Source organism: Nesterenkonia lutea (assembly GCF_014873955.1).
GTDB lineage: Bacteria > Actinomycetota > Actinomycetes > Actinomycetales > Micrococcaceae > Nesterenkonia > Nesterenkonia lutea.
Genome location: NZ_JADBED010000001.1, coordinates 1318887 through 2235963 on the forward strand (window position 1 = coordinate 1318887; position 917077 = coordinate 2235963).

General features: G+C 67.4%; 821 protein-coding genes, 15 tRNA genes, 1 other RNA gene, 4 pseudogenes and 5 riboswitches (2 of these 846 only partly in view). Of the genes and pseudogenes, 280 read left to right on the forward strand and 561 right to left on the reverse strand.

Features of this window, described 5'->3' with window-relative positions; genetic code table 11:
- From ctaD to H4W27_RS06045, 3 genes are all read right to left on the reverse strand, one after another.
- Positions 1-1284: the 5' portion of an aa3-type cytochrome oxidase subunit I gene (ctaD, locus tag H4W27_RS06035; RefSeq protein ID WP_192595131.1), read on the reverse strand. The gene continues 441 nt to the left of window position 1, outside the view; the window shows 1284 of its 1725 coding nt (coding positions 1-1284); its start codon is at positions 1282-1284; the stop codon falls past the left edge of the window.
- 2 nt (positions 1285-1286) lie between these two features.
- The gene (gene ctaC, locus H4W27_RS06040; protein WP_192595132.1) at positions 1287-2162 is read right to left on the reverse strand and encodes an aa3-type cytochrome oxidase subunit II; all 876 of its coding nucleotides are present in this window, start codon (positions 2160-2162) and stop codon (positions 1287-1289) included.
- Positions 2163-2503: 341 nt separating this feature from the next.
- Complete coding sequence (locus H4W27_RS06045) at positions 2504-2920, reverse strand: HesB/IscA family protein (RefSeq protein ID WP_192595133.1); 417 nt, start codon at positions 2918-2920, stop codon at positions 2504-2506.
- A gap of 129 nt (positions 2921-3049) precedes the next feature.
- Between H4W27_RS06045 and H4W27_RS06050 the strand changes: the two genes are divergently transcribed.
- Positions 3050-3658, forward strand: a complete 609-nt coding sequence (locus tag H4W27_RS06050) for a DUF3043 domain-containing protein (protein ID WP_192595134.1) — start codon at positions 3050-3052, stop codon at positions 3656-3658.
- Positions 3659-3708: 50 nt separating this feature from the next.
- Here H4W27_RS06050 and H4W27_RS06055 read toward each other — a convergent pair whose 3' ends face one another.
- Positions 3709-4782 carry a quinone-dependent dihydroorotate dehydrogenase gene (locus tag H4W27_RS06055; protein WP_225939020.1) on the reverse strand — a complete coding sequence of 358 codons (1074 nt, stop codon included), beginning with the start codon at positions 4780-4782 and terminating at the stop codon, positions 3709-3711.
- A gap of 54 nt (positions 4783-4836) precedes the next feature.
- Between H4W27_RS06055 and H4W27_RS06060 the strand changes: the two genes are divergently transcribed.
- Positions 4837-5997, forward strand: coding sequence for an alpha/beta hydrolase (locus H4W27_RS06060; RefSeq protein WP_192595136.1), 1161 nt, complete (start codon positions 4837-4839; stop codon positions 5995-5997).
- Here the strand turns inward: H4W27_RS06060 and H4W27_RS06065 are convergent.
- From H4W27_RS06065 to hrcA, 10 genes are all read right to left on the reverse strand, one after another.
- Positions 5943-6758, reverse strand: coding sequence for an isoprenyl transferase (locus tag H4W27_RS06065; protein ID WP_192595137.1), 816 nt, complete (start codon positions 6756-6758; stop codon positions 5943-5945). The two genes, H4W27_RS06060 and H4W27_RS06065, sit on opposite strands and share 55 nt — an antisense overlap.
- A gap of 34 nt (positions 6759-6792) precedes the next feature.
- Positions 6793-7539: a DNA repair protein RecO gene (gene recO, locus H4W27_RS06070; protein WP_192595138.1), complete on the reverse strand. Its 747-nt coding sequence runs from the start codon at positions 7537-7539 to the stop codon at positions 6793-6795.
- 74 nt (positions 7540-7613) lie between these two features.
- Positions 7614-9374, reverse strand: a complete 1761-nt coding sequence (gene leuA / locus H4W27_RS06075; RefSeq protein ID WP_192595139.1) for a 2-isopropylmalate synthase — start codon at positions 9372-9374, stop codon at positions 7614-7616.
- A 280-nt stretch (positions 9375-9654) separates the two neighbouring features.
- Positions 9655-10641: a GTPase Era gene (gene era, locus H4W27_RS06080; protein WP_404821846.1), complete on the reverse strand. Its 987-nt coding sequence runs from the start codon at positions 10639-10641 to the stop codon at positions 9655-9657.
- Entirely contained in the window at positions 10638-12080 is a 1443-nt protein-coding gene (locus H4W27_RS06085; RefSeq protein WP_192595140.1) for a hemolysin family protein, read from the reverse strand. The genes era and H4W27_RS06085 overlap by 4 nt, the downstream gene beginning before the upstream one ends.
- Before the next feature lie 2 nt (positions 12081-12082).
- Positions 12083-12574: an rRNA maturation RNase YbeY gene (ybeY, locus tag H4W27_RS06090; RefSeq protein ID WP_192595141.1), complete on the reverse strand. Its 492-nt coding sequence runs from the start codon at positions 12572-12574 to the stop codon at positions 12083-12085.
- Entirely contained in the window at positions 12571-13725 is a 1155-nt protein-coding gene (locus tag H4W27_RS06095; protein ID WP_225939022.1) for a PhoH family protein, read from the reverse strand. Before H4W27_RS06095 ends, ybeY begins: the two co-directional genes overlap by 4 nt.
- Positions 13726-13749: 24 nt before the next feature.
- Positions 13750-14532, reverse strand: a complete 783-nt coding sequence (locus tag H4W27_RS06100; protein WP_192595142.1) for a 16S rRNA (uracil(1498)-N(3))-methyltransferase — start codon at positions 14530-14532, stop codon at positions 13750-13752.
- 1 nt (position 14533) lies between these two features.
- Entirely contained in the window at positions 14534-15655 is a 1122-nt protein-coding gene (gene dnaJ / locus H4W27_RS06105; protein WP_192595143.1) for a molecular chaperone DnaJ, read from the reverse strand.
- Between the two features lie 12 nt (positions 15656-15667).
- Positions 15668-16693: a heat-inducible transcriptional repressor HrcA gene (gene hrcA / locus H4W27_RS06110; protein WP_192595144.1), complete on the reverse strand. Its 1026-nt coding sequence runs from the start codon at positions 16691-16693 to the stop codon at positions 15668-15670.
- Between the two features lie 67 nt (positions 16694-16760).
- Between hrcA and H4W27_RS06115 the strand changes: the two genes are divergently transcribed.
- Together H4W27_RS06115 and H4W27_RS06120 are read left to right on the forward strand one after the other, a co-directional pair.
- Positions 16761-17651: a DUF3097 family protein gene (locus H4W27_RS06115; RefSeq protein WP_192595145.1), complete on the forward strand. Its 891-nt coding sequence runs from the start codon at positions 16761-16763 to the stop codon at positions 17649-17651.
- Between the two features lie 179 nt (positions 17652-17830).
- Complete coding sequence (locus H4W27_RS06120) at positions 17831-18262, forward strand: DUF4870 domain-containing protein (RefSeq protein WP_192595146.1); 432 nt, start codon at positions 17831-17833, stop codon at positions 18260-18262.
- Positions 18263-18291: 29 nt separating this feature from the next.
- Here the strand turns inward: H4W27_RS06120 and hemW are convergent, their stop codons facing one another.
- The 7 genes from hemW to H4W27_RS06155 all read right to left on the reverse strand — a co-directional run bounded on the left by hemW (position 18292) and on the right by H4W27_RS06155 (position 26907).
- Positions 18292-19578, reverse strand: a complete 1287-nt coding sequence (gene hemW / locus H4W27_RS06125; protein WP_192595147.1) for a radical SAM family heme chaperone HemW — start codon at positions 19576-19578, stop codon at positions 18292-18294.
- A 3-nt stretch (positions 19579-19581) separates the two neighbouring features.
- Entirely contained in the window at positions 19582-21444 is a 1863-nt protein-coding gene (lepA, locus tag H4W27_RS06130; RefSeq protein ID WP_192595148.1) for a translation elongation factor 4, read from the reverse strand.
- 197 nt (positions 21445-21641) lie between these two features.
- A complete protein-coding gene (gene rpsT / locus H4W27_RS06135; protein ID WP_192595149.1) occupies positions 21642-21902 on the reverse strand; it encodes a 30S ribosomal protein S20 in 261 nt (86 codons plus the stop codon).
- 250 nt (positions 21903-22152) lie between these two features.
- Positions 22153-23181, reverse strand: coding sequence for a DNA polymerase III subunit delta (gene holA, locus H4W27_RS06140; RefSeq protein WP_192595150.1), 1029 nt, complete (start codon positions 23179-23181; stop codon positions 22153-22155).
- Positions 23182-23305: 124 nt separating this feature from the next.
- Complete coding sequence (locus tag H4W27_RS06145; RefSeq protein WP_192595151.1) at positions 23306-24235, reverse strand: MaoC/PaaZ C-terminal domain-containing protein; 930 nt, start codon at positions 24233-24235, stop codon at positions 23306-23308.
- Positions 24236-24238: 3 nt separating this feature from the next.
- Positions 24239-25606 (reverse strand): 3-oxoacyl-ACP reductase, encoded by a 1368-nt coding sequence (locus H4W27_RS06150; RefSeq protein WP_192595152.1) that lies wholly within the window; start codon positions 25604-25606, stop codon positions 24239-24241.
- A gap of 8 nt (positions 25607-25614) precedes the next feature.
- The gene (locus tag H4W27_RS06155) at positions 25615-26907 is read right to left on the reverse strand and encodes an acetyl-CoA C-acetyltransferase (RefSeq protein WP_192595153.1); all 1293 of its coding nucleotides are present in this window, start codon (positions 26905-26907) and stop codon (positions 25615-25617) included.
- A gap of 171 nt (positions 26908-27078) precedes the next feature.
- On the opposite strand from H4W27_RS06155, the gene H4W27_RS06160 reads away from it, so the two are divergent.
- Positions 27079-29151 carry an acyl-CoA dehydrogenase family protein gene (locus tag H4W27_RS06160; protein WP_192595154.1) on the forward strand — a complete coding sequence of 691 codons (2073 nt, stop codon included), beginning with the start codon at positions 27079-27081 and terminating at the stop codon, positions 29149-29151.
- 36 nt (positions 29152-29187) lie between these two features.
- On the forward strand, positions 29188-31920 hold the full coding sequence (gene pepN / locus H4W27_RS06165) for an aminopeptidase N (protein WP_192595155.1): 2733 nt from the start codon (positions 29188-29190) through the stop codon (positions 31918-31920).
- A gap of 94 nt (positions 31921-32014) precedes the next feature.
- On the opposite strand, the gene tatC is transcribed toward pepN, so the two are convergent.
- From tatC to H4W27_RS06225, 12 genes are all read right to left on the reverse strand, one after another.
- Positions 32015-32776, reverse strand: a complete 762-nt coding sequence (gene tatC, locus H4W27_RS06170; RefSeq protein ID WP_192595156.1) for a twin-arginine translocase subunit TatC — start codon at positions 32774-32776, stop codon at positions 32015-32017.
- A 47-nt stretch (positions 32777-32823) separates the two neighbouring features.
- Positions 32824-33117 carry a Sec-independent protein translocase subunit TatA gene (gene tatA / locus H4W27_RS06175; RefSeq protein ID WP_225939023.1) on the reverse strand — a complete coding sequence of 98 codons (294 nt, stop codon included), beginning with the start codon at positions 33115-33117 and terminating at the stop codon, positions 32824-32826.
- 27 nt (positions 33118-33144) lie between these two features.
- Complete coding sequence (locus tag H4W27_RS06180; protein ID WP_192595157.1) at positions 33145-35079, reverse strand: helix-turn-helix transcriptional regulator; 1935 nt, start codon at positions 35077-35079, stop codon at positions 33145-33147.
- Positions 35080-35088: 9 nt separating this feature from the next.
- Positions 35089-35493: an FKBP-type peptidyl-prolyl cis-trans isomerase gene (locus H4W27_RS06185; RefSeq protein WP_192595158.1), complete on the reverse strand. Its 405-nt coding sequence runs from the start codon at positions 35491-35493 to the stop codon at positions 35089-35091.
- Entirely contained in the window at positions 35493-36602 is a 1110-nt protein-coding gene (locus H4W27_RS06190) for an FKBP-type peptidyl-prolyl cis-trans isomerase (RefSeq protein ID WP_192595159.1), read from the reverse strand. Before H4W27_RS06190 ends, H4W27_RS06185 begins: the two co-directional genes overlap by 1 nt.
- A 105-nt stretch (positions 36603-36707) precedes the next feature.
- Positions 36708-38201, reverse strand: a complete 1494-nt coding sequence (gene pafA / locus H4W27_RS06195; RefSeq protein ID WP_192595160.1) for a Pup--protein ligase — start codon at positions 38199-38201, stop codon at positions 36708-36710.
- A 6-nt stretch (positions 38202-38207) separates the two neighbouring features.
- Positions 38208-38408, reverse strand: coding sequence for a ubiquitin-like protein Pup (locus H4W27_RS06200; protein WP_192595161.1), 201 nt, complete (start codon positions 38406-38408; stop codon positions 38208-38210).
- A gap of 28 nt (positions 38409-38436) precedes the next feature.
- Positions 38437-40149 carry a depupylase/deamidase Dop gene (gene dop / locus H4W27_RS06205; protein ID WP_192595162.1) on the reverse strand — a complete coding sequence of 571 codons (1713 nt, stop codon included), beginning with the start codon at positions 40147-40149 and terminating at the stop codon, positions 38437-38439.
- On the reverse strand, positions 40146-42008 hold the full coding sequence (gene arc / locus H4W27_RS06210; RefSeq protein ID WP_318782196.1) for a proteasome ATPase: 1863 nt from the start codon (positions 42006-42008) through the stop codon (positions 40146-40148). Before arc ends, dop begins: the two co-directional genes overlap by 4 nt.
- Entirely contained in the window at positions 42001-43005 is a 1005-nt protein-coding gene (locus tag H4W27_RS06215; protein WP_192596465.1) for a tRNA (adenine-N1)-methyltransferase, read from the reverse strand. Before H4W27_RS06215 ends, arc begins: the two co-directional genes overlap by 8 nt.
- Before the next feature lie 254 nt (positions 43006-43259).
- On the reverse strand, positions 43260-44018 hold the full coding sequence (locus tag H4W27_RS06220) for a site-2 protease family protein (protein WP_192595163.1): 759 nt from the start codon (positions 44016-44018) through the stop codon (positions 43260-43262).
- Positions 44015-44776, reverse strand: coding sequence for an HAD family hydrolase (locus H4W27_RS06225; RefSeq protein WP_192595164.1), 762 nt, complete (start codon positions 44774-44776; stop codon positions 44015-44017). Before H4W27_RS06225 ends, H4W27_RS06220 begins: the two co-directional genes overlap by 4 nt.
- Before the next feature lie 52 nt (positions 44777-44828).
- Between H4W27_RS06225 and H4W27_RS06230 the strand changes: the two genes are divergently transcribed.
- Entirely contained in the window at positions 44829-45821 is a 993-nt protein-coding gene (locus H4W27_RS06230) for a PAC2 family protein (RefSeq protein WP_318782197.1), read from the forward strand.
- A 16-nt stretch (positions 45822-45837) separates the two neighbouring features.
- On the opposite strand, the gene mshC is transcribed toward H4W27_RS06230, so the two are convergent.
- The 3 genes from mshC to H4W27_RS06245 all read right to left on the reverse strand — a co-directional run bounded on the left by mshC (position 45838) and on the right by H4W27_RS06245 (position 48548).
- Positions 45838-47214 (reverse strand): cysteine--1-D-myo-inosityl 2-amino-2-deoxy-alpha-D-glucopyranoside ligase, encoded by a 1377-nt coding sequence (mshC, locus tag H4W27_RS06235; RefSeq protein WP_192595165.1) that lies wholly within the window; start codon positions 47212-47214, stop codon positions 45838-45840.
- Positions 47215-47294: 80 nt separating this feature from the next.
- Complete coding sequence (locus H4W27_RS06240; RefSeq protein ID WP_192595166.1) at positions 47295-48122, reverse strand: undecaprenyl-diphosphate phosphatase; 828 nt, start codon at positions 48120-48122, stop codon at positions 47295-47297.
- Positions 48123-48242: 120 nt separating this feature from the next.
- Positions 48243-48548: a primosomal protein gene (locus H4W27_RS06245; protein ID WP_192595167.1), complete on the reverse strand. Its 306-nt coding sequence runs from the start codon at positions 48546-48548 to the stop codon at positions 48243-48245.
- A gap of 194 nt (positions 48549-48742) precedes the next feature.
- Here H4W27_RS06245 and H4W27_RS06250 point away from each other — a divergent pair, with 194 nt between their 5' ends.
- Positions 48743-48910, forward strand: coding sequence for a DUF5703 family protein (locus tag H4W27_RS06250; RefSeq protein WP_404821864.1), 168 nt, complete (start codon positions 48743-48745; stop codon positions 48908-48910).
- A gap of 19 nt (positions 48911-48929) precedes the next feature.
- Here H4W27_RS06250 and H4W27_RS06255 read toward each other — a convergent pair whose 3' ends face one another.
- On the reverse strand, positions 48930-50090 hold the full coding sequence (locus H4W27_RS06255; protein ID WP_192595169.1) for an acyl-CoA dehydrogenase family protein: 1161 nt from the start codon (positions 50088-50090) through the stop codon (positions 48930-48932).
- Positions 50091-50199: 109 nt separating this feature from the next.
- Entirely contained in the window at positions 50200-51525 is a 1326-nt protein-coding gene (locus H4W27_RS06260; RefSeq protein WP_318782198.1) for a M20/M25/M40 family metallo-hydrolase, read from the reverse strand.
- A gap of 545 nt (positions 51526-52070) precedes the next feature.
- On the opposite strand from H4W27_RS06260, the gene H4W27_RS06265 reads away from it, so the two are divergent.
- Positions 52071-52727 (forward strand): hypothetical protein, encoded by a 657-nt coding sequence (locus H4W27_RS06265; protein ID WP_192595170.1) that lies wholly within the window; start codon positions 52071-52073, stop codon positions 52725-52727.
- Positions 52728-52935: 208 nt separating this feature from the next.
- On the opposite strand, the gene H4W27_RS06270 is transcribed toward H4W27_RS06265, so the two are convergent.
- From H4W27_RS06270 to H4W27_RS06290, 5 genes are all read right to left on the reverse strand, one after another.
- Positions 52936-53021 (reverse strand) — tRNA-Leu (locus H4W27_RS06270).
- A gap of 136 nt (positions 53022-53157) precedes the next feature.
- A complete protein-coding gene (locus tag H4W27_RS06275; protein ID WP_192595171.1) occupies positions 53158-54249 on the reverse strand; it encodes a lipoate--protein ligase family protein in 1092 nt (363 codons plus the stop codon).
- Between the two features lie 166 nt (positions 54250-54415).
- Complete coding sequence (locus tag H4W27_RS06280; RefSeq protein ID WP_192595172.1) at positions 54416-54673, reverse strand: type B 50S ribosomal protein L31; 258 nt, start codon at positions 54671-54673, stop codon at positions 54416-54418.
- 226 nt (positions 54674-54899) lie between these two features.
- Entirely contained in the window at positions 54900-55793 is an 894-nt protein-coding gene (locus tag H4W27_RS06285) for a sulfite exporter TauE/SafE family protein (protein WP_192595173.1), read from the reverse strand.
- Positions 55793-56605, reverse strand: coding sequence for an ABC transporter ATP-binding protein (locus H4W27_RS06290; protein WP_192595174.1), 813 nt, complete (start codon positions 56603-56605; stop codon positions 55793-55795). The genes H4W27_RS06285 and H4W27_RS06290 overlap by 1 nt, the downstream gene beginning before the upstream one ends.
- A gap of 48 nt (positions 56606-56653) precedes the next feature.
- On the opposite strand from H4W27_RS06290, the gene serB reads away from it, so the two are divergent.
- The 7 genes from serB (at position 56654) to pgl (ending at position 66371) form a co-directional block, all read left to right on the forward strand.
- Entirely contained in the window at positions 56654-57616 is a 963-nt protein-coding gene (gene serB, locus H4W27_RS06295) for a phosphoserine phosphatase SerB (protein WP_192595175.1), read from the forward strand.
- Between the two features lie 206 nt (positions 57617-57822).
- Complete coding sequence (gene tkt / locus H4W27_RS06300; RefSeq protein WP_192595176.1) at positions 57823-59934, forward strand: transketolase; 2112 nt, start codon at positions 57823-57825, stop codon at positions 59932-59934.
- A 98-nt stretch (positions 59935-60032) separates the two neighbouring features.
- The gene (tal, locus tag H4W27_RS06305; RefSeq protein WP_192595177.1) at positions 60033-61154 is read left to right on the forward strand and encodes a transaldolase; all 1122 of its coding nucleotides are present in this window, start codon (positions 60033-60035) and stop codon (positions 61152-61154) included.
- Between the two features lie 181 nt (positions 61155-61335).
- On the forward strand, positions 61336-62985 hold the full coding sequence (locus H4W27_RS06310) for a glucose-6-phosphate isomerase (protein WP_192595178.1): 1650 nt from the start codon (positions 61336-61338) through the stop codon (positions 62983-62985).
- An 80-nt stretch (positions 62986-63065) separates the two neighbouring features.
- Entirely contained in the window at positions 63066-64535 is a 1470-nt protein-coding gene (gene zwf, locus H4W27_RS06315) for a glucose-6-phosphate dehydrogenase (protein WP_225939326.1), read from the forward strand.
- Positions 64536-64545: 10 nt separating this feature from the next.
- On the forward strand, positions 64546-65508 hold the full coding sequence (locus tag H4W27_RS06320; protein ID WP_192595180.1) for a glucose-6-phosphate dehydrogenase assembly protein OpcA: 963 nt from the start codon (positions 64546-64548) through the stop codon (positions 65506-65508).
- Positions 65509-65567: 59 nt separating this feature from the next.
- Complete coding sequence (pgl, locus tag H4W27_RS06325) at positions 65568-66371, forward strand: 6-phosphogluconolactonase (RefSeq protein ID WP_192595181.1); 804 nt, start codon at positions 65568-65570, stop codon at positions 66369-66371.
- Positions 66372-66447: 76 nt separating this feature from the next.
- On the opposite strand, the gene secG is transcribed toward pgl, so the two are convergent.
- The 11 genes from secG to uvrA all read right to left on the reverse strand — a co-directional run bounded on the left by secG (position 66448) and on the right by uvrA (position 80032).
- Entirely contained in the window at positions 66448-66699 is a 252-nt protein-coding gene (gene secG / locus H4W27_RS06330; RefSeq protein ID WP_192595182.1) for a preprotein translocase subunit SecG, read from the reverse strand.
- A 73-nt stretch (positions 66700-66772) separates the two neighbouring features.
- Positions 66773-67591 (reverse strand): triose-phosphate isomerase, encoded by an 819-nt coding sequence (gene tpiA, locus H4W27_RS06335; protein ID WP_192595183.1) that lies wholly within the window; start codon positions 67589-67591, stop codon positions 66773-66775.
- 73 nt (positions 67592-67664) lie between these two features.
- Entirely contained in the window at positions 67665-68891 is a 1227-nt protein-coding gene (locus H4W27_RS06340) for a phosphoglycerate kinase (RefSeq protein ID WP_192595184.1), read from the reverse strand.
- A gap of 119 nt (positions 68892-69010) precedes the next feature.
- Complete coding sequence (gap, locus tag H4W27_RS06345; protein ID WP_192595185.1) at positions 69011-70015, reverse strand: type I glyceraldehyde-3-phosphate dehydrogenase; 1005 nt, start codon at positions 70013-70015, stop codon at positions 69011-69013.
- A gap of 308 nt (positions 70016-70323) precedes the next feature.
- A complete protein-coding gene (locus H4W27_RS06350; protein ID WP_192595186.1) occupies positions 70324-70947 on the reverse strand; it encodes a superoxide dismutase in 624 nt (207 codons plus the stop codon).
- A gap of 168 nt (positions 70948-71115) precedes the next feature.
- Positions 71116-72096 (reverse strand): DNA-binding protein WhiA, encoded by a 981-nt coding sequence (whiA, locus tag H4W27_RS06355; RefSeq protein WP_192595187.1) that lies wholly within the window; start codon positions 72094-72096, stop codon positions 71116-71118.
- A gap of 74 nt (positions 72097-72170) precedes the next feature.
- The gene (locus H4W27_RS06360) at positions 72171-73226 is read right to left on the reverse strand and encodes a gluconeogenesis factor YvcK family protein (protein WP_318782200.1); all 1056 of its coding nucleotides are present in this window, start codon (positions 73224-73226) and stop codon (positions 72171-72173) included.
- Positions 73227-73228: 2 nt separating this feature from the next.
- Complete coding sequence (gene rapZ / locus H4W27_RS06365) at positions 73229-74122, reverse strand: RNase adapter RapZ (protein WP_192595188.1); 894 nt, start codon at positions 74120-74122, stop codon at positions 73229-73231.
- Positions 74123-74180: 58 nt separating this feature from the next.
- Positions 74181-76322 (reverse strand): excinuclease ABC subunit UvrC, encoded by a 2142-nt coding sequence (uvrC, locus tag H4W27_RS06370; protein ID WP_192595189.1) that lies wholly within the window; start codon positions 76320-76322, stop codon positions 74181-74183.
- Positions 76315-77061 carry a lysophospholipid acyltransferase family protein gene (locus tag H4W27_RS06375; protein ID WP_192595190.1) on the reverse strand — a complete coding sequence of 249 codons (747 nt, stop codon included), beginning with the start codon at positions 77059-77061 and terminating at the stop codon, positions 76315-76317. Before H4W27_RS06375 ends, uvrC begins: the two co-directional genes overlap by 8 nt.
- A 64-nt stretch (positions 77062-77125) precedes the next feature.
- A complete protein-coding gene (gene uvrA / locus H4W27_RS06380) occupies positions 77126-80032 on the reverse strand; it encodes an excinuclease ABC subunit UvrA (protein WP_318782388.1) in 2907 nt (968 codons plus the stop codon).
- Positions 80033-80228: 196 nt separating this feature from the next.
- Here uvrA and H4W27_RS06385 point away from each other — a divergent pair, with 196 nt between their 5' ends.
- The 4 genes from H4W27_RS06385 (at position 80229) to H4W27_RS06400 (ending at position 85904) form a co-directional block, all read left to right on the forward strand.
- Positions 80229-81038 (forward strand): HAD hydrolase-like protein, encoded by an 810-nt coding sequence (locus tag H4W27_RS06385; protein WP_192595191.1) that lies wholly within the window; start codon positions 80229-80231, stop codon positions 81036-81038.
- 155 nt (positions 81039-81193) lie between these two features.
- On the forward strand, positions 81194-81901 hold the full coding sequence (locus H4W27_RS06390) for an MBL fold metallo-hydrolase (RefSeq protein ID WP_192595192.1): 708 nt from the start codon (positions 81194-81196) through the stop codon (positions 81899-81901).
- A complete protein-coding gene (locus tag H4W27_RS06395) occupies positions 81880-84558 on the forward strand; it encodes a DEAD/DEAH box helicase (RefSeq protein WP_192595193.1) in 2679 nt (892 codons plus the stop codon). Before H4W27_RS06390 ends, H4W27_RS06395 begins: the two co-directional genes overlap by 22 nt.
- A complete protein-coding gene (locus H4W27_RS06400; protein WP_192595194.1) occupies positions 84555-85904 on the forward strand; it encodes an alpha/beta fold hydrolase in 1350 nt (449 codons plus the stop codon). Before H4W27_RS06395 ends, H4W27_RS06400 begins: the two co-directional genes overlap by 4 nt.
- A 6-nt stretch (positions 85905-85910) precedes the next feature.
- Here the strand turns inward: H4W27_RS06400 and H4W27_RS06405 are convergent, their stop codons facing one another.
- The gene (locus tag H4W27_RS06405) at positions 85911-87134 is read right to left on the reverse strand and encodes a TerC family protein (protein WP_192595195.1); all 1224 of its coding nucleotides are present in this window, start codon (positions 87132-87134) and stop codon (positions 85911-85913) included.
- 272 nt (positions 87135-87406) lie between these two features.
- Here H4W27_RS06405 and H4W27_RS06410 point away from each other — a divergent pair, with 272 nt between their 5' ends.
- On the forward strand, positions 87407-88444 hold the full coding sequence (locus H4W27_RS06410; RefSeq protein ID WP_192595196.1) for a glycosyltransferase family 2 protein: 1038 nt from the start codon (positions 87407-87409) through the stop codon (positions 88442-88444).
- On the opposite strand, the gene H4W27_RS06415 is transcribed toward H4W27_RS06410, so the two are convergent.
- From H4W27_RS06415 to H4W27_RS06440, 6 genes are all read right to left on the reverse strand, one after another.
- On the reverse strand, positions 88426-89376 hold the full coding sequence (locus tag H4W27_RS06415; RefSeq protein ID WP_192595197.1) for a glycosyltransferase: 951 nt from the start codon (positions 89374-89376) through the stop codon (positions 88426-88428). The genes H4W27_RS06410 and H4W27_RS06415 overlap by 19 nt on opposite strands.
- A 1-nt stretch (position 89377) precedes the next feature.
- Positions 89378-90421 (reverse strand): glycosyltransferase family 4 protein, encoded by a 1044-nt coding sequence (locus H4W27_RS06420; protein WP_192595198.1) that lies wholly within the window; start codon positions 90419-90421, stop codon positions 89378-89380.
- Positions 90418-91311: a glycosyltransferase family 2 protein gene (locus H4W27_RS06425; RefSeq protein WP_192595199.1), complete on the reverse strand. Its 894-nt coding sequence runs from the start codon at positions 91309-91311 to the stop codon at positions 90418-90420. The genes H4W27_RS06420 and H4W27_RS06425 overlap by 4 nt, the downstream gene beginning before the upstream one ends.
- A gap of 179 nt (positions 91312-91490) precedes the next feature.
- Positions 91491-93656: an excinuclease ABC subunit UvrB gene (gene uvrB, locus H4W27_RS06430; RefSeq protein ID WP_192595200.1), complete on the reverse strand. Its 2166-nt coding sequence runs from the start codon at positions 93654-93656 to the stop codon at positions 91491-91493.
- Between the two features lie 9 nt (positions 93657-93665).
- Complete coding sequence (gene coaE / locus H4W27_RS06435; protein WP_225939025.1) at positions 93666-94280, reverse strand: dephospho-CoA kinase; 615 nt, start codon at positions 94278-94280, stop codon at positions 93666-93668.
- A gap of 10 nt (positions 94281-94290) precedes the next feature.
- Positions 94291-95217, reverse strand: a complete 927-nt coding sequence (locus H4W27_RS06440; RefSeq protein ID WP_192595201.1) for a LysR family transcriptional regulator — start codon at positions 95215-95217, stop codon at positions 94291-94293.
- A 71-nt stretch (positions 95218-95288) separates the two neighbouring features.
- On the opposite strand from H4W27_RS06440, the gene H4W27_RS06445 reads away from it, so the two are divergent.
- Positions 95289-96227 (forward strand): EamA family transporter, encoded by a 939-nt coding sequence (locus H4W27_RS06445; protein WP_192595202.1) that lies wholly within the window; start codon positions 95289-95291, stop codon positions 96225-96227.
- Here H4W27_RS06445 and H4W27_RS06450 read toward each other — a convergent pair whose 3' ends face one another.
- A complete protein-coding gene (locus H4W27_RS06450; RefSeq protein ID WP_192596471.1) occupies positions 96228-98015 on the reverse strand; it encodes a BCCT family transporter in 1788 nt (595 codons plus the stop codon).
- A gap of 253 nt (positions 98016-98268) precedes the next feature.
- Here H4W27_RS06450 and H4W27_RS06455 point away from each other — a divergent pair, with 253 nt between their 5' ends.
- On the forward strand, positions 98269-99504 hold the full coding sequence (locus tag H4W27_RS06455) for a class I SAM-dependent methyltransferase (RefSeq protein ID WP_192595203.1): 1236 nt from the start codon (positions 98269-98271) through the stop codon (positions 99502-99504).
- A gap of 172 nt (positions 99505-99676) precedes the next feature.
- Here the strand turns inward: H4W27_RS06455 and rpsA are convergent, their stop codons facing one another.
- From rpsA to H4W27_RS06475, 4 genes are all read right to left on the reverse strand, one after another.
- The gene (gene rpsA, locus H4W27_RS06460; protein WP_192595204.1) at positions 99677-101191 is read right to left on the reverse strand and encodes a 30S ribosomal protein S1; all 1515 of its coding nucleotides are present in this window, start codon (positions 101189-101191) and stop codon (positions 99677-99679) included.
- Positions 101192-101457: 266 nt separating this feature from the next.
- Positions 101458-102897, reverse strand: a complete 1440-nt coding sequence (locus tag H4W27_RS06465) for a GNAT family N-acetyltransferase (protein ID WP_192595205.1) — start codon at positions 102895-102897, stop codon at positions 101458-101460.
- 68 nt (positions 102898-102965) lie between these two features.
- Positions 102966-103820: a maleate cis-trans isomerase family protein gene (locus H4W27_RS06470; RefSeq protein WP_192595206.1), complete on the reverse strand. Its 855-nt coding sequence runs from the start codon at positions 103818-103820 to the stop codon at positions 102966-102968.
- Between the two features lie 217 nt (positions 103821-104037).
- Entirely contained in the window at positions 104038-104550 is a 513-nt protein-coding gene (locus H4W27_RS06475; protein WP_192595207.1) for a DUF3830 family protein, read from the reverse strand.
- A gap of 117 nt (positions 104551-104667) precedes the next feature.
- On the opposite strand from H4W27_RS06475, the gene H4W27_RS06480 reads away from it, so the two are divergent.
- On the forward strand, positions 104668-105390 hold the full coding sequence (locus H4W27_RS06480) for a maleate cis-trans isomerase family protein (protein WP_225939026.1): 723 nt from the start codon (positions 104668-104670) through the stop codon (positions 105388-105390).
- 86 nt (positions 105391-105476) lie between these two features.
- Here H4W27_RS06480 and polA read toward each other — a convergent pair whose 3' ends face one another.
- Positions 105477-108353 carry a DNA polymerase I gene (polA, locus tag H4W27_RS06485; RefSeq protein WP_318782201.1) on the reverse strand — a complete coding sequence of 959 codons (2877 nt, stop codon included), beginning with the start codon at positions 108351-108353 and terminating at the stop codon, positions 105477-105479.
- Positions 108354-108492: 139 nt separating this feature from the next.
- Between polA and H4W27_RS06490 the strand changes: the two genes are divergently transcribed.
- Positions 108493-109026 carry a hotdog fold thioesterase gene (locus H4W27_RS06490; RefSeq protein WP_192595208.1) on the forward strand — a complete coding sequence of 178 codons (534 nt, stop codon included), beginning with the start codon at positions 108493-108495 and terminating at the stop codon, positions 109024-109026.
- A gap of 103 nt (positions 109027-109129) precedes the next feature.
- Here the strand turns inward: H4W27_RS06490 and H4W27_RS06495 are convergent, their stop codons facing one another.
- Both H4W27_RS06495 and H4W27_RS06500 read right to left on the reverse strand, forming a co-directional pair.
- Positions 109130-110287 carry a glycosyltransferase family 4 protein gene (locus H4W27_RS06495; protein WP_192595209.1) on the reverse strand — a complete coding sequence of 386 codons (1158 nt, stop codon included), beginning with the start codon at positions 110285-110287 and terminating at the stop codon, positions 109130-109132.
- A gap of 100 nt (positions 110288-110387) precedes the next feature.
- A tRNA-Gly gene (locus H4W27_RS06500) sits at positions 110388-110461 on the reverse strand.
- 114 nt (positions 110462-110575) lie between these two features.
- Between H4W27_RS06500 and H4W27_RS13820 the strand changes: the two genes are divergently transcribed.
- A complete protein-coding gene (locus H4W27_RS13820; RefSeq protein ID WP_192595210.1) occupies positions 110576-113740 on the forward strand; it encodes a glycosyltransferase in 3165 nt (1054 codons plus the stop codon).
- On the opposite strand, the gene H4W27_RS06510 is transcribed toward H4W27_RS13820, so the two are convergent.
- The 9 genes from H4W27_RS06510 to coaD form a co-directional block, all read right to left on the reverse strand.
- Positions 113741-114670 (reverse strand): glycosyltransferase family 2 protein, encoded by a 930-nt coding sequence (locus tag H4W27_RS06510; RefSeq protein WP_192595211.1) that lies wholly within the window; start codon positions 114668-114670, stop codon positions 113741-113743.
- Positions 114667-115893: a glycosyltransferase family 4 protein gene (locus H4W27_RS06515; RefSeq protein ID WP_192595212.1), complete on the reverse strand. Its 1227-nt coding sequence runs from the start codon at positions 115891-115893 to the stop codon at positions 114667-114669. Before H4W27_RS06515 ends, H4W27_RS06510 begins: the two co-directional genes overlap by 4 nt.
- Positions 115890-117032, reverse strand: coding sequence for an LCP family protein (locus H4W27_RS13825; protein ID WP_192595213.1), 1143 nt, complete (start codon positions 117030-117032; stop codon positions 115890-115892). Before H4W27_RS13825 ends, H4W27_RS06515 begins: the two co-directional genes overlap by 4 nt.
- 64 nt (positions 117033-117096) lie before the next feature.
- On the reverse strand, positions 117097-118050 hold the full coding sequence (gene mutM / locus H4W27_RS06525) for a bifunctional DNA-formamidopyrimidine glycosylase/DNA-(apurinic or apyrimidinic site) lyase (protein WP_192595214.1): 954 nt from the start codon (positions 118048-118050) through the stop codon (positions 117097-117099).
- Between the two features lie 15 nt (positions 118051-118065).
- Positions 118066-118815 (reverse strand): ribonuclease III, encoded by a 750-nt coding sequence (gene rnc, locus H4W27_RS06530; RefSeq protein WP_318782389.1) that lies wholly within the window; start codon positions 118813-118815, stop codon positions 118066-118068.
- A 70-nt stretch (positions 118816-118885) separates the two neighbouring features.
- A complete protein-coding gene (rpmF, locus tag H4W27_RS06535) occupies positions 118886-119089 on the reverse strand; it encodes a 50S ribosomal protein L32 (RefSeq protein ID WP_192595216.1) in 204 nt (67 codons plus the stop codon).
- An 80-nt stretch (positions 119090-119169) separates the two neighbouring features.
- The gene (locus tag H4W27_RS06540) at positions 119170-119736 is read right to left on the reverse strand and encodes a YceD family protein (protein ID WP_192595217.1); all 567 of its coding nucleotides are present in this window, start codon (positions 119734-119736) and stop codon (positions 119170-119172) included.
- Positions 119737-119811: 75 nt separating this feature from the next.
- Positions 119812-120735, reverse strand: coding sequence for a UTP--glucose-1-phosphate uridylyltransferase GalU (gene galU / locus H4W27_RS06545; protein ID WP_192595218.1), 924 nt, complete (start codon positions 120733-120735; stop codon positions 119812-119814).
- 120 nt (positions 120736-120855) lie between these two features.
- A complete protein-coding gene (gene coaD / locus H4W27_RS06550) occupies positions 120856-121335 on the reverse strand; it encodes a pantetheine-phosphate adenylyltransferase (protein ID WP_192595219.1) in 480 nt (159 codons plus the stop codon).
- A 184-nt stretch (positions 121336-121519) separates the two neighbouring features.
- Between coaD and H4W27_RS06555 the strand changes: the two genes are divergently transcribed.
- Positions 121520-122851: an aminotransferase class I/II-fold pyridoxal phosphate-dependent enzyme gene (locus tag H4W27_RS06555; protein WP_225939028.1), complete on the forward strand. Its 1332-nt coding sequence runs from the start codon at positions 121520-121522 to the stop codon at positions 122849-122851.
- Positions 122848-123786 carry a spermidine synthase gene (locus H4W27_RS06560; protein WP_192595221.1) on the forward strand — a complete coding sequence of 313 codons (939 nt, stop codon included), beginning with the start codon at positions 122848-122850 and terminating at the stop codon, positions 123784-123786. Before H4W27_RS06555 ends, H4W27_RS06560 begins: the two co-directional genes overlap by 4 nt.
- On the opposite strand, the gene rsmD is transcribed toward H4W27_RS06560, so the two are convergent.
- From rsmD to H4W27_RS06575, 4 genes are read right to left on the reverse strand one after another with little or no spacing between them, the layout of a single operon-like run.
- Positions 123716-124291 (reverse strand): 16S rRNA (guanine(966)-N(2))-methyltransferase RsmD, encoded by a 576-nt coding sequence (gene rsmD / locus H4W27_RS06565; protein WP_192595222.1) that lies wholly within the window; start codon positions 124289-124291, stop codon positions 123716-123718. The genes H4W27_RS06560 and rsmD overlap by 71 nt on opposite strands.
- Before the next feature lie 48 nt (positions 124292-124339).
- Positions 124340-126535, reverse strand: coding sequence for an ATP-dependent DNA helicase RecG (locus tag H4W27_RS06570; RefSeq protein ID WP_318782202.1), 2196 nt, complete (start codon positions 126533-126535; stop codon positions 124340-124342).
- 7 nt (positions 126536-126542) lie between these two features.
- Positions 126543-127523 (reverse strand): DAK2 domain-containing protein, encoded by a 981-nt coding sequence (locus H4W27_RS13580; protein WP_225939029.1) that lies wholly within the window; start codon positions 127521-127523, stop codon positions 126543-126545.
- 60 nt (positions 127524-127583) lie between these two features.
- Positions 127584-128612 (reverse strand): LCP family protein, encoded by a 1029-nt coding sequence (locus H4W27_RS06575; protein WP_192595224.1) that lies wholly within the window; start codon positions 128610-128612, stop codon positions 127584-127586.
- Positions 128613-128663: 51 nt separating this feature from the next.
- On the opposite strand from H4W27_RS06575, the gene H4W27_RS06580 reads away from it, so the two are divergent.
- Positions 128664-129230 (forward strand): DUF3515 domain-containing protein, encoded by a 567-nt coding sequence (locus H4W27_RS06580; protein ID WP_192595225.1) that lies wholly within the window; start codon positions 128664-128666, stop codon positions 129228-129230.
- Here the strand turns inward: H4W27_RS06580 and H4W27_RS06585 are convergent.
- The 6 genes from H4W27_RS06585 to leuC all read right to left on the reverse strand — a co-directional run bounded on the left by H4W27_RS06585 (position 129195) and on the right by leuC (position 135914).
- Complete coding sequence (locus H4W27_RS06585; RefSeq protein ID WP_192595226.1) at positions 129195-130343, reverse strand: D-alanine--D-alanine ligase family protein; 1149 nt, start codon at positions 130341-130343, stop codon at positions 129195-129197. The genes H4W27_RS06580 and H4W27_RS06585 overlap by 36 nt on opposite strands.
- A gap of 4 nt (positions 130344-130347) precedes the next feature.
- The gene (locus tag H4W27_RS06590; RefSeq protein ID WP_192595227.1) at positions 130348-131367 is read right to left on the reverse strand and encodes an NAD(P)H-dependent glycerol-3-phosphate dehydrogenase; all 1020 of its coding nucleotides are present in this window, start codon (positions 131365-131367) and stop codon (positions 130348-130350) included.
- Positions 131364-132152 (reverse strand): lysophospholipid acyltransferase family protein, encoded by a 789-nt coding sequence (locus H4W27_RS06595; RefSeq protein WP_318782204.1) that lies wholly within the window; start codon positions 132150-132152, stop codon positions 131364-131366. Before H4W27_RS06595 ends, H4W27_RS06590 begins: the two co-directional genes overlap by 4 nt.
- A 147-nt stretch (positions 132153-132299) precedes the next feature.
- Positions 132300-133622 (reverse strand): UDP-N-acetylglucosamine 1-carboxyvinyltransferase, encoded by a 1323-nt coding sequence (gene murA / locus H4W27_RS06600; RefSeq protein WP_192596474.1) that lies wholly within the window; start codon positions 133620-133622, stop codon positions 132300-132302.
- Positions 133623-133765: 143 nt separating this feature from the next.
- Positions 133766-134365 carry a 3-isopropylmalate dehydratase small subunit gene (leuD, locus tag H4W27_RS06605; RefSeq protein ID WP_192595229.1) on the reverse strand — a complete coding sequence of 200 codons (600 nt, stop codon included), beginning with the start codon at positions 134363-134365 and terminating at the stop codon, positions 133766-133768.
- A gap of 103 nt (positions 134366-134468) precedes the next feature.
- Complete coding sequence (gene leuC, locus H4W27_RS06610) at positions 134469-135914, reverse strand: 3-isopropylmalate dehydratase large subunit (protein ID WP_192595230.1); 1446 nt, start codon at positions 135912-135914, stop codon at positions 134469-134471.
- A 217-nt stretch (positions 135915-136131) separates the two neighbouring features.
- On the opposite strand from leuC, the gene H4W27_RS06615 reads away from it, so the two are divergent.
- The gene (locus tag H4W27_RS06615; RefSeq protein ID WP_404821865.1) at positions 136132-136956 is read left to right on the forward strand and encodes an IclR family transcriptional regulator; all 825 of its coding nucleotides are present in this window, start codon (positions 136132-136134) and stop codon (positions 136954-136956) included.
- A gap of 63 nt (positions 136957-137019) precedes the next feature.
- On the forward strand, positions 137020-138351 hold the full coding sequence (locus H4W27_RS06620) for a UDP-glucose dehydrogenase family protein (RefSeq protein WP_192595231.1): 1332 nt from the start codon (positions 137020-137022) through the stop codon (positions 138349-138351).
- An 81-nt stretch (positions 138352-138432) separates the two neighbouring features.
- Here the strand turns inward: H4W27_RS06620 and thiL are convergent, their stop codons facing one another.
- Positions 138433-139521 (reverse strand): thiamine-phosphate kinase, encoded by a 1089-nt coding sequence (gene thiL / locus H4W27_RS06625; protein WP_192595232.1) that lies wholly within the window; start codon positions 139519-139521, stop codon positions 138433-138435.
- A 212-nt stretch (positions 139522-139733) separates the two neighbouring features.
- Between thiL and H4W27_RS06630 the strand changes: the two genes are divergently transcribed.
- Complete coding sequence (locus H4W27_RS06630) at positions 139734-140267, forward strand: DUF421 domain-containing protein (RefSeq protein WP_192595233.1); 534 nt, start codon at positions 139734-139736, stop codon at positions 140265-140267.
- An 80-nt stretch (positions 140268-140347) separates the two neighbouring features.
- Here H4W27_RS06630 and H4W27_RS06635 read toward each other — a convergent pair.
- The 13 genes from H4W27_RS06635 to ilvD form a co-directional block, all read right to left on the reverse strand.
- Positions 140348-140423, reverse strand: a tRNA-Glu gene (locus H4W27_RS06635).
- A gap of 86 nt (positions 140424-140509) precedes the next feature.
- A tRNA-Glu gene (locus tag H4W27_RS06640) sits at positions 140510-140582 on the reverse strand.
- A 71-nt stretch (positions 140583-140653) separates the two neighbouring features.
- Positions 140654-140725: transfer RNA gene (locus H4W27_RS06645), tRNA-Gln, on the reverse strand.
- A 127-nt stretch (positions 140726-140852) separates the two neighbouring features.
- Positions 140853-142388: a glutamate--tRNA ligase gene (gene gltX, locus H4W27_RS06650; protein ID WP_192595234.1), complete on the reverse strand. Its 1536-nt coding sequence runs from the start codon at positions 142386-142388 to the stop codon at positions 140853-140855.
- An 8-nt stretch (positions 142389-142396) separates the two neighbouring features.
- A complete protein-coding gene (locus tag H4W27_RS06655) occupies positions 142397-143170 on the reverse strand; it encodes a fumarylacetoacetate hydrolase family protein (protein ID WP_192595235.1) in 774 nt (257 codons plus the stop codon).
- 46 nt (positions 143171-143216) lie between these two features.
- Positions 143217-144290: a branched-chain amino acid aminotransferase gene (locus tag H4W27_RS06660; RefSeq protein WP_192595236.1), complete on the reverse strand. Its 1074-nt coding sequence runs from the start codon at positions 144288-144290 to the stop codon at positions 143217-143219.
- A 149-nt stretch (positions 144291-144439) separates the two neighbouring features.
- Positions 144440-145513, reverse strand: a complete 1074-nt coding sequence (locus tag H4W27_RS06665; RefSeq protein ID WP_192595237.1) for a 3-isopropylmalate dehydrogenase — start codon at positions 145511-145513, stop codon at positions 144440-144442.
- A 76-nt stretch (positions 145514-145589) separates the two neighbouring features.
- Positions 145590-147200: a methionine--tRNA ligase gene (metG, locus tag H4W27_RS06670; protein WP_192595238.1), complete on the reverse strand. Its 1611-nt coding sequence runs from the start codon at positions 147198-147200 to the stop codon at positions 145590-145592.
- A 54-nt stretch (positions 147201-147254) separates the two neighbouring features.
- Complete coding sequence (gene serA, locus H4W27_RS06675; protein WP_192595239.1) at positions 147255-148850, reverse strand: phosphoglycerate dehydrogenase; 1596 nt, start codon at positions 148848-148850, stop codon at positions 147255-147257.
- Between the two features lie 151 nt (positions 148851-149001).
- On the reverse strand, positions 149002-150027 hold the full coding sequence (gene ilvC / locus H4W27_RS06680; protein ID WP_192595240.1) for a ketol-acid reductoisomerase: 1026 nt from the start codon (positions 150025-150027) through the stop codon (positions 149002-149004).
- Between the two features lie 61 nt (positions 150028-150088).
- On the reverse strand, positions 150089-150622 hold the full coding sequence (ilvN, locus tag H4W27_RS06685) for an acetolactate synthase small subunit (RefSeq protein ID WP_192595241.1): 534 nt from the start codon (positions 150620-150622) through the stop codon (positions 150089-150091).
- A gap of 3 nt (positions 150623-150625) precedes the next feature.
- Positions 150626-152503, reverse strand: a complete 1878-nt coding sequence (locus H4W27_RS06690; protein WP_192595242.1) for an acetolactate synthase large subunit — start codon at positions 152501-152503, stop codon at positions 150626-150628.
- Between the two features lie 381 nt (positions 152504-152884).
- Positions 152885-154660 (reverse strand): dihydroxy-acid dehydratase, encoded by a 1776-nt coding sequence (ilvD, locus tag H4W27_RS06695; protein WP_192595243.1) that lies wholly within the window; start codon positions 154658-154660, stop codon positions 152885-152887.
- A gap of 131 nt (positions 154661-154791) precedes the next feature.
- On the opposite strand from ilvD, the gene H4W27_RS06700 reads away from it, so the two are divergent.
- Positions 154792-155112, forward strand: a complete 321-nt coding sequence (locus H4W27_RS06700) for a CHY zinc finger protein (RefSeq protein ID WP_192595244.1) — start codon at positions 154792-154794, stop codon at positions 155110-155112.
- Between the two features lie 38 nt (positions 155113-155150).
- On the opposite strand, the gene H4W27_RS06705 is transcribed toward H4W27_RS06700, so the two are convergent.
- The 23 genes from H4W27_RS06705 to H4W27_RS06810 form a co-directional block, all read right to left on the reverse strand.
- A complete protein-coding gene (locus tag H4W27_RS06705; protein ID WP_192596475.1) occupies positions 155151-155738 on the reverse strand; it encodes an ANTAR domain-containing response regulator in 588 nt (195 codons plus the stop codon).
- 202 nt (positions 155739-155940) lie between these two features.
- A tRNA-Leu gene (locus H4W27_RS06710) sits at positions 155941-156024 on the reverse strand.
- A 132-nt stretch (positions 156025-156156) separates the two neighbouring features.
- Positions 156157-157680 carry a pyruvate kinase gene (gene pyk, locus H4W27_RS06715; protein WP_192595245.1) on the reverse strand — a complete coding sequence of 508 codons (1524 nt, stop codon included), beginning with the start codon at positions 157678-157680 and terminating at the stop codon, positions 156157-156159.
- 92 nt (positions 157681-157772) lie between these two features.
- Positions 157773-159239, reverse strand: a complete 1467-nt coding sequence (locus H4W27_RS06720) for a glutamate synthase subunit beta (protein ID WP_192595246.1) — start codon at positions 159237-159239, stop codon at positions 157773-157775.
- Positions 159232-163869 carry a glutamate synthase large subunit gene (gene gltB / locus H4W27_RS06725; RefSeq protein ID WP_225939030.1) on the reverse strand — a complete coding sequence of 1546 codons (4638 nt, stop codon included), beginning with the start codon at positions 163867-163869 and terminating at the stop codon, positions 159232-159234. Before gltB ends, H4W27_RS06720 begins: the two co-directional genes overlap by 8 nt.
- A 315-nt stretch (positions 163870-164184) precedes the next feature.
- On the reverse strand, positions 164185-165411 hold the full coding sequence (gene lgt / locus H4W27_RS06730; protein ID WP_192595247.1) for a prolipoprotein diacylglyceryl transferase: 1227 nt from the start codon (positions 165409-165411) through the stop codon (positions 164185-164187).
- A gap of 80 nt (positions 165412-165491) precedes the next feature.
- A complete protein-coding gene (gene trpA / locus H4W27_RS06735; RefSeq protein ID WP_192595248.1) occupies positions 165492-166313 on the reverse strand; it encodes a tryptophan synthase subunit alpha in 822 nt (273 codons plus the stop codon).
- A complete protein-coding gene (gene trpB / locus H4W27_RS13585) occupies positions 166310-167629 on the reverse strand; it encodes a tryptophan synthase subunit beta (protein ID WP_225939032.1) in 1320 nt (439 codons plus the stop codon). The genes trpA and trpB overlap by 4 nt, the downstream gene beginning before the upstream one ends.
- Before the next feature lie 9 nt (positions 167630-167638).
- Positions 167639-168451: an indole-3-glycerol phosphate synthase TrpC gene (gene trpC, locus H4W27_RS13590; protein WP_225939033.1), complete on the reverse strand. Its 813-nt coding sequence runs from the start codon at positions 168449-168451 to the stop codon at positions 167639-167641.
- Positions 168452-168856 (reverse strand): HGxxPAAW family protein, encoded by a 405-nt coding sequence (locus H4W27_RS06745; RefSeq protein ID WP_192595249.1) that lies wholly within the window; start codon positions 168854-168856, stop codon positions 168452-168454.
- A 186-nt stretch (positions 168857-169042) separates the two neighbouring features.
- Complete coding sequence (locus H4W27_RS06750; protein WP_192595250.1) at positions 169043-169792, reverse strand: Trp biosynthesis-associated membrane protein; 750 nt, start codon at positions 169790-169792, stop codon at positions 169043-169045.
- Entirely contained in the window at positions 169789-171384 is a 1596-nt protein-coding gene (locus H4W27_RS06755; protein WP_192595251.1) for an anthranilate synthase component I, read from the reverse strand. Before H4W27_RS06755 ends, H4W27_RS06750 begins: the two co-directional genes overlap by 4 nt.
- Positions 171377-171748 (reverse strand): phosphoribosyl-AMP cyclohydrolase, encoded by a 372-nt coding sequence (hisI, locus tag H4W27_RS06760; RefSeq protein ID WP_192595252.1) that lies wholly within the window; start codon positions 171746-171748, stop codon positions 171377-171379. The genes H4W27_RS06755 and hisI overlap by 8 nt, the downstream gene beginning before the upstream one ends.
- Positions 171749-171755: 7 nt before the next feature.
- Complete coding sequence (gene hisF, locus H4W27_RS06765; protein ID WP_192595253.1) at positions 171756-172520, reverse strand: imidazole glycerol phosphate synthase subunit HisF; 765 nt, start codon at positions 172518-172520, stop codon at positions 171756-171758.
- A gap of 14 nt (positions 172521-172534) precedes the next feature.
- On the reverse strand, positions 172535-173386 hold the full coding sequence (gene hisG / locus H4W27_RS06770) for an ATP phosphoribosyltransferase (protein WP_192595254.1): 852 nt from the start codon (positions 173384-173386) through the stop codon (positions 172535-172537).
- A 59-nt stretch (positions 173387-173445) separates the two neighbouring features.
- The gene (locus tag H4W27_RS06775) at positions 173446-173709 is read right to left on the reverse strand and encodes a phosphoribosyl-ATP diphosphatase (RefSeq protein WP_192595255.1); all 264 of its coding nucleotides are present in this window, start codon (positions 173707-173709) and stop codon (positions 173446-173448) included.
- A gap of 14 nt (positions 173710-173723) precedes the next feature.
- Positions 173724-174224 (reverse strand): 6,7-dimethyl-8-ribityllumazine synthase, encoded by a 501-nt coding sequence (ribH, locus tag H4W27_RS06780; RefSeq protein WP_192595256.1) that lies wholly within the window; start codon positions 174222-174224, stop codon positions 173724-173726.
- Positions 174225-174270: 46 nt separating this feature from the next.
- The gene (gene ribB, locus H4W27_RS06785; protein WP_192595257.1) at positions 174271-176247 is read right to left on the reverse strand and encodes a 3,4-dihydroxy-2-butanone-4-phosphate synthase; all 1977 of its coding nucleotides are present in this window, start codon (positions 176245-176247) and stop codon (positions 174271-174273) included.
- On the reverse strand, positions 176229-177305 hold the full coding sequence (gene ribD, locus H4W27_RS06790) for a bifunctional diaminohydroxyphosphoribosylaminopyrimidine deaminase/5-amino-6-(5-phosphoribosylamino)uracil reductase RibD (protein WP_192595258.1): 1077 nt from the start codon (positions 177303-177305) through the stop codon (positions 176229-176231). Before ribD ends, ribB begins: the two co-directional genes overlap by 19 nt.
- A 117-nt stretch (positions 177306-177422) precedes the next feature.
- A riboswitch (FMN riboswitch) is annotated at positions 177423-177566 on the reverse strand.
- Positions 177567-177750: 184 nt separating this feature from the next.
- A tRNA-Gly gene (locus H4W27_RS06795) sits at positions 177751-177824 on the reverse strand.
- A 53-nt stretch (positions 177825-177877) separates the two neighbouring features.
- Positions 177878-177949: transfer RNA gene (locus H4W27_RS06800), tRNA-Val, on the reverse strand.
- A gap of 83 nt (positions 177950-178032) precedes the next feature.
- Positions 178033-178103: transfer RNA gene (locus H4W27_RS06805), tRNA-Cys, on the reverse strand.
- Positions 178104-178220: 117 nt separating this feature from the next.
- A tRNA-Gly gene (locus H4W27_RS06810) sits at positions 178221-178294 on the reverse strand.
- Positions 178295-178456: 162 nt separating this feature from the next.
- Between H4W27_RS06810 and H4W27_RS06815 the strand changes: the two genes are divergently transcribed.
- The 5 genes from H4W27_RS06815 to rpe all read left to right on the forward strand — a co-directional run bounded on the left by H4W27_RS06815 (position 178457) and on the right by rpe (position 183448).
- A complete protein-coding gene (locus H4W27_RS06815) occupies positions 178457-179347 on the forward strand; it encodes a PD-(D/E)XK nuclease family protein (protein ID WP_192595259.1) in 891 nt (296 codons plus the stop codon).
- 83 nt (positions 179348-179430) lie between these two features.
- A complete protein-coding gene (gene def, locus H4W27_RS06820) occupies positions 179431-180021 on the forward strand; it encodes a peptide deformylase (RefSeq protein ID WP_192595260.1) in 591 nt (196 codons plus the stop codon).
- A gap of 14 nt (positions 180022-180035) precedes the next feature.
- On the forward strand, positions 180036-181169 hold the full coding sequence (locus H4W27_RS06825) for a methionyl-tRNA formyltransferase (RefSeq protein ID WP_192595261.1): 1134 nt from the start codon (positions 180036-180038) through the stop codon (positions 181167-181169).
- Positions 181166-182758 carry an RsmB/NOP family class I SAM-dependent RNA methyltransferase gene (locus H4W27_RS06830; protein ID WP_192595262.1) on the forward strand — a complete coding sequence of 531 codons (1593 nt, stop codon included), beginning with the start codon at positions 181166-181168 and terminating at the stop codon, positions 182756-182758. The genes H4W27_RS06825 and H4W27_RS06830 overlap by 4 nt, the downstream gene beginning before the upstream one ends.
- A 36-nt stretch (positions 182759-182794) precedes the next feature.
- The gene (rpe, locus tag H4W27_RS06835; protein WP_192595263.1) at positions 182795-183448 is read left to right on the forward strand and encodes a ribulose-phosphate 3-epimerase; all 654 of its coding nucleotides are present in this window, start codon (positions 182795-182797) and stop codon (positions 183446-183448) included.
- Between the two features lie 85 nt (positions 183449-183533).
- Here rpe and nrdR read toward each other — a convergent pair whose 3' ends face one another.
- The 24 genes from nrdR to dinB all read right to left on the reverse strand — a co-directional run bounded on the left by nrdR (position 183534) and on the right by dinB (position 211875).
- On the reverse strand, positions 183534-184037 hold the full coding sequence (gene nrdR / locus H4W27_RS06840; RefSeq protein ID WP_192595264.1) for a transcriptional regulator NrdR: 504 nt from the start codon (positions 184035-184037) through the stop codon (positions 183534-183536).
- 95 nt (positions 184038-184132) lie between these two features.
- The gene (gene dnaE, locus H4W27_RS06845) at positions 184133-187669 is read right to left on the reverse strand and encodes a DNA polymerase III subunit alpha (RefSeq protein ID WP_192595265.1); all 3537 of its coding nucleotides are present in this window, start codon (positions 187667-187669) and stop codon (positions 184133-184135) included.
- A 2-nt stretch (positions 187670-187671) separates the two neighbouring features.
- On the reverse strand, positions 187672-188619 hold the full coding sequence (locus H4W27_RS06850) for an RluA family pseudouridine synthase (protein ID WP_318782390.1): 948 nt from the start codon (positions 188617-188619) through the stop codon (positions 187672-187674).
- A gap of 107 nt (positions 188620-188726) precedes the next feature.
- The gene (locus tag H4W27_RS06855; protein ID WP_192595266.1) at positions 188727-189350 is read right to left on the reverse strand and encodes a signal peptidase II; all 624 of its coding nucleotides are present in this window, start codon (positions 189348-189350) and stop codon (positions 188727-188729) included.
- A 54-nt stretch (positions 189351-189404) separates the two neighbouring features.
- On the reverse strand, positions 189405-190346 hold the full coding sequence (locus H4W27_RS06860) for a DivIVA domain-containing protein (RefSeq protein ID WP_192595267.1): 942 nt from the start codon (positions 190344-190346) through the stop codon (positions 189405-189407).
- A gap of 157 nt (positions 190347-190503) precedes the next feature.
- On the reverse strand, positions 190504-190791 hold the full coding sequence (locus H4W27_RS06865) for a YggT family protein (RefSeq protein ID WP_192595268.1): 288 nt from the start codon (positions 190789-190791) through the stop codon (positions 190504-190506).
- 20 nt (positions 190792-190811) lie between these two features.
- Positions 190812-191477 carry a cell division protein SepF gene (locus H4W27_RS06870; protein ID WP_225939034.1) on the reverse strand — a complete coding sequence of 222 codons (666 nt, stop codon included), beginning with the start codon at positions 191475-191477 and terminating at the stop codon, positions 190812-190814.
- A gap of 50 nt (positions 191478-191527) precedes the next feature.
- Positions 191528-192292, reverse strand: coding sequence for a YggS family pyridoxal phosphate-dependent enzyme (locus H4W27_RS06875; protein ID WP_318782207.1), 765 nt, complete (start codon positions 192290-192292; stop codon positions 191528-191530).
- Positions 192293-192335: 43 nt separating this feature from the next.
- Positions 192336-193139, reverse strand: coding sequence for a polyphenol oxidase family protein (locus H4W27_RS06880; RefSeq protein ID WP_318782208.1), 804 nt, complete (start codon positions 193137-193139; stop codon positions 192336-192338).
- A complete protein-coding gene (gene ftsZ / locus H4W27_RS06885) occupies positions 193136-194377 on the reverse strand; it encodes a cell division protein FtsZ (RefSeq protein ID WP_192595269.1) in 1242 nt (413 codons plus the stop codon). The genes H4W27_RS06880 and ftsZ overlap by 4 nt, the downstream gene beginning before the upstream one ends.
- A 328-nt stretch (positions 194378-194705) precedes the next feature.
- A complete protein-coding gene (locus tag H4W27_RS06890; protein ID WP_192595270.1) occupies positions 194706-195533 on the reverse strand; it encodes a cell division protein FtsQ/DivIB in 828 nt (275 codons plus the stop codon).
- A complete protein-coding gene (murC, locus tag H4W27_RS06895; RefSeq protein ID WP_192595271.1) occupies positions 195530-196957 on the reverse strand; it encodes a UDP-N-acetylmuramate--L-alanine ligase in 1428 nt (475 codons plus the stop codon). The genes H4W27_RS06890 and murC overlap by 4 nt, the downstream gene beginning before the upstream one ends.
- An 11-nt stretch (positions 196958-196968) precedes the next feature.
- Positions 196969-198090, reverse strand: a complete 1122-nt coding sequence (murG, locus tag H4W27_RS06900) for an undecaprenyldiphospho-muramoylpentapeptide beta-N-acetylglucosaminyltransferase (RefSeq protein WP_192595272.1) — start codon at positions 198088-198090, stop codon at positions 196969-196971.
- Between the two features lie 55 nt (positions 198091-198145).
- Complete coding sequence (gene ftsW, locus H4W27_RS06905; RefSeq protein WP_192595273.1) at positions 198146-199582, reverse strand: putative lipid II flippase FtsW; 1437 nt, start codon at positions 199580-199582, stop codon at positions 198146-198148.
- Between the two features lie 48 nt (positions 199583-199630).
- Entirely contained in the window at positions 199631-201235 is a 1605-nt protein-coding gene (murD, locus tag H4W27_RS06910) for a UDP-N-acetylmuramoyl-L-alanine--D-glutamate ligase (protein ID WP_192595274.1), read from the reverse strand.
- Positions 201217-202320 (reverse strand): phospho-N-acetylmuramoyl-pentapeptide-transferase, encoded by a 1104-nt coding sequence (gene mraY / locus H4W27_RS06915; protein ID WP_192595275.1) that lies wholly within the window; start codon positions 202318-202320, stop codon positions 201217-201219. The genes murD and mraY overlap by 19 nt, the downstream gene beginning before the upstream one ends.
- The gene (locus tag H4W27_RS06920; RefSeq protein WP_192595276.1) at positions 202317-203771 is read right to left on the reverse strand and encodes a UDP-N-acetylmuramoyl-tripeptide--D-alanyl-D-alanine ligase; all 1455 of its coding nucleotides are present in this window, start codon (positions 203769-203771) and stop codon (positions 202317-202319) included. Before H4W27_RS06920 ends, mraY begins: the two co-directional genes overlap by 4 nt.
- Positions 203768-205507 carry a Mur ligase family protein gene (locus H4W27_RS06925; RefSeq protein WP_192595277.1) on the reverse strand — a complete coding sequence of 580 codons (1740 nt, stop codon included), beginning with the start codon at positions 205505-205507 and terminating at the stop codon, positions 203768-203770. The genes H4W27_RS06920 and H4W27_RS06925 overlap by 4 nt, the downstream gene beginning before the upstream one ends.
- Entirely contained in the window at positions 205504-207294 is a 1791-nt protein-coding gene (locus tag H4W27_RS06930) for a peptidoglycan D,D-transpeptidase FtsI family protein (protein WP_192595278.1), read from the reverse strand. The genes H4W27_RS06925 and H4W27_RS06930 overlap by 4 nt, the downstream gene beginning before the upstream one ends.
- A 27-nt stretch (positions 207295-207321) precedes the next feature.
- The gene (locus tag H4W27_RS06935; protein ID WP_192595279.1) at positions 207322-207966 is read right to left on the reverse strand and encodes a hypothetical protein; all 645 of its coding nucleotides are present in this window, start codon (positions 207964-207966) and stop codon (positions 207322-207324) included.
- Positions 207963-208970: a 16S rRNA (cytosine(1402)-N(4))-methyltransferase RsmH gene (gene rsmH / locus H4W27_RS06940; RefSeq protein WP_192595280.1), complete on the reverse strand. Its 1008-nt coding sequence runs from the start codon at positions 208968-208970 to the stop codon at positions 207963-207965. Before rsmH ends, H4W27_RS06935 begins: the two co-directional genes overlap by 4 nt.
- A 196-nt stretch (positions 208971-209166) precedes the next feature.
- On the reverse strand, positions 209167-209598 hold the full coding sequence (gene mraZ, locus H4W27_RS06945) for a division/cell wall cluster transcriptional repressor MraZ (protein ID WP_192595281.1): 432 nt from the start codon (positions 209596-209598) through the stop codon (positions 209167-209169).
- 529 nt (positions 209599-210127) lie between these two features.
- Positions 210128-210538: a DUF3040 domain-containing protein gene (locus tag H4W27_RS06950; protein ID WP_192595282.1), complete on the reverse strand. Its 411-nt coding sequence runs from the start codon at positions 210536-210538 to the stop codon at positions 210128-210130.
- Between the two features lie 143 nt (positions 210539-210681).
- Complete coding sequence (gene dinB / locus H4W27_RS06955; RefSeq protein ID WP_192595283.1) at positions 210682-211875, reverse strand: DNA polymerase IV; 1194 nt, start codon at positions 211873-211875, stop codon at positions 210682-210684.
- Positions 211876-211893: 18 nt separating this feature from the next.
- Between dinB and H4W27_RS06960 the strand changes: the two genes are divergently transcribed.
- The gene (locus H4W27_RS06960; protein ID WP_192595284.1) at positions 211894-212982 is read left to right on the forward strand and encodes a polyprenyl synthetase family protein; all 1089 of its coding nucleotides are present in this window, start codon (positions 211894-211896) and stop codon (positions 212980-212982) included.
- A 99-nt stretch (positions 212983-213081) separates the two neighbouring features.
- Entirely contained in the window at positions 213082-214503 is a 1422-nt protein-coding gene (locus H4W27_RS06965; protein WP_192595285.1) for a protein kinase domain-containing protein, read from the forward strand.
- 76 nt (positions 214504-214579) lie between these two features.
- Here the strand turns inward: H4W27_RS06965 and H4W27_RS06970 are convergent, their stop codons facing one another.
- From H4W27_RS06970 to H4W27_RS06985, 4 genes are all read right to left on the reverse strand, one after another.
- Positions 214580-215977 (reverse strand): class II 3-deoxy-7-phosphoheptulonate synthase, encoded by a 1398-nt coding sequence (locus tag H4W27_RS06970; RefSeq protein ID WP_225939353.1) that lies wholly within the window; start codon positions 215975-215977, stop codon positions 214580-214582.
- A gap of 140 nt (positions 215978-216117) precedes the next feature.
- Positions 216118-217941, reverse strand: coding sequence for an AMP-dependent synthetase/ligase (locus H4W27_RS06975; protein WP_192595286.1), 1824 nt, complete (start codon positions 217939-217941; stop codon positions 216118-216120).
- 72 nt (positions 217942-218013) lie between these two features.
- Positions 218014-218379 (reverse strand): hypothetical protein, encoded by a 366-nt coding sequence (locus H4W27_RS06980; RefSeq protein WP_192595287.1) that lies wholly within the window; start codon positions 218377-218379, stop codon positions 218014-218016.
- Positions 218376-219122 carry an alpha/beta hydrolase gene (locus H4W27_RS06985; RefSeq protein ID WP_192595288.1) on the reverse strand — a complete coding sequence of 249 codons (747 nt, stop codon included), beginning with the start codon at positions 219120-219122 and terminating at the stop codon, positions 218376-218378. The genes H4W27_RS06980 and H4W27_RS06985 overlap by 4 nt, the downstream gene beginning before the upstream one ends.
- A 62-nt stretch (positions 219123-219184) precedes the next feature.
- Between H4W27_RS06985 and H4W27_RS06990 the strand changes: the two genes are divergently transcribed.
- The 3 genes from H4W27_RS06990 (at position 219185) to H4W27_RS07000 (ending at position 222637) form a co-directional block, all read left to right on the forward strand.
- Complete coding sequence (locus tag H4W27_RS06990; protein ID WP_192595289.1) at positions 219185-219946, forward strand: lysophospholipid acyltransferase family protein; 762 nt, start codon at positions 219185-219187, stop codon at positions 219944-219946.
- 229 nt (positions 219947-220175) lie between these two features.
- Positions 220176-221342, forward strand: a complete 1167-nt coding sequence (locus tag H4W27_RS06995) for a DDE-type integrase/transposase/recombinase (RefSeq protein WP_192594337.1) — start codon at positions 220176-220178, stop codon at positions 221340-221342.
- Positions 221343-221470: 128 nt separating this feature from the next.
- Positions 221471-222637, forward strand: coding sequence for a DDE-type integrase/transposase/recombinase (locus tag H4W27_RS07000; protein ID WP_192594337.1), 1167 nt, complete (start codon positions 221471-221473; stop codon positions 222635-222637).
- Between the two features lie 45 nt (positions 222638-222682).
- Here H4W27_RS07000 and H4W27_RS07005 read toward each other — a convergent pair.
- Positions 222683-222766 (reverse strand) — tRNA-Leu (locus H4W27_RS07005).
- A gap of 158 nt (positions 222767-222924) precedes the next feature.
- On the opposite strand from H4W27_RS07005, the gene hrpA reads away from it, so the two are divergent.
- Complete coding sequence (gene hrpA / locus H4W27_RS07010; RefSeq protein WP_192595290.1) at positions 222925-227214, forward strand: ATP-dependent RNA helicase HrpA; 4290 nt, start codon at positions 222925-222927, stop codon at positions 227212-227214.
- A gap of 35 nt (positions 227215-227249) precedes the next feature.
- Here hrpA and H4W27_RS07015 read toward each other — a convergent pair whose 3' ends face one another.
- On the reverse strand, positions 227250-227684 hold the full coding sequence (locus tag H4W27_RS07015) for an HIT family protein (RefSeq protein ID WP_192595291.1): 435 nt from the start codon (positions 227682-227684) through the stop codon (positions 227250-227252).
- 39 nt (positions 227685-227723) lie between these two features.
- Between H4W27_RS07015 and H4W27_RS07020 the strand changes: the two genes are divergently transcribed.
- Positions 227724-228149, forward strand: a complete 426-nt coding sequence (locus H4W27_RS07020) for a Fur family transcriptional regulator (RefSeq protein WP_192595292.1) — start codon at positions 227724-227726, stop codon at positions 228147-228149.
- Between the two features lie 21 nt (positions 228150-228170).
- Here H4W27_RS07020 and H4W27_RS07025 read toward each other — a convergent pair whose 3' ends face one another.
- From H4W27_RS07025 to guaB1, 6 genes are all read right to left on the reverse strand, one after another.
- A complete protein-coding gene (locus tag H4W27_RS07025) occupies positions 228171-229079 on the reverse strand; it encodes a metal ABC transporter permease (protein WP_192595293.1) in 909 nt (302 codons plus the stop codon).
- Complete coding sequence (locus H4W27_RS07030) at positions 229076-229942, reverse strand: metal ABC transporter ATP-binding protein (RefSeq protein WP_192595294.1); 867 nt, start codon at positions 229940-229942, stop codon at positions 229076-229078. The genes H4W27_RS07025 and H4W27_RS07030 overlap by 4 nt, the downstream gene beginning before the upstream one ends.
- Positions 229935-230978 (reverse strand): metal ABC transporter substrate-binding protein, encoded by a 1044-nt coding sequence (locus H4W27_RS07035; protein WP_192595295.1) that lies wholly within the window; start codon positions 230976-230978, stop codon positions 229935-229937. The genes H4W27_RS07030 and H4W27_RS07035 overlap by 8 nt, the downstream gene beginning before the upstream one ends.
- Before the next feature lie 107 nt (positions 230979-231085).
- Positions 231086-232165, reverse strand: coding sequence for a hemolysin family protein (locus tag H4W27_RS07040; RefSeq protein WP_192595296.1), 1080 nt, complete (start codon positions 232163-232165; stop codon positions 231086-231088).
- Positions 232162-233562: a hemolysin family protein gene (locus tag H4W27_RS07045; protein ID WP_192595297.1), complete on the reverse strand. Its 1401-nt coding sequence runs from the start codon at positions 233560-233562 to the stop codon at positions 232162-232164. Before H4W27_RS07045 ends, H4W27_RS07040 begins: the two co-directional genes overlap by 4 nt.
- Before the next feature lie 132 nt (positions 233563-233694).
- Complete coding sequence (guaB1, locus tag H4W27_RS07050) at positions 233695-235155, reverse strand: GMP reductase (protein ID WP_192595298.1); 1461 nt, start codon at positions 235153-235155, stop codon at positions 233695-233697.
- A gap of 161 nt (positions 235156-235316) precedes the next feature.
- Here guaB1 and H4W27_RS07055 point away from each other — a divergent pair, with 161 nt between their 5' ends.
- Genes H4W27_RS07055 through H4W27_RS13925 form a run of 3 tightly spaced genes read left to right on the forward strand, consistent with a single transcriptional unit; the run spans position 235317 to position 240175 of the window.
- On the forward strand, positions 235317-239402 hold the full coding sequence (locus H4W27_RS07055) for a multifunctional oxoglutarate decarboxylase/oxoglutarate dehydrogenase thiamine pyrophosphate-binding subunit/dihydrolipoyllysine-residue succinyltransferase subunit (protein WP_192595299.1): 4086 nt from the start codon (positions 235317-235319) through the stop codon (positions 239400-239402).
- A 4-nt stretch (positions 239403-239406) separates the two neighbouring features.
- Positions 239407-240069, forward strand: coding sequence for a GDSL-type esterase/lipase family protein (locus tag H4W27_RS07060; protein ID WP_225939036.1), 663 nt, complete (start codon positions 239407-239409; stop codon positions 240067-240069).
- Positions 240070-240100: 31 nt separating this feature from the next.
- A complete protein-coding gene (locus H4W27_RS13925) occupies positions 240101-240175 on the forward strand; it encodes a 50S ribosomal protein bL37 (RefSeq protein ID WP_369699669.1) in 75 nt (24 codons plus the stop codon).
- Positions 240176-240315: 140 nt separating this feature from the next.
- Here H4W27_RS13925 and rsrA read toward each other — a convergent pair whose 3' ends face one another.
- Positions 240316-240657: a mycothiol system anti-sigma-R factor gene (gene rsrA / locus H4W27_RS07065; protein ID WP_192595300.1), complete on the reverse strand. Its 342-nt coding sequence runs from the start codon at positions 240655-240657 to the stop codon at positions 240316-240318.
- Complete coding sequence (locus tag H4W27_RS07070) at positions 240654-241439, reverse strand: sigma-70 family RNA polymerase sigma factor (protein ID WP_404821847.1); 786 nt, start codon at positions 241437-241439, stop codon at positions 240654-240656. The genes rsrA and H4W27_RS07070 overlap by 4 nt, the downstream gene beginning before the upstream one ends.
- A gap of 94 nt (positions 241440-241533) precedes the next feature.
- Here H4W27_RS07070 and H4W27_RS07075 point away from each other — a divergent pair, with 94 nt between their 5' ends.
- From H4W27_RS07075 to ssrA, 11 genes are all read left to right on the forward strand, one after another.
- Positions 241534-242157 (forward strand): DoxX family protein, encoded by a 624-nt coding sequence (locus H4W27_RS07075; protein ID WP_192595302.1) that lies wholly within the window; start codon positions 241534-241536, stop codon positions 242155-242157.
- Positions 242158-242198: 41 nt separating this feature from the next.
- Positions 242199-243668 carry a 3-phosphoshikimate 1-carboxyvinyltransferase gene (locus tag H4W27_RS07080; RefSeq protein ID WP_318782210.1) on the forward strand — a complete coding sequence of 490 codons (1470 nt, stop codon included), beginning with the start codon at positions 242199-242201 and terminating at the stop codon, positions 243666-243668.
- Positions 243665-244780, forward strand: a complete 1116-nt coding sequence (gene rsgA, locus H4W27_RS07085) for a ribosome small subunit-dependent GTPase A (RefSeq protein WP_192595304.1) — start codon at positions 243665-243667, stop codon at positions 244778-244780. Before H4W27_RS07080 ends, rsgA begins: the two co-directional genes overlap by 4 nt.
- A gap of 47 nt (positions 244781-244827) precedes the next feature.
- Positions 244828-245640, forward strand: a complete 813-nt coding sequence (gene hisN, locus H4W27_RS07090; protein ID WP_192595305.1) for a histidinol-phosphatase — start codon at positions 244828-244830, stop codon at positions 245638-245640.
- Positions 245641-245717: 77 nt separating this feature from the next.
- Positions 245718-246719, forward strand: coding sequence for a metal ABC transporter solute-binding protein, Zn/Mn family (locus H4W27_RS07095; protein WP_192595306.1), 1002 nt, complete (start codon positions 245718-245720; stop codon positions 246717-246719).
- A complete protein-coding gene (locus H4W27_RS07100) occupies positions 246716-247459 on the forward strand; it encodes a metal ABC transporter ATP-binding protein (protein WP_192595307.1) in 744 nt (247 codons plus the stop codon). Before H4W27_RS07095 ends, H4W27_RS07100 begins: the two co-directional genes overlap by 4 nt.
- A complete protein-coding gene (locus H4W27_RS07105) occupies positions 247456-248364 on the forward strand; it encodes a metal ABC transporter permease (protein WP_192595308.1) in 909 nt (302 codons plus the stop codon). The genes H4W27_RS07100 and H4W27_RS07105 overlap by 4 nt, the downstream gene beginning before the upstream one ends.
- On the forward strand, positions 248365-249084 hold the full coding sequence (locus H4W27_RS13830; RefSeq protein ID WP_192595309.1) for a metal-dependent transcriptional regulator: 720 nt from the start codon (positions 248365-248367) through the stop codon (positions 249082-249084).
- 108 nt (positions 249085-249192) lie between these two features.
- Positions 249193-249651, forward strand: coding sequence for a fluoride efflux transporter FluC (locus H4W27_RS07115; protein ID WP_192595310.1), 459 nt, complete (start codon positions 249193-249195; stop codon positions 249649-249651).
- Positions 249648-250052: a fluoride efflux transporter FluC gene (locus H4W27_RS07120; protein WP_192595311.1), complete on the forward strand. Its 405-nt coding sequence runs from the start codon at positions 249648-249650 to the stop codon at positions 250050-250052. Before H4W27_RS07115 ends, H4W27_RS07120 begins: the two co-directional genes overlap by 4 nt.
- Before the next feature lie 79 nt (positions 250053-250131).
- Positions 250132-250505: a transfer-messenger RNA gene (gene ssrA, locus H4W27_RS07125) on the forward strand.
- 103 nt (positions 250506-250608) lie between these two features.
- On the opposite strand, the gene H4W27_RS07130 is transcribed toward ssrA, so the two are convergent.
- Positions 250609-252702 carry a hypothetical protein gene (locus H4W27_RS07130; protein ID WP_192596483.1) on the reverse strand — a complete coding sequence of 698 codons (2094 nt, stop codon included), beginning with the start codon at positions 252700-252702 and terminating at the stop codon, positions 250609-250611.
- Between the two features lie 215 nt (positions 252703-252917).
- Positions 252918-253193, reverse strand: a complete 276-nt coding sequence (locus tag H4W27_RS07135; protein WP_192595312.1) for a YrhK family protein — start codon at positions 253191-253193, stop codon at positions 252918-252920.
- Positions 253194-253415: 222 nt separating this feature from the next.
- Here H4W27_RS07135 and H4W27_RS07140 point away from each other — a divergent pair, with 222 nt between their 5' ends.
- A complete protein-coding gene (locus H4W27_RS07140) occupies positions 253416-254513 on the forward strand; it encodes an aldo/keto reductase (protein WP_192595313.1) in 1098 nt (365 codons plus the stop codon).
- Positions 254514-254599: 86 nt separating this feature from the next.
- Entirely contained in the window at positions 254600-254962 is a 363-nt protein-coding gene (locus H4W27_RS13605) for a DUF6480 family protein (RefSeq protein WP_225939038.1), read from the forward strand.
- Positions 254963-254986: 24 nt separating this feature from the next.
- Here H4W27_RS13605 and smpB read toward each other — a convergent pair whose 3' ends face one another.
- The 11 genes and pseudogenes from smpB to H4W27_RS07200 all read right to left on the reverse strand — a co-directional run.
- Positions 254987-255484, reverse strand: a complete 498-nt coding sequence (gene smpB / locus H4W27_RS07150) for an SsrA-binding protein SmpB (RefSeq protein ID WP_192595314.1) — start codon at positions 255482-255484, stop codon at positions 254987-254989.
- A 69-nt stretch (positions 255485-255553) separates the two neighbouring features.
- A complete protein-coding gene (gene ftsX, locus H4W27_RS07155; RefSeq protein WP_192595315.1) occupies positions 255554-256471 on the reverse strand; it encodes a permease-like cell division protein FtsX in 918 nt (305 codons plus the stop codon).
- Positions 256468-258630, reverse strand: coding sequence for a cell division ATP-binding protein FtsE (ftsE, locus tag H4W27_RS13610; protein WP_225939039.1), 2163 nt, complete (start codon positions 258628-258630; stop codon positions 256468-256470). Before ftsE ends, ftsX begins: the two co-directional genes overlap by 4 nt.
- A gap of 3 nt (positions 258631-258633) precedes the next feature.
- On the reverse strand, positions 258634-259749 hold the full coding sequence (gene prfB, locus H4W27_RS07165) for a peptide chain release factor 2 (protein WP_192595316.1): 1116 nt from the start codon (positions 259747-259749) through the stop codon (positions 258634-258636).
- Positions 259750-259779: 30 nt separating this feature from the next.
- Entirely contained in the window at positions 259780-260265 is a 486-nt protein-coding gene (locus H4W27_RS07170) for a pilus assembly protein TadG-related protein (RefSeq protein ID WP_192595317.1), read from the reverse strand.
- Positions 260266-260272: 7 nt separating this feature from the next.
- Positions 260273-260731 carry a hypothetical protein gene (locus tag H4W27_RS07175; protein WP_192595318.1) on the reverse strand — a complete coding sequence of 153 codons (459 nt, stop codon included), beginning with the start codon at positions 260729-260731 and terminating at the stop codon, positions 260273-260275.
- A complete protein-coding gene (locus H4W27_RS07180; protein ID WP_192595319.1) occupies positions 260718-261146 on the reverse strand; it encodes a TadE/TadG family type IV pilus assembly protein in 429 nt (142 codons plus the stop codon). The genes H4W27_RS07175 and H4W27_RS07180 overlap by 14 nt, the downstream gene beginning before the upstream one ends.
- The gene (locus H4W27_RS07185; RefSeq protein WP_192595320.1) at positions 261118-261312 is read right to left on the reverse strand and encodes a hypothetical protein; all 195 of its coding nucleotides are present in this window, start codon (positions 261310-261312) and stop codon (positions 261118-261120) included. Before H4W27_RS07185 ends, H4W27_RS07180 begins: the two co-directional genes overlap by 29 nt.
- An 81-nt stretch (positions 261313-261393) precedes the next feature.
- On the reverse strand, positions 261394-262338 hold the full coding sequence (locus H4W27_RS07190) for a type II secretion system F family protein (RefSeq protein WP_192595321.1): 945 nt from the start codon (positions 262336-262338) through the stop codon (positions 261394-261396).
- Positions 262335-263195: a type II secretion system F family protein gene (locus H4W27_RS07195; protein WP_192595322.1), complete on the reverse strand. Its 861-nt coding sequence runs from the start codon at positions 263193-263195 to the stop codon at positions 262335-262337. Before H4W27_RS07195 ends, H4W27_RS07190 begins: the two co-directional genes overlap by 4 nt.
- Positions 263192-264040, reverse strand: a pseudogene (locus H4W27_RS07200) (CpaF family protein); the annotation flags it as partial. The gene H4W27_RS07195 and the pseudogene H4W27_RS07200, both read right to left, overlap by 4 nt.
- A 476-nt stretch (positions 264041-264516) precedes the next feature.
- On the opposite strand from H4W27_RS07200, the gene H4W27_RS07205 reads away from it, so the two are divergent.
- The 5 genes from H4W27_RS07205 to H4W27_RS07225 all read left to right on the forward strand — a co-directional run bounded on the left by H4W27_RS07205 (position 264517) and on the right by H4W27_RS07225 (position 270526).
- The gene (locus H4W27_RS07205) at positions 264517-265017 is read left to right on the forward strand and encodes a hypothetical protein (RefSeq protein WP_192595323.1); all 501 of its coding nucleotides are present in this window, start codon (positions 264517-264519) and stop codon (positions 265015-265017) included.
- Between the two features lie 11 nt (positions 265018-265028).
- Entirely contained in the window at positions 265029-265979 is a 951-nt protein-coding gene (locus tag H4W27_RS07210; protein WP_192595324.1) for a hypothetical protein, read from the forward strand.
- A gap of 758 nt (positions 265980-266737) precedes the next feature.
- Positions 266738-268492: a Rep family protein gene (locus tag H4W27_RS07215; RefSeq protein ID WP_192595325.1), complete on the forward strand. Its 1755-nt coding sequence runs from the start codon at positions 266738-266740 to the stop codon at positions 268490-268492.
- A gap of 196 nt (positions 268493-268688) precedes the next feature.
- Positions 268689-269036, forward strand: coding sequence for a hypothetical protein (locus tag H4W27_RS07220; RefSeq protein WP_192595326.1), 348 nt, complete (start codon positions 268689-268691; stop codon positions 269034-269036).
- 221 nt (positions 269037-269257) lie between these two features.
- Positions 269258-270526 (forward strand): plasmid recombination protein, encoded by a 1269-nt coding sequence (locus H4W27_RS07225; protein ID WP_192595327.1) that lies wholly within the window; start codon positions 269258-269260, stop codon positions 270524-270526.
- Between the two features lie 71 nt (positions 270527-270597).
- Here H4W27_RS07225 and H4W27_RS07230 read toward each other — a convergent pair whose 3' ends face one another.
- Together H4W27_RS07230 and H4W27_RS07235 are read right to left on the reverse strand one after the other, a co-directional pair.
- Positions 270598-272046: a recombinase family protein gene (locus H4W27_RS07230; protein ID WP_192595328.1), complete on the reverse strand. Its 1449-nt coding sequence runs from the start codon at positions 272044-272046 to the stop codon at positions 270598-270600.
- 36 nt (positions 272047-272082) lie between these two features.
- Positions 272083-272484 (reverse strand): annotated as a pseudogene (locus tag H4W27_RS07235) (CpaF family protein); the annotation flags it as partial.
- 924 nt (positions 272485-273408) lie between these two features.
- On the opposite strand from H4W27_RS07235, the gene H4W27_RS07240 reads away from it, so the two are divergent.
- The 3 genes from H4W27_RS07240 to H4W27_RS07250 all read left to right on the forward strand — a co-directional run bounded on the left by H4W27_RS07240 (position 273409) and on the right by H4W27_RS07250 (position 277985).
- The gene (locus H4W27_RS07240; protein WP_318782212.1) at positions 273409-276669 is read left to right on the forward strand and encodes an FtsK/SpoIIIE domain-containing protein; all 3261 of its coding nucleotides are present in this window, start codon (positions 273409-273411) and stop codon (positions 276667-276669) included.
- A 120-nt stretch (positions 276670-276789) separates the two neighbouring features.
- Positions 276790-277419, forward strand: coding sequence for a PepSY domain-containing protein (locus tag H4W27_RS07245; RefSeq protein ID WP_192595331.1), 630 nt, complete (start codon positions 276790-276792; stop codon positions 277417-277419).
- Positions 277420-277472: 53 nt separating this feature from the next.
- On the forward strand, positions 277473-277985 hold the full coding sequence (locus H4W27_RS07250) for a MarR family winged helix-turn-helix transcriptional regulator (protein WP_225939040.1): 513 nt from the start codon (positions 277473-277475) through the stop codon (positions 277983-277985).
- 14 nt (positions 277986-277999) lie between these two features.
- Here the strand turns inward: H4W27_RS07250 and H4W27_RS07255 are convergent, their stop codons facing one another.
- The 6 genes from H4W27_RS07255 to H4W27_RS07280 all read right to left on the reverse strand — a co-directional run bounded on the left by H4W27_RS07255 (position 278000) and on the right by H4W27_RS07280 (position 282666).
- On the reverse strand, positions 278000-278965 hold the full coding sequence (locus H4W27_RS07255) for an SseB family protein (protein ID WP_192595332.1): 966 nt from the start codon (positions 278963-278965) through the stop codon (positions 278000-278002).
- Positions 278962-279720: a bifunctional 1-(5-phosphoribosyl)-5-((5-phosphoribosylamino)methylideneamino)imidazole-4-carboxamide isomerase/phosphoribosylanthranilate isomerase PriA gene (priA, locus tag H4W27_RS07260; protein WP_192595333.1), complete on the reverse strand. Its 759-nt coding sequence runs from the start codon at positions 279718-279720 to the stop codon at positions 278962-278964. The genes H4W27_RS07255 and priA overlap by 4 nt, the downstream gene beginning before the upstream one ends.
- 80 nt (positions 279721-279800) lie before the next feature.
- On the reverse strand, positions 279801-280442 hold the full coding sequence (gene hisH, locus H4W27_RS07265; RefSeq protein ID WP_192595334.1) for an imidazole glycerol phosphate synthase subunit HisH: 642 nt from the start codon (positions 280440-280442) through the stop codon (positions 279801-279803).
- The gene (gene hisB / locus H4W27_RS07270; protein ID WP_192595335.1) at positions 280439-281056 is read right to left on the reverse strand and encodes an imidazoleglycerol-phosphate dehydratase HisB; all 618 of its coding nucleotides are present in this window, start codon (positions 281054-281056) and stop codon (positions 280439-280441) included. Before hisB ends, hisH begins: the two co-directional genes overlap by 4 nt.
- Positions 281057-281095: 39 nt before the next feature.
- Entirely contained in the window at positions 281096-282235 is a 1140-nt protein-coding gene (locus H4W27_RS07275) for a histidinol-phosphate transaminase (RefSeq protein ID WP_192595336.1), read from the reverse strand.
- A 38-nt stretch (positions 282236-282273) separates the two neighbouring features.
- The gene (locus tag H4W27_RS07280; RefSeq protein ID WP_192595337.1) at positions 282274-282666 is read right to left on the reverse strand and encodes a LysM peptidoglycan-binding domain-containing protein; all 393 of its coding nucleotides are present in this window, start codon (positions 282664-282666) and stop codon (positions 282274-282276) included.
- Positions 282667-282872: 206 nt separating this feature from the next.
- Between H4W27_RS07280 and lexA the strand changes: the two genes are divergently transcribed.
- Positions 282873-283592: a transcriptional repressor LexA gene (gene lexA / locus H4W27_RS07285; RefSeq protein WP_192595338.1), complete on the forward strand. Its 720-nt coding sequence runs from the start codon at positions 282873-282875 to the stop codon at positions 283590-283592.
- Positions 283593-283607: 15 nt separating this feature from the next.
- Here lexA and H4W27_RS07290 read toward each other — a convergent pair whose 3' ends face one another.
- A complete protein-coding gene (locus H4W27_RS07290) occupies positions 283608-284894 on the reverse strand; it encodes a CapA family protein (protein WP_192595339.1) in 1287 nt (428 codons plus the stop codon).
- A 40-nt stretch (positions 284895-284934) separates the two neighbouring features.
- Between H4W27_RS07290 and H4W27_RS07295 the strand changes: the two genes are divergently transcribed.
- Entirely contained in the window at positions 284935-285774 is an 840-nt protein-coding gene (locus H4W27_RS07295) for a M15 family metallopeptidase (protein ID WP_192595340.1), read from the forward strand.
- Positions 285775-285788: 14 nt separating this feature from the next.
- Here the strand turns inward: H4W27_RS07295 and H4W27_RS07300 are convergent, their stop codons facing one another.
- Together H4W27_RS07300 and hflX are read right to left on the reverse strand one after the other, a co-directional pair.
- Positions 285789-287816 carry an ATP-dependent DNA helicase gene (locus tag H4W27_RS07300; protein WP_318782214.1) on the reverse strand — a complete coding sequence of 676 codons (2028 nt, stop codon included), beginning with the start codon at positions 287814-287816 and terminating at the stop codon, positions 285789-285791.
- Between the two features lie 2 nt (positions 287817-287818).
- A complete protein-coding gene (gene hflX, locus H4W27_RS07305; RefSeq protein ID WP_192595341.1) occupies positions 287819-289444 on the reverse strand; it encodes a GTPase HflX in 1626 nt (541 codons plus the stop codon).
- Between the two features lie 243 nt (positions 289445-289687).
- Here hflX and H4W27_RS07310 point away from each other — a divergent pair, with 243 nt between their 5' ends.
- Complete coding sequence (locus H4W27_RS07310; RefSeq protein WP_192595342.1) at positions 289688-290305, forward strand: class I SAM-dependent methyltransferase; 618 nt, start codon at positions 289688-289690, stop codon at positions 290303-290305.
- Between the two features lie 106 nt (positions 290306-290411).
- On the opposite strand, the gene dapF is transcribed toward H4W27_RS07310, so the two are convergent.
- The 17 genes from dapF to H4W27_RS07395 all read right to left on the reverse strand — a co-directional run bounded on the left by dapF (position 290412) and on the right by H4W27_RS07395 (position 308204).
- The gene (gene dapF / locus H4W27_RS07315; RefSeq protein ID WP_192595343.1) at positions 290412-291401 is read right to left on the reverse strand and encodes a diaminopimelate epimerase; all 990 of its coding nucleotides are present in this window, start codon (positions 291399-291401) and stop codon (positions 290412-290414) included.
- Positions 291402-291444: 43 nt separating this feature from the next.
- Complete coding sequence (gene miaA / locus H4W27_RS07320) at positions 291445-292356, reverse strand: tRNA (adenosine(37)-N6)-dimethylallyltransferase MiaA (protein ID WP_192595344.1); 912 nt, start codon at positions 292354-292356, stop codon at positions 291445-291447.
- Positions 292356-293900 (reverse strand): tRNA (N6-isopentenyl adenosine(37)-C2)-methylthiotransferase MiaB, encoded by a 1545-nt coding sequence (miaB, locus tag H4W27_RS07325; RefSeq protein ID WP_192596487.1) that lies wholly within the window; start codon positions 293898-293900, stop codon positions 292356-292358. Before miaB ends, miaA begins: the two co-directional genes overlap by 1 nt.
- 26 nt (positions 293901-293926) lie before the next feature.
- On the reverse strand, positions 293927-294817 hold the full coding sequence (locus tag H4W27_RS13740) for a regulatory protein RecX (protein WP_318782215.1): 891 nt from the start codon (positions 294815-294817) through the stop codon (positions 293927-293929).
- Positions 294818-294829: 12 nt separating this feature from the next.
- Positions 294830-295873: a recombinase RecA gene (recA, locus tag H4W27_RS07335; RefSeq protein ID WP_192595345.1), complete on the reverse strand. Its 1044-nt coding sequence runs from the start codon at positions 295871-295873 to the stop codon at positions 294830-294832.
- A gap of 253 nt (positions 295874-296126) precedes the next feature.
- Complete coding sequence (locus H4W27_RS07340) at positions 296127-296345, reverse strand: DUF3046 domain-containing protein (protein ID WP_192595346.1); 219 nt, start codon at positions 296343-296345, stop codon at positions 296127-296129.
- Complete coding sequence (locus tag H4W27_RS07345) at positions 296342-296857, reverse strand: MarR family winged helix-turn-helix transcriptional regulator (protein ID WP_192595347.1); 516 nt, start codon at positions 296855-296857, stop codon at positions 296342-296344. Before H4W27_RS07345 ends, H4W27_RS07340 begins: the two co-directional genes overlap by 4 nt.
- 114 nt (positions 296858-296971) lie before the next feature.
- Positions 296972-297418, reverse strand: a complete 447-nt coding sequence (locus tag H4W27_RS07350) for a helix-turn-helix domain-containing protein (protein WP_192595348.1) — start codon at positions 297416-297418, stop codon at positions 296972-296974.
- A 93-nt stretch (positions 297419-297511) separates the two neighbouring features.
- Positions 297512-298153 carry a CinA family protein gene (locus H4W27_RS07355; RefSeq protein WP_192595349.1) on the reverse strand — a complete coding sequence of 214 codons (642 nt, stop codon included), beginning with the start codon at positions 298151-298153 and terminating at the stop codon, positions 297512-297514.
- A complete protein-coding gene (pgsA, locus tag H4W27_RS07360; RefSeq protein ID WP_192595350.1) occupies positions 298146-298826 on the reverse strand; it encodes a CDP-diacylglycerol--glycerol-3-phosphate 3-phosphatidyltransferase in 681 nt (226 codons plus the stop codon). The genes H4W27_RS07355 and pgsA overlap by 8 nt, the downstream gene beginning before the upstream one ends.
- Before the next feature lie 7 nt (positions 298827-298833).
- A complete protein-coding gene (locus H4W27_RS07365; RefSeq protein WP_192595351.1) occupies positions 298834-302145 on the reverse strand; it encodes a DNA translocase FtsK in 3312 nt (1103 codons plus the stop codon).
- Positions 302146-302278: 133 nt separating this feature from the next.
- A complete protein-coding gene (locus tag H4W27_RS07370) occupies positions 302279-303961 on the reverse strand; it encodes a ribonuclease J (RefSeq protein ID WP_192595352.1) in 1683 nt (560 codons plus the stop codon).
- A 94-nt stretch (positions 303962-304055) separates the two neighbouring features.
- A complete protein-coding gene (gene dapA, locus H4W27_RS07375; RefSeq protein WP_192595353.1) occupies positions 304056-305018 on the reverse strand; it encodes a 4-hydroxy-tetrahydrodipicolinate synthase in 963 nt (320 codons plus the stop codon).
- A gap of 165 nt (positions 305019-305183) precedes the next feature.
- The gene (locus tag H4W27_RS07380) at positions 305184-306077 is read right to left on the reverse strand and encodes an anti-sigma factor (protein ID WP_192595354.1); all 894 of its coding nucleotides are present in this window, start codon (positions 306075-306077) and stop codon (positions 305184-305186) included.
- Positions 306070-306642 (reverse strand): RNA polymerase sigma factor, encoded by a 573-nt coding sequence (locus H4W27_RS07385; protein WP_318782216.1) that lies wholly within the window; start codon positions 306640-306642, stop codon positions 306070-306072. The genes H4W27_RS07380 and H4W27_RS07385 overlap by 8 nt, the downstream gene beginning before the upstream one ends.
- 19 nt (positions 306643-306661) lie before the next feature.
- Complete coding sequence (locus H4W27_RS07390) at positions 306662-307378, reverse strand: sortase domain-containing protein (RefSeq protein ID WP_192595355.1); 717 nt, start codon at positions 307376-307378, stop codon at positions 306662-306664.
- 1 nt (position 307379) lies between these two features.
- Entirely contained in the window at positions 307380-308204 is an 825-nt protein-coding gene (locus tag H4W27_RS07395) for a DUF4397 domain-containing protein (protein ID WP_192595356.1), read from the reverse strand.
- Between the two features lie 178 nt (positions 308205-308382).
- Here H4W27_RS07395 and H4W27_RS07400 point away from each other — a divergent pair, with 178 nt between their 5' ends.
- Positions 308383-309597 (forward strand): heparan-alpha-glucosaminide N-acetyltransferase domain-containing protein, encoded by a 1215-nt coding sequence (locus H4W27_RS07400; RefSeq protein ID WP_192595357.1) that lies wholly within the window; start codon positions 308383-308385, stop codon positions 309595-309597.
- A gap of 179 nt (positions 309598-309776) precedes the next feature.
- On the opposite strand, the gene galK is transcribed toward H4W27_RS07400, so the two are convergent.
- From galK to H4W27_RS07420, 4 genes are read right to left on the reverse strand one after another with little or no spacing between them, the layout of a single operon-like run.
- The gene (galK, locus tag H4W27_RS07405) at positions 309777-310958 is read right to left on the reverse strand and encodes a galactokinase (protein WP_192595358.1); all 1182 of its coding nucleotides are present in this window, start codon (positions 310956-310958) and stop codon (positions 309777-309779) included.
- Positions 310955-311980 (reverse strand): UDP-glucose 4-epimerase GalE, encoded by a 1026-nt coding sequence (gene galE, locus H4W27_RS07410; RefSeq protein WP_192595359.1) that lies wholly within the window; start codon positions 311978-311980, stop codon positions 310955-310957. The genes galK and galE overlap by 4 nt, the downstream gene beginning before the upstream one ends.
- Positions 311977-313212 carry a galactose-1-phosphate uridylyltransferase gene (gene galT, locus H4W27_RS07415; protein WP_192595360.1) on the reverse strand — a complete coding sequence of 412 codons (1236 nt, stop codon included), beginning with the start codon at positions 313210-313212 and terminating at the stop codon, positions 311977-311979. Before galT ends, galE begins: the two co-directional genes overlap by 4 nt.
- Complete coding sequence (locus H4W27_RS07420) at positions 313209-314051, reverse strand: DeoR/GlpR family DNA-binding transcription regulator (RefSeq protein WP_192595361.1); 843 nt, start codon at positions 314049-314051, stop codon at positions 313209-313211. The genes galT and H4W27_RS07420 overlap by 4 nt, the downstream gene beginning before the upstream one ends.
- A gap of 179 nt (positions 314052-314230) precedes the next feature.
- On the opposite strand from H4W27_RS07420, the gene dapB reads away from it, so the two are divergent.
- Positions 314231-314992 (forward strand): 4-hydroxy-tetrahydrodipicolinate reductase, encoded by a 762-nt coding sequence (gene dapB / locus H4W27_RS07425; RefSeq protein ID WP_192595362.1) that lies wholly within the window; start codon positions 314231-314233, stop codon positions 314990-314992.
- A gap of 6 nt (positions 314993-314998) precedes the next feature.
- A complete protein-coding gene (locus H4W27_RS07430; protein WP_192595363.1) occupies positions 314999-315451 on the forward strand; it encodes a hypothetical protein in 453 nt (150 codons plus the stop codon).
- 22 nt (positions 315452-315473) lie between these two features.
- Here the strand turns inward: H4W27_RS07430 and H4W27_RS07435 are convergent, their stop codons facing one another.
- The 4 genes from H4W27_RS07435 to H4W27_RS07450 form a co-directional block, all read right to left on the reverse strand.
- Positions 315474-315938 (reverse strand): molybdenum cofactor biosynthesis protein MoaE, encoded by a 465-nt coding sequence (locus tag H4W27_RS07435; protein ID WP_225939367.1) that lies wholly within the window; start codon positions 315936-315938, stop codon positions 315474-315476.
- A gap of 92 nt (positions 315939-316030) precedes the next feature.
- On the reverse strand, positions 316031-316579 hold the full coding sequence (locus H4W27_RS07440) for a MogA/MoaB family molybdenum cofactor biosynthesis protein (RefSeq protein WP_192595365.1): 549 nt from the start codon (positions 316577-316579) through the stop codon (positions 316031-316033).
- Entirely contained in the window at positions 316576-317112 is a 537-nt protein-coding gene (gene moaC, locus H4W27_RS07445) for a cyclic pyranopterin monophosphate synthase MoaC (RefSeq protein ID WP_192595366.1), read from the reverse strand. The genes H4W27_RS07440 and moaC overlap by 4 nt, the downstream gene beginning before the upstream one ends.
- Positions 317109-318452 carry a molybdopterin molybdotransferase MoeA gene (locus H4W27_RS07450; protein ID WP_192595367.1) on the reverse strand — a complete coding sequence of 448 codons (1344 nt, stop codon included), beginning with the start codon at positions 318450-318452 and terminating at the stop codon, positions 317109-317111. The genes moaC and H4W27_RS07450 overlap by 4 nt, the downstream gene beginning before the upstream one ends.
- A gap of 212 nt (positions 318453-318664) precedes the next feature.
- On the opposite strand from H4W27_RS07450, the gene moaA reads away from it, so the two are divergent.
- From moaA to H4W27_RS07465, 3 genes are all read left to right on the forward strand, one after another.
- A complete protein-coding gene (moaA, locus tag H4W27_RS07455; RefSeq protein WP_225939368.1) occupies positions 318665-319747 on the forward strand; it encodes a GTP 3',8-cyclase MoaA in 1083 nt (360 codons plus the stop codon).
- 5 nt (positions 319748-319752) lie between these two features.
- Positions 319753-320169 (forward strand): MoaD/ThiS family protein, encoded by a 417-nt coding sequence (locus H4W27_RS07460; protein ID WP_192595368.1) that lies wholly within the window; start codon positions 319753-319755, stop codon positions 320167-320169.
- Positions 320170-320252: 83 nt separating this feature from the next.
- Complete coding sequence (locus H4W27_RS07465) at positions 320253-320594, forward strand: nuclear transport factor 2-like protein (protein WP_192595369.1); 342 nt, start codon at positions 320253-320255, stop codon at positions 320592-320594.
- Here H4W27_RS07465 and H4W27_RS07470 read toward each other — a convergent pair.
- From H4W27_RS07470 to H4W27_RS07480, 3 genes are all read right to left on the reverse strand, one after another.
- Positions 320591-321127 (reverse strand): hypothetical protein, encoded by a 537-nt coding sequence (locus tag H4W27_RS07470; RefSeq protein WP_192595370.1) that lies wholly within the window; start codon positions 321125-321127, stop codon positions 320591-320593. The two genes, H4W27_RS07465 and H4W27_RS07470, sit on opposite strands and share 4 nt — an antisense overlap.
- Before the next feature lie 3 nt (positions 321128-321130).
- The gene (locus H4W27_RS07475; protein WP_192595371.1) at positions 321131-322432 is read right to left on the reverse strand and encodes a M16 family metallopeptidase; all 1302 of its coding nucleotides are present in this window, start codon (positions 322430-322432) and stop codon (positions 321131-321133) included.
- Positions 322433-322617: 185 nt separating this feature from the next.
- Entirely contained in the window at positions 322618-323049 is a 432-nt protein-coding gene (locus H4W27_RS07480) for an Lrp/AsnC family transcriptional regulator (protein ID WP_192595372.1), read from the reverse strand.
- A gap of 159 nt (positions 323050-323208) precedes the next feature.
- Here H4W27_RS07480 and H4W27_RS07485 point away from each other — a divergent pair, with 159 nt between their 5' ends.
- The gene (locus H4W27_RS07485; protein WP_192595373.1) at positions 323209-324237 is read left to right on the forward strand and encodes an ornithine cyclodeaminase; all 1029 of its coding nucleotides are present in this window, start codon (positions 323209-323211) and stop codon (positions 324235-324237) included.
- A gap of 283 nt (positions 324238-324520) precedes the next feature.
- The gene (locus H4W27_RS07490; RefSeq protein WP_225939042.1) at positions 324521-325135 is read left to right on the forward strand and encodes an arginine deiminase-related protein; all 615 of its coding nucleotides are present in this window, start codon (positions 324521-324523) and stop codon (positions 325133-325135) included.
- A 156-nt stretch (positions 325136-325291) separates the two neighbouring features.
- On the opposite strand, the gene H4W27_RS07495 is transcribed toward H4W27_RS07490, so the two are convergent.
- A complete protein-coding gene (locus H4W27_RS07495) occupies positions 325292-325765 on the reverse strand; it encodes a hypothetical protein (RefSeq protein WP_318782218.1) in 474 nt (157 codons plus the stop codon).
- Between the two features lie 18 nt (positions 325766-325783).
- Between H4W27_RS07495 and H4W27_RS13745 the strand changes: the two genes are divergently transcribed.
- Positions 325784-325906: a hypothetical protein gene (locus H4W27_RS13745; RefSeq protein WP_264081011.1), complete on the forward strand. Its 123-nt coding sequence runs from the start codon at positions 325784-325786 to the stop codon at positions 325904-325906.
- 458 nt (positions 325907-326364) lie between these two features.
- On the opposite strand, the gene H4W27_RS07500 is transcribed toward H4W27_RS13745, so the two are convergent.
- Complete coding sequence (locus tag H4W27_RS07500) at positions 326365-327066, reverse strand: DUF6318 family protein (protein ID WP_192595374.1); 702 nt, start codon at positions 327064-327066, stop codon at positions 326365-326367.
- 113 nt (positions 327067-327179) lie between these two features.
- Entirely contained in the window at positions 327180-328895 is a 1716-nt protein-coding gene (gene poxB / locus H4W27_RS07505; protein WP_192595375.1) for a ubiquinone-dependent pyruvate dehydrogenase, read from the reverse strand.
- 167 nt (positions 328896-329062) lie between these two features.
- Here poxB and H4W27_RS07510 point away from each other — a divergent pair, with 167 nt between their 5' ends.
- On the forward strand, positions 329063-329695 hold the full coding sequence (locus H4W27_RS07510; RefSeq protein WP_192595376.1) for an NUDIX domain-containing protein: 633 nt from the start codon (positions 329063-329065) through the stop codon (positions 329693-329695).
- Between the two features lie 573 nt (positions 329696-330268).
- Positions 330269-330718, forward strand: a complete 450-nt coding sequence (locus tag H4W27_RS07515; RefSeq protein ID WP_192595377.1) for an SRPBCC family protein — start codon at positions 330269-330271, stop codon at positions 330716-330718.
- A gap of 74 nt (positions 330719-330792) precedes the next feature.
- Here H4W27_RS07515 and ku read toward each other — a convergent pair whose 3' ends face one another.
- The 11 genes from ku to H4W27_RS07570 all read right to left on the reverse strand — a co-directional run bounded on the left by ku (position 330793) and on the right by H4W27_RS07570 (position 338590).
- A complete protein-coding gene (gene ku / locus H4W27_RS07520) occupies positions 330793-331752 on the reverse strand; it encodes a non-homologous end joining protein Ku (protein WP_192595378.1) in 960 nt (319 codons plus the stop codon).
- 107 nt (positions 331753-331859) lie between these two features.
- Entirely contained in the window at positions 331860-332729 is an 870-nt protein-coding gene (locus H4W27_RS07525) for a M23 family metallopeptidase (protein ID WP_192595379.1), read from the reverse strand.
- Positions 332729-333244, reverse strand: a complete 516-nt coding sequence (locus H4W27_RS07530; protein ID WP_192595380.1) for a helix-turn-helix domain-containing protein — start codon at positions 333242-333244, stop codon at positions 332729-332731. Before H4W27_RS07530 ends, H4W27_RS07525 begins: the two co-directional genes overlap by 1 nt.
- Before the next feature lie 136 nt (positions 333245-333380).
- A complete protein-coding gene (locus tag H4W27_RS07535) occupies positions 333381-333608 on the reverse strand; it encodes a hypothetical protein (RefSeq protein ID WP_192595381.1) in 228 nt (75 codons plus the stop codon).
- Between the two features lie 180 nt (positions 333609-333788).
- Positions 333789-334115 (reverse strand): transcriptional regulator, encoded by a 327-nt coding sequence (locus tag H4W27_RS07540; protein ID WP_192595382.1) that lies wholly within the window; start codon positions 334113-334115, stop codon positions 333789-333791.
- Positions 334108-334527, reverse strand: a complete 420-nt coding sequence (locus H4W27_RS07545; RefSeq protein ID WP_225939043.1) for a hypothetical protein — start codon at positions 334525-334527, stop codon at positions 334108-334110. Before H4W27_RS07545 ends, H4W27_RS07540 begins: the two co-directional genes overlap by 8 nt.
- A 122-nt stretch (positions 334528-334649) precedes the next feature.
- The gene (locus H4W27_RS07550; RefSeq protein ID WP_192595384.1) at positions 334650-335372 is read right to left on the reverse strand and encodes an EcsC family protein; all 723 of its coding nucleotides are present in this window, start codon (positions 335370-335372) and stop codon (positions 334650-334652) included.
- 286 nt (positions 335373-335658) lie between these two features.
- Positions 335659-336537, reverse strand: a complete 879-nt coding sequence (locus H4W27_RS07555) for a serine hydrolase (protein ID WP_192595385.1) — start codon at positions 336535-336537, stop codon at positions 335659-335661.
- Complete coding sequence (locus H4W27_RS07560; protein ID WP_192595386.1) at positions 336527-337405, reverse strand: serine hydrolase; 879 nt, start codon at positions 337403-337405, stop codon at positions 336527-336529. The genes H4W27_RS07555 and H4W27_RS07560 overlap by 11 nt, the downstream gene beginning before the upstream one ends.
- A 62-nt stretch (positions 337406-337467) precedes the next feature.
- Positions 337468-338190 (reverse strand): hypothetical protein, encoded by a 723-nt coding sequence (locus tag H4W27_RS07565; RefSeq protein ID WP_192595387.1) that lies wholly within the window; start codon positions 338188-338190, stop codon positions 337468-337470.
- 82 nt (positions 338191-338272) lie between these two features.
- Complete coding sequence (locus H4W27_RS07570) at positions 338273-338590, reverse strand: YajG family lipoprotein (protein ID WP_192595388.1); 318 nt, start codon at positions 338588-338590, stop codon at positions 338273-338275.
- A 178-nt stretch (positions 338591-338768) separates the two neighbouring features.
- Here H4W27_RS07570 and H4W27_RS07575 point away from each other — a divergent pair, with 178 nt between their 5' ends.
- The gene (locus H4W27_RS07575; protein WP_192595389.1) at positions 338769-339101 is read left to right on the forward strand and encodes a cupin domain-containing protein; all 333 of its coding nucleotides are present in this window, start codon (positions 338769-338771) and stop codon (positions 339099-339101) included.
- Positions 339102-339217: 116 nt separating this feature from the next.
- Positions 339218-339916 (forward strand): 8-oxoguanine DNA glycosylase OGG fold protein, encoded by a 699-nt coding sequence (locus H4W27_RS07580; RefSeq protein WP_192595390.1) that lies wholly within the window; start codon positions 339218-339220, stop codon positions 339914-339916.
- Between the two features lie 282 nt (positions 339917-340198).
- Here the strand turns inward: H4W27_RS07580 and yczE are convergent, their stop codons facing one another.
- The gene (gene yczE, locus H4W27_RS07585) at positions 340199-340861 is read right to left on the reverse strand and encodes a membrane protein YczE (RefSeq protein WP_192595391.1); all 663 of its coding nucleotides are present in this window, start codon (positions 340859-340861) and stop codon (positions 340199-340201) included.
- 64 nt (positions 340862-340925) lie between these two features.
- On the opposite strand from yczE, the gene yczR reads away from it, so the two are divergent.
- The 3 genes from yczR to H4W27_RS07600 all read left to right on the forward strand — a co-directional run bounded on the left by yczR (position 340926) and on the right by H4W27_RS07600 (position 345523).
- Positions 340926-342338: a MocR-like transcription factor YczR gene (gene yczR, locus H4W27_RS07590; protein WP_192596492.1), complete on the forward strand. Its 1413-nt coding sequence runs from the start codon at positions 340926-340928 to the stop codon at positions 342336-342338.
- 157 nt (positions 342339-342495) lie between these two features.
- Positions 342496-344958: an ATP-dependent DNA ligase gene (locus tag H4W27_RS07595; RefSeq protein WP_192595392.1), complete on the forward strand. Its 2463-nt coding sequence runs from the start codon at positions 342496-342498 to the stop codon at positions 344956-344958.
- An 88-nt stretch (positions 344959-345046) separates the two neighbouring features.
- Positions 345047-345523 (forward strand): pyridoxamine 5'-phosphate oxidase family protein, encoded by a 477-nt coding sequence (locus tag H4W27_RS07600; RefSeq protein ID WP_192595393.1) that lies wholly within the window; start codon positions 345047-345049, stop codon positions 345521-345523.
- Here H4W27_RS07600 and H4W27_RS07605 read toward each other — a convergent pair.
- Positions 345514-346104, reverse strand: coding sequence for a DNA/RNA helicase domain-containing protein (locus H4W27_RS07605; protein WP_225939045.1), 591 nt, complete (start codon positions 346102-346104; stop codon positions 345514-345516). The genes H4W27_RS07600 and H4W27_RS07605 overlap by 10 nt on opposite strands.
- A gap of 654 nt (positions 346105-346758) precedes the next feature.
- On the opposite strand from H4W27_RS07605, the gene H4W27_RS13930 reads away from it, so the two are divergent.
- Positions 346759-347484 (forward strand): SDR family NAD(P)-dependent oxidoreductase, encoded by a 726-nt coding sequence (locus H4W27_RS13930; protein ID WP_225939372.1) that lies wholly within the window; start codon positions 346759-346761, stop codon positions 347482-347484.
- A gap of 475 nt (positions 347485-347959) precedes the next feature.
- Positions 347960-349333, forward strand: coding sequence for an ISL3 family transposase (locus tag H4W27_RS07615; RefSeq protein ID WP_192595395.1), 1374 nt, complete (start codon positions 347960-347962; stop codon positions 349331-349333).
- 77 nt (positions 349334-349410) lie between these two features.
- On the opposite strand, the gene H4W27_RS13935 is transcribed toward H4W27_RS07615, so the two are convergent.
- From H4W27_RS13935 to H4W27_RS07645, 6 genes are all read right to left on the reverse strand, one after another.
- A complete protein-coding gene (locus tag H4W27_RS13935; protein WP_192595396.1) occupies positions 349411-350082 on the reverse strand; it encodes a GntR family transcriptional regulator in 672 nt (223 codons plus the stop codon).
- Positions 350083-350195: 113 nt separating this feature from the next.
- Positions 350196-351101, reverse strand: coding sequence for a substrate-binding periplasmic protein (locus H4W27_RS07625; RefSeq protein ID WP_192595397.1), 906 nt, complete (start codon positions 351099-351101; stop codon positions 350196-350198).
- 28 nt (positions 351102-351129) lie between these two features.
- On the reverse strand, positions 351130-351873 hold the full coding sequence (locus H4W27_RS07630; protein WP_192595398.1) for an amino acid ABC transporter permease: 744 nt from the start codon (positions 351871-351873) through the stop codon (positions 351130-351132).
- Positions 351873-352520, reverse strand: a complete 648-nt coding sequence (locus H4W27_RS07635; protein ID WP_192595399.1) for an amino acid ABC transporter permease — start codon at positions 352518-352520, stop codon at positions 351873-351875. Before H4W27_RS07635 ends, H4W27_RS07630 begins: the two co-directional genes overlap by 1 nt.
- Positions 352520-353290 carry an amino acid ABC transporter ATP-binding protein gene (locus H4W27_RS07640; RefSeq protein WP_192595400.1) on the reverse strand — a complete coding sequence of 257 codons (771 nt, stop codon included), beginning with the start codon at positions 353288-353290 and terminating at the stop codon, positions 352520-352522. The genes H4W27_RS07635 and H4W27_RS07640 overlap by 1 nt, the downstream gene beginning before the upstream one ends.
- Before the next feature lie 7 nt (positions 353291-353297).
- Positions 353298-355043, reverse strand: coding sequence for a dihydroxy-acid dehydratase (locus H4W27_RS07645; RefSeq protein ID WP_192595401.1), 1746 nt, complete (start codon positions 355041-355043; stop codon positions 353298-353300).
- 115 nt (positions 355044-355158) lie between these two features.
- Between H4W27_RS07645 and H4W27_RS07650 the strand changes: the two genes are divergently transcribed.
- The 4 genes from H4W27_RS07650 (at position 355159) to H4W27_RS13940 (ending at position 359130) form a co-directional block, all read left to right on the forward strand.
- A complete protein-coding gene (locus H4W27_RS07650) occupies positions 355159-356115 on the forward strand; it encodes a 2-hydroxyacid dehydrogenase (RefSeq protein ID WP_192595402.1) in 957 nt (318 codons plus the stop codon).
- A 48-nt stretch (positions 356116-356163) separates the two neighbouring features.
- Entirely contained in the window at positions 356164-356922 is a 759-nt protein-coding gene (locus tag H4W27_RS07655; protein ID WP_192595403.1) for an SDR family oxidoreductase, read from the forward strand.
- A 212-nt stretch (positions 356923-357134) separates the two neighbouring features.
- Entirely contained in the window at positions 357135-358427 is a 1293-nt protein-coding gene (locus H4W27_RS07660) for an alpha-hydroxy acid oxidase (RefSeq protein ID WP_192596493.1), read from the forward strand.
- Between the two features lie 283 nt (positions 358428-358710).
- A complete protein-coding gene (locus H4W27_RS13940) occupies positions 358711-359130 on the forward strand; it encodes a GlcG/HbpS family heme-binding protein (RefSeq protein ID WP_192595404.1) in 420 nt (139 codons plus the stop codon).
- A gap of 102 nt (positions 359131-359232) precedes the next feature.
- Here the strand turns inward: H4W27_RS13940 and H4W27_RS13945 are convergent, their stop codons facing one another.
- Positions 359233-359370 (reverse strand): restriction endonuclease, encoded by a 138-nt coding sequence (locus H4W27_RS13945; protein WP_192595405.1) that lies wholly within the window; start codon positions 359368-359370, stop codon positions 359233-359235.
- Positions 359371-359417: 47 nt separating this feature from the next.
- Here H4W27_RS13945 and H4W27_RS07675 point away from each other — a divergent pair, with 47 nt between their 5' ends.
- The 5 genes from H4W27_RS07675 to mcrC all read left to right on the forward strand — a co-directional run bounded on the left by H4W27_RS07675 (position 359418) and on the right by mcrC (position 364786).
- Positions 359418-359897 carry a DUF2975 domain-containing protein gene (locus H4W27_RS07675; protein ID WP_192595406.1) on the forward strand — a complete coding sequence of 160 codons (480 nt, stop codon included), beginning with the start codon at positions 359418-359420 and terminating at the stop codon, positions 359895-359897.
- A complete protein-coding gene (locus H4W27_RS07680) occupies positions 359897-360103 on the forward strand; it encodes a helix-turn-helix domain-containing protein (RefSeq protein ID WP_192590900.1) in 207 nt (68 codons plus the stop codon). Before H4W27_RS07675 ends, H4W27_RS07680 begins: the two co-directional genes overlap by 1 nt.
- Entirely contained in the window at positions 360100-361236 is a 1137-nt protein-coding gene (locus H4W27_RS07685) for an FAD-dependent oxidoreductase (RefSeq protein WP_192595407.1), read from the forward strand. Before H4W27_RS07680 ends, H4W27_RS07685 begins: the two co-directional genes overlap by 4 nt.
- 257 nt (positions 361237-361493) lie before the next feature.
- Positions 361494-363737 carry an AAA family ATPase gene (locus tag H4W27_RS07690; RefSeq protein WP_192595408.1) on the forward strand — a complete coding sequence of 748 codons (2244 nt, stop codon included), beginning with the start codon at positions 361494-361496 and terminating at the stop codon, positions 363735-363737.
- Positions 363734-364786: a 5-methylcytosine-specific restriction endonuclease system specificity protein McrC gene (gene mcrC, locus H4W27_RS07695; RefSeq protein ID WP_192595409.1), complete on the forward strand. Its 1053-nt coding sequence runs from the start codon at positions 363734-363736 to the stop codon at positions 364784-364786. The genes H4W27_RS07690 and mcrC overlap by 4 nt, the downstream gene beginning before the upstream one ends.
- An 85-nt stretch (positions 364787-364871) precedes the next feature.
- Here the strand turns inward: mcrC and H4W27_RS07700 are convergent, their stop codons facing one another.
- The 5 genes from H4W27_RS07700 to H4W27_RS07720 form a co-directional block, all read right to left on the reverse strand.
- Positions 364872-366653 carry a dipeptide ABC transporter ATP-binding protein gene (locus H4W27_RS07700; RefSeq protein WP_192595410.1) on the reverse strand — a complete coding sequence of 594 codons (1782 nt, stop codon included), beginning with the start codon at positions 366651-366653 and terminating at the stop codon, positions 364872-364874.
- On the reverse strand, positions 366650-367555 hold the full coding sequence (locus tag H4W27_RS07705; RefSeq protein WP_192595411.1) for an ABC transporter permease: 906 nt from the start codon (positions 367553-367555) through the stop codon (positions 366650-366652). Before H4W27_RS07705 ends, H4W27_RS07700 begins: the two co-directional genes overlap by 4 nt.
- 19 nt (positions 367556-367574) lie before the next feature.
- Positions 367575-368612 carry an ABC transporter permease gene (locus H4W27_RS07710; protein WP_225939046.1) on the reverse strand — a complete coding sequence of 346 codons (1038 nt, stop codon included), beginning with the start codon at positions 368610-368612 and terminating at the stop codon, positions 367575-367577.
- 3 nt (positions 368613-368615) lie between these two features.
- Complete coding sequence (locus H4W27_RS07715; protein WP_192595412.1) at positions 368616-370319, reverse strand: ABC transporter substrate-binding protein; 1704 nt, start codon at positions 370317-370319, stop codon at positions 368616-368618.
- 108 nt (positions 370320-370427) lie between these two features.
- Complete coding sequence (locus tag H4W27_RS07720; RefSeq protein WP_192595413.1) at positions 370428-371816, reverse strand: LLM class flavin-dependent oxidoreductase; 1389 nt, start codon at positions 371814-371816, stop codon at positions 370428-370430.
- 67 nt (positions 371817-371883) lie between these two features.
- Positions 371884-372000: riboswitch (SAM riboswitch) on the reverse strand.
- 316 nt (positions 372001-372316) lie between these two features.
- Between H4W27_RS07720 and H4W27_RS07725 the strand changes: the two genes are divergently transcribed.
- Positions 372317-372850, forward strand: a complete 534-nt coding sequence (locus tag H4W27_RS07725) for a DUF805 domain-containing protein (RefSeq protein ID WP_192595414.1) — start codon at positions 372317-372319, stop codon at positions 372848-372850.
- A gap of 24 nt (positions 372851-372874) precedes the next feature.
- Here H4W27_RS07725 and H4W27_RS07730 read toward each other — a convergent pair whose 3' ends face one another.
- From H4W27_RS07730 to H4W27_RS07740, 3 genes are read right to left on the reverse strand one after another with little or no spacing between them, the layout of a single operon-like run.
- Positions 372875-373933, reverse strand: a complete 1059-nt coding sequence (locus tag H4W27_RS07730; RefSeq protein WP_192595415.1) for a PPK2 family polyphosphate kinase — start codon at positions 373931-373933, stop codon at positions 372875-372877.
- A gap of 38 nt (positions 373934-373971) precedes the next feature.
- On the reverse strand, positions 373972-374862 hold the full coding sequence (locus tag H4W27_RS07735) for a polysaccharide deacetylase family protein (protein WP_192595416.1): 891 nt from the start codon (positions 374860-374862) through the stop codon (positions 373972-373974).
- A 59-nt stretch (positions 374863-374921) separates the two neighbouring features.
- The gene (locus H4W27_RS07740; RefSeq protein ID WP_225939047.1) at positions 374922-375974 is read right to left on the reverse strand and encodes an asparaginase; all 1053 of its coding nucleotides are present in this window, start codon (positions 375972-375974) and stop codon (positions 374922-374924) included.
- A gap of 174 nt (positions 375975-376148) precedes the next feature.
- On the opposite strand from H4W27_RS07740, the gene H4W27_RS07745 reads away from it, so the two are divergent.
- Positions 376149-376823: a hypothetical protein gene (locus H4W27_RS07745; protein WP_192595418.1), complete on the forward strand. Its 675-nt coding sequence runs from the start codon at positions 376149-376151 to the stop codon at positions 376821-376823.
- A gap of 107 nt (positions 376824-376930) precedes the next feature.
- Here the strand turns inward: H4W27_RS07745 and H4W27_RS07750 are convergent, their stop codons facing one another.
- Positions 376931-379156 carry a tripartite tricarboxylate transporter permease gene (locus tag H4W27_RS07750; RefSeq protein ID WP_192595419.1) on the reverse strand — a complete coding sequence of 742 codons (2226 nt, stop codon included), beginning with the start codon at positions 379154-379156 and terminating at the stop codon, positions 376931-376933.
- A 61-nt stretch (positions 379157-379217) separates the two neighbouring features.
- Positions 379218-380258 carry a tripartite tricarboxylate transporter substrate-binding protein gene (locus tag H4W27_RS07755; protein WP_192595420.1) on the reverse strand — a complete coding sequence of 347 codons (1041 nt, stop codon included), beginning with the start codon at positions 380256-380258 and terminating at the stop codon, positions 379218-379220.
- A 246-nt stretch (positions 380259-380504) separates the two neighbouring features.
- On the opposite strand from H4W27_RS07755, the gene H4W27_RS07760 reads away from it, so the two are divergent.
- Positions 380505-381491: a helix-turn-helix domain-containing protein gene (locus H4W27_RS07760; RefSeq protein WP_192595421.1), complete on the forward strand. Its 987-nt coding sequence runs from the start codon at positions 380505-380507 to the stop codon at positions 381489-381491.
- 197 nt (positions 381492-381688) lie between these two features.
- Positions 381689-383167 (forward strand): benzaldehyde dehydrogenase, encoded by a 1479-nt coding sequence (locus H4W27_RS07765; RefSeq protein ID WP_192595422.1) that lies wholly within the window; start codon positions 381689-381691, stop codon positions 383165-383167.
- 65 nt (positions 383168-383232) lie between these two features.
- On the opposite strand, the gene H4W27_RS07770 is transcribed toward H4W27_RS07765, so the two are convergent.
- Positions 383233-383835: a TIGR03085 family metal-binding protein gene (locus tag H4W27_RS07770; protein ID WP_192595423.1), complete on the reverse strand. Its 603-nt coding sequence runs from the start codon at positions 383833-383835 to the stop codon at positions 383233-383235.
- A 53-nt stretch (positions 383836-383888) separates the two neighbouring features.
- Between H4W27_RS07770 and H4W27_RS07775 the strand changes: the two genes are divergently transcribed.
- Positions 383889-384452, forward strand: a complete 564-nt coding sequence (locus H4W27_RS07775; protein ID WP_192595424.1) for a TspO/MBR family protein — start codon at positions 383889-383891, stop codon at positions 384450-384452.
- A gap of 64 nt (positions 384453-384516) precedes the next feature.
- On the opposite strand, the gene H4W27_RS07780 is transcribed toward H4W27_RS07775, so the two are convergent.
- The 3 genes from H4W27_RS07780 to H4W27_RS07790 are packed head-to-tail and all read right to left on the reverse strand — an operon-like array spanning position 384517 to position 387591.
- Positions 384517-384777 carry a glutaredoxin domain-containing protein gene (locus H4W27_RS07780; RefSeq protein WP_192595425.1) on the reverse strand — a complete coding sequence of 87 codons (261 nt, stop codon included), beginning with the start codon at positions 384775-384777 and terminating at the stop codon, positions 384517-384519.
- Between the two features lie 15 nt (positions 384778-384792).
- A complete protein-coding gene (locus H4W27_RS07785) occupies positions 384793-386052 on the reverse strand; it encodes a MalY/PatB family protein (protein ID WP_192595426.1) in 1260 nt (419 codons plus the stop codon).
- An 18-nt stretch (positions 386053-386070) separates the two neighbouring features.
- The gene (locus H4W27_RS07790; RefSeq protein ID WP_192595427.1) at positions 386071-387591 is read right to left on the reverse strand and encodes a TIGR01777 family oxidoreductase; all 1521 of its coding nucleotides are present in this window, start codon (positions 387589-387591) and stop codon (positions 386071-386073) included.
- 122 nt (positions 387592-387713) lie between these two features.
- Between H4W27_RS07790 and H4W27_RS07795 the strand changes: the two genes are divergently transcribed.
- From H4W27_RS07795 to H4W27_RS07805, 3 genes are all read left to right on the forward strand, one after another.
- Positions 387714-388103 carry an HNH endonuclease gene (locus H4W27_RS07795; protein WP_192595428.1) on the forward strand — a complete coding sequence of 130 codons (390 nt, stop codon included), beginning with the start codon at positions 387714-387716 and terminating at the stop codon, positions 388101-388103.
- Positions 388104-388256: 153 nt separating this feature from the next.
- Complete coding sequence (locus H4W27_RS07800; protein ID WP_192596495.1) at positions 388257-390425, forward strand: RecQ family ATP-dependent DNA helicase; 2169 nt, start codon at positions 388257-388259, stop codon at positions 390423-390425.
- A gap of 143 nt (positions 390426-390568) precedes the next feature.
- Positions 390569-392215: an FAD-dependent oxidoreductase gene (locus tag H4W27_RS07805; RefSeq protein ID WP_192595429.1), complete on the forward strand. Its 1647-nt coding sequence runs from the start codon at positions 390569-390571 to the stop codon at positions 392213-392215.
- On the opposite strand, the gene H4W27_RS07810 is transcribed toward H4W27_RS07805, so the two are convergent.
- The 5 genes from H4W27_RS07810 to H4W27_RS07830 are packed head-to-tail and all read right to left on the reverse strand — an operon-like array spanning position 392193 to position 396374.
- Complete coding sequence (locus tag H4W27_RS07810; RefSeq protein WP_192595430.1) at positions 392193-393107, reverse strand: ribokinase; 915 nt, start codon at positions 393105-393107, stop codon at positions 392193-392195. The genes H4W27_RS07805 and H4W27_RS07810 overlap by 23 nt on opposite strands.
- A 31-nt stretch (positions 393108-393138) precedes the next feature.
- A complete protein-coding gene (locus H4W27_RS07815; protein WP_192595431.1) occupies positions 393139-393417 on the reverse strand; it encodes a metal-sensitive transcriptional regulator in 279 nt (92 codons plus the stop codon).
- 33 nt (positions 393418-393450) lie between these two features.
- A complete protein-coding gene (locus H4W27_RS07820) occupies positions 393451-394293 on the reverse strand; it encodes a sulfite exporter TauE/SafE family protein (RefSeq protein ID WP_192595432.1) in 843 nt (280 codons plus the stop codon).
- Entirely contained in the window at positions 394290-394928 is a 639-nt protein-coding gene (locus H4W27_RS07825) for a rhodanese-like domain-containing protein (RefSeq protein ID WP_192595433.1), read from the reverse strand. The genes H4W27_RS07820 and H4W27_RS07825 overlap by 4 nt, the downstream gene beginning before the upstream one ends.
- Before the next feature lie 54 nt (positions 394929-394982).
- Positions 394983-396374, reverse strand: a complete 1392-nt coding sequence (locus H4W27_RS07830; RefSeq protein ID WP_192595434.1) for an MBL fold metallo-hydrolase — start codon at positions 396372-396374, stop codon at positions 394983-394985.
- A gap of 311 nt (positions 396375-396685) precedes the next feature.
- On the opposite strand from H4W27_RS07830, the gene H4W27_RS07835 reads away from it, so the two are divergent.
- Positions 396686-398008: an MFS transporter gene (locus H4W27_RS07835; RefSeq protein ID WP_225939048.1), complete on the forward strand. Its 1323-nt coding sequence runs from the start codon at positions 396686-396688 to the stop codon at positions 398006-398008.
- On the opposite strand, the gene H4W27_RS07840 is transcribed toward H4W27_RS07835, so the two are convergent.
- From H4W27_RS07840 to H4W27_RS07905, 14 genes are all read right to left on the reverse strand, one after another.
- Entirely contained in the window at positions 397981-398313 is a 333-nt protein-coding gene (locus H4W27_RS07840; protein ID WP_192595435.1) for a hypothetical protein, read from the reverse strand. The two genes, H4W27_RS07835 and H4W27_RS07840, sit on opposite strands and share 28 nt — an antisense overlap.
- A gap of 251 nt (positions 398314-398564) precedes the next feature.
- The gene (locus H4W27_RS07845) at positions 398565-400802 is read right to left on the reverse strand and encodes a polyribonucleotide nucleotidyltransferase (protein WP_192595436.1); all 2238 of its coding nucleotides are present in this window, start codon (positions 400800-400802) and stop codon (positions 398565-398567) included.
- Positions 400803-401084: 282 nt separating this feature from the next.
- The gene (rpsO, locus tag H4W27_RS07850; RefSeq protein ID WP_192595437.1) at positions 401085-401354 is read right to left on the reverse strand and encodes a 30S ribosomal protein S15; all 270 of its coding nucleotides are present in this window, start codon (positions 401352-401354) and stop codon (positions 401085-401087) included.
- Between the two features lie 216 nt (positions 401355-401570).
- Entirely contained in the window at positions 401571-402545 is a 975-nt protein-coding gene (locus tag H4W27_RS07855) for a class I SAM-dependent methyltransferase (RefSeq protein ID WP_192595438.1), read from the reverse strand.
- A 12-nt stretch (positions 402546-402557) separates the two neighbouring features.
- Positions 402558-403562, reverse strand: coding sequence for a bifunctional riboflavin kinase/FAD synthetase (locus H4W27_RS07860; protein ID WP_318782222.1), 1005 nt, complete (start codon positions 403560-403562; stop codon positions 402558-402560).
- 17 nt (positions 403563-403579) lie between these two features.
- A complete protein-coding gene (locus H4W27_RS07865) occupies positions 403580-404140 on the reverse strand; it encodes a hypothetical protein (protein WP_318782224.1) in 561 nt (186 codons plus the stop codon).
- Positions 404122-404487 (reverse strand): hypothetical protein, encoded by a 366-nt coding sequence (locus tag H4W27_RS07870; RefSeq protein WP_192595440.1) that lies wholly within the window; start codon positions 404485-404487, stop codon positions 404122-404124. The genes H4W27_RS07865 and H4W27_RS07870 overlap by 19 nt, the downstream gene beginning before the upstream one ends.
- A complete protein-coding gene (gene truB, locus H4W27_RS07875; protein ID WP_192595441.1) occupies positions 404484-405593 on the reverse strand; it encodes a tRNA pseudouridine(55) synthase TruB in 1110 nt (369 codons plus the stop codon). Before truB ends, H4W27_RS07870 begins: the two co-directional genes overlap by 4 nt.
- A gap of 6 nt (positions 405594-405599) precedes the next feature.
- Positions 405600-406127 (reverse strand): 30S ribosome-binding factor RbfA, encoded by a 528-nt coding sequence (rbfA, locus tag H4W27_RS07880; RefSeq protein WP_192595442.1) that lies wholly within the window; start codon positions 406125-406127, stop codon positions 405600-405602.
- Positions 406128-406267: 140 nt separating this feature from the next.
- Positions 406268-409120, reverse strand: coding sequence for a translation initiation factor IF-2 (gene infB / locus H4W27_RS07885; protein WP_192595443.1), 2853 nt, complete (start codon positions 409118-409120; stop codon positions 406268-406270).
- Between the two features lie 130 nt (positions 409121-409250).
- Positions 409251-409619, reverse strand: a complete 369-nt coding sequence (locus H4W27_RS07890) for a YlxR family protein (protein WP_192595444.1) — start codon at positions 409617-409619, stop codon at positions 409251-409253.
- A gap of 56 nt (positions 409620-409675) precedes the next feature.
- Positions 409676-410653 carry a transcription termination factor NusA gene (gene nusA, locus H4W27_RS07895; protein ID WP_192595445.1) on the reverse strand — a complete coding sequence of 326 codons (978 nt, stop codon included), beginning with the start codon at positions 410651-410653 and terminating at the stop codon, positions 409676-409678.
- Between the two features lie 24 nt (positions 410654-410677).
- Positions 410678-411223, reverse strand: a complete 546-nt coding sequence (locus H4W27_RS07900) for a ribosome maturation factor RimP (protein WP_192595446.1) — start codon at positions 411221-411223, stop codon at positions 410678-410680.
- Positions 411224-411284: 61 nt separating this feature from the next.
- Positions 411285-412595 carry a hypothetical protein gene (locus tag H4W27_RS07905; RefSeq protein WP_192595447.1) on the reverse strand — a complete coding sequence of 437 codons (1311 nt, stop codon included), beginning with the start codon at positions 412593-412595 and terminating at the stop codon, positions 411285-411287.
- A gap of 224 nt (positions 412596-412819) precedes the next feature.
- On the opposite strand from H4W27_RS07905, the gene H4W27_RS07910 reads away from it, so the two are divergent.
- Together H4W27_RS07910 and H4W27_RS07915 are read left to right on the forward strand one after the other, a co-directional pair.
- Positions 412820-414613, forward strand: a complete 1794-nt coding sequence (locus H4W27_RS07910; RefSeq protein WP_225939050.1) for a proline--tRNA ligase — start codon at positions 412820-412822, stop codon at positions 414611-414613.
- Between the two features lie 29 nt (positions 414614-414642).
- Positions 414643-415437 (forward strand): TSUP family transporter, encoded by a 795-nt coding sequence (locus H4W27_RS07915; RefSeq protein WP_192596498.1) that lies wholly within the window; start codon positions 414643-414645, stop codon positions 415435-415437.
- A 128-nt stretch (positions 415438-415565) separates the two neighbouring features.
- Here the strand turns inward: H4W27_RS07915 and H4W27_RS07920 are convergent, their stop codons facing one another.
- From H4W27_RS07920 to dxr, 5 genes are all read right to left on the reverse strand, one after another.
- Entirely contained in the window at positions 415566-416699 is a 1134-nt protein-coding gene (locus tag H4W27_RS07920; protein WP_192595449.1) for a hypothetical protein, read from the reverse strand.
- Positions 416700-417662: a GNAT family N-acetyltransferase gene (locus H4W27_RS07925; RefSeq protein ID WP_192596499.1), complete on the reverse strand. Its 963-nt coding sequence runs from the start codon at positions 417660-417662 to the stop codon at positions 416700-416702.
- Positions 417622-418770, reverse strand: a complete 1149-nt coding sequence (ispG, locus tag H4W27_RS07930) for a flavodoxin-dependent (E)-4-hydroxy-3-methylbut-2-enyl-diphosphate synthase (protein WP_225939379.1) — start codon at positions 418768-418770, stop codon at positions 417622-417624. The genes H4W27_RS07925 and ispG overlap by 41 nt, the downstream gene beginning before the upstream one ends.
- Before the next feature lie 128 nt (positions 418771-418898).
- A complete protein-coding gene (locus H4W27_RS07935) occupies positions 418899-420470 on the reverse strand; it encodes a M50 family metallopeptidase (RefSeq protein ID WP_192595451.1) in 1572 nt (523 codons plus the stop codon).
- Positions 420467-421756 carry a 1-deoxy-D-xylulose-5-phosphate reductoisomerase gene (gene dxr / locus H4W27_RS07940; protein WP_192595452.1) on the reverse strand — a complete coding sequence of 430 codons (1290 nt, stop codon included), beginning with the start codon at positions 421754-421756 and terminating at the stop codon, positions 420467-420469. Before dxr ends, H4W27_RS07935 begins: the two co-directional genes overlap by 4 nt.
- Before the next feature lie 107 nt (positions 421757-421863).
- Here dxr and H4W27_RS07945 point away from each other — a divergent pair, with 107 nt between their 5' ends.
- Both H4W27_RS07945 and H4W27_RS07950 read left to right on the forward strand, forming a co-directional pair.
- Entirely contained in the window at positions 421864-422331 is a 468-nt protein-coding gene (locus tag H4W27_RS07945) for a GNAT family N-acetyltransferase (RefSeq protein WP_192595453.1), read from the forward strand.
- A gap of 155 nt (positions 422332-422486) precedes the next feature.
- Positions 422487-425186 carry a helix-turn-helix transcriptional regulator gene (locus H4W27_RS07950; protein ID WP_192595454.1) on the forward strand — a complete coding sequence of 900 codons (2700 nt, stop codon included), beginning with the start codon at positions 422487-422489 and terminating at the stop codon, positions 425184-425186.
- An 85-nt stretch (positions 425187-425271) separates the two neighbouring features.
- Here H4W27_RS07950 and H4W27_RS07955 read toward each other — a convergent pair whose 3' ends face one another.
- Both H4W27_RS07955 and H4W27_RS07960 read right to left on the reverse strand, forming a co-directional pair.
- On the reverse strand, positions 425272-426819 hold the full coding sequence (locus H4W27_RS07955; RefSeq protein WP_192595455.1) for a chitinase: 1548 nt from the start codon (positions 426817-426819) through the stop codon (positions 425272-425274).
- Positions 426816-429371 (reverse strand): glycosyltransferase family 2 protein, encoded by a 2556-nt coding sequence (locus H4W27_RS07960; protein WP_192595456.1) that lies wholly within the window; start codon positions 429369-429371, stop codon positions 426816-426818. Before H4W27_RS07960 ends, H4W27_RS07955 begins: the two co-directional genes overlap by 4 nt.
- Positions 429372-429583: 212 nt before the next feature.
- Between H4W27_RS07960 and H4W27_RS07965 the strand changes: the two genes are divergently transcribed.
- On the forward strand, positions 429584-430624 hold the full coding sequence (locus H4W27_RS07965; protein WP_192595457.1) for a Gfo/Idh/MocA family protein: 1041 nt from the start codon (positions 429584-429586) through the stop codon (positions 430622-430624).
- A 53-nt stretch (positions 430625-430677) separates the two neighbouring features.
- On the opposite strand, the gene H4W27_RS07970 is transcribed toward H4W27_RS07965, so the two are convergent.
- Genes H4W27_RS07970 through H4W27_RS07985 form a run of 4 tightly spaced genes read right to left on the reverse strand, consistent with a single transcriptional unit; the run spans position 430678 to position 434439 of the window.
- Positions 430678-432207 carry a sodium/solute symporter gene (locus H4W27_RS07970; protein ID WP_192595458.1) on the reverse strand — a complete coding sequence of 510 codons (1530 nt, stop codon included), beginning with the start codon at positions 432205-432207 and terminating at the stop codon, positions 430678-430680.
- On the reverse strand, positions 432204-432695 hold the full coding sequence (locus H4W27_RS07975) for a hypothetical protein (protein WP_192595459.1): 492 nt from the start codon (positions 432693-432695) through the stop codon (positions 432204-432206). The genes H4W27_RS07970 and H4W27_RS07975 overlap by 4 nt, the downstream gene beginning before the upstream one ends.
- Positions 432692-433537 (reverse strand): LytR/AlgR family response regulator transcription factor, encoded by an 846-nt coding sequence (locus H4W27_RS07980; RefSeq protein ID WP_192595460.1) that lies wholly within the window; start codon positions 433535-433537, stop codon positions 432692-432694. Before H4W27_RS07980 ends, H4W27_RS07975 begins: the two co-directional genes overlap by 4 nt.
- On the reverse strand, positions 433537-434439 hold the full coding sequence (locus tag H4W27_RS07985) for a sensor histidine kinase (protein WP_318782228.1): 903 nt from the start codon (positions 434437-434439) through the stop codon (positions 433537-433539). The genes H4W27_RS07980 and H4W27_RS07985 overlap by 1 nt, the downstream gene beginning before the upstream one ends.
- Positions 434440-434634: 195 nt before the next feature.
- Here H4W27_RS07985 and H4W27_RS07990 point away from each other — a divergent pair, with 195 nt between their 5' ends.
- On the forward strand, positions 434635-434997 hold the full coding sequence (locus H4W27_RS07990) for a DUF485 domain-containing protein (RefSeq protein WP_192595461.1): 363 nt from the start codon (positions 434635-434637) through the stop codon (positions 434995-434997).
- A complete protein-coding gene (locus H4W27_RS07995) occupies positions 434997-436655 on the forward strand; it encodes a solute symporter family protein (protein WP_192595462.1) in 1659 nt (552 codons plus the stop codon). Before H4W27_RS07990 ends, H4W27_RS07995 begins: the two co-directional genes overlap by 1 nt.
- A gap of 387 nt (positions 436656-437042) precedes the next feature.
- On the opposite strand, the gene H4W27_RS08000 is transcribed toward H4W27_RS07995, so the two are convergent.
- The 6 genes from H4W27_RS08000 to rpsB form a co-directional block, all read right to left on the reverse strand.
- Positions 437043-437600 carry a DivIVA domain-containing protein gene (locus tag H4W27_RS08000; protein WP_225939051.1) on the reverse strand — a complete coding sequence of 186 codons (558 nt, stop codon included), beginning with the start codon at positions 437598-437600 and terminating at the stop codon, positions 437043-437045.
- 2 nt (positions 437601-437602) lie between these two features.
- Positions 437603-438457, reverse strand: coding sequence for a phosphatidate cytidylyltransferase (locus H4W27_RS08005; RefSeq protein WP_192595464.1), 855 nt, complete (start codon positions 438455-438457; stop codon positions 437603-437605).
- On the reverse strand, positions 438457-439014 hold the full coding sequence (gene frr, locus H4W27_RS08010; protein ID WP_192595465.1) for a ribosome recycling factor: 558 nt from the start codon (positions 439012-439014) through the stop codon (positions 438457-438459). The genes H4W27_RS08005 and frr overlap by 1 nt, the downstream gene beginning before the upstream one ends.
- Positions 439015-439103: 89 nt before the next feature.
- Positions 439104-439826 (reverse strand): UMP kinase, encoded by a 723-nt coding sequence (pyrH, locus tag H4W27_RS08015; protein ID WP_192595466.1) that lies wholly within the window; start codon positions 439824-439826, stop codon positions 439104-439106.
- Between the two features lie 201 nt (positions 439827-440027).
- A complete protein-coding gene (gene tsf / locus H4W27_RS08020; RefSeq protein ID WP_192595467.1) occupies positions 440028-440867 on the reverse strand; it encodes a translation elongation factor Ts in 840 nt (279 codons plus the stop codon).
- A gap of 18 nt (positions 440868-440885) precedes the next feature.
- Positions 440886-441818, reverse strand: a complete 933-nt coding sequence (gene rpsB / locus H4W27_RS08025) for a 30S ribosomal protein S2 (RefSeq protein ID WP_192595468.1) — start codon at positions 441816-441818, stop codon at positions 440886-440888.
- A gap of 382 nt (positions 441819-442200) precedes the next feature.
- Between rpsB and H4W27_RS08030 the strand changes: the two genes are divergently transcribed.
- The gene (locus H4W27_RS08030) at positions 442201-442776 is read left to right on the forward strand and encodes a M23 family metallopeptidase (RefSeq protein ID WP_192595469.1); all 576 of its coding nucleotides are present in this window, start codon (positions 442201-442203) and stop codon (positions 442774-442776) included.
- A 117-nt stretch (positions 442777-442893) separates the two neighbouring features.
- On the forward strand, positions 442894-444117 hold the full coding sequence (locus H4W27_RS08035) for an FUSC family protein (RefSeq protein ID WP_318782229.1): 1224 nt from the start codon (positions 442894-442896) through the stop codon (positions 444115-444117).
- Between the two features lie 22 nt (positions 444118-444139).
- On the opposite strand, the gene H4W27_RS08040 is transcribed toward H4W27_RS08035, so the two are convergent.
- Complete coding sequence (locus tag H4W27_RS08040) at positions 444140-445243, reverse strand: glycosyltransferase family 4 protein (protein WP_192596501.1); 1104 nt, start codon at positions 445241-445243, stop codon at positions 444140-444142.
- A 66-nt stretch (positions 445244-445309) separates the two neighbouring features.
- Here H4W27_RS08040 and H4W27_RS08045 point away from each other — a divergent pair, with 66 nt between their 5' ends.
- From H4W27_RS08045 to H4W27_RS08060, 4 genes are all read left to right on the forward strand, one after another.
- Entirely contained in the window at positions 445310-446383 is a 1074-nt protein-coding gene (locus H4W27_RS08045; RefSeq protein ID WP_192595471.1) for a zinc-dependent alcohol dehydrogenase, read from the forward strand.
- Positions 446384-446444: 61 nt separating this feature from the next.
- Entirely contained in the window at positions 446445-446846 is a 402-nt protein-coding gene (locus H4W27_RS08050) for a 6-pyruvoyl trahydropterin synthase family protein (protein ID WP_192595472.1), read from the forward strand.
- 52 nt (positions 446847-446898) lie between these two features.
- Positions 446899-446972: transfer RNA gene (locus H4W27_RS08055), tRNA-Ile, on the forward strand.
- 36 nt (positions 446973-447008) lie between these two features.
- Entirely contained in the window at positions 447009-448205 is a 1197-nt protein-coding gene (locus H4W27_RS08060) for a PQQ-dependent sugar dehydrogenase (RefSeq protein WP_192595473.1), read from the forward strand.
- A 73-nt stretch (positions 448206-448278) separates the two neighbouring features.
- Here the strand turns inward: H4W27_RS08060 and H4W27_RS08065 are convergent, their stop codons facing one another.
- Genes H4W27_RS08065 through H4W27_RS08075 form a run of 3 tightly spaced genes read right to left on the reverse strand, consistent with a single transcriptional unit; the run spans position 448279 to position 451124 of the window.
- Positions 448279-449511: a glycosyltransferase gene (locus tag H4W27_RS08065; RefSeq protein WP_192595474.1), complete on the reverse strand. Its 1233-nt coding sequence runs from the start codon at positions 449509-449511 to the stop codon at positions 448279-448281.
- Complete coding sequence (locus H4W27_RS08070; protein WP_192595475.1) at positions 449511-450146, reverse strand: CDP-alcohol phosphatidyltransferase family protein; 636 nt, start codon at positions 450144-450146, stop codon at positions 449511-449513. Before H4W27_RS08070 ends, H4W27_RS08065 begins: the two co-directional genes overlap by 1 nt.
- 9 nt (positions 450147-450155) lie before the next feature.
- Positions 450156-451124 (reverse strand): phage holin family protein, encoded by a 969-nt coding sequence (locus H4W27_RS08075; protein ID WP_192595476.1) that lies wholly within the window; start codon positions 451122-451124, stop codon positions 450156-450158.
- A gap of 68 nt (positions 451125-451192) precedes the next feature.
- On the opposite strand from H4W27_RS08075, the gene H4W27_RS08080 reads away from it, so the two are divergent.
- Positions 451193-451639, forward strand: a complete 447-nt coding sequence (locus H4W27_RS08080; RefSeq protein WP_192595477.1) for a TM2 domain-containing protein — start codon at positions 451193-451195, stop codon at positions 451637-451639.
- Between the two features lie 113 nt (positions 451640-451752).
- Here H4W27_RS08080 and H4W27_RS13835 read toward each other — a convergent pair whose 3' ends face one another.
- Positions 451753-452625 carry a siderophore-interacting protein gene (locus H4W27_RS13835; protein ID WP_318782232.1) on the reverse strand — a complete coding sequence of 291 codons (873 nt, stop codon included), beginning with the start codon at positions 452623-452625 and terminating at the stop codon, positions 451753-451755.
- Positions 452626-452882: 257 nt separating this feature from the next.
- On the opposite strand from H4W27_RS13835, the gene H4W27_RS08090 reads away from it, so the two are divergent.
- Positions 452883-453329 (forward strand): Hsp20/alpha crystallin family protein, encoded by a 447-nt coding sequence (locus tag H4W27_RS08090; protein WP_192596503.1) that lies wholly within the window; start codon positions 452883-452885, stop codon positions 453327-453329.
- 143 nt (positions 453330-453472) lie between these two features.
- On the opposite strand, the gene purU is transcribed toward H4W27_RS08090, so the two are convergent.
- Positions 453473-454348, reverse strand: a complete 876-nt coding sequence (gene purU / locus H4W27_RS08095; RefSeq protein ID WP_192595478.1) for a formyltetrahydrofolate deformylase — start codon at positions 454346-454348, stop codon at positions 453473-453475.
- A 118-nt stretch (positions 454349-454466) separates the two neighbouring features.
- Positions 454467-454538: transfer RNA gene (locus H4W27_RS08100), tRNA-Asn, on the reverse strand.
- An 89-nt stretch (positions 454539-454627) separates the two neighbouring features.
- Here H4W27_RS08100 and H4W27_RS08105 point away from each other — a divergent pair.
- On the forward strand, positions 454628-455221 hold the full coding sequence (locus H4W27_RS08105) for an LOG family protein (protein ID WP_192595479.1): 594 nt from the start codon (positions 454628-454630) through the stop codon (positions 455219-455221).
- 19 nt (positions 455222-455240) lie between these two features.
- On the opposite strand, the gene H4W27_RS08110 is transcribed toward H4W27_RS08105, so the two are convergent.
- The 3 genes from H4W27_RS08110 to dapE all read right to left on the reverse strand — a co-directional run bounded on the left by H4W27_RS08110 (position 455241) and on the right by dapE (position 457708).
- A complete protein-coding gene (locus tag H4W27_RS08110) occupies positions 455241-455732 on the reverse strand; it encodes a GNAT family acetyltransferase (RefSeq protein ID WP_225939052.1) in 492 nt (163 codons plus the stop codon).
- Between the two features lie 7 nt (positions 455733-455739).
- Positions 455740-456486, reverse strand: coding sequence for an SDR family oxidoreductase (locus tag H4W27_RS08115; RefSeq protein WP_192595480.1), 747 nt, complete (start codon positions 456484-456486; stop codon positions 455740-455742).
- A gap of 88 nt (positions 456487-456574) precedes the next feature.
- Positions 456575-457708 carry a succinyl-diaminopimelate desuccinylase gene (gene dapE, locus H4W27_RS08120; RefSeq protein WP_192595481.1) on the reverse strand — a complete coding sequence of 378 codons (1134 nt, stop codon included), beginning with the start codon at positions 457706-457708 and terminating at the stop codon, positions 456575-456577.
- Between the two features lie 86 nt (positions 457709-457794).
- On the opposite strand from dapE, the gene dapD reads away from it, so the two are divergent.
- Both dapD and H4W27_RS08130 read left to right on the forward strand, forming a co-directional pair.
- A complete protein-coding gene (dapD, locus tag H4W27_RS08125; RefSeq protein WP_192595482.1) occupies positions 457795-458748 on the forward strand; it encodes a 2,3,4,5-tetrahydropyridine-2,6-dicarboxylate N-succinyltransferase in 954 nt (317 codons plus the stop codon).
- A 23-nt stretch (positions 458749-458771) separates the two neighbouring features.
- A complete protein-coding gene (locus H4W27_RS08130; protein WP_192595483.1) occupies positions 458772-459833 on the forward strand; it encodes a hypothetical protein in 1062 nt (353 codons plus the stop codon).
- Positions 459834-459927: 94 nt separating this feature from the next.
- Here the strand turns inward: H4W27_RS08130 and H4W27_RS08135 are convergent, their stop codons facing one another.
- The 19 genes from H4W27_RS08135 to H4W27_RS08225 all read right to left on the reverse strand — a co-directional run bounded on the left by H4W27_RS08135 (position 459928) and on the right by H4W27_RS08225 (position 481610).
- Complete coding sequence (locus tag H4W27_RS08135) at positions 459928-461211, reverse strand: citrate synthase (protein ID WP_192595484.1); 1284 nt, start codon at positions 461209-461211, stop codon at positions 459928-459930.
- 123 nt (positions 461212-461334) lie between these two features.
- Complete coding sequence (gene dapC, locus H4W27_RS08140; protein WP_192595485.1) at positions 461335-462528, reverse strand: succinyldiaminopimelate transaminase; 1194 nt, start codon at positions 462526-462528, stop codon at positions 461335-461337.
- Between the two features lie 90 nt (positions 462529-462618).
- Positions 462619-462939: a ferredoxin gene (gene fdxA / locus H4W27_RS08145; protein ID WP_192595486.1), complete on the reverse strand. Its 321-nt coding sequence runs from the start codon at positions 462937-462939 to the stop codon at positions 462619-462621.
- A 37-nt stretch (positions 462940-462976) separates the two neighbouring features.
- Entirely contained in the window at positions 462977-463468 is a 492-nt protein-coding gene (locus H4W27_RS08150) for a hypothetical protein (RefSeq protein ID WP_192595487.1), read from the reverse strand.
- Positions 463468-465414: a translational GTPase TypA gene (gene typA / locus H4W27_RS08155; protein ID WP_192595488.1), complete on the reverse strand. Its 1947-nt coding sequence runs from the start codon at positions 465412-465414 to the stop codon at positions 463468-463470. Before typA ends, H4W27_RS08150 begins: the two co-directional genes overlap by 1 nt.
- A 294-nt stretch (positions 465415-465708) precedes the next feature.
- Entirely contained in the window at positions 465709-466761 is a 1053-nt protein-coding gene (locus H4W27_RS08160; RefSeq protein ID WP_192595489.1) for an ABC transporter ATP-binding protein, read from the reverse strand.
- The gene (locus H4W27_RS08165) at positions 466758-467855 is read right to left on the reverse strand and encodes an ABC transporter ATP-binding protein (RefSeq protein ID WP_192595490.1); all 1098 of its coding nucleotides are present in this window, start codon (positions 467853-467855) and stop codon (positions 466758-466760) included. Before H4W27_RS08165 ends, H4W27_RS08160 begins: the two co-directional genes overlap by 4 nt.
- Positions 467856-467868: 13 nt before the next feature.
- A complete protein-coding gene (locus tag H4W27_RS08170; protein WP_225939053.1) occupies positions 467869-468813 on the reverse strand; it encodes an ABC transporter permease in 945 nt (314 codons plus the stop codon).
- The gene (locus H4W27_RS08175) at positions 468806-469732 is read right to left on the reverse strand and encodes an ABC transporter permease (protein WP_192595492.1); all 927 of its coding nucleotides are present in this window, start codon (positions 469730-469732) and stop codon (positions 468806-468808) included. Before H4W27_RS08175 ends, H4W27_RS08170 begins: the two co-directional genes overlap by 8 nt.
- Positions 469733-469931: 199 nt before the next feature.
- A complete protein-coding gene (locus H4W27_RS08180) occupies positions 469932-471566 on the reverse strand; it encodes a peptide ABC transporter substrate-binding protein (RefSeq protein ID WP_192595493.1) in 1635 nt (544 codons plus the stop codon).
- Positions 471567-472062: 496 nt separating this feature from the next.
- A complete protein-coding gene (locus H4W27_RS08185) occupies positions 472063-473328 on the reverse strand; it encodes a YihY/virulence factor BrkB family protein (protein WP_225939055.1) in 1266 nt (421 codons plus the stop codon).
- Between the two features lie 42 nt (positions 473329-473370).
- Positions 473371-473727, reverse strand: coding sequence for a cation:proton antiporter (locus H4W27_RS08190; RefSeq protein ID WP_192595494.1), 357 nt, complete (start codon positions 473725-473727; stop codon positions 473371-473373).
- The gene (locus tag H4W27_RS08195; protein WP_192595495.1) at positions 473727-473993 is read right to left on the reverse strand and encodes a monovalent cation/H+ antiporter complex subunit F; all 267 of its coding nucleotides are present in this window, start codon (positions 473991-473993) and stop codon (positions 473727-473729) included. Before H4W27_RS08195 ends, H4W27_RS08190 begins: the two co-directional genes overlap by 1 nt.
- The gene (locus H4W27_RS08200) at positions 473990-474421 is read right to left on the reverse strand and encodes a Na+/H+ antiporter subunit E (protein WP_192595496.1); all 432 of its coding nucleotides are present in this window, start codon (positions 474419-474421) and stop codon (positions 473990-473992) included. Before H4W27_RS08200 ends, H4W27_RS08195 begins: the two co-directional genes overlap by 4 nt.
- Positions 474421-476025, reverse strand: a complete 1605-nt coding sequence (locus tag H4W27_RS08205) for a monovalent cation/H+ antiporter subunit D family protein (RefSeq protein WP_192595497.1) — start codon at positions 476023-476025, stop codon at positions 474421-474423. Before H4W27_RS08205 ends, H4W27_RS08200 begins: the two co-directional genes overlap by 1 nt.
- Positions 476022-476567 (reverse strand): sodium:proton antiporter, encoded by a 546-nt coding sequence (locus H4W27_RS13840; protein ID WP_192595498.1) that lies wholly within the window; start codon positions 476565-476567, stop codon positions 476022-476024. The genes H4W27_RS08205 and H4W27_RS13840 overlap by 4 nt, the downstream gene beginning before the upstream one ends.
- Positions 476564-479548, reverse strand: coding sequence for a DUF4040 family protein (locus H4W27_RS08215; RefSeq protein ID WP_192595499.1), 2985 nt, complete (start codon positions 479546-479548; stop codon positions 476564-476566). The genes H4W27_RS13840 and H4W27_RS08215 overlap by 4 nt, the downstream gene beginning before the upstream one ends.
- A gap of 222 nt (positions 479549-479770) precedes the next feature.
- Positions 479771-480619 (reverse strand): superoxide dismutase family protein, encoded by an 849-nt coding sequence (locus H4W27_RS08220; RefSeq protein WP_192595500.1) that lies wholly within the window; start codon positions 480617-480619, stop codon positions 479771-479773.
- 52 nt (positions 480620-480671) lie between these two features.
- Entirely contained in the window at positions 480672-481610 is a 939-nt protein-coding gene (locus H4W27_RS08225; RefSeq protein WP_192595501.1) for a cation diffusion facilitator family transporter, read from the reverse strand.
- Positions 481611-481758: 148 nt separating this feature from the next.
- Here H4W27_RS08225 and H4W27_RS08230 point away from each other — a divergent pair, with 148 nt between their 5' ends.
- From H4W27_RS08230 to H4W27_RS08240, 3 genes are all read left to right on the forward strand, one after another.
- Positions 481759-482100 carry an acylphosphatase gene (locus H4W27_RS08230; RefSeq protein ID WP_192595502.1) on the forward strand — a complete coding sequence of 114 codons (342 nt, stop codon included), beginning with the start codon at positions 481759-481761 and terminating at the stop codon, positions 482098-482100.
- A gap of 211 nt (positions 482101-482311) precedes the next feature.
- Positions 482312-483250, forward strand: a complete 939-nt coding sequence (thpD, locus tag H4W27_RS08235; RefSeq protein WP_192595503.1) for an ectoine hydroxylase — start codon at positions 482312-482314, stop codon at positions 483248-483250.
- A gap of 126 nt (positions 483251-483376) precedes the next feature.
- Entirely contained in the window at positions 483377-483994 is a 618-nt protein-coding gene (locus H4W27_RS08240; RefSeq protein WP_404821867.1) for a DNA-3-methyladenine glycosylase I, read from the forward strand.
- A gap of 4 nt (positions 483995-483998) precedes the next feature.
- Here H4W27_RS08240 and H4W27_RS08245 read toward each other — a convergent pair whose 3' ends face one another.
- From H4W27_RS08245 to infC, 5 genes are all read right to left on the reverse strand, one after another.
- Positions 483999-484304, reverse strand: a complete 306-nt coding sequence (locus H4W27_RS08245) for an RNHCP domain-containing protein (RefSeq protein WP_192595504.1) — start codon at positions 484302-484304, stop codon at positions 483999-484001.
- Positions 484301-485338, reverse strand: coding sequence for a TrmH family RNA methyltransferase (locus tag H4W27_RS08250; RefSeq protein WP_192595505.1), 1038 nt, complete (start codon positions 485336-485338; stop codon positions 484301-484303). The genes H4W27_RS08245 and H4W27_RS08250 overlap by 4 nt, the downstream gene beginning before the upstream one ends.
- Positions 485339-485465: 127 nt before the next feature.
- The gene (gene rplT / locus H4W27_RS08255; RefSeq protein WP_192591000.1) at positions 485466-485846 is read right to left on the reverse strand and encodes a 50S ribosomal protein L20; all 381 of its coding nucleotides are present in this window, start codon (positions 485844-485846) and stop codon (positions 485466-485468) included.
- Between the two features lie 49 nt (positions 485847-485895).
- Positions 485896-486090, reverse strand: a complete 195-nt coding sequence (gene rpmI / locus H4W27_RS08260; protein ID WP_036474096.1) for a 50S ribosomal protein L35 — start codon at positions 486088-486090, stop codon at positions 485896-485898.
- A 258-nt stretch (positions 486091-486348) separates the two neighbouring features.
- Entirely contained in the window at positions 486349-487059 is a 711-nt protein-coding gene (infC, locus tag H4W27_RS08265) for a translation initiation factor IF-3 (protein WP_192596507.1), read from the reverse strand.
- A gap of 242 nt (positions 487060-487301) precedes the next feature.
- Here infC and H4W27_RS08270 point away from each other — a divergent pair, with 242 nt between their 5' ends.
- A complete protein-coding gene (locus H4W27_RS08270) occupies positions 487302-487643 on the forward strand; it encodes a DUF1844 domain-containing protein (RefSeq protein WP_192596508.1) in 342 nt (113 codons plus the stop codon).
- Between the two features lie 93 nt (positions 487644-487736).
- Here the strand turns inward: H4W27_RS08270 and H4W27_RS08275 are convergent, their stop codons facing one another.
- Complete coding sequence (locus tag H4W27_RS08275) at positions 487737-488189, reverse strand: hypothetical protein (RefSeq protein ID WP_192595506.1); 453 nt, start codon at positions 488187-488189, stop codon at positions 487737-487739.
- A gap of 403 nt (positions 488190-488592) precedes the next feature.
- Here H4W27_RS08275 and H4W27_RS08280 point away from each other — a divergent pair, with 403 nt between their 5' ends.
- On the forward strand, positions 488593-488841 hold the full coding sequence (locus H4W27_RS08280) for a WhiB family transcriptional regulator (protein ID WP_036474112.1): 249 nt from the start codon (positions 488593-488595) through the stop codon (positions 488839-488841).
- 37 nt (positions 488842-488878) lie between these two features.
- On the opposite strand, the gene H4W27_RS08285 is transcribed toward H4W27_RS08280, so the two are convergent.
- The 4 genes from H4W27_RS08285 to H4W27_RS08300 form a co-directional block, all read right to left on the reverse strand.
- Entirely contained in the window at positions 488879-490561 is a 1683-nt protein-coding gene (locus H4W27_RS08285; RefSeq protein WP_192595507.1) for a sensor histidine kinase, read from the reverse strand.
- A 75-nt stretch (positions 490562-490636) separates the two neighbouring features.
- Positions 490637-495469 (reverse strand): NAD-glutamate dehydrogenase, encoded by a 4833-nt coding sequence (locus H4W27_RS08290; protein ID WP_192595508.1) that lies wholly within the window; start codon positions 495467-495469, stop codon positions 490637-490639.
- An 87-nt stretch (positions 495470-495556) separates the two neighbouring features.
- Complete coding sequence (locus H4W27_RS13845; RefSeq protein WP_192595509.1) at positions 495557-496924, reverse strand: AAA family ATPase; 1368 nt, start codon at positions 496922-496924, stop codon at positions 495557-495559.
- On the reverse strand, positions 496924-497658 hold the full coding sequence (locus H4W27_RS08300) for a CpaB family protein (RefSeq protein WP_192595510.1): 735 nt from the start codon (positions 497656-497658) through the stop codon (positions 496924-496926). Before H4W27_RS08300 ends, H4W27_RS13845 begins: the two co-directional genes overlap by 1 nt.
- Before the next feature lie 271 nt (positions 497659-497929).
- Here H4W27_RS08300 and H4W27_RS08305 point away from each other — a divergent pair, with 271 nt between their 5' ends.
- Positions 497930-498187 (forward strand): helix-turn-helix domain-containing protein, encoded by a 258-nt coding sequence (locus H4W27_RS08305; RefSeq protein WP_192595511.1) that lies wholly within the window; start codon positions 497930-497932, stop codon positions 498185-498187.
- Between the two features lie 114 nt (positions 498188-498301).
- Here the strand turns inward: H4W27_RS08305 and H4W27_RS08310 are convergent, their stop codons facing one another.
- Positions 498302-498868: a hypothetical protein gene (locus tag H4W27_RS08310; RefSeq protein ID WP_192595512.1), complete on the reverse strand. Its 567-nt coding sequence runs from the start codon at positions 498866-498868 to the stop codon at positions 498302-498304.
- Between the two features lie 144 nt (positions 498869-499012).
- Between H4W27_RS08310 and H4W27_RS08315 the strand changes: the two genes are divergently transcribed.
- Complete coding sequence (locus H4W27_RS08315; RefSeq protein WP_192595513.1) at positions 499013-499975, forward strand: LysM peptidoglycan-binding domain-containing protein; 963 nt, start codon at positions 499013-499015, stop codon at positions 499973-499975.
- A 63-nt stretch (positions 499976-500038) separates the two neighbouring features.
- Complete coding sequence (locus H4W27_RS08320) at positions 500039-500740, forward strand: Rv3235 family protein (RefSeq protein ID WP_192595514.1); 702 nt, start codon at positions 500039-500041, stop codon at positions 500738-500740.
- A 19-nt stretch (positions 500741-500759) separates the two neighbouring features.
- Here the strand turns inward: H4W27_RS08320 and secA are convergent, their stop codons facing one another.
- The 5 genes from secA to mtrB form a co-directional block, all read right to left on the reverse strand.
- Positions 500760-503372, reverse strand: coding sequence for a preprotein translocase subunit SecA (gene secA, locus H4W27_RS08325; protein ID WP_192595515.1), 2613 nt, complete (start codon positions 503370-503372; stop codon positions 500760-500762).
- A gap of 186 nt (positions 503373-503558) precedes the next feature.
- A complete protein-coding gene (gene hpf / locus H4W27_RS08330; protein WP_192595516.1) occupies positions 503559-504287 on the reverse strand; it encodes a ribosome hibernation-promoting factor, HPF/YfiA family in 729 nt (242 codons plus the stop codon).
- Between the two features lie 128 nt (positions 504288-504415).
- Complete coding sequence (locus tag H4W27_RS08335) at positions 504416-505309, reverse strand: ComF family protein (RefSeq protein ID WP_192595517.1); 894 nt, start codon at positions 505307-505309, stop codon at positions 504416-504418.
- Positions 505310-505466: 157 nt separating this feature from the next.
- A complete protein-coding gene (locus H4W27_RS08340) occupies positions 505467-507206 on the reverse strand; it encodes an LpqB family beta-propeller domain-containing protein (RefSeq protein ID WP_192595518.1) in 1740 nt (579 codons plus the stop codon).
- Entirely contained in the window at positions 507203-508777 is a 1575-nt protein-coding gene (gene mtrB / locus H4W27_RS08345; RefSeq protein WP_225939057.1) for an MtrAB system histidine kinase MtrB, read from the reverse strand. Before mtrB ends, H4W27_RS08340 begins: the two co-directional genes overlap by 4 nt.
- Between mtrB and H4W27_RS08350 the strand changes: the two genes are divergently transcribed.
- On the forward strand, positions 508776-509012 hold the full coding sequence (locus H4W27_RS08350) for a hypothetical protein (protein WP_192596624.1): 237 nt from the start codon (positions 508776-508778) through the stop codon (positions 509010-509012). The genes mtrB and H4W27_RS08350 overlap by 2 nt on opposite strands.
- Before the next feature lie 31 nt (positions 509013-509043).
- On the opposite strand, the gene mtrA is transcribed toward H4W27_RS08350, so the two are convergent.
- Positions 509044-509733 carry an MtrAB system response regulator MtrA gene (mtrA, locus tag H4W27_RS08355; RefSeq protein ID WP_192595520.1) on the reverse strand — a complete coding sequence of 230 codons (690 nt, stop codon included), beginning with the start codon at positions 509731-509733 and terminating at the stop codon, positions 509044-509046.
- 230 nt (positions 509734-509963) lie between these two features.
- Between mtrA and H4W27_RS08360 the strand changes: the two genes are divergently transcribed.
- The 9 genes from H4W27_RS08360 (at position 509964) to H4W27_RS08400 (ending at position 518786) form a co-directional block, all read left to right on the forward strand.
- Positions 509964-511136 (forward strand): hypothetical protein, encoded by a 1173-nt coding sequence (locus tag H4W27_RS08360; RefSeq protein ID WP_225939058.1) that lies wholly within the window; start codon positions 509964-509966, stop codon positions 511134-511136.
- Entirely contained in the window at positions 511117-511761 is a 645-nt protein-coding gene (locus H4W27_RS08365; RefSeq protein WP_192595522.1) for a DUF4129 domain-containing protein, read from the forward strand. The genes H4W27_RS08360 and H4W27_RS08365 overlap by 20 nt, the downstream gene beginning before the upstream one ends.
- Positions 511758-513116, forward strand: a complete 1359-nt coding sequence (locus H4W27_RS08370) for a DUF4350 domain-containing protein (RefSeq protein ID WP_192595523.1) — start codon at positions 511758-511760, stop codon at positions 513114-513116. Before H4W27_RS08365 ends, H4W27_RS08370 begins: the two co-directional genes overlap by 4 nt.
- Positions 513109-514137 (forward strand): AAA family ATPase, encoded by a 1029-nt coding sequence (locus tag H4W27_RS08375; RefSeq protein ID WP_192595524.1) that lies wholly within the window; start codon positions 513109-513111, stop codon positions 514135-514137. The genes H4W27_RS08370 and H4W27_RS08375 overlap by 8 nt, the downstream gene beginning before the upstream one ends.
- 9 nt (positions 514138-514146) lie before the next feature.
- Positions 514147-515460: a DUF58 domain-containing protein gene (locus H4W27_RS08380; RefSeq protein WP_192595525.1), complete on the forward strand. Its 1314-nt coding sequence runs from the start codon at positions 514147-514149 to the stop codon at positions 515458-515460.
- A gap of 211 nt (positions 515461-515671) precedes the next feature.
- Positions 515672-516817, forward strand: coding sequence for a tRNA 2-thiouridine(34) synthase MnmA (mnmA, locus tag H4W27_RS08385; protein ID WP_192595526.1), 1146 nt, complete (start codon positions 515672-515674; stop codon positions 516815-516817).
- Positions 516818-516929: 112 nt separating this feature from the next.
- Complete coding sequence (locus H4W27_RS08390; protein WP_192595527.1) at positions 516930-517328, forward strand: chorismate mutase; 399 nt, start codon at positions 516930-516932, stop codon at positions 517326-517328.
- Positions 517325-518431, forward strand: coding sequence for a uroporphyrinogen decarboxylase/cobalamine-independent methonine synthase family protein (locus H4W27_RS08395; RefSeq protein ID WP_192595528.1), 1107 nt, complete (start codon positions 517325-517327; stop codon positions 518429-518431). The genes H4W27_RS08390 and H4W27_RS08395 overlap by 4 nt, the downstream gene beginning before the upstream one ends.
- Before the next feature lie 157 nt (positions 518432-518588).
- Positions 518589-518786 (forward strand): VOC family protein, encoded by a 198-nt coding sequence (locus H4W27_RS08400; protein WP_192596625.1) that lies wholly within the window; start codon positions 518589-518591, stop codon positions 518784-518786.
- A 96-nt stretch (positions 518787-518882) separates the two neighbouring features.
- On the opposite strand, the gene H4W27_RS08405 is transcribed toward H4W27_RS08400, so the two are convergent.
- The gene (locus H4W27_RS08405; protein ID WP_225939059.1) at positions 518883-520109 is read right to left on the reverse strand and encodes a cysteine desulfurase family protein; all 1227 of its coding nucleotides are present in this window, start codon (positions 520107-520109) and stop codon (positions 518883-518885) included.
- 43 nt (positions 520110-520152) lie between these two features.
- On the opposite strand from H4W27_RS08405, the gene H4W27_RS08410 reads away from it, so the two are divergent.
- Genes H4W27_RS08410 through rraA form a run of 4 tightly spaced genes read left to right on the forward strand, consistent with a single transcriptional unit; the run spans position 520153 to position 524099 of the window.
- Positions 520153-521214: a DnaJ domain-containing protein gene (locus tag H4W27_RS08410; RefSeq protein WP_192595529.1), complete on the forward strand. Its 1062-nt coding sequence runs from the start codon at positions 520153-520155 to the stop codon at positions 521212-521214.
- 31 nt (positions 521215-521245) lie between these two features.
- The gene (locus H4W27_RS08415; protein WP_318782238.1) at positions 521246-521719 is read left to right on the forward strand and encodes a tRNA (cytidine(34)-2'-O)-methyltransferase; all 474 of its coding nucleotides are present in this window, start codon (positions 521246-521248) and stop codon (positions 521717-521719) included.
- A gap of 58 nt (positions 521720-521777) precedes the next feature.
- A complete protein-coding gene (locus H4W27_RS08420; RefSeq protein WP_192595531.1) occupies positions 521778-523583 on the forward strand; it encodes an anti-sigma factor domain-containing protein in 1806 nt (601 codons plus the stop codon).
- 12 nt (positions 523584-523595) lie between these two features.
- Positions 523596-524099 (forward strand): ribonuclease E activity regulator RraA, encoded by a 504-nt coding sequence (gene rraA, locus H4W27_RS08425; RefSeq protein WP_225939060.1) that lies wholly within the window; start codon positions 523596-523598, stop codon positions 524097-524099.
- Between the two features lie 71 nt (positions 524100-524170).
- Here the strand turns inward: rraA and H4W27_RS08430 are convergent, their stop codons facing one another.
- Entirely contained in the window at positions 524171-524920 is a 750-nt protein-coding gene (locus tag H4W27_RS08430; protein WP_225939389.1) for a PIG-L deacetylase family protein, read from the reverse strand.
- A 43-nt stretch (positions 524921-524963) separates the two neighbouring features.
- Positions 524964-526658, reverse strand: a complete 1695-nt coding sequence (locus tag H4W27_RS08435; RefSeq protein WP_225939061.1) for a trypsin-like peptidase domain-containing protein — start codon at positions 526656-526658, stop codon at positions 524964-524966.
- A gap of 211 nt (positions 526659-526869) precedes the next feature.
- Here H4W27_RS08435 and H4W27_RS08440 point away from each other — a divergent pair, with 211 nt between their 5' ends.
- From H4W27_RS08440 to H4W27_RS08470, 7 genes are all read left to right on the forward strand, one after another.
- Positions 526870-528387, forward strand: coding sequence for a coiled-coil domain-containing protein (locus tag H4W27_RS08440; protein WP_192595532.1), 1518 nt, complete (start codon positions 526870-526872; stop codon positions 528385-528387).
- Between the two features lie 125 nt (positions 528388-528512).
- Positions 528513-529328 carry a PspA/IM30 family protein gene (locus H4W27_RS08445; protein WP_192595533.1) on the forward strand — a complete coding sequence of 272 codons (816 nt, stop codon included), beginning with the start codon at positions 528513-528515 and terminating at the stop codon, positions 529326-529328.
- A 185-nt stretch (positions 529329-529513) separates the two neighbouring features.
- Positions 529514-530425 carry a pyridoxal 5'-phosphate synthase lyase subunit PdxS gene (gene pdxS / locus H4W27_RS08450; RefSeq protein WP_318782240.1) on the forward strand — a complete coding sequence of 304 codons (912 nt, stop codon included), beginning with the start codon at positions 529514-529516 and terminating at the stop codon, positions 530423-530425.
- Positions 530422-531033: a pyridoxal 5'-phosphate synthase glutaminase subunit PdxT gene (gene pdxT, locus H4W27_RS08455; protein WP_318782242.1), complete on the forward strand. Its 612-nt coding sequence runs from the start codon at positions 530422-530424 to the stop codon at positions 531031-531033. The genes pdxS and pdxT overlap by 4 nt, the downstream gene beginning before the upstream one ends.
- Positions 531034-531113: 80 nt before the next feature.
- Complete coding sequence (locus H4W27_RS08460; RefSeq protein WP_192595534.1) at positions 531114-532256, forward strand: variant leucine-rich repeat-containing protein; 1143 nt, start codon at positions 531114-531116, stop codon at positions 532254-532256.
- Positions 532257-532264: 8 nt separating this feature from the next.
- A complete protein-coding gene (locus H4W27_RS08465) occupies positions 532265-533110 on the forward strand; it encodes a hypothetical protein (RefSeq protein WP_192595535.1) in 846 nt (281 codons plus the stop codon).
- A 13-nt stretch (positions 533111-533123) separates the two neighbouring features.
- Positions 533124-534467 (forward strand): variant leucine-rich repeat-containing protein, encoded by a 1344-nt coding sequence (locus tag H4W27_RS08470; RefSeq protein ID WP_192595536.1) that lies wholly within the window; start codon positions 533124-533126, stop codon positions 534465-534467.
- A 10-nt stretch (positions 534468-534477) separates the two neighbouring features.
- Here H4W27_RS08470 and H4W27_RS08475 read toward each other — a convergent pair whose 3' ends face one another.
- On the reverse strand, positions 534478-534903 hold the full coding sequence (locus H4W27_RS08475; RefSeq protein ID WP_192595537.1) for a DUF1801 domain-containing protein: 426 nt from the start codon (positions 534901-534903) through the stop codon (positions 534478-534480).
- Positions 534904-535158: 255 nt separating this feature from the next.
- On the opposite strand from H4W27_RS08475, the gene H4W27_RS08480 reads away from it, so the two are divergent.
- The 5 genes from H4W27_RS08480 to H4W27_RS08500 all read left to right on the forward strand — a co-directional run bounded on the left by H4W27_RS08480 (position 535159) and on the right by H4W27_RS08500 (position 542587).
- Positions 535159-537159, forward strand: coding sequence for a glycosyltransferase (locus tag H4W27_RS08480; protein ID WP_192595538.1), 2001 nt, complete (start codon positions 535159-535161; stop codon positions 537157-537159).
- A 175-nt stretch (positions 537160-537334) separates the two neighbouring features.
- Complete coding sequence (locus H4W27_RS08485) at positions 537335-538126, forward strand: ABC transporter ATP-binding protein (protein ID WP_404821848.1); 792 nt, start codon at positions 537335-537337, stop codon at positions 538124-538126.
- A 53-nt stretch (positions 538127-538179) separates the two neighbouring features.
- Positions 538180-540657, forward strand: a complete 2478-nt coding sequence (locus tag H4W27_RS08490) for an FtsX-like permease family protein (RefSeq protein WP_192595539.1) — start codon at positions 538180-538182, stop codon at positions 540655-540657.
- A 104-nt stretch (positions 540658-540761) separates the two neighbouring features.
- Positions 540762-541889 carry a sensor histidine kinase gene (locus tag H4W27_RS08495; RefSeq protein WP_192595540.1) on the forward strand — a complete coding sequence of 376 codons (1128 nt, stop codon included), beginning with the start codon at positions 540762-540764 and terminating at the stop codon, positions 541887-541889.
- Positions 541886-542587, forward strand: coding sequence for a response regulator transcription factor (locus tag H4W27_RS08500; RefSeq protein WP_192595541.1), 702 nt, complete (start codon positions 541886-541888; stop codon positions 542585-542587). The genes H4W27_RS08495 and H4W27_RS08500 overlap by 4 nt, the downstream gene beginning before the upstream one ends.
- 205 nt (positions 542588-542792) lie before the next feature.
- On the opposite strand, the gene H4W27_RS08505 is transcribed toward H4W27_RS08500, so the two are convergent.
- The 5 genes from H4W27_RS08505 to H4W27_RS08525 form a co-directional block, all read right to left on the reverse strand.
- Positions 542793-542866 (reverse strand) — tRNA-Met (locus tag H4W27_RS08505).
- Positions 542867-543026: 160 nt separating this feature from the next.
- Positions 543027-546140, reverse strand: coding sequence for a UPF0182 family membrane protein (locus H4W27_RS08510; protein ID WP_192595542.1), 3114 nt, complete (start codon positions 546138-546140; stop codon positions 543027-543029).
- 165 nt (positions 546141-546305) lie between these two features.
- Positions 546306-547397 carry a YlbL family protein gene (locus H4W27_RS08515; RefSeq protein ID WP_192595543.1) on the reverse strand — a complete coding sequence of 364 codons (1092 nt, stop codon included), beginning with the start codon at positions 547395-547397 and terminating at the stop codon, positions 546306-546308.
- Between the two features lie 51 nt (positions 547398-547448).
- The gene (locus H4W27_RS08520) at positions 547449-548996 is read right to left on the reverse strand and encodes a zinc-dependent metalloprotease (RefSeq protein WP_192595544.1); all 1548 of its coding nucleotides are present in this window, start codon (positions 548994-548996) and stop codon (positions 547449-547451) included.
- A 105-nt stretch (positions 548997-549101) separates the two neighbouring features.
- Positions 549102-550217 carry a hypothetical protein gene (locus H4W27_RS08525; RefSeq protein WP_192595545.1) on the reverse strand — a complete coding sequence of 372 codons (1116 nt, stop codon included), beginning with the start codon at positions 550215-550217 and terminating at the stop codon, positions 549102-549104.
- A gap of 72 nt (positions 550218-550289) precedes the next feature.
- Between H4W27_RS08525 and H4W27_RS08530 the strand changes: the two genes are divergently transcribed.
- Positions 550290-550829, forward strand: a complete 540-nt coding sequence (locus H4W27_RS08530) for a M48 metallopeptidase family protein (RefSeq protein ID WP_192595546.1) — start codon at positions 550290-550292, stop codon at positions 550827-550829.
- A gap of 112 nt (positions 550830-550941) precedes the next feature.
- Here H4W27_RS08530 and H4W27_RS08535 read toward each other — a convergent pair whose 3' ends face one another.
- Together H4W27_RS08535 and nudC are read right to left on the reverse strand one after the other, a co-directional pair.
- Positions 550942-553134 (reverse strand): ATP-dependent DNA helicase UvrD2, encoded by a 2193-nt coding sequence (locus H4W27_RS08535; RefSeq protein WP_192595547.1) that lies wholly within the window; start codon positions 553132-553134, stop codon positions 550942-550944.
- A complete protein-coding gene (nudC, locus tag H4W27_RS08540; RefSeq protein ID WP_192595548.1) occupies positions 553131-554213 on the reverse strand; it encodes an NAD(+) diphosphatase in 1083 nt (360 codons plus the stop codon). Before nudC ends, H4W27_RS08535 begins: the two co-directional genes overlap by 4 nt.
- 168 nt (positions 554214-554381) lie before the next feature.
- On the opposite strand from nudC, the gene H4W27_RS08545 reads away from it, so the two are divergent.
- The 3 genes from H4W27_RS08545 (at position 554382) to H4W27_RS08555 (ending at position 558162) form a co-directional block, all read left to right on the forward strand.
- Complete coding sequence (locus H4W27_RS08545) at positions 554382-555968, forward strand: phosphotransferase (protein ID WP_192595549.1); 1587 nt, start codon at positions 554382-554384, stop codon at positions 555966-555968.
- Positions 555969-556194: 226 nt separating this feature from the next.
- Positions 556195-557427: an MFS transporter gene (locus H4W27_RS08550; protein WP_192595550.1), complete on the forward strand. Its 1233-nt coding sequence runs from the start codon at positions 556195-556197 to the stop codon at positions 557425-557427.
- A gap of 45 nt (positions 557428-557472) precedes the next feature.
- A complete protein-coding gene (locus H4W27_RS08555) occupies positions 557473-558162 on the forward strand; it encodes a TenA family protein (RefSeq protein WP_192595551.1) in 690 nt (229 codons plus the stop codon).
- Positions 558163-558169: 7 nt separating this feature from the next.
- On the opposite strand, the gene H4W27_RS08560 is transcribed toward H4W27_RS08555, so the two are convergent.
- The 4 genes from H4W27_RS08560 to H4W27_RS08575 all read right to left on the reverse strand — a co-directional run bounded on the left by H4W27_RS08560 (position 558170) and on the right by H4W27_RS08575 (position 568927).
- Positions 558170-561121 (reverse strand): DEAD/DEAH box helicase, encoded by a 2952-nt coding sequence (locus tag H4W27_RS08560; RefSeq protein WP_192595552.1) that lies wholly within the window; start codon positions 561119-561121, stop codon positions 558170-558172.
- Complete coding sequence (locus tag H4W27_RS08565; RefSeq protein WP_192595553.1) at positions 561118-561516, reverse strand: (deoxy)nucleoside triphosphate pyrophosphohydrolase; 399 nt, start codon at positions 561514-561516, stop codon at positions 561118-561120. The genes H4W27_RS08560 and H4W27_RS08565 overlap by 4 nt, the downstream gene beginning before the upstream one ends.
- Before the next feature lie 62 nt (positions 561517-561578).
- Entirely contained in the window at positions 561579-565250 is a 3672-nt protein-coding gene (locus H4W27_RS08570) for an ATP-dependent DNA helicase (protein WP_192595554.1), read from the reverse strand.
- Positions 565247-568927 carry an ATP-dependent DNA helicase gene (locus tag H4W27_RS08575; RefSeq protein WP_192595555.1) on the reverse strand — a complete coding sequence of 1227 codons (3681 nt, stop codon included), beginning with the start codon at positions 568925-568927 and terminating at the stop codon, positions 565247-565249. Before H4W27_RS08575 ends, H4W27_RS08570 begins: the two co-directional genes overlap by 4 nt.
- A gap of 78 nt (positions 568928-569005) precedes the next feature.
- Here H4W27_RS08575 and H4W27_RS08580 point away from each other — a divergent pair, with 78 nt between their 5' ends.
- The gene (locus H4W27_RS08580; protein WP_192595556.1) at positions 569006-569791 is read left to right on the forward strand and encodes a 3'-5' exonuclease; all 786 of its coding nucleotides are present in this window, start codon (positions 569006-569008) and stop codon (positions 569789-569791) included.
- Here the strand turns inward: H4W27_RS08580 and H4W27_RS08585 are convergent.
- A complete protein-coding gene (locus tag H4W27_RS08585) occupies positions 569769-570641 on the reverse strand; it encodes a formylglycine-generating enzyme family protein (RefSeq protein WP_318782243.1) in 873 nt (290 codons plus the stop codon). The genes H4W27_RS08580 and H4W27_RS08585 overlap by 23 nt on opposite strands.
- A 28-nt stretch (positions 570642-570669) precedes the next feature.
- Between H4W27_RS08585 and H4W27_RS13850 the strand changes: the two genes are divergently transcribed.
- From H4W27_RS13850 to H4W27_RS08595, 3 genes are all read left to right on the forward strand, one after another.
- Complete coding sequence (locus H4W27_RS13850; protein WP_318782244.1) at positions 570670-570840, forward strand: hypothetical protein; 171 nt, start codon at positions 570670-570672, stop codon at positions 570838-570840.
- Positions 570841-570915: 75 nt separating this feature from the next.
- The gene (betC, locus tag H4W27_RS08590; protein ID WP_192595558.1) at positions 570916-572559 is read left to right on the forward strand and encodes a choline-sulfatase; all 1644 of its coding nucleotides are present in this window, start codon (positions 570916-570918) and stop codon (positions 572557-572559) included.
- 133 nt (positions 572560-572692) lie between these two features.
- Positions 572693-573736, forward strand: coding sequence for a zinc-dependent alcohol dehydrogenase family protein (locus tag H4W27_RS08595; protein WP_192595559.1), 1044 nt, complete (start codon positions 572693-572695; stop codon positions 573734-573736).
- A 30-nt stretch (positions 573737-573766) separates the two neighbouring features.
- On the opposite strand, the gene hemL is transcribed toward H4W27_RS08595, so the two are convergent.
- The 8 genes and pseudogenes from hemL to hemE all read right to left on the reverse strand — a co-directional run bounded on the left by hemL (position 573767) and on the right by hemE (position 583098).
- Complete coding sequence (hemL, locus tag H4W27_RS08600; RefSeq protein WP_192595560.1) at positions 573767-575074, reverse strand: glutamate-1-semialdehyde 2,1-aminomutase; 1308 nt, start codon at positions 575072-575074, stop codon at positions 573767-573769.
- Between the two features lie 212 nt (positions 575075-575286).
- Positions 575287-576261: pseudogene (gene hemB, locus H4W27_RS08605) on the reverse strand (porphobilinogen synthase); the annotation flags it as partial.
- A gap of 55 nt (positions 576262-576316) precedes the next feature.
- Positions 576317-577129: a uroporphyrinogen-III synthase gene (locus tag H4W27_RS08610; RefSeq protein ID WP_192595561.1), complete on the reverse strand. Its 813-nt coding sequence runs from the start codon at positions 577127-577129 to the stop codon at positions 576317-576319.
- Between the two features lie 11 nt (positions 577130-577140).
- Positions 577141-578160: a hydroxymethylbilane synthase gene (hemC, locus tag H4W27_RS08615; RefSeq protein WP_192595562.1), complete on the reverse strand. Its 1020-nt coding sequence runs from the start codon at positions 578158-578160 to the stop codon at positions 577141-577143.
- Entirely contained in the window at positions 578161-579459 is a 1299-nt protein-coding gene (locus tag H4W27_RS08620) for a ferrochelatase (protein ID WP_425572368.1), read from the reverse strand.
- A complete protein-coding gene (hemQ, locus tag H4W27_RS08625; RefSeq protein ID WP_192595563.1) occupies positions 579456-580184 on the reverse strand; it encodes a hydrogen peroxide-dependent heme synthase in 729 nt (242 codons plus the stop codon). Before hemQ ends, H4W27_RS08620 begins: the two co-directional genes overlap by 4 nt.
- 146 nt (positions 580185-580330) lie before the next feature.
- Complete coding sequence (hemG, locus tag H4W27_RS08630) at positions 580331-581866, reverse strand: protoporphyrinogen oxidase (RefSeq protein WP_192595564.1); 1536 nt, start codon at positions 581864-581866, stop codon at positions 580331-580333.
- Between the two features lie 11 nt (positions 581867-581877).
- Positions 581878-583098 (reverse strand): uroporphyrinogen decarboxylase, encoded by a 1221-nt coding sequence (hemE, locus tag H4W27_RS08635; protein ID WP_192595565.1) that lies wholly within the window; start codon positions 583096-583098, stop codon positions 581878-581880.
- A gap of 59 nt (positions 583099-583157) precedes the next feature.
- Here hemE and H4W27_RS08640 point away from each other — a divergent pair, with 59 nt between their 5' ends.
- Positions 583158-584621, forward strand: a complete 1464-nt coding sequence (locus tag H4W27_RS08640) for a glutamyl-tRNA reductase (protein ID WP_318782246.1) — start codon at positions 583158-583160, stop codon at positions 584619-584621.
- 104 nt (positions 584622-584725) lie between these two features.
- Here the strand turns inward: H4W27_RS08640 and H4W27_RS08645 are convergent, their stop codons facing one another.
- The 9 genes from H4W27_RS08645 to H4W27_RS08685 all read right to left on the reverse strand — a co-directional run bounded on the left by H4W27_RS08645 (position 584726) and on the right by H4W27_RS08685 (position 592744).
- Positions 584726-585634 (reverse strand): ABC transporter substrate-binding protein, encoded by a 909-nt coding sequence (locus H4W27_RS08645; protein WP_192595566.1) that lies wholly within the window; start codon positions 585632-585634, stop codon positions 584726-584728.
- Between the two features lie 98 nt (positions 585635-585732).
- A complete protein-coding gene (locus H4W27_RS08650) occupies positions 585733-586503 on the reverse strand; it encodes an ABC transporter permease (protein ID WP_192595567.1) in 771 nt (256 codons plus the stop codon).
- Complete coding sequence (locus H4W27_RS08655; protein WP_192595568.1) at positions 586500-587225, reverse strand: ABC transporter permease; 726 nt, start codon at positions 587223-587225, stop codon at positions 586500-586502. The genes H4W27_RS08650 and H4W27_RS08655 overlap by 4 nt, the downstream gene beginning before the upstream one ends.
- A complete protein-coding gene (locus H4W27_RS08660; protein ID WP_192595569.1) occupies positions 587222-588061 on the reverse strand; it encodes an ABC transporter ATP-binding protein in 840 nt (279 codons plus the stop codon). Before H4W27_RS08660 ends, H4W27_RS08655 begins: the two co-directional genes overlap by 4 nt.
- Entirely contained in the window at positions 588058-588963 is a 906-nt protein-coding gene (locus H4W27_RS08665; protein ID WP_318782248.1) for a DNA-methyltransferase, read from the reverse strand. Before H4W27_RS08665 ends, H4W27_RS08660 begins: the two co-directional genes overlap by 4 nt.
- Before the next feature lie 11 nt (positions 588964-588974).
- Positions 588975-590768, reverse strand: coding sequence for a DEAD/DEAH box helicase (locus H4W27_RS08670; RefSeq protein ID WP_192595570.1), 1794 nt, complete (start codon positions 590766-590768; stop codon positions 588975-588977).
- Positions 590769-590779: 11 nt separating this feature from the next.
- Positions 590780-591013 carry a DUF3107 domain-containing protein gene (locus H4W27_RS08675; RefSeq protein WP_192595571.1) on the reverse strand — a complete coding sequence of 78 codons (234 nt, stop codon included), beginning with the start codon at positions 591011-591013 and terminating at the stop codon, positions 590780-590782.
- A 107-nt stretch (positions 591014-591120) separates the two neighbouring features.
- Positions 591121-591771: a TetR/AcrR family transcriptional regulator gene (locus tag H4W27_RS08680; RefSeq protein WP_192595572.1), complete on the reverse strand. Its 651-nt coding sequence runs from the start codon at positions 591769-591771 to the stop codon at positions 591121-591123.
- Positions 591772-591895: 124 nt separating this feature from the next.
- Positions 591896-592744 carry a PHP domain-containing protein gene (locus tag H4W27_RS08685; protein WP_192595573.1) on the reverse strand — a complete coding sequence of 283 codons (849 nt, stop codon included), beginning with the start codon at positions 592742-592744 and terminating at the stop codon, positions 591896-591898.
- A 189-nt stretch (positions 592745-592933) separates the two neighbouring features.
- On the opposite strand from H4W27_RS08685, the gene H4W27_RS08690 reads away from it, so the two are divergent.
- Together H4W27_RS08690 and H4W27_RS08695 are read left to right on the forward strand one after the other, a co-directional pair.
- On the forward strand, positions 592934-594505 hold the full coding sequence (locus tag H4W27_RS08690) for an aminopeptidase P family protein (protein WP_192595574.1): 1572 nt from the start codon (positions 592934-592936) through the stop codon (positions 594503-594505).
- Between the two features lie 170 nt (positions 594506-594675).
- Positions 594676-594948 (forward strand): GlsB/YeaQ/YmgE family stress response membrane protein, encoded by a 273-nt coding sequence (locus H4W27_RS08695; RefSeq protein ID WP_192595575.1) that lies wholly within the window; start codon positions 594676-594678, stop codon positions 594946-594948.
- A 128-nt stretch (positions 594949-595076) separates the two neighbouring features.
- On the opposite strand, the gene H4W27_RS08700 is transcribed toward H4W27_RS08695, so the two are convergent.
- Positions 595077-595949, reverse strand: a complete 873-nt coding sequence (locus H4W27_RS08700) for a general stress protein (RefSeq protein ID WP_192595576.1) — start codon at positions 595947-595949, stop codon at positions 595077-595079.
- A gap of 105 nt (positions 595950-596054) precedes the next feature.
- Between H4W27_RS08700 and H4W27_RS08705 the strand changes: the two genes are divergently transcribed.
- Positions 596055-597188, forward strand: coding sequence for an Mrp/NBP35 family ATP-binding protein (locus H4W27_RS08705; RefSeq protein WP_192595577.1), 1134 nt, complete (start codon positions 596055-596057; stop codon positions 597186-597188).
- 88 nt (positions 597189-597276) lie between these two features.
- Here the strand turns inward: H4W27_RS08705 and H4W27_RS08710 are convergent, their stop codons facing one another.
- Together H4W27_RS08710 and H4W27_RS08715 are read right to left on the reverse strand one after the other, a co-directional pair.
- On the reverse strand, positions 597277-597870 hold the full coding sequence (locus H4W27_RS08710; RefSeq protein WP_192595578.1) for a Sec-independent protein translocase family protein: 594 nt from the start codon (positions 597868-597870) through the stop codon (positions 597277-597279).
- Between the two features lie 26 nt (positions 597871-597896).
- Complete coding sequence (locus H4W27_RS08715; protein ID WP_192595579.1) at positions 597897-598793, reverse strand: hypothetical protein; 897 nt, start codon at positions 598791-598793, stop codon at positions 597897-597899.
- 160 nt (positions 598794-598953) lie between these two features.
- Between H4W27_RS08715 and H4W27_RS08720 the strand changes: the two genes are divergently transcribed.
- Entirely contained in the window at positions 598954-599604 is a 651-nt protein-coding gene (locus H4W27_RS08720; RefSeq protein ID WP_192595580.1) for an O-methyltransferase, read from the forward strand.
- Positions 599605-599663: 59 nt separating this feature from the next.
- Here H4W27_RS08720 and H4W27_RS08725 read toward each other — a convergent pair whose 3' ends face one another.
- The 3 genes from H4W27_RS08725 to H4W27_RS08735 form a co-directional block, all read right to left on the reverse strand.
- On the reverse strand, positions 599664-599834 hold the full coding sequence (locus H4W27_RS08725) for a DUF3117 domain-containing protein (protein WP_084479395.1): 171 nt from the start codon (positions 599832-599834) through the stop codon (positions 599664-599666).
- 100 nt (positions 599835-599934) lie between these two features.
- Positions 599935-600363 (reverse strand): DivIVA domain-containing protein, encoded by a 429-nt coding sequence (locus H4W27_RS08730; protein WP_192595581.1) that lies wholly within the window; start codon positions 600361-600363, stop codon positions 599935-599937.
- Positions 600364-600366: 3 nt separating this feature from the next.
- Positions 600367-601167: an SIR2 family NAD-dependent protein deacylase gene (locus tag H4W27_RS08735; RefSeq protein ID WP_225939064.1), complete on the reverse strand. Its 801-nt coding sequence runs from the start codon at positions 601165-601167 to the stop codon at positions 600367-600369.
- 77 nt (positions 601168-601244) lie between these two features.
- On the opposite strand from H4W27_RS08735, the gene H4W27_RS08740 reads away from it, so the two are divergent.
- Complete coding sequence (locus H4W27_RS08740; protein WP_192595582.1) at positions 601245-601643, forward strand: DUF4870 domain-containing protein; 399 nt, start codon at positions 601245-601247, stop codon at positions 601641-601643.
- Between the two features lie 37 nt (positions 601644-601680).
- On the opposite strand, the gene H4W27_RS08745 is transcribed toward H4W27_RS08740, so the two are convergent.
- The 5 genes from H4W27_RS08745 to dnaG form a co-directional block, all read right to left on the reverse strand.
- Positions 601681-602511 carry an ABC transporter permease gene (locus H4W27_RS08745; RefSeq protein ID WP_192595583.1) on the reverse strand — a complete coding sequence of 277 codons (831 nt, stop codon included), beginning with the start codon at positions 602509-602511 and terminating at the stop codon, positions 601681-601683.
- Complete coding sequence (locus H4W27_RS08750) at positions 602508-603497, reverse strand: ATP-binding cassette domain-containing protein (protein WP_192595584.1); 990 nt, start codon at positions 603495-603497, stop codon at positions 602508-602510. Before H4W27_RS08750 ends, H4W27_RS08745 begins: the two co-directional genes overlap by 4 nt.
- 76 nt (positions 603498-603573) lie before the next feature.
- Positions 603574-605805 (reverse strand): prolyl oligopeptidase family serine peptidase, encoded by a 2232-nt coding sequence (locus H4W27_RS08755; RefSeq protein ID WP_192595585.1) that lies wholly within the window; start codon positions 605803-605805, stop codon positions 603574-603576.
- 109 nt (positions 605806-605914) lie between these two features.
- Positions 605915-608614 carry a phosphoenolpyruvate carboxylase gene (locus H4W27_RS08760; protein WP_192595586.1) on the reverse strand — a complete coding sequence of 900 codons (2700 nt, stop codon included), beginning with the start codon at positions 608612-608614 and terminating at the stop codon, positions 605915-605917.
- A gap of 237 nt (positions 608615-608851) precedes the next feature.
- On the reverse strand, positions 608852-610777 hold the full coding sequence (gene dnaG, locus H4W27_RS08765; protein WP_192595587.1) for a DNA primase: 1926 nt from the start codon (positions 610775-610777) through the stop codon (positions 608852-608854).
- 77 nt (positions 610778-610854) lie between these two features.
- Between dnaG and H4W27_RS08770 the strand changes: the two genes are divergently transcribed.
- Positions 610855-611352, forward strand: a complete 498-nt coding sequence (locus tag H4W27_RS08770) for an aminoacyl-tRNA deacylase (protein WP_192595588.1) — start codon at positions 610855-610857, stop codon at positions 611350-611352.
- A gap of 37 nt (positions 611353-611389) precedes the next feature.
- On the opposite strand, the gene H4W27_RS08775 is transcribed toward H4W27_RS08770, so the two are convergent.
- From H4W27_RS08775 to H4W27_RS08795, 5 genes are all read right to left on the reverse strand, one after another.
- Positions 611390-612712, reverse strand: coding sequence for a deoxyguanosinetriphosphate triphosphohydrolase (locus H4W27_RS08775; RefSeq protein WP_192595589.1), 1323 nt, complete (start codon positions 612710-612712; stop codon positions 611390-611392).
- A gap of 10 nt (positions 612713-612722) precedes the next feature.
- Positions 612723-613907, reverse strand: a complete 1185-nt coding sequence (gene dusB / locus H4W27_RS08780) for a tRNA dihydrouridine synthase DusB (protein ID WP_192596520.1) — start codon at positions 613905-613907, stop codon at positions 612723-612725.
- A gap of 17 nt (positions 613908-613924) precedes the next feature.
- Positions 613925-614890, reverse strand: coding sequence for a GNAT family N-acetyltransferase (locus H4W27_RS08785; RefSeq protein WP_192595590.1), 966 nt, complete (start codon positions 614888-614890; stop codon positions 613925-613927).
- 185 nt (positions 614891-615075) lie between these two features.
- A complete protein-coding gene (locus tag H4W27_RS08790) occupies positions 615076-616458 on the reverse strand; it encodes a glycine--tRNA ligase (protein ID WP_192595591.1) in 1383 nt (460 codons plus the stop codon).
- A 49-nt stretch (positions 616459-616507) separates the two neighbouring features.
- A complete protein-coding gene (locus H4W27_RS08795) occupies positions 616508-617500 on the reverse strand; it encodes a DMT family transporter (RefSeq protein ID WP_192595592.1) in 993 nt (330 codons plus the stop codon).
- A gap of 117 nt (positions 617501-617617) precedes the next feature.
- Between H4W27_RS08795 and H4W27_RS08800 the strand changes: the two genes are divergently transcribed.
- The 5 genes from H4W27_RS08800 (at position 617618) to H4W27_RS08820 (ending at position 622236) form a co-directional block, all read left to right on the forward strand.
- Positions 617618-617869: an RNA-binding S4 domain-containing protein gene (locus tag H4W27_RS08800; RefSeq protein ID WP_192595593.1), complete on the forward strand. Its 252-nt coding sequence runs from the start codon at positions 617618-617620 to the stop codon at positions 617867-617869.
- A 137-nt stretch (positions 617870-618006) separates the two neighbouring features.
- On the forward strand, positions 618007-619092 hold the full coding sequence (locus tag H4W27_RS08805; RefSeq protein WP_192595594.1) for a glycosyltransferase: 1086 nt from the start codon (positions 618007-618009) through the stop codon (positions 619090-619092).
- On the forward strand, positions 619089-620180 hold the full coding sequence (locus H4W27_RS08810; protein ID WP_192595595.1) for a glycosyl transferase: 1092 nt from the start codon (positions 619089-619091) through the stop codon (positions 620178-620180). The genes H4W27_RS08805 and H4W27_RS08810 overlap by 4 nt, the downstream gene beginning before the upstream one ends.
- Positions 620177-621106 (forward strand): glycosyltransferase family 2 protein, encoded by a 930-nt coding sequence (locus H4W27_RS08815; RefSeq protein WP_192595596.1) that lies wholly within the window; start codon positions 620177-620179, stop codon positions 621104-621106. The genes H4W27_RS08810 and H4W27_RS08815 overlap by 4 nt, the downstream gene beginning before the upstream one ends.
- On the forward strand, positions 621103-622236 hold the full coding sequence (locus tag H4W27_RS08820; RefSeq protein WP_192595597.1) for a glycosyltransferase: 1134 nt from the start codon (positions 621103-621105) through the stop codon (positions 622234-622236). Before H4W27_RS08815 ends, H4W27_RS08820 begins: the two co-directional genes overlap by 4 nt.
- Here H4W27_RS08820 and H4W27_RS08825 read toward each other — a convergent pair.
- Positions 622223-622882: an alpha/beta hydrolase gene (locus H4W27_RS08825; RefSeq protein WP_192595598.1), complete on the reverse strand. Its 660-nt coding sequence runs from the start codon at positions 622880-622882 to the stop codon at positions 622223-622225. The genes H4W27_RS08820 and H4W27_RS08825 overlap by 14 nt on opposite strands.
- A 132-nt stretch (positions 622883-623014) precedes the next feature.
- On the opposite strand from H4W27_RS08825, the gene H4W27_RS08830 reads away from it, so the two are divergent.
- Positions 623015-623929, forward strand: a complete 915-nt coding sequence (locus tag H4W27_RS08830; RefSeq protein ID WP_318782249.1) for an SGNH/GDSL hydrolase family protein — start codon at positions 623015-623017, stop codon at positions 623927-623929.
- A gap of 48 nt (positions 623930-623977) precedes the next feature.
- Here H4W27_RS08830 and csrA read toward each other — a convergent pair whose 3' ends face one another.
- The 18 genes from csrA to H4W27_RS08920 form a co-directional block, all read right to left on the reverse strand.
- Entirely contained in the window at positions 623978-624322 is a 345-nt protein-coding gene (gene csrA / locus H4W27_RS13855) for a carbon storage regulator CsrA (protein WP_192595600.1), read from the reverse strand.
- Complete coding sequence (locus H4W27_RS08840; RefSeq protein WP_192595601.1) at positions 624316-625287, reverse strand: hypothetical protein; 972 nt, start codon at positions 625285-625287, stop codon at positions 624316-624318. The genes csrA and H4W27_RS08840 overlap by 7 nt, the downstream gene beginning before the upstream one ends.
- Positions 625262-627256 (reverse strand): flagellar biosynthesis protein FlhA, encoded by a 1995-nt coding sequence (locus H4W27_RS08845; RefSeq protein WP_225939398.1) that lies wholly within the window; start codon positions 627254-627256, stop codon positions 625262-625264. Before H4W27_RS08845 ends, H4W27_RS08840 begins: the two co-directional genes overlap by 26 nt.
- Before the next feature lie 47 nt (positions 627257-627303).
- On the reverse strand, positions 627304-628422 hold the full coding sequence (locus H4W27_RS08850; RefSeq protein ID WP_192595603.1) for an EscU/YscU/HrcU family type III secretion system export apparatus switch protein: 1119 nt from the start codon (positions 628420-628422) through the stop codon (positions 627304-627306).
- Positions 628422-629180, reverse strand: a complete 759-nt coding sequence (locus tag H4W27_RS08855; protein ID WP_318782251.1) for a flagellar biosynthetic protein FliR — start codon at positions 629178-629180, stop codon at positions 628422-628424. Before H4W27_RS08855 ends, H4W27_RS08850 begins: the two co-directional genes overlap by 1 nt.
- 1 nt (position 629181) lies before the next feature.
- Positions 629182-629457 (reverse strand): flagellar biosynthesis protein FliQ, encoded by a 276-nt coding sequence (fliQ, locus tag H4W27_RS08860; protein WP_192595604.1) that lies wholly within the window; start codon positions 629455-629457, stop codon positions 629182-629184.
- Positions 629458-629459: 2 nt separating this feature from the next.
- Complete coding sequence (gene fliP, locus H4W27_RS08865) at positions 629460-630398, reverse strand: flagellar type III secretion system pore protein FliP (RefSeq protein WP_192595605.1); 939 nt, start codon at positions 630396-630398, stop codon at positions 629460-629462.
- The gene (locus tag H4W27_RS08870) at positions 630395-630823 is read right to left on the reverse strand and encodes a FliO/MopB family protein (RefSeq protein WP_192595606.1); all 429 of its coding nucleotides are present in this window, start codon (positions 630821-630823) and stop codon (positions 630395-630397) included. Before H4W27_RS08870 ends, fliP begins: the two co-directional genes overlap by 4 nt.
- On the reverse strand, positions 630824-631639 hold the full coding sequence (gene fliN, locus H4W27_RS08875) for a flagellar motor switch protein FliN (protein ID WP_192595607.1): 816 nt from the start codon (positions 631637-631639) through the stop codon (positions 630824-630826).
- Positions 631636-632553, reverse strand: coding sequence for a flagellar motor switch protein FliM (locus H4W27_RS08880; RefSeq protein WP_318782253.1), 918 nt, complete (start codon positions 632551-632553; stop codon positions 631636-631638). Before H4W27_RS08880 ends, fliN begins: the two co-directional genes overlap by 4 nt.
- Before the next feature lie 60 nt (positions 632554-632613).
- A complete protein-coding gene (locus H4W27_RS08885) occupies positions 632614-633507 on the reverse strand; it encodes an OmpA/MotB family protein (RefSeq protein ID WP_192595608.1) in 894 nt (297 codons plus the stop codon).
- Entirely contained in the window at positions 633504-634301 is a 798-nt protein-coding gene (locus H4W27_RS08890) for a motility protein A (RefSeq protein WP_192595609.1), read from the reverse strand. Before H4W27_RS08890 ends, H4W27_RS08885 begins: the two co-directional genes overlap by 4 nt.
- On the reverse strand, positions 634301-634537 hold the full coding sequence (locus tag H4W27_RS08895) for a flagellar FlbD family protein (RefSeq protein WP_192595610.1): 237 nt from the start codon (positions 634535-634537) through the stop codon (positions 634301-634303). Before H4W27_RS08895 ends, H4W27_RS08890 begins: the two co-directional genes overlap by 1 nt.
- 59 nt (positions 634538-634596) lie before the next feature.
- Complete coding sequence (locus H4W27_RS13860) at positions 634597-634761, reverse strand: leucine zipper domain-containing protein (protein ID WP_192595611.1); 165 nt, start codon at positions 634759-634761, stop codon at positions 634597-634599.
- A gap of 448 nt (positions 634762-635209) precedes the next feature.
- Positions 635210-635632, reverse strand: a complete 423-nt coding sequence (locus H4W27_RS08905) for a hypothetical protein (RefSeq protein WP_225939066.1) — start codon at positions 635630-635632, stop codon at positions 635210-635212.
- On the reverse strand, positions 635629-636201 hold the full coding sequence (locus tag H4W27_RS08910; protein ID WP_192595612.1) for a TetR-like C-terminal domain-containing protein: 573 nt from the start codon (positions 636199-636201) through the stop codon (positions 635629-635631). The genes H4W27_RS08905 and H4W27_RS08910 overlap by 4 nt, the downstream gene beginning before the upstream one ends.
- Positions 636194-637045, reverse strand: coding sequence for an alpha/beta fold hydrolase (locus H4W27_RS08915; RefSeq protein ID WP_192595613.1), 852 nt, complete (start codon positions 637043-637045; stop codon positions 636194-636196). Before H4W27_RS08915 ends, H4W27_RS08910 begins: the two co-directional genes overlap by 8 nt.
- Before the next feature lie 270 nt (positions 637046-637315).
- Positions 637316-638173, reverse strand: coding sequence for a helix-turn-helix transcriptional regulator (locus H4W27_RS08920; RefSeq protein ID WP_192596524.1), 858 nt, complete (start codon positions 638171-638173; stop codon positions 637316-637318).
- Positions 638174-638348: 175 nt separating this feature from the next.
- On the opposite strand from H4W27_RS08920, the gene H4W27_RS08925 reads away from it, so the two are divergent.
- Positions 638349-639236, forward strand: coding sequence for an SDR family NAD(P)-dependent oxidoreductase (locus H4W27_RS08925; RefSeq protein WP_192595614.1), 888 nt, complete (start codon positions 638349-638351; stop codon positions 639234-639236).
- An 87-nt stretch (positions 639237-639323) separates the two neighbouring features.
- Here H4W27_RS08925 and H4W27_RS08930 read toward each other — a convergent pair whose 3' ends face one another.
- Together H4W27_RS08930 and H4W27_RS13950 are read right to left on the reverse strand one after the other, a co-directional pair.
- The gene (locus H4W27_RS08930) at positions 639324-639836 is read right to left on the reverse strand and encodes a GNAT family N-acetyltransferase (RefSeq protein WP_192595615.1); all 513 of its coding nucleotides are present in this window, start codon (positions 639834-639836) and stop codon (positions 639324-639326) included.
- A gap of 75 nt (positions 639837-639911) precedes the next feature.
- Positions 639912-640382 (reverse strand): annotated as a pseudogene (locus H4W27_RS13950) (SDR family oxidoreductase).
- Between the two features lie 66 nt (positions 640383-640448).
- Here H4W27_RS13950 and H4W27_RS08940 point away from each other — a divergent pair.
- Complete coding sequence (locus tag H4W27_RS08940) at positions 640449-640925, forward strand: DUF2975 domain-containing protein (RefSeq protein ID WP_192595616.1); 477 nt, start codon at positions 640449-640451, stop codon at positions 640923-640925.
- Entirely contained in the window at positions 640925-641158 is a 234-nt protein-coding gene (locus H4W27_RS08945) for a helix-turn-helix domain-containing protein (RefSeq protein WP_192595617.1), read from the forward strand. The genes H4W27_RS08940 and H4W27_RS08945 overlap by 1 nt, the downstream gene beginning before the upstream one ends.
- A gap of 154 nt (positions 641159-641312) precedes the next feature.
- Here H4W27_RS08945 and H4W27_RS08950 read toward each other — a convergent pair whose 3' ends face one another.
- The 17 genes from H4W27_RS08950 to H4W27_RS09030 all read right to left on the reverse strand — a co-directional run bounded on the left by H4W27_RS08950 (position 641313) and on the right by H4W27_RS09030 (position 656131).
- Entirely contained in the window at positions 641313-642482 is a 1170-nt protein-coding gene (locus tag H4W27_RS08950; RefSeq protein WP_192595618.1) for a flagellar hook protein FlgE, read from the reverse strand.
- A gap of 85 nt (positions 642483-642567) precedes the next feature.
- Positions 642568-643047, reverse strand: coding sequence for a flagellar hook assembly protein FlgD (locus tag H4W27_RS08955; protein WP_192595619.1), 480 nt, complete (start codon positions 643045-643047; stop codon positions 642568-642570).
- A gap of 55 nt (positions 643048-643102) precedes the next feature.
- Complete coding sequence (locus tag H4W27_RS13865) at positions 643103-644113, reverse strand: flagellar hook-length control protein FliK (RefSeq protein WP_192595620.1); 1011 nt, start codon at positions 644111-644113, stop codon at positions 643103-643105.
- 782 nt (positions 644114-644895) lie between these two features.
- The gene (locus tag H4W27_RS13870; RefSeq protein ID WP_192595621.1) at positions 644896-645726 is read right to left on the reverse strand and encodes a C40 family peptidase; all 831 of its coding nucleotides are present in this window, start codon (positions 645724-645726) and stop codon (positions 644896-644898) included.
- Positions 645723-646148 (reverse strand): flagellar FliJ family protein, encoded by a 426-nt coding sequence (locus tag H4W27_RS08970; RefSeq protein WP_192595622.1) that lies wholly within the window; start codon positions 646146-646148, stop codon positions 645723-645725. The genes H4W27_RS13870 and H4W27_RS08970 overlap by 4 nt, the downstream gene beginning before the upstream one ends.
- Positions 646145-647497, reverse strand: coding sequence for a FliI/YscN family ATPase (locus H4W27_RS08975; RefSeq protein ID WP_192595623.1), 1353 nt, complete (start codon positions 647495-647497; stop codon positions 646145-646147). Before H4W27_RS08975 ends, H4W27_RS08970 begins: the two co-directional genes overlap by 4 nt.
- The gene (locus H4W27_RS08980) at positions 647494-648171 is read right to left on the reverse strand and encodes a FliH/SctL family protein (RefSeq protein WP_192595624.1); all 678 of its coding nucleotides are present in this window, start codon (positions 648169-648171) and stop codon (positions 647494-647496) included. The genes H4W27_RS08975 and H4W27_RS08980 overlap by 4 nt, the downstream gene beginning before the upstream one ends.
- The gene (fliG, locus tag H4W27_RS08985; protein ID WP_192595625.1) at positions 648161-649192 is read right to left on the reverse strand and encodes a flagellar motor switch protein FliG; all 1032 of its coding nucleotides are present in this window, start codon (positions 649190-649192) and stop codon (positions 648161-648163) included. Before fliG ends, H4W27_RS08980 begins: the two co-directional genes overlap by 11 nt.
- Complete coding sequence (gene fliF, locus H4W27_RS08990; RefSeq protein WP_192595626.1) at positions 649189-650838, reverse strand: flagellar basal-body MS-ring/collar protein FliF; 1650 nt, start codon at positions 650836-650838, stop codon at positions 649189-649191. Before fliF ends, fliG begins: the two co-directional genes overlap by 4 nt.
- Entirely contained in the window at positions 650838-651173 is a 336-nt protein-coding gene (gene fliE / locus H4W27_RS08995) for a flagellar hook-basal body complex protein FliE (protein ID WP_192595627.1), read from the reverse strand. The genes fliF and fliE overlap by 1 nt, the downstream gene beginning before the upstream one ends.
- Positions 651170-651565, reverse strand: coding sequence for a flagellar basal body rod protein FlgC (flgC, locus tag H4W27_RS09000; protein ID WP_192595628.1), 396 nt, complete (start codon positions 651563-651565; stop codon positions 651170-651172). The genes fliE and flgC overlap by 4 nt, the downstream gene beginning before the upstream one ends.
- Complete coding sequence (gene flgB, locus H4W27_RS09005) at positions 651565-651906, reverse strand: flagellar basal body rod protein FlgB (RefSeq protein WP_192595629.1); 342 nt, start codon at positions 651904-651906, stop codon at positions 651565-651567. The genes flgC and flgB overlap by 1 nt, the downstream gene beginning before the upstream one ends.
- A 160-nt stretch (positions 651907-652066) precedes the next feature.
- Positions 652067-652327, reverse strand: a complete 261-nt coding sequence (locus H4W27_RS09010; RefSeq protein ID WP_192595630.1) for a hypothetical protein — start codon at positions 652325-652327, stop codon at positions 652067-652069.
- 94 nt (positions 652328-652421) lie between these two features.
- Complete coding sequence (fliS, locus tag H4W27_RS09015) at positions 652422-652847, reverse strand: flagellar export chaperone FliS (RefSeq protein ID WP_192595631.1); 426 nt, start codon at positions 652845-652847, stop codon at positions 652422-652424.
- A 19-nt stretch (positions 652848-652866) separates the two neighbouring features.
- Positions 652867-654183: a flagellar filament capping protein FliD gene (gene fliD / locus H4W27_RS09020; RefSeq protein WP_192595632.1), complete on the reverse strand. Its 1317-nt coding sequence runs from the start codon at positions 654181-654183 to the stop codon at positions 652867-652869.
- Between the two features lie 152 nt (positions 654184-654335).
- On the reverse strand, positions 654336-655160 hold the full coding sequence (locus tag H4W27_RS09025) for a flagellin N-terminal helical domain-containing protein (protein WP_192595633.1): 825 nt from the start codon (positions 655158-655160) through the stop codon (positions 654336-654338).
- A gap of 149 nt (positions 655161-655309) precedes the next feature.
- Entirely contained in the window at positions 655310-656131 is an 822-nt protein-coding gene (locus tag H4W27_RS09030) for a sigma-70 family RNA polymerase sigma factor (RefSeq protein ID WP_192595634.1), read from the reverse strand.
- Positions 656132-656439: 308 nt separating this feature from the next.
- Here H4W27_RS09030 and H4W27_RS09035 point away from each other — a divergent pair, with 308 nt between their 5' ends.
- From H4W27_RS09035 to fliW, 4 genes are all read left to right on the forward strand, one after another.
- Positions 656440-656904, forward strand: coding sequence for a flagellar protein FlgN (locus H4W27_RS09035; RefSeq protein WP_192595635.1), 465 nt, complete (start codon positions 656440-656442; stop codon positions 656902-656904).
- Between the two features lie 64 nt (positions 656905-656968).
- Complete coding sequence (gene flgK, locus H4W27_RS09040; RefSeq protein ID WP_192595636.1) at positions 656969-658396, forward strand: flagellar hook-associated protein FlgK; 1428 nt, start codon at positions 656969-656971, stop codon at positions 658394-658396.
- Positions 658397-658409: 13 nt separating this feature from the next.
- Complete coding sequence (locus H4W27_RS09045) at positions 658410-659297, forward strand: flagellin N-terminal helical domain-containing protein (protein WP_192595637.1); 888 nt, start codon at positions 658410-658412, stop codon at positions 659295-659297.
- Complete coding sequence (fliW, locus tag H4W27_RS09050; RefSeq protein WP_192595638.1) at positions 659294-659677, forward strand: flagellar assembly protein FliW; 384 nt, start codon at positions 659294-659296, stop codon at positions 659675-659677. The genes H4W27_RS09045 and fliW overlap by 4 nt, the downstream gene beginning before the upstream one ends.
- Here fliW and H4W27_RS09055 read toward each other — a convergent pair.
- The 7 genes from H4W27_RS09055 to H4W27_RS09085 form a co-directional block, all read right to left on the reverse strand.
- On the reverse strand, positions 659656-660204 hold the full coding sequence (locus H4W27_RS09055) for a flavin reductase family protein (protein ID WP_192595639.1): 549 nt from the start codon (positions 660202-660204) through the stop codon (positions 659656-659658). The two genes, fliW and H4W27_RS09055, sit on opposite strands and share 22 nt — an antisense overlap.
- Positions 660204-661787, reverse strand: a complete 1584-nt coding sequence (locus tag H4W27_RS09060; protein ID WP_192595640.1) for a GMC family oxidoreductase — start codon at positions 661785-661787, stop codon at positions 660204-660206. Before H4W27_RS09060 ends, H4W27_RS09055 begins: the two co-directional genes overlap by 1 nt.
- Positions 661787-662398 carry a thiamine pyrophosphate-dependent enzyme gene (locus tag H4W27_RS09065; RefSeq protein ID WP_225939067.1) on the reverse strand — a complete coding sequence of 204 codons (612 nt, stop codon included), beginning with the start codon at positions 662396-662398 and terminating at the stop codon, positions 661787-661789. The genes H4W27_RS09060 and H4W27_RS09065 overlap by 1 nt, the downstream gene beginning before the upstream one ends.
- The gene (locus H4W27_RS09070) at positions 662395-662895 is read right to left on the reverse strand and encodes a thiamine pyrophosphate-binding protein (RefSeq protein WP_192595641.1); all 501 of its coding nucleotides are present in this window, start codon (positions 662893-662895) and stop codon (positions 662395-662397) included. The genes H4W27_RS09065 and H4W27_RS09070 overlap by 4 nt, the downstream gene beginning before the upstream one ends.
- On the reverse strand, positions 662892-664286 hold the full coding sequence (locus tag H4W27_RS09075; protein WP_192595642.1) for an NtaA/DmoA family FMN-dependent monooxygenase: 1395 nt from the start codon (positions 664284-664286) through the stop codon (positions 662892-662894). The genes H4W27_RS09070 and H4W27_RS09075 overlap by 4 nt, the downstream gene beginning before the upstream one ends.
- Positions 664287-664293: 7 nt before the next feature.
- On the reverse strand, positions 664294-665832 hold the full coding sequence (locus H4W27_RS09080; RefSeq protein ID WP_192595643.1) for an aldehyde dehydrogenase family protein: 1539 nt from the start codon (positions 665830-665832) through the stop codon (positions 664294-664296).
- Between the two features lie 155 nt (positions 665833-665987).
- A complete protein-coding gene (locus tag H4W27_RS09085) occupies positions 665988-667058 on the reverse strand; it encodes an ABC transporter substrate-binding protein (RefSeq protein WP_192595644.1) in 1071 nt (356 codons plus the stop codon).
- Between the two features lie 203 nt (positions 667059-667261).
- Between H4W27_RS09085 and add the strand changes: the two genes are divergently transcribed.
- Positions 667262-668320: an adenosine deaminase gene (gene add / locus H4W27_RS09090; protein WP_192595645.1), complete on the forward strand. Its 1059-nt coding sequence runs from the start codon at positions 667262-667264 to the stop codon at positions 668318-668320.
- Between the two features lie 24 nt (positions 668321-668344).
- On the opposite strand, the gene H4W27_RS09095 is transcribed toward add, so the two are convergent.
- The 7 genes from H4W27_RS09095 to H4W27_RS09125 form a co-directional block, all read right to left on the reverse strand.
- Entirely contained in the window at positions 668345-669544 is a 1200-nt protein-coding gene (locus tag H4W27_RS09095) for an N-acetylglucosamine-6-phosphate deacetylase (RefSeq protein WP_192595646.1), read from the reverse strand.
- Positions 669541-670500, reverse strand: a complete 960-nt coding sequence (locus H4W27_RS09100; protein WP_192595647.1) for an ROK family protein — start codon at positions 670498-670500, stop codon at positions 669541-669543. The genes H4W27_RS09095 and H4W27_RS09100 overlap by 4 nt, the downstream gene beginning before the upstream one ends.
- A complete protein-coding gene (locus H4W27_RS09105) occupies positions 670501-671454 on the reverse strand; it encodes a glycoside hydrolase family protein (protein WP_192595648.1) in 954 nt (317 codons plus the stop codon).
- Positions 671451-672239: a glucosamine-6-phosphate deaminase gene (gene nagB / locus H4W27_RS09110; protein ID WP_192595649.1), complete on the reverse strand. Its 789-nt coding sequence runs from the start codon at positions 672237-672239 to the stop codon at positions 671451-671453. Before nagB ends, H4W27_RS09105 begins: the two co-directional genes overlap by 4 nt.
- Positions 672240-672284: 45 nt before the next feature.
- Complete coding sequence (locus tag H4W27_RS09115) at positions 672285-673154, reverse strand: carbohydrate ABC transporter permease (RefSeq protein WP_192595650.1); 870 nt, start codon at positions 673152-673154, stop codon at positions 672285-672287.
- Position 673155: 1 nt separating this feature from the next.
- The gene (locus H4W27_RS09120) at positions 673156-674025 is read right to left on the reverse strand and encodes a carbohydrate ABC transporter permease (RefSeq protein ID WP_192595651.1); all 870 of its coding nucleotides are present in this window, start codon (positions 674023-674025) and stop codon (positions 673156-673158) included.
- Positions 674026-674167: 142 nt separating this feature from the next.
- Positions 674168-675469 carry an extracellular solute-binding protein gene (locus H4W27_RS09125; protein ID WP_318782259.1) on the reverse strand — a complete coding sequence of 434 codons (1302 nt, stop codon included), beginning with the start codon at positions 675467-675469 and terminating at the stop codon, positions 674168-674170.
- Positions 675470-675629: 160 nt separating this feature from the next.
- Here H4W27_RS09125 and H4W27_RS09130 point away from each other — a divergent pair, with 160 nt between their 5' ends.
- Positions 675630-676355, forward strand: coding sequence for a GntR family transcriptional regulator (locus H4W27_RS09130; protein WP_192595653.1), 726 nt, complete (start codon positions 675630-675632; stop codon positions 676353-676355).
- Here the strand turns inward: H4W27_RS09130 and H4W27_RS09135 are convergent.
- The 6 genes from H4W27_RS09135 to H4W27_RS09160 all read right to left on the reverse strand — a co-directional run bounded on the left by H4W27_RS09135 (position 676352) and on the right by H4W27_RS09160 (position 682889).
- Entirely contained in the window at positions 676352-677146 is a 795-nt protein-coding gene (locus tag H4W27_RS09135; protein ID WP_225939068.1) for an ABC transporter permease, read from the reverse strand. The two genes, H4W27_RS09130 and H4W27_RS09135, sit on opposite strands and share 4 nt — an antisense overlap.
- Positions 677143-678012 carry an ABC transporter permease gene (locus H4W27_RS09140; RefSeq protein WP_225939069.1) on the reverse strand — a complete coding sequence of 290 codons (870 nt, stop codon included), beginning with the start codon at positions 678010-678012 and terminating at the stop codon, positions 677143-677145. Before H4W27_RS09140 ends, H4W27_RS09135 begins: the two co-directional genes overlap by 4 nt.
- On the reverse strand, positions 678009-678797 hold the full coding sequence (locus H4W27_RS09145; RefSeq protein ID WP_192596528.1) for an ABC transporter ATP-binding protein: 789 nt from the start codon (positions 678795-678797) through the stop codon (positions 678009-678011). Before H4W27_RS09145 ends, H4W27_RS09140 begins: the two co-directional genes overlap by 4 nt.
- 81 nt (positions 678798-678878) lie before the next feature.
- Entirely contained in the window at positions 678879-679961 is a 1083-nt protein-coding gene (locus tag H4W27_RS09150) for an ABC transporter substrate-binding protein (RefSeq protein ID WP_192595654.1), read from the reverse strand.
- Positions 679962-680008: 47 nt separating this feature from the next.
- Positions 680009-681421, reverse strand: a complete 1413-nt coding sequence (locus H4W27_RS09155) for an amidohydrolase family protein (RefSeq protein ID WP_192595655.1) — start codon at positions 681419-681421, stop codon at positions 680009-680011.
- Between the two features lie 58 nt (positions 681422-681479).
- Positions 681480-682889 (reverse strand): amidohydrolase family protein, encoded by a 1410-nt coding sequence (locus H4W27_RS09160; RefSeq protein WP_192595656.1) that lies wholly within the window; start codon positions 682887-682889, stop codon positions 681480-681482.
- Positions 682890-683078: 189 nt separating this feature from the next.
- On the opposite strand from H4W27_RS09160, the gene H4W27_RS09165 reads away from it, so the two are divergent.
- Entirely contained in the window at positions 683079-684158 is a 1080-nt protein-coding gene (locus tag H4W27_RS09165) for an XdhC family protein (protein WP_192595657.1), read from the forward strand.
- A gap of 3 nt (positions 684159-684161) precedes the next feature.
- Complete coding sequence (locus tag H4W27_RS09170) at positions 684162-688142, forward strand: molybdopterin cofactor-binding domain-containing protein (protein ID WP_192595658.1); 3981 nt, start codon at positions 684162-684164, stop codon at positions 688140-688142.
- Here the strand turns inward: H4W27_RS09170 and H4W27_RS09175 are convergent.
- The 13 genes from H4W27_RS09175 to H4W27_RS09235 form a co-directional block, all read right to left on the reverse strand.
- Positions 688118-688768: a nucleotidyltransferase family protein gene (locus tag H4W27_RS09175; RefSeq protein ID WP_192595659.1), complete on the reverse strand. Its 651-nt coding sequence runs from the start codon at positions 688766-688768 to the stop codon at positions 688118-688120. The two genes, H4W27_RS09170 and H4W27_RS09175, sit on opposite strands and share 25 nt — an antisense overlap.
- Positions 688769-688782: 14 nt before the next feature.
- Positions 688783-689049, reverse strand: a complete 267-nt coding sequence (locus H4W27_RS09180) for a helix-turn-helix domain-containing protein (RefSeq protein WP_192595660.1) — start codon at positions 689047-689049, stop codon at positions 688783-688785.
- 28 nt (positions 689050-689077) lie between these two features.
- The gene (gene allB / locus H4W27_RS09185; protein ID WP_192595661.1) at positions 689078-690511 is read right to left on the reverse strand and encodes an allantoinase AllB; all 1434 of its coding nucleotides are present in this window, start codon (positions 690509-690511) and stop codon (positions 689078-689080) included.
- Between the two features lie 169 nt (positions 690512-690680).
- Positions 690681-691619 carry a factor-independent urate hydroxylase gene (gene pucL, locus H4W27_RS09190; RefSeq protein WP_192595662.1) on the reverse strand — a complete coding sequence of 313 codons (939 nt, stop codon included), beginning with the start codon at positions 691617-691619 and terminating at the stop codon, positions 690681-690683.
- 110 nt (positions 691620-691729) lie between these two features.
- The gene (gene uraH / locus H4W27_RS09195; RefSeq protein ID WP_192595663.1) at positions 691730-692056 is read right to left on the reverse strand and encodes a hydroxyisourate hydrolase; all 327 of its coding nucleotides are present in this window, start codon (positions 692054-692056) and stop codon (positions 691730-691732) included.
- Between the two features lie 44 nt (positions 692057-692100).
- Positions 692101-692988 carry a MurR/RpiR family transcriptional regulator gene (locus tag H4W27_RS09200; RefSeq protein ID WP_192595664.1) on the reverse strand — a complete coding sequence of 296 codons (888 nt, stop codon included), beginning with the start codon at positions 692986-692988 and terminating at the stop codon, positions 692101-692103.
- Positions 692985-694238 (reverse strand): allantoate amidohydrolase, encoded by a 1254-nt coding sequence (locus H4W27_RS09205; protein WP_192595665.1) that lies wholly within the window; start codon positions 694236-694238, stop codon positions 692985-692987. Before H4W27_RS09205 ends, H4W27_RS09200 begins: the two co-directional genes overlap by 4 nt.
- The gene (locus H4W27_RS09210; protein WP_404821849.1) at positions 694235-695500 is read right to left on the reverse strand and encodes a pyridoxal-phosphate-dependent aminotransferase family protein; all 1266 of its coding nucleotides are present in this window, start codon (positions 695498-695500) and stop codon (positions 694235-694237) included. Before H4W27_RS09210 ends, H4W27_RS09205 begins: the two co-directional genes overlap by 4 nt.
- Before the next feature lie 43 nt (positions 695501-695543).
- Complete coding sequence (gene uraD, locus H4W27_RS09215; RefSeq protein ID WP_192595667.1) at positions 695544-696038, reverse strand: 2-oxo-4-hydroxy-4-carboxy-5-ureidoimidazoline decarboxylase; 495 nt, start codon at positions 696036-696038, stop codon at positions 695544-695546.
- Positions 696035-697282 (reverse strand): amidase, encoded by a 1248-nt coding sequence (locus H4W27_RS09220; protein WP_192595668.1) that lies wholly within the window; start codon positions 697280-697282, stop codon positions 696035-696037. The genes uraD and H4W27_RS09220 overlap by 4 nt, the downstream gene beginning before the upstream one ends.
- Positions 697282-698388, reverse strand: coding sequence for an acetamidase/formamidase family protein (locus tag H4W27_RS09225; RefSeq protein ID WP_192595669.1), 1107 nt, complete (start codon positions 698386-698388; stop codon positions 697282-697284). The genes H4W27_RS09220 and H4W27_RS09225 overlap by 1 nt, the downstream gene beginning before the upstream one ends.
- Before the next feature lie 90 nt (positions 698389-698478).
- The gene (gene metX, locus H4W27_RS09230; protein ID WP_192595670.1) at positions 698479-699585 is read right to left on the reverse strand and encodes a homoserine O-acetyltransferase MetX; all 1107 of its coding nucleotides are present in this window, start codon (positions 699583-699585) and stop codon (positions 698479-698481) included.
- Between the two features lie 15 nt (positions 699586-699600).
- On the reverse strand, positions 699601-701028 hold the full coding sequence (locus H4W27_RS09235) for an O-acetylhomoserine aminocarboxypropyltransferase/cysteine synthase family protein (RefSeq protein WP_192595671.1): 1428 nt from the start codon (positions 701026-701028) through the stop codon (positions 699601-699603).
- 130 nt (positions 701029-701158) lie between these two features.
- A riboswitch (SAM riboswitch) is annotated at positions 701159-701287 on the reverse strand.
- 156 nt (positions 701288-701443) lie between these two features.
- Here H4W27_RS09235 and H4W27_RS09240 point away from each other — a divergent pair.
- The gene (locus tag H4W27_RS09240) at positions 701444-702898 is read left to right on the forward strand and encodes an FAD-binding oxidoreductase (RefSeq protein ID WP_192595672.1); all 1455 of its coding nucleotides are present in this window, start codon (positions 701444-701446) and stop codon (positions 702896-702898) included.
- Between the two features lie 34 nt (positions 702899-702932).
- On the opposite strand, the gene H4W27_RS09245 is transcribed toward H4W27_RS09240, so the two are convergent.
- Positions 702933-704927 (reverse strand): FAD/NAD(P)-binding protein, encoded by a 1995-nt coding sequence (locus tag H4W27_RS09245; protein ID WP_192595673.1) that lies wholly within the window; start codon positions 704925-704927, stop codon positions 702933-702935.
- Between the two features lie 183 nt (positions 704928-705110).
- Between H4W27_RS09245 and H4W27_RS09250 the strand changes: the two genes are divergently transcribed.
- From H4W27_RS09250 to H4W27_RS09270, 5 genes are all read left to right on the forward strand, one after another.
- Positions 705111-705202, forward strand: a tRNA-Ser gene (locus H4W27_RS09250).
- A gap of 102 nt (positions 705203-705304) precedes the next feature.
- Positions 705305-706279: an NAD-dependent epimerase/dehydratase family protein gene (locus tag H4W27_RS09255; protein WP_192595674.1), complete on the forward strand. Its 975-nt coding sequence runs from the start codon at positions 705305-705307 to the stop codon at positions 706277-706279.
- Positions 706280-706482: 203 nt separating this feature from the next.
- Positions 706483-706941 (forward strand): hydroxyphenylacetyl-CoA thioesterase PaaI, encoded by a 459-nt coding sequence (gene paaI, locus H4W27_RS09260; RefSeq protein WP_192595675.1) that lies wholly within the window; start codon positions 706483-706485, stop codon positions 706939-706941.
- A gap of 4 nt (positions 706942-706945) precedes the next feature.
- On the forward strand, positions 706946-708277 hold the full coding sequence (locus H4W27_RS09265; RefSeq protein ID WP_192595676.1) for an AMP-binding protein: 1332 nt from the start codon (positions 706946-706948) through the stop codon (positions 708275-708277).
- A gap of 21 nt (positions 708278-708298) precedes the next feature.
- Entirely contained in the window at positions 708299-708919 is a 621-nt protein-coding gene (locus tag H4W27_RS09270; protein ID WP_192595677.1) for a TetR/AcrR family transcriptional regulator, read from the forward strand.
- Between the two features lie 177 nt (positions 708920-709096).
- Here the strand turns inward: H4W27_RS09270 and H4W27_RS09275 are convergent, their stop codons facing one another.
- Positions 709097-709600 carry a small multi-drug export protein gene (locus H4W27_RS09275; RefSeq protein ID WP_192595678.1) on the reverse strand — a complete coding sequence of 168 codons (504 nt, stop codon included), beginning with the start codon at positions 709598-709600 and terminating at the stop codon, positions 709097-709099.
- A gap of 399 nt (positions 709601-709999) precedes the next feature.
- On the opposite strand from H4W27_RS09275, the gene H4W27_RS09280 reads away from it, so the two are divergent.
- Complete coding sequence (locus tag H4W27_RS09280; protein WP_192595679.1) at positions 710000-710401, forward strand: CBS domain-containing protein; 402 nt, start codon at positions 710000-710002, stop codon at positions 710399-710401.
- Positions 710402-710541: 140 nt separating this feature from the next.
- On the opposite strand, the gene H4W27_RS09285 is transcribed toward H4W27_RS09280, so the two are convergent.
- A complete protein-coding gene (locus H4W27_RS09285) occupies positions 710542-710682 on the reverse strand; it encodes a hypothetical protein (protein ID WP_192595680.1) in 141 nt (46 codons plus the stop codon).
- 461 nt (positions 710683-711143) lie between these two features.
- On the opposite strand from H4W27_RS09285, the gene H4W27_RS13760 reads away from it, so the two are divergent.
- Together H4W27_RS13760 and H4W27_RS09290 are read left to right on the forward strand one after the other, a co-directional pair.
- Positions 711144-711269: a hypothetical protein gene (locus H4W27_RS13760; RefSeq protein ID WP_264080981.1), complete on the forward strand. Its 126-nt coding sequence runs from the start codon at positions 711144-711146 to the stop codon at positions 711267-711269.
- Positions 711253-711918, forward strand: coding sequence for a haloacid dehalogenase type II (locus H4W27_RS09290; RefSeq protein WP_192595681.1), 666 nt, complete (start codon positions 711253-711255; stop codon positions 711916-711918). The genes H4W27_RS13760 and H4W27_RS09290 overlap by 17 nt, the downstream gene beginning before the upstream one ends.
- 148 nt (positions 711919-712066) lie before the next feature.
- On the opposite strand, the gene H4W27_RS09295 is transcribed toward H4W27_RS09290, so the two are convergent.
- The gene (locus tag H4W27_RS09295) at positions 712067-712378 is read right to left on the reverse strand and encodes a hypothetical protein (RefSeq protein ID WP_192595682.1); all 312 of its coding nucleotides are present in this window, start codon (positions 712376-712378) and stop codon (positions 712067-712069) included.
- Positions 712379-712649: 271 nt separating this feature from the next.
- The gene (locus tag H4W27_RS13650; protein ID WP_225939070.1) at positions 712650-712814 is read right to left on the reverse strand and encodes a hypothetical protein; all 165 of its coding nucleotides are present in this window, start codon (positions 712812-712814) and stop codon (positions 712650-712652) included.
- 478 nt (positions 712815-713292) lie between these two features.
- On the opposite strand from H4W27_RS13650, the gene H4W27_RS09300 reads away from it, so the two are divergent.
- The 8 genes from H4W27_RS09300 to H4W27_RS09335 all read left to right on the forward strand — a co-directional run bounded on the left by H4W27_RS09300 (position 713293) and on the right by H4W27_RS09335 (position 720446).
- Positions 713293-713982 carry a M23 family metallopeptidase gene (locus H4W27_RS09300; protein ID WP_192595683.1) on the forward strand — a complete coding sequence of 230 codons (690 nt, stop codon included), beginning with the start codon at positions 713293-713295 and terminating at the stop codon, positions 713980-713982.
- A 367-nt stretch (positions 713983-714349) separates the two neighbouring features.
- On the forward strand, positions 714350-715576 hold the full coding sequence (locus tag H4W27_RS09305; protein WP_192595684.1) for an MFS transporter: 1227 nt from the start codon (positions 714350-714352) through the stop codon (positions 715574-715576).
- Positions 715577-715760: 184 nt separating this feature from the next.
- Positions 715761-716792 (forward strand): 1,2-phenylacetyl-CoA epoxidase subunit PaaA, encoded by a 1032-nt coding sequence (gene paaA, locus H4W27_RS09310; RefSeq protein WP_192595685.1) that lies wholly within the window; start codon positions 715761-715763, stop codon positions 716790-716792.
- 61 nt (positions 716793-716853) lie between these two features.
- Positions 716854-717153: a 1,2-phenylacetyl-CoA epoxidase subunit PaaB gene (gene paaB / locus H4W27_RS09315; protein ID WP_192595686.1), complete on the forward strand. Its 300-nt coding sequence runs from the start codon at positions 716854-716856 to the stop codon at positions 717151-717153.
- Positions 717150-717977 carry a 1,2-phenylacetyl-CoA epoxidase subunit PaaC gene (paaC, locus tag H4W27_RS09320; RefSeq protein ID WP_192595687.1) on the forward strand — a complete coding sequence of 276 codons (828 nt, stop codon included), beginning with the start codon at positions 717150-717152 and terminating at the stop codon, positions 717975-717977. The genes paaB and paaC overlap by 4 nt, the downstream gene beginning before the upstream one ends.
- Positions 717978-717985: 8 nt before the next feature.
- Positions 717986-718501 carry a 1,2-phenylacetyl-CoA epoxidase subunit PaaD gene (paaD, locus tag H4W27_RS09325; protein WP_192595688.1) on the forward strand — a complete coding sequence of 172 codons (516 nt, stop codon included), beginning with the start codon at positions 717986-717988 and terminating at the stop codon, positions 718499-718501.
- Positions 718501-719652 (forward strand): 1,2-phenylacetyl-CoA epoxidase subunit PaaE, encoded by a 1152-nt coding sequence (paaE, locus tag H4W27_RS09330; protein WP_192595689.1) that lies wholly within the window; start codon positions 718501-718503, stop codon positions 719650-719652. Before paaD ends, paaE begins: the two co-directional genes overlap by 1 nt.
- A 23-nt stretch (positions 719653-719675) precedes the next feature.
- Positions 719676-720446: an enoyl-CoA hydratase/isomerase family protein gene (locus tag H4W27_RS09335; RefSeq protein ID WP_192595690.1), complete on the forward strand. Its 771-nt coding sequence runs from the start codon at positions 719676-719678 to the stop codon at positions 720444-720446.
- A gap of 2 nt (positions 720447-720448) precedes the next feature.
- Here the strand turns inward: H4W27_RS09335 and H4W27_RS09340 are convergent, their stop codons facing one another.
- A complete protein-coding gene (locus H4W27_RS09340; protein ID WP_192595691.1) occupies positions 720449-721414 on the reverse strand; it encodes an AraC-like ligand-binding domain-containing protein in 966 nt (321 codons plus the stop codon).
- Between the two features lie 173 nt (positions 721415-721587).
- On the opposite strand from H4W27_RS09340, the gene H4W27_RS09345 reads away from it, so the two are divergent.
- Entirely contained in the window at positions 721588-723111 is a 1524-nt protein-coding gene (locus H4W27_RS09345; RefSeq protein ID WP_192595692.1) for a GMC family oxidoreductase, read from the forward strand.
- Between the two features lie 40 nt (positions 723112-723151).
- Positions 723152-724552, forward strand: a complete 1401-nt coding sequence (locus H4W27_RS09350; RefSeq protein WP_192595693.1) for an aldehyde dehydrogenase family protein — start codon at positions 723152-723154, stop codon at positions 724550-724552.
- Positions 724553-724608: 56 nt separating this feature from the next.
- Here H4W27_RS09350 and H4W27_RS09355 read toward each other — a convergent pair whose 3' ends face one another.
- The 5 genes from H4W27_RS09355 to H4W27_RS09375 form a co-directional block, all read right to left on the reverse strand.
- Positions 724609-725943, reverse strand: a complete 1335-nt coding sequence (locus H4W27_RS09355) for a carboxylesterase family protein (protein ID WP_192595694.1) — start codon at positions 725941-725943, stop codon at positions 724609-724611.
- A 14-nt stretch (positions 725944-725957) separates the two neighbouring features.
- On the reverse strand, positions 725958-727553 hold the full coding sequence (locus H4W27_RS09360; RefSeq protein ID WP_318782262.1) for an LTA synthase family protein: 1596 nt from the start codon (positions 727551-727553) through the stop codon (positions 725958-725960).
- A gap of 124 nt (positions 727554-727677) precedes the next feature.
- Positions 727678-729786: a phenylacetic acid degradation bifunctional protein PaaZ gene (paaZ, locus tag H4W27_RS09365; protein ID WP_192595695.1), complete on the reverse strand. Its 2109-nt coding sequence runs from the start codon at positions 729784-729786 to the stop codon at positions 727678-727680.
- 128 nt (positions 729787-729914) lie between these two features.
- A complete protein-coding gene (locus H4W27_RS09370) occupies positions 729915-730931 on the reverse strand; it encodes an MDR family oxidoreductase (protein ID WP_192595696.1) in 1017 nt (338 codons plus the stop codon).
- Positions 730931-731425 (reverse strand): Lrp/AsnC family transcriptional regulator, encoded by a 495-nt coding sequence (locus H4W27_RS09375; protein ID WP_192595697.1) that lies wholly within the window; start codon positions 731423-731425, stop codon positions 730931-730933. The genes H4W27_RS09370 and H4W27_RS09375 overlap by 1 nt, the downstream gene beginning before the upstream one ends.
- Before the next feature lie 185 nt (positions 731426-731610).
- On the opposite strand from H4W27_RS09375, the gene pdhA reads away from it, so the two are divergent.
- From pdhA to H4W27_RS09395, 4 genes are all read left to right on the forward strand, one after another.
- Positions 731611-732795 (forward strand): pyruvate dehydrogenase (acetyl-transferring) E1 component subunit alpha, encoded by a 1185-nt coding sequence (pdhA, locus tag H4W27_RS09380; RefSeq protein ID WP_192595698.1) that lies wholly within the window; start codon positions 731611-731613, stop codon positions 732793-732795.
- A 3-nt stretch (positions 732796-732798) separates the two neighbouring features.
- Positions 732799-733872: an alpha-ketoacid dehydrogenase subunit beta gene (locus H4W27_RS09385; protein WP_192595699.1), complete on the forward strand. Its 1074-nt coding sequence runs from the start codon at positions 732799-732801 to the stop codon at positions 733870-733872.
- Between the two features lies 1 nt (position 733873).
- Positions 733874-735442 (forward strand): dihydrolipoamide acetyltransferase family protein, encoded by a 1569-nt coding sequence (locus H4W27_RS09390; RefSeq protein WP_192595700.1) that lies wholly within the window; start codon positions 733874-733876, stop codon positions 735440-735442.
- Positions 735443-735651: 209 nt separating this feature from the next.
- Positions 735652-736494 (forward strand): urea carboxylase-associated family protein, encoded by an 843-nt coding sequence (locus tag H4W27_RS09395; protein WP_192595701.1) that lies wholly within the window; start codon positions 735652-735654, stop codon positions 736492-736494.
- Between the two features lie 80 nt (positions 736495-736574).
- Here H4W27_RS09395 and H4W27_RS09400 read toward each other — a convergent pair whose 3' ends face one another.
- Genes H4W27_RS09400 through H4W27_RS09410 form a run of 3 tightly spaced genes read right to left on the reverse strand, consistent with a single transcriptional unit; the run spans position 736575 to position 739547 of the window.
- The gene (locus tag H4W27_RS09400; RefSeq protein ID WP_192595702.1) at positions 736575-737456 is read right to left on the reverse strand and encodes a 3-hydroxyacyl-CoA dehydrogenase family protein; all 882 of its coding nucleotides are present in this window, start codon (positions 737454-737456) and stop codon (positions 736575-736577) included.
- Complete coding sequence (locus tag H4W27_RS09405) at positions 737453-738337, reverse strand: enoyl-CoA hydratase/isomerase family protein (protein WP_225939071.1); 885 nt, start codon at positions 738335-738337, stop codon at positions 737453-737455. Before H4W27_RS09405 ends, H4W27_RS09400 begins: the two co-directional genes overlap by 4 nt.
- A gap of 4 nt (positions 738338-738341) precedes the next feature.
- The gene (locus tag H4W27_RS09410) at positions 738342-739547 is read right to left on the reverse strand and encodes a thiolase family protein (protein ID WP_318782265.1); all 1206 of its coding nucleotides are present in this window, start codon (positions 739545-739547) and stop codon (positions 738342-738344) included.
- Between the two features lie 110 nt (positions 739548-739657).
- Here H4W27_RS09410 and H4W27_RS09415 point away from each other — a divergent pair, with 110 nt between their 5' ends.
- Entirely contained in the window at positions 739658-740296 is a 639-nt protein-coding gene (locus H4W27_RS09415; protein WP_192595703.1) for an HD domain-containing protein, read from the forward strand.
- Between the two features lie 130 nt (positions 740297-740426).
- On the opposite strand, the gene H4W27_RS09420 is transcribed toward H4W27_RS09415, so the two are convergent.
- From H4W27_RS09420 to H4W27_RS09435, 4 genes are all read right to left on the reverse strand, one after another.
- Positions 740427-741218, reverse strand: coding sequence for an ABC transporter ATP-binding protein (locus tag H4W27_RS09420; protein ID WP_192595704.1), 792 nt, complete (start codon positions 741216-741218; stop codon positions 740427-740429).
- Position 741219: 1 nt separating this feature from the next.
- Positions 741220-742170: an ABC transporter permease gene (locus tag H4W27_RS09425; RefSeq protein ID WP_192595705.1), complete on the reverse strand. Its 951-nt coding sequence runs from the start codon at positions 742168-742170 to the stop codon at positions 741220-741222.
- A gap of 175 nt (positions 742171-742345) precedes the next feature.
- Entirely contained in the window at positions 742346-743422 is a 1077-nt protein-coding gene (locus tag H4W27_RS09430; RefSeq protein WP_192595706.1) for an ABC transporter substrate-binding protein, read from the reverse strand.
- A gap of 71 nt (positions 743423-743493) precedes the next feature.
- The gene (locus H4W27_RS09435) at positions 743494-744858 is read right to left on the reverse strand and encodes an MFS transporter (RefSeq protein ID WP_192595707.1); all 1365 of its coding nucleotides are present in this window, start codon (positions 744856-744858) and stop codon (positions 743494-743496) included.
- A 226-nt stretch (positions 744859-745084) separates the two neighbouring features.
- Here H4W27_RS09435 and H4W27_RS09440 point away from each other — a divergent pair, with 226 nt between their 5' ends.
- The 10 genes from H4W27_RS09440 to H4W27_RS09485 all read left to right on the forward strand — a co-directional run bounded on the left by H4W27_RS09440 (position 745085) and on the right by H4W27_RS09485 (position 755982).
- Positions 745085-746101, forward strand: a complete 1017-nt coding sequence (locus H4W27_RS09440; RefSeq protein WP_192595708.1) for an acyltransferase family protein — start codon at positions 745085-745087, stop codon at positions 746099-746101.
- A gap of 69 nt (positions 746102-746170) precedes the next feature.
- The gene (locus H4W27_RS09445; protein ID WP_192595709.1) at positions 746171-748801 is read left to right on the forward strand and encodes a DNA polymerase III subunit gamma and tau; all 2631 of its coding nucleotides are present in this window, start codon (positions 746171-746173) and stop codon (positions 748799-748801) included.
- A 47-nt stretch (positions 748802-748848) separates the two neighbouring features.
- On the forward strand, positions 748849-749445 hold the full coding sequence (recR, locus tag H4W27_RS09450; RefSeq protein WP_192595710.1) for a recombination mediator RecR: 597 nt from the start codon (positions 748849-748851) through the stop codon (positions 749443-749445).
- A 329-nt stretch (positions 749446-749774) separates the two neighbouring features.
- A complete protein-coding gene (locus H4W27_RS09455; RefSeq protein ID WP_192595711.1) occupies positions 749775-750677 on the forward strand; it encodes a transporter substrate-binding domain-containing protein in 903 nt (300 codons plus the stop codon).
- Between the two features lie 98 nt (positions 750678-750775).
- Entirely contained in the window at positions 750776-751558 is a 783-nt protein-coding gene (locus H4W27_RS09460) for an amino acid ABC transporter permease (RefSeq protein ID WP_192595712.1), read from the forward strand.
- Positions 751555-752256 (forward strand): ectoine/hydroxyectoine ABC transporter permease subunit EhuD, encoded by a 702-nt coding sequence (ehuD, locus tag H4W27_RS09465; RefSeq protein WP_192595713.1) that lies wholly within the window; start codon positions 751555-751557, stop codon positions 752254-752256. The genes H4W27_RS09460 and ehuD overlap by 4 nt, the downstream gene beginning before the upstream one ends.
- Positions 752240-753034, forward strand: coding sequence for an ectoine/hydroxyectoine ABC transporter ATP-binding protein EhuA (gene ehuA, locus H4W27_RS09470; RefSeq protein ID WP_192595714.1), 795 nt, complete (start codon positions 752240-752242; stop codon positions 753032-753034). Before ehuD ends, ehuA begins: the two co-directional genes overlap by 17 nt.
- A gap of 56 nt (positions 753035-753090) precedes the next feature.
- Positions 753091-754374: an aspartate kinase gene (locus tag H4W27_RS09475; protein WP_192595715.1), complete on the forward strand. Its 1284-nt coding sequence runs from the start codon at positions 753091-753093 to the stop codon at positions 754372-754374.
- 8 nt (positions 754375-754382) lie between these two features.
- Positions 754383-754952: a GNAT family N-acetyltransferase gene (locus H4W27_RS09480; protein ID WP_192595716.1), complete on the forward strand. Its 570-nt coding sequence runs from the start codon at positions 754383-754385 to the stop codon at positions 754950-754952.
- 106 nt (positions 754953-755058) lie between these two features.
- Positions 755059-755982, forward strand: coding sequence for a 3-methyladenine DNA glycosylase (locus H4W27_RS09485; RefSeq protein WP_192595717.1), 924 nt, complete (start codon positions 755059-755061; stop codon positions 755980-755982).
- Between the two features lie 2 nt (positions 755983-755984).
- On the opposite strand, the gene H4W27_RS09490 is transcribed toward H4W27_RS09485, so the two are convergent.
- Positions 755985-756641 carry an NADPH-dependent F420 reductase gene (locus tag H4W27_RS09490; protein ID WP_192595718.1) on the reverse strand — a complete coding sequence of 219 codons (657 nt, stop codon included), beginning with the start codon at positions 756639-756641 and terminating at the stop codon, positions 755985-755987.
- Positions 756642-756766: 125 nt separating this feature from the next.
- Complete coding sequence (locus tag H4W27_RS09495; RefSeq protein ID WP_192595719.1) at positions 756767-757324, reverse strand: YchJ family protein; 558 nt, start codon at positions 757322-757324, stop codon at positions 756767-756769.
- Positions 757325-757675: 351 nt separating this feature from the next.
- Between H4W27_RS09495 and purS the strand changes: the two genes are divergently transcribed.
- The 4 genes from purS (at position 757676) to H4W27_RS09515 (ending at position 761525) form a co-directional block, all read left to right on the forward strand.
- On the forward strand, positions 757676-757936 hold the full coding sequence (gene purS, locus H4W27_RS09500; RefSeq protein ID WP_192595720.1) for a phosphoribosylformylglycinamidine synthase subunit PurS: 261 nt from the start codon (positions 757676-757678) through the stop codon (positions 757934-757936).
- Entirely contained in the window at positions 757933-758712 is a 780-nt protein-coding gene (gene purQ, locus H4W27_RS09505) for a phosphoribosylformylglycinamidine synthase subunit PurQ (protein WP_192595721.1), read from the forward strand. Before purS ends, purQ begins: the two co-directional genes overlap by 4 nt.
- An 11-nt stretch (positions 758713-758723) precedes the next feature.
- Positions 758724-761084, forward strand: a complete 2361-nt coding sequence (purL, locus tag H4W27_RS09510) for a phosphoribosylformylglycinamidine synthase subunit PurL (RefSeq protein ID WP_192595722.1) — start codon at positions 758724-758726, stop codon at positions 761082-761084.
- Between the two features lie 63 nt (positions 761085-761147).
- Positions 761148-761525 (forward strand): response regulator transcription factor, encoded by a 378-nt coding sequence (locus H4W27_RS09515; RefSeq protein WP_192595723.1) that lies wholly within the window; start codon positions 761148-761150, stop codon positions 761523-761525.
- A gap of 51 nt (positions 761526-761576) precedes the next feature.
- Here the strand turns inward: H4W27_RS09515 and H4W27_RS09520 are convergent, their stop codons facing one another.
- The 7 genes from H4W27_RS09520 to H4W27_RS09550 are packed head-to-tail and all read right to left on the reverse strand — an operon-like array spanning position 761577 to position 768908.
- On the reverse strand, positions 761577-763409 hold the full coding sequence (locus H4W27_RS09520) for a glycosyltransferase family 2 protein (protein ID WP_318782268.1): 1833 nt from the start codon (positions 763407-763409) through the stop codon (positions 761577-761579).
- Between the two features lie 33 nt (positions 763410-763442).
- Entirely contained in the window at positions 763443-765149 is a 1707-nt protein-coding gene (locus H4W27_RS09525; RefSeq protein ID WP_192595725.1) for a sensor histidine kinase, read from the reverse strand.
- A 56-nt stretch (positions 765150-765205) separates the two neighbouring features.
- Entirely contained in the window at positions 765206-766159 is a 954-nt protein-coding gene (locus tag H4W27_RS09530) for an L-lactate dehydrogenase (protein ID WP_192595726.1), read from the reverse strand.
- Between the two features lie 39 nt (positions 766160-766198).
- Entirely contained in the window at positions 766199-766552 is a 354-nt protein-coding gene (locus H4W27_RS09535) for a VOC family protein (protein ID WP_192595727.1), read from the reverse strand.
- A 48-nt stretch (positions 766553-766600) separates the two neighbouring features.
- Entirely contained in the window at positions 766601-767380 is a 780-nt protein-coding gene (locus tag H4W27_RS09540; RefSeq protein WP_318782270.1) for an amino acid ABC transporter ATP-binding protein, read from the reverse strand.
- The gene (locus H4W27_RS09545; protein ID WP_192596532.1) at positions 767367-768026 is read right to left on the reverse strand and encodes an amino acid ABC transporter permease; all 660 of its coding nucleotides are present in this window, start codon (positions 768024-768026) and stop codon (positions 767367-767369) included. The genes H4W27_RS09540 and H4W27_RS09545 overlap by 14 nt, the downstream gene beginning before the upstream one ends.
- Before the next feature lie 45 nt (positions 768027-768071).
- The gene (locus tag H4W27_RS09550) at positions 768072-768908 is read right to left on the reverse strand and encodes an amino acid ABC transporter substrate-binding protein (protein ID WP_192595728.1); all 837 of its coding nucleotides are present in this window, start codon (positions 768906-768908) and stop codon (positions 768072-768074) included.
- Positions 768909-769068: 160 nt separating this feature from the next.
- Between H4W27_RS09550 and H4W27_RS09555 the strand changes: the two genes are divergently transcribed.
- Complete coding sequence (locus H4W27_RS09555) at positions 769069-769557, forward strand: pyrimidine dimer DNA glycosylase/endonuclease V (protein ID WP_192595729.1); 489 nt, start codon at positions 769069-769071, stop codon at positions 769555-769557.
- 46 nt (positions 769558-769603) lie between these two features.
- Here H4W27_RS09555 and H4W27_RS09560 read toward each other — a convergent pair whose 3' ends face one another.
- The 12 genes from H4W27_RS09560 to rpmB all read right to left on the reverse strand — a co-directional run bounded on the left by H4W27_RS09560 (position 769604) and on the right by rpmB (position 779569).
- Positions 769604-770452 (reverse strand): MetQ/NlpA family ABC transporter substrate-binding protein, encoded by an 849-nt coding sequence (locus H4W27_RS09560; RefSeq protein WP_225939072.1) that lies wholly within the window; start codon positions 770450-770452, stop codon positions 769604-769606.
- A gap of 99 nt (positions 770453-770551) precedes the next feature.
- Complete coding sequence (locus H4W27_RS09565; protein ID WP_318782271.1) at positions 770552-771229, reverse strand: methionine ABC transporter permease; 678 nt, start codon at positions 771227-771229, stop codon at positions 770552-770554.
- The gene (locus H4W27_RS09570) at positions 771226-772017 is read right to left on the reverse strand and encodes a methionine ABC transporter ATP-binding protein (RefSeq protein WP_192595730.1); all 792 of its coding nucleotides are present in this window, start codon (positions 772015-772017) and stop codon (positions 771226-771228) included. The genes H4W27_RS09565 and H4W27_RS09570 overlap by 4 nt, the downstream gene beginning before the upstream one ends.
- Before the next feature lie 19 nt (positions 772018-772036).
- Positions 772037-772513, reverse strand: coding sequence for a flavodoxin domain-containing protein (locus tag H4W27_RS09575; RefSeq protein WP_192595731.1), 477 nt, complete (start codon positions 772511-772513; stop codon positions 772037-772039).
- Positions 772514-772602: 89 nt separating this feature from the next.
- On the reverse strand, positions 772603-774588 hold the full coding sequence (locus H4W27_RS09580) for an NHL domain-containing thioredoxin family protein (RefSeq protein WP_192595732.1): 1986 nt from the start codon (positions 774586-774588) through the stop codon (positions 772603-772605).
- A gap of 55 nt (positions 774589-774643) precedes the next feature.
- Entirely contained in the window at positions 774644-775528 is an 885-nt protein-coding gene (locus H4W27_RS09585; protein WP_192595733.1) for a hypothetical protein, read from the reverse strand.
- Positions 775525-777690 (reverse strand): cytochrome c oxidase assembly protein, encoded by a 2166-nt coding sequence (locus H4W27_RS09590; protein ID WP_318782272.1) that lies wholly within the window; start codon positions 777688-777690, stop codon positions 775525-775527. Before H4W27_RS09590 ends, H4W27_RS09585 begins: the two co-directional genes overlap by 4 nt.
- The gene (locus H4W27_RS09595) at positions 777687-777962 is read right to left on the reverse strand and encodes a hypothetical protein (protein WP_192595734.1); all 276 of its coding nucleotides are present in this window, start codon (positions 777960-777962) and stop codon (positions 777687-777689) included. Before H4W27_RS09595 ends, H4W27_RS09590 begins: the two co-directional genes overlap by 4 nt.
- A gap of 186 nt (positions 777963-778148) precedes the next feature.
- The gene (locus tag H4W27_RS09600) at positions 778149-778433 is read right to left on the reverse strand and encodes an HU family DNA-binding protein (RefSeq protein ID WP_036474622.1); all 285 of its coding nucleotides are present in this window, start codon (positions 778431-778433) and stop codon (positions 778149-778151) included.
- A gap of 424 nt (positions 778434-778857) precedes the next feature.
- Complete coding sequence (gene rpsN, locus H4W27_RS09605) at positions 778858-779163, reverse strand: 30S ribosomal protein S14 (RefSeq protein WP_192595735.1); 306 nt, start codon at positions 779161-779163, stop codon at positions 778858-778860.
- Between the two features lie 2 nt (positions 779164-779165).
- Positions 779166-779333 (reverse strand): 50S ribosomal protein L33, encoded by a 168-nt coding sequence (gene rpmG, locus H4W27_RS09610; protein ID WP_022872124.1) that lies wholly within the window; start codon positions 779331-779333, stop codon positions 779166-779168.
- Positions 779333-779569, reverse strand: coding sequence for a 50S ribosomal protein L28 (gene rpmB, locus H4W27_RS09615; protein ID WP_036474464.1), 237 nt, complete (start codon positions 779567-779569; stop codon positions 779333-779335). The genes rpmG and rpmB overlap by 1 nt, the downstream gene beginning before the upstream one ends.
- A gap of 337 nt (positions 779570-779906) precedes the next feature.
- On the opposite strand from rpmB, the gene H4W27_RS09620 reads away from it, so the two are divergent.
- Positions 779907-780821, forward strand: coding sequence for a DMT family transporter (locus H4W27_RS09620; protein WP_192595736.1), 915 nt, complete (start codon positions 779907-779909; stop codon positions 780819-780821).
- Here the strand turns inward: H4W27_RS09620 and H4W27_RS09625 are convergent.
- Positions 780772-782217 (reverse strand): amidase, encoded by a 1446-nt coding sequence (locus tag H4W27_RS09625; RefSeq protein ID WP_192595737.1) that lies wholly within the window; start codon positions 782215-782217, stop codon positions 780772-780774. The genes H4W27_RS09620 and H4W27_RS09625 overlap by 50 nt on opposite strands.
- A 44-nt stretch (positions 782218-782261) precedes the next feature.
- Positions 782262-783284: a D-2-hydroxyacid dehydrogenase gene (locus H4W27_RS09630; RefSeq protein ID WP_192596537.1), complete on the reverse strand. Its 1023-nt coding sequence runs from the start codon at positions 783282-783284 to the stop codon at positions 782262-782264.
- 118 nt (positions 783285-783402) lie between these two features.
- On the opposite strand from H4W27_RS09630, the gene H4W27_RS09635 reads away from it, so the two are divergent.
- The 3 genes from H4W27_RS09635 (at position 783403) to H4W27_RS09645 (ending at position 786413) form a co-directional block, all read left to right on the forward strand.
- Positions 783403-784071, forward strand: coding sequence for a GntR family transcriptional regulator (locus tag H4W27_RS09635; protein WP_192595738.1), 669 nt, complete (start codon positions 783403-783405; stop codon positions 784069-784071).
- Between the two features lie 59 nt (positions 784072-784130).
- The gene (locus H4W27_RS09640) at positions 784131-785132 is read left to right on the forward strand and encodes an aldo/keto reductase family protein (protein WP_192595739.1); all 1002 of its coding nucleotides are present in this window, start codon (positions 784131-784133) and stop codon (positions 785130-785132) included.
- 78 nt (positions 785133-785210) lie between these two features.
- Positions 785211-786413 (forward strand): hypothetical protein, encoded by a 1203-nt coding sequence (locus H4W27_RS09645; RefSeq protein WP_192595740.1) that lies wholly within the window; start codon positions 785211-785213, stop codon positions 786411-786413.
- Between the two features lie 27 nt (positions 786414-786440).
- On the opposite strand, the gene H4W27_RS09650 is transcribed toward H4W27_RS09645, so the two are convergent.
- Both H4W27_RS09650 and H4W27_RS09655 read right to left on the reverse strand, forming a co-directional pair.
- Entirely contained in the window at positions 786441-786995 is a 555-nt protein-coding gene (locus H4W27_RS09650) for an acyl-CoA thioesterase (RefSeq protein WP_192595741.1), read from the reverse strand.
- A gap of 49 nt (positions 786996-787044) precedes the next feature.
- On the reverse strand, positions 787045-787914 hold the full coding sequence (locus tag H4W27_RS09655; RefSeq protein ID WP_192595742.1) for a response regulator transcription factor: 870 nt from the start codon (positions 787912-787914) through the stop codon (positions 787045-787047).
- Between the two features lie 219 nt (positions 787915-788133).
- Here H4W27_RS09655 and ald point away from each other — a divergent pair, with 219 nt between their 5' ends.
- Positions 788134-789246: an alanine dehydrogenase gene (ald, locus tag H4W27_RS09660; RefSeq protein ID WP_192595743.1), complete on the forward strand. Its 1113-nt coding sequence runs from the start codon at positions 788134-788136 to the stop codon at positions 789244-789246.
- Here the strand turns inward: ald and H4W27_RS09665 are convergent, their stop codons facing one another.
- Together H4W27_RS09665 and H4W27_RS09670 are read right to left on the reverse strand one after the other, a co-directional pair.
- Positions 789247-790362 carry a 3-hydroxyisobutyryl-CoA hydrolase gene (locus H4W27_RS09665; RefSeq protein ID WP_192595744.1) on the reverse strand — a complete coding sequence of 372 codons (1116 nt, stop codon included), beginning with the start codon at positions 790360-790362 and terminating at the stop codon, positions 789247-789249.
- A gap of 87 nt (positions 790363-790449) precedes the next feature.
- Positions 790450-791295: an HpcH/HpaI aldolase/citrate lyase family protein gene (locus tag H4W27_RS09670; protein WP_192595745.1), complete on the reverse strand. Its 846-nt coding sequence runs from the start codon at positions 791293-791295 to the stop codon at positions 790450-790452.
- Between the two features lie 433 nt (positions 791296-791728).
- Between H4W27_RS09670 and H4W27_RS09675 the strand changes: the two genes are divergently transcribed.
- Positions 791729-792454 (forward strand): GerMN domain-containing protein, encoded by a 726-nt coding sequence (locus tag H4W27_RS09675; protein WP_192595746.1) that lies wholly within the window; start codon positions 791729-791731, stop codon positions 792452-792454.
- 17 nt (positions 792455-792471) lie between these two features.
- On the opposite strand, the gene H4W27_RS09680 is transcribed toward H4W27_RS09675, so the two are convergent.
- The 4 genes from H4W27_RS09680 to hisC form a co-directional block, all read right to left on the reverse strand.
- Positions 792472-793968 carry a dihydrolipoamide acetyltransferase family protein gene (locus H4W27_RS09680; protein WP_192595747.1) on the reverse strand — a complete coding sequence of 499 codons (1497 nt, stop codon included), beginning with the start codon at positions 793966-793968 and terminating at the stop codon, positions 792472-792474.
- A gap of 2 nt (positions 793969-793970) precedes the next feature.
- Complete coding sequence (locus H4W27_RS09685) at positions 793971-794966, reverse strand: alpha-ketoacid dehydrogenase subunit beta (RefSeq protein ID WP_192595748.1); 996 nt, start codon at positions 794964-794966, stop codon at positions 793971-793973.
- Complete coding sequence (locus tag H4W27_RS09690) at positions 794963-796105, reverse strand: thiamine pyrophosphate-dependent enzyme (RefSeq protein ID WP_318782274.1); 1143 nt, start codon at positions 796103-796105, stop codon at positions 794963-794965. Before H4W27_RS09690 ends, H4W27_RS09685 begins: the two co-directional genes overlap by 4 nt.
- A gap of 78 nt (positions 796106-796183) precedes the next feature.
- On the reverse strand, positions 796184-797290 hold the full coding sequence (hisC, locus tag H4W27_RS09695; RefSeq protein ID WP_192595749.1) for a histidinol-phosphate transaminase: 1107 nt from the start codon (positions 797288-797290) through the stop codon (positions 796184-796186).
- A gap of 1 nt (position 797291) precedes the next feature.
- Between hisC and H4W27_RS09700 the strand changes: the two genes are divergently transcribed.
- Positions 797292-797681 carry a phage holin family protein gene (locus H4W27_RS09700; protein ID WP_192595750.1) on the forward strand — a complete coding sequence of 130 codons (390 nt, stop codon included), beginning with the start codon at positions 797292-797294 and terminating at the stop codon, positions 797679-797681.
- Here the strand turns inward: H4W27_RS09700 and H4W27_RS09705 are convergent.
- Both H4W27_RS09705 and H4W27_RS09710 read right to left on the reverse strand, forming a co-directional pair.
- The gene (locus H4W27_RS09705; RefSeq protein ID WP_192595751.1) at positions 797637-799139 is read right to left on the reverse strand and encodes an alpha/beta hydrolase family protein; all 1503 of its coding nucleotides are present in this window, start codon (positions 799137-799139) and stop codon (positions 797637-797639) included. The genes H4W27_RS09700 and H4W27_RS09705 overlap by 45 nt on opposite strands.
- A 10-nt stretch (positions 799140-799149) precedes the next feature.
- A complete protein-coding gene (locus tag H4W27_RS09710) occupies positions 799150-799782 on the reverse strand; it encodes a hypothetical protein (RefSeq protein WP_192595752.1) in 633 nt (210 codons plus the stop codon).
- Positions 799783-799796: 14 nt separating this feature from the next.
- On the opposite strand from H4W27_RS09710, the gene purB reads away from it, so the two are divergent.
- Both purB and H4W27_RS09720 read left to right on the forward strand, forming a co-directional pair.
- Positions 799797-801302: an adenylosuccinate lyase gene (gene purB / locus H4W27_RS09715; protein ID WP_192595753.1), complete on the forward strand. Its 1506-nt coding sequence runs from the start codon at positions 799797-799799 to the stop codon at positions 801300-801302.
- Between the two features lie 118 nt (positions 801303-801420).
- Positions 801421-801831: a VOC family protein gene (locus H4W27_RS09720; protein ID WP_192595754.1), complete on the forward strand. Its 411-nt coding sequence runs from the start codon at positions 801421-801423 to the stop codon at positions 801829-801831.
- A gap of 39 nt (positions 801832-801870) precedes the next feature.
- On the opposite strand, the gene H4W27_RS09725 is transcribed toward H4W27_RS09720, so the two are convergent.
- From H4W27_RS09725 to idi, 6 genes are read right to left on the reverse strand one after another with little or no spacing between them, the layout of a single operon-like run.
- Positions 801871-802737 carry a prenyltransferase gene (locus H4W27_RS09725; RefSeq protein ID WP_192595755.1) on the reverse strand — a complete coding sequence of 289 codons (867 nt, stop codon included), beginning with the start codon at positions 802735-802737 and terminating at the stop codon, positions 801871-801873.
- Complete coding sequence (locus H4W27_RS09730; RefSeq protein WP_192595756.1) at positions 802734-803072, reverse strand: lycopene cyclase domain-containing protein; 339 nt, start codon at positions 803070-803072, stop codon at positions 802734-802736. The genes H4W27_RS09725 and H4W27_RS09730 overlap by 4 nt, the downstream gene beginning before the upstream one ends.
- Positions 803072-803404: a lycopene cyclase domain-containing protein gene (locus H4W27_RS09735; protein WP_192595757.1), complete on the reverse strand. Its 333-nt coding sequence runs from the start codon at positions 803402-803404 to the stop codon at positions 803072-803074. The genes H4W27_RS09730 and H4W27_RS09735 overlap by 1 nt, the downstream gene beginning before the upstream one ends.
- A gap of 2 nt (positions 803405-803406) precedes the next feature.
- The gene (gene crtI, locus H4W27_RS09740) at positions 803407-805035 is read right to left on the reverse strand and encodes a phytoene desaturase family protein (RefSeq protein WP_192595758.1); all 1629 of its coding nucleotides are present in this window, start codon (positions 805033-805035) and stop codon (positions 803407-803409) included.
- A complete protein-coding gene (locus H4W27_RS09745; RefSeq protein ID WP_192595759.1) occupies positions 805035-805910 on the reverse strand; it encodes a phytoene/squalene synthase family protein in 876 nt (291 codons plus the stop codon). The genes crtI and H4W27_RS09745 overlap by 1 nt, the downstream gene beginning before the upstream one ends.
- A complete protein-coding gene (gene idi, locus H4W27_RS09750) occupies positions 805907-806461 on the reverse strand; it encodes an isopentenyl-diphosphate Delta-isomerase (protein WP_192595760.1) in 555 nt (184 codons plus the stop codon). Before idi ends, H4W27_RS09745 begins: the two co-directional genes overlap by 4 nt.
- A gap of 153 nt (positions 806462-806614) precedes the next feature.
- Here idi and H4W27_RS09755 point away from each other — a divergent pair, with 153 nt between their 5' ends.
- The 5 genes from H4W27_RS09755 to H4W27_RS09775 all read left to right on the forward strand — a co-directional run bounded on the left by H4W27_RS09755 (position 806615) and on the right by H4W27_RS09775 (position 812240).
- Positions 806615-808090, forward strand: a complete 1476-nt coding sequence (locus tag H4W27_RS09755; RefSeq protein WP_192595761.1) for an SDR family oxidoreductase — start codon at positions 806615-806617, stop codon at positions 808088-808090.
- A gap of 145 nt (positions 808091-808235) precedes the next feature.
- On the forward strand, positions 808236-808955 hold the full coding sequence (locus tag H4W27_RS09760; RefSeq protein ID WP_192595762.1) for a fasciclin domain-containing protein: 720 nt from the start codon (positions 808236-808238) through the stop codon (positions 808953-808955).
- Between the two features lie 142 nt (positions 808956-809097).
- Positions 809098-809694 carry a sigma-70 family RNA polymerase sigma factor gene (locus tag H4W27_RS09765; protein WP_192595763.1) on the forward strand — a complete coding sequence of 199 codons (597 nt, stop codon included), beginning with the start codon at positions 809098-809100 and terminating at the stop codon, positions 809692-809694.
- On the forward strand, positions 809691-810524 hold the full coding sequence (locus tag H4W27_RS09770) for an anti-sigma factor (protein ID WP_192595764.1): 834 nt from the start codon (positions 809691-809693) through the stop codon (positions 810522-810524). Before H4W27_RS09765 ends, H4W27_RS09770 begins: the two co-directional genes overlap by 4 nt.
- Positions 810525-810578: 54 nt before the next feature.
- Complete coding sequence (locus tag H4W27_RS09775) at positions 810579-812240, forward strand: molybdopterin-dependent oxidoreductase (RefSeq protein WP_192595765.1); 1662 nt, start codon at positions 810579-810581, stop codon at positions 812238-812240.
- Here H4W27_RS09775 and H4W27_RS09780 read toward each other — a convergent pair.
- Positions 812233-813429, reverse strand: a complete 1197-nt coding sequence (locus tag H4W27_RS09780; RefSeq protein WP_192595766.1) for a pyridoxal phosphate-dependent aminotransferase — start codon at positions 813427-813429, stop codon at positions 812233-812235. The genes H4W27_RS09775 and H4W27_RS09780 overlap by 8 nt on opposite strands.
- 26 nt (positions 813430-813455) lie before the next feature.
- Here H4W27_RS09780 and modA point away from each other — a divergent pair, with 26 nt between their 5' ends.
- Both modA and H4W27_RS09790 read left to right on the forward strand, forming a co-directional pair.
- Positions 813456-814301, forward strand: a complete 846-nt coding sequence (gene modA, locus H4W27_RS09785; protein WP_192595767.1) for a molybdate ABC transporter substrate-binding protein — start codon at positions 813456-813458, stop codon at positions 814299-814301.
- Positions 814298-815095, forward strand: coding sequence for an ABC transporter permease (locus tag H4W27_RS09790; protein ID WP_192595768.1), 798 nt, complete (start codon positions 814298-814300; stop codon positions 815093-815095). Before modA ends, H4W27_RS09790 begins: the two co-directional genes overlap by 4 nt.
- On the opposite strand, the gene H4W27_RS09795 is transcribed toward H4W27_RS09790, so the two are convergent.
- The 4 genes from H4W27_RS09795 to H4W27_RS09810 form a co-directional block, all read right to left on the reverse strand.
- Positions 815058-817433 carry an ATP-binding cassette domain-containing protein gene (locus H4W27_RS09795; protein WP_192595769.1) on the reverse strand — a complete coding sequence of 792 codons (2376 nt, stop codon included), beginning with the start codon at positions 817431-817433 and terminating at the stop codon, positions 815058-815060. The genes H4W27_RS09790 and H4W27_RS09795 overlap by 38 nt on opposite strands.
- A gap of 31 nt (positions 817434-817464) precedes the next feature.
- Positions 817465-818709 carry a 23S rRNA (adenine(2503)-C(2))-methyltransferase RlmN gene (gene rlmN, locus H4W27_RS09800; protein WP_192596539.1) on the reverse strand — a complete coding sequence of 415 codons (1245 nt, stop codon included), beginning with the start codon at positions 818707-818709 and terminating at the stop codon, positions 817465-817467.
- Positions 818710-819021: 312 nt separating this feature from the next.
- On the reverse strand, positions 819022-820032 hold the full coding sequence (locus H4W27_RS09805) for a siderophore-interacting protein (protein WP_192595770.1): 1011 nt from the start codon (positions 820030-820032) through the stop codon (positions 819022-819024).
- Positions 820029-821078, reverse strand: a complete 1050-nt coding sequence (locus H4W27_RS09810) for an iron-siderophore ABC transporter substrate-binding protein (protein WP_192595771.1) — start codon at positions 821076-821078, stop codon at positions 820029-820031. The genes H4W27_RS09805 and H4W27_RS09810 overlap by 4 nt, the downstream gene beginning before the upstream one ends.
- A 116-nt stretch (positions 821079-821194) precedes the next feature.
- On the opposite strand from H4W27_RS09810, the gene H4W27_RS09815 reads away from it, so the two are divergent.
- Both H4W27_RS09815 and H4W27_RS09820 read left to right on the forward strand, forming a co-directional pair.
- Positions 821195-822265 (forward strand): FecCD family ABC transporter permease, encoded by a 1071-nt coding sequence (locus H4W27_RS09815; RefSeq protein ID WP_225939074.1) that lies wholly within the window; start codon positions 821195-821197, stop codon positions 822263-822265.
- Positions 822262-823314, forward strand: a complete 1053-nt coding sequence (locus H4W27_RS09820; RefSeq protein WP_318782275.1) for a FecCD family ABC transporter permease — start codon at positions 822262-822264, stop codon at positions 823312-823314. The genes H4W27_RS09815 and H4W27_RS09820 overlap by 4 nt, the downstream gene beginning before the upstream one ends.
- Before the next feature lie 33 nt (positions 823315-823347).
- Here H4W27_RS09820 and H4W27_RS09825 read toward each other — a convergent pair whose 3' ends face one another.
- A complete protein-coding gene (locus tag H4W27_RS09825) occupies positions 823348-824904 on the reverse strand; it encodes an amidohydrolase (protein WP_192595772.1) in 1557 nt (518 codons plus the stop codon).
- Positions 824901-825584, reverse strand: coding sequence for an FMN-binding negative transcriptional regulator (locus H4W27_RS09830; RefSeq protein WP_192595773.1), 684 nt, complete (start codon positions 825582-825584; stop codon positions 824901-824903). The genes H4W27_RS09825 and H4W27_RS09830 overlap by 4 nt, the downstream gene beginning before the upstream one ends.
- Before the next feature lie 22 nt (positions 825585-825606).
- On the opposite strand from H4W27_RS09830, the gene H4W27_RS09835 reads away from it, so the two are divergent.
- Positions 825607-827112, forward strand: a complete 1506-nt coding sequence (locus H4W27_RS09835) for a M14 family zinc carboxypeptidase (RefSeq protein ID WP_192595774.1) — start codon at positions 825607-825609, stop codon at positions 827110-827112.
- Here the strand turns inward: H4W27_RS09835 and H4W27_RS09840 are convergent.
- Positions 827096-830803 carry a proline dehydrogenase family protein gene (locus tag H4W27_RS09840; protein ID WP_192595775.1) on the reverse strand — a complete coding sequence of 1236 codons (3708 nt, stop codon included), beginning with the start codon at positions 830801-830803 and terminating at the stop codon, positions 827096-827098. The two genes, H4W27_RS09835 and H4W27_RS09840, sit on opposite strands and share 17 nt — an antisense overlap.
- A gap of 149 nt (positions 830804-830952) precedes the next feature.
- Here H4W27_RS09840 and H4W27_RS09845 point away from each other — a divergent pair, with 149 nt between their 5' ends.
- Entirely contained in the window at positions 830953-832428 is a 1476-nt protein-coding gene (locus H4W27_RS09845; protein ID WP_192595776.1) for a GntR family transcriptional regulator, read from the forward strand.
- A 22-nt stretch (positions 832429-832450) separates the two neighbouring features.
- On the opposite strand, the gene H4W27_RS09850 is transcribed toward H4W27_RS09845, so the two are convergent.
- From H4W27_RS09850 to H4W27_RS09875, 6 genes are all read right to left on the reverse strand, one after another.
- On the reverse strand, positions 832451-833005 hold the full coding sequence (locus tag H4W27_RS09850; protein ID WP_192595777.1) for a dihydrofolate reductase family protein: 555 nt from the start codon (positions 833003-833005) through the stop codon (positions 832451-832453).
- Positions 833006-833225: 220 nt separating this feature from the next.
- Positions 833226-834017, reverse strand: coding sequence for an ABC transporter ATP-binding protein (locus H4W27_RS09855; RefSeq protein WP_192595778.1), 792 nt, complete (start codon positions 834015-834017; stop codon positions 833226-833228).
- A gap of 37 nt (positions 834018-834054) precedes the next feature.
- Positions 834055-835719 carry an HNH endonuclease signature motif containing protein gene (locus tag H4W27_RS09860; RefSeq protein ID WP_192595779.1) on the reverse strand — a complete coding sequence of 555 codons (1665 nt, stop codon included), beginning with the start codon at positions 835717-835719 and terminating at the stop codon, positions 834055-834057.
- Positions 835720-835928: 209 nt separating this feature from the next.
- Positions 835929-836798 carry a PhzF family phenazine biosynthesis protein gene (locus H4W27_RS09865; protein ID WP_192595780.1) on the reverse strand — a complete coding sequence of 290 codons (870 nt, stop codon included), beginning with the start codon at positions 836796-836798 and terminating at the stop codon, positions 835929-835931.
- Between the two features lie 102 nt (positions 836799-836900).
- Positions 836901-839363 carry a heavy metal translocating P-type ATPase gene (locus H4W27_RS09870; RefSeq protein ID WP_343931505.1) on the reverse strand — a complete coding sequence of 821 codons (2463 nt, stop codon included), beginning with the start codon at positions 839361-839363 and terminating at the stop codon, positions 836901-836903.
- Positions 839360-839578, reverse strand: a complete 219-nt coding sequence (locus H4W27_RS09875; protein WP_192595781.1) for a heavy-metal-associated domain-containing protein — start codon at positions 839576-839578, stop codon at positions 839360-839362. Before H4W27_RS09875 ends, H4W27_RS09870 begins: the two co-directional genes overlap by 4 nt.
- A gap of 150 nt (positions 839579-839728) precedes the next feature.
- On the opposite strand from H4W27_RS09875, the gene H4W27_RS09880 reads away from it, so the two are divergent.
- Both H4W27_RS09880 and H4W27_RS09885 read left to right on the forward strand, forming a co-directional pair.
- Positions 839729-840019: a metal-sensitive transcriptional regulator gene (locus tag H4W27_RS09880; protein ID WP_192595782.1), complete on the forward strand. Its 291-nt coding sequence runs from the start codon at positions 839729-839731 to the stop codon at positions 840017-840019.
- Between the two features lie 55 nt (positions 840020-840074).
- On the forward strand, positions 840075-841061 hold the full coding sequence (locus H4W27_RS09885) for a DMT family transporter (RefSeq protein ID WP_192595783.1): 987 nt from the start codon (positions 840075-840077) through the stop codon (positions 841059-841061).
- 40 nt (positions 841062-841101) lie between these two features.
- On the opposite strand, the gene H4W27_RS09890 is transcribed toward H4W27_RS09885, so the two are convergent.
- Positions 841102-842523: a hypothetical protein gene (locus H4W27_RS09890; RefSeq protein WP_225939075.1), complete on the reverse strand. Its 1422-nt coding sequence runs from the start codon at positions 842521-842523 to the stop codon at positions 841102-841104.
- A gap of 123 nt (positions 842524-842646) precedes the next feature.
- Here H4W27_RS09890 and H4W27_RS09895 point away from each other — a divergent pair, with 123 nt between their 5' ends.
- The 3 genes from H4W27_RS09895 to H4W27_RS09905 all read left to right on the forward strand — a co-directional run bounded on the left by H4W27_RS09895 (position 842647) and on the right by H4W27_RS09905 (position 844949).
- Positions 842647-843441 carry a methyltransferase domain-containing protein gene (locus H4W27_RS09895; RefSeq protein WP_192595785.1) on the forward strand — a complete coding sequence of 265 codons (795 nt, stop codon included), beginning with the start codon at positions 842647-842649 and terminating at the stop codon, positions 843439-843441.
- A gap of 31 nt (positions 843442-843472) precedes the next feature.
- Positions 843473-844468: a CPBP family intramembrane glutamic endopeptidase gene (locus tag H4W27_RS13875; protein WP_192595786.1), complete on the forward strand. Its 996-nt coding sequence runs from the start codon at positions 843473-843475 to the stop codon at positions 844466-844468.
- Positions 844469-844619: 151 nt separating this feature from the next.
- The gene (locus H4W27_RS09905) at positions 844620-844949 is read left to right on the forward strand and encodes a winged helix-turn-helix domain-containing protein (protein WP_192595787.1); all 330 of its coding nucleotides are present in this window, start codon (positions 844620-844622) and stop codon (positions 844947-844949) included.
- On the opposite strand, the gene H4W27_RS09910 is transcribed toward H4W27_RS09905, so the two are convergent.
- From H4W27_RS09910 to H4W27_RS09945, 8 genes are all read right to left on the reverse strand, one after another.
- Complete coding sequence (locus H4W27_RS09910) at positions 844931-846952, reverse strand: BCCT family transporter (RefSeq protein WP_192595788.1); 2022 nt, start codon at positions 846950-846952, stop codon at positions 844931-844933. The genes H4W27_RS09905 and H4W27_RS09910 overlap by 19 nt on opposite strands.
- Positions 846953-847084: 132 nt before the next feature.
- Positions 847085-848062: a tRNA (guanosine(46)-N7)-methyltransferase TrmB gene (gene trmB / locus H4W27_RS09915; RefSeq protein WP_318782276.1), complete on the reverse strand. Its 978-nt coding sequence runs from the start codon at positions 848060-848062 to the stop codon at positions 847085-847087.
- Between the two features lie 2 nt (positions 848063-848064).
- Positions 848065-850008 (reverse strand): penicillin-binding transpeptidase domain-containing protein, encoded by a 1944-nt coding sequence (locus tag H4W27_RS09920; protein ID WP_192595789.1) that lies wholly within the window; start codon positions 850006-850008, stop codon positions 848065-848067.
- Between the two features lie 133 nt (positions 850009-850141).
- Positions 850142-850606 carry a heat shock protein transcriptional repressor HspR gene (locus H4W27_RS09925; protein ID WP_318782278.1) on the reverse strand — a complete coding sequence of 155 codons (465 nt, stop codon included), beginning with the start codon at positions 850604-850606 and terminating at the stop codon, positions 850142-850144.
- A gap of 2 nt (positions 850607-850608) precedes the next feature.
- Complete coding sequence (locus tag H4W27_RS09930; RefSeq protein WP_192595790.1) at positions 850609-851610, reverse strand: DnaJ C-terminal domain-containing protein; 1002 nt, start codon at positions 851608-851610, stop codon at positions 850609-850611.
- A gap of 29 nt (positions 851611-851639) precedes the next feature.
- Entirely contained in the window at positions 851640-852476 is an 837-nt protein-coding gene (locus H4W27_RS09935) for a nucleotide exchange factor GrpE (RefSeq protein WP_192595791.1), read from the reverse strand.
- A 12-nt stretch (positions 852477-852488) separates the two neighbouring features.
- The gene (gene dnaK / locus H4W27_RS09940) at positions 852489-854342 is read right to left on the reverse strand and encodes a molecular chaperone DnaK (protein WP_192595792.1); all 1854 of its coding nucleotides are present in this window, start codon (positions 854340-854342) and stop codon (positions 852489-852491) included.
- Positions 854343-854741: 399 nt separating this feature from the next.
- Positions 854742-856220 carry an NAD-dependent succinate-semialdehyde dehydrogenase gene (locus H4W27_RS09945; protein WP_225939076.1) on the reverse strand — a complete coding sequence of 493 codons (1479 nt, stop codon included), beginning with the start codon at positions 856218-856220 and terminating at the stop codon, positions 854742-854744.
- 280 nt (positions 856221-856500) lie between these two features.
- Here H4W27_RS09945 and H4W27_RS09950 point away from each other — a divergent pair, with 280 nt between their 5' ends.
- Positions 856501-857799: an aspartate aminotransferase family protein gene (locus H4W27_RS09950; RefSeq protein ID WP_192595793.1), complete on the forward strand. Its 1299-nt coding sequence runs from the start codon at positions 856501-856503 to the stop codon at positions 857797-857799.
- A gap of 103 nt (positions 857800-857902) precedes the next feature.
- Here the strand turns inward: H4W27_RS09950 and H4W27_RS09955 are convergent, their stop codons facing one another.
- Positions 857903-858694, reverse strand: a complete 792-nt coding sequence (locus H4W27_RS09955) for an SGNH/GDSL hydrolase family protein (protein WP_192595794.1) — start codon at positions 858692-858694, stop codon at positions 857903-857905.
- Between the two features lie 89 nt (positions 858695-858783).
- On the reverse strand, positions 858784-859917 hold the full coding sequence (locus tag H4W27_RS09960; protein WP_192595795.1) for a glutathione S-transferase family protein: 1134 nt from the start codon (positions 859915-859917) through the stop codon (positions 858784-858786).
- A gap of 68 nt (positions 859918-859985) precedes the next feature.
- On the opposite strand from H4W27_RS09960, the gene H4W27_RS09965 reads away from it, so the two are divergent.
- A complete protein-coding gene (locus tag H4W27_RS09965; protein ID WP_192595796.1) occupies positions 859986-860813 on the forward strand; it encodes an MBL fold metallo-hydrolase in 828 nt (275 codons plus the stop codon).
- Here H4W27_RS09965 and H4W27_RS09970 read toward each other — a convergent pair.
- Positions 860810-861262 carry a hypothetical protein gene (locus H4W27_RS09970; protein WP_192595797.1) on the reverse strand — a complete coding sequence of 151 codons (453 nt, stop codon included), beginning with the start codon at positions 861260-861262 and terminating at the stop codon, positions 860810-860812. The two genes, H4W27_RS09965 and H4W27_RS09970, sit on opposite strands and share 4 nt — an antisense overlap.
- A gap of 72 nt (positions 861263-861334) precedes the next feature.
- On the opposite strand from H4W27_RS09970, the gene H4W27_RS09975 reads away from it, so the two are divergent.
- Positions 861335-862315 (forward strand): SDR family NAD(P)-dependent oxidoreductase, encoded by a 981-nt coding sequence (locus H4W27_RS09975; RefSeq protein ID WP_192595798.1) that lies wholly within the window; start codon positions 861335-861337, stop codon positions 862313-862315.
- A 31-nt stretch (positions 862316-862346) separates the two neighbouring features.
- On the opposite strand, the gene H4W27_RS09980 is transcribed toward H4W27_RS09975, so the two are convergent.
- On the reverse strand, positions 862347-863885 hold the full coding sequence (locus H4W27_RS09980; RefSeq protein WP_225939077.1) for a mechanosensitive ion channel family protein: 1539 nt from the start codon (positions 863883-863885) through the stop codon (positions 862347-862349).
- A gap of 105 nt (positions 863886-863990) precedes the next feature.
- Here H4W27_RS09980 and hisD point away from each other — a divergent pair, with 105 nt between their 5' ends.
- Positions 863991-865298 (forward strand): histidinol dehydrogenase, encoded by a 1308-nt coding sequence (gene hisD, locus H4W27_RS09985; protein ID WP_192595799.1) that lies wholly within the window; start codon positions 863991-863993, stop codon positions 865296-865298.
- A gap of 80 nt (positions 865299-865378) precedes the next feature.
- On the opposite strand, the gene H4W27_RS09990 is transcribed toward hisD, so the two are convergent.
- Positions 865379-869716, reverse strand: coding sequence for an SH3 domain-containing protein (locus tag H4W27_RS09990; RefSeq protein ID WP_192595800.1), 4338 nt, complete (start codon positions 869714-869716; stop codon positions 865379-865381).
- A gap of 600 nt (positions 869717-870316) precedes the next feature.
- Between H4W27_RS09990 and H4W27_RS09995 the strand changes: the two genes are divergently transcribed.
- The 3 genes from H4W27_RS09995 to H4W27_RS10005 all read left to right on the forward strand — a co-directional run bounded on the left by H4W27_RS09995 (position 870317) and on the right by H4W27_RS10005 (position 872008).
- Positions 870317-870967 (forward strand): hypothetical protein, encoded by a 651-nt coding sequence (locus H4W27_RS09995; RefSeq protein ID WP_192595801.1) that lies wholly within the window; start codon positions 870317-870319, stop codon positions 870965-870967.
- 182 nt (positions 870968-871149) lie between these two features.
- Positions 871150-871536, forward strand: coding sequence for an RNA-binding S4 domain-containing protein (locus tag H4W27_RS10000; protein ID WP_192595802.1), 387 nt, complete (start codon positions 871150-871152; stop codon positions 871534-871536).
- Between the two features lie 109 nt (positions 871537-871645).
- The gene (locus H4W27_RS10005; RefSeq protein WP_192595803.1) at positions 871646-872008 is read left to right on the forward strand and encodes a non-heme iron oxygenase ferredoxin subunit; all 363 of its coding nucleotides are present in this window, start codon (positions 871646-871648) and stop codon (positions 872006-872008) included.
- 358 nt (positions 872009-872366) lie between these two features.
- On the opposite strand, the gene H4W27_RS10010 is transcribed toward H4W27_RS10005, so the two are convergent.
- From H4W27_RS10010 to H4W27_RS10020, 3 genes are read right to left on the reverse strand one after another with little or no spacing between them, the layout of a single operon-like run.
- Positions 872367-873143, reverse strand: a complete 777-nt coding sequence (locus tag H4W27_RS10010) for a hypothetical protein (RefSeq protein WP_192595804.1) — start codon at positions 873141-873143, stop codon at positions 872367-872369.
- Entirely contained in the window at positions 873140-874057 is a 918-nt protein-coding gene (locus tag H4W27_RS10015) for an ATP-binding cassette domain-containing protein (RefSeq protein ID WP_192595805.1), read from the reverse strand. The genes H4W27_RS10010 and H4W27_RS10015 overlap by 4 nt, the downstream gene beginning before the upstream one ends.
- 34 nt (positions 874058-874091) lie before the next feature.
- Positions 874092-874454 (reverse strand): GntR family transcriptional regulator, encoded by a 363-nt coding sequence (locus H4W27_RS10020; RefSeq protein WP_318782281.1) that lies wholly within the window; start codon positions 874452-874454, stop codon positions 874092-874094.
- A gap of 235 nt (positions 874455-874689) precedes the next feature.
- Between H4W27_RS10020 and H4W27_RS10025 the strand changes: the two genes are divergently transcribed.
- The gene (locus H4W27_RS10025; protein WP_192595806.1) at positions 874690-875505 is read left to right on the forward strand and encodes an HAD-IIA family hydrolase; all 816 of its coding nucleotides are present in this window, start codon (positions 874690-874692) and stop codon (positions 875503-875505) included.
- 70 nt (positions 875506-875575) lie between these two features.
- Here H4W27_RS10025 and H4W27_RS10030 read toward each other — a convergent pair whose 3' ends face one another.
- Positions 875576-878092, reverse strand: coding sequence for an MMPL family transporter (locus tag H4W27_RS10030; RefSeq protein ID WP_192595807.1), 2517 nt, complete (start codon positions 878090-878092; stop codon positions 875576-875578).
- Positions 878093-878173: 81 nt separating this feature from the next.
- Positions 878174-878806 carry a TetR/AcrR family transcriptional regulator gene (locus H4W27_RS10035; RefSeq protein WP_192595808.1) on the reverse strand — a complete coding sequence of 211 codons (633 nt, stop codon included), beginning with the start codon at positions 878804-878806 and terminating at the stop codon, positions 878174-878176.
- Between the two features lie 82 nt (positions 878807-878888).
- Between H4W27_RS10035 and H4W27_RS10040 the strand changes: the two genes are divergently transcribed.
- The gene (locus tag H4W27_RS10040) at positions 878889-880439 is read left to right on the forward strand and encodes an anthranilate synthase component I family protein (RefSeq protein ID WP_192595809.1); all 1551 of its coding nucleotides are present in this window, start codon (positions 878889-878891) and stop codon (positions 880437-880439) included.
- Positions 880440-880452: 13 nt separating this feature from the next.
- Here H4W27_RS10040 and H4W27_RS10045 read toward each other — a convergent pair whose 3' ends face one another.
- On the reverse strand, positions 880453-881304 hold the full coding sequence (locus H4W27_RS10045; RefSeq protein ID WP_192595810.1) for a hypothetical protein: 852 nt from the start codon (positions 881302-881304) through the stop codon (positions 880453-880455).
- Between the two features lie 155 nt (positions 881305-881459).
- A complete protein-coding gene (gene cls, locus H4W27_RS10050) occupies positions 881460-882953 on the reverse strand; it encodes a cardiolipin synthase (RefSeq protein WP_192595811.1) in 1494 nt (497 codons plus the stop codon).
- Positions 882954-883042: 89 nt separating this feature from the next.
- Between cls and H4W27_RS10055 the strand changes: the two genes are divergently transcribed.
- Positions 883043-883999, forward strand: a complete 957-nt coding sequence (locus H4W27_RS10055) for an aminodeoxychorismate lyase (protein WP_192595812.1) — start codon at positions 883043-883045, stop codon at positions 883997-883999.
- A gap of 43 nt (positions 884000-884042) precedes the next feature.
- Here the strand turns inward: H4W27_RS10055 and H4W27_RS10060 are convergent, their stop codons facing one another.
- Together H4W27_RS10060 and H4W27_RS10065 are read right to left on the reverse strand one after the other, a co-directional pair.
- Entirely contained in the window at positions 884043-884858 is an 816-nt protein-coding gene (locus H4W27_RS10060; RefSeq protein WP_192595813.1) for a carbon-nitrogen hydrolase family protein, read from the reverse strand.
- A 3-nt stretch (positions 884859-884861) separates the two neighbouring features.
- Positions 884862-885131, reverse strand: a complete 270-nt coding sequence (locus H4W27_RS10065; RefSeq protein WP_318782282.1) for a DUF4235 domain-containing protein — start codon at positions 885129-885131, stop codon at positions 884862-884864.
- Positions 885132-885190: 59 nt separating this feature from the next.
- Positions 885191-885336: riboswitch (TPP riboswitch) on the forward strand.
- Between the two features lie 75 nt (positions 885337-885411).
- On the opposite strand from H4W27_RS10065, the gene H4W27_RS10070 reads away from it, so the two are divergent.
- Both H4W27_RS10070 and H4W27_RS10075 read left to right on the forward strand, forming a co-directional pair.
- Positions 885412-886041 (forward strand): ECF transporter S component, encoded by a 630-nt coding sequence (locus H4W27_RS10070; RefSeq protein ID WP_192595815.1) that lies wholly within the window; start codon positions 885412-885414, stop codon positions 886039-886041.
- A gap of 112 nt (positions 886042-886153) precedes the next feature.
- Positions 886154-888577 carry an ATP-binding cassette domain-containing protein gene (locus H4W27_RS10075; protein WP_192596548.1) on the forward strand — a complete coding sequence of 808 codons (2424 nt, stop codon included), beginning with the start codon at positions 886154-886156 and terminating at the stop codon, positions 888575-888577.
- Positions 888578-888601: 24 nt separating this feature from the next.
- On the opposite strand, the gene mnhG is transcribed toward H4W27_RS10075, so the two are convergent.
- Genes mnhG through H4W27_RS10105 form a run of 6 tightly spaced genes read right to left on the reverse strand, consistent with a single transcriptional unit; the run spans position 888602 to position 895774 of the window.
- Entirely contained in the window at positions 888602-888991 is a 390-nt protein-coding gene (gene mnhG, locus H4W27_RS10080) for a monovalent cation/H(+) antiporter subunit G (RefSeq protein ID WP_192595816.1), read from the reverse strand.
- Complete coding sequence (locus tag H4W27_RS13675) at positions 888984-889655, reverse strand: monovalent cation/H+ antiporter complex subunit F (RefSeq protein ID WP_225939078.1); 672 nt, start codon at positions 889653-889655, stop codon at positions 888984-888986. Before H4W27_RS13675 ends, mnhG begins: the two co-directional genes overlap by 8 nt.
- Positions 889655-890386 (reverse strand): Na+/H+ antiporter subunit E, encoded by a 732-nt coding sequence (locus H4W27_RS10090; protein WP_225939079.1) that lies wholly within the window; start codon positions 890384-890386, stop codon positions 889655-889657. Before H4W27_RS10090 ends, H4W27_RS13675 begins: the two co-directional genes overlap by 1 nt.
- Positions 890386-892116, reverse strand: a complete 1731-nt coding sequence (locus H4W27_RS10095) for a Na+/H+ antiporter subunit D (RefSeq protein ID WP_192595817.1) — start codon at positions 892114-892116, stop codon at positions 890386-890388. The genes H4W27_RS10090 and H4W27_RS10095 overlap by 1 nt, the downstream gene beginning before the upstream one ends.
- Positions 892116-892703 carry a Na(+)/H(+) antiporter subunit C gene (locus H4W27_RS10100; protein ID WP_192595818.1) on the reverse strand — a complete coding sequence of 196 codons (588 nt, stop codon included), beginning with the start codon at positions 892701-892703 and terminating at the stop codon, positions 892116-892118. The genes H4W27_RS10095 and H4W27_RS10100 overlap by 1 nt, the downstream gene beginning before the upstream one ends.
- Positions 892700-895774, reverse strand: coding sequence for a Na+/H+ antiporter subunit A (locus H4W27_RS10105; protein WP_225939080.1), 3075 nt, complete (start codon positions 895772-895774; stop codon positions 892700-892702). The genes H4W27_RS10100 and H4W27_RS10105 overlap by 4 nt, the downstream gene beginning before the upstream one ends.
- A 115-nt stretch (positions 895775-895889) precedes the next feature.
- Here H4W27_RS10105 and H4W27_RS10110 point away from each other — a divergent pair, with 115 nt between their 5' ends.
- The gene (locus H4W27_RS10110; protein WP_225939081.1) at positions 895890-897263 is read left to right on the forward strand and encodes an MFS transporter; all 1374 of its coding nucleotides are present in this window, start codon (positions 895890-895892) and stop codon (positions 897261-897263) included.
- A 62-nt stretch (positions 897264-897325) separates the two neighbouring features.
- Here H4W27_RS10110 and dcd read toward each other — a convergent pair whose 3' ends face one another.
- On the reverse strand, positions 897326-897904 hold the full coding sequence (gene dcd, locus H4W27_RS10115) for a dCTP deaminase (protein ID WP_192595820.1): 579 nt from the start codon (positions 897902-897904) through the stop codon (positions 897326-897328).
- A gap of 104 nt (positions 897905-898008) precedes the next feature.
- Here dcd and H4W27_RS10120 point away from each other — a divergent pair, with 104 nt between their 5' ends.
- The 11 genes from H4W27_RS10120 (at position 898009) to H4W27_RS10170 (ending at position 909797) form a co-directional block, all read left to right on the forward strand.
- A complete protein-coding gene (locus H4W27_RS10120) occupies positions 898009-898476 on the forward strand; it encodes an SseB family protein (RefSeq protein WP_192595821.1) in 468 nt (155 codons plus the stop codon).
- 111 nt (positions 898477-898587) lie between these two features.
- A complete protein-coding gene (locus tag H4W27_RS10125; RefSeq protein WP_192595822.1) occupies positions 898588-899550 on the forward strand; it encodes an AEC family transporter in 963 nt (320 codons plus the stop codon).
- A 19-nt stretch (positions 899551-899569) separates the two neighbouring features.
- Positions 899570-900646 carry a hypothetical protein gene (locus H4W27_RS10130; RefSeq protein WP_192595823.1) on the forward strand — a complete coding sequence of 359 codons (1077 nt, stop codon included), beginning with the start codon at positions 899570-899572 and terminating at the stop codon, positions 900644-900646.
- A gap of 11 nt (positions 900647-900657) precedes the next feature.
- The gene (locus tag H4W27_RS10135) at positions 900658-903225 is read left to right on the forward strand and encodes an HAD-IC family P-type ATPase (RefSeq protein WP_192595824.1); all 2568 of its coding nucleotides are present in this window, start codon (positions 900658-900660) and stop codon (positions 903223-903225) included.
- Between the two features lie 73 nt (positions 903226-903298).
- The gene (panD, locus tag H4W27_RS10140; RefSeq protein ID WP_192595825.1) at positions 903299-903721 is read left to right on the forward strand and encodes an aspartate 1-decarboxylase; all 423 of its coding nucleotides are present in this window, start codon (positions 903299-903301) and stop codon (positions 903719-903721) included.
- Positions 903722-903871: 150 nt separating this feature from the next.
- Positions 903872-904471, forward strand: coding sequence for a hypothetical protein (locus H4W27_RS10145; protein ID WP_192595826.1), 600 nt, complete (start codon positions 903872-903874; stop codon positions 904469-904471).
- 87 nt (positions 904472-904558) lie between these two features.
- Positions 904559-905455: a hypothetical protein gene (locus H4W27_RS10150; protein ID WP_192595827.1), complete on the forward strand. Its 897-nt coding sequence runs from the start codon at positions 904559-904561 to the stop codon at positions 905453-905455.
- Between the two features lie 10 nt (positions 905456-905465).
- Entirely contained in the window at positions 905466-906584 is a 1119-nt protein-coding gene (locus H4W27_RS10155; protein WP_192595828.1) for an ATP-binding protein, read from the forward strand.
- A 94-nt stretch (positions 906585-906678) separates the two neighbouring features.
- Positions 906679-906790: riboswitch (SAM riboswitch) on the forward strand.
- Between the two features lie 10 nt (positions 906791-906800).
- Positions 906801-907688 carry an ABC transporter ATP-binding protein gene (locus H4W27_RS10160; RefSeq protein ID WP_192595829.1) on the forward strand — a complete coding sequence of 296 codons (888 nt, stop codon included), beginning with the start codon at positions 906801-906803 and terminating at the stop codon, positions 907686-907688.
- Between the two features lie 190 nt (positions 907689-907878).
- Complete coding sequence (locus tag H4W27_RS10165) at positions 907879-908961, forward strand: aliphatic sulfonate ABC transporter substrate-binding protein (RefSeq protein WP_192595830.1); 1083 nt, start codon at positions 907879-907881, stop codon at positions 908959-908961.
- Positions 908958-909797, forward strand: coding sequence for an ABC transporter permease (locus H4W27_RS10170; protein WP_192595831.1), 840 nt, complete (start codon positions 908958-908960; stop codon positions 909795-909797). Before H4W27_RS10165 ends, H4W27_RS10170 begins: the two co-directional genes overlap by 4 nt.
- Positions 909798-909910: 113 nt before the next feature.
- Here H4W27_RS10170 and H4W27_RS10175 read toward each other — a convergent pair whose 3' ends face one another.
- The 6 genes from H4W27_RS10175 to H4W27_RS10200 form a co-directional block, all read right to left on the reverse strand.
- On the reverse strand, positions 909911-911314 hold the full coding sequence (locus H4W27_RS10175) for an LLM class flavin-dependent oxidoreductase (RefSeq protein WP_192595832.1): 1404 nt from the start codon (positions 911312-911314) through the stop codon (positions 909911-909913).
- Positions 911315-911369: 55 nt separating this feature from the next.
- Positions 911370-912287: a carbohydrate ABC transporter permease gene (locus H4W27_RS10180; protein WP_192595833.1), complete on the reverse strand. Its 918-nt coding sequence runs from the start codon at positions 912285-912287 to the stop codon at positions 911370-911372.
- A complete protein-coding gene (locus tag H4W27_RS10185) occupies positions 912280-913242 on the reverse strand; it encodes a carbohydrate ABC transporter permease (RefSeq protein WP_225939082.1) in 963 nt (320 codons plus the stop codon). The genes H4W27_RS10180 and H4W27_RS10185 overlap by 8 nt, the downstream gene beginning before the upstream one ends.
- Positions 913232-914575: an ABC transporter substrate-binding protein gene (locus H4W27_RS10190; protein WP_192595834.1), complete on the reverse strand. Its 1344-nt coding sequence runs from the start codon at positions 914573-914575 to the stop codon at positions 913232-913234. The genes H4W27_RS10185 and H4W27_RS10190 overlap by 11 nt, the downstream gene beginning before the upstream one ends.
- A gap of 121 nt (positions 914576-914696) precedes the next feature.
- Complete coding sequence (locus H4W27_RS10195; protein ID WP_192595835.1) at positions 914697-916142, reverse strand: NtaA/DmoA family FMN-dependent monooxygenase; 1446 nt, start codon at positions 916140-916142, stop codon at positions 914697-914699.
- A 14-nt stretch (positions 916143-916156) separates the two neighbouring features.
- Positions 916157-917077 carry the 3' portion of an acyl-CoA dehydrogenase family protein gene (locus H4W27_RS10200; protein WP_318782286.1) on the reverse strand. It continues 315 nt past the right edge of the window, so only the last 921 of its 1236 coding nucleotides appear in the window; the start codon falls outside the window, past its right edge; its stop codon occupies positions 916157-916159.

A 917077-nucleotide genomic window follows, 5' to 3' on the forward strand; every position in this document is an offset into this window, starting at 1 on the left:
ACGCTCGTTGAGCATCTTGCCGGTCCACTTCGGCCACCAGAAGTAGAATCCGGCGAACATCGCGAAGACCACGGTGCCGAAGACCACGTAGTGGAAGTGTGCCACCACGAAGTAGGTGTCCGAGAGGTGGAAGTCCAGCGGCGGCGAGGCCAGGATGATGCCGGTGAGACCACCGAAGAGGAAGGTCACCAGGAAGCCGAGACTCCACAGCATCGGCGTCTCGAAGGTCAGCGACCCTCGCCACATCGTGCCTATCCAGTTGAAGAACTTCACCCCTGTGGGCACCGCGATGAGCATGGTCATCAGCGCGAAGAACGGCAGCATGACGGCGCCCGTGACGTACATGTGGTGCGCCCAGACGGTCACCGACAGGGCTGCGATGGCGATCGTCGCGTAGACCAGGCCCTTGTAACCGAAGATCGGCTTGCGGCTGAAGACCGGCAGGATCTCCGAGACGATGCCGAAGAAGGGCAGCGCGATGATGTAGACCTCGGGGTGGCCGAAGAACCAGAACAGGTGCTGCCACAGCACTGCACCACCGGCCTCGGGATCGAAGATGTGTCCGCCGAAGCGACGATCGAGTCCGAGGCCGAAGAGGGCTGCCGCCAGCGGCGGGAACGCCATCAGCACCAGGATCGAGGTGATCAGGGTGTTCCAGGTGAAGATCGGCATGCGCCACATGGTCATGCCCGGTGCACGCATGCACAGGATGGTGGTGATGAAGTTGACGCCACCCATGATCGTGCCGAAACCGGTCAGCGCCAGGCCGAAGACCCAGAGGTCACCGCCCACACCCGGTGAATATGTGGTGTCCGAGAGCGGAGCATAGGCGAACCAGCCGAAGGAGGCCGCACCCTGTGGGGTGAGGAATCCTGCCATGGCCACCAGGGCGCCGAAGAGGAAGAACCAGAACGCCAGCGCGTTGAGTCGGGGGAACGCCACATCGGGCGCGCCGATCTGCAGCGGCATGATGACGTTGGCGAATCCGGCGAAGAGCGGGGTCGCGAACATCAGCAGCATGACCGTGCCATGCATGGTGAAGAGCTGGTTGTACTGCTCCTTGGTCTGCAGCAGCTGCATGCCGGGCTCGAAGAGCTCCGCGCGGATGAGCAGGGCCATCACCCCGCCCACGCAGAAGAACAGGAAGGAAGAGATCAGGTACATGTAGCCGATCACCTTGTGATCGGTGGTCGTCAGCCAGTTGACGACGACCTTTCCCTTGGAGCGGGGGACGACGCGCGAGACATCGCGAGCATCATCTGCACTGTATTCGAGGGTCGCCACGGTCAGTCGTCCCCTTCAGTTCCGGCCACGTTTTCGTGGAGGTTTGTATTGCGGTCGTACTCGTCGCCGAGCTTGCCCTCAGGCAGGGTCTCGAGATAGTCGCGGAACTCGTCTTCTGTGACGACCTCCACGGTGAAGAGCATCTCGGAGTGATACTGGCCGCAGAGCTCAGCACACTTGCCGTCGAAGCTGCCGAGCTCCTGCGGAGTCAGGTGGATCTCATTGGTCCGACCCGGGATCATGTCGCGCTTCTGCAGGAAGGCGGGGATCCAGAAGGAGTGGATGACGTCGCGAGCGTTGAGCTCGAAGGTCACAGCCTGGTCCACCGGGAGATAGAGAGTGGGGAGACCCTCTCGGACCCCTTCTTCACCTGTGAGGTCTGCCTGCACGCCGGCGAAATAGCGCTCTTCGCCGTCGTAGTCGTAGTTGAAGTCCCAGGCCCACTGCTTGCCTCGGACATCGACCACCAGCTCCGGATCCTCGTACGGATCATCGACTGAACGCTGCACCTGATCGGTGTAGAAGAACAGCACGCCCACCATCACGAGCGGGACGATGGTGTACATGATCTCCAGCGGGACGTTATAGGCCAGCTGCCTCGGGTACCCGGTCTCGCCCTTGCGCCGCCGGTAGGCGATCATGCACCAGAGCATCAGACCCCAGGTGATGAGGCCGACGATGAGCGCCGCGATCCAGGAGTTGACCCACAGGTCAGTCAGTTCAGCAGTGTTGCTGGTCGTGTCTCGATTGCCCGGAAGCCAACCCCGCGCTGCAGGGTTCTCCGCGGAGCAGGCGCTGAGCACCAGTGCCGCCGTGCTGGCCAGTGCAACTGTCTTGACTGCACGGCCTCGGCTGCCGGTTCGTTTATGCGAACTCACAGACGGCCCTTCCTCTATCTCGGTGTGCGAATGTTGCGTCCTGAAGCGGCGCTGGACTGCGGTGTGTGCAGACCTCAGGCCGCCATCGACGCTTCGCGCTCAAGACTACTACGTCCTGTAGAGGACCGGGAGGACGGACACCCGCGAGCCAGGCATCTGATCCCCGCGCCTGATGCTCGAGAAAAGGGTCCAGACATGACGAAACTCCGCTTCTACCCTGTGTAGAAAACAGGAGGAGCGGAGTCTCGTCTGCCGTGCCCGGAGCCGACTACGTACCGAGATATGTCAGCTTTGTGACGTGCCGGGGGTTCAGCGCCTCTCGCCGAGGTGCCCGCGGGAGATCAGTGGAAGGAGTCTCCACAGGCACAGGAGCCGCCGGCGTTGGGATTGTCGATGGTGAAGCCCTGCTTGGAGATGGAGTCTTCGAAGTCGATGGTGGCCCCTTCGAGGTAGGGCACGCTCATCTTGTCCACGACGACCTCCACCCCGCTGAAAGCGCGCAGGGCATCTCCGTCGAGCACCCGTTCGTCGAAGTAGAGCTGGTAGATCAGACCCGAGCAGCCGCCCGGCTGTACGGCGACGCGCAGACGAAGGTCCTCGCGCCCCTCCTGCTGCAGCAGCGAAGAGACCTTCTGGGCCGCTGTCTCACTGAGCTCGACCTGGTGGGTCTTGGTGCCGTCGACGGCGGATCCGGAGCTCTCCGGGGCGACGGTGTCCCCCGAAGTCTCTGCGGTGGTGTCCTGGGTGGTGGTGCTCATGGCATACACCTCTCTCGTTGTAGCGGCAGGCCTGCATCTCTACGGTAACAACGTGCAGCACCACGGGGTTCATTCCCGCAGACTTATCGTTGCCGAGATGACCTCCATTATTCCCGCTACACTGGTGCGGTGCTAGGACGTAAGAAAAACACCGCTGATCAGATCGCCGAGGCCGAGGCAGCTCGAGCCCGCGAGGACGCCGCAACGACCAGGCGCCAGCCTGAGAAGAAGGGCGTGCCCACACCGAAGCGCAGCGATCAGGTGGCCGCTCGACGGCGCCCGCTCGTGCAGAACGACCGCAAGCTCGCGCGTGCGGCGCAGCGCCAGCAGATCGCCGATCAGCGCGCGAAGATGCGCCGCGCGATGGAGACCGGGGAGGAGAAGTATCTGCCCCCGCGCGATCGCGGCCCGCAGCGTCGCTTCGTCCGCGACTACGTGGACGCCCGGTTCGGCATCGGCGAGTGGATGCTCATCCTGGTGCTGGTCTTCCTCTTCGCCTCCTTCGTGATGAACGAGCAGATGCGCATCGTGATCAGCCAGATCCTCTGGCTGTTCGTGCTGGCAGTCCTGGTCGAGGCGTGGTGGGTGGGACGCACTGTGCGCAAGAAGCTTGATGCCAAGTTCGGACCGGAGAACCGGGAGAAGGGGATCCGCTTCTACGCCGCGATGCGCGCCCTGCAGATCCGCCGCCTCCGCCTGCCCAAGCCGCTGGTGGCCCGCGGACAGTTCCCCTCCTAGCCGGAGCTTCGGCGAGCAGCCGCCACATCAGCCGCTTCGCAGCCGCCACATCAGCCGCTTCGCAGCATCGAGGCCAGGCGGCGGTTGATCCGGCGGGCCCAGAACGGCCCTTCATAGACGAATGCCGTGTAGCCCTGGACCAGGGTCGCTCCCAGGGCCAGGCGCTCAGCCACGTCGTCCCCGCTGGTCACTCCCCCGACGGAGATGATGGTCGTGGTCCGCGGGAGCGTGGCGCGCAGCCGCTGCAGCACCTGTTTCGAGCGATCGGCCAGCACCGGACCGCTGAGCCCTCCGGCGCCCTTGGCCTCCACGGATCCGGGATCGCTGCGCAGGCCGTCCCTGGAGATCGTGGTGTTGGTGGCGATCACGCCGTCCAGCTCGAGGCCGGTCACCAGATCGGCCACAGCATCGACATCGTCGTCCTCCAGGTCGGGAGCGATCTTCACCAGCAGCGGCACATGGCGCCCGGCGGCCAGGTCCGCCTCCTGGCCCACCGCGCTGAGCAGCGGACGCAGAGCCTCGATGTCCTGGAGCTGACGCAGCCCGGGCGTGTTCGGTGAGGACACGTTGACGACCAGATAATCCGCCACCGGGGCGAGGATCCGTGTGGAGGTCAGATAATCCTCGGTCGCCTCCGCCAGAGGCGTCAGCTTGGTCTTGCCGATGTTGACCCCGACCACCGGCACGTGTCGACCGGACTCCTTCAGTCGCGAGATCCGAGTCCGGATCTCCTCCAGACGGGGACGCAGCGCTGCGGCGCCGTCGTTGTTGAAGCCCATCCGGTTGATCAGCGCCCGGTCCTTCACCAGCCGGAAGAGCCGTGGCCTGGGGTTGCCGGGCTGGGCCTGGCCGGTGACCGTGCCGATCTCGATATGACCGAAGCCGAGACTCGCCAGCGGCAGGACCATCGTCGCAGCCTTGTCGAAGCCGGCTGCCAGGCCGAAGGGCGAGGGCCACACCATTCCCAGGGCGCGGATCTGAAGCGAATCCGCCGGACGGCACCAGCGCTCGAGGACCCTGGTGACCCCCAGCCGGTCGCCCAGCCGCAGCCCCGAGACGACGAGGTGGTGCGCGGATTCAGCATCCATGCGCGAGAACACTGTCTTGAAGACGAAGCGGTACATGGGCTCCATCCTAGAATGCCGGCTCCCCACCGGTCGCCTTCTAGGATGAAGCACATGGACGAACTCCTCGATGACACCCCCGCGGGCGTCTGGACCGAAGACCATCTGCAGGACTGTCTGCGTCTGACGCTGCCGCTCGGCGAGGACGAGGAGGGACCGGTCAGCGCCACTCTGGTCAGCTACTCCCCCGAACCTCGGCAGGACGAGGTGCTCCGGGCATCGCAGGAGAACAGTCCCGAGGAGAACAGCCCTTGGGAGCACAGCCCCCAGGAGAGTCTGTCGCGGGAGAAGGCCCACCAGGGGACGGCGGGGCAGGGGCCACGGCCGGGAGATGAGCCCGAGGAGCTCGCTCCGGTGCTGCATCTCCACGGCTGGTCCGACTACTTCTACAACATCCCGATGGCCCGCCGCTGGCAGAGCCACGGGCGCCCGTTCTATGCCCTGGACCTGCGGAAGTATGGGCGCAGCCTGCGCAGCTGGCAGACTCCCGGCTACGTGGACTCGCTGGACGTCTACGATGCCGACATCGATGCGGCACTCACGGAGATCCGTTCCCTGCACCCTGCCGCACCTGCGCCGATCATTCAGGCGCATTCCACCGGCGGTCTGGTCGCGGCGCTGTGGGCCCAGCGCCATCCGGGCCGGATCAGTGCTCTGGTGCTGAACAGTCCCTGGCTGGAGCTCTCCGGGGACGTGGCGGCTCGCACCGCCACCGAGGGCATCCTTGCGCCGCTGGGTCAGTTCTCCCCCACGCGGGCGCTGAAGCTTCCCGCGATCGACAACTACTGGCAGTCCCTGTCGGACCAGGCTCAGGGCGAATGGAGCCTGCACCCGCGGTGGAGGCCGCGCAACGCGTTTCCGATCCGTGTGGGCTGGATGCGGGCGGTGCTCGCCGGACACCGCAGGGTCTACGAGGGACTCGGGCTTCAGCTGCCGGTCCTGGTGCTGCTCTCCGGGGCCACCGCCTACCGGAGACAGTGGACCGAGGAGCTCAAGGAGTCGGACTCCGTGCTGGACGTGGAGCTGCTGGCCCGCCGGGCCGTGAAGCTCGGCGATCAGGTCACAGTCGTGCGCATCCACCGCGCGCTGCACGATGTCTTCGCTTCAGAGGCCTCCGTGCGCAGTCGCGCCATGGATGAGGTGCAGCGGTGGCTGAAGGCCTATGCCCCGGAGGCGGAGCGGTCTGTGGCGAACCGATCCACAGCGGCGCCGTAGCGGCGGTCCCTCCTGGCGTAGATCTCCACCGCCTCCCAGAGCGTGGTGCGGTCCACATCGGGCCAGAGGACGTCCATGAACACCATCTCCGCATAGGCGGACTGCCAGAGCAGGAAGTTGGAGATGCGCTGTTCGCCTGAGCTGCGCAGGAACAGATCCACATCGGGCAGGTCCGGCTCGTCCAGATGAGCCGCCACCGTCTTCTCCGTGATCTTGGCCGGATCCATGCGTCCCGCCTTGACCTCCTGGGCGATGAGCCTGACCGCGTCGGTGATCTCCGCACGGCCGCCGTAGTTCACGCACATCGTGAGGGTGCAGCGTGTGTTCTGCGCGGTCAGCTCCTCGGAGGTCTCCAGCTCCCGGATCACCGAGCGCCAGAGGCGGCCCGGCTGGCCGTTCCAGCGGATCCGCACACCCCAGGAGTTCAGCACGTCGCGCTGCCGACGCAGCACCTGACGGGAGTAGCCCATCAGGAAGCGGACCTCGTCGGGTGAGCGCTTCCAGTTCTCGGTGGAGAAGGCATAGACGCTGATATGCCTGACCCCGATCTCTATGGCCCCGGCGATCACATCCATGAGCGCCGCTTCACCGGCGCGGTGCCCCTCTGTGCGTGGGAGCCCCCGCTGGTTGGCCCAGCGGCCGTTGCCGTCCATGACGATCCCGATGTGCGCGGGCACCAGCTCAGCCGGCAGCCGAGGAGCTGAGACGCCGTCGCGATGGGGAGCGGGATCCTGAGGGGTGCGGGTGGACATGGCGATCATTCTTCCACGAACCCTGGCCGAGCGGCCCGGGCGGCTAGAGCCCCAGTGAGCTGAGTCGGCGATCGAGATGATGCTGGGCGTAGCTGGTGACCACTGCGGAGGCCTCGTGGCGGATGTCGCTGCGCGCCGAGCGGGTCTGCTCCCAGTGTCCATGCTGCAGGGCATGCAGCAGCTGCACCGTGGCGGGCTCCAGGGTGCGGGTGCCCGGCGGCCGGCAGTCGGTGCACACCGGGCCGCTGGCGGCGGGATGGAAGCCGGTGTGCGCGCCGGGCCGGCCGCAGGAGACGCAGGAGGTCCAGGTCACCGCCCATCCTGCCGAGGACAGTGCGCGAAGCAGGTAGGAGTTCAGCACGACGTCGGCCGGGTGGACTCCACGCGCCAGCGCCGAATAGCCGCCGTGGAGCAGGGAGAACTGCTGGCCGCCGAAGACGGGATCGGACTCTGCGTCCATGAGCCGCTCCGCGGTCTCCGCCATCGTGCACGCCGCCATGTACTTGTCATAGTCCGCGACGATGGGCGGTCCGTAGGTGTTCTTGGAGGTGGCCTGGGTGACGATGTCCAGGGACCGGCCGTGGACGAACTGCACATCGGCCACCATGAACGGCTCGACCGTGGCCCCGAACTTGGAGGAGGTGCGCCGCACTCCCTTGGCCACTGCGCGCACCAGGCCGTTTCCCGCGGTCAGGGCGGTGATGATGCGGTCCGCCTCACCCAGGTTCTGGGTGCGCAGGATGATCGCGGAGTCCCGATAGGAGCGGGACGCGAAGGTGGAGCCGGCCATGGTGGCAGAGTACTACAGCGGCGCACGGTCCGACGCCGCCGCAGCCTCGCCTGTTCCGCGGGCCGGGGCAGCGGTCACAGGGCCGGGGCCGAGTCCCGCAGCGCGCGGTTCACGGCGGAGATCACAGCCTGCAGGGAGGCGAGTGTGGTGTTGTGATCAAGCCCCACTCCCCACAGCACGCGTTCACCGATGGCCAGCTCGACGAATGACGCCGCTCGCGCGTCCCCGCCCTGGCTCATCGCATGTTCGGTGTAGTCCAGCAGGCGCACGTCAACCCCGTCGGCGGAGAGGATCTTCAGCAGGGCGGCGATGGGGCCGTTGGCACGGGCAGACTGCGTGGTGGTGTGCCCGCCGGCCTGCAACTCGACCTCCATGTTGAACTCACCCTCGGCGTTGGATGAGGTGTTGACCTCATCGAGCCGGTAGTGGCCCCACTGGTGATGGGCGGTGTCCACCGGGAGGTACTCGTCCTGGAAGATCTGCCAGATCTCTTCGCCCGAGACCTCGCCGCCGCCGTCGTCGGCCCGGCGCTGGATGACTCCGGAGAACTCCACCTGTGCTCGGCGCGGAAGGTCGATGCCCTGCTCGGCCTTGAGCAGATAGGAGACGCCTCCCTTGCCGGACTGGGAGTTCACGCGGATGACGGCCTCGTAGCTGCGACCGATGTCCTTGGGGTCGATCGGCAGGTAGGGCACGGCCCAGGTGATCTCCTCGCGGGAGGTCCCGGCCGCGGCCGCGCGGGCATCCATGTGCTCGAATCCCTTCTTGATCGCATCCTGGTGCGATCCGGAGAAGGCGGTGAAGACCAGGTCCCCGCCATAGGGGGACCGCTCCGGGACGCCCATCTGGTTGCAGTGCTCCACGGTGCTGCGGATCGTGCTCATGTCGCGGAAGTCGATCTCCGGGTCCACTCCCTGGCTGAAGAGGTTCATGCCCAGGGTCACCAGATCCACGTTGCCGGTGCGCTCGCCATTGCCGAAGAGGCAGCCTTCGATCCGGTCGGCCCCGGCCATGTAGCCCAGCTCGGCCGCGGCGACCCCGGTCCCGCGATCATTGTGCGGATGCAGGGAGAGCACGATCGAGTCCCGGTTGCGCAGGTTGCGGTGCATCCACTCGATGGAGTCTGCGTAGACGTTCGGGGTGGCCATCTCCACGGTGGCCGGAAGGTTGATGATCACCGGCTTCTCCGGGGTGGCCCCGAAGACGTCGACCACCTCGTCGGAGATGTGTGCCGCGAAGTCCAGCTCGGTGCCGGTGAAGGACTCCGGGGAGTACTGGTACACGATCTCGGTGGAGATCTCGGAGCTCGCGTGGAGCTGCTCCTCATACTTCCGGCACAGCCGTGCGCCCTGGGTGGCGATGTCCACGATTCCATCGCGGTCCTGCTTGAAGACCACTTCGCGCTGCAGCACCGAGGTGGAGTTGTACAGATGCACGATGGCTCGGGGGGCTCCGGCGATGGCCTCGAAGGTGCGCTCGATCAGCGTCTCGCGGGCCTGGGTGAGCACCTGGATGTAGACGTCGCCCGGGATCTTGTCCTGCTCGATGAGCTGGCGGACGAAGTCGAAGTCAGTCTGCGAGGCGGAGGGAAAACCGACCTCGATCTCCTTGAACCCCATGTTCACCAGCAGTTCGAACATGCGGTGCTTGCGATCAGGGGTCATTGGATCGATCAGGGCCTGGTTGCCGTCACGCAGATCCACTGCGCACCAGCGCGGGGCCGCCTTGATGGTCTTGTCCGGCCAGGTCCGGTCCGGCAGCGAGACCGTGATCTGGTCCTCGAAGGGGAGGTACCGCTGGAACGGCATCGGAGAGGGCTTCTGGAGCTTGCGCATGGGAACTTCCTTATGTGGTCGAGCTGAGGGCGAGCGGTCGAGGCGGAAGAGCTCCGCAGCGGGGATCCGACCTGGAAGTGCTGCGCCGTGCTGATTCTGGAGAAGCTTGACCGACTGGGGAAGCTTGGATCAGGGGTGCGCGAGCTCTTCCCCGCTGCGGCGGAGAAGCTCTAGTCGTAGCGCACGCGTCGATGTGATCTGCACGTGAATCAAAATAGCATGCAGCGCGCTCGGACGCAGGGCGGGGTTGTGATTCTCATCATGTGGAACGGGCTCGAGGTCAGAAGCCGAGGCGACCGAGCTTCTTGGGATCGCGCTGCCAGTCCTTGGTCACCTTGACGTGCAGATCGAGGTAGATCGGGGTGCCCAGGAGCTTGACGATTCCGGCTCGTGCATCGGAGCCGATGGTCTTGAGCCTGGCGCCCCGCCTGCCGATGATGATGGCCTTCTGGGAGTCGCGCTCCACGTGGATCGAGACCCGCACATCCAGCAGGGGCTTGTCCTCGGGCCGGTCCTCGCGCGGGACCATCTCCTCGACGACCACGGCGATCGAGTGCGGCAGCTCGTCACGGACGTCCTCCAGCGCCGCCTCGCGCACGAGCTCGGCGACCATGACAGCCTCGGGCTCATCGGTGAGATCGCCCTCGGGGTAGAGCGGCGGGGACTTCGGCATCATCGCGGCGAGCTGATCGATCACCACGTCGGTCTGCTCCCCCTCGATGGCGGAGACCGGGATGATCTCGGCGAAGCCCCCCGCCTGCCTGCCCTCCTGGGCCAGGTGCTCCCGGCCCAGCTGGTCCACTGCCATCAGCTGTTCCGCGAGGTCCTCCCGGGAGACCTTGTCCACCTTGGTCACCAGGGCGATCACTCGCTTATGCGGAAGCTTGGTCAGCTGCGCGGCGATGAAGCGGTCGCCCGGGCCGATCTTCTCATCGGCCGGAATGCAGAACCCGACCACGTCCACCTCGGAGAGGGTGTCGATGACCAGTCCGTTGAGCCGCTTGCCCAGCAGCGTGCGGGGACGATGCAGACCGGGAGTGTCCACCAGGACGAGCTGGAAGTCGCTGCGGTGGACGATGCCGCGGATGGTGTGCCGGGTGGTCTGTGGCTTGGAGGAGGTGATGGCCACCTTCTCCCCCACCAGGGCGTTGGTGAGCGTGGACTTGCCCGCGTTCGGGCGGCCGACCATGCTGGCGAACCCGGCGCGGAAGTTCTCATCGAACGTCGCGAAGCCCTCCTGCTGGGCGGGCATCTCTGACTGGCTCATCGTGGTGTTCCGATCCTCTCCTGCGCCGGCGCCGCGGTTGCGGCCTGGCGGTCGTGTCCTGATGCTGACTCCGCGGCGCGCAGGTGCAGCCCCTCGGGTTCGTCCTGCGTGCCGAGACCCGCGCGTGCACCGCGGCTCTGCTCCGCCTCCCAGGCCAGCACGTGACTCACCCGGTTGCGGCGTCCCTCGAGCCGATCTGCGCGGAGCACCACTCCGGGGCCGCTGCGGCGCGGGATCTCGACCTCGGAGCCGGCGATGGCCACGCGTCCCAGCGCCTTGGCGAGCAGGCCTCCGACGGTGTCGACCTCCTCCTCGTCGTCGAGGTCCAGCTCATAGAGCTCGGCGAAGTCGTCCACCGACATCCGCGCCGAGAGGCGCCTGCGACCGTGGCTGATCTCCTCGATCTCGGCGGCCTCGGTGTCGTATTCATCCACGATCTCACCGACGATCTCCTCGATCAGATCTTCGAGGGTGACCATGCCTGCGGTGCCGCCGTACTCGTCCACGACGATGGCCACATGGGTGGACTCGCGCTGAAGCTCGGAGAGGAACTCGGAGACCGGCTTGGACTCGGGGACATAGCGCACGTCGCGCTGGATCTCATCCACGAGGATCGAATCCGGGTCGCGTCCGGCGTAGGCGCTGGGCGCCTCGGAGCTGCGGAGCCGGTGGTGCAGGAAGGCGGCGTCCTTGAGGTAGACCATCCCGGTGATGTCGTCTGCGGAGCCGCGCACCACCGGCACGCGGGAATACCCCGAGCGCAGGAACAGCGTCATGACCTCGACGACGCTGGTGCCGGCCTCCACGGTGACCATATCGGTGCGCGGCACCATCACCGCGCGCACCCGCGTGGTGGAGAGGTCGAAGACCGACTGGAGCAGCTCCGCCTCGGCGTCTTCGATGATGTCGGTCTCGGAGGCTCGGGTGACGAACTCCCGGAACTCCTCGTCGTCGAAGAATCCGCGATCTGACTCTGAGCCTCCCGGGACGGTGCGCGACCCGAGGCGGCTGAGCGCCACCGGCAGCGGGCCCAGTGCCACGCGGAGAGCGCGCACCAGCCTGGCGGTCGCCGCGGCGACGAGCTGGTGGTGTCCGCGGCCGATCTGGCGCGGTGAGACGGCGGCGGTCACCAGGCCGCCCACCAGCAGGAGGGCGCAGCCGAGCACGGCTCCGGCGGCAAGTCCCCCCAGGGCGAGGATGGAGGCCAGGACGACCAGCACCACCAGGGCCGTGGTGAAGAACCAGCGCCACATCCGCAGCGCCAGGGTGTGGGCGGCCGGATGGGCGAGGATCATCGCCACCGCGGTGGATCGGCGCTGATCGACGATCTCCTCGGCCTCACGCCGGCTCAGCCGGAGGAAGGCGGAGTCGGCGGCGGAGAGGGTGAAGGCGAGCGAGCCGCTCGCCAGCGCCAGCAGGATGAGAAGTCCGAGGGTCATGGTCAGACCGTCGGGGTGGGAGCAGCGTGCCCGAGATATTCCTCGAGGAGCGCGCGCTGCAGGCTGAACATCGCTTCCCGGTCCTCGGGCTCGGCATGATCATGTCCCAGCAGGTGCAGGACGCCGTGGGTGGCGAGGAGCGCGAGCTCCTCGCCGAGATCGTGGCCATTGGCGGTCGCCTGCTGCTGCGCGACCTGCGGGCAGATCACGATGTCTCCGAGCACTCCCTCGGTGACCGGTTCCTGTGCCGTGCCGGCGATGAGCTCATCCATGGGGAAGCTCATCACATCGGTGGCCCCGGGCAGGTTCATCCAGTCCAGGTGCAGCGCTTCGATCGTGTCCTCGTCGACCAGCGTGATCGACAGTGCGACGGCGCCGCTGAGGTGCAGCCTGGCGTAGAGGAACCCGCTGAGGTCGAGCAGACCGGCCAGATGGTCTCCGGAGATCAGGTCCGAGCCGGAGCTGTCCTCGACCGTGACCTGGACCTCGCTCATCGTCGGCCCCCGCGCCGCGGGGCACGTGCGGCATCCTGGTGGCGTTCGTAGGCGTCGACGATCCGTCCGACCAGAGCATGGCGGACCACATCCTCGGAGCCGAAGCGGGACATCGCGATGCCCTCGACGCCCTCGAGGATCTCGATCACCGTGCGCAGCCCGGAGTCGGTGCCGCGCGGCAGGTCGACCTGCGTGATGTCACCGGTGACCACGATCTTGGAGTTGAAGCCCAGCCGGGTGAGGAACATCTTCATCTGCTCAGCTGTGGTGTTCTGCGCCTCGTCCAGGACGATGAACGAGTCATTGAGCGTGCGGCCGCGCATATAGGCCAGCGGCGCGACCTCGATGATGCCCGATTCCATCAGCCGCGGGATGGAGTCCGGGTCGATCATGTCGTGCAGCGCATCGTAGAGCGGGCGCAGATACGGGTCGATCTTGTCGTTGAGGCTGCCGGGCAGGAAGCCCAGCTTCTCCCCTGCCTCCACGGCGGGCCGGGTCAGGATGATGCGGTTGACCTCGCGGGCCTGCAGGGCCTGGACAGCCTTGGCCATGGCCAGATACGTCTTACCGGTGCCGGCGGGGCCGATGCCGAAGACCACAGTGGACTCGTCGATGGTGTCGACATAGGTCTGCTGATTCTTGGTCTTGGGCCGGATGGTCCGCCCGCGGTGGGAGAGGATGTTGGTGGTCACGATGCGCGCGGATTCCTGCGCGGCGTCGGCGCGGACCATGGTCGTGACCTGCTCGATGATCTCCTCGGTCACTGTGGTGCCGGAGGCGGCGAGGGTCTTCAGCTGGGTGAGGACCTCGACGATCCTGGTGACCTCGGCGGCGGAGCCGCCGACGGTGACCAGCTGGTCGCGCAGACCGATGGACGCAGAGGGATAGAGGCCCTGCAGGATGCGCAGCGCGAGGTCCTGCGCGCCCAGGCTGCGGAACATGGTGTCGGCGTCGGCGAAGTACACCTGCCGCTCGATGTTCCCCAGGGCCGCGGCGGTGGCCCCGCGGGCCGCTCCGGAGGTGGCGTGTCCGCTCGGGTCCTGTCCCGTCGGAGGGGTTCCCGTCAGATGCGTTCCCGTGGGCTGCTCTCCCGTGGGCTGCTCCCCGGTGGGCTCCGGCGATCCGGTCGTGTTCTGCGAAGTCTCAGTCATTGGTCCTCAGTCTAGGCGGTGTGCTCAGTGTGACCAGTCCCAGCGGCCCAGCAGCAGCTGCGTGGCGGCCAGTGCGGCCGGTCCCGCGGTGGATGAGCGCAGGACTGTGGGGCCCAGACGGGCGACCCGCGCTCCTGCGTCGCTGAGCAGCTCGATCTCTCGGTCGCTGATCCCGCCCTCGGGCCCGATGATCAGATGCAGCTCCTCCGGCGCGGTGCCGCTTCCGCAGTGGGCGGTGACGGCCTGTGCCAGGGAGGTCTGGTCGGTCTCATGCAGCGCGATGGCGCCGATCCGGTCGCCGGCGGCGCTCAACGCGTCCCGGTACTGGGCAGTGGTCTGCAGCGGCCTGACGGCGGGGATGGTGGTGCGGCGGGTCTGCTTCGCCGCAGTTCTCACCAGGGCGACCCATTCGGCGTGCTTCTTGGTCTCCCGACCGGCCTTCCAGCGCGCCACGGATCGTTCTGCCTGCCAGGGGATCACGGCGTCGACACCCAGCTCGGTGGCGGATTCCACGCCTTGGAGGTCGCGGCGGTCCTTGGCCAGGGCCTGCACGAGGACGATCCGGGGTCGCAGCACTGGTTCCTGGGTCAGCTCCAGGATCTCCACCTGCAGCTCTCCGCCGCCGGCCGCGCGGACCAGACCCTCGGCACGCAGTCCCACCGTGTCGGAGAGCAGCACCTGCTCTCCGGGCTGCATCCGCATCACTGTGGCCGCATGGTGCCCCTCAGCCCCGGAGAGCGTGACGGACGCGCCGGGGGCGACGGCGTCCAGCGCTCCGGGGCTGAGGTGGAACAGCGGAGCCGTCATCTCAGAGGGCGTCCCAGCGTTCCCGCAGCTTGGCGAACACTCCGCGGTGTTCGGTGGTGGACTCTCCGCGCTCCTCGCCGCGCTCGGCGGCGAGCTCACGCAGCAGCTCGGCCTCGCGCTCGGAGACCTTCACGGGGGTCTCCACCTTCAGGTGCACCTTCAGCGCGCCGCGGCCTCCACCGCGCAGGTGGGTGACGCCGCGCTCTTTGAGCGTGAGCACCTCCCCGGACTGGGTCCCGGGCTTGACGGTCAGCTCCTCGGCGCCGTCGAAGGTGTCCAGCTCCACGGTGGTGCCCAGGGCTGCGGCGGTCATGGGGATGGAGACTGTGGCGTGGAGGTCGTTGCCGCGGCGGGTGAACACCTCATGCGGCTTGACCTCCACCTCGATGAACAGGTCGCCGGAGGGTCCGCCGGCGAGACCGGCCTCGCCCTCGCCCGCCAGGTGGATGCGGTTGCCGCGATCCACTCCCGCAGGAACCCGGACCTTCAGCGACTTGCGCTCACGGACCCGTCCCTGGCCGTCGCACTCCTGGCAGGGGTCCTCGATGATGCTGCCGAAGCCGGCGCAGCGTGCGCAGGTCTGGGTCTGGATGACGGTGCCCAGGATGGAGCGCATGGGGCGCTGGACCTGGCCCTGGCCGTGGCAGTCCGGGCAGGTGGTGGGACTGGTGCCTGGCCGGGTGCAGGAGCCGTCGCAGACCGTGCAGGTCACGGCGGTCTCCACCTCGACCTCCTTGGTGGTTCCGAAGACCGCGTCGCGCAGGTCGATCCGCACGCGGATCAGCGAGTCCTGGCCTCGGCGGGTGCGTGAGGCCGGGCCTCCGCCTCCCCCGCCGAAGAAGGTCTCGAAGATGTCCCCGAATCCGCCGAAGCCTGCGCCGGCTCCCCCTCCTGGGAAGCCTGAGCGGCCGTTCTCGTCACCGGTGGTGTCGTAGTTCTGGCGCTTCTGCGAGTCCGAGAGCACCTCGTAGGCACGGCCGAGCACTTTGAACTGCTCGGCGGCGTCGTCGGAGGGGTTCACATCCGGGTGAAGCTTCCGGGCCTGTTTGCGATAGGCCTTCTTGATCTCGTCGGTGGACGCCGAGCGGCTGACGCCGAGCGCCTCGTAGTAGTCAGTCGTCATCTTCGTAGACGTTCACCCTTCGGAAAGAATTCGGGACAGGTAGCGCGCCATCGCGCGCACCGCGGACATGGTGGAGCCGTAGTCCATGCGAGTCGGGCCGACGACGCCGAGCTTGGCGCCTTCGGCCCCCGCATGAGTGCCATACTCGGCAGCGACGACGGCGGTCTCGACCAGCGAGTCATGACTCGTCTCGTGACCGATCCGGATCGAGAGGCCTCGCCGGTCCTGCTCCATCTCTGTCAACAGTCGAAGCAGCACGACTTGTTCCTCAAGCGCTTCGAGGATGGGACCGATGGAGGGACCGAGGTCGCGGCCCGACCTGGCGAGGTTAGCAGTCCCGGCCATGATGATGCGATCCACGCGGCCCGATTCGAGGATCGTCTCCACGGCCTGGGCGATGACCGCCATGGACGGCCGCAGCACCGGCTCCACCCGGCTGATGAGCATATCCGTGGGCAGCGGCAGCGTGGAGATCCTCCGGTTGTACAGCTCCCCGGAGAGCACCTGGCCGATCCGGTGCAGCGAGTCGTCGCCGATCGGATCTGCCAGGGTCACCATGCGCTGCTCCACCTTGCCGGAGGAGAGGATCACGATCGTCAGCGCCTTGTGCGGGGACATGGACACGACATCGACATGCCGGATCTTGGCCGTGGAGCGCTGCGGGTGCTGGATCACCGCGACCTGGTTGGTAAGCATGGCGAGCAGGCGCACCGTGTGTTCGAGCATGGTGTCGGTGTCATCGGCCGATTCCACCAGCGTGTCCATCGCTCGGCGCTCCGCCGCCGAGAGCGGACGAACTTCGGTGATCTTGTCCACGAACCGGCGATACCCGAGGTCCGTCGGGATCCGCCCGGCTGAGGTGTGCGGGGCCGCGATGAGGCCCTCCTCCTCGAGGTGGGCCATGTCGTTGCGGATCGTCGCCGGAGAGACCTCCAGGTCGTGGCGCTCCACCAGCGCCCGGGACCCCACGGGCTCCCGGGTCTGGACGTAGTCCTCCACGATGGCGCGCAGGACCTGAAGACGACGGGTGTCGGACATGCTGGTCTGGGCCTCCTCAAGATCTGGCACTCTTCGAGTACAAGTGCTAATTCTACAATGGGTGACTATGAGTGATTCTCACCTCCCCGACCGGCGCTCCTCCCCCACCCGCGGGTGGGGCGCGCAGGACCTCTCCAGTCTTCGTCAGGCCCAGCAGGTCACCGTCCACCCGCTCCCCGCCGAGCACGGCACGGTGATCGAGGAGGTGGAGTCCGGCTGGGTCGGCGCCGTCGTCTCTGTCGAGGCCTCGGGCGGCGTGCACGTGGTCAGCCTGGAGGACCGGCTGGGCAGAGTCCGTTCCTTTCCGCTGGGATACGGCTTCCTCTTCGAGGGCCGGCCCGTGGAGCTGACTGCCCCCGTCCGGCGCGCTGCGGCTCCGATCACGACGCGCACGGCCTCCGGCTCGGTGGCCGTGGCAGACGCCCGAGCACGCGTGGCCCGCGCCTCACGCATCTGGGTGGAGGGCACCCATGATGCCGAGCTGGTGGAGAAGGTCTGGGGCGAGGATCTGCGGATCGAGGGCATCGTGGTCGAACCGCTGCATGGCGCTGATGACCTTGTCGGGGCGATTCGCGAATTCCAGCCCGGTCCCCGACGCCGTGTGGGGGTCCTGCTCGACCATCTGGTCCCCGGGTCCAAGGAGACGCGCATCGCGCGCGAAGCGATGCAGGCTCCGGGCGCCGCGGGCAACATCTTGGTCCTCGGTCACCCCTATGTGGATGTCTGGCAGGCTGTGAAGCCCCACCTGCTCGGACTGCCGCGCTGGCCTGACATCCCGCGCAGCGAGGACATCAAGGTCGGCACGCTGCGTGCGCTGGGCTGGCCGCATTCTCAGCAGCGGGACATCGCGCAGGGCTGGAAGCGGATCCTGGCCCAGGTGACCAGCTACGCGGATCTGGAGCCCTCGCTGCTGGGCCGGGTGGAAGAGCTGATCGACTTCGTCACCGTGGAGGACTGAGGGCTCGCGAGCGGGCGGGGTCGTCCACGAGACCGTGCGTCACCCGGTGTTCACCCCGCCAGATGAAACTGGACACCGACACGCACGGCGGGGCCAGTGTCCGTTCAGGGAGATTCGCTAGAATTTCAGCCTGAATGACCAGGTGTCTGAGATTCTGACACTCGATCCACGGAGGTGCAGTGGCGCATAATCAGGAACCCCAGGGCGACCGATCGAGGCAGTACGCCAGATCGGATGCTTCCGAGCGTCTCAAGGGTTCTGCCGCGGCCGCACAGCCTCTCACCCCGGCCGAGGACCGCCGCTGGGCCACATTGGCACATTTCGGCGCACTCATCGGCTGCCTTCCGGCCCTCGCGATCTACCTGGTGTACCGCGACCGGGGCCCGTTCACCGCCCAGGAGTCCAAGGAGGCGCTGAACTTCACCCTGCCGGTGACCGCCGTGATGCTGGTCTGCTACATCCTTGCGCTCATCCCCGCCATCGGCTGGGTCTTCGGCATCGTCGCGGTGCTGCTGTGGATCTATATGACGATCTCCGGGCTGGTCGCCGGCATCCAGTGCAACAAGGGGCGCCCGTACCGCTACCCGATGAACCTGCGCCTGATCCACTGACCCTCGGCCACGAGCTCAGGGAACGAGCCTCAGGGAACGAGCCGGCGCGTCACCGCGTCAGCCAGGAGCCGGCCGCGCAGCGTCAGCACCACACGACCCTCGGGGTGCCCCGCGGCGGGAACAGCGGCCTCCGGGCTGATCAGCTGCTCCTTGACCAGCGAGTCCACAGTGGCCGGGCTGATCCGCTCCCCCATGGTCCGCGCCAGCTCGGGCAGAGCGTTGTATTCGGCGATGTCCAGCCCGTCCGCGAGACGCAGGCGCAGCATCAGGTGTTCCAGGACCTTGTCCTCGTCCTGCAGCTGCTCCCGGCCATGTCCTGGTGTCGTCCCGGTGGAGAGTCGCTGGGCGTAGGCCGCCGGGTGTTTGACGTTCCACCAGCGGAGCCCGGCCATGTGCGAATGCGCACCGGGTCCCGCCCCCCACCAGTCGGAATCCACCCAGTAGTTGAGATTGTGCTCGGACCTGGCGTCTCTGCTGGTGGAGAAGTTCGACACCTCGTACCAGTCGAATCCGGCGGCGCCGAGGACCTCCTCGGTGAGCAGGTACTTGTCGGCCTGATCGTCGGGATCGATGTCCTCGAGCACTCCGCGGCGGATCTTCGCGGCCATGGCGGTGCCCTCTTCAATGATCAGTGAGTAAGCAGAGATGTGGTCTGGCTGCAGCGCCACGGCGTGCTCCAGGCTGCTGCGCCAGTCCTGCAGGGTCTCTCCGGGGGTCCCGGAGATCAGGTCCAGGCTGACCTGCAGACCCGCCGCGCGGGCGGCGTCGACCGCGCGCTCGACGTTCGCCGGATCATGGGTGCGGTCCAGGGTCTTCAGCACCCGCGGCACCGCAGACTGCATGCCCAGGCTCAGCCGGGTGAATCCTGCCTCCGCGAGGATCTGTGCGGTCTCTGCCGTGATGGTGTCGGGATTCGCCTCGGTGGTGATCTCGGCACCGGGACGGAAGTCGAAGAGCTCGCGGGCCCGGGCGAGGATCCGGGCCAGCTCCTCAGGCGGCAGCAGCGTCGGTGTGCCGCCGCCGAAGAACACTGTCGAGAGCTTCCGCTCGGGGGCGTCCATGGCGTCCAGCACGCCGCGGGCGAAGACGAGTTCGGAGATCAGCGTGTCCGGGTAGGACAGCTGTGAGGCTCCGGGACCGAGGTCCTCGGCGGTGTAGGTGTTGAAGTCGCAGTAGCCGCAGCGCACGCTGCAGAAGGGGATGTGGACGTAGAGGCCGAAGGGGACTGCCGAGCGGGCGCTCAGCGCCTGCTGGACGGCCGAGGGGAAGCCGCCGTCGGCCGGCACCGGGTCGCCGAGGGGAAGGGTGGAGGGCAAGGCCTACTTCTTCCCAGCCTTCTCCTTGCCGGCGTCCTCATCCGAGGAGAGCGCGGCGATGAAGGCCTCCTGCGGGACCTCGACGGTGCCGACCATCTTCATCCGCTTCTTGCCCTCCTTCTGCTTCTCCAGCAGCTTGCGCTTGCGGCTGATGTCACCGCCGTAGCACTTGGAGAGGACATCCTTGCGGATAGCCCGGATGTTCTCGCGCGCGATGATGCGTGAGCCGATCGCGGCCTGGATCGGCACCTCGAACTGCTGCCGCGGGATCAGCTCCTTCAGCCGGGAGGCCATCTTCACGCCGTAGGCGTAGGCAGAGTCACGGTGAGTGATCGCAGAGAAGGCGTCGACCTGGTCGCCCTGCAGCAGGATGTCCACCTTCACCAGGTCAGCGGCCTGCTGGCCGATGCCCTGCCAGTTCAGCGAGGCGTAGCCCTTGGTCCGGGACTTCAGCTGATCGAAGAAGTCGAAGACGATCTCCGCCAGCGGCATCTTGTAGCGGATCTCGACGCGCTCTGCGGAGAGGTAGTCCATGCCTTCCATCGAGCCGCGCCGGGACTGGCAGAGCTCCATGACCGGACCGATGAACTCGGCCGGGACGATCACTGTCGCGTCCACGATCGGCTCACGAATCTCGTTGACCTTGCCTTCGGGGAACTCTGAGGGGTTGGTGACCCGGTGGACGGTCCCGTCCTCAGCAGTGACCTCGTAGACCACGTTGGGGGCGGTGGAGATGAGATCGAGGTTGTACTCGCTCTCCAGTCGCTCACGGGTGATCTCCAGGTGCAGCAGGCCGAGGAAGCCCACCCGGAATCCGAAGCCCAGTGCGGTGGAGGTCTCGGGCTCGAAGTTCAGCGCGGCGTCGTTGAGCTGCAGCTTCTCGAGGGCTTCACGCAGCACCGGGAAGTCGGAGCCGTCCAGCGGGAAGAGCCCGGAGAAGACCATCGGGCTGGGATCGTCATAGCCGCCGATGATCTCGTCCGCGGGACGATTCTGCGCGGTCACCGTGTCCCCGACCTTGGAGAGGCGGACATCCTTCACCCCGGTGATCAGATACCCGACCTCGCCCACGCCGAGACCTTTGGTGCGTTCAGGCTCGGGAGAGGAGACGCCGATCTCCAGCAGTTCATGGGTGGCACCGGTGGACATCATCTTGATCTTCTCGCGGTGGGAGAGCTGGCCGTCCACCACCCGCACGAAGGTGACCACACCGCGATAGGTGTCATAGACGGAATCGAAGATCATCGCCCGGGCGGGGGCGTCAGCATCGCCCTGCGGAGCGGGGATCTCGGCGACGATCTTGTCCAGCAGCTCTTCGACGCCGTCGCCGGTCTTGCCGGAGACGCGCAGCACGTCCTCGGGCTCGCAGCCGATGAGGTAGGCGATCTCCTCAGCGTATTTGTCCGGCTGGGCGGAGGGGAGGTCGATCTTGTTCAGCACCGGGATGATCTTCAGGTCGTTCTCCATGGCCAGGTAGAGGTTGGCCAGGGTCTGCGCCTCGATGCCCTGCGCGGCGTCGACCAGGAGCAGGGCTCCTTCGCAGGCGGCCAGCGAGCGGGAGACCTCGTAGGAGAAGTCCACGTGCCCGGGGGTGTCGATCATGTGGAAGGCATAGGTCTGCCCGTCGAGCTCCCAGGGCATGCGCACCGCCTGGGACTTGATCGTGATGCCGCGGTCACGCTCGATGTCCATGCGGTCCAGGTACTGAGCCTTCATGTCGCGCGCCTGCACCACGCCCGTGAGCTGCAGCATGCGATCTGCCAGCGTGGACTTGCCGTGGTCGATGTGCGCGATGATGCAGAAGTTCCGGATCGCACCGGGATCAGTTGCGGCGGGCACCTGCGTGCTGGTGGCCTTCGGAGACACGGTGGCGGGGGTCCTTTGCTTCGTCGAGACGCCGGGCATGGGGCTGCACCTGGCACTTCATTGTTCCATGGTCGATTGTTCCATGGTCGCGGCGCTGTGAGAGTGCTCAGAGCACGGCGTACAGGAACGGGGGCCCCGCGCAGCGCGCAGGGCCCCCGTCCGTGTGCAGCCGAAGCTGAGGTGCTGGTCGGTCAGCTTCAGAGTGCGTTGACCTTGGCGGCCAGACCGGACTTGCGGTTGGCGGCGTTGTTCTTGTGCAGAACGCCCTTGGAGACAGCCTTGTCAAGCTTGCGCGCTGCCTCTCGATTGGCGGAGACCGCTGCGTCCTTGTCGCCGGCGGCGACAGCGTTGCGCACCTTCTTGATGGCTGTGCGCAGCTGGGACTTCACACCCGCATTGCGCTGGCGCGACTTCTCATTGGTGAGGATGCGCTTCTTCTGGGACTTGATGTTGGCCACGAGTAGTCTTTCTGTCTGAGTTCACTGGTCGTGAGGGCATATCCCTGTTGTCCGGCAGCAGACAGATTTCGGTGGCGTGGGGTTGCCATGGCGATTGCACAGTCCATTGAGGTAGAGGGCTCAGGACTGTGCGGGACTTGCTGCCGCAGGGCATTGGGGCTCTTTCGAACCCCAGACACTGCCTATAGATGCTAGCAGAGAAGCCGCACTCCAGCGACCCGGCGGGAGTCGCGGCGCGCAGTGGCAGCGGTCAGCGCCCGACGGCGGAGGCGATGGCGGTGATGGCTCGCTCCACCGCGTACTCCGGAGTGCGGGAGGCGCCCTTGGCTTCGGCATCGGCGCGGGCCACTGCCTCGATCGCCTCGGCAGCGCGCAGCGGGTGCCAGCGGCGCGCCGTCTCGGCCACCTGCTGGAGCTGCCAGGGGGCCGCCCCCAGACTGGATGCCAGCGAGGCGGGGCTGCCCCGGTGGTCCACCAGAGCAGCGATATGCCGACCCTTGCGGGCCAGCGCGGCGGTGACCGCGATGGGCGAGACTCCGGTGGCGATCGCGTGCCGGTAGAGCCGCGTGGCGACCTCCTGCCTGCCCTCGAACGCGGCATCTGCGACCTTGAAGGCCGTGGCCTCGACTCGGCCGCCGTGATAGCGGTCCACATGCTCCTCGGTGATCTCTCCGGGGACGTCGGCCATGAGCTGCTGGCAGGCCCCGCCGAGATCGGAGAGCGTGGAGCCTTCGGCGGCCACGAGCGCGCGGGCGGCGTCGGCGAGGATCTCACGTCCGGCTGCTCGGAACTCGCGGCGCACGAAGTCGAGCTTCTCGTTCTCGTTCTTGGCACCGGTGCAGTCCACGACGACGGCCCGCCTGGTCAGCGCGTCGAGCAGCTTCTTGCCCCGGTTGCCTCCGCTGTGCCGCAGCATGAGTGTGACATCGGCGGACTCCTCGTCCAGGTAGGCCAGGGCATCGGCGAGGAAGGTGTCGTTCATGGCGGAGAGGTCCTCGGCGAGGATCAGCCGTGGTTCGCCGAAGAGCGAGGGCGAGGCGATGGTGGCGAGCTCGCCCGGCGCCGCGGCGGAGGCGTCCATCCGGGTGTATTCGAGATCCGGGTGCTCGCGGCGCAGCGCGCGCTTGACCCGGTCCACGGCGCGGCTGGCGAGGTAGTCCTCGCCGCCCTTGAGCAGGATCAGCGGAGCGGGCTCCAGGCTGCGAAAGTCCAGTCCTTCGGCGGTCTTCGCCCCCCGGCTCGCGCTGCTGCGTGGAGCCCCTGCCCGCTGTGTCGCCATGGGCCTCATCCTAGCCTTCTGGACGGACATGGCGCGGCTGACGTCCGGCTGCGCTCAGCCCGGCGGGCTCCCCCGGGCCTCCGGGGGGCTGTCGGAGTGCCGCGCCCGGAGAGCTGTGCCCGGCTCAGCGCAGGTGCAGCTCTGCGCTGAAGTGCCGCCTGGACTTTCTCGGGTTCCACCCGGTGAAGGCCAAGGTGTCGGCGTCGAGACGCTGCGCCGCGAAGGCCACCGTGGTCGGCAGCGTGATGGGCGCCTCGAACTCGATGGACCAGTGGTGCCCGGCGGCCTCAGGCTCCCGCCCCTCGAGCATCCGGCCCGCCGCGTACATCCCATGCACGATGGCGGAGGGCATGCCCAGCGCCTTCGCCGCGAGGTTCGAGACATGGATGGGGTTGTAGTCCCCCGAGACCGCTGCATAGGAGCGCCCGGCACCGGCACCGAGCCGCCAGGACGCGGTCTTCACCGGCGGGATGAAGTCCTTCCGCGCCACGGCGCTCGTGTCTGCCTCGACCTCCCCGGCGAGATGGATGCCGCGGCTGAGATAGGTCGAGACCCCGCGCCAGAGCACCGCCTGCTCAGCAGGATCCTCGGGATCCGCCGAGTCCTCGAGCACGGTCACCACGATGTCCACCTGGGTGCCGCGCCGATGTGCGCGCAGGTTCGCGGCGGTGACCAGCACCTGCACCGGAGTCTGGACGGCGATGGGGCGCAGGTGCTCCACCGTGTTGGAGAGATGGACCAGTCCCATCAGCGGCAGCGGGAAGTCGGCTTCGCTCATCAGGGCCATCTGCACCGGGAAGCCGATGATGTGCACCAGGACCGAGGGCAGGGCGCTGCGGTGCGCGCCGTCGAAGGCTTCTCCGCCGAAGAGCCTGCGGTAGCGGTCCGCCTGTTCCACAGAGACTCCAAGGTGTTGGGCCGCCAGAGTCCGCCGCGGGAGTTCGGGGCCTGTGCCCTTCGTGCTGAGCCGGCCGCCGAGCTTCGAGCGCGCAGCCCCCAGCACCGCCTGGCCGTAGAGGCTGCTCAGTTCGGGCATCTCGATGCGGGTGACCATGGTTCAGGCCCCCACGAGATTCTGGCCGCAGACCCGCAGGGTGAGCCCCGAGGTGCCGCCTGCCTGGGGAGAGGCCAGGAACGCGATCGTCTCCGCCACGTCCACGGGCAGCCCGCCCTGATTCAGCGAGTTGAGCCGCCGCGCGACCTCGCGGGTCGCGAGCGGCATCCTTGCCGTCATCTCGGTCTCAATGAAGCCGGGCGCGACCGCATTGATCGTGCCGTGCCGAGAGGCCAGCTGCGCGGAGGTGGCGGCGACCATCCCCATGACCCCGGCCTTGGAGGCCGCGTAGTTGGTCTGTCCGCGATTTCCAGCGATGCCGGAGGTCGAGGCGAGCGAGACGATGCGCGGCCCCATGCCGGCACCGCCATGGGCGTCGGCGTTGAAGAGCGCGGAGGCCAGGAAGGCCCGGTTCATGCGCAGCTGGGATTCGATGTTCACGGCGATCACCGAGTTCCAGCGTGCCTCATCCATGTTGGCCAGCAGCTTGTCCCGCGTGATGCCGGCGTTGTGCACCACGATGTCCAGCCGGCCGTGGTGCTGGGCCGCATGGGCGAGGATGCGCTCCCCCGCGTCCTGGGCGGTGATGTCGAGCTGCAGCGCGGTGCCGGAGACCTCGTTGGCCACGGCCGCCAGCTGCTCCCCGGCCGCAGGGATGTCCACCAGGATGACGGAGGCGCCATCGCGGCGCAGCACCCGGGCGATGGCCGCACCGATGCCGCGGGCGGCACCGGTGACCACGGCGACCTGACCGTCCAGGGGAAGGTCCCAGTCATTCGGCAGCGCCCCGTTGACGGTGTCCACCGAGATGAACTGGCCGGAGACGAAGGCGGACCGCCCGGAGAGCAGGAAGCGCAGTGCTCCTGCGGCACCTGGAGCCGAGGCGTCCAACGAATCGGAGAGCACGATCCCGTTGGCGGTGCCTCCGGCGCGCATCTCGTGGGCGGTGGAGCGGGTGAGTCCCTGCACCGCTGACCGGGCGGCGCGCACTGCGGGATCCTCTGTGCCGGCGGGATCGCGGAAGACCGTGATGACCCGGCCGGAGGGCATGAGCTGCCTGAGCAGCGAGCCCAGTTCGAGCACCACCGCGCTGAGCTGGGCCGGGGTCGACACAGAATCGAAGCAGGCGACCACGGCGGCGACCTTCTCCTTGGGACCGATGTGGCGGCGCACATCGAGATCCCAGCCGAGCATCCGTTCGGCGAGCGCGGCGGAGGCTTCGGAGCTTCCGAGCACCACCACCGGGCCCTCCACGAGAGCGCGGCCCGGTCGGTGGCGGCGGAGCTTGGCGGGCTGCGGCAGACCGAGGTTCTTGGTCAGGCTGCGACCCAGTCCGGTGTTGGCGAATTCGGTGTAGATGTCCCTGGGCATGTGAGGCTTCACCGTCCTTCGATGATCGCGGTGATGCCCTGGCCGCCGGCCGCGCAGACCGAGATGAAGCCGAGCTTGCCGGGCTTGCCGTGCAGGGCCTTGGCCAAGGAACCGACGATGCGACCGCCGGTGGCGGCGAAGGGGTGTCCCGCGGCCAGCGAGGAGCCGTTGACGTTGAGCCGGCTGCGGTCGATGGTCCCCAGCGCGGAGTCCAGGCCCAGCTTGTTCCTGCAGAACTCCTCGGACTCCCAGGCCTTGATCTGGGCCAGGACTGTGGAGGCGAACGCCTCATGGATCTCGAGGTACTCGAAATCGGAGAAGCTGAGGTTGTTGCGCCGGAGCATGCGTGCAGCCGCGTAGGCGGGTGCCATCAGCAGGCCCTCGGCTCCGTCGACGAAGTCCACGGCGCCCTCTTCGTAGTCGATGAAGTTCGCGAGCTTGGGCAGGTCATGCTGATCTGCCCACTCCTCGGAGCCCAGCAGCACCGCCGAGGCGCCGTCGGTCAGCGCCGTGGAGTTCGCGGCCGTCATGGTTGCGTCCTCGCCGAGGTCCTTGCCGAAGGCTGGGGAGAGCTTGCCCAGCTTCTCCATGGTGGAGTCGGCGCGCATGTTGTTGTCCCGGTTCAGTCCCTTGAAGGGAGTGACGAGATCGTCGAAGAATCCACGCTCGTAGGCGGCGGCGAGGTTCTTGTGGCTGGCCAGCGCCAGCTCGTCCTGCTCCGCCCGGGTGATTCCCCAGGCGTGAGCGGTGATCGCCATGTGCTCGCCCATGGAGAGCCCGGTGCGCGGCTCGTTGACGCCGGGGGCCTGCGGAGCCAGGTGCCCGGGCCTGATCTTGGCGAAGGCCTTGAGTCGCTGGCTCATCGTCTTGGCCCGGTTGGCCTCCATCAGGATCCCGCGCAGCTCGTCGGTGACCACGATCGGGGCGTCGGAGATGGAGTCCACTCCGCCGGCGATGGCGGAGTCGATCTGGCCGAGCTTGATCTTGTTGGCCATGGAGCCGATGGCCTCCATGCCGGTGGCGCAGGCCATCTGCACGTCGAAGGCCGGGGTCTTCGGGTCCAGCGGGGTGCCCAGCACGGATTCGCGGGTGAGGTTGAAGTTCTTCGAGTGCTTCATCACCGCACCTGCGGCCACGGTGCCGAGCTGCTCGCCCTGCAGGCCGAAGCGCGCCACGAGTCCGTTCAGCGCGGAGGTGAGCATGTCCTGGTTGCCGGCGGTGGCGTAGGCGGTGTGGGCCCGGGCGAAGGGGATGCGATTTCCGCCGATGATGACGGCGTCGCGGATGTTCTGTGCACTCATGGAACTCACTCCTGGATCGGGGGGTGCAGGATCCTGCCGGCAGACCAGCCTGGTCAGCAGGTCCGACAGGTCTTGCATTTGTTACTGGTCAGTATCATAGACTATTTTGTGTGCAGGATCACTGATCATTCGAGTGCGCCGCCCGCTCATCCACGCTCTGAGGAGACCCCCATGTCACATCACCAGGTCACCGACCCCGTCGACGCCCACGAGACTGCCGACTCCGTCGGGGAGCCCCGGGTGGACAAGAAGGTGATGGAGGATGTCCTGCTCGGCCGGTTCGCCGACACTCGCCGGGCGGCCCGCACGCTGATGAAGGATCCTGCGTTCCACAAGATCGAAGGACAGAGCAAGGAAGATCACCGCGAGCGCGTCTTCAAGCAGATGCATCTGCTCGCCGAGGACGGTGCCGTGCACCGCGCCTTCCCCAGGGAGTTCGGTGGTTCCGACGCGCATGGGGCCAACATCGCCGCCTTCGAGGAGCTCGTCACAGCGGACCCCTCCCTGCAGATCAAGGCCGGTGTCCAGTGGGGACTCTTCGCCGCCGCCGTGATGCACCTGGGATCCGAGGATCACCACCGCAGATTCCTTCCCGGCACCATGGACCTCTCTGCTCCGGGCGCCTTCGCGATGACCGAGTTCGGGCACGGCTCCGACGTCGCCGCCATCGGCACCACCGCGACCTATGACCCGGACACCGAGGAGTTCGTCCTCGACACTCCGTTCCCCGCGGCGACCAAGCGCTACCTGGGCAATGCGGCGAATGACGCCAAGGACGCCGTCGTATTCGCCCAGCTGATCACCAACGGGGTCAACCACGGGGTGCACTGCCTCTACACCCATATCCGGGACGAGGACGGTCAGCCGCTTGAAGGCATCACCATCACCGACGAGGGCCAGAAGGGCGGCCTGAACGGGGTGGACAACGGGTGCTTCACCTTCGAGAAGGTCCGGGTCCCCCGGACGAACCTGCTCAACCGCTACGGCGACGTGGCCGCGGACGGGACCTACACCTCCCCCATCGACTCTCCCGGTCGGCGCTTCTTCACCATGCTCGGCACCCTGGTGCAGGGGCGCGTCTCGCTGACCGGCGCCTCGGTGGCGGCGTCGAAGCTCGCCCTCATCGGCGCGATCACCTACGGCAATCAGCGCCGCCAGTTCAATGCCTCCTCCACCATCGAGGAGGAGGTGCTGCTGGACTACCAGCTGCACCAGCGGCGACTGCTGCCGCGGCTGGCCACGACCTTTGCGGCGAACTTCGCCCACGAGAACCTGCTGACCAAGCTCGACGACGTGTTCTCCGGCAAGGATGACTCCGATGAGAACCGTCAGGAGCTGGAGACCCTCGCCGCGGCGATCAAGTCCGTCACCACCTGGCACGCCCTGGACACCCTGCAGGAGGCCCGCGAGGCGTGCGGCGGGGCGGGCTTCATCTCCGAGAACAGGCTGGTCTCGCTGCGCGCTGACCTCGATGTCTATGCCACCTTCGAAGGTGACAACAACGTGCTGCTCCAGCTGGTCGCAAAGCGTCTGCTCAGCGACTACGCCGCCGAGTTCAAAGATGCCGACTTCGGTGCGCTCTCCCGCTTCGTGGCCAACCAGGCGCAGTCCACCGTGATGAACCGCTTCGGTCTGCGGCGCACCTTCCAGTCCGTGCAGGACACCGGCGATGAGCGGCGCAGCGCCAACTGGTTCAAGCAGGCCGAGGTGCAGCGCCAGCTGCTCACCGAGCGGTCTCGGCAGATGGTCATCGATGTGGCCGGCGAGCTCCGCTCAGCCTCGAAGCTGCCCGCCGCGAAGCAGGCGGCGATCTTCAACGAGCATCAGTTCGAGATCATCAACGCGGCCAAGGCCCATGCTGATCTGCTGCTCTGGGAGTCCTTCACCGATGCCCTGGAGCGGGTGAGCGATCCGGGAACGAAGCAGATCATGACCTGGCTGCGCGACCTCTACGCGCTGACCCGCATCGAGGAGACCCTCGACTGGTACCTGCTCAACGGTCGCATCTCGGATCAGCGTGCGCGAACCCTGAGCCCGTACATCAACCGGCTGCTTCGACGCCTGCGTCCCCACGCCCAGGACATCGTCGACTCCTTCGGCTACTCCCCCGAGCATGTGCGCATGGAGATCACCTCGGGCTCCGAGGCGAGGCGACAGGAGGAGTCCATGGAGTACTACCGCGCACTGCGCGCCTCCCCGACCGCTCCGGTGGACGAGAAGCTTCTGCACGCACGGCGGAAGTGATCGGACTCCGGAGCCGGCTTCTGCTTGAATGGCAGGATGGATCCTGAGCTTGCATTCCCCCGTGCCGATGTAGAGAACCTGAGCCGGGACGAGGCTGCCCGGCGCAGCGCCCTGCTGAGCGTGCAGCACTATGAGGTGGAGGTGGACCTCGCCGAGGCGGGCGCGGCCGCGTCGGTGACCTACCCCGTGCACACCAGGATCCATTTCACCGCCCGCCCCGGCGCCGAGACCTTCTTGGATCACCTGGGCGCCTCTGTGGAGTCCCTGGTGCTCAACGGAGAGGGGCTGGACCCGCAGTCACATGTCGGTCCGGCCCGCATCCGGCTGCCGCAGCTGCGCGCGGAGAACATCGTGGAGATCTCCTCGACCGCCCGATACTCCCGTTCGGGTGAGGGGCTCCACCGGTTCGTGGACCCCGCCGACGGGCAGGTCTATCTCTACACCCAGTACGAGCCTGCCGATTCACGACGCGTGTTCCCGGTCTTCGAGCAGCCTGACCTCAAAGCGCAGTTCAGCTTCTCCCTCATCGGGCCGCAGAGCTGGCAGCTGCGCTCGAACAGCGCCGAGGTCTCCCGTGAAGTCCTGGCAGCGGGTCCGACCCTGCCTGCCGGTGGGACGGAGGCGGACCGGGAGCCCCTGGTGCGCGTGAGGTTCGGGAAGACCCCGCGAATGTCCTCCTACATCACGGCCCTGCTGGCCGGTCCCTATCACCACGTGACGGGACAGTACACCCACCCCGGAGCGGCCGCGCAGCCAGGGGACGTACCCGGGCACGATCCCCTGCAGATCGAACTCGGGCTGCTGTGCCGCGCCTCCCTGGCGGAGCACTTCGACGCCGAGACGCTGCTGGAGCTGACCCGGCGCGGCCTGGACTTCTTCCACGCCGAGTTCGCGTTCCCCTATCCCTGGGGCAAGTACGACCAGGTCTTCGTCCCGGAGTACAACCTCGGCGCGATGGAGAATCCGGGACTCGTCACGTTCACCGAGAAGTACGTCTTCGACACTGCCACCACCGACGCGCAGCATGAGACCCGCGCCAACACGCTGATGCATGAGATGGCGCACATGTGGTTCGGCGACCTGGTGACCATGCACTGGTGGGACGACCTGTGGCTCAAGGAGTCCTTCGCGGACTACATGGGCTCGCTCGCAGTGGATGAGGCCACGGACTGGAGAACTTCCTGGATCTCCTTCGCCAACGGTCGCAAGGCCTGGGCCTATGTGCAGGATCAGCTGCCCACCACCCATCCGATCGTCGCTGACATCGGTGACCTCGAGGCGGCCGACCAGAACTTCGACGGGATCACCTACGCCAAGGGGGCCTCAGTGCTCAAGCAGCTGGCGGCCTACACCGGACGTGACTCCTTCCGCGAGGCCGCGCGGCGCTACTTCGCCCGGCATGCCTTCGGCAATGCCACCCTGGCCGACTTCCTCGCCGTGCTGGAGGAGGTCACCGGCGTGAACATGGACAGCTGGGCGCGGGCCTGGCTGCAGACCGCGGGGGTCCCGGTGCTCGCGGCGGAGATTCAGGACTCCCCCGCCGGGGGCGTGGCGGTCCGCCAGCAAGGCATCGACCCTGCCAGCGGAGCCTCGGTGGCGCGCCCGCACCGGATCCGTGTCGGCGTGCATGCCTTGGATGCAGCTGCGCAGGTGCTCAGACTCGAGGCCGTCGCAGAGGTCTTCCTGGACCCGTCCGCGCCCGAGGGGCTCACCGAGGTTCCGGCGCTGCGCGTCCCTGCGGGACGTCCGCGGCTGGTGCTGCCCAACGAGAATGATCTGACCTACGCCAAGATCAGCCTCGACGCGGAGTCGGTGGCGGCCGTGCTGACCTGGCCGGTGGCGGATCCGCTGGCGCGGGCCACCGTGTGGGCAGCACTGTGGTCCATGGTGCGCGACGGCGAGCTCTCCGCCCGGAAGTTCCTCACGGCGGTGCAGACGCTGGGCCTGGACATCGAGGAGATCGTCGTCGTCCAGGGGCTGCTGCGACAGTCGCTCACGGCGCTGGAGCGCTTCACCCCGGCTCGACATCGGGACGCGCTGCAGCAGGAGCTCGCCGCGCGGCTGGCGGGCGAGCTGACCAGGACCTCCGGCGATCATCAGCGAGCTCTCGCCAGGAGCCTCGCCACGCTCTCCCGGCGGGAGGACTCGCAGCTGGACCTGCTGGAAGCTCTGCTCGACGGCTCCGCCGCCGACTTCGGCATCTCCGGTCTGCGCATCGACGAGGAGCTGCGCTGGGCGTTCCTGCAGGCTCTGGCCGCCCACGGGCGAGTGGACACCGGCCAGCTCGATGCGGAGCTCGCGGCCAAGACCACGGCCCGGGCCCGGATCGCGCACCGACTGGCCTCGGCCGCGCGGCCAGATCGGCGGGTGAAGGCGGCGGCCTTCGAGCAGGCGCTCAGCGGAATCGACGCGGAGGGCCGTGAACTCTCCAATGACCATCTCACCGCTACGGTGGAGGGCTTCGGCATCGCCGCAGACCCGGCCGCGCAGGCGCTGGTCGCCGGACGCACCGCGGACTATTTCGACTCGCTGGTCCGTGTCTGGGAACAGATGAGTCAGGGGCAGGCCACCCGGGTCATCTCAGGCCTCTACCCCGGAGCGCAGGATCTCGAGGAGGGACAGGTGCCCGAGGACCATCCGCTGGTGCTGCGCACGGCGCGCTGGCTCACGGAGAACGCCGAGGCGCCCGGCGCGCTGCGGCGACTGCTGATCGAGGAGCAGGATCACCTGCTGCGCGCGCTTCGCGCCCAGTCCGCGGCCCAGGGCTGAGCGCGGATCTCCGGAGGCTGGCTGAGCGGCTGCTGGCGGGGCGGCTGCGGGGCGGCCCGGTTCAGTCCCGGGGCAGTCCCGGATCAGTCCCGGATCAGTCCCGGATCAGCTGTTCCATCTCCGCCTCTGTGGCGGCCTCGCGCCTGCCGCGACGCTTGTCGTTGAGCAGGCACAGCAGGATGGCCACTCCGAAGAGGACGGTCAGCGGCAACGCGAGGAAGAACATGCTCACAGCATCTCCCCCGGGGGCCGCCAGCGCGGAGATCACGGCGATCAGCATGATCACACCGCGCCAGGCCCTGAGCACCTGTCTGCCGGTGACCAGGCCCATCATGTTCACCCCGACCAGCACGACGGGGATCACCATGGCGACGCCGAAGGCCAGGAAGAGGTGCAGCACGAAGGTGAAGTAGGTGTCGGGATTGATGACGCTGGAGGTGCCCTCGGGATTCAGCGCCAGGAAGAAGCCCACGGCCTGCGGGAGCACGCTGTAGGCGGCCGCGATGCCGGCGAGGAACAGCGGCACGGAGGCGGCGATGAATCCGACCGCGTAGCGCTTCTCGGTCTTCTTCAGACCGGGCATGATGAACGCCCAGATCTGGTAGAGCCAGATGGGCGAGGAGATCACGATGCCCACGAACAGGGACAGCCGGATCAGCAGATCCAGCGGGCCGCCGACCGTGTTGAAGGCGATCTCGGCCAGCTGACCGTCACGGTCGTATCCCAGGATCGGTTCTGCCAGCACCTGGACCAGCCAGTCATAGAGGAAGAATCCGGCGACGGCGCCAGCGACGATGCCCAGCGCGGCCTTGATGAACCGGTTTCGCAGCTCACGGAGGTGATCCTTCAGGGCCATCGTCCGCTCAGGGTCGCGACGCCTCTTCTGCCTGCTGGCCATGGGGCTTAGCGGTGGTCTCCGCGCTGCTCCCGGTCAGCGGAGCGGCGCCGCTCCGCCGTGGGGTCATCGGGGTTGAGCACACGGCCCTCGACGGGGGCGCGCTCGTGCTCGCGGTCCTCTGAGCTCGTGGCGGAGTCGTCGGAGCTCCTGCGCGACTCATCGCTCATGGTGCGCACCTCGGACCGGAAGATGCGCATCGACTGGCCCAGTGATTTGGCCAGCTTGGGCAGCTTCGGGGCTCCGAAGAGCAGGATGATGAGCAGCGCGATGATCGCGATCTGCCAGCCTTGGATACCCATGATGACTTCCTTTCGTCGAGGCCAATGCTACGCCACTGATCCGGCGCGGGCAGACAGCTCAGTCCGAGCCCGCTCGAGGATCTCGTGGCGGATCTCGACAGGGGCCAGCACGCTCAGATCGCCCCCGTGCTGCAGGCACAGCCGGATCAGCGCCTCGCGGCTCTGGAACCACGTGCTGATGGTCCTCGCACCATCGGCGTGGACCCGCTGGCGCTGCGGGCAGTAGCGGTCGGCCAGCGCGGCGGCAGCCGGAGAGAAACGGAGCACGACGTCGAAGGCTCCGCTGCTCTGCGGTGGTCGCGGAGGCTCTGTGGGCAGCTCCGCCAGTCGTCGGCCCTCCTCGCTGATCGGCTCCCGCGGCAGGGCGGTGAGCTCCAGGATTCTGGACCCGAGGAAGTTCCGCGGCCCTCGGGACAGTCGGCACCAGCCCTGCAGGTAGGTGCGCGGTCCGTCCATGTAGATCTGCGTGGGCTCGACGACACGACGGGTGGTGGCACCTGCGGCGTCTTCGTAGAGGATCTCCAGACAGTAGCCGCCCTGCACGGCCTCCCGCAGCGCAGCGGCGTCATGAGTCTGCGTCTGCGCACCTGCGACCACCTGAAGGGCCGCCTGGTGCAGTCCGGGCGGCAGCACCGTGGTGACCTTCTGACGGAGCGTCACCACCGCGCCGCGCCAGTCACCGGCCTCCGCTCCGACCCCGGCCTCGCTGATCATGGTGTTCAGTGCGATCAGCAGGGAGAGCGCGCCTGGTTTGGTCAGCGTCAGCGGGCGGGCCAGCACGTCACCGGTGCGCGCGGAGGGCATGGCGAGGGTGATCGGCTCATCGGCGACGAGGTAGTCCTGGATGAATGTCTGCAGGTTCAGCGGTGGCGCGGGATGGACGTCGATGAACTCGCCGTACTGGCCCGCTCCGAAGCTGCCCGACTGCTGGATGGACAGCAGGTCCTTGAGCAGCTGCTTGGGCGAGATCTGGTGCCTGCGCAGCAGCTCAGAGGGGCGCACCCCTTCTGCGGCCAGGAGGTAGGCGGCCATGGAGAACACGCGTTCGACCTTGCGCTGCGCCGGGTCGGCCTGACGGGCCGGGGCCGGGGCGGCCAGGCGGGGTACGACGGGGGCCGGCGCCCCATGGGCTTCGATCACTCCACGCAGCACGTCGGCGGGGTCCTCGGCTCCGCTGAAGTCCTCCAGGGTCGCGTCGGCCTCCGTCTCGGACAGGGCGCGGCGCTGCTCCTCGGTCAGCGCCGGCTCCGGTCGCAGCGCAGTGAGCGGCCCGTGAACCCGGTCGAGCCGGAAGACCCGCCGGGCGTTCCTGTCCAGGTCGTGCCCGATCAGATACCAGTGGCCTCGGGCGGCGTAGTTCAGCAGCACCACGCGTCGGCGCGCCGGCTCGGCGGCCCCCCGCGCGGTGTAGTCGAACCCGATGACCTGGCGGTGATCCAGTGCGGCGAGCTCAGTGAGCCGGTCGAACTCTTCGTCGCTGCCCAGGTTGAAGCTCAGTGCGCCTGCCGAGTCGCCGCCGAGAGACGTCTCGCCTGCTGCAGGTGCCAGCGCCCAGCTCGCCTGCTCCAGCCAGGACCGGGTCCGGCTGCCGGCCCAGAGCTGGCTCGCGCGGGCGAGGACCAGCATCTCGGCGTCGTCGAGCTGCAGCGTGGGCAGTCCGTAGTCGCTCGGGTCGATGCGGTAGCGGTGGTCCTCGCGGTCGGATGCGGGTTCGGCGATGGCGATGCCGCAGCTGCGCAGATGCTCCTTGTCGCGGCTGAAGAGGCGTTCCCAGGCATCCTCGGACTGGTCCGCGCCGAGGGACCGGTAGTGTTCCACCCGGTCACGGATCTCGGTCTTGGTCAGTCCGCCGCTGCCTGCATCGAGGATGCTCGCCGCCAGTGAGAAGGCGCGCGCCACGCCGTAGTCGGCGAAGACGTCCTGGGGCGGCTCAGCGGTGCCGGCGCGATCCTTCTCTGTCACAGCGACTGGTCAGGACGCCTTGCGGACGCTGACCAGGTCCACCACGAAGATCAGGGTCTCATTGGGGCCGATGGCCGCGCCGGCGCCCTGTTCCCCGTAGGCCAGGTGCGGCGGGATCTCGAAGCGACGCCGTGCGCCCTCCTTCATCCCGATCAGTCCCTGGTCCCAGCCCTGGATGACCTGGCCGATGCCGGCGGTGAAGTCAAGCGTCTCGCCGCGGTTCCAGGAGGCATCGAACTCCTCACCGGTGGACCAGGAGACTCCGACGTAGTGGCAGGAGATCTGGTCGCCGGGCTCCACGGCCTGACCGCCGCCGGAGATGAGCTCCTCGATGACGAGCTCCTCGGGCGGGGTGTCCCCGGGGAAGTCGATCTCGGGGCGGGTGCGGTCATAGCTGCGCTGGCCGAAGGACATCAGTCGGTCTCCTCTTCGCTCTGGTCGGCTTCACTGCTGTCGGCGTCGCCGGATCCCTCGGCGCCGTCCTGCTCATTCTGCATCTCTTCGATCATCTCTTGGATCTCTTCTTCGGAGAGGTCGGGCTGGCCCGTCTCTGGGGCGGGTGCGGCTGCGGCCTCCGGGGCGTCGGCAGCGGCGATCAGGTCCACCACGAAGATCAGGGTCTCCCCGGCCAGCTCATGCTGGGCGTCGTCCTCGGCATCCTCATCCACCTCGCCGTAGCCTGCTTCGGGCGGGATGACCAGGAGAACGCGGGAGCCGACCTGCTGGCCCTCGAGGCCCTCGGACCATCCGGGCACCAGGTTGCTCAGCGGGAATCCTGCCGGGCCCGGGTCGGCCTCTTCGTCGTCGGTGGGCCAGTTGGAGTCGAAGGACTCGCCGTCGGACCATTTCCAGCCGGAGTAGCGCACGACGACCTGATCGTCGGCGCTGACCTCTTCGCCGTCACCCTGGATGAGGACCTCGGCGGTGGTCTCCTCGGGGGCGTCACCCTCGGTCTCGCCGACCAGCTCGGGACGCTCGCCCTCGGTGCTCTCGATCTCGGGGAGGTCGCCGCTCTGCTCCTGCTCCTCACCTGAGGCGTAGGCCTGGGACTGGCCCTCGACCCGCAGCACCAGCAGCGTGGCGGGCGTCTGCGCCTCGGCGTTCTCCGGCTCGAAAAGTGCGATCTCGGATCCCACGGTGAGCTCGGTGTCGGTCAGCGAGTCGAAGATGAACTCGCTCTGCTCCTGCATCTGCGGCAGGAAGACCATCGAGGGACTGCCCTCGGTGAAGCTCTGCTCCTGGACCTCGCCGGTCTCGGGGTTCACCACGGCGTGGGAGACCTCCAGGATCTGCTCCTCGTCGAGGTCCTCCCCGTCTCCACGGTCGAGCACTCGGGACGCCTCCTCCTCGAGCTCCAGCGGGCTGCGCAGGATGACCTCGGGGGCCCCCTCCTCGGTGTAGTGCAGCTCGACGCCGGAGAGGGCATCGGTGTCGCCCAGACCCTCCTCGGCGGAGCAGGAGGACAGCAGCAGCACGGCAGGGACGGACAGTGCCACGCTGGTGCGGCGGAACGAAAGGTGCACGGGGATTCCTTCAATGTGGACAGCGACCAACTGGGACGGCGACGGTCACATGGGCATGGGACGGTCTGGGCCTGCCAGAACTGTACAGGCCGGATACCTGGTTCGTCAGATCAGCGGAGGCTCAGCAAGCTCCCGGGCAGAACCAAGCCGATACCGCTCCGTCAGTGCCAGCGGTCCGGGCTGTTCGCGACGCTCGCCCAGGTCCTGCTCCTGCAGCTGTTCAACCCGGTCCCCCAGCTTGCCCAGCAGCGTGTCCAGGCGGGGATCCTCCGCCAGGAGCGGATCCTTGAACATCAGCGCGTCCAGCGGACGGTCCACCAGCTTGTGGTGCACCCAGTCCACGGTGTGCTCCGCCCCGAGGGCTCGGGCGGTGGAGAGGAACCGCCCGCGCAGCGCGGCGCGGGTGGTGGCCGGCGGATCCACGATGGCGCGCTGGATCCGCTCCGGCTCGAGCTGGGTGCTCGCCCGGCCGTGGGCGGCGAGCAGGTTGAACACCCCGCGCCGGGGATGGACGTCGTGATAGGCCATGTCCAGCTGCTCCAGCTTCGGATGACCCTGGGCGAGGCCTCCGCGGGCGGCGACATCCTCCAGCAGGCGCTTCTTGATGGCCCAGTCGATGTCCCGCTCGATCGGCGCATGGTCCCCGCTGGCCACCGCCTGCAGTGTGCGCTCCCAGAGCTCCAGGATCTGCCCCACCCTCTCGTGGTGGGCCCCGTTCTCGCGGACGAAGCGGCGGGCGCGGTCCAGCAGTCCCGACTGGATGTCCACAGCGGTCATCTCAGGGCCGCTGCGGACCTTGACCGTGGCCTTTCCGCTGATGTCGTGGCTGATGTGGCGGATGGCCCCGATCGGGTTCTCCAGCTCGAAGTCCCCGACCGGCACGCCGGACTCGACCATGCGCAGCACCAGGTCCGTGGCGCCGTAGCGCAGCAGGCTCGTGGTCTCGGACATGTTCGAGTCCCCGACGATCACATGCAGCCGCCGGTGCAGCGCCGCGTCGGCATGCGGCTCGTCCCGGGTGTTGATGATGGGGCGCGAGCGGGTGGTCGCCGAAGAGATGCCCTCCCACATGTGGTCGGCACGCTGAGAGAAGGCATAGTGCGCGTCGGTCTCATCGGTGGCCGGCACGAGCCGCCCGGCGCCGACGAGGATCTGTCGCGTCACCAGGAAGGGCAGCAGGATCGTCGTGAGCCGACGGAAGTGCGTGGTGCGCGGAATCATGTAGTTCTCGTGACTGCCGTAGGAGTTGCCCTGGGAGTCCACGTTGTTCTTGAGCAGGTAGACGCTGCCCGCGAAGCCGTCCTCGGCCATGGCCGTCTCGGCGCGCTGGGCGAGGTCGTCCATGATCAGCTCGCCGGCGCGGTCTGCGGCGATCAGGTCCAGCAGATCATCGCATTCGGCAGTCGCGTATTCCGGGTGCGATCCCACGTCCAGATAGAGCCGCGACGCGTTGGGGATGAAGACATTGGAGCTTCGCCCCCAGCGCAGCACCGGCCGGAAGATGTATCGGGCCACCTCCTCGGGCGGCAGTCCGCGGTGCTCGGCACCGTGGTGGGTGATCCCAAACTCAGTCTCCACCCCGAAGACTCGACGATCCATGGCGGGCTACTCGCCGCCCTTCTGCACGAATCCCTTGACGAACTCCTCGGCGTTGGACTCCAGCACCGAATCGATCTCGTCCAGGAGGCTGTCCAGCTCGCCGGCGCGCTTCTGCGCCTGGGCGCTGCCGCTGAGCGGACTCTCGGCGCCGGCCCCCGCGCCGTCGTCGTCGCCGCCCTGTGGACGCTTCTGAGGTTGAGTGGACATGGTTCTCTCCTTCGGTGGCCGAGCAGCGTCACCGGCCCAGCATGCGCTGGAGACCGGTGATGAGGTCCGCGTTGGTCGCTGCGCTGACAAGTGTATTCTCCGCGTCTGCGCGGGTGGCTGCATACGGGTCAGGCAGCGCCAGCCGCACAGTGGCGGAGAGCGCGTCGGCGCGCAGCAGGATCTGGTCCCAGCTGGCACCGACGACGACGTCGGGATGCTGACTCACCATCCGTCCGCGAAGCCAGGCCCGGGTCTCCTCCGGCGGGCTCTCCGCCGCCGCCGCGATCTGCTGATCGGTGAAGAGCCGACGCATCCGACCGGCCCGCGCGAGCTTGTAGTAGAGACCCTTCTCCTCGCGGAGGTCGGCGTACTGCAGGTCCACCATGGCCAGGACCGGGGCGTCCCAGTCCAGGCCGTCGCGGCGCCGGTAGGACTCCAGCAGGGAGAGCTTCGCGATCCAGTCCACCCGATCGGCGGCGCTGAAGACATCCTGGTCCAGATCTCGCAGCAGCTCCTGCCAGGCCTCGAGCACCTCGGCCGTCTCGGTGTCCGGGACGGCGGGGGCGTGCTGGGGGCCGGTCTTCTCCTGCGCCCAGTCCATGGCTGCCTGCAGGTAGAGCTCCTGGATCTGCAGGGCCGTCATCTCTCCGCGCGAGGTGGACACGGTGGTGCGCAGGCTGGGGTCATGGGAGATCGCCTTCAGCGCGGCCACCGGGTCCTTCAGTGTGATCTCCGGAGCGCGCGAGGATTCGATGAGGTCCAGCACCAGAGCCGTGGTGCCCACGCGCAGCCAGGCGGAGTACTCGCTCATATTGGCGTCCCCGATGATGACATGCAGCCGTCTGAACCGATCATGATCGGCGTGTGGCTCGTCGCGGGTGTTGATCATCGGCCGGCGGACCGTGGTCTCCAGTCCCACCTCCTCCTCGAAGAAGTCGGCGCGCTGGGAGATCTGATATCCCGGCTCGCCGCTGGTCTGCCCGATCCCCACTCGGCCCGCCCCGCAGAGGACCTGCCGGCTGGCGAAGAACGGCAGCAGCCCGGAGACCAGGGCGTCGAAGTCCAGCGAGCGCGGGAGCAGATAGTTCTCGTGGGCGCCGTAGGAGACGGACTTGTTGTCGGTGTTGTTCTTGTAGAGCAGCACCTGCGGGGAGTCCTCCTCCCGGCTCAGCCGCGCCGCCGCGGCGCGGACCACCCGGTCACCGGCCACGTCGTAGAGCACGGCCCGGCGCGCACCGATGGCCTCCGGGGAGGAGTACTCCGGATGGGCATGGTCCACGTAGAGCCGCGCGCCGTTGCTGAGCACCAGGTTCATCAGCAGCTGGGGCTGGTCCGCTCGGGGCTGGAAGTATTCGCCGCGCCAGTGCGGGGATCCCGGCGAGTGGTGGCCGCCGGCGATGTCTGCGGGGCTCGGGTCTCCGCCGCTGATGTTGCCCAGTGCATCACGGACCGGCCCCTGGCCTGCCTCCTGCTCGGTGGCGTGGGTCAGCGCCTCCCCGGTGTCGGTCAGCTGAGAGGGGTGCGCCGCGGACCGTGGCAAGACCCATCCGCGCGCGTCCACCAGCGGGGACTCGGACTGGTAGTCCCACTCCGTGCCGGCCACCGCGCCGCCGGTCTCGGTGACGTGGGCGGCATAGGCATTGACCAGCTCGATGGAGAGCGCCACGTGACTGGCTCGCGGATTGGCCGGGGCGTGGATCCCGTACTCAGTCTCCATCCCGATGAGCCTGCGCACGCTCATGGCCGACCTCCCGCACCACCTGCTGGGCCGGCCGAGCCGGCGGCGTCGATGGCGTCGGTGGCAGCACCGGTGGCCCTGGCGCCAGGGATGCTCGCCTCTGCGGGACGCTCGATCCGCACCACGGGAGAGGCCGAGACGCCGACGACGCGGGACCAGGCCTGTGGGTCTGAGGGGTTCACCAGGTCCTCCTGGTCACGAAGCTCCTCCTCGGCCGCGCTGAGGAGGTGCTCGAGGGTCAGTCCCTTCTGCGCGGGGTCTGTGCCCGAACCCAGGAAGTCCTTGATCGCGGTCTTCTTGGCACGGTCCACGATGTTGCTGAGCACCGCGCCGGACATGAAGTCGGCCGCCTGGAAGGGCGTGCTCGTCCCGTCCGCATGGATCAGCCGAAGTCGGGCCTGCGGGGTGCGCGGGAAGAGCCGGTCCAGCAGGGCATCGACGAGGAAGGCCACGGTCGAGGCTCGGTCACCATGGGCGGCGAGAAGCTCCGGATGCAGCGGCACGGCGCCGCCGAGGTGGATCGCGAGGATCTCTGCGGCGCCCTCCCGCCCGGGACGCTGCACGCGGATCTTCACGTCCAGCCGTCCGGGCCGCAGGATGGCCGGGTCGATCATGTCCTCGCGATTGGAGGCGCCGATGACGATCACGTTCTCCAGCGACTCCACACCGTCGATCTCGGCGAGCAGCTGCGGCACGATGGTGGTCTCCACATCGGAGGAGACGCCGCTGCCGCGTGTGCGGAACAGGGCCTCCATCTCGTCGAAGAAGACCACCACGGGCTGGCCCGCCGAGGCGCGCTCCCGGGCCCGGGAGAAGATCACCCGGATGTGCCGCTCGGTCTCGCCGACGTATTTGTTCAGCAGCTCGGGGCCCTTGATGTTCAGGAAGAAGGCACCCGCCTGATCCTGGTTCTGGTCCCGTTCCTCGCCCTGGCCCGTGTGGTCGGGTCCCGGGCCGGCGCTGGCCAGGGAGCTGGCCACGGCCTTGGCGATCATGGTCTTCCCGCATCCCGGGGGGCCGTAGAGCAGGATCCCCTTCGGCGCGCGCAGTCCGTGCTCCCGGTAGAGATCGGCATGCAGGAAGGGCAGCTCCACGGCGTCGCGGATCGCCTCGATCTGCTCGGAGAGCCCGCCGATGTCGGAGTAGGAGACGTCCGGGGACTCCTCCAGGACCACGTCCTCGACCTCGGAGAGGGGCACGATCTCGGTGGCGGTGCCGGTGCGCAGGTCCACCATCACGGCGTCGCCCACTCGGGCGCTGTGCAGCCCCGCGGACTGCGCCTGGGCCTCGGCGGCGGCGGTCAGCGTGACCACCCGCTCGTCCTCACCGCGGGAGATGATCACGAGGCGGGAGTCGGGCAGCACCTCTTTGACCCGGGCGAGCTCGCCGGTGCTTTCGGCGCCGAGGATCGCGACGACCGTGAAGTTCTCGTTGAGCAGCACCTCGTCCCCGGCCTGGAGCTCCTCCGGTGCCAGCAGCGGAGAGAGGCTCACGCGCAGCTTGCGTCCGGCCTGGAGGATGTCCACCCCGGCCGCCGTGGCGGCCTGGATCTCGCGGCCCTGATCCTGGGTGTGCGCAGGACGGTAGCCGATCACGGTGCCGAAGGTGAAGGGCGCCTGTCCATCGGCCTGCAGGGCGTTGCGCAGCTCGGAGATCTCATTGCGCGTGGTCTCCAGCAGGTCGGTCATGCGCTGGTTGTTGCGCCCGGCGGTCTGCAGCTGGGTCTCGAGCTGCCTGGCTCGGCTGCGCAGGGTGTCCAGCTGCCGGTGGGCCTGATCCAGCCGGGACTGCAGCTGCTGGGGCTCGCTCGGGGCCGCGTGGGCGGGTGCGTCGGTGTGCTTGTCGTCTGCCTGCTCACTCACGTGAGCTCACCTCCCTGGCCTGTTCGGCGATCTTCTGGGCATGGGCCGCGGCCTTGCGTCCCTTCTTCCCGGACACGGTGCGGGTCTTCAGTCCTGCTTCGTCCCAGACCGCCTCGGGGTCGTTGGCCGGCCATGCGGCGCGGTCCGCCTCGCTGACCACGGAGACCTTCTCACGCTTCTTCAGCTGCAGCGGGGTCTGATCATCGGCGAGCCGGCGCGCGGAGAGCAGGAACCCGGTGTGCGCCACCATGCGGTGATCGGGCCGCACGGCGAGGCCGTCCAGGTGCCAGGTGCGCAGCATGGTCTCGTGGGCCTCAGGCTCGGTGAAGCCTGCGGAGGCGCGGATCTCTTCGGCGAGCCGGGACAGCTGGGTCACGGTGGCGACATAGCTGACCCAGACTCCGCCGGGGGCCAGCACGGTCTTCACGGCATCGATGCACTCCCAGGGCGCCAGCATGTCCAGCACCACCCGGTCCACGCTGCCCGGCTGTTCCACGGCAAGGACCTCTTCCTGCATGTCCCCCAGGAACACCTCCCAGCCGGGGTGGGCTTCGCCGAAGAAGGCCTCGACATTGCCCACCGCGATGTCTTTGAAGTCCTCGCGGCGCTCGAAGGAGTGCAGCACCCCGTGATCACCCACGGCGCGCAGCAGCGAGATGGACAGGGCTCCGGAGCCCACACCTGCCTCGACGACGCGCGCACCGGGGAAGATGTCAGCCACCTGGACGATCTGTGCGGAGTCCTTGGGATAGACGACTGTGGCTCCGCGCGGCATGGAGAGCACGAAGTCGTTGAGCAGCGGACGCAGCACCTGGTATTCGTGCCCCGCGTCGTTGGCGACCAGTATTCCTTCGCTGGCCCCGATGAGCAGATCATGGCGGAGCACGCCCTGATGCGTGTGCCATTCGCCCCCGGGCGCGAGGGTGATGGTGCTGGGCCTGCCCCTGCGGTCGGTGAGCTGGACCCGCTGACCAGCGCGCAGCGGTCCTGAGCGCATGTGGGCCCCGATCGGGCCGGTGGTCGTCGTCGACGGGGAGTCGCCGGGGGCGCTGCTGCTCACTGAGTCTCGCTCTCTGGGTGCTGGGATGCCCCGGACCGCCGGGCGGTCGGGGAGGTGGTGTGCTCCATCCAGCCTATCGCTGTCGAGGCACGCGGCGCTGGGTCCGGTCTCGCGGTTCCGACCGTGCCCGGGGCGTCAGCCTGTTCTGGTCAGCCCCCGTCTGGTCAGCCCTTCTCGTCAGCTCGGTCTGGTCAGCTCGGTCTGCGCAGCCGGGCGTTGGCCACCCGGATGTTCTCCGAGGCTCCCTGCCAGAGGAAGAAGCTGACCATGACGGCCACCACGACCACCACCAGGCTCACCTCTCGGAGTCCGGAGATCACCAGGGCGGCGAGTCCGCTGAGCAGCAGCACGACGACGACGCGGCCGCCCCATCCCGCGGCTCGCATGCCGCGGTCCTGGCTTCCCGTGGCGCCCCAGACGACGGATTCGACGATGCGTCCGCCGTCCAGGGGCAGACCGGGCAGCAGGTTGAAGACCCCGACCATGAAATTGACCAGGACGGTGACCTCGACCAGCAGCGCGGTCACTCCGGTGACCTCGAACAGCTCGGAGAAGTACCAGCCGAGGCCGGCGATCACCAGGTTCGCGGCAGGACCCGCCAGGGACACGGCGAGGGACTTCACCGGTGTGGCGCGGTGGGCGAGATATTCGGTGTGGCCGCCCCAGATGTTGAGTTCGATCTCGGTGGCGGGCCAGCCGAAGGACCGCGCGGCGAGGGCGTGGGCGAGCTCATGGGCGAGCACCGAGAGCAGCAGCAGCCCGGCGTAGCCCAGGGCCACGACATAGGCCAGCACGCCCAGCTCCGGGAAGATGCGCTGCACCTGAGGCCCGAAGAGCAGCACGATGGCACCGCTGACCAGGAACCAGGAGGCCCTGAAGCGGACCGGGACGCCGGCGATCCGCACCTGCGCCGTCCGGCCCCGGGAGGCGCCGGCGGAGCGTGGACTCATCGTGGCAGGAGACGCTCGAGGCCTGCGGCATCCACGCCGGCGAGTCCGTCCAGGAGCTGCCACCGCTCATCCTCGGGGATGGGCGTGTAGTGCGGGACCGCGACCGTGACCAGACCCGAGTTCGCAGCGGCGGCGATGCCCGGCACTGAGTCTTCGATGGCGATGCAGCGATTCATCTGCAGCTGCTCTCCGGTGCGCCGGTGATGATCCTCCGCGATCCGGTGGAAGGCCTGGATATAGGCTTCGGGATCGGGCTTGCCGCGGGAGACCATGTCTCCGCTGACGATGAATTCCATGGCTCCGTCCGGCAGCGCAGAGACGATGGCCTCGGCCAGCGGCTTCTCGCTCATGGTCACCAGTGCGCAGCGGACTCCGGCGGCGTTGAGATCAGCGAGGAGCTCTCGGGCGCCAGGACGCCAGGGCATCTCCACCAGGGCCCGGGCGGCGACCCGACTGATCAGGTGGTCGATGATCTCGCGGGAGGTCATCGCCACGCCGGCCTGTTGGAGCACTGCGGCGCTGTGGGTCAGCGCCTGGCCCACGAGGCTGTGGGCCTGCTCCTCGGACCAGGTTCCGCCGTGGGCCTCGACGAGGCCACGCTCCTCCGCGATCCAGTACGGCTCGGTGTCCACCAGGGTGCCGTCCATGTCCCAGAAGACCGCCTGCAGCGCCCCCGTGACCGCTCCCGGCACGGCGTCGTGACGAGCTTCTTCCTCACGGGTTTCGGTCTGCACGGCTGAAGGGGAAGTCGAAGGCATGGGCATCATCGTACGCTTCAATTGGGAACCCCAGGGGGCTAGTGTGAGTTGCGTGAGTGAAGAGATTCCAGCCGAGGACACCACGCCTGAGGGCACGGGCGAGACGGCGGGGCGCCTGCCCCGCGAGCCTTCCGTGCCCGAGGGTTTTGCCCAGCGTTTCGCTGAGCATCTGCGCGCCACCGCCTCGGTGGCGGCGACCACTGCGGAGTCCGAGCGGGACGGCTCCCGGCCCACCGTGATGGTGATGGTCTTCGAGGGATGGAACGACGCCGGCGCCGCCGCCTCCTCGGCCGTCCGAGCAGTGGGCCAGGCCTGCGGCGCCGAGCTGATCGGCAAGGTCGAGGACGAAGGATATTACGACTACCAGTTCTCCCGCCCCAAGCTGCGCAGCACCGGCGGACATCGCGAGATCATCTGGCCCTCGACCAAGATCTACCGAGCCCGACCGCCCCGGGCCGCTGTGGACCTGCTGCTGGTCCATGGCGTGGAGCCGAGCTTCCGCTGGCAGGCCTTCACCGCGGACCTGCTGACCCGCGCGGCGGAGAACGGCGTCTCGGGCGTGGTGCTGGTGGGCGCGCTGCTGGCAGACGTGCCGCACACCCGTCCGATCCCCGCCTCCCTCTCCAGCGAGGACGTGCAGCTCCAGGAGATCCTCGACATCGACGAGCCCAGCTACGAGGGACCCACCGGCATCGTGGGCGTGCTGGCCCATACTGCCGCACAGGCCGGCCTCCCGGCGGTCTCGCTGTGGGCGGCGATCCCCCACTACGTGGGGCAGGCCCCCTCGCCCAAGGCCCAGCTGGCCATCATGCGTGAGCTCGAGGATCTGCTGGGCCTGTCGCTGGATGAGAGCGAAGTCGCCGAGGACGCGGAGGCCTGGGAGCGCGGCGTGGACGACCTCGCGGAGGAGGACACGGAGATCGCCGACTACGTCAAGCGGCTGGAGGAGGCCACGGACACGACGAACCTGCCCGAGGCCAGCGGCGAAGCCATCGCGCAAGAGTTCGAGCGCTACCTGCGCCAGCGCAAGCCCCCCGAGAGCTGAGCCTTCGCGCGGCGGATCAGCGCGAGCCCAGCGTCTCGGTCGCTGCGGCGGTGAGACTCTGGGAGGGGGTCGAGGCGAGCAGCTCGATGCCCAGCAGCGCCTTGACCACAGCGGCGACGCGCTGGCGGCTGGAGTCTGCGGCGAGCTGTCCTGCAGCCCACATGTCGAGCTGATCGAGCGCGGCCGGGGCGTTGAGGTTCTGGGACAGCGCGGAGTGCAGCGCGTACTGCAGATCATCGGCCTGGGCGGCGGATGTGCCCAGCTCACCGTGGCCATCCGTCTCCGGGGCCGCCGCCAGTGCGCGGTTCCACTGCTCCAGGCGCTGCGCGGCCTGATCAAGCTGCTCCGCCGCGTAGCTCCAGTCCTCGCGGTAGTGGTGCGAGAGCAGCAGCGTGCGGATGATCTGGGGATCCACTCCTTCTGCACGCATCCGGGAGGAGAGCACGAGGTTGCCCTTGGACTTGGACATCTTCTCACCGGCGAGCCCCACCATTCCGGTGTGCATATAGGTCGAGGCGAGCGCCACGCCGTCGGCCGCGGTGGCGTGGGCCGCACTGAACTCATGGTGCGGGAAGCGCAGGTCCGAGCCGCCGCCCTGGACCATGAACGGGGCGGGCAGATGCCCCCGGGCGATCACGGAGCATTCGATGTGCCAGCCGGGGCGCCCCTCGCCGAGGCTGCCCCCGTCCCAGTGCGGCTCTCCGTCACGGCGTGCCCGCCAGAGCAGCGGATCCAGCGGGTCGCGCTTATGGGCTCGCTGCGGGTCACCGCCGCGCTCGGGGAAGAGCTCCTCCATCTGGGCTCGGTCGTAGTGACCGATGCTGCCCAGAGTCCAGGGAGTCGCCGCTTCGACCTGGACGGTGTCGAAATAGATGTCGAAGGCCTCTGCGGAGCCCGGTACGACCGACTTCGCGAGTTCCTCGGCGGGGACCGGCACGGGGTAGGCCATGCCCAGTCTGACCAGCCGTTCCACATCCGCAGCCACCGCCGGGATCGTCTCCACGGCGCCCACATAGGCGTCGGGAGGGATCACTCCCAGCGCGGCCATGTCCTCGCGGAAGAGCTCGGTCTGTTCCTGGGCGAGCTCGTACCAGTCCACACCGGTGGCCGTGGCGCGCTCGAGCAGCGGATCATCGATGTCGGTGACGTTCTGCACGTAGTTCACTTCCAGCCCGGCGGCCCGCCAGTAGCGGACGAGCAGGTCGAACTGCACATAGGTGTTGGCATGCCCGAGGTGGGTGGCGTCATAGGGAGTGATGCCGCAGACGTAGAGGGATCCCACGCCGTCGTCGGACTCCACCGGCACCAGCGCCCCTGCCGAGGTGTCGTGCAGCTGCAGGTTTTCGGGCAGCACAGGCAGAGTGGGCACGTCCGGGGAGGTCCACGATTTCACGCAGAGGTCCTTTCACCGTAGGGGTCAGCAGTCGCGCGAAGGGATCATCAGCGCAACTGGTCTCAGTGGCCCAACGCGAATCAGGCGTTGATGATTCCGAGACCGAGCATGATGTAGACGAAGAGGCCGAGCAGGATCCGGTAGTTCACGAAGATCGTGTACGAGTTGGTGGACACATATCTGAGGAACCAGCCGATGATCACGTAGGCCACGAAGAAGCCGACAGCCGTGGCGGCCAGTGTCTGTCCCATCGTGTAGGGACCGGCCTGCTCGCCCAGCGAGCCGAACAGCTTGTAGAACCCGGAGCCGAAGACCGCCGGGATGGCGAGCAGGAACGAGTAGCGCGCCGCCGCCTCACGGGTGTAGCCCAGCAGAAGACCTGCAGTGATCGAGCCGCCTGAACGCGAGACCCCGGGGATCAGCGCCATGGCCTGGGCGAAGCCGAAGATGATGCCGTCGCGGACGCTGAGCTGATCCAGCGGTTTGCGCTGTTTCCCATAGGCATCGGCGAAGGCCAGCGCCACGGCGAAGACCACCAGCATCGTGGCGGTCAGCCACAGAGTGCGGAACACCGACTCGATCATGTCTTCCAGCAGCAAGCCCAGCACCACGATCGGTATGGTGCCGATGATGATGAGCCAGCCCATCCGCACATCGGGATCCGAATGCGGAAGCCTGCCCGCCAGCGCGGAGAACCAGGCCTTGACGATGCGGACGATGTCGCGCCAGAAGTACACCAGCACAGCCAGCTCGGTGCCGAGCTGGGTGATGGCGGTGAAAGCCGCTCCCGGGTCTGCCGCGCCGGGCAGGAACTCCCCCACGATGCGCAGATGCGCCGAGGAGGAGATGGGGAGGAACTCCGTCAGCCCCTGGACCAGTCCGAGTACGATCGCTTCAATCCACTGCACAGGCCGAGCTTAGAGCATCGGACCCTCCCCCGCGGTGCGCAACGGCGGCGGCGATGCTGATCAGGTGCAGATCAGGTGCAGGTCAGCGGGCGACGCGAAGTCCTGCAGGCCGGGAGCCCGTCAGCGGTCTTCTTCTTCCTCGTCCTCGTAGATCTCCTCTTCGGACTCAAGCTCCGGGTCATCCTCGGAGTCCTCGTCCTCGTCGAGCTCGTCCTCGCCGTCCTCCTCGTCATAGAGGTCCAGCGGGGTCACTTCGCCGCTGGCGGCGAAGAGCGCATCCTCGTAGGCCTCGAAGGCGTCGGAGATGTTGTAGAAGGCTGATTCCACCGCCGGATCCTCATCCCCACGGCGGTTCATCGAGGCGGAGAGGTGCTCTTCGAGAGCGTTTGTCAGCGCGTTGAGTGCCACGCGAGGATCCATAGTCATAGGCTCACCGTACCAACGAGAAACCACTTCGGTAAGTCCTGGTCATGAACTCGGAGTGAGTGGCCTGCCGACGTAGGCTGAGGCTCTCCGGTGAAAGCGAAGGTGAACCCCCGATGGCACAGCAGAACTGGTGGTCCCAGTCCACCGCCGAGCTCTACTCAGAGGTCCAGGACGCGGGCCCCACCTGGGAGTACATGGTCATCACCTGCCAGCCTCAGGAGTCTCTGAAGGAGGCTCGGCGGCGGGTGACCGATCACGCGGAGTACGGGAAGTGGGAGCTTCGCCGCTCCGTGCTCTACACCGGCGGGCTGCGCAGATACTGGCTGCGCCGCCGCGTGATGCGCGTGCAGCGCACGCTCTAGCGGACCGCATGCCCTGTCTCTAGAGCGGGCCCAGCGTGTAGTTCGCCAGCGTGCGATGCGCTGACTCGTCGTCGGAGGGGTGGTGGATCCCCGCCAGCGAATCCCGGTAGAGCCGGCTGAGCTCCGATTCACGGTGATACTGCGCTCCTCCGCTGACCCCGAGGACGAGGTCCACCACCTGCCGCGCCGTCCGAGTCGCCGTGGTGCGCAGCGTCGCGAGCCGCGGGAACCAGGAAGAACCGTGCTCGGCCCCTGCTTCCACCTCTGCGGCGATTGTGCGCAGCTGGGAGTCCAGGGCGAGCTGGGCCAGCTGGGCCTCGGCCAGCTTGTACCGCACATCGGGGTCCCTGGACATGGACTCTCCGCTGATCAGCGAGGTGCGCTTGGCCACGAGCTCCGCGCCGAGCACCAGTGCGCGGTCTCCGATCCCGGTGTAGACCGCGGCGAGCAGGGTCAGAAACGAGGAGAAGATCGCGAACACGAGCGGGTCCGGGTTCGGGCCGACGGGGAGCCGGCGAACGATCCGCTCCGCCGGCACCCGCGCGCCCTCGAGCGCTGTGGCGTGAGACTGCGTGGCGCGCATCCCCAGGGTGTCCCAGTTCTCGATGGTGTGCCAGCCGCTGGCGCTGCGCTCGAGGAAGCCGAAGATCAGCGGGGTCTCTCCTTCGGCTCCCGTGGCGGAGGTGTCCTTGCCGAAGAGACCGAGCCTCGTCCAGACCGGGGCCAGGGTGGTGAAGATCTTGTTGCCGGTGAAGGTGACCGCGCCGTCGTCGTCGACCTCGGCTTCGGTCGTGGAGTCGAAGAGCACCGCGTCATTGCCGGCCTCGGAGATGCCGAAGGCGAAGATCTCTCCCGCCGCGGCCTCGGTGAGCACCTGGTCGAACTCGGTGTGCCCACCGGCGACCATCCCCCGGGCCACGCTGACCCAGATGTGGTGCATGTTCACCGCGAGCGCGGTGGCCGGCGCTGCGGCGGCGAGCCGGCGCTGTGCGGCGACCAGGGTCGGCAGGTCCCAGCCCAGGCCGCCGCGGTCGCTCGGGACCAGCGCCCGGAGATAGCCCGCCTCGGTCAGCTCGGCGAGGTCCTCGTGGCAGAACTCGTTGCGTGCGTCATAGCCGGGGGCGCGGGCGGAGATGCGTGCCAGCAGATCCTCGCTCAGCACAGTGTCGACGGGGTCCATGGGGTGCTCCTGGGGTGGCTGGGCGGTGGCTCGGGTGATGGCCGGGGTTGTTGCCCGGACTGATGGCTGGGCGGTGGCTGGGGCGCCTGCCCTGTGGCGGGTGGGGCGACTACTGGGCGGCGAGGAAGCGGTGCAGCACCCGGACGCCGAATCTCAGCGCCTCGGTGGGGACGCGCTCGTCCACGCCGTGGAACATGCCGGTGAAGTCGAGTTCGGCTGGCAGCTGCAGCGGGGCGAAGCCGTAGCCGGAGATGCCCAGGGAGGCCAGATGCTTGTTGTCGGTGCCGCCGCCGAGCATATAGGGCAGCACGACCGCCTCCGGGTCCTCGGCCTTCAGCGAGGCCACCATCTGTTCCACGAGCAGCCCGGAGAACGGGACCTCCAGCGAGGGCCCGCCGTTGAGCAGCTCGAAGCTGACCTTCTCCCCGGCGAGCTCCTCGAGCTTCGCGGCGACCCGCGCGTCCTGCTCCGGCAGGGTGCGGGCGTCGACCAGGGCCGAGGCGGAGCCAGGGACCACGTTGTGCTTGTAGCCGGCCTCCAGCAGGGTCGGATTCGAGGTGTTGCGCAGGGTGGCGGAGATGAACTTCGAGGCGCTGCCGGTGGCCGCGAGCAGCTCGGACGGGTCCTCCTCGTCGAAGGGGATCCCGGTGAGCTCGGAGAGCTGCTCCATCAGCGCCCGGGTGGTCTTGGTGTAGTCCAGCGGCCATTCGTACTCGCCGATGGCGGCAACGGCCGCGCCGAGCCGGACCACGGGATTGTCGCTGTGGATGGCGGAGCCGTGCCCGGCGGTTCCGGAGGCTGTCATCTTCGTCCAGTGCAGACCCTTCTCCCCGGTCTGGATCAGATAGGCGCGCTGCCCTGCGACGTCGGTCGAGAAGCCGCCGACCTCGCTGATGGCCTCCGTGGCGCCGTCGAACACCTCGGGATGGTGCTTGACCATCCACTTGGCACCGAAGTTGCCGTTGTCCTCCTCATCGGCGAAGAAGGCGAAGATCAGGTCGCGCTGCGGCTGGTGGCCCTCGCGGTGCATCCGCAGCATCGCAGCCAGGATCATCGCGTCCATGTCCTTCATGTCCACGGCCCCGCGGCCCCAGATCATGCCGTCGCGGATCTCGGCGGCGAAGGGGTCCACCTGCCAGTCCTGTGCCTGGGCGGGAACCACGTCGAGGTGGCCATGCACCACCAGGGCGCCGAGCTCCGGATCGGCGCCCTTCATCCGGGCCACCACGGAGGTCCGGCCCGGCGCGGACTCATAGATGTTCGGCTCGAGCCCCGCCTGACGCATGATCGCGGCGCAGTATTCGGCTGCCTCGCGCTCGCCGTTGGACCTGCCCTCGCCCCAGTTGGAGGTGTCGAGCCGAATCAGGTCGCGGCAGAAGTCGATGACCTCGGTCTCGGCGGCTGCTGCGGGGGTCACGCCGGATGCGGTGCTCACAGATTCTCTCCTGAGGTGTGGGGGATCTCTGCTGCCCAGCCTAGCGATTCGCGGAGGCTGACGGGTGCCCGATGGGCGGGTGCTCGGCTATGCTCCGATCATGATCTTCAGAACTGTCCTCATGTGGCTCGGCCGAAAGGTCTTCCGGATGTTCCGCAACCGGTCCCGCAAGAACCCGGGGTCGGGCACCCCCACCAGCTGACCCTCGACCCATTTCTCGTCGCGGGGCGGGTTCTGCGGGCAGTTGTGGCTGTTTTCGGCCGCTTCTGCTCGGAGAATCCGCCCCTCAGCGGGTTCAGGGGTCCCCTGGCATCCACCTCCACCGAGGACTTCTCCCTCGCTGCCGCCCGGCGATCAAGCCGCGCCCAGGGTGACCACCGTGAGCCTCGGCCGCGGTAGGACCCCTCCCCTGTGCGCCGAGCGATGGATTCTCCGGGCAGTCACGTCCTGAATCCCCAAGAAATACTCGGAGAACCGCCGTTCAACGCGGATCTGGTTTATCCATTCTTATTCCCACGAGAAGCGCAAATATGTATGGTGTGTGCATGCTGAGGAGAATCTGGATACCTTCCCTGTCGACTATCGGGGCGGCAGTGCTGGTCTCCTCCTGTGCGGCAGATGCCTCCACGTCGGATGACGAATCGGCGCCCCGCCCGAGCGAGACCGCAGAGGTCGTTGCCGAGTCCACTGCAGAGGACGCTGCTCCCGCACAGGCCGTTGATAGTGATGCGCCTTATCTCGGAGGCCAGCGGATCATTGCTTCCCAGGAGGGTGTGGAGTTCATCGAGATCTCCCCCGAAGAGGACGAGGGCGTCGAGGTCCATCATCTGCTCTGTGACGACGCCGAAGCTCTGGCCGAGAAGGCCGAGCACAACGATGGCGCACAGCCCCTCGGCTGGCCACAGGAGTGGGACGGCAGTGGAACAATGCCAGACCCGCTGTGTCATCCGGACTACTTGGAGATCAGGGAGTGGGAGAATCTGGACGCCCACTCCGCATGCTGGGAGGGCACAGAGACGTCGACCCTGGCCAGAGGGGGACAGTCCCGGGAGGAGATCGCGGAGTTCCTGTGGCAGCAGTCTCAGGCCCGCGCCGATTGGGAACCCAATCCTCCCGGTGGGACCTGCGCCGAGCAGTGGGCGGAGCACAATGGCGATGACCCAGAGGACTACGCGGACAGTGGAAACGCCGACGATCGGTGAACCAGGTGAGGGCGTCGCCCTCACGCCGGGAGGCAATTGAACCCAGGTGACCACCAGTCCGTTGAGGGGCGGTTTCTCCGAGCAGTTGAGCCGAAATCCGAATGAACTGCTCGTAGAATCCGCCGCTCAACGCAGAAGACCCCGGCCGACGGGATCGCTCCTCGTCAGACCGGGGTCTGTGCCGCATTGACCTGCGTCAATCACAATGTGCGCGGAAGGGGACTTGAACCCCTACCCTCTTATACGAGGACTAGCACCTCAAGCTAGCGCGTCTACCTATTCCGCCACCCGCGCATTGTTTCTGCCTCAATGGCAGCGACAAGAAACATTAGCACGGGGCGGAACCGGACAGCGAATCGTGGCTTCGCTCCCCCGCCCCCTGGCCCCTCCCGTGCCCCAGAGTTCGCCCGTGCCGCAGCATCCTTCCAGCTCAGGGAACCCTCGCGGTCCACTCCTGGGTGCTGAACTTGTCCTTCACGAGCTCCTCGGCCCGGGCGAGCTCCTCCGGGCGGATCTCTGCGATCTTCGCCCCGTACCTCTGCGCGAAGGTCTCCACGAACGCCTTGAGGATCTCTTCACGCGCCAGGCCGGTCTGGCTGCGCAGGGGGTCCACCCGCTTCGCCGCTGAGGTGATCCCCTTGTCGGAGATCTTCTCGCGGCCGATGCGCAGCACCTGGAGCATGTCGTCGGCGTTCATGTCGTAGCTCATCGTCACGTGGTGCACCATCCCACCGCTGGCCAGCCGCTTCTGCGCGGCGCCGCCGATCTTGCCCTCAGTGGAGACAATGTCGTTCAGCGGCTTATACGACGCGGTGATCCCGATGGAGGTCAGCGCCTCCATCGCCCAGGCGTCCAGGAAGGGGTAGGAGTCGGCGAAGCTCAGCCCGTCCACCAGGGACGCCGGCACGGAGAGCGAGTAGGTGACGAAGCTGCCCTCGTCCATGTACATCGCTCCGCCGCCGGTGATCCGACGCACCACAGTGGCCCCGAGCCGCTCGGCCGCCTCGGAGTCGACCTCGTTGGCCAGCGACTGGAAGGACCCGATCACCACGGCCCGGCCGGAGTAGTCCCACATCCGCATCAGCGGGGGACGATTTCCGCGGCCCACCTCCTCGGTGAGCACCTGGTCCAGGGCCACATGCATCTCCACGGGCAGCGCCACGGCGGGCATGACCTCCCAGTCGTGGTCCTCCCAGCGGGTGGCGTGACCCAGGGCGCGCCGCACGGCGGTGGCGATGGCGTATTCGTCGAAGCCGAACATATGGGCCTCAGCGGGCAGCTGGGCGCGCACGGATTCGGCGATCTCCTCCCGGGTGGCCCGGGTCGGCAGACCGATCAGCGCGGCGTTGAGCGAGTCCAGCGCCTCATCGGGCTCGAGGAAGAAGTCCCCGTTCACCGAGGCGGCGATGATGTGCGCGTCCCGCGGGTGAGTGCGTGGATCGAGGACGGTCTCCAGATCGACGACGACGAGCTTGCCGCCCACAACCTTGTATTCCCCGTGATGCTGGTGCGTGTCCGTCATGGCACAATCCTATTCCTGCCGGGCGCGCTGGCTGTGCCGCTGACGCCCGTGACCGGGGCCGGCGGCGTCGTCGTCCGGGGGCTCCTGACGCTCTGGAGACAGCAGAAGGGCCGCAGTCGATGACTGCGGCCCTTCGTGAAAGCTTGAGGTGTGAAGCAGGAGGTCCTTACTTCTTGCCGCCGAAGCCCTTGAAGCGAGCGTTGAAGCGCTCGACGCGGCCGGCGGAGTCCATGATGCGCTGCTTGCCGGTGTAGAACGGGTGCGACGCGGCAGAGATCTCGACGTCGATGACCGGGTAGGTGTTGCCGTCTTCCCACTCCATGGTCTTCTTCGAGGAGGTGGTGGAGCGGGTGAGGATCTTTTCACCGGAGGCCAGGTCGTTGAAGATGACCGGCTCGTACTTGGGGTGGATATCAGACTTCATGAGGTGTGTGTCCTTTTCATCTGCCGCTGGATTTTGCCAGAAGCGTGGAACTGAGGCGTGGCCAGAATGGACCAACACAGCACTATATCAAATGCGGCGGGCCGCAGCCTGCCCGGCGGTCGCCGATGCGTGCGACACAGCAGCCCTGTCCTGGCTGGTTGAGTTATCCGGTGGGGACGCAGCAGCCGGAAGACTCAACTGCCCAGGAGGGATGGTCCGCGGAGGATCAGCCGAGGAAGAGGCTGCGCAGCATCACGAACAGTGCCACCAGGCCCAGGGTCACGATGATCGCGCGCAGCACCACCGGTGAGAGTCGACGTCCGACCCAGGCTCCGATGAGCCCGCCGAGGGTGGATCCCACTGCGATGATGGCCACGACTCCCCACAGGATCACGCGCTCATCCGGCTCGCGCAGCAGGTAGTCCACCAGCACGTAGCTGATCGCGGCGGTGAGGTTCACGACGGCGACCAGCAGGTTCTTCACGCCGTTGGCCTGCTGGATGTCGGCCATCAGGAAGATGCCGAGGATGCCCATCAGCAGGATCCCCTGCGCGGCGACGAAGTAGCCCCCATAGATGCCCGCGGCGAAGACCAGCAGCATCAGCACCACGCTGACGGCGGGCATGGACGGCGACTTCTGCGCCCCCTCAGCCTCGCGCTCGACGCCCTCCTCGGCGTCCACCGGCTGCTCGCGGCGCGCGGCACGGGCCCTGACCCAGGCGGAGAGTCGGGGCTGGGCCAGGACGAAGATGAGCGAGACCACGATGAGGATCGGAGCCACCCGCCCGAAGACCTCCTCGGGGAGGCTGATCAGCAGGGCCGCGCCGATCGCGCCGCCCAGCACAGAAGCGGGAATCAGCTTGACCAGCACCGACTTCACCTGACGGATCTCGCGCCGATAGCCCCAGGCGCCGGTGAAGTTGCCCGCGATCAGTCCCATCGCGTTGGAGACCGTGGCCGAGACCGGCGGCACACCCATCGCCACGAGCACCGGGAAGGTCACCAGCGTGCCGGAGCCGACCACGGTATTGATGGCGCCCGCCCAGATCGCGGCGACGAAGATGAGCAGGAGCAGCTCGACGCCCAGGCCATGCAGGGCGACATCGGTGAGGGCCTCCATCAGGGGCGGGCCCGCTGCTTCTCGGCCTGCGGCTTCGCGAAGGCCGAGTAGCGGCCGTCGCGGTGCACCAGGTCCAGCTCCGTGTCGAAGGTGGTGGAGAGGTTCGCTGAGGTCATGGTCTCTTCGATCGGGCCCGAGGCCACGGGCCTGCCGTCGCGCAGCAGCAGCACATGGGTGAAGCCTGGCGGGATCTCCTCGAGATGGTGTGTCACCAACACTGTGGTGGGCGCGTCCTCGCTGGTGACCAGCTCGCTGGTGCGCTGCACGAGAGCCTCGCGCCCGCCCAGGTCCAGCCCCGCGCCCGGCTCGTCCAGCAGGAGCAGCTCCGGATCGGTCATGAGCGCACGGGCGATCTGCACCCGCTTGCGCTCGCCCTCCGAGAGGGTGCCGAAAGGTCGATCGAAGACCGTCCCGACGCCCCATTCGTTGAGCAGCGCGAAGGCGCGACGTTCATCGAGCTGCTCGTACTCCTCGCGCCAGCGTCCGGTCACGCCATAGGCTGCGGTGACGACGACGTTCAGCGCCGTCTCCTGGACGGGCATCGTGGTGGTCAGCGAGTTGGAGCTGAAGCCGATGAGCGGCCGGAGCTCGAAGACATCGACGGCGCCCAGCAGCTCGTCGAGGATCCGAGCCGAGCCGGTGGTGGGGAACAGCCGGGCGGCGGCGATCTGCAGCAGCGTGGTCTTGCCCGCCCCGTTGGGGCCCAGGATCACCCAGCGCTCGTCCTCGTTCACCGTCCAGGAGACGTTGTCGAGCAGGTTCTTGCGCCCTCGGCGCACGGTGACGTTCTGGATATCGAGGACAGGACTCATGCGCCCAACACTATCGAACCGGACCTGGAGCTATAGGCTGAACACGCTATGACTGCGCTCCCACACCCTGATCTCCCCCAAGGCACCGTGGCCCTCCTGGCGGCCTCCACGCTCGACGGTCCGCTGCTCCGCTCGCTGACCCACGAGTTCTCCCGTCGAGGCGTGGTCCACAGCGTGGAGCTGCGTCCGGTCCCGGTGGCCGACGGCGGCGAGGTCCAGGCCGCACGATGGTCTGTGACGCTGGATGACGCCGACGACTCCTACGGCTCGCAGCTCGCGATCTCGCTGCTGGAGGACGCGGCCGACCAGATCGAGGGTCCGATCACCCAGACGGTGCTCCCAGCCCGTCGGCGCAGCGCGCTCCACGCCGCAGACGGCCGGCTCATGCTCCTGATGGATGTGGACTCCACGCTGATCGACCAGGAGGTCATCGAGCTGCTCGCCCGCAGAGCCGGGCGGGAGACGGAGGTCGCGGAGGTCACCGAACGCGCCATGCGCGGTGAGCTGGATTTCGCGGCATCCCTGCATCAGCGGGTGGCCGCGCTGAGCGGACTCCGCACCGACGCGATCACCTCCGCCATCGCCGAGATCACTCCCACCTGGGGGGCCGAGGATCTCCTCGCGGAGTTCGCGCGCCGCGGCTGGCCCAGCTACGCGGTCTCCGGCGGATTCCTGCAGGTGCTGGAGCCCCTGGCCGAGCGGCTGGGCCTGGCCGGATTCCACGCCAATGACCTCGCCATCTCCGCGACCGGCACCCTCGAGGGGACCGTGCGGGGCGCCGTCGTCGACCGCGCCGCCAAGAAGGAGTATCTTGAACAGTGGTCAGCGTCACAGGGGCTGCGACCGAGCAATGTGGTCGCCGTCGGCGATGGAGCCAATGACCTGGACATGATCACAGCCGCCGGAGTGGGGATCGCGTTCTGCGCCAAGCCCGCACTCGAGGAACAGGCTGATCTGGTGATCCGCCACCGCACTTTCGAGCTCATCTCCCTGGCACTGGGCATGAGCTGAAGAAGGACCCGCACGGCCCTGCACCGGCGCAGGCGCCCAGCAGTCATATCGAAGATCTCATATTCGCGATCATCGGGCGTGAGCATTCTGCAATGCCACGATGATCTGCCAGGAATAGCCTCTACCCCGGTAGGGTTGATCCTGCGCGGCACAACGATGTGCGCGGACCTCGTTGTCCCCCGTCACTCACATTTGGAGGAACCATAGTGACCGAGAATGCCGTATTCACCGATCTGGACAAGCGGGCAGTGGACACACTGCGCGTGCTGGCCGCCGACGCCGTGGAGAAGGTCGGCTCAGGCCACCCGGGCACCGCGATGTCGCTGGCCCCAGCTGCCTACCTGCTCTTCCAGAAGGTGATGAAGCATGATCCTTCCGACCCTGAGTGGATCGGCCGCGACCGCTTCATCCTCTCCCCCGGTCACACCTCGCTGACCCTGTACCTCCAGCTCTACTTCTCCGGCTACGGCCTGGAGATCGACGACCTGGCTGCGCTGCGCACCTGGGATTCGCTGACTCCGGGACACCCGGAGTACGGCCACACCGCCGGCGTGGAGATCACCACCGGACCGCTGGGCCAGGGCCTCGCCTCCTCCGTGGGCTTCGCCTACGGCCAGCGTCGGATGCGCGGCCTGATGGACCCCGAGGCGCCTGCCGGGGAGTCCCCCTTCGACCACACTGTCTGGGTCATCGCCTCCGACGGCGACCTGCAGGAGGGCGTGACCTCGGAGGCATCCTCGCTGGCGGGCCACCAGGAGCTCGGCAACCTCGTGGTGATCTGGGACGACAACAAGATCTCCATCGAGGACGACACCGACATCTCCTTCACCGAGGACGTCCCCGCCCGCTACGAGGCCTACGGCTGGCACGTCCAGCGCGTGGACTGGATGCAGACCGGTGACTACGACGAGGACATCAACGAGCTGCACGCCGCACTGGTGGCGGCGAAGGCGGAGACCTCCAAGCCCTCCCTGATCGCACTGCGCACGGTCATCGGCTATCCCTCCCCGAAGAAGCAGAACACCGGCGGCATCCATGGCTCCAAGCTGGGCAGCGATGAGCTGGTGGCGCTGAAGGAGCTCCTCGGCTTCGACACCGAGGCACACTTCGCCGTGGAGGACGAGGTCATCACCCACGCCCGCAAGATCCTCGAGCGCAGCATCGAGACTCGCCAGGAATGGGACAAGAAGTACCAGTCCTGGCGCGAGTCCAACGCCGAGGAGGCCACGCTGCTGGACCGCCTGACCGCCGGGGAGCTCCCCGCCGGCTGGGAGTCCCAGCTGCCCGAGTTCCCCGCCGGTGAAGATGTGGCCACGCGCGCCGCCTCCGGCAAGGTGCTCAACGGCATCGCCGAGGTCCTCCCCGAGCTCTGGGGCGGCTCCGCAGACCTCGCCGGCTCGAACAACACGCACCTGGCCGGGTACGAGTCCTTCATCCCGGAGTCCCACTCCACGGAGAAGTTCAGCGGAAACCCCTACGGGCGCAACCTGCACTTCGGCATCCGCGAGCACGCGGCGGCGGCGATCACCAACGGCATCTCGCTGTCCACCCCGCTGCGGACCTACAACGGCACGTTCCTGATCTTCTCGGACTACCAGCGTCCGGCGATCCGGCTCGCCGCCCTGATGGGCATCGGCTCGATCTTCGTCTGGACCCATGACTCCATCGGTCTGGGCGAGGACGGCCCCACCCACCAGCCGGTGGAGCAGCTCGCCACGCTGCGGGCCATCCCGAACCTGGACGTGGTCCGTCCCGGAGACGCCAACGAGGTCGCCATCGCCTGGCGCGAGGTGCTGCGCCGCAGCGATCGTCCCGCCGGACTGGCGCTGACCCGCCAGGGCATCCCGACCTACGCCCGCGGCGCCGGCGAGGCCACCGCCACCGAGTTCGGCTCGGTGGAGGGCGCAGCCAAGGGAGCCTATGTGCTGGCAGAGGCCGTCAAGGACGGAGCGGTGGTGACTCCCGAGGTCGTGCTCATCGGCACCGGCTCCGAGGTCCAGCTCGCGGTCCAGGCCCGCGAGGCGCTGGCTGAGAAGGGCATCGCGGCCCGCGTGGTCTCGATGATCTGCCGCGAATGGTTCTTCGAGCAGGACGAGGCCTACCGCGAAAGCGTCATCCCCGCCGGCGTGAAGGCCCGCGTCTCGGTGGAGGCCGCCGCCTCCATGGGCTGGCGCGACATCGTCGGCGACGCCGGCCGGATCGTCGGTCTGGACCACTTCGGTGCCTCCGCCGACTACAAGGTGCTCTACGAGCAGTTCGGCATCACCTCAGCAGCCGTCACCGAGGCCGCGCAGGAGTCCATCGCCGCGGCCTCCTGAGGCGCTCCGTCGCGGGCGATGACCCGCACCTGCGGTCCCGAGACCGCGACGGCGGCCCTCCCCCCAATCCCCATCACCTGGCATCAGGAGCATTGAACATGACTGCAAACAAGAACACTCAGGCCCTCTCCGACCTCGGCGTCTCCATCTGGCTCGACGACCTCTCCCGCGAGCGGCTGAACTCGGGCTCGCTGGCGAAGCTGATCGAGACGCACAACGTCGTCGGCGTCACCACGAATCCGACCATCTTCGAGTCCGCCCTGAAGGACGGCGAGGCCTATGAGGCGCAGCTCGCCGAGCTGGCCGCTGCCGGAGCCGACGCCGAGAAGGCCGTCTTCGACATCACCACAGCCGATGTGCGCGAGGCCTGCGACGTGTTCGCCGGGGTCTACGCCGCCACCAACGGTGTCGACGGTCGAGTCTCCATCGAGGTCGATCCACGTCTGGCGCGCGACGCCGCCGGCACGATCGCCCAAGCCCGCGAGCTCTACAAGGCGGTGGACCGGGAGAACGTGCTGATCAAGATCCCCGCCACCGTGGAGGGCATCGAAGCGATCGCCGCAGTGACCGCCGAGGGCATCAGCGTCAACGTGACCCTGGTCTTCTCGCTGGAGCGCTACCGCGCGGTCATCAACGCGTTCATGCTCGGCCTGGAGAAGGCCCACTCCGAGGGGATCGACATCTCGAAGATCCACTCCGTGGCCTCCTTCTTCGTCTCCCGGGTGGACGCCGAGATTGACAAGCGCCTGGAGCTCGCGGCCGAGGAGGGCAAGCCCGGCACCGAGAAGCTCAAGTCGCAGGCCGCCGTCGCCAATGCTCGACTCGCGCACCAGATCGCGGTGGAGACCTTCTCCTCCGAGCGCTGGCAGCTGCTGGCCGAGCGCGGAGGCCGTCCGCAGCGTCTGCTGCTGGCCTCCACCGGCACCAAGGATCCCAACCTCTCCGACACGCTGTATGTCACCGAGCTCGCCGGCGCCGACGTGGTCAACACCATGCCGGAGAAGACGCTGATGGCGCTGGCAGACCACGGCGTGGTGGAGCGCGACACGCTCGCCGAGACCTACGTGGAGGCCAACCGCGTGCTCGACGGCATCTCCGCGGCCGGGATCAGCTACCGCGAGGTCGTCGACACCCTGGAGAACGAGGGCCTGCAGAAGTTCGAGGTCTCCTGGAAGGGCCTGCTCGGCACCATCGAGGACGGCCTGAAGCGCAACAGCTGAGCTGAGTCAGCAGGGTCCTTCCTCAGCGACTGACCCTGTCGCCTGTTCACTCCGTCCGATGCCCGGTCACACGACCGGGCATCGGTCAGGGTCAACAGCCGTGTGAATCCCACCGGGCCCCTATAAGTGCAGATGCTGGACAGGTCGAACCGAGGCGTTCGGCTGAGAAAGGAAGCACGTCATGAGCTCACTCTCCCTGACACTGAGCGGGGCGGCCCGCGAAGCCGCCGAGAACCAGGTCCCTGGTCTTCTGGACCACGAGTTCGCCTCCAGGCTGGCGGCCAAGGATCACACCCTCTGGGGAGTCGAGGCCGAGGACGAGGCCAGCAGGCGCCTCGGCTGGGTCGCGCTCTTCGAAGACTCCCGCCGGCTCCTGCCCCAGATCACCCAGCTTCGCCTGGAGCTCGCCACAGAGGGCATCACCCGCGTGGTGCTCGCCGGCATGGGCGGCTCCTCCCTCGCGCCAGAAGTCATCTGCGCCACCGCAGGCGTGGATCTCACCGTGCTCGACTCCACCGATCCACAGCATGTGGCCTCGGTGATCGGCACCGAGATCGAGAAGACCGTGCTCGTGGTCTCCTCGAAGTCCGGCTCCACAGTGGAGACCGATTCCCAGCGCCGGATCGTGCAGCAGGCGATGACCGATGCCGGCATCGACGCCGCCTCCCGCACGGTGATCGTCACTGACCCCGGCTCTCCGCTGGCCCAGCAGTCCGCCGAGGCCGGCGTGCGCGCCGTCTTCGAGGCGGACCCCACGGTGGGCGGCCGCTATTCCGCGCTGACCGCCTTCGGTCTGGTCCCGTCCGGGCTCGCCGGCGCGGACCTGGAGTCGCTGCTCGACGATGCCGAGGAGACCCTCGCCATCCTCTCCGAGGACGACGCCGACAACCCCGGCCTGCGTCTGGGCTCGGCCATCGGCGGCACCGCGCCGCTGCGGAACAAGCTCGTGATCACCGACGCCGGCTCCCCGCTGGTGGGACTGGGCGCGTGGATCGAACAGCTCATCGCAGAGTCCACCGGCAAGAACGGCACCGGCCTGCTCCCGGTCATCGTCGCCGACGGCGAGCCCGAGCTGCACCGCGACGCCGATGATGTGCTGGTCACCCAGATCATCGACGTGGAGGCCGAAGACGGCGCCTCCGTGGACAATGACATCGCCGACGCCGTCGTCACCTCGCACATGGTGCGCACCGGCGGCAGCCTCGGCGCCCAGTTCATGCTCTGGGAGGTCGCCACCGTCGTGGCCGGCTCCCTGCTGGGCATCAACCCCTTCGACCAGCCCGACGTCGAGTCCGCCAAGACCGCCGCCCGCGGACTCCTCGACGCCGAAGCACCGGAGACCGGGGACTCCGTGGTCGACGGCGCAGTGGCCATCCGCGCGCTGGGCAGCTCCGCGCTGACCGGGGCCGACACCTCCACGCTCGAGTCGGCGCTGAAGGCGCTCCTGGAGTCGGTGCCGCAGGACGGCTACCTCGCCGTGATGGCCTATCTCGACCGCACCGGGGAAACCGAGCTCGAATCCCTCCGGGCCCAGCTCTCCTCCCTCAGCGGACGCCCGGTGACCTTCGGCTGGGGCCCCCGGTTCCTGCACTCCACCGGCCAGTTCCACAAGGGCGGCCCGCATGTCGGAGCGTTCCTGCAGCTGACCACAGACTCCGAGGGCGACGTCGAGGTCCCGGAGCGTCCCTTCACGCTGGCCCAGCTGATCTCGGCCCAGGCCGCAGGCGATGCCCAGGTGCTCGCCGATCACGGCATGCCGGTGCTGCATGTGCACCTGCAGGATCGTCAGGCCGGCGTGACCCAGCTGGTCGACACGGTGGAGTCCCTGTGAGTGCCTCGCGCGGCAGAAGCGAGAATCCGCTCCGAGACGCCCGCGACCGCCGGCTGAACCGGATCGCGGGACCTTCGACGATGGTCATGTTCGGCGTGACCGGAGACCTGGCGCGCAAGAAGCTCCTGCCCGCCATCTATGACCTGGCCAATCGCGGCCTGCTGCCACCGAGCTTCTCGCTCGTCGGGTTCGGGCGCCGGGACTGGACCCATGAGCAGTTCGCCGCCGAGGTGCTGGATCACGTCAAGGCCTCGGCCCGGACCGCCTTCGATCAGCAGGTCTGGGACCAGCTCGCGGCCGGGCTGCGCTTCGTCAACGCCACCGGCTTCGACGACGACGCCGCCTACGCCCAGCTCGGCGAGACCCTCGAGGAGCTCAAGGAATCCCGCGGCACCAGGGGCAATCATGCCTACTACCTCTCCATCCCGCCGAACTCCTTCGAGATCGTCTGCCAGAAGCTCTCCTCCCACGGCCTCGCCAGCGCGCAGATCGGGCAGGACGATCCCTGGAGCCGGGTGGTCATCGAAAAGCCGTTCGGGCACGATCTGAAGTCTGCCCAGGAGCTCAACACCGTGGTCGAGTCGGTCTTCCCGCCCGACGCCGTGTTCCGGATCGACCACTACCTGGGCAAGGAGACGGTGCAGAACCTGCTTGCCCTTCGCTTCGCGAACCAGCTCTTCGAGCCGCTGTGGAACGCCCATCACGTGGACCATGTGCAGATCACCATGGCCGAGGACATCGGCATCGGCGGCCGGGCCAGCTATTACGACGGCGTGGGCGCCGCGCGAGACGTGATCCAGAACCACCTGCTCCAGCTGCTCGCGCTGACCGCGATGGAGGAGCCCATCTCCTTCGACGCGGATCACCTGCGTGCTGAGAAGGAGAAGGTGCTCGCCGCAGTCAGGCTGCCCGCTGACCTCGACGGAGCCTCGGCTCGCGGACAGTACACCTCGGGCTGGCAGGGCGGGGAGCAGGTCGTCGGATTCCTGGACGAGGAGGGGTTCAACCCTGATTCGACCACGGAGACCTTCGCGGCGCTGAAGCTCGACATCAACACTCGCCGATGGGCCGGAGCACCGTTCTACCTCCGGGCCGGCAAGCGGCTGGGGCGCCGGGTCACCGAGATCGCTGTGATCTTCAAACGTGCCCCGAACCTGCTCTTCCAGGATCACGATGATCACGAGTTCGGTCAGAACGCCGTCGTCATCCGGGTCCAGCCCGATGAAGGGGCGACCATCCGGTTCGCCTCCAAGGTGCCCGGGACCCAGATGGAGGTGCGCGACGTGACCATGGACTTCGGCTACGGCCATGCCTTCACCGAGGACAGCCCGGAGGCCTATGAGCGGCTCATCCTCGACGTCCTGCTCGGAGAGCCGCCGCTGTTCCCGCGCCACGAGGAGGTCGAGCTCTCCTGGAAGATCCTTGACCCCTTCGAGGAGCACTGGGAGGCCCAGCAGGTCCAGCCCGAGCCCTACGCCCCCGGCGGATGGGGTCCCCAGTCCGCCCATGATCTGCTCGCCCGAGACGGCCGCAGCTGGCGCAGGCCATAAGGAGAATCCCATGATCGTCGACATCGAGAACACCACCACCTCCAAGGTCTCCAAGAAGCTGCGTGAGCTGCGTGAGGCAGGCGGCGTGGTCGCCCTGACCCGGGTGCTCACCCTGGTCATCCTGACCTCCAAGGACAACGCCGAACCTGCCATCGCAGCGGCCAACCTCGCCTCCCGGGAGCACCCGTGCCGGATCATCGTGCTGGCCTCCGGCAGGACCTCCGATGCGACGCGGCTCGATGCCCAGATCCGCGTCGGCGGTGACGCCGGGGCCTCCGAGGTCATCGTGCTGGAAGCCTCGGGGGAGATCGCCGAGCAGAACGAGGCGATGGTCTCTGCGCTACTGCTGCCAGATGCTCCCATCGTCGCGTGGTGGGCCGACGAGCTTCCGGACGGAGTCAGCAAGACTCCCATCGGGAAGATCGCACATCGCCGTATCACCGACACGGCCATGGATCCACGACCACTGGATGCGCTGCGCCGGCTCGCCGCGCACTACAGCGAAGGCGACACAGATCTGGCCTGGACCCGGCTGACCCGCTGGCGGATCCAGCTCGCCAGCATCCTGGACACCCTGGATCCTGACGCGATCACCTCCGTGACGGTGGAGGCCGCAGCTGACCTCCCCAGCGCCGCGCTGCTCTCGGCCTGGCTGCAGATGGCGCTCTCGGTGCCCGTGGAGCTCGTCTCCACGGCCGTGCCGGAGGACTCCGAGCTTCCCCTGACGCTGACCGCCGTCACGTTCCACCGTGCCACCGGCGATGTCAGCCTCTCCCGCCCCCGCGGAGAGGAGATCGCCGAGCTGCGCAGCGCCGACGGGCTGGTCCAGGGCATCCCGCTGCCGGTCCGCACACTCCAGGACTGCCTGGCCGAGGAGCTGCGTCGGCTCGACTCCGATGAGATCTTCGGCGAGGTGCTCAGCAGAGGACTGCCCTCCACCCAGCTGCCGATCGGATTCTCCCCTGCCGGCTGAGCAAACGACTATGCTCGGTCCATGAACCACACAGGACAGCCGCGAAAGGGCGCACAGACATGACAGATCCCGCGAACACCACGATGGCCGCCCCGCGCACTGAGATCTACGCCGACAAGGACCAGCTGGTGACCGTGGTCGCCGAACGGCTGCTGGCGGTGCTGGTGGACGCCTCCCGGCACGCCGGGATCGCCCACGCGGTCCTCACCGGAGGCAGCGCCGGCATCGCCGTGCTGGAGAAGGTCGCGGACCTGGTCACCGAGCCGGGAACCGAGACTCCGGCGTGGACGACCGTCCACTTCTGGTGGGGCGACGAACGGCTGCTCCCCAGCGATGATCCGGAGCGCAACGCCATGCAGGCGCATACGGCCCTTCTGGACCTGCTCATCGCCGAGCACGGACTGCCGGCCGAGAACATCCACCGCATGCCGACCTCCGAGGACGCGGCCACTCCAGAGATCGGCGCGGAGATGTATGCCGCGAGCCTCGAGGTCCATGCCGAGGAGGGCGGCCGCGCAGGCCTCGCGCTGCCCCGCTTCGACGTGCTGCTGCTCGGAGTGGGCCCCGATGGACACATCGCGAGCCTCTTCCCGGGGAAGGCCTCGCTGAACACGGAAGGTGTGGTCGCCGTGGGCGAGGACGACTCGCCGAAGCCTCCGCCGCAGCGCGTGTCGCTGACCTTCGACGCCATCCACAGCGCAGACCGCGTGTGGACCGTCGTCGTGGGCGCAGACAAGGCGACCGCGGCGTCCAGGGCGCTGGCCGGGGGCACCGACCCGCAGGAGATTCCGGCCACGAAGGTCCGCGGCGCCAGGGAGACGATCTGGCACCTGGACCAGGCGGCCGCGGCCAAGCTCCGCTGACTCCACTCCCCCTGGGCGGTTGAGCTTTCCGGTGCTTACGCAGCGACCGGAAAGCTCAACCAGCCCGGTGGAGTGGTCAGCTGTCGACGTTCACCTGGACCAGCAGCGCCAGGGCGACAACGATCAGGCCCCAGGTCACTCCCAGGGTGATGGTCAGCCGATTCAGGTTCCGCTCGGCCACGCCGGAGGATCCCAGTGACGAGGTCACACCGCCGCCGAACATGTCGGACATGCCACCGCCGCGCCCCTTGTGGAGCAGTATGAGCATGATCAGCAGAATGCTGATGAGTGCCAGGAGCACCTGAAGTGCGATGGTCAGCGCAGACACAGCGACCTTTCGTGGTGAATCGTGGGCGTATCAGCTACCAGGATAACCCGGGACGGGGTCACCCATGGGCCGCTCAGCCCTGTGCGCCGATGTGCTTCTCGAAGGAGATGATGTTCGCAAACTCCTCCGGGTCCAGGCTGGCGCCTCCGACGAGGGCCCCGTCCACATCGGGCCCGGCCAGGATCGAGGCGACGTTCTTGGACTTGACCGAACCGCCGTAGAGCACACGGACGGTGTCGGCGAACTCCCTGGAGTAGAGCTCCGCGAGCTTCTCCCGGATCGCGGCTGACATCTCCTGCGCATCCTCCGGGCCGGCGACCTTGCCGGTGCCGATGGCCCAGACCGGCTCGTAGGCCACCACGAGCTCGGTGAGCTCCTCGGCGCTGTGGCCGCGCAGCGCACCCTCGAGCTGAGCCAGGGTGTGGGACACATGGTTGCCGGCCTCCCGGACCTCGAGCCCCTCCCCCACGCACAGCACCGGAACGAGCTCGTGGCGCAGCGCTGCGGAGAGCTTCGCGTTGAGCTGTTCATCGGTCTCGCCATGGACCTCGCGACGCTCGGAGTGTCCGATGAGCACCTGGGTGCAGCCGAGCTTCTTCAGGAACACGCCGGAGATGTCTCCGGTGTATGCGCCGGAGTCGTGCTCGGAGAGATCCTGGGCACCGTAGTCGATGCTCAGCTTGTCCCCGCTGACCAGGGTCTGGACTCCGCGCAGGTCGGTGAACGGAGGGAAGACCGACACCTGGACCCGCTCATGGTCGTGCTCGGCGTCGTTGAGGGTCCAGGCGAGCTTCTGGACCAGCGCGATCGCCTCCATATGGTCGATGTTCATCTTCCAGTTGCCCGCGATCAGCGGGCGACGCACGAAAGCGCCGTTCTTCTGAGTGGTCATGGAGAGGAGTTCCCTTTCAACGGTGGTGAGATCAGCGGTGACGTGTGCGGACGACGGCGGCAGAGCGCGTCGATCAGGCCTCGAGCGCGTCGATGCCGGGCAGGGACTTGCCTTCGAGGTACTCCAGGCTGGCGCCGCCGCCGGTGGAGATGTGCCCGAAGCTGTCCTCGTCGAAGCCCAGGGCGCGCACGGCGGCCGCCGAGTCACCGCCGCCGACCACGGTGAACGCTTCGGTGGTGGTCAGCGCCTCGGCCACGGCGGCGGTGCCCTTGGCGAAGGCCTCCATCTCGAACACGCCCATGGGCCCGTTCCAGAAGACGGTGTTCGCCTGGGCGATCTCGGTGCTGAACGCTTTGGCGGTGTCGGGTCCGATGTCCAGACCCAGCGCTTCGGCGCCGGCCCGGCCTGATTCGAGGGCGTCCACGGGGAGCACCTCGACCTCGGCGTCGGCGGCGAACCTCGACGCCATGACGATGTCGGTGGGCAGCACGATCCGGCAGTTCTGCCGCTCGGCCGCTTCCAGGAAGCCCCTGACGGTGTCGAGCTTGTCATTCTCCACCAGGGACTTGCCGATGCCATGGCCCTGCGCCTTGAGGAACGTGAAGACCATGCCGCCGCCGACCAGGAGCGTGTCAGCGCGGCTCATCAGGTTCTCGATCACGGCAAGCTTGTCGGAGACCTTGGATCCGCCGAGGACCACCGTGTACGGCCGCTGCGGGGCCTCGGTCAGGCGCTGCAGCACCCGCAGCTCGTCGCGGACCAGGTCCCCCTGATAGGCGGGCAGCTTCGCGGTGATGTCGGCCACCGAGGCGTGGCGCCGGTGCACGGCGCCGAAGGCGTCATTGACATAGGCGCCGCCGGTGCCGGTCAGGGCGGTGAGCTCGGCGGCGAGAGCCGCACGCTCGGCGTCGTCCTTGGAGGTCTCGCGCGCATCGAAGCGCACGTTCTCCAGCAGCAGGATCTGACCTGGCTGAAGCGCGGCGGCCTTCTCCTGGGCACTGGGACCCACGAGGTCTGAAGCACGCAGCACGGGGACATCGGTGAGCTCGCCCATGCGCGCGGCCACCGGGGCCAGCGAGTACTTCGGCTCGGGCTCGCCCTGGGGGCGTCCCAGGTGCGCGGTGACCAGCACTCGGGCTCCTGCTGCGGCGAGCTTCTCCAGCACCGGCAGCGAGGCGCGGATGCGCCCGTCATCGGTGACCGCACCATCTTTGAGCGGCACATTGAGGTCGGAGCGGACGAGCACGCGGCGGCCGTCCAGGCCTTCGGAGAGCAGGGAGTCAAGGGTGGCTGCAGTCATGTGATCAGGGTACCAATCGCTGGAAGGGACAAACAGGAATCGTCGGGCGCCGCACGGCAGAGGCCCCGGTCCCGACGAGGATTCGTCGAGCCGGGGCCTCTGCGATCATGCGAGCTGGATCAGCGGCCGACGTGCGCGGTCATGTCCACCAGTCGGGAGGAGTAGCCGTACTCGTTGTCGTACCAGGCGAAGACCTTGACGGTCTTGCCGATGACCTTGGTCAGCGGTGCGTCGAAGATCGAGGAGTGCGTGTCACCGACGATGTCGGAGGACACCAGCGGATCCGTGTTGTACGCCAGGATACCCTTGAGCTCGCCCTCGGCGGCCTTCTTGAAGGCGGCGTTGATGTCCTCAGCGGTGACGCCCTCCTTCTCGATGGCCACGGTGAGGTCGGTGCCGGAGCCGGTGATCAGCGGCACGCGGATGGCGTAGCCGTCGAGCTTGCCGTCGACCTCGGGAATGACCTGGCCGATGGCGGCTGCGGCACCCGTGGAGGTGGGAACCATGTTCACACCGGCTGCGCGCGCACGGCGGGGATCGCTGTGCGGAGCATCATGCAGGCGCTGGTCTCCGGTGTAGGCGTGCACGGTGGTCATGAGACCTTCCACCAGGCCGAACTCGTCGTTCAGCACCTTGACCAGCGGAGCCAGGCAGTTGGTGGTGCAGGACGCGTTGGAGACCACGGTGTGGTTCTCGACGTCGTAGGTGTTCTCGTTGATGCCCATGACCAGAGTGGCATCGGCGCCCTTGGCCGGAGCCGAGACGATCACCTTGCGGGCGCCCGCCTCGAGGTGCTTGCCGGCGGACTCCTTGGTGGTGAAGAACCCGGTGCACTCCAGGACGACGTCGACTTCCAGATCACCCCAGGGCAGGTTTGCCGGATCCTTGTCCGAGAACAGCTTGATCCGGCGGTCGCCGGCGACGAGGGTGTCACCGTCCAGGGACACATCTGCCGGGAAACGACCCATGACGGAGTCGTATTTGGTCAGGTTCACCAGCTGGGCGGGATCGGTGAGGTCGTTGATGGCTACGAGCTCGAGGTCCGTGCGGCCGGTGTTCTCCAGCACGCGCAGCACGTTGCGGCCGATGCGTCCAAAACCATTGATCGCGATCTTTGTCGCCATGAGGTTCCTTCCTTGACGTGTGGGACCGCAGTTCCTGCGGGCCTTGGGGACGTTCTGCTCGGCCAGCCCTGGGAGTTCTGCACCAGGGTGAAAGTCCTTGGACACACGTTGGGGATCAGCAGCTCGACCGTAGTCGAACCGCTGACCCCCAACAACTTCGTTGTTCTCAGGCTGTCTGCAGAACGTGATATTCAGTTTTCTCGTACATCATTCAATCATGTCGGTGCGAGTGCCCCCAACATCTGGGGGCCGGTTCTCACCTGACGGACGCGCGCTGCTCAGACGGCAGTCGGCGGACGCGGGACAGATCAGGGAGTGAGCAGCCGCGAAGCGCCCGAGCGGGCTGCCTCCAGGCGAGCCGCCACGTCCTGCCAGTTGATGATGTTCCAGAATGCCTTCACGTAGTCAGGCTTCACGTTCTGGTAGTCGAGATAGAAGGCGTGCTCCCACATGTCCAGCATGAGCAGCGGGATGGTGCCCACAGGCACGCCGTTCTGCTGATCGTAGAACTGCTCGATCACGACGTTGCCGCCGATGGGCTCATAGGCGAGGATCGCCCAGCCGGAGCCCTGGATGGTCAGTGCGGCCTGGGTGAACTGCTGCTGGAACGCCTCGAAGGAGCCGAAGTACTCGGTGATCGCGGCGGCGAGCTCGCCCTCCGGGCGCTCCTGGCCCTCAGGGGAGAGGTTCTTCCAGAAGATCGAGTGGTTGGTGTGCCCGCCGAGGTTGAACTGCAGGTCCTTGAGAAGTTTGGGGGTCGTGGCGAAGTCGCCCTTCTCCCGGGCCTCTGCCAGCTTCTCGAGCGCGGTGTTCGCACCGGTGACGTAGGTCTGGTGGTGCTTGGAGTGATGGAGCTCCATGATGCGCGCCGAGATGTGCGGCTCCAGCGCGGCGTAGTCATAGTCCAGTTCAGGAAGGGTGAAATCAGTCAAAATGTCCTCCTAGTGACAGGGGTTTGTCGAGGCCGACAGCACCTCGACTCGCTGTTCATCCTATGCCGTCGCCGCATGCCCAGAAAGGGCCTGACCGCCTTTGGCCTGCAGTGTTCACCACTGGAGTAACTTGGCGGAGCACACCTGCGGTCTCCGTGACCTCGGCGTTCAGCCTTCGAGCATGTCAGGGGTCACGCTGGATTCGGTGCCGGGTATGTTCAGCTCGCCGGCGCGCTTGTCCGCCATGGCCAGGAGCCTGCGGATGCGACCAGCGATCGCGTCCTTGGTCATCGGTGGATCGGCGAGACGGCCCAGCTCGTCCAGCGAGGCCTGCTTGTGCGCCAGGCGCAGCTCCCCGGCGTACTTGAGATGGTGCGGGGCCTCCGCGCCGAGGATCTCCAGGGCCCGATGCACGCGGGCACCGGCGGCGACTGCGGCCTGAGCCGAGCGCCGAAGATTCGCGTCGTCGAAGTTAGCCAGTCGGTTCGCGGTGGCACGGACCTCCTTGCGCATGCGCCGCTCCTCCCAGACCAGCAGGGTCTGGTGGGCACCCATGAGCGTGAGCAGCTTGGCGATGGAGTCCCCGTCACGGATGACCACGCGGTCCACGTTGCGGACCTCCCGCGCCTTGGCCGGTATGCCGAGCCGCCGGGCGGAGCCGACCAGCGCCAGCGCGGCCTCGGGACCGGGACAGGTGACCTCCAGGGACGAGGATCGTCCTGGCTCGGTCAGCGAGCCGTGCGCGAGGAACGCCCCGCGCCAGGCGGAGACGGCGTCAGCCATGGAGCCGTTGACCACCACGGAGGGCAGGCCGCGGACGGGACGCCCGCGCGCGTCCAGAAGACCGGTCTGACGCGCCAGCGCCTCACCCTCCCGGACCACGCGCACCACGTAGCGGGAGCCGCGCTTGAGGCCGTTGCCGGAGACCACGATGACCTCGGGGTTGTGTCCGTAGACCTCCGTGACCGTGGTCTTGAGCCGTCGTGCAGTGGCGGCGTGGTCCAGCTCCGCCTCGATCACGATGCGACCAGAGATGATGTGCAGGCCCCCCGCGAACCGGAGCATCGCCGAGACCTCGGCCTTGCGCTCCGAGGTCGTCTTGACGTGCTGGCGGGAGAGCTCTTCTTTGACCGACTCGGTCAGCGCCATATGTGTTGTCCTCTGGTCTTCGTCTGATGCAGCTCGGTCATCGTACCCAATGCCCGACTCGTGGACGGCACGGGTCAGTCGGTGAAGACCTCGCTGAACGCGATGGCCAGCCTCAGCGGGTCGTGGGTCTCCGGGTGACCCGCCTTGGCGACGTCGTGATAGCTCACCTGCGCGCCCAGCACCTCAGCGGCCTCGGCAAACTCTGCACGCTCCCGGTCGGGCACCGAGGTGGGGTCCGCGATGATGCTGTGGACCCGAAGCCCGGGGGCGTACTCATGCAGGACTCGCAGGTGCTCAGCCGGGCTCATGCCGGCTGTCTCATCGGTGTGGGGTGAGAGGTTCATCACAATACACCGGCGAGCCTCGGTCTCATAGAGCGCATCTCGAAGCTCCGGGAGCAGCACGTGGGGAAGCACCGAGGTGTACCAGGACCCCGGTCCCAGCACGACCCAGTCGCTGAGCTCGATGGCCGTGAGCGCCTCTGCGCAGGCCGCGGCGTCCCTGGGGTGCAGCTGCACGTCCCGGAGCCGGCCCAGACTGCCGGCATGGGCCAGCGCTACCTGCGAGGAGAGCCGCTCGCCGTTGCCGCCGGAGCTGCCGCTGCTGCTGCCGGGCCCATCATCGGGTGATCCCGTGGCGGGTGCATGCGGCGGCGCGCCCTCGGGCGGCTCCACGAGTCCGGACATGGTCAGGGGCTGCCGCGACATGGGCAGCACCTGGCCGCGGGCGCCGAGGAGCGTTCCGGCCCAGCGAAGCCCCTCCACAGAGTCACCGATCAGCTCCCAGAGCGCCACGATGAGCAGGTTGCCCATGGCGTGATCGTCCAGGCTGCCGGTGACACCCTCGCGCGAACGGAACCGGTGCTGCATGACCTGCGCCCAGGTGCGCCCCCAGTCCGTGTCGTCACACAGGGCGGCGAGCGCCATCCGGAGGTCGCCCGGAGGCAGCACGTCCATGTCCTGGCGGATCCGGCCTGATGAGCCGCCGTCGTCGGCCACGGTGACGATGGCGGTGAGGTGCTCAGCGGCGATGACCCGCAGCGCCGAAAGTGTGGCGGAGAGACCATGTCCTCCGCCCAGCGCCGAGACGCGGAAGCTGCCGCGGCTCGGCGGAAGCGGAAGCTGACTCACCCTTATTCACGCCCCAGGTCGCGGTGAATCGTGTTGACCGTGACATTCGGCAGCTGCCCCAGTCGGCGGGCCAGCTCCTCCGCCACGGCCACCGACCGGTGTTTGCCGCCGGTGCAGCCCACCGCGATGTTGGCGTAGTGCTTGTTCTCCCGGCGGTAACCCTCGATCACCGGCTGGATCGCCTCGACATAGCGATCGATGAACTCGCCGGCCCCCTCGTTGCCGAGCACGTAGTCGCTCACGGCGGAGTCCTGGCCGGTGAAGGGACGGAGCTCGGGAACCCAGTGTGGGTTCGGGATGAAGCGCATGTCGGCGATGAAGTTCGCGTCCGCCGGGACCCCGTATTTGAAGCCGAAGCTCATCACGTTCAGCCGCAGCTGGACCGGACCGTCCTCGTTGAAGATCCCGATGATCTCCTTGGCCAGCCCGTGCACGTTCAGCTCCGTGGTGTCCAGGACGATCTCCGCCGCGGCCTTGACCTCTTTGAGCAGATCACGCTCGGCGGTGATCCCGTCGAGGATCCGCCCGGAGCCCTGCAGCGGGTGGGGGCGCCTGCCCTGCTCGAAGCGGCGCACCAGGAGCTCGTCGGAGGAGTCCAGGAAGAGCATCCGGTAGGTCACTCCGGTGGCTTTGAGCTGTTCCAGGGCGCCGAGCATGCTGGAGAACAGGGCCCTGGTCCGCACGTCGATGACCACGGCGAGCTTCTCCATCGACCCGGGGTGCCGCGAGATGATGTCGATCATCGTGGTGATCAGCTCCGGCGGGAGCCCCTCCACCACGTACCAGCCCAGATCCTCCAGGGCGTGGGCGGCCGTCGTGCGGCCGGCACCGGACATGCCGGTGACGATCAACAGTTCGTTCTCGGGAGGCTTCACCGGGGTCAGACCAACATCCATGCTTAGACCTTAGCCGTCCTGGCTCGCCGGGGTGAAGCAGGCGACCGGGCGGGGGTGCTCAGTCGTCGCCCTCCCCCGGCTCGGACTCCACAGCCTCGGCGCCACCCGGCTCCGCCGCCTCCGCGTCACCCGGCTCGGACTCTCCCGCCGGGGGCGGCGGGAGCTCCGCCTCGGCATGGAGGTGGTCGAGGATCTTCTGTGCGGTGTCCCTGCCCAGACCCGGGACCTCACAGATCTCCTCCAGCGTGGCCTTCCTCAGGTTCGCGACCGATCCGAAATGGCCGACGACGGCGGCTCGGCGGCTCGGTCCCAGGCCCGGCACATCGTCCAGCGCGGAGGCCGTCATCTGTTTGGACCGCTTGGACCGGTGGTAGGCGATGGCGAACCGGTGTGCCTCGTCACGGATGCGCTGGAGCATGTACAGCGCCTCGGAGGAGCGCGGGAGCACGAGCGGGAAGTCGTCCTCGGGCAGCCAGACCTCCTCGAGCCGCTTGGCCAGGCCGATGACGGGAAGATCGGTGATGCCCAGGTCGATCAGGGCGTGCTGGGCCGCGTTGACCTGGGGCTGACCGCCGTCGACCACCACCAGGCTCGGCGGGTAGGCGAAGCGCTCGACCTCGCGCTCGACCACGGTGGAGGCCAGTGCGCCCACCTCTGCCTCGGCTCCGGGCCTCGCCGGAGCCTCGCCGAGGGCGCCGGACAGCGACGCGGTCTCGGGGAGAGCGTCAGACTCCGGAGCCTCGACGACCTCGGTGGGCTCCGTCGCCTCCGTGGAGCGTTCCTGGTCCCTGAGATGCCGGGCGAAGCGTCGGCTGATCACGTCATACATGGCCGAGGTGTCATCGCGCGCGGCGTCACCCTTGACGGAGAAGCGGCGGTAGTCGCGCTTCTTCGCCAGTCCGTCCTCGAGCACCACCATGGAGGCGACCACATTGGTCCCGGAGGTGTGCGAGATGTCGAAGCACTCGATGCGCAGCAGAGGCTCGACGGCGCCCAGGGCCTCCTGCAGATCACGCAGGGCCGCCGAGCGAGTGGTGATGTCCGAGCTGCGCCGGGCCTTGTGCAGCCTCAGCGCCTGTGCGGCGTTCTCCTGCACCGTGCCCAGCAGGGCCGCCTTGTCCCCACGCTGGGGCACGCGCAGGCTGATCTGGGTGCGCCCCGCGCCGGCGTCGCTGCGCAGCTGACGGAGCCAGTCAGAGATCTCCTCAGCGTTGTCCGGCAGCGCGGGAACCAGCACCTCAGGCGGGATCCGCTCCGTGTCTGCCATGGAGCCGTAGACCTGCATCAGCAGCTGCTCGACCATCGCGCCGGCGTCGGTGTCCTCCACCTTCTCCACGACCCAGCCGCGCTGGCCCCTGATCCGTCCCTGCCGGACATGGAAGACCTGGACCGCAGCCTCCAGCTCGTCCTCGGCGAAGGCGAAGATGTCGGCCTCGGTGTCCTCGGAGAGCACCACGGAGTTGCGTTCGAAGACTCTGCGGATGGCTTCCAGGTCATCGCGGTGGCGACCGGCGTCCTCATAGCGCAGCTCGGCCACCGCCTGCTTCATCTGGTTCTCGATCCGGCGCAGGTGCGGGCCGGGGTTGCCGGCCATGACCTCGCAGAACTCCTCCGCCAGGGCGCGGTGATCCTCCTCGCTGATCTCGCCCACGCAGGGGGCGGAGCATTTGCCGATGTAGCCGAGCAGGCATGGCCTTCCGGAGGCCTTGGCGCGTTTGAAGACCCCGGCGGAGCAGCTGCGCACCGGGAAGACCCGCAGCATCGTGTCCACCGTCTCGCGGATGGCCTTGGCCGGGTGGAATGGCCCGTAGTACTTCACCCCGGGCTTCTTGTCCCCACGCATGACCTGCACCCGCGGGTATTTCTCATTCATGGTGACCGCGAGGTACGGGTAGGACTTGTCGTCCCGGTACATGATGTTGAACCGGGGCGTGTGCTGCTTGATCCAGGTGTATTCGAGCTGGATCGCCTCCAGCTCCGAGCCGACGACGGTCCATTCCACCCTGGCGGCGGCGTGGACCATCGCGTAGGTCTTCGGCGGGAGCGTCCCCACCCGGGCGAAGTAGGAGTTCAGCCGGGAACGCAGGTTCTTGGCCTTGCCGACATAGACCACTCGTCCGTGCGGGTCGATGAACCGGTAGACCCCGGGACTGGTGGGGATCTCCCCGGGTCTCGGTCGATAGGAGCTCGGGTCAGTCATCGGCCTCCGCCGGCGGCGCGTTGTAGCTGGCCACCCGCTCCTGACCGCTGAGTGCGGCGATGGCGTCCATGATCTGGTCGGTGGCCTGTCGGCGCGCGGGCAGCGGGTGCTTCTCCCCCAGCTTCGGAAAGTGCAGCGGCTCTCCCACGTGCATCTCGAAGGTATGTGGCCGGATCATGTGCGAGTCGGGCTTCTGCAGCGACTCGGTGCCGCGCAGCCCGACAGGGACCACGGGCAGCCCGGTGGCCACGGCGAGCCAGCCCACCCCGTTCTTGCCGCGGTAGAGCCGTCCGTCGCGGCTCCGCGTGCCTTCGGGGTAGATCCCCACGCCGTGGCCCGCCGACGCGATGGAGCCCAGACTGTAGAGGGCCTCCACCGAGGCCGACTGTCGCTGTCGCTCCACCGGGACAGAGCCCACGGATTCGAAGAAGAGCTTCATCGCGCGGCCGCGGATACCGGTCTGGGTGAAGTACTCGGCCTTGGCGAAGAAGCTCACCGGTCGCGGGAACACGGCCTGTATGAGCACCGAGTCCAGGAAGGAGAGGTGGTTGGAGGCGACGATGAACCCGCCGACGGTCGGAGTGTTCTCCAGACCTGTGATCGTCGGACGGCAGCCCAGCTTCACCGCGATCGCGAAGGCTTTGCGGATCGCATCATGGGTGACGACGCGCTCTGGCTCGTGCGCATCGGGGGTGGTGCTCACCTGGTGTGCCTCCGCGGGGTTGCTGATCCGTGACATGCGTGCTGGTCCGTGACGTGCGTGCCGATCCGTGACCTGGTCGCTGGGCTGAGAAGCGGCGGGTTCACTTTAGCAGTGCTGCGAGGAACCTGCCGGTGTGTGATCCGGTCTCCTCTGCGCTGGCTGCGACCTTCTCCGGAGTCCCCTGGGCGACGACGAGCCCGCCGCCGCTGCCCCCTTCGGGGCCCAGGTCGATGACCCAGTCGGAGGACTTGATCACGTCGAGGTTGTGCTCGATGGTGATCACGCTGTTGCCCTTCTCCACCAGTCCCTGCAGGACCTGGAGCAGCTTGCGGATGTCCTCGAAGTGCAGTCCGGTGGTGGGTTCGTCGAGCACGTAGACGCTGCGCCCGTTGGACCGGCGCTGCAGCTCCGAGGCCAGCTTCACGCGCTGCGCCTCGCCGCCGGAGAGCGTGGTGGCGGACTGGCCGAGCCGCACGTAGCCCAGGCCCACTTCGACCAGGGTGTTCAGGTGCCGGGCGATCGGGGCGAAGGCGGCGAAGAACTCCGCGGCCTCCTCGATCGGCATGTCGAGCACCTCGGCGATGTTCTTGTTCTTGTACTTCACCTCGAGGGTCTCCCGGTTGTACCGGGCTCCATGGCAGACCTCGCAGGGCACGTAGACGTCGGGCAGGAAGTTCATCTCGATCTTCAACGTGCCGTCGCCGGAGCAGGACTCGCAGCGTCCGCCCTTGATGTTGAAGGAGAATCTTCCGGGCTGGTAGCCGCGGGTCTTGGACTCCGGGGCCTGGGCGAAGAGCTTGCGGACGTGGTCGAAGACCCCGGTGTAGGTGGCCGGGTTGGAGCGGGGGGTGCGACCGATCGGTGACTGGTCCACGTGGATCACCTTGTCCAGGTGATCGTCGATCCCGTCGATGCGACGGTGCCGGCCGGGGACCTGCTTGGCGCCGTTGAGCTTGTTCGCCAGTGACTTGTAGAGGATCTCGTTGATCAGCGTGGACTTGCCGGAGCCGGAGACGCCGGTGACGGAGAGGAAGATCCCCAGCGGGATCTCCACGGAGACCTTGTCCAGGTTGTTCTCCTGGGCCTCGATCACCTTGAGCATCCGAGTCTTGTCCACCGGGCGGCGCTGCGCCGGGATGGGAATGCTGCGGCGGCCGGAGAGGTAGTCACCGGTGATGGAATGGACGTTCTCGCGCAGTCCCTGCACGGACCCGGAGTGCACGATCTCGCCGCCGCGCTCACCGGCGCCCGGTCCGATGTCCACGATCCAGTCGGCCTCGGCGATGGTGTCCTCGTCGTGTTCGACCACGATCAAGGTGTTGCCGAGGTCACGCAGCCGGGTGAGCGTCTGGATCAGCCGGGCGTTGTCACGCTGGTGCAGCCCGATGGAGGGCTCGTCCAGGACGTAGAGCACTCCGACCAGGCCCGAGCCGATCTGGGTGGCGAGCCGGATCCGCTGGGCCTCGCCGCCGGAGAGCGTGCCGGCGGCGCGCTCCAGATTCAGGTAGCTCAGACCGACGTCGAGCAGGAAGTTCAGCCGGGCCAGGATCTCCTTGAGCACCTGGTCGGCGATGGTGGCGTCACGGGCGGAGAGCTCCACGGTGGTGAAGAACTCGGCGCACTTGTCCAGCGGAAGCCGGGCGATCTCCGCGATGGAGGCGCCCTGCACGGTGACCGCGAGGGCGGCGGGATTCAGCCGCTGGCCGTTGCAGGCGGGGCAGGGGATCTGGCGCATGTACTGCTCGTAGCGGTCCCGGGCGTTGTCCGACTCCACCTCGAGGTGCTTGCGCGAGATGTAGGAGAGGACCCCTTCGAAGCCGGTGGAGTAGGTGCGCTCCCGGCCGAAGCGGTTGCGATACTGCACCACGACCTTGTGGTTGCGTCCGTGCAGCAGCGCCTTCTGCGCCTTCTTGGGCAGGTCCTTCCAGGGGGTGCGCACCGAGAAGTCCAGCTCCTTGGAGAGCCCGGTGATCAGCCGCAGCCAGTACTCCTTGGACGCCTTCCCCAGTGCCCACGGCGCGATGGCGCCGCCCTCGAGGGAGAGCGTGTCATCGGGGATCACCAGGTCGGTGTCCACCTCCAGGCTGGAGCCGATGCCGGAGCAGACCTCGCAGGCGCCGAAGGGGTTGTTGAAGGAGAAGGAGCGCGGCTCGATCTCATCCAGCGCCAGCGGGTGCTCGTTCGGGCAGGCCAGGTTCTCGGAGAACGGCCGCTGCTTCGGGCCGGTGAGGCCTTCGGGGACCCGATCGTTGGTGGGATGGCCGTCGTCGTCGAGGTCGACCAGGTCGATGACCAGGCGCCCGTCGGCGAGCTTCAGCGCGGTCTCCACCGAGTCGGTGAGCCGCTGGCGCATGCCCTCGCGGATCACCAGCCTGTCGATGACCACCTCGATCTGGTGCTTATAGGTCTTCTCCAGCGTGGGCGGCTCGGACAGCTGGATGATCTCGCCGTCGACGATGGCGCGGGAGAAGCCCTCACTGGCGAGGTCGCGGAAGAGGTCCTTGAACTCTCCCTTGCGGCCGCGGACCACCGGGGCCAGCACCTGGAAGCGGGTCTTCTCGGGGAAGCCGAGGACCTGGTCGACGATCTGCTGCGGGGTCTGGCGCTCGATCTTCTCATCGCAGATGGGGCAGTGCGGGATCCCGATCCTCGCCCAGAGCAGGCGCAGATAGTCGTGGATCTCGGTGACCGTGCCCACGGTGGAGCGGGGGTTCTTGGAAGTGGACTTCTGGTCGATGGAGACCGCTGGGGAGAGCCCCTCGATGAAGTCGATGTCAGGCTTGTCCACCCGGCCCAGGAACTGCCTGGCGTAGGCGGAGAGGGATTCGACGTAGCGCCGCTGTCCCTCGGCGAAGATGGTGTCGAAGGCGAGCGAGGACTTGCCCGAGCCGGAGAGGCCGGTGAACACGATGAAGGAGTTGCGCGGCAGCTCGACCGTGACGTCTTTGAGGTTGTGCTCGCGCGCCCCCTGGACCACGATCCGGTCGGCCTCGGCATGACCGATCACCCCGTTGGTGGCGGATCTTCTTCGCGCACCCTCGGCGTAGTAGTCGTCCACGGATTCTATGATGGCTGTTTCGGCTGCTCGCTCTGACACGTCCTCCAGTGTAGAACCCCCGGGGGACTCGAACAAACGTTCGAAATGTCACAGTGAGCCCCGCCACGGCCTGCTCCACGCGCTCGCCTCATGGCAGAATGGCGCGGTGAACTCTGACTCCCCCGCCGCACCGGCCGCCGCACGCCCCACCGAGGTATCACCCGGAACATCAGCCGGCCTCCGGGCGGTGATCTTCGACCTCGACGGCACGCTGGTGGATCCGGCCGGGGCGATCACCAGCGGCATCGCGCATGCACTCGACGTCCACGGGATCGAGGTGCCGGACCAGGAGCGGCTCGACGCGTTCGTCGGTCCGCCGCTGGCCGCCTCACTGGCGAGTCTGCCCGGAGTCACCGAGGCGCTGATCCCCTCCATCGTCGAGGAGTATCGGCAGCGCTACCTCGCCGAGGGCATGCAGGCCAGCCGGGTCTACCCCGGTGTGGAGGAGCTGCTGCGCACGCTGAACGAGGCAGGGGTGGTCTGCGCGGTGGCGACCTCGAAGCCCACCGGGCTGGCCGAGCAGCTGCTGAGCATCCAGGGCCTCCGTGGGCATTTCGCCGCGGTGCACGGCTCCCCCGAGGACGAGTCGATCCCTCATGCCGGCAAGGGCCCCATCGTCGGGGCCGCGCTGGCGGCGATCGGCCTGGACCCGGACGAGGGTCCGCTGGACGCCTCGACCCCAGAGACCGAAGAGACACCAGAGGCCAGAGTCGTCATGGTCGGTGACCGGGTCTTCGACGTCGCGGGTGCCGCCGCCCATGGGATGCGCTGCATCGGGGTGCGCTGGGGCTATGCGCCCGAAGGAGAGCTGGAGCAGGCCGGGGCGGACCCGATCGTCAGCACTGCCGAGCAGCTCCGACAGGCGCTGCTGACCGCCGGGGTCCTGACCCGGCCAGCCCCGTCCGCAGCGCACTGAGGGTCCTCCCCGAGCATCCTCCAGGCGTTCCCCGGTCACTCTCCAGGCGTTCCCACGCCGCTCTCCAGCCGTTCGTCCGGCCGCTCCCTCAGAGCCGGACCTGGGACTGCCGGTCTCGTGGCCCCGCGAGGGCGGCAGACCCTAGACTGACCCCTATGGCATCTGACAGTTCTCTGATCTACGACCTCCCTGCGATCACGCTTCGGCGCATCTCCGTCTCTGAGATGAACAACAACGTGTATCTGCTGACCGCAAAGAAGTCCGGGGCCCAGGTGCTGATCGATGCGGCCGACGACGCCGGCGCCATCCGGGGTCTGCTCTCCTCCGCCGCCGGGGACACTCCCTGCCCGCTGGAGCTGACCGCGGTGCTGACCACGCATTCGCACTGGGATCACATTCGTGCGCTGGAGGAGCTGGTCGATGCTCCCGGCTCACCCGCGGCGCCCGGCGCTGGGAGCAGCGGCTCCCGCCCCGAGGTGGCCGCCGGCGCCGAGGACGCTGCCAGCATCGAGGCCGAGAAGAACGTCACCGTCGAGCGGCGGCTGGGCCACGGCGATGAACTCTCCTATGACGGGATCTCCCTGGACGTGATCCATCTGCGCGGGCACACCCCCGGATCCATGGCCTTCGTCTATCCGGTGGAGGACGGCCCCACGCACATCTTCACCGGCGACTCCTTGTTCCCCGGCGGGGTCGGCAAGACGTGGTCGGACGAGGACTTCACCGCGCTGCTCGATGATGTGCAGGCGCGGCTCTTCGACGTCTATGAGGACGACACCATCGTTCATCCCGGCCACGGCGACCCCACGACGCTGGGCGCCGAACGCGACCAGCTTCCCGCATGGCGGGAACGCGGCTGGTGAGCGCCGCCACCGCATCCAAGCGCCTGGACAAGCTGGAACCCTCCGCCGAGGACTCAGGAGCCCCCGGGCCGGAGGAGCTCTACGCGGCCTTCGAGTCCTGGACACAGGATCAGGGTCTGACGCTCTACCCCGCCCAGCAGGACGCGATCCTCGAGCTGGCCGACGGGCAGCACGTGATCATGTCGACGCCCACGGGCTCGGGGAAGTCCCTGGTGGCCACCGCCGCGCACTTCTTCGCCCTCTCCCGGGGCCAGCGCAGCGTCTACACGGCCCCGATCAAGGCACTCGTCTCCGAGAAGTTCTTCTCGCTGGTGGAGATCTTCGGCGCGGAGAACGTCGGCATGGTCACCGGCGACTCCTCCGTCAACGCCTCGGCCCCGATCATCTGCTGCACCGCCGAGATCCTTGCCAATGAGGCTCTGCGCGACGGCCGGGACGCCGATGTGGGCCCCGTGATCATGGACGAGTTCCACTTCTACGCGGATCCCCAGCGCGGATGGGCCTGGCAGGTGCCGCTGCTGGAGCTCACCGGACGCGCAGAGCCCGGCAGCCCGGGCCGCGGATCCACCGGAAGCCGCGCGCAGTTCCTGCTCATGTCCGCCACGCTGGGCGACACCTCACGGTTCGAGACCCGGCTCAGCGAGGGCACCGGACGCGACGTCGTCACGGTCTCCAGCGCCGAACGTCCCGTGCCGCTGAGCTTCGAATACTCCACCACGGCGCTGCAGACCAAGCTCGAGGAGCTGGTCACCACGCACCAGGCGCCGGTCTACGTCGTGCACTTCTCCCAGCGGGAGGCGGCCGAGCGCGCCGTCGGACTCGCCTCGCTCAACGTCGTCTCCAAGGAGGAGCGCGAGCTCATCCGGCTGAAGCTGGAGACCTTCCGGTTCGCCAAGGGCTTCGGCAAGACGCTGAACCGGCTTCTGCGGGCCGGGATCGGCGTCCACCACGCCGGCATGCTGCCGAAATACCGGCGCCTGGTCGAACAGCTCTCCCAGCAGGGACTGCTCAAGGTCATCTGCGGCACCGACACCCTCGGCGTCGGGATCAACGTGCCGATCCGCACGGTGCTGCTGACCGCGCTGAGCAAATACGACGGCACCCGCACCCGGCAGCTCAACGCCCGTGAATTCCATCAGATCGCCGGTCGGGCCGGTCGGGCCGGCTTCGACACCGCCGGGACCGTCGTGGTGCAGGCGCCGGAGCACGTGATCGAAAATGAGCAGGCGATCAGCAAAGCCCGGGCCAAGCACGGGGACGACGAGAAGAAGGTCTCGCAGGCGATCCGCTCCGCCGGGAAGAAGAAGCCGCGCGAGGGTTTCGTCTCCTGGAGCGAGAAGACCTTCGAGCGGATCATCACGGCCACCCCTGAGCCGATGGTCTCGCGGATGCGGGTCAGCTACTCGATGGTGCTCCATCTGCTCGAACGACCCGAGGATCCGATCCGCGCGATGCGCCGGATGATCCTCGCCGCCGACGAGACTCCCGCCCGCAAGGCGCAGCTGCAGCGACAGGCTCTGCAGATCCTGCGTGAGCTGCTCACCGCCGGGGTGCTCGAACGCCTGGACTCCCCCGACGAGGACGGACGCACCGTCGACCTGACTCTGGATCTGCAGGACAACTTTGCGCTGAATCAGCCGCTGGCCCCCTTCGCCATGGCCGCAGTGGAGCTGCTCGACACGGAATCGGAGTCGTATGCGCTGGACGTGATCAGCGTGATCGAGTCCATCCTGGAGACTCCGCACCAGATCACCGGTGCGCAGATGAAGCAGCTGAAGTCCGAGAAGATCGGCGAGCTCAAGGCCGAGGGCGTGGACTATGTCGAACGCATGCGGATCCTCGATGAGCTCACTCCGCCGCAGCCGCTGGCAGAGCTGCTGACCCAGCAGTTCGAGGTCTACCGCGGCAGCGCCCCGTGGGTCTCGGACCATGCGCTGCAGCCCAAGTCCGTGGTCCGAGACATGCTCGAACGAGCCTTCGGCTTCACGGACATGGTCAACCACTATCAGATCGCCCGATCCGAAGGTGTGCTGCTGCGCTATCTCAGCGACGCCTATAAGGCGCTGCGGCAGACGGTTCCGGAGAACCTGCTCACCGAGGAGCTTCAGGACCTGCTGGAATGGCTGGGCGAGGTCGTCCGGCAGACCGACAGCTCGCTGCTGGAGGAGTGGGAGCGGCTCAAGGCCGGGGATGACCCGGAGAAGCTCGCAGAGCTGGCAGCCATGGAGGCCGACATCTCCGCGCTGGACCATCCAGACCGGGTGACCGCCAATGCCCGGGCGTTCAAGGTCATGGTGCGCAACGCCATGTTCCTGCGCGCGGAGCTCTTCGCCCAGGAGAAGGAGGCGAAGCTCGCCGAGCTCGACGCCGAGCAGGGCTGGGACGCCGACCGCTGGGGAGAAGCCCTGGATGCCTACTTCAACGTCTACGAGGACCTCTACACCGACGCGCAGTCCCGTGGCCCGTCGCTGATGCGCATCGACGTCGCGCCGGCTAACACGCCTGACCCTGCGCGTCGCTGGTGGCGAGCCGTCCAGGTCCTGGACGACCCCCAGTCGCACCACGACTGGGGCATCCACGCCTGGATCGACCTCAGCGCCTCGGACGAGACCGGCGCACCCGTGGTCGTCATGGACCGGGTCGGGGAACTGGGATGAGCACCTCGGCGCCGGTCCAGGGTGGGACTCCCACGGCAGGGACGAGCTCGCACCTGATCGACGGCACGCAGATCACCGATCACTGGCTTGAGGTGCCGCTGGACCATGGGGCGCCCGAGGCGGAGCAGATCTGGATCTATGCCCGTGAGTTCGTCGCCGCGGAGGCGGCCCAGCAGGGCCAGGAGCACGTGGAGTCACTGCCCTGGCTGCTGTTCCTGCAGGGCGGTCCCGGTGGGAAGGGCAGCCGACCTGCCAAGCTCGGTGGCTGGATGACCGAGGCCGGCAAGCAGTTTCGGATATTGATGCTCGATCAGCGCGGCACCGGGCTCTCGGCGCCGCTGACCCGCCAGTCCCTGGCGGCACGCGGCGACGCGTCCGCGCAGGCGGCCCATATGCGCCGCTTCCGCGCAGATTCCATCGTCTGCGATGCAGAGGCCTTCCGTCGCGGTCTCGGTCTGAGAACCTGGAGCGTGCTGGGACAGAGCTTCGGCGGATTCGCCACACTCAGCTATCTCTCCTTCGCGCCGGACTCACTGGACCGGGCGCTGATCACGGGAGGTCTGGCCCCGCTGCATGGGCACGCCGACCGGGTCTACCGCGCGACCTATGCCAAGATGCGCAGCCGAAACATGGAGCACTTTGCGAGATTCCCCCGGGACCGGGAGATCCTCGACGCCGTCTTCACCCATCTGCGGGACAACGCCGTGCAGCTTCTCGACGGCTCGCCGCTGACACCGTCACGGCTGCAGCTGATCGGGATGCTGCTGGGCGGCAACACCCGGGCGGGCTCGCTGCACTATCTGCTTCAGGAGGCCTTCACCTCCGCGGCGCGGACCGAGCTCTCCGACAGCTTTCTGGCCGCCGTGGGCCAGCAGCTCTCCTTCGCAGAGAACCCGATGTACGCGGTGATGCACGAGTCGATCTACGGCCAGCCAGCCGCCTGCACCGAGGGGCGCGGAGCCACCGGCTGGGCCGCACAGCGCGTCCTGGACGAGTTTCCCGAATTCGATGCCTCGGGGCCCTCTCCCCTGCTGCTGGGCGAGATGATCCTCCGCGATCATCTGCTCCTGGACCCGGTGTGTCGTCCCCTGATGGCCGCGGCGGACCGACTCGCCGCCGTCGATGACTGGGATCCGCTCTATGACCGCGAACAGCTGCGCCGCAACCGTGTCCCCACTGCTGCGGCGCTGTACACCGATGATGTCTACGTCGCCCGCGAGCTCTCCTGGGAGACCGCGAATGAGGTCGCTGGGATCAGCGTGTGGGAGACCGACGAGTTCCACCACGATGGACTCGGCGACGACGGTGCCCGCGTCTTCAGCGAGCTGCTCCAGCGCACCCGCTGAACCGTCTCAGGCCTTCGGTTCGCCGTTCGCCGCAGCCCCTGAGCGCAGGCCGCGCGCCTTCTCCAGCGTATGCAGATACTGGGCGCGATGCTTGATCAGCTCTTCCTGATACCTCTCGGGCACGGCTTGAACCCGGGCAGCCCAGTGATCGTACTGCTCGGCCGTCTTGACCAGGTTGAACTCCCGGTCTTCGGGTGCCTTGTTGACCAGGTCCACATAGCGCAGCGAGTACTTCTCGGCATTCTGGATGGCGCGCAGCGCGCGTCCCTTGGGGGCCACGAGCGAGCTGAACACGGTGAGGATGAGCACGCCCACGATGACCAGCAGCGAGAGCCCGGTGGAGATCTCCATGACGGAGACGTCCTCGCCGTTGTTGACGAAGAACAGGTTGTTCTCATGCAGCGCGTGGATCATCAGCTTGACGCCGATGAAGCCCAGGATCAGGGCCAGGCCGTAGGAGAGGTAGATCAGCCGATCAAGCAGGCCGTCGATGAGGAAGTAGAGCTGGCGCAGCCCCATCAGCGAGAACGCCGTGGCCGCGAAGACGATGAACGGTTCCTGAGTCAGACCATAGATCGCGGGGATCGAGTCCACGGCGAAGAGCAGGTCGGTGCCGCCGATGGCGATCATGACCAGCAGCATCGGGGTGAACATCCGCTTGCCGTCGATCCGGGTGGTGATCTTGTCCCCGTGATACTCCTCGGTGGTGTTCAGGTGTCGGCGTGCGAAGCGGATGATGAAGTTGTCCGCCTCCTCCTCTTCCGAGTCCCCGGCGAGCTCCTTCTTCAGCAGCTGCCCTGCGGTCATCAGCAGGATGATGCCGAAGAGGTAGAAGACGTCGCTCCACAGGCTGATGAGGCCGGCGCCCACGAAGATGAAGACGCTGCGCGCGATGAGCGCGAAGACGATCCCGAAGAGCAGGACCTTCTGCTGATACTGGCGCGGCACGTTGAAGCTGCCCATGATCACCAGGAAGACGAAGAGGTTGTCCACCGAGAGGGCCTTCTCCGTGACATAGCCCGCGTAGTACTCGGTGGCCATCTCAGGCTGGCCGAGCGCGAAGAAGCCCAGGCCGAAGAGCAGGGCGACCCCGACGTAGAAGGCTGACCAGAGAGCCGCTTCCTTGATCGTGGGGGTGTGTGCCTTGCGCACATGGAAGACGAAGTCGAAGAGCAGCAGACCGACGATCAGCACCAGGGTGACGGTCCAGATCAGGGGGGAGATCTCCATGGGGGGCCTTTCGGGAGGAGGGTGCAGCGATGTCGTCGCGAGTCTCTCCGCCCGTGCTCAGGCCTCTGTGTCCGGCGAAGCGTCATCGCTCCGCGTGCTGACGTCCACAGTGTTCGGGATACTCCCCCACGCTTTGATGATGATACACCGGCCAGGACCGTCCGAGGCGCAGCCTGGACCACGGGACTTGGCAGCGGTGCCCGAAGCTGATGAGATGTGGACCAAGACGTTCTGTTCGTACTGAACCCTCGGGTCAAAGGAGTTCTGCCGGAATGACAGCTCCGAACCCGCTGGTGAGTCTCATAGTCCCCGTTCACAATTCCCGTCCACACATTCCGGGACTCATCGCCCGCCTCACACCACAGCTGCGGGATCGCAATGAAGTCATCCTGGTCGACGATGGTTCCACCGACGGCGGAAGCGAACTGCTTGAAGCTTTCGCCGCGGAGCATCCACGAGTCACGCTCATCAGGTTCGACTCGGTGCATGGGGTCGCGCGCGCGCGAAACGCAGCGTTGAGGGCTGCGCACGGCGAGTATGTCTGGTTTGCCGACGACGATGACTCATGGTCGCCCGACATCCTGGACGTCTTCCTCGAAGCGGCGGCTCGAAGCCATGCCGACATCGTCGTGTGCCGGGCGGAGCTCCGTCATCCTGGAGATGACTCTGGCGCGATCATTGACGGTGCGGACCAGGAGCAGGTGACATCTCAGCAGCACGCATGGGAGCTCATCCTTGAAGGGGCTGTCCAGGGATACCTGTGGAACAAGCTCTTCAGGCGTTCAGTGCTGGGCCTGGACCCTTTCGCAGACATCACGTCCCAGTCGGATTTCACAGGTGTGGTGCGCGCAGTCGCCAACAGCTCGTGCGTCCACCTGATTCCCGAGACTCTCTACTTCCATCTCGTGCGCGAAGGATCGATCACCCGACGCAGAACCCCGGACCTCGCGAACCTGCAGCGAGCGCACGACATCGCCGTCGACCTGCTTTCCAGCGTCGAGGGGATGGAACTCGACGCCTCGGTCAGCTGGTTCCGGGCCTGGTTCCTGATCCTGCCGTATGGGCATACTCCGACAAGGGTCCGCGCGCGCTGGTCAGTCCGTCGAGACGGCGTCCGCAGGGCGCGTCAGACCGTGAAGCATGTTGACATGGCAGAACTCCGCTCTCGTTCACGGCGCACCTACAACAGGGTGTGGCTTGTGACTCGGCTCGGCACCTTCTACCTCGTCGCTCTTCATGCGGCGCAGGTCTTCCGAAGGCTTTCGCGGAAGGTCGGCAGGAGGTCGGAGAGTCAGTCCAGCGTCCTGTGAACTCTGGTCGCCGCGGCCTGGAGGAGGTGCTGCAGTTCAAGATCAGGGGCGTCCACCCGCTGCAGAAGCCCCGCGGCCGCGAGCTGACTCGCCACCTGTGTCTGATGATCGTCGATATGCTCTCCCCGCGCCTTTCTCCGCGGGACGAGAACCGGTGATATCCCCAGCTCCAAGAGTCGAAGCGTCGATCCGACGCCGGCATGAGTGACGACCACATCGGCGTGCATCGCTTCCCGGTCGAAGTCCTCGACCGAGATCGTGCGATGCACCTTGCCAGGGAGGTCGGTGCGATCGGTCTCTCCAAGCTGCCAGACGATTTCGGCCCCTTCAGGGGCCGCGGCCAGGACGGCGTCGACCAGTGCATCGAAACGGAACGGGCGGATGGTTCCGAGCGTGACGAAGATCCGTGAGATGCCGAAGTCCTCGGCCAGAGGTTCCGCTGCGGCCTCGTATGCGCTCAAGACCGAGTACCTGTACTGCCACTGGTCGGTCGCCCATTCGGCATGTTGGGTGAACGTCGTGGCGAGCCTCAGTCGCTGAGTCAGGCGCCCGGTCAAGGACGGGCCGTCGAATCGTGAGACGCTCTCGATATAGAAGGCGGGCGTTCTGCGCAGACGGGCGACCGGGAAGACGGAGAGCGCGAGCGCGGCTCCGGTGCTGACCACCACGTCGATGCTGTCCCAGTCGAGTCTCGTGGCCTCGCTGGCGGCTCGGATGACTCCTCGCCAGTCACGCGAGGCGATGTAGGGGACGATCGTGGCGTCGCGTCCCGCCAGAAGGGACCGAGACTGCGGAGAATCGAACGTCATCCACTGGGACTGCGGTGACACACCGAGGACCGGCTCCAACTGTACGAGCTGCTCCAGGTGGCCCCCCGTGGAAGCAACGAGGAGGGCACGCTGGCCCGCGAGCTCGGGGAATGCGTATGTCATGTCAGGCCTCCGAAGCCATCTCAAGGGTGGACAGCCAGTTGTCCTCCAGCACCGGCACGAGGATCTTCCGATCGTGCCGACGCTCGACTCGGTCACGTGCCGCGTCAGCGAGCTGTGCTCGCCGCTCATCACTCTGGGCCAGCTCGCGCAGAGCTCGCACGAGCGCATCGACATCACCCGGAGGGGTGATCAGACCAGCCCCCTCCACCACCTCACGAACCTGTCCCACATCCGTGGCGACGACGGCGCATCGACGTGCCATGGCCTCCAGGACGAACATGGGCATTGCTTCGCCTCGTGAAGGCAGGACCGCGATGCTCGCTTCATCGAGCAAGGACATCAGTCCCGCATGAGGGATCGATCCCAGCGGGCTGCAGGACGGCACTGAGGCATCGATGTGTATCCCGTCAGGCGGTCCCGCGATGATCAGTTTCCATGTGTCATGCAGCTCGGGGAGCGCGCCCCACGCTTCAAGAAGCACGTCCACCCCCTTGCGGTGCCCCACTGCGCCGCCGAAGACGATGACCTTCTTCTTCGGTAACAGGCCTGCCGGCACAGTGACTGCATTGGGGATGCGCACGACGCGTGACCCGGGCAGCAGCTCGCGGCAGAGCGTCTCGGATTCCTGGGTGAGGACGAGCACGACATCGGCGGACGCCAGAACTCTGCGCACTGTTGTCGGGTTCCTGCGCGCGAAGTCAGCGAACCCGCTTCCGTGCAGGTGCACGGCTACTCCGAGACCCATGGCCTGAGCCAGTCGCACAAGGGTCCCTTCACGCAGGAATGAGCCGCCCTGGGACAGGTGGACCGCGGCCACTGATCTCCCGCCGGCGATGCGCAGAGCTGTGATCCGCACGACCGAGCCTGCCGACCGGAAGAGCGCGAGCCTGTCCCCTTTTCCCTTGGTGGAGCGGCTGCCCCGCAGCTGTACTCGGGAGTATGTCCAACTCAGGTAGGCATTGACGACCTGTGCCATGCCACCAGCGATGCTTCCTTGTGGACCGATATGCAGAACTGTGGGCAGATGAGCGGCGGCGTTCGTCACAGGCGTCTCCTTGTCAATGCTGCACGGAACAGGTTTGCGTGGGACACCGACAATGCGCGCCACCCGGGAGCTGCCACTGCGCGGGAATGACGTATGACACGTCGACTGGCGGCCAGGTCGCCCTGCACCAGGGGGAATCTGGCTGAGATGAGCACCAGGAAGTCCCCATGCTCCCGCGGACGGTCGCCGAGAGCCTGCTCCGCCCATTCGACGCTGAGGTCCGCGCGGGAACGTGATGTTATCCCCGAGGCAAGCTGTTCATAGCGGACGAGATATCGGTCCACGATCAGAATGCGAGCACTGCACACCCTCTGCGCCTTGATGAGCCAGTCCCAGTCCATGTGGATCCTCACGGATCCGTCAAAAGGTACTGCCAACGCCAGTGATCGAGGGAAGAACAGGGTTGATGACTGTACCTGGTGCCGAGGTGACCGCAGATTCTCACGCCGGAACAGGTAGCGGGGCACGTCGAGAACTTCGGCATGGAAACGCCTCGGCCAGAGCTCGATGGCGGAGTTGCGCACCTTCTCGACTCCGCAGGAGATGATCCAGTTCTCCGCGGAGAGGAGAGCGCGATCCTCCGCCAGCTCGAACTGCAGCTCGAGCTTCGACGGCGACCAGCGATCATCGTCGTCCAGCAGCGCCACGTGGGAAGACCCTGCTGCCTGAATCCCGATCTGCCGTGCCGCGTTGCTGCCTGACTGCCCGGCATCTATGACTCTGACTCGAGGATCAGGATGTGACCAGCTCTCGTCCTCTGCGTTGTTCAGCACGACGACCACCTCGACGCTGACAGCGGTCTGCGCGAGGGCGCTGGCGACTGCATCGTCCAGGCTGGCGCGTCCCGTCGAGGGGATGACGACAGAACATTCTCGTGCGGCGTAGGTCAACGTACCTCCAAGACACGGCGGAGCAGGATTGCTCGCTGAGCAGGCGCGAATCCCTCTGAAACGTCGCAGCCGAAAGAAATCGGCATTGTGACTCGCTCTTACTGTGCTGGGCTGAGCCTAGCCGCGATTCTCCTCTTCCTCAAGGAAAAATGAAATTTATCCGGACTGGGAACCGTCAATCACATCTGATCGTGCCCGGCATTCTGCATCTGCCGAAGCTCCTTCTTCAGCTCTCCGATCTCGTCACGCAGCCTCGCAGCCACTTCGAAGTTCAGCTCCTCCGCGGCGTGGTGCATCTGGGTCGTGAGCTGACCGATGAGATCGGTGAGGTCCTTGGCCGGCGTCTGTGCGGCGAGGGACCTGTGTGCATCCGTCGGGGAGCTCGCGGCGCCGTCCTCGCCCGCTCCCCCGGCCTCCTCACTGTCGAAGCTGGTGTAGCCGCGGTGGCCCTTGCCGTACTGGAATCCAGTGGCAAGACCCCCCATGCCCTGGAGCAGGTCGGCCGTATCGGCGTCCTCGCGGGCCAGCTGGTCGGTGATGTCGGCGATCTTCTTCTGCAGCGGAGTCGGATCGATCCCGTGTTCCGTGTTGTAGTCGATCTGGCGCTGTCGACGACGGTCCGTCTCATCGATGGCGCGACGCATCGAATCGGTGATCCGATCCGCATACATGTGCACCTCGCCGGAGACGTTGCGGGCTGCGCGTCCGATGGTCTGGATCAGCGACGTGGTGGAGCGCAGGAAGCCCTCCTTGTCCGCGTCGAGGATCGCGACCAGGGACACTTCAGGCAGATCGAGGCCCTCACGCAGCAGGTTGATGCCGACGACCACGTCGTGGACTCCCCGGCGCAGGTCGCGCAGGATCTCGATCCGCTTGAGCGTGTCCACGTCGGAGTGCAGGTACTCCACCTTGATGCCGTTCTCCAGCATGTACTCGGTGAGGTCCTCCGCCATGCGCTTGGTCAGCGTGGTCACCAGCACGCGCTCGTTCTTCGCGGTGCGGCTGCGGATCTCGTCGAGGAGGTCATCGATCTGGCCCTTGGTGGGCTTGACCACGATCTCGGGATCCACGAGACCGGTGGGACGAATGATCTGCTCCACGTAGCCGTCGGCCTGGCCGAGCTCATAGCGCCCGGGAGTGGCAGAGAGGTACACGGTCTGGCCGATGCGCTCCAGGAACTCGTCCCACTTCAGCGGCCTGTTGTCCATTGCGGAGGGCAGCCGGAACCCGTGATCCACCAGGGTCCGTTTGCGCGACATGTCGCCTTCGTACATGCCGCCGATCTGCGGGATGGTCACATGGGACTCATCGACGATGAGCAGGTAGTCGTCGGGGAAATAGTCCAGCAGACAGTGCGAGGCGGAGCCGGGGCCGCGCCCGTCGATATGCCGCGAGTAGTTCTCGATGCCGTTGCAGAAACCCATCTGCTGCATCATCTCGAGGTCATAGGTGGTGCGCATGCGCAGCCGCTGGGCCTCGAGCAGCTTGTCCTGTGACTCCAGCTCCTCGAGCCGGACGCGCAGCTCATCCTCGATCCGGGTGATCGCCTGCGCCATCCGGTCGTCACCGGCCACGTAGTGGCTGGCCGGGAAGATGTACATCTCTTCCTCCTCGCGCACCACGGTTCCGGTGAGCGGGTGGAGGGTGGAGATCGACTCGATCTCGTCGCCGAAGAACTCGATGCGCACGGCGAGCTCCTCATACATCGGGATGATCTCCACGGTGTCCCCGCGCACCCGGAAGGTCCCGCGGTGGAAGTCAGTGTCATTGCGGGCATACTGCATGCCGACGAAGCGGCGCAGCAGCTCATCGCGCTCGATGCTCTGCCCGACCTTCACCTCCACCATCTGTCTGATGTATTCCTCGGGGGTGCCCAGGCCGTAGATGCAGGAGACAGTGGCCACGACGACGACGTCGCGCCGGGTCAGCAGCGCGTTGGTGGCCGAGTGGCGCAGCCGCTCCACCTCCTCGTTGACGGAGGAGTCCTTCTCGATGAAGGTGTCCGTCTGCGGGACGTAGGCCTCGGGCTGGTAGTAGTCGTAGTAGGAGACGAAGTACTCCACGGCGTTGTTCGGCAGCAGCTCACGGAACTCATTGGCCAGCTGCGCAGCCAGCGTCTTGTTCTGCACCATGATCAGCGTGGGCCGCTGGACGCGCTCGACCAGCCAGGCCGCCGTCGCTGATTTGCCGGTGCCGGTGGCACCGAGCAGCACGACATCCTTCTCGCCGCCCTCGATCCGCTCGGCGAGCTCTTCGATCGCCTTCGGCTGGTCGCCTGAGGGCTGGAACGGGCTGATGACTTCGAAGGGCGCGACCGTGCGGTTGATCTTCTGCGCGAGACTCATGGATCAATGCTACTGCTGGGCTGTGACACGAGACTGGAGTTTCTCGTACAGCTCATCCACCTGGCGATGCAGCTCGTCCAGGGTGCCGGAGTTGTCCAGGATGACGTCTGCCGCGGCGGCCCGCTGGGCGTCGGTGGCCTGGGCGGCGATGCGCGAACGAGCCTCCTCTTCGGTGGCCCCCCGATCCCGCATGATCCGTTCGATCCGCTGCCGCTCCGGGGTCTGGACGACCAGGACCAGGTCGAATCGGCCCTGCTGACCGGTCTCCACCAGCAGCGGGATGTCCTCGACCACGACCGATCCCTCGGGGGCGGCTGCACGGAGTCTGGAGGCCTCCGCGCGGACCCTCGGGTGGACGATCGCGTTGAGCCGGACCCGGGCCTCCTCGTCGGCGAAGACGATCTGTCCCAGCCCGGCTCGGTCCAGCTCGCCTGACTCGGTGAGCAGCGCATCGCCGAAGGCCGAGACCACTTCGTCCAGCCCCGGAGATCCCGGCTCCAGCACCTGACGGGCGAGCAGATCGGCGTCGATGATCAGCGCTCCGTGTTCGGCCAGCCTGGCCGAGACCGCTGATTTGCCTGAGGCGATGCCCCCGGTGAGGCCCACGGAGTAGATCTTCTGCATGGGGGAGAGTCTAGGTGACCGGGAGATCCGAACCGCGGCCGGAACGGGTCAGTCCAGCACCGATCTCCACCAGGTGACTGACCACCGTCCTGACGGCCAGACGCTCATGACGGTCGGATCGGCTGAGCGCCATGATGCTGCGCTCCGCGCGGACCCCCACGAGGGGCCGGAGCGTCACCCCGGGAGCTGGTCGCGTGGTGAACCGAGGCAGCAGGGCGATCCCCGCCCCGGCCGCCACCAGGGACTCCACGAGGTGGTTGTCCCGGAGCCGGAGCACTCGGTGGACCGACCGGCCGGTGAGCTGCTCGATGGCCACTGGGATCGAGTCGAAGGGGTATCCCTCCGGCACACCGATCCAGTCATGATCCACGAGGTCGCGCGGGGTGAGCTGGGACTTCGAGGTGAGCGGATGATGCCGCGGCAGCACCACATCGATGGGCTCCCGCGCGAGCAGCGTGGCGGTGAGGCCGTGAGCGCCCCCGGGCGCCTCGCCGGTCAGACTGTGACTGATGACGATGTCGGCGTCCAGAACCTGGGCGGCGAAGTCAGCCTCGGCGATGTCAAAGTCGTCGACGGTGAGGGTGATCGCCGTGCCCCCCAGCCGGCCCAGCAGAGCCGGCAGCAGCGCCTGGCCGGCGCTGGGCAGGGTGCCCACTCGAACGCTGCCCCGAGGTTCCCCGGTGCTGGCGTCGAGTCGCGCCTGCAGGCGCGCCAGATCCCCGGCGATCTCCTCCGCGCCCTCGGCGAGCAGCTGACCGGCCGAGGTCAGCCGCAGCCCCCGCGACGCGGGCTCTACGAGCCTCACGCCGAGCTCGCGCTCAGCGGTCCTGAGCTGCTGGGACAGCGCGGAGGGGGTCCGGTGCGTGGCCCGAGCCACAGCGGCCAGGGTTCCTCTGGAGGAGATCTCACGCAGCAGCTCGAGATGGCGAATTTCCATGTAGGTAACCTACACCGTCGCTGCATTTATATTCAGTAGACCTGAAGGTCCGTGCGGTGCAGGATGGCTCCATGCCCATGCGCCACACTCTCCTCGCCCTGCTCGTCGCCCTGCTGTGGGGGATCAACTTCCTCGCCATCCGGCTCTCCCTGGATCAGTTCCCCCCGCTGTTCCTGGTGGGCCTGCGATTCCTCCTGCTGGCACTGCCGGCGCTGCTCTTCGTCCCCTGGCCCAAGGTGCCGGTGAAGCATCTTCTGGGCTACGGGCTGGGATTCGGGACGCTGCAGTTCTTCGGCCTGTACCTGGGCATGGCGGCGGGCTTCCCGACGGGCCTCGCCTCCCTGGTGCTGCAGGCCTCGGCGCCGTTCACGGTCCTTCTGGGCGCCCTGCTGCTGAAGGAGCAGATCACCGCGCGTCGCGCGATCGGAGTAGGGGTGGCCGTGGCCGGTCTGGCCCTGGTCGGCCTCTCCCGCGGCAGTGTGGACGGCTGGACGCCGTTTCTGCTGGTGCTGCTGGGGGCCTTCGGCTGGGCGCTGGGCAACCTGGCATCGCGCAAGGCGCAGACCGACAAGCCGATGGCACTGGTGATGTGGATGGCCGTGGTGCCGCCGGTGCCGATGTTCGCCGTCGCATTCCTGGTCGAGGGACCGGAGGAGATCTGGACCTCGCTCAGCTCGTCGCTGAGCGCAGCGGCCCTGCCTGCATGGGCCGGACTCGCCTACACCGTGGTGGTGGGAACTGTGCTGGGCTCCGGCATCTGGGTCTGGCTGATGCGCAGGCACCCGGCCGGCGTCGTCGCGCCCTTCTCCATGCTTGTGCCGGTGGTGGGAATCCTGACCGCGTGGCTCGTCCTGGGCGAGGTGCCCACCTGGCTGGAACTGGGCGGCGGAGTGCTGGTGGTCGGTGGCGTGATCTTCGCATCCCGACGCGGCGCTCCGTCACCGACGACGACAGGCCCCGCTCCCAGTGTGGGGGCGGAGCCTGTGGTCACCAGCGGTGCGGGACGGTGATCACCGTCCCACGTGCGGGCCTCCGGGCTGTGCCGGACCGACGGTGGGAAGGTCACCGGTGCGCACCCGGTACTGCTCCACGATGGGCGGCTGGTCGGCGTGATCGACGTCGGGGGCATTCTCAGGCTGGGTGCCCTCGTGATAGTCCGGGGCGACCACGGCCTCCTGCAGCGATTCGTCCGTCTCCTCCATGCGACGCTCGTACTCCTCGGGGGGAAGCGTCTTGAGCCAGCGGCGTGTGCGCAGGAATCCGATCTCGCCGGCGTCCTCACGCATGGCGCGGGAGAGGTTGTACATCATGAAGTAGCCCAGGATGAAGAAGGGCAGTCCCAGGACCAGTGCGACGTTCTGCAGGGCGGCCAGCCCGCCCTCACCGGTGGCGGTGAGCAGGATGGCAGCGATCGTGCCGATGGCGATCGTCCAGAAGGCCCGCTGGTGCAGCGGGGCCTTGCCCTCATAGCCGTTGCACATGTCATCCAGGACCAGCGAGCAGGAGTCCATGGAGGTGACGAAGAAGACGCCCACCAGCATGATCGCGATTGATGAGGTCAGCGTGGCCAGCGGGAACTCGTTGAGGAAGGCGAAGAGCGCGCCCTCCACACCGTCGTCCAGCACGGTGTCCACCAGACCGCCGTCCCCGTTGAGCTCGATGTCGAAGACGCCTGCACCCCAGATGCCGAACCAGATGATGGTGAACAGGGTCGGCAGTCCCAGCACGCCGGCGACGAACTGCCGCACCGAGCGGCCCCGCGAGATGCGGGCGATGAAGATGCCGACGAAGGGGGCCCAGGCCACGGTCCAGGCCCAGTAGAAGATGGTCCAGCCGTTCTGCCAGCCCGTGTCCGCCAGCGTGTCGTTCCAGAACGCAAGCTCCGGAAGCATCGAGACGTAGACGCCGGTCCATTCGATCATGCCGCGCAGCATGAAGACGGTGGGACCGGTGATCAGCACGAAGAGCAGCAGCGCGATAGCGGTCCAGATGTTGAAGTTGGAGAGCCGCTTGATGCCCTTGTCCACGCCGAGCACTGCTGAGATCGTCGCGATCACGGTGACCACTGCGATGATCATGATGAAGTTCCACGCGGAGTCGCTGATCCCGAGCAGATTGGCGAGACCTGCATGGATCTGCAGCGTGCCCAGTCCGATGGAGACGGCCACACCGAAGATCGTGCCCACGATGGCCAGGATGTCGATGCCCTTGCCGATGGGACCGTGGATCTTGTCACCCAGCATGGGCTGGAAGATGGAGGACACCCGCGGGGGGAGGTTCCTCTTGTAGATGAAGTACGCGAAGGCCAGCCCCGGCAGCGCGAAGATCGTCCAGGTGTGCAGTCCGAAGTGATAGAGGGTGAAGCCCATCGCCTCATTGGCCGCCTCCATGGAGCGCGGCTCCACGCCCAGCTGACCTTCTCGCGGAGGGTTCGCGAAGTGGTTGGCGGGCTCCGCCACAGCCCAGAACATCAGGATGGTGCCGATGCCGGCGGCGAAGAGCATGCCGAACCAGGCGATGTCGGAATGTTCGGGCTCGTCGCCGTCCGCGCCCAGCTTGATCCGGCCGAAGCGACCCGAGGCCTTATAGATCAGGAAGATCAGGAAGATGGTCACACCGGAGATGTAGAACCAGCCGAGGTTGTCGTAGATCCACCCGGAGCCGGCCCCGAAGAACTCCCCCATCCCCGTGGGCATGAGCAGGGTCAGGACGACGAACCCGATGACGATGGCAGCGGATCCGAAGAAGAGGATCGGGCTGGTTCTCAACCTGAAGAAATCGTGGAGGCGGAGCAGCATCATTGCCTTTCATAGTGTCTGGCTGAGGCCCGACCGGCGGGATGATCGTCACTACGTTATGGAATTTTGGCAAGCATTGCACCCGCTGAACAGGCTGAACAAGTGATTCCTCGGCGATTCGAGAGATTTTTTCGCGCAATGACCCTCACCCGCGGTGCTGATCCCATTCGAGTAACGATTCCGCTCAGCGCCGTCGCGCAGGACCCCCGAGGCTCAGGAAAGTTCGACGACGCCCATCATCTAAGCTGATTTCATGTCATTTCCCCCGGGGCAGACCCCCGATGTTCAGCCTTCACGCCTTTCCCAGGAGTTCGACTTCGCGGCGCTGAGTCCGCCGCCTGAGGCTGTGGACCTCCTGCTCCTCGACACGGCCGCAGCATGGTGGGAGCAGGGACACCCCCGCGACGGCGTGCTGATCCTGGACGACCGGTCCGGCGCGCTGACGCTGCCGATCCTGGATTCCCTGATCTCCTCGGCGGGGCGTCCCGGCGCCGCCTGTGCGGCGGTGGAGGATGCTGTCTCCGCAGTGCGGGTCCTCCAGGACGAGCTGGGCGCCGAGCTGGGGCTCCAGCGAAACGCACGACGCTACGAGCTTCCGGCGCCTGTGCCCCAGGAGCTGCCCAGCCTCACCGAGGTGGAGCCTGCGGCGTTCTCCGGTGTGCACACGGTGCTGATGCATCTGCCCCGATCACTCGAGACGCTGGCGGACTGGGCGTGGCTCATCCGCGAGCATGCCGCCTCCGACGTCGTGGTGCTGGCCGCGGGCCGGGACAAGCACATGAACCATTCGATGAACCAGGTGCTGGAGAAGCACTTCACCGATGTCTCCGCCGGCCGTGGCCGCTCCAAGTCCCGGATCCTCACCGCACGGACTCCGCGCACCGAGGTGCCGGCGGTCGAGCCCCGGACCCAGACGCACCAGATCAGCGTGCCCGGAGCGGCCCCCACGGAATTGACGCTGTGCAGCATGGGAGCCACCTATGGGGGCACGAAGCTGGATCCCGGCACGCGGCTGATGCTGCAGACGGCGGAGGCCCAGGCCGGGTTTCCCGGCGCGGCCGAGGCCGTGGACTTTGGATCGGGGAACGGCACGGTCAGTGCCTTCCTCGCGCTGCGCCACCCTGAGCTGCGCGTGATCGCCACCGACCATTCAGCCTCGGCCGTGCAGTCCACGAGGCTCACAGCTGCGGCCAACGGCGTGGCGGATCGGGTCACGACCCTGCGTGATGACGCGCTCTCGCGCTTCGCCGATTCCTCGGCGCAGCTGATCCTGCTCAATCCGCCCTTCCATCAGGGCAATGCGGTGGATCCGGCGGCGGCGAACCGGCTCATTCGGGCGGCCGCCAGGGTCCTCGCACCAGGGGGGCGGCTGTACTGCGTGTTCAACTCACATCTGAAGCACCGCGCGGTGCTGACCCGCGAGGTGGGCCCGACCGAGCAGCTCGCCCGGGACTCCCGCTTCACGGTGACCGTGTCCACCGCGTCCTGAGCGCCCCTGCGGGACGCTTCCCAGGGAGGCGTCCACGCGGCAGGCATTCCCGCGGCAGGCGTTCCCGCGGCGGGCACAGAGACAAGAAGGGCCGGCTCCACCATCAGGTGGAGCCGGCCCTTCTTGTGTCACTCAGGCAGGATCAGTGATGACACCGATCCGGCGGCGAGGATCAGCCGTTTCCGGTGAGCTTCTCGCGCAGCGCAGCCAGCGCCTCGTCGGAGGCCAGCGTGCCGGCATCCTCAGAAGAGGTGTTCTGCGAGGAGGAGTAGTTCGACGGAGCCGGCTCAGACTTGCTGGAGCTGCTGCTCGAGCTGGAAGAGCTGGAGCTGGAACCGACAGTCGCCTGTGCGGCGGCTTCGGCGTCGGCCTCGACAGCGGCGACGACCTGCTTCTTGTGCGCCTCCCAACGCTCCTGGGCCTTGGCGTACTGGGCCTCCCAGACGGAGCGCTGCTCGTCGTAGCCTTCCATCCACTCGTTGGTCTCCGGATCGAAGCCCTCGGGGTAGAGGTAGTTGCCGGCGTCGTCGTACTGAGCATCCATGCCGTAGACGGCCGGATCGAACTCGGCGCCTTCGGGATCGACGCCCTCGTTGGCCTGCTTCAGCGAGAGGCTGATGCGGCGGCGCTCGAGATCGATGTCGATGACCTTGACGAAGAGCTCGTCGCCCACGGAGACGACCTGCTCGGCGAGATCAACGTGGCGCACTGCCAGCTCGGAGATGTGCACGAGGCCCTCGATGCCGTCCTCCACGCGGACGAATGCGCCGAAGGGCACCAGCTTGGTGACCTTGCCGGGGACGACCTGGCCCAGCGCATGAGTGCGGGCGAAGGTCTGCCATGGGTCTTCCTGGGTGGCCTTCAGGGACAGGGAGACGCGTTCGCGATCCATGTCCACCTCGAGGACCTCCACGGTGACTTCCTGGCCGACCTCGACAACCTCGTTCGGGTGATCGATGTGCTTCCAGGAGAGCTCCGAGACGTGCACCAGACCGTCGACGCCGCCGAGGTCCACGAACGCACCGAAGTTGACGATCGAGGAGACGGTGCCCGTGCGGACCTGGCCGCGCTCGAGCTTGTTGAGGAAGGAGGAGCGGACCTCGGACTGGGTCTGCTCGAGCCATGCACGGCGGGACAGGACCACGTTGTTGCGGTTCTTGTCCAGCTCGATGATCTTGGCCTCGATCTCCTGACCGATGTAGGGAGCAAGGTCCCGCACCCGGCGCATCTCCACCAGCGATGCGGGCAGGAAGCCGCGCAGTCCGATGTCGAGGATGAGGCCGCCCTTGACGACCTCGATGACGGTGCCGGAGACGACGCCGTCCTCTTCCTTGATGCGCTCGATGTCACCCCAGGCGCGCTCGTACTGAGCCCGCTTCTTGGAGAGGATCAGGCGGCCTTCTTTGTCCTCCTTGGTGAGGACCAGAGCCTCCACCAGATCGCCGACGGCGACGACTTCGTCCGGGTTCACATCGTGCTTGATGGACAGCTCGCGGGACGGGATGACGCCTTCGGTCTTGTACCCGATGTCGAGGAGGACCTCGTCGCGGTCGACCTTGACGATGGTGCCCTCCACGAGGTCTCCGTCGTTGAAGTACTTCATAGTCGCATCTACTGCGGCGAGGAACTCTTCTGCGGTGCCGATGTCATTGACGGCGACCTGTGGGGCAGTGGTAGTGGTGGTCATGTAGTAGGGGCTCCGATATGGATCGTGTGCTGGCGTGGTCAGTGCACGGCTGTGGCCGCGCAGAGCGACGTTCTGGTGCACGGAGCAGAAGACAGATGAACAGGGTGGACTCGTCGGGTCCCGATTCCGGCACGGAGGCCGAAGAGCGGACTTTCGAGCTTTGCCTGCATCAGATGTCGGAGACGACTCTGTGCGCAGAACACGCCCGGTCAGTTTATACCGGCAATCCAATGTGAATCAACCGAGAGTGCTGCGTGAGGACTTGCTCAGAAATGTGTCGCGCAGAAGGGTGGCGTTGCCAGGTCCATGATCCGGGAGATCCTGTCCACATCGGCCGCGGTGGTGGTCCCGAGCCGGCCGGCGGCGTGCAGCGTGCGCACTGAGACGTCGCCCAGGTAGAGGGAGCCGAGGGTCTCCACGCTGACCTGAAGCGTCGGGATGTCCTGCGCTGTTCCTGCTGCAGCCGGGCCGCCGCCCGAGCCGGCCGATCCTGGACCGTCAGCGCCCGGGCTGACGGTGGCGGCGCCGTCGTCGACTCTCACGCTGAAGCTGCCGCCGGTGATGCCCAGCGCGTCCTCCAGCTCCAGGCGGAACGCGCCGTCGCCGGCCCAGGCGCGGGCCTGCAGTGCTGTGACCACGTCGAGGATGCGCACCCAGAGCACGTCGCTGAGCTTCTGCACCTGGTAGCTGCGCGGGTTGACCAGTGCGGACTGCAGCGGGTCGCTGAGTGGCGCGGTGCCCACCGTGGCGCGGCGGACCAGATCAAGTCCGGCGATGTAGCCCCAGAGCGCGAGGTGGCTCTGATCATCGGCGGCGATCAGGTCATAGATCCGGATGGTGCCCGGCGTGGTCTCCCATCCCTCGTGCCTGTAGGTGACGTAGCCGCCGATGCTGCCGTCCTCGCGGACATGCACGGCCGCGCGCAGCTTCCGGTTCCAGGCGCTGTTGTCCTCGGGGTTCATCCGCGCGGTGCTGATCAGCTGGTAGGTCTTCTGGCGGCCGATCGAGCCGCGCGTGCGGGCGTGGAACCCGGCGAAGCTGGAGTCGATGACGTCATCGAGCTTGACCGGGTCTGCGGAGATGACACGACCGCCGGGCCTGCTGCGCAGCGCGAAGCCCTGACCGTTGCCCTCCCCCAGGTCCACGCGGACGCTGGCCTCGCGGGTGGCGCAGCCGAAGCCGAACCGACCGTAGATGCCGCCCTCGGAGACGGTCAGCGCGGCCACGGCCATGCCGTCAGCCACGGCGCGGGAGAGCGCGGAGGTCATCAGGTGCTTGAGGATGCCGCGGCGCCGGAAGCTCGCGTTGACGGTGACTTCGGTGATCAGCCGCGCGGGCAGCGGTCCGGCCGGTCCGCCGGCGTTGAGCGTCTTGTCATAGTCGACGAAGGTGCCCACCGGATGGGCCGGATCAAAGCCGACCTCGCCCAGCGCGGCACCCCAGTACTGCTCCGCGGCGGCGTCACGATCCACGTAGACGCCGGTGAGGATCTGCTCATCCTTGACCAGCGCCTGGCCCAGACGGTTGATCTGCTCGTCCGAGAGCCAGGGATCGTAGAAGCCCTGCTGCGCGGTGCGCGCGAACGCAGCCGTCTGCGCGTCGACGGTCTTGCCGCCGGGGTCCATGGCGGCGGGGAAGGACTCGCTGCGGAGTCCGGCTGCAAGCGGGGCGATCTCAGGCTGCTGGGGTGAGTGTTGGTCTGCCACGAACCACCACATTATCGTTCCGGTGAGACGGGGGCCAGATGGCGCGGCGGGACGTCCTCGAGAGGTTCTCAGCGGCCCGTCAGGGCATGTGCAGGAACGGCGCTTCCGGCAAGCAGCTCCGGCACGAGCGGGAACGGAGAATACGGGGGCCGTGCCGGGAGACCGCACTGCTCAGGCTGAGCCGTCATCCGCAGCAGCGACTGCCCCTGACCGCTCGCGAGCTTTCCCAGGCGCCGCAGCCCGGCCCACATGGTTGCCTGGTTGGCGGTGATGATGGGCTTCCCCAGTTCAGCCTCCAGCGGTGCGATGAGGTCGTACGTAGCAAGATTGGTGCAGCTGACCACGATGGCCTCGGCGTCGGGCCTGTCGGCCTGCCGGATCAGCTCCGCGGTCTGCGCGTAGGGGACCTCCCAGATGCGCCTGTCGAGCCCGAGCTCAGTGCTGCCGGCCACGGTGACGCCGTGCTCGTTGAGGAACGATTCCAGCAGGAGCGACAATGACGGAAGATACGGCGTCGCAGTGGAGACACGCCTGATCCCGAGGGCGACCAGAGCCTCGACGATCGCGCCGGATGCGGTCACCGCGTCACGTGCGCCGACGTCCGTCATCGCGCGAACGAGCTCTTCCTGTCCTGCCCGACCACGCACGAAGCTCCCGGACGTGCAGGCGTAGGCGACCACGTCCGCGCGCCCGGCTGTGACACCGCGCACGCCATCGGTGACGATTCTCGCCTGCGCAACCTCCCGCGCGAACTCCACGGTGACGACGTCGTCCAAGAACGGCGTCCGGGTCACCAACAGGTCGACGTCGGCCGGGAGCCAGCGCCACAGCTCTGCATCAAGCTCCATGTCGAACGGCATGACGACGCCGAGCGCCGCGCGGGACGGCGGGCCGGACAGCAGGCCCTGGGCTTCCGGTGTCATGTTCACTCCTCTGGATCACGTGGTGCTGAGACGGCGGATACGACAGTCCTCAGAGGTGCGCCATGGCACCTGAACCGCACTGAGTCTGGTGGAGATTCTGACTATAGGGGCTCCCACCCGCCCGAAGGTTTCGATCAGGTGAACACGGCCCGGGATCCTGCAGCAGGGGTCCAGCCTGCAGCGGGGCTCAGACGGGTCGGCACGTCGGTCAGGTCAGTCACTCACTCCCAGGCGTCTCGGCGCGGGCGAAGCTCAGCGTCTCCCCACGGGCGCCGCCCATCCAGACGTCCTGGCACGCGGCGGCAAGCTCGCTGAGTCCGTCCTCGATCGTGGCGAAGACATTCCCCGGAACCCACCCGACGTCACCATTGACCAGCAGGTTGTTGCGTCCGTAGAACACCGCCAGATCGATCAGCAGCCGGTTCTCAGCGGTCCCCGCGGAGGCGTCGTACCCGTAGGCGGGGTTGTCGAGCACGCCCTCGAACGTGAAATAGCACAGGTCCCCCGGAATCGGCGTGATCGTCTGATTCTCGGGGCCGGGCTCCTCGGCGGCGAAGGCGGGGACGAGTGCGTAGATCTCGTTGCGCGCGAACTTGCCGTGGAACACCTGGCCGGACTGGGGCAGAGCCTGCCAGACGGCCTCGGCGGTGCGCGGGGCCTCGTCGTCGAGCAGGCGTGCCCTCGCGGTGACGCCGCGCTTCTCCAGGGTGATGGTGAGGTACCGGGCCATCAGTCGTCTCCATTCGGCGGATTGCAGGCACCACGGAACGGCGCCCTATGATTGTCTACAATCTACCTGTAGATTTCTGCGGAGACTGACAACGCCACGAGAGGGGCCGCTATCGCCATGCACACCCCCATGCACACCCTCGCCATCCTCTACCCCGGATACAGCGCGGAGGACGAGTTCCCCGCCCTCGAGCAGCTCATTCCGAACACCTCTTTCCGGGTGATCCATACCTGGGAGGGCAGCACCGAGCACGATGTCGACGCGCTGCTGGCCCTGGGATCCCAGAAGAACCTGGTGCCGGCCGCAGAGAAGGCCCGCGAGCTCTCCCCCGGCGCGGCGATGTGGGCATGCACCTCGGGAAGCTTCGTCTATGGCCGGGATGGCTGCCGGGAGCAGGCCGGATGGATCGAGCAGGCCGCCGGCGTCCCGTCCTCCTCCACCTCGCTGGCCTTCGCCGAGGCGGTGCACCACCTGGGACTGAGCAGGGTCGCGGTGGCCGCGACCTATCCCGAGGACGTCGCCTCACACTTCGTGCAGTTCCTCGAACAGGACGGGATCACGGTGACCGCGCTGTCCACCTACGACGTGCCCAGCGGTGAGGACGCGGGCATGTTGGACGCCGAGTGGGTGCTCGAGACCGCCCGCGCCGCCGATCTGGCCGACGCTCAGTGCCTCCTGATTCCGGACACTGCACTGCACACGATCGCCGTGCTGCCCCGCCTCGAAGAGGCCCGGGGCGTGCCCGTGCTCACGGCCAACCAGGTCACTGCCTGGCTGGGGCTCCGGCTGGCCGGCCACCCTGCTCGCGTCGAGGGGCTCGGGGCCCTGTTCAGCCGCTGAGCAGGCGCACGCCTGTGTCACTGCGCGGCCACTGTCACTGCGCGGGCCAATCTCACTGCGCGGCCTATCTCAGTGCGCGGCCTATCTCAGTGCGCGGCCTCGTGCCAGGAGGAGCCCACGCCCACATGGACGTCCAGCGGGACGTCGAGCTCGGCGGCGGCGCCCATGTGGACGGTCACCAGCCTCTCCAAGGCCTCGCGCTCCCCCTTCGCCACCTCGAAGATGAGCTCATCGTGGACCTGCAGCAGCAGCCGGGATTCCAGCCCCTCGGCCCGCAGCGCGGAGTCCACGCCGATCATCGCCTGTTTGATGATGTCCGCCGCGGAGCCCTGGATCGGCGCGTTGAGCGCGGCACGTTCGGCCATCTGGCGCAGCTGCCGGTTCTCGCTGCTCAGGTCCGGCAGGTAGCGGCGCCGTCCGAAGAGGGTGGAGGTGAACCCGTCCTGCTTGGCCTGGGTGACCACCTCGCGCAGGTAGTCCCGGACTCCGCCGAAGCGTTCGAAGTATTCGTTCATCAGGTTCCGGGCCTCGTCCACCCCGATGCCGAGCTGTTTGGACAGCCCGAAGCTGGAGAGCCCGTAGGCGAGTCCGTAGCTCATCGCTTTGACCTTGGAGCGCTGCTCGGGCGTGATCTCCGACGCCTCGACCCCGAAGACCCGGGAGCCGACGAAGTTGTGCAGGTCCTCCCCGGCGCGGAAGGCCTCGATCAGCGCCTGGTCCCCGGAGAGGTGCGCCATGATGCGCATCTCGATCTGTGAGTAGTCCGCGGTGAGCAGGGTCTCGTAGCCGGAGCCGACCACGAACGCGTCGCGGATCTTCCGTCCGGCCGCGGTGCGGACCGGGATGTTCTGCAGGTTCGGGTGCAGCGAGGAGAGCCGACCGGTCGCGGCCACGGTCTGCGCATAGGTGGTGTGGATCCGCCCGTCGCCGGTGACGGCCTCCATCAGTCCGGTGACGGTCTGGCGCAGCTTGGTCGAGTCCCGGTGATTCATCAGGTGGATCAGGAAGTCGTTCTGGGTCTTGATCAGCAGCGCCTGCAGGGTCTCCACATCGGTGGAGTAGCCGGTCTTGTTCTTCTTCACCCCGGCGGTGGGCAGCTCGAGCTCCTCGAAGAGCACGGTCTGCAGCTGCTTGGGCGAGCCCAGCTTCACCTCATGCCCGACCACCGCGTAGGCGTCCTGCGCGGAGGCTTCGATGGCGGCGGCGAACTCGGCGTCCAGCGAGTCCAGCTTCTCCGGGCTCACGGCGATGCCGGTGAGCTCCATCTGCAGCAGGATCTCGGCCAGCGGGATCTCCATCTCGCGCAGCAGCTTCTCCCCGTTGCGTTCGACCAGCTGCTCGCCCAGCGCCTGGGAGAGCTGGTGCAGCAGCATCCCGTGCAGGGCGGCGGCATCCAGGTCCTCGGCGGTGACACCCGGCAACAGGTCCTGGGAGGAGAACAGGTCCGGTCCCTGCGGACCGGACGCCTCGGCGTCGTCGTCGCTGTGGCCGCCGAGATAGGAGGCCGGATCGGTGGAGGAGCCCAGGTACTGGGTGACCAGCTCGGTGAAGGCGAAGTTCCGCCGGTCCGGCTGGATCAGGTACCCGGAGATCAAGGTGTCCTCCACGGCGCCGCGCAGGCGCAGCCCGCGCCAGGCCAGCCGTTTGCCGGCGTCCTTGATGTCATGGACCAGCTTCGGCGCTGCCGGATCCTGCAGCCATTCGGCCAGCACCGCGTCTGCGGCGGCGTCGAGGGAGGTCAGCGAGAGCGCCAGCGCCGGGATGCCGGTGGGCTCGGACGCAGCAGCGTCATCCTCGGCATCATCTTCGGCGTCAGCAGCAGCCTCAGCGGCACCCTCCACGTCCCCTGAGGCCGAGGGCACCAGGACGACGGCGAGCGCCTCGGCAGTCCGAGCGGCTTCGTCCCGCTTGGGCTTGGTGGTCAGCGATTCGCCGGCTCGGTCCAGGCAGACGGCGATCGCCATCGGCGCTCCGGCGTGGGCCTTCAGGAACGCGGTGAGCTCCTCGGCCTGCTCGGTCACGGTGACTGCGGGCAGCGCGTCGGTGGGAGTCGGCGGGACCACGGTCTCGGGGAAGCGGGCGGCGAAGGTCTCATAGAGGCGTTCACGGATCTGGTTGAACTGCAGCGCGTCGAAGAGCGGGTCCAGCACCTCGCGGTCAGGGACCTGCAGCTCGGAGTCCTCCAGGGCCACGGGCAGATCCAGGTCGCGCAGCAGCAGGTTCAGCTCCAGGTTGCGCTCCACGTCCGCGAGCGCCTCGCGCAGGTTCTCCCCCGCCTTGCCACTGATGCGCTCGGCGTTCTCGATGATCCCGCGGGTCGAGCCGTACTCGGCGATCCACTTCGCAGCCGTCTTGGGTCCGACCTTGGGCACACCGGGCAGGTTGTCCGCGGACTCCCCCACCAGTGCGGCGAGGTCCGGGTACTTCAGCGGCGGGACCAGATACTTCTCCTCCACGCCGGCGGGATCGAGCATCGCGACCTTGGACAGTCCGGAGGTGGGGTACATCAGGGTGGTCCGCTCGGTGACCAGCTGCAGCGTATCGCGGTCTCCGGAGACGATCAGGGTCTCCCAGCCGGCGGCGTCGGCCTGCGTGGCGTAGGTCGCGACGATGTCGTCGGCCTCGTAGCCCTCCAGGGTCACCGTGGCGATGTTCATCCCCTCAGCGACCTGTCTGATCAGGTCGATCTGCCCGCCGAACTCCTCGGGGGTCTTCGCGCGGCCTCCCTTGTACTCGGTGTAGGAGGTGTGCCTGAACGTGGGAGTGTCGAGGTCGAAGGCGAGGATCACGTGGGTGGGAAGCTCCTCGCGGATCAGCTTGAGCAGCATGTTCGTGAAGCCATGCACCGCGTTGGTGTATTGGCCGGAGTCCGTCAGGAAGCTCTCGGTGGGCAGGGCGTAGAAGGCCCTGAACGCCATGGAGTGACCGTCGATGACCAGGAGTTTATTGGGACTTGTTGACACGCTCCCCAGCCTATCGCGACCCCCGCGCTCACCCCAGACCTCTCACCAGAGCCATCGCTGGACCTGGGAGCGGACCTGAGACGCGTCCATCGTGGTGCGGCTCTCATCCACCTGCTCACCAGCATCTAAGCTGGAGCCCATGACTTCTCAGCATGATGCGCTCAACCACGCCTCCCACAGCTCTGCCCCGGCTGCGCCCACCCCGTTCCCCGACGAGGAGGAGCGCCTCGCACGGATGGAGGCCGCCGGCATTCCCAAGGAGTATCAGCAGTGGACCGGCCCGCATGGGGTCACCCCGCTGGGCGTGAAGATGGGGCTGCGGTACGTGGAGATGCACCCGGACAAGATGGTGGCCACTCTTCCGGTGGCGGGCAACGAGCAGAACATGGGACTTTTCCACGGCGGCGCACATATGGTGCTGGCCGAGACCCTGGGCTCGATCGCCGCGATCCTGCACGCGCGGGTCAACCTGGGTGTGGACAATGCGGTGGTGGGCACCGAGCTCGGCGCCACCCACCACCGCTCGGTCACCGCAGGCATGGTCACAGCCACCTGCACCCCGATCAACCTGGGACGACAGCTGACCAGCCACCAGATCGTGATGACCGACGACGCCGGCCGCCGCCTCTCGACCGCCCGGATGACCAACATGATCCTGCCCAACCGCAACTGAGCGGCGCCTCCAGCTCGGCATGCGCAGCGCCGTGCTCAGCCCTGCCGTCTGCTCAGTCCTGCCGTCTGATCAGCCCTGCCGCCTCATCAGCCCTGTCGTCTGGTCAGGGCCGGTCGCGGCAGAGCAGCACGTCCAGGGCGCTCTCGATCGCCTCGGCGTGCTTCTCGGCGGTGTAGCGGTCCCGGACGACGGCGAGGCTCGCCTCCCCCAGCTGATCCAGCTGCTTGGGCGCCGCCAGGAGCTCGGCGAGGACTCTGCGCAGCGAGTCGACGTCGCCGGTCTGGTAGTAGCGCCCGGTGACGCCCTCGACCACGGCCTCGATCTCGGGGCTTGAATCGGGGTTGCCGTCCTCGGCGAGCACCGGCACCCCGAAGCTCATCGCCTGAATGACGTTCAGCCCGGCCCCGCCCACGGAGACCGCGAGATCGGCGCGGGCGTAGAGTCCCCGCAGCCGGTCATGCTCATAGACGGCACCGAGGAACTCCGCGTCGACCCCGTGGTCGGTGAAGACCTGCTCGAGCCGGGGACGTTCGGCGCCCTCGCCCACGATGAGCGCCTTTGGCCGCGTGTGGGCAGGCATGCCGCCGAGCGCTTCGGCGAGCAGGTCCAGGCGATGGCGAGCGGTGAGTCGGGAGCTGTAGATGATCGTGGCAGGCGACGCGGCGTCGTCGTCGGTGACGCCCGAACGGTGGAGGTCAGCGGCGGCGGAAGCATCGCGGGCCGAGCCGATCATCGCTTCCGGGTAGATGCTGTTGTAGATGACCTGGATCTTCTCGGCCGGGACCCCGTAGGAGGCGCCGAGCTCCTTGGCGCGGTCGCCGTAGACCAGCAGCCCGTCGGTCAGCCGGTAGAAGGCCAGCCGAACCCGGCGTTTGACGCCGTCCTCGGGGCGCTTCCAGCCGTGGCCCCACATGATCAGCGTGCGTCCGCGCAGCGCCGCGACCCCAGAGGCCACCCAGGCTGAGACCGTGGGGATCCGTCCGGCGATGACGTAGGCGTCATGGTCCCCGCGCCAGATCTCGCGGACCTGTCCGTGCTCCCACCAGAACTGCCGGACTGCGGAGAATCCCAGCGGCCTGACCTGAGCCAGGACCTCGTCAGCGGCGGAGCGGATCGCATCCGCACGGGGCGCTTCTGAGTTCCTGAACCGTCCGACCAGGTCGAAGTCGTAGCGCGTGGACTCCAGGAGTCTGCGCAGCAGCGGCTCGCGATAGTGCGCCACCGTGGGCTGGACCACGAAGTACACCCGGGGACGCGCCATGGCTTCCTCTCAGTGTCGAGCTCACTAGGGGCAGATGCACAAAAAGCCTCTCCTGCGGTGACCGAGAGGACCCGATCACCGGGAGAGGCTTGTAGGTGACTGGAGGGGATGACGGGAATCGAACCCGCATCGTTGGTTTGGAAGACCAAAGCTTTACCACTAAGCTACATCCCCGTGCATGCCCAGAGACCCGGCCCTTCCAGGCCGTACCTCCGTCGCAACAAGATCCCACTCTAGCAAGGCGGACTGCCTGCTCCAAACCCAACACGCCTCGGATAGTGTCGAGGGGTGAATCGCTCAGACGAAGCCTCTGCACAGCCCGCCAGTGAACCAGCACAGGTCGCTTCTGCCCCCGCGATCGCCGCGCAAGCACACCGCGCCGCGCAGGCTCATGAGCAGGCGGCCCAGGAACTCTCCAGCTCAGCGCATCATGAGCAGCTCTGGGGTCCGCTGGAGCGGGCGCATCGCGAGCGTGCCGCCGATCTGCGCCGACGAGCCGCCGCGGAGACCTCCCGTCCTGCGGCGGATGTGCCGCTGGCCGCCCCGCTGGCCGCCCTGTCGGTCCACGACGCCGTCGCCGCGGCCCGCGCCGCCGCCGCCGAGCTGCCCGCCGCCGAATCCGGCATCTCCCGACCGAAGCTGGACCTGCGGATCGGCATCATCTGCGACCGGTTCCTCCTGGACACCTTCTCCGGACTGGCCGAGCTCATCCCGATCACCCCGGACAACTGGGAGAACCACCTCGATGACGTCGATCTGCTGCTGGTCGCGGCCACCTGGCGGGGCCACGACGGCTCCTCCTGGGACAACACCGCGCCCGAGGCGCCGGCGCGCCGACGGCTGCTGATCAGCACGATCATCCCGGCCTACCGCGCGAACGGGGTCCCACCTGTCTACTACGGCAAGGAGGACCCCCCGGATTACCGGCAGTTCCTGGACATCGCTCGGGCCTGCGACCACATCTTCACCACCGCCGCCGAGGTCGTCGAGGACTACCGCCGGGACTGTCCCCGGGCACTCAGCGTCGAGGTGCTGCCCTTCGGGGTCAATCCGCTGCTGCACTCCCCGCTGGGTTCCCGCAGCGCGCCCGCGCAGGTCCGGGAGCTCATCTTCTTCGCCGGCTCCTGGATGGGCCGGAAGTATCCCGAGCGGGCACGCTTCGCCGAATGGATCCTCGACGGTGTGCTGGACTCGGGGCGACCGCTGGCGATCGTGGACCGCTGGTGGGAGGAGATCTCCGCCCAGCTGGATTCGGAGCAGCCGATGCTCAGCCCCAATCAGCTGATCCCGGTGAAGTACTGGCCCTACCGGGTGCCCGCGATGGATCACCATGAGCTGATGGACCTCCAGCGGGTGGTGGACATCGCGGTGAACCTGAACTCGGTGATCGGCTCGCAGACTATGTTCGCCAACCGGGCGCTGGAGCTTCAGGCGGCCGGCACTCTGGTGCTCTCCACCTATAACCAGGGGCTGAACTCGTACCACCCGCAGGTCCGCATCGCGAATTCCGCCGAGGATGTGACCGAGAGCCTGCGTGGACTCGATCTCGAGGAGCTGCGCCGGACCCAGAGCGACGGCGTCCGAGAGGTCTTCCTGCATCACCACGTCTCTGACCTGCTCGCCCGGGTCGCTCGGACCGCTGGGAAGGAGGTGGCCTCCCAGCAGGAGCTGGTGGTCGCCGTGGCCGAGGACGTCACGGCGGAACTGACCCAGGACATGGCGGCGCAGGACCTGTCCACCTGTGGCCTGGGCCCGGTGGAGCTGCTGGACTGGAACCAGCTCGGCGACCGTGCCGCAGACCCGCTCGCGCCGCGGATCGATGTGCTGCTGCCGGTGAGCGGGCAGCGCCGGTACCTGCCCCGCTATGCGGCCGATCATGTGGCGGCCTTCCGCTACCAGTCCGCATCGATCACCACGAAGCTCGCCGGCAGCGCCGCGGAGACCGACCCGCACTCCCATCGGCACCACCGGGGCCTCCGGTCGCTCCCGCGTCCCCAGGACCTCGGTCTGACCGCCTGGTGGCGCCCCGAGCCTGCCGCGCTCGTCTCTGCCGCAGTGCTGGCGGCCTCCGGACAGGACGCCCGGGTCTATGCCATCGATCATCTCGGTCATGCCACCGCGGCCACCATCAGCCAGTCCGGCCTGCTCCCCGCCGCGCTGCCCCACCCCGGCGACGACATCGCCGAAGCCAAGGATGAGTTCCGCCGCACGGCGAAGGCTGGAGAGCTCGAGCTCTCAGTGATCCTGCCGGTCTACAACAACGGGGACCACCTCCGGCACAAGGCCTTCGCCTCGCTGCGCCGCTCGCCGCACTTCTCGCGCACTCATGTGCTGCTGATCGACGACGGCTCCACCGACCCGGTCACAGTGGCCGCCGTGGAGGAGCTGGCCCGGAGCTGGCCGAACGTCTCCGTCTTCCGGCACGGCACCGGCGGCTCCGGATCGGCCTCGCGCCCGCGCAACACCGGCCTGGAGCTCGCCGCCACTGAATACGTCACCTACCTGGACCCCGATGATGAGGAGCTGGAGGCCGGCTACCACCTGCTCCAGCGGCGCCTGGCGGAGAAGCCTGAGGCGGACTTCGCGCTGGGCACCCAGGTCACCTGGACTGACCGGCATATGGTCCTGCCGGTGCACGACTGGTATTCGAGCATCGAGCAGCATGACGGCCTCTGCTGGCCGGACCGCGATTCGCTGTGGAGAATCCGCTTTCGTCCGGCGTCGATCGAGTCGATGGTGGCACGCACCGCATGGCTGCGGGGACTCGGACTGACCCAGCCGGAGGGCGCCACCGGACAGGACACCTTCTTCTTCCAGCAGATCCTCTTCCACGCCCGGGCCTATGTGCCGGTGGACCGGCCGGTCTATGTCTACTACGGAGCGGTGGACACCTCGATCGTCAACGTGGTCAGTCCCGCCTACTTCAGGAAGTACCTGATCCTCGAGGCGGCCAGGGCCTCCTGGCTGCAAGAGGTCGGGCTGCTGGCGGACTATCTGGACACTCGCTTCGAGCACTTCTTCGTCACCTGGTACCTGTGGAAATTCTCTCGGGTCCCCGCCGCCGACAGGGCCGAAGCCGCCACGGTGCTCTCCGAGATCGCCGGATTCTATGTGGAGGACCCCGCCCACCATCCGTGGAGGACTCCGGAGGCGCTGCGCTTCTTCGGTCAGCGACGACTGCCCTCGGCGAAGAAGCTGCGCCCGCTGGCGGGGCGGCTGAAGCGCCGGGCACGCGGCGCCGCGGCCCTGCAGCTGGGGCAGCTCAAGCGCACTCGCTGGGGTCGGGGTGCCGGTCTCGTGTACCGCCGCACGCTCAAGCCGAGGTCTGCCGATCAGGTGGCGGCGCTGCGCGAGGTCTCAGCCGAGATCGAGCGGATCCAGCGACGGGAGGCGGCCCATTGGGGCATCACCGCGGCGGAATCGGCCTACGCTGCGGCGGTGCAGGCCCGCTGATCAGCGGGCGTACTCCTCAAGGCTGCGCCCCGCCGCGGCCTGCAGCATCCCCAGGCCCTCCCGGTGATAGATGCTGTCCACGTAGCGCACAGGTGCGCCCTGCAGGCGGCGGATCGACACTCGCGCGGCCCCGTATCCCAGCCGTCCCAGCCCCTCGGCCGCGATCCGCAGGCGCAGCCCGGGGCTGAGCCGCCGCCGATCGGCGCGGCGCATGAGCTTGGTGGCCCGGACGTGTCCGGCGCGCACCGCGCGCTGGCGCATCCAGGCGGGGCTGAGGCGTTCTGTCGGGACATCTTCTGTCACCACGGCTTCCGCGCACCACCAGGAGCGCGCCCCTGCCGCCTGCATGCGTCCGAAGAGGTCGGAGTCCTCTCCCCCGATGAAGCTGAACGCCTCGTCGAAGCGGAAGCCCGCCTCGCGGAACCAGGCGGCTCGGACCAGCACATTATTGGTCGCGGGACGGTGATCCCACGGTCCGGTGGGGAAATCGATGCGGCGGATGAACCCGGATTCCTGCAGCCAGGCCGGGGGGTCCTCACCGAAGTGCGAGATGACCGGCCCGGAGACGGTGTCGGCCCCGGACTCCTCGGCGCAGACGAGCAGCGCGTTCAGCCAGTTCGGGGCGGCCCGCTCGTCGTCGTCGAGGAAGAGCACCGCCTCGGCCTCTTCGGGCACCGCCTCCACCGCGGCATTGCGGGCCGCGGCGATGCCGGGACGAGGTTCGTGGACGTAGCGGGCCTCCGGGTACTGCCGGCTGACCTGCCCGGCGGCCTCCCCGGCGGGAGAGTTGTCCACCACGATCAGCTGCGGAACCTTGGCACCGTGCTGGGCACTGGTCTGCTGGGCGCGCAGTGAGGAGAGCAGCTCGGCGAGCGGTCCCGGCCGCCTGAACGTGCAGACGCAGACATAGGCGTTCTCGGGTGTGATCACCGCTGCGCCCGGTCCCGCAGATCGGCGAGCAGCGCGGCATAGCGCTTGCCCAGCTCGGGAAGGTCGGCGTACTCCGCGACCCAGCTCCTGCCCCGCGGGTCCACGGGAGTGGATGTGGGATCCGCAGCGAGCGCGGCGAGCGTCTCGGCGATCTGGGCGGTGTCCCCGCTGAGGTGGGTCACATTCTCCGCGTGCCCGAGAACCCAGGCGGCCTCGCCCGTGACCGCCGCAGTGATGTGCTTGCCCAGGCCCATCAGCTCAAAGGTCTTCGAGGGCACGGTCCAGGCGAAGGACGCCCAGTCCGTGCGCAGGCTCACCAGGGCGGTGTCCGCCCAGCGGTAGTGCTCCCAGACCTCGTCACCATGGACCGGCTCACAGAACTCGACCGCTCCGCTCGCCAGCGCACCGGCGGAGGCGGCGATCTCGCGCAGCTGATCCTTCTGCGTGCCTGAGCCGACCATGCGCAGCCGGACGTCGAGTCCCCCGGTCCGCGGGATGGAGGCCACCGCCAGGATGAGCCGTTCCAACGCCTGGCTCTCGCCATGGTTGCCCAGATAGGCCATCCGCAGCTCCCCGGGCGCACGTCTGCGATGCTCGAGCAGGGGCACCTGGTCCAGCGCCACTCCATTGCTGATGGTCTCCACCGGGGAGACGCCGCGTTCGCGGAGACGCTGCGCGAATCCCTCGGTGACCGTAACCACCAGCTCGGCGCGGCGCTGCACGGCGATGACCGCGGCCTCCATGAGCCGGCCCAGCGGACCCGCCCTCACCTCTGCCTCACGGGCGAGCTCGGGCCAGGCGTCACGCATGTCCACGACCAGCGGGATCCGGCGGCAGCGCGAGACCACCCAGCCGGCGCAGATGGTGGGAAGGGCCGGGACGGTGGCCACCACGAGGTCGGGCCTGGGGGCGGCGAGGGCGCGGGGCACCATCAGGACCCCGGAGGCCAGATCAGAGGCGAATCTGCCGGCGCGGGAATTGCGCAGCAGCACATAAGGGGTGCGGTGCAGCCGTTCCCCGGCAGGCCCCTCCGCGGCAGCCAGGCTGAACCGCCCCCGTCCGCGGTGCTGGCCAGGCGTGTGGTGCTTGTTCGCCGCCGGCACGACGACGTCGACCGCCCATCCGTCCTGCCGCAGCGAGGCCACCAGGCGCTCCCAGCGCCGCTGGGGCGCGGTGCGCTCGGGCCAATAGCTGTGCGTCAGCAGCTGCACGCGAGGGGTCACGGCTGCTCGTCCTGAGATTCGCGCATCTCCACGTACTCCAGGAATCCCTCCATGTTCTCGTTCTTCAGGGACCGCTGCAGCAGCTCGAGCATCTCTTCATCCTTGAGGATCACCTGGGCGCCCCCGGCAGTGGTGGCCAGATCCCCGGTGGGGATGGTGAACATCTGGATGTCCCCCGAGCGCATATCCCGCATCTCCAAGGCATAGGACGCGATCGTGTCGGCGTCCAGACCGTCATCGACGCTCAGGTACGGCACGATCCCGTTGACGACCTCCATCACTCGCTGTGGATTGGTCAGCGTGTCCGCGGAGAGCAGCCGGTCCACGATGCCGTTGACCACCAGCTGCTGGTTCTGCACCCGGACGAAGTCCCCGCTGGGGAAGGCCTTGCGCTCTCGCACGAAGCGCAGCGCATTGTCACCCTCGAGCCGGATGGTTCCCTCCGGGTAGAAGGCCGGATTGTGCTGTCCGGTGGAGAAGGGACGGGGATTGTCCACGTAGACCCCGCCCAGGGCCCGGGTCAGATCGGAGAACCCCTCGAAGTCGATGATGGCCACATGGTCGATATGGGTCTCCAGCAGCTCTTCCACCGTGTCCACGACCAACGGATAGCCGCCCACGCCCAGGGCGGAGTTCACCCGGCCCTGGCCCTCTCCGGGCACGTCCACCCAGAGGTCGCGGACGATGGACATCACATACACCCCGGAGCGGTCTTCGGGGATGTGGACGAACATCATCGTGTCGGAGCGCTCCGAGGCGTCGTCACCGATGCTGCCGCGGTAGTCGACATCGTCCTCCCCGCGGCTGTCAGAGCCCAGCAGGAGCATGTTGATCGTGCCCTCGGCAGTGCGCTCGGCGGAGTCGTCGCCGTCGAGCTCGAGGTCGAGCACATTGCGCTGGTCGTCGAAGGCGCTGCGCAGCTGCAGCGCGTATATCAGCCCGGCGCCGACTGCCACGACAAGCAGCGCGGACACGGCGATGAGCACGATCCTGATGATGCGTCGTCGTCGTGCCTGCGGCGGAGCCGCTGCGGCGGCGGGGCGCTCAGAGGGGTGCCCGGTGTTCCCCGGGTCCTCGGGCAGCCTGGCCGCCCGGCGGGGTCGGTGCGGCGGTTTCGCGGGGTTGTTCTTCTCCGCCACAGACCCTCCTTTACACGTACGTCGATCCGGTTCATGCTAGCCCACCGGCTTGGGCACTGACGCATCAGCCTCGGGAGCGGCGGGGGCGGGGCTGGCAGCTGGGGCACCAGTGGGAGGAGCGCCCCATGAAGGGGTCCCGGCGGATCTCCGCGGCACGCGGAGTTCCGGCGCAGCGGCGGCAGGGCTGTCCCGCGCGTCCGTAGCTCTGCAGGGAGCGATCGAAGTATCCGGAGGCGCCGTTGACGTTGACGTAGAGGGAGTCGAAGCTGGTGCCGCCGGCGTCCAGGGCCGCCGCCATGACCTCCTCCACGCAGCGCAGCAGACGCGCGGACTCTGCCCGGGTGATGGTCTCGGTGGGCCGGGTGTAGTGCAGCTGGGCGTGCCAGAGGGCCTCATCGGCATAGATGTTGCCGATCCCGGAGATCATGCCCTGGTCCAGCATCGCGCGCTTCAATCCGGTCCTCCGCCGGCGCAGGCTGCGAAAGAAGATCTCGGCGTCCATGCCCGGTTCAAGCGGGTCTGCGGCGATGTGCGCCGCCGCGGCGGGCACGGCGCCGCTGGGGTGTGTGGAGGGCACGAGCTCGGAGATCTGCATCCCGCCGAAGATCCGCTGATCGATGAAGCGCAGCTGCGTCGGCGCCTCCCCGGCCCGGGTCAGCTCCAGGGTGATCTTGAGGTGCTTCTGCTCGGCGGCGGACGGGGCATCGATCAGGACCTGGCCGCTCATGCCCAGGTGGATCAGCAGCGCCTCTGCTGGACCGGCCGGGACCTGCGAGCCCGCGGCGGCGGGACTCTGCAGCGGGATCCAGAGGAACTTGCCGCGCCGCTGCGGGGCGGCGAGCGTGCTGCCCTGCAGCGCCGTCGTGAAGGAGGCGACTCGCGCCTGCTCCTCGGGGACGCCGAGGCCATGGCGGCGCAGACTCCGCACGTCATGGATCTGGACGGATTCGACGCAGCGTCCCGCGGCCCAGCGACTGACCCCGCGGCGGACCACCTCGACCTCAGGAAGCTCGGGCATCGGCTTCGCCAGTCATCAGGTGGTGGAGGACTCTGCGTCCCCGAACCGATCAAGGACCAGGGTGAGGATGTCACCCTGCTCACCGCGCCCGGCGGTCAGCGTCTCCACGGTCCGTCGGGCGGCCTCCCGCTCGGCCTCCTTCTTGGAGGGGCCTGAGCCAGTGCCGTGCTCGGTGCCGCCGATGACCAGGGTGGCGGAGAAAGATTTATGGTGGTCGGGACCGAAGTCCGCGATTTGATAGCGGATCTCTCCCATGTCCCGGGCGGCGGCGATCTCCTGGATGGTGGTCTTCCAGTCCTTGCCGGCCGTCATCGCGTCCTTGTCGCTGAGCAGCGGGACGACCAGGCGCAGCACGAGCCGCCGCGCGGTGTCGATGTCGGTGGAGAGGTAGGCGGCACCGATGAGCGCCTCCATGGTGTCGGCGAGGATCGAGTCCTTGTCCTTGCCCTGGGTGAGCTGTTCGCCGGCGCCGAGGCTGATGTAGGGCCCGATCCCCAGGGTTCGGGCCACGCGCGCCAGGGCGCGGGTGCTGACCAGAGCCGCGCGGAGCTTGGCGAGGTCGCCCTCGGCGAGATCCGGGAAGGTCCGGTAGAGATAGTCCGTCACGGCCAGGCCGAGGATCGAGTCCCCGAGGAACTCGAGCCGCTCATTGGTGGGCAGTCCGGAGTTCTCGTAGGCGTAGGACCGATGCGTGAGGGCAAGACGAAGAGCCTCGGGGGCGATGTGCACCCCGAGGCTCTTCGCAAGCTCTTCGTGATCGGTCACTGTGTGATTCGTCACTGCTGAATTCTTCGCTGTTGAATTCTTCACTGCTGAATTCTTCGATGCAGCCGAATCAGGCGTCGGCGACCTTGCGACCCTTGTACTCATAGAACAGCGGGGTGCCGGCGGAGTCGGTGACCAGCTTGGCCTGATGAGGCTGGCTGTAGACGACGCGACCGTTCTCCACGGTCTTCACCAGCTTCGGGACAGAAGCCTTCCACTGCGAGCGGCGGTGACGGGTGTTGGATCGGGACATCTTCCGCTTTGGAACAGCCACGGTGTCTCTTTTCTCTCTCGATGATGGACAGGGTCTTGGTCAATGAAGCTCCTGGTGCTGAATGACCAGGTGTTCAAGTTCTAGGTGCTGGGGTCGGACTCTGGGTCCGGCTCCGGCAGTCCCACGGCCACGTCTTTCAACGCGGCCCAGCGGGGATCGAGCTGCTCATGGAAATGATCGAGATCGTCCTCCATGCGGAAACCGCAGACGGAGCACAGTCCCGGGCAGTCCTCACGGCAGACCGGCTGGAACGGCAGTGCTGAGACCATGAGGTCCCGCAGCACCGGCTCCAGATCGATGGTGAGGTCACTGCCCATCGGGCGGGTGTCCTCATCGTCTTCCTCTGCCGCGTCGGTCCGCGCCTTCTGGGGCCAGCTGAACAGCTGCATGATGTCCACGGTGAGCTGATGCTTCAGCTCATCGAGGCAACGTCCACACTGTCCGACGACCTCCCCGGAGGCGGTGCCTGTCATCAGCACACCTTCGTGCACCGATTCCAGACGCAGATCCAGCTGCAGCTCGCTGCCCTGCGGGATCCCGATCAGGACCGTCGCAAGGTCCTCGGGTGCAGGGACAGTTCTGAGAATCTCGTGCTGAGTTCCGGGCTTACCCCGAAGCTCCTGCACATCTACGCTGAGAGCAGTCATCGCTGAACCACTCCTTAATGATCTAGACCGACGTGCCACTCTACCAGTCAGGGCGGCTCGGGTGCGAACCCCCGGTCACATCTTGCCGACGAACTCCTTCAGCCACTCGCACAGGTCCGGACCGAGGTCCTCGCGGTCCGCCGCCAGGGTAACCACGGCCTTGATGTAGCTGAGCTTGTCCCCGGTGTCATAGCGGCGTCCGCGGAAGATCACGGCGTGGACTCCGCCGCCGTCCTCGGCGGGCCTGCCCGCCATCTCCTGCAGCGCATCGGTGAGCTGGATCTCGTTGCCGCGTCCCGGCTTGGTCTGCTCGAGCTCTGCGAAGATCGCGGGGTGAAGCACGTACCGGCCGATGATGGCCAGGTTCGACGGGGCCTCCCCCGCTGGAGGCTTTTCCACCAGTGCCCGGACCGGGACGACGTCGGCGGGCTTGCCGTCCGCGTCGGTCTCCTTGTCCTTGCCGTCGGCGTCGATGACGCCATAGGCGCTGATGTTCTCCTCCGGCACCTCCATCACGGCGATGACGGAGCCGCCGAGCCGCTCCTGGGTCTCCATCATCGTGGAGAGGAGCTCGTCCCGCTCATCGATCAGGTCGTCGCCCAGGAGAACGGCGAAGGGCTCGTCTCCCACATGACGCTTGGCGCAGAGCACTGCGTGACCGAGGCCCTTGGCCTCGCCCTGACGGATGTAGTGCAGGTCCCCGAGCTGGGTCGCACGGCGGACGGCGTCGAGCTTCTTCGTGTCACCCTTGGCCTCGAGCGTCGCTTCGAGGTCCGGAACGCGGTCGAAGTGGTTCTCCAGGGACCGCTTGTTCCGGCCGGTGATCATCAGGATGTCCTCAAGGCCAGCCTTCGAGGCCTCGGCCACGACGTACTGGATCGCCGGTTCATCCACCACCGGCAGCATCTCTTTGGGCATCGCCTTGGTGGCGGGAAGGAAACGTGTTCCCAGGCCGGCGGCGGGGATCACGGCTTTGCGGATTGACGTCGTTGAACTCATGTACACACCTTATCGCTATCGGTCGGCGGCACCAGTGAATCTTCTTCTGGCGTTGTTGATCGATTTCTCTGCAGAAGGGTCATCCCGGGTGCCGGAGGCTCTCGGGCGCGTCCCGGCGGCTCAGCTGCGTCGCCGGTCCTGGAGCCTGCGCTGCACGGCCCGCGGCACGAACTCCGAGACGTCGCCGCCCAGCGAGTGGATCTCCTTGACCAAGGTCGAAGAGAGGTGGGTGTATCGGCCGTCGGCGGCGAGGAAGACCGTCTCCAGCCCGGAGAGGTGGCGGTTCATCGTGGCCATGGGATTCTCATAGGCCAGATCCTTGGGATCGCGAAGCCCCTTGACCAGGGCATTGGCGCCGACCTCTTTGCAGAACTCGGTGAGCAGGCCCGAGCCGAGCGGTCTGACGGTCACCCCGCGGACGTAGGAGAAGGTCTCGCGAGCCATGTCCATGCGTTCCTGGACGGAGAACATGGGGTTCTTGTGCATGTTGGGCGAGACGGCGACGATCACCTCGTCAAAGAGGTTCGAGGCACGCGCAATGATCTCGACGTGGCCGTTGTGCAGGGGGTCGAATGATCCGGGGCACACTGCTAGCTGCATGATCTGACATTACTCCAGGTGGAGACGGGACTGCACTCGGCGCGCAGGGCATGTCCCCGATCCGTCCCGCATGGGGTGGTGTGGCGCGTCCCGCGCCGGGCGGTGTGGCGCGTCCCGCGCCGGGCGGTGTGGCGCGTCCCGCGCCGGGCGGCTCCCCCGCGGTGCTCGATCTACCATGGTGTGCATGTCCTCTCATCCCTCCAGACGCCCCGACCCGCTCGCACTCGACCAGCCCTGGGCCCGCACCGCGGCCGGCGCGAACACCCTGGACCCGGCGTCCTCCCTGGCGGCACCGCGCGTGGTGCCGACGATCTATGAGCGCACGACGGCGGCCGCGATCGCCCACGGGGCGATCAACCTCGGGCAGGGCTTTCCCGACACAGAGGGCCCGGACTGGCTGCTCGAGCTCGCCGCCCGGGCCATCACCGACCCCGGCAGCGGGCCACGGAACCAGTACGCCCCCGGCATGGGGCTTCCGGAGCTCCGCGCGGCGGTCAGCTCGGCGCAGCAGCGCCGTCAGGGCGTGACCCTGGACCCCGAGAACCAGGTCATGGTGACCACCGGCGCGACCGAAGGGATCTCCGCGACGATCCTCGCCTTCGCCCGCCCGGGCAGCGAGGTGCTGACCTTCGAGCCGCACTACGACTCCTACGGCGCCTGCGTGGCCCTGGCCGGAGCCCGGATGGTGGGCGTCCCGCTGCGCGGGCCTGCATTCCGTCCGGATGTGGATGCCCTGGAGGCGGCGATCACCGAGCGCACCTCCATGATCCTGGTGAACACTCCGCACAATCCCACCGGAACGGTCTTCAGCGCCGAAGAGCTGCGGCGGATCGTGGAGCTGGCGCGGAAGCACGATCTGCGCATCATGTGTGACGAGGTCTATGAGCGTCTGGTCCTCTCCGACGCGGCGCTGCCCCATCGCAGCATCCTCACGGTGCCCGGCGCGCAGGATGTTGCCGTCGCCGTGGGTTCGGCCGGCAAGTCCTTCTCGGTGACGGGCTGGAAGGTGGGGTGGGTGACCGGAAGCGCGGAGCTGATCAGCCAGGTCCGTGGGGTCAAGCAGTTCCTGAGCTTCTCCTCGGGACCGGCGTTCCAGTGGGCGGTGGCGCAGGGCCTGGACGACGATCGCGGATTCTTCGCCGCGAACACCACCGAGCTGGAGGTGGGCCGCGACCTGCTGAGCACGGGGCTCACGGAGCTCGGCCTGGCCCCCAACGCCGCCGAGGCGGGCTACTTCGTGCTGGGCGACGTCTCCGGGATCACCTCGCTCTCCGCGGTGGACTTCTGCGCGATCCTGGCCGAGGAGGTGGGGGTCGCGGCGATCCCCGTCTCCGCTCTGACCATCCAGCACCGCGCGGAGCCGACCGATGAGCTCCAGCGGCTCGTGCGCTTCGCCTTCTGCAAGGACCACGCCACCATCGCCGAGGGACTGCGTCGGATGCGCGAGCGCCTGCCGGCGGCCCTGTCGGGGCATCCGCCGAGCCTTGAGCCGAGCCTGGCCGTGGGGAGGCCATGACACCGGACCGCGGGGCGCACGGGCCGCTCGGCCAGCGGCCGAGGAGGCCGGGTCGGGAACAGCTGGGACTTCCCCGCAGCCGACGGCTCTCCTTCTCCGGCAGCACGGCAGAGCTGCACGCCGATGACCTCACCGAGGACGGGGTGGTGCTGAGCATCGGGGGGCACGAGCAGTCTCATGTGGAGATGGGCGAGCCCGAGTTCCTGCTGCATGACTACCTGATCAGGATGGGGGCAGTGCTGCAGACCTGCGCCCGCGAGCGCCTGAGCGGCGGCGCGCAGCTGCTGCACCTGGGGGCCGGTGCCCTGACGCTGCCGCGCTGGGTGGAGCACCACTGGCCTGAGACCGAGCAGACGGTGGTGGACATCGAGCCCGAGCTGGTGGAGTTCGTGCTGGAGCATCTGCCCATGCGCGAGCAGCCGCGCAGCCTGGTGGCCGATGCCGCCGCGGTGATCGCTCCGGGAGGGGCCCTGCACGGGCAGCGCTTCGACGTCGTCGTCGTGGATCTGTTCAACAGCGCATCGGCGCCCGAGCAGCTGGTGAGCCCGCAGTTTCACTCTCTGGTCTTCGAACAGGTCAACGCGGGCGGGCTGCTGCTGATGAACCTCGGGGACGAGCCGCCGATGGATTTCGCCCGGGCACAGGTCGCCTCCCTGCTCGAGGCGGCGGACGGGCTGCGGCCTGTCCCGCGGGACACGGGAGCCGAGCCTCCGGATGCCTCCGCGGCGCTGCTCAGCGCCCCGAACGATGTGCTCGAGGCCCGCGCCGAGGGGAACCTGTGTTTCGCCGCCCGCAGGTCAGCGCCGCTGGCACAGACCGAGCTCAACGCGATCTGGGCCTCAGGGCCCCATCCCGGTGACGTGCTCAGCGGGCAGGAGCTGCGGGACTGGGCTCGGCCAGCCACACCTGGGTGCTCCCATAGGACTTCTCGCTGAAGATCTCCAGGCCCTCCGGCATGGTGGGGCGCCCGCTGCGCCGGTCCCGTTCGAGGACCACGGTCGCGGCCTCGTGAAGCTGGCCGACCGCGGCGCGCAGGACCTTCAGCAGCTCGGCGTCCCCGAGTCCATAGGGCGGGTCGAGGAAGAGCAGCTCGATGGCAGGTCCCGACCTGCCGGAGAGGTGCTTCAGCGCATCCGCCTTGTGGACGGAGACCTTCGCGCCGGCCTGGACGAAGGGCTCGGCATTGCGGCGCAGCGTCTTCACCGCCGCCTCTGCCTTGTCCACTGCCTCCAGACTCCCGGCGCCGCGACTGAGCGACTCGAAGCCCAGCGCTCCTGAACCGGCATAGAGATCGACGACGACGGCGTCGGCCAGCGCTCCGTAGCCCTCGAGCCGGGAGAACAGGGACTCCTTGACCCGATCGCTGGTGGGCCGGGTGGCGTCGGTCGGGACGGAGGCGAGGCGACGCCCCTTGTGTGTGCCGGCGATGATGCGGGCCATGGCCTTCTCCTGTCTGCGCTGCTCTGTTCACCCCACGGTGCGGGGAGCTCAGCCGCGCTGGATGAACTCGTCTGCACCCTCGTGCAGGTCACGGTACTGCCCCACTGCCTCGCGCAGCCCGGGATGGGAATCCCAGGTCGGATCTGCTTCGCTGAGCTCCGCCAGCAGCTGTGCGGCACGGACGATGATCTTCTCATCCCTGATGGTGCGCAGCAGCTTCAAGGTGGAGGCCTTTCCTGCCTGCGCCGCGCCCAGGACGTCGCCCTCGCGACGCCGTTCGAGATCCAGGCGGGCCAGGGTCATGCCGTCGGAGTGCTCGGCCACCTGGTCCAGGCGCTCCAGCGAAGGGTGCTCATCGGGGAGCCTGGTCACGAGCAGGCAGAGCCCGTGCGCGCCCCCGCGCCCGACGCGGCCGCGCAGCTGATGCAGAGTGGAGACGCCGAAGGCATCGGCGTCCAGGATCGCCATGACGGTGGCGTTGTGGACGTCCACCCCGACCTCGATCACGGTGGTGCAGATCAGCACGTCGATCTCCCCGCGTTCAAAGGCGGTCATCACCTCCTCCTTGGCGCCCGCGTCCATGCGCCCGTGCACCTGGGCCCGACGGGTCTCCCCCAGCAGCGGGTGCTCGGCCAGACGCTGGGAGATCAGCTCCACCGAGGCGTCCTGGTCCGTATGGACCCCCGTGGCGGGGTCCTCGCGGCGATCGGCCTCGTCGATCTTGGGACACACCACGTAGACCTGGTGTCCCGCGGCGACCTCCTCCGCGATGCGCTCCCAGACACGGCCGATCATGCGCGGACCCTGGACGGTGCGCACCACATGAGTGGCGATCGGCTGGCGGCCGCCGGGCAGACCCTCGAGCGTGGCCAGCTCGAGGTCGCCGAAGACCGTCATCGCCACCGAGCGTGGAATGGGGGTCGCAGACATGACCAGCATGTGCGGAGTGATCTCATAGCGGTGGCGCAGCGCATCACGCTGCTCCACGCCGAACCGGTGCTGCTCGTCCACCACGGCGAGCCCGAGGTCCACGAAGTGCACCTGCTCGCCGAGCACGGCGTGGGTGCCCACGATCAGGCATGCGGTTCCGGAGGCGATGTCCAGCAAGGCTCTGCGGCGCTGGGATGTGCTCAGCGAGCCGGTGAGCAGGGTCAGCCCGAGCTCCTCGGCGAGCCCGCCCAGCATGCGGCGCAGCGACCGTTCGTGCTGGGCGGCCAGGACTTCGGTGGGGGCGATCAGCGCGGCCTGGGCACCGCTCTCCAGCACCTGCAGGATGGCGCGCAGGGCGACCAGCGTCTTGCCCGAGCCCACCTCTCCCTGGAGCAGCCGGTTCATCGGGCGCTGCCGCTCGAGCTCGGTCGCGATGAGCTCACCGCAGCGCAGCTGTCCCTCGGTGAGCGTGAAGGGAAGCTCCGCGTCGAAGCGGTCGAGCAGACCCCCGGAGACCCGGGGGCGGGCACGGGCCGCGCGATCCTGGTCCTGGACCCGACGCAGGTGCAGCAGTCCCTGCAGCAGAAAGGCCTCATGGAACCGCATGCGGCGCAGGCCGCGCTCCGGGTCTGCCAGGATGTCGGGCCGGTGGATGAGCCGGTAGGCCTCGCGGAGCGTGGGGAGGTCCTCTGTCTCGCGGACTTCTGGCGGGATCGGCTCGGGCCAGTCCGCGAAGTCGATCATGTCCAGGAGGATCTCGATGCAGTCGAGGATCCGGAAGCTGCTGATGCTCGAGGTGGCGGGATAGAGCGGCACCGGAGTGCGACCTCTGCTCAGCACCGGACCCGCCACGGACCCGTCTGCCGAGGCCGGACCGTCAGCTTCCCCCGGGTCCGCCTCCAGCAGGACCGTGAAGTCGGGATTGGTCAGAGTGGGACGGTCTCGGTAGCTCCCGACCTTGCCGTGGAAGATCGCCCGCACGCCCTGGGTCAGCGTCCTGCCCACGGACCAGCCGTTGAAGAAGGCCATCTTGAGACTGTTGCCCTCGTCGTCGGCCACCCACACCTCAGCCAGGGACCCACGCCGGTTCTGCATCCTGCGCACAGAGACCCCGGTGACCTCAGCGATGAGGCTCACGTGCTCCCCGGCCTCGGGGAGGTCGCGGAAGGAGGAGAGGTGCCCGAACTCTATCCAGCGTCGCGGGTAGTGCTGCAGCAGCTGCGCCGCCGTGGTGATGCCGAGGCCCTGTTCCAGGACCTTGGCCGACTCTTCACCGAGGACCCGGTGAAGCTGCGTGGTGGGCAGCACCTTCACGTGCCGGTCACTCCTGGGCGCGGTGCAGCGGTGTGGCGGTGTAGGACTCCACCGTCCCCGCCGCGTGCACGGTCTCGGCGGTGCGCGGCTCCTCGCGGGTGTGGACGTGGATGCGCCACCGGTAGCTGCCATCCTCGGCGGCGGCAGGATCGATCGGGGTCACGATGACCGAGTCGCCGAGCGTGTTGAGCTCATGCCGGAGCGAGGCGGCCCCGAGCGGATCGAGCCTGACCGTGCACATGACCTCGACGCCTCCGGCATCGTCCTGTGTGGGCGCAGAGTCCTGTGTGGGCGCAGAGTCCTGCCCCTGACTCCAGCCGGGCAGGTGCCGCAGCGAGTCGAAGTCCATGTCCTGGCCGGTGATCGTGGCGTGCAGCGCGATCAGCACCACGAGCAGCCCCGCCCCGCCCGAGTCCACGACTCCGGCGCGCTGGAGCACCGGCAGCTGTTCCCGGGTGGCCTCCACCGCGGCGAAGGCGCGGGCGATCACGGCTGGCATGACGGCCTCCAGAGCCGCTCGGCTCTCCGGCTCCTCCGCCTCGGCCGCCCTGCGGCGCACTTCGTCATGGACCGCGTCGAGCACGGAGAGCATGGTGCCGGCCACGGGATCGGTCAGCGCGGACCAGGAGCGGACCCGTGCCCGCTCCAGGGCGCTGCTGAGTCCCGTGATGGTCAGTCGCTCCTGCCCGTGGAGCGGCTCGGCGAGACCTGAGATCAGCACTGCCAGCAGGGTCCCGGAATTGCCGTAGGCCTCCGACATGGCCCGAGATCCGGCGGCGGCGAAGAGCTCGCCGAGATCCTGGCTCTGCGAGTGCTCAACGCTGCTGCGGCATGCCCTGATGGTGCCGAGCATGTTCTCCCCGGTGTCCGAGTCAGGGATGGGAAACACGTTGAGTCGGTTGAGGTTTCCCACGTTCTGTTCGAGGGCCGCCTCGGCGAGGATGAACCAGCGGTGCACAGCGGCGGCACCCTTGACCTTTCCCCTCATCGTCGGCGCCCCTCTCGGTGGTGGTTCGGTGGCCGCGAGCTCAGGCTCGCTCGAACCGGCTCATCTGCTGGCGGCATAGTCGTCCAGGGTGCTGTCGTCGATCGCGGAGGAGATCTCCGCCATGGCGGCCTCGTCCTGGTAGAAGATCCACTGGCCGTCGGCGGAGTAGCCGTTGCCGTCTGTCGGGACGGTGAACATGTCCACGCTGTTGGCGGCGCCGCGCATGTTCCAGCCCAGGGAGGCCACTGTGGAGGAGTCGAGGGTGTCGTCGACGATCAGGTGCGGGGAGAAGGTCTCCACCATGTCCTGGACGCGACCTGGGTTGCTCAGGTTTCCAGGGGTCAGGGTCTCGTCGATCACCGCGCGGATGAAGGCCTGCTGGTTCTTCACGCGCTGGAGGTCCCCGTCGGGGAAGCTCTTCCGGTGCCGGACGAAGGAGAGGGCCTCTTCCGAGTTCATGGTCTGCTCACCGGGCTGGAACGTGAATCCCTCCCCGGTGGTGAAGGACTCCTCGTAGCTCGAGTTCACGGTGACTCCGCCCAGGGCGTCGACCAGGCCGGTGAAGCCGAGCATGTCCACCGCGGCCACATGATCGATGCGCGCATCGAAGAGTGATTCGATGGTGCTGATGGTCAGCGGAAGCCCGCCCAGGCTCAGCGCGGCATTGATCTTGTGCTGTCCCTGACCCGGAACCTCGACCCAGAGGTCGCGCGGGATCGACATGATCTGCACGCTGTCGCGGTCCTCGGGGATGTGCACGAACATCATCGTGTCGGAGCGCCCGCCCTGCGGGACGTCAGGAAGGTTCTCCGATTCCCCGGATCCGCCGTTCGCGTCGGAGCCCAGGAGCAGGATGTTGATGGACTCGTCATCCTCGGCCTTCACCGGTCGCCCCTCCTCCTCGGGGAAGCTCTCCTCGAAGACCTGGGCGTTCTCCTCGTAGGCGCTGCTCAGCGAGTTCAGGTACATCATGGCCGCCACCAGCGCCCCGACCACGAGGACGGCGATCACGCTGACGATGATCAGCGCGGCTCGACGACCCTTGCGCTTGGTGGGCTTCGGCTCGTCGTACCCGACCTGGTAGGTCATCTGTGCTCCTGAAATGGGCAAATGCTATGGACTTCGTACAGAATATGTCATATGCCGTTCAACCCTGGATATCGCCGTGTGCACGGCCGTGGCGTCGTCGCCGGTCCGGCCGCGCTCCTCGCCGCGGGGCTGCTGCTCAGCGGCTGCGCGAGCACCGCCACGGTGGAGGCGGCCCCCGATGCGGCGAACCCCGAGTGTGCTGACGTCATGCTCGCGGTGCCCGAGGTCATCGGTGACCATGAGCTGCGCCCCACGACCTCCCAGGGCACCGCCGTCTGGGGGGACCCCAGTCAGGTGGTGGTGCGCTGCGGCGTCGAGCCGCCGGGGCCGAGCACCGAGCACTGTGTCGGCGCCGAGGGCGTGGACTGGCTCGCAGTGGAAGAGGACGACCAGACCTGGAGGCTGGTCAGCTATGGACGGGATCCCGCCGTGGAGGTGCTGCTGAACCTGGACCAGGTGGCCTCCTCCACGGCGATGCTGTCCATGTCCACGGCGGTGCAGCGGGTCGAGCAGACCCGGTCCTGCACGACCACCGAGCAGGACATCGAAGAGACCGAGGACGCCCAGGACGTCGCGGAGGGCTCAGCGCAGTCCGGCGGGACGCTGGAGCGCCAGTGAGATCAGCTCGGTGATGAGCTCCGGATAGTCGATCCCGGTGGCCTTCCACATCTGGGGGTACATGCTGATCGGGGTGAACCCGGGCATGGTGTTCACCTCGTTGATGACCACTTCGCCGTCGGTGGTGTAGAAGAAGTCGGCCCGAGAGATCCCCTCGGCGTCGAGCGCCTCGAAGGCGAGCACCGCCTGCCGCCGGATCTCCGCGCTGACCTCATCAGGCAGCTGCGCCGGACAGGAGAGGTCCGCCGCGGCGGAGTCGGTGTACTTGGCGTTGAAGTCATAGAACTGATGTTTCTGGGAACCGTCATGGACGACGATCTCGCCCAGCAGCGAGGCGCGGGCTTCAGCGCCGGAAGGGGAGCCGAGCACACCGCATTCGATCTCGCGGCCTTCGATCCCCTCTTCCACGATCACCTTGGGATCGTGCTTGCGGGCCTCCGCGATGGCGTCGGCGAGCCGGTCGAGATCCTCCACCCGAGTGATGCCCATGGAGGAGCCTGCGCGGGAGGGCTTGACGAACACCGGCAGCTTCAGCTCGCGGACCCTCTCGAGCGCGGCAGTGGGGTCCTGGGTCCACTGTCGGTCGGTGATGGTCACCCAGGGGCCGACGTGCAGGCCCGCCGCGGCGAAGGCGATCTTCATATGGTGCTTGTCCATGGCCATGGCTGAGCTGAGCACGCCCGCCCCGACATAGGGCAGACCGGCGAGCTCGAGCAGGCCCTGGAGCGTGCCGTCCTCGCCGAAGGGACCGTGGAGCAGCGGAAAGACGACGTCGACCTGGCCCATGGCCGTGGAGGATCCGTCGGGGTGAACCTCCATCAGCTCTGCGCTGCGCTCGGAGGAGCCGGCGGCCCCTGAATGCAGCTGGACCGTGGAGTCGGTGGGCAGGACGCGGGGAAGTTCATCCCCGCCGAAGGCGTGGGTGCGCGGGTCGGTCACGGGGCGCGTCCACTGTCCGGTGGCGGTGATCCCCACGGCGACCACGTCGAAAGCCTCGGTGTCGATCGCGTTGAGCACTCCGGCCGCGGTGACGCAGCTGACCGAATGCTCGGAGGACTGTCCTCCGAAGAGCACGAGGACCCGCGGCTTCAGGCCCGGGGCGGTGTCTGCCATGAATCTACTTTCCTTCGGCTTTGAGGTCTCGGGCCAGGAGCAGGGAGGCGAGCCGGTCGACCGGCAGCTTGTCCTCCAGAACCGCCACCACGGCTTCACAGATCGGCATCTCGATCTGGTGCTGGCGGGCGAGCTCCACGACGGCGGAGCCCGACTTCATCCCCTCTGCGGTCTGCGAGAGCCGCTCGGTCGCCTGCTCTGCGGTGAGGCCCTCCCCGAGGAGGCGGCCTGCGGTGCGGTTGCGGGAGAGCGGAGAGGCGCAGGTCGCGACGAGGTCGCCCAGGCCGGCGAGGCCGGAGAAGGTCTCCAGCTGGCCGCCGAGGACCGTGGCCAGCCGAGTGGTCTCGGCGAGCCCGCGGGTGATGACTGAAGCCTTGGAGTTGTCCCCCAGCTTCTGCCCGTCGCAGATGCCCACGGCCAGCGCGATGACGTTCTTGACGATTCCGGCGATCTCGACCCCGGTGACGTCGGTGTTGGTGTAGGGGCGGAAGTACTGGTTGTTGCACAGCGCGGCCACATGTTCGGCGACGAGCTCATCGGCGCAGGCCACCACTGAGGCGGTGGGCTCCTCGCGGGCGATCTCCATCGCGAGATTGGGACCCGAGATCACGACGGTCCGGTCGGGGCCGACTCCCAGCTCCTCTTCGATGACCTCGGACATGCGCAGGTCCGTGCCGCGCTCCAGGCCCTTGATCAGCGAGACCAGCACGGCGGAGTCGTGGAGATTCTCGCGGACCACGCTCAGGTGCGAGCGGAGGGACTGGGCCGGCACGGCGAGCACGATGACCTCGGCACCCTGGACAGCCTCGGCGAGATCGCTGGTGGCGGTGATGATCTCGGGGAGGGCGGTCTCCCCCAGATAGGTGGTGTTGGTATGGGACTCGTTGATCTCGGCGGCCGCTTCGGCCCGGCGTGCCCACAGGCGCACCGTGGTCTCGTGGCCGCCGAGCACGGCGGCGTCGGCGAGGACCTTCGCGAAGGTGGTGCCCCAGCTGCCGGCTCCGAGCACGGCGATCGTGGTCACGGCGAACCTTCCCGCGGGCGCTCCGGGGCGGAGCCTCGTCCGCCGTTGCGGGGCTGTGTGCGCGGGACGCGCTGGCGCAGGCTGCGGTCCCAGATCAGCTCGGGGGGAGCTTCCCCGCGCAGTGCGGAGACTCCCTCGGTGAGGGCGGCCTCGATGCGTTCGGTGGCCTCGCCGAGCACTGCGCGGGTCAGCGGTGCGGCGCGGAGGTCGCTCAGGTCGATCTCCTCCCCCACGGCGAGCCGGTAGCGCTTGCGCGGAAGGACCTTGGGCAGCTTGGCGTAGGTCCCGAAGAACTCCTGGACGCCCCAGTGGGTGATCGGGATCAGCGGGGCGCCGGTGCTCAGCGCCAGCCGGGCCGCGCCGGTCTTGGCGCGCATCGGCCAGCCCTCGGGATCACGGGTGAGGGTGCCCTCGGGGTAGATCATGATGGCCCCGCCCGCGGCGAGCACGTCGCGCGCCGCGTCCAGGGAGCGTCGCGCATCCGTGCGGCTGTCTCGGCTCACCGGGATCTGCTTCAGCCCGCTGAACACCCTGCCCAGCACGGGGATCCGGAACAGCGAGTCCTTGGTCATGAAGTGGAAGGTGTGCCCGCTGCGGTAGACCGCATGTGCCAGGGTCAGCGGATCCACCTCGCTGACGTGGTTGGCCACCACGATGAATCCGCCCTGGGGCAGCGCGTCGAGGTTCTCCCAGCTGCGGCCCAGCAGCAGGTTCAGCCCCGGGGTCACCAGGGCTGCGGCGGCCTCGAAGCCGATCCGGGTGCCGCGCCCGACTGTGTAGTCCACCTGGTCCGCGCGCGTCGACCTCGTGCGCGCCGACCTCGTGCGCGATCTGGTGCGCCGCCGATCCCGGCGCGCTGACCGGCGTCGGCCCTCAACGGGTGCTGGGTCGCTGCTGTTCTGGGTCACAGAGATCAAGCCTACCGGCCAGGATCAGCGTTCGGACATCTCGACATCCGCACCCAGTCCGATGAGCTTGTCCATGAAGTGCTCGTAGCCTCGGTTGATGACCTCGATGCCGGTCACGGTGGAGGTTCCCTTGGCCGCCAGTGCCGCGATCAGGTGGGAGAAGCCGCCGCGCAGGTCCGGGACGTTGATCTCGGCGCCGGTGAGCTCCACGGGTCCGGAGATGACTGCCGAGTGCAGGAAGTTGCGCTGGCCGAAGCGGCAGGGACTCGAGCCCAGGCATTCCCGATGCAGCTGGATGGAGGCTCCCATGCGCTCCAGCGCCTCGGTGAAGCCGAAGCGGTTCTCATAGACGGTCTCATGAACGATGGACACGCCGTGTGCCTGGGTCAGCGCGACGACGAGCGGCTGCTGCCAGTCGGTCATGAAGCCGGGGTGCACATCGGTCTCCAGGACCAGCGGCTTCAGCGCATGCCCGGCATGCCAGAAGCGGATGCCCTCGTCGTCCACGGAGAACTCCCCACCGATCTTGCGGTAGGTGTTCAAGAAGGCGGTGAGGTCGCGCTGTGCGGCGCCCTTGACGTAGATGTCGCCCTGGGTGACCAGTGCCGCAGAGGCCCAGGAGGCCGACTCGTTGCGGTCAGCGATGGCGCGGTGCTTATAGCCGGAGAGGCGCTCCACGCCTTCGATGCGGATCACCCGGTCGGTGTAGACCGTGATGATGGCGCCCATCTGCTGCAGTATCGCGATCAGGTCATGGATCTCGGGCTCCACCGCGGCGTTGTCCAGCTCCGTGATGCCCTCGGCGAGCACCGCGGTGAGCAGCACCTGCTCGGTGGCGCCCACGGAGGGGAAGGGCAGCGTGAGCTTGGCACCCTTGAGTCCGCGCGGGGCGGAGATGTGGATGCCGGTGGGGGTCTTGTCCACGACGGCGCCGAAGTTGCGCAGCACCTCGAGGTGATAGTTGATCGGGCGGTCACCGATCCGGCAGCCGCCCAGGTCCGGGATGAAGGCCTCGCCGTTCTGGTGCATCAGCGGTCCGCAGAGGAGGATCGGGATGCGGGAGTCGCCCGCGTAGGCGTCGATCTCAGAATGCGCGGCGCTGTACGTATCCCGGGGGTCCAGCGTGAGGTCTCCGGTCACCGGGTCGGCGTCGACCTTGACGCCGTGGATCTGGAGCAGGTTGGTGACGATCTCGACGTCTTTGATCTCTGGGACATTGCGCAGCTGGGAGGGCTCGCTGCCCAGCAGGGCGGCGACCATGGCCTTGGGCACCAGGTTCTTGGCACCCCTGACATGGACGGATCCTTCTAGTGGCTTTCCACCCTGGACGGTGAGCAGCTTGGCCATTGGACTGGATGTCCCTTCTTCGACAACGCGGAATGTAGCCATGCCACTGTAACCAACCCTGCTGGGATCCCTTCCCAGTTCCGCCCCTGGCTGAGGCAACGATTGGGTCAAGGCCCGTCGAGGGTGGGTCGCTGCCCGGCGGCTCAGACCTTTGCCGGCAGGGTTTTCGGCTTGAATCCGGGCCGCGTGGATTCGAACTTCTCCACGGCGGACTCCTCGCGCAGTGTGAGCGAGATATCGTCCAGGCCTTCCAGCAGGCGCCACCGGGTGTAGTTGTCGATCTCGAAGCTGGTCTCCACCGAGCCGCAGTGCACGGTGCGGTTCACCAGGTCCACGGTGATCTCGATCCCCGGATTGTTCTCGAGCTCCTTCCAGATCAGCTCCACATCGGGCTGGGCGACTTTTGCCGCGAGGAGCCCCTGCTTGGCCGAATTGCCGTAGAAGATGTCGGCGAAGCGGGAGGAGATCACAGCGCGGAATCCGTAGTCCTTCAGCGCCCAGACGGCGTGCTCTCGAGAGGACCCGGTGCCGAAGTCGGAGCCGGCCACCAGCACGGAGCCGTGCTGGTACTGCGGCTGGTTCAGCACGAAGTCAGGATTCTTGCGCCAGGAGGAGAAGAGTGCGTCTTCGAAACCGGTCTTGGTGATCCGTTTGAGGTAGACCGCAGGGATGATCTGGTCGGTGTCCACATTCGACTGCTTCAGCGGAACGCCGATGCCGGTGTGCGTGGTGATGGGTTCCATGATCTCTTTCTCAGTGACTTATGACCGAAGTGACGTACGACCGAACTGACATATGAGCTGAGCTGATGTCTCGGCAGAGCTCGGGCACGCCGGTGGGCGTTGCTCAGGCAGGCACGGGCGCGGGGTTCAGGACGTCGGCGGGGGCGGAGAGCGTGCCGCGGATCGCGGTGGCCGCGGCGACCACCGGGGAGACCAGGTGGGTCCTGCCGCCCTTGCCCTGGCGTCCCTCGAAGTTGCGGTTCGAGGTGGAGGCGCAGCGCTCGCCTTCAGCCAGCTGGTCAGGGTTCATGCCCAGACACATCGAGCAGCCGGCGAAGCGCCATTCCGCGCCGAAGTCCTTGAACACCTGGTCAAGACCTTCAGCCTCCGCCTGCAGGCGCACCTTGGCAGAGCCGGGGACCACGATCATGCGCACCTGGGGATCCTTCTGCCGCCCGCCGATGATCTCGGCAGCGGCACGCAGGTCCTCCATCCGGGAGTTTGTGCACGAGCCCAGGAAGACGGTGTCCACCCGGATGTCCTTCATCAGGGTTCCCGGTTCGAGGTCCATGTAGGTCAGCGCGCGCTCAGCGGATTCGCGGGCGACATCGTCGGTGAAGTCCGTGGGCGCCGGAACTGCGCCGTTGAGGCTCACGCCCTGGCCGGGGTTGGTTCCCCAGGTGACGAAGGGATCCAGCGTGTCGGCGTCGAGGATCACCTCGGCGTCGAACTGTGCACCGTCATCAGTGCGCAGCGACTCCCAGTATTCGACGGCCTGGCCCCACTCCTCGCCCTGCGGGGCGTGGGGACGTCCCTTGATGAACTCGAAGGTGGTCTGGTCGGGGGCGATCATCCCGGCGCGGGCGCCGGCCTCGATGGACATGTTGCAGATGGTCATGCGCGCGTCCATGGAGAGCTCCTCGATGGCGCTGCCGCGATATTCGAGCACGTAGCCCTGTCCGCCGCCGGTGCCGATCTCGGCGATGACCGCCAGGATGATGTCCTTGGAGCTGACCCCCTCACGCAGCGAGCCGTTGACCGTGATGGCCATGGTCTTGAAGGGCTTCAGCGGCAGCGTCTGGGTGGCGAGCACATGCTCCACCTCCGAGGTGCCGATGCCCATGGCGAGCGCGCCGAAGGCTCCGTGGGTCGAGGTGTGGGAGTCGCCGCAGACCACGGTCATGCCGGGCTGGGTGAGTCCGAGCTGGGGGCCCACCACGTGGACGATCCCCTGGTCCGCGTCGCCCAGGGAATGGATGCGCACGCCGAACTCCTCGGCGTTGGCGCGGAGCGTGTCCACCTGCTTGCGCGAGATCGGGTCCGCGATGGGCTTGTCGATCTCCAGCGTGGGGGTGTTGTGGTCCTCGGTGGCGATGGTCAGATCCGGGCGGCGGACCGGACGTCCGGCCAGGCGGAGACCCTCGAAGGCCTGCGGGCTGGTGACCTCGTGAACCAGGTGCAGGTCGATGTAGAGAAGGTCAGGGGAACGCTGACCGTCGGATTCCTTACCGGGAACGACCACGTGGTCGCGCCAGACCTTTTCAGGCAATGTGAGTGGCTTCTCTGCCATGGGATCCTCCTGATGGGCTCACGCTCTACAGAATCACCAATGCGCGGCGGCATCTATACCTCGCCGTACAGGTCTCATTATCTGAGATCGCGCGGAGATTTGCCAGTATCATGGGGGCATGCCAGCTTCGCCCTACTCGCCCCGCCCCGGTGAGCCGTATCCGCCGCAGGGCTCCCCCTCCCCCGCCTCCCGGGCGCCGGGCACCAGGCCCCGACGGATGGTGGCGCAGAAGCTTGCGCCCGCGGGGACAGGAGCCGGAACATCGGCCGCGCTGCCGCCGGATCCTCCGCGGCCGCTGCACTCTCCCTCGGGCATCGGCGTGGTGGACAAGTCCGTGATGATCATGGATGCCCTGGAAGCCGGACCCGCCTCCCTGGCGCAGCTGGTGGAATGCACCGGGCTGGCGCGCCCCACAGTGCATCGGCTGGCCAGCGCGCTGGTGCACCACCGGTTCCTCAGCCGCGATGTGCGAGGACGCTATGTCATCGGCTCCCGGCTCGCCGAGCTGGCCTCTGCGGCCGGCGACGACCGGCTGGTCACCGCGGCGGGACCCATTCTGCTGCGGCTCCGCGACGCCACCGGAGAGAGCTCGCAGCTCTACCGCCGCCAGGGTGATGCCCGCGTCTGTGTGGCCTCGGCCGAGCGACCCATCGGGCTGCGCGACTCCATCCCGGTGGGCACCCAGCTCTCCATGAAGGCCGGCTCGGCCGCCCAGGTGCTGCTCGCCTGGGAGGATCACGAGAGACTCGTCGAGGGTCTCCAGGGTGCACGCTTCACCCCCACGGTGCTCGCCGGTGTGCGACGCCGCGGCTGGGGCGAGTCTCTCGGGGAGCGCGAGGCAGGGGTCGCCTCCGTCTCGGCGGCGGTGCGCGGGCCCAGCGGACGAGTGATCGCCGCAGTCTCCATCTCGGGGCCGATCGAACGGCTGACCCGTCAGCCCGGACGGCAGTACGCCGGCGTCGTCGTCCAGGCGGCGCACCAGCTCACAGAACTCGTGCGCAAGAACCCCGATGCCGCGGAGCACGGTCTCGGCGAGCAATAGGAATACGGCACACCAATAGTCGGGCATTGCCGCAAATGTTCATCCCGCCCTTATGATGAGGGCGTGATTGAGAATATTAGTGTCATCGGAACCGGCTACCTCGGCGCCACCCATGCGGCATGCATGGCAGAACTGGGCTATAACGTGCTCGGCGTGGACATCGACCCTGAAAAGATCGATTCGCTCTCCCGCGGAGAGCTTCCCTTCCATGAACCCGGCCTTCCGGAGCTGATCCGCAAGCATGTGGACTCCGGTCGCCTGCGCTTCACCACAGACCTCGAAGAGGTCGGCGCCTGGGGCGACGTCCACTTCATCGCCGTGGGCACCCCGCAGCAGGCCGGCGGCACCGGAGCGGACATGACCTTCGTCAATGCCGCCACCGCCTCGCTCGCGCGGGCCATCACCAAGGACGCGCTCATCGTCGGCAAGTCCACCGTCCCGGTGGGCACGGCACGCCGCCTGGCCAAGCTGGTCGAAGAAGAGTCCGCGGCCGGTGTCCGCGTCACCCTGGCCTGGAACCCTGAGTTCCTGCGCGAGGGCTTCGCCGTGAAGGACACGATCAGTCCTGACCGGCTCGTGGTCGGCACCGCCGATCCCGCGGACGAGGCGATCCTGCGCGACGTCTACTCCGACGCGCTGGGCCGTGACACCCCGTGGATCAACACCGACTTCGAGACCGCCGAGCTGGTCAAGGTCGCCGCGAACGCCTTCCTGGCCACCAAGATCTCCTTCATCAACGCGTTCTCCGAGGTGACCGAGGCCGTGGGCGGCAACATCACCACCCTGGCCGACGCGATCGGCCATGACACTCGGATCGGGCGCAAGTTCCTCAACGCCGGCGTGGGCTTCGGCGGAGGCTGCCTGCCCAAGGACATCCGCGCGCTGCAGACCCGTGTGGGCGAGCTGGGCCTGGACCACACGATGCGGTTCCTCGATGAGATGGACCAGATCAACCTGCGCCGCCGCGACCGTGTGGTCAACCTCGCGGAGAACATCCTCTCCGGGGACCTCACCGGCAAGCGCATCGCTGTCCTCGGCGTGGCCTTCAAGCCGCTCTCCGACGATGTCCGGGACTCCCCCGGGCTCGACGTCGCCGTGCGCCTGTTCAGCGGCGGCGCGGACGTCGCGGTCTATGACCCCGAGGGCAACCGCAACGCGGCCAAGCGCTTCCCCCGGCTGGGGTATGTGGATTCACTCACCGAGGCGGTGACCGGCGCCGACCTGGTGGTGCTGACCACCGAATGGAACGAGTTCAAGGCCCTGACCCCGGCCGATCTCGAGTCGCTCGTGGGGCAGAAGCAGTTCATCGACGCGCGCAACGTGCTCGACGCCAGCGAATGGGAGGGCGCCGGCTGGCGCTTCGCCCAGCTCGGTCGACACTTCGCCGACGCCTGAGTCGAATGATCACCGACGCCTGAGTCGAATGATCACCGACGCCTGAGTCGAATCGTCACCGACGCCTGAGCGGGCTGGGGCTCAGTCTCGCATCGAGTCCCAGCCGAGCTCATCGATGGCGCTCTCGAGGATCACCTCGAGGGCGCCATCGGCGTGTCCGGCGTCTTCTGCGCGCTCGCCGGTCTGTGCAGGGCCGATGACCTCGCCGATCCGGTGGAAGCCCTCCGGCAGGGCGGCCCCGGCGGGAAATGTTGCCAGGAGGGCATAGTCCTCACCGCCGGCGGCGGCCCAGCGCAGAGTCTGCGTCTCGGGAAGGTTCAGCGCCTGCGCGGCTGGACGCAGAGCCCGCGCCTGCGCACGGAGGGCCTGATCCTCGATCCGGACGCGCACTCCCGAGGCCCGGGCCAGCCTGCCCGCGTCGCGCAGCAGGCCGTCGGAGAGGTCCATTCCCGCGGTGGCGCCGGCGTCCACGGCGATCATGCCCGTGGTCAGCGCCGGGCGGGGCGCGAGCTGAGCCTCGCGCAGCGCGGCGAGCTCCTCTTCTGCGCAGCCATGTCCGGCCTCGAGCAGGGCCAGGCCGGCCGCCGCTCGCCCCAGCGGGCCGGCTGCCGTCAGCTGGTCGCCCGGGCGTGCCCCGTCGCGGCGCAGGGGGGCTCGCGCAGCACCGAGTCTTCCCACAGCGGTGATGCTCACCGAGATGCCGGGCCCTGAGCCGAGATCTCCACCGGCGACGATGCAGTGCTCGGCGCCGACGGTCTGGAGCCCCTGCGTCAGGCCGCGGTAGAACCCGCGCACCCAGTCCAGCGGGGTGTCAGCGGGCAGCGTGAGACTCACCAGCAGGGAGATCGGGGTCGCGGCCATGGCGTTGAGGTCGGAGAGGTTCTGTGCAACGGCCTTGCGGCCCACGGCGGTGCCCGCGGGCAGGCCCTGGTCCTCAGGGGACCACCAGCTCAGCCGGAAATCCTGGTCCTGGCTCATGGTGTCAGTGGTGAGCACGATGCGGGCGGGCGCGCCGTCGTCGGGCAGCTCCAGGATCGCCGCATCGTCGCCGGGCGGCAGCGTCATCTTCACGGGGGCCGTGGCGGAGGCTGAGGCGCTGCCCAGCTCGTCCATGATGATCTCGAGGACGGCGTCCTCCCCGGCCTGACCCACGCTGCACGCTGCGCTCATCCCGGACTCCCCTCTGCGGCGCTGGGCCGGCAGCACCTGCTGCAGCGGCCGCGAGCCGGGGTCCGGCCCGGCGCGCGGGTCTCACCCTACACAGATCCCCGGCACGATCCGCTGTCCCGCTCTTCCGGCCCTGTCCGGTCGTCTCACCGCCGGCACTGCCCTGTGGGGTCTCCGGATGGACACCTGGGCCCGGGAGGTGGCATGGTCGCCCGATGGACATGACTCAATTCTGGGACGGGTGGGACCCGATCATCCACACCGTCATCACCCTGACAGCTGGCTACATCGCGCTGATCTTCATCCTGCGGCTCTCCGGGCCACGGACCATGGCGAACATGACGCCGATCGACTTCATCGTGGCCGTGACCATCGGCTCAGCCTTCGGACGCACGATCACCGCGGTGGACGTCCCGCTCAGCCAGGCCCTGGTCACGCTCCTGCTGCTGGTGTGGCTGCAGTGGCTCATGGCATGGGTGCGCGGTCGTTCCCCCAAGATGCGCCGGCTGCTCGATGCGCCCCCGGTGCTTCTCTATTACCGGGGAAAGTTCCAGCGCAAGGCGCTGCGCAAGCACCAGCTGGTCGAGGATGACGTGCACACTGCGGTGCGGAACTCCTCCTCCGGGGACATCGACGGGGTCTCTGCCGTGATCCTCGAGCAGAACGGCGGTCTGGTGGTCATCGGAGAGGACCAGCTCGGCGACGCCTCGTCCGTGCTGCCCTATACCGGCGACGCCGAGAAGAACTGACCCCTCCGCCCCTCAACGGTGGGGGACGCAGAAAAGCGCCCGGCCTCTTGCGAGACCGGGCGCTTCTGTGCCACCTGCAGTGGTGACCCCAGCGGGATTCGAACCCGCGTTACCGCCGTGAGAGGGCAGCGTACTAGGCCGCTATACGATGGGGCCCTATGAAATTGATGCTCCAGCTGCGCTGGAGGTGCTGCGCGGAGAGTCCGTCTCCGATCTGCGAGCAGACCGGGGACGAACGACCGTGACCCCAGCGGGATTCGAACCCGCGTTACCGCCGTGAGAGGGCAGCGTACTAGGCCGCTATACGATGGGGCCGCATTCCATGACTGTGGCCCCCGTCGCCGAGGGCCGATCGTGCTGTGGCAGACACCGAAACCGGGTCTCCGCTGGGCTACTAGGACTCGAACCTAGAACGACGGTACCAGAAACCGCTGTGTTGCCAATTACACCATAGCCCACTATTCGCTTATCAACCGCTTCGTTCCGGGCCGATTCTCGCGTCCAGCAACGGGAATCAACTATACACACTGGTGGCGCCCAAGCACAAAATGAGCCGGGCGCCGCCAGCGCCAGCATCAGTTCACCTCAGCCGCGCGCAGCGGCCAGCTCGCGGAATCGGCGAAGCCGGCTCAGCGATGATTCGCGCCCCAGCAGCTCCATGGACTCGAACAGCGGCGGGGAGACCCGGCGTCCCGAGATCGCCGAGCGCACGGCGCCGAAGGCCTTGCGCGGCTTGAGCTGCATCCTCTCGACCAGCGCCTCGCGCAGGGCGGACTCGATGGTCTCCGTGGTCCAGCTCTGCTCGGCGAGCGACTCCAGCGCCGCGATGGAGGCATCCAGCGTCTCGAAGACCTGATCCCCCAGCCCGCTGAAGGCCTTCTCCTCGATGTCCAGAGCCTCGTCCGCGGTGAAGAGGAAGGTCATCATGTCAGCTCCCTCGTCCAGCAGCGCGATCCGCTCCTGCACCAGCGGGGCCGCGCCGTCGAGCATCACAGCCTCCCGCTGCTCCAGCGGCTCCCCGACGAGCCCGCGGGCCTGCAGGTAGGGGACCAGCCGGTCGCGGAAGTCTGCGGCCTCCAGGCGGCGGATATGGGTGCCGTTGATGGCCTCGGCCTTCTTCACGTCGAAACGCGCCGGGTTGGCCAGCACATCTGCGATGTCGAAGTGCTCGATGAGCTCGTCGACGGTGAAGATGTCCTCCTCGGCGGAGAGCGACCAGCCCAGCAGCGCGAGGTAGTTCAGCAGCCCCTCGCGGATGAAGCCTCGGTCCCGGTGATGGAAGAGGTTCGATTCCGGGTCCCGCTTGGAGAGCTTCTTGTTCCCCTCCCCCATGACGTAGGGCAGGTGGCCGAAGACCGGCATGTGCCTGGCGACGCCCACGGCATGCAGCGCCCGGTACAGCGCGACCTGGCGCGGCGTGGAGGAGAGCAGGTCCTCTCCACGCAGCACGTGGGTGATCTCCATGAGCGCGTCATCCACCGGGTTGACCAGCGTGTACAGCGGCTGGCCGTTCGCCCTGGCCACCACGAAGTCAGGTGCGGAGCCCGCGCCGAAGGTGATCTCCCCGCGCACGGCGTCGGTGAAGCTGATGTCCTCATCGGGCATCCGGAAGCGCAGCACCGGTTCGCGACCTTCGGCCCGGTAGGCGTCGATCTGCTCCTGGCTCAGCTCGCGGTCGAAGCCGTCGTAGCCCAGCTTCGGGTCGCGTCCGGCGGCGAGATGGCGCTCCTCGACCTCCTGCGGCGTGGAATACGCCTCGTACACGAATCCTGCGACCTGCAGCTTCTGCAGCACCTCGGCGTAGATCTCGCCGCGCTGGGACTGCCGGTAGGGCTCGTGCGGCCCGCCCGCCTCCGCGCCCTCGTCCCAGTCGATGCCGAGCCAGCGCAGCGCCTCGAGCAGCTGCTGATACGACTCCTCGGAGTCACGCGCGGCATCGGTGTCCTCGATCCGGAAGATCAGCTTCCCGCCGGTGTGCCGGGCGTAGGCCCAGTTGAACAGCGCAGTGCGGATCAGGCCGACGTGCGGGGTGCCGGTGGGCGAGGGGCAGAACCGGACGCGGACCTGGGTCTGCGGATCGACGGCGGGGATCTTCTCTACGGGTGCAGCAGTGACAGTCATAGGGGGAATCAGTTCCTGAAGTGGTTGAGGAGCGTGCCGATGCCTTCGATCTCCGCCTCGAAGCGGTCACCGGAGCTGAGCAGTCCGACGCCGGCAGGAGTGCCGGTGAGGATGACATCGCCTGGGAGCAGGGTGAAGGCCTGAGAGATGTAGGAGACCAGCTCGGCCACTCCGAAGATCATCTCCGAGGTGGAGCCGTCCTGCACGGTGTCCCCGTTGAGCCTGCCGGTGATCCGCAGACCTTCGGTCTCCAGCTCCGTCTCGATCCATGGGCCCAGCGGCGTGGAGCCGTCGAAGCCCTTGGCGCGGGCCCACTGACCGTCGGTGCGCTGGGCGTCGCGGGCAGTGAGATCATTGGCCACGGTGTAGCCGAAGATGACCTCCTCGACCCGGTCCACCGGCACGTCCTTGCAGATGCGTCCGATGACGACGGCCAGCTCGGCCTCGTAGCTGATCTCCTCGGAGAAGGAGGGCAGGGTCACCGGCTCGTTCGGTCCCAGGACCGCGGTGTTCGGGATCAGGAACAGCAGCGGGGAGACCGGGATCTCTCCGCCCATCTCCGCCACATGGTCGGCGTAGTTCCTGCCCACCCCGATGACCTTGGAGCGCGGAATGATGGGCGCGACCAGGCGCACATCCTCCAGCTTGTGGGTGGTCTCGGTCTGCTGGATGCCCTGGTAGAAGGGGTCCCCAGCCAGTCCGATGATGATCTCTTCGCCCTCTTCCCCGGTGACAAGACCGTAGGAAGGTTCGGCGTCCGTGACAAAACGTGCAATGCGCATGGGTCAACTCTATCGCCCGGGCGCATCCTCCACGTCGTCCAGCTGATCAGGCGAGCCGGTGCATCCAGCCGTGGCGATCCTCCACCGCACCGGTCTGGATGCCCAGCAGCTCCTCGCGCAGCGCGAGGGTGATCTCTCCGGTCCCGGCGGAGGCGATGCTGCGCTCGGCATCGACGAGCTCCCCGATGGGGGTGATGACTGCTGCGGTGCCGCAGGCGAAGGCTTCGGTGATGCTGCCGTCGGTGATCCCGGCGTCCCATTCCTCCAGGGTGATCTGACGCTCCTGAACCTCCATCCCGCGGTCGGTGGCCAGCTGGATCACCGAGGCGCGGGTGATGCCCTCCAGGATCGTGCCGGTCAGCGCCGGGGTGATGAGCTTGTTGTCCGCGGTCACCAGGAAGACGTTCATGCCGCCGAGCTCCTCGATCGCGTTCTCACGCAGCGGGTCCAGGAAGAGCACCTGGTCGCAGCCCTTGGCGGCGGCCTGCTGCTGGGCGGCCAGGGACCCGGCATAGTTCCCGCCGGTCTTGGCCGCACCGGTTCCGCCGGGAGCGGCGCGGATGTAGTCCCGGGAGACCCAGATGCGGACCGGCTTGAGCTCGCCGCCGAAGTAGTTCCCGGCCGGGCAGGCGATCACCCGATAGGAGACCTCACGGGCAGAGCGGACCCCGAGGAACGCCTCGGAGGCGAACATGAAGGGCCGCAGGTAGAGCGCCTCGCCGTCGCCGTCGGGGACCCAGGCCTTGTCGGTCTGGACCAGCTCTTCCAGCGATTCGATGAAGAGCTCCTCGGGAAGCTCAGGCAGCGCCATGCGTCCGGCCGAGCGGTTGAGCCGTTTGGCGTTCTCCCAGGGACGGAAGGTGTAGATCCCGCCGTCAGCGTGGCGGTAGGCCTTCATCCCCTCGAAGATCTCCTGCGCGTAGTGCAGCACGGCCGCCGCAGGGTCCAGCGAGATCGAGCCGTAGGGCTCCACCCGGGCGCTGCCCCAGCCACCCTCGGACGTCCAGTCGATCACCGAGGTGTGATCGGTGAAGTGGGTCCCGAAGCCCGGATCCGCCAGGATCTCCTTCAGCCGGTCGGCTGAGGTGGGCGCGGGGTGGGGGGTGTGATCGAACGTCATGGTGACCTTTCAGATGTGCACGAGCGGATGCGCCCTGCGGGACGTGTCTCGGGCCCTACTCTACGAGAAGCGCTGCGCTCCGGCTCAGCTGCCGTCCGGCTCAGCGCCGTCCGGCTCGCCGCCGAGCTGCTCGGCGCGCTGTCAAGCCGTCAGCTGGACAGGCGGGCCACGAAGGCGTCGCCGCGCTGGCTGGTGCTCAGCCCGGAAGTGCCGTCCTGCGCCCACTGGCTCAGCTGCGCGAGGACTGCGGCCTCCACGCGTGCCGCAGCCTCGCCGAGGCCCAGGTGATCGAGCATCAGTGCGGCGGAGAGCACCGCCGCGGTGGGGTCGGCGATCGCCTTGCCGGCGATGTCCGGTGCGGAGCCGTGCACCGGCTCGAACATCGACGGCGCGGTGCCGGCAGTGTTGATCGAGGCGGAGGCGGCCAGACCGATGCCGCCGCTGATGGCCGGAGCCAGGTCGGTGAGGATGTCCCCGAAGAGGTTGTCGGTGACGATCACGTCGAAGCGCTGTGGGTTGTTGACCATGTGGATGGTGGCGGCGTCCACGTGCATGTAGTCCCAGCGGACGTCGGGGAAGGACTTGGCCACCGCCGTCGTCGTCCGGGTCCAGAGGTCGCCGGAGTAGGTGAGCACGTTGTTCTTGTGCACCAGGGTCAGGTGCTTGTCCCGGGCCTGAGCGCGGGTGAAGGCGTCTTCAACGACCCGGCGGACGCCATAGGCGGTGTTGACCGAGACCTCGGTGGCGATCTCCGCGTCGGTGCCGCGGCGCAGCAGTCCGCCGTTGCCGGCGTAGGGGCCCTCGGTGCCCTCGCGGACGACGACGAAGTCGATCGGATGCTCCTCGTCGACTCCGCGCAGCGGGGAGACGACCCCGGGGTAGGAGCGGGTGGGACGCAGGTTCACGCAGTGGTCGAGGTTGAAGCGCAGTCCCAGCAGCAGCTCACGCTCGATGATCCCGGAGGGCACCCGGGTGTCCAGCGGATCGGCGCCCACAGCGCCGAAGAGGATCGCGTCGTGCCCACGCAGGGCCTGCAGCGTCTCCTCGGTGAGCGTCTCCCCTGTGGTGAGCCAGTGCTCGGCGCCCAGGGAGTACTCGATGTAGGTGAACTCGGCGCTCTCCGGGGCGAGGGCGGCGTCGAGCACCTTGCGCGCCTCGGCCACGACCTCGGGGCCGATGCCGTCTCCGCCGATTACTGCGATCTCGAATGTGTTCTCAGCCATAGCGTCACTCTATGCCCAACCTCGGAGCAGGACGAGAGGTTCGGCACAGCCTCTCAACATCTGAGATCGTGCCTGTTCAGTCGGTCTTCTCCTCGTGGCGCGGGAAGATCGGTGCGGGCTTCTCGATGCTGGTGCCGGGCACGAGCTCCTCGCCGAAGGCCGCGAAGCTGCGCGGCCCCGATCCGGAGGCGTTCGTGACTCCAGCGTCTCCGGAGGCTTCGATGTTCAGCGCGTCCAGCAGCTTCGACGCCGACTCCGGGATGACCGGCTGCACCAGCAGCGCGACCTTGCGCACCACCTCAGCGGTCACGAAGAGCACAGTGTTCATCCGAGAGAGATCGGTCTTCTTGAGCTTCCAGGGCTCCTGCTCGGCGAAGTAGGCGTTGGTCTCCCCGAGGACGAACCACGTCCGCTCCAGCGCGCGGTGGAAGTCCTGCATGTCATAGGCGGTCCGGCTGATCTGCAGCAGCTCCTCCGCCTGGGCGAGGATCCGCCGATCCGCAGCCGTGCGCTCGCCAGGCTGCGGGACCATGCCCTCGCAGTTCTTCACGATCATCGACAGGGAGCGCTGGGCGAGATTGCCGAGGTTGTTCGCGAGATCCGAGTTCTTGCGGCCCACGACAGCCTCGTGGGTGTAGGACCCGTCCTGCCCGAACGGGAACTCGCGCAGCAGGAAGAACCGCACCGGGTCCAGGCCGTATTCGGCCACCCAGTCGGCCGGGGCGACCACATTGCCCACGGACTTGGACATCTTCTCCCCCGCATTGTGCAAGAAGCCGTGGATCATCACCCGCCTGGGCAGCTCGAGCTCCGCGCTCATCAGGAACGCGGGCCAGAAGATGCAGTGGAATCGGGAGATGTCCTTGCCGATGACATGCACATCGGCGGGCCAGAACCTGCGGAAGCTCTCCGACTCGGTGTCGGGGAAGCCAGCTCCGGTGATGTAGTTGGTCAGCGCGTCCACCCAGACGTACATGACGTGGTCCAGGTCCGTCTCGGGCGCGGTGAGATCCTTCGGCACCGGGACGCCCCAGTCGAACGTGGTCCGGGAGATGGAGAGATCCTCCAGGCCGGACTCGACGAAGCGGATCACCTCGTTGAATCGGCTGCGCGGCCCGCCGAAGTCCGGATTCGCCCGGTAGAAGTCCAGCAGCGGCTCCTGGTACTTCGAGAGCCGGAAGAAGTAGGACTCCTCCTCCGTCCAGGTGACCGGAGTCCCGGTCTCGGCGGCATAGCGCTCACCATCGGCCCGGAGCTCCGTCTCGTCCTCGGTGAAGAAGCGCTCGTCGCGCACCGAGTACCAGCCTGCGTACTTGTCGAGGTAGATGTCGCCCGCATCGACCATGCGACGCCAGATCGCCGTGGACGCCGCGTAGTGGTCCTCATCGGTGGTGCGGATGAAGCGGTCATAGGAGACTCCCAGGACCTCGTCGTCGACCCGTTTGAACTCGGCCGAGTTTCGGGTGGCGAGCTCGCGGGGAGAGATGCCCTCCTTCTCGGCGGACTGCTGCATCTTCTGCCCGTGCTCGTCGGTTCCGGTCAGGAAGAGCGTCTCATAGCCGTCGAGCCGCTTGAAGCGCGCCATCGCATCGGAGGCGATGTACTCGTAGGCGTGCCCGATGTGCGGGGTCCCGTTGGGGTAGGAGATGGCAGTGGTGATGTAGAACGAGGGCTTGGAGGAAGTCACCTTAGGAATTTACCCCACGCTCGCGGGCCGATGCAGAGTTCGGTCTTCAAGGGTTCAGTCTTCAAGGTCGACCTCGGCCGCCAGGGTGGCCTGCACCTCGGAGCTGATCTCGTCGAGCACTCCGGCACCCAGGGCGGCATCGACGGCCAGCACGGCCAGCGCACGCCCGGCCTTGGTGTTCTGCGAGACCTGCATCCCGGCGATGTTGACCTGGTGCTCGCCGAGGATCCGACCCAGCGCACCGACCACTCCGGGGCGGTCCGCGTATTCCAGGACCACCAGGTGCTCGGTGAGCGCGATCTCGAGGTCGTAGCCGTTGATGCCCACGATCTTCTGGATCTGCTTGGGGCCGGTGAGGGTGCCGCGGACCTCCAGGTTGGTGCCCGAACTGGTGGCTCCGCGCACGGTGAGTGCGTTGCGGTAGTCCTCGACCTCGGTGGTGGTGGTCAGCCGCGTGGAGATCCCGCGCTGTTCGGCCAGCACGGGGGCGTTGACATAGGAGACCTGTTCCGAGACCACATCGGTGAACAGACCCTTGAGGGCGGCCAGCTGCAGCGCAGAGACGTTGAGCTCGGCGATCTCGCCGGCGGCCTCGGTCTCGATGTCGGTGAAGGCGTCGGTGGCCAGGGCGTTGAGCACCCGGCCCAGCTTCTCGATCAGCGGGATGCCGGGGCGCACGAGCTCGTCGATGGCGCCTCCGGCGACGTTGACCGCGTCCGGCACAAGCTCTCCGGCCAGCGCCAGGCGCACCGACTTCGCCACGGAGACGCCGGCCTTCTCCTGGGCCTCGGCCGTGGAGGCGCCCAGGTGCGGAGTGACCACCACGTTCTCACGGGTGAAGAAGGGCAGATCGGTGGAGGGCTCGGCGGCGAAGACATCCACCGCGGCCCCGCCGATGCTGCCCTGAGCAAGGGCCGTCTCGAGGTCAGCTTCGTCGATGAGTCCGCCGCGGGCCACGTTGACGACGAACGCGGTGTCCTTCATCTTGGCGAAGGACTCGGTGTTGAGCATGCCCAGGGTCTCGGGGGTCTTCGGCATGTGGATGGTGATGACATCGGCCCTGGCGTAGAGCTCCTCGAGGCTGACCAGCTGCGCGCCGAGCTGGTGGGCGCGCGCCGAGGTGACATAGGGGTCATAGGCGATGATCTCCATGTCGAAGGCCTTCATGCGTTCGGCCACGAGTCCGCCGATGCGACCCAGCCCGATCACGCCGAGGGTCTTCTCCGCGAGCTCGATGCCGGAGTACTTGGAGCGCTTCCACTGTCCGTCGCGCAGCGCCTGGTGCGCCGGGGAGATGTGCCGGGCCAGGCCCAGGATATGGGCGCAGGTGAGCTCCGCGGCGGAGGTGATGTTCGAGGTCGGGGCGTTGACGACCATGACGCCGGCCGCCGTGGCGGCCTTGATGTCGACATTGTCCAGGCCCACGCCGGCCCGGGCCACGACCTTGAGCTGCTTGGCATGGGCGAGCACCTCGGCGTCGACCTGTGTGGCCGAGCGGACCATGATCGCGTCCGCATCGGCCAGGTCGGCGAAGAGCCGCTGGCGATCGGTGCCGTCGGACTGGCGGATCTCGAAGTCCGGGCCGAGCGCCTCGACGGTGGCGGGTGAGAGTTCTTCGGCTAGTACGACGACGGGGCGTGAGGTGCTCACAGTGTCCTTCTTCTGGTCTGGGCGCGTGGCGGGGCGGAGGGAGGCGATGGTCAGTGCAGGCGGTGGTCAGTGCCGGCGGTGGTCATGGAGGCTCTGGCAGACATGGTCAGCGGGGCGGGCCGAGTGGGCCCGCCCCGCTGACCGCATGAGCTCATCGAGCGGTGGAACCCTCGGTGTAGTCATCGTCCTGCGGGATCCAGGAGAACAGCTTGCGCAGCTCGCGCCCGGTGGACTCGATCGGGTGCGACTCGTTCTTCTTCCGGAGCTCGTTGAACTCCTTGCCGCCCTCGCGCTGGTCGTCCATGAAGCGCTTGGCGAAGGCTCCGGACTGGATGTCGGCCAGCACGGCCTTCATGTTCTCCTTGACCTCCGGGGAGATCACGCGGGGCCCGGAGACGTAGTCGCCGAACTCTGCGGTGTCCGAGATCGACCAGCGCTGCTTGGTCAGGCCGCCCTCGACCATCAGGTCGACGATCAGCTTGAGCTCATGGAGCACCTCGAAGTAGGCGATCTCTGGCTTGTAGCCCGCCTCGGTGAGGGTCTCGAAGCCGTACTGGACCAGCTGCGAGGCGCCGCCGCAGAGGACTGCCTGCTCGCCGAAGAGGTCGGTCTCGGTCTCTTCGGTGAAGGTGGTCTCGATGACGCCGGCGCGGGTGCCGCCGATGCCCTTGGCGTAGGCCAGCGCGATGGACTTGGCCTGGCCGGAGGGGTCCTGCTCCACGGCGATCAGTGCGGGCACGCCGCGGCCTGCCTCGTATTCGCGGCGGACCACGTGGCCGGGTCCCTTCGGAGCGACCATGGCCACCCCGACCTCGGCCGGCGCCTCGATGTAGCCGAAGCGGATGTTGAAGCCGTGGGAGAACAGCAGCACATTGCCGGAGACCAGGTGCGGCGCGATCTCGGAGGAGTAGACCTCGGCCTGGTGCTGGTCCGGGACCAGGATCATGATGACATCGGCCTCGGCGGATGCCTCGGCGACGGTCTTCACGGTCAGGCCCTGCTCCTCGGCCTTGGCCTTGGAGCTGGAGTCGGCTTTCAGACCGACGACGACGTCGACGCCTGAGTCGCGCAGGGACAGCGCGTGGGCGTGGCCCTGCGATCCGTAGCCGATGACAGCGACCTTCTTGCCGCTGAGCACGGACAGGTCGGCGTCGTCGTCGTAATAGAGATCAGTCACAGTGAGGTCTCCTCAAGGTTGGGAATTGAAGGTTGGGAATCGGTGATCATCAGATCGGTGTTCAGCGCAGCGCTCTGTCGGTCATGGATTTCGCACCCCGGGAGATGCCGAGCGTGCCGGAACGCACGATCTCACGGACTCCGTAGGGCTGAAGGACTTCCAGAAGGGCGTTGAGCTTGTCAGGTGCGCCGGTGGCCTCGACGGTGAGCGAGTCCACGGAGACGTCCACGATCTTGGCGCGGAAGAGCTCGACGGCCTGGGTGACCTGCAGACGGGTGGGCGAGTCAGCCTTGACCTTGATCAGCAGGTGTTCGCGCTGGACCGAGTTCTCCGGTGCCAGCTCGATGATCTTGATGACGTTGATCAGCTTGTTCAGCTGTTTGGTGATCTGTTCCAGCAGCACCGAGTCGGCATGGACCACGATGGTGATCCGGCTCAGCCCGGGCAGCTCCGAGGGGCCCACGGCCAGGGAATGGATGTTGAAGGCGCGGCGGGCGAACAGGCCCGAGACCTTGGTCAGCACGCCGGGCACGTCCTCGACCAGCACGGAGAGCGTGCGCCGTGGGGCCGGCGAGGCGGTTTCGTTCGTGGCCATGCTCTAGTCCTCCTCGTCCCATTCCGGGGTCAGGTTGTGCGCGAACTGGATGTCGCTGTTGGAGACCCCGGCCGGGACCATGGGCCAGACCATGGAATCACGGGAGACCACGAAGTCCACGACCACGGGGCGGTCATTGATCGCCATCGCCTCGGCGATCACGGCGTCGATGTCCTCCGGCCTGTCACAGCGCAGCCCGGCGCAGCCATAGGCCTCGGCCAGCTTGAGGAAGTCGGGGATGCGCACGACCTCCCCGCCTGCGGCGGTCTGCGAGGTGTTCAGGTGGGTGTTGGAGTAGCGGGACTCGTAGAACAGGGTCTGCCACTGGCGCACCATCCCCAGCGAGGAGTTGTTGATGATCGCGACCTTGATCGGGATCTTGTTGATCGCGCAGGTGGCGAGCTCCTGGTTGGTCATCTGGAAGCAGCCGTCACCGTCGATGGCCCAGACCACGCGGTCCGGGTTGCCCACCTGGGCGCCCATGGCGGCGGGCACCGCATAGCCCATGGTGCCCAGCCCCCCGGAGTTCAGCCACTGCCGCGGGCGCTCATACTTGACGAACTGGGCGGACCACATCTGGTGCTGACCGACCCCGGCCACATAGACCGCCTCGGGACCGGAGGCCTGGCTGATCTTCTCGATCACCTGCTGCGGGGCGATCTTGCCGTCCTCCGGGGCGGTGTAGCCCAGCGGGTAGGTCTTGCGGAAGTGGTTCAGCTGCTTCCACCAGCCGCTGATGTCGGTGCGCCCGTGCTTGGCGACCAGCGCATCGAAGGCGGTGGTCAGCTCGGGGACGACTTCCTTGAGCGAACCGACGATCGGCACATCCGCCGCACGGTTCTTGGAGATCTCCGCAGGATCGATGTCAGCATGGATCACCTTGGCGTCCGGGGCGAAGCTCTCCAGCTGACCGGTGACCCGGTCGTCGAAGCGCGCGCCGAGGGTGATCAGCAGGTCCGAGCGCTGCAGCGCGGCCACCGCGGAGACGGTGCCGTGCATGCCGGGCATGCCGAGGTTCTGGTGATGGGAGTCCGGGAAGGCCCCGCGGGCCATCAGGGTGTTGACCACCGGAGCACCGACGGTCTCGGCCAGGGCATGGAACTCCTCCGAGGCCTCGGCCTTGATCATTCCGCCGCCGATGTAGAACACCGGGCGAGAGGCACCCTGGATGAGTCGGGCGGCTTCGCGGATCTGCTTGGAGTGCCCGCGGGTCACCGGCCGGTAGCCGTTGAGCTCGATCTTGGGCGGCCAGGCGAAGGTGGTCTTGGCGGCCTGCGCGGATTTGGTGATGTCGACCAGGACGGGGCCGGGTCGGCCGGAGGATGCCAGGTGGAAGGCCTCGGCCATCACTCGGGGGATCTGGTCGGCGTCGGTGACCAGGTAGGAGTGCTTGGTGATGGGCGTGGAGATGCCGACGATGTCGGCCTCCTGGAAGGCGTCGGTGCCGATGACCGACGCGTTGACCTGTCCGGTGATGGCGACCATGGGGACCGAGTCCATATGGGCGTCGGCCAGCGGCGTCACCAGGTTGGTGGCGCCGGGGCCGGAGGTCGCGAAGCAGACCCCCACCTTGCCGGTGACCATGGCGTAGCCCTGGGCGGCGTGTCCGCCGCCCTGCTCGTGGCGCACCAGGATGTGGTTGATCTGCTCGGAGTCCATCAGCGGGTCATAGGTGGGAAGAATGGCACCGCCCGGGATCCCGAACACGTCTGTCACACCCAGCTCTTCGAGGCTGCGGATGATCGATTGCGAGCCTGTGACCGCCACCGGTTCCACTGTGCGGCCGGGGCCGTAGAGTCGCTGGTCGGCAGAGGTCCCAGCGGCGCTGCTGGTTGCTTTCGAGGCCAGCAGCGCTGGACTCGTGGCTGTCAGATTGCTCATCTTTTCCTCAGTCTCTGGTTCCCGAATTGCTGGTCCAAGAAGTCTCTGGTCCATGGAGAATCCACTCCGGTCAAGAGAAAACCCCGGCTGATAAGCCTCTGTGGGGGCTCTCTGCCGGGGTGAGCGTCTGCGTCAGCTCCAGTTCAACCGTCCGGCTGCCTCCGCGGAAGCAGACGAGCGGCCGACCTGGGGCGCGTGAATCACTTCACACTTCCCCCGGCGGCGGCTACGGGTACTACCGCTAGTAGTTGACGCATGGCCCCATGCTTTCGCGGCCTGTGACCCGTGTCAACATCCCGGATACCCGTCTCACATGGTGGAAATCCGGGGAGCCCTCCTGTGCGGGCCGCTCCGAGCCGCCCGCACAGGAGGGTCCTCGGCTCATCCGCAGTAGGCGCCCTCGGCGGCCGAGCGGACCAGTTTGGCGTACTTGCCCAGCACGCCGGTGGTGATGAAGGGGGGCAGCGGAGTCCAGTCCTGCTGCCTGGTGGCGAACTCCGCCGGATCCACGACCAGGTCGATGGTGCGCCCGGCGATGTCCACCCGAATGGTGTCCCCGTCGGCCACGAAGGCGATGGGGCCGCCGTCGACGGCTTCTGGGGCGATGTGGCCGATGCACAGCCCGGTGGTGCCTCCGGAGAAGCGACCGTCGGTGATCAGCAGCACGTCCTTGCCCAGCCCGGCGCCCTTGATGGCTCCGGTGATGGCGAGCATCTCCCGCATGCCGGGACCGCCCTTGGGGCCCTCATAGCGGATGACGACGACGTCGCCGGCCTGGATGCGACCCTCCTCGAGGGCCTTGAGCGCCTGCTGCTCACGCTCGAAGACCCGGGCGGTGCCCTCGAAGACCTCGGCGTCGAAGCCTGCGGACTTGACCACGGCACCCTCGGGGGCGAGCGAGCCGGAGAGCACCGCGATGCCGCCGTTGTGGTGCATGGGGTTGTCCAGCGCACGGATGATCTTGCCGTCGATGTCCGGCGGGTTGATGGCTTCGAGGTTCTCGGCCACCGTCCTGCCGGTGACCGTGAGCGCGTCTCCGTGGAGCAGCCCGGCGTCGAGCAGGGCGCGCATCACCACCGGCACTCCCCCGACCCGGTCGACGTCGGCCATCACATACTGGCCGAAGGGCTTGAGGTCACCGAGGTGAGGGATCTTGTCCCCGATGCGGTTGAAGTCTTCCAGCTTCAGCTCCACGCCGGCCTCGCGGGCGATGGCGAGCAGGTGCAGCACCGCATTGGTGGACCCGCCGAAGGCCATCGTGACGGCGATGGCGTTCTCGAAGGCCTTGAGGGTGAGGATGTCGCCGGTGGTGATGCCCTTCCGGAGCAGCTCCACCACGGCCTCGCCGGACTTGTGCGCGTAGTGGTCCCGGCGGCGATCTGCCGAGGGCGGGGCGGCCGAGCCCGGGAGCGACATGCCCAGGGCCTCGCCGATGCAGGCCATGGTGTTGGCGGTGTACATGCCGCCGCAGGCACCTTCGCCGGGGCAGATGGCGCGCTCGATCACGTCGAGGTCCGCCTCGCTGATGGTGCCGCGGGCACAGGCGCCGACGCCTTCGAAGGCGTCGATGAGCGTGACCTGCTTCTCAGTGCCGTCGGCGAAGCGCGCGACACCGGGCATGATCGAGCCGGCGTAGAGGAACACGCTGGAGAGGTTCAGCCGGGCTGCGGCCATCAGCATGCCGGGAAGGGACTTGTCGCAGCCGGCGAGCAGCACGGAGCCGTCGAGGCGCTCGGCCTGGATGACGGTCTCCACGGAGTCCGCGATGACCTCTCGGGAGACCAGCGAGTAGTGCATTCCTTCATGGCCCATGGAGATGCCGTCGGAGACGGAGATGGTGCCGAACTCCAGCGGGTAGCCGCCGCCTGCATGCACGCCCTCTTTGGAAGCCTTGGCCAGGCGGTCCAGCGAGAGGTTGCAGGGGGTGATCTCGTTCCAGGAGCTGGCGATGCCGATCTGGGCCTTGGAGAAGTCATCGTCTCCCATGCCGACGGCGCGCAGCATGCCGCGTGCGGGGGCACGGGTGTAGCCGTCGGTGACCTCCCAGCTGCGTGGCTTCTCCGGAGTGGAGGGTCCGGTGACCGCGACGGGAGGGGTGAAGGGCGCGCCGCCCTGGGACGTGTTCGTGGGGGTGCTCTCAGCAGTGGGCTCAACCATGCTCTGAAGTCTATGCCCGTCGCAGCGGCCGCGGCACCCGCATCGCCGCCGTCTCAGCATTCAGAATCGAACTGGCATGGAGCGATGGATGTCCCCTGGGGAACCGGCAGGGTTCGGATACCCTCGGAGGCATGGACGATCCCCTGGTCCGCGGCGCCGTGCTGGACGATCAGACCCGCTGCCGGCACTACGCGGGGCCGCTGGACGTCGTCGCCATCCGGTTCTTCTGCTGCGACCGCTGGTACCCCTGCCTGAGGTGCCACCAGGAGGCCGAGGCACATCTGATCCGCCGCTGGGCACCGGGGCGGCGCGCTGAGCTCGCGCTGCTCTGCGGGGTCTGCCGCCGCCGGTTCAGCATTGCGGAGTACCTGCTGGCGGACCGGTGCGCGCACTGCGGGGCCGGGTTCAACCCGGGCTGCGCGGCCCACCATCAGTTCTACTTCGAAATCTGACCCCCTGCCCCACTCCCCACGCGTTGCGGGGGGGAGGGTCAGCCCATCTGGTCGACGACGGTCTCTGCGACCTCGCGCATGGACAGGCGGCGATCCATGGAGGTCTTCTGGATCCAGCGGAAGGCCTCTGGCTCGCTCAGACCCATCTTCGTGGTCAGCAGGGACTTCGCCCGCTCCACGAGCTTGCGCGTCTCGAACTTGTCTGCCAGCGAGGTGACCTCGTCCTCCAGCGCGCGGATCTCGTCAAAGCGCGCCATCGCCACCTCGATGGCCGGGATGAGGTCGTTCTCCGTGAAGGGCTTGACCACATACGCCATCGCGCCGGCCTCGCGGGCGGACTCCACCAGGTCTCGCTGAGAGAAGGCGGTGAGCATCACCACGGGAGCGATGCGCTCCTCCGCGACGATCTTCGCCGCAGAGATGCCGTCCATGATGGGCATCTTCACGTCCATGACCACCAGATCGGGTTCGGTCTCGCGGGCGAGCTCCACGGCCCGCTCGCCGTTGTCCGCCTCACCGACCACGTCATAGCCGGCTCCGGTGAGGATCTCCACGATGTCGAGCCGGATCAGCGTCTCGTCCTCGGCGACCAGCACCCGGCGGGCCGCGCTCGACTCCCGGGGCAGCTCCTCCGGGGCCTCACGAGCCGGTGCCGCGGGTGTGGCCTGTGCTGCACGGGCCTCTGTCGCGGGTGTCGCCACTGCGCGGGCTTCTGTCGCAGGTGTCGCCGCTGCGCGGGCTTCCTCGACGGGGGATTCCTCGGGGGCACCAGCGCCACCGGCCTGAGTCTGTTCGCTCACCGTTCTCCTTCTGGTCCCTTGTCCTGCCTGGTGCCCGAAGTGGGACTCGAACCCACACACCAGTGGTACCGCATTTTGAGTGCGGCGCGTCTACCGATTCCGCCATTCGGGCTGGGCCGAGGGGGCAGGTGCCGCCCTCGACGATGCTGTCCTCGGAGCCTTGCGGCTCCGCGGACAGCATCATCCTACCCGGGCGTCACCCGGGCGTTGAAGATGGCCGCGCCCTCGGGGCGCGGCCGGGGGCTCAGCTCGCGCTGGCGGCGCTGGGGGCGCTCGCCGCCGGCCAGGGTCCGACGGGCTCCTTGTTCGGCGGTGCGGTGTCCCCTCGACGCAGCGTCTCGACGTCGCCGGCGTCGTGCAGATCGCCGATACGGTGCACCTTGACCATGTTCGTGGTCCCGGCCTGTCCTGGAGGCGATCCGGCGGCGATGACGACGAGCTCGCCCATCTCGGCGGCGCCCTCTTCGAGCAGCAGCTTGTCCACCTGGGCCGTCATGGTGTCCGTGTGGGTGGCGAACTCCACCCAGCGAGGCTGCACGCCCCAGGAGAGGGTCAGGATGTTGTGCGTGTGCTCCACGTGGGTGAAGGCGAAGATGTTCTGCTTGGGCCGCAGGCGCGAGAGCCGGCGCGCGGAGTCCCCGGAGCGGGTGAACGTGGTCAGGTGGGCGATGTCCAGCTGATCCGCGATCTCCTTCGCGGCGCGGGTGATCGCGCCGCCGCGCGTCTTGGGCCGGGTGCCGAGCTCGGGGATCCGGCTCAGGCCCTTGGACTCGGTGGTCTGGATGATCCGGGACATGGTCTCCACGGTCTCGACCGGGTACTTGCCCACGGAGGTCTCACCGGAGAGCATGACCGCATCCGCACCGTCGAGCACGGCGTTGGCGCAGTCCGATGCTTCGGCGCGGGTCGGACGCGGGCTCTCGATCATGGACTCGAGCACCTGGGTGGCGACGATGACCGGCTTGGCCCAGCGGCGGGCCAGCTCCACCGCGCGCTTCTGCACCAGCGGGACCTCCTCGAGCGGAAGCTCCACGCCGAGATCGCCGCGGGCGACCATGACGGCGTCGAAGGCGTCGACGATGTCCTGCAGGGCCTCGACCGCCTGGGGCTTCTCGACCTTGGCGATGACCGGGACGCGGCGTCCCTCCTCGTCCATGATCCGGTGCACGGCCTCGATGTCCGCGGCGTCGCGGACGAAGGACAGGGCGACCATGTCGAAGCCGAGGCGCAGCGCCCAGCGCAGGTCCTCCTCGTCCTTGTCCGAGAGGGCGGGCACGGAGACGGCGACGCCGGGCAGGTTGATGCCCTTGTTGTTGGACACCTTGCCGGGGACGGTGACCTCGGTGTGCACGTCGGTGTCGGTGACCTCCACGGCGCGCAGGGAGACCTTGCCGTCGTCGATGAGCAGCGTGTCACCGACATTGACGTCTCCGGGCAGGCCCTTGAACGTGGTGGAGCAGCGGTCCTTGGTGCCCTGGATGTCCTCGACGGTGATCGTGAAGCGATCCCCCACCTCGAGCGCATGCTCGCCCTCGATGAAGCGACCGAGGCGGATCTTCGGGCCCTGCAGATCGGCGAAGATGCCCACCGCCGTGCGCAGGTCCTTCGAGACCTCGCGCACGGTGTTGTAGGTCTCCTCGTGGACGCTGTAGTCGCCGTGGCTCATGTTCACCCGGGCGACGTCCACGCCGGCTTCGATGAGTCGGCGGGTCGTCTCATAGCCTGCTGTGGCTGGGCCGAATGTGGCGACGATCTTGGCGTGTCTCATATCTCACCTTGTCCTATCTCGATTGCTGTTAAGCGTTCTGATGGACTGGCACGACACTGGACCAGGACCTTTCGTCTCCGAGCCTATAACAGTCAGCCTGTGAGCGAAATCGCACGATCCGAGGGCTTGACAGGTGCCGGAAGGCGGGTCTCACCCTCCAGATACTCGTCCACCTTGGCGGCCGCGGCGCGGCCCTCCGCGATCGCCCAGACCACCAGGGAGGCGCCGCGTCCGGCGTCGCCCACTGCGAAGACGCCGTCCACCGAGGTCTTGTAGTCCTCGGCGCGGGAGATGTTCCCGCGGGCGTCGAAGTCCACTGCGAGCTGTCCGATCAGCGTGTCCGACTCTGCTCCGGTGAAGCCCAGCGCCAGCAGCACCAGATCAGCGGGGATCTCACGCTCGGTTCCGGGCTTCGGAGAGCGCGACCCATCGGCGTTGTACTGGGTCTCGGCGACCTGCAGCGCACGCACCTGACCGTTGTCGTCGCTGAGGAACTCGACGGTCGAGGCCAGGTAGCTGCGCTCGCCGCCCTCCTCGTCAGCGCTGGTCAGCTCGAAGACGCGCGGGTCCATGGGCCAGGGCTCATGATCGGGACGCTCCGAGGGGAGTTCCTTGCCGATGGCCAGGGTGGTCACCGACTTCGCGCCGTGGCGGTGCGCGGTGCCGATGCAGTCGGCGCCGGTGTCGCCGCCGCCGAGGACGACGACGTGCTTGCCGTCCGCGCGGATCTGGTCCTCGACCTCGTCGCCGGAGGTGGCCTTGTTCGACTGCACGAGGTACTCCATGGCGAAGTGCACCCCGTGGAGATCACGACCGCCGACGCCGAGGTCGCGCGGCACCATGGCGCCGGTGGCCAGGACGACGGCGTCGTAGCTCGCCTCCAGGGCATCCCAGGTGATGTCGGCGCCGATCTCCGTGGAGGTGTAGAACCGGGTCCCCTCGGCCCGCATCTGATCGATGCGGAACTCCACGTGGTGCTTCTCCATCTTGAAGTCCGGGATGCCGTAGCGGAGCAGCCCGCCGAGGCGGTCGTCGCGCTCGTAGACGGCCACAGTGTGTCCCGCGCGGGTCAGCTGCTGGGCCGCGGCAAGGCCTGCCGGGCCGGAACCGACCACGGCCACCGTCTTGCCGGTGAGCCGCTGGGGCAGCACGGGCTCCACGTAGCCGCGCGCGATCGCCTCATCGGCGATGGCGACCTCCGACTGCTTGATCGTGACCGCGGGCTGGTTGATCCCCAGCACGCAGGAGGTCTCACAAGGCGCCGGGCAGATGCGGCCGGTGAACTCCGGGAAGTTGTTGGTCATGTGCAGCCGGGAGGAGGCCTCCTCCCACTGATCGCGCCAGATCAGGTCGTTCCACTCCGGGATGAGGTTCCCCAGCGGGCAGCCGGTGTGGCAGAACGGGATGCCGCAGTCCATGCAGCGGCTCGCCTGGGTCTGCACGACGCCGCGCTCATTGCGCTCATAGACCTCATTGAAGTCCATGATGCGCACGGGCACGGGCCGGGAGGGCCGGTCCTGACGCTCTCGATGCTTCATGAATCCACGCGGATCAGCCACGGGTCGCCTCCAGAATCTTCTGCCATGCCTCGTCGCCGTCGGGATCCAGACCCTCGTCGAGGGCGCTGGAGCGGGCGCGGAGCACAGCGTCGTAGTTGCGCGGGAGCACCTTGGTGATGCGCGCATAGGTCTTCTCGGGATCGTTCAGCAGCTTCTCGGCGACCGCGCTTCCGGTCTCCTCGTGGTGGCGACGGAGCAGGTCGCCGATGATCGCCCGGTCCTCCTCGTCGGGTTCTTCCAGCAGCAGGTCGCCGTTGATCCGCGCCTGCGAGTTGATCTTCTGCTCGTCGAAGTCCACCAGGAAGGCGGTGCCTCCGGACATCCCGGCGCCGAAGTTGCGACCGGTCGGACCCAGGATCAGCGCCTGTCCGCCGGTCATGTACTCGCAGCCATGATCGCCGATGCCCTCCACCACGGCGGTCGCACCCGAGTTGCGCACCAGGAAGCGCTCCCCGACCTGTCCGCGCAGGAACATCTCCCCGGCGGTGGCGCCGTAGCCGATGACGTTGCCGGCGATGACGTTCTTCTCTGCGATCAGCGGCGCGGACACGTCCGGGTGCACGATGATGCGCCCGCCGGAGAGTCCCTTGCCCACGTAGTCATTGGCATCGCCGGCCAGGTGAAGGGTGATCCCATGCGGCAGGAAGGCTCCGAGGGACTGACCGGCCTCGCCGGTGAGCTCGACGACGATGGTGTTGTTCTCCAGCGTCTTGAGTCCCTGCGCCTTGGTGACCTCGTGGCCGAGCATGGTGCCCACCGAACGGTCGGTGTTGATGACCTTCTTCTCGATCTGCACCTTCTCGCCGTGGGCGATGGCGGAGCCCGCCAGCTCGATCAGACCCATGTCGAAGTGCTTCTCCAGCTCATGGTCCTGGCCACGGGTCCGGCGCAGCATCGTGGCGGTGATCGGATCATTGGGGTCATAGCCGTCCAGGACCGCGCCCAGGTTCAGCCCGGCGGACTTCCAGTGCCGCTTGGCGTCGTCCATGTTCAGCGCGTCGATGTGTCCGATGGCCTCGTCCAGCGTGCGGTAGCCCAGCTCGGCGAGGTATTCGCGCACCTCCTGGGCCACGAACTCGAAGAAGTTGACCACGTGATCGGCCTTGCCGGTGTAGCGCTGCCGCAGCAGCGGGTTCTGCGTGGCCACGCCGACGGGGCAGGTGTCCAGGTGGCAGACGCGCATCATGATGCAGCCGGAGACCACCAGCGGCGCGGTGGCGAAGCCGTACTCCTCGGCTCCCAGCAGCGCGGCGATCACGACGTCGCGACCGGTCTTGAGCTGACCATCGACCTGGACGGTGACGCGTTCGCGCAGTCCGTTGAGCATGAGCGTCTGCTGCGCCTCGGCCAGCCCGAGCTCCCAGGGGGTGCCGGCGTGCTTGAGCGAGTTCAGCGGCGAGGCGCCGGTTCCGCCGTCGTGACCTGAGATCAGCACGACGTCGGCCTTCGCCTTGGTCACGCCGGCGGCCACAGTGCCCACTCCATGCAGGGAGACCAGCTTCACGTGGACCCGGGCGCCGGTGTTGGCGCGCTTGAGGTCGAAGATGAGCTGGGCCAGGTCCTCGATGGAGTAGATGTCGTGGTGCGGCGGAGGCGAGACCAGGGCGACGCCGGGAGTGGAGTGCCGGGTCTCGGCGACCCAGGGGTACACCTTCTTGCCCATGAGCTGCCCGCCCTCACCGGGCTTGGCTCCCTGAGCCATCTTGATCTGCAGGTCATCTGCATGGGTCAGGTATTGGCTGGTCACGCCGAAGCGGCCCGAGGCGACCTGCTTGACCGCCGAGCGACGCTCGGGGTCCTCCAGGCGGGCGGGGTGTTCGCCGCCCTCGCCGGTGTTGGACCGGCCGCCGAGTCGGTTCATCGCGATGGCGAGGGTCTCGTGCGCCTCCTGGGAGATGGAGCCGTAGCTCATCGCCCCGGTGTTGAACCGCTTGACGATCTCACCGACGGACTCGACCTCTTCGATCGGCACCGGCTCGCGCTGGGCGCTGAGCTTGAACAGACCGCGCAGGGTCAGCAGCGCCTCGGACTGATCATCCACGGACTTGGTGTACTCCTTGAAGATGTCATAGCGACGGGTCTTCGTGGAGTGCTGCAGCTTGAACACGGTCTGCGGGTTGAACAGATGCGGCGGGCCTTCTCGGCGCCACTGATACTCCCCGCCGATCTCCAGCTCGTCGCCGCGGCCCAGATCGTTGCCGTCAGCCGGATAGGCCCGGGAGTGACGCTGCAGGGTCTCGGCGGAGAGCACATCCAGACCGACCCCGCCCATGGGCGAGTGCGTCCCGGAGAAGTACTGGTCGACCACGTTCTGCGCAAGGCCCACTGCTTCGAAGGTCTGCGCGCCGCAGTAGGAGGCGACCGTGGAGATTCCCATCTTGGACATGATCTTCAGCACGCCCTTGCCCAGCGCGGTGAGCAGGTTGTGCACGGCCTGTTCCTCGGAGACGCCGCTGATCTCGTTGCGGCGCACCATGTCCTCGGCGGTCTCCATGGCCAGGTAAGGGTTGATCGCGGCCGCGCCGTAGCCGATGAGGCAGGCCACATGATGGACCTCGCGGACGTCTCCAGCTTCCACGACCAGGGAGACCCGGGTGCGGTTGGCCGACTTCAGCAGATGGTGATGGATGGCCGAGAGCATGAGCATCGAGGGGATCGGTGCCCACTGCGCGTTGGAGTCGCGATCCGAGATCACGATGTAGCTGACCCCGCGGTTGACCGCGGCGGAGACCTTCTCGCAGATCTCGCGGATCCGCTGCCGCAGCTCCTCCTCCTGGGATCCGGCCCGGTAGAGGGCGCGGACCTTCAGCGCGATCTTCGCACCCTCGTCATTGCGGATGTTGGCGATCTTCGCCAGCTCGTCGTTGTTGATCACGGGGAAGTCCAGGGCGACCTGCTGGGACTTCACCTGCTCATTGCTCAGCAGGTTCCCGCTGGGTCCGATGTGCAGGCCCAGCGAGGTGACCAGCTCCTCGCGGATGGCATCCAGCGGAGGATTGGTCACCTGGGCGAAGGTCTGCACGAAGTAGTCGAAGAGCAGCCGCGGTCGGTCCGCGAGCACGGCGATGGGGGTGTCGGTGCCCATGGCGCCCAGCGGCTCGGCGCCGGCCGTGGCCATCGGCCCGATCAGGATGCGCAGCTCCTCGAGGGTGTAGCCGAAGGTCTGCTGGCGCAGCCGGACGGACTCCGAGGGGTGACGGACGTGCAGCCGCTCGGGCAGGTTCTTCAGCTCGACCAGGTTGTCCTCGACCCAGTCGGCCCAGGGGGCGGAGGAGGCCAGGTCGGCCTTGATCTCCTCGTCTTCGATGATGCGTCCCTCGACGGTGTCCAGGAGCAGCATCATGCCGGGGGCGACTCGGCCCTTGCGAACGATGCTGGAAGGCTCGAGGTCCACGACCCCGACCTCGGAGGACATGACCACCAGACCGTCGTCGGTGACCCAGTAGCGCGCAGGGCGCAGACCGTTGCGGTCGAGCATCGCACCGACCTGCTTGCCGTCGGTGAAGGCGATGGCGGCCGGACCGTCCCACGCCTCCATCAGCTGTGCGTGGTACTGGTAGAAGGCGCGCAGACCGGGATCCATGGTCTCGTGGTTCTCCCAGGCCTCCGGGATCATCATGCGCATGGACTGGGCCAGCGGACGCCCGGAGAGCATGAGCAGCTCGGCGGCCTCGTCGAAGCTGGTCGAATCGGAGGCCCCCGGAGTGCAGATCGGGAACAGCGACTCGGGGTCCTCCCCGAGCAGCTCCGAGGACATCATGGACTGGCGCGCACGCATCCAGTTCCGGTTGCCCTTGACCGTGTTGATCTCACCGTTGTGCGCGATGTTGCGCAGCGGCTGAGCCAGCGGCCAGGAGGGGAAGGTGTTGGTGGAGAAGCGCGAATGCACGATGCCCAGGGTGGTCTTGAAGCGCTCGTCCGAGAGGTCCGGGAAGAAGGGCTCCAGCTGCGCGGTGGTCAGCATTCCCTTATAGGTGATCGTCTTGGAGGACAGCGAGGGGAAGTACACGCCCAGCCGGTTCTGTCCGCGCTTGCGCAGCCGCCAGCCCCGCTGGTCCAGCGAGCCTGAGGCGGAGTCCTGGAACTCGAAGGAGTCTTCAGCGGCCAGCCCGAGGAAGACCTGCCGGAAGAACGGCATGGACTCTTTGGCCAGGGTGCCGATCATCGAGGCATCGATCGGGACGTCGCGCCATCCCAGGACTCTCAGGCCCTGTTCGACGGCGAGGTCGCTGAAGCTCGCGCACATGCTCTCGCGCTCAGCCTCTGACTGCGGCAGGAACGCGGTCCCCGCGAGGTACTCCCCCGCCGGCGGCAGATCGAACTCGGTGACGGCGCGGAAGAACTCATCGGGGATCTGGGTGAGCAGACCGGCTCCGTCTCCGGTGCCGACGTCGCCGCCCACGGCACCGCGGTGCTCGAGGTTGCGCAGCGCGACGAGCGCATGGTCGACGATGTCGTGGCCGGGCTCCCCGCGCAGGGTCGCCACGGCGGCCATGCCGCAGTTCTCGTGCTCATTGGCGGGGTCGTAGAGGCCGGCCTTCTCGGGGAGAGCGGCAAAGCGCTGATAGGGACTCATGACCTGGAGCGCGTCTGCGCCGGCAGCTGCCTCGAGTGATTCGAGAGTAGACATGACGGTCTTCCTTCCTCCGCATGCGGACGTTTCATGGGAGGGGACGTCTTCGGCCCCTGCGTGGTGCACGGAGTCTGGGCTCGTTCCGGGGCCGGTCAGACTGTGCGTCTCGGCCCGGGAGGAATCTCCAGCGTCCGTCGGTCTTCTGTCCTGCGTGACGCAGTCAGGCTGCGATCCTGCGCGGCTGGGGTGTGTCCCGGCGCTCGGTGCTCAGGCGGCACGGATTGGTCGGGTGCCGCCGTCGTGGTCATCCCGCTGATGGGCAGGGGATCAGACCAATCTTCCTGCCAGCCGACTCGTGTTGCAAGTTCGATCTCAGGATCTGGGACGGTCCTGCTCCCCCGGGCTGGACGGTTCAGCGGCCTGATCCGCCTGCTCGCCGCCGGTCTCACCGGCGGTCTCTGCCGCGGCGGTGCCCCGGTCTGGGGACTCGTCGGGATCCGGTTCGACGGCTTCGGCGGAGTCCTGGGCAGACTCTCGGTCCGCAGCGGCCTGCGAGTCCTGGGCTGACGGCGGGTCCTGGTCAGACTGCGGATCCAGGGGTGCGTCGACGACGCCGGCCCCGTGATCCTCTGCGCCTCGCGGGCCCTGGCCGGGGCGGTAGATCTCCAGCTCCTCAGCCAGCGCCACCTCGGTGCGGGGGCGACGGGTCCACAGCCAGATGAGCATGGCCAGCGCGATGAGGAACAGCAGCACCGACATCCACATGTTCAGCCGCCATTCGACGCCGAAGATGTCGATCCACTGGGTGGACTTGGTCATCTCGTCCACGCGCAGCGACTCCACCCAGAAGCGGCCCAGCGAGTAGTAGGCGACGTAGGTCCAGGCGAGCAGTCCCTGCTTGACCGCGAACCGGCGGTAGAGGGCGAGGAGCAGGAAGAAGCCGATCAGGTTCCAGATGCTCTCGTAGAGGAAGGTCGGGTGGAAGAGGGTGTCCTCTCCCGCGCCCAGCGGCGGGGCCTGGTGGCGCTGCGAGGTGTCGATCTGCAGTCCCCAGGGGAGATTGGTGGGGCCGCCGTAGAGCTCCTGGTTGAACCAGTTGCCCCAGCGGCCGATGGCCTGGGCGAGCAGCACGCCCGGGACCAGCGCGTCGGCGAAGGCTCCGAACTTCATGCCGTAGCGGCGGCAGGCGAACCAGACGCCCACGCTGCCCAGGGCCACTGCGCCCACGATGCCGAGGCCTCCCAGCCAGACCTGTGGGATCAGGGAGAGGTCCCCGTCCTCGCCGAAATAGGCGTCCGGGGAGGTGACCACGTGGTAGAGCCGACCGCCCACGATCCCGAGCAGGACCGCCCAGATCAGCGCGTCGAAGACGTTCTCGGGCTGGCCTCCGCGGGACTTCCAGAGCCGGCTGGCCACGAAGTACGCGACGAGGATTCCCAAGCCGATCGCCAGCCCGTAGAACCCGATCCGCAGCGGACCGACGAGATCGATCCCGTCGGTGGGAGGCGACGGGAAGGCGGCACTGATCTGGGCCCCCGCTGACGCGGCGGTTTCAGTGACGGTCTGCAGCGCGCTGACCGGACTGGGGGTGTGAGACACGGTGTCCTCTCGCAATGATGGTTCGCCGGCGCTGCGCCGGAGCGCAGAGCAGGCTGGTTCGTGATCCGGTGCAGTCTATGTCATCGGGCCGCGCGGGCCCCGGTGAGCTCCGCGGTCAGTGCGGCCACAGCCTCGGGTCCCCCGTCGCGCAGCGCGGCGACCAGCGCAGTGCCGACGATGACGCCGTCGGCGTAGCGTCCGATCTCCTGGACATGGGCACGCGTGGAGACTCCCAGGCCCACACAGACACGCTCGGCGCCGACGCCCTTGGCGGCGGCGACCACGCGCTCAGCGGCATCGGACACCTGGTCCCGAGCACCGGTCACGCCCATGACCGAGACCCCGTACACGAAGCCTCGTGAGGCTGCCACGATCTTCGCGACTCGCTCCGGCGAGGAGGTGGGAGCGGTGAGGAAGACCCGGTCCAGTCCGTGCCGGTCGGTGGCCTCGATCCATTCACGGGCCTCGTCCGGGATGAGGTCCGGGGTGATCGCCCCGGCGCCTCCTGCGGCGGCCAGGCGGCCGGCGAACTCCTCGGCACCCATCCGGTCGATCAGGTTGTAGTAGGTCATCACCAGCACGGCGGCGTCGGTGGCCTTGACCACGGCCTCGACGATCTCGAAGACCTCCGGCAGGCGGAACCCGCGGGCGAGCACCTCGGTGGTGGCCTGCTGGATCACCGGGCCGTCCATCACCGGATCCGAATAGGGGACCCCGATCTCGATCACGTCAGCACCGTTGCGGGCCAGCTCGATCGCGGCCGCGATGGAGGTCTCCTTGTCCGGGTAGCCGGCCGGCAGGTACCCCACGAAGGCGGCCCGGCCCTGGGCGCGTGCGGCCTCGATGGCACCGGCGGTCTTGGAGGTGGTGGCCTGGTCCTGAGGGCGTGCTGCTTCGCTCATGCCTGGACTCCCGTCTCGGGTGCCGGAGACGGGCTGCTCTGCCCGGTCTTCTCGGCGGTCTCCGTCTCTGCCGCCGGGTCGTTGCTCTGGCCCGGGAGCAGCCTGAACCACTCGGCCGCGGTCTCCACGTCCTTGTCCCCGCGTCCGGAGAGGTTGATCATGATGATCCTGCCCTCGCCTTCCTCGCCCCAGCTGCGCGAGAGCCGTGCGGCCCCCGCCAGCGCGTGGGCGGATTCGATCGCGGGGATGATGCCTTCGGTGCGGCACAGCGACTCGAAGGAGGACATGCACTCAGCATCGGTCACCGGCTCGTAGGTGGCGCGCCCGGACTCCGCGAGATAGGCGTGCTCGGGTCCCACGGAGGGATAGTCCAGGCCCGCGGAGATCGAATGTGAATCCACGGTCTGTCCGTCCTCGTCCTGCATCAGGAAGGAACGTGCCCCGTGCAGCACGCCGGAGCGGCCCAGGGTGATCGCGGCGGCGTGCCGCCCCGTCTCGAGTCCGTCGCCGCCGGCCTCGAAGCCGTAGAGCGCCACCTCGGGATCATCGAGGAAGCCGTGGAACAGGCCCATCGCGTTGGAGCCTCCGCCCACGCAGGCGGCGACCACATCGGGCAGCCGTCCCTCCATGGAGAGGATCTGCTCCCGCGCCTCCTCGCCGATGATCTGGTGGAACCAGCGGACCATCTCGGGAAAGGGATGGGGGCCGGCCACGGTGCCGAGCAGGTAGTGGGTGTTCTCCACGGAGGCGACCCAGTCGCGCAGGGCCTCGTTGATGGCGTCCTTCAGCGTCTGGGCGCCGTGGTCCACGGGCACGACCTCGGCGCCGAGCAGGCGCATCCGAGCGACGTTGAGCGCCTGCCGCTTCGTGTCGGCGGAGCCCATGTACACCACGCACTCCATGCCCATCAGGGCGGCCGCGGTGGCGGTGGCGACTCCGTGCTGGCCGGCTCCGGTCTCCGCGATCAGCCGGGTCTTGCCCATGCGCTGGGCGAGCAGGGCCTGGCCGAGCACGTTGTTGATCTTGTGCGAGCCGGTGTGGTTCAGGTCCTCGCGCTTGAGGAAGATCCGGGCGCGTCCAGCCTCGGCGGCGAAGCGCGAGACCTCGGTCAGCAGCGAGGGGCGGCCGGTGTAGTCACGGCACAGGCGCTGGAACTCGGCGATGAACTCCGGGTCCGCCTTGGCCTCGCGGAAGGTCCGTTCCACCTCATCGAGGGCGGCGACCAGGGATTCCGGCATCCAGCGGCCGCCGAAGCTCCCGAAATAGGGACCCTCGTGGTCGCGGTACTTCTGTGTCTCCTCAGCGGGAGCGCTCATGGTCTCTCCTCAGTGTTCTTGGACAAGACTCGCGGTGCGGAAGCGACGCAGGGCCTCGGCGGGTTCGCCGTCCCTGACCAGCGCCTCGCCGACCAGCACGGCGTCGGCACCTTCGGCGGCGTAGTCAGCGACCACTGCCGGTCCGGTGACGCCTGACTCGGCGACCCTGACGACGTCGTCGGGAAGGTGACGCGCCATCGTGGAGTAGTGCGCGACATCGACCTCGAGGGTCTTGAGATTGCGGACGTTGACGCCGACGATCTTCGCGCCGACGGCCGCCGCCCGGGCGATCTCCTCCTCAGTATGCGCCTCCACCAGCGCCTCCATCCCCAGCTCGTGGGTCAGCGTGAGGAAACTCTGCAGCTGGGCGTCATCCAGCGCGGCGACGATCAGGAGCACCAGATCAGCCCCATGCGCCCGGGCCTCGTAGAACTGGTACTCGTCCACCATGAAGTCCTTGCGCAGCACCGGGATCTCCACGGCCGCACGCACCGCGTCGAGGTCGGCGAGGCTCCCGTTGAAGCGCCTGCCCTCGGTGAGCACGCTGATCACGGACGCTCCCCCGGACTGGTAGGCCCGGGCCAGACTGCCCGGATCGGGGATCTCTGCCAGCTCACCCTTCGAGGGCGAGGAGCGTTTGACCTCGGCGATGATGCGGACGCCCTGCGGGTCGGCGCGGCCCGCGCTCAGGGCTGCGTGCGCGTCCAGAGCGGGCGCGGACGCCGCGGCTCGGGCGCGGATCTCCTCCAGGCCGACGGCGATCCTGCGCTGCTCGAGGTCTTCGCGGACTCCGTGGATGATTGAATCGAGGACGCTCACCATTCAGTGTGCGGCGGATTCGGTGCGCCGCGACTGGCTGCCGCGCCGGCCGGTGTCCGTGCTGTCGCCGCGGCTGTTGTCCATGCTGGCGGGTCCCTGGTGGTCTCGGGCGCTCTCATGCTGGCTGAGCACCTTGTTCGCGTCCATCTCGACTCCGTAGCCCTTGGCCTTCAGCACCACACCCAGGATGATGGCCACCGGGAGGAACACGGCGGCGATCCAGACCAGGACCCAGACCTGGGTGACCATGCCGATGCCTGCGAGGATCGCACCGACCATGATGGTGATGCTGAGCGCCCATGCTGCGGGAGTGGATCCGTGCCCGATGTGGTCATAGTGGATGAATTCGTCATCCACCTTCTCGCCGGGTGCCGGCTCGGTGTCGCGCAAAGCTGAGGTGGTGCTCATGCTGGTCCTCTCTGGAACGTGCTGCGGTGCTCATTGACTCTGCTGACCATTCTGCCATGTATGGTCAGGCGCTGCGGTCGGTGACGTCCGGCGACGACCTCGCACGACATGCGCGCAGGCCCGCGCGCATGTCGTGCGCAGGATGGTGCCGGCCCGGAGGCGCGCAGCGTGCGTCCCTCCGGGTGCTCAGCGGTTCGGGTCGGTGGGATCAGTGCCCTCGGAGAGGCCATCCCAGAGGTCGAACTCGTCGGGATCCGGCCTCCCGGCGCTGCGGTCGGAGCCCTGCGGACCGTCCCCGCTCGTGGAGGCCGGCCCGGGTCCGGTCCGGGGGGCCTGGCCGCCGGAGGCCCGCCCCTGCGGATCCTCCGAGTCTGTGGAGACCTGGTACTTCCGGGCCCGCCTGTCGGGCCAGCGGTGGGAGACCAGCAGCAGGGCCAGCGCGGCGATCAGCAGCAGCAGCGCGCCGAGGAGTCCCATCCAGACCGCCGCGGAGAGCTCATACTGCTGAGCCTGGGCGGTGGTCCCGGTGATCTCTCCCAGCGCGGCGGCGGCGGCGGATGCCGGGTCTGCGAGCACTGCCCGGATGGCCAGCAGCGCGATGATCGAGGCGCCGAAGAGCACCGAGCCGATGAGCACCCGGCCGAGCAGCTTCGCGATGGTGACGGCCAGGCCGGCGGCGAGGCCGACCAGACCCATCGCCGTGACGGTCTCGACCAGCTCGGCGCCGGAGATCTCCACCTCCTGCACCGCGGAGGTGGAGCCGAGACCGGAGGCGCTCACCCAGGGCAGCGTGGAGGAGATCAGCAGAAGCGCGCCGCCGATGAGGCTCATCCACACCACAGTGCGTCGGGTCAGCGCCCTGCGGATCCGGGTGGACCATGCTGAGGAGCCGCGGCCCTCGTCCGACGTGGCCTCGTGCGGGGTGGTCTCACTCATGTGTGCTCCAGTCGGTCGGCCGCCAGCACCGCGCGCAGCGGCGCCGCAGCCTTGTTGACGGTCTCTTGGCGCTCGGCGTCGTCCTCGGAGTCCGCCACGATCCCGCCGCCGGCCTGGACGAACGCGCGTCCGTCCTTGAGCAGCGCTGAACGGATGGCGATGGCTGCGTCCATGCGACCGGAGAGGTCGAAGTACCCCACCACTCCCCCGTAGATGCCGCGTCGTGTCGGCTCCCACTCGTCCAGCAGCTGCAGCGCCCTGGGCTTGGGCGCCCCGGAGAGCGTACCGGCCGGGAAGGTCGCCGCCAGCACGTCATAGGCGCTGTATTCGCTGGCGAGCTCTCCCTGGACGTGACTGGTCAGGTGCATCACATGGCTGAAGCGTTCAACGGCCATGAAACGGGTGACCTGGACAGATCCGGGCACGCAGACCTTGGCCAGGTCATTGCGCGCGAGGTCCACCAGCATGATGTGCTCAGCGCGCTCCTTCTGGTCCGCCAGCAGGTCCTCAGCGAGCTCGGCGTCTTCACGGGGGGTCTCCCCGCGCGGTCGGGTGCCGGCGATGGGGTGGGTGACCACAGTGGTGTCCTCCACCGTGACCAGCGCCTCCGGGGAAGCGCCGACCAGCTGGTACGGCTCCCCGGTGGGCGTCTCGAAGTGCATCAGATACATGTAGGGGCTCGGATTGAGCAGCCGCAGCATCCGGTAGACCGCCAGCGCGTCCACGTCGGTCTCGACCTCGAAGCGTCGGGAGACCACGATCTGGAACACTTCTCCGTCCACTATGGCCTGTTTGGCCCTGGACAGGGTGGCCAGATACTCGTTCTGGTCCCAGGCGTGGACCACACGGTCCTGCAGGTCGCGCTCCACCGCCGCGCCCCAGTCGGGCTGCGCGGTGGAGACCACGGGCGCCGCCGGCTCGGCGAGCTTCGCGGCCATCGCATGCAGCCGGTCCACAGCATCGGCGTAAGCCCGCTCGGCTCCGGTGTCGAGACCGTCGAAGTTGATGGCGTTGGCCACCAGGGTCACGGTGCCGTCCCGGTTGTCGTGGACCGCCAGGTCAGAGACGAGGTTCATGGCCATCTCGGGCACATGGAGATCGTCCACCGGCGGGTGGGGCAGCTTCTCCCAGTGGCGGATGACGTCCCAGCCCGCATAGCCGACCAGTCCCGAGGTCAGATGCGGCAGCTCGTCGATGAAGGGACGGCCGCGGGTGGAGCGGCCGGGCTCCCGGGCGGTGCCGGCGAGGAACTCGAGTGTGTCGCGCAGCACCTGCGCGGTGGTGCCGTGCAGCGGGGTGCCGTTGGGCGGGGTGCCCATCCAGTGGGCCGCGCCGTCCTTCTCGCTGAGCGTGGCCGAGGAGCTGACGCCGATGAAGGAGTGCCGGGACCAGGCGGCGCCCGGGGCGGCCGATTCCATCAGGAAGGTGCCTGGACGCGCCTCGCCGCGCTGATCGGCGGCCAGTGCGCGATAGATGCTCAGCGGCGTGTGCGCATCGGCGAGCAGGGTCATGGTCACCGGGATCACGCGATGGTCGTGGGCGAGCCGGATGAACTCACCACGGCCCGGGACCACTGTGCCGAGATCATGCATGGTCGATCTCCCGTCCCGTGAAGCAGCTGGTGGTGCCGGTGTGACAGGCCGGGCCGGTCTGGTCCACCTTCAGCAGCACCGTGTCACCGTCGCAGTCGAGCGCGATCGAGACCACCTGCTGCACGTTGCCGGAGGTTGCTCCCTTGCGCCACAGCTCCTGGCGCGAGCGGGAGAAGTACACGCCCTGGCGGGTCGCCAGTGTGAGGGCCAGGGCCTCGGAGTTCATCCAGGCCAGCATCAGCACCTCATTGCTCGCCGCATCCTGGGTGATGACCGGGATCAGTCCGTCCGCGTTGAAGCGCACAGCGTCCCGGATCTCGGGCGAGAGCGGGGCTGTCGGGTCGGTGGCTTCTGTGCTGCTCATCCGTTCCTCATCTCACCGGGTGACCGGCAGATCGTATGGCGTCCTTGACCTGGTCGATCATGTCGATCGGGCCGAAGTGGAACATGGAGGCCGCCAGCACGGCGTCGGCGCCGGCCGCGATCGCAGGCGGGAAGTGTGCCGGGACTCCGGCGCCGCCGGAGGCGATCAGCGGAACCCGCGTCACCGCGCGCACCGCGGCGATCATCTCCGTGTCGAAGCCGTCGCGGGTCCCGTCAGCGTCGATGGAGTTCAGCAGGATCTCGCCGACGCCGCGCTGGGAGGCCTCGCGGCACCAGTCCAGGGCGTCGATGCCGGTCCCGGTGCGGCCGCCGTGGGTGGTGACCTCGAAGCCGGACTCGGTGGCGTCGCTGCGCCGGGCGTCGAGGGAGAGCACCAGGACCTGGTTCCCGAACCGGCCTACGATCTCGTTGATCACCTCGGGGCGGGACACCGCGGCCGTGTTGATCGAGACCTTGTCGGCCCCGGTGCGCAGCAGCCGGTCCACATCGGCCGGCGAGCGCACTCCCCCGCCCACGGTCAGCGGGATGAAGACCTCTTCGGCGGTCCGGGTGACCACGTCGTAGGTGGTCTCCCGGTCTCCTGAGGAGGCGGTGACGTCGAGGAACGTCAGTTCATCGGCGCCGGCCCGGTTATAGCGGTGCGCCAGCTCCACCGGGTCCCCGGCGTCGCGCAGGTTCTCGAAATTGACCCCCTTGACCACGCGACCGGCGTCGACGTCGAGACAGGGGATGACTCGCACTGCAAGTGTCATCGGCGGCCCCGCGATCAGATTCGGCAGGCGTGGATGGAGGAGACCAGAATCGCGCGGGCGCCGAGCTCGTAGAGCTCGTCCATCAGCTGGTTGGTCTTCTTCGACGGCACCATCGAGCGCACCGCGACCCAGTTCTCGTCCGCGAGCGGAGAGATGGTCGGTGATTCCAGACCCGGGGTGATCGCGGAGGCCTGCGGCAGCAGGTCCCGGTGCACGTCGTAGTCCATCATCACGTACTGGGCTGCCACGAGCACGCCCTGCAGGCGGCGGATGAGCCGGTCCAGGCCCTCCGGGTGCTGACCGCGACCGGAGATCAGGATCGCCTCGGATTCCATGATGGGCTCCCCGAAGGTCTCCATCCCGGCGGCCTTGAGCGTGTTGCCGGTCTCCACGACGTCGGCGATGGCATCGGCCACGCCGAGCCGCACGGAGGTCTCCACCGCGCCGTCGAGGTGGACGACCTCCACGTCGGGGACGCCCTGGTTCTCGAACCAGTGCGCCAGCAGTCCGTCATAGCTGGTGGCCACCCGGGTGCCGGCGAGATCCGCGGCGCTGTGGAAGCGTCCGGCGGGTCCGGCCAGCCGGAAGGTGGACCTGCCGAATCCCAGTCCGAGCACCTCTTCGGCGCCGTGGTCCACCCGGGCGTCCTGGAAGAGATCGCGGCCGGTCAGGCCGACGTCGAGGGTGCCGGCGCCGACATAGACGGCGATGTCGCGGGGACGAAGGTAGAAGAACTCCACCCCGTTCTCCTCATCGAGCATGACCAGTTCGCGCCGGTCGCGGCGCTGGACGTAGCCAGCCTCGGAGAGCATCTCCATGGCGGCCTCAGAGAGGGCGCCCTTGTTCGGAACAGCAATGCGCAGCATAGGGATCTCGTCTTTTCGTGTGCAGGTGATGGGGTGTCGGTGAACTCGCCCGTGAGGTTCTAGAGGTACTTGTAGACGTCCTCGGGAGCGATGCCCTTGGCGATCATCATGACCTGCAGATGGTAGAGCAGCTGGGAGATCTCTTCGGCAGTCTCCGCATCGGTCTGGTACTCGGCCGCCATCCACACCTCGGCGGCCTCCTCGACGACCTTCTTGCCGATCTGATGGACGCCTGCATCAAGCGCGGCGACGGTGCCCGAGCCCTCCGGACGGGTCTCGGCCTTCTGGGCAAGTTCGGCGTAGAGCTGATCGAAGGTTTTCACCGCTCCAGGGTATCTCACCGGTTCAGCGCGGCGATCTCCACGGCTGCGGCGAGGGCGGCATGGGCCGCTTCGAAGCCCTTGTCCTCCTTCGAGCCCTGAAGCCCGGCGCGATCCAGCGCCTGCGCCTCGTCGTCGCAGGTGAGCAGTCCGAAGCCGACCGGGGTCCCGGAGCTCAGCGTCACCTGCGAGAGCCCCTGGGTCGCGGCCGTGCAGACATACTCGAAGTGCGGGGTGCCTCCGCGGATGACGACCCCCAGGGCGACGACGACGTCGAAGCGCGCGGCGGCGTGGGAGACGATCACCGGCAGCTCGAAGGATCCGGGGGCGCGGAGCAGAGTCACGTCCCGGACCCCGACCTGTTCGAAGAAGCGTTGGGAACCGGCGATCAGCCCGTTCATGACCTCCTGGTGCCAACGTGAAGCCACGACGGCGACCTTGAGCCGCTGCTGCTCGACGGTCCGGCGCAGCGCGTCGAGCTCGTCCTGCTGGATCTGGGGGGTTCCTGTGCCGCTCATCTGCGCGGTCTCCTTCGCTTGAGGTGTTCAGGGTGGGCTGGGACGCTCACTGCTCGTGGAGCTGAAGATGATCCATGGTGTGGTTCATCCGGTCCCGTTTGGTCTGCAGGTAGCGCAGGTTGGTCTCGTGCACCACGCCGGTGGAGGGGACAAGCTCCACGTCCAGTCCGGCGCGGCGCAGCGTCTCCACCTTGACCGGATTGTTCGTCATCAGTCGCAGGCGTCTGATCCCAGCCGCGTGCAGGATCGCCGCCGCACCGGTGAAGTCACGCAGCTCGGCGGCCAGGCCGAGCATCTCGTTGGCCTCCACCGTGTCGGCTCCCTGCTCCTGGAGCTTATAGGCGCGCATCTTGTTCGCCAGCCCGATCCCGCGGCCCTCGTGACCGCGCAGGTAGAGCAGGTGCCCGCCGTCGCGCTGGATGGACTCCAGGGCCGAGGCCAGCTGGGTGCCGCAGTCGCAGCGTCGCGATCCCAGCACATCCCCGGTCACACATTCAGAGTGCATCCGGATCAGCGGGCGGGCGTCGTCCTCATTGCCCTCGCCGGGGGCTGCCGCGAGTGCGGAGATGAGGATGTGCTCATGCCCGGTGGCGTGTTCGGTCCAGACCTGCGCGGCGAAGACGCCATGATCTGTGGGCAGGGTGACCACGGGTCCAGGAGCCACCAGTGTGGACAGCACGTCTGCGGGCGCCTCCCAGCTCGCCGCCACGGAGTCCATGGCGGAGCCCGCGTTCGGGGTGCCGCCGCGATAGGCGATGAGGTCTGCGATGGAGATCAGGGCGAGCTGATGGGTGTCGGCGAACTCCCGCAGCGCGGGCAGGCGCATCATCCGCCCGTCGTCGTGGGTCACCTCGGCGATGACCCCCACTCCGGGCAGACCGGCGAGCCGGCACAGGTCCACGGCGGCCTCGGTGTGACCAGGGCGACCGAGCACACCGGCGGGGTCGGCGATGAGCGGGAAGACATGCCCCGGCCGGCTCAGATCGGCGGCGGAGCTGGCTGCGTCCGCCATGACTCGCACGGTGCGCGCCCGATCCGCGGCGCTGATCCCGGTGCTCACTCCTGAAGCGGCATCGGCGCTGATCGTGTAGGCGGTGCCCTTGGGGTCCTCGTTGTTCGTGACCATCGGAGGCAGCCGCAGGTGCTCGGCCCGCTCCGGGGTCATCGGCACGCAGACCACCCCGGAGGTGTGGCGCACGGTCATCGCCATGAGCTCCTCGGTGGCCACCGCGGCCGGGAAGATGATGTCGCCCTCATTCTCACGATCAGCATCGTCGACGACGACGACGGGCCGACCCGCGGCGAGCTCGTTGAGTGCGACCTCGATGGGGTCCAGCACCGGCGCGGGCGTCGCGGGCTGGGGCACGCTGGGCACCGGGGTCGGCGCCGCGGTGCTGGCCGAGGCGTCAGCGAGGTGCTGGTCGAACTGCAGCATCCGACGCGTGTACTTCGCCAGCACATCGACTTCGATGTTGACCTGGCCGCCGACGGCGATCCCACCGAGCGTGGTGTCTGCCAGGGTGGCCGGGATGAGTCCGACCTCGAACCAGGGCCGGGCGGAGGCGGGATCCGCCACGGCGGTGATGGTCAGCGACACCCCGTCGACGGCGATCGAGCCCTTCTCCGCGATATAGGGGGCGAGCTCGGTCCCGACTCCGAAGCGGTGGCGTCCGTCCTGCGGGTCCCGCTCCAGGAGCTCCGCCATGCCGTCGACGTGTCCCTGCACCACATGCCCGTCGAGCCGGGCGCCCGAGGGGAGGCAGCGCTCCAGGTTGAGCCGATCGCCCACGGCCAGCTGGCCGAGTGCGGTGCGCCGCAGCGTCTCAGGGATCAGCTCCACGCTGATCCGGTCACCGTCGATGGCGACCGCGGAGACGCATGCCCCGTTGACCGCGATGGAGCCCCCCAGGGCCAGTCCCTCCGTGTGTCCGGGGGCGAGGAAGCTCAGCCGCTCCACGCTCCTCGCCGGCTCGAAGCGACGTTCGAGGACCTCTCCGAGCCCAGTCACGATTCCGGTGAACATGTGTCTCCTTTCGGCTGCAGGTGCACACAGACGTCGGAGTCCATGATCCGCACCGGCCCGTTCTCAGCGGGGTCGAGGGCGAAGCGGGGCGCTTCGTCGAGAGTTCTCACGCCGATGTCACCGACGCTGGACCGGCCAGCTCCCAGCAGCAGCGGCGCGTGGTAGGCAAAGACCTCGTCCACGAGGTCGGCGGCGAAGAACGCCGAGAGCACGCTCTGACCACCCTCGACCAGGACGTGATTGATCGGGTGGCCGCCGTGGGTGGTCCTCCCGAGCTCCTGCAGGGCTTCGAGCGGATCGCGGGTGCTCAGCTGCAGCCAGCCCTCCCCCTCGGGCAGGCCCTGGGTGAGCCTGGCTCGCGGGCTGATCGGTGTCATGCCCATGACTGCTCGCAGCGGCTGCCGCCCGGCGGGGTCTCCGTCTGGTGTGCGCGCGCTGAGTCGGGGATCATCCACTGTGACGGTGTTGGTGCCCACCAGGATCGCGTCGGCCCGGCTGCGCACCCGGTGCGTGTGTTCCCGGGACGCCGCGGAGGTGATCCACTGGCTGGTTCCATCTGCGGCCGCGATGCGCGCGTCGAGAGTCTGCGCGAGGTGGGCTGTGACGAAGGGTCGGTTCTGCCGCTGGGCACAGGTCCACCGGTGGTTCTGCGCGGCACACTGTGCGGCCATCACCCCGGAGACCACATCGATCCCGGCGCGGGCCAGCACGGCTGCCCCGCCGCCGTTGATCGTGGGATCGGAGGCTCCGTGGACCACGTGTCCGACCCCGGAGTCGATGATCAGCTGGGTGCAGGCCGGCTGGCGGCCCTGCTGTCTGCAGGGTTCCAGGGTGGAGTAGAGGGTCGCGTCGCGGAGATCGGCGCCTTCAGGGTGGTCCCGGAAGAAGGTGGCCAGCGCATCGCGCTCAGCGTGGAAGGTGCCGGCGCCCCGGTGGTGCCCCTGAGCGAGCACCTCGCCCTCGGCAGAGACCAGGACTGCTCCGACCAGCGGATTTGCTCCGCGCACACCGAGGAGCGCCGCATCGAGGGCCTGGGCCATCGGTGACTCGTGAAGCAACGGCCTTCTCCTTCCCCAGCGTGTCGGAGCACTCCGGGGGGAGCCGACGCGGTGAGGCGTCGGACGAGACCGCCGCCTGCCTCCCTGCGCGGGTCGCGCAGGCCGCAGGGCGCGGACTCTCGTGCTTCTCCCATCCAGACTGTGACTGTCGGTACCGGAATTCCACCGGTTCAGCCGAGTCCTGCGCAGCTGAGCTGCGCCTGACCCGGGTCGCGGACTGTGACCGCCGGTTCGGACTTTCACCGATCCCGGAGCACGAATTGTGTAGCACCAAGTGTGCCACATCCGCCGGGCCGACCTGCTCGCCGCGCCAGCTGAGGCGGCCTGCGCCGCGGAACAGGCGCCTCGGCGCATGAAGAAGGGCCCGAGACCAGGAGGTCTCGGGCCCTTCTGTCGCCTGCCGGGCGACCAGTGCTTCTGTCCCCCTGTCGGGCGACCACATACGAGCGGATGACGAGATTCGAACTCGCGACCCTCACCATGGCAAGGTGATGCTCTAGCCAGCTGAGCTACATCCGCATGAGCCCAGGATGTTCCGCCGCCGTATCGGCGGCCTCATCTCCTGTGCTCAGTGCGCGATACTGGGATCGAACCAGTGACCTCTTCCGTGTCAGGGAAGCGCGCTACCGCTGCGCTAATCGCGCCTGTCAGGCGTATTCAACTATGACCTGCATGTGTTGCTGTGTTCCATCTGTGCTGCGCCGCCCAGCGTGCGAGCGAAGCTGCGAGGTGGGGACGGGAATCGAACCCGCGTTAACGGCTTTGCAGGCCGCTGCCTCGCCACTCGGCCACCCCACCGTAGCCATCCCAAGAACAGTACACCGTTCCGAGCTGACATCCGGCGGCCGGGCCGAATGGCCCTGTCACCAGTGCAGTGATCGTGCTGATCGTCACGGGGTCTCCCCCACATCTGCGAGCGGATGACGAGATTCGAACTCGCGACCCTCACCATGGCAAGGTGATGCTCTAGCCAGCTGAGCTACATCCGCAGTGTTGTCCCAGCCGCATTTTCTGTGGCGTTTCAACGACTTGAAACGATAGCGCAGGTCTCCACCGCTCGTCCAATCGAGTCGCTGCTGCGATCGCGGCGGTGCTTCCAGCGGCGGTGGTGGCGGCGGTGCATGTCAGCCGCAGGTGGCAGACTGATGTCGATGACACAGCCGAGCCTCGCGCACGCCACAGACCATGGCCGCATGTATTCGCGTTCGATCGGCGGCTCCCCCGAGGTGCCTTCGATCACGACGGTGATCTCCCAGGAGCACAAGGACATGACCGGGTGGGCCGGGCATATGGCCACCTCCGAACTGGTCAATGACCAGCGTCTGGCCGGTGCGATCGGCTCAGCCCCCGAGCTCAGACGTCTGGCCCGCCAGGCCTCCTCTGCCGCAGAGCGCTTCCGCGACGCGGCCGCCGCACGCGGTGATCGCGTGCACCACTACGCCGAGCAGGTGGCGCTGCGCTCCCTGGGGCTGCGTGACACCGCCGCGGCGGCGCGGGAGGTCCTGAGTGAGCACGCGGAGTCGAAGTTCGCCGACCGGTTCGACGAATGGTGGGAGCTCTACGGGGTCACGCCGCTGGCCGCAGAGGTGACCGTCTGGAACCACTCCCTGGGCTACGCGGGCACTCTGGACCTGGTGGCCGAGATCGGCGGACGCACCTGCATCATCGACTTCAAGACGAAGGGGCTCACCCGGGACGGACGCTCGAAGCCCTTGAACGAGTCTGTGGTGATGCAGCTGGTCGCCGGCATGCAGGGTGAGGAGATGCTGGTCGACGCTGCCTCCGGAGAGTGGACCGCGTGGCCCTACGGCGAGGCCCCGCTGCTGCTGGGCGTGGCCGTCTCCGAGGCGGAGGTGGTGGCGGCGCAGGCGAACCCGACGATCCTGAAGGCGCACTGGCACAAGTTCTGGGCGCTGCGACAGGTGTGGGAGCACAGCCGGACCACGGCCACGGCCGGGCTCGCCCTGCGCCCGATCGCCCCGCCGCCGGCGACGGTGGCACCGCTGACGCCCTCGACCTCGCCGGGATCTGCCGCAGACTGAGCGAACGCGTCATGCCCGACAGTGCGACTCGAAGGTCTGTCCACGGGTCGGACGACGAGGGAAGACGATGAAAGAATAGGTCCATGACTGTCCTGAGCATCCGCATGATCGGCGATCCCGTGCTGCGCACACCGGCCACCGATGCGGCGACCTCTGACCCCGGCACGCGTGAACTCCTCGCGAACATGTTCGAGACCATGGATGCGGTCGGGGGCATCGGACTGGCCGCCCCCCAGATCGGCGTAGGCCGGCGCCTGTTCACCTATGACGTCGCCGGGGTGCGCGGGGCCGTGGTCAATCCTGAGCTGCAGCCGATCGGCAAGCCCAGCTTCACTGCTCGCGTGCCCGATCATGGCCCGGCGGAGGGTGAGAACCTGCTGCGCGAGGGCTGCCTCTCCGTGGCGGACATCTACGCCCCGGTGATCCGCTGGCAGCAGGTGCTGCTGCGCGGCACCGACCAGGAGGGTTCACCGATCGAGATCGAGGCCTCGGGACTGCTGGCAGCCTGCTTCCAGCATGAGATCGACCACCTCGACGGACGCCTCTTCGTGGACCGCCTGACCGGTGCGGAGAAGCACGCCGCCGCCCGCGCGCTGCGCTCTCCCGAGTATGGTCGGGCGATCAGTCAGACGCAGGTCGCCCGGCGTCCCAGCAGCAGCTTCTTCGCCTCCTGAAAGGCCCCGCCACCATGCAGCAGTTCACCGCCGAGTCCCTGGCCGCGGCGCGCGCCGAGACGCGCGCTCCGGGGCAGGGACGACTGATCTTCGCCGGCACGCCTGAGATCGCCGCGACCTGTCTGCGCTCACTCCTGGAGGACGGCGCCCAGGTCGCAGCGGTGCTCACCCGACCAGACGCCCCCGTGGGACGACGGCGCCGGCTGACCCCCTCCCCCGTCGCGCAGGCGGCCGAGGCCGCCGGCATCCCGGTCATCAAGGCCGACTCCGTGGACTCTGCCGTGACCGCGGAGCTGCGCCGCGTCGAGGCCGATCTGGGCGTGGTCGTCGCCTATGGGGCACTGCTCCCAGAGGCGGCGCTGCAGGTCCCCGCCCGGGGCTGGGTCAACCTCCACTATTCGAACCTGCCGGCCTACCGCGGCGCCGCGCCCGTGCCGCACGCGCTGCTCGCCGGGGAGACGGCGACGGCGGCCACGGTCTTCCAGCTCGAGCGCGGCATGGACACCGGCCCCGTCCATGGAGCGTGCAGCTACGAGATCCGCGAGGCCACCTCGGCGGGGACCGTGCTCGAGGAGCTCACGCGTCTCGGCGCCGAGCTGCTCACAGTGCTGCTGCCCAGGCTCCTCGACGGCAGCTCGGTGCCCCGCCCGCAGCAGGGTTCGCCCAGCTTCGCGCCCAAGCTGACCCGCGAAGATGCCTTCGTCGATCCCCGCGGACGCGCCGCGGATCTGGTCCGCCGCATTAACGCCACCATCCCCGAGCCTGGAGCCTGGACGCTCAACGCGGACCAGCGGATCAAGCTCGGCGTCGCGCGGCTGCACCGGACTCCGACCGAACCCGCCTCCGCCGAGGCAGCCGCTGCCGCACTGGCCGACGCCACCACCGGCGAGGTGCTGCGGCTTCCCGCAGAACATCCGGGACAGCCGGACGTCGTTGCATTCCGGGCCGGAGACGGCGAAGCCGTGGTGCTCTCCGGGGTGCAGCCTGCCGGCAAGAACATGCTCAGCGCCGCCGACTGGCACCGCGGGCTGCACGGCCCGGTGCGGCTGGGACCGGTTGGACCGGGCGACCCGGAGCAGAGCCAGGACACCTCGGCGCAGAACCCCAGGATCGAATCCTCCACCCCCACGGAAGAGCAGAACGCATGAGCCACAGCGGCCCAGACCACGGCCAGCCCCGCAGTCGGAGGAACGAGAAGGGACGTGAACGCAACCGCGGCGCCCGGACGGACAGGCCGGGCACCTCCCGCGGCTTCAGCGCGTCAGCTCCTGCGCAGCGCAAGCGCCGTGCCGATCCGGCCCGACTCACGGCCTTCACCGTGCTCAGGGCGGTCAGCCGGGACGATGCCTACGCCAACCTGACGCTGCCCGCGGAGATCCGTCGGCAGCGTCTGGACAAGCGCGATGCCGCCTTCGCCACGGAGCTGACCTATGGCACGCTGCGAGGCACCGGCACCTACGACGCGATCCTCAGCGCCTGCGTGGACCGCCCGCTCGCCGAGCTGGACGCCCCCGTGCTCGACGCGCTGCGTCTGGGCGCCCACCAGCTGCTGAACATGCGCGTGGAGACCCATGCGGCAGTGGACGAGACCGTCGCTCTGGTGCGCAGTGAGATCGGCGCAGGCCCCAGCGGGCTGGTCAATGCGGTCCTGCGCAAGGTCAGCGCCAGGCCGCTGGGTGAGTGGACCGAGCGGCTCGCGGAGGAGGGACAGCTCAGCGGCGACGACGCGCTCGCGCTGACCCATGCGCACCCGGCCTGGGTGGTGCGTGCGCTGCGCCAGTCGCTTCGGCTCCACGGCCGCGGCCAGCAGCTGGAAGCCCTGCTGCGTGCAGACAACGCCGCCCCCGAAGTGCACCTGGTGGAGCTGCCGGGGGTGGCCGAGGAGTCAGGTCAGCATCTGGGCAGCGCCGCCGAGGCCGGCGCCACGGTGTCCTCCGCCCTGGAAGGGGCAGCCATCTTCCGCGGCGGGGACATCGCCCGTCTGGCGGGCACCCGGGAGGGCCAGCTCAGGGTCCAGGACATCGGGTCACAATGGGTCACCCGGGCTCTGGCCGGAGCGGAGCTCGCCACAGCAGCCGTCGGGTCCCCTCAGCCGGAGCGCTGGCTGGACCTCTGTGCCGGTCCGGGAGGCAAGGCCGCACTGCTGGCGGCCCTCGCCGCACAGCGCGAGGCGACCGTGCTGGCCAATGAGCCGGCCCCCCACCGGGCCGAACTGGTGACCAGGGCACTGTCCGCGGTCTCGCCCGAGGTCTGGACCGTGCGCACCGGAGACGGACGCACCATCGGCGAGGAGGCTGGTGACCAGGGGTTCCATCGCATTCTGATCGATGCCCCGTGCACCGGTCTCGGCGCGCTGCGCCGGCGACCCGAGGCCCGATGGCGCCGGACCCCCGGGGACCTCTCGGGGCTCACCGCGCTCCAGCAGGAGCTGCTCGACGCCGCCGTCGGAGCGCTGGCTCCGGGAGGCCTGCTGGCCTACGTCACCTGCTCCCCCCATGTCGCCGAGACGGTCATCCAGGTCGAGGACCTGCTTCGACGGCACCCTGAGCTGCAGCTGCTCGACGCCCATGAGCCGATGCGGGCCGCGGCCCTGCCGGCAGGTCGGGAGCTCCTGGCAGGGGGTGATGAGCAGGCGGGCACCGAGACGGCGCGGCGCTGCGTCCAGCTGTGGCCGCACGTGCACGGCACCGACGCGATGTTCTTCGCGCTGCTCCAACGCCCGCTCCAGGCCAGCTGAGGGCTGGTGGGGCTGCAGGGCCGGTAGGATCGACTCGTGAGCCGCCCCTGCATCCACCCCAGCATCCTCAACGCCGACTTCGCCAACCTCCAGCGAGAACTCGGCCGCATCCGCACCGCCGACGCCGTGCATGTCGATGTCATGGACAACCATTTCGTGCCCAACCTGACCATCGGCCTGCCCGTGGTGAAGTCCCTGCGCGCGGCCACCGAGCTCCCCATAGACGTGCACCTGATGATCGAGGATCCGGACGTCTGGGCCCCGCAGTACGCCGAGCTGGGCTGTGAGTCGGTGACCTTCCATGCCGAGGCCGCGCAGGCCCCCATCCGGCTGGCCCGAGAACTTCGCGCCCAGGGCGCGAGGTCGGCCATGGCGCTGAAGCCCGCCACGCCCATCGAGCCCTACCTGGACATGCTCGGAGAGCTCGACATGCTGCTGCTGATGACGGTGGAGCCGGGCTTCGGCGGGCAGAGCTTCCTCGACCTCATCCTGCCGAAGATCCGCCGCGCGCGTGCGGCGGTCGATGATCTGGGCGGAGAGATCGCCCTGCAGGTGGACGGAGGGATCAGCGCGGAGACCATCGCCCGGGCCGCCGAGGCGGGCGCGGACACGTTCGTGGCCGGCTCAGCCGTCTACTCGGCCGCAGATCCGGAAGCGGCCATCGCCGAGCTGCGCGCTCTGGCCGGCTGAACAGCCGGGCCCCACCCAGGGACGAGAAAACCGGCGGTGCTCTCAACCTTCCCCAGAAGAGAGCACCGCCGGTACACCACTGAGTCTAGCGGAATCCGAATCTCGGCTGCACCACGGTTGCACCTGAACTTGAAGGTCCGTGCAGCTCCTCGCGGCGGAGCTCAGATATCGCGTTCTCGAAGTCCTGCAGCGACTCGAAGCCGCGGTACACCGAGGCGAAGCGCATATACGCCACCACGTCGAGTCGCCGCAGCGGGCCGAGGATTGCGAGACCGACGTCGTTGGCGTCCACCTCGGCATTGCCGGCGGCGCGGATGGCCTCCTCCACCTCCTGAGCGAGCACTGCGAGATCGTCATTGGAGACGGGTCGGCCCTGACAGGCCTTGCGCACGCCGTTGATGACCTTGGAGCGGTCGAAGGGCTCGGCGGCGCCGGATCGCTTGATCACGTTGAGACTGGTGGTCTCCATCGTGGTGAAGCGTTTGGAGCACTGCGGACATTGGCGGCGGCGACGAATGCCGGAGCCGTCGTCCAGCATGCGCGAATCGACGACCCGGGATGAGTCATGGCGGCAGTAGGGGCAGTACATGCGGCGAGTCTACTCACTACATATAGTGCACCTCAAATCCTGGACCACAAGATGTTGTGGCTGTGAGGCCCCGGGCGACCAAGCCTCAGGAGCTGTCACGGCTCGAGACATCCCGGACCCAGCAGGACCTTGAGGTCTCCGAACAGCGCGGGTGAGGGACTGACCTGATATTCATGTCCGAGCCGCATGACCTCTATCCGGTCCCCGGAGAGCAGCCGCACGTGGACGTCACTGGTTCCGCGGTGTGCCTTCAACGTCCTGCCCAGCTCGGTGACCAGCCGCTCGGAGGCGCGCTGGGAGGGCACGGACACCACCACGGGACCGGCGGCGCCGTCCTCGTTGATCTCCGGGACGACCACGTCCATGGCCTTGAGCGTCACGCTGCCGTCTTCTCGCCGATCGATCTGTCCCTTCACAGAGACCACGAGGTCCTCAGCAAGGATCATGGAGACCGCCTGGTAGGTCTTGCCGAAGAACATGACCTCGATGGTGCCGGCCATGTCCTCGATCTCGGCCCGCGCATAGGGGTTGCCCGAGGATTTCGCGACACGTCGCTGCAGGGAGGTGATCATCCCGGCGATGGTGATGCCCGCGCCGTCGGCGGGTCCGTCCTCCCCCATCACCGAGGAGATGGACCGGTCGGCGTGGTGCGCCAGGACCCGCTCCAGCCCCTGCAGCGGATGGTCGGAGACATAGAGGCCGAGCATCTCGCGCTCGAAGGAGAGCTTGTCCATCTTCTCCCACTCCGGCAGATCGGGCACGCTGACCGAGAGCGAGTCCCCCAGCTCCATGTCGGCGCTGCCGAAGAGGTCGGTCTCGTAGGCCTGGGAGCCCTTCTTCTCCGAGATCGCCTGATCGATGGCCTGCTCGTGGATGGTCACCAGCGCCCGCCGGGTGTGACCGAGCTCGTCGAATCCCCCGGCCTTGATCAGCGACTCGATGGTGCGCTTATTGCACACCTGCATCGGGACCTTCTTCAGGAAGTCGGCGAAGGTCTCATAGGCGCCCTTCTCCTCACGGGCCGAGACCATGCCGGCCACCACGTTGGAGCCCACATTGCGCACCGCGCCCATGCCGAAGCGGATCGTGTCATCGCCGACCGGGGTGAAGGTCAGCGCGGATTCGTTGATGCTCGGTGAGGTCACCGTGACACCCATGCGTCGACACTCGGAGAGGTAGAGCGCGAGCTTGTCGCGGTTCTCACCCACCGAGGTCAGCAGGGCGGCCAGGTACTCGGCGGGATAGTTGGCCTTGAGATAGGCGGTCCAGTAGGCGATGAGCCCGTAGGCGGCGGTGTGCGCCTTGTTGAAGGCGTAGTCGGAGAAGGGCAGCAGGACATCCCACAGCGCCTTGATCGCCGCAGCCGAGTACCCGTGCTCCTCCATGCCACCAGAGAAGTTCACATACTGCTTGTCCAGCTCGGACTTCTTCTTCTTGCCCATCGCGCGGCGCAGGATGTCGGCCTGGCCCAGGGAATAGCCCGCCACCTTCTGCGCGATGGCCATGACCTGCTCCTGGTACACGATCAGCCCGTGGGTGGTGCCGAGGATCTCGCGCAGCGGCTCCTCCAGCTCCGGATGGATCGGACTGACGTCCTGGTGCCCGTTCTTGCGCAGCGCGTAGTTGGTGTGCGAGTTCGCACCCATCGGGCCTGGTCGGTAGAGCGCCAGAGCCGCAGAGATGTCCTCGAAGTTGTCCGGGCGCATCAGCCGCAGCAGCGAGCGCATGCCGCCGCCGTCGAGCTGGAAGACTCCCAGGGTGTCCCCGCGCGCAAGCAGGTCATAGGCTGCTCGGTCGGTCAGCTCCAGGTTCTCGAGGTCCACCTCGATGCCCTTGTTGAGCTGGATGTTCTCCAGGGCGTCGGAGATGATCGTGAGGTTGCGCAGCCCGAGGAAGTCCATCTTGATCAGGCCGAGGTTCTCGCAGATCGGATAGTCGAACTGCGTGATGATCGCGCCGTCCTGCTCGCGCTTCATGATCGGAATGATGTCGATCAGCGGATCACTGGACATGATGACCCCGGCCGCGTGCACTCCGTACTGCCGCTTGAGGCCCTCGAGGCCTGAGGCGAGATTGAAGATCTCCTTCATCCTCGGATCAGAGTCGAGGAACTCGCGCATCTCGGCGGCCTCGGAGTACCGCGCCGACTTCGACTCATAGATGTCCCCCAGCGGCATGGGCTTGCCCATGGCGTCCGGCGGCATCTTCTTGGTCAGCTGGTCTCCGGTGGAGAAGGGCTCGCCCATCACACGTGCCGAGTCCTTCAGCGCCTGCTTGGACTTGATCGTGCCGTAGGTGACGATCATGGCGACGCGTTCGTCACCGTATTTGTTCACCACATACTGGATGACCTCGGAGCGACGTCGATCGTCGAAGTCGACGTCGAAGTCGGGCATGGACACACGGTCGGGGTTGAGGAAGCGCTCGAAGATCAGCCCGTGCTGCAGCGGGTTCAGATCCGTGATGCGCATCGCGAAGGCGACCATCGAGCCGGGCCCTGATCCTCGGCCCGGCCCGACCCTGATGCCCTGCTCCTTGGCCCAGGTGATGAAGTCGGCCACGACCAGGAAGTAGCCGGGGAAGCCCATCTGGGTGATGACGCCGATCTCATACTCGGCCTGCTTGCGGACTTCGTCCGGGATGCCCTGCGGGAACCGGTAGTGCAGGCCCTTTTCGACCTCCTGGATGAACCAGGACTCCTCGGACTCACCCTCGGGCACCGGGAAGCGGGGCATGTAGGAGGCGGATTCGTTGAACTCGACCTGGCAGCGCTCGGCGATGGCCAGAGTGTTGTCGCAGGCCTCCGGGAAGTCGCGGAAGAGATCACGCATCTCCGCGGCCGATTTGAGGTAGAACTCCTCGGAGCCGAACTTGAACCGGTTGGGGTCATCCAGGGTGGAGTTGGACTGCACGCACAGCAGCGCCCCGTGGGCCTTGTGGTCATGCTGGTGGGTGTAGTGCAGGTCATTGGTCGCGACCATCGGCATGTTCAGCTCGCGGGCGAGCTTGATCAGGTCCTGCTTGACCTTGCGCTCGATGTCCAGGCCGTGGTCCATGAGCTCGCAGTAGAAGTTCTCCCGGCCGAAGAGATCCTGGTACTCCCCCGCCGCCTTCTTCGCCTCCTCGTACTGACCCAGGTGCAGTCGGGTCTGGATCTCGCCTGAGGGACAGCCTGTGGTGGCGATGATGCCTTTGCCGTAGGTCTGCAGCAGCTCGCGGTCCATGCGGGGCTTGTAGAAATAGCCCTCCAGGGAGGCCAGCGATCCCATCCGGAAGAGGTTGTGCATGCCAGCGGTGTTCTCGGCCCACATCGTCATGTGCGTATAGGCGCCGCCGCCCGAGACGTCCTTCTCCCCGATGACCCCGTCGCCCCATTTCACCCGGGTGCGGTCGGAGCGGTGGGTTCCGGGGGACAGATAGGCCTCGAGCCCGATGATCGGCTTGACGTCGTAGTTCTGTGCGGTCTTCCAGAATTCGTAGGCGCCGAACAGGAATCCGTGGTCGGTGGTGGCGACGGCGGGCATGCCGAGGTTCTGCGTCTCCTCGAAGAGCTCCCCGATCTTCGCGGCGCCGTCGAGCATCGAGTATTCGGTGTGGTTGTGCAGATGGACGAAATCGCCGGTGGCAGCCATGGTCAGCCGTTCTCCAAGAGTGTGAGGGCCTGGGCAAGGTCAGCAGGATAGTCGGAGCGGTGGCTGACCCACTCTCCGGTTCCGGGGTGATGGAAACCGAGCTCGACCGCGTGCAGCCACTGCCGGGTCAGACCCAGCTCCGCGGCGAGCTCCGGATCTGCTCCGTAGGTGAGGTCGCCGGCGCAGGGGTGGCCGAGGGCGGAGAAGTGCACTCTGATCTGGTGCGTGCGACCGGTCTCGAGCGTCACGTCCATCAGGCTGGCCCGACCGTATGCCTCCAGCAGCTTGTAGTGCGTGCGGGACTCGCGGCCCCCTTCGAGCACGGCGAACCGCCAGTCATGTCCCGGGTGGCGACCGATCGGAGCGTCGACGGTGCCGTCCACGGGATCCGGCAGTCCCTGGACCAGCGCGTGGTAGCTCTTCTTGGTGCTGCGCTGGCGGAAGGCGTCCTTCAGGGCGGTGTAGGCGCGTTCGGTCTTCGCCACGACCATCACTCCGGAGGTGCCGACGTCGAGGCGGTGCACGATGCCTCTGCGCTCCTGGGCGCCGGAGGTGGAGATCTCCACCCCGGCGGCGAGCAGTCCGCCGATCACGGTGGGACCGGTCCACCCGGGTGAGGGGTGCGCCGCCACTCCGACCGGCTTGTCGACGAGGACGATCTCAGCGTCCTGATGCAGCAGGGTCATGTCTTCCACGGCTTCTATCCTCAGCTGGAGCGGGTCCTGCGACTCGGGGACGAGGACGGCGAGCCGCGCCCCCCCGTGAAGCCTGTCTGACTTCTTCACGGGCCGTCCGGCGGCCCGGCCCTGCGTGCGGTCCTGCGCCCAGGTCACCTGCCCGGCCTGCAGCCACTGCGTGGTCTCGCTCCGAGAGGCCTCCAACACGGCGGCCAGCACCGCGTCTGCACGGGCCCCGTCCAGCTCCGCCGGGACTTCGATCTCCCGATCGATCTCCTGGCGGATCTCCCGGCCGGTCTCCTGACCGATTTCTCGGCCGGTCTCCTGGCGCGTCTCCTGATCCATCTCCTCGCCAATCTCCCGGCCGGTCTCCTGAGCACTCACGCCTGCGCCTCGTCCTGACCGGCGGTCTCCTGTGCCTGGTCCTTCCGGACGCGCCTGCTGCTGAGCTCCCGCGTGCCGTCGAGGTTCAGTCCGAAGAGCATCATGGCGCAGATCCCGATGATGGAGCACACGATGAAGGAGTCTGCGATGTTGAAGATGGCGAAGCCGGGGACTGCGATGAAGTCGACCACGTGTCCCTGGCCGAAGGTGGCCAGGCCCTCACCGTTGAGCGAAGGATCGCGGAAGAGCCGGTCGGTCAGGTTGCCGGCGACACCTCCTGCGAGCCCGCCCAGGCCCAGCGTCCAGAGCCAGGAGCCGCCCAGCAGGCGGCTGTGCCACAGCACATAGCCCAGCACCACGCACATGATCAGGGTGAAGATCCACGTATGGTCTGTGCCCATGGAGAAGGCGGCACCTGGATTGAGGTGGTAGCGGTGATAGAGCACCGGAGCCAGCACCTCGGTCTGCTCCCCCAGGGTCATCGTGGATTCGACCCAGATCTTCGTCAACTGATCAGCGGCCCAGGCGATCACCGCCAGTGCCGCTGCCACGAGGAGGGCAGTTCGGCGGGACGGGGTTCGCGTGGACCGCTGATGGATGGGGGCAGACTGTTCAGACACCGTTGAATTCTACAGGTCGGGTCTGAGCCGGACGTCCGGCCCCCAGGGTCTGGATCAGCTGACGGTGGCTTCCTTCTCGATGGAGCCGCGGCTGTTCAGATCCGCGAGCTGACCCTCGATGTAGTCCTTGAGCCGGGCGCGGTAGTCGCGTTCGAAGCTGGTCAGCTCCCCGACCTTGGACTCCAGGTCGGCCTTCTTGCGCTCGAGCGCGTTGAGCGTGCGGGTGGAGGTGAGCTCGGCCTCTTCGATCATGTTCTCGGCGCGGGTCTCGGCCTCGGTGACGATCTCGTTGCGACGGCGCTCGGCCTCGGCGAGCAGCTGTGCATGGGTGCTCTCTGCGGCGCTGAGGAGCTCGTCCCGGCGGGACTCTCCTTCGGCGATGTACTCGGCGCGGGTGGTCTCACCCTCGGTGATGTACTCGGCGCGGGTCTGCGTGCCCTCGGCGATGTATGCCTCGCGGGTCTGCTCGCCCTCCGCGATGTACTCGGCTCGCCTGGTCTCGCCCTCGGCGATATAGGCCGCGCGGGTCTGCTCACCCTCGGAGACGTACTGATCGTGAAGCTTCTGCGCCATGGCGAGGACACCGGTGGCGGATGCTGCAGAGTCCGCTCCGCCGTTCTCCTGGGGGCGCTCCTGGGCGGGACGCGTCCCCAGTTCATACTCGGGGTGCGCGGTGACTGCCGGGTCTGCCTTGAGCTCCTGGTCCTGGTCTTCACCGATCCGATCGATGGATCCGGTCATCGCCGAGCTGGTGCCGGCGTAGCCGGAGAGGCCGGCGTCGTTGAGCTCATCCGGCTCGAGGTTCGCAGGGTTCTCCTCGAGCTGCTCTTCGAGGGCCGCAACCTTGGCGGTGAGGTCCTCGTTCTCCTGTGTCAGGCGTCGCCATTCGACGACGACCTCATCAAGGAAGTCATCGACCTCGTCCTTGTCGTAACCGGGACGGAACTTGGTCTCGGGAAATTCCTTGTTCAGGAGATCATCAGGAGTCAGGGCCATGCGGTGTCACCTCATCAAGTGGCTGGGGAAGCTGTGAAGCTGATCTTGGGTCAACGACCAGCATACCCACTGCGTTTCTGGGCCCTCGACTTCAACCTTCAAGCCGGGCTTTCATCCACCGGGGTCCACGGCACGGCGCAGTGCTGGACCAGCACGGTCAGGCGAAGCTCCGCAGGATCATCTTGGCGATCACGATGAGGAGGAAGACCAGCAGGAAGCCCATGTCCAGTGACACACCGCCCAGGTTCAGCGGCGGAACCTTGCGCTGGATCCAGCGGATGGGCGGATCGGTGATGGTGTACACGCCGACCGCAAGCATGAGCGCCAGGCCCTTGGGTCGCCAGCTGCGGGCATACTGCTGCGTGAGGTCGAAGATGATGCGGACCACCAGCGCGAACTGGTAGATGGTCAGCAGCAGGTACAGGGGCGCGGTAAAGAGATCCACAGGAGGAAAGAGTACTTCGTTCAGCTCTGGTTGAAGAACTGGGCGGAGGACGGGGCCTCTGCCGCGGCGCGCTCTTCAGCCAGGACCTCGATGTTCTTGGGGGTGAGCAGGAAGACCTTGTTGGTCACCCGCTCGATGGAGCCGCCCATGCCGAAGACGAGTCCGGCCGAGAAGTCGACCAGCCGCTTGGCCTCGGCCTCTCCCATGTCGGTGACGTTCATGATCACCGGAATGTCGTCCCGGAAGGACTCTCCGATGACCTTCGCGTCGTTGTAGGAGCGCGGGTGGACGGTGGTGATTTTTCGCATCGGTGAACTTTCATCCCGGGATGAGGGGGCTCGCTTGATCGGGGTGACCGGAGCGCGGTAGTCCGGATCCAGCGCCAAGTTGGAGCTGTTGTACTGACCTGCATGTGTCGTGTTCTCGTCGCGGTCGGATCCGACGCCCAGCGAGACGACCTCGTTTCCCCGGCCGGAAGCCGTGGAGACCGAGCTGCTCGACGCGGGGGCCTCGCGCACCGAGCCCGCCGAGGCACCGCCGCTGCGGCTGATCGGCGCAGAATCCGCAGTGGACCCGTGGGCGCTGTGAGCCGTGGTCGAGGGCTCCTTGGAGAAGCTGTCCTCGCTGTAGTCGTCTCCATCGGCGAGGCCGAGGTAGATCATGGTCTTCTTGAAGGCACCGGCCATGAGGATTCTCCTGAGGGGGAAGGTTGTGTTGTCACTGCGCGACTCCGAGACTATCGCTGAAGCGGACGCTCACCCAGGACATCTCGGCCGACTCGCAGGTGTGTCGCACCATGTGCGACGGCCTCCTCGAGATCTCCGCTCATTCCGGCCGAGATCATGTCCGCATGGGGGAAGCTGTGGCGCAGCTGCGCGGAGAGCTGCTGCAGCCGTTCGAATGCCGGACCTGCGGGCTCCCCCAGCGGCGCAACTGCCATGAGTCCGCCGAGTCTGAGCCCCGCGGCCGCCTCGATCGACTCCGCCAGGCGCTCGATGTCCTCTGGGGCCGCCCCTCCCCTGCCGTCAGCGGGCATGGGATCCCGGAGATCCACCTGGATCAGACAGGTCAGCGGCTTCTCGGGAGGTGACGGCAGCGCTTTGATCAGTGCCTTCAGCAGGGAAGGACGATCCACCGAGTGCAGGTGATCCGCATAGCGGAGGACCGACCTGGCCTTGTTGGACTGCAGCTGGCCGATGAAATGCCAGCGCAGGGCCTCCTGAACCTCGGCGGCCTTGCCTGCCGCCTCCTGGTCCCGGTTCTCGCCGACGTCGCGGACACCGAGCCGGTGCAGCCGCTGAACATCCGGGGCGGGGAAATGCTTGGTGACCACGATGAGGGTCGGACGGTCGCGGCGGTCTGCGGCCGCCATCGCACGGTCGACGCGCTCATGGACGCTCGCGAGGTTCTCCGCCAGCTGCTGGCTGCGCGGATCCTCACCGCTCGCGGCGAGCCGGGCAGCGGCCGCTCGGAAGGTCTGGCTGATTCCACTGGTGTCCACAGCTGAAGCCTATCGAGAGTGCATGGATCCAGACAGCCGGGCCTCATCGGCTCGGCGTGACCGCCGAGTCCATCCAGAGCAGTCCGGCGAAGCGACCAGCACCGGGTGCTCGGCGGTGGGAGAAGAGCGACTCGTCCTCCACCGTGCAGCCGGAGAGCTCCGCCACGGCGACACCGTGCTGATTCAGCACGGACTCGGCCTCGGCGCGCAGATCCAGCGCGCTGGTGCCCCAGCTGGTCCTCGAGGCGATGGCGGGACGCGCGACCGCGATCTCGGTGACCATCTGCTCGGGGATCTCGTAGCACCGCCCGCAGGCGCCGGGCCCGATCCAGGCGGTGATCGAGGCGGCTCCGCGGTCACGCATCGCGGCTACCGTGTTCTCCAGGACGCCGGAGAGCAGTCCCGGTCGACCGGCATGGGCCGCGGCGGTGACCGGGGTGCGGTGGTCTTCTTCGGCACGCCGCCCCACGAGCAGAACAGGGAGACAGTCCGCGACCATGATGGCCAGCGGAACGGAGCCGTCTGCACAGACCCATGCATCCCCCGTCGGGACACCCTGCCCGCTGGGCACGGCGCCCGGTGAGTCCGCGACCGCGCCGCCCCCGCGCTGCTGCGCGTCAAGGACATCCGCCGAGTGGACCTGATCCAGGAAGCGGAGGGATCCCGCGGGGACGCCCATCGCCTCCTGGATCCTCAGCCGGTCTGCCTCGACATCGTGCTGGGGGCCCACATGTCGGGCCAGGTTCCCTGCCTCCACCGAGGTGAAGGCCAGGTGCACACCGTCGTCGAGGCTCTCCTGCCACCAGAACGACGGCGGCCTCCCCGGAAGCCCGGGGGGCTGGATCACTTCAGGAAGTCAGGCACGTCGAGGTCGTCGTTGCGCCCACCGTTGTAGTCCGACTCCACGATGTCCGGGATGTCCTGCTGCTCGTCATTCTCGTGATGGCGACGTGAGGAGTCGACCCGCTGCTGCGGGGCGGTGTCCTGGGATCCTGCGTTCTGCGCAGGAGCGGCCAGGGGCACGGTGCCGGGCACGGTTCCCGGGACCGGCGGAGCCGTGCGGGCGGCTGGAGCCGCGGAGCCCACGCTGCGCGCCGGTGCCTGGTTCTGCAGCGGCTGTGCGGGACGCGAGGTGACGTCGACCTGGTCGAAGCCGGCCGCGATCACGGTCACGCGGGCCTCATCACCGAGGGCGTCGTCGATGACGGCGCCGAAGATGATGTTCGCCTCGGGGTGAGCGACCTCCTGCACGAGTCGAGCGGCCTCGTTGATCTCGAAGAGCCCGAGGTCAGAGCCGCCCTGGATGGAGAGCAGGACGCCGTGGGCGCCGTCGATGGAGGCTTCGAGCAGCGGGGAGGCGATGGCCAGCTCGGCGGCCTTGACCGCCCGATCCTCGCCATTGGCGGAGCCGATGCCCATCAGGGCCGAGCCCGCGCCCTGCATGACCGACTTCACGTCGGCGAAGTCGAGGTTGATCAGGCCCGGGGTCGTGATCAGGTCAGTGATGCCCTGGACGCCGGAGAGCAGCACCTGGTCGGCGGAGCGGAAGGCGTCGAGGACAGAGACGTTCTTGTCCGAGATGGAGAGCAGACGGTCATTGGGGATGACGATGAGGGTGTCCACCTCGTCGCGCAGCTGTTCGATGCCCTCTTCGGCGGAACCGGCGCGTCGGCGGCCCTCGAAGGTGAACGGGCGGGTGACCACGCCGATGGTCAGCGCGCCCAGGGAGCGAGCGATGCGGGCCACCACGGGGGCGCCGCCGGTTCCTGTGCCGCCGCCCTCGCCTGCAGTGACGAACACCATGTCGGCGCCGCGGATGACCTCTTCGATCTCCTCGGAGTGGTCCTCGGCGGCCTGACGACCGACCTCGGGGTTGGCACCGGCACCCAGTCCACGGGTCAGTTCACGCCCAACGTCGAGCTTCACATCGGCGTCGCTCATGAGCAGCGCCTGAGCGTCGGTGTTGATGGCGATGAATTCCACGCCACGCAGACCGACGTCGATCATGCGGTTGACGGCGTTGACGCCGCCGCCACCGATGCCGACGACCTTGATCACGGCCAGGTAGTTATTCGGTGATGCCACGTTGTGTGTCCCTTGCTCGTCTCTGGTCTCAGATGCACGAAGGCCCCCGTCGCCGCAGAAGCCGCGGCGCGACTCCTCACTGTCTTCACCCGTCGCGGCTGCCTGATCGTGCCGATGTCATTCGCGGGTACATCGGTTCGGTCATGGGCGGCAGTCCGAGACGTCGCAGCGGCTCTTCAGCGGACGGGAGCCTCCGTACCTAAGACATTGTTCTGTTGCCTGCGAACCCACAGCAACGTTCAAGCTTTACTTGAACCTTAGAGGACCTGGGTGCGAGGTCCCCACCGGTGGGTCCGTTCCTGCTCCTCACCCTACGCGTCGGGTGCGGCTACCGCGTCACCGGCGCGCTCGGAGTGGAGATGTCGAGGACATCGGCCTCCTCGAAGTCCTCGGCCTCCGATGCGAGGATGGCTTCGAGCACGACCGCCTTCTCCTGCCCGCGGTCGTCGCTGCCCCAGACCACCGTGCGGCCGTCCTGCAGCTGGAGCTGCACGCTGTCGCGGGACTCCGCAGTGGCCGAGTCCAGCGATTCCCGGGCCCCCTCGGGAAGCTGTCCCAGCACCGAGACGATGGTCTTGAACACGGACTCGTTCTGCAGGGCCGCCTCGGCGGAGATCACCGGGGTCGCGTAGCCCTGAGCGTCGGGACGCTCCCAGTCCTCGAAGGTCCTGATGACCTCGCCCTCCTGGCTGTAGAAGTGGATCTCATCCCCGTCGTGGACCTCTGCCACCGGCGGGTGCTCGATGACTCGGACCTGCAGCCCGGTGGGGAGCTCCGCCGCCACGATGACCTCTGCCACGGCGTGTTCATCATTCAGCAGCGCGCTCACGTCGCCGTCGCTCACCTGGGGCAGCGGCGTGCCGCGCAGCGGTTCCAGCAGCTCCTGCGCGCGCTGCTCGGTGAGGAGCTCGTTGTCCTCGAGCGTGATGGTGCGCACCACCAGCAGGGGCGAGAAGTACAGCATGGCCACGATGCCCAGCAGCACCGCCAGAGTGATCAGTCCCAGAAGCGCGCCGCGGCGTCGTCGTCGACGGCTGGAGACGGAGGCCGGCTCCGGGAAGTCCAGCGGGGTCTCGGCGGGGTTCTCGAGGTCAGCGGAGTCTGCTGGTTCGTTCTTCGGTCCGTCCACGGAGCTGCGGCGGCCCCTGCGCGTCATCGCAGCGCCTGGAGTGCGGCGAGCACATCGGCGCCGAGGGCGGTGACGTCACCGGCGCCCAGGGTCATGATCATGTCCCCCGGCTCTGCGGCGGCAACCACGGCCGCCACGGCCTCGCTGGCGCTGAGCACCGGATGTCCCAGCAGCTCGGAGGTGACCCCGTCGATGGGCTCCTCCCGGGCCGGGTAGATCTCCAGCACGGCCACGGTGTCCGCCGCCGTCAGCGCCCGGCCGAAGTCCTCGGCGAAGGCGGCGGTGCGGCTGAACAGGTGCGGCTGGAAGATCGCGTGCACACGGCCGTGCGTCCCGGCCAGGGAGGATCGGGCCGCCTGGAGCACGGCGGATACTTCAGTGGGGTGGTGCGCGTAGTCGTCGTACACGCGCACCTTCCCGACCTCGCCACGCAGCTCGAAGCGGCGGGAGGTGCCCTGGAAGTGGGAGATGGCCGCCGCGCAGGTCTCGAGCGCGAGCCCGGCTCTGCGTCCGACGGCGATGGCGGCCAGCGCATTGAGCTGATTGTGCAGACCGGGCACGCTGAGCCGCAGCGGTGCACGTGCCGCGCCTTCGATGACCGTGCCGCCCTCGGGACTCAGCTCATCCAGCCGCAGGTCAGCCTCTGCGGCTGTGCCGTAGCTGGTGATGCTCACCCCCCGGGCGGTCAGCGGCTCCCGCACCGCCTGCAGCAGCTTGCGGGCGCCGGGGTCATCGGCGCAGAGCACCAGGTGGCCGCCGTCGCTGATGCGCTCGGTGAAGTCCACGAAGACCTGTTCCACCGCTTCTGCGGTGCCGTAGTGGTCCAGGTGGTCGGGCTCCACGTTGGTGACCACCCCGACCTCGGGAGCGTAGTTGAGCAGGGAGCCGTCCGACTCGTCTGCCTCGGCGATGAACCATTCTCCGGACCCCAGGGCTGCATTGACCCCGAGCCCCGCGACATTCGCCCCCACCGCAAAGGTCGGGGAGAGCCCCGCCTGCTCCAGCAGGACTGTGGCCATGGAGGATGTGGTGGTCTTGCCGTGGGTGCCTGCCACTGCCACTGAGCGTCGGGTCCGCATCAGCGCCGCCAGGCCCTGGGAGCGGTGCAGCACCGGCAGCCCGCGGCGCAGCGCCTCGTCGTACTCCGGATTGCCCGCCGCCGCGATGGAGGAGGCGATGACGGTGCTGATGGACTGACCCACCTGCGCCTCGGCCGCCGCCAGGTTCGCTGCGCTGTATCCCACGTGCACCGTCGCGCCGGCCCTGCGGAACTCCTCGAGCACGGGCAGATCCTTGGCATCAGTGCCGGAGATGGGCACTCCGTCGGCGGCCATGAGTCGTGCGACGGCGGAGACCCCCACTCCGGCGAGCCCGAGGAAGTGCACGTGCCCGAGGGTGTCTGACGCCTCCTCGGCGGGCTGCTCCGAGGCGAGTGAGTCCGTTGCGTTCATGCTGGGCCGCTTCACGGCTTCTTCTCGGGGGTGTCCAGGTCGTGACCGGCGGCGGCCAGCGTGGCTCGGGCCATCCGTTCATCGGCGTCGGTGATGCCCCGGGAGGCGGACTGCTGCTCCATGGTCCGCAGCAGCGCGGGGTCCTCCAGCAGCGGAACGATGTTGCGACGGATCCAGGCCTTGTGGAAGTGCTCGTCCTTGACCAGCAGCGCGCCTCCTGCCGCGACCAGCTCGCGGGCGTTCAGCTCCTGCTCGCCGTTGCCCACCGGCAGCGGGACGAAGACGGCGGGCAGCCCCACCGCTGCGATCTCGCTGACCGTGGCCGCGCCGGAGCGGGCGATGATGAGGTCTGCCGCAGCGTAGGCGAGCTGCATGCCGTCGAGGTACTCGCGCTGGTGATAGCCCTCCAGGTCCAGTAGCGCGCCGGAGTCATCGGTGATCGCCTTGTCACGTCCGGTCAGGTGCAGCACCTGGGCCTGGGTGCCGAGCAGATCGGGAAGCGCGGCGCGAACCGACTGGTTCAGTGAGAGCGCCCCGGAGGATCCGCCGGTGACCACGAGGGTCACCTTCTGCGGGTCCAGGCCGAGGGCCTCGCGCGCGGCCGTGCGCTCCGTGCGCCGGTCAAGCTGCGAGATCTCTCGGGACATGGGCATGCCCACCCATTCGGCACCCTTGAGCGGAGTGCCTTCGAAGGCCACGCCGCTGAACGCCGCGAAGCGGTGACCCAGCTTGTTGGCGAGGCCGGGACGCGCATTGGCCTCGTGCAGGACCACGGGGATGCCCAGCCGCCGTGCGGCCAGATAGACCGGGGTGCAGACGTATCCGCCGACGCCGAAGACCACATCAGCCTTCTCGGCGCGCAGGATCTCTGCGGCATCCCGGACAGCCTGGCCGAAGCGGGAGGGGAAGCGCAGTACGTCTCGGGAGAGGCGACGCGGCAGCGGGACCTTCTCGATGCTCGCCAGCCGGTATCCGGCCTCGGGGACGAGTCGGGTCTCGAGCCCGGCGGCGGTGCCGATGACGGTCTGATGGGCATCGGGCACGAGCCGCTCGACGGCGCGCGCCACTGCCAGCATGGGACTGACATGCCCGGCTGTGCCGCCACCTGCGAGGACCACGGAGGGTGTGCTCATCTGTGTCTCATACTCCTGAAGCTCGGTGTGACCCGGGAGGACCGGGCTGCGCAGTTCATACTGTTGCAGGTTTCCGGCGCGAGTTCACGCCGGAGCCCTTGGAGCTCTTCGCACCCTTGGCGCGCTTCGCGGGGGCGCCCTGGGCGCTCTGCGCGCGCTCTCGGGCCTCGAGCCGCTGGGTCTGCGCGAAGTTCATCACCACGCCGACGGCGACGAGGTTCGCAGTCAGCGCCGAGCCGCCGTAGGAGATGAAGGGCAGGGGCACACCGATCACCGGCAGCAGTCCGGTGACCATGGCGAGGTTGATGAAGGTCTGGCCGATGACCCAGGCCATGATGCCCACGGTGGTGATCTTCACCCAGGTCTCCGAGGAGCGGGAGGCCACGCGGAACATGCCCAGGGCCAGTGCCGCGAAGAGCAGCAGCACGGTCAGCGCGCCGAGCAGGCCGAGCTCCTCTCCCAGGATCGTGAAGATGAAGTCGTTCTCCGCCTCGGGGATGTAGTTCCACTTCTGCCGGGACTGGCCGAGGCCCACCCCCCAGAATCCGCCCGAGGCCAGCGCGTAGAGCCCCTGCTCGGACTGGTAGCAGAAGTCCTGGGGCAGGCTGCAGGCGTCGTTGATGCCGAGCCAGGCCTGGATGCGCACCGTCCGGTTGGGGCTCATCAGCGCGAGCAGCACCGCACCCACGACGCCGGTGATCCCGGCGGCGATGAAATAGCGAGCCTTGGTCCCGGAGACGAAGAGCATGGCCGCGAGGAAGAAGCCGAAGACCAGGGCGGTGCCCAGGTCACGGCCCCAGAGGATGAAGGCGAAGATCAGAGCTGCTCCGGGCATGATCACCGGAACGATGGTGTGCTGCAGCTCCCGGACCTTCGGTCCCTTGCGCGCGAGCACCAGCCCGGTCCAGAGGCACAGCGCGATCTTGGCCAGCTCCGAGGGCTGCCCGTTGATGGGACCGATTGCGATCCAGTTCCGGTTGCCCTGGACCTCGTAGCCCAGCGGGGTCAGCACCAGCGCCAGGCCCAGCACACCGAGCGCCATGGCGGGCCAGGCGAGCTTCTTGAGCCATCCGCGCGGCATCACCGCCACCAGGAACATCCCGACCAGGCCGATGCCGGCCCAGGTGGCCTGGCGCAGGAACACGCCGTAGGCGCCGGCCTCGGTGCCCACGGACTCCACGGCGGTGGCCGAGAGCACCATGACCAGTCCGAAGACGGTCAGCGCCAGGGCCGAGCCCAGCAGCAGCCAGAACGTGGTGTAGGGGTTCCCCTCCTCGGCGAACTGCCAGAAGCGCTGGATCCGGTTCCGGCGGGAGGTCGAGCGCGCGGCCTTCCAGCGGCGTCCGCTCGTGCCCTCGCCCTGAGCATCATCGGTCTGCGGCGGCGCGGACGCTGGGGGCCCGGTCTCCTTCGGGGCGGCTGCCTCCACCACGCGCAGGCGTGGTCTGGTGCCTTCGGGGGAGGCTGGGACGCGAGGTCTCCGCTTGTCCATCCAGTCCTCCTCCTGGCGGGGCCTCCCCGCAGGGGGCCCGCCTCGGGGTCAGTCGTTCATCAGTTCGGCCACGGCGGCGATGAAGGCTTCGCCTCGTGCCGCATAGGAGACGAACTGGTCCATCGATGCCGCCGCCGGCGCCATCAGGACCGTGTGCTGCGGTGCCAGCACCTTCGCGGCCTCGGTGACCGCCGCGCGCATGGCGCAGACGCCGTCCGTGCCGGCCAGTGCGGCCTCGATCTCGGTGCTGTGCTCATCCTCTCGCAAGCGTCCACCGATCACCGGGACTCCCGGCGCGTGTCGCTCGAGGCTGGACCTCAGCTGGGAGGAGTCGGTGCCGATGAGGATGACCTGACGCAGCCGCGGAGCGATCTCGGCGATGAGCTCGTCGTAGACCACGCCCTTGGGCAGTCCGCCCGCGATCCAGATGACATCGGTGAAGCTGCGCAGCGAGGCGGCTGCGGCATGGGGGTTGGTGGCCTTGGAGTCGTTGATCCACAGCACGTCGTCGGCCTTGGCCACCGGCTGGATCCGATGGTCTCCGGCCTCGTAGTCGGTGATCGCCTGGCGAATCGCTTCCGGCGCAACCCCTGCTGCTCGAGCCAGCGCCGCGGCGGCCAGCGCATTGGCGACCAGGTGCTGGGGAGCCAGCGGCCCGAAGTCCTGCAGCGAGGCGAGCTCCAGCGCCCGGTGGCGGCGATCCTCGAGGAAGGCCCGATCCACCAGCAGGTCATCGACCACGCCGAGCATGGAGAGTCCCGGGGACCCGGTGGTGAAACCGATGGCCCGGCAGCCCTCCTGGACATCGGCCGCGGCGACCATCTCCTCGGTGAGGCGCTGGTCCGCGTTGTAGACGCAGGCCACCTGGGTGTTCTCGAAGATCTTCGCCTTGGCGGCACAGTACGCGTCGAAGCTTCCGTGCCAGTCCACATGGTCCTCGGCGATGTTCAGCACGGCGGAGGCCAGCGGGGAGAGCAGCTCGGTGTACTCGAGCTGGAAGCTGGAGAGCTCCACGGCGAGACTGTCGTAGCCCTCCGGATCACGGATCGCGTCGAGCACCGGGACTCCGATGTTGCCGCAGGCGATCGCGCGGCGGCCTTCAGCGATCAGCATCGACTCCAGCAGCGTGGCCGTGGTGGTCTTGCCGTTGGTGCCGGTGAGCACCAGCCACTGAGGCTGCTTCGCCCCCGGTCGAGGTCCGAGGCGCCAGGCCAGCTCGACCTCGGACCACACCGGGATCGATTGTGCGCGCGCGGCTGCGATCAGCGCGGAGTCGGGCCGCCAGCCGGGTGAGGTGACGACGAGCTCCGCGACGGCGCCGTCGACGAGCGGGAGCTCACTCAGGTGCTCCTGGCCCAGACGGATGTCCTCCACGCCGACGAGTCGCAGGGTCTCGGCGTCTCGGCGCTTCTTCCGACCATCGGCTCCGTCGACGACGACGACCCGGGCGCCCAGCTCCGCCAGCGTATCTGCGGCGGCGAAGCCGGAGACGCCGAGGCCGGTGACCACGGCGCGCAGACCGGACCAGGCCGCGTCCCAGCCCCGAAGCTCGGGGCGGACCCGCGGCTGCCGTGCGGACTCAGCGCTCCCGTGCGGGTCGGCCCCCTGTGCGTCGGCCCCGGGGAACTCGGAGGTCACTGGAAGATCACCCATTCACCGTAGAACACGGCCAGGCCGATGCCCACGGCCAGGGCGCCGATGATCCAGAATCTGACCACCACGGTGACCTCGGCCCAGCCCTTGAGCTCGAAATGGTGCTGCAGCGGAGCCATCAGGAAGACGCGCTTTCCCCCGGAGAGCTTGAAGTAGCCGACCTGGATGATCACCGAGAGCGCGATCAGCACGAAGAGCCCGCCCAGGATGACGAACAGCAGCTGGGTGTGGGTCAGGATCGCGAAGCCTGCCAGTGCGCCGCCGAGGGCCAGCGATCCGGTGTCGCCCATGAAGATCTTTGCCGGTGAGGTGTTCCACCAGAGGAAGCCGATCAGCGCGCCGGTGATGCTTGCGGCGATCATCGCCATGTCCATGGGGTCACGCACCTGATAGCAGACGCCCGCGATCGCGCTGGAGCCGCCGCAGGACTGGTTGTACTGCCAGATGGAGATGATCGTATAGGCCGCGGTGACCATGGCCGTGGCCGCCGTGGCGAGCCCGTCCAGACCGTCAGTGAGATTCACCCCGTTGGTGGTCGCGGTGACGATCAGATTGGCCCAGAGCACGAAGAGGATCACGCCGATGATCGGGCCGGCGAAGGCGAGGTCGATCACGGTCTCGCGGACGAAGGAGATCTTGGTGGAGGCGGGGGTCAGCCCGTCGGAGTCTGCGAAGTTCAGCGCCAGCACCCCGAAGAGGATCCCGATGACGCCCTGTCCGGTGATCTTCCGCCAGGGGGTCAGCCCGAGTGACTGCTTCTTGCTGATCTTCGCGAAGTCATCGGCGAAGCCGACGATCCCCATGCCCACCATGAGCAGCAGCAGGAGCAGTCCCGAGACGGTCGGGCCCGGATTGTCCCCGGTGAAGCTGAGCAGCAGATGCGTCACGAAGTAGGCGACCAGCACCGCCATCAGGATCACGGCCCCGCCCATCGTGGGGGTGCCCCGCTTGACGTGATGAGTGGTGGGGCCGTCGTCCCGGATGAACTGGCCGTACCCCCGCTTGACCAGGAAACGGATGAACAGCGGCGTTCCGGCGAGGGTGAGGCCCAGGCCCAGGACTGCACCGATGACTACAGCGATCACTGGGTTCCTCCCTTCGCGGCGATCCGGTCACCGAGGAGTCTAAGCCCTGCGCCGTTGGAGGATTTGAAGAGCACGATGTCGCCCGGGGCCAGCTCCTGGTCCAGATAGGCCTCCGCCTCCTCGACGGTGGCCACCCAGTGGACCTCTGAGCCCCAGCTGCCTTCGGCGATGGCTCCGCGGTAGAGCGAGTAGGCCTCATCACCGACGACGAGGGTCTTGTCGATGTTCAGTCGCACCACGGTCTCGCCGAGCTGAGTGTGCTTGGGGATCGAGACGTCGCCGAGCTCGAGCATGGCGCCGAGCACGGCGACCGAGCGTCGCGCCGGCCGTCCCTCTCCGGGCCTGCTGATCATGGCCAGCGTGCGCAGCGCCTCGCGCATCGACTCGGGGTTGGCGTTGTAGGCGTCATTGATCAGGGTCACGCCGTCGGCGCGTTCGGTGCGCTCCATCCTCCACCGGCTGATCGGACCCAGCCCGTCGAGCCGTGCGGCGATGCGCTCCGGGGCGATCCCGGCCCGCAGCGCGCAGGCCGCGGCCGCCAGCAGGTTGGAGACGTGGTGTGCTCCTGTGAGTCCCGAGACGATGGGAAACTCCTCCCGGGTCTCGGTGAAGCTCAGCGTGAAGCGGGGGTGGCCCTCGGAATCGAGGCTCAGCTCCTGGGCGCTGAGCTGGTCGGGGTGCGCACCGGGCTGTGTGCTGGAGAACCAGGTGATGGGAGCCTGGGCCAGCTGAGCCATCCCGGAGACCTGGGAATCATCGCGGTTGAGCACGACGTGCCCCGAGGCGGGGATCTCTTCGACCAGTTCCTGCTTGACCGCTGCGATCTTGTCTGCGCCGCCGAACTTGCCGGCGTGGGCGGATCCGACCATCAGCACCGCTCCGATGTCGGGGCGGACCATGCGTGCGAGATCGCGGATGTTGCCGGGCGCGTCGGCGCCCATCTCCACGACGAGGTAGCGGGTGTCCAGCTCTGCGGTGAAGATGGTCAGCGGGACCCCGACCTCGCCGTTGTAGGAGCCCTGCGGTGCCACGGTCGGACCCTCCGGCTCGAGCAGGGACTTCAGCAGGTCTTTGGTGGTGGTCTTTCCTGCGGACCCGGTGATCCCGATGACGGTGGTGGGTGAATGCGCGCGGATGCGGTCAAGGATCGCGGCGGCGAGCCGGCCCATCGATTCCACGACGTCCTCGACGATGACGGCCGGGTGAGGCGCCCCCGCGGCGTCGACGGTGGCACGCTCCGCCAGCACCAGCGCGGCGCCGGCCTCGAGTGCGTCATCGATGAAGCGGTGCCCGTCGGTGGTCTCCCCCGGCTTCGCGATGAACAGCGCGCCGGGTCGCATGGCGCGGGAATCCGTGTCTGCGTGGGTGACCGTCACGGCGGAGGCCTCCGCGATGCCGCGAAGGGTTCCCGCAGTGATCTGGGCTATCTCGTGGGCTGACAGCTCGATCATGCGGCGCTGCCTCCTTCTGGCGTGGAGTCTCTTCGGGGCGTCGCCGCGGGACGGGCGGCGACGGGGGTGTCTGGGGCATCCGGTGCTGTGGGGTAGCCGCGTCCGCGCAGCGCCCGGGCCAGCTCCACCCGGTCGTCGATCGGATGCTTGGTGCCGGCGAAGTCCTGGTGCACCTCATGGCCGCGACCGGCAAGGATGATCGTGTCCCGGGGCTCCGCGAGCTCCACAGCACGGGTGATCGCGTCCAGGCGAGGAGAGATCTCCTCCAGCCTGGTCGCCAGTGCCTCGTCCTGAAGGGCGGCGCGGGCGCCCTCCATGAGCGCGGAACGGATCTGCGCGGGGTCCTCGCCGTGCGGATCGTCGTCGCTGATGATGACATGGTCGGCCATCCGCACCGCGATGGCCCCCATCAGGGGCCGTTTGGTGATGTCCCGCTCGCCGGCTGCTCCGATGACCAGGATGGTCCTGCCCTGCGAGGCGGTGGCGGCGGCCTCCAGGGTGCGGATCATGGCATCGGGGTTGTGGGCGAAGTCCACGATCGCGGCCGGAGCGGTGCCGATGACCTGCATCCGTCCGGGAACACTGATCGTGAAGGGGTCCGCCTGCTCCAGGGCGGAGATGATCTCGGCGCGGCTGAAGGCCAGCTCCGCCCTCTCTTGGGCGGTCAGCACCATCACGGCGGCGAGCGCGGCGTTGGAGACGTTGAAGCGGCCCGGCAGACCGGTCCGACAGCGGATGAGCTCCCCGGTGCGGCGACTGTGCAGCGTGAAGCGGCTGCCCAGGGCCTCGGCGGAGACCTCGGTGACGATCCAGTCTGCTTCGGCGGCGGGGTCGTCGTCGGTGGCGAGCCTGACCACGTGGCCGGTTGCGGCCTCGGCCATCTGCAGTCCCCAGGGGTCGTCCACGATGATCACGCTGCTGCGCGTGCGGCTGCGCGCGAACAGGGCAGCCTTGGCCTCGAAGTAGCCCTCCATGGAGCCATGGAGGTCCAGGTGGTCCTGGGTCAGGTTCGTGAAGCCGGCGACGTTGAAGAACAGTCCGCTGGTGCGCTGGTATGAGATGGCATGCGATGAGACCTCCATGGCTGCGGCGGTGATGCCGCTCTCTCGGAACAGCGCCATCAGGCTGTGCAGCTGCACGGCCTCGGGTGTGGTCATCTTCGAGGGGATGGTCTCTGACCCCGCAGCGATCTCGATCGTGCCGATGAGTCCGGTGGCCTGGTCATGGGAGTCCAGCACAGCGTCGAGCAGGGAGCGCAGGAAGTAGGTCGTCGTCGTCTTGCCGTTGGTGCCGGTCACGCCGAACAGCGCTGGACCCGAGGTGGCCGTGTTGCCGTAGATCAGTGCGGCAGAGGGCCCCGCGGCGTCGCGCACCCGGGTCACCTCGATGACCGGGGTCCGGTATCCGATGGCCTCGCGGATCTTCTCGGCACCGTCGCCGTCGGTCAGCACAGCGGCCGCGCCTGAGGCCAGGGCAGTGGCGATGAAGTCCGCGCCGTGCGCACGCGCTCCTGAGACCGCGACGAAGAGGTCCCCCGGTCCCACTGCCTGCGGGTCCATGGCGGCCCCGGTCAGCCGGATCTCGTCGGCCTCTCGGCTCACGGGAGACACCAGCGGGTCATAGCCGGTGCTCCTGAGCTCTGCGACGAGCTCCTCCACGGAGGCGCCGACGACTCCATGAGGTCGGAAGACCCTGTCCTGCTGGGCCACACTGAGCGCTGCGGCATCTCCGCTCACCAGGGCTGGTCCTGGTTCTCGCCGGTGAAGCCGTCATAGGCTCTGCTCTTCGCCCCTTCGGGCGCGACGTCATAACTGCTAAGCACGTAGGACATGATCTCACGGAACGTGTCGGTGACCTGCCAGTCCCGCCAGTACCCCTGAGGCCGATGGACCGTGATCGAGACCAGGTACTGGGGGTCATCCAGCGGAGCCACGCCGATGAAGGACTGCGTGTGGCCGTCGAAGCCGCCGCCGGCACCGGCCGCCTCCGCGATGCCGGTCTTGCCGCCCACCCGGTACCCGGGGATCGCGGCATCGGATCCGGTGCCGTACTCCACGACCCCTTCGAACATGCGCAGCATCTCTTCCGAGGTCTCCGCAGAGAAGACCCTCTCCTCCGCTTCGGTCTCGACCGGGTGCTCGGTGCCGTCGGCATCGATGTAGGAGTCCACCACGCGCAGCGGCTTGCTGACCCCTCCGTTCGTGATGGCCTGGAAGGTCTGCAGGTTGTGCAGCACCGAGGTCGTGTAGCCCTGACCGAACTGTGTGGTCAGGTGCTGGCGCGCGTCCCACTCCTCGGGAGGTCGCAGCACCCCGCTGGTCTCCGCGCCGACTCCGATGTCGATGGGCTCGCCGAGGCCGACCTTCTGCATGTACTCGTACCGCGTGTCCTCGGGGACCTCGCTGCCGATCATCACGGTGCCGGTGTTGTAAGAGCGCGCGAAGATCCCGGCCGCGGTCATGTCCAGAGTGGGATGATCCGTGGCGTCGGTGATCGTCTGCCCATCCTCCTCGTAACTGTTGTCCACCTCGAAGCCGTCAGTGGGATTGAGCGTGCCCTCCTCCAGCGCCGTGGCGAAGGTGATGGCCTTGCCGGTGGAGCCGGGCTCGAAGGCCTGGGTCAGCGCCAGCGGGCGGCGGAACAGCTCATCGCCGGCTCCGGGGTCGGAAGGGTCCACGGTCTCGGAGTCGGCCGTCGCCAGGATCTCGCCGGACTTCAGGTCCACCACTGTGGCATTGCCCCAGGCGGCGTTGTACTGATGGGCCTTCTCCGCGATGGCCTCTTGGGCGAACCACTGGAGGTCCTGGTCGATGGTCAGGCGGATGTCCTGTCCGTCTTCCGCAGGGAGCTCCTCGAAGGTGGCGATCGGGATGCGGATGCCGTCGCCGCCGACCTCGAAGATCCGTTCTCCGTCCGTGCCGCGCAGCGCCTCGTCCTGCGCGGCTTCGATGCCCTCGAGCGGGCCCTCGGAGCCCATGAAGCCGATGATGGAGCCGGCCACCGCCCCAGAGGGGTAGCTGCGCTCGGCCACAGGCTCGGCATAGAGACCGGGGATGCCCACATCGGTGGCCGCCTGGCTCTGTTCAGGTGTCAGGGACCGCGTGACCACGGAGTAGCGGCTCTCCCCGATGATGCTCTCGGAGAGCTCCTCAGGTGCGATGTCCAGGATCTCGCTGAGTTCGGCGATCCCCGTCTCCACGGGGACCTCCTCGCGGAGCCCTGTGGCCTCGTCGATTCGCACGAAGTCATCGACCACCTGCTGGTCGGCGACGATGTCATAGCGGTCCACGGAGGTGGCAAGCACGCGGCCCTGCGCGTCGAGGATGTCTCCGCGGTGGGCGGGAAGCGGAGTGCTGCGCAGCCGCTCGGAGACCGCGGCCTGAGCGTGGCCGGCAGGGTCCAGACCCTGCACGTGGAAGAGTCTGCCGCCGAGGACCAGCAGCATCACCAGAATCATGGTCAGACCGATGCGCATGCGGAAGGAGAGAACTCGGTCTGCGCGTTTCTTCTGGGCGGCTGCCATGGCTTCTGCGTGCTCCCAACGGGTAGGTCAGTCGAACGCGGGCGCCGGGATGGTCCCGCCGTTGAGTTCGGCGGAGCTGAACTGGCTCCGCGTCCCTGTGCTCTCCTCTTCGCCATTCTGCCCGCTGGGAGACGTGGTGAGCGTGTTCAACGCGCCCGCGCCGAGAATCCCTGAAGGGGCGCCGGTCACGTTCTCGGAGACGTTCAGCGGAGCGGCGGCCTCGTCGCCGGGTGCTGCGGGGGTGGCCACGAAGCCGGAGGGGCGGTCGCCGCTGTCGGCGGAGGCCGCGCTGCCGAGCACCTCACCGCTGCCGAGATCGAACGCCGCCGCCTCGGCGGGCATCACCATGCCCAGCCCCACTGCCGCGCTGGAGAGGGCCTGGGGCGACTCCAGGTGCTGGACCTGCTCGGTCAGCGCCTGGTTGGTCTGGGTGAGGGTGCGATGCTCGTTCTGCAGCTGCACGACGGTGTACTGCGAGTTGGCGACGTGGATGTTGACGGCCAGGACCACGGTCAGAGCAAGGGCGAGCAGCACGATGATCCCGCCGATCAGCCCTTTCTGACGCTGCTTGAGCTTGGGAAGCGCACGCAGGACCGGTGCGGCTGCCCGCGACCCGGCTGCTTCCAGCGGGGTGCGCTCTGGCAGCGCCAGGGAGTGTGCTTCTGCACTCATGCCTGAGTCCTCCTGGTGATCATGAGCTTCTCGACGGCGCGCAGCTTGGCGGAGGCGGCACGGGGGTTCTCGGCGATCTCGGTCTCATCGGGAAGCTCGGCGCCTCGGGTCAGCGAGGTGAACGTGGGCTTGTGCTCCTCCAGCTCCACCGGCAGGCCTGTCGGCGCGGAGGACTTCGTCCGGCGTGCGAAGGCCTGCTTGACGATGCGATCTTCCAGGGAGTGGTAGCTCATCGCGACGATCCGTCCCCCCGGAGCGACAGCGTCCATCGCGTGCGGGATGGTGCGGCGCAGGACCTCGAGCTCCTCGTTGACCGCGATGCGCAGCGCCTGGAAGGTCCGCTTGGCGGGGTGCCCTCCGGTGCGCTTCGAGGCCGCAGGAACAGCACGATCGACCACGGCGGCGAGGTCCGCCGTGGAGGTGAACGGCTGACTCTCCCGGCGGGTGACGATGGCTTTGGCGATGCGTCCGGCGAAGCGCTCCTCGCCGTACTCACGAAGGATCTGGCTGAGCTCGCGAACTTCGATGCGTGCCAGCAGCTCCGCCACGGACTCATCCGGGGAGTCCTCCGAGGCGTCCATGCGCATATCGAGCGGGGCGTCATAGGAATACGCGAAGCCGCGGGAGGCCTCATCCAGCTGAAGCGAGGAGACACCCAGGTCCAGGAGCACCCCCGCCACCCGCTGGTCCGCTGCGAGCTCCTCAGCGGCGACCTCGTCCACCCGGTCATAGACCGTGTGGATGCCGCGAAAGCGGTCGCCGTAGGGGGCCAGCCGTGCGGCCGCGAGCTCATGGGCCTGCGGATCACGATCCAGGCCGAGCACGCTGACCTGTGGTTCAGCCGCGAGCAGAGCCTCCGCGTGTCCACCCATGCCCAGCGTCGCGTCAATGATCACCGGGCGGTGTCCGGCGGCGCGGATGTTCTCCGCTCCGAGCGACAGCAGTCGGATGCAGCGATCTCGCATCACCGGAACGTGCCGGTCAGCTGCCTCTCGTTCTGCCATCGTGCCTCCGCTGATAGGGAAGGATCCTTGGACCAGCTCCTCCTCCGCTCCGGCCTGCTGCCTGCCATCGGGGAAGATAAGTCAGGAATGCGGCCGGGCGGCGGAAGAACTCACCCAAGGATCCTGTGAAGTGTTCACACCGTCTTCAACTGTGTTGTTCTGTCGGGGCCGCCTGAGCGACCCGACGCCCTCTTGCTCAGAAGAGGCCGGGAATGGCTTCCCCATCGGTGGATGAGAATTCCGACTCCTTGGCCTCCAGGTACGAGTTCCAGGCCGTGGTGTCCCAGATCTCAGCGCGGTCTCCCGCACCGATCACGGTGACATCGCGGTCCAGCCCCGCGTACTCCCGCAGCGCGGCCGGGATGGTGACCCGGCCCTGCTTGTCCGGAATCTCATCAGAGGCTCCGGAGAGGAAGACGCGGATGTAGTCCCGTGCCTGGCGAGAGGTCAAAGGAGCCTGGCGCATCTGGTCGTGCACATTCTTGAACTCTTCTGTGCTGAACACGTAGATGCAGCGCTCCTGCCCACGAGTGAGGACCAGACCGTTGGCCAGTTCCTCGCGGTACTTCGCGGGAAGGATCAAGCGAGCCTTCTCATCCATGCGAGGCGTGTATGTGCCCAAGAACATGGACCCACCGCCTCACCTGTCGAGGAGACTCATTCCTTCTCCCTCTACTGAGCTCCACTTTACCCCACTTCCCCCCACTTGCAACCAAGTCTCGGTGTTAACCGCGGCAAGATGCGGCCGTTGCGCGAGATGCAGCGCGCTGACCTGCGGTTATGCCAGGTCGGTGGCGGTGGAGGGAGGTGGAGGGTCTGCGTCAAGAGACTGCCCTCGGGAGAGCTTCGGCGGGGTCGCGCAGGCAGTGATCAGCGGCCGTCCGGGCCGGTCAGGCGCCGGTCAGCGGCGAACTGCGGGCACCCGGGGCCGATCCAGCCTCTGAGACAGGCAGCTGTGGGGGAAAGTGGAGGGGAGCTGGACAGGACAGGCTGGGGCCTGGACCGGGCACCGCGTGTGGCGGTCTGAGAACGCGAAAAGGCCCCTCAGAAGAGGGGCCTTTTCGCGTTCTCAGCCGGCGCGACGTCCACCGGCGCCAGGGCCTGGAGTACACCCGCCTGAGCAGGGGGCCGGGGCAGGGACTGCAGGCTCAGCGTGTTCAGTCCTGGCGGCGTCGTTCTTCCCAGCGCTGCTCCAGGCCGGTCATGAATGTTCCGGAACCAGAGGGACTCGGCGTGGAGCTGCGGGGACCGCCGCCGCCCCCTCCGCCGTTGCCGCCGTCTCCGCCATTTCCGCGAGAGTTTCGGGAGGGACCGCCGGTGGTGGCGTAGTACACGCCGGCGCCCATCAGCAGGAAGCCGATGACACCGACAGGAATCCACTGGTTATAGATGCTGATCAGCAGCACGATGATGCCGAGGACGGCGACCAGGGCCCCGAGAACGAGGTTGCGGACGTTCAGCTTTCCAGCTGGCGCGTCCTGCATGGAGCTCGCGAAGCTGGGATCCTCCGACTGGAGCTGATCCTCAAGTTGCTTGAGCATGCGCTGTTCACGCTCCGACAGTGGCATCGTGAAGCTCCTTGCGATCGTCGTATGGCGTCCTCGCCGGGGTGGATACGCCTGGGTGTATAGTCTACCGGCTTGCCGAGCTCATACCTAGCCCGAACCCGGCTGTGAGGGCATCTCTGAGCTGGCGCTCAGGATTCCACCAGTCACGGGTCCTCCGTGCGGCCACGCAGCAGGGAGGCCGGCGCCGTCTGCACCTGCGGAAACTTCTTCGCCACGGCGTCCAGGGCGCTCTCGGCGTCCAGCCAGTTCGTCTCGGTGCGATCGAAGCTGAGCTGCAGCCCCCCACCATCGTCGAGGAGTCGTTCGGCGCGCACGCCCAGGAGCCGCACTGCCTGCGTCCGCTCCCCCAGCTTCTCCAGCAGCGCGAGCACGCGGGCGTAGATGGCCAGCGCGGAGTGCGTGGGGTGGGTCAGCGTGGACGAGCGCGTGAGCGTCTCGAAATCGCTGTACCGAAGCTTCAGGCTCAGCCCCTGAGCCGAGACCCCCGATTCGCGCAGTCGCGCGGCCACCCGGTGGCTCAGCCGCAGCAGCTCAGCGCGAATCACCGCGTCATCGGACACGTCCTGCGCGAAGGTCTCCTCGGCGCCGATGGACTTCTCGATCCGGTGCGGCTGCACCGCCCGGGCGTCCTCGCCCCAGGCGAGCCGGTGCAGGGCTGTGCCGGTGACTCCGAATCGGCGGCGCAGGGCCGGTTCCGGGGTGTGGGCCAGCTGCTGCACCGTGCTGATCCCGAACGCCTCCAGGGATTCGGCGGTCTTGCCTCCGACCCCCCACATGGCGGTGACGGGCAGCGAATGGAGAAACTCGAGGCGCCGCTGGGGCGGCACCAGCAGCAGCCCGTCCGGCTTGGCCCGGGTGGAGGCGATCTTGGCGATGAACTTGCGATCAGCGATGCCCACGGTGGCCGGCAGGCCGAACTCCTCGCGGATCTCGCGGCGGATCTTCTGCCCGATCCGTTCGGGATCGCCGAGCCGACGCCGGGACCCGGTGAGGTCGAGGAACGCCTCGTCCACGCTGAGCTGCTCCACGGCATCGGTGATCGTGTCGAAATAGGCCATGATGCGTCGTGAGAACTCGCGATAGACCTCCATATGCGGGGCGAGCACGATCGCGTGGGGACTCGCCTGCCGGGCACGGGAGAGCGGCATCGCCGAGCGCACCCCGTCGGCCCGCGCCTCATAGGAGGCGGAGAGCACCACCGAACGGCCTGAGTCGGCCGCGACGATGATCTTGCGGCCGCGCAGCTCCGGACGTGAGAGCAGCTCGACCTCCACATAGTAGGCATCCATGTCCACGTGGGCGAGGACGCGCGGGTCAGCCGCTGATGACGGGGCCATACCGCTAGGCTATCCGCCATGGACCGCGAAGAATTCATCAGCCAGGTCAACGCCGGATGCGTCCATTTCCTGGAGAGGCGCCACCAGGAGGTGCGCGCCGTCTCCGAGCAGGCTGCTCCGCTGGTCACCGCACTGATGGAGCTGACCCGCGGCGGCAAGAAGATGCGCCCTGCGCTGGCCCGGCTGGGCTGGCAGGCCGCCGGCGGTCAGGGAGGCGCGGTGGTGGAGCTCGGCGTGGCGCTCGAGCTCTTCCAGGCTGCCGCCCTGGTCCACGATGATGTCATCGACCGCTCCGCCACCCGGCGCGGGCTCCCCAGCGCCCACGTTCGCTTCGAGACGCTGCACCGGGAGTCGGGATTCACCGGCGACCAGGCCCACTTCGGCACCACCGGGGCGATCCTCTCCGGCGACCTGTCCCTGGCCTGGGCCTCCGAGGCGTTCTTCCATGCACAGACCGCCGCGCTCCAGCACGGGGTCGCCAGCAGCCCCTTGGCCGCCTCCACCTTTCATCGCATGCACACCGAGGTCATCACGGGGCAGTACCTGGATGTGCTGGAGGAGGTCCGCGCACCGGCTGACACCGAGGCCGAGGCCGTGGCCCGGGCCCGCGGGGTGCTGCGCTATAAGGCGGCCAAGTACTCCACCGAATACCCGGTGGTCCTGGGAGCGGCCCTGGCCGGAGGCCCCGACGCCCTCTGCCAGGCGTTCGCCGCAGCCGCGCTGCCCGTGGGCGAGGCATTCCAGCTGCGCGATGACCTGCTCGGCGTGTTCGGTGACCCCGAGACCACCGGCAAACCCGTCGGGGACGATCTGCGCGAGGGCAAGCGCACCGAGCTGATCGCCTATGGGCTGTTCCGGTCCTCCCCGCGCGGCTCCGCCGAGCTCGCCCAGATGCTCGGGGACCCCGAACTGGACCAGCAGCAGGTTGACCGCGCCCGCGAGATCCTCCTCGAGGCCGGCGCGGTGGACGAGGTCGAGCGCAGCATCGAGGAGCTCACCGCGCAGAGCGTGAAGCACACGGCGGGGCTCGCTGAGTTCGGCGTCGCTGCGGAAGTGCTGGAGGAGTTCGATCACCTCCGCGGCAGCCTCGTCCTCCGCACCGTCTAAGGACCCGTCCCGCACTCGGCGAGATCGCGCGTCCCACACTGGGTGGGATCGCGCGTCCCGAGCTGGGCGGGAGTTGGTCGCGTTCGGTACCCTGGGGCGGTGAGCACCGAACAGTCTGACCCGTGGATCGGTTCCCGAATCGATGACCGCTATGTGATCGATGAGCGCATCGCGCGCGGCGGGATGTCGACGGTCTACCGCGCCCAGGACGAGCGTCTGGGCCGCGAGGTGGCGCTGAAGGTGCTCTTCCCGCATATGGCCGAGGATCGCAAGGTCGTCGACCGCTTCGAGCAGGAGGCGCGGAACTCCGCGCTGATCGCCCACCCCAACGTCGTGCAGGTCCTCGACCAGGGCCAGGCCCGGGAGACCGCCTACCTGGTGATGGAGTATGTCCCAGGGGCCACCCTGCGCACGCTGCTCAAGCACGGGGCCATGACACCTCGGCTCGCACTGACCTATATGGACTCGATCCTGCAGGGCCTGGCCGCCGCCCACCGTGCAGGACTGGTGCACCGTGACATCAAGCCGGAGAACGTCCTGGTCTCCCACGACGGCCGGATCAAGCTCGCCGACCTGGGACTGGCCAGGGCGGCGACACATCACTCCGGCACCTCGACCCTGATGGGCACGGTCGCCTACATCTCCCCCGAGCTGCTCTCCGGGGAAGGAGCCGACGAACGTTCGGACATCTATGCGATCGGGATCCTGCTCTACGAGATGCTCACAGGGGTGCAGCCCTTCACCGGCGACTCCCCGGTGCGAGTCGCCTATCAGCACGTGAACTCCACCGTCCCGGTCCCCTCCGCACAGGTGCAGGGCCTGGCGGCCGAGCTCGACGACCTGGTCAGCATCTCGACCCGACCGGAGGTGGCGCTGCGCCCGAAGAACGCCGACGAGCTGCTGAAGATGCTGCGCGAGGTGCGCGGCCAGCTCAGCGAGGCGGAGCTGGACTTCGACGGCGCCCTCGCCCGTGCGACGACCCGCGCGATCCCGACCATGGGAGCAGGGCCCCGACCGGGCGCACCATCGGCTCCCCGGGACACCACCATCCTGCCCGGTGACTCCACCGAAGCCTTCCACGAGGTCGATGACCAGCGGACCGTGGCGGAGCCCTGGGACGAGGACATCGACACGGCGCTGGGACATGCGCGGACCACCCACCTCCAGGAGGAGCACCGGGATGCGGCGGGGGCACGGCAGCCCAGCCTCGCCGAGGAGGATCGCCAGCTCGTGACCGAGGTTCCCACCAGCGGTCTGCAGCTGGCTCGTCCGCGGCTCAGCGCGGATGACCCGCCCACGGGCGCGCAGCCTGCGGTGTCCTCACCGGTGCGCAGGCCGGCCGAGCGTGAGCGCACGGATCGGCGCGAACGTCAGCGACCCACGGTGGAGCTGACCCGTCCGACCCCCACGCGAGCCTGGCTGATGGTCGCGGCGCTCATGATCGGCAGTGCCCTGCTGGTGCTCATGGCAGGGTGGATCGGCGTCACGGACGCACTGATCCCCAGCCTCGGCGGTGGCTGAGCCGCCCCACCAGCCCGCTGACCTGCTCAGCTCCGGTCCGCGCGGCTCGGCTGCGCCCAGCTCAGCGCGGCGAAGTTCAGCTGACCTCGGTCAGCGACTCCGCCACCAGGAAGGCGAGCTCGAGAGACTGCTTGTGGTTCAGCCGCGGATCCACCAGGGACTCGTATCCCCGGTCGAACGCAGACTCGTCGACGACGTCGGAGCCGCCGAGACACTCGGCCACGTCGTCACCGGTCATCTCCACATGCAGGCCGCCGGGGTAGGTGCCCAGTTCACGGTGCACCTGGAAGAAGCCGCGGACCTCGTCCAGGATGTCGTCGAATCGGCGGGTCTTATAGCCGTTGTCCGCGGTGATCGTGTTCCCGTGCATCGGGTCGGTCACCCAGACGACCTTCGCCCCTGAATCGCGGACCGCCTCCACCAGCGGTGGCAGCTTCTCGCGCACATTGCCCGCGCCCATCCGCACGATGAAGGTCAGCCGGCCCGGCTCGCGCTCCGGGTCGAGCTTGTCGATGATCTCCAGGACGGTCTCCGCAGTGGTGCTGGGACCGAGCTTCACTCCCACCGGGTTCTGCACCCGGGAGAGGTAGTCCATATGCGCGCCGTCGAGCTCTCGGGTCCGCTCCCCGATCCAGACGAAGTGTCCACTGGTCACGTACGGCTTGCCGGTGCGGGAGTCGATGCGGGTCAGGGCGCGCTCATAGTCCAGCAGCAGCGCCTCATGGGCGGCGTAGAACTCAGTGCGCTTGAGGCCCTCGAAGTCGGCGCCGCAGGCCTCCATGAACCTGACGGCACGGTCGATCTCGCCGGCGAGCTGCTCATACCGGGCGTGGGCCGGATTCGCCATGAAGCCCTTGTTCCACTGCTGCACCGCGCGGAGATCGGCGAAGCCGCCTTCGGTGAAGGCGCGGACCAGGTTCAGCGTGGCGGCGGACTTGTGATAGGCCGCCACCATGCGCTTGGGGTCCGGGAGGCGCGACTCTTCGGTGAAGGCGAAGCCGTTGACGATCTCGCCGCGGAAGGTCGGCAGCGTCACGCCGTCGCGGGTCTCCACATCGGAAGAGCGCGGCTTGGCGTACTGGCCGGCCATGCGGCCCATCTTCACCACCGGCAGCGACGCCCCGTAGGTGAGCACGACCGCCATCTGCAGGATGGTCTTGATCTTGGCGCTGATCCGATCGGCGCTGACACCGTCGAAGGTCTCGGCACAGTCGCCTCCCTGGAGCAGGAAGGCCTCACCGTTGGCCACTTTGGCCAGGCGGCGCTTGAGCTTGTCCACCTCACCGGCGAAGACCAGCGGCGGGTGCGCCGAGAGCTCGGCATAGGCGGAATCAAAGTCTTCGTGGTCATGCCAGTCCGGCTGCTGTCGCAGCGGCAGGGAACGCCATTCATCGAGGCCTGGGTAGTCGGCGGCGCCGACATGCAGAATCTCGCCGGGGGCGGTCAGCGGGGCATCAGAACGGGGCTCTGGCAGGGTAGTCACCCGATCAGCGTAGTCCGCTCGTCACAGCGGCACCTAATGCCGCGGCGTCATTCCAGCATGCGGACGAAGGGAGCCCCGGTGCTCTCCGGCACCGGGGCTCCCTTCGCAGTGGTGGTGTGAGGGCGAGCCCTTCAGGCCTTGTTCCGGGCCGCATCGGCGTAGAGGGCCTCGACCTCTTCGGCGAAGTCCTTCATGACCAGGGGCCGCTTGATCTTCAGCGAGGGGGTGAGGTGCCCGGATTCGATCGTGAAGTCCGTGTGCAGAAGTCGGAACTCACGGATGGACTCCGCCCGCGAGACCGATTCGTTGGCCCTGTCGATCACAGACTGCACATGGTCGATGATCTTCTGGTCCTTCACCAGGTCGGTCACCGGAGTCTCGGGGTGAAGCCCCTGCCGCTTGAGCCACTGCGGAAGGGTGTCCACGTCAAGGGTGATCAGTGCGGCGACGAAGGGCCTGTTGTCCCCCACCACCACCGCCTGGGAGACGATCGCGTCGGCGCGGATCAGGTCCTCCAGCTGTGCGGGCGAGACATTCTTGCCCGCGGCCGTCACCAGGATCTCCTTCTTGCGCCCGGTGATGGTCAGGCAGCCGTCGGAGTCCAGCGTTCCGACGTCGCCGGTGCGGAACCAGCCGTTCTCGGTGAAGATCTCCTGATCGAGCTCGGGACGGTTGTGGTAGCCGCGGAACACGCAGATTCCGCGTCCCAGGATCTCGCCGTCCTCGGCGATCTTCACGGCGCACCCGGGCAGCGGTGCTCCCACAGTGCCGATCTTGCTCAGCTCCGGAGTGTTCACGGTCAGCGGCGCCGTGGTCTCGGTCAGGCCATAACCCTCCAGGATCTGCACACCGACTCCGTAGAAGAAGTGGCCGAGCCTCTCCCCCAGCGGTGAGCCGCCCGAGACGGCGTGGCGGACCTGACCGCCCATTCGAGCACGCAGCTTGGAGTACACGAGCTTGTCGAAGACCGTGTGCTTGAGACCCAGTGTGAAGGGGACCTTGCCCTGCTGCTTGGCGCGGGACCAGGCGATCGCCGTGTCGGCGGCCTTGGCGAAGATGGAGCCCTTGCCCTCGGATTCGGCCTTGAGCATCGCCGCGTTGTAGATCTTCTCGAAGACCCGGGGGACGGCGAGCAGGAACGTGGGCTCGAAGGTGCCCAGGTCATCGACCAGGTCCTTGATGTCCGAGGTGTGCCCGACGCGGGAGCCCCCGGCGACCGCCAGCACGGAGATGAAGCGTGCGAAGACGTGGGCCAGCGGGATGAACATGACTGTGGAGGCGTCCTTGTGGACCACCGAGCCCAGCGAAGATCCGAGCGCCTGGAGCGAGAGCTCGGTGAAGTTCGAATGCGTGAGCTCGCAGCCCTTGGGCCGTCCGGTGGTCCCGGAGGTGTAGATGATGGTGGCCAGGTCCGCACCCGCTGCGACGTTGCGGCGCGCGATGACCTGGTCCTCGGTGATCCCGGCACCCTTGGCGCGGATGTCGTCCAGCCCGGCGCCTTCGATGGTGTGGATCTGCCCCAGTCCCTGAAGCTTCTCCTGCGCGACGGCGCGCTCCACGATCCGCTGGTGATTCTGGGTCTCCGCGAAGAGCAGCTTCACGCCGGCGTCCTCGACGATCCACGCCACCTGGGAGGGCGAGGAGGTCTCGTAGACCGGCACGGTGATCGCCCCGGCGTACCAGATGGCGAAGTCCAGCAGCGTCCACTCATACCGCGTGGGCGCCATGATCGCCACACGGTCCCCGACCTCGATCCCAGAGCCGATCAGACCCTTGGCGATCTTGACCACCTGGTCGCGGAACTCCGCGGCGCTGACATCGGTCCACTGCCCGGGGCTCAGCTGCCGCCCGAAGAGGATGTTCGCCGGATCGGCCGTGACCTGGCGTTCAAGCAGATCGGTGATGTTCAGATCAGCCGGAACCTCGACGGCGGGGGGTGTTGCGATTTCCTTCACGGCGGACTCCTCCATCATGTGTGCTGGGTCACACCATCTTGTCACAGGCGGATACTGATCGGTAACCAGGGCTCAGACCTGGGCGCCGTCGCCTCCTCCGGAACGGCTGCGGGGCATCTGCAGGAAGAGGATCACCAGGCCGGCCAGCACGACGCCGATCAGCGCCGTGACGGTCCAGCCGGGGGCGTTCACCGGCAGGAAAGGCACGATGATCAGCGCGAGGATGCCCCCGATGCTCAGCCCGGCTCCCAGCACCACGGCGGGCCGGGCTCCCGCGAGGGGGTTCTTGGGGTTGGGCGGCTGGAAGTCATCGACATCCTCGCCCACGGCATCGTCCACGCGGTTCTCGCGCGGCCCATGGCCGGGTCCGGACACGGGCCGGGAGTCCCCGCCGCGGCCGAATACTCTGCTGGGCTCGTCGTCGCGATAGGTGCTCATGGCGCCATCCTCTCAGTGGGCTCACCGGCAGGGTGCCGAGAGTGCAGGAATTCGAGCAGGTGGTGATGGATCGTCTCCGCCTCATGGTCCAGGGTGGCCACGTGGCGGCTGCGCGGCAGATGAATCACCTGCAGCTGGTCCTCAGGGAGTGCCCTGATCAGCGTATCGGCTGAGGAGGGGGGCAGGACATCATCGGTGCCCGAGCGGAAGAGCATGACCGGAGTCCCGCGCCGACGGATCTCCGGGAGCTCTTGGCGCACCTGGGCGAAGAGGAGGTCCAGCTGCACCACGGCGCGCAGCGGTGTCTGCGCATAGGCCTCCTCGATCACGCCAGGCTTGGCGATGTCCCCGGCGATGCTGGCCACCGTGGGGCGGAGACGGCCCAGCGCCCAGGCGGCGGGACCGGTCAGCGGGGCGAGCCGGAGTCCTGGGTTGATCACCGCGACCGCGTCGACCCGACGGTGCGCCGCCACGTGGAGAGCAAGCGCCCCACCCATCGACAGCCCGACCGTGACCACGCGGGAGCACCGCGCGGCGAGCCGGTCGTAGCTGGCCAGGGCCGCGCGTGCGATCTGCTGACGACTCGTGCCCTGGAGCTCCTGCCAGCTGGTGCCGTGGCCGGGCAGCAGCGGCAGATCCACGGTGAAGCCGGCCTCGCGCAGCGCCGCGGCGACCGGCTGCATCGAGGCGGGGGTGGAGGTGAATCCGTGAAAGACGGCGATTCCCGTGCCGGACGTGTCCATGAACTCACTGTATTGCCTCTACAGTGGTCTCGAAGCTCAGCCGCCGGAAAGGACCCTCCCCAGTGTCGTTCTACAGCGTCGCCAAGAACATCGTCGTGGGGCCGGTGGTCAACACGGCGTTCCGCCCCTGGGTGCGGGGTCTGCACAACATTCCCAGCGAGGGGCCCGCCATCCTGGCCTCGAACCACCTCTCCTTCTCCGACTCCGTGTTCATCCCGGTCAAGGTGCCGCGCCAGGTCCATTTCATGGCAAAGGACGACTATTGGGCCCGGCAGGGAGCCTCGGGCTGGGTGATGAAGAAGTTCTTCGACCTCTCAGGTCAGATCCCGATGGACCGCTCGGGCGGGGCGGCGAGCCAGAACTCGCTCAACGCCGGCGAGCAGGCGCTGCGCGACGGGGCCGTGCTCGGGCTCTACCCCGAGGGCACGCGCAGCCCCGACGGTCGGCTGTACCGCGGGAAGCTCGGGATCGCGCGGCTCGCCCTCAACACCCAGGCGCCCGTGATCCCGATCGCGCTGATCGGCACCGACAAGGTCCAGCCGATCGGCAAGAACATCCCGCGGCTGGGACGGGTGGGCATGATCGTCGGCGAACCGATGACCTTCGAGTCCTACCACGGCAACGCCGAGGACCGGTTCGCCCAGCGCGCGGTCACCGACGAGATCATGTACCGGATCATGCGGCTCTCCGGCCAGGAGTACGTGGACGTCTATGCCTCAGATGTGAAGCGCCAGCTGGAGGCGGAGAAGGCGGCGGCCAAGGCTGCCCGCCGGGCGCACCGCCACCGCGAGGACTCACGCTCCCCCGGGCCGACCGCGGACTAGCGGGCACCGCGAGGAGCGGCCCGCGCGCAAGAAGCGGGACAGCGGCCGGGCAGGAGCGGTCACGGCGGCGGGGCACGAAAAAGCCCCGGGCGATGATCGTGATCATCACTCCGGGGCTTCCGAGCAGCTCATGTGCTGCTGATCTGTGCGCGAGGGGGTGTTGAGTCTCAATACATATTCAAGGGATGTCTCAATACATCGGAAAGGTTCCGGTGGCCGATCATGATTGATGACCAAGCGCAAGCAGATCATCACAGCGGTCAACAGAGGCACGATGTCTCAAGCCCAGGCTGCACGGGCCTACGGGGTCTCGGAATCGATGGTTTCCAAACTCTTGAGACAGTGGGCCCGAGAAGGCGAGGCGGCGTTCTACACCAAGACCCGCAGACCCCATTCACACCCTGCCGCGACGGGCCAGGAGGTCATCACCGAGATCACCCGACTGCGGACTGAGCTGGTGGCCCAGGGCCTGGACGCAGGCCCGGCCACGATCAGAGATCACCTGCGCAAGAACCTCTCCGAGAATCAGACCCCGTCCCGGGCGAGCATCGCGCGGATCCTGAACCGGCAGAACCTGGTGGCACCCGCGCCGAAGAAACGACCGAAATCCTCGCTGCTCAGATTCGAAGCAGAACTGCCTAACGGGTGCTGGCAATCAGATGTCACCAAGATCGTCCTTGCCGACGGGAAGATCGCCGAGGTGATCACCTGGCTCGATGACTACTCCAGAATGGTGGTGCATCTGCAGGCACATCTGCGGGTCACGGTGGACACTGTGATCTCCTCCTTCACCGTCGCCGCAGGTCAGCACGGGATTCCAGCGGCCACACTGACCGATAACGGGCTGGTCTACACCACCCGGTTCCGGGGCGGGCCCAACCGGTTCGAGAAGCTGCTGCGCACCCACGACGTGATCCAGCGCAACGGTCGAGGCAATCATCCCCAGACCCAGGGCAAGGTCGAACGATTCCAACAGACGATGAAGAAATGGATCACTGCCCGCCCCGCGGCGGCCAGCATCACTGAGCTGAACCAGCTGCTGGGGGACTTCACCAGGATCTATAACACCGAGCGGATCCACTCAGCACGCCGCGCAACCCCTTATGCGGCCTATATCGGTCGGCCCAAAGACTCTCCGGCACCGCTGCCCGAAGACACCACGAGGTACCTACAAGATCGGGTGGATAAGTTCGGCAAGCTCAGCATCCGCTACGACGGGCGGATGCGACATATCGGGATCGGGCGAACCCACGCGGGAACCCCCGTGGTGAAGATCATCAAAGATCGCCATGTGATCATCGCGGACAAACGCACCGGAGAGGTCTTGAGGGAACTGATCCTTGATCCCACACGGGACTACCAGCCCCGTGGATCCGGGCAAGAAGAAAGGCCCTGAACCGAGGGTTCAGGGCCTTTCCGATGTACTGAGACATCACATCTGTGCGCGAGGGGGTGTTGAGTCTCAATACATATTCAAGGGATGTCTCAATACATCGGAAAGGTTCCGGTGGCCGATCATGATTGATGACCAAGCGCAAGCAGATCATCACAGCGGTCAACAGAGGCACGATGTCTCAAGCCCAGGCTGCACGGGCCTACGGGGTCTCGGAATCGATGGTTTCCAAACTCTTGAGACAGTGGGCCCGAGAAGGCGAGGCGGCGTTCTACACCAAGACCCGCAGACCCCATTCACACCCTGCCGCGACGGGCCAGGAGGTCATCACCGAGATCACCCGACTGCGGACTGAGCTGGTGGCCCAGGGCCTGGACGCAGGCCCGGCCACGATCAGAGATCACCTGCGCAAGAACCTCTCCGAGAATCAGACCCCGTCCCGGGCGAGCATCGCGCGGATCCTGAACCGGCAGAACCTGGTGGCACCCGCGCCGAAGAAACGACCGAAATCCTCGCTGCTCAGATTCGAAGCAGAACTGCCTAACGGGTGCTGGCAATCAGATGTCACCAAGATCGTCCTTGCCGACGGGAAGATCGCCGAGGTGATCACCTGGCTCGATGACTACTCCAGAATGGTGGTGCATCTGCAGGCACATCTGCGGGTCACGGTGGACACTGTGATCTCCTCCTTCACCGTCGCCGCAGGTCAGCACGGGATTCCAGCGGCCACACTGACCGATAACGGGCTGGTCTACACCACCCGGTTCCGGGGCGGGCCCAACCGGTTCGAGAAGCTGCTGCGCACCCACGACGTGATCCAGCGCAACGGTCGAGGCAATCATCCCCAGACCCAGGGCAAGGTCGAACGATTCCAACAGACGATGAAGAAATGGATCACTGCCCGCCCCGCGGCGGCCAGCATCACTGAGCTGAACCAGCTGCTGGGGGACTTCACCAGGATCTATAACACCGAGCGGATCCACTCAGCACGCCGCGCAACCCCTTATGCGGCCTATATCGGTCGGCCCAAAGACTCTCCGGCACCGCTGCCCGAAGACACCACGAGGTACCTACAAGATCGGGTGGATAAGTTCGGCAAGCTCAGCATCCGCTACGACGGGCGGATGCGACATATCGGGATCGGGCGAACCCACGCGGGAACCCCCGTGGTGAAGATCATCAAAGATCGCCATGTGATCATCGCGGACAAACGCACCGGAGAGGTCTTGAGGGAACTGATCCTTGATCCCACACGGGACTACCAGCCCCGTGGATCCGGGCAAGAAGAAAGGCCCTGAACCGAGGGTTCAGGGCCTTTCCGATGTACTGAGACATCACATCTGTGCGCGAGGGGGGACTTGAACCCCCACGCCCGTGAAGGCACTGGCACCTGAAGCCAGCGCGTCTACCTATTCCGCCACTCGCGCATACCTGCAGATCAGACCTTTCCAGCCCGATCTTCTGCCGGCGATTTCCTCCCGGCAGCGAGAAACATATTACCCATACTGCCTCTCGGATGCCTAATCGCGGGGTCATCCGCCGCGACCTCACCACATCCGGGCGGGAACCTTAGGATGAAGGGGATATGTCTGCACCCACCACAGCCCGCCGTGAGCATTTCTCCTTCCAGGACCTCGCCTACCCGACCCAGCTCCCCGTCACCGGCGAGCGCGAACGGATCCTCCGCGCGCTGACGGACCACCAGGTCGTCGTCGTCGCCGGGGAGACCGGCTCGGGCAAGACGACTCAGCTGCCCAAGATGGCACTGGAGCTGGGCCTGCACCGGCAGGGCCTGATCGGCCACACCCAGCCGCGTCGTCTCGCCGCCCGGACCGTGGCGGAGCGCCTGGCCGAGGAGCTGGGCACCACTGTCGGCAAGGACATCGGCTATCAGGTGCGGTTCAACTCGGAGGTCTCCGGCTCCACCGCTGTGAAGCTGATGACCGACGGCATCCTGCTTGCGGAGATCCAGCGCGATCCGCAGCTGAGCCGGTATTCCGCCATCATCATCGATGAGGCGCACGAGCGCAGCCTCAACATCGACGTGATCCTCGGCTACCTGCGGCGGGTGCTCCCGGATCGGCCGGACCTGAAGGTCATCGTCACCTCCGCGACCATCGATCCTGAACGCTTCGCCCGGCACTTCAGCTCCGACCCGGAGAACTGGACCCGGGAGAGCTCCGAGGTGCCGATCATCGAGGTCTCCGGGCGCACCTACCCGGTGGAGATCCGTTATCGACCGGTGAATCCCGAGGCCGAGCTCGAGGACTTCGACGAGTCCGAGCACTTCGGTGAGGAGGAGGACGGCGACTACCGGCGCGGGTCCGCGCAGAAGCCGAAGACCGCAGCGCCGACGGCGCCCTCCCCCGGCACGAGCCCCGGCGCGCCGGGCGGCGAGGACCGTGACCTGCTGGACGCGGTCAGTGACGCCGTGCTGGAGCTGGCGCGCGAGCCCGAGGGCGACGTGCTCATCTTCTTCCCCGGGGAGCGAGAGATCCGCGACGCCGCTGAGGCGCTTGCCGAGACCATCGCCCGCGAGCGGCGGCTCAGCGGGGCGGAGATCCTGCCGCTCTTCGGACGCCTCTCCATGGCGGAGCAGAAGCGGGTCTTCTCCCCCGGCGGTCGACGACGCATAGTGCTGGCCACCAACGTGGCCGAGACCTCGCTGACCGTGCCCGGGATCAAGTACGTCATCGACACCGGCACGGCGCGCATCTCGCGGTACTCCACCCGCACCAAGGTCCAGCGGCTTCCGATCGAGGCGATCTCCCAGGCAAGTGCGAACCAGCGCTCAGGGCGCTCCGGGCGCACCAGCGACGGCATCGCGATCCGGCTGTACTCCCAGCAGGACTTCGAGTCCCGCCCGGAGTTCACCGACCCGGAGATCCTGCGGACCTCGCTGGCCTCGGTGCTGCTGCAGATGTCCTCCATGGGCATCACGCGCACCCCCGAGGACCTGCTCGACTTCCCGTTCGTGCAGAAGCCCGACGCCAAGGCGGTCAACGACGCCGTCCGGCTGCTCACCGAGCTCGGCGCACTGGAGAGCCGCGCAGGGTCCGGCGGCCGCGGCGCAGGGACTGCCGGCCGCAGCGGTGGGAGCTCCGTGACCCCGGTGGGACGCATGCTGGCCCAGCTGCCCGTGGATCCGCGGATGGCCCGGATGATGGTCGAGGGGGCCCGCCGCGATTGTCTTCCCGAGGTCACGGTGCTGGTGGCCGCGCTGACCATCCAGGACCCGCGCGAGCGTCCCGCTGAGAAGCGGGCCCAGGCAGATGAGCTGCATGCCCGGTTCAAGGACGAGAACTCCGACTTCTCGGCGCTGCTGAACCTCTGGCGCTACCTCCAGGAGCAGCAGGCCGAGCTCTCGGGCAACCAGTTCAGGAAGCTCTGTCACCGCGAGCACCTGAACTACCTGCGTGTGCGCGAATGGCAGGACCTGGTCGGTCAGCTCGGTGAGATCGCTGAGCAGGTGGAGTTCAGCTCCGCAGGCGCGGGCCGGCGTCGTACCCCAGGCCGTCCGGCACGAGGGCGCGGCAAGAAGCTGCCCACGGTGGACCCCGCCCAGAAGCATGACCAGATCCACCAGTCACTGCTGGCCGGACTGCTGAGCCATGTGGGCCTCTACAATCCGCGCACACGGGACTACCAGGGCGCGCGCGGGACCCGGTTCGCCGTCTTTCCCGGCTCGCACCTGTTCAAGAAGAACCACGACTGGGTCATGGCCAGCGAGCTGGTGGAGACCTCCAGGCTCTGGGCCCGCACGGTGGCGAAGATCGATCCCGCATGGGTGGAAGAGCTCGCTCCACACCTGGTGAAGACCAGCCATTCGGAGCCGCGCTGGTCGGCGCGCAGAGGTGCCGTGGTGGCCACCGAGAAGGTCACGCTCTTCGGGGTGCCCGTGGTCGCCGACCGGCAGGTGCTCTATTCCAAGGTGGACCCGGAGTACAGCCGTGAGCTGTTCATCCAGCGCGCCCTCGTCGAGGGCGACTGGTCCACCCGGCACCACTTCGACCGGCGCAACCGCGAGCGATTCGCAGAGCTCGAGGAGCTGGAGAACAGGACTCGGCGCAAGGATCTGCGCGCCTCCGATGAGGAGCTCTTCAGCTTCTTCGACGCCCGCCTGCCTGCGAACATCGTCTCGCAGCGCCACTTCGACGCCTGGTGGAAGACGCAGCGGCTCGAGACTCCGGAGCTGCTGGACCTCACCGACGCCGCGCTCATGGCGGAGGCCGCCGAGGCGCTGGACATCGAGGCCTTCCCGGAGCATTTCGACCACGACGGGCTGCAGCTTCAGCTCCAGTATGAGTTCAACCCCACCCGCTACACCGCAGAGAGCGGATCGAAGGCCACCGCCACCTCCGACGGGGTCACGGTGCGTGTCCCCGTGGTGTTCCTGAACCAGCTGGAACCGGCGCGCTTCGAGTGGCTGATCCCGGGCCTGCGCACGGAGCTGATCACCGCACTGATCCGCGGCATGCCCAAGCCGCAGCGCAAGCACTTCGTCCCTGCACCGGATGTCGCGGCGCGTGCCCGTGAGCAGCTGGAGGCGGACTTCACTCCCGGGGTCGATTCGCTGCCGGACTCCCTGGCCACAGTGCTGCGCCGGCTCCGCGGCCATGCCCTCGACCCTGCCGTCTTCGACACCAGCGCGCTCCCCGATCACCTGCGGTTCACCTTCGCGGTGGTCAGTGAGGGCGGAAAGGTCCTGGACACTGGATTCGACCTGCGCGAGCTGCAGATCCGCTTCTCCACCGAGAACCGTCAGGCCATCGGACGCAGCCTTGCCGCAGGCGAGACTCCGGCGGAGCCCGCCCCGGCCTCCCCCAGGGCTGCCGGCTCAGGATCCGCCAGCACCGACGCCGCAGCCTCGGGCGCCGGGAGGCAGAAGGGCCGCAGTCCGGGGAAGGCGGCCGACTCCGCCCCAGCTGGCAAGCAGGGGCAGACGAGCTGGACCTTCGGCGAGCTCTCGCGGGAGATCACCACAGTCGTGGCCGGCCGCCAGATCATCGGCTACCCCGCCCTCGCCCCAGCCTCAGCCTCAGCCTCAGCCTCAGGCCACGAGGTGGCAGGATCGAAGCAGGGCGCACCCGGCAGGGGGGCAGCGAAGCAGACAGGCCCGCAGGGGGTCTCCTATACGATCCAGGACTCCGCGCAGGCCCAGCGTCGAGTGCACCGGGCCGGCGTCGTCGCCCTGCTGCGCGCAGTGCTGCCCTCCCCGCAGCGCTATGTGCTGGACCACCTGAGCAACCGGGAACGCCTGGCGTTCAGCCAGTCTCCGCACGGGACTGTCGAGTCCCTGGTGGAGGACGCGACGACGGCGGCGCTGGATCATCTCGTGCCGGCGGAGCTGCCGTTCAGCGAGGCCGAGTTCCAGCAGCTGGCCCGGAGTGCGCGGGCAGAGCTGATCGAGGCCGTGCTGAAGCTCACCGATGTCCTCGCGCAGGTGCTGAGTCTCTCCGCAGACCTCACGGCTCGACTTTCGCGCATCCGCTCTGATGCCCTGCGGGCGCCGCGGAGCGACATGTCCACCCAGCTGCAGCAGCTCGTATACCCGGGATTCGTCACCGCCACCGGGCAGTCCCAGCTGCAGCATCTCCCGCGCTACCTCAAGGCCCTGGGACTGCGGCTCGACCGGCTCGAGGCCGGCCAGGGGCTCAGCCGCGATGCGGCAGACATGGCGATCGTGCAGGAGCTGGAGGACGAGTACGATGCGGCGCTGGAGGCGGTTCCGGCGCAGCTTCCCGTGCCCGATGAGCTGCTCGGCGTGAAGTGGATGCTGGAGGAGCTCCGGGTCAACCTCTTCGCCCAGCAGCTGGGCACGGCGCAGACCGTCTCGCCCAAACGGATCCGCCGGGCGCTCAAGCAGGCGCGCTGAGCTGACCCTGCCGGCTCAGCCCGCCTGAGCCGGGGTCAGTCCTGCTCGGCGGGGACGTGCTCAGCGTCGCCCATGAGGCGCAGCGCCACGCGCAGCTTCTCGGCGGCCTCATCCATCTTCGCGGCGTCTGGGTCGTCATCGGCCTGGGCGAAGCTGTGATCGGCCATCGAGTTCGACGGCCAGACATGCAGGTGCAGGTGTGGGACCTCGAAGCCGGCGATGCTCAGTCCGGCACGCTCGGAGCCGAAGGCCTCCACCTGTGCCTTGCCGATGCGATGCGCCACGTGCATGAGATGAGTCATCAGCTGGCCCTCCGCATCGGTCCATTTGTCGACCTCCTGACGCGGGACCACGAGGGTGTGTCCATAGGCCAGCGGGGCGATGGAGAGGAACCCTGCGCAGGTCTCGTCCTGCCAGACGAAGCGCCCGGGGATCTCGCCGGCGATGACCTTGCTGAAGACTGTGCTCATGGTCTCCACTCTAGTCCTGACTGCTAGTCTGGAGCGAGCATGGACGAGATCACAACCACCCCTCCGGCCCGCGGCCGCTCCACCCGGCAGAAGCGCGCCGTCTGGGCCGCGCTGCACTCCCTCGAGGACTTCGTCAGCGCCCAGGAGCTGCACAAGATCCTCGACGAGCGCGGTGAGAAGGTCTCCCTGGCCACGGTCTACCGGGTGCTGCAATCACACCAGGAGGAGGGCCTGGTCGATGTGCTGCGACCCGATGACGGCGAAGCGATCTTCCGGCTCTGCGAGCGCGAGGAGCACCACCATCATCTGGTCTGCCGCTCCTGCGGGCTGACCGTGGAGTTCGAGGCCCCCGACATCGAGGACTGGGCCGCCAGGCTGGCGGCCGAACAGAGCTTCTCCGAGGTCCGGCACACGCTGGAGATCTTCGGCCTCTGTGCGGCCTGCGCCGCACTGCCCCACCGCTGAGCCGCCCCGCGTCACGTCACGTCAGGGATTGCGCGGCAGCGCCGCGGCACCACTGGCCGACTCGGCGGTCAGCGCGGCCGATGCCCGCTTCCGTCGGATTCTCCCGCCCCTGCCGATGAGCACGCAGACCACATAGATCAAGAAGGAGATCGTGGTGATGTACGGGCTGATCGGCACGGTGCCGGTGATGGCGAGCATGATCCCTCCCACGGAGGAGACCAGCGCGAAGCCCATGGAGAGCAGCACGGCCAGATAGGGACGCACCGTGACCTTCAGCGCCGCGGCCGCGGGCACCACCAGCAGGGCCAGCACCAGCAGTGCACCGACCACCTGCACGGACATCGCCACGGCGACACCCAGCAGCACCATGAAGACCATCGAGAGCAGGTTCACCCGCACTCCGCGGGCACGTGCCAGCTGCGGGTCCACCGAGGCGAACATCAGCGGACGCCAGATCAGCAGCAGCACGATGCTGATGAGCACGGCCCCGGTGACCAGGGTCTGGGTCTGGATGTCGTCCACGCCGACGATCTGCCCGGTCAGCAGCCCGAACTTGTTGGCGCTGCGTCCCTGATACAGGGACAGAAACAGGATTCCGAGCCCGAGCCCGAAGGGCATGAGCACACCGGTGACGGCGCTGGTGTCGCGGTCCTTCAGGCTCAGCACACCGATCAGCACCGCCGCGGCCACGGCTCCTGCCGCGGAGCCGGCCACGACGTCCACGCCGACAAGCAGCGCCAGGGCGGCCCCGGCGAAGGAGATCTCGGCGATCCCATGGACCACCAGCGCGGTGCGTCGCAGCATGATGAACACCCCGATGAGTCCACCCATCAGGCCGAGCACCGCTGCGGTGATCACCGAATTCTGCACCAGCGAGAACAGCTCCCAATAGCCTTCGGTGCTGAAGGAGCCGGTCAGCGTCTCGATCATGGGAGGGCCAGCTCCTCGGGGTGATAGTGGCAGCTCTCGTCGTGCGCCGACATGACCACCAGCCGGCCCTTGTGCTCGATGACATCCACGGAGGAGCCATAGAGCTCGGAGAGCACCTCCGTGCGCATGACCTCGGCGGGGGTGCCGATGCGGTGCTGGCCGCGGGCGAAGTAGAGGACCCGGTCCACATGCTCGATCACGGGGTTGATCTCATGAGTCACGAAGATCACGGCCGAGCCGCGGTCCACGGCCTGGCGTCGGATGAGTTCGGTCACCGCCTGCTGGTGATGCAGGTCCAGGGAGTGCAGGGGTTCGTCGCAGAGCAGCACCTCGGGGTTCGAGGCAAGGGCCTGGGCCGTGCGCAGCCGCTGCTGTTCGCCGCCGGAGAGCAGACCCACCGGCATGTCGGCGTAGGCGGTCGCGCCGACGGCCGTCAGAAGCTCATCCACACGGCGCCGCAGGGCCCGCGGGTGCAGCCGCATGCCGAAACGGTGCCCGTCCAGGCCCAGTGCGACCATGTCACGGGCACGAAGCGGCGTCTCCTCCGGCATCGTCTGCTGCTGCGGGATGTAACCGACCCGGCTGCTTCCGCGGCGCACGGGGGCGCCGCCGATCTCGACGCTGCCCGAGCTGAGCCGGGCCAGACCGAGCAGGACCTTCAGGAACGTGGATTTGCCGGCGCCGTTGGGACCCAGCACCGCGAGGAACTCGCCCGGCACCAGCTCCAGGTCGAGTCCCTCCCAGAGCATGGGGCCGCCGAAGCCGATGCTGGCGGCATCGAGCCGGACCACCGGATCCGCTGTGCCCGCCGCTGAGCTGCCCCGACCCTGGACGGCTGCGCCGCGCTCCTGCGGATCATCCATGGGCCTGCTCCACCACGGTCTCCACTGCGGCGATGTTGTGCTCCATCCACTCCAGATAGGAGCCGTGCTCCTCGGGAATCGTCTCGTTGAACTCCAGAACCGCCACTCCGGACTCTTCGCCGGCCTCGCGGATCTGTGCGGACTGGTTGGTCTCGGTCTGCGGATTATAGGAGAGCAGATCGATCTCGCTGTCCGCAGCGGCGGTGAGCGCCTGCTGGTAGAGGCGCGGGGAGACGTCGTCGCCGTGCTCCACGGCCGCGAGGAACTGTTCGTCGGTGCTGTCCTCGAAGCCGGCATCGGTCAGCAGGAACTGCGAGACGGCCTCGGTGGAGAGGAAGCTCATCGGCTCCGCCTCGATGGCCCGGTTGCGCTCGTCGAGCTCGTCGATCTCCTCCGCGAGCGCCTGGGCATTCTCCTGGTAGAGCTCAGCATGCTCGGGGAGCATCTCCCCCATGTGCTCGCCGAAGTCCTGGACGAAGTCACTCATCGCGGCGAGGTCGTACCAGATGTGCTCGTTGACGAAGCCCTCTGCATGATCGTGACCGGCGTGAACATCCTCCTCCTCGTGCTCGGCATGGGCACCCTCCTCGTCCTCATGCTCCGCGGGATCCTCCTCGGCGGCCCCGCCCTCCTCTTCGGCGTGGACGTGGGCGTTCTCACCCTCGATCAGCTGGTAGACCGCGTCTTCCTTGCCCGAGGTGGCGGCCAGGCGTGTGATGAAAGGGTCATATCCGCCGCCATTGGCAATGATCACCTCGGCGCGGTCCACGCTCAGCCGATCCTGGGGTGTGGCCTCATAGGAGTGCGGATCCGAGGCGGAATCCTCGACCAGCGCGCTGACCTCGGCAGTGTCCCCGAGGACCCGTCCGGCGAGGTCGGCGTAGACATCCGTGGAGGCGACCACGCTCAGCGCGCCCGTCGACCCGTCACCCTCATCGGCGGCACCGGTGGAGTCGGCGGTTCCGCCGCATGCGCTGAGCAGCAGTGCGGACGCGGCGAGGACAGCCGCGGAGGAGGACAGGCGCGAGGCAGGCATTGAGCGTACTTTCTGGTGGGCACCACGAAGGGTTCGGGCAGCTGTGACCAGCGTACGTGTCTACTTTGTTGAGAACAAATCTCAACTAGCGGCGCCTGCCGGAGCGGTCAGTGCCCCTCCTCGGAGACTGTATGGCGGCGGCGAGAATCCCAGGACTGCGTCGCATCGTGGATCTCCCCCACCAGCACCTCGAGCACGTCCTCCAGGAACAGGATGCCGCGGGTGACCCCCTCGGCGTCGATCACGCGCGCAAGGTGCGAACCGGTCCGCTGCATCTGCGCCAGGCAGTCTTCGATCTCGTCCCCGGTGCCCATGTTGCCCAGCGAACGGACCACGGTGACCGGAATCGGATGCGCCGAGCGGGTCGAGGGCAGGCTCATGACGTCCTTGAGATGGACGTACCCGGTGTAGACGCCGTCCTCCTCCGCAGTGACGAACCGGGAGAAGCCTGTGCGCCCGACGGCCTTCTCGACCTTGCGCGGGGTCACATCGGTGGGCACGGTCACGACCTCCTCCACGGGGACCATGACCTCGCCGGCGGTGTAGTCGCTGAACTCCATGGCCCCGGCGATGATCCCGGCGTCATCACGGACCGTCCCTCCCCGCTTGGACTCGGCGACGATGGACTCCATCTCCTCCAGCGTGAAGGTGGAGACCACTTCATCGCGCGGGGTCACCCGGAACGCACGCAGCACCAGGTTCGCCGCGAGGTTGAGCACCCAGATGAGGGGCATCAGCACCCGGTACAGGAAGACCATCGGCGGGGCGAGCAGCAGCACGGCTCGGTCCGCGACCGAGACGGCGAAGTTCTTCGGGACCATCTCCCCGATCGTGACATGCAGGAAGGACACCAGCGCCAGGGCGATGATGAAGGCGATGACGCTCGCGGCGCCGTAGCTCAGGCCCAGCGAGGTCAGCGGATCGGTGAGCAGGTGATGGATGGCGGGTTCTGAGACCATCAGGATCAGCAGCGAGCACACCGTGATGCCCAGCTGCGCGATGGCCAGCATCTGCGAGACATGCTCCATGGCGTAGAGCGCGGTCTTCGCCCGCGCGGACCCCGCCTCGGCCCGGGGCTCGATCTGGCTTCGTCGGGCACTCATCACCGCGAACTCACCGGCCACGAAGAAGGCGTTGCCGGCCAGCAGCACCACGAGCCAGGCGATTCCCAACAGATCGGGGCTCATCGACGATCACCCCTCTCCTGGGCTTGGCGGACATGGTCCGCGCGCGCCTCGGCGAGCTTCTCGGCGCGGGCCGCCGCGTTCTCCAGCGCCGCCTGCCGGGCGGCGGGGTCCGGGGTGAAGCGCAGCCGGTCGATCCGGCGACCGTCGATCTCGACCACGGCGAGGCTGCCGCCGTCGACCTCCACCTCATCGCCGAGCCCGGCGACCCTGCCCAGGGTCAGCAGGACGAAGCCTGCCACGGTCTCGTAGGCCGGATGCTCCGGCACGGAGAGCTCAAGGATCTGCGGATTGATCTCATCGGGGCGCAGCAGCCCGGGGAAGAACCAGTCCCCTGAGGCGCTCTGCAGGACCCCGGGCGCGATCCGGTCGTGCTCATCGGCCACCTCGCCCACGATCTCCTCGATCAGATCCTCCAGGGTGACCACGCCGGATGTCCCTCCGTATTCATCCTCCACGATGGCCACCTGCAGCGAGGCCTCGCGCAGCACGGGCAGCAGCGCATCAAGATGTATCGTCTCCGGGACCCGGGTGATCTCGGACATGACCGTGGCGGCCACCAGGCCCTCCCGCTTGTCCCGCGGGACTGCCACGGCCTTCTTCACGTGGGTGACTCCGCGGACGTCGTCGATGGACTCGCCGAGCACCGGAAACCGGGAGAACCCGGTGCGTCGCGCCAGGTCGATCAGCGCCTCCAGGGAGGACTCCGCCTCGATGCTGGCCATGCGCGGCCGGGGGGTCATCACGTCTGCGGCCGTCTGGTCGGAGAAGCGCAGCGTGCGGTCCAGGAAGGTGGCCGTGCCCTCCTCCAGAGTGCCGAGCATCGCGGAGCGCCGCACCATGGAGGACAGCTCCTCAGGCGTGCGGGCCCCGGAGAGCTCCTCCTTGACCTCGAGGCCGAAACGGTGCAGGACCTTGTTCGAGAAGCCGTTGAGCACGATGATCAGCGGCTTGAAGACAGTGGTGAAGAACAGCTGCGGTCGCGCCAGTGCCCGTGCCACCGGGTAGGCCTCGGCGATGGCGAGGTTCTTCGGCACGAGCTCGCCGATGAGCATGGTGACCATCGTGGCGATGATCAGGGCAAGCGTCAGGGAGACCGGCGACAGGGCCGGAGCCGGCACGCCGATCGCCTCCAGCGGTCCGGCGAGCAGCGCTCCCAGCGCCGGTTCTGCGACATAGCCGGTCAGCAGCGTGGTCAAGGTGATCCCGAGCTGGCAGGAGGACAGCTGGGTGGAGAGCGACTTCAGGCACCGCATCACCGCAGGGGCGGTCTTGTCCCCGCGGTCGATCGCCTGCTGCACCGTGGACTGGTCGAGGGCGACCAGAGAGAATTCCACGGCGACGAAGAAGCCGGTGCCCAGGATCAGCAGGAATCCGACGCCGAGAAGCAGCAGTTCCACCTAGCGCCGCCTGCGGCGGTCAGCCGCCCCGGCCGCGGGGCCGATCTCCGTGGAAGGCATGGACGCGGCGTCACGGGCCGGAGGGCAGCTGGGTTGTCGGTGCTTCATCAGAACCCCGATCTTACCGGGTCCTCACCAGGACGCCGACAGCGGCTTGCCCTCTTCGTACCCGGCGGCCGACTGCACTCCCGCCACGGCGCGCTGACGGAACTCATGCAGGGACTCCGCCCCCGCGTAGGTCATGGCCGAGCGCACCCCAGCAGTGATCGAGTCCAACAGGTCCTCCACACCGGGCTTGGCCGGATCCACATACATCTGCGAGGTGGAGATGCCCTCCTCGAAGAGGGACTTCCGTGCCCGGGAGAAGGCGCTCTCGGCGGCGGTGCGGTTCTGCACCGCACGGGAGGAGGCCATCCCGAAGCTCTCCTTGTACCGACGCCCGTCCACCCCGGTGAGCATGTCGCCGGGAGACTCGTAGGTGCCTGCGAACCACGAGCCGACCATGACCTGGGAGGCACCGGCGGCCAGGGCCAGGGCGATGTCGCGGGGATAGCGCACTCCCCCATCGGCCCACACGTGCTTGCCCAGCTCGCGAGCAGCGGCGGCGCACTCCAGCACGGCGGAGAACTGCGGTCTGCCCACAGCGGTCATCATCCGGGTGGTGCACATCGCGCCGGGACCGACACCGACCTTGACGATGTCTGCTCCGCCTTCGATGAGCTCGCGGACGCCGTCGGCTGTCACCACATTGCCGGCCACCACCGGAACCGTCAGTCCGCTGGCGTCCACGGTCTGACGAACTGCACGCAGAGCCTCGAACATCTTCTGCTGATGACCATGGGCGGTGTCCACGACCAGCACGTCGACCCCGGCGCTGAGCAGCGCGTCGGTCTTGGAGGCGACATCTCCGTTGATGCCGACGGCGGCCGCGACCTTCAGCCGGGACTGCTCATCGAGGTTGGACCGGTACAGCGTGGAGCGCAGCGCGCCCTTGGGCGTGAGCACTCCGGCGAGCACCCCGTCAGAGGTGGTCACCGGTGCATAGCCGACTCCGGCCGCGTCCATGGCGGCGAAGGCCTGCTCCAGGCCTGGCTCGGAGAGCACCTCATCTGCGGTGAAACGCAGCGGGGGCATCCGCATCACCGACGCCACGGAGGAGAAGCGGTCCACACCCGCCCCGTCGCCGGCTGTGACGACTCCGGCCAGGCGAAGGTCCTCATCGACCACGCAGACCGCGTCGTGATTGCGCTTGTCCAGCAGGTGCAGCACATCGAGCATGGTGTCCGTGGGCTGGACCTTCAGTGCGGTCTCCAGCACCGGGTGGCAGGACTTGACCCAGTCCGTGACCTGACGGATGACCTCCAGGGGCACGTCCTGCGGCAGCACCCCCAGCCCTCCGCGGCGCGCCATCGTCTCCACCATCCGGCGCCCGGTGACGGCCGTCATGTTCGCCGCGACCACCGGGATGGTGGAGCCGGTGGCGTCCTCGGCCGAGAGATCGACACTCATCCGCGACTGGGTGTGCGAACGGGAAGGGACGAGGAACACGTCCGAGTAGGTCAGGTCGGTGACGGGTTCGTTCAGGAATTTCACGGAGGTCCGCGCCCTTCATAGTGCTGGATATCAGGTGCTCGGCGCGCCCGCGGGAGGATGACTGCCACCGGCCGACGCGACCCCTGACACGATACCGTGGTCGGTGGCGGCACGGTGCATAAAGTCACTATGCTTGGACGAGGTGAAGATTCGCGAGCACGATGCTGTGCCGGATAACTACACAACACAATGGAAGAGGCGTATCCACAGTGCCAGAGCTAACGTCCAGCCGTCTTGCCGAGGAATTCCCGGGAAACGAATGGCTGGTCGCCGACATATACGACAAGTTCAAGGAAGATCCTGATTCAGTGGATCGCAAATGGGCTGAGATCTTCCGCCAGCTCGAGGGTGATGGCGACTCCGGCTCGGCCAGCTCCACCTCTTCACGCACGGGTGATTCAGCTGCCCAGGCCTCCGGGTCAGCGTCATCCGGATCCAAGTCCTCGGGATCCACGTCCTCGGGATCCGCGTCGGCAGAGTCCCGATCCTCAGATGCGAAGTCCTCAGAGTCCGGGGCCTCGGGATCAGAGTCCAGCTCGGCGAAGTCCTCCTCCAAGGATTCGGGCGAGGCTCGTTCCGCCCGGAACGGCACCGCCAAGGCACGGCCCACCACCGACTCGGCGCCCAGCTCGAGCAACCAGCGGGAGTCCCGGGCTGAGTCCACTCCCGCCACCGCCACGCCTGCCGAACCGGACGAGGCGCAGAAGCCCCGAGGGGAGAAGACCACCTCCTCCGCTCAGAACAAGCCGGTGGCCCCACGGAATCCGACCACGAAGAAGTCCGAAGGCTCCTCCAGCACGCCCATCCCCTCGGAGCCCTCCGCCGCCAGGGCCGAGGCCGGCGACCAGGCGGAGAAGGAGGACAAGGTCACCCCGCTCAAGGGGATCTCCAAGGCGATCGCCGCCAACATGGACGCGTCGCTGAGCGTCCCGACGGCGACCACCGTGCGCGCGATCCCCGCCAAGCTGCTGATCGACAACCGCACCGTGATCAACAATCACCTCAGGCGCACCCGCGGCGGCAAGGTCTCCTTCACCCACGTGATCGGCTACGCGCTGCTCAAGGCGCTGCGCGCCCATCCCTCCATGAACGTCACCTATGACGTCAAGGACAACAAGCCCGTGGCGGTCCAGCCGGCCCATGTGAACTTCGGCCTGGCCATCGACATGCCCCGCCCGGACGGCACCCGTGCGCTGGTGGTCCCGAACATGAAGGCCGCCGAGGAGATGAGCTTCACCGAGTTCTGGAGCGCCTATGACGACGTCGTCAAACGCGCTCGGGACAACAAGCTCACCCCCGGCGACTACGCCGGGACCACGGTCTCGCTGACCAACCCCGGCGGCATCGGCACCGTGCACTCTGTGCCGCGGCTGTCCAAGGGCCAGGCGGTGATCGTCGGCGTCGGTGCGCTGGAATACCCCGCCGAGTTCCAGGGGGCCTCGGAGAAGACGCTGAACAGCCTCGCGGTCTCCAAGGTCATCACCCTGACCTCCACCTACGACCACCGCGTCATCCAGGGCGCAGGCTCCGGGGAGTTCCTCAAGACGATCCACGAGTACCTGCTCGGCAAGGACGGCTTCTACGAGGAGATCTTCGAGGCGCTGCGCATCCCGCATGAGCCGGTCCACTGGTCCGCCGACATCCAGGTGAACCCGGAAGATCAGATCAACAAGGTCGCCCGGATCCAGCAGCTGATCCACTCCTATCGCGTCCGCGGACACCTGATGGCGTCGGTGGACCCGCTGGAGTACCAGATGCGCAGCCACCCGGACCTCGACATCGAGTCGCACGGACTGACCCTTTGGGATCTGGACCGCGAATGGCCCACCGGTGGGTTCGGCGGCAAGTCGATGCTGCCGCTGCGCAACATCCTCGGCGTGCTGCGCGACACGTACTGCCGCAACACCGGCGTCGAGTACATGCACATCCAGTCCCCTGAAGAGCGTCAGTGGTTCCAGGACGAGATCGAGCACCCCTACGAGAAGCCGACCCGGGACGAGCAGTTCAGGATCCTGGGCCGGCTCAATGCCGCCGAGGCCTTCGAGACCTTCCTGCAGACCAAGTTCGTGGGACAGAAGCGCTTCTCGCTCGAGGGCGGCGAGTCGCTGATCCCGCTGCTGGACACGATCCTCTCCGAGGCCGCCGACGAGGGCCTCGACGAGGTCGCCATCGGCATGGCCCACCGCGGCCGCATCAATGTGCTGACCAACATCGCCGGCAAGACCCACGCCCAGGTCTTCCGTGAGTTCGAGGGCCACACCACGGGATCTCCCACCGGCTCCGGCGACGTCAAGTACCACCTGGGCACCCGCGGCTCCTTCACCTCGGACCGCGGGAACTCCACCAGCGTCTACCTGGCGGCGAACCCCTCACACCTCGAAGCGGTCAACCCCGTGCTCGAGGGCATCGTCCGGGCCATGCAGGACCGGATCAACCAGGGCGCCGACGCCCTGAACTCCTTCTCCGTGATGCCGCTGCTGGTCCATGGCGATGCCGCGTTCGCCGGTCAGGGGGTCGTGGCCGAGACGCTGAACATGTCTCAGCTGCGCGGCTACCGCACCGGCGGCACCGTGCACGTGGTCGTCAACAACCAGGTGGGCTTCACCACCGCACCCTCGGCCGCCAGGTCCATGACCTACTCCACCGACATGGCCAAGGCCATCCAGGCTCCGGTCTTCCACGTCAACGCCGATGACCCGGAGTCGGTGGCCCGAGTGGCCCAGCTGTCCTTCCGCTACCGTCAGCGGTTCAACAAGGACGTGGTGATCGATCTGGTGTGCTACCGCCGGCGCGGACACAACGAGGGTGACGATCCCTCGATGACCCAGCCGAAGATGTACAACCTGGTCGAGGCCAAGCGCACCACGCGTCGGCTCTACACCGAGGCTCTGGTCGGTCGCGGTGACATCACCCAGGAGGAGGCCGACCAGGCGCTGCGCGACTTTCGGCAGCGGCTGGAGCGGGTCTTCACGGAGACCCACGCCGCGCAGACCCAGCCGATCTCCACGGCAGGCTTCGACGGGACCGGCGCCATGGCACCGATGGCCTCCGAGGACGAGGCCAGCACCCCGGACCGTGAGGCCACCGACACCGCCATCAGCGAGGACTCGCTGGCCCATATCGGCGAGGTGCACACCAACATCCCCGAGAGCTTCACCCCCCATCCGAAGCTGAAGTCCCTGTTGGAGAAGCGCGCGAAGATGGCGCGCGAGGGTGGGATCGACTGGGGCTTCGCCGAGATCGCCGCCTTCGGCTCGCTGCTCATGGAGGGCACCGAGGTGCGCCTGGCAGGACAGGACTCGCGCCGCGGCACCTTCGTGCAGCGCCACGCGGTCTTCCACGACAGGATCAACGGCGACGAGTGGTACCCGCTGAAGAACCTGACCGAGGATCAGTCCCGCTTCTTCATCTATGATTCACTGCTCTCCGAATACGGGGCGCTCGGCTTCGAGTACGGGTACTCCGTGGAGAACCCGCATGCCCTGGTGCTCTGGGAGGCGCAGTTCGGCGACTTCGTCAACGGCGCGCAGATCATCATTGATGAGTTCATCGCCACCGCGGAGCAGAAATGGGGACAGAAGTCCTCCGTGGTCATGCTGCTCCCCCACGGCTATGAGGGTCAGGGGCCGGATCACTCCTCAGGGCGTCCCGAACGCTTCCTGCAGCTCTGCGCCGAGGACAACATGACCGTGGTCCTTCCCTCCTCGGGGGCGAACTACTTCCACCTGCTGCGCCGCCAGGCGGTGGCTCGACCGCGCCGACCGCTGATCGTCTTCTCCCCGAAGCAGCTGCTGCGACTCAAGGCGGCGGCCAACTCGGTGGAGGACTTCACCACCGGAACCTTCCAGGAGGTCATCGGGGACAGGGACGTGGACGCCTCCAAGGTCAAGCGGGTCCTGATCGTCTCGGGGCGCCTCTACTACGACCTGATCGCCACCCGCTCCAAGCACAAGGACGAGACCACCGCGATCATCCGGCTCGAACAGCTGTACCCGATGCCGGTGGAGGAGCTGCAGGCCGAGCTTGACCGTTATTCTTCCGCCGAGGAGTTCGTCTACGCCCAGGACGAGCCGATCAACCAGGGCCCCTGGCCGTTCCTGGGTCTGAACCTGCAGCCGCTGCTGAAGCAGGATCTGCGGCTGGTCTCCCGCGCCGAGTCGGCCGCCACCTCCGTGGGGCAGGCCAAGCGGCACGCCAAGGAGCTGGAGGGCCTGCTGAGCAAGGCCTTCCCGCACCTGGACCTGTGACCTGATGGAAGAGTCCACTCAGGATCTCCGCGCCTCCATGCCCGGACCACGACGCCACCTGCGCATCGTGGCCCTCGGCGACGAGCTGCTCAGCGGGGTCGGCGATCCGCGCGCCCTGGGCTGGCTCGGACGGGTCATCTCCAAGACGCCGATCGAGGGCATCGCGCTGGAGCACTATGCGCTGGCGATGCCCGGTGAGGGCACCGAGGCGCTCTCGGAGCGCTGGCAGCAGGAGGCGGTGCCTCGCTTCGAGGCCCCGTCCCCGGGCTCAGCAGAGGCCCCGGAGCGGTGTCTGGTGGTCGCGCTGAATGACAAGGACCTCTACAGTGCGACATCCTCGGCCCGCTCACGGCTGAACCTGGCCAACATCCTGGACCGTGCCTCGCAGGAAGGCATCCGGTGCCTGGTGCTGGGCCCCGTGCCCACGCTGGACACGGAGCGCAACCAGCGGATCTCGGAGCTCAACGCCGCCTACCGGGACGTCGCCTCACGTCGCTCTCATGTGTACGTGGACGCCTATACCCCGCTGGTCAGCCACGAGCAGTGGCGCAGCGACCTCGCCGCGAACGGCGGCCTCCCCGGGCAGGCGGGCTACGGCCTGATGGCCTGGCTGGTGCTTCACCGCGGCTGGTATCAGTGGTTAGGGCTCCAAGAGCCGGTGGCCTAGAATTGGCTTCAGCCGACGAAAGGAGTTCATCATGAGCAAGCGTGGACGCAAGCGCAGCGCTCGTCGCAAGAAGAATGCCAACCACGGCAAGCGCCCCAACTCCTGATCTCAGTGGTCCCGGGCCCTTGTCGCGGCTGACGCGACGGTGCATATGAAGGAACCCCCTGCAGAGTCTCTCTGCAGGGGGTTCTTTCGTCTCTGCGACCCGTACCGCCGGGTCTCAGTGGTTCAGCGCGTCTCAGTCAGTCAGAGGTGGTCCTCGTCCTGGCCGTGGCCGGCCTCCAGACGGATCTGGCTGATCCGTTCGAGGATCGTGACCTTCAGCGTCTCCGGTGCACGTTCTGCGCAGGAGCGTCGCACCACGGTGCGGATGATGCACTCGAGGTCGTAGTCCTTGGCGCATTCTGGGCAGGCCTGCAGATGCAGCTCCACCTCGCCGATGTCCTCGCGGCTGAGCGCGCCGTCGGCATATTCGTAGATCCGCTCCATGCGCATCTGGGTCTCGGTGCAGTCCCCGTCCTTGCAGTTCTCATCGAGCCATCTGCCGGGGCTCACGCCGACGGCAGGGCTGAGGTCGGGATCGTTCATTTCTTGGCCTCCTGCTTCTTGAAGCCACGTTCACGGGCATAGTCATGCAGCAGTTCGCGCAGCAGCTTTCTGCCCCGGTGCAGTCGTGACATCACGGTGCCGATGGGGATGTTCAGGATCTCGGCGATCTCTTTATAGGCGAAGCCCTCAACATCGGAGAAGTACACCGCCAGGCGGAACTCTTCAGGGATCTGCTGCAGCGCGTTCTTCACGTCTGAGTCAGGAAGGTGATCCAGCGCCTCGACCTCGGCCGAACGCAGACCGGAGGAGGTGTGTTCGGCCGCCTGAGCCATCTGCCAGTCCTCGACAGTGTCCGTATTGGCCTGCAGCGGCTGGCGCTGCTTCTTCCGATAGATGTTGATATAGGTGTTCGTCAGAATGCGGTACAGCCAGGCCTTGAGGTTGGTTCCGGGCTTGTACTGGTGGAACGCCGAGTACGCCTTGGTGTAGGCCTCCTGGACCAGGTCCTCTGCATCCTGCGGATTTCGCGTCATCCGCATGGCGGCAGAGTAGAGCTGATCCACGTATTGGAGAGCCTCGCTCTCAAAACGCACGCGACGCTGCTGTTCGGTCTCTTCGGCGACGACGACGCTGCTCGAGTCAGTGCTCCTCGAGTCAGGGGCTGTGCCGGGGGCTTCGGGCTTTTCCATCACGGCTGAGTCTACTCGCAGAGCGACCACCGGGCGTCTCCGGCCTGTGGCGGTGCTGCGCGGGGCCCCTGGGGCCAGTGTCGTCGACGTCATGCCCGGCACAACGACGGCGGCGCGTGCAACATTCCTCATCGGTCTTCGGTGCCGCCGATTCCGGTCCTCGCCCGGATTAGGTAGATTAGATCGTGGACGAAGCTTCAGCGCCACACTCCTACAGGAGGACACTATGTCTCTACTCCGTAAATTCGCCCGCCCGCTGCTGGGGGCAAGCTTCATCGCCACCGGTGTCGACCGACTGCGCAACACCGATGATGCCTCGGCGAGGATCGAGTCCACCCTGGAGGAGATCGGCTCGATGGTCCCCCAGGCCGAGCCGCTGGTCTCCAACGCCAAGCTCACCACTCAGGTGCTCGGCGGCGTCGAGATCGCCGCCGGCCTCGCGCTGTCGACCGGACGCTTCTCCCGCGCAGCGGCGCTGACGCTGGCCTGCGTGCACAAGTTCGACAGCTACGCCGAGTACCGCAACGCTGAAGTCGAGAGCGACTCCGATGTCACCGCACAGCGCAGCACGCTGCTGAAGAACCTCTCCATCCTCGGCGGCCTGGGGCTTGCGATCGTGGACCTCGACGGCAAGCCCTCCCTGGGCTGGCGCGCGGAGCACCTGGCCAAGGCCACCCGCAAGAAGGGCGCCAAGCTGAGTGACAAGACCTCGGCCTGGGCCGATGACCTCGGCAGCGGCACCAACAAGAAGGTGCGCGGCTTCGAGAAGAACGCGAAGAAGAACTTGAACAACGCATCCAAGGGCAAGAAGAAGAAGGCCCAGCTGGCGAGGAAGAAGCTCGGAGTCTGAATCCCCGCACTGTGAACACCAGATCTTCACACGCTCCGACGGTGCCCCCGCAGCCGTGGCCAGCTCCACGGGCGGGGGCACCGCTGCGCGCTGAGGTGACCGTGCCCGGCTCCAAGTCGCTGACCAACAGGTACCTGCTGCTGGCCGCACTGGCCGAAGGTCCGTGCGTGGTCATCAACCCGCTGCAGTCCCGAGATTCGCAGCTCATGCTCGCCGCGCTGCAGGAACTGGGCAGCACCGTGGAGCACATCGCCGACTGGGAGGGCACCGGCGCGCCCGCCGTGCGGATCACGCCGCTGCCATCCCTGACGCAGTCCCCCGAGCACTCGGCTGGTCAGGCCTCCGATCCGGCCTCTGGTCAGGACTCTGGTCAGGCCTCCGATCAGGCCTCTGGTCACGCCTCGAGCGAGGCCGCCTCCCCGAGGGAGCACAGCATCGACTGTGGACTGGCCGGCACCGTGATGCGCTTCCTGCCGGCCGTGGCCGCACTGACCGGGGCGCGGGTGCGCTTCGACGGGGATCCCGCCGCGCGCGTCCGTCCCATGGGTCCGGTGCTCCAGGCGCTGCGAGACCTCGGTGTCGAGGTCAGCGGAGCCGGCACTGCCCAGCCCGGAGACGTTGACTACCCCGGAGACGCCGACCACCTGCCCTTCACCGTCCATGCGCGGACCGGCATCACCGGCGACGCCGTCACCATGGACGCCTCGGCCTCCTCCCAGTTCATCTCGGGCATGCTGCTCACCGCGGCCCGGATGCCCCGGGGGCTGACGCTCCGCCACGCCGGCGCCTCGGTCCCCTCCCTCGAACATGTCGAGATGACCTGCAAGGTCCTGGCCGAGGTGGGCGTCGAGGTGAGCTCTCCGGCGCAGCACACCTGGAAGGTCGAGCCCGGAGCGATCCCGAGCTTCACCGTCAGGGTCGAACCGGATCTCTCCAACGCCGGTCCCTTCCTCTGCGCCGCCGCGGCCATCGGCGGAGAGGTCAGCCTGCGCGGCTGGCCGAAGCATTCCACGCAGATCGGACGCCGCTGGACCGAGCTGCTTCCCGCCTTCGGGGCGGAGGTGCTCGAGGAGGCGGAGACCGATTCCACCGTGACCCTGCGCGTGCGCGGCGGATCTCTGCGCAGCCCGGGCACCGTGGACGGCACGGCGGAGCTGACCCCCACCGTCGCGGCTCTGGCCGCGCTGTGTGAAGAGCCCACCCGGTTCACCTCGGTGGCCCATCTGCGCGGCCATGAGACCGACCGCATCGCGGCCCTGGTGACCGAGATCCGGCGCCTCGGCGGACAGGCGGAGGAGACCGAGGACGGCTTCACCGTCCTGGCTCCGGTGACACACGGCGGCCTGGTCCGCAGCTACGCCGATCACCGGATGGCCACCTTCGGCGCGGTGCTGGGGCTGGTGATCGATTCCGTGGAGGTCGAGGACATCGCCTGCACCGCGAAGACCATGCCTGACTTCCCGCAGCTCTGGGCCGGGCTCCTCGAGTCCTCCTCGGCGGCGCACATATGAGCCGCTGGGCGGACTGGGACGAGTCCCACGTGCGGGTGCGTCCCAATAAGAAGGGCTCCCGGCCGCGGACCAAGGAATCCCCCGACTACACCGATGCCGAGCTGGGCCGCGTGGTGACCGTGGACCGCGGCCGCTACACCGTGCATCTCGAAGACGCTGACGGCTCTGAGCGGGTGATCTCCGCCGTGCGCGCCCGGGCGCTGCGCCGCACCCCGGTGGTGCCCGGGGACATCGTGGGCCTGGTGGGCGACACCTCCGGGGACGAGGGCACGCTGGCCCGGCTGATCCGGATCGAAGAGCGCTCCACGTTGCTGCGCCGCAGCGCCGAGGACACGGATGACGCGGAGCGGGTGATCGTCGCCAATGCCGACCAGCTGCTGATCGTCGTCGCCGCGGCGGATCCTGCGCCCCGCACCGGATTCATCGACCGCGCCCTGGTCGCCGCCTACGACGCCGGGATCACCCCGATCCTGCTGGTCACCAAGGCAGACCTGGTCGACGAGCCCGCGGACCCGGCGGGCCTGCTCAGCCACTACGCGGAGCTCGACCTGCAGGTGGTGATCTCCCAGCAGGCGGCGGGATCCGTCTCTGGAGAGCCCAGCCTGGACGCCGCCGCAGTGACGGCGCTGCGCACCTCGCTGTGCCGACGCGTGACGGCCATGATCGGGCATTCGGGGGTCGGAAAGTCCACCATGGTCAATGCTCTGACCGGCGCGGACCGGGCGACCAGCGGGGTCAATGCGGTGACCGGACGCGGTCGGCACACCTCATCCTCCGCCGTGGCGCTGAATCTCGAGCCCACCGCCTCCCTGGACGCCGCCGACGCCAGAGACTCCTGGATCATCGACACCCCCGGGGTGCGCACCTTCGGCCTGGCCCACGTGGCCCCGGATGACGTCCTGGGGGCGTTCTCTGACCTGGTCGACGGGTCTGTGGACTGCGAGCCTGGCTGCGCACACGTCTCCCCCGAGGGTGGCTGCGCCCTGGACGCCTGGGTGGAGGCCGGACATGCCGGAGAGCACGGTGCTGCGCGTCTGGCATCGCTGCGCGGACTGATCAGCTCCATGGCGGGCACCGAAGAGGCTCCTGCGGAGAAGCGGCTCGGCGCGTAAACCCTCGGATCCCCGATCGGACCCCGCGACGTTGCTAGCGTGGCGGCATGAGCTCAAGCACCAGCGCCTACACCGATGACCTGCGCCTGGCGCATATGATCGCGGATTCTGTAGATGCCAAGACGATGTCCTTCTTCTCCTCCATGGACTTCGAGGTGGAGACCAAACCAGATCTGAGCCCGGTGACCGAAGCGGACCGGCAGGCCGAGGAGCTCATCCGCGGACAGCTCAGCCGGGCCCGCGGGCGCGATGCCGTCATCGGTGAGGAGTTCGGCTCCACCGGCGCCGGACCGCGCCAGTGGATCATCGACCCCATCGACGGGACCAAGAACTTCATCCGCGGAGTTCCGGCCTGGGCGACCCTGATCGCCCTGGTCGATGAGGGCGAGCCCGTGGTCGGTCTGGTGAGCGCCCCGGCGCTCGGGAAGCGCTGGTGGGCCGCGAAGGACGGGGGCGCGTACACCGGGAAGTCGCTGGCCTCCGCGAAACGGCTGCAGGTCTCCAAGGTCCCGAAGCTCGAGGATGCCTTCTTCTCCTACTCCTCCCTGGCTGGCTGGCGGACGATCGGGCGCAGCCAGAACTTCCTGGAGCTGACCGAGACGGTCTGGCGCACGCGCGCCTTCGGCGACTTCTGGTCCTACTGCATGGTCGCAGAGGGACAGGTCGACATGGCTGCCGAACCGGAGCTGAACCTCCATGACATGGCAGCCCTGGTGCCGATCGTCCGTGAGGCTGGCGGAATCTTCACCTCGCTCGACGGGGAGCCCGGCTGCACCGGCACCAACGGCCTGGCCACCAACGGCCTGCTCCACGACGCCGCCCTGGGTGCCCTCGCCGCAGACCGTCCCGCTCCCTTCTGACTCCTCCGGCCCCTGTTCTGCGCGGCTCAGGGGCCGCCCACTTGCAGTTTTAGGTGTGCCTAAACCATACTGACGCTATGCGCTTCCACCCGACGGCCCTGAGCATCGGCGGGGCCCTCTTCGTCACGAGCCTGAGCGGCTGTGCTTCGGCGACCCCCACGCAGGAGCAGTCCCCCGCGGGTGAGGACCTGCCGGTGGTGCTCGCCAGCTTCTCCGTGCTGGAAGACATGGCCTCCGCGGTGGGCGGAGACCTGGTGGACACCCGCACCATCACCCCGCCCGGGGCTGAGGTCCATGAATACTCCCCCACCCCCGGCGATCTTCGCGACACCGCCCAGGCGGATCTGATCCTGTTCAACGGGCTGGGGCTGGAGGCCTGGTATGAGCAGTTCCTCACCCACACCTCCGCAGAGGTGCTGATGGTCTCCGAGGGCGTCCAGACCCTGCCGGTGACCCGCCTGCCCGACGCCGAGGCCCCTGAGGACGATGACGAGGACGACGACGACGCGCCCGCCGCTGATCGGTCCCAGGCAGAGCTGCCGGTGAATCCCCACGCCTGGATGTCCCCCGCCCAGGCCATGGTCTATGTGGACAACATCGAAGCGGCCCTGAGCGAGCTCTCCCCGGCGAATGCGCCGCAGTTCGCGAGGAACGCCGAGGCGTACCGGGACGAGATCCGCGCGATCTGGGACTCCGCGGCGCAGCGGCTCGAGCCGCTGCGCACCGGAGACGGCGCGGACGGGGTCCACCTGGTCACCTGCGAAGGGGCGTTCAGCTACCTGGCCCAGGACCTCGGACTGAAGGAGCACTATCTCTGGCCGCTCAATGCGGAGGATCAGGGCAGCCCCCAGCAGGTCGAGGCGCAGATCCGCTATGTCGCAGAACACGAGGTCCCCACCGTGTTCTGCGAGTCCACGGTGAACGACTCGGCGCAGCAGCAGGTGGCCGAGTCCACCGGCGCCCGCCTCAGCGACCCGCTCCACGTGGATTCCGTCACCGAGCCGGACGGGCCCGCGCCGAGCTACCTCGAGCTGCTGCAGCATGACCTTGACCTGATCATCGAAGGAGCCCAGTCATGACCGCTGTGCCGGCCGCCGTCGTCGTCGATCAGCTGAGCGCGGGGTACCCCGGTGTCCGCGCGCTCGAGGAGGTGAGCCTGAGAGTCGCGCGGCGCAGCATCTGCGCGCTGCTGGGAGCCAACGGTTCGGGCAAGTCCACCCTCTTCAAGGCGCTGCTCGGACTGCACCGGCCCAGCGCCGGCCGCGTGCGGCTCTTCGGGCTCGAGCCGGCCCGGGCGCGGCGCAGCAACCAGGTCAGCTACGTTCCCCAGCATGAGCAGGTGGACACCACTTTTCCGGTCAGCGTGGAGCAGGTGGTCATGATGGGCCGCTACGGGCATATGGGCTTCACCCGGCGCACCAGGCCGGCAGACCGGCTGGCCTGTGATGAGGCGCTGGACCGGGTGGGGCTCGCTGAGCTGCGCCGGCGCGGGATCGGTGAGCTCTCCGGAGGTCAGCGCAAGCGCGCCTTCCTGGCCCGGGCGATCGCCCAGCAGGCCCCGCTGATGCTTCTCGATGAGCCCTTCGCCGGAGTGGACCGCGGCTCGGAGGAGCTGATCAGCGCCGTGCTCAAGCAGCTGCGCGACGAGTTCGACACCACTGTGCTGATCTCCACCCACCACCTGGCGGGTGTGGCGGACCTCGCCGACGAGGTGGTGCTGCTGCACCAGCGGGTGCTCGCCTCGGGGCCGCCTGCGGATGTGCTCACCGAGGAGCAGCTGGGACGCAGCTTCGGCGCCGTGCTGCGGGAGACGCCATGATGGAGATCCTGACCCAGCCCCTGGAGTTCACCTTCATGCAGCACGCCCTGGCCGCGGCGATCATCTCCTCGGTGGTCTGCGCCCTGCTGTCCTGCTGGCTCGTGCTGATGGGATGGTCGCTGATGGGCGAAGCGGTGGCCCATTCGATCCTGCCCGGCATCGTGCTGGCCCACATCTTCGGGGTCCCCATGGCCGTCGGCGCCTTCGTCTTCGGCATGCTCGCGGTCCTGCTCATCGGCGGGATCAGCGGCGGCTCCACGCTGAAGCATGACACCTCGATCGGCGTCGTCTTCACCTCGCTCTTCGCACTGGGCCTGGTGCTGATCTCCCGCACCCCGAGCGAGACCCATCTGACGCACATCCTCTTCGGCAATGTGCTCGGGATCTCCCAGGCAGATCTGCTGCAGACCGCGGGCCTCGGCCTTGCCACCGTGGCCGTGCTGCTCGCGCTGCGGCGCAGTCTGGTCCTGCTGGCCTTCGACAAGATCCACGCCCATACCATCGGGATGTCCACCGGAGCGCTGTCCATCCTGCTGCTGACCCTGCTGGCGCTGACCACGGTGACCTCGCTTCAGACGCTGGGGATCCTGCTGGTCGTCGCTATGCTGGTGGTGCCGGGCGCCACCGCGCTGCTGCTGTGCCGGCGCTTCGGGCCCATGCTCGTGGTGGCCGCGGTCAGCGCCGGGGCCTCTGCGATCATCGGCGTCTATGCCAGCTACTGGTTCGACACCTCCACCGGCGGTTCGATCGTGCTCACGCAGTCCGCGCAGTTCGCCCTGGCCTACTTCTTCGCCCCGGCGAAGGGGATGATCCCCCGAATGCGGCGAGGACGACGACGCCCGGTGGCCTCCCGCCCGACCGCTCAGCCCCGACGGTCGCCCCTCGACGTGAAGGACTCCGCCTAGATGTCGCCCCGCACCTCCGCCCAAGGGCGCTCCACCGCCACCACCACCGCCACCACTTCGGTGGAGGACTACGCCAAGACGATCTATGGGCTCGCCGAATGGGACGGCGCCTCGGTGACTGCCTCCGCGCTGGCCAAGACGCTCGGCGTCTCGAACCCCTCCGTGACGCTCATGGTGCGCAAGATGGCGGAGCTGGGCCTGGTGGAGCACCGCCGCTACGCTCCGATCGCGCTGACCTTGGCGGGACGTGAGCTCGCCCTGGCCATGGTGCGTCGGCACCGGCTGATCGAGACCTGGCTGGTGCGGGAGCTGGGCTACGGCTGGGACGAGGTGCACGAGGAGGCCGAGCGGCTGGAGCATGCGGTCTCCGAGACCTTCGTCGACCGTCTCGACATCCGTCTGGGACATCCCCGGGTGGACCCGCACGGGGACCCCATCCCGGGGCCCGACCTTCAGCTGGACTACCCCGACACCCAGCTGCTCTGCCGCGTGCCGGCCTCGGTCGAGGTGCGTCTGGAGCAGGTGGACGACGCGGTGCCCGATGCCCTGCTGGCGCTGGACACCCACGGGGTGCCGATCGGCGCGCAGGTCAGGGTGACGGCCACCGAGGGCGGCGCCGTCGTCCTGGCTCCCGTCGGTGCGGCAGATGAGCAGGGGTCCGAGGACGTTCGACTCCCCCATGAGGTCGCACACGCCATGCGGGTGAGCCTGGTTCGCTGAGCACCGATGACCCCGACGTATCCTGTACTGGTGTTTCCTTCCGAACGGCCTGCGACTGATGAGCCCGCGCCGAGCCGCCGGTCGCGTCAGAGCAGGAGGAAGACCTCCGTGGTGGTGCTCATCGCACTGGTGGCGCTGGCGGGAGCCTGCGGCGCGCTGCTGCGGCTGTTCATCGGCGAGCTCATCCCCGAGCAGGGCATGAAGTTCCCCTGGACGACCCTGGCGGTGAACCTGAGCGGATCGGGACTGCTGGGCCTGCTGCTCGGTGCCGCGAATGCCCGTCCCAAGACCCCGGACTGGGTGGTCCCCACCTTCGGCACCGGTCTGCTGGCCTCCTATACGACCTTCTCCGCGGTGATCCTGGCCGTGATGCCCTCGATCCCCGGTGAGGCCTACGACGAGCTGGCGGCGGTGACCTATGTGAGTCCCGGCGCCATGGAGATGCTCACCTATCTGTTCCTGAGCATCCTGGGCTGCACCGGGGCCGCGGCGGCCGGCATGACGATCAGCCGGGCTCTGTTCGGCCAGCTCGGAGCCGAGTCTGCAGACCTGCGGAGCAGCTCATGATTTCTGAACTCAACCTCCTGGTCGTGGTGGGTGTGGCCGCAGGCGGCGCACTGGGTGCGGTCCTTCGCTTCCTGCTGGACCGATACCTCCGGGGCGGGCTGCTGGTCGCCAATACGCTTGCCTGCCTGGCCCTGGGGTACCTCTATGGCGAACTGTCCTGGCTGGCCGAGAACGGTGGTCCCGGCGCAGACAGCCTGCTCTCCGCGTCGGTGTCCACCATCCTGGCGCTCGGCGTCCTCGGGGCGCTGAGCACCTTCGCCACCGTGTCCGTGCGCGTGGCGCAGCGCTGGATGGCCGGACACCGGCTCCGCGCGGCGGGCATCTGGGCGGCGCATGTGGGGCTGGGCTTCGCGGCCGCAGCCGTGGGCATTGCACTGTCTCAACTGTCGGGTCTATACTGATGAGTCAGCCTGGCTCGGATCAGCAGGCTGGTGAGGGCAGGGGAATCGCAGGATTCCCGGCTCCTTGACAACATCATAAGGGGACGATCGGTTTCGACGATCTGAGTTGATCATGGTGAAGCGGGTCGAGGATGCAGAGTGACCTCGTACAAAACCCCTCTGCAAAACAATAAGTGCCGAAACTAAGCGCACTGACTTCGCCCTCGCTGCCTAAGCAGCGACGCGAGTCTGTCAGCCTGAGTCTGCTATCGACTCAGATCCTGGCATCAGCTAGATAGCCACTGGTTCCAACTCCTCGTCGTGGGGAGTTGGGTCGACAATTTCCACGACTGGGCCCGTCAGCTGCTTGTCTGCGTGACGGCTGGGGCCGAGAAAATCTACTAGCAGACTGCACCCGGAGAAGCCCATGTGAATCCAGATCGGACGCGGGTTCGATTCCCGCCGTCTCCACAGATCGCCCGAGCAGGCTCAGCCTGCTCGGGCTTTTTTGTGCCCACCAGCAGCGGCTCAGCGGTGGTCGGCGCGCCAGCGCGTGGTCAGGAAGCCCAGTGCGTGGTCAGGGCGGCAGCTGGGTCAGGCCCTCGTGCTTGACTATGAACCCGGACGGGAATCCGGGGGCATCCCCTGAACCGTCCCAGCCCGCGGCCATGAGGCCCACTGCCATGAGCAGGCCGCCATTGCCCGGCAGATACAGCGGAAGTCCCTCGTTCTGCCAGTTGTGGCCGTTGGAGAGGAAGGTGTTCTTCGCGGCGGGCATCAGCAGCGCGTCCACCGCGAGCTCGGGACGTCCCAGCCGGGCCGCGCTCATCGCGATCATGGGATAGTCCCAGCCCCAGGTGCTCTCCCAGTCCCAGTCCCCCAGGACGTCGAGCAGCGTGTTCTCCATGATCTTCTCGTCGATGAGCGGGGTCTCGGGCACCACGCCGAGAGCACCGAGCACCGAGGGGTGATCGGTGCGTCGGTCCAGGACCGGACGCCGGATGGCGGGATAGACCCCGCCCCGCACGGAAGGCGGACGCAGCGCGTCCCGGGTCCTCGCCCAGGCGGCCACGGGTTCCAGGCCCAGCAGCTCGCGCCACCGGATGGCGGTGTTCAGACCCCAGTGCCAGTAGGCCAGCTCGAAGGTCGGGTCGGCCAGTTCCTCCTTGACATCGCCATAGCATTCCTGGGCCGGGATGAGCGGGGCCTCGAGGCTCGCCGCGCCGTCGTCGTCGATCGGGTGGGTGGCCATGAACTCGGCGGTCTCAAAGACCAGCTCGGCGTATTGAGACGCCTGATCCATCCCGGTGCTGCGACGCAGGAGCTCGGCGAAATAGATGAGGTGGGGCTGCTGCCAGAGCAGGAACGGGCCGATGTCGCTGGGGGTCTCCTCCCCGTCCGGGCCCACCTGCTTGGGCCAGCGGGCCCCCGTGACGCCCTGTGCCGCAGCGGTCTGCCGAGCCTGCGGAAGCACGTCGCGGTACCACTGAAGGCTGCGCATCAGCAGCTCGGGGCGCCCCCAGACGGGGAAGTGCGCCGCATGCCACCAGTGCATCTCCAGGTGGAACTTCCCGCGCCAGGAATTGATCATCAGACCGGTCTCCTGCGGCGGGGTGCTGCCCGAGCAGTTGATCGCAGTCAGATACTGGGAGAGCACGATCCGGCGCTCGAGCTCCGGGGCTCGCAAATCCGTGCTCTCTGCAAGGTCCACCACACCGCCGGTGCTCCAGTGTTCCTGCCACCAGGTCTGGGACTGCTCGAAGACCTCGGCGGGCGTCACCCCGGAATCATGATCCCCGTCCGGCGCCGGGGACCCGGAGCGAAAACTGACCGCGACCTGCCAGGGCTGCTCCTGCGCGAGCGCCTCTGCTGCGATGAGCACCTCGTGGCGCGCCGGCTGCTCGATCTTCAGCGGTCCTGCGGCATCGACGCTGACCACATAGGTGGTCTCATCCAGGCTGCGCGAGATCTGTGCCGTCTCCCTGCGGCCCTGCACCGTGGTGGAGTGCCGTTCCTCCGCCCAGCTCACCGCGTTGCCCCAGGCTCCGGAGCCGTAGGGGAAGCGCAGCCGCAGCGCCGGCGGGTGCGGGGAGTCGGTTCTGATGGTGAACGCCACGGCATCCCGGGTGGGGTGGACTGCCGTGCGCACTGTGAAGCCGAACCCGCGCAGCGTGAACTCGGACTCAGCGATCCCGGTCCACAGATCGAGCTCCTGCTGAATGGGCACCAGGTCCTCGGCGGCGAGCTCCTCGGAGCCCACGGCGGACGGGGCCAGGCCGATCCATCCCAGCATGAGTCGATGCGGGTTCTGGCGCAGCCACAGCTCCTCCGCGGTGCCGGTCTCGGGTCCATCTCCGAAGGTGCGGGTGGAGAGATCCACATAGGGGACCTCGCCTCGCGCGGTGTCGAAGGACCGCAGGGCCGAGCGGAGCTCAGGACGCGGATCACGGGGAGTCGTGTGCCAGCCCCACTGGGACTGTGTGCCGAGCAGACTGCCTGGATCCTCCGGGTCCCGCCCGGTGTGCGGATGCAGCTCCGGGAAGGTCTGCAGGCCGGTGATGTCCAGGCTCAGGCCGAACTCGCCGTTGCCCAGCTGCACCGGGGCACGCGAATCGGTCTCGGTGCGGCGGATCCGGTGCCGCTGCACCAGGCTGCGACGGTCGATCCTCATCACAGGACAGCGCGAACTGGTCGGGTGCACATGGTGGCCTTCCGTGGGGCAGGGTCTGCTGGGCGCTGAGCCTTCCCAGCATCGCTCCCGGTCAGCCAGGAGGGTCTCTCCTGTCACAACGTATCGACCCGATCACCGTCGCGACAACACCCGCACCCCATCACCTGGGCATCACGCGATGCCAGTGCCTGTCCTCAGCGGTCGGACCGGCGTGCTCAGAAGTCCCGAGCCGACTCAGCGCCGGGCCCGCCCACCTTGACCAGGTGGAACCGACGGACCAGCCGCAGGGAGGGACGGACCAGGAGCAGCACGCTGCCGACGACGAAGAGCCAGGTGCCGGTGTGCATGGTCGATTCGGAGAAGAAGAGGAAGCTGCCCACTGTGAAGGCCAGCGCGATCAGGAAATCATTCGCGATGCTCAGGGTCTCGTAGCGACGCCGGACCACGAGTTCCTCATGGCCGAGGTGGAGCACCAGATCAGGATCAGTCATGCTCTCAGGCTAGTCCCGGCGAGACCCCGCTGCATGTCGGCTCGGCTCTGCGCACCTGTGTGCTGGGCCGGGATCTGGGCACCTGTCTCCTGGGCCGGGGTCTGGGCCCGGGCTTGTGCGGTGGTCTGGGTCTGGGCGTGTGCCAGGGTCTGGAGGACCCTGTCATGGAGTTGGAGTAGGATCCGGCGGGTACGGCACGTTCCGTCTCTGCGAAGGAGCCCCATGGACACCCCCTTCTACCGCCCGCTCTCCCCCACCTGTGGCCTCCGCGTCTCCCCGCTGGCGCTGGGCACGCTTCCCTTCGGCGGCGCGAACGGCATGAGTCATATGGGCAATCTCGGGCCCGAGGACGCTGCCGTGCTGCTGGACCGTGCGGTGGAGGCTGGGGTCAACCTGCTGGACACGGCGAACCTCTATTCCCTCGGCGTGGCCGAGGAGGTCCTCGGCGAGGCCCTTGCCCGCAGCGGTCGCTATGACGATCTCCTGGTCACCACCAAGGCCCGCATGGTCATCGGCGACGGACCCAATGACGGGGGCGCTTCCCGCTGGCATCTGATCCGCGAGGTGGAGACGTCCCTGAAGCGCCTGCAGCGTGACCATGTCGATCTCTTCTACCTCCACCACTGGGACGGCGAGACACCCCTGGAGGAGACCCTGCAGACCATGGACGAGCTGGTCCGCTCCGGGAAGGTGCGCTACTACGGGGTCTCCAACTACACCGGCTGGCAGCTGATGAAGGCGCTGAAGGTCTGTGAGGCGCACGGGTACATCAAGCCCGTGGTGCAGCAGATCCATTACTCCCCCTACTCTCGCGAGGCCGAGTACGAGATGATCCCGGCCGGCATCGATCAGGGCATCGGCACTCAGGTGTGGAGCCCCCTGGGCATGGGCCTGCTCACCGGCAAGTACCGGAGGGACGCGGCCCCGAGCTCGGGGGCTCGCATGGCAGAGGGGGACGGTTCAGAGATGCGTGTGGCGGATTGGGAGAAGCTCTACACCGTGGTCGATGTCCTCGAAGAGGTCGCGACACGGCGCCGGGCCACGATCCCGCAGGTGCTGCTCGCCTGGCTGCTGGAAAGGCCTGGCGTCACGAACCTCGCAGTGGGCGCTCGGAGCCTGGATCAGTTCAATGACCTGCTCGGCAGCCTCGATGTGGCCCTGGATGACGAGGATCGCCGAGCCATCGACGACGCCGGCCGCCCGGCACTGGCATATCCCTTCTGGCACCAGGCTGATATGGCCAGCGAACGGATGAGCCCGGCGGACGAGTCGATCGTCGCCACCATGCAGCGACAGATCAGCGAGACGTTCAACTCATGACCAGCTGACACTCAGCTGATATGGACAGGACCCAGAGGTTGGTTTGACTATGGTGGCAAGACCACGACGACAGAAGAGGACCTCAGATGACCAACGAAGAGCACAGGACTGCAGATTCCCATCCGCCCACTGGAGGCGAAGGCACGCAGGGTCCTGCCGAGACGCAGTCCAATGACACGTCCAACTCACAGCGATTCGAGCGAGACGAGACCGCTCGGAATCCGAATATCGATCCTGAGCCGGGCGAGACGCCCGGCACGGACGCTGCCGGTGCGGTGGAACCGGGAGACACTCCCCCGGATTCGAACTCAGCGACCGCCTCGCCCGCGCAGCCAGCTCCTGCCAAGCCGCCGAAGTCCAACGCGGTGCTCACCACGGCGATCATCGCCATCGCGGTCCTGGTGCTGCTGATCTTCGTCGGCTACGTCGCCGGACTCATCGGCGGATAGACCCCTGGCGGACCCCGTGCGGGCTCAGGACGACCGCAGGTTCCGGTAGCGCATCGCGCGCTGGGCCTCGCGGTTGTCCTGCTTCTCACGCAGGGTCTGGCGCTTGTCGAACTCGCGCTTGCCTCGGGCGATCCCGATCTCGACCTTCGCCTTGCCGTCCTTGAAGTAGAGCTGCAGCGGAACGATGGTGAGGCCCGGATCCTCGATCTGGCGGGAGATCTTCACGAGCTCCTTCTGGTGCAGGAGCAGCTTGCGCTTGCGCCGGGCGGCGTGGTTGGTCCACGTGCCGTTGAGGTACTCGGGGATGGTGACCTGTTCGAGCCAGAGCTCGAGGCCGCTGGAGAATCCGCCGAAGCCGTCGGTGAGGTTGGCCTGGCCCTCGCGCAGCGACTTCACCTCGGTGCCGGTGAGCACCATTCCCGCCTCATAGCGGTCGAGGATCTCGTAGTCATGTCGCGCGCGGCGGTTCGTGGCCACGACGCTGTTGTTGGGGTCCCGTTTGGGACCCTTCTTCTTCGCCACCGTGTCACCTCCCCGACTGCTCGCTGATCTCGGCGTTCTTCTGCAGTGGCCAGAAGAGCCGACCTTCGATCATACACGCAGGTACCGGCGCACAGTCACCCAGGAGGCGATCACGGCGAGCACCACGGCGATCAGCAGGAGGCCCGGCATGATGATCCAGGACTGCGCGGAATCGATGAAGTGGATGCTGGGGACCTGCTGGGCCATCCATCGGCCCAGCACGAATTCGGCGACCACCCAGGTGGCGGCGCAGGCAAGGAGTCCCCCGACCAGAGCCGCGATCACTCCCTCGAACACGAAGGGCATGCGGATCATGGATTTGGAGGCTCCGACCAGGCGCATGATGCCGGTCTCGCGTCTGCGGCTGAAGGCGGAGAGCCGGATGGTCGTCGCCACCAACAGCAGGGCACAGACGATCATGACTCCCGCGATGATCAGCGCCACCAGGGTCAGCCCGTTGAGGATGCCGAAGATCTGGTCGAGGACCTCCTGCTGGTCTGCGACGGTCTCCACCCCTGGTGCTGAGCCGAACAGCTCGGTGACCACCGGGAACTGCTCGGGGTCGTTCAGGAGGATGCGGTAGGACTCGGGCATGTCGGTCGCGGTGAGCGATGCGGTGCGTGAATCTTCGCCCCTGCTCTCCAGGAGCTCGTCCAGGGCCTGCTGCTGGGTCTCGTGCCGGTAGCTGGCGACATACTGGCTCGCCGCACCGTCTTCAAGCGTGTGCTCGATCGAGTCGCGCTGGTCGGCGCTGACCGCGCCGGTGGGGCAGGCGGTCTGCGGGGAGTTCTCGGTGCAGAGGAAGACGGAGAGCTCGAGGCGGTCGTAGAAGTCATCGGTCATCTGGTTGACCTGGGTCTGCATCAGCGCGGCTGAACCGACGAAGGTCAGCGAGATGAACGTGACCAGGATGACCGAGGCCACCATCGCGACGTTGCGGCGCAGAGAGCTGAACGTCTCACCGAGCATGTAGAGGAGGCGGTTCATACGTCCCTCCTCAGACGGCGCAGGATCGACCTGCGGGACTTCTTGATCCCCAGGTGCTCGGCAGTGCGCCGAGCATCGGTATAGGTCGACTGGGAGGCAGAGGACTTCGGCCGCGGCACGGCCCGGACCGCCGGCGCAGCGGGCGCCGACTCCTGCGGGGACCCCGCTGGGATGTTCCCTGGGTCATGGGTCTCGGGCCGAGGACGTTCGGGCTGGTGCGTCTCTGACCGGGGCGCCTCTGATCCGGGTGTCTCTGATCCGGGTGCCTCTGATCCGCGGGTCTCCAGCGGCAGGGCCCGGGAGAGCCGGGCTGCGACCACTGGAGACTCCGAGCCTGCGCCCTCATCCTCGGCGTGCGCGAGCCAGGAGAGCCGGGGCCGCGAGGGTGGTTCCTGCGCCGCGGCCGCTGGCTGGGAGACCGCCTGCGGCGGCGCCGGCGGGGGAAGTGTGGGATACATCGGGGGCAGTCGGCGCAGCGGGGCGGCGACGCGTGCGGGTTCGACAGGGGCCGGTGCTGCGGGGGCTGGCGGGATGGGGGCTGGCGCGATGGGGGCGAGCTTTCCTGTCGGCGACTCCTCGAGGGACCCGCGCGTCAGCGGCTCCTGATCCATGAAGTCCTGACGCACAGGCTCCTCGGGAACCGGCTGCTCAGGGAGCTCTTCGAGTGCGGGCTCGCCGGAGAAGTCGTCGGGCTCGTCCTCAGCTTCGGTGTATCCGTCCTGTTCCAGATCGGGCATCTCGGTGCCGTTGAAGTCTCCGTGCGGTTCGGGGACGTCGTGACCGAGGGCCCCGTCCCGCAGGTGCTCGGGCCAGGTGACGCGGAGACCGGTCTGCTCCTCGTGCTCGAGATCCGCCTCGTCTTCGAACTGAGCCTCATGCTCAGGGAGTTCACTGGAATCCTCGTCGAGGTCATCGCCTTCGAGGTGATCCCCGGCAGGGTTCGCCCCAAAGGAGTTCTTCTCCCCGGTGCCCTCGGACTCGTTGTGTTCGGGCTCGATGTCTTCGGCGTCCTCGGGGTTCCCGAGGTGTTCGTCATCGTCTGGATAACTGTCAGGATCGCTGTCTGGATCGCTGTCTGAGTCGTCGGCTGCGCTGTTGTTCTCGTGCTCGTAGGCCGGATGCTCCGCGGTGGGGACATCATGCGGATCCGCCAGCTGCGCGTCGAACTCCTCGGCGGTCAGCTCCATGCCCTCGAGCTGTTCGGAATAGTCCTGCGGAGTCGTCTCCCGCAGCACCGGATCCTCGTCGAAATCGAGCACAGCGGGGTCCTCCCCCGGTGCTGGCGCCAGGTCTTCCCGGTGATCATCCGGGTGCTCCTCGGCGTGGTCTGAGAACGCATGCTCGTCCCCGGGTCCCTCGGCGCTGCTGGGAGGCAGCATCGGGACCACACCGGTCTTCAGCGGGGCGGGGTCATGGGCGCGCAGCCCGGATTCCCCCTCTTCCTGCGCCAGGACGTCCCAGGCCGCGGAACCCTCGGGTGCATCGTAGAAGCCGTGGGGCTCGTCGCGGACCAGCCGCCCGCGGTGCAGCTGCACCACACGACTGTTGGCCTGATCGACGATGGCACGATCGTGGGTGGCCATGATGACGGTGGTGCCGGAGGCGTTGATCCATCGCAGCACCTTCATGACTTCTGCGGAGGCACGCGGATCAAGGTTGCCTGTGGGCTCATCCGCGAGCAGGATGGCGGGACTGTTGACGATGGCACGGGCGATGGCGGCGCGCTGCTGCTCGCCGCCGGAGATCTCATGCGGATAGCGCTTGGCCAGGTGGGCGAGGTCGACCTTCTCCAGCACTTTGGTGACCCGTTTGCGGATCGCGCTGCGTTTGGTGCCCAGCACACGCATGGCGAAGGCGACGTTGTCGAAGACGGTCTTGTCCGGCAGCAGCCGGAAGTCCTGGAACACCATGCCGATGCTGCGGCGGAAGTCCGGGACGCGGCGATCGAGCATGAGACCCAGATTCTGTCCGGCCACGGTGACCTTGCCGCGCTGGGGCAGGCCTTCGCGCAGGATCATGCGCAGGAGAGTGGATTTTCCGGAGCCGGAGGCGCCGATGAGGAAGGCGAAATCGCCCCGGTAGAACTCCACGGTCACGTCATCGAGCGCCGGCCGCCCGTCTGCTTCGTAGCGGCGGGTGACCTGTTCAAAGCGGATCATGGATTAGTCGTCCTCGGCCGCAGTCTCGTTGCGCCAACGGATGCCGGTGTCGATGAAGCCGTCGATGTCGCCATCGAGCACGGCCTGGGTGTTGCCCACCTCGTGCTCGGTGCGCAGGTCCTTGACCATCTGGTACGGGTGCAGCACATAGGAGCGGATCTGATCGCCCCAGGAGGCCTTGATGTCTCCGGCGAGCGCCTTCTTCTCTGCCGACTCCTCGGCCTTCTTCAGCACCAGCAGACGGGACTGCAGCACGCGCATGGCCGCCGCGCGGTTCTGGATCTGGGACTTCTCGTTCTGCATGGAGACCACCGTGCCCGTGGGCAGGTGGGTGATGCGCACTGCGGAGTCGGTGGTGTTGACCGACTGTCCACCGGGACCGGAGGAGCGGAAGACGTCGATCTTGAGGTCGTTCTCGTCGATGTCGATGCTCTCGGTGCCCTCGAGCAGCGGGATGATCTCCACGGCGGCGAAGGAGGTCTGTCGGCGACCCTGATTGTCGAAGGGGCTGATGCGCACCAGACGGTGTGTCCCGGCCTCCACGGAGAGGGTGCCGAAGGCATAGGGGGCGTTGATTTCGATGGTGGCGGACTTCAGCCCGGCCTCTTCCGCGTAGGAGGTGTCGAGCACCTTCACGTTCCAGCCGCGGCGCTCGGCCCAGCGGGTGTACATGCGCAGCAGCATCTCGGCGAAGTCTGCGGCGTCCACCCCGCCTGCCCCGGAGCGGATGGTCATCACGGCGTCGTACTCGTCGTACTCACCGGAGAGCAGGGTGACGATCTCCAGGGATTCCAACGCCTTGTGGATGGAGGCGACTTCTCGGGTGGCGTCGGCGAGGACCTCCTCGTCACCCTCCTCCTTGGCCATCTCCACCATCATCTCGACATCATCGATGCGGGTCTCCAGTCGCTCCAGCCGCTCGAGTTCGGTCTGCGCGTGGCTCAGCTGGGAGGTGACCTTCTGGGCGTTGGCCTGGTCGTCCCAGAGATCTGGCGCGACGGCCATATCGCTGAGCTCGACGATCTGCGCCTTGAGCTTCTCTACGTCGGTGACCTCCGTGATGCGGCGCAGGGTATTGCGCAGGTCACGGATTGCGGTGGGGAAATCAGTCTCTGCCATAACAGCCCTACAGTACCGTCGACTGGGGTCTCACCGGTTGAGACTCACCCGGGCATGGGACTCCACGCTGATCGACACCTGTGCCGGAAGGATCGCTGAGACCATCGGCAGGTCGACGACGGCGGCCAGCTCCACATGCGCGGTCTCCCCCGCATCACTCACCCAGGCCCGGGAGACTCCGAGACTGCCGAACCGGCCGTGGGCGCCAGAGGTCGCGAGATAGTCCTCCGCCTGAGCACGAACCTGGCCACTGCTGACGCGCGGGGTTGGCGTCGGGCCGCCCTGTTCGGCCGCCTGTGCGGCGGCAGTGGCGGCGCCGTCGGCCGCGGAGAGGAGCTTCCGTGCCTCCAGGTTCACGGCTGTGGCGCCTGCCATCACCCCGACCAGAAGAAGCACGACCAACAACAGACCCAGGATCAGCACGGTGGACTGGCCTGCTTCTTCGCCGTGCGCCCTGCGGGCCAGTATTGTGCGACCCTCGCACTCCGGGGCCGGTCTGGCAGCCGGACGGAGCATCCCCATCTCAACCGGCCCGGACTTGAGTCGAAGTGGAGGAGACCGTGACCAAAGTCGAGCGCCAGCTTCCCATGTCAGGGATCAGCGGCAGCGGCACTCGGACCTCGACGGTGAAGGTCACGAGGTCCCCGTCCTCCTCGCAGCTGCCCCGCGGGCAGGACATGCTGATGGTCGTCTGCGGGGAGGAGATGCCGAAATCACCCAGTGCAGCGGCGGCGGCAGCGCGACTCCGCGCGGCGCGCGTCCCCGGCGCCACGTCTTCTCCGCCCAGGACATACATCTTGGCGGCCTGGTCCGATGCCCCGAGACTGGCATACGCGGCCGCCTGCACGGCAGCCACACCGAGGATGAGATAGACCACCGGGATCAGCACCAGCACGGCCAGCATGATGAACTCCACCAGGGACGAGCCTGACTCCTCATGGGGTGAGCCCAGCCGGCGCAGGAGCCGTTCACTCAAACTCATAGGCACCTCCGGTGACCTCAACCTGGCCCACACCGGGGACCATCCCCAGCACCGGCACCTGTGCCTTCACGGTGATCCTCAGAATTCGACCCTCCGCCTGCGCCACGTACTCGTAGCTCACCCCACCGGCGTAGCGGGAGGAGATGGAAGATTCAATCAGAGCGTTCGTCCGTTCGACTCCATCCTGAGCGGTCCTGTCCTCAAGCACCCCGAATCGGGCGCCGCTTGAAGCTGCATCGATCAAGGTGTTTCGGACATGCACCATCAGGGTCAGCTGGATGATCGCGAAACTGAGCAGCACCAGGAGGGCGGAGACCATCGCGAACTCAGCCGTGGCCGCTCCCCTCTGGCCATCGCTGCGTCCCGCCGACGAGCGCCCGGAGGAGTCAGCGAGAAACCTGATTGATCGCGTCATTGAACAGTCCTTGAAGCGCCGGTTGGGCTATCGCCAACAGGCCTGCCACGAGAACGGCACTCATCAAGGTGATCATCACCCAACCCGGCACGTCACCTCGCTCCTCTGCTTCCAGACGCAGCAACGTCAAGACCATGCCGTGGACCGGTTCTGTGGTGCCCTTCATCTTCTTCTCCTTCTTCCAGTGGCGCGGGACCGCGCGTGTGTTCTTCTGTGTGTTCTTCTGTGAGTTCTTCTGCGGGGAAGATCAGATCCCGATCTCGAGCAGCGAGAGCCCCGGATAGACCGCGAAGAGCACTGTCAGCGGCAGAACCCCGAACACCAACGGGACGAGCATGCCGATCTCCTTCTTCCCTGCCGTCTCCATCAGTTCTCGCCGCGCGAGCTCGCGAACATCCTGGGCCTGTGCGTGCATGACTTCGGCCAGCGGAGTGCCGCGCTCCATGGCCACGATGATGCCTTCAAGAAATCGCGAGATCGGTGCTGATCCCACTCGGGATGACATGTGCTTGAGCGCCGGGGTGAAGCCTGTTCCGGCCTGTGTCTGGTGGAGCACCAGAGTCAGCTCTGCGGCGAGTTCTCCTCGCGCGAGACGGCCGACGCGTTCAAAAGCCGCGGGGGCGCTCTCTCCTGCGCTGACTGAAAGTGCGATCATCTCCGCCACCGTCGGAAACTCCGTGAGCATGCGGGACTGGCGGCGACGGATCTGGCTGGTCAGCAGGTTCTCCCTGAGCGCGGCTCCCAGACCGGCCAGGACAAGAACGGTCACCACGGCGAAGGCTGCATTGAAGTTCCCGGTGAGAAAGCCCATCAGGCTCATCCCAGTCCCAAGGAGCGCCCCGAGCACTCCCAGTCCGAGCTGCTGGAGACGGTATTCATTCGGACCGATGCTGGAATTCGCCTGGCTGAGACGCTTCCTCAGCTCCCTGGTGTCCAGACTGAACCGGTCAAGCTGGCTGAGCACATGCTCGACGACCGGGGCCATGATTCTGCCCAGCGCTCCCAGCGCGACGGCTCCCTCCCGGGAGGTGTCGGCGAGCGCGAAGCGAGCGTCTGTGGAGCGCAGGTAGGGTGCCACGCGCGTCGTGAAGCTGGGTTGATTGGCCACCGGCAGGGCACGCAATACAGTGACCAGGCCCAGACCGAGCATCAGTCCGCCGATGAGCGCCCAGCCGGTGACCGTCGCACTCATGCGAGGACTCGGATTTCCCGCGGCAGTGCGCCTATTCGAAGCATCAGCTTGTAGCACACCAGTGATATCAGCAGCCCTCCGCCCAGCACAGCCATGCCGGTGGCATTCTGGTAGGCCTGCGCTGCTTCCTCCTGGAGGGCCAGCAGCAGCACCACGATCCAGGGTGTGGCCACCGCCAGTTTGGCGGCATTGACCGTCCAGGACTGACGCGCCTCCAGCTCGCTGCGCGTACGGGCGTTCTCGCGAAGGAAGTCGGCCAGCGTGCCCAGCAGCCGTCCCAGATCCGAACCGCCGACCTCCCGGGTGATCTGCAGCGCCACGATGATCCGGTCCCCCACCGGGTCCGCGAGACGCAGCTTCAGCCGCTCGAGTGCCGTGCCGAGGGAGTGTCCTGACCTGTAGTCCTTGGCGAACTCGACAAACGGTTCTCGGAGCGGCTCCGGACCTGACCTCCCGAGCTGAATGAGTCCTTCCGGAAGGGACATGCCGGAGCGCACCGCGGATCGCAGATGGTCCACCGCATCGGGCCAGACGTCGCGGAGCATGGCGCGTCGTCTCCCCGCCTGCCAGCGCAGAGCCACTATGGGTGTCGTCGCTGCGAACAGGCCGAAACACACGGCGATGGGGACTGCAGCGGTGAGTACCAGGACGATCAGAAACGCCACTGAGAAGCAGAGACAGACCGCAGTGGCCGCACCTGTGGCGGGGAGCTTCGGGTGACCTGCCTCATCGAGAAGTCTGCGCAGCGGAGGCCGTCTTCTCACCCCGGACGGCGTGCCTCTTCCTCGACGCGGCCAGAACGACGAGAAGATCAGCAGCAGTCCGAATCCGAGCGCGAGTCCCAGCAGCAGGCTCATCCCATCACCCCGGTGCGATGCAGCATGCCGTGTGCCTCAGGGGTGAGTTTAGGAAGATCGAACACCGCCGAGTCCGTGACATGGAGCACGCCGTCCCGCTGCTGGAACAGCAGCGAGGTCTCGATCGTCTCCGATTCCACTCGGCTTCCTACCGCAAGTATCTCCCCCACGTGGCGACGGCCGTCCCGTTCCCGAACGCAGTGCACCACGAGGTCGATGCAGGATGCCACAGTCGGAAGTATGAAGCTCCTCGAGATGTTCTCCCCGGCGAGAAGGGGGAGGGTGCATATCTTGGTCAAGGCGTCGTGGGCGCTGTTGGCGTGAACGGTCGCCATTCCTGGGAGGCCTGAGTTGAGCGCGATCAGCATGTCCAGACTCTCTGCTTCTCTCACCTCTCCGACGATCAGCCGATCCGGGCGCATCCGCAGAGCCTCTTTGACCAGCTTCCTGAGCGGGATCTCTCCCTCCCCTTCGAGGTTGGACTGACGACACTGGAGTCCGACGACGTCGCGCAGGGGCAGCTGAAGCTCAAAGATCTCTTCGACTGTGATGACACGTTCTCGTGGTCCGATCGCAGTGGATAGACAGTTCAACATCGTGGTTTTTCCGGCTTGGGTCGCGCCCGAGACGAGGATGTTCATGCCGCTGTCCACACAACCGCCCAGGAATGATGCTGCCGCGGCGCTCAACGAGCCTGTGCGGACGAGGTCGTCGAGGCTGCTGGCGCGGGAGATGAACTTACGGACGTTGACGGCCCAGTGCCGCCTGGTGATGTCCGGAATGACCACGTGAAGTCGTGAACCGTCAGGCAGCGTGGCGTCAACGAACGGAGAGGACAGGTCAAGTCCACACAAATGACAGATGACAGGTCTGAGGGCCTAGAGCATGGTGCTGCAGGGACTTCCTACCCTCGAAACGCCCGTGACCCATGCCGCGAGAACGGAGCGTATTTCACTCAGCCCTTGGCAAGACCATCCCAATCGCTCGGACCCTCAATATCGTGCAACTTATGCCCTTACTCCAATGAGCTGGTCAGGCGAGTGAGGTACTTACTGCAGCGTGCGGCGGTATTAGATTCCAAGGTCTCCATGTTGCATGTCAGTGGTTCGTGTCAGGATAAGAACATGAAAGGACGCAGCCAATACGAGGGGTTACGCATGCCGAGCATCCGTGCCGGCCGGACTCTAGGCGTGCTCCCACATGCTCACATCTGCGAAGGTGGAGTCGTCGAGCAAACAGTCCTAGGACTTTCGGTGAAGCATGCAGTGACAAGAGCACAGCGCCTATTCAGCCGAATAGTCCCCGTCCAGAATGGAATCTAATGACTCGACTTTGGCTGTTTTTATCATCGATTGCACCTGGGGTCATCGTGGTGGGGATCCGGGCCCTAGGTGAGTCGTGGATCGCGGGATCGATCACAATTTTGGTGGGCTTTCTGCTCATCCCCGCGGGGTTTAGAGCGATCCGCATAAGGAAGGATGTCGAGCCCATCCCGCTGAGCATCAGCGGTGTGAAGGATGAGAGCATCCAAGTGCCGACCTACCTGATCAGCCTAGTCTTCCCGTTCTTGTTCGTCACCATCAACGACCCCTGGAGCCTCACCGCATACGCGGTCTTCATAGTCTTCGTGGGCCTGATTCTGGCGCAAAGCGAGACTTCCCTCATCAATCCGATACTTCTTCTCCGCGGATTTAGGATCTACGACGCTACAACCGTAAGCGAAGGTTCCGTTACGATAATCTCAAAGAAGAAGCCGAGACCCGGATCACACGAAAACGGTTACGTGCTGTCTAACCACACTTATATTGTTCGCAATTCCTGATGGGAAGTCTCATGAGCGTTGGATACGACGAGTCCTTGAACGATCTCGATGTGGGGTCACCGACCCCAATAACCCTGGCCGTTGGTTGGACGGTCGGCAAGAACACGAAGATCCGTCAGGTTCTTCTTGGGAACGATGTCTCAGCCGAGTTTAGAAGAATCGCCAAGAACACTCTGGAGGACCTCAAAGAGCGTGAGCCAGCAGAGTGGACCCCAGACGCCGACCTTTCTCCCGAGACCTTCCTCATTCTTGACGCGGACGAAGTAGGAGAAGCACCAAGACTCACCAGTGACCACGATGGCAAGAGGTTTCTTGATGCTCTGTCGCAGGCGGAGAGGTTGGAGGCTATCAACCCGAAGCACCTACCCACTGGAGATGTGAGCTTCTACGCGCTCGTCTTTGGGGCACCAGATGACAGGACAGTATTCATCCGGCGCAGCAACCCCAGACGAGGTCTTAAGCGGGGGCGCATTTATTCAGTTCTCTCAGACACGCTGCAGACCCTAGAGGAGCCCATTTTTGCGTTCGACGAGTGGTTCGACCTCGTCTTACACCGAGACAAGGTCATGGTCCTGAGCCAGACCGTCTTTGCAGCATTCTTTAGAGACCAAGAGACCCTGGCCAAGAAGATTCCGGAATGGATCGGCCAGTTGGCTGAGCACGTGCCACTCGCCAGCTCAAGCCGTGACTGCCTCACAGAGCGAGTCTCGAAGGACTCACGGTTGAAAGCTAGGCTCGAAGCTATCGTTCGAAGAGAGCACCTCGCCTCCGTCACGACCGAGACATTGCGAACCGCAATGGAAGATAACGAGTTGGATCCCTCCACACTCTTGGACGAGGACGGAAACCTCACGCTCACCACCGAAGACGTACCGCAGGTGCTCTATCTTCTCAATGAAGACCTGTTCACTGGTTCACTGACCAGCACGGGCTTCCGAGCGGACAAGAAGGCCGCTAGATAGTTGATCGGTAGCGCCACCGCGTTGGCCCCGGTTCTACATCGGGGCCAACGTATGCGGAAATCCAAACCGGGTGTTATAGTCATCGGCAGCCGATAAATTAAAACGTAGAGACGAGTTGATCGAGCGCCACCCGCCCCCGGGCCGCGTGACCGCAGTACTTTCAACATTAGAGCGGCGACGCTCCGAAAAATCTCGACGAGTGGACAACGCCGCCCGGCGTAGCTGAAGCCTCTGTGAACGTCCGTTGAATGGACAGGCTCCAGGTCCCTCGAAGGTACAACCCTTCGAGGAACAGCTATGCCCGCAAGTGCTACACCCGTCCGACGATCAAGCTGCGACCAAGACCTAGGGCAGCAAACTTCCCATCTTCTCGGCAGCCAGACCGAGCACCTCACCGCGTCCACGGTAAGGGCGTCAGCCGGAGAATTTCACCAGTCTGCCACGACCCCTATTCATGTCGCTGCGAAACGGGTCGCTGCTGCGTTTCCCGCGCTCCAACCCCAGCAAAAAGCCGATGCAGCTTTCCTCCTCAGCTCGTCCCACCTCGGTGGTGAGTCAAGGTGATCGATTCGAACACACCGACCCCATCCATGGCTGTGCCTTCTTCCCCGAGCGATCCCCTTCCAGCGGAGAAGCCTCCCGAGTATCGGAAAAGCACGGCCCACCACGAGATTGAATCTTCTGAGAACGCCCTCGTTCCACTCGTTTTCAGTCCTCGAAGCCACGAAACCCCTTGTCGGGTGGGGGACACTGGGCTTGTGTCCCCCACCGTTGCGGACACTCGTTCCACTCGTTTTTCGGAGTCAGAGCACTCGTTTCCGGTCCAAACCGACGATTCAAAAGATGCGAGTACGGCTCTGCCAGAAGCACTGCAGCTTCTCGATCTGGTGGGAACTGACGAAGACCCCTACGCCGAAGGTGGTAAATGGGCCTACGCGAAAGACCACGGTGGCACCTGCTTCTTCATCACGAACAACGAGAAGCACGACAGCGGTCGGACGCTGCTCACTGAAGAAACCATCGAGAAGGCCCTCGGCAGGAAGGGCATGACCAAGTGGGCTTGGATTAAGCACGACCAAGACACTTATACCGCCAAAGAGGCCAAGAAGATCCAAGGAGCGGTGGAAGGTCATCCGAAGGCCGACCACTTCCACATCGTGCTCCTGCGCAAGTCGTTTGCCACTATCGCTCAGATCGCTCAGGCCTTCGGTGTTCCTCCCAACCAGGTGGAGCCGAAACCCCCCTCCGCATTTCTCGATCTGGTGGAGTATCTGACTCACGAGAACCCGAACCAGGTGAACCAGGGCAAGCACGTCTACGACGATTCAGAGGTGACAGCCAACTTCGACTGGCGGCCCGAGCTCGACGAACACAAACAGAACCGCGCTGCAGGCGGCAAGGGCAACAAAGACAAGAAGACCGTCGACCAGTGGGTCGAGCGGATCGCGGAGGGTGAGGCGACCCTAAAAGGAATCCGCACGGAAGCCCAGGCAGGGAAGCAACTGGCCCTCTACAACCGGAACCGCACGCTACTGAAGGACGCGCGTAGCGACTACCTGCTGCATCAGTCCCCACCACGGCGCAGGACGAACTACTACATCTGCGGCGTGAAGGGCAACGCCAGAAAAGGCCGCACGGGCAAGACGCAGCTCGCACGACTGTTCGCGCGCAGTTTATTCAGAGACTTCGACGCTGACGAGTGCTACCACGAGGCCAAGGACAAACGGGTCCCGCTTCAGACCTATAAGGGCCAGCCCGTGATCATTTGGGACGACTACAGTCCCGTCGACCTCATGGACGCACTGGGTGGACGAACTGGGGTGTGGCAGGTCTTCGATGACCACCCGGGCGCTGACGACGTAAACATCAAGTATGGGTCTGTGCGGCTGATCCACGAGGTGAACATCATCACCCGCGTAACCCCGTACCAGGATTTCCTCGATGGTCTGGCTGGGACGTTCACGGACAGATCCGGGGTCCAGCACAAAGCAGAGGATCCGAACCAGGCATGGGGACGATTCCCCATGGTCTTCGAGGTCACACAGGACTCCATCAGCCTCTTGGTGAACCAGGGGTTCATCGACGACACCGATGACTTCCGGGCGTTCAAGAAGGTCGCCACCATGCAGACCAGCATGAAGCAAGTCATGAGCGCACTCGACAGTGTCGAGGACGACGAAGAGCGTGAGGCGGCTCGGGCTCTGGTAGGCGAACGGCTGCTCGCCCCAATGCTCCAACAGCACGCGGCCCTGCAGCCCAATCCCTCTCGGACGGCCCAGGACGTCCTGGGTGAACTGCTGCCCAGCATCGCAGTCATCACCGGCGACGATTTGGCTGCCTTCGAGTCAGCCCAAGAGGCGCAGAACAAAGCTGCCCTGGATGCCCGGATCGAGGCCGCGAAGGCGGCGGCTGCCGAATCCTCCGGCGTTCCAGCAGACGACCTCATCAGGTTCAGGTCGCTACCTCCCACTGTGATGGAAGGCTGGATGACGCCGCACAGCTTCCCCTACTGAGACCACGCACCCACTAAGAAGGAGAGCACAACAATGACCGAGAACCCCGAAGAACTGGAATACGAGCACGAAGAACCCTGGCCCAATTGGGAGTGCGACATGGGACGCTGCCTGCACTACGAGTGTGTATTGGAGCGGGACGGAGATTTGGGCGATGGTGGCTTGGAGTCACGGCATGCATAGGAGCGTCGAGAGCATGGAGGAGAAACGCCGCAAGCTGGATCGCGAGATTCGAGCCGCCAAACGCGCCCAGGTCAAGCAGGAGAAAGAAGCCCTGCTGTCCTCACGCCAGGATCTTGGCGTATGGCTCGCGGTGTCGGTAGGCGCTGAGAGGCCTGAGACTGTAGAGCTGCTGAAACTTGCCCTGGATGCCGACAGGGTGAGGCAGCATCTCGCCCGCGAGATCGGCACGACGGTGCCGGACACTTTCGGGGCTGCTGCTGAACTCGTGGAGGCAGAATCTGCGGACACTTCCGCGCCTGACTCTGGAGCCTTGGTGCCGCCTCCTTCGGACGGACGCTTCGGATCCGAAGCCTCGCCATGATGGCGGAACCGCTCCCCTCCAGGGGAGGCCCTCGGCGGAGGCAGAGCCCTGCTCTGAGAACCGCAGGGGGCTTCCCTGTATTCTGGTCAGAAGGACCAGACCCAGCCTTACGCTTGCGTAAGGGTACTGGGTTACTCTTACAGGTAAGATTAGTAGTAGAGGCTCCATAAACGGGCGCAGGGTTCCCGCTTGTGGAGGACTACCAATCTTGACTGGAAGAGGTGCACGAGGTGACCGGATGGACAACGAGTTACCGATGGAACGGTGTCACGAGTGACAACGTTGCGGGCCTGGTGAACCACCACGCTCGGGATGTAGACCGGGCCAATGGGGTCGAGGTCAAGCACTCCAACGACCGGGTCAACCCAGCGCTGACTCATCTCAATGAAACGTTGGTCAACGATGGGACGGGTCGAATGATCTTCTGCACCACCTCCAAGCAGTGGCTCGCCTTCATGAAGAAGCGTCTGGCTGAACTGCAGAACACTCGCACGCTCAAGGACGGTTCAGTCGTCAACGTTGCACATCGGAAGGATGCCAACGTTGCTGTCGATGTCGTCATGCAGTTGGATCCAGCTTTCACTGGACCTACCGAGAACATGACCTCGGAGAAGCGGGCAGAAGTTGATCGACTCATGGACGTCATGATCGAACAAGCCACCACGCACGCCGGACCTGAGAACGTGATCGGCTACTCCAAACACTGGGACGAATCTTCCCCGCATATCCAGATGCTCTACGTTCCCGGAACAGAGGACGGGAAGCTCTCGATGAAACAGAAGCTCGGCGGCAAGGACGGACAGAAGTCTGCTCAGGCTCACTATGCGCAGATGCATGATGACATGAGAGAGAGCCTTCAGGACGCCGGTTACGACGCCACTATGGTGCGGGTCGATGCTGGGCGGCCCCATCGCAAGCTCAAGGACTTTAAGGACTTCAAAGAACGTGAGAAGGCTGTGGAACTTCGCGAAGTCGCGCTTGAAGAACGGGAACACAACCTTTCCCGTGGTCTTTCAGACCTCGCCAGCATGAAGGCAGAGACCCGTAGCAACCTCGATGAGTCCGAGAACCAACTTTCCGTAGCGATCAGGTCTCGCTCAAAAGCCAAGAACGAAGGTCACGCGGCCGGAGTAGCTCAGGGACTCACTGAGGGGCGTGCTCAGCTCACCCGCGAATGGGGTGCCCTCAACTCGCAGCGAGAAGCAGTGCGCCAACAGCTTCTCGCGCTGGAGAAGTTCGAGCGCGAACGCGAGATCGAATGGAACGCCGCTATTGCAGGGGCGAAGAACCCGCCACCTTGGAAGAGCTTCTTGAAGAAGCTCCCCGAGCCGTATCAGAGGTCCTATGCCAAGTACGCCGAGAGCTTTGAAAAGCAGGCGAACGAGGTACTCAGGCCCAAGAAGTCCTATGAGCAGGCTGTAGCTGAACTAAGCGCAAAGACCGGCCACTGGCGTGAGTCAAGCGATGGCCACCATGCGCAGAGGGAGTAATCAAGTGGCATCTAGACGCCAGCAGGAAGTTCTACTGCTCGCCCACAACGGTGGTCGGACTCGAATCTCTCCTATTGTGATTCCCCAACTGGGATGATCGGCATGCACGCCACCCGTTCTGAGGACCACCTGGCCCCGCGCTTCGACACCGGCTTAATCTCGATAGTCATAAGAACCCGGACTATGGCCTTCTGGGTGTCTATCGGGGCCGCCAGAAACGCCGCCGCAGGGTTCTGAGCGGCAAGCACGGCCGAGGTCGTTGAACTGCTCAATGCTCGGGAGATCTGCGCATCGACCTGAGCCATCTCCGATTCCACGTCGCGCTTAACCTCGTTGTACTCCGGTCCGGAGAGGTAGCCCGCTTTGTAGTCGTCGAAGTGCCGCCGCGTGTCTATGCGCAGCGCTTCCCGACGTTTCCGGTATCTGGCAAGACCCTGATTCCCTGGTTCCATTCGCGCTGCGATATCCGAGTCGTCCAGCAGCTCAACAACGACGGCTCGAACAAACTCATCAGTCTTGTCTGTAGAGATGGTTAGGTGGGCTGCCGAAGTACAGCGGTAGAGGTGCTTCCTCTCTTGCTTCGGCTTGGAAGAGTCTCCGTAGGGGGCCGTGCGCATGCTGCTTCCACACTTGCCACACTTGTACAAACCACTTCCCAACCAGCGCGCATCGTTGCCATTCTGCCTCAGGCGCGATGGGTCTGTGAGCTTGGAAACCGCTGTTCGCCAGTCACTCTCCTCCACGATGGCAGGCCAGACGGCTCTACCTAGAACCTCAAATTCACGCCGACCGCTATCCCTGGTCGCCCTCCTCTGTGGGGTGCCGCGTGCGGATAGACCCGCATTTCGTGGTCTGACCAAGACTTCCTTCAACCGAGAATAGGTCCACTCTTTGCCCGACGAGGTCCTCTTACCCTTGCTGTTCAAATCCCTCGCAATGGCGGCCAACGTACGGTCAGCAATGACAGCAGTCGTGGCGTACCGAATAACGGCCGCTTCGTCGTCCCTGACCACGATGCCGTTCCCCTCGAACCCATAGGGACGCGGGCCGCCACGGTACTTTCCAGTCTCGACCATCTGCTTCTTGGCACGAATCATGCGTTCCCGCGCACGATCGACCTCGTGTTGGGAGGCCGCACCTAGCATTCGAGCCACCATCCGGCCGGAGGAGGTGGTCAGGTCGACCGCGCCTTGCGAGACCGTCTGGATCTCAACTCCGTACTTCTCTACGAAATCAACGAAACGTTCGAGTTCTGCGGCCCGTCTATGGAGCCGGTCAGGGTGATAAACAAGGATGCCGTCTATCTGTCCTGTCTCTACAGCGCCAAGCATTGCCTCGTATTGCGGGCGACGACGACCGCTGTGGGCACTGACATCGTTGTCAACGAACACGGCGGATACATTCCAACCAAGCCTGGCGGCGAGAGCCCGGCAGTCTTGCCCTTGGCGCTCGACACCGAGACTCTCCCCTGTCGAATCTCTTGAGATTCGAGCATAAATTGCAGCTCTCACTTCCGGCATGTGGCAACTGTATGACACGATCCACCGCATATGTCATATTGCTGGCATAGACAGGTCCAGGCGCCGGCCGGAACTCTTGAGCATGCGTTCAACGAGATCCCGAATGCGAGATTCGGTCAGCGTGATCGAAGTCAGCTCGGAGCGGCCCTCGCGGGCCACGAACACCTCACTGGGCCCGTTGATCCACAGCTCCTCTATGGAGGCGTCCTCGAGGAGCGGCTGCAGCTCTCCGAACCCGGCGACGGCATCGACGATGTGCTTCACCGCCTTCTCCACGGGACCGATGAGAGGCAGGGCGGTCACCATGGAACGCCGATCGTATTGAGTCACGGCGACTTCGACGAGAGCTCTGACGCCATGGGGGTTCTCTGCAGGGTCAAGTCCGCGTTGGCGGATCTGTTCCCGCACTTCGTCTTCAACGATCGTCAAAGCATCCACCGGCTCGGCCTCATCCCTGATTCCAGCGTGCTGAGATCACGATAGCCAGCTATGCCGGGGCCCGCCAGAGATTGTTCAATTCCTGTGGACAATTCCTTGTGCCCGCCTGGGATCTCCACACCACCTCGAGTCCCCCACGGGACGTCATCGCCTGCTTCTAATCTCTGGACACAGCGGCACCGGTCAGTCCGCACTCGGACTCCGACACGCGTACAGACGAAGGGAGACCGAATGGGCACTGCGGGATCGGAACCAGTGACCTGCACGGTGGTCCATGCGCCCGGCTCCATGCCGGAGTCGCTCTGGCAGCGCCTCCGGCATGTCGCGGCGGGGACCCACCTGCACGAGCTGCGGCTTGTCGCCGAGGGAGTTCCCACTCCATCCGGTGCCCAGTTGGATCGAGCATTGACCGCCTGGATCATCAGGGAGCACACGGCAGGCGCGGTGGATCGGCCAGGGTGTGGAACTGCTGCCTCGATCGGCTGGACGGCGTTTTTGAACGGGGTGCCGCTTCGAGATCACGAGGCCGAGTCATCCGCCATCCACACCGGCATGACCGTGGTTCTGCACCCCAGGCATCCAGAGGTGCACCGAGAACGCGCCAGACCTTCCGAGCTTCGGCTCTGCATCAGCGACGGCCCGGATTCAGGGAGGATGGTCAAGCTCAGGCGGGGTCTCTACACAGTGGGCCGAGGAACCCCACGCCAGGGCACGGCAGACATCCGCATCAACGACCCTGAGCTGGGACGCGTCCATGCATCGCTCGAGGTGACCGGGAGAAGCACAACGCTGCACCGATCAGGCACGCCCGCTCATATGCTCGAGGCCGAGACGACAGTCAGGATCGGCGGCTCACAGCTGGAACTCGTGTACGGCCCGCCTCCGCCCCGGTCGCACACTCATTGGCCGATACCTCCAGAAACCGTGGATGAGAATCCACCGCAGGGGCGCCATCGCGGCATGATGCTGATGTCACTGGCACCCCTGGCCATCGGAGTTGTGCTCGTCTTCGTCACCGGCATGTGGATCTTTCTGCTCTTCACCGCTGCCTCTGCGCTGGTGGCCCTGGCGGCGCTGATCGATGCGACGCGGCTGAGGCGCAGATTCCGCCGCGCGGTCTCCGCTGCCGGAACTCGGTGGTCCCGACGTCGGGCAGAGGCGCTCTGTTCCCCGGGACGCCGTGTTCGGCTTCTGCGAGCGCGCTCGCGACCTGGCAACCCGGTCGCTTCCGTCCACGGCCGCGGGGCCGCCGTCGTAGCCGTGGGAGAAGCGCTCATGGACGCCGAACTGGAGTGCGCGGCTGACGAGCGCACCTCAGAGACCCTCCGTCACTGTCCTGTTCGCTCGACGGCCTCGATCTCGCTTGCCGCCGGAGAACTGACCACAGTGCGGGGCGCTCACCACGAGGAACTCTGTTCGCTGCGCTGGATCCTTGTGCAGCTGGCACAGAGCTTCGCGTCCGACCCGCCCCAGGTCCTCGTGCTCGGAGCCGGGGGGCAGGACCATGTTCCGTCGGGCCGACACGGTGGGGGTTTCGTCAACCTCGTGGAGCTGCGCGACTCCTTGACGGTCCATGGGACGACGCGGGCGGGTCTCGCCGAGTCCCTTGACTCCGCCTCCATGGACCCTGGGTCCTTGGCTCCGGTGCTCATCAGCACGATGCCAGTGCCTCGCGATCTCACCGCGGCGGCGTGCGCTGCGGGGTGGCATGTCATCACAGTGAACCCTCCAGACGAGCCAGTCTCCGCACTCATCCACAGCGCGGGGCGATCCCAGTCTAGCGGCTGGGAACTGGATCTGCGCCGCCGTGAACTGCGCCGCATCGAAACCGGGGTCTCCCGCGTTCTGGCCTCCGATCTGAGACCAGGTGGTTTGTCTCGTCGCACCCTTGAAGAGCACCTTCGACTAGGTCTGCTCGCGCAGCGTCGATCACAAGCACGGACGGGTCTGCCACGTGCGTTCACTCGTCCCCTTCCATCACCACTGGTGTCTCTGGGGGCACATGAATCGTTGTGGACCCTGATAGGGGCGGGTCCGCAGACAGAGGAGACCCTCGACATCGTCGAGGACGGGCCTCATATCCTCCTCGCAGGGACCTCAGGCTCAGGGAAGTCGGAACTGTTGAAATCCATGATCCTCGGCTGGGCCGCCCGTTATGCTCCGGAGGAGTTGAACTTCATCCTCTTCGATTTCAAGGGTGGCTCCACCTTCCACCGCGTTGCTGAGCTGGAGCACTCCCTGGGACTGGTCACCGACCTGTCGCAGGCACAGGCCGAACGCACCCTTGAAGCGATCCGATCAGAGCTCTCCCGACGGGAGCGACTCTTCCTTGATGCCGCCGCCTCGGATTATCCGGATTACCGTGCGCACCGGCCCGACGACCCCCTCGCGAGGATCCTCGTGATCATCGACGAGTTCCGCATCTTCGCACACGAGCTGCCAGACGCTATGGACGAACTGATGAGGCTAGCGACCCTGGGACGCTCGCTGGGTCTGCACCTGGTGCTCTCCACTCAACGGCCCCAGGGTGTGGTCACGGCCGACATCCGCGCCAACATCGGCACGATCATCAGTCTGCGGCTGCGCAGCGAAGAAGAATCGCGGGAACTCGTGGGCACGACCGAGGCCGCTCATGTGCCCCGCGGCCTGCCCGGACGCGGTGTCATTCGTCGCCCCGGCGAAGAGCCGGTGCCCTTCCAAGGGGTCCAGCTCCAAGACACCTCAGCCGAACTCGCAATCCGGCCTGAGGGTGACCGCAGCGGCCCTCCTGGCGTGTCGAGGGAGACGACTCCGGCGCTGGTCCAGGCCCTGCAGAGACACCTGATCATCCACGGGCGGCGTCGAACTCACACGCCGTTGTGTCCCCCTTTGCCGCTGGTGCTTCCCGCCAGGCTCGAGCACCAGGAGGTGGTGCTCGGTCTCGTCGATGAGCCCGCACACCAAGTCCAACATCCCTTGCACCTGGACGTGCATGAGGGGCAGGCCACCGCCCTCCTGGGGGAACCGGAATCAGGAGGCACCGATGCGCTCCGGGCGCTGACCCGACAGCTGCTGTTGCATCCTCAGGAGGTCCACGTGTACCTCCTTGACGGCGACCACTCCCTCGCGGAGTTTCGCTCGCACCCCAGGGTGGGTTCCTGGCTGACAGACGAGAATCTCGACGAGGTCCTCCACCTGCTGCTCCGGGTGCAGCAGGCAGTCCAGCGGCGCCGCGCCACCGGTGCATCTGAGGACATTCCCCTGGTCATCGTCATCAGTGCTCATGCACGATGGCACGCGGTGGGCCAGCTCTCGGGGGCAGAGGGACTGGAACATCGACTGAGCACCGTGCTGGGCGAGGGCGCTGGACATGGAGTCAGCCTGGTCGTCTCAGGCGGGCGTGAGCTTGCCACCGGCAGACTCGGTTCTCGCATCTCTCGCAAGGTCTATCTCCCCTACGGAGTGCCGGAGGACACCCAGTACCTCTGGCCCAAGCTTCGCGCCACCGATCCGCTCCCTGGACGCGGAGTCCTCCTCGAGGCCAAGGAAGGATCACCGGGAAGAACGGTGCAGCTGGTCAGCGACGTGGAGAGACCACGGTCGCGACGCGCCACGGGGGCACCCGCTCTCGTCCCAGACTCGGAGATGATCCGGGTGTTTTCCCTGCCCGCCTCGCTCCCCATGCCGGCTCCCGCGTCTTCGGCCGTGATCCTCGGACTGACCCAGTTCGCTCATGCGCCAGCGGTCCTGGACGTTGACGGCTGGCAGCTCGGTCTCATCCTCGGCTCCGCGGGGACCGGCAAGACGAATGCCCTCAGAGTGCTCGCGGCGCAGACGCGCTGTCTCCTGTTTGAGAATCTCCGAACCGAGAGGCAGCCCCACAGCCCTGCGGTGGAAACCTCCGAGATACTGTTGATCGACGACGCGGACCGCCTCTCCCCGGAAGAACACGGGCGCGTCGAATCTTGGCTCGGCGCGGGAGGCAGGGCGATCGCGACGGCGCGGCCCAGCTTAAACATCTACACCCGACTTCCCTGGTCGTACCGCGCCCGAGGGGGATCAGCGAACTTCCTGCTCAGCCCGACCACTCGATCTCAGGGTGAAGTATTCGGCGGTCAGACCCCCGTGTTCACCACCACCACCCCTGGACGCGCCGTATGGATCAGACCCGAGGGCACTCAGGTCATCCAGTGGTGGCTGCACTGATGTGCGCTGCCTGCGTCGCACCACCGGCGGTTCCACCGGGTCCTTCCAGCGAGCGTCGAGACACAGGGGCTACCAATGGAACATCGCCGATCTTCATCCCGAACAAGGAGACATCTCGCCATGGACTCACAGTGGAACAACTCCTCAACCCTGCTCTCGGTCGCCGCGATCTCTGCCCTCGCGCTGAGCTCCTGCGCCTCCGAGGACATGGACTCCGAGGAGGATGAGGCACAGCCCGCGGCCACCGTCACCGAGACGGTACAGGCGGAACCCTCCGATGAACCCCCGGCGGACTCCACCGGGGAGGCCACGGCAGAGGCAGACCCCACCGAGGAGGCCACCGGCGCTCCCACCTCCGGCCAGGACGACCCGCTCTACCAGGCAGTCGACGCGGTAACCGAAGAGCACCCGGACGCCGTCGTCCTGGATATGGACGCCGATGGAAGCACCTATGAATTCACGATCTTCGAAGACAGCTCCGAATGGGAGCTGGACGTGGACGGCGAGACCTTCGAGATCTCCAACACTGAGGAGGACGACGTCGACTCCGATGACCAGCGCATGGCTGAATCCGTGGAGATCGACTTCTCCGAGGCCCTGCAGACCGCCGAGGACGAAGGCGACGGGACCCCAGAAGGCGCGGAGCTCGATGAAGAAGACGACACAGTCGTCTGGGAGATTGAACTGGACAACGACACCGACGTCCACGTGGACGTGGCCACAGGCGAGGTGGTCCGCGTGGATGACTGACATAGAATGGGCTGAGCACGAATCAGCATTCTAGGCAGGGAACAGGTGGCGCCTTGACGGCGAGCAGCAGCGGTACCGCGACCGGACAGGATCAGCGAGGCCGCCAGGATCTGACGGGGCACTCGCCCAAGGCCCAGGCGTGGCGCGCGTTCTTCGAGACCTCGGCCATCATCAGTGACCGGATGGAGAAGCGACTGCACTCCAGCACAGGTCTGAGGCTCAGCGACTACAACCTGATGCTGCTGCTCGCCGAGGCCGACTGTGACCAGCTGCGCATGGGTGAGCTAGCTGAAGGCATGGTCTTCTCTCCATCCCGGCTCTCCTACCAGGTCAAGTCGCTGGAGAAGCGTGGCATGATCACCCGGTTCGCTGACCCCGAAGACCGGCGCGGGATGACCGCGAAGCTCACCGAGGAGGGTCGGCGGGTCTTTGAACAGGCCTCGCGGCTGCACGGTCAGCACATCAAGCAGCTCTTCCACCCCGCCCTGGATGACGCTGAAGCACGCACCCTCAAACTCATCTGCGACCAGATCAAAGCCACGGCCACCGCGGAGGACCAGGCTTAGCGGAACACCTCAGGTCAGCGGACCAGCTTCACCTGAACCGAATCGGCACGCTCGCGCAGCAGCTGAACATCGGCCAGTGCCGCCTGCACACTTGCCAGCGCAAGCCGGGCATCGACGTCATCGGCCCCGGGAACCAGCACCACGCCGATGCTCAGCTCAGGGCCACTTCCCCCGCCGAGCACCGAGCGGCCATCCGCTGTAACAGAACTGACGCCGTCGCCGGGCTGGACCTGCAGCTGGGCCACCCCGGGGCACAGATCCAGGATCCCGCCGAGGGCCTCCGCCAGTTCGGGGTCCTGATAGGAGGGCAGCCAGCGGGCGGCCTGGGCCAGCGCCTGGACGGCCGGCCTGCGCAGCACGAAAGTGAAGTCGGCGCCCGGGTCCAGGACCGCAAGTTCAGCACCCTCAGCCAGTGCGGCCAGCATGACGCGTTCGGACTCGGCGGCCACGGGCCGCGCCTGCCCATGCCACGCGGTGAGCGCGTCCACGGAGGTGAACACCGGCATGGTCTGGCGTCCGTCGCGGCTGGTGATGCTGATCAGCGTGATGTCGGCCTGCTTGTCCCCCACCGGGGCGCTGCTCTGACCCGCGTGGGGGTCAGACGGAGAAGCCTCAGCTTCTTCGGCCAGCTCGGCGAGCACCGGGACGAAGAGTCGCTGCCCAGCCAGGGCATTGACGAAACCGGCCTCGTCCAGCTCTCCGGCGAGCAGCCGTTCACGGGCTTCGAGGACCGCCGGGGAAGCTCGGCCGTCGTCGCCGTCGAAGGTGTGCAGCGGATTGCCCGCGCCGGAGAGGTCACGATCCTCCCAGGCCACGCCCGCGGAATCCGCGGGGCGGCCCTGGTCATCGCGAGCCTGACGCTGCAGCAGGGCGGCGATATGACCCGGCAGATCCTTGCCCGAGTCGGCCCGGGAGTCTGCTTCAGAGTTGCCGACGGGGCTTCCTCCGGAGTCTCTGCTGAGGGGGTCTTCCTGGCTCATGCGGAGGCTGCGGCCACCTTCAGCGCATCGGGGAACGCGAACTTTCCGGCGTAGAGCGCCTTGCCCATGATGGCGCCCTCCACGCCGAGGGAGACCATCTTGGCCAGTGCCTCGATGTCGTCCAGGGAGGAGATGCCGCCGGAGGCGACCACGGGCTTCTTGGTCTTGGCGCAGACCTGGGCGAGCAGCTCGGTGTTGGGGCCGCGCAGGGTGCCGTCCTTGGTGACATCGGTGACCACATAGCGCGGGCAGCCGGCGTCCTCCAGGCGCTGCAGGACCTCCCAGATGTTGCCGCCCTCGCGGGTCCAGCCGCGCGCGGCGAGGGTCTCGCCGCGCACATCCAGGCCCACGGCGATCGCGTCACCGTGGCGCTCGATCGCCCGGGCGGTCCATTCCGGGTCCTCCAGGGCGGCGGTGCCCAGGTTCACCCGCGTGGCGCCGAGCTCCAGGGCGCGGTCCAGGGACTCGTCGTCGCGGATGCCGCCGGAGAGTTCGATCTTCACGCCGAGCTCCTTGACCACGCGGGCCATGATGTCGCGGTTGTCGCCGCGGCCGAAGGCGGCGTCGAGGTCCACCAGGTGGATCCATTCGGCGCCCTGCTGCTGCCAGTTCAGTGCGGCTTCCAGCGGGTCGCCGTAGCCGGTCTCTGATCCGGCCTCTCCCTGCACCAGGCGGACGGCCTGACCGTCGGCCACGTCGACGGCGGGCAGGAGCTCCAGCGCGGGAACGGTGGAGGAGGCGGGAGCGTCAGTCATGGATCTTCTTTCGGCTGATGGGTCAGGTGGTCAGGAGGTCCGGTGCAGGGCGCGTCCGTGCCGGTGCGCGCCGAAGACGGTCAGAGGCTGAGGATCCAGTTGCGCAGCAGCTGCATCCCGGCGTCGCCGGACTTCTCGGGGTGGAACTGGGTGGCCGCGAGCGGCCCGTTCTCCACGGCGGCGATGAAGTCCGTGCCGTGGTGGCTCCAGGTCACCTTCGGCGGGTTCATCGATTCGATGCTCTGGTCGAAGTCCCAGGACTGCACGGCGTAGGAGTGCACGAAGTAGAAGCGTTCATCCTTCAGTCCCTCGAAGAGCACGCTGTCTTGCGGAGGGCGCACGGTGTTCCAGCCCATGTGTGGGACCACAGCGTCCTCGGGCAGGGCGGTGACCTCTCCAGGCCACTCCCCCAGGCCGTCTGCGGGGATGCCGTGCTCCACGCCGCGTTCGAACATGACCTGGTGTCCCACGCAGATCCCGAGCACAGGACGCGAGCCGGCGATCCGGCGCCCGATCCAGCGGGGACCGTCGATCTCGCGCAGGGCCGACATCACTGCGGCGAAGGCGCCCACGCCGGGCACCACGAGTCCGGACGCGTTGAGCACGGCATCGGTGTCGCGGGTCAGCGTCACATCCGCGCCGGCGCGCTCGAGCGCTCGGACCGCCGAGTGGATGTTGCCCGAGCCGTAGTCCAGGACGACGACGTCTGGCCTGCCGCTCACAGGGCACCTTTGGTGGAGGGGATCTCGTCGGTGCGCGGGTCGGACTCCACGGCCTGGCGCAGGGCACGGGCGAAGGCCTTGAACTGGGCCTCCACGATGTGGTGCGGGTCGCGACCGCCGAGCAGGGTCATGTGCAGGCAGATCCCGGAGTGGTAGGTGATCGCCTCGAAGACGTGCCGGGTCATGGAGCCGGTGAAGTGTCCCCCGATCAGGTGATACTGCTGGCCCTCGGGCTCGCCGGAGTGCACCAGGTAGGGACGACCGGAGACGTCGACCACCGCCTGTGCCAGCGCCTCGTCCAGCGGGATGGTGGCATCGCCGAAACGGCGAATGCCTCGCTTGTCCCCCAGCGCGGCGCGAAGCACCTCGCCCAGGACGATGGCGGTGTCCTCCACCGTGTGGTGCACATCGATGTGCGTGTCCCCGGAGGCTTCGACGTCCAGGTCGATCAAGGAGTGCTTGGACAGCGCGGTGAGCATGTGGTCATAGAACGGCACGCCGGTGTTGATCGTGGAGGCTCCAGTGCCGTCCAGATCCATCCGGACCTTGACGCTGGACTCGCTGGTGACACGTTCCATCTGGGCGATGCGCCCGGAGATCAGTTCTGCTCCCATAGCTCCTGCTCGGTGGTGGGGGTACGCCGACGTCCTATTCTACGCGGTGGCGCTGGAGGTGAAGCGCTGCAGCGAGGCGAGGAACTCGGTGGTCTCCTCCTCGGTGCCCGCAGTGACCCGCAGGTGCCCGGGGATGCCGACGTCGCGGATGAGGATGCCCTCGTCGAGCAGGTGCTGCCAGGCCGCCTTCTCATCGGTGAGTCCGCCGAAGAACACAAAGTTCGCATCGGAGGGGGCCGGGCGCAGACCCATCTGCTCCAAGGCGGTGACGATGCGGTCGCGCTGTGCCTTGATCCGCTCCACATTGGCCATCAGGGTCGACGAATGGTCCAGCGCCGCGACGGCGGTCGCCTGAGTGACCGCAGAGAGGTGATAGGGCAGGCGGACCAGTCGCATCGCGTCGGTGACCTCAGGGGCGGCGGCGAGGTAGCCCAGCCGTCCTCCCGCCAGCGCGAAGGCCTTGCTCATGGTCCGCGAGACGATGAGCCGCTCCCGTCCGGGCAGCAGGGCCAGGGCGGATCCTGTGCCGGTCTGGCGGAACTCCCCATAGGCCTCGTCCACCACGACCATGGTCTGAGAGTCTTCCCCCGCCGCATAGGCGGCCTCCACGGTCTCCAAGGTCAGCGCCGTGCCGGTGGGATTGTTCGGCGAGCAGAGGATGACGACGTTCGGGCGGTGCTCACGGATCTGGGCGGCCACGTCGTCAGGAGTCTGGATGAAGTCGGCGGCGCGCGTGCCGGGGGTGTATTCGCTGTAGGTGCCCCGGGCGTAGAGCGGGTACATCGAATAGGTCGGAGGAAAGGCCAGGACCGAACGGCCCGGACCGGCGAAGGCCTGCAGGATGTGCTGCATGATCTCGTTGGAGCCGTTGGCGGCCCAGATGTGCTCTGCCGTCAGCTCGGCGGGTTCGCCCTCGGAGGCCAGATCCCGGTTCAGGTAGTCGGCGAGCTTGTCTCGCAGCGTGGAGAACTCACGGTCTGGGTACCTGTTGAGCACGGCTGCGGCGGCACGGACCTCTTTGGCGATGGCATCGACAACATCTTCAGGAACGTCATAGGTGGTCTCGTTGACGTTGAGCATGGCCTTCACGGCGAGCTGCGGAGCTCCGTAGGGCTCTTGGCCCCTGAGCTCCTCACGCAGCGGGAGGCGGGACAGGTTCCTGGACGCGGATGAAGTCACCGCTACATTCTAGTCACGCCCCGGCGGGTGCTCGGTGGTCAGTCGACCGGGACGAAGAGCTCCTGGCCGGGTTCCAGCTGTGAGGAGTCCAGGTCATTGAGCTCAGCGATCTGCCCGATCAGCACCTGGGTGCGCTCCTCGGAGTCCACGGCGTTGGCCACGCTCCAGAGCGTGTCCCCGGCCCCGACGGTGACGACCTGGGCCTCGACGCCGGGCGCCGCGCCCGAGGAGGCCTGCGCCTGGTTCATCAGGGACGTCGCCAGCATCAGCGCTCCCAGCAGCAGGAAGGCCAGGGCGGCGAGGGTGGGGAGACCGAGGAGCAGGAAGCGTCCGCGACGGGTCAGGTGCAGGGCGGAGCCTTCTGCGGAGGGTGAGGCGGAGGCACGGGGTGCGGGGACACGAGGTGCGAGTGCAAGGTGTGCAGTATGCATGGGGAAGAACCTTTCATTCGAACGTGTGTTCTATTTCTAGCACATACTTTCGAAGCTTGGCCAGACTCGCCGCGGAATCAATGGAATATCTCTACGGTTTCGCGTAACCTGAGCGCCAAGTTCGAAGTGATCTTCGATCCGAATCTCACCGTGAACAGTCCATCAGCAGGGTCTGACATGGATGGTGACGCAACCAGGAGGCACCAATGGCGCAAGAGACCAAGGGCACATCCACGGCGCCGCGGCTGACGGATCGGCAGCGCCAGATCGTCGACGTCATCCAGGAGTCCCTCGCGGAGCGGAGCTACCCGCCCTCGATGCGGGAGATCGGTGATGCCTGTGGGCTGGCGTCGCTGTCCTCGGTGACCCACCAGCTGGCCCGCCTGCAGGAGCTCGGCTACATCATGCGGGTGCCCGGCAGGCCGCGTGCGATGGAGGTGCTGCGAGACTCGGCGGGGAGGCTGCTGCTGGATGAACCTGCTGTGGAGCCGGGCTCCGCTGACCGCGACTCGGTCATCGACCTGCAGGGTTATCGGACGCAGTCAGACAGCCGCATCTCGGAGATCCCCGTGGTCGGCCAGATCGCGGCGGGTGGACCGATCCTCGCGGACCAGCAGGTCGAGGACATCATGCCGCTGCCCCGGCAGCTCACCGGCGAGGGCGAGCTCTTCATGCTTCAGGTGCGGGGCGATTCCATGATCGAGGCCGGGATCTTCGAGGGCGACTGGGTCGTGGTGCGGCGCCAGAGCACGGCGGAGAACGGTGACATCGTCGCCGCTCTGCTCGAGGACGAGGCCACGGTGAAGACCCTGAAGCGCCGTGACGGCCACGTCTGGCTGCTTCCGCAGAACCGGCAGTATGAGCCGATTCTCGGCGATGAGTCCACGATCATGGGCAAGGTCGTCACCGTGCTGCGCAGCCTCTGAACCGGCTGAGCACTGCTAGTCCCTGCGGGGCACCACAGCAGGGTCCTCGCCGGTGGGTGAGGGCGGCTCATCACGGAGCTCGCGCTTGGTCATGACCTCCAGGACCCGCGACCACCGGTCCTCAACTGTCTCCTCACTGAGTTCCACAGCGGGCGGAATGTTCCCCTCGGCCAGGTCCCGCAGCGGCCAGATCCCCCGGTGCGGCTCATCATCAGTCGGGCCCCGATCCACGGTGACCGGCAGCCATTCCATGGCGGTGACCGCAGCGCCGTCGTCGTCGACCCCCACGGTCGCGTAGACCACTGTCCCGCTGGCAGTTTCGGCGATGCAGCAGGCCTCGTCCTGATTGGAGAGGAAGTTGCCCATGGACCAGGCCACCCACATGCCCTCGCCCGTCGGACCTCCCTCGAGGTTCTCCACGGGCTGGGGAGTGTGGGAGTGGCTGCCGAACACCGCGTCGATCTCGCCGCCGGCAGCCAGCTGCTCGCCGTAGGTGCGCTGCTCCTCCGTGGGCTGGTGGAGATACTCCCCGCCCCAGTGGACAGAGGCGACGACGACGTCGGCGCCGTCCTCACGCGCCTGGGCCGCCTGCTCGGTGAGGCCCTCGGCAGTGACATCGGCGACCCGCCAGGGCTCGTCCTCCGGAGGCGGGTGTGCCTGATTGTGGATCCTGGTGGTGGCCACATGCGCCACGGTCACCTCTCGTCCGCCGCGCTCGAGGGTGTACAGCTGGGGCTGGGCGGCTTCTGCTTCGATGCGGGCCGTCCCCGCGTGTCCCAGGCCGGCCTCGTCGAGGACGTCGAGCGTGCGCTCCTGCCCGGCCGCTCCCTGGTCGAAGGAATGATTGTTGGCCGTGGAGCAGCCGTCGAAGCCCACGGAGGCGAGATCTGCGGGGAGCTCCGGCGGGGCGGCGAAGACCGGATACCCGACCGGCTCCACACCGTCCGGAGCGATCGGTGACTCCAGTCCACACAGAGCAAGATCAGCGCCGCTGATGAGATCCTCGACTCCGGCCATCAGCGGCGCGAACGTGTAGTCCTCGTCCTCGGCCAGCGCGGCCGCCTCGTCGATGACATTGTCGTGGACGAGCACATCCCCCGTGCCGGCGATGGTGAACTCATCCGCCTGGGGTTCTCGGGTCTCCGCCTGGTCGGTCTCACCGGTCTCGGCCCCACCGGCCCCGTCATGACCACCACTGTCATCACCAGCGCCGTCACCGCAGCCGGACAGGACGAGCGCGGCGGCCAGCCCCACGAGGAGAGCGAGGGATCCTGAGCCTGAGGTGCCTCTCGGTGTGGACATCACCTTCAAGGCTACCGCGACCACCCACTACGCTGGGGTGATGCGCATTCCCCTCGTCGGCGCGTTGGCGGCCCTGCTTCTGCTGGTGTCCGGCTGCGCTGATGGTGACGACGCTGGTGAGGACGCGCCGGTGAGCGAGGACGCCGCCTCCGCTGAGACCCCCGTGGGAGCTGACGAGACGTCGGACGGGCCAGCGGACGGTCCAGCGGAGTCCGTCCAGCCCTCGGAGGCAGCAGCGGGAACCGGTCGGCCCGCTGCTGGGCCGGATTCCGAGCCCGATTCAGTTCACGTGCTGGTGAACAAGCAGAATCCTCTGGACCCTCTGGATTACACGCCGGACGACCTTCGGCACGTGGACGCGCCCCACGAGTTCGAAGAGGCTCCTCTGCGCGAGGAGGCCGCCGGAGCCTATGAGGAGCTCCACGCGGCCGCAGACGAGGCAGGCCTGGAGCTCTGGGCCACCACCGCGCACCGGGACTATGACTTCCAGCAGACCCTCTACGAACAGCGCCTCTTCCAGGACGGCGCCGCGGCCGCCGACCGTGTCAGCGCGCGGCCCGGGCACTCGGAGCACCAGACAGGGCTGGCCGTGGACGTGGCTGACCTGCAGAACCGAGAGTGCTACCTGCGCACCTGCTTCGGAGACACCGAGCAGGGCCGGTGGCTGGAGGTGCACGCAGCCGAGTTCGGATTCATCATCCGCTACCCGGAGGGAGCGGAAGAGATCACCGGCTTCGACTACGAGCCGTGGCATCTGCGCTACGTCGGTGAGGAGGCCGCACGCGCGGTCACCGAGCGTGGACTCACCCTGGAGGAGTACTGGGACCAGCCCCCGGCACCCGACTATGAGAATGAGTACGAGCCCAGCACCGTGGACTGAACCGTTCTCCGCAGTTAGCTGTCCATCTCCGCCAGCCGAGCCAGCGCCCCGCGCGCGAGATCTCCGTTGACCGTGGGCCAGAAGTCCGGCATCGAGCGCTTCAGGAATCCGCCGTAGCGAGCAGTGGCCAGACGCGAATCAAGGATCGCCAGCACACCCTTGTCCTCTGAGGTGCGGATCAATCGGCCTGCGCCCTGAGCCAGCCGGGTGGCCGCATGCGTGGCGGCGACCTGCATGAATCCATTGCCGCCGTTCTTGGCGACCTCCTGACTGCGCGCGCTGAGCAGCGGGTCGTCCGGCCGAGGGAACGGGATGCGATCTATGGCCACGAGACGGCATGCGCGACCTGGCACGTCCACGCCCTGCCACAGGCTCATGGTGCCGAACAGGCAGGTCTCCTCATCCTCGGCGAATTCCCGCACCAGGGCTGACATCGTCGAGTCACCCTGGCAGAGGATCGGGACGTCGAGACGCTGGCGGAGGTCCTCCGCAGCGTCCTCGGCGGCACGTCGCGAGGAGAACAGCGCCAGGGTGGCCCCGCGGGAAGCTTCGATCAGACCGGCAAGCTCGTCACGCTGCGCCTGCGCGGTGTTCATCGAGGGCGCCGGAAGGTGCTTGGCCACATAGAGAACGCCCTGCTTGGGATAGTCGAAGGGGCTGCCCACATCGACGGCGTCCCAGGCGGGAGCCTTCTCCCCCACCAGGCCGAGCGCTCCGGCCACCGGATCGAAGCTGTCCCCTATCGTCAGCGTGGCGGAGGTGAGGATGACCGTGCGGTCACCGAAGAGGCCCTCGCGCAGGCGTCCGGCCACCGAGGTGGGTGCCACATAGATGATCGGCGGCTCCTCGAGGTCCGCCTCCTGGTATCCGCGGCCGGGGACGAAGGATCCCTGCCGGTTGAGCCAGACGACATCGGGGGTCTCCGGGGACTCCAGGATCCGGTTGGCAGTCTCCAGCACCGCCTGCATCCGGGAGCGGGCGGTGCTGCGGCCGGGGTCGGCTTCGCCGTCGCCGGAGGGCTTGGAGTCGGAGAGGGCGGTGCGCGCGGAATTGCGGGCCAGCTCCACGGCCTCGCGCTGCTGCGGGTTGAGCCCGCGCGCCAGCAGGCCTGAGTCCACTCGGTGGAAGGCGGCCTCCACCGCAGTGCCGGCGCTGTGCAGCGCCTCCACATTGATCGCGGTGTGGCGCCGGGCCGAGGAGGCTGCAGCCTTGATCATCTGCGCGGAGAGCTGGGCGGTGACCGCCGAGGTGACGCGGTCGGCCAGTTCGTGGGCCTCATCGACGATGACGGCGTCGTGATCGGGCAGCACGTCGAGACCTTCGAAGGCGTCGATGGCCAGCATCGCGTGGTTGGTGACCACCAGGTCGGCGTCCTTGGCCTTCTCCCGGGCTCGCTCGGAGAAGCACTCCGCGGCCATCGGGCACCTGCGCGCGCCGATGCAGTCCACCGCGTTGACCGAGACATGCCTCCAGGCGCGGTCGGTGACACCTGTGGGCAGGTCATCGCGGTCACCGGTCTCAGTGACCTCCGCCCACTCGCGCAGCGTGACGATCTCTCGGCCCAGCTGGGAGCCCGGCTCGAGCGGGGTGGCCCCGCCAGTGGGCTCGTCGGCGAAGGAGAACAGGGCCTGCTCGTCGTCGTCCTCAGGGAACCCGCCGTCGATCTTGTGCTTGCACACATAGTTGGACCGCCCCTTGACCAGCGCGACATCCACCGGACGCTCCACATGCTCGGCGATGTTCTCGAGCAGCCGCGGCAGGTCACGGCCCATGATCTGGGCCTGCAGCGCCAGCGTGGCGGTGGAGATCAACACCGGCTTCTCGGCATCGAGTGCGTGCACCACGGCCGGCACCAGATATGCCAGAGACTTGCCCGTGCCGGTCCCGGCCTGGACCAGCAGGTGCCGCCGCTTGCGCAGCGCCATGGCCACGTGTTCGGCCATGGTCACCTGCCCGGGTCGCTCCACCCCGCCCATCGCGCTGACGGCGCGCTCGAGCAGCTTGGTGGTCTCCTTGTGCCCGGTGGACCGGGTGGTGCTCACACTCAAGGCGTGGACTCGGCGTCGACCTGGAACTCGGCGAGATCGCCGACCAGTTCGCGGCGGACCAGCACCTTCAACAGGGTGCCCTCCTCCAGGTATTCGGTAGAGAGGATCTCCGCATCTTCGGCATGCAGGCGGGAGACGATGTCCCCCTGCGCGTAGGGCACCATGAGGTCCAGCGGGACGCTGGGCCGCGGAATGGAGCTGCTGATCAGCTCCCTGAGCTCATCCATGCCCTCCCCGGTGTGCGCGGAGACCACGATCGTGTGCGGCTCGCGCCGCCGGATCCGCTCCACCACGTCCCAGTCGGCGAGGTCGGCCTTGTTCAGCACGATGACCTCGTCCACCTCATGGGCGTCCACCTCGGCGAGCACGGTGCGGACCGCACGGATCTGCCCCTCGGGCTCGGGGTGGGAGGCGTCGACCACATGCAGGATCAGATCGGCGTCGGCGACCTCCTCCAGGGTGGACCGGAAGGCCTCGATCAGCTGGGTGGGCAGCTGCCGGACGAAGCCGACCGTGTCTGAGAGTGTGTAGCCGATGCCGTCCGGGGTGACCGCCTTTCGGGTGGTCGGGTCCAGGGTGGCGAAGAGCGCGTTCTCGACCATGACTCCGGCGTCGGTGAGCCGGTTCAGCAGCGAGGACTTGCCCGCGTTGGTGTAGCCGGCGATGGCGACCGAGGGCACGGCGTTGCGCTTGCGGTTGGCGCGCTTGGCGTCGCGGGCCGGCTTCATGGCCGTGATGTCACGGCGCAGCTTGGCCATCCGCTTGTTGATCCGGCGACGGTCGAGCTCGATCTTGGTCTCACCCGGTCCGCGGGAGCCGATGCCGGCGCTGGCGCCGCCGACCTGGCCGCCGGCCTGGCGGGACAGTGACTCGCCCCAGCCGCGCAGACGCGGGAGCATGTACTCCATCTGCGCCAGCTCCACCTGCGCCTTGCCTTCGCGGGACTTGGCGTGCTGGGCGAAGATGTCCAGGATCAGCCCGGTGCGGTCGATGACCTTGACCTTGACGATGTCCTCGAGTCCGCGGCGCTGGGAGGGAGCGAGCTCGGAATCCACCACCACGGTGTCGGCGCCGAGATCGGCGACTGCTTCGCGGATCTCCTCGGCCTTGCCGGAGCCGAAAAAGGTGCCGGGGTCCGGCTTGGCGCGGCGCTGCAGGAATCCGTCGAGCACTGTGGACCCGGCGGTCTCGGCCAGGGCTGAAAGCTCACGCAGGGAGTATTCCGCCTCCTCCACGGTGCCCTCGCCCCAGAGTCCGGCGAGCACCACGCGCTCGAGGCGAAGCTGGCGGTACTCGACCTCGGAGACATCCTCGAGCTCGGTGGAGAGCCCGTCGACCCGGCGCAGCGACCGGCGCTCGAGAACTTCGTACTGGTCCCCGTCTGAGTCGGAGGGCGAGTTCGCATGGGAGAGCTCGCGCGCCTGTTCGCCGAGGATTCCGCGGCGCTGGAAGCTTGATTCGGCCTCGAACCGTGTGGTGCGCGCCGGTGCTTCCTCGCGCGCACGGTCTGCGGCGAGAATCCGCTCGATGGTCGCGTCCACCGAGGACTGGACGACATCCTCGGCAGCCTGCTCCTCGGGGGTCTCGCCTGATGGATCTGGCGTGTGGTTCTGCTTGGTCATGATCTCCTTAGGACCAGTTTTCGGGCTGGCCCTGCCCGCTGTGGGTATCCATTCTACGTTCGGCCGCGGACACAGGTAAGTGCACGGCTCCGCTGTGGATGAACTGCGGGGCTTGTTCGATGATGTGGAGTGCTGGCTTCGCCGGCGCACAGGGCCGGCGGGGTGATGAGGGGAGACTCAACCGCGCGGGCGGGAGTACGTCAGGTGAATCCACATGGGGACAAGTCTACTACGATTCACCCTGTGAGCTCCCAGCATTATTTCTCCGCATCTCCCGAGGGTCCCTTCACGCGCCGCAGTGTAGAGGTGACGCTGGATGGCCGGTCAGTCTCGGTGAGCACCGCTGGCGGGATCTTCTCCCCGGAGGGCGTGGACAAGGGCACGGCGGTGCTGCTCAAACATGCTCCGGCTCCGGCGCAGCACGGCGACCTGCTGGACATCGGCTGCGGCTGGGGGCCGATCGCGCTGGTGATGGCCATGCGTTCTCCCGAGGCGACGGTCTGGGCGGTGGACGTCAATGAACGGTCCCGAACCCTGTGCGCCGAGAACGCCGCCGCGCTGGGACTGACCAATGTGAGGGTCTCGGCACCCGAGGATGTGCCCACGGACCTGAGCTTCGCCTCCATCTGGTCCAATCCCCCGATCCGGGTGGGCAAGGAGGCGCTGCACGGGCTGCTGCAGCACTGGCTGCCGCGCCTGAGCCCCGGCGGCGAGGCCTGGCTGGTGGTGCAGAAGAACCTCGGCGCGGATTCGCTGCTGACCTGGATGACGACCATGCTCACCGAGGCTGAGGGGCAATTCCGCAGCGATCGCGCGGAGACCTCCAAGGGCTTCCGCCTGCTGCGCGTCCAGCGGGTCTAACCGGCCCCGTCGCTCACCGGTCAGCCTGCGCCCGCCTGGATCTGGGGCGTCATGCAGCGTCAGGCAGATCAGGGGCGTCAGGCAGCGCCAGACCAGATCAGCGGCGTCAGGCCAGCGTGCCGCGGAGCACCAGCTCGGCCGGACCCGCCAGCTCCACATCTTCCGCGCCGTCGGCCCGGGCGGTGAACCGGACCGTGACCTGCCCGCCGGGGACATCGACCTTCCAGAGGTTGACGGTGTCATCGGCGGCCCAGACACGCACCGCAGCCGCCGCTGCGCAGGCGCCCGTCCCGCAGGACATGGTCTCCCCGACTCCGCGCTCATGGACCCGCATGCGGACGCGTCCCACCGGCTGCCCCGCCTCGTCGGTGGTGACCAGGGGCTCGGCGGGGACCACGAACTCCACGTTCGTGCCGTGGGGCGGGACCGGGTCCACCTGAGGAGCTTCCTGCAGGTTCAGCTGTTCTAGCAGCGCCGTGTCGCCCAGGGCGACGACGGTGTGCGGGTTGCCCATCGAGATGCTCAGAGCCGGCCGGGGCTCGTCCAGCCCGGAGGCGATCACCAAGGAGTCCGAGGCCTTGGAGGAGGCCAGCTCGGGGTCGATGAAGGACCATACGCCCATCCCGATCGCGTAACCCTCGGGGACCCTGCGCACGCTGCGCATTCCCGCGCGGGTCAGCACGGGAAGCTCTTCCCCCTCGACGAGCTGGACGAGGTCCTCGGCGAGCAGGAAATGGGCGAAGGCGCGAACACCGTTGCCGCACATCTCAGACACGGATCCATCGCCGTTGCGGTAGTCCATGAACCACAGCGGGGCGTCTTCGGTGCTCACCAGATCAGGGTTCTCGGCCAGCACGCGGGAGACCGCAGCGTCCGAGGTGACCAGGTGGGCCGGGACGGCGCGGATCATGCCGTCTCCGCCGATGCCCAGATGGCGGTCACACAGCGCTGCCACTTGATCGGGCTCCAGGGTCAGCTCTCCCGCCGGGTCGGCGAGCATGACGAAGTCGTTGCCCGTGGCATGTGCCTTGGTGACAGTGGTGCCGGCGAGGGCGTCGAGTCCGGTGAGGTGATGGGCCACGCGGTTCTCCTTCATAGCGGGGACAAGAGCGGCTGAAGACCTGGTGCTCTCGAGGTGTTCAACGCGCGGAGCTGTCGATCACTTCCTGGGCCCGGGCGGCGAGGTCATCCGCCGGTGCGCTGAGCCAGGTGATCCGCGGATCTGCTCGGAACCAGGTCTCCTGGCGCCGGGCGAATCTTCGGGTGGCCAGGATCGTGGACTCGATCGCCTCCTCCTCGGTGATCTCACCGTCGATCACCTGGAGGAACTGCTGGTAGCCGATCGCGCGGGAGGCGGTCCTGCCCTCTCGCAGGCCGCGGGCCTGAAGGTGCTGGACCTCTTCGAGCATGCCCTGCTCCGCCATGGTGCGCACCCGGGCGGCGATGCGTTCACGCAGCAGTCCACGGTCCACATCGAGGCCGAGCTGCAGAACCGGACCGAGGCTGGGTTCGTGGAGCCGCTGGGGCATATAGGAGGAGAAGGTTCTGCCGGTCAGCTGCACGACTTCGAGCGCGCGCACCAGCCGCCGGTCGTCCTTGATCACGGCCGCCGACTCAGGATCCTGCTCGCGCAGCTCCAGGCGCAGCACGGCGGCCCCTTCGTCCTCAAGCCGTTGGGTGAGTCGGCTGCGCAGCTGCGGGTCGGTGGGCGGGAACTCGATGACGTCGATCACCGCGCGCACGTAGAGTCCCGAGCCGCCCACCATGATCGGAGTCCTGCCCCGGCCGCGGATCTCCGCGACGATCCGCCGGGCCTGGTCCTGGAAGGCGGCCACAGAGGCTTCGGCGGTGACATCCAGGACATCGAGCAGATGGTGCGGGACGCCTTTCGACTCCGCCGGGGTCACCTTGGCGGTGCCGAGGTCCATGCCGCGGTAGAGCTGCATCGAATCGGCGTTGATGATCTCTCCGTCCAGGCGCGCCGCAAGGTCGATCCCCAGCGACGACTTTCCTGAGGCGGTGGGACCGACGATGACGATCAGCGGAGTCATCAGGGGCCGACGCGCAGAGTGGGCATGCCCAGCGAGACCGCTGCGGGGGTGGACCCGCCCACTTTGGTGGTCCCCACTCCACAGGAGTCTGCCTGCCAGCGATCCCAGGCATCGCCGGCCGTGGATCGGCGCAGACGATAGTCGCCGGGGCCGGCGGGGTCGGCGATCAGGTGGAACCCTGCCGCCTTGGTGATGGTCACTGTCACGAAGTCACCGGGGCGCGGGACAGACTCTCCAGCAGGCACGGCGAAGTGGACCAGTCGATTGTCCGGTGCGCGGCCGGAGAGTCGACCGGTCTCGGCCGACTTGGCTCCCGAATCTGCGGTGACCAGGAGCTCCTGTGAGCTGCCGAGCAGGGTGGCGTTCTCCTCGGCGCAGATCCGGTCCTGCAGCGCGCAGAGCCGTTCGAAGCGTTCCTGCACGACGGCTTTGGGGATCTGGTCCTCCATCGTGGCCGCAGGAGTCCCTGGCCGCGGGGAGTATTGGAAGGTGTAGGCCGAGGAGAATCGGGAGGCTTCGACCACGCGCATAGTGTCTTCGAAGTCTGCTTCCGTCTCACCGGGGAATCCGACGATTATGTCGGTGGTGACCGCTGCGTGCGGCATGCGCTCGCGCACCTTGTCCAGGATGCCGAGGAACTTCTTGGACCGGTAGGACCGTCGCATGTCCTTGAGCACCTTGTCTGAGCCGGACTGCAGAGGCATGTGCAGCTGGGGCATGACGTTGGGCGTCTCGGCCATGGCGTCGATGACGTCATCGGTGAAGGAGGCCGGGTGGGGGCTGGTGAAACGGACCCGCTCAAGTCCTTCGATCTCACCGCAGGCACGCAGCAGCTTCGCGAAGGCGCCGCGGTCTCCGAACTCCACTCCGTAGGTGTTCACGTTCTGCCCGAGCAGGGTGACCTCCACGGCGCCGTCGGCCACCAGGGCGCGAACCTCGGCGAGGATCTCCCCGGGGCGGCGATCGCGTTCCTTCCCCCGCAGGGAGGGCACGATGCAGAACGTGCAGGTGTTGTTGCATCCGACCGAGATGGAGACCCATCCCGAATGGACGGACTCGCGCTTGGTCGGAAGCGTGGAGGGGAAGGTCTCCAGAGATTCCAGGATCTCGAGCTCCGCCTCGGCGTTGTGCCGGGAGCGTTCCAGCAGCGCGGGCAGGGAGCCGATGTTGTGGGTGCCGAAGACGACGTCGACCCAGGGCGCCTTGGCCAGGACTGTCTCCTGGTCCTTCTGGGCGAGACAGCCGCCGACGGCGATCTGCATCCCCTCGTGCTTGGCTTTGGTCTGGCGCAGCATGCCGAGGTTGCCGTAGAGCTTGTTGTCGGCGTTCTCCCGCACGGCACAGGTGTTGAAGACCACCAGATCAGGCGTCGCGCCGGTGGGCACCGGAGCGTATCCGGCGTCTTCGAGCAGTCCTGACATGCGTTCCGAGTCATGGACATTCATCTGGCAGCCGAAGGTGCGCACTTCGTACGTGCGGTCCTGCGGTCCCTGGGACTCGGCCGCCGAGGCAGGGTCCAGAGAGGCGTCATCGGTGCGGTCCATCACTGCATCAGTCATCGCAGAGAATTCTACGCGCTGGCGTGTTCGTCCAGCACCTCGCGGACGATCTGGAACGCCGTCCCGGGGGCGTGGCCGCGCCGGGCCAGCATGGAGACCAGTCGACGAGTGGTCTTGTCTCGCTCTGCACGATCCTCCGGACCGGTGCCGGCGGGCACGGTTTTGCCACGGAGCTTGCGCTCGACGAGCTCACGGGCGGCTGCCAGCTCGTCGTCATCACTGAGCTGCTCCAAGGCCTCCTCGGCCACAGGGTCGCTGACGCCCTTCTCGCGAAGCTCGCGGCGCAGCGCAGATTTTCCAAGATTCTTGATCTCGTGACGCCCCCGCACCCAGGTGCGGGCGAACTCTGCGTCATTGATCAGATGGACTTCCTCCATGCGATCCAAGACACGAGTGATGACCTCCGCAGAGAATTCCTTCTCCTGCAGCGCAGTGGCCAGCTGTTGCCGGGTCTTCGGGGAACCGGTGAGTCGACGCAGCACCACGGCACGGGCCTTCTCGTACTGCTGCTCGGGGCTCAGCGACTCGAGGTCCCCGGCCTCTTCCTCGTGCTCGTCCTCACCCGCGGTGCCCGGCTCAGTGCCCGGCCCGGCGCCTGGCCCGGTGCCTGACTCAGCGCCCGGCTCAGTGCCCGGCCCGGCGCCTGACTCAGCGCCCGGCTCGGTGCCTGACTCAGTGCCCGGCCCGGTGCCTGACTCAGTGCCCGGCCCGGTGCCTGGCTCAGCGCCCGGCTCGGTAGGCTCGCCCCGGCCGGGCTCGCTCTCACCGGCCGTGTCCTCCGGGAAGGGTTCGGCCGGTGCACTCACATCGAGGAAGTCCGGCACCGGTGCGTCCGGGTCCCGCTCCTCGATGCGAGTCAAGGCTTCGCGCAGCGCGTCGATGGTCTGCTGCTGGTCACCCACGGCGACCTCCTATCAGGCGTCGACCGCCTTCAGTGCGGGTCCACCCTCATCCTCGAGGGGAGCGATGAGTCCCAGCTTCTCGCGGATGCGGCGCTCGATCTCATCGGCAAGGTCAGGATTGTCCTTGAGGAAGGTGCGTGCCTTCTCCTTGCCCTGACCGAGCTGGTCACCGTCATAGGTGAACCAGGCTCCGGACTTCTTGACCAGTCCGTTCTCGACTCCGACATCGATCAGCCCGCCCTCGCGAGAGATGCCCTCGCCGTAGATGATGTCGAATTCGGCCTGCTTGAACGGCGGTGCCATCTTGTTCTTCACGATCTTGGCGCGCGTGCGGTTGCCCACGGCGTTGGTGCCCTCTTTGAGGGTCTCGATGCGACGGACGTCCACGCGGACGGAGGCGTAGAACTTCAGCGCCTTGCCTCCCGAGGTGGTCTCCGGGGAGCCGAAGAAGACGCCGATCTTCTCGCGCAGCTGGTTGATGAAGATGGCTGTGGTCTTCGTCTGTGACAGACGCCCGGCGATCTTGCGCAGTGCCTGTGACATCAGGCGGGCCTGCAGCCCGACGTGGGAGTCGCCCATCTCACCTTCGATCTCTGCACGGGGCACCAGGGCGGCCACGGAGTCGATGACCACGATGTCGATGGAGCCGGAGGAGATCAGCATGTCCATGATCTCCAGCGCCTGCTCACCGGTGTCCGGCTGGGAGACCAGCAGCGCGTCGGTGTCCACGCCGAGATTCTGCGCGTAGATCGGATCGAGCGCATGCTCGGCGTCGATGAAGGCAGCGATGCCGCCCAGCTTCTGCGCATTGGCCACAGCATGCAGGGCCACTGTCGTCTTGCCGGAGGACTCGGGGCCGTAGATCTCCACCACGCGTCCGCGCGGGAAGCCGCCGATGCCCAGAGCGGCGTCCAGGGCGATCGAGGAGGTCGGAATGGTCTCGATCGGTGCGCGGGTCTCGTCACCCAGCCGCATGACCGAACCTTTTCCGTACTGCTTGTCGATCTGTGCGAGCGCTGCTTCAAGCGCCTTTTCACGATCTTGGCTTACTGCCATGATTCACCTCGATGAGTCGTCGTATGTATGTGGTGCCAGACTAGGCGGACCCTCTGACATGCCCGCGTGCAGAAACGAGCGATGTGCATTCAACAGAACCTCATCCCGCCGTCCGGGCCTTCTGGGGAAAACTCTAGCGCATCGGCTCGAACATATCTTCGACTGCGGTCCGGCGTGTCTCGGCGCTGAGCTGCCCCGTCTCGTCGCGCAGCCTCGTCGCGCACGGGCCGTGAACCGGCCGTGAGCAGGGCGGTCAGCTCTTGGGCTGGATGTCTCGTCCCAGCCGGCGATCCACCGGGACATCCTGCTGCTCGCAGACGGCTTCCCAGACATCCCGCGGGTTCACCCCGGCCTCGAGGGAGGCCTTGGCCGTCTTCTGATATTCGCTGAGCACCAGGGAGTCGGCGAGGACATGAGCGTATCCGGATCCGAACTCGTCCTCCATGAGGAACCAGAATCGACTTTGTCTCATGAATCTCCCTCGGCGGCTTCGTGGGCAGCTGACTCGGGAGCCAGTGCTGGATCATTCTCGGCGTCGAACTCGGTATAGCTGCGGTTCAGCTTCGCCAGCAGCCCGGAGAGCATGGTGATCTCCTGCTCCTCCCAGGGCTGCAGCATCTGCAGGTATCGTTCAGCACGGTCTCCCTGCGCAGATTCAAGCCGGGACCGTCCCTCGTCGGTGAGCGAGACCGTCTGGGCACGGCCGTCGTCGGGATCGGTGGCCTTCTCGATGAAGCCCCGAGCCTCAAGCGTGCTCAGCTGGCGGGAGAGCGTCGGCTTGCCGATTCCAAGGTGGCGAGCGATCGCCGTCATCCGCTGGGGCCCCATCTGCTGCAGCGTCGCAAGCACCGAATAGGAGGCTGGCTCAATCTCAGAGTCGATCTGGCGGGCCAGCTGGAGAGCGTTGAAGCGACGCCGGACGAAGAGTCTGTTGAACTCCTGTTCGAGCTCGTGGACCTTGGCGCGTCGTCGATGGCTTTCCATGCATCTCAGTCTAAGTCAGTGGACCACACAGCAAGGGAGGGTCACCCCGCAGGGTGCCCTCCCATGCTGAACCGCTGTGAGGCTGCGGCTGCGCCGCAATGCCGCTGCGGCGGTCTACGATCCGCTGCGCGCGAGCTCCTCGCGGGTGAGGTTGTCCGGCACGCGGTCCGGCACGACTCCACCGCCGAACTCTCGCTGAAATTCGGTGGGCACCGTGTCGGGCACCTGCAGACCTTCAGCGTTGGCGATGCGCTCAGCGACCTGGGAGAGCATCGTGGACAGCGGCACGTCCAGGGCCGAACAGATGGAGGCAAGCAGCTCCGAGGAGGCTTCCTTCTGACCGCGCTCGACCTCAGAGAGGTATCCCAGGGACACTCGCGCGTCATGGGAGACGTCCCGCAGGGTGCGACCCTCGGCCTGGCGGATGCTGCGCAGGACATCGCCGATCTCCTGGCGCAGGACCACGCCTTTGGACTCTCGGGTCTCGGTGGTGGCGACGCCGTCGACGTCCATATCTTTCCAACGGGTCACGCCGTTGACGGTGACTGGTTGTCTCACCATGGACTCACTCCTCTTTCGGTATGTTCCACCTGTGGTCAACGGTCTTCGCAGGCGTTTTCTTCCCGGGGCAGTTGCAGGTCCTTCACTTCTACTCTAGTCCTGATCCCCGATGCCTGGAGGGACAGTGAGCAGAAAGTCTTCGACCAGCTTCAGCGCCCCCTCGACGGAGGCATCGCGGATCTCCTCACGGTCGCCGTCGAGGTCCAACAGCAGTGACGCGGAGAGCCACTCCTGGGCCTCGGCGGCGCTGAGCCCGGCGCGGGGCTCTTCGCAGCCCTCGGGCAGACGGACGCCCAGCCGCCGAACCGTGGACTTCCTGCAGGCCAGGCCGAGATAGACGGTCCCCACGTCCTTGCCCTCGTGCGGTGCGGGGCCGGCCACACCGGTGGTGGAGACCCCGATGTCGGCACCGGTGCATGCTGCGGCTCCGCGTGCCATGGCCGCGGCCACGTCGGGATCCACAGCGCCCCGCTGCTCGAGCAGCTCTGCGTCGACGCCGAGAACATTACGCTTCACGGCGCTGGAATAGGCGACGACGCCGCCCAGCAGAGCCACAGAGGTGCCGGGCACTTCGGCGATGCGGGAGCAGAGACCTCCGGCGGTCAGGGATTCTGCAGTGGCCAGTGTGGCTCCGCGATGGCCCAGGCGTTGGATGAGGGATCTCGGCTCGGTCCTGTGCTCGGCCTCTCGGGCCACTTCGCCGGCGTCGCCCTCGGTCTTCAGGCCTTCAGGCATTGCCGTCCCCTGCATCACCCGGTCGACTGGCGTCCGCGTCCGCCGCCCGCACCCTGCGCCGCATCTTGAACGCGGAGAGGACGTAGTCCACGCCGGTGATCACCGTGACCACCAGGGCCAGGATCATGATTCCCAGCGCGACGTCGGCCAGCCAGTCGGCGATGACCACCAGCGGCAGCAGCATGAGCAGCAGACCTGCGGACTGCAGCACGGTCTTGAGCTTGCCCCCGCGGGAGGCCGGCATGACGCCGTAGCGGATCACCGCCATGCGCAGCACCGTGACGCCCACCTCGCGGATCAGAATGACGACGGTGACCCACCAGGGCAGCTCAGAGAGCAGCGAGAGCATGATCAGGCCCGCGCCGATGAGCAGCTTGTCGGCGATGGGGTCCGCGATCTTGCCGAAGTCGGTGACGAGATTGCGCGCGCGCGCCAGGTCGCCGTCGATCTTGTCGGTGAGCACTGCCACGGCGAAGACCGCCGCAGCCGCCCACCGCCAGCCGCCGTTGTCCGCCTCGGGACTGCCGCCGAAGAGCGCGCCGTCGGAGTCCAGCACCAGGAACCAGATGAAGACGGGAACCAGAGCGATCCGGACCATGGTCAGGATGTTCGCGATGTTCAGCAGCGGTGCTTGTCCGTTCTGCGCCGATGTCTCGCGGGGTGTGTCAGTCATGAGCCTCTCAGCGTCCGGTCAATTCCCAAACATCCTCACCGGATGTGGAGTCATGACCGTCATGATAGTCGTTCGCCTGGGGCAGCGCCGCCGTGCGCTCGGCCAGGTCCCGGGCGATCAGATCTGCGCTGGAGAGCGACTGCCGGCTCACCCGGCGCTCACCGACCGCCTGGGTGGGCGCGGTCTGTGTGGGCACGGCCCGTGTCGGGTCGGACTGGATGGAATCGGACTGGGCGGGATCTGACTGGACGTAACCGGACTGGAGAGGCTCCGCCGCCGAGGCGGCAGAGACGGCCGATGATCCGGAGACCGCAGAGTACCCGGACTCAGCGGAGGGCGCGGAGCCCCCGGTGGAGGCCGAGCGGACGGTGCCGGTGGAAGCTGCAGTCGGGGCCGGTGCCTGCTCGGCCCCAAGGACTCCGGTGGGAGCGGTCTGCACCGACTGGCCCGGCTCATACTCGATGCCCGTGTTGTCGTAGGCCTCGGGGGCGGCTTCGCTGGGCGCTGCCCCCCGCGGCTCCTCGCCGCGCATGGTGGCCAGCAGGCCGGGGAGCTCCTCCGGGGAGACCAGCACGTCGCGGGCCTTCGAGCCCTCTGAGGCGCTGACCACGCCGCGGGATTCCATCAGGTCCATCAGCCGGCCGGCCTTGGCGAAGCCCACGCGCAGCTTGCGCTGGAGCATGGAGGTGGAGCCGAACTGCGTGGTGACCACCAGTTCGGTGGCCTGCAGCAGCACGTCGAGATCGTCCCCGATGTCCTCATCGATCTTCTTGGAGACCTTCTCCGGCACCACGTCCTCGCGGTACTGGGCCTTGAGCTGGGACTTCACGTGCTCGACCACTGCGTGGACCTCTGAGTCATTGACCCAGGCGCCCTGGACGCGCATGGCGTTGGGACGTCCTGCGGGAAGGAAGAGCGCGTCTCCCTGCCCGAGCAGCTTCTCCGCACCCACGGAGTCCAGCACCACGCGGGAATCCGTGGAGGAGGAGGTCGCGAAGGCCATGCGGGAGGGGATGTTGGCCTTGATCAGACCGGTGACCACGTTGACCGAGGGGCGCTGGGTGGCCAGCACCAGGTGGATGCCGGCCGCGCGGGCGAGCTGGGTGATGCGCACGATCGAGTCCTCGACGTCGCGCGGGGCGACCATCATCAGGTCGGCGAGCTCGTCGACGATCACCAGCAGATAGGGGTAGGGCCGCAGGTCGCGCTGGGAGTCCGGGGGCAGCTGGATCTTGCCCGCGCGGATCGCCTTGTTGAAGTCATCGATGTGCTTGTACCCGAAGTGGGCGAGGTCGTCGTAGCGGTTGTCCATCTCCTTGACCACCCACTGCAGCGCCTCGGCGGCCTTCTTGGCGTCGGTGATGATCGGGGTGACCAGGTGCGGGACACCTTCGTAGGCGGTGAGCTCCACACGCTTGGGGTCCACCATGACCAGGCGGACCTCGTCCGGGGTGGCGCGCATCAGGATGGAGGTGACCATGGAGTTCACGAAGGCCGACTTGCCTGCGCCGGTGGCGCCGGCCACCAGCAGGTGCGGCATCTTCGCGAGGTTGGCGACCACGAAGCCGCCCTCGACATCTTTGCCCACGCCCATGATCATGGGGTGATCCGTCTTGCGCGCGGCGTTGGAGCGGAGCACATCGCCCAGGGCGACGACTTCCTTGTCCTTGTTCGGGATCTCGATGCCGATGGCGGACTTGCCCGGGATGGGCGAGAGGATCCGGACCTCGTTGGAGGCCACGGCCAGGGAGATGTTCTTCTCCAGTCCGGTGACCTTCTCCACCTTGGTGCCCGGAACGAGCTCCACCTCGTAGCGGGTGACCGTGGGTCCGCGGGAGAACCCGGTGACCTGGGCCTCGACCTTGAACTGCTGGAAGGTCTGGTTCAGCGCGTGCACGACCTCATCGTTGGCAGCAGTGTGCTCCTTGGCCGGAGGACCCGAGGGCAGCAGTCCCTGTTCGGGCAGCGTGTAGGTGACGTCTCCGCCGAGGGTGAGCTGTTCCGAGCGCACGGGCATCGCAGCGGCAGGGGCAGGAGCCTCGGCCTCCGGGTTGTTGCGCAGCGCGGCCGAGGAGGGCACGCCGGCGGCGGGCTGCGCCTCTGCGGCAGGGGCCGCTTTCTCGCGCGCCCGCTGGATGGCCAGCTCCTGAGCGGTGGGACGGCGGACTCCTGCCGGCACGGCCGGGGAGCTGAAGGACCCTTCGGCGGACTCTTCGAAGACCGGGTCCTCGTAGGCCCCGGCCGCGGCGCGCTGGGCGTCGGAGTCTGCAGAATCCTCGTTGCCGAAGGACTCGGCGTCGGCGGACTCCGAGTCCCCGGCCTTCGTCCCCATGATCTTGGCGAGCAGGGACTTCTTCCCGCCGGCCTCTGCGGCAGCGGGATCCTCGGCATGGCGCGCGGAGCGGCGCGGGCGGTCCGCAGCGTCGTCCTCGGCTGTGGCGGACTTCGAGCCGGACCTGGCCGGCTTGGACCCGGATGCGGACGCTGGGGTGCCGCTCTGGTCCGCGTCACGCTGCTGGGAGGCCCCGCCGGTGGGAAGGTTCGGGTCCTGTTCGGGCTCGCGGCGCTCCCCCACCACGTAGCTCATGGCCACGGCGGCGCGGTCGGGCAGCCGGCGAAGCGGGGTGTCGGTGAGGATCAGGATTCCGGCGAGCAGCGCGATGATCAGCAGCGCCCAGACCGGATAGGGGGTCACCAGTGAGGCCAGCGGGACGCTGACGAGGTAGCCGACGACGCCGCCCGAGGTCAGCAGGGCGGTGAAGGTGCCGTCGGTGCCCACGGTGAAGGCTTCGTTGATCGTGGGCAGGCCGTTCGCCAGGTGCACGATCCCTGCCGCGGCGACCAGGATGATCGCGCTGCCTGCGGCGATCCGGGCATTGCCCGAATGGTCCTGGGGCGCGCGGAAATAGCGCACGGCGGCGATCAGCAGGATCAGCGGCAGGATCACCGAGGCCCACCCGAAGGTGCCGGCGGTGGAGGTGTGCACCACGCCCGTCGCCCAGTGGTCGATGGCGCGGGCGCCCCACCAGTCCACCACGGCGGTGAGCAGGGCCAGCAGGAAGAACACCAGTCCCGCGCCGTCGCGGCGGTCGGCGGGGTGGATCTTCACCTGCCGTCCGATGCCTCGCACGGCGGAGGCCACCGGGGTGGCCAGAGCCAGCCAGAGGCCGCGCGCGGCGGAGGCCAGCAGGTTCCCGCGCGGGGAATCTGCTGGTTCATCGGAGGTGTTCTTCGACGTCGTCGCGCGGCCGGAGGCACTCTTGGAAGTCTTGCTTCCTTTTGTGCTGGCGGCTCGCGAGGGGGAAGTACGTGTCGCCATGGGGACAACTTACCCCTGATGCCGACTCAGGTCATCGATCGGCACACCTTTGGGCCCCACTGGCTGTGGGGCCCAAAGGTGTTGCCGGTGCGCCAGCGCCCGGAGAACCTGGGCCCGGAGAACCTGGGCTCGATCAGGTCTCGACGACCACCGGGACGATCATCGGCTTGCGGCGCAGCTTGCGGCTGACCCAGGAGCCCATGGTCCGGCGCACGATCTGCTGGAGCTGATGCGTGGTGTGTTCCTTGTTGTCCTGAATGGCCTCGGTCAGGGCGCGGGAGATCTTGGGCTTGATGTCCTTGAAGACCTGGTCCTCCTCGGCCACGCCGCGGGCGTGGATGTCGGGGCCGGAGATGATCTTCCCGGTCTGCCGGTTGACCACCACGACCACGGAGATGAACCCCTCTTCGCCGAGCACGCGGCGATCCTTGAGGTCGTTGTCGGTGATCTCGCCGATGGAGGAGCCGTCCACGTAGACGTAGCCGCACTCGACCTGCCCGACGATCTCGGCCACGCCCTTGTGCAGGTCCACCACGGTGCCGTCATCGGCGAGCAGCACGCGGTCGCTGGGGACTCCGGTCTCCTCGGCGAGCTTGCCGTTGGCGATCAGGTGGCGGGTCTCTCCGTGGACCGGCATGACGTTCTTGGGACGCACGATGTTGTAGCAGTAGAGCAGCTCGCCGGCGGAGGCGTGTCCGGAGACGTGGACCTTGGCGGTGCCCTTGTGGATGACGTCGGTGCCGAGCTTGAGCAGCCCGTTGATCACGCGGAACACGGCGTTCTCATTGCCAGGGATCAGCGAGGAGGCCAGGATGACGGTGTCGTCCTGACCCACCTGGATCGGGTGGTCGCCGTTGGCCATGCGGGACAGTGCGGCCATGGGCTCGCCCTGGGAACCGGTGGACATCAGCACCACCTCGGAGTCCGGGTAGTTGTCCACCTTCTTCATGTCCACCAGGATGCCCTCGGGGACGTCAAGGAAGCCGAGCTTGGAGGCGATGCCCATGTTGCGCACCATCGAGCGGCCGACGAAGGCCACCTTGCGGTTGTGCGCCTGGGCGGCGTTGAGCACCTGCTGCACGCGGTGCACGTGGGAGGAGAAGGAGGCGACGATGATGCGTCGGCTCGAGTTGCCGAAGAGCTGCTCCAGGGTCGGGCCGATCTCCTTCTCCGGGGTGGTGAATCCGGGGACATCGGCATTGGTGGAGTCGGTGAGGAACAGGTCCACGCCTTCTTCGCCGAGCTTGGCGAAGTGGCGCAGGTCGGTGATCCGTCCGTCCAGGGGCAGCTGGTCCATCTTGAAGTCGCCGGTGTGCAGCACTGTGCCGGCCTCGGTGCGGATGAAGACCGCCAGCGCATCAGGGATGGAGTGGTTGACCGCGACGAACTCGCACTGGAAGGGACCGAAGTCCTCCACATCGCCCTCTTTGACCTCGAGGGTGTAGGGCTTGATCCGGTGCTCGGTGAGCTTGGCCTCGATGAAGGCCAGGGTCAGCGTGGATCCGATCAGGGGGATGTCGGGCTTCTTGCGCAACAGGTACGGGACTGCGCCGATGTGGTCTTCGTGACCGTGGGTGAGGACCAGTCCGACGACGTCGTCAAGTCGGTTCTCGATGTAGCTGAAGTCGGGAAGGATCAGGTCCACGCCGGGCTGCTCCTCTTCGGGGAACAGGACGCCGCAGTCGACGATCAGCAGCTTGCCGCCGATCTCGAAGACCGTCATGTTGCGCCCGATGTCCCCCAGGCCGCCCAGGGCGACGGTGCGCAGAGTTCCGCGGCGTAGTTTCGGTGGAGTGATGAGGCGCTGTGCTGCCAAGGTGATGTTCCTCCTCTGGATGCCCCTGTGGGAGCGTCCATTATCTAGTGCGTGCGTGGTCTGCCCTGGAGCCGTCCGTTCTGCGGACGAGCCCTCAGAGCTGCCAGCCTGCCTCTCGCAGGTCGGCGATGATCAGTTGTTTCTCAAGTTCGTTGGCCTGCACGAGCGGCAGGCGGACTGCGGGGTTCATCCCGGTGCCGAGCCAGTTGAGCGCCTGCTTGCAGGAGACGGCGCCCTGGACGCGCGTCATCATGGCGCGGATGACGGGGCCGAGCTCGCTGTGGGCGATGCGTGCCTCGCGCAGCTCATAGGTCAGCACGGCGTCGATCATGCGGCGGAAGGTCGGGGAGGCCACATGGGCGGTCACCGAGACGACGCCGGCGGCGCCCATGGCCATCCAGGCGAGCACGTTCTGGTCGTCACCGGAGTAGACCTCGAGGTCGGTCTTGGTGAGCACCTCCGTGGTGGCGGTGATGTCATTCTTCGCGTCCTTGAGCGACATGATGTGCGGGTGCTCGGCGAGCTTCAGGATCGTCTCGGTGGCGATCGGGATGCCGGTGCGGCCGGGGATGTCATAGATCATCAGCGGCAGGTCGGCGGCGTCGGCCACGGCGGTGAAGTGCGCGAACACCCCGTCCTGGCTGGGCTTGTTGTAATACGGGGTGACCACGAGCTGCCCGTCGGCCCCGGCCCTCTCGGCGCGCTTGGCCATGAGCAGGTCGTGGTCGGTGTGGTTGGTGGCGGTGCCGGCGATGATCTTCGCACGGTCCCCGACGGCGGACTTGGCCGCGCGCACCAGGGATTCCTTCTCGTGGTCCTCCAGCGTGGAGGTCTCACCCGTGGTGCCGGAGACCACCAGGGAGTCATTGCCCTCGTCGACGAGTCTGGCCGCGAGCGCCTCGAACGCATCGAAGTCGATCTTGTCATCTGCGGTGAAGGGAGTGACCATCGCCGTGATCAGATGCCCGAAGTGCGGGTCGGTCTGATCCGGGTGCTGGACCTGCCCCGCCGTGAGGTGAGGATCGAATTCGTGTGTGGGCTCGTTGTCGCTTGCCATGGGGCTCAGCCTACCGTGCCGCCCGCCGCTCCCCCATCCCGCGCTCCGCTCCCCTGGCTTCCCCTCCCCCAGCGTTTTACCGGGGTGAACGTGTTCTACCGGGCGAACCGTCGAGCCGGTAGACCGCGCAAGGGGCGGTAAAACGCTGGGGTGCGGTGGGAGGGGCTAGCTGTCCGGGGTCTCCATGGCTCCGGCGGCGAGCGTGGTGCCGCTGTGGCCCGGGTCGCCGTCGAAGTGCTCGTGGGAGACGTCGACCACCGGGTACTCGCTCAGGTCGAGTCCGGCGGGCACCTGGAAGGTCGTGGAGTCCGTGCCGGTGACCACACCCAGGGACTGCAGGCGGGTCCCGTCCTCATCGCGGAGCCACACCTCGAAGTAGCCTGCCTCCGGGTCGGGTGCGGCGGAGACCTCGACGGTGAGCTCCAGGATGCCTTCCTCGGTCTCCACCATCTCGGCGCGGCCGGAGAAGTCCTCGACCTCCACTGGTTCCAGCGTGGCATCTCCGAGGACCGTCGGTGCCGCCACGGGAGGCAGATCGTCCTCGCCTGGACCGTCGTCAGTGCCGCTCCGGCCGAGGATTCCGGCCACAGCCGCACCGCCGATGAGCACACCAGCGGCGGCCGCCGCGAGCGGAACCCACCGGCGGTGTCGGGTCTGCTCTCGGCGAGGACGAAGCTGGTGGACCGAGGCCATCGGACGGTCATTCTCCTGCTCGGGCACGGCCATCTCGGCGGCGATGCGGTCCCAGAGTCCGGCGGGGGGCTCGAGGAGGTCGACAGGATCGCGCAGCGCCTCCACGGCCCGCTCGGTGGCGGCCAGCGCGGCACGACATGAAGCGCAGAGCGCCAGGTGCTCATGCGCCCGGCTCATCTCGGACCGGCTTAGTCCGGCCTGGTGGGCCGCGGGGCTGGACGGATCGGAAGCATCCGTGAAAGCGGGCTGTCCGACGGCGGCCGGGCCACCAGCAGCCAGGCGGGCGTCGGCCAGGACAGCCAGAGACTCCTCGGAAAGGTGCTCATCGGCGCCGGAGCGCTCGATCGGCGGAAGCTGCTCAGTCACTATGCACCTCCAGACTCTCTCGCATGCGGGCCAGGCCCCGGTGGACATGGGATTTCACGGTGCCGAGCGGCATCTCAAGTCGCTCGGCGATGGTCTTCAGCGGCAGGTCCTCGGTATAGGCCAGCCGCAGTATCTCATCCTGCGGCGGGCCGAGCGCGTCCAGAGTCTGCTGGACCACCACACGGTCGACCAGCGCATCCGTGGGCTGCGGCGCCTCATGGCGAGACTGGGCGTCCGCCCCGGCCTCGGCAGCCTGCTGGTCCCGCGCACGGCGGGCGAACACGTCTGCGATGACGCGCCGGGTGATCCCGGTCAGCCAGGCTCCGGTGGGCTGTGTGACGTCGTAGGTGTCATGTGAGCGCCATGCGCGGGTGAACACCTGCTGGGTCGCGTCCTCCGCGTCCTGGCGGTGTCGCAGGGCGGCCATGCACAGGGAGAACACGAACGTCGCGTGCTGCCGATAGAGGTCCCGCATGGCTCCGGGGTCTCCGGCCGCGAAGCGCATCGCCAGGTGCTGCTGGTCCAGGGCGTCTCCTCGGTCACGGATCAGTTTCAGAGTCGGCACGGTCGCCGTCGCCCTCCGCTCACTGCGCTGGTTCGGCGACCACGATGACGTTGTCAGCATAGCTGTTCTGCTCCGGCATCCATTGGCCCCCACACGTGATCAGCACCAACCGATGCGGACCGGTCCGCTCGAAGTAGGGCGCGAAGTCCAGCCCGTCCTTGCCGAGCTGCTCGACTTCGGTGACCTCGTAACGGTGCTCCTCGCCCGCCTCGTCCAGCACGGTGACCTCCTCGCCGGGACGCGAGTCCTTCAGCGCGTACAGCGGGCCCACCGGGGTCTCCGCCGAGCCCGCATGTGCGGTGATGACAGTCGTGCCCACCTGATCCGCGGGCGACTTGCCGTACTCGTACCAGGCGGCCTGGGCGGCGTCGTCAGGGATGTCCATCTGGCCATCACTGTCGACTCCGCGCGGTTGGACCGGCAGTTCGGCGTCGATCCCCGGATAGCTGAGCCCCACGGGCACAGGCGTCGCCTCGACCTCGCCCAACTCAGCGGTCTTGATCGGGACCTCGGCGGGATTCACAGCAGCCGAGGCCGAGTCCGCCTGACCGGGGGCCTCCGGCGCCCTGAACGCCGAAGGCCCCGCGGATTCATCAGGTGCGGACGCCGTCGCCTCCCGGAGATCGCCCGGGGTGCTCGCGCCGGGGGCGCATCCGGACACGGCAAGGATGGCGAGGAACGCCAGGGCCATGCTGCGTGGATGACCCCGGTGTGAGCGGCGGCGGCTGGTGTTCATCTCAGGCGCGGCTCTTCGCGCGGGTTCCGAAGGCCACGGCGCCGACCCCGGCCAGTGCCAGGACGCCGAGACCGGCGACCCAGGCGGTGGACGACTGGGCCGCAGGGACCTCGTAGTTGCCGGTGGGGACGCCGTCCGGTGACGAGTGCATGCCCTCGACGGTCTGAGTGGCCAGGGCGAGGTTGCCGTCCTCAGCCGAACCCCAGGCATAGACGATCGTGGAGGTGCCTTCGGCGACCTCGACGTCCGCCGGGCCGATGACCGGATCGGATTCGCCGGTCAGCGAGACGGCTGCCTCCAGCGTCCCGGCGGGCAGCTCCAGGGCGGCCTCATCGGGGTTGGCGAGAGCCTCGACGGCGACCTCGCCATTCGCCCAGATGTCCACCTCGGGGGCGGCCGCGACGTGGCGGACGGTCAGGCGCCCTTCGCCAGCGGCCAGCTCCGAGGCGTCATTCTCGAAGGCCGTCACGGTGGGTGCGCCCTCGGCGTCCAGATGCGCGGCGGCGGTGTAGTTCATGCCTTCTTCGAGCGTCAGGTCCACCGGGCCCAGGACCGGATCAGAATCATCCTCGGCGTCGGCTGCGGTGATCGCGACCTCGTAGTCGCCGCCGGGGAGCTCCAGGGGTCCGGCCAGGTCCCCGGGTGCGAAATCATCAAGGGTCAGTTCGCCGTTGACGTAGACGTCCACGGGCAGATCCGGCACGGCGTGCAGCACGGACAGGTGCGCGGAGGCTCCCTCGTGCTCGTCGGCGAAGGCCGGGGCGGCGGATCCGGCGATGGCCAGACCGACCACGGCGGTGGTTGCTAGGGGCAGTGACTTACGCATGGCGTTGTCCTTTCCTGATTCCTCAAGCAGTGATCGTGATCACTCTTTGTGCTCACATCAGGACTACCGCCGGGGACGCAGAAAGGTTGCAGGACCACAGAACTATTTTCTGCACGTGTTTCCCCCGGGCGCGGGCCCAGTACCCACCCCGGCCTGCGCAGGCAGTAGCGTACGGTCTGTGATCAAAGCTGGCACCGCCTCCGCACGCACCCGTCGTCTCTCGGGGGTCGATGCCGCGCGCGGCCTGGCCCTGCTGGGCATGATGACGGTCCACGTGCTGCCCACCATCTCCGAGCCCGGCCACGAGGCCACCTGGGCGGGGCTGCTCTTCACCGGGCGCCCCTCGGCCCTGTTCGCGCTGCTGGCCGGGGTCGGGCTGGCGCTGCTGACCGGCGGCGTCGGCAGGGCGCACTCCAAGACCCAGCTCGCCGGGGACCGCAAGGCGATCGCCATGCGCGCGGTGATCGTGGTGCTCATCGGACTGCTCGTGGCCTCGCTGGACTCCGGGGTCGCGATCATTCTGGTCCACTACGGGCTGCTGTTCCTTCTGGCGCTTCCGTTCCTGCGCATGGGAGCAGTGCCGCTGTTCGTGCTGGCAGGTGCCTGGGTGGCGGCGGCTCCGGTGGCCTACTGGTGGCTGCACAATGATCTGCGCACCACGCTGACCGAATTCCCGGAGACCTGGCGGCTCTGGCACTCCCCCGGCGTGGCAGACCTCGCGGATCCCGCCGTGCTGGGCATGGATCTCGCGCTGACCGGGTACTACCCGCTGCTGATCTGGCCGGCGTACCTCTTCGCCGGGATGGCGATCGGCCGCCTGCCGCTGCAGCGCACGGGCACCGCGCTGAAGCTGGCCGGCACCGGTCTGGGCCTGGCCGTGCTCAGCTACGGGATCCACCTGTGGATGCTCTTCCAGTCAGAGTTCATCACCGAGCTGGCGGGCCGCTATGGCTGGTCCAGCGCAGAGCTGCGCGCCGAGCTGCTGGTCGGGACCCACCAGGTCCCGCTGGTCACCGAAGATGCCTGGTTCCTGCTGGCCACCCCGCATCAGGGCTCCACCATGGACCTGGTCCACACGCTGGGCTCCGCCATGCTGGTCCTCGGGCTGTGCCTGCTTGTCGCGGAGAAGCTGCGCTGGCTGCTGGCTCCGCTGATCGGAGCCGGTGCGATGCCGCTGACCCTCTATGTGGGGCACCTGATCGTGCTGCACTATTGGCGCGGGGCTCAGCTGCCCGACTTCATGACCTTCCTGGCGCAGTACTCCGAGGCGCAGATGCTGCTGATCCTGATCCTGGGCGCGCTGGCGGCAGGACTGCTGCGATTCCTGCTGCGGCGTCGCGGTCCGCTGGAGACGCTCACGCACGCGGCGGGCAACGCCGTCGCGGGTCGCTGAAGCCTGCTCTCCCGTCCTCCTGCTGCCCCGCCGCCTCCTGCCGCCTCGCTGCCTCGCCGCCACCCCCGCGTTTTATCAGGCCTCGCGCGTTCTACCGGGCCGACGGTGCGGCGGGTATTCCGCGCAGGCCCCGGTAAAACGCTGACCGAAGGCGACGCCGGGGAAGGGAGCCGGGATGCTCAGCTGAGGCGGCGGGCGCCGGCGGAGGGCTGGGCGAGGAAGCCGGTGGGTTCGGTGAAGCCATGCTGCCGGGCGTTCTCCTGCACGGCTCCGAGCAGCCCGTCGAAGGACTCCGTGTGGATCAGCGCGATCACGCAGCCGCCGAAGCCGCCCCCGACCTGCCGTGCGCCGAGTGCGGGCTGGGCGCCGTGGCTCTGGTGCGGGGACATCAATGTCTCGACCAGCGTGTCGGTCTCTTCGACGGTGATCTCGAAGTCGTCGCGCTGTGAGGCGTGGGATGCGCTGAGGGTCTCGCCGAGCTGCGCGTAGGAACCGGTGCTCAGCGCCTCCTTCGCGGCGAGCACCCGGGTGTTCTCGGTGAGCACGTGGCGCACGCGGCGCAGGGTGACCGGGTCGGGGAGCCGAGCGGTCAGCTCCTCGGGTGCGACGCCGTCGTCGTTGAGTTCACGCAGACTCTCCAGACCGAGCTCGCGAGCCCCCGCCTCACACTGCGCGCGCCGAGCGGCGTACTCCCCGTCCACCAGCCGGTGCTCGGCCTGGGAGTCGATGACCAGCAGCGCGAGCCCGTCCTGTTCCAGCCTGAAGGGGACGTGCTCGATTCTCATGCTGCGGGTGTCCAGCAGCAGCGCGTGCTCGGCGCGGGCCGCCACCGAGGCCATCTGGTCCATGATCCCGCAGGGCATGCCGACGAAGTCGTTCTCGGCGTGCTGGGCGAGCTGGGCGAGGGCCACGGCAGGCAGTTCGACCCCGGCCAGTTCCGCGGCCGCGAGGCCCACCGAGCATTCCAGGGCGGCCGAGGAGGACAGTCCCGCTCCGATGGGCACCTCGGAGTCGATCAGCAGGTCCAGGCCCGGCAACAGGTGCCCGGCCTGCTCCAGCGACCAGAGCATCCCGGCGGCATAGGCGGCCCAGCCCTCGACGGCGCCGGGGACCAGCCCGTCCAGACTGAACTCGGCGGTCTCGCCGTTGAGCAGAGACCGCACATGCACCATTCGATCGGTGCGGAGGGCAGCGGCCACCCGGCTGGTCTGCGGGAGGGCGAAGGGCAGCACGAACCCACCGTTGTAATCCGTGTGCTCACCGATCAGGTTCACCCGACCGGGGGCGGCCCAGATCCCGGCGCAGGGGCGCGCATAGGCCTGCTGAAACTCCTCAGCGAGGGCCAGTTGCTCGGTGCTCATCGGGGACCTCCTGCTGATGGCGTCGCGGGCGGCGTCGTTAAAGGCGTCGTTGAAGGCGTCGTGGGATCCGAGGCGGTGGAGGGGTTCAGGGCCTGCCAGGCGTCAGTCACCATCTGGTGGACGTCGCGGGTGGGCTCCCAGCCCAGGTGCTGCAGCGCGCGCTGGCCGGAGGCCACGAGCACGGCCGGGTCCCCTGCGCGGCGGGGCTCTTCCACGGCGGCAACCTCGCGACCGGTCACGTCACGAACGGCGTCGATCACCTGGCGCACGGACGTGCCGGTGCCGGTGCCGAGGTTGTAGATCTCGTGGGTGCCGGGCTCGGCGGCCTTGAGCGCGCGCAGATGGGCCTCGGCGAGATCGAGCACGTGGATATAGTCGCGGACCGCGGTGCCGTCTTCGGTGGGGTAATCGGTGCCGAAGATGCTCGCGCTCTCCTTCTGACCTGCGGCGACCTTCAGCAGGTTCGGGATCAGGTGGGTCTCGGGGTCGTGGCGTTCGCGCAGCGCCCCGGAGGCGCCGGCGACATTGAAGTAGCGCAGGCTGATCGCGGCCAGGCCGTGGGCATGGGCCTCGGCGGTGAGCATGTGATCGATGGCCAGCTTGGACGCGCCGTAGGGGTTCGTCGGCATGGTCTGATCCGACTCGGCAATGCTCGCGCCCGCAGGTTCCCCGTAGACCGCTGCGGTGGAGGAGAACACCAGACGGCGGACCCCGGCCTCCCGCATGGCGTCGAGCAGGGCGAGGGTGGCGACGATGTTGCCGTGCCAGTACCGCTCCGGATGGGCCACTGACTCCCCCACCAGGGAACGCGCGGCGAGATGCACCACCCCGTCGAAGCTGGAGTCCAGGATTCGCCCTGCCTGGAGCAGATCTGCCTCGTGCCAGACGGCGCCGTCGAGGATGGAATCGGCGTGGCCGGTGCTCAGATTGTCCAGCACCTCCACCGTGTGACCCTCGGTGAGCAGCTGCTGCACCACCACTGATCCGATGTACCCGGCACCTCCGGTGACCAGCAGCTTCATCGTGTCTCCCCTGTCTGTGATCCTGCGTTCGGCGATCCTGCGGTCTGAGACCCCGAGTCCTGTGACTCTGTGCCTGTGTCTTCTCCGGAGACCGGCCCGAGCTCCACGAGCCGGCGGGCCATCTCCTCGGGTGCGATGTCATTGATGAACACGCCCATGCCGGATTCGGAGCCGGCCAGGAACTTCAGCTTATTCTCCGCGCGTCGGATCGAGAACAGCTGCAGGTGCAGCCGCATGAGCCCGGGCTCGGCCGAGGCGGGCGCCTGCTGCCAGCCGGAGATATAGGGCAGCGGGCCGTCGAAGAGCTGATCCCCGCGGCCGAGCAGGTCCAGGTACAGCGCGGCGAAGTCATCGCGCTCGGCGCTGGTCAGCTCGGGCAGCCGCTCCACCGCTCGGTTCGGGTAGATGTGCAGCTCCACGGGCCAGCGCGCCCAGGCGGGGATGAATGCTGTCCAGTGTTCGGTCCGCGCCACGATCCGCCGGCCGTCGGAGATCTCGCTGGCCAGGATGTCGGCGAAGAGATCACCGTCCCGGCGTTCGCGGTAGTCGGCGGCGGACTCCAGCAGGGTCCGGGTGCGCGGTGTGATGAACGGGTAGCCGTAGATCTGCCCATGCGGGTGGTGCAGGGTCACACCGATCTCCTCGCCGCGATTCTCGAAGCAGTAGACCTGTTCCACTCCGGGCTCGGCGAGCATCGCTGCACTCCGGTCGGCCCAGGCGTCCACCACGGTGCGCATCCGTGCGGCGCTGACCTGGGCGAGCTGGGAGGTGTGCTCATCGGTGAAGCAGACCACCTCGCACCGGCCGGAGCCGGGCTGGAGCAGTCCGGCGGACTCGGCGGCCGCCGTCGTCGTGCTCAGGAAGTCGGCCGGGACCGGGACATCGCCGCGGAAGGAGGGGAAGCGGTTCTCGAAGACGACGACGTCGTAGCTGGCCTGGGGGACCTCGGTGTCGCGGTCCGCAGTGGAGGGGCACAGCGGGCACTGGTCGGTGGAGGGCAGGTGGGTGCGGTGCTGGCGGGCCGCGGCGATGGCCACCCATTCGCGCAACAGCGGGTCGTACCGCATCTCGTTGCCGCCTTCGGGGCGGGTGATCTCGCGCCGGTCCTGGACGGTCCGGCTCCGGGGCTCGTCGTCGAAGAAGATGATCTCGCGGCCGTCGGCCAGCTGCGCGCCGGTCTTGTGCGCGCGGCGGTTCTCGGCCGGCGGGGCCTGGTGGGAGTCAGCGGTCATCTAGGTCTCCTGGTCTCGGTGGGGTCGGCGAGGATCAGCGTGTCGAGCTTCTCGCGCAGCTGCTCGGCGGCAGAGCGGGACAGTCCGGTGTCGGTGATCAGCATGTCGATCTGCGGGAGCTGGGCGAAGGTGCCCAGCGCGGTGGTGTTCCATTTGGTGTGATCGGCCAGGACGACGGCGCGGGCCGCGGTCTGCAGCAGGGTGCGGTTGGTCTCCGCCTCCTCGAGGTTCGGGGTGGTGCAGCCCGCGGTCAGCGAGAATCCGTGGGCGCCGAGAAAGACGAGGTCCAGGTGCAGCGAGCGCAGCGCCTGGTTGGCGATCGGGCCCACCAGCGCGTCGGAGGGGGTGCGGACTCCGCCGGTGAGGATCACGGTCGGTCCCGCCGCGGCGCCGGCTCGGCCAGGCAGATCGGTCTCTGCGCAGTGGTGGAAGATGTCTGCGATCCGCGGCGAATTGGTGACCACGGTGAGGTCGGCGACGGCGAGCAGCTCGTGCGCCAGCGTCCAGGTGGTGGTGCCCGCCGAGAGCCCGATGGACATGCCCGGTTTCACGTGCGCGGCGGCAGCGGCGGCGATGCCCTGCTTCTCGGGCTGCTGCTGCGCTGATTTGGCCTGGAACCCGGGCTCCTCGGTGCGCCGGACGGCGGCGGAATCACCGGGGCGCGCGGCGACGGCGCCGCCATGGACTTTGGCGATGACGCCCTGTTCCGCGAGGCTGTCGAGGTCCCGGCGGATGGTCATGTCGGAGACCTCGAAGCGCGCGGCGAGCTCGGTGACGCTGACCGCCCCGGCGGAGTCCAGCGCGGCCACGATGCCCGCACGGCGCTGAGCTGCAAGCATGGAGACCCCTTCGACAGCGTGTGTACGTTCCGATCATATTCAAACACAATTCAACACTTCCCAACAGCCCTCCCCCGCGTTTTACCTGGCCTTGCGCGGATTACCGGCCTGACGGTGAGCCCGGTAATCCACGCGACGCCCGGTAAAACGCGGGGTGGGGTGGGCGTTAGGCTGGGCTGATGAGCAACGCAGAGATTCGAGTCGCCGTCCTCGGCGCGGGCGGGCGCATGGGCGGCGAGGCCGTCAAGGCCGTGGAGAACGCCCCTGACATGGAGCTGGTCGCCGCTCACGGACGCGCCGACGAGCGCAGCGCGATCCTCTCCGCCGGCGCCACGCATATCGTCGACCTCACCGTGCCGGAGTCCACCGAAGCCAATGTGCGCTTCGCGGTGGAGCACGGGATACACGCGGTGGTCGGGACCACCGGCTGGGACGCCGAGCGGCTGCAGCGACTCGAGCAGCTGCTCGCCGAGCACCCGGAGTCCGGCGTGCTCATCGCCCCGAACTTCGCCCTGGGATCGGTGCTGGCCACCGCCTTCGCCGCCAAGGCCGCACAGTACTTCGAATCCGCAGAGATCATCGAGCTGCACCATCCGCAGAAGGTCGACGCCCCCTCCGGCACCGCCGTGCGCACCGCTCAGCTGATGGGCCAGGCTCGGGAGGCCGCCGACGTCGCCGCCTCTCCCGATGCCACCGAGACCGCACTGGACGGGGCTCGCGGCGCGGAGGTGGCAGGCATCCACGTGCATTCTGTCCGGCTGCGCGGGCTCGTCGCCCACCAGGAGGTGCTGCTGGGCTCCCCCGGGGAACAGCTGACCATCCGCCATGACTCCTTCGATCGGGCCTCGTTCATGCCCGGCGTGCTGCTGGGTCTGCGCACCGTGGGGACCAGGCCCGGCCTGACTCACGGTCTGGACGGCTACCTGGATCTGGGGCTCTGAGCGTCGATGAAGAACAAGTTCTGGACCGGGCTGGTCATCGTCCTGCTGGCGATCATGCTGATCGGCGCGGCGACGTCGGCCTGGCGTTTCCTGCGTGTGGATGACATCGCCGCCCAGCTGATCGGTGCCGGCGCCATGCTGATCGTGGCGCTGGGAGTCTGGGTGCTGGCCCGCGAGCTGCTCTTCGGCATCGGCACGGAGAGGCTCGGCCGCCGCCTCGAGGAGGAGGGCGGCCTGCCCGAGGACACGGTGGAACGCTCCCCCGGGGGCCGGGCAAACCGCGAACAGGCTGACGAACAGTTCAAGATCTATGCCGCCGAGGCGGAGGCGGCGCCGGAGGACTGGCGCTCCTGGTTCCGGCTCTCCATCGCCTATGACACCGCGGGAGACCGGGTCAGGGCGCGAAAGACCATGCGCAAGGCCATCGCCATGGAGAAGACCGAGCGGGCGACCCGCTGAGCCGCCCGGCCCTGGGCCGACGCTAGCTGCCGACCCACTCCCGGGTGCCGTCGGCGAAGAACTGCTCTTTCCAGATGGGCACCTGATCCTTGGTCTGCTCCACCAGCTCGGCGCAGGCCTGGAACGCCTCGGCGCGGTGGGCGGAGGCCACCGCCGCGACCAGGGCATGGTCCCCGATCTCCAGGTGACCCACCCGGTGCGCCACCCAGACGCGCACGGTGGGGAACCGCGCCGCGACATCCACTGCGACCTGGGCAATGGCCTCGGCCGCCGTCGGGTGGGCGGTGTAGCTCAGCCGCTCGACCGCGCGCCCGTGATCATGATTGCGCACGATCCCGGAGAAGCCGACGACGGCGCCTGCCCGGTCCGCCCAGACCTCCACCTCTGCCTGGGCCAGGCTGAGCGGCTGGTCGCTGAGCTCGGCGAGGACCACTCGTTCCTGGGGAAACTCGAAGGGCTCATCGGCGGCGAGACCCGCCTGGTTCAGCTCGTGCCGATCAGCCTGGCTCTGCTCGTGCGGCTCAGGCTGGTCCTGTGCGTTCTGCTCAGCCCGGTTCTGCGGCGGCGGGTCGTTCTGGCTCATTCGTCGCTGCCCCAGGACTCGTGGTCGCGGATGTCGGCGACCTGGTCACAGAGGTGCGGCAGGAGTCCCACCAGCACCTCCATGCCCTCGCGCACAGCCTTGGGCGAGCCTGGCAGATTCACGATCACGGTCTTGCCGGTGACCCCGGCGACTCCGCGGCTCAGCGAGGCCAGCGGGTTCTTGGTCCGGCCGTGGGCGCGCACCGCCTCCATGATGCCGGGGATCTCCTTGTCCAGCAGCGGCTTGGTGAACTCCGGAGTCAGATCATCCGGGGTCAGCCCGGTCCCGCCGGAGGTGATGATCACGGCAGGCTCGATCTGCACCAGCAGCTCTGAGATGGCGGCGAGCACGCCTTCTCCATCGGGGATGATGACCGGGGGCCTGGCGAAGAAGCCGATGCTCTGCGCGTATTCGGCGATCACGGGCGCGGAACGATCCTCGGTGACCCCGGTGGCCGCACGTGTGGAGACGATCACCGGGGCGATCATTCGGGAGGTCTCGGCGTCGGAGTAATCGGTCTTTCCCAGTTCCGGGGTGTCAGTCATCGAGTCTCCGTCTCAGTCCTGGCCCATTCGCCGCTCTTGCCGCCGGTCTTGGACAGGACCATCTGGTCAGTGATCACGGCGCCCTTGTCCACGGCTTTGATCATGTCGTACAGAGTCAACGCCGCCACGGCCGCCGCGGTCAATGCTTCGATCTCCACGCCGGTCCGCGAGGTGGTCTTCACCTCGGTGGTGATGAGCACCGATCCGCGCGCGGGGACATCGACCTCCAGGTCCACGGTGACCTTCGCGACGGGCAGCGGATGGCACAGCGGCACCAGCTCAGGGGTCTTCTTCGCAGCCATGATCCCGGCGATCCGGGCGGTGGCGAGTGCGTCGCCCTTGGGCAGTCCATCACCGGCGAGCAGCGAGGTCACCTCGACCGTGGTCTTCACCACCGCCTGAGCCCGGGCCACCCGGGCGGTGATCTCCTTGCCGGAGACGTCGACCATATGGGCGCTGCCGTCTCCGCGGACATGGGTCAGCCGCGGCGCGCCTGCCTCATTCTCGCCTGCCTCATCAAAGTGCTCGTTCATCGTGTGCCTGCTCCGCGACCGGTGATCAGCACGGCCTGCAGCTGGGCACCGGCCGGCACCTCGACGTCGTCCTCGGCCAGCTCCAGCAGCGCATCCGCGCGGGCCAGGTGACCCAGCAGGTGTGAGCCGGGCCCGCCCTCGAGTGCCACAGTGGGCATGCCCCCGGCCTCGGCGGCCGCGTCATCGAGGACGCGCACGCGGCGGAACTGACGGACGCCCGGAGGGGAGCTGATGTCCTCCACCGTGCGCACCATGATCCGGCGCGGCGGGGCACAGTTGGGGTCCACTGCGGCCAGTGCGGGCCGGACCAGGGTCTCCATGCTCACCGCAGAGGAGACCGGGTTGCCGGGCAGTGAGATCACGGCGATCAGCGCGCGGGCGTCCTCATGCTGCGAGCGCCAGTGCAGCAGACCGCGGCCTTCAAGGTCTCCCTCGAGCAGGCCCCAGCCCTGCGGGCCGCCGGGCTGCTGGGCCACGGTGCCGAACTGGACCCCGCGGCCGCCGAGGCCCTGACGGACCACCTCATAGGCACCCTGGCTGATGCCGCCGGCGGTGATGATCAGATGCGGGTGGTGCACGGCGACCAGAGCATCGAGCGCGTCGAGGAACCAGGCGGGATCATCAGTGCCGATCCGGGAGGTGACCACCTGGTGGCCGAAGGTCTCCAGCACGGCGCCGAGCAGCGGGGTGTCCGCGTCGTAGAGCTGTCCGGGGCGCAGCTCCGAGCCGGGCCGGCGGATCTCGTCTCCGGTGGAGAGCACCAGGGTGCGGATGGGTTCGAGGACTTCGATCTCGGCGTACCCGCAGGCGGCGAGGACTGCCAGCTGGGCGGGGCTGATCACGTCGCCCGGCTCGGCCAGCAGCTCCCCGGCCGCGATGTCGGAGCCGATGGCGCGGATGTAGCGTCCGGGAGTGATGTCTGCCTCGCTCAGGCCGGTGAAGCGGACCTCCTCGGCGCCGAACCCTTCCGTGAACTCCACGGGGATGACGACGTCGGCCCCGGCGGGGATGGGCGCCCCGGTCATCACCTCGAAGGCGGCCCCGAGGGGCAGCAGCGCCGGCTCATTGCCCGCAGCGGTGGTGCCCGCCACGGGCAGCGTGGCCTCACCCTCACGCATGGTGAGGTCTGCCGCGCGCAGGGCGAAGCCGTCCATCTGAGAGTTGTCGAATCCAGGCAGTGGGACCTCGGAGACCAGCCGTTCGGCGACGATTCGGCCGGCCACGCCGCCGGCGGAGATCTCCACGGTCTCGGTGGCTCGGGCGCCCAGCGCGGCACCCAGGACGTCTTTCAGGCGGCTGATGTGCTCTTCAACGGGCACGCGCTCAGTGGTCTCTGACATGGGGCCCAGTCTACGCGGAGGCCCTGACATCTCCTTGTTACAGGCTGCGGGGATACGATGGCCGCATGCAGCAGGCTCGACGTGACCTCACCCCTGCTCCGCGGGCTCCGGCTCCGGTGCAGCTGGGCATGCCTGCGCTGCGGAGCGCCGGCCCTGGGGAATCAGGCGCGGGCGCAGACGGGTCCGGATCAGGCACAAGGACCCGCACCGCGATGGGCCCCGACACCACCGGCGCGGATCCCTCCCGCGGACTGATGGACTCCTTCGGCCGCCGCGCCACCGACCTGCGCATCTCATTGATCGACAAGTGCAATCTGCGCTGCACCTACTGCATGCCCGCCGAGGGACTGCCCTGGCTGAGCAAGGAGCAGCTGCTCTCCGCTGCGGAGATCCGTCGCCTGGTGCACATCGGCGTGGACACCCTGGGCGTGCGCGAGCTGCGCCTGACCGGTGGCGAACCGCTGGTCCGCGTTGATCTGGTCGACATCATCGCCGGTCTGCGCGCGGATCACCCGGATCTGCCGATCGCGATGACCACCAACGCCATCGGGCTGGAGAAGAAGGCCGCCGCGCTGGCTGAGGCGGGACTGACCCGGGTGAACATCTCACTGGACTCGGTGCACCGGGAGACCTTCGCCCAGCTGACCCGCCGCGATTCCCTGGACAAGGTGCTCGTCGGTGTGGAGGCCGCGGCCGCAGCGGGCCTGACGCCGCTGAAGATCAATGCGGTGCTGATGCGCGGGGTCAATGACGCTCAGGCCGCCGATCTGCTGGAGTGGTCGCTGCAGCGCGGCTTCGAGCTGCGCTTCATCGAGCAGATGCCCCTGGATGGGGACCAGCAGTGGAAGCGCGAGGGCACCATCTCCGCCGCGGAGACCCGGGAGCTGCTCTCTGAGCGGTTCCGGCTCGCCCCCACCGCGGAGAACCGCGACGGCGCACCGGCTGAACGCTTCGACGTGTTCCCGCTCAGCGTTCCGGACCCCGCCGACGCCGGGCTGCCTGCCCAGCCGCTGGGCCGGGTCGGGATCATCGCCTCGGTCACCGAACCCTTCTGCGCAGACTGCCGCCGCACGCGCCTGACCGCAGAGGGTCGGGTGATGAGCTGCCTGTTCTCCAATGAGGAGTTCGATCTGATGCATCTGCTGCGCGACGGCGAGGCCACCGACGCCGACATCGCCCAGGCCTGGGCCGAGGCCATGTGGGTCAAGCCCGCCGCGCACGGCACCGACCGTCCAGGCTTCGACCTGGCGAGCTTCCACCGTCCCGACCGGTCCATGTCAGCAATCGGAGGCTGAGCACCATGACACTGCCGAACACCGCCAGCACCGCGCCGGGCCCCGAGGACTTGCAGCCCGGCGACGTGCAGTCCGAGGACGACGCACCTCAGGTCACCGTCCGCTTCTTCGCCGCCGCCGCCGAGGCCGCCGGTGCGGACCAGCTGCAGGTCCGGCTGCCCGCGCCGCTGCCCACCGGAGGGGTCGCCGTCGTCGATCTTCTCGCCGAGCTGCCGCGGCTGGTCGGCGATCAGCAGTCAGCGCACTCCCCCGACGACGACGCCGCGTCGGCCTCGGACTCGACCCGGTCGGGCGCGCTCAGCCTGGAACGAGTGTGTGCGCGCAGCTCGTTCCTGATCAACGGGGTTCGGACGCGGGCACAGAGTGCTCGGCTGCAGCCGGGCGACCAGCTCGATGTGCTGCCGCCCTTCGCCGGCGGCTGAGCAGGCTTCCCCGTCCAGAGCAGTCCTGGTCAGCGCGCCCCCAGCTCCTGACACGTCGACCGCACCGGAGTAGATTCCGGGGCATGACACGCAGCCCGCTGGATACCGCTCTCGCGCAGTTCGCCGCCTATCGCGTCGGAGATGTCCGGGCGGCCCGGATCCTGCTCGACGATGACATGACCTTCACCTCTCCGCAGGATGACCACCTCGACAAGGCCGGTTTCCTGCAGTCCTGCTTCCCCACGGCGACGGGGTTCCTGCGTCAGGAAATCACCACCGCGGTGGAGCTCGGCCCTGGTGAAGTGCTCCTGCGCTACACCGCGCAGCGGCCGGATAGTCCGCCGTTCAGCAATGTGGAGATCATCACCGTCGTCGACGGGCGCATCACCGAGATCCGGGTGTACTTCGGCGGGGTGGAGCACTAGCGGTTGAGCTCGACCTCGGCCAGCGGAACAACCTCGCGGTCCGCCACCGGCTCGTCGAGCTCCACGATCAGGGAGACATGGCGTGCCTCCTGGGTGCAGGCCGAGTCGACGGCGTCGAGCAGCGTGCCAGAGATCGTGGCCACACGGATGACTTCTTCATCCTCTTCGACCACCGAGCGGACCCCGTAGCAGGCCGGGTTTCCGGTGTAGAAGGACAGCTGCAGCTCGGTGTCCGAGACCACAGTGTAGTTCTGCCAGGCCGAGAGGTGCTCGGCGACCATCTCCGGGGTCTCCTGCAGCGGAGCGGGCATCAGGTCTGGTGAGACGCTGCCACCGCCGCTCGGGTCGTCGCCGTCCGCGTCGGGATGCACTGCGGCGGGAGCACCGGTGGACTGATCGCCGTCGGCCCCTGCGTCAGTGCCGCCGCCCGGGTCGCCGTCGAGACCACCGCCGGGGTCCTCGGCGCAGGAGGAGAGCATCATCGCCGTGACTCCGGCGAGGACCAGCAGCGGTCCCCCTGGCCCGCGCATCATCGCCTAGCTGGGACCGACAACGGTGACGGCGCGCGGGGAGCTGGCCAGCCGGGAGGCCACCCTGCGCAGGTCCTCGGCGGTGATGGCGTCGATCGTCTCGAGGGTGTCGGAGATGTCCACGAACTCTCCGCGCACCAGCTCGGCGCGGCCCAGCCGGGACATGCGCGAGGAGGTCTCCTCCATGCCCAGCACGGTGCCGCCGCGCAGCTGGCCCTTGGCGCGGATCAGCTCCTCCTCGGTGACGTGGTCGGTGGCGATGCGCTCCAGCTCCGCGGCCATGACCTCGGTGACCTTCTCGACCTTGTTCGGCAGGCAGCCGGCGTAGAGGCCGAAGTAGCCGGCGTCGGTCATCGCCGAGGAGAACGAGTAGGTGGAATACGCCAGGCCGCGGCGCTCGCGGATCTCCTGGAAGAGCCGGGAGGACATGCCCCCGCCCAGGACCGCATGCATCACCGAGAGGGCGAACCGATCGTCGTCGGAGGCGGGCATGCCGCGTCCGCCGAGGATGACCTGGGACTGCTCCACAGGCTTGATGATGGTCTCGGTGCCGGCGCGCACCGGGATCTCGGTCTCCTGACCGACCCGGCGCTCAGCCGGTGATCCCGCCACGGTCATGTCCCAGGCGGACTTGTCCAGCGCCTCGGCGATCAGCGAGACGACGTGATCGTGGTCGAGTCCGCCCGCTGCGGTGATGACCAGCTCGTCGGGGCGGTACCAGCGCCGGTAGTGGTCGTGGACGTCCTCGCGGCTGGCGGCGTTGATCTCCTCGGGTGTGCCGCCGATGGGCCGGCCCAGCGGGTGGCCGTCCATGACCTGGGCGCCGAAGCGTTCGTGGACCACGTCCTCGGGGTCGTCCTCGGCCATGGCGAGCTCTTCGAGGATGACTCCGCGCTCGACCTCCATCTCGGCCGGGTCCAGCAGCGCGGAGGTGACGATGTCGGTGAGCACGTCCACGGCCATGGGCAGATCAGTGTCCAGCACCCGGGCGTAGTAGCAGGTGTGCTCCTTGCCGGTGGCCGCATTGGACTCACCGCCCACACTGTCGAAGGCCGACGCGATCTCCAGGGCGGAGCGGGTCTTGGTGCCCTTGAAGAGCAGGTGCTCCAGGAAGTGGGTGGAGCCGTGCTGGTGAGCGGCCTCGTCGCGGGAGCCCACGCCGATCCAGAACCCGAGGGTGACCGAGCGCTGGCCCGGCATCTCCTCGGTGAGGATCCGGACCCCGGAGGGCAGCACGGAGCGGCGGACGGTGGAGCCGGCGTCGTTGTTCAGGACGCCTTCGGTGTGGGGATCAATGGTGACGCGCATAGGCCCCCAGGCTACCTGGGTGGTTGAGTAATCCGGCACCTACGTCTGAGCCGGATTGCTCAACCGCCCAGGAGGAACGGACAGATCACGACGACGGCGCCCGGTCAACTCCCAGCAGCCTCGCCCACGCAGCCACCTCCCGGCCACAGGGCCCCGGAAGCCTGAACCTCCTGTCCGAGGCAGACTCAGCGGACCACGGAGCTCAGCAGCAGGCTCGTCTCGCTGTTGACCACACCCTTGATGCCGCGGACCCGGCGCAGGACCTCATCGAAGTCGCGGAGATTCTCGCAGGAGATCTCGGCGACCAGGTCCCAGCCGCCGTTGGTGGTGTGCAGCGCCATGATCTCGGGGAAGCCGCGCAGCTCGGCGATCACATGGTCAGTGGTGCGACCCACCACTTCGATGAACGAGACGGCACGGACCTCCCCGGTCTCGTTGTGGTCATGGACCCGCACGCTGAACCCGATGATGACCCCGGCGGCCTTGAGCTTCTCGATCCGACTGGTCACGGTGGCCCGAGCGACCCCGAGCTGCTCGGCCAGGGCCGCCACCGGGGCCCGGCCGTCCTTGCGCAGCGCGGAGATGAGTCGTCGGTCGAGGTCTGTGAGGCGGGGCATGTACATCATGCTAACTGGAACCCGACAAAGTGGTACATGATTGGCCCAGAATTCAGCAAAACTGCTCTTCCGTGTACACATCGAGACCTCTAGGCTGAATCTCATCAACCTGGCACGATCCACGCACCACCACACGCACCACCAGCAGAGGAGTTCGTCATGACGCAGTTCGTCGACGTCGGCAACATGGCCCGATGGATCCAGCGCGAAGGTGTGGAACACCTCATGTCCGAGATGATCCATTACCTCGAAGATGACTTCCGCCGCTGGGAGAGCTTCGACAAGATCCCGCGCATCGCCAGCCACACACCCTTCGGTGTGATCGAGCTGATGCCCACCTCGGATCTGGAGACCTACGCCTTCAAGTACGTCAACGGGCATCCGCTGAACCCCTCGCGCGGGTTCCAGACCGTCACCGCCTTCGGGATGCTCGCCGATGTGGACAACGGCTATCCCACGTTCGTGGCCGAGATGACCCTGCTGACTGCACTGCGCACCGCCGCGACCTCGGCGATGACCGCCAAAGCCCTGGCCCGGAAGGACTCGAAGCGGATGGCGCTGATCGGTGCCGGCTCGCAGGCCGAGTTCCAGGCGCTGGCCTTCCGCTCCGCCCTGGGCATCGAGGATCTGCAGGTCTTCGACGTGGACGCGGCTGCCGTACAGAAGCTGCGCAGGAACCTCGAACCGCTGGGGTTCCGCGTGCTGGCGGCTGGCTCCACCGACGAGGCGGTGGCGGGGGCAGACATCATCACCACGTGCACCGCGGACAAGGCGCAGAACACGATCCTCAGCTCCGCGCAGGTCCGCCCCGGCGTGCACATCAACGCCGTGGGCGGAGACTGCCCGGGCAAGACCGAGCTGGACGCGGAGATCCTGCGTCGCGGTCGGGTCTTCGTGGAGTACCCCGAGCAGACCCGGATCGAGGGCGAGATCCAGCAGATGGAGGCCGACTTCCCCGTGGTCGAGTTCTGGAAGGTGCTCACCGGCGCCGAGACCGGACGCCAGTCGGAGGAGCAGATCACGATCTTCGACTCGGTGGGCTTCGCCATCGCGGATCTCTCCGCACTTCGTTTCGTCCGCGACGCCACCGCTGGCACGGACCTGCAGACCTCCCTGGACCTGGTGGCCGATCCCGAGGACCCGAAGGATCTGTTTTCGCTGGTCAGCTCGATGAAGCCAGTGGGGTGATCACCGATGACCGAGGTTCTTGATGCTCCGGTCGCGCGCTTCACCCTGGAGACCAGCGGCGCGGCGAAGGTCGCCGCTCCCGCCGCGGTCCCTGTCCCCGAGCAGGCGCCCTCCCGAGTGGTGCTCGTGCGACCGCACCAGTTCACTCCGAATCCCGAGACTGCGGCGGACAACAGCTTCCAGCAGCGGATCCTCGAGGTCCTGCTGCCCTCGGTGACTCACCAGGCCGCACAGGAGTCCGCGCGTCAGGTAGCGGCGGCGGCCTATGCCGAGGTCACCGAGCTTGGGCGCACGGCGGGCGGACATCCTCGCGCACCTGCAGGAGAACTTCCGTGTGCGCCGCGTGGTGGACTACACATCGGCCGAGCGCTTCGGAGAATACCTCGAGGGCACGGGCTCGATGGTGCTGGATCACCGCGAGCGCCTGGCCTATGCCTGCCGGTCTCGCAGGCTCTCCGCCGGGCTGTTCAGCGAGTTCTGCCGGGACTTCGGCTACACCCCGGTGCTCTTCGACGCCACGGACGAGGACGGCGTGCCGGTCTATCACACCAATGTGATGATGTCGGTGGGCACCGAGCTTGCTCTCATCAGTGCCGAGATGATCCGTGACAGGACCCAGCGCGAACACGTGCTGCGCGTGCTGCGGGATTCGGGCAGGACCGTCGTGGAGCTCAGCGTGGACCAGGTCAGCCGGTTCGCCGGCAACTGTCTGGAGCTCGCCGCGAACGGCCAGCGCTATCTGGTGCTCTCCACCACGGCCGAACAGAGCCTGACCAGCGAGCAGCGGGCGACCATCTCCGCGTTCTGCACGCTGGTGCCCGTGGAGGTCTCCACGCTGGAGGCCGCCGGAGGATCGGTGCGCTGCATGATCGCCGGCAACCACTTGCCTCCCCGCTGAGCGTGAGGCTGTCTGTGCCGTCCTTCCAGGGCAGTTGAGTTTTCCGGTCGCTGCGTAAGGGCCGGAAAGCTCAACCGCCCCGGAGGATCGGTAGAAATCAGACGACGACGGCGCGGAGCCGCCTCGCGCGGTGGTCACGCCACGGCGCGGAGGGGGTCAGTTGCCCACCCAGTTGCCGTTCTCGTCGTACTGATCGGCAAAGATCTTTGGCGGGGAGTCACCAGGTTCTAGGGTGACCGGCCCATTGCATCCCCAGTGGCTGCTGCTGCGACAGGAGCCGGAGACATTGCGCGCGGCAACCCGCCAGATGTCGGCCTCTCCCGGTGAGGCCTGGACATCGACCGAGCCGGGAATGACGACCCAGGGTCCACCTCCGACTCGATACTCGCCCACGAAGGTGGTGGTCAGACTGACCGGGAACCTGCCGGTCTCGGTGTAGACGTGGCTGGTGGGCGTCTCCTGGTCCGTCTTCACCACAGTCTCACCCTGCCAGCTGTCCGGCATCGGCTCGCCGGGGTCATAGGTGACATCGTTGCTTCCGTCTCCGTAGTTCCACTGGAATGTCTGCGGATGGACACGAATCTCGACCGGGATGCCGAGGAGGATTTCGTTGAGAGTCTGGGTCTCCACGTTCGCGAATATATGCGTGTGCCGGCCCTTGTATCCGAACCCCAGGAGATCCGGTTCGAACTCGACGGAACCTCCTACTATCGGGAGCGTGGCGAAAGCTTCCTGGACGGCACCGGGGAGCTGCGCCATGATTTCGGCTAGCTCATCGTCTTCTCCCTCCACATCTTCCACTTGTGCCACTGGAGCACACACATAGCCAGAGAACTCCCCCGTATCGACAGGACTAACGACGTCTAACCCTTGTGACTCACACTGGTCGAGCAGCACTACCCGACAGTCGGCTCGTCCGCTCCCTTGTTCTTCGGAGCAATAGACGGGCTCCTCGCGTTCACGAGGGCTCGGTGCAACCACTCCCGGAGCACTTTCTTGCCTGTCGGAGGGATGGCCCTCGCGAGGAGTTTGGCTATTTCCACGTCCAATACTTCGTGGGCAAGACTGGATGTTGGCCTGGGCCTCACCTGGCGCCGTCCAACGAGCTGAGGTGTTACACGCGCCTCCAGCGGAGGACGCATCTACGGGCTGTTGATGTGGAAGGCCAACTAGAGCTATCGCGAGTAGCGTTGCGAGAAATATTCCGAGAAAGCGCAGACGATCCAGCATTAGTTTTCCGCGGTGGTGTCGTCAGGAAAATACAACTCGAGCACGCGCCATCGGTCGCCCTGGTAGTGGAGTGTCGCCTCAACGCCAGAAAGACTCTCTTCGCCCCCTTCGACTAGTTGCTCTCCGTCGGCGCTAAACTCCGCGAAATCGCCTTCGCGGATAGTAAACAGGATTGATACTTGCTGATTCTCAGAAACACTGCTTACGATTTCGTCTTCAACCTTCGCCCCCTCAGCGAGGTGCCAGCCGCCGTCTTTTGCATAGAGCTTTTCAAACTGCCCGATACGCCCCCCGCATATCTGGCAATCGGCGCTGGAGACAAGTTCGAACGGCTCAGGCTCGCCCGTGAGTTCCATGTAGAGGTCCGCCTCGAACCAATACCTCAGAGCCGCCAGCGCGCCTTCTTCGGTCTCTTCGTAGATCTCGTCCGGAACCTCAGGCTCGGGCCAGTTCTCTGCGGGTCCATCTGAAGACGCAGGGACCGGCGACGGCGACGGTTCAGGATCCTCGGCCGCGCCCCCTTCACCACTCGGCTCTTCTGGATCCGCAGATCCGCCCTCCGGTGAGGTCTCCCCCGCACTCGGCTCAACATCCGTCGCATTAGGTTCTGCACCGGCGTCGTCACCTCCACACGAAGTCACACTCAACCCGAGGACAGCCGCGAAACTCACCACGCTGATCCGTCTCATCGACGTGTTCATGTACCTGTTCCGTCCACCCTGAGACTGCCTCTGCAATCACCTGTGGGGCAACAGACTAGACAGAACCGCCCCGGCGCAAAAGGGTCCGGGGCGGGCTGTGGAGGGACTCAGGCTCAGAACAATTGCCGGAAGTTCGTCTTCGCCAGATCGACCAGCTCGTCACCGCGCCCGCTCAGCACAGTGCGCACCGCGTAGAGGGTGAAGCCTTTTGCCTGCTCAGCGGTGATGTTCGGAGGCATCGACAGCTCCTGTCGCTCTGTCACCACGTCCAGCAGCGCCGGGCCACCGTGCGCCAGGAACTCCTCCACCGCCGCAGGAAGATCTTCGGACTTCTCCACCCGGATTCCCTTGATGTCCATCGCCTCGGCCACGGAGGCGAAGTTCGGGTTCTTCAGCTCCGTCCCGTAGTTCACGAACCCGGCGGCCTTCATCTCCACCTCCACGAAGTTCAGCGAGGAGTTGTTGTAGACCACCGTCTTGATGGGCAGCTCGTTCTGCGTGATGGTCAGCAGCTCCCCCAGAAGCATCGCCAGCCCGCCGTCGCCGGCCAGCGCGATGACCTGCTTCTGCGGTTCGGCCATCTGCGCGCCGATCCCCTGCGAGATCGCGTTCGCCATCGACCCGTGGCTGAAGGAGCCCAGCAGCCGCCGCTTCCCGTTCATGGTCAGATACCGGCAGGCCCACACCACGGGCGAGCCGACGTCGGGAAGGAAGATGGCGTCGTCGTCGGCGGCTTCATCGATCAGCCGGGTCAGGTATTGCGGGTGGATGGTCCGCCGAGACGGCGTGGCCAGCGCATCGAGGTCCTTGCGCGTCCTGGTGTAGTGCTCGGTGGAGTCCTCCAGGTGCTTCGAACTCCGGTGTGCCTCCAGCTTGGGCAGCAGCGCGTCCACCGTGTCCTTGACCGTGCCCACCAGCCCCACATCCACAGGGGTCCGCCGGCCGATCTGCTCGCCCCGGACGTCCACCTGCACCACCTTCGCGTGCTCCGGATAGAACTGCTGATACGGCAGGTCGGAGCCGAGCACCAGCAGCGTCTCGCAGCGCGCCATCGCCCGGTAGCCCGAGGAAAATCCGAGAAGTCCGGTCATGCCGACGTCGTAGGGGTTGTCCCACTCCACATGCTCCTTGCCCCGCAGCGCATGCACGATCGGGGCCTGCAGCCGCTCCGCAACGGCCAGCATCTCCGTGTGCGCCCCGGCGGTCCCGGCGCCGGCAAGGATCGTCACGCGCTCACAGGTGTTCAGCGCCTCCGCGGCCCGGTCCAGCTCAGCCTCCGCCGGGATCACCCGGGATGTCATCGGGCGGATGGACTCGGGCTTTGCGGAGCTGTCCTGCAGCGCTACGTCTCCAGGGATGACCAGCACAGCCACTCCGCGCTTCTCGATGGCCTCGCGCATGGCGATCCGCAGCAGCCGCGGCATCTGGTCTGCGTGGGCGACGTGCTCGACGTAGACGCTGCACTCGCGGAAAAGCTCCTGCGGGTGGGTCTCCTGGAAATAGCCCGAGCCGATCTCCTGGCTGGGGATGTGCGCGGCGATCGCCAGCACAGGGGTCCGCGAGCGCTGCGCGTCGAAGAGGCCATTGATCAGGTGAAGGTTGCCCGGTCCACAGCTGCCCGCGCAGACCGCGAGCTCCCCGGTGACCTGGGCCTCGGCGCTTGCAGCGAAGGCTGCGGCTTCCTCGTGCCGAGTCTGCACCCACTCGATGGTGCCCGCCGCCCGCAGCGCGTCGGTGATGCCGTTGAGGGAATCCCCGGGGATCCCGTAGATCCGCTCCACTCCGCTGGCGTGCAAGGTGTCAACGATGTTGCGTGCGACTGTCGGCATGGCTTCCTTCCGAGAGGGTCACCGCTGCCTGCGCAGACGAGCGGCGCGTACCTTCGCAGTCTAGAACTCCGCGACGCGCACGCCTATGGGCCAGCTCACGGCAAGGACGACGACGGCGCCCGCTCCCCTCCCAGCCGATGGGCAGACTCCTCACCTAGTCTGGCCACATGCCCGTTCATGACTGCCCTGCACAGCACCCGATTCTCGAATCCAAGACCCTCCAGACCACACCGATCTACGACCTGGTGGAGGAGACCATTCGTTTCGGCGAGGCCGAGGAGACGCTGACCCGTGCCTTCCTGAAGCACCTCAGCGCGGTCGCGGTCGTCGCCGTGGATCACCAAGACCGTGTGCTGCTCATCCGCCAGTATCGGCACCCGCTGCGGCAGAACATGTGGGAGATCCCGGCGGGGCTCTTGGACACTGCGGGGGAATCCATGCTCGACGCCGCGGCGCGGGAACTCCATGAAGAAGCGGACATCTCCGCTGAGACCTGGCATACGCTCGCGGACTTCAACACCTCGCCAGGGGCGTCGAACGAGGCCATCCGGATCTACCTCGCCGAAGGCATCTCGGAGACCGCCGAGGCTGACCAGCACGCGCGGGAGGGCGAGGAGGCAGAGATCGTCAAGACCTGGCTCCCGCTGGCCGAAGCAGTGCAGGCGGTGCTCACTGGTCAGATCCACAACCCCAGTGCGGTCACCGGAATCCTGGCGCTGCACGCCGTCCGGACCGGGGCCGGGGACCTCCGTGACGCGCGTGCGCCGTGGGCGGATCACCCGCGGGGAATCAAGCCCTGAGGAACGTCAGGGAAGCATCCGGGCGCGCGAGGGCACCTCAGTCGGGCCCGAGCTTGAGCTTCAGGCACTGGCTCAGCGCAGCTTGAAGCAGATTCCACTGCGATGTGGGCCATCTGGCATCGATCACTTCGAAGCGGACGGCATGACTGAAGGACCCGTGCCAGAGCTCCACCGCCGGCAGGCGATGTGACTCGGCGGCTCCTGTGAGCGGGTCAAGACCTCGGACACGAACGGTGTATCCCAGGTTTTTCGCCTCAGTGGGTATTCCATTGAGGGCCCGATCTTTGAGAGCTCGGATCAATTTAGTAGTGGTTCGATTAGACAATCGCTGCATTATTTCTTTCGCCGTGTGTGGTGCATCACATGGAGGTTCCATAGTGTCACACGTCGTGCTCTGAATCTATGCTCTGAGATGATTATTTCAAACGTTTTAACGCTCTGATCGATTCCCGTCTGATCGACCCGGGCGGGCTGGGAATCGGGACTCGGAGCTTCTCGGAGGCGCGCCCTCTTGACCTCGTCAGAACCCTCTCTTAGTGTCCAAGCAACGGCGTGCGAGGAGACGATGCAGACATGATCGACGAATCCAAGAGCTTCACCCTGGCTCGCTCTTTCGCAGCCACCCCCGAGGAGGTCTGGACCGCCTGGACCGACCCGGATGCGGCCGCCCACTGGTGGCATCCCGAGGGCCTTTCGACTCCTCGCGAATCGGTCGAGATGGACGTTCGCGAGGGCGGGACCTACACCTACACGATGGTCGACGACGCCGACGGCACCCGACTCGTCACGGGTGGTGAGTACCGCGAGGTCCTGCCCTACGAACGCCTGGTCTTCAGCTGGGGCGACCCGAAGGACGAGATCGAGGACTGCCCCATCGTCACCCTCGTTCTGACACCCACCAGCGAGGGCACCCATATGCACTTCCACCTCGCCGGGGCCGATGGAGCCGAAGGGGACAACTTCTACTACGACGGGTGGAACAGCGCGCTCGACATGCTCGGGGAGCACCTCAGCCGCCGCTGAACAAGGGAGACCCCAGGACGATCAACGGATTCACCGCCGTTGAGTACCGGTGTTCATCTTGCTGAGCACCTCCGTCAGCCGGCCTTCTTCTTCTGGCTGGAACCTCCGCCTTTGGACGACCCCTTCGAGAAACCATCCCTGGATCCATCCTTGGAAGACCCACTCTTGGAAGACCCGGTCTTCGAAGAAGCACTATCTGACTTCTTCTTGGACGAGCCCTCCCCCGAGCCCCCCGAAGCCTTCCCCGAGCTCTTCCGCCGGGAGTCCACGGACTTCTTCAGCGCCTCCATGAGGTCGATGACGTTGCCGTCGCCGTCGTCCTCATCCTCGACCTCGCCAAAGGTCGCCTCGGTGTCGATGTCCTCCCCGTGTGCCAGCTTCTCCTCCACCAGGGTGTGCAGCTGGTCCTGGTATTCATCCTTGAACCGCTCCGGCTCGAAGTCCTCGGAGTAGGAGTCCACCAGCGAGCTCGCCATCTCCTGTTCCTTCTTCGTCAGCCGAGACTTGGGGATGTCGAACTCGGGCTCGCGCAGCTCGTCGGCCCAGCGCAGTCCCTGCAGCACGATCACGTCCTCGCGGACCCGCAGCACGCCCAGCCGGGTCTTCGACCGCAGCGTGAACGTCACGATCGCCACTCGGGAGGATTCTTCCAGCGTGCGGCGCAGCAGCACATAGGCCTTCGCGGACTTCCCGGCGGGCTCCAGGTAGTAGGACTTCTCCAGCTCCATGGAGTCGATCTGCTCCTCGGGCACGAACTGCTCCACCGCGATCTCCTTGGAGTCGTCCGCGGGCAGGTCAGCGAGCTCCTCTTTGGTCAGGACCACCGTGGACTCCCCGGCGTCGTAGGCCTTGTCGATGTCCTTGTACTCGACCTTCTTCCCGCAGACCTCGCAATGACGCTCGTACCTGATCCGGCCACCGTCCTCGTCGTGGACCTGATGCATGGAGAGGTCGTGGCTCTTGGTGGCCGAATAGAGCTTGATCGGCACCGTCACCAGCCCGAAGGACACTTCACCAGACCAGATCGCCCGCATGGCTCACTCCTCAAGTTGTTCGTCACCGCTGCTGGCCCTATGACACCACAGCCACCCAGGTCAGGAAAGAGCAGGCCGACGACGACGGCGCGAGCCTACGCAAGAATCTAGGCCTCGAAGATCTCTCCGTTGCGCGGCATCGATCGAACGGCATTCTCCGCAGGTTCCTTCGCGATCTCCTGCAGGGACGGTTCGATCTCTCCGGACCGCGTGATGTTCTCCCAGGTCATCTTCAGACCTGCTGCCGTGTGGGGATCTGCGCGGTCCATGAGGTGCACGTGCAGATGCGGCTCCGAGGTGTTCCCGGTGTTGCCGACCTCCCCGAGCTGCCCGCCGACGCCTACTCGTTGCCCCGCCTGCACGCTGAGGCTGCCCCTGCGCAGGTGTGCGTAGACCGCGGCGGTGCCATCGTCGTGACGAACGATCACATGATTGCCGAGGAGTGCGCGCTGCCCGGCCACTGAGCGGAACACGCCCTCGATGCTCATCATGTACAACAGGCCCTGCCAGGTGTTTCGGGCACGGTGGTCGCGGGAACCGGACCAGGTTCGTGTGACCACACCGGGAGCCATCGCGTGCACCGGGGCATCGAAGCTGAGGTACTCCTCGGGGCGAGAACCGCGCCAGGCTTTTCGAACCTTGGCAGGGGTGTCGGCCGTGGTCGGCCGGAGGATGTCGATGGCGCAGTATTGCCCGAGGAACCGGGTTCCGTGGCTCGGCAGCTGTTGGCCCGGCGTGTTCAGGGCGGCCCACCTCCCCCGCACCGGAGCCGCCATCGCACAGGGCTCATGTTCCTCTGCTCTCGGATGCACGCTGCCCAGCACCACGCCCAGCCCGATCAGCGTGATCAGCACCAGTGGCGGCACCGCGGCCACGAAGACCGGCACCGCGTCCAAGACGCCCAGCACACCCAGCACGAAACCCATGAGGACCAGACCATGCCAGAGCGGCTTCAACTTCGAGATCGCACGGCGCATCAGCGATCCACCCCCAGCAGCATGACCAGCAGCGGAACGATCCGGGCCGGGGGCACCTCATACCTGCTGTTGCCCAGAGACTTCACCCATCCCGCGGCGACCAGCTGACGCAGGTGATGGTAGACCTGGCCGCTGGTTCCAAAGTCTCCCGCCTCGCGGATCTCCTCGACCGTGGAGGCATCCGTGAGCAGCCGCTGAAGAAGCTGCAGCCTCACCGGATGGGCCAAGGCCGAGAGCGAGTCGGACCGTGACCCGAAGTCTGTCTCGAACAGCTCCTGCGTCGAGGCCTGGATCTGCCATTGCGCGTGATGACCATTGGGCACAGTCACCGCACCTGTCATCAGGACAGCTCCGGCAGGATCCGCAGTGCGCTGCTTGAGCCCCTCCAGCGCCCAGAAGATATCCTCCTGATCCCCCGGCGGCGGCGGCGCCGGGGGCGACTCGAGGGCAGCCAGGCGCTGCTCCACCTCGGCCAGACGCTCAGCAAGCGAGTGGAGTCCCGATTCATCAGTCATGGACCTACGATATCGAGATCACGTGATTACGTAAATACCAATAACACCGATTGCCGCAGTCCGATCTGAGCGGTGGCGAGACACACTGCGGGGCACTGCCGACATCCGGCAGTGCCCCGCAGCAGAAGACTGGAGATCAGTGCTTCTTGGAGCTCTTCTCCAGTTCGGCCAGGGCCAGCCCCAGCCCGAAGAACGTCGGCGCCCAGTGACCGACAAAGATGCCCCATCGGTCAGCCTGCGGCTTGGAGTCGTCGTTGCCGAAGCGTGAAACGCTCCAGCTCACGACGGACAGGCCCACCGAGACCAGCGCGGCGTTATAGGCGTGCTCTGAACGAAGACCGAGATTGTGCAATGTCGTCAACATATGATTCCTCCCAGAGATTTCATTGTCAGCACCCGGAGCGGCTGGGCACCTGGCTCGAAACTAGGTGTGCCGCCTGAGGATTCCATGATCACTGCCTAGATCTACGCTCCTTGCGCGTATGGCATTCTCCGGAGCGCCATGGCCCGGCGGCTTCACCGCGGGCTCGGTGAGGGAGAAGAACTACTGGTCAAACGTCGACAGACCGGCGGAACTGCCGGCAATCTCCCGCAGCGCCTGCAAATGCGCACTGAAGGCTGAACGTCCGGCGCGGGTGAGGGACAGCCACGTGATCTGACGTGCATCGCCACGGCCAGCGGATGCCGCCTTGCTTGAGGAGACGTATCCGGCCCCGGCGAGCGTCTTGAGATGCTTCGACAATGTGGCATCCGAAACCTCCAGAGTGTCGCGCAGCACGGCGAAGTCGAGGTGGTCCACGGGACGCAGGAGCCCGCAGATGCGCAGCCGTACCGGCGCGTGGATGGTCTCGTCGAACGCGGCCTCAGGCACGGCGCAGTCGCTCCACAGCTGAGCGGTACGCGACACCGGCGAGGCATGTCGTCGCCACCAAAGCGGCAAGACTGGTCAGCGCAACGGCCCAGTGCAGGCCGAAGGACACCAGCCCGAGCGAGACGCTGAAGAGCACCAGACAGACCACGACAACGCCCGCGACAGCCCAGCCGGCCTGCGCGCCCATCGACCGGAAGCGGACACCAGTCTGGCGCCTGATCAGATAGACGACCACGAGCGCGCCGACCAGCGCCAGCCAGCCAGAGGTGGGCGGCTCATAGTCCGCACCGGGGCTGGTGAACGCCGCGCTGGAGACCCACCATGCAGCCATGCACCCCAAAGCGACCAGCAGAACCCATGGCGCGTGGACGCTCGAGGCGAGGCGGTCGCGGTCGGCCTCAAGGGTTCCCAAGGCGCCCCTGGCTTCTTCAGGCGACGGAAGAGCAGAATCATTTTCCATAACGGAAAGCGTACCGGTTATTTTCTGCAACGGCAAGCTACTCGACCGTCGGTTGCCGAAGCCTAGTGACTGGATCAGTCGACGGAGAACATGCTCTTCGATGTGCGTCCGATGACGCCTGTCATGGTCGCATCCACAGTTCCGCCAATCACTCCACCGACAAGCGGAATACCCTTAGCGAGGGTGATTGCAGATCTCTTCGTCCCATACTTGGCCAGAAGCATGAAGCCTGCCTTCTTGTTGACCTGGCGGATCACCGCGACCGGGATGCGCTTGATCGCCTGCATCGCCACCTTCTCCCCCACTTTGATTCCGATTGTCTTCGCTATCTGTTGCGAGTTGGATCCAACTGCGACAAGCGTGACAACGGTGCGCACGTGCGGGTCCGTGGGGTCGTAGCCCCGCAGGTACGCTATTGAGGCCGTGAGTCGCGCATTGACCACGAGCGCGCCAGCCATGTTCGCCGGAATGGTCACGGGCATGGCGATGAATCCGCCGAGACCTGTCACAAAACCGTTGACGCTGGCTGCCTGGATGGACTCGGTCACGAGCCTCTTAATCGTCTTCTCAATATCCTCGTGCTCCTCCGGCCTCGCCTCCCGGGTTTGGTCAGCGTTCGGTCGGTAGCGGTCCCCTTGGACGCGGCGTAGTCGATCCTCGGCCCATTTGATCGACCCGTCCATCGGACCAACGCCTGAGTCGATCACCCTTCCAACCAGACTCAATAGTTGAGCAGACGCCTTCTCGGCGGTAGTAGTCGGTGCCTCTTCGTGTTCCGGAGCGCTCGTGCTGGCCATGCCGGGTCCTCTCCAGGTTTCTCCTGCGAGTGCCGGTGGCCAGAGTTTCGCCAACGGAGAAGGTCGCCTCTCGAATTGTCGGAAAGTACGACCACACCCATGCACTTTAGCGTCCAGCTCAATCGAAAATAGAAGAACGGGAGTACCTCGGCGCGCCTTAGGGAAACCGTGTGACCAGAAGATCGCTAAATCACTTGCGCTAGAACGCATGATTGCGTTGCCGGTTGGAGCTTGCGTGTTGGTTCTTGCTGGTTCTTAAAGCAGCAATCTGTCTCCGTTGCCGAGACTAGTGAGCGCTGGAACGATAGGTGGCCAGGCCGAGGGTGCCCAGGACGGCGGAGACATCCCGCGGGGACAGGAGACCAGCCGACGACGGCGGCAGGTGGGCCGCGACATGCACCCGCTCCCCTGCCGCAGTGGGCAGGGTCAGGACCGAGCTGTATCCGCGCTCGGCACCCCGGGCCGTGAGTTCGAAGCCCGACAGGGTCTGGTGTGGGACTCGCTGCGGGCCAAATCCAGGCAGGGCCGAGGCGAGGCCGGCGGGCTCGAAGACCTTTCCCATCCAGCCGTGGATCCGTTGCCGAGTCTCAGCAGACAGTGCCGAAGGTTCAGCGGACTCGCCCTCGAGGTCTTCCGGGGCGCCGAGTGCGCGCAGCAGGTTCAGCGTCTCGGCGCAGGTGCTCTGACCGAGCAGTCCCTCGCCCCAGGACTCTTCGCGTTCAACACCTGTGAGCTGAACGGCGTCCAGACCAAGCGTGGCCACCAGACCCCGCCCTTCTTCGAGCAGGTCGACGCCCTCGGACTGGGCGAACTCCAGCAGCGCCAACACACAGGCCGCGTCCCCAGTGGAGAAGACCAGGTTCACCGCGTCATCCACGCTGAGTTCGAGGTCTCCAGACATGAGGCGAAGCGTTCCCGTGCGGGCTCCGGAACGGTGGTCGCTGGTCACCGGGAGCGGGTGCTCCAGGAATCCCGCGTCGCCCTCGCCGAGATGCGCCAGGGTCAGCCCGAGGACCAGCTTGCCGATGCCGGCAAGGTCATGCGGCTCGTCCGCTCGGGACTCCGCCATCACCCCGGTGGGACCAGCTCCAGCCAGCGCGAACCGCAGCTCCGGCATGGCCTCGGCACACTCCTGCAGACTCAGCATCTTCACCTCAGCGACCACGGGCCCACTCCTGAACTGCCAGTCCCACCTCGGCGAAGAGATCGAAGGCGGCCACGCGGCCCGGCACCCCAGAGGGCAGCTCGGTCGGAATGTTCTCCGCATAGGCCGCGACCGCAGCCGAGGGAGCCCCAGCAGCAGACAGGGCGAGCCCCACCTGAGACAGGCTCCGCAGCCCGCGTCCGTTCTTCTCCGCGAACTGGATCTCCGTGCAAGACACTCCCAGCGCCGGGGTGAACAGTCCGAGCATCGCGTCCCGCGCGAACCCGCAGAGTTCCCGAGAGAGCAGCAGCTGCGTGGCGGAAGCCTCCTCCACGCAGCCGCGGCCCAACTTCTCCAGCAAGCGGGACTGATCCTGCGCCGTCGTCGTGGTGAGGGTCTCCAGGGAGTGGCTCCAGGTCAGGTCGCCGGTGCGGGGGAAGATCTCGCGGTGCAGGGTGGCGTGCAGGCCCATCCATGCGCAGTAGTCATTGACCCATTGCAGGGGGTCGGGGCGGACGGAGCCGATGGCGCGGAAGACCAGCTGGGTGCAGATGTTGTCCGAGGTGCTCATCATCTGCACCAGGGAGTCACGCAGGTTCAACGAGATTCCCGCGGCGAGGTTGCGCATGATCCCGGCCTGGACCCCGTCCTTCATCTCCTCGGTGATGACCGAACGGTCCTCCAGGCTGAGCTCGCCGGTCTTCACCAGCGCGAGGCAGGCCAGCAGGACGCTGACCTTGCGGGTGCTGAAGGAGGCGACGGCGCGGGTGGAGTCCCGGGCGATGACCTCACCCGTGCCGATGGGGCGGATCTCCCAGGACAGGGCGAAGGGCTGGTCCGCGGCGAGGCGCGTGAGCGCGGCCTCGAGCTGCTGCAGCTGCTGCCCCACAAGACTCCTCATCGCTGCTCGTGCCGGATACGACCAGCATAATCGTGTCAGGACATTCCGTCTCAGGCGTGCCAGACCCTGCGGGAGATCGCGTATGCCGGGCCGCGGACACCACGCAGCCACGCTGGCGTGCTCAGGCCGGTCGGTGGCTGCGCAACGGGGCGGAATCGCAGCTCTGGATCATCGGGGCCAGCGGGATCATTCGAGCGCTGGGTCGGTTCCCGAGATGGCTCGAGGGATACCCCTCCCAGGACCGACCAGGGTCCCGAGTTTCGAGAGCAGGACAGCTGGTAGCGGTGGCGCGACTCAGGGTCCCGGTCCGGGTCCAGTCGGAACACGATGTTGCCCTGCGACCCGACCAGGGGAAACATCGTGGTCAACGGTCCGGAGGCCGTCGAGGTGCGCAGCTGCAGCATGTAGCGCGTGAGCCTGCCGGTGCCGGTGGAGGCGAAGAGCAGATCGGCGGGGCCCCCGCTGTGACCGCCTCCGGGGATCCGCAGCGCCAGACCCATGATGTCGGGAAGCTGCACAGGCCAGGACGCAGAGCGTGACAGCCGTGCGATCAGTGGCGTCTCCCCCACCGCGTCGAAGAGCGCGGAGCCGGTGGTGCCAGGAGCGTCGATGACGAGCCTGCCCGAGACGACCGTGCCCACGGAATGGATGGGACGATTTCGGCGTACTGCGGCGAGCGCGGCGAAACCGAGTCCGACGGCGATGCCTGCAGCGCCGAACAGGGCGGTGCCAGCACCGCTCGTGAGGGTGATGGGAGTCTGTCTGGTGCCCATTCTGCGACTCTACGCCAGGCCGTTGAGGGACATCAGGTTCCCGCCCGGCGCGCGGCGCTGGAAGAACAGCCCCGAGCCTGGCTCAGATGTCGTCCTCATAGGCCGGGCCGCCCTCGCTCTCCCACCGCGTCAGCTGCCGGGTCTTGGCGGCGTTGTACTTGCGCCGCACACCGTAGCCGCCCAGATCGTCCTCGTCGAAGAACACGGCGCCGAACTCCTCCAGCGCGGCACGCAGCTTCCTGTTCGCCGCGGGGTCCAGCGCGAATCCTCGGTGCTCGAAATCGCGGACCTGCGCCGACTCGAGAGAGGCGGCCTGACTGATCTCTTCAACGGAGACCTGCGTGAGCGCGCGAGCTGCCCGGGCGAGATCGGGCGTCAGCGGGGCTGAGTAGCGTTTCATCCTCTCAGTGTGTCAAACGCCATGGCATCCCAGAACGGTCGATGGCGCCGGCGCCATGCCGAGCGTCGAGCACTCAGCGGGAGCGGAACCGCGCCCTGCCATGATGGTGATGACCGCTTGGACGAGCTCTGGGCCGACCGGGCGGCGCTGTCACCATCAATAGATCGGAATGATCACCATGCAGAAGACGTCATTGATCGCGTTGGCACGGCATGAACTCAAGCAGGCACGCGAAGCCTCCAGCGGCAGGAGCGCAAAGACCGTCTACGGCGGCCATGAGCACCAGCTGCGGCAGACGCTGATCGCCCTGTGCGCAGGAGAAGAGCTCTCCGAACACCAGAATCCCGGAGAGGCGACCCTTCAGGTCCTCGAGGGCCGCGTCCTGCTCAGATCTGGCGAGATCTCCTGGAACGGATCGGCCGGGGACCTCCTGATCATCCCCGAGGGACTGCATTCCCTGGACGCAGTCGAGGACTCCGTCGTGATGCTCACGGTGGTCAAGCGAAGCTGAGCGGAACTGCCGCTGGGCGGACCCCCAACCGAGCCTTCGCGTGAGTTGCATCTCCTGAACAGGGCGGAGTCCGGCAGGTGGGGACCGTGACGCGCTGCGCGCACTAGGGTTGGACCATGATCAATGAAGACGCACGACTGCCCCAGGACATCCTGCACGCACTTCCCGGCTCGAATGCGGTGCTGAAGCATGGCGTCGAGGTCGACGCCGCCCGCTGGCGCGCCGAACTCTCCAAGCGCGGACTCCCCACCCTGACCGGCATGCTCGGCAGCCTGGATCGCGTCTCGCTGACCCGCCGCGACGTGTTCGAGATCGGCGACCGCGAGCCCACCCCCGACAACGCCTTCCAGCTCTTCTACTACTCCCTGTCCTGGGGTCTCGGCCTCAAGGCCCCGCGACTGCACCACCGCCTGGACAACTTCGCCTCCCACCGCGAGGAGGCCTCCGAGCTGCTCGTCTCCGCATGGAACGCAGCCCGCAGCGGCGAATTCGTCAAGGACGCCTTCAGCATCCTGACCACAGAAGACGGCGCAGGCCGGATCCCGTGGTTCGGGCCCGCCTTCTCCACCAAGTTCCTCTACTTCGCCCAGGGCGCGGCCGCCGAGCCGAAGCTGCTCAACCTGGACCGCGACGTCGCCGCGAACCTGGCCCGCGACGCCTGGCCCGATGCGACCACCGATGTCTGGGTCCCTGAGGTCTATGAGCAGTACTGCACCCTGCTCGGCCAGTGGGCGGAAGAAGCTTCCGCGGATTCCTCCGTGGACCGCGAAGTCCGCGCCGATGAGATCGAACTGGCAGTCACCCGCCGGGCCTGACCAGTTGTAGAAGAATGGGTCGGTTCCAGCTCACTGAGCGAGCTGGAACCGGCCCATTCTTTGTTGTGCCTGCGGGCCCCTCGATCCGCTCAAGCCACGTCTTCCGGGATGCCATGTCCCCCGCGCGGCGCATGCTGCATCACCTCTGACGAAGCAACCCATCGACTCTGGCTCTCTCAGTTGGGTGTGTTTCATCGCTGGGAGCATCCAGGGCTTTTCCCGAAGGGGAATGGACGGCCTCCGACGGGTTCCGCCCGAGAAAAGGCGATGGGTGTGGCCAGGTCACGTCTTGAGCGAGACCCGAGCTCTGGGGGCCTTCCGCGCAGGGCGGGTAGAAGCAAGGGTGTGAGGGTTTCCTGGCACAGGGACCTGGAACATGGGCAGCGTCAGGCTGACGAGTGGGCCGATGAGCAGAACCACCGCTACTGTCCCAATGCCGACCGAGCCACCCAGGAGCCAGCCCAGCAGAAGTGCTGTGCCTTCGATGCCGGTGCGGACGAGCCAGATGGGCAAGCCGAAGCGCCTATGCAGTCCAGTCATGAGCCCGTCTCTCGGACCGGGGCCATATTGCGCGCCGATGTAGAGACCGGTGGCGACGGCGAGAAGGGCCAGACCTCCAGCGAAGAGCACTGCGCGGGCCCACAGGGACGTAGGTTCGCCGAGGATCATCAGTCCGACCTCGGCACTCGGACCTACCAGAAGGGCGTTGAGAATCGTCCCAATTCCAAGCTTCTGCCGAAGTGGAATCCAAAGTAGGAGCACGACGACGCCAGTGAGAATGGTGATCACGCCGAAGGAGAAGCGGGTGTGGATTGCCAATCCCTGGCTGAGGACATCCCAGGGCGAGACGCCGAGAGTAGCCCTTATCATCATCGCAAGCGAGAACCCGTAGAGGAATAATCCAACCAGCAGCTGAGCACCACGCCGGGCATGCAAAAGAACCATAAGAGAAGTTCAGCAGGTGATTGGACTGACAACAAGATGCCAATCGTGAGATGGTGGACCCATGATGGTCCTGACGGCGCGCCGGTTGGCTTCGGAACTCGGTGCCTGGCGGGGGGCCGGTCCCGCCTATGGCGCTCTGACTGACCGCATCAGACTTCTGACCCTGGACGGAAGAATCCCACTTCGGACACGACTGCCGGCCGAACGCGAACTGGCCGCCGAACTAGGGATCAGCCGGACTACCGTGGCCGCCGCATATGCCGGCCTCCGGGAAGCCGGCTACCTGCTGAGTACGCGCGGGTCGGGAAGTGTGGTCACCATCCCGGGAGGCCGTGACACTGTCGAAAACACCGACGGACGCACGGCGACCACTCTGGACTTCAGCAAAGCGGCACTTCCTGCTGCACCGCAAGTCGGCGAGGCAGCCGTTCGAGCCGCTCAGACACTGCCGGCCTACCTGGGCGACACTGGCTACGATCTCGTTGGCCTGCCGCGCCTCCGCCAAGCCCTCGCCGCGAGGTACACCTCCAGGGGTGTGCCGACTGAACCCGAGAACATCATGGTCACGGTCGGGGCCCAGCATGCCATTTCGCTGATCGCCAAAACGTTTCTGTCTCGCTCTGACACCGCCCTGATGGAGGCTCCGAGCTACCCCCATGCCTATGACGCGCTGGGGTCCAGGGCTCGCCGACTCGTGACGGTCCCTGTCGATGCTCGAAACGGCTGGGACGACAACGGTCTGGCTCAGACGTTTCAGCGGGCGAAACCGGCGCTTGCGTATGTCATGCCAGATTTCCACAACCCCACAGGGGCTGTCATGCCCGTCCACCAGCGCGAGCTGCTGATGGATCTCGCCAGACGCCACGGCTGCCTCGTGGTCGCCGATGAGACGACGGCGGACCTCAGCATCGATGTGCCTCCCGGAAAACCGTTGGCGGCATACGGACCCGCCATGCTCGTCGGCTCCATGGGCAAGACGGTCTGGGGAGGACTCAGGGTCGGGTGGATCCGCGCGGAACCCGAGAAGATCAAGCTGCTCGAACAAGCCCGCTATGCCCATGATCTCGGCACGCCCATCCTCGAACAACTCATCGCCCTCGAGCTGCTCGGCAACTATGACGAGGTTCTCCGTTTTCGAAGAATCCAGCTCGCCGAGGGACGTGATCACGTGGAGGACCTGCTCCGGTCGCACTTCCCGGTATGGGACGTCCCGCACGTCGCAGGAGGGCTCTGCACCTGGGTCAATATTGGACAACCTGTCAGTTCCCAGCTCGCTCTGGCGGCGCGCGACGGCGGCCTCCCCCTCGGCGCAGGTCCACGGTTTGGCCTCGGCGGAGCCTTTGAGCGATTCCTCCGCTTCCCCTTCAGCTACCCCGCGGAGGAGACCAGCGTCGCGGTGGACATCCTGGCTAACGCGTGGCGCCGCGTGGAACCACACCGCAGGGTTGAAAAAGACTTCAAACCAGCCCTGGTCTGAACTGCAGCCCGAGGCAAGCCCGAACGGGTTCCCTACTGGATACTTCAAGCCGGTGGCGCATGCGACGGTGACCCCCAGCCGTCGATGAACGTCAGGATCCGCTCGCCGGTCAAACAACATCCAGCCAACGCCCAGCCTCCCCCACCAGGGTTGAACCATGGCAAGCAAGAAGCAGCAGACTGTCACCGTCGGTGGCCACAAGCTGCGCCTGTCCAATATGGACAAGGTCCTCTTCCCCGCCTCCGGCACCACCAAGGGCGAGGTCATCCACTACTTCCAGACCGTCGCGGACGCGATGATCCCTCACGCCAGGAATCGTCCCGCCACCCGGAAGCGCTGGCCCGACGGCGTCGGCACCGCGGAGAAGCCCGAGCAGCCGTTCTTCCGCAAGAACCTCGAAGACTCAGCCCCGAAGTGGGTGCCGCGCCAGGAGCTGGAGCACTCCGACCACACCAACACCTACCCGCTGGCGAACAACACGGCGGTGCTCGCGTGGTTCGGGCAGGTCGGCGCACTGGAGATCCACGTGCCTCAGTGGCGCTTCAGCACCACGGGAGATCCGCAGAGTCCCGATCGGCTGGTGCTGGACCTGGACCCCGGGCCGGGGGCAGGCCTGGCTGAATGCGCGCAGGTCGCCCACTGGTGCCGCGAGATCCTCGATGAGATGAACCTGCCTTCGATCCCGGTCACCTCGGGTTCCAAGGGTATTCACCTCTACGCCGCACTGAACGGCACCTACACCTCGGAGCAGGTCTCGCAGGTGGCCAAGGAGCTCGCCCGCGCCCTGGAGGCTGATCACCCGGACCACGTGGTCAGTGACATGAAGAAGTCCCTGCGCCAGGGCAAGGTGCTCATCGACTGGTCGCAGAACAACCGGAACAAGACCACCATCGCCCCCTACTCGCTGCGCGGGCGCCCCGGCTCTGCCGAGGGCCCGCACGTGGCCGCTCCCCGGGACTGGGAGGAGCTCGAGGGTCCGGACTTCGATCATCTGGACATGCACCAGGTGATGCAGCGCCTGACCGAGGGCCACGATCCGCTGGCAGACTTCACCTCCGACGACGACGCCCCGGAAGGCCTCCCGGAAGCGCAGGACCCGCTGACCACCTACCGGTCCATGCGCGACGCCGCCAAGACCCCCGAGCCGGTGCCCGCTGGCTCCCCCGCCGCCCGCAACGATGCCCCGATCTTCGTGGTCCAGGAGCATCACGCCACCGCGCTGCACTATGACACCCGCCTGGAGCGCGACGGTGTCCTGGTCTCCTGGGCAGTGCCCAAGGGCCCGCCGCTGAGCACCAGTGAGCAGCACCTGGCGGTGATGACCGAGGATCACCCCATCGAGTATGCCGAGTTCGAGGGCACCATCCCCAAGGGCGAGTACGGCGGCGGCGAGGTCACCATCTGGGACACCGGGACGGTGGAGATCGAGAAGTGGGAGGAGCGCAAGGTCCGCTTCATCCTGCACGGCCAGCCCGATGGCGGCCTGGGCGGGGTGCCGCGGCGCTATGCGCTGGTCAACACCAGCAAGGGCGATGACCACGGCAAGAACTGGCTGATACGGCTCACCAAGGACCAGCCGAAAGACGAGAAGCCGTCGGAGGCCTCGCCAACACCCGCGAAGAAGTCCTCGAAGAGTCCCAGCAAGAGCCGGAAGCCGGCGAACGACTCCGAGTTCCCCGACCCGCTGCCCTCCCCCATGCTCGCCTCCCCCGGCAAGCCCAGCGACATCCGCGGCCAAGGCTGGATGCTCGAGGGCAAATGGGACGGATACCGGGCCATCGCCGCCGTGCACCCCGACGGGCGCGTGGAGATCCGCAGCCGCAACGGCAAGGACTTCACCCAGACCTTCCCTGAGTTGACCGAGATCGCTGAACTCGTCCCGGCCGGCACGGTGGTCGATGGCGAGGTGGTCGCTCTGAACTCGGGCAGCCGCCCAGACTTCGGACTGTTGCAGCGCCGCGGCAAGCTGACCAAGACGCGCGAGATCGAGCAGACCGCGAAGAAGATTCCAGTGCACCTCATGGTCTTCGACGTGCTGCACACCGCCGAGCACGGGGACCTCACCGCCGAGCCCTATACGCAGCGCCGGGCGATCCTGGAGGAGCTGGCGCGCAGCGGCAAGCACGTGCAGGTCCCCGGGGACATGGGCGACTCGCTGCAGGAAGCCATGGACGTCAGCCTGGAGCTCAAACTCGAGGGACTGGTCGCCAAGCGTACCGACAGCCCGTACCGGCCCGGCACTCGGTCCCGGGAGTGGGTGAAGATCAAGCATGAGAACCACGCTGATGTAGTGATCATCGGCTGGCGCCAGGGCAGGGGTGGCCGCGCCAAGACCTTCGGCTCCCTGCTGCTGGGCATGACCGACGACGACGGCGAGCTCCACTACGCCGGCCGGGTGGGCACCGGTTTCAGCGATGTGGACCTCACTGACATCCGGGCCCAGCTGGAGAAGCTGACTCGAAAGACCGCTCCAGTGGATGACGTCCCCCGCGAAGACACCTCCGACGCCACGTGGGTGACGCCGAAGCTGACCGCAGAGGTGCGTCACTCCGGGGTGACCAGGGACAACCGGCTGCGCCACCCCACTTGGAGGGGCATCCGGATGAACAACGGGCCCTGAAGTTTGCTCAGCGCGGAAGCGCTGTACACAGAAATCACGATCCGTAGAGTGCAAACCAAGGCACGAATCCTCAACACAGGAGATTGATATGACTGACCTGACGGCTGAAGACCTCGTCAAGAAGCTGAACGACATCGGCACCTGCATGTTCACCACACTGGACCAGAGCCACCGGATCGTCTCCCGCCCCATGGGGGTCACCGAGATCGACGACCAGCACAAGTTCTGGTTCTTCACCCCGCTGAACTCGGACAAGATCGAGGACATCATCGGCGAGGGCGAGGTCAACCTCGGCTTCGTGGATGACCACACGTGGGTCTCCATCGCGGGAAATGCTCAGGTCATCGCCGATGAGAAGCGCAAGGCCGAACTGTGGGACCTAGGTCCGAAGGCCTACTTCGAGGGCGGTCCCGAGGACCCCAACGCGGTGCTGATCTGCGTGACTCCGGAGACCGCCCAGTACTGGGAAGGTCCCGGCAAGGCTGCGGCACTCGTGAAGATGGCGAAGTCGGCATTCTCAGATGACACCCCGAACATGGGTGACCAGGGCCGCGTTCAACTGTAAGCCAGCTCAGTCTTGAGAAGGGACGGGTCACTTCGGTGGCCCGCCCCTTCTTTATCGTCGAACGGAACTCTTCCGTTCCACGTCCCGGTCCTGCCCCCTGGCACGGGAATCTCGGCCTTCCTCGCGGGCGCGATTCCTGCGTCTGCCCTCCACGGAGGCGTCCCAGCTGCTGTGAAGTACGGGGCCAGGTAGTTGCGCAGGTCGGGATCGCCGATGTAGACGTAGGTTCCCTTGATCCCCCGGGTCAGCAGAACACCATAGATGTTTATGACGTACTCCAGAAGGTCATCATCGCTGAACTTCAGGCCCAACCGAGGACTGTTCTCTTTGACCTTGGAGTCGAAGTAGTTGGCGCGGTCAAAGATGCTCCGTTGTTGGTCGATGTCGAATCTCAAGTCCGGCCCGATGACCACCCCTGCGTAGTTCAAGTCATATCCCTGAACCGTGTGGATTGACCCGACTTCCTCCAGGGACGTATTTGAGTTGATCCAGTCCTTCGCCGTTCGGTTCCGCTGGAGGCCATAACCATTGAGGACTATGTCGGGAAGGCTCGTCCTTCTTGTTTCTCCACTGCCACGCATAGCCGGCGACCAAGCGAGCGGGCGCTCACCGTCGCTGCGATGGTGCGAATGGTCCACGACACGCAGACACGGGTCAATGTTGGGAAGCGTTATCCAGAGGGTAAAACGGACAGCGAGAATCGAAGGTGGGCTCAAACGCTACCTTGCTCGAAGCATCTACAGAGCTGAACGCAGCTGCCACTATCCCAACGGACAGGATACATACAAAAGGTTCGTAGAGACCCCTCGATCCGACGACGAACAAAACCCACAAACGAACCGGACCTGAGTCTAAGGCCACCACCAACCGATTCAGCCGCCACCGCCCTTGGTTCGGAACCGGATAAATCGCTGCGGTGACCGCAGCGGCACCATCACTTGATGCCTTTGCAATGGTACGTATGATCGACAACCCGCTGAGTCAACGAGAGGTGCTCAGAGGAAAAAGCACACTGTCGGATTTTGGGAAGCTTCAGGACTTTTATTTCAGAGACACTTAAGAAGACGTCGCGGCAGTGAAACGAACAGACAGTGACAGGTATTATTCGGAACGGAGCAGCTGCGCGAATCAGAACCACAACTTGCGCGCTGTTTAGAAGGCCTTGATTGCCCATATTCGCTCGCCGTACATTTCCTCACAACGATGTCGTGACATCCATTCAGAGACGAGATCCGATGCTTCAATCACCTGTAGCTATTCTAACCGGCGCCACCGGGGGCATTGGCCGGGCACTGGCACACACGTTAGATGAGCGAGGTTACCGCTTACTAGTCCACGGTTTTGACACGGTCGAAGCAGGAAAGGAACTACAGGATAGCCTCAAGTGTGCGCTCTACTTTGACTCCGACCTGTCCACTCAAGAGGGCGCAATGTTACTCGCGCAAGAGACTCGCGAAACTTTCGGCAGAATTGATCTACTCGTCAATAACGCGGCCGTAGGCATTCCACTCGAGCACGGGAATATAGCGGGTGTCACGCCGGAGTTCTTTCAACTTGCGCTTTCTGTGAACCTACTGGGTCCGTGGTTCATGACGCAGGCTTGCGCCCCCGACCTCCGCGACACTCGAGGATCAGTTATAAACATGAGCTCTATGGCCGCTTCCACGGTGAGCGGAAGCTCGATTCCCTATGCTGTGAGCAAGGCGGGACTGGAACATCTTACGAGGCTCCTCGCGGTCGCAATGGGACCGGAAGTGCGAGTGAACGCGTTGGCACCCGGATTGGTAGATACTGAGCGCACCAGGGCTTGGGAACACCTACGCAAAGAAGTGATTCAATCCAGCCCAATGCGGCGTTCAGGCACGCCGGAGGACGTAGCCCGAGCCTGCATGTCGCTGATTGATTCGCCCTACACGACAGGGGCAACACTGCCGGTAGACGGCGGCCAACGGTTGGTGTAGACGCTACCACTTGTCGTGCTGGTTGAAACCAGACACCAAGCGGTAACTATCACCGCAATCCGGGAGCCACTGGTCTTCGCCAATGGAGTGACACGCGACCCTCCATAGCACTGAGACACTGTGTCTCGCGGATCGAAAGCGCGACAGGGGGTATAGCGGCTCATCGACTCCAACAAATGTCAGTCCCGTCGCTCTGCACGGCTGGACAACACGGCACCTGCCTGAAGACTCTGTGGTGTCACCGGACGCCTGACCGATGCGGTTCGCTCGATAGGTGTAAGTCAACGACTCTTGGCATGAGGAGGACTCCTGCCGCTGCGACAGCACCACTTGTGTCCTGGAGTGCCCTAAGAGTTGGGCCGTTAAGCGGCTCTTCCCAGTTGAGCGTGGGGGCGTCGTGAGTCAAGAGGCTCGTGCCCTTGCTTGAGGATGGATTTTGCGACGAATCTATCCTCGATCACGAAGGACACGAGCCATGCCCCAGAATACGTGCGCGCCCTCGCCCCTGTCTGCCCACCACACCAATGAGCATCCGGTGCGCGATGCAGCATCGGTGGTCTTCAACCTGGCCGGCTACACCGTCACCGAAGCCACTGACCTGCCACTGGGAGGCAGGCGGGTCGTGGTCACCGCCGAGGCCCCTGAGAACGCCTGCCCGAGTTGCGGGGTGCTCTCCGCTCGGGTGCACCAGCGGGTCCGTCAACGAGTCAAGGACATCCCGACCGGCGGGGACAGGGCCGAGCTGGTGGTCATCAAGCCGCGCTTCCTCTGCGCCGAGACGCGATGCCCGCGCAGGACCTTCACCCAGGTCACCGAGCAGCTGCCCGTGCGGGCACGGTGCACCACCCGACTCAAGGAGACGGTGGCGGCCGCAGTGCTGGACTCCGGGCGGGCCACCGCCGAAGTCGCCGCCGCCCACGGGATCGCCTGGGGCACGGTCAACACCGCGATCCTCACCCAGACCATGGTCCTGCCCCAGGTGGATCAGGTGCCGGTACGGGCGCTGGGCATCGATGAGCACCGCTTCGCCACCGCGAAGTGGTTCAAGCACCCCGAGACCGCCGTGTGGTGCCGGGTGGAGCCCTGGATGAGCACCTTCGTCGACGCCCACACCGGACACGTCCTCGGAGTGATCGACGGCCGGTCCTCGAAGAACGTCACCGCCTGGCTGCAGGGACGCTCCCAGGCGTGGCTGGACCGCCTCGAAGTCGTGGCGATCGACCCCTCGACCACGTTCCGGTCTGCGATCCGCACGGTGCTTCCCGCGGTGGAGATCAGTGTGGATCACTTCCACCTGGTCAAGCTGGGCAACCAAATGCTCACTTCAGTTCGTCAGCGCGCCCTGCGCGAGGTGCTGGGCCGGCGGGGCCGGAAGCAGGACGCCGTCTGGGCCCACCGGATGCTTCTGCTGCGCGCTGGAGACCGGCTCACCGACGCCGGGCTGCACCGCCTCGAGCAGGTCCTCGACGACGCCGATTTCGAGCAGGTCGCCGCCGCTTGGGCGGTGAAGGAGCAACTGCGCAGGATCTTGAACGCAGAGTCCGTCTCTGCGGCGCAGAGCGCGAGGATCGACTTTGAGCTGGCGGTGGCCGCTGCCGGGCTGCCCGAGGCCGACAGGCTGGCGGCCACGGTGGCGGCGTGGTGGCCGCAGATCAAGGTGTTCATCCGGACCCGGGTGACCAACGCGCGGACCGAGGCGGCGAACACGGCCATCAAGCAGATCAAGCGCACCGGCCGGGGTTTCCGGACTCAGAACAACTACCAGTCACGTATTCTGGCCAGGAGCTTCAGGCAGACACGCCGACGCTCCCAAATCCATGCTCGAGCAGGACTCCACGCTCAAGTGTGAAGAGCCCGTTAAGCACAGCAGTCGGTGGGCACTGGGTCCGGTAGGAATCCGCGGTACCTCGAGAATCGGCCACGTCATCAATAGAATGACTGAAGGAGTGCCTCATTCGACTCGCGAAGGTGAGCGCTCATTGCCTCTCGAGCACCAAGTTCATCCTTATCGGCAATAGCATCCACGATTTGTCGGTGTGAATGAAGCTCCACCGGCGAAACGACGTGGTCCATTGCCCGAGAGAACATATAATGTATCCGGGTTGTTTCGTCAAGGTATGTATTCAAGAGTCTTCCTGCACGCTTGTTTCCCGCAGTGGAAGCGATTGTTCGGTGAAATTCGTTCGCTGCCTGAAGGCGCTCAGCGAAGCCCAGACTCTCATCTACGTGGTGAGACAAGATCTTTTCGAGCTTTCTCACCAATTCAATAGTGGATAGGCGCGCAGCGACTCCCGTGATCGGCGGCTCAATTGACATCCGTAGATCCATGATCTCTCGTATGTCGTTTAGGCCCAGGGGTCTGACCACGTAACCTCGCCTCGGGAACACCATGACGAATCCCTCCGAAAGGAGGGTCTGTAATGCTTCGCGTACTGGTGTTTTCGACACCCCGAGTCGCGAGGCTGTCTCCGTCTCCTGGATTATTTGTCCTGGCTCTAGCCGAGCAGTCACAATCTCCCGACGCAGAGTCCCAAGAATCCGTTGCGCCACCGACTCGTGCTCGCCTTTATGCGCAGGTGCTGAATCGTGCAGTTCCATCAATTCACTCTCTTCATAAGCTTCCACAGGACTAGGGGCGCGAGGCAGCCTGCCTCGCGCCCCTCACCACTACGACTCGCACCTAACTAGTCTGCCGTATAGCCACCGATTGACTAGCGTCCGTTGATGTAGAAGTCAGCAGCTTCCTCCGTGACACCATTCTCCTCTAGGACCCGTTCGACGGTTCCATCCTCCTTCGCCCGCGTGTAGTAGTCATCGATTGCGGCGGTGAACTCAGGGACGCCGTGAGTATGCGGCCAGTTGATTTCGAGCAAGGCGGTGAGTTCTGGATGATTTGGGTCTTCATCAATAATGTTAGTCTCGTAACCCTCTGCGTCATTGCTCAGGTTGAAGCTCATCATGGACTGGTTCGCCACGGCGTCAATTCGACCCGCCTGCAAGTCTTCGAAGGCATTTGTATCGCTCTGATACTCTTCAATATTCTCCTCTCCAAGAGCGTCCTTTAACGTCTCAGCAAAGAAGGAGCCGGACAGGACGCCGACGGTAGCACCGTCCATCGACTCGATCGTGTCAAAGGAGTCCTCGGAAGCCGATGTGATGCCGAGCGCATCGTAAATAACGTACCCCTCAGCCTGACCGAACACCTCTCCCCGTTCCGCGGTCTTGATATGAAGGCCACCAAACAGGTCGGACTTTCCTTCACGTAGGTCCAATTGCGCCGCCGCCCCGGTCATCGGCTTGAAGAGCACGTCAAGGCAGTTCTCCTCGGCGAACTCGGTAATGAGCGTTGCGTCGATGCCCTCGAATGGGCCACTGTCCGACAGAGCATGGAATTTCGGTGCCGCATTCATCGCTGCGACATTTAACACCCCGTCCTCAAGAGTGGGAAATTCGTGGAGCGGAGTGCAATCCTCAGCTACGTCTCCCGTGGCTGCGTTCGCTGAGTCAGGTTCCGTTCCGGCGTCCCCGGAACACCCCGTCAACACAAGTAGCGCGATACTTGAGGTAGCGATGAAAGCAGTTACAGGCTTCTGTTCGAGAACCGTGAGTCGTTTCATGTTTCTTTCCTCTGTCTATTGGTTGGGATTACTGATGAATCTTGACTGGTAGCGACGCCGAACCGGCATGGGAATTTCGTTGTCGTAGACGTCGGGTGCGTCTTCGGGTGGAAGCACTACCGATACCAGCACCGGTGATCCGGGCAACTCGCCGGTCGGCTAGTATCTCCATCCACGCCAGCAACGAAGTAAAGAGCAGATAGAGCAGCGCTGCAACCAGCAGCGGCTCGAGCACCCGGAAATTGATCATTCCGATCGAGTAGGCACTTCCCAGAAGCTCTTTTGCCCCGATTGCATATGCGAGTGCAGTTCCCTGAAATGTAATGATTACGATACCGAGAATAGGCGGAACAGCGATGTTCAGGACGTGAGGAACGACAACTTTAGAGATGATCTGTCTCTTGGTGAGAGCGACGGCCTGCGCGGCCTCAATTTGCCCGGACGGAACACTCGCGATTGATGCTCGAAATATCTCAGCGGTGTAGGCCGCAGTAGTCACGCCAAAGGCGGCCACGACAGCTGCAAACCGATCTAGAGTCACGATATCTGTGAGTCCGAAATAGACTAGATACAGGGTCAGTAGAGCGGGAAAGCCGCGAAACAGCTCTACTAGGGCGATCACGAACCAGCGTAGCGACTTGTCCTGGCCATTTAGAGTTAGTCCAGCAACGAACCCGAGCGGAATACCAATTGCGACACTCGCGCCCGCCATCAGCACGCTCAACCATAGCCCAGGCAGTAGGCCGACAATAATATCCAGGAATTCTTCCATTAGTACGCCACCTTTACTGATCCCCGTTTGACTCGAGAGTCCAACCAGCGTGCAAACATTCCGATGGGTACCGTTATTATCAGATACACGATCCCTATCGTCAGGAAAGCCATTATTGGATCCGCACCTACCTGCACCGCGTTGTACGCGTAGAAGACCATTTCATTCGCGCCGATTATTGACGCTATGGCGGTATTCTTGAGTAGGGTAATCGAATAGGCTGCGGTAGAGGCAAGCATCACTGGAATAGCTTGCGGAAGTACCACGCGGACCAGAGCATCCGTCCGAGTCAAAGCGACGGAAGCTGCGGCTTCCCGCTGACCGTCCGATACTGAATCGAGTCCCGAGCGTATGCTGTCACCGATGTATGCAGAGTTGACGATCCCAAGACCGACGATCGCAGCGAGCACAGGGACTTGCGATATGACACCCAGCGAGATACCGAAATAGATAATGATCAGCCATGCGATAGGTGGGATACCTCTCGCTATCCACGCCCAGAGCGCCCCAAGAAAGTTAGCGACGGGGTTCCTTGACCGTCGCAACATCGCCACGGGGATAGCGAGGACTGCTGACAGCAAGAACGCGCCGAGCCAAATTTGGAGTGTCACCCACAGTCCCTCAAGGACGTAGTCCGCTTCAAGCATCACACGGCTCCGCTAAGTGAGTTCACGAAACGACGGATGCGCTCGTTAGACGGATCCGTCAGAATTTGCTCAGCTGGACCATCTTCCAGAACCTCACCATCGGCGAGGAACATCACACGGTCTGCTGCCTCCTTCGCGAACTGAATCTCGTGGGTCACGGTCAGCATTGTCATACCCTCCTCGACAAGTTCCTTCATAACGCGAAGTACTTCGACACGCATTTCCGGGTCTATGGCACTGGTGGGCTCATCGAAAAGAATGACTTCTGGGTCAAGGGCCAGCGATCGAGCGATTGCCACTCGTTGTTGTTGTCCTCCGGAGAGTTGGCCGGGGTGCTTATACATGTGGGCCTTCAAACCGACTCGCTCGAGGAGTTGCTCGGAGCGGTTTGTAGCTTCGGCCTTGCTACGACCCAACGCTAAGCGCTGGGCGAGGCTTACGTTTTCGATGGCCGTGTGCGTGGCGAAAAGGTTGAAAGACTGAAACACCATTCCGACTCGCTTCCTCAAAGCGCGCACAGAACTTGTGCTGTTTTTTTCGGAAGCCTCAAAAACGCGTCGACCTTCTAGATCCAGGGTGCCCTGCTCGGGAACCTCTAACAGGTTCAAGCAGCGTATAAACGTGCTTTTGCCTGAACCGCTTGGCCCGATTATCGCTATGTGCTCTCCCTTCTCCACGTCGACGCTTATACCTCGTAGTATCTCTTTGTCTCCGAACCACTTATGCAAGTTTGTTGCCGACAACGCTGGCGGGTCCAAGGTTTCCGTCATGTCCTGTTTATCCTTCTGCCTTGTGCTGATATTGAGAAGTGAGCTGTTGAGCAATCGGGGCCGAGGGCTCTCGCAGAAAGTCGAAGTCACACCCATATTCGGGTTGGAGCACGTGGCTCACGTGTAGCTTGGCAAAACCACGCGTGGGCGGGTCAGCTGGCCGGAAGGGTTTCCGGGACGCGAACTCTTGGTCATCCACGAAGTGTTCGAGGCACCCAGTCTCGGCGTCAAGACGTACTTCGTCACCGTCCTGCAAGTAGGCGATCGGCCCGCCAACAGCCGCCTCGGGAGATATGTGGAGCACTACTACCCCGGTGGAAGTACCGCTCATTCGAGCGTCCGACAACCGCACCATTTCAGTCACACCCTGTCGGTGGAGTTTCGCTGGGATGGGGATATGACCTACTTCGGGCATTCCCGGTGCCCCCACCGCGCCAAGTCCGCGCAGTACGAGGATGCTGTCCGCATTTACGTCGAGTTCGGGGTCGTCAATGCGGTCATTCAAGTCATCCAGTCCGTCAAAGACCACTACACGGCCTCGGTGCTTGAAGAACCTTGGGTCTTCTGCGCCGGCGGTCTTCAGCACCGCGCCGTTAGGGGCGAGATTTCCCTTCAGCATGACAAGAGAACTTCGCTTAGCTTCCGGAGCAGTTCGCTCCCGAATCACAGTGTTCTCAACGGCCGATACTGCGCTCAGTTCGTCGCGCCACTTGGTGCCACGTGCGGTGTGCGTATCGAGCTTGAGGAGGTCACGAATGCGAACCAAAACGCCAGCCAGTCCTCCCGCCTCAGCAAAATCTGGCAACGTGTATTCGCCACCTGGCAGTACGTTGGTGAGGTAAGGAGTATCCCGAGACCAGGTTTGCAACTTCTCAATGCCGATCTGCAGCCCGGCGCGTCCAGCGAACGCTTCAAGATGAATTACGGAGTTTGTGGAGCCGCCTAGCGCCATGACGGCACGAAAGGCATTCTCGAGCGAATCCATTGAGATCAGCCCACGCGGCGCCTGCCCACGTTGCACCGCAGCAACTGCTTCTATCCCGGTTTCGTAGGCGATTCTTCGCCTCTCTGCGCTTCCTGCTTCTGCCAGAGAGCTCCCCGGAAGCGCGAACCCGAGCACTTCTGCGATCGCGGCCATGGTGCTGGCGGTCCCCATAACATTGCATGTGCCGACGCCGACGTTGAGATTTCCCTCAAACTCCAGCCACTCCTGGTCATCAACCTCGCCTACGCGACGCCGGTCGCAGAATGGCCAGGCGTCATCCACAGTGACCGAGGCATTCCCACGGTGACAAGAGACAGGCCGCGGCCCCGCTGTCACCATCACCGAGGGCTTGCCTGCGCTGATAGCGCCCATGATTTGTGCAGGCACCGTTTTGTCGCATCCACCCATGAGGACCACGCCGTCAATGGGCGAAACGCTGATCATCTCTTCTACGTCCATCGACATGAGGTTCCGCAGATAGAGGCTCGTAGGCCGGGTGAACGGCTCAGATATCGAGATAGTAGGAAACTCGAGCGGGAGGCCCCCCGCCGCCTTGACGCCCCGCTTTACCTCTTTGACAAGAAGTGCAAGCCCCATGTTGCACGGGTTGAGGTCAGAGGCACTATTCGCGATGCCGATTACCGGTCTGCTTCTCACCTCCTCAGCGCTGAATCCACCACCGCGCAGGAAGGCGCGATGCATCAGACCGTCCTGGCCTGGGTCGTCGAAGAGACCTCCACCCCGGCCGGCGATACCCCGTTGAGACATCGATCTCCTTAGTTGCTTAGATACTGGCCGCCGATTTCTTGGAACCTATCATATTTCTTGTGACAGATTTAGGAATCTCAGTGATATTCCTCACGCATCCGCTAGAGTCTGGATCATGCAACTGAACACACAAGAAGGCGTCCACACCGTTCTTCAAGTCGGATCGATGCCACCTGAACTTGCAACCCGACTCCATCGAGAGTTCACGGTCCTTCAGTTACCCAGCGTTGGCGTCGAGAGATTTCTCGAGGAAAACGGGAGTCGGGTAACCATCGCGGTGACCACCGGTTTGACAGGGGTGAGTGGTCAACTCATGCGTGCTCTTCCGAATCTCGACGCTGTCATCAGTTTTGGGGTCGGCTTTGAGACGATCGATATCTGCGCCGCGGAGCAGCTGGGGGTCGTTGTAAGCAACACTCCGGATGTACTAACCGACTGCGTCGCAGATCTGGCGGTTGGTCTGCTCATAGACTGCCTGCGAGGCATCAGCGCCGCCGATCGCTTTGTACGGCAAGGCAACTGGATCAACGGTCCGTACCCACTGGGCACGCGGGTCTCCGGCAAACGTATAGGAATTGTCGGTTTGGGGCGCATTGGGCTGGCGACCGCCCGGCGACTGGAAGCTTTTGGTCCGACGATCGCGTATCACAGTCGAAACCGCTTGGTTGAGGTTGCTTATCCCTGGTACGAGTCCCTCATCGACCTCGCATCCGACAGCGACGTTCTTATCGTTGCTGTCTCAGGAGGAACGTCGACAACTGGGTTGGTGTCCCGAGAAGTCATTGCGGCGCTGGGTTCCGATGGCTACTTGATCAATGTCGCTCGTGGCACGGTGGTCGACGAGAACGCACTCGTCGACGCATTGGCGCAGAAGCAAATCGCCGGTGCGGGTCTAGACGTCTATACCCACGAGCCTCGAGTCCCAGAGGCACTCTTGGCCCTGGACAACGTCGTGGCACTGCCTCACCTGGGCAGCGCCACCACCGAGACGCGGCTGGACATGGCAAATCTCTTTCTCATGAACCTGCGTCAATTCATAGCCGAAGGTACGTTGACGACGCCGGTGTCCTGAATCGAACGCGACCCACAGTCTCTACCCCGCTCAATCGAAGGAATGATCATGACAGACGAACTCAACTCCCGCGTCGCAGTCGTAACCGGCGCGGGGTCGGGAATCGGGAAAGCCGTAGCTACACGCATGCTAGGCGCGGGGTACCGGGTGGTACTTGCCGGCCGCCGTGAAGAACCGCTCCGCGCTCTCGCGAATGGCCATCCAAACGCTCTGGTCCTGTCAACAGACATCACGATCGCTGAGCAGGTGACTCGATTGTTCACCGGGGCCCGCGATCGATGGGGACGACTCGACGTGCTCTTTAACAATGCTGGCGTTCCTGGACCCACGGCGAGCGTGGATGAGATTGAGCCTGAAGCTTGGGATGCTGTCATTGCACTGAACCTTACGGCCGCCGCTATGTGTGCGCGTGCGGCAATGAAGGTTATGAAAGCGCAGAATCCGCGAGGCGGCCGCATAATCAACAATGGTTCGCTCGCGGCACATGCCCCACGCCCGCAATCCGTCGCTTACACAACGACAAAACACGCGATATCTGGACTGACGAAGTCGATAGAGCTGGATGGGCGAGCCTACGGGATATCCTGTGGCCAAATAGACATAGGAAACACGGAAACTGAGCTCGTGGACCGCTTCGTGACCGGGCCCGGCGCACTACAGCCGGATGGCCGCAGGATGCAGGAACCGACCTTTCCAGTGGACGAAGCAGCACGAGCTGTTATGTTTATGGCCGATACTCCGCCGTCAGCGAACGTAAATTCCGTCGTTATAACGGCTGCAGGCATGCCATTTATTGGACGTGGCTAACTACTATTATTGCCGATTAGATACGCTCTCTTCGGTCTCTTAGTTCGTGCAAATGAGGGAAACATGTGCATAGGGACGTAGGTGGCCTCCCCCGAAACCTCGGTGTCAGCTTCGTTCCCGAAGCTCAACTTGCTGCGTCATGTCGTCAACGGCCACCCCCACACCTGGGGTCTAATACGCGCTACCGATCTGAAAGGGAATCCATGACCCGAATGACCCGCCGCATGCCTCAGCCAGCAGAGCTGCGGCCACTGCTACGCTTCCGCCCCCTAACCCTAGAGCGTCGCGCAGCGCGCCTCGCGGCGGCCGCTGATATGTGGGACCTGCGAAATATCGCGCGACGGCGCACCCCGAAATCCGCATTCGATTACGCTGACGGTGGTGCAGGCGCTGAACTAACCGTTCGGCGCACGCGGGAAGCCTTCGACAGCACCGAGCTGTTGCCGCGCATTCTGCATTCCACTGCCGCCGCCGATCTCACCACAACGATCGCTGGAGGTTCCTCTGCTTTGCCGTTCGGTATCGCTCCGACCGGATTCACCCGGTTCATGCATGCAGAGGGTGAGGACGCAGGGGCGGCCGCGGCCGCGGCCGCTGGCATACCCTTCTGCCTCTCGACCATGGGAACCCGTTCACTGGAAGAGATCGCTAGGTGTGGGGACACTGCGACTGTGAGGAACCCCCACGGGCCCGGCCGACGCTGGTTCCAACTCTACCTCTGGAAAGATCGGGAACGCTCTGCGGATCTTGTTCGCCGGGCCGAGGCCAATGGATTCGACACGCTATTAGTAACTGTGGACACCCCGGTGGCAGGTCAGCGGTTCCGCGACGTGCGGAACGGCATGACTATCCCACCGCAATTGACCTTACGGACGGTCCTCGACGCCTCCTATCGTCCCGAGTGGTGGTTCAACTTCCTCACCACAGATCCACTACATTTCGCCTCTTTGAGCAACACCTCGACTGACCTGTCGACGCTCATCAACAGCATGTTTGACCCTACGTTGTCGCTCCAAGATCTGGAGTGGCTGCGCTCGATCTGGCCGGGGAAGCTCCTTGTCAAAGGCGTACTGACGGCGGAGGATACCCGTCGGTCTCTTGAAGCCGGCGCTGATGGACTCGTCGTCTCCAACCATGGTGGACGGCAGCTGGATCGCGCCCCTGTGTCGCTCAAGGCGCTTGCGGAGGTGCGCCAGGAGGCCGGACCGAATGTGGAGGTTCTTCTGGATTCAGGGGTGATGTCTGGTGCCGACATCGTGTCCGCCCTCGCACTCGGGGCGGACTTCGTACTCATCGGTCGCGCGTACCTTTACGGCCTTATGGCGGGCGGCCAACAAGGCGTCGCCCGGGCCATCGCGCTCCTGGAAGAAGAGACTCGCGTGGCAATGATGCTGCTCGGCACCGCTACGATTGCGGAGCTCCAGACCTCAGGCCAGGTTCGAGTGCCCTGGCTTCCCCATAAGACTGGTGTTCGGCCCGAGGGGATTGCCGCGCACGCACGATGATGCACGTCGGCTCGGGCTCCGTTTCACCTGCTTAAGGGTCGCCCCGTTAGCTGGGAGAATCAAGGTTGCTGGCCTGGGACTCGCTCGCATGAGCACTGGCCCGCTGCACCTTGAAGGATGTGCGTCACCCGTCAGCTGACCTTGATCAATCTTCTGGAAGACTCGCCCGATGATCGGGGCGGCCCCCGTTCCGGAGCGGTGTGCTCGCAACAAAGTGAGTCCTGAGCGTAAATTGCGTCCTGGATAAATGCGCTTTAAAAGCCCCACTACTTAAGGAAACCCGATGTCCGACTACATCAATGTTCCGACCATTTCATATGAGAAAGCCGCCGAGGCCGTTCGGCGCACTATTGACGTTGGACTAACGCGCGGGTTGAGGCTCTGCGCTACTGTCGTGGATCCCGGGTTGAACTTGGTGGCTTATGGACGTGCTGACGGCACGACCCCGCACAGCATGGAGACTTCCCGGCGAAAGGCCAATACTGCCGCTTCGACTCGAAAATCTAGCGCTGAAGTCCCCCGGGAGCTTGGCTCTGCCGTAGAAAATGGCACCGGTGGGCTACTGACGCGGATTCCCGGCGGAGTACCCCTGGTGTTCGACGGTGTCCTGGTGGGGGGTCTAGGCGTCTCGGGCGCACCTCCTACCCACGACGCTGAAGTCGCTGCCGCCGTCCAGAAAGCCCTAGGAGGACAACCTGCCTGACTGATGTCGGTCGCTAATTATGTGATCGGACAGTTCGACGTGCTGGATTGCGGCCTGCGCGTTTGGGCCGAGGTCATTAGTCCTGGTGGAGACCAAAATGCGCTACTGGAACTCCGACCGGGGTGACGCAGCCAGGAAGAGATCGGTAGCAGACTTCGAGACTGTCCTCCGCGGGTCCGGGAATTTGCACTGGATCGCTGTGAGTTCCCCTGTGGCGGCATTCTTGGCGACGATGCCCACCAGTGCAATCCCTTGACTTTCGATAGATAGCCGTCGATACTCAATCGATGACAGGTCAACGCTGGGTAGTTGCCGCCCTCAAGGCATCACTGGTCCTGCTTTTCGGGCTGCTGTTCCTGTTCCAGACGATGTCGCTCCCCGGCCAGTTCGCCCACATGGCGCAGGAATCACCCGACATGGCATTCCTGCGTGGGCCAGCGACGGTCATCACAATCTTCTGGGTGCTGTGCGTCCAAGTGGTCATCGTCTGCATCTGGCAGCTGCTCACCCTCGTCCAGAAGGATCGCATCTTCAGCTCCACTTCGATGCGCTGGATCAACCTCGTGTTGGGGGCGATCGGGGCCGCGTGGCTCGTCCTGGCCGGGGTCTTTCTCTATATCGGATTCAATGCCACCGACCCCGGGATCCCACTGGTGCTGGCACTGATGGTGGCGGTGGGCGCCGTCGTCGGCCTGGTGGTTGTGGTGATGCGGGCGCTGTTGAAGCAGGCGACCACGCTGCGCACCGACATGGAAGCCGTGATCTGATGCCGATCGTCGTGCGGATTGATGTAGAGCTGGCCAAGCGGAAGATGAGCGTGGGTGAGTTCGCGGAACGGGTGGGGATCACCCCGGCGAATGTGGCGGTGTTGAAGAACGGCCGCGCCAAGGCGATCCGGTTCAGCACGCTGGAAGCCATGTGTGAGGTGCTGGAATGCCAGCCGGGCGACCTCATCGAGTGGGTAGAGGAATGAGCGCCCAATTGCGGCACACCGATGTGCTCGTGGTCGGAGCTGGGCTCGCCGGCCTGCGCGTCGCCACCCTGCTGGCGGAGAACGGGCATTCAGTGGTGGTCATCGACCGGCGCCGGAACCTGACCACCTCCATCAGGACGACTGGGATCTTTGTCCGACGCACTCTGGATGACTACGACCTGCCCGACCACCTGCTGGGACCGGCGATACGCCGTGTCGTGCTGTACCCGCCGAGCCTGCGGGATCCGGTGGAACTGGTCAGCGATCGCGATGAGTACCGCGTGGGTGAGATGGGACCCCTCTACGCCGCGGGCGCGCAGGCCGCTGTGAAAGCTGGTGCAGAGCTTTGGCTGGGCACCAGATACTCGGGCGGCTCCGAAGGCCGATATGAAGTCACCGGCCCCGAGGGGCCGTTGACAGTGCACGCTCGGTTCGTGGTGGGAGCGGACGGAGCGCGATCGAGGGTGGCGCGTGACCTGGGCCTGGACCGCAACACTCACCTGCTGGTCGGCGCGGAGGACGTCTTCAACGTCTCTGAGCCGGTGGACTCCCCCGCCTTCCACTGCGTGTTGGACCCTCATTTGGCGCCCGGATACATCGGGTGGGTGATCAACGACGGAGTCCACGCCCATGTGGGGACCGCCGGGTACTCCCGACGATTCCGCGGCGGGGTGCGCGGGACGCTGGACGAGTTCGCTGCACGCGCTCCAGGATTGGCGGAGGCCGACCGCTCTCCCACTGACGTCGAACGCCGCGGTGGCCCCATCCCGGTGGGCGGGCTGCTCCGGCGAATCAGCTCACCGGACGGGCTGCTGGTCGGTGACGCGGCGGGTGCGGTGTCACCGCTGACCGCGGGCGGGCTGGATCCTTGTCTACGGCTTTCCGACTACGCCGTCGCCGCGCTGGACGAGGCACTGCGCACCGGCCGGCGAGAGGCGCTGCAGGGCTACGACGGCGGCGTGCTGCGCCGGAAGTTCACTGGACGGCTGATGATGCGCCACGCGCTGGCTCAGGTGAAACACCCAGTTATGGCGAGCGCCGGGTTTGAGGTGCTGCGGACGCCCTTCGGCAGGTCCGCGGCGCGGAAGGTGCTGTTCGGAGATCGTTCCTTCCCGGACCCTCCCCCGCGATGATCAACCTGGCAAGTCAACAAGACCTCCGTCCCCCTCTCGCCGAGTGCGCACGAAGATCACGCGCTTAGCGCGCGCGTCACTAGTCGTGTTCGGCCGGGGTCGGGTCACTCCCCCTATGGGAAAACCCCTCTCCGCTATCGGCCTTCCTTCGCTCTAAGACAAATTCGGCCAGAGGGCCTGCCGAACCCAACACCAGAAAGTTGTTTCTTCAAACAACAGCATGGACTGAGCAGGCGAAATGCGGGCAGAATGCAATCATGAGCGACCAACCCCTAGACCCCGCCGCGGATGCTGAACTCAAGGCGTCACGACCAGCTCCTGATTTGGCGATCGCCGAAGAGGCAGGTGAGGTCATCGCTCACATGCTCGGAGACGGAAAATCCGTGATCGACCCGTCGACAATGATCTGGACCGCCGAGGCGGCCGAGGACCTTCGGGCCAGAATCGGAGACAACCCCATCATCGGGACGGACCAAGGCCAGTGGGAGAAGCTCGACCAACAACTCGGGGGCGCGGCCCGGGAAGTTGTCCTGCTCGCTGCCGAACTCGTCTTTCTCCGGGAACATCCGCTGCGTTCCGCACGCCCCGAAACCCGCCGAGCCCATGTCGAACGGGTCCTTTCACAGCTTGACTCCCCCACAACGATCCCGGAGCCAATGTCGACCTGGTTGTCTCGCCCCGCGGGAACTGCAGGTTTTGAGCCCGGTTCCTGGTACAACGGGGCGCTGTGGCGGCACCTTATCTGGGCATCAACGTTCGTGCGTCACTGGAATGACCTGTCGGATGACGAGCGGGAGGCAGCACGGACAGATCCCTGGGAGCTGCAGCGAGTCATGCTGAACTCCGGAAGCGACCGATCCGACTTCCGCCACATGCTGGAATATTTCGCCCGACCAGACACCTTCGAACCGATCACCTCGAAACCAATGAAGGCAAGAATCCGCGATGGTCTGGCCAGCAAGATTGGCGGGACCACGGGCAACACCGCTGCTGCAATCGATCGTGACCTTCTCGCGATCCGCGCCGTGATCGCTCGCGAGTTTGAGGGGTCCTTCCAGTTTTGGACGCCGGGGGTAGCAGAACTCTGGGACGGCTCTCTCGCGCAGTCTGCCCCTCCGGTCGCTCAGAGCACAGATCTGGCCGAGCCACGTCCACGCCACTACTGGCTCTACTCTCCTGGGCCGCAGGCGTCGGAATGGGACGAGTTCGCGTCGAAGAACATCATGGCGATCGGCTGGGACGACCTTGACGACCTCGCTACATACCCAAGCCGAGAGGCGATACGTCGGGCACTCGACGTTGAAGGGACCGGGGCATCACCAAGGAACGACGTCCTAGCAGCTTGGCAGTTTCAGAACGAGATCGCGGTAGGCGACATCGTCTACGCCAAGCGTGGACGACGGGAAATCGTGGGACGCGGCGAGGTCTCCTCGGACGCTCGGTTCGAGCCAGATCGCGCCACGTACCATCACGTCCGGTCGGTCAAATGGACCCATGTCGGGTCGTGGGGGCACCCAGGGGATGCAGTCACTAAGACGCTCACCGACATTACGACTTACCACGACTACGTTGAGAAGCACGAGGCGCTCGTTACCGACGACGTGGAACCAGAGCTACCTGTGACTCCAGGACCTCTTACCTCGTATGACAAGGAGGCATTCCTTAACGAGGTCTACCTATCGGAAGAGCGGTACGAGCGACTTACATCCCTGCTCGCCAGGAAGAAGAATGTGATCCTGGCCGGCCCGCCCGGTGTAGGAAAGACCTTCGCCGCGAAGCGCCTGGCGTACTCCATGATGGGGGTGAAGGACCCAAGCAGAGTACAGACCGTCCAATTCCATCAGAGCTACTCGTACGAGGACTTCATGATGGGGTACCGACCCACCGAAACCGGTGGCTTCACTCTCTCGGAAGGCCCGTTCTACCGGTTCTGCGACGAAGCCAGGGCCGACGACAGCGACCGTCCGTACTTCTTCATTATCGACGAGATCAACCGTGGCAATATTTCCAAGATCTTTGGAGAGCTACTCATGCTCATCGAAGCTGACAAGCGCGAACAGGAGCTGCGTCTCTTATACAAACGTGAGACACTCTCTGTTCCACCCAACGTCCACATTATCGGCATGATGAACACCGCAGACCGCGGTCTTGCCGTGCTCGACTACGCCCTGCGCCGTCGTTTCGGTTTCTTCGAGATGACACCAGGGTTCGAATCGGCCGGGTTCATCCGCTGGCTTCAGGAAGCTGACAACCCGACTCTCGACGATCTCGTCAAGGTTGTCACGAGCCTCAACCAGACCATTGCCGACGACCCAGCACTAGGCCAAGGTTTTGTCATCGGACACAGTTTCCTGGCTCGGCCTTCGAACAGTGATGCCAACGAGGCGTGGCTGTTGTCTGTTGTGGACGATGAGCTCACACCTCTGATTCATGAGTATTGGTTTGATGAACCAGCGAAGTCTGAGGAGTGGTCGGCCAGACTCCGGGCGGCTGTTGCATGACGGCCCGGACCATCGCGATAAGAAATGTCTATGTGATGATGGCCTACGCTTTTCGGGGGCTTCGCAACGAAGGCAATGATCGAGTGGCAAGCGAGTCTTTCGAACACCTCCACGATCTGTTCGCGGAGATGCTCGTTCGCGGTGTCGGCACTCAGGTCAAGCGCGGTCTTCACCGCGACTACCTTCTCCACAGCGAGGAGCTCGCCACCGTTCGAAGCCGCATCGACATCACTCGGACCGTCGCCACCCGCTCGACGCTCCGAGGGAAGCTCGTGTGTGAGTTCGACGAGTACGACCCCGACACGCCGCACAACCGGGCGTTGAAGTCAGTCATCGTGCTCCTGATCCGCCACGGCGATGTCCACAGCGCGCGTAAGGTCGCCTTGCGCCGGCTCTTGCCCTATCTGGACGCAGTGACCTTGATTGCGCCGACATCAATCCGCTGGAATGCCCTCACGTACCATCGCGCCAATGCGCCATACCGTATGCTGCTCGGCGTTTGTGAACTGGTCGTCCGGGGACTCTTGCAGACGCAGGATGCTGGAACCAGCAAACTCACTTCGTGGGTCTCAGATGAAGCGATGAGTAGATTGTTCGAGCGGTTCTTGCTCGAGTACTTTAAAGTCCACTACCCCGACCTCTCACCGAAGGCGTCCGCCGTCGACTGGGACTACGACGACGCGAACGCCCTAGGAGCCGCTCAGCTCCCGGCGATGCGCACCGACGTCACTCTTCGGCGGGGACAACACACACTCATCATCGATGCGAAGTACTACAGCAAGTCAATGCAGCCCGGCAGGTGGGGCAAGGCGACCGTCCACTCAGCGAACCTGTACCAACTGCTGACGTACGTGAAGAACGCCGATGTGGACCGCGACGGCTCAGTCAGCGGCCTACTGCTGTACGCACGCACCGAAGCACCTACACAGCCCGACCTAGATGTCGTGGTCCAGGCGAACCGGATCGGCGCTCGCACTCTGGACCTTGGCCAGCCGTGGGAGCAACTTACCGCTGAGCTCGAGGACATAATTCAGTGGGTGGCTAACTGACACGCGACTTGGATCCTCCTCGGGCGACGGCCTACCACGCCGCCAGGGACCCGGGGCTCTCCGAGCGCGTGGCAGCACCGCTGGCTCAGCGGTTGCCCGGTGTGTGAGCGGTCAGCGTCTGCAGTGAGCCCAGCAGCTCCTGGGTGTACGGGTGCGCCGGTGAGTGGAAGATCTGTTCGGCGTCTCCGTACTCCACCGCCTCCCCGTCTTTCATGACCAGGATGTGATCACTCATATGGTGGATCACCCCCAGGTCATGGGAGATGAAGACGTAGGTGGTGCCCAGCCTCTCCTGCAGCTCCGTGAGTAGATCGAGGACCTGGGCCTGCACGGAGACGTCCAGGGCTGAGACAGCCTCATCCAGCACCACCACGTCAGGCTCCGGCGCCAGTGCCCGGGCGATGGAGAGCCGCTGGCGCTGACCCCCGGAGAGCTGCAGGGGGTGCTTGGCCAGGTGCTGTGGGTCGAGCCCCACCAGGCGCACGAGTTCCTCGGCGCGTTCCCGCAGCTGAGTCCGCTGCCTGCGGCGAGCGCCGAACGCGATGCCCCCGGCGGCCGGTTCCAGCGCATCGGTGAGGATCTGTTCTGCGGTCCAGCGCGGATCAAAGGAACTCAATGGATCCTGATACACCACGGTCACCTCGCGCCGTCGGCTGCGCCGGCCCGCCACTCCCAGTTCGCTCCACGGCTTCCCGTTCAGCAGCACCGTGCCGGAATCGGGTTGAAGGAAGCCCAGCGCCATGGAGGCTGTCGTGGATTTGCCCGAACCTGATTCGCCCACGATCCCCAGGGTCTGACCCGCACGGACCTCGAAGGAGACGTCCTTGACCACGGTGCGGGTGACGCCGTCGGGACCGCGGAAGGACTTGGTCAGGCCAGTCGCCTCCAACACCGGGGGCGTGTCCTCTGACTCCGCCCGCACCGGCGAGATCTTCGGGGCTTCCCGCGCCTGGGCCCGCTTCTCCGAGGTCAGGTACTCGCCCTTGGTGGTACCCGAGGGCACGGCATCCAGCAGCTGACGGGTGTACTGGTGGCGCGGATTGTTGAGGACACGCTCTGCGCTGCCCTGTTCCACGATGTGCCCGCCCTGCATCACCAGGACGCGGTCGGCGAGCCGCCCCACGACGGAGAAGTCGTGACTGATCAGCAGGATCGCCGAGCCAGCAGCCTTGCGCTGGGCCAGCAGGTCCAGCACCTGTGCCTGGACGGTGACGTCCAGGGCGGTGGTGGGCTCGTCGGCCACCAGCAGCGAAGGATCATTGGCGATCGCGGAGGCGATCAGGGCGCGCTGCCGCAGACCCCCAGAGAGTTCCCCGGAGCGCTGCCGCGCCCGCATCTCTGGTTCGGGCACGCCCACCGCGTGCAGCAGCTCGAGCACACGCCCTCGCCGTTCGGAGGCCTTGGTGACTCCGTGCAGCCGCAGCGACTCGCCGATCTCGGCGCCGATGGTGCGCAGCGGGTCCAGCGAGACGAGGGCATCCTGGAGGATGAAGCCGATCTGCGTGCCGCGGATCCTGCGCCACTGCGCGTCGGTGGTGGCCTGGATGTCTCGTCCGCCCACCGTGGCGCGGGTGGCCTGGATATGGGAGTTGGATCCGGTGAGACCGATCAGGGTGCGGGCGGTCACGGACTTGCCCGAGCCGGATTCACCGATCACTGCCACGCATTCGCCGGGATTGATGTCCAGGGAGAGGTCATGCACCACATGGTGCGCCGCGCCGGAGGCATCGGTGAACCAGACGTTGAGGTCCTGCAGCTTCACCAGGGACGTGGCCGCGGCGGTGGTGGTGTCGGACGAGTCAGTCCCAGGTTCGGGGCGGACCGGTGTGGCGGTATCAATGGCGGGGTGGGTGACTGTGGTGGTCATGACTGGGATCCTTCCAAGGCGGATTCGAGGTGCTTGCCCAGAATCGTGGCGGTCAGTGCGGTGGCGAGCACGGCCAGGCCGGGCAGGATTTCAAGCCACCAGGCTTCGGTGATGTAGGGGCGGCCGGCTTCCAGCAGCGCTCCCCATTCGGGTGAGGGCGGCGCCACGCCGAAGCCGAGGAAGGCCAGCCCGGAGGCCCAGACGATCGACTGTCCGATGCCCAGGGTCAGGATCGCCAGCAGCGGGCGCAGCGCATTGGGCAGGATGTGCCGGATCAGGATGCGCCAGGGTGAATGTCCCAGCGCCTCGGCGGCCTGGACGTAGCCGGAGTGGCGCACCGCAAGGATCTGTCCGCGCACCATGCGGGTGTAACCGGGGGCGGTCCCCAGTCCCACGGCCAGGATCAATGTGGGTGCCGAGGGTCCGTAGATCGTGATGAAGACCATGGCCAGCAGCAGGGTCGGGAACGCGAAGAACACTTCGAGTCCGCGTCCGATGAGGGCGTCCGCCCATCGCCCGCCCAGTCCGGCCCAGGCGCCGAAGACCAGGGCCAGGCCGACGCCGATCGCGGTGGCGCCCAGGCCGATCAGCAGCGACTCGCCCGTGCCGTGGACCATCCGGGAGTAGAGGTCACGCCCGGACTGATCGGTGCCGAACCAGTGCTCCCAGTTCGGCGAGGCCAGCGGGGCCTCGAGCCTGATGGCCCGGGGATCGTAGGTGGCCAGCAGCGAGGGCGCGAGGCTGGCGGTCAGCAGCAGCAGCGCGAAGACTGCGGCGATCCAGACGGTGAGCGGAACTTGACGGAGCCTGCTCTTGGGTCTGCGGGACTGCAGCGAGGAGTGCAGCTGGGAGGCCGCCGTCGTCGGCTTCGTGCCTGAAGCGGCGTTCAGTGTGGTGGTCATGGGTTACTCCAACTCAGACTCAGCGAGCCAGTTTCAGGCGCGGATCGACAAGGACATAGGCGGTGTCCACCACCAGGTTCGCGATGACGTAGATGAGCGCCACCAGGATCACGACGCCGCAGACCACCGGCAGGTCTCGACCATTGACGGCGTCGACCAGCACTCCGCCCAGGCCGGGCCGGGAGAAGACGTTCTCCGCGATCACGGCCCCGGAGAACAGCGAGCCGATGGCCCAGCCGGTCAGGGTGAGCCCGGGCAGCAGCGCGTGGCGCAGCACGTGCCGGATCCGCACGCCGGCATCGCTCATCCCGCGTGCCCGCGCCGTGAGGACGAAGGGCTCGTCCAGGGTGCGTTCGAACTCAGTGCGCATGGTCTGACCCAGGAAGCCGGCCAGCGGGATGCCCAGGGTCAGCGCGGGCAGCACCAGTCCCAAGAGCCCCTCTCCCCCGACCACCGGGAACACTCCCAGGCCCAGGGCGAAGACCACCAGCAGGATGATGCCCAGCCAGTACTGCGGCAGGGCGGCCGCGGCGGCTTCGAATCCGGAGAACAGCCGGGACACCCAGCCCACGCGACGCGCGGTGAGCACCAGCAGGACCAGCGCCACGACCCACGCGACCGCCAGAGAGGAGAAGGTCAGGATGACGGTGGGCGCGATCTGATCGCCGATGACCGTGGTGACCGGCTGCAGCAGTTGGTAGGAGACGCCGAGGTCCCCGCGGAGCAGGCCGCCCAGGAAGTTCAGGTACTGGAGGAGCAGCGGGTCGGTGAAGCCGAACATCTCATTGATCGGAGCCAGCTCCTCGGCTGAGCGTTCCTGGACCTGGCCGGTCTGCTGGTTCAACAGCATCGTGGCTCGGTCCCCCGGAAGCAGCACCTGCATGAGGAAAGTGAGAGACGCAGCAGCCCAGACGACGACGGCGGCGCCGCCCATTTTGCGCAGGAGCAGGCTGAGGATCAGCGTGGGACGCGTGCGCGGGCGCGGCGATGATGGAATCGGCGGCACGGGGGTGGCCTCGAGCGGTTCCGTGAACACGTTGGAGGGAGTCAGGGTCATGCGTCAGCCCTCTTCTTCTGTGATGGATTCATCAGCGACAGATTCATCAGCGGCGGATTCATCTGTGCCGGATTCTTCGGTGACGAAATAGGCGTCGTGGAAGACCGGGCCACCCTGGGACTCCTCGAGCCAGACGCCGCTGAGCTCCTCAGAGACGGCGATGGTGTTGGTCTGGGTGTAGAGCCCGATGGCGGGGGCGAGCTCGCTGAGCTCGTACTGCGCCTGGGAGAAGTGCTCGGTGACCTCCTCCGATGTCGGGGCCTGCAGCGCCTGTTGGATCGTGGAGAAGACTCCCTGATCTGCCAGGAACGTGGTGTTCGCGCCGTTGGGCGCCTCTTCGGTGCCCGGGCGGTAGTTGATGTTGAGGATGCCGGCATGCGGGCTGGTCCAATAACCGACCTGCGCGTCATAGGCGTCCGGGCCGGAGAAGGCTCCCGAGGAGTTCTCCGAGGGGGTGAGCGGGCGCAGCTGGATGTCGAAGCCGGCGGCGCGCGCCTGCTCCTGGAAGTTCTGGATCGCGGTGTTCCCGTCGGGGGTGACGATGGTGTTCAACCCGTAGGTGAACAGCACCTCCAGGCGTTCCCCGTCCTTGATCCGCGTGCCGTCCTCGGCACGTTCGGTCCAGCCGGCCTCGTCCAGGAGCTCATTGGCACGGTGAAGATCAAAGGGGTACTCGGTGGCCGCGTCGACGTCGTAACCCGGGGTGCTCTGGGACAGATACCCGCTGGGTTCGAAGGGGACCGTGCCCAGGAACGCCGACTCGATGTTGGCTTCCCGATCGGTGGCGAAGCTCAATGCCTGGCGGACCTGCTGATCGGCGAAGACGCCCTTCTCAGTGTTGAGGTTGATCACCACGGGCCGGCCCGGAGTGATGTACTGCTCGAAGTCGAAACGCTCCTTGACCTCGGCGATGTTCACCGCAGGGACCTCCCCGATCACGTCGCTCTCCTCGGAGAGCAGCGAGCCGTAGCGCGAGGTGTTGTCCGGGATGAAGCTCCACCGGATCCCCTCCACATAGGCCGGACCCTGGTGCTTCGCGTTCGCAGGGGCGGAGTTGTAGTCCTCATTGCGGGCGAACTCGAGGTACTGGCCGCTCTCCCAGGCCTGCACGGTGAAGGGACCCGAGCCGATGGGGGCTCTGCAGTTCTCCTCATCGCTGCGGGTCTCCAGTGCGGTGGGCGACTGAATGCCGAAATAGGACTGGGACAAGGTGGAGAGGAAGGGCGAGAACGGGGCGGAGAGCTGGATCTCGACGGTGTGCTCATCCACTGCGGTGGCTTCTTCATAGAAGCCGCCCAGGTGTGCGGCGGCGGTGCCGTTGCCGCCGTCGAGCCAGTAGTCGAAGTTGTGCGCCACGGCCTGGCCGTTGACGGGTGTGCCGTCGGTGAAGGAGACGTCTTCGCGCAGATCCAGCGTCCAGACCAGCTGATCCTCGGAGACCTCCCAGTCGGTGGCGAGCCAGGGGACGATCTCGCCCTCGTCATCCTGAGAGACGAGGGAGTCCAGGATCTGGCGCGCGGTGAAGTTCTCCTGGATCCACCCGCCGAAGACGCACTTGGGCTCTTGGAGGTGCCCGTATTCGATGATGCCGCCGGACTGGGGATCGTCAGTGGACTGCCGGTCCGCGACCTGTTCGGTGCTGACCAGGCCGGAGGTGCCGCTGCATGCGGTGAGTACGGCTGCGCTGAGGAGCGCTGCTGCACCCATGGGAAGTCTGGATCTCCACTTGTTTTTGGGTGCGTTCGGGGAGGGCGGGGTGGTCATGGTGCTCCTTCTCGGAGTGGTTCAGACGGGAGGAATGGTGGTGCGCGAGGCTCAGACGGTGGCGGGGACCGCGGCGAATGCTCCGCGGTAGCGGGCGCCCGGGTGGGTCTCGGGCAGCCGGTCGCGACCGAAGAGCTTCTGCCGCAGCGTGCCCGGGGTGTATTCGCGCTGGGCGAGGCCTCGCTCGCGCAGGACGGGCAGCACCTTGTCGGCGAACTCCTGGAAGGATCCGGGGATCACCCAGTTGACGACGTTCACGCCGTCCACGCCGGCGGCCTGCCACAGTTCCAGCTGATCGGCGATCTGCTCAGGCGTGCCGACGATCCGGTTGTTGCGGTTGGAGCGCCAGGCGATGTCGGCTACCAGAGGTTCACGGTCGGTGATCGTCTTGGACGCCCACTCGGTGAACCCACGCCGGGTGTTGGTCTGCACGTCCTTCAGCGGCGTCTCGGGTGGGTAGACGCGTCCGTCCGGGTCCACCAGGGCCGCGTGCGCGAGGTAGCCGTCCAGCGAGACGTATTCTTCGGCTTCCTTGAGCTTCCGCTGAGCTTCTTCCTCGGTGTCTCCGATGATGAAGCTCAGGCCCTGGAAGAACTTGATATCCCCCGCTGCGCGTCCGGCTTCCACGGCGCGAGCGCGGGTGTCCTCGATCTGGAACCTCGCCGCCTCTGCGTTCGGAGCCCCCAGGAAGACAGCTTCGGCGTTGCGGGCGGCGAAGTCGCGACCCGAGGCGGAAGAGCCGGCCTGGAAGAGGACGGGGGTGCGCTGCGGCGACGGCGAGGGAAGATGCGGGCCCTCCACCGAATAGCGTTCGCCCTGGTGGTAGATCTTGTGCACCTTGTCAGGGTCCGAGTACTGGGATCCCGCACGATCCTTGATCACTGCGTCGTCCTCCCAGGAGCCTTCCCAGAGCTTGTAGGTCACATCGACGTACTCATCGGCCCAGCGGTAGCGCTCGGAGTGCTCGGTGAGTCGAGGCATGCCGTAGTTGCGGGAGCCGTTGTCCTGCATCCCGGTGACGATGTTCCAGGCGATCCGACCCTTGGAGATGTGGTCCAGCGTGGAGATCTGCCGGGCGAACTGGAACGGATGCGACTGGAAGACGTTGGATGTGGTGGCCAGACCGATGTTCTCGGTCACCACGGCCAGGGCGCCCAGCAGCACGGTCGGATCGTTGGACGGGATCTGCAGCCCCTCGTTGAGGTACACCGAGTAGTCCGCGTCGGAGTCGCCGTAGTGGCCCGAGACATCGGCGAAGAACATCGCGTCGAACTTCGCCTCCTCCAGGATCTTGGCCAGGTTGATCCAGGTGTCCACGTCGGTGAACTCCGTCTGCTGCGCATCCTCGCGGCGCCACTGGCCGTGGTGGATGTGACTGTTCGTGTTCATCACGAAGGCATTGAAGTGCAGCGGGGCGCGTGCCGGAGTCTGCTCGGGCATGAAGTGTCCACGTCTCTCTCTGACCGTGGCGCTCCTGGGCCGCTCCGCTGAGAGAGCTGCCGCAGGGGCACCGTACTTGCCCGGGACGGTGTTGACACCGGGCCGAATCATCACCTGGAGCACCCCACTACGGTGAGAGGGTTGCTGTCCGGACAGCCAGGGCTGTCGTCCGGATCTCGTGATTCTGTAGCTCAGCCTAGAGAGTGATCCGCCTGATCACAAGTGGTGAACATAGTTGTTAACATAAAGTGACACATTGCATCATCTTTCGACACAGGGACTCTCCTCTGCGGCTCCACGACCGCGCGAATCGCGCCCACCTGCTCCGGCGGTTCGAAGAGGATCTCGACCCCCGCTGGCTCGTCAGAAACCCGATGTCAGACCACCTCGATTTAAACCTCAATGCTAGGCAGCTGCCACATGTGCGACTTCCCTTAACACCGCCACTTCACCTAGGTTCGAACATATATAGGGCAACAGTCGACAACGGAGTGATGCGCGTGAGCCTGTCCAACACCGATCCGTCACAGTTCAAACACACAGCAGATCCTGAGCAGAATACTCCGCTCTACGGCGCCACGCTGGGCCAAGCCGTGCGGCGGTTCTTCGGCAAGTACGCGCATTTCAAGGGGTACGCCTCGCGCAGCGAATACTGGTGGGTACAGCTCTTCACGAACGTCGTCAGCGGGCTGATCGCGATCCCCTACCTGCGCACATATGATCCTGCGCTGGGCTACTTCGACCTGACTCAGGGCACCGGAAACGTCGAGGGACTCGTCCTCATGAGCGCGCTCGCGGCTTTCATCTGGGGCGTCGTGACGGTCCTTCCGATGCTTGCCCTTAGCTGGCGAAGGCTGCACGACGCAGGACTCCCAGGACCTATGTACTTCCTGTGGCTGATCCCCTTCATCGGCCCGATCATCGTGCTGGTCCTGATGATCCTGCCGACTCGGCCTGAGAAGCACATCCATGCCTGGGAGTACCCGACGGAACCATCGGCCGAGGCACAGAATGTAGGACGTCCCCTCCCCTAGGCTCTCTTCTTCGTCAGTGCGGCCTCACGATTCCAGCAGCCGCTTCCGTTCGGTCTCCACGTCATAGTCCGCCGCGGGCCAGCGCAGGTTCAGATCCGCGAACGCCGCGATGAGCAGCTCCTGCACCGCCAGTCGGGAGTACCACTTGCGGTCTGCGCCGATCACATGCCAGGGCGCGTGGTCGGCGTCGGTGGCTTCCAGCAGATACGCGTGGATCGACTGGTAGAGGGAGAACTGAGCGCGGGAATCGGCGTCGGAGGGGTCGTACTTCCAGTGCTTCTCCTCGCGGTCCAGCCGGGAGATCAGCCGATCCAGCTGCTCCTCCGGGGAGACATGCAGCATGACCTTGATGATCACGAACCCCTGACGAACCAGTTCAAGCTCGAAGAGCTTCAGCGCCTCAGTGCGGCGCTCCAGCTCCTCCGTGCTCTCGCTGCCGGTGATGGTGGGAACCAGCACGTCCTCGTAGTGCGAGCGGTCAAAGACTCCCACATGCCCTGGCCGCGGGAGCCTGCGGATCACGCGCTCCAGGTAGTGCTCGCCGTTCTCCTCGGGGGTGGGCTTGCCGAACCCGGCCACCTCCACGCCCATGGGGTCCATGGAGCTGACCACCTGCTTGACCACTCCACCTTTGCCGGCGGCATCCATGCCCTGCAGGATCAGCAGCACGCGCGGTCCGCGGGCCAGGCCGCTGAGGGCGCTCTCCACCTCGGGAGAGAACAGCTCCTCGCGGCGGGCCTTCTCCTGCGGGGAGCGGCGCGGCACCCGGGCGGCGATCGCCTTGGCCACCTCCCGCTGCTCGGCCTCCGGGGCGGAGACCACGTGGGCCCACATGAGCTCCTGCAGATCAGCCAGCATCTCGGCGCGTTCGGCGAGCGCGTCCTCGCCGTCGTCCTTCTTGCCCTTGAAGCCCACCTTCTTGCGAGTCGGTGCGTCGGGGAGGCTGAACGGGGAGGCGAACTGGCTGACCCGCCAGAGGCTGCGGGGGTCGCCCTCGAACGGGGTCTTCTTCGCACCCTTGGGCCCCCGCACACCGGTCAGCGAAACATCGAGAGGGGCGGGGTTCTGATCATTCTTGGGCAAGGCGTCTCCTTGTGGCGAGTGGTCTGAGGGCAAGTATGTCAGCCGAACTGGCGCGGTGACCTGCGGAGGAAGTCATCGGCGATGTCGTTGAACTGCGACCACTTCACCCCTTCGTGGGAGTTGATGTGCTCGATCAGCCGCTCCAGCATCAGCAGCACCTGCGGACGCCCGGAGACGTCCGGGTGGATGGTGATGGTGAAGACCGCGTAGTCACTCTCCCGGTAGACCCAGTCGAACTGGTCGCGCCAGATCTCCTCGAGCTGGCGCGGGTTCACGAAGCCGTGGCTGTTGGGACTGGACTTGATGAACATCATCGGCGGCAGGTCATCGAGGTACCAGGAGGCCGGGATCTCGACCAGATCGGTCTCCTCCCCCCGGATGAGCGGCTTCATCCAACTGCTGGCAGGCTTGTCGTAGTCGATCTTGGACTGTTCCCAGTTGTCCCCGGCGCGCACGTAGTAGGGCTCGAAGTCCCGGTGCATCAGCGAGTGGTCGTATTTGATGCCCTGTTCCAGCAAGAGCTCATTGGTGATGGCGGAGAACTCCCACCACGGGGCCACATATCCGGTGGGGCGGCGTCCGGCGCGCTTCTCGATCAGGTCGATGCAGTAGGTCAGGATCTCGGTCTCCTGCTCGCGGGTCATCGCGATCGGGTTCTCGTGGCTGTAGCCATGCACCCCGATCTCGTGGCCGGCGGCGACCACCTGGTCAAACTGCTGGGGGAAGGTCTCGATGGAATGTCCGGGCCAGAACCAGGTGGAGGGAAGGTCATACTTCGCCAGCAGCTTGTTCAGCCGGGGCACCCCGACCTCGCCGGCGAACATGCCGCGGGAGATGTCGCCCGGGGAGTCCTCCCCGCCATAGGAGCCCAGCCAGCCGCCGACCGCGTCGACGTCGATACCGAGGGCTACATAGATCTCTTTGGCCATGATGCGCCACCTCTCTTCTGTGTTGTGCGGTTTCTGATTGCGCCAGTGGTCTTCTGCGTCTATCCCGCCGAGGTCAGCCGCGCCGCCAGCAACTCCCGGGCTTCTTCCACCGGGTGGGTGCTGCTCAGCAGCGCCATCAGGATCCTCGCCTGGGTGGCGGGGAGGTCACCGAGCGGCACGGCCCCGGCAGCGACGGCGTCCACTGCGCCCCCTCCCCCGTAGATCACCGCGACAGGTCCGCCCCCGGTGCGCGTGCCCAGGCCCACCAGCACGCCCTGGGCGATGGCCTCTTGGATCGCCTGGACCAGCGCGCTCCCGGGGTTCCCGGCTCCGGCGCCGAGGACGATGACACCGGTGGCACCAGCGTCCACGGCAGCGCGGAGAAGCGTGGCGTCTGCGCCGGGATAGCCCAGCACCATGTCCACCCGCTGGCGCTCAAACTCGTGGTCAGGCAGCGGGAGCGGCTCTGCCCAGAGTGCGCGGGTGAAGAAGCGCGGGCTCAATCCGGTGATGGTGCCCAGCGCTCCGGCGCTGCGGTGTCGGAACGGCTGGGGAGCCAGAGTATGCGCCTTGCGCAGGCCCAGCGCGGCGTGGATCTCCCCACCGAAGACCAGAAGCACCCCCTGCTCCCGCGAGTCCGGGGAGGCGGCGGTGAGGATCGCGTCGCGAAGATTGCGGGGCCCGTCGCTGTCGGGGTGATCGGGGCTTCGCTGGGCTCCGGTGAGCACCACCGGACGGGGATCATCATGGGTGAAGCCCAGCAGCGCGAGCGTCTCTTCCATGGTGTCCGTGCCGTGGGTGACGACGACGCCGTCCACGTCCTCCCGGTGGAGGATCTCTGCGACGGCGTGGGCGATGCGGGAGAGGTCTGCGAAGGCGAAGTTGAACGAGTTCTGTACGCCGAGGTCCTGGGGCTCCAGCGCAATGCCCGGACCGAAGTCGTCGAAGCCGTGCTTGTCCAGGGCCGCGATCAGATCGGCCGCGTTGTCCTTGGCCCGAGATCCACCCTCGGAATGCTGCCGCGAGGAGATGGTCCCACCTGTGGCCAGGACGACGATCCGAGTCATGTCAGCCTCGATTCCGCTGGACGCCTCTTTCGTTTCTGAGTCCATCACAGACTGACGGCCAGGACAACGATCCTTTGTCGATTCCTTCGCACGAGCATCGGTGCCGCCGAGCGTGTCCGTGCTCACACCTAAAGTCATCTCTACTGGCGCAGAACCCGTTTTGTTCTCAGCGTCGGTGCACTGGAACTTCCAGTGAATGACCCGAGGGAAAGGGACACCATGAATCACTCGCACCAGAACGACCATCCCACCGAGCAGCACCAGCCCTACTCCGAACAGTCCGCAGGAGCGGCATGGCAAGAGCCTGTCACTGCAGAGCCCGTTGACCAGTTGAAGAAGAAGCGGCGATGGCCCTGGATGGTCGGACTCTTCGTGGCTCTGTTCGCCGGAGTGGGCATCGGCACCAGCGGCGAGGCCGAGCCGGAGGTCATCACCGAGACGGAGACGGAGACCGTCACCGAAGAGGTGGAGGTCGAGCCGGCGGATCTTCAGGAGCGCCGCGACGAGATCACCGAGGACGAGGAGGCCCTGGAGGCTCGAACCGCAGAGCTCGATGACCGTGAAGCAGCTCTCGACGAGCGCGAAGAAGAACTGGCGTCCCAGGCTCAGGAGGCGGCTGAGACCGAGGAAGCGGTCCAGGAGGAGGAGCAGGCATCCAGCTCTGGCTCGATCCCCGGATCGGGCACCTTCATCGTCGGTGAAGACATCCAGCCCGGCACCTATCGCACCGACGGCGGGTCAGGCTACTGCTATTGGGCACGCCTCTCCGGGCTCAGCGGCGAGTTCGGAGACATCATCACGAATGGTCTTCCCGATGGTCAGGGGTTCGTGACCATCGCCGAGACCGACGTCGCGTTCGAGACCAGTGACTGCGGCGAATGGACGGCTCAATAGACCGTCGCCGGGAGGAGGGGGTGCGTGAGCTGTCCGAGTCGCTTCGGACTGGCCCTTGCGCAGCCTCTCCCCTCCGTCTGAACGGCGTCGGCGTCGACGTCGACCGTCTAGAACAGGTCGGCGAGCCGCCCACCGCCGAGCAGGCCCGGCAGGATGGTCGGCAGCGACCCAGGCCAGAACTGGGTGGGCGAGAAGATGCCCAGCAGCACCAGCAGCACACCCATGAAGACAGCGACGTAGATTCCTGCGCGCCACTTGTCGGGGTCGAAGCTGCGCACATAGGCCGCGATCAGGAAAGGCATCGCGAGGAAGCCGATCACCACGGTGCCCACGATGAATCCGATGAGCCAGATCAAGATCTTGACGTGCTTCTTGAAGTCGCTGAAGGAGACGCTGGGACCTTCCGGCGGCTTCACGGTCTTGGCACCGGACGCCTGCACCTTGGGACGGAGCACGGGAAGCAGCTCGCCGATGAGCACCAGCACGAGGAAGCCGAGCATGAGGCAGGAGACGATCATGGGGAACAGACCCATATCGTCCTCATACTGCATGGAAGCCACCAGGAAGGCGGCCGCGAGCAGCAGCAGAGCCGTGGCGAAACCGACGCCGATCAGCCGCCAGCGCAGCGCCAGTTTCGCGCTGTTCTCCGCGGTGACGAGTTCATCCTCGGTGGGTGCTGGATCGGCCGAGGTTGCGCCCTGGGTCATCGTGGCACCTTCGGAAGGTTCCGGGGAGACGCCCGGCCCGTGGACCGGTGAGCCGCCGGACCCACCCCGCGCGGGGGTCAGGCTGCTGACGGCCTCGCCGCCGCGGAAGGGGCCGGCGTCGTCGTCGGTCTTTCTCTTCCGACCCGAGATGCCCACCAGTACGAACGAGGCGACCATGGCGATGATCAGGGTCCAGACGATCCAGCCGTCGAAGAGGGCCAGGTAGTTGCCCTGGGACATGGTCACGCTCTGCACGAAGGTGCGCTCGGCCTCGACGCCCAACAGATATCCCAGGATGAGGCTGATCGCGGGGTAGTTGAACAGCCCCATCCCATAGGCGACGAAGGCCGCCACAAAGACGATGCTGAGGTCCCACACGTTGCCGCGGTAGAGGTAGGCACCGATCAGGGCGCAGACGATCACGACGGGCACCAGGAAGGCGGTGCTGATTCCGGTCACCCGGGTCACCAGCGGACCCGCTGCGGCACCCATGGCCACCACGGCGATCTGACCGAGCACCAGGGCGAGCACGATGATCATGACCAGGTCAAGATCATAGGAGAACAGCGTGCTTCCCAGCGGGACGCCATGCATCAGAAGGGCACCCAGCAGGACGGCGGTGTTCGGGTCACCGGGGATGCCGAAGGCCAGCGTCGGCATGAGCGCGCCGCCGTCCTTGCCGTTGTTGGCGGTCTCCGAGGCGATGACGCCCTTGGGTGCGAAGTCATCGTCGCCGGGCTTGTCGCGGTGGAGGTTCCTGGCGACCAGGTGGCTGATGAAGCTGGAGGTGGCTCCGCCGATGGCGGGGATGATGCCCAGGCCCACACCGATCAGCGAGCTGCGGATGGTGACCACGGGGCGGCGGACCACGTCCATGACGCCCTGCCGCGCCTGGCGTCCGTAGTTCTTCGTATCCACCACGGCTGCACTGGCGACGCTCTCGTCCACCACGGTGCGCCGGGCACCCAGCATGATCATGGGCACGATGGCGAAGACGCCGACCAGCAGCGCGGCCATCGGGACGCCGTCGTAGAGAAAGTCCATCCCGCCGGTGAAGCGCTCACCCGGGAAGACGTAGTTGCGACCCACGAAGGCCAGCAGCAGGCCGAATGCGCCTGCCGCCAGACCCTTGAGGGTGTTGCCCTTCGAGGCCAGTGCGATCATGGCGATGCCGAAGATGACCAGCCAGAAGGTCTCCTTGGCCCCGAAGGCGGAGATCACGATCGGGATGACCGGGATCACCGCGAACAGGACGAGCGCTCCGATGACCGCCCCAGCGATGCAGGACGCCCCGGAGATGAAGATCGCTCGGACAGCCTCACCTCGCAGCGCCATGGGGTGGCCATCGAAGGTCGTCACGACATTCGCCGGGGTGCCCGGCGTATTGATCAGGATCGCCGGAAGGGCACCCCCGAACGATGCCGCAGACATGATCGAGACGAACATCAGGATCGCCAGGTGGGGATCCATCCCGTAGGTGAACGGGAGCAGCAGGATCATCGCCTGGCTCGCCCCCAGGCCGGGAAGGATCCCGAAGATCAGCCCGACGAACGCGCCCAGGAGAATCATCAGGATCCCCATCGGGGTGCCGATGAGCTCCAGGGCGATTCCTAATGCCTCTACCATCTGATGTCCATTTCCGATCTATGTTCTACGACTGATTCGATACGCGCGAAGGCGCGGAGTGCTACTGACCGCCAGCTTCCAGCTGCTGCTGCAGGTCCTCGACTCCGAACTCCTCGTACTGGTCGATGACGTTCTGCACGTACTCGGAGGTCGTCTCGCGACCGATGCGCTCGGCGAGCATGGACTCCTCCATGTAGTTCTCCTCGAGCTGCGTCTGGAACTCCTCATTCTCCTCGATCAGACCGCGCACCGTATCGGCGAGCATGTCCACGGTCTCCTCATCGGTGCCGGGAGTCGTGCCGATCGGGAAGCCGAGCTGGAAGATGTCCAAGACGGGCATGTCAACGCCGAACTGCTCCTCCACGTCGGTGAACGTGGCAGCATCGGGCTGCAGCGGGTGGGGCTCTTCGGAGGCCACCAGCAGCGCGCGGAAGTCCTGGTCTGTGCCGCCGCGCAGCATCTGTGCGGCATCGCGGCCGACCAGGTGCTGCTCGCCGGTGAGCACGCCGGACTGCGCCGCGCCGGGGTCGAAGCCGGGAGTGAAGATGAACTCGGTGTCCAGCGCGTCGAACACGGTCAGCGCGAAGGGGTTCACCGGGCTCTCGTAGCCGCTGTCGCCGTAGCGGACGGGCTCGGCGTCGACCAGGTCATCGAGAGTCTCGATGTCACTGTCGGCAGCTGTGTAGAAGGTGTAGGGCTCTTCGACCAGGGTGCCGAACCACTCGAACTCGTCATATGGGGTGTCAAGGTTGCCCAGAGCGTTGTGGATGCCCATGGTGCCGTGGACACCGATGAACAAGGTGTGGCCGTCCGGCTCGGCGTTCGCGACTTCGTTGTACGCGGCCGACTGGTTGGCGCCTGGGACGTTGTCGACGACGACAGACTCATCCCATTCTTCCTGCAGGTAGGGGGCGAGCAGGCGTGCCAGCTCATCCATGGTGGAACCCGGACCGGAGCCGACGACGATGCGAACGTTGCCGTTCGGGAAGTCCTCGCCTCCGGCGTCGCCGCCTTCAGTCTCTGCGTCGCCGTTGCCGCAGGCAGCGAGTGCGCCGATGGCAAGCGATGCGGTGGTGATGTGTGCAAGTTTTTTGATTCTCATAATCCCTCGATCACGTGGAGTGTGCGCTGTGCGAACATTGTTTCCTTCTGCGAACATGTAATGACTATCACAGTGCAAAAAGGCTGGACAAACCTTGGCAGAATGTGCCAAGTGCGCCGATCTGGACGGCAAGCGGACTCATCCAGAACGGGTCCGTGCGTCTCTCCGGGCCTCACCTGGGGCGACGCGCGACTCGCCCGGCCAGCACCTATACTTGCGGCTGTCCCCCAGATGCAGAGGTGATCTATGACACACTCTTCCGCGAGCCCCTCAGAGACCCCGCGCCCCGCCCATCCCTCTGCCTCGGCGCTGAGCAGGTTTTCCACGACAGGGGCCCCCGTCAGTGACCGGATCACGCTGTGGGAGGAGTACAACGAGCAGGAGCTGTTCGGCCTGCGGTGCACCACCCTCTCGGACCGCTCCATCATGGCGACGCAGGTCAATCTCGAGATGGACCGCATCCGGCTCGCCCACATCCAGGGCAATGAGCATGTGATCGAGCGCAGCGCCTCCAGCATCCGCAGCCACCCCGTGGATTCGGTCATGCTCTGCCTGCTGCTCCAGGGCAGCGCCTTTCTCTACCATGGTGACGGCTGCGAGACGCTCAGCGCAGGTGACGCAGTGGTCTACGACGCAAACCGTCCGTTCATGTACGGCTTCGCCTCTGACATGCGTCAAGTCATCGTCGAAGTTCCACGAGAACTGGCGAGCCCGCACTCTGGCCAGGCCGACCAGTACCGGCCCAAGGTCCTGCGCATCGGCGACTCCGCCGCCGCCACGCAGGCCAAGCTTGCCGCCCACTCGGCGCTGATGGCGTTCCAACAGGGCGAGAATGCGAGCCCCGACGCCGAAGAGGTTCTCCTGGACGCGTTCCACCTGCTGACCGGCAGTCGGGAGCAGGCCGGGGCGCGGGCCTATCTGAACCTGGCGCAGGCCTGCATCAACTCCCGGCTCACTGAGGAACTCAGCGTGGACCGCGTGGCGCGCGAGGTCGGAATCAGCCCCCGTCACCTGAACCGCCTCTTCACCGAGGAAGGCACGACGCCGGGACGCTTCATCACCACGCAGCGGATGAACCTCGCGGCGCAGCTGCTCCGCGATCCCGCGAGGATGGACCTCTCGATCGCGCAGATCGGCGCACGGGCGGGACTGCCTGAACCCACCCAGTTCAGTCGAGCCTTCAAGCGACACTTCGGAATGAGTCCCCGCGAGTACCGCAGCACTTCGGACTGAGCCCCGAAGACATCTGCGGGGTGGAGCGCCTGCGGCGGGGCTGACGCGCCGGCTGCCGTTCGCGGTCACTTCTCCCCGGCGGACACCGAACTTGACCGATTCGGACGTTCCTTTGGGACGCGGCTGTGCCGCGGATCACCATGAGGGGAGCTCATGGCTGCTCCGCGGCAGCCTCCGACTCCAGAGAGGTCTCCCCGATGTCCGACGCCCCCACCCAGAACCGCCTTCTTGAAGATGCCCGCTGGGACAGCACGATCTACACCGGTGAATGGCAGACCGGTGGCGGGGAGCTCATCCCGATCACCGAGCCCGCCACCGGAGCCAGCCTCGGCACCGCGGGCAGCGCCTCCCCGGAGGACGTGACCCGTTCCGCCACCTCCGCAGCCGCCGCGCAGAAGAAGTGGGCCTCCTGGAAGCCCTCCGAGCGCGCGGCGGTGATGCGCCGGGCTGGCCTGCTCTTCGAACAGCACGCCCAGGAAATCGAGTCCTGGGTGATCCGGGAGACCGGAGCCATTCCGCCCAAAGCCGGTCTGGAGACGCACGTCGCCGCCCAGGAGTGCTACGAGGCCGCGGCCCTGTGCACCACGCCCCACGGCGAGGTGCTCACCTCGGATGAGGCGCACTGGTCCTTCGCGCGACGCCGCCCGGCGGGCGTCGTCTCCGTGATCTCGCCGTTCAACTTCCCGCTGATCCTCTCCATCCGCTCCGTGGCCCCCGCGCTGGGCCTGGGCAACGCGGTGCTGCTGAAGCCGGATCCACGCACCACGGTCTCCGGCGGCGTCTCCATCACCCGCATCTTTGAGGAGGCCGGGCTCCCCGCCGGCCTGCTGCACCTGCTCCCCGGCGGCGGTGACATCGGCAAGGCCCTCACCGAGGCGCCCGAGGTGCGGATCATCTCCTTCACCGGCTCCACGCCGGCAGGCCGCAAGGTCGGTGAGACCGCGGGTCGCCTGCTCAAGCGGGCCCACCTGGAGCTCGGCGGCAACAACGCGCTGGTCGTGCTGCCTGGTGCAGATCTGGATCTTGCGGCCTCGGCGGGCGCCTTCGGATCCTTCATGCACCAGGGGCAGATCTGCATGACCACCGGACGCCACCTGGTCCACGAGTCCATCAAGGACGAATACGTCGCCAAGCTCGCCGAGAAGGCCAGGAACCTTCCGGTGGGCAACCCGGCGGAAGAGGGCATCGCGATCGGCCCGATCATCGACGCGACCCAGCGCGACCGCATCCACTCGATCGTCCAGGACTCCGTGGCCCGGGGCGGCACAGTGGAGGCTGGCGGAGAGTTCAGCGACCTCTTCTACTCCCCCACGGTGATCTCCGGGATCACCCCGGAGAACCCCGCCTGGGGCGAGGAGATCTTCGGGCCGGTGGCTCCGGTGCTGTCCTTCTCAACTATCGAGGAGGCCGTGGAGATCATCAACAACAACGAATACGGACTCTCCGTGGGCGTGCTCGGCGAGGTGGGCGAGGCCATGAAGGTGGCTGACCTGGTCGAATCCGGGAAGGTCCACATCAATGAGCAGACCGTGGGCGACGAGGCCAACGCACCCTTCGGCGGAGTCGGCGCCTCAGGCACCGGTTCGCGCTTCGGCGGCGCGACCGCGAACATCGAGGCGTTCACCGAGACCCAGTGGCTGACCATGCGCTCGGAGATCGCGCCCTACCCGTTCTAGGGCTTGGCGCAGGGCATTGCCTCAGCCCGGGACTCCGCACGCCGGGGTCCCGGGCTGAGCTCGTCTCAGAGCTCGGTGATCTCGACCTGGGCCTTCTCCTCACGGCCGAAGGCCCAGAGCAGCAGCTCCTCGGGCGCGCCGGTGATCCTGCGCTGCGGGGCTGAGGCCGGACCGCTCGTCGTCGTCCCGTAGCCGGGGCTGGCGAAGGTGATCCGCTGCTTCGCGCCGCGGGCGGCCATGGGGAACATGAGAGCGCCCTGCTTCCAGAGGCGGTTGCGCAGCTTCTCCGAGATGGGTCGCGGGTTCTGCGGATCGAAGTCGGGCTGGGCGCGCAGCACATCCTCGGTGTGGATGTAGAACTCGGCGGTGTTCATCATGTCGTTCAGCGGCGGGAAGTTCTGCGGGAAGAAGATCGGCGGCCCGGCCTCCGCCCGCTTGACCAGCGCCGTGTACCCGGCGTTGCGCAAGTTCTGCAGCGCGTTGTTCGCCCAGTCCCCCACCAGCGGGAGGTTCGGGCCCACCAGCAGGTCCGGACGGGAGTCGCGGATCACGATGTGCAGCGCGAGGTCCTCGGCCGCCCAACCCTCGCAGAGTGTCGGCGCGTCGGCGGGCACGCTGCGCAGGGCAGCGGCCAGGGCTTGACGTTGCTCGGAAGCTGTTGAGGTCATAGGCCCAAGTGTAGGGTCGGGTCCATCAGATGGGTACGGAAAGGATGATGAGCATGAGCCAGCGTCACCACTCAGCCGCCAGCCGGAATTCCCCAGCTGGCAACGGCTCCGTGTCGAGCCCAGACTCCACGGTCAAGCAGATCATCGCGCTGATCCTCTTCGTGGGGATCCCCCAGGCCGTCGGCTTCCTCGGAAGCCTGCTCACTGCGGGTCAGACCGACGGCTGGTACGCCGACGCGGACAAAGCTGCATGGACCCCGCCGGACGCCGTCTTCGGTCCGGTCTGGACCGTGCTGTATCTGCTCATGGGGGTGGGCGCCTGGCTCGTCTGGCGCCGACGCCACGGGGTCAACGCGACACCTGCCCTGGCCCTCTTCGTGGGTCAGCTGGTGCTCAACAGCATCTGGTCACCGCTCTTCTTCGGCGGCTACCCGATCTTCGGCACCGCCGCGCTCTGGGCGGCGATGGTGCTGATCGCGGTGCTGATCATCGCGATCGCACTGACGATCTGGCGATTCTGGCCGATCTCCCGGGTGGGCGCACTGCTGCTCACGCCATACCTGGCGTGGACCCTCTACGCCTCGACGTTGAACTTTTACATCGCGCTGATGAACTAGCTGCAGCTGTCCGGGGTCTCCGGGGGCGACGGCGGCGGGCGCCGGTGGCAGGGGCGGCAGCCGCTCAGTCCGAGAGCAGCAGCTCTCTGACCTTGGCTTCGACGTCCGCGTTGGACGGCTCCACCTGGTGAGTGCCGTCCGGGTAGAGAAGCACCGGGATGCGGGTGCGGCCGGAGATCTCCTGCGCCACCTTCGCCGCGGCGGGATCGTGTTCGAGGTCGATGTACTCATAGGCCAGCCCCAGCTCGTCGAGCTGGGCCTTGGTGCGTCGGCAGTCCCCGCACCACTGTGCGCCGAACATGCGGATCTGTGAAGTCGAAGTCATGTGTCCATTCTGCTCTCACCTGTCCGCGCGCAGGTCCGCGCCCCGGCTGGCGTGTCCCATCCGGGTGATCGCCTCCGTGAGGACAGCCGTGTTCGTGGCGAAGTTCAGCCGCACGTGTCCCTCACCCCCGGAGCCGAAGATGTGTCCCGAGCTCAGCGCAACCCTGGCACGGTCCAGGAACATCCGCGCCGGGCCGTCCAGTTCCGTGACGACGGCGGGCTGTCGTCTGGGCTCCTCGGTTCTGGGCTCACCTGCGGTGGACTCCGCTGGGGTGGACTCTGCGGCGAGACCCAGACCCCGGCAGTCCAGCCAGGCCAGATAGGTGCCCTGCGGTGGTGTCCAGCGCACGTCGGGGAGATGCTCGCTGATGAGTTCACCCAGGCGGGTCCGGTTGTTCTCCAGCCCGCCCAGCAGCGCATCGAGCCAGCTGTCGCCGTGCTGGAACGCGGCCGTGTGGGCGATGACTCCGAGGTAGGAGGCGCCGTGGCCCACCTCCTCGGGCATGCGAGCAAGATCGGCTGCCGCCTCGGGCCCGGCCACTGCGAGCGCGGCCTTCAACCCGGCGAGGTTCCATCCTTTGGAGGCTGACATCAGAGAGAACGCGTCCTCCGTCCCGGGCACGCTCAGGTAGGGGGTGAACTCAGCTCCGGCCAGGACCAGGGGCGCATGGATCTCATCGACCACCACACGGACTCCGCAGCTGCGTGCCAGCGCGGCCACTGCGGTGAGCTCCTCGCGGGAGTGCACCGTCCCGGTGGGGTTGTGCGGATTGCACAACAGATAGGCGACCCTGCCGCCTCGGGCACCGGCACGGCGAAAGACCTTCTCGAGCACCTCGAGATCGATCCGGTTGTCTGCACCGAGCGGGGCTTCGACGACCCTGCGATCGTCGTGGGTGATGTAGGCGTAGAACGGGGCGTAGACCGGCGAGTTCACCACCACTGCGTCACCGGGATCGGTCACCAGGCGCAGCACCTGGACGGCTCCGCTCATGACATCGGGGATCGTGGCGGTGCGCGCCGGATCGAGCTCGGACCAGTTCCAGCGACGGTTCGCGAAGCCGCTCAGCGACTGGGCGAACTCGGATCCAGCCGGATATCCGGTGTCGCCGATGGAGATCGCGTGGTGCAGTGCGGCGGAGATCTCCTCGGCCAGCGGCACGTCCATCTCCGCGACCCACAGCGGCAGCACGTCCTGAGGGTGCGCCCGCCATTTGGCGCTGCGCCGCTGCCGGAGCTGGTCGAGGGAGAGCTGCTCCAGAGGGTTGGCGATCACAGCTTCAGCATCTCAGAATCAGCTCCCCAGCACGTGTTCCAGGGCCTCCTGCAGCGTGTGGTGGCGGAACGCGTAGCCCAGTGACTGCGCCTTCACCCCGCTGACCTGCTGATCCGCGCCGACGATCTCCTTGGCACCCTGCTCGCCGAGCACGAACTTCGGACCGAAGCTCGGAACGGGGATGGCCGAGGGGCGACGCATCACCGAGGCCAGGGTTTTGGAGTATTGCTTCGCGGTGACCGGTTCCGGACCCACGCCGTTGACCGGGCCCTGTGCGTGGGGGTTCAGCACCAGGTGGACGATCAGTCCTGCGATGTCATCGATGCTGATCCAGCTCTGCCATTCCTTGTCTCCCAGCGGGCCGCCTGCGCCGATCGTGTAGAGCGGCAGCAGCTGGGACAGCGCCCCGCCTGCGGGGGTCTGCACGATCCCTGTGCGGATCATGGCGGTTCGCACGCCGACCTTCTGCGCCGGGGCGGCGGCCTGTTCCCACTTCTGGCAGACCTCGGCGAGGAAATCGGTGCCGGCTGGTGAGTCCTCGGTCAGGATGGCGCTGCGAATCGGCCGATCCTCCGGCGTCGCCCCGTAGTACCCGATGGCTGACCCGCTGATGAGCACGCGTCCACGCTGATCCGCGGATTCCAGGCTGGCCAGAGTCTGGGCGATCAGTGCCGTGCCCTCCACCCGAGAGTCCAAGACCTTCTTCTTGTGCTCCTCGGTGAACCGGGAGGCCAGCGGGTGTCCGGCCAGGTGGATCACCGCGTCCGCCTCGCGCAGGGCCTCCGGGTCCAGGCGGCCGGCACTGGGGTCCCAGGCGATCTCCCCGGCCTGCTGATCTGCGGCGGAGCCGCGGACCATGCGCCGAACCTCGATCCCGGCGCCACCGAGCAGCGCGCAGACCTGGCGTCCGATCAGTCCGGAGGCGCCGCTGACGGCGACGACCTTCACCGGGGCGGCGTCCGGGACGTGGCTGGGGTCGAGCGTCTGCTGCGAGGCCAGCCGTCCGTGGGCCTGGTGGAAGGCCAGGTCATCGCTGCTCTGCCGCGCGCGGTACGCAAAGATGCGGTTCAGCTCGGCCTCAAACTGGTGCGCCACGCGCTTCTGCACCGAGGCGGGGAGCCTGTCCACCAGCGGCAGCTCGTAGGTGACCTTTTCGCGGAGCACCATGCTGGTGCCGTCGTCCTGGAAGCTGCGGTCATGCCGCCAGGACTTGGCCGGGCCGGAGACCATCTCATCGGAGAAGCCCCGACCCGCCTGGAAATCTGTGTGCCGTGAGCGCCATTTGGTGTAGCCGCGCATCGGCAGCGAGCTCGCTGAGCCAGCCATGTCCACCAGCCCGGCCAGCGTGGTGCCGAAAAGGCTGGGCAGGTTGATCCCCAGCACGGACTCCGAGCCGTCCTGCAGACCGTTGGATGGTTCCTCGATCACTCGGCCGGCGAAGGGCGGGTGCAGCCGCACCAGCGCGCCCGGACGGGAGTACCAGTCAAAGACGTCTTCGCGGGAGAAGGGCAGGTGGGTCTCGTACTCAAAGATCGGCATTATGCCTCCTGGTGGACTCAGCGCGGCAGCTTAGCGGGAACGCTACCAGGCAGTGCTCCCCGCCGGCTGGGAGGTGCGCGGGTCGTCACGTGCTGTAACACGCACGATGCTAATCTCGGCCCATGCCCGTTCGCAGCAGTCGCCGAGTCCGCGCCGCGCGGCGGCGGACCAGACGCGTCGCCGCCTCGGGGAGCGACCTGACCAAGGACCAGTGGTTCCGCATCCTGGAGGCCTGGGCGAGCTGCGCCTATTGCTGCGCCGCAGGAGCCCCGCTCCAGAAGGACTGCGTAGCCCCCATCTCCCGCGGCGGCCGCTACACGATCGACAACGTCGTTCCTGCCTGTGGTTCCTGCAATGCGAGCAAGTCCAATGCTGAGGTCACGTCCTGGATGCGACGGCGGCGTCTCGACGAACGGCAGTTCCTGCGGCGCTGGGTTGACATCACGCGCGCCCTCCAGGCGGCAGATGCTGCTTCGGGTGATGAAACAGGCGCCACGAACGTCCTCGGCTGAACCCGAGAACCGCCTCTCAGGGCGCTCGTGCCTGTGTCTCAAGGTGCTCGTGCCTGTGTCATAGGGCTGTGACAGAGTGAACGTGTGAGCACCTCAAGCACGGACACAGCCCGCCCCGATTCCTCCGACCTCGACTCCTCCGAGGGTGGTTCCCTGGACGCGGAAGCACGCCTGGTGGACCAGGATCCGGCCTTCCACGCCGAGGCCCGCGAGCGCCTGGTCGCGCTGGCGGGCTCCGAGGTGGACTTCCGCCCCGGACAGTTCGAGGCGATCTCCGCGCTGGTCCAACAGCGACGCCGCGTGCTGGTGGTGCAGAAGACCGGCTGGGGCAAGTCGGCGGTCTACTTCCTCGCCGCCCACCTGCTGCGCAGCCGAGGGCGCGGGGTCAGCCTGATCGTGTCCCCGCTGATCGCGCTGATGCGAGATCAGATCGCCGCCGCCACCCGCGCCGGGGTCCGCGCCCAGGCAGTCAGCTCCGCCAACGCCCATGAATGGGACACCATCATGGAGTCCCTGCGCAATGACGAACTCGACGTGCTGCTGATCTCCCCGGAGCGCCTGGCCAACCCGCGCTTCCGCGACGAAGTTCTCCCCGGCCTGCTGCAGCGCATGGGCATGCTCGTGGTCGACGAGGCGCACTGCATCTCGGACTGGGGCCATGACTTCCGGCCCGACTATCGGCGGATCGGCGAGATCGTGCGCAACCTTCCCGCCGAAGTGCCCGTGCTGGCCACCACCGCCACGGCGAACTCGCGCGTGGTCGATGACATCGCCGCACAGCTGACCCCCGCGGGCGAAGCTTCCGCCCCCAGTGCTGCCGGGACCGCCGGCGCGGATAAAGAGGTCCTCGTCCTGCGCGGCACGCTCAGCCGCGAGTCCCTGCGCCTCGGGGTGCTCTCGCTGCCGGACTCCGAGCAGCGCATCGCGTGGCTCACCCAGCATCTGGAGAACCTCACCGGCAGCGGAATCGTCTACGCGCTGACCATCTCTCAGGCCACCGACCTCGCCGCGCACCTGAACGCCCACGGCTATAAGGTCGCCGCCTATACCGGCCAGACCGATCCCGACGAGCGCCAGCAGCTGGAACAGGCGCTGAAGGACAACACGGTCAAGGCGCTCATCGCCACGAGCGCTCTGGGAATGGGTTTCGACAAGCCGGATCTCGGCTTCGTGGTCCACCTCGGTGCTCCCTCCTCGCCGGTCTCCTACTACCAGCAGATCGGCCGTGCAGGCCGCGCCGTGGAGAGTGCCGACGTGCTGCTGCTGCCGGGCAAGGAGGACGTCCGGATCTGGGAGTACTTCGCGCAGGCCTCCATGCCCACTCAGGAACGTGCCGACGCGGTCCTCAACGCCCTCACTCCGGAGACCACGCTCTCGGTGGCCAAGCTTGAGGCCATGGTGGAGATCCGCCGCTCACCGCTGGAGCTGCTGCTGAAGGTCCTCGAGGTGGACGGCAGCGTGCGCCGCGTCTCCGGCGGCTGGCTCTCCACCGGTGTGCCCTGGACCTATGACGCGGAGCGCTACGACACCATCCTGGCCATGCGCCGGGCCGAACAGCAGCTCATGCTCGACTACGAGCGGCTGCCCGCGGGAGTGTGCCGCATGGTCTTCCTGGCCCACGCCCTCGACGACGACGCCGCCCAGCCCTGCGGCCGCTGTGACACCTGCGCAGCCCCCTGGTTCCCGCGGGAGGTCTCCCAGCCCGCACTGGCCGAGGCGAAGGCCAGCCTGGACCGGGTCGGTCTGGAGATCGCCCCGCGCAAGCAGTGGCCCACCGGGCTGGGCGCGCTGGGCATATCGCTCAAGGGGAAGCTCCCCGCGGAGGAGCTGGCCGAGCCCGGACGGGCGCTGGCCCGGCTCAGCGACCTCGGCTGGGGCACCCCCGTGCGGGAGGCGCTCCAGGGTGAGGACACCGAGGTCTCCGAACAGCTGGTGCGCGGCGCGATCCGGGTCCTGGCCGAATGGGGGTGGGCGCGGCGCCCCGACGTCGTCGTCTCGACGCCGTCGCGGAAACATCCGGTGCTGGTGGACTCGCTCGCTCAGTCTCTGGCTCGGGTGGGGCAGCTTCCCTATGCCGGCGCGCTGGACTGGGCCGAGGGCGGACCCACGAGCACACCGGACACCAACAGCGCCTTCCGACTGGCGGGACTGCTGGGGAAGTTCACCGTCTCCGCCGAGCTGGCCGGCCGGATCGACGGCGCCTCGGTGCTGCTGGTCGATGACGAAGTGATATCCCGGTGGACACTCACCGTGGCGGCCCGCGAGCTGCGCCGAGCAGGTGCCGCCCAGGTGCTCCCCTTCACCCTGGGCATGCGCGGCTGAGCGGCGGCGCGGCGACTGCTGCGCGGCGCGCCCATTCGGACGGCAGTCCTGGATACTCCCAGCTCCAGCCCTCAAGATGAAGATCGAAGCCGCAGCACAGTTGTCTCCACACGCAACAACCTGAGGAAGGACGATCCGTCACGATGAACTCCCAGACGACGCACTCCACCCATGAGCCGGCCGGCACGCACCGCTCCCTCTGGCTGGACACCCACGCTCCTGAGTCCATCCCCACGGAAGCCTTCACCGAGGGTGCCCACTATGACACCGTCGTCGCCGGAGCCGGACTCACCGGCCTGGCCACGGCGGTGCTGCTCGCGAGATCCGGGCACAAGGTAGCTGTGCTCGAGGCCCGCTCGGTCGGCGTCGTCACCACCGGCAACACCACGGCGAAGCTCTCGCTGCTGCAGGGCACCAATCTCTCCAGCATCCGGAAGCACCACTCCGATGAGATTCTCCAGGCCTATGTGGACGGCAACCAGGAGGGACAGTCCTGGCTCGTCCGGTACCTGGAGGAGCACCGTGTCCCCCATCAGCGGCGCACGGCCTACACCTACGCCACCAGCGACTCCGGACTCTCCGCGCTCCAGGAAGAGTTCGCGGCCTGCCAGAACGCAGGACTGCCGGTGGAATGGACGGATCAGACCGGTCTTCCCTTCCCCGTCAGCGGGGCGGTGGCGCTGAAGGACCAGGTCCAGTTCCATCCGATGGATGTCCTCGCCGCACTCGCCGCAGAGCTGCGCCACCGCGGCGGTGAGCTGATCGAAGGCGTGCGGGTCACCGGCGCCAGCTCCACAAAGGGGTTCGGGCATGGCTCAGGGACCGGTTCCGGGCATGGCTCCGGGTCAGGGTCCGGCGAAGCGCGACGCTCCTCCGACGATGACACCGAAGGCTCGCCGCTGCTGGACGAGGCACCGCTGACGGTGGAGACCAGTCAGGGAACTGTCACCGCCGCGCGGCTCATGCTCGCCACGGGCGTGCCCGTGCTGGACCGCGGCGGGTACTTCGCCAAGCTCAAGCCCAGCCGCTCCTATGCGATGACCTACCGGGTGCCCGGCGGCGGCATCCCCACCGGCATGTACCTCAGCGCCGACTCCCCCGGTCGGACCCTTCGCACGGTCCCGGTCAAGGGTGAGGAGCTGCTGCTGATCGGCGGCAATGATCACGTGGTGGGTCGCTCCCCCTCGGAGAGCGCAGCCGTGGATGACCTCGAGGCCTGGGCGCAGGAGCATTTCCCGGGCGCGGAGAGGACTCATGTCTGGTCCGCCCAGGACTACCGCACCTCACAGTACGTGCCGTTCTTCGGCAAGCTGCCCCGCGGCGGCGGGAAGATCTACCTGGCCACCGGGTACAACAAGTGGGGCATGTCCAATGCAGTGGCCGCCGCGCTGGCGATCTCGGCGGAGATCCTGGGCGGGCACATGCCGTGGGCCGAGACGCTCGGCGCGCGGATGACCTCCCCCGCGGACGTGCTCACCGGACTCAAGGACAACGCCGAGGTCGGTGCCAGCATGGTGGCCGGCTGGACTGCGGCTGAGATGCACGCGCTGCCCGATGAAGCTCCCGCCGAAGGACAGGGCACCGTCGGACGAGACCATGGCAGGCCGGTCGGGGTGTCCACTGTGGAGGGTGAGACCTGCAAGGTCTCCGCCGTCTGTCCGCATATGCACGGGGTGCTGAACTGGAACGACGCCGCCCTGTCCTGGGACTGCCCCCTGCATGGTTCCCGCTTCGCCGCCGACGGCGAGCTGCTGGAGGGACCCGCCGTCACGAACCTGTCGAAACTCTGAAGTCTCTGGGGTAGGAGCACTGTGTCCCGAAGCGGGTGGCGGCATCGGCGGCGAACCTCGTCGCTGTGCCAGCCGCCGCTTCGAGGCTGTCCCCGCAGGTGAGGCGCCCCACCAGGGCGCCGGCGAAGGCATCCCCACAGCCACTGGTGTCCACGGCCCGCACCGGGATCCCGGAAACTTCGACGTCCGGCTCACCGCGTCGGTGCAGCGCGGCGCCCGCAGCGCCCCGCGTGACGATGAGCGTCTCGAGGCCCAGCTGGGCCGCGGGATCCGAACCGGCGAAGTCAGCCTCACTGTCTGCGGGCTTCCCGGTCTGCCCCTGCGCGCTCTCCAACAGGTGCCGGGCTTCGCCCTCATTGACGATGACCATGTCGACATCGCGCAGGTCCACGGGCCCGGCCGGCAGCGGTGAGGCGTTGAGCGCCACCTTGGTGCCGGCGGCACGCGCTCGGGCGGCCGTCTCCAGGACCGTCTTCAGGGGGACCTCCAGGCTGAGCAGGGCCCAGCCTGCCTGTGCCAGCAGCCCCGGAGGGCAGTCCTCGGCGGCGAGTTCGGCATTGGCACCGGGGATCACCACGATGGTGTTCTCCCCGTCGGCGCGCACCGTGATGAAGGCCATCCCCTGCGCGCCACGTCCTGGAGTGACCGCCTCGGCCCGGACGCCCGCCTCCAGCAGGGAGGCCACTGCCTCCGTGCCGGCCGCGTCGGCACCGCAGCGGGCCACCAGGTGAGAATCCGCACCCACCAGCGCGGCGGCGACGGCCTGATTGGCGCTCTTGCCACCGGTGGCTGTCTCTGCGGCTGCGGCCAGCACCGTCTGCCCCGGCTGCGGGAAGTCGATCAGCTGCGCGGTGATGTCTCGGTTCACCGATCCCATGGTCAGCAGTGTCATGCGCGGTCTCCTTTGACGGCGGCGGCCCTGTTCAGGACAGGGACAGGAACAGCTTCTCCAGCTCTTCCACGGTCAGTCCGTCCTCGGTCTCAGCTGCTGCCTCAGGATCTGTGATGCAGAACTTCATCGCCGAGGACACCACGCTGAAGCCCGCCCGGTCCAGAGCGGTGGACACTGCCGAGAGCTGAGTGACCACCTCGCGGCAGCTGCCGCCGTTCTCCACCGCGTTGATCACCGAATCTAGCTGACCTCGGGCGCGCTTCAGGCGGTTCACGATGCGGCGCTGCGTCTCCGGATCGGCTTCTCTCATGGTTCTCTCCCTGCTCCTCGCGCGGTCTTGTCTCTATGATGCCAGCTGAGCTCGGCGCCGCCGGACCAGCAGGGTCGTCAGCAGACCGACGACGACGACCCCGGCACCCAGGCCGTAGGCCAGCGGCAGCTCCTGGAGGAACACCACCACGCCCATGGCCAGCACCAGGTAGCCGAACGCCTTCTTCAACGCCTTCTCCGGCACGTGTCTGCCCAGGGAGGAGCCGATGAGCGCGCCGACCACGGTGATCGCGGTGATCATCAGCACCGGTGCCCAGTCGATGTCCACCGAGGTCAGGTACCCGGCCAGGCCGGTGAAGGACTTCATCGAGATGATCAGCAGCGAGGTAGCCACTGCAGCGGGCATAGACAGCCCACCCAGCAGCACCAGCGCCGGGACCACCAGGAATCCGCCGCCGGCGCCGACCATGCCGGTCACCAGGCCGACCACCAGTCCTTCGGCGAGGATCTTGCCCAGGGGCAGCTTCTTGCGCCCCTCACCAGTCTGGGTGACTCTGCGGTCCATGATCATGGCCAGCGCGGTGGCCACCATCATGGTCCCGAAGGCGACCATGAGCACGACGCCGGGCAGCTGGGCCCCGAGCAGTCCGCCGCCGAAGGCTCCTGCCATCGCGGCGGCCCCGAAGATGAACCCGGTGCGCCACTGCACGTTTCCGCGCCGCGCGTGGGCCACCACGCTGACCGCGGCGGTGACTCCGATGATGAACATCGAGGCGGCGATCGCTTCCTTGGGTGGGAAGTCCGCCACGTAGGTCAGCAGCGGCACGGCCAGGATGGTGCCGCCGCCGCCGAGCAGGCCCAGTGAGAGCCCGATCCCGATGGCGAGGACCATCGCCAGAATCAGACCCCCGCTCATCCCCGCGACACCTGAGTCTGGGCTGCCTGGATCGCGGTGGAGCGTGGGATCTCGGCCAGCAGCTTCTCCACGCTGGGGTCCGCCTCGACCTTGTTCCACGGCATCTTGTTCAGCGCCGCGGCCATGGCGCAGGAGTCGGTGAGCGCGGAGAAGGTCAGCCCTGCTCCGATGGCTCCGGCGAGGTAGCCGACCTTCGGAGAGATCAGCTTGCTGCCCAGGAACCCGGTGAGCACCAGGGAGCCGGCGACCATGCGCACCTGCCGGTCCATGGCCCAGCGCTGCCGACCCCGCCGGGTGTGCTGAGCGTGCTGTGCCTCCAGAGCGACGATGCCGCCCTCAAGCACTCGCGCCGAGTCCACGCCTGCGGCGCGCAAGAGCTGCAGGGCCTGGTTGGCGCGGTTGCCGGACTGGCAGATCAGCACGATGTCTCCGGTGAACTGCTCGGCCAGGGTCTCCTTGTTCTTCTGCAACAGGTCCAGCGGCACGTTGTGGGATCCGGGGACTCGCAGCGATTCATGCTCCGCAGGCGTGCGCACATCCACCAACAGGGGGGCCTGCTGGGACTGGAGCTTCTCGGCGAGCTCGGTGGGGCTGATCGGGGCGGCGGGCGCCGTCGTCGTCGTGGGGTTCGCCATAGAGCTGGGTGTTCCTTTCAGGAAAATACGAGGTGTCGAATCAGGAGTGCATGTTCAGCGGGAGTGCTTGTATTCCGACCAGCCGGCGTAGCTGCCGACCAGTTCGCGGACGTCGTGGCCTTCCCGGCGCAGCGCGCTGGCGGCCACGGAGTTCCGGACTCCGGACTGGCAGTAGGTCACGATGGGCCCGCTGCTGGGCAGCTGGTCCTGGTGCCAGAGCACGCGACCGGCGCTGAGCTGCTTGGAGCCGGGGATGTGACCTTCCGCGTGCTCGGACTTGTTGCGCACATCCAGCAGCAACGCGGGCTCGAAGTCCTCCAGCTCCTCCGGGGTGATGGTGGCCGGCTGGATCTTGGGCAGATCGGCGAGGCTGATCGTGTAGCCGGCCACCCGGTCGATGCCCACCCGCATGAGGTGAGCGCGCATGGTCTCGGCCTGGTCCTGATCCTCAGCCAGCAGGACCAGCGGCTGGGTCTCGGTCTCCGAGTCATAGGCCCAGGCGCCGAAGCTGGCGAACTTGCCCCCGGCCGGGATGTTCAGCGCGCCGACCACGGTGCCCTGCTTGACCTGGTCGTTGGGGCGGGTGTCCACGAAGATCGCCCGGTCCTCCTGCAGGGCGCTGCGCACCTGATCTGAAGTCAATGCATCCAGTGCGGACAGCGGGCCCAGCACGACGGGGCCGTCCTTGTTCTCACGCTTCATCCGCCCGAAGTAGGCGTGGGCATCGGGCTGCCCATCGAGGAGCTCGTCGATGAAGCCCTGCTCGTCCTCGGCCGCGAGGTGCTTGGACCACCAGGCGTTGGTGCGCTCGTAGCCGACCGTGGTGGCAGGCAGGGCACCCAGGGCCCTGCCGCAGGCGCTGCCGGCGCCGTGGCCGGGGTAGACCAGGATGTGGTCGGGCAGGGTCAGGAACTCGTTCTTCAGGCTGCGGTAGAGCTGCTTGGCGCCCTCGAAGCGGGTGTCCTCTCCCCCGGCAGCCTCATCCAGCAGGTCCGGGCGTCCCAGGTCACCGGCGAAGACGAAGTCACCGGAGATCATGTAGCCGGGATCATCGCTGAAGGCACCGTCGGTGATCAGGAAGATCAGGTGCTCCGGAGTGTGACCGGGAGTGTGGCGTGCCTCGATGGTGATGTTGCCCAGGGTGATCTTGTCACCGTGGGTCAGCCGGGTGGCGTCGAAGCCGTACTGCCAGTCCTCGCCGCCCTCACCGGAGATGAAGGCCTCGGCGTCTGCGGCGGCCGCGAGCTCGCGGGTGCCGGAGAGGTAGTCGGCGTGGATGTGGGTCTCGGCCACCTTGGTGATGCGCATGCCGTGGTTCGCGGCGAGGTCGAAGTACTCGCCGACGTCGCGGCGGGCATCGATGACCATGCCCTCGCCCGTCGCCTGGCAGCCGATGAAGTAGCTGGCCTGGGCCAGGTCCTCGTCATAGATCCGTTCCAGAAGCATGAGATCGCTTCCCTTCCTTAGCAGCTATTGGATACCCCGGGGGGTATGTTGTCCAGTGTGGCATATACCCCTAGGGGTATACAAGCGAGCAGGCGGCAACGGCGGTCGCTCCGCCGGCATGCTCCGCGTTGGCCCTGCCGAAACCCGGCCGGTAGGCTGGAGGACCTGCCCTCCCCCGGCCCGCCCACGCGGTGGCCGCTGCGTGGAAGCGAGCAGCACACGTGTGTATCTACCTGGCTCGCGCAGCGTCGACGCCGCCGCGGTCAAGGCGGCACTGAGTACGCCAGAGCCGACACCGGAGGAACAGCCACATGCCCGCCCCCCAGCCCGATGCCCTGCCAGGCTCCCAGCCCGAGACTTCTCCTGAATCCGGCACGGCCTCGCCGGAGATGCCGGGCCCTGGTCAGAACCCGACCCTGCGCGGCGCAGTCGGTCCGGCGTACTTCCCGGTGGCCCTGCTGGCGCGCTTCCCCTACGCCATGATGGTGGTCGGGGTGCTCACCCTGGTGGTGGCGGCGCGGGACTCCCTGACCCTGGGCGGCGTCACCTCCGCCATGGTCGGACTCGGTACGGCGATCTTCGGACCGCTGATCGGTGCAGCCGCCGACCGCTGGGGCCAGCGCCCGGTGCTGCTGATCACCGGTCTGGCGAGCAGCCTCTCCCTCTTCGCCCTGGCCTGGGTGGTCTACAGCCCCCTCGGGACCTGGGCGGTGCTGGTCTCGGCGTTCCTGGTGGGCGCCACCGCGCCGCAGGTCCCGCCGATGTCACGCAGTCGCCTGGTGGGCGTCATCTTCCGGAAGCTCCCTGCGGCGCGGCAGCAGAAGACCATGAACTCCACCATGGCCTACGAGTCGGCCGCCGATGAGATCACCTTCGTCTTCGGTCCCGTGATCGTGGGCCTGCTCGCGGCGACCCTCGGCGGTGCGGCTCCGATCATCGGCGCCGCGGTGCTCACGCTGTGCTTCCTGCTCGCCTTCGCGATGCACCCCACCGCCGACGTCGTGCCCAAGAACACCGCCACCCACCGGGATCCCGCACCGGTCGGAGAGCTCTTCGCCCCGAGGCTGCTGGTGCTGCTGGCCGGCGCCCTGGGCATCGGGCTGATCTTCGGCTCCACGCTGACCGTGCTGACCTCCTTCATGGCAGATCTCGGCCTGGCCGAGCGCGCGGGTCTGGTCTACGGCGCCATGGGCGTGGGCTCGGCGATCTTCGCCCTGGCGGCGGCGCTGTTCCCGGCCAGCTTCAGCCTGGAGGCACGCTGGCTGAGCTTCGGCGGGGTGCTGCTGCTGGGAACGATCGGGCTGCAGTTCGCCTCGGTGCTGCCGGTGCTGATCATCGTGCTGCTGGTGATGGGGGTCGGCATCGGCCCGACCCTGGTCACCCAGTTCAGCCTGGTCGCCGAGCGCAGTCCGCACGGGCGCTCCGCGACCGTGATGTCCATGCTCACCACGGCGATCGTCATCGGGCAGTCCTCCTCCACGGCCGTGACCGGCTACATCGCCGAGAACTTCGGCACGCAGATCTCTGCGATCGTCCCGCTGGTGGCGGCGCTGCTGATCATCCTCGCCGCGGTGGGCAACGCCTTGGGCGTCAGCAATGCTCGAGACTACTCCGGGGAATCCTCGACGGACTGATTCGAGGCTCGGTCCGGGGACTGGGCTGGGCGCGCGCTGCGGTCCCGCTCCGGCCACGGCTCTTCGAGCGATATCCCGGGATCCTGTGCATCGCGGTGCGTTTCCGCCACCCGCTCGCTCGAACGCCTGTCGAGACCGCTGAAGACCGAGCCCAGGGCAGCGGCGCCGAGCACAGGCCGCAGGACGGAGTCTCTGAGCGAGTCTCCGGGGCGTCGTCGTCGCAGTGCCAGCACCAGACGGATCACGATGGCGGCGCAGAACACCACCCAGAAGCCGATGAACAGCACGCCGATGAAGTGGTCCATGCGCTCCACCCTGTCACGCCGGGCCCAGCCGCTCCAGCCACGCCCATGACACATCTGTTGGGCGGCTTGCGGTGCTCTGAAGCGCCCATCAAGCAGAAATAACGCCGCAAGGCGCCCAACAGATGCGGGAGGAAGAGCGCCGCACGCAGAAACGGCCGGTGAGGCTCCCCCGGAGGGGAACCTCACCGGCCGTCGTGCGGCTTCGCTGCTCAGCCGAGGCGTGTCAGCGGAAGCCGTTCAGCAGGAGCTGATCAGGCGTCGTCGTCCTCGGTGTTCGAGGAGCCGTCGCCCTCGACCACGGGAGCCAGGCTGAGCTTTCCGCGGTCATCAACCTTGGAGATCTCGACCTGGATGCGCTGGCCGACGCTGACGACGTCTTCGACGTCATCCACGCGCTTGCCCTCGTTGAGCTTGCGCAGCTCGGAGATGTGCAGCAGGCCGTCCTTGCCCGGGGTCAGCGAGATGAACGCGCCGAACGTGGTCAGCTTGACCACGGTGCCCAGGTACCGCTCGCCGATCTCGGGGACCTGCGGGTTGGCAATCGCGTTGACCGCGGCGCGGGCTGCCTCAGCAGCCTCGCCGTTGGTCGCGCCGATCAGGACCGTGCCGTCATCCTCGATCGAGATGTCGGTGCCGGTGTCCTCCTGGATCTGGTTGATCATCTTGCCCTTCGGGCCGATGACCTCGCCGATCTTGTCCACGGGGACCATCACCGAGATGATGCGCGGTGCGAACTCCGACATCTCATCCGGGGTGTCGATGGCAGCTGCCATGACGCTCAGGATGTGCAGGCGAGCTTCGCGGGCCTGCTTCAGCGCTGCGGAGAGCACCGAGGCCGGGATGCCGTCGAGCTTGGTGTCCAGCTGGATGGCTGTGACGAACTCGGAGGTTCCGGCGACCTTGAAGTCCATGTCGCCGAAGGCATCTTCGGCGCCGAGGATGTCGGTCAGTGCGGCATAGCGGGTCTCGCCGTCGACCTGGTCGGAGACCAGGCCCATGGCGATGCCTGCCACCGGAGCCTTCAGCGGCACACCGGCGTTGAGCATGGACAGCGTCGAGGCGCAGACCGAACCCATCGAGGTGGAGCCGTTGGAGCCCAGGGCCTCAGAGACCTGGCGGATCGCGTAGGGGAACTCCTCGCGGGACGGCAGCACCGGAGTGATGGCGCGCTCAGCAAGTGCACCATGTCCGATCTCGCGGCGCTTGGGCGAACCCACGCGGCCGGTCTCACCGACCGAGTACGGCGGGAAGTTGTAGTTGTGCATGTACCGCTTGGTCTTCACCGGCGACAGGCTGTCGATGTTCTGCTCCAGCTTGAGCATGTTCAGCGTGGTGACACCCATGATCTGGGTCTCGCCGCGCTCGAAGATGGCCGAGCCGTGCACGCGGGGAAGGACCTCGACCTCGGCGGTGAGCTGACGGATGTCCGTCAGGCCGCGGCCGTCGATGCGGACCTGATCGCGCAAGATGCGCTGGCGGATGACCTGCTTGGTCACTGCGCCGATGGCCTTGGAGACCTCGCCTCCGCGACCTTCGAACTCCTTGCCCTCACCGGCGAGCTCCTCGCGGATCTCGGCCTTCAGCTCGGAATCGGCAGTGTCGCGCTCCTGCTTGTCAGCGATCTGGTAGACCTTGCTCAGGCGCTCGGCGGCGGAGGACTCCACTGCTGCCAGCACGTCATCCTCGTAGTCCACGAAGGTCGGGATGTCGATGGCGGGCTTGGCGGCGCGAGCAGCCAGGTCAGCCTGTGCGTCGCAGAGGACCTTGATGAACGGCTTGGCCGCCTCCAGGCCCTCGGACACGATGTCCTCGGTCGGAGCGGTCCGGCCCTGCTCCTTGACGAGCTTCCAGGAATCGTCGGTGGCCTCGGCCTCGACCATCAGCACGGCGATGTCGTCCTCGACGACCCGGCCGGCGACGACCATGTTGAACACGGCGTCCTTCAGCTGGGAGTGCTTGGGGAAGGCGACCCACTGGGCACCGGAACCGTTGTCGACCAGTGCCACGCGGACTGCGCCGATCGGACCGGAGAACGGCAGACCGGAGAGCTGGGTGGACATCGAGGCGGCGTTGATGGCCACCACGTCGTAGAGGTCATCCGGGTTGATCGAGAGGATGGTCTCGACGACCTGGACCTCGTTGCGGATGCCCTTCTTGAAGGCAGGGCGCAGCGGGCGGTCGATCAGCCGGCAGGCCAGGATCGCGTCGGTGGAGGGGCGTCCCTCGCGACGGAAGAAGCTGCCGGGGATGCGACCCGCGGCGTACATGCGCTCTTCGACGTCGACCGTCAGCGGGAAGAAGTCGAAGCCCTCACGGGGGGACTTGCCCACCGAGGTGGCCGAGAGCAGGCTCGTGTCGTCGTCCATGGTGACCAGGACGGAACCGGCGGCCTGCTTGGCGAGGCGGCCGGTCTCGAAGGAAATAGTGCGTGTACCGAACGATCCGTTGTCGATGACGGCTTCGGTGGTGTGAATCTCGGGACCCTGCATAACAGGTGTCTCCTCTCAGTTGTCTTGCATTACTGGCGCGCCAGTGAGAGAGAAGGATCTGCGTACATATGGTCGGTCATCGATCGAAGCCCACGGGCCGGGCACGTGCTGTGCCTCCCGGAGGCTACTACCGAGGACCGGAACATATGAGTTCGATCCCTCTCACTGGCGGGAGCGCCACCCACTAGTCTCGCATACAAAGCAGGCGGCTCCTACGGTCATGAAGACCGTTTCAGGAGCCGCCTGTCTCGTTGCTTGGTGATCAGCGTTTGACGCTGAAGCTCATCGGCGGATACCGAGCCGCTTGATCAGCGAACGGTAACGCTCGATGTCCGTGGACGCAAGGTACTTCAGCAGACGACGACGGCGACCCACCAGGATCATCAGACCACGACGGGTGTGGTGATCATGCTTGTGCACCTTCAGGTGCTCGGTGAGGTCGGAGATCCGACGCGTCAGAACCGCAACCTGAACCTCGGGTGAACCAGTGTCACCCTCGGAAGTTGCGTACTCCTTGATGATCTCCTGTTTTACAACGGGATCTAAAGCCATGGAAGAGCTCCTTCATTGTTGTACCGCGAACAGGACCGGGCTTTGCCCTTGCGGGCCAGGGACCAGTGTCAGCCACCGCGGACTGCAGCATGACATCGTCGCCGAAGCGACCTGTCTACGATACAGGAGCCCGGCCCGAGAGGCCACCGGGTGCACTCCTTCTGGCGTTTTACCAGCCCGAGCGTGGTCTACCGGGCCGACGGTGTGCCCGGTATTTCACGCAGGGGCAGGTAAAACGCTGGTGTGGAGGACGGTGAGGTACGGAAGCTGGACCGGCTCCCCCGGCGGCAGCGCCAGGTGTTCGTCGAGATACCAGTCAAGGTTGGCCCGGCGTCGTTCGCGCGCGGGCTCATCGGCGGAGAGCCAGGAGCTCAGCGTGGTGGACAGGGTGCGGATCTGCTCCGGAGTGATCGACCGCTGCCACCGGGTGAGCGTGGTCCTCCAGGCGCCGAAGTGCGCGGCGTCCACCGAGGGGGTCCATCCGGGACGGTAGACATCCCCGGCGCGCATGATCCGGGTCAGCCGGTGCACCCACGGGACGGAGGTGTCGAGGTAGTTGGCGACCACTGCGAGGGTCCCACCGGGGCGCAGGATGCGACGCACCTCCGCCTGCACCAGCGCGTCATCGAACCAGTGCCAGGCCTGGGCAGCGACGACGACGTCGCAGCTCGCCTCCCCCAGTCCGGTGGACTCCGCCGTGGTCCGGTGCACCTGCAGCCGGTCCTGCACACTCTCCAGCTCAAGGTCCTGATCAGCGCTCTGTGCGGCGAGCACCTCGGTCATCGCCAGGGACGGCTCCACGGCGTGGACCATCGCGCCCTGGGCGAGGAGGGCACGGGTCAGGATGCCGGTGCCGGCGCCCAGATCTGCCACCACGTCCGGGACGCGGTCCACTGCATCGATCGAGGCGGTCGCCTCGGCGGGATCGGCGGCTTGGGTGGGCTCAGCGGGATCGGCGGGATCCACGTGAGCAACGTGATCGTCGGCATCTGCGCCGACGCGGCGTCGTGCCGGTGAAAGCTCCAGCATCGCGGCGACGACCTCCCGCGGGTATCGCGGACGGACGGCGTCATAGCGCCACGCTTCTTCCAGGGAGGTGTCCGCGGAGAAGGAGGCGCCCAGGCGCCGTCGTCGTGCTGGGTCGGTGATCAGTGCCTGCTGGCCGGGGCGCGGCTTGGGGCGGGACGGCACAGCGGGCCTCGTCTAGTCGAGCGGGAGGTCCGCGAGGACCTGGCGGGTCTGTTCCACATCCTGGTACATCTGGTCCACCAGCTTGGACACACCCTCATAGGCGACCATGCCGCGCAGGCGTTCCAGGAACTCCACCCGGACGTGCTGGCCATAGAGGTCGAAGTCCTCCACCGCTTCGGTGGGTCGGTCGATCACGTGGGACTCGACCACCCGTTCGAGGCCGTGGAAGGTCGGGTTCGAGCCCACCGAGATCGCGGCGGGCCATCGAGCTCCGGTCGCGTCCACCAGCCACCCGGCGTAGACGCCGTCGGCGGGGATCATGCCCTCGCTGTCACTGGCCAGGTTCGCGGTCGGGAAGCCGAGGTCACGGCCGCGGGCGGCGCCGTGCACGACTTCTCCGAGGACTGCATGGGGACGGCCGAGCACCTCAGCGGCCGCGGCGACGTCCCCCGTGTCCAGGGCTTCACGCACCCAGGTGGAGGAGCATCGGCGGGCGGTCTCCGCCACGGTGTGACCGGACAGGGCGAAGTCGTCCACGCCCAGCACGGTGAACCCGTAGCGCTGCCCGAGCTCGACCATGGTCTCGAAGTTCCCGGAGTTGCCGCGGCCGAAGCGCACGTCGTGACCGATCACGACCACGGAGGCGTGGAGCAGGTCCGCGAAATAGGTCTTGACGAACTCCTCGGCGGTGAGTCCCGCCAGGTCGAGGTTGTAGTGCAGCACCAGCAGCGCATCGATGCCGGTCTCGGCAAGGCGCTGGAGCTTCTCCTCGGTGCCGGTGAGCATCACCGGGGCGTCATCGGGACGGTGGACCTGCAGCGGGTGCGGGTCGAAGGTGATCGCCACCGCCTGGGGGCGCGCCGGGGAATCCTCCTCTCCGGCGTGGCCGCGGGCGGCGGAGACCAGGCGGGTGAGCACCTCCTGGTGACCCAGGTGGACGCCGTCGAAATTGCCGATGGTCACTGCGGTGGGTCCTAGCCCCTGCGGGACTTCTTCGAGACCGTTCCAGAACTGCACGTCAGAAAGCCTATCGCTCATGACTCGACACCGCGTGCCGCGGGGCCGGGACGGTGGCGCAGCAGCCAGAACAGACCGATGAACGGAAGCAGCAGCGGTATGAAGCCGTAGCCCTCCCCGAAGTGGGACCACACTGTGGCCTCCTCGAACAGCTCCGGGTCGAGGTAGGTCCAGAGTCCGACGCCGAGCACTCCGGAGAGCTCGACCAGGACGGCGACCAGCGCGACCAGCCAGGCGCGCGCTCCGATCCGGGCGAGCGCGAGCGTGGCGACGATGTAGACCGCGGCGGCGAATCCGCTCAGCAGGTAGGCCACCGGTGACGTCTCGAAGTCGGTGAGGATCTGGTAGAGCGCACGGGCGAAGGAGGAGACGGCGAAGATGCCGTAGGCGGTGATGATGAGCATGCCGACCCCGCGGTTGCGCGGTGTGGGGGCGCCGGTGGTCTCGCCGAGGTTCTCACTGGAGGTCTCGCTGGCGGCGCTGCGCGGCGCGCCGGAGGCTCGTCCGCCGTCGAATGCGCCCGCGCCGTCACGGCGACTGCGCGTCTTCTGCGCCCGACTCACAATGCGGTTCCCCACCAGATCTCCTCCAAGCGGTAGACCATCACGAACACGACGAGCCCGACGAAGCTCATCACCAGGTTGGACCAGCGGGTCTTGTCGATCATGGCCCAGATGAAGACTCCCAGCGGGAGCATCAGTGCAGTGACAATATAGCCCCAGAACTCCCAGGCCTCTCCGGTCACGGCGGCTCCGGTGGCCTGACGGATTCCGGCATAGATGCCGTAGACGATCAGGTAGAGCTCGATGGCCGCGAGCGAGATGATCGAGGAATCCGCGGGGTGATCGCGCACTGCGGTCATCACCCAGCACACCGCCACGGACAGGGCGCAGACGAGTGTGCCTATGAGGAACATCACCGTCATGCAGACGGTTCCTCGGCCTCGGGAGGCACCTCTGCAGCAGGCGCGGCTGGCGCAGGGTTCGACGCGGCGGCTGGCGCAGGGTTCGACGCGGCGGCTGGCGCAGGGTTCGACGTGGCGGCTGGCGCAGTGGCCGGTGCGAAGACCAGTTCGGGCTTGGCCTGGTAGTCCACCGATTCGGCCTGGGCCGCGTCGGCGGCCTCCGGCGAGGCCGAGGCGCCCTTCTTGGCCGGCACGTCGCGCAGCAGGGCCACGAGATCACCCTGCGGCCCGAAGGCCGCGGTGAGCTGCGGGTCCGCGCCGGTTCCCGAGGCCGTCACGCGTCGGCCGAACCCGAGGTTGGCAGTCTCCTCGGCGGTGAGCTCGCGCGCGGGGAAGAGCTGTCCGGCGGCCTCGGCCAGGCCGATATAGCCGAAGTCCTCGCCCAGCTGTTCCAGTGTCAGGGTCTGGTCGATGCTGTAGGGGCCCACCGCGGTGCGGCGCAGAGCGGTCAGGTGACCGCCCACCTCGAGGGCCTCTCCCAGATCCCGCGCCAGCGCTCGGACGTAGGTGCCTGAGGAGACCCGGACCTCGATGTCCACGTCGACGAGCTTGCCGCCCTCGATCCTGCGGATGTCGAGGACCTCGAAGCGGTGCACGCTGACCCCGCGCGCGTTGAGCTCCACCTCTTCACCGGCGCGGGCGCGGTCATAGGCGCGGCGCCCGTCGACCTTGATCGCGGAGATGGTGGCCGGCACCTGCTGAATCTCCCCGGTGAGACCGGCGACCTCGGCGTCAATGCGCTCCCGGCTCACCGCATTGGCGAACCGGGTCTGCAGAACCTCACCCTCGGCGTCGTCGGTGGAGGTGGACTGGCCCAGGCGCATCGTGGCGGTGTAGGTCTTGTCCACCCCGACGATATGGGTCAGCAGCCGGGTGGCACGGTTGATCCCGACCACCAGGACGCCCGTGGCCATCGGGTCGAGGGTCCCGGCATGGCCGACCTTGCGGGTGCCGGCGAGTTTGCGGATGCGCCCGACGACGTCGTGGCTGGTCCAGCCGGCCGGCTTGTCCACCAGGACGAGGCCGGAGCCGACCTCCAGCTCCTCAGGCTTCTGCTTCTTACCCATGGGGACTCAGCTGGCCTCGTCCGAGGTCGATGCCTCAGTTCCCGTCCCGGCCTCAGGGGCCTTGGCCTCGGCCTCGGCCTCGGCCTCGGCGCCAGTCTCAGCTGCCTCTTCCTCGACCTGCCAGCGGTAGGGCTTCTCCTCGGAGGCCGGCTGCGCGTCCTTGCGGAGCGCCGCGACCTGCTCGTCCTGCTCCCGGGCCTTGCGCAGCAGGTCCTCCATGTGCGCGGCGGACTCGGGGATCTCGTCAGCGACGAACTCGAGGGTGGGGGTCAGCCGGATGTTCAGCTGCCGTCCGAGCTCGTGGCGCAGGACGCCCTGGTTTGCGGCGAGGACCGCTTCGGCACCTGTCCGGGAGTCCTCATCCGGAGCCATCACGGTGTAGTACACCGTGGAGTGCTGGAGATCGTTGGTCACGCGGGCGTCGGTGACGGTGATGAGCTCAGCGCGCTCGTCCTTGACCCGGCGACGCAGCGCCTCGGCCACGATCACCTTGATGCGCTGCGCCAGTCGGGCTGCGCGTGCTGGATCTGCCATGATGCGGTCCTTTCAAAAATTCTGTGCCCCAGCCTAGCCCCGGTGCGGGGCCCGGCTGGGCGTGGTGTGCTGACAGGTCCGGGGACCCCGCCGTATGGCAGAGTCCCCGGAACTGTCGCCGGACGAACCGGCAGGCCTGGTCAGGAGCGAGGAATTTCGCGCATCTCCCAGGTCTCGATGCTGTCACCTTCGCGGATGTCGTTGAACGATCCGAGGCCGATGCCGCACTCGAAGCCGTCGCGGACCTCGGTGGCGTCGTCCTTGAACCGCTTGAGCGACTCGATGGTGAGGTTGTCCGCCACCACATTGCCGTCGCGCACCAGGCGCGCCTTGGCGTTGCGGCGGATGAGACCGGACCGGACGATCGAACCAGCGATGCTGCCGAACTTCGAGGAGCGGAAGACCTCGCGGACCTCGGCGCTGCCCAGTGAAGCCTCTTCGTACTCCGGCTTCAGCATGCCCTTCAGCGCAGCCTCGATGTCGTCGATGGCCGCGTAGATGACCGAGTAGAAGCGCATGTCCACGCCTTCACGGTCGGCCAGGTCGGTCACGCGCTCCGCCGGACGGACGTTGAAGCCGAGGATCACTGCGTTGTCCACCGTGGCCAGGTTCACGTCATTCTGCGTGATCGCACCGACACCGCGGTGGATGACGCGCAGCTGCACGTCGGCGCCCACATCGATCTTGAGCAGTGCGTCTTCCAGGGCCTCCACGGCACCGGAGACGTCGCCCTTGAGGATGAGGTTGAGGGTGTCGATCTTGCCCTCGGCCACAGCCTGGTCGAAATCTTCCAGGCTGATCCGCTTGCGGCGCTTGGCCAGCTGAGCGTTGCGCTCCGCCGCCTCACGCTTCTCGGCGATCTGGCGTGCCGTGCGGTCATCGGAGGTGGACAGGAAGGTGTCACCGGCGCGGGGCACCGAGGACAGACCCAGCACCTGCACCGGACGGGAGGGCACTGCCTCCTTGACGGTGTCGCCGTGCTCGTCGAACATGGCGCGGACGCGGCCGTGGGCGGTGCCCGCGACCATGTTGTCGCCCACACGCAGCGTGCCCGACTGGACCAGCACAGTGGCCACGGCGCCGCGACCCTTGTCCAGGTTCGCTTCGATGGCCACACCGCGTGCTGCCTTGTTCGGGTTCGCGGTGAGCTCCAGGGCCGCGTCTGCGGTGAGCAGAATGGCTTCGAGGAGCTCGTCGATGTGCAGGTGCTGCAGTGCGGAGACGTTGACGAACATGGTGTCGCCGCCGTACTCCTCGGGCACCAGACCGTATTCGGCCAGCTGACCGCGGACCTTGTCCGGGGAGGCGCCTTCCTTGTCCATCTTGTTGACCGCGACGACGACCGGCACGTTGGCGGCCTTCGCGTGGTTCAGCGCTTCGATGGTCTGGGGCATGACGCCGTCGTCGGCGGCCACGACCAGCACCGCGATGTCGGTGACCTTCGCACCACGAGCACGCATGGCGGTGAACGCCTCGTGACCGGGAGTATCGATGAAGGTCAGGCCGCGCTCGACGCCCTCGTGCTCGACGTGAACCTGGTAGGCACCGATGTGCTGGGTGATGCCGCCGGCTTCGCCTTCGGTCACCTTCGCGCTTCGGATGGAGTCCAGCAGGCGGGTCTTGCCGTGATCGACGTGACCCATGACGGTCACGACGGCGGCGCGTGCGGAGAGCTCTTCCGCTCCCTCCGCTGCAAGCTCGTCTTCGATGTTGATGTCGAAGGTCTCGAGCAGCTCGCGATCCTCGTCCTCCGGGGAGACGATCTGGACCGGATAGCCCAGCTCCTCGCCCAGCAGGTGGAAGGTCTCTTCGTCCAGGGACTGGTTGGCCGTGGCCATCTCACCGAGCTTCATCAGCACGGTGACGATCGCTGCCGGCTCGGCATTGATCTTCTCGGCGAAGTCACCCAGCGAGGAGCCGCGGCGCAGCCGCACGACGGTGCTGCCGTCTCCCTTGGGAACGCGCACGCCGCCGATCTCGCGGGACTGACGCTGCTCCATCTCCTGGCGCTTTGCGCGCTTCGACTTGCGGGCCTTGGCCTTGGAGCCGCCGCGGCCGAAGGCACCAGCTGCGCCGCCGCGGCGAGGACCGCCGCCGCGTCCACCGCGTGGCGGACCACCGGCGGGGGCACCTGGCTTGCCACCGGCAGGTGCCGGGGTCTGGCTGGGCATCATCGAGGGCTTGGGACCGCCCGGACGTGCTGCCGCCGGGCGGGCTGCGCCGCCTGCTGCCGGAGCACCGGGGCGTGCGCCGCCGGCGCCTGCTGGACGGGGCGCGCCCGGCCGGGGGGCGCCACCGGGGGCACCCTGACCGCCGCGGGGACGGGGGCCGCCTCCGCGTTCGTTGCGCATGCCCTGCTGGGGTGCGAAGGGGTTGTTCCCCGGACGCGGACCAGCTGGCTTGGGACCGGGGCGGGGGCCGCCGGCTCCACCGGGACGAGGGGTCTGGCGCTCGGCGCCCATGCCCTGGCTCGGTGCGTAGGGGTTGTTCCCGGGACGCGGACCGCCTGGCTTGGCGCCGGTCGCGGGCTTGGCCGCCGGCTTGGAGGCCTCTGCCTCGGGAGCTGCGGGCTCCTGCTTCGCAGGCTGCTCAGCGGGCTCGGCGGCAGCCTGGGGGGCTTCCGGCTCGGCCTTCGCGGCGGGCTTGGGAGCAGGCTTCGGTCCGGGCTTGATGCCGCCTGGACGCGGAGCTGAGGAACCTGCAGACGGAGCTGCCGGGGAGGCAGACTGGGCCGGTGCCGACGTCTCAGCGGCGGGTGTGGACGCGCCGTCGGACTTCTGCGGACCGGGCCGGGCAGCCGGCTTGGAACTGGAAGCGGGCGATTCGGCGGGCTTGGCGTCAGGGAATGCCTGACGCAGCTTCTTCGCCACCGGGGGCTCCACGGTGGAGGAGGGCGACTTGACGAACTCGCCCATGCCCTGCAGTTTTGCGAGGGCTTCTTTCGAGGTGATGCCGAGCTCTTTTGCGAGCTCGTGTACGCGGGCCTTGGCCACATTTCTCCTTGTCTGGCCCACGCTTCCCCGCCGGCACCAGCGGGGCTGATGTCAGCGGTTCATCGGCGAAGGCCGTTTGAACTTCTCTGAAACCGTGACGGAGCTGCTCTGAAAAGTCATCGCGGCGAACTCATGCGTCGGTGTTCATCGGGGATCCATCTCTCTGAACCCGCTTTCTGGCCTCAGTCGCGCCGCGCTGCACCGAAGTGCTGGGCGGCGGGCTGGTGCCGTTGGTGCCGTTGATGTCGTGCAGCTGAAGATTCTTCGTCTCCACAGAGCGGCGGAATGCCCGGTTGAAGGCTTTCCGCCTGACTGCGGCGTCGAAGCACTCGCGCTGCGGGTGCAGCCAGGCGCCGCGTCCGGGGAGTGCCCGGGCGGTGTCCCACACCACCTGCTCAGGTGCGGGGCCGGCGTCGTCGGCTGCGATGAGGGCAAGCCTCACCACGTCGTCCTGGGCGACCTGGCGACGACAGCCGATACAGGTACGCACTGGAACCATGACAGTCTACCCCTTCTCGCGGTGATGGGCCGAACCGCCCGCGCGGGCGGTCCGGCTCAGGACGTGGCCAGCGTCGCGTCGGAGACGATGTCGATGCGCCAGCCGGTGAGCTTCGCGGCGAGCCGGGCGTTCTGGCCCTCTTTTCCGATGGCCAGCGAGAGCTGGTAGTCCGGGACGACGACGCGGGCGCTGCGCGTGGCCTCGTCGAGGATGGTGACCGATTTCACCTTCGAGGGAGACAGCGAGTGGGCGATGAACTCGGCGGGATCGTCCGAGTGATCGATGATGTCGATCTTCTCGTCGTTGAGCTCGGTCATCACCGCGCGGACGCGGGAGCCCATGGAGCCGATGCACGCGCCCTTGGCGTTGATCCCCGACTGGTGGGCGCGCACTGCGATCTTGGTGCGGTGCCCGGCTTCGCGGGCGATGGCGGTGATCTCCACGCTGCCGTCGGCGATCTCGGGGACCTCGTGCTCGAAGAGCTTCTTCACCAGTCCCGGATGCGAGCGGGACAGCGTGATGGAGGGTCCGCGCATGCCGCGGTGGACATCGACGACGAAGGCGCGCAGCCGGCGCCCGTGGATGTACTCCTCGCCGGGGACATGCTCCTGCGGAGGAAGCAGGGCCTCGACGCTGCCCAGGTCGACCTGGACCATGTTGGGGTTGCGGCCCTGCTGGATGGTGCCGGAGATGAGCTCGCCCTCGCGGCCGCGGAACTCGCCCAGGACCTGATCATCCTCGGCGTCGCGGATGCGCTGCATGATCACCTGGCGAGCGGTGGAGGCGGCGACGCGGCCGAAGTCTCGGGGGGTGTCGTCGAACTCGCCGATGACCGTGCCGTCCTCGTCGCGCTCCTTGGCCCAGACCGTGACGTGACCTGTGGACTGATCGATCTCAGCCCGCGCGTGCTGCAGTGCACCGGGCGATTTGTGGTAAGCCAGCACCAGCGCCTGTTCAATGGCGGGGATCAGCCGCTCCAGCGGGATCTCCCGCTCTTTGACGAGCATGCGCAGTGCGCTCATATCGATATCCACTTGTGCCTCCGGTTAAGCCAGTATCTACTCCGTGTGGGAAAACTCTACCTGCACTCGCGCCTGGGTGATCGACGCGAAACTGATCTCGGTGGGATCCGCATACTTCACCGGCATGCCCTTCTTCGGGGTCGGCTTCTGCTCGGCGACCGTGATGGAGTCCGCGTCGACGGCCTGCAGGCGGGCGAGCATCGGGCTTCCCCCGGTCTGGGTGATCTCCAGCAGCCGTCCGAGGTTGCGCTCGAAGTGCCGGGGCTCGGTCAGCGGACGGGTCGCACCAGGGGTGGAGACCTCCAGGTCATAGCTGTCCAGCTCGGGAAGCACGTCCTTCTCGTCCAGCCGCGCAGAGATGGCCTGGGAGACGGCGGCCACGGTGTCCAGGTCCACCTGCTCAGTGCCGGAGGCCAGGTCCACCGAGACCCTCAGCGTGGTGCCGGAACCGTTGGCCGCAAGCTCGAGCTCCTCGAGGTGGAGACCCTGCTCGGTGACCGCGGGGATGATCAGCTCAGCGATCTTCCGGGCCCGGGCGTCGGTGAAGCGCTGCGCTCCGGTGGGGCGTGGGGCGATGGCCATGGCGGTCCTCTCAGTGACGGATGGTGCGTCTCCATTGTGCCTGAGACCTCCCCTCTGCGTTTTACCTCCCCTTACGTGGTCTACCCGCCCAATGGTCGCCGGGGTAGAACGCGTCCGCCCCGGTAAAACGCTGGGAGAGGGGGACGCCGGCAGCACTCAGCAGCTGCCGGAGACGGGCGGGATCCTGCAGGTCCGCCCAGGTGAAGCGCACCACGCTCAGCCCGAGGGCGCGCAGCCCGTCCTCACGCTCCTTCTCGGCGATCACCACCTCCTCAGCGCCCTGCCCGGAGAGCGCCCTCGAGGTCCGGTACTTCATGAGCCCGTCGAACTCACCGACGACTCCCGGGCCTTCCCAGAAGAAGTCAGTCATGCAGGACCTCCCGTTCCGCAGCAGGAACATACGCTGCAGGACCGGGGCGGCGAAGCCCAGTTCAGCGATCCGCACCCGCGCCCAGGACTCCCCCACCGATTCCGCCCCCTCGTCGGCGAAGTTCCATGCCGCATCCCAGCGTGTGCGACCTCGAGCAGATGTCACAAGACGCAGCCACGGTTCGACGGCGGACAGCGTGCCTGCCGGGTGCCTCCGCTCGCCCAGGCGGCCTGACTTGAAGGCATCAAGCACCGCCACCGCATCCGCGAAGTTCAACCTGGGCACGGTGTCGGCCAGGACCAGACCGAGCGGCTCCACGCAGAAGCCCCTCCCTGCTGGAGTCTGCGCGTCGAATCTGCCCAGCGCTGGAAAGGGCAGCCGGAGGAGAGCCTGCTCATAACCGGGTCTCCATTCTTCCCCCAGTCCTTCCCGCAGCCGCTCTCGAAAAGCTCGTGGGTACTGGTGGTGACGCGTGCCGATGGCGCGCAGCGCTGCGGGACTCCGCGGGCCGCCGTCGTGCGCCTCCGAATGAACCCGCAGGAGGCGCTCGATGGCGGCAGCGGAGGCTCGACCGGTCAGCAGCGGTGCGGGGTGGAGGCCGGTGTCGGCATTGCGTGCGGTGCGCACGGTGACGGCGTCGGGAGCCTGGAGCAGTCCGACGCCGTACAGCGCCAGCGCCGTGGTCCGGCAGAAATGCGTCAGCGGCGCCAGAAGGTTCACGGCGGCCGCGGCGATCAGGTGCCGGTCCCAGGGCGGCGTCTCCAGCCAGGTGGAGGCATGGAGGTAGACGCCGCGGCGAATGCGCAGCAGCTCACCGGCATCGACCAGCGCGCTGAGCCGGCGACCGAGGTCTTCGACGTCGAGGACCGCGCCCGTCCCGATCTCCCGACCAGCACCGGAGCTGTCCCAGAGGTCCTTGGCACGGATGAGGCGGCCGCGTGGCAACGCGGCGGCACGCGCGGTGGAGTGCGCGGTGGAGTGCGCGGTGGGGTCTGCGGCCATGGGAGAAGCCTGCCGCGTTGGCGTGCCTGACAGAGCCGATGTCGCCGTTCTGTGGATAACCCTCGCCCCCTTCGCGTTTTACCTCGCCTACCGGGGAATACCAGGGCAACGGTCGCCCTGGTACAGCACGGAAGAGGAGGTAAAACGCCCGGGGGCGGGCGCCCCTTAGACTTGGGCCGGTAGAAGATCCCTCACCGGAAACGAGATCACCTGTGCCGCTCCGCATGTCCCACCTGTTCCTCCGCACGCTGCGCGACAACCCGGCAGACGCCGAGGTCGCCAGCCACCAGCTGCTGGTCCGTGCCGGTTACATCCGCCGTGCCGCGCCGGGCGTCTACACCTGGCTGCCGCTGGGGCTGACCGTGCTGCGGAAGATCGAGGAGATCGTCCGTGAGGAGATGCACCGCATCGGCGCCCAGGAGGTCCACTTCCCCGCCCTGCTGCCCAAGGAGCCCTACGAGGCCACCGGTCGCTGGGACGACTACGGCGACGGCATCTTCCGGCTCAAGGACCGCAAAGAGGCGGACTACCTGCTCGCCCCCACACATGAGGAGGTCTTCACCCTGCTGGTGAAGGACCTCTACAGCTCCTATAAGGACCTGCCGCTGTCGATCTATCAGATCCAGACCAAGTACCGCGATGAGGCGCGCCCCCGGGCCGGCCTGCTCCGCGGCCGCGAGTTCATCATGAAGGACTCCTACTCCTTCGCGCTCACCGAAGAGGACCAGCGCGCGGCCTATGACGCCCACCGCGAGGCCTATCTGCGCATCTTCGATCGCCTGGGCCTGCCCGTGGTCCCGGTCAACGCGCAGTCAGGAGCGATGGGCGGCTCAGCCTCCGAAGAGTTCCTCTTCCCCTGCGACATCGGTGAGGACACCTTCGTCGAGTCCGAGGGCGGCTTCCGCGCGAACGTCGAGGCCGTCACCACGCCGACGCCGGAGCCCATCGACCACACGAACCTGCCGGCCGCGCAGGTCCACCACACCCCCGGCACGAACACCATCGCCACCCTCGTCGACGCCGCGAACACCCACCAGCCGCGGGAAGACCGCGCCTGGACCGCCGCAGACACGTTGAAGAACGTCGTCGTCGCCGCGGTGCTGCCCGACGGCAGCCGGCGAATCGTGGTCCTGGGCGTGCCCGGAGACCGAGACGTGGACCTCAAGCGCGCCGAGGCCACGATCGGCGGGCTCATCGGCGTCGGCGGCGAGGTGGCCCTGGAGGCCGCCAACGAGGCCGATCTGAAGAAGCACCCCGGACTGGTCCGCGGCTACATCGGCCCCGGGCTCTCCCTGGACACCCCCGTCCTCGGCGAGCAGGGCAGCACCGGCATCACCTACCTGGTGGATCCCCGCGTGGTCTCCGGCAGCAGCTGGATCACCGGCGCCAACGAGGCGGACCAGCATGTGTTCGGCCTGGTGGCCGGTCGCGACTTCAGCTGGGACGGCATCATCGAAGCCGTGGTCGTGAAGGAGGGCGACCCCGCCCCCGACGGCTCCGGCCCGCTGCGCACGCGCCGCGGCATCGAGATGGGACACATCTTCCACCTGGGCACCCGCTACGCCCAGGCGCTGGGTCTGCAGGTCCTCGACGTCAACGGCAAGCTCGCCACCGTGACCATGGGCTCCTACGGCTTCGGCGTCACCCGCGCCCTCGCCGCCATCGCTGAGGCCACCCACGATGACAAGGGTCTGATCTGGCCGCTCGCCATCGCCCCGGCGGATGTGCACCTGGTCGCCACCGGCAAGGGCGAAGAGCTCTACGCCGCGGCCGAGACGCTGATCGGCGAACTCGAAGCCGCCGGCCTCAGCGTGATCTACGACGATCGTCCGAAGGTCTCCCCCGGCGTGAAGTTCGGCGACGCGGAGCTCCTCGGAGTTCCGATGCTGGTCACCGTGGGACGCGGACTGAAGAACGGCACCATCGAGCTCAAGGATCGCCGCTCCGGTGAATCCCGCGAGGTGCCCGTGGCCGAGGCCGGCGCGGCGGTGCTCGAACACGTCAAGGGACTGAGCTGAACGAGGCCCTCGAGGGTGCCGCCGATCTACTGGTCGGCGGCAGCCTCGAGATCACCTGGGTGACCCTGCTGCTGCTGATCGCCGCGGGCTTCGCAGCCGGGTGGGTGGACGCCGTCGTCGGCGGGGGCGGTCTGCTGCAGCTGCCGGCGATGCTTATGATCCCGGGCATCACCCCGGTCCAGGCGCTGGCCACGAACAAGCTCGGGTCCATCTTCGGCACCACCACCTCGGCGATCACCTATGCCCGACGCGTCAAACCCGCGATGGGCACGGCTCTGCCGATGGCGGTCGCCGCCCTGCTCTCCAGCTACGGGGGCGCGGTGGTCGCGGCCTCGCTGCCCGAGCGGATCATCCTGCCGCTGATCCTGCTCGCCCTGATCGGCGTGGGCGTGTTCACCGCGGTCAAGCCTCATGTGGGTCAGCTGGAGAAGCTGCGCCACGTGGGAATGGGACACCTGGCGCGCGCGGTCACCATCGGCATGATCGTCGGCTTCTACGACGGCGTGCTCGGCCCCGGCACCGGCACCTTCCTGGTCATCGCGCTGGTCACCGTGCTGGGCTACAACTTCCTGAACTCCTCCGCCCAGGCGAAGGTGGTCAATGTGGCCACCAACCTCGGCGCGCTGCTCTATTTCGCCCCGGCCGGCCACGTGTTCCTCGGGCTGGGCCTGGTGCTCGGCGCAGCGAACATGGCGGGCGGCTACCTGGGCGCGCGGATGGCCATCGCGAAGGGTTCGAAGTTCATCCGCGTGGTGTTCCTGGTGGTGGTCTTCGTGCTGGTGCTCAAGCTGGGCTACGACGTGGCCGTGGACCTCTTCTTCTGAGCCTGTCCCCCGCCGTTCCCCCCTGCGGTCCCTGCGGTCCCTGCGTTCCCCGCGTTTTACCCCCTCCTCCGAGGTTTACCCGGGTGCCCGTAGCCGGGGTAAAGCACCCAAGGGGAGGTAAAACGCTGCTAGTCGAGGTTGGCGAGGATGTCGGCGGCTTCTTCCTCCAGTTCGACGACGGCGACCTCCGCCTCCTCCTCGGAGAGCGAGTCCTGCAGCGGCGCCATCACGGTCACAATGTCGGAGCCGATGCGCAGAGTGACTGCTGCGCTGTGCTCATTCTCTCCGGCCGAACTGATCCGCCGGGTGATGCCGGAGGCGGCATCAGCCTCGGAGGAGATGTCCACCGTGTCGATCGAGGTCGAGGTCTCTGCCGAATCCTCCGCGCTGCGCTGGGCGGTGTAGGCATCACATTCCTCCAGCCCGTCCTGCTCGGCGCTGAAGTGGGAGTCTGCGGCGCGCCAGTCCGGGAACGTGTAGATGACGGCCTGACGTTCGGCCGGCAGATCCACGGTGACCGGTTCGGGCTCCTCCTCGGAGTCCTCCTCCTCGCTGCCGGAGTCACCAGTGTCGCCAGAGTCTCCGGTGTCGCCAGAGTCTCCAGTTTCTGAGTCCGCCGAGTCCGCCGAATCACCTGAGTCATCGGGCTCGGCTGAGCCTTCCGCGGAGTCTTCCTCGGTGCTGGCCAGTCGGATCTCGGCCCCGGCGGAGCGGGCGCCGGCCTCGGGATCCTCTTCACCGCCTGACTGACCTTCAGACTGACCTTCTGACTCCCCTTCAGACGCGCCGTCGGACCCGCCGTCGGACCCGTCCGTGACGGTCCCATCGGCGAAGGCCACCAGCGATCCTGCGGGCACCGGCACCGCCGAGCGCACCACGAACTGCTTGCACTCCGGGGGATCAACCACCAGCTTCTGCAGCTCGGTCTCGACGTCGCGCAGTCCGGCCCAGTAGTCGTCGGTGTCGGTCAGCGTGGCCTCGGGATACCGGTCCTGGAGCTGTTCGCGCATGTCCTCATGCGAAAGCTGGTTGCCCTTCGGCTCCGGCGCCTGCTGCTGCTCGGAGTTCGAGGCACCGGTGTCGGCGCCGGTCACGGGTTCGGTGGAGTCCTCCACGGTCGCGGTCTCACAGCCGGTGAGCACCAGCACGGCGAGCAGGCCGAGTGCGGCACCGCCTCGGGTGCGCCGGCGCGACCCCGACGACACGGGAGCAGAGCCGGAACCGGGGCCAGTGACGGAGGCGGCGGTGGGGAAGGAAGTCATCTAGAACAGTATGGTCGCGAAGGTCCCCACCTGAGTGAATCCGACGCGCTCATAGGTCCGAATCGCGGCGGTGTTGTAGCTGTTGACATACAGGCTCACCGTGGGCGCCAGCCGCAGGCCGTGCTCGACCACGGCGGCCATTCCCGGCGCGGCAAGACCCAGGCCGCGGAAGCTCGGCCGCACCCAGACCCCCTGGACCTGGACCACCTCCGGAGCGGCGGCGCCGAACTCGGCCTTGAACACGATCTCCCCGGTGTCCGGATCCTCGGCGATGATCGAATGCCCAGCATCGATGAGTCCACGCACCCGCTCGCGGTACTGACTCGCTCCCTGGGCGTAGGGCGAGAAGCCCAGCTCCTCGGCGAACATGGCGGCGCTGGCCCGCTCCACCCGGGAGAAATCCTCGGGCACGGCCAGCCGCGATCCAGCAAGCGGTGGGATCGCAGAAGGTGCCGTGATCGCCATCAGCGGCTGCTCGGGCCGCAGGTCGCGGGCATCGGTCCAGCCCGTGGCGTCATAGAGTTCGACGGCGGCCTCAGCCTCCCCGTAGATCGAGGCCACGCGGCGGCGCATCGCGCCCACGGCGACCCCGAAGAGCTCAGCCTGCTCGGCGTTCGCGGCCACGGGGATGATGTTGGTGCCGGCCCAGCAGGCCGCGATCAGCCCGCTGGTGCCGCGGGCCCCACCCGTCCCGCGGGCCCCACCCGTCCCGCCAGCCCCAGCGGCTCCGTCGATGCCCATGACCACGGCGCTGTTGCGCCCACGGCCGGGTCCGGCAGTCTGCCGGGCCCGCACCGAGGTGGAGACAGAGACGTTGGCCACCGGGTCGGTGGCGAGGAGACGCTGCAGGGCGGGGGTGTCCCCGTGTCCGAGCACGCGGACATGGCCGCGGGTGGCGCGGTGCACGCGGGCCGCTGCGGCGTCAGCTGACGGAGACCACAGGGGCACTCGCTGCCTGAGCATCTCCATCGGATTCGCGTTCCATTTCTTCGGCCAGGCGGTTGGCTTCTTCGATCAGCGTCTCCACGATCTGGTCCTCCGGCACGGTCTTGATGACCTCGCCCTTGACGAAGATCTGGCCCTTGCCGTTGCCGGAGGCCACACCGAGATCGGCGTCTCGCGCCTCCCCCGGTCCGTTGACCACGCAGCCCATGACGGCCACGCGCAGCGGGACCGTCATGCCCTCGAGCCCGGCGGTGACATCATCGGCGAGCGTGTAGACGTCGACCTGGGCGCGGCCGCAGGAGGGACAGGAGACGATCTCGAGCTTGCGCGGGCGCAGGTTCAGCGACTCCAGCAGCTGGTTGCCCACCTTGACCTCTTCGGCCGGCGGGGCGGAGAGCGAGACCCGGATCGTGTCGCCGATGCCCTGGGAGAGCAGCGCGCCGAATGCCACCGAGGACTTGATCGTGCCCTGGAAGGCGGGCCCGGCCTCGGTCACGCCGAGGTGCAGCGGCCAGTCGCCGCGTTCGGCGAGCAGCTGATAGGCCTGGACCATGATCACCGGGTCGTTGTGCTTGACCGAGATCTTGAAGTCGTGGAAGCCGTGCTCCTCGAACAGGGAGGCCTCCCAGACGGCGGACTCGACCAGCGCCTCAGGGGTGGCCTTGCCGTATTTGTCCATGATCCGCTTGTCCAACGAACCGGCGTTCACACCGATGCGCAGCGAGACTCCGGCATCACCGGCGGCCTTGGCGATCTCGCCGACCTTGTCGTCGAACTGGCGGATGTTTCCGGGATTCACCCGGACCGCGCCGCAGCCGGCGTCGATGGCGGCGAAGACGTACTTCGGCTGGAAATGGATATCGGCGATCACCGGGATCTGCGACTTCGCCGCAATGATCTTCAGCGCCTCGGCGTCCTTGTCCGTGGGGCAGGCCACGCGGACGATGTCACAGCCGGAGGCGGTGAGCTCTGCGATCTGCTGCAGCGTGCCGTTGATGTCGTGGGTCTTGGTGGTCGTCATCGACTGCACCGAGACGCGGTGGTCGCTGCCCACACCTACTGACCCGACCTGGAAGTTCCGCGTCTTCCGGCGCGGCGCCAGCACTGGCGGCGGCGCGGAGGGCATTCCGAGATTGATGGCGGGCACAGACTCTCCTGGTGGATCTAGTTCTCCGGCGTCCTTGAGGACGCTGGATTCACGGACAGCGACGGGGTGACCCGACCCTTCCATGGTACCGCCCGCGAGATGCGCGGCTAATCGAAGAGACGGATCGGATTCACGATGTCCGCGTAGATCAGCAGCACGCCCATGACCAGCATCATCGCCGCGACCACGTAGGTCAGCGGCAGCAGCTTGGAGATGTCGAAGGGCCCTGGATCAGGCCGCCCGAGCAGCTTGGCCAGCCGACGTCGCAGGCTCTCGTAGAGGGCTCCAGCCACGTGACCGCCGTCCAGCGGCAGCAGCGGAATCAGGTTGAAGACCATCAGCGCCACATTGACCCCTGCCACCAGGGACAGCAGCGAGGCGAAGCGGGATTCCAGCGGGATCTCCTCCTGGGCGGAGAGCTCCCCAGCGATCCTGCCCACACCCACCACCGAGAGCGGCCCGTCCGGGTCCCGCTCGGCGGAGGTGAAGGTGGACACCGCCACGTCATAGAGGCGCACCGGCAGGTTCGCGACGACCCCGCCCACCGCCTTGGACTGCTCCCACACCACCGGCCCGGCCTCCCAGAACGGCTGCTGGACCATCTCCTGGTCAGCGCCCATCCCGATGAAGCCCACCGGTTCGGTGACGAGCTCGCCGTCGTCGTCGCGCTGGGCCCGGCCCAGACCGTCGCTGACCGGACGCTCGGTGAGGATCGGAGTCAGCGTGGTGCTGCGCTGATCGCCCTCGCGCACGTAGGTGACGCTGCTGGACTCCCCGGCGGACTCACGGATCAGGGCGGTCAGCTCGTCCCACTGCTGCACGGGCTGACCGTCGAAGGCGAGGATCTCGTCTCCGGGGCGCAGTCCGGCCTCGTAGGCGGGACCGGCGGGATCATCGGTGCTGCATTCGCTCTGCCCGGCATCGGCGGCGTCGGCGGAGACCACGCACTCAAAGACCTCGCGCACCGTGGTGTTCGGCTCAGCAGTCCCGTGGAAGGAGATGATGCCCGCAGTCAGGGCCAGCGCGATGAGCCCGTTCATGGCCGGGCCGCCGAGCATGATGATGATCCGCTTCCAGGTGCGCAGCCGGTAGAACATGCGCTGCTCATCTCCGGGCTGCAGGTCCTCGGCCGCGACCTCGCGGGCCTCCGCAGACATCTGCTGGAAGATCCCGGTGGACTGGGAGCTCACGGTCTTTCGCGGCGCGGCCGAAGCTCCCGGCCCGGAGACGCCGGCCGCCGCAGCTGCACCGGAGCCCTCGGCCGACGACGACGCGGGTGCGGCGTACTGCGCGCCCACCTCGCTGAGGTAGGGGTCTCGGGGCCCGGACTCGGCGTGGCCCTGCGCAGACTCGGTGTTGCCCTGCCCGGGCTCGGTGTGGCCCCGCTCAGACTCTGAGTGCTCGTGTTCGGCCGGGTGGTTCACCGTCCCGGTCTCGTCCGGGGGCGGATACATGCCGATCATCGCCACATAGCCGCCCAGCGGGATGGCCTTGATCCCATACTGGGTCTCGCCGCGCCGGCGGGACCACAGGGTCGGTCCGAAGCCGATCATGTACTGCGTGACGCGGACGCCGAAGAGCTTCGCCGGGAGCAGGTGGCCGATCTCGTGCAGCGCGATGGACAGCGCGATGCCCAGAGCCACGATCACGACTCCGGCGATCATCAGGAGCGCGATCATGCGTGGACCTGCACCTTCGCGGCGCCGATGAGCTCATCGGCTGCCGCACGCGCCCACCGCTCCGCCTCGAGGACCTCCTCCAGGGACAGCTCTCCGGCGCTTCCGGCGGGGCTGTATCGGGCCAGTGTGGCCTCCACCGTGGACACGATCCCCGGGAAGCTGAGCCGGCCGGCGTGGAAGGCCTCCACGGCCTGTTCGTTGGCCGCGTTGTAGACCGCCATATGGGTCGGGGAGGCAGCGCAGGCCTGCTTGGCCAGGGCGACGGCGGGGAACGCCTGCTCATCCAGGGGCTCGAAATCCCACTGCATGGCCTGGGTCCAGTCGATCGGGACATCCACCTCGCTGAGTCGGTCGGGCCAGGAGAGGCCCAGGGCGATCGGGATCAGCATCCGCGGGTGCCCCGCCTGAGCGATCGTGGAGCCGTCGGCGAACTGGACCATGGAGTGGATCCACTGCTGGGGGTGCACCACGGTCGCGATGTCCTCGACGCCGATGTCGAAGAGCAGGTGTGCCTCGATCACCTCCAGCGCCTTGTTCACCATGGTGGCGGAATTGGTGGTCACCACTCGGCCCATCGCGTAGTTCGGGTGCTTCAGCGCCTGGGCGGGGGTGACCCCGGCGAGCGCGGCGGCGTCCCAGCCGCGAAAGGGTCCCCCGGAGGCGGTGACGACCAGCTTGGAGACCTCAGAGGCGCCGCTCAGGGCGCTCTGCCCCGGGCCCGGCAGCGAACAGAGTCCGCGCTCATGCCGTCCGGAGCTCAGCGCCTGGGCCAGGGCCGAATGCTCAGAGTCCACCGGGACCACCTGTCCCGGACGCTGCACGGCCTCGGCGACAAGGGCCCCGCCGACCACCAGCGACTCCTTGTTCGCGAGGGCCAGGGTGGCGCCGGAGCGCAGGGCGGCAAGTGTGGGCCGCAGCCCGATGGAGCCGGTCATGCCGTTGAGCACGACGTCGGCGCCGGACTCCCCGGCGATCTGCACCGCCGCCTCGACCCCGGTGAGGATCTCGACCTGGTCTGCTGAGGCAGGCCGTGATGCTGAGTCAGGCTGTGACGCTGAGGGGGCACGCAGCAATGCCGCCAGCTCACTGGCCGCCGCGGCGTCGGCGATTCCGACGATCGTGGCCCCGGTGGCGCGGACCTGCTCGGCGAGCATGGGCGCGTTGGACCCTGCCGCCAGCGCGACCACCTCGAACCGGTCGGGATGCGCGGCGATGACCTGAAGCGCCTGGGTCCCGATGGAACCGGTGGAACCGAGAATCGCCACGCGGCGCTTGGGGGAAGCCATGGCACCATTATGGCGCACCGGATCGACCGTGTCGGGAGCGCACAGTAGTCTGGAGGCACAGCAGATGCGTACCCACGCGGCCACAAGCCGATGAAGGAGCCCCACCGATGATCACCCTGCGCAAAGTGGAGACGGAGGACCTGGAACAGTTCTTCGTGTTCCAGCAGGATGCCGATGCCGCACATATGGCCGCATTCGCCTCCACGAATCCCAAGGACCGCAGCGTGTTCGACCATCACTGGGGCGAGCTGCTGAACTCCGATGACATCATCGTGCGCACGATCGACCGTGACGGGCAGCCCGTGGGCTCCGTCGCCGCCTTCGAGGACGAGTCCAGCCGCGAGATCACCTTCTGGATCGAGAAGCGCTTCTGGGGCCAGGGCATCACCACCGAGGCCGTGAAGAAGTTCCTGACCGAGTTCCCCGAGCGTCCCGTCACGGCGCGGGTCGTGGTGGACAACCTGGGCACGCTGAAGATCCTGGAGTCCCTCGGCTTCTCCGAGGTCGGTGAGGAGTCGAACTTCTCCAACGTCCGCGCGAAGGTGGTGCAGGAGAAGATCCTGCAGCTGGACTGATCGCGCCGGTCGAGCCCGCCCCGGGCCCGGGGCTGCTGCCCCGCAGTGCACTCGTCTCGGAGTGTGACACACGCCGTTGACGTGGCTGACCTGGGGTCTAGTATTTGTTCAGCGCGCCGAACCGTGGCGCCCTGAACCCTGAGGGGGTCACGACGATGGGTGTCGAGAATCCCGAGGGTGTGATCGGCCGTGACCCACAGCGCGCCAAGATCCTCAGCGCCATCTACGGCACCACCGCAGGCCGGAGCACCGTGTGTCTGCTGGAGGGTCCCATCGGCTCCGGAAAGTCGGCACTCGCCTCGGAGGCTCGCGCACGTGCAGCGGCTGCGGGACTGACCGTCATCTCGATCGCGGAGCTCTCTCTGCCCGGCGGGGTCTGCGCCGTGTTGCAGCAGCACGGCCCGGGTCCCTTCTGCCTCGTGGCCGACGACATCCACCGGGCAGGCCCTGCCGACCATGCAGCCGTGGAGCAGCTGATCGACCAGGGACCCCTGTCGATGAACGCCGGCCCTTCGGTCCTGATCCTCGCCACCGCTTCACCCACCTCTGACCCGCTGACCCGTCGGCTTGCCCGCATGGCTGCGAAGACCGGAACCCGCATCACGCTCCGGGGCCTCACACGCGGAGAGCTCGCCACGCTTCTGCGACTGCATGGTTCCCACCCCTCCCACGAGCTGATGACGATCCTCCATGCCCGCTCTGCCGGGAACCCCGGCATCGCGCTGCGCCTGGCTGAGGAGGATCTTGCTCCCGAGGCCGCGTCGCGCTCTCCGATCCCGCAGCAGTTTCTGCGACCCGAGGTGGAGCAGATGGAACCTTGCCTGCGCACCTTTCTCGAGGTCCTGGCGCTCGACGGAGGAGACGCTCGCGCGGAACAGGCCGCCGAGGTCTCGGTGCAGGCGCTCCAGGACGCCGACCCCGGGATCGATCCTCTGCCCACGAATGAGCTCATCGACGCGCTCAGCCCGATCCTCTCCGGGAACGGGCAGGAGGTGCGACTCGAGGATTCGGCCTGGCGCGAGACAGCCGTGGCGCTGGTCGAACCTGCTCGCCGCCGAAAGCTGCACGGACTCCTGGCCGAGCGCACCACGGGGCTGGCCCGCGCCCGGCATCTCAGCGCCGCCTCCCCCGTGGCCGACCCTGAGCTGGCAGATCGGCTCGAAGCCCAGGCACACACAGCCCTGGATGCCGGAGACTATTCCGCGAGCGCGACGTACATGGCGCTGGCCATGAGTCTCAGCCAGGGCGAGGAACGGCGCAGACGGCTGATCACCGCCGGTCTCACCATTGGACTGGCGGAAAATCCTCCGGGCGCCGTCGAGCTCTCGGCAGAGATCGACCTCGTCGAGGACATCCCGCTGACCGCCTTCTTCCGCGCAGGACTGTCCTTCTTCACGGGCAAGCTCTCCGACGCCCGCAGCCTGTTGTACGCTCAGCTCCGGAGCCCGCAGGATGCCGGAGAGCACCACGATCTCCTGCGCTGGCGCATGCTGATTCTGCTCGGCAGCGTGGAGATCGCTGCGGCGGACGAGCATGCTGCCCAGGCTGCGGTGAACGAGGCCCGTCGGCTCGGCGTCGAACCCTCCAGCAGAATCGACGCGGTCATGAGCCGCGTGCTGGTCATGCACGAGGTCTATGCGCTGTGGAACACCGGCTGCGTGGACGAGGCCATCAGTCGTCTCGACGTGTTCCTGATCGAGGCCGAGGGTACTGCCGAGCACACCGATGCGCTGTACTTCCGCGGACGGGCGCACTTCTACGCAGGTCATACTGCGGCAGCCCTCGATGACCTCGAACGGGCCGAGGCGAGCCGGCACCAGAGGGTCGTCCCCGCGGCGGCCCAGCGTGGAATGGCGGAGCAGGCCGTGATGGAGTTCCACCTGGGGCGCTGGTCAGATGCGATCCTGCGCTCCGAACGCGTCCTCGCCATGGCCCGCAGCACGCGGGACTGGCGCGGGCTGGCAAGCTCTCATTCGGTGCTGGCGATGGTCGCCGTCGCCCATGCCGATGAGACGGCGGCGGCGGAGCATCTGGACTGGCTCGCCCACCACGTCACCACCTCGAGCGCCCTGCCGCTGTACAACGTGATGACCGCCCTGGTCTGGTCCGCACGGATGGCGGGAGACCATGAGCGTGCCCTCGAGCTGATCTCTGAGTTTCGGCGCACCAGGCTCAGCTCATGGAGCGACAAGGTCGGGCTCATCGGCTGGCGTGCCCTGGAGGCCGGGGCGCTGCTGCATCTGGAGAGTCCCGGCCCTGATCAGCTGCGTCAGGCCGAGCGCCTGCTGGAGAGCTTCTCGCAGAAGGTCGCGAGGCGCCCGGGGCTTCCGCTGCCCTTCGGCCATCCGCAGGCGCTGCAGGGCAAGCTGTCCGCCCTGCGCGGGGACCTGGACGCGGCGGTTGAGCACTATCGTGCCGCGATCTGGCTGGCTGCGGAGTTCCCCCACGTCCGGGCGAGGATCCACCACTCGCTCGGCGTGGTGCACCGCGATCGCGGGGAGCACGGCTTGGCCGACGAGCAGTTCGAGGCGGCGAAGAACATCTTCGCCCAGCTCGGCGCCGCCCCTGAGCTCAGCGCCGTCAAGAGCAGACTTCTCTCGGTGGCGGGACGCTACACCTCGCTCACCCCTCGCGAGCGGGACATGGCCTATCTGATCTCACAGGGCCGGACCAATCGGGAGATCGCAGAGGGCCTCTTCGTCTCGGTGAAGACCGTGGAGTATCACGTCTCCAACCTGCTGCCGAAGCTGGGGATGACCTCCCGACGGGAGCTCTGGACAGCGGCGGCAGTGGCCTCGCAGCGCACCAGTCCTCCGGAGCAGACGCCGGGATTCGCCCCCGGGGTGCATGTCTGAGCGAAAGACCCCTCGCTGCGTCATTCCTCGCCGAGCAGTCGACCTGCCGTGCCCGCCGTGCCCGCCAGTCAGCCTAGCCTGACGGTCAGCCGGCGTCCTCCTTCACCTCGTCAGCGGTCAGCGGCACCCACGGGGAGTTGTCCGGGTCCGCCACGGAGGCGTCGGGACTCTCCCCCTCGGTCCACCATTTGGCCTCGTAGGGGGTGCCCTCGGAGAGCACCCGATCCCCCTTCTCGTAGGACGCGGATCCCTTCCACTCGGGGTAGGTGCCCTTCTCCACGGTGAACACCGGTGCAGGAGTCTCCCCGGGCAGGACCGGGCCGACCAGCTCCCACGGGGTGTCCCAGGCCTCCAGGACCGGGTTGTCGGGAAGCTCGCCCCGCGTCCACCATTTGGCCTCATAGACATTGCGGTGCCAGACGATCTTGGTCCCCTCGAGGTAAGAGGCTTCCTCGGTCCAGATGGGGTACGGGCTGGTCTCGGGGTCATCCTCCTGCGGAGCGGCGGCGGCCGGGTCCGGCTCGGTCGAGGCGTCCGCAGCCTCTGCCGCGTGTCCGCTGTAGTCCTGGCTCAGCACCTCGGCGAAGTGCTCCTCGCCCTGATCGACCCCGCTGCAGGCATCGGAGACCCGGGTGGTGTCCGGATAGTTCGACCCGCAGGTGGCATCGCGGTTCAGCGACCACATCGACATGCGACCGATGCCGTTCTCCACCGCGAACTCGTTGAACCGCTTGGCATCGTTGAGCTGGAAGACCTCGTCCAGGACATCGTTCTGCCCGATCATCGGAGTGGCGCCCAGCTTGCCCCACAGGGCTGAGTCGCCGAGCGGGATGCCTGCCTGCTCGTACATGATGCCCAGCTGCCGGTGGGTTGAGCGCATGGCGGCCGCAGAGGCGTCGAACATGGAGCGCGAGTCGCGAGCCTCTCCGTAGTTCATGGTCATCAGGTTCACTCCGGCCAGGTCGGTGCCGGAGTCCAGCATCCCCATGACGACCTCCCTCCCGTCGGCGGTGAGCCCGCTGGGGATGACCGGCAGGGTCAGCCAGACCGCCAGCGGCTTGCCGACGACGCGACGATCGGCCTGCAGGGAGGCCAGCGCCTCCGCACGCAGCGCGTTGGACTTCGGGTCCTCCAGCGCGCTCCCCTCGATGTCCAGATCGATCGTGTCGAGGTCGTAGCGCTCGATCACCTGCAGATAGGCCTCGGCGAGCTCCTCGGGCGATTCGCAGACGGTCGCGAGCTCCTGGTTGATCGCCCCGCCGAAGGAGACGACGACGCCGGCGTCCTGCTCACGCAGGCGCTGGATGCGACGGTCCAGGTCCAGCTCCTGGCCGGCCTCGTCCAGGCCGTAGTGGGTGCCCCAGCTTGGAGTGCAGGTTCCGTCCTTGTCCGCGACGATGAAGGAGAGCACCACGTCGGGAACATGGCCCGCCGCGTCGGCCGAGCCCTCCTCGAAGGCGTAGCTGGGAGTCGCGGTGACATCCACATAACCGGCGAACCAGTGAGGCGCCGGTTCCTGAGATGCACGAGCCTCGTACATGCGTACTCCTAGGACTCCGGCCACCGCGGTGGCCAGAAGAATGACGACGGCGATGCTCACGCGCCAGGGGGACAGTCGTGCAGTGGCGCTCATACCTTCTCCTCCATCGCACCGGGCTGGCCGTGGTGCTGAACCGTGCCCTGGGCGTCTGACCGGACGCCCGTCGCAGAGAGCGTGAGCGGCTTCGCCGGGATCGTCAGGGGCTGGACGGTCAGCGGGTGTCCCATCAGCGGGTGCAGCACCGCAGCCGAGGCCGAATTGAACGAGCTGCGGGCGCGGACCGGTGCGTGGGTCTTCTGCGGGGAGTCCCGGTGGGCAGAGAAGGTCCCGATGGTTCCTTCATCCAGCACGACGCGCCAGTCCAGCTCATCCCGGCTGGGTTCAGCGAAGCCAGGCTCCTTCATGGTCCTGGCACTGCGCCGGGATCCTGACGTTGTCTCCACGTAGAACCAGCCGCGCACCGCCAGGACGACGTCGACCAGGGCGTTCCATGGGCCGATATAGGCGATGAAGGCCCAGGCGCCCCAGAAGGCGTTGAAGGCGGCGAAGGCGGCGTTGCCCCAGTTCTGCTGGGCGACGTCACGTGCGAGCGTGAGCAGGGAGAAGCCGACGATCAGCACCGGAGTCAGCGCGTAGAGCCAGGGTGCAGCGGTGCGGTTCTTCACCTTGGGGGTGCGCGCGAAGGGAATCTTCTCGCCGGTCAGCGCCTGCTGCAGGGACTTGATGACCCCTGCCAGGTTGACCGGGAGCAGGATCAGGTTGAACCCGTAGATGCGGAAGATGTCAGAGAACCTGTACCCGCATTCGCGCAGGTCAGCGCCCATGGTCACGAAGTACGGGACGGCGGCGAGCAGGATCAGCGGACTCAGCAGGCGGGAGTCATACGGGTAGGCCAGGAGAAAGATCAGCCCGAGGGAGGCCCAGGCGATCGAGGCCATATAGTTCAGTCGCAGCAGGACCTCGGTCAGCCGCACCTGTTCCCCGCGACGACGACGCGCGCGGAGCTCACGGACCAGCTTGGGCAGGATCAGCAGGCCGCCGTTGGCCCAGCGACGTCGCTGCACCACCAGGGAGCCGAAGTCGGGCGGTGTGGCGCTGTAGGAGAGCCGCTCGGGGTAGTTCATCAGCGTCCAGCCGTGGGCGCCGAGGTCAATGCTCGATTCCGTGTCCTCGATGACGGTGCGGTCCTGGACGAAGCGCCTGACCAGCACCCCGTTCTCCCAGCTGGCCTCTGCGATGTCCTGCAGGGCCGCGGTGCGGATGACCGCGTTCGCGCCCACCCAGAATGTGGCGCCGGCGTGACTCATGCCCTGGTGCAGCAGGTGCTGGATATCCGTGGTGGCACCAGCGAGCCGCTCGATCCGAGTCCCGGCCCCGCGGAAGGAGGAATAGGGGGTCTGCGTCACGGCGATCCGTTCGTTGCCCGGCTGCTCCAAGAGGTGGACCAGGCGCAGGCAGTACTCCGGCAGGAGCAGCGAGTCGGCGTCCAGGGTGAGCACGAACTCGGCGGCAGGCACGCTGAGATCGGGAGTCTCTCCCGGGTCGACGGGCTGCAGCGAGTCGCCGGAGAAGCCGGTCTCGACCTTGTAGTCCCCGCCGAGCAGGCCGAGGTACGCGTTGAGGTTCATGGCCTTATTGGCCTCGTGGGAGAGATTCGTATACGCCTTGCGCTCGAAGCTGCTGAGCTTTGCACTGAAGATCCAGGTCAGCCGGCGGTGCATCTGGAGCAGGCGCTCCGGGCTGGGGAACTCCTGGGATTCTGCCGCCATGGCGAGGGCGTCGGCGGTGAGTTCGAGCTCGGCGGCGAGGCTTCCCAGCACCTGGGTGCAGAAGAAGTCATCCACATGATCGGCCCGCGGCTCCGATTCGGCCATCGCACGGAGCCAGTTCCCGCCCCAGGCGTAGTGTCCGGCGAGGGTCAACACCTGGAGCGAGTTCACCTGGGGCTCCTCGGCCAGGCCCATCTCATAGATCACCTGGGCGTCGTGCATCCGGGTCGCCGGAAGGCGCAGCGCCGCTTCGATGTCCTCAGCGAGCCCCCGGGTCTCCTCCAGAGCCGGACTGAGGGAATCCGGGGAATCGTCGATGAGCAGCACCACGTGGATCTCGGGGTACTCCTGCAGCGCGGCAGACCAGAGGGTCTGGCGCACCACGCCCGGCTCCTCGGCGTATGAGGGGACCAGCACGACCATCGGTGAATCGTCCTCGGAGCGCTGAGACACTGCGCTGTGTCCGCTGAAATGTGTGTCCAGCTCCGTGCGGGAGGCCCTGCGGTGGGAGCGGAAGCGCAGCAGCGCGCCGTGCCGCGCGACCAGGTACATCAGTGCGGAGAACGTCAGCATGGTGACGACCAGCAGGTAGCCGACGGTCTCCATGGTGAAGCGGAAGTTCTGAGAGCCGTATTCGAGGAACTGCCAGAGCACGGTGGAGACGATATAGCCGACCCAGGCGAGGACGGTGGCGAGGATGGCCACGCGGCTCAGCACGACCCGTCGCAGGCTCGGGCGAGGGTGGACCACCGGCAGCGGTTCCGTGCGGCGCTCGGCGCCGAACTGGCGTCGTCGTCGTGGGGTCTGTGTCGCGGAGGTGACTCGTGCAGAGGTGTCTGCATAGAGGGGCGCGGGCGAAGCTGAGGAGACAGGCATGAAAGGGCATCCCGGGTTTCGGGCAGGGGGAGGTCCTGCAAAAAGGGTGGGCCCGCCGGTGAACGGACCGGCGGGCCTCGGTGCACTATAGAGACTATTGTTCATACCCCGAGGGCGCCCTGGGGTAGCACCCTAGGGTTTCATTCGCTCTGCGGACCCGCGTCCGGATGCTCCGGGCGAGGCGAAACTCCTGCTCGGTGTATTCTCGGGCCATGACTGTGAGCCACGCAACAGACCCCGAGACCACCTCCTCGACGCGCCCGGCAGGACTGCGCTGGGGCATCCTCGCCACCGGCTTCATCGCCACCCAGTTCACCGGCGACGCCCTGCTCGCGGGATTGGACGTGCGCGCCGTGGGATCGCGCTCCGTCGAGTCTGCGCAGCGCTTCGCCACCGCTCACGGCATCCCGACGGCCCACGGATCCTATGCTGCGCTCGCCGCAGACCCGGAGATCGACATCGTCTACGTCGCCACACCCCACCCCGTGCACCGAGAGACGGCGGGCATGATGCTGGAGGCCGGCAAGCACGTGCTCGTGGAGAAGCCGTTCACGCTCAACCGCGCGGAGGCGGTGGCGCTGCGCAACCAGGCCCGGAACAAGGGCCTGCTCGTGATGGAAGCCATGTGGACCCGCTACCTGCCGCATATGCGCCGCATCCATGAGATCGTGGAGACCGGCGGCATCGGCGAGGTGCGCACCCTCTTCGCCGACCACACCCAGTCCCTGCCCACCGATCCGGAGCACCGGATCAATTCACTGGCCCTGGGCGGCGGCGCGCTGCTCGACCTCGGAATCTATCCGATCTCCTTCGCCTGGGACTTCCTGGGCGAGCCCATCAGCGTTCAGGCGGCTGCCCACTTCGGCGCCACCGGAGCTGACACCGAGGTGGCCACGGTGATGACCCACCTCTCCGGTGCGCTCTCCACGACGACCACCTCCTCCCGCGCGAAGGGCCCGAACACCGCACACATCGTCGGGACCGAGGGCCGAATCGACATCGACGGCGTCTGGTACACCTCCGCAGACTTCACCCACTCCGCAGCCGACGGCACAGTCCTGGAACACTTTGAATCGCCCCGTCAGGGATTTGGCATGCAGCACCAGGCCATCGCGGCCGAGGACTACGTCGCCCGGGGGGCGCTGGAGGGAGAGCTGCTCACCCTGGACGACTCGGTGAAGATCATGGGCACCCTGGACGAGATCCGCGCGCAGATCGGTCTGCGCTACCCCGGCGAACCGCGCCTGCGCTGACCGATCCCCCGCGAGTGCGGGACAGACGATCACGCGATCGGCACGGAGTTGACTCAGGCGTGCCTGGCTGAGACCACCTCGGGGGTGTGCAGCCGTTCCAGCACCGCATCCGCATGGGTGGGGGGCTGCTGCGATCCGAACCGACTGACCAGCACGGTCACGGCAAAGGCCAGCGGCACACACCAGAGCGCCGGGGAGACCAGCAGCTGCACCGGTCCGGGCTGGACCGGTCCGTCGCCCAGGGTCAGGCCCAGGATCTGTGCGGTCAGCGAACTCACCGCACCCACGGCCATCCCCCAGATCGCTCCATGGACGGTCAGGCCCCTCCACCACACGCCCAGCAGCATCAGCGGAGCAAGGGCGGAGGCGGTGAACGTGAACACCATGGCCACGGATCCCGCCAGGGCGAGCTCGGAGGTGGCCGTGCCCACCGCCAGCGGGACAGCGATCGCCAGCAGAGCCCCGAGCCGGAAACCCCGTACCGTGCCGGAGAAGAACTCCTGGGAGAGAACCCCCGAGACAGAGACCACCAGACCGGAGGTGGTGGACAGGAAGGCAGCGAAGGCTCCGCCGGCGATCAGCGCGGTGAGCACGTCGCTGGCCATGCCGTCGAAGACCGCCGCTGGCAGCCGGAGGACCGCCGTGTCATGGCTGAGTCCGCCGCTGCGCGCGATCTCTCCTGCCGCGGCGGGTGTGCCCCAGACCAGTCGGGCCACGACGCCGAGCACCACCGGCAGCAGATAGAAGAGCACCAGCAGGCCGAGCAGAAATGTCGTCGTCCTGCGCGCCGCCGCCCCGTCGGGGTTCGTATAGAAGCGCACGAGCACATGGGGCAGTCCCAGCGTGCCCATCATCAGCGCCAGCAGCACCGAGACGCTGCGGGAGAACTCTGACCACGGGTCCGTGGCCGGACCGAAGGCCGCCAGTGAAGTGGCCCAGGCGGCGTCGAAGGCTGGCAGCTCCAGGCGATCCCAGAAGCCCACCTGGAGCAGGATGAACACCGTGGGCACCAGAAGCGCGGTGAGCTTGACCCAGTACTGCACCGCCTGGGCTAGGGTCACCGAACGCATCCCTCCGCTGAGCACCACGAAGAGCACCACCAGGGCCACCAGCAGCGGCCCCACCCAGCCCGGTGCTCCCCCGGTGGCGGAGAGCGCGATGGAGGCCCCATGCAGCTGCGGGACGATATACAGCCAGCCCGCCGCGACGACGACGATCACCGTCATCCGACGCATCAGCGCTGAACGGAGGCGCAGCACCACGAAGTCGGGGATCGTATAGGCCCCGGAGCGGCGCAGCGGAGCGGCCATGAAGAGCAGCAGGATCAGGAAGCCGGCGGTGTAGCCCACCGGGAACCACAGCCCGTAGGTCCCGTGGGCGAGGATGAGTCCGGCAACGCCCAGGAAGCTGGCCGCGGAGAGGAACTCCCCGGCGATCGCAGAGGCGTTCATCCAGGGCGGCACGCGGCGCGAGGCCACGAAGAAGTCTCCGGTGCTGCGCGAGAGGCCCGGGCTGCCCAGCAGCACCGTCAGGGCGCAGACCGCGCCGACGGCGCACAGCACGGTGATCTGCTCCCCGGTCATGCGAGATCAACCCCGGCCAACTCGGCCCAGGTACGTTCATTGGCCTCCGCCCGGCGCCGGAACAACCAGGCCGTGGCCAGCAGCACCGGGAAGAAGCCGAGACCGGGGACCACCCAGGACAGCGGCACTCCCCAGAGCAGGATCGCCCCGACTCCTGTGGTGGTGAGCAGCAGGCTCACGGTGACCAGCAGGACGAAGAATCCCACGCCCAGCACCAGCGCGAGCCGCAGCTGCGCACGGATCAGCCGGCGCACCGCGGCGGACGACTCGGCGCGGGAGAGCGTTCCGTGTTCGGCCCCCAGCGCATGCTCCCCCGCCTGACCGCGGCTCAGCAGCGCTTCACGCACCGTGGGCACACCGTGGGGCCCGCGCACCGCCGTGCGCGCGGCGGCGGGACCAGGGAAGGAGTGAGCGGCGGGCTCCGCGGCGGGACCGGGGAAGGACTGGGCGGCGGGCTCCGGGAGCGCAGGCTCCTGCGCGGAGCTCACAGCCGGGACTCCTCGAACCGCTCGCGCACCTGTGGCATCAGCCGACGGCTGACCTCGAGCTCCGCACCGGGGACCTCGACGCGCATGCGACCCTGCCGCCGCGTCACGCGCTGCACGTGCGCCAGGTTGACCAGCGAGGATCGGTGCGTGCGGATGAATCCGTGAACCTGCCACTGCTCCTCCAGCTCAGCCAGGGGTGCGCGCAGCAGATAGGTCCCGGTCGGAGTGTGCAGCCGGGCGTAATCCCCATGGGCCTGGACCCAGCGGATGTCCTGCAGGGCCACCAGCACCGTGGAGTCCCCCTGCAGCACCGAGATCCGGACGGGGCCGGGCCCCTCCTGTCCGGCGGTCTGCAGTGCTGAGCCGGCACGGCGCAGAGCCTCGCTGAGCCGCTCGGCACGCACGGGTTTGAGCAGATAGTCCCGGGCCTCCAGCTCGAAGGCCTCCACCGCGGGGTGGGCATCGGCGGTCACGAAGACGATCTGAGGTCCGATGCCAGTGGGAGCGGCGCTCGTCGAGGTCATGGTGCTGGCGGAGCTCCCGGCGCCAGCCGCGGCCATGGAGCTCGTGGAGTTCGCGGCGGCCGCGGAGGCACCCTCGCGATCTTCGCGGATCCGGCGCGCCAGGGAGAGCCCGCTCATCCCGGGCATGTGGATGTCCAACAGCACCACGTCCACCGTTCGAGCGGCCAGCACCTCTGCGGCGGTGCGGGCATCAGCGGCGGTGAGGACCTCACCCACCTGAGGCTCGGCCGCCAGCAGCCACTTCATCTGGGTCAGCGCCAGCGGCTCATCATCGACGGCCAGGACGATGAGACCGCCGGTGACGGTCGAGGACTCCATCATGACCCTCCCTGGGTCGATCCGGACTGGGCCGGTGGATGCGTGGGCGATTCCAGGAAGGACTCCGCGAGGGGGGCCGGGCCGGGCTGGAACTTCGGGATGCGCATCGAGACCTTCATCCCGGCACCGGGGGCGGTCTCCACCATCAGCCCGGCATCGGCCCCATAGGCCTGGCGCAGCCGCAGGTCCACGTTGCGCACTCCGATATGGGCGTTTCCGGCCTGTCCGTGGAGCACCTGGCGCATGGCCTCGGGCTCTGCTCCCTGGCCGTCGTCCTCCACGCTGATCTCCGCGTGGGTGGCGGTGTCGGCCGCGCGCAGCCAGACGGTGCCCGACCCGGCCGCGGAGTCCACTCCATGCCGCACGGCGTTCTCCACCAGGGGCTGGACTGCCAGGAATGGGATCTGCACCCCGAGGACCTCGGGCGCGATCTGCAGGCGCACCTCGATCCGATCACCGAAGCGGGCCTTCTCCAGGAGCACATAGCGTTCGACGGCGGCCAGCTCCTCGCGCAGCGTGGTGAACTCGCCCTCGGCGCGAAGGCTGTACCGGGTGAAGTCCGCGAAGTCCAGGACGAGCTCTCGGGCGCGCACCGGATCCGCAGGGATTGTCGCCGCGATGGCATTGAGGCTGTTGTAGATGAAATGCGGGGAGATCTGGGCTCGCAGCGAGCGCAGCTCCGCCTCCACCAGCTGGCGCCGCATCGCCTCATCCACCGAAGCCTGGCTCAGCTCGGCGCGGATCTCCGGGCTGATGACCGATTCCCCCGTTCGGGAGCGCCCGGCGTCGTCGTCGGCTCTGTCATCCCTGTGGGTCCGATAGAGCAGCACGGCGGCGATGATCACCCCGGCCACCAGGGCCAGGGCGAGCACCAGGGGGGCGAGCGCTGCCAGGAGATTCATCGTGCTCATCCTATGAGTCACAGACCGGCCCGGCTGCATGGCGCACGCACCGACCACTCGTCGCTTATTCAGCACCGCTCGTCGCACAGGACCCCGAACTGGCGAATCGTGACCCGGGTCACACTGCAGGCTGGAGGTACATATGCGTGACCGAGGCTCGCCTTCGCGAGCCGATACGACCTAGGAGGACCAGCCATGACCCAAGTCAATGCCCCCCACGCGGGGCCTGTTGACTACCAGGAGGTGCAGGGGCGCGAAGACTTCCAGGAGCTTCGCAGGACGCACCGGAGCTTCGTCTTTCCGATGACGGCCTTCTTCCTTCTCTGGTACATCGCGTTCGTGATCGCCGCGGCATTCTTCCCGGACTTCATGGCCATCCCGGTCTGGGGAAACATCAACCTCGGCCTGGTGCTGGGCCTGGCCCAGTTCCTCACCACATTCGTCATCACCGGACTCTATGTCTGGTTCACCAATTCGAAGCTGGACCCGAAATCCTCGGCCATCCGGATCGAGCTCGAAGCCCGAGGCGCAGGCCTGCCTGAGGAGGAGAAGCACTGATGAACTCCCTGATCACCGCGTTCACAGCGGAAGCCGGCGCGACGCCGCTGGCGAGCGCCGCCGCCGAGGCGGGCTCCGAGGTCGGAAGCCCGCTGGCGAACATCTCGATCTTCGTGGTCTTCGTGGGCGTCACGCTCTTCTTCGTGATCCGCGCCTCGAAGAACAACAACACCGCGGCTGACTACTACGCCGGCGGCCGCTCCTTCTCCGGCACCCAGAACGGCACGGCCATCGCCGGAGACTACCTCTCCGCGGCCTCGTTCCTGGGCATCGTGGGTGCCATCGCGGTCTACGGCTACGACGGCTTCCTCTACTCCATCGGCTTCCTGGTGGCGTGGCTGATCGCCCTGCTGCTGGTGGCAGAGCTGATGCGAAACACCGGCAAGTTCACCATGGCGGATGTGCTCAGCTTCCGACTGCGCCAGCAGCCCGTGCGGATCGCCGCGGCGATCTCCACCCTGGCCGTCTGCCTGTTCTACCTGCTGGCGCAGATGGCGGGCGCCGGTGCGCTGGTCTCGCTGCTGCTGGGCATCGACTCCGGTGTGGGTCAGTCACTGATCATCGCCGTGGTGGGCGCGCTCATGATCTTCTACGTCTTCATCGGCGGCATGAAGGGCACCACCTGGGTGCAGATCATCAAGGCCACCCTGCTGATCATCGGCTCGGCCGTCATGACCATCTGGGTGCTGGCGCTCTACGGCTTCAACTTCTCCGAGCTGCTCGGCGCAGCAGTGGAGAACACCGGCGAGGAGGCGCTGCTCGAGCCGGGCCTGCAGTACGGCGCGGACCTCTTCACCAAGCTCGACTTCATGTCCCTGGGCATCGCACTGGTGCTCGGCACGGCCGCGCTGCCGCATGTGCTGATCCGCTTCTACACGGTTCCCACCGCCAAGGACGCACGCAAGTCCGTGGTCGTGGCTATCGCGCTGATCGGTGCGTTCTACCTCTTCACCCTGGTTCTGGGCTACGGCGCAGCAGCGCTGCTGGACACCGAGACCATCCTGGCGGCACCCGGCGGGCAGAACTCTGCGGCCCCGCTGCTGGCCTATGAGCTCGGCGGCACCCTGCTGCTGGGCTTCATCGCCGCCGTCGCCTTCGCGACGATCCTGGCGGTGGTCGCGGGACTGACCATCACGGCCTCGGCGTCCTTCGCCCACGACGTCTACGCCCAGGTCATCAAGAAGGGTCAGCTGGACTCCGCCGGTGAGGTCAAGGCGGCCCGCATGACCGTGATCGTGGTCGGCATCCTGGCCATCGTCGGCGGGATCGGCGCACAGGGACAGAACGTGGCCTTCCTGGTCGCGCTGGCCTTCGCCGTGGCGGCGTCGGCGAATCTGCCGACCATCCTGTTCTCGCTGTTCTGGAAGCGCTTCACCACCCGTGGTGCGCTGTGGTCCATGTACGGCGGGCTCGGTTCGGCCCTGCTGCTGATCGCCTTCTCCCCCGTGGTCTGGGGCCGGGACACCTCGTTCTTCCCCGATGTTGATCTGGCGATCTATCCGCTCACCAACCCGGGTCTGGTCTCGATCCCGCTGGCCTTCCTGCTGGGCTGGATCGGTTCCCTGACCTCCTCGGTGGCGGAGGATCCGGCCAAGCAGGCAGAGATGGAGATCCGTTCACTGACCGGCGTGGGGGCGGAGAAGGCCACCGAGCACTAGGCCTGACCCCTCCCTCTGCGCTGAAGGGCGGATTCCCCGAGTACTTGATGCCTTGAGCGGCATGAGATGCCCGGAGAATCCGCCCCTCAGCCGTGTGTGCGGTGGTTCTCGGGCCGCCAGCCGCGCTGTCGCAGCGCCTGCTCGATCCGCCGCACCGCACGTCTGCCCTGCTCCGGCATGTGATCCTGCCAGTCAACGCCGCATCGGCTGGGCGCGCGGCGCCAGGCGGCAGGCTGTGGAGAACCAGGAGCAGCACGCCGTCAACACGAACGCCGAGGAAACCTGCCCTGCCCACCGCGTTGAGCGGCGGATTCTCCGAGCAGCTGGGCCCTGCTTCCGCGTGAGGTGCCCCGTAGATTCGGCCGCTCAACGAAGAAAGAGGGCCGATCAGCCCACGGAGGCCATGATCTCGGTCATCTTGTCCAGGAAGGCGTCCACCTGAGCCTCGTCATAGCCGTTGTGGCCATGGGCTCCGGTGAAGGTGATCGTGCGGACCTCGTCCACACTCATCGGGTTCTCCCCGTCGAGGTACTGCTCGAGCTGGCGGCACAGCTCGTCCACCTGCTCCTTGCGGTAGCCGTTGGAGGAGGAGTGGGCCGGCTCTCGGAAGCGCTTCCCGTCGGGCAGCGCCAGGCGACCGCGCAGCGGCTCCGCGCGCTCGGCGAGCAGCTCGTACCAGGCGTCCTCGCCATGGGCCGCGATGTACTTGTCCCGCTCGGAGCCGGCGAAGGCGTCCTCCAGCCGGTCCAGCGCGCCGTCGACCTCGGCGGGGTCATATCCGCCCCCGGTCATCGAGAAGGACACGTCACGGATCTCCGAGAGCGCCATCCCCTCGCCGGAGTCATAGGCCACGCGGGCCCTCCCCATGAACTCGTCAACTTCATCCCGGTTGTACCCCTGCTCCCCGTCGTCGAGGAGCGTGAAAAGTGCGGTCTCGTTCGCCATGGTCATAAGCCTAATGGAACTCCGCCGGCATCCCCGCTAAGCGCGACCACAACGAAGAACGCGGTGGGCATGGCGAAGACCAGCGAATCAAGCCGATCCATCACCCCGCCGTGACCTGGGAGGAGTCGAGACATGTCCTTGATGCCGAGCTCTCGCTTGACCATCGACTCGGAGAAGTCCCCGGCGGTGGAGGCGATCACCACGGTGATCGCCAGCACCGCACCGATGTACAGGGGCTCGTCGAAGATCAGCCAGGAAGCCAGCACCCCGACCCCGGTGGCGCCCAGCAGGGAGCCGCCGAAGCCCTCCCAGGACTTCTTCGGGCTGATCTTCGGGGCCATCGGGTGCCTGCCGAAGAACACGCCGAAGATGTAGCCGAAGGTGTCGTTGGAGACCACGAGCAGCACGACGACGACGAGGCGCCAGTCGCCCTGGTCGAGGTTGAGCAGGAGCACCGCGAAGGACATCATGAACGGCACCCAGCAGGCCACGAACACCGAGGAGAGGATGGATCTCCCGGCATCGCGCACCTTCCACAGCGCCGCGGCGACGAGGATCGCCAGCCCGGTGACCATGAGCCCCAGGGTCAGCGCCTCCACCCCTCCGAAGTAGGCCGCGGTGGGCATGGCGACCGCGCCGAGGAACAGCGGCAGCTTCGGCAGCCGAAGCGTATGCCCGGTCGGGGTGACGCGCTGTTCCAGGGCGCGCGCGACCTCCCAGACGCCCATGGACAGCAGCACCGTCCACACCAGGATCAGCAGCAGCTCGAAGAAGAAGATCCCCAGCACCGCCGGAACCAGGAGGACGGCACCGGTGGCGATGGCCGCGGGAAGGTTCCTCCCTGCTTTGGTCGACATCAGACCTCGAGCAGCTCCGCTTCCTTGCGCTTGCTCATCTCGTCGATCTTCTCGACGTAGGTCTTGGTGAGGTTCTCCAGCTCCTTGGTTCCCCGCTCGCCGTCGTCCTTGCCGACCTCGCCGTCCTTGACGGCCTTCTCGATGATCTCCTTGGACTTGCGGCGGGTGTTGCGCACGGAGACCTTGTGGTCCTCGCCCTTGGACTTGATCAGCTTCACGTACTCCCTGCGGCGCTCCTCGGTGAGGTCCGGGATGGTGATGCGGATCTGTTTGCCATCGTTGGAGGGGTTGGCTCCGATCTCGGAGTCCGAGAGGGCCCGCTCGATGTCCCGCATGGCGGAGACATCGAAGGGGGTGATCAGGATGGTCTTCGCGTCCGGGGTGGAGAACGACGCAAGCTGCTGCAGCGGCGTGGCCGAGCCGTAGTAGTCGACCAGCACGCGGGAGTAGAGCGCGGGGTTGGCCCGGCCGGTGCGCACAGTGCTGAAGTCCACCGAGGTGGCCTCGATGGCTCGCTCAAACTGCTCCTTGGCATCTGCCAGGGTCTCATCAATCACGGGGGTCTCCTTCTGGGACGACTGTTGTACGACGTCAGACATGACGTGGGGCATCGCGCTGGGATTCAGTCTAGTGGGGCTGCGTCAGGTCAGGGGGTGACCAGGGTGCCGATCTCCTCGCCCAGCAGGGCCCGGGTCACGTTGCCCTCCCCCTCCATGCCGAAGACCCGCATGTCGAGGTCGTTGTCATTGCACATGGTCATCGCGGTCTGGTCCATGACCCGGATGTTCTTGCGCAGCGCGTCGGTGTAGGTCAGGTGTTCCAGCTTCTGCGCGTCGGGGGTGGTCTTGGGGTCCGCGGTGTACACCCCGTCCACGCCTGACTTCGCCATCAGCACCATGTCCGAGCGGGTCTCCAGCGCACGCTGGGCACAGACGGTGTCGGTGGAGAAGTAGGGCATGCCGGCACCGGCGCCGAAGACCACGACGCGGTCCTTCTCCATATGCCGCACAGCGCGCAGCGGGATGTAGGACTCGGCGACCTGACCCATGGTGATCGCGGTCTGCACCCGAGTGGGCTGCCCGGCCTGTTCCAGGAAGTCCTGCAGGGCAAGTGCATTCATCACCGTGCCGAGCATGCCGATGTAGTCGGCGCGGGCACGGTCCATGCCGGCCTTGGAGAGCTCTGCGCCGCGGAAGAAGTTGCCGCCGCCGACGACGACGGAGACCTCCACCTGTCCCTTCACCGCTGCGATCTGTTCGGCGATCCCGCGGACCGTGGCGGGGTCGACGCCGACTGCACCTCCGCCGAAGACCTCTCCAGAGAGCTTCAGAAGCACTCGGCGGCGGTGGGTCGGTGTCTCTGCGGTCATGGGATTCCTCCAGGAGTCTCAGGGGCGTGTCGCGGGGCGGCGTGCGGTGACGGAACAGCGTGCTCAGAGCGGGTCGACAATGGTGCGGGCATGGAAAAGGGGGTGACCACCTCGTGTGAAGTGGTCACCCCCTTGACGTCTGGACTGATGAATCGCGACCAGTCTAGTGGGCCGCGACTGACAGTTCAGCGATATCGCGTGTCAGGCTCCGACGCGGAAGCGAGCCAGACCCTTGGCGGACGCACCGGCGGACTCGAGGACCTGGGTGACGGTCTTCTTCGGGTCCTTGGCGAACGGCTGGTCGACCAGCACGTTGTCCTTGAAGTACGCGTTGGTGCGGCCTTCGATGATCTTCGTCATGGCCTGCTCCGGCTTGTTCTCGGCGCGGGCAGTCTCCTCGGCGATGCGACGCTCGTTCTCGACGGTCTCGGCGGGAACCTCGTCGCGGGTCAGGAACTGCGGGGACAGCGCCGCGGCGTGCACGGCGATGTCGTGAGCAGCCTCCTTGGCCTGATCCGAGTCGGCGTCGACGGCGAAGAGCACGCCGACCTGCGCCGGGAGATCCTTGGAGGTCTTGTGCAGGTAGGCATCCACGAAGGCGCCTTCCAGCTTCGCAAGACGACGGACGACGACCTTCTCGCCCAGGATCGCGCCCTCTTCGGTGACGAAGTCGGAGAGCTTCTTGCCCTCGACATCGGCTTCGAGCAGCGCCTCGACGGAGTCCACGTCATGGGCGACGGCGGTCTCGAGGACCTTGTCGGCCAGCGCGACGAACTTGGCGGACTTGGCCACGAAGTCGGTCTCGGCGTTGATCTCGATCAGGAAGCCCTTGGTGCCGTCGACGACCTTGGCGGTGACCAGGCCCTCTGCGGCGGAGCGACCCTCGCGCTTGGCAGCGCCCTTGAGCCCCTTGATGCGGATGCCTTCGATCGCCTTGTCGACGTCGCCGTCGGCCTCGTCGAGAGCCTTCTTGACGTCCATCATGCCGGCGCCGGTGCGCTCGCGCAGGGCCTTGATGTCAGCAGCGGTGTAATTCGCCATAGAAACGCAGTTCCTCTCTTACTTGGCTTCTTCAGCCGAAGCTTCGGTCGACTCGGTGGACTCTGCGGCGGGAGCTTCTGCGGCTTCGGCGGCGGGGGCTTCTGCGGCCTGCTCGGACTGCTCAGTCTCGGCAGCGGGCTGCTCAGCCTGGGCAGGCTCTTCGGCCTTGGCGGTCTGCTCGGTGGCGTGCTGTTCGAGCAGTTCACGCTCCCACTCGGCCATCGGCTCAGCAGCAGTGCCGGAGCCGCCGCCGCGCTTGGACTCGCGAGCCATGAGGCCATCGGCCACGGCGTCGGCGATCACGCGGGTCAGCAGGTCCACGGACCGGATGGCGTCGTCGTTGCCCGGGATCGGGTAGTTGACGTCATCGGGGTCGCAGTTGGTGTCGAGGATGGCGATCACGGGGATGCCCAGCTTCTTGGCCTCGTCGACGGCAAGGTGCTCCTTGTTCGTGTCGACGATCCAGATCGCGGAGGGAGTCTTGGTGAGGTTGCGGATGCCGCCGAGGTTGGACTGCAGCTTGGTGAGCTCGCGGCGCATCAGCAGCAGCTCTTTCTTGGTGTGACCGGAGCCGGCGACGTCGTCGAAGTCGATCTCCTCGAGCTCCTTCATGCGCTGGACGCGCTTGGAGACCGTGGAGAAGTTGGTCAGCATGCCGCCGAGCCAACGGTGGTTGACGTAGGGCTGGCCGACACGGGTGGCCTGCTCGGCGATGGCTTCCTGGCCCTGCTTCTTGGTGCCGACGAAGAGGACGGAGCCGCCGTGGGCGACAGTCTGCTTGACGAATTCGTAGGCGTTGTCGATGTAGGACAGCGACTGCTGGAGGTCAACGATGTAGATACCGTTGCGCTCGGTGAAGATGAAGCGCTTCATCTTCGGGTTCCAGCGGCGAGTCTGGTGTCCGAAGTGGACGCCGGAGTCGAGCAGCTGGCGCATGGTGACGACAGGCATGGTATTTCCTTTCAATGCCGGGCTTGGAACACGGAGGACATGCCTCATGCAGCTCCGGCTGGGATTCTCGGTTGGACAGCGGCCCGGTTCTCTCGGGCTCCTGGCAGAGAAGGGAGATGTCCCGCGATCCTCGCCGCATCCGGAGTCCCGCGGGACTCCTGAGATGCAGACCGATGAGAATCACCCCGATCTCTCGGGCAGTCTCTGCGCGTAGTCAGCTGATTCAGGCATGCCTGGGCACGCCAGTGTCAACTGCTGGGGTTCAGCTTAGCGGCTCGACGGCGTTTTCCCCAACCGTGCCGGCCGGTGCTCCGCAGCGGCGACGCCGCACAGATCCGTGCCGTCCCGCGTATCCACCTCCGGGGTCCGCGAAGGTGTGTCCATGAACAGGGATCGGCACGTGTTGTCTCGCCTCGCGGCACTGGCGCTGCTGGTGCTGGCGGCCGCGCCGGCCGCACCCGCGACCGCCTACGTCCCGGCGGCAGAGGTGAAGTCCTCCCCGGTGCTCGGCGTCCCCTCGGAGCGGCGAGCAGAGGAACCGGGAGAACGGTGGCGCAGGCCGGTGCCGGCGGCGGAGCTCCGACCGTTCGCGGCACCTCCCTCCCCCTGGGGTGCAGGTCACCGCGGAGTGGACCTGGGACCGCTGAGCCTGGGTACGGACATCAGCGCCCCGGCGGACGGTGAGGTGAGCTTCGCCGGGATCGTGGTGGACCGACCGGTGCTCTCGATCCGGCATGGCGGGGGCTACCTCAGCTCCTTCGAGCCGGTGGAGACCGTCCTTAAGGTCGGGGATGCTGTATCGGCCGGGGATGAAGTGGGAACACTGGGAGCAGGAAATGCTCATTGCGAGCTGCCCTGTCTTCACTGGGGCGTGCGGCTGCACGGCGAGTACATCAATCCGCTGCTGCTCACCGGTGACCTCGAGCCCTCGGTGCTGCTGCCGCTGGGCGAGGACTGACGCCTGCGCATCGGCACGGACGCTGTCCTCCGCCCCAGGACGGTGTCAGAATGACGGTGTCAGAATATGGAGACCGTCCGCCGAACCCGATCGTCGACCGACCCCAGAGGAGCACGAGTGGCCCGGAATCCCCAGGAAGAATCGACGAACCAGACAGGACCCGGCGCTGAGGGCAACGCCGCGGGGAGTGGGGAGACCGGCGCCAGGGATGGGTCCTCGCTGCGGGGACGCACCCGCCGGGTCCGGAGCCTGGTGCGGCGGCCGGAGTTCCGCACCGATGTGCTGCAGATCCTCAAGACCGTGATCGCGGGCACCGGAGCCTGGTGGGTCTCCACAGCGGTGCTGGAGTCCGACCTGGCGTTCCTCGCCCCGTGGACGGCTCTGCTCACCGTCCATGCCACCGTACATCGGTCCCTGTCCCATGGCATCCAGACGACCATCGCCTCGAGCATCGGGGTCGGCCTCTCCTTTCTGATCGGCCACTTCCTCGGTGTCAGCCTGTGGACCTTCGCCCTGGCCCTGCTCGTGGGGATGACTGCGGCCCGCATCTCCTGGATCCGTGATGAGGGCGTCGCGATCGCCACCACAGCGATCTTCGTGCTCAGCAGCGGCTTCGACGATCAGGCACCGCTGCTCAATGACCGGATCCTCGAGGTCGCCGTGGGCGTGGCCGCCGGTGTCCTGGTGAACCTGCTGATCGTTCCGCCGCTGCGAGACAACCAGGCCGGCCGTTACGTGGACAGCATCAACGAGCGCATGGGCAGCGTCCTGGTCAGCATCTCCGAGGAGTTCTCGGACTCCTGGGACACCGAGAAGTCTGAAGCCTGGTTCCGGGAGACCGAATCGATGACCCAGGAGCTCAACTCCGCCTGGACGGTGGTGCGCTTCGCAAAGGAGTCCCGCCGGGCCAACCCTCGCGCCCACCAGCGCAGAAGAACTCTCGAGCAGAGCAGCTGGAGCTCCGAGGAGGCGAGCTATGAAGAGATCCTCGAACGCTTCGACGAGGGCATCTCACACCTGCGCCATCTGACCCGGACGCTGCGCGAGGCCACCTACTCTGAGGGCGAATGGGACCAGAGCTTCCGCGAAGGATGGGCCCGGATCGTCGGAGATGTGGGGCGGGCGATCGCGGACCCCGATGCAGACGTCGCACACCTGCACGAGGACCTGACGTCTCTGTCCACTCAGATGTCCGAGAACAGGGCGCTGCCTGGGACGTCCTGGCCCATCTACGGCTCCCTGATCACAAGCGTGCGCCATATCGTGATCGTGGTGGACGACGTCGCCTCGGCACGCCGGGCCCGCGAAGGAGTCTCCCAGAACCCGAGCAAGTCCTCCTAGCTGTATTGAGCTGACCAGACGCTCAGCGGGAGCGGGCACTGCGACCGTGCGCGGCGAGCCGCTCCCCTAGCGAGACCAGCCGGTCCGCCGAATCCTCCCAGGAGAACTCAAGGCTGCGCCGACGGGCCGCGGTGGAGGCGCGCGCAGAGCGGTCCGGATCCTCGAGCCGCTGGACCGCGGCGGCGAAGGCCTGCGGGTCCTGCCCGTGGACCAGCTGGGCTCCCGCCTCGGCCACCGCCGAGCCGCCGATCTCGCGGAAGATGGGGAGGTCTGAGAGGACACACGGGGTCCCGTGGGCCATGGCCTCCACCACCGGCAGGCCGTAGCCCTCCGCCTGGGAGAGACTGACCAGGGCGGTGGCGTGTTCCAGCAGGCGAGCATAGTCCTCCTCGGAGATGCCGCGATGGAAGACCAGCTGGTCGGGGTCATCGGCGAGCGCGCGCAGCTGAGCTTCGCGGTCCTCGGTGATCGGGCTGCACAGGTGAAGCGTGTACCCCGGCAGGCGGTTGACCCCGGCGATCACGGCCTCCACGTTCTTGTACCCCATGAAGGACCCCATGTAGACGAGATCCCGGGTCCCCCGGACCGCCGGGTCACGGGGCCGAGCCACTGCCGGCGGGGCATTCGAGATCAGCTCCACGGGACGACGAGTCAGGTCATGCCGGCGGATCAGTCCGCGAGTGGTCTCTGAGACGGTGGCCACCGCGTCGGCGTGATCGAGCACCAGCCGCTGGGGCAGATAGCTCAGATGGTAGGCCCGCCAGCCCAGCCGCACCGGGGCGGGCAGATTTCGCGGCGGGGTGCGGTGCGCGTAGTAGATGAGGTCATGCACGGTGAGGATCAGCGGGTAGCTGCGACCGAACCCGCCCATGGTCTGCATCGGCGAGAACACGACATCCGGACGGTGCGGGTTCAGCTGCCTGGCCACCCAGGGCTCCCTCAGCGAGGTCGGTGAGGAGATGCGCAGATGCGGCAGATCGGGGAGCAGGTTCAGCTGGCCGGGATCACTGATCAGCATGGTGACGTCGGCCTTCTCCGCGGCCGCCTCGACCAGCGAGGCGGTGAACCGGGAGATGCCGTCGTGGACCTGGGTCCGGGTGTACCGGCAGTCGAAGAAGAGCTTCAGCACCCTTCGATTCTGGCACAGGCATTCTCGGGGCTCGCGGAAGACACCTCTGGCATGATGACAGGCATGAGCGAGTCGAGCGTCACCGATGTCAGTCCGGACCTGGCCGGGGAGCCAGACCCGGGCCCGCCTGAGCTGCCGCGGACCTCTCGTCAGTACTGGACCGAGGCCGCCCACACTGGTGCTCTGCGCGAGGTCCGTCTCCCCCGCCCAGGTCCCGGGGAGGTGCTGATCGAGACGCTGCACAGCGGGATCTCCCGAGGCACCGAGTCAGTGGTCCACCGCGGCGAGGTCCCGGCGAGCATCACTGCGATCATGCAGGCCCCCTTTCAGCTCGGAGAGCTCCCCTTCCCGGTGTCTCACGGCTACCTCAATGTGGGGGTGGTGCGCCAGGGCAGCCAGGCGCTGCTCGGCCAGACGGTGTTCACCCTGGCCGGTCACCGGGAACACGTGGTGGTGCCCGAGGCGGACTGCCACGTGCTGCCCGAGGACTGTCCCACCGAACGTGCCCTCTTCGCCGGCATCGGCGAGGTCGGACTGAATGCTCTCTGGGAGGCACCGGTGCTCGCAGGTGATCGGGTCGCCGTCGTCGGAGGCGGACTCATCGGGCTGACCACTGCACTCTTCGCGTCGAAGCTGCCGCTCGAGCGTCTGCAGGTCATCGAGGTCGACGCCGACCGTCGTGCCCTCATCGGCTCGCTGGGTCTGGAGGCGGTCTCCCCAGAGAAGGCCGCGACCGACAACGACGTGGTGCTTCACAGCTCCGCCAGCTCCGCAGGACTGGCCACCGCGCTGAAGATCGCCGGAGATGACGCAGTGATCGTGGAGCAGTCCTGGTACGGCACCGGAGACCAGCAGGTGCCGCTGGGCGCCGACTTCCATGCCCGCCGACTGCGCATCGTGGCCACTCAGGTGGGCGAGGTTCCCGGTCCGCGGCGGATGCGACGGTCCCGGGGGCAGCGTCTGGCTGCTGCACTGCGCATGCTGGACCCGCGCTTCGACACCCTGATCAGCGGTCGCTCCACGCTTCAGGAGCTTCCGACGGTGATGGCTGACGTCGCCGGTTCAGCACCCTGGACGCGCGAGCAGATCCTGCACGTCATCGATCACCCGCTGACCGCGCACCACGCCTTCGGCTGAGACCCGATTTACTCCGAGCCACCCACCCCGAGCCACCCACCCGAGCCACCCAGGGAGCACCATGAGCCGATTCCGTCTGACCGTCGATGACCACGTCATGATCGCCCACAGCCTGAACGACCCCTACTTCGGACCTGCCCAGAGACTCCATGGGGCCACGCTGAGCATCCAGGCCAGCTTCTTCCGCGAAGGCCTGAACGAATACGGCGTGGTGATCGACATCGGCGCCGCCTCCGAGCTGCTCGCCAGCACTCTCGAGCCCCTGCGCTATCAGAACCTCGACGAGCTTCCCGAGTTCGCCGGCCGGTTCAGCACCACGGAGGTCATCATCGAACACATCGCCCAGCGACTGGCCGCCGGACTGCCGACGGACCATGGGCTCAGCGCCCTGGAGGTCCAGGCCGAGGAGCATCCGCAGGCCCGCGCCTCGGTCCGCCTGCAGCTGCAGAGCACGGGTCGGTAGTATGTCCTGGTGACCTGCGGGAGGCTTCATCGCCGCCCCGTGCGGGTCCCGGGGGGCGTTAGCTCAGTTGGTTAGAGCAGAGGACTCATAATCCTTTTGTCCTGGGTTCAAGTCCCAGACGCCCTACAGAGATTCCTCCGCTGCCAGGAACCGAGGTGGAAGATGAGACGTCTCCCCGTCATCGCGGCAGGACTGGCCGCGTCGGTGATCCTTCTCGGCTGCGCGGGCGGCGGTTCACCCGCCCAGGACCCTGCAGCGGAATCCGCCAGCTCAGAACCAGGCTCCGCGCCCTTCAGCGTCGCCGAGCTCGGCAGCTACGACTCCCCCTGGGCACTGGAGTTCCTGCCCGACACCGACCAGCTGCTGGTGTCCACGCGGACCGGTGAGCTGTTCCTTCGCGAGGTCGATGACCTCGGCGGCGCTCAGGAGTCTGGCGGACCGGAGAATCGGCAGGAGCTCAGGGTCGAGGGGCTGCCCGAGGACATCCTCGTCGAGGGTCAGGGCGGGCTCGGGGACGTCGTCGCCGCGCCGGACTTCGAGCAGAGCCAGCGGATCTATCTCAGCTGGGTGGCCGCGGGCCAGGCAGGCTCCGGAGCCGTCGTCGGACACGCCCGGCTGGTGGAGTCGGACACCTCGGCGCAGCTCCAGGACCTGACCGTGATCTGGGAGCAGCCCAAGACCTCCGGCTCCGGGCATTTCTCCCACCGGCTTGCCTTCAGCCCTGACGGCGACCACCTGTTCATCACCTCAGGTGACCGCCAGCAGATGGATCCGGCGCAGGACCTCTCCAGCGGCCTGGGCAAGGTGCTGCGACTGACCCCGGAGGGCGAGCCTGCACCGGGGAACCCCTTCGCCGACCAGCCCGGCGCTGACGCGGAGATCTGGACCTACGGCCACCGCAATCCGCTGGGCATCGAATTCGCCGCCGATGGCCGACTCTGGGCCTCCGAGATGGGTCCGGAGGGCGGCGATGAGCTCAACCTGCTGCGTGAGGCCGAGAACTATGGCTGGCCCGAGGCCTCCAACGGCTCGCACTACGGCGGCGGGGAGATCCCCGATCACACCGGGTCGGATGACTTCTCAGCTCCGGCCGCCTGGTGGACCCCCTCGGTCTCCCCCGGCAGCCTGATGATCTATCGGGGCGAGCTGTTCGAGGACTGGGACGGGGATGCCTTCATGGGCGCGCTGTCCGGTGAAGCCCTGATCCGGGTGGACCTGGACGGAGAGTCGGCCGGAGAGGAGCAGATCTGGGACATGGGGGCGCGGATCCGCGACGTGGAACAGGCTCCGGATGGAAGCATCTGGGTGATCGAGGACGGCGACGGCGCCCAGCTGCTGCGTCTGACCCCCGGCGCGTGAGCACCTGCCCGCCGCAGGTGGGCGAGCGGGAGCGCGGCACGCGCTACTGCCCGCCACGGAAGGGTGAGGCGCGCTACTGCCCGCCGATGTACCGGTTCTCCACCCAGTCCGCGCCGCGGTAGAGCGCCTCAAAGGCGTCCATGGTGGTCTTGATGCTGTGCCGTCCGGCGATCTCGCGGCTGTGCTGCCCCATGGCTTCTCGGGCGGCCGGCTCCAGGGAGAGCACCCGGACAAGCCGCTCGGCCAGCTCGGCGGCGTTGCCCGGTTCGAATAGGAAGCCGTTGGCGCCGGTCTCCACCAGGTGCGGCAGAGCCAGAGCATCTGCGAGCACCACCGGCAGCCCGGAGGACATCGCCTCGAGGGAGACCAGCGACTGCAGCTCGGCGGTGCCGGGCTGACAGAACACATCGGCCTGGAGATAGGCGCGCCGCAGCTCGTCCTCCTCCACGTGCCCGCGCATCCGCACCCGGTCCCCGAGTCCCAGCTCGGTGATCTGCTGGGCCAGCACGTCACGCTGCTCGCCGTCGCCGATGATGTCGAGGCCGATGTCCAGCTCCGGGTCGGTCCTGCCGATGGCCTCGATGAGGACATCGACGTTCTTCTCCACGGCCAGGCGCCCCACGAACAGCACGGTGGGACGTTCGGCCGGGGCCAGGACCTCTCCGGGCAGGACGCTGTAGTGCGCCAGATCGATCCCGTTGGAGAGCGGGAGGACCTTCTTGAAGCCTCCTCGTTCCATCATTGTTCGCGCGGCCAGCGGCGTGGGTGTGGTCACCACTGCCGCCTTGCCCATGAGCCGGCCCATGTCCCGCCAGGAGTTCTTCGCCACGAGGCGGCGGAACCAGGCGGGGAACGGCAGGAACGGATCCAGGTTCTCCGGCATGAAGTGGTTGGTGGCGATCGTCCGCAGACCACGGTCCGCCGCGGCGTCGATGGCCGCCTTGCCGATCATGTAGTGGCACTGCACGTGGACGACATCGGGCTTCAGCTCGTCCATGAGGCGTCCCATGGCCGGCTCGACGAGCACGGGCAGGCACAGTCGGATGTACTCGTGGGTCGGCGCCTTGAAGGACCGGAACCGGTGGACCACGGCTTCTTCGGTGTGCTCCACCACATCGGGGCCGCGATCGGCCCGGGCCGCTGCGATGTGGACTTCATGTCCGCGGGCGGCCATGCTCTTGGCCAGGCGCTGGCTGAAGACCGCGGCGCCGTTGACGTGGGGAGGATAGGTGTCGGCGGCGATCAGGATGCGGAGCTTCTCGGCAGGCCCGCCACGGGGGGCCTCATCGGGCACAACGTTCACCATCAGGCGGTCGAATCCTCCTCGATACCCGGTCGGGGCTGTTCGCGTCGCAGCCGCCGTGCCTTGTTCTGGGCTTTCATGAAGTAGTCAGCTGAAGCAATGATATGCATCACCGCGCCGAGCGAGAGCAGCACCGCCGCGATGTCCGGGAGCACCCCGTCATGCAGGCTGGCGCCCAGCAGGGCCAGTGGGAGCCCGATCATCAGGCAGCCCGTGCGGATCTTGCCCAGAAGGGAGACCTGCAGGTTCGGCGGACCTTTGAAGAGGACATAGGTGTTGATGGAGAGGATGAGGTCGGGGATGACGATGGCCAGGACCACCCATAGCGGCGCGACGCCGAAGATGGCCAGAGTGGCGGTCGCGATGATCAGCGAGAGCCGGTCCGCCAGCGGATCCAGCCATATCCCAACAGTGCTCATCTGGTCGAAGCGCCGGGCGATGTAGCCATCGATCCAGTCGGTGCTCGAGAGAACGACGAGGACCCAGAAGGCGGTCATGTACTGACCCTCGGCGACCAGCCAGACGAACACCGGGATCAGCAGGAAGCGCACCACTGTCACAACATTGGGCACGGTCCAGAAGCCCTCGCGGAGGGTGTACTCGAAACCCTCTCGGGTCCCGGCACCGATGAATCTCACCTGCGTGGGTTATTTCTTCACAAGCTCGCGAAGGAAGACTGCTCCTGCGGCGGCCGAACCGGCGACGACGGCGAGCGGCTTCCACCGTGCGGCCACGAAGTCTCCGGCGGCATGGGCGCCAGACTCCTGCCCGGACGCGGGCCGTCCCGGCGCGGTCTGTCCTGCCCTGGGCTGACCCTTCGGGGTCTGGGCGGCTGGGGGTTGGCCCGGTGCGGTCTGTCGAGGAGTATCCCGGCGGCGCTCACGGGGAGCGCGGACCTTGGGCGAGGCGCTCTTGGTCTTGGTCTTGGTCTTGGTGCGAGCAGGCTTGTCGCGACTGGTCTTCTCACGGACGGTCTCGCCGATATGGCGGCTGCCAGTGGTGATCTGGTCCTGGAGTGTGGCCAGATGCTCGCGGCGAAGGGCGGTGCGGCGCAGCAGCTCGCTGTAGCTCGGCTCGGCCGGCTTGCCCGCTCCTGGTGTCTTGGCATCCTTCTTGGCCTGCTCGGCGGCCTGCCGCTTCGACTCTTCCTTCTCGCGCCGACGCTCTGCATCCTCGCGTTCCAGGCTCGCCGGGTCGAAGCTGGTGCCTTCTCTGGCCACGCCGAGATCCAGGCGGAGCCCGCGGATGGCGTCCTCGGGCAGCAGCGGCATGGTCTTCTTGAACTTTCGCAGCCCGATCAGCACGAAGATCAGCGCGATGATCAGGAAGATTCCGGCGACGATCAGCGCAGCGGCCCAGGGCTGGAAGATCAGCGCCAAAGCTGCCACGGCGGCGATGATGAGGGCCACCACGAGGAAGGCCACGAAGACAGCTCCGACGACCATGAGGGCCACCGCGACGCCGGCGGCCACGCCCTTGGTCTTCATCTGGCCGATGGCCAGCTGGATCTCGTCGCTGATCTGCTTGGGGCCGAGTCGCAGAACGACCTTGATCATGTCCAGCAGCGACGTACGCGGCGCCGTGCTCGTGGTGCGGCCAGTTTCCGGCTGAGACAAGTCAGCGCCTCCATGCTCGTGGGTGACTGGTGATTTACGTACAAACTACCACCTATACCATTGAGAACATGGCTGACCAGTACGATTTCGAAGAGCTCTACGCCAACACCTACACGCCCGAGGATCAGCGGGCACACGAGTCTCAGCCGACCTCGGAGAAACGTTTTGTGCCGGCTTGGGCCCTGACACTGCTGCTGGGTCCCACGGGTGCCCACCGGTGGTATCTGCAGCGGCCGATCTCGGCGACGCTCATGCTGCTGGTCACTCTGGCCGGCGTCGTCCTGCTCGTCGCAGAACAGTCCACTGTGGGACTGCTCTGCATCACCGTGGTCTTCGTATGGACGCTGATCGATCTGATCATGCTGCTCACCGGTTCCATGCGAGACCGGCAGGACCACCGCCTGGCAGGCCACCGCGAGCGAGCGGGGGTCTGCTCCGCGATCACCGTGGGCCTGCTGGCACTGGCCCTGATGGTCTCTCTGGTGCTCGGCACCAGCGCCGCAGTCTCCGGCTGAGTCGCGGGCCCTGCGCCCTGCTGCTCCGCTGCTCCGCTGGACAGCCGGTCAGCCGGTCAGCCGGTCAGCCGGTCAGCCGGTCAGCTTCTGGGCTGGTCAGCTCCTGCAGGAGCTCACTCGGGGTCGATCTGCCCGGCCGGGGTGCTCTTCTCCGCCTGGAACTCGTCTTCGATCCGTCCGTGGGCCCAATAGGCAGAGAGTGACATCCCTTTGCGCGGGAGCCCCTTCTCCTCCACCAGGATCCGGCGGATCCGTTTGGTCTGCGCGCGCTCACCGTGGACGAAGACCTGCACGTCGCCGGCGGGGATGGTCAGCTCCGCGAGGTAGTCGGCAAGCATCGTGGTCTCCGGGCTGAAATCGGCTTCCCGGTGCAGCCAGACGAGGTCAACACCTTCTGGCACGGTCAGCGGCTGCCGTTCAGCTGCATCTCTGACCTCGACGACGACGAGCCCTCGCGCATCCTCCGCCATCGACTCCAGGGCGGAGGCGATCGCGGGAAGCGCCGCCTCGTCCCCCGCGAGCAGGTGCCAGTCTGACTCTGCCCGTGGGGCGTAGGCGCTGCCGGGCCCGAAGAAGCTGATCAGGTCGCCTGGCTGCGCGTGCTTCGCCCAGACTCCGGCGAGGCCCTCGTCCCCGTGGATCACGAAGTCCACCCAGATCTGGCGGTTCAGGTGATCGACATGGCGGATCGTGTACGTGCGGGTGACCGGCATCTGTTCGGTGGGCAGCTTCTCGCGCAGCGCCTCCATGTCGAAGGGGCGCTCCAGATTCAGGCTCTGCTGCGCCTGCGGGTCGGCCTCGAGCGCCGGCGGCAGGAACAGCAGCTTGATGTACTGGTCGGTGGCCGGAGACTCCCCGACGGACTTGAACTCGATCGCATCGAACCCGGGGCCCCCGAGGACCATCCGCGTCATATGCGGGGTGAGCTGCTTCTTGGCTTCGACGCGGAGCACGTGCTGGATGCGCGTTTTCTTGGACTTGGACACTCCGGCACTCTAGACCACTGCGGGCCCGCAGGTGAGGCGAACCTCATGTGGGCGTCGTCTATTACGCAACGAGAGGATGCCGCAATACCGTCACGTCGCCATGTGTGCGTCGAAAAAGTTGAGCGCACGTTGCTCAACTTTGGAATATACTGATCTCAGGTGCCGTTGGACCTGTTGCCGATGGGCATCAAGAGCCGAGAGGCACCAAGAGAAGACATGAACAACTACCGCAATGAGTGAAGGAGCTGATTGCTGTGATGAACAACTCTCTGACCCGACTCGATCCGTTCACCCTGATCGACGACGTCTTCCGCACGATGCGCACCCCCGGGGTAGATCCGGCGCAGCGTCAGTCCGGCTTCGTGCCACCGGTCGACGCCCACCGTGACGGCGAGGACCTGCTGCTGCGAGCTGATCTGCCCGGCATCGACCCGGAGAAGGATGTCTCCGTGGAGCTGACCGGACGCACCCTGACGGTCTCCGGCGAGCGCCGCAGCGAGACCGAGGCCGATGGACTGCGCGAGGTCCGCTACGGGTCCTTCTCGCGGACGATCACACTGCCGAGCGAGGTCTCCGAGGACGCCATCACGGCGGACTATGAATCGGGCGTGCTGACAGTGCGCGTGGCGGGGGTCTACGCCCAGGAGCAGCCGCGCAAGATCGAGGTCTCCTCCAGCGGGCGCCAGAAGACCCTCGACTCCTGATCCCGGCCCCGCCGGGCCCGCGCCCCGGCGCCACCCACAGCGCTGAGGGGCACTGCGCTGAGGGGCGGAATCTCCGAGCGTTCTGGCCCGGCTTCGGGCTCAGCTGCCCGGAGATTCCGTCCCTCAAGCATGAGAAGGGGGCGCTAGAAGACGATCGTGGTGCTGCCGCTGCGGATCACGCGGTCCTCGCAGTGCCACTTCACCGCGCGGGAGAGCACGGCGCGCTCGACGTCGGCCCCGAAGCGGGTGAGCTGGGCGACGTCGTCGCTGTGCGAGACGCGGATGACGTCCTGCTCGATGATCGGGCCCTCGTCGAGGTCACGGGTCACGTAGTGGGCGGTGGCGCCGATGAGCTTCACGCCGCGATCCTTGGCCTTCTGATAGGGGCCCGCGCCGATGAAGGCGGGCAGGAAGCTGTGGTGGATGTTGATCACCGGAGCGCCCACCTGTTCGAGGAAGTGCTCGGAGATGATCTGCATGTAGCGCGCCAGCACGATCATGTCCACGTTGCCGGTCAGCAGCTCCAGGTGCTTGGCCTCGGCCGCCGCCTTGTCGCCGTTGACGATGGGCACATGGAAGTAGGGGATGCCGAACGGCCGCACATCCTCAGCCAGGTCCGCGTGGTTGGAGATCACCATGGCGATATCCATCGGGATCTCCCCGCGACGATGGCGCCACAGCAGATCCAGCAGGCAGTGGTCGGTCTTGGAGGCGAAGATCGCCACCCGCTTGGGCTGGTCCGCGGCGGTCAGCGAGAAGTCCATGGAGAAGCGGTCCGCCAGCCTGGTCTGGACTGCCTGCTCCACGGCAGGCCTGGCCGCTGCCAGACCCGGCAGATGAAAGACGGTGCGCTGGAAGAAGCGTCCGCCCTCGACACCGGTCGAGTACTGGTCCAGGCTGATGATGTTGCCGCCGATCTCGGCGATCACCTCAGAGACGGCGGCGACGATCCCTGGCTGATCGGGGCAGGAGATGATCAGTCGGGCGATGTCGTGGGTCTGCGTCTCAGGGGTGCTCATCAGGTCTCCGAATCAGGCTCGCCAGGTCAGTGCGGGCGGACGGCGCCGCGCCTTGGACACTATGACACGAAACAGGGCATGAAAAACGCCCCCGCCCGGAAGGGCGAGGGCGAATCTGCTCCCCCAGTTGGATTCGAACCAACAACCGCTCGATTAACAGTCGAGTGCTCTGCCGTTGAGCTATGGAGGATTGCGACTGGAAAAGTCTAGCAGGGGTTCCTGGTCGCTGTGAAATCCCCCCGGCGGACAGCGGGGTGACCACTGTGACATCATCTTCTCGTGACACCTCCCTCTGCAGCCGCAGCTGGCCGGACATCCGAGTTCCGCCGGCTCACCGTGTTCACCGGTTCAGCCTCGGGAGTCGATCTGGGCTACACCGCGGAGGCCCGTCGGCTCGGCACCGCGCTGGCCGGCGCCGGGATCGGCGTGGTCTACGGGGGCGGGAAGGTGGGACTGATGGGGCAGATCGCGGATGCCGCCCTCGAGGCCGGAGGCGAGGTCCACGGCGTCATTCCCGAGGTGCTGATGAGCCGGGAAGTGGGACATCAGGGACTCACCTCGCTGGAGCTGGTGCAGGACATGCACACGCGCAAGTCCCGCATGGCGGATCTCGGCGACGGGTTCGTCGCCCTGCCCGGAGGGATGGGCACACTGGAGGAGTTCTTCGAGGTGTGGACCTGGCAGTATCTGGGTCTCCACACCAAGCCGGTGGGGCTCTACAACGTGCAGGGCTTCTGGGACCCGCTGCTGGCGATGGTGGACCACATGGTGGCTGAGGGGTTCATGTCCGCGTGGCGCCGCGAGGCTCTGGTGATCAGCGATGACCCGCAGGAGCTGATCCGTCAGCTGCGCAGCTGGACACCTGGCCGCTGAGTCAGGCGGGCAATTCAGGTCAGGCGGGCAAGTCCGGCGCATCCAGCCAGCGACCGAGCACCACAGTGTCCTGATCGGTGTAGCCGTGGCGGCGGTAGAACTCCTGGACCTCCGCATTCTCCTGGCGCACCATCAGCATGAGCTTGGGCACGCCGCGCGCTCGGAGCCACTCCTCCGCAGCCGCCAGAAGCTGCTGCCCCAGGCCGTGCCGCTGCATGGACCTCTCCACCGCGAGGTAGTAGATCCATCCGCGATGTCCGTCCTCGCCCAGCATCACCGTACCGAGCAGCCGCTGCTGAGCATCCGCTGCCGGGTCATCCACTGCCTGAACGGTCACCGCTGCCAGCACGGTCGACCCGTCTCCGTGCAGGGCGCGCCGGCAGTCCTGGTACGGGTCGTTCCAGGGCCGGGTCAGGCCGGTCTCCTGCCACAGGACGACGGCGGCCCCCACCAGCTCCTCCGGCAGGTCGGTGATCTTCACCCCGGCCTCGCCGGGAGCCGACTCGCTCAACTCCGCACTACTTCTGCACCGGACGGATCGAGATGCTCTCCACCATGGAGGCGTCCTCCATGTCCACCACGGTGCGCGCCGCTTCCGCGATGGCCCGCGGGGAGATGTAGATGCCGCCGTCGTAGTTCTGGTTCCCCATGGATTCCTGCAGAGCGACCTGCATGTCAGTGTCCACGCGGCCAGGATGGATCGAAGTGACCTTCACCGCTCCGCGCTCCTCCTCGCGCAGAGCGTCGGTCATCGCCCGCAGCGCGAACTTCGTGCCCGAATACATCGAGCTCCCGGCCCCCGCGGTGAAACCGGCGCCGGAGTTGATGCTCAGCACCTGACCGGAGGACCCGCGCAGCAGCGGCAGGGCGGCGCGGGTCAGCTCGGCAACGGCGAAGACGTTGACGGTGAACATCTCCTGGAACTGCGACGGGGACGTCTCCGCCACCGGATTCATCCAGGCCAGCCCTGCCGAATGGACGAGGACGTCCAGACCGGAGAGTCCGAGCGCCGCGAAGGCCGGTGCTATCGCATCGAGATCGCTCAGATCCACGAGGAAGGGCTCCGCGCTGGGCAGCGTCTGGACCACCGCGTCCACGGTCGCGGGGTTCGTCCCGCCGACCAGGATGTGGTGGTCCTGACCCAGCTCTTCGGCGATGGCTGCGCCGATGCCCCGGGAGGCACCGGTGATCAGCGCCACCGGTCGCGCGTCACGTGCCTGGTGCGCGGAGCTGGACGGGGCGGCAGGACTGGACTGGGCGGTCATGGAGCCAGCTTAGATGATCCGGCCCGGCAATCCGTGGGACCGAACCGGCCGGAGAACGGCCGGGTCAGGCACCGGGTCAGGCACCGGGTCAGGTACCTAGCAGCCAGCGGTGCAGCGCCTGATGGCAGGCGCGCAGGGCCTCGGCGCTGACATGCTCATCATCGGTGTGCGCGAGGAGCGGATCTCCGGGGCCGAAGTTCACCGCCGGGACTCCCCGGGCAGAGAACCGAGCCACATCGGTCCAGCCATATTTGGGCATGGGCTCGCCGCCGACCGCGGCGATGAAGGCCTGAGCGGCCGGATGGTCGAGTCCGGGACGGGCCGCCGCCGAGCTGTCGGTGATCCGCACCTGCTCCGGCGTGATTCCGGCGGAGCCCAGCACCTCGTAGAGGTGGGCGTGGGCCTGCTCCTCGGTCTTGTCCGGGGCGAAGCGGTAGTTGATCTCCACCACGGTGGAGTCGGGGATGACGTTGCCGGCCACCCCGCCGCGGATCCGCACGGCGTTGAGTCCCTCGCGGTAGTCCAGACCCTCCACACGGATGGTCTGCGGCGAGTACTCGCTCAGCACGCTGAGCAGGCCCGCGGTGCGGTGGATCGCGTTCTCCCCCATCCAGGCGCGCCCGGAGTGCGCGGCGACCCCGGGGATGCTCACCTCGGCGCGGCAGGTGCCGTTGCAGCCACCCTCCACCACTCCGTGGGTGGGCTCGAGCAGCACCGCGAACTCGGCGTCGAGCAGCTCCGGCACGCTGCGCAGCACCCTGCCGAGCCCGGACCTGCTGGCCTCGACCTCCTCGTGGTCGTAGAAGACCCAGGTGATGTCGCGGTCCAGGGAGCCGCCGGCGGCCAGGTGGGCCGCGACGTCGTCGGCCAGCTTCAGCTGGACCGCCACGCCGCCCTTCATGTCGGTGGCGCCGCGGCCGTAGAGGAGGTCCTCCCCCTCAGCGCGCTCCCAGCTCGGCGGCACGGTGCCCCGGGATCCCGGCGTCGTGGGCAGCGGGACCGTGTCCAGGTGCCCGGCAAGGATGACCCGCTGGGGCGCGCCGGTCTCGGTGCGGATGATGAGCGTGTCGCCGTCGCGGTGCAGGTTCAGTCCGCTGAGCCCTGCCAGGGCCGACTCCACGGCGTCGGCCAGGGTCTTCTCATCCCCGGAGACGGACTCGCAGGCGATGATCGCCTCGGTGAGCGCGGCGACGTCGCCGGAGAGCAGGTCACGGATATCCATGCGTCCAGCCTAGGCGAACCGCGCACGAACGGCTCTGGGAACAGCGCCCTCCGTCCTCCGCTGCGCGGGAAAAGTAGGATGGGCCCATGAGCACTGAATCCCGAACTGCATCTGGCCATGGTCTTGCCAGCGTGACCGCCGACGGCACCGTCCTGGACACCTGGTTCCCGAACCCCGTCCTGTCCCCGCTGAAGGAGAACGACGACGACGCACTGATCTCGGATCTGCGGGCCGTCACCGGCGAGGACGCGGCTCGCGGCGTCACCACTGAAGTGGTCTCCGTGGAGGCGGACCTCGATGCCGAGGCGACCTCCGCCTCCGATGTATGGCTTCGTCTGCATCTGCTCTCCCACCGGCTGGTGAAGCCCCGGACGATCAACCTGGACGGGATCTTCGGGCATCTGAGCAATGTCGTCTGGACGAACTTCGGCCCCTGTGCGGTGGCCGGATTCGAGACCACCCGGCTGAAGCTGCGCGCCCGCGGCCACGTCAGCGTGCATTCCATCGACAAGTTCCCCCGCCTGGTGGACTACGTGACCCCCACCGGCGTGCGCATCGGCGACGCCGACCGCGTGCGACTGGGCGCATATCTGGCCGAGGGCACCACGGTCATGCATGAGGGCTTCGTGAACTTCAACGCGGGCACGCTGGGCTCCTCCATGGTGGAGGGCCGCATCTCCGCCGGCGTCGTGGTCGGAGACGGCACCGACATCGGCGGCGGCGCCTCGATCATGGGCACCCTCTCCGGCGGCGGCAAGGAGAAGATCACCCTCGGCGAGCGGGTCCTGCTGGGCGCCAACTCCGGTGTGGGCATCTCCATCGGCGACGACTGCGTGGTCGAGGCCGGACTCTACGTCACCGCCGGGACCAAGGTGGCGGTGCTCGGTGACGACCGCAGCGTGCTCGACACGGTCAAGGCCTCCGCGCTCTCGGGCGTGCCGAACCTCCTGTTCCGCCGGGACTCGGTCACCGGCGCGGTCCAGGCGGTCCCCCACAAGGGCCAGAACGTGGAGCTCAACGCGGCTCTGCACAAGAACTGAGTCGAGTCCACAGAGAGGCCCCGATGAGCCCCCGAGCTGATCGTCCCATCACCGTCACGCGCAAGGTGCACCGCCGTCGTCGTCGAGCCCGGGCGCTCATGGCGATCACCGTGGTGGCGGCCGTGGTCGCGGCCACCGGCTACGGGGCGTGGCAGTTCATCGAGGAGAACGAGTATCTCCTCGACGAGCGCTGTCAGGTCACCCTCGGCGAGACCGAGCACCGCCTGACGCCCGCCCAGACCTACTCGGCCGCCCACCTCGCCGCCGGGGCCGCTGATCGCGACATGCCGGTGCAGGCGGCGACCCATGCCCTGGCCATCTCGCTGCAGGAGGCGCAGCTTGAGGACCACGCCGACCCGGAGGACGCCGAGCCGGCTGAGACGGACTCCTCGGAGGCCGAGGAGTCCGCCGAGGCCGAGGAGGACCAGGCCCCTGTGGAGCCCGTGCTCTTCGCCGGCGGAGGTGCGCAGTGGGACGCCGTGGAAGCCTCGAGCACCGTCCCGAGGACCTCGGCGGACTTCTACCAGGAGCTGTCCGACAGCAGCCGCGGGGAGGGAGAGGCCGAGCTGGAATGGTCCCCCGAGCTCGGCCTGGACGAGGCCGCCGAGGCGCTGAGCCGCCCGCACAATCCCACGTTCTACCCCCAGCACGGTGAGCTCGCCCGAGCCTTCGCCCGCCCGCTCACCGGGATGCAGCCGCTGGTGATGACCTGTCAGCTGAGCCAGATCGACGTGCCCGGACCTGACCCCCAGGGCCTGGCTGAGGAGCTGGGCGCCACGCTGCCGAACCTTCTCGGCGAGGACGCCGTCGCGGTGGAGGGATCCGGCGAGAGCGGAACGGTCACCGTGGGGATCGAAGACGTCGATGCCGAGGCCGGCGTGCATGATCCGGTCACCGAGGCGAGCTCCGAAGATCGCACCGATCCGCTGTGGCTGGTGGCCCACTGGGCCGTGGCGGCCGCGGAGACCTATGGCGTGCAGTCGGTGCATGCGGGGACCCACGAGTGGCAGCGCGACTCCGGCCGCTGGGAACGCGTGGAAGAGGCCAGCGATGAAGCGGTGGAGATCAGCTTCTCCCGCCCCTGAAACACGTTGAGCGGCGCATTCTCCGAGCAGTCGGGGGGCCTCTTCGGCCTTGACCAGTCGGAGAATCCGCCGCTCAGCGCGAGGGAGAGGAGGTTCAGACTCCCGGGTAGTGGCGCTCGGGCTCGCCGATGTAGAGCTGGCGGGGCCGGCCGATCTTGGTGGAGGGATCCTCGATCATCTCGCGCCACTGGGCGATCCAGCCGGGCAGCCGACCCAGTGCGAAGAGCACGGTGAACATCTTCTCCGGGAAGCCCATGGCCTTGTAGATCAGGCCGGTGTAGAAGTCCACGTTCGGGTAGAGCTTGCGCTCGATGAAGTAGTCATCCTCCAGCGCCTTCTGCTCCAGGCGCTGGGCGATGTCGAAGAGCTCGTCATCGCCGCCGAGCTTGGCCAGCAGGTCATCGGCGACGCCCTTGACCACGCGGGCGCGCGGATCGTAGTTCTTGTAGACACGGTGTCCGAAGCCCATGAGCCGGACGCCGTCCTCCTTGTTCTTGACCTTCTCCATGAAGGCCTCCGGGCTGACGTCACCGGACTGGATCTGGCGCAGCATCTTCAGCACGGCCTCGTTGGCGCCGCCATGGGCGGGGCCGTAGAGGGCGTTGATCCCGGCGGAGACCGAGGCGAAGAGGTTCGCCTGCGAGGAGCCGACCAGGCGCACTGTGGAGGTGGAGCAGTTCTGCTCGTGGTCCGCGTGCAGGATCAGCAGCATGTCCAGGGCCTTGACGATGTCCGGGTCCAGATCGTACTGCTCCGAGGGCACGCCGAAGCAGCCGCGGAGGAAGTTCTCCGTGAGCGTGAGGTTGTTGTCCGGGTAGAGCATCGGCTGACCGATGGACTTCTTGTACGCGTAGGACGCGATCGTGGGGACCTTCGCCAGCAGGCGGCGCGTGGATCGCTCCACGTGGTCGTTGTCGAAGGGGTCCAGCGAGTCCGGATAGTAGGTGGACAGCGCGGAGACCGCCGAGGAGAGCACCGGCATGGGGTGGGCGTCGCGGGGGAAGCCGCCGAAGAAGTCGCGGAGCTCCTCGTGCAGAAGCGTGTGACGTCGGGTCACCTGGTCGAACTCGGTCAGCTGCTCCTGGGTGGGCAGCTCGCCGTAGATCAGCAGGTAGGAGACCTCGAGGAAGCTGGAGTGCTCCGCCAGCTGTTCGATCGGGTAGCCGCGGTAGCGCAGGATTCCCTCATCGCCGTCGATGTAGGTGATCGCAGACTTCGCATTCGCCGTGTTCATGAATCCGGGGTCATAGGTGACAGCGCCGGTGGTTGCGCGCAGCGGCCCGATATCGAGGCCGTCATTGCCCTCGACCGAGGACAGCACCGGTAGTTCCAGATCGCCCCCCTGGTAGCTCAGGCGGGCAGGAGTCTGCTCAGTCATGGGTCTCCTTATCAGACACACTAGGGGGACATCATGACAAACCTACCGTGTGGTCACGGCCGGCTGCCAGTTGTGTCCTGGTTCACCACACGTCGTGCGGACTTCTGGGGTCACACGCTCTGATCAGCCGCGCAGGCGCTGCGCCGCCGCAGAGATCCGCTCGTCTGTGGCGGTCAGCGCCACCCGGATGTAGCCGTTGCCGCGCTCCCCGTAGAACACCCCGGGGCCGACCACGATTCCGCGTTCAGCCATCTGCTGCACGAGCGACCAGGTGTCCTCGGCCGTGGCCGGCCGTGCATCAGGCTGTGCGTCTGACTGCACGGCAGCCGGGGCCCTCCGGCACCAGAGGTAGAGCCCGGCCTGGGAGTCCTCGATCTGCAGCCCCGCGGCCTGCAGCGCCGGCACCATCAGCGCACGACGGCGGCGGTAGACCTCCCGCTGAGCGCTGACGTGGGCGTCGTCGTCCAGTGCCGCGGTCAGGGCCGCCTGGATCGGGGCCGGGACGATCATCCCGGCATGTTTGCGAGTGTTCACCAGTCCGGCGATCAGCTCGGGGCAGCCGGCGGCGAAGGCCGCCCGGTACCCGGCCAGATTGGACTGCTTCGAGACGGAGTACACGGCGAGCAGGCCGCGGTGATCGCTGGCCCCGGTGGCGGGGTCGGTGCCGCATACCCGAGGGTCCAGCAGCGAGGGGACATCGTCGTCCGCCACCTCCCAGGGCAGCTCGGCGTAACACTCGTCGGAGGCCACCACCGCGCCGATGCGGCGGCCAAGCTGCACCACGGAGCGCATCCACTCGACGCCGGCCACCGCTCCGGTGGGGTTCGAGGGCGAGTTGATCCAGATCAGCCTGACCCGCTGCAGGGTCTCCTCGTCCAGGCTGAACGGGTCATCGGTGGCGATCGGGGTGGCCCCGGCGATCTGGGCGCCGATGTCATAGGTCGGGTAGGCCACCAGCGGGCGCAGCACGACGTCGCCCGCGCCGGCCCCTGCGCGGGCGCCGAGGCCCAGCAGCGTGGGCAGCCAGGCGACCAGCTCCTTGGAGCCGACGGTGGGCAGGATGTTGATCGGATCAAGCCCCGCGACCCCGCGCCGGCGGGCGAACCAGCCGGCGATGGACTCGCGCAGCGCTGCGGTGCCGTGGGTGGTGGGATAGCCAGGTGCATCGGCGGCAGCGGCGAGGGCCTGCTGGATCACCTCGGGAGTGGGATCCACCGGGGTGCCGATGGAGAGGTTCACGACCCCGTCGGGGTGGGTCTGCGCCTGCTCCACATAGGGAGCCATCGCGTCCCAGGGATACTCAGGAAGAGTGAGCATTCAGGCCTCCGCCGAGATGGGTGGTGCCGTGGCTGACTCCGCCGGGGCGGCCGGTCCAGCGGCGGGCGCCACGGATTATCAAGCCGAGGATCAGTGCTCCTGCGGGGGCAGTGCGGCGACGATCTCGTGATCCTTGGGGATCAGCCCGACCTTCGCGGCGCCGCCGGGTGAGCCGACCTCGTCGAAGAACTCGACATTGGCCCGGTAGTACTCGGACCACTGCTCCGGGGTGTCATCCTCGTAGTAGATGGCCTCCACCGGGCAGACGGGCTCACAGGCTCCACAGTCCACACATTCATCGGGGTGGATGTAGAGCATCCGGTCACCCTCATAGATGCAGTCCACAGGACATTCATCGATGCAGGCCTTGTCCTTCAGATCCACGCAAGGAAGGGCGATGATGTACGTCATGGACTCCTCAGTCTTTCTACGAGTGCGTGTCTAGAGTCTACCGAGATGCGAAGCGGTCGCGCACAACGATCCACTTGACCAGGATCATGGCGAGCACGGTGACCAGCGCCGCGCCCAGCCACCAGATCAGCGAGGCCAGCGTGGGCCCGGGCAGCAGCGCCATGGCCTCCGGGCTGTAGGGCACCACGAGCTGATCAGGGCCGGGCCAGAGGTAGGCGATGGTGGCCACGGTGAAGGTGGACACGCCCATCACCATCGGCTCGACCAGGGAGCCGCTCTTCAGACCCGCCCAGAGCTGCGCCAGGAGGCACATGACCAGCGCTAGCAGCGCGCCCCAGGGGATCACGATGCCGGTCTCGGTGGGGCCGAGGACCAGGATGTTGCCGTGCAGGACGGTGCCCAGGATTCCGAGCACCACCCCGGCGGAGAAGCAGACTCCCAGCAGCACGGGGCTGCGGGAGGAGCTTCTCCGCGGGGGTGCGTCCTGAGGCGGCGCCCCCGAAGGGGCGGTCTCCTGCAGCGCGGACATTACTGGGACGCGCTCTTCTTCTTGCGCGAGTCACGCATGCGCTCGGAGGAGTTCAGGATCACCTTGCGGATGCGGATGGAGTGCGGGGTGACCTCCACGCACTCATCTTCATTGGCGAACTCGAGGGACTCCTCGAGGGTCAGCTTGGTCGGAGGGGTCAGCCCTTCGAAGGAGTCGGCAGCCGCTGCACGCATATTGGTGAGCTTCTTCTCCTTCGTGATGTTGACCTCCATGTCGTCGTGGCGCGCGTTCTCTCCGACGACCATGCCCTCGTAGACCTCTTCCTGGGGATCCACGAAGAAGGTGCCGCGCTCCTGGAGGTTGATCATGGCGAACGGGGTCGCCGTGCCGGTGCGGTCGGAGATCAGCGAGCCGGAGGTGCGGTACTCGATCAGGCCCTTCCAGGGCTCGTAGCCTGCGGCGTAGGAGGAGGCGATGCCGGCGCCGCGGGTGTCGGTGAGGAACTTGGTGCGGAAGCCGATGAGCCCGCGTGCAGGCACCATGAACTCCATGCGGATCCAGCCGGTGCCGTTGTTGGTCATCGTGGTCATGGTGCCCTTGCGGGAGGCCATGAGCTGGGTGATCGCGCCCATGAACTCCTCCGGGGAGTCCACGATCATGTTCTCCATCGGCTCGTGCAGCTTGCCGTCGATCTCGCGGGTCACCACCTGGGGCTTGCCCACGGTCAGCTCGAAGCCTTCGCGGCGCATCTGCTCCACCAGGATGGCGAGCGCGAGCTCGCCGCGGCCCTGGACCTCCCAGGTGTCGGGACGCTCGGTCGGGAACACCTTGAGCGAGACGTTGCCGATCAGTTCCTTGTCCAGGCGATCCTTGACCTGGCGCGCAGTGACCTTCGCACCCTTGACCCGACCGGCCATCGGCGAGGTGTTGATGCCGATGGTCATGGAGATCGCGGGATCGTCCACGGTGATGGTGGGCAGCGGCTTGGGGTTCTCCAGATCGGTGAGCGTCTCACCGATCATGATGTCGGAGATGCCGGCGACGGCGACGATCTCACCGGGTCCGGCCGAATCTGCGGAGACCCGCTCCAGGCCCTTGGTGGCCAGCAGCTCGGTGATCTTCACCGTCTTCATGGTGCCGTCCTTGCGGGCCCAGGCGACCTGCTGGTTCTTCTTCAGCGTGCCGTTGAAGATGCGCAGCAGGGCCAGGCGGCCCAGGAACGGGGAGGCGTCGAGGTTGGTGACGTGTGCCTGCAGGACCTCGTCGGCGTCATACTTCGGAGCCGGGACGTGCTCGAGGATGGTGTCGAACAGCGCCTCGAGATCCTCGCTGTCGGGCAGCCCACCGTCTTCGGGCTGGTTCTTCGAGGCCCGGCCGGCCTTGCCGGAGGCGAAGACCACGGGGACATCGAGCACGGAGTCCAGGTCGAGCTCAGGGTTCTCCTCGGCCACATCGGAGGCCAGTCCCAGCAGAAGGTCCATGGTGTCGGAGACCACGCCGTCGATGCGGGCGTCGGGGCGGTCGGTCTTGTTGACCACCAGGATCACCGGCAGCTGGGCGTTGAGCGCCTTGCGCAGCACGAAGCGGGTCTGCGGCAGCGGCCCTTCGGAGGCGTCCACGAGCAGGACCACGCCGTCGACCATGGACAGGCCGCGCTCGACCTCGCCGCCGAAGTCGGCGTGACCGGGGGTGTCGATGACGCTGATGGTGACCTCATCGGTGCCCGCCCGCTCTTTGGCGGAGGGACCGGAGTAGAACACCGTGGTGTTCTTGGCCAGGATCGTGATGCCCTTCTCCTTCTCGAGCTCACCGGAGTCCATGACTCGGTCCTCGAGATCGCCGTGGCCACCGACGGACTTGGTCTGGGTGAGCATGGCATCGACCAGCGTGGTCTTGCCGTGGTCGACGTGGGCGACGATGGCGACGTTGCGCAGATCCTGGCGCTCGTCAGTGCCTGCAAGTGCGCGAGCGGCGGCAGTGGTCATAAGTGGGGCAACGCCTTCCATAGAGGAGATGTGACTTCGTGGATCGGTGTCAGGTCCTGACTCGTCCGTGTCACGTCATGTTTCATCAGTGTTCAACAGTGTGGATTCGGGTGGGTCAGAGCGCACGCCAACGCGGCTGTGTCGCGACCACACCATTCAAGTGTACGGCCTCGGGGCCGCGAGCCCGGCAATGAGATGCATCACGGGGCTCGCGGACGGGGGCCCCGGGGCAGGTCCCCCGGGGCGAGCGGAGCTTTTCGCGGCACGTGGGCGGCGGCTTGCGGCGGCTGGGGGCTATGTCCCGGCGGGGATCACACGCTCATTCGGGCCGGCGTGATGGCAGGCGGCGGCCTGTGTGATCCGGCCCCGAGAGATGAGTTCCGGCTCATCGGTGGCGCACACCTCGGTGGCCTTCCAGCAGCGCGTGCGGAAGCGGCAGCCCGAGGGCGGGTTCGCCGGGTTCGGCGGATCGCCCTGAAGCACGATCTGCTGGCGCTGACCGCGCAGGGTCGGATCCGGCACCGGCACGGCGGAGAGCAGCGCCTGGGTGTAGGGATGCGCGGGCTCGGAGTAGATCTCCTCCTGCGTGCCCAGCTCGACGAGCTTGCCCAGGTACATCACGCCGACGCGGTCGGAGATGTGCCGCACCACGGAGAGATCGTGGGCGATGAAGATGTAGCTCAGCCCGAACTGCTTCTGCAGGTCATCGAGGAGGTTCATCACCTGCGCCTGGACGGAGACGTCCAGGGCGGAGACGGGCTCGTCGCAGATGATGACATCCGGGTTCAGCGCGAGTCCGCGAGCGATCCCGATCCGCTGGCGCTGTCCGCCGGAGAACTGGTGCGGGTACCTGTTGATGTGCTCCGGGTTCAGTCCGACCAGGGCGAGCAGCTCCTTGACCCGGTTGCGGATGCCCTGCTTGGGCTTCTCCTCCGGGTGCAGCCGGAACGGCTCGGCGATGATGTCACCCACGGACATGCGCGGGTTCAGCGAGGTGTAGGGGTCCTGGAAGATGATCTGGATCTTGCGGCGGAGCCGGCGCAGCTCGTCACCCTTGACGGAGAGGAAGTCCTCGCCGCGGAACCTCACCGATCCGGCGTCGGGCTCCTCCAGGCGCATGAGCAGCTTCGCCAGCGTGGACTTGCCGCAGCCGGACTCTCCCACGATGCCCAGGGTCTCGCCTTCGCGCAGGTTGAAGCTGACCCCGTCCACGGCCTTGACGGCGCCGACCTTGCGCTGAAAGACGATCCCCTGCGTGAGCGGGAAGTGTTTGACCAGGCCATCGACCTCGAGCACCGACTTCTTGTCGGCGAAGGGATCTGCCGGAGCAGGAACAGCGAGACTCATTCTGGTGCCTCCTCAGAGACTTCGATCATGCCCGCGCCGGTGGGCGACGGGCGACGTGTCCGCGTGGCGGTGCCCGCGTAGACGTCCTCGGCGTAGTGGCAGGCGGAGAGGTGTCCGGGGACGATCTGGCGCAGCTCCGGGCGCTCGGTGGTGCAGCGATCGGTGGCGAACTCGCAGCGCGGATTGAACGGGCAGCCCGAGGGCAGCTCGGTCAGCGAGGGGGGCAGACCTGGGATCGCGCGCAGGCGGCCTCCCTCGTCGTCGATCCGGGGGATCGAGGACAGCAGGCCCTTTGTGTAGGGGTGTCCGGTCCTGCCGTAGATCTCGAAGACATCGGCGGCCTCCATCACGCGGCCCGAGTACATCACCGCGATCTTGTCGGCGACGTCGGCCACGACTCCCAGATCGTGGGTGATCAGGATGAGCCCCATGTTGAACTCGTCCTGCAGGTCCTTGAGCAGCCGCATGACCTGGGCCTGGACGGTGACGTCCAGTGCCGTGGTGGGCTCGTCGGCGATCAGCACATCGGGATCCAGGGCGATGGCCATGGCGATCATGATGCGCTGGCGCATGCCCCCGGAGAACTGGTGGGGGTACTCCCCCGCGCGCTTCTCGGCGCCGGGGATGCCGACCCGCTGCATCATCTCCACCGCCTTGGCATTGGCCTCCCGGCGCTTCATGCCGCGGTGCACGCGGAACATCTCGGCGATCTGCCAGCCCACCGGCATGACCGGGTTCAGCGAGGACAGCGCGTCCTGGAAGATCATGGCGATCTTCCCGCCGCGCAGCAGGCGCCGGGACTCCTCGTTCATGCTCAGCAGGTCCTCGCCGCGATAGCGGATCTCCCCGCCGGCGATGCGCCCGGGCGGCATGTCCAGGATGCCCATGATGGTCTGGGCCGTCACGGACTTGCCCGATCCGGACTCGCCGAGGATCGCGAGGGTCTCCCCGGCGTGGAGGGTGAAGTTCAGGCCGTTGATGGCCTGGGCCACACCGGCCTTGGTGTGGAACTCCACCTGGAGGTCCTTGACCTCCAGCAGCGGGGCGTCGGTGGTGCCCGCGGAGACGCGGGCTGAGGTCTGGGATTCGGTCATGGTGTCCAGCCCTTCACTTCTTTGCTTTGGGGTCGATGGCATCGCGGATGACATCGCCCATGGTCATGAAGGCGAACACCGTGAGGCCCACGAAGATCACCGGGAACAGCAGCAGATGCGGCGCGACCTGCAGGAAGTCCTTCGCATCGGAGAGCTGCAGGCCCCAGGAGATGGAGGGCAGCTGCAGCCCCACGCCCAGGAAGGTCAGCGTCGCCTCGGCGCCGATGATGATGCCGGTGAACACGGTCGCGTAGCCGATGACCGGGCCCAGCGAGTTGGGCAGGATGTGCCGGCGCATGATCGTGATGGGACCGGCTCCCAGCGCTCGGGCCGCCAGCACGTACTCGGAGTGCGCCACGGAGATCACCGAGCCGCGCATCAGACGCGTCATCGTGGGCCACATGAAGACGATGAGCACCAGCGAGACTTCGCGCACGCCGCGGACGTCGGAGGGCAGCGCGTTCAGGAAGACCAGCGCACCCAGGATGTAGGGCACTGCGAAGACCATGTCGGTGATGCGGGAGAGGACGGCGTCCACCCAGCCCCCGAAGAAGCCGGCGACGAGGCCCACGGCCACGGCGATGATGAAGGTGCCGATGGCCACGATGAAGCCCACCGCGATCGAGTTCCGGGCTCCGTAGATCACCCTGCTGTAGTAGTCACAGCCCTGGATGTCGGTGCCGAACCAGTGTTCGCCGGAGGGATCCTGCCGACTGCGGCTGAGCAGGCACTCGCGCGGATCGTTGTTGGTGAACAGCTGCGGGAAGATCGCCATCGTCAGGAAGATCAGCAGCAGCGCGGCCGAGATGATGAACCAGGGGTTCTTGCGCAGCGACCGCCAGGCGTCGACCCAGAGGCTCGCCTCCTCGACCTTCTTCTCTCTGCCGTTCTCCGCTGCGGGTTCCAGCGTGGAGTCGATCGGTTCGGTGCGTGCTTCAGCCTTGAACATCTCACTCATAGCGGATCCTTGGGTCGAGAAGGCCATAGATGAGATCCACGATGAGGTTGATGACCACGAAGAAGATCACAAAGAGGGTCACGACGCCGACGACGACGGTGCCCTCCTGGCCGAGGATGGAACGGTAGACCTGCTCGCCGAGTCCGGGCAGGTTGAAGATCGTCTCCACCACGATGGAGCCGCCCAGCATGCTGGCGAGGTCGGCACCGATGAAGGTGACCGCGGGGATGAGCGAGTTCCGCAGCCCGTGTCGCCCGATCACCCGGCTGCGCTTCATCCCCTTGGCGGTGGCGGTGCGCACATAGTCGGACTTCAGCGAGTCCAGCAGCTCTCCGCGGACCAGCCGCGCGAGGATGCCGGTGGAGACCGAGGCCATGGTCAGCGCGGGAAGGACATAGCTGGCGATCCCGTCATTGGCGCCGGCGATGGGAAAGAGCCCCAGGTTCAGACCGAAGACCAGCTGCAGCAGGAACCCGATGACCAGGGTGGGCAGCGCGACCATGGCCACGGTGGAGACCTGCACGAAGCGGTCGAAGAAGCGATCGCGGTACAGCGCGGCGAGGATGCCGGCGATGATGCCCATGACGCCCTGGATGATGAAGGTCACCAGCGCGAGCGTGGCGGTGACCGGCAGCCGCTGGGTGATGATGTCCGTGACCGGTCGTCCGTTGAAGGTGGTGCCGAAGTCGGCGGCGGTGATGATGCCCCAGACGTATTTGGCGTACTGGACCATGAAGGGGTCATCGAGGTTGTACTGCTCCCGGAGCGTCTCCCGGACGGCGTCGCTCATCGGCCGATCACCGGCCAGGGCCCGGATCGGGTCCCCCGGGATGGCGAAGACCAGCGCGTACACGATCAGTGTGGCGATCAGGATGACGGGTATGAACTGGAGCAGACGCCGAATGATATAGCGGGTCATTGCTGTCCTTGTGAGGTGCGGGCGGCGGCGCGGTCTGCGCCGAACGTCAGTCCCGAGGGAGAGGTCTTCTCCACACCGGGTCGACGCCGCGATCAATGATAGGGACTCGGGCTGGTTTCCCTGAATCCTGCGGCGGGGGCAGACCAAGGGCGCGACCTGTGCGTCTTCTGCACGGGCCGCGCCCCTGGTCCGGGGAGGATTACTCCTCGGTCACCACGACCTGCTCGAGGTGGGTGAAGGTGGCCTGGTCCATGAAGAGGGACTCGCCGTCGATCCGGTCGCTGTGGACCGTCAGGTAGTTCGTGAACCACAGCGGGATGACGGGCATGTCCTCCAGGAGGATGGCCTCGGCGTCGGTGTAGAGCCCTGCCGCCGTGTCGGGATCAGTCTCGGCGTTGGCCTCGTTGATCAGCTCATCGAACTCCTCGTTGGAGTAGTCCGCGTAGTTCGAGGACGCACCGGTGGAGTAGATCGGCTCCATCGCGTACTGCGCGCTGGGGTAGGACAGAGTCCAGCCCAGACGGTACGGTCCGGTGATCTCCTGCTCGTCGTGGAGACCCAGGTACTGTGCGAATTCCAGGGACTCGAAGGTGATGTCCTCGATGCCGAGGTTCTGCTCCCACTGGTTGGCCACTGCTGCCACCCAGTCCTCGTGGCCTGCGCCGGAGTTGAAGTAGACGGTCAGCTCGCTGGGGCCGCCGGCCTCCTCGTAGAGATCGGCCGCAGCCTCGGGATCGAACTGGCAGAACTCACAGCTGTTCTCGTTGCCCTCGATCAGATCCGGCGGAATGATGTTCTCCGCAGGAGTCTGGGCGCCGTCGAAGATCGCGTCGATGATCGACTCACGATCGATGGCCATGGAGAGTGCGTGGCGGACATCGACGTCGTCGAACTCCTCCTGGTAGAGCGGGAAGCCCAGGTAGGTGAAGGAGGAGGTGTCGAAGTCGGTGTAGTTCTCACCGAAGTCCGCCTCCACCGTGCTGCGACGGTTCGGCGGGGCCGCGTCGAGGATGTCGAGGCTGCCGGACTGGACGTCCAGGTAGGCGGTCTCGATCTCCGAGTAGATGCGCCATTCGATGCGCTCGGGCAGGCCCGGCTCCTCGCCGGCCCAGTCCTCGTAGCGGTTCACGGCGATCTGCACGTCGTGCTCCCACTCGCCGTCCATCTGGTAGCGGCCGTTGCCGACCGGCGCCTGCTCGAAGGCTTCGATGTCGTCATAGGCGACCGAGGGCATCGGGTAGAACGCGGTGTAGGTGAGCATGTCAGGCAGCGGGGAGAAGGGCTCGGTGAGCTCGATCTCGAGGGTGTAGTCGTCGACTGCGCGCACGCCCTCCATCTCCTCGGCATCTCCGTCGACGACCTCCTGGTAGCCCAGGAAGTTGTCGAAGAAGTTGGCGCTCTGCTGTGCGTTGTCGGGATCGACCACCCAGTTATAGGTGTCCACGAAGGTCTGCGCGGTGATCTCTTCGCCGTCGTGGAAGGTCCAGTCCTCACCCAGGGTGAAGGTCCAGGTGACGTTGTCCTCGGTCTCCCAGGACTCCGCCACGCCCGCCTTGGGCTCGTAGGTCTCGAAATCCGTCTGGGTCAGGCCGGTGAACAGGGACCCGAGGACCCAGGATCCGCAGACCTCGGTGGAGTTCGCCGGCACCAGGAACTGCGGTTCGCAGTTGTAGGCCGAGACGGTGCCGCCGCCTTCGACGGCCTGTGCGGCGTCGCCGTTGTCGCCGCCGTCTCCGCCATCATCGCCGCCGCCGCAGGCTGACAGCACCAGGGCTGCCGCCGCGGTGACCGCGACCGCGCCCGTCGCGCGAGAGCGACGGGAAGTGTGATTCACGTGCATATTCGGTTTCTCCTCGAAAGATGCGAGCTTCATGGGCACATCGATGATCCGTACGAGAGTGTTGTATGGGTCACCAGTGGCAGTGAGCCTAGCAGTGAGAATTTCCAGCTGGAGTTCAGGTTCCGTTCACCTGTCCATGGTTTGTCATGGAACCTTCCAGACAAGCATCTTCGGGTGCCCGCCGCCGCACTGCGCGCCCTCCCGAGGCTGAAGGCGCTCAGCAGCCCGTGTAACAATCGCCCGCCGAGGTCCGCCCGAGGTCCCTCCCCCGGTATCTCGGTGAGCGGCGCCCGCGGCAGCCGCTGACCGCCGAGCTGCCCGGGCCGACTGTGAGCTGCGACACACAAACAGGTGAAACATGCAAGTAACAGCACCCCTGGACGAAAGTTACTACTGCGTACCTGGCGGCCGTCCGCGAATAAGTCTGATTGTTACGCGTGCTCCCGGCGGGCAGGAGGCAGGGCAGGACACTGGGCTGGAACACCGAGGCTCAGCGACGCCAGGATGCCTCCGGGTCAGAGGTCTCGCCCCTGGTCACGCGCAGCGCCTGGCCCTGGGCCACGAGCGCCTCATACTTCTTGGACTTCTTCTCTGCGGTCTTCATCTCGCGCGGCGGCAGCATGATGGTGCGCTCGGCCTCGATGCCGCTCTGCAGCTGGCGTCCACGCTCGAGCTCGGAATCGAACTCGGCGCCGAGCAGGAGCACCAGGTTCATGATGTAGATCCAGATCAGGAAGATGATGACGCCGGCGAGCGTGCCGTAGGTCGCCGAGTAGTTGCTGAAGTTGCTCACGTAGAACGCCACGCCCAGTGTCGCGAGGATCATGACCACGATGGCGAGCAGCGCCCCTCCGGAGATCCAGCGGACTCCCGGCTGGCTCAGGTTTGGAGTCGCGTAGTAGAGCAGCGCGATGCAGAGCACGACGACCAGGAGCAGGACCGGGTATTTCGCCCAGTTGAAGATCGTCACGGCGGTGCTTCCCAGCCCCACGGTGTTCCCGACAGCCTCAGCGAGGCCGCCTGAGACGACGAGAAGGACGGCGGAGACGGCCACCAGCACGATCAGCACAGCGGTGATCAGGTAGAACAGCGGCCGAAGCTTCAGGATGGAACGACCCTCCTCGACCTCGTAGATCCGGTTCATGGACCGGGAGAAGGCGTTGACATAGTTCGACGCCGTCCACAGCGCGGTCAGGATGCCCAGTGCCAGCCCGAGGCCGGCTCCCTGTGCGGAGGTCACGGCGTCCAGCACCGGCTGCAGGGTGTCCATCGTGCTGGGTTCGACGAGTTCCGAGAGCGTGTCCTCGAGGAAGTTGGCCTGCCCCACGAGCGAGAGCAGCGAGACCAGGGCGATCAGGGCGGGGAAGATCGAGAGCACCGTGTAATAGGTGAGTCCTGCGGCCAGATCGGTGCAGCCGTCGCGGGCGAACTCCGCGATCGTCCGCTTCATGGAGTACTTCAAGGTCTTCCCGGTCAGCTTCACCGGGGATTTCAGCTTCCTGCGCCTTCTGCCGTGTGCTCCGCCGGTGATCTCGGCGTAGTCCTCGCGCTGCCGGTTCTTGACCATATAGGGCTGGTCTGCGGCAGCGGCGATCGTGCCGACCTGCAGCTGGTCGGTGTAGGTGGCCGCCGACCCGGGCGAGCCGTGATCTTCGATCGGGTGCCGACGGTCGCGGTGCGCTCTCAGGGCGCCTTCGACACGGTCAGCTCTGTCGGATCGGTCTGGTTGTCCCTGCGGGTCGGAATGCTCGTTCATGTACACAAACTATCCGGATGTCACGTCAAGACCAACTGGCGGTCAGCTCCTGTTCTCGCCGCGTCGGGTGAGTCGCAGCTCGTCGATATGGGTGATCTCGGCGGGCAGCGCGTTGTTGAGGTAGCCGGCGCGCGCGATGGCCATGGATCCCACGGCCGAGGTGAGCAGCTGGGCGATGATCGCGATGACGGCCTTGAGCAGGTTCAGCCCGCTGAAATCCATCAGCAGCGCCCCGAGCACGATCGAGGCCACGCCCAGGCCCGCCGAGGTCCCCACGGCAGAGGCACGCAGGTAGAGATCCGGCAGCTTGAACAGCCCGATGGCCGAGATGACGATGGTGGCGATGCCGAGGAAGATGCAGAGCAGGCCTGCCGCCTCGATGATGTCGGTGAACTCCATCAGCGACGGCCTCCCGATCCGAGTCGTGCCATCGACAGCGCCGCCATGAAGCCCAGCAGCGTGGCGATGAGGATGATGTCGAAGAGCGCATCGATTCCGGTGCGCAGCCCGATGAGCGCCACGAAGCCGATCGTGGCGAAGAAGATCAGGTCTGCGGCGACCGCCCGATCCATCGTGCGCGGTCCGAGCAGGCCGCGGACCGAGGCGATGATCATGCCGATGGCCAGCAGCAGCAGGGCGACCTCGAGGGTCCATTCGGAGATCATGCGCCCTCACCCGCCCGGGCCGAGGGGGGACGGGGAGCGCCGTCGCCCGGGGGCCGGACCACCGGTCGCTCGGTGGGCCGGGACAGGTCTCCGGGCACCCGCCGCATGGCATGCAGCAGCCGATCCTCCATCTCCTGGATCTCGGCGACCAGCTGCTCGCGCGAGTCCACGAACATGCCGTGGACGTAGAGAATGCCGTGCTCCCGCGAGATCGTGATGGTCAGCGTCCCGGGGGTCAGCGTGATCAGCGAGGAGATCAGCGTCCACTCGCTGTCGGTCTGCGAGGCCGCGGGCACTGCCACGATGGCGGGGCGCATCTTCATCCGTCGGCGCGGGCGCAGCACATCTGCGGTGACCGAGATGTTCGCCAACAGGAACTCCTTGGCGTACCACAGCAGGAATCCGATGATCCGAAATGGCCAGCTCATCATGCTCCGCTCACCGCCCTCACATAGTCCATCGGGTTGAGCAGGCTCTCCGCGGCCGTGGCGGACCAGCTCATCAGCAGCTCCGCCCCCAGTCCGAAGAAGAGGGTGATGCAGGCCAGCAGGATGCCCGGCAGGATCAGCTTCAGCGGGACCTTCACCGCCTGTCTGCCCGCCAGCACGGCCGAGGTCGTCGCCGTCGGGGGGCCGACGGTCAGCGTGGGGGTCTCCGCCTGCGCCTCCACCCGCAGGTACCGCTTGCCGTGCATGCGCTGCTGGTAGGTCAGTGCGCGCTCCTGCAGGTCATCGGGCTCGGGGCCCATGAACACGCCGGTCCAGATCTTCAGCATCGAGAGCAGCGTGAAGACCGAGACCACCACGGCCACGGCGGCCACCCAATAGTGGGACTCCGCAAGGGTCGCCTGGATGATGGAGAACTTCGCCACGAAGCCGGAGAAGGGCGGCATGCCGGCCAGCGAGAGCGCCGCCACCATGAAGGTCACAGCGATCAGCGGTTCGCGCTTGAGCATCCCGCCGAGCTTGTCGATCTCTCCTGTCCCGTAGGTCTCCTCGATCGCGCCGGTGGAGAGGAACAGCGAGGCCTTCACGATCATGTGGTGCAGCAGGTAGAAGATCGCCGCGGTGAGCCCCAGCAGGGTGAAGAGTCCGACGCCGATCAGGATGTAGCCGATCTGACTGATCATGTGGAAGACCAGGATGGACCGGGTGGTCTTCTCCCCCACGGCACCCAGCACGCCGACCACCATGGTCACCGAGGTGATGACCAGCGCCACCCAGAGGAAGCGCTCGTCGCCGTCGAAGAGCAGCGAATAGATGCGGTAGATCGCGTAGATGGCCACCTTGGTGTGGATGCCCGAGAAGAGCGCCGTCACCGCCGGGGAGGTCATCGGGTAGGTGCGGGTGAGCCAGCCGTGCACGGGCACCACGGCAGCCTTGATGGAGATGGCGGTCAGCACCACTCCCCCGGCCAGCGCCACGGCGGGGTCATCCTTCGCCGCGCCGTGCAGCTCAGCCAGGTTCACGGTTCCCGCAGTCGCATAGACCAGAGCGATGCCGACCAGCAGCAGGGTGGAGGCCAGCAGGTTCACCGAGACGTAGATCCGCGCGCCGTGGGCGCCGAGCTTCGCGCCCATCATGGCCAGCAGCCCGTAGGAGGGCAGCAGCATGACCTCGATGAAGACGAAGAGGTTGAAGATGTCACCGGTCATCAGGGCGCCGGAGACGCCCGCCATGAGGACCAGGACGAAGGGGTGGAAGAAGCGGGCGCGGGCCTCGTGGGTGGCCATGGCGAAGAGCACGCTGGCGATGGCCAGCACGGTCATCACCATCAGCACCAGCGCCGAGAGGGCGTCCACCACGAAGGGAATGGCGATGCCCTGATCCCAGAGTCCGACCTGGTGGGCCAGGATCGTGCCGTCGCTGGTGACGACGACCAGCACCACGGCGAAGCCGAACATCGCGATCAGGGTGCCCATGCTGAGCACATGGCGGATGATCCGCTTCTTGCGCACCACGACGCCCAGGGCGCCGATCAGCAGCGGGACCCCCACGAGCAGGGGCAGCAGGGCTGGGAGCGTCTGCGTCATCGGGTCTCCCCCTCCCTGGTCTCGGCGGTCCCCGGGGCTGCCGCGTCTGGTGTCTCCGCACTCGGGGCGGCCGCCTCGGAGTTCTCGACCCCGGTGGCCTTCTCCGGCCACGGGTCGCCGGTCTCATCCTCACCGTGATCCACCACGATGTCCCCAGACTCTGTGGTCAGTCCGAAGTAGCCGGCGTCGTTGGTGTCACCGCGGTCGGCCGCGAGCATCCGGGCGGGCGAGGCCTCCACATCTTCGGTGTCGTCGTCAGTGGTGGTGGTGATGGCCAGGGTCACCATGAACATCGAGATGGAGAACGCGATCACGATCGCGGTCAGCACGAAGGCCTGGGGCAGCGGGTCCGCCTGCTCCCCCGCCTCGCCCGCACCGACATAGGACACTCCGCGGAAGGCGGTGTTGCCGGCCGCGAAGAGCATCAGGTTCGCGGCATGGCTGGCGAGCACGAAGCCCAGCACGATCCGGATCATCCCACGCTGCATGAACAGGTAGACGGCCGCGGCGGTGAGCAGCCCGACGGCGATGGCGATGCTCATCGATCGTTCACCCCTCTCGGCTCGACGTCTGCGTGGATCCCCGGCCGGGTCTCGTCCGACTGCACCTCGAAGGGCAGGTCGCCGGGGTCTGCGTGGTAGCCGGCGGGGACCTTCAGCGTGGACAGCTCGGCCTCGCTGGTGCCGTGGGCCCGGCGGTGGGCCTTGAGCAGCTCGGCGGGGTAGCGCTGGGCCTGGCCCAGCCGATCCAGGGCCACCAGCACCGCACCGATCACGGCGAGGTAGATGCCGACGTCGAAGATCAGCGCCGTGGTCAGCGAGAAGCCGGCATCGGAGCCCCACGGCAGCGGCAGACCCTCGGCGATCACCACCGGGCGCAGGAAGGAGCCTTCGAGGTAGCCGGCCAGGCCGATGGCGGCGCCGGTGGCGACTCCGCCCACGATCACCAGCGCATAGTCGAAGCGCAGCTTCACAGCGGAGTCCGAAGGCGCCACCAGATAGCGCAGCGCGAAGAATCCGCCGGCGACCAGGGCGGCGATGAACCCTCCGCCAGAGTCATAGTGGCCGCGCAGCAGCAGGATCAGCGAGAGCAGCACGATGAACGGCGCCATCCAGTTGAACACGCTGCGCATGGCCGTCGTGTTGTCCCCCGGGTGGTCCAGCGGGGTCCCGGCCCACTGCCGCGAGGTGGGCGGCTCGTTGTCCGAGGTGGAGAACGCCGAGTTCAGCACCGCCAGGATGGCGAAGCCGGCCACTCCCAGCACGGTGAGCTCGCCGAAGGTGTCCAGCGCGCGGAAGTCCACCAGGATGGAGTTCACCACGTTCAGCGCGCCGGTGGTCTCATAGGTGTTCTCCATGTACCACTGGGCGGCGGGAGACTGGCCGCGGCGACCGGTGAGCGCGAAGGTGGCGGCGAACGCCATCACGCCGAAGCCCAGCGCCACCGCGATGGCGACGAACCGGCGGGTGCGGGTGACCTTGTGGAAGCGCTTGGGCAGCTTGCGCAGCACCAGGACCAGCACCACCACGGTGAGGATCTCCACGAGCAGCTGGGTCATGCCGACGTCGACGGCTCCCAGCGCGAAGAACCAGGCGGCGACCACGAAGCCGGCGCCTCCGGTGAGGACGACGGCGGCCGAGCGGTTCTCGGCGATGACGGTGCCGGCCAGGAAGCACACCAGCAGCGTGATGAGCACCCAGTCGGTCATCCGCGTGTGGCCGGGATCGAACTCCCCGACCTCCGGCGAGGCCACGAGTCCGGCGATGAAGACGCCGGCGAGCAGGATGCCGGGAGCCGCGAGGTGCAGCCCATGCATGTCCGAGCGGGTGATGTCCCCGACCCGACGGCCGAAGTTGATGGCCCCGGAGCGCATCGCTTCGACCACCTCCACTCCGGTGAAGGGCAGCAGCGTCCGCGGAATCATGTCGTCCAGGCGAGCGCGCATCATCACGGCGAGCACTCCGCCGCCGATGATCACCGCCGAGAGCAGCAGCTCCACGTTGAACCCGTGCCAGAGCGCGAACTCTGCCTCATAGGTGCCCGTCTGGGCGGCCTCTCCGGCCTGAGTGACCAGACCGTCGAAGACGAACGGGACGAAGCCCAGAAGCAGTCCGGCCACAGCAGGAAGCAGCGCCGGCAGGTAGAAGCTGGCCGGGGCCTCATGGGTCTCGGCCGGGTCGATCGGCTCATGGTGCTCGTCGGTGGCCCCGGCGCCGGTGTAGCGGGTGAACGCTCCAAGCACGATGCGCCCGCAGTACGCGAAGGTGCCGATGGCCGCCAGCACGGCGATCAGGGTCAGCGTCCAGGTGAGCGGGGCCGGCATGTCTGCGGAGAGGAATCCTGCCAGCAGGTGCTCCTTGGACACGAAGCCGAGCAGCGGCGGGACCCCGGCCATGGACAGCGAGGAGATGAGCGTGATCACCAGCGAGATGCGCATGGTCCGGCTCAGCCCATGGAGTCGGCGGATGTCGCGGGAGTGCGCCTCATGTTCGATGATGCCGACCATCATGAACAGCGCGGACTTGAAGAGCGCGTGGGCGATCACGTGGATCGTGGCGGCCACCAGTGCCGTGGGGGTCCCGATGCCGATCACCGCCACCAGGAAGCCCAGCTGGGAGACCGTGGAGTAGGCCATGATCTCTTTGATGTCGTGGCGCTGCAGTGCGAAGAGCGCACCCATCAGCGCCGTGGTCAGACCGGTGCTGATCAGCAGCACCTGCCAGAGCGTGGAGTCCTCGAAGGCCGGGGAGAAGCGCAGCAGCAGGTAGATCCCGGCCTTGACCATCGCCGCGGCATGCAGATACGCGGAGACCGGGGCGGGGGCGACCATCGCGTCGGGCAGCCACATGTGGAAGGGGAACTGGGCGGACTTGGTGAACGCGGCGAAGGCGATGAGCACGGCGACCACGGAGGTGAACGTGGCGTTCTCCTGCCAGACGCTGCTGGTCAGCGCCTCGGAGAGCCGAGTGGTGCCGGTCTCCACGATGATCAGCAGCACTGCGCTGAACAGGCCCAGGCCGCCGGCCGCGGTGATCAGCAGGGTGCGCTGGGCAGGAGCGGGCGCCTTGTCCCCGGACCGGTTGATCAGGAAGAAGGAGCACAGCGTGGTGAACTCCCAGAAGACGAAGAGCAGGATCAGATCATCTGCCAGCACCATCCCGCTCATCGCGAACACGAAGAGCAGCATCCACAGGTAATAGTCCGAGGTCTTCTTCGCCGGAGAGAAGTAGCGGGCGGAGTACGCCATCACCAGGGCACCGATGAAGAGCACGAGCAGCAGGAAGACCATGCTGAGCCCATCCAGCCGCAGGCTGAAGCCCACGTCGATGGTGGGGATCCAGGGCAGATGCTCCTGCACCGTGCCCCCGTCCAGCAGCGTGGACAGCCACGGCAGCGAGGATACTCCGATCCCGGTCAGCGCCACGGCGGCGAAGAAGCCGGTGTCCCTGCCGAGCGCGCGATGGACCATGCTGGCGAGCGGCACGAGAGCCAGGGTCAGCAGAAGCAGCACCGTGAGCGTCATGCGCGGCCCACCGAGGGCGTCGCTGCGCTCATGAAGAGCTTTCGCGATTGCATGGTGCCTCCAGTCGGTGCGGATGTCACGGCGCGGTGAAGCTCATCGCCGACCAGTCTTCCCGGCACACCAGTGATCGACTATATACATCGGGTCGATCCCCGGGCAATCGAGACGCCGACATGGACCCACGTCCACGCCCCGCCACGGTCAGATGTCGGAACCTGCGGGTCACTGCTCCTCGACGACTCCGCAGGCGATCCGGCTCCCGGCATCCCCGGTGGCCAGAGACTCGAGATCCGGCCCGTAGCCGTTGTACCGGGCCGGCACGTTGGCGTGATTGTCCGCCTGCGCGTGGACGATGACCGAGGTCCCCTCGGCGGCGATCAGGTCCTCCGGAAACAGCCGGTCGCTGATCAGACTCAGCCAGCCGGTGCCGTCCTCGTTGATCAGCAGGTTCGGGAGGTCGCCAGCGTGGTCCGGGTGATCTGCGGCCTCCGGCTCCTGGAAGGGATCGTCCTCGGAGACGTCATCGAGGTCCGGTTCGGTGGACTCCTCCGGGGCCTCCTCCCCCTCGACCACTCCCTCGTCCTCCTCCACATGTCCCACGAGGTGCCCGCCGGAGGACTCGAAGTCCCCCAGCACGCCGTTCTCGGAGCTGGACTGCAGCTCGCAGACGCCGCGCTCGTGGATGGTGATGCCGCGGAATCCTGCTTCGAGGTCATGGACCTCTGCCTCGATCTGCACCCCGCCCTCGACCTCGGTGAAGCTCACCGTCCCGATGCCGTTCTCGGCCCAGTCGATCAGCTCGGCCGTGGCGAAGGGCTCCCCGGCGGCGTCCTGCGCTGTGGACTGCTCGCCGGCCTCGTCACCGGACTGCTGCTCGTCCTCGTCACCGGCCTGGTCTCCGTCCGCACCGGCGTCGTCGACCTGGGCGGCGCCGTCGTCGTCCTGCTCCGCGGGATCCGACTCGGCGGAGTCCCCACAGCCGGTCAGCGCGAGCCCTGCGATCAGTGCGAGGCCGGTCAGCGGCAGGCCGAAAGACCGGCCTGAGGAGGATCGGAGACGAGGAATGCTCATGACCGCACAGCTTACCGGGCAGGCACCTCCCCCACGAGTCGTCCCGCGCCGTTCAGGCGTGGGTGTGGGTCTCTCCGGCGGCGATCGTCCGGGTCTCCAGCTGAAAGGTGGAGTGCTCCACAGAGATGTCGAAGTGTTCGGCCACACAGGATCTGAGCCTGACCAGGGTCTCGGGCGCGCAGCCGTCCTGGAAGCACTCGTCATCGACGACCACATGGGCGGAGATCACCGGCAGCCCGGTGGCGACCATCGAGGCATGCAGATCATGGACCTCCTGGACGTGCTCCTGAGCGAGCATGTGCCTGCGGACCTGCTCCAGATCCAGGCCGCGCGGGGTGAACTCCATCAGCACCCGCGCGGTCTCGCGCAGCAGCAGGGCGGCGCGCGGGATGATCAGCGCGGCGATCGCCAGCGCCGCCACGGCATCGGCCTGCTGCCAGCCGGTGGTCCAGATGACGACGGCGGCCACCATGACTCCCAGCGAGCCCAGGGCGTCCGCGGCGACCTCCAGAAAAGCGGCCCGCATGTTCAGATTCGCCTTCCGCCCGCCCGAGAGCACGAGCAGCGAGACGATGTTGCCCGCCAGGCCCACGGCTCCGAAGACCAGCAGCTCCAGATGCAGCACGGTGGGCGGGGAGCTGAGCCGGCTGATCCCCTCCACGGCGGCGTAGACACCGATGCTCAGCAGCAGCGCCGCCTGGAACAGCCCGGCGAGGATCTCCACCCGGCGGAAGCCCCAGGTGCGCTGGGCCGTCGCCGCCCGGTACATCAGTCCGGCGGCGATCAGCGCGACACCGAGTCCGATGCTGTCGGTCAGCGAATGCACGGCGTCGGTCAGCAGGGCCAGGGAGCCGGTGATCCAGGCTCCGGTCGCCTGGGCAAGCACGATGCCCACGGTGATCCCACAGGCGATGGCCAGGCGTCGCTGGTGCGAGGGCCCGCGGTCCGTCGGTGCGGCAGAGGCATGGCCGCCATGATCATGAGAGTGCATCGTGGGTCCATTCTCTCCAGCCCGGGGCCGATCACCTAAGCTGCGATTCGAACTCAGAAGCGTTCTCAGCACCAGGGAGACGTTCTCAGCACCGACCAGCCCCGCCCGACCCCTGGTGGGGCTCGTGTTCAGATGTTTGACTGGGCGCATGAACGAACCCCTCTCAGCAGACGACTCCGACCAGTCCCTCTCCCCCTCGGGCTGGACCACGGGCACCCATGCGACCATCACGGGTCAGGTGCAGGGTGTCTCCTTCCGCGCAGCGGCGAAGGCCGAGGCCGATGACCTGGGACTCATCGGCTGGGTGCGGAACACCTCTTCCGGAGGGGTGGAGCTCCTCATCGGCGGCGCCGGGCCCGCGGTGGACTCGCTGCTGCGCTGGGCCGAGCACGGCCCGGAATCAGCCGAGGTGACCGGGCTCGACGAGCGCGAGGCGACAGCGGAGGAGCTCGAATCGCTGCCGGACAGCGGCTTCGAGATTCGCCGCTGACCGCTGCAGTGCGCCCCACCCGTCCGGCTGCGGTTGCCTGCCGAGACAGTCCTGCTACGGTCGAAGGACAGCTCTCAGCGGCCCCGAACCCATGAGCAGATGGCAGCTCTGGGCTGCCGGCCCGGGCGGAGAACCCGCGCCGCGGAGCGATGAATACAGAACCCATGCGAAACCAGACACAGGTCGAAAGAACTATACGAAAGGCACAGATATGACGACGACGATCACACGGAACTCCCGCACCCGCCATGACACCGCACCCAGCGACGTCGCCGACCGCTATCCCACGCGCGGCGAGACCGGCCCGGCCGTGATCGACCGGGAGGACCCGGTCGTCCAGGGCAGCGAACAGGACGGCCCGCTGGGCGCTGACGAGCTTCGTTCCTTCGAGGACAAGGGCTACCTGAGCATCGATCAGTTCATCAGCGGCGATGAGCTTGAACTGTTCAAGAACGAGCTGAAGCGTCTCGCGGAGGACCCCGAGGTCAAGAAGGACGAGCGCACCGTGGTGGAGGCGAAGTCCGACGAGGTCCGCTCCATCTTCGACATCCACCGCACCAATGAGATCTTCGCCAGGATCGCCAATGATCCCCGAGTGGTGGAGCGCGCGCGGCAGATCCTGGGCTCGGACGTCTACATCCACCAGAGCCGGATCAACTACAAGCCCAGCTTCACAGGCAAGGACTTCACCTGGCACTCAGACTTCGAGACCTGGCATGCGGAGGACGGAATGCCCGGTCCGCGGGCTGTGTCGGTGTCCATCTCACTGACCGACAACTACTCCTTCAACGGGCCGCTGATGATCATGCCCGGCTCGCACAAGCACTACATCAGCGCCGTGGGTGCCACACCGGATGACAATCACGAGCAGTCCCTGGTCATGCAGGGCGCCGGCGTGCCGGACAAGGACACGCTGACCGAGTTCGCCGACCGCTTCGGCATCGACGTGCTGGAGGGCCCCGCGGGTGGAGCTGTCATGTTCGACAGCAACTGCATGCATGCCTCCAACGGAAACGTGACCCCCTACTCGCGCTCCAACGTCTTCCTCGTCTACAACTCGGTGGAGAACCTGCCCGTTGAACCCTTCGCCGCGGCCAAGCCCCGCCCCGAACATCTGGGCAGCCGCGACTTCACCCCAGCCGGAAGCTGAAGCAGCCGCTGAACACTCCCACTCAGCACCGGAACGGCCCTGGTCATTCGACCAGGGCCGTTCTGCGTCCCGAGCGTCCAGGTGCCGGGGCATACGAGCTCGGCGCGGAGCTACCCTTATGAGGTGATCTCTGAGACGAACCCCGGCCTGGCCACGGGTCCCGACGGACTGGTCCGCACCGCGTGGGCCCTGGGCAGCGAGATGATGTGCCGCTATTACGACACGGAGTGGGGCATGCCCATCTGCGAGGAACGCGGCCTCTTCGAACGACTTTCTCTGGAGGGCTTCCAGTCGGGGCTCTCCTGGTCCACCATCCTGAGCAAGCGGGAGAATTTCCGCGCCGCCTTCGCCGACTTTGATCCTGAGATCGTGGCGGACTTCTCGCAGGAGGACGTCCAGCGGCTGCTGACCGATGCGGGAATCATCCGACACCGCGGAAAGATCATGGCCACCATCAGCAATGCGCAGGCCACACTGGCGCTGCGCGAACAAGGCGGGCTGGCGGCGCTGATCTGGTCCTATCAGCCTGACCGGACGCCGGTGCCGCGAAGCCTGGAGGAGATTCCCACCCGCTCGGCTGAGTCCGAGGCACTGGCCAGAAGGCTCAAGGCCGAAGGGTTCAGGTTCGTCGGTCCCACCACGGTCTTTGCGCTGATGGAGGCCGTCGGGATGGTGGACACCCACGTGGTGGGCTCTCATCGGCGGGGAAGCTCCGGAGTGAGCTTCTCCAACCAGCCGGCCTGAGGGATCAGCGCGGACGCTGGAGCTCGATCACCCGGTCCATGTCATCATCCGGAGCGAGCCGATTGCGGTCCTGCTGCCCGCACGCGGTGCAGCGGTGCAGCAGCAGGAACCCCTTCTTGCCGGTGTGATCCACCCCGACCGGCTCCATGGGGGCACCGCAGTCGGCTGCGCGGTCCCCCGGACTGACGTCCACATGTCTGGAGTACAGGCAGCGGGGACAGTGATTCCGGTAGCTGCCCCCGAGCTGCTTCGGGATCGGATGACCACAGTGGACGCAGTCGAAGCCGGTGTTCTCGGCCTCTCGGCTCATGACTCGGTGCGGCCCTGTCCCGCATCCGGAGCCGGCACGACAGGAGTCTCGGCCGAGGCCGCAGCGCCCGGCGCCTCAGCGGCGGGGGGCGCGGATGCTGCGTTCCCCTGGTGCTGGGCCATCGCCGTGGAATACATGCAGACCGTCGCGGCTGTGGCCACGTTGAGCGACTCGGCTGCACCGAAGAGCGGAATGGCGACCCGGTGATCGGCCAGCTCGCGCTCGGCGTGGGTGAGACCATGCGCCTCATGGCCCAGCAGCCAGAGGGTGGAGGCCGCCGGGCTGGCCAGCTCCGTCAGCTGGGTCTCTCCGCGGCCATCGGCGGCGAGCACCTGGAACCCTCGGGCCCGTGCGGCCTCGACCAGGTCGGCGGCCTCGATGCCGGTGAACAGCGGCAGGTGGAAGTGGGAGCCGGCGGCTGACCGGACCACCTTGGGGCTCCACGGGTCCACGGTGCCTGGTGAGAGGACCACCGCGCCCGCACCGGCGGCGTCCGCAGTGCGGATGATCGTGCCGGCATTGCCGGGGTCCTGCAGCCGCAGCATCCCGGCGAGAAGCGCGGGACCCTGGCCCTGGGAGAGCTTCTCGAGCGCCGCATCCAGTGCGGTCAGCTGCGAGGCGGCGGTCGGGATCCGGCACACCGCGAGCATCCCCTGGGAGGTCTCCGCATCGCCCATGTGGCGCAGCACCTCCGGGGTGGCTTCGCGCAGGAAGATCCGGGCCTGTGAGGGGAGCTTGATCTCGGGGTTGAAGAGCACGCCGCGCACCCGGTCCAGCAGGGCGAGCACGTCCGGGTGCTTCTCCAGCGCGACGGGGTCGAAGAAGAGCGCGTCCAGCTCGGGGAAGGGCTGTGCGCCCTGTTCCTGCTCCCACTGGCGCAGCCACACCGTCAGCGCCTCGCGCACCGGCTGGGGCCCCTCGGCCAGGAACAGGCCCTGTTTCGTTCGCGCGGAACGGCTCGCGAGGCCCGCCACGCGGCGGACGCGGTCGGATCGGGGGTTGTCGACGAGCTCTGGGTCAATCTGCTGGGACATGTCTCTATCTTCTCCTACTGCGCGGATGCCGCAATGGCAGCGCGGGGACGGGACGCTGCGGAACTGTCGGGGCACGAAGAAGGCGCCGCCCCCGAAAGGAGACGGCGCCTTCTCAGCTGGTGCCGGTTCAGACTCGAGCGGCGTTGACATCCTGCGGGAGCGCCTTGCGGGCGGTCTCGACCAGGACGCCGAATGACTTCGCGTCGTAGACGGCGAGCTCGGCAAGCATGCGACGGTCAACCTCGACCCCAGCGGCCTTCAGGCCCTGGATGAAGCGGTTGTAGGTCATGCCATGGGAGCGGGCCGCAGCGTTGATGCGCTGGATCCACAGGCGACGGAAGTCGCCCTTGCGCTTCTTGCGGTGCTGGTAGTTATAGACGTACGAGTGCAGCAGCTGCTCTTTCGCCTTGCGGTAAAGGCGTGAGCGCTGTCCGCGGTAGCCGGAGGCCCTGTCCAGGACCTTGCGGCGCTTCTTATGGCCATTGACGGCCCTCTTCACACGTGCCACGTGATATCTCCTTGAGTCTTAAAGTCTTCGGTGAGCAGAGTGCTGAGGCTCAGATGCCCAGCATCCGCTTGATGCGCTTCTCGTCAGCCTTGGTGACCAGGTGGTCACCGGCCAGACGGCGCTTCAGGCGTGAGGACTTGTGCTCCAGGTAGTGGCGACGGTTGGCCTGCTGGCGCTTGAGCTTGCCAGAACCGGTCAGCTTGAACCGCTTCTTGGCCCCGCTGTGGGTCTTCATCTTCGGCATGGTGCCGTTCTCCTTGTGTCGTTCGGACCTGCAGCGCCTGTGCTCTTCAGCGGCGAGCCGAGGCTCATCTGCTGACGCGGCGGCGCAGAGGTGGGTCCCCCGGTGTGGGCAGGCGCTGGAAGCCAGCGCGAGCGGGTCCACACCTCGGACCCCTTTTATAGTGGCGGTGACGACGCCGAAGCGACGCGTCACGCAGACCAGCGCACCAGTCTACGCCATGAGACGGGTGCGCCGGTTCACCGTGAGGAGAAGAACTGTCTAGAGGTTCTTCAGCTCATCCGGCAGATAGTCGGCCATGGAGTTCGAGAGCGGCGCGGCGTCCTTCTTCTCCGTGGGCAGTCGCTCCGCGTTCTTGCGGGTGCGACGGTCGTTCTTGACCTTGGGCTGCTCGGCCTCGACCTCAGCCTCGGCCGGGTCTTCCTTCTTGGCCTGGTTCTTCGCCGCGGCCTTGGCCTCAGCCTTGGTCTTCAGCGGACCCACGACCATGACCATGTGGCGGCCGTCCTGGCGCGGGGAAGACTCCACGGCGCCCAGATCGGCGACGTCCTGCGAGAAGCGCTGGAGCAGGCGCACACCCATCTCCGGGCGCTGCTGCTCGCGTCCGCGGAACTGGATCATCGCCTTGACCTTGTCACCGGCCTCCAGGAATCGGCGGGCATGACCGACCTTGGTGTTGTAGTCGTGGTCGTCGATCTTCAGCCGGAAGCGGACTTCCTTGAGCACCGTGGTGCTCTGGTTCTTCCGCGACTCGCGGGCCTTCACGGCAGCCTCGTACTTGTACTTGCCGAAATCCATCAGCTTGCAGACGGGAGGTTTGGCCTGCGGCGCGACCTCAACCAGATCCAGATCGGACTCCGTGGCGAGGCGCAGGGCGTCTTCGATGCGGACGACGCCCACCTGCTCCCCCTGGGGGCCGACGAGGCGGACTTCTGGTACGCGGATGCGTTCGTTGATGCGTGGTTCGCTGATCTGTCTAGCTCCTGTTTATGAGGAATTCGGTGAATGGGGAGTCCTCGGTGAAGTCGCCGCGCGAACTCCTGCGGAGCCCGTATGACGCTCCTGAGCGCGTTTAGCGCGGCCGAAGAGACTGTGACAAGCTTACCAGCATGCAGAGTGAGCAGAATAACCGCGCCGAGGGCGCAGAGACCAGTGCAGAGAACAGTGCTGGCAGCACCGTGGATTCCAGTGCACAGCATGGAGCCGATTCGTCGATGGCCCAGGCCGTGAACCAGCAGTCCCGGGACATCTCCGAGGTTCCCGCTGTGGAGCTGATCAACACCGTGTCGGTGCACCTGATGAGCGCCGCCGCCGTGAAGCTCGGTCTTGCGGATGATCCCCACGCTGACGAGCTCAAGGACCTCGATGAGGCGCGCAAGCTCATCACCTCACTCGCCGGACTCATCACCGCGGCCGCGCCCGAGGTCGGCGCGACACACGCCGCTCCGCTGCGTGATGGCCTGCGCTCGCTCCAGCTCGCCTTCCGTGAGGAGTCGTCCGTCCCGGACGCCCCGGGCAAGGGCCCCGGCGAGAAGTGGACCGGCCCGGTCAACTGACCGCGGCAGGATCAGCGCTGCGCCAGCCCTGTCCTGCACCACCACCAGCACGGCGCCGCCACCTGCACTGGGCCGAGGTGTACGGCGAGGACCTCAGTCCTGCGGATCTGCTTCGCTGAGCCAGACCTGGGTGGGGCGGATGAAGAGCAGCACCAGCGCGAGCGCGGCAGGCAGCAGGAAGGCCAGCCCCACGGCGGTGAGCCCTCCGGAGAAGAAGCTGAAGGAGAGCACGACGACCAGCAGCTGAACCACCATCGCCGGGGTCCGTGCGCCCGCCGCGCCGAGGAAGATCCGGAAGCCGAGCAGCACCAGCACCAGTCCGAACAGGACGTAGAGGACCACCAGTGCGATGTTCGCCGCGGCACCGAGCACCTGGGCCTCGGTGGCCAGCGCACTGGCCACCGCGTTGAACGCCAGCGCGAACCCCTGGATGAAGAGGATCAGGAACAGCACCCACACCGCCACCGGCCGCGGGCGAGCCTGGATGAAGCGACGCGGCGGACGCGGGGCGTTGAAATCCGGGGAGACGGAGTCTTCTGGGGCCATCTCCCCATTGAACCACCCGGCTGGACTCCGAACGTCGTCGCAGCCGGAGGCCGCTGATCACGCTGACCTGGTGCAACGGCCGGGCCGGAAGGGCATGTGACAAAGTACACACTGTTTCATGACCATTTCAGCAGTGCGAAGTCTTGTTTGCCGGCCGTTAACATGCCAGCCTTGATTCCGTACTTATTCGGGATGGCAGAACACCTCACCCGAGGTCTGGAACAGCACCGCCGTCCAGGCACCACGATCATCTGATCGCGGAACATTCTGCCGCCTGGAAGCGGATGTGACTCCCGCCAGCTTCACTCACGACCACCATATCGAGGTTGGTCGAGGAATCCCCGCTGAATGCCCAAAGACCCGAACATCGGCGCCCCCGCGGCGCCCTAGGAGTAGTGATCCCATGGATTGGCGCAGCCGAGCAGCCTGCCTGGACAAGGACCCCGAACTGTTCTTCCCCGTCGGCAACACCGGACCGGCCCTGCTTCAGATCGAAGAGGCCAAGAGCGTCTGCCGCCGGTGCCCCGTGATGGACACCTGCCTGCAGTGGGCCCTGGAGACCGGACAGGACTCCGGAGTCTGGGGCGGCATGAGCGAGGACGAGCGCCGCGCGCTCAAGCGCCGGGCCGCACGCGCCCGCCGCGCCTCCTAGCACGCACCTTCCACTCCTCGGGTGAGGAGCGGAAGCCTCACCCACCAGCCTTCGTCGACGCGGTGAGGATCGGAGCACGGAGCAGAACCCGTGTACCGGTCCTCGCCGCGTTCTTCGTCTCCCCCTCTGCCGGCCTGGCCTCCGAATCAGCATCTCCCGGTTCTGACTCTGCCGGTTCTGACTCTGCCGGTTCTGACTCTGTGGATTCGGATTCTGCCGTCTCGGAACTGCTGGCCGTCTGCCACTCGATCGAGCCCGAGAGCTCGCCGCGGACCAGGGTGCGCACGATCTGCAGTCCCAGCCCAGGCTCCCATTCCTGTTCAGGCAGGCCCACGCCGTCGTCGGTCAGCTCGAGATCGAGCCGCTGACGTCCCGCCGCGTCGGCATGGCGCTGCACGGTCATGCGCACGTTCAGCTCGCGCCGCGCCGGATCCGGCCCGAAGCCGTGCTCGACCGCATTGGCCACGATCTCGGTGATGACCAGCGCCAGCGGGGTGACCATGTCCGGCGGGAGCTGGCCGAAGCTGCCCTCCAGCGCGGTGATCACCTGCCGGTCCGACTGCGCCATCTCTGCCGCCAGGTGCAGCTGACGGCGCATCAGCTCATCGACGTCCACAGTCTCCTCGAGGCCCTTGGACAGGGAGTCATGAACCATCGCGATGGTCTCCACCCGGCGCATGGCCCGGCGCAGACCCTCCCGTCCCTCCTGCGAGTCCATCCGACGCGACTGCATCCGGAGCAGCGCCGAGACCGTCTGCAGATTGTTCTTCACCCGGTGGTGGATCTCCTTGATCGTCGCGTCCTTGCTCATCAGCTGCTTGTCCCGGCGTCGCAGCTCCGTGACGTCGCGGCACAGCACCAGGGCGGCGAAGCGCTCTCCGTGCGAGCGTCGGGCCGCCGCGCTGTCGGCGGCGTGATAGAGCGGAATGGAGCGGAGGGTCACCGCGGCGCCGTGCGCCTCCAGCTCCGCGCGCATGGCACGGCGTCCGGTGAGCATCAACGGCTGGGACTCGTCGACGACGACGCCGGTCGCGCGCTGCAGCTCCGAGCCGATCCCCGCCAGGGACCGGCCCTCGAGCGTGTCCGCAACACCCAGGCGCAGCAGCGCGGAGACGGCGTTGGGCGAGGCGAAGGTGATCCGTCCCTCAGCGTCCAGGCGCAGCAGCCCATCGCCGACGCGGGGGGCGCCGCCGTAGCCGGTGAACTCCTGGGCCGCGTCGGGCCAGCGGCCCTCCGCGGCCATGGCCAGCAGATCCTCGGCGCAGCGGCGGTAGGTCAGCTCCAGCCGGGAGGGGCTGCGCATCGCGGCGACCGCGAAGTGCAGCGTGATGACGCCGACGGTGCGGCCGCGGTGCAGCAGCGGAATGGCCTGCACCCTCATCCGCGCCGGTGAGGGCTGCCCCTGGTCAGAGGAGTTGGTCTCCACCTGCGAGGTCCAGGCGCGTTCCACCATGGGCTTCAGGTCCGCGCGGATCCGGTCTCCCACCACGTCGCGGTGGATCAGGGTCTGGGTGGTGGAGGGACGCGCCTGCGCCAGTGCGATGAAGGAGCGCTCCTCCGCGGAGACGAAGCCCTCCTCGGTGTGCGGAAACCACAGCACCAGGTCCGAGAAGGCCAGGTCCGAGAGCAGCTGCCAGTCCCCCACGAGGGCGTGGAGCCATTCCACGTCATCCTGGGTCAGATGACGATGACCGACGAGCGGATCCTGGAAGACGGCCATGGAGGGACTCCTCGATTGGGGACTGAACAGCGGAACTCGAGCGGTGAGCCGGGATGACCCGGGGGCGTGCAGGACTCAGGAGTCGATCAGGCCCCGCAGGTGGCGCAGCAGCACGGTCAGCGAGGCGATGTTGTCATCGGTGAGCGCATCGACCTCGGCGACGAGCTTCTCGGCGCGGGCAAGCTTCGCCCCGTTGTTCTGCTTCCACTCGTCGAGTCGCTCCTGGGGGTCACCCCCGGCCGGGGTTCCCCGCAGCACTGCCCCGGTGATCTCGGCCATGGCGCTGTAGAGCTCGTCACGCTGGGCCCCTCGGGCCAGGGCCTGCCACTTGTCTTCGCGCGGAAGATTGGTGATCCGGTTCAGCAGCGAGTCCGCGCTGAAGTCGGCGTAGACCGCGTAATAGACTCCTGCGACTTCGCGGGAGTCGAGCTCGTGGGCGATGGCCAGGGAGGCGATGTCCAGCAGTGAGAAGGCCTCGAAGAGCTGGGAGACCCAGTTCGCCAGCTCCTCCGGCATGCCCGCCCGGCGTGCCTCGGCGTGACGCTCCTCGACCCGCTGTCGGTCTTCTCCGCGCAGGTGCTCGGTCAGGTTTCCGTAGAGCGGGGAGATGTGTTCGGCATAGGCCTCCACGTCTTCGCGCACCGAGGTTCCGCGGCTGACATGGTTGATGAACCAACGCACGGCCCGGTCCAGCAGTCGGCGCATGTCTCGGTAGGTGTTGGCCCAGGCGTCTCGGTCGAAGCTGACCGGCATCGCGCGCATCGCCTCGTCGAAGTCCTCGAGCGCAAAGAGCTGGCGCACCGCCACGAAGGAGCGGACCACCTGCTCCTCGGCTGCGAAGGTCTCCTCGATGGCGCGGAAGACGAATGCCGCCCCGCCCACGTTGACCACGTCATTGGCCACCACATTGGCGATGATCTCGCGGTGCAGCGGATGGCGGGAGAACTCTGCGGAGAACCGCTCGCGCAGCGGGGCGGGGAAATACTCCTCCAGGGTCTGGGTGAACCAGTCGTCGTCGGGCACCGAACTCTCCACCAGGGCGGCCTTGAGCTCGATCTTCGCGTAGGCGGCGAGCACGGCGAGCTCCGGGGAGGTCAGGATCCGCTCACCGGAGGCGGCGCGCTGGGCGAAGCGCTCATCGTCGGGCAGCACCTCGATCTCGCGGTCCAGGTCCACGGTCTCCTCCAGCCAGCTGATGAGCCGCTGGAAGCTGGGGGACCACTCCCCCACGCGATGTCGGTCGGTCATCAGCAGCACGTTCTGGTCCCGGTTGGTCTGCAGCACGTGCGCTGCGACATCCTCGGTCATGCTGCCGAGCAGCTCGCTGCGCTCTTCGGCCCTGAGATGACCCGATTCCACCAGCTGGTCGATGAGGATCTTGATGTTGACCTCGTGGTCGGAGCAGTCCACACCTGCCGAGTTGTCGATCGCATCGGTGTTGAGCAGCGTCCCGTTCTGTGCGGCTTCGATCCGGCCGGCCTGGGTGAATCCGAGATTGCCTCCCTCGCCGACGACCTTGGCGCGGAGCTGGCCGCCGTCGACCCGGATGGCGTTGTTCGCGCGGTCACCGACCTGTTCATGCGTCTCGTGGGAGGCCTTCACATAGGTGCCGATGCCTCCGTTGTAGAAGAGGTCGACCGGGGCCTGCAGCAGCGCATTGATCAGCTCCGGGGGCGTGAGCCGTTCCTGATCCTCGGGCAGCTCGAAGCGACGCCGCATCGCCTCGGTGATCGTGATGGTCTTGGCCGTGCGCGAGTAGACCCCACCGCCTTCAGAGATGAGCTCGAGGTTATAGTCCCCCCAGCCTGAGCCCGAGGCGTGGAACAGCCGCTGGCGCTCGGCGAAGCTGTCGGCGGCGTCCGGGTCCGGGTCGATGAAGATGTGCAGGTGGTTGAACGCCGCGACCAGGCGGATGTGCTCGGAGAGCAGCATCCCGTTGCCGAAGACGTCGCCGCTCATATCTCCGATCCCCAGGACGGTGAAGTCCTCGCTCTGCGTGTCCACGCCCAGCTCCGAGAAGTGGGACTTCACGGACTCCCAGGCGCCGCGGGCCGTGATGCCCATCTCCTTGTGGTCATAGCCCACCGAGCCGCCCGAGGCGAAGGCGTCGCCGAGCCAGTGGCCGTACTCCTTGCTGATCTCATTCGCCGTGTCGGAGAAGGTTGCGGTGCCCTTGTCGGCGGCGACCACGAGATAGGCGTCGTCGCCGTCGTGACGGATGACCCTCTCCGGATGGGTGATGACCATCTGGCCGTCGCGTTCGCGCTGGTTGTCGGTGATGTCCAGCAGCGCGCGGATGTAGATCTTGTACGCCTCCCGTCCGGCTTCGAACCAGGCGGAGCGGTCCTCGGCGGGGTCCGGCAGCTGCTTCGCATAGAACCCGCCCTTCGCCCCGGAGGGCACGATCACGGCGTTCTTGGCCATCTGTGCCTTGACCAGGCCCAGCACCTCCGTGCGGAAGTCCTCACGACGGTCGGACCAGCGCAGTCCGCCACGAGCGACCTTGGCGAAGCGCAGGTGGACGCCTTCCACCTTCGGGGAGTACACCCAGACCTCGTGGGCGGGGCGCGGCCTGGGGGCGGCGTCGATGGTGGCCGGGGTCAGCTTCAGCGAGAGCCAGTCACGTCCCTGGTAGAGGTTGGTCCGCTGGGTGGAATCGATGAGGTTCAGCAGTGCGCTGAGCACCCGGTCGGCGTCCAGGGTGCGCACCTGTTCCAGCGCGGCCAGCACCTTCTCGCGAGCCTCGGCGCTGAGCTGATCGCGATCTCCTTCGAGATCTGGATCGAACCGCGTCTCGAAATACTCCACCAGGGCGGTGGCCATCTCAGGGTTCTGCAGCAGCGAGTCTGCCACGAAGCTGTAGGAGTTGGTGCTGCCGAGCTGGCGGTAGTACTTGGCATAGGCGCGCAGCACTGTGACGCTGCGGATGCTCAGGCCCAGGCGCAGCACCAGCTGCGAGAAGACGTCCGACTCGGCCTTGCCCATCAGCACCTGCTGGTAGGCCTCCTGCAGCAGCGAGACGGTGTCCCCGGCCTCCACCCCTGGAGGGTAGAACAGGCCCAGGTCATAGAGGTGGAAGGTCGCCCCGTCCGGGCAGTTCAGCGTGTAGGAGCGCTCGTCGAGCACCTCGAGACCGAAGTCGTCGATCACCGGCAGAGTGTCGGTGAGGGTCTTCTGCTCAGTGAGGTAGAGCTTCAGGCGCATATCGGCGGTCCCGCCCTCGCGTGAGCTGTAGAAGCTCATCCGTGGCACCGCCACTCCCTGTGCGGCCGCCTCCTCCAGCGCCTCGAACTGCGCGGCATCGGCGAGCGCATCCTGGACCTCATAGAGCACCCGGTAGTCATCCGGGAAGGCCTCGCTCCAGCGGGCCGCCACCGCCTCCGCCTTCTCGGCAGGGTAGCGCTCCTGGGCCTCCGCCGCGATTCCCTCGGCCCAGGACCGCACAGCCCGAGCCAGACGCTGTTCCAGCTCCTCCCGGGTGCCGGCGGGCTCCGCGGCGTCGTCGGCCAGGCGCAGGCGGAAGAAGACGCGCGCAAGCACCGAATCGGTAAGCCGGACGTTGAAATCGATGGACTCGGCCTGCACATGGGCGAGCAGCTCCTGCTCGATCCTCCGGCGCACCGCGGTGTTGTAGCGGTCCCTGGGAAGGTAGACCAGCGCGGTCATGAACCGTCCATAGTGGTCCCGCCGCAGGAAGAGCTTGACCCGGCGGCGCTCCTGCAGCTGCATGATCTGCCAGACCGCCTGCTCGATCTCCTCGACCTCCATCTGCAGCAGCTCATTGCGCGGATAGGTCTCCAGGATCTGCATCAGGTCAGTGCCTGAGTGCGAATCAGCGGCGAAGCCGGAGCGCTCGAGCACCTCCTGGGCACGAGAGCGCAGCAGCGGGATGTTGACGATGGACTGGCTGTAGGCGCGCTCGCTGAACAGACCGATGAAGCGCCGTTCGCCCTTCACCGTGCCATCGGCGTTGAAGGTCTTGACCGCCACATAGTCCATATAGGTGCGGCGCCGCACGGGGGACCGGGAGTTGGCCTTCGTGACGACCAGGGCACGGCGCTGCCCTGCCCGTTCGCGTCCGGCCGCAGAGAGCTCCGTGGACCGACGGGTGATGGGCTTGCCGTTCTTGTCGGCCAGGATGCCCAGGCCGGTCCCGGGAAGCGGATCCAGGTGCACCGAGCCGTCCGGGTATTCGGCGAGCTCATATTCGCGGTAGCCCAGGAAGAGGTAGTTGCCCGAGCCCATCCACTCGAGCAGATGAGCGGACTCCGCGGACTCCGGGAGGTCCTCCGCCTCGCGCAGCGAGCGGCCTGCGGCGTTGACCTGTGCGATCATGCGGTCCTGGTCCCGGTGGCTCGCGAGCACGTCTGCGAGGATCCGGCGGAGACCGGTGATCAGCGAGTCCGCGTCCTCGGCGGAGATCACATGGTCCAGCTCCACGGTGATCCAGGACTCGATCTTGACCGAGTGCTCCTCATCGAGGAGGGAGCTGAGGTTCGGCAGCGCCTGGGTGTCGCCGGAGGAGACGCCGCGGTGCTCCGAGGGCAGGGACTTCACCGCTGCGAGCTCTCCGGACCCGCTGCTGCGGCTGCTCAGGAAGATCGGATGCACCACCAGCGAGATGCCATGGCCGTGCCGAGTGACCTCCGCGGTCACGGAATCGACCAGGTAGGGCATGTCATCGGTGACGACCTGGACCACGCTGCGCGAGCCCACTGTGGTCACCTGGAGCACCGGAGAGGAGTCTGTGCGCGAGCGAGCGAGGGTCACATGTTCGCTGACCCGGCGTGCCTGGTGCTCCGGGCTGACCAGGTCGAGGTCCTCGCGCGCGATGTGGGCGTAGTAGGCATCGGTCAGAGTCTCAAGGTCGGCGTCTTTGCTGGTCCATAGAGTCTTCTCGGCGGACATCTGTACTCTCACTCATTCTCAGGATCCGGAGTGCGCACTGAGCTCGCCCGTCGCGGGTCAGATCGCGCGTTGCCTGTGTGATCCACACTACCGTCTGAACCGGCTCATCAGGCCGGTCCGGCGCTGGGGAAGCTCGGCGCCGGCCAGGTCTGCGATGCTGCGCCGCAGGGCTGAATCCGGGGCCGCCTCGGCGAGCACCTGTCCCTTGAGCAGCGCCGCGTCGCACCCGGCGCCGTCCCAGGTCAGGAACGCGTCGATGCCCCGGTCAGGTCCCAGCTGGCGCCAGGTCCGCTGAAGCTGGTCACGCGGTGAGCGTCCGATGACCTCGCTGCGGACCTTGTTGATGACCACCTCGATCTGCGCCGCCGCGGTCTCCGGGAGGCTGAGCTGAAGGTCCTCGATCGCTTTGACCAGCCGGGAGAAGCTCACCGGGTCTGCCGCGCCGACGGCGAGGATCCTGTCGGCCGCACGCAGGCAGGTCAGCGCCGCGCCGCTGCGCTGGGGAGCGATGGTGTCGTAGCTGAGCTCCTCGTCCTGTTCCACCGAGGCGGCGATGTCGACGATCACGTGGTCATAGCGCGCTCTGGCCATCTCCAGGACCGCGATGAGGCTGCGCTCACGGATCTCCGGCCAGCGGGCGGCACGCGGAAGCCCCGAGAGCAGTCCGAACCGGGATCCGCTGACCTCCACGACGGCGACCGCGGCGCCCAGCGCTGCGGCGTCGAGACGGCCCAGATCAGCGGCACGGCAGGCCTGTGCGAGCCCTGCCGTCTCCTCCATCAGCCCGAGCTGAGGCACCAGTGAGGCGGCCACCGTGTCGGCGTCCACCAGCAGCACCTCGTGCCCCTGCAGAGCGATCTCGGCGGCAAGGTTGAGCGCGATCGTGCTGCGTCCTGGACTGCCGGGTCCGCCCCAGACCACTGTGATCCCCTCCGGTCGGGTCACGGTCGCGGGCTCGGCAGGGAGCAGAGCATCCGGTTCCACCGCCGGGGAACCGTCCTCCTGCCCGGCGTGCTCGACTGTGTCGGCGGGCGGGGCAGGACCGCCCGGTGCGGCAGCGCCCTCGGGTGAAGCGCCGTCAGCATGCTCAGTCGTGGACCGTGCCGCAGGAGTCGACTGGCCGCCCTGCAGCGCCAGCGCCAGGTCGCCGGCGCTCACCTCGTCGTCGAAGCAGGTGACTCCCAGGCGGTGGAGGCGGTCGCGCTCCTCCGCGGCGGCGCAGAGGGCCACGACCCGGCGACCGCCCTGCCGCAGCTCAGCGAGCACCGTGGCCGTGAGCTGCTCGGTGTCCCCGATGATCAGCGCCGCATCGGCACGGCCATTGCGACACACGGCGATGAGCTCCGGGAGGTCCGCGCAGCGTCGTTCGATCGTCACCGGTCCCTGAAGACCTTCGACGGCGGCGATGTGGTCCACCGTGAGCTGACCCGTGGTGGCCACTGCGCAGCGCTCCACTAATCCTCCTCGGCGGGCTCGGATTCCGCGGGGTCGGGGTCCGTTCCCGCGGGGACCACGGAGAGCATCGCCGATGAGCTCCTCGCCGCGAGCAGGGCGGGCAGCTCATCCGGGTCCACGAGCAGCTCCACAGTGACGGCCGTCTGAGCTCCGAAGGTGCCGCTCGCCTCGGTGATCGCGGAGACCTGTGACCCCGCCGCGATCCGTTCGACCTGCACCTCCTGCTGCTGCCCCAGAGCTCCTGCATCCGCAGCCCAGACATCGACCATTCGCCCCGGATCCACTCCGCGGGCCAGCGTGTGCTCCACCTCCACGGTCACCGCCTGGCGACCCTGCAGATCCTCCTGAGCCACGGCCCGACGGGGCACCAGCTCGCCCTCCGCGACCGCGGCGACGAATACAGACCCCTGCGGAAGCTCCTCAGCCGCCGAGAGATAGGACTCCGCGACGTCGTCGATCTGAACCTCGACGACGCGCAGGTCCTCCACGGTGATCCGCTCACCGACGGTGAGCAGGCGGTCAGCGGCGTAGATCTGGGTGGTGCGGTTCTGCGAAGCCAGCAGCGCGATCACTCCGGCGATCGAGAGGGCAACGATGAGCAGACCGGCCAGCAGACGGGGATCTCTCCAGCTGGGCCGACGGAGCCGCTCGGCCGCAGGTGCATCAGGAAGGTCGCCGTAGCCCTGAGATCTCGATCTCGAGTCCGCGCTCGGCTGTGAATAAGGTCCAGGCATAGTGCCTCCCTGCACATCGCCCTGCTCAAGTCTCGGCGGAGATGTTCGCACTGCGGGACGCCGCCGTGGCGGGCACACAGGCTCAGAGTAATACAGCTTGCGCCGCATGAGACCGCTGCGCTGAAAACTGTGGACGAATGCCTCTGCCCAGCGCGGGGAAACTCAGTCCGCAGCGGCCGGTTGTGGAATGATGGATGAAACGCCACCAAACGCCACCCTCCAGCCCCAGACCGTGGACCACTGGAGGTACAAAGCAGCTCGGAGGAACACGATGCGTCGATTTCTGACTCTGCCCGACGTGGCGGAGGCGCTCAACATCTCGATGTCGCAGACGCGCGCACTGATCAAGACCGGGGACATCGAGGGAATCCAGATCGGTGGCCGGGGACAGTGGCGGGTCGAAGAGGCCAAGCTCGACGAGTACATCGACCGCCAATACGCAGCCCAGCGCGAGTCACGATCAGTGGATTCCCCAGGGCAGCCGCGCTCGACCGAGCCCTCTCCGGCGGGGGACTCCCCCACACCCTGACCCGCCCGAGCCTCGAGCAGGTCTGTCCCCAACCGCCAGGGCGACGGCGAGTCATGGACGACGGTGTCGACGGCGAGCCATGGACGACGGCGGCGACGGCGGTGGCGGGCCGCCTCATTCCTCCTGGGCGAACTCGCTCTGGAGCCAGGAGACGGCATGCAGCGGGATGGTCCTGCGCGCCGGCGAGCCAGCGCGCCTCAGGTGCGTCTCCCCCGCGTCGAGTTGAGCAATCTCGAGGAAGTCCCGGCCGACGGCTGAGATCAGACCCTGTGCCAAGCGACCCTCCGGGCCCTGCACGCTGACCATCGAGCGGTCTCGCGCCAGGCGGCGCAGCGGTGCGGTGATCCCCAGCCGCCGCCGGGCGGGGCTTGGTTCCGCCTGAGCTGCTGATCGCTTCATCCCCTCCACGGCGCGCAGTGCCGCCAGCGGCAGCAGAACACTGTGCGGGTGACGGCTTCCCGAGAGCCAGTCCGAGCCGACTGTCCCGATCTCCACGTTCAGGCGCTGATCCCCAGGAAGCAGAAGCGTGAGCTGCAGCCCTCGGTGGGCGCGGAGACGTTCGGCGAGCCCCAGTCTGGAAGCCTCCAGACGTGACGCCTCGTCGACGGCGGCATCGAAATCCGCGGTCCGCGCGGCGTCCAGCTGTGATTCCAGATCCGCGAACAATGCATCCCAGCGCATACCTGTCTCATCTCCACGAGCGGGATTCTGATGTCAGAGTACACACCTGGGTCTCCGCCCTAGTGGATGCCAGAGCAACTGTGTACACTCCATAAATATCAAACCGCATCAAACGAACACTAAAACAACGTGACGGTGAACCTCATGCGTCCAACCTCCATGCCACCCTCCCAGGCGTCCCGCCGCCAGCCGGTCGAAGACCTGCTGCTGAGCACGACCCTTCTGGTCGGCGGACCCGCGCTCTGGACATGCGGCCGGGTCATTCTCGAGGCCCAAGTCTCCGACTCTCCCATCCGGTCCCTGCTGTCTCTGCCACGAGAGCCCCATCCGGGAACCGTCATCGAGCTCTCCGCCAGTGCATGGGAATCTCTGAGTCGCACGGGGATGGGGTCGGTGGAGGCGATCATCGGACTGGCGGCAGTCTGTGCCGGACTGCTGACGAGTCTGCTGGCGCTGGTCGCCGTCGCCGCGCTCCTTCTCCAGGCAGTGGCGGGCCGGTGTGGTGCAGTGCGAATGGCTCACAGCCTCACCCGGCTGACACCAGGCTTCCTCCGGCGTGCGGCCACGCTGACACTGGGGGCTGGTCTGGCCGTATCAGCCACCGCCGCAGACTCCTGGGCCGCCACGGCGAAGGACGGACCACCGGAGACGAGGGGCGCGGCGACGGCGGAGGCGGTGCCAGTTCATTGGCAGGCGGAGGACCCGGAGGCGCAGCGACCGAGCCCTGACTCGGTCCTCTTTGACCCACAGGCGCCCCGGCGCCCCAGCGGCTCCGAGGAGATTGATCCCCCAGCGCGTGCACAAGAATCCGAGAGGGCAGAAGACAAGGAGGCCCCGATGTCGGGACTGTTCATCCCGCGCGAGCGAGACTCCGTCGCGGACCGTCGGCAGAGTCAGCCGCAGCCGGACCCCGCACCCTCTGGAGCGCAGGTCCTCGTGCGCCCGGGTGACACCCTGTGGGAGATCGCGGCGGATCATCTGGGACCAGAGGCAACTGACTGGGAGATCGCCGAGAGCTGGCCGCGCTGGTACGAGGCCAACCGAGAGCTGATAGGCGATGACCCAAGCCTCATTCATCCGGGCATGCGGCTGAGTGCCCCCACCTGATTCCTTCCCTGCCGAACACCGCCCATCCGTCCACTGTTCGACCAGTCCACATCGGGAGAAACCATGTCTGCCAGTCCCGCAGGTCAGCGACCCTCAGCGCCGCAGAATGGCGCCGAGGAGACACTGCACGCGCTCAGATCGATCATCGACGCCGATCCGCTGCTGCGCGGTCACACGACTGTGATCGCAGCACCGAGGCCGCCCGGCGTCCAACGCCCGGCAGAGCCGTCCGAAGCTGGCCAGAACGGAGTCCTCTTTCGGCTCCGACGCGAAGACGAGGTGCCGGCGCTCGTGAGACGACTGCGCGGGGAGACCAGCGGCAGAGCCGCGGCACCCGCCCAGACAGAACCGCCGACCGCCCTGGCGACGCTTCGCGAGGAACGTCGTCAGATCTGCGCGATCTCCAGGATCGTCTGTCAGGTGACCAGCGAGGTTCTCCTCGGTCTGCGGCCGGCGAGTCAGCTCAGTCGCTGGATGGACCTCGAGGTGCAGCACAAGGTCCAGGAGCGTGCCGCACTGCTGGCTGAAGCGCGCCGCAGCACCGCTCCTGGGAGGGTGCCTTCCCGCAGCGCCTCGGCTCCGACCGGTGCGACGATCCCTCGACCTCAGCCCCTCAGCTTCGGCACCATACGCGCCGACCGGGCGACCCGAGGCGCGTGGGAGGTCTCGGTGGTCTTCGGCGACGCCGCTCGGATCCGAGCCTGCGCGCTCAGGCTGGAGGCCCGTCGGCGGCGCTGGCGCGTGGTCGCCATGGAACTCGGCTGAGTGCAGATCGGGGCCGGGCTCAGCCCTGGGTGGAGGTGGTGTCCTGCAGACCCGGGACACGGAGCCGCTTGCCTGCGGCGAACATGCGGCCATCCTTGACTCCGGGGAGGTTGGGAGCCGCCGTCGCCGGAGCCTGCGCGGTGACCTCTGCGCTGAAGAGCAGCCGCACGGAGTCTTCACGCACGCTGTCGGCCATGGTCTGGAAGAGCAGGAAGCCCTCGCGCTGGTACTCGACCAGGGGATCGCGCTGAGCCATGGAGCGCAGACCGATCCCGGACTTGAGATAGTCCATCTCGTAGAGGTGTTCCTGCCACTTCTCATCGATGACGGTGAGCAGCACCCGGCGCTCGAGCTGCCGGATCGCAGTCTCGCCGATGTCCTCCGCCTTCTTCTCGTAGGCGATCTTGGCGTCGGAGATGAGTTCGCGCTTGAGCATCTTCACACTCAGCTGATCGATCCCGCCGGCCTCCTCGACCAGGTCTGCGATGCTCAGCGAGACCGGGAACAGGGAGTTCAGCTCCTCCCACAGGGCCTCGAGATCCCAGTCCTCGGAGGAGTTCGCCGTGGTCTTCTCGTCGATCATCAGCCCCACCGCATCTTCGATGAAGTGCTGGACCTTCTCGTGGACGTCATCGCCCTCGAGGATCCTGCGCCGATCCGAGTAGATCGCCTGACGCTGGCGGTTCATCACGTCGTCGTATTTGAGCACGTTCTTGCGCGTCTCGGTGTTCTGCCCCTCGCGCTGCTGCTGGGCGTTGGCGATCGCGGAGGAGACGAACTTGTGCTCCACCGGGATCTCATCGTCCATGGCTTTGGAGTTCATGATGCGCGCCGCGGCGGCCTGGTTGAACAGGCGCATCAGGTCATCGGTGAGAGAGATGTAGAACCGCGACTCGCCGGGATCGCCCTGTCGTCCTGAGCGACCGCGCAGCTGGTTGTCGATGCGGCGGGACTGGTGGCGCTCGGTGCCGAGCACGTAGAGCCCACCGAGCTCGCGGACCTCGTCGCCCTCGGCGTTGGCCTCGGCCTTGGCCCGGGAGAAGACCTCGTCCCAGCGGGCCTCATAGGCCTCAGCGTCCTTCACCGGGTCAAGGCCCAGCTTCTCCATCTCTCGGACCGCGTTGAACTCGGAGTTGCCGCCGAGCATGATGTCGGTGCCGCGGCCAGCCATGTTGGTGGCCACGGTGACCGCACCCTTGCGCCCGGCCTGGGCGATGATGGCGGCCTCGTGCTCGTGGTTCTTCGCGTTGAGCACCTCGTGGCGGATGCCGGCCTTCGCCAGCTTCTTGGAGAGATACTCGGACTTCTCCACGGATTCACTGCCCACCAGGATGGGCTGACCCTTGGCATGGCGCTCGATGATGTCGTTGATGACGGCGTCGAACTTCACCACCTCGTTCTTGTAGACGAGGTCATTGTGGTCGACGCGCTGCAGCGGCCGGTTCGCGGGGATCGGGACCACGCCGAGCTTATAGGTCGACATGAACTCGCCGGCCTCGGTCTCTGCGGTGCCGGTCATCCCGGAGATCTTCTCGTAGCTGCGGAAGTAGTTCTGCAGGGTGACGGTGGCCCGGGTCTGGCTCTCCGGCTTGACCCGCACCTGCTCCTTGGCCTCGATGGCCTGGTGCAGGCCCTCGTTGTAGCGGCGACCCTTGAGGATGCGGCCAGTGTGCTCATCGACGATGTGCACCTCGCCCTGAGACACGACATAGTCGGTGTCCCGCTTGAACAGCTCCTTGGCCTTGATCGCGTTGTTCAGGTACTGGATCAGCGTGGTGTTCTGGGTCTCGTAGAGGTTCTCGATGCCGAGATAGTCCTCGACCTTGTCGATCCCGGACTCCAGGACGCCGATGGTGCGCTTCTTCTCATCGACCTCGTAGTCCTCGTCGATGGTCAGCTTCTTCACGAGTGTGGAGAAGTCGTTGTACCAGCGGGAGATGTCCCCGGAGGCGGCGCCGGAGATGATCAGCGGGGTTCTGGCCTCGTCGATGAGGATCGAGTCGATCTCGTCGATGATCGCGTAGTGGTGTTCGCGCTGCACCAGGTCATCGAGGGACTGGGCCATGTTGTCGCGCAGGAAGTCGAAGCCGAACTCGTTGTTCGTGCCATAGGTGATGTCGGCGGCGTAGGCGTCTCGCCGGGCGGCGGGCTTCATGTCATTGGTGATGATCCCGACATCGAGTCCCAGGAAGCGGTGGACGCGTCCCATGAGCTCAGCCTGGTACTTGGCCAGGTAGTCATTGACCGTGACCACGTGCACGCCCTTGCCGGAGAGGGCGTTGAGGTAAGCCGGTGCAGTGGCGACCAGCGTCTTGCCCTCACCGGTGCCCATCTCGGCGATGTCTCCCAGGTGCAGGGCGGCCCCACCCATGAGCTGGACGTCGTAGTGTCGCTGCCCCAGGGTGCGATCGGCCGCCTCGCGGACCGTGGCGAAGGCTTCGGGCAGCAGCGAGTTCAGCGACTCGCCGTCGCGCAGCCGCTCGCGGAAGCGTTCGGTCTCGGCGCGCAGCTCGGCGTCGCTGAGTTCCTTGAACTCGTCCTCCAGGAGGTTGACCGCGTCCGCATAGGCGCGCAGAGTCCGAAGGACCTTCTTGTCCCCGGTCTTGAGGATTCGTTCAAGCAGAGTGGGCACAGCCAGTTCTCCATCGGTGTCTACTGGTACGGCGGAGACCCACGATAAGGGCATGGGTCACCAGCGATAAGTCTACGCGCTCACCCCCGCCCACGTTGAGCGGCGGATTCTCCGGGCATATAGAGGCAGTCTCCGCGGGAGATGCCCCGAGAATCCGCCGCTCAACGGTCAGGGGGGTCTTTCAGGTCAGACGGCGTCGGCGTAGTGAGCCGGGGCGCCGTTGTCCGCGTGGTAGTCGCGCTCCTCCACCACGGGCTCATTCGCCCCGTCGGTGTCCTGGTCCAGCGAGATCACCCCGTAGGTCCATCCGCGACGGCGGTAGACGGCCGAGGGCTGTCCTGTCTCCGCGTCGACGAACAGGTAGAAGTCATGGCCGACGAGCTCCATGGCGTCCACGGCGGCATCCACGCTGACCGGCTGCGCCGGGAAGACCTTGCGCCGGATCTTCACCGTGGACTGCGACTCGGCCTCTTCCTCGGTGGGCGGCACGTCATCGGCCTGCTCCGCGTCGAGGACCTGCTCATAGAGCGGGCGATCCGTGGCAGCCGGAGCAACGCTCGCCATGGCGGCGGCGACGTCCGGGGCTCCGTTGTGGGAGGCGTGGGCGCGGGACTTCTTCTTGTCTCGAGTCCGGCGCAGACGCTCCACGAGCTTGTTGATGGCGATCTCGAAGGCGGCGAACTTGTCCCCCGCCTGCGCCTCAGACCGAATGACCTTTCCGCGCCCCATGACCGTCAGCTCGACAGTGATGCTGGTATCGGCTCGGCGGTGGGAGTTCTCGCTCGAGACCTTGATCTCGAGGCGGTGTCCCTTGTCAGCGAGCTGCTCGATCTTGCCGAGCTTCTCTTCGACGTGCTCCTTAAAGGTGGAGGGGATCGCGATATTTCGGCCAGTGTAGTTGACCTGCAGAGTCATTCTGTCCTCCTCGTATCCGATGTCAGACGCAACGGGGACGGGAGTGCTGTTCCCCTCGCCGTCGCGATGGGACCCTATCGAAGTACCCATACCCCAGACTAGATCGCCGAGCCGACCCACGTCACCCTTTATGCCTCCGGCGAAGCGCTCACCAGCACTGACTCGTCCGCGGCGCCGGGGGCCGGGGCGGCCGCGAGCACGGCGGCACCGTGGACTCGAGCCCCGGCGGCGCTGAGCACCCGGTAGAGCTCACCCAGCGTCGAGCCGCTGGTGAGCACATCGTCGATGAGCAGAACATCGGCCCCCGCCAGCAGCCTGGAGCTTCGGGCGGTGACCTCGATGCTGCCTGCCAGGGAGCTGCGCCTGGCACGGGCGCCGCGGGACTTCTGCCTGCCGGCCCGCGGATCCAGCGAGCGCAGCCACGCCCGGGGCGCGTGTCGCAGCAGTCCAGGAACATGGGTGAAGCTCGACTCGGCGCGCGCGCCGCCGGGTCCCGCACCGCAGGCAGGCAGGGCATGGCGCATCAGGAGCTGCAACGGATCGAATCCGCGGGCCAGCCGGGAGCGCAGCGACGGTGGAGGACTGATCAGCATCCAGTGCACGCCTCCTGACCCCTCCGGCCCGCTCGCCCGCTCGGCGGCGGCATCCAGCGCGCGGCGCAGGCCGGGACCGAGGTGGGCGGCCAGACTGACGGCCGCGTGGTCCTTGAACGCCAACACGGCGCGGGAGACCAGACCCTCATAACGGCCCGCAGCGGTGACCGGCAGCACCGTGATCTCCTCCGTGTGGAGCGGCAGCGGCAGCGCGAGCGCCTGCTGCTCGGCAGGGAAGGGGGCCCGGGTCAGCACGTGCAGATCCTCTGCGCAGGAAGCACAGAACACCGTGTCCTGCGCCCCGCACCCGCTGCACCAGGTCGGACTGAGCAGGCCCAGCGCAGAGCTGATCCCTGCCCGCACGGCGTGCCCGGGGGCAGAGAACCAGACACGGTCCAGACCCTGCGCGAGCTCATCAGGATGGCCCATGTCCTAAGCCTCGGTGAAGCTCGCCCGGTGCGGGCGGCCTGATCAGCTTGTGTGGAGATCAGCCCGCAGGCCAGGACCTCCGTGCGGCTGGGGAAGACCCGTCACGACCCCGCCCTCTCAGACTCGGCAGACGTGTCAGCCTGCACGGTCCGGCAGCTCAGCCCGGGTAGGCCAGATCGCGGATCTCCACACCATCCGAGGCGACCCATGTACCCCCTCCGGAGAGGTTCTGGAACGGAACCTCCACCGTCTCTGCGAACACGTTCGACTGTCCCTCGCCCGCGGAGAGGTTCAAGAGGCCCAGCAGAGGCCGTTCCACTCCACTGGAGCCGGTGAGGGTCACCCGCTCAGGAGTCATCGCGTCGTCCTCCGAGCTGGCCCAGACGTAGAGCGCGTCGGAGCCCTGCCAGCGAACCTCTTCGAGGTCCACTGAGGTCTGCACCCGCATGGGCTGGCCGAGCCCGCGCGGGATGCCGGTGGAGTCGCGGATGACACCGGCCACGTAGAGGCCCCGTTCGCCGTCGTCGTCGAGGATCATCGCCGCACGCGCGCCGTCCTGGGCGATGCGCAGCGAGGTGATCGTGCGGTTCTCCAGCCAGTCGGCGCTGACCTCCGCCTGACCGGGCTCCAGGGACTCGTCATAGGCCAGCGCATGGACCGTGGACTCGTCCCCCTCGGCGGAGGCGGTCCAGGTCCAGCCGAAGTTGTCCATAGAGGGCCGGGTGAGGTTGTCGGCCTCGAGCACCGGGTCCGGGGCGCGCTCGGGGCGCAGGTGGTAGAGCACGTCTGCCTCACCGTTGAGGAATGCGAAGACGTCGGGGGAGTCATTGGGCACCGCCGGATCCTGCGGATCGAGGTCAGAGATGTCGGGCAGGCTGCCGATGGACAGGGTGACCTGATCGTTCTGTCGGCGCAGCGTGCCGTCTTCGATGCCCACCTGGGTGGGGTCCACTTCGGGGGAATCCTCGATGTCCAGCCGGTCCTCCTCGGGGAGGTCGGGGGACACGGGGATCTCCAGCTCGCGCTGCTCCACGGTGATCTCCACGTCGCGCACGCTGGAGAGCGACATCAGCGCCAGGTCGAGCTGCTCCTGCATCAGCGCACGCTCGGCCGGCTCGGCGTCTGCCACCTGCTCGGGGGCGAGGTCGACTGTTGCTGTGCCCTCGTCCACCGGCACCGTGGCGCGTTCCAGCTCCGCGCCGTCGGGGAACGCCGAGACGACCGCGGGCTCGAGATAGGGAGCCGGACCGGCGAGCAGCGCGCCGACGATCTGCGAGGAGATGCCGGGGCGGTTGAGGAACCAGCGCTGATCAGGCACCGCGTAGCGCAGCTGCGGGTCGAAGTAGTACAGGGTGTGGGCCTGAAAGACCTGTTCGAAGGTTCCGTCGAGCAGCATCGTGCCGTCGGGGGCGTCGGTGATCCGCCACTGTCCGTCGATCTCCTCCACGGTGAAGTCCATGACCTCCGCAGACTCCTCGGGCAGCCTGGTCAGGATCCCGCTGGAATCGATGACCTGTTCCACCTGGAACTGGGCCGTCCAGGTGTCCTCGCCGGAGAGAAGGACGGTGGGCTCGCTGGAGTAGACCAGGGTCCGCCCATCGGGCCGCCACTCCCGTGCCGCCTCCGGGTCCATGAACTCCCGGGCCACGGCGTAGTCGTCCCGGGCGTTGGCGCCGGCACGGATGAAGCCGTGCACGATCTGTGCGGCGGAGGCATCGGGCTGCGGCGGGAAGACCTGCGGGGCCAGGTTGAAGTCGCCGTCGGAGTCGGGGGCCGAGGTGCCGACCGGACCGTCGGTGGGCAGCGCCGGCGAGCAGGAGGTGACCAGCAGAAGCACCAGCGCAGTCAGCGCGGCGGCCACACGTCTGGGCAGCGTCGAGCGACGACGACGGATCATGAGTCCTCCTTCTGCTGGTAGAGCGACTGCTCGTTGATCCGGTCATGCTCCGGATCCCCGTAGCTGGAGACCTGCGGGATGGCCTCGATGCGGTGCCGATCTGAGGCGCGGTAGACCGGGGGCAGCGCCATCGGTGAGGCGCGGTAAGGCACGCTCTGGCGGCGCGGCAGCACGAGCCTGAAGCAGGAGCCCTGCCCCCTCTGGCCCCAGGCGTCGAGGGCGCCCTGGTGCAGCCGGGTGTCCTCGGTGGCGATGGACAGGCCCAGTCCGGAGCCGCCGGTGGTGCGTGCCCGGGCGGGGTCGGCGCGCCAGAAGCGGTCGAAGACGTGGGAGACCTCGGAGGGGCTCATGCCGATCCCATGGTCACGCACGGAGATCCCGACCGCCGTCGGGCTGGAGGCGACGATCACGTCGACCGGGCGGGCCTCAGCATGTTCGATGGCGTTGTTGACCAGGTTGCGCAGGATGCGGCTTATGCGTCGGGCATCGACCTCGGCGATGAAGTCCTCGCCCTGGATCACCAGCCCGAGCGGAGTGCGGGAGCTCTCCGCCAGCGGCTGGGAGCTCACCAGGACCTCGCGGGAGAGCGAGAGCAGGTCGACCTCCGCCGTGGCCAGTTCCGCGGCGCCGGCGTCGAAGCGTGACATCTCGAGCAGGTCTGAGAGCAGCGCCTGGAAGCGCTCCACCTGGTGATAGAGCAGCTCCGCAGAGCGCTGGTTAATCGGGTCGAACTCCTCGCGGGATTCATGCAGCACCTCGGCGGCCATGCGCACCGTGGTCAGCGGGGTGCGCAGCTCATGGGAGACGTCTGAGACGAAGCGCTGCTGCATCTTGGAGAGGTTCGCCAGCCGGGTGATCTGCTCCTGCAGGTTGGAGGCCATCCGGTTGAAGGAGAGGCCCAGTCGGGCGATCTCATCCTCACCGCGCACGGCGAGGCGCTGGTCGAGCTCGCCGTCGGCGATGCGTTCGGAGACCTCGGCCGCCTGAGAGACAGGGCGCACCACAGAACGCGCGACCCACGCGGCGATGGCCATGTTGATCAGCAGGATCGCGGCTCCGGCGGCGAGCATGGTGCGGAAGACGAAGGAGACGTTCTCCTGGACCGGGGAGAAGTCATAGACGAAGTAGAGGGCATAGGGGTTTCCCTGCACGTCCACCTGCGTGCCGAAGGCGACCCCGGGGACCGCGTCAGGGCCCTCTGACTCCAGCGCCACCGACTGCCAGTACTGTCCGGTGCCCTGGGCGATCGCGTCGGTGAGCTCAGCGGAGATCTGCTCCCTGGTCACCTCCGGATTGGTGCTGAACCCACCGATGAGGTTCTCGCCGGTCTCGAGCGGCAGCAGCATGGCCTCGCGCTGAATCTCTGCCCCCGACTCCCCCACGTCTTGCAGAATGGACTCGATGTCCTGCTCCGCCTCGCCGCGACTGCTGGTGTTCAGCGCCGCGAAGTTGTTGCGCACCTCGTCCAGGCCGCTGGTGGCCTCCCGCTCTGCCTGGTCGAAACGTTCCTGGAAGAGACCAGAGGTGACCTGTTGGACCAGGAAGGCGGCCACCGCCATGGTGCTGATCATGGTCAGCAGCCCGGTGAAGAAGACCGCACGGATGAGCAGCGAGCGGGCCCAGAGTCTGGGGAGCTCACTGATCCTGCGCATCCTGCCCAGCAGGCCCGGCCGCGAGCGCGCCGGCGTCTCGGTGCTCGGAGACGCACCCGCGGAGTCACCGTCCGCGCTCGGGGAGGTGGCGACCCGGTCGCGGATGATCGGAATGCTGCCCGTGGAGGCCGCTGAGGCCCTCGAGGCGAGGTGATCCGTGGACTTCTCCGATTCAGGCGGAATGACTACCCCTGCCCTCCGGCCTTATAGCCGACTCCGCGCACGGTCTGCACGATCTCCGGATTCTCTGGATCCTTCTCGATCTTGGAACGCAGGCGCTGCACATGGACGTTGACCAGTCTGGTGTCGGCCTGGTGGCGGTATCCCCAGACCTCTTCAAGGAGCATCTCCCTGTTCCAGACCTGCCAGGGCTTCTTCGCCAGGGCGGTGAGCAGGTCGAACTCCAGCGGAGTCAGTGAGATGCGGTGCTCTCCGCGGCGCACCTCGTGTCCTGCCACGTCGATGCTGAGGTCTCCGATGGACAGCGTCTCCCCCTCGGAGCGGGTGCCGTGATCGGCGGGCCGCAGCCGGGCGCGCACCCGGGCCACCAGTTCGGCGGGCTTGAACGGCTTGGGCACATAGTCGTCTGCACCGGCCTCGAGGCCGCGCACCACGTCGGCGGTGTCTGATTTGGCGGTCAGCATGATCACCGGGGTATCGGCCTCTTCGCGGATCTCGCGACAGACCTCGATGCCGTCCTTGCCGGGCAGCATCAGGTCGAGCAGGACCACATCGGGCTTGGAGCTGTGGAAGGTCTCCAGCGCGTCGTCGCCGTTGAAGCAGAAGGTGGGCTCGAATCCTTCATTGCGCAGCACGATGCCGATCATCTCGGCCAGCGCTTCATCGTCGTCGACGACCAGGATCCTGGCTTTCATCTGCTCTCCGTCCTTTGAGGTCCTGCAGCACAGCGCTTCACGCGCGCAGGTTGGGGCCCGATTCCTCGCGGCACCGCGTTCAGGATATATGAGAGCGGTAGGCTGGGCGCGGAGGGCACTCGCGCAGGCGCGCTTGAGGAGGGGCAATGATCCGCACAGCGGCGACACACCGTGGTGCTCGGCGGTCGCCGAGCGCTGCCTCTTCGCCGTCTCCGACGTCGCCCTCCACAGTGCCCCCGGGCCCATATCCACCCCATGACGCCCGAAGGTCTCGCGGCTCCGGGCCGCAGGGCTCGGCCCTCCCCGCCGGCCCGACCCTGGCACCGGGAACCGTCTTCCCGCTGCGCAGGATGGTCGCCGATGAGCTCTTCAGCGCGGCGGCCGCAGTCATCCGACGCTCCCCGCGAGCGGTGCTCGGGGTGCCGTTCGTGGCGGGGCTGGTGAACTTCGGACTCACGCTGACCCTGATGGTGCTGCTGCCCTCCTCCGCCTACACTCGCATGCTCACCGACCCGGCAGCCTTCGAGGACGCCGATGTCGCCCTGGGCCTGGCCACCGACACCGCCTTCATCTGGCTCACGCTGGCAAGCTCGGCGCTGACCTCCCTGGTCATCCTGGTGGCCGCGGCTTATATGGCGCTCCCCACCCTCCGGGCCGCCTACGGCCTGCGCACCTCCATGGCACAGACAGTGCGTCTGAGGCTCGGCAGGCTCGGCCCCGTGGTCCTGAACCTGCTGGTCCTGGGCCTGATCCTCGGCGTGCTCGCCGTGCCCGTGCTCTTCCTCGCCGTGCTGGTGCTGGTGCTGACCCTGTTCCTCGGGGCGGTGGTCGTTCTGCCTGCACTCTTCCTGGTGCTTTGCTGGGTCACCGCCGCGGTGATGTACGCCCCGGTGACCGTGATCGTGGAGCGACTGGGCCCGCTCGCCGCGATCGCCCGCTCCTGGCGGCTCAACCGCGGACGCTGGTGGCGGCACATCGGACTGGTGGCGCTGCTCTACGTGATCCTGGGCATCGTGTTCAGCATCGCCTCGGCGCCGCTGATGATCGCCGTGGCCGCCACCGAGCTCCTGGAGGGATCCCTGCTGCCCGGAGCCCCCGCCGAATGGGCCGAATTCATCGTCTTCGCCGTGTCCGAGCTCTACGGCACAGTGGTCACCACCCTCTTCGTCGGCGTGGTCGGCACCGTGGTCTCGCTGATGTACCTCAATGCAAGAATCCGTCAGGAGGCGCTGGACGTGACCCTGCTGGCCGCCGCGGAGCAGGACCTCCCGACAGAGGCGCAGCACGCCGGGTCGGTGGAGCGCCTCGTCCCCGGTTCGATCGAGCACCTCCACGACCATTTCCAGGATCGCCTCCCGCAGCCTGCCGCGGGGGTGAACCGCGATGCAGCCCGAGCGCGATGAGGCCAGGCGGCTCCTCGAGGAGGAGCTCAGCGACCCCCGCTATCAGCGCGACGCCGCGGGGCCGCTGCGTGAGGCCGCCGACCGCTTCTTCGCCTGGCTGGACCAGCTCGCACTGAACATCGGACCGGTGAACCTTCCGCTGGGCCCGGTCCTGCTGCTGGTGCTGCTGCTCGCCGCGGTGATCCTCTGCATCGTCCTGGTCCGCCCGCGGCTGCAGCGCAGCGGCGACCCGGAGGATCTGCTCACCAGCCCCTCCGGCATCACGGCGGCTCAGCTGCGCGACCGCGCAGAGGCACATGCCGCCGCGGGCCGCTTCGACGAGGCCTGCCGTGAGCTCTTCCGTGCGGTCGTCCGCGCCGCCGAGGAGCACCGGGTGCTGGCCGAGCAGGCCGGACGCACCGCCACCGAGGCCGGCGAGGCGCTCGCCCGGGCCCATCCCGGCGAGGCCGCCCGGGCCGTGCGGGCAGCCGAGCTGTTCAACTACTCCCGCTACGGCGGCGGCTCCATGCAGCGCGCAGACTATGACACCCTGCTGATCCTTGACCGGCACCTCGACCCGCGCCCGGGATCAGGCACCGAGTCACGCACTGAGTCACGCCTCGAGCGGGACGGGGCACAGAGATGACGACGACGGCGACCCTCGGCTCGGCGCTGCGCTCGGGCTTCCAGCGCTGGCAGTTCTGGCTCCTGCTGCTCGTGCTCGGCCTGCTCTCCGTGGTGCTCGTCCAGGCCATGAGTGAGGAGGACACCGACCGCTATGGCCTGGAGAACACCTCCCTGGACGGCTACGCCGCGCTGGCGCAGGTGCTCCAGGACGAAGGCGTCACGCTGCGAACCGCCTCCTCCGCGCAGGTCGCCGAGGAGCTCATGCAGGAGCATCCCGAGGCTCCCCTGGTGGTCCTCTCCACCGGTGAGGTGCCCGCCCAGGGGTTCCTCGACCAGCTGCGCGAAGGCGCAGACCGTGAGGTCGTGCTGCTGACGGAGTCCCCCGAGCTCGTCGACGCCCTGTACCCCGAGGGCGAGGTCAGCTATGCCGGGGCCCATGCCGGGGGCGGGCCCCTCGAGGCGGCCACGTTGGACGCGGGCGCCCAGTGCGCGGTGCCGGCCGCGGTGAACGCCGGCCAGGTCCAGGCCCCGGGTGCGCTCTTCCACAGCCATGACCCCGGGTGCTTCACCGGCTTCGAGGACGACTCCGGTCAGGCCCAGATTCTGGTGGAGACCTCGGCCGGGGTGCTCTTCGGATCCCCCGAGGCCTTCAGCAATCACGACATCACCTCCGCCGGCCACGCCGCACTGGCGCTCTGGCTCTTCGGGGGGCGCGATGAGCTCATCTGGTACACGCCGATGGGCCTGGACGCGATGTCCTCTGAGGACTGGGCCTCCCCGACCGATCTCCTCCCCGGCTGGGTGGTTCCGCTGGCCTGGTGGCTGCTGCTCTGCGCCGTCGTGCTGATGCTCGTGATGGGACGCCGTCCCGGACCGGTGGTCGGGGAGCCGCTGCCGGTCCAGGTGCCCGCGGCGGAGACCGCCGAGGGACGCGGACGGATGTACCAGAGCGCCAACGCGGTGCAGGCCTCGGCGCAGACTCTGCGCAGCGCGCATCTGATCAGGCTCTCCCGACTCCTGCGCCTCGGCAGCGCCCCGCAGCAGTCCGGCATCGTCGAGGCGGTCGCCCGTCAGGTGCACCGCGATCCTGCGGAGATCGCCCGCCTGTTCGCCGAGCAGCCCCGGAGCAACGCAGAACTTGTCGCCCATGCCCAGGCCCTGAAGATGCTGGAGGATGACGCCCAGCACGCAGTGCTCACCCAGCACACCCGCACCGGCTCCGGCTCCGCACGATCCCATCCACCCTCGACCCCAGACTCACCGCCGCACCCGCGGCCAGCATCACCGCCGCACCCGCGGCCAGCATCACAGCCGCACCCGCGGCCAGCATCACAGCCGCACACTCAGCAAGGGAAGAACACCAGCAATGACTGAACCTCATATCGCGTCCCAGCACACCCAGGAAGCACCCCGGCGAGGACCCGCGGCGCCGACGGCGCAGGAGGTGTATCTGCTGCGCGACAAGTTCCAGCAGGTGCGCGGTCAGGTGGCGAAGGCGGTCGTCGGGCAGGACACCGCCGTGACCAGCGTGCTCATCGGGCTGCTGGTGCGCGGGCATGTGCTGCTGGAGGGCGTCCCCGGAGTGGCCAAGACGCTGCTGGTCCGGGCGATCTCCGCCTCGCTGAGCCTGGACACGGCGCGGGTGCAGTTCACCCCCGACCTGATGCCCGGCGATGTGACCGGTTCGCTGGTGTATGACTCCAAGACCGGGGACTTCAGCTTCCGCGAGGGCCCGGTCTTCACCAATCTCATGCTCGCCGATGAGATCAACCGCACGCCGCCGAAGACTCAGGCCTCGCTCCTCGAGGCCATGGAGGAGCGTCAGGTCTCAGTGGACGGGATCAGCCGTCCGCTGCCGGATCCGTTCCTGGTCGCCGCCACGCAGAACCCGGTGGAGTATGAGGGAACCTATCCGCTGCCGGAGGCCCAGCTGGACCGCTTCCTGCTCAAGGTGCATCTGGACCTGCCCCACCGCGGAGAGGAGATCGAGGTCATCCGCCGCCACGCCGCAGGCTTCAACCCCTCGGACCTCGCTGGAGCCGGGGTCACCGCTGTGGCCGGCGCCGCAGATGTGCTTGCGGCCCGCGAGCAGGTCAGGCAGGTCTCCATCGCCGATGAGGTCCTCGCCTACATCGTTGATCTGGCGCGCGCCACCCGGGAGACTCCCAGCTTCCAGCTCGGCGTGTCCCCCCGCGGCGCCACTGCCCTGATGAACGCCTCCCGGGCCTGGGCCTGGCTCTCCGGACGGGACTTCATCACCCCCGACGACGTCAAGGCGCTGGCTCCCGCCTGTCTGCGCCACCGTGTCTCGCTGCGCCCAGAGGCCGCGATGGACGGGGTCAGCATCGACGATGTGCTGCAGTCGATCCTGGCCACTGTGCCGGTCCCGCGCTGAGGCCACCACGTGGTTCTGACCCGACGGTTCCTCCTTGTGGCGCTGGGACTCGGCGCCGTCGTCGTCGTGCTGCCCGGCTGGGCCGCCCTGCTGGGGTGCCTCGCGCTGCTGGTGCTGCTCGCCGCCGCTGACATGGCACTGGCCGGCTCCCCGCGCCGCGTCCGCGTGGAGCGGCTGCCGACCTCCCCGGTCAGGCTGGGACAGCCGACGACGGCGACCACGGCGCTCCACCACCACGGCTCACGTCGGCTGCGCGGTCAGGTCAAGGACGGCTGGCAGCCCTCTGCCGGCGCGCGGCGACCGGTCACTGCCGTGGAGCTGCCCGGCGGCGCCGAGGTGACGCGTCGGATCGACACCGCGCTGCGCCCGTCCCGGCGCGGTGATCTGCACAGCGAACACATCAGCCTGCGCTCGATCGGTCCGATGGGGCTCGCCGGACGTCAGGTGGTGCACCGGGTCCGGCACAGCCTGCGCGTGCTTCCGCCGTTCCACTCCCGTCGGCACCTGCCCTCCAAGCTGCAGCGGCTGCGCGAGCTCGACGGTGCGACCGCGGTCCAGATCCGCGGCGCCGGGCACGAGTTCGACTCGCTGCGCGACTATGTCCGCGGCGATGATGTCCGCTCCATCGATTGGCGTGCCACGGCGCGTCGACAGTCCTCGCAGGGCCAGCATCTGGTGGTGCGCACCTGGCGGCCGGAGCGGGATCGACGTGTGATCCTGGCCCTGGACTCCTCGCGCACCTCGGCGGTGCGGATCGAGGACGAGCCGCGGCTGGACTCGGGGATGGAGGCGGCGCTGCTGCTCGGGGCGCTGGCCGCCGGAGCCGGTGACCGGGTGGACTTCTTCTCCTTCGACCGGGGCCTGAGCGGACAGGCGCGCTCCGGAATGCGTGGAGATCTGCTGCACCAGATGGCCGAGGCCATGTCGGAGGTCCAGCCTGAGCTGGTGGAGGCGGACTTCTCGCAGCTTCCCAGTCAGATCCGGGCCATCACCTCCCAGCGCAGCCTGCTGGTGGTGCTGACCTCGCTGGACTCGGGCTCCCTGGAGGAGGGCCTGCTGCCGGTGCTGCCCGCGCTGGCGGAGCGGCACCTGGTGGTGCTGGCCGCCGTGCGCGATCCGGAGCTGGACCGGCGGGCCCGGGCGCGGGAGAACACCAGCGAGGTCTACCGGGCCGCCGCCGCCGAGCGCTCGCTCATCGAGAAGGAGGCGCTGCGCCGCCAGCTGGGCTCGCTCGGCGTGGAGGTCGTGGAGGCGACTCCGCACCAGCTGCCGCCTCAGCTCGCCGACACCTATATCCGGCTCAAGGCCTCGGGCCGCCTGTAGCACCGGCGCTCCCCCGGGCGAGCAGCGGCCCCGGCGCTTGACCGGCGATTCACCTGCGCTCCCCGGGCAGGCGCCTCGACGCCGCCCTGACCCGCGGGAATGCGCCGACCCCCTTGCGTGCTGAATACTGGGCACCAGTTCGGTGCTGAATACTGGGCACCAGCTGCGGCGCACGCGCCGAGCGCATCATCCTCGAGCGGAAAGACATCCCATGAAGGTATTGGCAGCCATGTCCGGCGGAGTGGACTCCGCGGTCGCCGCGGCCCGCGCCGTGGACGCCGGCCACGAGGTCGTCGGCGTGCACCTGGCGCTGAGCCGCATGCCCGGCACCCTGCGCACCGGTTCGCGCGGCTGCTGCACGATCGAGGACTCCTCCGATGCGTGGCGCGCCTGCGAGAAGCTGGGCATCCCCTTCTATGTCTGGGACTTCTCCGAGCGCTTCAAAGCCGACGTGGTGGACGACTTCATCAACGAATACGCCGCCGGCCGGACCCCGAACCCCTGCATGCGCTGCAACGAGAAGATCAAGTTCGAGGCGCTGCTGGACAAGGCGATCGCGCTGGGCTTCGACGCCGTGGCCACCGGTCACTACGCCAAGGTCTTCCGCGACGCCGAGGGCAGCCCCGAGCTGCACCGCGCCGCCACCTGGACCAAGGACCAGTCCTATGTGCTCGGGGTGCTCACCACTGAGCAGCTCGAGCACTGCATGTTCCCGCTGGGCGAGACGCCCTCGAAGGACCTGGTCCGCGCCGAGGCCGCCGAGCGCGGACTCTCGGTGGCCAAGAAGCCGGACTCCCATGACATCTGCTTCATCCCGGACGGGGACACCCGCGGTTGGCTCGCCGAGCAGATCGAGCTGCGCAACGGGCCGATCCTCGATGCCGAAGGCGAGCAGATCGGCGAGCATGAGGGATCCGAGGCGTACACCGTGGGCCAGCGCCGCGGACTCAAGCTCGGCCGTCCCGCCCCGGACGGCAAGCCGCGATTCGTGCTGGAGATCAGGCCGAAGGAGAACACCGTCGTCGCCGGTCCCCGTGAGCTGCTCGAGATCGACCGGCTCAGCGGCATCCGGCTCTCCTGGGCCGGCACCCCCGTGTCCGAGGCGGCCACCGGTGAATGGTTCGACCTGGACCTGCAGATCCGCGCCCACGCCGATCCGGTGCCCGCCCGCGCCCGGGTCGAGGCGGAGGCCCCGGAGACCGAAGACGGCGCCCCCCGGCTGATGGTGGAGCTCGAGGAGGCCCTGCAGGGGGTCGCCCCGGGACAGACCGCCGTGATGTACCAGGGCACCCGTGTGCTCGGCCAGGCGACGATCGACACTGCACGCTCGAAGAACTACCACCCGGTCAGCAGCTGAGCCCACGGGCCGGCAGCGCTGGCCGAGTGCTGGACGGCAGTGCTGGACGGCGGTGCTGGACGGCGGTGCTGGACGAGTGCTGGGGAGCGGTGCCGCCCAGTAGGCTGGTCCCATGAGCACTGATCCCCGCGCCGGCGAGGCCGCAGCCTATGTGGAGTCCGGAATCCTCGAGGAGCTGGTGTCCATGCGCGCCAGCATCGACAACATCGACGCGACCCTGGTCTACCTGCTCGCCGAGCGCTTCAAGGCCACCCAGCGGGTGGGCGTGCTCAAGGCCAGGCACCAGCTCCCCGCGGCCGACCCCTCCCGGGAGAAGAACCAGATCGCCCGGCTGAAACGGCTGGCCGACGACGCCCAGCTGGACCCTGAGTTCGCGGAGAAGTTCCTGAACTTCATCATCGAAGAGGTCATCCGCCACCACGAGGCCATCTCCGCCTCGCGGGGCGCCACCACCGAAGAGGATGGCGCAGAGGTTGGCGCTGAGGCCACCGCGGAGACCGAGAACCGATGACCCTTCGCTCTGCCGCAGCCGGAGCCATGCCCGGCACAGACCTCATCCGCAGCGCCCAGCTCCAGGCCGCCGAGCTGCCGGCCCCCCACCTGCCGGGCCTGCCCGAGCTCCCCGGACGCGGGCTGCACTCAGACCTGCTCGCGCGCAGCCTGGCACAGCTCTCCGAGCTCTCCGCCGAGCTGACCTCCTACGGCTGGCGGCTCACCCAGCGGCCCGGCGCCGATGACCAGCGCATCCGCGGCTGGCTGCGCTCGGACGTGGACACCCTCGCGGATGTGCGCGGCCACCGCGCCGAGACCGGTGCAGATGCCCCCGACGACGACGGGTTCGCTCCTCCCCTGGTGCTCGAGCTGATGGGACCGATCAGTCTCATGGCGGGGCTCGCGCTGCCCTCTGGGGAGAAGGTGCTGACCGATCACGGGGCGCGCCGCGATCTGGCCGCCTCCCTGGCGAACGGAGCCGCAGAACATGTCGCCCACGTCCGGCGGGCCTGTGCGCCGTCGTCGTTGACTGTGATCATCACCGAACCGGAGTACTCCCGCGCCCGGAGGGGGAAGATCCCCACAGTCAGCGGCTACCGGACCATCCGCGCGCTCGGCCGGGACGAGACCAGGGCCCACATCGGACTGATGATCGAGACCCTGGAGGCCTCCGGCGTGGAGGAGATCCTGCTGGACCTCGGCGGTGCGGTGGAGCCTGAGCACCTTCAGGACTTCCGCGCGGGACGGAGCCCCGCGGTGCATGGCTTCGGGGTGGACCTGACCGTGATGGAGGCCGCCGGCTGGGAGCGCACCGCCGAGCTGGTCGAGTCGGGTGCCACGATCCTCGCCTCGGTGCTCACCGGCGCCGAGACCGCTGAGGCGGGCGGCGCAGGGCTGCCCCAGGTCAGCGAGCTGGCGCGCCGTGTGCAGCGTCCCTGGCATCGGCTGGGCATGCCGCTGGAAGGGCTGGAGAACTTCCTGCTGGTCGGCTCCGCGGACCGTCACCGCGGCGAACCGGCCCGGTCACAGGTCGCCTCGCTGCGCGAGCCGGCCGCGATGCATGTGATCACGCGGGTCCGGGACACCGCCGAGGCGCTGCGCGAGCAGATCCGCGACGCCTGAGCTGCGGCACCTGAGCTGCGGCGCCCGGCCCATCCGGTGGGCCCCCTCGCCCCTGCCCTTCCATCTGTTGGGCGCAATGCGGTGGAATAACCCCTGGCGCGCCCTCTATTCCGCCGCAGCGCGCCCAATGGATGAACGATTGCCGAGGGGACCCGCAATGGACCAACGATTGTCTCTGGTGACCCTGGCCGTGGCCGATCTGACCGGGGCGGCAGAGGTCACCGCGCCCCAGCACCGCGACTGGGGCGGCTACACCGGGTACTTCGCGGATCCTGAGGGGTTCCGCTGGGAGATCGCGTGGGCTCCCGGGGAGGTCAACGACATCGTGCTGCCGGAGCCGCACCGCGCCGACTGACGCACACTCGTCATCCCTGGGGCGCAGACGGACGGCTCAACCCGGTGAAGCCTGTCCGGAACGCCTGCTCTCGCCCCAGAGATGGGGAGATCGGGCTCAGCGGCGCCCGGCGGCCATCCCCGCGGTGCGCGCCTGCGCGATCACCGCGGGCAGCGCGTCCGCGAGCGCCTCGACCTCGCGCTCGGTGGTCGTCCAGCCCAGGGTGAAGCGCTGTGCCCCGCGGGCCTGCTCCTCGCTCAGCCCCATCGCCAGCAGCACGTGGGAGGGCCGCGGCACCCCGGCCGTGCAGGCAGATCCGGTGGCGGTGTCGAACCCGGCCATGTCCAGCATGAACAGGAGCGAGTCCCCCTCCGCCGCATCCACGGTGATGTGCAGGTTGTTGGGCAGCCGCAGCTGCGGATGCGTTCTGGGGTCCGGTCCGCGCAGGGTCACACCGTCAAGGTCGACGACGGCGGCCAGCAGCCGGTCTCGCAGCCGCGCCAGCCTGGCCGACTCCTCCACCTGGGAGGCCACCAGCTCCTCGGCCACGGCCGCGAAGGAGCAGATCCCCGCCACGTCCAGGGTGCCCGAGCGGATGTCGCGCTCCTGCCCGCCCCCATGCAGCACGGGTGTGAGCACCACGTCGCGGCGCACCAGCAGCGCGCCGACCCCCACCGGGGCTCCGATCTTGTGGCCGCTGATCGCCATGGTGGCGGCCCCGGACTCGCGGAAGCTCATCGGCTCCGTCCCGGCCGGGACGGAGCCGAGCGCCTGGACCGCATCCGTGTGCAGCGGCACGTGAAAGCGGGCGCAGAGCTCACCGATCTGCGCCACCGGCTGGATGGCGCCGGTCTCGTTGTTGGCCCACATCACGGTCACCAGAGCCACGCGCTCAGCGGACTCGGCGAGCATCGCCTCAAGCTGGACCAGGTCCACGATCCCCTCGCCGTCCACGGGGATGATGCCAAGCTCGGCCTCTTCGTGGGCCTCGAGCCACTCCGCCGTCTCCAGCACCGCGTGGTGCTCGATCCCGGGCAGCAGCACGAGGGTCCGTGCGGGGTCCTGCGCGCGACGCTGCCAGTACAGACCCTTGACCGCGAGGTTGTCCGCCTCGGTGCCGCCGGAGGTGAAGATGACCTCCGAGGAATGGGCCCCCACCGCGCGGGCCAGCTGCTCCCGCGCGGAGTCCACGGCCAGTCGGGCGCGCCGCCCGGAGCCGTGCAGAGAAGAGGGGTTCGAGAGCTGCGGCATGACCTCGGTGAGCACACGCATGGCGGTGGGCTTCACGGGTGTGGTGGCGGCGTGGTCGAAATAGGAGCTCAGGGCGGGGTCTGCAGTTGACATCGTGTCCACGATTCTACGCTTTTGGGGATATCGTGATTCCTCGATGAGCAGTCACCCCGCAGACCTCTATGGCGTCCTGGGCATCGGTCCCGAGGCCGACGCCCAGGCCGTCCGTGCGGCCTACCGCAGGCAGGCCCGCCGCGCCCACCCCGACGCCGGGGGCACCGCCGAGGAGTTCCACCAGGTGCAGTCCGCCTGGGAGGTGCTCGGCGACGCCGCGGCGCGAGCCGCCTATGACCGTGACCTGCGCCGTCCCGCGCGGGGAGCCGATTCCGCCGCCGAGGCCGAGGACGAGGCCCCCCGCTACGGCCGCGGCGCAGGATTCGCCAGCCCGGCCTTCAGGACGAACGCAGCCGGAAGCACCTCGTCCACACGTCGCGGGACGGGCGAGTCAGCGGCACGGCCCTCCGGAACCGCCCACCTCGCGCCGGTCTACATCCCGGACCTCTCCCGTCCGGAGCCGCTGTCGCTGCCGCTGACCAGTCAGCGCACCCACGGGGGGTTCGGCTCGCGGGGAATCTTCGGCGGCTCACGTGCCCTGCGCAGGGCCGAGCACACGGCGGTGCTTCTGGAGAAGCATGTCCTCGCCGACCTTCCCACCGCCCGCCTGTTCAACACGGTGGCCCTGGAGCCTGCCCGACGGGATCGTCGAGGCCAGGCTCGCACGCCCCGCGGAAGGGCGGCGGACCACGTGCTCGTCTGCGGGGACACGCTCGTGGTGGTCTCCTCCCTTGATGTCCACGCGGCGACCGTCTCCTGGGACGGGCGCCACCTCCACGCCGCTGGCCGCTCGGTGGCGGTCCCTGACCTGGCGGGCCAGTCGCGGGCCCTGCGCGCCGTTCTGGAGGCCGCGATGCGGGAGACCGGCCGCGAGACGAGCCTGAGCGTGGGCCAGCAGATCGTCCTGCACTCTCCCGACGGCAGCATGCAGAGCCCGGTCGTGGAGGCACGTGGAACCGCCTCAGGCACCGTGCGAGAACCACTCGCACCGGCCCGCGCCTTCCGCAGCATCCGCGAACAGCTCGCGGCCTCGCCCCAGGCCAATGTGATCGACCGGCATCTGCTGGCGGCGCTGCGCGACCAGCTGCAGCACCCGCTGGGATGAGCGCGCCTGCCGCGCCGATAGGATGGCCGACGTGAAGAACCCGATTCGCGTGCTGGTCGACCAGCCGGAGATCCCTGGCAACACCGGCAATCTGATCCGACTGGCGGCGGTCACCGGTGTGGAGCTGCATCTGGCGGAACCGCTGGGCTTCGACTTCGCCGATGCGAAGCTCCGCCGCGCCGGCCTGGATTACCATGACCTCGCCGTGATGACGGTGCACCCCAGCCTGGAGGCAGCCTACGCCGCGCTGGCCCCCGAGCGCGTCTTCGCCTTCACCGGTGACGGCGCGGTGTCCCACACCTCGGTCACCTACCGCGGGGGCGACGTGCTGCTCTTCGGCAGGGAGTCCACCGGCCTGGACGAGGACGTGAAGGCCGATCCTCGCGTCACCGAGCGGGTCAGGATCCCCATGCTGCCCTCACGCCGGTCCCTGAACCTCGCCAACTCGGTGTCCATCGCGATCTACGAGGCCTGGCGCCAGGACGGTTTCACCGGGTCGGTCTGAACGTCGCGAGGGTGTTGGTGGCGCTGGGATCCGCTCGGGATCGCTAGACTCACGAATCATGGACACCGCCTCTGATCACCCTGCATCGCCCCGCCCCGAGGACCGTCCGCAGGACGACCGCGAGCGCACTCCGAGGCACCCGGATCAGACCGGGGCACACTCCCCCGCGCCCGAGGACGAGGGCGCCGCGACAGCCCGCCCCGCCGGTGAGGAGACGTACCCGGAGGATCTCGCAGAGCCTGCCGGCGAGGACTTCGAGTCTGGAGCGGGCGAGTCCGGCGAGGGTGAGTCTGCTGAGCGTGACTTCGGCGAGCATGAGTTCGGTGAGGAGGAGTCCGGCGAGGATGAGTCTGCGGGGCCGCTCAGCGATCCGACGCTGAGCGAGCTGCTCGCGCGTTCGGCCCGGGGCGACCAGCCCTCCTTCGCCACCTTCTACGAGGCCACCTCCGATGTGGTCTACGGTCTGGCGCTGCTCATGCACGCTGACCCCGAGGGCGCACAGGACTCCACGCTGGCGGTCTATCACCAGCTGTGGGACCAGGCCGAGGAGCGCGCCCAGGACCTGCGCCTGCAGTCCCAGGCCTCCGAGCTGCTCACCGATGAGCACGCAGCCGATGAGCTGGATCCCGAGAACGCCTACCGGCCCACCGAGTATGAGCTGGTGCTGGAGTGGCTGGTCCCGCTGGCACATCAGATCATGGTGGAGCGCTTCCGCGAGGGCGCCGCCACACCCATCACCCTCTCTGCGGTGCCGAGGGAAGATGGCGGCGGTGTGGCCGGTCTGCCCGAAGAGATCATCGATGACATCGATCCGCTCTCCGACTCGCAGACTCAGGCCCTGGCGCTGAGCTACCTCGCCGGCGGCACACACCAGCAGGTCGCGGAGGCCGTGGGGGCAGCTGTTCCCGCCGTGAAGTCCCGGCTGCGCGACGGCATGACGCGGATGCATGCCCAGCGCACCACCCGCGAGGCCGAGCTCGACCCGATCCTGCGGGCCGCCGTGACGAAGAAGGACGTGGAGCGCTCCGGCGGGGTCAACCGGAACTTCACCGAGGACATCGGTGCCGACGTCGAGCACGGGCTGCTCGTGGAGCTCGCCGAGATCCACGCCCTGGACGCCATCGATGATCGCGAGCGGGCGCTGCTGGATGAAGCAGCCCTGATCGCCGACGACGCGACCTCACGCGCCTGGGACACGCGCGTGCTGGCGGCCCGGCGCACCCTGGCGGAGATCTTCACCGCTCATCCCGTGGTGCCGCCGAGCCACCTGCTCGATGAGGTCCTGCACAACCTCTCCGACCAGGAGGTCGGCATGGGAATGGTGGAGTCCATCTCCAGCCACACCGAAGAGGCGCCGAAGCGCGAGCCGATCATGAAGCGCTGGATGATCCTGACCGGCCTCGCCGTCGTCGTGCTGGCTGCGATCCTGCTGATCTGGGGCGCCATGGCGGGACAGGACATCGAATCGACTGCCGACGATGATCCTGAGGCTCGCGTGGTCGAAGGCATCGAACTCTCCCAGGGCGGCACCGCCCGGGCGGTCATCTCTGCGGCGGAGGACGTGGGCTATGTGGACTTCTCGGAGGTCGGCACGCTCGAGGGCGATGACACCTACCAGCTGTGGCTGATGCCGCATGAGGCGGGCCAGCCCAGCTCGCTGGGCAACTTCACCGCCGAGGAGCTGGAGGAGGAGGTGGTCACGCTGAGCAGCATCACCCCGCATCGCGCCCTGCAGATCACCGTGGAGGACATCCGAGGCGTCGAACGGCCCATGGGCGAGACCGTGGCCGAGATCGCGCTGCGCGAGAGGATCACCGACGGCCCGCAGTACGGCGGGTCCTCGGAGGACGAGGAAGAGAACTGACGAGGAGAACCGATGAGCCCAGAAGCCAGCGCGGGAGAATCCATGGACGCCGATTTCACCACCTGTGACCTCTACGACGCCGACGAGTCCCTGCAGTCGCTGTCCCTGCAGCTGCTGAACCTCGGCGGGCGGGTGCGCTTCACCGGCAGGATCCGCACCATCAGCTGCTATCGCGACAACGGACTGGTCAAGGAGCTGCTGAACTCGCCCGGTGAGGGCTCGGTGCTGGTGGTCGACGGCGCAGGCTCCGTGGACTCCGCGCTGATCGGAGATCTGATCGCGGCCTCCGCGATCGAGAACGGATGGGCCGGGGTGCTCATCCACGGTGCCGTGCGGGACCGGGCCGAGCTGGCCCGGATGGACCTCGGCGTGCGTGCCATGGGCTCGAACCCTCGGAAGTCCGTCAAGGACGGCCTGGGGCAGATCGACGTCCCGGTCCAGTTCGGCGGGGTCACCTTCGTCCCGGGAGCCACGCTGTGGTCCGACGAGGACGGCGTGCTGGTCACCGCCGCCTGAAGATGCGCGCTGCGGATGCCCGGCGGAAGGTACGTGCCTGAAGATCTCTGGCTGAGCTCGCCGACCTGGGGTCAGAACCCGCTGATCGTGTCCGGGGCGTTGACCGTGACCCAGTGGAACTCCTCGGCATAGCCGGCGCCGCCGTGGATCTGGCGCATCTGATCCAGCACGAACCCCTCCATGCGCTGCGCGTCCGGATGCTGGCTGAAGTGCTGCCGCAGCGCTGCCATCTTCAGCGATTCCTGCCCGGTCACGTCCAGACGCAGATTCACCTGCTGCTGGGGGGCGGTGGTGAGCAGCAGATGCCTGATCTTGAAGGCCTCGAGTCCCTCTGCCAGCAGCTCCGGATAGGCGAAGGGGTTCTCCACATAGGGATACGCGGCGCGCACCACGGCCTCCCCGCAGGCCAGGTGGTCCGGGTGGGACTTCTGCAGCCGGTCCCAGGCTCGCTCCGGGTGCGGCGAGATGACCACCTCGGGACGGACCTGGCGCATCACCCGCACGATCTTGCCGACGAGCTCGTCGGTCGGCTTCACGAAGCCGTCGCGCTCATCGAGCAGCAGCACGTCGCGGACTCCCAGCAGCGCGGAGGCCTCCCGCTGTTCCGCCTCGCGCAGCCTGGCCATGGCCTGCGAGTCGCGCCCAGGCTCGAAGCCCCCGGCATCGCCGGAGGTGAGCAGGCAGACCGTGACCTCGACTCCGGCGGCGGTCAGTGCCGCGATCGTGCCGGCGGCGCCGAAGTCGATGTCATCCGGGTGCGCCCCGAAGGCCAGCGCCCGGGTGATGCCATGCTGCCGGGCCAGTGCTGCGGGCGTCCGCAGTTCCGGGAGCGTCTGCAGCTCCGCGGGCGGGCCCGCGGGGGACTCAGATGCCGCCAAGGGTGACCTCGACCTCGTTCTGCTCGCCGTCGCGCTGGTAGGTCACGGTGACGCTCTCCCCCGCGGCGTATTCGCGGATCGTGGCGGTCAGCGCGATCGAGTCCTCGATCCGCCGATCATTGACCGCCGTGATGATGTCCCCTGCCTGCAGCCCGGCATCCTCCGCCGGCGACGCGTCCGGCACCTCATCGATGAGCGCACCGACCGTGAAGCCAGGCATAGTGGGCGCCAGACCCTGCTCAGACTGCTCCGACTGGTCGGTCGCGTCCTGGGAGCCGGCCGCTGCCACGGTCACGCCGAGCAGTCCGTGCGAGACCTCGCCATCGGCGATCAGCTCCTCGGCCACACGCTGGGCGTAGTCGATCGGCACGGCGAAGCCCACGCCGATGGAGCCGGCATCGGTCTCGGCCCCGCCGCCGGAGGAGGCGATCGCCACGTTGACCCCGATGACCCGTCCCTCGTCATCGACGAGCGCACCGCCGGAGTTGCCCCGGTTGATCGCGGCATCGGTCTGGATGACGTTCAGGTGGATCGACCCCTGGGTGGGGGATCCCTCCATGTCTGGGAAGTAGAACTCGAAGCCCTCCCCGTCCTCGGTCTCCTCGGGCACGTCCGGAGCATCGGCGGCCTCGTCCTCCACGGCGGAGGAGGCCACGGAGATCGTGCGGTTCAGCGTGGAGACGATGCCGTCGGTGACCGTGCCGGCAAGCCCGAGCGGTGCTCCGATCGCGATGGTCTGATTGCCGACGTTGAGGTCCCCGGAGGAGCCCAGCTCCGCGGGCTGGATGCCCTCGATGTCCTCCAGCTGCACCACCGCGAGGTCGCTGAGCGGATCCGTGCCGACGACCTCGGCATCGGAGACCGAACCGTCGCTCATTCGAACCTGGATCTCCGGGTTCGCGGCGGCACCGCCGAGGGTCACCACATGCGTGTTCGTCAGGACGTGCCCCTGGTCATCGAGGATGATCCCGGAGCCCGAGCCGCCCTGGCCGCCCTCGTTGACCGCCAGGGTGACCACCGAGGGCGAGGCCTTCGCCGCCGCCGCGGTGACCACAGTCGCGGACTCGGGGTTGTTGATCTCGATCCCCCCGCTCTGCGAGGTGCTGATGCCGTCCTCATCCCACAGAGCCGCTGAGCCTGCTCCGACTCCGCCGCCGAGCAGACCGGCCAGCACGACGGCGAGCGCGAGCCCGCCCACGCCGACGGTGCGCTTGGGACGCTCGGGCCGCTGCTCAGCGCCTGCGGGCTGACCGCCATAGCCGTAGGGACTGAAGGCAGGGTGCTGGCCGTACTGGGTCTGGTCGTAAGCCCCCTGGCCGTACTGGGCCTGACCGTACTGGTTCTGGTCGTATTGGTTCTGACCGTACTGATTCTGGTCATACTGGTTCTGACCGTAGGCGTCCTGCCCATGCTGGGCCTGGCCGTGGTGGCCCTCACCGTGCTGCTGCTGGCCGTAGAAGGCCTGGTCCTGCTGGTCCGGGGCGCCATGTGGCAGCGGCGGGCGCTGTGCCTGCTGATGCTCCTGGGCACCCGCCTCAGTCTGGCCGGCCGAGGACGCGGCGGGCCATCCCGCAGAGTAGCTCTCCACCGGGCTGCCCGGCACCGGTTCGATCCGTTCAGTGGCGCCCTCAGGAGGATCGGTGGGGTCGCGACGGGGACTGCTGTGCGGATCTGAGCTCATGGTGGAACCTATCTTTGCGATCTTGCGGTGCAATAGTGCGGAAGCCGGGACGTGGGGCACACTCCGGGACTGGCCTGTCTGCTATTGTCCGCGCTCATCCTGTACCGATGACGATAGCCTCCTGGATGCCTCCTGGACGATTCCAGGAGACGCAGATCGGCCTCCCGCCGGGTCGATGGACGGTGTCAGGGGGCGCTTATAGACTCAGGCCATGGTGCCCGACGCAGTACTCAATCCTCCCATCACTCTCGGCGCGATCTTCATCGCGCCTCTCCTGATCGGCGCGGTGATCCTCGGCCTGATCGGTCTGGGCGCCGTGTGGCTCTCCGGAGGCAAGAAGCAGAACCGCAGGTTCCTGGGCCCGGGCGGAGGACAGGGACTGCCGCAGGGACGCCAGGAGTCACGCCAGATCTCTGCGGAACAGGCTCGGCTGCAGCGGATGAGCCTGGAGGAGCTGCGCCGCGAGGCAGGGTCTCTGCTGATCGCCGCAGACAACGCCGTGAACTCCTCCGAACAGGAGATCCTCTTCGCCAGCGCCGCCTACGGCGACGAGCAGGTCGCTCCATTCCAGCGCGATGTCGAGCAGGCGCGGGAGCACCTGCAGGAATCGTTCCGGATGCAGCACCAGGTCGATCGTGAACCCCCGGAGTCCGAGGACGAGGCCCGCGAGCTGCTCCGCCAGGTGATCGCAAACTGCCAGCGGGTCAGCGAGACCCTGGAGTCCCACCGGCAGGACTTCGAATCGCTGCGCAGCCTCGAGCTGGATCCGCGTCCCGCGCTGGGACAGCTGCGCACCCGCATCGAGGAGCTCAGCCGGCGCCGCGCCGACGCGCAGAAGCGACTGCCCAACCTGCAGTCAACATACGACGACGGGGCACTCACCTCCTTCACAGAAGGCCTGGGCCACGCCGCGCACAGCCTGGAGGCGGCCACCGCTGCGGCTGACACCGCCGAGGCGGCGCTGGAGGCCGCAGAGCCCTCGGAGGCCGTGCTGGCCATCCACACCGGCGAGGAGTCCGCCGGGGAGGCAGGAAAGCACATCGACTCGCTCGAAGAGACCCAGCTGCGACTGCGCAGCGCCGAACAGAACCTGGGGATCGGCCTGGACCAGACGGAGCAGGACATCGCCCAGGCCCGCGCCACCATGGAGGCGGGCCAGTCCCGAGACCTCGCGGGTCCCATCGCCGCCGCCCAGGCCGCCGTCACCCAGGTGCGCCGAGCGCTGGACTCCACGGAGAAGATCAACCCGCTGGAGCTGCTGAACTCCCTGGAGGTGGCACACCGCGAACTCGACGAGCCCCTGAACGCGGTCCGGGACCAGCAAGCCCGGAACCGTCGCGCCCGCGAGGTCCTGCAGACCGAGATCCTCACCGCGCGGCACCAGGTGCAGTCCTCCCGGGACTACCTGCGGGCTCGCCGCAGCGGCGCGACCTCACGGACCCGGATGGCGGAGGCCGAGCGCAGCCTCGCCGAGGCAGAAGCGGTGGGCGAGGACCAGCCCGCCAAGGCGCTGGAGCTCGCCACCCAGGCGAAGACGCTGGCGGTCCAGGCGGCACAGATCGCCCGACAGGAGTCCGCCGAGGACGCGCTGAGCGGTGGCGGCGGCTACGGGGGCGGATTCGGAGGATTCGGCATGCCGGGCGGCTATGGACACCTCGGAGGCGGAGGCTACGGCCGCGGCTCCCTCGGCGGCCTGGGCGGGTTCGGCCGCCGTCGTCGGATGTTCTGACCCGCCAGCCAGACTTCCGCCACGAGAACTTCTGCGCCACTGTCATGGCCGTGACCAGGAGCCGTGACTAGTATCGACACCGTGAACGATTCATAGACACTGACGCCTGAGGAAAGGTGAGCACCGTGAGCAAGCAGTCCATTCTAGGTCGCATGTCCCAGTTGGTACGCGCGAACGTCAACGCCATGCTGGACCGCTCCGAGGACCCGGAGAAGATGCTCGACCAGATGGTCAGAGACTTCACGAACAACATCGCGGAGGCCGAGGAGGCCATCGCGCAGACCATCGGCAACCTGCGCATGATGGAGGACGACTACAGCGAGGACCTCGAGACCTCGCGCTCCTGGGGGCAGAAGGCCCTGGCCGCCTCCCGCAAGGCTGATGAGTTCCGCAATGACGGCAACGATGCGAACGCACAGAAGTTCGACAACCTGGCCAAGGTTGCCATCCAGCGCCAGATGGAGGCCGAGTCCTCCGCGGAGTCAGCTGAGCCCACCATCTCCTCGCAGCGCGAGATCGTGGATCGGCTCAAGACCGGTCTCGAGCAGATGAAGACCAAGCGGCAGCAGCTGGTCAGCAAGCGCGATGAACTGGTGGCCCGCTCCCGCGCGGCCCATGCCCAGTCCCAGGTCCACGAGGCCGTGCAGTCCATCGACGTGATGGACCCGACCTCAGAGGTGGGACGCTTCGAAGAGAAGATCCGCCGCGAGGAGGCACGGGTGCGCGGGCGCAACGAGCTCGCAGCATCCTCGCTGGACTCGCAGTTCGAGTCCCTGGAGGATCTCGGCGAGCAGGCCGAGGTTGATGCCCGGCTGGCGGCGCTGAAGAGCGGCAGCTCGTCTCAGGGCGCCCTTGGCGCCGGCAGCAGCGACAGCGCGGAGACCGGAGTCAGCGAGCGGGACTTCTCCCAGCTCGAGACCGAGGACCGCGACCGCGGCTGAACCGAGTATGACGCGTGGGTGAACCGCCCACAGAAGTGATGAAACAATGGGGAGTGGACGCGATGTTCACTCCCCATTGTCGTCATTGTCGTCATTGTCCTCGCGGCACCACCTTGCCCCCGCACGACCGTTTCATCAGCTGTCCCGCATGACTGCGGCAGCACCCGACCCTTCAGGAGATATCCGTGACCACTGAGGCCACCTCGCACGCCACTGATGCCACCGGCGCCACCGCCGTGAACACCGGGCTCGCCCAGATGCTCAAAGGCGGCGTGATCATGGACGTGGTCACGCCGGACCAGGCGCGCATCGCCGAAGAGGCCGGCGCCGTCGCCGTCATGGCCCTCGAGCGCGTGCCGGCTGACATCCGCGCCACCGGCGGCGTGGCCCGGATGTCAGATCCGGACCTGATCAGCGGCATCATCGAGACCGTCTCCATCCCAGTGATGGCCAAGGCCCGCATCGGCCACTTCGTCGAGGCGCAGATCCTGGAGCACCTCAAGGTCGACTACATCGACGAGTCGGAGGTCCTCTCCCCCGCCGACTACGTCCACCACATCGACAAGTCCAAGTTCAAGGTGCCCTTCGTCTGCGGCGCCACCAACCTGGGCGAGGCGCTGCGCCGGATCACCGAGGGCGCCTCCATGATCCGCTCCAAGGGTGAGGCCGGCACCGGCGACGTCTCTGAGGCCACGAAACACATTCGCACGATCAAGGCCGAGATCGCTCGCCTGACCTCCCTGTCCGAGGACGAGCTCTACCTCGCCGCCAAGGACCTCCAGGCGCCCTATGCGCTGGTCAAGCAGGTCGCCCGGGAGGGCCGCCTCCCCGTGGTGCTCTTCGTCGCGGGCGGCGTCGCCACGCCCGCCGATGCCGCGATGATGATGCAGATGGGTGCCGACGGCGTGTTCGTGGGCTCGGGCATCTTCAAGGCAGGCAACCCTGCGCAGCGGGCCGCCGCGATCGTCAAGGCGACCACCTACTACGACGACCCCGCCGTGGTCACAGAGGCATCCAAGGGCCTGGGCGAGGCCATGGTCGGGATCAACGTGGCAGATCTGCCTGCACCTCACCGCCTCGCCGAGCGCGGCTGGTGAGCACACCTCGCATCGGGGTCCTGGCGCTGCAGGGAGCCGTGGCAGAACACGCCCGGGCCCTGGAGTCCGCCGGCGCCGCAGTGTCCACGGTGCGCCGTCCCGCGGAGCTGGCGGGCCTCGACGGACTGGTCGTCCCCGGAGGCGAGTCGACCACCATGGCGCGGCTTGCGGCGCCCGTGCATCTGATGGAGGCGATCCGCGAGCGTCACGACGAGGGCATGGCCATGTTCGGCACCTGCGCCGGAATGATCCTGATGGCCGATGAGATCCTCGACGCGGAGGCCCTCACCGGCTTCGAGCGGATCGGCGGCCTGGACGTGGTGGTGCGCCGCAACGGCTACGGCAGTCAGCTGGACTCCTTCACCGGCCCGCTCACGGTGGCCGGGCTTCCGGGGACGGATCTGAGCCCCCTGCAGGCCGTGTTCATCCGTGCGCCCATCATTGAATCCATCGGTCCGCAGGTGGAGGTCATCGCTTCCTGGCAGGACCGGCCGGTGGCGGTGCGGCAGGGCCGGGTCCTGGCCGCGAGCTTTCATCCGGAGCTGACTCCGGATCACCGTCTGCACCAGCATTTCGTGCAGCTCGCGGCGGACCGGATCAGCAGCTGAACTGAAAACTGCGCCTGCGTCAGGCATGATGGCTCAGGGATGCTGAACTGAACCACGGGACCCTCGACACAGGAGAGACCATGACAGACGGACCACATCACGGGCAGAGTTCAACCGGGCCCGCAGCCCGCGCCGCGGATCCGAACACGCCTCAGGTCCAGCTGCACATGCTCGCCGGGGACCACCCCGAGCTGCGTCCGCTGATCGCTGAGAACCCGAACACCTACCCTGAGCTGCTGCAGTGGCTGGCCGGTCTCGGCGATCCAGCAGTGGATGCCGCGCTCGCCCGCCGTGCCGGCGCCGGAGGGTCCGCAGCAGCCGATGAGCAGAGCACCACGATGTTGCCGGCCGCTGGTCGAGGACCCACCCAGGGTGGGGGGACCGATGAGTTCTCGGCGGTGCAGGACCCGTCCACCGGCTACGACCAGGCCTCCGCCGAGGAACCAGTCCCCCAGCAGCCAGGGTACGAACAGGGCCATGCCGAGCCCCGCGGCGGCTACTACCCGGCCGCCCCCGGCGCTGGCGCTCCCTGGCAGGCCCCGCCGGCCGGCGGCGCCCATCCCGCCGGCTATCCGCCCAGCGGCTATCCTGCCGGCTCCTACCCTGCCGAGCGCGAAGAGGAGCCGCGGCGCCGCGGCGGCGGGACCTGTGCCATCATCTTTCTGATCCTTCTGGTGGCCGCGGCGGCAGTGGTCGCCGCGTACTTCCTCATCTTCGGCGGGGCCCTCAGCGGCGATGACGAAGAGACCGGACAGGACACGGTCTCCCAGGGGGAGGTCGAGGGAGATCAGCCAGCTCCGGAGGATGCCGAGGAACCCGGCGCCGAGGGTGAGGGCACCACCGAGGAGGAAGCAGACGAGGACTCCGAGGATGCCGTGCGGCCCGCACCCGAGGACGCCCAGGACATTCCCGCCTTCACCGCGCCCTCCGGCAACATCAACTGTGCGATCAACGAGGATGAGGTCGAGTGCAGCATCATCGACTACACCTTCGACACCCCGGAGGACTGCGACGGCCCGGCCCGGCTCTCTCTCGCCTCTGAGGAGCCGCAGCTGGGCTGTGGCGAGACGCCTGGCACGGACTCGGCCACCCTGCAGTACGGTCAGTCCGCGAGCAACGGACGCTTCGCCTGCGTCTCCTCCGAATCGGGCTTCGAGTGCTGGAACACCGAGACCGGCAACGGCTTCTTCATGGCCCGGCAGAGCTACCAGCTCCAAGACTGAGCCGTCCCGTGGGAGAACAGCAGTCCGTGCGGCGCTCCGCCGTGCCCGCGGGCGCCCTGATCTGCGTCCTCACGCTCTCCGGCTGTGCCGCGTCGCTGCCCGGTGAGGACGAGCAGGACGAACAGAGCGTGCTCGCCCTGGACCGAGGCCCGCACACCGAGTCCGAGTCGGGTCCGCCCACGGATCCACCGGCGCCCGGCGCCTCCGGCTCCGCACAGTCCGGGACCGCACAGTCAGGGACCGCCGCCGCGGCAGAGCGGTTCAGTCTCGACGAGCTCAAGGACATGCCCTATGAGCAGTTCCGATCCGCCGAGGTCAGTCGGGAGCAGCGGTTCCAGCTTCTCTGGCACTATGCCGAGCTGAGCGGCGACTATGCCGAGCACTTCTCCCCGGAGGAGGATCTCGCGGCGCACAATCCGGTGGAGACCGCCGAAGCCCGGGATGATCCCGAGGAGATCCTCGACCAGCACTGGTACCTGAACCAGCTCTACCGTCTGGGTGAGCTGCTCGCGGAGGAGCACGGGGGAAGCGAGATCGCACTGAAGCTGGCCCGCGTGGTGGATCGAGGCGGCGTCCCCGAGCTCAGGTCGATGCTCGACTCTGCCGAGATGGATGTCCCGGCCTGGCTTCTGGAGAGCCGCTACGAGCTGGAGGAGGCGAAGGAGTGCCTGAGACCCCCGGAAGGCACGCGTACCGCGATCCCGTGGGATGAACAGGTCTGTTGGGAAGTAGAGTTTGAGATCACCGATGGCGAGGTCGCCAGCCTGATGCCCTATTTCCATTGGACCGAGTTTGAGACCGCCGCCGGTGAGACCGCCGGGTTCTGGAACCGGTCCGCTCTGCACTGGCTCTGAGAAGAGAGAACGCATGCCCTCGATCTACGACGAACTCGGTGCGATGGCGGCCGATCCCAGCACGGATTGGGACACGCTGCACTGGATCGCGGAGCACCATCCCGAGCTGCGCCCCGCCGTGGCGGGGAACCCTGCCACCTACCCGGAGCTGATCGAGGCCCTCGGCGCACTGGGCGACCCCGCGATTAACGCGGCGCTGCACCGGCGAGCGCAGCGCGAGGCCTCTGCCCCGCCTGGCGCCCCCGCCCAGGAACCAGCGCCGTCCCAGCCCGCTCCAGCCTCCGAGCCGGCCGTGCCGGTATCGCCGAGCCAGCCGGCCGCGCCGGCATCGCCGAGCCAGCCGGTCTCGGAGGCTCAGCGGGTTCCGCAGGCCCGGCCCATTCCACGTGCTCGTCCCGTCGCGCGCGCCCACCCGGCCGCCGCGGATCCGATCGACGACGACGAGCGCTCCCGCCCCGCCCGAGGAGGCCCCCGCGCGCGGAGGCTGGCGCTCACCGTGCTGCTCCCGCTCCTGGCACTGGCAGCCGTGGCGGCACTGGTGCTGAACCTGCTCGGCGACTCCGGGGATCCGGTGGGTGAACCGATGCAGCAGGGGGCGACGGCGCAGCCGTCCCCGGCCGAATCCGGCGCTGAAGCTGATCCTGAAGACGACGCTGACTCGGGAGCTGACGCTGGATCGGAGGGCGAGCCCGGCACCGAGTCCAGTGAGGAGACATCCACCCCGGCTCAGCTGCGTGCCGCGGCGGCCGCCCTGCCCGCTGAGAGCAGCTGCGAGGCCGCTGCCGAGGACCGTGACGCCCTGACCCGGTTCGCCGAGGCCGTCATCACCGAGGACGGTGACTGGTCAGACCCGTCCGACGCAGCCCTCGTCCAGGAGACCCTGACCGGGCTGCAGACGAGCTGCGGCAACACCTACGCCGCGCGCATCTACCTCGACCTGCAGGGCACCGAGCAGGATGTGCCGGCCCCGCTGCTGGCGGCCGTGGACAGCATGGGTTCGGCGTGGATCCAGGCATCCTTCTCGACCCAGGGCCAGCAGCTGGATGCCTTCGCCTCCCCCGACGGCAATGTTCTCTGCGAGCTCGCAGATACCCTGCGCTGCACGGTGCTCCAGCACAGCTTCTCCGCGCCGGAGGACTGCACGAGCGGCGCGACCTACGCACTCGAGGTCGATCGTGCGGCGGAGCCGGACTGTGACGACCCGGTGACTCCCGCGGGCCAGCCGGTGCTCGGCCATGGGCAGACCGCCTCGAATGCGTTCTACGCATGCTCCGCGTTCCCTTCGCAGATGTCCTGCTGGAACCAGCTCACCGGTGAGGGGATCAACCTCTCGGCCTCCCGCAACGCCACATACTGAGACCCGGGCGTCACTCCACGTCTGGGTGCAGCTCACCCGCGCGAGCGATCATGCTGCGGAACTCGGTCTGGTCGAGGTTCTCGAGCTTGGTGAACGTCAATGCTGCGGCACCGACCTTCACCTTGCCGAGCCTGTCCGCGCGGTGCTTGAGCAGGTAGCCGCCTTCCTCCGCTGCGTTGAGGTAGACCGAGAGGTGCTTGGACTGCTCAGCCAGACCGATCAGGAACCAGTCGACGTCGGCGCCCCTGGGGCGCGGCTGGCGCATCCTGCCGTAGCCGATGATCGTCTGCTCGGTGTCGCCCCACATGGCGCCGCGCCAGAGCACTCGGCTCAGCCCGGGCAGCTCTGTGCTGATCAGCGCGTCCAGGGCCGTCATCTCCTCCGTGCGGGCCACACTGCGGAGGTATTCGTCCACGTCATCGGTGACCGGTTCCATGGCGCGAGCCTACCCCCGGGCTCCTCAACTCCTGCGCTCCCGTACTCCCGTACTCCCGTACTCCCGGGCGAGTATGCGTCACCTCCTGTGGGCGGATGCGGCAGCCGGTCGCCGCCGCCATCGTGGTAGACACCACCCACTCACCGGAGGTCTCGTGTCCCACCACCCAGATTCCCCAGCCGCCGATCGGCAGTCCGGAAGCGCGTGGTCAGCCCACGCTGACGACGCCGCGGCCCTACGATCGGAGAGAAGACCATGCTGACGCTGGCCATCGGCCTCGCTGTCGCCGGCGCGTGCTGTTTCGCGGGCACCGTCCTTCTGCAGCACCGCGCCGTCCACCAGGCGACACCCGGTGGGGAGGGTCGGGCACTGGGGCTGCCCGCCGTGCGGAAGATCCTGAGCACCCCCGGCTGGTACCTCGGGATCGGTCTCGCCGGGCTGGGCGCCGGTCTGCACGTCCTCGCCCTGACCATGGCACCACTTGCCGTGATACAGCCGATCGGTGTGCTCACCCTCGTGCTCACTGTGCTGTTCGCGGGGACCGCGCTCACCCGGGCCGTGCTCACCGCGCTGGTGCTGAGCGTGACCGGCGTGACGGGCTTCGTCGCCCTGTCCGCCATGACCACGGACGCCGACCTGCCCGCGCCCGATCTCCTCTCGGCACAGTGGGCCGTGCTCGGCGCGGCAGGGCTGGTCGCAGCGGCCCGGTACACCCGGGGCAGGGCCCAGTGCCTGTTCCTCGCGCTCGCGACAGCGGTGCTGTTCGGATTCACCTCGGCGCTCATCCGAGCGGCAGCCGTGGCACCGCTGCCCGGCGGCATGGTCGCCCTCGTGCTCGCCGAGGCAGCGGTGGCTGTCCTCGTCGGGGTGTGGCTGCTGCACCAGGCCTATGCCAGCGGACCCGCGGCGGTCGTGGCAGGCGCGACCACCATCGTCGACCCGCTCAGCGCGGTCCTCATCGGCGTCTTCGCCTATGGCGAGATGACCCCCGGTCAGCTCGCCGGCATGGCTGTTCCCGGGGCAGTCGCCGTCGCCGGGCTCGTGCTCCTCTCCCGCGCGGTGCCCACGGCCAAAGATCCCACACCGCCCGCCCGCGAGAAGCGGCGCGAGGGTCCGCTGCGCATCGCGGTCACCGCGGACACCTATGCGCCGGACGTGAACGGAGCGGCGAACTTCGCGTTCCGGCTGGCGTCCGGGCTGGTCGGTCGCGGGCACGACGTGCACGTCATCTGCCCGTCGACCAACGACAAGACCTTCACTGAGATGGTCGGCGGAGTGACGGTCCACCGGATCGGTTCGATGCGGACGCCGTTCCACCCGACGTTCCGGTTCTGCCCGCCGTGGCGCACGGCACACGCCGTTCCGGCATTGCTCTCCGAGATCGATCCTGACGTCGTGCACACCCAGGCCCACTTCCTCGTCGGCCGCAGCGCGGTCCGTGCCGCGACGGCGACAGGGATCCCCGTGGTCGCCACGAACCACTTCATGCCGGAGAACCTGCTGGGCTACGCCCCGCTGCCCCGCTTCATCCACCGCCTCTTCACTCGGCTGGCTTGGCGCGACCTGGTCCGGATCTTCGGCCGCGCGACGGTCTGCACCACCCCGACTCCCCGTGCGGCCGAACTGCTCGAGCGCAACGGACTGAACCGTCCCGTGATGGCGATCTCCTGTGGGATCGACCGCGCGCACTACGCGGGTCCGCCGGAGCTCACCGGCGTGCCGACCATCCTGTTCGTGGGCAGGCTGGACGCGGAGAAGAACGTCCACGAGCTGCTCGAGGCCGCTGCCATGCTGCCACCGGATGCGCGCGTCGAGGTCGTCGGCGAGGGATCTCAGCGGCACCGGCTGGAGGTGCTGGCCGCAGACCTCGGCATCGCCGAGCGGGTGATGTTCCACGGGTTCGTTCCGGACGAGGAACTGGTGCGGGCCTACCGGCGCTGCGCCGTGTTCTGCATGCCAGGGACCGCCGAGCTGCAGAGCCTCGTGACCATGGAGGCCATGGCCGCGGGCAAGCCCGTTGTGGCTGCGGACGCCATGGCGCTCCCCCACCTGGTGCGTTCCGGGCAGAACGGCTGGCTCTATACGCCCGGCGACGTGACCGAGCTGGCCGGGCGCCTCGCCGCTGTCCTCGCCGACGAGCAGACCAGGACGGCGATGGGCAGGCAGAGCCTGGAGCTGATCTCGGTCCACGACCTCGGGTCCACGCTGGACCAGTTCGAAGGGATCTACCACGACGTCGTCGTGCTCCAGCGGTGAGCCGCACCCGCCCGACGTCAACCGGCGGGCGCACCCGATGGCGGGAGCAGGTCGGTCAGCCGCCGCTCGGTCGCTCCTGTACTCCCGGACGAGTATGCGTCGCCTCCTGTGGGCGGATGTGGCGGTCGGCGGCCGCCGGCATCGTAGTAAGCACCAACCACTCAGCGGAGGTCTCGTGTCTGAACATCCAGATTCCCCAGTCATCGATCGGCAGTCCGGAAGCGCATGGTCAGCCAGCGCTGACGACGCCGCGGCCATGCTCGTCGGCGCCGTCAAGCGATATGGCTCCGGCCAGTCGGCCGTGGTCGCGCTCGACGAGGTCACCATCGCGTTCCCGGCGGGGAAGTTCACGGCTGTGATGGGGCCCTCGGGTTCGGGAAAGTCGACGATGATGCACTGCGCCGCGGGGCTGGATCAGCTGACCTCGGGCCGCGCATTCGTCGGCAGCACGGATCTCTCGACCCTCGACGACCGCGAGCTGACACGGCTGCGTCGAGAACGGATCGGGTTCGTGTTCCAGGCGTTCAATCTCGTGGCCACCCTCACGGTCGAGGAGAACATCTGCCTGCCCCTGACGTTGTCGGGCCGCCAGCCGAGCGAGGGGGTGCTCGACCAGGTCGTGTCGATGCTGCGCCTCGGTGATCGCATGCACCACCGACCGTCGGAGCTCTCGGGCGGCCAGCAGCAGCGCGTCGCCGTCGCCCGGGCCCTGGTCGCCCGGCCCCAGGTGGTGTTCGCCGACGAGCCCACCGGCAACCTCGACACTCGGTCCGGACAGGAGATCCTCGGATTCCTCCGCTCAGCGGTCGACGAGCATCACCAGTCGATCGTCATGGTCACCCACGATCCCAACGCCGCTGCCTGGGCGGACCAGGTCGTGTTCGTCGCCGACGGCAGAGTGCACGACGTGATGGATCGCCCCTCGGCCGATTCGGTGCTCGACGTGGTAAAGGATCTGGGGCGATGATCCGGATGGTGCGGAGTGCGGTCCGGAGCCTGTTCGCGAGTCGGAATCGGTTCGTGCTCACAGGCACGGCGATCACGCTGTCGGTGGCGTTTCTCCTTGCGACGCTGGTGCTGTCCGACTCGATGCGTGGCCGAGCGGCCAGTGACATCGCCGAGGCGATGGCCGGGACCGACGCCGTGGTGCAGGGCGCTTCCCTCGGCGAGCCTGGCGGAGGACCGGGAGATCCGGTCAGGTCGGTTCAGCGATCGCTGGATCCTGACATCACCGAGCGCGTGGATGCCGTCGACGGCGTCGAGGGGGCCGCATCGCAATGGGTCGGCTTCGCAAAGCTGGTCGTCGACGGATCGCCTGTCGGAACCGGCACGGCGAGCGATGTCGGTCGCAACTGGGTCGACGACTCGGCGCTCAATCCTTTCCAGCTCGCCAGCGGGCGACCACCAAGTGAGGTCGGTGAGATCGTGGTCGACCGATCGCTCGCCAATGACGCAGGCCTGGCTCCTGGCGATGCCGTAGAGGTCCTGACCGCGACAGGCATGCACGACGCGACCATCACCGGCACCGCGACGTTCGCGCAGGCGGAGGCGGCGCCGCTGCAGCGAACGGTTCTGCTGCCCGACTCAGCGGTGTCCTCCTGGCTCGATGCGGCGGCACCGACCGAGGTGCTCGTCGACATCGCGGAGGATGCCGTCCGCGCCGAGGCACTCGGCCGACTGTCGGCGGTCTCAGATGCCGATGTCGTCGACGGACCCGACTACATCCAGGCGATGCAGGACGACGCGACGTCACCACTGCAGTTCCTGAACGTGTTCCTCCTGGCCTTCGCCGTGGTCGCGACTCTGATCGGCATGACGATCATCTTCAATACGTTCGCACTCACCGTCGCCCGCCGCCCGCGGGAATCGGGACTCCTGCGTGCGATCGGGGCGGAACGACGCCAGGTCCTCGGCCAAGTGGTGATCGAGGCGGCGTTCATCGGGACGATCGCCACGCTCGTCGGGCTCGTCTGCGGAGTCGCGGGAGTGGGCGCGCTGCGCTGGGTCGTCGGACTCACCGGGGTCAGCCTGCTCACCGGGCCGCCGATCGTGAGCCCGACCTCGATCGCGATCGCCGCGACCGTCGGTATCGGCGCAACGATCCTCTCGGCATGGATCCCGGCTCGCCGCGCGGCGGCAACGCCGCCGATCGAGGCGCTGCGCGAGAGCGCGGCGGAGCCCCGAGTGGTGGGCCGAGCGCGGACTGTGATCGGACTCGTGCTCGCCGCGGCGGCCATCGCCGGAGCAGCTGTGGCTGTGGTGAGCTCGAGCCCGATGTGGCTCGCGCTTGCTGTTGCCATCATACCGGCACTCGTGCTGTGCGGCCCGGCGATCGTGACCGCCGCAGCGCGTTGGAGCGCTCCAGCGGCCCGCCGCGTCGCCGGTGTGTCCGGCTCGATCGCAGCGGGCAACTTGGCTGCGAGCCCCCGTCGATCGGCGTCGACAGCACTCGCACTCATGCTCGGAACCGCGATGGTGACGCTGTTCGCGATCTTCCAGAGCTCTCTGACGAGCGGAGTCGGGACGGATGTCCGTGAGGGACTGCAGGCGGACCTGGTGGTCACGTCAGCGACCCCCGACTTCTCGACGATCGACCCCACCCTGGCTGACCGGATGGCGGAGCGGTCCGAGGTGGACGCGGTCACGGCGCTGTCGAAGGCCGAAGGCGTCGTGGAGGGCAAGGCCGAGGCTGTCGGGGGCATCGACCCGACGGCGCTGCCCACCATGTTCGATCTCAACCCGGTCGCCGGCGACCTCGCCGACCTGAGCGCGGGAGGCGTGGCCGTGGTCGGCGACGATCCGACGGTGCTCGGCGGCACCCTCGAGATCGAGTTCGAACGATCGACGCTCGAAGCGCCGATCGTCGCCGTGGTCGAAAGGAGCACCGGCGGTTTCGAAGCACCTCTGTACTTCGTCGACGCCGCGACGCTCGACGACGCGGTCGGTCGCCAGCTCGATGCGATGGTGTTTGTCGACCTCGCCGACGGAGCAGCTGCGGATGCGCAGGAGGACCTGCGGGCGCTGGTCCGAGACTCGCCCGGGTCGTTTCTCGAGACACGAGAAGAACACCTCGCCAACAGCGGGAGCGACATTGCGGCGTTCGGCAACTTCATCGACGGAATGCTCATCCTGGCGAGCTTCATCGCGCTCCTCGGAGTCGCCAACACCACGGCGCTCGCGATCAACGAACGCTCGTCAGAGATCGGGCTGCTGCGAGCGGTCGGCGCGTCTCGCCGCGAGCTGCGTCGCATCGTGCGGCTCGAGGTGACACTGCTGTCGTTCGTGGCAGCATCGATCGGCATCGCCGTCGCAGCCGGCTTCGGCTGGGTGATGATCGATGTCGCCGGTGGTACGGAGATTCCATCCGTCGCCATCCCCTGGCCCCGTCTCGCACTGACGCTTGTCGTGGCGGTCGCGGCCGGCGTCGTCGCCGCAGCATGGCCCGCGTTCCAGGTCTCCCGGAAGCCCGTGCTCGAGCTGGTGAGCGGCGGCCGCTGATGGGAGAGTCTCGACAACTGGACCGCGCGGTCCAGGAGGGGTCCCTGTGCAGAGACCTCCCTGGGGAGTACGCGCCCGCCATCGGTCTCGACGACAATGGACCCATGACGCACCCCGTTCACCGGCCCTCTCGCGGCGATCTCGTTGCGATCGTCGCCGCGTTGGCCGTGTCGATCGGCATGTTGCTCACCGATCCGGAGGTCGTGGCCGGGCGGCCGCTGCCAGGCATCGTGATCGCTGTCGTCGCCGCAGGGCTGCTCGTCTTCGCCGGTCGGTTCGGCAGGGCCACCGTCGTGATGATCGGTGTGCTCGATGTCGTCACCCTCGCATTGACCTCCAGTCCGGTCGCGCTGCGCCCGCTGCTCGCCGTGGCGCTGTTCCTTCTCGTGTGCCGGAGCGACGACCGCTCAAGGGTCTGGTTCGGATCGATCGTCGCGATCGTCGTCGCCGGCTTCGGAGCGCAGGTGGACAGCGAGCCGTTCTGGTTCGAATGGGTCGCCGACTCGGCCGTTCTCCTGTTTCCGATCGCCGCCGCCGACGCCCGTCGCTCCAATCTTCGGCGTCGCGCCGACGCCGTGGAACGCCAGGTCGCCGAACGGCTCCAGGCGGAACGTCTCCGCATCGCGTACGACCTGCACGACGTCGTCGCCCATTCACTGTCGGCGATCACGGTCCAGTCCGGGATCGCCGCCCATGTGTTCGAGCGCGATCCGACCGCTGCTCACTCTGCGCTAGTCGAGATCAACGACACAGGCAGACGATCACTCGACGAGCTGCGCTCCCTCCTCGGGATCCTCCGGTCCGACGAGTCGGTCCCGCTTCGGCCGGTATCGGCGGACACTCCCATCAGCGATGTCGTCGCCGCCGCCGGGCACCCGCAGGGGGTCGAGGTCGTCGAGGACGGACACTATCCGGCGAACGTGGCGGAGAGCACCGTGGTGACGGTGCACCGCATCGTCCGCGAGTGCCTTGTCAACGTCGCCCGCCACGCCGGCGACGTCCCCGCGATCGTCCGGCTCCGGCACGCGGAGGACGGCGTGCACGTCACCGTGTCGAATGACGCCCCGGCATCCGCCCGCGCTGCGGCGCCGAGCACCGGCATCGGTCTGGTCGCGATCCGCGAACGAGCGGAGCTCCTCGGGGGCACCGTCCACGCCGGACCCAGCGACGACGGTGGGTTCACGGTGCGCGCCTTCGTGCCCTATCAGCTGCCCAGCGGGGGGCAGGCATGATCAGTCGACTCGACGCGCCTGCCGGGGCGACGCGCGACATACGTGTATTGCTCGTTGACGACCAGGAGCTGGTGCGTCGCGGGTTCGCAGCGCTGCTCGCCAACGAACCCGGGATCGAGGTCGTCGGTGAAGCCGGCGACGGCGCACAGGCCATCGTCGAGACCCGACGTTCACGTCCCGACGTCGTGCTGATGGACATCCGCATGCCTCGTATGGACGGGCTCGACGCGACCCGCGCGATCTGCGGCGACGAACGGCTCAGCGCCACCAAGGTGCTCGTTCTCACCACCTTCGCGCTCGATGAGTACGTCTACGAGGCGCTCAGAGCCGGGGCCTCCGGTTTCCTGCTCAAGGACACTCCGCCGCGACTCCTGCTCGAGGCGATCGCCGCCGCCGCCGGGGGCGATGTCCTCATCTCACCGGCGATGACGAAGCGGTTGGTCGCCGACCTCGTTCGTCGACCGGTCAGCCGACCTGGAGACACGGGGCCCCTCGATGTCCTGAGCGACCGGGAGCGCGAAGTGCTCGCTGAGGTCGCACGTGGCAAGACGAACTCTGAGATCGGCGAGTCGCTCTACATGTCGCCCCTCACGGCGAAGACCCATGTCAGTCGCATCCTCGGCAAGCTGAATGCGCGCGACCGCGCTCAGCTCGTGATCGTCGGATATGAGACGGGACTCGTCAGCCCCGGCGAGTGAGCATGACCAGCGTTCGGGGCGGCGGGGTCGTCGTCGGCGCGGTCGGCGGCCCTGTGGATGTCGGCACCGGGATCGCCACCCATCCTCGAGCGGATCGACGAAGCAGCCCTGAAGGTGGAACGGCGTCTGGAGCGGACTTGAGAGTTCCCCTAGGAATGCAAAAGGCCCCTGACCCGGATTTCTCCGGATCAGGGGCCTCATCTCGTTGCGGGGGCAAGATTTGAACTTGCGACCTCCGGGTTATGAGCCCGGCGAGCTACCGAACTGCTCCACCCCGCGTTGCGACTTGTTTAGTCTACGCACACATATCTGCTGTGCAAAATCGAGATGAACTCCGGGGAGCGTGACCTCCGACACCCGCTCCCCCGCCCGAACCTGTGCGGTTCGGACGGGGGCGGCGGCGGGTGCCGTGGGGGTCGCGACCACCCCGACGGGGCGTCTACTCCTCGAGGTCAGCCTCGGCCTGCAGGGCATCATCGATGGCCTGCTGCAGCTGCTCCTGAGCCTCACCGTAGGCGGCGAAGTCACCGTCGGACAGCGCCGCGTCCGAGTCCTGGATCGCCTGACCTGCGCGATCCAGTGCGTCGGTCAGACGCTCCTGAGCCGGACCACTGGGAGCCTCGGGAGTCTCCGCGTCCTCCTCAGCGGGTTCGTCCTCGGTGGTGGCCTCCTCTTCGGGGGCCTCCTCCTCAGCGGGTTCGTCCTCGGTGGGCGTCTCCCCCTCGGGGACATCGAGCTCATCGTCCACGGCCTCGCCCTGGACGCCGGCTCCATCGGCCACAGCGGCTCCGGAGTCTCCGCCGAAGACCTGGTCGAGCGCCTCGTCGAGGGTGTCAGCGAAGCCGACCTCCTCGCCGTAGGCCACGAGCACCTTGCGCAGCGCCGGATAGGCGGCCTCAGTGCCTGTGGACTGCACATAGACGGGCTGGACATAGAGGATCCCCTCGCCGGCGGGCAACGTGATCATATTGCCGTTGATCACCTCGGAGGCACCCTGGCGCAGCAGGTTCAGCTCCTGGGAGATCTGCGAGTTCGAGTCGAAGTTCGCCTGCGTCTGACCCGGTCCTGGGATCACAGTGTCGCGGGGAAGCTCGAGCAGACGCAGCTGACCGTAGTCCTCGGCCTTGACTCCGTCCTCACCGGTTCCTGCGTCGCCTGCGGCGGCGAGAAAGCCGTAGAGCACGTTGCGCTGCTGCGCGCCTTCGGCGATCTGCGGGATGAAGGTGCCGGTCAGCGAGAAGGCCGGCTCCTCCTGGCCCGGCATCTGCAGGGTCATGTAGTAGGGAGGCTGAGTCTGGCCGCCCTCCTCATCGGAGGTCGGGTCTGAGGGGACCGACCAGGCATCGTTGTTCTCGTAGAACGTGCCTGGATCGGTCACGTGGTAACGGCCGAGCAGCTCACGCTGGACCCTGAACATGTCCTCCGGGTAGCGCACGTGATCCATCAGCTCCGCCGACATGTTCTCGTAGGGCTGCAGCGCGTTCGGGAAGACCTCCTGCCAGGCACGCAGGATCGGATCCTCGGTGTCCCAGGCGTAGAGCTCCACGGAGCCGTCATAGGCATCGACGGTGGCCTTCACCGAGTTGCGGATGTAGTTGACCTGACCCGCAAGGGTCGGGGCGCCCTGGGTCAGCGCATCCGTGGTCGCCTGCTCCAGCTGCTGCTGATCGGAGTAGGGGAAGTCGTTGGAGGTCGTGTAACCCTCCACGATCCACTTGACCCGACCATCGACGATCGCCGGATAGGTGTTCTGGTCCACCTCCAGGAACGGCGCCACTTCCTGCACCCGCTCCCGCGGCTCGCGCTCGTAGAGGATCTGCGACTCATCAGTCATATCACCGGAGAGGAGGATCTCGGGAGACTGGAACTGGATGGCATAGACCAGCCGGTTGAACAGGCCTCCGACGTCGGGGCCGCCATCACCGTCGAAGGTGTAGACGGTCTCGGCCTCGGAATCTGCTGCGGCCGGACGGTCGAGCTCCAGGGGCTCGTCGTCCTCAGGGGCGCCGACGATCGAGTAGTCCGGAGAGTTCTCGCCGAAGTAGATGCGCGGCTCATAGTCCTCATCCGAGGCCAGCTCGCCGCGGGTGGGGATGCCCTGCAGGGTGAAGCTGGGCCGACCCTCGGGGGTGACGGTGTTGGCGTTGGCCGCCACCAGTCCGTAGCCGTGGGTGTAGATCAGGTGCCGGTTGACCCAGGAGGCGTCATCGGGGATGTTCAGCTCGCGGGCGGCGATGACCGTGTCGCGGCGTTCGCCGTCGATCTCATAGCGGTCGAAGCTCAGCGTGTCCGGGAAGGAGTAGTACTGGCGGAACTGCTGGAACTGGCCGAAGGCCGCCGAGACCAGGTTGGGGTCCAGCAGGCGGATGTTCTGCGTGTTGGCAGCATCCTCCGCGAGGGCGCCCTCGGTCGCGGAGGAGTCGGCGTCGTAGCTCTCCTGCTCGATGTCCTGCAGGCCGTAGGCGTAGCGGGTCAGCTCCATGTTGCGCTCGATATACGGCGTCTCAAGGGTCCGCTCCGAGGGCTGGACCTGGTATTCCTGCACGAGGAACGGGTACAGGCCACCGCCGATGATCGCGGTGATCAGCAGCATGGCCGAACCGATGATGGAGAACCGCCAGCGCCCGGTCACCGCGGTGACGATGAAGACCAGCGCGACCAGCACAGCGGCGACGGCGAGGATCGCCTGAGCGGGAATGACGGCGTTGACATCGGTGTACAGCGCGCCGGCCCAGTTGCCGGACTGGTTCTGCAGGGTCGCGTAGCGGTCCAGCCACCAGTTGACGCCCTGCAGCAGCAGGAAGAGGGCAGCGGTGACCGCGATGTGCCAGCGGGCGGCCTTCTCGACCACGAACTTGCCACTGGGCTCGATCCGGATGCCTCCGAAGAGGTAGTGCGTGAGGATGCCGGCGATTCCGGCCACCAGCACGGCGGAGACCAGGAAACCGTTGAGGAATCCGAGGAAGGGAAGGGTGAAGACGAAGAAGCCGAAGTCCATGCCGAACTCTGGGTCCGTCATGCCGAAGGGCTGCTGGTTGATGAACAGCAGCACGTTCTCCCAGCTGCCCTGTGCTGCGGTGCCTGCGAACAGGCCCATCAGCGCGGGCAGGCCGATCATGAACAGGCGCCGCATGGAGTTCAGCGTGCGCTGGTAGCGGATGACCGATTCGTTCATCTGGCTCTGCACGGATGTCGGTCGGCTGCGGAAGGCCAGGAACAGGCTGAGCCAGACCAGGCCCGCCATGAGCAGGAACGCCACGGCGAAGATCACACCGCGGGCGATGCGCTCAGTCCAGAAGACATCCGAGTAGCCCAGCTGGTTGAACCACAGGATCTCGGCGTAGAAGCCCGAGGACGCCACGAAGGCGCCGATGAGCACGGCGATGATGATGATCGTCAGCACCAGTGCTGACGGACGCCGCGGCCCGGAACCTCTGGCCGGTCGTTCGGACCCGGACCCGCCGGAGTTGTCGCCGTCGTCCCCGCCCGGCCCGGAGCCGAAGAGGCCCCCGCCGAAGGGGTTCGCTGACCCGAATCCCTGAGAGAAACTCACGGATAAACCCTCGTCTCTATATATGTGCTTGGATGCTGCCGTGCTGCTGGTGATTCAGTGCTTCTGGTGCTTCAGTGCTTCTGGTGCTTCAGTGCTGCCAGTGATTCAGTGCTGCTGGTGTGCTCGTGGGTCAGTCTCCTGACCCTGCTTCCCCGGCGGACCGGATCAGCCTCCGCAGGACGGGAGCCCTGCGAGGAAGTCTTCGTCGCCGTCGCGGACCGCCTCGACGATCTGCCGCCCCTCGGCCACGTCAGCCACGGAGTAGGTCTGCAGACCATCCGGCACTCGGCCCTGCAGGTCGGCGCAGTTCTCCGCCGGCACCAGGAAGTGTTCGATGCCCTCGGATCGTGCACCCGCGACCTTCTGGGCGATCCCGCCGATCGGACCGACCGTGCCGTCCGGGTCCACTGTCCCGGTCCCGGCCCAGTTCACGCCGCCGGTCATGGACCCCTCGGTCATCGAATCCACGAGCCCGAGCGCGAACATCAGTCCTGCGCTGGGCCCGCCGACGCCGTCGAGCTGGATGTCCACCTCCACGGGGAAGGAGAACTCGTTCTGGAGCATGATCCCGACGTAATAGGCACCGTCCGCCTCCTGGTAGGTGGGAACCTCGTAGCTCAGCTCCTCACCATCACGACGCACCGTCAATGCTACCGGCTGACCTGCGGCAGTGTTGACTGCGTCACGCAGTCCCTCGAGCCCGGTGATGTCACGCCCGGCCGCCGCGGTCACCGTGTCCCCGGGCTGCAGCTGCTCGTCGGTGCCGACCTCGACGGCCTCGGGCGTGAAGTCCACCACGGAGAGCTGCTGGCTGTAGTCGATGTCGAGTTCCTGCAGCGCCGCGGCCACCGCGAGGTCCTGGGAGCTGGTCATGGCGGCGGTGTTCTGATCCTGGACCTGCTCGGCGGTGGTCCCGGAGGGGTAGATGAGCTCATGGGGCTGCATGTCCGTGCCGGGATCGACCCACCCCATCACGGCTTCAGGCACCCGCACTGTGGACGTCGGAGCTCCGCTGACATAGACCGTGGTCAGGTTCAGTGCGCCGTCGGTGGGGAAGGTCTGCTCCCCCTGCACCGAGATCACCGCTTCATCCTCGATCTCGCCGATGGTGTTGAACACCGGGCCGGGGGTCTCGATGAGGTAGGGACTGGGCAGCAGCAGGCTCAGCAGCCCGATGATGAGCGCCGACGTTCCGGCCACGGCCTGCAGACTTCTCCGCAGGCGGGGCTTCTTGGGTTTCGGTGGGCGCTCAGTCATGATGATCGTCACTCATCATCTCATCTGGGCTGAGCAGGGACGAAAATGATGTCAGGCCTCAGGTGACTTCCCGTCATATCCGCCGTCGAGCAGCTTCTGCAGCTCTTCGTCGATCTTGGCCGTCTCCTCCTGGCGCTCGGCGCGCCGCTGCTGGAAGCCGGTGGGATCGTCGAGGTCCTGTTCATCGGGCTGGACGTCGGGGTGGCTCCACACGTCATCGCGTCCGGCCATCCCTTCGGTCTCCCGGAGATGCGCCCAGAGCGCGGCTGCGTCACGGAGGCGGCGCGGACGCAGCTCGAGTCCGACCAGGGCGGCGAAGGTGTCCTCCGCCGGTCCCCCGGAGGCCCGACGCCGGTTCATCGTCTCCCGCAGCCGGGAGAGGGACTCCAGATGCTCGGCGGCCTGGGTCACCACGTCATCCACCCAGCCCTCGACCAGGGCGAGGGTGGTCTCGATGCGTTTGAGTGCGGCCTCCTGCATGGGGGTCCGCTCCTGTGGGAAGAGCCCTTCGCCCAGGATGGAGTTCATGGCCTCGGGGTTGGACGGGTCCATCTGGCTGGCGGCCTCTTCGATCCGGGCCATGTCGATGTGGATGCCCGCGGCGTACTGGCCGACTGCATTGAAGAGGTCCTGCTCCAGCCAGGGGGCGTGGATGAACAGACGCATCCGCGCGGCTTCGCGCAGCGCCAGGTAGAGCAGCACCTCGCGGGAGTCCACGCTGAGGTCCTTGCCGAATTCACGCACGTTCTTCGGCAGCAGCGCCGTGGTGTGCCCGGCCAGGGGCAGGCCGGTGTCCGAGGAGGAGACGACCTCCTTGGCAAGCTCTCCGACGGCCTGGCCCAGCTGCATGCCGAAGGCCATGCCGCCCATGGACTCGATCATCCCGGTGATCTGCTGGGCGCCCGCTCCGCCCATCATCGATTCGAGCTCGGGGGGCAGCCCGGAGCCTTGCTCGCCGAGCTGGTCCTTGATGGCGCTGGAGAGCGCCTTGGAGACCGACTCCGCGACGGGCTCGGTGAGTCGCTTCCAGGAGTCGAAGGTCTCCTCGACCCACTGCGCGCGGGACCATGCCTTGCCGATCTGGCCGGCCGTCTCGAAGGTCGTCGCCCCGTCCAGCCACATGTCTGCCAGTCGGAGGGCGTCGTCGATCTCTTTGCGCTCGGCGGCGGAGACGCTCGGGTCGTCACCGGCGGCGGCCTGGCGGGCGGCCTGTCGGGCCATGGTCCAGTTGACCGGGCCCTTGTCCTCGTCGGAGGGGTTCTGCATGGCGGAGAACATCGACTGGACCTGGCCCATGATCTGCTGCATCATCTGCGGGTTCATATCGGCCATGCCGGGAATCTGGGAGGGGTCGAAGCCTGGGGGCATGCCGGGGAATCCGCCCTGGCCAGCCTGTCCGCCCTGACCGGCTCCTGGGGTGCCGGTGAAGCCGATGCTGGGGCCGCGGCCGCCGGCGTCGCCCTTCTCGGGATCGTCCTGCTGGTTCGGATCCTGGCCTGGCATCTGACCGCCGAAGAGCTGTTTGAAGAACTCCTCCATGGGGTCACGCGGGTCGTCCCCGTTGCCCTGCTCGTTGTTGCCGGAGTTGTTCTCGCTCATCGGACGCTCCCTGTGGTGATCCTGGTTCGGCCTGAGAGACTCCAGCGTATCCAGCCCGGCTCCGTGATGTCTGTACGAAGGCGGTCAGTTCGCCACAGGATGAAGTCACCGGGAGTCGGCGGCGCGGAGTCTGCATTCACATTCGGGGTGCGGAGCCGCCGGCTCGATGGAGAGGCGACCGGCCGGTCCGGAGAGGCAGAGCACCCGGGCCACGGTCTGCGGGGCGTGCTGACCGTCCACGGCGAGCTGGACCTCCCGCGCGACCAGGCTCGCCACCACGGCCGCCGACTCTGGGCCGGGGTCCAGCCGTGTGCCCGTTCTGGATCCTGGGGTGTCGTGGGAGTGCTGGTCGGGGCGCTGGCTGGAGTGGTGGCTGCTCCCGGCGAGGGCGATCTGCAGGGCCTCCCAGTGCGGGTCCTGGCCCAGACCATGCAGCAGCAGACACTGCGGGCAGGGGCCCGGCTCCTGGCTGAGCAGCGGTCCGATGCGCCAGTCGGCGTGGTTCCAGACCACCGGAAGCACGGCCTGGGCCCGGCTGGCCGCCTCGGCGAGCTGACGCGGAGCGATGGCGCCTTCGGTGAAGAGCACGTGGATGTCCACCGGTTCAGGCTGGACTTCTCGCTCGCCGCCCGGCCCTGCTTCGCTCCCCGTGCGTCCTCCACTCCCTGTCCTTGTTGCGGTGTCCACGCCTGGGCTCCCCTGCAGGCCCTCTCTCCGGGGGGCAGCGCGAGTGACGATGAGGGCCTCGGGCCGGTGTCGGCGGCAGGCGCGTCTGACGGCGGCCGCACGGGTCAGACCCACCGCCGCCGCCGGATATCCTGCCGCCACGTCCTGGTGGAGCACTGTGCGCTCATCGCAGAGCAGCAGCATCCCGACCTGCATCTGCGTCAGCTGCTCGGCCACCAGCTTCGCAGCCACGGGCAGACCCTCGAGGAGCACGGCGGCGAGCCGCCGTCGCGCCCGCACCTGAATCTCGCGCGCCGCGGCGTGCTGGTCGACGGCGAGCGCGGCGTCGGGCTGGTCGGTGGTGTCCTTGTCGGTGGCGTTCTGGGGCGTGGGGACCTGGAAGCCCTCCGCCGCCAGATGGGACTGGAGACGATCGAGGGTGCGCTGAGCAGGACCGATGATGCGCACAGCGTGCTCATCGAGGCCGAGCTGGACGGTGCGCTCGTCGAGGACGAAGACCTGCTGCCAGCTGGCGGGGCGGGGGGCCGGATCCATGCATCCATGGTGCCAAGCCCGCGCGTGGGGACCTGAGTTTTCCACAGGTCATCGCGCGGCTAGGCTCCTTCCATGGCGTCGCGGCAGCTCGAGCAGCAGATCACAGTGGATGGACAGCAGGTGCTCGTGGTCCGCTCGGCACGCCGCACCCGGACCGTCACTGCGGATCAGGTCGCCGGCACGCTGCGACTGCGAGTTCCGCTGCGGCTCAGCCAGCGCGAGGTGGAGAACCACGCCCGGGCCTTCCAGAAGAAGATCACCCGTCGGGCGTCCAAGAAGCCGCGCAGCGACGCGGATCTGCTGGACCGTGCCCGCGCGCTCTCGACGCGATACCTGGACGGAGTCCCCCAGCCCGAAGCCGTCACCTGGTCCGCCCAGCAGCACCAGCGCTGGGGCTCCACCACCTCCACCACGGGCACGATCCGGCTCTCCTGGCGGCTGCGCGAGATGCCGACCTGGGTGCAGGACTCGGTGCTCGTGCATGAGCTCGCTCATCTGATCGAGCCGGGACATGGACCGCGCTTCAAGGCCCTGGTCGAGAAGTATCCGCGCACCGCTGAGGCCGACGCTTTCCTGGCCGGCGTCAGCTGGGCCGATCACCACTCGTCCTGACTCCCCCACCCCGGCCCGCAGCGTTTTACCAGGGCTCATGTGATCTACCAGGGCGACCGTCGGGCCGGTAATCCGCGGACGGGGAGGTAAAACGCGGCGGGGTGGAGGGGTGCTAGCCTTCGGCGAGGACCTCTCGCAGGCGATCGCCGTGCTTCTCGAGCTTGCGTTCGCCGATGCCGGGGACCTTCAGCAGCTCCTCGTCCGTGCTGGGCTTCAGCTCGGCGATGACCTCCAGGGTCGCGTCGGTGAACACCACGAACGCCGGCACTTCCAATTCCTTGGCGTACTCCATCCGCCAGGCGCGCAGCTTGGCGAAGAGCGCCTCGTCATAGCGGGCCGGACAGGTCTCGCAGCGACGCCGCTTGACCTCCGTGGCCACGGTCAGCACCGCCCCGCAGGTGGAGCAGGTCACGGCCTTCTTCCTCCGCGCTGAGGCGTTCGGACTCAGTCCGCCCGCGGTGGGCGCGATCTTGCGGCCCGGCTCCTCCAGACCCATCTCCCGGCGCAGCGGCCGCAGGAAGCGTGAGGGCGTGCGCCGACCCCGCCCCCCGGTGTGGCGCGAGGAGGATGAGCTCAGGAACAGGTACTTCCTGGCGCGGGTGATGCCCACGTAGAAGAGTCGGCGCTCCTCGTCCACCTCCTTCTGCGTCTTGGCGAAGGTGATCGGCATGAGCCCCTCGGAGAGCCCGGCGAGGAACACTGCCTCCCACTCGAGGCCCTTGGCGGAGTGCAGCGAGGCCAGTGTGACGCCATCCACCGTGGGCGCATGCTGGGCGGCCGAGCGTTCTTCGAGCTCGGTGATGAAGGCCCGCATGGTGAAGTCCTCCCGCTCGGTGGAGAGCTGGTCAGCCAGCGCGACCAGCGCGGCCATCGATTCCCAGCGTTCGCGGACCGCACCGGTGGCCTCCGGCGCCTTCGTCGAATAGCCGTGCGAGGACAGGATGTCGCGCACACTCTTGGAGACCTCGTCCCCTGCGTCGACCACCAGTGAGGAGGTGCGCAGGGCGGCGAGCGCCTCGCGGACCTCGCGGCGGGAGAAGAAGCGCTCGGATCCGCGCAGCTGGTAGGAGATTCCCGCGGTGGCCAGCGCCTGCTCGAAAGCCTGGGACTGACCGTTGGTGCGGTAGAGGATGGCCATCTCGGAGAGCGGCACGCCCTGTTCCTGCAGCGCGGCGATCTCAGCGGCCACCCAGGCCGACTCGGCGTCGTCGTCGGCATGTTGGATCAGCTTCGGCATCGGACCGCGCTCGCGCTGGGAGATCAGCTGCAGCGGCTCCGGCCAGGGGGCCGGATCGGAGAGCCGGGGCGCCTCCCGGGTGCGGTCGGCGAGCAGGCCGTTGGCCAGCTTCACCACCTCGGGGGTGGACCGGTAGTCGCGGACCAGTTTGACCAGGTTCGCCTCCGGGTGGCGGCGCTTGAACCCGAGCAGGAAGTCCGGGGTGGCGCCGGTGAAGGAGTAGATGGTCTGCGCGGCGTCGCCGACCACGCAGATCTCGTCGCGGCCGCCCAGCCACAGGTCCAGCAGCCGCTGCTGCAGCGGGGAGACGTCCTGGTACTCGTCCACCACGAAGTGCCGGTACTGCTGACGGACCTGCGCGGCGACCCGCTCGTCGTCCTCGAGGATTCCTACGATCAGCAGCAGCACGTCCTCGAAGTCGATCAGGTGCTTGTCCAGCTTCACGTCCTCATAGGACTGGTAGAGCTTGGCGAAGGTGCGGTGATCCACTCCCCCGGGCGCGGGGCGGCCGGCGCCCTCGGCGGTGGCGACCTCCAGATAGGACTCCGGGGTCAGCGTGGAGACCTTGGCCCATTCGATCTCGCTGGCGAGGTCGCGCAGGGTGGCCCGGTCGGTGGTCACATGCAGCCGGCGCGCGGCCTCGGCCAGCAGCCGGACCTTGTGGTCCAGGATCTGCGGCATGGTCCCGCCGATGGACATCGGCCAGAAGTACTGCAGCTGGCGCAGCGCGGCGGCGTGGAAGGTGCGGGCCTGTACGCCGGGGGCGCCCAGGGCGGAGAGCCGTGAGCGCATCTCGGCGGCGGCGCGGGCGGTGAAGGTGACGGCCAGCAGCCGGTGCGGGTCATAGACTCCGGCGCGCACACCATAGGCGATCCGGTGCGTGATGGCCCGGGTCTTGCCCGTGCCGGCGCCGGCGAGGATGCACAGCGGTCCGTTCAGCGTGGACGCGGCCTGGCGCTGCTCCTCGTCGAGCCCGTCGAGGATGGCCTCGGGCGGGGAGGAGGCCAGCTGCGCCGCGGTCAGCGCGGAGCCGGGCGTGGAGGTGGAGGTGAAGGCGGGCCGGGTCATCGGGCCTGCTGTCCGCGTGGGGCCGGCCGTCCGGCGGCGCCGGTGCGCGACGGCTGGGCATCGGAGGCCGCCTCGAGGGGGCCGCCGTGCCAGTGCTCGATCAGCGCCCGGGAGATGGAGGAGCGTGTGGGCAGCGAGACCACCCCGGCGGCGGCCTCGGCAGCGAGCTGCTCACGCGTGAACCAGCGCACCTCGCGGATCTCCTCGCCGTCGGGCCGGGCCGCCGACGGGTCCGAGGTCACGGCGAAGTGGCCCAGCATCAGCGAGCGCGGGAAGGGCCAGGACTGTGAGCCCATGTATTGGATATCCGAGACGACGACGCCGGCCTCCTCCTCGATCTCACGGGCCAGTGCCGCTTCCACTGACTCCCCGGCCTCCACGAATCCGGCGAAGGTCGAGAAGCGCCTGGTGTCCCAGCGGTGGGCCGAGCCGAGCAGGAGTCGGTCCTCGGTGTCCAGCACGGCGGTGATCACTGCAGGGTCGGTGCGTGGGAAGGTCTGTGAGCCACAGTTCGGGCACCTGCGCATCCATCCGGAGACCTCCACTTCGGTGGCTGTTCCACAGGCGGCGCAGAACGCGCTGCGCGCATGCCAGGTGGTGATCGCCAGCGCCTGGGTGAGCAGAGCGGCGTCGACCGGGGTCAGCTGGGAGCCGGCGAAGGCGAGATCCGCCCAGGTGGTGCCGGTGGTCTGTGCAGGATCTGCTTCCTCGGTCGGCTGGGGATGCGCGACCGTCACCACGTGGACCCGGGTTCCCGCCGCGGCCTGGCCCTGCGGGGAGTCCCCAGGGAGGCCTCCGGGGAGGTCTCCAGGGAGGTCTGCAGGGAGGTCTGTGGCGTCCACCGCACCCAGCGTGACGGCGCCTGCGGGCAGCTCGCCGAGGGCCGGCTCGTAGCTGAGCCGGTTCCCGCTGAGCTTCGCGCGGCGTCCATAGAGGTTCAGCACACGGGTGCCGGGGGTGGCCCACACCTCGCTGAGCCATTCAGGACGCTTGCGCTCGGCGTCGAGGCGGTCGATCCGGGCCCCGTCCTGGGGAAGCGTGAGCAGAGAGTCACCAGGGTCGCGACGGCGCATATGCATACCCTCTACCGTAACCGGCCCGCGCGTGCGCGGAGCACCTCGCCCGGTGGTGTGGAGAGTGACCTTGCGCGCGGTCGACCTGCCGAACTCCGGCGAAATCCGCGTGATTTCTGGAAAACGCCGTGGCTCGGCGCCGGTGGAGGGCTCTGACCCCATACGCTGGTCCTCGTGCGATGGACTTCGATGGAACTTGCGGCCCTGGCGACCGCGGCAGTGCCGGGCCTTTCCCCCACCGGCGTGGCCGCGGCGGCTGATGACGCCCGCGACTTCACGTCCGCCGTCGTCATCGACTCCGAGGGCCACCGCTGGCGGATCCGCTCTCCTCAGCATCAGGAAGCGGCCATGCGTCTGGAGACCGAGCTGCAGGTGCTGCGCGGCTTCTCCACCGGCATCCGCGCGGAGCTGCCCTTCCGGGTCCCCTCCGTAGCCGGGGCTGTGCGCCGCGGTGAGATGCGCACCTTCGTGTACAACCATCTGCCCGGCACCTCGCTGGAGCTCAGTGACCTGACCAAGCAGTCCGAGACCGTCATCGATGACATCGGCCGGACCATCGCCGCCATCCATGACCTCGACGATGCAGTCGTGGACAACGCCGATCTGCCCCGATACTCCGCCGAGCGCTACCGGCAGCGTCGGCTCAACGAGCTGGACCAGGCCGCGACCACCGGAGAGATCCCAGCTCTGCTGCTGCGCCGCTGGGAGCACGCCATGGAGGACCGCGAACTGTGGCGGTTCTCCCCCTCCGTGACCCATGGGGACCTGCATGAGGACTCGCTGCTGATCGAGGGCGAGCGCGTCGTCGCGGTCACCGGCTGGACCGACCTGCACAGCGGAGACCCGGCGGATGACTTCGCCTGGCTGACCGCCGCCGGCGATGCTGAGTTCACCGAGAAGGTGCTCGCCGCCTATCACCGTCACCGCACCGGGCAGGCCGATGAGCACCTGATGCGCCGCGCTGCGCTGACCGCAGAGTTCGCGCTTGCCCAGTGGCTGGTCCGCGGCCATGCCAGCGAGAACCCGGAGATGGTCACCGAGGCCAAGGTCCTTCTGGAACAGCTCAAGGTCGACATCGAGACCTACGGCGGCCAGCCGATCTCGCTGACCCCGATGGAGGGCGAGGAGCCGCAGGGACCCGCCGAGGTCCAGGATTCACGTCCCGTGGCCCGCGCCGGCGCCGCGGCGACGGTGGCTGACACCGGCGAATGGGCGGAGTCTGGAGAAGACGACGACGAGCCCGCCGTGATCACCGACTCCCCCGCTTCCGGGCGGACGCCCTCGGGGGACGTGATCCCAGCTGCCGATCGTGAAGAGGTCATCGACGATCCCGACGCCACCGGCAGGGTCCCGGCGTTCCATCCGAGACCGCAGCCGGCCGAGGACGCCACCGGTGCGATCTCCCCGGTCACGGATGTGGATGAGGACACAGATCTGCCGATCCACGCCGATGAGACCTCGGAGCGCCGGGCCAAACAGAAGAACTTCTTCCCCAGCTCGGCCAGCTCCGCAGCGTCGGTGGAGTCGGCCAGCTCGGCACAGTCGGTGGAATCGGCCCACTCGGCCGCATCCGCGGACTCGGCCCCGTCAGCTCCCTCCGCAGACTCTCCGGACACTGCAGGCTCTTCGACTTCCGATGACTCTCAGGACTCGGCGGGCTCAGCTGCGGCGTCTGCCGAACCTGAGCCAACGGACCAGGACGAGCACGGGGATGAGTCGATCTATCAGCGGCACCCCGGGCTGCGCCCGCCGACCTCCTGAATCTGCTGATTCACTCCTCTCAGAGACCTCACCGCTGAGGCCCTGATCCTTCAGAACGCTTTGAGTCTGACCCTCAGTGCCGAGGTGCTGCGTCCGAACGGGAATGAACCCCGGCTGGGCTCAGTTGTCGGGTGAGTGTCTTCTCCCGATCCATCAGACTCTGAGGCCACATCTGCGCCGTGACGGGCGCACATTCACCCGACCGGCAGCAGCACAGGATGACGATATGACCACGGCAAATCACAGCACAGCGGAGCAGACCCCCGCCAGGCCCAAGTACACGCGCAAACAGGTGGCGCTGGCCATCCTCGCACTGTCCATCGGCGGCTTCGCCGTCGGGGTCACCGAGTTCGCGATCATGGGCCTGCAGCTCGAGGCCGTGGAGGACCTGGGCATCACGATCCCCCAGGCCGGCCTGTTGATCAGCGCCTATGCCGTGGGTGTGGTGATCGGCGCGCCGATCTTGTCCATCCTTGGTGCCAAACGAGAGCGCAAGTCCTATGCACTGCTGCTGCTTGGCGTCTTCGTCTTCGGCCATGTGCTCAGCTTCTTCGCGCCGAACTACGAGACGATGCTGGTCGCCCGGTTCCTCTCCGGACTGCCCCATGGGGCGTACTTCGCCGTGGCCGCTCTCATGGCCGCTGAGATGGCTGGCCCGACCAAACGCAGCCGCGCGATCGCCGTCGTCCTGGGCGGTCTGGCCATCTCCAATGTGCTCGGCGTGCCGGTGGTCACGGCGCTGGGTCAGGAGTTCGGCTGGCGCTGGATGTTCGTCTCCGTGATCGTGCTGGCGCTGATCACCATGGCCGCCGTGGCGCGCTACGCCCCGCGGCAGATGCCCCCCGCCACGGCGACGATGCATTCAGAGATCAAGGGGCTGAAGAACAAGCGGCTCTGGGTGGGCATCATGCTCGCCGTGGTCGGCTTCTCCGGAATGTTTGCGCTGTACTCCTATATCGCCCCGGTCAGCACCGAGATCACCGGATTCGATCAGAGCGCTCTGCCCTGGATCGTGGGCCTCTTCGGCTCCGGCATGGTGGTCGGCAACTTCGTGGGCGGCTGGGCGGCGGACAAGTCCGTGCTGGGCACCGTGGTCGTGGCGATGGGGCTCGTGGCGGTGTTCATGGTGCTCTTCGCCTACACCGCGCACATTCCTGTCCTGATGCTGATCTTCCTCTTCCTGGTGGGCGTCTCGGCCAGCGCCTTGGGCCCGTCCATGCAGACCCACCTGATCGACACCGCCCCCGATGCGCCACAGCTCGCGGCCTCGCTGCATCACTCTGCCTTCAACGCCGCCAACGCTCTCGGAGCCTTGGTGGGCGGGCAGGTCATCGCAGCCGAGATGGGTCTGCGCGCCCCGAGCTATGTGGGCGCCGGCGCCGCTGTGCTGGGTGTGGGCGTGGCTCTCTATGCGATCCGACTGACCCGCAGGATGAAGACTCCGCGTCAGGCGATCTGAGCTCCGCGCCGCCTCAGAGCGGGCGGGCCTCGGTAGGGTGATGCCATGAGTTCAGCCGAGTCCTTACCCACGACCGCCGACGTCGCACCGGAGAGTTTCGCTGGGCAGCTCCGGCTGGCTTCGGCAGCGGAGTGGGATGCCTCAGTGCATCACCGGTTCATCGACGAGCTCTTCGCCGGAACGGTCAGCGACGAAGTCCTGGCCCGGTATCTGGTGCAGGACTACCAATTCTTCGACGCGTTCGTTGCGATGCTCGGCGCATGCGTGGCCACCACCGATTCGAAGCCGGCCCGACTGCGCTTCGCCGCCCAGCTCGGGATGCTCGCGGCCGATGAGGACGGATACTTCCAGCAGACCTTCGCTGAACTTGGGGTGCCTAGTTCCCAGATCACCTCACCCGAGCTGGCCGAGCCGACGAAGGATTTTGTCGCCCAGATGTGGGAGGTGGCACAGTCTCGGGACTATGCGGACCTGCTCGTGGTGCTGGTCATCGCCGAATGGCTGTATCTGGACTGGGGCGAACGCGACCTCCCGCTGCCAGCCGAGCCGAAGCACCGGGACTGGATCGATCTGCACCGCGGTGACGACTTCCGCGCCTGGACTCAGTTCCTGATCGACGAGCTCAATCGTGCAGCCCCGCCGCTGGAGTCCGACGACGGCGCTCGATTGTCCGAGCGGTGGAAGCGGATCGTCGGGATCGAGCGGGCGTTCTTCGACGCTGCATACTCACGTTAAACCGGACTCACACGGTTAGGGTGGGATGAAAATAGTCATAGAGACTATGGGGGACGGGTTCGTTGAAACGCAACAACATGCGTACGACTGGCAAAGGCATGCCCCCGTTATCCGGCATGGTGGTCTCGACGGCGTCCTCGGACTGGGCCTGTCCTAAATAGAAGAAGTCGGTCCCGTCCGCGTCGTCTCGTTTCACGAAAACATGAAGATCGACTGAGTTGTCTACGATTGCTCGGACTTCACCACTGGCCAACGAACGACGGCTACGGGTGAACCACCTCAGGACACTGGGGTTAATCAGCTCGTCTTCGTACGCCACACTAGCCTCTACGTCGTGCCCCTTATGCAGTGTCACAAAGACCGGGCACTGACCAGAAGCCACGTCTGTTCTGTAGCCGTACATCGTCGACGCATTGCTCCGGTCCCAGCCCAATAACCGAGCAGCGTCTCGCCGCGAATATCTCATGCCCGGGGTGAAAGGACGATCGTGCAGGTACGCCTGGTTAACGTGGCTGGCGGTCTTTAGCACGTCGTCCACTGAGTCCTTGAATTCCGACGATGCCCGGTACGCCTGAACAACTTGGGGTACGAGACGAAAATTGCCACCGGGTGTGCGCTCTGCCAACGGCGTCCCGTATCGTGTTCGATCCCCTTGGTTGTAGCCCTCCAACGTAAATGTCGCTTGGGCACTTTTCAGTAGGGCCGGGTCCGCCGGCAGGTCCTGCTGATTTAGTGCGTGTTGCAGGTCCTCGTCAGAGACTTCATCCCGCTCGAGGAGCCTACGCAGCAGGACTGCCTCATGCAGCCGCTTAGCAGGCAGGACTTCATGAGAGAGGAGGCTAAGTGCCCTCGATTCAGCGGGCAATAATCCAGCCGAGGCCTTGATCGTCTTGGCTAGAAGTGCTGGAAAGTGTGCGAGGCGCGTCGCTAGCACCACTGGGTCTACCGAGTCGTTCTCGACAAAATCCCACAGCCGCGGTACCCGACCTAGCCGTTGCTGAAGCAACTCAATTTCCGATCGCAACTGGCGGAGGTGGTCCATCTTGGCCGCCGCGATCGCACGCAACACTCGAGCTCGAGCGATCTCATCGAATCGAACGCTCGACATGCCAGGGAGGACACCGTCTTCCTCCGCTGAGTTCAAATTCTTTCGCAAAGACTCCTTATTCATCGACTTATCACCGAAGAGCGCGATGGGGATGAGGTAGTTGTTCGCGTAGTTGCCAATAAAATCGATGACAGTGAGATGGTCTTTGCCGGGCGCTTTGCGCAGCCCCCTGCCAAGCTGCTGCACGAAAATAATGGCCGATTGAGTCTGTCGCAGCATGATGATCTGGTTGATTGACGGGATGTCGACACCTTCGTTGAAGATGTCCACCGTCAGAATGTAGTCGAGTTCACCCCGCTCGAGCCGCTCGACGGCGTCTTCCCGTTCTTCGATGGAATCGTCTCCCGTCAATGCCACGGTTCGTAGACGACGTCCGTTGATGGAGATCTCGTTCAGCTCGGTAGCGAGCGCGTGCGCTTCATCCTTTCGACTGCAGAAGACGAGGCCTCGAATCTGAACACCCTGCTGGGAGTAGTTGTTGATGGCTTCGGTAATGTGGGACGCCCTTGTCGCCCCGGTCAGACGACGAAGGTCAGTATCTGCCGAAACAGTAGAGCCGTCCTCGAAGACTGCGTCGGCTACGCCGAAATAATGGAATGGACTGAGCATCTCAGCGTTCAACGCGTCATCGAGTCGAATCTCGTAAGCGACGTTGTAGCCGAAAAGCTCGTAGATGTCGGCGCCGTCGTTACGCTCCGGAGTTGCCGTCATCCCTAACGCGAAATCCGGGTTCAAGTAGTCGAGCACGCGACGATAGGTGGCCGCGCCGGCGCGATGCACTTCATCTACAAGTAGGTAGTCGAAGTCGGTAGGCGACAGCTGCTGCAGAACTTCTCGTTTGGCAAGGGACTGGACAGTGGCGAAAACGTATCGTCTGTCCAGTTGCTTCACGTTGCCTACGAGTTTTCCGAAGTCCTCGCTATCACCCCCGAGGACTCGTTGGTACTCCGACATTGCCTTGTCCAATATTTGCTCGCGGTGAGCAACGAACAACAGTCGCTTGGGAGAAGCGGCAAGCACATCGAGGGCGGACAGGATGGTCTTACCCGTGCCGGTGGCAGAAATGACGAGGGCCCTCCGCCGTCCCTCCAGACGCATGGCTTCGATAGCCTCAAGCGCTTCTACTTGCATAGCGTTCGGTCGGACTTCCTGCCGCAAAGCTCCAACCGAACCGGGGTCGTCCACTTCCCCTACGGACACCACGTTGATTCGCGAAGTCGGTCGAACCACGGGTTGGACAGCGTCGAAATCCTGCCGGTAGGCGTCAATCCACGAGGAACTTAGCGGGTTCGTGGAGGCGAACTCGTGCGCAATGAGAGCCGACAGCTGCGCGGCTAGCTCGCTATCCGGCCCCGCGGAGACCTTCATATTCCACTCATGGTTCCGAGTAAGAGCAGATTCAGTAAGGTTGGCGCTTCCAACGAGAGCCGTCACGCTCTTATCGTGCTGAAATACGTAGCCCTTGGGATGGAATGCGCGCGAATTATGGAGTCCCACCTCCACGTCGATGCCGATGTCCTTCAGGTGCAGGAGGTCTTCAAAGGTGTTGGGTGCGTTGAAATTTAGGTAGTTCGAGGTGACGATGCGCCCGTTTCCCTCGAAATCGAGGAGGTCCTGCTTGAGCATCGCCAGTGCGCCGGGAGTGACGAAAGCCACCGAGAAAAAGAAGGAGCGACTTTGCCTCAGTTGTTCACGAATGGTCCGCAGGACGGTGCTACCCATCTTCCGGTTGTTTAAGACCAGTTCCGGGGAGTACCTACCTAGTCCTGTGCCCTCTGCGGTGATGAACCCCCGATTGACGTCGCGCGCTAGTTGACTCTCCGCATAGACCAAATCGGGGCGGTTGATCATGTGGTGAAAGCCCCCCGAATTAGCTCAATGGCCGGGATATCCGCGGGAGCCCATTCAAGCTCATCCAAGTCTTCGGGCTTGAGCCACACCACTTCAGCGTGCTCGGTGAGGCGGGGCGTGCCAGCTGTGAGCTCACAGAAAAACGTGGTCAAAGTGACGATACCGAAGTCATACTCGTAGGTCGTGGTTGTGATCCTGTCGCCGACGGCCACCGTGCACTCGAGTTCTTCGGTGATCTCACGCTGCAGGGCTTCGCGTGGTGTCTCGCCGGTCTCGACCTTCCCCCCGGGAAACTCCCAGAGATCGGGCAAACTGCCAGCGGGTCCCCGCTGGGCGCAGAGAACCTTGCCGTCATCGACGATCACTGCGCCAACAACATTGATTTCTTTTTTCACGCGCCCCCTTTAGTGCCATCTTCATGTCAGTGTCCGTAGGACATCCTATTTAAGTTTCAGGCTCATATCCCGAAGTGTTGCCGGGCCTCCCGGATGTGCTGCTCCAGCGCGTCCTCCTCCGGAAGATTGGCCCCCGGCACAGTCGCCCCGTGCTCCACGTAGAAGAACGACGCCTCGATCTGTTCCAGGGGAACGCCATAGAGCCGGTGGAAAGCCAGCCGGTATACGGCGAGCTGGATCTGCTTCTCCCGCAAGTCCTTGCCTGTGGGCACCATGCCGGTCTTCCAGTCGACCAGGTCCCAGGTGCACTGCTGCATCTGGGCATTGCGCTCCTCAGCCGGCTTCAGCTCCCACCTTTCGAAGTCTGCGGCGGTGAGGTCCCGGCCGGCGGCGGCCTTCCCGAAGATGGCGTCGATGCGACCACGGATGACCACACCGTCCAGTGTCGTCTCCACCGGGATCTCCGCGGCGTAGAGGCGGCGCTGGGCCCACTCGGTCTGGATGAATCGTGCTTTCACCGTGGCCAGATCGAAGGCGTCATCCAGGTCCTCGTCGCCCCGGTTCGGTTCTTCGATCCCGGGCAGGCGGCTCCGGGTCTCGTAGAACTCCTCGATCCACTCGTGCATCACCGTGCCACGGCGGGCGGCCTGAGAGGGTTTGACCGGCACTGGCCGCCGAGCGAACTCCGCCATGGATTCGGCATTGCGTGCCATGCCCACCACCCCGGAGACGCTGATGTGGCCGGGGAACCGGGGCTTGCCGGTGCCCCGCTGCTGCGTACGCGCCCGGTCCACCACCCATTCAGCCTCCTGCTCCCAAGGAGTCAGCGGCAGCGCATCTGCGCCAGAGGCGGGTGATCGTTCGGCGAGCACCTCCTCCACCAATTCTGCGGCGCGGGTCAACGCCTCACGGCGTCCCGGCCGGGTCTGAGGCGCCTCCACGGCGATCATCTCCGGCAGCCTGGTCTCTCCCTCAGGAGCGGACCGCTTCCGATATCGACCGATGGGAAGCGGAGCCAAGGGGTCATAGGGCCATTGCGCCCCGAAGAGATCATTGCCGACAGGATTGTCCTTCATGTCCGGGATCTCAGCCCATTCCAGCGCAGCCCCTGCATCCCCGAATCCGTCAGCGATCTCACGGATCTCGAGCAGGAACTCCGAGGGCTCCTTGCCGGCCGCCGTCCCGTAGAAGCAGGCCCCGGTGCACAACAGCAGCGCCCTGGCCCGGGTCACCGCGACATAGGCCAGGCGGCGCTCCTCTTCTCGGCTGAAGTCCCTCACGTCCTGGGTATAGACGCAATTCTCTTCGGTGAACTGCTTCCAGCTGCCGATGCCGGCGGCCACAGCCCAGGAGCGAATATCGGGCTGCTCGGACTCCCACTGCGGGATGCTCCGGCGGTCTCCGCGCAGCGGGGCGGGCAACATGCCGTTGCTGCCGGTCCAGCGGTCGGCCTTCTTGCTGGGGAACTTCTCTTCCCGCAGACCGGCGACGACCACGACATCCCATTCGAGTCCCTTGGAGGCGTGGATGGTCAGCAGCTGGATGGCACCGGGGGTGGGCTGGATGTCTGCCTGTTCCAGGCCGCGTTCCTTCTCCTCCGCGGCGTCCAGCCAGTCCAGGAAGCTGCGCAGATCTGGGGTGGTCTCCGTGGCGGCGTAGCTTTCGGCCTGATCGATCAGCGCATCGAGCTGGCGGGCGGCGTAGTGCTGCTCCTCCCAGGGACGGGCGGCGACCTCGATGTCCAGCCCCGTGTCGCTGACGATGCGCTGGATCAGCACCCCCAGGTCCAGCGTGGCCCATTGGCGCAGTCGACGGATCTGGTCCCGTGCCAACAGCAGCCGGCGGTGGCCCTCCGCGGAGAGTTCCAGGTGCTGGGCCTGGGCGGGTGAGTCCTTCAGTCGCTCCAGGGCCTCCACGAGGGAGGCGCGCTCGTCCATCTCGAGTTCTGTGGATTCGTAGCGGTCCTCGGCGTCGGTCTCGGCTGGGACCTGAGTCTGGGAGTCATCGGCAGAGGCCGCCCCTGCAGACTCCTGGGCAGCGGGCATGCGCTGGCGCAGACCCTCCAGGTCCCGGGCCGACTGCTGCAGCCGGATCAGGTCGCGGGGACCGATCCGGTAGCGCGCACCGCCCAGAATGCGGATCAGCGCGTCAGAGCGCCCCGGATCGGAGATGACCCGGAGGTAGGCCAGCACCTCGGCGACCTCGGGGGTGCTCAGCAGCCCGGAGAGACCGACCAGCTCATAGTCCAGGCCGGCGACACGCAGATGCTCGGCGATGGTCTCCAGCTGGGCCCGCGTGCGGGCCAGCACGGCGCAGCTGGGAACTCGACCCTGGGAATCAGGTTCCAGCACGGCCGCCAGCTGTTCGGTGATCGCCGCGGACTCTTCGACCTCGGAGGTGTACCAGCCGTAGCGCACGGTGGCGGTGTGCGCGCCCTGAGGTGGACTCAGCGGCTTCAGCTGGGCGCGCAGATGCGCGTTGTGCTGCCTCCACGGCTTGTCCTGTGAGTCTGCGGTGTCCGGCCGGAAGGGAGTGACCAGACGGTTGGCCACATCGAGGATCCGCTCGCCGTTGCGCCAGGCCACTGTCAGCTGCAGCAGCTCCGCGGGCCGGCGGCCCCCGGCGTCGGTGTCCAGTGCGGGGAAGGACTGCGGGAAGTCGAAGAGCTGCCCGGCCGAGGCCCCGCGGAAGCCATAGATGGACTGGTTGGGATCCCCGACTGCGGTGACCGCGTGTCCAAGTCCCCCGGCTGAGCCCCCAGCCCCGTAGAGGCTGCGGAAGAGCGCGAGCTGGGCGTAGGAGGTGTCCTGGAACTCGTCGAGCAGCACGACCTTGTACTTCTCGCGCTCGGCCTCCCCCGCACTGGGAACCTCCAGCGCGATCTGCGCGGCGAAGCGCAGCAGGTCCCCGTAGTCCATGAGACCTTCAGTGAGCTTCTTCTGCTGATACCGACGCACCAGCTCGGTCATCTCCCGGCGGACCCGCAGCGCACGGACCAGCTTGGCCTGTTCAGTGGTGGGCTTCGCGCCCGCCTCCTCCCATGCCTCGACCCGCGCCAGCTCGGCATCGAGGTGAGCCTCGACTGCCTCGGGCGTCTGCAGGTGCTCCGCGCAGTCCCCCGCCAGGCGCATCACGTATCCGGCGAGGCTTCCGGCGGACTGATCGGACTCCACGAGCACATCGGCTCGGTCGTAGGCACTGACCAGCTGGTGGACCAGCTGCCAGGCCTTGGCCTCCCCGATGAGCTGGGTCTCCGGTTCCAGACCGATCTGCAGGCCGTATTCGCTCACCAGAGCGTTGGCATAGGAATGATAGGTGGACACCGACGGCGCCAGCAGCTCGGAGATGTCCGCGTGCTCCACCGCAGTGGAGACCTCCGTCGGCATGACGTCCTCGGGGGAGATCAGCTCGGCCTCCAGCAGCTGCTCCAGCTTGCGGGTGATCCTCTCGCGCAGCTCCCCGGCGGCTTTGCGGGTGAAGGTCACCCCGAGGATCTGATCTGGGCGGACGATCCCGTTGGCCACGAGCCAGACCACCCGATCGGCCATCGTGGCCGTCTTCCCCGAGCCGGCACCGGCGACGACGAGCCTGGGGTCCAGCCCCGATTCGATGACGGCCTGCTGCTCGGCGGTCGGGTAGTGGCGCCGCTCGGCGGGGGTGTCGCGCTGCAGCGCGTCGGCGATGTCCCGGGCGGTGTACCGGATCGTCTGCCGGATGGTCTCGGTGGTGCTCATGGCTGGGTCACCTGTTTCGTGTTCTCGCACAGCGGGCAGAGCGCCCCCACCAGACAACGCTGCTGGTTCGGTGCGTGGTAGGCGGCAAACTCGGCGCCGGACATGGCGCGCGCCGCCTGGGTGAGCTGCTCCATCGGCCAGCTGTCCTCGGGGCCCAGCGGGTCCTGCTTCTGGAGATCGGTCTTGGACGTCACGGTGGTGCCCACATTCAGCAGCGCTGCGCCATGTCCCGCTGAGGTGGTGGGGGGAGACTCCGTGTCATCGGAAGACCCTGCGTCATCGGCCTCGGCGAGCGCCCGGTCCACCGCGCCCAGGGCCACGAGCAGCTGGTAGGAGCCGAGCTGGCCGTGGGTGGGGATCTCGGCCTGGGTCGGCTTGTGCTTGCCGGTCTTCAGATCGATCACAAAGAGCTCCCCGGTCTCGGTGCGCTCCACTCGGTCGATCACACCGCGGATCAGCACGGTTCGGGTCTCCGGCTCTCCCCACGTGCCCGCTTCGCTCACGGGGATCTCGAGCGTGGCCTCGACCTGCAGCTCGCGGGCGATGACTTCGCGGCCCTCACGCTGCGCCGTCCCGAAGTAGCCGGCGAGCTTCTTGAGCATGACCTGTGCGCGGTTGCGATCCTTCTCGGTCTCCCAGCCCTCCTCGCGGCCCAGGCTGTCCCAGCGGGCGTCGAGCTCGTGGTCAAGCACCTCGAGCTGGGTCTCGGTGGGGTGGTGTTCGGCGATCTCGTGGATCAGGGAGCCGAGCATGCGGCTGAAGTCGGTGGCCTCCACTCCCCCGGCGGCTCCGGTGAACCATTGCAGGGGTGATTCGATCGCGTTCTGCACCGACGACGGGGACACGCGCACCGTGTCCTCAGCCTCCAGCAGCGGCTCCGTGGTGCTGAGTTCGGGCAGACCCCACCAGGTGCTGGGCTCGGCCCCGCTGAGTCCGCCGTCGGCCAGGACCGCGAGGGCCCGGGCCGCCGCCTGGCGCTGGGTCTCGGTGCTCGCCTCGGAAGCGCTGTTGGGCCCGGGCCCGCCGGCTCTGCGGGGAGCCGATCCGGCGGCGTCGTCGTCGAGTTCGGCCTGGATGCTGATCTCCAGATGGCGGCGCAGCTCCGCGATCAGCCGGGGCGCGGTGATGGGCCGCGGAATCGCCGCACTGCGCGCTTCGCGCTCCCCCGGTGGGACCACGAGATCCAGCAGCAGCGAGGGGCTCTCCTCCTGGGCATGGACGGCCACCGCGTAGAGCCGATTCTTGGCCCGGGAGACTGCGGAGGCGAAGAGCCGGTACTCGTCCTGCAACACGTTCATCCGTTTGACCAGCAGCGACTGGGCGGAGGCTTCGGCTCGGCCTTCGACCACGTCCACGAGGTGTCCGCTGCCGAGCAGCTGGCCGCGCGGGTTCAGGTTGGGCCAGGCGCCCTCCTGGAGTCCGGTGAGGATGACGGTGTCGAATTCGCGGCCTGCCGCGCTGGCGGGGGTGAGCACCTCGATGGCGGCATCCCCGGCCGAGGTCTTGGCCAGGGTGTCCATGGGCAGTTCAAGCCGTTCGATATGGTCCACGAAGCTCAGTGCCGAGGCACCGGGATTCTGGTCCGAGAAGCGCTCAGCGGCCTGGAAGAGGGCCATCACCGCGTCGAGGTCCTGGTCTGCTCGCCGGCCCTCGGCGCTCGCGCGGCGGGTCAGACCCGCCCAGTGGCGGCTGACATCGGCGGCGTTCCAGATCTCCCAGAGCAGCTCCTCGGGTCCGACCGAGGGCGAGGATGCGGCACGGCCGGCGGCGAGCATCACCGCGACCCGTTCAAGTCCGCGGGTCAGGTGCTGGAAGCGGGTCTGGCGGCGGACCTCGCTGAAGACCGGATCGGCGACATCATTGGCCGCAGCCACCAGCAGGTCATCGGAGCTGCGCGGTTCGGCGGGGGCGGGCTCAGTGGGCTCGGACCCGGTGGGCTGGGACTCGCTGGAGCCGGACTCGGCGGGGCCGGGTCCCACGGGGCCCGATGCAGTGGGCTCTGGCGTCGTGCGGATCCGCCGGCGCTCCTGGCCGCGCAGCACCTGGCGCAGACTGCGCAGGGTCATCGAATCGGTCTCGCCATAGCGGCTGGTCAGCAGGGCCAGCACCTCGGGCAGGGCGACGGGGTGCTCGACCTCGGGATCCTTCTGCCCGGCCACCAGTCGGAGCACGCGCAGCAGCGGCCCCACGGCAGGCTCCTGGTTGAGGATGACGTCACTCATGGACTGCCGGACTGGGACGCCCTGGGTCTGGAACATCCGGACCAGGCGCTGCAGCAGCGCACCGTTGCGCGCGATGACCGCGATCTGATCGAAGGGCACTCCGTGGCGATGATGCCGGTCCAAGACCTCTTGGAGCACGAACTGTTCGGCCAGGTAGTCTCCGGGGACGATCTCCACCGCACAGGAACCGCGCTGATCCTCTGCCGCAGGCTCCTCGGCCTGTGTCGGAGCCAGCTCCTCGGTCTCTGTCGCGGCCGGGTCACGGACCGCTGGTGCAGCGTGCTCTGCGCGGGGGCTGCTGAGCAGCTCCAGCCAGCGCTGACGCGGCTGCTGCGGACCGGCGGGAGCGATCCTGCGCAGTGCCCTGGCATAGGCCTTTCCGACCTCGGGAGCGATCCTGTGGTTCTGCTCGAGGACCATCACCTGCGGGTCGACTCCGGGCAGCCCACCATGCGGGTCCGGGGTCATCGCTCCGGAGATGCTGCGCCGGATGATGCCATCGATCTCCGCATCGGTCTCCGGGTTCAGGCCCAGCACGCTCTCCGCGGTGACCCGGCGAGGAGACACGGTCCAGCTGCGCAGCTTGTCCGGGCGTGCGCCGCGGAAGCCCTGGACGGCGGTCTCGGCATTGGCGAAGGCCAGCACATCGGCCCCTGCGCCGATCAGCCGGAGCAGCCGGTACACCGAGGGGGTAGCTTCCTGCAGATCATCGACGACGATGCGCCGCAGCCGCTGCCGCTCGGTCGCGAGGAAGTCGGGGTTCTCCTCGAGCAGGTTGCAGGCCTCGTTGATCAGCCCTGCCGGATCGAACGCATCGGCGTTGGCGCCGGCATCGAGATCCTCGCGGTAGCGCTCGTAGAGCTCTGCGGCAGCGGCCCATTCTGGTCGCCTGCACTGCTCGGCGAGGCCGCGGAGCTGTTCCGGGGAGACCCCGTATTCGGCGGCGCGGTCGAAGAGTTCGCGGATCTCTTTGCGGAACCCGTCGGTGCCCGCTGCTTCCTGCAGCGAGGCCGGCCATTCGATCAGCGGCAGCCCGCCGGATCCGCCCGCCGCCAGCAGTTCGCGGATGATGCTGTCCTGCTCCGCGCCGGAGAGCAGCCGGGGCCGGCGCGCCTGGAAGCTGAGGATCTCCCGGCGCCTGGCCTCCCCGAGCAGCCAGAAGGCGTAGGAGGAGAAGGATCGCGAGGGCTGTTCGGAGAGGGAGCCGCCGCGAGAACTGGTGTCACGCGCCGCCCAGGCTGACTCGATCTCATTTCGCAGGACCGCCGAGGTGGCCCGGGTAGGCGAGAGGACCAGCAGCCGCGAGGAGTCCTGGCCGGACTCCAGGTGGCGCAGCGCGAGCTCAGCCACCAGCGTGGACTTTCCGCTGCCGGGGCCCCCGAAACTGAGGATCGGCCCATGTCCAGCGCGAGCGGCGGCGTCGAGCACCTGCTGCTGAGACTCATCGAACTCCATGATGCTCATTCAATCAGAGGGGGTGGACACGACCGGCTGCCGCGGCGCCATGTCCCACCTGCGCGCTACCGTAGTGTCATGGCCGAGACCCCCGCACTCTTCGAGATCACTCCCAGCACCGACTCCTGGCACACCCGGCGTCGCGTCGGGTTTGACCTGGAGACCACGTCCCGAGACCCCCGCGTGGCCCGGATCGTCTCTGCTGCGCTGGTGATCTTCGACGCCGAGGTCGAAGGACAGGCTGCGGCGGACTCGGACTCGCGCGCGGCCCCTGGCCCCGCCGGCCCCGGCCCCACCGAGCGCGTCGTCCGCACCCGGGAGTGGCTGGTCGATCCCGGGGTGGAGATCCCCGCCGAGACCACCGCCATCCATGGCATCTCCACGGAGCATGCCCAGGCCAACGGGCAGCCGGCGGCGGAGGCGGTTGCGCAGATCACCACTGCCCTGGCGCAGGAGTTCGCCGAGGGCAACGCCGTGGTCGTGATGAACGCCCCCTATGACTTCACTGTGCTCAAATACGAGGCGCAGCGGCACGGGGTGGAGTTCCCGGAACCTGTCGGGATCATCGATCCGCTGGTGATCGACAAGCAGGTGGACAAGTATCGACGCGGCAAACGCACGCTGAGTCACATGTGCATGCATTATGAGGTGGCGCTCGACGGTGCCCACTCGGCAGCCCCGGACGCCTGGGCCGCCGTGGAGGTGGCGGCATGTCAGGCCGGGAGGTTCCCCCAGCTCCAGATCCCGGCCACCGAGCTGCACCAGCTTCAGGCTGAGTGGAAGGTCGGTCAGTCCGCGGACCTGCAGGAGTACCTGCGCCGCACGCGGCCGGACGCCGAGGTCAGCCCTGACTGGCCGGTGTGAAGGCCAGCCGGAAACCGGTGTGACCCAGCGAGCTGTCGGCGGAGGCTGAGGTCCGCGCCGAGGTGCGGTAGCGCCTGCAGTAGGAGCTGTGGCACATATAGGATCCGCCGCGCATCACGGGCTCGGCGGATGCGCCGCGTGACCCCTGCGCGTCGGTCCCTGCGTCGGCGAGCTCCGAGCTCGTCCACTCCCAGACATTGCCTGTGGTGTTGTAAAGCCCGAAGCCGTTCGGCGCGAAGGAGCTCACCGGCTGGGTGCCCACCGGACCGTCGGCCGCGTCCGGGAACTCGCCGGGAAAGATGTTCATCCGGCGCTGGCCGCCGGGGTCACGGACATCCCCCCAGGGGTAGGGCTGCTGCTCCAGTCCCCCGCGGGAGGCGTACTCCCATTCCGCCTCGGTGGGCAGGCGGGCCCCCACCCACGCGGCGTAGGCCAGTGCGTCACGCTGAGAGACGTGGGTCACTGGGTGATCCTCCCGGCCGCGCACCTCAGATCCTGGTCCTTCGGGCGCGAACCAGGAGGCTCCCGGGACCTGCCGCCACCACGGCGTGGATGATTCCGGCGCCCGGGCCCGTGCACGCTGCTCGTCGGTGAGCAGACCCTGGAAGACCAGTGAATCCCCGTACCTCTCGGCATCTGTGACATGTCCGGTGGCCTGCACGAACCGTGCGAACTCGGCCACGGTGGCGGCGGTGGCGCTGATCGCGAAGCCCTCGAGATGCACCCTCCGCACCGGTCCTTCACCGTCGGAGGGGTAGGCCAGTGCCTCCTCGCTGCCCATCCGAAACTCCGCAGGGCCGAGCCCGATGAGCTGCAGCTGCGCGGAGGCCGCGGTAGCCAGCTGTGGCACCAGCGCGGCCTTCGCCGCTGAGTCTGTTGTGGAGCGCGCCGGCGTCGTCGTCGACCCGGGAGCGGTACGGCTGGGACCGCAGCAGGAGCCTGCCACCGGGTCTGATTCTGCGGTGCTCATCCTGCTGACCTCCTGGGCCGTCGACTGTCTCGAGGCCACCCACCAGGTTCGCTGGGTGGTTGCTGATGGTGCCCTGTAGCCTGGCCGGGCGTGCCGCTTGCACTCAGGCGCGCGAACACTCATTCCAGTGCTCACTACGAAGGAGGGACACACTATGTCTGACAACCAGAACATCTCACACCACACCGGAACCGTGTCCCCGCCGGAGCACGCATCCACCGTCTCGCCTGCTGCTGAGGTGTCCCCTCCCAACACTGTCTCACCTCCGAACATCGTGGTCATCCAGGCTGATCAGATGGCAGCCCAGGCGCTCGGCGCCTATGGCGACGCCGCGGCCAGGACCCCGAACATCGACGCACTGGCCGAGCAGGGCGCCGTGTTCGACCGCGCCTACTGCAATTCTCCGCTGTGCGCCCCATCCCGCGCCTCGATGATGACCGGTGTCATGCCTTCGGAGCTGGGCTGCTTCGACAACGGGGACGACTTCCCCTCCTCGGTGCCGACCTTCGCGCACCGCCTGCGTCATGTCGGCTATCACACTGCTCTGGTGGGCCGGATGCACTTCCTCGGCGCGGACCAGCACCACGGCTTCGAGGAGCGGCTGACCACGGACGTCTACCCGGCGGACCTGGACATGGTCCCGGACTGGACGCTGCCGCTGGATCAGAAGCTGCAGTGGTACCACGACGCCGACGCCGTCTTCTCAGCGGGCGTCTCCCGGGCCTCGGTCCAGCAGGACTTCGACGACGAGGTGGGTTTCCGCACGCTGCGCCACCTCAATGACCGGGTCCGCGCGAACCAGGCGGCCGCGTCCGCAGGTGAGCAGCCGCAGCCCTTCCTCATGGTGAGCAGCTTCATCCACCCGCATGATCCCTATGAGCCGCCGCAGGAGCACTGGGATCGGTTCGCCGAGGGCGAGATCCCGGATCCGGCGCATCCCGAGGTCCCCGACGCCGCGGAGGACCCGCACAGCCACCGGCTGCGCGCGATGAGCGGCTTCGATCTCCGCGACCCGGACATCGAGCAGGTCCGAAGGGCTCGGCGGGCCTACTACGCCGCGGTCAGCTACATCGATGATCACGTGGGCAGGATCCGCGAGCGCCTGGAGACCCTCGGGCTCAGCGAGAACACCGTCATCCTGGTGACCTCGGACCACGGGGACATGCTCGGGGAGAAGGGCCTCTGGTACAAGATGTCCCCCTATGAGCGGTCCTCCCGAGTGCCGCTCATCGTTTCCGGTCCGGAGCACCTGGTCCCCCAGGGCCGGTATCAGACCCCGGTCTCGCTGCTCGACCTGATGCCCACACTGGTGGATCTCGCCGGAGCACGCGAGCCGAGATCAGGCGGAGACTCCGTGCTGGAGATCGCCCGGCGCGAGCAGACGGGCGAGATGGGAACCGAGGACCGGCCCGTGATCATCGAGTACCTGGCCGAGGGGACCTATCGGCCGCAGCTGACGATCGTGCGCGGGCAGTACAAGTACGTGCTCTGCCCGGGTGATCCGGAGCAGCTCTTCGACCTCGTCGCCGACCCGGATGAGCTGTACAACGCGGCTCGCGAGCCCAAGCACGCGGGTCGGGTGGCCCAGCTCCACGGCGAGCTCGATGCTCGCTATGACCTGACCGCGCTGGAGGCCGGGATCCTGGAGAGTCAGGATCAGCGCCGCCTGGTCGCCGAGGCGCTCTCGATGGGCCGCATCCGCGCCTTCGACCACAACCCGGAGCCGGAGCAGCGCTATGTGCGCGGTGACTTCTGGAGCGCCCTGGAGTTCGGCACGATCCGGGACGCCAGCCGCTGAGTTGAGCTGACCAGCTCATCCATTGGGCGGATAAGGGTGGAATGACCGCTGAGGCCCCGCGTCATTCCACCCTTTTCTGCCCAATCGGTGCCGGGGTCCCAGTGCGCCGGGACCGACGGTAAGATCCATCCTCATGCGCGCCATGGTGATGACCGAGATCGCAGGACCCCTGAATGTCCAGGAGGTGCCCGATCCCACTCCGCCCCGCGACGGGGTCGTGGTGGAGGTCCATGCCACCGGACTCTGCGGCAGCGACTGGCATGCCTGGGCCGGGCACGAGGACATCGTCCTGCCCCACGTGCCCGGGCATGAGCTCGCCGGGATCATCTCCTCCGTGGGACCGGACGTGCAGAACTGGTCCGTGGGAGACCGCGTCACGGTGCCCTTCGTGTGCGGCTGCGGCGCCTGTGACTGGTGTCTGTCCGGCAATGCGCAGGTCTGCCCTGATCAGCAGCAGCCCGGCTTCACCGGCTGGGGTTCCTTCGCCGAGCACGTCGCGCTGCACGCGGCAGACACCAATCTCGTGGCGATCCCCGAGGCTGTCTCCTTCGAGGCCGCGGCGGCGCTGGGCTGCCGGTTCGCCACCGCATACCGGGCGCTGACCGCCCGAGCCGGCATCAGCGCCGGGGAATGGGTCACCGTGGTGGGCGCCGGAGGCGTGGGGCTGAGCGCGGTGATGATCGCCAAGGCCCTGCGGGCCCGGGTGATCGCGGTGGACCGCAGCACACAGGCGCTGGAGGCCGCCCAGGACCTCGGGGCTGATCACGTGGTCCTCGCCGAGGGTCAGGACGTGCCCGGGGCAGTCCGGGAGCTCACCGGCGAGGGCAGCCACGTGGGGATCGACGCGGTCGGCAGCGAACAGACCTGCGCGACCTCGATCCTGGGCCTGCGCCGCCGCGGCCGGCACGTCCAGATCGGTCTGCTTCCCACCGAGACCGGAATGTCTCAGGTCCCGATGGCACGCGCCATCGCCTGGGAGCTCGATCTGCTCGGCAGCCACGGCATGGCCGCAGCGGACTATCCCGGCATGCTGGCCCTGATCGCCGAAGGCACGCTGCGCCCGCAGGACCTCATCGAACGCGTGGTGGGACTTGAGGAGGCGGCCACGCTGCTGCCCGATCAGCCCAGGGCAGCGACCCCGGGCATGACGATGATCAACCCCAGGCTCGGAAGCTGAGCCGATCCTTCAAACCTGAAACCTGAATCCTCAGGGTGTGGCCTGCGCGGCGGCCTTCGCGGCGCCCGGCAGCGCTTCCAGGATGCGGCCGATGGCGGCGTCGTCGTGGGCGGAGGAGAGGAACCAGGCCTCGAAGACGCTCGGCGGCAGATAGACCCCGGCGTCAAGCATGGCGTGGAAGAACGGGCCGTAGCGGAAGGCCTCCTGAGCCTGGGCCTGCGCGTAGTTGTGCACGCCCGTGGCGGCGGTGCCGAAGGCCACGGAGAACAGCGACCCGACCTTCTGCACACTGTGATCGACTCCGGCGTCGTCCAGGGCGGCGGTCAGCGCCTCGGCCACCAGCTGGGCCTTCTCATCCACGTGGGTGTAGACCTGGGAGGTGGCGTTGAGCAGGGTCGCGACCCCGGCGGCCATGGCCACGGGATTCCCGGAGAGCGTGCCTGCGTGATAGACCGGCCCGGTGGGAGCCAGGTGTTCCATGATCTCCCGACGTCCGGCCAGGGCCGCCGTGGGAAGCCCCCCGCCGATGACCTTGCCGAAGGTGAACAGGTCCGGCTCCCAGCCCTCGACCCGCCCAGAGGCACCCCAGTAGCCCGCCTCAGTGATGCGGAACCCGGTCATGACCTCGTCGAAGATCATCAGCGCGCCGTGGCGCTCGGTGATCTCACGGATGAGGGCGTTGAAGCCCTCCTCAGGGGCCACCACACCCATGTTCGCGGGAGTCGCCTCGGTGATCACGGCGGCGATGCTGTCACCGTGCTCCGCGAAGACCTCTTCCAGGGCGGCGCGGTCGTTGTACTCCACCACGATCGTCTCCGAGGCCTGTGCCTGGGTCACCCCGGCCGAACCTGGCAGCCCGAGGGTGGCCACGCCGGAGCCGGCGGCGGCGAGAAGCCCGTCGGAGTGCCCGTGATAGCAGCCGGCGAACTTCACCACAATGTTGCGCTCGGTGATCCCGCGGGCGAGCCGGATCGCGGTCATCGTGGCCTCGGTGCCGGTGGAGACCATGCGGATCATCTCCGCGCCGGGGACCCGGCTGCGCACCAGCTCGGCCAGGCGCGCCTCGGAGGGGTGGGAGGTCCCGAAGCCCAGTCCTGCATCCACGGCGGCATGGACCGCGGCGATCACCGCGGGGTGCTTGTGTCCCAGCAGCGCCGGGCCCCAGGAACCCACCAGGTCCACATACTCGGTGCCCTCGGCATCGGTGAGGTAGGGGCCCTCGGCGGAGACCATGAACGCCGGGGTGCCTCCCACCGAGCCGAAGGCGCGGACCGGGGAGTTCACTCCCCCGGGCATGAGCGTGCTGGCGGTGTCGAAGAGTTCCTGATTCGAGGTCATCGGGACGCAGGGTCCTTTCAGCTGACCGGCGGGAAGCCGGCGTCGGTGCGGGAGGGATCATAGGGCTCGGCGGGAGCATCTGAAGCCGCCTTGGTGTTCGGGCGGATCGGCTCCTGCGCCGAGGAGCTCGGGGCGCTCGCGGTACCTGCGGGACTCGTGTCCGGCGTCGCGCGGGCTCCGGAAGCACTGGACGGGCGACGCCCGGCCAGCTCATCGCGCAGCCAGCCGGCGACCTCGGCCGCATAGTAGGTGAGCACATTGGTGGCGCCGGCCCGGCGGATGGCGATCAGCGATTCGGTGATAACCGTGCGTCGGTCGATCCAGCCGTTGGCGGCGGCCGCCTCGATCATCGCGTACTCCCCGGAGACCTGGTAGGCCGAGACCGGGACGTCGCTGATGCTCACCGCGTCGGAGAGGATGTCCAGATAGGCGCTGGCCGGTTTGACCATCACCATGTCCGCACCCTCGGCGAGGTCCAGCTCGATCTCGCGCAGCGCCTCGGTCCGGTTGGGGGCGTCCATCTGATATTGCCTGCGGTCGCCGTTGAGCTGGGAATCCACGGCTTCGCGGAAGGGACCGTAGAAGCCGGAGGCGTACTTCGCGGCGTAGGCGAGGATCGGCACGTGCTGATGCCCGGCCTCGTCCAGGGCCTGGCGGATCACCGCCACCTGCCCGTCCATCATGCCGGAGGGAGCGACGACGTCGGCCCCTGCCGCGGCCTGGACCACCCCCATCTCGGCGTAGATCTCCAGGGTGGCGTCATTGTCCACCTCGCCGTCCTCGTCGATGACCCCGCAGTGCCCGTGGTCGGTGAACTCGTCCAGGCACAGGTCGCTCATGACCACCAGCTCATCCCCCACGCGGTCCTTCACGGCACGGATGGAGCGGTTCAGGATGCCCTCGGGGTCCAGTCCGGCACTCCCCTGAGCGTCACGGGCGGCGGGGATTCCGAAGAGCATGATTCCGCCCAGCCCCAGGTCGCGGGCCTCCTCGGCCGCAGTGAGCAGCGAGGACTCGGTGTGCTGGACCACTCCTGGCATCGAGCTGATCGGGGCGGGGTCGGTCAGGTCCTCGCGGACGAAGACCGGCAGGATCAGATCAGCCGGGTGCAGCCTGGTCTCGGCCACCAGTCTGCGCATGGCGGGGCTGCGGCGCATCCGGCGGGGGCGCTGTTCGGGAAAGCTCACTTCGGGCTCCTGATCGTCAGGCGGATGGCGGTCTCGCCGCTTGTCAGTCTAGTTCTCAGCGGCCCAGGGCGGCGAGGACTGCGGCGGCGCTCGGCTCTCGGAGAACATGCGCCTGGGTGATCCCGCGCCGGCCCAGCGTCTTCGCCGTGGGTCGGCCGATGGCCAGCAGCCGCACCCGTTCAGGCACCCCCAGGTCGGCCAGTGCATCTGCGGCGGAGGAGCTGGTGACCAGCACGACGGTGGGATTGAAATGGGTGAGTCTGTCTCGCCGAAGGTCAGCGGCCTGCCGGTCCAGGTCCAGCAGATGTGCGGGTTCGGGCGTCGGCAGCAGCCGCAGCGGGTGCACACCTGCTTCGAGTCTGCCCCCGGCGACCAGCGAGGCGGTCTCATAGGCGCCGATCTGGGTGACCTGCCAGCCCCCGGTCTCGAGGCCCCGGCGCAGCTCCGAACGCGCCTGCCTGGACTGAGGCAGCAGCAGCGAGGCCTCGGCGCCGGAGGCTGCTGCGGGCATCTCCGCGAGCACTCCGGCGGCGCTCTTCTCCCCCGCCGGCATCCACGGATCGGTCACGCTGGTCAGGTCTGCGAGCACCCGGGCCGTGCCGGGACCGACGACGCCCACGCGCACCCCCTCGGGAACTGTGCCGTCCCAGCCCACTCTGCACAGCGCCCGGACGGCGTTGCCGCTGGCGAGCAGCAGCCAGGCGAACTCGCCGCGGGAGAGCTGGGCCAGCGCCGTCTTGAGCGCGGAGGTGTCCTCGGGAAGGCGCTGCTCGGTCAGCGGCAGGAACTGCACCTGGAGTCCGGCCGCGCGCAGCCCGGCCTCGAGCGGGCCAGCCTGGGCAGGATCTCGGGTCAGGGCTATGCGCATGCTCGCGGCTCCTATGAATCCACCACGTGCTTGAGCAGACCGAAGTCCCCCGCCAGCAGCTGCTCCGCCACGTCGGTGCCGAGCTGGACCGCCCGCTCCACCGAGTCGATCCGATCAGCCCCCGCCTCGATCGAGATGTCCCCGCCGGCTCGCTGCACCTGGCTGCCGTCGGGCGCGCAGATGACCGCGTCCAGGCGCAGGGTGGCGCCGCCGTCGGGGTAGTCCTCATAGCGCGCCAGCCCCCCGATCGGCGAGGAGCAGCCCGCATTGAGCCGGGCCAGGAGTCCACGCTCGGCGGAGGTCTCCAGCCGCGCGGGGATGTCGTCATAGAGTGCCAGCGCCATGCCCAGCGGCGCCACGGGCTCAGCATCCTCGGCGCGGACCTCCACCGCCAGGGCCCCCTGCCCGGGGGCGGGCAGCATGATCTCGGTGGGCAGCAGCTCGGCGATGTGGTGCTCGAGTCCCAGTCGCTTCAGCCCAGCACCTGCCAGCACGACGGCGTCCAGGTCGCCCCGGGCTGCATCCGGTGCCTGCGGCGAGGCCTCGGCAGCACCTTCGTGTCCGCGGACCCTGGCGAGTCGGGTGCCGACGTTGCCGCGGATGTCCACGATCTGCAGATCGGGACGGGCCGCGCGCAGCTGGGCTGCGCGGCGCGGTGATCCGGTGCCCACCTTGGCGCCCTGCGGAAGCTGATCCAGGGTGATGTCATCGGCGGAGCACAGCGCGTCCCGCACCTCGGCTCGAACCGGCACGGAGCCGATGGCAAGACCCTCGAGATCCTTGGCCGGCAGGTCCTTGAGCGAGTGCACCGCGACATCGCAGGTCTTGTCGAACAGGGCCTGACGCAGCGCCGAGGCGAACACACCGGTGCCGCCCATCTGCGCCAGCGGACCGGTGAGGATGTCCCCCTCGGTCTTGACGGTGATGAGCTCGTAGCTCTCCTCGGCGTGGTCGGCGAGTGCCTCGGCCGCCGTCGTCGTCTGGGTCAGCGCGAGCTTGCTGCCGCGGGTCCCTACTGTGAACGTGCCCATCTAGCTCCTTGCGAGGTCTTTGCGGAAGCGCGTGCAGTTGCAGGGTCCACAGATGCCGGACCAGTTGCCGGGCACGACCTGCTCGCCGAAGCCCACCGGTTCGCCGTTGACGCCCTGCAGGTATTCGCTGAGCACGTCCACGAGTCCGGAGACGAAGCTCTCCTGGATGCCCGGCGTGGCCGCACGGTGATAGGCCAGGCCGAGCTCGGCGGCGGTCTCCTTGGCCTCGGTGTCGAGGTCCCAGAGCACCTCCATGTGGTCCGAGACGAAGCCGATGGGCATCACCACGACGCCTTCGACGCCGGCCTCGGAATACTCCTCGAGGGCGTCGTTGATATCGGGCTCCAGCCAGGGGGTCTTCGGGCTGCCCGAGCGGGACTGGAAGGTCAGCGCGTGCTCCAGGCCCTGGGCCTCCGGCACGATGTCCATCAGGTGGCGGGCCACTGCGAGGTGCTCGGCGCTGTAGACATCGGTGCCATACTCCTCGACGACGCGATCCGGGCCCATGGCCTCGGCGTTGCGGCTGGGGATCGAGTGGGTGACGAAGACGATCTTCGGACGGGCCTCGGTCTTGCCGGCCTCCTCGAGCTGGGCGCGGACATCGGCGATGCCGGCGGCCAGGGCGTCCTTGAAGGGGTCGATGAAGGCCTTGTCCATGAAGAACTGGCGCACCTTGACCACGCTCATCTCCTCGCGCAGCCCCGTCTCGTCCAGGGTCAGTGAGAAGTCCTCGCGGTACTGCCCGCAGGAGGAGTAGCCGTTGTACGCCGAGGTCACCAGCGCGAGGATCCGACGATGTCCGTCGGCGTGCATCTGGCGGAAGGTCTCGGTGAACAGGGGCGTCCAGTTGCGATTGCCCCAGTAGACCGGGACGTTGAGCTGGCGCTCGGCGATCTCCGCCTCGAGCGCCCCCTTGAGATCGCGATTCTGCTGGTTGATCGGGCTGACGCCGCCGTTGGCCCGGTAGTGGGTGGCCACCTCTTCAAGGCGCTCATCCGGGATGCCCCGCCCCGCGGTGACATTGCGCAGGAAGGGCAGCACGTCGTCCTGGCCCTCGGGGCCGCCGAAGGAGGCGAGCAGGACGGCGTCATAGTTGCTGGGCTGATCCGTGGTGGAGCCCTCGGCGAAGTCCACCGGCAGCGGTGCGGGGGCCTCCGCCGCCACGGCCTTCTGCTCGGTTCCCGGGGTCGGGGTGGTCCGGGAAGACTCCGCCACGGCGGACTCGGCCTCCCTCTCGGTGGGGTGCGAGGAGGTCTCGGTCGGGTGATGAGCCGTCTCGTGGTTCGGGGTGGTCGTCACAGCAGGACCTCAGCAATCTCGGAGGCGGCCTTGAGACGGCGTCCGGTGTAGAAGGGAATCTCGTCGCGGACGTGATAGCGGGTCTCGGACTCGCGGAGCTTGCGCATCATGTCCACCAGGTCTGTCAGCTTGGGCGCCTCCAGGGCGAGCATCCACTCCCAGTCATTGAGCGCGAAGGCCGAGGTGGTGTTGGCCAGCACGGAGGGGAACTCCTGACCGAGCATGCCGTGTTCGCGCAGCATCTTTCCGCGCTTGGCCGGGTCCATCAGGTACCAGTCATAGGAGCGGTTGAACGGGTAGACCACCAGCCAGTCCTCCGGCGGCACTCCGAGGGCGTAGGCGGGGACGTGGCCGCGGGCGAACTCGGCGGTGCGGTGCACACCCATGGCGGAGAAGGCGATGTGGGTCCGGGAGAACATCTCGGTGCGGCGGATGCGGCGCACGGCGGCCTGCAGAGCCTCGGCGGAGGGACCGGTGACCCAGGTGAGCACATCGGCCTCGTTGCGCATCGCGGAGACGTCATAGGTCCCGCGGAATGTCACGTCCTGCTCGGCGAAGGCCGCTTCGAGCGCGTCGAACTCGACCTCCACGTCGGCACCCTGTGGGGCGGGCCCGGACCGGGCGAAGACGGTGTACAGAGTGAACCAGTCTCTGCCCGAGGAGTTGACCTCTTCCGGCGTTCGCTGGGCGTTGCTGCCGTAGCTCACAGATGCCTCCATCAGCATTGATCTTCAGTCAGGGACCTGAGGTGAGAATGTCCCGCGACCAGCTTATCGCCCGCTCTCGAACGGATTTCTACATGACGTCGAAACGTGATCGACTGCTCAGCCCTGTCGGCTCGGCATCTGACTGTCACGGTCAGGCTCAGCTCTCAGGGCCGGGCAGTCAGGGTCGGAGGGTCAGGCTCAGGCTCAGGCTCAGGGTCGGTGTTCAGGATCGCGGCGGCGGTGGATCGGGCGTCCGGCACCACCCGAGCGAGTCCGGTGCCGGCGAACCAGGCGCCGGTCATGTGGACCCTCGGAGTCTGGGGGCCGTGGTCCTGTCCCGCCAGTCGAGCGCGCAGGGCCGCGATCCGCTCCGCATGGCCCGCGGAGGTCTGTGGAAGCGCCCTGCGCCAGCGGACGACGCTGGCCTCGAGGATCTGTTCGCCGGCGATGGGCACCCCGAAGAGCGCTCCCACGTCCTCGGCGGCCGCCCGGAGCAGGTCTTCATCACTGGAATCGGCTCCCAGCCTCGGCTGGCTGGTCTGACCCACCCGCCCGTAGGAGAGCCGCACCACGTGGTGGCCAGGTCCATGCGCCTGGGTCACGGCGGCCTCGGCCCACTCCCATTTGGAGCTGATGTGCGTCATCGCCTTGGCCCCGATGTCTCTCACCTGCGGAGACACGAGCACTCCGGTTCCCCGAGGGTGAGAGTCCAGCTCCGGGGCGTGCAGGATCATCGAGACCAGCGCGACGCCGGGGGCCGGATCCTGCCCGCTCAGGTCCAGTCCGCTCAGGTCCAGCCCGGTCAGGTCCAGTCCGCTCAGGTCCATGACCTCGCTGATCAGCTGCACGGCGGCGGGGGCGTCCAGGGCGAGGATGACGTGGTCCGGGCGTTCCGCTCCGGGAGCGACCAGCTCCGCGAGGTCATGCACCGGGGAGTTCAGTCGGATCGTCGCGCCGAGGCGCAGCAGCTCCCGCTCGAGGGCGTGCACCAGCCGGTTCAGTCCCCCATCCACCGAGTTCACCGCAGAGCCCGCCGGCGCCTTGGACCTCACCAGCGCCACGGCCCGGGCCAGGGAGCCCTCGCGCAGCATCGCGTCGAAGAGGCCGGGAGCGGCATTGTTCATGTCCAGGTCGTCCGGCTCCGCGGAATGCACACCGGAGACGATCGGGGTGACGAGCCGGTCCAGCACCTGCTGCCCCATGCGGTCACGGACCACCTCTCCGAGGGTGATCCGTCCGCCGCGAGACTCCTGCTCCTCCGCCCAGTCCTGGACCGGGGTGTTCAGATCCTCTGCGGCGCGCGCGGCCGCCGTCTCCCCGAGGATGGCCACCACATCGGGGGCCAGCGGATCCGCCGGGATGCCGAGGATGCCGGTGGCAGGCAGCGGTGCGGCGAGATCCGGCAGCTGCAGCCAGGCGATGGAATGCTGCGGAGCCACCACGTCATCCTGCAGGCCCAGCTCGGCGAGCAGCCGCGGCACCACGGGTGAGCGCGTGGCGAAGGCCTCAGCGCCGGCGTCGTAGGCGTCCCCGGCCAGGGTCTGGGCCCCGATGGCCCCGCCCAGCCGGTCACCGGCCTCGAAGATCTCCACCGCGCACCCCGCGCGGGCCAGATCCCAGGCGGCCACCAGACCGGCGATGCCGCCGCCCACCACAGCGATGTGCGGCAAGCTGCTCGGGGGGCTCGTTCCTGCGCTCATCTGGGCAGGGCTCAGTCCTCGTTGCCGATCTCATGGATCAGGCTGACCACGCGGGTGAGCACCTCCGGATCGGTCTCCGGGGGCACGCCGTGCCCGAGGTTGAGCACATGTCCGGCGGCGCCGGAGCCGGCCGCGATGACCTCGCGCACATGGGCCTCGAGCACGGGCCAGTCCGCGCGCAGCAGGGCGGGGTCGATGTTGCCCTGAAGCGGGGTCTCGGGCCCGACCCGGCGAGTGGCCTCGGCCAGGTTCAGCCGGTAGTCCACACCCACGACGTCGGCTCCGGCCTCCTTCATCAGGTCCAGGATCTCTCCGGTGCCGGTGCCGAAGTGGATCAGCGGCGCGGTCACCCGGTGACCCTCCGGGGTGGTCCCGTCCAGGCCCGTCACATGCGAGAACGCCGCGGCGGAATGGGCCTGCACGTGGCGGGCATAGTCCTCGCGGCCCAGCGAGCCGGCCCAGGAGTCGAAGAGCTGGGCGGCGGAGGCGCCGGCCATGAGCTGGGCACGCATGAACCGGCCGGAGACCTCGGCGGCCCAGGAGGCCAGCGCCTTCCAGGTCTCGGGGTCTGCATGCATCATGGTGCGCGGACCGAGGTGGTCGCGTGAGGGCCTGCCCTCCACCATGTAGGCGGCCAGGGTGAACGGCGCGCCGGCGAAGCCGATCAGCGGGGTGGAGCCGAGTTCGGCCACGATGCGCCCGATGGCCTCGGTGATCGGGGCGAAGGCGGCGTCGTCCAGTGTGGGGAGGGCCTCGACGTCGGCGCGGGTGCGCACCGGTGTGCCCAGCACCGGGCCCACACCGGGCTGGATCTCCACATCGATCCCGGCCAGGCGCAGCGGGATGACGATGTCGGAGAAGAAGATCGCGGCGTCCACGTCATGACGGCGCACGGGCTGCAGGGTGATCTCGGAGGCGAGCTTCGGATCCAGGCAGCTGTCGAGCATCGTGGTGCCCTCACGCAGCGCTCGGTATTCGGGCAGCGAGCGCCCGGCCTGTCGCATGAACCACACCGGCCTGCGGTGCGGGCGTGTGATCTCCCCCGCAGTGTTACGCCCTCCGCGATACTGCGTCAGCAACGGTGAATCGGCGGTCAGTCCGCTCACCAGGGGGTGCTCGGCGGGCAGCTGCGTGGCTGAGCCCTGAGAACGCGCGGCCGCCCTCGGGACGGCGGTGACGGAGCCGGTGGCCGGTGAGGACGCGGCCATGCCCGCGAAGGATCCAGAAGTCATACGCCACATTCTCCACTTTTCCGCGGCGCACTTCGACCCGCTGTAGAATCAATGACGTCGTGGTACTCATCTCCCTAGTCGCCACCCACACAGAGCTCGACCTCGAGACCGTGGGAACACTCAGCTCAGGAGCGGCCAATCTGGCCGGTTCTGTTCACATGCCTGCCGTGACGCTGGCGACCTGCAACCGCATGGAGATCTACGCCGAGTCCACCGGCAGCTCCCATGACGCGGTGCAGAGCACTCGCGAGGAGCTGCTCGACGCCGTCGCCGAGTCCTCCGGACTGGACCGAGAACTGGTCGGCCGCTCCTTCCGCACCCTGGTGGAGGACGACGCCGTCTCTCATCTCTTCGAGGTGGGGGCTGGTCTGGACTCCGCGGTCATCGGGGAGCGTGAGATCGCAGGTCAGGTGCGCAAGTCCCTGACCGACGCCCAGCATGCCGGAACGATCTCCGGGAACCTGACCAAGCTCTTCGAGACCGCCTCGCGCACGGCGAAGGACGTGGGCACGCGCACCGCGCTGGGTTCCCGCGGGCGCTCCATCGTCTCGGTCGCTCTGGACATCGCCGGGGACATGCGCGGGGACGGAACAGTCTTCTACCCCGGTGCCTCCGTGGTGCTGATCGGCACCGGCGCGTACTCGGGCACCTCGCTGGCCCAGCTGGTCGAGCGCGGCGTCACCGACATCGGCGTCTTCTCCGGCTCCGGCCGCGCCGAGGAGTTCGTCTCCGAGCGCGCCGGCGGTGCCCGGGCGCTGCAGATGCAGGAGCTCCCCGGCGCCTTCCGTGAGGCCGATGTCATCATCGGCTGCTCCGGAGGCAATCGACGGATCAGCGCCAAAGAGGTGAAGAACCTGGCCGGACTGGCCGGGGATGCGCCGCGGCAGAAGCCGCTGACCGTGATCGACCTGGCGCTCTCCCATGACTTTGACCCCGATGTGGCCGATGTCGACGGCGTGGAGCTGATCACCCTGGAGTCGGTGAAGATGGCCGCCCCCGGGGAGACCGAGGACTCGGTGGAGGAGGCCCGCGACGTCGTGCGCTCCGCTGTGGAGACGTACCTCACCGAGCGTCGCGAGCGCACCGCCGATGACGCGATCGTGGCGCTGCGCCGCCACACCCAGTCGCTCCTGGATGAGGAGATGGACAAGGTGCGCAGGCAGCACGGCTGCACCGGCGCGGCCGAGGAGGTCGAGTTCGCGGTGCGCAGGATCGTCCGGAAGATGCTGCACACCCCCACTGTCCGCGCCCGGGAGATGGCCGCCGAGGGTCGCACCGAGGACTATGTGCGCGCCCTGGAGGATCTGCACGGCATTCAGGTGCCGGTGCGAGAAGACCTCGCACGGGCCACCCCCGCCAAGCGCCGCCGCGCCGAGGACTTCTCTGCGGCCGAGCTCACCCAGATGGCCGGCTACCTGACCAATGTGCCTGCGGGCGGGTTCTGCCAGCATCACCGGCCCGGTGAGTTCGAGATCGAACGCATCGACGCCGTCCGCGACCTGCAGGTCCGCCGCGCCGGCTGAGCGCCCCCTTCTTCAGAGCCGATCGCAGGCCCGTGGTCTCCTCGTCGAGCTCGAGCCCGTCGATTCACCACAGACCTGCGATCTTCGCCAGGTGAAGCGAGAGGTCAGCCCAGGCCCTGCTCGCTGAGCCAGTCGGAGGCCACGTCGGCCGGGTCGGCCTGCTCGTCCACGCTCTGGCTGTTCAGCGCGATGAGCTCCTCAGTGGTCAGCGCCGCATTGACCTCGTTGATCAGCGCCGCGGCGTCCTCGTCCACCCGGTCAGAGACCACGGGGATGACGTTCTGCGGCAGCACCAGATCCTCGGGATCCTCCAGCACCACCAGGTCATCAGACTCCAGGACCGGATCCGCGCTGTAGATGTCGGCGACCTCCACATCGCCGTCCTGCAGGGCGTCCACGGTCAGTGCCCCGCCGCCGGCCTCCACCGGCACCAGCGTGATCTCCACGCCATAGACGTCCTGCAGACCTTCGGGTCCATAGGGGCGTGTCTCGAACTCCGAGTTCGCCGCGATCTGCAGGTCCTCCAGTCCGGCGAGGTCCCCCACCTCGGTCAGGTCGTTCTCCTCGGCGAACTCTGCGGTGACCACGAAGCTGTCCTGATCGGTGGCCTCGGCGGCGTCCAGAGCGCGCAGACCCTCGGGGAGGACATCTTCCAGCTCCGCCGTGATCTCCTCCAGGGTGGCCGCCTCGGAGGACTCCTCGTAGTACTGCAGGAAGTTGCCCGCGTACTCGGGGAAGATGTCGATGGCCCCGGATTCCAGCTCCGAGACGTAGACCTCGCGCTGGCCGATGTCGAACTGCCGGTCCACCTCGATGTCTTCGGACTCGAGCACCTGGGCGTAGAGCTCGGCGATGATCGTGTTGGAGTAGTACTGCTGAGAGCCGATGACCAGGGCCTCGCCCTGAGCCTCCGCGCCGTCGGTGTCCTCGGCGAGGGGATCGCTGTCACCTCCGCAGCTGGTCAGTGCCAGCGCGGCGATCGTTCCGGTGACCCCGAGTCCTGTGGTCCGCATATGTCATCCTCTTTCTCTGTGCAGCTCCCGCGTCAGCGACAGCTGATCCTCAGGGACATCATAGGAAACTCTCGGCGCCGGCCGCGGCGATGTCGAGTTCAGCGCGCAGTTGTGACGGGATGCGACGCGTCAGACGCCGTGCGTGATGCACGGGGTGAGCCCTCGCGCGCCGCACGGGACGATCCCCGGCCGGGGGCGCGCTGCGGTCCGGCGAGGCCGGGGATCCTGCGGAGCAGACGCTGCCCGGTGCCGAAGGCGGCGTCCGCCAGGATGGCCAGCAGGATCACCACGATCGATGTCCCGAGCATCATGGGGTAGTCGTAGGTGCGCAGTCCCAGGAACAGCGGTCTTCCCAGTCCCCCGGCGCCCACGTAGGCCGCCAGTGTGGCGGTGGCGATGACCTGCAGGGCCGCCAGCCGCAGTCCGCTGAGGATCAGCGGCAGACCGAGTGGAATCTCCACCCGGGTGAGGACCTGCCAGCCGTTCATCCCCTGCGCGCGGGCGGCGTCGACGGTGGCCGGGTTCACCGATTCCACCCCGGCATAGGCACCTGCCAGCACCGAGGGTGCGGCCAGGATCACCAGGGCGACCATGGGCGCCGTCAGGCCGATCCCGGTGAACAGCGCCACCAGCGTGAGCAGGCCCAGGGTGGGCAGAGCACGTGCGGCGCCGGTGGCGACGACGGCGACTCCCCTGCCCCGGCCGGTGTGACCGATCAGCAGGCCCAGCGGCAGCGCGAGCACTGCGGAGATCCCCAGCGCGATCAGCGTGTACCCGAGGTGCTCGAGGGAACGCACCCAGAGCCCGCCCGAGCCGGCCCAGGCTTCGGCGGTGAGCAGCCAGCGCAGTGCCTCGACGATGTTGGTCATGCCGCCGCCCCCTGGCGCTGGCTCTGGCTGTGACTGTCGCGCTGGCGCAGGCTCTGGCTCTGGCGCGGCCGCAGGCGATGGCGGCCGGGACGTGCGGTGTTCCAGGGCATGAGCATGCGGCCGGCGAGCACCAGCAGCAGGTCGCAGATCAGCGCCAGCACCACGGTCATCAGGATTCCGGCCACGATGGAGCCGATGATGCCCCGGGCGAAGCCGTCGGTGAACAGCGAGCCCAGTGAGCTGACGCCGAGGACCGCGCTGACCGAGACCAGACTGATGGAGCTCACACAGACCACGCGCACGCCGGCCAGCAGCGCCGGCCCTGCCAGCGGGAGCTCCACGGTGAAGAACCGGCCCATCCCGGAGAACCCGATGGCGGTGGCGGAGGTGCGCACATCATCGGTGACCGCGTCCAGCGCCTCGGCCGCGGAACGGACCATCAGCGCGAGTCCGAAGATGGACAGCGCGATCACCACGTTGAGCGGATCTCTGACCGAGGTGCCCACCACGGCGGGGAGCAGGATGAACAGCGGAAGCGAGGGCACTGCGTAGAGCAGTCCGGTGCCGGTGAGCAGGGGTTCGCGGAGGATGCGCACCCGGTTCGCGGCCCAGGCCACCGGGATGGAGACCACGAAGGCGATGACCACGGCGGGCAGGCTCAGCGCCAGGTGCACCAGAGTCAGCTCACCGATCGCGGCGAGATTGTCCAGGATCCAGGTCATGGCCGGTCAGCGCGCTCCGGCTCGGGCTCGACCACGCCCAGCGGCCGGCCCTGCGCATCGGAGATCAGCAGCCCGCCGTCCTCGGTCTGTGCGGCCTTGAGCGAGCGGCGGCCGGAGTCCAGTCCCAGGAACCGGGAGACGAACTCGTCCTGCTGGTTCTGCACCAGCTCCTCCGGGGTTCCGGACGCGGCGATCACTCCGCCGGCCTTGAGCACCACGATCTGGTCCCCCAGGGTCAGCGCCTCGTCGATGTCATGGGTGACGAAGATGATGGTCTTCTTCAGCTCCTCCTGGACCCTGGCGAGCTCGCGCTGCAGCTCGATCCGCACCAGCGGATCCACGGCTCCGAAGGGCTCGTCCATGAGCAGGATGTTCGGGTCAGCGGCCAGTCCTCGGGCCACGCCGACGCGCTGCTGCTGGCCGCCGGAGAGCTGGCCCGGATAGCGGGTCCCCAGGGCGGTGTCGAGTCCCACGATCTCCATCAGCTCATAGCCGCGCCTGCGCGCCTCTGCGCGGGAGGCCCCGTTGAGGCGAGGCACGGTGGCGATGTTGTCGATGACGCGGCGGTGCGGCAGCAGCCCGGAATGCTGCATGACGTAGCCGATCCTGCGGCGCAGCGCCACAGGTTCGACCCCGGAGATGTCCTCCTCGTCGATCAGCACGCTGCCGGAGCTGGGCTCCACCATCCGATTGACCATGCGCAGCAGCGTGGTCTTGCCACAGCCCGAGGAGCCCAGGAGCACTGCGGTGCTGTGCGAGGGCACCTTCAGGCTGAACTCCTCCACGGCGGCGGTGCCGTCCTGGTAGGTCTTGCCCACGTTGCGGAATTCGATCACGAGGCCTCCATCAGTGCGCTGCGGTGGACCTGTGCGTGCTCGCCCAGACGGGTCTCCATCACATCAAGGGCCTGCGGGGAGGAGTCGATGCAGATGAAGCGGCGCCCGGTCTCCACGGCCACGGCACCCAGGGTCCCGGAGCCGGCGAAGAAGTCGAGCACCCAGTCCCCCGGGTTCGAGGAGGCCTGGACCATGCGGCGGACGAGCCCGACCGGCTTCTGGGTGGGGTAGCCGGTCTTCTCACGGCCGGTGGGCGAGACGATGGTGTGCCACCAGACGTCGGTGGGCAGCTTGCCCAGAGCGACCTTCTCGGCGGTGACCAGCCCGGGAGCCATATAGGGCTCGCGGTCCACGGCCTCGGCGTTGAAGATGTAGCCGGATGGGTTCTTCACGTAGACCAGGATGGTGTCGTGCTTGGTGGGCCAGCGCTTCTTGGTGCGCCCGCCGTAGTCGTAGGCCCAGATGATCTCGTTGAGGAAGGACTCCCGCCCGAAGATGGCGTCGCAGAGGACCTTTGCGTAGTGGACCTCGCGGTAGTCCAGGTGCAGGTAGAGCGTGCCGTCTTCGGCCAGCAGCCGCCAGGCATGGAGCAGGCGGGGCTCGAGGAACTCCCAGTAGTCGGTGAAGGAGTCGTCGTATTCGGCCAGGGCACGGCGCACCGTGTCATAGCTGCGCCCGGCGAAGCCCACCCGGTTGCCCTCACCGTCGGGGCGCCGGGTGTTCGTGGTCTTGGTGGCCCGCTGGGCCCGCCCCGTGTTGAAGGGCGGGTCCAGGTAGATCACCGTGAAGGATTCGTCAGGAAGCTCCGGCAGGAGCTCGAGGTTCTCGCCCTCGAGCACCTGGGAGGGCCCGGCGGGGTCGAAGCCGCAGCTGTCCGCGGCAGCGATCTCCCCAGCGCTCACAGAAGGTCCGGTCAGCTCTCGCTGGAGGCGTTCCCGCCGCCTGATCCGGAACCACCGCGACGACGACGCCGACGCCTGGGCTGCGCGGCAGACTCTCCACCCTCGGACGACGCGGCTGCCGCGGGCTGTTGGACCTGGGACGCTGAATCTGAACCTTGTGCGCCCGAGTCCTCGCTGCGGGTGCGCCGACGGCTGCGGCTGCGCGGCGCCGAAGCCTCGGAGGAGGACCGGGAGTCCTTGGACGAGTCGTCGGCGCGGTCGCGCCCACGGCCACCATCGCGCCCGCCATCGCCGCCACCATCGCGCCCACCATCACGACCGCCATCGCGGCCACGGCCACCATCACCGGAGCGGCCACGGCCGCCCTCGCGGTCGCCGGAGCGCCCACGGCCAGCATCGCGACCGGCGTCGCGGCCTCCGCTGGACCGGCGCTTCTCCGGCCCGCCGAGATCCTCGAGCTCCTCGGCGTCCAGGCCGGCCTTGGAACGCTTGTGCCGGGGCAGGCGTCCCTTGGTGCCCTTGGGAATGTCCAGGTCCTCGTAGAGGTGCGCGGAGGAGGAGTACGTCTCCACCGGCTCCGGGATGCCCAGGCCGAGAGCCTTGTCGATGAGCTTCCACTTGGGCATGTCCTCCCAGTCCACGAAGGTCACGGCGATGCCGGTCTTGCCGGCGCGGCCGGTGCGGCCCACACGGTGGAGATAGGCCTTCTCATCATCGGGAGCGGTGAGGTTGATGACGTGAGTGATGTCGGTGACGTCGATGCCGCGGGCAGCGACATCGGTGGCCACGAGGACATCGATCTTCTCGTTGCGGAAGGCGCGCAGGGCCTGCTCGCGGGCTCCCTGGCCGAGGTCGCCGTGGATGGCGCCGGCGGCGAAGCCGCGGGAGATCAGCTCGCCGGAGAGCCGGTCGGCCTGTCGCTTGGTCCGCGTGAAGACGATCGTGCGGCCGCGGCCCTCGGCCTGGAGCAGACGGGCGATGACCTCGTCCTTGTCCAGGTGGTGCGCGCGGTAGACGAGCTGCCGGATGTCCTTCTTCGTGATGCCCTCATCCAGCGGGTCCGCCGCGGAGATGTGGGTGGGCTTGGTCATGTACCGGCGCGCCATGGCGACCACGGCGCCGGGCATGGTCGCGGAGAAGAGCATGGTCTGGCGACCGACCTCCGGGACGGCGGCCAGCAGGGTCTCCACGTCGGGGAGGAAGCCGAGATCGAGCATCTCGTCGGCCTCATCGAGGACCACGATGTTGACGTTCTTCAGCTTCAGGTGGCGCTGCCGGTGAAGGTCGATCAGGCGCCCGGGGGTGCCGACGACGATCTCCACGCCGCGGTCGAGCTCCTCGATCTGCGGCTCATAGGCGCGGCCGCCATAGATCGTGGCCACGCGGATGCCGCGGCGGGCGGCGGCGACCTTGATGTCGGCGGCCACCTGCACGGCGAGCTCTCGGGTTGGGGCGACGATCAGCGCCTGGGGCGCTCCGGGGGCCGGAAGGTCGTCATAGCCGGCGTCGTCGGGGCTGGTGACGCGCTGGATGGCAGGAATGCCGAAGCCCAGGGTCTTGCCGGTGCCCGTCTTGGCCTGGCCGATGATGTCATAGCCGCCCAGCGCGATCGGCAGGGTCTCGGCCTGGATCGGGAAGGGCGTGGTGATGCCCTTGTCGGCGAGCGCCGCCACAATCTCAGGGCGGACGTTGAAATCGGCGAAGGTCAGTGGGGAGGCTTCGACAGCCTCGACGAGCTCGGGATCAGCGGCGGAGATGGGGGCTTCAGTCTCAGCGGCTGAGGACTCGGTGGTCTGTTCAGTCATAGGTACTTTCATTAGGCGACTGCGGCTGCGAAGCCCACAGTCTGTTTGGTGTCGGAGCCGATCTCCACATAGCCGATGGAGGCGACCGGAACCACGATCTTCTTGCCGCGGCGGTCCTCCAGGCTCAGCAGTGGCTGCGCGCCTTCAATGGCGGCGGCGACGGCCTGTTCGATCTCTTCGGGCTTGGCCTCGGTCTCAATGACGATCTCGCGTGAGACGTGCTGAATTCCGATACGTACTTCCATGCCAACTCCTTGAATCCGTGGGTCAACGCCCACCCGGGAGAGCCGCAGAGGTCCAGAGCTGGACGCCTGCTTCAGAAGTGGGCGGGTTTACCTGCCTTCGATACTACCTATTGTGCGCCTGCGGTGCTTTCAGGTTCCTTCGGGAAGCCCGAGATTCCGCGCCAAGCCAAACGTGCGGTCAGCTGGGAGGAGACCTCCTGATCCGGACGCTCGGAGAGCCGGCTCCAGTGCCGTGCCGCGGAGAGGGCCATGCCGATCAGACCGTGGCCCAACATGGTGGCCTCGGCCATGGGCTGGCCGGTGTCGTCGGCGATGACCTCGGCGATCGCCCCGGCCATGGCATCGTGGAAGCGCTCGAGCCGGTCCTCCACCTCTTCGTCGTTGTCCATCCCGGAGCTGAAGACCAGCCGGTAGGCCTCGTCCTTGCGGGCGATGAACTCGTAGAAGGTGGCCATCGTGGCCTGGACCCGTTCCTTGTTGTCCGCACTGGTGGCCAGCGCCTGGGTCAGCTCATATTCGAGCTGGGCCAGGTGGGTGTCCAACAGGCCCAGGAACAGCTCATGCTTGCCGGGGAAGTGCTGGTAGAGCACGGGCTTGGAGACCTGAGCGATCTCGGCGATGTCATCCATCGAGGCCCCGTGGTACCCCTTGGCCACAAAGACCTGCAGCGAGCAGTCGAGCAGCTGGGTGCGGCGCTGCTCGCGGGGAAGCCGCTTGGCACGGACGACTCCGGCGGGATCCCGCATGGATTCACTCATGGGGCCAGTCTACGGCGGGGATGTCCGCGGCCGGATGTGCCGGTGGGTTCTGGGGGTGGGCCTGCGGAATCTGGGGCGGGATGTGCCTGCGGGGCCTGCAACCGAGCCTGGGGGCCTGCGGGGCCTACGGGCGGATCGGCTCGAAGCCTGTGGCCAGCTCGCACAGCGCCTGGACGGTCTGTTCGTCCGTGGTGTTCTCCCCGATCAGATTGGCCTTCCCGGTGCCGTGATAGTCCGAGGATCCGGTGACCAGCAGATCATGGGCTCGGGCGAGGTCGCGCAGCACTTTCCGGCCTGACTCGGGGTTGTCCCGGTGGTGCACCTCCACTCCGGCAAGTCCCGCCTCCACCATCTCTTCGAGCTGTTCGGTGCTCACGGTGCGGCCGCGGGCCGAGGCCATCCCGTGGGCCAGCACCGGGACTCCTCCCGCCGCGCGGACCAGCCGGATCGCCGTCGTCGGATGCATGTTGTGCTGGCTGACGTAGTAGGGGGAGCCGGCATGGAGCATATGATCGAAGGCCTCCTGACGGTCCGCCACCACTCCGATCCCCACCAGCGCGTCGGCCAGGTGCGGACGTCCCACCGTGGCTCCGACGCTGACGTGCTGTTCGACCGTCTCCCAGGTCAGCGGGAAGTCCACGGAGAGACGTTCGGCGATGCGCCGGGCTCGGTTGAGCCGACCATCGCGCGCCTCGGACATCGCGGCGGAGAGGCCCGGGTGAGCCGGGTCGTGCAGGTAGCTGAGCAGGTGGACGCTGATCCCGTTCTCGGTGAGAGTGGTGATCTCCATGCCGGGCAGCAGCATGATGCCGTGCTCCACGGCGGCCACGATCGCCTCGTCCCAGCCCGCGGTGGTGTCATGATCGGTCAGGGCGAGCCCCTGCAGTCCGGCGGCGGCCGCGGCGGCGACCACGGCGGCGGGAGCTTCGGTGCCGTCGGAGACGTTGGAATGGGTGTGCAGGTCCACGCGCATGGCCATCAGCCTAGCCGGTCCGAGACCCGGTGATCGGCCCTGTGGCCGGCCCTGTGGCCGGCCCCACGCACGGCCCCACGCAGGGCCTGTGAAGTCTCAGCGCCGCAGCGGGGGTGAGGGGCGGGCTGGGCGGGGCTGGGAGCTGGGCGGGGCTGGGGTCCTGACCGGGGGCGGACCTAGACTGGGGCGATGACCAGTTCTGAGAACACGGAAGAATTCAACCTCGTCACTTCGGCCTCCGCGCAGGCGCTCGAGGAGCGCGGCAGCAACCGCTCGCAGCGCCCCACCTCGGATGCGTTCAAGGAGTTCATGGCCTCCAGCTGGGCTCCGGCCGAGCGGGTCCAGCATGGCCGCGACGAGGTCGCCTCCTACGCGGCCCGACGACGCGCGGCCGTCTCCGCGCAGTTCCCCGGAGAGCGGCTGGTGATCCCCGCCGGACCGCTGAAGGTCCGCTCCAATGACACGGATTACCGCTTCCGGCCACATTCGGCGTTCGCGCATCTGACCGGTCTGGGCCTGGACCACGAGGCAGGTGCCGTGCTGGTCTTCGAGCCGGTTGACGAGGGCGACGGCGACGACGGTTCGGACCATGAGGTCACGCTCTACTTCACCCCGATGGCCGGACGCGACTCGGAGGCCTTCTATGCTGACGCTCGGCACGGGGAGTTCTGGATCGGCCCGCGCCCCGGCCTCGAGGAGTTCGCTCAGCGACTCGGGATCCGCACGGCGGACACCGGCGCCCTGGAGGTGGCGGTGACCAAGAACGCCGGTCCGGTGGAGTTCGGCGGCACCCGGCTGCGGCTGCTGCGTGAGGTCGACCTCGATGTCGACGCCCTCGTGGACACCTCGCGGATCAACACCGCCGTGGACCTCGAGACCTCCGACGCCTACGACGGCGCGCTGCTGGAGTCCCTCTCAGAGCTGCGTCTGGTCAAGGACGAGTGGGAGGTCGCACAGCTGCGCGCCTCCGTGGACGCCACGATCGCAGGTTTCCACGATGTGGTCGCCGCGCTGCCCCGCGCCGTGGGACACGACCGGGGCGAGCGGATCGTCGAGGGAGCCTTCTTCGCTCGAGCACGACTCGAGGGCAACGACCTCGGCTACGACACGATCGCCGCCTCCGGCAACAACGCCACCGTGCTGCACTGGATCCGCAATCACGGCGCGGTGAGCCCCGGGGACCTGCTTCTGCTCGATGCGGGAGTGGAGGCCGATTCCCTGTACACCGCTGACATCACGCGCACGCTGCCGGTCACCGGCGAGTTCTCCCCCGTCCAGCGCCGGATCTACGACGCCGTCCTGGCCGCCGCCGATGCCGCCTTCGCCGTGGTCCGGCCTGGTATCAGGTTCCGCGAGATCCACGCCGTGGCGGTCAAGGTCCTGGCCGAGCACCTCGATGACTGGGGGCTGCTGCCGGTCGGTCTCGAGGAGTCTCTCGCGGAGACCGGACAGCATCACCGCCGATGGATGCCACACGGCACGAGTCACCACCTGGGACTTGATGTCCACGACTGCGCCCAGGCCAAGCGCGAGCTCTACCTCGACGGCGTGCTCGAACCGGGAATGGTCTTCACCATCGAGCCGGGGCTGTACTTCAAAGCGGAGGATCTCGCCGTGCCGGCCGAGTTCCGCGGAATCGGAGTGCGGATCGAGGATGACGTGCTCGTCACCGAAGAAGGAGCGGAGAACCTCTCCTCCGCGCTGCCCCGCGCAGCAGCCGAAGTCGAGGCATGGATGCGGGACATCTGGGGCGCTCAATAACTGTGGTGATAAAAGTGGCGGAGCTGAGAATGTTCGTGATAAAGCGGCAATGAAACTGTGATCAAGCCGATCTCTGTCAGGCACAAAGCATTCGCATCTCCTGCATTTCAGCCGCTACGCTGGAATCAGTCGAACCACAACAGGTTCATAGAACAAAAGGAGGACACACCATGGGAATCATCGCTTGGCTCGTCCTGGGCCTCATCGCAGGTGCCATCGCTCGACTCATCCTTCCCGGCAAGCAGGCGGGCGGATGGATCGCCGCATTGATCACCGGTGTGCTGGGCGCGCTGCTCGGCGGCTTCATCGCCTCCGCAGCGTTCGGCATCGACGTCAATGACTCATTCTTCGATCTGGCCACCTGGCTGTTCGCCATCGGTGGCGGCGTCATCGTGGCCCTCATCTGGCAGGCCATCACCGGCCGCCGCAGCCGCACGGCCTGATCGGACTGACTGAGCAGCCGGCTCCCTGAACCGGCCCTCACGTGGAAGCGCCCCGTCAGCCTGAGCTCTACTGGAGCATCAGGCGGGCGGGGCGTTCTGCATGCGCTGGCGGGGCGACGAGTCCCTGCTCAGCGACGTTCTTCGCCGGGGGTGTTCCTCGCATCGGCGTGCTCCGCAGACTCAGGCTGGTCACCCTGCCAGCCCGACTCCTGCGGACTTGTCTCCTGCGGGGCGCGCACGCCATAGCGGGGGCGCCCGTCCGGCAGGTCGTTGTATCCGGCGGACGGTGACTGCGTGGTCGGAGCCGTCGTCGTCGAGCCCTGCTGTCCGACAGCGCCTGCGTCCTGACCCAGCGGTGCGGACTGGTCCTGACCCTGAGGGGCGGGGCCGCTCTGCCCCTGCTGGGCGGGGTGGCTCTGGGGTGCAGGCCCCTGCGGTGCCTGGGAGTGCGGCGCCTGGGCCTGCGGGGACTGGGCCCGGCCGGTGGGGTCGTTGGAAGAGTTCAGACTCATGACCCCCGCGCCCGCGACAAGCTGCCGGGCCCGGTGGGCGGAGGAGAACTCGCAGACCACGTCGAAGCTCGTGGCCACCAGCTGGGAGGAGGACGCGTACTCGCGGCGTCCCTTGCGCATCGCGAAGCCCAGGACACCGATGATCATCCAGATGGCCATGCCCAGCACCACGGAGAAGCCGAGGTTGTAGATGTTGGCCTCCGGGCTGAAGAGGTAGATGAGCAGACCGATGAACGCACCGAACATCGCGCCCTGCGCCGCGCCGGCGAGCGCCACCCGCGGGTAGGTCAGGCGCGTGCGGATGTGCTCCACCGACCGCAGGTCATTGCCCACGATCGTCAGGGCCTTCACATCGAAGTCCTCTGCCGCGGTCAGGTGATCCACCACCTTCTGGGCGTCCTCGTAGGAGCGGTAGCGGCCCAGCAGCTCACCGCGCGGCAGTCCGCCGGTGTTGAGTCCACCTGTATTCGTTCCAGCATTCATCGACATGGACCCATTGTCTCAGGTCGGCGTGGCTGCTCCGCTGTGCGTCGGTCCTCGGTTCCGCGGCTGGCACCCGCACCCCGGATGTGGTGCCGGCCCTAGACTGGGGCCGTGTCTGATCCCGCCATCACCGAACGCATCCGCCAGCGCCTGCACGAGGTCATCGATCCTGAGCTGCGCCTGCCCATCACCCAGCTGGGCATGGTCGGCGAGATCAGCGTGGACGATGCCGGAGCCGCGCATGTAGGCGTGAAGCTCACCATCGCCGCCTGTCCGATGCGCAGCCGGATCGTCGAGGACGTCACCGCTGCGGCGGTGCGCGCCGAGGGGGTCTCCACGGCCTCGGTGGAGCTCGGTGTGATGACCCCCGAGGAGCGTGCCGCGCTGAAGGATCATCTGCGCGGCGGCGAGACGGGCAAGATCAACCGGTTCGCCCAGCCCGAGAGCCTGACCAGGGTCTACGCCGTCGCCTCCGGCAAGGGCGGCGTCGGCAAGTCCTCGGTGACCGTGAATCTCGCCTGCTCGATGGCGGCGCAGGGGCTCAAGGTGGGCATCATCGACGCCGATATCCACGGCTTCTCCGTTCCGGACCTGATGGGCATCACCGACAAGCCCACCCGGCTGGATGAGATGATCCTGCCGCCGGTGGCCTACGGCGTGAAGACCATCTCCATCGGCATGTTCGTCGAGGGCAACCAGGCAGTGGCCTGGCGCGGTCCGATGCTTCACCGCGCTGTGGAGCAGTTCCTCACCGACGTGCACTTCGGAGACCTCGATGTGCTGCTTCTGGACCTGCCGCCCGGCACCGGGGACATCGCGATCTCCGTGGCCCAGCTGCTGCCCGGTTCGGAGCTGCTGGTGGTCACCACGCCGCAGTCCGCGGCCTCGAACGTGGCCGAGCGCGCCGGCGCGCTGAGCTCCCAGACCAAGCAGCGGGTGGCCGGCGTGATCGAGAACATGGGGCCGATGACCCTGCCCGACGGCTCCAGCTTCGAGCTCTTCGGCAGCGGCGGCGGTCAGCTGGTCGCAGACCGGCTCAGCGAATCCCTGAACACTGAGGTTCCGCTGCTGGGTTCGGTGCCCCTGGACATGCACCTGCGCGAGGCCGGCGACGACGGCGAGCCGGTCGTCCGCTCGGCTCCGGATTCTCCGGCAGGGACCGCGCTGCGCGGCATCGCCGCCCGGCTGGCCGTCCAGCCACGCGGGATCAGCGGCCGCAAGCTCCCCTTCAGCCCCGCCTCCTGAGCGTTTTACCTGCGCTTGCGCGCTCTACCTGGCCCACCGCTGGGCTGGTAGAGCTCGCAGGGCCCGGTAAAACGCTGAGGGGGGAGGGTCAGGTGGCTTCGGCGTCGTAGGGAGCTGCGGCGGGCGGGACCGGCGTCTGGCCTGCGCTGCTGGCTCCCGGGACGTCGTCGCTGCTCGTTGCAGCTCCATCTTCACTCTCCCCCGCGGAGGAGCGGCTTCCTGCCCCGGCCATGCCAGCCGCGACCGCCCCGGTGGAACTGGAGGCGGAGCTGGATGCGGAGCTGGATGCGGAGCTGGCGGGCACCCCGCTGCCCGGTGTCCGCACGGCCCCGCTGCTGCTGCGGAAGAGCTCCCGGGGATCGGTGGCCCGACGCGCCGAGTCCAAGGTGCCGGTGACCGCAGAGCGTGCCTCGCGGAAGTCCTCCGAGTACTCATCGGTGAGCGCCTCACGGATGATGCGTCGCGGGTCGTACTGCCGCGGGTCATACCGCTTCCAGTCGACCTCGTCGAAGTCTGTGCCGGTCTCGTCCTTGAACCGGCCTTTGGCGTCCTCGGCCATGTCGCGGGCCTGCCGGGTCCAGCGCGCCAGATTCCGCGCGTACTGGGGCAGCCGCTCCGGTCCGAGGATGACCAGCGCCAGCACGAGCAGAATGACGAACTCATAAGCGTTGATACCGGTCACAGACCAAGCCTACCCTCGGCGCTGACTCAGTCAGTGAGCCAGTCGAGCAGCTCCTCGAAGCCGCGTTCCAGCCGCTCTGAGCCGGAGGGCACGATCGGCAGGACCTGGACCCTGGAACGGTCAGTGGCCATGACCCAGTTGGAGATCTGTTCGGCGGCGGTCTCAGGCAGATCCGAGCTCACCACATACTGGACCCGGCCGGTCTCCATGGCGGCGGTCCACTGCTCCTTGTCTTCGGAGATGTAGAGCTGGCACTCGTCTCCGGTGCGCAGCGTGATGCTCTCCTGGCGAGCGTCGGAGACATCGACGACGTCGGCCAGCTTGGACTGCAGCGGCGCCATCTCCAGCTCCGCCTGCTCAGGCCTGGTCTCGGAGACGTCGAGGTGATGTTCGCCGTCGGTGAGTCGCACCTGCACGGTCCGGATGCCGGCCACCACGCCGGTCTCTGCATACTCGGTGGCGAGCCCGAATCCGGCCAGGTGAGGCACGGACCAGCCCAGGCTCTTCAGCGCGGAGAGGCTGTCCAGCGGGATCTGCTGGATGTCCGTGGTCTCCGGGGATCCGGGCAGCACGCTGGTGTCGGGATCATCGACGGGGATCAGGTTCAGGTCGTTGCTCGAGATCGAGAGCCCGGGGTCCGGATCTGCGGGAACACCGTCCTGCTGGGTCTGGCTGCTCTGGTCGCTCTGCGGCAGCAGCGACTGCACGGAGCTGATCGGGGGAAGGGCACGTCCACCGATCACCCAGGCGGCCACGCAGACCAGCGCCCCGAGCAGCACCAGGACGAGGAGGGAGAGCGCCACCAGCCACCCGGCACGTGGACGGGTGGCTTCGTGGGTGGTCGTCGCGCCGGGCCAGCCACGGTGCGATTCACCGGTGCTGGCTCCGCGGACCGACGGAGTGCTTGAATCGTGCCTGGTCATCCTGCTTATCATGAGGGGTAGAACTGAGCAGAACCTGAAATTTCTCTGGAAACGTATCACGACCGGGATTCCGTTCCCCGGTGATTACGAGCCGCGCTGGTCCTGACAGAAGAGCGCGCCCCGCCCCTGCACCACCTCATTCCTGTGCGAAGAAGGACCCATGAAAGCTCAGCAGCCCCAGCATCCCGCCAAACATTCGAGCTGGGCCTACGCCGAACAGCATGCCGAAGAGGAACCGGCTATGACGGACGCTCGCCTGCGCGCGGAGGACCTCGGCGTGCGCCCGCCCAGCCAGGGAGTGGCGGCTCTGCTGACCGTCCTGGCGGCCGCCGCGCAGGCCCACACACTGGTGGAGGTCGGCACGGGGGTCGGAGTCTCTGGCCTGGCGCTGCTGCGCGGCGCACGGTCCGACGCCGTGCTGACCAGCATCGACTATGAGGCGGACCACATCCAGGCGGCCCGGGAGACCTTCAGGGACGCGAAGCTCCCCTCCTCACGAGCGCGATTGATCACCGGCAGGGCCGGGCAGGTGCTGGCGCGACTGACCACGGGCGCCTATGACGTCGTCTTCATCGACGCGGACCAGGCGCACTGCCGGGACTACGCGGAGCAGGGCATTCGACTGCTGCGCCCCTCGGGGCTGCTGGTCATCAATGACGCACTGGACCACGACCGGGTGCCCCGACCTGCGGTCCGGGACGATTCCACCCAGACCCTGCGCAGCCTCGAGAGGGCGCTGCAGGATGATGAACGCCTGCACACCTCGATGCTGGGCACCGGGACAGGACTTCTGATCGCAGCTCGCCGCTGAGGCGTGCCGGCGAAGAGTTCAGGCCGGGCGCGCTGGACGCGTCCGGCCTGAACCGATGATCATTCTCCGACAGCCTTGATCAGGCACTGCTTCAGCGCCTGAGCCTCTTCATTGTTGATCTCGAGGACCAGTCGGCCCCCTCCGTCGATCGGCACCCGCATGATCAGGCTGCGCCCCTCCTGAGTGACCTCCATCGGACCGTCGCCAGTACGCGGTTTCATTGCAGCCATCGAGTGCATCCCTTCTGAAGTTCTATAGCGTGCGCGTCCATGCCTGATGCAGAGATCCAGCGCCTGAACTCATTCCATTATCTCGCATCTGCGAGGAATGTCACTCCGCACGCTTAAATCTGGAATCAGAGGCCTCCTCGGGCGCCGGAGATCCGCCCTGGTCAGGGGCGGCTCCACTCACCTCCGGGCGGCCGATATCAGGACCGTACGCTTGTACGAACCTGTCGCTGGAGGGGTCTTCGCGGCGGCGCAGCGCCGCCTCGGCGTCACGAAGCTGCGCGGCGAGCGCATCGAGCAGACGATCCACCTGATCCATCCGGTACCCGCGCACCGCGGAGTCCAGACGCACCTCCTGGAGGTCTTCGGCGGTGATGCTGGCCTGCGCGCGACGCTGCAGCAGGTCCGCGACATCAGAGTCTCCTGCGGCAGGATTCTCCTCCTCGGGGACTGCGGCCCCCTCCCAGCGGCCCAGCAGCGCGGCGGTCACCGCTGCAAGAAGTCCCAGAGCCAGCAGATACAGCCAGAGCATGGCTCAGTCCACCTCCAGGGCCTGGACCAGGGCGGGCAGCACCTCGCCTGCGGGCCCGCGCAGTCGGTGGTGCATGGCATCGCTGAGCTCAGTGGGCTCGGGGTTGATCTCGATCAGCGGGGTCCCCCGCTCCATCCCCAGCAGGGGCAGGGAGGCCGCAGGCTGGACCAGCCCCGAGGTGCCCACCACCAGGATCAGGTCGGCGGACCGCATGGCTTCCGCGGTGTTCTCGAAATCCGCCATGGGCAGAGGCTCTCCGAACCAGACCACCGAGGGTCGGATCAGCCCCTCCTGACAGACCTGGCACACGGGCGGATCCTCCGGCTCCCCGGGTTCGTCCGCGCCGTCGTCATGGGGGGCTGTGATCTGGGCCGGGGCGCCACATTCATGACAGTGATGGGCCGTGATCCGCCCGTGGAGGTGGGCCAGGACCTCGGCGCCGGCGCGTTCATGCAGGTCATCCACATTCTGCGTGGAGATGCTGAGGCTGCCGCCGCCCGCGGCGAGCCGCCGCTGCCACTGGGCCAGCGCCCTGTGTCCGGGATTGGGTGACACCTGTTGGATCAGCGCGGCCCGCCACCGGTACCAGGTGTGCACCAGGGCGGGGTCGTTCTCAAAGGCCTCCGGGGTGGCGAGGTCCTGGGCCGAGTACTGCTCCCAGAGTCCGCGCTGGACCTCACGGAAGGTGGGCACGCCGGACTCTGCGGAGATCCCCGCCCCGCTGAACACCGCCACGTGGCGGGCCGCACGGGCAAGGTCGAGCACCTCGTGCGGAAGGGGCATGGCGGAAGGTTCATCAGGCATGCCCCCACCGTATCCATCCCGCGGCGTCGAGACTACGCTGGACACCACACCGAACCCCGCGACATCACGGAGGAATCATGACTGGGCCCCCACCACAGCCAGGCGCCGAGGGCGCATCGCCGCAGGACCCCCGGCCGGCGCGCGCCGTGCCGGTCAGCGCCGGCGAGGAGCAGGGCTGGGGCGTGGCGATGCACCTGGGCGGCGTGTTCCTCTCCTGGCTGGTGCCCCTGGTGCTCTGGCTGGTCTTCCGGCAGCGCAGCGCGATGCTCGATGACCACGGCAAGGAGGCGCTGAACTTCCAGATCACCCTGTTCATCGCCTACGTCATCGGCACGCTGACCACGATCCTGCTGATCGGCTTCGTGATACTGGCGCTCGCCTGGCTGCTCTCGGTCATCTTCAGCATCATGGCCGCCCTCGCGGCGTATCAGCGCCGTCCCTACCGGTACCCGCTCACCATCCGCTTCATCAGCTGACGCCGGCTCCTCGGGTGCTCACGCTCCTGGAGCCGGATCAGCTCTTGCGGTTGTAGAAGTACATGGAGGCAGGACCGAACACGCCGATGAGCACCACGCAGTAGACCAGCACCAGGGTCACGCTGCTGAACTCGCCGACGCCGGCCATCAGCTCACGGATGGCGGTCACCACCACCGAGACCGGGTTGACCTCCACCGCGCCCTGCAGCCAGCTGGGCATGGTCTCCGGGTCCACAAAGATGTTCGAGGCGAAGGTCAGCGGCATCATGATGAACATCGAGATGCCCATCGCGGCCTGCTCCGTGCGCACCAGCAGGGAGATGACGGTCCAGATCCAGGAGAGGCTGAAGCTGAAGAGCAGCAGCAGCACGAAGGCCACCAGCACTCCGCTGAGCCCGCCCTCGGGGCGGAAGCCCATCACGAATCCCACCAGCAGGATGATCGTGCCGGCCAGGACGTAGCGGATCTGATCGCCCAGCAGCGCGCCGACCAGCTGCGCGGGACGCCAGGTGGGAAGCGAGCGGAAACGGTCGAAGACGCCTTTGGAGATGTCACGGTTGAGCGTGAGCCCGGTGTACATGGTGATCATGATCATCGTCTGCACGAAGATGCCGGGGATCAGCCACTGCACGTAGCCGTCCACGGACCCGGCGATGGCGCCGCCGAAGATATAGGTGAACATCACCGTCATCATGATCGGGAAGACGGTCACGTCGAAGAGCTGCTCCGGAATGTGCTTGATCTTCAGCAGCGCGCGCCAGCCGTAGGTCAGCGACGCGCTGAGCGGGCCGGAGGGGGTGGGTCGCTGGTCTGCCGGGACCAGGACGCTTCTGATCTTCTGGGCCTCGTCCTGCGCCGTGGTGGTCACGCCGCCTCCTCCTGCGCGGCCGCAGCGTCGCCGTCGGTCGCCTCGTGAACTGTCTTGTGACCGGTCAGGGCGAGGAAGACCTCGTCCAGGCTGGGCTGGCCCAGCGCGAAGGTCTCCACGGCCAGCGCGGAGTCCTGCAGAGCGATGAGCGCGGAGGCCGCCCGGGACTCGTCCTCGAGCCGCACGGTCAGCGCCGCCGAGTCCGATTCTCGGATCACCTCGGTCATCAGCGTGCGCCCGAGGATCTCGGCGGCCTCCTCGCGCCGTGCGGGGTCCGCCACCCGGACCTTGAGCGCACCCGTGCCCACCTGGGCCTTGAGCTGTCCGGGGGTTCCCTCGGCGATCACCTTGCCGGTGTCGATCACCGCGATGCGGTCGGCCAGCTGGTCGGCCTCCTCCAGGTGCTGGGTGGTGAGCAGGATCGTGGTGCCCGCCGCCACCAGGGCGCGGATGATGTCCCAGACCTGGTTGCGGCTGCGCGGGTCGATGCCCGTGGTGGGCTCGTCCAGGAACATCAGCTGCGGGGTCACGATCAGCGAGCCGGCGATGTCGAGACGTCGTCGCATGCCGCCGGAGTACTTCTTCACCTGACGACCAGCGGCCTCGGTCAGGCCGAACGCCTCCAGCAGGGTCATGCCGCGGACCTTCGCGTCCCGGGAGCTGTAGCCGAGCAGCCGTCCCAGCAGCATCAGGTTCTCCAGCCCGGTGAGGTCCTCGTCCAGCGAGGCGAACTGCCCGGTCAGCGCGATCTTCTCGCGGATCATCCTGGGCTCGGTGAAGACATCGTGCCCGAGCACCCGGGCCTCGCCCTCGTCCGGGCGCAGCAGAGTGGCGAGCATGCGGATCGCCGTCGTCTTCCCGGCCCCGTTGGGACCCAGGACTCCGTAGATGCCGCCCTGCTCGATGTGCAGGTCGATCCCGTCCACCGCAGCGGTGCTGCCGAACCGTTTGACCAGCCCGCGCGTTTCGATGGCTGGCACGCTCATGCGCAGCGCTCCCCCCTGAAAGTTGTGTCTGGACTGGGACCAAGTCTAGTCCGCGACCCCTCGGACGGAACCCCTCTCAGCCCAGCTGCTGCCAGAGCCATCGGTAGATCAGCGCGTTCATCGTGGCCTGCTGCTCCGGGTTGGCGGCTCCGCCGTGCCCGCCCTCGGTGTTCTCCCAATAGGTCACATCGGCGCCGAGCTGCTCCAGCGCCGCGGTCATCTTCCGGGCGTGACCGGGGTGCACCCGGTCATCCCGGGTCGAGGTGGTCAGCAGCACCGGCGGATAGTCGACTCCCTCAGTCAGGAGGTGGTAAGGAGAGAAGTCCTGCATGAACTTCCAGTCCTGCGTCTCCGGGTCGCCGTATTCGGCGCGCCAGGAGGCACCGGCGAGCAGCTGGGCGAACCGACGCATGTCCAGCAGCGGGACCTGGATGACCACGGCGCCGAAGAGCTCCGGGTACTGGGTGAGCATGTTGCCGGTGAGCAGGCCTCCGTTGGAGCCGCCCCGGCAGGCGAGCTTCTCCACGGTGGTGACGCCGCTGGACACCAGGTCCCGCGCCACGGCGGCGAAGTCCTCATTGGCCCGATTGCGGTTCTCCTTCAGCGCGGCCTGATGCCAGCCGGGCCCGTACTCGCCGCCGCCGCGGATGTTGGCCACGGCGAACACTCCCCCGTCCTCCAGCCAGGCCTTGCCGGCCAGGCCCAGGTAGCTCGGGGTCTGGGAGATCTGGAATCCGCCGTAGCCGTAGAGGATGGTGGGGTGGGGCTCGGGACCGGCGATCTGGGCCGCGCCGCGCACCTTCTCCTGGGCGGGGGTCTCGGCGGCCTGCACCGCCTCTGCCCGGCCGATCAGGAAGTACGGGATCCTCGTGCCGTCCGCGCTGGTCGCGAAGCTCTGCACCGAGGCGAGACCGTCGGCCTCGAACCGCTCAGGGGCCTGTTTGAGCAGCTCCAGGGACGGCTGCTCCCCGGCCCGCAGCGCGGCGAGGTCACCGCGGTAGAGGCTGGTGGGGGTGACCCAGTCATTGCTGGTCAGCCAGACCTCGTCGGACTCCTCCGCGTCCACGGCGCCCACGCTGAGTGAACCGCCGAGCTCGTCGAACACTGCAGCCTCGCGCCACTGGCCGGCGTCGCGCCAGTGCGCCTGCACGCGGTGGATCACGTCCTCGAGCAGGGTCAGCACGAACATCTCGCGGGTCACGGCGACGTTGAGCAGGGCCGCAGACTCGGTGGGCTCGAAGAGCACCGTCAGCTCCGGCTCCCCGGCGAGGAACGACTCGGCGTCGCCCACGATCAGGCTGCCCCCGCGGTAGTCCACGCCGTGGTGGGTGAAGTCAGTGCGCGGACGCAGCACGATCAGATCCCGATGGAAGCCGACCGAGACATCGGTGGGCACCTCGACCCGGGTGAGCGTGTCCTGCGCCTCCGGGTCCAGCAGATAGGTCTCACGGTCATAGAAGCCGAGCAGCTTCACGCCGAAATGTCGTTCGAAGCCCGGCGTGCTGTCATAGCCGACGACGGCGGTCATATGGTCCTGCTCCACGCTGAGGACCGCCTGTGCCTCGGCCAGCGGGGTTCCCCGCCGCCAGCGACGAGCCACCCGGGGATAGCCCGAGCTGGTGACCGCGTCCTCCCCCGCATCATGGGTCATATAGACGGTGTCCAGGTCGATCCAGCTCAGCCCGCCCTTGCCCTGCGGCAGGTGGAAGCCTCCGTCTTCCTCAGCGACGAAGCGCCTGGTGGCGAGGTCGAACTCACGGGTGACATCGGCATCTGAGCCGCCCGGGGACAGCGAGACCAGCGCATGGCGCCACTGGGCGCCGTCGTCGTCTCCGGGGCTCGTCTGGCCGGTGCTGGCCTGGTCGGGGCTCGTCTGGCCGGGGCTCGTCTGTTGGCCGTGGGGGCGCAGCACCTCGGCGCCGTGCCAGACCCAGGTGACGCCCTCATCGGCGCTGAGCGCGTCCAGGTCCAGCAGGATCTCCCACTCGGGGGACTCGCTGCGGTAGGAGTCCTCGGTGGTGCGGCGCCACAGCCCCTGCGGGTGCTCGGCGTCGGTCCAGAAGTTGTAGAGGTGCTCCCCGCGCTTGGTCACGCCCGGGATGCGATCGGAGGCATCGAGGATCTCGCGCAGCTGCGTGCGCAGCGGCTCGAATCCGGCGTCCTTGATCCGTTCCTCGGCGCGGGCATTGCGCTCATGCACCCACTCCAGGGCGGGCTCCCCGTCGACCTCCTCGAGCCACAGGTGCGGATCGGCCTGCTCCGGGTCGCGGTCAGGATCGATCAGGGGCTGCGCAGAGGGGAATGTCATGGTCCAATCCTAGCCACCCGCGTTTTACCTGGGATTACGTGGTCTACCAGGGGCACGGTCGGCTTGGTAGACCACGCAGCGGCAGGTAAAACGCAGAGGGGGGCCGAGATCAGCCGGTGTTCTGCAGGCCTGCCGCCACGCCCTTGAGCGTGATCAGCAGCAGGTTGCGCGGATCGTCGATCTGATCGTCGGCGAGGGTGCCCGAGCGCAGCACACGCAGCGCGCGCAGCTGGATCAGCGAGAGCGCATCCACATAGGGATTGCGCAGCTGCACCGCGCGGCCGAGCACCTGGTGGTTCTCGAGCAGACGCTGCTGCTCGGTGATGGTGAGCACCCATTTGGTGGTCAGATCGAACTCCTCGAGCACCACCTCGGTGAGGTCCTCGCGGCCGCCGAGCGCCAGGTAGCGCCCCGCGATGCGCCGGTCCGTCTTGGCCAGCGACATCTCGATGTTGTCGATCAGCGCGCGGAACAGCGGCCATTCGGCGTAGGCGGTGCGCAGCAGCTCCGGATCGTTCACCGATTCCAGGGCGCTGCCCAGGCCGTACCAGCCGGTCAGGTTGATCCGCGCCTGGCCCCAGGCGAAGTTCCACGGGATCGCACGCAGGTCCTCCAGGGACTCCACCGAGAGGCCGCGCTTGGCCGGACGGGAGCCGATGGCGAGCAGGCCGACCTCGTCCTGCGGGGTGACCTCGGCGAACCAGGGGGCGAAGCCCTCGGCGTTGACCAGACCGTGGAAGCGCTCGCGGGAGACCGCGTCCATCTTCTCGGCCAGCCCGGCATAGCGCTGCGCCGCCTCGGCGTTGCGCCGTTCGGTCGACGGCGCGGAGGCCATCAGAGTGGCCGCCGCGACCTGTTCGATGTGCCGCAGAGCGATCTCCGGGTTGCCGTAGCGGGCAGAGATGACCTCCCCCTGCTCAGTGACCTTGAACCGCAGATCCACCGAGTGCGGGGGCTGCGCCAGGATCGCCCGGTTCGCCGGTCCGCCACCGCGGCCGAGCGCGCCGCCGCGACCGTGGAACTGGGTCAGCGTGATGTCATGCTTGATCGCCCATTCGGCGATCTTCTCCTGCGCCTCGTAGAGCGCGAGGGTGGCCGAGACGGGGCCGACGTCCTTGGCCGAGTCGGAGTAGCCCAGCATGATCTCCATGCGCCGTCCGGTCTCCTGAAGCCGGGCCTGCACGGCCGGGTTGTGCAGCATCTCCTCGAGGATCTCCGGGGCGTTGCGCAGGTCCTCATAGGTCTCGAAGAGCGGAATGACGTCCAGCACCGGGGCGTTCTCGGCGCCGCCGAGGGCCTTCTCCGCCAGGGTGTAGACGTCCGCCAGGTTCTGCGCCGAGGTGGTGAAGGAGACGATGTAGCGCCGGGCGGCGTCCACGCCATAGCGCTGCTGCACCGAGGCGATGGCGCGGAAGGTCTCCAGCACCTCCTCGGCGGGGACCGCCATCTTCTCCACCGAGTCGGGGTCCTCGAGCCAGGCCAGGGCCTGGGCATGGACCTTGGAGTGCTGACGCACCTCCAGCTCTGCCAGGTGGAAGCCGAAGGTCTGCACCTGCCAGATGAGCTCCTGGAGATCGCCGTAGGCCGCGCGGTTCGCGCCGGCCTCCACGAGGGACTCCTGGACGATCCGCAGGTCTGCGATCAGCTCCTCGGGCACCGCGTAGGCCAGATCGGCATTGCGCTCCCGGGTGGCCTGGATGCGACCGGTGATGGCCAGCATCACCTGCCGGTGCGGCTCCCGCGGTGAATGCTGGGAGGCCTGCGCGGCCAGCTCCTCGGAGAGCTGGCGCTGCCTGTTCCAGAGGGTCTCGAGGCGCTGACTCCGCGGGGTGTAGCGGTCATCCAGGGTCAGCGACATGCCGGTTCGCCGGGCCCGTGACTCCAGATCGGCCAGCACCCGGTCCGCGGCCTGGGCCACGGCCTTGCGGGTGATCGTGGCGGTGACGTTCGGGTTGCCGTCCCGGTCCCCGGCGATCCAGGAGCCGAGCCGGATGAAGGCGGGCGCCTTGGGAGCCTGGAATCCGGAGGCCTCCCCCTGCAGCCAGTCGTCCATGCGGCGGTAGGCCTGGGTGAAGACGGAGGAGAAGGAGGAGTCGAAGACGCCCAGGGCCGTGCGCACCTCGTCCAGCGGGGAGGGGCTCGAGACGCGCAGCTGGGCCGTGCGCCACATGTTGTCGATCTCTTCGAGGATCTCGCGGCGGTTCTTCGCCAGCGCGGTGGGTCCGACCCGAGCGTCGTCGCGGACGTCGAGCAGGGCCCCGATGCGCCGCACCGAGGCGGTGATGGCGTTTCGCCGGGCCTCGGTGGGGTGGGCGGTGAGCACCGGGTGGAAGCGCAGCTCCTTGAGCCGCCGCTCGGCCTCACGCTGGCCGACCTCCTCGGCGAGGTGGGTGAAGGCCGCGGCCACCGAATCGGTGGGCTGCTGCTCGGCCAGCGGAAGCTCGCCGTCGCGGGCACGCAGAGTGCGGACGCGGTGCTGCTCCTCGGCGAGATTCGCCAGCAGGAAATAGGACGTGAAGGCGCGGGCGACCTCCTTGGCACGTTCCGCGGAGAACGAGTCGACCAGCTTCTCGGCCTGTTCCAGGGTGTCTCCGCTGGGATCCTCCAGGGCCGCGATGGTCAGTTCCCGCAGCGCCTCGACGTCGGCCAGCAGCCCTTCGGAGCCGTACTCCTCGAGCACCTGGCCCAGCAGGCCGCCGAGGAGGCTCACATCGCGGCGCATCGCCTCGGGCACCTCGTGGGTGGCCTGGATGCGCGTGATGCTTCCGGTGGTCGGCGAGCTCGCCGCGATCGGGTGTTCCTGGGTCATGTGAATCTCCTTCTCGGATGCTTCACGTGACCCCATCGTCACGTCTGGTGGATCTCTCGAACCGCAGCGCGACCTGCCCATGCCTGCGGTGACGTCGTCTCGCACGGACAGGCGGGCCCCGCTCAGGGTGCACTGTGTTCGAGGCAACACGCTATCAAGCCGAGGTCCAGGGCCGAAGTCGATCCGCGTCAGCGCATCCGGCGCGGGAGGGTCAGTCTGCGGCGCTGAGCTGGAGGATCAGGCCCATTCGGCTTCGCGCAGCGCACGACGACGCTGCTCAAGCTCCATCAGCTCGCGGTTGAGCGCCTGGTGCTCCTCCGGGTTCTGGGCCGGGTCCATGCGCTGGAGGCTGCCGAGCAGATTCGCCTTCTGGTGGGTGATCTTCAGCTCCACCAGCCGATTGAGGATCGACTGACAGTACTTCTCCAGATGTTCGTCGGAGTTGGTGGGCAGCGAGGTGACCGCAAGCTCGGAGACGAAGGACTTGATCGGCTCCGGGACCTCATCACGCACCGCGCTGACCCAGTTGCGCGGATCCGAGGCCGAGGCGGCGGCGATGCGCACGCCGTCGTGGATCGCCTGATGCGCCGGAGCGGTGAAGCGGACGGTGAAGATCTCCTCCCACTGCTCGGCGGTCAGATGTGTGGGGTGCTGCAGGATGACCTCCAGCGCCTGCCGCTCCATGAGCACCGCAGGATCGCGGGTGTCGGGACGGACGAATCCGCGCCCGCCGCGCTGCTCCCCCGCCGGATCCATGCGCTGCGGAGACCTGGAGTTCTGACCGTTCCCCTGGTTCGCCGAGGAAGACCTGTCCGCCTCCTGCTGCGGGGAGGGCTGGTGCTTCTGCGCATAGGTGACGGCGCGGGCGACGTCGTCCATCTCTGCTCCGAGCCAGCCGGCGAGTTCGCGGGTGTAGGCCGGGCGCAGCGCGGGGTCCTTGATGCCGCCGACGATGGGGGCGGTGGCGCGCAGAGCACCGACGCGTCCCTCGATGGTGTTCAGGTCGAACTCGCGCAGCTTGGCCCGGATGGCGAACTCGAAGAGCGGCGTCTTGGAGGCGACGAGCTCCTTGACCGCCTCATCGCCGCGGTGCTGGCGGATGTCACAGGGGTCCATGCCCTCGGGGCCCACGGCGATGAAGGTCTTGGCCAGGAACATGTGGTCCTCTTTGAACGCCTTCAGCGCCGCCTGCTGACCTGCCGCATCGCCGTCGAAGGTGAAGATGACCTCACCGGCGCCGCCCTCATCCGAGATCAGCCGCCGGGCGATCCGGATGTGGCCCTCGCCGAAGGCGGTCCCGCAGGTGGCCACCGCGGTCTCCACGCCGGCCACGTGACAGGCCATGACATCGGTGTAGCCCTCCACGACGACCAGCTGGCGCTGTTTGGCGACATGACGCTTGGCGTGCTCGATCCCGTAGAGCACCTGAGACTTCTTGTAGATGGCCGTCTCGGGAGAGTTCAGGTACTTGGGCCCCTTGTCCTCCGCATAGAGGTGGCGCCCGCCGAAGCCCACGGTGTTCCCGGTCATGTCGCGGATCGGCCACATCAGCCGGCCGCGGAAGCGGTCGTAGATCCCGCGGCCCCCGGAGGAGAACATCCCGGTCTCGGTGAGCTCCTCCTCGGAGAAGCCCTTGGCGCGCAGGTGCTTGAGCAGGTTGTCCCAGCCCTTGGGTGCGTAGCCCACCGAGAACTGGGCGGCGTGTTCGCGGGTGAAGCCGCGGCCGGTGAGCATCTCGCGGGCGATCTGCGCCTCGGGGCTCTGCAGCGCCTGCTGGAAGAACTCATCGGCGATCTTGTGCGCGTCCAGCAGCCGCTGCCGGCGGCCGATCTCGGCCTTGTCCGGGCCCTTGCCGCCGTCCTCGTAGCGCAGCTCGATTCCCAGCCGCCCGGCGAGCTTCTCCACGGTCTCCTGGAAGCTGGTGTGCTCCATGCCCATGAGGAAGGCGATGACGTCGCCGGATTCCCCGCAGCCGAAGCAGTGGAACGTCCCGACCTGGGGGCGGATGTGGAAGCTGGGTGAACGCTCGTCATGGAAGGGGCACAGGCCCTTCCAGGAGCCGATGCCGGCGCCCTTGAGCGTGACGTACTGCTCGACGACCTCGCGAAGGTCCGCACGCTCGCGCACGGCGTCGATATCTTCGCGTTTGATCAGTCCAGCCATGGTCCTAATCTACTCGGCGCGGCCAAATCTTGACCCGCCGCCGCCAGGCTGTGGAGAGTCCTCGCTAGGCTGGGAGCATGACTGAGCTTTCCGGACGTGAGCGCGTGCAGGCCGATGCCGATGCACGCGCGGTGACCCTTGAATTCGTGCAGCGGGGACCTGCCTCCTCCCTGGAGGAGGCCGCGCAGAACCTCGGGGTCGCGCCGCGGGAGATCGTGAAGACCCTGGTGGCCAGGGCGAAGGTCACCCAGTCTGCGACCGAGCACAGCTATGTGGTGGCGCTGATCCCCGGGGACAAGCAGGTGGACTGGGCGAAGCTGCGTCGGCTGGCGGGGATGAAGAAGATGTCCATGACCGCGCCCGAGGAGGCGGTTCAGGCCACGGGCTACCATCCCGGAACGATCACTCCGTTCGGCGCCCGCACCGCCGGCGGGCGGCAGTGGCCGATCTACGCGGACGAGTCCATCTCGGGGCGCATCGCCATGGGCGCCGGTGAACCGGACCTGAATCTCTTCGTGGACGCCGAGGAGCTGTTCGCGGCCTTTGACGTCGTCGTCGGCGATATCGGCAAGTAGCACTCCGCCCCTCAGCGCACGCGGGATGGGGGGAAGGTCAGGCGAAGAGGCGGTTGAACACGGGACGGCCGTGGACCAGCGTGGCGTACCACTCCAGCGCCGCGCCGTCGGTGAGCGAGGCGATCTGGTCGATGATCGCGCGCTGCCGGCCGGACTCGTCCGCCGCCGCGTGGAAGTCGACCTGGAAGGGCGGCTCCAGGAACTGGTCCCCGGTCTCGGTGAGCAGCCCGTGCAGAGCCTCGATGACCTCGCTCTGCCGCGCGTACACCGGCATCTGCTCACGGGAGGCCATGATGTAGGTCGCCGCGATGCCCTTCATCAGCGAGATCTCCTCCAGCGTCTCCAGCGGCACCACCAGATCCGCCTCGTGGCGGACCAGCGGCCGGTGCCCATGGGCGTCCCGGGTGGCCGTGAAGATGGCGTGGGAGAACCTGCCGATCAGCTCGCTGGTCATGTTCTTCAGCGCCGCCAGCGCCCTTCGCGAGCCGTCGGACTCCCCCACCCAGGACTCGGCTGAGGAGAGCCGCCCCAGCGCGGCCTCGATCCGTGCCGGATCGGTCTCCGGCAGATACCAGTCGCGGGTGGTCTGGACCACGCGGCGGCGCTGCACCGCGTCGGTGAGGAACTTCAGCTGGAACCGTCCGTTGACCACCCCGTCCTCGATGTCATGCACGGAGTAGGCGATGTCATCGGCGGCATCCATCACCTGGGCCTCCATGGACTTGCGCCGGCCCGTGACGCCCTCACGGATCCAGCGGAACACCTCGAGGTCATCGGCATAGGCGCCGAACTTCTGGCTGCGACCGCCGCCCGGCAGGGCGGGGGCCTCGTGGGCCTGCCAGGGGTACTTCACCGCTGCGTCCAGGGAGGCGCGGGTCAGGTTCAGCCCCGCCGAGCGGCCGTCGGGGTGGAACCGCTTGGTCTCCAGCCGGGTGAGCAGACGCAGCGTCTGCGCATTGCCCTCGAACCCGCCGTGCTCGGCGGCCAGGGAGTTGAGCACCGTCTCGCCATGGTGGCCGAAGGGCGGGTGCCCCAGATCGTGGGAGAGGCAGGCGGCATCGACGACGTCGGGGTCACAGCCCAGCAGTCGGCCCAGGTCCCGACCCACCTGGGCCACCTCGAGCGAGTGGGTCAGCCGGGTGCGGGAGAAGTCGTCGATGTCCGGGGAGACCACCTGGGTCTTGGCTCCGAGCCGGCGCAGCGCCGAGGAGTGCAGCAGCCTGGCGCGGTCCCGCTCAAAGCTGGACCGGTACACGGACTTCCCATGCTCGGGCACCCAGCGGGCCTCGTCAGCCTCGGTGTAGCCAGGCCTCAGGGCCGCGTATCCGCCCTCCACTCGCTCCACGTTCTGCGCACTCATGCCTGCAACCTTAGCCGCCGGAGATGTCGACCTCTGCGGCCTGGATCATCTGGCGCTGCTGCTCGTTGAGCTCCTGGGACACCAGCCAGTCCTCCGGCAGGTGGACCTTCTTGGGCGATCCGGCGCGTCCGCGCGGGCCCTCGGCGTCGGCCCCGGGGTATTCCAGGCTCTGGTCCAGCTGGCCCAGCAGATCGGTGAGCTGAGCCAGTGACTCCACGGCCACCAGCTGGGTGCGCAGATGCGAGCCCACGGCGTAGCCCTTGAAGTACCAGGCCACATGCTTGCGGATGTCCTGCATGGCCTTGCGCTCGTCGCCGTCGAAATACGGGATCAGCATCTGCGCGTGGCGCAGGAGCGTGGCTGAGACCATCGGCAGGTCCGGGCGGTGGCGCTGCGCGCGGCCCTCGAAGGCCGCCTGCAGGTCACCGAAGAGCCACGGGCGGCCCTGACAGCCGCGGCCGACGACGACGCCGTCCACCCCGGTCTGCTCCACCATCGCCACGGCATCCTCAGCCGACCAGATGTCTCCGTTGCCCAGGACCGGGATGTCGGGCAGCGATTCACGCAGCGCCGCGATCGCGGACCAGTCGGCCTGGCCCGAGTAGTGCTGGCGCGCCGTGCGTCCATGCAGCGCCACGGCTGCGACGCCTGAGTCACGGGCGATCCTGCCGGCCTCGACGAAGGTCAGGTGGTCCTCGTCGATGCCCTTGCGCATCTTCACCGTCACCGGGATGTTCGCCCTGGACGCCTCGCGCACGGCGGTGGCGACGATGGACTCGAAGAGCTTCGTCTTCCAGGGCAGCGCGGAGCCGCCCCCCTTGCGGGTGACCTTGGGCACCGGGCAGCCGAAGTTCATGTCGATGTGATCAGCGCGGCCCTCCTCCACCAGCATGCGCACGGCATGGCCGGTGGTGACCGGGTCCACCGAGTACAGCTGGACCGAGCGCGGCACCTCATCGGGCTCGTGACGGATGATCCGCAGGGACTCGGGACGCCGCTCGACCAGGGCGCGGGCGGTGACCATCTCGTTGACGAAGAGTCCTCCGCCGTACTCGCGGCAGAGCCGCCGGAAGGCGGTGTTGGTGATGCCGGCCATCGGGGCCAGCACCACAGGGGTCTCCACGGTGATGGGCCCGAGCCGCAGCGGCGGCAGCAGCGCCTGCTTCTCGGGTGCCTGCGCCTCGGCGGTTTCCATGGTCACGGCGTGAGTCCTCAGGACGCGTCGCGGGCGTAGATGAGCGCCTCGAAGTCGAACTCGGCGAGGCCCGCCTCGATGAGCTCGTCGGTGACGGTCTTCAGCGGCACCATTGCGTCGTCGACCTCCACCTTGACCGGGAAGTGCGCGGCCAGCAGCGAGAGCATCGCGCGGCAGGAGGTCTCGGCGTCGGCCTCGGGGAGCTCCGGGTTCCAGCCGAGCAGCACGTCGGCCGGGTCCTCGGTGCGCTCGGGGGTGTAGCTGATCGCGAAGGCGAGGATGCTGTTGTCCCCTCCATTGGCGGTGTCGCGCAGCACCACGGCGCCGGAGGCTCCGGTCTCCGGTGCCAGCAGCATCTGCTGGGCCCGCCCGACCGTCATCTCGGCGGGGTCCCAGGTGTGCACGGCGTTGTAGAAGTCCGCCACCAGCTGGGTGAGCTCCACCGATCCGGTGGCGAGGTCCTCCAGGTCGAGCCCGGCGCTGTCCAGGTCCGGAAGCTTGATCGCGCCCGGCTGGATCACCACCTGGCGGGAGGCCTGGATCTTGGTGAACCCGTTGTCCTTGAGGAAGCACTGGGCGGCGGAACGCTTGGCCACCCGGGACTTCAGCGACTGCACGGCGCAGTTGGGGACCTCGGCCTCGAGGATCTGCAGCATCTGTGCGGCCACGCCGCGGCGGCGGTGCTCGGGGGCGACCTCCGCGTAGAAGGAGAGCCGGTCTGGGTGCAGCGAGGAGCGGAAGATGGTGGCCGCCGCGACCGGCAGACCTTCGGCCTCGGCGACGATGCACCGGGACCAGGGGTCGTTGGATGAGGGCCGCAGCAGGCTGCGGTCCTGGTGATGCATCGAGTTCTCCGGGTCGCCCCAGACCTGAAGCAGCTTCAGATCGTCACCTTCGGCCCAGGGACGCACCGTGAGACCGGAGTCCAGGGTGAGCCGGGCCGGATCGGCGGGGCGAGCTGCGGCGTCGTGCTCAGTGCTCATCGCATTTCCTTAGACGAGTGCAGACAATGGCGTTCAGACCAGGTCGTTCAGACCAAACACGCAATGGTAGTCCCGCGCCGCGAAGCTGACAAAGCCCACCTGGCCTCGGACCCAGAACCTGCAGTTCAGCGGCCTGCCCGTTCCGCGGGATGCGCACGGCCCACGGGACCGTCCGGCGGCACGGCTCAGCCGAGCAGCTTGACCGCGAGGTAGGACTGCACCTTGTCCAGGGAGACGCGCTCCTGGGTCATCTCATCGCGGTCGCGGATGGTCACGGCCTGGTCCTCGAGGGTGTCGAAGTCCACGGTGATGCAGAAGGGGGTGCCGATCTCATCCTGGCGGCGATAGCGGCGGCCGATGGCTCCGGAGTCGTCGAAGTCGATGTTCCAGTGCTGGCGCAGCTGCTGGGCCAGGTCCTGGGAGACCCCGGCGAGCTCGGGCTTCTTGGACAGCGGCAGCACGGCGGCCTTCACCGGGGCCAGCTTCGGGTGCAGCTTCAGCACCGTGCGGGTGTCCACGCCGCCCTTGGTGTTCGGCGCCTCGTCCTCGGTGTAGGAGTCCACAAGGAAAGCCATCATCGCGCGGGTCAGGCCGAAGGAGGGTTCGATCACGTACGGGGTGTACCGGGTGCCGCTGGCCTGGTCGAAGTACGCCAGCTTCGCCCCGGAGGCCTCGGTGTGGGAGTTCAGGTCGTAGTCGGTGCGGTTCGCCACGCCCATGAGCTCGCCCCAGGCGGAGCCCGCGAAGTCGAAGCGGTACTCCAGGTCGATGGTGCCGGCCGAGTAGTGCGCCCGGTCGTCTTCGGGCACGTCGAACTTGCGCAGGTTCTCCGGGTTCAGACCCAGGTTGATGAACCAGTTGTAGCAGGCGTCCACCCAGTGCTGGAACCACTCGTCGGCTTCATCCGGGTGGGTGAAGTACTCGATCTCCATCTGCTCGAACTCACGGGTGCGGAAGATGAAGTTGCCGGGGGTGATCTCGTTGCGGAAGGCCTTGCCGATCTGACCGATTCCGAAGGGCGGCTTCTTCCGGGCGGAGGTGACCACGTTGTTGAAGTTCACGAAGATGCCCTGGGCGGTCTCGGGGCGCATATAGTGCAGCCCCTCCTCGTCGTCCACCGGGCCCAGGTAGGTCTTCATCAGCCCGGAGAACTGCTGCGGCTCGGTCCAGCTGCCCGGCTGGCCGGTCTCGGGGTCACGGATGTCGGCGAGGCCGTTCTCCGGGGGGTGGCCGTGCTTGGCCTCGTAGGCCTCGATGAGGTGGTCGGCGCGGTAGCGGCGGTGGGTGTGCAGCGACTCCACCAGCGGGTCGGAGAAGGTCTTCACGTGGCCGGAGGCGTGCCAGACCGCCTGCGGCAGGATGATCGCGGAGTCGAGGCCGACCATGTCGCCGCGTCCACGGATGAAGGTCTGCCACCACTCGGCCTTGATGTTCTCCTTGAGCTCGGTGCCCAGCGGCCCGTAGTCCCAGGCAGACCGCGTGCCGCCGTAGATCTCTCCGGACTGGAACACGAAGCCGCGACGCTTCGCCAGGGAGATGACTTTGTCGAGTGCGGTCTCTTTGGCCATGTGGCAGATACACCTCAGGTAGTACGGGATGAAGACAGACTGCGTCAGCTTATCGCGCTGACGGACGCCCGCGCAGGATGTCCGGCAGCGAGGCCAGGATCACCGCGACCAGGGTCAGTCCGGTGCCCAGCACGGTCGCGAGGGTGACCAGAGACCCGGGAGTCGGAAGCAGCACATCGAGCAGCAGCGAGCCCAGCAGCTGGCCGGCGATCATGCCCATCGCCGCGATGAGCACGCCGACCCGAGTGACCAGCAGGGCGCCCAGCGCGATGAAGATGATGCCCAGCGGTCCGCCCAGGTAGTGCCACCAGACCGAGGACAGTGCGGGGTCCACGCCGCTGACCAGTGCCTTTCCCGCCCAGATGAGGAGCAGGAAGACCGTGCCGGCGAGGAAGTTGAACAGCGTGCCCGGTGCCGGTCCCCCATAGGCGGCGGAGTGCCGGCCGTTGATCGCCTGCTGGCCGGCCTGCACGAAGCCTGCAGAGAGCGGCAGCAGCACCAGAGCGAGCCAGGCGGCGCCCTGTCCTGCCGCTTCGAGCTGCGGGGAGACCGCCCAGAGGACCGCGAGCACGGTCAGCACCGCACCGCCGATCCGGAACGGGTTCAGTCGCATCCTCCCGGCAGGACCCAGCCCGATGCGGTCCCAGAGCAGCCCGCCGAGGGTCTGACCGGTGACCACCGCCACGGTGAACACCGCCACCCCGATGAGTCCGATGGTCAGCGTCTGGGTCAGCACGAAGTACCCGCCCGCGCATCCGGCGAGGAAGTACCACCAGCGGATCCGACCTTCGCGGACCGCCGGGGCGACCCGTCGCAGTCCCCGGCGCCCGCGCGCCGTGCCGAGGGTCGCCAGGATCATGACGACGGTGCCCACGGAGAAGCTGATGGTGGCCGCCAGCACCGGATCCCCGATCTCGCGGGTCAGTGCGGCATTGACCCGTCCCTGGGCGGGGATCGCCATGCCGGAGCCGAGCATCAGCAGCAGCAGGAACACCCAGACCAGGGGGGATCGAGGGGCCGCTGCGGGCTCGGCAGAACTCATGGGCATCACTCTATCCAGCGTTTTACCGGGCCCTGCGCGCTCTACCGGTCCCACGGTCGGGCAGGTCAATCACGTGAGGCCCGGTAGAACGCGGGGCGGGGGTGGGAGGATGGTGCCATGAGTGATGTGACTGAGGTGCCGATCCGTGATGAATCCATCCGTCTGGGCCAGCTGCTCAAGCTGGCCGGAGTCGTCGAGAACGGGGCGCTCGCCCGGGAGGTGATCGATGCCTCCGGCGTGCGCGTGGACGGCGAGGTGGAGACCCGACGAGGCCGTCAGGTCAGGCGCGGAGCCCTGGTGGAGTTCGACGGCGAGGCCTTCGGCCTTCCCGGCGCAAAGCTCATGCCCGTGGAGGACCGCGAGGACTGAGCTCGACTCCCGATGATCCGCGTGTAAAGTGCGTCTATAAGCCTGGTACGCGCGCGTGTTCCGGGACTCCATCTCGCGAGGGACGTGCCGGTCGATGACCGGTGGCAGGGGACTGCGCCTCGCGCTGTCGACAGGGGGTGCGGTTGCGCATCTGCATCATCGCCTCGAGCCAGTTCCCGATCCGGGAGCCCTTCGCCGGTGGACTCGAAGCCTTCACCCACACCGTGGCACGCAGGCTCATCACCCGCGGCCATTCGGTGACCCTGTTCGCCGCCGGCGGCAGCGACCCCGACCTGGGTGCACAGATGCTGATTCCCGAACGCCTGGAGTTCACCGAGGCGGCCCGCTCCGATGTCGGCGCCATGCCGGTGGACTGGATGCAGCAGCACCACGCCTATCTGGGTCTGATGCTGCACCTGGCAGGCTCCGACGAGTTCGACGTGATCCACAACAACTCCCTGCATCACCTTCCGCTGGCGCTGTCCTCCATGGTGCCCGCCCCGGTGCTCACCACGCTGCACACCCCGCCCACCCCGTGGCTGGAGTCCGCGATGAACTACGCCTCCCCCTCCTCGGTCTTCATGGCGGTGAGCTCGGCCACCGCGCAGGCCTGGCAGGAGACGGTGAGCGCGGGCGTGATCGCCAACGGCGTGGACACCGAGGTCTGGAAGGTCGGACCCGGGGGGCCCGGATGCGTCTGGACCGGACGGCTGGTCGCGGAGAAGGCTCCTCATCTCGCCATCGACGCAGCCCGAGCGGCTGGGCGCAGCATCACCCTCGCAGGGCCGATCATGGACCGCGCATACTTCGACGCGCAGGTCGCGCCCCGACTCGGCGACGACGCCGTCTACGCGGGTCATCTGCACCATGCTGAGCTGGTCGAGCTGGTCGGCTCCGCGGAGGTGGCGGTCGTGAGCTCCCAGTGGGACGAGCCCTATGGCCTCGTGGCCGCAGAAGCCATGTCCTGCGGAACTCCCGTCGCGGCCTTTGCCCGCGGAGGCCTCGTGGAGATCGTCACCGAGGAGACCGGCGCGCTCGCCGCAGACGGCTCGGTGGCGAGTCTCGCGGCGGCGATCACCCGCGCCGCGACCTGCGAGCGGCGAGTCGTGCGCGAACGCGCGGAGCAGCACCTCTCCCTGGACCGGATGGTCACCGAATACGAGAACGTCTACGCCCAGATGGCGGAGGAGATCTCCCCACGGCAGGCCGCCCCGGTTCGATGATCGGCTGGTACATCCACCACCAGGGACGAGGCCACCTTCACCGGGCCACAGCGGTGGCCCGAGCCGCCGCGGAGGCCGGCCTGGAGATCACCGGACTCTCCTCTCTGCCGGAACCGACGGACTGGCCCGGAGCGGACTGGGTCCAGCTGGAGCGGGATGACACGGCGACGCGGCCGGAGCCCCGCGACGCCACCGCCTCGGGTGCCCTGCACTGGGTGCCCCGGCACCACCCCGGTCTGCTCCGGCGCAGCGCGCAGGTCTCCGCCTGGCTGGACGCCGCGCGCCCGGCACTGGTCGTGGCTGACGTGTCCGTGGAGATGGCCCTCCTCGTCCGGCTTCACGGGGTCCCCGTGGTGACCGTGGCCCTGCCCGGGGATCGCACGGATCGGGCTCATCAGCTCGGCTATGCCGTCTCTGAGCGAGTGGTGGGGATGTGGCCCGCCGAGGCCGCGAACATGCTCCACGGCGCCGAAGCCGTCCATGCGCTCGGCGGACTCTCAAGGTTCGCGCCCCAGTCCTCCCCCGCCGACGCCAGCTCACTACCGCACGCCGCTTCACGCCTGCACGCCTCACCGCTGAACCTCCTGCCGCTGGACGTCCTGGCGCTGAACATCGTGGTGCTCAGCGGTGGGGGCGGGGGCTCCGTGGGCTCATCCAGCATCGCGCGGCTGCGCCGGATGCTCCCCTCGGCCGAGATCGTCATCCTTGGCGGAGACGGTTCCTGGGAACACGATCCGTGGCCGCAGCTGGTGCGTGCCGACCTGGTGGTCACCGCCGCCGGGCAGAACTCCATCGCAGAGGTCGCGGCCAGTCGCACGCCGGCTCTGGTCACCGCACTTGACCGACCGCACCAGGAGCAGCAGCGCATGCTCGCTGCGCTGGAGCGCGGCCCCTGGCCGGCGGTCCGCATGCCCGATCCCGACGACGACACCGGCTGGACAGAGGCGCTGACCCAGGTGCTGCGGCGAGACGGACAGGACTGGTCCAGCTGGTGCGACGGCGGCGCCGCCGTCCGCTTCGCCGATCTCCTGCAGGACCTGGTCGCCCAGGAGGCTCCCCACCAACCCGGCATGGAGGTGAACCGATGAAGACGTCTGTGCCGCGCGCCGTCGTCATCACCGCTGTCCATGGCAGGCACACACACCTGCGACGCATGCGCGCCGGCCTGGCCGCGAGCACCAAGCCACCCCTGCGGCACCAGCTCGTGGCCATGGCGGATCCTGAGATCAGCAGACAGGTCAGCGCCGAGGCGCAGCGGTCCGACGGCGACCGACTGACCACCGAGGCCGTCGAGGTCCCGCGCAGCCAGGGCAGGCTTCCGCTGGCCGAGGCCAGAAACCGCGGGGCGGAGCTGGCACTGAGGTCGCTTCCTCATCCGGAGGACCTGCTGATCTTCCTCGACGTGGACTGCATCCCCGCTCCCGAGCTGGTGGGTGCCTATCTCGACGCCGCCGCCCGCCGCCCGGACGACCTGCTCTGCGGCCCGGTGGCTTATCTGCCGGAGCTGCCCGCCGAACAGCTCGACGTCGCCGAGCCCGCCCAGCTCGCCGAATGGGCCGCGCCACATCCGGCACGTCCAGCACCGGAGCCCGGAGAGATTCTCAGCGACGGTGAACACGCTCTGTTCTGGTCCCTCTCCTTCGCAGTGCGGCGATCCGTCTGGCAGCGGATCGGAGGATTCGACGAGGCGTACACGGGCTACGGGGCGGAGGACACTGACTTCGCCTGGCGCGCCCGGGCCGCCGGGGTGGGCCTCTCCTGGGTGGGCGCGGCGCGTGCCTTTCACCAGCACCATCCGGTCTCCAGCCCCCCGGTGGAGCACCTGGAGGACATCCTGCGCAATGGACGCACCTTCGCCGGCACCTGGGGCCACTGGCCGATGGAAGGCTGGCTGGAGGAGTTCCGACGCCGGGGACTCGTGCGCCGGGAGGGTGCTGACTGGGTCGCCGTCGACCAGGCGAGTGTAGACGAAGCGCGTGTGGACCAAGCGCGTGAGGAAGAGGAGTCCAGATGAACACGATGCGTGTGGCCTCAGTGCCCGCCTCCCATGTCTATATCCGGCACCTGAGCAGTCCAGACCCGGAGCTGGATCCTGTGCGGCGCCTTTCGGATCCGCCTCCCTCGCGCCAGGATGCTCCCACCGGAGCGCCCTGGTGGCCTCCTGCGATGCTGGATCCTGCCTGGATCGCAGCGCATGACTTCGACCTGATGCATCTGCACTTCGGGTTCGACGCCCAGACCCCGGCACAGCTCAGCTCCGTGGTCGACGCGCTTGATGCCAAGGGCGTTCCTCTGGTGTACACCGTGCACGACCTGTGGAACCCCCACCATGAGGACTCTGCCCTGCACGAATCCCAGCTCGAGGTGCTGATCAACCGGGCGAAGGCGGTCATCACGCTGAGCGAGCAGGCGGCGACGGAGATCGAAACCCGCTGGGGAGTCCGGCCTGAGGTGATTCCGCACCCGCATGTGGTGGATTTCGAGCGCATGGACGCCGGTGCGCGGGCGCCGCGCCGAGCCGCCGAGGAGTTCCGGCTGGGGATCCACCTGAAGAGCCTGCGAGCGAACATGGCAGGCATTCCGCTGCTGCAGGCGGCTGCGGAGGCTGTGGCAGAGATTCCGGGCGGCGTGCTGCAGGTGAACGTGCACCGGGACGTCTTCGAGGACACCGGTGCCCGGCACGACGCCGAGCTGGCCCGTTGGCTGCGAGGACGGGAAGGAGCCGCGCTGGATCTCCGCGTTCATGACTATTTCAGCGACGCGGAGCTCTTCGACTATCTCTCCAGCCTGCATGCGTCCCTGCTGCCCTACCGGTTCGGGACACACTCCGGCTGGATGGAGGCCGCCCATGATCTCGGCACGGCGGTGATCGCTCCCGACGTGGGCTGCTACCGCAGCCAGGGCGCGGACCACCTCTACCACTGGCATGGAGAGGGCCGGCTGGACGTGCCGAGCCTGCAGCGCGCCATCCGCACCGCCGCAGAGCGGCCCGACCCCACCGCCGCGCAGCAGCCTGCGCGCACCGCTGCGGAGGAGTCCACAGTCGCTTGGCGCAGGAGGCAGCGACACGAGATCGCCGCAGCCCACGCGCAGGTCTACCGGCGGGCGCTCAGCGCCGTCACGGCGGGGCTCAGCGGGACTTGAGCACCGTGTGGGTGAGGAACTCGCCCACGTGGCTGATCTCCTGCGGGACCACCCCATGCCCGGCCCCGGCGTAGAGCACCTTGGTCAGCTTCACCGTCTTGGTCGCCCAGGCGTGGGTGTACTCGACGTGCTCGGCCGGGATGATCGGGTCCTCCTGATCCCGGCCCCAGAAGAACGGGATCTGCGCGGCGGCCAGGGCCTCGTCGTCGAACCAGCCCTCGATGCCCTCACCACGGGCGGGGTCCACGGCGAAGCCGGATAGCCCGACGGCGGCGGCGAACTTCTGCGGGCGGCTGCGCAGCAGCGAGGTGGCCATGGCCATGCCCATGGAGAACCCGAACAGGGTGACCGAGCTGTGCTCATCCTTGACCGAGGTGATCCACTCCCAGAGGTCCTCCACCGCGTTCCGGGCGGCGGAGGAGGAGTAGGCCAGCCGCTCCACGTCCAGGTCGAACCAGGTGTAGCCGCCGAACTCCATCTTCACCGGAGCCCGCACGGAGGCATAGGTGAACTCCTCCGGCAGGCCCGGCACCAGCCCCATGAGGTCCTGTTCGTGGGATCCATAGCCGTGCAGCAGCACCACCAGCGGGGTGCCGGCGCGGTCCTGCGGCTCGCGAGACCAGACGACGTGGGGCTGAGCAGACATGGGACGACCTTTGCATGACGGGAAGATGTGCCTGACCCACTCTAATCAGCCCGGCCCTTCTGGTCAGCCCAGTCCTTCTGGTCAGCCCATAGGAGGATGCGTCAGGCGGGGGTCTTCAGCGAGAATGTACCTGTGAGTAACAACGACGAGATTCTCAACACCCCTGAAGTTCCTGGCGACACCCCCGAACACCGTGCCGACGCCGGGGATGCGCCAGCAGTTCCGCGGCACCCCTGGACCCGCTATGTCGCCCTCGGGGACTCCTTCACCGAGGGCATCGGGGATCCCGACCAGACGCGCCCGGGCTACCACCGCGGCTGGGCCGACCGGGTGGCCGAGGAGCTCGCCCTCGGTGCCGCGGCCACAGACGGAGCCCGGAAGTTCTCCTACGCGAACCTCGCCGTGCGAGGGAAGCTCATCGCGCAGATCCGCGACGAGCAGATCGCCCCGGCGCTGGAGCTGCGTCCCGACCTGATCACCCTGTGCGCGGGCGGCAACGATGTGATCCGCCCCGGTGGGGATCCGGATGAGATCGCCCGCGTGCTGGACACCATGGTGCAGATCCTCAGCACCACCGGAGCGACCATCGTGCTGTTCAACGGCCCTGATGTGCGCGAGACCCCTGTGGTCGGCTCGATCCGCGGGAAGGTCGCGATCTTCAACGAGAACATCAGGACCATCGCCGCCCGGCATGATGCCGTGGTGGCCGACATGTGGTCGCTGCGGGAGCTGACCCGCCCGGAGATGTGGGACGCCGACCGGCTGCACTTCTCCGCGCTGGGCCACCATACGATCGCCCGCATGGTCCTGGAGACGATGAACGTCAAGCATGATCTGGTGCCCTCTGAGCCGCGCCCGGCGCCGGTGCGCAGCTGGCGCGAGGCGCGCGTGGGCGACGTGGTGTGGGCTCGCCACCATCTGTTCCCCTGGGTGATTCGGCGTCTGCGCGGAAGGTCCTCCGGAGACGGGATCCACGCCAAGCGGCCGAACTTCGAGCCGCTCTTCGGCGGGTCCATGCCTCCCGGCGGCAGCCCGGCCGATGACTGAACCAGAGCTCGCTGCTCAGCCTCTGCCTCCACGGGCCGGCTCGACGGGCTAGGCCGGGGGCTCCGTCGCAGGGGCCTGGGTCTTGTCGGGCTCGTCCACCGGACCCGCGGGCGAGGAGTCTGCCGCGCCGTGACCTGTTGCGGGAGCGCCCGCGTTGGGGGCGCCCGCGCTGAAGATCGCCTTCAGTGCCGTCTCGGCCTCGGGACCCGCGGCACGTGCAGCCTCCAGGTTGGTCTCTGAGACGGAGAGCAGCACTTCGCGGCGCTGGACCTTGACGTCGCGGGGCGCGTCGATGCCGATCTTGATGCCGTCTCCGCGGACCTCCAGCACGGTGATCACCACCTCCTCACCGATGAGGAGCTGTTCACCGACCTTCCGTGTGAGCACTAGCACTGGTTCATCCTAACGGAGACCGGCCAGCCGAGCTGGTGTCCGGTCGCGGGGGTGAGCGTCTCATCCGCGCAGGTCAGCACCAGTCCGTCGATGGGGCGCGACTGTTCGAGCACCGCGAGCCAGTGCCGGATGTCCTCCGGCTTGCGACGCAGGTCCACGGCTGCCCAGAGCTGGTCGGCCTCCTTCACCGCGGGGGACTCTGCCCCGCTGAGCACTCCGGGACGCGGGAAGCGCAGCGCGCAGGTCGCCAGCACCGGAACCTCCATGCCCACGGCCTTGGCACGCGCCTCGCGCAGCACCGCTCTGGCCTCGCGCAGGGGCTTGCTCGCGTAATCGGCCTCCGCCAGCAGAAGCGGGTCCCCCAGCGCTCCGTCGGCGGCACTCGCAACCAGTGCTGCCAGCGCAGCGGACTCTTCGGCGCCGAGGCAGGCAAGGACCATCAGCGTCCCGGGTGCCTGTAGCAGCGCAGGTGCGGCAGTCGTCCCGGTGGGGGCCACGGCCGAAGTTCCGGTCGAAGCCCCGGCCGAAGTCCCGAGCGGACTTCCGAGGGAAGCACCGGGAGCGGCCCCGAGCTCCCGCTCCCCGGCGGGCTCTCGCGACGCCAGCCACAGCTCATCCATCATGCGGGCGAAGTCCTCATCGAGATCCTCCACCGGCGACTCTGACTCGCCACCCTCCGTCCGAGCCTCCGTCTCATCCCACGGCTGAGACTTCTCCTGCGCCCGCAGCCGACGACGACGCCGCGAGTCGACCTCGGGTGCAGGAGGCGGCGGCGACTGCTCGGGCCGGGGAGCCGGAACCTCCACAGTGGCTTCGAAGTGCTCCCGCGCCAGAAAGCCCCCGATGCCGCCGCGCGTGACGCGTTCAGCGGAGACGATCCGCGCCCGAGGGCCGTATTCCGCGAGCGCCTGGGCCCCGAGCTTCGCCAGGGACGTGCCTTTAAGGACGTATCTGTTCGGTTCCACGCACCACTCCCACGGTCTCGATCTCTGCTCCTCCTGAAGAGGCTTCCTGATAGGAGAGCACGGGCAGCCCCCCTGTCTGCGGCGCCAGCAGGCGACGCACCGCCGGCCGCAGGGCCGGAGCGCAGACCAGCACCGGATTGTGTCCGCGGGACTCCGCCTCGGTCAGTGATTCTCTCACCGAGGCGTGGATCGCCTCGATGCGGGCGGTGTCCAGCAGGATCTGACTCGCCCCCTCGGCGGTGCGCAGGCCTTCGAGCATGGAGTGTTCCAGACTCGGATCGATCATGATGACCCGGAGCCTGCCCTCCTCCAGGTGCTTCGCGGCGATGGCTGGTCCCAGGGCCGCCCGGGCCGCCTCGATGAGACCTTCCGGCTCGCCGGAGACCTTCCCGCGCAGCGCGAGCGCCTCATAGATCCGCGGCAGGTCGTTGATCGGCACCTGCTCCTCCAACAGTCCCTGCAGCACGCGCTGGACCTCCGCGAGATTGAGCACGGAGGGGACGAGCTCCTCCACGGCGGAGGGGTTGACCTCTTTGACCGCATCGGTGAGCACCCGCACGTCCTCACGGGTAAGCAGACGCGCCGCGTTGTTCTGGATCACTGTGGACAGATGGGTGACCACCACGGAGACCCGGTCGATGGTCATCGCTCCGCTCATCTCCGCGCTGTGTCGCAGCTCGGCGGGGACCCACTTTCCGGAGAGCCCGAACACCGGTTCCACCACAGTGGTCCCGGGCAGCGATCCCAGCTGCTCCCCCAGGGCGAGGATCTTGCCGCGCGGGATCTGGCCGCGGCCGATCTCCACACCGGCGACTCGGATCGCGTAGCTGGCCGGCGGCAGCTCCACGCTGTCCCGGGTGCGCACCGGCGGGACCAGGATGCCCAGCTCCAGTGCGATCCGCTTGCGCAGCGCCTTGACCCGGGCGAGCAGGTCGTCCCCGCCGCCTCCGACGATGTCCACCACGTCCGGGGAGAGCTGGATCTCGAGGGTGTGCACCCGCATATGGTCGATCAGGTCCTCGGTGGTCTCCGCCGGACGCGCCGTCTGCTCGGCCTCCTGATCGGCCTCGCGCCGCGCCTCGGCCGCCTCGCCCGCCCGGATCCGGTAGGCGATGATGATCAGCACGACCCCGACCCCCATGAAGGGCAGCTTCGGCATGCCGGAGATCAGGCCCAGGGAGATGGCGGCGGCACCGGCCACCAGCAGAGCGGTCTGGGACTGGGCCAGCTGCTTCGAGGCGGAGGAGCCCATATCCGATTCCGCGTTGGATCGGGTCACGATCATGCCGGTGGACACGGCCATCAGCAGCGAGGGGATCATGGTGGCGAGGCCGTCACCGATGGTCAGCAGCGAATAGGTGTTGACCGCCTCCCCTGCCGCGAGCCCATGTGAGAGCATGCCGATCGCGATGCCGCCGACCAGGTTGATCAGCGTGATGACGACACCGGCGATGGCGTCGCCCTTGACGAATTTCGAGGCGCCGTCCATGGCTCCGTAGAAGTCGGCCTCGGCGGCGACCTCGGCCCGGCGCTCCCGCGCCTGGGAGTCGGTGAGCTGGCCGGCGTTGAGGTCGGCGTCGATGGCCATCTGCTTGCCCGGCATAGCGTCCAGGGTGAAGCGGGCACCCACCTCGGCCACGCGCTCGGCGCCCTTGGTGACCACCACGAACTGGATGACCACGAGGATCAGAAACACCACACATCCGATGATCAGGCTTCCGCCCACCGCGATGGTGCCGAAGGCGCCGATCACCTCTCCGGCGTAGCCGTTGCCCAGCACCAGGCGGGTGGAGGCCACGTTCAGGCCCAGCCGCAGCAGGGTCATGACCAGCAGCAGGGAGGGGAAAACGGAGAAGTCCAGCGGCTTCTTCACGAACATCGTGGTCATCAGCACCAGGATCGCGAGCAGGATGTTCACCGCGATCAGGGCGTCGAGCAGTCCGGCCGGGATCGGCACCACCAGCAGCATCACGATCGCGACGACCCCGAGCGGGACGGCCACCTTTGAGAGGTTGTTCACTGACGTGTCTCCTTGGTCCCTGCGAAAGGCTGACGGGGCACGGCGGGCACGGTGTGGACGCCGGAGGCGCTGCCGCGCTCTTTGAGCTGCATGACGAAGGCCAGCACCTGCGCCACCTGGGTGAAGAGCTCCACGGGCACTTCGTCGCCGAGCGAGCACTGGGCATGCAGCGCCCGGGTGAGGGCGACGTCGCGCACCATGGGCACGCGTCGCGCGGCGGCCTCCTCGCGCAGGCGCAGCGCGATGTTGTCCGTCCCCAGCGCCACGACCTTCGGGGCCGCGAACCCCGGCTGGTAGGACAGCGCCACGGCCACATGCGTGGGGTTGACCAGCATCACGTCGGAGTCCCCCACGGCGGCGATCATCCGGTTGCGGCTCATCTCCAGGGCGCGGCTGCGCCGGTGCTGACGCACGAGCGGATCGCCGTCGGTCTTCTTGTTCTCATCCTTGACCTCCTGCTTGGTCATCCGGGTGTGCTTGCGGTTCCGCCGGGAGACCACGAGCAGATCGACCACTGCGAGCCCGACCCCGGCGAGGATGGAGGCCTGCAGCAGTGAGACCGTGCCGCTTCCTGCCGCGCTGAGCATGGAGGAGACGGGCAGCAGGCCGGCGTTGAGCAGCAGCGGCATCAGCGAGCGGATGACGTACCAGAGCATCAGGCCCACCACCGCGGTCTTGAGCAGCGCCTTGAGCCCCTGCCACAGCGCCTGCAGCCCGAAGGTCCGCTTGATCCCCTTCACCGGGTCCAGATGCTCGCCCTTGAGCGCGAACTTGCGGAACGTCACGCCACCCTGGAGCACGGCGCCGGCCAGCACCGCCAGGACGACGGCGGCCAGCATCGGCCCCAGCGTCAGCGCCATGGAGGCGCCCGCCTCGCCCAGAGCGGTGACGGCCACCTCGGGGTCAGGAGCATCGATGACGGCCTTCACCGCTCCCAGCTGGACCTGTCCTGCCTCCCGTGCGGTGTCGAGCACCCAGGGCATGGCGGCGGTGGCGGCCCCGATCCCGAGCCAGGCGGTCAGATCCTGCGAGCGGGAGAGCTTGCCCTTCTCGCGGACCTCCTTCATCCGCTGAGGTGTGGCCTTCTCCGTCCTCTCCCCTGTGGGCTCAGACATCAGATCACCCCGTTGAAGGCGCGCAGGCCGGACTGCACCAGCGTGGAGACGGCCGCCGGCAGCACCACGAACACCGTGCCAGCCAGGGTCAGCGTGAGGAAGATCTTCAGCGGAAAGCCCAGTGAGAAGGCGTTCAGAGCAGGGGCGACCCGGGTCAGCAGTCCCAGTCCGGCATCTGCCAGGAAGAGCACCACCAGCAGCGGGCCGGCGATCTGAACGGCCGCCATGAACATCTCGGTGAAGCCGGTGAGAGAGTTCTCCGCAAGCGCGGCGAGGCTGATCTCGGCCCCCAGCGGCAGCGCGTCGAAGGAGCGGAAGAGCCCGGCCAGGATCAGCTGATAGCCGTCGGAGGCCACCAGCAGCGCGATGGCTGCGAAGTGGAAGAGCCGGGTGAACTGGGCGCCGTTGATCTGGGAGCCCGGATCGAAGGCCATCGCGAGCTGGAAGCCGCCGAATAGGTCGATGAGTCCGCCCGCAGACTGCACGGCGGCGAAGAGCAGCATCACCAGGAAGCCCAGGGCGGCGCCGGCGAGGATCTCCAGCAGCAGCGCGGCGATGAAACCTCCGGTGTCCATCGGCACGTAGTCGGCGACGGCGCGCGGCGCCACCACCAGTGCCAGGGCCGCTCCCATCGCGGCGCGGATGCGCATGGGCACCGAGCCGTGGGAGAAGGGCGGCGCGATGACGATGAACGCGGTGACCCTCACGGCTGCGAGCATCGTGGCCTCCAGCCAGGCCAGCGGCAGCGTGAACTCCACGTCATCCGCCCCCGAGGAGAGCGGGTATCCGGTCGAAGAGGGTGTGGGTGAAGCTGACGATCTCGGCGATCATCCAGTGCCCGCAGACCACCAGCGCGATGCCCACCGCCACGGCCTTGGGCACGAAGGACAGCGTGATCTCCTGGATCTGGGTCATCGACTGGAACAGCGAGATGGCGAAGCCGACCACCAGGGAGGTGATCAGCACCGGCGCCGAGAGCTTCGCGGCGACGACCAGCCCGGCGAGTCCGATGTCGAGCACGGCATTGGTGTCCATGCCTAGCCACCTCCCGTATAACTGCCCACGAGGGCGGTGATGATGAGTCCCCAGCCGTCGACCAGGATGAACAGCAGGATCTTGAAGGGCAGCGAGATCATCACCGGCGGGAGCATCATCATGCCCATGGACATCAGCGCGGAGGCCACGACCAGGTCGATGACGAGGAAGGGCACGAAGATCACGAAGCCGATGATGAAGGCCGCCCGCAGCTCGGAGACCATGAAGGAGGGGATGAGCGTGGTCAGTGCCACGTCATCCGGTGTGGAGGGGTTCTCCAGGTCCGCCGCCCGGGTCATCAGCGCGATGTCTTCTTCGCGCGTGTGGGCGAGCATGAACTGGCGCAGCGGCTCCGAACCGACCTCCAGCGCCTCGGTGAAGGTCAGCCCGCCGTCGGTATAGGGCTGCACGGCGAGTTCGTTGATCTCGGTGAGCACCGGGGACATGACGAACAAGGAGAGGAACAGCGCCAGCCCGGCGAGCACCTGGTTCGGCGGGATCGACGGCAGCGAGAGGGCATTGCGGGTCAGCGCGAGCACCACGAAGATCTTGGTGAAGGAGCTCATCATCAGCAGCAGGGCAGGGGCCACGGAGAGCAGCGTGATCGCGATCAGCGTGACCACGGCGGAGCTGGGGGTGCCGTCGGGACCGTTGATGTCCACTGAGAGTCCGCCGCCGCCCTCGCCCTCGGCGTCCTCGCCGTCCCCGTCCTGACCCTCGTCGTCGCCCGGGACCGGCGCGGGCTCTCCAGGCTGCGGCTGCTCCGGAGGGTCCACCGGGGCCGCCGAGACCGATCCGGCCGAGAGCCACAGCGAGGCGCCCACCGCAAGGACCAGCAGCAGGACCAGCAGCACCCTCCGGCTCAGCTGCTGCGGCTGCGGCTGCGGCTGCGCCGTCGTTGGCCTGATCGTCAGTGCAGGCGCAGTCCCTGCGGCGTTCATTGGGTGGGGTCCTGGTGTGGATCCTGGGGCCGCGGAGAAGCCGAGCCGCCGATCCGGTCATGGCCGGTCCTGCCCTGCGCGAGTGCGACGGCGGAGCGCAGCTTCTGCTCGAAGCTGCGGCTCACTGCCGAGTGGCGTCCGCCTGAGGCCGCTGTGGTCGCCTCCATCGGCGGGGGTTCAGGGGCGGGGTAGCTCTCCAGCAGGGTGACGCTCTGCTCGGCGACCCCGATGACATAGCGATGATCGTCGATGTCCACCACCGCCACCGAGGACTTCTGGCCCAGAGCATGCCGCCCGATCATGGTGACTGCGTGTGGGGTCGCCGAGGTGACCCGTCCGGACCAGCGGCGATTGATGAACCAGATGAGCCCCAGGACCGCGGCGAGCGAGACCGCGACCCGGAGGATCAGAAAGAAGCTGTCCACTCAGACGAGGCCTTCCGAGGAGTCGAGGATCTTGGTGATGCGCACCCCATAGTCCTGGTCCATCACCACCACCTCGCCCTGGGCGATGAGTCTGCCGTTGAGCCGCACATCGGCGGGGGCACCCGCGTTGCGGTCCAGTTCGATCACGGCTCCTGGCTCCATCGCGAGCACATCGCGCACCGAGACCCGGGTGCGGCCGATCTCCACGGTCAGCGCCATCTGGACGTTGTTGAGCCGGCTCAGCCTGGAGGAGACGTTCTCGTCGTCTCGAGGCGCACCCCCCGTGGACCCGGCGGTCGCTGTGCCGGGCGCCGGGGTCCGGTCGCGGCCGGCGGAGGCTGAGCTCGGAACCGGTTCGCGCAAACGGACGGCGAACCAGCCCACGGAGTCTCCTGCTGCGAGCAGCTCGAAGACGACGGTCTCGGGATCCTGCAGGAGACCCTCCGCCGAGCCGCGGGGAGCCGTGGAGAGCACCCCCGTGCCGAGCACGCCGGTGGCCGCCTCAAAGGCGGGACGCAGCACGTCATCGATGGAGACCAGCTTCGGGTCAAGGTCGGCCGCGTCTCCGAGGACGGAGGGGTCCACGCGCACGGCCACCTCGGCAGAGAGACTTCCCACGAAAGCCGCCACAGACAGGTCACCGTCTCCGGCAAGAGCTGCGGGCGAAGGCTGGGCAGCGGACTCGTCGAAGCGTCGGGCAGTGACCGGCACGCTCACCGGCAGGGCGGCGCACAGCGCCTCTGCGGCAGAGACGTGCAGACCTGTGGTCTCCCGAGAGGCGGTGCTCCCGGCATCGATGTCCTGGATGGGGCTCATAGTGTGCTTTCCTCAGTGGAGACGACGACGGCGGCGATCCGGCCGGCATGGGAACCGGCGGCTGCTGTGCCCAGGCGCTGACCATCGACGGTCAGGTTCAGCGGGCGGTGGGATGGGTGCGGCAGGCGCAGGACATCGCCCACCGACATGTTCAGGATCTGCTCCGGGGTCACCTGGGCGTCGCTGACGCTCAGCGCCAGCTCCATCGGGACCTGCGCGATGTGCTCGTTGAGCAGCTCTGCCGCGTGCTCCCCGGTGTCGATCGGGTTCTCCTCGCCCAGCTGCGGGAGGATCGCATCCCCCGGCACCGCGACGGTGGCCAGCACTGACCGGTCCCCCACCTGGATCGTGAAGGTGGCGGCCAGCATCAGGTCCATCTTGGTGGCGGCCTGGGCGAACTGCGCGTTGTAGTGGATGGTGTCCACCGTCACTGCGCTCTTCAGCAGCCCTCCGAGGGAGTAGTGCAGGTCTTCGAGGGTCTCGGTGACCAGATTTCGGACCAGGGTCTGCTCGATGCGGGTGAACTTGCGCTCAGGGACATCCACGGGGTGGTGGCTGCCCAGGATATGGGACACCCAGTTCAGCGCGCCGGAGGCGGGAAACTGGAACACGGCCCGTGCGTTGAGTCCGTCGAGGCTGCACAGCACCATCGCGGTCGTGGCGGGCAGCCGCGCTATGTAGTCGTCGTAGGTCTGCATGGTCACGGATTCCAGGGTGACCTGGGACATCACTCTGACTCGTGCGGTCAGCTGCGTTCCCCACTGGCGGGCGAACGTCTCGAAGGCGAGTTCCAATGTGCGGGCATGCTCGCGCGAGAGCGTGGTGGGGCGACGAAAGTCATAGAGCACCGGCTCCTGCGCGGGGAGGCTGACCGGCGCCGCATCACGTGGCGGCGGCACAAGCGTAGAGGACACGTCGGGCACTATCGGAGCCTCTGACCTGCCCGTTAGCTTCAGGTGGATATTTTTTTCGGCTTAGGCCTCGTCAGCTCCCGCGGCAAGCTCGGGAAGCAGCTCACGGATCTGTTCCGGCTCGTCGGAGAGGACGGTGACATCCACCCGTCGGTTCTGCCAGAGCCGTTCGTCCACCGGATGCGCGTCCCCATAGCCCACGGAGACGATCTTGGCGGCATCGACTCCGCCCACCTCCACCAGTTCTCTGAGCACGCCGGTGGCCCGGCTGGCCGAGAGCTCCCAGTTGGTCGGATATGGCTCCACCGGACGGCGGACATCGGCATGACCACCCACTTCGAAGAACCGGGCGGTGGGTGCAAGCACCGGGGCGATCGCGTCGATCACCTCCTGGCCTTCGTCATTGAGCGTGGAGCTGTTCGGGTCGAAGAAGGTCTCTGCCCCCACCAGGCGCACGGTCAGCCCGCGCTCGTCGAGGACGAACTCCGCACTGCCCTCGTGTCCGGCCTCGCTCAGCCGATCCTGGAGCTTGCGCTGCAGCGCACGGAGGTCATCGATCTCCTCCTGGGCCAGCGCGATCCGGTCATCGGTGACCTCCTCCAGCAGCTCCAGCTGCTCGCCCTGGGTCAGTTCTGCATCGGGACCCTCTTCGCCGACCCGTTCCGGAGGCACGACGACACCCGAGGCGGTGTCCACCGTCTCGCTGGACTCGGTGCCGAACCCCGTCGCCAAGGAGCTGCGCAGCTGCTCATATTTGTCCTGGTCCACTGTGGACATGGCATAGAGCACGATGAACAGGCACATCAGCACCGTGACCATGTCCATATAGGAGGCCATCCAGCGCTCATCACCACCGCCGTGTCCGCCCGATCCGCCGGAGCCGGCGCGCGAGCGTCGCCGACCGCCCTGAGCGCGTCCGGCGGAGCTGCGCCGCGTGGGGTTCCCCGGGGAGCTCATGCGGCCTCGTTGACGTCCCGGGTCGAGGTGTCCGCCGCGGGGCGCAGCTCGTGGGCAGGGACCATGGCGCGCAGCCGCTCACCGAGCAGGATGGGCTGGCTGCCGTCCTGGATTGCGAGAAGCCCCTCCATCGTGAGCTCCATCCGGTCCTGCTCGAGCTGCGCAAGCCGACCCAGCCGAGCGCCGATCGGCAGCCAGATGAAGTTCGCCGAAACGAGTCCCCAGAGGGTGGCCACGAAGGCCGCAGCGATCATATGACCCAGCTCGTCAGGCTCCGAGAGGTTCTCCAGCACATGCGTCAGCGAGACCACCGTGCCGATGATCCCGACCGTGGGCGCGTATCCGCCCATGGACGTGTAGAACCGAGATGCGACCTGGGCGGTGGCATCCTTGGTGGCGATGTCGTCTTCGAGCTGCTGACGCAGCGAATCACCGTCCACACCGTCTGCCAGTGACTGCAGCCCGCGGGAGACGAACGGGTCCTCAGCCTGCTGCGCCTTGGCCTCCAACGCCAACAGACCATCGCTGCGGGCCACCTCGGCCAGCGCGACGAGATGCTCGATGCGATCCTCTGCTGCCGCCACCCTGCCCTGGAACGCAGTGGGCAGGGCCTTGACTGCAAGTAGCGCGTCTTTGAGAGTGCCGCCGGCCACAGCCACGGCGATGGTCCCGAAGAAGACCAGGATCATGGGCGCCGGGAGCAGGATGGAGCTCACGTGCGCGCCTTCGAGGAAGAGCATGGCGAACATGGCGCCGAAGGCGAGCAGCAGGCCGATCAGGGTTGCGGGATCCATCAGACCATCCTGGGTGGGGGCTCATCGGGCAGGCCGGACGCGCTTGTCGAGGCGCCTGCCACCACGCGAGCGCGGAAGTCGGCGATCAGTCCAATGACGTCGTCCATGGATTCGAGCACCACGTACCGGGCCCCATTGATCATCAGAAGCACCGTGTCCGGGTGCTCCTGGATGCGCTCGATCAGATCGGGGTTCACTGCGAAGCGGGTCCCGTTGAGCCTGGTCACGACGATCATCAGCACGTCCTTTCAGGCTTCACTGTCGGCTGGCCCGCGCCGACCGTTAGCCCCGCCCGTCAGGTCATCAGGGCTTCAGCCGAAAGCGTGGGCCAACAGTGTGCGCACTGGCGGGAGACGCCTTGGGCCGTGGCCGCGTGGGCGACGGCCCAGCCTTGTTCACAGACACGCTCAACGAGCAGGTGCCGACCACACGCATTCAATCGGGCGTTGCGCCGGGACACGGAGACCTCCTGGGCTCGTTTGGTAGAGGGCGCAGAGCCCAGGACGCTACCGAGAGGTGGAGGGCCGTCGCCGGATTCTCATGAGTGCGCTCATCAGGTAGCAAGTACCGGCCAGGATTAATAGCCCTCCGGCGGGAAGGTTGCGCGGGATGACAATGTCTCCGCCTAGCAGCGCGGTGCCGAAGAGCAGGATTGAGATACCTATCAGGCAGGCTTGGATGGTTTCGGCCAAGTGCTCACTTCGAACGCGCATGTCCCTGATTCTGCCTGAACTGCGGTACCAAACGAGTTGAGTGCCTCACAACGATGACCGTGAGCATCGCGAGCAGCCCCTCCCACGACGATTTCGGCCCAGGCATGTCGAGATTGTCTTCTGGAGAAATGCTGCTCGCCGCTGCTTGGCACGACCGCAGCGTTGACTAGCTGGCAGACTAACCGGACCGTCGGGTCATCGGCGACTTCGGTTGAGGGCCTCCCACCGCGTCTGTTCGGTGAAGACCACTGTGATGCAGAGCGCGGTAACGCCGACGGCGACCCAAAACGGCCAGACCGCCCAAGCGGCGGTCGCCGCGGCACCGAGGTGAATGAACACGATGAGGACGGTGACGCCGCCCGGGGCCGAGACCGGGGCGTCTCCACCTGGTCGGTCCCCGGGAGTGCCGAAGACCGCGGGAAGCGCGACCAGAACCGCGACCGCGGCGATCGCGAGCAGGATCGAGTGTGGCCACAGCGCCCAGGCGGTGGCGATCCAGGCGATGATCTCTACGACAAACCGAACGGCCCCACGGGCGTAGTCGTGACCGGGCGGGCGGTGTGGCGACGCTCGTCGGGTGTGCCCCGCAACCGTTGGCATCGCCCGCGTGCGTGTCATGGTGCTCCTGCGGCGGTGAGGCCGCGATCGACGAAGGTGATCATCCAGGTGAAGCTGTCGTCGATGTCGGCGTCCAGCTGGAACCCGTTACTGGATTCCAGCGTGGCGAATCCGTGGAGGATGCTGCGGAGCATTCGCATGGCATGGATCTGCTCGCCGGGGTCGAGTCGGTATGCGCGAAGAACTGCCGCGAACGACTCCAGAGTGCGGTCCAGCGCGACAGCCAGGGGATCGTCCGTGCCGGTGGGCGAGGCGCCTGTGGTCGCTGCGTATCGACCGGGGTGTTCTTTGACGTAAGTGCGAACGGTCTGGGCTGCCGCAGCAAGTGCGTCCCGACCCGCGAGACCTTGCATTGCGTCGCGGAGGGCGTCTCCGAGTTCGACGGCACCCAGGGCGGCGATGCGGTGGGTGAGATCGGCGAGACCGTTGACGTGCTTGTAGAGCGATGGCGCCTTCACCCCGAGGCGTTCGGCGACGAGGCTCATACTGAGCTGTGAGAGGCCGATCTCGTCTGCGACGTCCGCTGCGGCCGCGGTGACCGTGGAGGAAACCAGTCCGACCCTAGGCATTGGTCGCTGCGCTCGTCAGGGTGTTGCGAAGGAAGGGTAGCAGCAGCGCGAGGACTTCCTTCGGCGTTTCAGCGTGCGGATAGTGGCCGGCGCCGTCGATGACCGCGAGTTCACCGAGCCCCTCGGAGAGGTCGGCGATGATCTTCTCGCCCTCAGCCCGCGGGTCGACCCAGTCCGGGTCGGCGCTGCCCTCCACGATGAGTACCGGGCATCGCACCCCCGCGAGGTGCTCGCCGGCGTCGACCGGGGAGGTCTTCGTCATGGCGTTCAGAACAGCCATCCGGTCGGGTTCGCGCAGCATGGCCTCAATGTAGGCGCGTTCGTGCGCCCAGTCGGCAGGCTTCGTCGGGATGGCGATGTCGAGGTAGGCCATCCACCCCTTGAGGCTGCTGCTCATCATGACTTTCATGAGTTGAGTCGCACCGTTGCGGACGCGCTTGCTGCGAAGCGTCCCGAGCAGGTCGAAGGACTGCTTACGAGTGAACGGGGCGAGCTCAACAACGCCGACGAACAGCTCAGGCGCAGTCGCCGCGGCGATGGTGGCCGCACCTCCGCTGATGGATTGACCGACGATGACAGCAGGACCGCCGAGGTGTCGCACGACCGCAACCAGATCACCGGCGATGTCCGCCCGGGTGTAGCCCAACCAGCCGGTGGCGCTGGAGTCCCCACAACCGCGGATGTCGACGTTCGCGACGCGGTAGCCCGCGGCGACCAACTCCGGGACAAGGAACCGGTAAGAACGACGAGTGTCACCCATTCCGTGAGCCAGGACCACCAACGGACCCGATCCTTCGATATCGAAGGCGATGGTGCCTTCTCCGATTGTCAAGTACTCAAGCATGTCTTCCCCCAGTGGCTAATGGTAATAGCCTAAAGCTACTACCACTAGCTTCCACTCGTCAAGCTCCGTGCGTCCTCGCCCAGCGAGTGCGGCGGGGCGGTGGATCTTGTCACGGAGTCCAGTCCCGGAATTCCCGTTCCGCTACGATCGCTGGTGGTGGAGTTTTGTCGCGTTCTCCTCATGGGCCACCTTTTCGGGTATGCACGCACCTCCATTACGGACCAGGACGCGTTGCTGAAGAGCACCGCACCACCAGCTACTGACAACGCTTCACACGCTGGCACTTTTCGAGGGGCTCAGCTTCTGGGTTCCGATGACGGAGAGCAATTGCAGCTTGTCGTGGCTCTCGGTGCCGGGGGTCGCGGTGAAGACGAGCAGTGTCTGGATCTGTTCGGGGTCCAGGAGACTTTGGCAGTAGACGGTCAACTCTCCGAGTTCGGGGTGGAGGAGGATTTTTTGTTCGCTGTACCGCCATCCCACGACGTGTTCGGCCCATACTTCCGTGAACTCCGTGCTGCAACCCTGTAGCGCGTCGACGATATCGGCTGCACGCGATCGGGGCCCTTCTCGTGTGAGCACCTCCCGCAGCTGGGAGGCGAGGACCCTCGAGTGCTTGGGATGCTCCTCGACCGGGTACAGCTTTCGCTCAGCGTCGTTGGTGAACCACCGGTATATGACACTGCGGGCCAGTCCTTGGTGTGTCCGCTGGTCACCCAATAGCGCCAATCCTGGCTGGGTCTGGAACAGGGTCTCACCCAGAGAGTTCAGGACGATGGCGGGGGTGTCCGTGAGCCTGTCCACCACGCGCATGAGGCCCACGTTGACGTGGTCTGTGCGGCGTACACGCGGTGCAGTTCCGTAGCCCACCACCTGGAACAGGTAGTCGCGGTCATCCAGGGACAGGCGCAGACCGCGCGCCAGAGCCGTGACCATCTGCTCCGAGGGTTTCGGACTGTGACCGCGTTCCGTCCGTGAGTAGTAGTCACTGGACATTCCTGTCAAGGCCGCGACTTCCTCCCGGCGAAGCCCTGGCGTTCGACGCCGCTGACCCCTGATGAGACCAACGTCCTCGGGTTGAAGCTTCTCCCGCCTTGAACGTAGGAACTCGGCCAGCGCGCTTTTATCCATATGGGTAGTTTCCCGCACGACTGGTAGCCCGACCACTGTCCAGCAGTCAGAGGATAGGCGGGCCCTTCCTCGTGGCTGACCCTCTCCGTAGCGTTGCCCCACGTCACCGCGCCACCCGCCGATGGCCACACCATTCGAATCTAGCCGAACACAAATGAACGGAAAAGAGTAAAGAATGAGCACAAAATGGACGACGGCGGATCTGCCGGACCTGACCGGAAAAACGATTGTAGTGACAGGAGCCACGGCAGGACTCGGTGAGGTGACCACGCGCGAGCTCGCCCGCGTCGGCGCACACGTGGTCATAGCAGTCCGAAACGAGCAGAAAGCGGCGGACATCGTCCGCGGCATAGGGCCCACGAAGGGGCGGATCGAGGTCCGCCACCTCGACGTCGCGGACCTAGCATCTGTCCGCCAGTTCGGCCGGAGCTGGTCGGAACCGGTCGATGTGCTGATCAACAACGCCGGCATCATGCAGGTCCCCCTCACCTACACCCCTGATGGGCTCGAGCTGCAGATTGCGACAAACTACTTCGGCCCGTTCGCCCTGACGAGCGCGCTCCTACCTCACATCACGGACCGCGTCGTATCCCTCTCGTCCCAGCTCCACCGGATCGGTCGTGCCCGCGTGGATGACCTGAACTGGAAGACCCGGAAGTACGACGACCTGGCCGCTTATGCCGATTCCAAACTTGCCGTCGTCCTGTTTTCCAACGAACTACAGCGGCGCCTGAAGGCCGCTAACAGCCACCTGCGATCCATCACAGCTCATCCGGGAATCGCCAAGACCAACCTGGCCTCGCATGCCGGCGGACTGACCGGCCGCATCAACCACCTCGGGCCGATGCTCAACACCGTCGAACAGGGCGCCCTCCCCACCCTGTACGCCGCAACGCAGAATATCCCCGGTGGGTCCTACGTCGGTCCTGACGGTCCGGCGAGCATCAAAGGACACCCGAAGATCCGCCGTCCATCCCGCACGGCCCGCAACGAGAACGTCGCCCGGGATCTGTGGGACGAAACGAACAGGGTCGTAGGAGACGACCTGGCCTTCACGATCTGACGCCCACTTCTGGAAGACGGGTACCGGGACCCCAGCATCCTACGTCCGGGTATGGAGCGGTCTACAGATGCATCGACGACCAGCTTGCTATTCGATCTGGAACTTGAATCCGCGGTGGGAACCGACAAACCCTAGTCGCTCGTAGAACCTGTGTGCGTCGATCCTGTTCGCGTCTGATGTGAGTTGCACCAGGGAGGCATCTACAGCCGGTGCAGCGACATCGATCACCCATTTCATCATCGCAGTACCGATACCGCTTGACCGGTATTCGCCGGAAACTCTCACTGCTTCGATCAGGAGTCGCGTCGAGCCCCGACGGGCCATGCCCGGTATCCGGGTGAGTTGCATCGTGGCCAACGGAATGTCATCTTCACTGACAACCACCAAGATCTCGTTGGATGGGTCTGCGATCAGCTCCAAGAGTGCTTTCTCGTATAAGACAGTGTCGTCCAGAACGGCGCGGTCACCACGTCCCGCGCTGATCACGTCGTCTGCGAGAAGTTTCATAAGTCCGGAAAGGTCGTCGTGGCGTGCCCGACGGAGTGTGAAATTCCGAGTTCTCGTGGGCAATGGCTCCGGAAGCGACAGGATGGAAAGCATGTGATCAGTCTTTCACTGCGAATCCGTGACCAAACCCCTCGACCCATGGCGCCGCCGGTATGCAGTGAGCATCATTTACATGAGCACCCTGCCAGAGAGTTCAACGCGCTCCCCTGTCATCCAACGGAACTCATCGGAGACGAGCGCGACGATGGCATCGACAATCTCCTCCGGACGTCCGACCCGGCCAAGCGGGGTTTGCCGGGAAAGCGCGTCGCGCATGGTCTCGTCGTCTCACGTCACCCCGCCGTAGACGTCGGTGGCGGTCGGACCGGGGGCGATGGGGTTCACCCAGATCCCCTTAGGACCGAGCTCGAGGGCAGGGCTCCGAGTGATGGCCTCTAGTGCCTTCTTTGACGCGGCGTAGACCGAAGTTGCCGGCCTTGAGTGTCGACTCCTTCGAGAGCCCAATAGTCGTGACGGAACGAACCCACGAAGGAACGCGACGATGTGTCCCACAAAACTACGGGCGCCCACGTCATCCAATACTTCCTCCGGAGTCACGGAGCTATGCGACCGAAGCCGTCTCACCGAGACCGCCGGCACCCCACCACCATGAGCACGAAGCCTCCATATATTGACTATCGATATTAAGCGTCTGATAATCAATACATGTCTACTCTTTACTCAACGGCGCTACGAGCTGCTCTGAGTCTTCTGCTGCTGGGAAGTCTCATCGTCCAAGTGGCGATCCCTATTAATGCAACAAGTGCCGGAGAGGTGTTTCCGGAGATCGAACCGCTGACCACGCCCTACGCGATTCTCGCGATCGTCGCCATCGTGGGAGTCCAAGTCGGGTTGGTCGCTACGTGGCGCCTAGCCTCAATGGTGTCAAAGGACCGAATCTTCGATAAGTCAGCGTTGAAATGGGTGGACGTCATCATCGTTGCACTGGTCGCCACCACCATCCTGGCCGCAGCGGTTTTCGTGCACCTGATCTTCATCGTCCAGATCGGCGGACCTCCGGCGCTGCTCGGGCTGGGTGGCGCCGTGGCACTTGGTGTGTCGCTGTTGTTGATTCTCGCGGTCATGCGTGGACTGTTGATCCAAGCAATCGACTACCGCAGTGAACTGGCGGGGGTGGTCTGATGGCCATCAGGGTCGCCATCGACGTCATGCTCGCTGAACGCCAGATGTCTGTGGGCGAGTTGGCCCAGAAGGTCGGAATCACGCCCGCCAACATCTCGATCCTGAAGAACAACCACGCCCGGGCCATCAGATTCTCCACCCTGGAAGCACTCTGCCAAGCTCTCGACTGTGAACCTGGCGACCTGCTGCGCCGGGAGAACCACGGCCCCACCACTGCTGGTGCGCAGAACTAGGCGATGGGTCTACGCATGACCAAGCCAGACCGATGGCACCAGTTTCATGCAGTTCACAGAGACGAACCAGCCCTGACCCGAACCTGCGTTCGCACCAGGGCTGGTTCGGCTGTCTCTCTCAGCCAACAGGAGCCAGGGCGAACCCTCCGAAACCTCAGCGCTTGAGGTTGGTGAGCTCCTGGAGCACCTCGTCGCTCGTCGTGATGATGCGCGCATTGGCCTGGAATCCGCGCTGGGCCACGATCAGATTGGTGAACTCCTGGGAGAGGTCCACGTTCGACATTTCGAGCATGCCTCCGGCGAGTGTGCCCACGCCGGCCGCGCCGGGGGCCACGAAGTCCAGGGCACCGGAGTTGGCTGTCACGGTGTAGCCGGAGCTGCCAAGCTTCTCGAGACCGGCAGGGTTGCCCACCTGGCCCAGCATGATCTGAGCGATCGGCTGCTGGGCGCCGTTGCTGAATCGTCCTGTCAGCGTGCCGTCGGCGCCGAGGGTGTAGGACTGCAGCACGCCGGCGGCGGTGCCGTTCTGCTCGGCGATCGAGGCGGTGTCCAGCCCCGCATAACCTGTGAGTCCACTGAGGTCCACATCGACGCCGCCCACGGTGAGTGTCCCTCCGTTGAGAGTGCCGTCGGCGTTCTGGGTCAGCGCGGCGTTCGTCGTCTGCGCCCCGCGGGAGCCGGTGACGTCCCAACCCGCAGCGGTGCGGGTGAAGCTCAGCTGCAGCGTGTCGCTGGAGCCGTCGGCGTTGAAGACCTCGCGGTCGAGGGTCTTGTTCGTCCCTGCGGCCGCGCCCTGCGGGAGGTTCCCCTCCACCGCGGCAGCGGTGGTCTGCGTCCCAGGAGCGGTCAGGCCCACTGGGAGGACGATGTCCTGCAGGGCACCGCCGGCAGGCAGCTGCCCGTCGGTGGCCATGCGTCCTTGCACGATGCCTCCATCGGGGCTGACCAGGCGGCCGCGCGCGTCGAAGTCGAAGGTGCCGGCCCGGGAGAGGACCTCCTGGCCCCCTTTGCGCAGGACGAAGAATCCGTCACCGGAGACCATCATGTCGGTCGCCCGGCCGGTGGACTGGGCGGAGCCCTGGGTGAAGTTCGTGGCGGTGCCCGCCACCTGGACGCCGAGGCCGACCTGCGCGGGGTTCCCGCCGCCCATCTCGTCCGCGGCGCCGCGGGCGCCCTGGGTCATCTGGGAGAGGGTGTCCTGGAACTGGGTGCTCTGGCTCTTGAAGCCGGAGGTGTTCACGTTGGCGATGTTGTTGCCGGTGGTGTCCAGCATGGTCTGGTGGGAGCGCAGACCCGAGATTCCTGAGTTCAGTGAGCGAAGCATGTGTGTGCCTTTCGGTGGGAGCTGGAGCGTGGAATGAAGCTGGGAATGTGGCTGGGACGGAACTTTTCAGCGGGCAATCGTTCGGTCAGTCCTGCACCGCAGCGGCGGAGACGGCGGCGATGCTCGAGTACGCATGGGGCGTGCCGTCGATGAGCACCTGGGGCTCACCCTCTCCGAAGGTCACGGAGGTGACGATGCCGGTGACTGCGGGGTCAGCAGGGGTCGGGGCGGTGGTCACGCTCTGTCCGATGAGCGCCGCCGCGGCGCTGCGCTGCCCCACGCCCAGCGCGCTCTGCTGAGACTGGGCCAGTGCGGAGAGCTGCTCCATGGATGCCAGCTGGGTGGTCTGGGCGATCATGTCGTTCGTGTCCATGGGTGAGCTGGGGTCCTGGTTCGTCAGCTGAGTGACCAGCAGCTTCAGAAAGACCTCGCCGTCCATGGTCTGCTTCAGCTCGCGCGGCGCCTGGCTCGGGTCGGTGCCGGCCCGTCGGGCCGCATCGATTGATTCGGCGTCGATGGCAGTCGAGCCGCTCGGCTGGCTGCCATCTATGGCTGTGATCGGCATCTGGTCTCCTCATGAACGATGACGGGGTGGGCTGGTCGGGGCTGCGGCGCGCGGTTCAGGCCAGGAGGTCCAGTCCCACCGAATGCAGGGCCTCGAGTCTTGAGGCGGAGTCGGTGTGCGCGGGTCCTGTGCTTCTGTTCGACAGCTGGTCGAGGAGCTGCTCCGCATCGAGCTCAGGCGACTGGTCCCCAGGCGCCGGGTCTCGAGTCGCCGGGTCGTCGGCCTGCTGGTGGTCAGTTGAGGGGTCTCGTGAGCGCTCCCCGGGCTGTCCCTCCCCACGCCCCTGTCCCGCAGAGGACGACGGCGCCTCGCCCTCCCCGAGGCTCACCTGACCTGAGCCCAGTCCGAGCCCGGCGAGGTCCCGGCGCAGGTCAGTGAGCATTCCACGCAGCGCCTCGCGTCCAGCGTCCTGGGGGGTGAAGAGCTCGATCCGCATGGCGTCCCCCGTGATGTTGGCGCGCACGGTGACCGGGCCGAGGTTCTCCGGGGCGATGTTCACCGTCAGAACCTTCTCACCGGCCGGGCCGCTTGCCAGCTGGGCGATCGGGCCCATCAGCTGCGCCTGCAGCGGGGGCGCGCTGGTGCCTGCGGGCTGCGGGCCCGTGGGGACCGGCGTCGCTGCGGGCTGGATGTGTCCCGGCTGCGGCGTGGGTGCCGAGCCTGGTGCCAGCGTCGTGGCACCGGCACTCGCGGTCTGTGCTGACGCTGCCTCGGCTGCGGCGGGCGGTCTCCCGGGCCGGGGTATCTGGGGCGCCTGAGCCGTCAGAGAAGCCTGCACGCTCGCGGTGGGAAGTGGCGGCACATCAGGCCTCGGGACCGGGACCTCGGAGTCGGGGGAAGGGTCCACCGGTGTCTGCTGAGGCGTCGACTGGGCGCCGTATGCAGCTGTTGAGGACGTAGCGGCTGTTGAAGATACAGCGGTCGCCGGCTGTGAGTCCGTGGACCCCGCCGCCTCCCCCGGGTCTCCGGAGTCGCTGGCCTGGGGATCGCTGGCCCGATCCGACTCTTCGGTCCTCGCAGGCGGCAGCACCGGGGTGGACTGCGCCGCCTGGGTCGACTGTGCCACTCGGGTCGTCGGCGGTGTCCGTTCCGCTGGGACCGACTGGTCTGCCTGGTCTGACTGGTCTGGCCGGTCGGGCTGGACCGACTGGTCTGCCTGGTCAGCCGGTTCTGACTCGTCTGACCCGGCCGCCGCCTCTGCCGGCACCATGGAAGTCTCGTGGCCTGGTTGTGCTGGAGGTCCCTGGTGCGCTGTCCGCGCCGATTGCATGGCCTCTCCAACAGGCGCTGGCTGCGTGGGCGTCTCGGTCTGGCCATCAACGGAGAATGCGGAGGGTTTCTGCTCTGCTGTGGGCGCGTCTGTGCTGTCTCCGGTCAGCGTGGGACCCAGCCCTGCGTCGTCCACCGGCTCATCAGCCGCTGACTCCGTGGCGAGACCGCCTGCTGACCTCGTCACGATCCCGGCGTGTTCGTCGACCGGACCTTCGGTGCGGGCCGCGGCCGCTCTGACGAGTCCTATGTCGATGACCGCGGCAGACGAGGCTTTCGGGAGCCGGAATGCTGCCGTGCCAGCCGCGGGGATTGTGGAGGACCTGTTGGACGCAGGGATGGATGCCGGGGCGGGCGCCGGACGCGATGTCTCCGAGTCGCCGTCCGCGGAGGCCCTTCCGTCTGTCGCTACCTCCCTGTTGGCACCACGCTGCCCGGGCGGCCGCGCAGACTCGAGCGCCTGCGCAAAGGCGTGCCCTGAGCGAGCCTGGTCAGAGGGGCGACCGGCCTCCGTGACGGTCCGCCGTGAAGCAGGGGTGACGTCAAGCCTCGGTGAGGAGGTCAGGTTCATCGCTGCGTTCATGAGCTCGCTCCAGATCTGCGGCTCTGCGAAGCTTCGAACTGCGAGCGCTGAGCCGCGGCGATCTCCCCCTCGGTGCCGGCGGTCGAGGCTCCCGGAGCGTCCACCACGCGACGTATGGTCAGGATGTCCGCGTCCTTCTCGAACATCTCCCGAATCTCCACGTCTTTGCCGGGCTTGGGGGCGTGCAGGATCTTGTTGTCTCCTGCGTAGATCCCGATGTGGTCTCCATTGCGGGTGACGATCAGGTCGCCTGGCCGAGCCTCTGCCAGAGTCGGGATCTCAGTGCCGGTCTTCAGCTGGTCGTAGGTGACTCGCGGCACCTTCACCCCGAGGTCCTTGAAGACCAGCTGCACGAGTCCGGAGCAGTCGAGGCCGACGTCGGGATCGGTGCCGCCCCAGACATAGGGCACGCCCAGGTACTTCTTGGCCTGCGCGAGGACATCGCTGCCGTCCACGCCACCCGAGGAGAAGCTCTGGCTCCGCGCTGCCGGGGCAGCCGGGGAGGTGCTGCCGGCCGAGGAGCTGTTGGCGGCTGGAGTGCTGGAAGAGGCAGCTGAGCCGGCGGTGGTGGCGCCGCCGCCGGCGGCGGCGCCTGATGCGGAGGCGCCCGCCGTTCCGCTGCCCGCGCCTGTCAAGGTGCGCAGCATTGCGTTGAAGTCGGAGTCCCCTGTGCCGGTCTCCTCAGCGATGACGCTCTGGAGCGCGCCGCTCTGTGCCGTTGACGCAGCACTGGAGGACTGGACGCTGGTCTGACGCTGGGCACCGGTGACCTGTGCGATCGTGCTTTCGATCTGCCCTACCCTGCCGATGACGTCGGTGAAGCTCATGCCCGCCTTCTTCCCTGGTGCCCGCGCTGAGCGGCCTCATCCAGTCGTGCCTGTTCTGCGGTGAGTTCGGCGCGCGCTGCGGCTTGCGTGTGGCGCTGCTCGAGCTTCTCCACGACCACAGCGTCTCGCCGTGCCATCCGATGTTCAGCCTCAGCCTTCTCGGCCTGGGTCTGCAGGATCGCCAGCTGGGTCTGCAGCTCGGTGAGCATGCTGCGGTTCGAAGCCCGGGCGGCGGCGAAGGCAAGCAGATCCGCGCCGGTGGCGACCTGCTCGTCTGAGGCGAGGCTCTCCTCACGGACCCGCTGGGTCCGTTGACGCCCCTGAGCCAGTTCAGCATTGGCCGCTGCCAGCCGGCCTGCCGCACCGGCCTCCCGGAGATCGCGCAGGCGTTTCAGCCCTGCCAGACCGAACCCACGGCTCATGAGGTGCCTTCCCAGTGTCGGACCAGAGTCTGGAGGTGATCCCAGGTGACGGCGAGCGAGACGCTCTGCTCGAGGGACTGTCGCAGGAATCCGTCGATGGCTGCCTGATGCGTCACTGCCGCATCGACCTCCGGGTTGGCGCCACGCTGATATGCGCCCACATCGAGCAGGTCCTGCGCCGCTCGACGAGCGGCGAGCACACGTCGCAGCGAGGTGGCGGCTTCGGCCTGGGCAGGAGTGATCACTCGGCCCGCGACCCGGGAGATCGAGCTCAGCACATCCACCGGCGGGTAGTGTCCGCTCGCCGCCAGACCGCGGTCCAGGACCACATGACCGTCGAGGATCGAACGGGCGGCGTCGGCGACCGGCTCGTTGTGGTCATCGCCGTCCACCAGCACGGTGTAGATGCCCGTGATCGTCCCGACAGCGTCTGTGCCGGCGCGTTCCAGCAGTCGCGCCAGCAGCGAGAAGGTCGAAGGCGGATACCCGCGGGTGGCGGGAGGCTCTCCGGCGGAGAGACCGATCTCGCGCTGCGCCATGGCCACCCGGGTCAGCGAGTCCATCATCATCAGCACGTCCTTCCCCCGGGCCCGGAAGTCCTCCGCGATCCGGGTGCCGGTGAATGCCGCACGCAGCCGCATCTGTGCCGGCTCATCGGAAGTCGCCACGACCACCACAGAGCGGGCGAGGCCCTCGGCGCCCAGGTCATCTTCGAGGAACTCGCGGACCTCGCGGCCTCGTTCCCCGACCAGGACGATCACGTTCACAGCAGCCTCGGTGCCCCGCGCCACCATGGAGAGCAGTGAGGACTTCCCCACACCTGACCCTGCAAAGAGACCCATGCGCTGACCTCGCCCGATGGAGGCGAGGGCGTCGATGGACCTGATGCCGAGCTGCAGCTGTTCGGCGATCCGGCGCCGACTCATCGGATTGGGAGGAGCCTGCTCCAGCGGGACGAGCTGGTGCGCGCCCAGGGGTCCTTTTCCGTCCAGGGGACGACCCAGGCCGTCGAGGACGCGTCCGATGAGCCCTGCGCCGACTGGCACCAGGGCCGGTCCCGGGACGCGCTGGACCTCATCGCCCACGGCGACGCCCTCCAGCGGTGCCAGCGGCATGCAGCGCAGGACACCGCCTTCGGCCGCGACCACTTCGGCCGGGATGCCCTCTGCGCCTATGGCGACAAGGGCGCCGACCGGCATCGACGGTTCCAGAGCACTCCACGCCCGACCACCTCCGAGACCCGCCACCTCTACCCCGAGGCCGAGAATGCGGCTGACCTTCCCCGCGATGACCGGCCGGGCGGCCGATGTCAGCAGAGCCTGCGAGTGTGCCAGCGTCGACGTGCTCATAGGGTCTGACCTGATCCCTCGTGCTGGGCGCGGTGGGCCTGCAGCGCCGCTCGGCAGCGGTGCAGCGCCGTGCTGATCCGGGCGTCGAGAAATCCTTCTGGAAGATCCGCCACGGCGTCACCGGGGTGAAGTGTGGCGTCCGGCAGGATTCTGGTCCCTGCCAGCTCCGCGGCGTCCTTCGGCAGCTGGGCCAGAGTGTCCGGGTGCATCCGCACGCGGCGCACATCGGCGGGTTCCAGCTCTGCCAGCACCCGGGCGAGAGCGGCCCGCGCGGAGTGGGGGCCCTGCAGCAGCTCTGTTCCAACGATCGCCTCGGCGAGCTCCAATCCGGCGTCGACCAGTGACTTCTGCGCTGACTCCACCACGGGCGTGACTTGTCGCTGTAATGCCCGAGCGGCAGCGTCCAGGCCAGCGATGGCCGCGCGCAATGCGGCTGCGGACTCCTGCGCGGAGGCCACAGCGCGTGCCTGCAGCTGTTCGCGCTGTTGCCGGGCCGCCTCGCTTGCGGCCCTCATCCCGGCGGCATAGCCTGCTGCGTAGCCGTGGGTCCTGGCTCCTGCGTAGGCGGCCTCGGTGGCCTTCGGATGTCCGTAGGCTCCGAAGTCCAGCAGGTGCACCTCGGAAGTCTCGGCCGGGCAGGAGGCCTCAGCCGGGAAGGTGGTATCAGACGACAAGGGTGTCCTCCTCCTCCACACGCTGGATCGTGATGGCGCCCTCGTGCTCAAGTTCTCGAATCACCCGGACGATGTCCGCGCGCGCGTCGTCGACCTGGGACATGCGCACCGGTCCCAGCGTGCGCATCTCGTGGTCGAGGATCTCGCGGGTCCGTTCGGTGATGTTCTCCCGGGCGACCCCAGCGACGTTCTCCGGCGCGCCTTTCAGCGCCAGTGCCAGGCTCGAGGGATCGATCCCTCGCAACACCCGCTGGACGTCCCTGGGGTCGAAGCGCACCAGGTCGGCGAAGGTCAGCATGCGGGACTTGACCTCCTCGGCGAGCTCCTGGTCCTTGACGGACAGCGAATCCAGCAGCTCTCGCTCCACAGCCACGCTGGAACGGTTGATGATCTCCACCAGCGGATCGATCCCGCCCACAGCTGACATCGGCTCGCTCGGCGCCGCGGCGGCCCCCATCCTGGTCCTCAGGACATCGGCCACGGTCCGCACGGCATCGGGAGCGGCAGGTCCCATTGTCGCCAGACAGGTGGCCACGTCGGCGCGTCTGTCTGGCTCCACCCCAGCGAGCACGGCCGAGGCCATATCCGGTTTCAGATGGGCCAGCACCAGGGCCACTGTCTGGGGCAGCTCGTCATCGAGCAGGACGGCGATGTGCTGTGCGTCCACGGCTTCCAAGAAGTCGAAGGACTTCCCCGCCATGGAGGAGGCCAGCCGGTTCATCACCGCGTCGGCCTGTTCGCTGCCGTAGGTGTCGTTGAGCAGCCCGGCGGCGAAGTCGCGTCCTCCGCGCGCCAGCGGCGCCCCGGAGGTGATGGCGGCGAAGACCTCGGTCATGACCTCTTCGGCGATGTTCCGGTCGACACGACGCAGCCTGACGATCTCCGCGATCACCTCATCAGCCTCAAACTCGGAGAAGTGACGCAGCACCTCCGAGGCTTGGGCACGCTCCATCTGCATCAGCACCAGGGCGACCTTCTGTGTCCCGGTGAGAGACTCAGCGGAGTTCAAGGAGGGGCTCATACTCGGCTGTCCTCCATCAAAGCCCGCAGGTGTTCAGCCATACGAGCTGGATCCTGGGTGGCCAGACCGTTGAGTTCGGCGCGCTTGCTGTTCGCCTGTTGCTGTGGGTCCCATTCGGCGAGCTGCGCATCGGCGGGGTCGGCGCCTACGCGCGGGATGGTGGCCGTGGCGTAGTCTCCCGGTGCCTCAAGTGCAGATGACTCTGGCTCCTCGGTGGGCTCCAGGGCTGCCATCCTTCCGGCGGTGAGCTCACCGGTCGGGAAGGGCTCGCCGAGGTCCACCAGTTCACGGGAATGGCGACTGCGCCGCATGAACAGCGCGATGGCAAGGATGAGGACGAGCAGCAGCACGGCGGCACCGCCGATTGCGATCGCCTGCAGCCAGGCTGCGCGGCGTTCGGCTTCCTCTGCGGCCTCGGCGGCGGCGAGGGCTTCGGCTGCGGCGTCGGCGTCAGCGGTGCTGAAGGGCACCACGGAGACGCTGACCTCATCGCCGCGGGCCGCGTCGATTCCTGCGGCATCGCTGACCATGGTGGTCAGATCGGCGACGTTGAGTCCTGCCGCGGCCGCTGCGTCCACGGCCACGGAGACTGACTGGTTGGTCAGCTCCCCCGCGGGAATGGACCGGTTCTCGGTCACCTTGTTCACCGCATTGCTGCGGTCCGCCTCCTCCGCACTGTAGGTGCCTTCCCCGGCCTGGTCATTGGGCACCGCGATGTTGTCCGGGCCCAGCACCCCGGCCGCCCCGCCTCCGGTGCCGGTGTACTCCTCGGTGCGTGTGGATTCACTCAGCGCCGGAGCGTCCTGGGGCTCCTCGAAGGCCTCCTCGAGCCGCTCGGCGGATTCCATCGAGAGCTCCGCCGCCACGGCGACTGTGGCGTTGCCGCGACCCACGACCTGCTCGAGCATCGTCTGCACGGCAGTGGTGACCCGTTCCTCGTAATCGCTGGCCTGCTGAGTGCTGCCACCGGCTGCGCCGACTCCGACGGCGGAGAGCAGCGTGCCCTCCGCGTCGACCAGGGACACGTTGTCCGGCTTCAGGCCATCCACGGCTGCGGCCACGAGGTGCACCACGGACTGGATCTGGTCGTCGCCGAAGGTGGAGCCTGGGGCCTGCTGGACGAAGATCGAGGCGGTCGGATCCTGAGCCGAGTCCACGAAGACCGTCTCCTCGGGGATGGCCAGGGTGACCGAGGCCTGCTCCACGGCGTCGAGGGCCTCAATGGTGCCGGCGAGCTCGCCCTCCAGGGCACGTTTATAGGTGACGTTCTGCTGGAACTCGCTGGAGGTCACCCCCATCTCGTCGAGCAGCGAATACCCGCCCTTGGTGGCATTGGGCAGACCGTCGGCTGCCGCGTTGAGCCGAGCATCGTAGACCTGAGCCTCAGGGACCATCACGGAGGTGCCTCCCCCAGTGAGCTCATAGGGAACGCCATCGGCGCGCAGCTGTTCGACGATCGCGGAGGCGTCCGCCGGGTCCAGCCCGCTGTAGAGCGGGGCCATGCGCGGCTGCGTCATATAGGTGCTCAGCGCGAACCCGCCGAGGACGAGGACGGCAACGCCGATGATGGCGATGGTGCGCTGCGCCACAGTGAATTCGCGCAGCCGCTGACCGAGGCGGGCGAGCGGCGCCGGAACCTGCGCCATCAGGCCTGCATCCGCATGATCTCGTTGAACGCCTCGACACCGCGGTTGCGCACGGTGGCGACGAGTTCAAGCGCCACGGATGCTCGAGAGGAGGCCAGCGTGGCCTCATGCATGTCGGTGAGGTCGCCGGTCAGCGCCTTGACCCCGAGCTCCCGGGAGGTCGATTGCATGGATTGGACCTCGTCCATGGCTCCGCCCAGCGTCGCGGCGAAGTCACCCTGCGGGCCCTCGACGCGCTGGGGCTGTCCGGAGAGTCCGGGTGACGCGGCCGCGGGGACATATCCCGTGCCGGACACGGCGGCGACCCCTGCAGCGGGGGCGATGCCTTCGATCATCGGTTCTGTCCGATCTGCAGTGCGGCCTGGTACGTCTCTTTGGCGCGGTCGACCACCGCGGCGTTCATCTGATATCCGCGCTGCGCCATGATCAGGCTGCCCATCTGTTCAGCCATGTCGATGTCCGGGTAGCGCACGTAGCCGTCCTCATCGGCCAGCGGGTGGTTCGGCTCGTGCACCGTGCGACCTTCGGCGTCGCCGTACTCGACACCGGCGACGTGCACTCCCTGCCCAGCAGTGTCGGCCTGCGCACTGACATAGCGCGCCTGAAAGGCCGCCTCGTCGGTGGTCCGCACGGTGTTGACGTTGGCGATGTTGTCCGAGACGGAGTCCAGCCATTTGCGGTGGACAGTGAGTGCTGTGCCGGCGATTCCGATCGCATCCAGGGCCATCAGTTGCTCCTCAGGGCGGTGCGCATGCTGTCGAACTGGCCGCCGGCGGCCTGGGCGGCGAACTGGAAGCGCAGGACCGTGTCGATGTTGGCCAGCGTCTCGGTGTCGAGGTTGACGTTGCTGCCGTTGAGGCGTGTGGGCTCGAGGGAGCGGGCTTCGGAGGCGTTCACCTGGCCGTCACCTGCGCGCACCGAGGTGGCCAGCGCATCTTCAAAGGCGACGCGGCGGGACTGATAGCCGGGGGTGTTCGCATTCGCGATGTTGTCGGCGATGGCGCGCTGGCGCAGGGCCAGACCGTCCAGAGCGCTGGAGAACGCGCGCGAGGTCACTGAATCAAACACTGCTCCCCCTCAGGGCACCTTGAATCGACAGCGGCCGATCCGTGGCCTCAGAGGTCGAGCAATCCTTGCTCACTGCACACTTTCGGCAGGCTCAAGGGATGCGTTAGGCGGATGCAATGAAGTTTTTCAGGGAATGTGGAGGCGGCTCCCACGTCCGAATTCAGCCACTCGTGTCGAGGTACCGCGCCTCTCCCGAATCGCGCGGGGGAACCTGCCGCAGAGCGTTGAGCTGACGGCCGACATCGTGCCGCGCCGCTCGGGCGCGGGCGCTGGCCTGGGCCAGAGACTCCAGGACGGCCTCGGCGCGACTCTCCAGTGCTTGCGGCAGCGGGCCGGCGTCAGGGGCCTCGGGGGCCAGGACCTCTTCGTGTCGCCGGCCGGGGTCTGCGGGAACATCTGGCTGCGCTGTGGATTCGGCCACCTGACGAGCCCAGGTCTCTAGCCTCGTCAGATAGAGCTCCCAGTCCAGGACGTTCCGCGCAGGGCTCTCCGAGTCCGGATCGGCTGGCGGGCGGCTAGCCGACACCGAGGACCCCGCGGGACGCGGCGACCGGTTCCGCAGCTCGGGCCGTCTCGGCGGCCTCATGCCAGGTGGCGCGCAGCGGCTCGAGAATCTCGATGATGCTCCGCGTCTTCAGCGGGTCTCTTCGGGTGTTTGCGGCGATGAGCTCTGCGGTCGCGAATGCGTAAAGAGCTTGGAGCTCACGACCGCCTTCCCAGACCTCGGTGTCCAGCGAGGAGGTGAGCTCGGCGAGGATGGCCTGGGCGTGGACCAGTTCCGCTGAGGCGTCCTGCCAGCGCTGCTGCTGCTGCGCAGCCTCGGCGCGGCCCAGGTCCAGCAGCAACCGGTCATAGAGCATGGTGAGCAGCTTCGCCGGGGAGGCGGAGAGGATGGCTTCTCGGTTGAACTGGCTGCGCGCTCGGGTGACGTTCTCATACATGGCTGGGGTCCCCTCTTGATCAGGAGTTCTTCTGGGAGGAGCTCTGTGGCAGCGAAGCCAGCTGCGAGCTCAAGTAGTCCATCTGGGAGTTGAGGCTCTGCATCTGAACCTCCAGGGCGGCGTAGGTGCGCTCGAGCGTGGCGCGCCGGTTCGCGAGTCGGTCATCCCACTGCTCCACCTGGTCCGTGAGCCGGTTGGCCAGGCCTTCCTGGCCCGTGATGCGCTGGGTGATCTGTCCGTCATAGCGGTCGGAGAGCTGGGTCGCCACATCATTGATCCGCGTGGCGAGCTGCGCCACGGTGGCCTCCACCCCGGAGGGATCGGCTGCGAGCGCGGCGGCGAACTTCTCCTTGTCGAAGGTCAGCTCTCCGTCGCGGGTCACCGAGATCCCGATCTCCGAAGGTGAGCGGCCGTCCACCGGCCGGATGACGGCATCGCTCATCCGCTGCTGCGCGCTGCGGACCGCGCTGTCACCGGTGAGGACGCCCGCAGAGGTGCTTCCGTCACTGCCGGTGGCCACCTTGGAGTTCGTGCGGATATAGCTGAGCACCGAGTTCACCGAGGTGACAAGGGATTCGGCAGTGGTGGTGCTGGCCTCGGCATCGCGTGCCACTGTCACGGTGACGGGGGTGGTGCTCACGGCACTGACCTGGACGTCAACGCCGGGCATGAGGCCTTCGAAGGTGTTGCTGGCCGAGGTGACGCGCTGTTCGGCAGCCGTGCCGGCCCAGAGCGTGAGGGAGGCATCGGCTCCAGCGCTGGTGACGGTGCTGCCCACAGCGCTGCCGCCTAGGGTGAAGGCGCCATCGGAACCAGTCTCGGCGGCGGAGAGCTGCAGCCGGTGGGTGCCGTCTCCCACGGGGATCTTGACGGCATTGACACCCGCGCCAGAGGCATTGATGGCCTTGACGACGTCATCGAGGCCGGTGGAATCTGACGTGATCGCTGTGGTGGTGCCGTCGGCGGCAGTGATGCTGAATTCTTCCGTGTCCCATTCAGCCACTGCGCCAGTGACCAGAGTGTGGCGCAGTGCAGTGCTCTCCACCGTGAAATCCAGGCTTCCCGCGGCGTAGGCAGAACTGGCAGTGGCAGTGACGGACTGGCTGGACGACTGTGCGGTGAAGGCGCGGAGGGCGTCGGGCTTGGCGATCTCCGCCGAGCTCTCGGCAACGGCAGCCACGCGGGTGTTCAGACCCTGCAGGGCGGCGACGAAGGTATTGGTCTTGGAGGCCTGGCGCTGGAGCAGCTGCTGCGGCACGGCTTCGACCTGCATGAGGCTCTCGATCAGTGCGGCGGAGTCCAGGCCGCTGGCGAGTCCGGGAAGCGCGATGGACACTGAGAATCTCCTGGGGGGGTGCGGGTGAAGCGTGGGTATGCGGGAGGGCCTGCCGCGCCGAGGTGCCGCCGAAGCGTTATCGCCGACGCGGCAGGCCCGTCCACATCAGATCGACCTGCGATCCTTCAGTGGATCCTCTATGAGAGGCTCGATCAGCCGAGGAGCTGCAGAACGCCCTGGTTCGACTGGTTGGCCTGAGCAAGCATGGCGGTGCCGGCCTGGGACAGGATGTTCGAGCGGGTGAAGTTGACCATCTCGGACGCCATGTCCACGTCGCGGATGCGGGACTCCGCAGCCGAGAGGTTCTCCCGGGACACGTTGAGCGAGTTGATCGCCGACTCGAAACGGTTCTGCGAAGCACCGAGGTCTGCACGTGCGGTGGAGACTGCCGTGATCTGGGTATCAATGGTTCCGATGGCGGCGTTGGCACTAGCCGCATCGGTGAGGGTCAACCCCTGGACGACGCCTGCAACTGTACTCAGATTGGTCAAGTCGACCTCCAGCTGATCGTTTGCGGTTGCGCCTGCACCGATCTGGAATGTGAGGACGTTGTCATCCGTATTCAGCAAGTCGATCCCATTGAAGTTCGTCACGTCCGCGATGCGGCCGAGCTCCTCGCCCAACGCAGTGATCTCGGACTGGATCGCCGTACGCGAGTCAGCATTGTTTGAATCATTGCCGTACTGCACCGTGAGGTCGCGCACGCGCTGCAGGATGGAGTGCGCCTCGGTCAGGGCGCCTTCTGCGGTCTGGATGACCGAGATGCCGTCCTGAGCGTTGCGGGCTGCCACGCCGAGGCCGTTGACCTGGGAGCGCAGGCCCTCCGAGATGGCGAGGCCGGCCGCGTCGTCGGCTGCTCGGTTGATCCGCAGGCCCGAGGAGAGCTTCTCCAAGGACTTGGAGAGATCGTTCTGAGTGTTCGAGAGGTTGCGGTGAGCGTTCAGTGCCGCGATGTTGGTGTTGATCTGCATACCCATGGTGATTCCTCCATGAAAGTGGGTGTGTGTCTGTGGCGGGTCCATCCATGGACTCCACACACCTCTATCGGCACGAGCAGGAGATGCCGTTAGTGAAGATCAGATTTTCTCGACCGAATGCGAGCGCGAAGATTCAGTGTCGGCGCAGGTCAGAATTCCACGAGCGGGGCCGGCCGCAGGCCGCGGGCGCCCTGGAGAAGTCCGCCGAGGGTCCGCTCTCCCAGCTCCTGGAGGTACTGGTCACGACGCCGGGAGCTGGTCCTGAGCGCACCCACGTCCACCGGCCCGGAGCTGTAGTGGGTCTGCAGGCCGTCGCGCAGAAGCTTCATCGCCTCAGAGCGCTGCTGAGAGACCGCGGAGTGGGTGATTCCCAGATCGGCCGCGATGTCCTTGACGGTGGCGCCTTCAAAGAAGAGCTGGGAGACGATGAGTCGCATCCGCTCGGGCAGCGTCTCCACCGCCGTGCGAAGCATGGCCGTCTGCTCTGCGTCCACGAGTTCCTGTTCGGGACTGCGCCCCTCCGTCACCAGGTAGTCCGACATATCGGACTCCAGCGTCACCACGCTGCGCGAGGCGTCCTGCTGGGTGGCTGAGATGACCTTCTCCTCCACGCCCATCGCCTGGGCGAGCTCGCTCAGGCTGGGGGCGCGTCCCAGTGCGGCCGTGAGCGTCTCCTCGACGGTCTTCAGCTCGCGGATCTTTCTGCGGGACCCACGGCCGGCCCAGTCGGCCGAGCGCATGTCATCGGCGAAGGCACCGATGATCCGCCGGCGGGCATAGGCCCCGAAGGGCACTCCGAGTTCGGGATCGAAGGCATCGGCGGCGGTGACGAGCGCGATCGAACCGACCGAGGTGAGGTCCTCGCGGGAGAGATGCGTGGCCTTCGCGCACATCTCAGCAACCAGATAACCGACCAGCGGCAGGTTCTCCACCACCAGCGCGTTGCGCGCGTCTCGATTCACAGCAGGCATCCCCTCAAGAACTCGATCGACCGCACCCCCATGCGGCGAAGAAACCTGTACCTGAACGTCCGTCTGGATGCCCCGTGAACATAAGCTTAGTTTCTCCTGGGAACAGATAGTAGCTGACTGACCGTTACCAGTCCATGACCTGAATGTGACCTGATTGCAAACATTGCCGGGCGTGCGGTCAAGAATCTTCGTCCACGGGCTAACCTGCGCCCAGGCGCCGCCGATAGACTCTGTTGACGGGCTGCCGAGCACCCGGCCCGGTAAGCACCGCCGGTCACTCGTCACACATCGAAACCGGGGGATCCGACATGTCTGTCAACGCGCTCTCAACACGGCTATGGCGTGAACGTGAGCTGCTTGATCTCCTGCAGTTCAAACTCGAGGAGCAGCAGCTGCTCCTCGTCTCCGGGAAGTCCCGGTGGGTCGGTCACGCGGCGCGGGAGATCGAGACGGTATTGGAGAAGCTGCGTGAGGCCTCTCTGAGCCGAGCGGTGGCATCCTCCTGGGTCGCTGCGGAGCTGGGCATGCCGGAGGATGTGACGCTGGCCCAGCTGGCTGCCGCAGTCAACGAACCCGCCTGGCGCGAGGTGCTGAACCAGCACCTGCAGGCTCTGCGCACCTCCGCCTCAAGCATCACGGCACTGCGCGACACCAACTCCACCTACCTGCGTTCAGCTCAGCGCGCGGCGCAGGAGTCCCTCGCCGCGCTGGATTCGGAACCCTCCGGATCCGCCGAGGACAACGGTCCACGGCTTCTCGACACCAAGCTCTGAGCGGCGCCGCATCCCTCCCCGCAGCGCCCATCAGGCAGAGACACTACGAGACTAAGGACACCGCGTGAGCACCTTCAGCGGATTGAACACCGCATGGACGGGAATGACCGCCGCCCGCCGCTCCATGGAGACGGCAGGGCAGAACATCGCCAATGTGGGCGTGGACGGCTACACCCGCCAGCGCGTCGAGACCGCCTCTGTGGGCGCCGTCTCCTCCGTCGGGCGCCTCTCTGGCCCGGTCACCTCGGGGCAGGGGGTCACGCTCACCGGCATCGCTCGACTGGCAGATGCTCAGCTCGACGCCCGCGTGCGAGGCACCGCGGGCATCAGCGGGCAGGCCGAAGTCATCTCTGCCGGTCTGGAATCCTTGGAATCGAGCTTCCGTGAACCAGGCCCCAACGGACTCTCCGCGCTGCTGAGCGATTTCTGGTCCGGATGGGACGATGTCGCCAATCAGCCGGGCGAGCAGGCACCCGCCGCCGTCGTGATCGCCCGTGGGAAGGCTGTGGCGGATCACCTCGGACAGCTGCACGGGGAACTCACCGATCAGTGGAGCGCCCAGCATCGGGGACTGAGCTCCGAGGTGACTGAGGTCAATGCCACGGCCGAGCGCGTCGCGGCCCTGAACGGTCAGATTCGATCCGCCACAGCCGCGGGCGGCAACGCCAACGAGCTCATCGATCAGCGCACACAGCTCACCACCCGGCTCGCAGGGCTGACCGGGGCCACTGTGCGCACCCAGACAGACGGCACCGCCGAGGTGCTCATCGGCGGCACTCCACTGGTGGCTGGGACCACCGCCCGCTCGATGGAGCTCTCCGGGGGCTCCCGATCGCAGGACCAGGAGGCACCCCGGCTTGCATGGTCCCACCGTGCGCCCGGAGACCCCTCCAGCACCGTCGATGTCCAGTCCGGTGTGCTCTCAGGACGGCTCGCCATGCTCGCTACGGCAGAGACCGACGGCACGGGCGGTCCCTTGGCGGAGACTCTGCAGGCTCTCGACGCTCTGGCCACGGACCTGGCGACGCGGGTCAACAGCGTTCAGGCCGAGGGCCGCACCACGGCAGGTGATTCAGGGGAGCCCTTCTTCGCGATCGATCCCACACGGCCGGCTGCCAGCCTTCGCGTGCTAGCGACCGGAGCCGAGGACCTCGCCGCTTCAGCTGAGGGTGCGGGGGCTCTCGACGGTTCCAACGCGGCACGTCTGGCATCCTTCGGGGAACTCGCCGACGGTCCCGATGCGCTGTGGTCACAGCTGGTCATCTCCACCGGCACCGCTGTGCGGAATGGCGCCCAGGAAGCGGTCAACGCCTCCCTGGCGCTCGTCTCGGCGCTTCAGCAGCAACAGTCTCAGGCTGGGGTGTCCCTGGACGAGGAGAACCTGGCGCTGGTGACCCATCAGCATGCCTACCAGGGTGCGGCCCGGGTCCTCACCGCCGTGGACGAGATGCTTGACACCCTGATCAACCGCACCGGCCTGGTCGGACGCTAGAGAGGCTGAACCCATGTCCATCTCACGAGTCACCCACGGCTCCACTGTGGCCAACGCCCAGCGGAACCTGCAGACGGCCATGCACCGGCTGGCCACCGTCCAGGACAAGGCCGCAACCCTCAAGGAGATCTCGCGGCCCAGCGACGATCCGGGTGCCGCGGCTGAGGCCATGGCCGTGCGAGGAGAGCAGCGCGCGGCCGAGCAGCACAGCCGCAATGTGGACAACGCCAGTGGTTGGCTGACCACGGCTGACTCGGCATTGAGCACCGCCACCAATCTGCTGCATCAGGTCCGTGACGTGGTGATGTCCGGCGCGAACCACGGGGCCCTGCCCCAGGCGGCACGTGAGGCCCTGGCCGTGCAGCTGGACAACCTCCACGGGGAACTTCTCAACGCTGCGAACTCGCAATACATGGGGCGCAGCGTCTTCGCCGGCACCTCGGACGCCGCAGCGGCCTTCGAGGCCGACGGCGCCTTCAACGGAGTGGAGAACTCGACGGTGAACCGCCGAGTCGGCGCAAACACCTCTGTCCGAGTCGATGCCGACGGCGCGGCGGCCTTTGGTGAGGGACCCACCAGCGTCTTCGCACTGGTGACGAGCCTCGCCGAGGACCTGCGCGCCGGAGCCTCGGTCGGTCCCCGACTGGCCGAGGTGGATGCGCGGCTCAACGACGTCCTGGCCACACAGGCCACCATCGGCGCAGCTCATGCCTCAGTGCTCAAGGCCGAGAACGCCCTGGCGGATCAGAAGGTGACCCTGGAGGCGCGGCGCTCGGGCCTCGAGGACGCTGACCTCGCACAGGTCGCACTCGATCTGCAGACCCAGGAGCTGGCCTACCGTGCAGCACTGGCATCCTCGGCGAAGGTCATCCAGCCCTCACTGATGGACTACCTGCGATGAGCAGCGTGCACTTCCCCGCCTCGCTGCCGGGACTCGAGCCGCTTCAAGACTTCACCCTGGCACAGGTCGAGGGGTCCACGGGACTGTACAGTCTGGACTCCGCCGAGCTGCCCGAGGTGCGGCTGTTCCTGCTCGACCCCGCGATCCACCTGCCGGAGTATTCGCCGCGCACCACGGGTCAGCTGGGCGCCCTCGGTGACCCGGCTGCGGAAGACGTCCGGGTGCTCGTCATCGTCAATACCTCCGACGGCGCCCCTCATGTCAATCTGTTGGCCCCGGTGCTGCTGGATGTGGCCAGCTCCCGCGGCGCCCAGGTGATCCTCGAGGGCCAGGATCTGCCGGTGCGCGCGGCGCTGCCTCAGCCGGCCGCCACGAGGTGATGGAAGCCCCTCGACCGGTAGACCAGCGGAGAAGCCGCTGAGTCCACCTGCGCCCCGAGGACCTTCAGCAGCACCACATGATGGTCTCCGGCCGGGGTCTCACTGATCACCTCACACTCCAGATGCAGCGGGGAGTCCGCCAGCAGCACGGCACCGGCGCCGGTGACGCTGTAGTTCAGCGTCTCGAAGCGGTCCCTGGTCCTGGAGGCGAGCTGGTGGCATGTCTGCTGCTGGTCGTGCCCCAGCACTGAGACTCCAAGGATCGGTGCACGTCGAAGGGTCTGCCAGGTGCGTGAAGAGCTCTGCGCCGAAAAGACGGCCATGGGCGGGTCGAAGGAGATCCCAGCGGCGAAGGACGTCACCACGAATCCCACCGGACCCTCCACCGTCTGTGCGCACAGCGCCGCGATGGCGGATGGGTAGGAGGCGAAGATGTCCTCCGCCCGCAGCTCGGCAGATGTGGACTGCGAGCCGGAGCTCGATGGCGGTGCCGAGCCCAGGCGCCTGAGGCTGCCGAAGCTGGCCATCAGCGAGCCAGTTCTTCGTGGATGAGGACGGCCGCCCGTTCCGCCACCGCTATCACCGGTGCCTGAATGTTGCAGGTCGGAATCACCGGAATGACCGAGGCGTCGGCCACCCAAAGGCGCTCTGTTCCATGCACCATCAGACGCGGATCCACGACTGCCATGGCGTCGGTTCCCATCTTGGCGCTTCCACAGCAGTGGAAGAACGTGTCGCAGGAGAGCCGGACGAACTGCTCGGCCTCTCGGCGGGAGAGCCGCTGGGAGGGAGAGACCGGTCCTTCGATCAGCTGGCGGTACCCCTGGGTCTGAGCAAGCTCGAGCACAGTGTCGATCCCTTCGATGAGAGCCGTCATATCAGCAGGCTCTGCCAGATAATTCGGCTGGATCTCCAAATCGCCTCCGGCCGAGAGGAGTCTCAGCTGACCGATGCTCTGGCTTCGCATGAGTCCTGGAGAGATGGCGCAGATCCTCTCGTCGGCGTGCTCCACGCCGTAGCGTGAGGCGACGCCGGGTCCGGCATGCACGCCCTGGACCACGAAGGCATGCAGATCGGGGCGGTGGTCTGCCACGGAGGAGCGCCAGTTCAGCATCGCCCCGCCTCCGTTGTCGCGCAACGGCCCGCGCGGTTCTCTGAGTCGGAAGTTCATCCCCATCAGCAGAGGATGATCCTGAAAGTTCTCACCCACCCCGGGCAGGTCCAGCAGCGGCGTCGTCCCGACGGCGGCGAGCTGGTCTGCGGGTCCGATCCCCGACCGCATGAGCAGCCGCGGGGTGCCCAGCGCTCCCAGCGTCAGCACGACCCCGCGGGAGGCGCGCAGGGTGCGGCGGGACCCGTCGTGGTGGACCACCAGGCCGGTGCACCGCCCGGACTCGAACGTCAGCTCAGTGACCTCGGCGTCGGTGTGCACAGTCAGGTTCGGCCAGGCGGCAGCTGGTCGCAGATATCCCCGTGCGGCGCTCCAGCGCTGGAGCGTTCCGTCCTGCGTGGTCGCGTTGAAATTCGCCAGGCAGGCGCCTTCATTGCTGATGCCGTTGGCGTCCCCAATGACGGGGAGTCCGAGCTCTTCAGCTCCGCTGAGCAGTGATTCGGCCACCGGGTGAGGGTCGGGAGAGACCTCGATCCTCATGGGACCGCCGGCTCCCCTGGTGTCGGACTCGCCTCCCATCCAGTCTTCCGAACGCTTGAAGTAGGGCAGCAGGGACCCGTAGTTCCAGCCGGTGGCCCCTGCAGCCTCCCATGCGTCGTAGTCGTCAGGGTGACCGCGGTACCAGAGCATGGCGTTGATGGAGGAGGAGCCTCCCACCACTCGTCCGCGCGGGATGGGGATGCTCCGTCCCCCCACGGACTCACTGGGCGCGTAGACCTCCTGCCAGTCGAGCGGGCCGCCCAGCTGCGTGGCCCAGTCCCGCGCCTCACGCACCTCGGCGAGGTGCTCCTCCGGCCCGCCTGCTTCGATAAGCAGCACCGAGAGCTCCCGGTCTTCAGCCAGACGTCGGGCGAGCACGCATCCAGCTGAACCGGCTCCAGCGATGATGATGTCGTATTCAGCGTGTACAGCGCCCGATGAGGCTGGGGGCTGGCTCATCAGTTGTGCTCACTGGGGCCCATGATGCTGATGCCCTCGGTCTTCTCCACATGGCGGACGAAGGTGTACTTGTCCTCCCTGCCGTCGGAGTGCTTGCGGCTGATGCCCGGCTGGAGGATCCCATCAGTCTTCGCGACGACGACGTAGGGCTCCCGAGCGGCCAGTCCTGCACGGCAGTGGCGTTCAAAGTCTTCGAGATCGTCGACGACGAAGGCCTTCTCGATCCCACATCCTCGGGCGATCTCCGCGAGGTTCACCCTCCCGGAGGCAGTGTGCGTCTTGGGCCCACCGATGGACTGGTAGCTCTCGTTGTCCCAGACCACCACGAAGAGGTTCTCCGGGCTTTCGTTGCCCAAAGTGGCAAGGATGCCCAGGTTGAAGAGCAGCCCACCATCGGTGTCCAAAGACACGATCCGACGGTGGGGCAGTCCGATGGCCAGGCCCAGCGCCTCCCCGGTGACACAGCCCAGCTGCTGCTGGAAGAGGGACCCTTCACGCATATGCGGTGCTGCGTTGTACCACTCGTCCACCGCTCCGCCCAGGGAGAGGATGACCAGTTCCTCGGCAAGCTGCGCCCCGAGCCGTTCCATGCATTCGTATCGCTTCATCATCGGACGATCCCTCCTGAGAGCACGACGGCGGAGTGGTGGTAGGCGCTATAGGACCAGGTGTAGCTGTCCTCGATCGCCTGGGTGATCTCCTGGGTCTGCTTCACGATCCGGTACGGGGTGCGCAGCGCGTCGAGGATGGGTTCCATGGTGATCCCGTGGGGGATCGCCCACCAGTTGTTCTCGCCGAGATCTCCACGGTGGCTCATGATCATGATGACCGGGATGCCAGCGCCAAGACCGAGGCGGGCCAGATGCTCCACCGACGCGCGCAGGCCCGAGTTCTCCATGATCAGTGCTGCGCGTCTGCCGGAGAGGAAGACGCCGCCGCAGATGGCCGCTCCCTCTCCTTCGTTGGTGACCTGGACGGTGCGGATGTCCGGGTCGGCGTCGAGGGCGGGGTAGAGCTCCTTGAGCAGCGAGTCAGGGAGGTAGCACACCACCTCCACGCCAGCCTGTTTGAGACCGGTGATCACGGCGTCGACCGCTTCCTGTTTCATCCTTGACCTGATTCTCTCGAAGGGTGGTGGCTGGAGCGTCGGGGGCCGGAGCCGGTGACGCGTTCGCGAAGGGTCGCCACAGGGCTCTCCGGCGCAGGGATCGGTGGCATGAGCTCGCGCTGCCGCAGCAGCGGCACCACCGTCTGGGCGAATTCAGCGAAGACGTCCGAGTCACCGAAGGTGGGCTCCAGCATGAAGCCGTCGATGTCGGTGGTCTCCACCAGGTCCTGGATCCGTTGAGCCACCTCGTCCGCCGTGCCGGTGAGCTGGAATCCACGCAGCGCCTGCAGCCGGAAGCGATCGAGGACCTCGCCGATGGTGGGCACCGGAGATCCTGGCTTCACATAGCGGTCGATCAGCGTCTGGCCCTGCTGCGAGTCGAGCCCCGCCGCCACGGCCTCGGTGACCGGCGCGGTGCGCTCCAAGCGACGCAGATCAATGCCGGTCATCCCCGCGAAGACAACTGCCGCATCAGCCGGGGCGTAGAGATCCTCCAGCTCCTCCCGGCGCACCTGCGCCTCATGGTGGGAGGTTCCGAGGACAACTGTCATGCCGGAGATGATCTTGACCGATTCCGGCGCACGTCCGGATGCTCGCGCCGTCTCACGAATCGAGGCGACCTGTTTCGCTGCCTGAGGCGCATTCTGGCCCTGAATGAAGACCGCCTCGGCGTGTGCGGCGGCGAAGGCGCGACCCCGTGATGACGTGCCGGCCTGGAAGAGGACCGGCGTGCGCTGGGGTCCCGGGGAGACGGCGAAGGGGCCGTGGCAGCGGTAATGGACGCCATCATGGGCCACGTCGTGAACCTTCTCCGGGTCCGCGTAGGTTCCCATCTCAGGGTCCCGCGTCTCCGCGTCGTCCTCCCAGCTGGTCTCCCAGAGCGCCGAGCAGACCTGGAGGAACTCCTCCGCCCGGGCGTAGCGCTCGTCATGGCTGGTCTGCTGGTCATCGAGTCCGAAGAGCCGGTCGGTGGTCGTCTGCGAGCTGCCGGTCACCACATTCCAGCCGATGCGCCCAGCGGTGTAGTGGTCCAGCGAGGCGAAGCGTCGTGCCGTCGCGTAGGGGTGCTCCACTGTGGTCGGCGAGGTCACGACGAAGCCCAGCCGGGACGTCTGGCTTGCCAGCGCGCTGATGAGCAGCATCGGATCGAGGCCCGGAAACTGAATGCCGTGTCGGATGACCTCCTCCGGCACAGTCCCCTCGATGGTCGGAAAGCCATACGTGTCGGCGAAGAACAGGAAGTCGAAGCCCGCCTCGTCGAGCAGCTTCGCGGTCCGGACCCAGTACTCCATCTGATCCCAGCTGTTCGCCTTGGCGTCAGGATGGGTCCAGGTGGGGAGTCCGTTGTTCGGGTTGAGCATCTCGAAGACGCCCAGGCTGATGTGTTTCATACGCTCCTCAGATCACTGCACAGACGGTCTTGGACTCCAGATAGTTGGACAGGCCGAGGGCGCCGTTCTCGTAGCCCCAACCGGATTCCTTATGTCCGCCCTTGGGCAGCTCGGGAGAGAAATAGGAATGGCAGTTGATCCAGACGGTCCCCGCCTTGATCTGTGCCGCCATCCGGTGCGCGTTCGAGAGGCCCTCTGTCCAGACGCTGGCCGCCAGTCCATAGCGTGAGTCGTTGGCCCATTCGATGACCTGCTCCGGATCATCAAACGGGGTCACCACAGCGACGGGACCGAAGATCTCCTCGCGCATCAGCGGTGAATCCTCGGCGACTCCGCTGACCACCGTGGGTTGGAAGAAGGTCCCCTCTGCTCCTCCCTGGACTCCCCCGGCGAGCACCTCCGCACCCTCAGCCCTTCCAGAGGACACATAGGCCTGCACCCGGTCCGCCTGGGCGCGGCTGACCAGGGGGCCGAGCTCGGCGCGGGGGTCCATCCCGTGGCCGAGGCTCAGCGACTCGGCCTTCTCGGCCATGGCTGCGAGCACCTGCTCGTAGACGCCGCGCTGGGCGTAGATCCGTGAGCTGGCCACGCAGACCTGGCCGCCGTTGTCGAAGATTCCACGGGATACTCCGGCGGCGGCTCGCGTGACATCGGCGTCGCCCATGATGATGGCCGGTGACTTGCCGCCGAGCTCCAGAGTCAGGCGCTTCAGGTTGCTGCGGGCGTCGCCCACCAGCTGCTTGCCCACCGCGGTGGAGCCGGTGAAGGTGATCTTGTCGACGCCGGCGTGAGTCGCCAGCGCGGCTCCGACCTCCTGGCCGAAGCCGGTGAGGATGTTGACGACTCCGGCGGGCGTCCCCGCCTCGACCAACAGCTCACCCAGGCGCAGCGCGGTCAGCGGTGTGTTCTCGGCAGGTTTGAGCACCACAGTGCAGCCGGCGGCGAGGGCCGGGGCCAGTTTCATGGCCGCCATCAGCAGTGGACTGTTCCAGGGGACGACCGCGGCGACGACCCCGATGGGTTCGCGGACCGTATAGGCGAAGACCTGCCTCTCCGGGCCCTGCCGCCGCAGGGAGGTGGGAACAGTGGTGCCCTCCAGGGCTCTGGCCGCCGCGGCGTAGTACCTGAACTGTGCGATGGCTGCTGGAATCTCACCGAACTTCGCCGTGGCGAGGACCTTGCCCTGGTCGAGCGACTCCAGGGCGGCGAGCTCATCCAGGTTGGCTTCCAGCAGATCCGCGATCCGCCAGAGCAGCCGTGACCGTTCCTCCGGGGTGTTTCCGGCCCAGGGGTCTGACTCGAGCGCGATCCTCGCGGCGGCGACGGCAGCTTCGGCGTCCTGGACGCCTGCCCGCGGCACCATCGCCAGCGTCCGGCCGGTCGCCGGATCCACGGTGGAGAACTCGTCGCCGTCCGCGGCGGCGGTCCACCTGCCGCCGATCAGCAGCCCCAGCGGACCGCGGGCGAGGAACCGTGCAGCGGCGGTCTGGCTCGGCTCCACCGGGTTGAAAGAGAGGCCAGCCAGAGTGTCTGCGGTCCGTGTCATGGTCACTTCCTGGAGATCAGCGCCGCGGGGGCTCCGTTCGGAGGCCGCTACCCTGTCTCAGGAACTGCGCAGAACCTGAATCGTCACCGTCAGACGGGCGGGTGAGTGGCTTCTCCCGGTCAGGGGACCGGGAGAAGCGCGATCACATGTCGGGGTCAGTATTCGATGAGGTCGGGGTTCTCCTCGTAGACCTCGTTGATCAGCGTCATGTCGAAGATGTCATCAGGAAGCTCGTAGCCCACGGTCTTCACGGCCTCCAGTGTGTCCTGGACGGCGTCGTCGCTCATGGTGAGCAGGCCGTTCTCCTCGGTCCATTCGTTGGTCATGAGCTCCATCTGTCGTTCCGCGGTGAGCTGCTGGTGCTCGGGGTCCAGCCCCTGGTCGGCGCCATGGTCCTCCACCGTCATCTCGACCCCGGCCTCGGGGTCGTTCAGCGCGTCCTGCCAGCCGCGGACGGTGGCCTCCAGGAACGCCTTCAGCTCCTCACGGTTCTCCTCGATGTTCTCCTCTGTCGTGACGATCGAGCCGGCGGCGAAGGGAAGACCGTGGTCGGCGAGCATCATGTTCACGACTTCGGCGCCCTCGAGCTCCAGTGCGGTGGCCTGGTTCGTGGCGAAACCGATCGAGGCATCAAACTCTCCGGTGAGCAGACCTCCGGCGTCTCCCTGGATGGAGACGACGTCCACGTCGTCCTGGCTGATGTCGTTGACCTCGAGGAAGGCGTAGAAGGCCGGCTCGTTGCCCGGAGCGACGCCGACGGTCATTCCTTCCAGATCCTCGGGCGTCTCTGCCGGGTTCTCTGCCAGGGAGAAGATCGAGAAGGCATTCTGCTGGAAGACGGAGCCGATGATCTTCACCGGAGCGTTCTCACCCTCCGCCTCGATGAGGGAGGCCGTGTCGATGGGGTTGGACATTGCCGCCAGGTTGTCGCCGGTGACCAGCTGGGTGGCGGCAGGGGTGGCGGATGGGCCGCCCGAGATGAGGTTGACGGACTCGAAGCCCGCCTCCTCGTAGTATCCGCCGTCCTCAGCGAAGTACATGCCGGCGAATTCCCAGGTCTTGACCCAGGAGAGGGGGATCTCCAGCGCTCCGAAGCTTGGCTGGTCGGAGTCTGACTCTGCGCCCTCCGCTGCAGCATCGTCTCCGGAGCAGGAGGTCAGCAGCAGGACGCCCAGGGCGGCCAGACCGGTGAGGCTGTGTCGGTGGGAACGGGTACGTGTGTGCATTGAGATACTCCTCATCAGTGATCCCCCTGTGGGAATGTCCACACTCTATGAAACGAATATTTCACCCACTTCGCACTCCTGTTACGTGCGGGTAAATGCTCGTGGAAGCACGGAACGAAATAAAAAGGCAACAGTTCTCTGCGTAGAGTCGAGAAAGCAAGAAACACTTGTTTCGACGATGTCAGCACTGGAAGGGGTCCTGCGTGAGCACTCTGCGCACCTATCTGCAGCTTCTGCCCAAGGCGGAGCTGCATTGCCATTTCGTCTCGACGATGCGGCCGGAGACGCTCCTCGAGCTGTGCCAGGCCCATCAGGTACAGCTGCGTACCCTCGACCTCGACTCGCTCTTCGACTACACGGGCCTCGCCGACTTCCTCGATGTCTTCAACGCTGCTCACCTCGCTCTCTCCACTCCGCAGGAAGTCGCACGTGTCGCCTATGAGGGTGTCGAGGATGCCGTGGCCACGGCCAACCTGCGCTACCGCGAGTACTTCGTCAACCCTGACAACTTTGTGGCCGGCGCCTTCGGCCGACCTGGACCGGGGATGGACTATCCCACCGTCATCGACGCGATGATCAAGGGGCTCGGGGCTGCCGAACGTGATTTCGGCGTCGGCTTCGGCATCATCATCGGCATCAACCGCTCGCTGCCAGCGGAGGCGGCTGCGGAGCTGGTGCGCACTGTGGTGGAGCATCCCCGCGCCCAGGTGCTGGGCATCGGGCAGGACGATCTGACGCCGGAGAAGTCGGAGGATCCGCTCCGATTCGCCGAGGCATATCGGCTGGCGCGTGAGGCTGGGCTGCGCTGCACGGCCCATGTCGGCGAGACCATGGCGGCCTCGCCGCAGGACGTGGTGACCGCGGCGCTGGAGCTGCAGCTCGACCGGGTGGATCACGGCTACCGCGTGGTCGACGACCCCCAGTCCCTGGCGGCCGCAAAGGCCTCGGGGCTCAGCTTCACCTGCACGCCATACTCCACGGTGATGCTCTCAGGATGGGAGCTCACTGCGGATCACCGCATCGCGCGCATGGTGCGTGCGGGACTGCCGGTGACGCTTGCCACCGACGATGCAGTGTTCTTCAAGACGGATCTGGCGCGCGAATACGTGGAGGCGCTGCCCGCCATGGGCATCTCCGCACCGGAGGCAACCGCCATCGCTCGGCAGGGTTTCGCAGCCGCCTGGTGCCCAGAGCAGCAGAGACAGCGTCTGCTCGCGGACTTCGACGGCGCGGCTCTGGCCCTGGGCACAGCGCTGCTCTGAGGAGCCACCCGTCCGACGCGACGGTCAGGCGATCCACGCCCCGCGCCGAAGGACGCCCGCGACCTGAAGGTCACGGTCGAGCACGACCGCATCTGCCTCCCTGCCCGGCGCGAGGCGACCGACCCGGTGGCTCAGCCCGCAGACGCGAGCGGGCACCACGGTGGCGGAGCGGACAGCGTCACCGAAGGGCACACCGGCCGCAACGCATCCGCGAACGAGATCCTGCATGAAGCCGGTCCCTCCGGCAAGCACCCCCGAACTGCGCAGCGTGGCCGCCGCACCATTGACGTCGACCTCCGCGGGGCCCAGCTGATATGTCCCGTCCTCGAGACCAGCCGCTGCCATGGAGTCCGTGACGAGAGCGACGTTGTCCGCCCCGACCAGCTCGAACACCGCCGCGACCATGTACGGGTCGACGTGCAGCGTGTCCGCGATCAGCTCGACGATCGCCTCGCCCCGGACCGCTGAACGCAGACATGCCGCGGCCGGGCCCGGTGATCGGTGGTGGATCGCCGGCATGCCGTTGAACAGGTGTGTCACCGTAGGTGTCTTCGGCTCGTTCTCAGATGTGAGCATGAGCTTTCGCGCATAGGCCAGGGAAGTCTCGGTGGTATGCGCATCGGCATCCGTATGCCCCACCGACGGCACGACGCCGTGGCTCGTCAGGAACTGGATCAATGCGTCCGCGCCCGGCAGCTCGGGCGCAAAGGTCATCACGCGGACGCTCCCGCCGGAGGCTTCGATCAGCTCCGCAGTCAGTCCGATGTCCGGCTCCGACAACCACTGGGGGTCCTGCGCACCACATCTGGCGCTGGAGAGAAACGGTCCCTCAAGGTGGATGCCAGCTACGGTCCCTTCATCGGCAAGCGCACCGAAGAGCGATGCGGCGCGGAGCATGTTCTCCCGGCGGGCCGTGACGAGACTGGCCAGCACCGTCGTGGTCCCGCGTTCATGGAGCCTGGCCAGAGCGCGACGCACGGGCTCCTCGGCAGAGGACGAGAAGTCCGCCCCGAAGGCCCCGTGGCAGTGCGCATCGACGAAACCGGGGACCAGGACCTCCCCGGCGTCCAGCACCTCTGCCGAAGGCCATCCCTCCGGATCGAAGTGCTCCCGCGGCCCCGCGTAGCTGATGTGCCCGGACTCTGTGGCGAGGATGCCGTCGGAGTGCTCTGCAAGACCGGTGTGAAGCCGGCCCTGTACTACCTGGCGGTATGTGCTGTTCATTGTTCTCCGGGGTCGTCATGGGCGGATGAGAGATGAGCGGACCTGCCGAGCAGCGCTGCGCCGAGGACCCCGGCCCGCGGACCGGCACGGGAGGCGCTGATGACCGGAGCGCTCCTCCAGCCCAGCATCTCCGCCACGGCCCGGCGCAGAGGATCCAGCAGGATCGGTCCCGACGCTGCGAGGCCTCCTCCTATGATGAACTCCTCGGTGTCGAGCACCGCGGTGAGGGTCACGACGGCTTTTGCGAGCGCCTGAACGGCCTCGGACCAGACCTGATCAGCGAGCCGGTCTTCCCCGACCAGTCGCGACACGTCGGCGGCGCTGCCGGCGCTTCCGCCCGCGGTGAGGTACCGCGTCAGGACCGCACTGGCGGACGCGTAGGCCTCCAGGCATCCGAGCTCTCCGCAGGAGCACGCGCGACCCAGGGGCACGACAGGCATATGGCCCAGCTCGCCGGCCTGCCCGTGAGCTCCGACCACCATTTCTCCCGCAGTGACGACAGCGGCGGACACTCCGGTGCCGAGGGGGATGAAGATGAAGTCCCGCAGGTCCGGCCGCAAGGCCATCTCCGCTCGGGCGGCTGTCCGAGCATCATGGTCGACCGCCGCTGGAACACCGAAACGGGTCGCCAATATGCTGCCCAGCGGCAGCTCGGTCCATCCGAGATTCACGGCGCCACGGACCACCCCGGCACGTGTGTCCACGAAACCCGGGCTGGCGGCTCCGATGGCCGTCGGCTCGTGACCCAGCGAGCGGGCACTCTGATCCAGCGTGGACAACACTGCGAGGACCGTGTCCAGGGAACTGGAGGAGCCTTCACACGTCGGGGCGACACGCTCGGCAGTCGCTTCTGCCCCGTCGACGAAGACAGAACCCTTGACGGTCGTCCCTCCGATATCGACGGCCAGGACGACGTCCGGCGTCCTCTGCCCCGCCGCTCCCAGTCCCCGCGGCACCTACGTCACCGGTCCGTCGGGGAACAGAGCGTGACCGGCCAAGACTTCGGCGAGCGGGACCGGAGTTCCGATCTCTCCGACGAACCGACCGTCCACACTGTTCTGGAAGCCGAACACCACCCATTCACCGTCGCGCTTCCTGAACAGCTGCGCCGCGTATATCCCGGGCACGAAGAAGCTGGAGCTGCTTGCGAGATCCCACGGCCCGAGCCGGCTCGCGCCTGGCGCGATCCAGGTGCCGGTGCTCGCGGTGCGGAAGGGGATCCCGGGCGCCTTGTCCGGCAGGCACGAGAACAGCAGCGCCGCCTCGCCGTCGACCACTCGAGACTGGATCACTTCCATCTCACCGAAACCTGCCGGTGCGGACAGCGGAGCTCGGCTCTCCCACCGGGTGAGGTCCGCACTGACTGCATGCCCGACCACACCGCGCTGCCCCGGGTCACCGGTCCGGCTGCGGGCCGTGATGAGCATGTGCCACAGCTGGGAGTCCTCGTCGAAGAAGACGAAGGGGTCCCTCCACGCCTCATCGGGCCAGGTCCCTTCGCCCAGCTTCTCGTACCATCTGGGGTCGGCTTCGAGAGCGGGCATCGAAGAGCGTGTCCAGGTCAGAAGGTCCTTCGAGACTGCCGAGCCGATCCGCTGCCGCAGCCCGCCTTCGGCGCGGCTGATCCCGGTATAGAAGAGGTGCCAGGTACCGTCGGGGCCGCGCACCGTGCAGCCTGTCCAGGTCGCCAAGTCATCCCAGGCGGGCCCGTCAGAGGCGGTGAGGGCGTCCGGCAGCAGCGTCCAGTCCTGAAGGTCCACGGACATCGCGTGCCCAATCGAGGCTCGGTGGTGGCGGGCGTCTGGATCCTGCAGTGCCCTGCTCGCGCGCAGAAAGAACAGGTGATAGTTCTCTCCGTCATCGGCGAGCCAGCTGTCCCATACCCAGTCATCCGGAAGTCGGAACGTCATCGGGTCCCTCCAGGGAAGTGGTGCTTGGCCTCGGCGACGAACCGGTGATAGTCGGCCAGTGTCAGCCCGGAGGCGGCGGCTTCGTCCAGCACGATCCTCGTGCGGGGGTGGAACTGCAGCAGCGATGCCGGACACATGCTGCTGACCGGACCCTCGATCGCGGCGGCGACAGCTGCGGCCTTCGCCTCCCCCTGGGCCACCAGCACGATTTCTCGCGCCTCCATGATGGTGCCCAGTCCCTGGGTGATGCAGTGCGTGGGCACGTCTTCGCCTTTGGCAAAGAACCTCGCATTGTCCATGCGTGTCTGCTGGGAGAGCGCTTTGACTCGGGTGCGCGAGGCCAATGAGGACGTCGGTTCGTTGAAGCCGATGTGCCCGTTGGTTCCAATGCCGAGGATCTGCAGGTCCACGCCTCCTGAGGCGGCCAGGGCGTGCTCATAGTCCAGGCACGCCTGCTGGATGTCGGCGGCGCTCCCATCAGGGGTGCGCACGTTGGCCGGGTCCAGTCCCAGCGGAGTCGTCAGTTCACGTTCGACGACGAGGGCGTAGCTCGCCGGATGCCGTTCAGGCAGGCCGACGTACTCGTCCAGGGCGAAACACCGCACGCCGTCGAATGTGACGTCTCCCTGGGCGTGCAACCGGGCCAGCTCGCGATAGGTGCCCAGGGGCGATGAACCGGTGGCGATTCCAAGGACCATATCGGGCGTCTCGGCGGCGCGGCGGGCGACGAGTTCTGCGGTGTGGGATCCGACCGCAGCCGGGTCCGCCAAGATGACGACTTCCACAGTCTGTCCCTTCTGCTGGTGGGTGGCTGGTGCTGAGGATGAGGTTCAGCCCTTGACGGCCGAGCTCGCCACACCCTCGATGAACCACCGCTGGAACACCAGAAATACCACGATGACCGGGAGGACGAGCAGGACCCCGAATGCCATGACCTGTCCCCAGGCGGGTGGCAGCTGGCCGGCGAAGACGCTGATCTGGAGCGGAAGTGGCCTGAGATTGGGATCCGAGATCATCAGCACCGGCCACAGGAACGATCCCCACTGGGTGAGGAAGGTGAGGATCGCGACGGAGGCGTATGCCGGCTTGCTCATAGGGGCGATGATCTGCCAGAAGATGCGCCAGGGTCCGGCGCCGTCGACCCGGGCCGCCTCGTCGATGCTGCGCGGGATTCCTGTGAAGAACGAATAGAAGAGGAAGATCGACAGCGCGTTTCCGATGAACGGCAGGATCTGGATCCACAGCGTGTTCCGCGCGTCGTTGTAGAGGTAGAACATCGGCACGGCGACCGCTTCGAACGGCACGATCAGGATCAGCAGAATCGCCAGGAGAGCAACGGCGCGGCCACGCCATGACAGGCGGGCCAGCGCGTAGGCGGCCATCGAGTTCACGATGAGGCCCAGCCCGACGACGGCGACCGTCACGGTGAAGGAGACGGCGAAGAAGCGCCAGAGGTGCCCGGTGCTGTCCGAGGACAGGCTGGAAGCCACCCCCGAGTAGTTGTGCAGTCCCCATTGGGTCACATCGAAGACGGTGAACCCCGCCAGCGTGTCACTCGCCGGCGCCAGGGAGGCCGCGACCATGTAGGCGACCGGGGCGAGGAAGAGCAGTCCGGTGACGAGCAGCGCCGCGTAGTGCGGTATGCGCGACCTGAGCTCCCGCCGACTGATCTTGGGGTTGGACGCGGTGGTCTGAGCCATCTCAGCCCTCCTTCTCGGTCGTGACGCGGCGCTGGATCAGGGACAGGACGACGACTATGAGGAAGAAGACCACCGATATAGCGCTGGCCCGCCCTATGTTGTTCTCGTCGAACGCCGCGGTGACGGCCTCGTACATCACTGTTCGTGTCGCATCCTCGTTGAGGCCGCCGCCGGACTTGGCCAGGACATAGATCTGATCGAACACCCGGAGCGAGAGGATCGTGGTGTAGAGGGCCACGAACACCAGGGTCGTCCTGACCCCCGGCAGCGTGACGTGGACGAACCGTTGCCAGCCGTTGGCCCGGTCGAGTTCAGCGGCCTCGTAGAGCTCTGCCGGAACCTGCTGCAGCGCCGCCAGCAGAATGACCATCTGGAACCCGCAGCCCTGCCAGATCGAGAGGACGATGACTGAGGCAAGCGCCGTGAGCTCCGAACCGAGCCAGTCCTGGGACCCGAAGGTCCCTCCCGAGAAGAAGGTGAGGGCAGAGTTGAGCAGCCCTTCGTCACCGCGAGCCAGGATGAGACGCCAGATGATCGCGACCAGAGCGATGGGAAAGACGACGGGCAGGAAGTACAGCGAACGGAAGATTCCGATCCCGGGAATGTTCTTCTTGACCAGCAGTGCCAGGGCGAGGGCCAGGGCCGTCTGCACCGGCACGACGACCGCGGCGAAGATCAGGTTGTGCAGCAGCGCGTCCAGGAACTGTCCGGAGACGTCGGGGTCTGTCAGGATCCGGACATACTGCGTGAGCCCCATGAACGAGGGATCTCGCGGGTCTCCCAACCGGACGTTGTACAGCGAGAAGCCGATCGAGGCCACGAACGGCACAGCCACAAACAGCAGCAGGAGCGAGACGGCCGGAGCGGCCATGAGCGGACCCGCAAACTGGGCCCTTCTGATCTTTCGCGGCCTGACGGTCCGGGCCTGCGGGGGGTTGAGCCCTGTTGTGGTGGCGATGTCGCACTCCTTGAGCTGAGGAAGCGGGGCCCGCAGGCCCCGCTTCCTGAGTCGATCAGTCGTTCTGGTAGCCGTCGTTGTCCGCGAAGTCGGAATCAATCGCTCGGGCGGCCGAGTTGAGCTCGTCCTGCACGTCCGCGCCTCCCCAGATCGCGAGGAGTGCACTTCCGAAGGCGCTTGTCACGGTGGGGTATCCGGGGGTCACCGGACGGGCGACCGCAACGCACTCTTCGGTGACGTCCTCTGAGCCGCAGGCCGAGGCGAGGTTGTCAGCGAACAGCTCCAGCGGCTTGTCCGGGCCGTAGAGCTCACTCTGTTCCAGGGCCGAGGTGCTGCCTGGGACCGCCGCGTTGGCCTCGACCATCGCGCCGATGCTCTCGTCCGTGAGCAGGAAGTCGAGGAACGCTCCAGCCGCCTCGGGGTTGTCCTCGGCAGCAGGCGTGGCGCCCCACTGCCAGGACCCGTGCCCTGCCTTGGTTCCCTGACCAAAGTCCGGCAGCGGCATGAGCACGAGATCCTCCCCGAGCGCCTCGCTGAAGGTGGGATACATCCAGTTGCCGGTCCAGGTCAGAGCAGTCTCGCCGTCTGGGAACGCCGTTCCGCTGGTGTTGGGATCGGCGAACTCCTTCCAGGAGGCCCAGCGTTCAAGTGCATCAACGTTCTGCTGGCTGTTGAGCACCCCCTCAGCCTCCCCGTCCAGCATGAGCGTGCCCCCCGCTGACCAGATGTCCGGAGTCGTGGTGAATGTTCCCCACTCCGCCGCGAAGCCATTGGCTTCTCCGAGATCGACCGCTTTGCCGGAGGGCGAGACCTCAGCCAGCTCCGCGAGGTGGGTCTCGAACTCATCGACGGTCCACGCCTCATCCGCGGTCGTCGGCGCCTCGATGCCCGCCTCATCCAGCAGCGCCTTATTGCCCCACAGGCCCAGTCCTACGTCGAACATGCCCACGGCGTACGTGGCGTCGTTGTAGGTGCCGCTCTCCTCGACGCCTCCGATCCGGTTGTCGAGCGTCTCTGCCGAGACGACATCCTCCAGCGGAATCAGCTTGCGGTCATAGACGAACGACGCCATGGTCGGGGCGTCCATCTCCATGACCTCGGGCAGATCCTCGGCCGAGGTCGATTGGATGGTGCTGGTGTAGTCAGCTTCCGGGATGAGCGTAAGCTCCGCCGTCACGTCTTCCTGGGAGGAGTTGAACTCGTCCACGAGTGACTGCAGCGCCTCACTCTCCGCCGCCTGGCCTGCGTGGGCCCACACCTCGATGGCGCCGTCGGCCTCACCGCCGCCGGAACCCCCGGAGTCCCCGGAGCACGCGGACAGAATGAGGGCCAGCGAGAGCCCCGTGCCGATCGTCACGGGGATTGGCCGAGACCTCCTACGTACAGACATCGCTTCAGTTCCTTCCGATTCCGTGAGACTGGATGATGCGTCGATTTGACAAGTTTGGCCTAGACCAATTTCGAAGTCAATAGATTGGCCTAGGCCAATTTTTCTCGCTGGAGATATCATGGTGGACATGACCTCTCGGGCCTTTGCGGCACCCAAGTACTACAAGGTGAAGGAAGAGCTTCGCCAGCTGGCCCACGAGGCTGGCCCCGAGGCTTCTCTGCCCACTGAACGCACACTGGCCGCTCAGTACACGACGTCCCGGACGACCGTGCGCCAGGCCATCGCCGAGCTGGTGGCCGAAGGAGTCCTGCATCGGACCCAGGGCAAGGGGACCTTCGTGGCACCCTCGCGTCCGACCTATGTCCGTCAGCTCACGTCCTTCACCGAGGATGCGGAGGCGCAGCATCTTCGAAGCGCCTCCGACATCCTGGGGATCGAAACGGTCCCTGCCGACGCGCACCTCGCCGAACGGCTGAGCGTCTCGCCTGGAACGGAGCTCACACGCGTAGAGCGCGTGCGCATCATCAACGGGGAGCCTCTGGCGCACGAGACTGCCCACCTGCCCGGGCCCCTGGCCGGGCTGCAGCACCGCCTGGAGCAGAACGGGTCACTGTACGCAGTCCTGAGCACGCACTACGGCATCAGCATCGCTGAGGCAGAGGACACAGTGATGACCATGGTCGCCGGCCCGCGTGAAGCGCACCTGCTCACCATCGAGACAGGTGCTCCCCTGCTGCTGATTCACCGACGCGGGCTCAACGCGCAGGGGTCCCCCGTCGAATGGACGCGGTCGGTCTTCCGCGGCGACCGCTTCCAGTTCTTTGCCCGCACCTCCGCCGATTCGACTCCCTAGGCGGCCAGTCCCATTCCGGTACGGCGCGCCACGAGGCGTTCCACCACACCGATCACGGAGTAGAGCAGCAGGGAAGCAAGAGTGACCACCAGTACGGAGGCCCAGAGCCTGTCGTACTGGGTGTTCGCGATCGCCTGAAAGATGCCGTATCCGATGCCGTCGCCGGTCGCCAGCCATTCCGCCAGCAGCGCTCCAGTGAGAGCGCCGGGAATCGAGACCCGGGTGGCGGTGAAGAATGAGGGGACCGAGGCGGGCATCGCCACTTTGCGCAGAACCGTGGCCGGCCCCCCGCCGTATACCTGAACGACCTCGGACATCGCAGGGGAGGTCGAACGCAGCCCCTCCACGATGGTGACCAGGGCGGGGAAGATGACCACGATCGTGCCCATTGCGGCAACGGAGAGCCAGTCCCGCCCGAAGATGAGCACGATGATCGGGGCCATAGCGACCAGCGGCACTGATCGGCAGATCATCGCCAGCGGCATCATGGCGACTTCGAAGCCCTTGAAGAGCTGGAACAGCATCGCCACCACGAGGGCCACAAGGAGCCCCGCGGTGAAGCCGATGAGCGTGTCCACCATGGTGATCTGGAAGTCTGACCAGACCAGCGCGAGGTTCTCGGCAGCGGCCTCCTCGACGAAGAGGTATCCGTAGACGTCCAGCGGCCCCTTGCCGATGATGCCCGAGACGTCGAAGAACGCCAGCAGGCCCACCCAGGCGATGAGTATCAGCCCCAGCGAGAGCACGAGATTGGCCACTGGCTTCAGCGGCACGAAGATCTTCCGCATCATGTCTCCTTTCCTGCCCAAGGGGCCACGAAGCGACCGGCGAGAGCGATGACGGCGTAGGCGGCGCCGGCCACCAGCACGGCGACCAGGGCGAGCGCCCAGAGTCGATCGACGTTGAGCGTCTCCTGCGCGCTGACCATCGCTGGTCCGAGCCCGCTGTCGACGCCGCCGACGAATTCACCGAGGATCGCACCCAGGACTGCTGCCGGGGCGGCGATCTTCAGCGCCGTGAAGATATAGGGGACCGCAGTGATGAGCTGCACCTTGACCAGCTGGTGGAAGCGACTGCCCCCGGCGACGGCGATGACGTCGAGTCCCGAGGGGTCGGCGGCCTTGAGTCCCTGGATGGTTGTCACAACCGTCACGAAGAACACGGAGAGACCCGCGAGCACGGCAGCCGTCATCGAAGGCTCCCCGCTCAGCGGCGGCCCAGCCACGGCGAAGATCACCGGACCGATGGCGATCAGCGGGAGGCAGTAGGTGATCACCGCCATCTGTGTGGCGAGACGCTCGAGCCAGGGTGCGAGCAGGACAAGCCCCGCCGTCGCCACCGCCAGAGCGTTGCCCACGGCGAAGCCGATCCCCGCCTCCGCCAGCGTGACCGAGGCATTGCGCCAGTAGAAGGAGAATCCGTCTGCGGCCAGCTGTTGCAGGACCTCGGGTGGTGTGGGGACCGCCGAAACATTGCCGCCGGCGCCGCGCCCGACGAGGTTGAGCGCACCGACGACCCACCAGGCAGCCAGCACCACCAGCAGGCCCATGGTGCCGGGGACCCAGCTGGGCAGCGTGACCGAGGACCGTTGGCGGCGGGCGGTTTTGGGGCCGACGGGACTCCCCGTCCGGGGGTCCACCGCTGTGCTCAGGCTCATGAGCCGCCGCCCGGTCCGGGCTGGCCGAAGAGCAGATCCGAGGCATGGTCCACCAGGGCATGGAACTCCGGAGTCCGCTGCATCTCCGGGGTGCGCGGCCGAGGAAGGTCCACTTCGAAGACTTCGCGGATGCCACCGGGGCGCGCACTCATGACCGCGACGACATCGGAGAGGAAGATCGCTTCGGCGATGCCGTGGGTGACCATCAGCGTCGTCGCCGGCTTCTCGGTCCAGATCCGCAGAAGCTCCATGTTCAGCCGCTGGCGGGTCATGTCGTCGAGCGCACCGAAAGGTTCGTCCAGTAGCAGCACCGAAGGCTTCACCACCAGGGCCCGAGCAATGGACACCCGCTGCCGCATGCCCCCGGAGAGCTGAGCAGGACGCGCCTTCTCGAACCCCTTGAGTCCGACCAGGTCGACCAGACCCTGGATCAGTCCCGGTTCGGGCTTGATCCCGGCCACCTCCAGCGGCAGCCGGATGTTGGAGACCACGCTGCGCCACGGCAGCAGGGCCGAATCCTGAAACGCGATCCCCAGATGATGGCCGGCACGGAGCTCCGCCGGCGACTGTCCGTCCATCCGCAGCTCACCAGTGGTCGGCTTCTCCAGGCCGGCGAGCATCCGCAGAATGGTGGACTTTCCACACCCGGAGGGCCCGAGCAGGGACAGAAACGTCCCGCGTCCGGTGGCGAGGTTGACGTCCTCCAGGGCGGTCACCTGCTTGGCGCCCGAGCCGAAGACCTTGCTCAGTCCGCTGAGGCTGATGCCGTCGCCGGTGAGATGCATGCTGTCCGTGTCGACGGCGGGGTTATGGGTACCGAGTGCAGCTGTCACGTCACGCTCCTTGCTAATTCTTGCTCAGGGGCTTCAGGGAAGCGGGTGTTCGATGAGGTCGGGGTTCTCCTCGTAGATCTCCTCGAGCAGGCTCAGGTCGAAGAGGTCCTCGGGCACGTCATAGCCCACGGCCTCCACTGCCGCGAGCGTGTCGGCGACGGCGTCGTCAGACATCGTGAACAGCCCGTTCTCCCGGGTCCACTCGGAGGTGATGAGCTCTGCCTGCGTCTCGGCAGTGCGCAACTGGTGGTCATAGTCGAGGTTCTGGTCGGCCGCGTGGTCTTCCACAGTGGTCCGGGCGGCCTCCTCAGGATCCGCCAGTGCGTCCTGCCACCCCCGGATGGAGGCCTCCAAGAAGGCCTTCAGCTCCTCGCGGTTCTCCTCGATGTCCTCCTCCGTAGCCACCAGGGACCCTCCGGAGAACGGCAGCCCGTGATCCACGAACATCATGGATTCCACGTCGTAGCCGGCCATCTCGATGCTGATCAGCTCATTCGTCGCGAAGCCGAAATAGGCGTCGATCTCTCCGTTGAGGAACGGCTGCGTGTCGGCCTGGATGGAGGCCACCTCCACCTCGCCCTCCAGATCATTGGCGGCCAGGAAGGCGTTGAAGACCGGCTCATTCGCCGGCGGAACGCCGACGCTCATCCCGACGAGGTCCTCGGGCTCGGTGGCCGGGTTCTCGCTCATGGTGACCACGGTGTAGGGGATGTCCTGGAACACGGAGCCGATGATCTTCAGCGGTGCATCATCGCCCTCCGCCTCGATCGTGGACGCAACCACCAACGGGTTGGACCAGCCCACCAGACCCGCACCAGAGGCCACCTGCACGGTGGAAGGTGTCGCGGAGGGGCCGCCAGGGATCAGATTGACCGATTCGAAGCCGTTCTCCTCGTAATAGCCGTTGTCGATGGCCTCGTAGAGGCCCACGAACTCTGCCGTGTGCAGCCAGGACAGCGGCACATCGATCGAACCGTAGTCGGCATCTGCGGAGGTCTCCTCGTCCTCGGCGACCGCTCCCCCGCCGCACGCGGTGAGGACGAGCAGGCCAAGGCTCAGTGACCCTGCCGTGAGAGTGCGGATCCCGGGGCGGCTGTGGTGGTGAAGCGTGCTCATCAGTTTCTCCTTGAGATGGGTGGCGTGCTTTGGTGCAGGATTCAGGGTCAGACCCTGGCGGCGGTGTCCTCGGACCCCCGTGCGGTGATGCCAGCCTCTTCTCCGGCCTCCACTGCGGCGAGGTATTGGCTGCGGCGCTCGAACAGACCAGGAACGGCCTGGCGTGCCGACTGGATGAGCTCCGGCAGCTCGGCGGTCAGAAGCTCTCCGTCTCGAGTGATGACACGACCGTCGACCATGGTGAGGCTGACATCGCTGCCTCGGACCGCATGCACCAGGTTGTGGTGGATGTTGGCGTAGCGCCCTTCGGGCAACAGCGGAGTCATCCGGGGGGTGTCGGTGCGCACGGCGATCAGGTCTGCCTGTTTGCCCACCTCGATCGATCCGATGCGGTCCTGCAGGCCCATGGCTCGTGCTCCGCCTATGGTCGCCATGGTCAGCACCTGCCAGGAGTCCATGGCGGCGGCGTCCATGCTGCGCAGCTTGCCGAGCAGGGAGGAGACCTTCATCTCCTCGAACATGTCCAGGTTGTTGTTCTCCTTCTCCCCGTCGGTGCCGATTCCCACCGGAATGCCGGCGGCGAGCATGTCCGCCACCGGGGCCATCCCGCTGGCCAGCTTCATGTTGCTGACCGGGTTGTGGGCCACTCCGGCGTTCTGTGAGGCCATATAGGCGATCTCGGAATCGTCGAGCCACACTGCATGGGCGAGGACCGTGCGCGGGACGTCGAAGAAGCCCAGGTCCTTCAGCGCGTGCACCGGCCGCTTGCCATAGCGCGCGTGGAACTCGGTGACATCCAGCGTGGATTCGCTGCAGTGGGTGTAGAGCCCGGTCTCGTAGGTCTGGGCGAGCTCCACAGCCCGGGCCAGGCCGGCGTCGTCGGCGTAGAAGGGGTGCTCCAGTCCCACCCAGGGGATGATGCGACCCTCTCCTCGCCCTGCAGCGGGGCCCCAGGTGCGCAGCATGCGCTCGTTGTCGTCAAGGGTGTCGAAATAGTTGTGCTCAGGGTGCTCGCCGACGTAGTTCACGGTGACCAGCCGGTTTCCGAGCTGCTCGGCCGCCTCGGCGCAGCCGTCCATATAGCGCCACATGTCGACGGTGGTGGTCGTGCCGGCGAGGAGCCCCTCGGCGTAGCACAGGTATGCGGCAGTCTTGGCCTCATCGGCTTGCAGGACTCGGTGCATCGGGTCGATGTGCACGCGCAGCCATTCCCAGACAGGAAGATGTTCGGCGGTTCCGCGCAGGATCCCGGAGTGGTGGTGGGTGTTCACCAGCCCCGGCATGAGCACCTGGTCCCGCAGCCGGACCTCGGTCGCCTCTGGATGCGCCGCACGCAGCTGTGCCACCGGTCCCACGGCTGCGATCAGGGTGTCCTCGACCAGGACTCCGTGCCCCGTGAGGACCTCATAAGGGGAGGTCATCGGGAGCAGAAGATCCGGAACGTACAGGGTCAGCGTCATTGGAGGCCTTTCAACGGCTCTGCAGGTCGTGGTGTTTTTCTGGAGATGAGCAGGGATTTCATTCGAGGCCCTGCATCGTTCGCGCCGCCGCGCGGTGGCGAGGAAGGATGTCCTCGAGGCTGGCGAGTTGGAGCTCCCCGGCTTCGATGAGCGGCCTGCCGGCGACGAGGGTGTGCCAGGCGCGGGCCGGCCCGGAGCGCAGCCAGGCCTCGACCGGATCGGTGAAGGCTCCGGTCTGGGACAGCGGCGCGGACTCCCACATGACCAGATCCGCGCATGCCCCAGGGTGCAGGTGGCCGATCTCATCGACCCAACCGAGGTTCGCCGCGCTGCCCAGGGTGGCCATGTTCAGGGCCTCTCTGGCAGAGAAGGAGGCCGGGCCGTGCCGATGGCGCGCCAGCAACAGCGCTCCGCGGGTCTCCATCCAGAGATTCGCTGAATCAGCCGAAGCTGAGCCGTCGCAGCCGATGCCCACCGCCATGCCCATGGAGCGCAGCGCTTGTGCGTCTGCGGCGTCTCCGCAGATGATCATGTTGGAGCTGGGGCACTGGGTCGCGCTGACCCCCGCGGCCGCCAGTCGCTGGTTCTCCTCCGAGCTGCCGTAGACGTAGTGGGCCACCCAGGACCGAGGCGTGGCCCAGCCCACGTCTTCGAAATACTCCACAGGTCGCCGCCCGTAGACCTCCATCGCGTAGGTGTCCTCGTCCTTGTCTTCGGCGAGGTGGGTGTGCAGCCGGACATCATGCTTCTCCGCGAGCTCAGCGGTCTTCCGCATGATCGACTCGCTGACCGAGAACATCGAACACGGTGCCAGCGCGACCCGGGTCATGGCACCGGGCGCGGGATCGTGGAATGCGGCGATCAGGCGTTCGGAGTCAGCCAAGATGGTGTCCTCGTCCTGCACCACCTCCTTCGGCGGCAGTCCCCCGTCCTCCACAGACCGCGTCATCGATCCGCGGTTGGCCATGAAGCGGAAGCCGATCTCGGTGGTGGCCTTGATCTGGGCGTCGATGAGATTCGGCTTCGGGTGGACGTACATGTGGTCCGAGGAGGTCGTGCACCCGCCCAGCAGCAGCTCGGCGCAGGCTACATAGGTCGACAGGTAGGTGGACTCCTCGTCCAGTGCCGCCCAGCGCGGGTACAGCGTGGTCAGCCACTGGAAGAGACTTCCGTTGATAGCCGGCGCGAAGGCGCGGGTCAGGTTCTGGTACATGTGGTGGTGTGTGTTCACCAGACCTGGAGTGACCAGTCGGCCACCGGCGTCGATCACTCGGCTGGCGGTTGGCGCCTGGCCCGAACTCGGCCCGGCACTGTGCACCCTTCCGGCGTCCAGCGCGATCCACCCGCCGTCGATCTCACGGCCCGCCTGCAGCGCCTCGTGCTGAGCGGAGGCTCCTGCACCGGAGGCCTCCAGCACGATATAGGCGTTGGTGATCAGCGTGTCGACGCGCAGTGCGGCGGGGGTCATCCGTCCTCCTGAAGTAGGTAGAACCCCAACCTATGAAACAGATGTTTCTTCATTCACTCGCCTTCGTTACGGACATGTAAATGCCGGAGCGCGTAACGGCGCCGTAACCCGCACATGCCTAAGCTGGAGCACGATTCCAGGATCTGTCAGCACAGATCCACTGTCCCGAGCGCTTGACCAGGAGGCCCCGTGCTTGACCGCATCACCTCCTATCAGGCCTGCTTGGATGCCCCCAAGCGCTGGGCCGTGGCAACGATCGTTTCGGTGCGCGGCTCCTCGCCCAGCCCGGTGGGCACCTCCATGGCGATCTCCGCAGACTTTGAGATCATCGGCTCCCTCTCCGGAGGCTGCGTGGAGTCCTCCGTGGCCGCCTCGGCTCAGGACGCGATCAGCGCAGGGACCATCCGCCGAGAATCCTTCGGACCCGATGGCACACCCTTCGGCCAGGCCGGACTCGGGGTGGCACTGACCTGCGGGGGTGAGATCGAGGTGCTCATCCAGCCGCTGGTCACTGCTGACCTCGAGCCGCTGCGGGAGCTCGCGACCCGCGACTCACGCGCCCCCGCTCAGCTGACCCGCCGGCTCACCGATGACTCCGGGACGAGGCTGCTCGTCCACGAGCAGCGCGACGCCGCGCCACGGCTGATCCTCAGCGGCGTGCATGACTTCTCGGTGCACCTGGCCCAGCTCGCGCTGCAGGCCGGCTGGCGGGTCCACATGGTCGAGATCCGCCCCGCCTTCGGCACCGGCGCACGCATCCCCGCCGGTGCGGACCTGAATCTGGGTCACCCCGCCAGCATCATCAGGGAGCTCCTTGAGGGGCCGGTCAGTTCCTGGACCGGGGTGGTCGTGATGACCCATCATCCGGACCTCGACGTGCCGGTGCTCGACTGCGCGCTGACCTGGGCAGACTCCGAATCACAGCTGGACCTGACCGGTCAGGCGCCGCAGCAGGTCCAGAGGGCCTCCCCCGACGACGACGGTGCCGGTCGCTTCATCGGCGCCATGGGCTCGCGCACCTCCGCCGCGCGCCGGGACGCCGCCCTGAGGTCCCTGGGCCACAGCGCAGCGGCCCGTGCCCGCGTGGTGTCTCCGCTGGGTCTCGATCTGGGAGCCGAGACCCCCGCCGAGGCGGCCGTCTCCATGTTCGCCCAGCTCATCGCCGCGAAGAACGCGTCCGCCACAGCGGCTCCCCTGGCGCGCTCGCGCGGGCCGATCAATGCTGCGCGGCCGCGCAGCCTCAGCATCATCAGAGAAATGGCAGTGTGAGACGTGGACATCACCAGTGTGGAGACGACCCTGAGCACCGCGAACCCCGATGACTTCGCTCCCGGGGATTCCTGGCTCGCCGGAGGCACGGTGCTCTACTCCTACGGCCATGACTTCACCAACTCCGCACCGCGGCGGCTTCTGGACATCACCGGCGCCGGATGGGCGCCGCTGACCTGGCATGACGAGTCCGCTGACAGGTGGTCCGGCCTGGAGATCGCCGCCACATGCACCATCGCGCAGTTCCACGCCGCCGCGTCCAGCCTCGCCGGGACCAGGGCGGCCGGCCTGGACGGGGTCGCGCTCATGGCACCTGCCGCGGAGTGCTTCGTGGCCTCCTGGAAGGTGTGGAACACCTCCACCGTGGGCGGGAACGTGGCCACGGCGCTGCCCGCAGGACCGATGACCTCCTGGCTCTCCGCCATGGAGGCCCAGGCGCTGATCCTGTCTCCCGGAGGGACCCGGCGCACTGCGCTGGTCTCAGATCTGGTGCTCGGGACAGGAGCCACAGCGCTGGAGCCCGGCGAACTGATCCGCGCCTTCTTCGTCCCCGCCAGCGCGCTGGCACGTCCCACCCTGATGGTGCGAGAATCGCTGACCCGGTATGGCCGGTCGGCCGCCCTGCTGCTCGCCTCCCCCGCTCCGGGCGGGGCTGGCGGCACCGATCAGCTGCATCTCACCATCACGGCCAGCACCGTGCACCCGGTGATCCTGCAGCTCCCGCGCGGCACCGAAGTGGCGGCCGCGGTGCGCGCCGGGGTCCCCGAGTCGGCGTGGAATGACGATGTCCATGGCGACCGTGAGTGGCGCATCGAGGTCACGATCCGGCTCGCTCAGGAGCTCGCGGAGGCGATCCTCGCCCCGGAGTCCGCGGCTGTCGTCTCGCCGCGGACTGAGCAGGAGTCCGCTGCCCAGACGGTGCTCCCCGAGCCGACTCTGCTGAGTGCCGCAGCTCCGGTAGAGCAGCAAGCTCAGCCAGCCCAGCCGGCGCACGTCATGGTGGACGGCAGGGAACTGACCCTGGACGCCGATCCCGGTCAGTGCCTGCGCACCTGGCTGCGGGACACCGGCGCGGCCGGGGTCAAGCGCGGCTGTGACGCAGGAGACTGTGGGGCCTGCACCGTGCACCTCGCCCAGCCCGGACAGAAGCCGACCGCAGTGCACAGCTGCATCGTCCCAGCGCAGCGCGCCGCCGGAACCGAGGTGACCACCGTGCAGGGGCTGAGCCCTGAAGCAACCGCCCAGGTGCTGTCCTCCCAGCAGGACGGTGCACCGCATGATCATGAGGCCCTCGCGGCCGCGCTGCATCCGACCCAGCGGGACTTCCTCGACTCGCACGGCTTCCAGTGCGGCTACTGCACCGCCGGTTATCTGATGACCGCCACCGCCGAGGGGCCCTACTCTCCAGAGCGCAGCATTGCGGCAGCCCACGAGGCCCCGACGGAAGAGACGGCCGGGACGACCACCGATGCCGAGGATGCCGCCACGCTTCGTCGGTTCAAGGGCAACCTCTGCCGCTGCACGGGGTACTGCTCGATCAAGGATGCGCTCACCCAGACCCCACGGGTCAGCGCCGAATCAGGAGTCGGGAAGAGCCCGGCCCCGCCGGCCGGACCCGCCGTGGTGACCGGCACCGCCGCCTACACCTTCGATCAGGCCGGTGAGCGCCCGCAGGAGGATCCGCTGCACATCGTGGTCGTCCGCTCACCGCACGCCCATGCCCGGATCCGCCGCGTCGCGGGCTCCGCGGCCCTGGCCTCCCCCGGGGTCATCGCTGTGCTGACGCATGAGGACGCGCCCGCTGCGCTCTTCTCCTCAGCTCAGCACGAACTGGTGGAGGATGACCCCGCGGACACCCGGGTGCTCGATGACGTGGTCCGCCATGTGGGGCAGCGGGTCGCCGTCGTCGTCGCAGAGTCTCGTCGCCAGGCCGAGCGCGCCGCGGCGCTGGTGGAGGTCGACTATGAGCTGCTGCCGACCGTGCTGGACCCGCGGGCCGCGCAGCGCAGCGATGCCCCGGCGGTCCATTCCGGGAAGGACTCGGCCACGCACCGGATCCTTGCCCCGGAGCGGAACCTGGTCGCCCTGGCCTCCAGCTCTCAGGGCCGCGCCGAAGCCGAGCTGTCCCGGCTGCAGGAGGGCCCCGCCTCTGCGGGAGCCTCCTACTGGGGCAGCTTCGAGACCCACCGCACCTCCCACGTCGCCCTCGAGACGCATGGCTGCCTGGGCTGGATCGATGACCTGGGCCGCGTCACGCTGCGCTCCTCCACCCAGGTGCCGTTCCTGGTGCGGCGGACGCTGTGCCGGATCTTCGGTCTCGCGCCCGAGGTGGTGCGGGTCTTCGCCCCGCGCGTGGGAGGGGGCTTCGGCTCCAAGCAGGAGGTGCTCACCGAGGACCTCGTGGTGCTGGTGCTGCGGACCCTGCAGGAGCGCGGAATCACCCGGCCGGTGCAGCTGGAGCTCACCCGCTCCGAAGCCTTCTCCGCCACCACGACCCGCCATCCCTTCCTGATCGATGTCGCCGTGGGTGCCGACGCCTCAGGCGCACTGCAGGCCATGCAGCTTCAGGTGCTCTCCGACACCGGCGCCTACGGCAATCACGGTCCCGGGGTGATGTTCCACAGCGTGACCGAGTCCATGCAGCTCTATTCCGCCCCGCACAAGCAGGTTCGCGCCGAGGTGGTCTATACCAACAACCCGCCGGCCGGCGCCTTCCGCGGCTATGGACTGAGCCAGACCATCTTCGCCGTGGACTCGGCCATGGACGAGCTGGCCCGCCGGCTGGGACGGGACCCGCTGAGCTTCAAGGCGCAGAACATCATCGCCCAGGGCGAGACCCTCTTCGGCGCAGAACACGATGATGTGCTCGTGGAGGTGGACGGGCTGCAACAGTGCCTGCAGATCATCGGTGAGCAGCTGCGCACCGGAGAGCTCACGGCCGCCGAACGGGATCAGTGCGAGCGCCTGCTCACCGAGGAGCGCCACGGCGGACTCGCCGGCGGTCATCCGCCCGGCGCAGGACACCCGCTCGGAGACTGGGCGGTGGGCACCGGCACCGCGGTGGCGATGATCGACACCGTGCCGCCCAACGGCCACCACTCCCACGCCACCGTCACTGCGCTCGGCTCCGGGCGCTACCAGCTGAAGGTCGGCACTGCGGAGTTCGGCAACGGCACCTCCACCGTGCACCGCCAGGTAGTCGCCGAGGTGCTGGGCACCACCGCGGAGAAGATCCAGCTCATCCAGGCCGACACAGACGCGGTGCGCTTCGACACCGGCGCCTTCGGCTCCACCGGCATCACGGTGGGCGTCAAGGCCGCTCACGTCGCGGCGGAGAAGCTGCTCGAACAGCTGGCATCGGCTCCGGAGGCGGATCCCGTCGGACTGACCGCGGAGGGCACGTGGGCAGGCACCCCGCGTTCGGTCTCCTTCAACGTGCAGGGCTTCCGGATCGCCGTGGACCGGCGCAGCGGCACCCTGCGCATCCTGCAGTCGGTGCAGGCGGCCGATGCCGGAGTGGTGCTCAACCAGGCGCAGTGCCGCGGCCAGGTCGAAGGCGGTGTGGCCCAGGCGCTGGGCGCCGCCATGTTCGAAGAGCTGCAGATCGACGCAGACGGCGCCGTCACCACGGACATCCTGCGGAACTACCACATCCCGCAGATGGCGGATCTGCCCCGCACCGAGGTCCACTTCGCGCAGACCCGCGACCCGATCGGTCCGCTGGGCGCCAAGTCCATGTCAGAGGCTCCCTTCAATCCTGTGGCGCCGGCCCTGGGCAATGCGATCCGCGATGCGATCGGGGTCCGGATGACCCGCACTCCCTTCCGCAAGGACCGGATCGCCGCGGCGCTGCGGTCCGCCGAGCCCCGCGCGGACGCGGCAGGGACAGCCCGGCCAGAGCAGACACGGCCGCCGGAGCAGGGCCCGGCGCAGGGCGAGGGTGCAGAGCAGGTGGGAGCTCAGCCGGCACTTCCGCCGCGCTGACCGGCGCGCCAGCGCTGAAGGTCGTCGACCGTGTCGATGTCCGCGTCCTGGGCCCAGCCGGTGAGGTCCACGGCATCGAGGAGCTCCGGGTGTGCCTGCACGTAGGCTCGCGCACCCTCGTCACCCTGTGCGGCGGCCGCGGCCTCGATGGCTGCGTCGATCTCGAAGACCACGGGGTGCGTCGGGCGGCCGTCGACCTCTCCACGAGCAATGCGTCCCGCACGGTGCGCATCCAGGACCCGGCGCAGGGCGGCAGCGCCGATCCCCGGCTGATCGACCAGAACGACGGCGACCCGGGCGGCCCCCAGCGCGCGGGCACCCTCGATCCCGGTGCGGAAGGAGGCTGAGAGTCCCCGGTTCCACTCGGGACAGGTCCTGAGCTGCAGACCGGGATCGAGATCGAGGCTGAGACCGGGACGCCGCTGCGTCTCTCGCCTCAGCGCCGCGCGCACCTGTTCGGCGCGGTGACCGAGGACCACCAGCGGGCTCGTCCCGGCGTCGAGGGCCGCCGCCGCGGCTCTCTCCACCAGAGTCCACCCGCCCACGCGGACCAGCGCCTTGCCGTGGCCGTCCAACCGCGAGCCCTCCCCGGCCGCGAGGATCACGGTGACGTCTGCCTCGGTCATGTGGCTCCGTGGACTCAAGCGGCCGGACTGACCGCGTCGTTGGCGGCCTGACCGAGCGAGATGAGCTTCTCACCGAGGCCATAGCTGCGGTTGGCGAGCTGACGGACATAGCCCTTGGCGATCATGGTGCGCAGCAGCCGGTGGGCGGTGGGCGCCGGCAGACTCGTCTGCCCGGCGAGCTCGCTGAGGCTCATCTGGCCCCCGTGAGCGCTGATCGCCTCGAGGATGTCCAGTGCCCGGTCCACGGACTGCACTCCCGGACTGCGGGGGGCCTCGGTCACGGCTGCTCCTTCTGCTTGATCATGGGCCTCAGCGCGTCATCGGACTGAGCTCGAGGTGGCCTGCTCCGCGCAGGAACTGCCCGACCGGCGCCAGCGCGCTGGTCGTGTCCCGTGGGCTGAAGAGCTCGATCCCCCGCAGCACGGCACCGATCACGGTGCCGGTGATCTCGTAGTGCTCATAGGCCGAGATCGGATTCTTGTGCGCGAGCCCCATCGCGGACACCACATTGGTCTCCTGCGGGTCATAGATCACCAGATCCGCGTCCCGGCCCGGGGCGATGATGCCCTTGCGGCTCAGGCCTGCCAGTGCCGCCGTGTTCTCAGCCATCCAGCTGCTGACCTGTTCGATGCCGATGCCCCGCAGACGTGCCTCATGGGCAACCGCGGAGAACCCCACCTGCAGCCCCGAGATGCCGCCCCAGGCCTGCTGCAGGTCAGGGGCCCCTCGATGCTTCTCCTCCGCGGTGGAGGGCGAGTGGTCGCTGACCACCGCATCGATGATGCCTTCGCGCAGCGCGTCCCAGAGCGCCTCCCGGTTGCCGCTGTCACGAATGGGCGGGCAGCACTTGAACTCGGCGGCCCCGTCCGGGATGGAGTCAGCCTCGAAGCACAGGTAGTGCGGGCAGGTCTCCACGGTCAGCGGCAGGCCCTCCGTGCGTGCCGCAGCGATGATGTCCAGGGCCCGTGCGGAGGCAAGGTGCAGGATATGGGTGCGGCAGCCGGTCTCGCGGACCGCCTCGATGAGATCGCTGATCGCCGCCACCTCCGCATCGTGTGGGCGGGTGAGCGCCCAGTCCGCGTAGTGGCTGAGCCGGCGTCGTCGTCCGGTGACCTCTGTTGCCCGTTCGATGGTCTCGGCATCCTCGGCGTGGACGATCACGAGCCCGTCGAAGCGGGCGACCTCCGCCATGGCCTCGCGCAGCTGTTCCCCGTTGACCGGCGGGAACTCATCGACACCTGACGGGAGCAGGAAGCACTTGAAGCCGAAGGCTCCTGCCTCCCAGAGCGGCCTGAGCTGGGCGGTATTGCCGGGGATGATGCCTCCCCAGAAGCCGACGTCCACATAGGTCTGCCCCATGGCGGCCCGCTGCTTGATCCGCAGGGACTCCACGTCCACTGTGGGCGGGATGCTGTTCAGCGGCATGTCCACCACCGAGGTGACACCTCCCAGCGCTGCTGCCATGGTGCCGGTGGCGAAGCCTTCCCAGCTCGTCCGGCCGGGTTCATTGATGTGCACGTGCGTGTCCACGTTCCCGGGGAGCACCAGGTGAGAGGGCCTGACCACGGTCATGCCGGCACCGGCGCCGACATCACTGGCCTTGACGATCTCCTCGCGGCGTCGCCCCTCCCCGGTGCTCAGCCGATGGATCCGCGCGATCTCGCCGTCGAGGATCTCCAGGTGAGCTGGGACGAACTCACCGCCGAGCAGCACCTGCTCCGCGATGAGGTGGCGCAGCGTCATCGGCCCGGGGCCGCGGCCCTGGCGGCGGCATCTGTCGCCGTGGTGTGCTCGACACTCATGGATTCACCTTCTTCTGAGACCGGAACTGCGGGATCCCTCTACGCTATGAGCGCGGTGTTAGGGAAGTGTTTCCGCTCGATTGCCGCCTCGAGAAGGCTCAGCAGGACGCTCAGCAGAAGCCTGCGATCCATTCCCAAGCCTGGGGCCGCGCCGGTGCGCCCCTGCGGGTGACCGAGGCGTTCATCAGACCGTAGGGCCTGTCCCCCGCCTGGAAGACCTCATTGGGGTTCTCCAGTCCGAAGGGACTCAGGTCCACCACATAGTGGTGGTTGTTCGGCATCACGAAACGGATGTCCTCGATCTCCTCTATGGCGCCCAGCACTGCCTCGCCTGCGGCGTAGAGGGTCTGCTGCAGCGACAGCGAGTGGACCAGCGCGAACTGCTCAAGCACGATCTGTTTCACCCGGGCGTAGACAGCATCGAAGTCGACGGCCCCCGCAGCAGCCTGCCCCTCGGCGCCGGCGGCGAAGAGCCAACGTGCGGTGATGTCCGTGGCCATCACCCGATCGTCAGTCTCCGGCAGGGTGGTGTAGCGATCCTTCGGATACCCGGAGAACTCGCTGCCGGTGGTCTTCAGCACGGTGAGGTCGCTGAAGCCGCCCACCAGGTGCTCGACTCCGTCGGCGATGGTCAGCGCGGCGGTGCGGATCTCCTGTTTGGACTTCACGAAGGAGTGCTCATGCTCGGTGAGCGTGCCATCGGGACCCGGAACCCGAATTCGCTCCCAGGGGTAGGACTCTGCGGACCAGCGGCCGCCGGAGACCTCGGCCTGGCCGGTGAAGTGCTGGCCGAGCAGCAGCAGGAACTGCTCGGGGGTGGTGATGCCGTGCTCCTTGGCGAAGGCGTAGACCGTGTTCTTCTGCGTATCGGTGGCGATGACCCGGGTGTTGTCGCCGCTGGTGTAGCACTCGGTGAAGTCCCCGCGCAGCATGGAGCTGACATTGAGGTCCACGAGCGTGTGGACCGGGGTCTCGCGGTTGACACGGACCACACGGACCTCGGCCTTCCCGTACTGGTTCGGACCGAGGACGATGTCGGAACTGCTCATGGAATTCTCCTTCAAGGGCGAGTCGGCGTGGGAAGTCGGATGCGAGTGATCGGCACGGGCGGGCCGGTGTTCGACGGGGATCGGCGGGCGGGCAAGAGCTCCCGTGCTGGTCAGCTGCCCCGGTAGGTGCTGTAGCCGAAGGGGCTCAGCAGCAGCGGCACGTGATAATGCTCCGCCGAGGCGTCCACGGCGAAGGTCAGCGTGACCTCGGGGAAGAAGTGGGCGACCTCGCGGGAGGCGAAGTACTCTGCCGTGGCGAAGACGAGCCGGTAGGCGCCGGCGGGAAGCTTTTCCGGGCCAAGGTCCGCGATGCGACCGTCGGCGTCGGTGGTGCCCGAGCCGAGCGGCGCTCCCTCGGATCCCACCAGCTTCACGGCGATTCCGCGCGCCGGAGTCCCGGTGGTGGTGTCCAGGACATGGGTGGTGATGAGACTCATCGTGGCTCCTCTTCTCAGTGCTGAAGTCCTCAATGCTCAAGTGCTCAGTGCTCGAGCTCGTCGAGCTCGTCATAGGCCCGCGCGATCGCGGAGATGCGTTTTCGGCCCGCTCCCAGCTGCCGGTTGAGCACCCCGTTGGCGAGCAGGCTGACCAGGGACATCGCTGCGGCGTAGCTGTCGAAGGCGCCCTCGGAATCGATCGGGCATTCGATCCAGCAGTCGGCCTCCATGGCATAGTGCCGGGAGGTGCTGTCGCCGAGACACAGCAGCTGGGCCCCGGAGGAGGCCACCGCCCGGACGGCCTTGCCGAAGACCACGGGACGACGGCGGAAGCCCACCGCCACCACCAGGTCCCCGGCTGAGATCCCGGCCAGCTCCTCACCCAGCGTCTGTCCCGGCTGAGGTGCGATCCGGACCCTGGGGCGTGTCTGGATGAGCTGCTGGTGCAGGTGCAGCGCCACCGGGTAGCTGTTGCGCAGTCCCAGCAGGATCACCCGGTCGGCGCTGGTGAGCATCTCCACCGCCTGGTGAAGCCGGCCTTCGGCCAGACCTGCGCCGAGTCGGGCCAGGTTCTCGTGGTCGCGCGCCTCGTGGCGCTGCAGGCCGGTGGAGCCCTCGGTGTCGGCCGAGGTCACCGGCGCGGCGGTGGGCACCCCGCGGCTGCGCAGCGCTCGGGCGTGGTCCTTGACCTCGCGGAAGTCCTCGAAGTCCAGCTTGCGGAAGAGCCGGGAGACGGTGGCCTTGGAGACCCCTGTCTCGCGGCTGATGTCAGCGGCGGAGAAGATCGCCAGGTCCCCCAGGTGCTCGAGCAGAAAATCTGCGACCCTTCGCTCCTGCGGGGCCAGGGCGCCGTAGTGGGCGTCGATGCGGGCATCGATCCGGGTCTCTGCCTCGAGCCGGGGCTCGCTCTCACCGATCTGTGGCGTCGTCATCTTCCTGCTCGCTCTCCATGCTCTCGTGCGACTTCCCAGACGGTGCTCTCCAGCGCCTGCAGCGCCAGCGCCACGTCGGTGACCATCACGTTCTCCTGCGGGTGGTGGCTGATCCCGTCCTCACAGCGGGTGAAGAGCATCGCGACGTCGGTCACCGATGCCATGGCCATGGCGTCGTGCCCGGCTCTGGAGTACAGCGTGATCGGCTCGGCGTCTCCGGTGGCCGCCACCCCTGCTGCCAGGGCCCGGCGCAGTCTCTCCGAGCAGGTCACGGTCGGGGCGGAATGGATCTCCTCCACCGTCAGCTCGAGATTCCGCTGCGCACAGAATCCCGCCAGCGCCGTGTGGATCTCCTCCCACGCGGCGTCGCGCAGCTCATCGGACTCGGCGCGGAGGTCCAGGGAGAGGTCAGCCTCCCCGGGCACCACGTTCACCGCCCCTGGACGCGTCTCGAGCTGGCCCACGGTGGCGATGACGCCACGCTCGCGGCCGATCCGCTCCACGTCGAGCACTGCCTGGGCGGCGCCGATCAGGGCATCGCGACGACGCTCATAGGGAGTTCCTCCGGCGTGGCGGGCCTCGCCCTGGATGGCGAGCCGGAAGCGTCGCGCGCCGGCGATGGAGCTCACCAGTCCCAGTGGTCGCTGCGCGGCCTCGAGGTAGGGGCCCTGCTCGATGTGTGCTTCGAGGTACCCGACCAGCTCCTCGGGCGACCGTGCGGCGTCGTCGACCTTCTCCGGATCCAGTCCGAAGTCCCAGAAGGCCTGGGCCATGCTGATGCCCTCGGCGTCGGCGACCTCCCACCAGTGCGGGTCCCAGGTGCCGGCCATGGCCCGGGAACCGAGCAGGGTGGCGCCGAAGCGGGCACCCTCCTCGTCGGCGAAGGCGACGATCTCCACAGCGAAGGGAAGCTCACGGGCGTGGGGCCCCAGCAGTCGGGCGGTCTCGATCCCCAGCAGCACACCCATGATGCCGTCGTAGCGTCCTGCATCGGGCACGGTGTCCAGGTGGGAGGCGATGATCAGCGCAGGCAGACCGGGCTCACGTCCCTCGAGCCGAGCACACTGGTTGCCCGCGGCGTCCTGCCAGGTCTCCATCCCCACTTCGGTCATCCACGCGGCGGCAAGTGCGTTGTGCCGCTGGTGCTCCTCGGTCAGGTAGGCACGCAGTATCCCATCCGGGAGGGCGCTGATGGCGGCGAGCTCATCACAGCGCGCCATGATGCGCGCCGCCGCTGCGTCGATGGTCATGCGGGCACCTCACCGGGCTGCTGGGCCTGGCTGCCCGCGTGGTCCTGGTAGATCTCCGCTGCCGCCCCGGTCCCGCCGCCGGGCCGGACCTCTGCGCCGCCGGCGCGCAGCACCTGCTCCAGCGCGGCCAGGGTGATCATGACCGCGTCCTTGCGGGCGTTATACCCCATCGTGCCGATCCGCCAGACCTTGCCGTGCAGCGGTCCGAAGCTGGTGCCGATCTCGATGCCGTAGTCGGCCAGCATGGCCGATCGGACGGCGTCGCCGTCGACCCCTGCCGGGATATCCACGGCGACCACATTGTTCATCTTGTGTGTGATGTCGCCGAAGACCTCTAGACCGAGTCCCTGGACTCCTGCCAGCATGGCCCGACCATGGAGCTCGTGACGAGCGACGGCGGCGTCGAGACCTTCGTCCAGCAGCAGTCGGGCGCATTCGCGGGCTCCGTAGAGCATGGAGGTGGCTTCGGTGTGGTGGTTCAGGCGCTGCGGCGCCCAGTAGTCCATGATCATGGCCAGATCGAAGTAGTTCGACGCGATTCTGGTGCCGCGGCCCGCGGTGCCGTCGGCGATGCCCGCTTCGACGTGCCGCCGCGAGCGGATGGCGTCCACGGCGCGATCCGAGAGACTGATCGGAGCCGAGCCGGAGGGACCGCCGAGGCACTTCTGCAGCCCCGCGGTGACGGCGTCGATCTTCCACTCATCGGCGGAGAACTCATTGCCGGCCAGCGAGGCGGTCACATCGGTGTAGAAGAGCACGCCGTGGCGCTGACAGATCTCACCGATGTCCTCGAGCGGCTGGTTCATCGTGGTGGAGGTGTCGCCCTGGACCAGGGCGAGCAGGGCGGGGCGCTCCTCGATGATGGCCTGCTCGATCTCCTCGGGCGTGAAGACCTGGCCCCAGGTCTTCTCCCGGACGGCGACCTCAGCTCCGGCGCGCACGGCGATCTCCTTGAGCAGGTGACCGAACCGTCCGAAGATCGGCACGAGCACTTTGGCACCGGGTTCGATCAGCGAGATCAGGGCCGCTTCAATGCCTGCCCGGGAGGTGCCGTCTACCAGGAACGTGGCCTCGTTGCTGGTCTTGAAGACCCCGCGGTAGAGCTCCATGACTTCGTTCATGTAGCCGGTCATCGCCGGATCATACTGACCCACGAGCTGAGCTGACATGGCGCGCAGGACGCGCGGATCGGCGTTGATCGGGCCTGGCCCCATGAGCAGCCGGGGCGGCGGATTGATCTGGCTGGAACTCATACTGGACATCGTACTGAAACTATTGTTTCATCCGTGAAACAGATGCGTATCCTCACGAGACGGCCTGTTCCAGCCTCCGCACAGCGATCTCAGCCAGCTGCTCGCGGCGCACCGCGGCCTCCTCCTCCGGCGAGTTCTGCAGTCGAAGCTCGAGCTGGCTTCTCATCTCCCGGTCCGAGCGGCCTGCGGCGCGGATCAGGAAGATCCGGTCGAAGCGCTGCTCGTAGGCCTCGTTGGCGCTGATCCATTCCGCCTGGGCGGCCTCATCGGCACCGAGGCTGCCCTGTTCACGTCGGGAGGCCTCGGCCTCTCGGGATGTTCCCTGGGCCTTCTCCCCGATCCGTGGGTGGTGCTCCAGCGCCCCGTCGACCTCCAGATCGGTCCAGCCCCTGGCCATCTCGGCCGCGGTCTCGGTCAGCTCGTCCACGCTGGCATAGGGGCGCCGAGCAAGGATCGCCGAACGCCAGGAGGGGATCGGCGCACAGGCGGCGAGCAGCTCGGTCAGTTCCTCCGGGGCGGCATCATTGAATTCGCTGAGCTTCATCATCGGGTCTCCTGGGTCGACGGGAGCCGGGCATGGAATCTCTGCGCCCAGCGGACGAGTTCGCGATCACTGCCGACAGGTCCGAGCAGGCACACCCCAGTGGGAAGTCCCGCTGCCGTGCGCAGCGGGACATTGACGGCAGGGAGCCCGGCGAGCCCGGCCAGACAGGTGAGCATCATGGTGCCGCGGCGGTGCTCCTCGATGACCTTGCCGCCCAGGGCAGCCTCGCTGCGCAGCGGCGCGGGACCGGCGGCCGAGGGAAGCGCCAGCACGGAGTCGCCGACCCATTCCCGGATGATCCGGCGTGCACCGGCGGCGAGCGCCCGGGCCTGCCGCTCCTGATCTGCGCTGAGCTGGCTGGCCATGCGGAACCGTGCGCCGACGTCGTCGGCCATCGCCTCCCAGCGGGCACCCACCCATGAACCGTGGTTCGCCCAGGCCTCACGCATCTGGATGATCCGGAATGCTTCGAGCCAGGCGGCGCGCATCTCGGCGGAGACGCCGTCGAGTCGCTTCAGGTGCACTCGCGGCCGCAGGGAGTTCTGATGCGCGGTCACACCGTCCACAGCGGCGCGCACGGTCTCTGCCACCTCCGGGTCCACCTGGTCGAAGAGGCTGGGGATGAGCGTGAGCTCCGCCGGCAGCCCGGCGTGCTGCTCTGCCTCCTGCCTGACGGGGACGAGCACATCGGCGACCAGCCCCAGCGTCTCGGCGTCGCGGGTCATCCAGCCCACCGTGTCGAAGCTCTGCGCCAGCGGAAGCAGACCCTCGCGGGAGATCAGCCCGTGGGTGCTGCGCATCCCCCATAGACCCTGATAAGAGGCCGGCACGCGGATGGACCCCCCGGTGTCCGTGCCGAGCCCGATGCTCGCCTCCCCCAGCGCGACGGCGGCCGCGGAGCCCGAGCTGGACCCGCCGCTGATCCGGTCGGCGGCCCTGGGGTTGGGCGGGGTCCCATAGTGCTGGTTGGTCCCGGCCAGAGAGAGGGCGAGCTCGTCGGTCTGCGCGATGCCGAGGACCTCGGCGCCGGCCTGCAGCAGCTGCGCAAGAGCGGCAGCCGTGGTGGTCTCCACGGCTGCCTCCGCCAGCCAGGTCGGATTGCCCGCACCGATGCGGTGACCCGCCACCGCATAGAGGTCCTTGACGGCGACGCTCTGGCCGTCCAGGGGTCCGGACCCGACGGCCGGCACCAGCGGGGCGTGCGCGTCGCCGCCTTCTCGCCAGACCGTGCTGTCCTTGGTCTCCATCACAGCCTCGCGAAGTCCTTGATCGTCACGCGTGCGTGCACCCCTTTGACCAGGTCGACCACCTGGGAGATGTTGAAGTCCGTGGCGGCGGAGAGATAGGCGTAGGCGTGCTCGGCATCCAGACCCCAGCGGGCCTGGAGCAAGGTGATCGCGTTGCGCACGCAGTTCTGCACGGCGAGGTCCAGGTCCTCGTCCATGCCGGTGGGGATGAGGAACTCGGCGGTCTCGGCGAGCGGCCCGATCTGCTCGCCGAAGGCCGCGAGCGCCTGCTCCCGCGGAATCACGTCGAAGCTCAGCGTCCCGCGCAGCGAAGCCTCCATCGCAGTCAGTGCGACCTCACCGTCGCCCTGGGCGAAGTGGGGATCCCCGACGAAGGCCAGCGCCCCCGGAACCTGCACCGGAAGGTAGAGCGAGGCTCCTTCGGTGAGCATCTTGATGTCGATGTTGCCGCCATGGGGCCCCGGCGGCACCGAATGGGGGCGCGTCTCCCCTTTCACGGCCACGCCGATGGTGCCGAAGAAGGGGGCCAGATCGAAGGTCAGCAGCTTCTCGGCGCCGGCGCGCGGGGCCATCCGTCCCCGAGCCTGTGCCTTCCCGTCCTGAGTCGCTTCAGTCTCCTCCACGTCGGCGAAGATCGAGACGTTGCCCTCCCGGCGGGGGTACTCGCCGTTCAGCGCTCCCCTGCCGTGACGGTTGGAGATGATGCCATAGGGGACACGGCGCTGCAGCCTGTCGATGCTGATCTTGAGCAGGTCTCCGGGGAGCGCGCCCTCGACGTGGATCGGCCCGGTGTTCACATGCGGGCCGTCTGCGGCCGCATCGCGCGGGTGATCACTGGCGGCGAGCTCGATGGCGTCGGTGAGCACCTGTTCGGCCGGGACACCGTGGCTGGTGAAGTATGCCAGCGGATCACGGCCCTGATCTTCGAGGATGCCCTCATGGGAGAGGGTGTCGATGACGACCTGCTCACCTGACTGGACGCGCATCACCGGAGCGTCGGCCGCGCAGGGAAGCCTCCCCCAGAAGATGTTCTCTGCGGTGGCCGGCAGATACCGGCCGCCCACGGGCAGGTGCTCACCGGGCTGAAGGATGGGCTGCGGGCTCATGGATCACTCTCCTCGTCCCGGTCAGTCTGCCCGATCAGTTGTTACAGCGCGGTGACATCCTTGGAATACCTGTTTCGGCTGAACAGCGGTTCAGAGCCGCAGCGTGGCCCGCATGGGGACCCCGAGCTGCTCTGCGCTGGTGAGGAACCCGTCGTGCCCGATCGGCGAGTGGATCATGTGAACCGAGTGGTCCCCTGGAATCGAATCTGCGATCTGCTGGGACTGCTCGGGAAGATACAGCCGATCGGTCTCCACCGCCGCCAGGAAGGGGACGGCCGTGACCCCGGCGAGCGCCTGAGCCGCTCCCCCGCGCCCCCGACCCACGTCATGGCTCATCAGCGCCTCGGAGAGGATCAGGTAGGAGTTGGGGTCGAAACGCTTGAGCAGCTTGTTCGCCTGATGGTCCAGATAGGACTCCACCTGGTAGCGGCCGCGGCGCCGTCGGCTCCAGCCGAAGGGATCTTCTGCGCCCTGGGCAGCCCGGCCGAATCGTGCGCCCAGCTCCGCCTCGGCGCGGTACGTGATGTGGGCGATCCGTCGGGCGAGTCCGAGCCCCGACTGCGGGGCAGGTCCACCGTAGTAGTCGCCCCCGCAGAAATGCGGATCGTTCTCCACCGCCAGCACCTGGGCCTGGCCGAAGGCGATCTGCTCGGCAGTCGACGCCGCACCGCAGGCGAAGACCGCCACGCCGTCGACCATCTCCGGGTACGTGGCGGCCCATTCCAGCGCGCGGGCGCCTCCCATGGATCCACCGATCACCGTGTGAAACTTCTGGATGCCCAGGGCTTCAGCCAGCCGGGCTTCCAGGTGCACGGAATCGCGAATCGTCACGAAGGGGAATCGGGAGCCATAGGGCTTCCCCTCGGGATCCAGGGAGGCGGGTCCGGTGGAGCCGTAGCAGCCGCCGACCATCGCCGGAGCGATGACGAACCAGCGCTGGGTGTCGATCGGGCGTCCCGGGCCCAGCAGGCCCTCCCACCAGCCGATGGAAGGATCTGCCGGGGTGGAGGCGACATGGGAGTCCCCGGTCAGGGCGTGCGCCACGAGGACCGCATTGCTGCCGTCCTCTTCGAGCGTGCCCCAGGTCTCGTAGGCGATGGTGACTTCGGGAAGCTGCCCACCTGTCTCAAATGTGTACGCTCCGACATCGACCGTCTTCAGCGCACCCGCGGGCCTGTCCCCAAAGTCATTCAGCACCCGATCACCCTAACCTCAGACCGCTGCTGCGGCTTCTTGCTTCGTCACATTGTCCGCACTCTGGTCCTGCTCAGAAGAGTCCTGGTCAGCGGCCTGGATCGTTGCCGCCTTCTCCAGTCCCTGGGCGAGATCGGCGATGATGTCGTCGATGTGTTCCAGGCCCACCGAGAGCCGGACCAGACCGGGCTTGACCCCGGCGGCATGCTGTTCGGCGGGGCTGAGCTGCCGGTGGGTGGTCGAGGCCGGGTGGATGGCCAGGGAGCGCACGTCACCGACATTGGCCACCAGCGAGTGCAGCTCGAGCGCGTCGACCAGCGTCTGGCCCGCACGGGCCTGCGTCTCGTCGTCGTCGCCGGCTCCACCGGCGAGCTCGAAGGCCAGCACCGCGCCGGTGCCTCGGGGCAGGTACTTCTGCGCGCGTTCGTAGCAGGGGCTCGAGGGCAGCCCGGAGTAGTAGACCCGCTTCACCGCATCATGAGCCTCCAGGTACTCGGCGACCTTCTGCGCGTTGGCGACGTGGCGCTCGATCCGCAGCGAGAGGGTCTCCAGGCCCAGGTTGATCTCGAAGGCGTTGTGCGGGGACAGTGCGGGGCCGAGGTCGCGCAGCAGCTGCACGCGGGCCTTGAGGATGAAGGAGAGGTTGACCCCGAAGATCCCCTCGGCGCCGAGATCCCGGCCGAAGACGAGCCCGTGGTAGCTCTCGTCCGGAGTGCTGAACCCGGGAAAGCGATCTGGGTGGGCGAAGTAGTCGAAGCGTCCGGAGTCCACGATCACTCCGGCGATGGCGGTGCCGTGGCCGCCGAGGAACTTCGTGGCCGAGTGGACGACGACGTCGGCCCCGAAGTCGATCGGCTTGATCAGGTACGGGGTGGTCAGCGTGGAGTCGATGATCAGCGGCGCGCCATGTTCATGGGCGACCGAGGCCACCCCCTCGATGTCCAGCACGTCTCCGCGCGGATTGGCCACGGACTCCCCGAAGAAGGCCACGGTGTTCTCCCGCGTGGCGGCGCGCCATGACTCCAGGTCATCGGGATCCTCCACGAAGGTCACCTCGATGCCGAACTTCGGCAGCGTGTGCTTGAAGAGGTTCTGCGTGCCGCCGTAGAGCGTCGGGGAGGCGACGATGTGGCTTCCGGATTCCGCGATGTTCAGCAGGGCCAGGGAGGTGGCGGCCTGTCCCGAGCCGACGGCCAGCGCTCCGACTCCGCCCTCGAGGGCGGCGATCTTGTCCTCGATCGCCTGGACCGTGGGGTTGCCGATGCGGGAGTAGATCGGGGCGATCTCTTCGAGTCCGAAGCGGCGTGCTGCGGCCGCCGTGTCCGGGAAGACGAAGGAGGTGGTCTGCTGGATCGGCAGCGCCCGTGCTCCGGTGACGGGGTCGGGGGCGACTCCGGCGTGGATCTGCTGGGTCTCGAACTGCCAGGTGCTGTTGTCGTTGCTCAAGGGATTCTCCGTTCAATGCGGTCCGAGGCGGAGCCGCGCATGAACGTCGCTGCCAGCTGCGAGAGCTTCTGGCGCTGAATCCTGTACGGCCCTGTCCTGAGGACTGGTGTAAGGGCCCGCACTGGTGTGTGGCCCGCGCTTGCCACGTCGATCACTGAGTCACGTGATCGCCGCAGCCAGGTCGTCACCCGGGGCACCCCACCGCGAACTGGAGGGTTGTCGGCCAGCAAACCGGGGTTTTGCGCTGGCACTCTTGACCTAGGGACAAGTCTGCATCGCGGAACGCCCCGGCGCAAGTGGGCCGCAGCGGTTGAGCGCAAGTGCGTCGCGACAGTTCAGCGCCAGTGCGCCGCGACAGCCGAGTGCAGCAGCACCGCGGCAGGTGGACGGATTCCGCTCGCCTAGACTCGGCCCCATGAGCGCCTCCGTCCACCATGTCCTGACAGTCCTGCGCGACTCTTTCACGCACCACGCCCTGAGCACCGAGGCCGGAGAGCTCGAGTCCCACGCGGTGGACAAGGGGCCGCTCGAGCATTGGCAGGTGCATGCTCCGCTCGCCGTCGTCTTCGCGGAATCGGCGCAGGACGTGCAGAAGCTGGTGCGCCTCTCCGCCGAGCATGGCTTCCCGGTCATCACCCGCGGGGCGGGGACCTCCGTCTCCGGCGGCGCCAACACCACTGCCGGCTCCGTGGTGCTGAACCTGACCCGCATGAACCGGATCCTTGCGATGCGGGCAGAGGACGAGGTCGCCGTGGTCGAACCGGGCGTGATCAACGCGGACCTGAACACCGCGGCGGCCGAGCATGGGTTGATGTATGCCCCCGACCCGGCCAGCTATCGCACGTCCACCATCGGCGGCAATGTCGCCACCAATGCCGGCGGGCTGCGCTGCGCCAAATATGGGGTGACCCGAGATTCGGTGCTGGCCCTGGATGTGGTGCTCGCCGACGGCACGCTGATCCACACCGGCCAGGCCACTTTCAAAGGGGTGGCCGGTTACGACCTGACCAGCCTCTTCGTCGGCTCCGAGGGGACCCTGGGGATCGTCGTGGGCGTCACCGTGCGGCTGCGACACCTGAGCCGACACACCGAGACCATCGCCGCCTTCTTCGGCGAGCTGACCACCGCCGCCCAGGGCGTGCTCGACATCGGCAGGGCCCGAGTCCAGCCCGCGATCACCGAGCTGCTGGACCACCGGACCATGTTGGCCCTGGATGAGGCGCAGGGTTCGGACCTGGCTCAGCGCGGCAACACCCTGCTGCTGATCCAGACCGACGGTCACGGTGCGAGCATCGAGGCGGAGATCATCCGCAAGGTTCTCAGCGGGCTCGGCGCCGAGGTCAGCGCTCCGGGGTCCACCGAATCTGAGCGGCTGATCGAGCTGCGCCGGCACGCCCGTGGGGACGGGATCGTCACCGAGGTCCGGGTGGGCGAGGATGTCGCGGTCCCGCGCTCGAGGCTGGTGGACTATATCCGCGCGATCGAAGATCTTGCTGAGGAGCACCAGGTCCAGCTGAAGGTCGTCGCCCACGCGGGGGACGGGAACCTGCACCCCACCTTCAGCGTCCCCAGCTCCGAGATCGAACCTCTGGCCGGTCCAGAACCGAGCGCGCAGGACCGCGAGAGCGACGACGACGGCGCCTCGTCCCAGACGGTCTCAGCCTTGTCCCGACTGCATGCCGCCCTGGACGGCTCCGTGCGGATCGCCCTGGAGATGGGCGGGACGATCACCGGCGAGCACGGCATCGGCACCTATAAGCTGCGCTGGCTGAGCTGGGAACAGTCAGCCGAGGTCATCGAGCTCCAGCGCAGCATCAAAAACGTCTTTGACCCTGACCATCGGCTCAACCCGGGGCGCGCGATCCTGTGACCGGTGCCGGCCCGGCGGGCTCCGCCGGCCCGTTTCAAGCCGCCGGTCCAGCCAGCACTGCCCGGGCGGCGGCATCGGCATCTGCCAGCGTGCGCGCGGAGGATTCGGCGTCTCCGCCGGCCTCTGCGGCGATGGCAGTCCCCCACTGCACGGAGCTGAGCTGGAGTCCGAGCACGTAGATCTCCTCCGGCTGCGCCCCGTCGGCGGGGATCAGCCGGTGCGGCGGCGGTGTGACGTCGAAGCCCTTGCCGGCCCGCGGCGCCCCGGAGGCGTCCGCGAGTTCCCGTGGCCGGGCGAGGCCGCTGCGCAGTAAGCCTGCCACCAGCGGCGAGCGGGAGAGCTGGACCCGGTTCGCCGGCATCATCGCCTCCAGCAGCCAGCGGGCCTGATAGGTGGGGGCCGCCACAGCCGGAGATTCCGCGGTGAAGCAGCCCGTCTCGCGGTCCACGTCGAAGATCGGCTCCGGCCCCAGGAACTCCACCACACCCGACCTGACCAGAGCGGCGAGCTCTTCGATCCGCTGCAGCGGCGGACCGCTGGCGAGACCCTCCACCAGGGACTCGAACCAGCCCTCGATCTCGCTGATCTGGCTGGCCTGGGAGACCCGACCCTGACTGATCAGTGCCTTGACCTCCATGCGTGCCAGGTGCAGCGCCCCGATGGCCATCTTCACGGGACTGCGCACCCCGGCGGCGGAGGTCGCCGCGTCATCTTCGAGATAGGTCTCCATGTGCTGCTGATACTGCTCGGCTGAGTCGAAGGTCAGCTCTCCGAAGGGGCGACCGAGCGAGCGGATGTCGAACCAGAGCACGTCCGGAGCATGCTCGCGCAGCAGGTGGTGGCCCCGGGTGCGCAGCACCGCCTCGCCCAGATGAGTGTCCGCCAGCAGCTCGTCCAGAGTGCCCGGGAACCCCTCCCCGAAGAGCTCGGGCGCGACCCGGATCAGGGTCCGGTAGTAGGTGCGCAGCACGTCGCGCTGGATCAGCGGCCACAGGTGGGCCGAGAAGTCCAGCACATCGTGGCGCCGTTCGGCGGCGGCGATCGCCTCAGCAGTGAGATGGTGCAGCGTGACACCCACGGGCGCGAACCCGGGCGCAGTGGTCAGCGCCGTGGATTTTCCGCGGTATGGGGTGCCGCGTCGTGACCCGGCGACCAGATGCGGCTCGTCTCCGGTGGCCAGGTACTCCAGGCGCTGTCCGGCGGGACGGTCTGGATGCTCGTGGAAGACTCCTCCGCGGCCCACGCTGGCCTGGATCATCAGGTCGAAGAAGTTCAGCCCCATGCCGCGGACCAGCACGTTCTCCCCGGCGGGCAGCGCGTGATAGTCGACGTCCGTGGGGATCGCGGGCGCCTGATAGCGCAGCCCCAGCTCCTGGGCCACTGCGGTGAAATGCTCGCCGGTCTCGTTCAGGCCTGCAGGGATATGACCCAGCGCCAGCACGACCTGATCGGCACGGACGTGGGCGACGTCGTCGTCGAGGACGAGCTCATAGCCTGCTCCCGCCCGGCTCAGCGAGGTCACCTCGGCCCGGCGCTGTTCCACAGAGATTCCGGCGTGGCGCTGCAGCGCGGCGCAGACCTCGGTGTGCAGCCAGCTCAGGTACTGGCCGTAGGCGGCGCGCGTCGGATAGTCGGTGTCGGCCCCACCGTGATCCACCCCATGAAAGACCGGCGGCTCGAAGCTGTCTGTCCGCACCGGGCTCGCGGTGGCCTCCGCCGCGTGCCCCTCGCGCCACTGGGCGAAGGAGCGCGAGACCGATGACGCCGGAAGCCGTGCCTGGGTCTGACCGGCGGGCGCCGCCGTGGGAAAGCTCGCCGGGGTGTTCATCAGGTACAGCGGCGACTGCCGCGGATTCCAGACCCTGCCGGGACCGTGCGGGCCCGGATCGATCACGATGATGCGCAGCAGAACCGAGGCGGCATCCCGATGTCCGTGCTCGACCGCCCCCAGGAGTCGTTCCAGGAACGAGGTGCCGCGTGGGCCCGCACCGATCACGGCGACCGTGCGTTCCTCAGGCTTCGCCGACATGGGTGGTGGGATCTCCTGCTGAGCTGGGCGGTGGACTGGGCACGGCCCTGGGCTGGCCGGGGGCCGGCTCACGGGCGCGGAAGGTTCCTTCTCAGGGTACTGCGGGGGCGCTTTGTCAGTTTCCTGACCGAACCGCTAGTCTAGACGGGCACATGAGAACGGTTCGCCGCCATCGTGGGCACAGGAGGCGTGCCAGAGCGGCCGAATGGGCTTCACTGCTAATGAAGTGTCCGCCTCAAAGCGGACCGGGAGTTCAAATCTCCCCGCCTCCGCCAGTGTGAGAAGCACCCCTGCCGGGACCAGTCCGGGCGGGGGTGCTTCTGCATCTGCGGTGGACATCCGGCCGCCCGGGCGGCGAATGTGGCTAGGCTCGGACCATGACTGTCCCCTCCGCGATGACCGCCCCCGCAGCCCCGCATGCCGAGGATCCAGAGAGGCCGCGCGCCGTGATGGTCGGCTGCGGCGATGTGGGGACCCGGATCGGGCACCGGCTGCTTCAGCGGGGCTTCTCGGTCACCGGCTGGCGACGCAGCCCGGAACGGCTTCCGGCCACGTTCGACGGCGCGGCCGTGGACCTCACCGAGCCCGAGAGCGTCCCCCATCCGCCGACGGACACCGCAGCCGTGGTCTTCTCCCCCGCAGCCGGCAGCCGTGACCCGCAGCGCTATGAACAGGTCTACCTCCAGGGCCTGAGCACGGTCCTGGCCCGCCTGGAGCAGGCTGGACTCGCCGATTCCGTGCGGGTCCTGCTGGTCTCGTCCACCTCGGTGCTCGGCGACGCCGAGGGCATGCTGGACGAGTCGGCCCCGCTGACCCCGGCGAGCGCCACCGGCGAGGTGCTGGCCCGCACCGAGGAGCTGCTCGCCTCCTGGAGGACCGGCGGCGCCGCCTCGTCCGCGCGCAGCCGCAGCGGCGTGCTGCGCCTCTCCGGGATCTACGGTCCGGGACGCGACCGGATCCGCAAGCAGCTGCGCTCCGGATCCGTGGGGGAAGCCGCAGGCCAGGACGTTCACCAGGCCTGGAGGATCTCCAACCGCATCCATTCGGAGGATGCCGCCCGCGGCGCCGTGGAACTGTTGAGCCTCGATTCTCCGCCGGAGCTGCTGCTGGGCGTGGACACGCTGCCCGTCCCGGTGGGGCTGGTGCACAACTGGATGGCGGACCAGCTTGGACTCCACCACCCGTGGAGCGATCCGCGTCTGGATCCTGCACTCGTGGAGAGCGTCCCGCCCCTGGATCTGCTCACCCACGGCCACGGCAGGGCGCTGGACGGATCCCGGCTGCATGGCCTGCTCGGCGAGCTGCTCCACCCGGACTTCCGCTCGGGCTACGCCGCCGCGCTGCAGGAGTGAGTCGGGCGCGGCCCCTCGCGCGCTCATCTCGTGCACATCCAGGCCGCGCTGCGTCCTGCCCCGCATCACTGGCCCCGCATCACTGCCCCGCATCGCCGGTCCCGCCAGCTGGACCGCTCCGACATGTGCTTGACATCACAACTGCTCCGGTGCTTCAGTTGACTTACTGACCATTCGGTCTGGAATTACGATGAGGAGCACCGATGACGGAGTCCACCCAGCTCGCCCACGAGGGACGGCAGAAGCCCCTCGAGGGTCCGCACCATCGGATGTTGGACAACGATCGGACATCTCAGGCTCTCGGCATCACGGTCCTGCAGGCCGACCCCGGCCACGCCCGGATCAGCATGACCATCCGGGAAGACATGACCAACGGCTTCGACATCGCCCACGGAGGAATGATCTTTGCCCTGGCCGACACCTGTTTCGCCATGGCATGCAATCATCCGAGCCTCGACGAGGGGACCATCACCGTCGCCTCCGGCGTGGACATCAACTTCCTGAAACCCGCCCTCCTGGGAGACGAGATCATCGCCGAGGCGATCGAGGTGGCGCGCGCCGGCCGCAGCGGCGTCTCCGATGTGAAGATCACCCGTGGCGAGGACCTCATCGGCCTCTTCCGCGGCCGCTCCCGCACCATCGCCTCTCCCGGAAAGAAATGAACCCATGAGCATCCTCAACACGGAAGCCGCCGAGATCCCGCCGACTGAACCCGGCGCGCCCGACACCGAAGAGATGATGAGCCGCGAGGAGATCGAGGCGCTGCAGCTCACCCGCCTGCAGCAGACGCTGCGCCACGCCTATGACAACGTCGCGGCGTACCGCGAGCTCTACGACGCCCACGGCGTCGGTCCTGACGACCTGCAGACGCTGGAGGACCTGGCGAAGTTCCCCTTCACCGACAAGGAGTTCCTGCGCGCGGCCTACCCCTTCAAGGCCTTCGCCGTGCCGATGGAGCAGGTCCGCCGCATCCACGCCTCCTCCGGCACCACCGGCCTGCCCACAGTGGTGGGCTACACCGACCAGGACATCGACACCTGGGCCGGCCTGTTCGCCCGGTGCCTGCGCTATTCCGGGGTTCGTCCGGGAGACCTGGTGCACAACGCCTACGGCTACGGCCTGTTCACCGGCGGGCTCGGAGCCCACTACGGCATTGAGAAGCTCAAGGCCACCGTGATCCCGATGTCCGGAGGACAGAGCGAGAAGCAGGTCCAGCTCATCCGGGATTTCAGACCCCGGGTGATCCTGTGCACTCCCACGTACCTGCTGGCGCTCGCCGATGCCTTCCGCGACGCGGGCATGGACCCTCGGGAGACCTCGCTGGAGGTGGCTGTGCTCGGCGCCGAGCCGTGGACGGAGAAGATGCGCCACGAGATCGAGCAGACCTTCGACCTCACCGCCTGCGACATCTACGGGCTCTCAGAGGTCATGGGACCCGGTGTCGCCGGCGAGTCCGGTGAGCGCCAGGACGGCTCCACCATCTGGGAGGACCACTTCCGTCCCGAGATCATCGACCCGATCGAGGAAGAGGTGCTGCGCACCGGTGAGCACGGCGAGCTGGTCTTCACCACCTTGACCAAACAGGCGCTGCCGATCATCCGCTACCGCACCCATGATCTGACCCGGCTGCTTCCCGGCTCCGACCGCCCCGGTCACCGGCGCATGGGCCGGATCACCGGTCGCAGCGATGACATGATCATCCTGCGCGGGGTCAACCTCTTTCCCTCTCAGATCGAAGAGATCGCCCTGGAGATCCCCGCCCTCTCTCCCCATTTCCAGCTGCGCCTCGCGCGTCCGGGAAAGATGGATGAGATGACCGTGCACATCGAACGGCGCCCGGAGACCAGCGCCGAAGAGGCCGAGACCGCCGGCGCGGAGCTCGCCCGGCAGATCAAGGTCAAGGTCGGATCCAGCTGCAGGATCAGCGTGGAGGAGCCCGGGTCGCTCGCCCGCTCCTCCGGCAAGCTGCGCCGGATCTATGACCAGCGCCCGAAATGATGCGCCGCTAGTGTGGACGTCATGAGCACCACTTCCACGACGTCGTCCACCTCCCGCAGGGGACGTCCCGGCTATGACCGCGAGGGTCTGATCACGGTCTGCGTGGAGGCGTTCAACCGGCACGGCTATGAGGCGACCTCCATGGGGGCGCTCTCCCGTGAACTGGGCATCTCCAAGTCCGCCATCTACCACCACGTGGACTCCAAGGAGGAGATCCTCGACATCGCGCTGAACCGTTCGCTGGCCGAGCTGGAGCGCGTGATCGCGGAGGCGGAGGCGCTTGACGCCCCGGCGGTGGCTGAGCTGGAGATCATCCTGAGCGAATCGGTCAAGGTGCTGACCACTTCATTGCCCTATGTGACGCTGCTGCTGCGCCTGCGAGGGAACTCCGAGATGGAGGTCAAGGCGCTGCAGCGACGCCGCGAGATCACCCTGCGCATCGCGGAGCTGATCCGGCAGGCCCAGCAGGACGGGGACCTTCGCGGCGACATCGACGCCCGCACAGCCTCCCGCCTGGCGATGGGCACGATCAACTCGATCGTGGACTGGTACCGGCCGGTGGGCGGCGCCCCGGATGCGGCGCTGGCCGAGACGGTGAAGCAGACCATCCTCGGCGGGCTGCGCGCCCCGCAGCCGGGCTAGCCATGGTCCCCGAGACCCCGTGAATGCCGGAGACTTGGACCGTGGACGAGCTTGGTGGCCCGCCGGCTACCCGGCCGGGGCTGCACTGTCCGCAGCACGACGGCGAGGTTCTCTGAGCCTGCAAGCAGCGCGCCGACCTAGTGATGGCCGACGCCATATCTCTGACGACCACCGGCGCTAGAAACCCAACAGCTGCAGTCCCGTCACCGCCGCGATCGCCGCCGCGATGCTCCACCCGACAGTGGCCGCCCCGACCCACACGAACGCCGGTGTCGCCCGGACCCCTGCAGCCACTGCGGCCAATGCCGCTAGCTGTGTCCCGATGCCCAGCGGACCGAGGATGGCCAGCAGCGGCAGTCCTCCACGGTCCATGACGCGCTCGATGCGTTCCTGTTTGCGCCGCGCCTTAGCCTCTCGGTGGGCTCGGCTCCTCGAGTCCGGCTCCGTGCCCGAGGCGTCCCTCTTGCGCTGCCGCCAGGTGGTCCACCTTTGACGCAGCCGCTCTCCCCCATAGGCAGCTGCGCCCACGGTCAGAAGATTGCCGAGGGTGCCGGCTATGATCACCGGAATCAACGGCAGCCCCGTGGCGATGCCTGCCGGGATGACCAGGATCGCTTCCAGCCACGGGGTGGCTCCACCTAGGAATACCCCGGCCAGGCCCCACCACTCGTGTGCATTCATCGATAATCCTCGCAATGACTGGGATCCCGGCCAGCTTCGCACGTGACCGGTCGAAATGTCTCCATCTTGAAGCCGGTGACAGGTTCTGACCGGCTCTTCGGCAGTGACCGCAGCCCGTGCCGCACCGGATCACGCAGGTGAGCGGAGGACCCTTTACAGTCCGGTAGCGGGGGGCTACGTTGGGATTGCTCAAGCCCCGGGCACTGACTGAATCCTCGTCAAGGACTGTCCCGTGGAGCCCATTGCTCGTCGCGATCGACGCCGGAGACAGGTCACCGAGATGTCGGACCGCGGGGCCGCGTCTGAAGTTCCACGCTGAGCATTGAAATCTCGCCACCCGGCTGCCGGAGAGCCTGGAAAACGGGCCGAGAACAACCCAGCACTATCGAAGGAGTCGAGATGACCAAGGCACGCGAGATCATGACCCCTGGGGCCGAATGCGTCGGAGAGAACCAGACCCTGGAAGAGGTCGCGCGCAAGATGAAAGATCTCGACGTCGGGGCCCTGCCTATTTGCGGGGAGGACAACCGGCTCAAAGGCGTCATCACCGACCGTGACCTCGTCATCAAATGCATGGCGGTCGGCACCGACCCTCGCCAGGTCAGAGCTGGCGAGCTGGCTGAAGGCAAGCCCGTCACGATCGGCGCCGATGACAGCGTCGACGAAGCGATCGCGACCATGAGCAACCATGAGGTGCGCCGTCTTCCAGTCATCGATGGACATGACCTGGTGGGAATGCTCAGTCGAGACGACATCGCACGCTCCGTGCCCGATCCCCGCCCTCGGGAATTTGACCTATAGTTCTGCGCGCCTGGTCTCGCTGAGACGGTTCAGCAGTCTGCCCGGCGGCGTACCGGCGCATGACAGCTGAGCAACTCTTCAGCGGAGCCGAGGTACCGAATCCCGGAGTGAGGAACTTGCGCAGGTGCGGGGTATCGACGTCACGGGTCCACGGTCTCCGCCTCAGCGTCACCGGCCGAACGCAGAATCTTTTCAGCCAGCGCAGTTTCGATGCTCTCGACGATCAGATAGACGCCTCCCGCGACGAAGGCGGCCAGGGCCCAGACAGCTGCATGATCCACCGTGTTTCTGAGGAGAAAGTATCGAGAATCCGAACGTGGTGCTTTCTCGACCGACGGTGCTGCGCGTGCCGCGGACCACTGTGCTGAGAAGCCCATGCTGATCGTCTTGAGGGCTCATAGGAGGGTTTCACCTTCCGTCTGCGCTGATTGAACTTGCCGTCCGCCGGTGCCGTCCGCCTAGCTGGCAGCTTCCAGCGGGACAGGGTGCAGTGAGAAACCAGTATCCACTGAAGAACCCGGCGTGTCCTTCGTCCTCGTTGCAGTTCTCAGATGGTTCGGGTCTGTGGTCCCTGAGAGGCCTTCGACGGCGAGGCGGCAGAAATCCTGATAGCGCCTCGAATCATCGCACTGCCAGACTGCGCACCCCGACTGACCAGATCGCTGACTCTGACCCGCAGGGGTCGGCACAGAGGATCTTCGACTCTTCATTCGCGGCACCGGACGTCTTGCGTCTCAAGGGGTTGAGCGGAGACGATTCTCCTCTCGGCACCGAGAACGCTTCTGGCCCCGATGAGACCCAGGAGGCCGAGGAGGCCGAGGAGCAAGAGTCCTACTTCGAAGGAGCCGCGCATGACTGGTCGCGTTGAGGCAGTGGTGTTTGACGTCCTGGAGACGTTGCTCGATCTGGACCCGATCGGTTCCAGACTCCAGGAGGTCGGCCAGCAGTCTTCGGTACTGGGCCCCTTCTTCATGCGTTTCCAACGTGACGCGATGGCGCTGTCCCTTGCCGGCGAGAATGCAGATTTCACCCGGACAGCCCGCCAGGCGTTGCGCACCGAGACTCAACAGGGCATGTCAGACTCCGATATTGACTACGTCCTGGACGGCTTCGGAACGATGCCCGCGTTCCCAGATGCCGCTCCCGCACTGAAGAGACTCTCCGAGGCCGGGGTGACTGTCGGATGCCTGACTGTCGGCGACCCCGAGAACACTCGCTCCTTTCTGGAGGGGGCAGGCTTAAATTCCTACGTCGATCATGTCGTGACATCTGACGCTGTCGGGGTGTGGAAGCCAGCTCCTGAGGTGTATCGCTATAGCGCGGACACGCTGGGTTGCGACATGGGCCGCATGGCCCTGGTGGCAGTGCACGCCTGGGACTGCCACGGAGCGAAGAAGGCCGGCGCCATGGCTGGCTGGTGTTCCCGCCTGGAAGGCAGACCCGGCGAGGTCTTCCTCCCCGCTGACGTCGCTGGCGAAGACCTCGTCGAGGTGGTCGACGGGCTACTCGCGCTGTAACTCGGAAACGGATCTGCGATTCGAGGCATCATCATCCAGCGCGGGATGCTGTCCCCAGCGAACGACGGGCGACAGCCTGGACCTTGCTGTGACCTGCGATCCCGATATGAGGCTCAAGCTGCACGCGCTCGACTCAGTGACGCTTTGTCTACACTTGATTGAGTTCATCACCAATTAGATTCGGAATAGCAGGATGGATTTTAGTTGTTGATCTAAACAGCACCACCATGGGCTCGTAGCCTTGGAGGAAGCAGTGAAAGTTCAGCCGACCTAGAGATATGATCTCGTCTTTGGTTAAATCCTCTGTCCCTGCTATTAGCTTAGACACCGCTACCTTCGAGTCACTAGCCATGATGAGAAGGACAGCCTCTCCTGGACCCAGCTCAGGGTCTGCGGTGCGCCACTGCCGATGTGGCTCACCAGGGGCCGGCACTACCGAGATTCTCGTCTCGTCATTCATAGCTCTCAACTGTATGCCGGCCCTCGACGACGCGCGCTTGTCTTCCAACCCTTAGGTTGCAAGGCAAACGGACAAGACACCGCTCCCCCGCTCAAGATCTGCGAAATCCCGCAGAGGACGATTCCCCCAGCGCCTCGCAACAGTGTCTCGATAGCTTCGTGCACTCGTCATGGGTTGCGAGACACCCGCGCGAACCGGTTGATCAGCATTCACGGCCGTCGTGGTCCCTGGAACACCTGCCGAAAAAAATCACCTGCCCACCCGGCCAGCGTTAGTTGGCCGCGTCTACGCTCGTGTTCTCCTCTGGGGTGACCCCCACCGCAAATGCCCATTGCACACTGCGGGTCCCCTGCTCCGCCTCGATCTCCAGCTGCCCTGCCGCATACGGGTAGTCCGTCACGACCTCGTAAGTCTGCCCGTCCTCCGAACAAGGCATGACCCCTTGTTCCTCACCATCTAGGGAAAACGGAGGGCCGTGATCTGCCCCTTCGCACCACACAGAAAACGCTACGGCTTCCCTCTCTGGGGGCAACCTTGTGACCCCACCGAAAGGAGCTGTCCCATAACCAGCTAGCGCGTACCAGGATTCGAAACCTTGTTGCTCCAGAGCTGCTGTTGCCTTGTCCATACGTTTTTGCCCGTCCTCTGCAAGGTCCCCCACTCCGGTGCCAGATTGCTCGGCACCTTCAGTGCAGGAGACGAGTAAGAGCGGGATGGCCACAAGGACAAATAATCGCGGGGTTCGCATACTTCACCGTCTCAAATAGGAACCTCGAGTGAAACGTCACCACTGAGCTCAGCATCGCATTGATCATCGTCGAAACGGCGCGCGCTCTGATCCCATTTACTGAGCCCTTCTGGGGCAAGTACAGACACGTCGGTGTTCAGACTGATGCCGGAGATCGTATGGGAGGATGAGCGCGAGCACGCGGCTCCGAGCCCTTGTTCCGCAAGGGCACCAAGGCACAGAGAGCAACCGCACGACACCTTCCATCGACGTGCAGTACCCGTTCGTTGGCCGCTGGCTTGCCCAGAACAGCCCCGCCAACCGGGTGCCCAGTCACGGCACTAGCTTGTTCGCCACGTCCTACGCCATCGACTTCGTGCCAGTTGATGACAGCGGACACACAGCACCCATGACGTTCGGCGCTTTCCTGCGCCCGGAATCACCGGTGCGGTTCACGGGCTTCGGGCGCACACTGCTGGCGCCGGTGGAGGGAATCGTCGTCACCGCACACGACACCGAACTCGACCACCCCGCGTATCGCGGCCTACCTTCGATCAGCTACGCGCTCACCCAGCAACGCCGAGTTCGCGCAGGCTGGGTAGCTCTAGCCGGAAATCATGTGTTGATCGAGAGCGAAGGCGTCATCGTTGCCCTCTGCCATCTGCAACAAGACAGCGTCCAGGTTCGACCTGGACAGCTCGTAGCGGTTGGCGACGTGCTGGGGCGCTGTGGGAACTCCGGTAACCGCACCGAACCACACGTCCACCTGCAAGCGATCGACCACCGCGACGTCGCATGCGCCAACGCGGTGCGCATGACAATCGAAGGATCAATACCGCGCAACGGCAGAATCGTTAACATCGGACCGAGACGATGAGAACAGTCATCCCGGGGCTTCTCTGCTGTTGTTCATCGATAGTGACCGGTTCAGCTATCTAGAACTTGCCCCTCACGTGGCGACGTGTTCGAGCAGATTCCGACCGCCTCGGAAGTCACCCTATGAACGCGACGTCGGATAGCGGTAATCCCAATTCAAGTGGGTAGCCGCCGGTTGCTTTCATGCGGTCTGGTTCGCGCACTGACCTGCCCGGTGGCCGATGGCTTGGAACCCTCCGGGCCCCAAGGACCCAGAGTGATCGGTCAGGGACTAGCGGGGGCACCCATGTCGGGGTCGAGGAGAGCTGAGGCAGGGCTGAGGCAGAGGCATTTGACCCTGACGCGACGTCATAGCCTTCACTGTGGGCATGAAAAGAACCTCCTTCTTCTATTTCGCCTCCTTCGTCACTTCACTTCTGAGCAACTCCGTCACAGCCATCGCCCTGCCGCTGCTTGTGCTCTTCACCACCGGCAGCCCGCTCGACGCCGGGATCGTGGCGATCGCCGCCTCGGTGCCGGCCGCGATCGCCGGGCTGCTGATGGGCTCGCTCATCGACCGGATCAATCGACGCACCGCATCGATCATCGCGGACGCCATCTCGGCCCTCGCACTGCTCATCCTGCCCATCGTGGACCTGACGGTCGGGCTGAACGTGGGCTGGTTCATCGCAGTCGCCGTGCTGGGCTCCTTTGGAGATGTCCCCGGAATGACCGCCCGGGAAGCGATGCTCCCTGCCCTCGCGAGAGCGGTCGGCGCGGAGCCGTCTCGACTCATCGGCCTGCGCGAAGCGCTCACCGGGGTGACCGTGTTGATCGGTCCCGCCGTGGCCGGTGTCCTGGTCGCAGCGCTGGAGCCGGTGACGGTCCTGTGGATCACCTCCGGCCTGGCAGCCCTGGCGGCGCTGCTCACCCTCGGGATTGCCTCCAGTGCGACGGCGCATCAGCGTGATCACGACACGGCGACCACGGTGCAGGGCATGAGCTCGGTCTTTGACGGCCTCAAGATTCTGCTCCGCTCCCCGCTGCTGCGCGGGATGCTGATCCTGGCCATCACGCTCGGGGTCGTGCTCGCGGCCATACAGGGCATGGTGATCCCGGTTCACTTCGCCTTCCAGGACGAACCGCAGTGCGTCGGCTTCGTGCTCAGCTCCCTGGCCGCAGGTCTGCTCGTCGGTGGCGGACTCTTCGCGGGCCTGGCAAGCAGGATCCCGCGCAGGGTCTGGTTCATCTCCGGCATCACCATCCTCGCTGTCGGTCTCGGGGGCCTGGCCTTCCTTGGTCCGGTCTGGACGATCTTCGCCTCGGCCGCGGTCGCGGGCCTCGGTGGTGGTGCCATGAACGCCGTCGTCGGTCTGACCTTCGTGGAGAACGTCGAGGAGTCCCAGCGGGGCAGGGTCCTGGGGGCGCAGAACGCGATCTTGACCCTGACTCCGGCGCTGGGCATCGGCGGTGGGGCTGTCCTGATCGAGACCGGCAGCCTGCACCTGGCGACCACGGTCTTCGTCGCTGTATGGGTGGTGGTCTCCCTCGGGTCCCTGTTCAATCCACGGATCCGCAGACTCGGCGAACCCGATCGGGACCTCGTCGATGCGTGACGACGCCTGATCACGGGGCGGGAGCCCTCCCGGCCGCAGCGGTGCGACAGCTCAGCGCTCGGCCCGGGAGGGCTCCCCGCCCCGGTCATTCCATGTTCCGCTGAATCAGCGTGTTGACCGTCACACCACCGGTGCTATACTGAACGAACGGTCGGTAAATAATGCGACGGAATAGAGGATGACCATGTCACCCCAGAACCATCAGCACGCTCCCCTGCACCTCGCCGACGAGAGCGACGCCGCAGCGGCTCTCGCCGAGGCAGAGGCCGGGCAGAGCCGCTTCGACGAGATCATCGCCGAGGACTCCCGCATCGAACCTCGGGACTGGATGCCCGAGTCGTATCGGAAGTCGCTGGTGCGGCAGGTCTCTCAGCATGCCCACTCCGAGATCATCGGCATGCAGCCGGAGGGAAACTGGATCTCCCGTGCGCCGAGCCTGAAGCGCAAGGCGATCCTGATGGCCAAGGTCCAGGATGAGGCGGGCCACGGCCTGTACCTCTACTCCGCCGCCGAGACCCTCGGCCGCCCCCGCGAAGAGATGTATGACCAGCTCTACAGCGGCAAGGCCAAGTACTCCTCAATCTTCAACTACCCTGCTCGGACCTGGGCCGACATCGGTGCCATCGGCTGGCTGGTCGACGGCGCGGCGATCGTCAACCAGGTCCCGCTCTGCCGCGCATCCTACGGGCCCTATGGCCGTGCGATGGTGCGCATCTGCAAGGAGGAGTCCTTCCATCAGCGTCAGGGCTGGGAGATCCTCTACTCGCTCTCCCACGGCACCGAGGCGCAGCATCAGATGGCACAGGAGGCCGTGGACCGCTTCTACGGACCGGCGCTGCAGATGTTCGGCCCCCCGGACGGTGACTCCCCGAACTCGCAGCAGTCCATGGAGTGGAAGATCAAGCGCTTCACCAATGATGAGCTGCGCCAGCGCTTCGTCGACATGCTGGTCCCGCAGGTCGAGGCCCTGGGCCTCACGCTTCCAGATCCCGAGCTGAAGTGGAACGAGGAGCGCGGACACTATGACTTCGGGGACCTGGACTGGGACGAGTTCTTCGCCGTCATCAAGGGCAACGGCCCGCTGAGCCGGCAGCGCCTGGAGCATTACCGCAGGGCGCGGGACGAAGGAGCATGGGTCCGCGAAGCCGCAGTGGCCTACGCCGGCCGCCAGGCCCAGGGCCAGGAGCGCGACCAGGCCGCCCTCATCGGCGCCTGACCGCCACCCGCTCCACCCGCTGTCCCCCTCCCCCGCAAGTCACCGCTAGAAAGGCGAGGCCATGTCCTCCAGCGCAGATTCGAGCTCCTGGCCCCTCTGGGAGGTCTTCATCCGAGGCTCACGCGGGCTCTCCCACGTGCATGCCGGGTCCCTCCACGCACCGGATGCCACCATGGCGATCCGCAATGCTCGAGACCTCTACACCCGCCGCAATGAAGGCACCTCCGTGTGGGTCGTCCCCGCTGAGGCGATCATGGCCTCAGATCCGGACTCCAAGGGCGCCTATTTCGAGTCCGCCCAGGGCAAGAGCTACCGACACGCCACGTACTACACCCAGTCCGAGGGGGTGAAGCACCTGTGAGCTTCGCATCGCATGACTCCGCCACCCGCCAGTCCCAGGGTGAGGCGATCACCGCCGAGGAGATCGCCGCCTCGGGCGCGCAGGCCGACGACGCCACCGCCCGGTATGCACTGATCCTCGGCGACGACGCCCTGATCCTCTCCCAGCGCCTGGGCGCCTGGGTCTCCCGGGCACCCGAGCTGGAGGAGGACGTGGCGCTGGCGAACATCGCTCTGGACCTGCTCGGCCACGCCCGCTTCCTGCTCACCTACGCCGGCACCGCCTGGGGCAGGTCCGAGGATGACCTCGCCTACTTCCGTGACGAGGAGGAGTTCCGCTCCTGCCGTCTGGTGGAGCAGGAGAACGGGGACTTCGGCAAGACCATCGCCCGGCAGCTGATCTTCAGCTTCTACCAGCACGAGCTCTACAGCCGTCTGGTGCGCTCGGCCGACACCACCCTCGCGGCCATCGCCGAGAAGGCCCTCAAAGAGGTGGACTACCACCAGGACCACGCCGCCCAGTGGGTCCTGCGGCTGGGCCTGGGCACCGAGGAGTCCTCCCGGCGCATTCAGGAGGGTCTCGACTCGGTCTGGTCCTACGTAGAGGAGCTCTTCACCGACGTCGAGCCGATCACCGAGCTCGGTGACATCGCCGTGCTGCCGTCCTCGCTGCGCGAGGCCACGCTGAACCGTCTGCATCAGGTCATCGATCAGGCCGGACTGACCGTCCCTGACATGTCCGGCGCCCATGGCGCTGACCGCTCCGGGCGCCACTCGGAGCAGCGCGGACTCATCCTGGCCGAGATGCAGGTGCTGGCCCGCCAGCACCCCGGAGCCACCTGGTGAGAGGAGCAATGATGGCAGTGATGGGACCCGAGTCTGTGACCCTTCCCGCCGACGCCACCGTGTGGGAGGTCGCGGCGAGCGTCAACGATCCAGAGATCCCGGTGCTCAGCATCGCGGATCTGGGCATCCTGCGCGAGGCCCGGGTGGAGGCGGACGGCACCGCCGTCGTCGTCATCACCCCGACCTATTCCGGCTGTCCCGCGATGGACACGATCAACGCCGATGTCACCGCCGCCCTGCGCCACGCCGGACATGAACAGGTACGCATCGAGACGGTGCTGCACCCGGCCTGGACCACTGACTGGATGACCGAGGAGGGCAAGGCGAAGCTGCGTGAATACGGCATCGCCCCACCCACCGGCCTGGCCGCTGTGGGTCCTGTGCGCGTGGGCCTGAGCGTCAAATGCCCCCGCTGCGACTCCCCCAATACTCGTGAGATGACCCGCTTCGGCTCCACCGCATGCAAGGCCCTGTATCAGTGCCGCGACTGCCTGGAGCCCTTCGACCACTTCAAGGTGCACTGATGTCGACGACCACTCGCCGCCGCGCGACCTTCTCCACACTGACCGTCTCCGAGGTCCGGCCGCTGACCTCGGACTCGGTCGAGGTGACCTTCGCCGTCCCAGAGGAGCTGCAGGAGGACTTCGACTACGCCCCGGGACAGTACGTGGCGCTGCGCACGGAGCTCGACGGCCAGGAGGTCCGCCGTTCGTACTCGATCTGCACCGAGCCCACTCCTGGTGAGATCCGCGTGGCGATCAAGCGCGACATCGGCGGACTCTTCTCCAACTGGGCCAATGAGTCGCTGAAGCCCGGAGATCAGATGGAGGTGATGAACCCCTCCGGAGCCTTCGTCTCCAAGACGGCCATCACCTCGATGAACAACCCCGCCAAGCTCGCCGAGGAGGCCGTGGCGCTGCGCTCGGATGTGCACCTGGTCGCCTTCGCCGCCGGTTCCGGCATCACCCCGATCATGGCCATCGCCCGGTCCGTGCTGGCCGCCTCGAAGGACTCCACCTTCGACCTGGTCTACGCCAACCGTTCGGCGTCTGATGTGATGTTCGCCGAGGAGCTGGGTGACCTCAAGGACCGCTACCCCGCCCGGCTCGCCGTGCACCATGTGCTCAGCCGGGAACAGCGGATCAACCCGCTGCTCACCGGCCGGATCGACGAGGAGAAGCTCAGCAATCTCCTCGACAAGGTGCTGCGCGTGCAGGACACCGACGAATGGTTCCTCTGCGGGCCCTTCGAACTGGTCCAGATGGCGCGCGACTCGCTCGCGGCCCGGGGTGTGGATGAGAACGACATCCGCTTCGAACTGTTCACCACCGGACGACCGGACCGTCCCGAGGGCCAGCAGGGCCGCAGGGTGGAGGCCGATCCTGAGGGAGACAACGTCCAGATCGAGTTCACCCTCGACGGACTGACCGGCCAGATCGCCTCCCCCGCGGCCTCGGGCGAGACGGTGCTCAACGCAGCGCTGCGCGCGCGGCCCGATGTTCCCTTCGCCTGCGCCGGAGGGGTCTGCGGGACCTGCCGCGCCAAGGTCGTCTCGGGTGATTTCGAGATGGAGGAGAACTTCGCCCTGGAGTCCGACGAGGTCAGCGCCGGCTACGTGCTGACCTGCCAGACACGCCCCACCTCCAAGCAGCTCGTGGTCGACTACGACGCCTGAGCGCGTCCCAACGCAGGAGCCCCATGATCAACCTCAGCATCACCGAGAACATCGCAGAGATCGTCCTCGACGCCCCGAAGAAGCTCAACTCCCTGGACGAACAGGCCCTCGATGACCTCGATGCCGCCTACCGCGAGGCCGAGGAGGCGGGCGTGCGAGCCCTGCTGCTGCGCGGGGAGGGCAGAGGATTCTGCGCAGGGCGGGACATCTCCGACGTCGTGCCCGCCACCGACGACGCGCTGGGTTACCTGCAGGACAGGGTCACCCCGCTCATGCGACGCATGGCCGCGTTCCCGGCGCCGACCTTCGCCGCCGTGCAGGGAGCCTGCCTCGGCGTGGGCCTGGGTCTGGCCATCGCCACCGACGTGGTCTATGTGGCCGAGAGCGCCAAGGTCGGCTCCCCGTTCGCCGCGCTCGGAGCCACGCTGGACTCCGGCGGCCACGCGCTGTTCGTGGAGCGTCTGGGAGCGCACCGCACCCTGGACCTCATCTACACAGGGGATCTGATGTCGGGTGCGGAGGCCGTCGCGGCAGGTCTCTTCTCCCGCGCCATGGACGCCGAGGATCTGCTCGACTTCGCCCGCGAGAAGACCGCCGTCGCGGCCAGGGGCGCCACCCTGGCATTCCGCGAATCAAAGGCCCTCGTGGCCGCGGTGCGAGACCAGCGGATCGGCCTGTGGGAATCGCTGAAGGAGGAGAACCACGCTCAGGGACGACTGTGTGCCTCTGCGGACTACACCGAGGGCTTCGCAGCGTTCCAGGAGAAGCGGAAGCCGGTCTTCCTCGGGCGCTGAGCTCAGCCGCCGATGATCTGCCGACGGAAGGCCCCCGGCGAGACCCCATAGGCGTGCCTGAAAGCCCTGCTGAAGCTCGATGCATCCGGGTATCCCCATCGCGCCGCCACCGCACTGACCGAACGATGGGCCTGAGCGGGATCTCCGAGCTCCATTCGGCAGCGCTCCAGGCGCCGATGGCGGATCCATTCACTGATCGTGGTGCCCTCCTGCGCGAAGACCCCCTGCAGGTAGCGCAGCGAGACATGCAGGGCCCGTGCCACAGCGTCCACTCCGAGCTCCGGGTCTCCGAGGTGATCGTCGATATGTCTGACCGCCTCCAGGTACACCACGTCACGGGTGGGCACCTCACCTGCAGGGCGGAAGCGCGAGAGCAGCGTGGCCTGCACCAGCTGCAGCACCGCTGAGGCGGCCCGCGGATCAGGAGAGATCTCCCCCTTCTGCAGCTGACCATCGAGGCTTCCCAGCAGGGAGGAGGTCAGCGCGCCAAGGCCTGCGCTGCCCGGGATCCGCTGGGCCACCACGGCACGGGCCTGTTCCGCCGAGAGCCCCACCTGCTCCACGGGGATCTGCACCACGAACATCCGGTAGGGCCCGCCGAAGACGAGGTCGTAGGGACGGCGGGTGTCGTAGATGACGAGATCCCCCGGGGCGAGCATCGCCTCGCGACCGTCCTGTCGGGTCAGTGAGCTTCCGTGCACCTGCAGTGCGAACTTGAACACTCCCGGATCCCCCGCCGCGATGGTCTGTCGGCTGCGCCGGACTGTGACTGCGTCCCCACCGACACCGGCCACGGTCAGCGAACCCAGCGCCAGGCCGGTCAGTGCACCATGGAACTCGGCGGGGCTCTCCGTGTGCGCATCCAGGGGCACGAAGGCCGCGTTCACAGCGTGGCGCCACGCCTCGAAGCGGTCCCGGGGCGCCAACTCCGCAGCGTCGAAGGAGACCTGGCCCGTCGTCGCGCTCATGGGGTCTCGCACCTGCAGATCGGCATCCGCCCAGTCTCCCATCTCCATGTGACCCCAGCCACATCCATGCGTCTGCTGCACAGCTCCGTGCACCTCAGATCAAGGGCGGATCGTGAAGGAGGGCCATGCTGATCCCAGCACCGGAACTGTGACCCAGAGGAGAGATGAACACGATGGATGAAACCAGGACCAGCGACTATGTCGTCATCGGCGCCGGATCGGCCGGATCTGTGATCGCTCGGCGGCTGCTCGATGCCGGGCACAGCGTGCACATCATCGAGGCCGGCGGCAAGGACGAGGATCCCCACATCCACAGCCCGCAGGGCTGGCCCATGCTGATGCAGGGGCCCACGGACTGGGCGCTGACCACCACCCCGCAGGTCCACGCAGACACCCGCACCATCGCCTGGCCACGAGGCAAGGTGCTGGGCGGGTCCGGATCGCTCAACGGCATGATCTACATCCGCGGGCACCGCTCCGACTATGACAAGTGGGCCGCCGCAGGCTGCGAGGGCTGGAGCTGGGAGGACGTGCTCCCCCTGTTCAAGCGCTCCGAGGACCACGAGGACGGGGAGACCGAGTTCCACGGCGCCGGCGGGCCGCTGCACGTGGAGAAGATCACCCATCGCCACGCCAGCTCTGAAGCCTTCGTCCAGGCCGCCGGAAGCGTGGGGATCTCCGAGACCCTCGACTTCAACGGCGCTCACATGTCCGGCGCCGGGTTCAACCACACCACCACCAAGGACGGCCGGCGACACAGTCCCTGGCGGGCCTTCATCCAGCCCATCCTGGGCCACGACCGGCTCACAGTGACCACGGATGCGCTGGTCCACCGGATCATCGTCGAGGCGGGGCGCGCCACCGGCGTGGAGTTCAGCACCGACGCCGGCACCCGCATCGCCCGCGCCGAGGCCGAGATCGTGCTCTGTGGGGGCGCGATAGGCTCCCCGGCGATCCTGCAGCACTCCGGGATCGGAGACACCGCGGATCTGGCCGAGGCGGGCATCGATTCGGTGCTGGAGCTTCCCGGAGTGGGGAAGAACCTCCATGATCACGTGCTCGCCAGCGTCATCTACGAGGCGCCGGAAGCGCTGGCCGAGGGCCGGCACAACCTGCTGGAGGCCCAGCTCTTCGCGCACAGTCGACAGACCGAGGAGCAGGCGCCCGACATCCAGCCCCTGTTCATGCATTTTCCCTATCCCACCGACGGCGGTGACGCGCCCGCGGCGGGCTTCACCATCAACGCGGGAATCGTCCGACCGCGGTCCCGCGGGACGCTGCGCGTGACCAGCCCTGACCCGAAGGTCGCGCCGCTGCTGGATCCGAACCTGTTGGCGGATGAGTATGACCTTGAAGCCCTCTGCGACGCGATCGAGCTGTGCCGTGAGATCGGTGCACAAGAGGCTCTGGCGCCCTATCGCAAGGGCGATTTCAACCCCTCCGGTCCGCTGACCACCCGGGATCAGGTGCGCGCCCATGCCCGGGCGATGGCCGGGACCTATCACCACCAGGCCGGCACCTGCCGGATGGGCACCGATGACCTCTCCGTGGTGGACCCACAGCTGCGCGTGCGCGGAGTTGCCGGGCTGCGCGTGGCCGACGCCTCGATCATGCCCGCCGTGCCCAGCGGCAACACCAACGCCCCCACGATCATGATCGGCGAGAAGGCCGCTGACCTGCTTCTGCTGAGCCGCTGAACCTCTCGATCCCGCCGACCGCACCACCAAGGAGAACACCATGACCGCCAGCACGCTGCTTGAACAGATCCAGTCCCCCCAGGGCCGAGAGATCCTCGACCCCGCCACCGGCGAACTCGTCGGCCGCACCCCGCAGACCTCCCCCGCAGAACTCAACGACGCCGTGGCCCGAGCCCACACCGCCCAGACCACCTGGGCCGCCCAGAGCCATGACCAACGCAGCCAGACCCTGCACGCCGCCGCCGACGCCATCGAAGCCCACGCCGAGGAACTCGCCGTGCTGCTCTCCCGAGAACAGGGCAAACCCCTCAACGGACCCAACGCCCGCTTCGAGGTCGGCGCCTGCGCCGCCTGGCTGCGCACCGCCGCCTCGATCCCCGTGGAACCCGAAGTCCTCCTCGATGATGAGACCGGCCACGCCGAGCTGCACTACCGCCCCCTGGGCGTGGTCGGCGCCATCGGACCCTGGAACTGGCCCATGATGATCTCCATCTGGCAGATCGCCCCGAGCCTGCGCATGGGCAACACCGTGGTGATCAAACCCTCCGAATACACCCCGCTGAGCGTGCTCGCCCTGGTCCACGTGCTCAACACCGCCCTGCCCGCCGACGTGCTCATCGCGGTCCCCGGCGACGGGTCCCTGGGCAAGGCGCTCACCGAGCACCCCGACATCGCCAAGATCATGTTCACCGGCTCGGTCACCACCGGCAAGGCCATCATCAAGACCGCCGCCGACACCATGAAGCGCATGACCATGGAGCTCGGCGGCAATGACGCCGGGATCGTGCTCGATGACGCTGACCCCAAGGCCATCGCAGAAGATCTCTTCTGGGGCGCGTTCATCAACACCGGACAGACCTGCGCGGCGCTGAAGCGGCTCTACGTGCCAGACTCGATCTATGACGAGGTCTGCCAGGCGCTGACCGAGGTCGCCGCGAAGATGCCCATGGGGATCGGGCTCGAGGAGCACAACGTGCTCGGGCCGCTGCAGAACGCGAAGCAGCGCGAGATCGTCGCGCGCCTGGTCGACGCGGCCACCGACTCCGGGGCCCGGGTGCTCATCGGAGCAGATCCCGATGATGCCGCTCCGGGCTTCTTCTATCCCACGACCCTGGTCGCTGACATTGATCCGCAGAACCCGCTGGTCACTGAGGAACAGTTCGGCCCGGCGCTGCCGATCATCCGTTACACCAGCCTGGATCAGGCCATCGCCTGGGCCAATGGTCTCGAGGTCGGGCTGGGCTCCTCGGTCTGGTCCTCTGATCCGAAGCGCGCCGCAGAAGTGGCCGCGAGGATGGAGGCCGGGACCACGTGGATCAATAAGCACGGAGCCATCGATCCACGGGTGCCCTTCGGGGGTGCGAAACAGTCAGGCTTCGGTCTGGAGTTCGGGCTGCAGGGACTCAAAGAGGTCGCCCAGCCACACGTGATCAGCAGCTGAGCGCGCCGATCACCCGATCACCCTGAGGCTGATCCGGCACTGCACGGGCGTCTCCGTCAGACGCAGACGCCCGTGCTTCGTCCCGTGAGGCGGTCGGTGAGTCGTCCCGTGGCGGGCAGTTCCGCTCCCCGGGCAAACTCCGCCCACAGCGCCCGGACCGCCCTTCCGGCTTCCTCGATCTCCTCCCAGGATGCCCCCTCCAGAAGCTCCAGCCCCTCGGTGCTCGCGCGGGTTCCGAAGAGCAGCGCCACATCGATCATGTGGGCCGCCCCGTAGAAGTTGCCAGGCGCAGCCCAGTCGACGACGAAGCTGTGCGCCCGGCCCCCGGAACGACGGTGCCGCCGGGCGAAGGAGCGAATGCCGGCGACATAGACCTGCCGGGTCGCGAGCCGACTCAGGAACGTGGTCACGAATGGTCCGAGCAGCGGAATCGCACGCACTCGCTGCACCGGAGGCGCGACCGGAATGAACAGCCTGGCCTCATCGGAGGTATGGGTCATCAGGATGTCGATGCGCGGTGCGACTGCCTTCCAGACGTCCTCAATCTGGGATTCATCGGGCAGCGGCCACGCTCCATACCGGACCCCGAAGGGCATGAGCCCCCGCAGCCCGAACGGGACGGCCGCCGCGCGCGCATCCTCCTGCAGACGCAGGACCTCTTGGATCGGAGCCTCTGCGGACACCGAGGAACCTGCAGCGGCCATGGCCGCCGACATCCTGCGACGGCCCCGTGAGATCCCCAACGGCGGGCTCTGCATGATCGCCCGGCGGAACAGCTCCGGCGCCTTCGGTGTGGCCATCAGATGAGCTGCGGCGTCACCGCCGGCGGACTGGCCGAAGACGGTGACCGCCTGCGGGTCACCGCCGAAGAAGCTGATGTTGCGCTGCACCCATTCCAGGGCGCAGAGCTGATCCAGCAGACCAAGGTTCGCGGTCCGCCCCTCGCCGTCGAGGTACCCGAAGGCTCCGAGCCGGTATGTCACGGACACGACGACGACGCCCTGCTCGGTCACCAGGGCGCTCGGATCGTAGATGGGCGCGTCCCCTGCACCCGTGATGTAGGACCCGCCGTGAATCCACACCATGACCGGCAGCAGCTCATCCTCCTGCTGCGCCCGGGGCATCGTGACTGTGAGATTCTGGCAGCGCTCATCCTGCGGGAGTCCTCCGGTCTGGCTCCCGATCACCGGCTCCAGCTCCCTGATGCGCCACTGCGGGCAGGCCGGGGCGGGATCGACCGCCAGATACGGATCAGTCCAGTCATCCACGGGGCGCGGCGGCTGGAATCGGTCAGACCGTGCGTAGGGAATGCCCGATGCCCTGACGACCGACCCGACGGCCCGTCCGATGACCGGTCCACACGGAGGGGTGAACCTCGGCTCAGATGGCATGCTCGGCTGCACGGCTACTCGGCCGCAGCGTGGCCGGTCCAGGCCTCTGCGTAGAACTCGGCAGAGCGCGACTTCAGCAGCTCCGTATAGTCCTCCGGCGCCAGGGACTGGGCTGAACCAGCGGGCACCTCCGTGGCGAAGGCGGACACCCCCACCCCCGCCTCGCCATCCTCCAGGGTGAGCCCGGCGGCCTCCAGGATCGTCGGGTACATGCTCAGCTGGTCCACCCCGGCGCGCAGCTCACGATCAGTCTTCTCGCCCGGGACCCAGATCCGATTGAAGATGGTGCGGTCGCCGTTCGCGTCCAGCTCAGCATGGAAGGCGTCGCCCGCGTCGGCGGGCTTGAGGTGATCCCCCATGATCACCACGGCGGTGTCCTCGAGGTGTCCCTGCTTCTCCATATGGTCTACGAATCCGGCCACCTGTTTCATGGAGCAGCCGAACACCGAGGTGGCCTCGTCCTCAGTGTCCACCGGGCAGTAGTCGTGGACATGCACCGGCTCGTGCGTGTCCAGCGTCAGCACGGAGAGGTTGAACGGCTCTCCGGTCCGCTCCGCCTCAGCGTGCAGCGCATCGAGCTCTTCCTTGGCGTGGGCCATCAGACGCTCGTCGCTCAGGCCCCAGTCGCTGCGGAAGCTGCTCTTCGGTTCACCTGCCTCGATCCAGTCGGAGAGACCTTTGACCTCCGAGTAGCCGTGGCTGCTGAGCAGGCTGTCCTTCGCGGCGAAGGACGGGTTCGCGCCGCCGAGGAATACGCTGGTGTAGCCGCGCTCTTCCAGGACATCACCGAGGCAGGTGGTTCCCGCCAGGTACGTCTCGTCACCCACGCGCAGCTCGTTGAGGTCCACGCTGCTCGCGGCGGAGATGAGCCCCCCGAGGGGGACCCCGCACTGTGTCGAGGTGAGGCCGGCCATGGTCCAGCCGCCCCCCTCGTACTGCCGCAGGCCCTCCACGGTCTGCCAGCCGTCTTCCGCCCGAGTGACCTCCTCCAGCGGAGCGAAGATGTCCTTCTCGAAGAGCTTCTCGTCTCCGAGGGTGGCCTCTCCGGACTCGAGATAGATCAGGACCAGGTTCCGGCGATCCTCATCACCGGTGACGGTGGGCTCGACATAGTAGTCGTCGAGCTCGTACCGGGAGCTGGCCCCTTCGAGGTAGTCCCCCAGACTCACCGCGCCGGCGAAGGAAGCCGTCCCCCCGATGACCACCGTGAACGCCAGCACGGCCGAGGCTGTGCGCGCGATCCACGGCGGACGCTGCGGCAGGGATTCGTCCGCGTTCTGGCTGCGCCTGCGGCGCCGCCGTGCCTGCCAGAGAGCCAGTCCGGCGGTGATCAGCAGGGGTGCCACGCCGATCCCCAGGATGCAGATCCAGACCACGGACCCACCCCCGCCTGCAGTCTCCACGGAGACGAGATTCAGGAGCAGCTGGCCGACCGTGATCTGCCCCCAGAAGATGCGAATCAGGACGGCGGCGGTCAGCAGCGCGAGCCCAACCCAGACCAGGAGAAAGACGATGAGGCGCCCCAGGACGCGGCCGAGGGTTCGAGCCACATGGAGAATCCGCGGAGACCGTCCGACGTCTCGCTCTCCCGATGCGCGACTCTTGCTCACACCCCATCACCTCCAGTCCGCCCCGGGCGGCAGCGGCTCAGGCACTCATGATACCGATCATCGGGCGCAGGCCTCAGCACAGACCAGCCCGGTCAGCCGCCGCCCGCGTTCGACGTCGGAGCGCTCAGACCCACTCGGGCTTGTTCTCCTTCGCGACGCGGGTGAGCACATCGTAGGTCGCGACGATCTCATCGTGCTGGTTGTGCAGGACCGTGTCCCAACGGACCTCGCCGTAGTCATCGGTCTCGCGCGGAATGATCTGCTTCGCGGTCAGCGTGACCCGGATCGAATCCTCGTAGGTCACCGGGGTCTGGAAGGAGAGGTTCTCCAGGCCGGTGTTCGCCAGCACGGGACCTGGCGCCGGCTCCACGAAGAGTCCTGCGGCCCAGGCCACCAGCAGATAGCCGTGGGCCACCCGCCGCGGGAAGAAGGGATTCGCGGTGGCGGCCTCCTCGTTCGTGTGCGCGTAGAAGGTGTCACCGGTGGACTCGGCAAAGTCGGTGATGTCCTGCAGACCCACTGTGCGCAGTCCCGAGGCGAACTGGTCACCGATGCGCAGCTCGGCCAGGGACTTGCGGAACGGGTGCACTGCTGTGCCCTCGGCCACGGTCTCCGGGGTCGCGGTGACGGCCTTGGCCCCGCGGTGCCAGACGCCGGTGACCCCGGTGAGCAGGTCCGGGGAGCCCTGGACGGCGGTGCGCTGCATATAATGCTTGACCGCGCGGATGCCGCCGAGCTCCTCGCCGCCGCCGGCCCTCCCGGGTCCGCCGTGGACCAGGTGGGGCAGCGGTGAGCCATGGCCCGTGGAGGTCTTGGCGTCGTCCCGGTCGAGGAAGAGCACGCGCCCGTGGTGGGAGGCGATGCCGCGGGTGAACTCGGCGGCGATCTCGGGGTCGTGAGTGCACACGGTCGCCACCAGGGAACCTCCGCCGAGGGCGGCGAGGTCCACGGCGTCGTCGATGTCGCTGTAGCCCAGCACCGACGTGACCGGCCCGAAGGCTTCCACCGAGTGGACTTCGGCGGTGCGGGCCTCGGCGAAGGAGAGCACGGTGGCCGGGAAGTACGCGCCGAGCGCGGCATCGGCCGAGCCGGTGCCGGAGTCGGGACCGCCGACTCGCACGGCGCCGCCGGCGTCGACGAGCTTGTCCACGGCACGGGAGACTTCGTCGCGCTGATCCAAGGATGCCAGCGGACCCATCGTGGTGTCAGCGTCACGCGGGTCCCCGAGGACCACCCGGGACTCGAGCCGGGCGCGCAGCGCCTCGACCACGGGATCGACCTGGGCCGAGGGGACGATGACGCGGCGGATCGCGGTGCACTTCTGCCCGGTCTTGGCCGTCATCTCCAGGGTCACGGACTTGATGAAGGCCTCGAACTCCACCGTCTCCGGTGCTGCATCGGGACCGAGGATCGCGGCGTTGAGCGAGTCGGTCTCGCTGGTGAAGCGCACACCCTGGTTCGCCACATTGTCATGGGAGCGCAGCAGCTGAGCCGTGTTCGCCGAGCCGGTGAAGGCCACGTGATCGCGATGGTCCAGGTGATCCAACAGGTCACGGGCCGATCCCGAGATCAGCTGCAGCGCACCTGCGGGGATCAGGCCGGACTCGATCATGAGCCGCACGCAGGCCTGGGTCACATAGGCGGTCTGCGAGGCGGGCTTCACGATGGTCGGCACCCCGGCGATGAAGCTCGGTGCGAACTTTTCGAGCATGCCCCAGACGGGGAAGTTGAAGGCGTTGATCTGCACGGCGACACCGCTGAGCCGGGTGTAGATGTGCTCACCCAGGAAGGATCCGTCCCGGGAGAGCTGCTCCACCTGACCGTCGACGATGACATTGGCATTGGGCAGCTCCTTGCGGCCCTTGGAGGAGAAGGTGCGGATGGTGCCGATGCCGCCGTCCACGTCGATCAGGTGGTCCCTGCGGGTGGAGCCGGTCCGGTCGGAGAGCTCATAGAGCTCCTCGCGGTGCTCGTGAAGGTGGGCGGCGAGGTGCTTGAGCCGCAGCGCACGCTGGTGGATGGTCAGCTGTCCGAGGCTCGCCTGTCCCGCGGAGCGGGCATGGGCGACGGCGGCCCCGGTGTCCAGCCCCTCGGTGGAGACCCGGCAGACGGGCTCCGAGGTGGAGGCGTCAAGGATCTCGCTGACCTTCTCCGGGGACTCCGGCGTCCACCAGGAGTCCTGGATATAGCTGGGCAGCAGGCGGGGAGCCGCAGATGTATCAGTGGCAGCCATGGGGTCCTCTCAAAGACAGCGGGACAGACCGATCAGAACTGACCGAACGGTCGGTAATTTATCCCATACTAGCCCGGGAGCACCGAATGTGACACTCCACACAGGCAGCGCCTGTCTACTCGGGGGCCTCAGGAGGCCAGGTTCACCACGGTGCGCCCGCGGACCTGGCCCGCGAGAATCTTCTCGGCCTGCGCGAAGACCTCGCCGAGGGCGATCTCCTGGGTCATCTCGTCGAGCAGCTCCACCGGCAGATCGCCGGCCAGGCGCGCCCAGGCCTCCTCGCGCAGCGCCCGCGGCGCGGTGACGGAGTTGATTCCCGCGAGGGTGACTCCGCGCAGGATGAACGGCATCACCGTGGTGGGAAGATCGTGGCCCTGGGCGAGTCCGCAGCTGGTCACCGTGCCGCCGTCGTCGGTCTGGGCCAGGACGTTCGCCAAGGTCGCCGAGCCGACTGAGTCGACCCCGCCCGCCCAGCGGCGCTTCTGCAGCGGAGCCCCGGTCTCGGCGAACTCCTGCCGGTCCAGCAGCTCGGTGGCCCCGAGGCGGTGCAGGTAGTCGCCCTGAGTGTCTGCGCGGCCGGTCACCGCGGTCACCTCGAAGCCGAGCTTCGCCAGCACGGCGATGGCCACCGAACCGACTCCCCCTGCGGAGCCGGTGACGACGACGCGGCCCGCATCCGTCTGCACCCCGCCGCGCTCCAGCGCGAGCACCGAGAGCATGGCCGTGAAGCCTGCCGTGCCGATCGCCGCGGCGCGACCCGGGGTCAGCCCCTCAGGGAGCTTCACCAGGTATTCCGCCGAGACGCGGGCGCGCTGCGCGAGTCCCCCGTGGGCCGACTCACCGATTCCTCCGCCGGTGAGCACCACCGCATCGCCGGGGCTGAACCGCGCATCAGCCGAGGTTCTCACCTCCCCGACCAGGTCGATGCCGGGGACCAGCGGGGAGGTCCGGGCGACGCCGGGCTTTCCGGCCAGGGCCAGCCCGTCCTTGTAGTTGATCCCGGAGTACAGGACGTCGATGTCCACCGGGGAGTCTCCCCCGGAGCCGGCGAGGAAGTCATCGTCCAGATCAGCGAGCTCGGCCCGGTGGTCCTGGACGCGCCCCCCGGTCACGGTCTGTTCGATCAGTGCTGCACGAAACGTCATCACAGTCTCCTTGGCATCGGGTGTTCCTGTTCGGTGTGGTCGTCGAAGATCAGCGCCGTCTGGGAGGACTGCACGCAGGCCAGGGACTGGATCCGCTCGAAGATCACGCGGCGCAGCTCCTCCACCGTCCGGGTGCGAACCAGCAGCACCGCGTCGTACTGCCCGCCCACCAGGGCCAGATGTCGCACGGCGGGCTCATCGGCGAGCGCCCGGCGCAGCACCTCCCAGTCATCCTGCTTCAGCGTGAGAAAGACGTAGGCGGCGGTGGCCATTCCGGCGGCCCGCGGATCGATCACCGCCGTGTAGCCCTTCAGGACTCCGGCCCGGCGCAGTCGGGAGATCCGCTCATAGGCGTTGGCGCGGGAGAGGTGCAGCGCGGCGGCTATGGCGGAGACCGACTGGCGGGCGTCGACGCTGAGCGCATGCAGGATCCGATGATCCACCGAGTCCAGGGAGATCTCCCGTCCTGCCGCTCCGTCTTGTGCCTCGCCCATAGTTCTGGACGATACCAGCCGGAAAGGGTGCGGATCGAGCAGTCCGTCCAGCCGACGGGGACCCGCGACGGGACCCGTCTCGGATCGGTCCGCGCAATGGTCTCGAGACGGTGGGCTCCGCCACACTCATAGCAACAGTGTGATGCACCACACGTGAGGACGAAGTCTTTTGAGGAGGCTGGGCCATGACCAGCGAGACCACCCAGGGGGCCACCGAGCAGGGCTCCCGCATCCGGGACACGAGCAGCAGCTTCGGGATCACCCCGGAGCAGTACATGCTCCCCGCCGCCCAGCAGATCCGCATGCTCGGCCCCGACGGGAAGCTGATTCCCGAGGAGGAGCAGGGCACGAGCCCGGGACACGAGTACCCGATCCCCGAGGACGACGCGCTGCTGGCCGCCTATGAGGCGCTGGTCGTGGGCCGCCGGGTCAACGATCAGAACTACGCCCTGGTCCGCCAGGGCCGGCTCGCGGTCTACCCCTCCTCGCACGGGCAGGAGGCCTGCCAGGTCGGTGCCGCGCTCGCGCTGGGCGACGGGGACTGGATGTTCCCCACCTACCGCGACACCGTGGCCACCATCAGCCGCGGCGTCGACCCCCTTGAGGTCATGGTCTCCTTCCGCGGGGACTGGCACTGCGGCTATGACCCGCTGCAGTACAAGATCTCGGCGATGTCGACCCCGCTGACCACCCAGCTGCTCCACGCCGTGGGCGTCGCCCATGCCGCCAAGCTCCGCGGGGAGGACACCGTCGTGCTGGCCATGTGCGGCGACGGCGCCACCAGCGAGGGCGACTTCCATGAGGCGCTGAACTTCGCCGCCGTCTTCGAGGTCCCGGTGGTCTTCTTCGTGCAGAACAACGGCTACGCCATCTCGGTGCCGCTCTCCCATCAGACCGCCGCCCCCTCGCTGGCCCACAAGGCCATCGGCTACGGGATGGCCGGGGAGCAGGTGGACGGTAATGACATGGTGGCCGTGCTGGCCACGCTGCGCCGCGCCGTCGATCTGGCCCGCAGGAACTCGATGCCGTTGCTGCTGGAGGCCATCACCTACCGCATGCAGGCCCACACCAACGCCGACGACGACTCCCGCTACCGCGAGTCTGACGAGGTCGAGCAGTGGAAGCAGCGCGATCCGCTCCAGCGCATGCGCACCTTCCTCACCGACCGCGGAGTGCTCGACGAGGGCGCCGAATCCCGCATCAGCGGCAAGGCCGAGGAGGTCGCCGCCGCCCTGCGCCTGGCCATGACCACCGAACCGGCCATGGACCCGCTGGAGATCTTCGACCACGTCTATTCCGCTCCGACCTCCCAGCTGCGTGAACAGCGCGCCAAGCTGGCCGACGAGCTCGAGCGAAGCCAGGAGGGCTGACCCATGGCCACCGACACCACCACCGCGCCAGCCGGCGCTGAAACCGCCACCAAGCCCACCACCTTCGCCGCGGCCCTGAACACCGCAATGTCCGACGCCATGGAGCGTGAGGACTCGGTCTGCGTCTTCGGCGAGGACGTGGGCACCCTCGGCGGCGTCTTCCGCATCACCGATGGGCTGACCCAGCGCTTCGGAAAGGGCCGCTGCTTCGACACTCCCCTGGCGGAGTCCGGCATCGCCGGCATGGCCATGGGCATGGCGATGAACGGCATGCGTCCGGTCATCGAGATGCAGTTCGACGCCTTCGCCTACCCGGCGCTGGAACAGATCTTCAGCCACGTCGCCAAGACCGCGAACCGCTCCCGCGGACGGGTCCGCCTGCCCATGGTCATCCGGATCCCCTACGGCGGCGGAGTCGGCGGGGTCGAGCATCACTGCGACTCCTCCGAGGCCTACTACGCCCACACACCCGGGCTGAAGATCTATACCCCGGCCACGGTCACCGACGCCTACCTGATGCTGCGCGAGGCCATCGACTCCCCGGACCCGGTGGTCTTCTTCGAACCGAAGAAGCTCTACTGGACCAAGGAGACCGTGGACCTCAGCGCGCTGCGCACCCAGTACGAGTCCTCCGCCGCAGACACCGCCGCACCTGCGGCGGGAGTCGGAGCTGAGGGCCGCGCCGTCGTCGCTCGTGAAGGCACCGACGTCTCCTTCATCAGCTACGGGCCCAGCGTGTCCACTGCGCTGAAGGCCGCCGATGCCGCTGCAGAGGACGGGATCTCCGCGGAGGTCCTGGATCTGCGCAGCATCGTCCCCTTCGACGACGCCGCTCTGGCCGCCACGGTGGAGAAGACCGGGCGTGCCATTGTGATCGCCGAGGCGCAGGGCTTCGTCTCCGTGGCCTCCGAGATCGTGGCGCGGATCCAGGAGCGCAGCTTCCATTCGCTCTGCTCCCCGGTGAAGCGCGTGACCGGCTTCGACATTCCGTATCCATCGCCGAAGCTCGAGGAGCACCACCTTCCCAGCGTGGACCGCATCCTGGACGCCCTCGACGAGCTGCAGTGGGAGGACTGAGATGACCACATTCAACCTGCCCGATCTGGGCGAAGGACTGACCGAGGCGACGCTGCTGAGCTGGCTGGTGGCCGAGGGCGAGGTGATCGTGGTGGATCAGCCCATCGCCGAGGTGGAGACTGCCAAATCTGCGATCGAGGTCCCCTCCCCCTATGCCGGAGTGGTCACCACACTGCACGGCGCCGTGGGCGAGACCATGATCGTTGACGAGCCGCTGATCACCGTGGACGCAGAGGGCGAGAGCAACGACTCAGACGGCACCGGCTCTGCCTCCCAGGGCACAGCTCCTGAGGGTGCCGGAGCCCTGAGCTACCGCGAGGAGGAGCGCGCCGGCTCGGTGCCCGCCACCGGCGCCGTCTCAGACCCTGAAGAGGCCCCGGCGGATGATGCTGAGGACGAGGGCTCGGGCAACGTCCTGATCGGCTACGGCACCTCCACCTCTTCCAAGACTCGACGACGCCGGCGGCGCGGCGGCGCAGCGGGTGAGCGCGAGCGCGGCGCCGCAGCCGCTGGGCCGCGCGGTGCCCCAGCCCCGGTCCCTGCCGCGGCGGAGCAGAAGGCCCCCCGGGTGTCCTCCCCACTGGTGCGTCGACTGGCGCGGGACCACTCACTGTCCCTGACCGAGCTCAGCGGGTCCGGCCCGGACGGGATGATCCTGCGTGCCGATGTGCTGGCAGCGATCGAGTCCTCCTCCGCCAGGTCCTCCGCCGCCGAGTCCGCCGTGCCGCAGCGGGAGACCGCGATCGGCGCAGACAGCTCCGCCGGGACAGCTCGCTCGGCACCCGCTTCGGCTGCGCCGGCACCTTCGCCGACGACCTCCGGCGGGTCCTCGAACGCGGCCGCCCCCGGCGGTCTTCAGGTGCGGGAACGCGTCCTGATGTCGGGGATGCGCAAGGCGGTGGCCACCACCCTGTCCCGCTCGCGCCGGGAGATCCCGGAGGCGACCGTGTGGCAGGACGTGGACATGACCGAGGTGCTCGCCCTGCGGGCCAGACTGAAGGAACAGGCCGCCAGGGACGGAAGCTCCGCCCCTTCGCTGCTGGCTCTGCTCAGCCGCTTCGTGCTGGCGGGGCTGGCCCGCTACCCGGATCTGGCCACCCGGCTTCAGGAGCGCGAGGACGGGAGTCAGGAGATCGTCCACTTCGACGGTGTCAACCTCGGGTTCGCGGCCCAGACCCCCTCGGGTCTGGTGGTCCCGGTGATCAGGCACGCCGAGCGGCTCTCCGCACGGGGACTGCATGCCGAGATCGCTCGGCTGGTGGGCGAGGCCCGCGAGGGTTCGATCTCCGGCAAGGAGCTCACCGGCGGCACCTTCACCGTGAACAACTACGGCGTCTTCGGCTCGGACGGGGCCACGCCCATCATCAACCACCCGGAGGTGGGGATCCTGGGCATCGGTCGCATCCTGGACCGGGCCTGGGCGGTGGACGGCGAGCTGGCGGTCCGCAAGGTCGCGACGCTGACCATCGCCTTCGACCACCGAGTGTGCGACGGCGGCACCGCCGGCGGATTCCTCAACTTCGTGGCCACCTGTCTGGAGGATCCGTCCTCCGCCCTGGCTGACCTCTGAGGTCGCATGAGCTGCACCGCTGAGGGATGAGGAGGGAGGGGCCGGGATCGACAGGTCATGTCGATCCCGGCCCCTCTTCCATTCGTCCTGGCGGGTCGTCCGGCTGAGCGTGCTGGCCTTCCGGAACTCACAACAGGCCCTCAGAGGGTGCGATCCAGGCCCCTGAATAGTAGGACTGGAGGTTCCGACCGGACTTTCGAGGAGCCAGCATGAGCGCAGACCGCCCAGGACGTCGCACCTACGTGCAGCCGGCGGCCTATCAGTCGCTTCCCGGTGGGCCGCTGGACCCTGATCGGGGCTTCTACGCCGAGGTGGCCGCGGCTCCGCGGACGCTGACCCGCCAGTTCGAGGTGCCGGTCCGCCCCGGTCAGGCGTGGGAGGTCAGCGCCGGTTCGATCGTGCGGATCAGCGCCGTCGACGGGCCCCAGGTCGGGGACCTGAACCTGTGGAATCTGCACGACCCTCAGGAACGATTCTGGGCCGCACGGACGCGGCAGCTGCAGCGCGCATCGATGACCACCTACGACCGCTTCTGGTCCACACTGCCTAATCTTCGGCCCATGGCCACCGTGGTCGGAGACTCTCTGGCCGGTCACCCGGATGCCGAGGTCATCCACGATCTCCTGGGAACGCGCTGCGACCCCTATGTGAATCGCATGCTGACCGGGGTGGACTTTGACCGGCACTGCCACTCGAACCTGACCCGGGCGGTCCGGGACCACGGCCTGAAGGAGTCAGACATCCACGACGTGCTCAACGTCTTCCAGCTCGCCGGTCTGAACGAGAACCGCGAGTACTTCATGGACACCTGCCCCACCCAGCCGGGAGACCACTTCGAGTTCTTCGCCGAGATCGATCTGCTCTGCGCGCTCTCCACCTGCCCCGGCGGGGATCTCTCGCTGCGCATGTGGGGACCCGAGGCGGCGACCCCCGAGGAGCAGCTGCAGCACTGCCACCCACTGGGCGTCGAGATCTTCTCAGTCGATGCCCAGGCGCTCCGCGGCTGGCGCCAGCCGGAGACTGCGGCGTACCGCAGCGTCGAGGGACGCTGAGAGACTCTGGGGGGACACTGGGGGACACCGAGGGACACCGAGGACGCCGAGGGACGCCGACCGCGAATAGGGCCTGCCGCTCAGGCCTCGGGGTAGTCGTAGAAGCCCTTGCCGGACTTCTGGCCCAGCTCCCCACGCGCCACCATGTCCCGCATAAGCTGGGGCGGCGCGAAGCGCTCCCCCAGCTGGGACTCGAGATACTCGGCGATCCCGAGCCGCACGTCGAGACCGACGATGTCGGTCAGCGCCAGCGGCCCGATCGGGAACCTGTAGCCCAGCACCATCGCATTGTCGATGTCTGCGGGCGCGGCCACACCCTCTTCCACCATCCGGATGGCCTCGAGTCCGATCGCCACGCCCAGGCGTGAGGAGGCGAAGCCCGGCGCGTCCTTGACGACCACGGGGGTCTTGCCCAGGGCTTCGACCCACCGCGGGCTCAGCTCCGCCAGCTCCTCACCGGTCCGCTCGGCGAGCACCACCTCCACGAGCTTCGAGGCGGGCACCGGGTTGAAGAAGTGCAGTCCGCAGAACCTCTCGGGCCGCTGCAGATGCTCGGCGAGCGTGGTGATGGACAACGAGGAGGTGTTGGTCGCCAGCCATGCCTCGGGTGCAAGCTGGGCCTCGGCGCGGCGCAGCGAGCCCACCTTCAGGTCCATGTCCTCGGGCACCGCTTCGACCACCAGTCCGCAGCGGCTGAAGCCGGTGACATCGGCTGTGGTGGTCAGTCGGCTCGTGAAGCTGGCCAGCTCGCCGTGGATCTTTCCGCGTTTCAGCGAGGCTGCCACATCGGCTTCGATGCGACCGGCGGCGGCCTGCGCCGCCTCCTCGGAGACATCGACGACGACGACCTCCTCGGCCCCGGCGATGAGGAATGCGTGGGCGATGCCCGCCCCCATGCGACCCCCGCCGAGCACGCCGACGGTGCTGGGGAAGGGAGGCGTGGCTGACTGGGGGGTGCTCATGGGTTCTCTCCTGGTGTCGTTGCCGGCTGCTCTGCCGGTGTCGTTGCCTGCTGCTCTGCCGAGGGCCCGGCCTTCTCTGCCGCCTTGCGGTCCCGCCGGTCGAGGAAGGCCTGCATCCGCTCGAACTTCGCCTCGGACTCGAAGAGGATCGCCTGCGCGAGGTTGTCCACCTGGGGGTGGGCCTCGCGGGGCATGGAGAAGACCTGTTTGCTGATCCGCACAGCCAGCGGGTCCTGCTTGGCGATGCGGTCAGCCAGGGCGTTCGCGGCGTCGAGCAGCTCGAGGGCCGGGTGCACGGCGTTGAGCAGGCCGTGGGCGAGTCCCTCCTGGGCATCGAGGATGCGACCTGCCAACAGGATCTCTTTGGCGATGCCCTCGCCGGCGAGCTCGCGCAGGCGCCAGAGCGCTCCTGCGGCCGGGATGATGCCCAGACCGGTCTCAGGCTGGCCGATCTTCAGCTCAGGTGTGCCGAGCCGGAAGTCAGCGGCCCAGGCCAGTTCGGCCCCGCCCCCCAGCGCATAGCCGTCGAGAGCGGCGATCACCGGCATGGGCAGCTTCGCGAGGCGTTCGAAGGCGGTGGAGTTCACGCCGCGCAGGGCGTCTGCGCGTCGTCGCTCCCGAAGCTCTCTGATGTCGGCTCCCGAGGCGAAGATGCCCTTTCCGCCGGATTCGGTGCCGGAGAGGATCAGGATCTTCGGGTGGTGCTCCAGATGCGCGCAGACCGCGTGCAGCTCGGTGATCATCGTGGCGTCGATGGCATTGCGGACCTCGGGACGGTCCAGCTGGGCATGCAGGCGGTCTGCCGTCTCGGTGATCCGCAGCGTGGTGAAACCCGTGGCGTCCAGAGGGGCGTGCAGCATGTCAGGCTCTGGGGTGCTCATTGATTCACGCCCTCCCGAGCAACAGGGCGGAGCCCTGGCCGACTCCGACGCACATGGTCGCGAGACCTCGGCTGACACCCTCGTCCTCCATGCGGCGGAGCAGGGTGAGCACGATCCGGCACCCGGAGGAGCCCAGCGGATGGCCCAGCGCGATCGCGCCGCCGTCGGCGTTGACTATTGCCGGGTCGAGTCCGAGCCGGCGCATGCTGGCCAGAGACTGGGTCGCGAAGGCCTCGTTCAGCTCGACGGCGCCGAGGTCCTCGATCTTCCAGCCGACCCGGTCGAGCACCTTGCGGGTGGCGGGGACGGGGCCCATGCCCATGATCTCCGGCGGCACGCCGGCGTTGGCCGCGCCCACGACCCGGGCCCGAGCCGTCAGTCCGTACTTCGCAACGGCGGCCTCAGAGGCCACGATGACCGCGGAGGCCCCGTCATTGAGCGAGGAGGCGTTGCCGGCGGTGACCACGCTGCCCCCGGGGACCACAGGTCGCAGTCCCGCCAGGGATTCCGCGGTGGTGCCGGGCCGCGGCCCTTCATCGGTGTCCACCACCGTGACGGCGCCCTTGCGGCCGGGGACCTCGACCGGGGTGATCTCGCGGCGGAGACGGCCTGCCTCCATGGCCGCCACGGCGCGCCGCTGAGACTCCGCGGCGAAGGCGTCGGCATCGGTGCGGCTGATCCCCTCGACCCGTGCCACCTCTTCGGCAGTCTCGGGCATGGAGTAGGTGAACTTGTCCATGGCGAGGAACTTGGGGTTCGTGAAGCGCCAGCCGATGGAGGTGTCCACGACCTCCCCCGGTTTGGCGAAGGCGGTGGTGGGCTTGGCCATCACCCAGGGTGCGCGGGACATGGATTCCACGCCGCCGGCGACGACGATGTCTGCGGCGCCCGCGGCGATCATCTGCTGCGCCTGGGCGATCGCGCTCATGCCCGAGGCGCAGAGCCGGTTGACGGTGATCCCGGGGACACTGTCAGGGAACCCGGCAAGCAGCCAGGCCATCCGCGCGACGTTGCGATTCTCCTCGCCTGCGCCGTTGGCGTTGCCGAGGATCACCTCGTCCACGTCGGCGGGATCGATCCCGGATTCCTCCACCACCTGGCGCACCACCAGGGCGGCGAGATCATCGGGACGGACCGAGGAGAGGGCGCCGCCGTATCGGCCCACTGGTGTGCGGGTTCCGGAGACGAGATATGCAGGGCTGATCGCCACGTCATGCGCCTTTCGCAGGAATAACTGACCGATCGTTCACCTATACTCTTCCACGCGTTGACTGTGCGGTCAATCACAGCGCGCACGCGGACGTGGTCCACAATGGAGACATGAGCGAAACCATCGCAGGCATCACGGTCCCCGACTCCCCCATGGCGCGCGAGGCCACCGAGCTCCTCCGCGATGTGGCCCCGCCACTGGTCTTCCACCACTCTCGGCGCGTCTTCCTCTTCGGATCCCTGCGCGGCGCCCAGCTCGGCACCAGCGCCGATCCCGAGCTGCTCTACATCGGTGCGATGTTCCACGACCTCGGCCTCACCGAGACCTACCGGCGAACCGATCAGCGCTTCGAGATCGACGCCGCAGACGAGGCGCGTCGGTTCCTGCTGAGTCACGGCATCGACCCCTCCGAGGCGCAGAAGGTCTGGACGGGCATCGCCCTGCACACCACGCCGGAGATCCCGCTGCATATGGATCCAGAGATCGCGCTGGTGACCCGCGGCGTCGAGCTCGATGTGCTCGGGCTGGGCTACGACGCGATCACCGATCAGCAGCGCGCGGACGTGGTCGCGGCGCACCCCCGGCCCGACTTCAAGAATCAGATCCTCGAGGCGTTCACCCAGGGGCTCAAGGATCGACCGGAGACCACCTTCGGCAACGTGAAGGCCGACGTGCTCGCACATTTCCTGCCTGGATTCGAGCGCGGAGACTTCGTCGAGGTCATCCGCCGCTCCCCCTGGCCGGAATGATGCGGGGCGGGGCGGGGCGGGTCTGCCTGCGCAGTCCCACCCCGCCCCGGTCCAGCTCAGCCCCTGACTCGGCTCAGCCCCTGCTTCAGTTCAGCCCCTGACCCGGTTCAGCCTCTGATCCGGTTCCGATTCACTGCAGCAGGGTCTTGTCGTCGACCACGGCGCCCTTGAGCTTGCCGAACTCGGCGAGCAGGTCCTGCGAGGTCATCTGCGCCTTCCGTTCGGCGCCGACGTCAAGGATGATCCGACCCTCGTGCATCATGATCAGCCGGTTGCCGACCTCGAGCGCCTGCACCATGTTGTGCGTGACCATCAGCGTGGTCAGCCCCTTGTCCTGCACCACGCTGCGGGTCAGCCGGGTGACCAGCTCCGCGCGCTGCGGATCCAGGGCGGCGGTGTGCTCATCGAGCAGCAGCACGCGGGGATCCGAGTACGTGGCCATGAGCAGGCTCAGCGCCTGGCGCTGACCACCGGAGAGCAGCCCCACCTTGGTCTTCAGCCGTCCCTCGAGCCCCAGTTCGAGCTGGGTGAGGGCTTCGGCGAAACGCTCCCGCTTGGCCTTGGTGACCCCGCGGGAGAGCCCGCGGGGCCGCCCGCGCCGATCAGCCAGGGAGAGGTTCTCCTCGATGCTGAGATTGGGTGCGGTGCCCGCCATCGGATCCTGGAAGACTCGGCCGACCTTCGCGGCCCGCTGGTGCTCCTTGAGCTTGCTGACATCGCTGCCATCGAGGGAGACGACTCCCTCGTCCTGATGGATGCGGCCCGCCACGGTGTTGAGCAGGGTGGACTTGCCGGCGCCGTTGGAGCCGATGACGGTGACGAAGTCGCCCTCCTTGAGTTCCAGGTTCACATCGACCAGCGCGCGACGCTCGTTGACGGTGCCCGGGAAGAACGTCTTGGAGACTGAGGAGATGTTCAACATGTCAGACTCCCTTCTCTGCTGAGGTCTTGGAAACGGGAGCATCTTCGGTGGTCAGCGGCTCGGCCGCGGCGGCCAGCGGGGAACGGTCCTTCCGACGCAGACTCAGTCGCGAGAAGCCCTTCCACTGCGGCAGCAGCAGGGCCGCCACCACCAGGACTGCGGACATGAGCTTCATGTCGTTCGGGTTCAGACCCACGTTCAGCGCCAGCTGGATGGCCAGCCGGTAGACCACGGCGCCGAGGATGACCGCCAGCGTGGCCTGGATGACCGTGCGGCTGCCGAAGATGGCCTGGCCGACGATCACCGAGGCCAGACCGACCAGGATCAGGCCGATGCCCATGCCGATGTCGGCGAAGCCCTGGTGCTGGGCGACCACGGCGCCGGCGATGCCGACCAGACCGTTGGAGAGCATGAGCCCGGTGATCTTCTGCCGGTCGGTGCTGACCGCGAAGGAGCTGATCATCTGCTCGTTGTCACCGGTGGCGCGCAGCGCGAGGCCGTTGTCGGTCTGCAGATACCAGTCCATCACCAGCTTGAACAGCAGGGCGACGACGGCGAGCACGGCCACGGAGGTCCAGCCCACGCCGGTGAACCCGCGCATCATGGAGATCACTGTGTCCTGGCCCAGGAGCGGCACATTGGCGCCGTCCATGATGCGCAGGTTGATCGAATACAGGCCGATCATCGTCAGGATGCCGGCGAGCAGTCCGTTGATGTTGCCCTTGGTGTGCAGCAGACCGGTGATCAGTCCGGCCACGCTGCCGACCACGAAGGCAGCCGCCGTCGCCAGGAACGGGTCAGTGCCGTTGGTGATCAGGATCGCCGCGGTGGCCGCCCCGGAGGTGAAGGAGCCGTCCACGGTCAGGTCGGGGAAGTTCAGAATTCTGAAGGTCAGGTACACGCCCAGGGCCATGATCGCGTAGATCAGCCCGAGCTCGAATGCTGTGATCATGTGTCCTCAATCATCGTCGCGGCCGGATCATCGGCCGACGGCGGGTCCACGTCCACCCGGCCGGACGCCGGATCAGCCTCATGCGGCTGTTCCGGCGCCCGGCCAGATGGTCAAATGTTGGTCATGACCGGTGGGTGCCGGCCTGGGGAGGTCGAGTCATCTCACCCGTGCAGGGTCACTCTTCCTCTTCCTCCTCAGCGTCTTCCTCTGCTGCCTCGTCAGCCTCGGCCGGGTCCTCGGCGTCGACGTCTTCCCCGACCACGGTGTCGGCGCGGTCCAGCAGCTCCTGGTCCAGCTCCACGCCCATGGCCTCGGCGGCCTCAGGGTTGACGATGAGCTCCAGGGTCTCCTGGGTCTCGACCGCCATGCTGGCTGGATCCTCGCCGTCTTCGAGGATGCGGATGGCCATCTCGCCGGCCTGGCGGCCGAGGTTCTCATAGTTGATGCCATAGGTGGCCACGGAGCCGCGGATGACGGAGTCACCCTCGGCGGCGATCACTGGAATGCTGTTCTGCTGACCGTACTGCAGCACCGACTCGAGCGCCGAGACCACTGCGTTGTCAGTGGGGACGTAGATGGCGTCCACGTCCAGGGACTCCACGCCCTGCTGGACCTCGGAGGAGTTCGAGATGGTCGCCTCCTGGATCTCCAGGCCGAGCTCATCGGCGGCCTCCTGGGCCAGGTCCACCTGGACCTGGGAGTTGGCCTCGCCGGAGGAGTAGACGATGCCCACGGTCTCGGCATCGGGTGCGATCTCCTGCAGCAGCTCGAACTGCTCCATGACCGGGTTCAGATCCGAGGCACCGGTGATGTTGGCGCCCGGCTCCTCCCAGGAGTCCACCAGACCGGCTTCCTCAGGGTCGGTCACGGCGGAGAACACGATCGGCTTGTCGGTGATCGCCTGGGCCGCGGCCTGGGCGGTCGGTGTCGCGATGGCGTGGACCAGATCCATGTCCGAGGACGCGAAGGTGCCGGCGATGTTGCTCGCCGTGGCCTGCTCGCCCTGAGCGTTCTGCTCATCCCATTCCACCTCGATGCCTGCATCCTCGAAGGCGGCCTTGAAGCCGTCGCGGGCCTCGTCCAGCGAGGGGTGGGAGACGATCTGGGTGATGCCGATCGAGTAGCTGCCGCCCTCTTCGGCGGTCTCGCCCCCGGTCTCCTCCGACTCAGTGTCCCCGCCGCAGGCGGTGAGCATCAGGGCTGTGGCGGCCACGGCTGCGGAGAGCCTGATCGCGTGGGTGCGGTGTGTCATGGTTATGCCTCTTCTGTGGTGCGTACAGATGATTCGAGCGATTCAGATGGTGCGGTGGGTGCAGCGGCGATTCAGCGTCCCCCCGGGGTCACGGAGAACTCCTCGCGCTCACTGTCATCATTGAGGTTAATCCCCTGGAGCTTCTTCGGGATCACCGAAACGGCCAGGAAGGAGATGATGGCCAGCACCGAGATGTAGACACCGATCAACCAGGACTGCCCGGTGGTGTCCAGGATGGTCTGCGCGATGGTGGCCGCGAAGGCGCCGCCGATGATCGAGCCCAGGGCATAACCGATGGAGACGCCCGAGAACCTGATGGAGACGGGGAACATCTCGGCATAGAGCGCGGACTGTGGCCCGTAGGAGGGTCCCAGACCCATCGTCAGGATGAAGATCGCGAGTGCGAACAGCGGCAGCGAGGCCGTGTCGAGCAGGAACCACATCGGCACCGCCCAGACGATGATGATGCCGTAGCCGATCTGGAAGGTCTTCACACGACCGATGCGGTCCGAGATCCAGCCGCCGTAGAGGGTGAAGATGAGCCAGCCCACGCCACCGATCAGCGAAGCGATGAGCGTGTCATTGCGCTCCATGCCCAGCGTGTTCACCCCGTAGGCGGCGAAGAACGCGATGACCAGGTATCCGGCGGCATTGTTCGCGGCGAAGATCAGCGCGGCGAGGAAGGTGAACTTCTTGTGGGTGGTCAGCAGCGCCTTCAGCGGGGCAGAGGATTCCTTCTTGCGCTCCTTCATCTCCAGGAAGACCGGGGACTCATCGACCTTCATCCGGATGAAGAAGCCGACGATGATCAGCACGAAGGAGAAGAGGAACGGCACGCGCCAGCCCCAGGAGATGAACTGCTCTTCGGTGGTCACCGCGTTGAGCGCGAACATGAAGCCGGTGGCCAGCAGCATGCCGATGGGAACGCCGATCTGCGGGTAGGCCCCGAAGAGTCCGCGCTTGTGCCGCGGAGCATGTTCGACGGCGAGCAGCGCGGCGCCGCCCCATTCTCCGCCGGCAGAGAGGCCCTGGAGCACACGCAGCAGGATCAGCAGGATGGGCGCTGCCACGCCCCAGGTCGCGTGGGTGGGCAGCAGGCCGATGAGGACCGTGGCGCCACCCATGCCCATCAGGGTGATCACCAGGACGGCCTTTCGACCGAAGCGGTCCCCCATCCAGCCGGCGAGGACGGCGCCGAGCGGGCGGAAGAGGAACGAGATGCCGACGGAGGCCCAGGCGACGATCTGCGCCAGTGCCTGGTTCTCCTCGCCCAGCGGCTCGAAGTAGAGCACCGCCAGCACGAAACCGGCCGCCTGGGCGTAGATGAAGAAGTCGTACCACTCGATGGTGGTGCCGACGAGGGTGCCCGCGAGGACCTTCTTCTCCTCACGGGTCAGCACATGCCCCTCGCTGCTGAGATAGGTGGACTGGCTCATATCTGCTCCAAATGCTGGACTCGTCATAATGACGAACGGGTGATTCACGAGTGAGGCCTGTGACTCAGGTCACTGACATGCCGCAAATGTATCAGAATTAATGACCGAACGGTTGGTCAGTCGTGTGATCTGCAGAAATCACGTCGGCTACAGTGAATCCAGCGGTTTCGACCCGCCGCCCCGTGCCATCCTTTCGCGAGCGCCAGAGAGAGCCAGTTCCCGGTCCATGTCCCGCACCACTGTCCAGTCAGCACCGCGCGAGTCAGCTCCGCGCATGCAGTGGATGGATCTCCTGCGCGGCGTCGCGGTCCTGCTCGTGGTGGTCCTGCACGGCTCCGACATCCCTCGGGCCAACGGACAGGGAGTCGACGCCTGGGCCGAGCTGAACCTCTACCTGGAACCGTTCCGGATGCCGCTGCTGATGTTCCTCTCCGGCACCCTGCTGCCCCGCTCGCTGCGAAAGCCGGCGGCGGGATATCTGTGGGGCAAGTTCGGCGCCGTCGTCTGGCCGCTGCTGGTCTGGCTGACCGGATTCGGCGTGCTGATCTACCGCGGGGGTCCAGCAGAGCCGCGGTACTGGCTCAACGGGGACTACCTGTGGTTCCTGATGGCCCTGACGCTGTGCTACCTGGCGGGAATGCTGCTGAAGCCGTTCATCTCGCGACCCGTGCTGCTGGTGGTCCTGGCCGTGTGCGTGTTCATCGCGATGCTGGTGATGCGGCACCTCACCGAGGTGGAGAACGCGCTGTACACCCGCACCCTGTACTACGGCGCATTCTTCTTCCTCGGTGCCGCCTGCTCCCGAGTCCTGCTGCGCTGGGCCGCGGCTCCGTGGCTGCTCGTCGCAGCCATGGGCGTGCTGGTCGCCTGGCTCGCCCAGCACGGCCTCGAAAGCCGCGAGCTCCGCTCGGGCACCCTGTTCGCCGCCCCCACGGCGGTGCTCGGCATCGCGGTGATCCTCTGGCTGGCACCCCGGATCCCTGCCGGACGGTTCAACCAGTTCCTGCAGTGGTGCGGCCGCAGCTCCATCGTGGTCTACGTCAGCCATTTCCCGATCATCGTCCTGATCCACCGTGGGGTCAGCCAGATCGGGGTGGATCCGGTGCTGCATGTGACGGCATGCACCGTGGGCGGACTCGCACTCACCCTGCTGACGGTCTGGCTGCGCCCGTGGACCCGCTGGCTCTACACGGTTCCCGGCAATCGCCGGGTGGCGGAGCGGCTGGCCGCCCGGCGGCACTGACCCTGCCTCCCCCCCCCCGCTGAGCCCGCTGCATGCGCATGTCAGGGGGAGCGGATAAGGTTTCTCACTGTGAGCACCGCCCTGTATCGCCGCTATCGTCCCGACACCTTCGCCGAGGTGATCGGACAAGAGCATGTCACGGCCCCGCTGATGACAGCCCTGGGCAAGGACGCGGTCTCCCACGCCTACCTCTTCTCCGGCCCGCGCGGCTGCGGAAAGACCACCTCAGCCCGGATCCTGGCCCGGTGCCTCAACTGCGCGCAGGGCCCGACGGGAACTCCCTGCGGGGAGTGTGACTCCTGCGTGGACCTCGCCACCGGCGGCTCCGGCTCCCTGGATGTCATCGAGATCGACGCGGCCAGCCACGGCGGCGTGGACGACGCCCGGGATCTCCGTGAGCGCGCCACCTTCGCCCCGGTGCGGGATCGCTACAAGATCTTCATCATCGATGAGGCACACATGGTCACCGCGGCGGGGTTCAACGCGCTGCTCAAGATCGTCGAAGAGCCGCCGGAGCACATCAAGTTCATCTTCGCGACCACCGAGCCGGACAAGGTCATCGGCACCATCCGCTCACGCACGCACCACTACCCCTTCCGGCTCGTGCCGCCCGAGCCGCTCATGGACTACCTGCACCGGCTCTGCGACCAGGAATCGGTGAGCGTGGCCCCCGGGGTGCTGCCGCTGGTCATCCGGGCCGGCGGCGGATCCGTCCGCGACACCCTCTCCGTGCTGGACCAGCTGATCGCCGGCTCGGCCGAGCGTGGGCTGGACTACGACCGCGCGACGGCGCTGCTCGGCTTCACCCACGCCACCCTCCTCGATGATGTGGTCGAGTCCGTGGCGGCCCTGGACGGCGCGACCGCCTTCGCGGTCGTGGACCGCGTGGTCCAGTCGGGTCAGGACCCGCGGCGCTTCGTGGAGGACCTGCTGGAGCGGCTGCGTGATCTGATCATCGTGAAGTCCGTGCCGGAGAACCCGGGCGCGATCCTGCGCGGAATCCCCGAGGATCAGATCCGTGTGATGCAGAGCCAGGCCGGCAAGCTGGGCTCGGCCGAGCTCTCCCGCTCCGCTGACATCACCGCGCAGGCGCTGACCGATATGGTCGGCGCCACCTCCCCGCGGCTGCACCTGGAGCTGCTCATGGCCCGGCTGCTGCTGCCTCACGCCGAACAGGGGCACGCCTCGGTGGCCGCCCGTCTGGAACGGGTGGAGCGCCGGCTGGACTTCTCCGCCGGAGCCGGAGTCACCCCGGGGGCAGAGGCCGAGAGCGGTTCCTCCCCTGCACCTGCTGCAGAGCCGGCCCCGCAGCCCCGAGCGGAACCGGGTCAGCAGGCCACCGGCGAGAAGTCGGTCCAGGAGTCCGGCGCGGACCTGTCCGAGCGAGACTCCGAGCTGAGTCCCGAGCCGAGTTCACCGGCGCAGGGCTCCGAACCGGGTTCACCGGGCCCGGACACCGCCGCCCCGGCGGCCTCAGGCCACCCCACCCAGACCGATGCCGAGTCCTCCACGCCGTCCGGCACCCAGGCTGTTGCGCCGCCGGCCTCCACTCCGACCTCCACGCCGTCCGGCACCCAGGCCGCCGCGCCGTCGGCTCAACCTCAATCCTCAGCAGGCGTCTCCCCCGCTGAGCAGATGCGCCGAGCCTGGCCAGACATCGTGGATTCACTCAAGTCCCAGTCCCGGATGCTGTGGATGCTGGTCAAGGGCAATGTGAGCGTCGGTGACTTCGATGGTCAGACGCTGACGCTGGACTTCGCCAACGAGGGGGCCCGCTCCACCTTCGCGAACCGACACGGCGAACAGGCGCTCAACTCTGCCGTCCAGGATGTCCTGGGCATGCAGGTCCGGTTCACGCTGAACAGTTCCGCGTCCTCTTCTTCAGCCTCGTCCCCAGGCGGTGGTGGGGGCCCAAAAGCTGACCGCCGGCTGAGCCCGGCGGCCGCAGGGGATGCACGCGGAGGCGAGGAGCCCCCCTCTGATGACGAGTCCCCTGCCTGGGTCCAGGAGGAGCCCCCGGAGCCTTATGACCCGGAGTTCTACGAGGCCCCTCCCGAACCTCCCGTGGAAGCACCCTCCCCCCGCCCGGCCGACCCTGAGCCGAACGAACCCGATCATGACGAGCTGGACGGGCCGGACGAGCAGGACGAACCGGACGAGCTGGCGGCAGGCCGGACCGCGGCAGCTCAGCCCGGGCCGGCCGAGACTCCCAAGCCGTTGGACGCCAGACCTCCCGTCCCCGCCTTCGCACGACGGGCATCCGCAGGACCCCGTCCCTCGGACCCGTCGAGCAGTCCTGTCGAGACCAGCAGGTCCGCTGCCGCGGGCGCCGCGCCCTCGGGCAGCCCTGCCACGGGCGCCCCGAGCCGGGCTGCCGAGATACGACGGCGGCTGGCTCAGCGCCGCGGCGAGGCGGCACCGATCCCGACTGAACCGCCCGCCGATCAGGCTCAGCCTGCCCCGCCGCCTGACCCGGGCTGGGACTCCGGTCCGCCCAGTGACTATGATCAGACCGCTCCACCTCCCTGGACCCAGGCTCAGCCCGGCGCCCCCGCGGCCGAGGCGGCGAAGCCGCCGGAGCCCGAGGATGTCGCCAGCGAGGATGACATCGCGCTGGAACACTCGGGGGTCTTCGGACGCAGGGCCTTCGAGAAGCACCTGGGTGCCACGCTCTTGGAGGAGCGCAGGCTCAACGATTGACCCCCTCAGACTGATCGACCACCCCATCAGGAAGGCTCGTCCACACCGTGTATGAAGGCGCAGTCCAAGATCTGATCGATGAACTCGGGCGCCTGCCCGGAATCGGCCCCAAGTCCGCGCAGCGCGTGGCCTTCCATATCCTCGAGGCCGATGTTGAGGACATGAAGCGGCTGGCAGACGCGATCACCACGGTGAAGGAGAAGGTGAAGTTCTGCGCGATCTGCTTCAACGTCTCGGAGGAGGACACCTGCCGGATCTGCCAGGACAGCCGGCGTGATCCGAGTCTGATCTGCGTGGTGGAGGAGTCCAAAGATGTCATGGCCATCGAGCGCACTCGCTCCTTCCGCGGCAGGTATCACGTCCTGGGCGGCTCCATCAATCCGATCGCCGGGATCGGCCCAGATCAGCTTCATATCCGCGAGCTGCTCAGTCGCCTCTCCGATGACACGATCAAAGAGGTCATCATCGCCACAGACCCGAATCTCGAAGGCGAGGCCACCGCGACCTACCTCTACCGGATGCTCAGTGCCATCGGGATCAAGCTGACCCGTCTGGCCTCCGGACTCCCGGTGGGCGGCGATCTGGAGTATGCAGACGATGTCACCCTCGGTCGCGCCTTCGAGGGCCGCACCGTGATGTCCTGAGCCGCCGATGCCGTTCCGGACCCCGTGTCGAGATAGTTATGCAAGCGTGATCAGGCAATGCTCAGGTTTCTTCGGCCCGCATTTCGGGCTCTTTACGCGCTCCGCGGTTGCCTAGGCGCACCAGGCAAGCACGGCCACGGGCAGTTCATCACGACGAATTCTTTCGCTCTTTCTCCAGCAGGCCCGCCGGTGCTCTGCGTTGTCATCTCAGAAGAATCCGGTTTCCAAATCCCTTTCATCGGTCTAGCGTGATGAGTCAGGTGGCTGTGTGTTCCGACCCACGCCACCGACTCGCACCGGACGTACACCAGAGGATGAGGTAAGCACCGATGAGCAACAAGACTTCAATGGCAGTCCGAGCAGGCGCTGTGGGCGCCGCCGCACTGCTGGCCCTCACCGCCTGTGGCGGCGGCGACGAAGAGGCCGAGACCGAAGAGACCGCAGCGGGCGGCGAGGAGACCATCACTGTCGCCATCGCCGGCGAAGAGCCTTACTCCTACCTGAATGAGGATGGAGAGCCCGAGGGCGCCACCATCGCCCTGGCCGAGGAGATCTTCGGCGAGATGGGCTACACCGTCGAGGCGGAGGAGACGGATTGGGACAGCCTGATCCCGGGTCTGTCTGCAGACCGCTTCGATGCCGTCTCTGCAGGCATGTCCATCCTGCCCGAGCGCTGCGAGCAGGCATCCTTCGCTGAGCCGGAGATCATGTACACCACCGCCCTGCTGGTGGAAGAGGGCAACCCGCTTGGAGTCCAAGACCTCAACGACGTGGCCGATGCCATGGAGTCCGGCGAAGACATCACTCTCGCCACTCTCTCCTCAGGTGTTGAAGCCGGCTACGTCGAGGAGCTGGGCATCGATGCCGAGGGTGTGGGCTCCGCCGATGACGGCGTGGACATGGTCACCGGCGGTCGCGCCGACGTCTTCGCCCTGACTGCGATCTCGCTCAGCGAGATGGCCGGCGATATGGACGGCGTCGAGGTCACCGAAGGCTTTGTCCACGAGATGGACGGCGTGATGCAGTACGGCGCCGGCTCCACCGTCTTCCCCCAGGATTCCGAGATGCTCGATGAGTACAACGAGCACCTGGCTGAGCTCAAGGAGAGCGGCGAGCTGCTGGAGATCATCGGGGAGTTCGGCTTCACCGAAGCCGAGATCCCGCCTGCTGAGCTCACCGCAGAGGCACTCTGCGAGGGCGACCTGGAGTCCCTCCAGGACATCGAAGACTGACCTGACAGCTTCATAGGTCTCACGGTGGCCGGCCCCGCGCAGGGGCCGGCCACCGCTTCGGTGACAACACCTCCAGCAGAGAGGAACCATCTCCTACCGTGGACTGGTTAGACCAGCAACAACAGAACTTTGAATCGCTGCAGAACTTCGGTCCCAGACTCTGGGAAGGATTTCTGCTCACCGTGCAGCTCACCGTCGTCGGCGCGGCGCTTGCCTTCGTCATCGCCGTCATCCTGGGCCTGATGGCTGGCAGCCCGAACCTGTGGCTCAAGGGCCCGGCCCGAGTCATCATCGAGTTCTTCCGCGGCACCTCGCTTCTCGTCCAGCTCTTCTGGGTCTTCTACGTGCTGCCCCTGTTCGGACTGACCCTGGAGAGTGCCTTCACCGTGGGCGTCATCGCCCTGGGTGTGAACTACGGGGCCTATGGCGCAGAAGCCGTGCGCGCCTCCCTGACATCGGTGTCTTCCGGTCAATGGGAGGCCACCGTCGCGCTCTCGATGTCCTGGCCGCACAAGATCCGTCGGATCATCTTTCCGCAGGCGTGGGCGCTGATGATTCCGTCCCTGTCGAACCTGCTGGTGCACCTGCTCAAGGGCTCGGCCGTGGTCTACATCATCGGTCTCAATGACTTCAACTTTGAACTCGACCAGCTGCGCCGGGCCACGAGCGCCTGGTTCTCCTACGCATTCGTCGGCCTGATCGGCTACTTCCTGCTCGCGCTGATCCTCACCCGCCTGATGCTCCTCCTGGAAGCCAGAGCCAAGCACAAGCTGGGCCAGGGACCCACCCTCAAGGAGATCCTCTCGCCCACCCCCAAGATGCCGATCTCCTCGGCCCACCCCGGTTCCGCGCCGATGGTGCCCGGCGGGGGGCAGCGATGAACATCACGACCCCGCTCGCCGCCGCACAGCCCTCCAACGAACAGACCGGCAGCGTCTGGAACTGGGACTTCACCTTCGAGATCTTCCCGGAGATCCTGAGCGCCTTCATTCAGGTCACCCTCCTGGTGACCGTGGTCGGCACCATCATCGCGGCGGTCCTCGGACTCGTCATCGCGATCCTGATCCGAGTGCTGCCGGCACCGCTCGCCTTCCTGGTGCGCTGGGCGGCCAACTTCATCCGGATGACACCCATCGTCGTCCAGCTGCTGGTGCTCTACTACGGCTTCACCTGGATGGATCCGCTGCTGATCGGGTTCATCGTCTTCGGCATCCACTACGCCACGTATATGTCTGAGGTCTACCGCGCAGGCATCGAGTCCGTGCCCAAGGGACAGTGGGAGGCCACGAAGGCTCTCTCGATGAGTGCCGGCCGCACCTGGCGCCGCGTGGTCGTTCCACAGGCGCTGCGGTCCACGATCCCCTCGCTGGGAAACTACGCGATCTCGATGTTCAAGGACACCCCTTTCCTCTTCGTGATCTCGGTGGCGGAGATGGTCCGCGTGGCCCAGACGATCGGAGCCCAGACCTTCCGCTACACCGAGGCCATCACGATCGCTGGCCTGATCTTCCTCGCCGCCAGCTACCCCACAGCACTTCTGATCAACCGACTGGAGAAGCGCCTTGCCTACGCCAACTGATCCCGAAACACCGGTCATCGAGTTCGTCGATGTCGAAAAGCGCTTCGGTGAGAACATCGTCCTGAAGGATCTGAACTTCTCGGTGCGCCGCGGCGAGCGGGTGACTCTGATCGGACCCTCCGGATCCGGCAAGACCACCATCCTTCGTCTGGTGATGACCCTGGAGGAGCTCACCGGCGGCTACATCTTCATCGACGGAGAGCCGCTGACCCACCGCGAGAAGGAGGGCAAGCGCGTCCCCGTCTCCGCCAAGGAGCAGAAGCAGCTCCGCACCCGGATCGGCATGGTCTTTCAGCAGTTCAACCTGTTCCCGAACATGACCGTGCTCGAGAACATCATCGAAGCCCCCATCCACGTGCTGGGCCAGTCCAAACAGGAGGCCACTCAGAAGGCGCATTCGCTGCTGGAACAGGTGGGCCTGCCGGACAAGGCCGATGAGCACCCGACGAGCCTCTCCGGTGGTCAGCAGCAGCGTGTGGCGATCGCGCGCGCGCTCGCCATGGACCCGGAGATCCTGCTTCTGGACGAGGTCACCTCCGCGCTGGACCCTGAAGTTGTCGGCGATGTCCTCAACATCCTGCGCAAGGTGGCGGACACCACGAACGTCACCATGCTGATCGTGACCCATGAGATGAGCTTCGCCCGGGACGTCTCCCACAAAGTGATGATGTTCGACGGCGGGCATGTGGTCGAGGAGGGCACCCCGGAGAAGATCTTCTCTGAGCCCTCCCACGCCCGCACCAAGCAGTTCCTCAGCGCCGTGCTGAGAGATGCCTGAGCAGATTTAGAATAGAAGCACGTTCCAACGCACCCCCAGGAGTGAGACAACCTGTCATGAGCCTGATCGTTCAGAAATATGGCGGATCATCCGTCGCCGATGCCGAAAGCATCAAACGTGTGGCAAAGCGGGTCGTCGAGACCAAGAACGCCGGCCATCAGGTCGTCGTGGTGGTCTCCGCAATGGGCGACACCACAGACGACCTGCTGGACCTCGCCGGCCGCATCACCTCCGCGCCACCCTCGCGAGAGATGGACATCCTGCTGTCTTCGGGCGAGCGCATGTCCATGGCGCTGCTGGCCATGGCCATCCACGAGCTCGGTGAATCGGCACAGTCCTTCACCGGGTCCCAGGCCGGCATGATCACCGACGCCATCCATGGCAAGGCACGCATCATCGAGGTGAGCCCCAAGCGTGTGCAGGAGTCCCTCGATGAGGGACACGTGGGCATCGTCGCCGGGTTCCAGGGCATGAGCCGGGAGTCCCGCGACATCACCACGATGGGTCGCGGCGGTTCCGACACCACCGCAGTCGCCCTCGCCGCGGCCATGCACGCTGACGTCTGCGAGATCTACACAGATGTGGACGGCGTCTTCACCGCGGATCCGCGGGTGGTCAAGACCGCTCGCAAGATCGACTCCATCTCCAGCGACGACATGCTGGAGATGGCGGCCGCGGGCACCAAGGTGCTGCACCTGCGTTCGGTGGAGTACGCCCGTCGCTTCGGAGTGAAGCTTCACGTGCGGTCCTCCTTCAGCCAGCTCGAAGGCACCTGGGTCATCCCCGACCCCAAAGACACCGTCACCATCCAGGAAGGCGAACCCTTGGAACAGCCCATCATCTCTGGCGTCTCGCATGACGCATCTGAAGGCAAGCTCACCATCACCGGTGTCCCCGACGTGCCTGGCAAGGCGGCTGAGATCTTCAACCTCATCGCCGAGGGTGCGGTCAACATCGACATGATCGTGCAGGACGTCTCCGTAGCGACCAGGACCACGAACATCTCCTTCACCCTGCCGGGCGAGGACGGCCCGCGCGCCCAGGAGATGCTCCACGCGCATAAGGAGACCATCGGCTTCGAGTCGATCGACTTCGTGCCGCAGGTCGGCAAGGTCTCACTGATCGGCGGCGGGATGCGCAACCACCCGGGTGTCTCAGCCCGCTTCTTCACCGCACTGCGCGACGCCGGGATCAACATCGGCCTGATCTCCACCTCTGAGATCCGCGTCTCGGTGATCACCGACGTGGAGCTGCTGGACCGCGCCGTGCAGGCGATCCACACCGCCTTCGGCCTGGACGCAGATGAAGAGGCGAAGGTCTACGCCGGCACCGGTCGCTAGGTCCACCCATGGGCACCGAGGTGCGCTCGGCCGTCGGAAGTTTCGCCGACTTCCATGAGGTGGTCGGGGTCAAGAAGCCCGGCGGCCAGGGCTGCTGGTGCATGTCCTGCCGGGACTCCCGCGTCCCCAACGAGGCTCGTCCCGAGTTCATGCGCCAGCTCTGCGACCAGGACCCCAGCCCCGGAGTCATCGGCTACGTCGATGACACGCCCGCCGGCTGGTGCTCGGTCGCGCCGCGCAGCACCTACCGACGGCTGATGAACTCTCGGACGATCGGCTTCCTCGATGACCGTGATGCCTGGTCCGGGGTGTGCTTCGTGATCCGGCCTGCGTTCCGAGGACGCGGACCCATGCATGATCTGCTCGACGGGGCGGTGTCCCACGCCGCAGCTCACGGAGCGCAGGTGGTCGAGGGATATCCCCTGGAGCTGGAGGCCGAGGCCTCACGGGTGGATGTGATCAGCGGCTATGTCGGCACCACCGGGCTCTTCGAGGCGCACGGCTTTCACCGGGCAGCACCGACCGCCGCTCACAGCGGACACCGGCCGCGGTGGATCATGCGCCGGGAACTCGCCTGAGCCGCGAGGCACCCGCGGACCACGAGGCCCGCTCAGCACACAGGCGGCAGGTGTACCCTTTACGGGTTCCCTGCCGCCTGCGCACTTGGTACGAGTGATATACCCGATGGTAACCCAGACACCAGCTCCCATTCAGGCAAATGTCGGTCTCACGGCGATTCCTGAACAGGAGCACCGTGAACGCGCCGCCGCGCACCAGGACGCCGTGGACCGGCTCACCGAGGACTTCCTCGCCCGCCGGCACGCCGGCACCAAGCACCCGGTGGAGGACTTCCTCTTCACCTACTACTCACATTCCCCCGGCAAGCTCTCCCGCTGGCACCCCGGAGCGGGCGTCGCCCTGGAGGGCGAGGCGGTCGAACAGGCCGAGTGGAAGCACTACCGCAGGGTTCCTGCCGGGGTGAGCCTCGACGTCGAAGGATTCCGTCGGGATCGGGCGTCGATGATCGGTTTCGCCCGCCGCCTGTTGAGCACGACGGCGGCCGCACCGGCTCAGCTGGGATGCTTCGGCCTGCATGAGTGGGCCATGGTCTACAAGTCCGTGGAGCATGGACAGCGCCATGATCAGGTCCCGCTGCGGCTGGGGGCGGCCGGCACGGACGAGGTGGTCGAGGCCGCGAACATCCGCTGCACCCACTTCGACGCGTACCGCTTCTACACACCCTCGGCCAGGCCGTTGAACGCACTGGAACCCACGCGTGAATCGCAGACGCGGCTGGAGCAGCCGGGCTGTCTGCACGCCAATATGGACCTCTATAAATGGGCCTATAAGTTGATCCCGGCGGTCAGCAGCGACCTGCTGCTGGAATGCTTCGACCTGGCCTCACGCATCCGCGAGCTGGACATGCGAGCCTCGCCCTACGACCTCGCCGACTGGGGCTACGAGCCGGTCCAGATCGAGACCCCGGCGGGCCGTGCGGCCTATGCTCGGGCGCAGAAGGGCTTTGCCGAAGAGTCCCAGGTGCTGCGCGCCAAGCTCCTGACGGTGCTGGACCAGATCGAGGAACCTGCTGATGAGCGAGTTCGCTGAATTCAGGCGTCGGCGAGGACTCGACCGCACTCGCTGAGCAGATCCTGCATCCGCTCGGCTCCATGTCGGCCGTTGAAGATCTCCGTGCCGTTCTCGAAGGCTCTGCCAGCCGCAAGCGGGCCGGCATCCACGGGGTCATAGCCCAGCGAATCGATGAACCCGGAGACCCTGCGCTTGGCCTCGGTGTCGTCAGAGGCCACAGCGAGCGCCCGCCGGTGCGGGTCCCCCGCCGGGTGGGAATCGAGCTCGAGGTCGCCGTAGCCGATGTGGTTCAGCGTCTTCACCACGCGAGCGGTGCCCAGAAACTCTGCGATGACCTCACTGGTGCTGGTGCCGGTCTCGAACTCGTCCATGAATCCGTCCACCGGAGCCCAGTAGTTCATCGTGTCGATGACCACCTGGTCGCGGAGCACCGAGGTGTCGATGCTGCGGTACCTGTGCAGCGGGACGGCCAGCACGATGATGTCGGCGCCGCGCAGATCTTGACGGTCCACTGCCGTGGCGCCGGGAACGATCACTTCGGTGAGCAGCCGGATGTCGGCGGCCGGCTTGCTCGTGGCGATGGTGACCGCATGACCGGCCCGCACGGCCTGGCGGGCGACGGCGGTGCCGACCCGGCCTGCACCGAGGACTCCGATTCTCAGTGGCGTCTGCGACATGATGTTCCCATCCCTTCATGGCGAAGCCCTGCTCTTCGGGCCTTCGGCGCTGGTCCTTTAAAATTGAAAGATTTCGCAGGGCATAACGCGAGCGCCGGGCGGTTTGTTCCGGTCGGTGACAGGGTTCACAGTCCCGCCGGATCGTCGCTGAGCTGGCCATCGATGTACAGCCATCGTCCCGACTCGCGGCGGAAGCGGCTGAGCTCCTGCAGCCGTCCCCGAAGTGGCCTGCTGCCCGGGTCCTGGCTCTGTTCCGCCTCCTCGTAGGCCGCCACGAACTCGACGGCTCCGGTCGAGTCGAAGGGGCCACCCGTCGTCGTGCTCAGGATGGCCAGTCGTCTCCAGCGGGGCCCCGGCGTGGTCAGCTCAGCGAGTTCAGGTCTGGTCTCCGGGGCCCAGGTCTGGTGCAGATAGGCGCCGAATCGTGCCGGGTCGGCACTGAGCAGGGCGTTGGCGCTGTAGCGCGATCGCATCAGGGCCTCTGCAGTCGGCGCGGGCGCACCGGAGTGGAAGCGACCGCAGCATGCCCCATAGGTGTCCCCGGACCCGCAGGGACAGGGCACCGCCGAGTCTGGTTGCGCCGGGTCTGGGTGCTCGGCGGCAGGATCTGAGCGCGCCGGGTCTGGGTGCTCGGCGGCGGGGCTGGGCGGACCGGACCGCCGGCCTGGTGGCGTCTCGATCATCGCTCCAGCTTCTCATCCGAACCCTCTGCCCGGCGCCCCTCCGCTCCATCTGTTGGGCGCAATACGGTGCTTCTCGCCGCCGCGCGGGGACGTATTCCACCCTTTCTCGCCCAATAGATGTGCAGGGCATGCATCCCCCCTCAGCGCCCCCTCGTCGCCGTGCGCGGGTCGTCGCCGTGCGCGGGCGCGTGTGCAGCGCCTTCCGGGCACCCGGTAGACTGGACCGGCAAGCTCGCGGAGCGTGCCGCCGTCGTCCTCAGCTGTGCTGCCCAGGACTCGTGCAGCGCGTGAGACGGCACCTGGAAGCGGTCCCGCGAGCTCATCCACTCGCACCATCGCACAGGAGACGCTATGCCGCGCATCATCGTCGAGGTCATGCCAAAGCCCGAGATCCTCGATCCCCAGGGCAAGGCCATCGCCTCTGCACTGCCCCATCTGGGATTCACCGGCTTCTCCGGGGTCCGCCAGGGCAGGCGCTTCGAGCTCACCGTGGACGGCGAGGTCACCGAGCAGGTCCTCGCCAGCGCTCGCACCGCGGCCACCGAGATGCTCTCCAATCCTGTGATCGAAGACGTGATCAGCGTGCGCGTGGACGACGAGGACGCTGCATGAGCACTGAGACTCCCCTCATCGGGAACCTGCACGCCGCCCCCGCCGAGAACCCGCTGAGCGGGGCCCGCATCGGCGTCGTCACCTTCCCAGGCACGCTCGATGATCGCGACGCCGCCCGCGCCGTGCGCCTCGGCGGCGGCACCGCCGTGCCCCTGTGGCATGCCGACGAGTCGCTGCAGGGCGTGGACGCGGTCGTGCTGCCCGGTGGGTTCTCCTATGGGGACTATCTGCGCGCCGGAGCCATCGCCCGCTTCGCCCCCATGATGAACAAGATCATCGACGCCGCCACCGCCCCCTCGGCAGCCCGCCTTCCGGTGCTGGGCATCTGCAACGGCTTCCAGGTGCTCACCGAGTCCCACCTGCTGCCCGGCTCCATGGTGAAGAACGAGCACCTGAAGTTCCTCTGCAAAGACCAGGTGCTGCAGGTGGAGAACACCGACACCGCCTGGACCTCGCAGTTCACCGCGGACGAGCTCATCGCCGTCCCGCTGAAGAACCAGGACGGCCAGTACCTCGCCGATCCCGCCACGCTGGAGGCGCTGGAGGCCGAGGGCCGGGTGGTCTTCCGCTATGTGGGAGAGAACCCCAACGGGTCGCGCAACGGCATCGCCGGCATCACCAATGAGACCGGCAACGTCGTGGGCCTGATGCCGCACCCCGAACATGCGGTCGAGGCCGGCTACGGTCCCGATGACGCCACCGGTATGCGCAGCGGCACCGACGGACTGACCATCTTCACCTCCGTGATCGCATCTCTTGCCGGAGGTGCTCAGTGAGCGAGCAGACTGTGACTGACAAAGAATTCAACATCGACACCGTGGAGCACGCCTCCACCACTCCGGACACTGACCTCCCCTGGGCGGCACTCGGACTCAAGGAGGACGAGTACGACCGGATCGTGGCGATCCTGAGCCGACGGCCGACGGCGGCGGAGCTGGCCATGTACTCGGTGATGTGGTCCGAGCACTGCTCCTACAAGTCCTCCAAGGTCCACCTGCGCCAGTTCGGTGAGAAGGTCACCGAGGAGATGAAGAAGGACCTGATGGTCGGCATCGGCGAGAACGCCGGCGTGACCAACCTCGGCGACGGCTGGGCCGTCACCTTCAAGATCGAGTCCCACAACCACCCCAGCTACGTGGAGCCCTACCAGGGCGCCGCGACCGGCGTCGGCGGGATCGTCCGCGACATCATCTCCATGGGTGCCCGCCCGGTCGCAGTCATGGATCCGCTGCGCTTCGGCGACATCGACCACCCCGACACCAAGCGCGTGCTGCCCGGCGTGGTCTCCGGCATCGGTGGCTACGGCAACTCCCTGGGCCTGCCGAACATCGGCGGCGAGGTCGTCTTCGACTCCGTCTATCAGGACAACCCCCTGGTCAACGCCCTGGCCGTGGGTGTGATGCGCCATGAGGACATCCGCCTGGCGAATGCCTCCGGCGTGGGCAACAAGGTGGTCCTCTTCGGGGCGCGCACCGGCGGCGACGGCATCGGCGGCGCCTCGGTGCTGGCCTCGGAGTCCTTCGACGATTCCAAGCCCTCCAAGCGGCCCGCCGTGCAGGTCGGCGATCCCTTCGCCGAGAAGGTGCTCATCGAGTGCTGCCTCGAGCTCTTCCAGGCAGAACTCGTGGAGGGCATCCAGGACCTGGGTGCGGCCGGGATCTCCTGCGCCACCTCGGAGCTGGCCTCCAACGGGGAGGGCGGGATGCACGTGGAGCTCACCAACGTGCTGCTCCGCGACCCCTCGCTGACCCCCGGCGAGATCCTGATGTCCGAGTCCCAGGAACGCATGATGGCCGTGGTGACCCCCGCCAACGCCGCGGAGTTCGAACGTGTCATGGCCAAGTGGGAGGTCGAATACTCCTGGCTGGGCGAGGTGACCGACACCGGCCGGCTGATCATCGAGTGGGCCGGCGAGAAGATCGTCGATGTGGACCCGCGCACTGTGGCCCATGACGGCCCGGTCTACGAGCGTCCCTATCACCGCCCCGCGGGTCAGGACGCGCTGCAGGCCGACACCTTCCGCTCCTCCGGCGCCGCTGCGGACCTGCCGCAGACGGCCGAGGAACTCGGCGGCGCCGTCGTCGATCTGATGACCAGCCCGAACATGGCGGACGTCTCCTGGATCACCGATCAGTTCGACCGCTTCGTCGGGGGCAACACCGCGCTCTCCCAGCCCGATGACTCCGGTGTGATCCGGGTGGACGAGGAGACCGGACTGGGCGTCGCGCTCTCCACCGATGCGAACGCGCGCTATGCCTATCTGGACCCCTACGCCGGCGCGCAGCTGGCGCTGGCCGAGTCCTACCGCAACGTGGCCACCACAGGGGCCGTTCCGATGGCGGTCTCGGACTGTCTGAACTTCGGCTCCCCTGAGGACCCAGAGGTCATGTGGCAGTTCGCTGAGGCCGTCCGCGGTCTCGCCGACGGCTGCCAGCAGCTGGGCGTGCCGGTCACCGGCGGCAACGTCTCCCTCTACAACCAGACCGGGGGCCGTGCCATCCACCCGACCCCGGTGGTGGGAGTGCTCGGCAGGTTCGACGACGTCGCCCGACGCACCCCTTCCGGATTCGAGCGCTGGGCAGACGGCCAGGCCGTCTACCTGCTCGGCACCACTGCCGATGAGCTGGACGGCTCCGAGTTCGCTCGCGGACGCGGCCACCTCGGCGGACTGCCGCCGAAGGTGGACCTGGCTGCGGAGAAGCTGCTCGGCGAGATCCTGATCAACGCCTCCCGGGACGGCATGATCGACGCCGCCCACGACCTCTCCGAGGGTGGCCTCGCCGCGGCCCTGGCCGAGATGGGTCTGCGCTTCGGCGTGGGTGCCCGCGTGGCGGTGGACGGGCTCTGTGAGCGCGATGGGCTGGATCCCTTCACCGCACTCTTCAGCGAGTCTCAGGCCCGCGCCCTGGTGGCGCTGCCCCGTTCGGAGGAGCTGCGCTTCACGGATATGACCTCGGCGCGAGGCTTCCCCGCCCTGCGCATCGGCGTGGTCGACGCGACCTCCGGGGACCTCGAGGTGGCAGGCCCGTTCGCCGGCGGCAGCTTCACCCTTGGCCTCGATGAGCTCCGCGAGGCGTGGAGTGCGGTCATCCCCTCCCGCTTCGGGGCTCTGGGCGAGGCCACGGAGGCGCTGCGCCAGGAGAAATGAGTCCAGCGATGCGGCTTGGGCCTCTCGCCTAGGATGATGACAGATCCACAAGGGAGGAAGACCATGCAGCACACCCACCGAGCACTTGTCATCGAGGACGACGACGATATTCGTCGCCTTCTCGAGATGGTGCTGACGCAGGCTGGATTCGGCGTGGACGCGGTCTCCACGGGCAACGAGGGTGTGGCCGCGGCAGCCTCCGGGGACTATGCCCTGATCAGTGTTGACGTGGGGCTGCCCGATATCAACGGGCTCGAGGTGGTCCGCAGGGTGCGACCGCACTTCACCGGGAAGATCGTCATGGTCAGCGCCCGCTCCAGTGTGGGGGACCAGGCCTCCGGCCACGGGGCCGGGGCCGACCTGTACCTCACGAAACCCTTCCGTCCTCGTGAGCTGAAGCAGAAGTTCGTCGATCTCATGTCCCCCGCAGAGGCCGGCTGAGCAGCTTCGCCGCCGCAGGTCGCGGAGCGCACCCGCGACGGGCGCCTCTGCTCAGGCCGTGATGAACCGTCCGCGGATCTCCTCGACGGTCTGCTCACCGATGGTTGCGATGATCGCCAGCTCGCGGCGCAGCGCGACGTAGTCCTCGGAGTCCAGATGGGCGCTGAAGTCTCTGGCGCACTGGGCCAGGCGCTCTGCTCCCAGCATCTCGGAGGAGACCCTGATGCTTGCGAGAGCGTCGGCCGTCGCAGTGTGGTCCTCTGCCGCTGCCGCGAGGCGCAGATTCGCCCAGCGTCTCGGCCAGATGATTCCGAAGGTGTTGACCAGCTCTCGGGCGAAGTCCTCCGCGCCGTCGAGCTCCTCGGCCAGGGTGGTGATGATCTCGGCATCCAGCAGGGGCAGCTCGAGCAGTCCTGCCCGCGGGCCTGCCGCAGGCAGGAGCAACATTCCATCGGCGTTCCGGGCGGTCTTCGCCCATGAGGTCTGGCCCCTGGCCATCCGGTTCATCGCGCGGGGGTAGTAGAGGTAGGTCAGGTAGACGTAGCCGAGGTACACCAGCCCGTAGAAGATGCCGCTGGCCAGGCTGATGTCCTCGCGGCAGGTGTACTTGTAGAGGAGCCCCCAGAGGAAATACGGGAGGATGAGGAACACGGCGGCCAGCAGCACGATCCACTCCAGCGAGCCTCCGGCCGTGAATTGGATCCGCCCCTCGGTCACGGCCAGCACCAGCAGCAGCGGGCCCAGCAGCAGGTTGATCATCAGCAGCCAGGGCTGGCTCATGAAATAGTGGATCTCCGCCCATCCTGAGCGACGCAGGTTGCCGCTGCGTCGAAGCGGCGGAAGCAGCTCGGCGCACTCCATGTTCCCCTGCGCCCAACGCGTGCGCTGGGTCAGCAGCCGCCGAGTATAGGGCAGGGCCTCCTGAGAGACGTGGGCCTCGGGGACATAGTGAGTGCGGTGCCCGCCGGCGATGATGTTCAGCCCGAGCTCATAGTCCTCGCAGAGCTTCCTGCCCCAGGGCTGGCCGTACTCCGCGTCCAGGTCATCGAGCACCGAGAGCCGGGTGAACTGGCCGTTTCCACCCATGCCCACCGTTCCGGTCTTCACGCGCAGCATCTGCATGGCCGAGTTCGAGGTGCGAAACTCGATGTCCTGCATCCGGATCAGCGTCCTGCCCAGAAAGTTCTTCAGTCCTCCGGAGAGGGGACGGGGTCGGCGATCCCCGCGGTTCTTCATCCAGACCTCCAGCTGCACGGCGCCCACGGTGTCCTCACCGAAGGCGTCAGGCCCTGCCAGCAGGTCAAGGGCGTTGCCGGAGAGGAAGCCGTCCGCGTCGAGCACACCGATCACCGTGCGGCGGCGCTGGCTCCGGTCTTGGCTCGCCGCTGCCGAGATCACCCGATAGGCCGCGTTCAGGGCATGGCCCTTGCCCGTCCTCGCCTCGGGCCGGCGTCGCGAGATCAGATGAACCTTGTCGTCGAAGTCCTGCAGTTTTCGCACGATCGAAGCGGTGGCGTCTTCGCTGGCGTCATCGATGACCCAGACGTGGAGCCCAGGAAAAGTTGTCCGTGCTGCGGACACCGTCTCCGCGATGACGCTCTCCTCATCGCGGCAGGGGATCATCACATGCCAGGTCAGCGCGTCAGCGCTTCCCGGTCGGCTCGCTCTGCGCACCACATAGGTGTGCACGAGCAGGGAGATGTAGGTCAGCGCCAGCGAGGAGATGACGGTGACCGTGATCAGACCGGCGTCGCGGACCGGGTGCGCCCCGAAATCACCGAAGGCCCCGGAGAAGCAGAACACCGTGGCGGCGAGGGCGCCATAGAGGGCACAGCCGAGGAAGACCAGCGGCGAGACGCGGAGGGTGCGCTGCCGGGTCGACACATTCCTGGGACCCGAATACATGGTCCGGCCCGGTCAGTCGCCGGCGGCGTGCGCACGCCGACTGATGTGGTGGTCGAGCGTGAACCGGAAGCGGGAACCCTCGCCGGGCGCGGAGCGCACCGTGATGGACCCCCCATGGGCCTCGATGATGGACTGCGAGAGCGCGAGTCCCAGACCGGCTCCCGCGGTGGCGGACTGACGTGCCGCCGGCGCCCGATAGAAGGGGGTGAAGACCTGGCTGGCCTCCTTCTGGCTCATCCCGGGCCCGTCATCAGAGACCTGCACGAAGACTCCCTCGGCTCCCTCCGGCACGGTGCCGGCCGTCACCGTGACGTGACCGCCCGTCTGGGTGTACTTCAAGGCATTGCTGATCAGGTTGTCGATGACCTGGGCAAGACGCAGGCTGTCGGCGATGACGGGCACTGAGCTCTCCAGCTGCGTCTCCAGCGAGATCCCCCGCGTCACCGCCAGCGGGTGAAATCCCTTCACGCAGTCGGCGACGAGCTCCTCCAGGTCGAGGCTGCGCATATCCAGGGTCAGCCGTCCCACCACGGCCTGCTGCTCCAGCAGCAGATCCTCCACCAGCTTGCTCAGCCTCTCGGCATTGCGCCGAATCACCGAGAGCTGCTCCAGGGAGTCCTCCCGGGCGGCGGAGACCGGCAGCTCCTGCAGCGCGTCCTCGGTGAAGTCGGCGAAGCCGACGATGGAGGTCAGCGGGGTCCGCATCTCGTGGGAGACCGTCGCGATGATCTCGTGCTGCGCACGCAGCAGGTGGTGCTCCTCGGTGATGTCGCGAAAGATCAGAAAGATGGCGTCCCGGGAGCCGTCCTCGGCGAGCACAGCTCGCGCGCTCACGGTGATGACCCGCTGCTCCGGCCCAGGAGCACCGGCCAAGAAGTTGAAGTTGTCGAACTCCTCTCCTCTGTTCGCACGCGCCGCGGGACGACTGTCCGGAGGAATCGAGGTTCCGTCGGTGTAGAAGATCAGGTGTCCGGCCTCGGTGGGGTCGGGGTTCCCCTCTGAGGAGACCACGGCATGGATCTCTCGCTGAGCGCGGTTCGTCATCACGTCATTGCCGTGGGCATCCATCACCAGGACCCCAACGTTGAGGTTCTCCCCCACGTCGCGCAGGAGCCGGTCACTGCGTTCGCGCTGCATGCCCATCTTGCGCTCACCGGCGAGCGCTCGCTCCATCTCGGCCCGGCTGGCCTCGACCCGCTGCAAGATTCCGATCACGGCGAGGGACATCACGGCCAGTGCGACCGGCAGCACGGTGTAGCGGGAGAACGAGGCGACGTTCAGCGGCTCGGTGATCACCGCCAGCGAGGGGATGCTGATGGTCAGGATCACCATTCCCACCGCAAGCCCGGCTCCCGCGCGCCGAAATCTCACCACGAGCCAGAGGGAGGGCACCAGGCTCAGCGTGGACAGGACCGCGCCGTCCGGCAGGGTGGCGACGCGGCAGATGCCGCAGGCGACGATGCTGATGACCGGAACGGTCCACTCCAGCGGCCGTGGCAGCCCCTGACGTGGGGCGAAGACGACGGCGACCGTGGCCGCCAGCAGCAGCCCCAGGCCCAGCGCGACTCCGGCCAGCGAGGTGGTCTCGGGTTCGTAGATCGCCAGCGCCAGCACTGGAGCTGCGAGCACCACGAGGAAGGTGAGCTGTTGAACGAGAGAGAAAGATTTGCCGCTGGAGTGGTAGAGCAGCGCCCCCGCAAGGGTCCCGATACGCGTCATGATGTCCCTACCTTACTGGTGAGGACCAGGGTATGAGTCTTTTGACCTGGGGCGGATCAGAGTCCGAGCGAGGACTGCACCTCGACGAGTGCCTGTGCGGAGCTGCGCAGCGACTCGGCCTCGTGTTCTGAGAAGGGAGTGGTCGTCACCGGCTGCACTCCCCGGGCGGAGACCACGCTGGGGATGGACAGCGCCACACCGCTGATGTCGAGGAAGCCGTCCAGCACGCTGCTCACCGGCAGGATGGCGTGCTCATCATGGAGGATCGCCTCCACGATCCGGGTCGCGGAGAGGCCGATGGCGTAGTTGGTGGTGCCCTTTCCTGCGATGACCTGATAGGCGGCGTGGCGGACTTCGTCGGAGAGGGTGTCCAGCTCATCGGCGCTGAAGACCCGAGCGCCTTCGCGCTCCCAGTCCAGCAGCGGGGTCACGCCGATGCTGGCGGCGGACCAGAGCGGGAACTCGGTGTCCCCATGCTCCCCGACGATATGGGCATGCACGCTGGACTGGGCCACCCCGGCCCGCCGAGCGAGCTTCCAGCGCAGCCTCGCCGTGTCCAGCACGGTCCCGGAGGAGAAGACCCGGCCGCTGGGCAGCCCGGAGATCTGCTGGGCGGCCACGGTCAGCACGTCACAGGGGTTGGTGACCAACAGGTACACCGCCTCAGGGGCGCGTTCGAGCAGCTTCGGAAGCATGCTTCGAAGGATCTCCACATTGGTGCCCGCGAGGTCCAGCCGCGTCTGGCCGGGGTGCTGCTTGGCCCCGGCAGTGATCACGACGACGTCGGCGCCCTCCACGTGCTTCAGATCCGCGCCGCCGTCGATGTCGCTGGCGCCGGTGAACTGGCTTCCGTGGGCCAGGTCCAGGACCTCAGCCTCCACCCGGGCGGCGTCGACGTCGTAAAGCCGCACGTGCCGGGCAGAGCCTCTGATCATGGCCGCATAGGCGGTGGCTGTGCCGACGCTGCCGGCTCCGACGATGGCCAGGGTGGAGTTCTCGATGACGCTCATCCGGTCAGCCTAGGGCAGCTCGCTGGACCGGGACAGGGGTCACTTCCAGCAGAGGCAGAACGGGTGCCCCGCGGGGTCGGCGTAGACGTTGAAACGCTGGGCCCCGGCGGCCATCTCCAGCACCTCTGCGCCCAGCTCGACGACCTCGGTGTGCGCCACAGCGATGTCCTCGACATCGAGGTCGAGGTGGATCTGCTGCGGCCGGCCCTCCGGCCACTGCGGCGGCTGGTGATCCGGCGCGAGCTGCACGGCGAGCTGAGGCTCCCCCCGCACCGAGACCGTGTGCCAGTCCTCCTCGCGGTGCACCTCCCCGCCCATGACGCTGGCCCAGAAGCTGCTCTCGGCGTGGATGTCGGAGGCGTCGAAGACGACTGTCTGCGCTGTGATCTTCATGCGACCCAGTCTGCGCCGGGCCGGATGCCCGGTCAATGGCAGCGCAGGTCAGAAGGGGTTGAGCAGTCGGTGCACGAACTGCTGCGTGCGATCCTCTCTGGGTGCGCGCAGCACATCCTCGGCGCGGCCCTGCTCCACGACCACGCCGCCGTCCATGAATACCACCGTGTCGGCCACCTCCCGGGCGAACGCCAGCTCGTGGGTGACCAGGACCATGGTCCAGCCCTCCTCGGCGAGCTCCTTGATCACCGTGAGCACGTCTCCGACGAGCTCGGGATCCAGCGCGGAGGTGGGCTCGTCGAAGAGCAGCAGCGAAGGCTGCTGGGCCAGCGCCCGGACGATGCCCACCCGCTGCTGCTGCCCCCCGGAGAGCTGGTGCGGGTAGTCGTCGCGCTTCTCGGCGAGACCCACCCGCATCAACAGCCGTTCGGCGTCGGCGACGGCCTCGGCCCTGGGGCGCTTCTGGACCTGGATCGGGCCCTCGGTGACGTTCTGCAGCACGGTCTTGTGCGGGAAGAGGTTGTAGCCCTGGAAGACCATCGCCGAACGGCTGCGCAGGGATTCCTTCTCCCGTCGGGTGGTCTTGGGGCCGAAGGTCACCTCAGGCCCGCCGGAGAACGCCACCGTGCCGGCGTCGGGCTGTTCCAGGCCGTTGAGACAGCGCAGCACCGTGGTCTTGCCAGAACCTGAGGGACCGATCAGCGCGAGCACCTGTCCGGGCTCCACGCGCAGGTCGATGGAACGCAGCACCTCGTTCGCGCCGAAGGACTTGTTCAGTCCGGAGACGCTCAGCAGTGGGGTCTCGCCGCGGCGATCAGTGGGCGACATAGCGGTCCAATCTTCGCTCGAGGCGGTCTTGAATCATGGAGAGCACCAGACAGAACACCCAGTAGATCACCGCCGCCTCCACATAGACGATCATGAACTCCTGGCTGAACGCGGCTATCTCCTGGGCCACCCGGAACATCTCGGTGACGAGGATGAGCGAGGCCAGCGAGGTGTCCTTGACCAGGGAGATGAAGGTGTTCGACAGCGGCGGCACCGAGACTCGCGCCGCCTGCGGCAGGATCAGCCGTCGCAGCGACTGGCTGCGGGACATGCCGATGGTGTACCCGGCCTCCCACTGACCCTTGGGCACCGAGAGGATGGCCGCCCGGATGATCTCCGCCGCATAGCCGCCCACATTCATCGAGAAGGCGAACACCGCGCTGGGCCACGGGTCGAAGGAGAGTCCGATCGAGGGCAGCCCGTAGAAGATCACGAAGAGCTGCACCAGCAGCGGGGTGCCCCGGATCACCGAGATATAGAAGCGGGCGATGCCGGAGAACAGCCGATTGCCGCTGATGCGCATCATCGCCAGCAGCAGCGCCAGGCTCAGTCCCAGCGTGAAGCTCGCCAGCGTCAGCGGGATCGTCCCGGTCAGCCCCCCGCGCAGCAGCGGCCAGAAGGAATCGCTGATCAGCGCCCAATCGATGTCGATCACGGGTTGCCCCCTATCGCGACCTGCCCGTCAGGGAGATCATTCACTGACGTCCTCGCCGAAGTACTTCTCTGAGATCTCGGCCAGGGTGCCGTCCTCGGCGAGGGTGGCCATGGCCTCGTCCACGGCCTCGACCAGTGAGTCGCTGCCCTGACGGAAGGTCAGCGCGGAGAGGGACTGCTCCTCGGTCTCGGCGGCGATCTTGATGTTCTCGTTGTTCTCCGTGGCCTGGTAGTCCAGGTAGGTGAGCTTGTCGTTGACGGTGGCGTCCACCCGGCCCTGCTCCAGGAGCGTCACGGACTGGGCCCAGCCTTCCACGGCCTCGACCTCGGCACCAGATTCGGTGGCCAGCTCGTACCAGTTCGAGGTCAGCGACTGTGCCGTGGTCGCGCCGTCGAGGTCTTCGAAGCTGGTGATCTCGTCATTGTCCTCAAGGGTGACGATCACCCCGTTGGAGACCGTATAGGGCGCGGAGAACTGGTAGCTCTCTTCGCGCTCCTCGGTGATGGAGACCTGGTTGGCGATCACGTCGAAGCGGGCTGACTCCAGCCCGGCGAACATCGCGTCCCACTGGGTCTCTTCGAACTCGACCTCGACGCCGAGCTCCTCGCCCACGGCGGTGACGATCTCCACGTCATATCCGGTGAGCTCCCCCGAGCCGTCCTCGTGGTAGCTGAAGGGACGGTAGGTCCCCTCGGTGCCCACGGTGAGCACGCCCTGCTCCTGCACCTCTTCGAGCGTCAGCCCTGAGGCAGTCTCACCATCGGCGGCGCCGTCGGCACTCTCCGACTGGGGGTCCTCACCCCCGCCGCAGGAGGTCAGCGCCAGTGCCGCGGCGGCAGAGACGGCGAGCGTGGAGATCAGGCGTGTGGTCATAGAAGCTTCCCTTGGGTCGGCGCCCCATGCGGGCGGCGCGCAGCAGATCGGTCGTGGACAGGCATCAGTCGTTGACAGGCACAGAACGGTATCACCGGCCCGGCGCGGTGCAGCCCCCTCTGTTACGCCATACGTCGCCGAGCACCGGTAGCCTGTGCCGATGCGCATCTGGAGCCTTCACCCACGCCACCTCGACCGCCAGGGCCTCGTCGCCTGCTGGCGGGAGACCCTGCTGGCCCAGGCGGTGCTGAACGGAGGCACCAGGGGGTATACGAATCACCCGCAGCTGATCCGGTTCCGCGCCCGGCCCGAGCCGCTGGCCGCCGTCGGCACCTATCTGCACGGCGTCGTCGAGGAGGCGGAGAGCCGCGGGTACCGCTTCGACCGCAGCAAGATCCTCAGCGGCAGGGCGCCCGGGGAGGACGGTGCGGAGACGTTGGACGTGACCGAGGGCCAGCTGCTCCTGGAATGGGAGCATCTGGGCGCCAAGCTCGCGGCCCGGTCACCGGAGAAGGCGCGGGAGAACCTGCTCGCCGCACAGGCACAGACGCCCCGACCTCCTGTCCCCGCCCCGCATCCGATGATGCGGGTGGTCCCCGGCTCGGTCGAGCCCTGGGAGCGCGCGGAAGCGTCCCGGCCCGGCCACTGAGCCGGAGCCGCCTGCCGCTGAGCAGGCGGCTCCGGCCGATCGCGGATCAGAAGGCCGGGGCCAGCGTCTCGTCGTGCTCCTCGACGAGGAACTCGCGCACCTCGTCGCTGGTCATGGCGTCCTCGAGGACCTGGATCTTCTCGGTGTCGAGGTCACCCTCGCGGGCCACCACGGAGATTGCGAAGCGCTCGTCGATGTTCTCCTCCACGGCGATCGCGTCTTCGGGAGTCAGTCCGAGACTGCCGATATAGGTCGGGTAGTTGAAGACGGCGGCGATGCCCTCCTCCTCATAGGCAGAGGTGAGGTTCAGCAGGTCCACCTGGACCCATTCGATGTTCTTCGGGTTCTCCTCGACATCTGCCAGCGTGCCTTCGAACCCGACGCCCTCGGCGAGGGTGATGAGCCCCTGATCGTCGAGGATCGCCAGCGCGCGCCCCTCGTTGGAGGCATCGTTGGGCATCGCGATCCGGGCGCCGTCGGGGATCTCTTCGAGGGACTCGTAGTCCTGCGAGTAGAACCCGACGCGCGCGTTGTAGATCGGCTGCACGATGGCGAGCTCGGCGTCGTTCTCCTGGTTGTAGGCCTGCATGTACGGCTCGTGCTGGGCGAAGTTCGCGTCCACCTCGCCGTCGGCCAGCAGCCGGTTGTACTGGACGTTGTCGCTGACCTGCACCAGCTCGATCGTGTAGCCGTCCTCCTCGGCGACCTCGGCGGCGGCTTCGACCACATCGGTCATCGGGGTCGTGTGGGAGGCGACCTGGATGAGCGTGTCCTCACCCTGCGCCCCATCGGCCGCCGGCTCGCCTGAACAGGCGGCGGTGGCGAAGAGCGCGAGGACGACGGCGGCCCCGCTGAGCGCGCGGACAGGACGGTTCTGCAGTGATTCGGCGTTCAAGGTTCTCCTCGATCGGAATGGATGGGCCGGTTGCGGGCCCTGTTGTGTCAACGACGTCGGCGCTCCAGTTATGCCAGGCTGCGGCTCTGCGCCGGATGCTCAGCGGGAGCGGCGGTCCAGCGCCATGGAGAGCCTCGTGCCGCAGGCCTGGATCAGCATCACCAGGACCACGATCACGGCGATCGTCACGTACATGATGTCGTACTCATACCGCTGGTAGCCGTAGCGGATGGCAAAGTCTCCGACGCCGCCGCCGCCCACGACCCCCATGATCGTGGAGTAGGAGATCATCGAGATCGTCACCGTGGTCAGAGAGAGCACCAGCCCGGAGCGCGCCTCGGGGTAGAGAAAGCGGGTGACCAGCTGCAGCGTGCTGGCTCCGAGCGAGTCGGCCAGCTCCACGGTGGCCTGCGGGATCTCCACGAGCGTCTGTTCAGCCCAGCGCGCGTAGAGCGCGATGGCCACGAAGGAGAGCGGGACGGCCGCCGCCGTGGTGCCGAAGGAGGTGCCCACTGCCCAGCGGGTGAAGGGGATCAGCGCCACCACGAAGAGCAGGAAGGGCACTGAGCGGACCACGTTGACGAACCCGTTGAGCCCGGCATAGAGCCAGCCGCGCTCCTTGGGTCCGCCGCGGCGCGCCAGGTACATGCCGGTGCCCATGGGCAGGCCGATGAGGACGGCGGCCAGCAGCGACCAGCCCAGCATCGCCCCGGTCTCCAGGATGGAGGTGATGATCTCGCCCTGATAGGTCGCCAGCCGCTCGGCGAAGTCGTTCACCGCGTCTCCCCCTCGAGGTAACGGCGCGCCCGCTCGGAATAGCTGTTGAAGCGCTCCCGCTCCGCGGGTGCCGCGATGTCCACGATGCCGGTGAGCAGCCCCGCCTCGAGGATGGCGGCGCGGTCGCAGGCGCCGCGGATGACCTCCAGCTCGTGGCTGACCACCACGATGGAGGTGTCCATCTCCCGGCGCACACGCAGCAGGGTGGCCATGACCTCATCGGTGTGCTGGCTGTCCAGCGAGGAGGTCGGCTCATCGCAGAGCAGGATGTCTGGTTCGTTCACCAGGGCTCGTGCGATGGCCACGCGCTGTTTCTCGCCTCCGCTGAGCTGGGCGGGATGCTTCGACGCGTGTGCCCCCATGTTCACGAAGTCCAGCATCTGAAGCGCCCGCTCCTGCGCCCGGCCGCGCGGCGGGCGGGGCCCCTGCGCGGTCCGCCGCCGGTGCAGGCTCAGCGGCAGGGCGACGTTCTGGGCCACGGTCTTGTTGGAGAGCAGGTTGAACTGCTGGAAGATCATGCCGATCCGGCGACGCTGGGCCCGGCGCTCTGCGGGGCGCAGGGAGGCGAGGTTGATGCCGTTGACCGTGACCGAGCCGGCGCTGGGGGTCTCCAGTGCATTGATCAGCCGCAGCAGCGTGGACTTGCCGGAGCCCGACTCCCCCACCACACCGAAGATCTCGGCCTCGGCGATGCTGAGGCTGACCTTCTCCAGGGCATGGACCTGCCGGCCCCCTCCGGAGCCTCCGCGCTGGGTGAAGCTCTTTGTGACCTGTGCGAACTCGATCATCGCGGAAGCAGCAGCGGCATCAGCTCAGGCCGTAGGCCAGCAGCGACTGGGACCAGTCCTCGATCCCTGGCCAATCTCTGAAGTCCGCGTTCTCCGGCGCCTTCGCCACCTTCAGCATCAGCTTCTCGAGGAAGCTGAGCTTCTCGGCGTCGATGGCTCCGCGGAAGTAGGTGACCTCGCGGTGCGGATGGCTGCGCAGCTCTTCGGCCAGCTCAGGCGCCAGGCTGGGCCCCCCGCCCACGGCGAAGAGGAACAGCGGCTTGCCGCTGAGCTCGGTCTGGTTCGCCTCCAGGAACAGCTTCCCCGGACCCCACAGCTTCTGCTGGTAGACCGGGATGCCGAGCACGACGTTGTTCGTCTCGTAGAGCCAGGCACTCGCTTCAGAGACGTCCTTGACATGCGCGGACACGCCGCGGTTCTGCAGAGTGGAGGCGATGTGCTCACCGATCTCTGCGGTGGACCCATGCTTGCTCGCGACAACGACCATCGTGGTCATAGTTCAACCGCCTTCTTCGCAGAAACTCTGGTTCGTCACCGAGCTTACCAACGCCGGGGCCGCGTGGGGCCTGGCCTGCTGAGATGAGCTCAGCGCACGCCGCGCAGATCCAGGGTCAGCTCGGTCTGTGCTCCGTCCTCGAGGCTGACCGGGATGCCCCAGTCCTGCTGGTAGAGGTGGCAGGCGGCGTGCATCGGGATCTCCTCTCCGGGGGAACCGTCACAGGCGGCGGCACGGGCGGTGATGTGCAGAACCCCCGCCGAGACCTCTGGGTTCAGCCGCAGGGTCCGGCGCAGACCCTCGGAGCTCCCCCCGCCGTCGAGCAGGAGATTCTCCGGCGAGGAGGAGATCTTCAGCTGGGTGGGGTCCCCCCAGCGGTCGTCGAGCTTCTGGCCAGTGGGAGCTTCGAAGCCGATGGCCAGGGAGAACTCTCCCGGGGACACCGCCGTGGTGGGGCGCTGAGTCTGCGAGGCACCTTCGTCCACGGTGAGGTACTCCTCGGGGACGGCGATGCGGACCAGCTCATGCGCGTTGGTCTCGACCACGAGCAGGCTGGCGCCGTCGGCGTCGAGCAGCACGTCGGAGGGCTCCTTGAGCCCCCGCGCCACAGTCGTCACGCCTGCCGCCACGGTGGTCCCGTCCGCGGCGAGGTGCTCCCCGCGGTAGCGCCGGATCGCCCCGTTATAGGTGTCTGCCACCAGCACGGAGCCGTCCGGAAGCGCGGTCACGCCCAGCGGATGCTGCAGCCGGGCCTGGCCCGGCTCCCCGTCTCGGAAGCCGAAGTCGAAGAGGCCTTCGCCGATGAGCGTCTCCACGGCCGGTCCGGCCGGGGCATCGACGCCGTCAGCCGAGGCGGAGGTGCGGATCACTCGCAGCGAGGAGGTCTCGGAATCCGCGATCCAGATGTCGCCGGCGGCATCCTCGGTCAGTCCCGAGGTCTGCGCGAACCAGGCCTGATCAGCCTGCGCGTCGAGGAGACCCTCCAGTCCGGTGCCGGCGAAGATCGCCAGTTCACCGGTGCGCGGCTCGAAGGTGAAGATCTGGTGTGTTCCGGCCATGGCAACGACGACGGCGCCGAGGGTCTCCGACCACAGCACGTCCCAGGGCGAGGACAGCGAGACGTTCAGCGGCTCGGTTCCCAGCGATCCCGACTCCACCGCGCCGGCCCGGGCGCGCTCGGCATCGAGCAGGCGCTGGACGCCGTTGCCTGCGAGCGTGGTGACGGCACCGGTCTCGGTGTTGATCCCGCGGAGCCGGTGGTTGACCGTGTCGGCGACGACGATGTCATAGCCGACCTGCTGGCTGATCGCCTCGGGGAGCACCGTCAGGCCCTGGGGCTCGTTGAACCGCACGCTCTCGGCCGAGCCGTCATGGTGACCCTTCTCGTGGTCTTCGCCGCCGCCCCAGGAGCGGACGACGGTCGACAGGTCCGGAGACAGCTCGACGATCCGGTGGTGCCCGGTGTCTGAGACCAGGAAGTTCCCGACGGCGTCCTGCCGCCCTCCCAGTGCACGGGTCACCGGAACGGCCTTGCCGGGGAAGCGCAGCGTGCGCGAGACCGGCTCCGGGGGCACGTAGGGGCCGTTGCCGCGGTGCAGGGTCCCTTTGTCCTCGTGCTCGGCGGCGAGCTCCTCGACCAGCGAGGTGAGACCGGCGACGTGTCCCTCTCCCGCGAGCGAGGCGGCGATGTAGCCCTGCGGGTCCACGACCACCAGGGTGGGCCAGGCTCGCGCCGAATAGGCCTGCCAGGTGATCAGGTTCGGATCGTCGAGCACGGGGTGGGCGATCTCGTAGCGTTCCACGGCGGCGGCGAGCGCATCCGGGTCTGCCTCGTGTTCGAACTTCGGGGAGTGCACGCCGACGGTGACCAGGATGTCGCTGAACCGCTCCTCCAGCGGGCGCAGCTCGTCGAGGACATGCAGGCAGTTGATGCAGCAGAAGGTCCAGAAGTCCAGGATGACGATCTTGCCGCGCAGGTCCTCGAGGGAGACCTGCTTGCCTCCGGTGTTCAGCCAGCCTCTTCCGACCAGCTCGGAAGCGCGCACGCGCTCAGCACGGCGAATCGTCTCTGTCATCAGGGGTCTCCTGTCGGTGCTGCGGTGTCCCAGTCGGTGACGCTGGGATCATGGTTCATTCGGTCCCAGACTCGGTCTCTGTCTCAGGCCCAGTCTCAGACTCTGTTCCTGACTCAGTCTCGGTCTCCTCCAGCGCGGCGGCCGTCTCCGCGGTGATGGCCTCCGCCATCGCGGTGAACTCCGCCGAGGCCGCCGCTTCCCCTCCGGTGAAGGAGACCATGATGATGTCATCGTCCACCTGCGTGAACAGGATCTGGGCGAAAGTTGTTCCTTCGCCCTCCCGCTCCCAGGAATAGCTCACGCTCTCCTCGCCGGAGGACTCGAGCGCGGGCTCGCTGATGCTCAGCTCGTAGTCGATCCCCTCCAGGGTGAACGCGGTCTCCGCGCAGGTCTCCAGCAGGCGCCGCACATTGTCTCGGTGTCCCTGAACCTGCTCGGCATCCTCGGCACCTTCAAGCGCCGCGAGCTCGATGGAACCGGCTCCGGAGAAGCCCTCGGCGAAGAAGTCGGCACGCACCGTGTCCTCCCCGAGCAGCAGCGGCGAGAAGTCGACCGCCGCCAGCGGCTGCGCGCAGGTCTCCGGCGTCACCGCCGCATCCGGGTCCTCCCCCGCCAGGGAGTTGTCGCGAAGCAGGTCGCGGTAGGACTGGGCCACCTCGTCCGAGACGAATCCCACCTCGTTGAAGCCGAAGCTCCCCGCGCGCTCGAGACCCGCCTGCGCGGCGTCGACCAGCCGATCCGGACCGCTGACCTCTCCAGCCCCGGCTGAGGGATCCCCGCCCTCCTGGGCCTCGCCGCCGTCCTGGGCATCGGAGCTGTCAGGCGACTCGGTGCCGGTCGCCTCGTGACCCTCCGGGAGCTCCTGCTCCTGATCTGCGGAGCAGCCGCTCAGCAGCAGCAGGCCGACCAGAGCTGCGATCCCTGCTCTCCCCCGGGTCATCGCGGCTGGTCGCGTTCTGCCATCTGGGCGAACATGTCGTTGTAGTCATGCAGCTCGGCGTCGCCCGTGCGATCAGCCTCACGGTCCAGGCGCTTCGTCTCGCGCTTGTCGTCCTTGGACCAGATGACTCCGGCCGCGAAGGACATCAGGATCGCGGGGATCTCTCCGAGGGCCCACATGAGTTCGCCACCTCGGCGCTGATCCTCCAGCGCGGTGAAGCCCCAGTCGTGGCCGATGTTGCCGAACCAGGCGGCTTCGATCAGCTGGTCCGAGCTGGTCAGCGCCACCGCAAGGAAGGCATGGAAGACCATGGTGGCCAGCAGGATGATCAGCCGCATCGGATGCGCGGGGCGCTGGGGCAGCGGGTCCGCCCCGATCAGCACCAGGGCGAAGATGTAGCCGGTGGCCAGGAAGTGGAAGATCATCAGCTCGTGGCCCACGTGGTGATTCAGCACGAGTCCGAAGACCGGGGTGTAGTAGAAGATCAGCAGCGAGCCGGCGAAGTTCACCGCGGCCACGATGGGGTGGGTGATGAACCGCGAGAATCGCGAGTGCACCAGCCAGAGGATCCATTCGCGGGGGCCTCGGGTGCCGTCGGTGCGCGCCGGCAGCGAGCGCAGCGCAAGGGTCACCGGGGAGCCCATGACCAGGAAGATCGGGGCGACCATGGTCAGCGTCATGTGCTGGATCATGTGTCCGGAGAACAGCACCATGCCGTAGACGGCTGGACCGCCGGAGGTCACCCAGAGCAGCACCGCGAGCCCGAGCAGCCAGCTGGCGGCGCGCAGCAGCGGCCAGCTGTCGCCGCGGCGGCGCATCCGCACCATGGCCAGCACGTACCAGGCGGCGAGGAAGGTGACCACGGCCACCCAGAGCCAGTCCGGGCGCCACAGGGTGAACCAGAGGGCTCCCTCAGGCTCCGGCGGAAGGTCGTATCCGGTCAGCGTCCGGGCCGGGCTCGCGTCCGGCGGAAGCTCTTCGGACACCGGCGGCGCGGTGCGCCCGAGGATCGTGCTGATGCCGATCACCGCGGACATGAGCGTCACCTCGACAAGGATCAGCTGGAAGAGGAGCCCGGCAGGTCGCGTCCGGCTGCTCAGCCGAGGAATGATCCAGGACCGGTGCATCCAGCCGATGAGGGCGAGTCCGAGGGTGGCGAGGAGCTTGGCGGAGAGCATCAGTCCGTACTGGGTGCTCACCAGCTGGTCCAGCGACTCGATGCGAAGGCTCGCATTGATGACGCCCGAGGCCGCCACGGTCAGCAGGGCGAGCCCGGCCAGCACCGAGTAGCGGCGCAGCAGCGTCTCGGTCAGATCATCGGTCGGGTCCTCGGTCCCTGCCTGGCTCGTCCGCCCGTTCGGGGCGGCCGCCTGGCGCCCGAGTGCTGGGGAGAGCAGGGCGAGGACCACGAGTCCGCCGACCCAGACGACGACGCCGAGCAGGTGGAGCCCCAGCGAGTTGACCGCGGCGTAGTGGTCATCCCCGGACGCCGAGTGGCCCACCAGAGCCATCGGCAGAATCGCGGTGAGCCCGAGGATGACGATGAAGAACAGTCCGGCGGGAGCGCGCACAGCGGTCACCAGCGTGGTGAAGAGCGCGGCGATGATCACCACGGCGGTCCACGCCTGACCGGTGGCGATGGACTGCACATAGCCGAAGAAGCCTGCCGCGAAGGAATCTGAGGCCGAGAGCTGGAGCCCGGAGATGTCGGAGAAGGTCAGCACGAGCACCGCCACGGCAGCCACGGTCCAGAGGACGCCGGCAATGCCCGCGATCTGCAGGATCCGCGTGAAGATCGGGTGCTCCCCCGCGGGTCCGGTGCCCCCCTCGGCGCGTTCGACCTTCCGCCGCTGTCGCGGTCCGCGCCGCGCGGGCACGGCCACCGCCGCCAGGATCACGGCCGCCAGTGCGGTGGCCATGGAGAGGTGATGGATGAAGCGTGCCACCGGAAGGCCCCAGCGGGTCAGGGCGCCGGAGTCTGAGAGTTCACCGGCTTCGCCGACACCGGTCAGGACGCCGGAGATGATCAGAGCGACCAGGCCGGCGAGGATCGCTGCCACGGTCAGCGGCACCGGCGCGCGCCAGAGCGCCGCAGGACGCTGCTCGCGGCGGGGCGACGAGTCTCGGGCGCCGGCGGCGGGGCCCCGCGTGGAGGTGCTCACGCGTCGTCGTTCTTCCGGGGGTCGCCGTCGGGCTCGGCAGAGCCGCCTGTGCCGTCCGGCTCGCCGGAGCCGTCTCTGCCGTCGGCCCGCTGCTGCCAGCGCTGCGATTCCTGCATCTTGCGCCGGGCCAGCACGATCACCAGGATCAGCAGGAGGAGGCTCCCGATGCCGAAGACCAGGGGGGACCAGCCGGGCAGCTCATCGCTCGGAGTGGCCGCTGCGGCGTTCGCGAGGACGGAGGAGCCGAGCGCCAGCGCTGATGGGACTGTCATGGTTCTGCGCCTTCCTGCGGGATCACTTTCCGGGCCTGCGACAATTCTACGCCGCGTAGAAGAACCTGCGGCGTGGGAGAAGCGGATGGGACGACGTCGGCCCCCCACCCGATCAACTGGGCGAGGGGCCGAGACGTTCAGCCGGGCCGCAGCGAGTCCGCATGGGACCGCCACGACTCATGTGGCTCATTTGCCGGTGGCGGCAGCCTTCAGCTTGGAGCCTGCCGAGAGCTTCACAGAGTAGCCCTCGGGGATCTGGATGGTCTCGCCGGTCTGCGGGTTGCGTCCGGTGCGCGCGGCGCGCTTGGTGCGCTCCACTGCCAGCCAGCCGGGGATGGTGACCTTCTCGCCCTTGGAAACCTGTTCGGTGAAGACCTCGAAGACGGAATCCAGAACGCCGTTGACGGCGGCCTGGGAGTTGCCGGACTTCTCTGCGACTGCTGCGACGAGCTCGCTGCGGTTCAGTGCCATATGTTTGTCCTCCTGGACGTATTCGGTGGCAGTCCCCGACCTGACCTGAGCGCGTTGCTGGTGCGATATGCAGCGGCGGCGCGCCGGTCATGCCGCGTGGGGCTTTCAGAACGGCAACTTACCACGCAGGCCCGGATGAACCAGCATAGAAGCCCGTGATTCTGGGCTGAAGACGTCCGTTTTCCGCTCCGCGAACACTCTGCGAGGTCCTGGATCGGGTGCTGCGAACACAAGAACCACTCGCGAGAGGACTGACGCTGTTCCTCCAGGGGTGAGGAACAGCAGCCTCCGCACGGATGGCTGTCTTGGACGGGTTCAGGGCACAGAGGTGCAGCAGAACGACCAAGGGGTGGGCCGCCCGAAGGCGGCCCACCCCTTGGTGAGCGTCTCGACTCAGCGAGACACCGGACTCAGCCTCTGGAGATCACCAGGATGACTTGGTGATGCCGGGAAGCTCACCCTTGTGAGCCATGTCGCGGAAGCGGATGCGCGAGATGCCGAACTTCTGGAAGGTGCCGCGGGGGCGACCATCGATGGCGTCGCGGTTGCGCACGCGGATCGGGGAAGCATCACGGGGAAGCTTCTGCAGGCCCACGCGGGCCGCCTCGCGGTCCTCGTCGGACGCGTTCGGGTCAACGAGGGTCTTCTTCAGCTGCAGACGCTTCTCGGCGTAGCGCTCAACGATGACCTTGCGCTGTTCGTTCTTTGCGATCTTGGATTTCTTGGCCATGATCAGCGCTCCTCTCGGAAGTCGACATGCTTGCGAACGACCGGGTCATACTTCTTGAGCACGATGCGGTCGGGGTTGTTGCGGCGGTTCTTGCGGGTCACGTAGGTGAACCCGGTGCCTGCCGTCGACTTCAGCTTGATGATGGGACGTACGTCCTTGTCCTTTGCCATTAGAGCTTCTCACCCTTCTCGATCAGCTCGGCGACGACTACGTCGATGCCGCGGACGTCGATGGTCTTGATGCCCTTGACGGACAAGGTCAGCGTCACATTGCGTCCCAATGAAGGAACCCAGTAGCGCTTCTTCTGGATGTTCGGGTCGAACCGGCGCTTGGTGCGCCGATGCGAGTGGGAAATTGAGTTGCCGAACTGCGGCCCCACTCCGGTCACCTGGCAACGTGCTGCCATGATCACTCCTCTTGCGTAAGTACGTGAATGTATACGGGCGGTCCCCGATTCTGGGTCCCGCCACCAGCTATGACACCGTTACTTGCGAGGACGGACCAGGCTGGGTGAGATCCAACCGAAGTGCCTTCTCATTCGCACAGCGAGACGCTGCACGGACGGTGGTGCTTGATGTGGTGCTCTGGAATCCAGGCTTCACAACAACCCTGCTGCTTTCCGGCGCCAGACCCCTGCGTTCCTCTCTCCAGGAGGACGCGCATGAGCACAGCGCAGCACGGCTTGCGACTGTCAATACTAGCCCGCCCCCGGGGATAGGGCAAAGCGGCGGTACAGTCGTGGCGTGAACCAGAATGCCACCCTGACGCGCAGGGCTCTTCCCGTGGCGGCGATCATCGCCACCGTGCTCATGTGGGCCTCGTCCTTCGTGCTGATCCGCTGGTCCGCGGGGGAACTCTCACCTGGACCGCTGGCCCTGCTGCGACTCGTGGCCGGGGCGGTGACGCTGAGCGTGCTGCTGCTCATCGTCAGGCGCGGGCGGCTCTCGCTGCCCAGCCGGTCCGCACTGGGGCTCACCGCGCTCTATGGCGTGATCTGGTTCGCCCTCTACACCCTGGTCTTCAACCTGGCCGGACACTACATCGATGCGGGCACGATCGCCATGGTCGTCAACCTCGCTCCGATCATGGTCGGAATCGGTGCGGTCATCTTCTTCAAGGAGTCCTTCTCTCCCCGACTCTTCACCGGGATGGTGGTCTCGCTCTGCGGGATCGGGCTGATCAGCGTGGCTGGATCCACCGGCCAGCTGGCGCTGGCAGGACTGGGCATCGCGCTGATCGCCGCGTTCCTCTACGCGGGAGGCATGTTGATCCAGAAGCTGGCGCTGCGCCACACCGATCCGCTCACGGCCACCTGGCTGGCCTGCGCCGCAGGGACCGTCGTCCTGCTCCCCTTCCTCGGTGCCACCGTGGAGGAGGTGCAGACCGCCTCCACCCCGGTGATCGTCGGGGCGATCTACATGGGGATCGGGCCCACCGCGCTGGGATTCTGGTTCTGGGGATACGCGATGAACCACTTCCCCACCGGCAAGGTCGCCGCGAGCACGCTGGCCGTCCCCGCCGTCGTGGTGCTCATGTCCTGGCTGACGCTGGACGAGGTGCCCCCGCTGCTGGGCATCGTCGGCGGGGCGGTGACGCTGACCGGGGTGGCTATCGCACAGCTGCGGCGCCCCGTGAGACAGGTGTCACCGGCGCGCTGAACTTCTCCCCGCTGGCGATCTCATAGGCCCGCGCGGCGCGCAGCAGCGAATGGTCTCGGGTTCGGGCGGCGACGATCTGGAGTCCCACCGGCAGTCCGGATCCGGTCAGTCCGCAGGGCACGGAGACGGCCGGCTGCTGGGTCATGTTGAACGGATACGTGTATGGCGTCCAGCTGGTCCACAGCTGGGAGGGCCAGCCCTCAGGGGCCTGCCGGGCGGCGTCGAAGGCCGGGATCGGCATGGTCGGGGTGACCAGCAGGTCATACCTCTGGTGGAAGTTTCCCATGCGCACGCCCGTGTCCATCCGCACGGCCGTGGCACTGAGATAGTCCAGCGCCGTCGCGTCGGCGTACTTCTCGATGCCTTCGCGCAGCCCCGGGTCGATCTTCTCCAGCGCTCCGGGACCGTAGGCCTGGAGCACCTTGGCGGCGCCGGTGAACCAGAGCACGTGGAAGGCCTCGACCGGATCCTCGATGTCCGGGTCCACCTGGTCCACCTCCGCCCCCAGGGAGGCGAGCACCTCCACCGCCTCGCGCACGCGCTGCTCAACCTCTGGATCGTTGGTCCCGAAGCCCAGCGTGGGCGAATAGCCGATCCGCACCCCGGCGAGCGGAGAGGACTCGGTCTCCAGTGACTGCAGATCCGCGGTGAAGGATCGTGAAGGAGAGGGAAGCGCCGACCAGTCCCGCGAGTCGAAGCCTGAGATCACGTCGAGCAGCAGGGCCGTGTCAGTCACGGTGCGCGCCATCGGTCCCGCATGCGCCAGCGTGCCGAAGGGGCTCGCGGGGTACATCGGCACTGTGCCGTAGGTGGCCTTGATCGCCACCGTGCCGGTGAAGGCGGCGGGTATCCGCACCGAGCCGCCGCCGTCGGTCCCCACGGCCCAGGGCCCCATGCCCGACCCCACGGCCGCAGCCGCACCGCCGGAGGACCCGCCTGCGGTCACCGAGGGGTCCCAGGGGTTGGTGGTGGCGCCGAAGCGCTGGGAATCGGTGGTGCCCTTCCACGCGAACTCTGGGGAGGCGGTCTTTCCCAGCAGGACTGCACCGGCCTCCCGCAGCCGCGCGACACAGGGGGCGTCCTGCTCCCAGGGGCCGGCCTCGTCGATGAGGCTGGACCCGCGGAGCGTGGGCCATCCCTTGGTGTAGAAGATGTCCTTGATCGAGGTCGGAACCCCATCGGCAGGACCCACCGGCTGTCCCTCGGACCAGCGCCGGGCCGAGTCCCGAGCGGAGTCCAGCGCGGAGTCCCGGTCCACCAGGACGAAGGCGTTGACGGCATCGTTGTGCGCCTCGATGCGTTCCAGCGTGGCCTCCGTGGCGTCCACCGGAGTGAACTCTCCGCTGCGGTATCCCGCAAGCAGCTCGACGGCGGTCAGTTCAGCAAGGTGCGTCATGCGCCCCTCCTCAAGCTCGTGAGTCCGGGGACTCAGCGGGTGAATCAGATCTCAGCTGCTCCAGGTCTGGAAGACGAGGGGACGTACCCCTTCGCCTTGTCCACGACGTTCTTCAGCGGCTCCCCCTCCAGCCAGCGCTCAGCGTTGTGCACGAACTGTTCGGCGAGCGCGTCCCGCCAACCCAGCACATCACCGGACATGTGGGCGGAGATCGTCACAGTCTCCAGGTCCCACAGCGGCGAATCCTGTGGCAGCGGCTCCTCCTCGAAGACGTCGAGCGTGGCTCCGGAGAGGTGCCCGGCCTGCAGCGACCTGACCAGCGCCGGTTCGTCCACGGACTCCCCGCGGCCGATGTTGATCAGGTGAGCCCCTGGGCGCATCGCAGCCAGCGACTCTTCACCGATCAGCCCGAGGGTCTGCGGCGTCAGCGGTGCGGCGTTGACGACATGGTCGAACGCCCCGATGTGCCGGGGCAGCTCGGCGCTGTCCAGAACGGTTCCGAAGTCGGGATCCTGCGTCCGAGTAGTGCGCCCGGCCCCGGTGACGGTGATCCCGACGGCGCGCAGCAGCCGCGCAGTCTCGCGCCCGATGGCTCCGGTGCCGATGATCAGCGCTGAGCGCCCCTGCACCCTGTGGGTCTCCCGATGAGCCCATTCTCGACGCTGCTGGTGCCGCAGGTTTCCGGCGAAGTCCTTGGCGTGGGCGAGGATCGCGGTCAGCACATACTCGGCGATGGGTCGGTCAAAGATCCCCTGGGCGTTGGTGACGGTGACCTCGGAGCGTCCCAGCTCGTCGAACATGAGCGAATCAACCCCGGCCGCGGCCACATGGATCCACTCCAGCGAGGCCGTCCGTGACCAGGCCTGCTCCACCGCCGGAGAGAAGAAGTCCCAGAGGAAGAGCGCCTGTGCGCCGTCGACTGCGTCTCCGAGCCCGGCCGCATCGGTGTAGCGCAGCTCAGCCCGGCTCTCGATCTTGTCGAGCCCGCCCGGTCTGTCCAGACTGCCCGGACTCGCGGCCCCCGCGGCGGGACACAGCACAGTGATGATCGGCAGCGCTGGTGTCATGCTCACCTGTCCTTCACATCGATCGCTCGTGCCGGCGTCGCTGGTCTCGCGTTCTTTCATACTGGGGTGCGGCTATGCTATGAATACCTGTGAAGATTGTCAACAATCCGGAGATGCCATGAGTTCCCCCGCAGGTTTTCAACCCGTCCACCGAGAGTCCACCTCCTCCCTGATCACGCGCGCTCTGCGCGAAGGGATCATGAACGGTCGCCTTCCCGCCGGGGCTCAGCTCTCCGAGGCGGGTCTCGCCGCCGAGTTCGGCGTGAGCCGTGGGCCCCTGCGTGAAGCGATGCAGCGCCTGGTCCAGGAGGGTCTGGTGCGCAGCGAGCTCAACCGCGGACTCTTCGTCAAGGAGCTCGACGAGGAGGAGATCCGAGATCTCTACCTGACCAGGACCGCGATCGAGACGGCCGCGGCACGCACGGTGGCGCACTCCTCCGGCGCCGTCGCGGCGTCTCAGCGACTGCGCGAGCGTGCCGCCGCGATGGCCGAGGCGGCGGCGTCCGGGGACCTGAAGGCTCTGGCGGACGCCGATTTCGCCTTCCACGAGGAGCTCGTGAGCCTCGCCGGCAGCCCTCGACTCCACCGGGTGCACGAGACACTGATGGTCGAGACACGAATGTGCATGACCGCGCTGCAGGGGACCTACTTCGACCCGGAGGACCAGGTCGCCGAGCACAGCCGGATCGCCGAAGCAGTGGCCTCTGGCGACGACGCGGCGCTGCAGCGGGAGATCGAGGAGCATATGCAGGAGGCACTGGACCGACTGGTCCGCGCGGGCCGGTGAGCGGAGCCGCACGGAGGGCCCCATGGCACTTCCCCACTCGCCGGGGATAAGCTCTGCCCATGGAATTCAGATACCTCGGAAACTCTGGCCTGAAGATCTCTGAGATCACATACGGCAACTGGCTCACCCACGGCTCGCAGATCGAGAACGACGTTGCGACCACCTGCGTCCATGCCGCCCTCGACGCGGGGATCACCACCTTTGACACCGCCGACGTCTACGCGAACACCGTGGCGGAGCAGGTGCTCGGCGATGCCCTCGCCGGACAGCGGCGCGAATCCCTGGAGATCTTCACCAAGGTCTACTTCCCGACGGGACCCAAGGGGCACAACGACACCGGGCTCTCCCGCAAGCACATCCTCGAATCCATCAACGGCTCACTGAACCGGCTCGGCACCGACTACGTGGACCTCTACCAGGCTCACCGCTACGACTATGAGACTCCGCTGGAAGAGACCATGCAGGCCTTCGCCGACGTGGTCCGCTCGGGCAAGGCGCTCTACATCGGGGTCTCGGAGTGGACCGCCGATCAGCTGCGTGCCGGGCACGCTCTGGCCAAGCAGCTGGGCATCCAGCTCATCAGCAACCAGCCGCAGTACAACATGCTGTGGCGGGTCATCGAGCCCGAGGTGGTCCCGGCCTCCGAGGAGCTCGGCGTCTCACAGATCGTCTGGTCGCCGATCGCCCAGGGCGTGCTGACCGGCAAGTATCTTCCGGGGCAGCCTGCCCCGGAGGGATCGCGCGCCTCGGACAAGGAAGCGGGCAAGTTCATCGAGCGGTATATGAACGACGAGATCCTCACGGCTGTGCAGAAGCTCAAGCCCATCGCTGAGGACCACGGACTGAACCTGGCTCAGCTTGCTGTGGCCTGGGTGCTGCAGAATCCCAACGTCGCCTCAGCACTGGTGGGTGCCTCGCGCCCCGAACAGATCGCAGGCAATGTGGCCGCCGCGGGAGTGACCCTCGATGACGCAGCGATGCACTCCATCGACTCCGTCCTGGGGGATCTTGCCCAGCAGGATCCAAGTCTGACGAAGTCCCCGGAGACCCGCATCAGCTGAGCCCGGGCCGCCTGACCCATCAGGTGCGTCTTTACCGGATCGTTATGAGTACGGCGCGCCGCGTCGTACACTGGCGGCTTGACTATTGACATCGGCGGCGGGGTCGGGGCCCCGCCGTCCATCACGCATGAGGGGCACGACTGGATGAAGCGGGGAGCGCAGACAGCCGCGTCCTGGAGCGGCGCTGCGCTCCTCAGCCTCACGCTCGTGCTCGCCGCCGTTCCTGCCCATGCAGATGCCGCGACCGACGAACCGAGCATCCCTGAATCGAGCCTCGCTGAGCCCAGCACCACGGGGTCAGCTGAGACCACCGCTGACCCGGATGACATGCAGAACCAGGACGACGACTCTCCGAGCACGGGTGACGAGACTCCGACGGATCCCCCGGAAGAACCCACCGAGCAGCCGACCGACTCAGAGGAGCCCACCGAGACTCTGGAGCCCACCGAGCCTCAGGAACCCACGGAGGAGCCCGCCGAGCCGGAGGAGCCCACCGATGAGCCCTCGGGCACGCCGTCTCTGGAGCCCACCGACCCGGACGACGAACTCAGCCCGAGCCCTTCTGGGGACCCAGAGGCTCCCGCGACCGGGGCTCCCAGTCAGGGACCGGGACAGCAGCCGGGACAGGACGAGCACTACATCAGGTGCGGCTCTGTGCTCGTCGCACCCGGACAGACTGAGACGCCGCGCCTGGACATGAGCAGCGGACTCACCGGACTCACCACGGGTTCCAGTCTCACCGGAGCCTCCATCCGGATCGAGGGAAACGTCGTCTATTATCAGGCGCCGTCCCCGCTGCCACCCGGCGCCTCCCAGGATGACTTCTCGGTGAGTGCCGTGGCACCGGACGGAAGCCCCGTCTCGACTCGCTGCTACGTGGGCCTGCAGGAGGGAGCCGGCGGTGGTTCTTCCGCGCAGCCGCCGTCACCCAGCCCGACCAGAGCCTCACAGACCGAGGAGACACCCGGCTCCGGTTCTGTCGCACCCACCGGCTCTGCCGCGCCCACCACTTCCGCCGCACCCACCAGCTCCGGCACGCCGCAGGAGTTCCCTGAAGGCACTGCACTCCCAGGGATCCCAGGCATGCCGGGCTACACCCTGCCGGAGCTGAGCTCCCCCGCCTCGACTGATGAAGGGGCTCCGACTGCGGAGCCGGAACTGGCACAGACCGGTCCCGACGCCGCCAGTGTGGCCGCCTCGGTGTCTCTCGCGGTGCTGGCGATCATCGCCGGGGCGGCCGCGATCGCGCTGGCCTCACGACGGGCTCGCGCGGCACAGTGAGCGGCCCGCCGGGCAGCCCGGCGTGACTCACCACTGATTCGGTGCAGGCTTCCGCGCCGAGGGAAGCGCCGAGCTGCGCCGCCAGGTCTGCAGCTCTTCGCTCACGGTCAGGTCCTCCGGCACCTCATGCCCGAGCTCCCGAATCGCCTCGATGATGTCCTCATTGGCGACCGGACCTTGCGCGGAGAGCAGCCTGCCGGCGATGTGTGCGCGGACGTAGATCTCGCCGTCGACCACTGCGCGCTGTTCGAAGTAGAAGCACTTCTCGTCGAAGCCGATCATGCGGGTGTGGATCTCGAAGCGAGTCATGAACGTCACCGAGCGGCGAAAGGTGATCTGCTCCGACTGCACCACCGGGGACCATCCGCGCCGACGCATCAGGGCCCACATTCCGGAGCGTGCCATCAGATCAAAGCGGCCCAGATCGAAGAGCGAGAAGTACTGGCCGTTGTTGATGTGCCGAGCGATGTCGATGTCAGTGGGCAGCGCGCGCAGCGAGACCACGGAAGACTCCCACGGAGTCATGGAGGGTCGACGACGCGCGCGGAGCAGAATCAGGAGGGTGCGGAAGATCACATGCATGCGCTCAGTGTGCCACAAGCTACCGCTGAGTAATAAGCCGCCGCCAGGTTCAGCGCGGCAGCACTGAGGACCCCTCAGGGCCGGAAGGCTCCTGGTCGGCTGGGCGCAGGACATAGCCGGCGCCCCGCACGGTGTGGATCATGCGGGGCATGTTCGACTCGATCTTCTTGCGGACGTAGGAGATGTAGAGCTCCACGATGTTGGCCTGACCGGCGAACTCGTACTCCCAGACCTGCTGGAGGATCTCAGACTTGGGCAGCACCGTCCTGGCGTGACGCATGAGCAGCCGGAGCAGCCGAAACTCGGTGTCGGAGAGATCGATGTCGCGCCCCGCACGCTGCACGGTGCGAGCGGCGGTGTCCAGCTCCAGGTCTCCGACCACGAGCCGCTCCCCGTCGGTCCGCACCGGCAGTCGCGCGGTCATCAGATGCAGCCGTCGCAGCGACTCCTCCACCGTGATGATGCCGGTCATGTGGTCATCCAGCGGATGGACGGCGCCCAGGACATCGGTGAGCTCTGCCTCGGCATCGAACCAGAGCAGCGCCGCCGTCTGCTCGCGGCTTCCCCGCAGGCCGTCGAGGATCCTGTCCAGGTCCGCCACCCTGCGACTGGCGCGGACGTCCACGACGAAGATGTCCGGAGCGTCGGCCTGCAGACTCGCTCTGGCGGCCTCGGCGCTCGAGGCCTGGAGCACCTTCACGTCGAGTCCACGGAGCCGCTGACTCAGCTCCGAGGCCGCGGGCGAGGGTCCACCGAGGATCAGCACAGGCGAGGAGATGGACAGCGGGGAGCCCTCCGAGGGAGGCGAGGACGGCGCACCCGCGCGCTGGCGCCCTGCACCGTCTTCCTGCTCCATCGAATGGATCTCCAGATCTGTCTCCCGGTCACGCTCATCAGGACGCGGCAGACGTCCCAGCATCCCCAGACTGTCAACATCTGCGTCCAGGGTGAAGTCACAGGCTCAACAACAGCTTGACCCCTGCACCTCCGGGGCGAAGAGCTCGGCGGGCAGTTCCCTGAGGGTCTCGAGTCCCGGTGTGCATTCATGACAGACTGAACACAGTGACCGGCATCACCCCATGTCGGCACTCGGTTCGACCCGCTGAGCCGCCCACCCGGCACGTGAAGAGGAGACCAGATGATCATCGGAGTTCCCGCTGAAGTCAAGAACAACGAATACCGCGTGGCCCTCACCCCCGCAGGGACTCACGACCTGATCGGGCGCGGCCATCGGGTCCTGCTGCAGAGCGGAGCCGGCGCCGGCTCCGGCTTCGCCGACACCGAGTATGAGTCCGCTGGCGCCGAGATCCTCGGAGTGGCCGAACAGGTATGGGCACAGGCCGAGCTGATCCTGAAGGTCAAGGAGCCCCAGGCCGAGGAGTTCGAGCAGATGCGGGAGGGTCAGGTCCTCTTCACCTATCTCCATCTTGCGGCGGAGCCCGAGTGTGCGCGTGCCCTGCAGGAGCGAGGCGTCACCGCGATCGCCTATGAGACCGTCACCGGGCCCCATGGGCTGCCGCTGCTGGCCCCGATGAGCGAGGTGGCGGGCAGACTTGCTCCGCAGGTGGGCGCCTATCATCTGATGCACTCCCAGGGAGGTTCGGGCATCCTGATCGGTGGCGTGCCCGGGTCCCGACCCGCGAAGGTGGTCGTCATCGGCGGCGGCAAGGCCGGCGAACAGTCGGCGCTGACCGCCCTGGGGATGGGAGCCGATGTCACGGTGCTGGATCTGAACATCGATCGGCTTCGTGAGCTTTCGGCCCTGTCCGGACGCGGACTCACCACGCTCGCCTCGAACACCTTGACGCTCACCGAGGAGGTGGCTGCGGCAGACATGGTCATCGGCTCGGTGCTCGTGCCCGGTGCCACGGCGCCGAAACTGGTGACCCGGGAGATGGCCTCGGCCATGCGTCCGGGGTCCGTGCTGGTGGACATAGCCATCGACCAGGGCGGCTGCTTCGAGGGCTCCCGTCCCACCACGCACGCCGATCCGACGTTCACGCTCGGCGAGCAGATCTACTACTGCGTCGCGAACATGCCGGGTGCGGTCCCGCACACCGCCACGGCCGCGCTGACCAACTCCACGCTCCGGTTCGTGTTCGCACTGGCGGACAAGGGCTGGAAGCAGGCGCTGCGCGAGAACCCGCACCTGGCCAAGGGACTCAACGTCCACGGAGGGGCGATCACCAATGCCCCGGTGGCGGAGGCGCTCGGCGCCGAGTACCGCGACATCGAGGACGTCCTGGCCTGATCAGAGGCTCTGGACCTCGCTGAGCCGCCGGCCCGGCACCGGCGTGAAGTACGTCTGGACGAGGCCCTCACCGACGTCCTGGAGTCGGGCCGGACTCCATCGAGGCTCACGATCCTTGTCGATGATCTGCGCGCGGATGCCTTCACGGAAATCTTGTGATCGCAGCATGTGCACAGCGATCGTGAACTCCTGCTCCAGCGCCGCTCGCAGCGAGAGCTGTTCGGCGGCGAGGATCGCCCGGTGAGCGACCTTCAACGAGACCGGTGACTTCTCCCGCAGCGCCTGTGCGGCTGCGCCGGCCTGCTCATGCGCGGGTGCGAGCTCATCGAGACGCTCGAGCACCTGCTCCACCGTGGGAGCCGAATACGCCTGGTCGATCCACTCTCGGGCCTCAACGAGCCCCGAAGACTCGGCGGCCACGGCGAACTTCGGGAGCACGACCTCCACAGGTGCGGTGCTCAGCGCCTGGGTCAGGTCATTGAGCTCCTCCGCGGGGACCAGCACGTCGGCCAGTCCGGCGGCGATGGCATCTGCGGCATCGAGATGGGCGCCGGTGAGCCCGGCGTGCAGACCCAGCCGTCCAGGAGCCTGAGCCAGGAGCCAGGTCCCGCCGACGTCGGGAGAGAACCCGATGGTGGTCTCCGGCATGCCTGCTCGTGTGCGTTCGGTGACCACCCTGTGTGAGCCATGGGCCGAGACGCCGATGCCTCCACCCAGCACCAGCCCGTCCATCAGTGCGATGAAGGGCTTGGGGTACTCGGCGATCGTCTGGTTGAGCGCGTACTCGTCGGCGAGGAACGGCTCGCTGGTGAAATCGGCGGCGTAGCCCGGCGTGCCGACAGGGAGGATCTCTCCGCCGTCCTGGGACTGCAGGGCGACCATCTCCTGGTACAGGCTCGAGACATCGCCGCCGGCGCAGAGCCCTCGGTCACCGGCACCCCTGATCAGCACCTGTGTCACCGTGTCGTCCACGGCCCAGTCCCGGAGCTGCACCAGCAGGCACTCACACATGAGCTGGGTCAGCGCGTTGACGGTGCGGGGTCGGTTCAGCGTGATGATTCCCAGGTGGCCGCGCAGCTCGAAGGCCACATCTCCGGTATACGTCTCCCTGCCCATGTGACAGAGGTTACACTGCGCGTTCTGCCCGCCCAAAAGTGCCGTGACCTGGGCCTGTGTCCAGTCTGCGTAGTCAGTGCGGCGGAGTCAGGCGTTCCAGAGGCCGTAGGAGTCAGCCAGGGAGGCGATCTTCTGCGCGCGCGCGAGGCGGGGCAGATATGAGCCGTCGCCGATGGACCCGCCGGCCTCGTGTGCCTCGATCAGCTCGCGAGCCCAGCTCAGCTCGTCCTCTGAGGGTGCCAGGCCGGTGTTGATGTGTTCCACCTGGGCCCGGTTCAGCGAGAGCTTGCCGGTCATGCCCATGTTGGCGGTGACCAGACAGGCCTCTGCGGTCTGCTGCGGATCGGCATCGGCGGCAGTGGGTCCGTCGATCGCGCCGGGAAGCCCGCCGACGCGGGAGGCGATGACCAGCCTGGACCTGGCGTAGGCCAGCGCCATCGGGTCGGCGGAGACGCCGACGTCCTTGCGGAAGTCATTGGTTCCGAAGGCCAGCCGGAACGTGCCGGGGGCCGAGGCGATCAACGTGGCATTCTCCACGCCGAGAGCCGACTCCACCAGGGCGATCACCGGCGTGCCGGCGCGCAGCCGCATGGCGGTGTAGGTGACCTGCTCGGGACGCTCCGTCTCGGCCAACATGACACCGCGGAGCCCTTCGGCCCGGGAGAGGGCGCTCAGATCGTCCTCCCAATGCTCAGAGGTCGTGGGACTGATGCGCACCCAGGCCGTCATGCCGCCGTTCAGGGCGCGCAGCACTGCCTCCCGTGCCGCAACCTTGCCGTCATCGGGCACGGAGGCCTCGAGGTCGAAGATGACCGAATCCGCCTCACTTGCCAGCCCAGGGGCAAAGTCCGCCTCTCTGGCGGCATTGATCAGCAGCCAGGAGCGGGAGAGTTTCGCGGGAAGCGCCGCAGCGCGCCGGTTCCGGATGGGCATGGCCTCCAGCCTACCGGACCTGACCGGACAGAACCGGGCCCATGCCGCGGGCCCCCGGGAGCGAGCCGGAGGTCGGGGGCACGGGGTCAGGGGGCCAGGAGGCCAGGGCAAGGGGCACGGTGGCCAGGGCCAAGGGGTGTTGACATTGCACGGAGCGGGATCCAGTATGAGTCTCGCAGACGTTCAAGTTTGAATTATCGGGCTTGCAGCGTCGCCGCGGACGCGGCTTCAGGAGTCCCGTTCTCTCCTCGCCGGCGTCGCCCTGATGGTGAGGATCTGCCTGCTGGGTGCATGACGATCCGCCCTCGTCTGCCCCAGCCCCTCACCCCTCTCGCGGGCGGAAGGCCTCCCCGTTCAGGCCTTCCGCCCGCGAGGGCCGGGATGGAAGGCCTGAGGATTCGGCGTGCGCCCCGACAGCTTCTATCCTGGTGCCATGACATGCACCTGCTCCCCCCGACCCCGGCGCCGCTGGGTCGCCGCGGGACTGGGACTCGCCCTGCTCATCAGCGGCTGCGGCTCCGGCGAGGCCACCCAGGAGCAGGAGGAGGAGGAGGAGCCGGGGATCTCCATTCCGCAGCCGGAGGTCGACTCCGACGACTCTGTGCGGCTGCCGCTGGCCATGGTCAGTCCCGCCGAGCAGGCTGAGTCAGCACCCCTCCCGCAGGACGGCACCCTGGAGGGCTCCGAGGCGCCGGGCAGCCCCGTGGAGGATGACTCCGACGACGCCGCGGGACAGCAGGCGCATGAGATCGAGACTGCGCGCACCGAGTCGTTCGGCTGTGAGGACACGCTCTCGGTGATCCAGTCAGTGCCTGTGGTCACCGAGGAGCCCGCCGTCGCCGCACTGGAGTACCTGATCAGCGATCAGCTCTACTCCCACGGCTCTCCTTCCTTCACGAACCCCCTCTCCGCCTCTGACGGACTCAGCGTGGAGTCGGTGGAGCTGGAGGGGGACACGGTCACCGTCCAGCTCAGCGGGGAGGCGGTGTCCAGCAGCGAGTGCGAGTCCTGGCAGGTGCTGACCCAGATCGAGACCACCGCCCGAATGGCCACGGGAGCCAGCGACAGCGAGGTCCTCCTGGAGGGGCAGCCCCTCGTCGAGGTCTTCGGCCTCGCTCCCCGGACGAGCCCGATCGAGATTCGCGAGATCACCGGCTGAGCCGAGGGTCACCAGGCTCAGTCGATCAACAGACCGGGCTGCTCCATCACCGCGGCCACGTCGGAGATGAACCGACCCGCGAGGTCGCCATCGATGAGCCGATGGTCAAAGGACCCGCCGATCACCATCACATCGCGCGGCACGATCTGCCCCTCGACCACCCACGGCTTCTTCCGCACGGCGCCGAGCGCGACGATCGACGCCTGTCCGGGCGGCAGGATGGGCGTCCCGCTGTCCAGCCCGAGCGTGCCGATATTGGTGATCGAGACGGTTCCTCCCTGCATCTCCCCCGGAGTGGTCCGACCCTCGCGCGCGTCGATGGTCAGCTGCGTGATCGCCGCGGCGAGCCCGCGCGTGTTGAAGGCGTGGGCCTCATGGATCACCGGCACCACCAGTCCACGCGGGGTGGCGGCGGCGATGCCGAGATTGAGGTAGTTCTTCAATGTGTAATGGGTGTCGTGCCAGGTCGCATTGACCTGCGGGTTGCGGCGGGCCGCCCAGATGATGGCCTTGGCGGCGAAGAGCATCGGCGAGACGCTCAGCCCGGCATAGGAGGGATCCTGCTTCAGCGCCAGTCGCAGCTCCATGGTGCGCGTGACGTCGACCTCCTTGAAGACCGAGACATGCGGAACCGTGGTGGCGGAGGCGGTGACGTTGCGCGCCGTCGCCTTGCGCACGCCGCGCACCTGCACGTTCTCCTCACGCGGACCCTCGTAGAGCAGTCCTTCCTCCGCCGGAGTGGCCCTGCGCCTGCCCGGGGAGGGGGCACCCGTGGAGGGCACCTGCCCGGTGGCGCGCTGCTCGCGCTTCTGCCGCGCCTGGCGCTCCACATCATCACGGGTGATCTGACCATTGCGTCCGGAGCCCACGAGCTCCCAGACCGCCACGCCCAGACGCTTTGCCAGGGCACGCACGGGCGGGCTTGCCCGCGCCACGATGTCGGCGATGTCTGTGGCGGCGCCGGTGGGCGCGGGGGCGGGAATCTCGAGCCCCTCCATGTCCACGAGGTCCGGCGCCGTGGACCGGGTCCTGAGCCGGCGCGCGGCAGAGTCCGCCTTCGGCCCCGAGCCGACCAGTGCCTTGTTCTCGTCCACGCCCTCAGCGGTCGCCGCCCGTGCCGCCTTCTCGGAAGCCTCGGCCTTCTCGGCCTTCTCGGCGGCCCTGCGGCCCCGTCCCGAGCGAGCGCGTCCGCTCTTCTCCGCGGGGGCGGCAGCCGCCTCCTCCTCGGCATCGGTCTGCGCGGGGGCGGCGGACTCCGGAGCAGAGGTGTCCTCTCCCTCGGCGGCGATCCTGATCAGCGGGGAGCCGACCTCGATGGTCTCGCCCTCGGCGGCCACGAGTTCGGTGACCGTCCCGGCGAACGGCACAGGCAGCTCCACCAGGGACTTGGCCGTCTCGATCTCGACGACGATGTCGTTGACCTCGACGGTGTCCCCGGCCGCGACGCGCCAGGTGACGATCTCAGCCTCGGTGAGTCCTTCACCGACATCGGGAAGGTTGAAGGTCTCGGCCATGCTCAGACACCTCTCTGGTAGCTGAAGCTGCGTTCCACGGCTTCCAGCATGCGGTCGATATCGGGCAGATACCGGTGCTCCTGGGAGGAGGGCGGGTAGGGCATGTGGAACCCTCCCACCCGCAGCACGGGCGCCAGCAGCCGCGGATGCGCCCGCTCAGCCACTCGGGCCGCGATCTCTCCGCCCATGCCGCCGAAGGTGGGCGCCTCATGGGCCACCACCAGGCGCTGCGTCTTGGCGGCGGAGCGTGCGATGGTCTCGTCGTCCAGCGGGCTGATGGACCGGATGTCGATGACCTCGATGCTGCGCTGATCGGCTCGTGCGGCCTCGGCGGCCGCGAGGGCCACCGGCACCAGCGGTCCATAGGTGGCGATCGTCGCGTCGGTGCCCTCCCGCAGCACCTGGGCGCGGAAGGCATCCGGTGCCGGGTTCTCCATGTCGACCCTGCCCTTGAGCCAGTAGCGTCGCTTCGGCTCCAGGATGATCACCGGGTCGTCGCTGACGATGGCCTGACGGGTCATCCAGTAGGCGTCCTGGGGGTTCGAGGGGGCCACGATCCGCAGCCCGGCGGTGTGCGCAAAGAGCGCCTCCGGGGACTCGGAGTGGTGCTCCACCGAACCGATGTGCCCGCCGTAGGGGATCCTGATGGTCACCGGCACCTTGATCTTGCCGTCTGTGCGGTTGTGCATCTTGGCGAGCTGGGTGGTGATCTGGTTGAAGGCGGGGAAGACGAACCCGTCGAACTGGATCTCTGCCACCGGACGATAGCCGCGCATCGCCATGCCGATGCAGGCGCCGATGATGCCGGATTCGGCCAGCGGCGAGTCGATCACCCGGTGAGTGCCGAACTCGGCCTGGAGCCCGTCGGTGACCCGGAAGACCCCGCCGAGCGCGCCGATGTCCTCACCGATCAGCAGCGTCTTCTGGTCCGCGGCCAGCTCATCGCGCAGGGCGGCGGTGATGGCCTTCGCCATGGGCATCTCTTTGATCGCGCTCATCGTGTGGTGCCCGCTTCCGTGGCGTTCGTCTCTTCGGCGAATCCTGCCTCGTAGTCCTTGAGCCAGGCCTTCTCGGCCTCCACCTGGCGGTGCGGCTCCGAGTAGACGGTGTCGAAGACCCGCTCCAGATCAATGGGCTCCAGGGCGAGCACGGACTTGCGCATGTCCGAGGCCAGGTCTTTGGCGTCGGCGTCCACCTGCTCGAAGAAGGACTCGTCTGCATCCCCGGTGGAGCTGAGCCAGGAGCGGTAGCGCCGGATCGGGTCGCGTCCCTCCCAGAGTTCGAGCTCCTGGGAGCTCCGGTACTTGGTGGGGTCATCGGCCGTGGTGTGAGCGCCCATCCGGTAGGTGACGGACTCGATCAGCTTCGGTCCCTTGCCTGCACGGATCTCTCCGGAGAGCCTGGTGGCCACTGCGTAGCTGGCCAGCACATCGTTGCCGTCCACGCGGACCCCTTCGAAGCCGTAGCCCTGGGCGCGGTTCACCAGCGGCCCGCGGGACTGTGTGCGCGTGGGCACCGAGATCGCCCAGTGGTTGTTCTGGATGAAATAGAGCATCGGCAGCTCATAGGAGCTGGCGAAGACCATGGATTCGTGGACGTCCCCCTGGCTGGTGGCGCCGTCGCCGATGCACGCCACGACGATCTCGTCCTCGGCGCGGTCCCGCGGGATGCTGCCCATGCGCAGGTCCTGATTGATGCCCATGGCCCAGCCCGCGGCGTGCAGGGTCTGCGCGGCCAGCACCAGGGTGTAGACCTGGAAGTTGTGCTCCCGCGGGTCCCAGCCGGTATGCCGGGTGGCGCGGAACATGGTCAGCAGCTGCTCCGGGGAGATGCCTCGGTACAGTGCCATGGCATGTTCGCGGTAGGTCGGAAACACCATGTCAGTGGGCTTCAGCGCGGCGATGGTGCCCACCTGGGCGGCTTCCTGACCCTGTGCGGGCGCCCAGAGCGCGAGCTGGCCCTGGCGCTGCAGCGAGGTGGCTTCAGCGTCCAGCCGGCGCTCCACTGCCATGTGTCGGTAGAGCTCGCGAAGCTCTTCGGCGCTCAGGGCGGCGATATAAGGGCTGTAGACCTCATTCTCCGCGAGCGTCCCGTCCGGGGCGAGCAGCTGAATGGGCTGCACCTCTTGTGGCTGCACTGTGTGATCCTCTCCGGTGGCACCGCGCGTGGCCCTCCTGCAGATGAGCAGGACCACCGTTCATTGTGTCAGCTGGACTCAGTCGCGGAATCTGTAGGTCCGGCACAACTCGATGAAACGATCGTTGGCCTCGACCTCACCGATGGTCACCCGCACGCCCTCCCCGGCAAAGGCACGCACGGCCAGGGCCTGGACCCCTGCCTGCGCGGCGAAGTCCTGGGACCTCTCCCCCAGCGGCAGCCAGACGAAGTTGCCCTGCGACTCCGGAATGGTCCACCCGGCCTGGTGCAGGGCGGCGCTCACACGTCCGCGCTCGGCCACCAGGGAGTCGACCCGCTCGTGGACCTGATCGAGATGTTCCAGAGAGGCGAGCGCGGCGGCCTCAGCGAGCGTGGAGACGCCGAAGGGCGCCGCGACCACGCGCAGATGCTGGGTGATCTGCTGGGAGGCGATGGAGTAGCCCACACGCAGCGCGGCCAGGCCGTGCGCCTTGGAGAAGGTGCGCAGCACCACGACATTGGGGTGTGTGCGGTAGAGCGAGAGCGCGTCGAGCCGATCGTCGCTGCGCACGAATTCCTGATAGGCCTCATCCAGGACGACGACGACGTCGCTGGGCGCCTTGGCGAGGAAGTCCTCGACCTCGCTGTGGCTCAGTGCAGGGCCCGTCGGATTGTTCGGGGTGCAGAGCAGGATGACCTTCGTCCTCTCGGTGATCGCGGCCAGCATCGCCTCCAGATCATGGCGGCCGTCGGCCATCACGGGCACCGTGACGTCCCGTGCGCCCGCCGTTCGGACCACGATCGGGTAGGCCTCGAAGGACCGCCAGGCGTAGATGACCTCGTCCTGGCTCCCATCGCTGTTGGATCCGGCGAAGGCATTGATGATCTGGGTCAGTGCGCCGAGGCTGCCCGTTCCCGCCACGATGTCCTCCACCGGAACCTCGAGCAGACCGGCCAGACCGGTGCGGAGCCCCTCTGCGGTCGGGTTGGGGTAGCGGTGCAGCGTGTCGATCTCGGCGAGGGCCTGCGTCACCGCGGGGACGGGCCCCAGCGGGTTCTCGTTGGAGGAGAGCTTATAAGGGGTCAGTCCGTCAGCCGGCTGAGGCGGCTTGCCTGCGGAATATGCTGGCAGAAGGCTGACGCTTTCCCGTGGGGTGATCGACCCGGCGCGTGAGAACATAGTCATCGTGAGAATCCTACTGGCAATCATCTTGAACGCCCTGGCCCTCGCCGCAGCGGCATTCCTCATCCCCGGCATCTACGTGGACGGCGCTGAGCAGGGCACCGGAGCGACGATCCTGGCCTTCCTGTTCGTCGGGGCGGTCTTCGGGCTGGTCAATGTGATCATCAAACCGATCATCTCGCTGCTCTCGCTGCCCATCACCTGCCTGACCCTCGGCCTCTTCGCCGTGGTCATCAACGCCGGGATGCTGATGCTCACCGCTTGGCTGACCTCCTGGGTTCCGGTGCACTTCGTGGTCGAGGACTTCTTCTTCAGCGCGGTCCTGGGATCCATCGTGGTCTCTCTGGTCTCAGCGCTGCTGAACCGGTTCATCCTGCGCCCCCTCGACGCCTAGTCCAAGCTCCCCTTCGCCCGGCTGCAGCTTCGCTGCGAGCTCGGCGACGGCCTCCTCCACCTCTCGTGTCCCCTGGGCATCCCACTGGGTGGAGTACACCGTGGCCCGGTGCTCGCCGCGCACCTGCTGCGTCAGCTCCTGGAGATGCTCCTGCGCTCCGGCGTCGAGATGAGCGGCGGGATCGGCCTCCAGACGTCGGATCGCCTCGGTGTTGTGGTCGTAGCCGTGGCTCTGCCCGAAGATGCCGCCCGGCTCGCCCTGGGGCGCCTGGTGCTCATAGCGGATCTCCACGCGCGATGCGGAGAGCTGACTCTGCTCGCCCATCAGCCGCGGCACCGGGTCATTGACGTCCTGGAAGCTCGTGGTCCTGACTCCGGGGCTGATCGGGCCCTCCCTGCCCGGTGCGCCCACGGTGACCACATCCGTGATGCGGTATTTCCTTGCGAGGACGCCGCCGGCGGCGATGTTGAGCGCGTGCAGACCTCCCTGTGAATACCCGGAGATGACCAGCTCATCACCGGGCTGCGCCCCTGAGCGCTGCAGGGCCTCCTCGATGACGCCCTGCAGGTGCGAGGAGTCATTGGTGACGGCATCCGCCAGGCTGTTCAGTCCTCGTCCTGCGCTGAGATCAAGCTCCCCCTCGGCGAGGTCCTGCAGATCCATCTCCGCCAGACCCTCGGGAAGCTCGAGCCCGGGGATGTGCACCCTATGCACCCTGGTCCCCGATCGTGCGGTCGAGGAGATGCTGAAGTCACCATGCCGGGCCACCTCGGCATGGGCCTCGAGGTAGTCCGCGACCTGAGCAGAGCGCCTCGGGGCGAGCCGACGGGCGCCCGGGTCCAGCGACTGGCTGCTGGCTCTCGAGCTGCGGCGCACCTTCTCCAGCGCCGCCTGCGCCACGAGTCCTCCGGCTTCGCTCGAGGCGCGCAGCGCCGGTCGCCTCCTGGCCAGCGCGGTGAAGAGAAGGACGCCGCTGTGTCCGAGGTTGACCGCAGCGGTGCGCGCCCAGGCGTCCGCGACTGCCCTGTCTCCTTCCGGGTGGAGCACGTGGGGATACACCGCTGGGTACTGGCCGAGGTGGCGCGCCGCTCCAAGCCAGTGCACCACCAGGGATTCGGTGTCGCGGTAGCTCTCGTGTGCGCGCTCCACCGCTTCGGAGGTCTCCTCCATGGCCCGGGAGCCCGTGAGCATCTGCGCGGTGCTGACGCCGAGCCGAGCACAAAAGATCGGGACCCTCCAGTGGGGCACACACCCTGCCGCCGTGCCGAGGAGCTCTTCGCCCATGCCGGCCAGCGCGTGCCCCTGCTCTTCGGCGATGGCGGCCGCATCCTGGAGTCGCCGCGAACCAAGCTGCAGGGTCTCCAGCACCAGATTCGCCTGCGTGGGTCCCCCATAGGAATGGACCCTGAAATCGCGCGGCTGCGGAGTGCCGAACTGATCGGGTCTGAGGATGTACACGATTCTCCGTTCAGCCGGCTGAGCCGGTCTGCATGCCCATCAGTCGCACGGGCAGACCGCCGTGATCCCTGAGAAACCGAAGGAAGCTCTCGGCGCTGTCCCCGGCGCCGCGAGCGCGCCTGAGCAGATCCTCAAGGCCCGGGTCAGCCAGGCCCGAAGCAGCCAGGTTCGGGGCAGCGCCGGCCAGGGCGGCGATCGCCGCCGCCAGCGTGCGGGCGAGGCGCGCATGCTCCGCCAGCTCGCCCGCGATCGTCCTCGCGCTGCCTGCCAGCTCCGCGACCGACTCCTGTCTCTCCCGCGCGAGCCTGACGTGATGGAAGGTCATCGCCGTGAACGCCTGACCGGCGGGAGAGTCCCAGCGCACGCTGTCTGCGGAGGCGAAGACGGCGCCGAGACAATCCTCGCCACGCATCGCCACCACATCGAGTCGCGTGGCGAACTGCTCAAACTGACCCGCCGCCGCCTCCAGCTGCTGTGCCGCCGGTGAGAACCCGAACATCTGCATTCCTCCCTGCCTGCTGACCTCACAGCCCCTGTCGTGCTCGTAATCTATGCGGCCCGGAAGCGGAGCGGCGCCCGCCTGCAGCGCTCGTGGAGAGTCGACCGGGCCGGCGTCGTCGACCGTGTCCTGGGGAAAACTCATGAAAGAATCAGCCCATGGTCACCTCCTCCTCCACTGCCGCCTCCCCCGAGAATTCGCACAGCGAGAACCAGAACAGCGAGAATCAGAACAGCGAGGATCAGCACGGCGCGCGCCGCATCAGCCTTGCTGATGCAGAGCCGCAGATCGCCCTCGGGGCCTTGGATGGCCGGTATCGCAGCGCAGTGGCCCCGCTGGTGGACCATCTCTCCGAAGCGGCGCTGAACCGCAATCGTCTGCACGTGGAGATCGAGTGGTTCATCCACCTGTGCACCGAGGAGGTGCTCCCCGGGCTGCCGCGGCTGAGCGAGGAACAGCTGCGCGGGCTGCGCCGGATCGTGACCAGCTTCGGTTCGGCCGAGCTGGCCGAGCTCGGCGCCATCGAGGCCGAGACCCTGCATGACGTCAAGGCGGTGGAGTACTTCATCGCACGCCGGCTTCCCGGACTGGGCCTGGGCGAGCTGACTCCGCTGGTGCATTTCGCCTGCACCAGCGAAGACATCAACAACCTCTCCTACGCCGTGGGGATCCGTGACGCGGTGGAGCAGGTCTGGCTTCCCGCCGCGCACACGGCGGTGGAGGGTCTGGCCGAGCTGGCCCAGAACTCCGCGCAGGTGGCGATGCTCGCGCGAACCCATGGCCAGCCCGCCACACCGACCACCCTGGGCAAGGAGATCGCCGTCTTCGTGCACCGTCTGCGCCGACAGCTGCGCCGGATCGAGTCCCAGGAGTTCCTGGGCAAGCTCAACGGCGCTACCGGCACCTACGCGGCCCACCTCGCGGCCGCTCCCGAGGCTGACTGGCCGGCCGTGGCTCAGGGTTTCGTGGAGAAGCTGGGGCTGACCTTCAACCCGCTGACCACGCAGATCGAGTCCCATGACTTCCAGGCGGAGCTCTACGCCGACATGGCACGCTTCAACCGGATCCTGCACGGGCTGTGCGTGGACGTGTGGAGCTACATCTCCATCGGCTTCTTCCGCCAGATCCCGGTGGCAGGCGCGACCGGATCCTCGACCATGCCGCACAAGGTCAACCCCATCCGCTTCGAGAATGCCGAGGCGAACCTGGAGATCTCCAATGCGCTGCTCGACGCCCTGGGCTCGACCCTGGTGGAGTCCCGCTGGCAGCGCGATCTCACCGACTCCTCGGGACAGCGCAACATCGGCACCGGAATCGGACACTCGGTTCTAGCGCTGAGCAACGTGAGCAAAGGGCTGAAACAGCTTGCGGTGGCCGAAGAGGTCATCGCCGCCGACCTCGACGCGAACTGGGAGGTCCTCGGCGAGGCGATCCAGACGGTCATGCGCGCCGAGGCAGTGGCCGGGGTTCCGGGCATGGAGAACCCCTACGAGCGGCTCAAGGAGCTCACCCGCGGACGTCGGGTGGACGCGCAGAAGCTCGAGGAGTTCGTCACCGGACTGGGACTGAGCGAGCAGGCGCAGCGGCGCCTGGCGCAGCTGACCCCCGCGGCGTACACCGGGCTGGCGGCCCGGCTGGCGGAGGACTTCGCGCCGCGCAGCTGAAGCACAGCCGTGCCGTGGACCCGGCACCAGGGTCTTGGCTCTGCGCACCGCCGCAGATGAGAATGAGCGCGTCCCATACACACGGTGCGGTCTGCACCCTGGTGGAGAGAGGCTCCCCATGACCATTGGTCTGACCCCGTACCTGCAGTTCTCCGGAACGGCGCGCAGCGCGCTCGAGTTCTACCACTCCATCTTTGCCGGAGAGCTCGGCCTGCTGACCTATGCCGAGGGCATGGGCGCCGAGGATGAGACCCGGGACCTGATCATGCACGGCTCCCTGTTCGTAGACCACGGCATCCACCTCATGGCCGCCGACGGCCCTGTGGGGGCGCCCAGCGTGCTGGGCACTGTCTCGCTGAGCAACAGCGTCGCCGACGAGGCGGAACACCAGACGCTCGAGCAGTGGTGGGCCGGGCTCGCCGAAGGCGCGGAGATCAGCGAGCCGCTGGCGAAGGCCCCCTGGGGTGACACCTTCGGGATGCTCACCGACAAGTTCGGTGTGCCCTGGATGTTCAACGCCGCGCTCTGATCGGATGTGGCGACCCAGCGGCTCAGCGGCCGACCGGCTTCACCAGAACAGGATCATCATCATGGTGGCGAGGAACCCGCAGCCGTAGTTCAGCCAGATGAACCGGCGCCAGGCCGCGTTCACCCCGGCCGAGGACTCATCGGTGACGTTCCACCACGGCAGCGAGATGGCGACATAGGGGATCACCAGCACGGCCGTCAGCGGGATGGGCCACTGCCCCGCCAGGAGCAGGACCCCCGCTCCCGCCCAGAGCAGCACGGCCATGCGCACGGTGAACCGGGCCCCGAGCTTGGTGGCCACCGAGCCGATCCCACCCTCGCGGTCCGGCACCACATCCTGCACGGCGCCGAAGGCATGCGCCGCCATGCCCCAGAGGAAGAAGGCGCTCAGAACGAGCACCACGGTCCCACTCGGGGAGTAGTCCACACGGTCATGGGCCAGCGCGAACCCCACCAGCGCCGGACTGACGAAGTGGGTGCTGGAGGTCAGCGAATCGATGAAGGGGCGCTCCTTGAAGCGAAGCTTCGGCACCGAGTAGGCGGCCACGGCGAACAGGCTCACCAGCACCGCCGCCCAGGTCGCCGGCCCGCCCGCACTCATCAGCAGCGCCGCCGCCGGCAGAGTGCTCAGGGCGGAGATCCAGAGCACCGCGGGATGGAGCCGGGGAGCGAGCAGCGCGCCCTCGATCCCTCCCTTGCGCGGATTGTGCAGGTCGGAGGCGTAGTCAAACACATCGTTGATGCCGTACATCGCGACGTTGTAGGGGATCAGGAAGAACAGCGCGCCCAGGATCAGCACCCAGTCGATCTCCCTGACCGCGAAGAGATACGCGGCGGCGAAGGGGAACGCGGTGTTGATCCAGCTGAAGGGGCGCGAGGAGACCAGCAGCTGGCGGATCAGGCTCATCCGTGGTCCTGCCTGGTCTGGGGTTCAGTGCCGAGCTGGACATCCGTGCGGCGACGCGCACGCAGCAGGTGCCAGGCGGCAGGCAGCAGCAGCACCCCGGCCAGCGGGTAGCTGAAGTCCTCCAGCGGCGCGAGCCCCAGGTAGAGGCCCATCAGGTGCTCATGGCCATAGCGCACGATGTCGAGACCGATGATGACGTTGTCGAAGACCGCCGTGAGGATCAGCAGCACCAGCGTCGTGACTCCCACCGCCGCCCAGTGGATCCGGTGACGCAGCGCCACGGCCGCGAGCACCGCGGGCACCATGAAGGCCAGGCTCAGCCAGAGGTAGGCCATCAGGCGCTCCCCTGCCCGGCGCGGGAGTCCAGCAGCTTGACCGCGCCGGTGTAGAGGATCATCGTGCACAGGCTCAGGAACGCCAGGAACACCGGCTCCTCGAGCGGCATCTCCGGGGCAAGCATGATGCCGGTCATGTAGGCGCTGTGGCCCACCAGGAAGATTCCAAGTCCGATTCCCGCGAAGTCCCAGAGCAGGAAGAAGACGAGGCCGACCACGGTCACCACCGCCGCCACGCGCGGGTCACGGAAGAAGAAGAGCCGAAAACGGCGATCGATCAGCAGCATGCAGGCGGCCGAGAGCAGCAGCCCCACCAGGTAGAGGTATGACACGCTCAGCCTCCCGTGCCGGCGTGCGGGACGGCGACCTGGGGCTCGGTGCGCAGCGGGCCGGCGCTGTAGTCCCGGCGCATGTGCTTGAGCACCAGCTCAGCGCTGATCAGACACATCGGCACGCCGATGCCCGGCGCCACGGTGCCGCCCGCGTAATAGAGACCGCCCACCTTGGCAGAGGTGTTCTGCGGGCGGAACATCGCGCTCTGTCGCAGCGTGTGCGCCTGGCCGAGCACCGATCCTCGCCAGGAGTTGTAGTCGGTCGCGAAATCCGCCGGTCCCACCGTGTGGCGCAGCACGATCCGCTCCTCGAAATCCTCGATGCCGGCCCACGCACCGATCTGTTCGATGGCGGCCTGGGCCACCTGCTCGACGGCGGGGTCACCCCGCCCGTCGGCTCCACCGTGTCCCAGTGAGACATCAGCCGGCACGGGCACCAGCACGAAGAGGTTCTCGTGATCCTCCGGCGCCAGCCCCGTTTCGCTGGCGCTCGGCCGGCACACATAGGAGGAGGCAGGGGTGGGCACCGTCGGGTTCGCACCGAAGATGGACTCGAAGTTCGCGGTCCAGTCGCGGGTGAAGAACAGCGAATGGTGGGCCAGCTCGGGAAGCGTGCCGCGCACTCCGAGCATCACCAGCACCGCACCGGGACCGCTGGTGACCTTCTCCCACCAGGACTCCGGATAGCTTCGATCCTGCTCGGAGAGCAGCGCGGTCTCGGTGTGGTGCAGATCCGCGGCGGAGACCACATCGTCGGCGTCCTCGGAATGGATCACCCCGTGCTCGTCGCGCCAGCGCACTCCGGTGGCGACCCGCCGAGGCCCGCGTCCCAGACGACGACGTCGCGCTGGCGCCGTGACGATCTCGGTCACCTCTGCGCCGGTGATGATCTGGACTCCGGCCTGCTCGGCGAGCCGGCGGAAGCTGGCAAGGACCTCCCAGAAGCCGCCCAGCGGGTAGCGGACCCCGTCATCGAGGTCCAGGGCGCTCATCAGGTGGTACATCGCCGGTGCATCCTGGGGTCGCGTGCCCAGAAAGACCGCGGGGTAGCCGAGGATCTGGCGCAGCACGGGATGGCTGAACCGACGCTGCACATGGCGCTCCAGGGAGGTCAGCAGCAGCCGGGCCAGCTCCGGGCCGGCTGCGAGCACCTCCGGCACCGCCAGGTTGTTCAGCCGCTTGAAGGGGTTGTAGAGGAAACGCCGCTCGGCGATCTCGGTGGTCCGCCTGGCCGAGGCGATATAGCGATCGAGCCTCGGACCGCTGCCGGGCTCCAGCTCCTCGAAGAGCAGGCGGACTCGATCGGCCCCCCGCGGGAGGTCCACGGGCGGCGGGGTCGCGCCGCCGGACTCCGGCTCGGAGTAGACCCGGTACGCGGGATCCAGGTCCACCAGGGTGAGCTGCTCCTGCGTCGTCGTGCCCAGAAGATTGTAGAAGTGCTCGAAGACCGAGGGCATCAGATACCAGGAGGGTCCGGTGTCGAACTGGAAGCCGTCGCGCTCCAGCACCCCGGCGCGGCCCCCGGTCCGATCACCCTTCTCCAGCACCAGGACCTCATGGCCCTCCCGGGCCAGCAGCGCTGCGGTGGCAAGTCCGGCGACTCCGGCGCCGATCACGATCGTGCGGGGCATCAGTGAGACTCCAGTCGTGTGGTCAGGGCGGCCCGGGCGGCAAGTCCGGCCTTGCGGACGTTGGACACCCGCACCCGGGTCTCGTAGAGCTCGTGGACCTCGGAGACGGCGATCTTCTCCAGCAGCGCCTCGAAGAGCGCGCAGGCGCTGCGCACCGCGGTCCGGGCGTCCCGCGGCAGCAGCGGCATCGATGCACGGGCGTCCTCGAGCTGATCACGGACGGCTTCGACCCATTGGTCACGCTGAGCCTCACTCAGTCCCGCGCCGCCGCCGAGGTAGTCCCGACCGAGCTGATCGGTGTCCTCGGCCAGATCTCGCAGGAAGTTGATGTTCTGGAAGGCCGCCCCCAGCTGGCGGGCCCCGGTGGCCAGGATCTCGCGGGCGGCGGGGCTGCGCCGCTCCTCGCGGAGGAACACCTGCAGGCACATCAGCCCGATCACCTCGGCGGACCCGTAGACATAGCGGGCGTGCTCTTCAGCGCCATAGCTGGCAGGTTCCAGATCGGCGCGCATCGAGTCGAAGAAGGGATCGATCAGCTCAGGACCGATCTGCGCCTCGATCGCCGTGCGGGCGAAGGCATGCACCACGAGATCCGTGCTGTAGCCGCGTGCGATCGCCGCTCGAGTCTCCGCGGCGTAGCGTTCAAGCGCCTGCGCCTTCTGCTGCGCGTCCAGTCCCGCTGCGGAGGCGGCCCCGTCCACGACCTCGTCGGCCACTCGGACCAGCGCGTAGAGGCTGCGGATGTGACCGCGGTGCCGCGGTCCCAGCAGCTTGGTGGCCAGCCCGAAGGAGGTCGAGTAGGAGGAGATGACGCAGTCTGCGGCGGCACGCGCGGCCGCGGTGAAGTGATCGGCCGGATCGGCGGGTGCGCTCACGCGGTGGCGCCCCAGTGCGCCGCCTGCATCGCGGGCAGCTGCTCCACCATCCACGGGCTGAAGGCGAAGGGGGTCTCGCGGACCGCTCGGTGCACAGCTTCGGGGTCCGCCCACTCCCACTGACTGATCTCCTCGGGCACGGGGGCGAGCTCCCCGGTGAGGACTGCGGCGAACACCGGACAGATCTCGTTCTCGACGACGCCGCTCGCGTCCACTGCCCGGTATCGAAACTCGGCCAGCACCTCCTGGACCTGGGTGACCTCGGCTCCGAGCTCCTGGCGCGCACGGCGGCGCACCGCCAGCTCGAGCTCCTCGTCACGTCCTGGATGTCCGCAGAAGCTGTTGGTCCAGACTCCGGGCCAGGTGGCCTTGCTCAGCGCCCGGCGGGTGAGTAGGAGCCGTCCGGCGGAGTCGAAGAGATAGCAGGAGAAGCCCAGATGCAGCGGGGTGTCCTGGGTGTGCACCGTGCGCTTGGGGGCCACACCTGTGGCCGCTCCGGTCTCTGAGAGCAGAACGACGTGTTCCTCCGCCGAGGACGAGCCTGAGGTCATGTCACGAGCATAGCCAGTCGCAGCCGCTCCGCGCTGGATGCGACGCCGGCGGAGCATGCGCATGCGACGGTGTTAGATTGGCCGAGACGTGCCGCGGCACGTGAGAAGCACGCCTGCCCGCCGCGGAGACTTCCGACCAAGGATGTGTGCCTGATGGGAACAGCAGCAGTGACCGGGGCGACCGGATACATCGGAGGACGGCTGGTGCCCCAGCTGCTCCGGGCAGGGCACACGGTGCGTGTGCTCACCCGTCGAGCAGAGGCCCTGCGTGATGTCCCCTGGCGCGACGAGGTCACCGTGGTCGAAGGGGATCTGACCGATCCCGACGCGGCCGCCGAGCTCTGTGCGGGTGCTGACACCGCCTACTACCTCGTGCACTCGATGACCTCGGACCGCAGCTTCGAGGAGCTCGACGAACGCTGCGCCCAGGTCCTGGGGACCGCGGCGAGCGAGGCCGGCGTCGACCATCTGGTCTATCTCGCGGGTCTGCACCCTGACTCGCGGGAGGGCGAGCTCAGCGCCCACCTTCGCTCCCGGGTCCACGTAGGCGAGGTGCTGGAGTCCAGCGGCGTGCCCACACTCACCCTCCAGGCCGGACTGGTGATCGGTTCGGGATCCGCCAGCTTCGAGATGATCCGACACCTCACCGACGTGCTTCCGGTCATGCCGGCTCCGAAATGGGTGATGAACCAGATCCAGCCCATCGCGGTCCGCGATGCGCTGCACTATCTGACCCGCGCGATGGACATCGAACTCAGCTCCAGCGTGCGCGCCGACATCGGCGGCCCTGATGTCCACAGCTATGCCCAGCTGATGAAGATCTACGCGCGCACCGCTGAGCTCAACGAGCCTCGCGTCATTCCGCTGCCGGTGCTGACTCCCTGGCTGGCCGCCCAGTGGGTCAATCTGGTGACCCCCATCCCGCGCACGCTGGCGATACCTCTGGTCGAGTCGCTGCAGCATGACTGCGTGGTCAAGGATCAGATCATCGACGACATCATCGCACCTCCTGAAGAGGGCCTCACCGACTACGAGACCTCGGTCAGGCTGGCGCTGGACAAGATCTCGGCGGACCGGGTGGAGACCACCTGGGCGGCCGCACACCCGCTGGACGTGCCCTCGGAGTCGCTGCCCTCGGACCCCGACTGGACCGGGCGCTCGGTCCTGGTCGATGAACGCCAGCGGCTCTCCACCGCATCGCCGGAGGCGGTCTTCGCCGTGATCGAGGGGATCGGCGGGGAGACCGGTTACTTCTCCCTCTCGCGCGCCTGGGCGCTTCGCGGTCTCGCGGACAAGCTGGTCGGCGGGGTCGGTCTGGGACGCGGCCGCAGAAGCCGCGGGCAGCTGGCTCTCGGTGACACCTTGGACTGGTGGCGGGTGGAGGACCTCGACCGCGGACACCTGCTGCGGCTGCGGGCAGAGATGAAGGTCCCCGGACAGGCCTGGCTGGAGTTCGTGGTGGAGCCTGAGGGCTCCGGCGCGCGCTACCGACAGCGGGCGATCTTCTTCCCGCGGGGACTCGCCGGACGCGCCTACTGGCTGGCGCTGGCTCCCTTCCACGCCGTCATCTTCCGCAAGATGGCGGCCCGGATCCTGGCCGATGCCGAGGGTTCCGGCCCACAGAGCTGAACCGGATGGTGGACGGCCGAGAAAAGAATCTCGGACATCCACCATCCGATCCTGTCTTCGCTCCGAACTCTGAGCACATGACCTGGTCGAGACAACGATCAGATGTCATGCCAGAGACCACGTGCGATCAACAGGAGATTCAGTCATGAAGACCGAGATGCGCAAAACAACTTCCCTGCTCGGAATCGGAATGGTCGCCCTGCTGGGCCTGACCGCCTGCGGCGGCTCGGAGGAGCCCGCCGAGGAGACCGACCAGGAGATGACCGAGGAAGAGCCCATGGAGTCAGAGGCTCCGATGGACGAAGAGTCCTCGGAGTCGGAAGAGCCCATGGATGAAGAGTCGATGGACGAGTCTGATCCCGCCGCAAGCCTGGTCGGCGCCTCCTGTGAGGCCTACGCCGAGGAGGTTCCCGAGGGTGAGGGTTCGGTCGGCGGGATGGCCGAGGATCCGGTGGCCACCGCGGCCTCGAACAACCCGATGCTGACCACGCTCACCGCAGCAGTCTCCGGCGAGCTGAACCCGGACGTCGACCTCGTGGACACGCTCAACGGCGGCGAGTTCACCGTGATCGCCCCCACTGATGATGCCTTCGCCGAGATTCCGGAGGAGGACCTCAACGCTGTGGTCGAAGACGCTGACATGCTGACCAGCGTCCTGACCTACCACGTCATCGAAGGTCAGATGTCCCCCGATGAGATCGCCGGTGAGCACGAGACCGTCAACGGCGCCACCGTGACCATCGAGGGCGAAGGCGAAGACCTGATGTTCGACGACGCAGGCCTGGTCTGCGGCGGCGTCCAGACCGCCAACGCCACCGTCTACATGGTCGATGCTGTCCTGATGCCCGAGGCGGCCGAAGAGTGATCTGCACGGGCGCGGTCACTGCTGACCGTTCCTGAGGAACAGGCGAGAGCACACGGCGGCGTCCGGCACCCACCTGCACGACAGGGTGCGGGCGCCGCCGTTGTTCGTCCCGGGGGTGTGGCATTCTATGGGGATGCATGACATGGGCACCTCAGCTTCGGCCGCCGACGGCGCGCCGCCTGTGCATGCACCCGCGGACACCTGCAGAGACCTTCTCCTGAAGATCCAGCAGGGAGATGAGCAGGCGTTCGAGCAGCTGTATCGAGAGCAGAGCGCGATTCTGCTGGCCACCGCGCTGCGTGTGCTGCGGAACAGATCCCTCGCCGAAGAGGTTCTCCAGGAGATCTTCACCGAGGTGTGGGTCAACTGTCACAGCTACCGCCCCCAGGCTGGCAGCGGCAGGGCCTGGCTGACGACCATGTGTCGCCGTCGGGCCATCGACAGGGTCCGAGCAGTGCAGGCCCAGCAGAACAGAGATTTCACCCAGGGGGTGAAGGAGGCTCATATCCATGAGCCCGATGTCCAGGACTCCGTCCTCACCCAGGTGGAGGCGGCCCGCGCGCAGACCGCGCTGCGGACCCTTCCCGAGGAGCAGGCCACCGCCATAGCGATGGCCTACTATCAAGAGCTGTCTCATTCGGAGATCTCTCGGCGGCTCGACGTGCCGCTGGGAACAGTGAAATCGCGGATCCGAGACGGCATGCAGCGACTCAGGACACAGCTAGGAGGTGCCGGATGAACGCCGATCGCGAATACCTGGCCGCCGGCTGTGCGCTCGGGACCCTGGACGGGGCCGAGCTGCGCGAAGCACTCGAGCTGGAGGCCGCTGACCCGAGCTTCGCCGAGGAGGTGCAGTCCTTCCGCGAGACGCTGGGGCTGCTGGCCGAGTCCGACGACGCCGTCGCGCCCAGCGCCGAGGTGGAGGCCGGCATCCTGCCCATCCCGCGGCGTGAACAGCAGAACCCAGCCCCAGAGACACAAGAAGCCCCAGAGACCCTTGATGTTCCAGAAGCCCCCGGGACACGCGAGGCGCCCGAGGCACCCGAGCCTGCGGCGGTCACCGGCAGTTCGCCTTCCGGGGCCGCGCCTCGCCGTCGTCAGCCGCTGACCACCCTCTTCGCCCTGGCGGCCTCCACTCTGCTGGTGCTCTCCGCCGTGCTGGCCGGCGTGGTGGTCAACCAGCAGCAGGACACCACCGACATGGAAGAGTCGCTCACCGCGGCCGAGGCTGAACGGGAACGCGCGCAGCGCCTGCTCGGCGCCGCTGATCTCTCGTTCACCGAGGCGGAGGCCACTGTGGGCGGACGCGTGACCCTGGCCTATTCAGTCTCCGAGCAGATGCTCCACCTGACCCCGCACGACATGCCGGAGCTGCCCGAGGACCAGACCATGCAGCTCTGGCTGATCGATGAGGAGGGACCACACAGCGCCGGCCTGATGACCGGCACGCAGACCGAGCTGCTCACCGATGTGGCCATGGACGAGGGCATGACCTTCGGCGTCACCGTGGAACCGGCCGGCGGCTCCGAGGAACCGACCACCGAACCGGTCCTGCTCGCCGACCTCTGAAGACTCTGGCTCGAACACCCATCCAGCAGGCCCCTCCACTCCGAATAAGCAGACATGACACAGACGGCGCGCAGGACCCAAGACCCGGCCCCCTCCGGCCCCGGCCAGCCGCTGCTGCGCCTGGCGCCCCATCTGCTGGCCGGCGTCCTCGCCGCGGCGGTGTTCCTCGGAGCGGCCGACCTGGTGTCGCGACTCTTCGGTCCCACCTCCTCGCCGCTCATCGCGCTGGGCTCAACCGTCATCGAGCTCTCCCCGAGCTGGCTGCAGGACTTCGCCATCTCAGCCTTCGGCAGCAACAACAAGCTTGTGCTCTACATCAGCATGGGAGTGGTGGGCGCGGTGCTGGCCGCCCTGATCGGAGTGCTGGCCCGGGCTCGCATGCGCCTCGCACTGGGGGTCTTCGCCCTCGTGGGCGTGATCCTGCTCATCGCGGTGCTGCGCCGCCCGGAGAACTCGGCCATCGATTCCGTCCCCACTCTGCTCGGCGCCCTCGTGGGTCTGCTCACGCTGCTGCTGCTCAGCGGCGCGGCGACGGGATGGCTGGGTCACCCCGGAACACAGGATCCCGCGCAGCACTCCGTACAGGATCCGGCCCAGGACCCGGCACAGGACCCGGCACAGGACCCGGCACAGGATCCGGCGCACTCCCGGCGCAGGTTCCTCGGTCTGGCCGCTGCCGGCACCGCCCTCGCCGCCGGCTCCATCGCCTTCGGACGCTCGGTCAACGCCCTGGGGCGCGACGTCGGAGCTGCGGCCGCCCAGCTGGTCCTTCCCACTCCAGCTGTGCGCGCCGCCGCCATCCCGGAGGCCGCGAGCGTCGGCGTCGAGGGCGTGCCGCCGTTCATCACGCCCAATGACGAGTTCTACCGGATCGACACTGCTCTGGCGGTGCCGGAGCTGAGCCCCGAAGAATGGACGCTGCGCATCCACGGCATGGTCGAGGAGGAGGTCACCATCGACATGGCCGAGCTCCTGGACCTTCCGCTCGAGGAGCACCATGTCACGCTGACCTGTGTCTCGAACCCCGTGGGTGGAGACCTGGTCGGGAACGCCACCTGGCTGGGTCATCCCATCCGCGAGCTGCTCGCCCGCGCGCGGCCCACCGGCGATGCGGACATGGTGCTCTCTCGCTCGATCGACGGATGGACGGCCTCGACTCCCCTTGAGGTGCTCACCGACGAAGACCGTGCGTCCCTTCTCGCCGTGGGCATGAACGGCGAGCCGCTTCCGGCCCAGCATGGCTATCCTGCTCGGCTCGTGGTGCCCGGACTCTACGGATTCGTCTCGGCGACCAAATGGGTCACCGAACTCGAGGTCACCCGCTTCGACGAGCAGACCGCCTACTGGACCGATCGCGGCTGGAACGAGAGGGGACCGGTCCTCGTGGCCTCGCGCATCGATGTGCCCCGGCCCCTGGCCGAGGTCCCCGGCGAGGAGCTGATCGTGGCCGGCACCGCCTGGGCGACGCATGTGGGTGTGGAGACTGTCGAGGTCCGGCTCGACGACGGCGACTGGGAGTCGGTGGAGCTCGCCGAGGAGGTCAGCACCGACACCTGGAGGCAGTGGAGGCACACCTTCGCCGATGTCGGCTCGGGACGCCACTCGGTGACGGTGCGCGCGACCAACGCCGAGGGGGAGGCGCAGATCGCCGAGCGCGCCGACCCGATCCCTGGCGCCGCCACAGGCCAGCACCGCATCGAGTTCAGCGTCAGCTGAGCGGGGCCTGCCCAGCCTGATCCCGCTGGAACTGCAGGATCCGGCGCAGCCCTTCGGCCACCGCCTGCTCCCCCGGGGCGAGGCTGAGTCGGACCCATTCATGCCCGCCCACCGGATCAAAGTCGGTGCCCGGCACGATCGCCACCCCCGCCTCCTCCAGCAGGGACCGGCAGTACGCGGCGGAATCGCCGAATCGGGCGAGCTGCCCACTCAGGTGGGCATAGACGTAGAACGCGCCGTCGGCCGGTGCCGCTTCTCCCCAGCCCAGTTCCCCGAGCCGGTCCAGCACCAGCGCGCGGGCCGCCGCATATCCCTGCACCTGCGCTGCGGCGAAACTCAGCGACTCCGGACTGAAGGCCTGGACCGCTGCCAGCTGGGTGGCATGGGGAGGACACAGCGACACGTTGCCGGCGAGCCGTGAGACCGGATCGACCAGATGTTCGGGCAGCACCATCCAGCCCAGCCGCCACCCGGGCATGCCCCAGTACTTGGAGAAGGAGGAGATGACCACCGCCTCGGACTCCATCTCGCTCGCGCTGACGTTCTCCGCCCCGAAGCTGATGCCGTGGTAGATCTCATCGCTGATCAGCTGCACATCATGGTCGGCGCACCAGCGGGAGAGCTCGACGAGCGTCGCGCGTTCGACCATGGTGCCGGTGGGATTGGCCGGGGATGCGAGGATCAGGCCGGAGAGCTCGCCATGGGTGCGGACCTCTGCCTCGAGCTGGGCCACTGTGGGCTGGAAGCGCTCCGCCGGACCGCAGTCGAGGTCCACCACCTCGATCCCCAGGGCCGTGAGGATGTTGCGGTAGGCGGGGTAGCCGGGCCGCGCCAGGGCCACGCGGTCGCCCGGATCGAAGGCCGCCAGGAAGCTGAGCATGAAGGCCCCTGAGGAGCCGGTGGTCACCGCGATCCGCTCCACCGGCACCGTGACCCCGTACCAGCGCTCGTAGTGGCCCGCGATGGCCTCGCGCAGCGGCATGATCCCCATCGCGGCGGTGTAGTTCAGCACCGTGTTGGCCGCGTGGATCTGCGCGGCCGCCTGGTTCACCGCCTCCGGGGCTCCGGATCCGGGCTCCCCCGCGGTCAGCGAGACCACGTCTCTGCCGGCCGCGCGCATGGCGTCGATGCGGGCCAGGATGCTCATCACCTCGAATCCGGGCACCTGTGATCTCTGCGAGGGCATCATATGACCAGCCTATAGACTCACTGCCTATGCGCAGCTCAGCCCGAATCGGCATGCCCGGCGCCCGGTCGAGGGTCGCTGCCGGGCTGCTCCTCGCCGGACTGCTGGCACTGGCCGGATGCAGCTCCGCCCCCGGATCCGAGACCGAGTCCACCTCGGACTCCCTGACTGCTTCCGAGATCAGCGTGTTCGTCGCGGCATCCCTCGATGAGGTGATGACCACGATCGCCGCAGATTTCGAGGCGGACACGGGCATCTCCGTGCGGCTCAGCTCGGCGGGCTCTGCGGACCTGCTCGCCCAGCTCCTGCAGGGTGCGCCTGCGGACCTCTTCATCCCCGCCGATGAGCGGACCATGGACCGCGCCGCGACGCAGGACCTGATCTCCGCACCGACCCAGCTCATCGCCTCGAACACCCTGGTCATCGCGGTTCCCGCCGGGAACCCCGCGCAGATCGACGCCCTGGAGGACCTCGAGGGCCCCGCCGGGGCGTCCTCAGCCCCGAACTCACCGGTGCTGGTGCAGTGCGCCCCTCAGGTGCCCTGCGGCGCCGCCGCGAGACAGGTCGCGGCGGCGGCCGATGTCAGTCTCGCCCCGGTGAGCGAGGAGCTTTCGGTGACCGATGTGCTGGGCAAGGTGCGCAGCGGCGAGGCCGATGCCGGCCTGGTCTACTCCACCGATGTGCGCCTCGCCGCCGCCGAAGTGGACGCGGTGGACATCCCGGAGGCCGCAGAGTTCCCGAACCGGTATCCGGCCGCAGTGCTGGCCGAGTCCGCCCAGCCGGAGGCCGCGGCGGCGTTCCTCGAGTTCCTGCTCACCGAGGACGGGCAGCGGCCGCTGCGCGAGGCCGGGTTCACCCCGGCGGGTGAGTCGTGAGCCGCCGGGCTGCGGCCGCCGCGCCGAGATGGATCCTGCTCCCCGCCGCGCTGGGGGCCGTCTTCATCCTGCTGCCCATCACGGCGCTGCTGATCCGCATCGAGCTCGCCGAACTGCCCGCGCTGCTGAGCTCCGCGGCGGCACTGTCCGCACTGTGGCTGAGCCTGCGCACCGCGGTCCTGGCCACCGTGCTCTGCACTGTCCTCGGCGTGCCGCTGGCCCTGGTGCTCAGCCATGCCAGCTTCAAGGGCAGCGGCGCCCTGCGCACACTGATCCTGCTGCCCCTGGTGCTGCCGCCGGTCATCGGCGGCATCGCGCTGCTGAACACCTTCGGGCGGCAGGGGCTGCTGGGCGAGACCCTGGATGTGCTGGGGATCCAGGTCGCGTTCTCCACAGCAGCGGTGGTGCTGGCGCAGACCTTCGTCTCGCTGCCCTTCATGGTGATCGCCGTGGAGGCGGCGCTGCGCGGAGTGCAGAAGGAGGTGGTGGAGGCGGCCGTGGTCGATGGCGCCGGTCCGACCCAGCTGCTGCGCAGCATCGTGCTGCCGCTGATCGCGCCTGGAATGGTCTCGGGCGTGGTGCTCGCCTTTGCGCGCTCGCTCGGTGAGTTCGGCGCGACCATCGCTTTCGCGGGAAGCCTGCAGGGGGTCACCCGGACCCTGCCGCTGGAGATCTACCTGCAGCGGGAGACGGACCCGGACGCCGCCGTCGCCCTCTCGGTGCTGCTGATCGTGGTTGCGGTGGTCGTCATCGGCCTCACTCGGCCACGTACCGCGCCAGATGCTCTCCGGTGAGCGTGTCCGCCCGCGCGATGAGCTGGGCAGGAGTGCCGGTGAAGACCACGCGTCCGCCGTCGCCGCCTGCTCCCGGGCCCAGATCGATGATCCAGTCGGCATGGGCCATGACCGCCTGATGATGTTCGATCACCACCACTGAGGTCCCGGAGTCCACGAGGCGGTCGAGCAGCCCCAGCAGATTCTCCACATCAGCCAGATGGAGCCCTGTGGTGGGCTCGTCCAGCACATAGACCCCTCCCGGATCAGCCATGCGTGTGGCGAGCTTGATCCGCTGACGCTCACCTCCGGAGAGGGTGTTCAGCCGCTGGCCGAGGCGGAGGTACCCCAGTCCGACGTCGGCGAGTCGGGTCAGGATCTTCGACGCCGCCGGCAGTCGTGAGGCTCCTGCGGCGAAGAACTCCGCGGCCTGGTCCACCGAGAGGTCGAGCACTTCGCTGATGTTCTTGGCTCCGCCGTCGGGATCTCCCAGAGTGTGCTCGAGCACGTCATGGCGGAAACGCCGGCCCTCGCACTCCTCGCAGGGGCTCGCCACGGTCTCCATCACGCCCAGCTCGGTGTAGATGACTCCGGCGCCGCCGCAGGTCGGGCAGGCTCCCTCGGAGTTCGCGCTGAACAGGGCCGGCTTGACCCCGTTGGCCTTGGCGAAGGCCTTGCGGATGGGTTCCAGCAGCCCGGTGTAGGTGGCGGGGTTGGAGCGGGACGAGCCTCTGATTCCGGTCTGATCGATGAACGCCACGCCCTCGCGGCCCGCGAGGCTGCCCTCGATCAGCGTGGACTTGCCGGATCCGGCCACCCCGGTGACCACGGTGAGCACTCCCGTGGGGATGTCCACATCCACGTCGCGCAGATTGTTCGCGCCGGCGCCGCGGATCTCGATCACCCCGGTGGCCTCGCGCACGTGGTCCCTGTCCTTGACCCGCGCCCGGTAGTCCAGGTGGCGGCCGGTCAGCGTGTCCGACTCGCGCAGCTGCGCCACGCTCCCGGCGAAGCAGAGCTCCCCGCCGGAGTCTCCGGCCCGGGGGCCCAGGTCCACCACATGGTCGGCGATCTCGATGGTCTCGGGCTTGTGCTCCACGACCAGGACGGTGTTCCCCTTGTCCCGCAGGCGCAGCAGCATCTGGTTCATCCGGGAGATGTCGTGCGGATGCAGCCCGATGGTGGGCTCGTCGAAGACGTAAGTGATGTCGGTCAGCGCCGAGCCCAGATGCCTGATCATCTTGACCCGCTGCGCCTCGCCTCCGGAGAGGGTGCCAGCGGGCCGGTCCAGACTCAGATAGCCCAGCCCGATCTCGATGAAGTGCTCCACGCTCTGCAGCAGGGATGCGCGCAGCGGCGCCACGGCGGGGTCCTCGAGGGACCGCAGCCAGTCCGCGAGCTCGCGCAGCTCCATGGCGCAGACCTCGGCGATGTCACGGCCCTGAACCTTCACTGAACGGGTGAGCTCGCTGAACCGGGTTCCGCCACATTCGGGGCAGGTCACGAAGGTCACGGCGCGGTCCACGAAGGCCTTGATATGGGGCTGCATGGCTTCGCGGTCCTTGGACAGCATGGACCTGCGGACCTGCGGCACCAGGCCCTGATAGGTCATATTGACCCCGCTCATCCTGACCTTCTCCGACTCGCGGTGCAGCAGATCGTGGCGCTCCTGCTCGGTGTAGTCGCGAATGGCCTTGTCGGGGTCGAAGAAGCCGGATTCCGCGTAGAACTTCACCGACCAGCCGCCGGCCTTATAGCCGGGCACCGTGATCGCGCCCTCGTTCAGCGATCTCGTCTCGTCGATCAGCTGGGAGACGTCGATGTCATTGATCTGCCCGCGACCTTCACAGCGGGAGCACATGCCCCCGGTGATGCTGAACTCCCGGCGTTCCCTGGTCTTCTCGCCGCCGCGCTCGAAGGTCACCGCCCCTGCACCGCTGACGCTGGCCACGTTGAAGGAGAATGCCTGCGGGGAGCCGATATGCGGCTCTCCGATCCGGCTGAAGAGGATGCGCAGCAGGGTGAACACATCGGTCACCGTGCCCACGGTGGAACGGACATTGGCGCCCAGACGCTCCTGGTCCACCACGATCGCGGCTGTGAGCCCCTGGAGGTCGTCGACCTCGGGACGGTTGAGGCTGGGCATGAACCCCTGCAGAAAGGCGCTGTAGGTCTCGTTGATCATCCGCTGGGACTCCGCGGCGATCGTGCCGAAGACCAGCGAGGACTTCCCCGAGCCGGAGACTCCGGTGAAGACTGTGAGCGCCCGTTTGGGAATCTCGAGACTGAATCCCTTGAGGTTGTTCTCCCTCGCCCCGACCACGCGGATGACGTCGTGGTGGCTCAGCTCTTCGCTCACGGGGCGGGTCCTCTGCTCTCAGTCCACTGGTCTAGTCTTCCGCGGCGGCGAGCTGGCCGCAGGCACCGTCGATCTCTTTGCCTCGGGTGTCGCGCAGCGTGGTGGGCACGCCGAGTGCCTCGAGCCGGTTCACGAAGGCCCGCATGACCTCGGGCTCCGAGGAGGTCCAGATGGAACCGGGAGTGGGGTTCAGCGGGATCGGGTTCACGTGCACCCAGCCGCGGCCGCGGGCATTGAGCTTCTCGGCCAGCAGCTCCGCACGCCACTGGTGGTCGTTCATGTCCTTGATCAGCGCATATTCGATGGACACGCGCCGGCCGGTGGTCTTGTAGTAGTGGTGAGCCGCGTCGATGGCCTCATCGGCCTTCCAGCGGGAGTTCACCGGGATGAGCTGGTCGCGCAGCTCATCATCAGGGGCGTGCAGGCTCAGCGCGAAGGTGATCGGCAGGTTCTCGTCGGCCAGCTTTCGGATGGCCGGGACCAGTCCCACAGTCGAGATGGTGATGCCGCGAGCGCTCATCCCCAGTCCCTCGGGGGCCGGGTCGACCATGCGCCGCACGGCGTTCATCACCCGCTTATAGTTCGCCAGCGGCTCGCCCATGCCCATGAACACGATGTTGGAGACCCGCTGCGGGCCCACGCCCGCCGACGACGACGACGAGGCACTCTTGCCCGCTGCGGCCGATTCCTCGGACTCGGCGAAGTCGGTCTCCTCGCCGAGCGCGGCATGGTCCTTCTCCTCGGCGACCTCTGCGGCGTTCGGGGCGTCCAGCTCACCGGCGGCGATGGCGCGGTTGGCCTGGACGATCTGATCCACGATCTCGGCGGAGGACATGTTGCGGGTGAGCCCGTTCTGGCCGGTGGCACAGAAGGGGCAGTTCATCCCGCAGCCGCACTGCGAGGAGATGCACAGCGTGATGCGGCTGCGATAGCGCATCAGCACGGACTCCACCAGGGCGCCGTCGAAGAGCCGCCAGAGGAACTTGATCGTGGCGCCGTCGTCGGTCTTGAGCCGCCGCACCTCGGTGAGCAGCGGCGGCAGGAACTCCTCCACGAGCTGCTCGCGGGTCTCCGCGGGGAGATCGGTCATCTGGTCGGGATCCGCGGTGTAGTGACGGAAGTAGTGCACCGAGAGCTGCTTGGCGCGGAACCCGGAGATTCCCAGCTCCTTGGCCTTGGCGATTCGCTCGTCCAGTGTCATGTCAGCCAGATGCTGGGGCGGCTGCTTGACCTTGGGCTGGGCGAACTGGAGCTTCGGGCGACCCTCGGCGTCCATGGGCTGCTTCCAGCCCTCGGCCTTGGGCCGGATCTGCGGCCGCGAAGAGTCGACGGCGCGCCCCGTCGGCTGGCCAGCGGGACCGCCGGGACCACGCTCGGCGGCGGGCTGTCCAGCGGCTCGACGGGCGGACCCCTGCTTGGGTGCTGAGCTGGCGGGTTCTGGGCGCGGGTTCTTCGAAGGTGACATCGTGTTGATTCTCCCACGGGCGCGGCCGAACTGGTATGCCCACCGTGAATCAGGCGCCGGCGCGGCTGCAACCTCAGGCGCCGGCGCGGCTGGCCACACTAGGCGCCGGCGCGGCTGGCCACCCTAGGCGCCGGCGCGCCCGTGCTTCCAGTACCCCATGAAGGAGACCTGCTTGCGACTGAGCCCGATGTCCTTGACCAGGTGGCGGCGCAGCCCGGTGATGACACCGGCCTCCCCGGCCAGCCAGGCATATTCGCGGAAGCCCTCGGCGTCGGCGACCTCCCACAGCAGATCACCCTCGCCGATCTCGCTGAGGTCCTCGGCCCCCGAGGGAGCTCCCACGGGCTCACCGCGCTCGGGCTGCCAGGAGGAGCGGCGCTGGGCGAAGATCTCGGCGCGACGCCGGCCCCAGTTCTGCACAGCGCGGGCCAGCGGCTCTCCGCGTTCGGTGCCCTCTCGGGGCAGCCAGTAGATCTCCACTCCGGAGCGGTTCACCACGTCCAGCGCATCGGCGCGGGTGGGGATCTCCAGGTAGGCCTCACCATGGATCCGCTCCGGGAGCATCTCCAGGATGGCGCAGATGGCCGGGACCGCGGTCTCGTCCCCGGCGAGCAGGATGTCCCGGGCGGTGCCCGGATTGAACTCGATGCCGCCGCCGGCCTTGGCGGATCGGCCGTCGGGGCCGATGATGACCAGCTCATCGCCCACCTCTGCCTGCATGGCCCAGGCCGAGGCCGGCCCCTCAGTGCCGTGGACCACGAAGTCCACGTCGATCTGGTCCTGACGAGGCCGGATGGCGCGCACGGTATAGGTCCGGATCGGATTGCGCTGGGCGTCGGGCAGCTCCCGCCAGGCGGTGTACCAGGTCATCGCCTCCGGCGGCGGCTCGTCCCAGAGGCCGAGCTCGGGCAGGGTGCCGTCGGCCCGCGGCAGCAGCAGCTTGATCCGCTGGTCCAGTCCGCCGGTGTAGAAGTGGCGCAGCTCCTCGTCCTGCAGCGTGAACCTCAGGAAGTTCGGGCTGAGCCGGCGCACCCTGGCCACCGTGGTCCGGTACGGCCGCTGCGGAGCGGGCTCGGCGGGCTCCCCCGCCGCGACGCTGCGGGGGGCTTCGGCGAGGCTGGAGCGCAGGATCATCGGCCCAGCGTCTCCTCGATCTCGCCGCTGAGCTCCTCGATGGCGAAGATCTGCGCCTCAGGCGTGCCCAGGGAGAAGGCCGAGGCGAGGTCGTCGGTGATCACCATGGACCGGTCGTCCTCCACGGCGGGAATGCTGTTCCAGCCGTCATCCTCGGTGATCTCGGTGGGCTCGATGAAGATCGGGAAGCCGACGAGCAGGTCCGCGTCGAGGAGGTTCAGCTGCTCATCGGAGATGTCCACGCTGAATTCACCATCCCCGCCCAGCTCGGCGATCTCGGTGTTCTGCTCGAAGCCGAGGTCCTGCATGAAGGCGACTCGGCCGTCGGCCTCGGTGTACGCGCCCCAGCCCTCGGCGGTGCGGGTGGCCACGGTGACGGTCTGTCCCTCCCACTCCGGGTGCTCCTCGGTGACCTGGGCGAAGGCCTCCTCCTGTTCGGCGAGCATCTCGTCACCAGCCTCGGATCGGCCGAGTGCGGCAGCGATCATCTGCACCTGCTCTTCGGAGTCGGTCAGGTAGTTCGCCCCGCCCGGCGCCACGCCCACCGTGGGAGCGATCGAGCTCAGCCGCTCGTGCCGCTCCTGGTCCCCGGAGCTGCGCACGTCGAGGATCAGGTCAGGCTCCAGGGCCGCGACAGCTTCATAGGAGAGCTCCAGCGTGCCGAGGATCTCCGGATCCTCGGTGTAGGTGTTCTCCACCCAGGGGCCGACACCGTTGGAGTCCTCGAAGCCGATCCAGTCGGAGGCCCCCACCGGCTCCACGCCCAGATCCAGGGCCACCTCGGCGTCTCCCCAGCCCAGGGCGACGACGCGCTGCGGCTCCTCCTCGACGGTGACCTCACCGAACTCGGTCTCGATCGTGGCGGGGAAGCCTGCTGCGGACTCGCTCTCCTGTGCCGCGCCTGATTCCGCACCGCTGGCTTCAGCACCATCCTCCTCGGCGGAGGATGAGCAGCCGGTCAGCGCCAGCAGCGCCGCCGCGGCGACCGCGATTCCGGCTGAGGGCGAGCGGGTGACCGAGGGGGAGAGGGGGCGTGATCCGCGCAAGAGGATCCTCCTAGGGGTGAAAGGATGTGGGGAGCCGATTGACCGCCCCACCAGGATAGAACAAATTAGAGAACAAGACAGTACCTATTTCCTACTAAGGCTAGACTAATCACGGCATGACGGCAGAATCACACACTCTCCGACGACCCGGCCGCCCGGGCATGCATCCGCATGCCCTGGGACGCAGCGCGACCCCACGGACCCGGTTCGCGCTCATCCTCGGACTGTTCCTCCTGCTGCTGCTGTGCCTGGCCAGCATCAGCATCGGCAGCCGCGGCATCGGCCTGGACACGATCTGGGCGGCGCTCAGCGCAGGAGAGGTCAGCGCCGCAGACGAGCACGCCGTGCTGGGTCTGCGAGTGCCGCGCACGCTCGCCGCCGTCGTCGTCGGTGCCGCTCTTGCCGTGGCGGGAGCGCTGATGCAGTCACTGACCCGCAATCCGCTGGCCGAGCCCGGTCTGCTCGGCGTGTCCGCCGGCTCCGCCTTCGCAGTGGCCATCGCGATCGTCGGCTTCGGCATCACCGCCCCGCTGGGCTATATCTGGTTCGCCCTGGCAGGAGCGTTCGGCGCCACGGTGACCGTGGCGCTGATCGGCGGGATGTCCTCCGGCCGGGCAGACCCGATGCGCCTGGTCCTCGCGGGTGTCGCCCTCTCGGCCGTGCTCTCCGGGATCATCGGGGCGCTGCGCCTCTCCGATCCGCGCACCTTCAACGCGCTGCAGGTCTGGGAGGCCGGGATCCTCGCCGGACGCGGCCTCGACGTCACCCTCACCGTGGCGCCGCTGGTGCTGGCCGCGCTGCTGGTCGCACTGCCGCTGGGCAAGGGGCTGAACACCCTCGCCCTCGGCGATGAGCTGGCTGCCGCACTGGGCGTCTCGCTCTGGAAGACGCGGGTGCTGAGCATCCTGGCCATCACCGTGCTGGCCGGCGGAGCCGCGGCGATCGCCGGGCCGATCGCCTTCATCGGACTGATGGTCCCGCATGCCGCGCGCTTCTTCGCCGGCGCCGACCAGCGCTGGGTGCTGCTGCTCTCGATGGTCTTCGGTCCCATCCTGATGCTCACCGCCGACATCCTGGCCCGGCTCATCGTCTGGCCCGGGGAGATGCCCGTGGGCCTGGTCAGCGCGCTGATCGGTGCGCCCGTGCTGGTGCTGCTGATCCGACGGCGGAAGGCGCTGAAGCTGTGACTGCGGCTCTGGACTCCCCCACGCCCCGCGCCCCGGCGACACCGCGGCTCACTCACCGTCCGGTCCGCTCGGTGCTCGTCGCGGCGGGCCTGTGCCTCGCCCTGGTGATCCTGACCGTCATCGCGCTGGGCATGGGCGACTACCCGCTGAATCCCGGCGAGGTGCTGACCGCGCTGACCGGAGCCGGCGAGTTCGACTCCACCGTGGTGCTCTCCTGGCGACTGCCGCGGATCACCGCCGCGCTGGTCTTCGGTGCGGCCCTGGCCCTCTCGGGGGCACTGTTCCAGACGCTCACCCGCAACCCGCTGGGGTCCCCGGACATCATCGGCTTCTCCACCGGCGCCTACACCGGAGTGCTCCTCGCCACAGTCGGCATCGGTGGGGTGACCCTGGCCGACGGGCTGATCGGCACCGCGCTGGGCGCCCTGATCGGCGGACTGGGCACTGCGCTGCTGGTCTACTTCCTGGCGTACCGGCAGGGCGTGCAGGGCTTCCGGCTGATCGTGGTCGGCATCGGGGTCACCGCCGCGCTGCATGCGGTGAACTCCTGGATCCTGCTGCGTGCGCAGACCGAGACGGCCATGGGCGCGGCGATCTGGGGCGCCGGCTCGCTGAGCCTGACCAGCTGGTCAGACGTGCTGCCGGCGATCGGGATCGTGGTGGCGGTGCTGCCGCTGCTGCTGATCTCGGTGCGACCGCTGCGCCAGCTCGAGCTCGGTGACGATGTGGCCGCGTCCCACGGGGTCAAGGTCGAGCCCACCCGGCTCGTCATCCTCGGAGTCGGCGTGCTGCTCACCGCACTGGTCACCGCCGCGACCGGTCCCATCGCCTTCGTCGCACTGGCGGCCCCGCAGATCGCGCGACTGGTGGCGCGCTCGGCGGGCATCCCGCTGGTGCATTCGGCGCTCATGGGAGCGCTGGTGCTGCTGGGCTCGGACATGATCGCGCAGCAGGCGCTGGCCCAGCCCATTCCGGTCGGGATGGTCACCGTGGTGCTCGGCGGCGGCTACCTGGCCGCGCTGCTGGCCCACCAGGCCCGCCGGGAGTGATGCCGCGCGTGGGCGCCCGGCCGAGGTGCCCGCTCAGCTGATGCCGTCGTAGGTCAGCCGGCCGCCGAGCAGCGTGGCGGCCACCCCCATCTCGCGGAGCCGCCCGCCCGCGGGGTCCCCCAGCGGATCACTGTCCACCACGACCAGGTCCGCGATGTCCCCGGGCCGGACGAGATGCCCAGCGCCTGCCGTGCCGCGTCCTGCCGCGCCGCCTGCTGTGCCGCCTCGCACCGCCGCCGCGAGCGCGGTGGCGGGATCCAGCCGCTGTTCGGGATGCCAGGCTCTTCGTCCGTCGCGGCTTCTGCTCACTGCCGCAGCCATGGCCACCCAGGGATCCAGCGGAGCCACCGGGGCGTCCGAGCCCAGCCGAAGCGGGACCCCCGCCCGGTTCAGCGCGTCCAGCGGGAAGGCACGCTCCGTGCGGCCGGCCCAGAAGGCATCGGCGACATCGCGGTCATCCATGGCATGCTCCGGCTGCACACTGGCGGTGAGCCCCAGCCGGGCGAAGCGCGGGATGTCCTCCCAGCGCAGCAGCTGCGCGTGCTCGATCACTCCGCGCATCCCCAGCGCCTCGAAGGCATCGAGCACCGCAGAGTTCGCGCGATCTCCGATGGCATGGATCGCGGCGGCGATCTCGGCGTCGCGGGCCTGCCGCATCACCTGCTGCAGCTCCTCGATCGGCACGGTCTGCATCCCGCAGCTGTGCGGGTGGCCCAGGTCCACGTCGGGATAGGGCTCCCAGCACCAGGCCGTGCGCGTGTTCAGCGAGCCGTCGGAGATGACCTTGAGCGGGCCCATGGTCACGAGTCCGCGCTCATCGAGGACGTCCCCGGTCTTCAGCCCCGCCGCGATCGCCGCCTGGAGCGAATCAGGCCAGACCGAGACCTCCACGCGCAGCGAATCGACTCCCGCGGCGGTGCGCAGCGGCCACTGGCCGATGTTGTCGGCGTTCTCGAACTCGACGATCCCCACCACCCCGCGCCGGGCGGCATCGGCCGCCGTCTGCGCGTAGATCTGCGTGGTCAGCGCGGCCGGGTCCTGGAGCTGATCCATCACCGCGAAGGACTCGCCCTCCCGGAGCAGCCCGCTGGAGTCGGTGCAGACTCCGAGCTTCCTCTGCAGCGCGGAGTTCAGCCAGATGCAGTGCAGATCACCGCTGATCAGTCCCACGGGAACGGAGCCGGTGGCCTCATCCAGGCTGCGCAGCGTGGGCAGGTCCGGCCACAGGCCGTCCCGGAACCCGTAGCCGACGACGCCGGAGCTCGCCGTCTGCCCCGAGGCCAGTGCGCCGCGGACCAGCTGGAGCACATCGGCCGCGCTGGCAGTGTCGGCCAGGTCCAGGCGCTGGCGCTGGATGACCCACTGGGTGAAGTGCACGTGGTGGTCCCACAGCCCGGGAATGAGGAACCGGCCCGCTGCGTCGAGGCTGTCGCCGGCGAGAGATCCTGGGGCGCCCGCAGCCGCCGGCCTCAGCGAGACCACACGAGACTCGGCGAGCTGGGCGTCCAGGAGCGTCTCTGTTCCGGGGAGCCGAACATTGCGCAGGGTGAGCGGCGTGCGCGGCGTGTCCTCGGGCCGCGACTGGTTCATGCAGAGTCCCCGAGCATCTCGGCGTTGACCCGCTCCATCCGGTCCGCGAGCGCCGGCTGGGCATAGGGGCCCGGGGAGCGCAGCTCCTCGATGATGTTGCGCACCGATCCGGGCGGCTTGTCCTGGTTCATCTTCTCCTTGGCCTCGATGCGGGTGACGCGCATCCGGAATCCGACGGTCCCGCGCACGATCCGCCGCGCATATTCACTGTTCTCCTGGGTGGCATCGAGCAGGTGCGGGTCCGGAAGCGGTCGTTCGAAGTGCTCCACCAGCCGGTGCAGCACTGCCAGGTTCTCCGCGTCCGAGAGGACTTCGGGGACGCCGTAGAGATGGGCCGTGGCGAAGTTCCAGGTCGGCACATTGGGCCGATATCCGTACCAGCTCGGGGAGATGTAGCCGTGCGGGCCCTGAATGATGGCCAGCAGCTCCTCCTCCCGACCTTCACCGGCTCGACCCAGCCCGAGCCTGGTCTCATCCGGCCTGCCCACATGGCTGAGCAGCACGAGCTCGTCGTCGTCGTCCTGACCCTGACCCTGGGCCTGCTCCTCGAGCAGCACCGGGTAGTGCGAGGCGATGAGCCCCTCCGGGGTGTGTGCCACGAAGATGCACCAGGGGTGCTGCCTGATGAGCTCCTTGATGCCCGCGAGGTCTTCCAGGGCGTAGTCAGGATTATGGCGCATCCCACTAGGATAGGGAGCTGCCGTGGCCGCCTCCAATTTGTCAGGACTGAAGCAGATGCACACCAGCGGACTCTCCGCCGCTCTGGCCCCGCTGCAGCGCGAGGAGATCCTGCGGCGGGCCAGGGGCCTTCCCGAGGTGCACCACTACCCCACCGTCGATCAGCTGAACCGGGCCTTCGCCGAACTGGAGGCCGAACATCCCGAGCTCATGAGCGTCCAGCAGATCGGACACTCGCGCGCCGGTGACCCGATCCTGCTCTACAGCATCCGCGGCGGGCCGACTGCGGCGCTGAACGGACTGCTGGCAGGAGGTGTGCATCCGAACGAGCCGATCGGTTCCTGGACCATGCTGTATCTGGCTCGGGAGCTGCTCAGCGATCCGGAGCTGCGCAGCAGACTCGGTGCCAGCTGGCACTTCCTGCCCTGCGCCGACCCCGATGCCATGCGGCTGAACGAGGGGTGGTTCCACGACCCGCAGGATCGCACCCGGTACTTCGAACACTTCTACCGGCCCGCGGGGCGGGAGCAGGTGGAGTGGACCTTTCCGTTCACCTACAAGTCAGCGCACTTCGACGCGATGCTGCCCGAGACGCGGGCGCTGCAGCGGGCCATCGACCGCGTCCGACCGGACCTCTACATGCCGCTGCACAATGCCGAGGCGGGCGGCGCCTACTACTACCTCTCCGAACCGATGGAGCCGCTGCATGAGCTCCTCGGCGAGCTGCCCCCGAGCCTGGGCGTGCCGCTGCATCGGGGGGAGCCTGAGGCCGCGCATTTCGAGGTGCTGGCCCCCGGGGTCTTCGCCATGGGCACCCTGGAGGAGGCCTATGACTGGACGGAGGCGCTGGGCCTGGATCCTTTCCCCGAAGGTTCGACCGGCGAATCCTCCACCGGCTACGCCCGGACCTTCGGCACGGTCTCGATGGTGGCAGAGATGCCGCTGTGGAAGCACCCCGGCGCCGATGACGTCAGTCTCACCCAGCACAGCTACGCGCGGCTGCTCGAAGAGCAGGCCCAGCAGCTCTCCAGCTCAGGAGCGCTGCTCATGGATCTGCTGGAGCGCTTCGACGCGCAGGGCGAGAAGTCTGCAGGATCAGCCCCGACCGAGCCGCCGCTGCTGCGCGCCAGTCGCGCCTTCCTGCCGCTGCTGGGCCAGGCCGCAGGGTCCCAGCGCGCCCGAGCCGCCGCTGCCGAGTCCCAGCGTGCGGCCACGGTGGCGGAGGCCCATGGCCTGCGCGGGATCCTGCATATGCTCCGGCTGCGCTTCGGCGGGATGTTCCTGCGCGCGCTGCGCCAGGCAGCCACAGCTGATGCGGATGACAGCGCCGGTGCGCAGCGCACGGTCGCCGGGCGCCTGGCCGCTGAGCTGGCACCGGAGCACGCCGACTGGCTGGCCCAGGCGCTGGCCGAGGAGACGGAGCTGGAGGCCATCCCGATCAAGGATGTCGCCGGCCTGCAGTACGGCGCGGTGCTGGCGCTCACGGCTCATGTGCTCCGCGAGCGCCAGCAGGTCAGTGGGTCTGCATGAGCTGACCCGCCAGCTGATGGAAGTCCCGGGCGGGATTGCCGAAGCGGTGCATCGTCATCGAGACCGCCTGCTCCTTGACCCAGTGACGCAGCTCCACCCGGCCCGAGGCCGTCACCTCGTCGGCGAGGAGCGCCACCTCAGGCCGCTGGGCGAGGCGCTGCTGCAGCTTCGCATCGAGCGTGCCGACCATGCGCACTCGCGCCCCGACACCGGTGTCATGGACGCCCTCCGCCAGCTCGGTGGAGAACTGGCGGGCGCTGGCCTCCTGCACGCGCAGGTTCATCGCTCGCCGGCCCAGCTCCACGGCCTTGGCCGTCTTCGCCGGAAGGCCGGGCTCTGTCGAGACCTCCACAGGAGCACCGGCCCGCAGCGCGGCGAGCAGAGTGCGCAGCACCTGTGCCGCGGAGGCGTCGACGCCCACGCGCAGCAGGACGTCCTCGCCCAGATAGCGGAAGATGTTCGCCTCGCTGTCCAGACCCGTGTGGTCCTTGGGCTGACCGAACTCCTCGGTCCACCAGCGCTGGTCATCGGCAGCAGCGGCGGCGAGCCATGCACGGTCCGCACCGGCGACGACCCCGGCGCTCACCGCTGAGTCGAGCAGCGATCGCACGCCGTCGTCCAGGGCGACCGCTGAGGCCTGCAGCTCCACGCCGACGGCGTCGTCCTCCCAGCGCCCGAAGAGCATCACGTAGTTGGGGCCCCCGGCCTTGGAGCCGAGGCCCACCGAGGACTGCTTCCAGCCGCCGAAGGACTGGCGCCGCACGATGGCTCCGGTGATCCCCCGGTTCACATAGGCGTTGCCCACCTGCACCCGGCCCAGCCACTCGCGGACCTCGGCGGGCTCCAGCGAGTGGATGCCCCCGGTGAGGCCGAAATCGACCTGGTTCTGCAGCGCGATCGCCTCATCCAGATCGGCGGCGTCCATCAGGCCCAGGACCGGACCGAAGACCTCGGTCAGGTGGAAGAAGGACCCTGGCTTCACCCCGTCCTTGATCCCCGGTGACCAGAGCAGTCCGGTGTCATCAAGCTGCTTCGGCTCCAGCAGCCAGGACTCCCCGGGCTCGAGCGTGGTCAGTGCGCGGGTCAGCTTCTCCGCGGGGTCCTCGGTCAGCGGCCCGACGGTGGCGGCCAGGTTGCTGGGCCAGTCCACGACCATGGAGGAGGCGGCGTCGACGAGCTGACGACGGAACCGCTCCGAGTCATAGACGCTGCCCACCAGGATCCCCAGCGAGGCGGCGGAGCATTTCTGGCCCGCGTGGCCGAAGGCCGAGGTCACCAGATCCGCCACTGCGAGGTCCCGGTCGGCAGAGGGCGTGATGATCAGCGCGTTCTTGCCGGAGGTCTCTGCGTTGATCTGAAGCTCCGGCTTCCAGGAGCGGAACATCGCCGCCGTCTCGGAGGCGCCGGTGAGGATCACCCGGTCGACTCCCGCGTGGGAGACCAGTCGCTGGCCGTCCTTCCCCTCGAAGGGATAGACCCCGTGCAGGACGTCTCGGGGGACGCCCGCATCCCAGAGCGCCTCGAGGATCGCCATGGAGCAGTGCGGAGTGTGATTGGAGGGCTTGTGGATCACGGCCGCGCCGGCGGCCAGGGCCGCGAAGGTTCCGCCCGCCGGGATGGCCAGCGGGAAGTTCCATGGCGGGGTGATCAGTACGAGCCGGTCGGGGATGAAGCGGGCATGGTCCACCTGTTCGATCTCCACAGCGCTGTGCGCGTAGTAGCGGGCGAAGTCGATGGCCTCGGAGATCTCCGGGTCGGTCTGCGCCACCGACTTGCCCACCTCTGCGGCGGCGATGGACACCAGGTGTCCGCGGCGCGAGGACAGGATGTCGGCCGCGCGGTAGAGGATGCGAGCACGTTCGACGGCGGGGCGTGCCGCCCACTGCTCACCGGCCGCGCGGGCCTGGTCCACGAGCTCGTCGATGCGGTCGCCGCTGATCTTCTCGGGCAGCGACTGCTTCTCGAGCCAGCCCGGCTGTCCCGCGCGCTCGATCGCCTGCGCGGCCCAGCGCTGGTTCGCCGGCAGGGCCGGGTCCGTGTCGGGCTCGTTGACGAAGGGCGGGAGGGCGGCGTCGTCGTCGTTCTTCAGCTGACCTGCACCCTTGAGCTCACCGGCGCCCTTGAGCTCACCGGCGCCGTGGCGCTCCTCCGCGCCGCGGTCCTGGGTGTGGGCAGGGCTGGGCGCGGTGTGGCCGCTGCTGGCCAGGATCTCTTCGAGCAGGGCCAGGGACTCGCGGAAACGCCGCGCCTCGCGCTCGAAGACCTCGCTGCCTCGGCCGGAGGAGTCCACCTCGAGCTCGAAGATGCCGGACATGAAGTTCTCGCTCGCGGCGTTCTCCTCCAGTCGGCGGACCAGATAGGAGATGGCGACGTCGAATTCGGCCGGGCGCACTGCGGGGACATAGAGCAACAGCTGCCCGACGTCGGCGCTGACCGCCTCTGCCTGCTCGGTGGCCATGCCCTGGAGCATCTCGAACTCGAGCCTCTCGGTGACCCCGCGCTGTGCGCCGAGCAGGTGGGCGAAGGCGATGTCGAAGAGGTTGTGCCCGGCCACGCCGAGGCGCACGCCGGCCATGTTCCCACTCGTCAGCAGCCAGTGCAGCACGAGCTTATAGTTCGCGTCGGTGGCCTCTTTGGACTCGCAGGTGACCTTCGGCCAGCCGGCGATCTCTCCGTGGACCTTCTCCATGGCGAGATTGGCACCCTTGACCAGGCGGATCTTGATCCCGGCTCCGCCTGCGGCGACCCGGTCATTGGCGAAGCGTGCCAGCTCCTGGGTGGCTCCGAGGGCGTCGGGGAGGTATGCCTGCAGCACGATGCCGGCCTCGTAGTGCTGCAGCTCGGGGCGCGAGAGCAGCTCTTTGAACACCGCGATGGTCAGGTTGAGATCGCGGTACTCCTCCATGTCCAGGTTGATGAACTTGGACCCGGCGGGGGCCTTTGCCGCCTCCTGGTACATCGGGATGAGTCGGGCGACCACGTAGTCCACGGTCTGCTCGAAGCCCCACATGGAGATCTGCGAAGCGATGGAGGAGACCTTGATGGAGACGTAGTCCACGTCCTCTCGGCGGAGCAGCTCCACCGTGTCCTGCAGATGCTTGTCCGCCTCCGCCTCGCCGAGCACGGCCTCGCCCAGGAGGTTGATGTTCAGACGGTGCCCGTCCTGCTTGATCGTGGCCACGGCCTTGCCGAAGGGCTTGTCGCGGGCGTCGACCACCATATGGCCCACCATGGAACGCATGCGCGCCCGAGCCGCCGGGACGACGACGTCGGGGAGGACCTTGGCCAGGGCGCTGCCGGCGCGGATCTGGGCCCGGTCAAGGGCGGAGAGCGTGTCCGGCGCCAGTTCGCCGAGTTCGGAGAGCGCCGAGGCCGCAGCCTTGGTGTCTTCGGTGCGGATCACTCGGTCGACGAACCCGACGGTGAAGTCCAGACCGTTGGGGTGAGAGAGCACCGCGGAGAGACGCTGCGCGGATTTGTCCGCTGCGGCGTGGTTCTTGCTGGGCTTGCTGGACGTGCTGGGCTTGCCGGGCTTGCTGGTCGTGCCGGACTTGCTGGACGTGGCGGCATCGTTCGACTCGTCCTGTGCGGAGCTGCCAGCCTCGCCGGGAGTGCGCTGCAGCCAGCGGGTGACCTTGGAGACCGCAGCCTCGGCAAGATCGGTCAGCTCGGTGGTGTTCAGAGTGGACATCGTGGCCTCAATTCACGCAATGCTGCGGCTGCAGCCGTCGGACAGCTCGATCTGCTGCTCCTCAGTGTGTGGCGCGCGGCACTCGGATGGCACGGCGCAGTCGTGTTCCGCGGTATCTTCTGAGTCAGAAATCAGCGATGATGAGAGCTATGGATTCAGTCGGCCGGGGTCGCCCGCGCATGCAGGAGCGGGCCGACGACATCGTGGCCAGCGTGCTGGCCACCGCGGGGGCACGGGTGAGCACGCCGGACTTCTCCTCCCGCCGGGTGGCCGAGCTGACCGGATTGAGCCAGACTCTGGTCAGCCGGGCCTTCCGGCGCATCCGCCGGGCGCAGGCCGACGGCGGAATGACTGGCGGAACGGCCGGCGGCCGATCCTGGGACAGCTCGAAGAGCCCCGGCCGTGCTGGGGGATCTGGCCTCCCTGGGGGATCTGACCGGGATGACCGGCCGCTCGTCCTGGTGGAGGTGCGGGTCAGCTTTCCGCAGATTCTGTTCCACTTCGACGCGGCTGACGAGGCCGGCGGCGCAGGTGATTCTCCGGCCCGCGGGAGGGTTGCGTTCGAGCGCCGGGCCACGGCACTGATGGCCGCGCTGCGGGTCTCCGAGGCGGCGCAGTGGCGCACCAGCGACGTGGTCGCGCCTTCCGCTGCAGCGAGGCCGCCCCACGGAACGAGTGCCCGCTGGGACCCGCGGAGCGAACAGCGCTGGGAGCATTTCCTGGATCATGCCGCGGCCCTTCTCTCCCGCTGCGAACCGGGAGGCGAGGCCATCCCGGGAGAGCTCCTCGATCTGCTCGCCAGACGGGCCGGCCGCGGCCTGCATGGGACCGAGTGGCAGAGGGCACCCCGGGACATCCCTGCAGAAATCGGCCGTCTTTCTGACTCACAGAAGCAGGCTCGATCTCCGCTGCTCGAGCCCGAGCGGTCCCCTCGCAATACCTGGTTCGCGCAGGTCGAGCTCTCGGTCACCGAACAGATCGCCATCGCCCTGCGCAAGGAGATCACGAACTCGGGATTCCGGGCCGGGGACCGCCTCTCCCCCGGTGCGCTGGCAGAACGACTGGGACTGGGCCGCGCGGTCGTGCGCACGGCTATGCACCGCCTCGTGGACGACGGACTCCTGGACCTGCGTGAAGGCAGCTTCCGCGTTCCCTCTGTGACCGGGGCTGACGTGGTGGACCTCTACGCCGCCCGCCTGCACCTGGGAATGGTGCTGCTCCGGGCATGCGCTGCCCAGCCGCGACACAGGATGCTGCCGGTCAGGCTGGCGCTCGGCGCGGTGGAGGCCGCCGCGACTCAGGGAACCAGGTCCGACGTCGGACTCGCCGACCTGCAGTTTCAGCAGGAGCTTGCCGAGGCTTCCGGGCTGAGCCAGTCTGCGCGGGGGTTCCATGCGCTGACCCTGCGCGTGCGCATGTTCATCGCGGTGCTGCAGCTGGACTACAGTCCGGCGGTGGAGCGGATCGTGAGTGATGACCGGCGGATGCTGGCGGCGGTGCTCGCCGGCGATGCCGAGGGGGCAGTCCTCGCGTGGCGGCTGAAACTGGACAATGCGGTGCGCCACATGTCCGCCCTCGCCCCTGAGTCATTCGATGCCGAGCTGTGGTCGCGGCTGAGCCGCTGAGGCGAGCCCGCCCGAGGCCAGGTCAGGGCAGCGTCGCATACCGCATCTGGACCATTCCGTTGGCAAAGCCTCGCTCCTCGAGCAGTCGCAGGTCCATTCTCCGCTCGGGCAGCATGCGCAGGCCTCCCCCAAGGACCACTGGACAGACCAGCTGGTGGATCTCGTCCACCAGTCCAGCTCGCAGGGCATGAGCCGCGAGAGTGGGTCCGTCCACCGTCAGATCCGCCGCGGTGGCGTCCTTGAGCCGCTGAATCTCTGCGGGAACGAATTCGCGTTCGATCCTGGTGCGCGATGTGTACGGTTGGTTCAGCGTGGTGGAGAAGACGACCTTATCCGCCGCCGACCAGATCTCGGCAAACTCCACCGACCGGGGCGAGTAGGGCAGGGACGCGTCCGTCTCCCAGACGCTCATGACCTCATACATTCGGCGTCCGTAGAGGAACGTCCCCACGCCCGTCATCTGTTGATTGATCACAGCGAGGACCTCTTCATCCGGCACGCCCCATTGGAAGTCACCCCGCTCATCGGTGACGTAGCCGTCCAGCGACACGATCATGGAAAAGATGAGCCTGCCCACAGCGACCTCCCTAGTGTGCCGCGCCAATGCTGAGGCCGGCGTCGGTGCCGGCATCGGTGTCGGCGCTCAGCAGTGTGGCACGCGGACGGCGGGAACAGAAGATGCCGTCGCCCGGGCTCGGCGGGGCGACGCCCGGGCTGGGCGCCGATCGCTGGGCGGCGCCCGGGCTGTGTCCCGGCGGCGTGTGGCATGCCAGCGAGACGAGGTGCCGAGCTTCGCCTCAGTGCACCGGCGCCCTGGGGATCATGAGCGGTTTGCCGGTCTCCGGGTCCTCGATGACACGGGAGTCCACGCCGAAGACGCTGCGGATGGTCTCCTCGGTGCCCACTTCTTCTGCAGTGCCCTCCGCCGCGATGCGACCGTCCTTCATGGCGACGATGTGCGAGGCGTAGCGAAGCACCTGGTTGATGTCGTGGAGAACGGCGACCAGGGTGCGGCCCTCCCGCTGGAGCCGTGCGCACAGCTCGAGGATCTCGATCTGGTGCGCGATGTCGAGGTACGTGGTCGGTTCGTCCAGAAGCAGCAGTGGAGTCTCCTGGGCCAACGCCATCGCGATCCAGGCGCGCTGCCGCTGCCCCCCTGAGAGTGCATCGACTTCGCGACTCGCGAGCTGAGTCATCGCGGTGTTCTCCAGTGCCGTGCGGACGGCGGCCTCGTCCTCGTTTCCCCAGCGCTTGAACATGTGCTGGTGCGGGTGTCGTCCGCGAGAGACCAGATCGAAGACGGTGATCCCGTCGGGAGCGATGGCCGACTGCGGCAGCAGCCCGACTGTCCGAGCAAGCTCCTTGGTGGGCATGTTGGAGATGGACTCACCATCGAGCAGCACCTGCCCGCCGGTGGGCTTGATGAGCCGAGCGAGACTGCGCAGGAGAGTGGACTTCCCGCACGCGTTGGGCCCCATGATGACGGTGAACGATCCGTCCGGGATGCTGATGGTGAGGTCCTCCAGGACCTGGCGCTCCTCGTAGCCCGAGGTCAGGCTTGCTGCGGAGAGGCGGTATTCGTCAGTCATCGGGTCCTTTGCGAAGTGGCGCTCTGCTGGAGCCAGCTTACGTGGTGCGCAAGGGGAGCCGGACTGCGGGAACGTCGAGGAATCCCGCGGTTTTGAGCCGGTGATGCTTCCGACACAGCGCCCAGAGGTTGGCACCCGTGGTCTGCCCATGTGGCCAGGGAATCTGGTGATCGATGTCGCAGTGCTCTGCGGCGACCATGCACCCCGGCGCCTGACAGGTGCCGTCCCGGAATTCGATGGCACGGCGCAGCAGCCGCGGCACGAATCTGCTCTGGTACACCCGCTCGAGGACTGGAACCGGTCCGTCCTCAGGGGGCGAACCCGTCACCGAAGGATCACCTCGCTGCGGGTGCCCATGCGGCGGGCCCAGGGCCGGCGGGGGCTCGCCCAGTGGCCGATAGTCGGGCGGTTCCTCGCCGGGCCGAGCTTCAGCCGGTGGCCACGCTCCGGGCCGACCATCCTTCGGCAGGTGTTCGCCCGACCCACCTGCATCCCGCAGCTCCAGGGGCGTCGAATGGTCAAATGCCTCCGGGACCTGGGTCCAGGTCAGCCGGTGGTGATCGGCCTGAACGATCCGTCGGATCATCTCGGCCGGATAGGCATGGCGGCGATTCCGGCTCACTGCTGGAGTCTCGGCCACGGCCGGAGTCCTCGTCGATCCCTCTCGAGGTTCGATGAGGCTTTCGGCGGAGATGAGCAGGCCGATATGACCGTTGATCGGGGTGTCCGAATCCACCTGGCCAATCAGCAGCCAATGTGAGAGCAGGTCCGCCTCGCGCTGTCCCTGCGTCCTGTCGTCACCGCCGGTGCGGCTCATCCCGCCAGGGTCCTTGTGCCGCGGGTCCGCGCCCTCCGTTCCAGCAGTCCGGGAGGCTCCTTGCTGCGATGCCGCCCACACCTTCGGCGAACTCTCGAGGTGCCGGGCGTCCGGCGAACCCTCGACGCTCCGGGCGTCCCAGGCAACTGACGATTCGCCACTGGGCAGCCCGAGCCAGTCGGTGTGCACATGGTTGGTGGCTGCGCCTCCGGTCCGGACCGACGGCGGTTCGACGCAGGGGTCATAGGGGACGGGCTGCTTGGGGCTTCGTGCCACTTCAACAAGTCGATTCTTGATCGCCTCGGCGGTCAAGGTGGGCAGCATCGCGTGCAGGATGCTGAGCCCGTCCTCCACATGTTCCAGCCAGACTCGGCGTTCCGCGTGGTTGCGGTGGCAGCGCTGGGCCTGCTGCTCCGGCTCGACTCTCGCGACGAATCGATTGAGCCAGGCGTTGAGCTGCGCGGGCCTGTGGCTCGTCGCGTAGACCTCGGCCTCGCGGTCCATGCGCTCCACGCTGGCGGGCGAGACCAGACGTTCAGCCGCCGAGACCACACGCAGAAGCGAGCGCACCGGAATATCACCCCGCCGGGTGCGGGCCCACACTGCGGGAAGGTTCTGGCGTGCGAACCGAGCCTGCTGGTACTGGCTGCAGACGTGTCCCTCGCCGGCGGTCAGCGCCTCCGCGGCGTTCATGATCGCTGCGGATTCAGCGGTGCCGCGGCCCTGGGCGGTGCTCATGAGGTGAGGGTCGACCACCTCGGCCTCACGCAGGAACGACTCCACATAATCGACGAGCATCCTCAGCTGCTCAGCCTGAACCCGATTGATCTCCCGCTGTGACTCCCAGAGCGGTTCGGTCATCGGATCGGTGCGTACGACCTGCATGATTCGAATATACATTCGAATGCGATGAACCACAAGGGTTCCTGACGTAGCGGTTTGATCCAGTTTGTTCCAGTTCAAAAGGTCGCCAGGAACTCTCTTCCAGGTCCCCGACGACGCAGCTGGGACACCCTCCCTGAGACGCAAGCTGGGGCGCCCTTCCCCGGTGCATGCACCGATGTCCCCGCCGTCGTTCGCTCTGCGGTCCTGCATCACTCCACGCGCGCTTCGGCCCCCACATCGATGCTGCCACTCACGGTCACGTGTGCCCGGCCGCCGACCCACAGCGCCTCACCGGTGCCCTCGACATGGACCCGTCCGCGGCGCTGCAGCACCGTGCCCTGGCTGGTCACGTAGGGGGGCGACATGCGGCCGGAGTACTCCAGCCACTGCGCCACGGAGGCACTGAGGCTGCCAGTCACGGGATCCTCGCGCAGCGCCCCGGTGTCATCCGGGAAGAAGGTGCGCACCTCCAGCGCCGTCGCGGAACCCTCGGGCTGCGGACCCACGACACCGAGGAACTGATACTCGGACTCTGGGATCTTGGTGATGTCCGGGGTCACGCCGAGCACGGTCTCGGCGCTGTCCAGGAGCACCGCCACCCAGCCGGGGCCGTTGTCCACCCACGCAGCGTCGACCACCTGTCCGGAGCTCAGGCCCAGCGCCTCGGTGAGCATCTCCCGCGCAGCCCGGGGGATGGGACCGGATCGCACCAGCCCCGGAGCGCCGAAGGAGAGGTACTCGGCGCCGATATGCACCGGCACCAGTCCCACACCACACTCCTGGACGACGACGTCGGCAGATCGCGGCTCATTGCCCAGGTCCAACCATGCGCGGGCCGATCCGAGGGTGGGATGCCCGGCGAAGGGCAGCTCCTTGTCCAGGGCGAAGATGCGGACTCGATAGTCCGCCTTGGGCGTGCTCGGCGGGAGCAGAAAGGTGCACTCGGACAGATTCGTCCAGCGCGAGATGGCGCGCATCTGCTCATCGGTCAGGCCTTGGGCCTCAGCGATCACTGCTACAGGGTTGCCGGCGAACGGTCCGTCACCGAAGACGTCGACCTGGCGAAAGGGTTTCAACATGAACTCATCTTAGGCAGGACCTGCAGCCAGAACCCGGTCAGATCCCGGCCAGACCCCCGCGAGACGCCTGCCAGACCCCCCTGAGATCTCGGGCAGAACCGCTTAGACGCCCTTGAAGCCGCGCAGTCGCAGACTGTTTCCCACCACGGAGAGCGAGGAGAAGACCATCGCCGCCCCGGCGAGCATCGGATTGAGCAGACCCAGCGCAGCCAGTGGTATCGCGGCGGTGTTGTAGCCGAAGGCCCAGAACAGGTTGGAGCGGATCACACGCAGCGTCCGGCGGGAGAGCGCGATCGAGTCCGCCACGCTGCGCAGATCACCGCGCAGGACCGTGATCCCTGCGGCATCGATCGCCGCATCCGTCCCGGTCCCCATCGCGATTCCCAGGTCGGCCTGGGCCAGCGCGGCGGCGTCGTTGACACCGTCACCCACCATCGCGACCTTCCGGCCCTGCTCCTGCAGACGAGCGACGGCGGCCACCTTGTCCTGCGGCAGCGCTTCTGCGATGAACTCCTCGATGCCCACCTCAGCGGCCACTCGACGGGCGGCCCCCGCGTTGTCACCGGTCAGCAGGACCGTGCTCAGGCCCATGGCGGCGAACCGTGCGACCGCCTCCGCAGAGGTGTCCTTGACCGCGTCGGAGATGATCAGCACCCCGGCGAAGACTCCCTCCTGCGCTACCAGCACCGGCGTGGCGCCGCGGGACTCTGCCTCCGCGAGCATCTCCTCCACCTCACCGGGCACGGCGATCCCGCGCTGACGCAACAGTTCACGGCGCCCCACGAGAGCCTCCCGGCCGGCCACCGTGCCGGAGATGCCGAAACCCTGATGACTCTGAAAGTCCTGGACCTCGGGCAGGGCCCCCGAGGTGGAGCCCAGAGACTCCCGCGCGGCATTGGTCACTGCGCGGCCGATGGGATGCTCGGAGGCTGACTCCAGAGCCCCGGCCAGCCGGAGCAGCTCGACGTCGCCCCCGGCCTCCGCGCCAGCTCCGGCCCCAGCGCCAGCTCCGACCCCGGCATCGCCCCACGTGCGGGCCGAATGCATCGCCACCAGCTCCATGGCCCCCGTGGTGACGGTTCCCGTCTTGTCCAGGACCACCGTGTCGATCCCCCGCGCGGTCTCGAGCACCTCGGGACCGCGGATCAGGATTCCCAGCTGGGCGCCGCGGCCGGTGCCGACCAGCAGTGCGGTGGGAGTGGCCAGGCCCAGCGCGCAGGGACAGGCGATGATCAGCACCGCCACCGAGGCGGTGAACGCAAACTCCGCCGAGGGCCCGACCAGCAGCCAGACGCCCAGCGTGATCAGCGCGATCCCCAGCACGATGGGCACGAAGATCCCGGAGACCCGATCAGCCAGGCGCTGGACCTGAGCCTTTCCCGACTGGGCCTGTTCCACCAGCGCGGCCATCTGGGCGAGCTGGGTCTCCGAGCCGACGCGGGTGGCACGGACCCGGAGGCGTCCCGAGGTGTTCACCGTGGCTCCGGTGACGCTGTCACCCTCAGCGACGTCCACGGGCACCGACTCACCGGTGAGCATGGACATGTCCACTGCAGAGGCCCCGGCGGTGACGGTGCCGTCGGTGGCGATCTTCTCCCCCGGCCGGACGATGAACTCGTCCCCGACGGTGAGCTCGCTGACGGGGATGCGAACCTCGGCACCCTCGCGCAGGACCGCCACCTCCTTGGCCCCCATGTTCAGCAGCGAGCGCAGGGCTTGGCCGGCGCGGGATTTTGACCGCTTCTCGAAATAGCGGCCGAGCAGCAGGAAGACGGTGACGGCCGTCGCCACTTCGAAGTAGATGTTCGCCGCTCCCCCGGCATGCGCGGCGTCGGAGAGCCATGGCGGCTCCGCGAAGAACACGAACTCGTGGCGCAGCTGCGGATCCCCTGCCTGCCCGAAGACCATGGCATAGACGGACCAGAGCAGCGCCGCGAGCGTGCCCAGCGAGATGAGCGTGTCCATGGTCGCGGAGCCGGCCCGGGCGTTGAGCGCAGCTGCGCGGTGGAAGGGCCACCCGGCCCAGAGCACCACGGGAAGGCTCAGCGCCAGGGAGACCCAGTTCCACCAGGGGAACTGAAGGGCAGGCACCATGGCCAGCAGGGCGACGGGGACGGCGAGCGCGGCAGAGACCAGCAGCCGACGACGCAGCCTGGCCAGCTCTCGCTCCCCGGCGCCCGCGCCTGAGGAGTCCTCGCTGGGCGGAGCGGGCTCCTGTGCGCTGTAGCCGGACTTCTCCACGGCCGCGATGAGCTCCGCGACGGTGGCATCGCGGTCGAGCCGGGTCGCCCCGCCTGCGCCCGTGCCTGTGATTGGGCCTGTGCCTGTGCTCGGGCTCGCGCCGGCGCCGGCCCCTGTGCCCGCGTTGGCCCCGGCGCCTGCGTGAACTGTGGCCTTCTCCGTGGCGTAGTTGACGCTGGCCGTCACACCTTCAAGCTTGTTGAGTCGACGCTCGACCCGCTGCGCGCAGGCGGCACAGGTCATTCCACCGATCTCGAGCTCGATGCGCTCCGCCGCGGCGTCCGTCACGGCGCCCGTCGCGGCGTCGGTCGCGGCGCGGCTCACGGCTGCCTCGTCGCGTCATAGCCGGCCTCGTCCACGGCGGCGAGCACCTGCGCGTCGGCGAGCGCCGGTTCGGTGACCGTGAGCTCCAACAGTCCAGTGGAGGCGCTCACCTCGAGGGACGCGACTCCGGTCAGCTGTTCGACCTCTTCGCGCACGGCACTCTCGCAGTGGCTGCAGGACATGCCGGTGACGGCGTATCGGCGGGTCTCGACCATGGTGAGCTCCTCTGTGGACGATGGGGATGTCGGTGATCCAAGAACAGTCACCAATATACCCCCTTAGGGTATATTTGTGCACGACGGACCATATAGTGATGGCCTGAAGTGATGGCGTGAAGAAGTGGCGTGGCCACAGGAGGAGGATCCATGGAAGCCCAGCACGGGTACATGACCGAGAAGGACAAGTACCTCAGCAGGCTGCGCCGGATCGAAGGTCAGGCCCGCGGCCTCCACCGCATGGTGGATGAGGACACCTACTGCATCGACATCCTCACCCAGATCAGCGCGACGACTGCCGCCCTGGAGAATGTGGCCATGGCCCTGCTCGAGGATCACCTGCGACACTGCGTGGCCGACGCGGTCACCGCTGGCGGGGAGGAGGCCGAGGAGAAGATCCAGGAGGCCACCGCCGCCATCCGCCGACTCGTGAAGTCCTAGCCGCTCCATGGCAGCCTCGGCACAGATGGTCCCAGGCAGAAGGACGCCGGGCAGGATGACCCCAGCCCGTGGCGTGGTCCTGATGGTGCTGGGCACCCTGGCAATGGCCTCCTCGGCGGCGATGATCTCCGCCATCGACGGCGAGCCGCTCAGCGTCGCGGCCTGGCGCTGTCTGCTCGCCGTGCCGATGCTGCTCCCGATGGCGGCCTGGGAGCTGCTGCGCCGCACCGGGCAGGCGGGACCATCGCGTCGCATGCTGATGGGCGCGCTGATCGCCGGCGTCGCCCTGGGCGTGGACTACAGCTTCTACAACACCTCGATCGCCATGATCGGACCAGGCATCGCCACCGTGCTGATCAATGTGCAGATCGTGATCCTGCCGCTGCTCGCCTGGATGCTGGAAGGCGTCCGTCCCATGCGACAGCTCGCCCTCATCATCCCCCTGATGTTGGCCGGGGTGGCCCTCACCGCCGGAGCGATGGACCTGGAGAATCTCCAGCTGGCCGGCGTGCTGGCAGGCCTTGCCGCGGGCACGGGGTATGCCCTCTACCTCGCCATCATTCGACGCTCCGCCCAGGAGAGTCGGGACAGCCGGGACCGCAGGGGCGCAGGACGGGAGCACCGGTCCGCACCCTTCACGGTGCTGAGCCTGGTCTGCCTCTCGGCAGGCGCGACGACGGCGCTGACCGCCACCGGACTCGGCCGGCTCCAGGTGCCCGAAGGGCTCGAGGGCTGGGGGGCGATGCTCGCGCTGGCCTTCGTCGGCCAGGTGCTGACCTACCTGTGCTTCAACATCGCAATGACCAGCATCTCCGAGACCGCCTCCAGCACGTTGATGCTGCTCTCCGCTGTCTTCGCAGTGGCACTGGCCGCAGTGATCTTCGCCGACATCCCCAGCGCCTGGCAGCTGCTGGGCTGCGCGATGATCATCGGTGGCGCCTGGTGGACCGCGGCGGCGGCACGAAGAAGGGCCGGACGCGTGATCGCTCCGACCCTTCCCGCAGGCGACTCCGCGAAGAGCACCCTGGACCCACAGCGCTGAGCGCGCTCCGCCCAGCCGAGACGCCGGTCAGCACGACCGATCAGTCGTGATCGTGGCCCTCGTGGTCGTCCTCCTCAGCGGCCTCGTTCTCGGCGTGCTCGTCCTCGTGCTCGTCCTCGTGCTCGCCCTCTGCGTGCTCACCCTCGTGGTCCTCCGCACCCTCGGCGGCGCGGCCGTCCACAGCGGCGATCTCGTTGGGCGTGAAGTCCAGCTCGGCGGTGTTGATGATCTCCATCGAGGTCAGATCCACCATGTGCAGCGTCTGCGCGTCGGGCTCAGTGATGTAGGCGATGTCGTCCAGCACACGGATGGCCGGGCGCGGCTCCTGCCACTCCTCGGGCTCGGTCCACTCGTCCATGACCTCCAGCTGGTCGGTCTGCTCGCCGGTTTCCGGATCGATCACATGCAGCTGTCCATCCTCGGCAAGCACCAACGCCTCACCCTCAGGGCCGCGGGCCAGCGAGCGGAAGTTGTACGCAGCGCCGACGTCGACCACTGAGACCTCCTCGCTCGCCGCATCGACGAGCGCCACCTGGGTCATCGGCTCCTCACCGTCGGCGTCGAGGTTGTAGTCACCGAGGAAGACGGTGGAGTCCTCAGCCGGGAAGAGGTTCCCGGTGCGCGCATAGTCCTCGCCGGAGTCGATCTTGGAGAACTCGGCACCGTCCCAGAGAAGCACCCCGTCCTCACATCCGACGGCGATGATCCCCTCGGGTCCGGCGGCCTCCCCGTGGACACCAGGGCAGTCCTCGCTGCGGGCGATCTCCTCACCCTCGGCGTCGAGCACGCGGGCGCCGCTGCGCTCGTCCTCATCACCCAGGGTCTCGAAGCGCCCGCCGTCGGCGAAGACCGCGGCCACACCGTGATGAGCCTCCTCGGTCGAGGTCACGTCCGTCTCGAGCTCGGACTCGATGTCCAGCTCGGCGAGGTCGTAGCTGTGGATATCGCCGCTGCCGTCGAAGAACAGGGTGCCGATCCCGTCGTGGGAGACCACGTGCCCGGGCTCCGGTCCGTCCACTGTGACATCACTGAGCTGGGGGTCGGTGGTGTAGAAGTGATCGTGATCGCCGTGGGGCTCGGCCCAGGTGCCGCCGTCGATCAGCCGGAAGCTCTCGCCCTCGGTGAGGAAGAAGTGCCGACCGTCGCCGGCCGCATTGACCCGGACGAACCCTTCGGCCTCCTGATCGCTGAGCACCTCGAGAGTGGCGCCGTCGAGCACAGCCACCCCGCCGTCATAGGTCACCGCGACTCGTGGACTGGGCCCCCCGGCCTCGTGGGTCTCGCGGTCTGAAGGTTCGACCGCGGCGGAGGAGTCGGCGGCGGCCGTGGAGTCGGCGGCCGTCGGGGCGGCGGACTCCGGCGAACCCTCCGCGTCGGCGCCGGAGGCGTCGTCGGCGCAGGAGGAGAGCGCCAGAGCCGAGACCATGACGATCGAGGACAGTGTGAGTGATCTAGTGTTCATGCGAACCATTCTCATCTGAATCAGCAGGCAATTGCAAATCGTTCGCATTAGTGTTGACTCATCCGAGTGTCGGATTGTGTCGCTCACCGGGCGATCGTCTCCGACCCCGCTTAGACTCGACGAATGCCCAGCACCCAGTGGAACCCGGGGGCGTATCTGACCTATGCCTCCGAACGGACCCAGCCCTTCATCGACCTGCTCCAGCGTGTGCGCGCGCCCCGAGCCGCCAGGATCGTGGACCTCGGCTGCGGCCCGGGCAACGGCATGCCGGTGCTGCGCGGCATGTGGCCCACGGCGCAGATCACCGGGATCGACTCCTCCGAAGAGATGCTCGAGCGGGCCCGCGAGGCCACCGACGACGATCGGATCTCCTACACCCGTGCCGATATCCGCGATCTTCACCTGCAGGAGCCCGCAGATCTGATCGTGTCCAATGCGGCGCTGCAGTGGATTCCGGAGCACCGCGAGCTGCTTCCCTCGATCATGGACAATGTGGCGGAGGGCGGCATGCTGGCCGTGCAGGTGCCCGGCAACTTCAACGCCCCGAGCCACCAGCTGCTTGCCGAATTCGCCGCCAAGAGGCCCTACGCCGAGCACATCGACCCGGTCGCGCTGCTGAAGCCCACGGCAGAGCTGACGGACTACATGCTCGACGTCTCCCAGACCGGCTGGGAGGTCGAGGCCTGGGAGACCCGCTATCACCATGTGCTCCACGGCGAGGACCCGGTCTTCGACTGGATCTCGGCCGCAGCGGCACGGCCGGTGCTCCAGGCGCTCCCCGGAGAGGTCCGCGAGCAGTTCAGCGCGGAGTACAAGGCCGCGCTGCGCGAGGCCTACCCGCAGACACGCATCGGAACCATCCTGCCGTTCCGTCGCATGTTCTTCATCGCCCGACGCCAGGACGCCCAGCGAGGCTGACCCGTCCAGCCGGAGCCGATAGGGTCGTCGCGTGACTGCTCCCATCGACACCCTGGCGACGACGCCGCGCACCCCCCTGGTCATTCTCAGCACCTTCGTGCTGCTCGCCCTGACCCTGGGCTGGCTGGTCGGGCTGCCCCTGGTCCTGATGAGCCCCGAGGAGCGCAGCGCGGCGCCGAGCGAGGTCTACCTCAACCTGTTCATGCTCACCCCGGCGATCGCCGCTGTGCTGGCCCATGTCCTGGAACGCCGCCAGCCGCTGAGCACGCTCTACGGCCACCATGCCCCGAGCCAGGAACCCTCCGGTCGCCTGCTCAAGACGCAGAGCATCACCGATGCTCTGGGGATCACGCCGCTGCGGCCCGTGGGCAGACTGCTGGCCTGGAGCATTCTTGCGCTTCTGCTCTTCTTCGGGTTCAGCCTGGCCGCGCTGCCGCTGGGCGGGGCGCTGGGAGCATACCCCCTGGACCTCTCGATGCCGATCTTCGTGCAGGACCTGAGCACCCGGCTCGGCCGGGACGCCACCGAGTTCATCGCCACAGGCCTCATGGTGGAGGTGGGCTGGATATTCTCCGGCGCCGTGCTCGGGGTCTTCCTCCACGCCGGCATGGAGATGGGATGGCGGGGCTACCTCTTCCCGCGGCTGCAGCTGCGCTGGGGGCCGCGCGCCGCCGTCGTGCTGACCGGAGTGATCTCCGGGCTCTGGTACGCGCCGCTGCTGGCGGCCGGCTTCTTCTACGGCCAGACGCCGGTGTTCGTCTCACTGGCGCTGATGCTCGGCTTCTCGATCATCATCGGCGGGGTGCTGGCCTGGCTGCGCATGCGGTCGGGCTCCATCTGGCCCGCCGCCTTCGCCCAGTCCATGATCTCTGCAGCGGCCATTCTGCACTTCTGGTTCGCCTCGGCCGGTGCGCCCGTCGACTTCCGGGTGGCGACGCTGCAGGGCGTCTCGGGCTGGATCCTGCCGGGGATGCTGCTGCTCGGCCTGCTGGTCTTCGCCCGCCGGGCCTACGGGCCGAATCGCTGAGACCGCAGCCCGCCTGAGCCCTCGCACGAGCCGAGCGGCGCAGGACATCTCCGCTTTACACCCAGGACAACACCGAGAAACGCCCGAGCCATAGCCTGAGCCCAGGCAGCCCATGACATGCCTGAAGGCCCCGGCATGGTGAGGAGCGGTGATGGCGATTCCAGCGCGGCAGACGCCTGAAGAGGATCAGGCCCTGCGACTGCACACCCGCCACGGAGACATCCGGGTCGCCGGAGACACCCTGCACCTGCCCCATCCGGGCGCCTCCGCGGTGCAGCTCGCCCCCGGACCGCTGGCGCTGATGCGCGCACTGATGAAGGCTCAGGGAGCCGTTCTCTCCAGGGAGCACCTGTTGGCAGTGCTTCCGCACTGCGGCTCAGAGCACGCCCTGGAGATGTGGGTCTCACGGCTGCGCCACTCGCTGCCCGACCCGGGGATGGTCAAGACCGTGGTCAAGCGCGGCTACCGACTGGTGGTCTGACCCTCCGGGTCCGGTTCGGCGGCGGGGGAATCGGAGGCGGCCGGGGAATCAGGAACATCACCGGTCACCACGGTCCCGATCTCACCGGTCTCCGGGTCCCAGCCGTCGGCCCATTCCCCGGTGGCGAAGTCATAGCCCACGGGTGCGCCGTGCTCGTCCGTTCGCTGGTACCAGGATGTGTAGTCACCATGCTCGGAGTCCACCTGGGCGCCGGCGCCCTCACCCGGATCGGTGGGAACGACCTCCAGCGCGAAGTCATCGCCGTAGCGGTGCACGCCGTCGAGCACGGCGTTGCTGACGGCGAGATCGGCGTACTTCTCCCGCAGCGCATGCGGGTCCGTGGCGAGCTCTCGGGACCAGGCGATCATGATGAGGATCAGGACCACCGCGAACGGCAGTGCCGTGACGATCACCAGTGACTGCAGGCCCTGCAGCGCGGTGCCCTCGCCGAGCAGCAGCATGACCGTGGCCACGCCGGCCATGACCAGGCCCCAGAAGACCACGACGAGCTTGTTCGGGTCCTGATCGCCGCGGGTGGTGAGGATCCCCATCACCACTGAGGCGGAGTCTGCCGAGGTGATGAAGAAGATCGCGAGGATCACGACGACGACGATCGGCAGCCACTGCAGGAAGGGAAGCGCGTCGATCACCGCGAAGAGCACCTCAGGGGCGCTCAGGTCCGGGCTGACGCCGCCCTGGCCCTCCCGGGAGAGCCACATGGAGGTTCCGCCCATGACCCCGTAGGCCACGAAGAGCAGCGAGGAGGGCACGAGGATCACGCCCAGGATGAACTGCCGGATGGTCCGGCCGCGGGAGACCCGTGCGATGAAGATGCCGACGAAGGGAGACCAGGAGATCCACCAGGCCCAGTAGTAGACGGTCCACGCCGACTGGAAGTCCAGGGTCTCCTGGCCCCAGGAGGCCGAGCGACCCATCATCTGGAACATGGTCCCCAGGTATTCCATGAACGCCGAGGGCAGCAGGTTCAGCAGGAACAGCGTGGGTCCGGCGATGAAGAACAGGGTGATGACGCCGACGGTCAGCACGATGTTGATGCTCGAGAGATAGCGGATGCCGCGGGAGATCCCGGAGACGGCGGAGACCACGAAGCATGCGCTGAGCACGGCGATGATGACGACCATCATCGTGTTGGTGAGCTCCGAGGCGCCGGAGACGATCACCACGCCCTGCCCGATCTGCATCACGGCGATGCCCAGCGCCGCGGCGGTGCCGAAGAGGGTGGCGACGATCGCGAACATGTCGATCATCTTTCCGGCGAAGCCCTCGGAGTGCTTCTTGCCGAAGAGCTTCTCGAAGATGGCCGACATCAGCGGGACGCGACCGCGGCGATAGGCGGCGTAGGCCACGGCGCCGCCCACCAGGGCGTAGATGCCCCAGGCATGCAGTCCCCAGTGGAAATAGGTCTGCGCCATCGCGCTGTGCAGCGCCTGGTTCGACCCCGGCTCGTGATCCAGCGGGGCGGGAACGTTGTGGAAGTATGCCAGCGGTTCGGCGGGGCCCCAGAAGAGGACGCCGATGCCGATGCCCGCGGCGAAGAGCATCGCGATCCAGGCGAAGGTCGAGTACTCCGGCTGCTCCCCGTCCTTGCCCAGCGGAATCCTGCCGTAGCGGGTGGCGGCCAGGATGAGCAGGAAGACCAGGACGACGACGGCCAGCGCGTTGAAGAGCCAGCCGGCGTGGACCATGGTCCAGTCATAGGCGACGCCGGCCACCTCTGAGACGCCGGCCGGGTCGGCCACGCCCCAGATGACGAAGGCCACCGTGAGCACACCGGTGACCGCGAAGATGAACCAGTCGATGCTGTAACGCCGGCGCTGTTCGTCGATGCCGATGCCCGGCACGAGCGCCGGGTGGGTGTCGTGCGGGTAGCTGGCGCGGGAGATCGGGTTCAGCTGGCCCAGGGCGTGCCCCGCTCGACGGGAGACGCGCCGCGTCTCTTCCCCGATTCGCTGACTCCGCTTGGGTGGCTGCTCTTCGGACATGGGTGATGTACCTCGATCTCTTGGTGGTGCGGATCAGGTGGATGCGCAGTTCTGTACAGGTGCGAGTGTCAGTCAGGTGCGATGCTCAGTCGGGCGCGCGTGCATGTCAGGCGTGCATGTCAGGCGTGCATGTCAGTCGGGCGTGTCCTGCCTCCTGATGTAGGTGAGGTCGAAGATCCTGCGGCCCACCGCCAGCGCCTTGGACTCGAAGTCGGTCTGGGCACGGCCGCTGAACCGAGGAGCCCAGCCGCCGTCGTCGTCGCGGGCCTGCTCCAGCGGCAGCGGCGCAGGATCCCTGCCCATGGACTTCGCGTCCAGATCGTACAGGCGCACCTCGGTGAGCGGCGACTCCTCACCGGAGCGTTCTCCCGCGTGCGGATTGCTGAACTGCTCCGAGGCGCTGAGGACCTCGCGCATCTGCACCGCGTAGCCTGACCAGTCAGTGGCGAGCCGGAAGACGCCGCCCTCGGGCAGCACCCGGGCGACCTTGGTGAGGAACCCCGCATCGATCAGACGCCGCTTATTGTGCTTCTTCTTGTGCCACGGGTCAGGGAAGAAGATCCAGACCTCCGAGACCTGTCCGGGGGCGAAGAGCTGGTCCAGCACCTCGGGCGCGTTGGCCACCGCCACCCGGACGTTGCGGAGGCCCTCGCGGCGGACGCGGCTCGCCAGCTGGGCCGCGCCGGGACGGTAGACCTCGATGGCGAGGAAATCGGTCTCCGGGTGGTTCGCGGCCGCCTGTGCGACTGCTTCACCGGAGCCGGAGCCGATCTCCACGATGATCGGCGCGGTGCGACCGAACTCGGCGGGCCAGTCGATGCTGAAGTCCTCAGCCACCGAGGTGTCGCGCTCACCGTGCGGAATGTCCAGCAGCTCCTGGCCCAGGGCCGCGTCCCAGGTCCGCTGATAGCTGGGCTTGAGCCGGTTGCTGCGGCGCACGAAGGACAGCGGGCGGCGCATCGGACGGCTGCGCTCGAAGTGCTCAGGCGCGGCTCCAGGTCCGGAGGCGTCCGGGTCGGAGGTGTCGGTGGGGTCGGGCGGGGAGGTTTCAGGCGTGGAGGATTCGGGCGTAGAGGCGTCGGGCTGGGAAGAGTCGGGCTGGGAAGTCACCGCTACAGGATAGCGGAGGCCCCCTCCAGGAACTCCTGCAGCAGCGGGCCGTTGGTGGAGCCGCCGAACTCGCCCTCCTCCAGGAAGATCGCCACAGCGAGGTCCCCCTGCATCGCGATCGCCCACGTGTGGGAGTAGGCGTCGTCCCCCTCACCCCGTTCCGCGGTGCCGGTCTTGGCGTAGATGGGCTCCCCGGGGATGGCCCCCATGGACTCCAGCGAGCCGAAGTTCACGGTGTCCGTCATCAGCGTGCGCAGGTCCTCTGCCTCCTCGGCGCTGAGGCCGTCCTCCGGCGCGGCCGGTTCCGACTCGGGCACCACGAGGTGAGGCTGCACGGTCTCCCCCGCGGCGATGGATGCGGTGACCGTGGCCATGCCCAGAGGCGAAGCCTCCACATTGCCCTGGCCGAAGAGGTTCGAGGCATGCAGGTTCTGCTCGGAGTCCTGCGGGATCGATCCCATCCGGGCGGGAACGCCGATGCTGGGATCCTCGCGCAGGCCGAGGTCCATGGCCGCATCATGCACCTCAGAGGAGGTCACGTCGTCCCAGGCGTCGGCGAAGACGGTGTTGCAGGAGACCGCCACGGCGTCGCGGAAGTCGATGCTGCCGAGGTAGTTGGCCGGGAAGCCGGAGTAGTTGCCGAACTCCTGACCGTGGACGGTGGTGCGGTCGGTGCACTCCACGGAGGACTCCGGGGTCAGGCCGTCACGGAGCATGGCCAGGGCCGAGACCACCTTGAAGGTGGAGCCCGGCGCGTAGGTGGACTGGGTGGCGATCGGCACGTAGCCGCCCTCGGGGTCATGGCTGGCGGCGGCCAGGATGCCGCCGTCGGAGGGACGGATGGCCACGATGCCGGCAGCGGTGTCCTGCTCGTCTGCGATGTCCTGTGCGAGGTTCTGCAGTCGCGGAACCATCGTGGTGTCCAGGTCGTCTCCCGGCTCTGGCTCCACCGCGTACAGGGTCTCCCCCTCGAGCTGGATCTCCATGCCCGGTGTGCCGCGCAGAGTCTCCTCATAGGCGGACTGGATTCCGGAGAGGCCGACCGTGTCACCCACGGCGAGGCTCGGATCGGATTCGAGGATCTCGGCGGTCACCGGTCCCACCCGGCCCAGCAGCAGCGGAGCGAAGTCGCGGGAATCAGCCAGCGGCATCTGGTCGTAGACGGATGAGGCGCCGGGGATCGCCTCCACCTCGGTGGCGGTGACCTCGCTCTCGGCGCGGCGCAGCGTGATCGCCTCGACGAAGGCGAGCTCACCGCCGGCCACGACGGTCTCGGCATAGGCCTCAGCGTCGATGTCGACCAGCTCGGCCAGCTCCTCGGCGGAGGTTCGCAGAGTCTCCGCGTCGGCGGGCTCGCCGTCCTCGGCCAGCCGGGACTTGTCGATGCCCAGCCGCACGACGTCGCGGTTGTAGACCATGGCCCGGCCCTCGTCGTCCATGATGCGACCACGGTCCGCCCCTGTGGTCACCAGGTTCAGGGCCTCCTGGCCGCTGTAGTCCGGGAGGATGATCTCCGGCGTGCCCTCCACGGCCCAGGTCTCGGCCTCCTCGTCATAGACGAGCTCGGCGGTGGTCTCGTAGCTCCAGGTCTCGCCCTCGATGCCCAGCTCGGAGAGGTCCCAGCTGTGCTGCAGCGGGACCGTCGCGGTGACCGGGCGCGGGGAGTCCTCCCCCGGTTCATCCAGCGCGATCACCCCGGGGGTGACCGAGGGGGTGATCTCCTCGAGGTGCTCGTGAAGGTTCTCCACCGCGGAGGTCAGTGACTGCGCGTCGCCCGAGGCGAAGTCCAGCGAGGAGAAGTCCCCGGAGCTCACCGCACCGGCAAGGGACTCGGCCGCCTCGTCCACGGTCTCCGCCGGGTCAGCGCTGCAGCCGGTCATGAGCATGACGGCCGCGACTCCCAGCGCGCCGACGGCAAGGGAACGGGGAAGCTTCGAGGCAGACATGTCCTCCAGTATCCCGGGCCGACCGGCGCGGGGAAGGGAGGACTCGCAGGACAGAGGTCAGCGCGTCAGCCCAGCGCCGGCCGAGGCGCAAGCCAGCACCGGCCGAGGTGCAGGCCAGGGCCGGGATGAAGACTCAGCGGCGGCGCGGGCCGGGGTCCCAGAGGACCAGCGCCTGGGTGCTGGCCCGGGGGCGTCGGCCGCGGGCCACGGTGACGACATCGCCGTGGGGGCCGACGGCGAAGATCCGGGGCTTCGTGGAGTGCCGTTCGGATTCGCGCAGCTCGTGACGCAGCACGTCCACGGTCTCCTCGAGGACCTCGACGCGGTTCTGCAGCTCGAGGATCCTGCGGATGCCCTCGAGCGAGACGCCTTCCTGGGAGAACTGCTGGATCTGCCTGAGCTGCTCGATGTTGTACGGGGAGTACCTGCGGTGGCGTCCGCCCTGGCGGCGCGGGGTGACCAGACCGATGCGGTCGTACTGGCGAAGGGTCTGGGGGTGCATGTCCGCGAGCTCGGCCGCCACAGAGATCACGAACAGCGGCGCGTGCCGCTGGTCCGCCTCGAGCATCCGTGCGTTGAGCACTGTCCGGGCATCCATGATCACAGCACCGCCTTGGCCTCGAGGCCTTTCCGGGGATCGATGCCCCTGGTGGCTTCCGCGTAGGCCCTGACGGCTTCCAGAGCCTCGGCGGGAAGGTCCTTGGGAACCTGGACCTCCAGGGTCACCAGCATGTCGCCCGCAACTTCACGGCCCTTCTCCCGACGACGCACACCGTGGCCCTTGAGCCGCAGCACGCGCCCCGAGGCCACGCCTGCGGGAATCTTGATGTGCACCTTCTCCCCGTGGACGGTCGGGACCTGGACAGTGGTGCCCAGCGCGGCCTCGTCGAAGGCCACGGGAAGGTGAATGCGGATGTCATCGCCCTCACGTTCAAAGAACCTGTGTCCGGAGATGGCGACCTCCACGAGCAGGTCGCCGGCGCCACCCGGTCCGCGCTGACCCTTGCCCTTGACCCGGACCTTCTGCCCGGGTCTGATGCCGGGCGGGATGCGCACGTCGATCACCGTTCCGTTGGGCTCGCGGAGCCCGACAGTGGTGCCGCGGATGGAACCGGCGAAGGAGATCGTGGTCTTGGAGGTCCGGTCCGCTCCCTTGGCGGGAGCTCCACCGCCGAAGCGGCCTCCGCCGAACCCGCCGCCTCCGAATCCCCCTCCGCCGAAGAGGTCGGAGAGGTCCGGACCGCCGGGGGTCTGTCCCCCTGCGGTGCCACGGCCTGAGCCGCCGTTGAAGAGATTCCCGAAGAGGTCCTCGAAGCCGCCGCCGGCGGCGCCGCCCGGGCCCGGGCCGCCCGAGAAACGGGCACCCGAGCCCATGGCGCGCACGGCGTCGTACTGTTCGCGCTGCTTCTTGTCTCCCAGCACGGAGTGGGCCTCGGCGATGTCCTTGAACCTCTGCTCAGAGGCATCATCCCCGGGGTTCTTGTCGGGATGATGCTTCCGGGCGAGCTTCCGGTACGCCTTCTTGATGTCCTCCTCAGAGGCATCGCGGGAGACGCCGAGGATGGCATAGAAATCTTTATCGATCCAGTCCTGTGAGGCCATGGCGCCTCCCTCCTTCCTTGTCTCTCAGCTCAGTTCTCGGCGGGCCCTGAAGAGACCATCACCTGGGCCGCCCGCAGCAGGCGGTCGCCGTGGCGATAGCCGGCACGCAGCACCACGGCCACATGGTCGGCGGGGATCTCATCGTTCGGCTGGGTCATGATGGCTTCATGCTGGTTGGGATCGAAGGCCTCCCCGATCTCTCCCACCACCACCAGGCCCTGCTGCTGCAGCACCGACTCCAGCCGCGAGGCGATATGTGCGAAGGGACCGTCCTGGAGATCCCCGGCCTGGCGGGCCGAAGAGATGTCATCCAGGACCGGCATCAGCTCGGTGATGAGCTGACCCTTGGTCCGGTCGCGCTCGGTGGCGCGATCACGCTCCACCCGACGCCGGTAGTTGACGTACTCAGCCTGCAGCCGCTGCAGATCAGCCTGCAGCTCGGCCTCGCGGACAGCGTCCTCAGCAGTGTCTGCCTCGTCCTCTGATGCCATGACCGTCTCGGCGATCTCCTCCTCCTCGGTGCCGCGGAGGAACTCATCGGCTGCGTCGATGCGCTCCTCCGGCTCCGTCTCCACGCCGCCGGTGATGCCTTCATCACCGGTGACCTGCTGCAGCTCGGGCTCCTCGGCGACCCGTGGGTCGATGTCCTCGGAGGAGACGCCGGCGACCTCTTCAGCTGACACCGGATCTCCGGCGGCGCCATAGTTCTCGGCCTCGCCCTCGGCTCCGATGGTCTCGATGTCCTCGGCGTCCTCCACGGGGAGGTCCTGCAGGATCTTCTCAGCCTGGGCCAAGGGGTCCTGCACCGGGTCCTGCTCCTCCGGCTCTTCGCCGCTGGGAACCTCGGGGTTCTTATGATCTGCCATGAGTCAGACCCCTTACTTCTTCTCGGATTCGTCCTCTTCGTCGACGACCTCTGCGTCGACGATGTCCTCTTCTTCGGCCGCGGGCTCGCCGGTGCCGTCAGCGGCACCATCGGGGGCCTGCGAGTAGAGCGCCTCGCCGATCTTGACCTGGGAGGCCTGCAGCTTCTCGTACGCGGCGTTGACCTCGTCGGCGTTGTCCTCGCCCTCGAGCGCCTTCTTGAGCTCGTCGACGTCGGCCTGGACCTCAGTCTTGACCTCCTCGGGCAGCTTCTCGCCGTTGTCCTTGAGGAGCTTGTCCACCGAGTAGGCGGTGGACTCTGCAGCGTTGCGCTTCTCGGCGGCCTCGCGGCGTGCCTTGTCCTCCTCGGCGTGAGCCTCGGCGTCGGCGACCATGCGCTCGATGTCGTCCTTCTCCAGCGAGGTGCCGCCGGTGATGGTCATCGACTGCTCGGTGCCGGTGCCCTTGTCCTTGGCGGAGACGTGGACGATGCCGTTGGCGTCGATGTCGAAGGTGACCTCGACCTGAGGCACTCCGCGCGGGGCCGGAGCGATGCCGGTCAGCTCGAAGGTGCCCAGGGGCTTGTTGTCCCGGGTGAACTCGCGCTCACCCTGGAAGACCTGGACGGCCACGGAGGGCTGGTTGTCCTCGGCGGTGGAGAAGACCTCGGAGCGCTTGGTCGGGATGGCCGTGTTGCGCTCGATCAGCTTGGTCATGACTCCGCCCTTGGTCTCGATGCCCAGGGACAGCGGGGTGACGTCGATCAGCAGCACGTCCTTGCGCTCACCGGCCAGAACACCTGCCTGCAGGGCTGCGCCGACGGCGACGACCTCGTCCGGGTTCACACCCTTGTTGGCATCCTTGCCGGAGAGCTGCTTGACCAGATCGGCCACGGCCGGCATGCGGGTGGAGCCGCCGACGAGGATCACGTGATCGATCTCGGAGACCTTGACCCCGGCCTCGGTGATGACGTCGTTGAACGGCTTCTTGGTGCGGTCCAGCAGATCCGAGGTCAGGTCCTGGAACTTGGCGCGGGACAGGGTCTCGTTCACGTGCACCGGGACGCCGTCGTTCTGGGTGGCGTAGGGGATGTTGATGTTGGCGCTGGAGGTGGAGGAGAGCTCCTTCTTGGCACGCTCGGCCTCTTCCTTCAGACGCGGCACGGCGATCTTGTCCTTGGAGAGATCGACTCCCTCCTTGGACTTGACCTGCGCGACGAGCCAGTCCATGATCCGCTGGTCCCAGTCGTCGCCGCCGAGGCGGTTGTCACCTGCGGTGGAGCGGACCTGGATCGTGGAGAAATCGTCCTCGTCCTTGCCGACCTCGAGCAGGGAGACGTCGAAGGTGCCGCCGCCCAGGTCGAAGACCAGGATGAGCTCGTCCTCCTTGCCCTTATCCAGGCCGTAGGCCAGCGCCGCGGCGGTGGGCTCGTTGACGATGCGGGAGACCTTCAGCCCGGCGATCTCGCCGGCCTCCTTGGTGGCCTGACGCTCGGCGTCGTTGAAGTACGCCGGCACGGTGATGACTGCATCGGTGACGTCCTCGCCCAGGTAAGACTCGGCGTCGTGCTTGAGCTTCATCAGCGTGCGGGCGGAGATCTCCTGCGCGGTGTACTTCTTGCCGTCGATCTCGGTGGACCAGTCCGTGCCCATATGGCGCTTGACCGAAGCGATCGTGCGATCGGGGTTGGACACTGCCTGGCGGCGGGCGACCTCACCGACCAGGACCTCGCCGGACTTGGAGAAGCCGACGACCGAGGGGGTGGTGCGTGCACCCTCTGCGTTGGCGATGACGGTGGGCTCGCCACCTTCAAGAACTGTGACCACTGAGTTGGTGGTTCCGAGGTCGATACCTACTGCGCGTGACATGCGGACTCCTTTCGAGAGCTGTGTCGAGAGCTGCGTTGAGCGAACTGCACTCAAGTCTCATCCTCGTTCGACATGGTGTCAAACTGAGTTGAGTGCAGGTGACTCAACTTCTACCTCCGGTCCAACGACACCCCTGCCGAATCCATTCCCGAAGCTTCCAGCCGCCTCCCGGCGCGCAGGACCGAGCGCACCTGCCAGTCATCGCCGAGCACGACGAGGTCTGCCCGGGAGCCCGGGGCCAGAGCGTCTCGGTCGGTCAGGCCCGCCAGCCGGGCAGGGTTCGACGTGGCGGCCTGCCGTGGATCCGAAGCGACAGCGGACCCAGCTCCCCGGAGGGTCTCGGGGCACGTTCGGCGAAGAGGATCAGCTCGCGCTGACCGGTGGCAGAATCCGTTCCGCTCACATCGCGATGCCGATGAACTTGGTCTCGAGGAACTCCTCGATCCCGATGTCACCGCCCTCCCGGCCCAGCCCCGACTCCTTGATCCCGCCGAAGGGAGCGGCCGGATTGGAGACGGCCCCCTGGTTGAGGCCGACCATCCCGGATTCCACAGCCTCGGCCACGCGTATGCCGCGGCGCAGGTTCTCCGTGTAGACGTAGTTGACCAGACCGTATTCGGTGGCGTTGATCCACTCGATGACCTCCGCCTCGGTGTCGAAGGGGGTCAGTGGAGCCACGGGACCGAAGATCTCCTCCTCGCGCATCCGGGCGTTGTCCGGAATATCGGTGAGAACGGTGGGCGGGTAGAAGTAGCCGTCTCGATCCACGGGCCTGCCGCCGATCAGGATCTTGGCGCCGCCGTCCACCGCATCGGTCACCAGCGCGTCGACCTTGTCCAGCTGTGTGGCGTCGACCAGCGGACCGACGCGCACGCCGTCCTGGACGCCGCGACCCAGCGGAAGCTTCTCCATCTCGGCAGAGAGCTTCTGCGCGAACTCGTCCATGACGCTGCGGTGGACGAAGATCCTGTTGGCCGCGGTGCAGGCCTCACCCGTGTTGCGCATCTTGGCCAGCAGCGCACCCTGGACCGCGGCATCGATGTCGGCGTCCTCGAAGACCACGAAACCTGCATTGCCCCCGAGCTCCATGGAGGTCCGCAGCACATGCTGCGAGGCCTGCTCCAACAGCTTGCGGCCCACCGGCGTGGATCCGGTGAAGGAGAGCTTCCGAGCGATGCCCGAGCGGATCAGCGGCTCCATGACCTTGCCGGAGGTGGAGGTCACGAGGACGTTGACGGCCCCCGCCGGAAGGCCGGCTTCATCGAGGATGTCTGCGAGCGCCAACATCGACAGCGGGGTGAGTTCGGCGGGCTTGATCACCGAGGTGCAGCCTGCGGCGATCGCCGGCCCGAGCTTCCGGGTGCCCATCGCGAGCGGAAAGTTCCAGGGAGTGATCAGGATGGAAGGTCCGACGGGCTGCTTCGCCACGAGGAAGCGCGCATTGCCGGTGGGCGCGGTCTGGTAGCCCCCGCTGATCCGCGTCGCCTCCTCGGCGAAGTGCCGAAAGAACTCGGCGGCATAGGCGACCTCGGCATGGGAGTCGGTCAGCGGCTTGCCCATCTCCAGGGTCATGAGCAGTGCAAGGTCGTCCTTGCGCTCGTGCATCAGCTCGAAGGCGCGCATGAGGATGTTCGCGCGCTCTCGCGGGGCCATGGCGGCCAGATTCGGCTGGGCGGCCTCGGCCGCCTTCAGCGCATCCCAGCCGTCCTGCGCCGAGGCATCCGCGACCATGCAGAGTCGCCTTCCGGTGGAGGGATCGATGACCTCGAGGGTGGACTGACCTTCGGCGTCGACCCACTTCCCATCGATGAACAGCTGCTTGGGCACAGCCTCGATCAGGCTGGACTCGCGTTCTGCGGTGATGGTCTGTTCTGCCATGTGTCCTCCTCGAAAGGGTGTCCCGGTCGCAGGGCCTGCGCGCTCAGCCTACGCCGCTGCCATTGCGCCGACCATGCCCCGGCCATGCCTCGGCCATGCACGGACACCACGCCCGGGCCTTCCCGTTGACCGGCGCGGGCGGTCCGGGGTGGACGGGCGGGCCGGGGCGGGCGGGCGGGCGGGGCGGGCGGTCCGGTCACGCGCCGCACTGGTCATGTGCCGCCAAGGGCGCTAGCCTGGGCCGGACACCAGATTGTCAACAATCCGAAAGGTATACCCGATGGCGACCCTCTCACCACTCTTGAAGCAGGCGACTCCCCTGGTGGCGACCCGGGGCGAGGGCGTATGGCTCTATGACGAGTCAGGACAGCCCCACCTGGACTTCACCGCAGGAATCGGTGTGACCAGCACGGGCCACTGCCACCCGCGGGTGGTCGCGGCCGCTCAGGAGCAGGTGGGCCAGCTCATCCACGGTCAGTACACGACGATCATGCATCAGCCGCTGCTGACGCTCAGCGAGCGTCTCTCCGAGGTGCTCCCCGCGGGCCTGGACTCGGTCTTCTTCTCCAACTCAGGCTCAGAGGCCGCCGAGGCCGCGCTGCGGCTTGCTCGACAGGCCACGGGGCGGCCCAACATCGTGGTCTTCCAGGGCGGATTCCACGGCCGGACGGTGGCGGCTGCCTCGATGACCACCTCGGGCACGAAGTTCCGGGCGGGGTTCAGCCCGCTGATGTCCGGTGTGATGGTGTCGCCGTTCCCGAATCCCAGCCACTACCGCGAGTACGGCTGGGACCAGGAGCAGGCCACAGACTTCGCGCTCAGGGAGCTCGACCTGCTGCTGCAGACACAGTCCAGTCCGGCGGACACTGCCGCGTTCATGGTGGAGCCGGTGCTGGGAGAGGGCGGCTACGTGCCCGGCAACGAGCGATTCTTCGCCGGCCTGCGCGAACGGGCGGACCGGCACGGCATCCTGCTGATCATCGACGAGGTGCAGACCGGATTCGGGCGCACGGGCAGATTCTGGGGACACGACCACTTCAGCCCGGCAGGCGGACCCGCCCTCGCGGACATCATGATGTTCGCCAAGGGAATCGCCTCCGGCTTCCCCATCTCCGGGATCGCCGCCTCCTCCGAGCTCATGGCGAAGGCCTGGCCAGGTTCACAGGGAGGGACCTACGGGGCCAACGCGGTGGCCTGCGCCGCGGCGGTCGCGACGCTGGACGTGATTGCGGAGGAGAAGCTCGTGGAGAACTCGGCCGCCCGCGGCGAGCAGCTCCGCGCCGGACTGCGCCACGTCGCTTCCACGGTCAATGAGGCAGTCGGCACCGCGCGCATCGCCGAGGTGCGCGGTCTGGGCCTCATGGTGGGCAACGAGTTCCGCGACGCCGACGGCGCACCTGATCCGGCCACGGCGATGGCCGCCCAGCAGGAGGCCGCCAGGCGCGGACTGCTGCTGCTGATCTGCGGCTCCTGGGGCGAGGTCGTCCGGTTCATTCCGGCGCTGGTGGTCTCGGAATCTGAGGTCGACCAGGCGGTGGCCCTGTGGTCTGAAGCTGTGACCGCCGTCGTCGCCGGCTGAGGCGCCGGGTCTCGGCCGGCTGAGGCGCCGGGTCTCGGCCGGCTGAGGCGCCGGGTCTCGGCCAGCTGAGGCGCCGGGTCTCGGGCGGCTCAGGCGCTGCCGGTCACCAGACCCGGGAGGTCAGTCGCGGGTACTTCGGCGACATGTCATCTCCGGAGGAGGTGCGGGTCACCCGGCGCTTCAGCCAGGGGTAGAAGTAGTCCCTGGTCCAGGTCAGCTCGCTCCGGAGGCGCTCCGGCAGGGAGACCGGCGGTGAATCCTCCACCTCCGGGTCCCCGATCTCGTCCTTCTCGCCGAGCACCTTGAGGACCTCCTTGGCCATGAGCATATGACCGGCGATCCCCAGGTGCATGCGGTCCACGTCCCAGTAGCGCCAGTCCTGGAACTGCCGCATGTGCCAGAAGTCCACGAGGTCGAGCTCGAAATCGGCGGCGATCTTGCGCACATGCTCGTTGTAGATCGCGGTCCGCCCGCGGGTGGCCTTGAACAGCGGAGCCTGTCCGGAGTCGAATCCGGTGAAGAGGACCACCCGGGCGCCGGTGCTCATGAGCTTCTCGACGCCCCAGCGGTAGCGCTCCATGAGCGCATCCACGTTCACAGTGGGCCGCAGGATGTCATTGCCGCCCGCGTAGATGGTGACGAGGGTGGGCTGGAGTCCGACGGCGGGGTCCAGCTGCTCGTCGAAGACCTGCTCGAGCTTCTTGCCGCGCACGGCGAGGTTCGCATAGCCCCAGGAGGAGTCATTGGACATCAGCTGTCCGGCCACCCGATCGGCCCAGCCGCGCACCCCGTTGGGGCTTGACGGATCGATGTCCGCCATCCCTTCGGTGAACGAGTCCCCCATCGCGACGAATCGCTTCTGAAAAGGACCGTCAAGCTGATCTGATGCGGACATTGAGCCCTCCCCTTCGCATGCCGCTGTGCTTCTCTCACCCGCAACCCTACCGGTGGGCGCAGAAGTACTGAACCCGGCGGCGACGAGGGCTAGCGGTTGAGCGGGTTCGCCCCGGGAGGCCGCTCCGCCTCGGCGAGCGGGCCGGGTGCGGATCCCTGGCCGAAGGCCGAGCCGCCGAGGCTCTCCCGGCCATGCCCGCTGAGCCAGTTCGACAGATCCGGTCCGGCGGGGACGATCTGGGTCGGGTTGATGTCCTCATGGACCTCGTAATAGTGCCGCTTGATCTGATCGAAGTCCACAGTGTCCCCGAAGCCGGGGGTCTGGAACAGATCCCGGGCGTAGGCCCACAGGTTGGGCATCTCGGAGAGCTTGTTGCGGTTGCACTTGAAATGGCCGTGATAGACCGGGTCGAAGCGGACCAGGGTGGTGAAGAGCCGGACATCCGCCTCGGTGATGTGCTCGCCCATCAGGTACCTGCTCGTGGCGAGCCGCTCCTCCAGCCAGTCCAGCGCGGTGAAAAGGCGCGCATACGCGTCCTCATAGGCGCTCTGCGAACCGGCGAAGCCCGCCCGATAGACGCCGTTGTTGACCTCGGTGAAGATCCGCTTGATCACCGGCAGCATCTCCTGGATCTTCTCCTCCGGGAGCAGGTCCGGCGCGCCCTCGCGGTGATGGGCGCGCCACTGTGTGGAGAGGTCGAAGGTCAGCTGAGGATAGTTGTTCGTGACGACCCCGCCCGAGGACACGTCCACCAGCGCCGGCACCGTGATTCCCCGCGGGTAGTCCGGGAAGCGGGCGAAGTAGTTCTCCTGCAGCCGTTCGGTGCCCAGCACCGGGTCGCGTCCGCCCTCGTCCAGATCGAACGTCCAGGAGCGGGCGTCATGGGTGGGACCCGGGGTGCCCAGGGAGATGGCGTCCTCCAGTCCGAGCAGGCGGCGGACGATGATCGAGCGGTGCGCCCACGGGCACGCGCGGGCGGCCACCAGGCGATAGCGCCCCGGTTCCACCTGCCAGGCCTGACCCCCTTCGGTGAGTCCCAGCGCTCGCGGGTCTCCGATGGAGGAGGAGTCCTCCTGCGGGGCGGCACGCACCGCCTCCGGATCCGCGACGACCCTGTCCTCGATGTAGTTGGTGTCCCGGGTGAACTCTCCACCGGTCACATAGGCACCTCTGGTGGAATGTTCGCTGCCTGCAGTCGTCGCTGGTTCGCTGTTCTCGGCCATGGTCCAAGCCTACGCGTCCGCGTGGGAGCTCATCGGTTGATCTGGGTCTGCCTCGGTACGCTGGGATCATGCCTGAGCCCAGCTCCGTGAAGCGGATCACCTGCAACAATCCGTCCCCCATGACTCTGCAGGGGACCAACACCTATGTCCTGGGAGCCGGGGAGGGCGCGCCGGTGGTCATCGTGGATCCTGGACCGGCTGGTCACCCGGAACATCTGGCGCAGGTGCGCGCCGTCGTCGGACCTCGTCCGGTGACTCAGATCCTGGTCACACATCGTCACGCTGACCACACCGGAGCTGCGGCGAGCTTCAGCGAGGCTTTCGCGGCTCCGGTCCGCGGGCACAGTCCGGAGCAGTGTCTGGGCACCGGCACCGAAGAAGCGGCACCGCTGACGCCTGGGGAGGAGATCGCTCTGGAGGGTCTGCGTCTGAGCGTGCTGCACACTCCGGGGCACACCTCGGATTCGCTGTGCTTCTGGATCCAGTCAGGTTCACTGCCGCAGGGGCAGGCGATGCTCACCGGAGACACGCTCCTGGGTGAGGGGACCACGATGCTGGACCATCCTGACGGGACCCTCACGGACTACCTGCGCAGCCTCGAGACGCTTCGCGGCTTCGGCGGGGCGCGGATGCTGCCCGCCCATGGACCTGAACAGCCCAGCGTGGCCGAGGTCGCCGAGCGGTATCTGACCCACCGCCTCCAGCGGCTGGACCAGGTGCGCGCGCTGCTGCGCGAGACCGACTCCGACGCCGGGCGGATCAGCGCCGCCGAGCTCGGCGGGCTCATCTACGGGCAGCGGAGCGGTCTGCCGGCCGGCATCACCACCAAGATCGCCGCCGCCCAGCTGGGGCACCTCGAGCACCTCGGTGAGCTCGACCCTCCCCGTTCGAGTTAGAATGGGCGCTTGACCGGGTCACCCTCGGTCCAGGTGATCGACTCCACGGTGATCCCCTCTGCGTTGAAGTAGTCCACCAGCGCGGAGGCGGCCGAGTTCAGCCGGGTGAACGCATCAGAGTTCGCGCTGCCCGACCCGTCAGCGGCATAGAAGGTCAGCGCCAGTGCGCGTCGCCCGCGATCGTCGAGAACCTCGTGCTTCGCCACGGAGAGCTGACCGTCGGTGACGCCCACCACCGGCAGACCCTCGAGGTCTTCACGGAAGGGGTCCATGAAGCCGGTGAGCTCCTCCACCGCGTCGTCCACGGAGATCAGGTCCCCGGCCACGATCTGGGCCCTGAGCACCGCCCATTCGTCGGCGGCCAGCGGTGCGGGGCCCCACGCAGCACGTCTTTTCCAGCGCAATGATCCTCCTGGTGTGTCCAGCGTCTCAGCGGCGGATCCGGGCATCTCCGGAGAGTCTGGGTAGAGCCTGAACAATACTGGACCCGCTGCACATCTGCGCACTCTAGGATAGCCAGCATGAGCAACCACACGGCTGTCATCACCGGTTCCACCGCAGGCCTCGGCGCAGCCTTCGCGCGCCAGCTGGCCGCGCAGGGGTACGACCTGGTCCTGGTGGCGCGGGACGGCGATCGACTGCGGATGCAGGCGGAATCGATGTCCTCCCAGTACGGCGTGGGCACGTCGGTGATCGTGGCGGACCTGGTGACGGACGACGGCGTGGCGGCCGTTCAGGAGCGCCTGGCCGACCGCACACACCCGGTGCACCTGCTGGTGAACAACGCGGGGCACGGGCTGGCCGCTGACTTCATCGATTCTGAGCTTGAGGACGAGCGCAGGCTGCTGCGGCTGCACGTGCAGACCACGCTCGAGCTCTCCCACACCGCGGCCAGTGCCATGGCACGGCGGCGCGGCGGGCGCATCATCAACGTGGCATCCGTGGCGGGGTACACGCCGACCGGGACCTATTCGGCGGCCAAGGCCTGGGTGATCAACTTCTCCAAGGGGCTGCACAACCAGCTGCGCTCACGCGGGGTGACGGTGACGGCGCTGGTGCCGGGCCTGGTGCGGACCGAGTTCCACCAGCGATCCGGCATCAGGATCAAGTCCGCCAAGCGATGGATGTGGTTGGAGGCCGATGATGTGGTGCGTGAGGCGCTGACCGCCAATGCCCAGGGTGCGGCCATCTGCGTTCCGGCTCGGAGCTACCAGATGCTCACCGCGGGTCTGCGGTTCATGCCCGATTCCATGGTGCAGTGGGCCATGGAGAAGCGCACCGGCGGCTCCGAGCAGGCTGGGCTCGAGCAGGGCGGGTCCGAGGCGGATCCGACCATGCAGCACGGCGCCCCGGGCACGGCGGAGTATGGCACCTCTGCGGACGGCACGGCCGAACCCACCACCGAGGCGATCAACACGGTGGACGCCTATAAGGCGGCGAAGGCCAAGAGCACGGCGAAGGCCGGCAGAGGTCGCGACACGCCCCCTCCGCCGCCGGCCTGATCCTCGCGAGCAGCGGCAGGCTGAGCGTGACTCAGCGGGGCCGGTCCTCTGTGCGCGGACGGGCTGGCTCTCCGGGTCGACGCGTGGCGGCCGCGCCGAAGGTCTCCTCGTCCTCCTGCTCGGGTGACACATCCTCGGCATAGGCCGTGCCGTCGTTCTCGAGCTCGCTGCGGTCTTCCTGACGCTCGAGCCGCTCACGGTAAGCTCCCGCTCCCGGCCCGGAGAATTCACGATTGCGCTGGACAGCGGCGATCGACCCGGTGAAGATCGATGCGCCCTCCCCGGCGTGCGCCACCGGCTGTGAGTCCGCTGCGGCGTCGACGGCCCCCACCTGACCGGTGCGCACCGACTCCGGGGCCTTCGAGAGCGCCTCTTCATTGCTGAGCAGCATGCGCTGGGTGAGCACCGCGTAGGGATGTTCCGCGCGGAGGTAGTTCACCAGGTCCTCGCGGATCAGACAGCGCAGATCCCAGAGCTCCCCGGAGTTTCGCGCCGAGACCACGACCCGGGCCTTGACCATGCCGCCGACCGCCTCCGTGACCTGGAGGGAGTAGTCCCGGCCGTCCCAGAGCTCGGCGGAGTCCAGCAGACGCTTCAGTCGGGCGCGCAGCGGGTCCATCGGAACGCGCCAGTCCACGTCGAGCTCCACTGTGCCGAGGATCTCGGTGCCCACCCGGGTCCAGTTCTCGAACGGGGTGGCGACGAAGTAGCTGGAGGGATAGATGAAGCGGCGCTCATCCCAGGACTTGATCACCACGGCGGTCAGCGTGATGTCCTCGACCGAGCCGAAGTTGCCCTCCATCACGACCACGTCGCCGGCGCGGATGGAATCGGTGAAGGCCAGCTGGATGCCGGCGAAGACGTTGGTCAGCACTGACTGCATGGCCAGCCCGACCACCACCGAGGCCACGCCGGCCGAGGCCAGCAGCCCCGCACCGAGCGCGCGGACCTGGGGAATCATGAGCAGGATCGCGGCCACCGCCATCGTGATGATCACCGCAGTCAGGATCCGCCGGATCAGGGAGACCTGTGTGGAGAGTCGGCGGCCGCGCCGGTCGTCCACGTCCAGCTCCCCGTCCACGTATCCGATGTATTTCGACTGGATCATGGCCTCGGCGATCCGCACGATCCGCAGTGCCCACCAGGCGAGGCAGACGACCACCGCCACGAGGAGGACGAAGGACACCGGTTGGAGCCACTCGGCCTCGTCCACGACGATCCCCAGCGTGAGCCGCGCGCCGATGAGCACCAGTGTGATGAACAGCGGCGTGCGGGTGCGGTTCACCGCATGCTTCACGTGCTCGTTGTTCCGGAAGAACTGCTTGAGCACCATCGAGGAGGCGATCGTGACCACCAGTGCGATCACCACGGCGATGGTCAGACCCGTGATGATCCCGAAGAAGGGACCCTGCTGGGAGATCAGGCTCTCGAGTCCCTCCGGCACGCTCTCTTCGACGATCTGGTCGACTCCATCGGTGGGCTCTGGATCACTCGGGACGGTCCGGGGCGACGCGTCTGCCGAGAGCACTGCGGAGAAATCCATGCGGGAGAAGACCATGGCCAGCATCATGCCACGCCCTTCTGAATGGGCACTGAGATGCTCCGGCGAGTCCGGTGTGTGGGCTCTCGCGTCACGAAGTGGGCAGGAATGCACGCCAGTGGAGACAATGGGAACATGCTCACTCTCAAAGACCTGCGCGGAGGCTCGGTCGATGCCGCCTCCGTGCTCCCTCGCGCCGCCCAGGACATATCTGCCACGATCGAGACCGTGGCCCCGATTCTGAAGCATGTGCGTCAGAACGGAGTCTCCGCGCTGCTGGAGTATTCGGAGAAGTTCGACGGGGTGCGGCCTCCCTCCGTCCGGGTGCCGGCGGAGAAGCTGCGCGAGGCGGCGGAGCAGCTGGAGCCCAACGTGCGCGCCGCCCTCGAGACGCTGATCCTGCGCACCCGAGAGGTGCACAACGCACAGCTTCCAGCGGCCTCGGTGGTCTCCCCCGGGCCTGATGCCCGGGTGACCAACCGGTGGGCACCGATCCGGCGAGTGGGCCTCTATGTGCCCGGCGGTCAGGCGGTCTACCCCTCCTCGGTGGTCATGAACGTGGTCCCCGCCCAGGTGGCCGGCGTCACCTCTCTGGCGATCGCCTCGCCCCCGCAGAAGGACTTCGGCGGGCTGCCCCACCCGACGATCCTCGGCGCCGCGCACCTGCTGGGCGTGGATGAGGTCTACGCCGTCGGCGGCGCCCAGGCGGTGGGGATGTTTGCGTATGGGGCCCGGGACGACGCAGGCGAGATGGTCTGTGCGCCGGTCTCACTGATCACCGGTCCGGGCAACATCTTCGTGGCCACCGCGAAGCGGGCGGTGCAGGGTGTGGTGGGCATCGACTCCGAGGCAGGTCCCACCGAGATCATGGTCCTCGCCGACGAGACCGCGAAGGCCCGCCTGATCGCCGCAGATCTCATCTCCCAGGCCGAGCACGATGCCCTGGCCGCCGCAGTGCTGGTGACCACCTCGATGTCACTTGCCGAAGCCGTGATGACCGAGGTCGAGGCGCAGGCACGCACCACGCGGCACGACGCTCGCGTGAAGCAGGCACTGACCGGGGCGCAGTCTGCCGTGCTGGTGGTCGACACGATGGACCAGGCGGTGGACATCGCCAATGCCTACGGGGCCGAGCACCTTGAGGTGATGACGATCGACGATGCCACCGTCGTCGAAGAGATCCACAACGCCGGAGCGGTGTTCGTCGGTGACTTCACCCCTGTCTCTCTCGGTGACTACGGCGCGGGATCCAACCATGTGCTTCCCACCGGGGGCGCGTCCGCATACTCCTCCGGGCTGAACGTCTCGAGCTTCCTGCGGTCCCAGCAGGTCATCGCCTACGGCCGAGAAGGTCTGCGCCAGGTGGCCGACCATGTCACGGCACTGGCCCAGGCAGAGGGACTTCCGGCACACGGTCAGGCCGTGGAGGCTCGCTTCCGCTGATCACGACGACGACGGCGGACGCGACTCACCCGCGAATGAGTGAGTCGAGCCCGCCGTCGTGTGTCTGCGGTGCTGGCCGATCAGGCCTGGGAGATGTAGCTGGTGTTCACCCAGCCCGTGTGGGTCTCCCCGCCGGAGGTGTATTCCACCTTGAGCCATGAGCCCTCGCGCTTGAGCTGCTTGAGCTCGGTGCCGCGCGGGACCTGGACCAGCTTGTCACCGGAGGTGGCCGCCGACTCGCGGAGAGGCACGCTGTAGGTGGCAGTCCAGGTGCCGGCCGCTGAGACGTTGGAGACCGTCTTGGCGTCCGGGTGGACCTTGTAGTAGCTGTCCCCGTAGCCGCCCGGATCTCCGCTGAGGCCCAGCTTCTGGTTGCAGAGCGGCCAGGCGTTCCAGCCCTGCTTCTTGTAGAGCATGTAGGCCCGCTTGATCTGTTCCTCTTTGCTGGCCTCGTGCGGGAAGCCCGAGCCGCCGACAGCCTCCCAGGATTCTGGGCTGAACTGCACCCCGCCGTAGAAGCCGTTGCCGGTGTCGATCTTCCAGTTCTGACCGGACTCGCACTGGGCCAGCTTGTCCCAGATCTGGCTGTACGGTCCGTTCTTGCTCTTGGCGTGCATGTTCGAGGAGGTGGAGGTCCCCGAGCCGCTGGTGGAGCCGGAGGACCCGGTGTTCGAGCTGCCCGAGCTGGCAGTGCCGGTGGAGCTGGGGGCCTTGCTGGTCAGCAACTGAGCGGACATCCAGCCGGTGGCTCCGTTGACCTTGACCTCCTGCCAGCCGTCCGTCTTCTTCTGCAGCAGCTCGACCTTGGTTCCCGTGGGCACCGAGAACATCACGCTGTTGTTGGTGCTGGGGCCCATCCGCACATTCACGGTGTTCGAGCTGTAGGCGGTGCCGACGACCTTGCTGCTGCTGTTCGTGGAGTTGGCCTTGGGTGCTTCGCTGCTGCTCGACCCGCCGCTGGAATCCTTCGAGTCGCTCGAGCTCGACGAGGCGGAGGCACTGGCGGAGCCGGAGTTCAGGAAGTCCGAGTTCACCCACACCGTCTTGCCGCTGTAGGTGAAGCTCACCCAGTCGCCGTTGCGACCCGTGATCTGGATCTCGCGCTTGGGGTTCAGGTTCAGCACGATCCTGTACGAGGTTCCGGGGCCGCTGCGAGCGTTCAGGTAGACGTTGCTCTTGACGTGGTAGGTCCCGCTTGCTGACTTCGTCGATGAGCCTGAGTCCGAGGACGGAGCAGTCTCGGTGCTGCTCGAGTCACTGGAGGACGGGGTGCTGCTGCCGGAGGAGGCAGAGGCGGTCGCCTTGATCAGGTAGCCCGAATGCACCCACAGAGTCCGCGAGCCGTCCTTGAAGCTGACCCAGTCACCCTTCTTCCCGGTGATCGAGATCTTTGTCCCTGCCTTGAGCACCTTCGCGCTGGAGCTGGAGCTGCTCGCTCCGGTGCGGGCATTCAGCGAGATGCCGGACTTGACCTGGAAGGTCCCGCTCGCAGTGCTCGTGGAGCTGGTGGAGGACTTCGACGACGAGCTGCTCGAGCTGGTCGAACCGCTGGAAGAGGACGCAGAGGAAGCCTTCACAAGATAGCCCGAATGCACCCACAGGGTCCGCGAGCCGTCCTTGAAGCTGACCCAGTCACCCTTCTTCCCGGTGATCGAGATCTTTGTCCCTGCCTTGAGCACCTTCGCGCTGGAGCTGGAGCTGCTGGCACCGGTGCGGGCATTCAGCGAGATGCCGGACTTGACCTGGAAGGTCCCGCTCGCAGTGCTCGTCGAGCTGGTGGAGGACTTCGACGAGGTGCTGCTGCCCGAGGAGGCAGAGGCGGTCGCCTTGATCAGGTAGCCCGAATGCACCCACAGGGTCCGCGAGCCGTCCTTGAAGCTGACCCACTCACCCTTCTTTCCGGTGACCGAGATCTTCGTGCCTGCCTTGAGCACCTTCGCGCTGGAACTCGAGGTGCTGGCACCGGTCCGCGCATTCAGCGAGATTCCGGACTTGACCTGGAAGGTCCCGCTCGCAGTGCTCGGGGAGCTGGTGGAGGACTTCGACGACGAGCTGCTCGAATCACTCGAATCACTCGACGAGGTGCTGCTGCCTGAGGACGCCGTGGACTTGTCCAACCAGGTCGACTGCAGCCACAGGGTCCGAGAACCGTCCTTGAAGCTGAACCACTCGCCCTTCTTGCCGGTGACCTTCACCGTGGTGCCCGGCTTGAGGACCTTCACGATCGAGTTCGACGTGCCAGCGCCGCTGCGCGCCCGCAGGCTTACACCACTCTTGACCTTGTAGGTGCCGCTGGCCGCAGTGGTCGTCTCACCGGAGGAGCTGGAGGATTCAGGACCGCCAGGGACGGTCCCGGAGCCGGAGCCTGTCCCATTCGAGCTGCTGCCCTTGTTCAGGTAGCCCGAATGCAGCCAGAGGGTGCGGGAGCCGTCCTTATAGCTCAGCCACACACCACTCTTCCCTGTGACCTTCACCGTGGTGCCCGGCTTCAGCACCTTGGCCTTGGAGCTTGAGGTGCTGGCACCGGTGCGCGCGTTCAGGTACACGCCGCTCTTGACCTGATAGGTGCCGCTGGCCGAAGTGGTCGAGGAAGCAGAAGTCGAGGACGCCGTGGACTTGTCCAGCCAACTCGACTGCAGCCACAGGGTCCGGGAACCGTCCTTATAGCTCAGCCAGCCACCGTTCTTGCCCGTGACCTTCACCGTGGTGCCCGGCTTGAGGACCTTCACGATCGAGTTCGACGTGCCAGCGCCGCTGCGTGCCCGCAGGCTCACGCCGCTCTTGACCTTGTAGGTGCCGCTGGCCGAAGTGGTCGAGGAAGCAGGAGTCGAGGACGCCGTGGACTTGTCCAGCCAACTCGACTGCAGCCACAGGGTCCGGGAACCGTCCTTATAGCTCAGCCAGCCACCGTTCTTGCCCGTGACCTTCACCGTGGTGCCCGGCTTGAGGACCTTCACGATCGAGTTCGACGTGCCAGCGCCGCTGCGCGCCCGCAGGCTCACGCCGCTCTTGACCTTGTAGGTGCCGCTGGCCGAAGTGGTCGAAGAGGCAGGAGTCGAGGACGCCGTGGACTTGTCCAGCCAACTCGACTGCAGCCACAGGGTCCGGGAACCGTCCTTATAGCTCAGCCAGCCACCGTTCTTGCCCGTGACCTTCACCGTGGTGCCCGGCTTGAGGACCTTCACGATCGAGTTCGACGTGCCAGCGCCGCTGCGCGCCCGCAGGCTCACGCCGCTCTTGACCTTGTAGGTGCCGCTGGCCGCGGTGGTGGAAGAAGCAGGAGTCGAGGTCGAAGAACCCGAAGAGGAGCTCGCGACCTTCTTGAGGTAATCGCCGTGGGACCAGACCGTCTGACCGTTGCGGCTGAACTTCAGCCAGCTGCCGTACTTGGCGGTGACTGTCACCTGGGTGCCCGAAGCAAGGCCCTGCTGGACCGCGTAGTTTGTTCCGGGGCCGCTGCGCGCGTTCAGGGAGGTCGTGGTCCGGTACTTCGTGGGCGTGACCGAGGTGCCCTTGGGCGCGCTGGAGGCGGGGGTCGTGCCCGTGCTGGAGCCGCTCGGACGGGACGGGGTGACGGCTGAATGCGCCACCCACCCGGTGCGGCCATTGGTCTTGACCCGCACCATGGAGTTTCTGATGTCGCCGGGGACAGCCGTCAGTGCCGTGCCTGCGCCCAGCTGCCTGATGATCGAGCCGGAGCTGCTCGCAGTGGAGCGCAGCGGGGTGGAGCTCGCCGTGTAGTAGTCACAGGAGGCGGGGGCGGAGATGTTCAGCACGGTGCTGGCTGCCGAGCGCAGATTGACGCCGCGCTGGGCGAGCCAGGTGGTGGGATTATGGGAGGTGCCGCTGAGCCAGGCGCCCTCCCAGATCTCCAGGTGCAGGTGAGGCCCGGTGGAAGGGCCGGAGCTGCCGACTCGGGCGATGGTCTGACCGGCTTTGACGCTCTGCCCGATACGCACATGGCTGTTGGCGTCCCACATGTGGAAGTACGCGCTGTGGAAGGTCCTGCCGCCGATCCGATGCTGCACCACGACGTAGCCGGCGTTGTAGCGATTGCCGCTGAACGTCCGCACCACGGTGCCATCGGCGACGGAGTAGATCGGGCTTCCGTTCGCAGCACCCAGGTCCTGGCCCAGGTGATAGGTGGAGGCACCCTGGGTGGGCATGCAGCGCGCTCCGTAGGGAGACGTATAGCTGAAGGAACGACTGGCGAGCGGGTAGCGGAACGTGGTGGCACTGCGGGTCGCAGCGATGTCCACCGTGCTGAGACTGGCGGCACCGGCCGCGGGGGCGTTCACGCCCGCAGCGGGCAGCGGCGCCACATCGACGGGGGCAGCGGCTGCGGCATTGGCAGTCAGCGGCATGGTCAGGCCTACGGCGAGAGTGCCGACAACGGCAGAAGAGAGTTTTTTCGGCACAGCTGATTCCTCACTAGTCGTTCACATCCGAACGGCTCCATGAATACGTCGGCAGACACCTGCGGCGGCTGTCGGACCTCTCTGCACGGCTGGGAAAGCCAGAGAACCCCAGGTAGGGGCGACGAGGGCCAACATGCGGCGACACGCGCATGCATGAGTATTCATAAGCAGATATGGCGACTGGGGAAGCAGCGAACCGTACTTGGTGATGGGAAGCCAACGCGTACGGCCTGCCGAGTCAGGACTACTGTAACCCATGAATAGATACCCGTGACAAGAGTTTTTAGAAAAGCTTCCAGCCCGACTTTAACCAGGACGTGATCGGGGTATAACTGAGTCCCCTGCTGCATCACGCGTCGGTTACTCGGCGGCCGATGAACGGGGGCCTGCCCGTCGGGGACAGCACCTGACCTGCGATCACGACGGGAGGGCAGTGCAACACCTGAATGTCACTACCGCAGGACATTCAGGAAGCGTCACACTGCCCTCACTCGAGAAGTATCACATTGAGCAGGGGCAGGAACGGCACCCTGACCGTGCCAGAAGGGCATTGTGATCGGAACGTGACCGGTTGTCGAAGCAACGTGCCACACTGGACCCATGAACCAGCTTCCTGCTCCGTCGGCGGCCCTCCCTTCGCGCGCCGTGCGCACCTCCACCCGCCTCCGCGGGATGCTAACCCTCGCCCTGATCGCGCCCCTGGGGCTGATCGGGTGCACCGTCGAGGAAGAGTCCGACGCCAGCACCGACGAGACCGCGACTCCGAGCGCGGCGGCCTCAGAAGAAACAGGAACAGAAGAGTCCACAGCACCCGAAGCTGACTCGGATGCCTCCGCGGAGCCGACCTCCCAGGGCTCCGCCGACGACGGCGAAGATGCCGACCTTCCAGACCCAGACGCAATGGACATGGAAAGAACGGAAGAACTCGGTGCGTTTTTCTCCGAAGAGGAGGCCTGTCTATCCGTGGGATCTATGGTTGATGGACTCCACGAAGATATGAATCAGGGGATCGAAGAACAAGATATCCTGGATGATGCGTATTCCGCTGTCGAACAGACATACATTCTTGTTCCTGTCGAGTTGCGCGAACCTCTCGAGAAGATTCTCACGCTGCTGGACACAGACGTTGAGGATCTGGATGAAGAAGAGGTTCTCGTGGCGGCAGAACCGGTCGATGGATGGCTCACTGTCGAATTCTGTGATGGCCAATACCACAACCAGACTCACAGCGACGAGGACGCCCAGAGCTGACGTTCCAGGGTTCTCCCAGGCGGCACCCATTCTGCGCCCACCAAGTCACCCTAGTCTCGTAAGTGCCTCTTGAAGGTGCGAGTGATTCAGCAGACCCCGCGTCACGGAACAGTGTCCCCTCACACTCCGTACGCGGGGTCTGTGCATTCCCCGCCGGCCCGCATGTCTCCTAGACTGGGCCCATGACTGAGACCGCTCCCCTCGGTCCGCGAGCCGCAGTCCGCATCGACGCGTGGCTCTGGTCCGTCCGACTGTTCAAGACACGATCTGCCGCCACAGCCGCTTGTCGCGCGGGCCATATCACTGTCGACGGAGACCCGGTCAAGGCCTCGATGCGGGTGGAACCCGGTGCTCGCATCCACCTCCGGCGTCCCGGACACGAACTGATCCTGGAGATCATTCATACTCACTCCAAGCGCGTGGGCGCCCCCGTGGCACAGAAGGCCTACCGGGACCACTCCCCGGAGCGCATCCGGCCACGGGACATCGGCCTGCCCGTGCGTGAGCGCGGCTCAGGCCGTCCGACCAAGCGTGAGCGGCGCCAGCTGGAACAGCTGCGCGGACACTGATCTGGCCCTGAGACGTGCTCGGGACGTGCCCTGGGACGTGCCGTGAGATGTGCTCCGACAACTGAGACAATGCAGGCAGCACTTGTCCATCTTCCTGAGAGGCAGCCCCATGGCATCGTCTGAAGCTCTTCCCCCCGTCGACCTGGGCCCCGCGGCCCGATACCCAGAGGGCGAGGTCTTCCGCGTTCCAGCCGAGACCACCGGCTGGAATGACGACATCGCGGTGGTCCACGCAGAGGACGGCTCCTTCTACGCCTTGGACGATACCTGCTCCCACGAGGCCGTCTCCCTCTCAGACGGCTATGTGGAAGAGGACACCCTGGAATGCCCGATGCACGCCTCCGCGTTCTGCCTGCGCACCGGCGCTCCGGAGACTCTCCCGGCCCTCACCCCGGTCAAGACCCATCGAATCTCCTTCGACGCCGACCGGCTCATCCTCCATCCGGGCACCCCCCGACCGGCTGAGCAATAGGTCCACGGAAAAGACCCAGCAACCTCCCAGGATTTGCACCGCGTACTGCCAAGAAACATCATTACCGTAGAGAGTGCCTCATCAAGGTGCGAGTGATTCGGAAGCCCCGGGTCGGCCATATACAGCGTCCCTCACGCTGGCCGAACCGGGGCTTCTTCATGTCCAGAACAGCGGCCCGATATTCCCAGTGACTATCCAGGTAATCGCAAGTGCCCATCCAAGAACAGTCTCTAGAGTAGGGACTACCTCATCAAGGTGCGAGTGATTCGGGAGTCCCGGATCGGCCGATACAGCGTCCCCCTCACGCTGGCCGATCCGGGGCTCCTTTTCTCTGTGTCCGAGGCGTGAGTCACGCCCCTCACGCGGAGGCCGTTGCCCGCCGGATCACCAGATAGTTCACGGCAGTCAGCCCAAGTGTCAGCAGCAGCACCCATCCGGCGAACGAGTATGAGCTCTGCACGGCCAGCCAGTCCCAGACATGGGGCCACCATTGATTCTGGGTGACCACCATGACGGTCACGGCCAGCAGCGCGACGAGAGCCAGCGCGATGACCCACAGCATCACGAGGCTGACCCGGCGATAGAGGATCGACCAGAAGAACCCGAACATCATCGCCCCCAGGCACACCGCGCCCGCCAGGATCCCTCCCCCGAGAGCTCCTGCGTTCTGCGTCACCGCCGGGATGTCGAAGGTATAGGTCTGGGCCCAGAACCCGTCGGTGGCGCGCTCGAGCAGGATCGCGATCGCAAAGAGCGTGCCGAACCCGGCGGAAACCGCCGCGAAGGCCAGGAAGGCCCCGAGCACGAAGACCCGTCGGCTGTAGCTCAGTGCCATGGAGAAGGGGAACGTGTGCGAGGCCGAATAGGCGGCGATGAACGCCAAGCACCAGATGGTGGCCTGGGACGCGCCTGTATAGATCTCAGCTCCCTCGCCGGCGAGATGCCGCACCCAGAGCCCGATGCCGATGGCCACGGCCCAGGCGCCGAAGAACACGATCAGCGGGACCCAGATCATCTGCGAAGGGACGGTGAACTGCAGCTTGAAGGCTGATGGGACTCGGGCGAAGCTCGAACGTGCTGCTTCCTGCCCGGTCGATTCTGGAGCTGTCATGGACTGCACTGCGACGCTGCTCATCGGGCCACCTCCTGGGATGGGTCCATCGTGGTCTGCACTGACGTTTCTTCGCGTGCGGTGAGCCGCACGATGAGCTGCTGGAGAGACACCGGGACGATCTCCACCTCCCGTGCCTGGAGCAGGCTGCGTTCGGTCTCGTCGAGCGCGCCCAGCACCGTGGTGCGTACGATCCGGCCCATGGACTCATGGTGCAGGACCTCGCGGGTGCCGGCGACCTCAGCCACTGCATCCTCTCGACCCACCAGGGTGACGGCGCGGTCGCGCAGCTGTTCCACCGGCTCCTGGAGCAGGATCCGGCCTTGGTCGATGACCACCACGTTCTCGATCAGATGCGCGATCTCATCGATCAGGTGAGAGGAGATCACCACCGTGCGCGGGTGCGCAGCGTAGTCCTCGAGCAGCCGGTCATAGAACAGCTGCCGAGCCACAGCATCGAGCCCCATATACGGCTCATCGAAGAAGGTCACCTCAGCACGGGATGCGATCCCGATGATGACTCCCACGGCGGAGCGCTGGCCGCGGGACATCTTCTTGATCCGGGTCTTCTCGGGGACCCTGAACTCGCGGGTGAGCTGTGCCGCCAGATCCGCATCCCAGCGCGGAAAGGCGCGGGACGCGGCGCTGAAGGCGTGCTTGGCGAGCGCGTCGTCGATATAGCGCTGCTCCTCACGGACGAAACAGATCTTCGGGAGCACCTGCTCGTTCTCGTGTGGGCGCACGCCGAGGATCTTCACCTCCCCCGCGGAGGGCCAGTCCTGGGCTGTGGCGACGGACATCAGCGTCGTCTTGCCTGCGCCGTTGCGGCCGAGCAGTCCGTGAATGGCGTTCTCCTCGAGCCTGAGCGACACATCCTCCAGCGCCGCTGTGCTGCGGTATCGACGCGAGACCCGGATCAGTTCTATGGCGGTGTTCACGACCGCCTCCTTCCTTCAGCGCACGTGGCGCTGTCTACGCTCTGGAGCGGAGCATCTCGATGATGGTCTCGACCGAGAGCCCGACGGTGCGGGCCTCGACGAGGATCGGATCGAGGTAGTGCGCGGCGAACTGCTGACGGCGCTGCGCGGTGAGCACTGCCTGGGCCCCGGGTGCGACGAACATCCCGAGGCCGCGGCGCTTGACCAGGATTCCCCGGTCCGCCAAGAGGTTGAGCCCCTTGGCGGCGGTGGCGGGATTGATCCGGTGGAAGGCTGCGAGCTCATTGGTGGACGGGGCACGCTCGCCCTCAGCCAGAGAGCCGTCCAGGACGGACGCCTCCAGCTGCTCAGCGATCTGCACAAAGAGTGCCCGACCTTCTTCCACGAACTCGTTCACCTTCCCTCAAGCAACTGCACCAGCATACCCAGCTCACTACCTCTCTGGTTAATTACTCTACTAATGGACCACAGCGGGCGACGGGAGTCAATGGTCTGCGAGAGTCGATGGACCGCGAGAGTCAATGGACCGCGGTCGACACCGACACCTGCGTGGCGCGCTCAGGAGTCGGTCATGGCACGGCTCGCGCGCCCGCGCCTAGTGGACCCACAGGCGGAGGACATAAGATCGGTACATGAACGGTGAGAACATTGAATGCTGGCTGACCGATATGGACGGCGTGCTCGTGCGCGAGCAGGAGGCTCTCCCCGGTGCCGCCGAGCTGCTGGAGCAGTGGCGCCGCAAGGATCTCCCGTATCTCGTGCTGACGAACAATTCGATCTTCACTGCGCGGGATCTCAGCGCCAGGCTGCGGCACTCTGGACTCGTGGTGCCCGAGGAGCGGATATGGACCTCGGCTCTGGCCAGCGCGACGTTCCTGGCGAACCAGATCGACCCGGTCTCCAACGCGCAGGGCAGCTGTTATGTCATCGGCGAGGCCGGGCTGACCACCGCGATCCATGCCGCCGGATTCATCATGACCGAGACGAATCCGGACTATGTGGTCGTCGGCGAGACCCGGAACTACAGCTTCGAGGCGATCACCAAGGCCGTGCGGCTGATCAACGACGGTGCACGGTTCATCCTCACGAATCCCGACGCCACCGGCCCCAGCGCGGAGGGCGTGCTGCCGGCCACCGGAGCCATCGCCTCGCTGATCACCAAGGCCACGGGACGGGAGCCCTATGTCGTGGGCAAGCCCAATCCGATGATGTTCCGTTCTGCGCTGAACCACCTGGGCGCGCACTCCATGGAGACAGCCATGATCGGTGATCGCATGGACACCGACATCGTGGCCGGCATGGAGGCCGGCATGCACACCATCCTGGTGATGTCAGGGCTATCCAGCCGGTCGAGCATCGCGGATTTCCCGTTCCGCCCGAACCGGATCATCGACGGTGTCTATGAGCTGCTGGACGAGCCGCTCGCGGAGCAGGGCGAGGACGACTGAGCCTTCTACTCCGCAGACGAGACTGCCCGGCGCCCGCCTGAGGGGACGCCGGGCATTCTCATCTGCCGAGTCAGATGTCTCGGCCTGCCGAGTCATCGACCATCTTGCGCTCCAGCTTCGCGCCCTCGACATCCACATCGGGGATGATCCGGTCCATCCACTTCGGCAGCCACCATGCTGCGGGGCCGGCCAGGTGCAGCAGCGCCGGCACCAGCAGCAGCCGCACCACGAAGGCGTCGAGCAGCACGCCCACGGAGAGACCCAGGCCCATGGAGGCCACCATCGGATCGTCGGTGAAGATGAAGCCGGCGAAGACCGAGGACATGATCAGTGCGGCTGCGGTGACCACGGAGCGTCCTGCATGCAGACCCTGCCGCACGGCCAGACGCGGAGCTGAGCCATGGGCGTAGGCCTCGCGCATGCCCGAGGCGGTGAACAGCTGATAGTCCATCGCCAGTCCGAAGAGGATGCCCACCATCAGCACCGGCAGGAACGTCACGATCGGGCCTGGCTCGGTGACCCCGATGAAGTCGGCGAACCAGCCCCACTGGAAGACCGCCACGACGATGCCCACCGCCGCCGCGAAGGATCCGACGAACCCGAGAGTGGCGATCACCGGCAGCAGGATCGAGCGGAAGACCATGATCATGAGCAGCAGCGAAAGCCCGATCACCAGCGCGAGGTAGAGCGGGAGCGCGTCGGAGATGACATCTGACATGTCGACCTGTGCAGCGGTCATGCCTGCCACCGAGAGGTCGACGTCGGCGAGGTCGGCTCCGGTGAGCACCTCGCCGTCACGGAACTCGTGCACCAGCGCCTCAGTGGACTCCGCGGCCGGTCCATCCTCCGGGATGACCTGGAAGACGCCGAGGGTGTTGTCATCGTTCAGGGACGCAGGGACCGCCGCCGCGATGTTCTCGTTCGCGAGCAGCTCATTGCCGATGTCGATCTGATAGTCCTGCGCCGCGGTGTCATCGAGTCCCTCGGGAAGATCCGCGAGGACCAGCAGCGGCCCGTTCACGCCGGCTCCGAACGCCTCTTCGGTGGCATGGAATGCCTGGTAGGAGGCAGAGTCCTCGGCATTGGAGCTCGCATCCGGCAGACCGAGGCGGAGGTCGAAGGTCGGGATCGAGAGCACTCCCAGCCCCAGCAGAGCCAGAACGGCGATGCCCACGGCCTTCCCGTGACCCATCGGCTCCGTCACGACCTTGGACCGGTACTCGCCGATGTGGCGGCGCTCCTTGCCGCGCAGGATCTTGCGGCCGACGATCGAGAGCATCGCGGGAGTCATGGTCACCGCGATCAGCACCGCGATGGCCACACAGGCCGCGGCCACTGTGCCCATCAGCGCCAGGAAGGGCAGACCTGTCACGTTCAGCGCCAGCAGGGCGATCACGACGGTGGCCCCGGCGAAGACCACTGCATTGCCGGCGGTGCCGGTGGCGAGGGCGATCGAGTCGTGGGTCCCCATGCCCTCCTTCAGCTGCCGCCTATGTCGGTGGATGATGAACAGCGAGTAGTCGATGCCGACAGCGAGACCGAGCATCAGTCCCAGGATCGGGGTCATCGACATCATCTCGACGACTCCGGAGAGCGCCATCGCACCGGCCACGCCGACCCCGACGCCGATCAGCGCGTTCAGCAGCGGCAGCCCCGCGCCGATGAAGGTCCCCAGCATGATCAGCAGCACCGCGGCGGCGATCAGCAGACCGATCAGCTCGGCGACCGAGAACAGGTGCGGAAGCTCCATGTCGAGGTCCCCACCAGGGAGCGCGTCCACGCCGTCGATGTCTGCCTGAGCAAGCTCATCAGAGATGGAGGACAGCTCTTCGGTGCCCACGCTCTCCATGGGCTCGCTGAAGCTGATCATCAGCACTGCGACGTCGCCGTCCTCGGAGACGACCTGCGCGCCGGAGGACAGCTCCAGCATCGCCTCTCCGCGCTCAAGCTCGGACTCCGCCTCGGAGAGCTCCTCCTCGCCGGTCTCCAGCTCCGCGGCAGCCTCCTCCAGCGCCTCGCGGTTCGCATCGATCTCTGCCTGCTGGGCCTCGAACTGCGGCGCGGCGGCCTCGTAGACCCCCTGCTCCTGCGCCTGGGCGATGGCCTCGTCGAGCTGCTCCTGACCCTCTTCGAGCTGTTCGAATCCTGCGTCGATCTCTTCGCGACCGCTCTCAAGCTCCTCACGACCGGTCTCGAGCTCCTCGGCACCCTCGGTGATCTCGGTGCGGGCATCCTCGAGCTCCTCCTGGGTGGCGAAGGGATTTCCGACACTGCTGATGACCTCATCCGACTCAAGCTCGTCGATGAACTCAGCGATCTGCTCCTCCTGGTCCTGCGTGAAGGGCTCACCGTCCTGAGTGCGCAGCAGAGCCGACGCGTTGCCTCCCCCGGCATCGGGCATCTCCTCGGCCAGCCGATCCGCCACCTTGGTGGTCTCGAGGTCGGGGAGGCTGATCTGATCGGTCAGCTGACCGCCGAAGGCGAGGAACGAGCTGACAGCGAGGGCGAGCAGGACGAACCACGCTGCGACGACGGTCTTGGCTCGGCGGGCGGAGAGCAGGCCGAGGCGATATAGGAGCTTTGCCATGAGACGATCATAAACGGAACGCCGCGTCTCGAAATTCAGTCACGGCTCTGTCCCCCCATATGTGACATATTTCATGCAGATTCAGCGTGCGGCGTCCTCCTCCGGGCGCAGCAGACCGGTCACGACGACGTCGACCAGACTCTCCGCCCAGCTCGTCGTCGGTGCGGCACCGGTGAGCATTCGGAAGATGAGCGGATCACCCATGGCTGAGGCGGCTGCGGTGATGTCCACGCCTTCACGCAGCTCTCCGGCACGCTCAGACTCACGCAGCCGCTCCGCAAGCGGTCCGTGATCCCACATGCTGGCCTGCTCCAGCAGCCGCTCCGTCCCCGGGTCGCCCTGAAGACCAGCCACCACGAGGCTGCGCGCCATGCCCACGTGGGTCTCCTGGAACGCCTCCACCAGCATGGAACGTATCCAGGTCAGGCAGTCTGCACGGAGATCGCCGGTCGAGGGCATCGGGACGATCTCGATCTCTGCCTCACCGGTGAGCATCACCTCGAGCACCACCGTGGCCTTGGACTTCCACCAGCGGTAGATCGTCTGCTTGCTGACTCCCGCTTCGGAGGCGATGGCTTCGACTGTCAGCTCCTCATACGAGCTCTCGCTGAGCAGCCGGGAGGTCGCATCCAGGACCGCCTGGTGGGAGGCCTCGCTGCGCGGCCTCCCCCGACGAGTCTCCACGGTGCCGGATCGCTGTGCCTCACATGCCATGAGCGACATCGTAGCGCGCCGCCGCCGGCCGCGGCCTGTGCCATCCTTGAGGCATGCCAGCGCTCGGACGGATCTGACGACCATGGAAGCGAGGATCCGCAGCACCCTCATCGATCTGCACGACTGGGCGGACTCCGCTGATCCGGAATGGCGACATCCCGAAGATCTTGCCCCGGCGCTCTTCGCCGCACTCAGCGCACAGATGCCGAGGACGCCAGCCGCCCTGCTGGACAGCAGCGACCATGCTCACAGCGCCCAGCCGACTCGCAGCAGGCGCAGCATCCTCGCCTTCTCCGCCGGCCCCCACGCCACCACGGTCAGTCATGCGGACGGCATCACCACCGTCGCCGCGGCAGGGCAGACCCAGCGGCGCGAACAGGGCTTCTTCTCCTGGCTCCAGCAGAACTGGCCCGATCAGAAGGAGGTCGAGAAGGTGGTCGCGCAGGGGGCCGAGCCCGGTGAGCGGGACACTCCGAGCTTCCGTCTCGGCTGGGTCGGATGGCTGGGACATGAGCTCAAGCGTGAGTCCGGCTCCCCGGTCACGGGCGCAGGTGATCGCAGCGCACTCCCCACCGAGGAGGCGAGCCTGTTCCGAGCCACCCACGCCGTGGTCCTCGACCACCGCCTGGGCCAGCTGGAGCTGCAATGGCTGGCGACCCCCGAACCGGAAGTCTCCTGGGTGGAGACGGTCAGAGAGGCCCTGCGCGCGGCGCTGGCAGAGTCCTCCCCCCAGAGCCCGAACCCTCGGGCGGGGCTCCGCGATGTCGAGGTCACGGACCTGATCGTCCGCGATTCCCACACCGAGTACCTGGCCGCGGTGGAGGCGGCCCAGCGGGAGATCGTCGCCGGCAACAGCTACGAGATCTGCCTGACCACAGCGGTGACCGCCAGGCTGGGCACGGCGGCCCCCCGGTGCGGCATAGACCTGTTTCGACGGCTTCGCTCGCGCAACCGCGCCCCCTTCACCCAGTTCCTGCGGATCGGCGAGACAGAGATCCTGTCCACCTCCCCCGAACGATTCATGAGCCTCAGCGCGAGCGGCACAGTGCGCTCCGAACCGATCAAGGGCACCAGGCCGCGGGGGACCACCGCGGCGGAGGACCAGCGGCTCGCCGAAGACCTCGTCACGCACCCCAAGGACCGTGCCGAGAACGTGATGATCGCGGATCTGGTGCGCAACGACCTCTCCATCCACGCGGCCCCGGGAACACTGCGCACCGAGCGTCTGTGCGCCGTGGAGACCTACCCCACGGTGCACCAGCTGGTCTCCACGATCAGTGCGCAGATCCCCTCGGGAGCGGTCCGCGCCCGGGTCATCGCCGACGCCTTCCCGCCCGGATCCATGACCGGTGCTCCCAAGATCTCCACGATGAACATCCTCGAAGAGCTCGAGTCCGGACCACGCGGGCCCTATTCAGGGGTGGCCGGGTATTTCAGCGCCGATGGTGCCGCCGATCTCGCTGTGCTGATCCGCACGGTCGTGCTGACAGGTCCCGATCACGCCCGGAGGCTGCACCTCGGGCTGGGCGGCGCGATCACCGCAGACTCCGAGCCGGAGGCCGAGTGGGAAGAGGTCCGGGTCAAATCCCGCGGCGTGCTGGAGGCTCTCGGAGCTGAGTTTCCGCGCAGCTGAGTTTGAAAGCAGGTCAGTCCGTCTGCTGGTGCGCGTGGGTGGCCAGTTTTGCGGCCTGCAGCTCCACCACCTCGCGGAAGGTGTGAGCGTCCATGTTCGCGGCGCTGACCATCAGCAGGTGCCTGCCGTAGTCAGTGCTGGCTGAGTAGCCGAGCACCTCGACCATCCCCTCGCCGTTGTGGACGTCCATGTGGAGCTCGATGCCCTCGAAACCCTGGGACTCGAAGGCATCCACGCGCACAGAATCCGTCTCACCGCGAAGTGGCTGGTCAGCGCAGGCTTCGACGACGCCGTCCCAGACGGCCGCCGAGTCCTGGGGATCCGGCAGGCCGAGCATCCAGACATACAGGCTCTCGGTGCGGTCCTCCAGTTCATGCTCGTACTCCTGGACGACCCCGCCCTGCGGGTCCTCCCCCACCAGCTCGGCATTGACCTGGTCCATGGCGGAGGTGCAGGCGCCGTCCCCGAAGCTCTCGGTGTATATCTCAGGCTGCGCGCTCAGCTGCTCCTGGAAGAAGTTCAGTCCGGTCTGCGTCGAATGACGGTCCGGGGTGAAGGGCAGCTCGCTCTCGCTGAGCAGGATCTGCGCGATCTCCTGCTCGCTGAGCATCTCTTCGGGCTCACCGTCGGTGTCAGCATCCCCAGCATCTTCGGCGCTGCCAGCCTCGGGGGAGGCTTCATCCTCGGCCGGGGAGCCGGCGGAACCGGCGGAGGCCCCGACGGCGGCAGAGGAGTCCGTGGTCCCGCTGGGACCCTCGGAGCAGGCCGAGAGGGAGAGTGCGGCGGCCGCGATCAGGGCGATCAGACCTGAAGCGCGAGCCCGGGACGGCGCGGCTCGGGAGGCCGCAGATCGCAGTCCGGTCATGTGTCCTCAGGTCTCATCGGTGCAGGATGCAGTGGAGCCGGGGCACGCCCCGGGTCTTCGGCAGTGAGTATATAACGACAGCTCAGCTGGACCCAGGACCTCGGCTCTCGCAGGGCCAGCGTCGTGCTGTGCTGTCCGTTCTGGGCCCTGCGCTCTCACTGGAGGGCGGAGGTGAGCCGGAACGTGTTGTCCAGGTACCGAACATGCCACGGACGCCTGGACCACTGCGCCAGATCGAGCTCGGCGGAGAGCATCATGTAGCGCGCGAAGACCTGTTCGATCTCGGCGACCTTCGCATCGTCGACGATCATCAGGGTGACCTCGAGGTTCAGCGAGAAGGATCGCATGTCCATGTTCGATGAGCCGAGCACCGCGACGTCGTCGTCGATGATCATGAACTTCGCGTGGAGAACATCCGGGTCCGGGTAGCGGAAGATCCGCACGCCGGCCTCGAGCAGGATCTGGTAGTAGGACTGCTGCGCATGCTGGACGGTGAACTGGTCCGCCTTCTTGGAGACCAGCACCAGGACATCCACATTGCGGTGCGCCGCGTTGGTCAGCGCGTAGAGCAGCGAATCGTCCGGCACCAGATAGGGGGTGGAGATGACGATCCGTTCGGTGGCCTGGTAGATCAGATCGTTGAAGAGACGAAGGTTGTTCTCATCGGGGAAGCCCGGCCCCGAGGGCACCACCTGGACCAGGGAACCCCCTGAGGCCGCCTCATCCGCTTCGAGGTCCACCAGCAGCTTCTCGCCGAGGTTCTCATTGGTCTCGGCGTACCAGTCAGAGGCGAAGACGATGTCCAGCCCGGTCACAGCCGGTCCGGTCAGCACCACGTTGAGCTCCACCCATCTGCGGCCCCTGCGCACGGCGGAGGCGCGCTGGTAGTGCGGCTCGATCAGATTGGTGGAGCCGGTGAGCGCGGTGAGTCCGTCGATGACCACGATCTTGCGGTGATTGCGCAGGTCCAGCCGGGAGAAGCGGCGCCGCAGGGGTCGGACCGGAAGAACTCGATACCATTCGATCGCTGAGTCGCGCAGCCGACGTTTGAGCCGTCGATACCCGCGCACGCGGGCGGTGCCGAGGTGGTCGAAGAGCAGCCGGACCTTGACCCCGCGGGCAGTCGCTCGCTCCAGGGCATCGAGCACCGGGCCGGTGTAGTCCGGATCATCTCCGATGATGTAGAACAGCACGTGGACATATTCGCGAGCCTCGTCGATCTGATCCACGAGCCAGGTGAACGTCTCCTGATAGTCGGAGATCAGCGTCAGCTGATTGCCCTCCTGGATGGGAAAGGCCCCGAGATTCCGGTTGAGCACGGCGGTGGCGCTGAGCTGCTCGTCGTAGTCGCGGAGCTGATCGGAGAGGTCCATATGACTGGTGGCCTCGAGCAGCGCGGCGTTGATCCGGCGCTGCCGATCCTGCCGTCTGGCGGAGAGCTTGCTGCGACCGATCAGCAGGAACAGCGGCAGTGCGACGGCGGGGATGAAGAACACGGCCAGCAGCCAGGCCATCGCGGTGTTCGGGCGCCGATTGTCAGGGATGATGCCGATCACGGCGACCCGGATGCCGACCTCCAGCACCAGGATGATCAGAAAGATCCACTGCGGAAGGGACTCGATCCCCAACCCGCTTATCGGCCACAGCACGTGATCCCCTCCAAACCCTTCGTCGACAGCCTACTGTGTGCTGTCGAGCCCCGCGCCTCGACGGGCCCCGCAGGGGCTAGGCTGTAGCCATGGCTGAGCACTTTCGCGATGACTCCGTGGCCGCCGTCGCTGTACGGATCGATGCCGAGCATCCCACCGGACTGGTCTTCGACCCCCACCAGCCCCAGCTGCGCATCACCGATCTCGGTGCCGTGCGCGGAGACGGCATCTTCGAGACCATGCTCGCGGTCAACGGGACGCCGCGGAAGCTGGATGCGCACCTGAGCCGACTGCGTCGCTCCGCCGGAATCCTCGACATCGAGATCCCACCCGCCGATTCCTGGGAGGCCGCCATCGGGCTCGGCCTCGAGGAGTACCGAGCGCGCGGCGGGGTGCCTGAGGAGCTGGCGATCAAGCTCGTGGCCACACGTGGCGTGGAGGGTGAGCCTGCCTCTGAGGATCCAGCCTTCTGCGGCACCTACTGGGCCATGCTCACCCCGGTGGCGGAGAGCACGCGGGCCGGACGCGGGACACCGCTGGCGGTCACGCTGCTGGACCGCGGATATGACTCCACTGCGGCCGAACGCGCGCCCTGGCTCCTGCTGGGCGCGAAGACGCTGAGCTACGCGGTGAACATGGCGGCGCTGCGCCACGCTGACCAGCACGGATTCGACGACGTCATCTTCACCACCTCCGACGGCCAGGTGCTCGAGGGCCCGACGTCCACGGTGCTCATCGCCAAGCGCGGTTCCGAGGGCGAGCCGCCCACGCTGATCACTCCTGTCCTGGAGACCGGGATACTGCCCGGCACCACCCAGGGCGCCATCTTCACCGCGGCGGAGCGGGCCGGATGGCAGCTCGGCTATGGACCGCTCACCCCGGAGGACCTCTTCGCCGCCGACCACCTGTGGCTGCTCTCCTCGGTGCGTCTGGCCGCACCCGTGGAACGCCTGGATCAGCAGCAGCTGGCCGTGGATCCGGAGCTCACCGCACAGCTGAACAGCTTCCTGGACCAGGACCTGCCGGTCAGCCACCCCCAGGACTGAGAGGTCCCGGCGCCCCGGGGCTGCCATGTTCTGTCCGGCCGACTCAGAACTGGCGCGCGTTCTCCAGCACCGGGACCATCGTCCGGACGCTGGAGACGACCTCCGGGTCCACCTCGGCCAGCAGAAGCTCAGGGGCCGCCCCAGCCTCGGCCAGGGGCACGCCCAGTGGGGAGACCAGCATCGAGTGGCCCACACCCGTGGGGGCGCCCTGGACTGCCTGCACGCCGGCGGCAGACGGGTCGGCCTGGCCGCAGGCGAGGATGTACTGGGTGGAGTCCAGCGCCCGCGCCCGCGCGAGCAGCCGCCACTGATCCAGCTTCCCGTCTCCGGCGCCCCAGGAGGCGGGCACCAGCGTGACATGCGCACCCGCGCGGGCATGCGCGGCGAAGAGACTCGGGAACCTGATGTCGTAGCAGGTGGCCAGGCCGAAGGTGAGCCCGCCGACCTGGAACTGGACCGGGCTTCTGCCCGCCTGGACGCCGTCAGACTCTTTGAAGCCGAAGGCGTCATAGAGGTGGATCTTGTCGTAGGCGACGTCCACATTCTCCGTGGGGCCCACGGCCAGCAGGGTGTTGACGACCCGGGGACGTCCTTCCGCACTGGGAACGCCGGGGGTGAACATGCCCGCCACGATCACGACTTTGAACTCGCGCGCCAGCTCACGAACCGCCTCGGCCCAGGGACCGTCCACAGGCTCGGCGATCGGGGGCAGCGGGTTCCCGAAGGCGCGCTGGGCGGCCTCCGGGAACACCACCACCCGCGCCCCGGCGTAGGCGGCGCGGTAGGTGTACTCGCGCATCAGCGCGAGGTTCGCGTATGGATCGGAACCCGTGGTGATCTGGGCAGCGGCGATGCGCATGGATCAGACCTCCGTGCGATCTCCGAGCCTGCCGCGGAGCTTCTTCACCGTGGAGTCAGCCCCGCGCTGGGAGAGCACCTGAACGGTGGCTGAGACGGCGGCCGAACCGATGGAGAAGGCCAATGCACGCTTGAGCGTCATCTCATCGTTGGCGACGCGGGGTGCTTCATCACCGGTGGTCTTCTTCCACACGAAGTCGAAGACGCGGGTGGCGATGAAACCACCGGCCAGCGATATTCCAAGAGCCACGCCCTTGTCCAGAAGCTTGTCCACAGTGTCCTCCTCGCGGGGTGGGTCAATCGTCTCGGGTGCTACTCTAGTGCACGTCATTTGAGACACGACAGGGGAGCGCCCCTCGGTGCCAGACACAGCTGACCAGCTGTGACGTCACCGCCAGGGCGCTGAGAGTGGGCTGAAGGCCCAGACCCTCGCACCTGATCAGGTTAGGACCTGCGAAGGAAGTCGAGAATCTTCACTCGGATGCTGTGGCGGTCTGCACAGCTTTCCTCCTGCGTGCTCCTGGTCCGTCCTCACCTGTACAGGGAGAAGCATCATGAGCAGCAGAACAACCACCTCCAGGTCATTGACCTGGTCGGTCTCCGACATCGTGGTCGCCTCGGTCCTGGCCGTCGCCTCCGGGGTCATCTTCTGGGGCTGGAACCTCAGCTACCACCTCATCGGGAACCTCTTCATCTTCTATCCACCGGTGGAGACGCTGGTGCACGGCATGTGGCTCTTCCCTGCGGTGCTGGGCGCCCTGGTGATCCGCAAGCCCGGTGCCGCCATCTACTGCGAGATGATCGCCGCTGCGGTCTCCGCGCTGCTGGGTTCGCAGTGGGGGCTGACAGTCCTCTCCTCGGGATTCCTCCAGGGGCTCGGCGCCGAGCTGGTCTTCCTCGCGGTCCTCTACCGCCGGTTCAGCCTGGAGCTCGCGATGCTCGCCGGAGCGGCCGCAGGCCTCACCGGGGGAATCACCTATCACTGGATCGTTCCGATGTACGCCTATGCGCCCGTGGAGACCGCCATCCATATCGCCTGCTTCGCGCTCTCCGGGGCGATCATCGCCGGGGTGGTTCCCTGGCTCGCCACGCGCGGCCTGGCAGCGTCCTCGGTGCTGGGTCCGCTGGCCTCACGGCGGGCCCATCGGGAGCCGATGCTGCTGGGCGGCCGGCCCCGTGGGTGAGGCCGCCCGGTCCCCGGCGCGAAGCTCCTCGACCTCCGGGCCGGCAGCCTCCGGGCCGGCAGCATCCGGGCCGGCAGCATCCAGGCCGGCAATCTCCGAGACCACGACGGCGGTGCCCGGCGCACCGGGCGTGGCGGGCGCGGCGGGTGTGGCGGTGGTCGCGGAGGGCTGGGGCTGGCAGCACGCGGACCGGGACTCCCCCGCGGTCGCAGGTCTGGACCTGAGGATCTCCCCCGGGGAGAAGGTGCTGCTGGCCGGGCCCTCCGGGGCCGGAAAGTCCACACTGCTGCATGGCCTGGCAGGGGTCCTTCATGACGATGAGGCGCAGGCGACCGGCCAGCTCCTCCTGGACGGCGTCCCGGCAGAACAGGCCCGGGGCCGGGCCGGGCTCATGCAGCAGGACCCCGAGTCTCAGGTGGTGCTCTCCAGAATGGGCGACGACGTGGCCTTCGCCGCGGAGAACCTCGCCGTGGCGCGCGAGGAGATCTGGGAGCGGACAGAGGCCGCGCTCAGCGACGTCGGACTGGGCGGGTTCGATCTCGAGCACCCCAGCGCCAGGCTCTCTGGAGGCCAGAAGCAGCGGCTCGCTCTGGCCGGCATATTGGCCATGCGGCCGGGGCTGCTGCTGCTGGACGAGCCCACCGCGAACCTCGATCCCTCCGGGGTGACCCAGGTCCGCGCCGCGGTGCTCGCCGCGGCGGAGGCGACCGGAGCGACGGTGATCGTCGTGGAACATCGCCTCGAGGTCTGGGCCGAACACATGGACCGCCTCGTGGTGCTCGATCCCGGGGCCGGAGTCCGCCATGCCGTGTCGGCCGCGGACATCTGCACGGACCAGGCGCTGCGCGACGAACTCGTCGACATGGGACTCTGGGTGCCGGGCCGGGACCCGCTGGAGGGGCTCCCCGCCCCGCCTGCCGGCGAGGCTCCGCGCGCACCGCTGCTGCACGCCACCGGCCTGGCGGTGGGCAGACATTCGCCGAAGCCGGGGTGGGGCACCAGGCAACCCGCCCCGCCGACCCTGCGGGAGGTCGATCTGGAGATCCGCCGGAGCCAGACGCTGGGGATCACCGGGGCGAACGGCTCCGGCAAGTCCACGCTCCTGCTCACCCTGGCCGGACTGCTGCCCGCCCATGCCGGAGTCCTCACCGCCACGTCCGAGCTCACCGGTGCTGGCGCCGGCTCTCGCGCTGGCGCCGAAGCTGGTTCTCGCGCTGGCGTCGGCTCCGGCTCGGGAAGCGCGCTGGGACCCGATCCCCATGACTGGTGCTCCGCAGACCTGGTGGCCCGGATCGGGATGGTCTTCCAGGAGCCGGAGCACCAGTTCGTGCGCGGCACCGTGGAGGAGGAGCTGGCTCTGGGGGCGGTGCAGGCGAGGGTCCCGAACAGCACGGAACCGCTGTTCACCGAGGCGCAGATCGAGACCCGGGTGGCGCTGCTCCTGGAGCGGCTCGGGCTCACCGAGCTCGCCCAGGCGAATCCGTTCACACTCTCCGGCGGGGAGAAGCGCCGACTCTCCGTGGGCACTGTGCTCGCCGCCGGGCCGCCGCTGCTGATGCTCGATGAGCCGACCTTCGGTCAGGACGCCCACACCTTCCGTGAGCTCATCATCCTGCTGCGCGAACATGTGGGCAGCGGTGGAACAGTGGTCGCGGTCACCCATGACACCGCCTTCCTGCGCGCACTGGATGCCGAGGAGCTGGAGCTGAGCGGTGATGCGGGGGCGCCCGCACCCGCCACCGGAGGGGAGCTCTTCGGCGGCACACGGTCCGGCTCCTGGCTGGGACGGCGCAATGCGCTGGCGAAGCTCATCGCCGTCTTCCTGGTCACCGCCGCACTGGTGATGACCATCGATGTGGTGAGCTCCGGCGTCGTCGTGCTGGCGACCCTGGCGCTGCTCCCGCTGGCGGGCATCCGTCCGATCGGCTTCCTCCGACGCATCTGGCCCTTCGCCCTGGGTGCTGTGGTGGCGGCGTGGGGCACCGCCATCGCGGCCGAGGAGTCTGGCCGGGTGATCGCCGATCTGGGGTTCACCACGATCAGCGAGGGCTCGGTGTCCCTGGGTCTGGCCCTGGGCACCCGGGCGCTGGCGATCGTGCTCCCCTCGGTGATCATCTTCTCCACCACCGACCCCACCGACCTCGCCGATTCGCTGGCCCAGCAGCTGCGCCTGCCGGCCCGCTTCGTGCTGGGCGCACTGGCGGCGATGCGACTGCTCGGGCTGCTCGCAGAGCACTGGACCACCATCGGGCATGCACGCCGGGCACGCGGGGTGGGCGCCCATGGAGGTCCCAGGCAACGGATGCGCAGCACGCTCTCCCAGGCCTTCGGGCTTCTGGTGCAGGCCATCCGGATGGCCACTCGACTGGCGGTGACCATGGAGTCGCGCGGCTTCGGCGCCGGCAGACGCACCTGGGCGCGGCCTGCTCGGTTCCACCCGGCGGATCTGCCGGTCATCCTGGGCGGGGCCGCGATCGGGGCCGCCGCCGTCTGGGCCGCAGTCGCCGCGGGGACCTGGAACCTGGTCTGGTCCTGACCGATCGCGAGACCGGCGGAGGGGTCAGCCGCGCCGGTTCGGGTGCTGGTCGCGGCTGATCCGCTCGACCGCGCTGGCCAGCTCGTCATGGGTCAGCAGGTCCCGACGCATGTGTTTGGTGCGATAGCCCGACCGGCCCACGACATGGGCGCTGACCGGGGCGGTGAGCAGCAGAAGTCCCCAGGCCAGCACCACGATCGGCACCAGCTCCCAGGACCGCCAGGTGATGGCCGCGGCGAGCAGCAGCGCGATCAGACCCAGCACCTGGGGCTTGGTGGCGGCGTGCATGCGCGAATGCAGATCGGGCAGCCGGACCAGGCCGATGCCCGCGGCCAGGGACATCAGTCCGCCGACAACCAGGAGCACGGAGGCGATCGCGTCGAGGATCACGTCGGCATCGATCGTCTCAGGCATCTCGACCCTCCTGCTGCTCGGACGTGGACTGGTCTGGGCCGGCCGGGCCGGGCTGTGGCCGTTCGGGGTCAGGCGTGTCGGCCTCTTCAGGGTCAGCCGGCTCCGGCGCCGGCTGCGGGGCAGGCTCCGGCTGCGCCTGTGGTTCCGGCTCCGGCTGCGGGGCAGGCTGCCGAGATTCGGCCGCGGCGTCGTCGTCACGAGGCTTCGGGGTGAAGCCCGAACGCGTCAGCGCCGAGAACCAGGACGTGGACTCGTCCTCCGGCGGCGCGATGCCCGGCATGACCGGCGTGGCCACGGGCTGGTGCGGGGCCTCGGGCTCGCCCTCGGCCGGGGAGGAGCTCGCCACCCGGACCGCGGGGGGAAACGGGACCGCGTCCTCGGGAGACTCGGCGACCACCTCCTCCGGGGAGCGCACGACGACGTAGCGAGCGATCGCCACGGCGCCCAGGAAGCCGATCACGGCGGTGACCACGACGAAGAGGATGAAGTCCTGGTGGTCGTTGATCACCATGTCCACAATCATGATCGAGGCCACGATGATGAGCATGACGTCCAGGCTGATGACGCGATCCAGCACCGACGGGCCCTTATAGACCCGGTAGACGGCGCCTGCGGCGCCTAGGACGAGCAGCGCCTGCGTGATGTGCACAGCGATCTCGAGCATCAGTCCTCCACCTCTTCGATGGTGATCCGCTCACCGGTGCCACCGCCACGCACCTCGGAGCCGCCCGCCTCGTGAACCTGGGAGGCGGCGTCCCGGCCGGGCCCCCCGGCGGTGCGGGGCGCTGCGGCCGGGCCGTGGCGGTGGAAGGGCGCATCGCGCTCGGTCTTGGAGAATCCCGACATCCTGCCCAGCCGCTTCTCCGCCCGGACCACGGCGAGGTCGGACCGGCTGCCGCAGGTGCGGATGATCAGCGCCTCGGTCCTCAGCGCATCCAGACGGATCTTCTCGGCATCCTCGTCAGAGGTCACGTTGAGCGCATGCAGGTACAGCGTCGCCGTCGTGCGGTCCACATCGAGGACCAGGGAACCCGGCACCAGGGAGAGCGAGTGTCCGGTGAGCGTGACGATCAGGTCATCATGGCTGCGAAGCTGCACGGAGATCACCGAATTCCTGACCCGCGGTCCGGTGACCACTGAGAGCCAGGAGACCTCGAAGGAGGCCGCCACGGTCTTGACCAGGAAGCGCGCTGCGAAGATCGTCCCCCAGATGGGGTTGAGCCGACCGCTGCCGCGCAGCGGGGGCAGGTAGAAGACCCGCACGATGATCGTGGCGTAGATCAGACCGACGATCAGCGTGCCGATCGTGAAGTCATGCCAGGTGGCCATCCAGAAGAAGCCGAGGAAGGCGATCAGCGGAAGCTCCAGCTTCAGCGGAGTCTTGGGTCTCTTCATCACCGATCATCCCCGTCCGGAAGCTCGGGGACGACCTCTGCCTCTTCGTCGTCGGGCTGCAGCGAGGTCTCCACCGGCGCGTGCTCGGCGGCACCGCCGTCGCCGGTGTCGTAATCGATGAGGAAGGTGCCTGCGAAGTCCTGGAGCTCCTCACGCACGCCGTCCACACGCTCCGGGCCGAAGACAGCCTCCAGGTACGGGGTCCGCTCGTACATGTCCTGCGCCGCGGCTCGGGAGAAGTCCATCATCGGTCCGGCGAACACGGTGAAGGACATGGACATCAGGACCAGCGCCGCAGTGGGAGCCACCATGGACATCGGCAGGTACCGCTTGTTGGCCGCCCGTGAATGCGCCAGGGTCTTGGACATCAGCTGTCGCTCCGGGGCCTCATCGGCGTCCTCGGGCTTGCGCCAGAATCCGCGGGTCCAGATCCTGGCCACCGCCATCAGGGTCAGCAGCGAGGTGAGCACCGAGGCGATGACCAGGGTCCAGGTGATCCAGGTGTTCTCCGCGACGCCGCCCTGGAGCATGCCCAGCTTGCCGATGAAGCCGGAGAAGGGCGGGATTCCGGCGAGGTTCATCGCCGGGATGAAGAAGAGCAGCGCCAGCACCGGGGAGATCTTGGCCAGCCCGCCGAGCCGGAGCACGTTGGACGTGCCGGAGCGGCGCTCGATGAGTCCGGTGACCAGGAACAGCGTGGTCTGGATGGTGATGTGGTGGGCGACGTAGTAGATCGTCGCGGCCATGCCGATGATCGAGCTCAGCGCCAGTCCGAAGACCAGGTAGCCGATGTGGCTGATCAGCGTGAAGGAGAGCATCCGCTTGATGTCCGCCTGGGCGAGGGCGCCCAGGATGCCCACGATCATGGTCAGCGCGGCCACGATCATCAATGCGGTGTTGATCCGCTCCCCCGGGAACAGCAGCGTCTCGGTGCGGATGATCGCATAGATGCCCACTTTGGTGAGCAGCCCGGCGAACACGGCGGTGACCGGAGCCGGCGCGGTGGGATAGGAGTCCGGCAGCCAGAAGGCCAGCGGGAAGACGGCGGCCTTGATCCCGAAGGCCACCAGCAGCATGACATGCAGGGTCAGCTGGGTGCTGGGGTCGAGGTCTCCCAGCTTCAGCGCCAGATCCGCGAGGTTCACCGTCCCGGTGGCGGCGTAGATCATGCCGATGGTGATCAGGAACAGCATCGACGACAGGATGGAGACCACCACATAGGTGACGCCTGCCCGGATCCGGGACTCGCCGCCGCCGAGGGTCAGCAGCACATAGGACGCCGTCAGGAAGATCTCGAAGCCCACGTAGAGGTTGAACAGATCACCGGCGAGGAAGGCGTTGGAGACTCCGGCCACCAGGATCAGATAGGTGGGGTAGAAGATGGAGACCGGACCGGAGTCCTCCTTCTCCTCCGCAGCACCCTGGCCCACGGCGTAGAGCAGCACGCACAGGGTGATGATCGAGGAGACCACGAGCATCAGCGCGGCGAAGCGGTCGATGACCATGACGATCCCGAACGGCGCCGGCCAGCCCGCAAGGTGCACGGCGTGGGCTCCGCCGTTCCAGACCTGGCTCAGCAGCGTGACCTCCAGGATCACGGTGAGGATCAGCGCTCCGATCGCGATCGCCCGCTGCGTGGACTTGTTGCGGTAGAAGGCGAAGGCGAAGGCGGCCCCGAAGAAGGGGATCAGCACCGCCAGCGGGGTGAAGCTGAGGAATTCGGTGACCATCAGCGCTCCCCTCCTTCGGCGATGGCGGGCCCGTTGCCCGGCTCCGTGCGAGCGCGTTCGGCCCTGCCGGGCTCGGCCCCGCGGGGGCGAGCCTCGCCGTCGCCGTCGCCAGCCCCCTCGTCAGCGCCGCGACGTGGATTGAACAGCGCGCGTCCGTCTCCGTCGGTCTCGTCGGCGAACTCGGTGTCCTCCTCCTCCACCGCGGCGTCCTCCTCGATGTCGTGGACACCGGCGTAGGAGGCCACGCGGCGATCCTCCTCGTCATCGGCGAGCTCATCCTGGCGGGCCAGCACCCAGGAGCGGTAGATCAGGGCAAGCATGAAGCTCACCAGCGCGAAGGAGATCACGATGGCGGTGAGCAGCAGCGCCTGCGGCAGCGGGTCGAGATAGTCCTCCGCCGGGATCTCCGGGTCGTAGAGCGGGGCAAGGCCGGCACGTCCCGCGGTCTGCAGCAGCAGCAGGTTCACTGCGTTGGAGATCAGGATGATCCCCAGCAGCACCCGGGTCAGCGAGCGTTCCAGCAGCAGGTAGATCCCGATCGCGAAGAGCGCGCCCATCAGGATCAGCAGCGTGAGATTGACCGTCATCGCGCCACCCCCGCGGAGGTCTCGCCATGGATGGCGTGACCGGGCGAGGAGGCGCGCTGGCCCTCACGCTCGCTGCGCACATCGATCTCGGAGCCGAGGCTGCGCAGGATGTCCACGATCAGGCCGATCACCACCAGATAGACGCCCACGTCGAAGAGCACGGCCGAGACGAAGTGGTGATAGCCGAAGAGCGGCAGCGTGAGCTCGACATCGAAGGACTGGAAGGCCTGTCCTCCGGCGATCAGCGGGGCGATCCCGGTGAAGCATGCGACGGCGAGGCCCCAGCCCATGAGGGCCCCGGCCGAGAAGGGGATGGCCGCCTCGAGCTCGTACCGTCCACCGGCCAGATAGCGCAGCACGAATGCCAGCCCGGCCAGCAGTCCGCCGGCGAAGCCTCCTCCGGGCAGGTTGTGCCCGGCCAGCAGCAGGTACAGCGAGATCATGATGATCCCGTGGAACATCAGCCGGGTGACCACCTCGAAGACGATGCTGCGATGCTCGGGCGCCACCGTGCGCCCGGCGACCAGCCATGCCTCGCGGGCCACAGTGGCGAAGGACCGGGCGACCTTGATCTCCTTGAACTGGCGCGGTGAGAGGGCCTTGTCGGAGAGCACCCGGCCCACGGTCCCGGAGGGGACCTCATGGAGCTCGCGGCGCTGCACGTCACGGCGCTTGACGAAGATCAGCGAGGCGACGCCGGTGGCGGCGGCCGCGAGCACGGTGATCTCCCCGAAGGTGTCCCAGGCGCGCAGATCGACCAGCGTGACATTGACGATGTTGGCGCCCTGACCCACCTCATAGGCCATCCAGGGGAACTCCATGGAGATGGGCTCCGCGATGCGCGCGTTCATGGACATCGCCGCGACGAGCATCATCACGACCCCGAACCCGATGCCCAGGGCCGCACGGCCGAACTTGAAGCGAGTCGGGCTCTGGGTCCAGATCCCGGCCGGGAGGCTGCGCAGTGCGAGCACGAAGACCACCAGGACGATGGATTCCACCAGCAGCAGGGTCAGCGCGAGGTCCGGGGCGCCCTGCAGCGCGAAGATGCCGGCGATCCCCCAGCCGCACATGGACACCATGAGCACCGCCATGAAGCGCTTGGGCGCCCAGATCGCGCCGGAGGCGCCGGCGAGGATCACCGCCGCGAGCGCGATCTGCAGCGGCTGTTCGGCGATGACGAAGGAGTCCGGCATCCAGCGGTCCGAGATGCCCTGGCCCCCGGGGGCGCCGAAGATCACCACGGTCAGCGGCACGAGCGTCGCCACGGCGAGGATGATGAACAGGTACCAGCCCAGGGCGCCGCGCTGGGTGCGCGCGGTGACCCAGGAGGAGAGCAGGTCGACGCCGCGCACCGTGCCGCGATAGCCGCGTTCGGCCTCGAGCACCGCCGGCACGCGGGCCTGCAGCCTGCCGAAGGGATCGCGGGCGCGGAACAGCAGCAGGCCCAGCACCCAGGTGAGCACGGAGAGCCCGAGCACCGGGGTCAGGCCGTGCCAGAGCGCGAGGTAGGTCGCCTCGGCGCCGGGCTCCACCGGCTCAAAGAGGGTGGACCAGGCCGCCGCGAGCGCCTGCACCGGCGCCGGGAACAGCGCCAGCAGCACCGTGATGCCGGTCAGGATCAGGGGGGCGGCGAGGAATACCCGCGGCACCGGTCCGTGGAACACGGTCCGCGCGACCGCCACTCCCGGGACGGGTCGCTTCGTGGCGAAGGCTCCCCAGAGGAAGCGAGCAGAGTACGCCACGGTCAGCGCCGAGCCGAGGACGACGCCGGCCACCACCAGCCAGCCCAGGGTCAGCAGCGACCCGGAGCCCGTGACCTCGGCGGAGCTGAAGAAGGACTCGAAGACGACCTCTTTGGCCACGAAGCCGAACAGCGGCGGCAGTCCGGCCATGGACGCGGTGGAGATCGCCGCGACGATGAACAGCGGCCGCTGGGTGCGCCCCAGGCCGGAGAGCTTGCGCAGATCACGGGTGCCTGACTGGTGGTCGATGATCCCGACCACCATGAACAGCGCGGCCTTGAAGAGGCCATGGGCCAGGAGCATCGCGATCCCCGCCAGCGCCGCGTCCTCGGTTCCCAGCCCGTTGACCATGATGAGGAAGCCCAGCTGGGAGACCGTGCCGTAGGCGAGGATCAGCTTGATGTCGGTCTGCCGCAGAGCCCGCCAGGCGCCCACCAGCATGGTGAGCAGCCCCAGGCCCAGGACCAGCGGAAGCCAGAAGGTGGACTCGTGGAAGCCCGGAGCGAAGCGCGCCACCAGGTAGACGCCGGCCTTGACCATGGCGGCGGCATGCAGATAGGCCGAGACCGGGGTCGGTGCCGCCATCGCCGCCGGCAGCCAGAAGTGGAACGGCACCAGCGCCGATTTGGACAGGGCCCCCAGCAGGACCAGCGCCACCGCGATGTCCACGGCGGTCGCCGTCGCCGGGTCGGCGAGCAGCTCTGGACCTGCGGCGATGATCTCAGAGAGCCGGTAGCTTCCCACCAGCTGACCCAGCCAGATCAGTCCCACCAGCATCGCCAGGCCCCCGAAGGTGGTGACCAGCAGCGCCTGGATCGCCGAGCGCCGGGCGTAGATCCGGTGCGCAGAGAAGCCGATCAGCAGGAAGGACAGGATCGTAGTGAGCTCCCAGAAGACGAAGAGCATGACCAGATCGTCGGAGAGCACCAGGCCGAGCATCGAGGCGGCGAAGGCGAAGAGCTCTGCGGCGAAGGGACCCGCGGCGCGCTCGGAGGTGGCGAAGTAGCGGGCGCAGTAGAGCATGACCAGGGCGCCCACGCCCAGGATGAGCACCGAGAGCGCCAGCGCCAGCGCATCGATGCGGAATGCCAGCTCGACGCCGAACTGCGGGATCCACTCCATGACCTCGGAGGGTGGGGCGCCGGGCGCACCGGTCGCGGCCGCCTGGTCGGCCTCCAGGACGGCGGGGACGTAGCTGAGCACCCAGACCAGCGCGGCCGTGAGGACCCCGGCCAGGAGGAAGAAGGTGCGTCGACCGAACCGCTGGTAGATGAAGGGAGTCAGGATGCTGATCGCGAAGAGCACTGTGAGCATCCCAAGCATCATCTGCCCCTGCTCCTCTCAGCCATCAGTGCCTCACACGCCCGACTGCGAGTTCCTGAGACCAGGATCAGCGGCGGCAATCCTCTCAATGTTAACAAACCAGGGCTACGATGCGGCAATGACCAGCAGTGAGTCCGCTCTCGCCCCCTCCCTCGTCCCGCTGAAGAAGCGTCTCATCGCGGTGTGGAGCCTCTGGAGCTGGGGCAACGCGACGGTCAGCGCAGTCATGGTGACCTTCGTCTTCGGCACCTACATCGCCGATGCGGTCGGACCCGGCGGCCAGGGGACGCAGTACCTGACCACGGCGAACACCATCGCCGGGCTGGTCATCGCGCTCACCGCCCCGGTCATCGGGCAGCGCGCGGACAACGGCGGCCGACGACGACGCTGGCTCGCCATCAACACGGTGATCGTCATCGCGCTGGTCGCCGCATGCTTCTTCGTGAAGCCGGATCAGGCCTATCTGGTCCTCGGCGTCACGCTGATGGCCACGATGACGCTCTTCGACGAGTTCGCGAACCTGAACTACAACTCGATGATCACCGACATCGCCGACTCCCCCCGGATGGGCCGCGTCTCCGGCATCGGCTGGGGCTCGGGCTACCTGGGCGGAATCGTGATCCTCGCCATCGTGTACTTCGGCCTGGTGGCGGGCGAGCCGCCGCACCTGTTCGGACTGGGCACCGACGAGATGATCAATGTCCGGGCGGTGGCGCTGGTGGCCGCCGTCTGGTTCCTGATCTTCTCGCTCCCGCTGCTGCTGACTCCGCTGAAGACCGCGGACCAGGTCGTGGTCGAGGAGAAGGTCAGCATCCTGGAGTCCTACCGGCGGCTGATCGGACTGGTCATCGGACTCTGGGCCGAGGACCGGAACACGTTCTGGTTCCTGGTCTCCTCCGCGATCTACCGCGACGGACTCTCCGCGGTGTTCACCTACGGGGCGATCCTCGGCGTGACGGTCTTCGGCTTCACGACCTCTGACATCCTGCTCTTCGGCATCGCCGGGAATGTGGCCGCGGCCGTGGGGGCGTTCATCGGCGGGTGGTTCGATGACAAGGTCGGGCCGCGGCGCGTCATCGCCACCTGCGTCACGGCGCTGATCATCACGGCCGCGATCCTGTACTTCCTGGATGTTGAGCGCAGCATCGGTTCGTTTCTGGTGTCCCCGCAGGCGGCGTTCTGGGTCTTCGGGCTGCTGCTGTGCGTGTTCGTCGGCCCCGCACAGTCCTCCTCGCGGGCCTTCCTCGCGCGGCTGGCCCCTCCGAGCCGCGCCGGGGAGCTCTTCGGGCTCTATGCCACCGCCGGGCGCAGCGTGTCCTTCCTGACCCCGGGGCTGATCGCGCTGCTGCTCTGGAGCGCCGGCGGAAGCGACAAGGCGATCATCATCGGCGTGGTGGTCATTCTGAGCATCGGTCTGGCCACGCTCACGCTGGTGCACAATCCCACCGGTTCGGCGAGGATGCGGGAACACCGGATCCTCAGCGACGGCTGATCCGCAGACCCCGCAGGATCCGCGCCCCCACGACTCCCCGGACGCTGGTCGACCCCTGCGGGCTAGTCCACTAGCGTGCGGTGGAAGTTCTCATGGCTGCGGGAGGCGGTGGGACCGCGCTGGCCCTGGTAGCGCGACTGGTGCGCCCCGGCGCCATAGGAGTGCTCCGCCGGAGAGGTCAGCCGGAAGAAGCAGAGCTGTCCGATCTTCGAGCCCGGCCACAGCTTGATCGGCAGCGTGGCCATGTTCGAGAGCTCGAGGGTCACCTGGCCGGAGAAGCCAGGATCGATGAACCCGGCGGTGGAATGCGTCAGCAGCCCCAGGCGACCGAGCGAGCTCTTCCCCTCCAGGCGGGCCGCGACGTCGTCCGGCAGGGTGACCGTCTCATAGGTGGCACCGAGGACGAACTCGCCCGGGTGCAGGATGAAGGGCTCATCCGGTGCCACCTCGACCAGGCGGGTCAGGTCCTGCTGGTTCGCAGCCGGATCGATATGGGCGTACTTGTGATTGTCGAAGAGTCGGAACATGCGCTCCAGGCGCACGTCCACACTGGAGGGCTGGATCATCGAACGGTCCAGCGGGTCCAGCCGGATCCGCTCGGCGTCGATCTCGGCTCGGATGTCACGATCAGATAGCAGCACCTGCCCAAAGTACCCCACTGCAGCCACCTCGAGGCCACAGATCAGGGCAGGGCGTCGGGCCCGCCCGCATTGCATTCTGCGCGCGTCCGTGATCGCGTAGAGGCATGACTGAGACCCCCAACACCCAGCCAGAGCAGACTCCCCAGTCCGAGGAGGACGCCGAGACCGTGAGCTCCCCCGCCTCGCTCGAGCAGATCCTGATCGAGGGCAAGGACGGCAAGGCACAGGCGGGCGAGATCATCCGCACCTTCCTGACCAGCAGCGTCTACTTCCTCAGCCCCGAGGAGGTCAGCGACGAGACCGGCTCGGTGAACCCGCTGACCCTGCAGGACAACGAGGGCAACCCGCTGATCGCGCTCTTCAGCACCAGCGAGAACATCCCGGAGGACTATAAGGAGCACGCCCCCCACGCGGTGGAGGCCCCCGGAGTCGCGGTCGTGCAGTCGATCACCGGTGCTGGCATCATGATCGACGCCGGTCAGGAGCACGGCTTCCAGATCTCGGCGGAGGGCGTGGAGCGCATTCGGACCGACTTCATCAGTCCCGCGGAGGATGCCGAGGCGCAACAGTGAGCTGAGCCCCGCACAGAGACCCTGAACAGAGGACCCTGAACAGAGGACCGCCCCCTCCCCGTCCGGCTAGAGTGAGCAGCTGAATCACGCTGCACGGTCGAGAGGAGAGACATGGGGGCGGTCCTCTCTGGTTTCCTAGTCATCTGGCTGATCATCGGGGTCGGCTGGATCATCGGACGATTCGGCGTGCTGGGCAGCGAGGCACGAGTCGTGCTCAGTCGGGTCGCCTTCTTCGTGGCCTCGCCCTGCCTGCTGTTCGTGACCATCTCCGAGTCCTCGCTGCGCCAGGTGCTCGGGCCGCAGTTCCTGATCGCGGCACTCGGCGCCCTGACCACACTGGGTGTGTTCATCCTGGTGGGCCGGTTCCTGCTGCTCAGAGGCCGCAGCGGCTCCGACCTGATGATCGGTGGAATGAGCGGCTCGCTCGTCAACGCAGCCAACCTGGGCTTCCCGATCGCGGCCTACGTGCTCGGAGACATCGCCCTGGCCGCGCCGATCATCATGTTTCAGCTGGCCGTCTACACCCCGATCTATGTCACCGCTCTGGACCTGCTCACCAGAGACCAGGGCAGCACCAGGCAGGTGCGCCCCCAGCCGCGAATCTCGGCGCTGCGCAGCCTGGGCCAGTCGGCGGTGAACCCGATGATCGTCGGGGCGACGCTGGGGCTGGTCTTCTCCTGGCAGGAGTGGCACTTCTCTGAACCGGTGCAGGAGTCCATCGAACTCGTCGCGGGCGCCTCGATCCCGCTGATGCTGCTGGCCTTCGGGCTGGCGCTGGTCGGCAGCCGACCCCTGGACAAGAGTGCCGACCGACGGCGGGACGTGCTCCTGGCCACAGCGCTGAAACTGGTCCTGCACCCGCTCCTGGCCTGGGTGTTCGCCGCCCTGGTGTTCGACCTCGAGGAGCCCCAGGTGCTGGCCGCCGTGGTGATGGCCGCTCTGCCGAGCGCGCAGAACGTCCTGGTCACTGCTGTCCGGTATCAGACCGGCGAGGTGATCGCCCGGGACACGGTCCTGCTCACCACCATCGCGGCGATCCCTGTCGTGGTGCTCGTGGCGCTGCTGCTGGGCTGAGATTGCTACGCTGAACCCTATGCCGCAGGCCCATGACACCTCCCCGAGCCATGACTCGGACCAGTCGCCGCACGCTCTGCGTGTGGTCATCTTCGCCTGGGCGGCGGCGCTGATCATGGCGCTGGCAGCCGGCAGCGTGGCCATCTGGCAGGTGAGCGAGAAGGTCTACACTCCGGGCCACACGGCCCAGGAGTATTGGGACTCGATCGCCCGAGGCAGCGGATCCGAGGCGCTGGGGTTCTTCGACTCCGAGGCGCTGGGGGCAGCGGGCGAGGAGGAGATGGACAGCGTCCTGCTCGACGGCGAAGCCCTGGAGCTCAGCAGCGCGGCCATCGAGGACCCTCGCTTCGGCGAGGATCCTGAGGACGGCGACGATGCCGTGATGCAGTTCGCGGTCGACGGGGAGGACTACGAGACCCGGCTGCCCATGGACTCGGACGAGACCACCCTGGCCTTCTTCCAGAACTGGGAGCTGACCGCAGATTCGATGAGCCGGCTGCAGATCGACGTCCCGGGTGCCGCCGCCGGCGGCATCGCCCAGATCGACGTGAACGGGGAGCCGGTCAACCTGGTGGACGATTCCGTCACCCTGCGCTCCTACGTGCCGGCCGTGGTCGAGATCGCCGTGGACAGCGAGTGGCTCGTGGGCACTGCCCGCTACGTGGTCGTCCAGGACTCCGGCACCGAGGACGAGGCGCAGGCGCACGAGATCACGCTTGACCTTGAGGCCTCCGAGGCCGCCGAAGAGGTCCTGCACGAAGAGGTCGAGGCCTACCTGGACAGCTGCGCCGACCAGCAGGTGCTGATGCCGGCGGGCTGCCCGATGGGGGTCAACACGCCGAATCAGGTGGCCACGGAGTCCATCAGCTGGCAGATGCCCGAGCCGGAGGAGCTCGCCCTGGACTTCGATGAGGAGGGATGGGAGACCTCGGCGGACCAGATGCAGGCCACGATCACCTTCGACTCCCGACATTTCCACGACGGAGCGAGCCTCGAGGAGAGCCATGAGGTCGACTTCGAGCTCGACGTCGAGGTCGGTGCCAGCGGGGAGGATCTGATCGTCTCGGTGACCGGCGCGGCGAGGCCCGGACTGTAGACTCTGGCCCTGTGGCTGCCCAGAGGACTGAGATCCGCGATCCCGCGGAGACCCGGTCTGCAGTGGACCCGGAGACCTTGGAGGCCGTCGGCCTGAACTCGGTCCAGATCCTCGAGCGGCACCGGCTCGGGCTGGCGAACGTCCAGCCGCGCACCACCTCCCGATCTCTGGTCGAGATCCTGCGCACCCACCTGCTGACGCTCTTCAATCTGATCATCGGCGTCTGCGCGGTGGCGATCATCATGCTGGGACGATGGCTGGACCTGCTCTTCGCCGTGGCCGCAGTGGCCAATGTCCTCATCGGCCTCTTCCAGGAGTACAGCGCCAAGCGCAAGCTGGACACGATCGCCCTGCTCCATCAGGACAGCGTGCACGCGCTGCGCGACGGGATGCTGTTGGAGATCCACCGGGAACAGATCGTCCTGGATGACGTGATCGAGCTTCGCCGCGGCGACGAGGTGCCCGCCGATGGCACGGTGCTCACCTCCGCCGGACTGGACGTGGATGAGTCCATGCTCACCGGGGAGTCCGATGCCGTGCCCAAGCGGCGGGACGATCGGCTCCTCTCCGGCACCGCCGTGGTGGCTGGATCCGGCAGATTCAGGGTCACCGCAGCAGGTGAGCGCGCCCATGCGATCAAGCTCGCCACCGAGGCCAAGCGGTACCAGAAGATCAACTCTGAGCTGCGCCGTGCGCTGGAGAAGATCGCCTTCTGGCTCTCCCTCGTCCTGATCCCGATCGTGGCCGTGGTGCTCAACGGTCAGATGCAGGCCTTCGGCGGGTGGAACAGCGCCTGGGCCTCCGGCCAGTGGAGGGACGCCGTGGTCACCGCGGTCTCCTCGGTGACCGCCATGATCCCCCAGGGCCTGGCCCTGATGACCACCATCGCCTTCGCCGTGGCCGCGGTGAAGCTCTCGCGCCAGAAGGTCCTGATCCAGGAACAGCCCGCAGTGGAGATCCTCGCCCGGGTGGACGTGGTCTGCCTGGACAAGACCGGCACGCTGACCGACGGCACCATCGCCTTCCACGGCGCCGCTGCGCTGACACCGCTGGGGCGCACCGTCACGGCGCCGCGCAGAGACGGTTCCACCGCCCTGGACGGGACTGCCGCCTGGGAGCAGGCCCTGGCGTTCTTCGGCGCCGACGAGCACGCGAACGCGACCGCGGCGGCGCTGCGCGCGCCCTACACCGCGCTGCCGCGGCATCGTGCGGCCAGTCAGGTTCAGTTCTCCTCGGTCCGCCGGTGGTCAGCGGTGAGCTTCGCCGAGGACGCCGGCGCGCTGGCCGGCCACTGGGTGCTCGGCGCCCCGGAGATCCTGCGCCAGGAGGCCGTGGATCCCCAGGTCGAGGTGGACCAGGTGCTCCAGCGCAGCGATGAGCTCTCCAGCCGCGGCCTCCGCACGATGCTGCTCACTTATGCTCCCCTCCAGGGCCCCGTCATCGAGGGCGGCACCGGAGAGCTGGGCCGCGGAGAGAACCTGCCGCACGGCATGGTGCCCGTGGCTCTGCTGACCTTCAAGGAGAACGTGCGCCCGGAGGCACATGCCACGCTGGAGTACTTCCGCGAGCAGGACGTGACGCTGAAGGTCATCTCAGGGGACTCCCCCAAGACCGCCGCGGCGGTGGCGCGAGAGGTGGGGATGGTCATCGAGGGTGACGCGATGGATGCATCCACCCTGCCCAGTGACCCTGAGGCGCTGCGTGAGATCCTGGAGCACCATTCCGTCTTCGGGCGGGTGTCCCCCGAGCAGAAGCGCACCATGGTCGGGGCGCTCATGGATGCCGGCCACGTGGTGGCGATGACCGGCGACGGCGTCAACGACGCGCTGGCCATGAAGAAGGCCGACCTGGGCATCGCGATGGGCGACGGCGCCCCGGCCACCAAGGCTGTCTCCCGGATGGTGCTGCTGGATGGACGCTTCGACAGGCTCCCCTCCGTGTTGGAGGAGGGACGCAAGGTCATCGCCAACACCGAACGGGTGGCACACCTGTTCCTCTCCAAGACGGCGTACGCCATCCTGCTCGGGCTGCTCTACGGGCTGCTGTTCTGGGAGTTCCCCTTCCTGCCGCGCCAGTTCTCCACGGTGGACTTCCTGATGATCGGCTGTCCGGCTTTCTTCCTGGCGCTGATGCCAAATGCCCGTCTCTACCGGCCAGGCTTCCTGCGCCGCTCCGTGCTCTTCGCCATTCCGACGGCGATCGCCATCGTCCTGGCGGTGATCACGGTCAGCGCGTTCGGTCGCCATCTTCAGGAGCCCGCGGCGGCGATCCAGACAGCGGCCACGCTGTGTCTGACAGCAGTGGGCCTGTGGGTGCTCAATGTGGCGCTGCGACCGCTGACACCGCCGCGTCTGGCCCTCATCGGGGCCATGTATCTGCTCCTGGCTGCTGTGCTGCTCGTGCCCGTCTCGCAGCAGTACCACCTGTTCATGATGCCCTCGGCGGAGCTGCTCACCGTGGCCCTGGTCGCCAGCATCGTGGGTTGCGGGCTGGTGGAGGTCGGGAGTCGGGCCATCACGGCGCTGACCGAGCGCCGCTCCGCCAGCGGGAATACTCGCCCGCGCTCCGACGCTGGATAATGGAACACGTGTCCATCGATCCCCCGACAGCCCGATGCCTTCTCCACACTTCTTCGTCGAAAGCGAGCCCCACATGCTGAGGACCGTCATGGGCGGCAAGATCCACCGCGCCACCGTGACCCACGCGGACCTGCACTATGTCGGGTCCATCACCGTGGACACCGACCTCCTGGAGGCCGCCGGAATCGTCGAGGGCGAGAAGGTGCAGGTCGTCGACGTCACCAATGGTGCGCGGCTGGAGACCTACACGATCGCCGGGCCCCGGGGCTCCGGGGTCGTCGGCATCAACGGTGCTGCCGCTCATCTGGTCAAGCCCGGGGATCTGATCATCCTGATCTCCTATGTCATGGTCGACGCCACGGAGCTCCTCGCGCACCAGCCCCAGGTGGTGCACGTGGACACTGAGAACCGGATCGTCCAGCTGGGCAACGACCCCGCCGAACCCGTTCCCGGCGCAACGGACCAGCTGGATCCGCGGACCGCAGTCCTGCGCTGAGCTGGAAGCAGGCAGCGCAGCTTCGGCAGAATCAGGGTTTTCTCAGGGTTCTGAAGCGGTCATGGCCGTGACACAGGCGCACTGTTCCGGCTAAGTTCGGAGGGGTCACGTACGACAGGCATCCAAGCCACCGGCAGAACGGAGTTGATCATGAGACTGTTCACATTGGGCGCAGGCGTAGCCATCGGCTACCTCATCGGCAGCAAGCGCGGCAGGGCAGAATTCGAGCGCACGCTCAGCACCGTGAAGAAGAACGCCGCCGAGAAGTGGAAGGACCCGAAGGTCCAGGAGCAGGTCTCCAAGGCCGAGGACACCGCCAAGAAGTACGCCTCCGAGGCTGCGGATTCCGTGAAGAAGCGTGCCGGGGACGCCAAGGGCCCCGTGGCAGGTGCCGCCGTCGACGCGGCCGCACGCGCCGAGGAAGCCGCCAAGAAGATCGGCGGCCCCGCTGAGAAGGCTGCGAGCCAGACCTCCGAGAAGGTCAACGAGAAGGCGGGGGGAGCCGGGCAGAAGTCAGACTCCTCCTCCGGTGGGTCTTCCACGCAGGGATCCTCCACCGGCAGTTCCGGCAGCGGTTCAGGCTCCTCCACAGGCGGCTCCGGCTCCGGATCCTCCACAGGCGGCAGCGGCCCCGCGACAGGCGGCTCCGGCAGCGGTTCAGGCTCCTCCACGGGCGGATCAGGCAGCGGACCCTCCACGGGCGGCTCAGGCTCCGGCTCGAACAACGGCTCCGGCCCCTCCCGCAGCTGAGACTCCGCGCTGACGAGCGCAGCTGGCCGTGGGGCCGCCCTGGACTGCATGGGGTCGGCTCCACGGCCTACCTATATCCTGAGAGTTATGCCGCCTGAGACCTCCGACGCCCGCCTGATCATCGACACGCTCTCGACCCAGCCGATGAACGAGCATGCCGAGGTGCCGCGGCACGACCAGCTGATTCGGAAGGCGCTGCGCTGGCGCCGAGTGGAGCTTCGGCCCGTGGGCGAGCGCAGTCTCGTCTTCGTCTTCGGCGGGGTCGTGGTCGGCGGCATGGACGCCACTGTCACCACGCTGGTCAGCGCTCATGCCCGGAGGATCACCGCGGACCCGACGCTGCTGCGTCGGCATCTGGAGATCCAGGACATCGCTGTGGCACAGGACCCGCGGGCCGCCGAAGACGAGCCCGGCTCCGCGGAGGAATCTTCCCCGGGAGCCTCTGCCGCGGTCACGCTCAGCAGCAGCGTCCGTGTCTTCGTCGTCGGTGACCGGGTGTGCGCGGCGCTGCTTCTGCTTCCCGCCATGGTCCTGGGCGACGGACGCTCGACCCTGCGTGAACTCATCGCACGAGACTCGCAGGCGCGCGGCAGGCACGTTCTGCTCGCCGCGCCTCCGACGCAGGCGACACAGCCCACCCTCCACGAACAGCCGGAGGAGCTCGCCCGGGTTCCCGAGGCGCAGGAGCTGGTGCGCCTGGGAGACTCGCTGGAGATGCGCACGGGAGGCCTGAGCGTCGACGTGACCGAAGCGATCCACGAATCGCTGCATGAACTGGCCGTGGAGGCCGTGGCCGCCGTGCCGGGGCTCAACGCGGCCGCCGTCGACCTCGAGATCCCCGACCTGGGGTCTGCCGACGGAGCCTTCGTCCGGGCAGTTCTGCCTGACGCAGACATCAGTCCCGCGCACTTCCCCGCCTACGGCGACTCCCGTGACGTCGCAGGGGCCATCGCTGAGGAGATCCTGCTTCGTGCATCACGATAATCTGAGCCCCATGAGAGTGGAGACCCAGCCCGGGCAGACCGAGGCCGACCGGCGAGCTCGCCCAGCACTTGAGCTCGACGCGGAGCCGCAGGCCCTCGAGACGTTCATCGCCGAGCAGCTCGAACCGGCCTTCGATCAGCTGCACCGCTGGCAGAACATCATGGACCACGAGATGCTTCTCCACCGCGCCGCCCGGCGCAAGAAGATGACGATCACCAAGATCAACGATTCGAACGTCCTCTTCTTCCTCGCCGGGATGGTGGTCGGCGGGATGGACACTGTGGTGACCTCCCTCGTCAGCCACCAGGCCCGCCGAGTCTCCGCCTCCAAGGCCATGACGAAGAAGTACCTGCAGGCGGCCGAGGTCCCGACCCCCAGGGGCCGGGCGATCAATCCCACCGAGTTCAGCCGCGCCGTGCAGCATCTGAAGAAGTCCGGCGGGCCGGTGACGGTCAAACCCTCCGCTGGGCGCGCAGGCCGCGGCATCACCACCGCTGTGACCACGAAGGAGCAGCTGCGCCAGGCGTGGACCTCGGCGATGGCGGCACGCTCGGCCACCTCGAGCGCGCGGTACGTGATCATGGTGGAGGAGCACCGGCCCGGCCTGGACATCCGCGCCTATGTGGTCGGCGAGACGGTGGTCGCCGCCGTCGCCCGCGTCCCGTTCTACGTCATCGGCGACGGACTCAGCACTGTGGGAGAACTCGCCGCCGCGGAGCTCGAGCGGCGCCGGCCCAACGCTTACCTCTCCGCCCGGCAGCCCCGAGTCACCGACGCGTTCCTCGCTCCGATGGGGATCACGATGCAGACCGTTCCGGAGCGCGGCGCGCTGCAGCTCCTGACCCCGACGGCAGACACCGCTCGAGGCGGAGGGCTCGCCGTCGATGTCCTGGAGCTGCTCAGCGATGAGCTCCGAGACCTCGCCGCAGACGGGCTCCTGGCTGTTCCCGGCCTGGGCGCGGGGGCGGTGGACATGCTCGCACCGGATCTGGGAAGTGCGGCGGAGGCCGTGGTGCTGGACGTGAACCCCTATGCGAACCTCATGCAGTTCCACTACCCGGCCTATGGCACGGCTCGGCGGGTCAACGATCCGATCATCGACCAGCTGCTGCACCGCGCCTCGCGCTGACCGGCCGGGCACGACCACGCTCTTTGTGTCGTTTTGTCTCACCCAATGAAATCAATTTTGATCAGATTCTGGGCCTGTGCGTATCCTGGTGGACGTACCATCCCGAGCGGCCGAGAGATCTGGCTCGTCGACGCCGCAGCAACCCGGGTATGGGCACCTTGATCAGGTGCCTGTTCGCCGGGTGCTACCGCCAGGATCGATGGGAGTATTCCTCTGATGATTTCGCCTGCCTCCACCCTGACCGAGGACGACGTGACGGCACCCGGTGCTGCCACCGGCTCCAGTGCCCCCGCCTCCGGCTCCGGCGCGGCATCGACCGGCCGACCCGGCTACACCTCGCTCGATGTTCGACTCGACGGCGTCGGTCGCTCCTTCGGTGAGCACACCGTGCTGCGCGATGTCAGTCTCACCGTCGCTCCCGGCGAGGTGCTGGCCATCCTCGGGTCCTCGGGCTGCGGGAAGTCGACTCTGCTGCGCGCCGTCGGAGGTCTCGACACCGGCAGCACCGGTCAGATCCTGATCGACGGATCACCGGTGCAGCGCTATGACGAGCGCACCGCCGTCGGCTTCCAGGAGCCGCGCCTGCTGCCCTGGCGCTCGATCTATAAGAACGTGAGTCTCGGCCTGCCGCGCAGCCTGTCCAAGGCCGAGGGGCGCGAACGCGTGGATGAGCTGCTGGAACTGGTAGGGCTTCGCGACCGGGCCTCGCTGCGGCCGCGGGAGATCTCAGGGGGCATGGCCCAGCGCGCCTCACTGGCGCGGGCACTGGCTCGGCGTCCCGGCGTGCTGCTCCTCGATGAGCCCTTCGGCGCCCTGGACGCCCTCACGCGGCTGAAGATGCAGGACCTGCTGCTCGACCTCCATGCACAGACCGGCACCACTGTGCTGCTGGTCACCCACGACGTGGACGAGGCGCTCCAGCTCGCGGACCGGGTCCTGCTGCTCGGCCGGAATCCGCAGGATCCCGCAGCAGCCGAAGGTGCGACGATCGCGCGGCTGTTGGAAGTGCCGGGAACCCGCCCCCGAGACCGCGCCTCCGCAGAGCTCGCTGCCCTGCGCGGGGAGCTGTTCTCCGGCCTCGGCGTGGACTCCCACACCCACTGACCTCCGCACCGTCGCCGTCGCCGTCTGGAGCCTCTCCGCACGCCGAGGGCCGCAGGTCGATCCGAGCAGCCCGCCGGCCCGCCCTGGGGCGGATGCGCGCGGCGGCACCCCGCTCGCTGAAGCCCAACCCTGAACATAACCACTGAAGCTTCATCCGAAGCTGCACCGTTGAAGAACCGAAAGGCGCTCCATGCCCAGCACCACCGCTTCCCACTCGTTCGGCACTTCCCGCGGCTCGGCCACGAAGGCCGTCTCGGTCGCCGCCGCCGTCGCCCTGCTCGCCACCGCCTGCGGCAGCGATGGCGGCGAGGACGAGCAGCTCGAGACGCTGAACATCGACTTCGCCACCTACAACCCGCTGAGCCTGATCATCCTGGAGAACGGCTGGCTGGAGGAGGAGCTGGAGGAACTCGACGTGGACGTCAAATGGGTCCAGTCCCAGGGCTCGAACGTCGCCAATGAGAACCTCCGGGCCGAGAACATCCACGTGGGCTCCACCGCCGGATCCGCGGCGCTGCTCAACCGCGCGGTCGGCGCGGACACTCACACGATCATGATCGAGAATCAGCCTGAGTGGTCTGCCCTGGTCATCAACGAGGATTCGGACATCGAATCGGTGGAGGATCTCGAGGGTGCATCGATCGCGGCCACGCCGGCGACGGACCCCTACTTCTTCATGGCTCGCTCCCTGCAGGAGGCGGGACTCAGCGTGGACGACGTGGAGATCCAGGCCCTGCAGCATGCCGACGGACGCCAGGCGCTGGCCAACGGCGACGTCGACGCCTGGGCCGGCCTCGATCCCATCATGGCCGGAGCAGAGGCCGACGGCGCCGAGCTGCTCTACCGCAACGTCGACTTCAACACCTACTCGGTGGTCAACGCGACCGGTGACTTCGTGGAGAACCACCCCGACATCGCCCAGATCGTGGTCAACGTCTACGAGCAGGCGCGTGAATGGGCCACCGAGAACCCCGAGGGCACTGCAGAGATCCTCGCGGAGTACGCCGGGATCGAGCCGGAGATCGCCGAGGCCGTCATCACCGAGCGCACGAACTTCGACATCGATCCGGTGCCCGGCGATGACGTCTACGCCGCGATGGAGGCCGCCGGACCGTTCTTCGTGGAGAACGGCGACGTGGACAGCCAGGATGACGTGGACGAGGCGCTGGAGTCGCTGTTCCATCCCGAGTTCGCCGAGAACCGCGAAGCAACCGACGCCGAGGGCACCGAGGACGCCGCAGACGAGGCTGACATCGAGGAGACCGAAGAGTGACAGACACCCTCTACGTCACGGGTGCCTCGGTGCCCGATGCCACCCCGAAGCCCCCGAGACGCCGCAACCGGCTCACCAGGAAGGTGCCGGGAGGCGGACTGCTGATCGGCGCCGTCGTCCCGGTGCTGCTGCTGGGTCTGTGGTGGCTGGCCACCGATGTCACCGGCACCTTCAGCCAGGTGCAGCTGCCCGCACCGCAGGCGGTGTTCAGCGCCGGGCTGGGACTCTTCGAATCGGGCGAGCTCTTCGAGCACATGGCGATCTCTCTGCAGCGCGTGCTGCTGGGCTTCGCCATCGGCGCCGTCCTGGGACTGGCGCTGGGGGCGCTTCTGGGTCTCTCCTCCATCGCCGACGGCCTGCTGCATCCCACAGTGGGCGCGTTCCGGGCAGTGCCGTCCCTGGCCTGGGTGCCGCTGCTGCTGCTCTGGGTCGGCATCGATGAGGATTCAAAGGTCATCCTGATCGCCATCGGCGCGTTCTTCCCGGTGTTCACCGCGATCCACTCCGCGCTGCGCCATGTGGACGCTCAGCTGGTCGAGGCCGGGCGCGCCTTCGGCTTCCACGGAGTGCGGCTGCTGGGGACGGTGCAGCTTCCCGCCGTGGTGCCCAGCGTGTTCTCCGGTCTCCGGCTCGCACTGGCCCAGGCGTGGCTGTTCCTGGTGGCCGCCGAGCTGCTGGCCTCCTCCGAGGGTCTCGGATTCCTGCTCACCGAGTCCCAGAACAACGGGCGCACGGACCGGCTGCTGCTGGCCATCGTGCTGCTCGCCCTGCTGGGCAAGCTCACCGATACGCTGCTCGGCCTGCTCGAGCGCAAGGCGCTGAAGACCTGGGCCTGACCCTCCGCTCCCCCGCGCCGGCCGCGCTTTACCAGGGCTTGCGCGTTCTACCAGCCGAACCTCGGCCCGGTAGATCGCGCAAGCCCCGGTATTCTGCGCACTAGAAGGGCCGGTCAGCTCTTCCGGCGCAGCTGGAACTGGGCTCCGTGGTGCTCTGCGGGCAGGTGATCGCCAGCGCCGAAGAGCTTGTTGCGCAGGGTGCCCTCGGTGTACTCGGTCTTGTACCGGCCAAGCTTCTGCAGCTCGGGCACCACATGCTCCACCACGTCCTCGAAGGTGCCCGGAGTGATGTGATACGCGAGGTTGAACCCGTCCACGTCGGTCTCCTCCTGCCACTCGATGAGCTGCTGCGCCGCCGAGGCCCCGCCACCGACGATGACCGGGCCGAATCCGCCGACGCCGACCCATTCGGCCAGCTGCCGGACGGTCCAGGCCTCGTCCTCCCGGCCGGAGGCCTTCTGGAAGGTCTCCACGGTGGACTGGATGGCGTTGGACTCCACATCCCCGATCGGCTGGTCCAGGTCGAACTGGCTCAGATCGATCCCCATCCAGCCCGACATCAGCACCAGTCCGCCCTCGGCATCGATGTATTGAGCCAGATCCTCGTACTTGGCCTGCGCGGCGGCGTCGTCGCGACCCGTGACGATGGTCTGCATCGCGAAGATCCGCACGGAGTAGGGGTCCCGTCCGGCCTCTGCCACTGACTGACGGATCTTCGCCACGGAGGCCTTGGCGAGCTCCTTGGTGGGCGGATTGATGAACACCGCCTCGGCATGCCTGCCGGCGAAGGCGCGCCCGCGGGCGGAGGCGCCTGCCTGATAGATCACCGGTGTGCGCTGCGGGGAGGGCTCCACGACGCCGATGCCGGGGGTCTTGAAGAACTCCCCCTGATGTTCGATCCGGTGCACCTTGGCGGGGTCGGTGAAGACGCCGGAGGCCTTGTCCGCCACCACGGCGTCATCCTCCCAGGAGCCCTCGAGCAGCTTGTAGACCACTTCCAGGTACTCGTCGGCGTGGTCGTAGCGCCGGTCGTGCTCCATCTGGTCGTCCTGGCCCATGTTCTGCGCGGCGGAGGGCAGGTAGCCGGTGACCACGTTCCAGCCCACCCGACCGCCGGTGAGGTGATCCAGCGTGCCCAGCCGGCGGGAGAACGGATACGGGTGCTCATAGGCGGTGCCGGCGGTGATGCCGAAGCCCAGGTTCTTGGTCACGGCGGCCATCGCCGAGACCAGCAGGAACGGGTCCTGCAGCGGGATCTGGGCGCCCGAGCGCAGGGCGGCGTCCGGGTTCGAGCCGAACACGTCATAGGGGCCCAGGACATCGGCGATGAACAGGCCGTCGAAGAGCCCGCGCTCCAGGATCTGCGCCACCTCGGTCCAATAGCCGATCGTGTTGTACTCGCGGGCACGGTCCTCAGGGTGGCGCCAGAGGCCCGGGGACTGGTGGACCACGCAGTTCATGTCGAAGGCGTTGAACAGGATCTCGCGCCTGCCCTCTGCTGTGGTGGGATAGGTCATTCTCATGCTCCTTCAGAATCGGATCGTGCTGGAGTAGATGTGGGCCCCGGCTGACTCATTTCACGGCTCCTGTGGTGAGTCCCTCGACCAGGTGACGCTGCAGCAGCACCGCGATGGTGAAGATCGGGATGACCGCCAGCAGCGAGGACGCGGCGATCCGGCCGAAGTCCTGCACTCGCTCGCTGAGCATCCCCGCCAGGACCACCGGGACGGTCTGGGAGCCTTCGCTCTGGGTCAGGAAGGTGGCGAAGAGGAACTCGTTGTAGTTCAGGATGGCCACGATGACGCCGACGGCGATCAGTGCTGGTCCCAGCACCGGCACGACCACCCTGAAGAGCAGCTGCAGCTCTCCGGCTCCGTCCAGGCGCGCGGCCTCCTCGATCTCCACGGGGATGCGACGGATGAATCCATCCAGCAGCCAGATGGCCACCGGCACGTTCATCAGCGCGTAGACCAGCGTCAGTCCCGGAAGCGTGTTGATCAGACCGAGAAGCCGCAGCAGGGTGAGCAGCGGGATGATCGCCACCACGGGCGGCAGCAGCCAGGGGCTGAGGATCAGCCCGCTCAGCGCAGACCCGCCGGTGCGGTGCCGGGCGATCGTCCAGGCTCCGGGCAGTGCGAGCGCCAGCGTGAGCAGCGCCCCGATGAAGGCCGCCGCCAGGGAGTTGGCGATCCCGCGGGGGATCGCCGAGTTCCAGGCGTTGCCCCAGTTCTGCCAGGCGGGCTCTGCAGGAAGGAGCAGCCCGGCGGAGATCTGCCCCTGGGTCATCAGCGAGAGGGAGGCCAGGTAGGCCAGCGGCACCAGGACGACGACGGCAGAGAGCGCCACCCAGCCATAGCTCAGCACCAGGCCCGGTGTCCGGCGGGGCCGAGGCCCCCCGCGCCGGGCAGCTGTCCGGGGTGAGGTTCGAGGCGGGGGCGGCTCGGCGCCTTCGACGAGGCTGCTGCTGGGTGCTTCTGCGGTCTCAATCATCGCGGAGCCTCTTGGTGAGATAGAAGATCGGGAGGGTGACCAGGGTGACCACCACTGCCAGCACGAGCGTGATGGAGGCGGCCATCCCGACGTCGAAGTTCTGCAGGGCCGCCCGCCAGATCAGATAGGCGGGGACCTGGGTGGAGGACCCGGGGCCTCCAGAGGTCATCACGTAGACGAGGTCGAAGACCTTGAACGCCAGGATCAGCCGGATCAGGAATGCCGCCGCCACGGTGCCCGCGATGGTCGGCAGCGTGATGTGGAAGAACTGCTGCACGGGCTGGGCCCCGTCGATCTGTGCGGCCTCCAGGATCTCCGGATCCTGACCGAGCAGGGCGGTGAAGACCAGCAGCACCACCAGCGGGGTCCATTCCCAGGTGTCGGCCACGGCCACGCCGATGATGGCCCAGCTCGTGTCGGAGAGCACCGCGAAGGTCCCGGAGTAGGAGCTGAACTGCCGCAGCGCGGTGTCGATCAGTCCGCCGGAGGGGCTGAAGATGAAGCTCCACAGGATCCCGACGATGACCGGCGGCACGATCATCGGAAGCAGCAGCAGCGTGCGCAGCACGGCCCCGGAACGCACCGAGCGCCACAGCGCCACGGCCGTGATCGTTCCCAGGACGGTGCTTGCCGCCGCGACCCCGAGCGCATAGCCGGTGCCGAGGACCATGGAGTCCTGCACGGCCGGGTCCCCCGCCGCCGTCCGGAGATTCTCCAGACCGGAGAACTCCTGGAACGGCTGGCCGAGGCTGGATCGGGAGAAGGCGGCCGCGGCGATGAACAGCAGCGGATACAGGGCCAGCACCAGCAGCGTCAGGACGCTCGGGGTCACGAACACCCGGTGCAGGAACCGATCCGAGCGGCGACGCCGCGGTCCGGAGCCGGCCGGTGGACGAGGTGAATGCGGAGGCGGCGACGGAGCCGCCGGGGAGCGCTGGAGCTGATCAGTCGACAAGGAGCCTCTCCCATTCACTCTGCACCGTGTCCAGGGTCTCCTGGGCGGAACCACGCTGCCCGGAGAGGTATGCCGCGAGCTCGTCCGTGAGCACCTGGGCCGCCTCGGTGGCGTTGGTGCCGGTGGGCCAGGCCAGGGCACCGTCGAGGGTGGACTCATTGACCTGCTGGAGCTCGGGGAAGTCCTCGGAGTACGTCTCGTCCTGCAGCGAGGTGACCCGGTTCGGATCGATCCCGGTGGGCGGCAGCGCAGTCAGCAGCTCCGCATTGACCTCGGCGGAGGCGGCCCAGGTGATGAACTGCTGCGCGAGGTCAGCCTTGTCCGTGTTCCCTGCGACCACCCAGCTGAAGCCTGCCACGAGGGAGGCTCGGGGGCTCTCTCCCTCCTCGGCGCGGGGAAGATAGGTCACGCCCCATCCGTCCACGACCTCTGACCCGGACTCCGGGTCCTGCGAGCGCACTCCCAGGTCGGTCCAGTTCTCGATGAATCCGACCTTGCCGGCGAACCATGCCGAGTTGCCGGCGCCGAAATCGGTCTCGGCAGGAGTGGGCAGCGCATCCTCCCAGACGTCCTCCAGCGCTTCCAGCGACTGGACGGCCTCCGCTGAGTTGATGGCCGGCCGACCCTGAGCGTCGAGGAAGTCTCCGCCGAACCCCGCGAGCCGGTTGGCGAAGCTGGCGCCGAGGATCATCGGAGACTGTTCGCCGAACACCGCCGCCCCGTAGACGCCGTCCTGGCTCTCGTTCTCGGTGATCGTGCTGACCTGTTCCGCGTACTCGTCCCAGGTGGCCGGGGGCTCCTCGAAGCCGTTGCGCTCGAGGATCTCCTCGTTGTAGAACAGCGCATGGATGTCGCCGTCGAAGGGGAGTCCATAGATCTCCTCATCGACGAGCGCATAGGGCTCCCAGATGCTGGGGATGAAGTCCTCCACGTCGACCTCAGGGGTGGACTCCACGTACTCGGTGAGCGACTGGATGCTGCCGTCGTCGGCGAGATCGCCGAGCGAGACATACCACGGAGCTGAGACGTCGTAGGTGTTCGCCCCGGACTGCTGATCCAGGGTCAGCTGCGAGGCGATCTCGTCATAGGGGACGGTGGTGACGTTGATCTGCACCCCGGTCTCGGCCTCGTACTGCTCGGCCAGCCATTCGCCGGCACCCTCGTGGGAGGCGTTGAGCAGCAGGTTCAGCTCTTCGCCCTCATAGTCTCCGGAGGCTGCGTCGCCCTGGACATCGGCCCCGGCGTCCGCCGAGCAGGCGGTGAGCGCCACCACGGAGACGACGGCGGCGAGCGCGAGCGGTCCGCGCCGGTGGAGGGAGGTGTTCGGTCGCATGAGCGTGAGTCCTGTTCTTGTCTGTCCTGCTGGCACGTCGGTGCCGCTGAGGTGTGGTTGTGGGTCGTGCTGGGTCGTGCACTCGAGGTGTGCTGGGTGCTGGGGCGGGTCTTCAGGGGGGCTAGCGGGAGCTCAGGAACGCCTCCCGAGGCACTTCGGTGGCCTCGGCGCTGGTGTGGCTGAAGGCACCCCGATAGCCGGCGGCTGGATGCGAGTCCGGCAGCCGGTCGGAGCCGGTGAGTCGGGCACGCAGAGTCACGGGTCCGGAATCGGTCTCCCCGGGGCGGCGCGCCAGGCCTCGGTCACGCAGGACCGGCAGCACGTGCTCGATGAACTCGTCATAGCTGCCCGGGATGGTGGAGTTGATGACATTGATCCCGTCGATCCCGGCGTCCTGCCAGTCCGCCAGCTCATCTGCGATCTGCTCCGGGGTGCCCACCACACGGGTGGACTGGGCGCGGAACCGCGCGAGGTCGCGCAGCGTGACCCGCCCGTTCGGCGCCATCTTCTTGATCTCCTCGAGGTGACCCTGTGCCTGCTCGGTGTGTTCGAGATCATCCAGGGGCGTGTCGATCGGCAGGTGTCCGACGTCGACCCCGAGGCTGCCTGCCGTGTGCGCGATCAGCGCATGGTCATCGATGGACTCGTCGAGCTCGGCGGCCTTGGCCGCAGCCTCTGCCTCGGTGGCACCGATGACGAAGGAAAGGCCCTGGATGAAGCTGACATCCTCCGGTGATCGGCCGAAGCGGCGAGCGCGGTCCTTGACGTCTGCGGCGTGGGCCGCGGCGATGTCCCGGCGCGGAGCCATGGAGAAGGTGGCCTCGGCATGCTGCGCGGCCACATCGCGGCCTCGATCCGATGACCCGGCCTGGAACAGGAAGGGGGTGCGCTGAGGGGAGGGAGCCGACAGATGAGGACCTTCTACGCTGTACCGGGCACCCACGTGGTTGATCTTGGACACTCCTGCGGGATCTGCGTGGAGTCCCCGCCCGCGTTCGTGTTCGGCCGCCTTGTCCTGCAGCAGCGCCTCCTCCGTCCAGGACCCCTCCCACAGCTTGTAGCAGACGTCGAGGTATTCCTCGGCCCAGGCGTAGCGGTCCTCGTGGAGCGCCAGACCTGCGGCGTCGTAGTTGCGGTGGGCGTTCTCCTGGGCGCTGGTGACCACGTTCCACCCCACTCGTCCCCCGGAGAGGTGATCCAGGGTGGAGAGCTGCCGGGCGAAGGTGAACGGATGCGCCTGGATGACCGAGGAGGTCAGGGCCAGACCGATCCTGTCTGTCACAGCTGCCAGGGCAGAGAGCAGCACCAGCGGATCGTTGGCGGGGATCTGCAGGCCCCGGCGCACATGGGAGGCCCAGCCGCCCTCATGGTCGCCGTAGAGTCCGACCACGTCTGCGAAGAACGCGATGTCGAAGCCGGCGTCCTCCAGCTTCTTGACCAGCGAGGTCCAGTGGCCGAGTTCGTTGAACCGGTGCTGTTCGGCCTCCTCGCGCCGCCACGCGCCGCCGATGATGTGGCTCGTGGTGTTCATCAGGAAGGCCGAGAGGATGAGTGGTCTGCGGGTCATGGCTGAACTCCGGTTCACGTGTAGAGAGAGATGGGCTGGAATTCACCGTTGAGGAAGTGCGCGCCGACCTCGAGCTTCTTGTAGTCCACGGGGTCATGCAGCGAATGGGTCCTGATGTTGCGCCAGTAGAGGTCGAATCCATGCTTGGAGGCGGTGGACGAGGTGCCGGTGGCCTCGAATATCTGGTGGGTCAGGCGGGTGGCGACATCCGAGGAGATCACCTTGAGCTCGGCGATCTCGATGGCGAGCTCGCCGCGCACTGTGTCGGTGACCTCCTCCCCCAGAGTCAGCACGTGTTCGAAGCGCCGATTCACCCGCTCGGCGAGCGCGGCGACCCCGGCCGTGTTCGCCTTGAGCTCCCCGACCAGCCGCTGGACGAAGGGATCGTGCCGGTACTTCGAGGCCGTGGAGAGGAACCAGGCATTGGGACGGGCATTGATCAGCTCCCGGCCTTTGGCGAGCGCCCCCTCAGCGATGCCCAGGTAGAGATTGCCGAAGGCGAGCTGGATCCCCGGGGTGACCAGCGCGGAGTAGGGCTCCTCCGTGAGGAAGCCGAGGACGTCGTCCTCGCCCACCAGCACATCGCTGTAGGTCACCGTGTTCGAGGAGGAGAGCCGCTGACCCAGGAAGTCCCAGTCGTCGACATAGGTGACCCCCCGGCGTCCGTGCTCCAGGACGAAGGCGAGGATGCGGCCGGTCTCGGGACCTTCGGAGACCCGCGCATTGACCAGGAGCACATCGCCGACGGCGGAGCCCGTGGAGTATCGCTTTCGGCCGTTGAGCCGGTAGCCGTCCTCGGTGGGGACCAGTGTGAGGTCCGGATCCGTGGGATTGACCGAATCCCCCCAGATCCACTGCCCCTGTGCCGTGGCGCGGAACCAGCGCTCGCGGTCTCTGGGCTCGGGGATGCTGAAGAGGATGTTCGCCTCGTTGAT

Bases quoted from the DNA above. Each gene is read 5' to 3' on its own strand.
- H4W27_RS07760 (WP_192595421.1), top strand. From the start codon at position 380,505: ATGACACACTCTTCCGCGAGCCCCTCAGAGACCCCGCGCCCCGCCCAT.
- H4W27_RS09765 (WP_192595763.1), top strand. From the start codon at position 809,098: ATGGGCACCTCAGCTTCGGCCGCCGACGGCGCGCCGCCTGTGCATGCA.
- H4W27_RS09830 (WP_192595773.1), bottom strand. From the start codon at position 825,584: ATGCGCCATAATCCTGACTACGCCCTGGAAGACCTCGCGGGCATCAAG.
- dapE (WP_192595481.1), bottom strand. From the start codon at position 457,708: ATGGATATCCGTGACCTGCTCTCCGGCGACGTCGCCGCGCTCACCGAG.
- H4W27_RS09920 (WP_192595789.1), bottom strand. From the start codon at position 850,008: ATGTCTGCCTCGAAGCTTCCCCGTTCCCTTGCCGTCGGCGCGCTGGGA.
- H4W27_RS08680 (WP_192595572.1), bottom strand. From the start codon at position 591,771: ATGAGTGAATCCATGCGGGATCCCGCCGGAGTCGTCCGTGCCAAGCGG.
- dapF (WP_192595343.1), bottom strand. From the start codon at position 291,401: ATGAAGGAGAACCGCGTGGCCCATCACCTCACCGGACTCGACGCCCTC.
- H4W27_RS07290 (WP_192595339.1), bottom strand. From the start codon at position 284,894: ATGTCCACACCGAGAGGCACCTCAGGCTCAGGATCCCTCGCTCTCCTC.
- era (WP_404821846.1), bottom strand. From the start codon at position 10,641: ATGAGCCAGTCAGAGATGCCCGCCCAGCAGGAGGGCTTCGCGACGTTC.
- H4W27_RS06375 (WP_192595190.1), bottom strand. From the start codon at position 77,061: ATGTCACGGATCAGCAACCCCGCGGAGGCACACCAGGTGAGCACCACC.
- H4W27_RS06870 (WP_225939034.1), bottom strand. From the start codon at position 191,477: ATGGCCGGTGCCTTCAAGAAGACCATGATCTACCTCGGCCTCGCCGAT.
- H4W27_RS08645 (WP_192595566.1), bottom strand. From the start codon at position 585,634: ATGCGGACCACAGGACTCGGGGTCACCGGAACGATCGCCGCGCTGGCA.
- H4W27_RS06060 (WP_192595136.1), top strand. From the start codon at position 4,837: ATGGACGAACTCCTCGATGACACCCCCGCGGGCGTCTGGACCGAAGAC.
- H4W27_RS09875 (WP_192595781.1), bottom strand. From the start codon at position 839,578: ATGGTCGAGACCCGCCGATACGCCGTCACCGGCATGTCCTGCAGCCAC.
- H4W27_RS09805 (WP_192595770.1), bottom strand. From the start codon at position 820,032: ATGATCCTGCGCTCCAGCCTCGCCGAAGCCCCCCGCAGCGTCGCGGCG.
- H4W27_RS07750 (WP_192595419.1), bottom strand. From the start codon at position 379,156: ATGGTAGAGGCATTAGGAATCGCCCTGGAGCTCATCGGCACCCCGATG.
- H4W27_RS06280 (WP_192595172.1), bottom strand. From the start codon at position 54,673: ATGAAGTCTGATATCCACCCCAAGTACGAGCCGGTCATCTTCAACGAC.
- H4W27_RS08795 (WP_192595592.1), bottom strand. From the start codon at position 617,500: ATGAGTTCTGCCGAGCCCGCAGCGGCCCCTCGATCCCCCCTGGTCTGG.
- H4W27_RS07565 (WP_192595387.1), bottom strand. From the start codon at position 338,190: ATGGGCACCAGACAGACTCCCATCACCCTCACGAGCGGTGCTGGCACC.
- H4W27_RS07625 (WP_192595397.1), bottom strand. From the start codon at position 351,101: ATGAAACGACTCACGGTTCTCGAACAGAAGCCTGTAACTGCTTTCATC.
- H4W27_RS07720 (WP_192595413.1), bottom strand. From the start codon at position 371,816: ATGCCCGAGCAGACTCCGGCACGCGCCCCGCTGCACTTCAATGCCTTC.
- H4W27_RS09515 (WP_192595723.1), top strand. From the start codon at position 761,148: ATGCAGCACACCCACCGAGCACTTGTCATCGAGGACGACGACGATATT.
- H4W27_RS13930 (WP_225939372.1), top strand. From the start codon at position 346,759: ATGCTTCAATCACCTGTAGCTATTCTAACCGGCGCCACCGGGGGCATT.
- H4W27_RS08930 (WP_192595615.1), bottom strand. From the start codon at position 639,836: ATGCTTTCCATCCTGTCGCTTCCGGAGCCATTGCCCACGAGAACTCGG.
- H4W27_RS08440 (WP_192595532.1), top strand. From the start codon at position 526,870: ATGGTGCCCGACGCAGTACTCAATCCTCCCATCACTCTCGGCGCGATC.
- H4W27_RS10040 (WP_192595809.1), top strand. From the start codon at position 878,889: ATGGAAGCGAGGATCCGCAGCACCCTCATCGATCTGCACGACTGGGCG.
- rraA (WP_225939060.1), top strand. From the start codon at position 523,596: ATGAGCCCAGAAGCCAGCGCGGGAGAATCCATGGACGCCGATTTCACC.
- uvrC (WP_192595189.1), bottom strand. From the start codon at position 76,322: ATGACTGACCCGAGCTCCTATCGACCGAGACCCGGGGAGATCCCCACC.
- H4W27_RS09240 (WP_192595672.1), top strand. From the start codon at position 701,444: ATGAGCGCCTCCGTCCACCATGTCCTGACAGTCCTGCGCGACTCTTTC.
- H4W27_RS09595 (WP_192595734.1), bottom strand. From the start codon at position 777,962: ATGACAGTCCCATCAGCGCTGGCGCTCGGCTCCTCCGTCCTCGCGAAC.
- tatA (WP_225939023.1), bottom strand. From the start codon at position 33,117: ATGGGTATCCAAGGCTGGCAGATCGCGATCATCGCGCTGCTCATCATC.
- H4W27_RS10125 (WP_192595822.1), top strand. From the start codon at position 898,588: ATGGGGGCGGTCCTCTCTGGTTTCCTAGTCATCTGGCTGATCATCGGG.
- def (WP_192595260.1), top strand. From the start codon at position 179,431: ATGACTGTCCTGAGCATCCGCATGATCGGCGATCCCGTGCTGCGCACA.
- H4W27_RS06215 (WP_192596465.1), bottom strand. From the start codon at position 43,005: ATGCGCTCAGGACCGCTGCGCGCTGGTCAGCGGGTCCAGCTCACCGAC.
- H4W27_RS06655 (WP_192595235.1), bottom strand. From the start codon at position 143,170: ATGCGCATTGCACGTTTTGTCACGGACGCCGAACCTTCCTACGGTCTT.
- allB (WP_192595661.1), bottom strand. From the start codon at position 690,511: ATGACGCTGCGCCACCTCATCGCGGAGCAGGTGCTGCTCGGCGGTGAG.
- H4W27_RS08650 (WP_192595567.1), bottom strand. From the start codon at position 586,503: ATGACCAACATCGTCGAGGCACTGCGCTGGCTGCTCACCGCCGAAGCC.
- H4W27_RS07870 (WP_192595440.1), bottom strand. From the start codon at position 404,487: ATGACGGTGATGTTCCTCATAGGCACACTCGTCTGCGCCCTGTCCGTG.
- dapD (WP_192595482.1), top strand. From the start codon at position 457,795: ATGAGCACTGAATCCCGAACTGCATCTGGCCATGGTCTTGCCAGCGTG.
- H4W27_RS06540 (WP_192595217.1), bottom strand. From the start codon at position 119,736: ATGACTGCTCTCAGCGTAGATGTGCAGGAGCTTCGGGGTAAGCCCGGA.
- H4W27_RS06390 (WP_192595192.1), top strand. From the start codon at position 81,194: ATGGCATCTGACAGTTCTCTGATCTACGACCTCCCTGCGATCACGCTT.
- H4W27_RS09960 (WP_192595795.1), bottom strand. From the start codon at position 859,917: ATGGCCGAGAACAGCGAACCAGCGACGACTGCAGGCAGCGAACATTCC.
- H4W27_RS09120 (WP_192595651.1), bottom strand. From the start codon at position 674,025: ATGGCCGCTCCGGCCGTCTCGCTCCTGCTGCTGTTTGTGGCTGTGCCG.
- mnhG (WP_192595816.1), bottom strand. From the start codon at position 888,991: ATGCCTGAGACGATCGATGCCGACGTGATCCTCGACGCGATCGCCTCC.
- H4W27_RS06445 (WP_192595202.1), top strand. From the start codon at position 95,289: ATGCCCATGCGCCACACTCTCCTCGCCCTGCTCGTCGCCCTGCTGTGG.
- ribB (WP_192595257.1), bottom strand. From the start codon at position 176,247: ATGTTCACCGGAATCGTGACTGGGCTCGGAGAGGTCCTCGAACGTCGC.
- rbfA (WP_192595442.1), bottom strand. From the start codon at position 406,127: ATGGCAGATCCAGCACGCGCAGCCCGACTGGCGCAGCGCATCAAGGTG.
- H4W27_RS06690 (WP_192595242.1), bottom strand. From the start codon at position 152,503: ATGAGCAATCTGACAGCCACGAGTCCAGCGCTGCTGGCCTCGAAAGCA.
- H4W27_RS07355 (WP_192595349.1), bottom strand. From the start codon at position 298,153: ATGCCTGAAGGCCTGAAGACCGAGGGCGACGCCGGCGAAGTGGCCCGA.
- H4W27_RS06415 (WP_192595197.1), bottom strand. From the start codon at position 89,376: ATGACATACGCATTCCCCGAGCTCGCGGGCCAGCGTGCCCTCCTCGTT.
- H4W27_RS07395 (WP_192595356.1), bottom strand. From the start codon at position 308,204: ATGCGTAAGTCACTGCCCCTAGCAACCACCGCCGTGGTCGGTCTGGCC.
- H4W27_RS07740 (WP_225939047.1), bottom strand. From the start codon at position 375,974: ATGGACTCAGAAACGAAAGAGGCGTCCAGCGGAATCGAGGCTGACATG.
- H4W27_RS09585 (WP_192595733.1), bottom strand. From the start codon at position 775,528: ATGACCCGGGGGAGAGCAGGGATCGCAGCTCTGGTCGGCCTGCTGCTG.
- H4W27_RS08885 (WP_192595608.1), bottom strand. From the start codon at position 633,507: ATGAGCTCCCCGGGGAACCCCACGCGGCGCAGCTCCGCCGGACGCGCT.
- H4W27_RS09265 (WP_192595676.1), top strand. From the start codon at position 706,946: ATGAGCATCCTCAACACGGAAGCCGCCGAGATCCCGCCGACTGAACCC.
- H4W27_RS13935 (WP_192595396.1), bottom strand. From the start codon at position 350,082: ATGGAACTGCACGATTCAGCACCTGCGCATAAAGGCGAGCACGAGTCG.
- H4W27_RS08895 (WP_192595610.1), bottom strand. From the start codon at position 634,537: ATGATCGTCGTGACCAGGCTCAACGGGACCCGCTTCGCAGTGAACCCC.
- pgl (WP_192595181.1), top strand. From the start codon at position 65,568: ATGACAGATCCCGCGAACACCACGATGGCCGCCCCGCGCACTGAGATC.
- moaA (WP_225939368.1), top strand. From the start codon at position 318,665: ATGGGCCCCGACACCACCGGCGCGGATCCCTCCCGCGGACTGATGGAC.
- H4W27_RS09395 (WP_192595701.1), top strand. From the start codon at position 735,652: ATGAGCGCAGACCGCCCAGGACGTCGCACCTACGTGCAGCCGGCGGCC.
- prfB (WP_192595316.1), bottom strand. From the start codon at position 259,749: ATGGCAGAGACTGATTTCCCCACCGCAATCCGTGACCTGCGCAATACC.
- thpD (WP_192595503.1), top strand. From the start codon at position 482,312: ATGACGACGACGATCACACGGAACTCCCGCACCCGCCATGACACCGCA.
- H4W27_RS08975 (WP_192595623.1), bottom strand. From the start codon at position 647,497: ATGAGCACGTCGACGCTGGCACACTCGCAGGCTCTGCTGACATCGGCC.
- H4W27_RS08580 (WP_192595556.1), top strand. From the start codon at position 569,006: ATGGCCGAGACCCCCGCACTCTTCGAGATCACTCCCAGCACCGACTCC.
- H4W27_RS09775 (WP_192595765.1), top strand. From the start codon at position 810,579: ATGACACAGACGGCGCGCAGGACCCAAGACCCGGCCCCCTCCGGCCCC.
- H4W27_RS10165 (WP_192595830.1), top strand. From the start codon at position 907,879: ATGCCCAGCACCACCGCTTCCCACTCGTTCGGCACTTCCCGCGGCTCG.
- H4W27_RS06950 (WP_192595282.1), bottom strand. From the start codon at position 210,538: ATGCCACTGTCGGAGCGTGAACAGCGCATGCTCAAGCAACTTGAGGAT.
- pgsA (WP_192595350.1), bottom strand. From the start codon at position 298,826: ATGACTGACACACCCCGCGAGACATCGGCGCAGAACGGACAAGCACCG.
- H4W27_RS07790 (WP_192595427.1), bottom strand. From the start codon at position 387,591: ATGCCGATCTTTGAGTACGAGACCCACCTGCCCTTCTCCCGCGAAGAC.
- H4W27_RS09640 (WP_192595739.1), top strand. From the start codon at position 784,131: ATGGAATTCAGATACCTCGGAAACTCTGGCCTGAAGATCTCTGAGATC.
- H4W27_RS08045 (WP_192595471.1), top strand. From the start codon at position 445,310: ATGAGCGAGTCGAGCGTCACCGATGTCAGTCCGGACCTGGCCGGGGAG.
- H4W27_RS09065 (WP_225939067.1), bottom strand. From the start codon at position 662,398: ATGATGAAGCGATACGAATGCATGGAACGGCTCGGGGCGCAGCTTGCC.
- H4W27_RS10055 (WP_192595812.1), top strand. From the start codon at position 883,043: ATGGCTGAGCACTTTCGCGATGACTCCGTGGCCGCCGTCGCTGTACGG.
- H4W27_RS08320 (WP_192595514.1), top strand. From the start codon at position 500,039: ATGTCTGCCAGTCCCGCAGGTCAGCGACCCTCAGCGCCGCAGAATGGC.
- H4W27_RS06150 (WP_192595152.1), bottom strand. From the start codon at position 25,606: ATGCCCAGGGACATCTACACCGAATTCGCCAACACCGGACTGGGTCGC.
- H4W27_RS09130 (WP_192595653.1), top strand. From the start codon at position 675,630: ATGACCTCTCGGGCCTTTGCGGCACCCAAGTACTACAAGGTGAAGGAA.
- ribH (WP_192595256.1), bottom strand. From the start codon at position 174,224: ATGAGCGGCACAGGAACCCCCCAGATCCAGCAGGACGAGCTCGACGCG.
- H4W27_RS09475 (WP_192595715.1), top strand. From the start codon at position 753,091: ATGAGCCTGATCGTTCAGAAATATGGCGGATCATCCGTCGCCGATGCC.
- gltB (WP_225939030.1), bottom strand. From the start codon at position 163,869: ATGTCTACTCTCGAATCACTCGAGGCAGCTGCCGGCGCAGACGCGCTC.
- H4W27_RS08715 (WP_192595579.1), bottom strand. From the start codon at position 598,793: ATGACCAGGCACGATTCAAGCACTCCGTCGGTCCGCGGAGCCAGCACC.
- H4W27_RS06225 (WP_192595164.1), bottom strand. From the start codon at position 44,776: ATGCCTTCGACTTCCCCTTCAGCCGTGCAGACCGAAACCCGTGAGGAA.
- H4W27_RS07995 (WP_192595462.1), top strand. From the start codon at position 434,997: ATGAACTCCCTGATCACCGCGTTCACAGCGGAAGCCGGCGCGACGCCG.
- H4W27_RS08810 (WP_192595595.1), top strand. From the start codon at position 619,089: ATGATCGGCTGGTACATCCACCACCAGGGACGAGGCCACCTTCACCGG.
- H4W27_RS08800 (WP_192595593.1), top strand. From the start codon at position 617,618: ATGAGTGATGTGACTGAGGTGCCGATCCGTGATGAATCCATCCGTCTG.
- H4W27_RS07420 (WP_192595361.1), bottom strand. From the start codon at position 314,051: ATGCTTGCAGCTCAGCGCCGTGCGGGCATCGTGGCCGCGCTGGACTCC.
- H4W27_RS09995 (WP_192595801.1), top strand. From the start codon at position 870,317: ATGAACCAGCTTCCTGCTCCGTCGGCGGCCCTCCCTTCGCGCGCCGTG.
- H4W27_RS09555 (WP_192595729.1), top strand. From the start codon at position 769,069: ATGCGCATCTGGAGCCTTCACCCACGCCACCTCGACCGCCAGGGCCTC.
- H4W27_RS07770 (WP_192595423.1), bottom strand. From the start codon at position 383,835: ATGACCTCAACAGCTTCCGAGCAACGTCAAGCCCTGGCCGCTGCCCTG.
- H4W27_RS09925 (WP_318782278.1), bottom strand. From the start codon at position 850,606: ATGGATGCCCGGACAGTGCTCAACGCACGGATGCTCGAGGCGGACCAG.
- H4W27_RS07805 (WP_192595429.1), top strand. From the start codon at position 390,569: ATGAACTCCCAGACGACGCACTCCACCCATGAGCCGGCCGGCACGCAC.
- H4W27_RS07000 (WP_192594337.1), top strand. From the start codon at position 221,471: ATGACCAAGCGCAAGCAGATCATCACAGCGGTCAACAGAGGCACGATG.
- H4W27_RS07245 (WP_192595331.1), top strand. From the start codon at position 276,790: ATGGACTCACAGTGGAACAACTCCTCAACCCTGCTCTCGGTCGCCGCG.
- moaC (WP_192595366.1), bottom strand. From the start codon at position 317,112: ATGAACGAGCACTTTGATGAGGCAGGCGAGAATGAGGCAGGCGCGCCG.
- H4W27_RS09200 (WP_192595664.1), bottom strand. From the start codon at position 692,988: ATGACGACGCCACAGATCGGTGAGAGCGAGCCCCGGCTCGAGGCAGAG.
- H4W27_RS06320 (WP_192595180.1), top strand. From the start codon at position 64,546: ATGATCGTCGACATCGAGAACACCACCACCTCCAAGGTCTCCAAGAAG.
- H4W27_RS06490 (WP_192595208.1), top strand. From the start codon at position 108,493: ATGACTTCTCAGCATGATGCGCTCAACCACGCCTCCCACAGCTCTGCC.
- H4W27_RS08170 (WP_225939053.1), bottom strand. From the start codon at position 468,813: ATGAGTGAGATGTTCAAGGCTGAAGCACGCACCGAACCGATCGACTCC.
- H4W27_RS09600 (WP_036474622.1), bottom strand. From the start codon at position 778,433: ATGGCACTGAACCGCAGCGAGCTCGTCGCAGCAGTCGCAGAGAAGTCC.
- H4W27_RS06285 (WP_192595173.1), bottom strand. From the start codon at position 55,793: ATGGAGGCCCTCACCGATGTCGCCCTGCATGGCCTGGGCGTCGAGCTG.
- H4W27_RS07600 (WP_192595393.1), top strand. From the start codon at position 345,047: ATGACTGACCTGACGGCTGAAGACCTCGTCAAGAAGCTGAACGACATC.
- hemQ (WP_192595563.1), bottom strand. From the start codon at position 580,184: ATGCTGATGGAGGCATCTGTGAGCTACGGCAGCAACGCCCAGCGAACG.
- H4W27_RS07840 (WP_192595435.1), bottom strand. From the start codon at position 398,313: ATGGACCACTTCATCGGCGTGCTGTTCATCGGCTTCTGGGTGGTGTTC.
- H4W27_RS10150 (WP_192595827.1), top strand. From the start codon at position 904,559: ATGCCGCCTGAGACCTCCGACGCCCGCCTGATCATCGACACGCTCTCG.
- dapB (WP_192595362.1), top strand. From the start codon at position 314,231: ATGAGCAACGCAGAGATTCGAGTCGCCGTCCTCGGCGCGGGCGGGCGC.
- hisN (WP_192595305.1), top strand. From the start codon at position 244,828: ATGAGCTCAAGCACCAGCGCCTACACCGATGACCTGCGCCTGGCGCAT.
- H4W27_RS07055 (WP_192595299.1), top strand. From the start codon at position 235,317: ATGCTGTGCCGGATAACTACACAACACAATGGAAGAGGCGTATCCACA.
- H4W27_RS08315 (WP_192595513.1), top strand. From the start codon at position 499,013: ATGCGTCCAACCTCCATGCCACCCTCCCAGGCGTCCCGCCGCCAGCCG.
- typA (WP_192595488.1), bottom strand. From the start codon at position 465,414: ATGACCACTGCCGCCGCTCGCGCACTTGCAGGCACTGACGAGCGCCAG.
- H4W27_RS09175 (WP_192595659.1), bottom strand. From the start codon at position 688,768: ATGACCGAGGCAGACGTCACCGTGATCCTCGCGGCCGGGGAGGGCTCG.
- H4W27_RS06930 (WP_192595278.1), bottom strand. From the start codon at position 207,294: ATGGCAGCCGCCCAGAAGAAACGCGCAGACCGAGTTCTCTCCTTCCGC.
- H4W27_RS10190 (WP_192595834.1), bottom strand. From the start codon at position 914,575: ATGCGACCGAACACCTCCCTCCACCGGCGCGGACCGCTCGCGCTCGCC.
- H4W27_RS07510 (WP_192595376.1), top strand. From the start codon at position 329,063: ATGCCCGTTCATGACTGCCCTGCACAGCACCCGATTCTCGAATCCAAG.
- rpmB (WP_036474464.1), bottom strand. From the start codon at position 779,569: ATGGCAGCACGTTGCCAGGTGACCGGAGTGGGGCCGCAGTTCGGCAAC.
- H4W27_RS07485 (WP_192595373.1), top strand. From the start codon at position 323,209: ATGACGCAGTTCGTCGACGTCGGCAACATGGCCCGATGGATCCAGCGC.
- H4W27_RS08520 (WP_192595544.1), bottom strand. From the start codon at position 548,996: ATGAGCGAGAACAACTCCGGCAACAACGAGCAGGGCAACGGGGACGAC.
- yczE (WP_192595391.1), bottom strand. From the start codon at position 340,861: ATGGTTCTTTTGCATGCCCGGCGTGGTGCTCAGCTGCTGGTTGGATTA.
- H4W27_RS07655 (WP_192595403.1), top strand. From the start codon at position 356,164: ATGACAGACGAACTCAACTCCCGCGTCGCAGTCGTAACCGGCGCGGGG.
- fliP (WP_192595605.1), bottom strand. From the start codon at position 630,398: ATGAACGCCGCAGGGACTGCGCCTGCACTGACGATCAGGCCAACGACG.
- H4W27_RS13940 (WP_192595404.1), top strand. From the start codon at position 358,711: ATGTCCGACTACATCAATGTTCCGACCATTTCATATGAGAAAGCCGCC.
- H4W27_RS08495 (WP_192595540.1), top strand. From the start codon at position 540,762: ATGACGCACCCCGTTCACCGGCCCTCTCGCGGCGATCTCGTTGCGATC.
- H4W27_RS08335 (WP_192595517.1), bottom strand. From the start codon at position 505,309: ATGGGCCATCCTGATGAGCTCGCGCAGGGTCTGGACCGTGTCTGGTTC.
- H4W27_RS07970 (WP_192595458.1), bottom strand. From the start codon at position 432,207: ATGACCGGGGAGCAGATCACCGTGCTGTGCGCCGTCGGCGCGGTCTGC.
- H4W27_RS08365 (WP_192595522.1), top strand. From the start codon at position 511,117: ATGCAGCCCGAGCGCGATGAGGCCAGGCGGCTCCTCGAGGAGGAGCTC.
- fdxA (WP_192595486.1), bottom strand. From the start codon at position 462,939: ATGACGTACATCATCGCCCTTCCTTGCGTGGATCTGAAGGACAAGGCC.
- panD (WP_192595825.1), top strand. From the start codon at position 903,299: ATGCTGAGGACCGTCATGGGCGGCAAGATCCACCGCGCCACCGTGACC.
- gap (WP_192595185.1), bottom strand. From the start codon at position 70,015: ATGGCGACAAAGATCGCGATCAATGGTTTTGGACGCATCGGCCGCAAC.
- H4W27_RS09255 (WP_192595674.1), top strand. From the start codon at position 705,305: ATGACTGTCCCCTCCGCGATGACCGCCCCCGCAGCCCCGCATGCCGAG.
- H4W27_RS08945 (WP_192595617.1), top strand. From the start codon at position 640,925: ATGGCCATCAGGGTCGCCATCGACGTCATGCTCGCTGAACGCCAGATG.
- H4W27_RS07480 (WP_192595372.1), bottom strand. From the start codon at position 323,049: ATGCCCCGCCTCACAGACCTCGACCGACGACTCATCTCCGCGCTGCGC.
- H4W27_RS07465 (WP_192595369.1), top strand. From the start codon at position 320,253: ATGACACGCAGCCCGCTGGATACCGCTCTCGCGCAGTTCGCCGCCTAT.
- H4W27_RS06440 (WP_192595201.1), bottom strand. From the start codon at position 95,217: ATGGAAATTCGCCATCTCGAGCTGCTGCGTGAGATCTCCTCCAGAGGA.
- H4W27_RS10045 (WP_192595810.1), bottom strand. From the start codon at position 881,304: ATGACCGGACTGCGATCTGCGGCCTCCCGAGCCGCGCCGTCCCGGGCT.
- H4W27_RS08090 (WP_192596503.1), top strand. From the start codon at position 452,883: ATGAACAACTCTCTGACCCGACTCGATCCGTTCACCCTGATCGACGAC.
- galK (WP_192595358.1), bottom strand. From the start codon at position 310,958: ATGAGCACCGAGCAACTGGCCCTCGCTGAGGAGTTTCAGCAGGCCTAT.
- H4W27_RS07070 (WP_404821847.1), bottom strand. From the start codon at position 241,439: ATGAGGAATGTTGCACGCGCCGCCGTCGTTGTGCCGGGCATGACGTCG.
- H4W27_RS09855 (WP_192595778.1), bottom strand. From the start codon at position 834,017: ATGACTGACGAATACCGCCTCTCCGCAGCAAGCCTGACCTCGGGCTAC.
- H4W27_RS07795 (WP_192595428.1), top strand. From the start codon at position 387,714: ATGCCCGTTCGCAGCAGTCGCCGAGTCCGCGCCGCGCGGCGGCGGACC.
- H4W27_RS07450 (WP_192595367.1), bottom strand. From the start codon at position 318,452: ATGTCAGAGACCACTGAGCGCGTGCCCGTTGAAGAGCACATCAGCCGC.
- ybeY (WP_192595141.1), bottom strand. From the start codon at position 12,574: ATGAGCGAGGTCCAGGTCACGGTCGAGGACAGCTCCGGCTCGGACCTG.
- H4W27_RS08370 (WP_192595523.1), top strand. From the start codon at position 511,758: ATGACGACGACGGCGACCCTCGGCTCGGCGCTGCGCTCGGGCTTCCAG.
- H4W27_RS08670 (WP_192595570.1), bottom strand. From the start codon at position 590,768: ATGACTGAACAGACCACCGAGTCCTCAGCCGCTGAGACTGAAGCCCCC.
- rapZ (WP_192595188.1), bottom strand. From the start codon at position 74,122: ATGGATGTTGGTCTGACCCCGGTGAAGCCTCCCGAGAACGAACTGTTG.
- H4W27_RS09670 (WP_192595745.1), bottom strand. From the start codon at position 791,295: ATGCCCATCCGGAACCGGCGCGCTGCGGCGCTTCCCGCGAAACTCTCC.
- H4W27_RS07100 (WP_192595307.1), top strand. From the start codon at position 246,716: ATGACCGCTGTGCCGGCCGCCGTCGTCGTCGATCAGCTGAGCGCGGGG.
- H4W27_RS10090 (WP_225939079.1), bottom strand. From the start codon at position 890,386: ATGAAGAGACCCAAGACTCCGCTGAAGCTGGAGCTTCCGCTGATCGCC.
- H4W27_RS07905 (WP_192595447.1), bottom strand. From the start codon at position 412,595: ATGGCCGCAGACCCCACCGCGCACTCCACCGCGCACTCCACCGCGCGT.
- dnaE (WP_192595265.1), bottom strand. From the start codon at position 187,669: ATGGCTGCCACCGGCGATTTCGTCCATCTGCACAACCACACCGAATAC.
- H4W27_RS06290 (WP_192595174.1), bottom strand. From the start codon at position 56,605: ATGAGTCCTGTCCTCGATATCCAGAACGTCACCGTGCGCCGAGGGCGC.
- H4W27_RS06245 (WP_192595167.1), bottom strand. From the start codon at position 48,548: ATGACTATGGATCCTCGCGTGGCACTCAACGCGCTGACAAACGCTCTC.
- H4W27_RS09710 (WP_192595752.1), bottom strand. From the start codon at position 799,782: ATGAGTTTTCCCCAGGACACGGTCGACGACGCCGGCCCGGTCGACTCT.
- H4W27_RS09140 (WP_225939069.1), bottom strand. From the start codon at position 678,012: ATGAGCCTGAGCACAGCGGTGGACCCCCGGACGGGGAGTCCCGTCGGC.
- H4W27_RS08005 (WP_192595464.1), bottom strand. From the start codon at position 438,457: ATGTCGACCAAAGCAGGGAGGAACCTTCCCGCGGCCATCGCCACCGGT.
- fliQ (WP_192595604.1), bottom strand. From the start codon at position 629,457: ATGGACACCAATGCCGTGCTCGACATCGGACTCGCCGGGCTGGTCGTC.
- H4W27_RS07910 (WP_225939050.1), top strand. From the start codon at position 412,820: ATGTCCCACCTGTTCCTCCGCACGCTGCGCGACAACCCGGCAGACGCC.
- coaE (WP_225939025.1), bottom strand. From the start codon at position 94,280: ATGCAGAAGATCTACTCCGTGGGCCTCACCGGGGGCATCGCCTCAGGC.
- H4W27_RS07190 (WP_192595321.1), bottom strand. From the start codon at position 262,338: ATGAGTGCGACGGTCACCGGCTGGGCGCTCATCGGCGGACTGATGCTC.
- H4W27_RS07430 (WP_192595363.1), top strand. From the start codon at position 314,999: ATGAAGAACAAGTTCTGGACCGGGCTGGTCATCGTCCTGCTGGCGATC.
- H4W27_RS08375 (WP_192595524.1), top strand. From the start codon at position 513,109: ATGACTGAACCTCATATCGCGTCCCAGCACACCCAGGAAGCACCCCGG.
- H4W27_RS08195 (WP_192595495.1), bottom strand. From the start codon at position 473,993: ATGATCTCCGAATGGACCCTCGAGGTCGCCCTGCTGCTGCTGGCCATC.
- H4W27_RS08500 (WP_192595541.1), top strand. From the start codon at position 541,886: ATGATCAGTCGACTCGACGCGCCTGCCGGGGCGACGCGCGACATACGT.
- H4W27_RS08610 (WP_192595561.1), bottom strand. From the start codon at position 577,129: ATGCGCATAGCCCTGACCCGAGATCCTGCCCAGGCTGGCCCGCTCGAG.
- hemG (WP_192595564.1), bottom strand. From the start codon at position 581,866: ATGAGCGCAGGAACGAGCCCCCCGAGCAGCTTGCCGCACATCGCTGTG.
- H4W27_RS08530 (WP_192595546.1), top strand. From the start codon at position 550,290: ATGGCGTCGCGGCAGCTCGAGCAGCAGATCACAGTGGATGGACAGCAG.
- H4W27_RS06095 (WP_225939022.1), bottom strand. From the start codon at position 13,725: ATGACTGAGACTTCGCAGAACACGACCGGATCGCCGGAGCCCACCGGG.
- H4W27_RS08395 (WP_192595528.1), top strand. From the start codon at position 517,325: ATGACCCTTCGCTCTGCCGCAGCCGGAGCCATGCCCGGCACAGACCTC.
- H4W27_RS07645 (WP_192595401.1), bottom strand. From the start codon at position 355,043: ATGTCTCAACGGGGTATCGCCGGCCGGGGTGGAGGTCTCTTCGACGAC.
- H4W27_RS08655 (WP_192595568.1), bottom strand. From the start codon at position 587,225: ATGACCTGGATCCTGGACAATCTCGCCGCGATCGGTGAGCTGACTCTG.
- H4W27_RS09350 (WP_192595693.1), top strand. From the start codon at position 723,152: ATGACCGCCAGCACGCTGCTTGAACAGATCCAGTCCCCCCAGGGCCGA.
- H4W27_RS07500 (WP_192595374.1), bottom strand. From the start codon at position 327,066: ATGAACACGTCGATGAGACGGATCAGCGTGGTGAGTTTCGCGGCTGTC.
- H4W27_RS07530 (WP_192595380.1), bottom strand. From the start codon at position 333,244: ATGACTGATGAATCGGGACTCCACTCGCTTGCTGAGCGTCTGGCCGAG.
- H4W27_RS08955 (WP_192595619.1), bottom strand. From the start codon at position 643,047: ATGCCGATCACAGCCATAGATGGCAGCCAGCCGAGCGGCTCGACTGCC.
- dapC (WP_192595485.1), bottom strand. From the start codon at position 462,528: ATGCTCACTCTTCCTGAGTATCCCTGGGACGCGATGGCTCCCTATGTG.
- hemC (WP_192595562.1), bottom strand. From the start codon at position 578,160: ATGGGCACGTTCACAGTAGGGACCCGCGGCAGCAAGCTCGCGCTGACC.
- H4W27_RS08350 (WP_192596624.1), top strand. From the start codon at position 508,776: ATGGTCAGCAGCCCGGTGAAGAAGACCGCACGGATGAGCAGCGAGCGG.
- thiL (WP_192595232.1), bottom strand. From the start codon at position 139,521: ATGAGCGCAGCGTGCAGCGTGGGTCAGGCCGGGGAGGACGCCGTCCTC.
- H4W27_RS08825 (WP_192595598.1), bottom strand. From the start codon at position 622,882: ATGTCTGCTCAGCCCCACGTCGTCTGGTCTCGCGAGCCGCAGGACCGC.
- H4W27_RS07030 (WP_192595294.1), bottom strand. From the start codon at position 229,942: ATGGATGATCCGCAGGAGCGCGGCGCAGCCGTCCAGGGTCGGGGCAGC.
- H4W27_RS07820 (WP_192595432.1), bottom strand. From the start codon at position 394,293: ATGAGCGGGGGTCTGATTCTGGCGATGGTCCTCGCCATCGGGATCGGG.
- H4W27_RS09430 (WP_192595706.1), bottom strand. From the start codon at position 743,422: ATGACACACCGCACCCACGCGATCAGGCTCTCCGCAGCCGTGGCCGCC.
- H4W27_RS08050 (WP_192595472.1), top strand. From the start codon at position 446,445: ATGAGCCGATTCCGTCTGACCGTCGATGACCACGTCATGATCGCCCAC.
- H4W27_RS09725 (WP_192595755.1), bottom strand. From the start codon at position 802,737: ATGAGCCTGATCCGCCAGCTGCTGGTCTCCTCGCGCCCCTTCAGCTGG.
- H4W27_RS07700 (WP_192595410.1), bottom strand. From the start codon at position 366,653: ATGACCACCACAGTCACCCACCCCGCCATTGATACCGCCACACCGGTC.
- H4W27_RS08400 (WP_192596625.1), top strand. From the start codon at position 518,589: ATGGACCAACGATTGTCTCTGGTGACCCTGGCCGTGGCCGATCTGACC.
- H4W27_RS07825 (WP_192595433.1), bottom strand. From the start codon at position 394,928: ATGGCGAACCCCACGACGACGACGGCGCCCGCCGCCCCGATCAGCCCC.
- hisG (WP_192595254.1), bottom strand. From the start codon at position 173,386: ATGCTGCGCATTGCTGTTCCGAACAAGGGCGCCCTCTCTGAGGCCGCC.
- H4W27_RS08845 (WP_225939398.1), bottom strand. From the start codon at position 627,256: ATGCTGCTGGTGGTGCCGATCCCGGCCGGACTGCTCGACGCCCTGATC.
- H4W27_RS08185 (WP_225939055.1), bottom strand. From the start codon at position 473,328: ATGAACGAGCATTCCGACCCGCAGGGACAACCAGACCGATCCGACAGA.
- H4W27_RS09335 (WP_192595690.1), top strand. From the start codon at position 719,676: ATGATCAACCTCAGCATCACCGAGAACATCGCAGAGATCGTCCTCGAC.
- H4W27_RS07025 (WP_192595293.1), bottom strand. From the start codon at position 229,079: ATGATCGAGACGCTGACCGGCTCCTTCAGCACCGAAGGCTATTGGGAG.
- H4W27_RS07780 (WP_192595425.1), bottom strand. From the start codon at position 384,777: ATGACTTCGACTTCACAGATCCGCATGTTCGGCGCACAGTGGTGCGGG.
- H4W27_RS09035 (WP_192595635.1), top strand. From the start codon at position 656,440: ATGTCTGTCAACGCGCTCTCAACACGGCTATGGCGTGAACGTGAGCTG.
- H4W27_RS07990 (WP_192595461.1), top strand. From the start codon at position 434,635: ATGACCCAAGTCAATGCCCCCCACGCGGGGCCTGTTGACTACCAGGAG.
- H4W27_RS09075 (WP_192595642.1), bottom strand. From the start codon at position 664,286: ATGAAACACATCAGCCTGGGCGTCTTCGAGATGCTCAACCCGAACAAC.
- H4W27_RS07210 (WP_192595324.1), top strand. From the start codon at position 265,029: ATGAGCGTTGGATACGACGAGTCCTTGAACGATCTCGATGTGGGGTCA.
- H4W27_RS06250 (WP_404821864.1), top strand. From the start codon at position 48,743: ATGGTCATCACCTGCCAGCCTCAGGAGTCTCTGAAGGAGGCTCGGCGG.
- mtrB (WP_225939057.1), bottom strand. From the start codon at position 508,777: ATGATCAGCACCATGGCGGTGGCCGCCTTCCTGGTCCAACAGGTCACC.
- idi (WP_192595760.1), bottom strand. From the start codon at position 806,461: ATGACCTCAGGCTCGTCCTCGGCGGAGGAACACGTCGTTCTGCTCTCA.
- H4W27_RS10120 (WP_192595821.1), top strand. From the start codon at position 898,009: ATGACTGAGACCCCCAACACCCAGCCAGAGCAGACTCCCCAGTCCGAG.
- H4W27_RS07685 (WP_192595407.1), top strand. From the start codon at position 360,100: ATGAGCGCCCAATTGCGGCACACCGATGTGCTCGTGGTCGGAGCTGGG.
- H4W27_RS09955 (WP_192595794.1), bottom strand. From the start codon at position 858,694: ATGTCCGCATCAGATCAGCTTGACGGTCCTTTTCAGAAGCGATTCGTC.
- H4W27_RS08080 (WP_192595477.1), top strand. From the start codon at position 451,193: ATGGCTGACCAGTACGATTTCGAAGAGCTCTACGCCAACACCTACACG.
- leuC (WP_192595230.1), bottom strand. From the start codon at position 135,914: ATGGCAGAGAAGCCACTCACATTGCCTGAAAAGGTCTGGCGCGACCAC.
- H4W27_RS08730 (WP_192595581.1), bottom strand. From the start codon at position 600,363: ATGCTCTGGCTGTATCTGCTGGCTCTGGGACTTCTTGCAGCGGTGACC.
- H4W27_RS07845 (WP_192595436.1), bottom strand. From the start codon at position 400,802: ATGCAGGGTCCCGAGATTCACACCACCGAAGCCGTCATCGACAACGGA.
- H4W27_RS09840 (WP_192595775.1), bottom strand. From the start codon at position 830,803: ATGTCCACTCTGAACACCACCGAGCTGACCGATCTTGCCGAGGCTGCG.
- H4W27_RS08405 (WP_225939059.1), bottom strand. From the start codon at position 520,109: ATGTCAACTGCAGACCCCGCCCTGAGCTCCTATTTCGACCACGCCGCC.
- ftsX (WP_192595315.1), bottom strand. From the start codon at position 256,471: ATGAACCGCCTCCTCTACATGCTCGGTGAGACGTTCAGCTCTCTGCGC.
- H4W27_RS06495 (WP_192595209.1), bottom strand. From the start codon at position 110,287: ATGGCGCGTCCCCGGGTGTACTTCGTGGTCCAGCCCACGGTGGCGCAC.
- paaZ (WP_192595695.1), bottom strand. From the start codon at position 729,786: ATGGCTGCCACTGATACATCTGCGGCTCCCCGCCTGCTGCCCAGCTAT.
- H4W27_RS09390 (WP_192595700.1), top strand. From the start codon at position 733,874: ATGACCACATTCAACCTGCCCGATCTGGGCGAAGGACTGACCGAGGCG.
- holA (WP_192595150.1), bottom strand. From the start codon at position 23,181: ATGGCGACACAGCGGGCAGGGGCTCCACGCAGCAGCGCGAGCCGGGGG.
- yczR (WP_192596492.1), top strand. From the start codon at position 340,926: ATGGTCCTGACGGCGCGCCGGTTGGCTTCGGAACTCGGTGCCTGGCGG.
- H4W27_RS07105 (WP_192595308.1), top strand. From the start codon at position 247,456: ATGATGGAGATCCTGACCCAGCCCCTGGAGTTCACCTTCATGCAGCAC.
- H4W27_RS09355 (WP_192595694.1), bottom strand. From the start codon at position 725,943: ATGCCATCTGAGCCGAGGTTCACCCCTCCGTGTGGACCGGTCATCGGA.
- H4W27_RS06085 (WP_192595140.1), bottom strand. From the start codon at position 12,080: ATGACCCTCGGACTTCTCATCCTGCTGGCGCTGGCGAGCGGCTCGCTC.
- H4W27_RS07580 (WP_192595390.1), top strand. From the start codon at position 339,218: ATGATCAATGAAGACGCACGACTGCCCCAGGACATCCTGCACGCACTT.
- flgC (WP_192595628.1), bottom strand. From the start codon at position 651,565: ATGGCCCTGGATGCGATCGGAATCGCCGGCACAGCACTCACTGTCCAC.
- H4W27_RS08950 (WP_192595618.1), bottom strand. From the start codon at position 642,482: ATGCTTCGCTCACTGAACTCAGGAATCTCGGGTCTGCGCTCCCACCAG.
- rpsO (WP_192595437.1), bottom strand. From the start codon at position 401,354: ATGGCTTTAGATCCCGTTGTAAAACAGGAGATCATCAAGGAGTACGCA.
- H4W27_RS09495 (WP_192595719.1), bottom strand. From the start codon at position 757,324: ATGATCGAGACGCCACCAGGCCGGCGGTCCGGTCCGCCCAGCCCCGCC.
- crtI (WP_192595758.1), bottom strand. From the start codon at position 805,035: ATGCCCCGCACGATCGTGATCGGCGCCGGAGTCGCCGGACTTGCCACC.
- H4W27_RS09435 (WP_192595707.1), bottom strand. From the start codon at position 744,858: ATGAGCCAGTCCACCTATCTCAGCAGCGAGGGGCATGTGCTGACCCGT.
- H4W27_RS08690 (WP_192595574.1), top strand. From the start codon at position 592,934: ATGACCAGTTCTGAGAACACGGAAGAATTCAACCTCGTCACTTCGGCC.
- H4W27_RS07365 (WP_192595351.1), bottom strand. From the start codon at position 302,145: ATGGCGACACGTACTTCCCCCTCGCGAGCCGCCAGCACAAAAGGAAGC.
- H4W27_RS07295 (WP_192595340.1), top strand. From the start codon at position 284,935: ATGCGCATTCCCCTCGTCGGCGCGTTGGCGGCCCTGCTTCTGCTGGTG.
- pafA (WP_192595160.1), bottom strand. From the start codon at position 38,201: ATGGATCGTCGAGTCTTCGGGGTGGAGACTGAGTTTGGGATCACCCAC.
- H4W27_RS09295 (WP_192595682.1), bottom strand. From the start codon at position 712,378: ATGAATGACGAGACGAGAATCTCGGTAGTGCCGGCCCCTGGTGAGCCA.
- galE (WP_192595359.1), bottom strand. From the start codon at position 311,980: ATGAAGCTGCTGGTCACCGGAGGTGCCGGGTACATCGGATCAGTGGTG.
- H4W27_RS08790 (WP_192595591.1), bottom strand. From the start codon at position 616,458: ATGGCCAAAGAGACCGCACTCGACAAAGTCATCTCCCTGGCGAAGCGT.
- H4W27_RS07890 (WP_192595444.1), bottom strand. From the start codon at position 409,619: ATGGTTCCAGTGCGTACCTGTATCGGCTGTCGTCGCCAGGTCGCCCAG.
- H4W27_RS08065 (WP_192595474.1), bottom strand. From the start codon at position 449,511: ATGGTGAACGTTGTGCCCGATGAGGCCCCCCGTGGCGGGCCTGCCGAG.
- H4W27_RS06580 (WP_192595225.1), top strand. From the start codon at position 128,664: ATGCCGTTCAACCCTGGATATCGCCGTGTGCACGGCCGTGGCGTCGTC.
- H4W27_RS07525 (WP_192595379.1), bottom strand. From the start codon at position 332,729: ATGCGCCGTGCGATCTCGAAGTTGAAGCCGCTCTGGCATGGTCTGGTC.
- murG (WP_192595272.1), bottom strand. From the start codon at position 198,090: ATGAGCACACCCTCCGTGGTCCTCGCAGGTGGCGGCACAGCCGGGCAT.
- H4W27_RS09420 (WP_192595704.1), bottom strand. From the start codon at position 741,218: ATGTTGAACATCTCCTCAGTCTCCAAGACGTTCTTCCCGGGCACCGTC.
- H4W27_RS06960 (WP_192595284.1), top strand. From the start codon at position 211,894: ATGGACCGCGAAGAATTCATCAGCCAGGTCAACGCCGGATGCGTCCAT.
- fliF (WP_192595626.1), bottom strand. From the start codon at position 650,838: ATGGCGCAGGTTCCGGCGCCGCTCGCCCGCCTCGGTCAGCGGCTGCGC.
- H4W27_RS07195 (WP_192595322.1), bottom strand. From the start codon at position 263,195: ATGAGCCTGCTGCTGGGACTCGCGCTCGGATTCGGACTGCTGCTGATC.
- dnaJ (WP_192595143.1), bottom strand. From the start codon at position 15,655: ATGACGACTGACTACTACGAGGCGCTCGGCGTCAGCCGCTCGGCGTCC.
- H4W27_RS09455 (WP_192595711.1), top strand. From the start codon at position 749,775: ATGAGCAACAAGACTTCAATGGCAGTCCGAGCAGGCGCTGTGGGCGCC.
- H4W27_RS08390 (WP_192595527.1), top strand. From the start codon at position 516,930: ATGAGCACTGATCCCCGCGCCGGCGAGGCCGCAGCCTATGTGGAGTCC.
- modA (WP_192595767.1), top strand. From the start codon at position 813,456: ATGCGCAGCTCAGCCCGAATCGGCATGCCCGGCGCCCGGTCGAGGGTC.
- rsmH (WP_192595280.1), bottom strand. From the start codon at position 208,970: ATGGCAGAACGAGAGGCAGCTGACCGGCACGTTCCGGTGATGCGAGAT.
- H4W27_RS06455 (WP_192595203.1), top strand. From the start codon at position 98,269: ATGTCATTTCCCCCGGGGCAGACCCCCGATGTTCAGCCTTCACGCCTT.
- H4W27_RS08890 (WP_192595609.1), bottom strand. From the start codon at position 634,301: ATGGATCCCGCAACCCTGATCGGCCTGCTGCTCGCCTTCGGCGCCATG.
- H4W27_RS08755 (WP_192595585.1), bottom strand. From the start codon at position 605,805: ATGACATTCCCCTCTGCGCAGCCCCTGATCGATCCTGACCGCGACCCG.
- H4W27_RS08910 (WP_192595612.1), bottom strand. From the start codon at position 636,201: ATGCCTAGGGTCGGACTGGTTTCCTCCACGGTCACCGCGGCCGCAGCG.
- H4W27_RS09535 (WP_192595727.1), bottom strand. From the start codon at position 766,552: ATGAAGATCACAGCGCAGACAGTCGTCTTCGACGCCTCCGACATCCAC.
- H4W27_RS07440 (WP_192595365.1), bottom strand. From the start codon at position 316,579: ATGACTGACACCCCGGAACTGGGAAAGACCGATTACTCCGACGCCGAG.
- H4W27_RS06825 (WP_192595261.1), top strand. From the start codon at position 180,036: ATGCAGCAGTTCACCGCCGAGTCCCTGGCCGCGGCGCGCGCCGAGACG.
- H4W27_RS09780 (WP_192595766.1), bottom strand. From the start codon at position 813,429: ATGATGCCCTCGCAGAGATCACAGGTGCCCGGATTCGAGGTGATGAGC.
- H4W27_RS06160 (WP_192595154.1), top strand. From the start codon at position 27,079: ATGTCACATCACCAGGTCACCGACCCCGTCGACGCCCACGAGACTGCC.
- H4W27_RS07710 (WP_225939046.1), bottom strand. From the start codon at position 368,612: ATGACCCTGACTCCCTCCAACGTGTTCACGGAACCGCTCGAGGCCACC.
- dxr (WP_192595452.1), bottom strand. From the start codon at position 421,756: ATGGCTTCCCCCAAGCGCCGCGTGGCGATTCTCGGTTCCACCGGTTCC.
- priA (WP_192595333.1), bottom strand. From the start codon at position 279,720: ATGACTGACGCTCCCGCCTCCTCCACCGTTCCCGCGCTGGAGCTCCTG.
- H4W27_RS09580 (WP_192595732.1), bottom strand. From the start codon at position 774,588: ATGACAGAGACGATTCGCCGTGCTGAGCGCGTGCGCGCTTCCGAGCTG.
- H4W27_RS08160 (WP_192595489.1), bottom strand. From the start codon at position 466,761: ATGAGTCTCGCTGTTCCTGCTCCGGCAGATCCCTTCGCCGACAAGAAG.
- truB (WP_192595441.1), bottom strand. From the start codon at position 405,593: ATGGGTAAGAAGCAGAAGCCTGAGGAGCTGGAGGTCGGCTCCGGCCTC.
- H4W27_RS07955 (WP_192595455.1), bottom strand. From the start codon at position 426,819: ATGAGCGCCACTGCACGACTGTCCCCCTGGCGCGTGAGCATCGCCGTC.
- H4W27_RS09950 (WP_192595793.1), top strand. From the start codon at position 856,501: ATGGCGACCCTCTCACCACTCTTGAAGCAGGCGACTCCCCTGGTGGCG.
- fliG (WP_192595625.1), bottom strand. From the start codon at position 649,192: ATGAGCCCCTCCTTGAACTCCGCTGAGTCTCTCACCGGGACACAGAAG.
- H4W27_RS08280 (WP_036474112.1), top strand. From the start codon at position 488,593: ATGGATTGGCGCAGCCGAGCAGCCTGCCTGGACAAGGACCCCGAACTG.
- H4W27_RS07095 (WP_192595306.1), top strand. From the start codon at position 245,718: ATGCGCTTCCACCCGACGGCCCTGAGCATCGGCGGGGCCCTCTTCGTC.
- rpsA (WP_192595204.1), bottom strand. From the start codon at position 101,191: ATGACCACCACTACCACTGCCCCACAGGTCGCCGTCAATGACATCGGC.
- lexA (WP_192595338.1), top strand. From the start codon at position 282,873: ATGGCGCAAGAGACCAAGGGCACATCCACGGCGCCGCGGCTGACGGAT.
- H4W27_RS06995 (WP_192594337.1), top strand. From the start codon at position 220,176: ATGACCAAGCGCAAGCAGATCATCACAGCGGTCAACAGAGGCACGATG.
- H4W27_RS07690 (WP_192595408.1), top strand. From the start codon at position 361,494: ATGAGCGACCAACCCCTAGACCCCGCCGCGGATGCTGAACTCAAGGCG.
- H4W27_RS08815 (WP_192595596.1), top strand. From the start codon at position 620,177: ATGAAGACGTCTGTGCCGCGCGCCGTCGTCATCACCGCTGTCCATGGC.
- H4W27_RS06185 (WP_192595158.1), bottom strand. From the start codon at position 35,493: ATGTCCTTCGGCCAGCGCAGCTATGACCGCACCCGCCCCGAGATCGAC.
- H4W27_RS06985 (WP_192595288.1), bottom strand. From the start codon at position 219,122: ATGGACACGTCCGGCACGGGAATCGCCGTCTTTCACGGATTCACCTCC.
- H4W27_RS08300 (WP_192595510.1), bottom strand. From the start codon at position 497,658: ATGCCTGGACCTTATTCACAGCCGAGCGCGGACTCGAGATCGAGATCT.
- H4W27_RS09480 (WP_192595716.1), top strand. From the start codon at position 754,383: ATGGGCACCGAGGTGCGCTCGGCCGTCGGAAGTTTCGCCGACTTCCAT.
- H4W27_RS07180 (WP_192595319.1), bottom strand. From the start codon at position 261,146: ATGACGCGATCAATCAGGTTTCTCGCTGACTCCTCCGGGCGCTCGTCG.
- H4W27_RS09720 (WP_192595754.1), top strand. From the start codon at position 801,421: ATGACCATTGGTCTGACCCCGTACCTGCAGTTCTCCGGAACGGCGCGC.
- H4W27_RS06755 (WP_192595251.1), bottom strand. From the start codon at position 171,384: ATGCATGATCTCGGCACAGTGGTCCCGGGCCGTGGTGAGTTCATCCGG.
- H4W27_RS08535 (WP_192595547.1), bottom strand. From the start codon at position 553,134: ATGACCCGGCCCGCCTTCACCTCCACCTCCACGCCCGGCTCCGCGCTG.
- H4W27_RS08150 (WP_192595487.1), bottom strand. From the start codon at position 463,468: ATGTCCGCGCTGCAGGAGACCGCCCCTTCGGGGGCGCCGCCTCAGGAC.
- leuA (WP_192595139.1), bottom strand. From the start codon at position 9,374: ATGCGCAAGCTCCAGAAGCCCTCTCCGATGCCGTTCCAGCGGTACCTC.
- H4W27_RS13870 (WP_192595621.1), bottom strand. From the start codon at position 645,726: ATGAGCTTCACCGACGTCATCGGCAGGGTAGGGCAGATCGAAAGCACG.
- H4W27_RS09760 (WP_192595762.1), top strand. From the start codon at position 808,236: ATGAAGACCGAGATGCGCAAAACAACTTCCCTGCTCGGAATCGGAATG.
- H4W27_RS08480 (WP_192595538.1), top strand. From the start codon at position 535,159: ATGCTGACGCTGGCCATCGGCCTCGCTGTCGCCGGCGCGTGCTGTTTC.
- H4W27_RS06145 (WP_192595151.1), bottom strand. From the start codon at position 24,235: ATGGTCACCCGCATCGAGATGCCCGAACTGAGCAGCCTCTACGGCCAG.
- murD (WP_192595274.1), bottom strand. From the start codon at position 201,235: ATGGGTGATCTTCCAGTGACCTCCGAGTTCCCCGGGGCCGACGCACAG.
- H4W27_RS09375 (WP_192595697.1), bottom strand. From the start codon at position 731,425: ATGGGCGAGGCACAAGACGGAGCGGCAGGACGGGAGATCTCCCTGGAC.
- H4W27_RS07960 (WP_192595456.1), bottom strand. From the start codon at position 429,371: ATGCCTGTCTCCTCAGCTTCGCCCGCGCCCCTCTATGCAGACACCTCT.
- hisC (WP_192595749.1), bottom strand. From the start codon at position 797,290: ATGACTATGTTCTCACGCGCCGGGTCGATCACCCCACGGGAAAGCGTC.
- hpf (WP_192595516.1), bottom strand. From the start codon at position 504,287: ATGACTCTGCAGGTCAACTACACTGGCCGAAATATCGCGATCCCCTCC.
- H4W27_RS09400 (WP_192595702.1), bottom strand. From the start codon at position 737,456: ATGAGCACCCCCCAGTCAGCCACGCCTCCCTTCCCCAGCACCGTCGGC.
- pucL (WP_192595662.1), bottom strand. From the start codon at position 691,619: ATGAGCAGTTCCGACATCGTCCTCGGTCCGAACCAGTACGGGAAGGCC.
- H4W27_RS09385 (WP_192595699.1), top strand. From the start codon at position 732,799: ATGGCCACCGACACCACCACCGCGCCAGCCGGCGCTGAAACCGCCACC.
- H4W27_RS09245 (WP_192595673.1), bottom strand. From the start codon at position 704,927: ATGTCGGCGAAGCCTGAGGAACGCACGGTCGCCGTGATCGGTGCGGGC.
- H4W27_RS08820 (WP_192595597.1), top strand. From the start codon at position 621,103: ATGAACACGATGCGTGTGGCCTCAGTGCCCGCCTCCCATGTCTATATC.
- H4W27_RS08850 (WP_192595603.1), bottom strand. From the start codon at position 628,422: ATGTCTGAGCCCACAGGGGAGAGGACGGAGAAGGCCACACCTCAGCGG.
- H4W27_RS09655 (WP_192595742.1), bottom strand. From the start codon at position 787,914: ATGCTGGGACGTCTGCCGCGTCCTGATGAGCGTGACCGGGAGACAGAT.
- H4W27_RS08135 (WP_192595484.1), bottom strand. From the start codon at position 461,211: ATGACTGAGCAGACTCCTGCCCGCCTGAGCTACCAGGGGGGCGATCTG.
- H4W27_RS08000 (WP_225939051.1), bottom strand. From the start codon at position 437,600: ATGGCGAACGAGACCGCACTTTTCACGCTCCTCGACGACGGGGAGCAG.
- H4W27_RS09425 (WP_192595705.1), bottom strand. From the start codon at position 742,170: ATGATCACAGCATTCGAGCTCGGGCTGATCTACGCGATCATGGCCCTG.
- H4W27_RS09945 (WP_225939076.1), bottom strand. From the start codon at position 856,220: ATGGCAGAACAGACCATCACCGCAGAACGCGAGTCCAGCCTGATCGAG.
- H4W27_RS06200 (WP_192595161.1), bottom strand. From the start codon at position 38,408: ATGTCCACTCAACCTCAGAAGCGTCCACAGGGCGGCGACGACGACGGC.
- H4W27_RS08725 (WP_084479395.1), bottom strand. From the start codon at position 599,834: ATGGCTGCAATGAAACCGCGTACTGGCGACGGTCCGATGGAGGTCACT.
- H4W27_RS09025 (WP_192595633.1), bottom strand. From the start codon at position 655,160: ATGGGTATGCAGATCAACACCAACATCGCGGCACTGAACGCTCACCGC.
- H4W27_RS06340 (WP_192595184.1), bottom strand. From the start codon at position 68,891: ATGACTGCAGCCACCCTTGACTCCCTGCTCTCCGAAGGCCTGGACGGC.
- paaA (WP_192595685.1), top strand. From the start codon at position 715,761: ATGTCACCCCAGAACCATCAGCACGCTCCCCTGCACCTCGCCGACGAG.
- paaB (WP_192595686.1), top strand. From the start codon at position 716,854: ATGTCCTCCAGCGCAGATTCGAGCTCCTGGCCCCTCTGGGAGGTCTTC.
- H4W27_RS08775 (WP_192595589.1), bottom strand. From the start codon at position 612,712: ATGAGTGCGCAGAACGTGGAGCGAGTGGAGGGCGGATACGCGGCCCTG.
- H4W27_RS08785 (WP_192595590.1), bottom strand. From the start codon at position 614,890: ATGAGCACTGAGCACGACGCCGCAGCTCGCCCCGCCGATCCGGCCCGG.
- H4W27_RS07705 (WP_192595411.1), bottom strand. From the start codon at position 367,555: ATGACCACCACACTGAACGCCGCTTCAGGCACGAAGCCGACGACGGCG.
- H4W27_RS08915 (WP_192595613.1), bottom strand. From the start codon at position 637,045: ATGCTTGAGTACTTGACAATCGGAGAAGGCACCATCGCCTTCGATATC.
- rsrA (WP_192595300.1), bottom strand. From the start codon at position 240,657: ATGAACGATCCCGACCTCAGCCCTGCCGTCGGCGTGAGCCCCGGCAGA.
- H4W27_RS09300 (WP_192595683.1), top strand. From the start codon at position 713,293: ATGAGCGCGAGCACGCGGCTCCGAGCCCTTGTTCCGCAAGGGCACCAA.
- H4W27_RS09975 (WP_192595798.1), top strand. From the start codon at position 861,335: ATGAGCAACCACACGGCTGTCATCACCGGTTCCACCGCAGGCCTCGGC.
- H4W27_RS07135 (WP_192595312.1), bottom strand. From the start codon at position 253,193: ATGACTGATCCTGATCTGGTGCTCCACCTCGGCCATGAGGAACTCGTG.
- pyk (WP_192595245.1), bottom strand. From the start codon at position 157,680: ATGAGACACGCCAAGATCGTCGCCACATTCGGCCCAGCCACAGCAGGC.
- H4W27_RS08460 (WP_192595534.1), top strand. From the start codon at position 531,114: ATGACAGACGGACCACATCACGGGCAGAGTTCAACCGGGCCCGCAGCC.
- H4W27_RS08905 (WP_225939066.1), bottom strand. From the start codon at position 635,632: ATGACACGCACGCGGGCGATGCCAACGGTTGCGGGGCACACCCGACGA.
- H4W27_RS09280 (WP_192595679.1), top strand. From the start codon at position 710,000: ATGACCAAGGCACGCGAGATCATGACCCCTGGGGCCGAATGCGTCGGA.
- H4W27_RS08250 (WP_192595505.1), bottom strand. From the start codon at position 485,338: ATGTCCCAGCAGATTGACCCAGAGCTCGTCGACAACCCCCGATCCGAC.
- H4W27_RS09490 (WP_192595718.1), bottom strand. From the start codon at position 756,641: ATGTCGCAGACGCCACTGAGAATCGGAGTCCTCGGTGCAGGCCGGGTC.
- galU (WP_192595218.1), bottom strand. From the start codon at position 120,735: ATGAGTTCAACGACGTCAATCCGCAAAGCCGTGATCCCCGCCGCCGGC.
- H4W27_RS06470 (WP_192595206.1), bottom strand. From the start codon at position 103,820: ATGACACCGGAAGCCCAGGGCCTGCTGTCCGGCCCGCCGTCCCGCGCG.
- H4W27_RS06575 (WP_192595224.1), bottom strand. From the start codon at position 128,612: ATGACCTACCAGGTCGGGTACGACGAGCCGAAGCCCACCAAGCGCAAG.
- H4W27_RS06860 (WP_192595267.1), bottom strand. From the start codon at position 190,346: ATGGCCCTGACTCCTGATGATCTCCTGAACAAGGAATTTCCCGAGACC.
- H4W27_RS07075 (WP_192595302.1), top strand. From the start codon at position 241,534: ATGTCTCTACTCCGTAAATTCGCCCGCCCGCTGCTGGGGGCAAGCTTC.
- H4W27_RS08270 (WP_192596508.1), top strand. From the start codon at position 487,302: ATGGCCCAGGCCGTGAACCAGCAGTCCCGGGACATCTCCGAGGTTCCC.
- trpB (WP_225939032.1), bottom strand. From the start codon at position 167,629: ATGAGCGCTCCCGCTGAGGAGACACAGAAGTACCGCGACCACGAGGGT.
- H4W27_RS13580 (WP_225939029.1), bottom strand. From the start codon at position 127,523: ATGAGGGGAAAGGTCAAGGGTGCCGCCGCTGTGCACCGCTGGTTCATC.
- H4W27_RS08595 (WP_192595559.1), top strand. From the start codon at position 572,693: ATGCGCGCCATGGTGATGACCGAGATCGCAGGACCCCTGAATGTCCAG.
- H4W27_RS09880 (WP_192595782.1), top strand. From the start codon at position 839,729: ATGGAAGCCCAGCACGGGTACATGACCGAGAAGGACAAGTACCTCAGC.
- H4W27_RS07660 (WP_192596493.1), top strand. From the start codon at position 357,135: ATGACCCGCCGCATGCCTCAGCCAGCAGAGCTGCGGCCACTGCTACGC.
- H4W27_RS08515 (WP_192595543.1), bottom strand. From the start codon at position 547,397: ATGACTGAGCGCCCACCGAAACCCAAGAAGCCCCGCCTGCGGAGAAGT.
- H4W27_RS08970 (WP_192595622.1), bottom strand. From the start codon at position 646,148: ATGAGCCGTGGGTTCGGTCTGGCAGGGCTGAAACGCCTGCGCGATCTC.
- H4W27_RS09540 (WP_318782270.1), bottom strand. From the start codon at position 767,380: ATGTCGCCCACTGATCGCCGCGGCGAGACCCCACTGCTGAGCGTCTCC.
- tatC (WP_192595156.1), bottom strand. From the start codon at position 32,776: ATGGCCCTGAAGGATCACCTCCGTGAGCTGCGAAACCGGTTCATCAAG.
- paaI (WP_192595675.1), top strand. From the start codon at position 706,483: ATGACGGAGTCCACCCAGCTCGCCCACGAGGGACGGCAGAAGCCCCTC.
- betC (WP_192595558.1), top strand. From the start codon at position 570,916: ATGTCTGACAACCAGAACATCTCACACCACACCGGAACCGTGTCCCCG.
- H4W27_RS08290 (WP_192595508.1), bottom strand. From the start codon at position 495,469: ATGTCCGCCGAGAAGACTCTATGGACCAGCAAAGACGCCGACCTTGAG.
- H4W27_RS08115 (WP_192595480.1), bottom strand. From the start codon at position 456,486: ATGACCGCCCAGTCCAGTCCTGCCGCCCCGTCCAGCTCCGCGCACCAG.
- H4W27_RS09680 (WP_192595747.1), bottom strand. From the start codon at position 793,968: ATGGCCGAGACCTTCAACCTTCCCGATGTCGGTGAAGGACTCACCGAG.
- H4W27_RS06310 (WP_192595178.1), top strand. From the start codon at position 61,336: ATGAGCTCACTCTCCCTGACACTGAGCGGGGCGGCCCGCGAAGCCGCC.
- H4W27_RS10105 (WP_225939080.1), bottom strand. From the start codon at position 895,774: ATGATGCTTGGGATGCTCACAGTGCTCTTCGCGATCAGCATCCTGACT.
- murA (WP_192596474.1), bottom strand. From the start codon at position 133,622: ATGGCCAAGCTGCTCACCGTCCAGGGTGGAAAGCCACTAGAAGGATCC.
- H4W27_RS10155 (WP_192595828.1), top strand. From the start codon at position 905,466: ATGAGAGTGGAGACCCAGCCCGGGCAGACCGAGGCCGACCGGCGAGCT.
- H4W27_RS09225 (WP_192595669.1), bottom strand. From the start codon at position 698,388: ATGAGCCCGCAGCCCATCCTTCAGCCCGGTGAGCACCTGCCCGTGGGC.
- H4W27_RS10100 (WP_192595818.1), bottom strand. From the start codon at position 892,703: ATGACGGTCAATCTCACGCTGCTGATCCTGATGGGCGCGCTCTTCGCG.
- ftsW (WP_192595273.1), bottom strand. From the start codon at position 199,582: ATGGACAAGCGGAGACCTCGCGTCCCAGCCTCCCCCGAAGGCACCAGA.
- H4W27_RS08190 (WP_192595494.1), bottom strand. From the start codon at position 473,727: ATGGAGTTCACCGACATCATCGAGGCGGCAGGCCTGCTCTGCATCTTC.
- H4W27_RS07515 (WP_192595377.1), top strand. From the start codon at position 330,269: ATGATCGACGAATCCAAGAGCTTCACCCTGGCTCGCTCTTTCGCAGCC.
- rsmD (WP_192595222.1), bottom strand. From the start codon at position 124,291: ATGGCCCGCATCATCGCCGGCACACACAAGGGGCGTCGCCTCGCCTCC.
- H4W27_RS09290 (WP_192595681.1), top strand. From the start codon at position 711,253: ATGACTGGTCGCGTTGAGGCAGTGGTGTTTGACGTCCTGGAGACGTTG.
- H4W27_RS07475 (WP_192595371.1), bottom strand. From the start codon at position 322,432: ATGCGCGTCACCATTGATCCCCACACCGAAGGCGTCCTGAACAACGAC.
- H4W27_RS08030 (WP_192595469.1), top strand. From the start codon at position 442,201: ATGAACAGGGATCGGCACGTGTTGTCTCGCCTCGCGGCACTGGCGCTG.
- H4W27_RS08675 (WP_192595571.1), bottom strand. From the start codon at position 591,013: ATGGAAGTACGTATCGGAATTCAGCACGTCTCACGCGAGATCGTCATT.
- H4W27_RS08175 (WP_192595492.1), bottom strand. From the start codon at position 469,732: ATGACCCGCTATATCATTCGGCGTCTGCTCCAGTTCATACCCGTCATC.
- H4W27_RS08165 (WP_192595490.1), bottom strand. From the start codon at position 467,855: ATGACCGAATCCCAGACCTCAGCCCGCGTCTCCGCGGGCACCACCGAC.
- H4W27_RS07925 (WP_192596499.1), bottom strand. From the start codon at position 417,662: ATGCTCAGGCAGCGAGTGCCCCTGTGGTCTCCGTCAGCTGACGCCGCA.
- H4W27_RS10195 (WP_192595835.1), bottom strand. From the start codon at position 916,142: ATGACCCGCAGACCACTCATCCTCTCGGCCTTCCTGATGAACACCACG.
- H4W27_RS09340 (WP_192595691.1), bottom strand. From the start codon at position 721,414: ATGAGCGCGACGACGGGCCAGGTCTCCTTCGACGCTGCGGAGTTGGCG.
- mcrC (WP_192595409.1), top strand. From the start codon at position 363,734: ATGACGGCCCGGACCATCGCGATAAGAAATGTCTATGTGATGATGGCC.
- H4W27_RS09665 (WP_192595744.1), bottom strand. From the start codon at position 790,362: ATGGGCAGGGAGACGTATACCGGAGATGTGGCCTTCGAGCTGCGCGGC.
- H4W27_RS07140 (WP_192595313.1), top strand. From the start codon at position 253,416: ATGGACACCCCCTTCTACCGCCCGCTCTCCCCCACCTGTGGCCTCCGC.
- purU (WP_192595478.1), bottom strand. From the start codon at position 454,348: ATGAGCACCCCTGAGACGCAGACCCACGACATCGCCCGACTGATCATC.
- H4W27_RS07280 (WP_192595337.1), bottom strand. From the start codon at position 282,666: ATGCATACTGCACACCTTGCACTCGCACCTCGTGTCCCCGCACCCCGT.
- H4W27_RS08740 (WP_192595582.1), top strand. From the start codon at position 601,245: ATGACTGGGCCCCCACCACAGCCAGGCGCCGAGGGCGCATCGCCGCAG.
- dinB (WP_192595283.1), bottom strand. From the start codon at position 211,875: ATGGCCCCGTCATCAGCGGCTGACCCGCGCGTCCTCGCCCACGTGGAC.
- H4W27_RS09485 (WP_192595717.1), top strand. From the start codon at position 755,059: ATGGTAACCCAGACACCAGCTCCCATTCAGGCAAATGTCGGTCTCACG.
- H4W27_RS09115 (WP_192595650.1), bottom strand. From the start codon at position 673,154: ATGGCTCAGACCACCGCGTCCAACCCCAAGATCAGTCGGCGGGAGCTC.
- H4W27_RS07945 (WP_192595453.1), top strand. From the start codon at position 421,864: ATGATCACCCTGCGCAAAGTGGAGACGGAGGACCTGGAACAGTTCTTC.
- H4W27_RS06400 (WP_192595194.1), top strand. From the start codon at position 84,555: ATGAGCACCTCGGCGCCGGTCCAGGGTGGGACTCCCACGGCAGGGACG.
- H4W27_RS07175 (WP_192595318.1), bottom strand. From the start codon at position 260,731: ATGAGTTTGAGTGAACGGCTCCTGCGCCGGCTGGGCTCACCCCATGAG.
- H4W27_RS06065 (WP_192595137.1), bottom strand. From the start codon at position 6,758: ATGATCGCCATGTCCACCCGCACCCCTCAGGATCCCGCTCCCCATCGC.
- H4W27_RS09770 (WP_192595764.1), top strand. From the start codon at position 809,691: ATGAACGCCGATCGCGAATACCTGGCCGCCGGCTGTGCGCTCGGGACC.
- H4W27_RS06055 (WP_225939020.1), bottom strand. From the start codon at position 4,782: ATGTACCGCTTCGTCTTCAAGACAGTGTTCTCGCGCATGGATGCTGAA.
- H4W27_RS07040 (WP_192595296.1), bottom strand. From the start codon at position 232,165: ATGAGCCCCGATCTGTTGGGAATCGCCTGGCTCGTGGTGCTGCTGGCC.
- ehuD (WP_192595713.1), top strand. From the start codon at position 751,555: ATGAACATCACGACCCCGCTCGCCGCCGCACAGCCCTCCAACGAACAG.
- H4W27_RS08060 (WP_192595473.1), top strand. From the start codon at position 447,009: ATGAGACGTCTCCCCGTCATCGCGGCAGGACTGGCCGCGTCGGTGATC.
- H4W27_RS07715 (WP_192595412.1), bottom strand. From the start codon at position 370,319: ATGGGTGCAGCAGCGCTCCTCAGCGCAGCCGTACTCACCGCATGCAGC.
- H4W27_RS08410 (WP_192595529.1), top strand. From the start codon at position 520,153: ATGAGCAGTCACCCCGCAGACCTCTATGGCGTCCTGGGCATCGGTCCC.
- H4W27_RS10110 (WP_225939081.1), top strand. From the start codon at position 895,890: ATGACCAGCAGTGAGTCCGCTCTCGCCCCCTCCCTCGTCCCGCTGAAG.
- H4W27_RS07815 (WP_192595431.1), bottom strand. From the start codon at position 393,417: ATGAGAGAAGCCGATCCGGAGACGCAGCGCCGCATCGTGAACCGCCTG.
- H4W27_RS09405 (WP_225939071.1), bottom strand. From the start codon at position 738,337: ATGAGCACCCCAGAGCCTGACATGCTGCACGCCCCTCTGGACGCCACG.
- dop (WP_192595162.1), bottom strand. From the start codon at position 40,149: ATGAGCGTGCGCAGGCTCATCGGGATGGAGACTGAGTACGGGATCCAC.
- H4W27_RS06405 (WP_192595195.1), bottom strand. From the start codon at position 87,134: ATGGAGATCTCCCCCCTGATCTGGACCGTCACCCTGGTGCTGATCGTC.
- H4W27_RS08920 (WP_192596524.1), bottom strand. From the start codon at position 638,173: ATGGATAAAAGCGCGCTGGCCGAGTTCCTACGTTCAAGGCGGGAGAAG.
- H4W27_RS09675 (WP_192595746.1), top strand. From the start codon at position 791,729: ATGACATGCACCTGCTCCCCCCGACCCCGGCGCCGCTGGGTCGCCGCG.
- H4W27_RS09145 (WP_192596528.1), bottom strand. From the start codon at position 678,797: ATGCATCTCACCGGCGACGGCATCAGCCTCAGCGGACTGAGCAAGGTC.
- mraZ (WP_192595281.1), bottom strand. From the start codon at position 209,598: ATGTTCTTGGGCACATACACGCCTCGCATGGATGAGAAGGCTCGCTTG.
- H4W27_RS07745 (WP_192595418.1), top strand. From the start codon at position 376,149: ATGAATCACTCGCACCAGAACGACCATCCCACCGAGCAGCACCAGCCC.
- rpsN (WP_192595735.1), bottom strand. From the start codon at position 779,163: ATGGCCAAGAAATCCAAGATCGCAAAGAACGAACAGCGCAAGGTCATC.
- H4W27_RS08940 (WP_192595616.1), top strand. From the start codon at position 640,449: ATGTCTACTCTTTACTCAACGGCGCTACGAGCTGCTCTGAGTCTTCTG.
- H4W27_RS10060 (WP_192595813.1), bottom strand. From the start codon at position 884,858: ATGCGCATCGCCGCTGCCCAGATCACCACGGGTTCCGATCCATACGCG.
- H4W27_RS08275 (WP_192595506.1), bottom strand. From the start codon at position 488,189: ATGGCCCCAGAAGACTCCGTCTCCCCGGATTTCAACGCCCCGCGTCCG.
- H4W27_RS07950 (WP_192595454.1), top strand. From the start codon at position 422,487: ATGGGTGTCGAGAATCCCGAGGGTGTGATCGGCCGTGACCCACAGCGC.
- rlmN (WP_192596539.1), bottom strand. From the start codon at position 818,709: ATGGACGCCGAGGGTCGCCCGAAGCTCCAGTTCGCCCAGCCCAAGGTC.
- murC (WP_192595271.1), bottom strand. From the start codon at position 196,957: ATGAACGCAACGGACTCACTCGCCTCGGAGCAGCCCGCCGAGGAGGCG.
- H4W27_RS06980 (WP_192595287.1), bottom strand. From the start codon at position 218,379: ATGAGCACCTATCGCGACGACGAGCCCAGCAGAGTATTCGGCCGCGGC.
- H4W27_RS06265 (WP_192595170.1), top strand. From the start codon at position 52,071: ATGCTGAGGAGAATCTGGATACCTTCCCTGTCGACTATCGGGGCGGCA.
- H4W27_RS07575 (WP_192595389.1), top strand. From the start codon at position 338,769: ATGCAGAAGACGTCATTGATCGCGTTGGCACGGCATGAACTCAAGCAG.
- rpmI (WP_036474096.1), bottom strand. From the start codon at position 486,090: ATGCCGAAGATGAAGACCCACAGCGGGGCCAAGAAGCGGTTCAAGCTG.
- H4W27_RS07920 (WP_192595449.1), bottom strand. From the start codon at position 416,699: ATGACTTCCTTCCCCACCGCCGCCTCCGTCACTGGCCCCGGTTCCGGC.
- H4W27_RS06100 (WP_192595142.1), bottom strand. From the start codon at position 14,532: ATGACGGCTCCGCTGTTCCACCTCAGCCCCGGAGCGCTGGACGCCGTC.
- H4W27_RS08550 (WP_192595550.1), top strand. From the start codon at position 556,195: ATGACCACGGCAAATCACAGCACAGCGGAGCAGACCCCCGCCAGGCCC.
- H4W27_RS08225 (WP_192595501.1), bottom strand. From the start codon at position 481,610: ATGCACTCTCATGATCATGGCGGCCATGCCTCTGCCGCACCGACGGAC.
- H4W27_RS06830 (WP_192595262.1), top strand. From the start codon at position 181,166: ATGAGCCACAGCGGCCCAGACCACGGCCAGCCCCGCAGTCGGAGGAAC.
- rsgA (WP_192595304.1), top strand. From the start codon at position 243,665: ATGAGCCGCTGGGCGGACTGGGACGAGTCCCACGTGCGGGTGCGTCCC.
- hemL (WP_192595560.1), bottom strand. From the start codon at position 575,074: ATGACCTCGAATCAGGAACTCTTCGACACCGCCAGCACGCTCATGCCC.
- H4W27_RS13605 (WP_225939038.1), top strand. From the start codon at position 254,600: ATGACCAACGAAGAGCACAGGACTGCAGATTCCCATCCGCCCACTGGA.
- H4W27_RS07390 (WP_192595355.1), bottom strand. From the start codon at position 307,378: ATGAACACCAGCCGCCGCCGCTCACACCGGGGTCATCCACGCAGCATG.
- H4W27_RS06660 (WP_192595236.1), bottom strand. From the start codon at position 144,290: ATGACGTTCGATCACACCCCCCACCCCGCGCCCACCTCAGCCGACCGG.
- dnaG (WP_192595587.1), bottom strand. From the start codon at position 610,777: ATGGCTGGACTGATCAAACGCGAAGATATCGACGCCGTGCGCGAGCGT.
- H4W27_RS08420 (WP_192595531.1), top strand. From the start codon at position 521,778: ATGGACACCGCCTCTGATCACCCTGCATCGCCCCGCCCCGAGGACCGT.
- mnmA (WP_192595526.1), top strand. From the start codon at position 515,672: ATGAAGGTATTGGCAGCCATGTCCGGCGGAGTGGACTCCGCGGTCGCC.
- serB (WP_192595175.1), top strand. From the start codon at position 56,654: ATGACTGCGCTCCCACACCCTGATCTCCCCCAAGGCACCGTGGCCCTC.
- H4W27_RS07615 (WP_192595395.1), top strand. From the start codon at position 347,960: ATGCCCCAGAATACGTGCGCGCCCTCGCCCCTGTCTGCCCACCACACC.
- H4W27_RS06745 (WP_192595249.1), bottom strand. From the start codon at position 168,856: ATGAGCACCACCTCAGCTTTGCGCGACACCGAGCCGGCACCCGGCGAG.
- H4W27_RS07900 (WP_192595446.1), bottom strand. From the start codon at position 411,223: ATGGCCATCGCCCCACGCCCCACCGGAGCGCAGCGCTTCACCGACGCC.
- H4W27_RS07810 (WP_192595430.1), bottom strand. From the start codon at position 393,107: ATGACACTGCTGACCATGGGATCGGTGAACCGAGACATCACCGCGCAG.
- H4W27_RS07605 (WP_225939045.1), bottom strand. From the start codon at position 346,104: ATGCGTGGCAGTGGAGAAACAAGAAGGACGAGCCTTCCCGACATAGTC.
- ispG (WP_225939379.1), bottom strand. From the start codon at position 418,770: ATGCCCTCCGCGCCGCCGCCAGTGCTGGCGCCGCGCCGGAAGACGCGG.
- H4W27_RS07220 (WP_192595326.1), top strand. From the start codon at position 268,689: ATGGAGGAGAAACGCCGCAAGCTGGATCGCGAGATTCGAGCCGCCAAA.
- H4W27_RS08770 (WP_192595588.1), top strand. From the start codon at position 610,855: ATGACTGAGCTTTCCGGACGTGAGCGCGTGCAGGCCGATGCCGATGCA.
- ilvN (WP_192595241.1), bottom strand. From the start codon at position 150,622: ATGGCCACGAACGAAACCGCCTCGCCGGCCCCACGGCGCACGCTCTCC.
- fliN (WP_192595607.1), bottom strand. From the start codon at position 631,639: ATGAGCCCCATCCAGGACATCGATGCCGGGAGCACCGCCTCTCGGGAG.
- H4W27_RS07130 (WP_192596483.1), bottom strand. From the start codon at position 252,702: ATGAGGATCGACCGTCGCAGCCTGGTGCAGCGGCACCGGATCCGCCGC.
- H4W27_RS06890 (WP_192595270.1), bottom strand. From the start codon at position 195,533: ATGACGCGCAGGGGCCGCCGCAGCTCCGTGGACGGACCGAAGAACGAA.
- H4W27_RS08220 (WP_192595500.1), bottom strand. From the start codon at position 480,619: ATGAGCATTCCTCGTCTCCGATCCTCCTCAGGCCGGTCTTTCGGCCTG.
- H4W27_RS09980 (WP_225939077.1), bottom strand. From the start codon at position 863,885: ATGATGCTGGCCATGGTCTTCTCCCGCATGGATTTCTCCGCAGTGCTC.
- H4W27_RS08525 (WP_192595545.1), bottom strand. From the start codon at position 550,217: ATGGATCCGGCCCCCCGCCCCGCCAGCTGGCAGCAGGTCTTCGTCCTC.
- H4W27_RS07755 (WP_192595420.1), bottom strand. From the start codon at position 380,258: ATGAGAATCAAAAAACTTGCACACATCACCACCGCATCGCTTGCCATC.
- H4W27_RS07830 (WP_192595434.1), bottom strand. From the start codon at position 396,374: ATGCTTCTGGAACGGATCTATGACGAGGACCTGGCCCAGGCCAGCTAC.
- dnaK (WP_192595792.1), bottom strand. From the start codon at position 854,342: ATGTCACGCGCAGTAGGTATCGACCTCGGAACCACCAACTCAGTGGTC.
- H4W27_RS09885 (WP_192595783.1), top strand. From the start codon at position 840,075: ATGACCCCAGCCCGTGGCGTGGTCCTGATGGTGCTGGGCACCCTGGCA.
- H4W27_RS09045 (WP_192595637.1), top strand. From the start codon at position 658,410: ATGTCCATCTCACGAGTCACCCACGGCTCCACTGTGGCCAACGCCCAG.
- H4W27_RS09080 (WP_192595643.1), bottom strand. From the start codon at position 665,832: ATGACACGGACCGCAGACACTCTGGCTGGCCTCTCTTTCAACCCGGTG.
- H4W27_RS07680 (WP_192590900.1), top strand. From the start codon at position 359,897: ATGCCGATCGTCGTGCGGATTGATGTAGAGCTGGCCAAGCGGAAGATG.
- H4W27_RS09070 (WP_192595641.1), bottom strand. From the start codon at position 662,895: ATGAAACAGGAAGCGGTCGACGCCGTGATCACCGGTCTCAAACAGGCT.
- H4W27_RS13840 (WP_192595498.1), bottom strand. From the start codon at position 476,567: ATGAGCATCGCCATCGCCGTCGGGCTGCTCACCGCCGCGGCCGTCTAC.
- H4W27_RS08230 (WP_192595502.1), top strand. From the start codon at position 481,759: ATGAACGAACCCCTCTCAGCAGACGACTCCGACCAGTCCCTCTCCCCC.
- H4W27_RS07640 (WP_192595400.1), bottom strand. From the start codon at position 353,290: ATGACGGAAACCTTGGACCCGCCAGCGTTGTCGGCAACAAACTTGCAT.
- coaD (WP_192595219.1), bottom strand. From the start codon at position 121,335: ATGCAGCTAGCAGTGTGCCCCGGATCATTCGACCCCCTGCACAACGGC.
- H4W27_RS09440 (WP_192595708.1), top strand. From the start codon at position 745,085: ATGTCCCGCACCACTGTCCAGTCAGCACCGCGCGAGTCAGCTCCGCGC.
- H4W27_RS13675 (WP_225939078.1), bottom strand. From the start codon at position 889,655: ATGCTCGAGATCGCTGTGCACATCACGCAGGCGCTGCTCGTCCTAGGC.
- H4W27_RS08305 (WP_192595511.1), top strand. From the start codon at position 497,930: ATGCGTCGATTTCTGACTCTGCCCGACGTGGCGGAGGCGCTCAACATC.
- H4W27_RS09635 (WP_192595738.1), top strand. From the start codon at position 783,403: ATGAGTTCCCCCGCAGGTTTTCAACCCGTCCACCGAGAGTCCACCTCC.
- H4W27_RS09895 (WP_192595785.1), top strand. From the start codon at position 842,647: ATGCCCAGCACCCAGTGGAACCCGGGGGCGTATCTGACCTATGCCTCC.
- H4W27_RS09930 (WP_192595790.1), bottom strand. From the start codon at position 851,610: ATGGCCTCACAGGACTGGATCGATAAAGATTTCTATGCCATCCTCGGC.
- paaE (WP_192595689.1), top strand. From the start codon at position 718,501: ATGTCGACGACCACTCGCCGCCGCGCGACCTTCTCCACACTGACCGTC.
- H4W27_RS09815 (WP_225939074.1), top strand. From the start codon at position 821,195: ATGACGGCAGAATCACACACTCTCCGACGACCCGGCCGCCCGGGCATG.
- H4W27_RS06920 (WP_192595276.1), bottom strand. From the start codon at position 203,771: ATGATCGAGCTGTCAGCCCACGAGATAGCCCAGATCACTGCGGGAACC.
- H4W27_RS09160 (WP_192595656.1), bottom strand. From the start codon at position 682,889: ATGACCCCCGCCGCACTGCGCGTCGACACGCTGATCACCAACGCCTAT.
- H4W27_RS09275 (WP_192595678.1), bottom strand. From the start codon at position 709,600: ATGAATGCACACGAGTGGTGGGGCCTGGCCGGGGTATTCCTAGGTGGA.
- H4W27_RS08200 (WP_192595496.1), bottom strand. From the start codon at position 474,421: ATGAGCTGGCCATTTCGGATCATCGGATTCCTGCTGTGGTACGCCAAG.
- H4W27_RS06115 (WP_192595145.1), top strand. From the start codon at position 16,761: ATGAGTGATTCTCACCTCCCCGACCGGCGCTCCTCCCCCACCCGCGGG.
- H4W27_RS09210 (WP_404821849.1), bottom strand. From the start codon at position 695,500: ATGTCCAGTATGAGTTCCAGCCAGATCAATCCGCCGCCCCGGCTGCTC.
- H4W27_RS09525 (WP_192595725.1), bottom strand. From the start codon at position 765,149: ATGACGCGTATCGGGACCCTTGCGGGGGCGCTGCTCTACCACTCCAGC.
- H4W27_RS08470 (WP_192595536.1), top strand. From the start codon at position 533,124: ATGCCCTCGATCTACGACGAACTCGGTGCGATGGCGGCCGATCCCAGC.
- H4W27_RS09270 (WP_192595677.1), top strand. From the start codon at position 708,299: ATGAGCACCACTTCCACGACGTCGTCCACCTCCCGCAGGGGACGTCCC.
- H4W27_RS09575 (WP_192595731.1), bottom strand. From the start codon at position 772,513: ATGACCACGATGGTCGTTGTCGCGAGCAAGCATGGGTCCACCGCAGAG.
- H4W27_RS09755 (WP_192595761.1), top strand. From the start codon at position 806,615: ATGGGAACAGCAGCAGTGACCGGGGCGACCGGATACATCGGAGGACGG.
- H4W27_RS09205 (WP_192595665.1), bottom strand. From the start codon at position 694,238: ATGACCATCGACGCAGCGGCGGCGCGCATCATGGCGCGCTGTGATGAG.
- H4W27_RS09370 (WP_192595696.1), bottom strand. From the start codon at position 730,931: ATGACGTTTCGTGCAGCACTGATCGAACAGACCGTGACCGGGGGGCGC.
- fliE (WP_192595627.1), bottom strand. From the start codon at position 651,173: ATGATCGAAGGCATCGCCCCCGCTGCAGGGGTCGCCGCCGTGTCCGGC.
- H4W27_RS09650 (WP_192595741.1), bottom strand. From the start codon at position 786,995: ATGCATGTGATCTTCCGCACCCTCCTGATTCTGCTCCGCGCGCGTCGT.
- hisF (WP_192595253.1), bottom strand. From the start codon at position 172,520: ATGACACTTGCAGTGCGAGTCATCCCCTGTCTCGACGTCGACGCCGGT.
- H4W27_RS07570 (WP_192595388.1), bottom strand. From the start codon at position 338,590: ATGAAACGCTACTCAGCCCCGCTGACGCCCGATCTCGCCCGGGCAGCT.
- H4W27_RS09220 (WP_192595668.1), bottom strand. From the start codon at position 697,282: ATGGAGACCAAGGACAGCACGGTCTGGCGAGAAGGCGGCGACGCGCAC.
- H4W27_RS10070 (WP_192595815.1), top strand. From the start codon at position 885,412: ATGAGCAGCAGAACAACCACCTCCAGGTCATTGACCTGGTCGGTCTCC.
- paaD (WP_192595688.1), top strand. From the start codon at position 717,986: ATGATGGCAGTGATGGGACCCGAGTCTGTGACCCTTCCCGCCGACGCC.
- H4W27_RS09860 (WP_192595779.1), bottom strand. From the start codon at position 835,719: ATGCAGGTCGTACGCACCGATCCGATGACCGAACCGCTCTGGGAGTCA.
- H4W27_RS08245 (WP_192595504.1), bottom strand. From the start codon at position 484,304: ATGAGCCGAGAGGCCGAGAACACCGGCTTCGACTGCGTCCACTGTGGT.
- H4W27_RS10025 (WP_192595806.1), top strand. From the start codon at position 874,690: ATGAACGGTGAGAACATTGAATGCTGGCTGACCGATATGGACGGCGTG.
- H4W27_RS07630 (WP_192595398.1), bottom strand. From the start codon at position 351,873: ATGGAAGAATTCCTGGATATTATTGTCGGCCTACTGCCTGGGCTATGG.
- H4W27_RS07255 (WP_192595332.1), bottom strand. From the start codon at position 278,965: ATGAGCCAGGAAGACCCCCTCAGCAGAGACTCCGGAGGAAGCCCCGTC.
- H4W27_RS13650 (WP_225939070.1), bottom strand. From the start codon at position 712,814: ATGCCTTGTTCGGAGGACGGGCAGACTTACGAGGTCGTGACGGACTAC.
- mutM (WP_192595214.1), bottom strand. From the start codon at position 118,050: ATGCCCGAGCTTCCTGAGGTCGAGGTGGTCCGCCGCGGGGTCAGTCGC.
- H4W27_RS07935 (WP_192595451.1), bottom strand. From the start codon at position 420,470: ATGATCGCGCTCCTGATGATCGCCGGAGTCGTGATCGTGGCTCTGGGC.
- H4W27_RS06220 (WP_192595163.1), bottom strand. From the start codon at position 44,018: ATGAGTCCACGCTCCGCCGGCGCCTCCCGGGGCCGGACGGCGCAGGTG.
- H4W27_RS08435 (WP_225939061.1), bottom strand. From the start codon at position 526,658: ATGAGCTCAGATCCGCACAGCAGTCCCCGTCGCGACCCCACCGATCCT.
- H4W27_RS08695 (WP_192595575.1), top strand. From the start codon at position 594,676: ATGGGAATCATCGCTTGGCTCGTCCTGGGCCTCATCGCAGGTGCCATC.
- hisD (WP_192595799.1), top strand. From the start codon at position 863,991: ATGCTCACTCTCAAAGACCTGCGCGGAGGCTCGGTCGATGCCGCCTCC.
- hrpA (WP_192595290.1), top strand. From the start codon at position 222,925: ATGTCTGCACCCACCACAGCCCGCCGTGAGCATTTCTCCTTCCAGGAC.
- gltX (WP_192595234.1), bottom strand. From the start codon at position 142,388: ATGACTGTCACTGCTGCACCCGTAGAGAAGATCCCCGCCGTCGATCCG.
- H4W27_RS09865 (WP_192595780.1), bottom strand. From the start codon at position 836,798: ATGTTGAAACCCTTTCGCCAGGTCGACGTCTTCGGTGACGGACCGTTC.
- H4W27_RS09095 (WP_192595646.1), bottom strand. From the start codon at position 669,544: ATGAACAGCACATACCGCCAGGTAGTACAGGGCCGGCTTCACACCGGT.
- H4W27_RS07170 (WP_192595317.1), bottom strand. From the start codon at position 260,265: ATGCTCCGTCCGGCTGCCAGACCGGCCCCGGAGTGCGAGGGTCGCACA.
- H4W27_RS07350 (WP_192595348.1), bottom strand. From the start codon at position 297,418: ATGGTGAGACAACCAGTCACCGTCAACGGCGTGACCCGTTGGAAAGAT.
- H4W27_RS06615 (WP_404821865.1), top strand. From the start codon at position 136,132: ATGGTGGCGCAGAAGCTTGCGCCCGCGGGGACAGGAGCCGGAACATCG.
- H4W27_RS06560 (WP_192595221.1), top strand. From the start codon at position 122,848: ATGACACCGGACCGCGGGGCGCACGGGCCGCTCGGCCAGCGGCCGAGG.
- H4W27_RS10010 (WP_192595804.1), bottom strand. From the start codon at position 873,143: ATGAGCAGCGTCGCAGTGCAGTCCATGACAGCTCCAGAATCGACCGGG.
- zwf (WP_225939326.1), top strand. From the start codon at position 63,066: ATGGTCATGTTCGGCGTGACCGGAGACCTGGCGCGCAAGAAGCTCCTG.
- H4W27_RS09730 (WP_192595756.1), bottom strand. From the start codon at position 803,072: ATGGCCTACCTCTGGCTGAGCCTGGCCTTCATGGTGCCCGCGGTGCTC.
- H4W27_RS10180 (WP_192595833.1), bottom strand. From the start codon at position 912,287: ATGATTGAGACCGCAGAAGCACCCAGCAGCAGCCTCGTCGAAGGCGCC.
- H4W27_RS09135 (WP_225939068.1), bottom strand. From the start codon at position 677,146: ATGATGCGGAAGATCTTCGTGCCGCTGAAGCCAGTGGCCAATCTCGTG.
- fliS (WP_192595631.1), bottom strand. From the start codon at position 652,847: ATGTATGAGAACGTCACCCGAGCGCGCAGCCAGTTCAACCGAGAAGCC.
- H4W27_RS09965 (WP_192595796.1), top strand. From the start codon at position 859,986: ATGCCTGAGCCCAGCTCCGTGAAGCGGATCACCTGCAACAATCCGTCC.
- H4W27_RS08750 (WP_192595584.1), bottom strand. From the start codon at position 603,497: ATGAGCGTGCCAGCCATCGAAACGCGCGGGCTGGTCAAACGGTTCGGC.
- H4W27_RS06700 (WP_192595244.1), top strand. From the start codon at position 154,792: ATGGACGATCCCCTGGTCCGCGGCGCCGTGCTGGACGATCAGACCCGC.
- H4W27_RS10030 (WP_192595807.1), bottom strand. From the start codon at position 878,092: ATGGCAAAGCTCCTATATCGCCTCGGCCTGCTCTCCGCCCGCCGAGCC.
- H4W27_RS08720 (WP_192595580.1), top strand. From the start codon at position 598,954: ATGAAAGCTCAGCAGCCCCAGCATCCCGCCAAACATTCGAGCTGGGCC.
- H4W27_RS08340 (WP_192595518.1), bottom strand. From the start codon at position 507,206: ATGATCCGTCGTCGTCGCTCGACGCTGCCCAGACGTGTGGCCGCCGCG.
- nrdR (WP_192595264.1), bottom strand. From the start codon at position 184,037: ATGTACTGCCCCTACTGCCGCCATGACTCATCCCGGGTCGTCGATTCG.
- trpA (WP_192595248.1), bottom strand. From the start codon at position 166,313: ATGAGCGAAGCAGCACGCCCTCAGGACCAGGCCACCACCTCCAAGACC.
- uraH (WP_192595663.1), bottom strand. From the start codon at position 692,056: ATGAGTCTCATCACCACCCATGTCCTGGACACCACCACCGGGACTCCG.
- hisI (WP_192595252.1), bottom strand. From the start codon at position 171,748: ATGAGCAGCACAGAAGCCACCGACCCGACAGCCCCGCTCTCGCCCGAG.
- H4W27_RS08760 (WP_192595586.1), bottom strand. From the start codon at position 608,614: ATGACCCAGGAACACCCGATCGCGGCGAGCTCGCCGACCACCGGAAGC.
- H4W27_RS08575 (WP_192595555.1), bottom strand. From the start codon at position 568,927: ATGGAGTTCGATGAGTCTCAGCAGCAGGTGCTCGACGCCGCCGCTCGC.
- H4W27_RS08310 (WP_192595512.1), bottom strand. From the start codon at position 498,868: ATGCGCTGGGATGCATTGTTCGCGGATCTGGAATCACAGCTGGACGCC.
- mtrA (WP_192595520.1), bottom strand. From the start codon at position 509,733: ATGAAAGCCAGGATCCTGGTCGTCGACGACGATGAAGCGCTGGCCGAG.
- hemE (WP_192595565.1), bottom strand. From the start codon at position 583,098: ATGACTTCTGGATCCTTCGCGGGCATGGCCGCGTCCTCACCGGCCACC.
- H4W27_RS09625 (WP_192595737.1), bottom strand. From the start codon at position 782,217: ATGACGCACCTTGCTGAACTGACCGCCGTCGAGCTGCTTGCGGGATAC.
- pdhA (WP_192595698.1), top strand. From the start codon at position 731,611: ATGACCAGCGAGACCACCCAGGGGGCCACCGAGCAGGGCTCCCGCATC.
- whiA (WP_192595187.1), bottom strand. From the start codon at position 72,096: ATGGCGCTGACCGAGTCGGTCAAAGAAGAGCTCTCCCGCCAGCACGTC.
- H4W27_RS09055 (WP_192595639.1), bottom strand. From the start codon at position 660,204: ATGGCCAGCTTCGGCAGCCTCAGGCGCCTGGGCTCGGCACCGCCATCG.
- miaA (WP_192595344.1), bottom strand. From the start codon at position 292,356: ATGACTCCGCTGATCGTCATCGTCGGTCCCACCGCCTCAGGAAAGTCG.
- dapA (WP_192595353.1), bottom strand. From the start codon at position 305,018: ATGGCAAGCGACAACGAGCCCACACACGAATTCGATCCTCACCTCACG.
- nudC (WP_192595548.1), bottom strand. From the start codon at position 554,213: ATGCATATGCGCCGTCGCGACCCTGGTGACTCTCTGCTCACGCTTCCC.
- H4W27_RS06665 (WP_192595237.1), bottom strand. From the start codon at position 145,513: ATGGCTGAGAACACATTCGAGATCGCAGTAATCGGCGGAGACGGCATC.
- H4W27_RS07185 (WP_192595320.1), bottom strand. From the start codon at position 261,312: ATGAAGGGCACCACAGAACCGGTCCACGGCATGGTCTTGACGTTGCTG.
- H4W27_RS08130 (WP_192595483.1), top strand. From the start codon at position 458,772: ATGAGCCCCCGAGCTGATCGTCCCATCACCGTCACGCGCAAGGTGCAC.
- H4W27_RS07205 (WP_192595323.1), top strand. From the start codon at position 264,517: ATGACTCGACTTTGGCTGTTTTTATCATCGATTGCACCTGGGGTCATC.
- H4W27_RS09030 (WP_192595634.1), bottom strand. From the start codon at position 656,131: ATGCCTGCTGTGAATCGAGACGCGCGCAACGCGCTGGTGGTGGAGAAC.
- H4W27_RS10095 (WP_192595817.1), bottom strand. From the start codon at position 892,116: ATGGTCACCGAATTCCTCAGCTTCACCCCGCTGGCGGTGCTGATCCCC.
- ilvD (WP_192595243.1), bottom strand. From the start codon at position 154,660: ATGGTTGAGCCCACTGCTGAGAGCACCCCCACGAACACGTCCCAGGGC.
- poxB (WP_192595375.1), bottom strand. From the start codon at position 328,895: ATGCCGACAGTCGCACGCAACATCGTTGACACCTTGCACGCCAGCGGA.
- ku (WP_192595378.1), bottom strand. From the start codon at position 331,752: ATGCGGGCGATCTGGTCTGGTGAAGTGTCCTTCGGGCTGGTGACGGTG.
- H4W27_RS09890 (WP_225939075.1), bottom strand. From the start codon at position 842,523: ATGAACACTAGATCACTCACACTGTCCTCGATCGTCATGGTCTCGGCT.
- H4W27_RS06750 (WP_192595250.1), bottom strand. From the start codon at position 169,792: ATGAGTGAGACCACCCCGCACGAGGCCACGTCGGACGAGGGCCGCGGC.
- H4W27_RS07965 (WP_192595457.1), top strand. From the start codon at position 429,584: ATGACTGTGAGCCACGCAACAGACCCCGAGACCACCTCCTCGACGCGC.
- H4W27_RS06450 (WP_192596471.1), bottom strand. From the start codon at position 98,015: ATGCTGCTCCGCCTCCACGATTTCTTCAGGTTGAGAACCAGCCCGATC.
- H4W27_RS10005 (WP_192595803.1), top strand. From the start codon at position 871,646: ATGGCATCGTCTGAAGCTCTTCCCCCCGTCGACCTGGGCCCCGCGGCC.
- H4W27_RS06395 (WP_192595193.1), top strand. From the start codon at position 81,880: ATGGCGGGAACGCGGCTGGTGAGCGCCGCCACCGCATCCAAGCGCCTG.
- H4W27_RS07470 (WP_192595370.1), bottom strand. From the start codon at position 321,127: ATGATGCGCGGGCCAGGGGGACCGCTGCTGGTCCTCGCCGGAGTCACG.
- H4W27_RS07985 (WP_318782228.1), bottom strand. From the start codon at position 434,439: ATGAATCTCCTGGCAGCGCTCGCCCCCCTGGTGCTCGCCCTGGCCCTG.
- galT (WP_192595360.1), bottom strand. From the start codon at position 313,212: ATGACCGCTGACTCCCACCAGGCCCCGCCGGCCGAGAACCGCCGCGCG.
- H4W27_RS07775 (WP_192595424.1), top strand. From the start codon at position 383,889: ATGAGCCAGCGTCACCACTCAGCCGCCAGCCGGAATTCCCCAGCTGGC.
- purB (WP_192595753.1), top strand. From the start codon at position 799,797: ATGGTCACCTCCTCCTCCACTGCCGCCTCCCCCGAGAATTCGCACAGC.
- H4W27_RS09935 (WP_192595791.1), bottom strand. From the start codon at position 852,476: ATGGCAGATCATAAGAACCCCGAGGTTCCCAGCGGCGAAGAGCCGGAG.
- H4W27_RS09105 (WP_192595648.1), bottom strand. From the start codon at position 671,454: ATGACGTTCCGACTTCCGGATGACTGGGTATGGGACAGCTGGCTCGCC.
- H4W27_RS08215 (WP_192595499.1), bottom strand. From the start codon at position 479,548: ATGACGCTCACGGTGCTGCTTCTGCTGACCCTGGCTCTCGTGCCGCTC.
- H4W27_RS06255 (WP_192595169.1), bottom strand. From the start codon at position 50,090: ATGGACCCCGTCGACACTGTGCTGAGCGAGGATCTGCTGGCACGCATC.
- H4W27_RS07635 (WP_192595399.1), bottom strand. From the start codon at position 352,520: ATGCTTGAAGCGGACTACGTCCTTGAGGGACTGTGGGTGACACTCCAA.
- H4W27_RS07535 (WP_192595381.1), bottom strand. From the start codon at position 333,608: ATGTTGACGACATTGCACAATCTCGGTCTTCGTTCAGAGCACGCCTAT.
- H4W27_RS08570 (WP_192595554.1), bottom strand. From the start codon at position 565,250: ATGAGCACCACCGAGACCATCCGGCAGACGATCCGGTACACCGCCCGG.
- H4W27_RS07020 (WP_192595292.1), top strand. From the start codon at position 227,724: ATGGACGAGATCACAACCACCCCTCCGGCCCGCGGCCGCTCCACCCGG.
- tpiA (WP_192595183.1), bottom strand. From the start codon at position 67,591: ATGACCACTCAGAAGAACGGCGCTTTCGTGCGTCGCCCGCTGATCGCG.
- recA (WP_192595345.1), bottom strand. From the start codon at position 295,873: ATGGCAGTAAGCCAAGATCGTGAAAAGGCGCTTGAAGCAGCGCTCGCA.
- H4W27_RS06585 (WP_192595226.1), bottom strand. From the start codon at position 130,343: ATGGCAGACACCGCCCCGGGCCTGAAGCCGCGGGTCCTCGTGCTCTTC.
- hflX (WP_192595341.1), bottom strand. From the start codon at position 289,444: ATGACCAAGCAGAACCACACGCCAGATCCATCAGGCGAGACCCCCGAG.
- H4W27_RS07765 (WP_192595422.1), top strand. From the start codon at position 381,689: ATGTCCGACGCCCCCACCCAGAACCGCCTTCTTGAAGATGCCCGCTGG.
- H4W27_RS09060 (WP_192595640.1), bottom strand. From the start codon at position 661,787: ATGAGCCAGCCCCCAGCCTCATCGGGCGCTGTACACGCTGAATACGAC.
- H4W27_RS09905 (WP_192595787.1), top strand. From the start codon at position 844,620: ATGGCGATTCCAGCGCGGCAGACGCCTGAAGAGGATCAGGCCCTGCGA.
- H4W27_RS08475 (WP_192595537.1), bottom strand. From the start codon at position 534,903: ATGGAACCGGTCACCGATGACGTGGACGAATACCTCCGCAGTGTGGCC.
- H4W27_RS09530 (WP_192595726.1), bottom strand. From the start codon at position 766,159: ATGAGCGTCATCGAGAACTCCACCCTGGCCATCGTCGGAGCCGGCAGC.
- H4W27_RS07015 (WP_192595291.1), bottom strand. From the start codon at position 227,684: ATGAGCACAGTCTTCAGCAAGGTCATCGCCGGCGAGATCCCCGGGCGC.
- H4W27_RS08205 (WP_192595497.1), bottom strand. From the start codon at position 476,025: ATGACGCAGACGCTCCCAGCCCTGCTGCCCCTGCTCGTGGGGGTCCCG.
- H4W27_RS10130 (WP_192595823.1), top strand. From the start codon at position 899,570: ATGCCGCAGGCCCATGACACCTCCCCGAGCCATGACTCGGACCAGTCG.
- leuD (WP_192595229.1), bottom strand. From the start codon at position 134,365: ATGGAACCCATCACCACGCACACCGGCATCGGCGTTCCGCTGAAGCAG.
- pepN (WP_192595155.1), top strand. From the start codon at position 29,188: ATGGATCCTGAGCTTGCATTCCCCCGTGCCGATGTAGAGAACCTGAGC.
- H4W27_RS09845 (WP_192595776.1), top strand. From the start codon at position 830,953: ATGGATTCAGTCGGCCGGGGTCGCCCGCGCATGCAGGAGCGGGCCGAC.
- uvrB (WP_192595200.1), bottom strand. From the start codon at position 93,656: ATGAGTCTCGCGCAGAAGATCAACCGCACGGTCGCGCCCTTCGAAGTC.
- H4W27_RS06045 (WP_192595133.1), bottom strand. From the start codon at position 2,920: ATGAGCACCACCACCCAGGACACCACCGCAGAGACTTCGGGGGACACC.
- H4W27_RS09570 (WP_192595730.1), bottom strand. From the start codon at position 772,017: ATGATCGAGTTCGCACAGGTCACAAAGAGCTTCACCCAGCGCGGAGGC.
- H4W27_RS09345 (WP_192595692.1), top strand. From the start codon at position 721,588: ATGGATGAAACCAGGACCAGCGACTATGTCGTCATCGGCGCCGGATCG.
- H4W27_RS07550 (WP_192595384.1), bottom strand. From the start codon at position 335,372: ATGGCCAGCACGAGCGCTCCGGAACACGAAGAGGCACCGACTACTACC.
- recO (WP_192595138.1), bottom strand. From the start codon at position 7,539: ATGGCCGGCTCCACCTTCGCGTCCCGCTCCTATCGGGACTCCGCGATC.
- H4W27_RS09970 (WP_192595797.1), bottom strand. From the start codon at position 861,262: ATGCCCGGATCCGCCGCTGAGACGCTGGACACACCAGGAGGATCATTG.
- H4W27_RS06155 (WP_192595153.1), bottom strand. From the start codon at position 26,907: ATGAGTGCACAGAACATCCGCGACGCCGTCATCATCGGCGGAAATCGC.
- H4W27_RS07595 (WP_192595392.1), top strand. From the start codon at position 342,496: ATGGCAAGCAAGAAGCAGCAGACTGTCACCGTCGGTGGCCACAAGCTG.
- H4W27_RS06935 (WP_192595279.1), bottom strand. From the start codon at position 207,966: ATGAGTGCAGAAGCACACTCCCTGGCGCTGCCAGAGCGCACCCCGCTG.
- H4W27_RS06480 (WP_225939026.1), top strand. From the start codon at position 104,668: ATGCACACCCCCATGCACACCCTCGCCATCCTCTACCCCGGATACAGC.
- H4W27_RS07675 (WP_192595406.1), top strand. From the start codon at position 359,418: ATGACAGGTCAACGCTGGGTAGTTGCCGCCCTCAAGGCATCACTGGTC.
- H4W27_RS08735 (WP_225939064.1), bottom strand. From the start codon at position 601,167: ATGCCTGATGAACCTTCCGCCATGCCCCTTCCGCACGAGGTGCTCGAC.
- H4W27_RS10000 (WP_192595802.1), top strand. From the start codon at position 871,150: ATGACTGAGACCGCTCCCCTCGGTCCGCGAGCCGCAGTCCGCATCGAC.
- tsf (WP_192595467.1), bottom strand. From the start codon at position 440,867: ATGGCGAATTACACCGCTGCTGACATCAAGGCCCTGCGCGAGCGCACC.
- H4W27_RS08925 (WP_192595614.1), top strand. From the start codon at position 638,349: ATGAGCACAAAATGGACGACGGCGGATCTGCCGGACCTGACCGGAAAA.
- dusB (WP_192596520.1), bottom strand. From the start codon at position 613,907: ATGGAAACCGCCGAGGCGCAGGCACCCGAGAAGCAGGCGCTGCTGCCG.
- H4W27_RS07460 (WP_192595368.1), top strand. From the start codon at position 319,753: ATGACACTGCCGAACACCGCCAGCACCGCGCCGGGCCCCGAGGACTTG.
- trpC (WP_225939033.1), bottom strand. From the start codon at position 168,451: ATGGTGAGCGTCCTCGATTCAATCATCCACGGAGTCCGCGAAGACCTC.
- H4W27_RS09825 (WP_192595772.1), bottom strand. From the start codon at position 824,904: ATGAACCAGTCGCGGCCCGAGGACACGCCGCGCACGCCGCTCACCCTG.
- purS (WP_192595720.1), top strand. From the start codon at position 757,676: ATGCCGCGCATCATCGTCGAGGTCATGCCAAAGCCCGAGATCCTCGAT.
- pyrH (WP_192595466.1), bottom strand. From the start codon at position 439,826: ATGACCGCAGAGACACCGACCCACCGCCGCCGAGTGCTTCTGAAGCTC.
- H4W27_RS07340 (WP_192595346.1), bottom strand. From the start codon at position 296,345: ATGAGACAAAGTCGATTCTGGTTCCTCATGGAGGACGAGTTCGGATCC.
- H4W27_RS08560 (WP_192595552.1), bottom strand. From the start codon at position 561,121: ATGATCAACCGCCCCGATTTGGTCTATGCGGAGAGTCAACTAGCGCGC.
- ftsE (WP_225939039.1), bottom strand. From the start codon at position 258,630: ATGATCCGCTTTGAACAGGTCACCCGCCGCTACGAAGCAGACGGGCGG.
- H4W27_RS10035 (WP_192595808.1), bottom strand. From the start codon at position 878,806: ATGGCATGTGAGGCACAGCGATCCGGCACCGTGGAGACTCGTCGGGGG.
- hisB (WP_192595335.1), bottom strand. From the start codon at position 281,056: ATGGGAGCAGAACTGATCTCCGGGCGCATCGCCCAGATGGAACGTGTC.
- H4W27_RS07835 (WP_225939048.1), top strand. From the start codon at position 396,686: ATGCCCGCCCCCCAGCCCGATGCCCTGCCAGGCTCCCAGCCCGAGACT.
- H4W27_RS08285 (WP_192595507.1), bottom strand. From the start codon at position 490,561: ATGGCCGTCTTCCAGGATCCGCTCGTCGGTCATCGTCATCTGACCCAG.
- H4W27_RS06275 (WP_192595171.1), bottom strand. From the start codon at position 54,249: ATGACGGACACGCACCAGCATCACGGGGAATACAAGGTTGTGGGCGGC.
- rpsB (WP_192595468.1), bottom strand. From the start codon at position 441,818: ATGCCTGTCGTCACCATGCGCCAGCTGCTCGACTCCGGCGTCCACTTC.
- H4W27_RS10160 (WP_192595829.1), top strand. From the start codon at position 906,801: ATGATTTCGCCTGCCTCCACCCTGACCGAGGACGACGTGACGGCACCC.
- H4W27_RS10145 (WP_192595826.1), top strand. From the start codon at position 903,872: ATGAGACTGTTCACATTGGGCGCAGGCGTAGCCATCGGCTACCTCATC.
- H4W27_RS07060 (WP_225939036.1), top strand. From the start codon at position 239,407: ATGGAAGAGTCCACTCAGGATCTCCGCGCCTCCATGCCCGGACCACGA.
- H4W27_RS09305 (WP_192595684.1), top strand. From the start codon at position 714,350: ATGAAAAGAACCTCCTTCTTCTATTTCGCCTCCTTCGTCACTTCACTT.
- uraD (WP_192595667.1), bottom strand. From the start codon at position 696,038: ATGATGAAGCTCAGCGAATTCAATGATGCCGCCCCGGAGGAACTGACC.
- H4W27_RS09085 (WP_192595644.1), bottom strand. From the start codon at position 667,058: ATGCACACACGTACCCGTTCCCACCGACACAGCCTCACCGGTCTGGCC.
- rpmG (WP_022872124.1), bottom strand. From the start codon at position 779,333: ATGGCAAAGGACAAGGACGTACGTCCCATCATCAAGCTGAAGTCGACG.
- H4W27_RS07650 (WP_192595402.1), top strand. From the start codon at position 355,159: ATGCAACTGAACACACAAGAAGGCGTCCACACCGTTCTTCAAGTCGGA.
- H4W27_RS07735 (WP_192595416.1), bottom strand. From the start codon at position 374,862: ATGGCCAAAGAGATCTATGTAGCCCTCGGTATCGACGTCGACGCGGTC.
- H4W27_RS06475 (WP_192595207.1), bottom strand. From the start codon at position 104,550: ATGGCCCGGTACCTCACCATCACCCTGGAGAAGCGCGGCGTCACCGCG.
- ald (WP_192595743.1), top strand. From the start codon at position 788,134: ATGATCATCGGAGTTCCCGCTGAAGTCAAGAACAACGAATACCGCGTG.
- H4W27_RS09910 (WP_192595788.1), bottom strand. From the start codon at position 846,952: ATGTCCGAAGAGCAGCCACCCAAGCGGAGTCAGCGAATCGGGGAAGAG.
- H4W27_RS09155 (WP_192595655.1), bottom strand. From the start codon at position 681,421: ATGACGCTGACCCTGTACGTTCCGGATCTTCTGCTCCCGATGACCTCC.
- H4W27_RS07980 (WP_192595460.1), bottom strand. From the start codon at position 433,537: ATGGAGTCCTCGACCGTCACCGGCGGTCTCATCGTCCTGGCCGTCGAT.
- H4W27_RS07345 (WP_192595347.1), bottom strand. From the start codon at position 296,857: ATGGAAAGCCATCGACGACGCGCCAAGGTCCACGAGCTCGAACAGGAG.
- fliW (WP_192595638.1), top strand. From the start codon at position 659,294: ATGAGCAGCGTGCACTTCCCCGCCTCGCTGCCGGGACTCGAGCCGCTT.
- H4W27_RS09150 (WP_192595654.1), bottom strand. From the start codon at position 679,961: ATGAGCACGCTTCACCACCACAGCCGCCCCGGGATCCGCACTCTCACG.
- H4W27_RS07035 (WP_192595295.1), bottom strand. From the start codon at position 230,978: ATGCCTGCCTCGCGCCTGTCCTCCTCCGCGGCTGTCCTCGCCGCGTCC.
- H4W27_RS06630 (WP_192595233.1), top strand. From the start codon at position 139,734: ATGGACATGACTCAATTCTGGGACGGGTGGGACCCGATCATCCACACC.
- H4W27_RS09630 (WP_192596537.1), bottom strand. From the start codon at position 783,284: ATGACACCAGCGCTGCCGATCATCACTGTGCTGTGTCCCGCCGCGGGG.
- H4W27_RS06555 (WP_225939028.1), top strand. From the start codon at position 121,520: ATGTCCTCTCATCCCTCCAGACGCCCCGACCCGCTCGCACTCGACCAG.
- H4W27_RS09550 (WP_192595728.1), bottom strand. From the start codon at position 768,908: ATGACCACACGCCTGATCTCCACGCTCGCCGTCTCTGCCGCCGCGGCA.
- purQ (WP_192595721.1), top strand. From the start codon at position 757,933: ATGAGCACTGAGACTCCCCTCATCGGGAACCTGCACGCCGCCCCCGCC.
- H4W27_RS08685 (WP_192595573.1), bottom strand. From the start codon at position 592,744: ATGCGCGTGGACCTGCACACCCATTCCAACGTCTCCGACGGCACCGAA.
- H4W27_RS07230 (WP_192595328.1), bottom strand. From the start codon at position 272,046: ATGCCGGAAGTGAGAGCTGCAATTTATGCTCGAATCTCAAGAGATTCG.
- H4W27_RS06815 (WP_192595259.1), top strand. From the start codon at position 178,457: ATGACACAGCCGAGCCTCGCGCACGCCACAGACCATGGCCGCATGTAT.
- hrcA (WP_192595144.1), bottom strand. From the start codon at position 16,693: ATGTCCGACACCCGTCGTCTTCAGGTCCTGCGCGCCATCGTGGAGGAC.
- H4W27_RS08700 (WP_192595576.1), bottom strand. From the start codon at position 595,949: ATGTCGATGAATGCTGGAACGAATACAGGTGGACTCAACACCGGCGGA.
- H4W27_RS08555 (WP_192595551.1), top strand. From the start codon at position 557,473: ATGAGTTCAGCCGAGTCCTTACCCACGACCGCCGACGTCGCACCGGAG.
- H4W27_RS10175 (WP_192595832.1), bottom strand. From the start codon at position 911,314: ATGACCTATCCCACCACAGCAGAGGGCAGGCGCGAGATCCTGTTCAAC.
- H4W27_RS09415 (WP_192595703.1), top strand. From the start codon at position 739,658: ATGAGCGAAACCATCGCAGGCATCACGGTCCCCGACTCCCCCATGGCG.
- tal (WP_192595177.1), top strand. From the start codon at position 60,033: ATGACTGCAAACAAGAACACTCAGGCCCTCTCCGACCTCGGCGTCTCC.
- miaB (WP_192596487.1), bottom strand. From the start codon at position 293,900: ATGGACCGCACCGATGACGCCTCTCTGGACCCTGCCTCGGCGGCCGAG.
- H4W27_RS06410 (WP_192595196.1), top strand. From the start codon at position 87,407: ATGACAGCTCCGAACCCGCTGGTGAGTCTCATAGTCCCCGTTCACAAT.
- H4W27_RS09685 (WP_192595748.1), bottom strand. From the start codon at position 794,966: ATGAGCGCGATCAAAGAGATGCCCATGGCGAAGGCCATCACCGCCGCC.
- H4W27_RS07120 (WP_192595311.1), top strand. From the start codon at position 249,648: ATGATTTCTGAACTCAACCTCCTGGTCGTGGTGGGTGTGGCCGCAGGC.
- H4W27_RS13830 (WP_192595309.1), top strand. From the start codon at position 248,365: ATGTCGCCCCGCACCTCCGCCCAAGGGCGCTCCACCGCCACCACCACC.